Raw genomic sequence first — 922,746 nt, 5'->3', positions numbered from 1 at the left:
CTCCAGGTTCTTTGTGGCTGTTCTGGATAACCAAAAGGTGCATTATCAAAATTATTATTGTAAATACCGTCTCCATCAAAATCTACAACATCATAATACCCAACACGTGTTAAATTTTGATTTTCAACTTGTGGCGTTGACATGTAAACATCGTCCCAACTTGTTAATATGCCTGCTGGAATAGCCGTTCTTCTTTGCCCAATATTAAAACCAGCATTATTTAGATAAGCAGGCTCCAAAAATGGGTCATCTCTTAGTATTGTTTTATCTATGGCTTGGGTAAAATTAAAATCACCAAATATATTTAAGCCATTAGAAAAGGTATAGTTAGAGCCAAGAACAACCTCATAACCCCTTACCTCAGTGATACCCCTATTAATAGCCGGAGGTGTTGCTCCTAATAAATCTGGTGCAATTTGACTATTAAGAATTACAATATTATCACGGTCTTCAGCAAAATAATCCAGTTCTCCAGTTAATAAACCATTAAACACGGAAAACTCGGCACCTATATTATACTTCACAGCCGACTCCCATTGAAGGTTAGGGTTTCCTACTACAGATTCTCTGAAGAAGTTATAAGGTGATCTTCCATTATTGCCTTGATATGTACTAGGCACTAAGAATGCAGATCCACTAGTGGCCCATTGTGAAAGATACCTCCATCTATCTCTACTAGCAAAAGTATCATCACCAATAATACCGTAAGAGCCTCTAATTTTAAGATTATCTAACCAATCTACATTTTCCATAAATGCTTCGTTAGTAGGTGTCCAACCTGCTGCAATAGATGGGAATAAGTCGAAACGAAACCCTGGGCCAAATTGCTCTGATCCATTATAAGCACCGTTAATATCTAAAAAATATCTTGAATCGTAATTATAAGTTACCCTTCCTACCCAGTCTTCACGGTATGATGGAAATGCACTAGGACCACCACTACCCCTTGCACGCTCCTGTCTTCTCATTAAGAATAGCGCTGTGAAGTTATGCTTTTCGCCGAAAGTCCTGTTATAATTAAATGAAAAATCATACACCATGCTACGTGATCGTTGGTTCTCCTCTACTTCTGAAGTATCTAAAGTCCAAGGTGGTCGAACATAATCAAAACGAGTGGTAACGTCAGGGATAAGAAGACTCTCTTGATCGCCATCGTAAACCCTAAAAATTACACCTCCATCATTCAAATCCTGCCTACTCCTCTTATTATTATCTAAGGTAAACCGTCCTTGAAAGGATAAGCCTTCAGTAATAAAGTCTAATTTTTGTTTTAGTATAAAATCTGTATTGACTTGAAATTGTCTAAAAGTGTCGTAACCCTGAGCCTGTAAAGTTTGAACAGGGTTTACATAAACTTGAAAAAAACTAAATGGGTTTCCATACAAGCCATCTGGATATACAGGTGGGTAAAGACTTGGTGCTATTAGATAAAGTCCATTAGTTACATTACCTAAATTACCTGGGTTTTCTCTAATACCTAAAAAACCAGCTAAACTAACAGCCAACTCAGTAGTATTTGTAATACTAAAATCAATATTACTTCTAAAGTTAAATCTGTCATATCGATACTCACCCAAATACCCTCTTCCATTATCGTATCTTCCTCCATCAAAAATATCACTTACAGTTTGGTAAGCTAAACTACCAAAATATCGAGCTGATTTATTACCTCCACGTACAGACAAGTTAACTCTGTAATCTTGTGCAAAATCTTTTAATAATTCCTCTTCCCAATCAACATTAGGATAAATAAAACTTTCTTCTAAACTACCAGGGTTACGATACCTTTGTACAATAGGTAAAGGTGTATAGTTATTCCATGTATTGGGAGCTTGTGCTACCCCTCTTAAAATGGCACTATTTGCCTCTAATAAAGCATCGAAAGAATCTAGTTTTTCTGGTAATTGAGAAACCATTTTAATGGTTGTATTCGCAGTTAATGATAATTCCGCTTTTCCTATTTTACCTCGCTTAGTGGTAATAATTATTACCCCATTGGCGCCTTCTACACCAAAAACCGCCGTCGCAGAAGCATCTTTAAGAACCGATATGTTTTCAACATCGTTCATATCTATATCGTTCATAGACCTCCTAACACCGTCTACAAGTACAAGAGGGTCTCCATCACCATTCCATGAACTTCTACCTCGAATAAAAATTCTTGTATTATCTTGTCCAGGAACACCACTACCTTGTATGGCGATTACACCAGGTAAATTTCCCTGTAATGCTTCCTCAATATTTGCCACACCAGCTGTCCTTTCCATAAGATCTTCACCTTTCACCTGAGTAATAGCCGCTACTACACTCTCTTTTTTCTGAGTACCATAACCAACGATTACTACTTCATCCAGACTTGCTATGTCCTCTTCTAATACAACGTTCACCGAAGTTTTTCCTGCAACATTTACTTCCTTTGACTTATAACCGATATAAGAGAAAATTAATATACTACCTCCTTCGCGTAAGGTTATATTATAATTTCCGTCAAAATCTGTAACCGCACCATTGGTAGTACCTTTCTGCAGAACATTTACCCCTGGTATGGGAAATCCATCAGGCCCAGAGACTGTTCCCGTAATCCTTTCTTGAGCCTGAATACTAATACTTGTAAAACTGGAAAAGACCATGATAAGCAATAGCACAAACCCAAAGACAGGAAATTGTCTTCTAAATTTTTGTTTCATTTTGAGTTTAAGTTTTAACATACAATTTGTTTTTATTTAGCCGGTCATATATTTAAGTTTTTAGCAAAAACATTTATCTTAAATATATGTTAACAATTTTACAACAATATAGCAATTTAACTATCCTGCACTGTACTGGATTGTTATTTTTTCGTTAAAAAGAGTAATGACAATACGTTTATATTTTTCTTTTAATCCACAGTAATGGATACCTAATTGGCATATTCCTGATTGTTTCAGGATTGTTAGGTATCTGGGGAAGAACTGCCCATGTTTCGATATAAGTATTTTGTTGCAAATGCAACCCTGCAAAAAGGAGTGATGGTTGCTTTGTTGGCCATTCATTCCAGTACATCACATCTTTTTTAAAAGGCCATGCACTTTTATCCTTTAAAAAAGGGTACAAAAAATGTACACCAAGCATCAAGCCTTTACCTTCTTTTGTTATATATTTAAAAAGGTTATCTTCTTTTGTCGTTAAGAGTTGAGCCAAACCAACCATAGCATCCAAATTAAAAATAGAATATCCATATGGTTTGGTTCTAGCCAGTTCTTTTGGGAAACTACCATCGTTTGCCATTTGATCGGGTAAAAGAGTGTTTTTGAATAAGTTTTTACATAATAAAATTTGCTCATGATTACCAACTAAACGTGCAAATGCAGCAACCTGCATCGCCCAACAGGTACTGTGGTTGTTTCCATTATCACGCTCCTTAATGCCATATTCATGGGTAATAAGCCATTTTAAGTACTCTGAGAACCAATCCTTAATAGCAGATAAATCTCCCTTATTATTGATATTAGCGTCTTCAATAATTTCTACTGCTAAGGATACTTCTATTAAATGAATGGTATCTATTATGCCTATACCCCTGCCTGTAACCCTACCTTTAATAGCTTGCGCATAAAGCAAATGCGGATTCATTTTGGTATCTTCATCAACAAACCAAGCCTTTAGATGTGGCATTAGTTTTTGCAGATAAACTTTGTTCTTGGTAATAAGGTATGCTGACGCCAAAGCTCCAGATATTTGACTTAATCTAATCATGGAATGTCTATGAGCTACAAAATTATCTGGATTGGATAATCCGTCTTTACGAATGTAAGGCCCCTTAGGGTCCTCTGGGTTTGGCCACCAATAATCACCTTCAGAATAAAAATCGTGCTTGGTTCCAGAGCTTCGCTCCGAAGTATGGGCTGTAACTGTAATGGGTTCTAAATTCAAGGATTTGTCAGCATCAACTAGAACTTTATCCTTTACAAGAGCTTTAACTATTTCAAAATGAGTTTTAGGTTTATTGGAACACGAAAACAGCAACATTAAAATAGAAAGAAATAAGTAATTGTTTTTCATATTTTATCTATATTATTAGATAAATAGCTCCAATCTTTGTAGGCACAATTTAACAATAATCTTTTGTTTTTTGAATATCTTCTTACTTCTATTCGTTTTTCCTCGCTATTCTATTAAATGACATACCTCACTTAGGGAAAGTCTACCTTTACTAAAAGAAACTTCAGCCTTCAATTAAACGTTAAACAATAAAAACACTTTTTGGCAATAAGATAAAGAGGTAGTAAATATTTGCTAAAACATCTTTACAAAGAGTCTCTCAAAATTAGCCTAGTCTGTAAAAATTTTCTAACCATGATGCCTTCAGACACAAATTCTGCTGCCATTGCACCAAACTCTTTAAAGTCAACTGAAACTACGGAAATCCCTTTAAAGGTAAATCTTTTAATTGGTGTTTCGTTATAAGATAACAAGCCCACATCTTTGCCCAACTCAAAATTGCAGGCAATACATTGGTCTAATACCTCGTAAAGCATTCTGTCATTAACGGTGATATATGCTATATTTTTTTCTACCCTAAACTCTTTTGTGTTCTTTAAAACTTTAAAATCGAAATCGTTATTCTCGCAAAATTTTTTGAAATATTTCACACTTTCCCAAGGGTGAAAAGTATATTCTGGGTAAACAAAGTGAATCCCTTTATATTTTTTAAAAAGTTGTAACGCCTGTTCTAAGCAACGATAAAAACCTTTTCCAAAGTCTTGCAATAAATAATTTTCCGTCTTTTTTGAACCTAAATCCCAATCAATTAACAGAAGCTTTCTACTATCAATTTTTGAAATGGCCTTTTTAACCTTGGGGTGATCAAACCCCATTATTATGTATTTATAATATTCTCCGCTTTCAACGTTCAATGCCGACTTAAAACTTTTTACGTTAAAATGATGGAATTGTAAATCAACAATCACATTTTTGGGTAAATTTTGCATAAAGGAATGGTACATTACTTCTTTATATGCTTTGAAAGTGCTGATAAGTAAAAGCACTTTAATTTTATTATCCGCAATGTAGTACCCCTTGTGAGGGGTAGATTTAATAAAACCTTCTTGCTTTAATAAGGTATATGCTTTAAATACGGTATCCCTAGACAACTTATAACTTCTACTAAACTCATTTATGGAGGGAATGCTATCACCTGATTTAAAAGTATTAGACTCTATAGATTCCTTAAATGCATTAAATACTCTTTTGTATTTCGGAATATCGTTTTCATCTATATTCTTCAATTTTACCATGGTACGCAACATAAATACATAAAAACCTTAGTGCAGATTAAATGATTAAAAAAAGATGAGAAGAGTTAAACTAAATACCAACTAAGAAATTCCGTGGGCTCAGGACTCTCTTCCAGAAAATAAATTAAAAGAAATTGCCTAAAGAAACTATCCTGTACTGTCTGCCACAACGTTTGCCCTGTAGGGAAAAAATAGAGTGAAAAGCTTACCAAGCCTTAATAAATGCACGTATTTTCAACCTTTCAAACTGCTAAACGGCTATTCAATATTTAGGTAAGTACCTTTAAAACTCTGATTGAGTACCATCACCTGTAGTAGTTTATTTTCAGAAAACCGTTTTACTTCAATTGATGCTTTTCCATTTGCCATCTCTATAACTTCACTCCCTGTTGGGGTACCTTGACTAATTATGGCATCTCCTCCATTTAAACATTGAAAATACACACGCTCTTCATAATCTAAGCATTGTAAACCCTTATTATCTATGGCTGTAGCAGTAATCAAATAATTCCCATTGTCTAGCTTTCTATGCTCTAATTTTAAGGCTCTAGCTTTACCGTTTTTAGTAAACCTGTAGTTGACTTTCAATTCATCTTCCACTTTTTTACCATCTATAGTTATACCAACGGAAGTCAATGTATTTTCACCTTCTTGAAAATTGACACTCCAATTTAATCCAGCTGCAGGAAACTGTTTATTATTTCGCTCTTTAATACCCAAACTTTTTCCATTTAAAATAAGTTCCACTTCTGGGCAGTTACTATATACGCTTATATCTCTTGGTTTTCCCTTTGGCCCTTGCCGTTCTGTCCATGTATGCGATTCTATGTAAGTGAATGGGTCGTCGCTCCAATAACTCTTAAACACATAAAATGCGTCTTTTGGCTTGCCTGTTCTATCTACCAATCCCTTTTGGTTCATATAAGGAATAGCGTTTTCTGGACGTAGAGGTGTTCCAAAGTCTTTAAATGCCCACTGTACATTCCCGACAAAGGTTGAATCGTTTTCTGAAATACGTAAATGCCAATCAAATAAGTCTACAATGTAATTTTCACTCCAATCTCCTATTTGGGCAATATTCGCTACATCAGTTTGCACAATGGCCTCTTCCCATCCATCTGATTGAATTTTACCTTCCCCAGTGATTGGGTTTTCTGTATGTCGCCCTACATGACTTGATCCACCGTATTCGGCATGCAAAAAATGAGGGTATTCTGCTTTGTATTGGTCTATGGCCTTTTGATAGCTTTTATAACTCCCAGAATACCAACCAGACCATATTGATGGTGAAAATACATCAACAATATCTGCACCTTCGTAATATTTTCTAATGGCCGTTTTTCTTGAAGGATCTAGCTCGTGCGCATAATCGTTCAATTCTCTTAAAAACTCATTTATTTTTTCTCTATCATCTCCATTTTCAAAATCTGGCAACCAATAGATTTCATTACCCAATGACCATAAAATGATACTAGGATGGTTGAAGTTTTGGTTAATGATTTCCTTTAACATGGTTTTGGTATTGGTTTTCCAAGTTTCATTACCTAAACCACCTCTGCACCATGGCAATTCATCCCAAACCAAAAGCCCTAATTCGTTGCAAGCCTTGTAAACTTCTGGATCTTGTGGGTAATGTGCCAAACGCACAAAGTTGGCTCCCATATCTTTTATAAGTTCCATATCAGCTCTATGCTGCTCGTTGGACATTGCTGCTCCTACTCCTGCATGCTCTTCATGCCTATGCGTTCCTCTAAGCAATAAACGTTCACCATTCAAATAAAATGCACCATGGTCTTTGAATTCAAACCACCTGAAACCTACTTTTTCAGATAATTTATCTTTGACGATATTTCCATCAAGCAATTCAATATTAAGGGTATATAAGTTTGGTGTAGAGGTATGCCAGAGTTTTGGGCTCTTAATATCTCTGAATGCAACATTTGCTGCGTTTTCAGAAACATTAAATAATGATGTTTTTACTGTTTCATTATTAGCATCAATTAATGACGCCTTAACTTTTAAGTTAGATCTATTGGCGCCATTTACTGATACTGTCGCTATTAATTCTGCATTCTCATGTGAAACCTTTGGCGTGCTAATTTTTAAAGATGTAAGATGATTTGCAGGATATGTATTAAACCACACATCCCTCGTAATTCCTCCAAATATGAAAAAATCACTTTTTTGAGACGGTATAACTTCCGGGTTATAACTATTGTCTACTCGAACTAAAATTTCATTCTTTCCGTTAGAAACAACATCGGTAATATCTACTTTAAACCCTATATACCCCCCAGTATGACCTCCAAGTTTTTTTCCATTAACATAGACATCGCTTACAATATTTACGCCTTCAAAATACAATTCGTATTTATTGTTTTTAGAAACAGCATCAATTGTTAAGTCCTTCTTATACCAACTTGCACTTCTCCTGTAGCCTGGTGTAATATCTGTAGCATCTAAGGCATTCCAACTGTGAGGTAAATTTATCTGCTCCCAATAATTTTGAGACAATGCTTCATTTAAAGAGGTTGTATTATTCTCTAGGTATAACCAGTTCTCATTAATATTTTTTTGTGTACGCTCAACATCTGTTTTTGTATCTGAATTACATGAGAACATGATAACGCAAATGAAAAACAAGCCTAGTTTTATTACAGGAATTTTTAATTTCATTAAGTTAGGTTTAGTTAGCAATATTGATATTGTTATACATCGTAAATCTTCAATAAGAATGATTTTTAGCAGTATACCTTTATCCTACAAATTATAAAATGATCCTACTTTATACTTAAATTTATTCTATTTCTTTAAGGCGCAATAGTGTTTGCAAGAAATAATAATCTCCGTATACAATAGGTTCGTCCATTTCATGGCGTTTAGACCAGTCTCCAAAACTATGATCCAAAATAAAAGGCACCTTTAAATCTTTCGGTAAAATGTAGTGTTCCGTTTTTAAGCTATTTACAACTTTTTTACTGTAGTCTAAATATGAATCGTTTTTTGTGTACTTGTAAAGCTCTACTAATGCTGAAGCAACGATAGTCCCTGCTGACACATCTCTTGAAATATTTGGAATATCTGGATGACTAAAATCCCAATAAGGAATTCCATCCTCAGGTAAATTTTTATGATGTATAAAATAATCTGCGGTTGCAGTTGCTCGATCTAAATACTTCTTGTCCTTTGTATACCGATACACCATTGCATAACCGTTTATGGCCCAACCTTGCCCTCTAGCCCATGCCGAATCATCATTTATGCCCTGATGTGTTACACGGCCTCTAACTTGACCCGATATTGTATCATAATCCAGAACATGCCATGTACTGCCATCTGGTCTAAAATGATTCTTTAACGTAGTATTAGCATGTTTTACAGCAATTTTATGAAATGAACTGTCTCCAGAGATTTTTGTAGCTTCAAAAAGCAACTCTAAGTTCATCATATTATCAATAATTACTGGAAATTGCCATCTGTCTTTACCAAAGTCCCAAGAACGTATGCTTCCAACATTTTCATTAAATCGTGTACTTAAAGTTTTGGCACTTTTCACAATAATGTCTTTGTAATTTTGGTTATCTTCAACAGATAAACCATTACCAAAACTGCAAAACACCTTAAATCCCATATCATGGGTTCTGCCGTTAAACTTTTCCTTTTCCATAAAGGCAGTCCACGCTTTTGCTTTTTCCTTGAAACTGCTATCTCCTGTCAACTTATAGATTTGCCAAAGATTTCCAGGAAAAAAACCACTAGTCCAGTCTTTTGATGGTACTCTTTTAATTTGTTTCTTTTCTGGTGAATAACTCCTTGGAAACGCGGTAGAATCTGCATCATAGTTTAAAAGAAGCTGATATCTTTCTGTTAAAAGTCCTTGGACATCACGCCTATTCTCTGATACATTATTTTTATCCTCAGATTTGCAGGCTAAAACTGCAAATCCGAGGATAAGAAATAAAAGACTAACTCTAAACATTAAACTAAAGTCCTTTTTAGTAACCAGGGTTCTGAGGTAAAAGATTAGGGTTTCTTTCAAGCTCTTGCGCTGGCAATGGGAATAAATAATCTTGATTTGGATCGAAGTTTGGCTTTGCACCTTCTAATCCTGATGCACTAAACACCTCGTTACCTAATCTTCTTCTCGCTATATCATACCATCTTTTAAATTCGAATGCTAACTCTAACCTACGTTCCTCTAAAACCATGTCTCTAAAGGCATCTTGAGATAAACCAGAAACATCAGCAGGAAAGGTTCCTCCATTTCTCGCTCTTTCTCTTACTCTATTTACATAACCTTCTGCCTCAGTTGAACCCGCAGACACTTCATTTAACGCCTCAGCTGCAATTAAAAGTACTTCAGCATAGCGCATCATAGAATAGTTATGCTGTGAAGCTCTACCATTATTATTGGCTGTTACTCCAGTTGCACGGGTATATTTTGCGATGTGCGGGCGGTTTACTGCTCTACTATTGAAAGTTCTAAAATTCGTGAAAGGCTCAACATTACCGTTAAAAACTCCAGTAGCATCAAAACTAACTGACTTTCTATAATCTTGATCATCCCAAGTGTTGTAAACTTCTAATGAAGGTACTGCTACAGACCAACCACCGCCAATGCCGTATTGTTCATCACTTCTAATACCAGTTAATGCTGGTTGGTAATCTTGACCAGCATCACCATCTCTAAACCCATTAAAGTCTAATGAAAATATTGGTTCTTTAGAACTATCGATTTTAGTAGCATCAAATAAGTCTTGAAAATCTGCTTCTAAAGCTAATTCATAAGCACCTTCATTATCAATAACGCCTTTAGCCTCATTGTAAGCCTCTTGGTAGTTACCAATAGTTAAATGTACTAAAGCTAAATAAGAGTGTGCAGCGGATTTTGCTGGAATGGATCTCGCTGGTTGTGTATTTGGCAGCCATTGCTTTGCAAATTCCAAATCTGAAATTATATTAGCGTACACCTCAGCTGCTGGCGTTTTACTTATTGAACCTGCTGCCTGTACATCAGTTACTGGTTCGCTTAAATAAGGTATATCTCCAAACTGTCTCACCAAATGAAAATAAGTAAAAGCCCTTAAAAAATACGCTTGAGCAGTAATTTCATTTTTTTGTTCTTCTGGAGCATCTACTAGTTCTGCACCAGCTATAGCTTGATTTGCAGCTGCAATACACTGATAACTTCTTCTCCAATTATCAGGAATCATTCCATTGTCGGCTGGTACATTAAATTCATTATGCTCTATTCTACGTGCAGAGGTAGTGGGATCTCCAATATCTACCATATCACTACGTAATAAAATGGTAAGAGACATTTTTCTACCCCAAAAATCTTCATGGGTTAAATGACCGTAAGAACCATTTACTGCTGTTTGAATATCACGCGGTGTCTGAAAAAACCCTTCTGGAGCTAACAGACCAACCGGTTCCTCTTCTAAATCTGAACATCCTATTATTGATAACCCTATCAATAAGAAGAAAAATTTGTACGTTGTTTTCATATTAATATTTTTTATTTTTTTAGAATTTTAAATTTACACTAAAATTAACAGATCTCACATTTGGGTAATTTCCAAAGTCAAATCCATTTGTTGTATTAGCGGCTGAACTATCACCTCCGCCAGAACCAAAATAGCTCACTTCAGGATCTAAACCAGAATAATTGGTAATCGTCAATAAATTTTGTGCACTTACAGAAAGCCTAACACTTTGCATACCAAGTTTTTCAACTACATCACCTGGTAATGTATATCCTAAAGCGATATTTTTTAATCTGATATAACTCCCATCTTCAACAAAACGAGAAGAAATCTCTTTACCTCTAAGTTTTGCACGTGGGATATTTGTATCTGTGTTTGTTGGTGTCCAAGAGTTAAGAATATCTGTGGTAGCGTTTGAGTCTCCATTGAATAACTGAATGGCAGTAAGATTCATAATATCGCCACCTTGTACGCCTTGAAAAAAGATATTTAAATCAAAATTCTTGTACGTAAAATTGTTTGTAAAACCAAAAGTGAAATCTGGTGTTGGATCGCCAATAATTTGTTGATCTGATGGTGAGATATCTCCACTACCATCTACATCAGTAAATAACTGGTCACCCGCTTCACCTCCTGGTAGAAGCGCTGTTCCTGCTGGTAAAGCACCGCCTTGGTACACGCCTTGGTAGTCATAGCCCCAAAATGCGCCTAATACTTCCCCTTCTCTTAATAAGTGCGTACGAGGTAGGTTAAAATAACCTGGTGATGCATCCAAAAACAAATCTATATCACCACCTAAAGCTATTACTTCGTTTCTATTTATTGCTAAATTAAAGTCTGTAGTCCAACTAAAATCTTCATTACTAATATTTCTAGTATTTAAGTTAATCTCAAATCCTTTGTTATTTACTTCTCCAATATTTCTCAAACTTAATGGTGTTAAAAAACCTAGATATTGGGCCTGGGTATTATCTCCAAGAATTAAATCTTCAGTATCAATATTGTAATAATCTAAAGATAGTGATACCTTATTATTAAATAACCCAACATCCAAACCTATGTTTGTTTGTACTGATGTTTCCCATTTTAAATCTGGATTAGCAGGTTGGTCTGGTGTTACTGCATTAATCGTTTGGCCATTATTTACTGCGTAAAGATTATCAAAACGTGCTAAAGACTCAAATGGCGATATAGCTTGATTACCAGTTACACCGTAACTAGCCCTTAATTTTAAATTTGAAATAGCTTCATTATCTTTTAAGAAATCTTCGTTAGATATTTTCCAACCAATAGCGGCTGAAGGGAAAATAGCATACTTCTCGTTAGCAGCAAAGTTTGATGCACCGTCACGTCTAACGGTAGCTGTAAATAAATACTTATCATCATAATCAAAATTAATTCTACCAAATTGAGATTGAATTTCAGACTCTACTAAAGATGATGTTGGTATTAGTTGTACAGCACCTCCTGATAAATTACGGTAAGAAAAAGAATCAGAAGTGAATCCTTGCGCACCTGTCGCAAACAATTCTCTTGTCTCTTTTTGATATGAATATCCTGCCAATAATGTTAACAGACCTTTACCAACTTCTGTATTATACGTTAAATAGTTTTCGCTAATTAGATTTGTTTCTCTTACGTTAGCTATTGCAGCTCTACCACCTACATTACCACCTGCAGTTGTTATTAAAGTAGATGGTCTAAAAAGTCCAGCAGTTTCATTTGCTGAGCTAAAGCCAAAAGTAGTTTTAAATGCTAAATTTTCTATAATATCATAATTAGCATATAAGTTCGCTCTGTATTCATCTTCTTTTACTTCATTAATACCTTCTCTTGCCACAGCAACAGGATTATCAATATCATCTCCAACACCATTTATAGTATTAAGTCCATTCGCATCCAAAACACCTAAATCTGGAGCAAACCTAAAAGAACCGCTAACTACATCATCACCACCACCATTGGCTGTTTCTCCTGTAGACTGCGTAGGCACACCATTTTCAGCACTTCTACTCCCAAAAATATTAATACCTAGTTTTAATTTATCAGTTACTTGTGCGTCTATATTTGATAAAAATGTAAAACGTTCAAATTCAGAATTGATTAACACACCATCTTGCTTGAAATAATTGGCTGATGCGTAAAAATTAACTTTATCTGTTCCTCCAGAAAATGACGCTTGATGGTTTTGAATACTACCTGTTCTGTATAATAAATCCTGCCAGTCTGTATTTGCTGGCCCTTGCACATAACTAGGATTTATGGCTTGTTGGTATGCTGCAAACTGGTTAGCATCCAAAAGATCTAATTCATTCGACGTATTTTGAACTGAATAATTTGAATTAAGCTCAATAGTTAATGCACCACTTCTACCCTTTTTGGTAGTTACTAAAACCACACCGTTTGATCCTCTGGAACCATATATAGCTGTGGCAGAAGCATCTTTTAAGACTTCCATAGATGCTATGTCATTTGGTTGAGGAAACGTGGCTCCAACAAAACCATCTACAACGATAAGAGGTGAACTACTAGCATTAATGGACGTATTACCTCTAATTTGAATATTAATAGGCGCTCCAGGTTCACCACCATTATTAGATTGCACAACAACACCTGCCGCACGCCCTTGAAGTGCCTGAGCAGCATCTAACACAGGGAAAGCAGTTAATTCTTCTGAGTTTACAGAAGATACGGCACCAGTTAAATCACTCTTTTTTCTAGAACCATAGCCTACAACCACTACTTCGTCTAAAGCAGCCAAATCTTCTTTTAGCTGTACATCTAATCTACTTGAACTACCTACTCTAACTTCACGAGTGGTATATCCTACGTAGCTAAAAACCAGAACTGCATCTCCACTAACATTGATGGTATAGTTTCCATCAAAATCTGTTGACGTTCCATTGGTTGTGCCTTTCACAATCACATTTACTCCTGGTAATTCCGATCCATCCGACTGGGATGTTACAGTTCCCTGTACTGTTTTGTCTTGCGCAGCCGCGCTAAAGACAAAACATAAACTTAATAACAGCAAAAACGCGTTTTTTACTTGCTTAGTTTTCTTCATTAGTTTAATTTTAAGTTAATCTTAGTTTAAATGGTTATCAAACCGCATGTATCCATTAATTAAAATGAATATTCTACAGTTTAATATTTTAAAATTGTTAATATTATTTTTTTGGTGAACCAGACTGGTAAACCAATTTGGTTCACCAAATATAAACAAATATTTTTAACTTCATAATAAAAAGTTAAAAAATAGCCGTTTCATAAAGTCCTTCGTATTTCCATTTAAGTGAAATAAATAATAACCAAACCAAATACAACTATTATCAGCACCAATAAAATTTCAATGTACTTAGTTTTATGGTTCACTTTTTTCATTATTCTAAAACTAGAAAAAATTAATGTTGTAGAAGTACAAATCAGGGAGTAAAATAATACAGTAAATTGATTATTAGACACTTACAGTGTATTTATTCCTGCTAGTCTGAGAACCTCTCAGCGTATTTTGAAGGTGTCTCCCCAAATTTCTTTTGAAAAGATTTACTGAAATACTTAGGATCCTTGTACCCAACCCTATAACTCACTTGGGATATATTAACTTTTCCTTGTTCCAGTAGTTGTGCTGCGCGTCTCATCCTAAAATGCAAAATAAACTCATTAGGTGTAAAATTTGACCATGCTTTTATTTTTGTAAATAACATGGTTCTACTAACACCTAATTCTGAACAGAAATAGGCTATATCAAATTCTTCGTTACTTATGTTTTCGTTAACAATTTGCAATGCCTTTTTATATAGTGTTTCATCATAGGAAGACAATAGAATATCATTTGGCTCAAATCCATCATTGGACGCAAATTTTTGTTGTAATGTTTCTCTTGTTTTTAGTAAGTTTTTTATCCTAAGCTTAAACTCATTTATATCAAAAGGTTTACTAATGTAGTCATCGGCTCCATGCTCTAATCCATCAACTTTATAAATTAAAGACGACCTAGAAGTTAATAGTATTAAAGGAATATGACTTGTTTTTAACTCACCTTTTATCGCAGAACACAATTCTGTTCCAGTCATTTCAGGCATGATAACATCACTAACTATTAAGTCTGGCAATTCTGTTTTAGCCTTTTTTAAGGCTACTTTTCCATTTTCAGCTTCGATAATATTATAGCTTGATATCAGCAAGTCTCGAATAAATTTTCTTAATTGTTTATTGTCCTCTACCAACAAAATCGTGGATTTCTCTGAATCGACTGCTACTTCTAGATCATGATGAATTGCAGGGACCGCATCTTCTAATTGGGTAACGTACTGTGTGACATCATCACTAAACTTAAAGTCCTTTAAAATTTCAGAAGCCTCAAGGTGTGCATTACCCAGTTTTAAGGTTACAGAAAATATAGACCCTCCATTTTTAATATTTTCGCTTACTTCTATACTACCTTTATGTAATTCAACTATATTTTTCGCTATAGATAAACCTATACCTGTTCCCTTATTATAATCCTTATCTGGTTTATTATTAATTGCTACCTCAAAGAAACGCTCAAATATTTTGTCTTGATATTCTTTTGCTATACCAACACCTGAATCTTCAACATTTATTATAATATTATTTATAGTCTTTTTTACCCTGATGGTAATATCTCCACCTTTTGGCGTATATCTAAAGGCATTGGATATTAAGTTGAAAAATACGCGTTCTAGCTTGTTACGGTCGTAATACACTAAAATCTCCTCTTCATTACATAAAAATTCAAAATTGTAATCTTGGTTTTCTGCATAGGCTGTGAAGGACAGGAAAATCTCTTTTAAAAACTTGACGATGTTCCCCTCTGCCGCCTCTAATTTGTATAAATGACTTTCAAATTTTCTAAAATCCATCAACCTATTAATAAGTTGTAGCAAATGACTTGCATTATTTTCAATGACCAAGAGTTTCCTATATATTTTACTGCTTCCACGATAATCTTCTATAATTTGCTTGAGAGGTCCTAATATTAAAGCCAATGGTGTTCTAAACTCATGAGAAATATTGGTGAAAAAGTCTAATTTAGTTTTATTGATCTCTTTTGTTCTTTCGGTTTCAAGATACTCTAGTTGTAAATCATGTTTTAGTTTTGTTCTAGATTTTAAAATGTTTAGTAGAAAATAAAGTGCACTTAAAATTAGCAGACCATATATTGTAAAGGCCCACCACGTGCGCCAAGGCGCTGGTGCTACGTATATATCCAATGAAGTTGTATTGGCATTCCACACATTATCATTGTTTGCTCCTTTTAATTCAAAGGTGTAATTACCTGGGTTTTGAATAGTATATGATGCACTATTGTTTGTGGTTACGTTCCATTCTTTTTCTAAACCCTTCAGCCTATATTTATATTTATTATTGCTCGAGTTGATAAAATTTGGTATAGAAAACGAAATACTAAAGTTACCTTGGGTATGAGATAAATTTACCGATTTTGTGTAAGGTAGTGGGTTTTTTAAAACCATACCAGAGCTATTTGGGCTTACATCGTTTTCCCTTACCATAAAATCAGTTAATATGACTTGAGGAGCGTAATTATTTTTAGTTAGTTTTTTCGGACTGAAATAAGACACACCAAGTGGCCCGCCAAAATAGAACTCGGAATCATCTGTTTTGAAACTGGAGCTATCATTAAATTCATTACTTACCAACCCATCCGTTTGGTTATACACTTGTGCAGTTTTGTCATTATAATTATACTGAATTAAGCCCTGGTTAGTACTTATCCATAACTGATTATCTTCACCTTCGAGTATACTGTGTACAGATGAAACTTTAGTTTCTCCCAAGCTTAAGCTCACAGGGTTAAAAGCAGTTCCATCATATCTAAATAGTCCTCTCGACTTTGTTCCCACCCATAAGTTGTTGGAACTATCTTCGTAAACACACGGAATATCATCACCATATTGTAAGTTCTTATCATAAAAATAAGTAGATATAGCTCCTTGGTCATCAATTTTATTTAGGCCCTTTTCGGTACCCACCCAAACATGGTTGTTTGAGTCTGCACAGATTGCTCTCACTAAATTACTGGATAATAAAGCACCTTCACCCAAATCGGCATATCTCTTAAAGTTCTTTGATTTAAAATTAAATTTAAATAAACCCTTCCCAAAAGTACCTATCCAAATGTTACTTGACGCATCCCTTGTAATAGCGTATACACCAGTATTCTCTATAAGTTGTACTAATGTGGATGGCAATGATTCATTAATGAATCGTTTTAATTTTAGACTATAGACATCCAAACCACTCTTAAAAGTGCCAATCCAAAGTTTATCTCCTTCAACATGTAATGCTTTTATATTGTCATCTGATAATTTGGAATTACTCCTGGTAATATATTGATATGTATTATGGTTTTTATCCCATACGTTTACACCACCTCCTTCGGTGCCAAAAAAGAAAAGATTTTCATATTTTTCTATTGAACTAACTACCGAATAGTTCAATCCCTTACCTTTTCGATTTTGAGTAATTTTTTTAAAATTCACATTTGTTTCATCCCAAATATTAACCCCTCCGTAATAAGTCCCAATCCAAATAGACCCTTTTCTATCTTTAAACAAGCATTTTACTGAATTTTTACTTAATGCGTCTTTTTTATCAACATCTGCCTTCAGGGTTGTTACTGACATATTTTTATCGACAACTTTTAAACCGTTGTAAGTACCCACCCAAAGATTCATTTTATCATCAAACAGCAATTGCCTTACGTTATTACTGTTCAAATCTTCTTTATCCACTTGTAAATACGGTACAATAGTCTGTTGGGTACTATCGTATTTCAATATACTTTTACTTCTTGTGGCTATTAGAATATCTCCCTTGCTATCTTCCTGTAAATCTTGGATATAAAGCTTCTCAGTACCTTCTATAAGTTTGAAATTTATGAGTTCTTGAGCACCAGAAACTTTGTAAACACCAGCTCCTGTTCCTACAAATATATTTCCGTCAGAACTTTCTAAAATTGAAATTGTCTGCTTTTCAACGGGCCTCAAGGCAGTATTTAAATAGGTGCTAAATGTATCTGTTTTGTTGTTATAAAGCGATAGTCCCTCTGAAGTACCAACCCAAACTTGACCATTTGAGAGTGTTTTAATCGTCCAAATAGTATTATTGGCTAATGACGTTTTTTTTTCATTATGAAATAACCTTTCAAACTCATTGGTTTTGGGATTGTATTTATTAAGCCCATTGTATGTTCCTATCCACAAAAATCCTTCACTATCTTCTTCAATAGATAAAATATCATTATTGCTAATAGATTTGGGGTTGCCTTCTACATTTCTATAAATAGTGAATTTAGTGCCATCATATTTGTTTAAACCATCGCGCGTGCCAATCCATATTTGCCCTAACTTATCTTGATATATTGTTATAACAGTGCTTTGTGACAACCCATCAATTGTGGTTAAATGTGAAAAACTGAATGATGACGAAGTTTGGGAAAAGCTCGCAGAATAAATGCTGAAAAATAGTAAAAAAACAAGACGCCTAAACATTAAATACATTCCGTTTGAGTATCTCGTAAATATAAATAAGAATAAAGAGAAAACTGAAAAATCAATTGCTATATTTTTCACCTAACTACTAAAAACATGCTAACAAATACCGTATGTATTAGTTTATTTTTACGTTAAAGATAGCACTATTGAGGTGGTATAATGTAATTAATCAAAGTGCAATAGTTCTAAAATCTTAGCTCGAGAGCAATAACCACGTAAAATTTTAATCTTTAGAAAACAAAAGTGAAATATGAGCCGAAGTGGCCCTCTACCTTTTAATGTCACCTAAACCATTACCCTCTACTAATCTTGAAACTTCTTCATTGGAGACCATATTTGCATCCCCTTCAACAGTATGCTTCAGGGCACATGCTGCGGCAGCGAATTTTAAGGCTATTGCATCTTCTTTATGGTTGACTAAGCCATATATCAATCCAGCTGCATAGGCATCTCCAGTTCCTACGCGATCTATAACATGCGTTACATCATAGAAGGGCGTTGTAAGGAGTTTGCTACCATTCCACATTTTTCCTTTTATTCGGTTATGAGAAGCACTTAACACTTCCCTGTCCTTATCCACCACTTTCTGTATTACCGGGAATTTTTCTTGTAGCGTTTTTGCACTTCTTTCAAAATCTGATTCTGGTTTTCCAACACCAAAAATATCATACATGTCATAAGTACTAGCAATTACTACGTTGGAGCCAGAAACCAAATCGGGAATTATATCTTGTTGTGACAAGCCATATTTCCATAAACTTTTTCTCGAATGAATATCACCAGAAACCATAATCCCCATAGAATTTGCTACCTGGATAGCCTTTAGACAAGCTTTAGCGGCACCACGAGAAATTGCAGGAGTGATTCCCGTCCAATGAAACCAATCTGCTCCCTTTAAAATGTCTTCCCATTGAATCATTTCTGGTTCTATTTTTGAAAATGCAGAGTCTTCTCTTTCGTAAACAACTTCACTTGAACGATGAACAGCTCCCTTTTCCAAGAAATATAGACCCATTCTGGTATCTCCATATAATATATGGTCCGTGTCTATCCAATGCTGCCTTAAGTATTGTGTTGCTGATTTACCCACAAGATTATCTGGAAGCCGTGTGACGTGGCACGCTTTCATCCCCATGTAAGCTAATGCTATGGCGACGTTTGCTTCACCCCCACCATAGTCAATATCTAAAGATGTAGCCTGAGAAAACTTAGCATAACCTGGAGGTGATAACCTCATCATAACTTCTCCAAACGTTACAATTTTCTTTGTTTCCATATTGAGCGTGATGAATTTTTAAAATCCAATAATGCTATTTCTTAAAATATACTTTTAGTAGCTTTCCAGTAAAACTTTATCTTAGGGAAACTGTTCAGCAAAAGATGGTTTGAAAAAGAATGTACCATTACATCATTTTAAATCCCTAAACCTTGTCCACCACCTACTTGTATAGTTTCGGCAGTTAAGAATGCAGCATCATCGCTAACCAGGAATGAAATAACAGATGCTACCTCTTCTGGTTGTCCCAATCTACCTAACAAAATATTGTTTTTCCAAGACGCAAACACTTCAGGTTTTGTTGATTTAATTTGCTTGTGAAAATCAGTATCTACAGTACCTGGTGACACAGCATTAACTCTAATGCCATATTCGGCAAGATCTTTCGCCAAAGCTCTAGTAATGGCGTGTACTGCTGCCTTTGATGTGCCGTAAATACCCGCTCCAGGCCCTCCTGCATTCCAACCTGCTATTGATGTATAGTTTATAATGGATGCATTGTCACTTTTTTTAAGAAATGGTATGGCAGCTCTTGATGCAAAAAATGTTGAATCTAAATTTAATGCCATCACAAATCTGTAAAACTCTGTAGTCATATCTTCAAATCTAGATCTACCACCTAAACCACCAGCGTTATTAACCAATACATCTATTTTACCATACTTCTCTCCAATTTTGGTAATATTTTCTGTTACCTGATCTTCTTTGGTAACATCAAAACCATAGTATTCGGCGGTAATTCCTGCTGCCGTTAGCTCTTTAACCCTATCGGCTCCTGCATCATCATCAATACCATTTAAAACTACAGTATATCCATCATTTCCAAGTCTTTTGGCTACTTGAAAACCAATTCCTCCTGTAGCTCCTGTAATTACTGCTACTTTATTTTTTAAATTACTCATGTTCTTTAATTTTTATTACTTGTTTTTATTATATTTTTATTTCGCTTTTAATGGTTTAATTCTTGGACACAAAAACCAAATAGCAGAAAGCGCTATTATAGCTAAAACTCCACCTATAATGAATGCAGGTGTATAGTTGCCTCCAGTAGTTATAAATGCAACCAAGTAAGTAAGTCCTGCTGCTCCTAGTTTAGCAGCCATACCAGCAAAGCCAGATAAAGTACCAACTATTTTTCCGCTAAAAAGATCACTTGGTAAAGTCTGTATATTTCCGATTGCTATTTGAAAACCAAAAAGTAAAACTGCCATAATAATTACAGCATTTATGGAAGAAGCTGGTGCTTTTAATAAAAAGAAGCACGGAATCATAATAATACAACCTAAAGTTATCGTCATTTTTCTTGTTTTATCTACAGACCAACCAGCTTTTATTCTATTTTTAGCAAGTAAACCTCCAAATATAGCTCCTATCATAGCACCTACGTAAGGTACCCATGCAGAAAATGCAATTTCTTTGACATTCATTCCAAAAACTTCGGACAGGTAAATCGGAATCCAAACAATAAATAACCACCAGATTGGATCAATCGCCGCAGAAGCTATTATCACTCCCCAACTCTCTTTATGCTTGAATAATTGGCCAGTGGTAGGCGCATATCCTTCATCATAAGTTCCGTCTTCATTAATATCTTGATTTCTTTGTCCTGAGAGTATATACTTTTTTTCATCATCTGTAAGCCAAGGATGAGTTTTTGGTGGGCTCTTTACCATATAAAACCAAGGTATTAACCATAAAAATCCTAGTACAGCGACTACAATAAAAATTGCCTTCCAATCAAAATAAACAGCCAACAAACCTATAATTGGGTAGGCAACAATTCCTCCTATAGCAGCTCCTGAATTAAATATTCCTTGTGCAAGTGCTCGCTCTGTAGTTGGAAACCATTCTGCATTAGCCTTTGCAGCTCCGGGCCAATTTCCAGCTTCAGCAATTCCTAATATAGATCGAAAGATTGAAAAACTTAACATTCCTTGAGCAAAGGCATGTAACATAGTTGCAATAGACCACACACCTATGGAAAGTGCAAAACCTAGTCTGGTTCCTATCCAATCGAAAATTTTACCAAAAAGGGCTTGACCTCCAGCATATGATAGTATAAAAACAGTTGATATTGTACCATAAATGGCTTTATGCCCATCCTTATCCATTTCAGGAAATAAATCATTAGCAATGTCAGGCCATAATGCACCAAAAGCTTGTCTATCTATATAATTAATGATTGCGGCCAATGCCACAAGGCCCACTACCCACCATCGTAATCCTTTTAGTTTCATAATGTTTCAGTTTTTTCAATACTATCCAGCCACAACTAAAAGTAGTTATGTTACTGAACATACCATTAATATTCTTGTGTATTACCTAATCTATTATTATGAAGAAATCTTAATCTGAAAAATTTCTCCCCTACTATATTTTGAAATGAAAAACAAATACGTGAATTATACTTTTCATTTGCGTTTATGCCGATTTAATATTGTAACAATATTGATAGAGTACACTAAAATGCTCTTTCATTTTTTGTTTTGCTAAATCTGGATTTTGATCCTTAATTGCCTTATAAATTTGCTTGTGCTCTTCTATACCCAGAACAGCTTGATTTTTGTCACAAACATGATACTTTCCAAAGTCTATTATGATTTGTGGTGTAATGGTTAACATAAAGGTATTCATGGTACTATTCCCACTTGCCTTGGCAATTGCCAAATGAAATAGCAAATCTTCCTGTACAGCATCTTCACCAGACAATACTTTTTGCTCGTAAGCATCAAGCATGTCTTTTATGTGCTTTAAATCTTCTTCAGATCTTCTTAAAGAAGCCAATTTTACTGTTTTAATTTCTAATAAAATTCTAGTTTCTACTAACGATTTGAAATCGGGCGACTCCAGTCTTAAAATATCATCAATCATTCCATTCATGGCCACTACACCAATATTTGCTACAAACGTACCACTTTGTGGGATGGATTTTAACAAACCATAAAACTCAAGCTTTTGAATAGCCTCTCTAACATTTCCTCTACTCACTCCAAACTTATCAGACAGCATTCTTTCTGAAGGTAGTTTATCTCCAGGTTCTAAGTTCTTATAATTTATCAACTCCTTAATCTTTGCGATTATTTCGTTCTGCACTTTTTTACTATCGCTAATTACTATTGATTCTAATTTCATCTGTAAACTTTCTTAAACTGGTTAACCAAATTTCATCTCTAAATTTAAATAAAAACGACTAAACTTTTCTGCTTTTACGTTGATTTTCAATAATAGCTGTTCTTGGAGTAGTTGTTAATAAAATTAATGACTTACCTCCAATTCATAAAAACGTACTTTCGAGTATGCACCTTCATCTCTAGATTGAAAATAATTTCCAGCTTTGAAATAATTTTCAAAAACGCCCCATTTGCGCATATGTATATTCTCATATACTTTATACTCATTCCCATTAAGTACTACCACCATTTTTCCTTCTGATACCTTTACTTCTAAAGTAAACTTTCTAAAACCAACTTCTTGCTCAAAATTAAAGCCCTCATCATCTCCCCACACATCTTCATGAAGCAATTCTTCATAACTTGCATTTAAGTTTTTTAACACCTTTGTTTTAACGCGAACTTTTCCTTTATCCCAATATATTTTTAAAATAGGCGGTGCATTATTATCATCTTCCCCTATTAAATCTCTCTGCTCATTCGTCAATCTCCCATGAATTTGCATGATAATAGTTCTATGATATTTTCCATTAGAATCTCTAGAAGACTCTTCCATAGCAATCTTTCCTTTCATATATGCTCCATCTGCAAAAGTCCAATTCACATTATTATGACCTGGTTTCATTTGCTCCCTAAGCTCAGACCTTGTATACTTGGTGTTTCTAGTTTTAGATGCTGTTGGCATTGCGTGGAAAACAATAGCACCTTGCGTCGAATCTATATACATATAAGGCTTTGCTATTTCATTACTTGCATAATCAAATATTTCTGGCGGCTCAAGTTCATACGGCTTACCTTTTTCATTAAGCACTGGTAAAGTTACTTTCCAGTGACTTAAGTCTATATCTGGCAATCTTACTTTCTTTTTCTTCTTCTTTTTTTTCTTTTTCTTTTCAACTTTAGTTTCCGACTCTACATTACTACTTCCATTATTTTGAGAGGTAGCATTGGCAGAAATAAATACAATTAAAATTGCTGTTAATATTTCTTTTCGGAAGTTTTTCATTTTTAATTTAATTTTTCTTCTAACAATTTTATAAAATTAAAATCCAGGAGTAATAATATCTATATTATCGATAAATACTTCGTTACTACTATCAACTGCATTTAAAGCTCTAACATAAATTACAGCTATGTTTGCCGATGCTTCAAACGTAAATGTAGTAGTAGTAAAGGTATCATTAGTACTTGATGATTTACTGCTGTTAAAATCATTATCAATCAAGGCATAACCATCTGTATTAATTGCACGTGCTGCTGGTGTATTTATTGCTTCTTCCGTGGTAATTTCATTATTTAAAATAAATACTTCTGTATTGATTCCTGCAGCTTCAGAACGTGTGTCGATAGTAAATGTATATTCTACACCTGGCTCAACTGCAACTAACTGATACAATCTACGGCAATTATTACTTAGTTTCACACCTCTTCCTCCTCCAGCATTAGGTCCAAACTTATTACCATCACTAGTAGATCCTGGTTGTTCGTTTGTACAGAATGTTGCATCTATATAAGTGTTTAAATCAGTATTTCTCCAAAGTGCTCTATATGGGCTATCTATTGTTCCTAAATTGTCATCAACAACAGTACTGTTTGGTGTCATATCCCATGCGTCGGCATTATCGCCTGTATTAGCGGTATGATCATTACATTGCCCATTTTGCACTATAACCTTAAATGTAGGTTCAATACCTCCTACTGGTACTGGTTTTGTAACACTTCTAGAAACACCTGCTTCATTTGTTGTAGTCAAAGTAACATCATAAGTGCCAGCTACTGCGTAAGTATGTGATGGACTAGTTTCAGTTGATGTATTGCCATCTCCAAAATCCCAGCTATGTGATACCGCTAAAATTGAAGCATCTGTAAACTGCACGTCTAGAGAAGACACATCAAATGTAAAATCTGGTACAGTTGATAATACCAAACCTTCTATATTTTTACTAACGGAAACCTCTGTACCTAAAAAATTAGTGGCTGTTAGTGTTACTGTAAAGGTTTCAGCAGTGATATATGAGTGTATTGGACTAAAATTTGAATCGGTTCCTGCGTCTTCAGCATCCCACTCTACTATATTACCATCACCAAAATCCCAAACTAAAGTATTAGCTCCTGTTGTAAGGTTTTCAAATGTTACTTGAGAATCTATTGCACTAAAGCTGAAGTCAACAAAAATAGGTGACACATTAGCTGAAGCAATGGCTTCTAAGCCGTCAGAACTTGTAGTAGTTAATGTTACGGCATATAACCCCCCCGTGGCATATGTATAATTTGGATTTGCCTCAGTTGATGTATTTCCATCTCCAAAGTCCCATAAATATGAAACCGCATCCGTAGAATAACTTCTAAATACAATTTGTAAATTATCCTCAGCACTTGTGGTAGTCGTAAAAAGGGTATTGGGCTGTATATTATTAACATTTCCAGTTGGTGGAACGAACTCTTCATAACCACTATCATAACATGATGCTAGGGTTAGAAACATAGACAATATTAAAAGAACACCTATGTTGTATTTTTTAATTATTTCAATAATCATGATATCGTGTTTTAAAATCTTATTTATTGTTTTACTAAAATCTCAAAGAAATCCAATCTGCTTTCATCTCCTGAATTAGTTACATAAATGATTACAGACTCGTTCTCACCAGCTTCAAAAGAAAGGGCATGTTGCCTCCATATATTATCTACCCTATCTATGTTATTATCCGTTCTAGAGGCGACGATATTATCTTCTAATAAAGATTCAGCATAGCTAGATGTTGACGGCTTTAAAATTGAAACTTTAAGCTCTGCAAATTGGGTAACTTCAAAAGCCGAATGGTATGTTAAAACATATTCTGCTCCGGGTGTTACATCAATTTCTTGGTAAGCTACTCTGGCTCCACCTGCAGGGAACTTCGCCGCTTGCCTTCCATCTGGTAAATTTGGTGGATCCACAGGATTCGTATCTGTGTTAATCTGTATTACCGTAGTACCACCTCCTAATGGACTCCATGCAGAATTACTTGGCACTCTCCAAGAATCTCTACCATCTCCAGTGCCATCGGGCAAACTATTATCCTCAAAACTTGGCTCTGCAATTTCCGGAACTGGAATAGTTGGCACCGCTTCAACTATAGTTAAATTGTCATCTATATCATTGCTCCAACCATTATTATCAGTTACGGTTAGGGCTATTTTATACGTCCCTGGACCAGGGAAAGCTACTATTACCTCTTGATCGTTAATTGTACCTGCTGGTAAATTAGAAATTTGATTTTCTAAATCGGCTATACTTTCTAGAGTATCACCTGTTAAAGCATCTTTTGCAGCTTGCAAAGCAACTTCCAAAGCACTAATTTCAGCTAAAATCGCATCTCGTTTTACTTGATCTGTTTCACATGGTAACTTTAATTCAAGCTCTTCGATATCCTCCTCTAAAGCAATAACATCTGCTTTTAAAGCTTCTAAAGATGCCATCAATCGTATTCTTTGACTATTGATATAATCTACTGCAACCGTCACTTCTTCTTCTTGTGCAGTATTTGGATTAATCACTTCTGTAATCACCCATTCATACTGCGTTCCGTTTACGGATAAATTGGAACCTGCTTCTAAGAAAATTTCATAGTTAGCAAAAATTAAAACTTCATCACAAGTAAACTGAGAGGTAGTGATTTCATTAAAATTAAATGAAGGTGTTGGGCCGGTAAGATCAACCAAGTCTCCTACATCAGGTAAATCATCATTTAAACATGAACTTAAGAGCACAAGTGAGCTTAAGAACATAGTTTTAAAATTAAACAAATATCTTTTCATTAGTTACAATTTTTAATTTAGTATCCGTTATTCTGGCGATAAACACCAGGTAAATTATCCAGTTCTCTTTGTGGAATAGGGAGATAAATTTTATCGCTTGTGTATAAAAATCCATTTCTATTTGAATGCGCTCCCAATACATTATCTGCCTCATTAAATCTTATCAAATCATACAAGCGTTGATTTTCAAATGTGAACTCTACTCTGCGTTCCTCCAATAATTGTTGTTTTGTTAAGTTAACAACTTCTTCAAGGCCGGCTCTCAATCTTACCTGATTAAATGCTTCAATTGCTCTAGTGTCGGTAGTAGAATCTCCACCGGCTAAAATAGCTTCTGCATATAATAATAGTACATCTGCATATCTTAATATAATCCAATCATTGCCGTTCGCTTCTCCAGAAGATGGATATTTAGAGTTAAATGTATCATTTAAAACATCATCTGCAATTACAGTAATACTTCTAAAGGTACCATCAAATCTAACGGGTTGTAATTCTGGGGTCATAACCGATAGTAAATCTAGTGTGGCTACATTTACACCGTTAGATGGCCCACTTGCGGTCATAGCATTACTAAACCCTTCTGCGTCAGTTTCAACTTGATCGTCTAAACCACTCTGACTGCTTACAACGTTATCAGTATTAATGGCTTCATAAGAAATAGAAAAAATAATTTCTTCGTTAAGCTCTAGTCCTTCATTATTTGTAAATGAACCATCTAATCGTAAATTATCAGATGAGAACTCACCAACAAAATCATTACCAAAAACCTTTGCAAAGTTAATAGCTTGGTTTGCACGATATTCTTCGGTAGTTAAAATATTTATAGTAGGATCATTTGGATCGGCATCGAACAAGAAATTTTCTGATTCATCTCTATCAATAGTCAATAAATCGTATCCAAATGACGCATTGTTTTCTATTATAGAAGCTAATAATAACTCAGCCTCAGCATAATTAGGATTTGGCTGACTTAAAAACGTTTTAGCTAGTAAACAAATAGCTGCGCCTTCTGAGGGGCGGTATCTATTTTGAGGAGCTCCGTTTAAAAAGGCTATTGATGTTCTAAAATCCTCAACAATTCTTTCATAGACTTCTGACGGTGGTAATTGAGGATAATTTTCAGCTTCACCAGAATTAATATCTAGTACTGCGTCTAAATATGGCACATTCTGATAAGCTCTTACCAAATTAAAATGGCATAAAGCTCTAAAGAAATATGCTTCTCCAATAGTATATTGAAATTCTTCTGGAGCCAAAAATTTATTTTCTATAATTGTATTTGCTCTAAAAATGGTAGCATAATTGTTCGACCAATACGTAGCCGCATCACCATTGTTGGCATCGATATTATAAGAATCAATATCTGGATACACACCGTTTTGCGCATTGGCCCTACTGTTATCTGATCTTAGTTCAATCAATAAAAATTCATTTGCCGGTATTTTTTGATAACTATCTATAACTCCAACTGCCAATAACTCAAAACCATCAGCGGTTTGCAATAATTCTTCTAGAGAAAACGCATTTGGATTATTCAAATCTAACTCTTCTTGACAACTAGAAAGAAAAGCTATCATAACGAGGCATACTTTTATGTATTTAAATGTCTTTTTCATAATTAATTAAAATTGAAAATTAATACCAGCTGATATAGTTCTTACCACAGGTCCGTCCCCTCTTTGATAACCTGCAGTTAAAGGTGTATTTGCATTACTTGATGTTTGTCCTGCAGCTTCTGGATTAAATCCTTGGTACCCCCTTGCTGTCCAGTACAATAAGTTATTTCCTGTGACATATAATCGTAATCTATCAAAATTTAGTTTGTTAGATAAGTATTCAGGCAATGTGTATCCTATTGTAATATTTCTTAAAGTTACAAAAGAAGCATCTTGTATATGTGCACTGGTAAATCTTCGCGGTATAACTTTATCTCGCTCTACCTCTGGTAATGCCGTAGCTTGAACAGCACCTTCGCTCGCAAAAAGTAACTGATCTAAATCTGCCACTCTTACCTCACCACCATGTGATCCTTGAAACTGAAACGTAAAATCTAAGTTTTTATATGAGATATCAGAGTTGAAACCCCATGTAAAATCTGGATAAGGGCTTCCAATTTCCGTTCTATCGTCTGCATCAATAATTCCATCTCCATTTAAATCTTTTACATACACTTCTGCAAAATCGTTATTAAATCTATTGAATGGATTATCTATAAAATCGATATCAATTTCTCTATCGAAAACATAACCATAGAAAGATGTAATAGGCAAGCCTATTCTCGCAATAAATTCTGTTGGCCTACTTTCTTGATCTATTCTAGATATTATCTGCTCATTTCCACCTAAATCTAACACTTCATTTCTATTTAAGCCAAATTGACCAGAAAGTCTCCAACTAAAATTCTCATTGGTCCAAATTCTAGAATTTATAGCAAGCTCAACACCTTGATTTCTAACTTTCCCTATATTTTGTAAAAAGGTATCAACACCATACGCCGCAGATACTGGAGCAGAAAGTATTAAGTCTTCACTTGTTCTTGTATAGTAATCTGCTGTTAAACTAAACAGGTCTCTTCCGAAAGTGATATCTAATCCAGGATTAAACTCTACTAACTTCTCCCAACCTAAATCTGCATTTGCTAAAGCAGTATTTTTAACACCCGATTCTCCATTGGCACTAACAATAGCGAATGTTTCTTCAAATCTATATAAAGAATCATAAATATTATTTGAAATTTGATTTGAGCCTGAAATACCGTAACTAGCTCTAAGCTTTAAGAAGGTAATAACGTCACTATCGGAAAGGAAATCTTCACTCGATACATTCCAACCAACGGATGCAGCTGGGAAAAACCCGTATCTTGTATTTGAGCCAAATCTTGTACTTCCGTCAGTACGCGCAGAAATTTGCACCAAATACTTTTCATCATAGTTATAATCTAGCCTTCCAAAATAGGACACTAATTTATCCGATCCGTTTTGAGTAAACGTTGTACCACCATCTGCTAATGCAATATTTTCATTAAAATCATTTGAGTATACACCAAAAGCTTCAGAATCTTGACTTGAGAAATCTCTATTAGTGAATTCGAAACCTAAAATAGTATTAAAGTTATGTTTTCCAAAGTCTCTCTTATATCTTAAAACAGATTCAATGACATATTGATTAACCTCATCTCTACTCTCAAAACGAAACCCTTCGTCCCCAAAGTTTACGATATTTTCATTTCCAGCAACAAAATCTGCATTATTATTTTTGGTATGCCTAAAAGTACCCGAAATAGTTTGCTTAAAGTTTAACCCTTTAGCTAATTTGAAATCTACATAGGCTGCAGCATTTAAACTAAACCTTCTTTTTATCCTAGATCTTTCAAGATAAGGTACTAATGGATGAACATTTCTGGTTAAACCCAATGTTAGCTGTCCTGGCAAACCTTGTTGCGTGTTAATAACTGGCAACCCTGTATTAGGATCTCTTAAAATAGCTCTTGGATTATTTTGATCCTGAAAAAAGACTCTATCAAACAGTCTAGAAAAACCATAACTGCCAACTTCTAAGTTTTCATACTGGGTACCTGCAGTACTTAGGGATCCGCCAGCATCTCGGTAAGCGTTAAAAACATCTAAATGGTCTTGATTTAGATATAATGGTATAGCGCCGTATTGTCTTAATGCATCAGTAAATCTAGCAGGCAATCTGTCTTGGTCGTTATAACTCGCACGAATATTAACTCCTGCCCTTATGTTTCCGCTTTCCGACTTGGTATCTATTTTTAAATCAGCGTTATATTTTTTAAACTTATCGGCTAGTGCAATACCCTCATCTTCTAGATAGGCTACTGATGCAGAATATTTGGTAAGCTTCGATCCTCCTCGCGCTCCAAACGAATGACTGGTTATAGTACCTCCTGGTAAGATTTCATCCTGTAAATCTAATTCACCTCCACTCAATTCAGACAAATAATCCCATGCCTCTAATTCGGCATAGGCTTGATTATATCTAAGATTAACTCTTGCAAAATTAATAGGATCAGCAATACCGTCAACAGCACTTTGCAACCCATTTAAACGCGCTCTTTCTTCTGCAACCGAAAATGTAAAATTCTCATTATCAGTGGCATATTTATAGCCTGTAAATGTATTAAATGAGAACCTTGTTTTTCCTTCAATACCTTGTTTAAGTGTCACCAAAATTACACCATTTGCGCCTCTAGAACCATATATAGCAACTGAAGAAGCGTCCTTTAGCACACTTATTGATTCAATATTATTATTATCAATTGAAGATAAAATATCTGCGTCTGTACCCAATACAATTCCATCAACAACAATTAATGGCGAAGAAGAACCTGTAATTGAACCTGGTCCTCTAAGTGTTATTTTTGGGTCACCACCAGCCTCTGATGCTACGGTTTGTATCCTTAAACCTGCAACTCTACCTTGAAGCGCATCTTCCACACGTGCCACCGCAATATCTTGAATTTCTTTAGCGTCTATTTTTGTTAAAGCACTAGTTACATTCTTTTGTTTTTGCTCGCCATAGGCCACTACGACCACTTCATCTAATTTACTAATATCTTCCTTTAGAGCTATATTAATTGTAGTATCATCACCTATTATTCTCGTTTGGGATGCATACCCTACATAACTAAATTGTAAAACATCTCCTTTTTTAGCGTTAATTGTGTAAGCGCCATCAAAATTAGTAGTTGTCCCTTTTGATGCACCAACTATAATAACATTCACACCCGGAATAGGCATATTACTTAGGTCGGTTACCACACCATTTATTGGGATATTTTGTGCATTTAGCATATAGCCAAAAACCAAAGTGAGCACTAACAACAGTTTAGTTTTCATATTCATAATTAGTTTTTATTTTTAAATAATCTCTAGTTGCATTTAATATTATTCTTGCTACCACTTTTAGAAATAATATATTTAAATCATTTTATGTAAATTAGCACAAGACGATGATTATCGTTGTGATAACATGTTTATTTTACTTCCCTCCTAAAAGAAGTAAATAAGTTTTAAAAAGATAGGTTTGCGCCTCTCCTTTATCTACTTTATATGATCGTTGATTATCCTTGTTGAAGTGTTAGACATTAGTTTAGTTTTATTGGTTTTCCAAATTGGTTTACCAGTTTGGTTTTCCAAATATATACTAATTTTCTGTTAAATCAAATTAATTTTCGACTTTATGATGTTTAATGACGATTAAACTATTTTCAAGATGTACTAACAAAGAATATCATACTTTATGTAAACTATATTATCCTTTAAATAGAGGTGTTTGTAATGTGTACTTCATTAAATAAAATGTACAATTCTTGTAGCAAAATCAACTATTCATCATTATCAGAAGCCGCAGGTTTATGCGTTTTTAACCATTTCTGACCTTCTTTTGTGAGGAAAAAATCCATCCACATATAGTTCATTTTTTTTCCTTCATCCACATTAACCCCATGACTAGATCCAATAGGAATGTGTAACAATGCATATTGCATTAAATTAACAGAACGATTATCCGCATGAACTACTATATCATTATGAGACAGTCCTAAAAAAAGTTGGTCAAGCATAGGATGTTTATGAGCTCCTACTTCATCTGGCCCCATAGCTTCAACAGTGCCAAGTGAAACTCGTGGAACAATATCTGCTGGCAATACAGTTCTACTGGTTGTGTTTGGACTTTTAATTTTCTCAGTATAAGGTTCACAATCTACAAAACGCTTAAAATAAAGCTTGTATTTGTTTTCTTCAGGGAACGCCTTAATATCCTCAACATCCTGCAAAGAGAGCTTTTTTGTAAATTTTAAGAAATGGAGTTCTCCCGACTTAGGAACTTTAATTTGCAAGATATTAATTCCATTCATAGGAATTGCGATAGACTCCGGAGTAACTGTTTGGGTAACAGAATCTGCAGTCAGGGTTGCTTCACCTTTTAAAAATAATAACATAGTTACATGCATTTCGGGTAAAACAATATCATATTCATTTCCTCCCCTAATACCTATGTGTTCAATTTTGGTATCTGCAATCTCATTTATCATTAATTCTTCATTGAAAACCTGCCCATGAGAAGGCATCTCCATAGTTAGATTTTCTACAACAATATCTGGCGAATTAGAGCACGAGAAAGCTATAACTATTAAGGCATAATAAATCCAGAATGTTTTGTTTTTAAATTCAAGTAATACCCTCATAGTTTTTTATTCCTTTTTAAGTTTTAAATTAGAATGATTAATAAACCATTAAATGATAATGAAAAGTCAGTTTTTTTATGACTCGGTATCCCCAAAATAAGACACCCCTCCTCCACTCAAAAAATCTTCTCTTACAGGACTAAACGTATCAATTAACATCCCTTCTTCCAAACAAACTGCACTATGCAACAAGTTAGGTTCAATGTAAACACCATCTCCAGCTTCTACAATTTGTTTAACGCCATCAATTTCAAATTCAAATTTACCAGAAACACAATAGGTAGCTTGCGTATGGAAATGTTGATGTGGAGACCCTAATGCCCCTTTTTTAAATTTTACTTTTACCATCATGATTTGGTTATCGTAACCCAAAAATTTTCTGGATACACCTCCACCAAGTTCTTCCCATTCCATGTCTTTTGTGATGATGTACTTTTCGCTGAATCGTTTCATAATTATATGTTTTCTATTAATTTATAAGGCCCTTTCCAGGTATACTCTTTATTGCTTATTGTTAATTCATGCTCCGTATTCTTATCATTATTTTTATTTGAAATAATGAATAGTTTCTTTATTTCATCCTTCATTTCTATTTGAACAGCAGTGTAATCCTCTGAATTATACACCGCAGAAACAGATTTAATATTACTGTAAGCGTTAACAGCAGATTCAGAAACTGGGTTATACGTACCATGCGATTCTATAGTTGAAACAAACACAGCATCTTTGGCATTCCTTTTTCTGAGAATTAAAGTTGGTTCATTTCTTAAATTATACTCAGGGTCATTTGCGCCTATACGTGCAAGTATTACCTCATCATTTGGAGATGTTACAGCAGAATATGTATAAAACTTGTTGTTTAGCAACCAATTTAATTTGATATTACCTCCATTTGTAGTTGCTGCAGCTTCTTTATACAAATGTTGATAGCCATTTTTAATTCCTAAAATTTCTGGAGTAACTAATTTTGAGTATTCAAAACTAGTCTGCATAATGTGCCCTAAATAATAAAATGGTAAATCGTATTGATTGAAGCTATCGGATGTTACTCTCATGATATCCAACACATAAGGATTTTCATAGGCTGAATTTTTAATCGTAACCATGGTACGATGCAATTCAGTTCCTGGATAAGCATTATTTTCTTTTGCACTTACTACTTGAAGGTCTTCATTATCAGAACTAAAAATATAGCGTTGTGAATGATGCATACTCCCTATATCGTATTTCCCTTTGAAGTGAGAGGTTTCATTTTGAACCAAGGTATTATGCGATATGGTTTGTTTTGCCCAAGTTTTATTTTCCTTTAAGTAATTACCACCTCCTTTTTGTTCAATATTTACAAATCTGGCTAGTCCATAATCTTGAACCACCTCATCGCCTTTGTCAAATAGTGAATATGATAATTTATCATAATGCCCATGACTTAAGCCATGTGCTGTGTATTTGCAGACCAACTCCAAATCACCACTACGTAGTATTCCAACAGCGCCTTGATTGCCCTCAGGACCATCGGAGAGTTCTATCGATTTTTTTACAAATGGTTCTGTTTTACCTTCTTTAATGCCTAGTGCCACTGCTAAACCTGCATCATCCAACGTTACCTCACCTTGCTTTTGGGCCACACTTAACAATTCTGGATTGTTACCTCCAAAATGGTAAGCAATATCAACCGCCGCAACCAACGCGCTGGAATAATAAGACATGCCTTTCTGCGCATCGTTCAACAAAAAGAAATCACCATCAGCATCAGAAAGATTAATCAAGGCTGTCACGCTTTTTAAAAGCACACCGTCTTTATATTGCAACACTTTTAATTCAGGTTTTTTATTTTCTAGTGCTTGAGCAAAAATTAAAAAAGGATAGGAAGCATAACGCTGATAATAAGGACCTTCGGTAAAATAACCATCTGGTGAAAATGGTTCGTCAAGATTGGCAAAAAAACCTATTTTCCCATCTTTATTTATAAAACCACCGTCGTTATCCTTCATATTGGCATCCATCTTTACATCTTTTAAACCGTAAAGTGCACGCTGTAATAAACTATCATCATCCATAGCCAAAGCCATCATACCCACAGCTACATTTCCCCAAGTACTATGATTGTGTACGCGATTAAAAAACTGCGGATTTCCCTTTGAAATAAAATCTGCAAATGGCCTAAATAACTCTGTCTCAAGCTTGTTTCTTTCCTCGCTAGACAAATAATCATAAATACAATCGTAAGCTTGACTGGTGTAAACCAACCAATTAGAATCGTTTAAACATTGCCAAAATAATTTACCTCTAGCATAAGACCGCGGTTTAGGATGAACTGGTAATGTGGGATACATTTTAGCATATTGCATAAGCATATCTTTTACAAACTTGGCATATTTCTCGTCATCCAAGATTTGATATAAAGCGCCCGCTTTTTGCATAATGAAAAAGTTTTTTTTGTGGCGTTCGTGTGTGTAGCCTCCAGAATAATCTTTAGGAATTGGTACTTCTATACCATTTTCTATTTCTGCATCTACCTCAGCCTTTGTTTTCACTAAAGCCTTATCAAAAAGCGGAATGTTTCCTAAATTCGCCCTAATATCAGTAACTCCCGTTTGTGTTAAAATCAAACTTGGATGACCAGATTGAGATACTGCATTATTGGCATCACTTGTTTTTTCTTCACACGAAAACACAAGTGATAGTACTAAAAATAATACTACATGCGATTTTATATACTTTAACATTGCTTTTGCTTTATTTTGAAATCATCCAAATTTTATAGGTGTGTAAGTTTGATTTTCTAAATCTTCAGGATCATTAATATTATAAGTGGTTTGAGAAAACATAGCAAATGAACAAACCAAAAAAACCACAAAAAGGACAACTTTATGGAGTGCTGTGATAGTTTTTGAGTTTTTTGAATGTGGCAATGTTATTTTAATCATTTTGAAAATCTTTTGTTTGATTACTTAACTATTAACCTTTCAACATCTACAGTAAATGCGCCTTTATAGAAAACAATAAAATACATCCCAGGGCTAAAACCAGAAATATCTATTGTTTTAGAAATATAATTTATTTGTTTTACAAGCTTCCCCAAACTATTATAAACATATATTTCGCTAAAACTGTTAGCAACAGCCTCTTTAATGAGAACTTGAGACTTCGCTGGATTGGGTAAAACTTTAATTACTTTTTTTTTAAAATTAAAATCATCCACCGACAACGCATCTGTTTCTTCAATACTGAAGCCCGAAAACAGCACTTGTTCATCTCTTAAATCAGCAGCATTTATCAAACTTCTGTAAATACCCCATTTTGGTCGCACAAATTCTGCGCCTGGTCGCCAATTGATAATGGAGCTATTTGAATAACTAAAAAGCGCAACCCCATCGCTAACCCTTTTAATTTCAATTGAATAAATACCATCCGTTGCGTAATTTATTGTCTCAGTTACTTCAAGCCAAACACCTTTAAAGGGTGCTAAATCCATCTTTTTTAGAGTAATTTGTCTATCAGTTTCCGCATAGCGCAATTCCAACTGATCTGGATTTCCTTTTCTCGTAGTTAAGGTATACATAGGCATACTTTCCAAACTACCGCCAACCGATTTCAATTGGTGAATATGCGTAAAGTTTGGCGAGGATTGAAAGCCAGCATCTAGTTTAAACTTCCATTTATAAATAACATTTTCTCCTTCGATACCTTTTAGGTTATCAGGAGATTTATCGTAAGCCTTTATTTCGTTGCGTTGCCTGTCAAAATTTCTACAACGATCGTTATCTGGTGTTACGTGGATATTAAAACGGAATACGTTTGAATTAAGGTCCGAATCAAAAACCTCATCAATATGCCGACCGAAAGCGGCGTGATTACAATCTGGAACTTCAATAACATCAAACCCCGGTGCTAACACAGAATTGATTAACTCATAGGTGTTTCCAGGTCCATCTGCATCCAACACTACTTGAGAATTTATAGTTTGAAATTGAAATAGCAGAACAGCAGTAAATGAAAGTAAATATCGCATCTATATAATTGGTTAACCAGTTTGGTTTACCAAATATAGACATAATAAATAGGTTTCACAAAATAATAGATAATAAATTCAATCTTTTAACACAGTAGCTCAATGAAGGACTATGTTTGGCGGTATTCCGTCTGCTACTGATGCTTTTTTAAACCAAACCTCCGTGTAGCTTCCATTTTCATATTGTTTAGCAATGTTACCACCGTAGGTTTCAGACTTGGTAGATTGACCATTGGCTTGGTTGTATGCGCCTTGTTTGAAATAACATTTTTCGCTAACGTAAGCGGTTTCTTTTTCTGGACTTACGTCTCGTCTTGACGAATAGAGATCAATTACCTTTTGCGGAATGTCAGCTTTTGTGGGAAAATCAGATTTTATTAAATTTTTTGTAAACGTTTTAGTTTCGTGTCCTTCACTTTTAAATATTAAATACATGATGCCTTTATATACGTTTACTTCATAACTAAACTCTTCGCCTAAAGCAATGCCATCTAGAGGTTCTTTCGGGCAGGTTGTTTCGTCTGCTCCTACTGCGGAAAAATCATATCCCCAAACAGCAGTTGAAAAATCAAATCTTCCAGAATTGTTTCCTTTTGTGTTGATTTCGTAGTTCCAAAACACAGAGCCCTTGGTATGACTTGGAAACTTTTTATAGAAGATTTTTAATGGTTCGTTCTCATGACCTTCATCACTATGAATTTGTCCAATAACGACCGAATAAGAAGATGCTTTTGTAGGATCCCCTGTGGTTGAGACATGTTTTACCTTTAGAGTTCCCGTTAATTTTCCTCCAGTTTCGGGAGTCCAACGTGCTTTTTCACCTAATTCTGTTCTTGTGTTTTTTGAATTTTTTGAAGTAACCCCAGAGTTGGGTGATTTATATACTACCCAATCCGTAGTGCCATCATTTTCAACATAAAAAAAATCATCTTTTTGAAAATCGACTAAATTTTCCGAATGTGTTCCGTCTCCCAAAAGGATTTTCCATTTGTCCATAAACGGAATAATATCACTTGGATTTTTTTTTTCAATTTCAGTTGCTTTATCTGAAACTGTTCGAGAATCATCCTTACAAGCTAAGTTTATTAAAAGTGTAACTATTACAAGTACTAATTTCTTCATTTTATTGATTCACAACTAGTACATCAGCTTCATTTTCAAGTTCTCTTCGGTTTTTATTTTTCCAGAATTCATGAAAATATTCTCGGAAGATAAATTGTTTTTAGCGCCCCAAAGAATTGACACAAATTTTACAGGATTGTTTTTAAAAGTATTTTTTGTGATATTCACATTTACAATACCATAGTGATTTAAAAGTATTTTGTTTTTCTCGTTTGCTCCACAATTCGTAAAAGTAGAGTTTGTAACTAGTAGGTTTCCACCAATAGTAGACTCGTCATATCCTCCTCTATAATAAACAATCACATTTGCTTTTACGTTATTGAAATTACAGTTTCGTATGGTTAAATATTCTGTGTTGTAATCACCTTTATCGTTCGTTTCCTCAGATAATTCTATCCCATTATTACAATTAGAAATTAAGGTGTTTTCAAAAGTAATACGCTCAGCGAACGATTCTTTATAAGCCTTTAAAACATAATTAAAATTATTGATTTCAGAATTTAAAACTGTTAATCCAAAGTGATTTGACATGTTTTCCTTTAAACTTGCAAATGCATAGTTTGAATTGTTTCCTTTTAATTTTAAGTTTTTAACTATAAGTTTTCCCTTGGACTCTAATGAAAATAACGGTGTATTTTCTAAACCTGAAAACACCAATTGCGATTTCCCGTGAGATTGAATAGTCAAAGTTTTATTAATTACTAAGGATTTGTTTATATTGAAAACACCTTCTGCTAAAGCTATAATATCTCCATTTGCTGCCTCATTAATTTTAGCTTGTAATTCCTCTACTTTATTAACCTCGTGTGTTATTGGCTCTTTTGCCTTAACCTCATTAGAAAACCAAGTTGCTCCGTATTTAGATTTATCTAAAATATTAGGGTTTGAAACCTCTTTACCCATTATTGCACCAATACTTTCATCATCTTGTCTAGAAACACCTAATAAATCCGTTTCAATGGTATCAAAATTAAAACCATTATATGCTTTAAAATCATTAGGTATTCCCACGGGAATATAAATATTATCAGATAATTTTCTCAGTTCTAGAGAGGCTTCCACAATACCTCCATTAAAGTCTTTAAAGGCAACTCCTTGATTATTTATAACGTTGTTCTTAAATAAAACCCCGTCTGCTTTATCATGTTCTACCACGATATTTTTAAGCCCCTTTTTGTTAAAAACAATATTATTTGCAACGGTTGTTCTTATTGCTCTAGCCGAACGGATTTCCGATTTCGGCAAAACATCTGATTGCGCTAAATTTTGCCCAACTCCAAATTGCCAAGGCGCGCTACAATTTACATACGTATTATATGCCACCACAACATCTGTTACTTGGTTATAACGATTTAATGGTGATTTTGGAATACCGTTCATTACTGCCAATGGACTTCTAAAACTCTTTCCTTTTAAGTTAAAAAAGTAATTATTGATTACCCAATGCCCTGTATTTATGATCCTGATTCCTCCATAATTTTCATTAACGCCATCACCGATAAAATAATTCCCATCTATAGTACAGTAATTTCCATGTCGTGTAACTAGAGAACCTTCACTTTTGTAAAATACATTGTTTTTAAAAACATTGAAATTTGTTTTACTGGAAATCACCTCAACTTCACCATTACATTCCTCAAACAAATTATTGGCTACCATGGTATGGCTTGGTGACATAGATGTATAACTATTACCCAACTGAATGGTTTCGCCACTTGGACCGCCTTTTACAGGTCTAGGGCCAAAGTGGTTATTTACTATTTGATGGTAATTATTGATACTCTCGATACCTTCAATACTAACTCTTACCGTTGGACCTCTATTTGTTTTACCTGCGATATAGCAATTGCTCAATTCATTATGTCGTCCCCAAAATTGCACCCACAAATCGTCGTTATCTCGTTTCGGTTTATTAAAATCTTCAATTACACAATTAGTTACTTTACAATTGTTTGCAATTTCATCATCATTAATTTTAAAACCAATCACTGTATTTGATGGTGAGTATCCGTTTTTAAAATGCAAACCCTCAACTTCTAGATATTCTCCACCAAATTTTAAATATGATTTACCTTCAACAGTAACTTCTCCTGGAGTCTCCGCCCTTAAAGTTATTGGTTTATTTTTAGTGCCTTTTCCCCTAAATTTAATTTCAACATCTTTCCAAACCCCATTCGACATTATGATATGATCGCCAGGTTTTGCATTTTTTATTGAGGTTTCTAATTCAGCAATATTAGTAACCAAAACACCTAAATCATTTGATTCCTTATTACATGAAACAACTATAGAACAGAGAAAAAAAAGAAGGAATAACCTTTTCATAAGAGACAATTAAATGGTTAATATAAAAAGAAAGCCTTTATGTGAGCGATAAAGACTTTCTAATTCAACTAAATCAAACTAAACTCAATATTATTTGATAACTATTTTTTTTGTTAAAGTTCTGTCCTCAGTATTTATTTTCATTAAATACATGCCAGCTGCTACATCAGATATGTTTAGCATATTATCCTGCAATCTATTTTCAGATAAAACTCTTTTTCCCAAAAGATTATATAGCGATACGGAACTAATTTGTAAATCATTAGATTCGATAGTTATAAAATCATTTGCTGGATTAGGGTATATTCTAAGGTTAGAAACAAAATTATCATCAACGGAGAGCGACGCAAAATTAACATTAACTTCTCCGTAAGAAAGACCACTAAAATCGCTGAAATTATTATTTGTTAATTCTGCACTGGGTACATTTCTAGTTCCTGTACCACTAAATCTCCAATCTGGATATGATACTGAGTTCATTCGTCCTGCCATCCAATCATCATTATTAACAGCATCAGTAGTACAATCAAAACCAGTAGAGGCACCTTGTCTCGCCACGTAGTTAGGATACTGGTTAAGAGTAACTATTGTAGGAGATAAAGAACTATCAAAACGCAGCAAAGGATCTGTGGACAGTAGTTGTTCCACAAAAATTATTTTGCCATATCCAAATTCACCTACTTCACCATTGCCGGTGGTAATATCGTCATCATCTAAAATACTAACTGAATCATATATTGTCCAGGTTAAGGCATCTCCATCCAGAACTCCGTCCTCATTTGAATCTACTATCGCGTTCTTAGGATTTGTAGCTGATTGAACGATCATATATGTAGAACTTTGGTCATTAAAGGTTCCATCATAACCTATATCTGGGGTAATTGACGAAACATTATAATCATTTAAAGTCTCATTAGTACCATCAGAAGGACTTTCATCCGTCCATTCTATGGTGTCCGCCACTAATTGTATAGTCACTACATTGGCATCTGAAGCAGCTAAGTCAGTTGCATAAGGATTAATGAATTTAGTACCACTTATATCAGCACCAAGTAAATCAACTGCACCTGTACCAGTATTCATAGTGATATCAACAACAATAACTAAAATTCCATTGCTGCCAAATTGCAGTCCACTTAAGTCAACCGCTTCTCTAACCCTTCCTATGTTAGTACCAACATCACTATCATCTCCATCTCCATCTATTGCTATAAAATAGGTGTTAGCTGGAATAGTGCCATTCGCTGGCCCCCTAAATTCGAAATATTCGATACCTGCATCTGTATCTGTTTGATAAGGCTCCATAGCTGCATTATCAGAATCATTGAAAAAAGCAGTGCTACTATTAGGCGGACTAGGAATTAATTCACTAATAAAATAAGTGGTGTGGTCGTAAGTTTGTGAATATCCTAAAAAAGAGACACAAAATAATAATAAAAGTAGTTTTGTTTTCATAAATATTAGTTTAGAAAGTTAATAGAATTGTAAATTCAACAGTGTAGGTTAGCTGGTTCTCCAATCTGGTTAACCAATTTGGTTTTCCAAATATATTGATATTTTTTTAATATTTCAAATATTTTAAGTTAGAGGTCTGATTTTTAGTCAAAAGAATTGTGAAGACTGCATAAAAATAAAAGCGCCCAACTTCACGGAAGTTGGGCGTTTATTTGTCGGGATGACAGGATTTGAACCTGCGACCACACGGCCCCCAGCCGTGTACGCTAACCGGACTGCGCCACATCCCGTTTTAAAAACAGTTTTCAAAGAAAACATATTTTTAAATAAATGCAAAAAAAAGCCAAAGCAACTTACTTTGGCTCTCATTTTATGGTTCTTTATTTAGTTATACGTTGACGTAGACACTTCAAAAGTTGCATCTTTTGCTGCCAAATAGCGCTCTGCATCCAAAGCTGCCATACAACCAGTTCCTGCGGCGGTTACTGCTTGCCGGTATACATGATCTGCTGCATCGCCAGACACAAAAACACCTTCAATATTGGTTTTAGAAGTTCCAGGAACATTAATGATATAACCTGTCTCATCTAAATCTAAATAATCTTTAAAAATATCAGTATTAGGTTTATGGCCAATGGCAACAAAAAATCCTGTAGCGTCAATAACATGTTTTTCATTTGTTTTGTTATTAGAAACACGAACGCCGGTTACCACTTGTCCATCACCTAAAACTTCATCAGTTTCGGTATTGAATAGGATTTCGATATTATCAGTATTTCTAACACGAGTCTCCATAATTTTTGAAGCTCTAAACTCATCGCGTCTTACCAACATGGTCACTTTTTTACAAAGCTTAGATAAATAATGCGCTTCTTCACAAGCGGAGTCTCCAGCACCAACAATCACAACTTCCTGATTTCTGTAAAAGAATCCGTCACAAACTGCACACGCAGAAACGCCACCACCTAACTTTAAATATTTCTGTTCAGAATCTAAACCTAAATACTTTGCAGATGCTCCTGTCGAAATAATTACAGTGTCTGCATGAATTTCTTTTTCATCATTTACCCAAACTTTATGCATATCGCCTGAGAAATCCACTTTCGTAATCCACCCGTTGCGTACATCAGTTTCAAATCGTTCTGCTTGTGCTTGCAATTGCATCATCATTTCTGGCCCAGTTACACCATCCGGATAGCCAGGGAAGTTTTCAACCTCATTAGTAGTTGTTAACTGTCCACCAGGTTGTGCTCCCTGATACAACACGGGTTTCATATTGGCTCTTGCTGCATATATTGCTGCTGTATAACCAGCAGGCCCAGAGCCTATTATTAAACATTTTAATCTTTCTATCTCTTCTGCCATAATCTTATCAATTTAGTAGAACAAAAGTAGAATTTTTGATGTAAACCTTACATAGAAGTTATTAACAGTCTTTATGAGGTTATAAACTTGTCTTATCATATAAAAATAGTCCAGATTTAGTATAAGTCGGGCTTGTTTTATAATTAGAAAAACAGAAATCATCCACATTGACTTCAACATAAAAAATCAAAAAATGAGTGATTTACACTAAATAAAAAAGCCTATGAAACTCTTTGGAAAGACTATTTTGAAAGCACAACTATAGAAGAGCACGTCAACACTAAACTATATGTTCAACATGTTCTCAAGCGCTACTGGAAGTATCTAAGCGAAAAACAGCCTTAATTTTCTTTTTAGTAATCCCTTGTTAAAAACAAGACGCTGTGTGAGTTTTTTTTGTAAATTGAAGAATAACTAAACAAACAAATACGTCATGAAAAAACAACTAAGCATAATGTTGATAATGCTTCTAGCCTTTGTAAGCTGCAAAAATGAACCGAAAGAAGTCAATACTGAAGCGCAAAAAGAAGTAAAGGAATACACCTTGGAAGGTGCATGGAAAATGATTGGCTATCTGAACTATGGTGGCAATGGCTCCGTGGATACCATTACTACCTCTAACAAATTCATGCAAATGAAAATGTTTTCTGAGACAAAATATATGTGGAATCGATACACTACCTACCATCCATCAGAATGGTTTGGAAGCGGGGATTACACCTTTAAAGATGGTATATTATCCGAGCGCACCAAATTTGGCTCCCAAGCCTTAAATACTGTTTTAGAAAAAGATAGCATACACAAGTTAAGTATTGATTTTATTGATAAAGACTCCTATATGCAAACAGAAAAAGACAGTTTGGGAAATCCTATTTATGCCGAAATTTACAACCGAGTAAGATAAGTATACTATTTCCATATCGCCTTGTAATCAAAACCATTATATTTATAGCCTAAACAATTTTTTGGTTATGAAAATAGTTGTGCTGGATGGACATACGCTCAACCCTGGCGATTTAAATTGGGATGGCATTAGCCAGTTTGGAGATTTAAAAGTTTTTGATAGAACTACATACGACGACAAAAACATCATTGAAAATATTGGAGATGCAGAAATAGTATTCACTAACAAAACCCCTATTAACAAAACTATTTTATCAAAATGTACGGCATTAAAATATATAGGTGTTTTGGCTACTGGCTTTAATGTCGTGGACATTGAAGCTGCAAGACAAAAAGGTGTTATAGTAACTAATGTACCAGACTACAGCTCTGTAGCGGTAGCACAATTCACCATGGCTTTAATTTTAGAACTATGCCATCATGCAGGCGCACACAATGCAGCAGTACAAAAAGGAGATTGGATAAAAAGCAAAGATTTTTCGTTTTGGAACTACCCATTAATAGAACTAGCGGGTAAAACACTAGGGCTTATTGGTTTTGGAAAAATAGGTAGGGCTACCTTTAGAATAGCCGAAGCTTTTGGTATGAAAATTTTAGTATATAACAGAACGGTTTATCCAGAATTTGAAAACGATAATTTAAAATTTGTTACGCTAGATGAATTATTGAGTAATTCAGATGTTATAAGTTTACATAGTCCTTTAACTAATGAGACCAATGGTATTATCAATAAAAACACTATTAATAAAATGAAATCTACTGCGTTTTTAATTAATACCGCTCGCGGTCCGTTAATAAATGAAAACGATTTGGTTAATGCCTTAAATAGCAATAAATTAGCTGGTGCAGCACTAGATGTTATTTCTGAAGAACCGATGAAATCTGACAATCCGCTACTGAATGCAAAAAACTGCATTATTACACCACACATAGCTTGGGCTCCAAAAGAGGCACGCCAGCGTTTAATGAATACAACTATAGATAACTTAAGGGCTTTTTTAAACGAAAAACCTATTAACGTTGTAAACTAAAAAAGACTCTCCATAAAAATGAAAAGTCTTTTAGTCGGGGTGGCAGGATTCGAACCTGCGACCTCCGCGTCCCAAACGCGGCGCGATAACCGGGCTACGCTACACCCCGATGTAGTTATCTATAAATCGTTTTGCTCCTCTCTTCTTAATCTTTCGCTCTAGTACCATTGCTTCTGATCTAGAATTCACTACAATTTGCAAAACTAATTTCCAAGGAGTTCCGTGTTTTGTTGAAGGAACTATTCCTTGATTATGTCTTTCCAATCTTAACTTGATATTTTGTGTTTGCCCCACATAATATCTTGAACGTTTCTCACTAAAAAGGATATAAACAGTATTCATTTTTTCCTTTTTCAGGGTGGTCACGCCTCAAGCGTGACGACCTCCGCGTCCCAAACGCGGCGTGATAACCGGGCTACGCTACACCCCGATGTAGTTATCTAAGCGGGTGCAAATATAGATATTTTAGTCAGTTTAAAAATAATTTTTTAAGAAAAGTTTAGTTTTTCAAACTTTTTCAGTTTTGGTAAAACATCTAATTTCGCGCGGTGAAAAGAAATGTATCCCTCCTGTTAATGTTAGCAGTAATGTCTGCTCAACTAAGCAATTCTCAAAACGAGAAAGTTAATATCAAGAAAGACACTATTAATCTTGGATTACCTCAATCAAACCTTCAAAAAGAGCCCAATCTTTTAAATGAAGTTATAATTAGCACAAACCATTTACCAACCCAATTAAAAAATACAACATCAAGTACTTCATTAATATCAACACGAGTCATAGAACGTAACAACAACATTAATATTAACGAGGCGTTAAATAGCGCTCCTGGAGTATTTATGCAAACTGGCGCGCTAAATACAAACCGTATTACCATAAGAGGTGTTGGTTCTAGAAATTTGTTTGGAACTTCAAAAATACGTGCATATTTTAAGGACATACCCCTTACAAATGGCAGTGGGGAAACGAGTTTGGAGGATTTTGAATTGGGAGCCATTTCTAGAATTGAGGTTACAAAAGGTGCGACCTCTAGTGCTTTTGGTGCAGGCCTAGGCGGTGTTATACAGCTTATACCTAAAAAAGCATTTTTAGACGACTTCTATTTAAAAAACGAAACAACCATAGGCTCTTTTGGGTTAATAAAAAACTTATCGCAACTCAGTTATGGTGATACTTCAACAAGTTTAAACATAGCTTACAGTTTTACTCAAAGCAACGGTTTTAGAGATAACAACAATTACAAAAGGCATAATGTAACCTTAAATACTTCTCACAAAATTAGTGACAACAGCGAGCTTTCAGTTTTGGGTACATTTACTGATTTAAAAGCTTTTATACCAAGTGCCCTAAACGAAACAGACTTTAAAAATAACCCTGAAAAAGCAGCGTTTACATGGGGCCAATCTAGAGGTTTTGAAGATACTAAACGTAATATTATAGGCATCTCGTTTCACCATAAATTCAATGATAAATTATCACAGACTACCAGTATATTTGGATCTACTCGAAACTCTTTCGAACCTAGGCCTTTTAATATTCTAGACGAATCTGTTGTTGGTTATGGTTTTAGGCACCGCTTCACTGGAAATTTTAAATTAAATGATAAAACCGTTATGTGGACTTCGGGCATTGAGCTTTTTAACGATCTTTACAAATTTCAAACATTTGAAAACCTTTATCAAGATTTTCCTGACGGCACTGGAAGTGTTCAAGGGGAAGCACTCTCAAAATTTAAAGAAAAAAGGCAGTATTATAATTTGTTTTTTGAAGGAAGAATTGCTGCAAGCAGTAAAATAGATGCTGTATTTGGTCTAAATTATAACAAAACAAGTTATGATTTAACAGACCAATTTCCTGTATCCTCTTCAAATCCAGATCAATCTGGTAGCTTTGAGTTTAAGGGCTTACTCTCCCCAAAAATAGGCTTACTTTATAAAGTAAGTGCAAGCAAAAATGTTTATGCTAATATTAGTCATGGCTTTTCTCCACTATCATTGCAGGAAACGCTATTACCAGACGGACAAATTAACAACAACTTAAACCCAGAGACTGGTTGGAATTTTGAACTTGGTACAAAAGGCTCAGCTCTTAACAACAAACTACAGTATAATGCGTCTATCTACCGATTAGCTATAAAAAACCTATTGGTGGCGCGCCGCACCTCAGAAGATGAATTTATTGGTGTTAATGCTGGAAAAACACATCATGATGGTATTGAGGCCAACGTAAATTATAATATGATAAACTCTAAAAGCCTTCAATTATCTATTTTTACAACGTACGCTTTAAACCTCTATAAATTTGAAGATTTTGTAGATAACAACGAAGACTTTTCTGGTAATGATTTAACAGGTGTACCTTCTCATGTTTTTAATATAGGTGCAGATTTTAGTACCACAGGAGGATTTTATGGCAATTACAATCTTCAAAGTGTGGGAGAAATGCCAATTACAGATAGTAACTCGCTTTATAATGAAGCTTATGTTGTTTCAAATATTAAAATTGGGTATCGAAAAAATATTGCTGATCAACTAACCTTAAATGTGTTTTTAGGAATAAATAATGTATTTGATACTGTTTACGCATCACAAATACTCATAAACGCTAGAGGTTTTGGTGGTAACGCACCAAGATTCTTTTACCCTGGAAATCCAATAAACTACTATTCTGGAATTACACTAAATTATTTGTTTTAATGTATCTTTACCCTAATAAATTAATGAAAATGAAACAATTTACTTCAATTTTAGCAATTGCTTTAATCTCCTTATACTCATGCGCACAACAACAACCTTCTGAAATTTTAGCAGAAACACCTGCAAAGATTAATTATGTTACTGAAGTTGTAGTTCCTGAATTAGATATCCCTTGGGGAATGGAGTTTTTGCCTGATGGCAGCATTTTAATTACTGAAAAAACGGGAACACTTATTCATTTTAAAGATGGTAAAAAAAACACTATCGAAGGACTTCCCGAAGTATACGTAAGAGGTCAAGGTGGCTTAATGGATATTAAACTTCATCCAGATTATGAAAATAACGGTTGGATTTACATTTCGTATAGCTCTGCCAAGGGTGAAGGTGATGGTGGCAATACAGCCATTATGCGTGCAAAACTAAATGGAAATACACTTTCAGACACAGAACACCTTTATAAAGGAATGCCTAACACAAAAAAAGGACAGCATTGGGGCTCTAGAATAGAATTTGACAAGGAAGGCTATTTATATTTTTCAATTGGAGATAGAGGGAATCGTGATGTAAACCCACAAGATATCACCAGAGACGGTGGTAAAATTTATAGACTTAATGCGGATGGATCTGTTCCAGAAGACAATCCATTTGTTGGTAAAACCAATGCCAAAAGTGCTATTTTCAGTTATGGCCATCGTAACCCTCAAGGTATGGTAATGCATCCTAAAACTGGGAAAATTTGGGTAAACGAGCATGGACCTAAAGGCGGGGACGAAATTAATATTGTTGAAAAAGGTAAAAACTTTGGTTGGCCTGTAATTTCTTATGGTATAAATTACAGCGGTACTACTTTTACAGATATTACTAAAAAAGACGGTATGGAACAACCTTTATTTTATTGGGTGCCTTCAATTGCGCCTAGTGGAATGGCCATTGTGAATTCTGATAACTATCCAGACTGGCAAGGCAGTGTGTTAGTTGGTTCTCTTAAATTCCAATATTTAGAACGCTTGGTTGTAAAAAATAACAAAGTTACCAAGCGCGAAAAGTTATTTGAAGGTTTAGGCAGATTCAGAAGCATCAAACAAGCTCCTGATGGCTTTTTGTATGCAGGTGTTGAAGGCGTAGGTATTGTAAAAATTGCTCCTGGTTCATTTTAAAAAATCATCTTATGAAAATATTTCTATTAATTGTATTTAGTGGCTTAACCATATTTGGGGCTACAACCATAACGCAACAAGATCCTTTACAAGAGAGCATTACAAGAGGACAAGAAATTTATACTGATTTTTGTATCAATTGCCACATGGCAAATGGTGAAGGCGTTGAAAAAACGTTTCCACCTTTGGCTAAGTCAGACTACCTAAAGGACAACCAAGAAAGTAGTATTCGTGGTATAAAATATGGTCAACAAGGAGAGATAACTGTAAATGGCGTAGTTTACAACAGCACCATGGCGCCAATGGGTTTAGACGATAAAGAGATTGCAGATGTGATGAATTACATCAATAATAGCTGGGGAAACTCCAATACTAAAATGGTGACCGAAGAAGCGGTAGCTGCAATAAAAAAGTAGCTAAAATTTCAGCCTTATTTTGTTACATTTACTAACTTTGTTTTTCAGCCTAAAAATCTAAAAATAATATGCTGGTCATAGGAATTGCAGGAGGTACTGGGTGCGGTAAAACCACGGTCGTAAATCAGTTGCTGAAAGAACTTCCTGAAGGTGAAGTTGGTGTCATATCCCAAGATTCTTATTACAAGGACACATCACATTTAAGTTATGACGAGCGCGTAAAAATTAATTTCGATCACCCTAGAAGTATCGATTTTGATTTACTGGTTCAAGATTTAAAAGCCTTAAAAAACAACGAAGCCATACACCAACCTGTATATTCATTCGTTAAACATAATAGAACTGGAGACACGATTTTAACGCACCCAAGAAAGGTGATGATTATTGAAGGGATTTTAATCCTTACCAATCCAGAGCTTCGGGATATGTTTGATATTAAAATATTTGTACATGCCGACAGTGATGAACGGTTGATACGACGCTTAAAACGTGATATTTCAGAACGTGGTAGAGATTTAGATGAAGTTTTAACACGTTACAAAACCACATTAAAACCCATGCATGACCAGTTTATAGAACCAATGAAAGAATATGCTGATATCATAATACCAAACAACCATTACAATACTGTTGCTATAGATATTGTTCGCACTATTATCAATGAGAAATTATAAATGAAGAAACTCAATCTAAATCATCGCTTTTTAAAACCTTTTAAGAATATCTATATTCTTGGATTGGTGATTTTTGCAATTTGGATGATTTTTCTTGATGATAATTCTTGGTTTATTCATAATGAATTAAATACTGAGATTAAGGATTTAAAGGCCGAAAAAGAATACTACCGAAAAGGAAAAGAGAGAGACGACAAAGAGTTTAAAAAATTAAGTTCAGAACAAGGTTTGGAAAAGTTTGCTCGTGAGGAATACTACATGAAACGAGAGAACGAAGAAATTTTTATTATTGAATACGAAGACAGTTTAAAAACAAAAGATAATGAGTAACTCGTTATTTAATGAATTTGAATCTGTTTCCGCCAAACAATGGAAACAAAAAATACAGGTTGACTTAAAAGGAGCGGATTATAATGATGTGCTTGTTTGGACGAGTAATGAAGGCATTCAAGTAAAACCGTTTTACCATTCTGAAGATGTCGAAACCAATTCTAAATGTTTAAAAGCCACTCCAAAAGGGTTTAAAATATGTGAAACGATAGTTGTTGAAAACGCGGAGACCGCAAATAAATTGGCGCTTTCTGCAATTACAAACGGCGCTGAAAGTCTAAAGTTTATATGTACCTCAAAAGATATTTCTATTGAACGCTTATTGTCTCATATCAATTTAGATGATATTACTATTCATGTGGAACTCCTGTTTTTATCAGTAGATGTGGTCAAACAACTTAATTCTTTATCAGCAAAAGCGGGGATTTTTATTCAAAATGATATTATCGGCAATCTAGCTAAAACCGGTAATTGGTATTCAAACTTAAATGAGGATTTTTCAAAATTTGAAGATTGCACAACTCTTGCCAAAACAATAACGGTTAACGCCGAGTTATACCAAAATTCTGGAGCTAACATGATACAGCAATTGGCGTATACCATGGCGCATGCGAATGAATATTTCAATTATTTGGAAAACACTACACTAGACAAAACATCAAAATACAATGTTGTTTTTAATGTTGCTTTAGGCTCAAATTATTTCTTTGAAATTGCAAAATTAAGAGCGTTGCGCATACTTTTCGAAACCCTAAACGATGCCTATGAGCAACCCTATGAGTGCCACATTTTTGCAAAACCCTCAAAGCGCAATAAGGCTATTTACGATTACAACACTAATATGCTAAGAACTACCACGGAATGTATGAGTGCCGTTTTAGGAGGAGCCGATACCATTAATAATTTACCATATGATGCGTTATTTCATAAGAATAACGAATTTGGGTCGAGAATTGCGAGAAATCAATTGCTGATTTTAAAGCATGAAAGTTATTTTGATGCCGTTGATAATGCTGCTGACGGCAGTTATTATATTGAATCAATCACACAGCAACTAGCAGAAAAAGCGCTTAAACTGTTGAAAAACTTAGAAGCCAATGGCGGGTTTTTAAAACAGTTGAAAGACGGGACAATTCAACGAAAAATAAAAGAAAACGCCACTAAAGAACAAGAGCAATTTGATAATGGAAGCGAAGTTATTCTCGGCAGTAATAAACACCCTAATCCCAATGATAAAATGAAGGGTAATTTAGAAATCTCTCCTTTTTTAAAAATTGAAAAGAGAAAAACCTTAATAACACCAATAATAGAAAAACGATTAACCGAAAGTTTAGAACAAGAACGATTAAAAAAAGAGTAAGTATTATGAAATTAAAATTTATTGCATTTTTCGCGATCATCGCTTTGTTTAGTTGTAAAAAAGAAGCAGAAGAGAAAACCCTAGAGGATTACAAATTTTCTGATAAAGGCATTGTATTAAACTGTGATCAATTTGATTTAAAACTATTAAACGAAGCCCTTTTTTCTTTTGAAGATGATATTTTAAAAGCCTATGGAAAAACCAATCCTAACCTAACGCGGGCATATTCACAATTTATTCGTAATGCCTTATACAATCGGGTGAAATATACGGATGTGGTATCCCCACATTCTGCCAAAATTTTTGAGGTATTGATATCAAGATCAGAGTTATGGCACACCAACAATCCAGTTACTAGACTAAACTACAACAGCGCTGTTGTGGAATGTATCTCGAATAACATGATTGATAAAAGTCTAAAAACAACATTCGACGCATTAATTGAAACCAACAGTATGAGTCCGAAATTATTTGGGCCTGCCTTACAATCTAACTATGGCGCTGCTATTCGCGATAAGTATTTATCAGCTTATGTGGCTTTAGAGTTTTACTACGGGAAATTATTTAATGTTGATTTATCACAAGTTTCTGAAAAACCAAAACCAGCGGTTGATTTTAATAAAATTCCACCACAAACGCAGCAAAATGACCCGCATGCTGGACATAACCATTAATCGATTTGAAAACGTGTAATCAACATATAGAAAAATTAAAATTAGATGTTTTTAAAAAAACTTTTGTTGTATGCATGTGTGCCATCAGTTTGACATCTTGTAAAGAGAAAACTCAATCTCAAATTAACAAAGAAACGTTACCTGGAGATTATTTTGAACTAAACGAAGATAATATTAAACTATTTCTACCTGCGTATTTTCAAGAATTCAGTGAAGAAACATATGGTGACTTGATAGATGCATTACCTGATTCAAAAGAAAAAGAAATAGAGAAAAAACGGTTTAACTACTTAAAATTCTCAAAAGGCAGCACATACTACTTTAAAGACATCGCATCCTCTACTTTAATAACGGTTAAGATGCATAAGTATATGCCATTCAGTAAAAATGAATCTTCGTTTTTATTGGGTTTTTTATCTAATCAATGTGCCGATTATGCTTTTGCCTTAGGTGGCAAATGTAAAAAGCTTCAAGGCAGATATTCTGGAAATGTCAAAACCAAGGTTTTCAAAGCTGTTTATAAACTTTCAAAAGAAAACGACTATACGTATTACAACACGATGTATATTATATCTTCAAATTCTAAAACTTTGAGCATGAATATATATTCAAATACACTTGAAAATTACAATCAATTTATTGAGAAAACCGTAATTAGATAATGCGCAAAAACCTGCAACATATCGAGATAAAGTCAGATAATCTGAAACGCAAACCAGAGGTAAAGACATTTTCTACTGTCGAGGCTATTGATGTGAAATCTGTTTACTCAGAAAATGATCTTGCGGGTGTTAAGCATTTGAATTTCGCGGCTGGTATTCCACCTTATTTACGCGGGCCTTACAGTACCATGTATGTGCGTCGACCATGGACTATCCGACAATATGCTGGTTTTAGTACCGCCGAGGAGAGTAACGCCTTTTACAGAAGAAATTTAGCTGCAGGACAAAAAGGACTTTCCGTGGCTTTTGATTTGGCAACACATCGCGGTTATGATTCCGATCATGAACGTGTAATAGGAGACGTTGGAAAAGCTGGAGTTGCCATAGATTCGGTTGAGGATATGAAAATACTTTTCGACCAAATTCCTCTGGATAAAATGTCGGTTTCCATGACCATGAATGGGGCTGTACTGCCCATTATGGCGTTTTATATTGTCGCTGCAGAAGAACAGGGTCTAAAACTAGAACAACTTTCGGGTACCATTCAAAATGATATTCTAAAGGAATTTATGGTGCGGAATACCTACATCTATCCGCCCACACCTTCCATGAAAATCATTTCTGATATTTTTGAATTTACCAGTAAAAACATGCCCAAATTTAACAGCATTAGTATTTCTGGTTACCACATGCAGGAAGCCGGTGCAACCTGTGATATAGAGTTGGCATACACCTTGGCCGATGGTTTGGAATATTTAAAAACTGGACTTAAGGCAGGTATGGATATTGACACCTTTGCCCCTCGCCTATCGTTCTTTTGGGCCATTGGCATGAACCATTTTATGGAAATTGCCAAAATGCGTGCTGCTAGAATGTTGTGGGCAAAAATTGTAAAGCAATTCAACCCTAAAAACCCGAAATCATTAGCGTTGCGCACACACTGTCAAACTTCAGGCTGGAGTTTAACAGAGCAAGATCCGTTTAATAATGTTGCCAGAACCACTATTGAAGCCGCTGCTGCAGCTTTTGGCGGCACCCAAAGTTTACATACCAACGCCCTAGATGAAGCTATCGCATTGCCAACTGATTTTTCAGCACGTATTGCAAGAAATACACAAATATATTTACAGGAAGAAACCAAAATAACCAAGACTGTAGACCCTTGGGCAGGTAGCTTTTATGTTGAAAAGCTCACACATGATATTGCCGAAAAAGCATGGGCACTTATTCAAGAAATTGAAGATTTAGGAGGCATGACCAAAGCCATTGAAGCGGGTATTCCTAAATTAAGAATTGAACAAGCTGCGGCAAGAAAACAAGCTAGAATTGATGCTGGACAAGATATTATCGTTGGCGTTAATAAATATCAACTAGAAAAAGAAGACGCTATTGCCACCTTAGAAGTAGATAATCAAACGGTTAGAAACGCTCAGATTGAACGTTTAAAGCATATTAAATCTACTAGAAACTCGGATAAAGTTAAGGCTGCTCTATCAAAATTAACTGAAGCTGCTAAATATTTAGTAAATTCAAAAAATTCAGGTTTAAAGCCAAATAAAGATAATAATGCAAAAGATCCCCACCTTCGTGAGGATTATAATTTATTAGCTTTAGCTGTTGAAGCTGCAGGAGAACGTGCCACTTTAGGTGAAATAAGCGATGCGCTTGAAGCAGAATTTGGAAGACACAAAGCACAAATAAAATCATTCTCAGGCGTGTACAGTAAAGCTATAGAAAACGACGACACATTTAAAAAAGCACAAGAGCTAGCCGATGTTTTTGCAGAACAAGAAGGGCGCAGACCCCGAATTATGATAGCAAAAATGGGGCAAGATGGCCATGATCGTGGTGCAAAAGTAGTGGCTACTGGTTATGCAGATATTGGTTTTGATGTTGATATTGGTCCGTTATTCCAAACCCCAAAAGAAGCCGCAAAACAAGCCGTTGAAAATGATGTGCATATTCTGGGAGTATCTTCCCAAGCTGCAGGACACAAAACCTTAGTGCCGCAAGTTATTGAGGAATTGAAGAATTATGGACGTGATGACATTATGGTTATTGTTGGTGGTGTTATTCCTAAACAAGATTATCAGTTTCTATTTGATGCTGGTGCCTTAGCAGTTTTTGGCCCTGGCACCAAAATTAGTAATACTGCTATTACTATTTTAGAAATACTGATTGATGAATAACATTGAAAGCATCAATATCATTGGTTTTATTTCTTTTATAATTATTGTATTATTAGTTTTATTTCTGCTTACTGTAAAAACCAAACATAAACTTAGTAACAATCTATTTGCATCATTTTTAATTTTGATTCTTTTTGATATTAGTGATTGGGTACTATCACCTTTTATAGAAAGTATATCTAATTTAACCTTATTGCTTCCCAACTTAACATTTTTACAATTACCGGTATTTTATTTATACATACTATCTACTTGCTATTCTAAATTTAAGCTAAAACCAATACACTTAGTACATTTAACACCTTTTTTACTGATTAACTTAATCTTAATACCGAGATTTTATAGTGTAGGTTTTAAATCTAAAGTAGCTTTTATCAGTAATATTAAAGAAATGATGGAGGTCAAAATTATTCATCTTTCCATTCACATTCAAGTAATAGTTTACTTTATACTTATTTTCATGGTTTTAAGACGTTACAAAAAATTATACCTAGAAAACTACACCAACACAACGGATACGACTTATAAATGGCTTTTTCAAATAAGTGCCATTTATGCTGCCTTTCATTTTATTGCACTCATTAAAAACATATTTAAGTACACTGCTTCACAATCTATATTTACTAATGTGCAGTTAATAATGGGAATGGGGCTACTCCTTTTTATATGTTGGTATGTTTTAAAGGCTTTAAACAACCCAGAATTATTTAGGGGTATTGATTCTAATTTAGTTTTAGCGAAGGACATACTTGTTGAAAATCCCGATCCCAATAATGACATTAAATCACAGATAGAAAAACTTGATTTTAATATGAGAAATGAAGAACCTTTTCTTGACCCGTCACTTACCCTTAATATGCTTGCAAATTATTTAAAGATGCATCCCCGAGAACTTTCCGTTTTAATTAACCATAATTTAGGGCAGCATTTTTTTGACTTTGTAAATGGATATCGTATAAGAAAAGCAATGAATATTTTAAAAGATCCTTCTAAAAAAAAATTCACAGTCTTAGAAATATTATACGAGGTTGGATTTAATTCAAAATCTTCATTTAATACTACATTTAAAAAGTATACAGGTGCTACACCTTCAGCATACAGGAAAAAGAACCTAAAAGAAACAGCTAAACAATGAATAACTTATCCATTATAGGCATCATAAGCTTTATTATAGTGCTTCTATTTGTTCTGCTTTCTATATTTCTATTAAGTGTAAAAACCTCAAAAAAACTTAGTAATCAATTACTTGCAAGCTTTTTAATTATTACTGCTATTGATATAAGCGTATTTTTCTATCATAATTTTATTTCGTTTCCACCAGCTATTGAAATGTTAAGGGTACAAATTTCAAATTTTAAAGATCCCTTGTTATTTCTCTACATTTTGTCAATTATCTATTCTGATTTTAAACTCAAATGGATTCATTTAATACATGCTACTCCTTGGTTGATATGTATTATCATTTTGACACCTAATTTTTTTTTAGTATCACAAGAAATACAAGTCTCTTTTTTATCAAATTATAACCAGACCAGAGAAGCAGGAATTATAGGCACTTTCTCCAATATAATAGAGGTACTGTACATTATTGCAGAATTATACTATATTATTAGGTATAAAAAATTGCTTCTTGAAAATTTTACAGGAAAAGAAGCTTTCGATAATTACCGCTGGGTAAAACAACTTATTACTTTTATCCTTGTTGGTCAAGCATTAACCTACATTAAAGGCTATTTAAGAGACCATACCACTTATGATATTGATGTGGTAAATACATTAAGAATTATTCTTTTAGCATTCGGACTATTTTTTAGTTTATGGCTAGTATTTAAAGCATTACTTTCTCCTAAACTATTTAGAGGTATAGATGTAAAACTACAATTATCAAAAGAGATGTTATCTACAGCTGAAGATAACACAACTAAGAATGAGCAAATAGAACATCTAAAAAGATTTATGATAGATAAGGAACCTTTTTTAGACCCATCAATAACTGTAAAAAAATTATCAGAACAACTAGGTATTCCACATCGCGAATTATCTATTTTAATTAACCAACAATTAGGGCAACACTTTTTTGATTTCATAAACAGTTATCGTATAGAAAAGGCAAAGTCTATCTTAAAAGACCCATCAAAAAAGAAGTATACTGTACTGGAAATTTTATACGAAGTTGGTTTCAATTCAAAATCTTCATTTAACACCGCTTTTAAAAAACACACAGGTTTAACACCTACAGTGTTTCGTAAAAAACTGTAATACAATCACTTGTAAAAAGTCGAACGTTTACAACAATAAAGTCGAACGCATTTGTTATTGAAAAATGCGTTCGACTTTCTACATTCGGTCGTGTAGCTTCTAGTTGTGAGACATCTTTGCATCAAACAAAATGTAAATCGTCAAAAAAACAACTATCATGAAGCGTATTACCCTTATTTTAATCTTAGTACTACCACTATTAACGTTCTCGCAAATATCTATTACAGGAAAAATTACAGATAATTTAGGCACTGTAGCTGGTGCAAATATAGTACTCAAAAATAGCCAGTCTAAAGTTATTGGAACCATCTCAGACCTCGACGGTAAATTCAAATTAAAAGTTGACAAGGATATATATCATCTAACTGTGAGTTATGTAGGGTACATAAGTTATACCAAAGAAATTAATGCAACAGCCAATATAGATTTAGGTGTTATCAACTTAAAAGAGGACACAAATACACTAGATGAAGTAATAATTACTGGAAAAAAAAGATTGGTTGATCAAAAGGCAGACCGTATTGTTTTTAATGTTGAAAACAGTATTGTTGCAAGAAATGGAGATGCAATAGACGCATTAAAAATCACTCCAGGTTTGCAAGTAAGAACTGAAGGTGTTTCAATTTTTGGAAAAGGTAACACTCAAATTATGATAAATGGAAGACTTATACCAATTACTGGAGAAGAGCTTACTAATTATTTAAATAGTATTGCAGGCGAAGACATTAAAAAAATTGAAGTTATTACAGCGCCACCAGCAAAATATGAAGCTGCTGGAGATGGAGGTTTAATTAATATTATATTGAAAAATGGTGCACAAAACTCATGGAAGAATACGGTATCTGTAATTCATAATATTGATACTTACAATTTCACAACAATTAGAAACAGTTTTTCTTTTAGAAAAAACAAACTCAACGTATCTGCTAGTTTAGATAAAACTCGAGGTAACATTCGTGGAATAGAAGATTTTCAAGTGTTTTACCCTAACAGCACTTGGGATATAGCTATTGATACAAAAGATAGTAAAAAAGCATTTTCTGGACGATTATTATTAGATTATGATATTACCGATAACACCACAGTTGGTATACAATATTTTGGAAATAAAACTGAACCTGGAATTAGCGATCGAAGTATCACAAGAATAATGAATCCTGCCAATACTATTGATTCTCTTTTGGTTAATAATGGTAATGAAGACCAAACAAGATTAAGCCATTCTTTAAACTTACACGCTATTACCAAACTTGATACTTTAGGAAGAAGACTATCGTTGGATGCTGATTACTTTACTTATGAAGCTGATAGAAATAGAGTATTTAGAACAGAAAGTTTTGATGCAAATAATAATTTTTTAAACGTAAATCTTTCGGCTATTACAACTTCTTTACAATCTATAGAAAACAAAAGTTTAAAGTTAGATATGGAGCATCCTTTTAAAAGTGCAAATCTATCCTATGGTGCAAGAATAAGCAGTATAAATAGTGAAAGTGGGATAGCCTTTTTTAATACCGAAAGTGGTACACCTGTATTAGACACAAATATTTCCAATACATTTAAGTATAAAGAAAACAATCAAGCAGTGTATGTAAGTGCAAATAAAACAATTGGTAAAAAATGGCAGTTACAAATGGGCTTACGTTATGAAAGTACACAAACCGAAGGGTTTTCAGAAGATTTAAATCAAACCAATACTAATAACTACTCAAAACTATTTCCAACGGTGTATGCCTTATATAATAAAGATGAAAACAACAGCTTTACTTTTAGTTATAGTAAACGTATAGAAAGACCATCTTTTGATAACTTAAATCCGTTTAGAGTTTTTGTAAGTAGTAATACATTTAGTGAAGGTAATCCCTTTTTACAACCATCTTTTACTGATAACTTTGAATTAAAACATACTCATAAAAGAAACTTAACTACCAATATATTCTTCAACATTAAAACGGATTTATCAAGCGTGATATTTACGTCAGATATTGAAACAAACACACAAATTGTTACCAGAGATAATTTTTTAAATCAATATGTACTTGGCTTAGGAGAAAGCTACACATTTAATAAACTAAAATGGTTACAGAGCCAAAACAACTTTACATTGATTCATATAAAAAGTGAATTTACAAAACCTTTTAATGCACCACTGCAAAATGGTTTTGCTTACATAGCATCTTCAAATAATAATATTAAACTTAATAGTAACCAAAATATTCAAGTTAATGCCAATTACGAATCTGATGTGCAATACGGTTTATTTTCAGTAGGTAGTACATTTAGTTTAGATTTGGGATACAGCACTACATTTTTTAATAAAAACGTACAGTTTTCCGCTCTTGTAAAAGATGTATTTAACACCTCTGCATTAAACAATTTAGAATCTACAATTAATAATGTTAGACAAGTGTACGGACAAAACAGAAATAACAGATACCTTAGATTTTCGTTACGTTATAGTTTTGGAAACAAAAAAATAAGCGCAAAAAACAGAAGATTTGGTAATGAAGAAGAAACCAAAAGAGTGAATTAAAACGTAATAAAAATGAATAGTACGGTTATTTTTAGCGTAAAAGTTTAATTTTACCTTGCTTAATAAAAGACAATGAACCCATCAGCATCAGGTTGGATAAAAAAACTTGAAAGCGAGTTAGCTTTAAATAACCGTTTCTTAAAATTTACTAGAGAGGAGTTTTATGATGCGCTCAGGAGTTGTGGCTTCATTTATGGCAGTAATCAAGACGTTGTTACCCAAATAGTTCCCAAAGGGGACCTAGAAGAAGAGGAAATATGTAAGGTCAACCTATGCTTAGCATTATATTATGCCCATTATAATTCCAGTTGCAAACTGCCTTTTGTAGAAAGTGTCATCAATTTTTATTCAGAGATAAGCGATATAAAAACATCATTTTTTAAAGATTTATTGGGTGGCAAAAAATCTAGTGAGCAGCTTGAAAAAATTATCCATAAGCGCATTCAAATTGATGCTAATGTGCTCACTAAAAACTTTAACTATTTTATTATAAACGCACTACTATATGTAGATGTTTTGGCATATCAGCAGTATCTATCCAAAAATACGTTCTCTATTGACTATATCAAAAAGTTGGAAGCAGCAATCGTTACGATTTCATTGGATGTTTTAAATTCAAAGGAGGAGAAGAACAATTATGATGAAAGTTTAATAAAGCTATTCCAATCTTCACTACGATTTAATGAAAACGAGAATTTAAATTATACTAAAGCCATTACCTACATATCTTCTGAAGAAGAACGTTATTATATTTTAGACTTGGCATGTATGGCAACCTGGAGCGACCAAACCATTGATATTGACGAGCAACATTTTTTGGAAAAACTTGGTATGGATTTACAATTACCCATATCACGAATAAACCACGCCATTAAAATTGTTAACCTGTTTTACACACTAAACAAGGACAATATTGCACTTTTAAGCTCAAAAAATGTAGTGCAGAGTTTCTACAATAACTCTAGCAAAATGGTAAAAAAGCTGATTACACGAAACAGTAAACGCTTGTACCAAGAGCTAAAGGACAGCAAAGAATTGATGGTGTTACTCACACAATCCACAGTGCGGGATTTAAACAAAGAAGAACAGCAAAAAGTGCAGGAACAACTTTTAGATATTTTTAAATCCATACCGAGTTTGGCTATTTTTATGTTGCCAGGAGGTGCTTTATTACTGCCTTTGGTAGTGAAATTTATACCGAAATTATTACCCTCTGCCTTTGATGAAAATCGGGTGGACGAATAATTTTATAATTGACTTTGTGAAAATTTTCAGCTACCTTCATTAACGGCGCATATCAGTCACTTGTACTGAGTTTATCGATGTATTACAACGACGCATATCCGTGAACACGTTAGCAAATATCTGACCGACTAATGAAAATTCTCAAAATTATCATAATCTCACTTCTACTCATTGGATGTTCGGGAAATAAAAATCGGACAACTGAATTTGACGAAATTTTAGGAAAAGAAAATAGTAAAACTCTTAATTTACTTGTGTCGGAATTTGAAAATGATTTTCTAAAAAGACAGTATCCGAATTTAAATATCAAAAGTGCATATGAGAAATTTGTAACTGATATAAGCAAAGGAAGAACCGAGCATCTTCTTGAGTTTTCGGAAAAATCCAAAGAACTATTTAATGAAAGCACATTAAGGCTAGATATTTATTGTATAATGGACTCTACTTGGATTGAAAAAAATCCTTGGAATGACAAAACCCTATTGGTTAAAGGCAGAACTAAATGTCTCAATCCTGACGGAACATTTGAAAATGGATCAAAGGAAATGCCATTTAACGAAAATGAGATTTCAAGAGATTCTATACAAAAAAAATATATGAACTTTGTGGAATCAAACTATAATGGAAAAAATCTTAAAGCACTTAACTCTATAGGTGATAAATCTGATTTTTTGAGTTCATTTGCCAAAAACAGAAACGATTTAGGAATTATAGCATCTGAACTGATTGCAAAACAAATGTTGGTAAATAATGTCGATTTTGACAATTATTATATAAGAAGATTGATTGTACTTGAATTAAGTTATTAAATATGTTTGCTCACCGTATAAAAATAATGCGTAGTTTATTACAAAACCAAAGTTAGGGAGTGTTTGGTCACTCTGATTTTCTTACGGTAAATCCTCGAACACAAAACCGCACTATCCTTACACCAACCGCTCTATGTCCACGATACCTCTTGTTCGTTACAGGAATTTTTAGTTTCAACGTTTACGCTTTCTCTGTTTCACATAATCCTCAATAGCCTTTTTGGTAGTGTACCAATTGCGTCCTTCTTTATGGGCATCAATTTTGCCTTGTCTTGCCAATAAACTAATATATTCTTGCCCGTAATATACATCGGGCTCTTCCACGATATCTGAGATTATTTGATACTCTTCTGTGCTATCAGGTAAGGCACTTAAATAAATATTAAGTGTACGCTCTAAAGACTGACATATTAAAAGCATTAATTTAGAATAGTTGCCTTTATTAGCAAGGTTTAGAGCATCGTAATACTTCTTTCTATCATTTTTTAAAATGATAGCAGGAGGAAAACCATGCGCCATTAAAATTAAGTTCATGGCTAAACGTACGGTTCTACCATTACCATCAAAAAAAGGATGTATCCACACAAACTTATGGTGAAATACTGTAGCCAATTCTATAACATTTAAACCCAGAGGATTTGCTGTGACAAAATATATAAGATCTTCTAATAATTGAGATACTTTACGAGCGTTTGGAGGTATAAAATTGGCACCAGAAATTCTAACACCAGCGTTTCTTAATCTTCCTGCGAAGTCATCTTCTATGGAACGCAACACTAATGCATGAAGCACTAAAATATCCTTTTCATTAAGCTTATAACCTTTAGAAACTAAGGTATATAAATGGTTTATGGCCGTTTCGTGGTTTTTAGCCTCAAAATGTTCCCTTAGAGATTTTCCTTTAATTGTAACACCCTCTTGCAATACCATTTGCGTTTCGCGTAAACTCAATGTGTTACCCTCGATACTATTGGAATTGTAAGTCCATTCAATAGATAAAGCTTCTTTAATTTTTTGCAAAGCTATATTAGGTAGCGGTCTAGCTCTTTCTAGAGTAGCCACTTTATCAAATAACCGCTGAAACGTTTCATTTAAATCTTGCCTGTATGTAACATCTATATCCCACACACCACAAATATACTAAATATCGGATATAATAAAAATAATTCTATCCGATATTAAAATTATTCCAACCAGTTCTTAAAATCCTTCACTCGCTCTCTTGCTACGATAACCTCTTGTTCGTTATAGGAATTTAATTTTATTTGTAAACGCGAATTGGTATAGCTTACCATATCTTTTATAGCATTGATGTTGACGAAAAACTTACGGTTGATACGGAAAAAGATTTGTGGCTCTAGCTCTTCTTCCAATTGCTCTAAAGTCGCATCTATTAAATAATTTCTACCTTCTGTAGTGTGTAAATAGGTGCCTTTGTTTTCGCTATAAAAACATTCTATTTCATCAATGTTAACCAGCTTTAAATGTTGCCCAACCTTTACTGAAAATCGTTTTTTGTACTCGCGGTCTATAGGGTTTACTAATAGCTTTTTAATGTCGTTAAAATCTAATGTTACGGCTTGCTTTTTTGGTAAACGTTCTTGGTATTTATTTACAGCTACTTTTAAATCGTCCTCATCAATAGGTTTCAACAAATAGTCGATACTGTTTAGTTTAAAGGCTTGCAGCGCATATTCGTCATAGGCGGTGGTAAAGATGACTGCCGATTTTATATCGATAGTTTCAAAAATTTCGAAGGATAGGCCATCACTTAATTGAATGTCTAAAAATATAAGATCAGGATGGGTATTGTTTTGAAACCACGCTATGGATTCCTCTACGGAATGCAACATGACTTGGGTTTCCAAATTTAACGTTTGTAGCATGCGCTGTAAACGTCGTGCTGATGGTTTTTCGTCTTCTATGATTATGATGTTCATTTTTTGGTTGACTGTTTTTGGTTGATAAACTTTTTGCTAGTGCTTTACACTGGTTTTTACTGGATGGCCCCGCGTTAGGGATTGAGGCATTTGTTGAAGCTCCTCGACGCAGGAGAGAGCGACTGCCGAAAGCCCGACCCCTTGTGGGTAACGCCCAAATACTTATTCAAATTGGCGTTCGTTACGTTCTTCCCTTTCCATATACTCTCGTATTTTGCGTTCTTCCCATTTTTTGTTGAAGGCGAATCGTTTTCCGAATACGCCAATGGCATGAAAGCCTAGGCCTATACCCCAAAAGAATGGTGTAGACCATGTGCCGTAATGCAATAAATCTCCGCCATTACTAACTATCATAATGATGATAAAAATGTTTACCACCACATACCAGAAGGCATGCCAGTAAAAACCTTTAAGTTCCTTTAAGCGTTTTTCGGCGCGTATATAGGCATCCTCGTTTTTGTAATTTCTTTCCTTATAGGGTTCTATATCGTACTTTTCCATTGTTTTTAAATTTTAAATTGATTTGTTTTGTTCTTCGCGCATAAACTGTTCTAGTTTTCGCTGTTCCCAACGTTCGCCGAATATTGGGTTTCTTACAAATACACGATAGGCGTGAAACCCGATACCAATGCCCCAACCTATTGCCGAAAACCAAAACCATTTGAATTCCCAGTAGGTTTTGTAATTCACAACGATGAGAAATGGGATAACCAAGCAATATGCGAGTACGTTGAAATAAAATCCCTTAAGCGCTTCTACCCGCCGTTTTGCCTTAATAAAGCTATCGTTTTGATGTGGTTTTGCTAATCGTTTCATTGTTGTAATATTAACTCCATTTGTTTTCTTCCTCTTCGCGCATAAACTGTTCTATTTTGCGACGTTCCCAGTTGCCTCCAAAGGTTTTATCACTTACAAATACCTTAAAAGCTTGTATGGTTAAACCTATGCCCCAGCCTATCATCGGAAACCAAAACCATTGAAAGCCCCAATACGTTCTGTAATTGATAAAGACTAGAAAGGGTATTACCAAGCAATACGATATTAAGCTGTAGTAAAAGTTTTTAAGTTCTTCTACGTGATTACGGGCACGTAAATAACTGTCGTCTATTTGATTTGATGTTTGTGCTCTCATGACTGATATTTGTTTGGTAAGCATTGGTATTGCCACGGCAAAACTATTTGCTTCTTTATTGATGTCTACTTTTTTCTTTGTGAGCAGTTTGTAACGTTGCATGATATTGGTTAAGCCAACGCCACTGCTCTTTTTTACTATTTGTTTGGGTTGTAAATTATTTTCTACTACCAGATAACCTTCGTTCTCATAGATTTTGATATGCAATGGCTTACTTGAGGTAACCATATTGTGCTTTACGGCATTTTCCAATAGCAATTGTAATGATAATGGCACTACCTTGCTTTCAGGGTTTTTAGCGTGTTCTGGCATAGTGAATACAATGCTATCTTCAAATCGCATTTTTAGTAGGGACATATATGTTTTTGCAAACTGTAACTCCTCGTCTACCGTTACTAACTCTTTACTTTTTTGCTCTAAAACATAGCGATATACTTTAGATAGCGATGTGGTAAACTTTTGTGCTTGGTTAGGGTTTTCTTCAATTAAGCTAGTTAACACATTTAAACTATTAAATAGAAAATGAGGGTCTAACTGATTTTTTAAGGCATCAAACTTTGCACTTGCCGTACCTGCAATAACCTTTTGCTCCTTTAATCTGTTTTGCTGGTACCTGTTATAAAAGTATATGATATGAAATACCGATACAATGGCAAGGGTTATCCATAGGCCAAAATAGTAATACTCAAACTTATCTCTTTGCAAAAACTCTTCAATAGAATTGCCTCCAAACATAAAATAGGTAAGCAATCTTAAAAAGAACAGGCCTATTAAGGTAATTACTGTAGAGCCAACAACCCCAACAATAATACGCTTTAGCGTAGTGTTTTTTTTCCATTTGAAGCTATTCATTCTATCAAAGAAGTACATATTTGTGTACCCCAGCAGAAAGGCATATAGCTGGTACAATCCAAAATCGATTAAAAAATCGTTTACATTCTCATAGTCAAATCCATTGGATAATATGTTACCGATAACATATACAATGCAACCTATAGCGAATGTGATGATGATTTGTCTAATCGATTTTTTCATAATTTAAGATAGTTCTAGGTTGTTTTTTACTTCTTGCAAGATTCCAATAATTGCTCAACACGGTCTTTCCCCCATTTTGGATGAAATGCACTTTCTGGTTTAAATTTAGCAAAAAGTTCCAAGGCACGTTCTAAGTCTTTACAAAATGGCGCCGTATCTTGTCCAAAATATTGCGCACTACCAATATTCCATTCTGCTTTTGAAGCTACAACCCTTGGATTTTCTGGCGCAAGAACTTCTGCCTTGGCGTACAATTCTACAACTTTAGGAGATAGTGTCATACCATAAGTAGCACCATCTGAAGCTATCCAAGCTGTATGCAATAACGCTTGCATCACCATAATCTCAGGATTGTTTTTTGAAATAACTGTAGCGTCATTCAATAAATCTTGTCCTTTTTTTAATTTAGCTGCAAGTTTATCTTTATCCTGCTCGCCAAAACTGGATACTATATTGATTTGAGCCGCCCAATATGGAGGTAACCAATTGTCTGGTTCTGCTGATGCAATACGCTCAAACATATTAGCCGCTTCCTCAGGTTTGTTTTCTCCCCAAAGTTCAAATGCCTTTTGCATTCCTTTTTCGTAATTTGTTTGTGCTGTAGTAGCTACTGAAATTAAAAGTGCTGCGATGATAAATAATTGTTTCATGGTTTTTAGTGTTATAATTTAATATGTTGTATTACTGATTCGTTATTGATTGTGAATTTGGCATCTTCCCACTTTGGCGGCCCCATAAAGCCTTTGGCATTGTTTGAGCAGCCATAGTCTTCTTTTGGAATACCGAACATGCCCGTATCCATTTTGTTGTTGTCGTTTTCGTCGTGATATAAGGACACCGCATAAATGCCGTTTGGTATGTTTTTAAAAACAACCTCGCAACTATTGTTTTCTATTTTTGAAAATGTTGATTTGAAACCTCTTCCTAAAAAACTGTCTGTTGTGTTGTAAAGTGATATGTAAACTTTTCCATCATTGCTCTCCAAATTAGAGACTGTTACGGTTACATTATTGCCGGTAGCTTCTTGTGCCATGGCAAACGATGTACTTATGATGAAAGCGCAGATAATTTTGATGAGATGTTGCATAACTGTATTGTTTTTTAATTACAGTTCAAATATCTTATCAAAGTGCTATTTTTTAAAATTGAATTGACCGAACTGTAAAAAACAACTACCGAACTGTAAACCTCACAAAAAATAAGTTCGAATCGGCATAAAAAAAGTTAAGGATACTTAGCGATAAAGTATCCTTAACTATCCAAACATGATAACTGGGAATTAACCCTAAAAAGTTTGTTATGCTTTTGTTTATTGTTCTGCCATTTTAAAATTGATTGGTAAGCTAAATGGTACGCTTACAGGTTTGCCTCGTTGTTTTCCAGGAATCATTTTTGGCAATAATTTTATTATACGCCGTGCCTCTTCTTCCAGCATCTTATCTGGCCCTCTAGTTCTAATTTTTGTAATGTTTCCATCTGGCGCTATCACAAATATTACAAAAACACGTCCTGATATACCCATATCCAGTGCCATTTCAGGATATTCAAAGTTTTTGGACACATGCTTATTCATTTTCATTTGAAAACATTTACGACGTTCAGATTTTTTAACGTTCTCACATCCTGGAAACAATGGTACATCTTCGATGAGTGCAAAAGGTACTTCAACGTCCTCTTCCAGTTCACCCACATCAACATCTTCCACTCGTACAACCTCGGCAATTACATCTTCTTGACTTACCTCCGTACTTTCGATAATGGTTTCCTCTATTTCCTCTGCATCTTCTATTACCTCAACAGCTTCAGAAATAGCCACAGGGGGTGGAGGTGGTGGAGGCGTATTCATGTTAAGCAAAGGAATCTCCTCTTCTATTTCATTATCCATTACAATCATGTCTAATACTATCGCCTCATCTTCGTATGTTTTATATTCAATGGCTTGCCATGAAAAAAATAGCATAATATTAAGTCCGATAGCGAAATAAAGGCTGCTATTCCGGCCAACCTCTAATTCTGGGTTCTTTTTAGGTCTCATGTTTACCAGTTTTAAAGTTTGTAATCTCTCTAAAAAATAAAATTCAAAATTCTATTATTTACCATCTTTTTGTCGCTGTAAAATTAAATATTACACTCATTATTATTTATGACATTTGTCATATTCTTAAAATATCATTAAAATTTTAACAATATGAAAATAATAAAACGAAATAGATAAATATTTTCAAAATTTTAACCTTCAAACAAATATGTTATACGTTTGGTTCTCGAGTAACTATCCTGTAACTTAGAAGCTAATTTTAAACACTAATTATGAACATAAACTTAGCTGTATTAATTGATGGTGATAACATACCCGCTGGCAAAGTGAATGAGATGATGGAGGAAATCGCGAAATATGGCAATCCCACCATAAAACGTATTTATGGCGATTGGACAAAACCGCATCTAAACAAATGGAAAAAGGTACTCCTTGAAAATGCGATCACACCAGTACAGCAATATAGTTATACCATTGGAAAAAATGCAACAGACTCTGCCATGATAATTGATGCTATGGATATTTTATATTCCAACAAAGTTGAAGGGTTTTGTTTGGTATCTAGCGATAGTGATTTTACGCGTTTAGCAACCCGTTTGCGAGAAGCTCGTATGCAAGTAATTGGTATTGGAGAAAAGAAAACGCCCAATCCGTTTATTGTAGCTTGTGATAAGTTTATTTACATCGAAATTTTAAAAAGCAGAGATAACGAAAAGGACGATAGCGATGCAGATGACGAGAATAGAGCTTTTAAAAAGCCATCTGTTGATACTATTACAGCAAAAGAAATTAATTTGATTAAATCATCCATTGAAGATCTTTCCGATGAGGATGGATGGGCATTTCTTGGTGATGTGGGTAGCTTGATACAAAAAAAACGGCCTAATTTTGACTCTAGAAACTATGGTTTTCAAAAGTTAACACCATTAATAAAATCTACAGGAATGTTTGATATTGAAGAGCGCAACGCACCTAACAACGCCAGATACAAACATATTTACATTAAGAATATGGAAAAAGCAAAGCGAGGAGGGAGACGGAAGAAATAGTTATCAGAATCGCATAATTTGACTAAAATGTTGCGAATTGCTTAGATTAAATCATTAGATGAGTCATATTGATTTTCATAAAACTACAATGCCCAAAAGCAGAAAAGCTGATTACCATCTATGTTGTTTGGGCAACTCTGTTTTCCTTGACTTTAATAGATCTGCCAGAAATGAAATATCATTAGTAAGAATTTCTTTTGATGGCTTTGGATGCTGTAGCCTTGACAAAAATGCAAAAAAACTAAGTCGTAAAGATTCTGAGAAGTTTATTGAAGAAATAGAACGAGAAGAATTAAATCAAACTGTAATTACTGAATTGGTAAAGAAAGTAATAGAAAAGAACAAAGCGTTTATTTGGGCTGATACTTTGGCAAAATACGGTATACATTAATAATTAATGTAAGTTCGATATAAATTTACCTTATGAATATACCGAAAAAGAACAGCTTGTCATTTCGAAAGAGCGAGGGACGAGTAACGAGAAATCTCAAAAAAGGTGAGATTCCTCCTGCCCCATAGCTATTATGACTATAGGGAAACCTGCCTGTCGGTGTAGAGTCGCCCAAATTTAAAATCGTTGTTTACAAATTATCCAACTGATTGCTAGTGTTATCCTCACTAATAGTCCAAAAGAAGCCCACGAAAAAGAATTGATCTAAAGCTGGACGTAAGGCACGACGTTTGAAATTGCCATTGATATCTGGCATGTTAGCATATTGATAACCGTTTACATTTCTAAACCCTAAAATATTGTTTACCGAGGCGTAAAGTATTTTTTGCGGACTTATTAAATAAGCCCAATTCACACTCAAACTATTAAAATCCTTAGTTTTTTCATTTAAAAACCCTGGTTTGTTTGAGTTAGTAAAAGTTCTACCAGAGGCGTAGGTATAGCTAAACCCTACTTGACTTTTCCAATCGTCTATCCAATAACGCGTTACCGCAGAGAAATTATGGGTATTTGCAAAATTAGGCTGCGCCTTTTCGGTAAAATTTCTATAATCGCGCTTAGTATCCAAAAATGAGTAACTCAACCAATAATCTACATTCTTGATGCTCTTGTTATCTCGCCAAAAGAAGTCTATCCCACGAGCAAAACCAAAGCCATTATTACTAAAGGTACTATCAAAATTAGGAAACTGCGTATCAAACTTCGCTAGGTTATTATAATCTTTATAGTAGGCTTCTGCTCTAAATATTTTTCCCTCTCCGTTGTATTGGTAATTCAAAATGTAGTGTTTGGAATTAGTTGGTTCAAAATCCTGATTGAACTTTAAAAGGTCGCTAGTGGGGTTTTGGTAAAAATCACCGTACGCTAACGACAGCTGGCTTTTATTGGATATCTTATAGGCAACCGACAATCGTGGAGCTATTGAAAAATCTTCAAACAGCTCACTATACTCTGCTCTTAACCCTGTTTTAAAAGCTAAATTCTTAGATAGAAAAATATCAGTTTCAGCAAATGCAGCGGCAATATTATTATTAAATCCGTATTGCACATTATCAATAATGTCATCACTATAGTTTTCTTCAAAATCAGTTTTAAAATACTCTGCTCCAAAATATAGCTTGAATCTATTGCTGATACGGTTTTTAAACTTCAATTTAGAGTGCACCGATTTTTCATTATCCCTTATATCCCTTTCCCCAAAGTTTATTTTGTTTTTGGCGTACGTATAACTAAATCCTGTTTGCATACTCCATGTATCACTTAAAACCCCGCTATACGATCCGTTTAAATAAAAATTATTATTGTTTAGCTTAATATATTGCCCTTCGGGACGATTAATATCCTCTTGTGTTAGCTCAAAACCACTCGCATCAAAAGCACCATATAGCTTAAACAGTCCAGAGCTTGTTTTTCTTCTATACACCGTCTCTCCCGAAGCTGTTTCAAATGGTTTGATGAAATTGTTCCTGTTTGGAAAGATTGCATTGTAGGGCGCTAAATTTACATAAGAAGCATTCACACTAACTGAACTTTTCTCCCATTTTTGAGTGTTTCCTAAAGTAGCACCAACACTCATAATACCTATGTCAGTTTTTTCTTGATCCGGTTCATCAATGGTATTAAGCAACAAAACACTAGATAATGCCTGCCCGTATTCAGCAGAATATCCTCCTGTCGAAAAGGTAATACCATCAAACAGAAACGGAGAATAACGTCCGCGTGTAGGTGCATTATTAGTGGTTGGTGTATATGGTGTAAACACACGAATACCATCAATAAATATTTGAGTTTCGTTAGCATCTCCTCCTCGCACAAATAAACGTCCATCCTCAGCAACAGTTGTTGTACCAGGTAAGGTTTGTAATGCTCCTACAAAATCGCCCAATGCACTAGCCGTGGTTACAACATCCATGGGTTTTAAAACATTTACTTTACTATTGTCGCCAGCAGAAAATGTACCAGCAGACAATACTACGGCATCCAACGTATTTACATCGTCTTTTAGTTTTATCAGCACATCTTTCATGTACGATATATCTCCCGCCATAGTGAATGTTTCATAAGACAAGAATGACACTATTAAAGTTTGGGTTCCCGTTTCCGAAGTTGTAAAAGAGAACTTTCCATTCTCATCGGTAGTACTTCCGTCATAAGTGCCATCTAAATAAACATTGGCACCAGCAATTGGTTCTTTTTTTGTGTTTGTTACTACCCCACTTATTGTAGTTTGTGCATGTATTTGAATAACTAAAAGTGCGATAAAAATAGTAAGTGAAATTTTCATGATAGTCATCTGTTCGTTTTTTGATGACACAAAATTGCAACAGAACTACAGCAAAAAAAATTCATGATTACCGAACTGTAATTTTTTCAAGATGAACTGTATTTTCAAAATAGTGACGTTAAAAAGTCTGACAGAAATACATTCATTTTTAAATTTAAAAACTCCAAATAGGGAAAGAGTAGAGTCTATTTTTTCAATTAAAAACCGAAGAAAATTATTGGCAATCAAACCAAACGTATTCTAAAACCTTAACAACTATTTTTTTCCTATATTAGCATAAGTCCTTCCTAAAAAAATCACTAAAAACATTAAAATATCACTCATAGATTTTATCTATACTAATATGTTATTTAATTAATAACCAAATTATTACACATACTTATATAAACTTTTAATTTACTTTAAACTTTTTATCATTACAATTGTATTAATTCCTGTAAAAACACCTATTTTACATCAAATGAAATTCAAAAAAAATTAAAAAACAGTGTAACGAATCAAAATTAAAAGCTACTTATACTATAACTAAACCATCAAAATATTTGAATACAGAACTGGAACATAGCTTTGTTGAATTGTTAGAAAAACATCAAAACATCATACATAAAGTATGCAGGTTGTACACTAATAATTACGATGCGCATAATGATTTATTTCAGGAAATAACCATACAGCTTTGGAAAGCTTATCCGAAATTTCGTGGTGATGCTAAGTTTAGTACTTGGATGTATAGAGTAGGATTAAATACGGCGATTACCTTATACCGAAAATCGAAACGCAGAGTGAGCACTCAAGATTTTGAGGGTGTTTCATTTAAGATAAAAGCAGAGGAATATGATGATACTGAAGAGGAACAATTAAAATTACTATACAAAGCCATACACCAACTAAATGACATTGAAAAAGCATTGGTTTTTCTGTATTTGGAGGATAAAGATTATAGAGAAATAAGTGAAACACTTGGTATTAGCGAAGTAAACGCACGAGTGAAAATGAACAGAACGAAAACTAAACTAAGAAACATACTAAATCCTTAGCCTATGGACGGATTAGATTTATTGAAGAAAGACTGGGAAAAAAGCGAAAGCAAGTACCCAAAACTTTCATACGACGAAATTTACAAGATGATACTCAAAAAGTCATCTTCTATTGTAAAGTGGATATTTTACATTAGCCTACTGGAATTTGCATTTTGGTTTGGTATAGCATTTTTATTAAAAGACACATCATTTTCAGGAAAAATGGAAGCGCTTGATTTAGATGCTGTATTAATACCTATTTCAATTATTAGCTATGGTGTAATTTTTTATTTTTTCTACCTTTTTTACAGAAATTACAAGAATATCTCCTCTACCGATAATGCCAAAGTACTCATGGAAAACATTTTAAAAACCAGAAGAACCGTACGGTATTATGTTATTTTTAACCTAGCATCTATTGTTTTTGGAGCTATTCTAGGCACTTACTATGCCTTTAATCACGATCCAGAAACGATTGAAAAAATGCAGCAAGCTACAACTAACGGAGATCAATTCGCTATGTACGCTATCTCTATTATTATCCTTTTGGGAGTTTTAGCTTTAGCTATTGGCCTCCTATTACTATTTTATTGGCTAGTTTACGGTCTTTTACTAAGACGTCTTAAGCACAATTATAAAGAGCTCGAAGAATTAAAAAGTCATTAAAACCAAAAACTCAATGAAAATTCTTTCATAGTAATATGTTTGTATTTAGTATTAATTTAAAACTTCATATTATGATAGCAGCACTAGCTAAAGCAATTATTGATCTTATTTTAGGTTAGCAATTAAACCTTATTTTTATTTTCATAAAGACAAGGTTCGTTTAATAATTTCCTTACCTCACCAACCCGCATATTTCCTAAAAGAATAACACCAACCCTAACCCTAACCAATCGCAACGTTGGAAAGCCAACAGCCGAAGTCATTTTACGTACCTGCCTAAATTTTCCTTCATTTAAGGTGATGGACACCCAAGATACGGGACCATGGCGTGCGTCTCGTATTTTTTTAGAACGCTCTGGTAAGTTGGGCGCTGTGTTTAGTTTAAAAACTTTACAAGGCTTTGTTTTGTATTTCTTGCCATCAAAACCTATTTCCACCCCATTTTTTAACTGCCCAATAGCCTCTTCTGAAATATCACCATCCACCAAAGCATAATATTCTTTATCCACTTTTTGACTGTTGATGTAATCGCTCATCTTACCATCTGTAGTGAGCAATAATAAACCTTCGGACTTTTCATCAAGCCTGCCAATAGACATTATCCCTTCTGGAAAATCATGAAGTTCGCCCAAAAATCGTTTGGATTGTTGCTTTGAATCGTTGCTCGTAAACTGACTCAAATATCCGTATGGCTTATAGATTATAAAGTGTTTATGTTTCACTTAAAACAGAAGAATTCAAAATTTCGGCAATTAACGCTTTTGTTGGATTTTGTCCATTTATTTTTTGCCTTACAACATCAAAAGACACCTTAAAATCACAACCGGCTTTGTAGTCACTGCATCCATAAGCTGTTTTACCTTTTAGCACCGTTCCTTTTTGGCATTTGGGACATAACAAGGTGCCTTGTTTTGGTGTTTTACCATTTTGTTTAGGCTCTAATTTAAGCTTGAAATTATCATCAAAACGCACCAACCCTTCAGTAGCTCCAGAACTTGTCTTAAACCCTTTTAAATTAACCGTAGACCCTTTTTGAAGTAACCTAATAAATTGTTTTTCTGAAATTTTCTTTCCTTCGAACTTAAAAGGCATCACAAAATTGCACCCTTCTTTAAAGATACTACACCCATAAGCTGAATTGCCTTTTACAATGTTTCCCATTTTACATTTTGGACATTGCTCTACAGTAATTCCTGCTTGCACCTTAGCCCTAGACTTGGCAACTCTTTTCTTTTGGTTCGCCTCATAGGAAATGTTGGCGCGTTTTGTTTCGCTTCGCACTTCATAAACTAAGGCATCTACCATACGTTTCATATTCTTTATAAATGCACCAGCACTATACCTCCCTCTTTCAATATCTTTTAACTGCTTTTCCCACTTCCCTGTAAGTTCAGCAGATTTTAACAGGTCGTTTTGAATCGTTTCAATAAGCTGTATTCCCGTTTCTGTTGGCAGTACCTGCTTTTTATTACGCTTTATGTATTTACGTTTAAATAAGGTTTCAATAATATTGGCCCGTGTTGATGGCCTTCCAATACCGTTTTCCTTCATTAAATCCCGCAACTCATCGTCATCCACTTGTTTCCCAGCAGTTTCCATAGCTCTTAATAATGAGGCCTCTGTAAACTGATTTGGCGGCTTGGTTTCTTTTTCTAAGAAAGAGGGTTCATGTGGTCCTTTTTCGCCTTTAGCAAATGTTGGCAACACACCAGGTTCTTTTACTTTCTTATCCGGACTTTCAAAAACTACGCGCCAACCCTTATCCAAAATTTCCTTTCCAGTAGTTTTAAAGGACACATCAGCAGCTGTTCCAATTACAGTGGTATTTGCCACACTACAATCATCATAAAACACTGCTATAAATCGTTTTACAATTATATCATACACCTGTTGCTGGTTGTATTGCAACGTGATTTGCATGCCCGTAGGTATGATGGCGTGATGGTCAGTAACTTTTTTATCGTTAAAAACTCGAGAGGATTTCTTGATTTTTTTCCCAAGAATCGGTTGTGTCAACCGTGAAAAGTCCGTTAGCTTCTTTAGTATCGTCGGCACCTTAGGGTAAATATCACTGGGTAGAAATGTAGTATCTACTCTCGGGTAGGTTACCACTTTTCTTTCGTAAAGTGCTTGTACAATTTTAAGCGTATCATCTGCCGAAAATCCAAATTTTGTATTGCAATACACCTGCAATCCTGTTAAATCAAACAGTTTTGGTGCATATTCCTTCCCTTTCTTTTTAGTAACAGCTATAATTTCAAATTCACTTTCTTTTACTTTATTCGCTAAGGCTTCACCATCTTCTTTTTTAAAGAAACGTCCTTCTTCATAGCTAAACAACGTATCTCTGTAAAGTGTTTGTAATTCCCAATAGGGTTGTGGTTTAAAGTTTTCAATCTCCTTAAATCGATTGACTACCATTGCCAAAGTAGGAGTTTGCACACGCCCAACAGAAAGCACCTGTTTGTAACCACCGTGCTTAACCGTAAACAATCTGGTCGCATTTATCCCAAGCAACCAGTCGCCAATTGCCCTAGAAAAACCAGCGTAATACAAATTATCATAATCTGAAGCTGGTTTAAGATTTTCAAAACCCTCTTTAATGGCCTCTGAAGTTAAGGATGATATCCATAAACGCTTCACTTCACCTTTATAATGAGCTTCGTTCATTACCCAACGTTGAATGAGTTCTCCCTCCTGCCCTGCATCCCCACAGTTTATGATGACTTCAGCTTTTTCGAATAGTCCTTTTATAATGTTGAACTGTTTTTGAATTCCTGAATTTGAAGACACTTTTACCTCAAACTTTTCAGGCAACATGGGCAAATTGTTTAAATCCCAGCTTTTCCAATAGGGTTTATAGTCCACAGGCTCTTTAAGCGTGCATAAATGCCCAAAGGTGTAAGTAACCGCATAACCATTGCCTTCAAAATAGCCATCACGCTTGCTATTTGCGCCCAATACGGCAGCAATTTCCCTAGCAACACTTGGTTTTTCAGCAATACAGACTTTCATACTTTATTTAGATTCCCGCTTTCGCGGGAATGACAGTTTTATTTAAAACTTCTATGTTACACATAGAAAAGTTCTTTTTTAAGCGTGCAAAATAACTATTTGTCTATGTTTTTAAAAAGGGAGTTATTAGGAGTTATCAACGAGTTTTTAGTTGGTTTCCGATACTTGATTTTGTCAGAAAAAAACGATAAATTCGTTTATCGAACGTTAGAGTTCATTAAAACGCGACTGTATCTAATCAGTGGCAAACGTTAAAAACAAACAAAATGACAAAAAAGAAAACCCTACTAATTATTTGTACTATTTTATTATCTTCAATCTCATTTGCCCAAGAGAAAATTTTAATTGGTATTAACGGAGGAGCTACAAATTCTCATATAAGAGGAAATACTCTAGCGGATGCGGGAGATTCAGGTTTAGACTTTTTAGTTGGTGGTTCTTTAGAATTTCTTATGAGTGAAAAATTTTCCGTTAAAACTAATCTAAATTACGAACGAAAAAGCACAAGCGCGAACAATCCACAATTTCAAAATGCAGAAGTTAGAAACACTTATAGTTATTTGTCTCTTCCTGTTTTAGCCAAGTACAGATTTGGTAGCTCTAGTGACTTTTATATCAATGGCGGCCCCTTTGTGGCTTTTTTGCTTAATACAAGATCAAAGTCTGATGGGTTTCCGAGTACAACTTTTACCGATTTGAATAAAACTATAGATGTTGGATTATCTTTTGGAGTTGGAAAAAGATTTAATGTTTCCGACCGAAACTATTTAGATTTAGAAATTAGAAACAATCTTGGACTTGTTAATATAAGTGCAGTTGATGTTATAGATGACGGAACTTTGAAAACGAACTCGCTGAATCTAATTTTGACTTATAATTTTTCATTATAACAATAACGTTTGTCAACACCATGCATATCTCATTGCAGCTGAATGCCTAATCGGAATTCCTTGTAATTTACTATCTTTCGGTTACGGCGGAAAATCATAGCTGATTTTCCGCAACGAGCCATACACAAACCTTTCCAAAAAGAAATATTTCCCATTTTGAAAATGAAGCCAGCAAATAAGTCCACTTTGGGTTTGAATCCTTCTACTCCGCTAAGCACCGGCTCTATGTTTGCAATCTACAACGCAGGAGGGATTGAGTAATAAAATGCATACTATAGTTTAAAACAGAAAACAATAAACAAAGTCCGAACAGCCAGAAGAACCACCCTACCGACAAGCAGAGATCAAATAGCAGAAACCTAATTAATTAGCAACCTCGCTTATAAATTTAATTCTATATAAGCGCAATTCTTCGTCGTCATAATCGCCATCAAATTCTTCCATGGCGTCTTCAATATTATCAGTTTCAGATTCCATAAAATACTCATGAATCTCTTCTTGCTGGTCTTCATCCAAAATTTCATCAATCCAATAATTGATGTTTAATTTTGTACCAGAATAGACGATGGCTTCCATTTCCTTAATAAAGTCTGGCATTTCCATTCCTTTTGATGAGGCTATGTCGTCTAGAGGAAGTTTTCTATCCACATTTTGGATAATGTATAACTTGTTGGCAGAATTACTACCAGTGGATTTCACTACCAAATCGTCTGGTCTGGTAATATCATTTTCTTCAACATAATTAGCGATAAGCGCAACAAAATCCTTTCCATATTTTTTGGCTTTACCATCGCCCACACCATGAACATTGCTTAACTCTGAAAGATTTATGGGATATTTTAATGCCATATCTTCCAACGAGGGATCCTGAAAAATCACAAAAGGTGGCACGCCCAGTTTTTTTGCGTTTTTTTTGCGTAAATCCTTCAACATTCCCATGAGCTTATCATCTGCAACGCCTCCCCCACCTTTAGCATTTGTGATAATACCCGAATCTTCTGTATTTTCATCAAACACATGATCTTCCGTCATCATAAAAGATGTTGGTTTTTTGATAAACGCTTCGCCTTCCTTACTTAATTTTATCACACCGTAGCTCTCAATATCCTTCTTTAAATATCCCGCAACGAGCAATTGCCTTAACAAAGCCATCCAGTATTTAGAATCTTCGTGCTTTCCGTTTCCAAAAAACGGCTGTTCATTGGTTTTATGGGAGTTTATAAGTGCATTTTCCTTACCAACAATAACATTAACAAGGTCCTTGGATTTATATTTGGCATTTGTACCGCTTACGATATCCAATAGAATTTTAGCATTGTCCTTAGCTTCGGTCTGTTTTTTAGGGTTACGAACGTTATCATCCATATCTCCACCTTCACCGGTGTTGTTGTCAAATTCCTCTCCAAAATAATGAAGAATGAATTTACGCCTAGAAATTGAAGTTTCGGCAAAAGCCACTACTTCTTGCAAAAGCGCATGACCAATTTCTTGTTCTGCCACAGGTTTTCCAGACATGAATTTTTCTAACTTTTCAATGTCCTTGTAAGCATAATAAGCCAAACAGTGGCCTTCCCCTCCATCTCTACCAGCACGCCCAGTTTCTTGATAATAACTCTCAATACTTTTAGGGATATCATGATGAATTACAAAACGCACATCGGGTTTATCAATTCCCATCCCAAAGGCAATAGTAGCCACAACTACATCTGTATCTTCCATAAGAAACATATCCTGATGGCTGGAACGTGTTTTAGCATCCAATCCTGCATGGTATGGCACTGCCTTTATACCGTTAACCTGTAGTACCTGCGCTAGTTCTTCAACACGCTTTCTACTTAAGCAATATACGATACCAGATTTACCTTCATTCTGTTTGATGAATCGAATAATATCTACATCAACATTTTTCGTTTTAGGCCTTACCTCATAAAACAAATTTGGCCTATTAAAAGATGCTTTAAACGTTGTAGCTCCAGAAATACCTAGGTTTTTTATGATATCTTCCTGTACTTTGGGCGTCGCGGTTGCGGTTAAACCAATAATTGGAATATTGTCTCCTATTCTCCCAATGATATGCCTAAGATTTCGATATTCGGGCCTAAAATCATGCCCCCATTCACTAATACAATGTGCTTCGTCAATAGCCATAAACGAGATTTTTACAGAACGTAAAAAATCTACATTTTCTTCTTTGGTTAATGATTCTGGCGCAACATAAAGCAGTTTCGTAACGCCATTTGTAATATCTTCCTTAACACGCTTTACCTCAGTTTTATTAAGAGAGGAATTTAAAACATGTGCAATTCCGTCATCATTAGAAACACCTCTAATAGCATCAACTTGATTTTTCATCAAAGCAATAAGCGGAGAAACCACTATTGCTGTACCTTCCTGCATTAATGCCGGTAATTGGTAGCACAACGACTTACCGCCTCCAGTTGGCATTATTACAAATGTATGGTTCCCTTCTAAAATACTTTTTATGACGTCTTCTTGAAGTCCTTTAAATTTATTGAATCCGAAATACCTTTTTAATGCATCGTGCAAATTGGCTTTTGCAATGGACATAAAACTTTTAAAATTGGTTAACTAATTAATTATCATACGTTGTTGCTGCAGGCTACTAATTTAGCAATCGATATGAAGAGCCCTCATTCTTTTTTTCGTTAGTTTTGTAAACGAAATTTGAATTTACGATAAAATTTTAAATTGGCTATTGTTAAAGATAACAAAATCTTTAATTGAGTCCAATTACTATAAAACTTATATATTTTGACTAGCAAAGCAGAAATTATTGATGTGGCAAGACAAACTATGGAAATGGAGGCTAAGGCCATTTTAAATTTGTCCACTTTAGTTGATGAAGATTTTGCAAATGCTGTAGAACTTATTTTTAACTCTAAAGGACGCGTTGTAATTACAGGTATTGGTAAAAGTGCCATTATTGCTAGTAAAATTGTGGCAACACTTAACTCAACGGGCACACCTGCTATTTTTATGCACGCCGCTGATGCTATTCATGGCGATTTAGGATTGATTTTAAAAGATGATGTGGTAATATGCATTTCTAAGAGCGGTAATACAGCCGAAATTAAAGTTTTAGTGCCTCTTATAAAAAGTGCGGACAACAAAATGATAGCCATTACCGGTAACAAAGCCTCTTTTTTAGGAATTCAAGCAGACTATGTATTGAATGCCTTTGTTGAAAAAGAAGCCTGCCCAAATAATTTGGCACCAACTACCAGTACAACTGCCCAATTGGTTATAGGAGATGCACTAGCCGTTTGTTTGTTGGAAAAACGTGGCTTTTCAAGCAAAGACTTCGCAAAATATCATCCAGGTGGTTCATTAGGAAAGAAACTATATTTAAGAGTAAATGATATTTCCTCTGTAAATCAAAAACCAAAAGTAAATACTAGTGCGAGCATTAAAGATGTTATTGTTGAAATCTCTGAAAAACTACTTGGTGTTACCGCTGTTGTTGAAAATGATAAAATAGTAGGCGTGATTACGGATGGCGATTTACGTAGAATGTTAAGCAAAACAGATGATTTTGCAGCTTTAACCGCAAAAGATATCATGAGTGAGAACCCAAAACGTATTTCCCCTGATGCTATGGCCATTGATGCCAAAGAAATTATGGAAGACTACGGCATAACGCAATTATTGGTAGAAAACAATGGAAAATATGATGGTGTAATTCATTTGCATGATCTGGTAAAAGAAGGCATAATATAATGGCAAAGAAAGATGTAAACGAGATGTCTTTTTTGGACCATCTTGAAGAATTGCGATGGCATTTAATACGTATTGTTTTAGCTATTGTTATTGTGGGATCAATAGCTTTTATATCAAGCAGGTTTATTTTTGAGGAGATTATCTTTGCCCCTTTAGAAATGACGTTTCCCACGTACGATTTTCTCTGTAAATGTGCCAATTTTATTAACGTAGAAACCACTTTCTGCGGTGAAAAAATTCCCTTAATTTTACAAAACAGAACCATGGCAGGACAGTTCTCTGCTGATATCTGGACAGCCATCCTAGGCGGCTTCATAATTTCATTTCCCTATGTTATTTTCGAATTGTGGCGCTTTATCAGTCCAGCTATGCATGCCAACGAACGCAAACACTCTAGAGGTTTTATCATTATATCCTCTTTCTTATTTTTCTTAGGTGTGTTGTTTGGTTATTACATTATTTGCCCACTATCCATCAACTTTTTGGCTAATTACAGCATTTCCGCTAAAGTAGATAACCAAATAGATATTAGCTCCTACATAGGTTTAGTAAGAGCCTCTGTTTTGGCATCAGGCTTAGTATTTGAGCTTCCTATCATCATCTACTTTTTAACCAAAGTAGGTTTGGTAACACCAGAGTTTCTTAAAAAATACAGAAAGTATGCCCTGGTTATCGTATTGATACTTTCGGCAATTATAACACCGCCAGATATTGCAAGTCAAGTAATAGTAGCAATTCCCATTCTAATACTTTACCAAATAAGCATCTATATTTCTAAAGTAGTCATTAAAAATCAGCTTAAAAAACAAAGAAAAGGTATGGTATAATTTTAGGGCGCTACTCCACCCTTCGACAAGCTCAGGGTAAAAGGGGGCTGGTCTGCCTGTCGGCAGGTAGGCTTTACGCTAATAGTTTTGGCTTCCCGCTGCAGCGGGACCAAAAGCTGCCACATCGGTTGCTGAGGCACTCGAAGCACAATCCCAAGCGCACCTATCTGCCAGTAAAAAGCATTACCAAACTATAGTAACTATTTGCAAAGGTTTATTGCCAGAAAAACAACAAAAACAGTTAACGAAACGTTATACCTACAGTTCAATTTCCACAATTAATTAAAATTTCCGTAATTGCACCCATGATTCTACGAGCCGAAAATTTGATGAAGTCCTATAGCGGACGAAAAGTGGTAAAAGACGTTTCCCTTGAAGTAAATCAAGGCGAAATTGTTGGTCTTCTTGGACCAAACGGAGCGGGAAAAACCACATCGTTTTACATGATTGTAGGATTGATAAAACCTAATGGCGGCCATATCTACTTAGATAGTACCGAAATAACAAAATACCCAATGTACAAGCGTGCACAAAACGGTATTGGATATTTGGCCCAGGAAGCTTCGGTCTTTAGAAAACTTAGTATAGAAGATAATATTTTAAGCGTGCTGCAGCTTACCAAGTTGAGCAAAAAAGAGCAGCGCATGAAAATGGAATCTTTAATTGAAGAATTTGGTCTTGGCCATATCCGCAAAAATAGAGGTGATTTGCTGTCAGGTGGAGAACGTCGCCGTACAGAAATTGCACGTGCATTGGCTACCGACCCAAATTTTATTCTTCTGGATGAACCTTTTGCAGGTGTAGACCCTGTAGCAGTAGAAGACATTCAGCGTATCGTAGCACAACTCACCAAAAAGAATATTGGCATCTTAATTACCGACCATAACGTACAGGAAACCTTAGCGATTACCGATAGAACCTATTTAATGTTTGAAGGTGGCATTTTAAAACATGGTATTCCTGAAGATTTAGCCAACGATGAAATGGTGCGAAAAGTATATTTAGGACAGAATTTCGAGTTACGTAAAAAGAAGATTCGGGATTAATCCTTCTTTTCCCCTTTTACTTTTTTCAATAAAAATTTAAAGCCCTTAACTACAATTAGGGCAACAAAGCCTACAATTAACCCAACTGCAAATTCTTTTAATATGGAAGGTAGTTTTATGTCTTCAATCAAATGGTGTATATAATCTAAATTATGAATAAAAATGCCACCAGCAACCAGAATTAAGGCAATAGTACCAATTACAGCTAAACTTTTAATAATAACAGGTAACGCCCTAATCAAAAAATTGCCAATATAAGTGGATATACTTTTCTTATTTTTGCCAAACTTCACCAATCGATAACCTAAATCGTCCATTCTTACAATAAGCGCCACAATACCGTAAACACCAACGGTTGCAATCACACATACAATTGAAACGACAAGAATTTGGAACAGTATAGGCTTTTCTAAAACCGTTCCAAGCGCAATAATTACAATTTCAACAGATAAAATGAAATCCGTAAAAATAGCCGACTTTATCTTCTTTTTTTCGACTTGTACACGTTCCTCGCTTGACAGTTCTGCTTTTAGATCTGCAACATTTTCTTCCGCATGGTCATGTGGTACAAAAACCTCATATATTTTCTCTGCGCCTTCAAAAGCCAAATAAATGGCACCTAAAATTAAGGATAGTGTTACAGCCCATGGCGCAAATGCACTGAGTAAGAATGCTATGGGTAATATGATGAGCTTATTAAGTGCAGAACCCTTGGTGATAGCCCATAAAACTGGCAACTCCCTAGAAGACACGAAACCTGTGGCCTTTTCTGCATTTACAGCTAAATCATCTCCTAAAATACCTGCTGTTTTTTTTGTGGAAATTTTACTCATTACCACTACATCGTCCATTAAAGCTGCAATATCATCCAACAATGCAAAAAAACCTGATGCCATATTCCCTGTGAAATTATTTTGAGGTTAAGTTGTCTAAAACCGACATTGCAATATAAAGCAAAATAATGACTGGAATTGCTGCAAAATGAAGTACAATAAGCAAAACCACACACAAAATAATAAAGATATATCGTGTGGCGTTGGTCTTAAAACTATAGTCTTTAAATTTTAGGGCAAACAACTTAATATTTGAATTTAAAATCCAACAGCTAAACATTGTAACACCTATTAAAAACCATTTATTTAATATGACACCGTTAATGGTATCATTATTTTGAAACTCTAAAATTAGAGGTAGAGAAATGATTAATAGGGCGTTTGCCGGTGTTGGTAATCCTTTAAAATAGCTTTGTTGCTCTGAATCTATATTGAATTTTGCTAGACGATAAGCCGAGGCTAGTGTAACCGCAAGTCCTACGATAGAAAAAGTTGTAACACCAAACAGAATATCTGCACTATCTCTTTCAACCCAATCTAATTCTGCAATTTGAAATAATTTATACATCACCAAACCTGGTACCAAACCACTTGTAACAACATCTGCCAAGGAGTCCAATTGTAACCCCAGTTCGCTTTGTACATTTAAAGCCCTTGCCGCAAAACCATCAAAGAAATCAAAAAATATCCCTAAAAAAACGAATAGTGCGGCCCCAACGAAATTACCGTTCAAAACATAAATCACTGCGATACTGCCGCAAAATAAGTTAAGAAGTGTGAGTGCATTAGGTATGTATTGCTTCATGGAGTGAAATATATTGGTAAAAATAGTAAACTATTTTTCTTGGTTGCAAGTAACAAAATTTATGCAGAAAATAGTAGCTCTAAACAACAAATAATACCCACAATCGTTATATGTACGCGCGTGATGCCTCCTTTTCAAACTAAATTTTATGATAAAACTGGTATAATGTGCATCTTTGTAAAAAAATTGCGATTGAGACATTACATTACTGTATTATTTAGCTTAATAGTGCTGTCCGCCTCCAGTCAAACCGTTAGAAAGTATTCCAACGAATTTATGAATATTGGTGTGGATGCCGCAGCCTTAGGTATGAGTAATGCTGTTACAGCCCATGCCTCTGATGTTAATGCTGGATACTGGAATCCCGCAGGTTTGGTGCATATTGAGGACAATCAATTGGCATTGATGCATTCTAGTTATTTTGCAAATATTGCCAATTATGACTATGCAGGTTTCGCTATGCCATTGGATGATAGAAGTGCAGTTGGTATTTCCTTAATACGCTTTGCTGTAGATGATATTTTAAATACAACTCAGCTCATTGATGAACAAGGAAATATCAATTATGACAGAATAAGTTTATTCTCTACTGCCGATTATGGATTGACGTTTTCCTATGCTAGAAAGTTACCCGTACAAGGCTTGAATTATGGTGTAAATGCTAAGGTAATTCGTAGAATTATTGGTGATTTTGCATCGTCATGGGGATTTGGATTAGACTTTGGAATTCAATTTGAAACCAAAAACGATTGGAAATTTGGGGTCATGGCACGAGATATCACCACTACTTTTAATGCCTGGGCCATTGATGAAAGTGAATTTGCAACCATAAGGGATGCGGTTGAAGGACAAAACCAAGAACTTCCAGAGACAACTGAGATTACCATTCCAAAATTACAGATAGGGATTTCTAAGTTAATGACATTTCATTATGACTATACACTATTGGCTTCAGCTAATTTGAATGTTAGGTTTGAAGAAAACAATGATATATTTTCATCATCTTTTGCCAGTATAAATCCTGCTTTAGGTTTCGAATTTGGGTATGTTGATATGGTGTATCTTCGCGGAGGTGTGGGCAATTTTCAAAATGAACTACAGATTGACAATTCTGAACAGCTAAGCTTTCAACCAAGTTTTGGCGTAGGCTTTAAATATAATGGTGTGCAAATTGACTATGCATTCACAGATATTGGTGATCAAAGTATCGCATTGTACTCCAATGTGTTTTCCTTAAAACTTGATTTTAGTATCTTTAGATGATGCGATATTACTTCTTCTTTCTAGCCGTCTTCTTTTCCTTTTTTCTTCAGACTCAAGAACTTTCAGAAAGTGCCGAAATAAGTGTGCTTACTATTGGTCCTGGCAGCTCATTAAACGATGCATTTGGCCATAGTGGATTTAGAATTCAAGATAGCACAAAAGGCTTAGACCTAGTATTTAACTATGGTGTTTACGATTTTGAAGCTCCAAATTTTATATTAAAATTTGCTCAAGGCAAGCTTAATTATTTAATCGGGTTAAATCGATTTGATGATTTTTATAGGGTTTATACAGACGGGAAAAGAAGTATTAAACAGCAAACCTTAAATTTATCGCAAGCTGAAAAACAAAAGCTTTTTGATTACCTCGTAGAAAATTACAAGCCAGAAAACAGAAGATATTTGTACGATTTTCTATTTGATAACTGTGCTACAAAAATTAAAGATGTTACGAATATAGCTAGTAACAATTCCATAAAGTTTAATATCCCTGATAATTATGAGGAAGTGACTTTTAGAACACTCATACAAGAAAACTTAAACCGTAATTCGTGGGGAAGCCTCGGAATAGACTTGGCCTTAGGTGCTGTTATTGATAGAAAACCCACTCCTGAGCAGCACATGTTTCTGCCAAAAAATATTCACGGGTTTTTTAAAAAAGCAACAAAAGGTATTAACCAAGAACCTTTGGTTAAGAAAAGCAGCGTATTGTTTACAGCAGATAAGCAAGTTTCAAATTCAAACTTTTTTTTAAGTCCATTATTTGTCTTTGGGCTGATAGGATTAATAATTATTTTTATCACTTACAAAGACAATAAAAACCAACAACGCACAAAATTATTAGACATACTTATTTTTGTTTTTACCGGTTTAGCGGGCATCATTATTTTGTTATTATGGTTTGCAACCGATCATCAAACTACACAAAACAACTATAATGTGTTATGGGCTAATCCATTAAATCTTATTCTAGTTTTTCAAGTTTTTAAGCACAAAATGAGCAATTGGTTTAACAAGTATTCAAAGTTTCTGTTGATTTTGCTTTGTCTTATGGCATTTCATTGGGTAACAGGAGTTCAGGTTTTTGCAATAGGATTAATTCCTTTGTTAATCGCCCTTTTTATTCGATATGTTTATTTGATGAAATATTCTAAAACAAAAAGTGCTACTGCCCCCTAAAGAATATTACCGTACTGAGCGTTTTTACCAAAATGTTTACATCCAGCACAAAGCTTCTATGCTTAATATAAAACAGATCGTATTGAAGTTTTAGCAAACTATCATCAACTGATGAGCCATACCTGGTTTTTACCTGTGCCCAACCAGTTAAACCGGGCTTTACTATGTGTCTGGTTTCATAAAATGGTAAAATTTGGGATAGTTCCCTAACAAAATGCGGACGCTCTGGCCTTGGCCCAATAAGGCTCATTTCACCTTTTATCACATTAATAAATTGAGGTATTTCGTCAATTCTGGTATTTCGCATAAACTTCCCAAAAGGTGTTATTCTAACATCGTTTTTCTGTGCCCAAACAGCTCCATTCTTCTCAGCATCAGTGACCATGGTTCTATATTTAATGATGCTAAAAAGATTTCCATTTTTTCCTATGCGCTCTTGCATGTAAAACAGCGGCCCTCTATTGGCAATTAAGTTTCCTAAAAGTACAATTGGTACAAATAATAAACCTAGAATTATTCCAAGAGTGGAAATCAAAATATCAAAAAAGCGATGAAAGAATAAATACATCTTATTTTGATTACTGCGGCTAAAAGGGAAATACTTATAAAAATCCTTTCCTACAAACTGCACAGGAACACGTTGCGTTAATTCCTCGTATACTTGAGTGTATTCCTTAATTGGCAATCCACCTTCCAGAAGTGTAATTAAATCCGTGTAAATATCAGGAGTAATATTTTCCGAATTATAACTTGCGACTACAACTTCGGAAATATTCTCATCTTTTATGATTTGATAAATTTGCTTTGGATGATATTCTCGTAACCCTTTAAATTTAACCTTTTCACTTTTATTAATCTCACAATTAATAAAGCCTACTATTTTATAATTAGGGTCGGCATCATTAAACGTTTTTAAAATTGTAGTTATGTTTGAGGTCTCACCTACCAATAAAGCCTTTTTATAAAACCTTGGAGACGTAACAAAATTTATGTAGGCAAAGCGCCAAATAAGCAACGCCCCCAAAATAGAAATAAAAAAATACAGTATTTGTAACCTATTTTCTGGTAATACTGGAGTTAAAAAAGGGGTTAACAAATAGAATAATACAGTAGTGGATGTTGTAAGCAACACATTCACCCACACTTTTTCAAACTTGCTGGAATTCTGCAAATCGTACAATTCGAAAATGGAGCCAAAAACTGCAATGTATAGCACCAAAACAAGTACCCAGGTCCAGTTTTCTTTAGTGACCGAAAAATAATCGAACTCAAAAAAATTACCTACAAGATATAATAATGACAGTACCGCGACAACATCAAATATTCGTAATAAAATTTTACGTTCAGAAATGTTAAAATGTATACTGTTCTTAGGCATTGGTTGAGAGAGGCTTTAATAGCCTTCCAAATATAACAAGTAATTTTATATAATGTTAGGAAAGAATAGAAATCCATTGGTTTTTAACAACCTCCCAGTCAAACCGCTCCACTTTTTCTCTTGCATTAACTGTAATTTGCTTAACCAGAGATGCATCCTTTTTTAGTTTTAAAATAGCTGTCCTAAATGCCTCAACATCATCAGGTTCTACCAAAATCCCATCAATATTGTCTTCAATCAAAAAGGGCAACCCACCTACATTTGTTGAGACCACGGGTAAGCCTAAGGCCATCGCTTCTATTACACTAATAGGGGTATTATCTATATTGGTAGTATTTATGAAAATATTAAAATTTTTTGCTTTTTTGTGCCATTCTTCTTTTGATAATTTTCCGGTAAATTCCACATCTAAATTCAAACTTTTAGCAAGAGCTTCTACTTCTCTAAAACTTCCGTCGTTATCAGGCCCTATCATGCATAAAGTAGCACTTTGATTATCATCTTTAAGTGATTTTAGTATTTTAACTGCTAATTTTGGATTGTACAAATTTGAGAACGATCGCACCCAAAGCAACCTAATTTCGTTCAATTTCCGTACTTCAAAACCATAGTTCTTTAGTTCAATTGTATTGGGGATATGATTAATATTTTTATATCCCGCTTTTTCAAAAAAGGACATTAAATACCATGAGGGCGCAATATTAACATGTGCATTTTTAAAAATTTGTGATGAAAACTTTGGAGATGTTTTTAATCGATTTGGCAGATTACCACCGTGAAGAATAGGAACATATTTCAACTTAAAATACTTGCATAATCTACTACATACATAGGCGTAGTAGAAGTTATAAGTACTATAGGTATCAATCAGCACATAATCGATAGATTTTCTATGATTGATAATATGATATAGCATATCCAACAATCGCAAAAACTTATTCTTTTTACTTGAAGCTGTTGTAACATTAAAACCCTCAGAACGCAATAAAGCACTTAAGGTATCTATAGTTGTAGCCGTTTTGTTTTTATTTGATAGCTGATTGCCTATGTAAAGAATGTTCTTCAATTGAAACTAGAGCTTATAAAGTTTTAATGTTCTTTCCGTATGGATAAGTTCACATTGTTCAATCTTATTGGGTGTTACATAATAATCTGTCCCAAATAATTTTAGATAATTTATGACCTCATCCATGGTTTTAAAATTATTGATTTTTTGCAGACGTTCTTGCCAATCCATAAAACGCTGTGGGTTACCTTCTATAAGCATTGAAGTTCCTTTTCCATCAAAAATTATAGATCTTTTGGTGGCACCTCTTAATATGTAGCTACCACAGATAACGTCCTCAACATTAGTGTTTTCAGCTATAAATTTTGCCATTCTATCTATGGCTAATTCCTTATCGCTCTCTGTAGTAAATGCACTTAGATTATGAGGTAAAATTGATTTTGAAATGTCATCACCAAAAAACGGTATTGATGTAAATGCATCACTTTGACTAAATACTAATAAGCACATATATAATGCAAAAACTACGGGTAACACTTTTTGAGGTGCTGCTTTAGAAAATAGATAGTCTAACGCATACGCCAGAGCAAAAAACCCAGGAATAATAGCAACTTTTTGCATGCGTATTAATTGAAAAGACATTCTTAAATTCATATCAAAAGTGCCATTGATAGCTCGCTCAACAGGAATACTTAAACTGGGGATTACTATAAGAAAAAAGGTCAATATCAACAATATTTTAGGCTTTCTAATATCTGATTTCGTCTTGATTGCAATAATCAAAAAGTATATTAATGGTACAATAAAAAATAAGCTTTTAAAACTGAGCCATTGCTTTAAGAACAAAATAGGATTCCTGAAATACTCTGGGATTCTAATAATAAAGGCTTGATTAAAAGCATTTAAATCGTAGGTTATTTCAGCTGATATTTTTCCAAAATAGGTGAGAACAAATGGCAAAACTCCTAAACATAGGGCTGTAATTAAAAGCAATAATTTTGAAAATGAGAATACGGCTCTATAATCTGAATAATATTTTAATAAAAGCCCAATAAACAATATAAAAGCTAAAACGCCTCCGAGACCTGTAATAGGATGAAAATTGAAGATTAATCCAATGGCAAAACTTGCCAAAACTAAGTTCTGAAACTTTTTTGAAATTAATAAAAAAGGTATAGGCAGTAATGTGATGTAGACAGTTCTGGGCATGATAGTCCATAAATCTGAAATACCCCAAATTTCTAGTCCCGGAAGCCACACAACTCCTCTAATAATCACAGATACCAGGAGAGCCGCCCAATAATTGTTTACAAATTTATACAATAAAAAAAACCAAAATATGCCAAAAAACAAATGACAAATAAAACCTAAAACGTTTATAGCTTGTACATAGTTATTGTTTGTGAATTTTGCAATAAACCTAAGTGTTTGTACATAAAATGGCGTGTAGTATTTCACATTATTAATATCGTTTACATACAAGTCATTTTTAAAAAGCTCTGGATTATCAAACTTTTGAGCTACTGGAATAATATTTTGAATATCAGAAGACAACTCGCTGTAATTAGCATCCAAATTATCTAAATAATAAGCAATTGATATGGTTAAATTTAAACCAATTACCAGAGCTATTTTTAGCTTATTTAGCGTTTTCATTTTGCAGATTTAGGAGCTTTTATGATATCATAATGTATGGCCTGAAGCAATAATTGAAATCCTAAAATTATAGTAAGCGTTACTAGCATTATGGTTCCTGTTGGTGCGAAGATATCTTTTGAACTATAAAACCACCATGTATAAATACCGTAAATGAATCCGAATAAAAATAACGGTATTCCTAGAAGCAAATACACTGATGACATGTTAAAATCATAAACAAAATAAGTTTTCACGATACGTTTCACGAATGTTTTAAAAAGCCTTGGTAAAAACACAAAAGGCATTTTCCAAACGCTCATATTAGAGGTTTCGTCTACATAAATAGCAGGCATGGGAATATCACTTATTCTAGACTCTTGAAAATATAATTCTGCAATTAAAGACGTTTCGAAGTAATAACGATTTGAAATATTCCTGAAGTTTAAATTCTTGAGGGTTTTAACTTCAACAGCAAAGAAACCATTGGTTGGGTCAAAATTATTCCAATATCCGGTGGCTGCTTTCACTAAAAATGACAATACAAGATTTCCAATTTTTCTAGTAAATGGCATTCTACGTAATGCCTTAAAATCCCTGAACCTATTTCCTTTGGCATACTCAGATTTTTCGTCAATTAATGGCTGCACTAAATCCTTGATGTAGCTGGTATCCATTTGGTCATCTGCATCAACTTTTACAACTATATCCATCTTATCGGCAATAGCCTTTTTAAAACCTTCTTTTGTAGCACCTCCCACACCTAAATTGGTTTCATTTCTAATAATAACCACTTTATTATTTTTATTCAAAATATCAGGTATAGCCTCTGTACCGCAATCATCTATTAAATAAACAGTGCTTATAAACTCTGGCAACTTTTTAACCACATACTGTATATGTTGTGCGGCGTTGTAGTATGGTATAACTACGGCTATTTTACTTTTTTCTAGCATTAAAAAAATAATAACGTGGTGCTATCAACATCACGGTGATTAACAAAAAGTATCCTAAAATAGTAAATAATGAACGGTAAATATATAAATGTTCGCCAAAAAACAAGGTTACCAACATGGCAACTATTAAGCCATTTAAAACTGATTTTAATGACTTTGCCCTTCCAAATTTAAGGAACAAATAATTACTTATCCACTTAAGATAAAAGAATAACCCAACCAAACCTACCTCGTTTATTAAACTTAAATAAATATTATGCGCAGAAAACTGTATAAGCAACCTATTATTTAATCCAATTCCTAGAGGTATAATTAATGGATTCTCTAAAAGATAATATAAATATCTAATTGACAACTGTTTTCTTCCAGATCCTAAATCCTCATATAAATCTACTACATCAAGACTTTCTCCTGTTAAAATTCTTGGATCACTAATTTTATTCACGACCCTATTTTCTATGGTAGTCGTAATCGTTTCTATGAGTTCTAAGTTTAAGAAAAATGCAACTATTACACCAATAGAAATAACTACGGATAAACCGAAGAACTTTTTTGTTCTAGACACAAACAAGTAACATATAAACACCAGAAGCGCCAAGTATGTCGTTCTAGAACCCGAAACTCCAATAGTTGCAAGTGCCACAAGCAATGTACCTATAATTAAAATTTTATTCACCTTTAATTGTGGCTGTAATAGTAGCCCGACGGAGAATATAAATGAGAAAAGCATGTTCATCCCAAGGTTTATTTTATTAGGACCCAATGCGCCAGATAAAAAACCTCCATAGGACATCTTATACACGTCATTCCATAAAAATGGTACAAGACCAGCATGTTGTGCAAAAACCAAAAACCCTTCGGCAATCGCCAATATAAGCACTAAGCTCGCTGCAATTTTATAATTAGAGCGTTTTCGTAAATACATCGCCATAAGTATAGCTGTATAAAAAAAAACTATAAGGTGGTAGTAATACAGGCAGGTTTGAACAAACCACAAAGGTCTTGCCTTATATAGACTAAATATTAAGTTGAATATTAAACTAAATCCAGCCCATAAAATGAAGGTATGCATGTATTTAAAATAAGACTTAGATTTAATATAAACCCTAAATAGCTTGAGATTATTAAATACAATAAACAATATTATCAAACCCGTTATATCATAAAGTCTAAGCTCGTTTTCGCCTATGGCACTATACTTTAAAGCAGGCAGATTATAGAAATATGAAATGACCATTAACGCAAGAGCTATTTTAACGTAAACCGATTTAAATAGAAGCTCTATTCGCTTATTAATATATTCTGATTTGGTCATCAATTCTTAAATAGATTGATAGGTATCTATTACTTTTTTAATAATAGTTTGATTTGAAAAATCCTTTAATACCCTTAATTTCAAATGTTCTCCTGCCAATTTAGCTTTTTCAGGGTTATTAATATATAATTCAATCGCATTTTTTAATTCAAAACTATTTTGTGGCTCTACCAACTGCCCTTCCCTATTGTTTGATATTACCAAGCTACAATCACCAACATCTGTAGCAACTACTGGTAGTCCAACAAGTCCATATTCTAATAAAGCAATTGGTAAACCTTCTGATTGTGAAGATAAAACACCAATTTCACACTGTTTTAGGATAGCTGACACATCGGGACATGAACCATAAAAAAACACTTTGCTTTTAAGTTCTTCGTTTTCAATATGAGCCTTTATAGTTTCAGAATATTCATCTTCAAAATCTTTACCTATCAAATGTAAAGTCCAATCCTTAAAATCCTTATTTATTTCCTTAAATGCTTTCAAAAGCGTTAAATGATCCTTTTGCGGCCTGAGGTTTGCCAAACATACAATTCGTTTCTCTGAAACACCTTTCAATTCGGTTACTAGGGTTTCAGAATCATCTAGTTCTGCAAAATTTGGTAAATAGGCTATAGATTTGGTTTTCAAATTATGCTCTGACCACGCTTTTAATTTAGAATTCACGCAAAAAATATGATCAAAATATTTTGAACAAAGCTTTAAAACGGTTTTTGGCCTTGAATCCAAAAACTCACTTTGTCCATAGTGGTCATGCCAAACAACCTTCAATTTAGGATGTGAAATTTTCGCTACAGTAGCAATAAAAAAAGAAGTAGCATGGGCATGAACGTGTGTTATTCTGTTTGCTTTTATAAATTTATTAAGTTTTTTGATGGCTTTTACATCTAAAGTAGATGTTCTATTTAAAAAAAGATATCCTACCTCCGTATTTAAGTTTTCCTTTAAGGGACCTTCTTTTCGTGTAGTGCACAAAAACGATGCATCAACAGCACCAACTAATGCATTGGCAAAATTTACTGCAATACGCTCCGCTCCACCAGCTTCCATATTATCAATAAGTTGCAGTATTCTCATTAGGTTACAATTAGTTTTTTTATCTCCTCTTCAAAAGCCTCCAAAGTATACTTTTGCGACCATACCGCAGCAGATTTAGACATTTTTAACAATACATCTTGTTGCCTTAAATGATTTTCTATGACGCTTACAGCTTCATTCAATTTACTAGAAATTAAAATACCTCTCTTACCATGGTTTAACATAAAAGGCAAACATGAAATGGGAGTAGCGATTGGTATAACCCCGAAAAACATTGCCTCTGCAATGGCCTTTGGCCAGCCCTCAGATTTTGATGGTAAAATACTAAAATGAGCCGTTTGCCATACCCGTTTGATGACTTCATTTTTTTGATTGCCATGAAATACTACACTTTTATTTAGATGATTTGCATTACAATATTCTATCAATTCCTGTTTCAAAACACCTTCTCCATACAAATCTAAAGTAGCTTTATAGTTTTTTTTTAACAATTGTTCCACTATTTGTACTGCCAGTAAAGGCCTCTTTCCTTCCACCATGCTGCCAACAAATACAAATTTAAGTTCACCTGAATAATCTCTAATTTTAGGCTGAATTTTATCGATTTTGCTGTATGTAGCCGTAAAAAAGGGTTTTATATTATTTGATTGGTTTTGCCATTTACCATACACTATAGCCGTCATATTCTTTGTAAAACCTGTGCTTGACAATATTCGCTTTTGAAATCTGTAACTTAAGGGTTGGGAAGCTTTTGGGTCCCAATTTCCCGCATACTTAGCGGTTTTAACCTTTTTAGGAAAGCAAATTTGTACCAAACATCCCAATAAGCCAATATTACCAGGACATCGTAGATGGATATGATCTGCTCTTTTGCAGCATTTATATAATTTCAAAACTATTAAAGGCATAGAAAGTAATGACAGAAGACTTCTTCCTAAGGTTATAAATGCTATCGACGGTATTTTAGTGAATGTAATATCATCGTGTTTATAAGCCATGTCAATTGCAGAAGGCGACTCATTCGTTATAGGTGCAACAACTTCAACCTCATCAACATACTTTAGCCATAAATTCATTTCTCTCACATAAGGCGCATACGCATACCATCCCTTATTTTTAGGTTTGTGAATGACATGAGTAATGATTAAAAAGCGCATTATCTGGATTTATTATTTTACACTATTTCCTGCATACACTATTATTTCTCCATCATCAAAAAACTCTGTTTTAAATGGATAATTCAGATGTTTGAAAAAACGTTCTACAGCAATATATGTTAACTTTTTGTCAACCATGTGATAACTAGCTATGGCAAAATTGGGTTTTAACTTTTCTATGGTTTTTACAGCGCCTTCCAATGCTTTTATTTCTGCCCCTTCAATATCCATTTTTATAAAATCTAATTTATTTAGGTTTTGAAGTTCTACAAAATCATCAATTGAAATACCCTGAATCGTAACTTGTTTTGATTTTTCATCTTCATAAAAGATAGAGGAACCTACATTTCCAGCCTCAAAAAATTGTAACGTTTCGCTCTTATTCCAAAGTCCTTTTTTTACAACGTCTATATTTTCAACCTTGGTGTTTAAATCTAAATTTTTCTTTAACAGCCCTATATTGACCGAGTCTGGTTCAAATGAAAACACCTTCCCTTTAGCTCCAACTTTTTGTGAATAAATGATGGACAGCGCCCCCTCATTTGCTCCAGCATCAAAAACGACATTGTCTTTTTCAATTTTATAATATTTTTCATATTTATCAATGTCATGAACTAAAAAGTATAATGGCTTTTTTGTAATCGCGTCCCACTTCCCTACTTCAGCTGTATGATAATTGTCTAACTCTTTTGAAAACACATACTTCCTATTTTGAAAGTTGTAATATTTTAGTTTTGCAATTTCTATAAAAGATTTTGGCAAAAACTTATAAAAAAAACCCTTTACATTATTCATCGACATGTGGTTTTGGTTTTGTGAAAACTAGTGTAAAAATACCATAAAGCCTTCCTAATGTTTCAAAAAGCGCCTGTCTTTTTTGCTTGGTATTAATTATATTTAAGCCTCTAATAAAGGTAAGCAAAAGAGACGTCGAAACCCATTTTAAACTTGTTTTAAAACTTGGATTAGAATACTTAACGCGCCACACGTACCACCCATTCCTCACAACCATTTTGCCATACTTAAAGTGTCTTGGACGACCTGAATTATCGTGATAATGGGCTAATTTTGCCTTTGTATTAATATATAGCTTTCCCAATTTAGAAATACGTAAAGAAAAATCTGTATCCTCATAAAGGCCATAACCTTCAAAATAAGCTGAGAATTTTAGTTTTTTAAACACTTTTACTCTATAGCTAGAAACACCTCCCATGATCTGCTCCACCTGATAAATTTTACCTGAAGGTGGCAAAAAACTAACCGAACGCCCATGTGCAAATGTAGGTAGATAACCTGGTGGGACACCCGGCTGTAAACCTAATTTCCTCCTTATTCTAAACCTTAAGGGTTCGTCGCGCATCCATCCATCATAATAGAATTTTGCTTTGTTGTTTTTCTTATCTGTTGGCTTCCATAATACTTCATTGGCAATGTATCCACCAACGGCAAGTGCTTCAGGATAAGCATTATATGCCCCTATTAAATTCTTAAAATAATTGGACTCTAAGATGACGTCATCATCTAAAAAACAAATAATTTCAGAAGTTTTACTTCTTTTTTCTATGCCAAAATTTCGCTGTTTTGTTAAACCTCTTACTGCATCATCTACCTTAAAATATTTTAAGAGCTTATATTTACTCTCCAAATGAAGCACTTTGGTTTCGTCATTTTTTGATCCATCAATAATCAAAATTTCGTTTGGATAGAGTGTTTGTTTTTTTACCGAATCTAAGAGTGCAACCAACGCTCCTGGTCTCATATAAGTACATATTATTAGTGAAAACGGTAGACTCATTATTTTAACTTGGATTTAAAAAGCTCGTAAATCTCTAAAAAAAACGCTTCTTTATTTAAAGTATTCAACCACAGATTTCTATTAGAAACTTGCATAGCTTCAAATTGACTGTCTGTTAAACTATTATGGAATTCTAAGATATGTTGTGATACAGGTTTTTTACTATTTTCATCTATTATCAAACAATGATTGGACCAGTCGACTTTGTGATCTAATGGAAATCTACAATCAGTATTTATAACAACAGGGATGCGACCAACAGCTAAAGTTTCATAAAACCTCACTGAAAAATTCCCTACACCACGCAAACAAAACGTATAGGCATTTTCATAAATATTCTCATAAAACACTTTAGAGGTTTCAGTTTGTGTTAATTTAGAATTTAAGCCTGCACGGTACTTATTTCTAAGAATAAATTGAGTATTTAAGTTCTTATTTTGTACTATCTCTCTTAAATATTTAGCACGTTTAACACTTGATGGATAAAACGGTTGTTTATCAGCAAGTTTATTTTTGAAAGTTCTCTCAAATTTAAATTTCAAGAAATTTACATACTCTTTCAAATACTTTAGTATTCCTGATTTGGCATGCCCTACAAATCCAATACTTGGTTTAGTTTGTTTTTTAAGTGGAGAAAAACCTTGTGTTAAAAATGAATTGTAGGGATCGTTAATAAAAGCTGGCAGAATAAATGTTTTATTATTTAGCTTGCTATCAAAACCCCCAGACCTGAATGTATACATATTTGGAATATGCGTAGTAAAACCATAGTCTCCTGCAGTAAAAGTCCAAATAGTTTTATGATGCGCTCTTGCAATTGTGTATAGTTCTGTAAATGCCTTTATGGATGTACTGTAAAAAGCGCTATAATCAATAGGTAGCACTACAATATGAGCAGATTTTATATCATCGACAATTTTATAGCATTGCATTAAACTTTCATTTTCCTTGAAAACCAATTCAAATAATAACGGAAACAACTTGGATCTGTATTGTTCGGTTAAAAAGGATGCATCTGTAAAAAGCTTTAACATCAATCTAAGACTGGATTTTATGGCACCAATGCATACTCTGCTGCCATTGTTTATTATACTGTTTTATAAACTTGAAAGGATTCCTTATTCTGCCGCTTTTATAAAGACGTAAACCTAATAATAATTTATAACCGAGTATTTGTTTTTCAGTAAAATAACGTTGGTATAAATATTGAATTGTAGGTGATGGTTTTGGCTGTACTTTTTCGGCTTCCCAAAGTTGCTTTACTTTAGTACGATAACCACCTATTGGAGCCTTTAAGTGGGTTATTTTTACATCAGCAAAATAAACTACATCGTGTCCAAGATGTCTCAATTGCATTCCAAAATCATTATCCTCTCCGTAATTAAATTCATATTTTAAATTGAATTTAACTTTGTCTAAAATACTAGATTTAACAATACTATTCCCTGCGCCAAAAATACTAGTTTGAGCCGTTTTTAAATACGTTTGTTGCTCATTTTGTTGCAAATAAACCGTAGTTCCTACAGTTACTCCATATTTTTCTATATTTTCAAAAATATCTTTTAGTAATGAAGGTTTAAATCTGTTATCATCGTCCCCTAGAAACGTCCACTCACTTTCTACGAGTGCCATCCCAACATTACGTGCATTACAGACACCTGTTTTGTGTGTAAAGATGTGCTTTATTTTAAATGGCCAATCTTCATTTTTTATGTAGTCTAGTTCAGAAACCGCACCCTCCAAAGGGTTTTGTTCTACAATAATTACAGTTTTAGGCTTTAAAGTCTGATTTGACAAATCCTTCAAAACATTGTACAAATATTGTTTTCTACCGATGGTAGGGATTACCACATCTACTTCCCTGCTCTTAACGACAGTTTTGGTAGAATTAACGGCTATATTTTCTAAAGAAAAATTGGTGTTTAATTGTTTGTAAATCAATGACTTTATAAGAGGTAATAATTTCAACTTTTTCTCATAAATCAAAAAACAAGCAAATAAAAAAAACACCCAAACCCATTTGTAATGTTGTTTTACAAATTTGAACAGTTGAAAAGACGAGGCTTTTTCGCCTTTATATTGTGAAAGCGCACCTTTCACTATAAGCTTGGGTTCAGAATAGCAAAACAAACCCTCCGCCATAGTTCTTTTAGCCAACGAGTTTAAAAAATAGTCAAAATCCAGATTAAAATTTAAGTTGTCTTTTAAATTATGTATAACACTTGTATGCACTCCGCCTACAGAACTATGCATTAACCATGTGGGATAGCTTACAGTTTTATTGATTTTTAGAAAGAACGAACGTTCAATATATCCTATCTGTTTTGGCAAAGTAGTTATCTCAGAAGGATTGTATGAAGCCAAAACTCGATTATGATGGAAAATAGTAGAGAATTCAGATATATTTAAATTTTGTAAGTAGCTTTTATGGCACCAAACAATTAACTGATCAGGAAATTTTTCGGAAAGCATTTTCAGAGATTCAGTAGCTGGTCGTTCTTTACAAGAAACGTCAATAGCATGCAGCTTAGCATCTAATATTTCCGTAGTTACTTTATCTTGATGTACAATTATCATCATACCTCTAAACACTCAAAGTTTACATTTCCAATTATGGCAGCATATTTAGAAAAACTACTATTATACATTGGCTTTACCTTCAAAAAATACACTTTTTCACTTTTTGACATCATAAAAAAATCTATCATTGTTTTTAAATGACCCTCAATATCTGAACGCTTTTCGAAATTATCCATATGAAACGGGTTACCTTCAATTGTATTAATTTCTAATTGCTGTTTTATGTACTTGATAAAGTTAATACTATCAGAAAACAAATAAGCCTTTTGTTGCTCTTCCGTCTTTACTCTATTGATAATCTGCAATAGCACATCGCATAGTGTGTTTTTTTCTTCTGCTGAAAGCTCTTTGCTTGTAGTATCTTTAAAATCACCCATTAAACTTGTAAACCGAGAATGAAATGCTATAAATGGTTCTGTTGAAATTGTATTGAGTTTTTCCTCCAGGAAATCACTTCTCTTAAATAATTGGTTGAAACCTTCTCGCCATTTTTTTTCTAAATCGCCTTGATTTAATTCAGGAAAAATACTTTTGGAGTAATCGATATTTGCATAAACATAAAACTGACTCGCATTTGATTTTTTTATGACGGCCAATGGGTTTGCATTAAAATTATTGATAAAATATAGACATCTAGTTTTGGTAGGATGCCATTTTACATTGCTTCTTTTAAACTTCCAATCTATAGCATTGGGTTGCAAAAAAACATCCAATTCGAATGGCGTATCAAACAAAATCTTGAAATCATATCCCAAAACTTTTGCTATCAAATAAAACGAGACAATTCCTTTTAATCTATCTACCAACCCGCCATGAGGAAACAATCCATCAAAGCAAACAACGATTTGCTTAGTTTTAATAGGCTTTAAACTAAAATGCTTTGAATAATATAAAAACAGCATAATCTGTTTCTTCTTTTTACTCAAAAATTGTTTTAGCCTTTTTAAAGTCATTTATGCTTTGCTTTCTGAAATTACTGCCTTATAAAAATTTATATTTTCGATTGCAATGTTCTTTATATCAAAAGAGGATTCTACTTTTTGTTTTGCAGACTTTCCAATGTCTAAACATAAGGATTTATCCCTAAAAAGATGTACGATCTGTTCAGCATAGGCTTTTGTTTCAGTTGGATGAATTAGGTAACCATTGATGCCATCGTCAATTATTTCATTTGCCCAACCAATATTTGTGTTTACCACAGGTTTTTGTAATGCCATACTTTCTACTGTTACCATACCAAAAGTTTCAGCAAAACTAGGAAACGCACAAACATGAGCATTTTTAATATGATTATTGATTTGGGAATATGGTATTTTGCCTAAATATCTGGTATTAGCTTTAGCTGCATCTGAAAGCACCTCTAGCATCAATTTATAAGTAGAATTAGAACCTGTTTTTATATCAAAACTATCACTTCCAATTAGCACCAGTCTAGCATCGGGTTCCTCTTCGATTACAGCATTAAAGATTTTCGCTAATTCTAAAACACCTTTCTTTCTAATAAGTGTACCAATATATAATAGTGTTTTTTCTTCGAAGTTATGTGGGTTTCCATTATTGAAATAATCAAGATCTACACCATTGGGAATTACTGATATTTTGCTTTCATTTAAAGAAAATAATGTAGCTGTTTGTTGCTTTGTGAAATTAGTTGGGGATATAAAAGCCACCGCTTTTTTTAATGCTACCTTTTCAAATACAAAATTCTTGAATTTTTGTTTTCTGTTTTCCAGCTTACAGAAATAAGCATCGGTACCATGAAATCTGATAACCAGTGGTATTTTAAATTTCATAAAAGCGGTTATACCTGTCCAATCTGGCGCCTCAAGGATATCAATATTTTCTTTTGAAACAGTTACGTTAATATAATTTTGAAGAAATTTTCGATAAAAATACCATGTACCAATTTTAAATTTTTTTTTGGGTACGATATGAAAAATAACACCATTCTCCTCAAAAACAGCTGATGTATTTTGATGATATACGAAAATGGCTACTTTAATCCCCTTCTCTACCAAAGCCTCCACTAAGTTTTTTACACTTGTACCAATTCCTGCACTCGAGGATACTTTTGGATGTGGATATTCTGGTGTTAAAAAGGCTATTTTCACTAAAAGTTGTATTTAATATGAAATTAAATAATCTACCACTTTGGCTATATCAAGCTCATAAAACATAGGTAGACGTAATAATCTTTCTGAAAATTTATCACTATTTGGTAATGTTCTACCATCGTGCTTATCCTTATAAAACTCACTACTGTGCAAACTTAAATAATGAAAAACCGATAGGATATCTTTTGTTTTTAAATATTGAATAATTGCATCGCGCTGTTCTATGGTTTTACAAACCAAATAAAACATATGAGCATTATTAGTTTCCTTTTTTGGTTCTGGCATTAATTGGATATCATGTTTCTTAGCCCAGGCTCCTAAAGAATCATTATAAAAATGCCAAAGTTCTAATCTCCTTTTCTGAATATTATCAATATTCTCAATTTGAGCCCAAAGAAAAGCTGCTATAATTTCAGAAGGTAAAAAAGATGATCCGGTATCTACCCAACCATATTTATTAACTTCTCCTCTAAAAAACTCTGCTCTATTAGTGCCTTTTTCCCAAATAATTTCAGCGCGACTTACAAATCTGTCGTCATTAATTGCCAATAAACCACCTTCACCAGAAATTATATTTTTTGTTTCGTGAAACGAAAACGCAGCCATATGACCTATTGCTCCTAGGTATTTACCTTTATATTTAGACGTAATAGCCTGTGCAGCGTCTTCAATTACTAATAAGTTATGGGTATTTGCAATAGACATAATAACATCCATATTACAGGGTATACCTGCATAGTGCACCACAACTATAGCTTTTGTTTTACTTGTAATTAAACCTTCTATTTTGGTTTCATCAATATTTGGATTATCGCCTTTAGAGTCAACAAAAACTATATTTGCGCCTTGACGTACAAAAGCTAGGGCTGTGGAAACAAACGTGTAACTAGGAACAATTACTTCGTCTCCTGGTTTTATATTAGCCAACATAGCACACATCTCTAAAGCATCAGTACAAGACGTTGTAAGCAATGCTTTTTTAAACCCAAAATTGTTCTCAAAAAAGGTTTGACATCTTTTTGTATAATATCCATTTCCTGAAATCATACCGCGTTCAACAGCATCCTCTATATACGTGGTTTCTTTTCCAGTAAAATATGGTTTATTGAATGGTATCATTAATTATAGATTGATGGGAACAAATTTCGCCTTATCTGGAAGTAGAAATTTCATAAAATCAATTTCTTCAATGGAACCTCTTTTTGTATATGTTCGGTCGCTAACATTAAAGAATGAAACTTTGTTATTCTCTACATCTACTTCTGAAGCATCTTGAATAATTTTTATAGATTTAGCATTTTTGCCCCAACTTTTTAAATAGTCCATCATTCTAACATACTTTTTCTCAACAGAGACCTCAACAAATTGATAACCTACTTTTTCACTAATAGATTTAGCTGGCGAACCTGCATAAATTTCATTATAGTCCATATCCTTGGTTACGACAGAACCTACTAATGCCATAGATTTATCTTGTGCCATAATTGGAGATACTATACAATGCCCTACAAACCATACATCATTTCCTATTATCATCTCTTTTTCAGATAAAAATCTACAACCTTCCAAAGTATCTCCAAATTTAACATGGCTCCAAATTTGAGAGTGCGCTCCAATACCACAATTATTGCCTATTGTTGTCCCTCCAATAGAATCTATTATTGTGTACTGCCCCACCCAAGCATTATGCCCAATTTTACAAGGCAAATACCCATGAACATTGGTATGATGATGCAACTTTGAGTAATCTCCTATAGAGAAATCATCACAAATTATTTGAACATTTTTTCCAATGTAACAGTTATCTCCAATACTTATACTTTTCGCATTCCCATCTAATCCTCTAATTATTGCTGAATCTTCTATAATAGTATTCTTTCCAATAGATACTTCATCTGCAAAAACATTATTATATTTCATTATCAATAATTTTTTCTATGATATATGGTGGCCTATTCTTGGTTTGATCAAATATTTTTCCTATGTATACACCTACCACACCAATAACTGTTATTAAAACTCCTGAAAGAAACCATATAGATACCATTAGGGAACTGTAACCCAATACTTTTATTTGCCCTGTAAAATATTTGTAAATAGTGTACAAACCAACTATAACAGAGATAACTGATACTAATATCCCAAACTTAACAAAAATCTTCAGGGGTTTGTTTGAAAAAGAAATTATAGTATTGAAAGCTAATCTTAACAACTTAGAATAAGTATATGTAGACTTACCAGAAACTCTTTGAGCGTGCTCCACTTCTACTGAGGTTGATTTATAGCCCACCCAATTCACAAAAAGTGGAAATGACTTGATATAATCATCCATTCTTAAAACATCTTTTATTACTTGGGAGTAATAAATACCAAAATTTGCAATAGTACTATCAAAATCTGAATCTGTTAAATACACATATAATTTTGAGAACATTTTAGAGAAAAACTTCTTAATAAATTTATCTTTTCTTCTATAGCGACTTGCTAAAACAACATCAAATCCTTCCTGTGCTTTATTATAAAGTTTCTCTACTTCTTTTGGCTGATCTTGTAAATCGCAATCCATAACCACAACCCAATTGCCTTGAGCTAGAGACAATCCTGCCATAATTGCTGGATGTTGCCCAAAGTTTTTACTTAACCTAATACTTTTAACTTCGGTATGTTTTGTTGACAAAGATGTCATAACGCTCCAGCTATTATCAGGACTTCTATCATCAACAAGAATAATCTCATAAGATTTACCCAACTTTACCATAACTTTTTGAATCTCTTCAACAAGTTCTTCAATTATAGTTTCGGCTCTATATACAGGGCTTACAAATGATATTTCTGGCTGATTATGATTCATTTATTGTCTTTCTAAAGTAATTTCAATACATTTTGGCTCGCCATTACTAGCATATCCTCCAGAAGGATTTTCTTCAATAAAGACTAAATTAAATAATGTACTGCATCTTTCAATGAAGTTATATACTTTTTCGTGATGCAAATGCATATCATGAAACTCAAAAACCAATGCTGAAAACCTATTTAAGTTTTCTATTATTTCATCTAAAAAGTCGTATTCCCCTCCTTCAATATCTAGTTTTAATAAAACTTTGCTGTCTCTATTAATTTTAGGTTCTATTAGTTTGAATATCCGCTCTGGCTTCTTTAACCATAGTTTTAAATGATTGCAACGTTTCTGCTTAATAAGATAGCTAAAAATGAGCGTGTTAAACAAATATCTTGTTTTATCTGGCTTTTTAAAAAACAGTCGAGCTAAGCCTTTAGATATCAACTTTATACCAGAAATAGTAGGGTCTACCATAACAATGTCAATCTCTTTGTTAAACCGAAATATGTCATATTCAAATTCAACATTATATGAAATACCACCACTAAACAGAATATCCGAAGACTTAATCGTCTTAGGATTTAAGTAATAACCACCATCGTCTATACTGCCAAACCTGAAAAGCGTATTGTCTTTAACTAAAAACTTGTCTTTTATATTTTTATAATAGTTATCCAACATTTATTTTAATATGGTATCTATTGATTTCCAAATGGTTTCAGAAGCTTTGGTTGGTGTTTTACCTACAATAACCTCGTACCACTTTTTCCCTTCTGCTACATTTGAGAGTTCGCCATCAAGAATGTTTTTAACTAAACCTTCAAGATCTTTTTTATCAGTACAAAATACTGCAGCTTTATCGCTAGGCATACTTCTAAAATGCACGTATTTATAATTTTGACCAATATCACGAATGCCTTTTTTCAACTGTGGTTGCTCGTAATTATAGTAAATACAAGGTTTATCATGCGCCACAAAATCAAAAACCGTTGATGAACACACATTGGTTACAAATTCACTATGCTCACAAACATTATACAGCATCTTATAATCCTCTTTCGCCGGCAATATTTCGTTCCAATGTTCTCCTACCTGTTTCCAAATGGGGTCTACAACTTCAATAATATCTTTATTTGCTTCAATTACAGCATTGTACCTTGAAGTAAAATCAACAGGACACTTTCTATAAATTATGCCCAAGTTATACCCTTTTGAATTTAAACTTCTAACGGTATTTGCTAAATCTTCAAGATAATACTGATCCAAAGGCGAGGTGGTTTCATCATCACCTGAATAACAAATATATTTTTTATTGATGTCTAAATTATAGGCTTCAAAGAATTCTGTTCTGCTCAATTTTAAACTTTTATCGTAATGTGGCTCAAATTGGGGCGTACCAGTCACAAAAATTTGTTCGTCCTTTACAAATGGATAATACTGCAACACTTCTCGCTTCATGTGTTCGCTCCACACGCAATAATAATCGGTCTCAACAACTTGCATCGCCTTTGGCACATTATCCCAAGAATATACAAAAGCCACTGTTGGAATTCCTAAATCCTTCGCAGCCAATAAGGCACTAATAGATTGTGTAGCGCGTTGGGTTGTACAAAAAACTAAATCTGGTTTATGCTCTTCTAGTTGTGCCTTGCAATAAGCATACTTTGGGTTTTTACGTTCAAGATGATTTATTTTTTTTCTTATGTTTTCTATACCTTTTTCTGAACTGTAGAGCCCTATTAAAAGTTTAGTATATAGCGTTTTAAAACTATTTTTGACACCCTTGTAATTAAAAGGAAATTTGTAAGTAGGATACACATCATCCTTGAACTTGCTTTTTGACACGTTTAGTTCACATCTTTTTCTAGCCCTTGAATAAATAGGGGTTAAAGGATGTAATTGATGATTTTCAATCTTTACTTCGTTGAACCCTAAATTGTCTTTTAGCGAGAATACTGTATTATTCCAATAGGTAATATCAAAACCCATCCTTTCACCAATATCCCTAAAATTGGTAAAGGCAAAATTTCTTAATCCAACACCATCAGGAAAAAAAACAAAGACCTTTTTTTTCATAAACCTTTCAAATTAGCCTTTTTGGTTTTTTAACTTATCGCGTTGAATTTGTTCTATTGGTAAAATATCTTGACGCTTAAAACTCAAAGCTTTATGAACTGCCCTTAAATCCCGTGATAACTTTCTAAGCCCCATAGGCTCTAAAGAAGCCGCATGATCTGTACCTTTCCATGTTCTATCCAAAGTATAATGACGCTCTACAATATTGGCTCCTAAAGTATATGCAGCAACATCCACTGCAATGCCTAAATGATGCCCTGAAAAGCCAATATGCTTTACATCGTTACCATATTTTTCTGCCAATACATTAATATCTAATAAGCAAACATCTTCAAACGGTACAGGATATCCTGATGTGCAATTGTACAATACCAAATCCTGATTTCTTTTATGGTTTTTGAAAAACGACACTAAATCATCAATTTCGGATTTGGTCGTCATACCTGTTGAAACATGTATCTCTCCTTTATAGTTTTTACACAACCATTTCAACATTTTAGCATTGTTGTTACACGCTGAAGGTATTTTTATGAATTTAGGATTTAAAGATGCTATTTCTTTTGCAGATGTTACATCCCAAACAGATGTAGAATAATCAATACCAATATCTTCACAAAATGCTTTTAAATCCTTGTGTTGCTCTAAATTGAATTCTAAAAACTCTCTATGTGCACCATACGTTTTTCCATAAGAGTTTGCGGGGTTAGGGTGCGGTCGATGATACTGCGCTTCAGTTAATAATTCTTTATTATTCCGCTTTTGAAATTTTACAGCATCTGCATCACAAAATATTTTAGCCACTTTTATCAGCTCCTTGGCTATTTCCATATCTCCTTTGTGATTACAACCAATCTCTGCTATAACATAAGGGGGTTTGTAGGTATTCATAGAGTTTGTAACTAAAAACGTTTATTGTAGTTTTTAATGAATTGACACGCCTCTCGTATGGCACCTGATCCTGAGTTTTTGGACAGGACTATATCTACCACTCGCTTTATTTCATCCATTGCATTATTTGGAGCAAAAGACCAACCAACACTACAAATATTGGTCATATCATTTACATCGTCACCGATGTAAGCCACATTGTTTAGAGAGAATTTTTGACTTGTAGCCAATGATTGCAGTAAGGTAAATTTATCCTTTACACCTAAAAACACTTGAGGAATTTGAAGTTTCTGCATACGTTTTGCTACTAATTCAGACTGCTCACTTGTCATCACCATAACCTCAACACCAAACTGTCTTAAAATTTCAAGTCCCATACCATCGCGCATATCAAACCTCTTAGTGTGCTCACCTTCTTTGGTATAAGAAATTGTGCCATCAGTAAATACACCATCTACGTCCAACACAAAGTGTGTGATTTTTTCAGAATGTTTTGCTCGTTTTTGCCTTTCAATTAGGAGGTTTTCAACTACTGTCCAGTCCTGTTCAGAATCAATTTCATGAAGACTCTCCTCTGGCATTTTTACCACTGCTATATCGCCTCCCAGTCGGTTTTTATGTTTTTGAAGCACCTGTTTCTTACAGCAATACACAGCACCATTTTCTATCAATAAACCTTCAAAATCTTGTCTCCTAGGACGTTTCTCGTAGTTGTAGTTTACTGGTGTACCATCTTCATTCCAAACAAATCTATGTGTTTTTACTACGGTTAATACTGAATCTTTACCATTGTCTATTTCATTTAAACAATTCTCAATATCTTTTACTTTTGTAAAGGGAGACGTAGCTTGTAAAAGGCAGAATACATCAAAATCAAAATCTGTTTTCTCTGCAAATTCCAACATGGCACTTTCTGTTGAAGCCGTATCGGTTGCTGAAATATCAGAGCGTTTTAAAGCCTTTATTTTATCGGTGTAATGATATTCCTTTTCAATAAAACTGATAATAGAATCGTCATCGGTGTATACATAAACAGTATCTAGGCTGGATAAAATAGCTTCTCCCAAAACCCATGTAAAAAGTGGTCTTCCCACCATTTTACGCTTGTTTTTTCCATGAATTCCTTTAGAATTTTTTCTTAAAGGGATAAAACCGATTTTTTTCATAGAGGCAAATCATTGAATCTTCTGTAATTATCGCTAAAATACACTTTTTTAGGATGAAAGTAATGTTTTTATGGATAAAAGGTTAATTTGAAGTATTTTCTAAGTACCAATGATATAATTTTTTCAAACCATCACGAAGCTCAATTTTATGTTTCCAACCCAGTTGGTGTATTTTATCGCAATTGGTCAATTTTTTCATTGTACCGTCAGGTTTGGATGTATTGAATAAAAACTCGCCTTTGTACCCTACAACGGATTTGATAAGTTCTGCCAGTTCCTTAATAGCAATATCTGTTCCCGTTCCAATATTCAAATGTGCGTTTCGTATATCATTCTTATCTGCAAAACAATCATTAAAATCTACGGAATTCATTACAAAAACACAGGCTTCAGCCATATCTTCAGACCATAAAAACTCACGCATTGGTGTTCCACTACCCCATATTTCAACACTATTCTTTGATATTCCTTGAGATTCCATTATGCTTTTGGCTTCAGAGATATCTTGAATTTTTAAATCCTGAAGAATGTTATCAAACGTACTTTCTTGATACAGTTTTGCTAAATATATTTTTCTTAGTAATGCTGGCAATACATGAGATTTCTCCAGATCAAAATTATCATTCGGTCCGTACAAATTAGTAGGCATTACCGATAAAAAATTTGTGTTGTACTGGATATTATAGCTCTCACACATCTTTATCCCTGCTATCTTAGCAATGGCATAAGGCTCATTTGTATACTCCAGCGGTCCCGTTAAGAGATACTCTTCCTTTATAGGCTGCGGGCAGTTCTTAGGATAGATACAGGTACTCCCCAAAAACAATAGCTTCTTTACATGGTATTTATAACTTAAATGAATAACATGATTCTGAATCATTAAATTCTCATAAATAAAAGTACCTCGCCTTGTATTATTATCTAAAATACCGCCAACTTTTGCAGCTGCAAGAAACACGTATTCAGGTTGTTCACTCCTAAAAAAAATTTCAACCTCGTCATATTCCATCAAATCTAACTTCTCTCTATTTCGAGTTACGAGATTGTTATAACCTTGAGATTTTAAAGTTTTTAAAATAGCACTTCCTACTAAGCCATTGTGTCCAGCTACAAATATTTTGGCATTTTTATTCATACTATTTTTGATTAACCACAAACGTTAAATCGTGAGCCATCATAATTTTTACCAACTCCTTAAAGGGGGTTTTCCTTGGGTTCCATCCTAAATTATTTTTAGCTTTTGAAGGATCTCCTAATAATGTATCAACCTCTGACAACCTATAATAATTAGGATCAATTTCTACTAAAACCTTACCAGTATTAGTACAGATTCCTTTCTCGTCTTTCCCTGTTCCTTCCCATTTCAACACTATATCAGCTTCTTTAAAAGCCAATTCACAAAACTCCTTGACAGTATGTTGCTCTCCTGTACCTATTACATAGTCTTCAGGTACATCTTGTTGCAGCATGAGCCACATACATTCTACATAGTCCTTTGCATAGCCCCAATCCCGTTTTGCATCTAAATTTCCCAAATACAATTTATCTTGAATGCCATGTGCTATTCTTGCAGCAGCTAAAGTAATTTTTCTAGTTACAAAAGTCTCTCCTCTTCTTTCGGATTCATGATTAAACAAAATGCCATTGACGGCATACATACCGTAAGACTCCCTATAGTTTTTTGTTATCCAAAACGCATATAATTTTGCTACACCGTAAGGAGATCTAGGATAAAACGGTGTAGTCTCGGTTTGAGGTATCTCCTGAACCTTGCCAAATAGCTCTGACGTGGAAGCTTGGTAAATTCTTGTCTTCTTTGTTAATCCACAAATTCTTATAGCCTCAAGTAGTTTTAATGTTCCTACACCATCTGTTTCTGCGGTATATTCTGGCATATCAAAAGATACTTTTACGTGAGATTGCGCTGCGAGATTATAAATTTCATCAGGCTGGAGTTCCTGCACTAGCCTAATTAAGTTAGACCCGTCGGTCATATCGCCATAATGCAATTTAATATTTTGTTTTTCATGAAGATCCTTAAGCAACACATCTATATAAAGATGTTCTATGCGTTCGGTATTAAAGGTAGAACTTCTTCTAATTACACCGTGTACCATGTACCCTTTCTGTAATAATAGTTCTGCTAAATACGAACCATCCTGTCCATTAATCCCTGTAATTAAGGCTACTTTCATTTGTATTCTAATCTGAATTAATTTTGATAAAAATACTGATTTATACCGTAACAAAACATAGATTGATATATTGAGTTTTCAACCTACATATATAAAACGGAAAACAACATTTCTTCTTAAAGCCCTTTTATTTTTAATTACTTTTGAATAAATGTATAGCAATGCCCAACATACGCCTTTTATCGTTTTTTAACTCGAAAAAACTACTTGTTGTAAGTTGTGTTTCAACTGTGATTTATCTCATATTAAGAAGTGAAACTTTTATGAGACTGTACACTCCGTATGGAGATGAACGTAGTTTTCTAAAAGCTTTTAGAGCTATTGAAACCAATGGATTTTTATCTGAATGGATGGCAGGCAATATCTCACCATCATTCTATTTGTTGTCATATCCTTTTGTGTTGTTATTTGAAAATCCGCTTCATGGGTTTAGATTCGTCTCATTAATATGTACCATATTAACACTTGTTTTACTCTATCATTTTGGAAAAAACAAATTGAAGTTACAGAGCATAGTACTCTACTCTAGCCTCATTTTCACCATCAACTTTTTAGCCTACAGAATATTTTGGCAAGGTATAAATGACGACTTTTTACATTTGCTGGTAATATATTCTATTGTGCTACTTTATGATGGCTGTAAAAAGAAAAACAACAAGAATATATTACTTTTAGGCGCTATCATTGGTTTGATAATAGGCACCAGAATTTCAGCTTTTATCATAATTCCAGGTTATATTTTCTTCTTTTTGAAAGATTTTAAAACAGGTTTTAAAGTTGCTATAACAGCATTAATTATTGGCTTTTGTTTGCATGCGCCATCCTTAATTTCAAATAAAACACTTTCATCCATTAATAAAGACCCGGAGAACGGACTTACATGGGCTCAATTAAATTACGTATCTCAAATCTATGTCTACGAAGAAAAAATACCCGAACACAGTCGAATAAGTTGGGAGGAACTGCAAGACTACATTGACAATAATGGAAGCGAACATTTGCCAAAAACATTTATTGAAAGCGTTACTTTTAATTGGGGTTTCAGCATTCGCGAGTTTTTTAATGAATTATGGTTTACGCTTCACAGTATATTTTTTAGATTCTTTGGGCTGGGGCTTTTTGTCATACTCGCTTTTAGTTTTTATATGTTGAAACGTAGAAAGGCTTTGAACGACAATCTTAAGTTTTCAAAATCGTTTTTCTTGTTTTTTTGGAGCTATACTTTTTTATTATGCTTTGTGGTATTAACTAGTTTGGAAATACGCTGGTACACTTCATTTGTATTTTTGGGCATCTTGTTTTTTCATAAACTGCTTGAAGATTTTAAATGGAATACTCTTAAAATTAAGCCAGAATTAATATTAAACATCAATTTATTACTCCTTTTGTTATATCAGGCAAAATTCATTTTTACAGATAGTAATTTGTTATCTGATATTTTAAGAAAAATAGCTCCTAATATTTTTTAACTAGTCTAGCGAGGATAAATAGTTATTCAATTCTGAAGTAAAGAGCTTCGCACCAGTAATGTTCAAATGAGCGTTGTCGTAATAGTTAAGTTTATCAAGATATGCTTCAATCGATGTATCATAAACAAACATTTTAGCAACATTTTTATCAATAAGTTGCTCAAATCGTTCGATAAAAACTGAGTTATGTGTTCTGAAACTTGGAGAAAATACACAAATGAGTTCAATTTCATGTTGTTTACACATAGCCTGAACATCTTTAAAGGCCTTAACCTTAAGCGAATCTTCTATGTCTTTTTGATAGCTATTTTTTGTTTTTTCAATAGTTGAAGGATGTTTTTCAAGATCCAATAAAGGTTGTGACCCAAAACTGTCTAGTGGATTACTATCATTATTAGATACTTTTTTGAAGCTTACCATATCCTTATTCAATCTTCCTAGATATAAAAACTTGCTGTAATATGGTTGATTATCTTTTTCTATCAATGCGTCGTTAATAAAATTATACTCTGATAATGGTTTTAAAATATCATACCTAAAAGATAAAGCGGCTTCTTTAAAGTAAAACGGGTTATCAACAACCAGAAGTATTTTTTCAGGTGCCTTATTAAATTTCAATAGCGTCTCTAATAAAAACTCATGAAATATAATATCAGACCCGTGATAGGACAAATTGTATGTTTCTAAATCCTGAGCTTTTTGAATATCTCCAGCCAAAATATTTCCTGCACCGATAGAAGAGCCAAAAATGATAATATCCTTATTCATTTGCCCCTCTAAAACATATTCTAAACGTTTATCGTACTGATTATTTTTAGCGCAATTCAACAAAAAGAGACTCGCTTTTTCAACTAAGAAAAACAACAAACCAAATAGAAGAATACGTTTTAAAAATAGCTTCATCTAAAATTGAAAATAAATAAACTCTTGTGATGTTTCGTTACTGAACATTAAAACTAAGGCTATTAAAATCATATAAAAACTCCATCTTAGCACCCTATTTTTTTTCAGGAACATTGCTTCAATGGCATATTGCTGTGCTCTACCTATCCATTCAATAATAATGAAAACCACAATAAGAATGATGACATCCTTCGGTCTTATTGTTGGCAATGTAAATAGAGTCTCAGAAAATATTCCACTAAGGTAGCTTATGGCATGATCCATATTATCTGCTCTAAAAAACACCCAAGCTAAAACTGTAAGTAAAAAAGTAAGTAGTATACTTACGCTTTCCTTTAAGTTTGGCAAAACACTATTCTGAGCTACGATATTTATATGCTTTCTATTGCGCTTACCAAGCATCAATGGCAAAAAGTAAAGGGCGTTTAAACATCCCCAAGCTATAAATGTCCAGTTTGCACCATGCCAAAAACCGCTTACAATAAAAATCACGAAAGTATTCCTAACCTTGCTCCAACTACTACCTCTACTTCCGCCAAGTGGGATGTATAAGTAATCCCTAAACCAAGTAGATAAAGATATATGCCAACGTCTCCAAAACTCAGCAATGTCTCTTGAAAAGTATGGAAAGGCAAAATTCTGTTTTAAATTAAAACCAAATAATCTAGCGGTACCTATGGCTATATCAGAATAACCAGAGAAATCGCCATAGATTTGAAACGTAAAAAACAATGCTCCCAAAAATAATGTACTCCCAGAATATTCAGAGGAGTTATTAAAAATTTGGTTGACATATTCCGCGCAGCTATCAGCAATTACAACCTTTTTGAACAAACCCCAAAGTATCTGCTTACAACCATCTATAGCTTTAGCATAATGAAATTGCCTCTTTTTGTAAAACTGGGGCAACAAGTTTATAGCACGTTCTATAGGACCTGCAACTAGTTGCGGAAAAAAGCTAACAAAGGCTAAAAATGACAACAAATCTTTAGTTGGCTCTAATTTTCGTTTGTACACATCAATGGTATAACTCAACGTTTGAAATGTGTAAAAACTAATACCAACAGGTAAAATAATATCAAGCGTATTGGGTTGAATGCTTTGACCTAAGAATGAAAATGCTGTTACAAAGTTGTCTACAAAAAAGTTATAGTATTTAAAAAAGCCCAAGAAGCCGAGATTTACTAGAATGCTAGTCCATAATAATGTTTTTCTAGTGGTAAGCTTTTCTTCTTTTTTTAACTTTAGTCCAATACCATAATCTACCAAAGAGCTAAAAACTATCAACGCTAAAAATCGGTAATCCCACCAGCCGTAAAATATATAGCTAGCCAAAACCAATACTATATTTTGCAGCTTTAAATTTCTATTGACTACAAACCAATATAGCAGAAACACTATAGGCAGAAAAACGGCAAAATCTATGGAGTTGAACAGCATTTAAAGAACGTGTTTCTATTGTTTAAATTTGCGTTTTACTTTTCTAATGAATTTTTTAACATCCAACGATTTTGGGTAATTATCATAATATGCATTACCGCCCTTGAGGTGGATTAATTCTTTTTTATCACTTGAATTCGCACCTCTTTTTGATAGTATTGCATCAATTTGATTGGTAATAAATGGAAATATTTGGTAATGGTCTAAAACGAGTTCTCGGGCCTCTGTAATAGCTTCCAATTTATGCTCATAAGTTTTAGAATTCACTGTTTCCTTTAAAAACTGTTTGATATGCTTATCCTTTGGATCAATTTGGATTATAGCCTCGGCAGGAAAATAGTCTTCAATGCGCTCACACCCGAAATATAAAGGTACATTGTAACTTAAAAAGCAATCGGCTATTTTCTCTGTCCAGTAATAATCATTGCGAAAGTTTTCATAGGCAATGGTATATTTTGAAGATTTCATCACATCCCACTTGCTGTCTACTTCCTTAATGCCTCTTCCGAATAAATGTACAAAAGGCAAATCTGAAATAGATTCTAGAAAATCCATCCTTTTACTATGCTGAACAGAGGTTCGCTGGTTGCTGGTAATCCAAACTATTTTGTCTTCTTTCTGTAAATCTTTAGGCTTTAATTGTTTAAAATAATCATAATCCTGGTCTAAATGCCAAGGTAGTGCTGGTTGCGCCAATACATATTTCCCTCCTTGGTTTATTTGATTATAAATTACGGATACCTTCTTATTTGCATATTGACGGTATTTTGAAATCTCATTTGCTGGCTCTAAACATAAGTGCAAGATATTATCAGGATTTACTTTTACGTTTACATCAGTTTTTGGATAGTCTAGAATCACCAAAAAATCGCACTCTTTTACATCTTCCTCGGTAAACGTAATATGTTTCCATTTAAAAGATTGCTTTGGAGTTTGTCGTTTTATGTCAGGATAGGGATAGTATCTGCAAATTTTTACTAGCATTAACTTCTTTTTTATCAATATTTTAGACCTTGCGAGTTTAGTTTTTGTTGTATGGTTTCAGGTTTTACAGGTTTTCTGTGTTTTAAAACTTTTGGTAAACCTAAAATGGTTTTAAATATTGCCTTAAAATAATCCATAAAATATGTGCTGTCTTTCAAGGCATATTTAACAAAGTTATGCCAAAGTACTTTCATTATTTTTTTTAATGGATTCTTATAATATACAATATAAAAATTGATACTATTTTTTAGTTGACGCTGAAACCTGTAATAATTTCTACCTCTCTTTTTTCTTAATTGAACATCCACTCTGTGGTTAACTTTTATTTCTGGTTGGTAAAAAATAGTGTACCCCAAATCTAAAACTTCTAGAGCTACCACTGATTCTTCACCATAAATATCCATCCAATTGGGAAAACCTCTGGTGAGCTCATAGACACTTTTCTTTATAGCAAACCCACAGCCTACAAAATCGTTAGTGTAATAAGACTCCAACTGTTTTGAGTTCTCTAGTGCCACCGCATCAGATTTAAACAAACCCCTCACTTCTTGAAACGCAATAATTCCCAGATTAGCATCTTGTTCAAAACAATGAAAAACCGAATTAATAAAATCTGCACTTATAGGGTGGGCATCATCATCTAAACCAATAAAAACTTTGCCTTTTCCCTTCTTATACAATATATTTCGTGCTGGAGATGCACTGATACTTTCTTGCGAAACCGTCCATTTAACCCAATCATAATCATCAATTATAGCTTCAGTTTCTGTACACCCATCAACAAACACTAAGACTTCATGTTGAGAGCTTTCAACAATAGCTTTTAGTTTATCTAGCGTAAATGCCAAATCTTTCGCCCTATGTTTTGTAACTATTAAAAAAGATACTTCCATTTAGCTTAAGCCTTATACTATCGTGTCTTCGTAAAGTTGAATTATTTTAGGCTGTAAGGTAGCACGTTTATAATTATTTTCAATAAATCTTACATTATAATCTTGTGCTTTTTGTCTTAATTTTGAATCGATTAAGGCATGTTCCATTAATTTCGAAATTGCTTTAAAATCCAAAGGGTTTTCTATTAAGAAACCATTAACTCCGTGCTCTATAACTTCGGCAGTAGCCCCTCCAGGATTAGATTGGATGGGAAATGCTCCCATCGCCATAGCTTCTAAAAGTGCATTTGGCATACCATCAGAAAGATTATTGCCTAAATGAATGATACTTTTCCCCATAAGGGTTAATAGTTCTTCATTTTTAAGTCTTTCATGCCTTGGATGGATAACATAAGATAGTTGCTTAAAAACGTGAGAGGCTTTGATATAATTCTCTAGTTCTTTATCTGTACTATATACATGAAACTCAACAGTCTTAATTAGCTCTATATTCAGTAATTCTATGGCTTTTACAATTTGCAGAGCTTCACCAGCATCATACTGATACCCTTTAAAAAGGATAATACTTCTATCTTTTTGTACTTTAATTTTTGTGGTATCCACAGAAATGCCACCGTTACCAGGAAAGACGTAGGATGTTTTGTAAAAACCTAAATTCTTAAGTGCTTTTACATCCCGATGGCAATCGGAAATTAACACGTCCACCCGTTTCATAAAATCTTCTACTTCCTTATCTGTTGTTCCTCTTTTCTTATAATAGTACACATCGCTTCCCCAAGAGGAATAGATAAAAGGTATATTATTCTCCTTCATAATTGGTAGAATGGAAAAGCCTGTGAGCTGCATTTCAAAGCAATGTACAATGTCTGGATTAACGGATGAAATACTTTCACTGAGAGCAGTCGCTAGACTTTTTTCATTAAATTTTTGCAAAAATTTATACAATCCAGGAACTCTCTTTTTCAAAGTCAATCGTAATGGATAATCCCAATTAAGCCTCCATCCCTTAACTTGTTTTACCCATGGTATCCTGTGTGATACTACCCCATCGTCATTTGCATCAATCCAAAATACCTCAAAACCACAGTCTTTCAGCTGGTTTACCCATTGAAAAAAATGATGATTGGGAATGGCTACCATTAAAATCTTCATTATAGCTTAAATAAAGGTTTAAATTTAGTATCGCCCTTGCGAATTACTTTAAATATGATATAGAAAAAGTGAATTCGAAAGTACTTTAATTTCAAAACAAAATTATAGCATAGTTTTTTTTCTTTTATAAAACTTAAACATTTACTTGCTGCTACGAAGTTTCGCTCTGCAAGAGCTTGCCTAAAAAATCCAAGTGTCATTTTTAAAACAGATAATTTAACAGGATGTGATTGCGATAGTTTTAGAACAGTATTTTTAGCTTTAAAATATGACGTTAAACCATAATCAACATTCGAATAAAAACTATTGGTTGATGATTGCTCGCCTACCCTATAATAAATGAGTTCCCTATTAACAATTGCCAAAGATTTTTTTTGAAATAAGGCTCGCGCATATAACTCATGATCTTCTAGAATATGCATATCTTCTCGAATTGGAAAATACGATTGTATACTACAGGTTTTCCAAAGTGCCGCTACCATCATCATAGGAAATGCTCCTGTAGCAAATGCTTCAAACAGGTTTTCAGGCTCAACGAGGTTGGGGGATTTATCTTCTTCAGAAAAAATACTATTATTGAAAGCTCCTGAAAACGCCCTTAACTTGCAAACCACTACATCATTTTTTTCAATAGCTTTCATTTTCAAATTAAGGTGATCTGGATGCATAATATCGTCGCTATCAAAAAACTGTAAGTAGTCACCCTTAATTTTTGTAAAGCCAAAATTTCGGCATGCACTTGGGCCTTTTGCTATATTATTAGGTCTTTCAAATAATTTAAATCTATCATCATCCTGAATTAGTAAATTTACTTTTTTAACGGTGGTATCCGTACTGCCATCATCAACAATGATGCATTCCCAATCAGTATAGGTTTGTACTTTAATTGAAGTAATAGTCTCTTCTATTAAATGCACCCTGTTATATAAAGGTATGATTATAGATACCATTTAAATAAGTTTTTGCTTTAGAACTCCAAGACCTAAAAGAGCAAAAACAAACTTCACCATTGTTTTAAATTTAATTTTTTTTGCAAACACCTTTAAACTGCAATATTTGAAAGTTTCTTTTACTAAAATATGCCTCAATAATTTAATTACATTTTTGTAATTATTGCTAACATAAGCTTTGTTTATCAAGTTTTTGTTTGTGTTACATACAGATGCACCCAACAATTTATAATCTAGATCATTTCTATTAACAAAATTCAATCTACAATGGTAAGTGTCCAGTAATACAGCTATAAATTTATCTATGTTTTTGGGGTAACTTGCGCTACCTTCAGCTATTCTATATACTGTTGTAATATCTTTTACAAAATACAATTCAGATTGATAAGCTGTTTCTAATAATAGTCTTGTATCCCCAACAATAGTTGATGGTTTTAGTTCTTCATTAAGTTTTCTTAAAACCTTTCTTAATACTGTACTCCTAAAAATTGTAGTTGGAAACTCTATAAATTTACTTTCTAGCATCATAACTATTGCTTCTTCCTTAGTTTTACTGTACCTCGGTAGCACTTCTAAAAATGTATTATCTTCTTGATTGTAGAATTCAACGCCAGTGTAGACTAAACCTACTTTCGGGTATTCCCGTAGAATATTGATTTGTTTTTGAAGTTTAAATTTATCAATCCAGTAGTCATCGCCTTCACACATGGCTATATATTCGCCTTGGCAACCATCTATTGCGTAAAGTAAATTGGGTATTATACCAAGGTTTTTGTTATGGTTTTTATAATTAACAAGTGTTGACTTTGGATGATTTTTTATAATATTTCTAATAACAGAATCGGTATTATCTACGGAGCAGTCGTTTGAGATAATCAATTCCAGATTACAGTCTACCTCTTGCATTAATACACCCTCTATGGCTTCCTTTATATAAGCCTCATGATTATAAGTAATCATGCATACCGATATGAGTTCCATTTAAACCGTATTTGTTATCACTTGGTTGCTTTGGCTGGCACACCGACTACAACCTTGCCATCTGCCACATTAGAAATTACTACAGCACCTGCCCCTACAACAACATTGTTTCCAATCTCAACATCTGGTAAAATTGTGCTAGCGGCTCCTAAAAATGTATTATTACCTACTTTGCACCTGCCCAAAATATTAACGTTTGGGGAGACCTGTACAAAATTGCCCAAAATACTATCATGGGCAACAACGGCATTGTAATAAATTAAACCTCCTTTACCAATTTTCACATCATTTGATATTGCCGCCCCTTGCATTATTGTCGTACCTGCTCCCAAACTTACCCCAAAACTCCCTACATTAGAGTGTTTTGCTATTATAGTTGCTGGTTCTGCCCCCAATTCTGTAAACTTGTGGAAAAGCATTTCCCTATATTTAGTATTGCCCAAACCTAAAACAAAGGATTTGTTTTTTGAATTTTCGAGGTATGATCGAACGGCATCGAATGATTTTAAAATTTTAAATCTATCGAATAAAAGTTCTGGTAAGTTGGTGTTTAAATTATCAAAAAAAACAACATCGCTATCTAAAAACCCCAAATCAACCGAAATAATCTCCAGTACCTCTTTTGCTAAACCTTTTGCACCTACTATTATCATAATATATCTCTTATTGTCTTAGTAATCAACTCTAATTCTGCAGTCTTTAAGCCTACATATAATGGCAAACAAAGTATAGTTTTGGCTATAGCATCAGATATTGGCATATTGCAATTTTCATCTAAATACGGTAAATTGTTTAACGATGGGTAAAAATATCTTCTAGGGTGTACACCATTAAGCATAAGTTTTTCTACTGCTTTTAGCAATACGTTTTCATCTTTAAATATAATGGGGAAATAAGAGAAGTTCCATTTGGTATTGGGCCTTATCCTCAAAAATCTTAGGTTAGTATTTGATAGTTCCTTTAGATAATACTCCACCACTTTTTTTCTTTCGTTAATTATTGTGACCATGTAAGGTAAGATAGCCAACCCCATTGCTGCTTGTAATTCTGACATTTTAGCATTAATGCCCAAACCATGAAAATGCAATTCACCATCATGCCCAAAATTATGTTTGTGATATAATGTTTTGTAGATTCCATCGTCATTGCAAAACATAGCACCCCCTTCGGCCGTATGGAACAATTTAGTGGAATGAAAACTACATGTGCTAACATCGCCGTAATTAAAAATTGAGCTATTGTTATATTCTACCCCAAAACAGTGTGCCGCATCATAAATAACTTTTAAATTGTATTTTTTTGCTATTTCATTTATCTTATCCAGACTACATGGATTTCCAAATACATGGGTTGCCAAAATTGCTGTGGTTTTGTTAGTTATTGCTGCTTCAATTTTAGTCTCATCTATAGTTAAAAAATCCTCATTTATATCAACAAATACTGGTTTACAATTTTCCCATAAAATGGAGGCTGTAGTTGCTACATAAGAAAATGGCGTGGTAATAATTTCTGAGTTTTTCGCAAAAATCTTAATTGCGATTTGTAATGGTAACGTGCCATTAGCTGTTAAAATAATATTGTTAACGTTGTATGTTCTTTTGATGCGCTCTTCCAATTGCAAAACTAAAACCCCTCTATTGGTAAGCCATGACGTACTCCAAGCTTCTTGCAAAATGGCATTATATTCCTCTTGAAGCGGCATAAAGGTTTTTGTAACGTTAATTTTGCCCATTGATCTAATTTTACGTTAGGAAGAATTAAAGATATTAATATTATTTTACGTAAGCCTTTCTAAGGAACTTAATAAATTTTGATTGCCCTTTTAAGCCTTTAAGCTTTGTTTTACTAACAAATAGGAGTCTTAAAACTATTGCCTGTTTTATGCTTAAAATATTATATGTTTTAGTAGCATGAAGCACTGGACTTAACTGACTTTGACTCCAACTTTTATCTGTATACAAACCAACTAAACTAAAAAGCCATTGCTGCATATTTTGTTTGTTTAGCGCCAAAATATTTTTAGGTATTTCAGAATGTATGGATTGCAAAAACACAGGAATGGAATTAAACACATTTTTATTAAAATCTTTTGTTCTTGGATTTTTGGCACTTGCTCTTCTGTATACACAATCTATCTCTGTAAAAATTTTAAACTTAGGCTTTAACTGACTTAATAATTTGATATTAAACTCTACATCTTGAAACCTGCTTAAATTTTCATTAAAGTTCATTTTATCCTTTATCAAGGAAGCGTTGTATAGGGTACGTTGCAAGTTCCAGGGCAACCTATTTTTACCAATAAAAGCATTCAACGCCTGTTCCCAATCTTCAACCATAACATCGGGTGTGTCATCGTTTGAATAACCATCATTTTTATAAATCCCCATTGAGAATACAACCATGTCGAGATTTGATGCATCAATTGCCTTCACCCTTCCTTCTATGCAACCTTTCAACATAATATCATCACTATCAAAAAACTGAATGTATTTCCCCTTAGCAAGGTACAACCCATAATTTCTACAAGCATTTGCCCCCTTTTTTGTCTGCATAGGCCTTTTATAAAGAGTGAATTTTTGGTTTGAAATTATAAATTCATTCAAAACTTTATATTCCTTGCTATCTGAACCATCATCCACCACAATACATTCCCAGTTTGTATAGCTTTGGTTAATTATACTTTTTAAGGTTTCAATAGCCAACTCGCTCTTATTGAAGGTTGGGATGATTATGGATACTAAAGGATTATTCATCTATATAATGCCTTCCAATGGTTTTATTTTTTTGCCTACTTAACTCTATTTCGGGCATCATTTTATTAATTAAATTGATTTCCACCCACCGACGCTTTACATCTTTAAAACTGAGCTTCGTTAATGCAGATATCAGTTTTCTAAAAAGTGTCTTTTTTCGTTTCTTAGCTTCAAAAAGCCTATCCGCGGTTATATCTGCCCAATTTACCTTAAGTTGCTTTTCGCGCTTTTTTAGAGCATCTTCCTGAGTAATCTCAGGATCAAACCCTTGATTTATTCTATCGTGTTTTACAAATACATTTGCCACAACACCAATCTTCAAATTATGATACAAAACTCTTTGGCAGTAGTTGTTATCCTCTCCATAATGGAAAAATATTGGATCGAATCCTCCAATTGTATTTATAGTATGTATTGGCAGCAACCACGCAGCAGCGTTAACAAACGGTACATCGTAAATGTTGTTTTTATTATTTTTTTCAATACCGAAACCCGCCGCAATAATCTCGTTGACATCTTCCTTTTCTAAATATGTAGAAAAATTCCAATCTAACTCATGTCCAGAACCATTTAAATGTATAGGACTTAAAATACCATATTTTGGATTTAATTGATGAACTTTTATTAAATTGTCTATTGTATCAGTTTCCAAATACGCATCTTGATTTAATAAAAAAACATAATCGGCATTTTGTTTTAGCGCATAACTGATTCCTAAATTATTACCGCCCCCAAAACCTAGGTTTTCTTTCTGCTTAAATAAGGTAATGTTTTTAAAGTTCTGTTCAATATATTCTGTAGTGTTGTCTGTTGAATTATTATCAACAACAACTATATAGTATTTCTCAGGAATGGAAGCCAATGTTTTTGGCAGCCACTGCATGCCGTTGTAGGTTACTATGATGATATACAAGCTGCGACTCATCTAATTCTTAGTTTTCTTCTTAATGCTAACAAGGACTTTACAAATGGATTAAACCGTTTTAGCAATTTTAATCTTAGTTTTGAATTCACAAGCCAAAAGTATTCATCATATAGTAATTTATATAAAATTGTATAATCATTACCATCTTTTCCTCTATTGGATTGGGTTGCTTGGTTATTGTGCAATCTAAACTTTACCAACTCCTCATTTAAAATTGCTACGTTTTTGAATTTTAAAACTCTAAAACAGAACTCATAATCTAAAACCTGTTTTAAATCCTCTCTAAAACATCCAATTTTATCAATAAGGCTTTTTGAAAACATATAAGTAGACGGCTCTCCAACTTTATTCATTGGTGCTTTTAAGAAGTAGTCTGATTTAAAAATCTCTTTTGTCATTAATTGATAATCACCCTGATTCTTTAAGTTTAAATTTAATTGCAAGTCTTTAAAATTACCTATCCACTTATTAGTCTCTTCACTATCAAAAATTGTGTCTACCAAAAATCCTCTTTTGCATGCAACCAACCCAATATCTGAATTGGCCTCCAACACGTTTACCATTTTCTCAACACAAGTATCCAATAAAACATCATCTTGAAATAAAAACTTAATGTATTTTCCGTTGGCATTCTTGATACAGTTATTCCAATTTGCACCTATTCCTGTAGGCTGATGTGAATAGAGATGAACTGGAAAATCTGTCGTTGTTTTAAATTGTTTTACAATCGCTAAAGTATCATCTTTAGAATTATCATCACTTATAACAACTTCAATAGTTTCATAAGTTTGATTTAAAATAGAATCGAGTGCACTTTGCAGAAATGCAGCACCATTAAACGTAGGAATGCAAATTGATACTAATGAGCTGTTGCGCAAAACTTCAAATTAAATTTTAATTATAGTTTATCAAGTTCACTATTAAAAAGCTTAAAGCCTAATAGTTTTTTGCAAAAAGCATCAATTACAAACTTTCTACTAGATATTTTGTTTAAAAACTTATTTTGTTGCTCTGTATTGTTGCTGAACAAATCTTGAAATTGCTTGTGAAACAGGGCAGAATGCTTCTTAACAATATAGTCTTGGTTTTCTAGAACCATTTTATCCGTAAAAGATTTTATCATAGAGGTATTTGCGACATAATACCTAAATGCAACTTGCCTTAAATGGTAAAATTCAACATTTAAAGCCGCCATTGAAATCCAAAAATCCCAATCTTCATGACCTTGATGGGGCATATTCTGGTCATAACCCCCTATTTCTTCCCACAAACGCTTTTTGAATATAGCGCATGCATCTATATAATTATGATTCAATATTTTATTTAGATTAAAATCACCAACATTCCACATGCCCGTTCTCTCACCATAATACTCTGCATGTCCATAAACCACACCCACATTTTCCTTTTCCGTAAAAACAGGAATAGCTTTTAATGCATAATCCTTTTTTACTTGATTATCAGAATCTAAAGGAAGTATAAACTCTCCTATAGCCTTTTTAATTCCAAAATTTCTGGCCGACCCAAGTCCTCCGTTTTCTTTTTTATGGTATTTGAATCGCTTGTCTATCTCTACCCACTTTAAGGCTATGGATTCTAAATTATCTGGCGACCCATCATTAACAATAATAGCTTCCCAATCTTGAAAATCTTGATGCAAAACAGACTCTAAAGTTCCCTCTAGGGTTTTCTCTGAATTGTAACATGGTATAACTATGGATAGTATAGGTTTCATTGTTATTTTTTCGTTACTACAATAACGTAATTCATTGTATTTATTGGGTTGAAATCTTTTTTATCTAAATATGAAAAAAGCCTATTTACTAAGGTTTTGCAGTTTAATTTTTTATTATAATACAAATCTTTTATCCTCTTAATTTTAATCTTGATTTTATTCTTTTTAAATAGCATTTTAGCAAATAAGAAGAACTGTTCAATCTTTTTTCTAAAACCGCATTTCTCTCTTCCAACCTTGATATCTTTCTACATTTATACTCCAATAATTCTGGATGTACATACGTGTTTAAACATTTCCTGTTCTCTTTCAAAATCATTTTATAAGAAGGGTTGTCTAATTCTGATTTTTTAATAAAAACCAAAATATTCTGTCTATACCACCAACTAATCTTTGTGTTGTTCCAAATTTTATGTCTTAAAAAATCTATGCATTCATATCCATTATCTAGAAAAATATCAACCCAATACTGATTGTACTGCTCGTTATAATGTAGTGTTCCTTCTTGACCCGGTATAGCCGCAGAAAACAATACAATATCGCTGTGACTACATAAGGAATTTATAAATGTTTTCGAGTTTTCAGGTAAAATATGTTCCGCAACTTCAAGTGAAATGGCCAAGTCGAACCTTTTACCTAAATTGATCATGTTGTTTAAATCAAAAGCCTTAAACTTACTTGCTTTAACAACTAATTTTTCGGTTTCTACATAATCACCATCAATACCAAAAATTTCACAGTTATTCTCCTCAAAAACACTTAACCAAGTTCCCAACCCACAACCAACATCTAGAACAGTTTTGGGCTTAAAGTATGACAAAAAAAGAGGCACAACTTCTTGTGCAGAATTTAAAGAATTCTGAAAGTGTACTTCATGGAAATTATCATTATAATCTTTGGGAGTCATTCTTTTAAAGTTTCCTTCCTTGGGATGTTTTAATGATGTAGCAAACATCATTTTTTGTTTGACGAATTCTCAAAGGTAAATTGTTTTTAGATAAATAATCGTGAACCGCCCTTGAGCAACCATCCCAAGCATAGTAATCATCAATAATGATAAGACCATTTTCTGCAACTAAAGGGTATAAATTCTCTAAACATACCATTGTAGAATCATACCAATCTCCATCTAATCTCAAAATAGCAATAGGTTCTGAAATTTTAGTATTTGGTATGGTTTTATCAAACCACCCTTTTACAATTTCATGATGTGTTGATCCGGATAACGCCATCGCCTCTTCTGCTAAATGAATTTCTGCTTTACAGTTATCTAGTCCTTTTCCATCATTATCTAGTTGCCAAGTCTTGGCGGCATCACCATCATTTAGTTTTGCATCTGGCAGGCCCTCAAAACTATCAAAGAGTATACATTTTCTCTTTTTTTGAGAATAGTCGTAAATACCAGCAATCATGCCTCCTCGCCAAACCCCACATTCTACAACACAGCCATCAATAGCACTAACCCCATCACATAACAATAAATTATCAGTATAAGTTCCCAAAGGAATCATTGTGAAATCTTTATACCTATCGTATATAGATTCTTCCTTTGATTTTTTATGGAATAATTTTATCATTTATTACTTTTTTAATTACTAAGCTAATGTAATGTCCAATTTCCTTCGTCAATGTATTGACAAATGTTGTTTTGCCAACCCCATTCTGGTTCTTTTTGGTTTAACATATCTACCTCAAAATTACAACAATCAAATTCCTGGAACTTTTCTCTTGTTTTAGAATTCGCTAGGTGTATTCTTAAGTGATAATTTCCTTTATATAAGCGAAGTTTATCAAATACATATCGCATTTTATTCACTCCTCTTTTTCTACAAATTGGTGAATCTATATCAAAAATATAAGCAAATAAAACTCCCTTATTAAGATTATTCATTATTTGGAAAGCAATAGCTAAATTCTTATAATTATCAACAGGTAAATTAAATTCAAAATCAATTTTAAAAGCTTCTCCATTTGCTTGCAAAGTCCCTCCTTCTGATGTAATAATTTCTACTCGCGTTACCGATGGATGCTCTTTTAATGGCTCTTTTTCTATAATCCTTTGTGAAGTTTCCAAAGATGAATAATAGCTTATGGCCTTACTCGTCTCATCGATTGTCGCAATTTTACCATTTACAAGCACTACTGTTCTACTAGCCAAAGTACTAATTGCACTCAAGTCATGGCTTACAAATAATACTGTACGTCCTTCCCCTTGACTTATATCCTGCATTTTTCCAATGGCCTTTTTCTGAAACTCGGCATCACCTACAGCCAAAACCTCATCTATTACCAAAATATCAGGTTCTAAATGAGCAGCTACCGCAAATGCTAAACGTACTCTCATACCACTGGAATAACGTTTTACCGGTGTATCGATATAACGCTGACATCCAGAAAACTCTATAATTTCATCTATCTTAGACTTTATTTCTTGCTTGGTCATGCCCAAGATAGCACCGTTTAAGTAAATATTCTCCCGTCCCGTCATCTCTGGATGAAAACCAGTCCCAACCTCTAATAAAGATGCTATACGCCCTTTAGATTTTATGTTCCCTGTGGTTGGTAGCGTAACTCTTGAAAGGATTTTTAATAATGTAGATTTGCCAGCTCCATTTTTACCAATAATTCCTAGAACCTCTCCACGTTTTACTTCAAAATTTATATCCTTTAAAGCCCATACGTAATTAGAATTGCCTTTGCTGCTTCTGTCGTTTACCTCGCCTACCTTCAAAAACGGATCTTGTTTTCCTCTTATCTTACTCCACCATCGTGTAAGGTCGCTGGCAATGGTACCTGTGCCAACCAAACCTAATCGATATTGTTTAGAAACGTTCTCTATTTTTAATATCACATCGCTCATATCTAAACCGTATCAATAAAATTTTTCTCTGTTTTATTGAAAATTATTAATCCAATCAAAAAAATAAAAACACTTATCAACATGGTGTATATAAAGCCTTCCCAACTAAACGTGCCTGTATTTAAAAGCATATACCTAAAGCCCTCAATAATTTGTGTTAACGGGTTATATTCTACTATTGGCACTACCCAACTTGGAAATTTTAATCGCGCCTCAGATACTGGATAAGGCACTGCGGAGATATACATCAACAATTGCACACCAAAACCAACCAATACTGTTAAATCACGATACTTGGTAGTCATTGAAGAAATAATCATTCCAAAGCCCAACCCTAATAAGGCCATAAGCAATACATATATTGGAAATAACAATATACAATTATTTATCTGTAGAGTAAGACCATTAAAATAGTAGTACAGAAAAAATAACATAAAAATACCTATTTGTATGCCAAACTTCAATAAGTTTGAAATAGTGACGGACATGGGCATAACAACTCTAGGAAAATATACCTTACCAAAAATATTCTGGTTTTTCACAAACGTACCCGAAGTTCCTGTTAAGCATTCTTTGAAATAATTCCAAGCAGTAATACCTGCCAGGTTAAATAAAAATGGAGGCACACTTCCAGTTTCTATCTGACCTAAATTATTAAATATTAACGTGAAAATCACAGATGTGGAAAGCGGTTGAATTAAGAACCACAATGGCCCTAAAATGGTTTGCTTATAGACCGTTATAATATCTCGCTTAACAAATAATATTATTAAATCCCTATAACGCCATATTTCCCTAAAATTAAAATCAATAAATTTTTTCTTAGGAGAAATAGTATATAACCACTCAGTATTTGATGTTTCGTTTTTCAAGATTTTCACCTTTTGAATTTTGAGTGGCCTTACTTAAATGGGTTAAAAAATCTTATGGTCTTTTTTATAAAAGACCTCTTTGATTTTTCATCATCATGATAACCATTCGTGTAATTCCCATATCCATATCCATAGCCATAGCCATAGCCATAACCGTATCCGTAGCCATAACCATAACCACGCCCTTTCTCATTATAACCATTATATACTATACTTAAATTTTTAATTTCACCTTTTTTGTACTTATCATTAATTAGGTTTATCATCTCTTTTTTAGTATAATCTTGCCTAACAACATACAACGATGCATCAGCGAATTGAATCAACTCAATAGCATCAGCAACTAAACCAATTGGAGGTGTATCTAATACGATATAGTCATATTCACTTTTAAGCTTTTCAATTAATTTATTCATCCTTTCATTAATTAAAAGTTCTGATGGATTTGGAGGAATAGGGCCTGAAGTGATAACATCAAGATTCTCGACGATTGTTTTTTGGGTAACTTCCTCTAAAGTTTTCTGGCCAATTAAATAATTTACTGCGCCAATATCATTTTCAATCTTAAAATCCCCAAAAATTTTAGGTTTTCTTAAATCAAGACCAACCAGTATTGTTTTTTTCCCACTTAACGCAAACACGGTAGCTATATTTATAGAACAAAATGTTTTGCCCTCACCGCTAACAGAAGAAGTTACCATAACAGTTTTTGTACTCTCAATATCGTGCTGTTTGTACATGTATTGCAAACTAGACCGTATTGCCCTAAACGCCTCTGAAACCGCAGATTTAGGTTTTCTATGTACAATTAAGTTATTATCTAAAGTGTTTTTACCCACCACGCCAAGTATCGGAATATTAGTAAGATTATCTAAACTTTTAGGGTCGTGTATTCTTGTATCAAAGAGAGTTACTAAAAGAGCCAGCAATAGCGGTGGCAACAACCCTCCTAGTATAGCAAATATGTAGCGTGAACTTAATTTTAAATCAATAGGTCTAGCTCCTGTATTCTTTGCAGAATCTATCCAAATAATATCTGATACTGTTGCGGCTTTTATAATATCAGCTTCCCCACGTTTAGATAAAAATAGATTATATGTTTTTTCATTTAATAGATATTGACGTTTAATATCCAATAAATTTTGTTGGTCTTTTGGCAACCTATTGAACTGTGCTTTTTCCTTAGTTATTTTACTATTTACAGCATTCAATTCTCTATCTAATCCTGCAGTAGAAGATTTTATGTTCTCAAGCAAAACTTGTTTAAAACCATCGATCTGCATGTTAAGCTCATCGAATATTGAAGCGCCTTCTTTAACAGTTGCTTCATATTTTGCCTTTTGAACTGATAAGGCATTAATTCTTGAAATATTACCTAAAATATTAACATCGTCTATACCTGCTACAGATGGGGCTGGAAGTTCAGTAAACGACTTGCTGGTTTCTAAATAGGTTTTAAGGTTTGCGTAATATGCCTTCTTCCTTACAATATCATCACGTTGAAGCTCTAAACTTGAAAGTTTTCGGGATAGCAATTCGCTTTCTTGATCTAAATTAAAGATCCCCATTTTGGAACTATATTCGATAATGTCATCAGAATTAACTGTTAAGGAATCCTTTACCCTAGACAATTGGCTATCTATAAAGGCTATAGTATTGGTAACAAATTGGTTTTTTCTTTCCAATTGCTCTTTTGTTAATACCCTAACTGTTTCATTTAAATAATCTTCAATCTTCTTGGTGTTATTGTCTACCATGCTCAAGTTAATAATTGAAGAATTCCGTGGATTACCGATTGATAACCTTCCACGATATGTAGCCACCACAGCATCAAAACTTAAGAGCTCAATAAAATAAATATCACCAGATTTCACAGTTCTTTCTTCTGCCAATATAACTTGCCCTTTAAAATAGGGTAGATCGATAAATTCGCCTATGTTATGCGTTGTTACTGAAACCCCCGAAGAAACATCTTTTGTTTTAACCGATTGATTAGAATATTTTTGTGTTGTAATAGTACTGGATTCAAAATCAAACTCTAAATCAAATTGATTACTATCTTTAAAACTTATTTTAATTGGTGTATTTAAAACTTGATACGCCGCAGTATCTATCTCAAATCTGAAGGGAGCATCTTTATATATATCATCTTTACGAAAACGTGATTCTTTCAGGTAGGTAACGTAAAATTGCAAATTGTCAACTATTTGTTCGTGTAGACTTCTTGACTGTAGTGTATTGATTATAGTTTGAACCTTTCCTGAAATCCCGCCATAATTAAATGTAAGACTTGTGTTTGAAGAAAAGAGAGGGTTTTTATCTTCCTCTAAAGAGATTTTTGTACTAAGCCTGTAAGATTGTTGTTTGCGTATATTTTGTTGATAAACTATAAAAACACCAATGCCAACACAAATGACGAATAATTTCCAGTAGCTAAGTGCTTTAAAAAGAAATGCCTTAATATCAAACGCTGGACCAGAGTCTATTATGTCAAATTCGTCGTTCATATAGCCTATTTAGTTCTGCTGTGTTAAAAGATATGTTGAGAGCAAAATAGAGAAAAGACTTGCTATTGTGGTAATAGTTTGTGTTGCCGTTTGTCCTGCTCCAAGAGCTTTTCTTTTCAAAGGTTTTACCAATATCATATCATTGGGCTTAATGTAATAATATGGTGATTTCATGGCGGCCTTATCTGTTAAATCTATGTGGTGTATTTGTTGTCCATCAGGATATTGTCTTACTATCAAAACATCGGTTCTATCCCCAGTATCCCTTATATCTCCTGCGTTTGCCAGTGCTTCAATAATATTTACCCTATCTTGAAACAACGTAAGCACGCCACCTCCAGCTACTTCACCTGTAACGGTATATCGTAAACCTGATAATTTTACTGTTACAAATATTTTTGCGACGTCTTTTAGGTACTTATCCAAAAGTGCTTGTTTCACCTTTTCCTCAATCTCATCGGTAGTAAAACCAAGAACATTTATTTTATCCAATATGGGAAATTCAATATTACCATGTAAATCTACAGTAAAACCACTAAAATAAAGACTTTGCGCATTTATTTGACCATTCGCTTGCTCTGTAGGTTGAAAAATCTCAACCAATTTCTTAAGCTCACTATCCGTAGATTTTATACTAATACTCAGTATATCATTAACTTGTACCCTATATGGCGTTACCATACTTTGTATTTGCGAAGAATTATCAACCGTTGTACCTTTATCTTGTAAATAAACAAGGTCTTTGTTGGTAATACACGAATTAAAAAAGAGGCCAAAAACTAGCAGATAAAACCAAATAAATTGCTTCATTCCATGGGGTTTGAGATACGACAAATATAACCTTTCATCGTGAATAATAAAACTTTAATCGGATTTTTTGGTTTTTTATCCAACATTTCAAAAAATAGATACTTTGAATTATTTAACTGTTGAAAACATATCTAAGTCTTATGGAGAACTCACACTTTTTGAAAATATTTCATTTAGTGTCCATAAAGACCAAAAAATAGCATTTATTGCTAAAAATGGTACCGGAAAAACCTCTATTTTAAATATTTTATCTGGTGATGATGTTGCCGATTCTGGAAACATCATTTACAGAAAAGATATTAAGGTCTCTTTTTTATCACAAGATCCAAAATTTGATAAAACATTAACTGTTGAAGATACCATATTAGCAAGCGACAATCCCATTTTAAAAATCATTGCAAATTATGAAAAAGCACTTTTAAATCCAGAGGATACTGAAAACTACCAAGCTACCTTTGATGCTATGGAACGCCACCAAGCATGGGATTTTGAGACACTCTATAAACAGATACTTTTCAAATTAAAACTTGATGATTTGAGCCAAAAAGTAAGCACACTTTCTGGTGGACAAAAAAAACGATTAGCCTTAGCCAATGCTTTAATTAACAAACCAGACTTGTTGATTTTAGACGAGCCCACCAATCATTTGGACTTAGAAATGATTGAGTGGTTAGAAGATTTTTTTGCCAAGGAAAACATCACACTTTTTATGGTAACCCACGATCGTTACTTTTTAGAGCGCGTTTGTAATGAAATTATTGAGTTAGATAATGGGATGCTTTACAATTATAAGGGCAATTACTCGTATTATCTAGAAAAAAAACAAGAACGTAAAGAACGAGAAGAAGCCGAAGCTGGAAAAACCAAGCAACTTTTTAAAAAAGAACTAGATTGGATGCGGCGCCAACCAAAAGCAAGAACTACAAAATCAAAATCAAGAATTGATGACTTTTTTGAAATAAAACATAAAGCCCACCAAAGGCGTAAGGAACATCAAATACAACTAGAACTTAACATGGAGCGTCTAGGGAGTAAAATTCTAGAATTCCGTAAAGTTTCCAAGGCATTTAAGGAAAAAGTAATTTTAAAGAGTTTTGACTATACGTTTAAAAAAGGCGAACGTGTTGGTATCATTGGAAAAAACGGCACTGGAAAAACTACATTCCTGAATATTTTAACACAATTGGACAAACCAGATTCCGGGAAGGTTGTAAAAGGCGAAACCGTAAAATTTGGTTATTACACGCAGAGCGGAATTACGATAAAGCCAGAACAAAAAGCAATTGACGTTATTAGGGAGTTTGGAGACTATATCCCTTTAAAAAAGGGACGCCAGATTAGCGCACAACAATTATTGGAACGCTTTCTTTTCAGCAGAAAAAAGCAATATGATTTTGTGGAAAAACTAAGTGGCGGCGAACGTAAGCGATTGTATTTATGTACAGTTTTAATTCAAAATCCAAATTTTCTAATATTAGATGAGCCCACAAACGATTTGGATATAGTGACTTTAAACGTTTTGGAAAGTTTCCTTCTAGATTTCCCTGGATGCATTATAGTGGTATCTCATGACCGTTATTTTATGGATAAAATTGTAGATCATCTATTTGTATTTAAAGGCGAAGGTGTTATTGACGATTTCCCGGGGAATTATAGTGATTACAGAACTTATGAAGACAGTCAGCCTGTAATTGCGAAAACAACAGAAAACAAAAAAGAAAAACAGTCCTGGAAACAAAACGAAGCTTCGAAACTTTCGTTTAACGAAGAAAAGGAACTGCGAAATATTGAGAGTAAACTGAACGCTTTGGCTTTTGACAAAAAAGAGTTGGAAAGTAAGTTTAATAATCCCGATTTAACACAAGAAGAAATAAATACGCTTTCTGAAGAATTACAACAAATTATTGAAACGATAGAATCTAAGGAAGAGCGTTGGTTTGAATTATCCGCTAAATTGGAAGACTGAAGCATTTATGATTGATAAGAAAATATATCGTTATACAAATGTTGAACTTCTAGATGCGATAAAAAACTCCAAGAAATATGAACTTATTAAAAAAGCCCAGGAAGAACTTAAATCAAGAAAACTTGGTGAAAAAGAAATAGAACAGATTGAGGTAGATTATAAAAAGTATAAAGTTTTTCAAGAGATGAGAAAAGAAATACCTCTTTCCACAGAAGAATGGCTAACTTTCTTTATTTTACCATCTTTTATACCTAGATCTAAAGGGAAAGATGATCATTATTCAGAATCTGAAGTTGAGCGATATAAACGCTATGGTTTTGAAAAAAAACTACGTCAAGCCGAAAAGGTTAAAACCTACGGGTACATTTTTTGGTTTGTAATGATTGTGTTATTAGCTTTTATTGTATCTCACATCTAGTTCCCCAATCATGCTATACCAAATCAAACAATACATAAAATTTCTGTTAAAATCCTCTAACCAACACGGTGTGCACTCGCCATTTGTTTACGATTTGGTTACAAAATGTTTTTATGATAAAACTAAATATCCCCAATACCATAATATTGAAGACTTTAGAAAACGTTTAAAGCAGGTAGATGATAAAATTGAAGTTACAGATTTTGGAGCTGGAAGCACAAAACTAAAATCAAAATCTAAGGCTATCTCAGATATTGTCAAGCACGTTTCTATTTCGAACAAAAATGCCATGCTTTTGTTTAGAATAGTAAATTACTTTAAACCTATTTCAGTTTTAGAACTTGGTACATCCTTAGGTTTGGCAACACAGGCCCTCTCATTAGGAAATCCTAAATCAAAAATAACAACAATTGAGGGGTGCCCAAAGATTTCAAAATATACCAAAACTCAATTTGAGCTTCAACAACTAAATAACATAAAACTAGAAACGGGTGATTTTTTAGAAGTAATACCTAAACTTAATACTTCAGAATTTGATTTGGTTTTTTTTGATGGTAATCACAAAAAAGAAGCTACATTAAAGTATTTTGAGATGCTATTACCTAAAGCGAATAACGACTCAGTATTTATATTTGACGACATCTACTGGTCTAAAGGCATGACAGAGGCATGGGAAATTATTAAAAACCACCCAAAAGCAACCGTAACCATAAACACTTTTTACTGGGGCTTCGTATTCTTTAGAAAAGAACAAGCCAAAGAGCATTTTACAATTAGATTATAACGCCTAACTAATCTATCAAGTTTATTTCAACTCGTCTATTTCTAGATCTTCCGTAGCGCGTTTTATTGCTCATAATTGGTTTACTTTCTCCGTAACCAACCGTTAGCAGTCTGTTCGGGTCTATACCGTTCTTCACTAAAAAGTTTTTCACTGAATTTGCCCTTAATTCTGACAATTCTCTATTCAAATCATCTCCACCAGTACTATCTGTATGTCCTTCAATGGTAAAGCCAGAACTTGGATATTGTTTAAGAATCTCAACAATTTCTATAAGTACCGCGTTAGATTCATCTTTAACTTGAGCTGTTGCAGAATCAAACAAGATAGTTCTTGCAAAAGCATTTAATGTTTTTTGAACCTCTTCAGTAACCTCCTCCTCAGGACAACCTTTATTTGGAATAGTGCCAGCTTCAAACATACATTCATCGTCTTTATCTAAAACACCGTCACCATCTGAATCTTTCCAAGGGCATCCATTATTCTCTATTTCACCAGCTTCTTCTGGACACGCGTCCTCATTATCTAAAACACCGTCTTCGTCCTTATCTCCCCAAGGACAACCTTTATTTTCTTCTGGCCCAAATTCTTCAGGACATTCATCTTTTTTATCCACAATACCGTCTTCGTCCCTATCCTTAGGTGTGTTTTTATAAATTGGAACTTTAAAGCCAGCATAAACATCTGCCTGTTGGTTATTATCACTTGCAAAAGCTGAAATTATTGATCCAGAACCAGCATACAAAGGGCCTGCTCTAAATCCAGCCCCCATTCTAAAGCCATTGCGCTCCACTACACTTAGTGGTAAATAAAAGCTAAACCATTTGCTTTCATATCGAGGAGTTAAAGACACCACATTTGCAATACGGTTTGCCGTAATTCTATTTTTAGACATTACAGATATATCAGTATTCAAATTCAAAAAGAACTTTGTGTTTAAATTCCAATCTAGATTAACGTGCATTGCTGTAGGCAAATCAATTTTATAGCCACTAGTAGCATCCTGCCTTGTATAAGCATCATTTAAAAAATCATTTACACTTTCTGCGTTATCATAGTCCTCTTCACTTATATTGTTTGCAGTGATGTTGTAAATTTCCCTAATACCATTTTTGTAATTAACAAATCCAATATCGGTAACACTAAGTCCAATTTTCAATTTGTAATCATTAAATGCATTACTATCAAAACCATTGGGATTCCACAGATATGATACACCTAAATCAAATCCAAAACCACTTGCATCTTTAGGTGCTCTGTAATCATAACCATCGGCGTCAAACTCTTCAAAACGCGCTATATTTAAAGTCCCAGAAGAAGAAATACTTCCAGTTGTTTCTCCACCTCCAAGATCAGTACCATCAGCATCATAATTAAAAATTATATCCTCTCCGTAAGCATAAGCACTACCTAAACCTTTTAAATATTTTATAGAAAACCCTCCATCTAGTCTATTACGACTATTGCTTAAAATGGTTCTGGCGTAGGATACACCAAACTCCGCCCAAGAGTGTCCTAAACCGCTAAAGCTTTCTTCATTAATATTATAATCATTGGTAGTAGCATCATCAATGGAGGCCAATGTTGTACCATCAATTTCATTGGCATTAAAAAATAGTCTTCCACGGATAAATATTGACAAGGTACTATTGGCGCTAAGATTGAACATAAATGAAGGGCCTAAAACATCAATATTTCCAGTTCCTCTATTATCGTTTGAAGGTGATTTTTCAGACTCTAAATCAAAACTATAGCCATCCTTAAAAGTATCGAAAATGTTAACTCCAAAATAATCATTACTCCCAAAGGCACTAGTACCTGCAAGATTTATATCTAGCTTGTAAGGTGAATTAACAGTAGTTGCTGGATTTGAAATTACGGCATTTACACCACTGTAGTTATCTGAAAGAAACCCAATATAGGATTGTCCTTGAGCAAATAAACTAAAAAAGATAATAAGCAGAGAAAGTAGACTTTTCTTCATTTGTAAGATTGGTTGTTTATAGCAACTATAACAAATGTATATTTTTTCTATTAAAAAAACCGTTTGTAACTTGTTTTACTTTAAAGCAAAAATTAAAATTAAGCTAGTTTTAATTATCGTTAGTTTTGTAGTCATTAAAATTTTTTTGGCGATAACGAGATGTCAAAAAGGTCATTTGAAAACGGTTTTAACAAAAAAAAATTAAAAAACGATAAATTATAGATATGCTCATTCTTGGCATTATTTTCTTTTTAATTAAGACTGGTTTCTAAAGTTTTAGTAAAAGGAGAGAGATAGCATAACGATGCCATGTTTAAAAGAAACTGCATTAAAAAAGAAGATAATACCTCTTAGTGATTGTTAGGAAAAGCGTTAATACATTGCTACTTTAGCTATATTTCCCCTAAATTTGAATATGTATTTAAACTAGGCCACGATAGCAATAATTATTGGACTTTTATTCGTAGTGGTAAACAACAGAAAGTTTAAAAAGATTTTAAAAGAAAAATTGAAAAAGAAAAATGAAGATTTACACTAAAACAGGAGATAAGGGTACTACTGCCCTATTTGGAGGTACGCGCGTACCAAAGCACCACATCAGGATTGATAGCTACGGTACTGTAGACGAACTGAACTCTCATTTGGGATTAATCCGCGATCAAAATATTGGCCAACATTACAAAAATCTTATTATTAAGATTCAGGACAGACTGTTTACCGTTGGTGCTATTTTGGCTACCGACCCAGAAAAAGCCATCTTGAAGAATGGCAAGGAACGTTTAAATATCGAAAAAATAAAAGCTACTGATATTGAACTTCTAGAAAAGGAAATGGACGAGATGAACACTGCTTTACCACCAATGACGCACTTTGTGCTACCTGGTGGGCATCAAACGGTGTCATTCTGTCATATAGCCCGTTGTGTTTGCAGGCGTGCAGAGCGACTAGCCTCGGCATTGAACGAATTGGAACCTTTTGAGGCCAATGCGCTAACTTACCTAAACCGTCTTTCTGACTACCTTTTCGTATTGGCACGGAAATTGTCGTCTGACCTACAAGCAAATGAAATTAAATGGATTCCTGAGAAAACTTAATTTTTGAAGAGATTGCTCTTTCTTAAAAAAATGTAAAACTTCTTAGTTATTCCGGAAATTACAGCAAAAAGACATAATTGTCTTTGCGTTAGGGATTGAGGCATTTGTTGAAGCTCCTCGACGCAGGAGAGAGCGACTGCCGAAAGCCCGACCCTTGTGGTAACGCCCAAAAAGCTGTTATGTTGCGCTATTATTAACGTAGCAAGAATAATTTCTTCTGTTTTGAGTACTAAGAGATACGTTCATATTAATATTGATTTAAATATTTCACTTTTTTCTTGTGTGTTTAAACTAAAAAATTATTTTTGCAAAAAATTAAACATTAAGAAATGTATTGGACTTTAGAATTAGCATCGTATTTAAGTGATGCGCCATGGCCAGCCACAAAGGACGAATTGATAGATTACGCTATTAGAACTGGAGCGCCTTTGGAAGTTGTTGAAAACTTGCAGTCGATAGAAGATGAAGGAGACTCTTATGATTCTATCGAGGAAATCTGGTCTGATTATCCAACGGACGAGGATTATCTTTGGAATGAAGATGAATATTAGAAATAAAGCATGCAGCACAGATAAAAAGTCTCGATTTGAGGCTTTTTTTTTGTCCTGCACAGTAGAAAAAAGTAGAACAAAATGTATCTTTGAAAGTCGCTTTTAAAGCGCATATAGAAATGATAACACCTAGGGTTTTCCTAGTTAAAATATAAAAACTTACAGTATGGGATTTTTAGATTCGGTCTTAAAAGTATTTGTTGGAGACAAATCGAAACAAGATGTGAAGGCGATTTCGCCAATTGTTGATCAAATTAAAACTTTTGAAAGTGCCCTTGAAGCTCTATCTCACGATGAATTAAGAGGAAAGACTGCAGAATTTAAGGCAAGAATTGCAGAGGCCACAGCTGCCATTGACGAGCAAATTGCCAACCTTACCCAAGAAGCTGAAAACACAGATGATATTGATGTTCGTGAGGATATTTATGAGCAAATTGATAAACTTAAAGACGATGCATACCAGGTTACCGAAGATGTTTTGAATGCTATTTTACCCGAGGCATTTGCTGTAGTTAAGGAAACAGCCAAACGTTTTGTAAACAATACCGAAATCACAGTGAAAGCCAATGAGTTTGACAGAACTCTATCTGGCGAAAAAACGTATGTAACCCTTGATGGCGATAATGCTACTTGGGCAAACTCTTGGGATGCTGCCGGTAAACCTATTACTTGGGATATGGTGCATTACGATGTACAATTGATTGGTGGTATTGCCTTACACCAAGGTAAAATTGCAGAGATGCAAACTGGTGAAGGTAAAACACTTGTGGCAACCCTGCCTGTTTACTTAAATGCCCTTGCAGAGAAAGGCGTGCATTTGGTAACGGTTAACGATTACCTTGCAAAACGTGATAGTGCGTGGATGGCTCCTATTTTTGAGTTTCATGGGATGAGTGTGGACTGTATAGACTACCACCAACCTAATTCTGACGCTCGTAGAAAAGCATACAATGCTGATATTACCTACGGAACTAATAACGAATTTGGTTTTGATTATTTACGTGATAACATGTCGCACTCGCCAGATGATTTGGTACAACGTCCGCACCACTATGCGATTGTGGATGAGGTGGATTCTGTATTGGTTGATGATGCGCGTACACCTTTGATTATTTCAGGTCCTATCCCGAAAGGGGATCGTCATGAATTTAATGAGTTAAAACCAAAAGTTGATGATATTGTTTCTGTACAGCGCAAATATTTAACGGGTGTTTTAGCTGAAGCAAAAAAGCTCATCAAGGAAGGTGACACTAAAGAAGGTGGTTTTCAATTATTACGTGTATATCGCGGTATTCCGAAAAATAAAGCGCTTATTAAGTTTTTATCAGAAGAAGGCGTAAAACAATTATTGCAGAAAACCGAAAACTTATATATGCAGGATAATAACCGCGAAATGCCAAAAGTAGATGCGGAATTATACTATGTTATTGAAGAAAAGAACAATCAGATTGAGTTGACCGATAAGGGTATTGAATATATTTCTGGAAAAGACGATCCTAATTTCTTCGTAATGCCAGAGATAGGTATTGAAATCGCTAAAATTGAAGAGCAAAATCTGGAAAAAGAAAAAGAGGCTGAACTTAAAGAAGAGCTATTTAAGGAGTTTGGAGTAAAATCTGAACGTATCCACACCCTCAATCAGTTGTTAAAAGCTTATGCCCTATTTGAAAAAGACACCCAATACGTGGTGATGGATAATAAGGTAATGATTGTTGATGAGCAAACGGGACGTATTATGGACGGTCGTCGCTACTCGGACGGATTACATCAAGCGATTGAAGCCAAGGAAAATGTAAAGATTGAAGATGCTACACAAACCTTCGCCACCGTTACCTTACAGAACTACTTTAGAATGTACCGCAAACTATCTGGTATGACGGGTACAGCGGTTACTGAAGCTGGTGAATTCTGGGAGATTTATAAACTGGATGTGGTTGAAATTCCAACCAACCGTCCAATTGCACGTGATGACAGGGAGGATTTAGTATATAAAACCAAGCGCGAAAAATACAATGCTGTTATTGATGAAGTAACCAAATTATCACAAGCTGGTCGCCCGGTATTAATTGGTACTACCTCGGTTGAGATTTCGGAGTTATTAGGGAAAATGTTGAGTATTCGCAAGATTCCGCATAATATCTTAAATGCAAAACAGCACAAAAAGGAAGCTGAAATTGTGGATCAAGCTGGTAAGTCTGGTCAGGTTACCATTGCAACCAATATGGCGGGTCGTGGTACGGATATTAAATTAAGTGATGAAGTAAAAGCAGCTGGCGGTTTAGCAATTGTAGGTACCGAGCGTCATGATTCGCGCCGTGTAGATAGACAGTTGCGTGGTCGTGCCGGACGTCAAGGAGACCCAGGTAGTTCTCAATTTTATGTATCTCTTGAAGATAATTTAATGCGCTTATTTGGGAGTGAGCGTATCGCCAAAATGATGGACCGTATGGGGTTAAAGGAAGGTGAAGTGATTCAACATTCCATGATTTCAAAGTCTATAGAACGTGCTCAGAAAAAAGTTGAGGAAAACAACTTTGGCGTGCGTAAGCGTTTGTTGGAGTATGATGATGTGATGAACGCACAACGAGAGGTTGTTTACAAACGTCGTTATAATGCCTTGAACGGAGAACGCCTTCGTGTAGATTTAGCAAATATGATTTTTGACACCTCTGAAGGTATTGCTGAAACTAATAAAGGTGCAAACGATTTCAAAAACTTTGAGTTTGAACTAATTCGTTACTTCTCTATGAGCTCTCCGATAACCGAGGAAGAATTTGGGAAATTATCTGCACAAGACATCACTTCAAAAATCTATAAAACAGCATTTGAAAGTTACAGAGAAAAAATGGAGCGCAATGCAGAAATAGCATTCCCTGTGATAAAAAATGTATACGAAACCCAACGTGACAAATTCAAACGCATTGTGGTACCATTTACAGATGGTGTAAAAAGTTTAAATGTAGTTACCGATTTAGAAAAAGCTTATGAAACCAATGGCAAACAGTTAATTACTGATTTTGAAAAAAATATAGCTCTGGCTATTATTGACGATGCATGGAAAACGCATTTACGTAAAATGGATGAATTAAAGCAATCCGTTCAGTTGGCAGTCCATGAGCAAAAAGACCCATTACTCATTTATAAGTTTGAAGCGTTTGAATTATTTAAGGCTATGATTGATGATGTGAATAAAGATGTAATCTCCTTCTTATTTAAAGGCGAATTACCTCAGGAAACACAAGATACCATTCAAGAAGCGAGAGCAAGAAAACGTGAAAAAGTTGAAACTTCAAAAGAGGAAATTCCTAATTTAGACGAGCGTTCTGCGCAAAGTAGAGCCGCAGGTAACACGCAACGCCAGCAACAGCAAGTGGTGGAAACTGTTGTTCGTGACAAACCCAAAATTGGTCGCAACGATCGTGTTACAATTAAACACGTTTTAAATGGTGAAAACAAAACACTAAAATATAAGCAAGCTGAACCGTTAATTGCCAAAGGCGATTGGGTTTTGGTTGAGGATTAATACTAGATCTCATAAGAGTTCTATAATGTTAAAATCCCGATAAAAATATCGGGATTTTTATTTTCAAAAGATTATTCGCATCTGCTTTATTTAGTCCAACTAATAAATTATCAAATATTTAATTCATATCAATATTAATCGTTAGAGTAATAATTAATCCCTAAAATTTAATTTTAAAATAAAAAGTATAACTTTATTACTCTACGGGAAAATCAAAATACGTATTAGGAAACGGTTCTTCTCTTAAGTTGAAATGCCACCATTCTCTGGGATAGTTTCTAAAACCATATTTTAACATGACGCTTTGCAATAACTGCCTATTCGTTTTTTGTTCATTTGAAATATTATCATAATCTACCCAAGATCGTTTTCCAAAGAAATCATAAGCACTACCCATATCCAATTCTTCTTTCGTAGTTAAATCGATTATTGTGATATCTATCGTACTACCTTTTGTATGACCAGAACGGGATGCAATGTATTCCTCTTTAAATAAATCCTTTTTCTTTACATCTGGATAAAACTGTGCTTTATTTATAGTGTCATTCAGGTCTTTTGCCCATCGTATAAAATGGTTAACAGCGCGCTGTGGTCTGTAACCATCATAAACTTTAAGTCCTAAATTTTTCTTATTCAGTTCTTTTTGAACATTTTTTAAGGCTTCTACAGTTTCTCCAGTTAAAATGAGGCAATTATTATTGTAGCCATCTATCGGTTTACCAACAAAATTATTAGTACCTAAATATCGTAGTTCCACATTCAATTCGGGGATTAGGTCCTTTGCATAAACAAACCCATCTGGCAATTGACAAAAACCAAAAAAAGTATTTAATAAAAATAAAAAAGATAGCCTTAGTTTCATTTACAAAACGATTTACGCTAATTTAGAAAATAAAAACCATGCGACTATTGAATGCCAAAAATTTAAACCTACAGGATGCAGACGTTACATATTATCCCAACTTTTTTAGTAAAAATGAAGCTGATACTTTTTTTAAAAATTTAAAAGCTCAAATCAAGTGGCAGCAAGATGAGATAAAAGTGTTTGGAAAAGTATATAATCAACCACGATTAACCTCTTTTTTTGCTACAAATGAAGAACCTTATTCCTATAGCAATATTACTATGTATCCTCATTTGTTTGAAAAGGACATTTTAAAGGTTAAACATCTTATAGAAAGCGAATTAAATATCAATTTTACAAGCTGTTTGGCTAACCTATATCGTGATGGAAAAGATAGTAATGGTTGGCATGCGGATGATGAAAAATCACTTGGAAAAAACCCTGTAATCGCGTCAGTAACATTTGGGGAAGAACGCCCATTTCACTTTAAGCATAAAAAGAACAAATTATTAAAAGAAAAGATAATACTAAAACACGGAAGTGTGCTGTTAATGCAGGGGTTTACACAAGAAAATTGGTTGCATCAAATTCCTAAAACAAAACGTAAAATAGACCCTAGAATTAACCTTACATTTAGAATTATTCCACAAAAAAACCGAGTTCCCTCAAACTCGGTTCTTTCTTAATTTGCTTTTATATTATGTGCTAGATTTGGGGTCTCCACATCAACAACATAATGCAAATATTAATTAATTAATCCATTGAACTAAAAAGTATGTTATTTAGTACGAGTCAAATATAAAAAGTGATTTAAACTACGAAGATAAAAAACATAATTAATCGATGAAATGCATATTTTTTTAACACACTTCGTCGACGTAATACATATTATCGATGAAATGCATTATTTTTAGTTTTTTGAGTGTAAAAAAAGCACCTGTTTTACAGGTGCTTTTTTACTAACTAACCAACCAAAATATGAAATTACAATTCAAAAGTTTAAAGTAACCACTCAATAAACTAATCGTTGAAGTGTAACTACTCATTATAAATCAACTACTGTGCCAAAATTTTATTTGCACCTTTTTTATTTTATTTATCTTAGAATTTTCAAAGACAGGCTTACATGGAAAATCAACCAATATTTACCCAAGACACCATAGTTTTTGGGCTTTTAATGCTAACATTAGGATTCGTGTTTTACACGTCCTCAAGCTCAAATACATTTTGGAAAAAGTTTTACAAATACATACCTGCACTCCTTATGGCGTATATGCTACCTGGTGCTTTAACTACTTTGGGTATTATAGCTCCAGAATGGACAACAACAGATGCTGCTGGTGAAATTGTTAAGCATAAATCGCAGGTATACTATATTGCTAGTAGATTTTTACTCCCGGCAGCCTTGGTATTAATGACCTTAAGTATTGATTTAAAAGCTATTTATAATCTAGGACCAAAGGCATTAATTATGTTTTTAACAGGAACAGTTGGCGTGGTTATAGGTGGTCCACTAGCCATTCTTTTAATATCTATGGTTTCTCCAGAAACTGTTGGCGGCGCTGGTCCTGATGCAGTATGGAGAGGCTTAGCAACATTAGCTGGCAGTTGGATTGGTGGCGGCGCAAACCAAGCGGCAATGCTTGAAATTTACAAATTTAATACCGATAACTATGCTGGAATGGTAATAGTCGATATCGTCGTTGCTAATATTTGGATGGCCATCTTGCTACTGGGTATTGGTAAATCTGAAAAAATTGACACATGGCTTAAAGCGGATAATAGTGCCATTGAGGTTTTAAAAGAGCGCGTTTCATCATATGCCAGCAAAATTTCTAGAACCCCTACTTTAAGTGATTTAATGGTTATTCTTGGTATTGCATTTACCATTGTAGGTGTTGCTCATTTCGGTGCCAACAATATTTCTGATTTTTTAACAAATAATTTTGAAGCTGTAAGAGACAAATCTTCAGCTATGTCTTCTTTTGGTTCACAATTTTTTTGGATGATAACAATCGCCACAATACTTGGTATTTTAATGTCATTCACAAAATTTAAAACCTATGAAGGAGCTGGGGCTAGTAAAATTGGAAGTGTTTTTATTTATATTCTTGTTGCAAGTATTGGTATGAAAATGGATTTAACGAAAATCGTTGAAAATCCAGGGCTGATTTTTGTTGGACTAGTTTGGATGGCCATTCATGTTGGGTTACTATTTCTTGTGGCAAAAATTATTAGGGCACCATATTTCTTTTTAGCCGTTGGGAGTAAGGCAAATATAGGAGGCGCTGCTTCCGCGCCTGTTGTTGCTGCGGCATTTCATCCATCTTTGGCTACCGTTGGTGTGCTCTTAGCTGTTTTTGGCTATGTCATTGGCACCTATGGTGCTATGCTTTGTGCTGAACTTATGAAAATTGCTGCTGGCGGTTAGTATATTTCTAATAATTATTTAGATATTTGCGCTCCAAATTACACCTTATATTTATGAAAAAATTCAGTATTCTATTTCTAATTGTTTCGATATTTGCATGTTCTGAAACTCCAAAAGATTTAGTAGTAAAAACTAATATAAAAGGTTTAAAAAAGGGAACTGTCTATCTAAAACAGGTAATAGATACCGTTTTGGTAACGATAGATTCAATCGCTGTAAATGGTAATTCTGAGTTTGAATTATATGCCGATTTAGATGAACCTGACCTATTCTTTTTAGATCTTGATAAAAACTCTAAGGAAGAAGATAGAATTAGTTTTTTTGCAGATAAAGGTATTATTGAAATCAATACTACTTTAAAAAATTTTGTAACGGATGCCAAAATTACTGGATCTGAGCAACAAAAAGTCTTGGAAGATTATCAGAAGCTAATGTCTCGTTTAAACAACAAGAATTTAGATTTGATAAAAGAAAATTTCGAAGCCAGAAAAAGTGGAGATACTGCTGCTATAAATAGCGTAGAAAATAAGCAGGCTCGCCTTATAAGAAATAGGTATCTACAAACGGTAAACTTTGCCCTAAACCATAACGCTAGTGAAGTTGCGCCTTATCTAGCTCTATCCGAAATTTACGATGCCAACAATCATTTATTAGATACCATCCATAAATCTTTAACACCAAAAATTAAAGATTCTAAATATGGTAAGGAACTGGGGAAGTTTTTAGAAGAGCGAAAGAAAAACGAAGCAGAACAAAAAAAGCCTTAAAACTAAGTTTTAAGGCTTTTTTTAGTCGTATTGTCTGTATCCCAATGATATGAGCAAAGCTATCCTAATTTATTAATCTTTTCAATTAAAGCTTTCCCTCTATTTTCCAATTCTTCATTAATAGCCTTAAAATGCCCTTTTTTATTCTCAACACTTCTATCATTTACTTTAGCAATTAATTCGTCAAAAGTTTCAATGGCTTCATCTATAATTGCTTCACTTTTTTTTGTGTCTTTATCAGTATTCTCGTATTCCCAAACATAAACAGCTTCTATTATATCTCCTAATACATAATTTATATCTTTTTTAAGGTCTCTTACACTTGCCATAATTATAATTTTAATTAATTGTAAATCTAAACATATACTTCCAATAATGTAGCATTTTCAGAGCGAATTTGATAAGATTTTATAGCTGCTGGTAACAATACAGTTTCTCCCTTAGCTACAGTTTCTGTAAACCCGTTGGCTTCAATCTCTGCTTTTCCGCCAGTACACACGTAAATAAAAAACGAATCTTTGTCATTTAATTTATCTAAAGTTTCGGTAACCTTTAAATAACTTGTATTAAAATAAGGGCAGCTTACCATTTTATTTGAAATATTCTCCTCTTTCGAGTAGTTCACACGAAAATTATCAGGCATATCAAAATCTATGGCGTCTATTGCTAAATCATTGTGCAGCTCCCTTTCGTTTCCCTTGTCATCTACTCTATCCCAATCATAAACTCTGTAGGTAATATCACTTGTTTGCTGAATTTCAGCAACTATAATTCCTGCTCCAATTGCATGAACGCGTCCTACCTCAATAAAATAAGTATCACCTTGTGAGACTTTATCAAAATTTAAAATTTTAGTTAACGTTTTTTCCTCTAGGTGCTTTAAATATTTTTCCGGTGTTACTTTTTGATTGAAACCAACAATCAAATTGGAATCCTTATCAGCCTGGACTACATACCACATCTCAGTTTTTCCAAATGAATTGTGACGTTTGGACGCTATTTCATCGTTTGGATGCAATTGAATGGACAAATCTTGCTTTGCATCAATAAATTTGATGAGTAAAGGAAACTTATTACCAAAAACTTCATAGTTTTTTTTTCCTAAAATATCTCCCTTGAAATTTAATAATAAATCTTTTAGTGATCTTCCCTTTAATAAACCATTTGAAACTATTGAAGTATCGCCTTCAACATCGCTTATTTCCCAACTCTCGCCTATATTTGGGAAATCTGAATTCTTATTAAGTATTTCTATTAATTTTTGTCCTCCCCAAATTTTTTCCTTTAAAATCGGGGTAAACTTTATAGGGTAAAATGCCTCATTATTCATACTTAGCCTCCAGAATAGGTAACAAAATTACGTGGTGTTTCATATAAGGTTATTTCTAAATCCAAATCTGGATCTAGTTTTGATTTCATCTTATTATAAATAACCACGGCTATATTTTCTGCAGTAGGGTTTAACTTTTCAAATTCAGGTACTTCCAAATTTAGATTCTTATGATCAAAAGCATCTTCTACTTCGTTCTTTATAATATCTTTTAGCACCTTCATATCAATTACATAACCTGTTTCAGCATCAATCTCTCCTGTTACACTTGCTATTAATTCATAATTATGCCCATGAAAATTAGGATTGTTGCACTTTCCAAAGATAGTGTCGTTTTTTTCAAAACTCCAGTCTTTTCTGTATAGCCGATGCGCCGCATTAAAATGTGCCTTTCTACTAACTGTTACTTTCATGAATTTACATTTATATGTTGGTAGAATTTATCAAAAATAACTTTAAACCAAGCGGTATAAAGTTCTGGATGCAGCGAAATATCTACTTTAACTTCTTCTAAAGGCATCCATTTCCAATTTGCAACTTCGTCTAGATTTATCTCTGGGGTTCCATTATAATTACCTAACAAAACATGGTCATACTCGTGCTCAGTCAATCCATTATCAAAAGGTGCTTTGTAAATAAATGAAATAGATTCTTTTAAATCTACAACAAAACCCATCTCTTCTTGAAGTCTTCGTTTTCCTGCTTCGATGTTCGATTCTCCATCTCTTTGATGACTACAACATGTGTTTGTCCAAAGTCCTGGAGAATGATATTTGTTTAGAGCTCGTTGCTGCAACATTAATTCGTTATTCCCATTAAAAATAAAGACTGAAAATGCACGATGTAATAACGCCTTTTCATGAGCTTCCATCTTAGGCATTAAACCTATTTGCTCATCTTGCTCGTTAACAAGAATTACTTTTTCTTCTTTCATAGTTTAGCAAAAATACAAACAAAAAATTACTTGGTTTACCCGTTTTTCAAAATGAGTTTCAAAAAAAAAGCACCTAAATAAATTTAGATGCCTTTTTAGGTTGATGGTTAATATTAATTCTCAATAACTATAAATTCACTACGCCTGTTCGCTTGATGCTCTGATCTTGAACATTTTACCCCGTTTGAACAACGGTTAGTTAATCGTGTTTCTCCGTAACCTTTTCCTGATATTCTCTCAGCTGAAATTCCACCTTCATTTATGATATATTCTTTAGTTGATGTATTTCTGCGTTTTGACAATGCCATATTATATGCATCCCTACCTCTAGAATCGGTATGAGATCTAACGTCAATTTTTACGCTTGGAAACTCCTTCATATAGTTAATAACTTTGGCCAACTCAATTTCTGCATCAGGGCGTATATACGACTTATCGTAGTCAAAATAAATTGGGTTTAAGTTCAGTAACAGGGCTAAATCTGTACCAATTTTAGCTGCACTAGGTTCTAAAGCCAATTTCAATTTTAAATCTTCCTCATTAGCTATTTCTACTATAAAATCGGTGAAATCGTCTTCAAATTTTTCTTTCTGAGCCTCTACAATATATGTTTGCTCTTTACAACTAAGATTAAATTGAAACTTCCCGTTGCTGTCGCTTTTAATGGACTCTAAAATATTATTATTTTCGTCTTTGAGCACAACATCAGCATTCGCTAAAACCTCATTTGTTCTTTTGTTGGTTACTATCCCTGTTATATCATATTTACAATCAGGAATTTCAAAACTGTAGATATCATCATCACCTTTTCCCCCTTTTCTGTTTGAAGAGATATAACCTTTACGTGTAGACTCATTAATGATGTATGCGAAATCATCTTTAGGGCTATTAACTGGTTTTCCTAAATTTTTAAGTATGCTAGAATTAATAGCGTCAGCTTCTATCATAAAAACATCTAAACCTCCCAATCCAGAATGACCATCCGATGAAAAATATAAATTCCCCTTATCACTAACATACGGGAAATTTTCTCTTCCTTCTGTATTTACTTTTGACCCCAAATTCATAGGTGTACCATAAGTCCCGTCTTCATTTATAGCGACCATAAAAATATCTGACATTCCTTTTGTTCCTGGCATATCTGAAGCGAAGTACAGCTTTTTTTCATCTAGGCTTAAAGTAGGATGAGCTACACTATATTCGTCATCGTTAAATGGTAAAGATTCAACATTAGTCCACTCACCATCAATCATGGTAGCTTTATAAATCTTAAGTGCATGGGTGTTTTCACTATTCTTTTTAAACTTACCGTTGAAAAAATTATTCCTAGTGAAATACACCGTTTTGCCATCTTTCGTGTAAGCTGTTGAAGACTCATGATATTTGGTATTGATGTCCCCTTTTATTTCTTGAACATTGCCTTCAGCATCAAGTTCAAATAGATCTAAAAACGGTTGTGAATTCCAACTATATAGTTTCTCGTCCTGATCTCTGGAAGATGCGAAAACTAAATTCCCATTATGCAAAGATGCTCCAAAATCAGAAAATGAGGTGTTAATATCCAGATTAGATAGTGCATACTCTCGAGACATGGTTGCAATGGTCTCAAGATAATCTAGATTGTTTAAAAACTCTACACCTCTGGAATCATCAGGTCTCAAGGCAGCAAAAGTTCTAAGTGCTTCATCAGCTTCTTTATACCTTTCCTGTGCTTTTAATGCCTGGGCATATCTAAAATAATTTTCAGGATTGGTTTGAGCATTAATTTCAATAAGTTTTGCATACCATTTAGCAGCATCTTCCATTTCAGAATTAAAATAAAAGGTGTTTGCTAGTTTTTCTATTACTTCTGGTGAAACATCATCTTCATTGGCTAATTCCAATAACGTACTTCTAGAATCAATATAAGCAAGCTTATCATACTGCTTTACTGCACTTGAAACTTTACCTTTTTGAGCGTGAGAAAGCCCAAATACAAAAATGGTTAAAACAGAAAGTATATATACTCTTTTTTTCATATCAGTAGCTTTTTAGAAGAATCTTGGTGATAAAATTCTACCTATTTGTTGTAATTCAAATCTTAGCATTATCTCATGGGTTCCACTGTTGTAATTGTTCAGTGCTGTAGTAGTCGCATCATATGCGTACCCTACAAATAAACCTCTACTCAATTGAAACCCTACAAGTCCACTAAAGGAATCGTCCCATCTGTAAGCAGCACCTATGGTCAACTTATCATTAAACAATGCGTTTAGAGATAAATCAGCAATTAATGGTGCTCCAGATACACCTTTCACCAAAAATGCAGGCTTTAATTTAGTTCTTTCACTTAAATCAAACACATATCCTCCTATTAAGAAATAATGAAGACGCTCTGTAGCAATTGACTCCTGAAAATCATCATAATGCTCTGTGGTTAACATGTTTGGCATAGATAAACCCAGATACCATTTGTCTGAATGTAAATACATTGCAGCTCCTAATGTAGGTGATATTAAATTAATATTCTCATTAAATAATCTATCTGGATTTTGAAATAAACCTTTACTCCAATCTGTATCAAGAATGTGCAAGCCTCCTTTTACTCCAAAGGATAGTTCTAAATCTCCAGAATCGTTGACCGGAATGGTATAAGAAAAATTTGCATCAATATTAGTCTCCTCTGCAGGTCCCAATTGATCGCTTACAATATTAAGCCCCAAACCTAATCGTTCATTTTTCAATGGAGAATGAATACCAAAAGTCATGGTTTTAGGAGCGCCGTCAATACCAACCCATTGTGTTCTGTAGAGAGCAGTAGCACTCAAAACATCTCGTTGACCTGCATACGCGGCATTCACACTCATCGTATTATACATGTACTGCGTATATTGCGGATCCTGTTGTGCATTTGTTTCAAAACTTAATAGTGCAGTAAACACTACTAAACTTAAACCTTTTAAGAATGATGAATTCTGTATCATTTTTTTAATCTTTATTAGTCGTTTACTGTTTACTATCTGTTTATATATAACCATCCAACTTTAGGTTTAGAGCCATCTCCAAAGTCTAAAACATAATAATATGTACCAGGTGGTAGTTTCTCGTCTACGTTTACAGTAGCTCTTCCATTGGATGTTCCCTCCCAATCATTATTATAGTTGCGTTTCTCGTAGACTAAATTACCCCATCTATTATAAACTTCTAACTTGTTATTAGGGAAGTTTGAAATACAGTTTATGATTAAAGTATCATTAACACCATCACCATTGGGTGAGAACTCATTAAATATGAGTAAACAACCAAGCTCTGTAAATGTTGCATCATCTGAGGTATTACCATCTAAATCGTCACCATCGTCACTAGTATCAGATACGGCTCCTGAACGAGGATTTGCACCTGAAGCTACAACACTATTACTTACACCCCCTGCATTAATCGCATCTTGATCAATGGTAAAACTAGCACTATAAGTCGCAATCTCTCCAACAAGCAGGATTCCATCATCACTACCCAAAGTTGAGCTAACAAAGGACGGTCCTTCTGTAAGTGATATGATGTTTCCATTAGCATCTGTAAACGTATCTACAAGTGAAATTCCTGTCAAGTCAAAATCACCAGTATTCTCGACCTCAATAATGTAATCTATTCGATCCCCTAAAGAAGTGCCTCGAACATCGGCTACCTTAGTAACTACTATTGATGCTTCACACCCAGTTATTATTGGATCACATGGGTCATTCGGATCAGAAGTTCCTGTAGGTACTGCTGTAGTTCCTGGATCATCAATTCCTGTGGTCTCCTCACAATCTGTTAAACCATCGCCATCTGAATCCGTTGTATCAATACCAATTGGATCACATGGATCGTTTGGATTACTTGTCGGTCCACCTGGGAAGGTTGTTGGATCGTCCGGTGTACTCGGATCGTCGATTCCTGTGGTCTCCTCACAGTCTGTTAAACCATCGCCATCGCTGTCCGTTGTATCAATACCAATTGGATCACATGGATCGTTTGGATCACTTGTTGGCCCACCTGGGAACGTCGTTGGATCATCTGGTGTACTCGGATCGTCAATTCCTGTAGTTTCCTCACAATCTGTAAGTCCGTCACCATCGCTGTCCGTTGTATCAATACCAATTGGATCACATGGATCGTTTGGATTACTTGTTGGTCCACCTGGGAAGGTTGTTGGATCGTCTGGTGTACTCGGATCATCAATTCCTGTGGTCTCCTCACAATCTGTTAAACCATCGCCATCGCTGTCCGTTGTATCAATACCAATTGGATCACATGGATCGTTTGGATTACTTGTTGGTCCACCTGGGAACGTTGTTGGATCGTCTGGTGTACTCGGATCGTCGATTCCTGTGGTCTCCTCACAGTCTGTTAAACCATCGCCATCTGAATCCGTTGTATCAATACCAATTGGATCACATGGATCGTTTGGATTACTTGTTGGTCCACCTGGGAAGGTTGTTGGATCGTCTGGTGTACTCGGATCATCAATTCCTGTGGTCTCCTCACAATCTGTTAAACCATCGCCATCGCTGTCCGTTGTATCAATACCAATTGGATCACATGGATCGTTTGGATTACTTGTTGGTCCACCTGGGAACGTTGTTGGATCGTCTGGTGTACTCGGATCGTCGATTCCAGTGGTTTCTTCACAGTCTGTTAAACCATCGCCATCTGAATCCGTTGTATCAATACCAATTGGATCACATGGATCGTTTGGATTACTTGTTGGTCCACCTGGGAAGGTTGTTGGATCGTCTGGTGTACTCGGATCGTCGATTCCAGTGGTTTCTTCACAGTCTGTTAAACCATCGCCATCTGAATCCGTTGTATCAATACCAATTGGATCACATGGATCGTTTGGATTACTTGTTGGTCCACCTGGGAAGGTTGTTGGATCATCTGGTGTACTCGGATCGTCAATTCCTGTGGTCTCCTCACAATCTGTAAGTCCGTCACCATCGCTGTCCGTTGTATCAATACCAATTGGATCACATGGATCGTTTGGATTACTTGTTGGTCCACCTGGGAACGTTGTTGGATCGTCTGGTGTACTCGGATCGTCGATTCCAGTGGTTTCTTCACAGTCTGTTAAACCATCGCCATCTGAATCCGTTGTATCAATACCAATTGGATCACATGGATCGTTTGGATTACTTGTTGGTCCACCTGGGAAGGTTGTTGGATCGTCTGGTGTACTCGGATCATCAATTCCTGTGGTCTCCTCACAATCTGTTAAACCATCGCCATCGCTGTCCGTTGTATCAATACCAATTGGATCACATGGATCGTTTGGATTACTTGTTGGTCCACCTGGGAACGTTGTTGGATCGTCTGGTGTACTCGGATCGTCGATTCCTGTGGTCTCCTCACAGTCTGTTAAACCATCGCCATCTGAATCCGTTGTATCAATACCAATTGGATCACATGGATCGTTTGGATTACTTGTTGGTCCACCTGGGAAGGTTGTTGGATCGTCTGGTGTACTCGGATCATCAATTCCTGTGGTCTCCTCACAATCTGTTAAACCATCGCCATCGCTGTCCGTTGTATCAATACCAATTGGATCACATGGATCGTTTGGATTACTTGTTGGTCCACCTGGGAACGTTGTTGGATCGTCTGGTGTACTCGGATCGTCGATTCCAGTGGTTTCTTCACAGTCTGTTAAACCATCGCCATCTGAATCCGTTGTATCAATACCAATTGGATCACATGGATCGTTTGGATTACTTGTTGGTCCACCTGGGAAGGTTGTTGGATCGTCTGGTGTACTCGGATCGTCGATTCCAGTGGTTTCTTCACAGTCTGTTAAACCATCGCCATCTGAATCCGTTGTATCAATACCAATTGGATCACATGGATCGTTTGGATTACTTGTTGGTCCACCTGGGAAGGTTGTTGGATCATCTGGTGTACTCGGATCGTCAATTCCTGTGGTCTCCTCACAATCTGTAAGTCCGTCACCATCGCTGTCCGTTGTATCAATACCAATTGGATCACATGGATCGTTTGGATTACTTGTTGGTCCACCTGGGAACGTTGTTGGATCGTCTGGTGTACTCGGATCGTCGATTCCAGTGGTTTCTTCACAGTCTGTTAAACCATCGCCATCTGAATCCGTTGTATCAATACCAATTGGATCACATGGATCGTTTGGATTACTTGTTGGTCCACCTGGGAAGGTTGTTGGATCGTCTGGTGTACTCGGATCATCAATTCCTGTGGTCTCCTCACAATCTGTTAAACCATCGCCATCGCTGTCCGTTGTATCAATACCAATTGGATCACATGGATCGTTTGGATTACTTGTTGGTCCACCTGGGAACGTTGTTGGATCGTCTGGTGTACTCGGATCGTCGATTCCAGTGGTCTCCTCACAATCTGTTAAACCATCGCCATCGCTGTCCGTTGTATCAATACCAATTGGATCACATGGATCGTTTGGATTACTTGTTGGTCCACCTGGGAACGTCGTTGGATCATCTGGTGTACTCGGATCGTCAATTCCTGTAGTTTCCTCACAATCTGTAAGTCCGTCACCATCGCTGTCCGTTGTATCAATACCAATTGGATCACATGGATCGTTTGGATCACTTGTTGGCCCACCTGGGAAGGTTGTTGGATCGTCTGGTGTACTCGGATCATCAATTCCTGTGGTCTCCTCACAATCTGTTAAACCATCGCCATCGCTGTCCGTTGTATCAATACCAATTGGATCACATGGATCGTTTGGATTACTTGTTGGTCCACCTGGGAACGTTGTTGGATCGTCTGGTGTACTCGGATCATCAATTCCTGTGGTCTCCTCACAATCTGTTAAACCATCGCCATCGCTGTCCGTTGTATCAATACCAATTGGATCACATGGATCGTTTGGATTACTTGTTGGTCCACCTGGGAACGTTGTTGGATCGTCTGGTGTACTCGGATCGTCGATTCCAGTGGTTTCTTCACAGTCTGTTAAACCATCGCCATCTGAATCCGTTGTATCAATACCAATTGGATCACATGGATCGTTTGGATTACTTGTTGGTCCACCTGGGAAGGTTGTTGGATCGTCTGGTGTACTCGGATCATCAATTCCTGTGGTCTCCTCACAATCTGTTAAACCATCTCCATCGGTATCTGTCGTGTTGATACCGATTGGTAAACATGGATCATTCTCATCAAATGGTCCTGGGTAATTGGTTGGACTATCTGGTGTACTTGGATCATCGATTCCTGTGGTCTCCTCACAATCTGTTAAACCATCTCCATCGGTATCTGTCGTGTTGATGCCAATTGGTAAACATGGATCATTCTCATCAAATGGTCCTGGGTAATTGGTAGGACTATCTGATGTGCTTGGATCATCGATTCCAGTGGTTTCTTCACAATCTGTAAGTCCGTCACCGTCACTGTCCGTTGTATCAATACCAATTGGGTCACATGGATCGTTTGGATCACTTGTTGGTCCACCTGGGAACGTCGTTGGATCATCTGGTGTACTCGGATCGTCGATTCCTGTGGTCTCCTCACAGTCTGTTAAACCATCGCCATCGCTGTCCGTTGTATCAATACCAATTGGGTCACATGGATCGTTTGGATCACTTGTTGGTCCGCCTGGGAACGTTGTTGGATCATCTGGTGTACTCGGATCGTCAATTCCTGTAGTTTCCTCACAATCTGTAAGTCCGTCACCATCGCTGTCCGTTGTATCAATACCAATTGGATCACATGGATCGTTTGGATCACTTGTCGGTCCGCCTGGGAACGTTGTTGGATCTTCTGGGGTACTCGGATTATCGATTCCTGTAATCTCTTCACAATCTGTAAGCCCGTCTCCATCACTATCAACCAATGATGTACACAAAGGAATAACGATAGTAATAGTAGCTTCATTTGAAGTGTTACCTTCATCATCGTTAACGGTATAAGTAACAGTAGTTGTACCATCAGTATAGCCTGGAGCAGGATTGAAAGTTACTGTACCATCTCCATTATCAGTAAATGTACCTTCTCCTGGAACCGTAAATACTCCTTGCTGACCTAGTGTATTTGGATCCAAATCTACTGTCGAATCTTCTACTATTCCATTTGGATCAGTGTCATTTATAGTAATATCAATAATTATTGGTACTCCAGGATCAGTTGTCCCTCCATCATTATTTGCTATCGGCGGACAATTTGATGAATCTGGATCACATGAATCATTTGGATCACTAGGACCTGTTGGACTATCTGGAGTGCTTGGATCATCGATTCCTGTGGTCTCCTCACAGTCTGTTAATCCATCTCCATCGGTATCTGTCGTGTTGATGCCGATTGGTAAACATGGATCATTCTCATCAAATGGTCCTGGGTAATTGGTCGGACTATCTGGTGTGCTTGGATCATCGATTCCTGTGGTCTCCTCACAATCTGTTAAACCATCTCCATCGGTATCTGTCGTGTTGATACCGATTGGTAAACATGGATCATTCTCATCAAATGGTCCTGGGTAATTGGTTGGACTATCTGGTGTGCTTGGATCATCGATTCCTGTGGTCTCCTCACAATCTGTTAAACCATCTCCATCGGTATCTGTCGTGTTGATACCGATTGGTAAACATGGATCATTCTCATCAAATGGTCCTGGGTAATTGGTAGGACTATCTGGTGTGCTTGGATCATCGATTCCTGTGGTCTCCTCACAATCTGTTAAACCATCTCCATCGGTATCTGTCGTGTTGATGCCGATTGGTAAACATGGATCATTCTCATCAAATGGCCCTGGGTAATTGGTTGGACTATCTGGTGTGCTTGGATCATCGATTCCTGTGGTCTCCTCACAGTCTGTTAAACCATCTCCATCGGTATCTGTCGTGTTGATGCCAATTGGTAAACATGGATCATTCTCATCAAATAGTCCTGGGTAATTGGTCGGACTATCTGGTGTGCTTGGATCGTCGATTCCTGTGATCTCCTCACAGTCTGTTAAACCATCTCCATCGGTGTCTAAAGAATTCGGACAAGCTGGTATTGTTACAGATATTGTTGCTTCATTAGATGTATTTCCATCATTATCATTAACTGTATATGCAATAGTTGTAGTTCCACTTGTATAACCAGGGACAGGATCAAAAGTAACAGTTCCATCACCGTTATCAGTAAATGTTCCCTCTCCAATTACTGTAAAAGTACTTTGTTGCCCAGGAGTGTTTGGATCTAAATCAATAGTTGAATTATCAATTGTACCATCTGAATCAGTATCATTTCCTGTGACATTGATAATAACATCTACATCTTCATTAGTTGATCCTGAATCATTGTTTGCAATAGGATCATCATCTACTGGGTTTACCGTTACATCAACTACCGCTGTTACACAATCGCCATCCGCATCACAGATCTCATAGGTGATCTGGTCGGGTCCGTTATAATCGGCATTAGGGGTGTAATCTATCGTATCATCCGTTGGATCGTTTGGTGTACCGCCATCGTTTACCGTAGCTGTTCCATTTGTTGGTGGTGTGGTAATGGTTATCGTGCCTGTACTTGGTCCGTCACCTCCAAAATTGTCATCGTCCAATACATCGATGTTTACCGTGTCGTCTTCATCTACACTTGCCGTATCGTCTACTGCCGTTGGCGTGTCGTCTACTGGGTTTACCGTTACATCAACTACCGCTGTTACACAATCGCCATCCGCATCACAGATCTCATAGGTGATCTGGTCGGGTCCGTTATAATCGGCATTAGGGGTGTAATCTATCGTATCATCCGTTGGATCGTTTGGTGTGTTGCCATCGTTTACCGTAGCTGTTCCATTGGTTGGTGGTGTGGTAATGGTTATCGTGCCTGTACTTGGTCCGTCACCTCCAAAATCATCATCGTCTAATACATCGATGTTTACCGTGTCGTCTTCATCTACGCTTGCCGTATCGTCTACTGCCGTTGGCGTGTCGTCTACTGGGTTTACCGTTACATCAACTACCGCTGTTACACAATCGCCATCCGCATCACAGATCTCATAGGTGATTTGGTCGGGTCCGTTATAATCGGCATTAGGGGTGTAATCTATCGTATCATCCGTTGGATCGTTTGGTGTGTTGCCATCGTTTACCGTAGCTGTTCCATTGGTTGGTGGCGTGGTAATGGTTATCGTGCCTGTACTTGGTCCGTCACCTCCAAAATTGTCATCGTCCAATACATCGATGTTTACCGTGTCGTCTTCATCTACACTTGCCGTATCGTCTACTGCCGTTGGCGTGTCGTCTACTGGGTTTACCGTTACATCAACTACCGCTGTTACACAATCGCCATCCGCATCACAGATCTCATAGGTGATTTGGTCGGGTCCGTTATAATCGGCATTAGGGGTGTAATCTATCGTATCATCCGTTGGATCGTTTGGTGTACCGCCATCGTTTACCGTAGCTGTTCCATTTGTTGGTGGTGTGGTAATGGTTATCGTGCCTGTACTTGGTCCGTCACCTCCAAAATCATCATCGTCTAATACATCGATGTTTACCGTGTCGTCTTCATCTACGCTTGCCGTATCGTCTACTGCCGTTGGCGTGTCGTCTACTGGGTTTACCGTTACATCAACTACCGCTGTTACACAATCGCCATCCGCATCACAGATCTCATAGGTGATCTGGTCGGGTCCGTTATAATCGGCATTAGGGGTGTAATCTATCGTATCATCCGTTGGATCGTTTGGTGTGTTGCCATCGTTTACCGTAGCTGTTCCATTGGTTGGTGGTGTGGTAATGGTTATCGTGCCTGTACTTGGTCCGTCACCTCCAAAATCATCATCGTCTAATACATCGATGTTTACCGTGTCGTCTTCATCTACACTTGCCGTATCGTCTACTGCCGTTGGCGTGTCGTCTACTGGGTTTACCGTTACATCAACTACCGCTGTTACACAATCGCCATCCGCATCACAGATCTCATAGGTGATTTGGTCGGGTCCATTATAATCGGCGTTCGGGGTGTAATCTATCGTATCATCCGTTGGATCGTTTGGTGTGTTGCCATCGTTTACCGTAGCTGTTCCATTTGTTGGTGGCGTGGTAATGGTTATCGTGCCTGTACTTGGTCCGTCACCTCCAAAATTGTCATCGTCTAATACATCGATGTTTACCGTGTCGTCTTCATCTACACTTGCCGTATCGTCTACTGCCGTTGGCGTGTCGTCTACTGGGTTTACCGTTACATCAACTACCGCTGTTACACAATCGCCATCCGCATCACAGATCTCATAGGTGATCTGGTCGGGTCCGTTATAATCGGCATTAGGGGTGTAATCTATCGTATCATCCGTTGGATCGTTTGGTGTGTTGCCATCGTTTACCGTAGCTGTTCCATTTGTTGGTGGTGTGGTAATGGTTATCGTGCCTGTACTTGGTCCGTCACCTCCAAAATCATCATCGTCCAATACATCGATGTTTACCGTGTCGTCTTCATCTACACTTGCCGTATCGTCTACTGCCGTTGGCGTGTCGTCTACTGGGTTTACCGTTACATCAACTACCGCTGTTACACAATCGCCATCCGCATCACAGATCTCATAGGTGATCTGGTCGGGTCCGTTATAATCGGCATTAGGGGTGTAATCTATCGTATCATCCGTTGGATCGTTTGGTGTGTTGCCATCGTTTACCGTAGCTGTTCCATTGGTTGGTGGCGTGGTAATGGTTATCGTGCCTGTGCTTGGTCCGTCACCTCCAAAATTGTCATCGTCCAATACATCGATGTTTACCGTGTCGTCTTCATCTACACTTGCCGTATCGTCTACTGCCGTTGGCGTGTCGTCTACTGGGTTTACCGTTACATCAACTACCGCTGTTACACAATCGCCATCCGCATCACAGATCTCATAGGTGATCTGGTCGGGTCCGTTATAATCGGCGTTCGGGGTGTAATCTATCGTATCATCCGTTGGATCGTTTGGTGTGTTGCCATCGTTTACCGTAGCTGTTCCATTTGTTGGTGGTGTGGTAATGGTTATCGTGCCTGTACTTGGTCCGTCACCTCCAAAATTGTCATCGTCCAATACATCGATGTTTACCGTATCGTCTTCATCTACACTTGCCGTATCGTCTACTGCCGTTGGCGTGTCGTCTACTGGGTTTACCGTTACATCAACTACCGCTGTTACACAATCGCCATCCGCATCACAGATCTCATAGGTGATCTGATCGGGTCCGTTATAATCGGCATTAGGGGTGTAATCTATCGTATCATCCGTTGGATCGTTTGGTGTGTTGCCATCGTTTACCGTAGCTGTTCCATTGGTTGGTGGCGTGGTAATGGTTATCGTGCCTGTACTTGGTCCGTCACCTCCAAAATCATCATCGTCCAATACATCGATGTTTACCGTATCGTCTTCATCTACACTTGCCGTATCGTCTACTGCCGTTGGCGTGTCGTCTACTGGGTTTACCGTTACATCAACTACCGCTGTTACACAATCGCCATCCGCATCACAGATCTCATAGGTGATCTGGTCGGGTCCGTTATAATCGGCATTAGGGGTGTAATCTATCGTATCATCCGTTGGATCGTTTGGTGTACCACCATCGTTTACCGTAGCTGTTCCATTGGTTGGTGGTGTGGTAATGGTTATCGTGCCTGTACTTGGTCCGTCACCTCCAAAATTGTCATCGTCCAATACATCGATGTTTACCGTGTCGTCTTCATCTACACTTGCCGTATCGTCTACTGCCGTTGGCGTGTCGTCTACTGGGTTTACCGTTACATCAACTACCGCTGTTACACAATCGCCATCCGCATCACAGATCTCATAGGTGATCTGATCGGGTCCGTTATAATCGGCATTAGGGGTGTAATCTATCGTATCATCCGTTGGATCGTTTGGTGTGTTGCCATCGTTTACCGTAGCTGTTCCATTGGTTGGTGGCGTGGTAATGGTTATCGTGCCTGTACTTGGTCCGTCACCTCCAAAATCATCATCGTCTAATACATCGATGTTTACCGTGTCGTCTTCATCTACGCTTGCCGTATCGTCTACTGCCGTTGGCGTGTCGTCTACTGGGTTTACCGTTACATCAACTACCGCTGTTACACAATCGCCATCCGCATCACAGATCTCATAGGTGATCTGGTCGGGTCCGTTATAATCGGCATTCGGGGTGTAATCTATCGTATCATCCGTTGGATCGTTTGGTGTACCGCCATCGTTTACCGTAGCTGTTCCATTGGTTGGTGGTGTGGTAATGGTTATCGTGCCTGTACTTGGTCCGTCACCTCCAAAATTGTCATCGTCTAATACATCGATGTTTACCGTGTCGTCTTCATCTACACTTGCCGTATCGTCTACTGCCGTTGGCGTGTCGTCTACTGGGTTTACCGTTACATCAACTACCGCTGTTACACAATCGCCATCCGCATCACAGATCTCATAGGTGATCTGGTCGGGTCCGTTATAATCGGCATTCGGGGTGTAATCTATCGTATCATCCGTTGGATCGTTTGGTGTACCGCCATCGTTTACCGTAGCTGTTCCATTGGTTGGTGGTGTGGTAATGGTTATCGTGCCTGTACTTGGTCCGTCACCTCCAAAATCATCATCGTCTAATACATCGATGTTTACCGTGTCGTCTTCATCTACACTTGCCGTATCGTCTACTGCCGTTGGCGTGTCGTCTACTGGGTTTACCGTTACATCAACTACCGCTGTTACACAATCGCCATCCGCATCACAGATCTCATAGGTGATCTGGTCGGGTCCGTTATAATCGGCATTAGGGGTGTAATCTATCGTATCATCCGTTGGATCGTTTGGTGTGTTGCCATCGTTTACCGTAGCTGTTCCATTTGTTGGTGGTGTGGTAATGGTTATCGTGCCTGTACTTGGTCCGTCACCTCCAAAATCATCATCGTCTAATACATCGATGTTTACCGTGTCGTCTTCATCTACACTTGCCGTATCGTCTACTGCGGTTGGTTCACAAGCAGAAACACTAGCATTAGCAGCACTACCTACTCCTTGACCACTTCCTGAATTAGCTGCATTAGGTACACCAGTTGAACTTACTCCACCTGGTATTCTATCATTACCATCTAATTGAGAAGAAAGGATACTTAAAGTACCTTCAACAGCATCTGGACATCCATCACCATCACTATCGGTATCTAAATGGTCTGCAATTCCATCACCATCCGTATCAATAGTTGTTGTATTTGATGGATTATTGAAGTTTGAAGCACAATCAAATTCAACATGATGCTGTCTGCCTCCTGCAGAAGCACCTGCAACTCTCGCTATAACTCCTAAACGGATAGTATATGACGATTTTCCTTGATGTTGTGTTGCATAATTTACCTGTGGAAAACCATTTGTTACTCCTGGGTACTCTGTTGCACCTGAAGTACCAACTACAAAATTATCAACAGTTTCTATCGTTAATTCTGTTGGATTATCTACAAAATAACCCACTGGTAATTGCGACCAATTTTGTTCACCATAATTACTGTTACCATCAACATCATTAAAGTTCACAAAAAATTCTGGAAGGATAACATCATTAACTCCTGCTATTCCTCCTGTAGTGACGAAATCAAACCTGAACTCAGTGTAGGCTTGATCTCCAATGTTTGGTAAATTAAAAGCGGATTGTGGCTGAAAAGAATTTGGATTAGAGCCGTTATCATCTAAAGTAGGTAAAGTTGTTCCATTTAGCTCAACAATGGTAACTAAAGCGTCAATTCCAGCAGCTACATTAGGAAATCTAAAGGTTTCACCCTGCAAAAATGTAGTATTATTACCATCTCCTCCAGGTTCTTCAGTAAATGCATTATTGAAATTTAAAACTGTCTGAGATCCACAAGCTGGCGCTGCACCTGTTGTGGTTGAAAATCCTTCATCAACATCTAAAATACCATCATTGTCGTCGTCGTCGTCACATCCGTCAGGCACAGCATCACCATCCGCATTTGCATTATCATCTGAACCTGGACATAAATCGTTAGCATCAATTGTACCATCGTTATCAGAATCACATTGCCCATTTGAATCCTTAGCAGACGCATCGAGAGAAGCTCCGACCGTTTGCCCATTATTCACATCTACGTTATTTGGAACTCCCGTTGTTGGGTCAGGTGTTCCTGTTAACCTACCATTTCCATCAACACTACTCAAAGGAATGTTATCTCCTCCTTCTAATGCATCTGGACAACCATCATTATCACTATCTGTATCTAAACTATTTATTATCCCATCGCCATCATCATCGCAATTTGATGCTCCACCAAGTCCAGCTATTTCAACCATTGATATGTCATCTAGAGCTAAATCGTTTCCGCAGCCTCCAGGTCCATTATTTATGATTGCTATTTCTGCATTTACAACTGAACCTGAATTAAAGGTAAACGTAAAGTTTTCCCAAATATTAGTTCTTGCAATGTCTCCCGTTTCAAAAAAAGCTATTAGCGCATTGCCATTATCTATATCTCTAACCTCGTAGCGTACATTTGGCAATACGTAAGGAGGCGCATTGTTGGTGCAAAAATTTTCATCTCCTAGACTGTTTACATTTACTAGCCACGTAGATATTTCGTAATCTGTATTTGGTGAAAGTGCTACTGTTCTATTATAAAAATCTCCAACAGCTACAGCTGCATTTACTATCATCATATAACCTGTGCCGTCTGTATGATCTACTATACCTGCTTGCCAAGTGCCGTTGGGCTGATTTGCTAATGTACCGATAGTATAGTCACCATCTTCCAAGGCATTAGGGAAAACATCAAATTCTGCAATATCGCCTCTATAATTATACGTAGTTTGTCCCGCAGGTAATTCATTTCCTGGGTAAGCGCCCGTACCAAAATCTTCTCTAAATAACGTACAGTCTGCGTCTTCAACAGTATCTAATATACCATCATTATCATCATCTAAATCACATATATCACTGATACCATCTAAATCTGAATCAAGATTACCAGATGCAATAGCATCACATTCGTCTACAACTGTAATGCCCAATGTTGCAATATTTGAACTTGCTCCGGCATCATCCTCAACTCTAAAATCAACATCAGCAACCCCGGAATAGCCTGTGGCTGGTGTGTAGGTTGCATTTCCTGAATTATCAACTGAGTATGTCCCTACTCCAGGAGCTACTAGATCATTTCCGACAGTACCAATATTTGATGTATTATTGGGGTCAATAATCACAACAGTTGTGGGATCTAAGTTTCCATCTGGATCTGACGACCCTGTTAAAACATTAATAGGAGGATTTCCAGTTGAATTCTGCACTACTGTATTCCCCAGATTATCAACTACTACAGGCGGACTATTAACCGTTATAGTTGATGGATTTATAAAATTAACTTCGCCTAAAAAACTAACTGAGTTTTGTCTCGTACCTCCACTGATTGAACGGCCATTTCTAAATTTAACCGTACTGATATTATTGTATACAACAGAAACTACAAACTCTGTTCTAGCAGCGTTTATACCTGCTGAAAAATCTGAATCACTTTGAAAACGCGTAAAAATTCCGTTTGTAGATACCACTAAATCCGTAGGACAACCAATATTATTATTAGCTGCACCTGACCCCTGAGGGCAACCACCAGGAGTAGGTGTGTTTCCTCCCTCAAGTGTATAGCTATCAGGAACTGCAACCTCAAAAAATTCATTGCCGTCAACATCAATCGCTTCCAAGGTATAAGTGTCCACTAGAATTGGTGTTCCATTGGAAGAAGCATTAGCAGTACCATCTTCTACAAATTGTATTTCCCATTCTACGTAGCCACCTGCTGCTGTGGTAGTTGTTGAAGGTTCAAAGCGATTATCCACTCCCAACGCAGTATCTACATTATTAACTGTAATATTATTTAACTCTATTATAGTAACAACGGCATCTGCATTTGAAGGAGATCCATTTACATTTACAACAACATCTGTATATAAATACCGAGACCCTTGTTGGTTCTGTGTTCCAGAAAGTAAGGTTGGACCTTGCCCCCCTCCAAATGTTGGTGTTGCCTGTGAAAAAACAGTTAAAGCACTAAAAAATATGCTTAATACTAAAAATAATTTCAGATTAATTCTTTTAGTCAGGTAAAGATTTGTCATGATATTCTTGAGCTATACATTAGTTTTTAATTCAATACACAAATGCTATAATTGAAAGTAAATACGATTATGGTTATAAATGAGAGAGAATGTTGCAATAACATTTAAGAGGTGTTTTTTGTAAAATTAACATTTGTTAACAAAAAAACAAGTTTATTACAAACAATAAATTGTCCATAACTATTTGGTAAAGTGTATATTCTATAAACGAGAGATCGATTATCACATGTTTTGTATTGTAAAATAATATCTATTTAAATACTAAATATTACCAATTAAGCTTGTATTTAATCGACAAAAGTGTCATTTCATCGTTATTTATTTGCCGTTCATCGGGTAAATCTAACAATTAATAGATGATTCTCGGTAAAATTGTTCTGAATGTTAAAAAAAATGTTCTGAAATGTGTATGATGATTTTAATACATATTAAGATTTTAACCAAAAAAAACTTTAATATTTAGACACATCAATTAAACTTATGTCACTCTATTATTTAATAATAAACATGAATTCATGTTCTACGGTATACATTAAAAGCAGATTTAATTTTACTTTAAGCCAAAAATTAAATTTTAAGGGAATCGTAATAACTATTTGGAACTGGTTACTAGATTTATACGTTTAAAAAAAAGTTCCTTATACGTTTTACTTATGGGAATATTTTCTTTTTGAATAACCAATGCCTTATTTTGAATTTGTTCTATGTAATTTAAATTTATGATATAACTTCGGTGTACTTGTATAAATGTATTATTCAATTTATTTAGCATATCATTTAAATTCGCTCTTACTAAATGTGTTTTTTTGTTCTTTAAAACAATTTCTACATATACATGTTCACTTTTTAAGTATAAAATATCATTAAAAGCTAATTTAACTATGGCATCCTTAACCTTTATAAATAAAGCTTTTTCTATAATCTGCTCATTATTGTTAGTAGCCTGGTCTTTCTGTAGAAAGTTATTGCGAACAATCTCAATAGTTGTATATAGCTCTTCTTTAGAAAAAGGTTTTACCAAATATGCATGGGGCATTACTTTTTTTGCTTGATTTAAAGTTCCTTTATCAGAGTTAGACGTTAGAAAAACAAAAGGAAAGTTATAATCTTTATTAATTTTTTTCCCTAAGTCAATTCCTGTTTTTTTACCGGACAATTGTATATCTAAAATTGCGATATCTGGCTTATTGGTTTCAATCAATTCAAGCGCTTCGGTATAATTCATTGCTGGTTCCATAGTTTCAAAACCTAAATCCTCAAGAGTACTGCATATATCATCAGCAATAATAATTTCGTCTTCAACTACTAAAACTTTAATCTTATTCATTTACTTATATCTAAATTAATCAATAGTTTTTCTTGCATTTTTATCTTGAAATACTATTTCTATAACAGTGCCGTCATTAATAAAAACTGAGAAAGAACCGTTTAGCTGTTTTACCAAACGTTTTACTAAGTTGAGACCAAAACTTTTAGGGCTTTTAATATTATAATCTTTTGGTATTCCAGGGCCGTTATCGTACACCCTGAGTTTATATTTTCCCTCTTCGATCTTATTAATAGTTATCCTTAATTCTCCTTTATAATTATTAGAAAATGCATATTTATATGCATTTGTAACTAGTTCATTAACTATTAAACCTAACGGTAAAGCTGTATCGACATCAAAAAATAAGTTATTTGTAGAAACTTGTATGTCTACAGTATCGCTAGAAGCATATAATAAGGATACTTCTTTTACTAAGAGGTATATATATTGTTCGAAATTGATTAAGCTATTTTTGTTTTGATATAGTTTTTGATGAATTAGTGCCATAGATTTTAATCTATTCTTACTTTCTTTAGCAAATTCTATAGCTTTTTCATCTTCTATATTTTTTGCTTGAAGTTCTAACAAGCTTGCAATCAATTGAAAATTATTCTTAACACGATGATGCACCTCTTTTACAAGAAGCTCTTTTTCATTCAATGCCCGATTGATTTGGTTATTTTTTGTTTCTAAAATCCTTGATTGTTTTCGTTTACGAATTAAAAAAATAATAGTTATCAATAGCAAGCTTGCTATTAAAGCCGCAATTACAATATATAATTTTAAGCGTTCCTTTACACGGTCAATTTCTACCTCTTTTGCTTTAACAGCTTCTTTGGTTTTAAAACTTGAAAGTGATTGGGATAAATCTTCAGAGTAGATTTTTCTTGTGAGTGTTATACATTTATCTTTATATATTAATGCTTCTTCAAAAAAACCATGCGTAGTTAAAGCTTTTGAAGACTCATTTAATACATGGAAAAAATCATTTGGGTTTAATACTTTTTCTCCCATAGACTCAATTTTTTTGCAAAACTCCAATACATTAGAAACTTCAAACTGTTTGAGCACTAGTTGCAATTTTGGTGAGTCTGGACTTACAGTTGAAAGGTATTTTGCATACAGCAATAACTAAGTTGTCTTGTATCTGGGTTGCTGTAAAGCAAGTTTAGCAACTCTTCGGCTCTTTTTTCATTGCCTCCCTTGTATATATAAGCATCTAATAAGTGAATTACAGTACCTATATAATATGATGTCTTGGTTGGAAGTTTGTTTTCAAGTTCTAAACTTTGTTCACTCGCTTCTATGTACTCAATAAGCTTCCCTTCTATAATATAAAAGTCACATAAATGATATAAGAAAACAATTTTTAATCTGGTATCATCAAGTTCGTTAGCCTTTTTTAGATTTTTCAAGCATAGTGCTTTACCATTTTTTACGTCATTCTGTATTTGATACAAAACCAACTGATGCGTACTTGATAATAAACTAGCTTTAATCGTATTAACATCAGAGGGATCAAAACGGTTAATATAATCTTCTAGTTTGTCTTGTTCAATACTAGCTTCTCCAATAGAAGCCTCATCCCTTAGCTTAGATACTTGCAGCCATTTAATGGTTACATAATCCAAATCTATTTCGTTTCTGTTTTTGGGCGCCGTAATAATTTTATTGATGTAATTCGAGACATCCTGATAATTCACATTTGGGTTATTTTCTATACTAGAAATGAATTTATTATAATCAGAATAGGTAGGGTTTTCCTTTTTATAAATTCGCTTTAAAACCTCTACGTAAGGAGTTCGCTTTTGCTTAGCAATTAATCCCGAAACAGAATCTAACTTATCTTTTAAGATAAAGTTTTCTAATCTATGTAATACAGAATCTTTTAAATGAAGTTTGTCTTGAGACAATAAATTAACCGAAATTAAAAAAAAACAAAGTAGTAAAACAAGGTTGTCCTTCATGCAATATTAAATTATAGCTGTAAATATATAGATGTTTCACTAAAATTATATGGTAATACGATTTAATCATAACTTTTAATTGAACTTATTAATAGTATCTTTGCAAACTATTTGAAAGCATATTATGAGTTTTTTAAAAGAAATACAACGCAGACGCACTTTTGGGATTATTTCTCACCCTGATGCTGGTAAAACAACTTTAACCGAAAAGTTGTTACTTTTTGGTGGTGCCATACAGGAAGCTGGAGCCGTAAAAAGTAATAAGATAAAAAAAGGCGCTACGAGTGATTTTATGGAAATTGAGCGTCAACGTGGTATCTCTGTTGCTACTTCTGTTTTAGCGTTTGAGTATGATGGTATAAAAATCAATATTCTAGATACACCTGGACATAAGGATTTTGCTGAAGATACGTTTAGAACCTTAACAGCCGTAGATAGTGTAATTGTTGTTATAGATGTTGCTAAAGGTGTTGAGGAGCAAACGGAAAAACTAGTTGAAGTTTGTCGTATGCGAAACATTCCCATGATTGTTTTCATCAACAAGTTAGATAGAGAAGGAAAAGACGCTTTTGACTTATTGGATGAAGTTGAGCAAAAGTTAGGACTAAAAGTTACGCCATTAAGTTTCCCAATCGGAATGGGTTATGAATTTAAAGGCATATACAACATCTGGGAAAAGAACATTAATCTGTTTAGTGGTGATAGTAGAAAAAACATTGAAGAAACTACTGAAATTTCAGATTTGTCTTCACCTGAATTAGATAAACTAATTGGTGAAGCAACAGCTGATACTCTACGAGAAGAAATAGAGCTTGTTGAAGGTATTTATCCAAAGTTTGATAAAGATGCTTATTTAGAAGGAAATCTTCAACCCGTATTTTTCGGTTCGGCACTTAATAACTTTGGTGTTAGAGAATTACTGGACTGCTTCGTGGAAATAGCACCCAAACCTAGACCAAAAAATAGCGAAGAGCGCCTTGTAAAACCTGATGAAAAAAAGTTTACTGGTTTTGTTTTTAAAATTCATGCCAATATGGATCCAAACCACAGAAACCGCTTAGCTTTTGTTAAAATTGTATCAGGTGAATTTAAGCGCAACACACCGTATTTGCATGTAAGACATAACAAAAAGGTGAAATTTTCAAGTCCTAACGCATTTTTTGCTGAGAAAAAAGAAATAGTAGATATCTCTTACCCTGGTGATATTGTTGGCCTTCAAGATACAGGTACATTTAAAATTGGAGATACTTTAACTGAAGGCGAAATACTTAATTACAAAGGTGTTCCTAGTTTTTCACCAGAACATTTTAGATATATTAACAATGCCGATCCTATGAAGGCTAAACAGCTGTTTAAAGGTATTGATCAGCTAATGGATGAGGGCGTTGCACAATTATTTACTTTAGAATTAAATGGAAGAAAAGTAATTGGAACAGTTGGTGCACTGCAATATGAAGTTATCCAATATCGATTAGAACACGAATATGGGGCAAAATGTACGTATGAGAATTTAAATGTACATAAAGCGTGTTGGATAGAACCTGAAGACCCTAAAAATGAGGAGTACAAAGAGTTTTTAAGGGTAAAACAGCGTTTTTTAGCGAAAGACAAACAAAGTCAACTTGTTTTTTTAGCTGATTCAGCGTTTTCATTACAGATGACTCAACAAAAATACCCAAGTATCAAATTTCACTTTACATCGGAATTTGAATAAAATAAAACTTGAACTTCATCGAAAAGTATAAATTAATCAAGCTTTTTTAGCTATTTAACGATTTTTTAAATCTTAACAACAATCTATGTATAACTTGAAATCATAAATCAACCCCAAATTGATATAACCATGGAAATAGAATCTAAAGAATTTAGTAATGAAGATATTACTGTTACTTACGACCCCTGTGTATGCCAACTCTCAGGAAAATGTGCTAAAGAACTATCTAATGTTTTTAGCGATAGAGTTATCCCTTGGATAAATTTGGACGATGGTAAAACCGACGATATTATTACACAGATAAAAAAATGCCCTTCTGGTGCTTTACAGTATTACAAAAAGAACCAAAAAGAAACTGTTTAGTTTAAAAAAAAATATGCCTACAAAAAAATCCTTTGAAATCAATATTTCAAAGGATTTTTTGCTATTCTAAGCTTGTCCCGTTGGTTCAAAATTAAGAGGAATCGCTAGTTGCTCGATTAAACATTTCGAGAACCACATATTTATTGTATGTATGTTAATCTATATATCTTAAGCAATTATTAAGCCTGACCTGTTGGCCCAAAATTAAGAGGAATAGGTGGTTGCTCGTAATCTTTAATTTCACCATGAGCGTTTTCAAACCTCGCCACATTATCGCCTAACGCTTTTAATAAACGTTTTGCATGTTGAGGTGTTAAAATAATTCTGGATTTAACTTTGTTTTTTGGAACTCCCGGCATAATATTAACAAAATCCACTACAAATTCAGATACAGAGTGGTTGATAATTGCCAAGTTTGAATAAGTACCCTCTGCTACTTTTTCATCTAATTCTATATTGATCTGACCTTGTTTTTGTTGGTCTTTTTCATCTGCCATAATCTGATTATTCTTTTTTTTTATTAGTTAAAAAGCCTTCAGGTGAAATCACTTGAAGGCTTTTTAAAATTATTTGTTATCTCTCAAAAATGAGATCTCGAAACAAGTTCGAGATAAATTCTACCATCAGAATCCACTGCACCTTCGGCTTGTGGTGTCTGGGTATCATTTAATTAAAATTCATCTCTTGCTTTACCTGCATCATTTCATCAAACTCTTCTTTAGAACCTACGATAATATCAGTATAATTTCTCATACCTGTTCCTGCTGGAATCCTATGTCCAACGATAACATTTTCTTTAAGTCCTTCTAAAGTATCAACTTTTCCTGCAACCGCTGCTTCATTCAGCACTTTCGTTGTTTCCTGGAATGATGCTGCAGAAATAAATGACTTAGTTTGAAGCGAAGCTCTGGTAATACCTTGTAAAATAGGTGTTGCTGTTGCTGGTTTCGCATCTCTAGCTTCAACAAGCTTCTTATCTTCTCTACGTAAAATAGAGTTCTCATCTCTAAGTTCACGAGGTGAAATAATTTGACCCGCTTTTAAATTAGTAGAATCTCCAGCATCTTCAATAACTTTCATTCCGAAAATCTCATCGTTTTCAATAATGAAATCGCTTTTATGTACTAATTGATCTTCTAAGAAAATGGTATCACCAGAATCAATAATTCTAACTTTACGCATCATCTGTCTCACAACTACTTCAAAATGCTTATCATTAATTTTCACACCTTGTAAACGGTACACCTCTTGCACCTCATTTACTAAATATTGCTGAACCGCTGATGGTCCCTTAATATTTAAGATATCGTTTGGTGTAATAGAACCATCAGATAGTGGCATACCAGCTTTCACGAAATCATTTTCTTGAACCAGAATCTGATTTGACAGCTTTACTAGGTACTTTTTGATTTCACCTAATTTCGATTCGACTATGATTTCGCGGTTACCTCTCTTAATTTTACCGAAAGACACCACACCATCAATCTCACTTACAACAGCAGGATTAGATGGGTTACGTGCTTCAAACAACTCTGTTACACGAGGAAGACCTCCAGTAATATCACCTGCTTTAGCTGATTTACGAGGTATCTTCACTAAGATTTTACCAACCTTAATTTTCTCGCCATCGTCAATCATTAAGTGCGCTCCAACTGGTAAGTTATAAGAACGAATCGTTTCACCCTTACCATCTTCGATATGAAGTGTTGGGATTAATTTTTTATTTCTAGACTCTGAAATTACTTTTTCTTGGAATCCTGTTTGCTCATCAATTTCAACTTGGTATGTTACCCCTTGCTCGATATTTTCATACTTTACTTTACCAGCAAATTCAGAAATAATTACACCGTTATATGGATCCCATTGACAAACGACGTCGCCTTTCTTCAATTCCTGACCATTCTCAATGAAAATGGTAGAACCATAAGGAATATTGTTAGTACTTAGGGTTATACCTGTTTTCTTGTCGACCAATTTGATTTCAGAAGTACGAGATATTACAATATCTGCTATATTTCCTTCAGAATCTTCACCTTTAACAGTTTTAAGGTCTTCTATTTCGGCAATACCATCAAACTTAACTGCAAGCTTATTATCCTCAGAAATGTTACCAGCAATACCCCCTACGTGGAACGTACGCAATGTTAACTGAGTACCTGGTTCTCCAATAGACTGTGCCGCTACTACACCAACTGCTTCACCTCTTTGAACCATTTTACCTGTGGCAAGATTACGACCGTAACATTTTGCACAAATCCCCTTAGTTGCCTCACAACTTAATGGAGAGCGTACTTCTAAGGTTTCTATAGCAGAATCTTCAATAGCTTTAGCAATATTATCATCAATTAAATCTCCTGCTGCAACTATTAATTCATCCGTATGAGGATTGTATGTATCATTTAATGCTACACGCCCTACAATTCTTTCTTCTAAAGTCTCAACAACTTCATCATTCTTCTTCAATGGCGCTACTTCTACCCCTCTTAATGTACCACAGTCTACACTGTTAATGATAACATCTTGAGAAACATCCACTAAACGACGTGTTAAGTATCCTGCATCTGCCGTTTTAAGAGCGGTATCGGCAAGACCTTTACGAGCACCGTGAGTTGAGATAAAATATTCTAAAATTGAAAGCCCTTCTTTAAAGTTTGAAAGAATCGGGTTTTCAATAATTTCTCCACCACCGGCGTTAGATTTTTTAGGCTTTGCCATTAATCCACGCATCCCAGTAAGCTGACGAATTTGTTCTTTAGATCCACGAGCTCCAGAATCAAGCATCATAAACACAGAATTAAATCCTTGTTGATCCTCACGGATACGCTTCATTGATAATTCTGTCAACTCAGCATTGGTAGATGTCCAAATATCAATAACCTGATTGTAACGTTCATTATTGGTAATAAGTCCCATGTTATAGTTTCCAGTAATACCATCAACTAGTCCATTCGCCTTATCAATCATGCTTTGCTTTTCTTGGGGGATAATAATATCACCTAAACTAAATGACAATCCACCCTGGAATGCGAATTTGAAACCTAAAGTCCTAATAGCATCCAAGAATTCAGCAGTTTCAGGAACTGAAGTCACTTTAAGAATATCATGAATTATATCCCTTAAAGACTTTTTAGTTAATACCTGATTGATGTAACCCGCTGCTTGTGGTACATGTTGGTTAAATAACACACGTCCCACAGTGGTTTCAACTATCATCCTGTCCAACTTACCATCTTCATTAATATCGATGGTTCTTACTTTGATACCTGCATTCAAATCAACTCGCTTCTCGTTGAAAGCAATTTCTACCTCTTCTGGAGAGTAGAATGTTAAACCTTCACCTTTAATCGGTAATTCTGGTGTTGATTTACGCTCCTTGGTCATATAATAAAGACCAAGTACCATATCCTGAGAAGGTACTGTTACCGGGGAACCGTTTGCTGGATTTAAGATATTATGAGAAGCCAACATTAATAACTGACACTCTAAAATCGCCTCAGGCCCAAGTGGTAAATGTACCGCCATCTGGTCACCATCAAAATCTGCATTAAATGCTGTACATACCAATGGGTGTAACTGAATCGCTTTCCCTTCAATCAATTTTGGCTGGAAGGCTTGAATACCCAATCTATGCAACGTTGGCGCACGGTTTAGCAATACCGGATGTCCTTTAAGCACATTTTCCAGGATATCCCAAACTACTGGCTCTCTTTTATCTATGATTTTCTTCGCAGATTTTACTGTTTTTACAATCCCTCTTTCAATTAGTTTTCTAATGACGAAAGGCTTGTATAACTCAGCTGCCATATTTTTTGGCAATCCACATTCGAATAATTTTAATTCTGGACCAACAACAATTACAGAACGTGCAGAATAATCAACACGCTTACCTAGTAAGTTTTGACGGAAACGTCCTTGTTTACCTTTAAGTGAATCTGACAACGATTTTAATGGTCTATTAGAGTCTGTTTTTACTGCTGAAGATTTACGTGTGTTATCAAACAAAGAATCTACAGATTCTTGCAACATACGCTTCTCATTACGTAAAATAACTTCTGGTGCTTTAATCTCAACCAATCTCTTAAGACGATTGTTACGGATAATTACACGACGGTATAAATCATTCAAATCAGACGTTGCAAAACGACCTCCATCCAATGGCACTAGCGGACGTAATTCTGGCGGAATAATTGGCACCACCTTCATAATCATCCATTCTGGTCTGTTCTCACGATTATTGTTAGATTCTCTTAACGCCTCAACAACTTGTAAACGTTTTAATGCTTCTGTTTTACGTTGTTTTGAAGTCTCGGTATTTGCCTTATGACGTAATTCATAAGATAATCCTTCTAAATCGATACGTGCCAATAAATCAATCAGACACTCCGCACCCATTTTAGCGATAAACTTATTTGGGTCAGTATCTTCTAGATATTGATTTTCTTGAGGTAGTTCTTCAAGAATATTTAAATATTCTTCTTCAGTAAGGAAATCCATTTTTTGTAATGGCTCTCCTTCTTCATTTTTAGCGTCACCTGGTTGAATTACTACGTAGCGTTCGTAGTAAATAATCATATCTAATTTCTTAGAAGGTAACCCAAGTAAATAACCTATTTTGTTTGGTAAAGAACGGAAGTACCAAATATGAGCTACGGGAACTACCAAGTTGATATGTCCTACACGATCACGACGTACTTTCTTTTCAGTAACTTCAACCCCACAACGATCACAAACGATACCTTTGTAGCGAATTCTTTTATACTTACCACAAGCACACTCATAATCCTTTACAGGACCAAAAATACGCTCACAGAACAAACCATCACGCTCTGGTTTGTGGGTTCGATAATTGATAGTTTCAGGTTTTAAAACCTCACCTCTAGATTCTGCTAGAATAGATTCTGGTGATGCTAAACCAATTGAGATTTTATTAAATCTCTTAACTGTATTTTTATCTTGTTTTCTTGCCATGTTTTTTTAGTTTTCAGTCTCAGTCTCAGTATACAGTTTGAGTTACCAACTGTTTACCGCGACTGGAAACTTAAGTTTTACTCCTCTAATCTGATGTCTAGTCCTAAACCTTTCAATTCGTGCATTAATACGTTGAAAGATTCTGGTAAACCTGGATCTGGCATTGGTTCGCCCTTGACAATACTTTCGTATGTTTTAGCTCTACCAATTACATCATCAGATTTTACAGTTAAGATCTCACGTAAGGTACTTGATGCGCCATAAGCCTCAAGTGCCCAAACTTCCATCTCACCAAAACGCTGACCACCAAATTGTGCTTTTCCGCCTAAAGGTTGTTGCGTAATTAATGAGTAAGGCCCGATAGAACGTGCGTGCATTTTATCGTCAACCATATGTCCTAATTTCAACATATAGATAACACCAACTGTTGCTGGTTGATCGAAACGATCACCTGTTCCACCATCGTATAAATAAGTATGTCCGTATCTTGGAATACCTGCCTCATCTGTTAAGGCATTTATCTGATCGATATTAGCACCATCAAAAATAGGCGTTGCATATTTGCGTCCTAATTTTTGACCTGCCCATCCTAATACAGTTTCATAAATCTGTCCGATGTTCATACGAGATGGTACCCCAAGTGGATTCAATACAATATCAACTGGCGTTCCATCTTCCAAGAATGGCATATCCTCTTGACGAACAATACGTGCTACGATACCTTTATTACCGTGACGTCCTGCCATCTTATCACCTACTTTCAGTTTACGTTTCTTAGCGATGTAAACCTTGGCTAGTTTTATGATACCGGCTGGTAATTCATCACCTACGGAAATAGTAAACTTCTCACGACGTAGCGACCCTTGTAGGTCGTTCTCCTTAATTTTGTAGTTGTGAATTAAGTCAGCAACCAATTTATTTGTTTTGTCATCGGTAGTCCATTTCCCAGATACCAAATGCGCATAATCATCAACAGCATTTAACATTTTCAAAGTGAACTTCTTACCTTTTGGTAATACTTCTTCACCTAAATCATTAAAGATACCCTGAGCTGTCTTACCATTTACTATAGCAAACAATTTTTCAACTAAAACATCTTTTAATTCATCAAACTTTCTATCATATTGCGCTTCAAGTGCTAGAATATCATCTTTATCTTGCGCTCTTTTGCGCTTGTCTTTTACCGCTCTGGCGAATAATTTCTTATCGATTACTACACCATTTAATGACGGCGACGCTTTTAATGATGCATCTTTTACATCTCCAGCTTTATCACCGAAGATAGCTCTCAATAATTTCTCTTCCGGAGTTGGGTCAGATTCTCCTTTTGGTGTAATCTTACCAATTAAAATATCACCTGGTTTCACCTCAGCACCGACGCGAATCATACCATGCTCATCTAAGTCTTTTGTAGCCTCTTCTGAAACATTAGGAATATCGTTGGTTAACTCTTCGTTACCAAGTTTTGTATCTCTCACTTCAAGAGAATATTCATCAATATGGATAGATGTGAAGATATCTTCACGAACTACTTTTTCTGAAATTACAATCGCATCCTCAAAGTTATATCCTTTCCAAGGCATGAAGGCTACTTTCATGTTTCTACCCAATGCTAACTCACCTTTCTGTGTTGCATAACCTTCACAAAGTACTTGTCCTTTCTTTACCTTATCACCCTTGGTTACAATAGGCTTAAGGTTGATAGATGTACCTTGGTTAGTTTTTCTAAATTTTACCAAAGGATACGTTTTAATATCAGAATCAAAACTTACTTTGGCTTCATCGTCAGTACGATCGTACTTAATCTTGATCTCATTTGCATCAACATAAAGTACTTCACCATTTCCTTCGGCATTAACCAATACCCTAGAATCTGAAGCTACTTGACGTTCTAAACCTGTACCTACAATTGGTGCATCTACTCTTAATAATGGTACCGCCTGACGCATCATGTTTGATCCCATCAAAGCACGGTTTGCATCATCATGCTCCAAGAACGGAATCAATGACGCCGAGATAGATGAAATCTGATTTGGCGCAACATCGGTATAATGCAATTCGTTTGGATCGATTACTGGGAAATCACCCTCCATACGGGCGATAACTTTATCGTGTAAAATTTTACCGCTCTCATCAACTTCAACCGTTGCTTGAGCGATTAATTTTTCTTCCTCTTCTTCTGCACTTAAGTATGTAGGTGCATTTTTGATATCAACAACACCACTTTCTACTTTTCTATATGGTGTTTCAATGAATCCCATTGAATTTACTTTCGCATATACGGAAAGTGAAGAAATCAAACCAATGTTTGGTCCTTCAGGTGTTTCAATTGGACATAAACGACCGTAGTGCGTATAGTGTACATCACGAACCTCAAAACCTGCTCTTTCTCTTGAAAGACCTCCAGGTCCTAAAGCGGATAAACGACGCTTATGAGTAATCTCTGCTAATGGATTAGTTTGATCCATGAACTGAGATAATTGATTTGTACCAAAGAATGAATTGATCACGGAAGACAATGTCTTTGCATTAATCAAATCGATAGGGGTAAATACCTCATTATCACGCACATTCATACGCTCGCGAATAGTACGTGCCATACGTGCTAAACCAACACCAAACTGAGATGACAACTGCTCTCCTACCGTACGTACACGACGGTTTGATAAGTGATCAATATCATCAATCTCTGCTTTAGAATTGATTAACTCAATTAAATATTTTATAATGGTAATGATATCTTCTTTAGTAAGCACTTGCTTATCCATTCCGATATCCAAACCTAATTTCTTGTTCATTCTGTAACGACCTACTTCTCCAAGAGAGTAACGTTGGTCTGAGAAGAATAGCTTATCTATAATACCACGAGCTGTTTCCTCATCTGGCGGTTCTGCATTCCGTAGTTGTCTATAGATGTGTTCAACAGCTTCTTTTTCAGAATTTGTTGGATCTTTTTGAAGCGTGTTATGGATAATCGCATAATCTCCTTGCTCATTACTTTCTTTGTGTAATAAGATAGTTTTAACGCCTGCTTCAAGAATCTCTTCAATATTTTCCTTGTCAAGTACAGTATCACGATCAAGCACTATTTCGTTACGCTCAATAGATACTACTTCGCCCGTATCTTCATCCACAAAATCCTCGTGCCAAGTGTTCAATACACGCGCCGCTAATTTTCGTCCTAAGTATTTCTTTAAACCTGTTTTTGAAACCTTAGCTTCTTCCGCTAAATCAAAAATTTCCAAAATATCCTTATCACGCTCAAATCCAATAGCACGGAATAACGTTGTTACAGGTAATTTTTTCTTTCTATCAATGTAGGCGTACATTACCTGATTGATATCTGTAGCAAATTCTATCCAAGAACCTTTGAATGGTATTACCCTTGCTGAATATAATTTTGTACCGTTGGCATGGAATGATTGACCAAAGAATACCCCTGGCGAACGGTGTAATTGAGATACTACGACACGCTCAGCACCGTTGATAACAAACGTTCCACTAGGCGTCATGTAAGGAATGGTGCCTAAGTATACGTCTTGAACGATAGTTTCAAAATCTTCATGCTCAGGATCGGTACAGTATAGTTTTAGACGTGCTTTTAAAGGAACACTGTAAGTTAATCCTCTTTCAATACACTCTTCAATAGCATATCGAGGTGGATCAATAAAGTAATCTAAAAATTCTAAAACGAATTGATTACGTGAATCTGTGATTGGGAAGTTTTCCATGAAGGTATTGTATAATCCTTCATCACCCCTTTCTTCAGACTTTGTTTCTAATTGGAAAAAATCCTGGAAGGATTTAATCTGGATATCCAAGAAATCTGGATATTCCGTTCTATTTACAATAGAGGAGAAATTTAATCTTTCAGCTTGTGTTGACAACATCAATGGACGGAATTTTGATTAAAAAATATGATGATAGTGCTTTTAAACACTGATATTTCAGCCTAATTTTTCACCTACTTAAAAGGCTGTTTTCACTATTTATTTACGCCCATGGTTATAGACGCAAAATGGTCTAGGCCAAATTCCGCATTAACGGAATAGACCTAAACCTTTGTATTGTTGAGTAATTAAGCTTACTTAAGCTCAACCTCTGCTCCTGCTTCTTCTAATTGAGATTTTAGAGCTTCGGCCTCATCTTTAGCAACACCTTCTTTAATTGCAGAAGGAGCTTCATCAACTAATCCTTTAGCTTCTTTTAAGCCAAGACCAGTTAATTCCTTAACTAGTTTTACTACAGCTAATTTAGAACCTCCTGGAGCTTTAAGAATTACATCAAATTCTGATTTTTCCTCAGCAGCTTCACCACCACCAGCAGCACCGCCACCAGCAGCAACAGCTACAGCAGCCGCAGCAGGCTCAATACCATACTCTTCTTTTAATATAGTAGCTAACTCATTAACATCTTTTACTGATAAGTTAACTAATTGTTCTGCGAAATCTTTTAAATCTGCCATTTTTCTATCGTTTTAATAATTTTTTAATAATAATATAATTGTAAAAAGTGCGTACTTATTTGATTATCCCTCTTTTTCGGATAATGTTTTGATGATACCTGCCAATGTTCCTCCACCTGATTTAAGTGCAGAAATAACATTTTTAGCTGGCGATTGAAGTAATGTTACAATTTCTCCAATCAACTCATCTTTAGACTTAATTTCAACTAATGCGTCTAACTGTTCGTCACCAATGTAAATAGCTTCCTCAATAAAAGCTCCTTTTAACAAAGGCTTCTCTGATTTTTTTCTAAACGCTTTAATTACCTTAGCTGGCGCATTACCAGTTTCAGAATACATTACCGAAGTGTTTCCTTTTAACACTGTTGCAAGATCTCCAAACTCTTTGTCTGAAGCTTCCATAGCTTTTTCAAGTAATGTGTTCTTTACTACTGCCATACTTACGTTGGCCTTAAAACAAGCACGACGTAAATCTGAGGTGGAACCTGCATTTAATCCAGAAATATCTGTTAAATAGATATTTGCGCTATCGGCTAATTGTGCAGTTAAGTCTTGAATTACTTGCGATTTTTCTTCTCTTGTCATAATAAAAGTGATTTAACTAATTAACCAATTTTAGGATCTATTGCAACACTTGGACTCATAGTAGAAGACATAAAGATACTCTTCACATAAACTCCTTTTGCAGTAGTTGGTTTTAATTTAATTAATGTTTGTAATAATTCATTTGCGTTACCCGCAATTTTATCAGCACTAAAAGACGCTTTACCAATAGCCGCATGAACAATACCAGTTTTATCAACTTTAAAATCAATTTTACCAGCTTTTACTTCACTCACCGCTTTAGCCACATCCATAGTTACCGTACCAGTTTTAGGGTTTGGCATTAAACCACGAGGACCTAACACACGACCTAACGGTCCTAATTTACCCATAACACTTGGCATAGTAATGATAACATCAACGTCTGTCCAACCGCCCTTGATTTTATCAAGGTACTCATCTAAACCTACGTAATCCGCCCCAGCTTCTTTAGCTTCAGCTTCTTTATCTGGTGTTACCAATGCTAATACTTTCATATCTTTACCAGTACCGTGAGGAAGAGACACAACACCTCTTACCATTTGATTTGCCTTACGTGGATCTACTCCTAAACGTACCGCTAAGTCAACGGATGCATCAAATTTAGTATTGGTTATTTCTTTGATTAATGCAGACGCTTCATCAACAGAATAAAGCTTCCCTTTTTCTATTTTCGCTAAAGCCTCTTTTTGCTTTTTTGTTAATCTTGCCATTTTATAATGTCTTTAATAGATTAAGAAGGGAATTTCCCTGTTACAGTGATTCCCATTGATCTTGCGGTACCAGCAACCATTTTCATAGCAGATTCAACAGTAAATGCATTCAAATCCTGCATTTTGTCTTCTGCAATGGTTTTTACTTGATCCCAAGACACTTTAGCTACTTTTTTTCTGTTTGGTTCGCCTGAACCCTTCTTCACCTTGGCCGCTTCTAATAATTGTACTGCAGCTGGCGGTGTCTTGATTACGAAATCGAAAGACTTGTCCTTGTAAACAGAGATAACAACTGGCAATACCTTACCTGCTTTATCTTGGGTTCTAGCATTAAATTGCTTACAGAACTCCATAATGTTTACACCAGCAGCACCTAGAGCGGGTCCAACCGGTGGCGATGGATTCGCAGCACCTCCCCTAACTTGTAGCTTAACTACTTTACCTAACTCTTTTGCCATGTTTTAAAATTTAAATGTGATAAGATTTAGTTTTGGAAGCTCTAAACTTATCGTTTTATGTAACAATTATTAAATTTTCTCTACTTGCATGTAGCTTAATTCTAACGGTGTTTTTCTTCCGAAAATCTTCACCATTACTTCAAGCTTACGTTTTTCTTCATTTATATTTTCAATAGTACCATCAAAACCATTGAAAGGTCCATCGATAACCTTAACAGTTTCACCTTTAGTAAATGGAATAGCAACGTGAACATTATCATCAACTGCTAATTCATCTACCTTACCTAGCATTCTGTTCACTTCAGATTGTCTTAATGGCACAGGATCGCCGCCTTTAGTTTCACCTAAGAAACCAATAACATTGGTTATACCTTTAATAATATGAGGTACTTCACCAGTTAAATTTGCTTGAATCATAATGTATCCCGGAAAGAACACTTTTTCCTTTTGAATTTTCTTTCCGTTACGAATTTGAATCACTTTTTCAGTTGGCACTAATACCTGATCAACATAATCTTGTAATCCTAATCGAGCAATTTCATTTTCGATATAGGTCTTGATTTTGTTTTCCTGACCACTGACAGCCCTAACAACGTACCACTTTTTTTCGCTTACCTCAGACATAAAAATTCTTTATTTAATTAGATCAAAGTAAGCTGTTATCACCTTGCTGAAAACTGTATCTACTCCCCATATTGCTAATGAGAATATTATTGAAAACACAGCAACTAAAACGGTTAAACTTTGTGCTTCTGCCCAAGTGGGCCATGACACGTTATTTTTTAGTTCACCAAACGATTCTTTTACATATGTTACAATTCCAGCCATTTAATTTCTCTTTTTAGGATCTTGATCCTATTTAAACTCTTAAGTATTTCTACCCGATTTTATTAGCACGGGTTGAGAGACTCGAACTCCCGACACCTGGTTTTGGAGACCAGTGCTCTACCAACTGAGCTAAACCCGTAAATATAAGTCAAAAGGCATTACGCCTATGACGTAATACCTTGAGTCCTTTATTTATATTAAACTAGTGTTTAGTCTAAAATCTCAGTTACCTGACCTGCACCAACTGTTCTACCACCTTCACGGATAGCGAAACGTAAACCTACGTTCATTGCAATTGGTTGAATTAACTCAACAGTAATTGTTAAGTTATCTCCAGGCATTACCATTTCAACTCCGTCAGGAAGCGCAATGTTTCCAGTTACGTCAGTTGTACGAACGTAAAACTGTGGACGGTAGTTATTATGGAATGGTGTGTGACGACCACCTTCTTCTTTCTTAAGGATATAAACCTCAGCTTTAAATTTAGCGTGAGGAGTTACAGAGCCTGGCTTAGTGATAACCATACCTCTTGAGATTTGAGTTTTCTCAATACCTCTTAATAAGATACCAGCGTTATCTCCTGCTTCACCTCTATCTAATATTTGACGGAACATTTCGATACCCGTAATAGTAGAAGTTAATTTCTCAGCTCCCATGCCGATAATCTCTACAGGATCTCCAGTATTAGCAACACCAGTTTCAATTCTACCAGTTGCAACAGTACCACGACCTGTAATTGAGAATACATCTTCGATTGGCATTAAAAAAGGCTTATCCATATCACGTACTGGCTCTTCGATCCAGTTATCAACAGCTTCCATCAATTCCATTACAGTATCAACCCACTTTTGCTCACCGTTAAGTGCACCTAAAGCAGAACCTGAAATTACAGGACCATTATCACCATCATACTCATAGAAGTTTAATAAATCTCTTACTTCCATATCTACAAGCTCTAAAAGCTCTTCGTCATCCACCATATCAACTTTGTTTAAGAAAACAACGATACGAGGAATACCTACCTGACGTCCCAATAAGATGTGCTCACGAGTTTGCGGCATAGGACCATCAGTAGCAGCAACCACCAAAATAGCGCCGTCCATCTGTGCAGCACCAGTTACCATGTTCTTTACGTAATCCGCGTGACCTGGACAGTCAACGTGGGCATAGTGACGATTTGCTGTTTGATATTCTACGTGAGAAGTATTAATTGTGATACCTCTTTCTTTTTCTTCTGGTGCGTTATCAATTTGATCAAATGATCTTGCTTCTGAGAAACCTGCATCAGCTAATACTTTAGTAATAGCAGCAGTTAAAGTTGTTTTACCGTGATCTACGTGTCCAATTGTACCAATATTTAAGTGTGGTTTTGAACGATCAAAAGTTGCCTTTGCCATGTTAAATAATTTTAATCTTAGTTATATAATAATATTAGTGTAATCTTTTTCAATTTTAGAGCCAACGACGGGATTTGAACCCGTGGCCTCTTCCTTACCAAGGAAACGCTCTACCCCTGAGCTACGCCGGCGTAAAGTGTTTACATCCCCATTTACTTTAAATGAGATTCCTGCCTTCGCAGGAATTTTTTTTTTTGAGCGGGAGACCAGGTTCGAACTGGCGACATTCAGCTTGGAAGGCTGACGCTCTACCAACTGAGCTACTCCCGCGTTTTGCAAGTTTTAAACTTGCTTGGTTTTATTTAGGATTATCTCGCTATGCTCGATGATCCAGGATTGGTAACCCAATCCAAATAATTTCTAAACAAAGCTTTACAAAATGAACTTTTGACAGCTCCTTTTCAGAAATTATATGTGGGAAGAGCAGGATTCGAACCTGCGAAGGTGAAAACCAACAGATTTACAGTCTGTCCTCGTTGGCCGCTTGAGTATCTTCCCAAAAACGTTTTAAATTCCAATATTTTAAAGAACAAATCCCAAAACTATTTCACTTTGGGTGTCCTGCTTTAACAGGAATTTTTAGAGCCGATAGAGGGACTCCCTTCGACTTCGCTCAGGATAAACTTCTCGTCCCTAAATCTACTTTACTTCACTAGGAATATAGCAGATTTTCCTGATGCACTGTTCAAAATTTCAAGAGCCGATAGAGGGACTCGAACCCACGACCTGCTGATTACAAATCAGCTGCTCTAGCCAGCTGAGCTATATCGGCGTTTCTTACTTTTTTCCACATAAAAAAAGCCCGTTATTTCTAACGGACTGCAAATGTATATATTTATTTAGTTATTCAAAACATTTTTTGAAAAAAATTTGTCATGAATGTGCTCTTAATTTTTCTTTACGCTTTTTTAATTGTCTTTCCAGTGAAGCAACAGCTATATCAGTGCCTTCCTCAAAGGTTTTACATTGTTTTTTTACAATAAAACTGTCTCCTGGAACACTTACTCTGGCTTCAAATATTTTATTTTCTTTATCGCTTGTGTTTTCAACCTTCAAATATACATCAGATTTGATGACCTTATCGTAAAACATATCTAACTTATCCATTCGTTTTTGAATAAAGTCGATTAACTTCCTGTCTGCATTAAAATTAATGGATTGGGTGTTTACTTTCATCTTTTGGTTACGTTTTAAAAATAGGTAAGATAATATTTGACCCGACTAAATATAATTTGAATAATTCCTATTTATCTTAGGCCTTTTCATACTTATACTATTTTGGTTAGACAATGATTTAAAGATGCTATTTGTTACTTCTAGGGTGCGCCTTTAAATGTACTTTTTTTAATTCGGCTATACTATTATGCGTATATACCTGGGTTGCTGCTAAACTTGTATGACCAAGAAGCTCTTTAACAGCATTTAAGTCCGCTCCCTGATTCAATAAATGTGTAGCAAAAGAGTGCCTAAGTATATGAGGGCTCTTTTTCACTTTTGAGGAAGCCTGACTAAAATAATCATTTATAATTCTGTAAACAAGTGTTTCGTATATTTTAGCACCTTTTCTCGTTAAAAATAAATAATCAGAGTCTGTAATGTGATGCAAATTACTCCTTTTTTCAAGATACTTTTTTAGCGTTTCTTTTACTGAATTTAATAACGGCACCATCCGTTCCTTATTTCTTTTCCCCAGAACTTTAACAGTTTTTTGGCTTAGGTCTATAGCTTGTAATTTTAGTTCAACTAATTCAATACGTCGAATACCAGTGGAATAAAACAACTCTATGATAAGTTTATCCCTTAAGCCTTCAAAGGAATCGTCAAAATCAAGTTCGTTTAATACGGTATCGATTTCCTGTTCTGAAAATGGTATCTGAACCTTTTTGCTTGTTTTTAAGGCTTTGTGTCTCGCCAATGGGTTTTGTTGGATATCTCCAACTTTTAATAAAAACCTATAATAGGTACTAAGTGAGGATATTTTTCGATTGATGCTTCTATTGGTTAGTCCAGATTCTACTAACTGCACTATCCAAGTTCTTATTTGTGAATAGTTTACCTTTTTAATGGATTTTGAACTGTACTCTTCTGCAATAAAGTTTTGAAATGATTCTAAATCTGATTGATAGGCTTGCGCGGTAAGTTTAGAGTAGTTTTTCTCTAAGAGTAGGTAATCGATAAATACGTTGAAAGGCATGCCTAAAATTACAAACTTTAATGGTTCATTTTAAAGTTAAACAAAAAAATCCCGCAAGTAGCGGGATTTTGATATTTAGTATACAAAAAACTAGATATTTTCTGCATCTCTTATTTTTTGAATGTATTGTGCTTTTTGAATTTGAGCTCTACGTTCCACTGAAGGTTTTAAAAACTGCTTACGAGACTGTAATGCACGTTTTCTTCCAGTTCTATCAAACTTTCTTTTGTAACGCTTTAACGCTCTATCTATATTTTCGCCTTCTTTTATTGGAATTATTAACATAGACCTTAACCTCCTCTCTTTTAGAATTTTCGGGTGCAAATATAAAAAGTATTTCAAATATTACAACTGATGGTTTGGGTTTTTTGAATGATCTTATCGAAGTAGGTAAACTTTATTTTGTAAAAAATTTCGGCTACCTTCGTTTATCGAACGATATAGTTCATTAAAACGCGACCATATCTAATCATTAGGCAACATATTATGAAAAACATTCTGCTGACATTGATAATTCTAATTTTCACAGCAAAATCATATGCTCAAGAATGCGGTTATGTGGAATATCACTCTTTTTTTGAACTCGCCAAGAAAAACTATTCCGAAAAAAATTATAATAAAGCTGAACAGAATATAAAACTTGCTTTTGAAAAAATTGATTTTCCTTTAGGCGAAGGACTTCATTTGGCTTTACAGATTGCCCAAAAACAAAATGACCCAGAATGGGCTGAACAGATTTCAATTGAATTGGCGAAAGGCGGAGTTCCTTTACGATATTTCAGATACCTCAAAAAATATGATTGGTACGAAAGATTTAAAACTGATTACGTAACATATTCAAATTACTATAAAGAGAATTTTAAACCTGAATTAAGAGAAAAACTGATTTCCCTAATCAAAAGAGATAAAGAATTCAACAGCAGATACCACGATTGGAGAACCCGAAAAATTGAACTAACATTAGGTGAATTAATTGAGGGCGCTTCACAAATTACATCTGATTTTAAAGACTTAACAGACCAATACGGATTTCCAAACGAGCAAATTACTGGTTATAATTATGTTCGTCGAACTGACAGAATTGAATATTTCCATACGGATGCTTTGATTATCCACATATACCAACGTGGAGTTTTGATTTTTGAAGATGAAATTGGAAAAATAGTTTGTGACGGCGGATTACACCCGAATTACGAAGAGACTTTAAAAGAAATTAGAGGATTTGGAGATAGCTCAGGTGTTGAACAAGAGATGAAATTAAGATATGTAAAAATTAAAGGTAATGAATAAAATACGTTGCCTAACAATGGTAACCGTTGCACAACGCCCTGACCCGTCCTGAATAAAGGCTACATAATTTCAAACATTATGTACAAAAATGACAAAGTGATCAGACGGTATTCAGAACCTTTTAAACTGAAAATTTTAGACGAACTTACAACCGGAAAACTAAACAAGTATCAACTAGGTAAAGCTTACGGTATTGCACCAACCACCATTAACGAATGGATAAAGAAGTATAATCGTAAAGACCTAATGAACACCAGAGTAACCGTGAAGACCAAAGACGAAATAACTCGCATCAAGCAGCTTCAAAAAGAGATTGAACAGCTTAAAAAACTTCTTTTGAAAAAGGATATGGACGCTCTTATAGATGACTCTTATCTCGAAGTAGCTGCAGAACAACTTGGATATAAATCAGTTCTAGAACTAAAAAAAAAGCTAAGTATCAAGCCTTAATCAAAGCTAGAGAAAAGTCAAAGGGATTTGTCTCTCTAACTACTATAGCTGCTTGTTTTGGACTTAAACGTGATGCATACTACAAATACAAACGTAGAGAAGACAGGCGTTTAGAGATAGAGAAAAAGGTTGTGGCTATAGTAAAGAACAGACGCAGATCCCTTCCTAGAGAAGGTGTCAGGAAACTTACCAAATCACTAGATGAAGAGTTTACAAATGCCAATTTGAAAATAGGCAGGGACACCTTGTTCAACATTCTTAGAAAACACAACATGCTTACACTTAGAAAGAAATACAGCTCAAGAACAACGAACTCTTTGCACAGGTTCTACAAGTATAAGAACATCATTAAAGATGTCGAAATAACTAGACCAAACCAAATCTGGGTAAGTGATATCACTTACATCAGAACCATAAAGGGATTTTGTTATCTAGCGCTAATTACAGATATGCACAGCCGTAAAATAGTAGGTTATGATATCAGCAATAGCCTAGAGCTTAAAGGTTGTGTGAGAGCTTTGAACAAGGCCTTGTATCAAGCTAAAAATATTAAACAACTTGTTCATCATTCCGATAGAGGAATACAATATTGCAGCAATGTTTACACACAAATTTTAAAGAGAAACAACATCGGTATTAGTATGACAGAAGAAAATCACTGCTACGAAAATGCAATGGCAGAACGTGTAAATGGCATCTTAAAAGACGAGTTTTATCTCGACCAGACCTTTGATAGCCTACAACACGCAAAGAGAGCCACAAAAAATGCTATAAATCTGTACAATGAAATAAGATTACATTTATCTTTAGACTATAAAACACCAAATATGGTATACAAATTAACAGCGTAAATCAATTATTAACCTGTAGCCATATTTCAGGACAAGACAGTTGACCAAAAATGAGACTAACCGAAATAATTCTGATTTTAGTGATATCCAATTTGACTTTTGGACAGGAAAAATATGTCGGAATTTATAATGACCAATTTTCGGAAAGAATTGAATTGAAATCGGATTCAACTTTTGTTCATAATTACAGATTTGACCTTGCATCAAGCTGGACGACTGGAAAATGGAAAGTTGAAAAAGATACAATCTATCTGAGAACCGAATTTGTGATGGACACTCTGAATATTCGTAATTCGGAAAATAAAATAATTCGTGATTCTTTAGTTATTTCGTCTGACCGAGAATCAAATCGAATAGAAAAAATAGAACATTTAAGTTACTTCCTTTCAAGTGGAGGACAGAATAGACTTAAACCACCGAATAAAGTATATTGGAAAAGAAATAAACTTTATCGGATTACTGATAACGGGAAAGTTGAAAAAACAAAAAAGGTAGAAGGAAATAAGAAAAAATATAAAACCTATTTCCGAAAAGAAACTGAATGAATAAAAACCTGTGCACAACAATGTATAACCGCAATTACGGCGGATTCGACTACGTCCGAATCCACTCGGAATTGCTAAAGTCTGTGCTAAACCGAAAATAATCCCTAATTTAACCCGTAACTGACGGTTATACGAAACCGTTAGCAGTTATTTAAAAACATTTCGTTTATTTTGTTTGTTTCGTTTATTTCGTTTATATTTGATTAAAACTAATAATTATGGAAACTTTAATCAGAAGAACTACAAAAGAAGACCAAAAGATTGCAATAAGCTCTTTACAAGGTTTTCAGGTTGTATCACAAAGAATAAAATCTTCAAGAAAGAAAGGGGTTAAAATAAAAATACAAGAAACAGGTGAGTTTATTACTATCCCTAAAAAGGCATTAACATTACTTTCTGCAATAATTCAAAATATGGCTGAAGGAAAAACTATTTCAATTGTACCTTCTAATTCAGAAGTAAGTACACAGCAAGCTGCGGATATGTTGAATGTATCAAGACCTCATTTAGTAAAACTTCTTGAATCTAAAAAAATCCCTTTTAAAAAAGTAGGAAGTCATAGAAGAATCCTATTAAAGGATATTATGGAATATAAAGAACAACTAACTAAACAAAGAGAGGCTCAACTTGATTTCCTATCTAATCAAGCACAAGACTTAAACCTTGGTTACGAATGATACATTCACCTAGATTTACTGTTGTATTAGATGCCTGTGTATTATACCCAGCGCCAATCAGAGATATTTTATTATCTCTTGCAGCAGAGGGTTTGTTTACAGCGAAATGGTCTGATATTATTCAGGATGAATGGCTACGGAATCTTTTGAAAAACCGTACTGATTTGAAAAAAGTTCAATTGAATCAAACGATTAAAGCTATGAATCTCGCTTTTCCTGATGCCAATGTTGAAAATTTTGAAGAATTAATACCGATTATTAAACTTAAAGATAAAGATGATAGACACGTTGTCGCTTGTGCAATAAGATGTAATGCTGATTTAATAGTAACATTTAATACAAAAGATTTTCCAAAGAAGGAACTATCAAAATATGATATAGAAATTCAAGATCCTGATGAACTGATTTCAAATTTAATTGATATCAACCCCAAACTAGCTTGTAAAGCTTTTAATAAAATGGTAAAAAGACTTAAAAATCCTAAAAAGACAATGGATGAAGTTTTAACCACTTTAAAAAATTGCGGATTAAATAAGAGTATTGAAAAATTAAAAAACAACTGCTAACAATGGTAACCGTTGCACAACCCCCTAACAAAACTCCGAATAATTTATAAGCCACTGATTTAAAGCCTGTTTTGATTTTGCGCGTTCTGATTTTTATCTAAAATACGGGTTGCTTAAAACCAATAATATAGCGTCTTATTTGGCGATTTATACTACTTCCTAAAACACCTACAACTCCTGCCATACTTTTGGGGCTGGTTTTAATATATTTTAAATATTTCTTTAAATTATATGCTACTGCTGATAGGTGCATGCATTTGTTGGCCTGTTCTAATCCTAAAGTATTTACTTTTCGCATGCCTAAAAACTGAGTGAGCGTTCCAAAAACAGGCTCTACCGTGCTTTGCCGCTTGCCCTTCATATAACGCCCTTTTTTACTGTTCACCCGGGCTATGTTACGCTCGTATTCCGGTCGGTAATAGGTAATGGTGAACTTCTTCTCTTGTGCCGATTTTCCTAAGCACGCACTGCGCAGGGGGCAGTCTATGCAAACCTTCTTTGACGCTCGGTATTCCTTCTTTTTTGTGCTATTCTTCTTCTCATAAAATACCTTGGTAAATGGAATTATTTTTCCTTGTGGACAGATATAACAGTCTTCTTGTTCGTTATAAACAAAATCATCAGGACCACCTTTATATGTGCCATGTGGCGGAATGTAACTCTCAATATTTTGGCGTTCCAAAAACGCATAGTTCTCGCCGCTACTATAGCCCGTATCGGCTACACAGGTATCCATCTTCAAGCCAGATTGCCATAAACGCCTTTGAACCCTAATGACAATGTCCGATAATTGCTGACTGTCCTTACCGTCTGCATGGTACGCCTTAATATCGCTTATAACATGGTGTGCCGTATCTACAGTAAGTTGGCTTTGGTAATTTAGCTTTCTTGCTTTGCCTGGTTTTACACTGATTCTCGCATCGGGGTCGGTAGGGCTGTAATGCGTTTTGTTACTCGTGTAACGACTCCCTTTATTGCCCGATCCTGGACGATGGTTCTGTTCGGTGGACCATTTTTTGTTTCTACTGCGTAGCGCCTGTAGCTCTGATGAACTGGCTGATAGTGTTTGTTGTGATTGGGCTGCCTTGTTGGTCTTGGAGCGCCTGATGACAGCTTCTTTATCTCTATGACTAATGTGGCGCACCTGCAGTAAGTGGGAGGCCAAATCTGCTTCTGGAACTTTAAGTTCTAAACTATCCATGGAAGCATTGGCCTTTACAGGGGCAGAATCTATAACCTGCGTATGACCGCTGACCATACCGCCTGAAACACAAAGCTTAAAAACATGTGCAAAGAGATGCTCAAAAACCGATGCTGGATAAAGTTGGCGGGTTCTACTTATAGTCGAGTGCCAAGGTAGTTCTTCATCGATATCATAGCCTAAAAAGTATAGGATATCTAATCGCATACTACAATGAGAAACTAGCTTGTGGTCGCTGATAATGTTCTCCAGATAGCCCACCAAACATAGCTTAAAAAATACAACGGGGTCCAAACTCTTTTGTCCGCATCTACCATAATAAATCTCAGTCGCTTTGCGGAGAAAATCTAAATCTAAAATACCCGATAATCTGCGGTAAAAATTGTCTTTGGGAATCCGACTGCTCAACTGGAAAGTGTTGAACAGTTTTTCTTGATAAATCTTGTTGCCTTGCATATGTTAATATACGAAATTTCTGTATATTTAACAAGGCGTTGTGCAACAGGCACAACGTATATAACCCATAGCTGGGAAAGTGCCTAAAACAAGGGTTTAGGTGCATTTGCGATGACCGCCAAATTTTTAAATTTGGCTCTTTGCGAAAAGAAAATTAAAAAGAAAATTTAAAAATTCGGCTCACAGCTTAACCGAAAAGTCCGTACCTTTTTGCACGCTACGGGCCATATACTGGACCGATAAACAAACCCTTACAAAAGAGCCTAAAGTCTCACAATAAGAGAATTGTTGGCAAACAAAGCCCACGTTAGGGATTGAACGGCATGCGGAGCTCCCGACGCAGGAGGAGCGACTAGTGAAAGCCCGACCCGATAGGGTAACGCCCAACTTCTCGATACAATTTTGACAAAAAAGTCAAAATCGCTCTAAACGACAACAAATATATGATTTAAGTTGCTGGCTTGTACTCTTTTTTATCGATGATGATTTTGGCCAAAATTTCGCGTAATATCTCGGAAGTTCCACCGCCTATTGGCCCTAGCCTACTGTCTCTAAACAAACGCGCCATGGGGTATTCTTCCATATAGCCGTAACCGCCCAAAAACTGTAAACATTGGTAAATGACCTCATCGGCCATTTTCGTAGATTGTAACTTAGAGATGGTGGCTTCCTTTACCACATATTCTCCTTTATCCAGCGCATTAGCCACGACGTAGTTGTAGTGTTTACACACATCTAGTTCGGCATGCAAATCCGAAAACTTATGCCTTAGCGCCTGGAACCTATCTATGGTTTTACCAAATGCCGTACGCTCGCTCATGTATTGCTGCGCGTAGTCTAACGCAAATTCTGCACGGGCGTGTGCATTGATGCCCATGATTAAACGCTCTAATGAAAAATGTTGCATAATATAGGCAAAGCCTTTATTTTCTTCTCCCAATAAATTACTCGCAGGAATAGTAACGTTATCAAAAGCTATTTCGCCGGTATCTGAGGCACGCCACCCTAATTTATCCAATTTAGTGGCCGAAATACCCGGAGCGTCTCTATCTATTACAAAAATACTGATACCCTTGTTACCTATTTCTGGGGTTGTTTTTGCTGCGATTACCAAATAATCGCTACTTACGCCATTGGTAATAAATGTTTTAGAACCGTTTATCACATAAGTATCACCTTGTTTTACGGCCGTGGTGCGCATTCCTGCTACATCGCTACCTCCAAAAGGTTCAGTAATACATAAACATCCTATTTTTTCGCCTGTCATACTTGGCGTCAAATATTTTTCCTTGATAGCTTCATCGCCTTCGGCATTTAAGTGGGTCATGGCTAAATACACATGCGCCCAAACTGCTGCAGCAAATCCGCCTGAATTTATTTTTTGAAGTTCCTCCAATAAAATTACGGTGTAAAATAAATCTAAATCCAATCCGCCGTAAGCTTCTGGATAGTTGATTCCAAAAAAGCCCATTTCGCCAAACTTTAACCAAACTGATTTATCTATTTCTCCGGATTTCTCCCAATCTTCAATGTGAGGTAACACCTCTTTTTTAAGAAATTCTTGTAAACTTTTTCTAAAGAGATTATGCTCTTCAGTAAAATACATACTCGTCATACGTGCAATTTTTTGATAAACATTAAAACTTTGCTTGGCTTGATAGGATAGGAAATTTTAATGCACTCATTTATTGAATGTGCAAAGATAATTTAATTATCTCTAATTTGCTCACTGGAAAATCCTTAACTTTTCTTAATTCGTCTAATGAAGTAAAGCCTTCGTGAAGCTTTCGGTATTCAATAATATTATATGCTTCCTCATAACCAATATATTGAATGGTTACCAACTCTTCAACTGTTGCAGTATTTAGATTAAAGGTTTTGATGTTTCTGGGAGTCTTTACCGTGAAATATTTTGTGATGCTCGCAATAACTTCTGGAGATAAGCCATAAACTTCTTGTAATTGTACATCTGAAACAAACCCGCCATTAAACTTTTCCCGGTAATCAATAATACGTTGAGACAATGTTTTTCCAATACCATTTACGCTTTGTAGTTGGGTTGCCGTGGCTTTGTTTAAATCTATTTTTTCTGAAAATGATTTAGGCTTGCTACCATAATAATTATTTGAATAGTTTTTTTTTGGCTTTGGGTTTGTAACCCATTCTGGAAATTTAAAATACGGACTTATTGCCGCTAATAAAGAATCTGAAACTCCCGTAACTTCCTGAAATTGTTTTGCCGAATTAATCCATTTACCCTGCTTTCGAAAAACGAGTAATTTGTCAATTTCTGTTATACTCATCCCTAAGGTTGACCCCTTATAATCTGTTATATAATTTGGGTTAAAAGGATAAATTTGAGGTTTACTTCCTTCTATTTTTGCTTGTCTTAAAGAGTCTATTTCGGCCTCATATTCTTTTAATTCGGTTTCATTTACTGACATATCTTCAGAAGAAAAATCAACGAAAAAGTAAACACATTGTAAAACAACAATGAGAATCAGTAATAAAAAAATCCCATTTCGTTGTTCTTTAGTGAATACAAAATGGGATTTAAAATTACTCATGGTAATCTATTTTTTCATCTGTTTTATAGCTTGCATATATTTAGCTAGTTCCTTCTTAACTTTTGGCGCTAGTAATATAAGTCCTACCATATTGGGTACCATCATTGCAAATACCATAGCATCAGAAAACCCAATTACAGAACCTAAACTGGCCGCTGCACCAATAACTACAAAAATGCAGAAAATAACTTTATAAGTATACTCGGTTTTCTTTGACCTTCCAAAAAGGTAAGACCAACCTTGAAAACCATAGTAAGACCAAGAAATCATGGAGCTGAATGCAAAAAGCACAACAGCTACAGTTAGTACGTATGGAAACCATGAAATTGAAGACTCAAAGGCACTAGATGTTAGCAATATAGCTTGTGCATCATTTGCTGGTGGATTTAAAGGATCTACAAAACCTGTAATAATTAGAACTACTGCCGTCATTGTGCATACCACAACCGTATCAATGAATGGTTCTAAAAGCGCTACCATTCCCTCACTGGCTGCATACTTTGTTTTTACAGCAGAGTGCGCAATAGATGCAGAACCAATACCAGCCTCATTAGAGAATGCTGCTCGTCTAAACCCTTGTATTAGCACGCCCACTGCGCCACCTGCAATACCTTCAGGACTAAATGCTCCGTTCCAAATTGCAGCAAATGCAGATCCAATCATATCAAATCTTGAAAAAATAACATACAGCGCAGCAGCTACATATATTGCTACCATAAACGGTACTATCTTATCCGTTACTTTCGCTATTTTTTTGATTCCACCAATAATCACGATACCTACTAATATTGCCATAACAATACCAAAAGCCCATCCATAACCATGTAAAAATGATTGCTCTCCACCTGTGATATTTTCAACTAATTGAAATGCTTGATTTACTTGAAACATATTACCACCACCAAAAGAACCACCGATAACGAAAATTGCAAATAATACTGCTAGAATTTTCCCTAGCCCGCCCATACCTTTGGACTTAAGACCTTTGGTTAAATAATACATGGGGCCACCGTACACGGTTCCATCTTCTCCAATATCTCTATACTTTACACCCAGAGTACATTCTACAAATTTGGATGCCATACCAAGAAAACCTGCAATAATCATCCAAAATGTAGCTCCTGCACCACCAATTGAAACTGCAATTGCTACACCTGCTATATTACCTAAACCTACTGTAGCAGAAAGAGCTGCCGTTAAGGCTTGGAAATGTGATACTTCTCCTTCATGCCCTTCAACTCTTATGGTATCGGGATTGTCTTCTTCGTCTGTAAAGGGCAGTTTAGACATTTCTACCTTATGATTTTCCCTTCCTTCAAGGTCATCATACTTACCACGTACTATATTAATAGAGGTGAGAAACCCTCTAAAATTTATAAAATTGAAATAAAATGTGAAATAAAGCGCTCCAATAATTAATGGAAATAAAACCCAGTATACACTAATGGTTTCCGTAAATGGTATTTGGTAAAATACAGCGTCCACAAACCACCCTGTTGCATTACCAAATTTTTCATCAATAACTTGATCTATGCTTTTTTCAGCTTCTTGAGCAAACGTTAAAAATGGAGAAATTATAGTAAATAATGATAGAAGATATTTCTTCATAATTGATTTTTATTAGTTAGTGTTTTTATTGAAAAATATGTATACGAAGTGAGCAAGATGCTAAAAAAAAACCGTTTTTTAAAACATATTACGTTAATGTTAAGAATCTTCTAGCTCTATATCGTACTCAGAATTGAGTTCTTCAATTTGTTCTGGTCTTCCCAAAACAATGATTTTAGATTCTGGTGCAAGATATAATTCTGCTTCGGGGTTAACAGTATATTCTCCGTTTTCATCTTTATATCCTATAACTGTAACTCCTGTTTTTTTGCGTAAATCTAAATCTTTGATAGTGCGCTTTTTCTTATTATTACCAAACAGCTTTTCTACAGCCACTTCTTCAATATTAATGTTAGTATCACCAACAATAGCAAGATTATCAATAAATTCCATTAATCCTGGCACCACTACTAGAGACGCCATATGATCACCACCTATTTTATCAGGCAATATCACATTATTTGCTCCGGCAAACTTTAGCTTTTCATAAGATGACTCTTGAGATGCCCTACTTATAATGTTTATTTTGCTGTTTAGCTGTCTTGTAGATAACACCACAAACAGGTTATCAGCATCACTTGGAAGCGCTGAAATAAAACTAGATGCCCTATCTACACCTGCCAAGAGCAAGGTTTCATCTTCATTGGCATTACCAATTACATAAGGTACTCCATCATGTTTCAAACGCTCTTCAACCTCCTTATCTTTTTCTATGACTACAAACGACTTGTTGTGCGCCTGTAACTTTCTAGCAGCTTGTTTGCCATTTCTACCGTAACCACAAATAACCACATGGTCCTTAAAAGCATCTATTTTTTTTTGCATTTTTTTATGTTTTAACTCTTCAACATCGTTTTTGCTCAAAATATATTCTGTAATTATGGACAATGCGTAACCAACAATAATTACGCTTGCTAAGATTAAAAAGATAGTAAATATTTTAGATTGATCGTCCAAAGGCATCACTTCACCAAAACCCACGGTAGTCATTGTAATAACTGTCATGTAAAGGGCATCTACCCAAGAATAATCAGAAATAAACCGATAACCAAACACTCCAATTAGCATGATAAACACCAATAGAATTAATGCGGTGTATATTCTTGATCTAAAAAGTCGTACTAAGGGATTCATGGGCTATAAGTCGAATACTGAGGAACGTTTTGTGTAAACTAAATCTTTAATGCGCATCCAAAAGGCCAAAAACATATACAGCGCAAAACCAAAACCTATGGTTACAAATGTGATGTACATAAACGAGGTGCGCACCACCTTTGCTCTAATGCCTAAACGATCGGCAATACGCTGGCAAACATGATACCCGCGTTTTTGTAAAAACAACAATATTTTGTAAAAAATATTCATAAGCGCAAGTTAACCTTTAGTTTATTCTTTTAAAAGTTTAACGGTTTAAAAGTTTGTTGCCAATGGCACATTTTAAACAATGATTTTTATCACAATACTCGGTTTTAAGTTGAATTAATGCTTGCGATTGTAATGCATTTTTTGATACTTTTTGAAGTGAATTGAACTTATCTACAATGCTATTTTTTTCTGAAGGAAGTTGTAAAATCAAATCTAAAATAGCCTCTTCATTTGATTTCCCTTGATACTTTAAATAGCTAAATTTTAAAGGTATCAGCGTATTTATAAGCAATAAATCTATAAATGATTTTGAGATTGTCTTTTTTGAAGCTTTTGAAGCTTTTGACGCTTTGGTGAAGGTATAATGCGTTTTCCAAAATTCTGAAGTTCCTACGTTGAATATGTCTTTAATGTCTTGCGACGATTTCGCTTCAATCACTTTTGAAAACAGATTTTGATGTGTAGCATACACATTGGCCAATTGTGACAATCTGATGGTTGGAAAATTATTAGGTCGTAATCTGAAAAATGATGGCGAAACTACGGAGGTATTTTCCAATCCAAATTTCTGTTTTAAAAACTGATATTCTTGTTGCAAATTTTTAAAATAGATGTCCTCTACATCTTTCTCAAGTAACGATGCTTGACCAAAAAGCAAAGCTTCAATACTGGGTAACTTAGATTGTGATTTTCTTAAGATTGAAAAATCAAACGAGTTGGCTATACTTAAAAAAGCATCGCCGTTTACCTTTAGCCCAAAGTTTTTTGCCAACATTTTGAATAATACCGCCTCCCAATTGTTTTTAGAGGCTTCAAGAAGTCTAACCACCTCCACAGATTTTCGCTCTAAACGTTCAAAATACAGTCGCTCTAACCAATTCATTATTGAGAAATCATCAACATCTGCAAAATCGTTTTCGCAGTTAATCCAATTTTCATTTGAACCTAAAAGTTTGTTATAATTTTGTAATGCATTGCTAGAAACAATATCCTTTAATACCAACGTGGGGATTTCAGAATTATCTTTTCTAAATACCTCTGCATCATGCTCCCAAACCACATGTAGAATCACGTTATCATAGGTTTTATCCTGTTCATGATTATGCAAAAACCAATCTGACGATTTTATATGAATTTCTACATTGCCTGCCCAAAGCTGCTCTCCAATTCTTAATTGTGCATTAAAAAAATCTGGACCAGCGTTTATATTATGCTGGCCATTTGATATAATATTGATGGCTTCTCCGTCTGAAGTTTTTAAGTTGACCGTGGAAAACTTGCGGTGTTTCCAGATATAATGTAGAAAGTCCTCTTGCACCATCCGAAAATATAAAAACTTATATAACTTTGACATTATTTTTTTACAGAATTTATGGAACAGCTTACACTAACCACTCCTGCATTATTATTTTCAGCAATCTCTTTAATTATGTTGGCATATACCAACCGGTTTTTGGCTTATGCTGCTACCATTAGAAGTCTGCACGATAAATACATTCAAAACAAAGATTCTGTACTAATCGCTCAGATAGAGAATATTAAAAGACGCTTGTACTTAACGCGCTCCATGCAAATTTTAGGGATTTCAAGTTTGTTGTTGTGCGTTTTAACCATGTTTTTAATTTATATTGAACAGCACACAGTCGCGGTTTGGGTATTTGGGGTGGCATTGTTGCTACTAATTGCCTCTTTGGCACTTTTAATTTTGGAAATTCAAATTTCAGTAAAGGCATTAGAGCATCATATTAGTGATATTGAGGGGAAGTAATTTAGTTTACACAGCTTGATTTTGTAAAATTTTCGACTAACTTCGTTTATCAAACGATTTAGTTCATTAAAACGAAACCATATCTCACTGATAAACGCACCTACTCAAACCGAATCGCCTTCACAGGGGAAATCTTGGTAATAATATAAGAAGGTACCAAAAGCATCAATAAGCATAAAAGCAGTGTCCCAAAATTTAATCCTAAAATATACGTCCAATTAAGATATACTGGAGCTTCAGTAACATAGTATACATCTGGGTTCATTTCTAAAATCTTAAAATATTTTTGCGCAAACAAAACACCTAAACCCAAAATATTACCCCAAAGTAAACCCAACAGGACCAAGTAAGAGGCATTGTAAAGAAATACTTTTCTAATACTCCAATTAGAGCTTCCCAAGGCTTTTAAAATCCCAATCATTTGGGTACGTTCCAAAATCAATACTAATAATGCAGTTATCATATTGATACCCGCCACCAAAATCATGATACCGATAATACCGTAAATGTTTTTATCAAATATCTTTATCCACTCAATTATGGAATAAAACTTTTCGTTGATGGTAGATGTATTTAACGTTGATGGGGTATTTTGAAAGATTTCAACGCCCATACGCTCAATATCATCATAATCATCAATAAATACTTCAAAATTACCTATTTGATCTTCCGTCCATTTATTGATACGCTGAATATGCCTTAGGTTTCCAATAAGGAATGTTTCATCAAAATCCTGAAATCTTGAATTGTAAATCCCTACAATCTCAAAACTGATGATATTCGGCGGTTTTTCGGTATCATCCTTCAAAAAATACATCTGGAATTTTTCACCTAAACTAAATCCCAGACGGTTTGCCAAATATTCTGAAATCAGCACTTCTTCACTCCACTTGGTATCAAAACTTGGTATCCGTCCTTCAACTAAATATTCCTTAAAATATTGCCAATTATAATCGCTTCCAACGCCTTTTAAAACTGCACCTTCAAAATCGGTTTCTGTTCTAATCACACCAAATTTTGTAGCTACAGCCTGTATGTGCTTAACGCCATGCACCGTTTTAAACTCAGGATAAAACTCTTGTGTTTTCGAAATAGGCACTACACTTTCTTGTGAGGCATTACTATCGTAGTTGGTAATTGTAGCGTGACCATTAAATGCCACCACTTTTTCCCTTATTTTTTCTTGAAGCCCAATACCTGTGGCAATGGCAATCATCATTACTACCATACCAATGGCAATGGCGGCAATTCCAATTTTTATTATTGGTGCCGAAATACTACTTTTATACGCTTTACCACCGATAATTCGTTTAGCTATAAAATACTCGTAATTCAAATTACTTTATGCGATTTAAGTTTTTCAAAAATAGGGTTTTCCTGATAATAATCGGGAGTGTTTTTATGTTGATTTCTTGTGGGAATGGGAAGAAGACTGGAGACGGAAGACCGATGGCGGAAGTTGAAGAGATTGATGAGACTCTGAAACGAGTTCAGGGTGACAGTATGATAGTTGTTGGAGCAAATAAAACGAATTTGTATTTACCACTTTTAAAAGGCAAACGTGTTGGGATTGTGGCGAATCAGACTTCGGTGATTTTCACACAGGTACCTGGGGCTCTCGAAGGTACTGATTTATGCGGTCCGTCTTCGAGAACCTCAGACAGCACGAGAACCTCAGACAGCACGAGAACCTCAGACAGCACGAGTGCTTCAGACAATAACTACACCCATTTAGTAGATTCGCTTTTGAGTTTGAATATCAATATTAAAAAAGTATTCGCTCCTGAACATGGATTCCGTGGAAAAGCGGATGCCGGTGAGCATGTTGAAGATGGTGTAGATACTAAAACAAAACTACCCATAGTTTCTTTACATGGAAAACATAGAAAACCCACTCCAGAATCTTTAGAAAACCTAGATATTGTGGTGTTTGACATTCAAGATGTTGGCGTGCGCTTTTATACATATATTTCTACTTTACACAATGTAATGGAGGCCTGTGCTGAAGCAGGAATTCCAATGTTGATTTTTGATAGACCAAACCCAAACGGACATTATTTAGATGGGCCAACTTTAAACATAAAACACAAGAGTTTTTTAGGAATGCATCCTATACCTCTAGTACATGGAATGACCATTGGCGAATATGCTAAAATGATTAATGGCGAAAAGTGGTTAGCCGATGGTTTACAATGCGATATTACAGTGATTCCTGTGAAAAATTACTCGCACTACATCGCATATAGTTTGCCCATTAGGCCTTCGCCTAATTTACCAAACGACCAGTCCATAAGGCTATATCCAAGTTTAGGTTTATTTGAAGGTACTAATGTAAATGCAGGACGTGGTACAGAATTTCAGTTTCAAAGGTATGGCGCTCCGTTTCTAAATCCAGAAACTATGACATTTAAGTACACACCTGTTGCCAATTTTGGTGCTAAATATCCAAAACATCAAAATACATTGTGCTATGGTGAAGATTTAAAAGACGAAAACCTTATTGGTGGAATGACTTTAAAATGGATTATAAAAGCCTATGAAAATTCAATGGATAAATCCCAATTTTTCAATACTGAAAATTTCACAAAACATGCTGGAACTGAAGTTTTACAACAACAAATTGAAGCGGGCCTGAGTGAAAAAGATATAAAAGCGACATGGCAAGATGACTTGATGGCTTTCAAAAAAGTGAGAAAAAAATATTTGATGTATGATTAATCAATGCCTTTGAATAATCATAACTATTTCAATAAATCTACCAATCTATCTGGGTAATCTGTAATAATACCATCCACCTTAAAATCAATCATGTGTTGTAATTCATTAGGCTCATTGATGGTCCACGGAATTACTTTAAAATGTTCAGCTTGTAAGTTCCTAACGTTTTTAGCATCGAGTAGCTTGTAGTATGGACTAATAATTTCGGGTAAGTAACTTAACTTAGTTAATTTAGGCCAAATAGTTTCATTTTCATCTACTAAAAGTGCTACACTCATATTTGGGGCTTGCTGTTTTATTTCTTCTAATATTCTTAAATCAAAACTTTGGAGATTAGTGGTTTTATAAGCATCATTTTCTTTTACAACATCTAATACCAATGCTACAAAACGCTCGGGCTTTGGTGTATAAATCCCATCATATTCAGGTTTTGCTTTAATCTCAATATTAAACTTAATATTTGGATTTTTATCTTTTGCCATCTTAAATACGGCATCTAAAGATGGTTTGTAGGTTTTTATTTTTTTTTGGTTTGGAAATCTGGGATGAAATTTAGTGCCACAATCAAACTGTTGTATGCTATCAAAAGTCATTTGATATAAATTGTACGCCTTATCCAACCTTTTAGGAATCTCATTGCCATCGGCATCCAAACAAATCGTTCTACTCATAAATGGTTCATGAGAAACAATTACAACATCGTCCTGAGACACCGCTACATCCAATTCCAAAGTATGCACACCTAAATCAATAGCTTTACCAAAGGCTTCCAACGTGTTTTCTGGAAACAATCCTCGACATCCGCGATGCCCTTGAATATCAATTGTTTTAGAAGAGTTACAATGCATTAGAAAAAGAAATGATAACACAATTAATTTACTAATTCTCATCAGGTGTTATCGTTGGCTTTTCATATTTCTGAAAGGGCTGTTTTAACAACTCACCTATATGTCCGTTCTTCTTTTCATCAGGAAACACATCAACACCATATACAATTTTATCGGGATCAAGTTTCATAAAAGTGCCAAACAACCTATCCCAAACTGAAAAAATATTACCATAGTTAGAATCTGTGTAAGGCAACCTATAATGATGGTGTACTTTATGCATATCTGGTGAAACAACCACATAGCTTAAAACATCGTCGACCCTCTTGGGCAATCTGATATTGGCGTGATTAAATTGGGTTGCAACTACTGATAGCGATTGATAAAGCATTACCAAAGCGATTGGAGTACCGATGATAAAGACACCGATAAGCGTAAATATATAGCGGATGACGCTTTCCAAAGGATGATGACGATTTGCGGTGGTGGTATCAACATTATGATCGGTATGGTGCACTAAATGTACCATCCATAAGGGTTTTACTTTATGTTCTATTAGATGTGGTAGATAAGCCCCCACAAAATCCATTAAAAATAAACCGACTATAACATAAAGCCATAATGGCATTTCTGGCAACCAGTTTAAAATACCAAAGTTATTTGTTGCCACCCAATCTGCAGATTTTAGCAGTAAAAACGCTAATGGTAAGTTAACCAAAATAGTAGTTATGGTGAAAAAAATATTAGGAACCGCATGCTTCCATTTTTTATAAGGTTTTCCAAATAATGGCATTATGCCTTCTAGCAACCAAAAAAAAGTTAAGCCACCAACAATTATTAGTGCTCTGTGATGTGACGGGATAGTTTCGAAGTAGCTTAGTAGGTTTTCCAAAATGAAATTTTCCTTTAAAGATAGCTAAAAATTTTCTCTCGCGTTCCTGCGCGCCGGCAGGCAGGAACGCAAAGTCGCAAAAAAAGGCTTCAGCTTACTGGCTGCCAATGACTGCTATTGCGACTAAAAACTAAACTTTTATTCTTTCTTTCATAGCCTCCACAATATTAAATGCCGCAGGGCAAATGGCCACATTTTTTAATGTTAGGTTTGAAATTTGCTGAAACTTTTTTCTATCGGTATGCGGAAACTCTCTGCAGGCTTTGGGACGCATATCATAAATGGAACAGTAATTGTCTGCTCCTAAAAACACACATGGTACGCTTTGTAAAACATAATCGTTCTCCTCATCAATTCGTAGATATTGTTCTATAAACTGTTGTGGTTTCAATTTGAAGGATTTTGAAATACGCGCAATGTCTTTATTGGTAAATAAAGGCCCTGTAGTTTTGCAGCAGTTGGCACATTCCAAACAGTCCGTTCGTTTAAACTCGGCTTCATGTAATTCTTGCATTACATAGTCCAGGTTTTTTGGCGGCTTCTTTTTAAGCTTCGCGAAGAATTTTTTGTTCTCGTTATGCTTATCTTTGGCCTGCTTTGGAAGATTATTGATGATGTCTTGCATGGTATAAAATTAGACATTTAGATTGATTAGACCTTTTAGAAAGTTAGAATTTATAGTTGTCACCCTGAACTCGTTTCAGGGTCTAAAAGACAATAATTACATTTTATATTAGATGCTGAAATAAGTTCAGCATAACACAAATAGATTCCCGCCATAGTTTATCTTGAGCGATAGTCGAAAGGCGGGAATGACAAAACTGATTATGCGAGATATTTTAGGAAAGGCATTATTAGATTATCACAACGGCATTTCGACAAGCTTAATGAACGAAGAGCATATCATTACTTGGACTAATATATCTGATAAAGATGTATTGCCGCTTCCCTATTTGTTTCGCCAATATTCTGAAATGCCAAAATTGGAACAAAAGGCTTTACAATTGGTCAAGGGAAAAGTTTTAGATGTGGGCTGTGGTTCTGGCTGTCATAGTATGTATTTGAAAAACAAGGGACTGAATATTAAAGCTATTGATATCTCTAAAGGGGCTATTGAAGTTGTTAACCAAAGAGGCATGAAGTATGCTGAAGTTTTAGATATTCTTGATGAAACTGAAACTTTTGATACCATTTTATTGTTGATGAATGGTACAGGTATTTTTCAGGAGTTGAAACAGGTTTCAAAATACTTAAAGCACCTGAAATCCTTATTGAATCCTAACGGACAAATCTTAATTGATTCATCAGACATAAAATATATGTATGAAGATGACGATGGTGGGTTTTGGATGGATACCAATGCCAATTACTATGGTGAGCTAGATTATTTTATTAGCTATAAAGGTGAAAAAGAAATGCCTATGAAATGGTTGTATTTGGATTTTGAAACTTTAAAATTGGCTTGCAAATCTGTTGGGTTGCAATGTGAATTGGTTTTGGAAGGAGAGCATTTTGATTATTTGGCGCGGTTGAGGTAGATTTATTTTCTGACTAAAACATATTTTGGATTTCCAAGTTCCTCCAGTTCCTGTCCATACTCAGGCCTCCTTGGATAGCTTTCATATAAAAATATGGTTTCAGAATCGGGTCTTTCCAATACAAAATGAATGCTCTTTGAATCTTCTTTTATATCAACAGCACTTTGGCAAAATGACATGTTTATATAGTAAACAAGAATAAGTGATAGCCAAATTTTCATACTTAATCATTTACTAGATAAACTTGTTCTCGCAAAAATCTCATTGAAATACCTAAACTTATCTTTAGAAATAAACTCAAAAGAATTATATAAACTTCCATACTTTCTTTCAATTAGTATTCCAATTTCAAAGCACTTGCCTGATTTGTTGATTTCTATTTTTACATCTTTTGGAAAAACTAAATTATTTTGAGCATTTTCAATATAATCAAGGTCGTCTAAAGTGTTTATTTCAATTAAATCAGCATTCAATTTAAATTGATATATAATATTGGATGGCACTTCTTTTAGTTTCCAATATCCAATGATACTATTCTCTACTTCTTTGTTTGAATCAAAACAGAGAGATTCTTGTGAAGAAGAATTTAAAGAAGTTAACAATACCAGAAAACATAGAACCCTTTTCATATTAGATGGAATTGAAATGAGATCCTGAAACAAATTCAGGATGACACTACGTGTCAGAAATCAAACTTAAAAGTAGCACCCGCTAAAAACTGAATACCTTGTACTGGGAAATTTTGCCAACGTTGGTATGCGTTATTTGCAATATTATTGGCCTTTGCAAATACCGAAATTTGATCGTTGATGTGATAGCCTAAATGGGCATTGGCATCAAAAAAGCTTTCTAAAGTTACCGTAAACGGGGTAGTTGCTGTTACGCCATCATTTAAAAAGAATTGGTCTTTACGCTCACCTGTGTAGATTAAATTTGCGCCTGCAAACCAGTGTTCGTTGATTTGATAATCTAAAAATAGAGAGCCTACAATATCTGGTAAATTCCAAGCTTCCGCTTCGTCATCAGTGTTATAGCTAAAATATTCTGCCTTAATTCCTAAAGTGAAGTTTCTATTAACATCCACATTTAATTCTCCTGCAACGCCAAAAGTATCTACATCATCATACACAACACCGAATGAATTCCCGTAGGAATACGCTTGATCTGGCATTAGGGTGATATCATTATTTCTAAACAGCGCACGATCTCTATCGGCTTTATACATACCGTTAAAACTGTAACTCATGTTACTGGATAATTTCCCTTTTAAACCGACATAGGCGTTGTATTGCTGGTCGGTTGGCGCCACCATCAAAGTGGGCGATACAAACGGATTTTCGGAAGCAAAACCATGATATGAGTTTTGCGTTAAACCACCTTGAATACCTCCAAAAGCAATTAATACATCACTTACCAACCTGTAAGTCGCTGTTACATTAGGATAGATATATAGTATATTATCTCCAGACGCTCTATCATTTAAATAGTTAATAGATACGCCGAGATTTACCGTTAAATCATCCTGTTTCATTTGATAAGAAGGTGCAACACCAACTATAAAATTACCATATTTCAATTCATCATTTACGTCATAACCTCTATCAAATGTTCCGCCTAAATAATCCAAAATAATATCAGTGGATATCTCTTCCCTATTCACTGGAATATCAATTTTTGCCTTCGCAACAAAACGGTTTTCACCAGAGCCCTGATCATCACTAAAACGTCTAAAAAAGAAACTACCAGAGTTGATGTACGTGTCTTCAAAATTGATATCACCACCAAAATGTGCATTTGAAAACGTGTGCTCTGGTCTTATCTCATCGTTTTGTGCAGCCATAACCTGAGTTTCGTCTACACCATACCAATTAAAGCGTTGGTGTTGAAATCCAGCCTCTACATTCCAAGACAAATCGCGTAATTGCGAGCCATAATTTGCATTAAGTTTGGTTGTGGAAAAATTATCATCAAACTGCACACCTTCAATACCACCACCTGATGAATGATGACTAAAATACCCGCCAACACTTTCTGTTCTGCTAATAGCATGGTTTAAGTATACTTCACCTAAAAATGTGGTATAGGAACCCACACCAACAGTTGCGTAATTATCAAATAACTTTACCGGTTTCGCTTTTTCAACAGTGGCCGCTTTTCCTTTTGCTGGCGTAAATGTTGATGCTACCGGAAAAGAAAAAATATTGTATTTGATTTCTTTTTTCTTAATGGCTTCGTCCTCGTCTGTTGACGGTACTTCCTTCACTTTAAATGCATCTGATATGGATGGCGTATATGGTTTTACAACATCGATTACACCAGTATTAATGGTGTCGTTCTTTTTCTTTTGAGCGAATGATATTGTAATACTTAAAGTGAGTACAACTGCTAAAATATATTTGATTTGCTTTCGCATGTGTTTTTCGATTTAAGATTGACGATTAACGATTTTTGATTTCTGAATTTTAAGACTGTTTACTTTTTTTAATCCTGTGGAGCAATTGATGAATTTGTTTTTGCCTCTTCTCTTTTAATTCTTTTTAATTCTGTTTGCGCTTCATCGACAACATCATCAAACTGACTGAAGTTTTCGATAACGCTTTCTAAAATGTATGTGGCTTGATAGGCATCATCCAAGGCATAAAAGTTTTTCGCCATAACTACCAACCCTTTGGCGCCGTAGTACTTATATCCTGAATAATCTTTTGCTAATTTTTGAGCTGATGTGTTGGACGCTTTATAATTGCCCTCTTTATTTTTAAAGTATGCATCATAATACAATGCTTCTGCAGCGGTTTCTCCCGTAGCTACTCGTTGCACTTGTTTATATGCCGACTTAGCTTTTGCCTCATCGCCAGTTTTTATAGCTGAACGTGCAATGATGATATGGGCATCACTTTTTATTTTATTATCAATTTTTGAACTTTTCAATACTTTTTCGGCGTAAGCCACAGCACTATCAAAATCCTCTAATTGGTAGTTGGCCTTCATTAAATTAGATTGGGCAAACACTACATTCTGGGGGAAGTTTGCTTCATTTTCCAATCGTTTTAACAACGGTATTGCTTCATTCCAACTTTTATCTTCCAGATAGTATTGAGACAATCTTAATAAAGCCTCTTCGGTAAATTCACTTTGCGATGCTTCTACCACAAACTTATAATGCGGTGCCGCATTCACAATTAAATCTTTTTTGTAGTATAACTGACCTAAATAAAAATGCGATTGTAAGCTATGAATCCCATTTGGAAAACTACTTAAATAACTATTAAACTGTTTGATTGCCGCATCGGTATTGCCTTCTAAATATTGTTTTTCTGCTGCTGCGTATGATGTGTTGTCCAAATCCACATCGGTTACCTCAACATAATCTAGTTGCTTTACCCAAGCCGCATAGTCATCAACACGTCCTAAATCTATATAAATCAATCGTGCTGTAGCAACTGCTTGAACAGCTTCAGGAGTTCCAGGATAGTTAACAGCTACATTTTTGAATTTGCTTAAAGCTGCTTCATTCTTGCTAGCGTTGTAATGAATCAATCCTTGACGCAACAACGATTTTGGAACAAACGAACTCATTTTATATTCCGAATTAAGTTTATCATAACGCGCCATGGCTTTATCCGTTTGATTAGCTTTCACGTATGAATTTCCTAATTCATACAATGCATCATCACGTAATTTTGATTTTGGATATTCGCTAATAAAAGTTTCCAGTTCTTTTATTTTTTTTGAAGGATTCCCAGCATAGCCTGTACTTATCGCTTTTTGAAAGAATGCATAATCCGATTCTACGGCGTTCATTTTGATGGCTTTTGCATATGCATTTATGGCCTGAGCATAGTTGCTAGACACAAAATACCCATCCCCCAATCTTAGGTAAGCATCATTTAACCGTACTTTATCATTGCTATTCTTTGAAATAAATTGATTAAAATAATTTGAGGCTTGATTGTAATTTTTCAGTTTAAAATAGGTGTACGCCAAATTATAATCGATGTTGCTCTGTTCTGGGACATCCATTCCTATTGCTTGTTGTATGAATTGCTTAAAACCAACCAAGGCATCTTCATAATTTGTTAAGTTATAATCAGCTTCAGCTTTCCAAAATGTTGCCCTTGCTGTAAAAGTTCCATCTAATGATTCACCTAATGATTTGTCAAAAAGATTTTCGGCTTCTAGATATTGATTTTCGTTATACAGTTCCAAACCTCTGTAAAACGCTACTTTTTGATATGCTACTTTGTTTTCAAAACTCTTCTTCTTTTCTAAAAGATTCAGTGCTTCTTCGTAATTCTTTGAAGTAATATAAGAATCAATTAAAAGTGTTTCAATCTCTTCTTTATATTGCGTTTTAGGATACTTGTCTAAATAACCAGCCAATACTTGTGGCACGGATTGGTATGGATTCCCTATCTCATAACTAATCTTCGCATAATTTAACCAAGCATCTTCCTGAATTTTTAAATCGAAATCCATTTGCGATGCATTTCTAAAGGCATTCAATGCTTCCTGCTTCTTATCTAAGTTTATATAACTTTCACCTAGATGATAGTAGGCGTTTTGGGCAATACTGTTTGTACCTCCAACAATTTTGTTGAACTCTGAAATGGCACTTTCATAATCGCCTTGTTTATAATGCGCATAACCCAATTGATAAAAATCGGTGTTGTTCCATTTTGCGGTTCTCTGTCGTTTTCCCTGCTTGCCTTTGTAAGCTTGCAAAAACGGAATAGCCTCAGCATATTGCTCTAAATTAAAATAGCTCTCACCAATAATTTTTGAAAGCTCCGAAACTTCATCCTCATCACTGGAATCCAATCTTGCCTTTGCCAACTCAATGGCTTTTTCAAATTTCCCTAGTTTAAAGTTTAAATCTGCTTGATAATAAGAGAGTTTTTCCTTGTAACGCTCTTGATCTTCAACTTGTTCAAAATACTCATTCGCCCTGTCGTAATCATCACCTTCATAAGCCATAAAGCCAATGTAATATTTGGCTTGAGAGCCATATTCTGGGGAGTTTTCAACCTTTCCTAGATACGTTTTGGCATCTTTATATTGTTTGGTTACAAAAGCGGTATAGCCATTATTAAAATAAAATTTTTGACGCTCTTTTCGAGATAAAGCACTTTCATCTACTTTATTATACCACTTTCGTGCATAGGCATATTTTCCGTTAGTAAAATAATAATCCGCCACATCAACAAACGCGGTATTACGCTTTGTACTTGTAGGATATTCTTCTACAAAATCACTTATGAGCTGATCTGCATTTTGCTGATTTAATCGTACCGCACAATTTGCGATATAGTATGAACATTCGCCTTTTAAACCTTCCTTTTCGGTAGATTTCCTAATTTGAGAAAATAGTGATTTTGCAGCCTGATATTGCTGATTATTATACAGGCTCAACGCTTTTTGATAATCGGCTAAACTATTGGTATATACTGCCGATTGTTGTGCAAATACTTGTAATCCGACACATATTGCCAAGATTAAAATAGAACGTTTAAGATGCATTTAGTATCTGGTTTTTGTTTGATGAAATTCAAAGATAATTTAATATCTACCCTATAACGCAACAATCGTGCTAGAATTATAAACCGATTTATTAAATGAAAAAAAAACGACCAAAATATGACGATATATTTCATGCTAAAAGCAATAAACAAAAAGAAAAACTGTTTATGGTTTGCGCCATTAAACTTTAAGCTTTAAACTTGTAGTTAGAAACACTTTCTTGCATGTCCGAAACCATTTTACAACTTAAAGATGCCTCTATTTATCAAGGGGAAAACTTGGTGCTTTCAAACGTTAATGTTGAAATAAATAAGGGTGAATTTGTCTATCTTATTGGAAAAACCGGGACTGGAAAAAGTAGTTTTATGAAAACGCTTTATGGGGATTTGCCGCTTATTGAAGGTGAAGGTTTTATTGTAGATTATGATTTAAAAACGCTAAAAGAAAAAGACATCCCTTTTTTGAGACGGAAGCTCGGTGTAATTTTTCAAGATTTTAAATTATTGATAGACAGAACCGTAAATGATAACTTACTTTTTGTTTTGAAAGCCACAGGCTGGAAAGACAAAGACAAAATGACAACCAAAGTGGAAGAAGTACTCACTAAAGTGGGTATGAAAACCAAAGGGTTTAAGTTTCCTCATGAACTTTCGGGTGGTGAGCAACAGCGTGTTGCTATTGCCAGAGCTTTATTGAACGACCCTGAATTGATTTTAGCCGATGAACCCACAGGCAACCTAGATCCTCAAACCAGTGTAGAGGTTATGGAAGTGTTGCAGGATATCAACAAAAATGGAAATACCATACTTATGGCCACACACGATTATGCATTGCTTTTGAAGTATCCAAGCAAAACATTGAAGTGTGATGAGAATCAGGTGTATGAGGTGGTACAAAGGAAAGGGTGATACGATGTATAAAGCTATAAAAGGATTTGTTAAAACTATAATTCCTAAAAGTTTTATTTACAAAAATGAAATGTTTTTTCGTTCTATATACGCTTTGCTTTACTTTGGCAAAAAGCATGAATGTAATATCTGCAGTAAAAGCTTTAGAAAATTTATTGAATTAGACAATAAAGACTTAATGTGTCCAAATTGTGGAAGTTTAGCTAGAAACCGAAGACTTTGGCATTTACTTAAACACCAAAACACCATTAACGGCCACCTGCTTCATTTTTCTCCATCAAGATGTCTCTACCGAAATCTTAAAGAAGAAAACGAGATTGACTATTACAGTACCAACATTGACGATGATTTTTTTGCAGATTATAGATTCGACATTACAAATATCAATCAACCAAATAACAGTTTTGACACAATAATTTGCTATCATATATTAGAACATATTATTGATGACGAAAAAGCAATGAAAGAGCTTTATAGAGTCTTAAAGTCCGATGGGACGGTGTATATCCAAACACCTTTTAAAGATGGAGATATCTATGAAGATTTTTCTATAATTTCCAAGGCTGATCGGTTGGAGCATTTTGGACAAGAAGATCATGTAAGAGTCTATTCAATAAAAGGGTTAAAAAAACGTTTAAAAAACGTGGGCTTTTCAGTAAAAGAATTAAGTTTTCATCACAATGACGAAACAGCTCACAAGCTTGGTTTTAAAATACCAGAAACGATAATAACCCTAGGCAAATAATGCTTTCTATATTAATACCTATATATAATCGCGACATTGAAGATTTAGTTGATGAAATTCACCAACAAGCCATAAATTGTGATATTGATTTTGAGATTATATGTTTGGACGATAACTCCCAACTATTTTTAAATGAAAATAAAGCTACACTTGCTAAGCTTTCAAATACATCTTTAATAACTTCAAACATAAATTTAGGAAGAGCTGCGGCAAGACAAAAACTTTGCAATGCTTCAAAATACAACTGGTTGCTATTTTTAGATGCTGATGTTTTACCAAAACACAATACGTTATTGCAGAATTATATTGATACTATTCCATCTGGATATGATGCGTATTTTGGAGGTTTTGCATACTCAAAAAACACACCTAACCATAAAAATAGGCTGAGATGGATATATGGAAAAAAATATGAAGAGGTAAAGGCCAACGTGCGTAATTTAAGACCGTATCGCCTTATTATTTCGGCTAATTTTTTAATAAAAAAAGATGTTTTTAAAACTATATCTATTAATATTGATAAAAAAGCTTATGGTTTGGATAACTATTTTGCATCATTACTACGACAACAAAACAGGAGGGTATTACATTTAGATAATGACGTTTATCACCTAGGCCTGGAAACAAATAAAATCTTTTTAAAAAAAACTGAAGATGCCATTGCTACACTACTTTGGGCTTTTAACAACAAAAAGATGCATAAACACGATCACAAATTACTTACTGTGTTTCTAAAATTGAAGAAGTTTAAACTTAATTACGCTTTTTCATTGTTATACCCAATTTTTGCAAGCCCTCTAAAAGGCATATTATTAAGTAGCAAACCTAATATTTACGTATTACAGCTTTACAAACTTTTCTACATTTGTTATAAAGATTTAAGACCTTTGCGTAATGACTAGACCGCCTTTTTTTTCGGTAATTATTCCTCTTTACAACAAAGAAGCGTTTATTGCAGATACCTTAAAAAGTGCGTTACACCAAACATATCAAAGTTTTGAGGTTTTGATTGTTAACGACGGCTCTACTGATGAGAGCCTTAACATAGCGAGTTCTTTTAAGGATAAAAGAATTACCATTTTAAACCAAGATAATAAGGGGCTCTCAGCAGCCAGAAATGTTGGCATAAAACATGCTAAAGCAAACTATATTGCATTTTTGGATGCTGATGATTTGTGGAAAACTGATTATCTGGAAACTCAATATAAATTAATCTCTAATTACAATGATGAATCTGTCTTTGCTACAAATATAAATCTATTAAAACCAAAACTATCCCCAAATCTACTGCCTAAGCCTTACAATACAGGGTTTCAAAAGAAAATCACCAATTATTTTGAATTGTGTGAAAATATATTTGGCCCAAGCTCTTTAGTTTTAAGAAAAGAGGTTATGGCAACTATTGGTTTTTTTAATGAAGGCATTACATACGGGGAAGGTGATGAGTTTTTTATTAAATGCTTTCAGAACTATAATTTGATTTACTATACTTTACCAAAGGTATTATACAGAACAGGTATAAAAAACCAATTAACCGCACCAAATAAAAATAGTATACGTATAATCCCTGATTATGAAGTATTCCTTAAAAACAACACGAATTACGCTTTAAAAAAGTATATAGACTTTGTGCATTACAAACTTGTTGTGTTGTACAAGATGGAATTAAACCATGAAAACGTAAAGTTTTATAAGAAAAAAATAACTCCTGAAAACTTAACTTTTATGAGAAGAGTTAAGTATTATTTGCCAACAAATCTTTTTTATTTTTTTAAATCTGTTTATCTATTTTTAAAGAAATAGCGTTTAAAAAACTTAACCAATCGTCTTTAATTGATTCCAATTTATAACGCTCAATACTTGCTTTAGCATTTGTTTTGCAGTGGTTATACAGTACCGTGTTTTCAGTCATCAAGTCCATTGCTACCTTTAATTCGGTGAAATCTTGATTTTTTACCAGTAACCCATTTTCTTTATTTGTAATAATTTCTGAAGGTCCAGATTGACAGTTAAAAGATACAACTGGTGTTCCGCATGCTAAAGACTCTAATAAAGCTCTAGGAAAACCTTCATTTGCACTAGCTAAAACCGAAAATTTAGCGTGCTTCATATAATTAAATGGATTTTCCGTAAAAGGTAATAATCGCACATAATCTTCCAATTTTAATTTTGAAATCAAACTCTTCAATCCCCGCTCTTCAGAACCACTTCCCAAAATAACCAACTTTATGTTTTTTCTTGGCAAAACTGTATTAGCGTATGCCTTTAATAACTTATCAAATTGTTTCACAGGCTCTAATCTGCCCACAGCAACAATAAAGTCTTCATTATATTTGAATGCTTCTTGAGATTTGATATTGATGTGCTCAATATCTATTGGGCTATAAATTAGGTCTACATTTTTGAAACTAAAGTTGTCTTCAATACGCTTTTTAATTTCTAAAGACACCGTATTAATGCTTAAATATTTTTTGTAGATATATCTTGAAACAAAAAATGGTTGAGGGAAATACCAATCAATGTTGTAGCTTCTCACCATATTTATCATTTGCTCTGGGTTAAAGACAATAAAGTTTAAAACAAGTTCTCGTAAAACTGATTGTTTTATTCGAAAATCAAGAATAGTATCAAAATTATGATGCTTTAGTTGTTTTCGTAAATGCCAATACCTGTTTAGTTTATTGAATGTTGTACCTGATGTGTTTTTAAATGACCCAATATTAATAAGCTCTCCTTTGTAAGGATATCCGATATCATCAAAAATTGTAATAATGTAAACATCATGCCCAAGATCTGATAAAATTGTTGAAAGTAAGCCTGCTGAACGCTCTGCCCCTCCTTTATTTAATTTTTCAATAAGTATGCCTATTTTTAATTGCATTACTGTTTCAAAAAATAATTATCAAAATTTATATCGTTCACAACAATTCGTTCTCTTTTCTTGAACGTTTCACTAAAAATACTCCTGCCTTTATCCATGTTCTTATGCATAACTCCAAATAAATGACCAACACTTTCGTAAAGATGATCAGCCATAAATTTTCTGTTCTTTTGGTACTCAAAATCGGCAGGTTTTTCAAAATCCTTAGAAGTCCAAACCAAAAAAGGAATTTCAAACATGTTCTGTTTTAAATTAGCTTCATTTCTACCAAAAAAATCTCCATAATCATAGACGTTCTCTCCATGATCAGACAAATATATAAAGGCACTTTTCTTATTTATTTTTTTCAATTCGTCTAATATTGAAAACACAATAAAATCATTATATAAAACTGCATTATCATAATAAGATCTTATTTTTTCCTTTTCTGTATCATCTGCAGGTTTAAATTTGTTAAATGATTCTGGATAGCGCTTTTTATAATCAAAATGAGTCCCTATAAGTCGAAATATTATTACCTGTTTTCCTTCATGTTTTAATATTTGCTTATAGTCAGGTAGCATTACTTCGTCTAAAATCGAGGTATGTAAAAAGTCTATATGATTAAAAAACTTAAAATAATTTGCCGTGGATGCGATTTCGCTAATGGCATTATCGTGATAACCTATAGGAACTTGATTTGATAACCAAAAAGTTTTGTAACCTGCACCTTTAAAAACATTTATTAAACCTGTAGTTGCTCCAATTTTTTCATCTTGAGATATAGAAGTTAACATTTTAGGAATGGACTTTAAAGTTAAAATATCCGTTGATATCACATTATCATACACATATAAGTCTTCTTTTATAGAGTTTAATAAAGGTGTAGTTGGTTTTTCATAACCATATATTTGCATATGGCCACGCGCGGTAGACTCGCCTAAGACAATTACCAAAACGTCATTAGCCCTAGTAATATTTAAATCATTTTCATCAACCTTACCTGCAGACAGTTTAAAGTTATTCTGCAATTCAAAATAACCATAAGCTCCTCTAACAATATTATGATATGCATTGCTTTCAATTAAACCTGTAAATTTTAGAAAAGCAACGGTAAAACCTGTAAAGACTATTGAAAAAACTAATCTGTTTTTCCTTTGATGATTAACAATATGTTTTCTTAAAAAGAAAAATGAAATTACAGCAATTGTGACATAAAGCACTATTTTATAATTGAAATATGATGATGCAAACTCACTAAATTCATCCTTTGACGTTTCTATCAAGACATACATGAATGAAGACGTAAAATTAGATGAAACAGCAATATAGGAGGTGGTCTCTAAAACAAAGTAAAATACATAAACGGCTACAAAAAGTAGAGCTATTAGAGATTTGCGTATACTTACTACCAGAATTAATATTAAAAGATAAAATATTAAATCTTCTATAATTTCATCACCAGTAATTAATTCGAAACCTGAAAAAAGAATAATAAATATGTATTTACAAATCAGAGGAAAAAAAAGTAAAAAACTTGTTTTTTTTAAGCTTACATCCATGAAAGCTTTAATCTTTTGTAACATCATTCTTCTCTTTGTTAATAAAGTAGGCGTAAACGAATATAGCTACTAAAAATAAATAAATAACATAGCTTAGCGCGTAGGCTTTTACAATGCCTTCCACTCCATACATATCGATAAATGTCATACTAAAAAAATAGAATAACAAATTAAGTAAGCCATTACAAATTAAATAAGCCCATACCATTTTTTTTGCATGAAACTGCTTGACTAAAGCTATCGCTAAAATACTAATAAAGTCTCCCACCAACTGCCAAAAAAACAAATTTGACGTTGGCAAAAACTCTTCGTTTAAAAGTAACTTTAAAATAAATGCTCTTAAAAAAAATATTATGGTGAAACCTATTAACAATAAAGGAATACATAAGGCATAAAAACCTTTTAACTCTCTCTTAAACTCGCTAAGTTTATCGGTTTTTGAAAGCCTAGGCAACAAATAAAAAGAGGTTAAACTAATAAAAAACATCAAGTAAAAGTTAGAAATTCTGGTCATAGCCTCCCAATATCCTGCTTCATTCACACTTAATTTATCTATTGCGCCATTTCTAATTAACAAAACTGTTATAGATACGATTGCGCTTGAATACATTGCCATAAAAAAATAAGCTCCCATGTCTTTTGTGACCTTTAAAGAAAAAAGATGAGGCTTGAATATTTGTAACACTATTTGCCTTTGTTTACTTAGAACTAATAAATTGATGCAAAAAACTAAAATAGGTCCAACAAGCATACCTATCAAAGCTCCAACCAAATTATATTGAACAATAAAGATTATTGAAACAATCACGTTTCCTAAACTCAAAACGGTGTTTACAAGAACTAATTTTTTATAGTTTTCAAGTCCGTTTAAAATATAGATAATAATAAGATTGAAAGACCAAAACGGCAGGGCTACACCAACAATTTTTAATACAAAAGCATACTCTACTGTTTTGAATAAGTATAAGCTACATTTTACCGAAAAGCACCATAAAAGGAAGGCTATTACAACAGAAAACACAAGGCTTAACTGCAATACAGTCGCATAGATTTTATTCTTTCTTAATTCGTCTTCACTATGTTCTGAAACATACTTTATTAAACCATTTTGATACCCTTCTGCAGTAAAACTTGATAAAGTTCTAACAAAACTTTTAAGATTTCCTAACAGAGCCAATCCCGAAGGCCCTAAAAAAATAGCGACAACTTTAGATGTAACAACTCCAGATACCACTTTAACAATAACTAGAATTGCATTATAATAAGAAGCTTTTAACAAACGTGTAGAATTGAAAAACTTAGTTTTCATTTATAACTAGTAAGTAAGTGTTAATATACAACTTATATATTGGCATCAACTATTTTGTTCTTTAACTACTCCAAAAAGAGAACTTCCAAATATTAATAAGATAACTCCATAATACATCAAATAGCTAACAAAATGACCAATTACCGCACCCTCAACACCATAAATTTTTATAAAATAAATACTAGTAGTGTATAAAATTATGACTAAAAAAGCTTCTGTAATAATGTAATGCCAGAACATTTTTTTAGCCAAAAATTGGTATGCGATTATCATAGATAACACTTTAACAAAATCGCCCAAAAGCTGCCATAAAAATAAATCTTCTACTGGTTGAAACTCCTCAGTAAATACAAACCTGACTATAAATGGACGTAATAAATAGATAAGCAACAGCCCAAGCGCAAAATAGGGTATTATAGTTTTATATAATGAAAACACTTCTTTCTTAAACTCTCTTATATCATTAATTTCAGAAAAACGCGGAATGATATATAAGCCTAATAAAGAACTAACCATCATGAGGTAATATTTCGATACCCTAAGCATTGCCTCCCAAAATCCTGCATCTTTATAACCAATGGTGTCTATAATATGAGAACGAATAGCCAATATAACTAGCGGCAATATAATAGCCGAAAACAGGGCCATCCCGGAATAAGAACTTAGCTTTTTCAAATAGTTAAAACTCACATGTCCAACACTTATTAATGGCACCAAGCTTTTTCTATTAATGATACCGACTAAGGTGATTAAGAATATAAGAGATTCTGAAATGGCAACAGAAATCAACGCACCATCCAATTTGTTTTGATATATTAATAAAAGTGCCACACATAAACTTAAAACTTGCCCAATGATATTTATTATGATTAAGATTTTATACTTAGAAAACCCGTTCATAATAGAAAATGCAAACATATTAAGTGCATAAAAGGGCAGCACAATGGCGAATATCTTTATAACATATTCATAGTCGTTATATGTTGGGAAAATTAGATCATTAATAGTTTCTGCTTGAAGGTAGCAGAAAAAAGAAACAAGAATTGTCATCACAAAACCAACATAGTAAACTGTTGATAGTGTTTTGCTAAGCCTGACTAGGTCGTCTTTAAAATCATTAACATACTTAACTACTCCTTTGTAAAACCCAAGGGTAGCAAAAGTTTGAGCAGAAGCCACAAAATTTCTAAGATTCCCGACAAGAGCTAAACCTTCTGCACCAATCATGACAGCAATAGCTTTTGATGTCAACAAACCTGCAATTACTCTTGTAAAAACTGCTGCAGTTTTTAGTGAAGTAGCCTTTACTAAAACCTTAGAACTTATATAATCTATTAGTTTTTTCAATTAGTCTAGTTGTTATTCTTAAACTATTACTATTACTAAATTTTGAGAGGGAATTGGTCGTTTATTGATTTCAAATATACAAAATGATTTATGTTCACGTCAGCGAAACCAGAACTCAAGATTATTGAGCTTTATACTTATTAAATATCACTTCTCCATTCTCGTTTATGTATTCATAAACGTCATCAGGAGTATTTTTATTTATTATGGCACAACTTTTATTTTCCGTCATAGTTTCAATATTTATCTGAACTAATAAATATGGCAAAAACATTTAAAGGCAATTTATTTGGTGTGTTTATTAATTTATCGTTGCAATTTAATATTCAAAACAACCTTTTTAAGCTTAAAGAGATATCTAAACAAAATTATATTTAACCTAATTTTTTTTACATAACAAATAATAGAGATTCACTAAAAAAATGGCCGTATTTGCAATTATTATGGGCAAACCTATCCTTAATGTTGGCAGTAAAAACCCATAGATAATAAATAGAATACAACCAACCATATTCACCATACGCAGTACTCCGACAGATTTCATCGCAAAAGATAATAATACCATTAACGATGCGAGATAACCAACAAATTCCGTTAATGTTATTCCGAATAGCTCCATAGCATGCCTATTATATTTAGGTATAATACCCCAAACTAGGTTTACTTAGTTAAATACTTTTATTACGCTTGCGCTCTACTTCAGTAAGATATATTTTTCGAAGTCTTAAATGATTTGGTGTTACCTCAACATACTCATCTTTTTGAATGTACTCTAAAGCTTCTTCCAGAGAAAATTTGATAGCTGGAACAATTTTAGCCTTATCATCGGCCCCAGCAGAACGTACATTACTTAATTTTTTTGTCTTCGTAACATTAACGGTCATATCATCGCCACGGGAATTTTCACCAATTACCTGTCCTTCGTAGATATCCTCACCCGGATCTATAAAAAATTTACCTCTTTCTTGTAATTTATCAATAGAATACGGAATTGCGGTACCATTTTCCATAGACACCAAACTTCCATTTTGACGTTCTGGAATACCACCTTTTACTGGCTGATATTCTTTAAAACGGTGCGCCATAATAGCCTCACCAGCTGTTGCAGTCAATAGTTGATTTCTTAATCCAATAATTCCTCGTGATGGTATTAAAAACTCACAAACCATACGATCTCCCTTAGCTTCCATACTTAGCATTTCGCCTTTTCGCATGGTCACCATTTCAATGGCTTTACCTGAAACATGCTCTGGTAAATCAATAGTCATTTCCTCAACAGGCTCACATTTTACACCATCAATTTCTTTTATAATCACTTGTGGCTGACCGATTTGCAATTCATACCCTTCACGACGCATCGTTTCAATTAAAACAGATAAGTGTAAAACACCACGCCCAAATACCATAAATTTATCGGCGCTATCCGTCTCTTCAACTCTTAGTGCTAAGTTTTTTTCTAACTCTTTAGTTAAACGCTCCTTTATATGTCTAGAGGTTACATATTTGCCATCTTTTCCAAAGAAAGGCGAATCATTAATAGTAAACAACATACTCATTGTTGGTTCATCTATGGCAATAGTTTTTAAGCCCTCCGGATTTTCCCAATCGGCAACAGTATCACCAATTTCAAAACCTTCTAAACCAACTAGAGCGCAAATATCTCCAGCTTGAACCTCTTCAACCTTCTTACGTCCTAAACCTTCAAAAGTGTGTAATTCTTTTATTCTAGACTTCACTACAGAACCATCTCTTTTCACTAAAGAAATATTTTGATTCACCTTTAACTCACCACGAGTTAACCGCCCAATTGCGATTCTTCCTGTAAAAGATGAAAAGTCTAAAGATGTAATTAACATCTGTGTTGTACCTTCTTCAATTTTTGGAGAAGGAATATGGTCTATTACCATTTCCAATAATGGCTCAATATTGTCAGTTTCATTTTGCCAATCCTCACTCATCCAATTGTTTTTGGCAGAACCATAAACCGTTGGAAAATCCAGTTGCCATTCTTCAGCACCCAGTTCAAACATTAAATCAAACACTTTTTCGTGGACCTCATCAGGTGTGCAGTTTTCCTTATCTACCTTATTGATAACCACACAAGGCTTTAAACCTAAATCAATAGCTTTTTGCAGTACAAAACGGGTTTGTGGCATCGGGCCTTCAAAAGCATCTACTAGCAACAACACACCATCGGCCATATTTAAAACACGCTCTACCTCTCCACCAAAATCGGCGTGACCAGGTGTATCTATAATGTTAATTTTAGTATCCTTATATATTACTGAAACATTCTTAGATGTAATGGTAATGCCTCTTTCACGCTCAAGATCATTATTATCCAAGATTAAGTCTCCCGTATTTTCGTTCTCACGAAATAGTTGGCAATGGTACATAATTTTATCTACCAGAGTAGTTTTTCCATGGTCTACGTGAGCGATTATAGCTATATTCTTTATGTTGTTCATAGTCAATACCTTGTTAAAGCCTGCAAATGTACTGCTTATTTTAACACTTTAACCAAATTGCCATAATATTTAGTTAATTAAATGTTATAATGACCTTTTTAAAAAACTATTTTCAAATAATTCTCGTTTAACCATAAAACAAATAACATTTACTTCTATGAATATCTCCCAAATTAAAGACAGTTTATTTTTTATAGGTATAGCATTACTTTCCTTTGTTGTTTTAGAAATTATTACTTCTTTTACTGAAATATCACAGCAAACAAAACAGGCGATTCTATTTGTTGGTGTTTTAGCAATTACAAATATTTCTACAGTGCTTTGGTTAATAAGAAATTATAGAAAAGAACGTATTAATACGTAACTTTGTGGCTTAAACGTTAAGCCAGATGCAACTCAAAGAAGTTCCAAAATTAAAACACACAAACTCCAATAACTTTTTTCTCTTATGCGGTCCTTGCGCTATTGAAGGCGAAGATATGGCTATGCGTATTGCCGAAAAGGTAGTTACTATTACTAACAAACTTGAAATTCCATATATATTTAAAGGCAGTTTTAAAAAGGCTAATCGTAGTAGAATTGATAGTTTTACTGGTATTGGAGATGAAAAAGCCTTAAAAATTCTTCAAAAAGTATCAAATACTTTTGATATACCCACTGTTACAGATATTCATGAGGTTTCTGATGCTAAAAAAGCTGCTGAATATGTTGATGTGCTTCAAATTCCAGCTTTTTTGGTTAGACAGACCGATTTAGTTGTCGCTGCTGCGGAAACAGGCAAAGTGGTGAACCTAAAAAAAGGGCAATTTATGAGTCCTGAAGCCATGAAACACGCAGTGCAAAAAGTAAAAGATACCGGTAGCGATAAAGCGTGGATAACGGATAGAGGCACCATGTTCGGTTATCAAGATATGATTGTTGATTTTAGAGGTATTCCAACTTTGCGTAAATTTGCGCCAACAGTTTTGGATGTTACCCATTCGCTACAACAACCTAATCAATCTGCTGGAGTTACGGGAGGAAGACCCGATATGATAGAAACCATTGCAAGAGCTGGAATAGTAAACAATGTAGATGGTTTGTTTATAGAAACTCATTTTGACCCAGCCAATGCTAAAAGTGATGGTGCAAACATGTTACATTTAGATAATCTTGAAGGCCTATTAACCCGATTAGTGGCTATTAGAAAAACAATTACTAGTTTATAATTAACTTCAAATTGTTCCAATTATGAAAAAATCAAGAAGAGCCTTTTTACAAAATATAGCGGTAGCACCTCTTATTTTAAGTGCTGGTAATCTAATGGCATTTCCCAGTAAAAACGAAACTCCAAAGAAAAGCAGAGTACAATATAGTGTTAATGCATACTCTTTTAACACTATGCTTAGAAGTGGGGAAATGACATTTTTTGACATGATGGAATTTGCTGCCGATATTGGTTTAGATGCTGTAGATTTAACTGGGTATTACTTTTCATCTTATCCTGAAAAACCAGATAACCAAACGCTTTTTACCCTAAAACGAAAAGCCTTAGAACTGGGGTTAGATATCGCCTGGACTGGCGTTAGAAATGATTTTGTAACACCAAATAGCGATAGTCGAAATTCCGACAAGGCCCTTATTAAAGATTGGTTAGAGGTATCTTCAAAACTAGGAGCTACTATTATGAGGGTGTTTACTGGTAGAAATAAAAGCGATGTTTTTACTAAAGAAGACATCAAAGAATGGCTCGTTAGCGAGTACAAAGCATGCGCAAAATATGGCGAAGAGCATGGTGTAATTGTAGGTTTGCAAAATCATGACGAGTTTTTATTTACAAGTGATGAAGTTATTGATATTATTAAACGCGTAAATTCTGATTGGTTTGGACTAATACTAGACTGTGGTAGTTTACCCTCTGATGATCCCTATGCTGAAATAGAAAAACTCGCACCTTACGCAAACTATTATTTTGTAAAAGAGCATGTAAAAACAAAAGACAGTACCAAAGTACCTGCCGACATAAAAAAAATAGCAAGCATTATTAAAAACCACAACTATAGAGGTTATGTCTCTTTTGAAAGTCTTGCTGAGGGCGATACCAAAGCTATTCTAAAAGACATGTTACACACCTTTCAATCGGTTATTTAATTCCAAAATAATTTAGAATCGTTATTAAATACGCTAGTTTATCCTAGAAATTTCTAAATGCTATGTAATTATTGGTATTTTAGAATTGTAATTAATTAATGATTCATCATGGACAATAATAAAAGAGGCGGAGATTCGCCAATACAATGCGAATTAGAGGCTAATAAAAACTATGCTTGGTGTACATGCGGGCATAGTGATGACCAACCATTTTGTAATGGATCTCACAGAGCTGCAAAAGCTACACCGTCAATGGTATTTAGCGTTGATGAAGACAAAGCTGCTTGGTTGTGTACCTGTAAACAAACTAAAAACCCGCCTTATTGTGATGGGTCTCATAATTAAAAAGTTTACGTAATTATATAGCTTAAAAAGCTATTTTCGTTTTTTCAGAATTAGCTTAAAAGGATTAGTATTGATTTCCAGTTGTTTTTGTAACACATAAACAATCACCTCATCATTTATATCTTCAACGCATTTGTAACGTAAAGATCGTATTGATTTTCGGCTTCCAGCCACAAAATACTCCGTATACCTTTCCATGTCTTTAAAATGCCAAAAGGCTAAATCTACATAATCTTTGGATTGATTTAAAAAGCATAAAGGGATGCCATTATTATAAAAGAAAGGAATACGCCATTTGTATAACATTTCTGCGTTAGGTGCAACCGCTTCAATAATTGCTTGCAACTGTAGCAAGATTGTTTTATATGGTTCTTCTTGTTTTAAAATATAGGCTTCGGCTGGATTCATATTGTTAAAATAATCAATTACTAAGCAGAATTAATAAACCAATTTATATTTTTTTAACAACAATAAGAACCTTATCAAAAAAGTTTATTTGTATTGAAGCGTCTGTTTCATCATTTTAAATTTTAAAAAAGAGTGTCTAAATATTTTATATTTATGTAATCTCCATTTGGTCATAACAATAGCGATTAATATCGACCTTTTAACGATTAAAGATAACTTTAACAAATTGCAAATACAAAAAATGTAGTGTTTTCATTATTTTCGTGATAAAATTGCAACAAGTTACCCGAAATTTACGCGAAAAAAGTACATATGGCTTTTATAATTGTAAATTTTAAAAACTGCCACATACACCAACTAAAGTATATCTTAATCGTCAAAGGCTCATGAACCGACTTTTATATACTATACTTTTTATTTCCCTATTTACAATATTTAGCATCGTTGCGCAAAACGAAAGAAATCGTTGGTATTTTGGGCAATTAGCAGGAATGGAAGTAAAGAACAATACTTATACAAGTATAAATGACAATAGCATACAAAGGCAAATTACCTTTGGGGTTACACTAGGTCCTAATAATATTATATGTGCTAATGATGATAATGGAGATTTAATGTTCTATTCAGATGGTAATAGTTTTAAAAATCGTTTACATCGCAATATGCTTAATTCTCCAACTAACGAAAATATAGCCTTTTATTCGCAAGCCGCTGTAGTAAGAGCCCCAGGAAATACCGATAGATTTTATGTTTTCACCATTCTTCAAGATGGAACAGTAAACAGATTAACATATACAGTTGTTGATATATCTTTAGATAACGGATTGGGCGGTGTCGTTAGAAATAAGAGACATGTTCGTATGGCGAGGGGTGCTGGAGAACATCTGGCAATAGCAAGACATAAAAACGGGAGAGATGTTTGGTTAATTACAACAATGAATGGAAATTGTACGGCATACCTTATAAACCAAGCTGGTATTTCACCTTCTTCAATAAGTTCGGATTTAGGTTTATCTGTTGCCCATAGCAGTAGGATACTAAAACACGGTATGATGCAAGTAGCTCCAAATAACGAGCTCGTAGCCGTTGCATTTCCCCGTATTCAAAAGTTTTTCTTGCTAAAATTCAATAATTTAAACGGCAGATTAGAAATCCTTTACGAAGAAGAAAATTTAAATCAAGTTGTTGAGGAAACACCGGGTATATCCTTAATGAGTTTAGAATTTTCGGCGAACAGCGCAATGCTATATGCGGCTTATACTGGCGATGGTGTTAAGCAATATAGTTTAGCGGATTTAAATAATATTCCTCCCCCGCTTACCGTAGCTACCAAATCTTACGCACATTTAAAACGCGGTCCTAATGGTAAAATTTTCAATATTCAATCTGGTGCGTCCTTCATAGGAGCCATAGAAAATCCTGAAGTCCTTGGGCGAGGATGTAATTTTAATGACAATGTATTAGAACTAAGTGGTAGCAATTTAACAGATTTACCCACTTTTTTATTACCAAAATCTGCCGAGGGTATCTCTTATGTGAATATATGCGAAGGTGAAACAACCGAATTTACACTAACTGGAGCCTCTAATACGCCAGCATCATCCATAAACTGGGATTTGGGAGACGGTACTATTGCACAGGGAACAAACGTATCGCATACCTACAAAGTCCCTAATACTTACACAATTACTGTGAACATAACAAAAAATGGTATAACAACAGAAACTTTTACTGAGGAAATCACCATTTATGCTACACCACAGGTTAATACTCCCCAAACCACTTATTTGTGTTCTAGTGAAACACCTGTTTATATGTTTGAATTTAGTGAATATATAATGGAAGGGTTAAATCCTCTTGATTTTCAAATTAGTTACTACAAATCATTAGAAAATGCTGAATTAAAAAAAGACGATATTTTAGATTTAATACCTGAAATAGGCCAACAAACAGTATGGGCAAGAATAGAAAATAAATTAAGCCCCTCATGTACTAATATTATTAGTTTTGATATTGTTATTCCAGAGTTTATTACTATTGACATTGCAACTGAACAATACATGTGCGATACAGATGCGGGGTTGACCTTAACCGCGCCCGATGGCTTTATAAATTACTCTTGGTTTCCAGGAACCGATACCCAGAATCTTTTTATTGAGGAATTTGGTCGCTACAGGTTAACCGTAATTAAAGATCTTGGAGAATTTACCTGTGAAGCACAAACCACAATAGAGGTAAAACCAGGAGATCCAATGCCAGCAATTGAAGAAATTAAGATATTAGATTGGAGCCAAAACCATAACACGATACAAGTTGTTTTAGAGGAAGATGGTAACTACGAGTATTCTGTAAATGGAGAAGATTACCAAACGTCCCCAATATTCACCAACCTTCCTTTAAATGACTACAAAGTTTATGTTAGAGACGCTAATTGCCAGAGAGAAGTTGTAAGTGATGAGCTGTTCTTGTTGTACTACAATAAGTTTTTTACGCCAAATGGTGACGGGATTAATGATTATTGGCAGGTCATAAACTCAACTAGAGAAAAAGATATAGAAGTTCAAATTGTTAATCGATATGGCAGGACGGTAGCTACATTAGATTACAATGATCGCGGGTGGGATGGTAGCTACAAAGGTTTACCTCTGCCTAGTGATGATTATTGGTTTAGAGTTGTTAGAAACAATGGTGATGTGCGCTTTGGACATTTTACGCTAAAGCTCTAGCGCTGTGTTTAAACAAGCTTCAAACGGTTACTCCAAATAATTCTAAGCCCCTAAATTAATTATGTTAATTTTCTATTATAATTTTTTTAGTATTTATTTTTTCTTTTACTTTGTATTTCAAAGTACTTTAAAATGGATTCAAAAGATTATCTAAAAGACATTAGCGAGATTAAAAATATGATGAATAAATCCTCTCGCTTTATTTCACTAAGTGGATTGTCTGGAATTTTAGCTGGAGTTTATGCATTAATAGGTGCTAGTATTGTTTACTGGCTAGTAACAAATTACAGTTATGGTATATTAAAATTAGATGGATGGGTATTCGAAACTTGCTTATTTATTCTATGTATGGTCGCCTTTTTAAGTATTGTAACTGGAATATTTCTAACCACAAGAAAAGCTAAAAAAGATGAAGCGAAAATCTGGGATAGTACTTCAAAGCGTTTAGTGTTTAACTTTTTGATTCCACTTGTTGTTGGCGGTATTTATATTTTAATCATTTTAAGTCAAGGTAAATACGGGCAATCGGGAGGTTTAATGTTGATTTTTTATGGATTAGCTTTAGTAAATGCATCAAAATATAGTATTGGAGATATTCAATATTTAGGCTACGTTCAAATAATTCTTGGATTAATTGGAGCCTATGAACCTGGATACGGCTTTTGGCTTTGGGTAATTGGTTTTGGTTTTATGCACATAATTTATGGTACTTGGATGCATTTTAAATATGACGTTAAAAAGTAAGCAGTATTCAGTTGCAGTCCTTATAGCTATCGGGATCAGTATCTTTGAATTGGTAAATTAAATCAATATAGAAATCATTTTTTAAGTTTGGAAAATATAGGGTTTTATTTAGTTGTTTCTTTATTTTATTTAATAGTTTTTGGGATTCCAGTATTATTAAGTTTTACAATCTATAAATTAATAAAAAGAAATACTTCAAATAGAAGTTTAAAACTATTAGCATTAATTCCAATAGCTTGTTTTGGATATTGGATAATATTTTATAACTAAAAACAGATTCCTACCTGCGCAGGAAGTAGCATGAGTATCATAAACAACATAAATAAACTTTTTGATCACCGTATTAGGCTAGGTATCATGTCTATTCTAATGGTAAACGAATATGCTGATTTTAATATGTTGAAAGAACTTTTAGGAGCTACAGACGGCAATTTGGCAAGCCATACCAAAGCACTTGAAAAAGCTGAATATATAAAAGTAGAAAAACAATTTATAGGACGAAAACCCAATACCCGCTACTCTACCACAAAACTTGGTAGAGCTGCATTTAAAAAACATATTGAAGCTCTAGAGGCTATTATAAATAAACAGAAATAAATTTTTTTATCATTTTACTTTGAAATTCAAAGTACTTTAAATTAAACAAAATGAAACAAATCCCATTAATTATCGGCGCTATTATATTTAGCACACTATTCCACAAACAAGGCATTGGTTTAAACTTGTCGGTCTTTAGCATTTTAACCACCATCATTTTGGTGCTTTATAATAAGGCTGCATTTAAAGAGAGGAAAACCATTGTATTTACTGTACTTTATCTTATTACTGCTGGAGCTATTTTTATTTATAACAACACATTATCCATAGTTGCAAACACTATCGCTTTTGTTTCTCTTGTTGGGTTAGTTTCCGAACAAAATGCTTCTATTTATGTGAATTGGCTTAATGGACTATATTCATTTATTGCTGGTTTCTTTCATAGAAATTTTGGTGTGAATGAAAAAGAACAGACAGTAGAACCTATAAAAGAGATAGACTATTTACATCTCACCAAAATTATTGGTATTCCTTTGGTTGTTCTTATCGTTTTTATTGCCCTATATAAAAATGGTAACCCAATGTTTAATAATTTAATAAACGGTATAGATTTTTCCTTTATTAATATTCAGTGGGTTTTGGTTGCATTTTGCGGTTATTATTTATTAAGCAATATTTCAAATCCAGTTGTTGTGAATCCCGCAACATCAAAAGATATTCAAATAGGAAATAATCTTCAATATAAAATTCAACAGGATAACGAAAATCTTAAAAAAGAGCACCAGCTTGGTCTCGTTTTAATATCGGCTTTAAATACACTTATTTCAGTATTCCTGATGACGGATATCTTATCTCTTATTTCTTTAGAAGATATTAGCGCATCAATATTTTCCAATCAGGTGCATAGTGGTATTAATGCGTTAATTGCTTCTATTATTATAGCTATTATCATCATTCTTTATTTTTTTAGAGGAGATCTTAACTTTTATAAGAAAAATAGGAGTTTAAAACTGGTTGCATATACTTGGATTTCACTAAATGCAATTCTAGTAATTAATATCGTTATTAAAGATGCACAATATATTTACTATTTCGGTTTAACCTACAAACGTATTGGCGTTTTAGTTTATTTATTGCTCACGGTAATTGGACTAGTTACCACATTTATAAAAGTTAAAGACCTTAAAAACTTTTGGTATTTATTCAGAATTAATACTGTAACTGCTTTTACAATTTTAGTCATCTCTTGCACCATAAATTGGGATAGTTACATCACCACATATAATTTGAATTACGCAAAATCGATGGATTTCAATTACCTGATTGAGCTTTCAGATAACAACACTTTCATCTTAAAAAATTATTTAGATGAACACCGTTTAGATGACGAAAAAGCATTAGCCATTAATCGAAAATATAATTCATACATCACTGAATTAAAGCAAAAATCATGGCAAGAATCTCAATTTGATAACTTCAAAATTGATTAGAAATTATGGATACACCTTTAGCCATATTAAAAGCAACGTGTATGTCCTTCGTTATTTTTTGGACAATCCTGCTTACTGAAGAACGATTCATTATGGATATTCTACCCTATATGTTTTTATCTGCTATTCCAATAGCATTATGTTGTATGCTTACCATCTGCTTTACAATAGCTCCATTTTTCTGGTCAAAGAACGAGAATACATCTTTAAAAAAGGTTTATAACACTTATTTCCCGTTTCATGCTATTGCCTTATTTGGAATTTGCACATACATGCTTACAACATCCAATTTTAAAATATTTCCTGTAGCTTTTATAAGCTCCGCTTTTTTCACTTTACTAAAATCATGGCATTGGCTTACCCAAATCCCTAAAACAAAAACACATGAAATACCTAAAGAAACTCATTAAAATTGGCATCGTTGCCATTGTTATAATTTTGTCTATAGACCTAGCAATAACACATAAGGCAAAACCTTTTCTTTATGAAAATGTCGAGGAATTAAACAATAACAAAGTAGGACTTGTTTTGGGTGCAGGCAAATACACCACTCATGGCAACATCAATCTTTATTATAAATACCGATTGGAAGCTGCGGTTTTATTATTCAATTCTGGTAAAATCAACTTTATATTAGTTAGTGGCGACAATGGCAGAAAGGATTACGATGAACCGTCTGATTTTAAAAACGACCTCATCAAAAATGGTATTCCTGCTGATAAAATCTATTTAGATTATGCAGGTTTTAGAACATTAGATTCTGTGGTAAGAGCCAAAAAGGTTTTTGGGCTTACAGAATTCACAATAATTTCTCAAAAATTTCATAACGAACGTGCTTTGTTCTTAGCTAAACAACATGATATAAATGCAGTAGCCTTTAATGCTAGAGACATGAAAGGTAAATATGGTTTAAAAACAAAACTTAGAGAATATCTAGCAAGAACAAAGGCCGCATGGGATATTCTGTTTCATGTAAAACCAAAGTATTTAGGCAAGAAAATTGAAATTGTATGAGAATTGATAGAACATACTTGTTGCTCACAGTAATTCTTCTTATAACAGAAGTACTCATAGCCCTATTTCTAAAAACTGGCTTTATTCGTCATACTGTTGGTGACTTTCTAGTTGTAATTCTCATGTATAGTTTTTTTAAAATTTTTATTGAAGACAATCATTTTAAAATAGCTATATCTGTTTTAGCATTCGCTTTTGTTATAGAATTTTTGCAGCTCACCAATTATCTAAAGCTATTCAATTTACAAGATAATTATTTCGCAAAATTGATTTTAGGCAGCTCATTTCATATCTCAGATTTAGTGGCTTACACTCTCGGTATCATTACCGTAATAGGCTTAGAATACAAAATATATAAACTATGGATTACGTAAAAAACCTCTTTTTGTCCCGATTCAAAACGTTTGCATTAGTAAGCGTTTCCATGCTATTTAGCATCATTTTATTAATGATTAGAATGAAGTTAACACATTCATTCTTCTACTTGTTTTTAGTATGGAATTTATTTCTAGCAGCCATTCCCTTTGCCATAACCACATATTTAATAAGTATCCCCAAACCTAATAGGTTGTGGTTAGTACTTTGTTTTGGGGTTTGGCTGCTTTTTTTACCAAATGCGCCGTATATCGTTACAGATCTATTGCATTTAAAAATGGGCAACACCTCACTTTTATGGTTAGATGTTTTAGTTGTTTTATCCTTTGCCAGTAATGGACTATTACTTTTTTTCTTGTCGGTTTTAGATATGCAGAGTATTCTAAAACCTTATATAAGTGCTTCTAAAATCAAGTACTTAATTTTTAGTCTCTTTTTCCTAAATGGTTTTGGTGTGTATCTTGGGCGGTTTTTACGTTACAATTCTTGGGAAATATTAAGCAATCCTAAATATTTATTTGAAGATATTTTTACCATCCTATTACAACCGTTTTCTAATCCAGAAGCTTGGTTATTTACATTTCTATTTGGTCTCTTTTTAAGTTTAGGGTTTTGGATGTTTAATAATTTAAAATAATGTCGACTTATGAACACTCTCAGAATCATAGTCCAAATTTTTGTCGTTTTCATAATTGGAAGCATTTCTTTGGTATTGCTTTACTTTAAAATACCAGGAAACGACGAGGTGTGTGATGCAGGTCAAGGTTATTATATAACCATTTGGGGAATTTTTTACTTAACATGTATCTCATTCATTATTAATTCATCGATATTTTATGAAAAAGGTTCTTGGAAGAGATACAGATTATATGCAATAAGAATAACAACAATAATCATTATCCTCAGTTTTTCGTTAAAGGGTATTTTGAAAATGGCACTTTATGGTATACAGGAAATCACCATCACCGAAAAAATCGGCAATGGTTTTACTTCTTTCTTAAAACTCAAACTTTACAAAAATGGCAAATTTTTCTGCTATACCTACGATGCCAGTTGTGAACAGGAAACTTTTGGCAAATACACTATTGTAAATGATACGGTTACATTAAAATTCAAAAGTGAAAAATCTGATTATTTAGGAACAAAATTGGTAATCAACGATAAGAAAGTGACTTGTCTGGATTGTAGTTATGATATAAACTTCACTATTGAAAACTAATAATATGAGATTCATCAAAAATTCCACATATTACATGACAGTGTTCGCCTTATTCATTATCCTAAAATTTGCATACGCTAATGCCGAAAACAACGACCTATATTTTCTTTTGAAACCTTTAAACCAAATCATTGGTTTTGTTTTAGAATCTTCATCAATTTACTATCAAGACATCGGGTTTTACCATAAAACACTTAACATAACCATCGATAAATCTTGTTCGGGTTTCAACTTTTTACTGCTTTCATTTTTAATAGTATCCCTCTCAAATCTGAAAGTTTTAAAATCTCATTTTCAAAAAATAATTGGAATCCCATTTGCTCTTATAATTGCATTCATTTTTACACTATTTGTCAATGCGTCACGAATTCTAACCTCAATACTTATAGAAAAGAAAACCAACTTGAATTACAGCTGGCTGCATGAAGCCGAAGGTACATTTATTTATGTATCCTTTCTCATCCTTTTATACCTATTCATTAATCATATAAAATACAAAATACATAGTCATGAAAAACTTGCTTAACCCAAAATGGCTATTGGCCATCAACTCTATTCCTGTACTAATTTTATTTCTTATTTATTCTAGTGAGTACCATGTCATCAAATCCCTTTTGGAAGGCGAAAATATTAAGCTCTGGCTTAATTTTGGTGGCACCCTGTTATTTTTTTCTATTCTGTTTATTGGTTACTCGGTTTTCCTAATTCATAACAAAAAAAGCATCTCAATTTATTATGCGTTTTCGGCACTAATAATTTACACTGCTTTCCTATATACCTACAGCTTACACAGCAATGATATCATACCTTGGAATATTCCCAGATGGATGATATCAAGCGATGCCATACTATATCCAGGTACATTTTTAATGCCTACATTAATACATGCCCTTTTTGTGATTGTATTAAAGCTGACTTCTAAAGAGAAAAATCACAAAGCATGGAAAAACTTTGTTATAGTGATACTTGTTCCAATATTCACATACACGTTTTTACAAGTCATTCTCCCGCTATGGAAACCTGTTAACTATAAATTCAGGGACCACGTATTTACCATATTTTGTGTTTTAGGTGTGATTGTATTCTTATTCTTCTTAATAAGAGGCATCTACGTAATATCTTTAAAAAAAGGAAAGAGCAGAAAGGAATTATACTTTATTATGAAACTTCTAATAGGATTGCTTTTCCCAATACTAGGCCTATCAATAAATGCTAGTTTTGGTGACGTTTTTGGCAATTTTACTAGTGCATGGTTTTTTATAATTTCAGTTGTAAATGGGGTTTTATTAGTGATACCACCTCAAAAAAATGCAAAACATAGACTTGTTTTATTTATTGCCAGATGCATTACATTTTCGTTTACGTTTTACTTTTTCCTTGTATTCCTTCCTTATTTACCACTATCTGTAATTGCAATAATTGCCATTGGCGCAGGGTTTTTGATGCTTACGCCTTTAGTATTATTTGTAATTCATACTCAAGAACTTTCTATAGATTTTAAATACTTAAGTAACTTTTACAAAAAACCCACTTTATATCTTGCTTTAATACTAGGGTTTCTAGTATTACCAATCGCAATTAGCATTAACTATTCAAGCCATAAATACACCCTAAATAAAACTTTAGACTTTATTTATGCCCCAGATTATGCCAAAGATTACAATATTAACATCACTTTACTAAAACGAACTTTAGAAACCATAAAACTTACAAAATCCAGAAGACGCGATTTCTTCATGGGGTCGCACACCCCATATTTATCCAACTATTTTCATTGGTTGGTTTTAGACAATCTCACCTTATCTGATGCCAAAATAAATACCATTGAGAACATCTTTTTCAAAGCTGAACCACCTTTTAGACTTAGGGAAGAACGTCTTAGAAATCAAGACGTACAAATCTCTAATATTTCGTCAAATAGTACATATAATGAAACTGAAAAATCTTGGACCAGCTGGATTGATATTGAAATTACCAATGCCAACACTAACAACTTTACTTCTGAATATGCTACCACAATCGATTTACCAAACGGTTGTTGGATTAATGATTATTACCTATACGTTGGAGGTAGAAAGGAAATGGGGCTTTTAACTGAAAAGAGAGCCGCTATGTGGATATTTTCAGAAATTAGAAATATCAATCGAGACCCTGGATTATTGCATTATAAAACAGGCAACAAAGTGGCTTTTAGAGTGTTTCCATTTGCTAAAAATGAAGTTCGCAAAACAGGAATTCAGTTTATCCATAAAGACCCGGTAATCATAGATATTGATGGATATAAACTAAATTTAGGTGAAGAGATTAGCAATTCTATAACTTCAAAAGAAACTGGAGTTATTTACCTTTCAGCCGAAGAAAAATCAAAACTACAAACTGTAAAACGCCAGCCATATTATCATTTTATAATAGACACTTCAAAAGACAAAGATTCTTTGATTGAAAACTATAAAACTATTCTCTCTAATTTTTTATCAAAAAGCGAGTTAGATATTGAAAACGCTAAAATTAGTTTTACAAATACCTTCACAACTACACAAAATTTTAATGAAGATTGGGTGGCAAGCCTAAATAATCAAACCTTTGAAGGTGGTTTCTACCTTGAAAGAGCCATCAAAAAAATTCTTTTCGGTACTTACACAAACACATCCAATAACTACCCCATAATTGTTGTAGTAACAGATAATATGCTAGATGCTATTGTTGAAAAAAACTTTGCCGATTTTAAAATTTCCTTTCCTGAAAGCAATATGTTTTATCACCTTAACACCGTAGGATATTTAGCTTCTCATAATTTGAGTAAAAACCCAAAACAAGCCATTAATGATAACACTTTTATTCATACAAATAATGATGTTTTAGCATACCCAAATTCAAATAACCCTACAGCTTATCTTCCAAACGATAGTCAACCATCTATAGTCTTAAAAGACTCCATTTTTATGCTTGACGAGACTAGCATGGGCTCAAATTGGAATACAGGACTACAATTACAAGGTAAATGGCTATCCGACGTATTTTATCCTGAAAATGGAGATAAGGATTGGTTAACTTCTATTCAACACAGTTTCAAATCTAAAATTATGACACCATTAACGTCTTACATTGTTGTTGAAACCGAAGCCCAAAAAGCAGCCTTATTACGAAAACAAGAACAAGTATTAAAAGGCAAAAAATCTTTAGACTTGAATGAACGATCGCAACGTATGTCTGAACCAAGTTTATTTATTCTAATAATACTTTTAGGAGTATTTGCTCTAATAAAACGCAAAAAACTTAATTTACTCTAAACCATCCACATAGTCCTGTAAATAACTAAAACGCTGGGTGAGTTTTCCGTTTTCTGTAATTTTAGCACGTTCAAGGATGCCATCTTTATCATTATTGAAAAAAGCTGGTATCACATGCTCCAAAAACATCTCACCAAAACCTTCGCTGGCGTCTTGTGGTAATTCACAAGGGAGGTTATCTACTGCCATAACGGTAATAGCGTTTTCGTTTTTGTAATCAACCTCAGATTCGGTTTCTGGGTCATAACCATAAATAGGTTCTGCTATGGTTGAAGCTCGTAATGTCGTGGCTACTGGCCCATCAACATCGCAACTAATGTCTGCCACTACTTTAATGTTGAAGTCAGGTGATTTTACATCAGCTCTTGTGTATAGATATGGCGCACCATCTCCGTAAAAATGACCTGCAATATAATAATCGGTAACTTTTGCAAATCGCATAAAGTTAGACTCGTACTTTTCTGGATGATTGAAAAAATCGAAAACATCCGTCACGTTTGTTCCATCCAATCGTTTATTGTAATCTAAAACATCTATTTTACAATACACGGGTTCGTCAAAACTTCGGTTTAAAAAATCATCCACTGAAACCGATTTGATATTCATAGCATCCAGCATTTCTTGAGAACCTCTTGCTACTTTACCACTTCCTGTGAGTAATATTTTGATCTTTGGCACGTCAATTTTATTCAACTCATCAATTAATGCGGCTTTATTTGGTAACGGGCCTGCTTTTGGTAATTGCCATGAATAGTATTTTAAGCCCCACGCTCTAAATCCGTTATAGGCACCAACAATACCTGCATAACGTCCAAAACCTATTAATCGGAATCCTTTTTCGTTGACTATGGTTTCATGGTCGTAGAGTTCTATATTTTTTTCTAAAATAGCTTGCAAAAGTTTTCTGTTGTAGGGTTGCTTTTTAATGGTATGCGAAAAGAAAAAGTATTTTTTGTTCGGAATAAGGGCGTCTATTGGCACTTCTTTTACACCTATCATGACATCACAATCTGACACATCTTCTGATACTTCAAAACCTTTGGATTTGTATGCCTCATCTGGAAACACGCGAATATCTGAAGCTTCTACTTTAAAAGTTGCTTCTGGATATTTTGCTTTAGCTTCTTCTAGTTTTGATGGTGAAAATACTACACGACGGTCGGGTGGGTTTTTGCGTTCTTTGATGATGGCGAATTTCATTTTGGTTAATGGTTAATGGTTAATGGAATTACACTTTTTACTTTATGCTGCCAATTGTAGACTGAGCACTGAGTACTGCCTACTTGTACTGCCAACTGCAAATCTGGAATAATTTTTGCTCTAAATTAGTTGGATTTGTCATGATTAGCAAAGTTTTTGGTAAATTTGCCGCTTGCGTTAGGGATAGAAGCGGCATCCTTTTGCTTTTTTGCAAAAGATATAGCGGATAGCCCGACCGAAGCGTTTCCTGCAAGGTTTTAAAAACCTTGTAGGTATATAGCGAAGGTAACGCCCAAATAAAAATTACTTTTTGATTAACTATAAGATTTCTGCTTTCGCAGGAAATTAGGGGTCGACTGGTTTTGACAGCGAGATTAATTGAACGGTAAGCACGTCGTGTAATGGCATTGAAACACGTAAAAGGCTAGACCAAATTTTAAACGGCGAGAATAACTACGCTTTAGCTGCATAATTCGAATTATAGTAGAATTGGCCTAGGTACACAAGGTGTACAAGCTTTATGTCTCCAGAAAGCCTTGATTGACGGCGTTCTATTTTGAGGCATCGTAAATGTCAATATAGAAAAGGTGGTGCTTTGACGCCTTTTTGAAACTAAAGAAGCTAAGTTGTAAGTAGGTTGTTTGTAACCAGCTTATAATCGAAAACCCAAGAACAAAATAAACGTGTAGAAAGCTCTTTGGTTACTTGTTTGGACGAGAGTTCGATTCTCTCCGACTCCACATTTTCAGACCTGCTAACAGTTATAATTGTTGGCAGGTTTTTTTCTTCTTAAAAATGTTATTTTTTTACTAAAACTTAACATATCAAATAGTGCAATCCTTAAATTTGGAAAAAACTGTAATATGACTAATTCAAAAACCATTATTCCCTCAATCTTTGTATTATTTCTTCTATTAAATCTTAACCTTAATGCCCAAAAGAAAACCGAAACCAAAAAGGACTCTACGTTATCTGGATTAAAATTCAGAAGTATTGGTCCCGCATTTATGTCAGGAAGAATAGCAGATATTGTAATTAATCCAGACAATCAGAATATCTGGTATGTTGCTGTAGGATCTGGCGGCACATGGAAAACTGAAAACGCTGGTACTACGTGGACACCACTTACGGACAAGCAACCGTTTTATTCTACTGGCTGTATAACACTTGACCCCAATAATTCTAATACTGTTTGGTTAGGTACCGGCGAAAATGTTGGTGGACGACATATAGGCATTGGCCATGGTATTTACGTGAGTTATGACGGCGGAAAAACATGGAAAAACAAAGGCTTAAAGAAGTCGGAGCATATTTCAAAAATTATAGTGAATCCAAAAAACTCTAATGAAATTTGGGTTGCTGCGCAAGGTCCTTTATGGAGTTCAGGTGGAGAGCGCGGTTTATATAAAACAACAGATGGTGGTGATACTTGGAGATTAGTATTGAGTGATAATGAATGGACAGGTGTTACTGACATTGTAATGGACCCTAGAAATGAAAATGTGCTTTATGCTGCCACTTGGCAACGCCACAGAAATGTTGCGGCATATATGGGAGGTGGCCCAGGAACCGCAATTTATAAAAGTATAGATAGTGGTGAAACTTGGAATAAATTGACCACGGGATTGCCAAAAAGTGATATGGGTAAAATAGGTTTGGCCATCTCACCGATAAATCCAGACGTCATTTATGCTGCTATAGAATTAGATCGTCGTACCGGAGGTATTTACAGATCGGATAATCAAGGAGGAAGTTGGACCAAAATGTCTAACACTGTTTCTGGTGCTACAGGTCCTCATTATTATCAAGAATTAATCGCTTCACCTCATCAATTTGATAAACTGTATTTGATGGATGTACGGACACAAGTTTCTGAAGATGGCGGAAAGACATTCTACATCATGAGCGAAAAGGATAAACATTCTGACAACCATTCGTTGACTTTTAAGGCTGATGACCCAAACTATATGCTGATTGGAACAGACGGTGGAATTTATGAATCGTTTGACGGTTCTAAAACGTGGAGATATGTTAACAATTTACCCCTTACACAGTTTTATAAGGTAGCTGTTGATGATGCAACACCTTTTTACAATGTTTATGGAGGCACTCAAGACAATAACACACAAGGCGGGCCATCAAGGACTTTTAGAACTAATGGGATTACAAATTCTGATTGGTTTGTTGTTTTAGGAGGTGATGGTCACCAACCTGCCACAGAACCAGGAAATCCAGACATTATGTATGCTCAATCCCAACAAGGGTATTTGAATAGAATTGATAGAACAACTGGTGAAGCCACTTTTATTAGACCGCAGGAAGGTATTGATGAGCCTTATGAGCGTAATAATTGGGATTCTCCAATTTTGGTAAGTCATCATGATCCAAAACGACTTTATTTCGGGACTCAGCGCGTTTGGAGATCGGATGATAGAGGTGATAGCTGGACAACCATTTCAAAAGATTTAACCAAAAACGAAGAACGTCTTACCCTTCCTATTATGGGCAAACAGCAAAGTTGGGATGCGGCTTGGGATGTTTACGCTATGTCAACCTATAACACTATTACCTCGTTAGCAGAATCTCCTAAAGATGAAAATGTACTTTATGCCGGAACAGATGACGGTATTATTCAATATACTAAAAATGGGGGTAGTTCTTGGACAAAATTAATGGTTGGTAGTTTACCCAATGTCCCTGAAACGGCTTTTGTAAATGATATTAAGGCTGATTTGCATGATGTAAACACTGCTTATGTGGCACTTGACAATCATAAGTTTGGAGATTATAAACCTTATTTGTTAAAGACTTCAAATGGTGGCAAAACTTGGACTTCTATTACCAATGGTCTACCTAAAAACACTTTAGTTTGGCGTATTGTACAAGATCATGTAGATCCTAACTTGATGTTTTTAGCTACGGAATACGGAATCTACGTTTCTCTTAATCAAGGAGGAAAATGGACTAAATTTTCTGAAGGTTTACCAACAATTTCATTTAGAGACCTAGCGATTCAAAAACGAGAAAATGACCTTGTTGCAGCATCCTTTGGTAGAGGGTTTTATGTGTTGGATGATTATAGCCCTTTACGAAACTTGAACCAGAATTCGTTTTCAACAGCGATGCTTTTCAAACCAAGAAAAGCGTTACAGTACAAACCGGTAAGTGGCGGAACGTCTAGTCAAGGCGCTTCATTCTTTACAGCCAAAAATCCAGATTATGGTGCGGTATTCACTTACTATTTACCTGAAGGTTTTAAGAGTATAAAGTCTGAACGCCAAGAAAAAGAAAAACAATTGAAGAAAGAAAATAAAGATATTCCTTTCCCAGGATGGGATGCCTTGGATGAAGAGAAAAATGAAGATGGCGCTTCGATTATATTAGCAATAAAAGACAGCGAAGGTAATTTTATTACCAGAATTAATGCGCCTTATAAAAAAGGATTTAATCGTGTTGCTTGGAATTTGAAAGTCCCCAACATAACTTCGCTAAATGTAGATAGAATATCAGATAAACCATCTGAATATTATTATAATTTATTCGCAGATGAAGGTACGTATTCCGTATCTATGTTTTCTGAAATAAATGGTGTGGTTGCACAATTATCAAAGCCTCAAACGTTTGAAGTTGTTAGAATAAGAGAAAATGTTCTAGATAATCCTGTTGAAAGTAAAATAGACGCTTACTTAAAAGATTACAAATCCTTTAAAGCTGATTTTGAATCTAACTTAGAACAGTTCAATACTGCATCCAAAAAGATTGAAGCTTTTGATAAAGCTCTAGTTTATTCAATGACTGAACCTGGGGCTTTAGAAAAAAACATTAGTGATTTAAAAAGGGACATTTACAAGCTTAAGCAATTACTTAATGGTAACGCTTCGAAAAAAGAAGTACAAGAAAAAGATGTACAATCTATTGCTTCTAGATTATCAGTCGCAGCACGTGGCTTTAGTACTACATATGGACCAACAAAAACACATATGGAAAGTTTAGAAAAAGCAAAAGCGCTTTTTTATAAAGTAAAACCAAGGCTTAATAAAATTATTGAAATAGAAGTTCCTAAAATTGAAAAAGCCTTGTTAGATGCTGGAGTTCCACAAATCTTAGATTAGTTTTTTAATCGCTAGAAAAGATTTTTTCCATCAAAAACAAAACCCTCGAGCTTAATTGACCGAGGGTTTTGCTTATCATAAATTGTGGTTTATTTTACACACTTTAACTTATCCATAAAGAACTCTTTATAAACTATATCGGTTATTTGTAAAGTATCCTCTGTACCTCTTAGTAAAACGGATTTTATTGGAGAACTTGTTAAACTAGCTATTTTTCCGTTATCTAAGTTGGCCTTAAACAGAAAACCTCCACATTCAATATCCCATGAGTGGTAAAAGGAGACTACCTGTCCATTTTCTAGAGTAACCTTTACGCTTGAACGTTGGTTAGGCAAGTAACTGGCACATCCTAAATTATATTTAGATAAATTAAAAAATACATTTTTCTTTGAACCTTGTTTATACAATTCAACAGTTAAATTCTCAGCGATACTGTACTCTATGGTTCTTATAGTTGTTATGTTATAAAATCTATCGTACTCATTAATTTGATAATGACAAGAGTCTCTAAATTTTAATCTTTCGCTAGCCTCTTTTCGTCGCTTTTCTAAATCTCGTTTGGTATTTTGGTTTTTCAATACAGTTTCCGCCTTTCTTGAAACATTTACCAACCTACGCTCTTCATCAGCTTTAATTTTTGCGATTGAATCTCTTAGGCGGTTTTCTTTTAGCTCTTCCAGTTGCTTTCTGGCTAATTCTAATTCAGTTGCAAGTTTTTGCTTCTCTAATTCTTTTACCCTAGCAATTGAATCTAATTTACGCTTAGCCTCTAATGCCTCTTGTCTTTGTCGCTCAAGTGCCTTTTGTAATTCTAACTGTCGCTTAGCTTCTGCTTTTTTCAGATCTGCTATGGAGTCCGATCTCTTCTTTTCATTCAAGGCTGCTAAACGCTGACGTTCCAGATCTCTTTTGGCTTCTGCTTCAGCCTGGGCAATCGAATCCAACCTACGTTGTTCTTTTAAAGCTTCGGCACGCTTTCTGGCCTCTTCTTTCTCCCGTTCAATACTATTTAATTCTTCTTGTACCTGCGCTATGGAGTCCAGTCTTTTCTTTTCCTTTAAAGCTGCTAAACGTTGACGTTCCAGATCTCTTTGACGTTCAAGATCTCTTTTAGCCTCTGCTTCAGCCTTGGCTATCGAGTCCAACCTGCGTTGTTCTTTGAAAGCCTCGGCATGCTTTCTGGCCTCTTCTTTCTCCCGTTCAATACTATTTAATTCTTCTTGTACCTGCGCTATGGAGTCCAGTCTTTTCTTTTCCTTTAAAGCTGCTAAACGTTGACGTTCCAGATCTCTTTTGGCCTCTGCTTCAGCCTTGGCTATCGAGTCCAACCTGCGTTGTTCTTTGAAAGCCTCGGCATGCTTTCTGGCCTCTTCTTTCTCCCGTTCGATACGCTTTAATTCTTCTTGTACCTGCGCTATGGAGTCTAGTCTTTTCTTTTCCTTTAAAGCTGCTAGACGTTGACGCTCTAACTCTCGCTGACGTTCCAGATCTCTTTGGCGTTCCAGCTCCTTAACACGTTTCGTTTCTTCAACCTTTGCAATAGAATCTTTGATCCGCTTTTCCCTTAATTCTTTTGCTCGTTGAATTGCCAATGCTTTTTGTCTCTTAGCCTCTTCAATTTTAGCAATAGAGTCTCTTATTCTTTTCTCTTTCTCTTCAACGATATCGCGTATTTTTTTCTGTCTACTTTCCTCTTCTTCAATAAGTTTTTGCATTTCCCGTTCTTCATAGTCATAGAATAGATCCATCATCTCATCAGTAATATCAAGAAACTCATCACCTACGTAACCTAATACGTCATCATATTTAACCTTGTACGTATTCTGACCAGAGTATTCTAAAACAATACACTTTTGATTTCTTTTAAATTGGATAATTACTGAGGAATTAGCATCAACACTTTTATGAATACTCCCACTTTCAACAAATTTGGTCTTCACAACCTCGTCTTGAGCGTAGACACTAATCGAGGCAATAGATAGTACTATAAATAGTATATAATGTTTCACTTTACGATTTGGGTTTTCTTTATAACGATTTAACATTCTTGTAAAATGCAAAATACAAAGATTAAAATAAAAAAAAATGATTGGCTTGACCAAAAAAAAGCTATCAATCACTATTTTACGGTGACTAATAGCCTTTCAATGCTATTTTATCGGATGAATCTGCAGTTTAGAATGTCTAAATAATTCTACTTTCGTACTGCTTTTACAATGGCAAGTGCATTTTTTACATCCTGCTCCAACTTAGCGTAATCTTTATTCGCAATAATCTCTTTTGATATTAGTTTTGACCCCATTCCAACACATGTTACACCTGCATCAAACCATGCTTTTAGGTTTTCTTCTGTTGGGGAAACACCACCTGTTGGCATAATTGACGTCCATTGTTGTGGTCCTTTTATGCCTTTAACAAACTGGGGGCCATAAATATCTCCAGGGAAAAGCTTTACAATTTCGCATCCCAATTCTTCGGCTTTTGTAATTTCAGTAAGTGTACCACAGCCTGGTGACCAAAGTACTTTTCTTCTATTACAAACAATTGCAATATCTTCCCTTAGCACAGGAGTTACCACAAAGTTTGCCCCTAAGGTCATATATAATGACGCTTGTCCCGCATCAGTAACGGAACCCACTCCCATAATCATTCCAGGCAATTCTGCTATGGCATATTTAGTTAATTCCCCAAAAACTTCGTGTGCAAAATCACCACGAGCTGTGAATTCCATTAAACGTGCACCACCATCATAACAAGCCTTTAATACTTTTTTACTTAACTCTATATCTTGATTAAAAAACAAAGGAATCATCCCTGTTTCTTTCATTGCTGTTGCAACTTCTATCCTTGTAAATTGTGCCATTTTATAAATGTTTAATTGTTGGTTTGTGTAGTTGTTGACCTGTTAAACCACATAAGCGTTTCAACAGGTAAACAATTAACAACTTTTTTATCTTGCTACACGACCTGATGCGTCTCCGCTCATTAGTTTCTTTACTTCATCAATGGTAGACAAGTTAGCGTCGCCCTTAATAGTGTGTTTTAAACAAGAAGCTGCTACAGCAAAGTTTAAAGCCTTTTGATCGTCTCCTTCATACTCAATCAAACCATAGATTAAACCACCCATAAAGCTATCGCCACCACCAACACGGTCAACAATATCGGTAATTTGATATTGAGGTGATTCGAACAAAGTCTCACCGTCATATAACACACCTGCCCACGTATTATGAGATGCAGATATAGAACCTCTTAAGGTAGTAATCACTTTTTTAGCACGAGGAAATTTCTTCAACATTTGGTCACAAACAGATAAAAATGCAGCTCCTTTCACATGTTCGCCTTGTGTAGTGATGTCTAAGCCTTCAGGTTTAATACCAAAATGTTTTTCAGCATCTTCTTCATTCCCTAAAATTATATCACAGTAAGACGTTAATTCTGTCATTACAGTTTCTCTGTGTGCTTCATCACAATATTTCCAGAGTTTTTGACGATAATTTAAATCTGTAGAAATGGTTAAGCCTTTCGCACTTGCAATCTTTATGGCTTCAAGACAAGCATCTGCAGCACCTTGAGAAACTGCAGGAGTAATACCCGTCCAGTGAAACCAAGTAGCTCCTTCAAATGCAGCATCCCAATCTACCATACCTGCTTTAATCTCAGCTAGGGCAGAATGTGCGCGGTCATAAACCACTTTACTACCACGGTTAACAGCACCTGTTTCTAGAAAATAAATACCTAAGCGGTCTCCGCCCCATACTATCTTATCAGTTCCTACACCTCTTTTGCGCATTTCCATTAGCGCACACTCTCCAATATCATTTTTAGGTAAACGTGTTACAAAATCAACAGGAACCCCATAATTTGCCAATGATACTGCTACATTACTTTCTCCTCCTCCATAAATTACATCAAATGATGTTGATTGTGAAAATCTTAAAAATCCGTGTGGAGCTAATCTTAACATGATTTCTCCAAATGTTACTACTTTTGCCATTGTACTTAATTAATATTATTTACTTTTTAAACTGCTCTATCGTTTGAACAAATTAAAACCTAAATAAAACAAGCTCAATATTCTTTTAACACAATGAAATATAAATGATTATAATATCAATTATATATTAGGAAAGTATTGAATTAGTTTAAGATGGTTTAGTTGTAATTTTAAACAAAAACGTTATATTTGTTCAAACGTTGGAACAAAAGTAAATAAAAATTGGCACATAAAAAAAAATCGACCATAAAAGATATTGCTAATGTTTTAGGTATCACACCTTCTGCTGTTTCAAAAGCGCTAAATAATCACCCCAGAATAAGCAAAAAAACTAAAAAAGCTGTTTTACAAGTTGCCGAGAATCTTAACTATCAACCCAATCACATAGCCACTGCTCTTAGGAAAGGAAAAAGTAATTTGGTTGGTGTTATTATACCCAGAGCCAACAGTAATTTCTTTTCTTCGGTAATAGAGAAAATAGAAGAAGTTTTAAATAAAAAGGGTTACAATGTCATCATTACACAGTCTAATGAATCTTATGAAAAGGAATGCAAAAATATTGAAGCGCTTCTATTTACGCAGGTAGATGGTATTATTGCTTCCATGGCCAATGAAACCGTAAAACTTGATTACTATAATAAGATAAAACAAAAAGGCATTCCTCTTATATTATTTGATAGAGGTGAAAACGACCTTAATGTTGATTACGTTGGTATTGATGATTATATGAGTAGCCATATTGTAATAGACCATCTTGTAGAGCAAGGCTGTAAACGCATTGCCCATATTGGTGGTTTTAGCCATACCAGAATATATAAAAATAGGATTAGAGGATATTTTGACGCTTTAAAAAAGCACAATCTACCTTTTGAAGACAATTTAATTTATGAATGTAATTTAAGGCAAAGTGACGGCAGGGACATTATGAAGAAAATAATACACCTTCCTGATAGACCTGACGGTATTTATGTATCAAGTGATTATGCTGCTTTGGGAGCGCTAGAAGTTATGAAAGAAAATAACATAAGAGTTCCCGAGGATATAGCCTTAGTTGGCTTTGGTAACGAACCCTTTTCAGCAATTGCTACACCTGCTATTTCTTCCGTTGAACAGCAGAGCAAAAGTATTGGGGAGCTCGCTGCGAAAACCTTTTTAAAAAGAATATCAAAACCTCTAGAAAAGGTAACTCTCAATAAAATGATTTTAGATACTCAACTTATCGAAAGAACTTCTTCTCAAAGAAAATAAAAAAGACACCCGTTTTGAGTGCCTTTAATTATTTTTTTAATGCATTTGTTTTAACTTGCGTGTTGCTTTTGCTCAATGCGTTCTTTCATTTTTTCTACCTTCTTTTGATCTTTAGTAGCTCCTTGAAGGTTTACTTTCTCAAGCCTATTTAATTCTAATCTAATTTCTTCACTACGTTTTTTAAGCTTTTCTAGCTTTTCTTCTCTAGCTTTTTGACGCGCAAGACGCTCTTCCTTCTTAATAGCTTCAATACGCTCTATTTCTAGTTGCTGCTTTTTAAGTTTTCTTTTTTCTAAAGCTACAGTACCGTAGGCATATCCATACATGCTTAAAAACAACAATGCTATCAATCCTAATATGAGTAAGCCATTTTCCATAATTCTAATCTTTGAGGGTAAAAATTATTAAAATCTCAAAATGCCATGTTGTTGCACTTAAAATTTTGATTAAAATTAGGTAAAAGAAGTACTTGACTAAAAATAAAAAAGGTGAAGTGCTTAAAAAAAAGGTAAAAGTTAAAAAAGCTCTAACTAATGAGATTAAGTTAGAGCTTTCTAGGATTATATAACTTGTTTTATTTGCCCGTCATGTAAGCATTGTAATTCCATATTTCATCCCATGAGTTAGAAAAACTTTCTTCTCCTAAATCAAGGAAGAACTCCCACTTTTCTTTGCCATGCACTTTTTCAAAAGTTTCTTTAAAATTATTGTCTTCTTCATCCATTTCTGCCCAATTCTTCATAAAGCCTACTGTAGCAATATGTCTTCCTAAATCACCTTGCCTAAATTCATTAACATAAACACCCCAAGGATTATCTCCATCCATTGCCTTTATGGTTTTGCTAACATAATCCAGAAATTGAAAAGCGCCTGGGATTTCGCCTTTTTTAATCTCATGATATCTAACAAAAATAACAGGTGTTTTAGAGATATCTCCATCCATCATTTCTAAATTAGATAGCTTACCATCCATTCTCCAAAATTCTACTGTTTCAATTTTTTTAATGAAAGGCATAACATTATCTCGCCAATCTTCATCATGACCATCATCTGATGGGCGCGTATCTAAATGCGTATAGGTCGTTGGTCCCATCATCCATATAAAACTGCCAGCATTTGGCCCTGTAGATATGTTATATACGATAGCTCTATGCGCTCCATCTTCATGATATTTTGCATTGTGAGATCGCATATTATCGCCCAATTTTTTCAAATCCTTGTAGTCTGGAGTTAACATTACACTTTCAAACATTGTATAATCCTGTGAATCATCTTGAGCATTAGACTTTAGGTTTGAGCCTAAAAACACAATGGCTAGTAACGGTAAAAAAACTAATTTTTTAATCATAATAAAACTATTTTGGTTGGTTAATAAACTATATAACTATTATATAGCGGTTGCTTATTAGTTAGGGTAATAGGGAAATATTAAAAAGGATAACCCAAATAGAATGTAAATACTATTGGTTGAGAGATCGAGAGATGAAGCTATTAAATATACAATATTTTACCATATTTCTTTAAGAACACCTAAAAGAATACTATTTTTTTATTCTTTCTCTATTTCAAAGTCTAGAGATTGCCATTTTAAAATACCTCCTTCTAATTGATATATAGAATCGAAGCCAACAGCTTTAAATACAGCTACACTTTTTGCGCTTCGTTTACCTGAGCGACAATAGATAAAAACTGGTGACTTTATTTGTAGTAATCTAAGACTGTCTTGAAAATTCTCAAAGAAGTAATTAATATTTATGGCATTTTTGATATGACCTGAATCAAATTCTTTCGAGGTCCTTACATCTATTAATTGGACATCCCCAGTTTGAATTTTACTTTTAAACGTTTCTGGTTTTAATACAACCGAATTAGCATCAGAAGAAATGCAGCCCGCCAAAGTAAATATAATTAAAAGTAGAATGAGACTGTATTTCATCTCAGACTTATGATTCAAAATCAACGACCTCACCTGTCCATTCTAGCATGCCACCCTCTAAATTATACGCGCTTTCAAAACCAAGTTGTTCCATAATTTTGCAAGCCTGACCACTTCGATTACCAGAACGACAATACACGTAATAGTTTTTAGATGTATCTAATTCTTCAATGGCACCAATAAATTCCTGTCCTTTATATATATCTAAATGAATAGCATTGGGTATAATCCCATCAGCAACTTCTTCATCTGTTCTTACATCCAGTACAACAGCATTGTCATCATTTGCTAGTTGTTCAGCCCATTCCTCTTGTGTTAAATCTTCCATTGTTAAATTGATTTTTGACAAAGTTAAAACTTCTTAAAAATATAGACGAAAAAAAATCCGGAGTATTACACTTCGGATTTATATCTGAATCTATATTAAATTTAAACTTTTATCGAGCAACCTATAGCCTTTGTCTTCTTAAGCGTAATTTCTTTTCCATCTATAAGGGCATCAACGGCATCCTCAAGATAGGTTTCCTTAACACCATCAGGGTTTCTTGAGCTGTCATCTATGGCACCAATATATTTTACAACCATGCCTTTCTTTGTTTTTTGAACTACATAATTATGTGGCGTTTTGGTTGCCCCAAATTTTGGATATACTTTTTGTCCCTCGTCAACTAAATAAGGAAAGGTAAATCCTTTTTCTTTAGCTCTTTGTTGCATTGCCTCAAAATTATCCCCAGTTTTAGTGTCTGGATTATTAGGATTTATTGCTATTACGGGATACCCTTTAGGTGCGTATTTTTTGTCTAAAGCAATAATTCGGTCTTCGTAAGCTATGGCATATGGGCATGTATTGCAGGTAAAGGTAATTATAAAGCCTTTTGCATCTTCGTAGTCTGCTAATGAAACATAATCTCCGTTAATATTCTTTAGTTTAAAATCTTCAATTACATCACCAACATCATAACCATCGTGAAATGTTGTACTATTTGTAAAAGCACTTGCAAAAAATGCGAATACCATAACCGGCATTAACTTAACTAGTTTTTTCATTACAGTTTATTTTAATTGTTTTACTTCTTGTTCTAATTCGTCATAAGTGAACGACTTTTCAAAAAACTTTCGTTCGCTTTTATTGTATAAAATTGTGGCAGGAATTGATCCAGACCAGGATTTATCTATCTCATTAATCCATTTGTTTTCATTATCATCATCTAAAACGATTACTCTACTTTTTAAATTTTTCTTTTGGATAAAGGGTTTTAATTTAGATTCATATACATGCGGAAAATCTAAACTCACTAAAATTACTTCAACGCCTTTATCTTTATATTCAGCATTTAACTTTTCAAAATAAGGCAACTCTTTTACACAAGGTCCACACCATGTTGCCCAAAAATTGATAACATAAGTTTTTCCATCAGTTTTATTTAAAAAGGTTTTAAAACCTTCAAAGTCATAAACTTCCAAATCAATTTTTGGTTCAACCGCTTTTTCTTCAATAGTTTCAATATTGGCAACAACCTCAGTAGTGGTTTTGTCCTTACAAGAAAAGGCAACAAATAAGATTACTAAACAGAGTTTCAACTTCATGCTTCAAATTATTTATCTAAAATTAAACATTACATCCTTAGCAACTTAGGGTTTAACAAATATTTAAACAATAAAAATTTAAGTAAATAATTTTACCTACATTTGTATATACAACAGTTATTGTATGAGGATTGAAGATATCTTAAAATTAAATGCTGACATCCCATTATCAAAAAGTGTTGTTGTAAATCTTTTATACACAACAGGAAAGATAAATAGTGTACTTAACAAAGTACTTAAACCCTACGAGATTTCATTACAACAATTTAATGTATTACGAATTTTAAGAGGGCAAAAAGGCAAATCTGCATCTTTAAGTGTTGTGCAGGACAGAATGATTAACAAGATGAGCAATACCACCAGATTGGTTGATAAGCTTATTAAGAAAGGATTAGTAAAAAAAGGAATAAATAATACTAATAGAAGAAAAATAGATATCAATATAACTATAGAGGGGTTGAATTTTCTAAAAGGTATTGATACATTGATTGACAGCAAGGAAGAAAAAATGGTAAGTTCTTTAACAGATGAAGAGGCTACCGAATTAATTAGATTATTAAGTAAAATAAGGTTAATAGCGAACTAACTCTCTCAACACTTAATAATCTCTTAAACTACCATATTTTTATGGTAGTTTTTTGTTTAAAAAAAGCAGTAAACAATTGTTTAATTGTGTTTTCATTTTTATATTTGACCCATAAACAAAGAAAAATGAATAAAAGTTTAAATAATACTTGGTGGTGGTGCTTTCGAAACTAACATTCGTGAAGTAACACCCTAGTATATTTAAAACTTAAAAATATCATAAAGGCTTGTCATTCACGACAAGCCTTTTTTTATATGAAACAAATGAAAAAATACAGCCTATATACACACCACAAACGTATCCTTACAGATACTATTACACCTGTTACAGTATATTATAAAATTCGTGATAAATACCCGAATAGTATTTTATTAGAAAGTGGCGATTATCATAAAAGTCAAAAAAACTTTTCATATATATGTTTCAACCCTATTGTAACAATAAAGGTGGAAAATGAAGTGATTTCAGAAACATTTCCTGATGGAAGTTCTAAGTCTATTGAAATAACGGATGATATAAATGTAGTTGATGAAATTTATAATTTCACTAAAAAGTTTGACACAAAATCAGAAGAAAATTTCAAATTCATCAACAATGGTATATTCGGTTATACAGCCTATGATGCAGTACGTTATTTTGAAGATATTCAGATAAGTAAAAAAGATGATTCAGTCGTTATACCAGATATGTATTATGCAGTGTATCAAAACATCATCGCTATAAACCATTTTAAAAACGAAGCCTATATTTTTGCGCATTGTTATGAAGGTGTTGAAAATAATATTGATGAGATAGATAAATTAATTAACGTTCAAAACTTTGCCTCTTATAAGTTCAGTTCCAAAGGAAACATCATGTCTAATTTGACAGATGATGAATTTAGAGCAAACGTAGATTTAGCTAAAAAACACTGCCAGCGTGGTGATGTGTTTCAACTTGTGCTATCAAGACGCTTTTCTCAGGAATTTACAGGTGACGAATTTAATATCTACCGTGCCCTTCGAAGCATTAACCCATCCCCTTACCTGTTTTATTTTGATTATGGTGATTTTAAAATTTTTGGAAGCTCTCCGGAAGCACAATTAATCGTAGAAGATGGTTTGGCAGAAATTCATCCTATAGCAGGAACATACAAAAGAACTGGAGATTATGAAAAAGACGAAATTTTAGCTGAAAACTTAAAAAATGACGACAAGGAAAATGCTGAACACGTCATGCTTGTAGACCTAGCAAGAAACGATTTAAGTCGCCATGGCAGCCAAGTAAAAGTAGAAACCTACCGCGAGGTACAGTTCTTCTCGCATGTTATCCATTTGGTAAGTAAAGTAACGGGGCAAAAACATGATACCACCTCAACCATGCAAGTTGTTGCAGACACCTTTCCAGCAGGAACATTAAGTGGAGCGCCAAAACATCGCGCCATGCAACTTATAGAAGATTACGAAAAAACGAGTAGAGCTTTTTACGGTGGTGCTATCGGTTTTATGGATTTTGATGGGAATTTTAACCACGCCATTATGATACGTACGTTTTTAAGTAAAGATTATAAATTGTTTTGGCAAGCTGGAGCAGGTTTGGTTTCCAAATCAAATAAAGAAGATGAGTTACAAGAAGTTTACAATAAGTTAGGCGCATTAACAAAAGCTATAACATTGGCAGAAGATATTTAAAGAAGCCCCACATAGCTTCCCCAAAGGGGAGGAATTTCACTCATTCTCAAAGAGTAGAGAGTAGAGAGTAGAGAGTAGAGAGTAGAGAGTAGAGAAAGTTGAATAAAAGTTTTGATATAAAATATAATTTAATAAAAAACCAACACCCAAATCAATTCGATAGAATTGACCGTCAAGGTGCAGAATAGATGAAGAAAAGCTCCGAGAACAGGAGAACGGTAGTTCGACGCGGAGTTTTCAAATCGGTTTTCTTCTGACAAGAAGAAAAATTCCTCAGCTTGATATGTTTTTTTGGTTCAGCTTCACTTGGTACTTTCGTTTAAAGCACGCTTTAAACTCAGTAATGCATCAAGGCAAAATGAACAGAAATAAAAAAAAAGTAGAACTTAAAAATATCCTGAAACAAGTTTAGGATGACAAAAAATGAGCAAAAAAGTATTAGTAATAGACAACTACGACAGTTTTACATACAACCTAGTACATTATCTAGAAGATTTAAATTGCGATGTAACCGTTTACAGAAACGATAAATTAGCACTAGAGGATGTAGAGGCTTTTGATAAAATAGTATTATCACCAGGTCCAGGCATTCCAGATGAGGCAGGCTTATTAAAACCCATCATTAAGAAGTATGCAGCTACTAAAAGTATTTTTGGTGTTTGTTTAGGTCAACAAGCCATTGGTGAAGTGTTTGGAGGTTCTTTAGTAAACTTAGATGATGTTTACCACGGCGTAGCTACAAATGTAACCATTAGTGTAGATGACGAATATATTTTTAAAGATTTAGATAAAAACATAGAAGTTGGACGTTACCATTCGTGGGTAGTAAGTCCAGATTTACCAGAAAGTTTGGAAGCTACATCGTATGATGCTAACGGTCAAGTCATGTCCCTTCGCCATAAAGAATATGATGTAAGAGGTGTACAATACCATCCAGAATCGGTATTAACACCAGACGGTAAAAAGATATTAGAGAATTGGGTTAATAATTAGTATGCAGTGTGCAATGGCAGTAGGCAGTGCTTACTCAAATAAATAAAAAAAGTAACTAACACAGTTCCCTCTCCTTTAGAGAGGGTTAGGCTTATGAAAGACATTTTAAACAGATTAATAAACCACGAAACGCTATCAACTGAGGAAGCGAAACAGGTTATTGTTAACATATCAAACGGTATGTATAACCCAAGCCAAATAGCATCTTTCCTTTCGGTGTATATGATGCGTAGCATTACTATTGAAGAATTAACAGGTTTTAGAAATGCACTCTTAGAACTTTGTCGTGCAATAGATTTAAAAGACTTTAATGCCATAGATATTGTAGGTACCGGAGGAGATGGTAAAAACACCTTCAATATTTCTACACTATCCGCTTTTATAACAGCAGGAGCTGGCGTGCATGTCGCTAAACATGGTAATTATGGCGTATCATCAACATCTGGTTCATCCAATGTTATGGAAAATCTAGGTGTAAAATTCTCTAATGACGAAGCCTTTTTAAAGCGTTGTTTAGATAAGGCAGGCATTTGTATTTTACATGCACCACTATTTCATCCAGCCATGAAAAACGTTGCTCCTATCCGTCGTGAATTAGGTGTAAAAACATTTTTCAATATGTTAGGCCCTTTGGTTAATCCTTCATTTCCAAAAAATCATGTACTTGGTGTTTTTAATTTAGAAGTATTGAGACTATACAGTTTTTTACTCCAAAACTCAGGACACCATTACAGCATTGTGTATGCCTTAGATGGCTATGATGAAATTTCATTAACAGGACAAGCTAAAATAATATCCAATCATTCTGAAAAATTGTTTGCACCAGAAGATTTAGGGCTTTCAAAAATAAAACAGGACGCCATATACGGAGGTGACAGGGTTGAAGATGCTGCCAAAATATTTGTAGACATTATAAGCGGAAAAGGCACCGAAGCGCAAAACAATGTGGTTTGCACTAATGCTGGATTAGCAATTGCTACGGCAAATCAAATATCACACCAAGAAGGTTTTGAAATGGCTAAGGAATGCTTGTTTTCTGGTAAAGCAAAAGAAAGTTTAGATAGATTAATAGAGTTAAGTAAATAAAAAATTAACAGTCGCAGTTATAGTTTTCAGTTGATGATTGTTATAAATACAAATTATGGATATCCTAAAAAAAATAGTAGTTGATAAGCATAAAGAAGTTAATTTTAAAAAAGAATTAATTCCAGTTCAAGCATTTGAAATGATGCCTTTTTTTGACAGAAAAACTATTTCACTATCAAAAAAGCTAAAAAAAAGCAATACGGGGATTATTGCAGAATTTAAAAGAAAATCGCCCTCAAAATCTATGATTAATGAAACTGCAAATATTGAAGACGTAGCCCTTGGGTATGAAGAAGCCGGAGCTTGTGGGATGTCTGTCCTTACAGATGAAAAATATTTTGGTGGAACAATGGACGATTTATTATTAGCAAGAGAAAACTGTAATCTTCCTTTATTGCGTAAAGAATTTATTATTGACGAATATCAAATTATTGAAGCTAAAGCCATCGGAGCCGATGTTATACTTTTAATTGCTGCAATTCTAACCAGAGATGAGATTAAACAATTCTCTGAGTTTGCTAAAAGTTTGCATCTAGATGTACTTTTAGAAGTGCATAATGAAGAAGAGTTACATAAATCTATAATGCCAAGTCTAGATATGCTGGGGGTAAACAACAGAAACTTAAAAACCTTTGAGGTAAGCTTAGATACTAGTAAAAAACTTAGCACTATTATTCCTGATGATTTTGTAAAAGTATCAGAAAGTGGCATTAGTAATATTGAAGCCATAAAAGAACTAAAACCATACGGCTATCAAGGATTTTTAATTGGGGAGAACTTTATGAAAACGGATAATCCAGGAGAAAGCGCAGAGGCTTTTATAAAAAGCCTCCTCTAGCTCCTCCGAAGGAGGAGAACGCTTACTCAGATGAAAAAAATATTATGAATAAAGAAGATAAAAATATTTCGCAACAAGTTCCCTCTCCTTTGGAGAGGGCTAGGGTGAGGCTTAAAGTTTGCGGTATGAAATACCAAGATAATATAGAAAGTATTGCAGCTTTAAAACCAGATTATCTCGGATTTATTTTTTATGAAAAAACACCGCGTCATTTCGATACTAAAATACCTGAGATTTCAGACAGTATCAAAAAAACTGGTGTTTTTGTAAATGCTGAAATAGGCACTATTGTTGAAAAAGTTAATGAGTTTAAACTAGATGCTGTACAACTACATGGTGAGGAATCGCCATATTTTTGCAGCATTCTACGTTCTACAAGTTTACTAAAAAGGCCTATTGAAATTATAAAAGTATTTTCAGTTAAAGACGGTTTTAACTTTGAGGTTTTAGAACCTTATGAGAATGTTTGTGATTATTACCTATTTGATACTAAAGGCAAACTTCCTGGTGGCAATGGGTATACCTTTGATTGGAGTTTATTAAACGATTACCCATCAACAAAACCTTTCTTTTTAAGTGGTGGCATAGGTTTAGACCAATTAGAAGATATTAAAGCGTTTAAACAAAGTGAAGCTTCAAAATACTGTTATGCTATTGATGTAAATAGTAAATTTGAAACAGAACCAGGATTTAAAAATAGTTCTATTTTAAGAGAATTCATTAATAAATTGCACAATAAAAAAACAATGAATTATAATGTAGATGAAAAAGGATACTATGGCGAGTTTGGAGGCGCTTACATCCCAGAAATGCTATACCCTAACGTAGAAGAGTTACGCCAAAACTACTTAAAAGTGATGGCAGAACCAGACTTTCAAAAAGAGTTCGATCAACTTTTAAAAGATTATGTTGGTAGACCGTCTCCGCTTTATTTTGCTAAGCGTCTTTCAGAAAAATACAATACTAAAATTTACCTAAAGCGTGAAGATTTAAACCATACGGGGGCACATAAAATAAACAATACCATCGGCCAAATTTTAATGGCAAAGCGTTTGGGCAAAACTAGAATTATTGCCGAAACAGGCGCTGGACAACATGGTGTAGCAACTGCTACCGTATGTGCACTTATGGGAATGGAATGTATTGTTTACATGGGAGAAATTGATATTGCTAGACAAGCACCCAACGTTGCTAGAATGAAAATGTTGGGAGCCAAAGTTGTTCCTGCGCTTTCAGGAAGCCGTACGCTTAAAGATGCTACCAATGAAGCTATTCGCGATTGGATTAACAATCCCGTAAACACGCATTACATTATTGGTTCTGCCATTGGCCCACACCCATATCCAGATATGGTAACGCGTTTTCAAGCGGTAATTTCAGAGGAAATAAAATGGCAATTAAAAGAACAAGAAGGACGTGAAAATCCTGATTATGTTGTGGCTTGTATTGGTGGTGGTAGTAACGCTGCTGGTACATACTATCATTATTTACATGAACCCGATGTGGGCATTATTGCTGTTGAAGCTGCTGGTTTAGGTATTGATTCTGGTGAAAGTGCAGCAACTTCTGTTTTGGGTAAAGAAGGTATTATACACGGTTGTAAAACCTTGTTAATGCAAACGGCAGATGGACAAATTACGGAGCCCTACTCCATTTCGGCTGGCTTAGATTATCCTGGTGTTGGTCCTATGCATGCGCATTTATCTAAAACAGGACGCGCAGAGTTTATGTCTATTACAGATAGTGATGCTATGGAGGCTGGCCTAGAATTATCTAAGTTAGAAGGTATTATTCCTGCTATTGAGACATCTCACGCCTTTGCTATTTTTAAACACAAAACCTTTAAGCCTGATGATGTAGTAGTTATGAGTTTATCTGGCCGTGGCGATAAAGATTTACAGAATTATATTGATTATTTTAAAATTTAGAATTTGGGCGTTACCCAAAGGGTCGGGCTTTCACGAGTCGCTCTCTGCGAGGAGCTCCAACAATCGCTCAATCCCTAACGCAGAATCAAACAACTGTCATTCCGCGCTTGATGCGGAATCCACAAAAAAAAGTATAACTAAATTATAGATTCCTGCCTTCGCAGGAATGACAAATTATGAATAGAATAAAAAGTAAACTACAAGAAGACAAAAAGTTATTGTCCATATACTTTACAGCGGGTTATCCAGAAATTAACGATACCGTTTCAATAATACAGGATTTAGAGAAAAACGGTGTGGATATGATTGAGATTGGCTTGCCGTTTAGCGACCCATTGGCAGATGGCCCTACCATTCAAGATAGTTCTACAGCAGCTTTAAAAAACGGAATGACTACCGAGGTGCTTTTTAATCAGTTGGAAGGTATTCGTGAGACGGTTTCTATCCCATTGATTATAATGGGATATTTTAACCCAATGTTTCAATATGGTGTGGAAGCATTTTGTAAAAAATGCCATGAGTTAGGTATTGATGGGTTGATTATTCCTGATTTACCAGTAGATGTGTATCATGAAAAATACCTAGCCATTTTTGAAAAATACGACTTAATTAATGTGTTTTTAATTACACCGCAAACTAGTGATGAGCGTATTCGCTATATAGATTCTATTTCAAATGGCTTTATTTATATGGTAAGTAGTGCGAGTACAACGGGTGCAAAATCTGGTTTTGGCGATGAACAAACTGCGTATTTTGAGCGTATTGGTAAAATGAATTTAAACAACCCACAAGTCATAGGTTTTGGCATAAGTAATAATGAAACGTTTACGCAGGCCACAACATATGCCAAAGGCGCTATTATTGGTAGTGCTTTTGTGAAACATGTAACGAAACATGGGGTTGGTAGTATTGATACTTTTACCAATAGTATCCTAAATGGATAACAAAAGAAAAGGAATTTTAAAATGGTACTTAACCGTTTTAATTGATAATTATGCTAACTTTTCAGGTAGGGCAAGACGAGAAGAGTATTGGATGTATGTACTATTTTGGTTTCTCACTGTTTTTGCGATTAATCTGCTATCTTATGTGCTATCGGATTTTATTGATATTGGATGGTTCCCAATGATTATTGGTGTTTTTGCTCTAGCTACTCTAATACCATGGCTAGCAGTAAATGTAAGACGCCTACATGATCAAGGAAAAAGTGGAGGTTATTTTTTTATAAACTTCATTCCACTAGTTGGTCGTATTTGGTATTTGGTATTGATGTGCAGAGATGGAGAATATGGGGCAAATCGATATGGTCCAGACCCAAAGAACCCCGAAATTAATGATGAGATTGATGATATTGGAAAACCGCTTTTGGAGGATTAGGTATAGCAAATAAGCTCTATGTAGAGTTAATTTCGTCTATTCTTGTGCCGTCTGGAGTTGTTTTTATTATTTCTATTTCTTTTGTTTCCTCCAGAATTATTTGAATTAGAATTTCTTGGTCTATCTCTGTGTTGCCTGTTTTGACCTTGCTTAATAGGTTCAGTAGAGGCATTCGGATCAGGCTCAAAGCCTTCAATAATTTCTACTTCAATTTTTTCTCCTATTAATTTTTCAATACCTTTTAAAAAAGTCGTTTCATCTGCACTTACTAAAGATAATGCTTGCCCATTAGCTCCTGCTCTACCTGTTCTACCTATTCTATGTACATAATCTTCTGAAATATTAGGTAATTCGAAATTGATAACATGAGGCAATAAGGGAATATCCAATCCTCGTGCTGCAATATCAGTAGCTACTAACACTCTAATTTTACCGCTTTTAAAACCAGATAACGCTTTTGTTCTAGCGCCTTGGCTTTTATTACCGTGAATGGCTGCTGCCGTAATGCCAGCCTTTACCATTTTCTCACAAAGCCTATTGGCACCATGTTTTGTTCTAGTAAACACTAAAACTTGTTTCCAATTACCTTCTGAGATTAACTTTATAATTAAATCTGTTTTTTTTGCTTTGGCTACACGATATACTTTTTGAGCAATCGCTTCAACTGTTGTGTTTTCTGGAGTAGCCTCAACTTGAACAGGATTGTTTAAAATACCATGCGCTAACTTTTTAATTTCTTTTGAAAATGTTGCCGAAAACATCAAATTTTGGCGTTTATCTGGCATCAAATTAATCACCTTTTGAATATCTCTCAAAAAACCCATATCCAACATTCTATCGGCTTCATCCAAAACAAAAATCTCAACGCGTTTAATGGATAATAAACCTTGATTTTGCAAATCTAATAAGCGTCCAGGTGTGGCTACTAAAACATCAACACCGCGTCTCATTGTAGCTACTTGCGGCTTTTGATTAACACCCCCAAATATTACAGCACTTCGTAAGTTTAAAAACTCGCTATATTCTCTAACATTAGCATAAACTTGTGCTGCCAACTCTCGTGTTGGGGTTAATATTAGCGCTCGAATGGGTCTGTATTTTTCTTTCGGATTTTCAGAAAGAATATGTAAAAGTGGTAGCGTAAATCCTGCTGTTTTCCCCGTGCCTGTTTGTGCTGATGCTAACACATCTTTACCTTCTAAAACTGGTGGAATTGCTTTTTGCTGAATGGGACTCGGGGTAGTGTATCCTTTTTTGCTAATTGCTTTTAGCAAGGCTTCGGATAAGCCTAAAGATTGAAATGACATATAAATTGTTTAGTAACCCTGAATTGGGCATTTCGAGATGACAATTTGTTTTGAAAAATTTCACCTCCTATTAATTAAGTTGCGAATGTACGCCTTATTTTCTGAGGAAATTTCAATTCAATCATCTAAAAAATTCCCTGTACTGCATCACTCTAAAATCAAACGTATTGAACCTTGGGTTTTTAGCTTTAAGTTGTTTGTAAAGTGGAATGCTTCCGATAGCTCGGTTTGCCGACCCTGAAGGCGAAGTAAGAGATACTGTTTTAATCACTCTTTTCCCTAAATTACATATATGAAGCCTTGGAATCTCATTTGACACCAATTTTAATTTAAGCCCGTAGTCTTTTATATGTCTTCTAAAGAAATATTCTGGTCCGTTTTTACTGTTTCCTCCAGTAAATAAAATGGTTTCAATGGTTGGAAATTGTTTTAAGTACTCAATTATATCTCTTAGTTTAACGTTTTGCATACCTAAATCTGATGCATCAATTTTATCACGCTCTGCACTTTCTACAATGTCGCAAACCCCAATTTTATTTTGAATCAGAAATTGTTTGCGTTGTTGAATAGCTTCATTAGAATTATCAAATCTTAAATTCAGTTTGTGGATTTTATCAATATATAACCAAAGTGAATTGTAATAACTGCCATAACAAAAATCTACATCTTTTTCTAAAAGATCTCCTGTTGAAAAGCGAGGTGGTGGCAAAGTACCGACGATTAGTTTTTTGGTATCTTCTTGAATAAATGGTGGGTATGGATGTTTATGTTTGAACATTTGAATCATTCCTAAAACAGTAAACTTAACAGTTAATCACTTGTTAATCTTTTGTTCTAGGGAATATTTTTTTGTAGGTTATGTAATGAAATCAAAATTAATAAAGATTCTCGTCTTCACGGGAATGACAAATATTACAATTGAATGGGAAAAGGCGATAAAAAAACAAAACGTGGTAAAATAAATAGAGGCACTTTTGGTGCAAGACGTCCAAGAATTAAAAAGAAACCAAGTGTTGAGCAAAAAATAAGTGTAGAAAAAAAAGCTAAAGCCAAATAACTACAAAACTTCCAAAAGCTTTTTAGCTTCGGAAATTGTTGTACCGTATAGCCTTTTATTGGGTTTCGTCATGTGTTGTCCTTCAGAAATTAAGGACTCTAAAATCTCTTTGGCTTCATCTTTCTTATTAATATTCAATAGAAAATTGGCATAAACTAAACGTTCATTGTAGAATGAAAACCGGATATCTATCGCTTTTAAATTTTCTTCGGCCTTAGCAATCTCACCTTCCTTTTCAAGTGCCAATCCATACAAAAACTGCGTTCTAGATTTTTTGAACTCTGGATGTAATTTTATTTGTTCTCCATAAGACACCACACTTTTGTAATCTTCGATATGATGATAGGCTTTAATCATATTTTTAATCACATAAAAGTCGTTTTGAAAATTACCATCCAAAGCATTTTGGTAATGTTTTAAGGCATTTTGGTAATCTTTATTTTCCAAATGTGCGTCAGCCAGATTCACCCTGTTTTGATACGTATCTGAAAACTCCACTTTTCTCTCTAAGTCTTTAATCTTCTTAGTGGGATTGATAATATTGGTAATCTCCGAACCTATTTTTTCAGCATCACGCTTATTATAGACTTGAGTTATGATATAAATAATACAACCCAAAAGTGACAAAAAGAAAATGATAAATATCCAATAATAAGGACGTCTATTCTTTATGGCATGATAAATACAAAATCCCTGAAGCGCAATTATTATGTAATACCACATGCATTAAATTGGAATGAGTTAAGGTTTTAAACTTAACAAAAAAACCGCAACTAACCTACCTTATAAAAACCAAATCGGTATCGGTTGACATATCTTCGTTGAAACCATAACCCATATAATTAAAACCTTTTAAGGCTTCTATGGTTTGGGCATTTGTATCGATAATATATCTAGCCATGGCGCCCCGGGCTTCTTTTGCAAAAAATGAGATAACCTTATATGTACCGTTCTTAAAGTCCTTGAAATTAGCTGTTATTACAGGAACTTTCAACGCTTTTTTATCAATGGCTTTAAAGTACTCGTTACTAGCTAAGTTAAGAAACAACTCATTGTCTCCTAGCTCTTCGTTTAACGCTTTAGTAATGTCTTTTTTCCAAAATTCATATAAATTCTTTTTTGCACCCACTGGCATTTTTGTACCCATTTCTAAACGATAAGGTTGCATTAAATCCATAGGTTTTAAAACCCCATACAATCCAGAAAGAATGCGTACAGTATCTTGTAAAGTATCTAATTTTTCTTCTGGAATAGTGTAGGCATCTAGCCCGCGATATACATCACCATTAAATGCATAAACTGCTGGCCTAGAGTTATTTTTTGTAAATGGTAGCTCCCAAGACTGGTTGCGCTCATAATTCAGATGTCCTAAAGCATCAGAAATACTCATAAGCTTTGATAGACTTTTAGCTGATTTCTTTTTAAGAAGTTTATTCAAACGCTCTGACTGTTTTAAAAACTTAGGTTCAGTATGTTTTGATGTTGGCAATTCTGTTTCAAAGTCCAAAGATTTTGCCGGAGAAATTACTAACTTCATTTTATATTTTATTTATTTACGTTCATTCTATAATAATTCAAATTTACAACTCATTTTTAGCAATTGTAATGGAAGCTTACTATTATTTGTGATGAAGTCATAGCTTAAACTTATAACTATTTAAATTTAAATTAGATATACTTATTCAAAAATACCACAATAAAATGATTGCATTTCTACACACAAATAAAGCACATATTCCTACTTTTGAAGCATTAGTGAGAACTCAAAATATTGAAATTGGCATACAACATTATGTCAACAAAAACATATTGGATAGCGCTTTGGAAACCGGAGTGACAGATTCCATTCAGTTTGAAAAAGAAATTGAAGCTATTAGAAAAGATAATCCTTCTCTTATTATTTGCACCTGTTCCACTTATGGCGCGGAAAGTGACAAATATCCTGATGTTTACAGAATAGATTATCCTGTCATAGCTTATTTGGTAAATAATTATACCAAAATAGGATTGGTATACACTGCTAACTCTACGAAAATAGTAAGTGAAAACTTGATGCTTAAGATAGCTGATGATACAAAAAAAGCTATTGAAATAGTGGACGTTGATTGCTCTGAGTTATGGCAACATTTTGAAAAAGGTGATTTGGACAGCTACAACAAAGGCATTGCAAAAAAGACCATTGAAAAAGCTTCTGAAGTTGATGTATTTTTTCTTGCACAGGCCTCAATGGCTGGGGCAAAAGCTTATTTAAAAGGTCTTGACAAAGAAGTATTTACAAGCCCTGAATTTGGGATAAAAAAGTTGCTAAATAAATTGAGCATTTAATTATAAATCGTACTACCCCGAATGCCTGGAATAGCTGCGCCATTTCTCAATACAACGCACCATATCTTCAGGAATTGGAGTCTCAAAACACATAAATTCTCCGGTTTTAGGATGCTTGAAACCTAAAGTTTTGGCATGTAGTGCTTGCCTAGGTAATACTTTAAAGCAGTTGTCTACAAATTGCTTGTATTTGGTAAATGTGGTACCTTTTAAGATAACATTACCACCATAGCGCTCATCATTAAACAAGGTATGCCCAATATGTTTCATATGCACACGTATTTGGTGTGTGCGCCCCGTTTCCAGCTTACAGGACACCAAGGTTACATAGCCCAAACGCTCTAACACTTTATAATGTGTCACAGCCGGTTTCCCTTTTTCGGCTTCATCATCTAGAAAAACCGTGTTTTGTAGTCGGTTTTTCGGGTGTCGCCCAATATTGCCTTCAATGACGCCCTTATCTGCTTCCACATTGCCCCAAACTAAAGCCACATATTCGCGTTCGCTAGTTTTTTCCGCAAATTGCAAAGATAGATGAGCCATCGCTTTTTCAGTTTTGGCAACAACCAACAAACCACTAGTATCTTTATCTATGCGATGTACCAATCCAGGACGCTCGCTAGAATTATTTGGCAGATTTTCAAAGCGATAAATGAGTCCGTTAATCAAGGTACCCGAATAGTTGCCATGGCCTGGGTGCACTACCAATCCCGCAGGTTTGTTAACCACCAGCAGTTCGTCATCTTCATACACAATATCTAGTGGCATATCCTCTCCTACTAAAAGTGCTTCGTAAGTTGGATGAGGAAACAATACTTTTATATGATCGTTAGGTCTTACTTTGTAATTGGATTTTACTGGTATGCCATTTACCAAAATACCACTATTTTTTGCTGCATTTTGAATTTTACTACGTGTGATGTTTTCGATGTAATTCATCAGATATTTATCAATACGTAGTGGTGCCTGTCCTTTGTCTACAGTAAATGTGTGGTGCTCATAAAGGTTATCTTCCTCGGGTAATTGCGGCGTGTATTCTTCCATAATGTTGCACTAGTTTATGCTAATGCTAAGGGCGATTTCCATTACCTAAAACCAAATCAATCTTAGATGTTTTTGGTAGCTTTTCACCTGGATTTAATGTCTTGCCCTTATATTTTAATTGCAGTACAATGTCTTTTCCTAAGTTATCCACGTAAGTAATGCTGCCCACTTTAAAGCCTAAAGCTTCCAAATTAGGTTCGGCTTGTCTAAAGGTACGCTCTCTTAAATCTGGCACCTCAACTTTTCTATAGCCGGACGGATTAAGCGTTAGGTATATCTTTCGGTCTTCTTTTACTTTTGTGCCCGCGGCAGGTTCTTGATCAATTACCGAAAACTTGGGGTAATCTGGATTAAAATTAGCCGAATCCTGAATTTGCATTACCAAATTGTTTTCGTTTAACTCTATTTCTGCCACTTTAATAGACTTGCCTTTAAGCTCGGGCACCGTTTCAAATTCGCCGTGATTGGTCATCGATTTTAACACTTTCAACATTATAAAACAAAAAACAACAATGGCAACAATGGCTAAACCCAATTGTTTTAAAAATATTTTGCTGAACAGAAACTTAAAGAAACTCATTTACAGATTTTTCGGTGAGACAAATATATAATATTTTGTTTTGCTGTTTATATCATTATTTTAGCTTAACTATAATAGATACGAATTATTGTAGTTTTTAGATGAAGAACAAAGAAATATATGACTGATAAAAAGAACATCGCCATCATCATGGGTGGCTATTCCAGTGAATATAAAATATCATTAACCAGTGGCAACGTGGTATTTGAAACTTTAGACAGAAACAAGTACAACCCTTATCGCATTCATATTTTTAAAGATAAATGGGTATATGTTGATGAAGAAGATATGGAATTTCCCATCGATAAAAATGATTTTTCTATTAATGTAGATAGTTTCAAAATTACGTTTGATTGTGTGTTTAACGCTATTCACGGTTCTCCTGGAGAAGATGGTTTTATGCAAAGTTATTTAGAGCTTTTGGGCATTCCGCATACAAGTTGCAATATGTATCAAGCGGCAATTACATTTAATAAAAGAGATTGCTTAAGTATTTTAAAACCTTATGGTATAAAAACAGCCGAATCTTATTATTTAAATTTGGGAGATGCTATTGACGAAACTGCTATTATTAATAAAGTAGGCTTACCATGTTTTGTAAAAGCTAATAAAGCTGGAAGCAGTTTTGGGGTAAGCAAAGTCTATAAACAGGGAGGCTTACAAAATGCCATAGATATTGCTTTTAAAGAAGATGATGAGATAATTATCGAATCATTTTTAGAAGGTACTGAAGTCTCAGTTGGTGTGATAACTTACCAAGGCAAAACCAAAGTATTACCCATAACAGAAATTGTATCTGAAAACGATTTTTTTGATTATCAAGCAAAATATCTTGGAAAATCACAAGAAATAACACCGGCACGACTAACCCCTGAACAAGAAGAAAAGGTGAATACTTTGGCTAAAAAAGTATATGAGGTTTTAAAAATGAAAGGCTTTTCCAGAAGCGAATATATTTTTAAGGACGGAGAACCTCATTTATTAGAAATGAATACGGTTCCTGGGTTGACCAAGGAAAGCATCTTACCGCAACAGGCGGCAGCAGCTGGTATTTCGTTATCTGATTTGTTTGATAATGCTATTGAAGAGGCTTTGAAATAATACAGTCAGATTGACTTACCATTAAATAAACATTATATTTGATTAGTTGTCATTCCTGCGAAGGCAGGAATCCACAATAAAAATAAAACTCTTAAATAGATTCCTGCCTTCGCAGGAATGACAAAACTAAAATGAAACGTGCAATTTTTCCAGGGTCTTTTGATCCATTAACTTTAGGACATTACGACATCATTAAACGTGGTGTTACACTTTTCGATGAAATTATTGTAGCTATTGGTGTTAATTCATCAAAAAAGTACATGTTTTCGCTTCAGGAGCGTCAGCAATTCATACGCGATGCCTTTAAAGATGAGCCTAAGGTAAAGGTTGTAACTTATGAAGGCCTAACCGTAGATTTTTGCTTAAAAAATGATGTGGAATTTATCTTAAGAGGCCTAAGAAATCCAGCAGATTTTGAATTTGAAAAAGCTATTGCACACACCAATAGAGATCTTGCTCCTATCGAAACTATATTTTTATTAACTTCTGCAGACACCTCCTATATTGCATCTTCTATTGTTCGAGATGTTATTAGAAATAATGGAGATTACACCAAATTAGTACCTGATAGCGTTAGGGTCAAATAGTCGCAGTGTAAATTGCGAAATTTCTGATTACTTTCAAAAAATAAAAAGTCACGTTTTTCTTTGCGTCTCTGCAACTTTGAGAGGGACAATGTAACGTCTTGATTGATTTCGCTACATATAAATAGCTAATTGTCATAATTCCATGTTACATCACATTACATATTTATTCTTTAAGTTGAATCTCATTCAGCCGTCTGAAAACTCAATCGATTTTTGGACGGACACTAAAGATGTGCCTAAACTGGAATATGCCTTAAAACATGGTAACTACAATACCAGAAAACTAGCTGCAGAAGCTTTGGCGCATGCTGGACAATGTTCTTCGGTTCCTGTATTGTTGCGAGCCATGAATGATAAAGTACAGAATGTATCTATTGCGGCTTTAAATACTTTAGAGGCTTTGGGATGTAATGATGATTTAGTCGTTACCATTACCAGAAAACGTTTTAATTGGGTAAAGGACGTTAGAGACAGAGCAGCTAAACAAGAAGCCAACAAAGACAAAAAACGCAATATTTACCGTTGGGAGCGCGCCAGTAAAAAGTCTTTTGAGATAGTTAAGGAGCGCCTAAAACGACCCATACGCTAAAGGTAATTATGCTCTTTAACTCACAAGTCTTTTTGAATGTTCAATAACGAATGCAACACTCTCAAGGACTTGATTTTATAAAAATTTTCAACTACCTTCGTTTACCGTCGGATATAAGCCATTACAACGGCGTCATATCCATAAAGTTGGGCACAATTAGAGAAAAACCGAAATCGAATGAAAAATAGAATAATATTTATGGCTTTATTAATCGGACTTATAACTTATGGGAAAGTCTTTGCGCAAAATGAACTAAAACCGGTTGAGCATAAAATTATTGCGGAAGGAACTGACTCACCAATTCCTGAATTACAAATCGTTTGCTTCAATAAGTATTTTAATAAAGACTATCTATCTGCTGAATTCCGAAAAAAATATAATCTTGACGACAAAACACTGTACAAAAAGAAAATGCTTATCGAAATATTTCAATCGGACAAAAATAAAAAAGGGCTTGATAAAATTGACCTAATTGGAATTTCGGAAAACGATACTGAATTCATTATTGAATATAATGTTGTGAATTCGGAATCGGACAATGACGATAAACAACTTTCACCGTTTTTGATAGTTCAAGTTCCTAAATCAAAAAAGAAAATGAAATTTATAGCAAACGGAATCGAATTAGGGAAAAGCGACAGATATTATGTGGACTAAAAATAACTGTGCCCAACAATGCATAACCGCAATTACGGCGGATTCGACTACGTCCGAATCCATAATACAATACAATTGAGATCCTGAATCAATCCCGATAGCTATCGGGACAGGATGCACTACGGTTATTTAATTAATTCCCTTACCTCATCAAAATCCAAACCACCATAATTACCAGAACTCATTAATAATAAAGCTTTATTTTCAAAGTTTTGCGAGAACAAAAAATCCTTAAAATCATCTGGATTAGTATAAATTATTAAGTCGTCTCTTTGAAACGCCTCAGCAATTTGTTCATGTGTAACTTCCTCTAACTTTTTAATTTCTACAGCATGTGGCGAATAAAATACCACAGCAACGTCGGCAGCATCTAAAGCACCTTTGTATTCCTTTAAAAATTCAGCGTTTAAGCTACTGTAGGTATGTAGTTCCAAACACGCTACTAAAGTTCTGTTTTGATATTGCTCTTTCACAGCTTTTGTAGTAGCCTCTACTTTACTTGGGGAATGTGCAAAGTCTTTATATGCGACACTATTTGTGCTTTCCACAATTTTTTCTAAACGTTTACTTGCGCCTTTAAACGTAGAAATGGCTTCATAAAAATCATCTTCGTCAATACCCATGTGTTGGCAAATCCATTTGGCACCTGCTAAGTTGTTTAGGTTGTGCTTTCCAAAAACTTCTATGGGTAAATCACCTTCGGGAGTTTCTAAAAGCGTTTGTCCGTTTTCAACCGTATACGCAGGTGTTTGGTATGGCAATTTTCTAATAGTGTTTTCGCTAGCTTCTACCACGCGTTTTACTTCTAGGTCTTCCTCATTGTAATTTATACTGCCTCCAGATACTATGGAATCCACAAAAATGTTGAACTGCTCTACATAGTTTTCATAGGTTGGAAAAACATTAATATGATCCCAAGCAATCCCGCTCAACAGTGCAATATTTGGTTTGTATAAATGAAATTTCGGTCGTCTGTCAATTGGAGAACTTAAATATTCATCGCCTTCTAAAACGATAAAATCATTGTCTTCGGTGAGTTTTACCATAACATCAAAACCTTCCAACTGTGCACCTACCATATAATCTACATCTCTATCGTGATAATGCATCACATGCAAAATCATGGAGGTAATGGTTGTTTTTCCATGACTACCACTAATAACTACACGTGTTTTGTGTTTAGATTGTTCGTACAAAAACTCTGGATAGCTATAAATTTTCACACCTAATTCTTGTGCTTTTAACAACTCAGGATTATCGGCTTTGGCATGCATACCCAAAACAATAGCATCTAAATCTGAGGTGATTTTTTCGGGAAACCAACCAAAGGTTTTAGGTAGTAATCCTTTGGCTTCTAATCGAGATTTTGAGGGTTCAAAAATTGTGTCATCACTTCCAGTTACCTTGTATCCTTTGCTATGTAAGGCTAATGCCAAATTGTGCATTGCGGCACCACCGATTGCTATAAAATGTACGTTCATGTAACAAATATCAAACTCTCATGTTAAAGTTCAAAAATTAATAATTAAAAGTTTGAAAAACTTATAAAAGTGAAAACTTTCAGTATTTTGCATCGTAATATTGCAATATTACTATAAAATAGCTCTTTAAACCCATAGATTACAGTAATCTATAAAATGAAACTCCTAAAGCTTTAATATTTTCTCTTTTTGCGCTTGAAAAGGCTTAATTTTTGGAAGTTCGGCAATCGCCAAGTCTATATGCTCCAAAGCCTTTGTTTTGTTACGCTTATGTGCGTGTATTTGCGCCAAACGGTAATGCGCCCAGGCCTTGGGAACGCCATCCTTTGCAGTGTAGTTTTTAAGATAAATATGTAGGCATTTTTCGCCTTTTTCCAGTTCTACGTTATATTCTGCCGCTACTTTTCCTATTTGATAGTGCAGCGCATTGCGCTGGTGTTTCTCCTGTGCCTGCTCTATAGTGGCGAGCGCTTTTTTTGGCTGATTTTTAGTTTCATAAAATGTAGAGAGCTTGTTATAGCAAGTTAAGGACCCTCCCTCTGAAATAGCTTTTATATAATAACTTTCAGCTAGTTCTGGCTCATCGTCATACTCATAAATATAGCCTTTGGCCAAGTAACCATCTACCTTGGAGAGCTGTTCCAATTCCTCAGCAAATTTTAATGATTTATCTTTACTGCCTCCAAAAATACCAGGAAGCTGCATATACAGTTCTACTAAGGCCCAACGTGCATCAATATGGTTTTTATCCAACTCTACCGCTTTTAGAAAGGCCGACTTAATATCTCCAATAAAACCAATGGCTTTAAACTTATTTTGTAGTGCCTTCATACCTAAAACACCGCCGTATTTATAGTGATAATTCGCTACTTCTGGTTTGGCCTCTACAAGTTTTTTGTATACGTCTATAGCTTCATCCCACTTTTCCTGATGTCCATAAGTGTCGCCCAAAAGTTCTATGGCTTGAAGGTCTTCAGGTTGTTGGTCTAGGTATTTCAACACAACCGCTTCCGCTTTTGCAAATTGCTTTTTTTCTATAAGCAGCGGAACATCTTCAATCGCTTGCTGAGAGATGCACACCATGGGTAACAGAAAAAAAAGGATAAGCTGTTTCATGTTTTTTGCGGTACTGGAGGCAAAAATAAAGGTTTTGGTTTATTTTGAATTCCTATTAGGATAATCTTATGATTTAGCGTTTCGTTATTAATTTATATGTACGTGTTTACTCTTAAAATGATTAACTTCACTCATCCAACGAAAGTACTCACCCATTTATTATTTTTTTGGAATGGCTTTTGAACGTAGTTTAGACACAAAACTAATTTGAAATGAATTTAGCACTGGCGAAACAAACTATAATACTTTTTATGATTCTTTTATTTTCAAACTTATCCCAAGCCCAAAATGAAAATTATGAGCATTCATGGAAAGAAGTGGAAGCTTTTGAAAAGAAAGGGTTACCAAAATCTGCTTTAAAAGTGGTGGAACAAATTTCAAAAAAAGCCTCAAAGGATAAAAATAACCCACAAGTTGTAAAAACCATGCTCTTTAGGAGCAAGTATGCGCTGACTTTAAAAGAAGATGCTCAGCTTAAGATTATAAATGATTTTAAAACCGCCATTGCCAGTAGCGAATTTCCAACTAAAAATATATTAGAAAGTATTTTGGCTAACTTGTATTGGCAGTACTTTCAACAAAACCGTTATAAATTTTACAATCGTACAAAAACTTCTGAAAAGGTTGATGTTGATGATTTTAGAACCTGGGATTTGCAAACCCTATTTGATGAAGTGCATTTGCATTATCAAAATTCCTTAAAAAGTGGGTTACTACTGCAGTTGCAACCTTTAGAGCAGTACAGCGCACTTCTAAATGAACAAAAAGGATCTAAGATATTTCGTCCCACATTGTTTGATTTCTTAGCACATAATGCCTTAGATTTTTATAAAATCAATGAAACCCACATTACTAAACCTGCTTATAAATTTGAAGTTGACGACCCAAAATATCTAGCCGATGCCGAAACGTTTTCAGTATTAACTATCACATCTAAAGACAGCACATCGCTTCAATTACATGCACTTAATATTTATAAAGATTTGATTCGGATTCATTTGAAAGACGAATCGCCTTTTGCGTTAGCCGATGTAAATATTGAGCGTTTGAAGTTTGTACATGAACACGCCACTTTTGATGATAAGGACGCACTTTTATTATCTACATTAAAAAATGAAAGTGATCGCCTAGAGCAACATGAAGTTTCCGGATTGTATGATTTTGAAATCGCTTCGATGCATCACAATCAGAGTAAACAGTACAGCCCAAAAACTAACGAAACCCATCGCTGGAAAGCTAAGGAAGCTTTGGGTATTTGCAATTCAGTTATTGCTGATTTCCCAGAAAGTAAAGGAGCGGAAAAATGTGCTGTTTTAAAATCGCAAATTCTACAATCTACTTTACAATTAAGAACTGAAGCGTTTTTACCCATTCAAAAGGAAGCGCGACTTTTAGTTAACTATACAAATGTGAGTGCCTTAAACTTTAAGGTATATCCCCTTTCAGAAAAAGAACACGAGAAATTCTTTAAAACCTATCGGCAGGATGAACAGTGGCAATTCATTCAAAAGTTAAAACCCATACAAACTTGGGAAAGTAAACTCAGAAGCGAAGGCGATTTTCAAAGACATGCAACGGAAGTGTTACTGCCTAAATTAAATAATGGTAGATATCTTGTAGTAGCTTCAAAAAATGAAAACCTTGAAACAAATTTTGCCTTTGCCGAACTTCAAGTTACAGATTTGGCTTTGGTAGAAACCGAAACGCCAAAACATAAGATATTCCAAATCATTGATAGAAATAATGGTGCACCGGTTGCAAATGCCAATGTTACCATGTCCTATCTCTTGCCTAGAAATAAGTCTAAACAGGTCAAAAATTATAGCACCAATACCTTAGGTGAAATTGAAGTTGTAAAAACGCGCCAATGGCTTAGAAATATAAATTTAAAAGTGAAACATGGCGATGATACAGCTTATTTTGGTGATTTTTATATGAATCAATCTTACGATGACCCCAAACCAAAGACAGATTATGGAGCCTTTTTATTTACAGATAGAAGCATTTACAGACCTGGACAAACGCTATACTTTAAAGGCATTGCGATGCAAACTGATGATGGAGAATCTGAAGTTTTGCCAAAGGAAAGCCTTAGTGTTTCTTTATACAATGTAAATGCTGAAAAGCTTAAAACATTACAGCTGGTAACGAATAATTTCGGTTCGGTTTCGGGGGAATTTATTTTACCGAACAATGGGTTGAATGGTGCGTATTATTTACAATTAAGATCTGAGGACAAAACCTCTCGATTGAACTCTAGACAGTATTTCTCGGTTGAAGAATACAAACGTCCTAAGTTTGAAACTAAATTTCATCCAGTTACCGAAACTTATAAAGTCAATGACTCGGTTACGGTAAAAGGGAATGCCTTAGCGTTTTCTGGTACTAACATTACAGATGCTAAAGTGGTGTACCGTGTGCATCGTAAGGTGGAATACCCACGCTGGTATTTTTGGTATCGCCCTTATTTGAGAACCGAACCTCAGGAAATTACCCATGGTGAAAGCCTAACAGACGCTTCTGGAAACTTCAGTATTACGTTTAAAGCAATGCCTGATGAGAGTGTGGATAAATCCAGCCTTCCTATTTTCAAGTATGAAGTTACCGCAGATGTTACCGATATCAATGGCGAAACAAGAAGTGCTACAACTACAGTAAATGTGGGGTATCATGCTTTAATCGTGAATTTAGATGCTCCAGATAGAATAGATAAAACTAAAAAAGATAACGAAATCATTATTGATTCTAAAAATTTGAATGGTGAATACGCTCCTGCAAGTGGTGTTGTAAAAATCTTTAAGTTGATACCACCTTCATCTGTTTTAAGACCGCGTCCTTCGCCTGCACCCGATTATCAAGAATGGTCTAAATCAGATTTCAAAGCATTATTTCCCCATGATGCTTATGCTGATGAGCATTTACCTGCTAATTGGGAAAAAGGCGAACTGGTTTTTGAGAAACCTTTTGATACTGAAACATCTAAAAAAATTGCACTTGGTAAGCTTAAAAAATGGGAGTCTGGAAAATATGCAATTACCTTGGAAAGCAAGGATAAATTTGGACAACTCGTTAAAGACGAAACCCGAACAACGCTTTATAGTGATAAAGACAAAACCTTATCAGACAAGCAATTATTCAGCATCTCTACAGATAAACCATCCTACAATATTGGAGACACAGCTTTAATCACCATTGGTTCTGCAGCTAAAAATATTGCCATAACAGTTACTGTTGAAAAAGATAAAGAGATTATAAAAAAAGAAGTCATCACGTTAAACAACAATAAACGTGTGATTAGTGTACCAGTTACTGAAAACGATCTTGGTGGATTTGCGGTAAGTTATAGTTTTGCAGCCTTTAACAGCTTTAAACATGGTACTGAACTAATTGCAGTACCCTACCCTAAAACTGATTTAGAAATTGAAACTCTAACTTTTAGAGATAAATTACAACCAGGAACTGACGAAACTTGGCAGTTTAAAATTAAAGGGCCAAAGGGTGAAAAAGTAAGTGCAGAATTGTTGGCAAGCATGTATGATGCATCTTTAGACCAATTCAAAACGCATCAATGGAACTTTAACCCAATTTATCGTCCAAGTTATAACAGTAATAGCAATTCTGGTGCGCATTTAAGCTTTGGAACAGAGAATTTTAGGGTGTATCAAGATCGATTTAGGGCAAATTATAGTCATCAGGCTTATGATAGATTGAATTGGTTTGGGTTTAGATTTGGAAATTATTATTCATCCCGATATAGAAAAGCATTGTCTGGTAGAGTCGCCGGTGTCGCAATGGCACCTCAAAATGCTGAATTAAATGAAGAATCTGTGGAATATGGAATAGAACAAGATAGTGAAGTGTACTTTTTAAAAGAGGCAAAATATACTACCACCGACACAATCGATGATACAGGATACTCTTTTAAGTTAGAAAGAGCTAAAATAGTTGAAAGAAGAAAACCAAACTTCGATAACATCAAAATCCGGAAAAACTTTCAAGAAACGGCGTTCTTCTTTCCGCAGTTAAAAACGGATGAAGAAGGTAATGTAAGTTTCAGTTTCACCACTCCTGAAGCCTTAACCCAATGGAAATTACAATTATTGGCACATACTAAAACCTTAGAAAGTGTTACCACCAGTTTAACGGCAGTTACCCAAAAAGAATTGATGGTGATACCCAATGCACCCCGTTTTTTACGTGAAGGTGATAACATTACCATTAGCACAAAAATTGCAAACCTAACAGAGAAACAACTTTCTGGACAAGCTAAGTTAGTTTTGACTGATGCTATTTCTGGGGAAGAGATTACCTCAAAACTGGTGTCTGAGGCTCTCGAAGACACCTCCAAAAAAGATAAAAGTAATGTGGCTTCGAGTGCCTCAGCCACCAAGTCTTTTTCTGTAGATGCAAATGGCAACACCCAAGTCTCTTGGCAATTATCCATTCCAGATAATATACAAGCAATACAGTATAAAATATTAGCAGCTTCAGGAGATTTTAGCGATGGAGAACAAAATGCACTCCCAGTACTTTCCAATAGAATGTTGGTTACAGAAACCTTACCGATGTGGGTAAAAAGTAACGAGACTAGAAGTTTTACTTTGGATAAGTTGGCAAACCTTAACGAGCCTTCGAGAACCTCAGGCTCCACGCTTAAACATCATAAGCTGACTTTGGAAATGACTTCTAATCCAGCGTGGTATGCGGTACAAGCATTGCCCTACTTGATGGAATATCCGTATGAGTGTAATGAGCAAACCTTTTCAAGATATTATGCCAATGCTTTGGCGAGCCATATTGCGAATTCAAACCCTAGAATTCAAGAGGTTTTTAAGCAGTGGCGTAATACAAACGCACTACTTTCAAACTTGGAAAAAAACCAAGAATTAAAATCAATTTTAATTCAAGAAACGCCTTGGTTACGAGATGCACAAAGCGAAACCGAACAAAAAAAACGTATTGCCTTATTATTCGATTTGAACAAAATGAATAATGAATTACAATCGGCCATCAACAAGTTAAAAAGTAATCAAATGTCTTCAGGAGGGTGGTCTTGGTTTAAAGGCGGAAATGAAAACCGATATATCACACAACATATTATTGCTGGTTTTGGGCACTTAAATAAACTTAATGTCATTTCGACAGAGCGAGGTACGAGCGACGAGAAATCTCATTATCAAATGATAGAAAAAGCAATCAAATATTTAGATCAACAATTCATTAAAGAATACAAAGACATTAGAAAATACAATGCAAAAGCAGACCTAAATAAAGATCATTTAAGCTACACTCAATTGCACTATCTATATACGAGAAGCTTCTTCCCAGAGATTAAAACATCTAAAGAAGTAGAAGATATTATGGCTTATTACCAATCACAAATTCAAAAGTATTGGCTAAAACGATCGTTATACGCTAAAGGTATGATGGTACTTGTGTCCCATAGAAATAATGATATAAAAACTGCTTCAAAAATTTTAAAATCTTTGAAGGAAACTAGTATTACTTCGGATGAATTGGGCATGTATTGGAAATCTAACACTAATTCATGGTATTGGTATCAAGCGCCTATTGAAACGCAAGCGCTATTAATAGAAGTTTTTGGTGAAGCTGGTTCTATCATTCAGAGTGAAACAAAGAATATTGAAACCATCGACAATTTAAAAATCTGGTTACTTAAAAATAAGCAGACCAATAAATGGAAGACTACTAAGGCAACTACAGAGGCTGTTTACGCTTTATTGCTACAAGGTAGCGCTTGGTTATCAGCAGGCACTGAGCGCAGTCGAAGCGTAACCGATATGGCTGCTGTGAATTTAGGAGGACAACAAATAGAACCATCAAAATTAGAAAATGTAACAGTTGAAGCGGGCACTGGTTATTATAAAACGTCTTGGGATTCCTCTGAAATCAAACCAGAAATGGCAAAGGTTGAAATTTCCAAAAAAGGACAAGGTATCGCTTGGGGTGCTTTATACTGGCAATATTTTGAAGATTTAGATAAAATTACTTCAGCAGACCTGCCTGCCGGCAGGCAGGAACGCCCTTTAAGTTTGAATAAAAGATTATTCCTGAAAACCAATACAGATACAGGCGAAGAAATTACAGAAATCTCTTCTGAAACTAAATTAAAAGTAGGCGATTTAGTCAGAGTTCGTATTGAATTAAAAAGCGATAGAAACATGGAATTTTTGCACATGAAAGATATGAGAGCTTCTGGTTTAGAACCTGTAAACGTCCTTTCAAAATACAAATGGCAAGATGGTTTAGGTTATTATGAAAGTACTAAAGATGCTTCTACTAACTTCTTTTTTGATTATTTACCAAAAGGCGTTTATGTGTTTGAATATGATTTACGAGTGAATAATGCAGGAAATATGAGTAATGGCATCACAACCATTCAAAGCATGTATGCTCCAGAATTTAGTAGCCACAGTGAAGGTGTGAGGATTATGATAGAACAGCCTAAATAGGAAGAAGATACTTAAATTCCTTATATTTACACTGTATAAATGTACTTTAACCTATAAAATGCATGACTTACAGTTGCCCCAAAATTATTACTTTTTTAAAACTGCTTCCAGTATTCTTATGCACGCTGGCATGCGTCAGTTGTGGTGTTAACCGAGAAGCGTCTGCATCTGAAAAAACGTATGAGGTAAAGCAGACACCAAAAATTGTTTTTCTAAACTACAGCATTAAGAAAAATGAAAACGGAAACAAAACTGTTGCATTTTTAGATTCAAAAAAAGTAGAAGGTACACTTAAAAATCAAAAGAAAATACTGGATAAAAAAGGGAATTTAGGAGATTTAGTTTGTGCTCAACTCGATGCATCATCATCAATAGTATCGCAACAATTAATTAAAAACCCTTTGGTAAAAACGGTTGAATATGTTGATGAAACCAAAAATTTTAAGGTTGTACAAATGGAGTTATATAGTTCTGAATTTACCGTTAGATTACAACTATATCCAGAAACTAAATATGTTGCTATCAATATTAATAATGAAGAAAATCCACTGATATTAACTAAAGTAAGTGAACTATGAAGCGATACTTGACTTTATTGATATTACTTGTTTTCAGTCTATTTAGTACTGCACAAGTTTTTGATGTAGAAACCATAAAATATGAAGGCGATGATAACAAACGTATAAATTTAGTGATTCTAGGAGATGGTTATCAAGCTTCTGAATTAGATCAGTTTGTAATGGATGCAACTAGTTTTTCTACTGAATTATTTAGTCAATCCCCTTTTTTGGAATACAGTGATTACTTTAATGTATATGCCATAAAAGTTCCTTCTAATGAAAGCGGTGCCGACCATCCTGCAACAGCCACCGATGTTACGGAACCTCTTACACCTATAACAACAGCAGACACCTATTTTAATTCTACATTTGATGGTTTTGGATTTCATAGGCTGTTATTTTATGGTATAGACTGGCCAAGTTCAAATATTGCTAGATCAAAAATTATTTCTGTACTAGCAGATAATTTTCCTGCCTATGACTCCGCTTTAATTTTAGTCAATTCTACTGTTTATGGCGGTAGCGGTGGAGAATTTCCTATGTCTTCCATGGCCACCAGCGCTAACGAAATTGCCATTCACGAGTTGGGGCATTCGCTTTTTAATTTATTAGATGAATATTACCCTGGAGACGGAAGGTTGAGAGAAGATATTAATTCTACCCAAGAATCTGACCCAAGTTTAATTAAATGGAAAAACTGGCTCAACGATGATGGTGTTGGAGTTTATGCGTATGGTACTTCTGGTGAAGCGGCGACCTGGAACAGACCTCATCAAGGTTGTAAAATGCGTTATTTAGGATTTCCGTTTTGCTCAGTTTGTAAAGAAGGTATGGTTGAAAAAATACACGACTTAGTATCACCTGTTGATAGTTTTAGCCCGAATAATGATACTCCAGTTGAAAACCCAACATTTCCTTTAGATTTTGAATTGACTTTGATAAAACCGAACCCCAATACTTTAGAAAGTGTCTGGACCTTGAACGGTACTGCTATTGGAAATAATGTTGACATGGTTTCTTTATTAGCCACAGATTTGATGGACGGCAGTAACACCTTAACCTCGGTAATAACTGACAATAGTCCAATGTTAAGAGTTGATAATCATGAAACCGTACATGTAAATACGGTAACGTGGACTATCAATTATTCTGCATTAAGCGTCGATGATATAGATGCCAAATCAAATAGCTATAGTATTTCTTTGTATCCGAATCCAACGAATTCAATACTTAATTTTAAGTTTGAAAGCAATACTGATGCCGATGTAAAAGTGAATATTACAAGTTTAGATGGAAAGCAATTACAATCGTTATTACTCTCTTCCTATCAAACTAAAGAAATTGACATAAGTAATTTTAGCTCAGGAATCTATGTTGCGAATTTCTTTGCTAATAATACGCTCTTAACAAGTAGAAAAATAGTTAAAAACTAACCAACTATTTTGAAGGTGGCGTTGTAGGACGCACCTCGATTTTACTTGGTAAAGTTCTTGGATGCATTTCTAAAAGGTCAACCACCAGCTTACCAATATCTTCAATTTGAATTTTCCACGCATCTTTTTCTCCAGGTTCGTTATTATTAAAATATGTAGACACAGACCCTGGCATTATCGTACTTACTTTTACACCATGTTGTCTTAGGTCTAGCATTACAGCTTGGGTAAAACCAGTTACTCCAAATTTACTGGCGTTGTAAGCAGCACCTCCAGCAAAGAAATTGGTTCCTGCCAAACTAGAAATAGTAATAAAATAACCTTTTGAAGCTCTTAGGGCATCAACCCCTGCCTTTATGGAATAAAACACCCCAGTGAGATTTGTATCTATAACGTCATGCCAATCTTCTAATGATAAATTTTCAATAGTCCCGAAACGCCCTAAACCAGCATTGGCGATTATGATATCTAGTTTACCAAAATGTGCTATAGTTTCAGCAACAGCCTTTTCTTGACTTTCAAAGTCTCTCACGTCAGCAGCAATTCCTATGGCTTTGGCATTAGTTGCCCCATTATTTAAGTTTTCCGCAGCCTCTTTTGCGGCAGCTTCACTTCTACTGGTAACAGCAACGTTTACACCCTTCGCCAATAACGCCTGCGCCACACCATAACCAATACCTTTTGAACCGCCAGTGATTAGGGCTACTTTATTTTGAATGTCATTCATAGTAATATCTTTTAGGTAAAACTACAAAAGATGAAAATGAATGAAGAATTTGAAATGTTAGGATAATTATAAAATTTACAATTATTTCGAAAGCATTGGATACTTCTTAATCACTTTCCTCACAATCGCAGCAAACCTTTCTTCGCGTTTTATAGGTTCGGCTCTCGGATTAAAACCCGACTCGCTTTTTGCTTGCCAAAATAATTGCTTGTTGGAAGCATCTACAAAATCAAAAACAATTTCCCGTGTCATATTAGATTGACCAATGGGCAAACCAATAGAAATACCACCTCCTACATTTCCGCTTCCACCGCCAACGCCAACGCCTACCGTTTCCCGTTGAGCATTTCGAAATTCAACACTTTTAATATCAATTAAAAAATCTGGGTTTTCAGAAATTGAAAATCCATTCGCTTTTAATTCAGTATCCAGAGCATCCAATAAACGTTTTGTATCCAAGTCGCTTAGTCCTGTTTCCATATCACCAAAATACTGATACGTCTTAAATTTTGAGAAGTCTGTGTCTTTTTCGTAATCGTAATTAACGTAGATGGGCGCACAAGAAAATATGGTTAGTAACACAAAAAATGCTAGAAGTCGTTTCATAATGGCTATTTTTAAATAAATTTAGTCAAAAATTATTCCATTTATAAATGAATACCGGTAATCTTTCAAAAAAGCAATTGTTTCAGTTTTTAATAGCATTGTTTCTTTACTCAAATTTTACTTTTAGTCAGAATGAAAGACCTCAAGAGCCACATCTTCCTCTAGATTATCATTCTGAAAACGTAACATTTACGAATAAAAAAGCAAATGGCATCAAATTAGCTGGTACACTTACTCTTCCAAAGAACGTTAAAAAACCAGCAGTTGCTATTTTAATTAGTGGGTCGGGACCTCAAAATAGAGATGAAGAGGTAAAACAATTCAACCACAAGCCATTTTTAGTACTATCAGATTATTTAACAAAAAAAGGTATTGCTGTTTTAAGATATGACGATAGAGGTATAGCAAAATCAGAAGGTGATTTTAAAAAAGCTACCTCGTTTGATTTTGCATCAGATGTTGATGCTGCAATTACGTTTCTTAAGAATCGAAATGATATTGACACATCTAAAATAGGATTAATTGGCCATAGTGAAGGCGGACTTATTGCACCGATAGTAGCATCAAAAAACAAAGACGTAGCGTTTGCTGTTTTATTGGCTGGAACAGGCGTTGACGGTGGTAAAATACTCCAAACGCAATCACGAAAAATGCTGGAATTAAGAGGAACACCCCCAATGATGCTGGACGAAAATGAAAAACTGACCACCATTATTTATGGAGCGATTAAAAACCATAAAAATATAGATACGCTTAAAACTGTAATTAGAAAAGGTTTAAATGATTTTAAAGCGCAGAATCCTATGTCGGTTGTTGCGCCATCCATAACACCAACTTTAATTGAGCAACAGTTTAAAATATTAGATTCAAAATGGCTTTTAGAATTTATTAGAATTGAACCAAAAGATTACCTAGAAAAAGTTTCCTGCCCTATTTTGGTATTGAATGGCAGTAAAGATGTTCAGGTTTTACCAGAAGTAAATTTACCGGCAATTGAAAAAGCTATAGCAATTTCTGGCAATACAGACGTTACCATTAAAGAATTAAAGGGTTTAAATCACTTATTTCAAACTGCTGAAACTGGAAATATAGACGAATACAAAACTATTGAAGAAACTTTTGCGCCTTCTGCATTACAACTCATTGCAGATTGGATTAATGAGAGGTTTTAACAAATTTGCACCGCGTTAGGGATTGAACGGCATGTTTGAAATCCCCGACGAAGGAGGGATTGAGTAGTGAAAGCCCGACCCTTTAGGGTAACGCCAAAAAATTAAGAGTTCAACATTTTCCAGAGTCTATCTTTAAGTTCTGTGATACCTTGTTGCGCAACAGAAGAAATAAATACGTACGGAATAGGTAGTTCGCCTTCTAGTTCTGCATTTAATTCTAACTTTAGCTCCTCGTCCAGCATATCGCTTTTTGAAATGGCGATTAGGCGCTCCTTATCCAACATTTCTGGATTATATCGACGGAGTTCGTCCAGTAGAATATCGTACTGTTTTTTAATATCATCTGCATCTGCAGGAATTAAAAACAATAGGACAGAATTGCGCTCAATATGGCGCAAGAAGTAATGTCCTAGGCCTTTACCTTCGGCCGCACCTTCGATGATACCCGGAATATCTGCCATTACGAATGTTTTAAAATCGCGATATTCCACAATACCAAGATTTGGTTTTAACGTGGTAAATTCATAATCTGCTATCTTAGGTTTTGCAGAGGTAATTACTGAGAGCAAAGTCGATTTTCCCGCATTTGGGAACCCCACCAGCCCAACATCTGCCAAAACCTTAAGTTCCATGGTGATATACTTCTCCTCCATGGGTAAACCTGGTTGGGCATAACGAGGTGTTTGGTTTGTGGAGGATTTAAAATGCCAGTTACCTAAACCGCCTTTTCCTCCTTCAACAATTACTTTTTCTTCATCATGTTCTGTGATTTCAAAAATAATAGTATTGGTTTCAGTATCCCTTACAACCGTACCCAAGGGCACATCGATGTAAGCATCTTCGCCATCGGCTCCTGTACTACGGCTACTGCTTCCATGTGCGCCATGACCCGCACGAACGTGCTTTTTAAATTTTAAATGATGAAGTGTCCAAAGATTAGAATTTCCTCGAATAATCACGTGTCCACCACGACCACCATCACCTCCATCTGGACCACCTTTGGTAATATATTTTTCGCGATGTAGGTGCGCCGAACCTTGGCCACCTTTACCAGAGGAAACATACATTTTTACATAATCGACAAAATTTCCTTCAGTCATTATTTCTATCATTCCCGCGAAGCGGGAATTTATTTAATTAAAAGTAGATATTTAATGTGGATTCCCGCCTTCGCGGGAATGACAAAAAACTAAAGAGCGTCTATTACCTTGCTCAATCGCTCAGTAATTGCCTCAATACTACCAACACCATCAACCCCAAAATATTTATTTTGAGCGGTGTAGTAATCTTTAAGTATAGCCGTTTCGTTGTAGTAAACTTTAATTCTGTTTCTAATAACGGACTCATCAGCATCATCAGCTCGTCCACTGGTTTTTCCGCGTTCTAACAGGCGTTTTACCAAAACTTCATCATCAACTTCAAGAGCAATCATCGCATTAATTTGAGAATCTTTTTCATCCATCAATGCATCCAAGGCATCAGCTTGTGCATTTGTTCTAGGAAATCCATCAAAAATAAAACCGTTGGCATCAGCATTTTTTTCAACTTCAGCGTTTAGCATATCAATAGTAACTTGGTCTGGCACCAATGCACCTTTATCAATGTAAGATTTGGCAAGCATACCCAAAGCCGTTTCATTTTTAATATTATATCTAAAAACATCTCCTGTTGAAATGTGTACTAGGTTATATTTTTCTTTTAAAAAATTTGCTTGCGTGCCTTTACCTGCTCCCGGAGGGCCAAATAATACTAAGTTGGTCATGTGTTGTGTTTCTTTAATTTGGTAAACTTCTGGTAAGTCCCTGCCCAAATTATCATAGTCTAAACCATAGCCCACGATAAATTTGTTGGGAATTTTTATTCCTATATAATGTAATTTAAAATCTTTCTTGTATGCCTCGGGTTTGTAAAATAGTGTCGCAATTTTTAAAGCTTTTACTTTTTCATTTTTAAAAATGCGATGTACTTCAGCAAGTGTTTTTCCTGTATCGATAATATCCTCCAGAATAATTACGGTTCTTCCTGACAAATCTTGGGTTAAACCTATTAAACGCTGGATATCCTCGCTAGATTTCACCCCTTCATAAGAGGCTAACTTAATAAAAGTAACTTCACAGGGCTTTGGGTATTTCTTAACGAAATCGCTCGTTAACATAAAAGACCCATTCAAAATCCCCACAAACACAGGAACCTCATCACCCAAATCATTGGCAATTTCAGCAACCATTCTATCTATTGCTTCTTCAATTTCAGCAGCAGATATAAATGGCTTAAAGTATTTGTCGTGAAGCTTTATCACTCTCATTTAAGTTTGAAAAAGGCAAAGATAATTAAATGATTTACGATTTACGATGTTTTGATTTATGATTTGGTTACAGAATTTGTTATTTAAGTGTATTTTTGTGCATCTTTAACTTGTATTCTTTAAATTTTAAGAATGAATTATTTTTCCTCAGATTTTAAATTAGGCATCCTTGGTGGTGGGCAATTGGGTAAAATGCTACTTTACAACACGCGTAAGTTTGATATTTACACTTGCGTGTTGGAGTCTAGTAAGGAAGCTCCTTGTAAGACGGCCTGTGATGAGTTTCATTTAGGTGATTTAATGGATTATGATACGGTTTTTAACTTCGGAAAAAAGGTTGACGTACTAACCATTGAAATTGAAAATGTAAATGTTGATGCGCTGGAAGCCTTGGAGAAGGAAGGTGTTAAAGTATATCCCGCTTCTAAAACCTTGCACACCATTCAAAATAAAGCAAAGCAAAAACTGTTTTACATTGATAACGAATTACCAACGGCACCTTTTTCAAGGTTTGCTTATTTATCTGAAATTGAAGATGCCATAAATAATAGTGGATTAGAATTACCATTTGTTTGGAAAGCAGCTCAATTTGGTTATGATGGTAATGGTGTAAAGGTTGTAAGACAAATTTCGGATTTAGAAAATTTACCAAAAGGCGAATGTATTGCCGAGGAATTGGTACCGTTTAAAAATGAGCTTGCCGTAATTGTAGCTAGAAACCCCTCAGGCGAAACCAAAACATTCCCTGTGGTAGAAATGGAATTTCATCCCGAAGCCAACCAAGTGGAATATGTGATTTGTCCTGCGAGAATTTCGGACGAAGTCGCGAAAAAAGCGAGAGAGGTAGCACTGGATGTTTCCAAAGCATTTGACCATGTAGGACTGTTAGCTGTTGAAATGTTTCAAACTGAAGACGATGAGATTTTAATAAACGAAGTGGCTCCAAGGCCTCACAATTCGGGTCACCAAACTATCGAAGCAAGTTACACATCACAATTTGAACAACATTTGCGTGCTATTTTAGATTTACCTTTGGGGAGAACTGATAGTAAAGTTGGTGGCGTAATGGTGAACTTAGTAGGTGCAGAAGGACATACGGGTAATGTGATTTATGAAAATATTGAAAATATTATGACGATGGACGGTGTTACACCGCATATTTACGGTAAAAGGCAAACCAGACCATTTAGAAAAATGGGACACGTTACTATTGTAAATGAAGATTTAAACGAAGCACGTCGCGTAGCAGAAGGTGTTAAAAAATCAATTAAAGTAATAAGTGAGTAAATCACAATAAACAATAACTAAAAACCAAATTCCAATAGTGAAAATGAAGCTTTTGGGCTTTGGAATTTAAAATTTGGAATTTATGAGCAAAGTAGGCGTTATCATGGGAAGCAAAAGCGATCTTCCTGTAATGCAAGATGCGATAGACATCTTAAAAGGTTTTGATTTACAAGTTGAAGTTGATATAGTATCTGCGCACCGCACACCAGAAAAATTATTCGACTACGGTAAAAATGCCCACATTAGAGGGTTTGCTGTAGTAATAGCAGGTGCTGGTGGTGCTGCTCATTTACCAGGAATGGTAGCCTCCCTATCGCCTCTTCCCGTAATTGGTGTTCCTGTAAAAAGCAGCAACTCCATTGACGGCTGGGACTCTGTACTATCCATTTTACAAATGCCTGGAGGTGTTCCTGTAGCTACGGTAGCTTTAAACGGCGCAAAAAATGCGGGGATTTTAGCAGCACAAATTATTGGAGCACATGATAAGTGTGTTTTAGATAAAGTTATAGCTTATAAAGAAGGATTGAAAGTTAAAGTTCACGAATCGGCTAAGGGTTTAAAATAGAGAAACCCCGACAAAAAAGCCGAGGTTTCATTAGCTATTAACAATAATTCTTACGAGTTAAAAGTTAACTCCTCTGAAAAATCTGCGCAAAAATAATAATAAAAAATACATTGACTACTGTGCGCGCATAACAAACATTAAACTTTAACATTTTTTTGAGAAAATGATTGAATACTCATCGATAAACGGTTTTAACACACCATACAATACAGCTCCTTTTTCAAAAATTAAGGATGAATACTACTTACCATCTTTCCAAAAAGCTATTTCAGAAGCTAAAGCTGAAATTGATGCCATAGTTGAAAACTCCAAAGCTCCTACATTTGAAAATACCATTGAAGCTTTAGAGTTTTCAGGGGAAAAATTAGATAGAATCTCTAGTATTTTCTTTAATGTAAATTCTGCTGAAACTAATGAAACCATTCAAAAAATAGCGCAAGATGTGTCTCCTATGCTGTCAGAATTTAGTAACGACATTACTTTGAATGAAGATTTATTTAAGCGTATAAAGTCTGTCTACGATTCTAGAAATGAATTAGACTTAACTATTGAGCAACAGACGCTTTTGGATAAAAAATATAAAAGCTTTTCGCGAAACGGCGCTAATCTTCCAGAAGACAAAAAAGAACAACTAAGAGAAATCGATAAGAAGTTAAGTCAGCTTAAGTTAAAATTCGGAGAAAATGTTTTAGCCGAAACCAACAAGTTTGAAATGTTGGTTACGGATGTAAATGACTTATCAGGATTACCAGAAGGCGCTAAAGAAGCCGCAAAACAACTGGCAGAATCTAAAGACAAAGAAGGTTGGCTCTTTACTTTGGATTATCCTAGTTACATTCCCTTTGTTACTTACGCTGATAATAGGGAATTGCGTAAAAAAATGTCTTTAGCTGCTGGCAGTAAAGGGTTTAAAAATGATGATTTAGATAATCAAAAGATAGTTTTGGATATTGTAAATCTAAGGCATGAGCGTGCAAACCTTTTAGGCTATAAAACCCACGCACACTTTGTATTGGAAGAACGCATGGCAGAAACGCTTGAGAAAGTTCAGAAGTTTTTGAATGAACTTTTGGAAAAAGCAAAACCCGCTGCCCAACGCGAGTTTACCAATCTTGAAAGTTTTGCAAAAGATTTGGATAACATAGATCAGTTACAAAAATGGGATGGCGCTTATTATTCTGAAAAATTGAAACAAAAGCTATTCAGTTTGGATGATGAAAAATTAAAACCTTACTTCAAGCTTGAAAATATTATTGATGGCTCATTCAAAATAGCCGAAAAATTATTCGACTTACATTTTGAAGAAATTGACACCATTGATAAATACCACGAAGATGTGTTGACCTATAAAGTCACAGATTCTAAAGGTAATTTTATAGCCATATTTTACGCGGATTATTTCCCAAGACCGGGAAAACGCAACGGCGCGTGGATGACCGTTTACAAACCGCAATACGTTAAAAATGGTGAAAATAGCAGACCACATATTTCCATAGTTTGCAACTTCACAAAACCGACAAAGACCAAACCATCGTTGTTGACATTTAATGAAGTTACAACGCTTTTTCATGAATTCGGGCACGCTTTACACGGTATGTTGGCCAACACCACCTATCCCAGCTTATCGGGAACCAGCGTGCATTGGGATTTTGTAGAATTACCAAGTCAGGTGATGGAAAACTGGTGCTACGAAAAAGAAGCATTGGAGTTATTTGCTACACACTATGAAACGGATGAGGTTATTCCAATGGATTTAGTGGAAAAAATTAAAGCTTCGGCAACCTTCCACCAGGGTATGCAAACGCTGCGCCAATTAAGTTTCGGGTTGCTAGACATGAGTTGGCACGGAACAAACCCAAGCCATATTACAAATGTAAAAGCTAATGAAAATAAAGCCTTTGAAGGTACAAAATTATATCCTGATGTTGAAGAGAACTGTATGAGTACTGCATTTTCTCATATTTTTCAGGGTGGTTATTCCTCTGGATATTACAGTTACAAATGGGCAGAAGTTTTAGATGCCGATGCTTTTGAGTATTTTAAGGAAAAAGGCATTTTCAACAGAACTGTTGCTGATAAATTCAAAGATAATGTGCTTTCACAAGGTGGAACAGAAAACCCAATGACGCTATACAAACGTTTTAGAGGGCAAGAACCAAAACCTGAGGCTTTGTTGAAACGTGCGGGGTTGTTGAAATAAGTTTATAAATTTTAACGTTTAGGTGTTTATGAGGTTTCTAAGACTTATTAAACACCTTTTTATATTTATTTTTTTAACCGCACTTACGCAAATTGGAGGTATCATTTGGTTACTGGGTTTGTGGATTTCACAAAAAACCAAAAAGAGAAAACGATATATCTTCCCTATGCTCTATTTAGTTTTCAATTTACTTATCATTCCTCCAATTGCTAAACAATTTGGTAGAGAACCACTTCCAGTTTTTAGTGAAGAATTGGAACCAAGAAATTTAGTCTACCCATTGCTATTTCGAAATTACGTCGCACCAGAGCTTAAAACTGAATTAGAAGATTCTGCACATGCATTATTTACATCAAATAGCATTACTATTACCTATTTAGATGCTAATTTTCCTTTTTTTAATAATTTCCCCCTATTACCTCACCTTAGTCATAATGATGGAAAAAAGGTAGACATTTCTTTTATGTACTTAGGTGAAGATAATAAGCCTACCACCAAAAAACCATCGATTTCTGGTTATGGTGTTTATGTAAATTCTAATAAAAACAACACGAACAACCACTGCCTATCTCAAGGGTATTGGCAATATAATTTTTCTAAATATTTAACTTTTGGAACAATCAACAAGTTACAATTGGATGAGACACATACCAGCATCTTAATTTCAAGATTGTTAGCAATGCCTTCCACAAGAAAAATCTTTATTGAACCTTATTTAAAAAAATCACTTGGGTTTTCAGATCAACCCAAAATAAGGTTTCATGGTTGTCATGCAGTACGACATGATGACCATATCCATTTGCTAATGAAATAGGTAATATTACCATTGAAACATAAGTGAAAAGAAAAAAAACCTTCTATTATTATAATTTACTAATCAAAATAATAAACTTTTAATGCTTTTTTTGAAGGTATTAAATTAAAGTAAAAAAGAGCTTAACCATAACGGTTAAGCTCTTTTCTTTTAAATATTTATAGTTATTTGACAATTACTTTTTCTGAACTGTTAAAGTTCCCATTATCATCAGTCATTCTCACAATATAAACACCACTTGCAAGATTAGCCCCATTAATACTAACCGTTTTGTTAGCATCCACATTGTTATAACTATTTTGGTATACTAAATTTCCTACTGAATCGTACACAGCAACGTTCATCTTAGATATTAATGCGCCTTTAGTATTAATATTAATAATACCATTAGTTACTGGATTAGGAAAAACCATTCTTCCAAATGCATATTTACGCTCTAGAGATTCTAATTGCTTCATCTCTTTTTGGACTTGACTTTTATTAAACCCTCTCACGCTCAATAAACTTCTTAGTAAGTTTAAAGTAATTTCTTGCTCAAAAGCGTCGCCTATAGTACTTACACTTCCGTCAGAAGATAACACTCTTAAATTAAGAACAGCAACTCTTCTAGTTCTTCTAGCTTCAAGAAATTCTCTAACAAGTATTCTAAATAATGCTATAGCTTGCGTTCTTTGAGGTGCGAAAGAAGTTTCTGCTAATTTTTCATTAATCAATAATGAATCAAAATTATCATTTAAACTTGCTTCAAGTGTGTAAACAACCAAGTCTTCATTTGGATCTAGAGCTTCTTCCCACGATACTGTAAATGGTGATGGCCTAAATCTGCTACCTGTATTTACATCTGTAATATTAGATATTGCTGGAAATGCATTGTCGTCTCTTAATATTTGGCCTCTCAACTCACCAGGTGCATTATTAAGCGAGTGTACATTAATATAAATATTACCTGTTAAGATTGCTTCTCTTTGTTGATCTGTTAACTCTACCACATTATTTACCGCTTCAAATACACCGCTTAAATTATCTGCCGATGGTGTGGTATTTAGTAAGAACTGAATAGCTCCCGTTTCTATAGCACTTCCTAAATGTCCGTGTACTCCTCCTGCTAATTCCACGTTTAATGCAGAACTTAAATTGCTAAAGCTTCCGCTAGAAATTAATTGATTGCCTCTTAACTCAAACTGGATGTTTCCAAAACCATCACTTGTTGTCAAAGGAATCTCGTTTCTTGCATCTAAATTTGTTGCCAAATACGCTTGAGCTAATGGCATTACTTGACCTCTTAACTCTCCTGCCCTAAATGCTTCGCTGTGTATATTTGTATAAATGCCTCTTGCAAATAATCCGTCTACAAAACTTTCTGGTGTCTCACCTTGTGCTACAATAACACCAGGTTCATCTAAATTAAATGTATTATTCTCTGGCAAAAACACACCGTTATTTGCATCGTCTGGTGTAGTATTTAATAAAATGGTTACTGCCCCATTAGTACCTGCTATACCTGTGTGTAAGTGAATACCTCCTGCTATATCTGTTGCTAAAGCACCTTGTAATCCATTATAAGATCCCGATACGATTAATTGATTATTACCACTATCATAACTTACTAGTAAACGTCCATTTGCTGTGGTGTTTACAGCTGCTGGCACCTCTTGTATCCCTGCTAATTGCACCCTAAATGCTGCGTTTGTTAAAGGTGTTATTTGCCCTCTTAACTCACCGCCTCTATTAGCTTGCGAATGGATATTAACATAATTACCTTGGCTTAATAATAAAGCAACTTGCGCGTTAGTCAATTCAAATGTATTTTGTGATGCTAAAAACACCCCACTCCTATTATCATCGCTTGCTTTTATATTTAAAAGAATTGAGATAGGCCCATTTCTACCAGCTACAGCATCGTGTATATGGGCACCACCAGCTAAATCTACAGCAATATCTCCTTCTAACCCAGAAAAAGATCCTGATGCAGTTAAAATATTACCTTTTAAATCAAACACAATATTACCGTTAGAGTTTGCCACTATAGATGGTACTTCATTAGCACCAGACATATTTGCTAATAAAGCTACATCAGAAACAGGTAAGATTTGCCCTCTTAACTCTCCCCCTAAATTAGCTTGAGAATGTATATTTATATATAAAGAACGGGCTTGTAATAAACCTACTTGTGCATCTGTTAATCGAAATACGTTTACAAAGCTTCCATTGATATTTGTGTTATCTGTTGTAATATCTAATAATAAAGCTGGACCTTGCGGTGTAGTAGAATTTGGCGTTCCGGATATTGGACCATTTGTTCCTGCTAAGCCTTCGTGGATATGCCCTCCTCCTGCTAGTTGCGTTGCCAATTCTCCTTCTAAGCCTGTAAATGAGCCAACAATAATTAATGTATTACCAACCAACTCAATTCTTGCCGAACCAAATGACCGTACAGTAATAGCAGGATTTTCTTGTGTTCCTGTAAGAGTGGCTTCAAAAGATTCTTGTCTTAACTTTTGAAATGGTTGTAAATTCTGTTCGTCTCTTGCTTGAAGAATTAAATCTTCAAGAAGGTTTTCATCAATTCCATTAGTTGAATTCTGAGCTAGTATGTTTTGTGTAAAACCTATTAATAGTACAAGAAACACTAATTCAATTTGTTTTTTTAATTGCTTACCGCAATTAGCAAAGTGATTTTTTTTCATAATTTTTTTTTGTTAAACGGATTTATTTCTTTTTATAATTTCCCAGGAAAGAAATTGTTAAACAAAGCAACATGTTTACATTGATTTGTGAAAATAAAATCATTCGAAACGGAATCTTGAATACTGAAAAGGAATCATTCACAATTATATCTATGATTTTAATTTCCATTCATTTTACTCATGTTCTTTAATTACTTGTCAATATTATATAACCATAAACGATATCAAATTATATCCCTTAAGCTGATAATAAACTTTCAATAATTATTGAAAGTTTAGAAATTATTTATATATTTGTGCTATGGAATATCAAGAAGCAAAAGAAAAATTTATAAGTACTTGGGGAAGTTTGGGTACGCTTTGGGGCATAAACAAAGCTATGGCGCAGATACAGGCGTTACTTTTTATTTCTATAAAACCATTGTCTATGGAAGAGATTATGGAGGAATTGAAAATTTCTAGAGGCAATACAAGTATGAATTTGCGTCAATTAATGGATTGGGGCATTGTAACCAAAGAAATTGTACGAGGTGAGCGCAAAGAGTTTTTTACCACTGAAAAAGATGTTCAGGAATTGGCAAGAATAGTTGCCAAAGAGCGCAGCCGAAGAGAAATAAAGCCTGTTATAAAAGTTTTGGAAGATGTAAGTTCTATTAAAGATGATGGCACAGCAAAAACAAAGGAATTAATAAAACAAACTAAAGCTTTAAAAGATTTAACAGACGATTTGGACACGTTAATGAACAAACTTGTGAACCAAAAACAAAACTGGTTAACAAAGTCTGTTTTTAAATTGATGAAATAGACAACTATTTTTTTAAATATAACTTTCAATATTTTCTGAAAGTTTAAAAATTACATGAAATGAAAAGTATATATAAAGCCAATCTTTATTTAACAGTTATTCTATTGGCAATCTCATTAACTTTTTGGGGTGCAATTATAGCTCTTCCAATATTAGGAGTTTATCAAATAGGTATTTCTGTTTTCATATTAAGAAATATATCAAAGCTTCCAAAACCGATTAAATATTTATTTTACGGTTACGTATTACTTACAATACTTCTTGCAAGCACATTCAAAATATTAAATATCTATGGAGTACTTGCCATAGAACTATTATTCATTTGGTTGTTTGTTTCTGGATTTCTAGCGCTATTCAATTTACATATAACTTATAAAATTAAAAATCATGAAAACTCAAATTCCTAATTGGCTTATTATTTTGGGAGGTTGCGGTCAAATTTTTACAGCCTTAATTTATCCTTACATAAGACATAAAGTATTTGACTGGTACAGCGATGTTAAACAACTTAGGCCTTTAAATCAAGAAATTGCAAAAACCTATGGCAGATATATACAAGGTCTTAATTTTTCTTTTGGATTAATTTCTATTTTGATTCCAAATGATTTAAAAAACCATACCGCCTTAGCTATTGCTATAACTGGATTAATTGCAGCTTATTGGGTTGGAAAAGCAGCAACTCAAATTGCATATTACCCTATGTATGACATTCCTAAAAAATTAATCTTTAAAATAGGTAGTTATTTTATGAATAGCTTATTTACACTTTTTGCAATTGTTTACACTTGGCTCTTAACACATAATTTAATTTTCTATTTCAACCTTTAAAGTTAGAGACATGAAATCAACAGCAATACATCTAAATAAAAAAACAGAAACCAATCGTATAGAAATGATTGATTTCTATAACGAGGCTACAGAAGATTATGAATTCTGGAGTAAAGATTTTAACATGCATTTTGGGTATTTTGTGCCGTTAAAAACTAATCCTTTGAAAAGGGATAGTATGCTGAATGAAATGAATCATCAAATCTTGAAAAAGCTAAAACTCTCTAAAACGGAAAAAACAAGTTTAGCGGATTTAGGTTGTGGTATGGGTGGCAGTATGCGATATATGCTTAAAAAGAACAAGCGCCTTACTGCTTTTGGTGTTACACTTTCAGAGTTTCAAGTGCTGCAAGGTAACATGCTATTGAAGGGTTTAAATGGTGCAATCTTAAAAGAGAATTACAACCAAACCTCATTTGAGACTGAGACTTTTGATGCGGCGATAGCTGTTGAAAGCTTTTGTCATTCTGGTCATAGTGGCAACTCGATAGCTGAGGCTTTTCGAATTCTAAAACCTAATGGAACATTAGTAATTGCGGATGCCTTTTTAAAAAAAGACTTAAAAGACTTATGCCACGGTGGCAAATATGCGTACAGAAAGCTTTGTAATCATTGGAGCTTAGAAAAGCTTGAAACTATCGAGAACATGGTAGCACATTTAAAAGCTGCAGGTTTTAGTGATGTAAAAGTTGAAGACGCTTCTTTTAGAGTAGCTCCTTCTGTTCTTCATGTACCATTTGCTATTTTAGGTTTTGCCTTTAAAAAACTTGTAAACTCAAAACAATTAAAAAGAGAAAGTTTACATAACTTAAAGGGTTCATTTTATGCATTATTATCTGGGTTACACATGAAAAGTTTTGGGTACTACATTATAACTTGCAAAAAATAAATTCATTAGGAGAGAATACAGTTAGCGGATAGTTGCGTTAGAGATTGAACTGCATGTGGAGCTCCCGACCTAAGGAGGAGCGACTAGTAAAAGCCTGCATGCCTGCATGCCAGACTTTTTAGGGGAACACCCAAAAAACAATAACCTTTTCACTTACATTAATATAAATCAAAATTTTAGCTTATTTTTGGGTTTCAAAAAAAGAGCTACGAGAATGACCGAACATAAAATAGATCCTAATAAGTGGATTGAACTTTATTCCGACTACCTGTTTAACTATACCATTACACGCGTGAGTGACAGGGAGATGGCGCAGGATTTGGTACAGGAAACGTTTTTAGCTGGGTTGAAATCTATGAAAAATTTTAAGGGAGAGGCTAGCGAACGCACATGGCTCATCTCCATTTTAAAGCGAAAAATTATAGACCATTACAGAAAAATTAATAGTAACAAGGGAAAAGCCGAGGTACGGATTAATTATAACGACACCGAAAGTGAGGGCGATTGGCTGGAAGAACGGGTTGCGGACCCGTTTGACAAAACCGCTGAAGACACCTTACAAAACAGCGAATTGGGCAGTGCCATACAAAACTGTTTGGACAAACTACCGCAAAAACAGGCGGACGTTTTTAAGATGAAAACCATTTTAAATTATGAAACCGAAGTGATTTGTAATGAACTAAATATAACTCCGTCTAACCTTTGGGTAATCATCCACAGAGCACGAACCGCCATGGCGGATTGCCTCGAAAAAAATTGGTTTTAATCATGGAGCAAAAGAAAAAAGGTCTTTTATTTATAAGTTGTGATGAAGCAAAACATATTTGCGATAAGGCGCAATATGGTGAGGCCAATACTTGGGAAAAAATCAAACTAAACATCCGTTTGTCTTGGTGCAAAATTACACGCGCTTATTACAAACGCAACGTTAAGCTCACCAAGGCTATAGAATCTTCTAAAGCCGAACGCTTGGATCCTAAAACAAAAAAGGAAATGCAGGCTAAGCTTAAGGAAGAATTAGCAAAGCATTAAAAGTCGTTTCTAACAAAACTTTTGCTAGAAACTTAAATTCCTATACGTTTATTTGGGCGTTCCCCTCGATTTCATATTCCAACGTTTCATGAAACAGCAGTCTTCTAGTTGGGATAGGAGTTTATCCTGAGCGCAGTCAAAGGGCTATATCTTTCTGCGGAGCAGTCCCGAACTGGTTTCGGGATCTCATCCTTGTTGTTTTAAACCTGTCTTAACTTTAAAAATTCGGTCATCAACCGCTCCGTATAAAGGATGCCGTTTCTATACCTAACGCGGGCTTACTTGCTATGGTTTTTGTAAAACCTCAAGATAAATGTGTGTTTGTCAGGGCTGTGCAAAAGTTATGTTTGTTATCTTGAACTCGATGAGTTAAAAAATTCAAACTTATGATTGAAAAATTCACCAAAGGACAGGCTAAAGATGAGATTTTAAAATATTGCATTGCACAAAATCATCGCACTATCGCTTCAACCGAACTGCAAAATGAACTTTTCCCTAATACTTCAGTTGATATTATTAAAGTTCTATTACAAGAAATAGACAAAGAAACAAATGGAATTGCAACTGTTAATTTAAAAAGTCGGTCAAAATACATTGCAACAAACGGAGCCACTCAGATGTTTTTAGACGAAGGTGGTTTTACCAAAAGTGAATCTGAACTTCTTGCGAAATCGAACTTGTCAAAAGAAAGAGATAGCCTTGACATAGAAATTAAACGTTTGCAAAAGGACAAACTAATACATGAAGAAATAATTCGTGATCAAAAAACCAGAATTAGAGATTTAACCGAAAAACTCAAATTCATAAGCCTTTTGGAAAAATATTGGTGGGTTGTACTTACTTGCATTGGCATTGGATGGTCATTAGGAGAACTTTTGGATAAACTAAAATTACTCTAACATTTCAATTTAATATAAAAGTTAGTCTTGCTCTGTATAACCATTTTTAGAGACTTGGTCTCAGTTTACGAGCAACAGCAAAAGCCAAACAACAGGAATCCCCTCCACCCAAAACGAACTATAATATCTATTTTGGTTTTTTCGAGCGAACACCAAAAGCAAAACCGTTAGCAATTGCACCACACCCAAAACCCAAATATGAGTTTGGGAGGTTTCATCTTTAAAAAATTCCAATAAGAAAATTGTGATCGCAATCACAATACCAATTATTTTCGTCTTCCTCACCCCTATCCTTTGCGGAATTGTAGACAACTTTAAGCTATCAAATTTTAAATCCCTTATTTCAAAAGGCAACATCAATAAAATCACAAAACAAAAACGCTGAAACCCGGTAATAAACGCATCATCATCTATTGAATAATCATTACTCAACAACGGCAAAAAAACAGTTACACCACTCCAAACTAAGGCAATTACATACACCTTTAAACCACCTATACTTCTTAAATTGTGATGCTTGTCAATAAAAATACGTTTTGGTAAAAACGGAATTGCATAAAAAAAGGTTATCAACCCAAAAACGCCTAAATAAATTAGTATTTTCAAAGGAAGCTTCAATGCATAATAGCCCATCAACAAAAAGCAGAAAAACGAAAAGATCTGTATCGCCTTTAACCAATTAGCTAAACTCCTATGATGGAATTTTGCCAACCCAAAATACTTCACAAAATTATAGCCTGTAATGGTGGCATAAAACACAAAATAGAGCACCGCTTTGTCATAAGGTAAATCAAACTCCAGAAGCGTAACATAAGTTAATGCATATACTGCTAAAGCCACATGAATGCTGCTATTGATATAAAAATTAAGAAGCTTTTTGAAAATGCCCATACTGTAAAAGTAAACAAAACCAATTGTGCAATTTGGCAAAACTCTGTCAGTTCGAGTGAATTTTACGATTGAAATGAGTAAAATTTGTATCGAGAATAAGAGTTTTGGATCTTGAAAATAGTTCTCGATACAATTTTGAGCTTCGCTCGGTATCTTCAATCAAAATATATTTTGATTTCAATAATCTCAAAATCACTAGAACTGACGAACAAACATCATTTGTTATCAAAACCCACAAAAAGTAAAATTCAGTGTTAATAAATGCATCGAATGGTTAAAAACTTTCGATTTTCTTCAATAAAACCTTTCAAATATTCAGTAATTTTGCAAATTATGTAATAAATTTTGCTTGAAATGAACACAAATGCTTTCGCTTTGCGCCATATTGGACCTCGAGAAGAAGATCAAAAATTGATGTTAGAAGCTCTAGGTCTAGATTCGTTAGATCAATTAATTTCAGAAACAATTCCTGATGATATTCGTTTAAAATCACCACTAAATTTAGACGAACCTATGACAGAGTATGAATATTTGTTGCATATTCATGAGCTGTCCAAAAAGAATAAAGCACGCAAAACATACATAGGTTTAGGCTATCACCCAACTGTAATGCCAGCGGTGATTCAAAGAAATATTTTGGAAAACCCGGGTTGGTACACCGCCTACACCCCTTACCAAGCTGAAATTGCACAAGGAAGATTAGAGGCACTTTTGAATTTCCAAACCATGGTAACCGATTTAACTGGGATGGAAATCGCCAATGCATCGCTTTTAGATGAAAGTACTGCAGCTGCCGAAGCCATGAGTTTATTATTTGCCGTGAGAAGCAGACCTCAAAAGAAAGCAGGTATCAATAAGTTCTTTGTGTCTGAACAAATATTACCGCAAACACTATCATTATTAGAAACACGTTCTACACCAATTGGTATTGAATTAGTAATTGGAAAAGAAGAGAATTTCGATTTTTCATCGGAATTCTTCGGTGCTATTCTGCAATATCCTGGAAAAGACGGTCAAATTACAGATATAAAATCTTTTATGGAAAAAGCTAATGCTTCCGACATAAAAGTAGCCGTTGCAGCCGATATTTTAAGTTTGGTAAAACTAGAAGCTCCCGGGAAATTTGGTGCTGATGTGGTTGTAGGCACTACCCAGCGCTTTGGTATCCCAATGGGTTATGGCGGTCCGCATGCGGCATATTTCGCCACTAAAGAAGCATACAAGCGAGATATTCCAGGACGCATCATTGGTGTTACAAAAGATACTAACGATAACCGTGCCTTACGTATGGCGCTACAAACCAGAGAGCAACATATTAAAAGAGATAAGGCAACATCAAATATATGCACCGCACAGGTTTTATTAGCTGTTATGGCCAGTATGTATGGCGTGTATCATGGACCTAAAGGCTTAAAATTTATTGCAGATCAAGTACACAACAAAACCTCCAAATTAGCCGAAGTTTTGGAAACCCTAGGCTACGAACAGGCAAACACCTCTTATTTTGACACGCTTCAAGTAAAAACCAAAGCAAAAGCCATTAAAAAAGTGGCATCCGAAAAGAAAGTAAACCTTTGGTATCCTGATAAAAATACGGTGACCATTTCAATAAACGAAACTACATCTATTAGAGATCTCAATTATTTAATATCCATTTTTGCCGAAGCGGCCGGAAAAGATACGATCGAAATTTCCGAAATCTCTCCTGCAAATAATATTGACACTTCAATTTCAAGAACATCAGGGTTTTTGACTCTAGAGGTTTTCAATAAATACCATTCTGAAACTGAATTAATGCGTTACATTAAGTCTTTAGAACGTAAGGATTTGGCATTAAACCATTCCATGATCTCATTGGGCTCTTGCACCATGAAACTCAATGCAGCTTCAGAAATGCTACCATTGAGTATTTTCAAATGGGCAAATATTCATCCTTTTGTACCTAAAAAACAGGCAAAAGGTTACTTAGAAGTTTTAAAAGCATTAGAAGATCAGCTCACAGAAATTACTGGTTTTGCAGCCACATCTTTGCAACCAAATTCTGGGGCACAAGGAGAATTTGCTGGCCTCATGGTTATAAAAGCTTACCATGAATCTCGTGGTGACCATCACAGGAATATATGTTTAATTCCGTCATCAGCACACGGTACAAACCCTGCAAGCGCTGTGATGGCAGGCATGAAAGTAGTGGTTACAAAGTCAACCGAAGAAGGCAATATAGATGTTGATGATTTAAGAGAAAAAGCAGAATTAAACAAAGATAATTTATCAGCTTTAATGGTAACGTATCCTTCAACACACGGCGTTTACGAATCTGCTATTAAAGAAATCACACAAATTATTCATGATAATGGTGGACAAGTATACATGGACGGTGCCAACATGAATGCCCAAGTTGGTCTTACAAATCCTGGAAATATTGGTGCAGACGTGTGCCACCTCAACCTTCATAAAACATTTGCTATTCCACATGGCGGCGGCGGCCCAGGTGTTGGCCCAATTTGCGTAGCCAAACAACTGGCACCTTTCCTACCTGGAAATCCAATCATAGAAACTGGTGGAAAAGATGCCATAACAGCTATTTCTGCTGCACCTTTTGGCTCTGCTTTGGCCTGTTTGATTTCCTATGGCTATATCAAAATGCTCGGTTCGGAAGGCCTAACAGAATCTACCAAAGTAGCCATTTTAAATGCCAATTACATCAAACACAGACTGGATGGCTATTACAATACGCTATATTCTGGTGAAAAAGGAAGAGCAGCTCATGAAATGATCATCGATTGTCGTCCTTTTAAAGAAAATGGAATTGAGGTTGTAGATATTGCAAAACGCCTGATGGATTATGGTTTCCATGCACCAACGGTGTCATTCCCAGTGGCCGGCACCATGATGATAGAGCCTACAGAAAGTGAAAGCAAAGAAGAAATAGACCGTTTTTGTGATGCGATGATCTCTATAAAACATGAGATTGATACGGTTACTAAGGAAGACACAAATAACGTACTTAAAAATGCGCCACATACTATGGAAATGATAACCTCAGACGAATGGTTATTGCCATATTCACGAGAAAAGGCTGCATTTCCTCTAGACTATATTCGAGACAATAAGTTTTGGCCTTCAGTAAGGCGTGTAGACGATGCTTATGGCGACAGGAATTTAATCTGTACTTGTGCGCCAATAGAAGAGTACGCGCAGGCATAACATAATAATATTTTGGCGTTACCCTTCCCGTCAGCTATCGGGAAGGGTCGGGCTATCCACTTTATCTTTCTGCGAAGCAGTCCCAAACTTGTTTCGGGGTCTCACACTTTTAATCCAGATATTTCTTAACCTGAAAATTTTGTCATCAAAAGCTTCGCATAAAGGATGCCGTTCCTATCCCTAACGCGGGCTTATCCGCCAAAACCCATTCAAAAACCAGAGTAAAACCTGTCTTTGAACGTCGTAATTTTTTTTAGTTCTTTTTCGGTAATTTTTAAAAAGCAATTATATTGTCATTTGGAAATGATTAAAAAGTAATCGCTCTCTTTATGAATATCAAAATTACTGGAACAGGAAGCTACATTCCATCTACTGTTGAAAAAAACGACGCCTTTCATAATCATGAGTTTATGAACGCCGACGGCTCGGTAATTACCGCGCCAAATGAAGTTATAGTTGAAAAATTCAAGTCTATAACTGGCATTTCTGAACGTCGTTACGCAAAGAATCATTTAACAACTTCAGATTTAGGATTCTTTGCTGCAGAAAAAGCTATTGAAGACGCCAATATCGATCCAGAAACCATAGATTATATTATCGTTGCACACAATTTTGGCGATGTGAAGCATGGTACTATTCAAGGTGATTTGTTGCCATCCTTAGCGGCACGTATAAAACACAGTTTACGCATTAAAAACCCAAAATGTGTGGCTTACGATTTGTTGTTTGGATGCCCAGGTTGGGTTGAAGGCGTAATACAAGCCAAAGCATTTATAAAATCAGGCATGGCAAAACGCTGTTTGGTGATTGGGACAGAAACCCTCTCTCGAGTTGTGGATAAACATGATAGGGATGCCATGATTTTTTCTGATGGCGCAGGAGCAACAATTGTTGAGGCAACAGACGAAGAGGGAGGTATACTGGCACACGAAACCGCAAGTTTCACCTATGATGAAGCCTATTTTTTATTCTTTGGAAACTCTAATAACCCAGAACTAGATAAAGACACGCGCTATATTAAAATGGATGGTAGAAAAATCTACGAATTCGCTTTGATGAACGTACCAAAAGCTATGAAAACCTGTTTGGATAACAGTGGCGTGGACATAAAAGATGTCAAGAAAATTTTCATTCACCAAGCCAATGAAAAAATGGACGAGGCTATTTTAAAACGTTTCTACAGATTATACAGAACCGAAATTCCAGAACATGTAATGCCTATGAGTATTCAAAAACTGGGGAACAGTTCTGTTGCTACAGTGCCCACACTTTTCGATTTGGTTAAAAATAAGCAGTTGGATAACCATGAGCTAAACAAAGGCGATGTAGTAATTTTTGCCAGTGTTGGTGCTGGGATGCATATTAATGCTGTTGTGTACAAATATTAGGCTTATTAAACAATTTTCGCTGAAGTGACTTTATGCAATTGATTTATAAAACCATCTATAATCCGTTTTTTAATTTTCTGCTTAGAAACATAAATTATGCCCTCAGATATTTATTACGGGACAAAATTAAAATACCACCTTCCGGAATTCTGAATCTGAAAACCGATTCTGGCATTATAAATGTAGCAACAAACCAAACTAGCTACTTGACTCAACTCCTTTTCTGGAATGGCTATAAAAACTTTGAGTATTCTGAAATATTTGAAAAACTCTCCAAAAACATAAGTGTATTTCTTGATATTGGCTCAAACATTGGATACTACGCTTTGTTAGCCGCAAAATCAAATTCCAATATCACTGCTTATGCTTTTGAGCCGGCAATTGGCCCTAAATTTTATTTAAAAGAAAACATTGTACTAAACAATTTTGAAAATCAGATTGAGCCAATAAATCTAGCCCTAAGCAATACCACTGGAACTATTGATTTTTATGAAGTTGAAAATGTAAAATATAAGTATTTAAAATATAATTTAGCTGGAGAAGGGAATGCAGGCACTAAAACAACTACTAGAAATTTTGTAAAAAACACGGTTAAAGCTATTACTTTGGAAGAATTTGTTAAGAGCAAGAGTATAAACAAAATCGACCTCATTAAAATAGATACCGAGGGCACAGAAATAGATATTTTAAATTCAGGTAGGAATATAATTAGTCAGTACGAGCCTATTGTAATTTGTGAAACACTATTTAACACCATTGAAAATGAATTAGATGTTTTTTTCAATGAATTAAAATACCAGTTTTTCAATCATACTCCACAGGGCTTAAAAAAAGTTGACACTATAAAACGATTAGAAGACAATGGCATTAGAAATTGTTTTTTTGTTCCTGAATCTAAACTTGAATTGATATCTGAATTTATTTCTAAAAACTAGTCAAACTTTAAAAAAAATTCATTAATACCTGTAATTTTAGCACTGTAATGAATTTCCACATCGTCATACCAGCCCATAATGAAGCAGATGCTATAGGTCTTACGTTGTATTCATTGTCGCAACAAACCTTAAAACCAAAGCAAATTGTGGTGGTGAATGACAATTCTACAGATCAAACCGAATCGGTAGTGGATGGTTTTGTCCAGAAACATAGTTTCATTTCTTTGGTGAACGCTCAATCTTCCGATAAACATTTACCAGGTTCAAAAATTATCAATGCATTTTACAAAGGGTTTGAAACCTTGGATGATGATTATGACATTATCTGCAAGTTTGATGCAGACTTGATTTTTCCTGAAAACTATCTTGAAAAACTAGCTGAACATTTCGAAAACAATCCAAAACTAGGAATGGCCGCTGGTTTTTGCTACATTGAAAAAGATGATAAGTGGATTTTGGAAAACCTCACAAGAAAAGATCATATTCGTGGCGCTTTAAAGGCTTACCGTAAAGAATGCTTTGAACAAATAGGACAATTAAAACGCTCCATGGGTTGGGATACCGTGGATGAGTTGTTGGCACAATATTACAATTGGAAAATTTTAACCGACCAATCTTTACATGTAAAACATCTGAAACCAACTGGCATAAGTTATAATAAAGCATCTAAATATTTACAAGGTGAAGCCATGTATAAAATGCGTTATGGCTTCTTAATCACCTTAATTTCTGCTATTAAACTGGCTTTTAAAAAAAGGAGTTTTACACAATTTAAAAACTATATGGGTGGTTATTTTGAAGCTATAAAAAACAAACCTAAGTTTTTAGTTTCAGAAAAAGAAGGCATGTTTATTAGAAAACTGCGTTGGAAAGGGATGAAAAACAAATTTTCCTAAAACTTACTCCAAAACAAATTCCAAAGGTTGCCCAATAGCAAAATTAGGGAAGCTTATCCCCAAAAGTGCCGATATGGTAGGCGCAATATCGGTAATCTCAGTTTTTCTATACGTATGCCCTTTTTTGATACCCTTTCCAAAAAACAATAACGGCACATGGGTATCGTAATTTAAACCGCTGCCATGTGTAGAACCTGTTTTTCCATAGCTTATATAGGCGGGATCGTCTACTAAAATAATATCGCCTGAGCGTTTTTGGTTATATCCTTTTTGCAACAGTGCCTCTATACCTTCTATAAAATCAACCGATCGCATTGTAGTTGCAGTAAATGCTTTCGAGATATGTTTATAGTTAATCTGTTCGTTTAATATATCCTCTTGCACCTGTTTCAAATCTAAGCCTAAAGCCTTAACAATATCATGATTTAAAAAGATTTGGTTGTTACTTATGTTTTCAACAATATCAACCGTACCGTATTTATCCATTAAAAATGTATTGAAAAGTTCCTTTCTATCAGAGCGCTCTACATAACCTGCTGGAATTTTAACAGACTTTAAATACGAAGGCACATCTATTGCTCCATGGTCGGCAGTTAAAAAAACGGTGTATTCGCCAGCACCAACTTCTTTATCTAAAACCATAAAAAACCGTTCTAAATCTTTATCTAAACGTATATAAGTATCTTCTATTTCCTTTGAGTTCACCCCAAAATTATGTCCTACATAGTCGGTACTAGAGAAGCTAACGGTCAACACATCGGTTACATCATCCTTTCCCAATGCTTCAGCTTTTACGGCTTCAATAGCAAAATCTGCAACTATACTATTTCCAAAGGGTGTAGACTTCAAAATATCAAACCCTGCATTTTTTTTAGATAATTTCTTCAAATTATAAGGAAAGGTTGCCGTTTCTTTTCCATTAAAACCGCCTTCAAAATCATTTAAGTCTGGCCCACTTTCAGTATAGGTAGAAATGTCATAGAGTGTTTGCCATTCCTTTAAATAAGAAGCTGCAATTTTTGATGCATTAAAATCTTCAACCCATTTTGGAAGTTGTTGAAAATAATAAGTGCTAGACACAAAGTTGCCTTCATGTTTCCCCCTAAACCAATAGGCTGCGTTTGCTGAATGACCTGCGGGTAAAATTGCGCCCCTATCTTTTATGGAAATCCCGATACTCTTGCCTTTCATCTGCGTGAATAACCTGTTTTCATCAGCAAACGTAGTTGTTTTCATTCTGTGTGGAGACATACGCTCCATATCAGAGTTTGTTCCAACAGCCAACACAGTATCATCTCCTGCACAATACACCATTTTCTTAATGTCCTTGTCAAACCAATTATTAGCTATAATGCCATGGTATTTCGGTGTAGTCCCTGTAAAAATTGAGGCATGCCCTGGCCCCGTATAAGTTGGCACATAATTAAAATGGTTGTTCTTGCAGTTAAAACCTTCCCGCATCATTCTTTTAAGCCCACCTTCGCCATATTTTGATTCAAAACGTGTTAAATAATCATAGCGCATTTGGTCTACCACAATACCAACAACTAGCTTAGGTTTATCACTCTGAGCGTTAATAGGTGAACAAAGAATTGTAAAGATTAAAAAGGTTAAAATGTACTTCATTTTCAACAAATTTTTAGACTTCAAAAATACACATATTAAAATAGCATTATTTAAAATTAAGGTTAAATACCCCTAAGTTTTTTTTACTTTAGCAATTACAAATTGAAATATGACATACCTACACAATATAGGGGCTTACTTTTTAATGATTGCTGAGATGTTTCGTAAACCAACGAAATGGTCTGTCATGAAACAATTGATACTCAAGGATATTGACGACTTAATCATTGGGTCTTTGGGTATTATTGCATTTATTTCGTTTTTTGTTGGTGGTGTAATTACCATTCAAACGGCGCTTAATATAGATAACCCTTTAATTCCTAAATACTTAGTAGGGTTTGCCACTCGGCAATCCATAATTTTAGAATTTGCACCAACCTTTACCTCTATTATTATGGCAGGTAAAGTAGGGTCTTTTATAACCTCAAGTATTGGTACGATGCGTGTTACTGAACAAATAGATGCCTTAGAAGTTATGGGTATTAACTCCCTTAATTATTTAGTCTTTCCAAAAACTATAGCGTTGCTGTTGTATCCATTTGCGATTGCCACAGGCATGTTTTTAGGAATACTGGGAGGTATGGCAGCATGTGTATTTGGGGGATATTCTACTCTTGCGGATTATATTTTGGGTATACAGACCGATTTTGAATCCTTTCACATTATTTACGCATTTATAAAAACCTTTGTGTTTGCCTTTGTTTTAGCTACTATACCCTCGTTTTATGGCTACTATATGAGGGGAGGTGCTCTAGAGGTAGGTAAAGCGAGCACCACGGCTTTTGTTTGGACGAGTGTAGTAATTATTTTGCTAAATTATATTATAACCGGAATGCTATTAGGCTAATGATTGAAGTTAAAGATTTGCATAAATCGTTTGGAGACGCCCATATTTTAAAAGGTATTACAACCTCTTTTGATAAGGGAAAAACCAATCTTATCATTGGGCAAAGTGGTTCGGGGAAAACCGTATTTTTAAAATGCTTACTCGGACTCTTTGAATATGAATCTGGAACGATTTCATATGACGGTAAAATTTTTTCGAACCTCTCTGAAAGTGAAAAGCGCGATTTACGTGCTGAAATAGGAATGGTATTTCAAGGAAGCGCATTGTTTGATTCTATGACCATTGCTGAAAATGTGATGTTTCCACTTCAAATGTTTACAAAAATGAGTAAAAGTGAAATGGAAGACAGAGCAGATTTTGTACTAAAACGAGTAAATCTTTCAGAAGCACATCATAAAATGCCTAGTGAAGCATCTGGTGGGATGCAAAAACGTGTTGCTATTGCCAGAGCTATAGTTAACAATCCGAAGTATTTATTTTGTGATGAACCCAATTCTGGTTTAGACCCGAAAACAGCAATTGTTATTGATAACTTGATTCAAGAAATCACAGACGAATATCAAATTACAACGGTAATCAATTCGCATGATATGAATTCTGTAATGGAAATTGGCGAAAAAATTGTTTTCCTAAAAAACGGATTAAAAGCTTGGGAAGGTTCCAATAAAACCATTTTTAAAACAGATAATGCATCTGTTACCGACTTTGTGTACTCTTCAAACCTATTTAAAAAAGTGCGCAAAATGTATATAGAAGAAAATGAGTAAATACAAGCGGCATTATCGTTAACCCAAAATGAAAACCACAACTAAACTCGCGCTTTTTGTTTCCTGTGTTTGTCTGGGTGTATTTATTTTGAACCTAATTTTAAATAACAGCATTTGGATGGGTATTTCACTAATTTTATGCTTTTTTTCTTTAGCATTAGCGTGTTCAACATCTCATTCTCTTAAAAGATACTCTTTTACAATTTTAATTTTCGGGATGGTAGCTATGGCTATGTTTTTCCCTAAAATATTTATAAAAATTGGGGATTTTAATCTCAAATTACTCATCGTACCCTTACTTCAAACTATAATGTTTGGTATGGGAACTTCAATGAGTATTAAAGATTTTAAAGGTGTTATAAACATGCCTAAAGGGGTATTTATCGGGTTAATTTGTCAATTTACCATTATGCCCATATTAGGGTTTTCTATAGCTCATGGATTTGGTTTTAGCAGTGAAGTTGCGGCAGGCATTGTTTTAATTGGTTGCTCACCCAGCGGATTAGCATCAAATGTAATGGTATATCTTGCTAAAGCAAATTTAGCTTTATCTATAACCTTAACATCTATAGCCACATTGTTAGCACCATTACTTACACCGTTTTTAATGCAAACCTTTGCAGGAGAATTTATACCGATAGACGTTTGGCAAATGATGCACAGTATTGTTAAAATGGTAATATTACCCATTATCGCTGGTTTATTGTTTAATCAGCTTTTCCATGGTAAACTTACATGGTTAGATAAAGTTTTACCCAAAATTTCTATGGGGGCAATAGCATTAATTATAGCCATAATTACGGCTGCCGGTAGAGATAGTTTATTAGAAATTGGATTATTGCTAATACTTGCAGCAATTATACACAACAGCGCAGGTTATTTTTTAGGTTATTGGGGTTGCAGATTGTTAAAAATGAAAGAAGCGGATTGTAGAACTATTGCCTTAGAAGTAGGGATGCAAAATGGTGGTTTAGCCTCAGGCATTGCTATTGAAATAGGGAAAGTAGCCACTGTAGGGTTAGCTCCTGCCGTTTTTGGACCATGGATGAATATTTCAGGTTCAGCATTGGCCTCGTGGTGGAGAGACAGAGACCCAGTAGAAAATGATAGAAAACAAAAATAACGTAAGAGGTATTGCTATTTTAAAATAACAATATTTTCCTTTTTAATTTCTTTTTTTAACCAAGCTTTTAACGCTTCTTCTTGCTTTAAACGTAAACTATCTTTTAAACTTTTGTCCCATTTTAAACTAATGGCAGATATGGTATCGATATTTATAAAATCTTTTGAGGTTAGCATGTTAGCATAACCAAAATACTCTAAGTTACTAAATCGTACTTTGGCTTCGCGAGATAAATTAGTAAAAGACACCTCTCCTCCATTGCTTTTAGATTCTAACTCTTGATTTAAATCGGTGATATTTTCTTGTAGTTCGTTTATTTGCTTTTGTAAGCCTGCAATAATATTATCCTTATTGTCTAAATCCTTTATTGCTCTGTCATAGGCTTCAGATATTTTATCAAAGCTTCTATTCTTATTCCCCTTTATGTTTAAAGTGAAGTCTTTAATTTTCTCATAGTTCTTTATTTCATTTGTTAAATCAGCAATGGTTGCTTCTGTTACTTCACCATTAAAATAAAGTGTAATTGACTTCTCCTCCCATGCAGGAGTTCCTTTTTGAAGCCATAACTCATTATTAGATTCTACTTCAGTTTTTAAAAAGTTATTATAATCGCTTTCAAAACCACTTTGTTGAATAAATTTTACAAACGTCCAAATTGCAGGTGCCATCACCAAAATAGCGATAATCGAAGCTAGTCTAGCTATGCGCTTACGTTTTTTGGAATTGGCATACCTTAACATTGGGAAACGTAAAATCTTCAATACCAAAAATGTAGCTAGAGCGATAAAAATGGTATTGATAGTAAAAAGATACATGGCACCAATAAAATAATCCCAGTTATGCGCTAAACCATAACCGGCCGTACAAAGTGGCGGCATCAATGCTGTTGCAATAGCCACACCAAAAATAACCGATGCAATAGTTCCTTTCTTAGTACGAGCAATTATTAGTGCTGCACCACCAAAAAATGCAATGAGTACGTCTCTAACATCTGGTTTTGTCCTGCCAAACAGCTCGTTGGTCATAATATCTGCAGTAGGGAAAAATTTAAAGAATAAAAATGCGGCAAGCAAACTTAAAACTATCATGGTAGCTAAGTTTATCATCGATTTTTTTAAGGTATCTATATCGTTTATAGCTATAGAAAGACCAACGCCTAAGATGGGCCCCATTAATGGAGAGATTAACATGGCACCAATAACCACAGCCGTAGAATCGGCATTCAAACCGATTGATGCGACAAATATGGAACAAACCAAAATCCAAGCCGTAGCACCTTTAAACGGGATATCATTTTTTATAGCTTCTATAGTTGCAGCCCTATCCGTATCGTCCCTAAAATCTAAAAGTTCACTTAAAAACTTTGAAATACTGGCATACAACCCCTGAGCATCTTTTTTTACATTTTCTTTAGATTGCTCTACGTTTTGTTCTTTTTGACTTGCTTCTTTCTCTTCAGAGAAATTAAATTTACTTTCTTCCATTGTAACTAAATTGCCTCATTGCTTACGAATATAATATAATTTAGAATACAATGTACTTAAGTTTTAGCCATATTGCTCCCCGAATTTATCTTTTACTTTTTGAAGTGTTTTCTTAATATCTTGCTCTTTAGCCTTGGGGTAAATTAATAAAACCTCGTCTTTATCAACGATGATAAAATCACTTAAACTATCTATAACAACGATTTTATCATTTTTGGTACGAATCATGTTTCCTGAGGAATTTTCCTCAAGCGTGCGTGAATTAACCACCGCATTGCCAGATTCATTTTTATCTAGTTTATCATATAAACTACCCCATGTACCTAAATCATTCCAATCAAACTCGGCAGCAATAACGAAAACATTTCGGGACTTTTCCATGATGGCATAATCCACCGAAATATTTTCTGCCTTTGGGTAGTTTTCTTTAATAAAATCACTCTCAGCAGCTGTATTATAAGCAGAAATTCCGCTTTCAAATAGAGCATATAAAACGGGCTGATTATTTCTAAACGCATTAACGGCACTTTTCACGCCCCACATAAAAATACCAGCATTCCACAAGAAATTACCTTGAGCTATAAACTCCTTAGCAGTTTCATAGTCTGGTTTTTCCCTAAATTGGTTTACAGGTTTAACGATATTTCCTGAGGATTTATCAAATTCGATATAACCATATCCAGTATTAGGAAATGTAGGCTGAATGCCCAAAGTCATTAATGCATCGTTTTCCTCACAAAAATCAAAAGCAGCTTTAACGTTTTTAGAAAAAGTAGCTTCGTCCTCAATCCAATGGTCACTTGGCGCCACAATCATAACGGCGTTGGGGTTTTCTTTTTGAATCTTTAAAGAAGCGTACAAAATACAAGGTGCCGTATTTCGCATTGCAGGTTCCAAAACTACTTGTCGTTGCTCTACTTCTGGCAATTGTTCTAAAACCAAATCGTTATACCGCTCATTAGTTAAAATCAATATATTTTCCTTTGGGATCAGGTGCGCCAAACGGTGAAATGTTTTTTGAAGTAAAGTGTCGCCAGTTCCCAACATATCATGAAACTGTTTCGGATAATCCTTTGTACTTACAGGCCAAAATCTCGATCCTACTCCTCCTGCCATCAATATGGCGTAATAATTCTTATTCATTATTTTAATTTATAAGTTCTACTTCTGCATTTGGGTTAAACAAATATAGCTTGCCAGTTTTCACTTCCATACATTCATAACGCTTCACCCTCTTTTTACCCATTTTGAAAACTTTATTATTGTGTAACTTAAATGTTTGCCCCAAAGGTATTTGAAAAATAAACGTTTTATTATTTGGTTCGTCGAACTGCTTTAGGGCTAAGGCTAATGGTGTATCTGTATCGCTAGATGCCCTTGGATTTTTAAAATGATTTGCCAATAACGGTAATATTTCATTAGGAAAAATATCAGGATTTAAAAATGGCAGCATTAAATGCTGAAACGTTCGCTTCCACTCTTTTCCGTGCGGTTTTATAAATCTCCCATAGTTTTTAAAGGCTTCAAAATGGGCAATTTCGTGAATTAATGTCATTAAAAACCGATACTGGTTCAAGTTTGAATTTATAGTGATTTGGTGCTTGCCTTTTGATAACCGTTTGTAGTCGCCATGTTTTGTTTTTCTCTCGCTTTTAATCTTTATAACAAGATTATCATGCTCTAAAAGTACCCTAACTTTAGAGAAGGCCTGTTCAGGAATATATCCTTTAAGTTGCGTTTGCATTACAGCGAAAATAGTGGATTTTTTGCGAAAGGAGCACTTGATTTTATGAGAAAAATTACCGAACTTCGTTTACCGTCGGATATAAGCCATTAAAACGGCGTCATATCCACATAAGTTGGTAAACATTAAACCAGAACTATGAAAAACATTCTACTATTTATTTTAATTTTTAACATCTTAAGTTGTGATTCCAAAAAAAAGGAAAAAACTGAAAAAAATATTGTTGAATATTCTTGTGAATGCATAACGAAAATTCCAGAAAACAAAAATAATGAAGAATTAATAGCTGAAACCCAAAGGTGTATTACTGACGGTTACGAAAAATACGCTGAATATGTTGAAAGTTTAGCAAATAAATATTTTGAAAAAAATCCAAATGCAGAACTAATTGATGCTCAAAACTGGATAAAAAAAGTTGTGATAAAGAATTTAGTTAAAAAATGTCCGAGATATAGCAAAATAGCTACTGAAATGGCTTTTGAAAAAAGAAATAACTCTGATATCATTAAAGAGGTTGCAACCAAAGTTTGTGAGGAAATAAATTCATTGAAAACGACTAAATTAAGCTGGAATGAAATTGACCCTATTTTTGTTAGACAAACAGCAATGAATGACCAAGCTATCCGTGAAAAATACAATCTGAATGACAAATCGGAAATGAAAAAATATTCAAATGACCTTGTCCAAGAATTAGTTGTTAATTGCGAAAAGTACAAACAATTTACTGTAGAAATGAATAAATAACGATTTGCCAACAATGTGTATAATTCATTGCTAGTTAGAGCTTACTTACGCAACGAAATCATACACTAGACCGGTAAACGACCTCCAAAACTCAAATCATTCCCAAAAGCTTATCCATACTGTCAAAAGTGTCAGTTGCTAGAGGTTTAAGTTCATTCTTGTAATCGTGTTCGGTATATCCAAAGACATCAAAACCACCAGCTAAAGCTGCTTTTACGCCAGAAACACTGTCTTCAACAACCAAACATTCGTTAGGTTTAAAACCCATTGTTTTTGCCGCCCATAGAAAAATATCGGGTTCTGGTTTCCACTTTTGGATGGTGTAGCAACTAAAAATATTACCTTCAAAATATGGCAGTAAGCCTGCAATATCTAAATTAAGACGAATTTTATTTTCTGGTCCGCTAGATGCCACACAAAACGGTATATTTAAATTTTCTAGTACGCGTTTTATGCCGTTTATAGGTTTGATATCCTTACGGAATGCTTCAAAGGTATTAATGCGATAATCTTGTTCAAAATGAATAGGAAGCGGGGCTTCAATTTTTTTTGCAATAGCATCCATACAATCTCGTAAAGATTTCCCCTTAAAATTTATTAAGCACTCTTGTAAATCCATGCCGGCTCCTAAGGCATTAGCCATATCTATAAGTACGCTAATAGCTATAAATTCACTATCCACTAAAACACCATCACAATCGAAGATGATGCATTTATATTTACTCATAAATTAAGGCGTAGAATTAGAAACCTGCAACAGTTTCCCATTATAGTATTTATTTCCGTTAAGTGAGAAATTAAAAATATATTCTGCCATTTCTAAGGCGGTTATTGGTGCCTGATACCCTGGAAATGCTTCTTCCAACATTTCGGTTTGTACAGCTCCTAATGCCAATACATTGAATGAAATACCTGATTCTTTATACTCTTCAGCTAATAACTCTGTTAAGGTTATTACAGCTGCTTTACTAGAGCTGTAAGCAGCTAGACCTGGAAATTTCATACTGCCTTGAACGCCTCCCATAGAGCTTATTGTTACTACATGGCTTTCATTTTTCATAAAAGGCAATACAACTCTTGTAAGTTCTGCAACACCATATACATTGGTTTTATAAACACCCTCAAAATCTTTTATGCTTGTTTCAGCAAAAGGCTTATTTAAAAGTGCTCCAGCATTATTGATTAATATATCTACATGTTTCCATTCAGCTTTTACAAAAGCTTCAACTTTATTGTAAGAACTATTATCATTTAAATCAAAAGAAAAGCAAGTAACATTTTCTAATTTTAAATTTCGAATAGGGGTTTCATTCCTCGAAAGTGCTAATACTTTATGTCCCGATTTGGCAAAGAATTTTACCAACTCAAAACCAATACCTCTACTCGTTCCTGTAATTATGACGTGCTTACTCATTATTCATTTTAATTTCTTTTGAAGCTGAATTCACCATACCTTCAATAGCTGGAATCATTGTATTGATAAAATTGGTCATGTGATTAAAATCCATTTTATCAGCCTCGTCGTCTACATGATGATAATAATCAAAATTAGTAAAATCGAAAGTAGAAATGGCATGTGCTGGTACTTTAAATTCTTGATAAAACGGATAATTATCCGAGCGCATAAACAAATTAAAAGATTTTGCTTTTGGGAAAAACCCTATACTCTCAGATCCTATGTAAGTATCAAGCGTTTTTGCCATGTTAGATTTTTCATAACCAGTGATATAGCACATAATTTCGTTTTCATCACGAGGTACGCCAATCATTTCAAAATTAATCATGGTATATAAATCTATATTTTCTTTTTTTAGACGCTTAGCTAAGTGTTCTGAGCCTTTCAACCCCATTTCTTCGGCAGCATATAATGTAAACAGCATACTTCGTTTATTACTTTTAGTTTTAGAGAAGTGTTTTGCCCACTCCATAACCGCTACTGTTCCTGATGCATCATCATTTGCTCCATTGGCAATAACATCCCCATTAACCTCTTTTGCTGTTCCTATATGATCGTAATGCGCACCAAGAATAACAAATTCATTTTTTAACTTTGGGTCATTACCTTCCAGAAAACCAACCACATTATAGCCTATTATTTTCTTTACATTGAAACTATCTCTGTAAGTTTCAAAATAAGGTCTAACATTATGATTTTTGAAAAATGCTTCAATGTAAACAGCTGCTTTTTCTATACCTTCGGTTCCTGTATTTCTTCCTTCTAATTCATCAGAAGCTAAATATTCTAAACTCGATTTAACATCTTCTTTATTAATATGGCTTTTTATAGCTACAGATGTTGCTGTAATTTCTGTTTGTGAATCTGAAACCGTTTCAACTACAGTGTCTGGATTGGTTTCAATAATTTGCTTTTGTCCGCCACAGCTTAAAATAAAAACTAAAACGAGTAAACTGAATATTTTTTTCATAAGTACTAAATATTAATTTTTAAAGATAAAAAAAACCTGTTTCAAACTAATGAAACAGGTTTAATATTATAGATTCTGAAACCAGTTCAGAATACCAAATTATATTATTATACAAGCATCGTCACAGGATTTTCAATATATCCTTTTAAAGTTTGCAAGAATTGTGCTCCTGTAGCGCCATCAACTGTTCTATGATCACAGGCTAATGATAACTTCATAGTATGACCAACAACAATTTGACCATTTTTAACCACTGGTTTTTCAACAATATTTCCAACAGAAAGTATTGCTGAATTAGGTTGATTAATAATTGACGTAAATGTATCAATACCAAACATACCCAAGTTAGATACCGTAAAGGTACTTCCTTGCATTTCGTCAGGCGTTAATTTTTTGTTTCTTGCTTTTCCAGCTAATTCTTTAACTGCTGCACCTATTTGAGGTAAACTTTGCTCGTTAGCAAAACGTACAACGGGTACGACCAAACCATCAGGAACTGCAACCGCAACTCCAATATGCACATGATTATTCAAACGCATTTTATCAGCAAACCATTGAGAGTTTACCTGTGGATGTTGTTTTAATGCTAATGCACAAGCTTTTACAACAATATCGTTATAAGAAATTTTAGTATCCGGAATCGAGTTAAACTGTGTACGGAATGCCATAGCATTTTCCATATCAAACTCAACACTTAAATAATAATGTGGCGCAGAGAATTTAGAATTTGTTAAAGCTTTTGCAATAGCTTTACGCATTTGAGAGTTATCAACATCATCAAAATCTTCTTGTCCAGAAGGCACAAATTTACCAACCGCTGCTGCTCCAGCTGCCGGTTCATAATTCTCGATATCTCTTTTTATGATACGTCCGTTTTCACCAGAACCTTGTACTTTGGTTAGATTGACACCTTTTTCCTCAGCTAATTTTTTAGCCAATGGTGACACGTACAGTCTTCCATTTTCAGTTACAGGTGTTGGCGCAGGTGCTTTTGATTTTGTTTCCGTTTTAGCTGCAGCAGCTTTTGGAGCTTCAGCCTTAGCTTCAACTTTAGGTGCTTCTTTTTTTGCTGGTGCAGAGGCAGTTGAAAAATTAGCAGCCACACCAGAAACATCAGTTCCAGCAGGACCAATAATTGCTAAAAGCGCATCTACTTTTGCAGATTCTCCTTCTTGTAATCCTATTTCTAATAAAGTACCTGATTGGAACGATTCAAATTCCATCGTAGCCTTATCCGTTTCTATTTCCGCCAGAATATCACCTTCTTCAACCGTGTCTCCTACCTTTTTCAACCAAGTAGCTACTGTACCTTCTTCCATGGTATCACTTAACCTTGGCATAGTTACTACGATAACGCCTTCAGGTAATTCAGTAGATGTGGTAGCTGATTTATCAGCTCCTGCATCAGAACTCGAATCATCGCTTGATGTATCTTCTTCTTTTTCTTCTTTAGCTTCCCCTACTGAAGCACTTCCTCCACCATTCAATAAGTCCGAAATATCTTCTCCTTCATCACCAATAATGGCTAAAAGCTCATCTACTTTGGTAGTCTCACCTTCTTGAACACCGATATGAAGTAGTGTTCCTTCATTAAAAGACTCAAATTCCATAGTAGCTTTATCAGTTTCTATTTCAGCTAAAATATCACCTTCTTCAATTTTGTCTCCTACTTTTTTTAACCAAGCAGCGACAGTTCCTTCTTCCATTGTGTCGCTCAATCGCGGCATGTTTACAACTATTGCCATATCTTATAATTTGTGTGGAATAAATGGATAATCTTCTTGTTCGTAAACCATATCGTAAAGTTGTTGTACTTCAGGGAATGGCGATTCTTCAGCGAATTTCTCGCACTCAGCCACTTTTGCTTTTACCCGCTTATCGATTTCTTTTAAATCTTCTTCTGAGGCATATTTCTTCTCTAAAATAACATCTTTTACTTGCGTAATTGGATCTATTTTCTTGTATTCTTCTACCTCATCCTTAGTTCTGTAATGCTGTGCATCACTCATTGAATGCCCTCTATAGCGGTAGGTCTTCAGCTCTAAAAATGTTGGTCCGCCACCTTTCCTAGCACGTTGAATGGCTTCATCAAAAGCCTCTGCTACTTTCACAGGGTTCATCCCGTCTACCGGAGCAGACGGCATTTCGTAGCCTAAACCTAATTTCCAAATGTCATCATGATTAGCTGTACGCTCAACTGATGTACCCATGGCATAACCATTATTTTCACAAACGAACACCACAGGCAAATTCCAAAGCATTGCCAAATTAAACGTTTCGTGAAGAGAGCCTTGTCTTGCAGCGCCATCACCAAAACAACATAGGGTAACGGCATCTTTATCATGATACTTATCCCCAAAGGCAATACCAGCCCCTAGAGGGATTTGTCCTCCAACAATACCATGACCTCCATAAAAACGATATTCCTTAGAAAAAATATGCATGGAGCCTCCCATACCTTTTGAGGTACCAGTAACTTTACCAAATAACTCTGCCATAACCCGCTTAGGATCTTCTCCCATACCGATAGGTTGCACATGATTACGATAAGCAGTAATCATCTTATCCTTGGTTAAATCCATTGCATGTAAAGCTCCTGCTAAAACAGCTTCTTGACCATTATACAAATGAAGAAACCCTCTTACCTTTTGTTGAATATATACTGCAGCAAGTTTGTCTTCAAACTTTCTCCAAAACAACATGTCTTCGTACCATTTGAGGTAAACCTCTTTTGTGATTTTTTGCATCGACGAATTTTATATGTTAATTAAGCGAAATACAAAAGTAATACTTTGATTGGTATTGAAAAAACGCTTTAGGAATGAAAGTATAAAAAATGTGAAAAAATTAGATTTGTCATCAATTATTAAACGATTTAAATGGAAAAAACAACTATCCTATTAAGTTTTCAGAATTCAAACCACTTAAAGTTGCTTTTTATCAAAAATCAAAGGCAGTAAATTTTCTAAAGAATTGGATTTTAAAATTTTTCCTGTTGTTCCCATGAAATAAATCTCGATATTATGTTTTTGATTGACTTCGTACTCGGCGATAGCTTGACGACAAGCACCACAGGGCGGTATTGGTTGTGTGGTTTCTCCTTTTAAAGACCCTGCCACAATTGCTATTTTTAAAATTTTTGAATTAGGATACTTTGCCCCTGCATAGTAAATGGCCGTACGTTCGGCACATAAGCCTGAAGGATAGGATGCATTTTCTTGATTATTTCCAGTAATCACTTTATCACTATCTAATAATATCGCAGCTCCCACCGCAAAATTTGAGTATGGCGCATGGGCATTCAATCTTGCTTCCCTTGCCGAATTTAATAGTTCACTAACGTCCTTAGGTAATTCGCGCTCATCTTCGAAAACTAAAAATTTGGTTTCAATTTTTATTTCCTTCATCTAAATTGTATTTATCTAAAAATACGATTCTATTCTAAACAAAAAAACTATTGCCCAGTGAACAATAGTTTTTGCGTAAAGCGTAATATATTTTTAATACTCAAAATATTCTCCATCTCCAATATTAAATGTTAAGGAGAATCTAAGTGTATTTTCTAGTGGACTTTGCACTCTTGATGCCGAAAATAAATACGACAAGTCTATATTAATCACGTTATATTTAAATCCAGCACCAATGGCTAAAAATTTACGTGCGCCTTTATCTTCTGCTTCATTAAAGTAACCAGCTCTAAATGCAAATGAATCTTGATACATATACTCTGCACCTAATGACCATGTAAACTCTCTTAATTCCTCACTAAAGCCTCCTGGGGCGTCACCGAAAGACTGGAATATCCCAGACAAAAAACCTACATCCTGAGACTGTCCTTGAAAAATTACATTTTCACGTGTAGGATTGGCATCCAAATCATCAATATCTTCCTCATAAGTTCCGTTGCCATTATTATCTGTAAACCCAAATTCATCACCTAATATTGGAGGAGTAGGCACTAATAATTTTGCAACTTCGGCAGTGACAGCTAACTTATTATAATCATCAAAAATGAAATCGAAACCAGCTCCTAATCGTAGAGTTGTAGGTTGGAAGTTCTCCACACCACCGTCATCATACTTAAATTTTGGCCCTATATTTTGAATAGCAAATCCCCCTCTCCAACGTCCATTGAAATCATTATAAGCCTGTTCTTCACTTTGGTAATATCCAGAAATATCAACCCCAAAAGTATTGGCCGAAGAAGCATCGTTATTCCCCACATTTAATCTCAAATCTGAACGCAAATATCGCATAGCAACTGACATTGCATATTGATCGGATAGTCTTAAAGCATAAGATGCATCGATGGTAAGCTCATTAGGTCTTTGTATTAATGCTTCAGAGAACTCGTCGGCACGAAATTCAATATCACCTAAAGAAAAATATTTAAAACTAGCTGCAAAAGAGCTACGCTCGTCTATTCTGTTAAAATAAGTTACGTTACCTAAAAAGATATCGTTTACAAGCTTACTTAAATATGGCGTATAGCTTATCCCTATCCCCGATTTGGTTTCAGAAAACACATATTTTGATGAATTCCATTGTTGTGAAAAGGCGTCAACTGAGGTTGCAACCCCCATATCACCCATTGCAGCGGCTCTTGCATCTGGAGCGATAAGCACAAAAGGGACGCCAGTTGTAATTACACGAGAATCGTTTTCGTTAGGAATAATTACGGTTTGAGCGGTTAAGTTAAGCGTAAATACTAATGCAAATAACGCTATTAGTGCATTCTTCATAGTTAAAATTTATAGTTGCAAATATAATTTTTTATTGATAACTCATCTTTACTTTTATTATTTCCTAAAAAATGGCTTAAATTAATATATTTCGTTGGTTTTCTTATGTGTATCGCTGCTATACATTTCTAAAACCGCCTCATCTCTATTAATTTTAGCTCTCCCGATAGCTATCGGGACGGTTAAACACAAAAAGTCAAGATGACTTATAGTATCACAAGTTTCTCAATTTTCTCTACTTTCTTATTTAGCAGATTAGATTTTACGGTTAACTTGTAAATGTAAACACCTTTCCCTATTTTTTCTCCAAAATCATCTCTTCCATCCCATACAATATCTTTGGATAACGAACTTGTTGCTTTTATCCCACCAGATGTTTGTCCATTTAACGTTCTTACCAGTTTTCCAGAAACAGTAAATATCTGTATAGAAACGTCTAAAGGTTCTGAACTATTGTGGTTAAACCAAAATTCTGTATAATTCACAAAAGGATTTGGGTAGTTTAGCACATTGTTTATTACCAATTCTTGATCTTCATCAAATACAATAAACTGAATTTCAGAGGTTGATGAATTATTGTAAACATCCCAAGCTTTAAGTGTTAACGTGTGCAATCCAGGTTCTAGATTTCTAAAAGGAAAACTTACGGTGCCTTTTTGATAATCGTCAACTTCAGTTTCATAATAATCATTCAGCACAAAAGGATTTGTTTCGTCCCCATCAATTATGGCTACGATATCATGACCAATACCACTGGCTGTATTGATGCCGTTCGCGTCTTCCAATTTTGCTAATAGTGTTGGAGATTCATTCGTTATACCACCAGAAACAAAATTTTCATCGTTCATGTACAGGGTAATTACAGGGCCTATATTATCCTCTTCTGCATTTTCGTTTACACCACCAATTCTGATATTGGCAGTATCTGCCCCTGATTGATTTTCAGATAGCTGTTCATTTTTGGCGTAGAAACTAACTCTACCTAAACCAACGGGAACACCAATATCTTTCGGTACCACGAAATCAAACTCAAATTGACCGTTTTTCACTGAAGCTTGCCCCCTAAACACTATAGCTCCAAGTGTTTTAAAATCCAGCTTTACTAGAGTTCCTGCATTTCTTGTATTATCGTTTGCCAAGGTTTGCCTATCAATAAATTTATCATAAACCGTGGTGGATACTACACCATTATAATCACTTAAAAGATTACCATTAACATCGGTTATTTCGCCCGAGAACTTCACTCTACTTAATGCTTTTAACGTATCAGTAGACTGCGCTATCGGCACGTCGTTAATTTCAGTTAGGCGAATATTTGGTTTTGGAAATGCTAATTTCATAGCAGGATCGCCTATATAAAACACCAATCGTCTTTGGGAAGCGAAACCAATATTAGGATCGTTTTTGGCTAGTCGTAGGGCTTCTGCCATAGTTGGGTACTCATCATCGGCAAACGTATCATTGTCGCTAAAAGAAAACAAGTATTGCCCTAGAGTATTGTTGAATGTAATACCAAAATTCACAAATACTTGCCTAGTAGTGGTTATCAAACTTATTGCGCCTGCCTGCTTATTCCAGTAGGTAAATTCTCCAGCTGTTTTCCTAAACGGATTGTCAAACTTTGTAAATTCACAAGTCACTGTAACAAAGCAATTTAATTTACAGAAATTCTTTAAGTTATCTATGGTTGGAACATCTAAAATACGTTCTTGAGACAGCCCTTCTTCTCCACCATGTCCAAAATAATTCACCACTAAAGCACCATTATCAATTGCGTTAGAAAACGCTTCTATAACATCAGGGTACCTTTCTCCGCCAGCCGATGATTCTTGTTGAAAAGCATCCGTATGTATCTTTACAACATTTACAAAAGGCTTATTGTCTGTAACCTCATCACCTATATTATCTGTAGTTTGTTGGATAATGCCCTCCCACTCTTCGTCAACGTCATCAGAGACTACTACATAATTATTTCGCCATCTTCCTAGAGCTTCTTTTGCATAATAGGATTCAATTTTATCTATCAAATCCCTAGCTCTTTGCGGCGTATCTGCCAGAATCCGACCCACGGCTATATCCAAACGATCACTATTAGTCATTCTCCCTTCTGCATCATCCATCATTCCAAAAAAATCATCTGAAACATAGGAATTTGTAAGATTTAAACTACTGTAAGAGTGCCATGAAGGCACTATGTTTGTATTATTAGGAATTCTGTCTTTATAGTCATATGAGCCATCTCCAAAAAGACAGAGGTACTTAATTCGCTTATCTGGGCTGCTTGCGTTATCATATATATACTTTACCAAATTACGTATTGCAGAAATATCTTGATTTCCCGCACTAAATTCGGCATAAACCTGATCTAAACCTATAATTTTTACATTCAGATTATACTGATTACGATTAATTTGCGCTAAACGCTCTGCCTGATTTAGCATATTATTTGGAGCAACTATAAGATAATCGATATCCTGAAAGCTTCCGTTAGAATCATTGAAAATTGTGCCTTTAATATTTTGATTGCTCACCGTTTTATTGGCATCCAATTTAGGCTCAAAATAATCTGACGAAGACAATGCCATGTAAATCCGCTCTTCTCCCATGGTTGATGTGAAACTAAAACTGTTTTCTCCATCGGTATTTTCTGTACTAGACACATTGTAAACATCTGTAACATCCCAAACTTCTGTTAGCCTTGATGCATTGGATATGGTATATTCGGCAATTCCTGAACTATTCACCACCTCATTATTTTTAAATCTAAACTGTTGATTTTCAAATTTCAGCATTCTAGTGGCTTCAATTGATATATAATCTAAATAAGCTTGTGCACTTGGGTTACCTTGATTATTGTAATTAAGACTTACTATAATGTTGCCAGAGGAAACAATTACATTTCCATTGAAAGAACTACTTGAACCAATAATAGTACTGCTCGTTGATCCAAAATTTAAATTTTGTATTGCACTTCCGTTTAAGCTAATTCCCATAGAAGAACTACTTGAAGAAACCGCTGCTGCATAAACCCGCAATCTAATAGGCTCTGTTGTTATAATATCAGGAAAATTAAATGTAAACTGCTGCTCATTCTCGATATTAAAGCGTTCTCCAAACCACCGCCTGCCTACAGTCCCTATATTATGAATATCCCTTTCATGAAATTGATATTGCTGATATGTATCTATAACTAAATCAACAGGTCCTTGGGGTTGATTAAATGGCAATATTCTTTTTCCGGCTACCCCGCCAACGGTTAGATAATAATAAGTCTTATCGGTGTAACAATTAATATTGGTATTACTCTCTTGGTCGTATTCCTTGGGTCCTTCCCCGTAAAAAAGCACATAATCTTCATTGTCAAAAACACCATCTTGCTCACCTACAACTTTTATGGCATTTTCCGTAACATCAAAAGTTTGTGGTTCAGCATTGCTGTAGGGTATCATTCGCCCCCCGTTTCCATAAATCTTAATAGTTCTGGGGTCTACGCTATTGACATTAACTCCTAAGCTTTGCAAAAACCCTTTTGATAATTTAAAAACCCCTGTAGTATCAATATAGAATTTATACCAGTCTCCAGAATTCAATACTGAATTAGTGATTACTTTGGAGTTCTTGAAAGTCTTTAAACTATTTGACAAAGTCCTATTTTGAGGGCTGTATTCAATCTGAAAAGACATAAGTTTTTTATAGGCTCCTGTTTCATCTTTAATGATTGGAGATACTTCTAAATAAACAAATTGCTTATCCCTTGATTTTGAATTTCGTATGGTATAATTAAGTTTACTAGGAATTTTCGACCTATCGATATCTAGAAGTTCTCTTTCAGAAATATTTTGATACTTTACATTACTTAAAGTAGAAGATGCTGCATCAATAGCGTTATCGCTTTCCCATTGGACAATAAACCGCAAGCCATCATCAAAATCATAACTGTAATTTTTTGTTTTGAAGGAAGGTAGAGCTATACTATTTGAGCCAAAGGTAAGTTTAGTTGTACCATTCCAATCAATCGAAAAGCTTTTTTTTTGTCCAAAAACAAGACTAGAACTTAGCAGTAAAAAAAATAAAATCTTCTTTTTCATGAGCTAAAATAACGCTAGCAGCAATCAGTTATTATCAAATAAAACAACAATTTTTTTCTTAAGCCCAAAAATACAATAATAATTTGTGAAAAGTAACGTTATTTCTATGCGATGTTTTGGCGAAAAGTGTCAAAATCATCGATGTAATACATCAAAAATAGGATGAAATACATAATTTTTTCGTCAAAATGCAAAAAATAGCTTGTTCTGTAAGGTTTAATTCTTATATTGCAGCACCAAAACAAAAATTTAGCTTACTTAAACGTATGAATATGAAAAATGTAGCGATATTAAAAGTATTCTTAATCGCAATTCTTTCGGTTACGGCTTTTAGTTGTAAAAAATCATCCAGTTCAAAGAACAGTTCTAGAGCAACAGGATGGCAAATAAATGGAAGAGACGGTGGTTTCCAATACAATACAAACTTCAAAGAACAAGAAACTGCCCCAGGCTTAGTTTTTATTGAAGGCGGTACGTTTACTAAAGGTCGAGTGCAAGATGACGTAATGCACGACTGGAACAACACCCCTACACAACAGCACGTGCAATCATTCTACATGGATGAAACTGAAGTTACAAACTTAATGTATGTTGAATATCTTGACTACATGAAGAAGCTTTATCCACCTGATGATGAACTCTACAAGAACATCTACAACGGTATTTTACCTGACACTCTTGTATGGAGAAATAGGCTAGGGTATAACGAGGTAATGACTGAAAATTACTTAAGACACCCTGCTTATGCTGAATACCCAGTTGTTGGTGTTAGCTGGATTCAAGCTGTTGAGTATTCTAATTGGCGTACAGACCGCGTTAACGAGCTTAATTTACAAAAATCTGGTTATCGTGATATAAACGTAGCTGAACAAGACCCTGACAATTATTTTAGTACAGATAGATATAAAGTAGACCCAAGTGCTTACGATAGTGGTGATCCTGACGGAAGGAGAAACAGAAACGTAAGAGTGGATGCAGATGGTAATGAAACTGGGCTGTATGCATCTATGGAAACCGGTGTTATCGGTCCAAAGTACAGATTACCAACAGAAACAGAATGGGAATATGCAGCTTTAGGTTTAAGCGAACTAAGAAGTTACAATCTTTATCGTGGGCGTAAAAAATACCCATGGGACGGACAATACACACGTTCTGGAAAGCGTAAATATCGTGGAGATCAATTAGCAAACTTCAAGCAAGGTAAAGGCGATTATGGAGGAATAGCTGGATGGAGTGATGATGGAGCTGACATAACGAACGCGGTAAAATCTTATGAACCAAATGATTATGGCTTATATGATATGGCGGGTAACGTAGCTGAATGGGTTGCTGATGTTTACAGACCTATTGTAGATGATGAGTTCAACGACTTTAATTACTACAGAGGGAACGTTTACACAAAAAATGCAATAACAGAAGAGGGCACTGTAAAAGTGATAGAATCTGACGAAATTATTTACGATACGTTATCAAACGGTAGAATTGTTGCCAGAAATTTACCTGGGGAAATTGCAAAAGTACCAGTCGATGAGAATGAAACTTATTTGAGACCAAATTTTGATAGATCTGATAATATTAACTTTAGAGATGGAGACCGTCGCTCTTCTCGTTACTTTGAAAGTTTTGGTGAAGAGGATGAGGATGAAGCCAATACAGAATCTGAAACTAGAAAAATGTACAATTCTCCAAAACACACCATCAGAAGGGATTCTTTAGGAAATATGATTAGAGAATATGACAAATCTAACAGTAGAACTTCAATGATTAATGATGAAGTAAGAGTCTACAAAGGAGGTTCTTGGAAAGATAGAGAGTACTGGTTAGATCCAGCGCAAAGACGTTACTTCCCACAAGATATGGCCACTGATTATATTGGTTTTAGGTGTGCAATGTCTCGCGTAGGTTCCAAGTCCAAAATGAACAGTAAAAAGAAAGCTTAATTTTTTAAAGCTCACATAAGAAAAACAAAAAAGTCCTGATGCTAAATCAGGACTTTTTTTTACTTTTATTTCATGAAATTAGAAGCACTACACAACCTTTTTTTAAATTGTAATTCAGTAAGTACCGATACCAGAAAAATTAAAAAGGGAGACCTGTTTTTTGCATTAAAAGGCGATAACTTCAATGGTAATGCCTATGCTCAACAAGCTTTGGACAAAGCCGCTAAATTTGCGGTAATAGACGAAGAAGAATTTGAATCTGAAAACACTATACTTGTAAAAAATGTTCTAGAAACACTTCAAAATCTTGCAACATACCATAGAAAATATCTCAAAACCCCTATTATTGCGTTAACCGGAAGCAATGGAAAAACTACAACCAAAGAGCTTATAAATGCCGTTTTATCAAAACAATTTAAAACCTCTGCAACCGAAGGCAACCTAAACAACCATATTGGAGTGCCACTCACCTTGCTTAAAATGAACCAGAATACCGAAATAGGCATTGTGGAAATGGGAGCCAACCATCAAAAAGAGATTGAATTTTTGTGCAATATCGCTTTTCCTGATTATGGCTTAATTACCAACTATGGTAAAGCACACTTAGAGGGGTTTGGAGGCGTTGAAGGTGTTATAAAAGGAAAGAGTGAAATGTTTGAGCACATGATTACTCATGATAAGACTATTTTCTTGAATCTTAATGATCCCATTCAGGTTAAAAAAGCCCGAAATGCTCGTACTTTTACTTTTGGTGATACCAATTCCAACCCTGATGTATCTATAGATTTTATAAATGCTCAGCCTTTTGTAACTTCTCAGTATAAAGACCTCACTATTAATAGCCAACTTATAGCAGATTATAATTTTAATAATATTGCTGTGGCTATAGCTATTGGCAATTACTTTAAAGTAGACGACAACGACATTGCATCTGCAATAGAAGGCTATATACCTACAAATAATCGCTCTCAAATCATTAAAAAAGAATCGAATAAAATTATTTTGGACGCCTATAACGCCAACCCTTCCAGCATGAGAGCTGCACTTCTCAATTTTGAAAAACAAGAAGGTAATAAAGTTGCTATTTTAGGTGATATGTTTGAATTAGGTGAAGATGCGGAAATGGAACACCAAAACATAGCTAATTTAGTAAACTCACTTAATATTGATAAAGTTTTTCTTGTTGGTGAAAATTTTATGAAATCAAAAATTCAATCTGAAAAAGTATCCCAATTTGAATCTTTTGACGACTTTAAAATCCCCTTAAATAAAAATAAATTTCAAAACAGCTTAATGCTTATTAAAGGTTCTCGAGGCATGGCTTTAGAAAGAGTATTAGATTTTATTTAAATCATTGCCTCCCCTGAATCTGCTTATTTAATAGCGCAAAAAAAAGTACCCGTTATGATTGCAACAGATACTTTTTTGTAATTCTCCCTAAGAACTAATTAATAGCACTGTAAATATCTTTTTATAATCCATAAAATACAATACTCAATTTGAGTAATTATCTTAAAATAAGGCATCTATTCGATAAAAGACAATAAATAAAAGATGTATGGGTTTAAAACAAAATTCAGTTAAATTAGATTCTGATTCATTTTTAACATCCCTATGAGCTCTCCCGTTGAGGATATATTTAACTTTTTTAAAATATTTCTACGGTGGGTATCAACAGTATTGGGGCTAATATTTAGTTTGTCTGCAATAGATTTGCTTGAATGATTTAAGACCAGTAAACGTATGATATCCCTCTCCCTATTACTAATAGAACTTGACAGTAACTTTTGCGAAAAATTACTAAAATAGATTGTTTCATATTCATTTTGCTCATTTAGTAATTTAGCCGAAGCACAAACTTGCATATTCAAATCAGGATGTAATACCGTGTAATGTGCTAGACCGATTACAGGCTTTTCCTCTGTATCGAATTCCAAAGGTGTAGTATTCTGGACTATATTTACGTATTCGTCTTTTTCATTTTTCAATCTGTAGTTCCAGGTATAGGTCATTTTTGCCCTGTCCTCTATCTTTATTTCATCAAGCGTAAAATTCATGAGGCCATTTAAAGCGCTAAGCCAATGTTCAATATCATCAGGATGCATTCTACTCCAAAAATATCGCATACCGCCGTCTTTTAGAGTATCTGCGTCATAACCTAGACAAGCTTTCATATTTTTACTTATATACTCAAAAGAGAGATCTTGTGTATTGGTAATGCAGAAAAACGTTGAACTATAAGGCAGATAAGTATCAATTTCTATAATTTTTTTTATGTGTTTTTCTATTGAAGGGTGGTCGTAAGACTTAAATATTTCTTGGTAAGTGTCCTTAATTTTTTCGAACATGAGAGCATTTTTCTAAAAATACAGAAAAATTAAAGCTTATAAAAATTGACAGACTAAATAACAGGTAGAAACAAAAAAAGCTTCCGTTTCTGGAAGCTTTTGTAGGCGCAAAGGGATTACATATCCCAAATACGAAACCACTTCTGCAAATACAATTTCAAAGTGCTTGCGTACCTTTCAAAATTTTTGTTTTGTATAACTCTTTTAAGCAAACTCATTAATTATACAAAACAAAAATTCCGATTTGAAAAATCAAATCGGAATTGTGCTTGATGTGGGCGCGAAGGGATTCGAACCCCTGACCCCTTGGGTGTAAACCAAGTGCTCTGAACCAACTGAGCTACGCGCCCTAAATAATAGGTGTGCAAATATAATCTAGTTTTTAATACTGCAAAAACTTTTTAGAGAAAAATTTAAATTATTTCAGCTACTACAAATGTACTTCCACCAACAAAAATAAAATCATTTTTTAAGGCATTTTCAAAGGCTGTTTTATAACCTTTACTTACCGAAATATATGCCTTCCCGTTTAATCCATAAGTCTTTAATTCTCTTTTTAATTCTACCGCATCCTTTCCTCTGGGAATATTAGGTTTACAAAAATAATACGTAGCATTTTTTGGTAGTAAATCAACTATCAAACTTAAATCTTTGTCTTTTACAACTCCAAAAACGATATGAAGTTTATTAAATTCTTCCTGCATTAGCTGAGACATCACATACGTTAAACCCTCTCTATTATGTCCCGTATCGCAAACAACTTTGGGGTGTTCATTCAAAACTTGCCATCGCCCTTGTAAACCTGTATTTCTCACAACTTTTAAAAAGCCCCTTTCTATATTTTCTTCTGAAATATTATACCCTTTAAGCCTTAGTTCTTGTATCGCTTGAAATGCAGTTTTGATATTTTTAATTTGATAATCACCTATCATGTCTGATAGATACGTTTTCTTTACTACTTTATCAGCATAAATAATTTTAGATGATTTTTCTTTTGCTAATGCATCAAAAACTGGTTGAGTTTCCTTTTGGGTTTCACCAACTACAACGGGAACATTTGGTTTTATAATCCCTCCCTTTTCTCCAGCTATCAACTGTAAAGTATCACCTAAAAACTGTGTATGATCTAACCCTATATTTGTAATTACCGAAACTTCAGGTGTTAAAATATTCGTAGAGTCTAAACGTCCGCCCATACCTACTTCAACCACTGCGACATCCACCTTTTGTTTGGAAAAATAATCGAATGCCATACCAACTGTCATTTCAAAAAATGACAGTTTATTACTTTCAAAAAAAGAAGTATTTCTTTTAATAAACCCAATTACAAACTGTTTACTAACTGGCGTGCCATTGATTCTTATACGCTCTCTAAAATCTTTTAAATGAGGTGATGTATATAATCCAACCTTATATCCTGCTTCTTGCAAGATTGATGCTATCATGTGGCTTGTAGAACCTTTACCATTGGTTCCAGCTACATGAACAGATTTAAATTTATTTTCTGGATGATTTAAATGTGCTGCTAATTTTAAAGTATTGGATAAATCTTTTTTGAAGGCTGTTTTACCTTGGCGTTGATACATTGGCAGTTGTGCAAACATCCAATCTAGCGTATCTTGATACGTCATAAACTATTGACTCAATTTGAAGTTAACACTAACAAATCCTATTTGGCGAGAAGGTGCCTTAGAATCAGAAGGCCATTTATGGGATAAAGCTATTTTCTTAGCAGGCTCTAACAAACATTGTGCAGTGTTAGTAGTACCTTTGACACCCGGTGTTGCTTCTATAACATTACCACTTTTATTTACAACTATCTTAACTATTACCATTCCAGATTCGTTACAATCTTGTTTTAATCTATCGAAAGAGGCGCTACCACGACCATTTAATCCGTAACCTACGCCACCACTTCCAGAACCTTTTCCGCCAAAATAACTTGGCGCATAAGGATTACCGTCTAATTGTCCTTTATCTCCTGCTCTATTGTCGTTACCTTCACTACCCGTTTCAGTACCTTCAGATTTGCTAACACCACCAATTAAAGCATCTAGCTTTTTCTTTTTTTCTTCCTGTTCTCTTTTTTCTTTTGCTATTCTATTGGCTTCTGCTTTAGCTTTTGCCTCGGCAATAGCCTTTGCCTTTGCTTCAGCTTCTTTTTGCTTTTTAATGGCTATTTCTTCAGCATTATCTTGAGTTAACACTTCTTCCTTAGCTTCTGCAGCTTTAGTAGGCTCAACTTTAGAAGCCTCGGGCTTTGGTAATTCTTCAACAATCTTCGGTTCAGATTTTATTGGTTTTTTAGGTTGAACATTACCTTTACCAAAATCAGAATTTCCAAAATTTACAGCAACACCATATTCTTCAGGAGGATCCATATATGGTGGACCAACGACAAATAGAAGCAACAAAATAATAATAGCAAGTAGTGCTGTTATTTTTGCTGAATTACGTTCGTGTTTAGTCTCTAAATATTTCATAAGGTTATAAATGCAAAAGTTATTCCGAAGAAAACTTTATAACTTATTTATTTGGCTTTACAGCTAAAATGACTTTAAACTTATTTCTATTGGCAATATCCATCACTTTAACAACATTCTCGACCGGAACAGATTTTTCGGCTCTTAAAACAATAGTAGGTTTATCTTCTTTCGATAACGCTGCTAATAATTCATTCTCTAAAACACTTACTCCTACGCGTTTTTGATCAATATAATACGTTAAATCTTTTTTAATACTTACAGCGACCGACTTTTTGTTTTCAGTTTTACCACTAGCTTTTGGCAGCAAAATATCGATAGCATTAGTTGTCACCAAAGTTGAAGCGATCATAAAAAAGATTAATAACAAAAACACAATATCCGTCATAGACGACATATTGAATTCTGGTGTTACTTTATTTCTTCCTCTAATATCCATATTATGTTGGCTCGTTTAAGTGATCTAAAAACTCTAAGGAGTTAGCTTCCATTTGATACACTACTTTATTGGTTCTTACCACCAAATGGTTATAAGCTATATAGCCAACAATACCAACTATCAAACCTGCAACTGTAGTTGTCATAGCGGTATATAGGCCACTTGCCAAGGTGTCCATTTGAATTGTGCCCCCTGCATTTGCAAGTTCAAAAATGGCCAAAATCATTCCAATTACCGTTCCCAAGAAACCAATCATTGGTGCAGCTCCAGAAATTGTTGCTAATACACTTACGTTTTTCTCTAGCTTATAAATTTCTAGTCTTCCTGCATTTTCAATAGCGGTATTAATATCTGCCAAAGGCTTTCCTATCCTTGTGATACCTTTACCAATCAATCTTGAAACAGGCGAATTCACTTGTGCGCATAACATTTGAGCAGAATCAATCTTACCATTACTTACATGGTCTTTTATTTGATTCATAAAATTAGAATCTACTTTTGACGCTGCCTTAATCGCAAATAAACGCTCAAAATAAATGTAGGTTGCAACAATGAGCAATAAAAACAAAATAGCGATGATTACCTGTCCAGCAACACCACCACTACTAATTAATTCTATGATTGAAAGTGTTTTTTCAACAGATTCCCCTTCTGTTAATTCTGTTCCCTCTTGGGTGTTTTGTAATAATATATTCAACATATAATCTTAGGTTAATTGCAACTGTATAACGTAGGTTTTGTTGCTAAAGTATAATATTTTAAGTTTTCAATTCTATTTACGTATCTGAAAGACAGAAAGATTAGCAAACCACTAATCTTTCAAATTTTATACCAATTATATACTCAAAATTAAAATAGGGTTCTAGTTACCATAAATGCAGCTGCTCCTACTAAAAACCCAGCAAGTGCTAACCAAGAAATCTTTTTTAAATACCAAAAGAAATCAATTTTTTCCATCCCCATTGCTACAACTCCAGCAGCTGAACCAATAATTAACATACTACCTCCAGTTCCTGCCGAATACGCAATAAAATGCCACAATTCATGATCTATTGGCTCAGTAAACATACCTAAACTTGCTGCTACTAAGGGCACATTATCAATTACTGCAGAACCTACCCCAAGCAGCAATACTACTAAATCTGAGACACCTCCAGGATGCATCTCTGTACCAAGTTGTGGTACATTATCTTGTAAAGAACTTGCAAAACCAAATAGTATTCCAAGTGATTCTAGTGCCGCTACCGCCATTAATATTCCTAAAAAAAACAGAATACTTGGTAGCTCAATTTTTGATAGCGATTGATGTACTGGACTATGGTGTGCGTGGGCATCACTTTCTTCAGAATCATGACTAGACATACTAAACTTAGAACTACTGTATATTTCTGCAAAGGTTGCCACTACTCCTAAAGACAACATCATGCCAACATAAGGCGGTAAATGTGTAATTACTTTAAAAATTGGCACAAATATGATAGCTCCTAAACCTAAATAAAGCATTGTTCCACTAAATTTAGATTTACTCTTTTCAGTATCCTCAACAATATTTAAATCTCCTTTAAATGCTGGTAAAAATGATGCAATTAACGATGGTACTACCATACAAAGTAATGATGGCACTAATAAATAACCTATTAAATGCCCTGTAGTCACCTTTTTGCCTATCCATAACATAGTTGTGGTCACATCGCCTATTGGAGACCAAGCACCACCTGCATTGGCAGCAATAATAATTAAACCTGCATACCAAATACGAACATTTCTGTCCTTTACAATTTTTTGAAGTATTGAGATTAAAACAATAGTTGCAGTTAAATTATCGATGATAGCAGATAAGATAAAAGCCAAAATTGAAAATATCCAAAGAATTTTATTTTTCTTCTTTGTTTTTATAAACCCTTTTATTGTAGCAAAGCCATCAAAGTAATCTATTATCTCAACAATGGTCATTGCGCCTAATAAGAATACTAAAATTTCGGCAGTTTTACCAAGATGATGCAACAATGTCTCCTCCATTAAATGCATCTTCTCCTCATGTTCAAAGGCACCAAAATTTTCGAGAAGGGCGTGTTTACCAGAATCAAACCATTGTGGGAAGCTTTCCAGTCCTAATGCAATTAAAGCCCAACAAATGGCCATCATGACCAGTGCAGGAATTAATTTATCGATTTTAATACTGTGCTCTAGAGTAATGGCTAAATAGCCCATAACAAATACTAGAATAATCGCTGCTTCCATAAATTATAGTTTATATCAATTGGTTAAGCGCTATTTCAAATGCTGTTGCGCTAATTTCAGTTTTAGACTTATTCTTATTATAAATATTTTCTAACGCATTTTTTATGGTTTTCGATGTGTCATCAAATATAGCTTCATCTGTCATTTGTACTTTTCGTTCCATAAAATACGCAAAAACACGAGCCATTCCACAATTTGAAATAAAATCAGGTATTAAACTCACTTTGTAATCCGTGTGTTCCATAATTGGTCCGAAAAAAATTTCCTTATCAGCAAAAGGCACATTTGCACCACATGAAACAACTTCTAAACCACTATCAATCATTTCATCTATTTGATGAATGGTAATTAATCGAGATGCCGCACATGGAGCAAACACTTCTGTTTGTAATCCCCAAATTCTTTTATTCATCTCTTCAAATGGTATCAAATTTTCTTCGGCTAAAGTATTACCCTTTTTGGCAAGAAAAAAATGACTTATGTCATCAAACGTAAAACCGTCTTCATTTATTAAGCCACCAACACTATCAATAATACCAACAACCTTAGCCCCCATTTGCGATAAATAAAAAGCTGCCGCTGCACCAACATTTCCAAAACCCTGCACTATTGCGCGTTTACCTTTTATAGAACCGCCATAAATATCGTAATAATGTCTTGCAGCCTCTGCAACCCCAAAACCTGTAATCATATCGGCCACTTTGTACTTTCTCGACACATTTGGAGAATACATAGGGTTTTCAATCACCTTTATTACACCTTGTCGCAATTGGCCTATTCTATTAATTTTATCGGCTTCTGTTGGCTTAAAATACCCATTAAAAACTCCCTCTTGTGGGTGCCAAACACCGCTTTCCTCTGTTATAGGTATAACTTCGTGGGTTTCATCCACGTTTAAATCTCCACCGGTACCATAGTAGCTTTTCAGCAATGGTGAAACCGCTCTGTACCAACGTTCTAAAACACCCTTTTTTCTAGGGTCTTTCGGATCAAAATTTATTCCTGATTTTGCCCCTCCTATTGGTGGACCAGAGACAGTAAATTTTATCTCCATAGTTTTAGCTAGAGATAAAACTTCATTTAAATCTAATCCTTTTCGCATTCTAGTTCCTCCTCCTGCTGCACCGCCTCTTAAGGAATTTATAACTACCCAACCCTCGGCTTCAGTTTCAGAATCCTTCCAATTAAAAACTATTTCTGGGGCTTTTTGCTCAAATTTATTTAATAATTCTTTCATCTTTATTTAATTGATTCATTTTTAAACTTACACATATCAAAATCTTAAAACAAGATGCGCAGCTAAAGTTGAGTCATGATAAAGTGATTTAAAATTATTACTGAAACAAATATAAAAAACTAAAAGACCTTAAAAGATTAATTTTATATTAATTTAAGGCTGATATATTTCTCCTGTAGAATGATTTTTTGAAGCCCCTGTTACACTTTTTAAACAGTTCACCTCGTTACGAAGTTTTAGAATTCCTAAAAATGCAAAAATTAAGGCTTCTTTGAATTCCACGAGCTCTTTTTCAGGAACTATAATGCTACTGCTACAATGATGCTTTAAACGATTTAAGAGATAGGCATTGTAAGCTCCTCCGCCAGTTAACAGAACCGAACCCTCTTTTTTTTCTCAGTTTCTTTAGAAACTTGGATGGCAATATGTTCACAAAAAGTGCACAGAATATCTTTAATTTCTAATTGAAAGCTATCGACAAGTGGATATATATGTGTTTTAACCCATTCCAAACCAAGCGATTTTGGATAGGGCTGATAATAAAAATCTAATTCATTTAGCTTAAGTAACAAATCTTGATCAATACTACCCGATAAAGCAATCGAACCATTATCATCATATTGAAGCCCCAACTGCATTGTGTAATAATTTAAAACGATGTTAACTGGACAAATATCATAGGCAATACGCTCACCATTGAAATCCAATGAAATATTAGCAAATCCTCCAAAATTCAAGCAAAAATCATACCCAGAAAACAACAACTTATCTCCAATCGGCACCAAAGGAGCTCCTTGCCCTCCAAGTTTAACATCTTGTACCCTAAAATCACATACCACTTTAAGCTCAAGTAATTTTGAAATAATAGGTTTATTGCCTATTTGATAGGTAAAATTTTCTTCTGGCTTATGAAGTGCGGTATGACCATGTGAGCATATAGCATCCAAACGATTAATACCATTCTTTGCAATAAATGTATTAATTGTTTTGGCTAAAAACTTAGTATATTCCTGATCCACCTTTTTCAAATCATCAGTGCTTAATTCTATTAAACTTTTTAACTTTTTCATCCAAAATTTATCGTACGAAATAGTTTTTGATAGCAGTATTTTAAATGTCCATTTTTGGTGAAAATGAAATTTTGAATAAACTAAATCAATCCCATCTAAAGAAGTGCCAGACATGACACCAATAACATGATATTCGTTTTTTGCCATAGAGCGTAAATTTAAGATTATTCATTGAAAAATTCACACTAAAAAGCTATATTTGTAAACTTTTTTTACTTAAAACACATTTTAATTACGAATTATGAATTTTAACCTTTCTGAAGAACATAAAATGATTCGTGACGCCGCTCGCGATTTTGCTCAAACCGAATTACTTCCAGGAGTTATTGAACGTGATGAAAAACAACAGTTCCCTGACAAACTTGTAAAAAAAATGGGGGAGCTTGGTTTTATGGGTATTATGGTAGACCCCAAATATGGAGGTAGCGGCATGGATACTATTTCTTATGTACTTATCATGGAAGAATTATCCAAAATTGACGCATCGGCCTCGGTTATAGTTTCTGTAAATAACTCATTGGTGTGTTATGGTATTGAAAAGTACGGCACAGAAGAACAAAAAGAAAAATATCTTACTAAATTGGCAACTGGTGAATTCGTTGGAGCTTTTTGTTTAAGTGAACCAGAAGCCGGAAGTGATGCGACTTCACAGCGAACAATAGCAATCGATAAAGGCGATCACTATATACTTAACGGTACAAAAAACTGGATTACAAACGGTGGTAGGTCCGATGTGTATTTGGTAATTGCACAGACAGATAGAGATAAAGGCTCTCATGGTATTAACGCTTTTATAGTTGAAAAGGATACAGAAGGATTTCATATTGGCCCGAAAGAAGATAAACTAGGAATTCGTGGAAGCGATACGCACACCCTACAATTTAATGATGTAAAAGTGCCGAAAGAAAACAGAATAGGAGCTAATGGTTCTGGATTCAGGTTTGCCATGAAAACCCTTTCTGGAGGGCGCATTGGCATTGCATCTCAGGCACTTGGCATAGCTCAAGGGGCATACGAATTAGCACTTAAATACTCCAAACAGCGCAAAGCTTTTGGTACGGAGATTTGCAACCATCAAGCCATAGCCTTCAAATTGGCAGATATGTACACTGAAATTGAAGCAGCTCGATTATTAGTCATGAAAGCCGCAGCTGATAAAGATGCTGGAAACAACTATGATAAATCGAGTGCCATGGCAAAGCTCTATGCATCAAAAGTTGCAATGGAGCAAACAGTTGAGGCTGTCCAAATTCACGGCGGCAATGGCTTTGTGAAGGAATATCATGTAGAACGTTTAATGCGTGATGCGAAAATCACTCAGATTTATGAGGGCACTTCAGAGATTCAGAAGATTGTGATTTCTAGAAGTGTTTTGAGGGATTGAAATCTTTTTCTAAATAATTTTTAAACATCATACCGAGGAGAAATAGCTAAGCATTATGCCGAATATATTTCCCATACCAAAAATCAGTCCTTCCCAACCAACAAAATGATGGCGCTACTATCGCTCCCGCATACGTCTGCCAAAGTTATTTCTAAACCATAAAGCCAGTGAAGCTTGTCATCTATATTTAATTTTTAAGTATAGTCCAAAAAAACCCCTTCACTATTCCTAATGAAGGAATTCAAAAAAAGCAGCGACCTATTCAATGACTACCTATACAAGCGCAGCGCAGTATAAACAGATGCAGGAATTAATCACGCCCTAGGCGTGGCACTCCCCTATATTTTGAACAAAAAAAAGAGTCCAACTACATATGTAATCGGACTCTTCCAAAAAAGGCGGCGACCTACTCTTCCACAAGTGCAGTACCATCGGCGCTAACGGGCTTAACTTCTCTGTTCGGAATGGTAAGAGGTGAGCCCCGTCGCTATAACCACCTTAAGTTTTAAGTAATTAGTCTTTAGCAGTTAGTAATTAGAAGACTTACGCATCTAACTACTTTGTACTAAGTACTAAATACTGTCACGCCCTAGCGTGACTAATATCTTAACATATTGAAAATAAGAAACATGATTGTGTAATAATTATGGAACTTATAAAAAAACAACGCGCCCCCCATTACCCTTGCGGGCAAGTGTCCTCCCCCGGTTGGGGGAGTTAGAGGGGGCCTTACAATAAGCCTATGGGTTATTAGTACTACTCGGCTGCGGACGTTACCGCCCTTGCACCTGTAGCCTATCAACGTGGTCATCTCCCACGACCCTTTAAAGAAATCTCATCTTGTGGTGGGTTTCGCGCTTATATGCTTTCAGCGCTTATCCCTTCCCAACGTAGCTACCCTGCAGTGCCGCTGGCGCGACAACAGGTACACCAGAGGTTGGTCCAACTCGGTCCTCTCGTACTAGAGTCAGATCCACTCAAATTTCTAACGCCCACTGTAGATAGAGACCGAACTGTCTCACGACGTTCTGAACCCAGCTCGCGTGCCACTTTAATGGGCGAACAGCCCAACCCTTGGGACCTTCTCCAGCCCCAGGATGTGACGAGCCGACATCGAGGTGCCAAACCCCCCCGTCGATGTGAGCTCTTGGGGGAGATCAGCCTGTTATCCCCGGCGTACCTTTTATCCTTTGAGCGATGGCCCTTCCATGCGGAACCACCGGATCACTATGCTCTACTTTCGTACCTGATCGACCTGTATGTCTCTCAGTCAAGCTCCCTTATGCCATTGCACTCTGCGCACGGTTACCAAGCGTGCTGAGGGAACCTTTAGAAGCCTCCGTTACTCTTTTGGAGGCGACCACCCCAGTCAAACTACCCACCAAGCACTGTCCCTTCACAAGAAGGTTAGACTCTAGATAAGCAAAGGGTGGTATTTCAACAATGACTCCACAACGCCTGGCGACGCCGCTTCAAAGTCTCCCACCTATCCTACACATTACTTATCCAAAACCAATACTAAGCTATAGTAAAGGTGCACGGGGTCTTTTCGTCCCACAGCGGGTAATCGGCATCTTCACCGATACTACAATTTCACCGAGCTCATGGCTGAGACAGTGTCCAGATCGTTGCACCATTCGTGCAGGTCGGAACTTACCCGACAAGGAATTTCGCTACCTTAGGACCGTTATAGTTACGGCCGCCGTTTACTGGGGCTTCATTTGAATGCTTTGCTAAAAGCTAACATCTCCACTTAACCTTCCAGCACCGGGCAGGTGTCAGGCCATATACGTCTTCTTTCGAATTAGCATAGCCCTGTGTTTTTGATAAACAGTCGCCTGGACCTTTTCACTGCGGCCCCGCCGAGGCGGGGCGACTCTTCTCCCGAAGTTACGAGTCTATTTTGCCTAGTTCCTTAGCCATGAATCTCTCGAGCTCCTTAGAATTCTCATCCCAACCACCTGTGTCGGTTTAGGGTACGGGCCGCTTCCCTCGCTTTTCTTGGAAGTCGATTCTCTGGGTTATCACCGCAACCGAAGTCTTAGTGTACTATCGCCGTGTTACCACTGGCTTCAACGTGCTATTCCGTCAGCACGCACCAAATATTCGCCTCCGTCGCTTTTAGCGGGAGCGGGTACAGGAATATTAACCTGTTGTCCATCGACTGTCCCTTTCGGGTTCGCCTTAGGTCCCGACTAACCCTCAGCTGATTAGCATAGCTGAGGAAACCTTAGTCTTTCGGAGTGCGGGTTTCTCGCCCGCATTATCGTTACTTATGCCTACATTTTCTTTTCCATGCGTTCCAGAAGACCTCACGGTCAACCTTCAGCACCCATGGAATGCTCCCCTACCACTTTCGTCCATAGCTTCGGTAGTATGTTTATGCCCGATTATTATCCATGCCGAACCGCTCGACTAGTGAGCTGTTACGCACTCTTTAAATGAATGGCTGCTTCCAAGCCAACATCCTAGCTGTCAAAGCAGTTCAACCGCGTTTTTTCAACTTAACATACATTTGGGGACCTTAGCTGATGGTCTGGGTTCTTTCCCTCTCGGACATGGACCTTAGCACCCATGCCCTCACTGCAATACATCATTTTATAGCATTCGGAGTTTGTCAGGAATTGGTAGGCGGTGAAGCCCCCGCATCCAATCAGTAGCTCTACCTCTATAAAACTAATATTACGCTGCACCTAAATGCATTTCGGGGAGTACGAGCTATTTCCGAGTTTGATTGGCCTTTCACCCCTACCCACAGGTCATCCGAAGACTTTTCAACGTCAACCGGTTCGGTCCTCCACTGTATGTTACTACAGCTTCAACCTGCCCATGGGTAGATCACACGGTTTCGCGTCTACCACTACCAACTATAGCGCCCTGTTCAGACTCGCTTTCGCTACGGATCCGGACCTGAAGTCCTTAACCTTGCTGGCAACGGTAACTCGTAGGCTCATTATGCAAAAGGCACGCCGTCATCACGCGAAACGCGTGACTCCGACCGCTTGTAAGCGTATGGTTTCAGGTTCTATTTCACTCCCTTATTCAGGGTTCTTTTCACCTTTCCCTCACGGTACTAGTTCACTATCGGTCTCTCAGGAGTATTTAGCCTTAACGGATGGTCCCGCCAGTTTCACACAGGGTTTCACGTGCCCCGCACTACTCAGGATACCACTATATCCACACTCTTTACCTATACGGGACTATCACCCTCTATGGTTCCTCTTTCCAAAGGATTCTAATTCATCATGCTTCTAATGTCGTGGTCCTACAACCCCAGTATTGCCGTAACAACACTGGTTTGGGCTAATCCGCGTTCGCTCGCCACTACTTACGGAATCACTTTTGTTTTCTTCTCCTCCGGGTACTTAGATGTTTCAGTTCTCCGGGTTCGCCTCCTTGCGGATACTATATCTTCAATATAGTGGGTTGCCCCATTCGGATATCTACGGATCAATTTGTATGTGCCAATCCCCGTAGCTTTTCGCAGCTTATCACGTCCTTCATCGCCTCTGAGAGCCTAGGCATTCCCCATACGCTCTTTTGTAGCTTATTGTACTTTTGTCTTTTTAATGAGTTTACTATCGGCTTTTAGCTATTCGCTATTAGCCTCTAGAGTTATTATTGCTCGTTACAATAATTAATTTTATTAAATATTTCTATCTAATTTTCATGTATCTTTTTTCAATATGTCAATGAACGTGTGGCGAGTCGCCACTGACAAACATTTATCAGTTTTGATTTGCCGCAATACGCTTGAAATAAGTAATACTTATCTCTAGGCATTGCCTAGTGGAGAATATCGGAGTCGAACCGATGACCTCTTGCGTGCAAGGCAAGCGCTCTAGCCAGCTGAGCTAATCCCCCGTCTTTCTAGTTGGCAGTCCACAGTCTCAGTCTGCAGTCGTTAGCCGACTAATGGGGTGTTAACCACTTCTAGAATTTCCTTTCAATATACAATGAACTTAACCATTATTGACTGAACTTATCGTTAGCCATAACAGGTACCCACCTTCGTGGGCATACTCCGCACTTGCATGCTTCGTAGTCTCAGGCAGACTCGAACTGCCGACCTCTACATTATCAGTGTAGCGCTCTAACCAGCTGAGCTATGAGACTGTTGTTAGTCGTTAGCCGTTAGTTATTAGTAGTTAGCACAAGACTAACATCTAATTACTAATGACTTATTACTATATTTCTTAAATTAACAGCAATGAGAATAAACTATCTCTCGTAATAGTTTTGATACTTAACCAGTCGTCTTTCTCTAGAAAGGAGGTGTTCCAGCCGCACCTTCCGGTACGGCTACCTTGTTACGACTTAGCCCTAGTTACCGATTTTACCCTAGGCCGCTCCTTGCGGTGACGGACTTCAGGCACTCCCAGCTTCCATGGCTTGACGGGCGGTGTGTACAAGGCCCGGGAACGTATTCACCGGATCATGGCTGATATCCGATTACTAGCGATTCCAGCTTCACGGAGTCGAGTTGCAGACTCCGATCCGAACTGTGATAGGGTTTATAGATTCGCTCCGCCTCGCGACGTGGCTGCTCTCTGTCCCTACCATTGTAGCACGTGTGTAGCCCAGGACGTAAGGGCCGTGATGATTTGACGTCATCCCCACCTTCCTCTCGGTTTGCACCGGCAGTCTTGCTAGAGTTCCCATCTTTACATGCTGGCAACTAACAACAGGGGTTGCGCTCGTTATAGGACTTAACCTGACACCTCACGGCACGAGCTGACGACAACCATGCAGCACCTTGTAAAGTGTCCGAAGAAAAGCCGATCTCTCAGCCTGTCACTCTACATTTAAGCCCTGGTAAGGTTCCTCGCGTATCATCGAATTAAACCACATGCTCCACCGCTTGTGCGGGCCCCCGTCAATTCCTTTGAGTTTCATTCTTGCGAACGTACTCCCCAGGTGGGATACTTATCACTTTCGCTTAGCCACACAGCCGAAGCCGTACAGCTAGTATCCATCGTTTACGGCGTAGACTACCGGGGTATCTAATCCCGTTCGCTACCTACGCTTTCGTCCATCAGTGTCAATACATTGTTAGTGATCTGCCTTCGCAATTGGTATTCTATGTAATATCTATGCATTTCACCGCTACACTACATATTCTAACCACTTCACAATGATTCAAGACTAGCAGTATCAAAGGCAGTTCTACAGTTAAGCTGCAGGATTTCACCTCTGACTGACCAGTCCACCTACGGACCCTTTAAACCCAATGATTCCGGATAACGCTTGGATCCTCCGTATTACCGCGGCTGCTGGCACGGAGTTAGCCGATCCTTATTCTTACGGTACCGTCAAGGTGCTACACGTAGCACGGTTTCTTCCCGTATAAAAGCAGTTTACAACCCATAGGGCAGTCTTCCTGCACGCGGCATGGCTGGATCAGGGTTGCCCCCATTGTCCAATATTCCTCACTGCTGCCTCCCGTAGGAGTCTGGTCCGTGTCTCAGTACCAGTGTGGGGGATCCCCCTCTCAGGCCCCTACCTATCGCTGTCTTGGTGCGCCGTTACCGCACCAACTAACTAATAGGACGCATACTCATCCTTTACCGTAACCTTTAATATAATGCCCATGCGGACGCTATATGTTATGGGGTATTAATCTTCATTTCTAAAGGCTATCCCCCAGTAAAGGGCAGATTGTATACGCGTTACGCACCCGTGCGCCGGTCGTCATCTGGTGCAAGCACCAATGTTACCCCTCGACTTGCATGTGTTAGGCCTGCCGCTAGCGTTCATCCTGAGCCAGGATCAAACTCTTCATCGTTAAATTTTTAAGTCTCTTACGACTTGTTTGCTTAACAACTAATTTAGAATCTATAGTACTCAAAATGGTCTATTCTCTTTATTGATCAAAATTCGTTCCTTCGATTCCCGTTTCCACGGGAACGACAAACTGATGTTTTGCCGTTTCCGGCAAGTCATCTCTTGATCTTACGCTGTCAATTCAATATGTCTATGAACTTTTTTATACTTCTCTTCGAGTCTTTCCTCCCAAAGCGGGTGCAAATATAAAACCCTTTTTTTACCCCCACAATACTTTTTGAAAAATTTTTTGGAAATATTTTTTTAACACTATTCCTCAATTCCAAAACATCCTGCGGATGAAATCCAAAAAAACAACCTTGGCCGTTTTTGCGGGTGCAAACATAGCACCCTTTTTCTATTCTGCAATGACTTTTTTGATCTTTTTTTTAAAAGTTTTTTTGACCCTTTTTAATGCGCTTGTTCTCTGATGGTTACATGCCTTAAAATTTGCCTATTGCGCCTGAGGTTCGAATTGATTTTGTGTGATTGATAAACCGATATAGGGGTTTTTGGAATGTGACAATCTTTATCTTTATTGCTCTATTATATTATACAATGCGTGCTTTTTCTCTCGTCAAAGCGCGAAGACGCAAAGTGAATAGCCCTTGCAATGCAATTATTGTAACGATTCGGGTTTCTTGTGTTATCGTTATTATATGTTCATTTTGCCTTGATAACCTATTGGTTTGATGACTTTAATATATTTTTGCCCCTAAAATGTCGCTGGCAGATAAGCGCGTTAGGGATTGCAGCGGCATCCTTTTTGCGAAGCCTTGAAAGTCAAAAAAAAATGTATTTAAAAACAATAGTAATTAAACTGTGTGATCCCGAAACAAGTTCGGGACTGCTGCGCAGAAAGATATAGCGGATAGCCCGACCCGACCCTAGGAGGGGAACGCCCTAAAAATTAAAAAAATATTACATAAAAAAGTTCCAAACGATACCGAACCTTATGGCGAAATCGCGGTATGGATAATTGGGTGCAGAATAATAGTTGTAACCTGTTAAGGCGGAATTAAAATGTTCTGCTTTAAAAAAAATACGTGTTTGACGGATTTTAGCGTTTATAAAAAAGTCTAGTCTTGGGAACTCTCCAAACTCTCGTTCGTTCTGCACATAAAACTCGGCAAGAATGGGATTGTACCCATTCATATAATACTTGGTAAAGTAATTTAAAGTTACGCCTGTTTGCAAGTACATCGCTCTCTTGAATAAATCTGAACTGAAATAAAAGGTGTTGCGTGTAGTGATTTGTGGAACATTTAACACATTGTTATCACTCTGTACATTTTGGTACAACACTGTATTGTTCAAGGCAAATTTTCCTACCCTTATTTCATTTTCTAATTTTGCCCTTAAATAATTGATAGTACCATTATTTTGGAATGCCTTAATAGCTTCCGTTTCGGTGATACTTTCATCTTGTTTAAAATAGACGTAATCTGAAATTGTGGAATAGTCTACAGAGAGATTTACAAACTGCTTATATTTTATTTGAAACGCCAATTGTTGGGTTTCTACATTGTTAAAGCCGTTTTGCCAATTATAGTCTTGATAATTACTTTGGTACAAAAGAGCGTTAAAATTTGGCGCCCTTGAGCTATGGTTTATGGCTGCTTTGGCAAAAATATCATCGGTAAGATTATATGATGCCTCTCCCTTTATATAGTTACCGGTAAAATCTCCAGCAATGTTTATACCTGCCTCTCCTTGTATGTTAAAGCCCCTGAAGAACTTTCGGTACTTGCCACCTGCGGCATAAATGTTTCCTTTTAAGCGGTTGGTAATCGTGCGATCGTTAAATATTACCAATTTATTGTAACCGTAATTATAATGGGTATTGCTCACGTTTACACGAAAATCACCTAATTCATTATTAAAATAATTAAGTTCGAATTGATTATGTAAACGCTCTAAGGTTACGCGGTCTCTAAAGTTTGAACTTGTAAAACCCTCTCCATAAATTGAATTCTGCCTAGTTTGATCGAATTGAAACGATTTATCCTCAAAAGAAATGATATGGTTTAAGCTTAACTTATAAACCGAAGTTGAATCTTTGGGAGTTTTAGGTAGTTCCTTTTTCACCACTTTATTAAAGACATTGAAACTTTGATCCAAATGAAATCGCTTGCCTTTTAGTATACTTTCTGCATTTTCAAAATTGACTTCAATAATGGCTCTATCTAAAAACTCTGGCACACCTTGCTCAAAGTTCTCTACCATATCGTCTCTTAAACCGCCATTTTCTTGATTGAGTAAATCTTGCATTACAATATGGGCTCTCACGTTATAACGATTATTTTTTGTTTTGTAATTAGTGGTAAACCTAAAGTTACCTGTACTTGTTAAAATATGCTGGTATTGCCCTAAAGAGCGCATACCCTTGTATGCCACTGAAAAATTGAACCGCGGTGTTGTATTTACCGTAAAAAAAGAATCTGCCAATTGCCCTTGCTCAAATGCTGTTTTATAAAAGAGTTCTGTTAATGGGGTTGGTACTCTATAATAGTAGATATCCTCTATTTCCATATAATTGAAATGCCTCGCCCTAGCACCAAAATTTGGCAAAAGACTGGTATTTTGGAAATTATAGGTTAAGCTATTATAGGTTTGTCCTAAATTGGAAAATGGCATCAATCCAAAATTATCCCTTCTTAAATAGTTGAATTTGTATTCTTTTTGAATGGTAAGTGTAGTATCTACAAAAGTAGTATCGTTATCATGGGAGATGATAAGGTAGTCCTGAACCTTAGCTTTTTCATCTTCATCATTACCTTTGGTTAGCTTACCGAGGAGGCTTTCCTTACGTTGTTTCTTTGCATGAACGATTGAAGCACTATCCTTTACTTTTACCACAGTTGAATCAGAATCCTTAACTGGCGGTTTCTCTTCAGGGTCGGTCTGACCAAAAACCGCAGTAGCGCATAGCACAAAAAATAAAACGATTGCTAACTTCTGCATAAAAATTTTAAAAACGTTGCAAATGTAAATACAAAATATGATAACGTGGTAAAATGAAAAAATTATTTAGTTGATATATTAAATTATTCATAATACTTTTGATTCATGCTAATTTTTAAGCACTCTGAACACACTTATGAATGCGGTACTGACGAAGCTGGCCGCGGCTGTTTAGCAGGCCCAGTAACTGCAGCTGCTGTAATTTTACCCGATGCCTTTAAAAATGATGTGCTTAATGACTCTAAACAATTAAGTGAGGTGAAACGGGATGCTCTAAAACCGATTATTGAACAAGATGCTTTGTGTTTTGGTATTTCTCATGTGTTTCAGGATGAGATTGACAAAATTAATATTCTAAATGCGTCAATTTTGGCAATGCACAGAGCTATAGATGACCTTGAAACATCACCCGAATTTATTATAGTAGATGGTAATAAATTTAAACCTTACCACGCTATTCCACACGAAACCATCATCAAAGGCGATGGTAAATATTTAAGTATAGCCGCAGCATCAGTTTTAGCAAAAACCTATCGTGATGCTTATATGAACAAAATCCATGAGGAATTCCCAATGTACAATTGGAAGCAGAATAAAGGCTACCCGACGAAACAGCATAGGGAAGCAATAAAAACCTATGGCGTTACTAAATATCATAGAAAATCTTTCAGGCTGCTACCCGAACAACTAAAATTGGATTTGTAAGTTTATATTCCTTGTTAAATCTTGCTCATAATTCGTTAATAAACATATTGGTAGTATCAACTTTTTTTATGGTTCATTTTATATTTTAGCGGAAATTTGATGATTCCATGAGATTTTTTTTGTGTTCCCTCCTACTTAGTGTTGTGTTAAGCTGTACAAATTCCAAAAATGAACGGTATCAATTAATTGATTATGCACCTGACGATTCTGAGATTATTTTAAAAACAACAAATCTCGAGAGTTTAAAAAGTGCTATTGAAAACAACAACTTCTTAAATGTTGTATCTGAGAGTGATGTTTATAAAGGTTTACAAGCTAAACTAAGTTCAATTTCTAATCTTAATTCTAGTGGAGATGTTTTAATATGTATCTCAAAAAAAAGCGACAGTCTGGAGTACACTTTAATTACAAGGTATTCTGAAACACTATTTCAAACAGATTCACTAAAAAATTATATTGAAGAAGAGCTGAAATACAAGTCGCATAGTATCATGAAATCTACGCTTGAAGATGCTGTTTTTTTCAACGCCATAGTTGACAGTACGTTTATTTTATCTTCTTCTAAGACTTTGCTTAGCGAGAGTTTAAATCTTTCTGATAAGGGTTCCGCCTTAAAAAAGCTGTATGATGTTACGAGCAAAGATGAAAACCTTTCAATTGTATGGAATACAGAAAGTGCCGTATGCCCTTCTTTTTTTATTGAAGATGAATTAGCCTCAAATAGCTTAAGTGCTTTTTTAGCTTTGGATACCGAAATTTCCCAAGACGACCTTTTCATCAATGGTATTGTAAAATCAACAGATTCTTCAAAAAAAATCATTGACTTATTCAAGAACACGGTACCGCAAGAAAATCAAATACAAAATATTACCCCTGGAAACAGTGATGGCTTTTTGAGTTTTACGTTTGATGATTTTCAAGTGTTAGGAGAAAACATCTCCCGATATCACAACAAAGATTCCATTTCTGATAACATCGAACTATTCAACAGTATTATTGAAGTTGGTGTTATTTATGAAGCTGAAAAACGTGCTATTGTTTTAAATTCTATTGATGCTATTGTAACTCAAGATGCACTATTAAGTGATAAAAATAGTATTGAAACCTATCGTGATATTAAGATCTTTGAGTTTTCTACATCAGAAATATTTACAGAAACACTTGCTCCACTTATCAGTAACATTAAACCTTCAAAATACTGTATCATAGACAATTATTTTGTTTTTGCAGATTCCGTAGAACTTCTACAAAACATTATTGCCAGCTACCAGAATAAAACCACTTTGGGCAATCGCGGCTACTTTATAGAGCTTAGTGAAAACTTAAGTAGCGCAAGTTCCTTGATATTTGTTGCAAAACCCGAACTTTTAAAAACCGTCGTTGAAAAGAATATTGGAACACAGCTTAGCTTTAAGAACTATAATCTTTCGGCAATTCAATTTATATACGACACAGATTTTGCCCATATTCATGGCGCACTGATAAAGGGTAAGCGGAAGCGTGTGCAAAATTCCATTTCGGAAAATTTCAATATAAAAATAGATACTTATATTTTAAATACACCACAATTTGTCACGAATCATATCACCAAACAAAAAGAAATTGTAGTACAAGACCTGAACAACAAACTTTACTTAATTTCAAACCAAGGAAAAATAGTGTGGAAAAAGCAGCTAAACAGTGCCATCCTTGGTAAAGTGCAACAGATTGATATGTATAAAAACGGAAGACTGCAATTGGCTTTCGCGACAGCAAATAGAGTTTATGTTGTTGACAGAAAAGGTAGGGACGTTGCGCCATTCCCTTTAAAATTCAATGATGCTATTACGCAACCACTTTCAGTTTTCGATTACGACAAAAACAAAAACTATCGGCTATTGGTCACACAAGGTAAAAATGTATTAATGTATGATGCAAGAGGGAAAACGGTATCAGGATTTACTTTTAAAAAGGCGAATAGCAACATTATAAGTCAACCAAAACACTTCAGAATAGGCACTAGAGATTATTTGGTTATAAAAACTAAAAACAAGCTTTATATATTAGATCGGGTTGGTAAAACGAGAGTATCCCCAAAATCCCAAAACACATTTTCAAACGAACCTGTATTCCTTTATCAGAACAAATTCACCACGACAACTACAGATGGAAAACTTGCGAGCATTGACACTAGGGGCAATGTAGCACTTGTAGATTTAAGACTAACTAACAATCATAATTTAGAAACCACAAGTAAAACACGGGTTACATTTCATGACAATAAATTGGGTATAAAAAGTAGGGTTCTAGAACTAGATTACGGTAATTACACCAGACCGAGTATTTTTTACATCAATGATAAAATTTATGTGGCCATAACCGACTTGCAGGCAAAAAAAGTATATCTATACGACAGCCAAGGAAAATTGATTCCCAATTTCCCTGTTTATGGCAACTCCTCAATTAGCTTGGATAATATTGATAGGGATAGAAATTTAGAGTTTGTTACCAAAGGTGATTCTAACAGCATTATTCTTTATGAAATTAACTAGCTTATTTACAATGACATAATTAACATTTAAATGTTGATTAAATTTCCATAAGCCTTTTGCTACTCAAAAACTAATTTCTATATTTAGCAAAGCTATTAATCAAAACCTTTTCAATGAAATTCCTGAAAAATGCGCAAAGCATTTTAATTTTTGGAATACTATTCCTGCATGTAATTCCAACACTTGAAGCGCAAACCAAACAACTAAAGCGTCCTAAAAGTAGGGTAGGAACTGGTAGCCTTGATAGTTTTGGTCAGGAATTTTTTGATATTTATGATAAAGTATACAAGTACGATGGCTACGCTGAAGCTGGAACGCCATTGGACGAGGAAGATATTGATGTTTCTGGCACTAATATTGAGTTACCGAACGATTTAGATGTTGGTAAAAAACTAAAAGATGCCAATATGATAATGACGATAAATATGGGCGGTATGAATATGAAGATGACCATGGATATAATCAACCGAACAGTAGATGCCAAAGAGCGCATTACCACACCTGCAGGCACATTTAATTGTTATGCATTAAGTTATGATTCTCAAGTAAAAATGGGCATAAAAACATCGTTCACCATAAAAGAATGGATTGCAGAAGGCGTGGGCGTTGTAAAAACTGAATCGTATGATAAAAAAGGAAAACTAATGGGATACTCTGAGCTTACTAGCTTTAGTAAATAATTTTAACCACCAAAATACAAGTCCTCGAATCTAGGCGTCAAAGTGCTTTTGCTTTGGCGCCTTTTTTTGTTCAAATTTCAACTTAATTTAATACTATTGCAGTCTCAATAACATACACATGATTTCAAGAAAAAACGCATCCATCTCGAAATTCGTCATTCATAAAGTTGGAAATAAACATAATGACACCAAAAATGCATTTTCAGAAAAAACCGTAGAATTTGATGAAGCCAGTTATGATTTGATGCTTCCCTTTCTATTAAAACCTTTTGGAAGTGCGGTACAAAGTTATCGCTTTAACCATCATGCCAATATTTCCTTAAACGAAATTAACACTTACGCCGCACAACTATTTAATGAGGACGATGCATTTATTGAAGTCTCAAAACACATCGTAATGCATTTGTACGAGCAGTCCACCTCAGCAAATATAAAAACAGGGGATGTTTTGGTAGTGGAATTTGAAGGGATTGAATTTAGAGATATTACCACAAATGCTATTGGAATTTTTAAAATTGAAAGTAAAGTAAATTTCTTTCAGACTTATTTAGAAAACAACAGTTATGATGTGTTGGTTCAAAAAGGTATTAGCTCTAAAAAAGTGGATAAAGGTTGTCTAATTTTAAACCAAAGCGATGCTGAAGGTAATATTATTTTTAGTGTTGATAATAATAGCTACGATGCACAATATTGGACAAATCATTTCTTGAACATAAAATATGCCGATGATGCCAATAGCCATACACAGCAATATATAGAGTTGTGTAAAGACTTTTCATCTGAAATATTAAAAACTACTTACGGTGCACAAGAGCAAAATAGCTTTTTAGCAAAAACTATCGACTTTTTTAAAGAGAATGAAATTGTAAATGTAGAGCGATTTAAAGATGAGCTTTTTGAAGAAGACAAACATAAACGAGAATTTGACACCTATAAAAAAGAGTTTGAAGGCGAACAGAATTTGGTCATTAGAAATCAATTTGATGTAGCTGAAGCAGTTGTAAACAAAGAAAAACGTAAAATAAAAACCGATATTAAACTTGATACAAATATTCAAATTAAATTAGATATTGATGCCCCAGATGCCTCAACCGAATATCTAGAACGCGGTTATGATGAGGAAAAGAAAATGCATTACTACAAAGTATTTTTTAATGCTGAAAATTAAGAAAACACCTATTCTCTTAGCCTAATACCTCAACAATATTTTTTAACTTTAAGGCACTAAATCACATCAAATGAGTAAATCTATATCTACCGAAGACTACGAAAAGGCATTAAAAAATTTACATACTGATTTGGTTCACCTTCAGGAATGGGTGAAAAAACAAGGTTTAAAAGTCGTAATTGTTTTTGAAGGACGAGATGCTTCTGGAAAAGGAGGTACTATAAAACGCTTTACTGAACCACTAAACCCTCGTGTATGTAAGGTTGTAGCATTGGGTGTTCCTACTGAAAAGGAAAAGACGCAATGGTATTTTCAGCGTTATGTAGAGCATTTACCCTCTGCGGGACATATAGTACTATTCGACAGAAGTTGGTATAACCGCGCTGGTGTGGAAAAAGTTATGGGGTTTTGCACTAACGATGAATATGAAGAATTTTTAAGGTCTTGTCCTGAGTTTGAACGTATGCTGGTGCGCTCAGGTATTATTGTTTTAAAATACTGGTTTTCTGTTAGTGATGAAGAGCAAGAACGTCGCTTTAAAAACAGAATATCTAACCCTTTAAAGCGTTGGAAATTTAGCCCAATGGATTTAGAATCGCGTTCCAGATGGCTAGAATATTCTAAAGCGAAAGATAATATGTTTGCGCATACCGACACCAAGCAAGTGCCTTGGTATGTGGTTAATTCAGACAATAAAAAGAAAGCACGCTTAAATTGTATAAGCCATGTTTTAAGTATGATTCCTTATGAAAAAATGGACATTAAGCCTATTGAGCTTCCTGATTTACCTGACTATAAAGCATACGTACGTCCACCAATGAATTATCAAACTTTTGTACCAGAGAAGTATTAAACCATGACGTTATATATTTTTTCTGTTAACTTTACTATCTACTCACATAGTGAAGTATATATGAAAAAATCTGGGCAATTTACTGGTTTTCTACATTTAGTCATTCTATTGTTTTTTGTTTTTAGAATTTCTGCTCAGGAAAATAATAGGTTACAAAATATAGTAAACAGCCTTTCCTTTTACGCTAACAGCGCCCCTCCAGAGAAAGTCTATGTGCAAACAGACAAAGATGCCTATACCAGTGGAGAAACCATTTGGCTAAAAACGTATTTGCTAAACGGTATTACGCATACAGTTAGTAATATGAGCAAGGTGATTTATGTAGAATTAATCGATTCTAAAGACAACATCATAACCCAGCAAAAGTTATACGTGGAATCCACAGGAGCTTCCAGTGAAATAAAGTTGCCAGAGGTAATGCAAGAAGGCACTTATATACTTCGTGCCTACACAAAATATATGTTGAATGATAAAAAATCGATACTTTTTCAAAAGGAAATACCTATTGCATCCGTACAAAGCGATTTTAAATACTTGTTTGATAAAACATCAGAGGAAAAAGTAGCGCATAGCAAAAATAAAAAAGAAGAAGCATCTAATTTAGACGCAACTAAACCCATTGTTCAATTCTTTCCTGAAGGTGGAGACCTCATAACAGGTCTAGAATGTGTTTTGGGCGTAAAAATCACCGATTCTGAGGGTAACGGTCTTGCACTTGAGGGGAAAATTTTAGACCAGAACGGTAACTTTGTTTCCTATTTTAATAGTTATGAATTTGGCTTGGGCTGGACCTCCATTAAAGTAGAACCCAATACAAAATATCATCTTCAAATATCAATTGATGGTGAGATGTTTGACTATCCCATTCCCTCAGCCCTATTGAAAGGTTATGCTTTGCGCGTTGCAAACTGGGGAGAGCATATAAACATAACAGCATCTACAAATATTACCAATGGCTTGCAGGATGCCTTTTTGGTGGGGCATATTCGAGGTGATGTCATCTTTAAACAGAAATTAAAGGCTAATGATAAAAACTTAAATATCATAAAACTATACACTTCAAAACTACAAGATGGCATTGCACATTTTACGTTGTTTACATCGAAGGGCGAACCTGTAAGTGAGCGTTTAACTTTTATTGAAAACCCAGAAAACAACTTAAAACTATTAGTAAAAACAGATAAACAGAACTATAATTTACGTGAAAAAGTAAACATTGATTTTACTCTGGTTGATACTAATGGAAAAACGCCCAACGGTGATTTCTCTATGAGCGTATTTACCCAAAATGAAATGCAAAAAAATGCAGATAATATAAAGAGTTGGCTATTATTAAATTCTGATTTGGGAGGTACAATTGCAAACCCAAGCTTTTTCTTCCAGGAAGAAAAAGGACGTAAATATTTGTTGGATTTGCTTATGCTTACTCACGGTTGGCGCAGGTTTACTTGGGCATCAATAACGGATGGAGATGAGAAAAGAGATGCAGTTTTTTCCCCTGAAAAAGGAATTATGATAAACGGCACCACTACAGCATTCAAAAAAAAACAAGAGCCTAGGAAGTCACAAGTAACATTAAATATTGTTGCAAACGAGTTAGTTCAAGAACAAAAACTAACCAATGCAAAAGGTGAATTTAGTTTTGGTCCTTTCATTTTTCAGGATAGCATTAAAACTGTTATTAACGCCAATAGTTTACCTATATCAAAAAAGAATAGAGATCGATTATCTATATACCTAGAGCCGTATTATCCAGAGGTAAAAATTAAAAATATCAGAAAAAGTCAGGTACACACAAAAAAACTAGTTAATACCTATTCTAAACCATATCCTAAAATGGTTGAAAAAAAATTAACACCAGATTTTAAATACGATCCTAGCATTATTAAGTTAGATGAGACTGTTGTGAAAGCGAGAAAAAAACTAACACCACAAGAACTTTTAACCAAAAAAATGAATGCTAGAACATTACACGGAGAGGCAAGTAAAAGACTTATTCCAGACTCTATTCCAGGGTTAGGTCCAGGGTCCCCCACATTCAATATGCTAAGGTATGTAGCTGGAGTTCGAGTTTTTGGTACCTTTCCAAATCAATCGGTCTCAATAAGAGGGGACGCAGTTCTTTTTGTACTCGATGGTATTCGAACCTCCCCCGATCGTGTTCAAACTATTCCTATTAACGATATCTTGTTTATGGATGTTCTTAGAGGATCTGAAGCTACTATTTATGGTGGTTTGGGTCCTGATAGGATTGGTGGCGTGATAGCTATATACACCAAAAGAGGTGATGAAATACAGCAAAAACCAAAAGAACTATCTAATTTCAGTAATCCTAAAATTCTTGGTTTCTACAAAACAAGAGAATTCTACAAACCAAATTATGCCGTACTAAAACCTGAGCATAAAAAACCCGACTATCGCAAAACTTTGCATTGGGAGCCCGATATTAAAATTAACAACAACGCTCCATATATGTTAGATTTCTACACTGGAGATACAACTGGTAAATTTGTGATACAGGTTGAGGGTATAACTTATGACGGCAGGCCAGTAAACGAATTATATAGTTTCAATGTGCAAGACACTGAGTAGCAAAAGCATTAAAAATTGAAATCTCCATCTTGATTTCCCTTGATATCTTCAATAGAATCCACATAATCTTTTGCTTCTTGATTCAAAATTCTTTTATAAAGTGTACTTGTTTCTAGAGCTAAAAATACAGCAACGAGTAATATTAAAATTGTGATTACAAGCGTTAATACCATACTTGTGCGCATGTTACCCTCAAAATTTTCAAAACTTATATAGATGAAATATAAAAAGTAAAGTGAAAAGCAGAATAACGTTAATGAAAACAAGATATTCCCAATCCAAAACAATTTTCCTGTAAGCTCCAGTTTTTTAGATTTTGAACTATAAAACTGCATAGTTTTGATTTGATACACTATACTCAATACACCACCGAGGATAATAGCCAATAAAAAAAGCATTTCGTATTCAAGTTTGGCGTTTTCAATTATCAGAATGCTGTAAGTTGCAAATGAAACAAATATTACAATAGCAAGGCTTAAAACCAATAATGCAATTTTTATTCCCTTTTTTATTTTCATGCTTTTATTACTAAAAACTCCGCCTCAAAAAGGTTAGAGAAGTGTTTTAAAAGTTTCTCCTTAACTTCATCTTCATTCACTTTTTCCATACCTAATTCAACATTTAAAGACGTTACTGCTTTACCTTTTATACCACAAGGGATAATATTATCGAAATAACCCAAATCTGCATTTACATTTAGCGCAAATCCATGCATGGTTACCCAACGGCTAGCTCGTACACCCATAGCACAAATTTTTCGAGCAAATGGTGAACCAACACCTAGCCAAACTCCTGTTTCACCAGGACTTCTTTCGGCATCTAATCCATATTCTTCAAGTGTGAGAATTATCATTTCTTCTAAAAAACGGAGATATTTATGTATATCGGTAAAAAAATTTTCTAAGTCTAAAATAGGATATCCTACAATTTGCCCAGGCCCATGGTATGTAATATCTCCTCCTCTATTTATCTTATAAAATGTAGCCCCCTTTGCTTTAAGCTGTGCTTCATTCAACAATAAATTGGACAAATCCCCGCTTTTACCAAGGGTATATACGTGTGGATGTTCTACAAATAAGAAGTGATTTTGGGTTTCTAAATTAGCATCTTCTCGCCTATTTTTAATCTTAGTATCAACAATAGCTTTAAATAAGTCTTCTTGATAATCCCAAGTGTCTTTATAGTCTTTTAAACCTAAATCTTGTAGCTCAACTTTTTTATTCATAGACTGCAAAATTACATCATTTTTCTCGCAAAGTCGCAAAGACGCAAAGTTTTGAATATTGTTACCGGCGGCTTAAAAAAGGATTTGTCAGCAACTACATACTAGACTGAGATTACAAACTAATTTTGCGGGTTATTTAATATAACTAAGGCTGCAATAACTCCAGGAACCCAGCCGCATAGCCATAGCAGAAAAACAATAACAATAGAGCCACAGCCTTTATCAATAACAGCTAATGGCGGACAAATAATAGAAAGTATAACTCTCCAAATACTCATAATGATTTTTTTAATGATTGATGATTACATATGTGACGCTATGGTTTTCTTTTTGTTACATTTTAAAGTTAAGTAATTTTGATTTTTGGTTAACATAAAATATAGTAGATTAGTGCTATGAGAGTTTTAGTTTTAGCAGTATTCATTTTCATTGGTTATTATGGTTTTGCGCAGTACAATTTTAACGGGTATGTTGATACCGAGCGTTGGCAAAGTGATGTATACCTATCTGTAATTGAAGATTATCGCACACTTGAGAATATTGATAATGAACAAATTATATCAAAAACATCGGTAGGGAACAACGGTTTTTTTGAATTTTCTGGAAACCAACTAGAACCTGAACATCGTATTTACAAATTACATGTAGATAATTGCGATACATATAGTCAAGACAGCAATCATTTTGATGGGCATTGCTCTGATAGTAAAGACATTTTATTTATTGCAAAACGCACAGATACCATAAGCTTCCCACTTTCTTTTGATGCTGAAATGTTTTGCGACGTTCAATCTACCAATCCTAAAACTGCTGCTTTTATAAAAATTGATTCCCTTAAGGAAGAGATGAAGTTTGCCTATTCTGAATTTAGAAGTAAAGCCAACCGAGATCTTAACAATAAAAAATGGTTTAAAACACTTCAAGACTTTGGAGCACATTTAAATGAACCTCTGGCAGAATTATATATTTATGCATTTCTATCTGAAAGAGGAAGTCCCTTTCATAACTATTATTTAGAGGATATAAAATCGAATACCTATTACGATAATTTGCTAGAAAGATTAAAAACCGCTTACCCAAATACAACATATACTAAACAGTACGAAGCAGAAATTACTTCGGACAAATATATTGCTACTCCCAATAAAGAATCGTCAAGTTTCAATTGGACTTATTTGTTAATTGGTTTATTGGCAATTTCGTTAATTTTAAACTTCTGGTTTATTTATAAAACCAAAATAAAACGAAAGCATTCGCACTCTGAAATTACCGAGCAACTCACCAAACAAGAGCAAAATGTATTGGACTTAATTTTAAAAGAAAACTCCAATAAAGACATTGCCGATGCTCTTTTTGTAAGTGTAAGCACAGTAAAAACACATGTAAACAACGTTTATAAAAAACTAAATGTGAATTCTAGAGACGAAATTAAGTCTCTGTTTGACAAATAGTTACAAAATTCAACCTAGGTACTAGTACCGATTTCAACCCCTATTTACTCTATTTTTTGAATGATTAACAATTAGGTTTGCCCCATATTAATCATTAAAACATTCAAACATGAAACGAACAGTAAACATTTATTTAGCAATTTTATTTGTGAGTATTGTAGGTGCTATTCAAGCCCAAGAATTTGCAATGTTAGAAAAAGTAGCCATTATTGATTTTAAAGCAGAAGTAGTTGATTATGGCTCTATTGAACAAGGTAGTGATGGTACTCGAATTTTTACGTTTACCAATAAAGGCAATGCGCCTTTAATTATTGCGGATGTAAAAACCAGCTGTGGATGCACAGTACCATCCTATTCAAAAGCAGCCATTCTTCCTGGTAAAGAGGGTGAATTAGAAATTAAGTATGATACCAAAAGACTGGGGAGTTTTACCAAGACTATTACGGTAATTTCTAATACTAAGGAGGTTAAAAAAATTCTTAAAATTAAAGGTACGGTTGTAGCGGCAAACTAAACTTAAATTTGAATTAGTTACAGGCCTCTGAAGATTATTAATAATCCTTAGAGGTCTTTGTTTTGTTCTTAGGTTAAATAATGTAATTTTGCAGCTTTAAATTAAACAGCATGCAGCTTTCAGAACAAGAATTGGTAAGACGCGACAAACTCGCAAAATTAAGAGACCTAGGCATTAACCCATATCCTGCAGATTTATTTCCTGTAAAACAGACGTCTAAAGACATAAAAACTGATTTTGAGGAGGGTAAAAAAGTGGTTATTGCAGGTCGTCTTATGTCACGCCGAATTCAAGGAAGTGCCAGTTTTGCTGAGTTACAAGATAGCGAAGGAAGAATACAGGTGTATTTTAATCGTGATGAAATATGTACAGGTGAAGATAAAAGCAAATACAACGACGTTTATAAAAAGCTTTTAGATATAGGTGATTTTATAGGTATCGAAGGTGAACTCTTTAAAACTAAAGTTGGCGAAAAAACCGTGATGGTTAACGATTTTACGTTATTGAGTAAAGCCTTGAAACCGCTGCCTCAGCCTCGTGTGGATGCTGAAGGAAAAGTTCATGATGCCTTTACCGACCCAGAACAACGTTACAGACAGCGCTATGCGGATTTGGTAGTGAACCCACATGTAAAAGATGTATTTGTAAAGCGTACTAAGCTCTTCAATGCCATGCGCTCATTTTTTAATGATGCCGGTTATTTTGAAGTGGAAACCCCTGTATTGCAACCTATTGCTGGCGGTGCTGCCGCACGTCCGTTTATTACACATCATAATTCATTGGATATTCCATTGTACATGAGAATAGCTAACGAATTATACTTAAAACGTTTAATTGTTGGTGGTTTTGATGGTGTATACGAGTTTTCCAAAAACTTTAGAAACGAAGGTATGGATCGCACACATAATCCGGAGTTTACAGCAATGGAAATTTATGTAGCCTATAAAGACTACAACTGGATGATGGATTTCTGCGAGCAATTATTAGAACATTGTGCTGTAGCTGTAAACGGCACGACAAAGGCAACTTTTGGTGCGCATGAAATTGACTTTAAAGCGCCTTATGCGAGAGTTACAATGGCGGATTCTATTAAGCATTTTACGGGGTTTGATATTTCAGGAAAGTCTGAGGATGAGATTCGTCAAGCTGCTAAAGATTTAGGTATTGAAGTAGACGATACTATGGGTAAAGGGAAACTCATTGATGAGATTTTTGGAGAGAAGTGTGAAGGCAATTACATCCAACCAACCTTTATTACCGACTATCCTAAGGAGATGAGTCCGTTATGCAAGGAACACCGTGAAAACCCAGAATTAACAGAGCGTTTTGAGTTAATGGTATGCGGTAAGGAAATCGCAAATGCTTACAGTGAGTTAAATGACCCTATTGACCAACGTGAGCGTTTTGAGCATCAATTAGAATTAGCGAAAAAAGGGGATGATGAAGCTACGGCAACTATCGATTACGACTTTTTGCGCGCTTTAGAATACGGAATGCCTCCAACATCTGGCATGGGCATTGGCATGGACAGACTCATTATGTTTTTAACCAATAACCAATCTATTCAAGAAGTATTGTTCTTCCCGCAAATGAAACCAGAGAAAAAACCTTTGGCCATTAGTGATGATGCTAAAGCTATTCTAGAGATTTTAAATAAAGCTGAAAAACTTGAATTAGTTGATTTGAAATCACAATCTGGTTTATCCAATAAAAAATGGGACAAGTCTATTAAAGAATTGACTAAAAACAGTTTGGCAAAGGTTGAAAAGACTGAGGAAGGGCTTTTTGTGGAAGTGGTTTAAAAGTTTAGTTAAATAAAATAAGAAAGCCGATGATTTTGTAGAAATTTCACCGGCTTTTGCTTTAACTAAACTAAACTTAAACTAAACTTGTACAAATAGACGATATTTTTTTCGATTCCTTACAATAGTTTACAAATGTTTAACTTTAGAATACAAATTTTAAGATTTTCTTAGGATTTGTGTTTCAACACCTTAACACTATGGCAGTATTTTTCTAATGGTATTGTGATAGCTGTCAAATTCAATAATGTTATTGTGGTTAGCAGCTTCAATCGTAATAAAATAAGTGTTTTTTTTGGGAGATGATTTATACAATTTTTCGGCACTTTCATACGGTATCACTTGATCTCTCGTTCCATGAAACATTGTAATAGGACAATTAACCTCCTTTATAAATTTATACGTTGGAAACTTATACTTCAATAAGGTTTCAACCGGCAAAAAGGGAAATCGATGCTTCCCTACATCTACAATACTGTAATATGGTGTTTCCAAAATCAATTGTTTCGGTTTGTTTTTAGAAGCTATATACGTTGCAACTCCTGTTCCTAGTGAACGACCGTAAACTGTTATCTCATTTTCGTTATAATTTTTCTTCAGATAATCATAGAACAATTTCGCATCACTATAAAACGCATCTTCACTTAGCTTTCCTATACTTTTACCGTAAGTACGATAATCCATCACCAAAACGTCATAACCTTTTTCAACAAAAAACTCCGATATAGTTCCCCAACGCGATAAATCACCTGCATTTCCGTGGAAATATAAAATGACACCCTTGGGGTTTTCAACCTTAAAATGAATGGCATTCAACATAGCGCCGTCATCCGTTTCAAAATTCAACTCTTCAAATTTATGATTGAATTGGTATTGATAATCTTGCTCCAAAACCGAAGGTAGAAACAATAGTTTTTCTTGCATAAAATATAATGCTGCGGTAATCATAACATATAGACTTAGTAAAACGAATATCAGCCTTTTAAGCTTTCGTTTTAGTGGGCTTTGAGCTGTGTTTAACATTAATGCTTGTGGTTGATAAATCGATATCTTGGGGTTTATTGGTTAAAATATCATGAATCATCAAATGATAGGATTCAAAAGTATTCAAATTTTTATGTCCGCCACCTATTACAGTGTGCAACTTGGTTAATTTAGGGTTAACCTTGGACAACTTCACACTTGTTTTATAAGGTATAAGCTTATCATTTGTGCCATGAATAATGTGTATAGGACATTGCACATATTTTAACCATTTGTATGTTGGCAAAGGGTATTTAATTAAAATCGACAAAGGCATAAACGGGGCGTAACGCTTAGTAACTTTGGTTAAACTGTAGTATGGCGCATCTAAAATTAATAGTTTTGGATTATTCATCGATGCCAATTTCGCAGCAAAACCTGATCCTAATGAGCGCCCATATAGTATTATTCTATCTTCGGTTGTGTACACTTTTATTTTATCGTATACACGTTGCAAATCTCTTTTAATGGCCTTTTGCGAACGCTTGCCTGTGCTTTTACCAAATCCTCGATAATCTACCATTAGTACGTTATATCCATGGCGGGTAAAATCTACCGCAAACTTCCCCCAACCTTTGATGCTTTTGGAATTGCCTTTTAGATAAAGTACAATACCTTTTGACTTTTTCTTGGGTTTAAACAATAATCCGTTTATTACGGCACCATCCCTAGTCTCCAAATTATGCTCTTCTATATCCTGATTTTCATAATGAAACTGAAAATCGTCTGGAAGTTTTTCAGGCTTAAACAGTAAGTAATCCTGTAAGTAATACAGTGCAACACTTATTACAATGTAAACTACAAGAACTGTTATTAGAATAGAGATCCAATATGCCATTAAAAAACATGTTTGCTTACTAAAATACGGAATTTAGTTTTAGATAAAATATTTCAAAAATATATCTCCAAATGGGTCTTGGTTTACAACGGTATAATAAAATAAAGCTCCTAACCAACCATGACAAATACCCATAGCATAAATATTTTTCACTTTTAGATACACATAGCCATAGAATAAGGCTAAGATAAAAGTACCTATCATCAACCATTTTGACGGATAATGCACTACCGAAAATAAAACTGCCGTTAGAAATATTACAAATACTTTATTTAGTTTCAAATAATTTAAGTTTCCCGCAATTAACCCAATTGTTAAAAACTGTTGCACACTTCCCCAAATAGGATAGGTTAAAAGCAAAGGCAATATATGCCATGATACGTTGAGTGTTCCTTGATAGTAACCAATAATGAAAAACGACACAATGGCAAACAACCCAAAAGGCAATATGAATTTTAAAGCTATTTTGAAATTATCGGTTCTAAAGCCCCAATACTTTAAAATATTCTTTTCTTTTGAATAGCGTTTGAAAATGTAGACGCCCCAAGCTGAAATTGCACAAACCACAAATGGTAACCTCCAATTTAAAAGATCCATAAAAATAAACTTACCAATAGCTGTAAACACTGCAGCTACTATTTCCAAAATACGTCTGCGTTCTGAAATCAGCGTGTTTTTAGAAAATTCTATAAGGCCTTTGGTGAGTTTTGGTTTCATTTAATTTCAATTTTTATAGGGATAGTATAACAACGCATAAACTATTAGCAGGAATAACATTGTATAAAAAGCTGTATTCTTCAGAAGTGTTTTTTTACTTTTATTATCTAAATACCAATAACTTATTCCAAACAGTACCCCCAGAATAAGACCTATCGGGACTGAGAATAAGAAAATTAATGATGGACCGCCTTCAATAGGCACAAAAAGCATCATTATTAAAGTTAAACAGCTGGTAAACATTAAAATTATTGGCTTCCAAAATTCTTTCATTTTAAATATTTTTAAAACCTCGCAACCTTAAAGAGCCACGAGGTTTTGGGGTTAATTAACCAACCATCAAAACAACCCTTGGTGTTTTTTGATGTTCTATACCATTTAAGTTACTTTTCCTCTTCTTGTTGCCTGTCTATATATTGCACATCCCTAGTATTCTTTTGAACTGCAATAGCTGCAAATAGACTTAGCAGAAAGGACATACCATAGAATCCTTTTTCGCTCAGTAGTAAATCCGCATTCCATAACCCAATAACTAAAAGAACAATAGATGTAATCGTAGTAAACCAACTGATACTATAATAAATATCAGTTACTGGAATATCTTCCATTTTATCACGTACAGCTTTTTGAACTGAAATAACCGAGAATAATCCAAATAGGAGAATTGTAAAGTAGTAGCCCTTTTCGTTAAGCATCATATCTGCATTCCAAAGCCCTATACAATACGATGTCATCCCAATTAATAATGCAGACCAGGATGCTCCAATAAATGCTGACGTTGGTTTTTGATCAAATACTTTCTTTTCTTTTTTCGATTTAGAACTTTTCAAATCTTCATCAACCGAAACTGTTGTTTGATAATTCATAATTTTTGTTTTAATGATGACACAAAATTGCACCAACACATTAAAAACCTAAAGACAATTTTTAATTAAAACTGACGATATATTTTAAAATTAAAAACAAGTAATTCCATATTTTTAATACTTTTATTGAAATTTACTGATGACTAAATGAATGACTTAAATACTATGGTTTCCTCATTTTCAAAGGAAGACCAAGAACGTTTTATCACTTTTTTAGAGAAAAAGAACAAACGCAGGGATACGAAAAATATCCAGCTCTTTAAACTCTTAGGAAATGACGAATTAAACTCACAAGACGTTTGTTTTAAACTTTACGGCACTAAAAGCAATGGGGCTTATCATGCCCTAAGAAAACGTTTATTCCAATCTATTATCTATTTTTCGGCCAACTCTAGTTTAGAAGATGAGAACTCACTCCAAATGGAAGTTATAAAGTATATTTTGGCTGCCCGCAACTATTTGCAGCAAAAACAATTCAAGGTTGCATTTAGCATCTTGAAAAAAGCCGAAATTATTGCAATAGAGCACCACTTATTTCCACTTCTTAACGAAATTTACCATACACAGATACAGTACGCTTATGCAAATCCTTCAACCAACTTAGATGTTTTGATTCAAAACTTTAATGCAAATAGAGAAAAACACATTTTGGAGGACCAACTCAATATTGTGTACTCGAAATTAAAATATAAACTGTCACATGGAGACCATTCCGATTTCCAAACCATGCTCCAGAGTACGCTTAGTGAATTTAATTTGAATATCATTGACAAACTATCCTTTAAATCACTGTATCAGCTCATTACCATCGTTACTGTTTCAGCTTTTGCATCCAATGATTATCTCAATATTGAATCGTTTTTGATAAAAACCTATCAATCTATTTTAAACTACAAAGACAAGGAAAAGCAGCCCTATTATCATATTCAAATTTTATATCATATTGCAAATACCTTGTTCAGAAATAAAAAATTTGAAGCTTCACAAGCTTATTTGGAACAAATGCACCAGCTAATGCTGCAGCATAAAAAGAAGTACTACAACACTTTTAAACTAAAATATAATTTGCTTTTAAGCTTAAACTACAATTTCTCCAAACGTCAAGAAGAGGCCATTGTGCTTTTAGAGCCTTTCGCCAATATAAATCATCCGGACACAGAATCGGTTTTAGATGTTCGCCTAAGCCTTATTATGTTCTATTTTCAAAACCAAGAACTAAAAAAAGCCCATCAACTGTTCTCTAAGTTTTACCATAGTGATAATTGGTATACTGAAAAGGCAGGCACGGAATGGGTTATAAAAAAGAACTTGATAGAAATACTGTTACATATTGATTTAGGGCATATCAATTTAGTTGAATCAAAATTATTGAGTTTTAAAAGACAGCATTTTAACTATTTAAAAACTATAAATCAACATCGCGCCATTACTTACATGAACTTGGTACAGGATTATTTAAATAAGCCCGAGCAGATTACTTCAGAGGAATTTAAAAACAAGGTTGAGACTTCTTTCGATTGGGTAAAACCAGAACAAGAAGATATATTCGTCATGAGCTTTTACGCTTGGCTAAAAAGTAAAATGCATAAAACTTCGCTTTACAATACGACTATGGAACTTATTACCTTAGCGCAAGCAAAAACCTAAAATACAGTATATTTGCGCAATGTTTAAAAATGCCTCAATATTCTTTTTTCTATTGCATTCTATTTGCCTATTTGCTCAGGAGCGTGATAGTATTTCCTTTAAAAATGGTATTGACCGACCAAGTATTTTGTCCTCACATCAGTTTGGAATTTTTAGTAGTAGAATAAACCAAAATTTTAAAATTGCACCGTCAAATCACCCAACTATTTCTTTAAACTACACTAGCGGAAATCATTTTCACCCTTTTGTAGAAGCTTATTTTCCTAAAGACCCAGAAGTTAGAGAAGCACTTAGTAACGTGATTTGGTATGCTAGAAGATACACGTTTGTAGACCAAGAAACTACGCCCGCAGATTATATGAATATTGTGATTGATGCTGTAATCAAAGAGTTTAGATTTGATTATAATATTCCAATATCAAAAGAACATGAAGTTAGATTAACACTTAGAAGCTATGTTATCACAAAAGGAAAATACCCTTTTTCCTTATTTACGAGTGATGAAACTATAGAGTGGTTTCATAGCAATGTTGCTGGAGGCGAAGACCCCTTTGGGAGACGCTATTATGGTCTAAACCAAGTAAACTTTAGATATGAAGACCGAAATGGGCGAACACTTCAACTAAATGCAAATGACTTCTTTATTGGAGGTTTGGAATTTAATCATTTCTACTACCCCTCTTTCCTGAGAAATGATAAGCGGGGTATTTACGTCAATTTTGGAAGTCATTTAGGAATAAACACTTCAAAATTCAATAGCGCATTGGATTATGGCATCTCTATAAACGGTGTTAAACGGCTTATCCTAAAAAATAAAAACGAATTTAATTTTGGATTGGGCGCGAGTATTTTACATAAGAATTTTATCAATTTTAAAAGTGATAATATTGACTTAGGCAACAATACCTATCTAGGCAGTTTTGAAGCCCATGCGGAGTTTACCAAATACACGGAAAAAGGAAATTACCATGCTTTTGGCATTAACCATCACATACAAACCAGATTCAACAGAAAAGAAGAAGAAGGGTACTACAAATTGCTAGGAAAATGGAGAGAAATCAATGGCGGTTGGCAAAACGGTGTAGCCACCTTATACCATACCTTATTGGACTGGAATTTTATTTACACCTATGGCAGACCAAATTACAAGCTTTCCCTTTTTATCAAACAAGACTTAGAAGTGAATAATGCTCCTGATTTTCAAACAGGCATCAACCTAACCATTCCAATTACACCAAAAAAATAACGTAGTATTTTGTTAATCTTGCGTTAAAATCAAATTCTATTTTAAACTATTTTGAAGTGTTGTAGTCAAAGAACCAAACATTCAAAAAACATCATCATGAAAAATTTAGTTTTAGTTGTAATGGCGCTTTGCGCAATTCAAATCACATCCGCCCAAGGCCCTAATAAAGGAAAAAAAGGCATGAACTTAAGCCCCGAGGAAATAGCTACCCTTCAAACAAAAAAAATGACGTTGGCCTTAGATTTAACTGACGCTCAACAAGAAGACATTTACCAAATAAACCTAGAAAATGCCAAATTAAGAAAGGCGCACATGGCTGAGAGAAAAGCTAAAAGAGAAAGTGGAGAAGCACAAAAACCCACTAAAGAGCAGCGTTTAGAAATGGCCAATAAAAGATTAGATCATATGATTGAAGTCAAAGCTAAAATGAAAAACATTTTAAACGAAGAACAATATAAAAGATGGGAGCGCATGATGGACAAAAGACAGACTAAAATGAAAGACAAGTCTAAAGGCAAGAAAGCTCGCAAGAAAGCATAAACAAAGTTTGATTTTTATTGATTATTGATTTTTTATTTAGTTGAAAACGCCTCCAACAATTTGGAGGTTTTTTTATAGCCGTTTTGCCACCTCATTAACTGCATTTATTGTAAAATCTAAATCTTCATAAGATAATGCGTCTGTAATAAACCAAGTTTCAAATGCACTTGGCGCGATGTAAACACCTTCATTTAGCATACCATGAAAGAAGGATTTAAAAGTATCATTGTTTCCTTTTGCTGCAGTATCAAAATCAAAAACAGGATTTTCATCGAAATGCACAGAAATCATTGAACCTACACGGTTTATGGTATTTTTCACCCCATTTTCGTTTAGGCTTTTGGAAATGCCTTCATGTAAGTATGCCGTTTTTTCAGCTAGCCTATCAAAGACTTCAGTATCATTGTCTAGAGCATTAAGCATTGCCAAACCAGCAGCCATTGCCAAAGGATTTCCACTTAGTGTCCCCGCTTGATACACGGGGCCAACTGGAGCTAAATAATCCATTATTTCATTTCTAGCCGCAAAAGCGCCAACAGGCAAACCACCACCTATAACCTTTCCAAAGCACACTATATCGGCATCAATTCCATAAAGCTCTTGCGCACCGCCTTTGGCTAATCTAAAACCCGTCATTACTTCATCAAACACCAGAAGCATATTGTGTTCATCACACAAGACTCTTAAACTTTCCAAGAAATTTGGTCCTGGCGGAATACATCCCATATTACCTGCAACTGGCTCAATAATAATGCAAGCAATTTCGTTTTTATTGCTTTCAATTAAAGCTTTTACATTATCAATATCATTGTAATTAGCTAGCAACGTGTCTTTTGCCGTACCCTGCGTAACTCCAGGACTATTTGGTGTACCAAAAGTACTGGCACCACTACCTGCTTGTATTAAAAACGAATCGGAATGACCATGATAACACCCTGCGAACTTGATGATTTTGTCCTTTCCAGTAAAACCGCGCGCCAGACGAATGGCACTCATACAAGCTTCTGTACCAGAATTTACAAAACGAATTTTATCAATATCAGGCACCATAGAAACTGCCAATTCAGCAATTTTGGTTTCAATCTCTGTTGGCATTCCAAAGGAAGTTCCTTTTTTAGCCTTTTCAACAACCGCATCCACCACTGGCCCAAAAGCATGTCCTAAAATCATCGGCCCCCAGGAATTAATGTAGTCTATCAACCTATTCCCGTCTTCATCATACAAATAAGCACCTTTGGCTTCTTTTACAAAAATTGGCGTTCCACCAACACCTTTAAATGCCCTTACTGGAGAATTTACCCCTCCAGGTATTACTTTTTCAGCTTCGGCAAATAATGCGCTACTGCGTTTATAAATCATTTGGAATTTATTCTATTTTACTTTCAGTTCTTGACCAATTGCAATATTTGTTCCTTTAATATTATTTAAAGCTTGCAATTCTTTAACGGTCAAGTTATATCGTTTTGAAATATTATATAATGTATCTCCTTTTGCAACAACATGAAATGCTTTTTCCACTTCAACAGCATCATCAAATTTTCGTTCTGAAGGATTGCGCCCCAAAACTTCATCGTCGTATTTGTGTAGCTCATAACGCTCAATCAAACTAATCAACTTTTGGGGATATTGCCTATCCGTAGCATAACCCGCTGCTTTTAGGCCCCTTGCCCAAGCCTTATAATTTGAAACATCTAAATCGAAGAGGCCAGCATATCGCTTTCTTGAGGTTAAAAACAAGGAATGGTCCCTAAATGAATAATTAGGACTGTTATACTTTCTGAAGCATTCACCTTTTTTATCATCGTCATGATAAATTTTAGCTCCAGTCCACGTATGGCATTTAATACCAAAATGGTTATTTGCCTCTACTGAGAGCCTACCTTTTCCAGAAGCAGATTCTAAAATACCCTGGGCCAATGTAATACTTGCAGGGATATTATAGAGCGTCATTTCTTTTTGCGCAATACTTTTATACGTTTCGATATAAGCTTCTGTGGGACTCATATTAGAAGGTGCTGTTTCTGTATCAATCTTTTCATCAGGCATCTCCTTTTTAACTACTACTTTCTCGGTAGATTCCTTTTTAGACTTTTTTGTAACCACTGTTTTTTTTGAGCCGCAGCTAAACACAAAAAAACTGAGTGATATTATTACTAGAATTCGTTTCATCAAATTTGTATTAAGGGTAATTTTTTTCGCTTTAAAATCATATTCATTCCATCTATACCTTGTAAACCTCCTGTATGAATAGCTAATATTTTTGACCCTTTAGGGAAATATCTTTTTTCAATTAAGCTAAAAATACCAAACATCATTTTACCAGTATAAACTGGGTCTAATTGGATATTATTCTCAGATTTAAATCGATTGATAAAACCAATCAAATTTGTATTTATTTTGGCATATCCCCCAAAATGATAATCGGTAATTAAGTCCCAATTGGTCTTCCATACAAATTTACTAATATCTTTATGTAAAAACGAACCTTTTAAAGCTGGAAAACCCAAAACTTGTTGACTAGGTTTTGAACAATTGATAAGTCCCGAAATAGTACCTCCAGTACCAACGGGACAGCATATAACATCAAAATCTTTATCCTTGCCAGATAAAATCTCCTCACACCCTTTAACAGCTAATGCATTAGTCCCTCCTTCTGGTATTAAATAAAAATCTTGAAATTCATTCTTTAACGATTGTATAAAGGCGTTAGAAGCCTTATTTCGATAATCCTGTCGCGAAATAAACTTTAGTTGCATACCATGTTCTTGAGAAAAACGCAATGTGGGATTCTTTTCAATATCCGTTTGAAGTTCATCACCCCTAATTACACCAATAGTTTTAAAACCTAAGATATTTCCGGCCATTGCCACGGCCGCAATATGATTTGAAAACGCGCCGCCAAAGGTTAGTAATGTGTTATAACCTTTTTTATCAGCTTCTTTTAAATTATACTTTAGTTTTCGATATTTATTTCCCGAAACAAATGCGTGCAGTTGATCTTCTCGTTTCAAAAATAGACGTACCCCAGCTGTTTTATCAAGCGTGATTTCTTGATTGATCGTATGTTCAAAATCAAAGCTCATTCAGCACGAAGATACTTCAAAAAACTCCAAAATTTTCTGTTTTTTAAATAAGTAAAGTCATGTTCGTTTATGTAAGCCTCGCGCTCAAAAGAAATATTCTTATAGGCGATATTCCATTGACCATACTGCATAAGTCTCACCAAAAACTCGATGGTGTACCAAATATAAAACAACACAATTAACAGCTCCAATTGTTGTCTTAAATGAACCTTTTCATGGTTAATTAGGGCTTTATTCAATTTCAGCTTTGAATTCCCCAAAAAAATAAACGGATATAGAGCAATCCCCGTATAACCTTTTGGAACTATGTATTTTGAAATAAGAATCATAAAAGTTGTAAATCAAAAATCAATCCAAGAAACCTTTTTTTAGGATTCTCAAAGTATTGCATATTACAATTTATGAAAATTTTGATGTAAAACATCACAAAAAAAATGTATTGATTTTACATTATCTTTGTGAAACTATGAAGAAGTTTATCCCCATTGAAGAAGGCGATTATTATCTAACACCTGAAGGCTATCGTTGTTTTACTGAACAATACCACTTAAAACGGGGATATTGTTGTGAAAGTGGATGTAGGCATTGCCCGTATGGGTACAATAAAAAAACGAACACCATAAAACGTTAGCGCCCTAGGGTTTGTGGTATGATTATTGATAATAAAATCTTATGAAATTGAGTGCTATCTCTTAATGTGACTGAGATTTAAAATAAATATAATTGTTATGAAAAAAATTCTTAAAACTCTACCGCTTATTGCCCTTCTTATCGTGGCAACCTCATGTTCTTCTGTGCGTGTTTCAACAGATTACGACAGAAAAACCGATTTTAACCAGTTTAAAACATTTGCATTTTTTAAAACAGGTATTGATAAAGCAGAAATTAATGATATTGACAAACGCCGAATTTTACGCGCTATTGAAGCCGAACTTTTAGCAAAAGGCTTTACAAAATCTGAAGATCCAGATGTTCTTATCAGCATATTCACAAAGTCCAATCAACGTGTTGATGTTTATAACAACGCTTGGGGCATGGGTGCCTGGGGTTGGGGCGGCTGGGGTCCTTGGGGCTGGGGCGGTTGGGGCTTTGGTCCAGGATGGGGCTGGGGTTGGAATCAACCCGCAGTATCTACGCGTACCGAAGGAGTCCTATTTGTTGACTTAATCAATGCCAAGAAAAAGGAGTTAATATGGCAAGGTATGGGCACAGGTTTCCTTACAAGAAAATCAGAGAAGAAAGAAGAACGCATTAAGGAGTTTGTTACCAAAATTATGGAACAATATCCTCCAGAAGCTGAAGCAAAATAAATTGAAAAGCGACTGCACTTCTAGAACCTCAGTGACCAAGTCGCTTTTTTTACATTACAATATCATTTTTCCATTCATAAGGTTTTGGGATATCGGTATCATCAATAAGTTGACGAATGTCTATCTCAATACCCCTGCTCATATCAGTAATAGGTATATCATTTGGTCCACCTTCAAATGGGTTCTCAGTATTTTCCCCAATGGCCTCCATTGTATGAAACACCCACGAAATCAAAGCACTAAATGGAATTGAGAACCAAACGAAGTGTCTTGCAATAAATTCTTGAGCCAAATGCCCTATTGACGTTTGCGATTCGTGATTTGCCAAATCCTCCAAAATATGATCCCCAATGGCCTCAAAACCTTCCATGATCCCGAAAGGCAATAGAATGATAAAAATCCACACGAAAAGATAGTTTAACGTGGCAAACTGCCTTGGATATGGAAAGTTTTTAATGCGCTCGCACTTTCCTTGCAGCGTGTAAAACTCAACTAATAAGTTTGCCATTTCCATATGTCTAAAATCCTCTATTAGTCCTTCTTGTTTCAACTCCCTTAAACGTTTAGACTGAATCCCCAGCAACTGTGATGCTTGATTGCCCTTGGCAAATATATCTTCGTACTCAGTTTCCGAAATGTAGGGTTTAATCACGTCTTCTATGGGTTCAACATCTTCACAAACCCTAAAATAACTTTCCCTAAACTCTTTGTTCGATTTTGTGTTTTTCAAATGCATTTCCCAAGGCCTATCCTTTCGCAACTGATATCGCAAAGCGGTTAACCAAGCTACATGACGATGCACCATTTCCCTTATAATTGCTTTTAACTCTTTATCAGTACGCTTTGTCTTTGCATGATCGTTACTAATAAAATCTTTTACCATGATAGTCCAAGATCTAGAACTATTAACAATACCACCCCAAATTTTTCTGGCTTCCCAAAGCCTATCGTAAGACGCATTGTTTTTAAACCCAACAATAAAGGCTACTGCTGTAGCCAAAGCACCTAAAGGCAACCATGGCACGTGCAACCATTTTAAACCAACAACATCAAATAAAAAAACTGGAATTAACGCTAATAAAAGAAATAAAAAAATATGGCGGCGTGTCCATTTTATCACACCTTTTACAGGAAAAATACGTCTGGTATACATTTCTAAGCTATTACAATTATGTTTAAATATATGGAAATCTTTCCAGCTACTTTTACCGATAACCAGATAAGCTCTATTTTGAAATAAAAGTTAAAAACATTCAATTTTGATGAATAATTCGTATTTTCAACCATGTATTACATGTAAATTTTAGAGATGTCGGATATATTTGAATCTAACGCAATACTTCAAAAGCTACCAAAGCATTTAAAGCAATTTATAAAACCTCAAAACTATGAAGACTATTCTGCCATAGACCAAGCCGTTTGGAGGTATGTAATGCGTAAAAATGTTGATTTCTTAAGTAAAGTGGCGCACGGCTCCTACCTAGAAGGCCTTAAACAAACAGGTATTTCAATAGATAACATTCCTAATATGTATGGGATGAACCGCATTTTAAAGGATATTGGTTGGGCTGCTGTTGCAGTTGATGGGTTTATTCCTCCAAATGCCTTTATGGAATTTCAGGCCTACAATGTTTTGGTAATTGCAAGCGATATCAGGCAACTTGAGCATATTGAATATACACCTGCGCCAGATATTATTCATGAAGGTGCGGGACACGCGCCCATAATTGCAAATCCCGAATACGCCGAATATTTAAGACGTTTTGGAGAAATAGGTTGTAAAGCTATTTCATCTGCAAAAGATTATGAATTGTATGAAGCCGTTCGCTATTTATCCATCATAAAAGAGGCACCAAATTCTTCAAAAGAAGACATTCTTTCAGCAGAAAAAAAGGTAGAAGAATTACAAAACAATATGGGCGAACCCAGTGAAATGGCATTGATACGCAATTTACATTGGTGGACCGTGGAATATGGATTGATAGGAACGGTAGACAATCCAAAAATATATGGCGCAGGATTGCTGTCCTCCATCGGAGAAAGTGCTTGGTGTATGACGGATGAAGTAGAAAAACTGCCCTACGATATCAATGCCACATTCAAGGATTTTGATATTACCAAACCACAGCCGCAACTTTATGTTACGCCAGATTTTGCACATTTAAGCTTGATTTTAGAAGAGTTTGCAAATACTATGGCATTACGCAGAGGTGGACTTTCAGGAATGAATAAATTAATTGAATCTAACGCATTAGGCTCTATTGAGCTAAGTACAGGATTGCAAATTTCAGGAGTCTTTGATAACGTTATTGCTCACGAAGGCAAACCGATTTATATACAAACCACTGGTAAAACAGCCTTAGCCTACAGAGAAAAAGAACTAGTTGGGCATGGTACAAGTACCCATAGCGATGGTTTTGGATCACCTATCGGAAAATTAAAAGGGATTAATATCGCTATTGAAGATATGAGTCCTAGAGATTTGGCCGCTTATGATATTTATGAAGGTCAAACCGTAAACCTAGAATTTGAAGGTGGTATCAAAGTTTCTGGCGAAATCATCACCGGGAAACGCAACTTACAAGGAAAAATCATCTTGATAAGTTTTAAAAATTGCACTGTTACACATAAGGAGTCTGTTCTATTTCAGCCCGAATGGGGTATCTATGATATGGCAGTTGGTAAGGACGTAGTTTCGGCATTTACCGGACCCGCAGATTACAGTAGCTTTAATTTAATTACTCATGTGCCTTCAACGCAAACCATACAAGTACAAAAATCAAAAGAGCGCATTGCATTAGAAGCATTATATCAGCAAGTAAGAGATTATAGAGAAGGCAAAAACAACACTATTTCTCGTACTAAAGTATTAGAAGAACTTATTGAGAATCATCCTAATGATTGGCTACTCACTGTTGAACTTTATGAACTAGCGCAACTGGATAACGAAACCGAACTTGCTAAAAAAATAGTAAAGCATATAGATACTATTAAACAAAACAAACCTGAATTTGGACGGTTGATTGATGATGGGTTGGGAATAATCAATGCTAAAATTAGTGCTTGATTTTTGAGATGTAGCACCTAAAATAAGCCAAAAGTTATATAAGATAGATATCAACCTATCTAAAGCGCTTCAGCGTATTTTTAGTAAACTCGCTTAACACTAATTTTCCGCTAATTTCAGCGCGTTCAGCTAAAAGTGTATCCCACTCTTCTGTACCCGTCCACATCACTTTTTTCATTTCAGCTAAGGCTTCTGGATTATAGCTTGATAATTTTTCAGCTAGATTTTTAACGGCTATATCTAAGCCTTCGGCAGTATCAAAAACATCAGCATACAAACCTTTATCTTTAGCAAATTCCCAAGAAAAAAATGTTTCGGCATCAATGGTCATTTGCGACATTGCCATTTTTCCAATTTTACGGGAAACAGCTGGCTCTATAACAAACGGACCAATGCCTATACTTAATTCACTTAATCGAATTGATGCATATTTTGTAGCCAAACAATAATCAGTTGCTGCGGCTAAACCAACACCGCCTCCAACAGTTTTTCCTTGAACACGACCAATAATTAACTTTGGACATTTCCGCATCGCGTTAATCACATTTGCAAATCCAGAGAAAAACGCCTTTCCTTGTACTTCATCTTCTATAGCAATCACCTCATTAAAACTCGCCCCGGCGCAGAATGTTCTATCACCACCACTTTTTAAAACTATTACTTTAATGCCCTCATTAAATCCTGCATCAATAATAGTCTGCTCTAATTGAGACAGAATAGCACTGGGCATCGAATTTCTATTAGGATGAAAAAACTCAATATAACCAACATGATTTTCAATAGAAAGGGTAACGTAAGGGCTCATAAACGCGTAATATTTTAAAGGATGAATATACCCAAAAATTATCTAATCAACCACTAAATACTATCAACAAGTAATTAAATATTAATTAACTTTACAAAAAGCAAAACAGATGGGTTTATTAAGTTTTTTCTTCAAAAGAAATGCGCAGAAAGTAAAAGACTTTTTGAAAAGAGATGCTGTTATTTTAGATGTTAGAACTAAACGTGAATGGGATGAAGGCCATATTGCAAATGCTATCCATATTCCATTAAGCGATTTGAAGCATCATATTGATGATATAAAAAAATTAAACAGACCTGTAATAGCACATTGTAAAAGTGGTGCTCGATCTGCCCGTGCTACCAAACTTTTAAAATTTTATAATATTGAGGCTGTAAATGGCGGCGGATTGGCAGATTTAAAACTACTTACAACTTAATAGTTTCTAAATCCCTGCCGTTCATTATTGGCGTTTCATTGTATTTTAAAGTCCAACCTAGGGAATTTGTTAGAATATAAAATTTGGACAGTTCACTTATCAACCTGTTTTTTGCGTTGGACTTAATATCTGAATTCTCAATTTTTTTTGATAGCGCTTGCCTTACTGTTTTATTAATATCATTGTAATCTTTTGCCTCAAAAGGGTTTAAATAATCCGCTTGAACGTCATAGTATTCTAAATCCGGATGTATCTTAATTTCTTCGGTAGGGATGTTTGTTATCGTTAGGGTTTTGTTAACTTCATCTACATCATATTCAATCTTGCTTAAATCATAAGCCACGGTAACCTCTGCATTTACAACAACCAAAGCTTTTTTTTCTGCTGATAATAAATCCCCAAAAACATCTTTGGAATTCTTATAGGTAAATACCTCGCTAAAATGACCTTCGGTCACCACTAGTTTTCCAACATTATCTATTTGTTCTTTAATTAATGACGAACTTTCCTTAAGAAGTATTTTTTCTTCCTTCTTGTCTCCGCAATATTTAAAAGTAAACAGTATCAGTAGTGTTACAATAACACCGAATAAAATTTTTCGCATGCTCTAATTTAGAAATAATTTGAGCAAAAAAAAACATTAGTTTCCTTCGACTTTGAAGTCTAACCAATGCATCTTGCGTTATCATTAAATAACATAACAAATATATTTTAATTGCATATTGTGGAGGTTATTGAATTGTTAAGTAAACTTTAAATTCCTAAAGCAAAAGAAAAAACACCAATTACCTTAATTTCTTATTGAATAAGTAACTGATGTTTTCTGTATGAACTGATTAATAGCGTTTTAAATCTAGCAATTTATACTTGTTCATTTGATAAATATTCGATTAAGTGTTTGAAAAAAAGATGAAGCGTGATAGGGATTCGCATAATGGCCTGTGATAAAGCGTATAATGCACAATATTTATTTATTAAATTTTATCTACCAAGATATACCTGCAATAAAATTGAAGCAATCACATAGCAAAACCAATATAGCTAAAAAACTATACTAGGAAAACGCTCGGTAATTTCTGTTTTTTTTAATTCTAATTTTTTTAGAAACTTTTGATGCGCTTCAGAATTTGGATTAAAGGGCTTGTGCAGCATACCATTTTGGATTGTTTCTACATCATCCATCGTTTTAAAAGAAGCGTCCGAAATCCAAACTGACTTAAATTGTTCCCAAATATAATTGATAGCCGTTTGGTTTGGATGTATCATATCCTCGGCATAAAAACGATAGTCTCTTAACTCGTCCATCATAATTTCATAAGAAGGAAAATAAAACGATTGTTGATGATCAACTGATGATTGTTGATTCAAAAATTGATGAATCCCTGAAACCAAATGGGATTTGCTTTGTGTATTTTCAATGAACCCATCTTTTAAATGACGGACTGGAGATACTGTAAAAATTACTGTAGCGTCTTTTTTAACTGAAGTTACCAAAGAAACTATCTTATCTAACGATTGATATATGCACTTTATAGTTAATAGCTCTTTTTTAAATTGTTTTTGGGAAACTTTGTGACAATTCGCTACAAGTTTATTAGATTCTAATGCTCTGTAAACCCAAGACGTTCCGAAAGTGATTATGATGTGTGTTGATGCTTTAATTTGCTTACTTGTTAACTCAATTTGAGCATTCAATGTATTTAATAAACCATCTTTTGATGCATTGCTTAATCTAGAATGTGCATCAAAACAGTGCCAACTTTCATTATGAAAAAAAATATCTTCTTCCGAGTATTGTTTATTGCCAACTGAATTAGATATTAAAGTTTCAATTGCTTTTGGATGGAATAATATCCCTAAAGGGTTTTGTAAATTCTGGAATTTAAAATAATCTAATTTATCACCTATATTTTCAGAAAAACATGAACCAATTAATAAGATATTAGAATCGTAGTCTATTTGATTATTAGACTGTTTTTCTAGTTTTATTTTGGTCTGAAGGTTCATTTTATTTTTGATCTCGCTAAGGCGCTAAGACGCAAAGAAGTTTAGAGTTTGTTTGCCATTCTTGTAATGCCATTTTTAATAAAAGTTTCATTGAAGTTTACTAATAAGCCTAACTTCAATTCTGTTATTTTTAAATATGTTAACAATTGCTTAGGATGAACAGGCTCTATCTTTTTAACCGATTTCAATTCAACTATAACTTTATTTTCTACAATTAAATCAGCACGAAAACCAGTTCCCATTTCGATACCCTTGTAAAAGACTGGAAGATTAATTTGTCTCTTAAATTTCAAACCTTGCTGACTTAGTTCATAGCACAATACTTCTTCATAAACAGATTCTAAGAGCCCTGGACCAAGATCAACATGAATGTGATAACATTTATCAACAATTATTCGAGCTATTTCGTTTTCCGTCATACTACATTTAACTTTATCTGCGAATCAACAAGAGCTTTCTTTATTTTAGTTCCATAATAATCAATGGTAATAATATCCCTTTGCGTCTTTGTGCCTTAGCGAGAGATTATTAATCTAGAAAATGTTTTGCATGCAAAAGTGCTTCATCGATACCGCCAGGATTCTTACCACCGGCGGTAGCAAAAAATGGTTGCCCACCACCACCACCTTGGATATATTTCCCTAATTCCCGAACCACCTGTCCTGCATTCAAGTCTTTGCTAGACACCAATTCTTTAGAAATATAACAAGACAATAAAGCTTTACCATTTTGTTCAGTAGCTAAAAGTAAAAACAAATTATCATACTGACTACCTAATTCAAAAGCTACATCTTTCAATCCACCAGCATCTAAATCTAATTTTTTGGCTAAGAAATGAACGCCATTAATCTCTTGAAGTTCACTTTTTAGTTCATTTTTTATGTTTTTAGCCTTGTCTTTCAGCAAAGTTTCAATCTGTTTCTTCAAGTTGGCATTTTCTTCTTGAAGATTTTGAAGTGCCTTAACAGGTTCTTTAGCGTTGTTTAGCAAGTCTTTCATCTCAAAAAACGCTCTGTTATTTTCAAAATAAAAATCTTTAACAGCATCATTAGTAATCGCCTCTATACGTCTTATTCCAGCAGCAACTGCACCTTCTGATACAATTTTAAAATGCCAAATATCGGCCGTGTTGTTTACATGTGTTCCCCCACACAATTCTATAGATTTTCCAAAGCGAATAGAACGCACCGTATCTCCATATTTTTCACCAAACAAACTCATGGCACCATCAGCAATAGCTTCTTCTTTTGGTACATTCCTTTTTTCAATTAAAGGCAACTTCCCTTCTATTCTTCTATTTACAAAGTTCTCTACATCTCGCAATTCTTCAACCGTTAATTTAGAAAAATGTGAAAAGTCAAAACGCAAATACTTAGAGTGTACCGCACTTCCTTTTTGCTCCACATGCGTACCTAAAACTTCCCGCAATGCTTGATGTAATAAATGTGTTGCTGTATGATTACATTCCGTTCTATGGCGTTGTTTGGAATCTACTACTGCCTTGAAAGTTTTATCTAGATGTTTTGGTAAGTTTTTAGCAAAATGAATAATGACATTATTCTCCTTTTTGGTATCTAAAATATAAACCACATCGCCGTGGGTATCTTCTAAATAACCTTTATCGCCCACTTGTCCACCGCCTTCAGGGTAAAACGGTGTTAAGTTAAATACCAATTGATACATATCACCTTCTTTTTTAGAAGACACTTTTCTATATCTAGTTAGCTTCACGTTAGCATCAAGGGTGTCATACCCAACAAATTCCTCTTCTGCATCATCTACTAAAATTGTCCAGTCATCCGTTGACATTTCGCTGGCTGCTCTGGATCGGTCTTTTTGCTTTTGCAGTTCTTTTTCAAAACCTTTTTCGTCAAGTTTTAGTCCTTTTTCAGAAAGGATCAACGCTGTTAAGTCTATTGGAAACCCATAGGTATCATACAGTTCGAAAGCTTTTTCACCTGAAACTATATCACCTTTAGTCTCTTCAACGATACCGTTTAAAAGTACCAAGCCCTGATCTAAAGTTCTTAAAAATGACTGCTCTTCTTCCTTAATGACATTTTCAATGAGTTGCTTTTGAGCTTTCAATTCAGGAAATGCTTTTCCCATTTGCTCGCTCAACACATTAACCAATCTATATATAAATGGTTCTTTTTTATCTAAAAATGTAAATCCATACCTAACCGCCCGACGCAAAATTCTACGTATAACGTAACCCGCACCTGTATTACTTGGTAACTGCCCATCGGCTATTGAGAATGCCACAGCACGAACATGATCTGAAATTACACGAATAGCAATATCTGCTTTCTCATCTTTACCATACTTTTTATTTGTTATGGTTTCAATTTCTCTAATTATTGGCGTAAACACATCAGTATCATAATTAGATTGAACACCTTGCAATACCATGCACAAACGCTCGAAGCCCATACCCGTATCAATATGTTTATTAGGCAAAACTTCTAATGTGCCATTAGCTTTTCGGTTGTACTGCATGAACACCAAATTCCAAATCTCAACCACCTGTGGATGATCCATGTTTACCAAACTCTTGCCATCAACTTTGGCTTTTTCCGCTGCAGAACGAATATCAACATGTATTTCGCTACATGGTCCACAAGGGCCTTGGTCTCCCATTTCCCAAAAGTTATCCTTCTTGTCTCCTTTTAGAATTCGGTCTTCAGAAATATGCGCTTTCCAAAAATCGTAAGCCTCGGTATCCATTTTAGTACCGTCTTGTTTATCACCCTCAAAAACAGTAACGTAAAGTATATCTTTATCTATGCCATACACTTCGGTTAGCAATTCCCAAGCCCAAGCAATGGCCTCTTTCTTAAAGTAATCGCCAAAACTCCAATTCCCCAGCATTTCAAATAGCGTGTGGTGATAGGTATCGTATCCTACTTCCTCCAAATCGTTATGCTTACCAGATACACGCAAACACTTCTGCGTATCGGCAATTCTATTGCTTTTTGGTTCGGCGTTCCCTAAAAAGTATTCCTTAAAGGGCGCCATCCCAGAATTCACGAACATCAGGGTAGGATCATCCTTTAATACCATGGGAGCAGATGGCACAATACTATGCTTTTTGTCTTCAAAAAAGCTTAAGAATTTAGACCTTACTTCTTGAGATTTCATCTATATAAATATGCTATTTCTCGTTAAATTACCGTATTTGTAAAACAATTTTTATCTTTACTCGCTAACATTAATTTTTAATATTCTTGTTAGCGCACCTATTGTTTATCTTTTTCAGATTATGCTGATAATAATTTTTGATAGGTTTAATCGTTTTAGCTATAAATTTAACGTGTTATTATTGTCCTTAATTAGCTGCAAAAATAGCATAATTTAAGTAATGAGTAAGGTAAAATATTATTACGACCCCGAATCGCTTTCCTATAGGAAAATAGAGCGTAAAAAACGTAATACCTTTAAGTTTATCATGGTATTCTTATTGGCCTCGGCACTTTTTGCTTTTTTATTTGTTTTTATTGCTGGCCATTATTTTGAATCTCCAAAAGAAAAAGAGCTTAAGCGAGAACTTGCAAATATGCAACTGCAATTTGATTTACTTAATAAAAAAATGAGTGAAGCGGAAACTGTGTTGGCAAATATAGAAGACAGAGACAATAATATTTACCGTGTTTATTTTGAAGCAAATCCTATCCCAGAAGAACAACGACGCGCAGGTTTTGGAGGGATAAACCGCTATAAGAATTTAGAGGGCTACGATAATTCCTCATTGATTATTGAAACAAGCAAACGATTGGATGTGTTACAAAAACAAATAGTGGTACAATCTAAATCACTTGACGAAATAGCTGTTTTAGCAGAGGAAAAAGAAAAATTATTAGCGGCTATTCCTGCGATACAACCTGTAAGCAATAAAGATTTAACGCGGATGGCTTCTGGTTATGGTATGCGTACCGATCCGTTTACTAAAGCACGTAAAATGCATAAAGGCATGGATTTTACAGCACCTAGAGGTACTCCTGTTTATGCTAGTGGCGATGGTGTAGTTATTCGCGCAGACTCTGGATCTAGCGGCTATGGAAAGCATATTAGGATTAGTCATGGTTTTGGTTATGTGAGCCTTTATGCGCATTTGTACAAATACAACGTAAGAAAAAACCAGAAAGTAAAGCGTGGTGATCTTATAGGTTTTGTTGGCAGTACCGGACGTTCTGAAGCGCCGCACTTACATTATGAAATTAGAAAAGATGGAAAAAACATTAATCCAATAAACTTCTATTATGGTAGTTTAACCCCAGAGGAGTTCAATAAACTTCTGGAACATGCTTCCTTAGAAAATCAATCTCTTGATTAATGCATATAGATTTACCAGAAAAGCGATATTATGGTATTGGCGAAGTAGCCAAGGCATTTGATGTGAATACATCGCTTATTCGATTTTGGGAAAAAGAGTTTGATATTCTAAAACCTAAAAAGAACGCTAAAGGCAACCGAAAGTTTACACCAGAGGATATCAAAAACCTTAAGTTTATTTATCATTTGGTAAAGGAGCGTGGGTTTACATTAGAAGGTGCTAAAATTCATCTGAAGGAAGAAAAAAAACAGGCATTAAGCAACTTTGAAATCGTTAGTAAGCTTGAGGATATAAAAAGTCAGTTGATTAAGATTAAGAATCATCTTTAGGATACACCTTAAACAAATCAATAAAAAAGAGACAAACAGCTTGCTCTAAACCATTTTACCTACTCCAATTTTTATTACTTTTAGACAATTAAAAAACATGTAACTTTTAAACCAATTTTGAGTCTAACTATTAACACTAAATATTAATTAAAACTATTATCATGAAGAAATTTTTGCCATGGATTATCATTGGAATTATAGTCATTGGACTTTATTCTTGGGGAAAGAATTTTAATAATACTGCAGTTAATTTAAAAGAAACAGCCACAAAAACCTGGGCTAATGTTGAAAGCAGTTATCAAAGAAGAAATGATCTGATAGGTAACCTTGTTAAAACTGTGCAAGGTGCCGCCGATTTTGAAAGAGGCACTTTAAAAGATGTAATCGAAGCTCGAGCCAAGGCCACTTCCATGAATATAGATCCATCTAATTTAACACCAGAACAAATCGCGAAATTTAGTGAAGTACAAAGTGGATTATCTGGCGCTTTAAAAAGCTTATTGGTTACAGTAGAGCGTTACCCTGAATTAAAAGCAAACCAAAACTTTTTAGAATTACAGGCACAATTAGAAGGTACTGAAAATCGTATTAACGTAACAAGAGATCGCTTTAATGAGGCTGTAGAGCCTTACAACAAGCACATCAAAACGTTTCCAAATTCTCTGCTTGCAGGAATTTTGAATTTTGATGATATGAGTTATTTCAAATCTGAAGCTGGTAGCGAAAATGCTCCTGATGTTAATTTCGATTTTAAATAATTCGTAAGCTCCTAAGTATTCATGTCCAAAATAGAAGCATTCCTTACACAAGAAGAAGAGCAAGACATTGTAGAAGCCATTCGGCAAGCAGAACTTAATACTTCTGGTGAAATTCGTATTCATCTTGAAAAAACTGCCAATGGCGATGCTACAAATCGCGCTTTAGAATTGTTTCATTTCCTTAAAATGGACAATACAAAATTGCAAAACGGCGTACTTATTTACGTAGCTATTGAAGATAAAACCTTTGTAATTTATGGTGACAAAGGTATTAACGATGTGGTAGCACCTAATTTTTGGAACAGCACTAAAGATGTGATGCAATCCTATTTTAAAAATGGTGATTTTAAACAAGGTTTGGTTGAAGGTATTCTGAAATCAGGAGAACAGCTTCAAAAGTACTTTCCTTATGAAGATGGTGACACAAACGAATTGACAAACGAAATTTCTAAAGGATAGTTTTCCGCATGCAGTATCTGGTCTTTATTAAGCAGTCGCAATCGCAACTAAAAAAGTTTTTCTTTTTTACTGTATTTGCATGTCTTGCCTTTAATTTTTCTTTTGCGCAGTATGAAATCCCACCTAAACCATCAAAAACAAATCCTGATGCCGTTTATGATTATTATAATTTATTAAACGCATCACAAAAACAAAACTTAGAGCGTAAACTCATTAAATATTCTGATACAACCTCAACACAAATTGTAATTGCCATTATTCCTTCCACCAAAGGTGAAAATATAAATTACTTAGGAGCTAAATGGGGACAAAAATGGGGTATTGGACAAGAAAAAGAAGACAACGGTATTCTTGTTTTATTAGCAAGAGATGACAGACGTATTACTATAAACACGGGCTATGGCGTGGAACATTTACTTACAGACGCCATGTCAAAACGTATTATTGAAAGAGACATTATACCTTATTTTAAGCAAAATGACTACTATGGCGGACTAAACCGAGGCACAGATGCTATTTTTGAGGTAATGAATGGCGAATATAAAGGTACTCGCCAATCTTCGAACGGTAGCGGTATTCCTATGGGTCTAATTTTCATTTTGTTTTTTATTTTCATTATCATCTTGATATCCATCTCAAAAAATCGACGCGGTGGCGGCAGTAGCGGTGGCAGAACTGGAGGTGTTGATGGTCGAGACTTATTGGAAGCCATTATATTTAGTAATATGGGACGTGGCAGCTACAGAAGAGGCTCTTCTGGCTGGGACGGTAGTTCTAGCGGCGGAGGCTGGTCTTCTGGCGGTGGCGGAGGCTTCGGCGGAGGCTTCGGCGGCGGAGGCTTTGGAGGTGGTGGTGCTTCTGGGGGATGGTAATTATGAAAAATACTTTATTTATAATAACACTTCTTATAATCTTGGTTTCATGTAAAACCAAAACCAATTCAGCTACATTAAAAAATCAAGCTGTAGTCCAAGATTATGCCAACTTTTTTTCTGAAGAACAAAAGGGTTCATTAACAGGTAAAATCATTCGTTATGAAGCTAGCTCTTCAAATGAAATATGCGTGTATACGCTAGACTCAATTCCTAATAACTCTTCGGCACACCTTTATGCTGCGCACTTAGCAAACAGATTAGGAGTTGGTAAAAAAGAAAAACATAATGGAGTCTTAGTTTTAATTTCAAAATACGATAGAGAAATTGCGATAGCGACAGGACTCGACACAGAGAAATATTTAACAGATTACAAGTGTAAAATCATAATAGACAGTACTATAGTACCGAAATTTAAAAAAAACGAGTTCTACAAAGGAATAAATAATGCTATAGACAGTATTATTACTATGTGGAAATAACTACTTCTTCCGCATATAAACACTTATCGGCACGCCATTAAACCCAAAGTTCTCGCGTAGCTTATTTTCCAAATAGCGCTTGTAAGGATCTTTTACGTATTGTGGTAAGTTGCAAAAAAATGCAAATTGTGGTTGTGGTGTGGGCAACTGCATGATATATTTAATCTTAACGAATTTGCCTTTATATGCTGGTGGTGGATAGTGGTCTATTATTGGCAATAATACTTCATTAAGCTGACTCGTCTTAATCTTTTTAGAACGGTTTTTATAGACCTCAACTGCAGTTTCAATCGCCTTATAAATTCGCTGTTTTGTAAATGCTGAAATAAATACAATTGGTACATCAGTAAAAGGTTCCATCTGTTTTCTTATTGCCTTTTCATAGTCTTTCATCGATTTATGATCCTTCTCTACTAAGTCCCACTTATTTACTAAAACCACAATACCTTTACGGTTACGTTCGGCTAGCCAAAATATATTTTGAACCTGTCCATCAAAACCTCTGTTAGCATCTAAAACCAAAAGACATACATCGGCATGCTCAATAGCTCTAACACTTCGCATTACAGAGTAAAACTCCAAATCTTCTTTTACCTTTGATTTTCGCCTAATTCCTGCGGTATCTACCAAATTAAATTCAAAACCAAAGCGGTTATATTTAGTATCTATAGCATCTCGTGTTGTACCGGCAATATCAGTAACAATATATCTATCTTCTCCAATTAGAGCATTTATAAATGACGATTTCCCTGCATTTGGTCGACCAACCACGGCAAAACGCGGTAAGTCTTCTTCAATTACTTCTTCTTTTTCTGGTAGTGCCTCAACTAACGCATCTAGTAAGTCTCCTGTACCACTTCCGTTAATACTGGCTACTGTGTAATAATCTCCTAATCCTAATGCATAAAACTCTACAGCATCTTCGGCACGTTTTCCGTTATCAACTTTGTTCACCACCAAAAAAACTGGTTTTTTAACTTTACGAAGTAATCGCGCTACATCTTCATCCATCCCTGTAACACCAGTTTCTACATCCACCATAAAAATTATGGCATCTGCTTCATCAATAGCAAGCTCAACTTGTTTATCAATTTCGGCTTCAAAAACATCATCACTCCCTTTTACATAGCCACCGGTATCAATTAGGGAAAACTCTCTTCCATTCCAATCGGTTTTTCCATAATGCCTGTCCCTAGTCACGCCACTAACTGCATCAACAATAGCTTCTCGTTTTTGTATCAAACGATTAAAAAACGTTGACTTTCCAACATTTGGTCTTCCTACTATAGCAACTATATTTCCCATGCTTCTTTAATTGGGTGCAAAGGTACTATATAAAATTGAAGAAAAAACAGTAATTTAACGAAGCAAACTAAACATTATGCCAACTACTAAAGACATTGTTTTAAGGCCTCGCTTTAAAATTGAATTGACTGAAAACAATGAAGTGGTTTTAAAGCGGTTTGAAGACTTAAAGACATCTCAAACCGACTTTACAATTACTAGAATTGACAATCATGTTTTTATAAAATACCCAAAGAAAGACCAGCATTTCTGGTCGCCTCAACTACACTTGGAGATTGACGAGATTGACGAAAATTCTAGTTTACTACATGGGTTATATGGCCCAAACCCAACAGTGTGGACTATGTTTATGTTTTTGCATTTTGTAGTAGCATCACTTTTTATAGCTTTTGGGATTTGGGCATTTACCAACTGGAGTCTAAAATCTGACTTTATGATACAAATAAGCCTTATGACACTTATGGTGATTATTTGGTTTGCTCTATACTTCGCCGGCAGAATAGGTAGAGACTCTAGTAAAAAAGAAATGATAATGCTGAGGGATGTAATGGACAATGTATTACAACAAAAAAAGCCTTAATTGAGGAGAATCAACCAAAGCTTTAAAACTAACTAACTCAAACTAACATTCTGAGACATACAAATATTCATTTTTGAGGTTAACTAACTGTTACCTAATCAAAAAGAAATTATTATAGTTTGAATTTAAAGTGATACAGATAACTTTACTTATTATTATAACCAAAACGCTTTAACTGCTTTTGATTGCTTCTCCAGTTTTTGTTGACTTTTACGTAAAGTTCCAAGTGAATTTGTTTATCGAAGAATTTCTCAAGGTCTTTCCTAGCCTCTACACCTACTCGTTTTAGCGCACTTCCTTTGTGGCCTATAATGATACCCTTTTGGGTTTCGCGCTCTACCATGATTACCGAACGAATTCTTATAATTTTTTCTTCCTCAAAAAACTCCTCTGTTTCAATTTCTACAGCGTAGGGAATCTCTTTTTTATAATGAAGTAGTATTTTTTCTCTTATTTTCTCATTAATAAAAAACCGTTCTGGTTTATCCGTTAATTGGTCTTTTGGGTAAAATGCTGGAGACTCTGGTAGTAAGTCTAAAATACGGTTGAACACTTCCTTTACATTAAAACCTTGCAATGCTGAAATTGGAAAAATCTCTGCATTCGGCACCTTTTCTGTCCAAAGCTGTACTTGATGCTCTAGCTGCTCTTGATTGGAAGTATCAATTTTATTTAGTAAAAGAAGTACTGGTATTTTAGCGTTGGTTATTTTTTTGAAAAAGGCTTCATCTTTAAGATGTTGCTCTCCAATTTCAACCATATAAATTAAAATATCTGCATCTTCAAAAGCAGATTTTACAAAATCCATCATTGAGGCTTGCAATTCGTAAGCTGGTTTAATTATTCCAGGTGTATCACTTAATACCACTTGAAAATCATCACCATTTACAATACCTAAAATACGATGTCTTGTAGTTTGAGCTTTTGAGGTGATAATAGACAGTTTTTCACCAACAAAGGCATTCATTAAGGTAGACTTACCAACATTAGGATTACCAATAATATTTACAAAACCTGCTTTGTGTGCCATATTTTAAATGTATTTAATTCAATATAAACAAAAAACAGGAAGCATATAGCCTCCTGTTTAATTTATAATATTTTGATAAAACCTTATTTATCTAAGATCTCCAGTAATTCTACTTCAAAAATTAACATTGAAAACGGCTTGATTTCCCCACCTGGTCGTGGATTAGCACCATATGCTAATTCCTGAGGAATAAAAAACTTATATTTAGCACCTTCATTCATTAATTGTAAGCCTTCAATCCATCCTTTAATTACCTGAGTAACACCAAATTCTGCTGGAGTACCTTTATCTACAGAACTATCAAAAACGGTTCCATCAATCAGGGTTCCGTGGTAGTGCACTTTTACTCTATCGGAAGTTGTTGGTTTTTCGCCAGTACCCTCTTTAAGCACAATATACTGCAGTCCACTATCGGTTGTCATTACGCCTTCATTAGCAACATTTTCTTTTAAGAATTTCTCACCTTCTTCTTTATTAGCAGAGAACTTAACCTCCAATTCTTTCTTTCTTTTTTCCTCCTTCTTCACATTCATTGCTTGCTGTTTTGCCATTATTGCAGACCTGTTTTTCTGCATATAGCCTTGTATTATTGACTGACGTGTTTCGTCATCTAAAAAAACCTCCGCAGAATCAAGAATCTGCATATATCCTGCTAGAAACTTGTCGTTATCTATTTCGATAAAGTTAGCACTAACCATCTCACCTATTTGCAGACCAGCAGCGTAACTTACTGAATCAGTCTCAGTTTTTAAATCAGCTTTAGTAATTTCACTTGGCTTATTTTGACACGATGCAACACTTACAACAATTGCTAAAATTGATAATTTAATTAATCTCATAGTCTATTCTTGTTTTTAATTGTCGCCAAATGTAACGAAATTAAGAACAGAAAAAAAACGTATTAACGTTCTATTTAGAAGTTATTCTTTTAGACGAAAACAGCTATTCCGGTTTGTATTGCGCATCATTTGTTAAGAGAAATTTATCTAATTCAAAACCATCCTCGCGCATGGAGAACATTACAATATGCTCACCTGTTTCTTTAATATCAAGGTAAACGGTATTTGGAACACCACAATGGTTATCTGGTACACGTTGCGCAGAAGACCAAGTCCACTTATGCTTCCCTTTACATAGCTGAATTCTTTGTCCACTCTCAGGCCAATGTCCATCCAGTCCCACATGAATGCCATTATCTTCGGCTCCACTTGAAAACGCTTTTACCCAAACATAATATTTCCCAGGGGTTGTAACATTTATTTTGTACGCCACTATCCCTCCCGCACCGGGTATAGGATAAAAATTTTCGCCTCGGATCAATTTATCTTTATGTGTTACCCTTGTATCTGGCAACGCTTCAATGTAGGCGTTTCCACTAGCATTAGCTGTATGATCGTCGATATTGAGCAACGGTGTATGTTCATTTTTTGCTCTAACATACCATTTTCTAGGACTGTTGTTATTGGAGTTAAAATGAAAAGCTTCAGCTTCTATTTCAATCATATTTTCATTTGCTTCGAACGCTATAGCTTTTTGTAAACCCTCGTCTTCAAGAACGTTAAATTTTGTAAATGAAAGTCCGTTCCATCTACCTCTAGACCAAGCCGTACCTCCTTTTTCGGGCAGTCTACCGTTAGAATGTGCATTAGAGGTTATGGTTATTACGTCCCCTGTTTTAAGGTATAGGGTTCCAAAATTTAGTTCAACCTTTTTGAATGATTCACTAACTTCTGGATTCATCACAGTTTTTGCTAAGGTTTTATTCACATTAATAGTGTAACTAGATTCTCCATCTTGTTCTGCCATAGTATGCAGTACCACATTGTACATTCCTGTTTCGCCTTTAAACGTGGTTTTTGCACTTGCAAAACCTTTACGTTGTTCTTCTTTTGAAGCATTTATTGCCAAAGCTTTGTTTCTTTTATCTTTATAATAGCTAACGTCTCCTTCTATTATTTGAAAATCTGACAATGCATTTAAAACTATAGAAGGTGCTGCCACCTCAGTTACTGTAGTTTCATTTGATTTGTTCGTAACTAGTGCTACCCAATCTCCACTTTTTTCCGGTGGCATTCCTAATGAAACCAGCTTTCCTCCAGTTACAGATTTCACTTTTCCTTTCTTTAAACGTCCTCCTTGTCTTGGGTTATACCAACGTACATTAAATTTACCCGAAACCCCTTCTAGATTCAATTTCAAAGATTCCGCCTTTGGTTGATAAATGGCATATATCTCGCCTTTTTTAGATAGAACATAATCTGTTTCGCTTTCAGTTAAATCATCTGAAACCACCATATCCTTATAAGGTAAATAGGTTTTAAAAAAATCTAAAGCATACTTGGTTTGATCCCAAAGTTTATCTCTAGAGCGCCAATCTTCACATTCTAAATCGTTATGGGAAAATTTATAACCAAAATACCACTCTACACCAGCGCCTCCTGCCATGAGATTTCCCCAAAGCACGTCTGATCTCATACTATCATGACCGGCATCATCGACATCAGGCTTTGCTCCTGTATGTGCTGGCCCTATTTCATCTAAAAAAGCTACCCACGGTTTATTAAAATCCTTAGACTTTTTTATCCATTTCTTGGTGGTATAGTTGACGTCTTCTGGCTTCTGAATTTGCATCGAAACACCGTCTATATATTGATACCCTAATAATGGATTCAAAATATGATCTTGCGCATGTGCAACGGCATGTGTGTGAATCACCACTAAATTTTTATAGGGATCGTTTGTTTTTATGTAGTGCGCCATTGCTTTTCTATCGGCATCATTTTGTGCTTTTGGCGACCAAGTTTGATAGCCATTTTCTTCACCTAAATTCCAAATAAGCCCCAAATGATGCGAAAATCTTGCTATCAATTCTCTATAATAAAGCTTACGTTGTGCTTTTAATTCACCGATATCTAAAAGCAGTTCATTTTCTGTTTCTTGTGTGATGATGTGTAGCAATATCCCCAAATCGTCCATGTGGTCAAAAACCATTTCCCATTGATCCAGCTTACTACAATCAAAACGATAGCGCTCGTGTTTATTTGTCCATGGCCAAACATCGTCTCCATCACCTTGAACGTTCATCGTTAAAAAATATACAGAGTTCATTCCTTTTGAAGCCAAATAATTTAGCGCACCGATTATTGATTTTCCCTTGCCGTCTTTCCAGATAGGATTGCCAGTTTCCCAATCGTCTTCATGGGGTTTATAAGCGTGTGTTGCTGGTGTTTGGTCAAATCCAGTATATGCTAAAAAGTTCTCAGGGCTACCAGCACCTCCTTTTAAAAATGCCTCATTGGTTTCGGCATGTGTTGCATAGGATGTACCGTTGTAAACCAGTCTCCCTTTTTGTCTAAAAACCGATGTTTCGTCTGTGGATTCTCCAATGTTAAATGTCCCCTTTATACCATGAAAACCAACAGCTTCTCCTTCATAAATACCATCACTCAATGCAATATTTTTTCCGTGTCTAAAAAACACTTCGTACTCCCATTCGCCTGCGGCATCAGGCATAAATCTTACTTTCCAAATTTTTCCAGATGAAGCACTGGTTTCTGCAGCATTTCCATCTGCAGCAAAAAAGCCTGGAACTGTAAAAATCCTTCCATTGTTTTTAAAAATAACATTAAGTCTGTAGTTTAAAAACGGATTGTTCGCATCGTTTTCATCCATCGTCTCACCTTCAAACTTAAGTGTAACTTTATGCCATTTCTTAAGGTCTCCTTCAATCACCACATAGGTATCTTGAGCTTGTAGCATATTTAAACAAAAAGAAAACACTAAACTGAAAAGTAAATTTGTTATAGATATTAAAAAGTGTTTCATTTTTTAGTTTTTATCGGACAAACAAATTAAAGGAATAAATTGTACTTTGGATTTAAAATACATTAAAATGATTAGAAATAGTCTTTTATGGCTTACCTTTTGCATCAGTTTACCCCAGTTGGTTTTTGTCCAAAATGATGCATGGATTGATAAAGATGAAAGTGAAGATTACGTAGCCAGACATGAATGTTCTTTTGTTCAGGCGGGTGATAGATTCATTATGTTTGGCGGGCGCGAAAATGCCCAACAACTAGATGAATATGATTTTAAGACGAACTCTTGGTCTCGAGGTGGTAATGCACCAAAAGAATTCAATCATTTTCAAGCCACATTTTACGAGGGGTTTATTTGGGTGATTGGTAGTTTTAAAACTAATACATTCCCAAACGAAATTCCGTCAGACCATATTTGGCTATATTTTCCTCCTACAAAAACTTGGATAAAAGGACCAGAAATACCAAAAGACAGGCGTCGCGGTGGTGCTGGTTTAGCATTACATAATGATCAATTTTATTTGGTTGGCGGCAACACCAAAGGGCACAGCGGCGGTTATGTAAATTGGTTTGACGTTTATACCCCGATAACTAACACTTGGACCGTTTTAGAAAATGCGCCGAATGCCAGAGATCATTTTAGTTGTGTCGTATCAGATAACAAAATATATGCTCTAGGAGGGCGACATTCAGGTGGTGAAGGCGGTGTTTTTAAACCTTTGATTGCTCCTGTTGATGTTTATGATCTGAACACAAATCATTGGACTAATTTAAATCAATCTTTACCAACACCCAGAGCAGCACCAAGTGTGGCTTTATTTCAAAATGAATTATTTGTTATGGGAGGTGAAGGTGCAAAAAAAGGGCCAGCCTACAAGTTAGTTGAGGCTTACAATCTAAAAACTAAAGCATGGTCTCAAAAAGCAAACATGAACTATGCGAGACATGGTACACAAGCCATTGTTTCAGGAAATGGTATTTACATTGCAGGAGGCTCACCCAAAAGAGGTGGTGGACGCCAACACAATATGGAAGTATACAATAGCGATGCGCCTAAAGGACGTAGAATTATCCCAAGCCAACTAAAACATCCTAAAACCAAGTGTATACCAATCGCTAAAGAAGCAGTTATAGCGATTGCAACTAAAAGAGGTAATTCTGGGTGTTTTATCAACTCCATACTAATTGAAGGTGAACGCGCTGATACATTTCAACTTCTTGATAATTATAATTTGAAATTGATTAAAAACAAGCAAAACTTACAATTGAAAGTAAAGTATCTGGGTGACACTAAAAAAGACACTGCCAAAATTGTGATAACCTATAACGGTAATTTAAAAACCGAAATTTTCTTGAAATCTAAATAAGCGTTAACTACGCCTCTCTAAAAGCACAACGTCAAGAGGTGAATCTAGTGTTACTTTGCCATCAACAACTTCTACATGAGTTTCAGAATAGGCATCATATAGCTCATCTTCATTAGAAAAAACACCCTTAACATCAATAACCTTTTCTCCTTTAGCTAAGCCGATTGCTACCACAACTTCGTCCTTGTAATCGTCCTTTACAAACGTTCTACTAAATACATAAGGCTCATCAGAAATCATTTGATGCACACCCACCCCTATTGCTGGATGGTCCACTCTAAACCGTCCTAACTTCTGCCAATGTTGTAGGATAGCGTTATTTTTTTCTAATTCATCCCAATTCATGAATGATCTTAAGGTGGCATCTCCTTGAGTACCTTCAACAATAAGTAAACGTGCAGATTCATCACCGTAATACACCTGTGAAGCGCCAGGGCACAACAACAACTTATTGGCTGTTTCAAAAGGCTTTTTCCTTGATGGATCGAAAGGTTGACCATCATCATGGGAACTCAAATAATTTAGTACGCTATAGCCCTTCAAATCTGCATTTAAAACGTCCGAATATTTCTGGAAGAATTCATCAATAGGCATCTGCGCCGCATTCCATTTTGCTTCAAAATTAATGAGACCATCAAAAGCGTTATCAAAATAGTTTACTTTTCTATCTCCAAAGTCAAACGCCTTTTTAGCAGAAATACCATAATTGTATACTTCTCCAACTAAATAAAAGTCATTATCATCTAAAATTTTATCTGGATTACTCTTTTTAAACTCAGCAAAGGCATTATCACAAACTTCTTTAAACTCTTGCCAAACATAAGGCTCTGTATGTTTTACGGTATCCACACGATAACCATCAATTCCAAAATCAGTAATATAATCGCTAAGCCACTTCATTATGTAAAACCTAGGTGCTCTTGGGTATCCCGTTCTTTCAAAAAAAGCATCTAGCTCAGCAACTTCTTGTTCATATCTACCTTCTGCTTTCCATTTTTCGGCAAGTTTTGGTGGCAATTCAACAGCATCATTACTCTCAGTGCGAATATCGGGAAGGTTTTTCACCAATGTACACTCTACCGTATTTTTAAAAGATTGATAATCGCATTGCGGTTCTGTTCGCACCCAAGTTTCAGGCCATAAAGGGTCTTTTTCAGTAACTGGACCTGTATGGTTTATAACAGCATCCAATAAAATACGGATACCATGGTTATGAGCCGTTTCAACTAAAGCTTTCAAATCCTCCCGTGTACCAAAATTTGGATCAATTGCCGTCCAATCCCTTGTCCAATACCCATGAAATCCATATGTATTACCGGTCCCTTCATCTGTAGCTCCATGTATTTGCTCTACAATCGGCGTCATCCAAATAGCATTGATTCCTAAATCTGTAAAATAGCCTTCTTTTATTTTTTGAGTGATGCCTTTTATATCTCCACCTTCAAAACCGCGCAGTTTTCCAGTTTCCAAGGCTCTATTAAAATTAATATCGTTAGACCTATCACCATTATTGAATCTATCAGTTAAAAGGAAATATATGCTCGCACCTTCCCAAATGAATGGGGTTTCAATATTCTCTTCAGGAGTTAGTTTTTTGTCTTTACAACTGAAAATCAATAAACCCAATAGCAAAATTAAAACGTATTTCATATTTTTATTTTTTTTGAGACCTCACAGGTTTTGGAAACCTGTGAGGTCTTATTTTCTATATATTCAATTTCAATATAAAGGACTCCAAAGGAAGCATTGTAATTTTTAATTTACCCATGCCGTTTTCAACTTTTAATACCGATTTAAATTGACCATACAATTGATCTACAACTGGATAATCACCATCCAATAACTGCCATGTCTCAATAATTTCCTTTGGAAGTTTTAAATCAAACTCTTGAACATTAGTGTCATCAAAATTTGATATTATAATGAGTTTTTCGTTATCACTCCAACGCACAAAAGACAAAACTTTATCATTATAACCTTCAGTGTTCTCCCTATTATATTGATGAATGTCTTGATATGCTCTAAATAATGCATCACTATTTATGGTGAAATTCAACAAGCGTTTATAAAAATCTCTTAACGCCGTTTCCCCATCTGATAATTGCCCACCATCAAATTGCATATTATTCATCCAACGTTGGTGTGCAGGTACGCCTACATAATCAAAAATTGATGTTCGCGTTGGCGCCCCAAAACCTGCATTTTCAGAACCGTCTTCTCCTACTTCCTGACCAAAATAAATCATCGTAGGCGATGTTGTTGACGTTGCCGAAACCACCATAGCTGGTTTACCCTTTTCTGGGTTTCCAGCAAAATCCGCACTTGAAATACGCTGCTCGTCATGGTTTTCCAAAAAATGCAACATATGATGTTCAATATCCTTTAACTCATTAAGAATTGGCGGAATATTATCTGTACTGCCTTTACCTTGCATTACACTTTTTATGGTATCATATAATTGTACTTTATCATACAAATAATCCATTTTCCCCTTTTTGATATAATCTCTGTAAAGCGATGGATTATAAACCTCAGCCAACAAAAAGGCTTCTGGATTTTTCATTTTTATGGCTGAATTCATAAAACTCCAAAATTCAACAGGCACCATTTCAGCCATGTCGTAGCGAAATCCATCAACACCTTTTTCCAACCAAAACAGAGCTATATCTCTAAACTTAATCCAAGAATCCGGAACGCCTTTATCCTTCCAGAAATCAAAATGAAGTTTATAATCTTTGTTTTCAAAACTTTCTGGGAGTTCATCAAAATCTTTTTTACCATCTGGAGCAATGCCGTAATTCACTTTTACGGTTTCGTACCAATCGTTCATATCGGGTTGCGATAAACGCGACCCATTACCCGTCCATTTTGCAGGTTGTTCTGGAAATTTATTATCCTCAAGGGGATGTTGTTCTTCACCTAAAGGGGAATACCCTTTTTTCCATTCTGGCACCTTAAAACTATCATTTGGATTGTAATAGAAGTTATTATTCTTACGATACACCACCGAAGTATCATCATCTTCACCAAAATCTTTTATGCCTTTTGGTTTTGAAATACTTTTGTAATTTCTTGCTACATGATTCGGAACAATATCTATAATCACCTTCATACCTGCATTATGAGTTCGTTTGATAAGCGCTTCGAATTCTTCCAAACGATTTTCTACATTTTCTGCTAAGTCAGGATTTACATTATAATAATCCTTAACGGCATAAGGCGAACCTGCCCTACCTTTCACCACATCGGGATCGTCGTTGGTAATGCCATATTTTGTATAATCGTTAATTACGGCATGGTGTGGCACGCCGGTATACCATATATGGCTTACGCCTAAATCCTTAATCTCCCTAAGTGCCTTTCCAGTAAAATCATTGAATTTTCCAACACCATTTTCTTCAATAGTTCCCCAAGGTTTGTTGGTAGTATTTGCATTACCAAACAAACGTGTAAACACTTGATACACTACATACTTTTTCTTCGATATTTTAACCTCGCTTATTTTAACTTCATTCACTTTTTTTTCTTTCATACAACTTAACCCCGTCATCATCAATGCTATTAATATGTATTGAATTGATTTCATTTTAATTTTGTCCCAGTAAAAAATTTAACGGTACATCCAATCGCTTGTTCCACGAATTTTCAGAATGGTCTGTACCTTCAAATTTTAAATTTTTGAAATTTTCTATGGAATAGCCTTTTGACATCATAATTTGGGTTACCGTTGGTGCATATTGCGGGTAGTGCGCATCCAAAGTTTCGGTGCCATAATCAAAATACATCCTATGATTTGTAGGATTTGGTAAGTTATTTTCCATGTATTTAAGAATTGCCCATGGCAATGGATTATTGTCAATTGGCGCAGCCCCTGGCCAATGTGTAGAAATACAACCCGCGCCTCCAAACACCTCAGGATACTCACAAATAGCATACATACTCATTAAACCACCCATGCTCGATCCCATTACAAAGGTATTTTCTTTGCTTTTAAGAACTGAAAATTCAGTATCTACAATTGGTTTTAATTCTTCAATCAAAAACTTTAGATAGTTATCACCATTAAACTCGGTTCTGTCATTAGCATTTACGGCCATCATTATAATACTATCTTGAACCTTTCTACTCAAACTTTCGAACGCTTTTTGCGGAAACAAATCTTGCCAGCGCTCTTCTCTAATATTATGAATAGCTACAACAATAAAATCTTTGGTTTTCTTTTCCTTTATCAATTTTGAAGCCCATTCGTCTACTTTCCATTCTTGTTTGTTCCAAGTGGTTGTTGAATCAAATAGCATTTGTCCATCGTGCATGTAAACTACAGCGTATTTTTTCTCTTTGGAATAATCCTTCGGCAACCATACATCTACTGGTCTTGGTGTAATGTATTTTGATGGAAAGCTATCCATCCGCATTAATATACCACTTTCTAATTTTGCCTTGGGGTAATTTCTAAATTGCGTAATTTCCTTTTTTTCAAGGTTATCGCTTGCTGTTGATTTCTGTTCTTTTTTACAAGAAACTAACAACAATAACGTAAGTGCGACGATACTATATTTCATCTGTTTAAACATTTATTTTTTCCTTTTTCAGACCTCACAGGTTTTTAAAACCTGTGAGGTCTTTACACCCCATCAAATCATTCTAAAATTAATTCTTCCAAAATTTCTACCTTATCATTCATTACATTCTCAAAATTCTCCAGATCATCGAATAGTGATAAGACAAATTCACGCTTAAAAAGAGTCGGTTTGTTGGACACCAAAGCTTGAAACGACGAGTGCACATAATCCTGAGCCTTGGGCACAAATCCGTGATATACTGCATTGGAATTAATATAAATAACTAAAGTCTTCAAGTAGCTTTCATCGTCAATCTTTACACGAGAAAACCTATCTTGAAACAAGCTTCCCATTCTCCCATAACTTTTATTGATACTCTTCGCATAAGCATTGAAAGTATTTGAAAAAGCACGAGAAATAGTTTTGGTATCAATCCCATCTTTCGTTTTTATTAATAAATGAAAATGATTCTTCAATAGACAATACGATAATATTTCCGAAACAGGGACAATATACTTTTTGACAAGATTCAAAAAATATGGATAATTTTTTTCTTCAATAAATATATCCTCTTTGTTATTGCCACAATTGTAAACGTGATAATAATTACCAGAAGTCAATGGCTCGTATTTCATGAATATCGTCTTTTGGAGTTTTAGAGACCTCACAGGTTTTAAAAACCTGTGAGGTCTTTAACATCAATCCAATTTAGTAGTCAAAAGTGTGGCGCCCTTCTTGGTTAAAACGAACTTGTCTTTCCAGAACACATCGGCACCCGTTAGAATATTTTTTAGAGTTTTACCTTTAATTCCAATTTCCTCAAATCTCTGTAAATCTAATTCTACAGGTTCATCATTTTTATTCATAATATGCACTACTGTTTCATCCCCATGGATTCTAAACAGTACATAAATACCATTCTCTGGAGCAAAATGAACTGTTTTACCTTCGTGAATGGCTTTACTTTCTTTTCTGTAATTCAACACTTTTTTAAGAAAAGATTGCATATTTTTTTGATCGGGTTTTAAACCATTACCGGTAAAGGCATCAACTTTATCACCTTGCCAACCTCCAAGAAAATCACTTCTAATCAATCCATGATCTCCAGGTTTATCAAAATCGTGCATTAAAATTTCTGTGCCATAATATACCTGCGGAATGCGCGGTAATGTCAACAAATAACTTAACGCCATTTTTGTGTTAATTACGTTTCCATGCAATTGTGTAAAAATGCGACTCATATCATGGTTATCTGGAAATACCATAATGTCTTTCGGACTTGCATAATAAAAATCGTTGGCCAACCCTTCATAGATTTTCACCAATCCTGTATCCCATTGTTCGTCTTCATTTAATGCTTCAACAATTAAACGTTGCATTGCAAAGTCCATCGGCGATTTTAAATTAGACTCGTAGCCATCGCGATTGTTAGCGCCATCTTGCCAATAGCCAATAAGCAACGGATTTAAACTCCATTCTTCTCCTACAATACTAAAATTTGGGTACTCTGTCATTATCTCTCCCGCCCATTGACTCATAAAATCTTTATCAGGGTATGGATAGGTATCTTGACGAATACCTCCTAAGTTTGCTGTTTCAATCCACCAAATACTATTTTGAATAGTATAACGTGCCATAAATGGATTGCGTTGGTTTAAGTCTGGCATTGCAGAGACAAACCATCCCACACTCATGTTTTCTTTATCAATTTTTGAAGCATAAATATCTTGATTTGTAGTGCGCCTATGATTTGTGGTTTTACTCATATCACCTGTCCAGTTCTCAATATTTTCCTCATAATGCGCTTGATGATTTATCCAGTCTTTAAATGGTAAATCTCTCATCCACCAATGCTCTAAACCACAATGATTAGCGACTTGGTCCATCACCAATTTCATACCTCTTTCTTTTAGCTTTGAAGAAAGTTGCACATAATCTTCAAGTGTGCCGTATCGTGGATCAATTTGATAATAGTCGGTAATGGCATAACCGTGATATGAACTTTGTGGCATATCATTAGTTAGTAAAGGGCACGACCAAACTGCTGTAAAACCCATATCATCAATATAATCTACGTGATTTATCATACCTTGAATATCCCCTCCATGACGCGCATAATCGTCTTTTCTATTAATAGCTTCTTCTTTCATTCCTAAAACAACATCGTTTTTAGGATTACCATTAGCGAAACGATCTGGTGTTATTAAATACAGAGCATCACTACTATCAAAACCTATAAAATCATCAGATGCTTTTTGACGCTCTTTTAATTCATAAGTATGAATCAAATCTTTCTCACCTTCTTTTTTAAAGGTGATATTGAATCTACCAGCAACTGCCGTTTCAGAAATATTTAAGTCAATAAATAAATAGTTTGGACTATCTCCTTGATGCACTTTTTCAATAGAAACTCCAGAGTAATCAATATTTGGTTGCCATTTTGAAATATCAGGGTGATGCACCAGAAGTTGTAAAAAAGGGTTTTTAAAACCCACCCACCAATTCATCGGTTCAATACGATTTATATCGTTTTGTTCTATAATTTCTATCGATTCTGTAGATGCTTCTTTGGGCATGTTGACTTCTTTTTTGCACGCTATAGTTACAGCAACTAAAAATAGTAATCCCAGTCTGAAATATTGATATTTTAAGCCGTTAATCATCATTTTTAATTTTAGTTAATTGGTTTCATGCTTATCGCATATCCACCTCCAGAAGCAGACCATAGTTTTAGTTTTGATGTACTAGACACTTTTTTGGTTTTTATGGAATATGCCTGCGGATTAGTTTTGTAATGCGCATCTTTAGCATCTGCATAAATAATAGCTTCGTATTTTTTGCCTTTGTCTAGGAAATCTAATTGGATTGTGGATTGTCGTGGCTCAACGCCATTTACATTTCCAATAAACCAATTATCACTACCTTTTTCTTTTCTTGCAATAGTAAGATAATCTCCAGGTTCTGCTTCTAAATATTTACTTTCTTCCCAATCTATAGCTACATCTTTTATAAACTGAAAAGCATCCATAAACCGTTCATAATTCTCGGGTAAATCTGCAGCCATTTGCAAAGGACTATACATGGTAACATACAGTGCCAATTGGTTTGCGAGTGTGCTATTTACATGTGAATTATTATCTGGGTTTAGTTTACTGATATCCATTTCGAAAATCCCAGGTGTATAATCCATGGGGCCACCAATTAACCTTGTAAACGGCAATACCGTAACATGATTTGGTTTAGAGCCCCCAAAGGCTTGAAACTCTGTTCCTCTTGCAGATTCGTTTCCAATTAAATTTGGATATGTTCTACAAATTCCTGTAGGGCGCACCGCTTCGTGTGCGTTAACCATGATTTGATATTCAGCAGCTTTCTCCAATGCATATTGATAGTGATTGATGATATATTGACTGTAATGATGTTCTCCTCTAGGAATTATGTTTCCTACATAGCCACTTTTTACTGCATCATACCCATTGTCCTTCATAAATTGATAGGCCATATCCAAATGGCGTTCGTAGTTTCTAGTTGAACCCGAAGTTTCATGATGCATAATCATTTTTACACCTTTTAACTTGGCATAATCGTGAATTCCTTGTACATCAAAATCTGGGTAAGGTGTTACAAAGTCGAACACATAATCTTTTGATTTCCCGAACCAATCTTCCCAACCTTCATTCCAGCCTTCAACCAAAACACCATCAAATCCATGTTCTGAAGCAAAATCGATATAGCGTTTTACTTTTGTATTGTTTGCAGCATGTGTATCATTTGGTTTTACTTTAGAATAATCAGTTATACCCAATTGTACCGAAGGCAATTCATCAGTATATGCCCAAGAGCTTTTACCTGTGATCATTTCCCACCAAACACCAATATATTTTACAGGCTTAATCCAAGAGGTGTCTTCAATGGCGCAAGGTTCATTCAAATTCAATGTTATTCTAGACGCTAAAATATCTCTTGCGTCGTCACTTACCATAATGGTTCTCCATGGCGAATTACAAGGCGCTTGCATATAGCCTTTATCTCCATTTTTGTCAGGAGTTAAATGCGATTCAAAAATCATGGTTTTATCATCTAAATCTAAATGCATACATGCATAATTGATTAATGCTGCTTCATGCAAATTAATGTATAAGCCATCATCGGTTTTCAACATCAAAGCTGTTTGCACTCCAGTTTTTGAAAACTCGGTTTGCGATGCATTGCTTTGACGGGAACTATCAAACAAATCTCTTATTTCTGAAAGTCGAGATTTTGTATAATCATACTCTTGAGAATCGTAATCGCCCGCAATCCAATGTGCGGTATGATCTCCTGTCATCGCAAATTGTGTACGCTCCTCTTTAATTACGAAGTACACCAGATTATCTTGCTGTGGAAATTCATATCGGAATCCTAAACCATCATCAAATAATCTGAACCGAATCAACATTAACCTATCTGTTCCTTTTTGCTTCAGGGTAACAGCCAATTCGTTGTAATGATTTCTAATTTGACTTTCCTCTCCCCATACAGGTTGCCAAGTTTCATCAAAGGTTGATGTATTGGTATCAATAATTTCAAAATCATCTAAGAGGGATTTTTCGTCATCTTTCAACTCTAAACCAAGGTGACTAGGTTTAATCACTTCTCGGTTTTTATAAGATAATTGATAGGTGGGTTGCCCATCATTTCCCAGAGTAAACTGCATAGCAAAGTCGCCATTTGGAGATTGTAACTCTTGTGCGTTACTACAATTGAACAACGACAACAGCAACATCATATTTATAATGAAAAAGAATCTCATAACTAATGGTTTATTTTTCAATCTGTTTTTTAACTCACTGCTTTTAACACATTACTTTCTAAAACCAGAGGTTTATTATTACATAAAATCTCTAATGCTTCACCACATAACATTTCAAAATAGGTTTGTTCTTGGGTAACATTTACTTTTAAAACATGGTCTCTAAAATTGACTTTAAAAGAATATCCCTTCCATTGCTTTGGGATTTTTGTAGAAAAAGACAACTTTCCGTCTCTAACGCGCATACCGCCAAAACCTTCTACAATACTCATCCATGTACCAGCCATTGATGTGATGTGTAATCCTTCATGAACCTCGTGGTTGTAATCATCTAAGTCTAATCTGGAGGTTCTTAAATAGAATTTGTAGGCTTGCTCCATTCTTCCCAATTTAGCAGCTTGAATACTATGTACACATGGCGAAAGCGAACTTTCATGTACTGTAAAAGGTTCATAAAAATCGAAATGACGTTCTAATGACTCATCTGCAAATTGATCCTCAAAAAAGTAGAAACCTTGCAATACATCAGCCTGTTTTATATATGGTGATCGTAATATTCTGTCCCAACTCCATTTTTGATTTATGGGTCGTTCGGATTTTGGCAAATCCTCAACTGAAATTAATTCCTTATCTAAAAACCCATCTTGCTGCAAATACACTTGATGTTTTTCAGAATATGGGAAATACATATTATCTGAAACTGCTTTCCATAGCGCCAATTCCTTTTTTGTAAGCTTAACCTTTTTGGCAATCCTCGAAAAGTCTGAAACATAGTTTGCCTCAACATTTTCAATTTGCTCAAGCGTATAATCGATACACCATTTTGCTAAGTAGTTGGTGTACCAATTGTTATTTACGTTATTTTCATACTCATTTGGCCCTGTAACGCCAAGAATAACATACTTACTTTTTTCTGTAGAAAAGTTGGTGCGTTGTTGCCAAAAACGAGCAATTCCAATTAAAACCTCAAGTCCTTTTTCGGGAATATAACTATAATCTCCAGTGAAGCGATGGTAATTATAAATAGCGAAGGCAATAGCACCATTTCGATGAATTTCCTCAAAGGTAATTTCCCATTCATTATGGCACTCCTCACCATTCATCGTTACCATTGGGTACAAAGCAGCACCATTTTTAAAACCTAATTTTTCAGCATTTTCAATGGCTTTTTCTAGATGATTGTAACGATATTCTAAAAGTGTTCGCGCTACATTTTGATTTTTAGTCGCCATATAAAAGGGAATACAATAGGCTTCAGTATCCCAATAGGTACTACCTCCATATTTCTCCCCAGTAAACCCTTTAGGCCCAATGTTTAATCTAGAATCTTTACCCAAATAGGTTTGATTTAATTGAAAAATATTAAAGCGAATCCCCTGTTGCGCTTTTACATCACCATCGATGGTAATATCTGCCATTTCCCAAATATTGGCCCAAGCTTTCTTTTGGTCTTCCAATAATTTATGAAACCCTTTTTTAGTCGCTGTCTTTAAGACTTGCTTAGCAGCTTTGACTAATTTAGATTTCTCATGATACCTATCAACAGTATATCCACCAAACTTATGAATACTGTATGTTTCACCTTTTTTTACAGGATAGGCGTAACTAAATGATACATGATTAGAATCTGCTGTAACATTATGTTCAACTATAATTGGCTTATTGGAAATATAAACTTTGGATTCCATAAACGTACAAATATGGAAATCCGTTTTCATAGTTTTTGCCTCTATAAATGCCTGATTGTTTAAATGACTGACATGGGTGGTATCCCAAAACTTATCATCCCAATTGGTATCTTCATTAGTAATACCAGAATCTAAATACGGTTGAAAAATAATTTCAGCATCAGAATTTAAAGGTGTTACTTCATAATTAATTAGTCCAACCTCATCTAAATCCAAGCTCAAAAATCGTTTTGTAAATACCTCAACTTGAATACCATTTGGTAAAGTGGCATAAAAACTTCTTGAGAGCCAACCTTCTTTCATGTTCAATTCTCTTTTGAAATTTTCAACAGATTTACAAGAGTTTAAATCCAGTGATTCGCCATTTACAAGAACGTTAATTCCTATCCAGTTTGGTGCATTCAGCACCTTGGCAAAATATTCTGGGTAGCCGTTTTTCCACCAGCCCACTCGTGTTTTATCGGGATAGTACACTCCAGCAATATAACTACCTTGAAATGTGGCGCCAGAGTACTGCTCCTCAAAATTGGCACGCTGCCCCATAGCACCATTACCAATACTAAATATACTTTCGGAAGATTTGACACGATTTGCATCAAAACCTTCTTCTATGATGGACCAATTATCTGGTTTTATATAATCTTGGTTCATTGTTATTTGATATTTTTTCTGAAATAACCTTAGTTAAGAAATCCTGAGGTAATTCAGTTAAATTATTAAAATTAAAATCAGCTTCATGGAGTGTTTTTGCATCTCCAATACCTACCGATATCATGTTTGCTTTATTTGCTGCTTCAATACCAGCAATCGCATCTTCAAAAACGATGCATTGTTCTGGTTTAAGATTTAGTTTTTGAGCACCGATAAGAAATACTTCTGGATCTGGTTTTGCTTTTGAAACACTATTACCATCAACTATGCCAGCAAATCGATTGAATAGATTTACCTGCTTTAGAATTAAAGGCGCATTTTTACTTGCCGAACCTAAAACATAGTGAATTCCTAAAGCATCCAAAGTATCTAAAAGCCCACTTGCTCCCGGAAGAATTTCTTCAGGCCCCATTTTGTAGATATACTTGAGATACTCTTCGTTTTTACTTATCAAAAACTCTTGCTTTTTTTCTTCGGAAAGTTCCACATTACCTATGTCCAGCAAAATTTCTAAAGATCGTACGCGACTTACGCCTTTCAATAGTTCGTTGTGTGATTCGGTAAACTCAAAACCCAATTCATCTGCAAGGTCTTTCCATGCCAAATAGTGATACTTAGCCGTATCAACTATAACACCATCTAAATCGAATATGACTCCTGTTTTGTTCATTTATTAAGATTGATATGATATTGCAGACTTCTCAGTAATTAAAAAATTACATAAACCAGCAATAATTAAACTTACACCAGCAACTATCATAGCATTGATTGCTTCTTCTCCTATAAGTGCAGAAATGTAATTTATACCTCCAACTGCAGCTATTATTTGAGGTATCACAATAAACATATTGAAAATACCCATAAACATTCCCATTTTTTTGGGATCTACTGAACTGGATAACATAGCGTAAGGCATAGACAAAATACTTCCCCATGATATTCCTACTAAGATGAAGCAGTATTTTAAATACTCAGAATTTGAAATATAATACATGCCTAAAAATCCTATACCACCCAAAATGAGTGACCCCATGTGAACAAACTTCCTATTTATGTTCTTTTTTGCCGTATAAAAGGTTAAAAGAAGAGCAAATGCCATTGATGACAATCCATACATACCCATTGCAGACCCCACAAGATTTGAAGCCTTTTGGAATGTAGTGTTTGCTACGTCAAATGCTTCTTTTTGTTCAGGTATTTCTAAATTATAATTTGTTTCAATAGGTGCAGGTGCATCAAAAACATGTTCTGTTAAAGCAGGATTAGCAAGACTCCACATTGTAAAAAACGCAAACCAAGAAAAAAATTGAATTACGCCTAATTTTCTCATTGTAACTGGCATGTTCCCAACGTTATTAACAATATCAGATATGAAAGAACTTTTCTTGTTTTTATCTTTTTCAAATTCCTCCATATCCTCGGGAGGATACTCTGACGTTGTAAAGATGGTATAAAGTACACTTACTAAAAAGACAAAAGCACCAATTGCAAATGCAACTTTAACAGACATAGGTACAACACCCTGAGGTGCAGAATCGCTAACTCCAAGTTGAGATACCATCCATGGTAAGTTGCTCGCAACCCAAGTTCCAATGCCAATAATCAATGTTTGTACTACAAACCCATAAGACCGTTGAGATTCTGGTAACTTATCTGCAACCAATGCTCTAAAAGGCTCCATTGAGATGTTAATAGATGCATCAAGTATCCATAAAAAACCAGCAGCCATCCATAACACAGGAGAGTGTGGCACAAAAAACAAGGCTATTGAACTTAAAATTGCCCCTACCAAAAAGTACGGACGCCTTCTTCCCAACTTTGAATGCCAAGTCCTATCGCTCATATAACCGATTATCGGCTGAACAATTAAACCTGTTAATGGTGCTGCAATCCACAATAACGGAATGTCATCATGACCAGCTCCTAAAGTTTGAAATATTCGAGACATAAAGCCTCCTTGAAGGGCAAACCCGAATTGAATTCCCAAGAAACCGAAACTCATGTTCCAAATTTCCCAGAAACTTAATCTACGCTTTTCCATTAAATAGTATGTTAAATTAATACTATTTGATAAGCGATACTTGTGTATATCTTACCAAAACTTAGGTGAGAAGTAAAAATATAAGTTTTGATTTCAAATCAAAGATAGAAAAGAATTTCGGTTTTCCTAATACATCTTTTTTAGCAATGAAGCTCTACGAAACTATTTAGTAGATTCTCGCTCAATAATAGAGGTCTCAATAACCACTTTTATAAAGTCACGTTTTTGGTCGTTATTGGTAAAGTATTGTTCGGCTTCAGTATCCTCTGCCTCAAGGCGTTCTATTAATAAATTAGCGGCTTGTTCTCCCATTTTTTGACCATGCTGACTTACTGTGGTTAAGCTAGGTGTAGCATGCTTAGAAAGTACGCCATCGGTAAACCCAATCACTTGCATATCATCAGGGATGCTTAACCCAAGTTTTCTGGCTACTTTCATCGCAGTAACAGCATACAATTCGTTTACTGCAAATACCCCGTCTATCTTAGGGTTTGACTTGAAAAAATGTGCAATTTCAGTTTCTAAAACCTCTACATGATTTTCAACATCCAAACTGTCATCTATCTTTAAAATTAAATTTGAATCGGGCTCAAAACCACTATTTTGAAGTGCCTCAAGATACCCCTGAGTCCGCAACCTGCCCACGCTCACATAATCCATAGTTGTAATTAAGGCAATGTTTTTACAGTCTTTTTCAACCAATTTTTTTACTGCTTTTACAGCACCGTTAAAATCATCAACAATTACCTTATCGCAATCCACTTCATTAACCACACGATCAAACATCACAATGGGCATGCCTTGATTTATCGTGGCGTTAAAATGATGGTAATCCTGCTTCAATAATGTCTCCTTAGAAATGGATAGAATAAACCCATCAATACTACCATTTGCAAGCATTTCCATATTGATAATTTCCTTGGTAAACGATTCGTTGGAAAGCCCCACAATAACATTGTAGCCTCTACGATTTGCCACCCGTTCTATACCCCTAATCACCGTAGAAAAAAAATGGTGTACTATTTCAGGTATTAGAATACCGATAGTCTTAGTTTTCCTGTTTTTTAAACTAAGGGCAATGTTGTTGGGCCTGTAATTATAAAGTTTTGCAAAGGCCTGAATCTTCTTGGTAGTATCTTCGCTAATTTCCTTACTATTGCTCAATGCTTTAGAAACCGTTGATACAGAGACATCTAACTCTTTTGCAATTTGCTTTAATGTTATCTTTTTCTTCATGCCCAAATTTTCAATCTAAAATAAGAAATAATCTTTGGTTTTATGTATTGTAATTCCCTTTTCTAGTTGACTTATAAATATGAATTTCTTATTTTAAGGTCAAAAAATTAAAAAGTTGTCAACACGAAAACGTTTTCGTTGAATTTTTCGTAATCTAAAATTATTTCTTAACAATTTGTTTACATAGTTTTGATGTGAGGAGTGAAAATATAAACTGACTAATTAGAACATTAATTTAACAAAACTGTATGAAAACAAAGACTCAAAAATTACTGTTTTTTATGATGGTTTTGCCCATATTTTTATTTGGGCAAAATGTTGTAAACGGAACAGTAACTGAACAATCCACTTCCATCCCTCTTCCAGGGGTTAATGTTATTATAAAAGGCACAACCACTGGAACCACTACGGATTTTGATGGAAATTATCAGATTGCAGCAAATAATGGCGATATTATCGTCTTCTCCTATGTAGGTTATGCCTCTCAACAAATCACTTATACTGGTCAATCTACTTTAGATGTACAATTAGCCGAAGATACTGCCCAACTTGATGAGGTAGTGGTTATTGGTTATGGTACTACTACCAGAAAAGATGCAACCGGATCAGTTGAAGCCATTACTTCAGAAGGATTTACAAAGGGTAACATTGTAACTCCTGAAAACTTGATAAACGGTCGTATTGCAGGTGTTAGTGTTAATACCAGTGGTGCTCCAGGTTCTGGATCACAAATTAGAATTCGTGGTGGGGCTTCTGTTAATGGTAAAAATGACCCATTGATTGTCATTGATGGATTACCAATCTCGAATGATGGTGTTACAGGGTCTAGAGGTGTTTTAGCCTCCATCAACCCAAATGACATTGATTCATTTTCTGTTTTAAAAGATGCTTCGGCTACCGCTATTTATGGTTCGCGAGCTTCAAACGGTGTAATTATCATTGTAACTAAAAAGGGAAAGTCTAAATTCAGTGCGACTTATGATACGCAATTTATGTTTGGAGAAGTTACCAATACAGTTGATGTATTCTCTGCAGATGCTTATAGACAATTAGTAGCATCGCAACCTATTAATGGCACAACCATAGACGAGAGCTTATTGGGTAATGCCAATACAAATTGGCAAGATGAAATTTTTAGAAATACCGTTTCATCTCAACACAATGTAACGATGCAAGGTGCTTTATTTAAAGTATTACCTGCTAGATTTACATTTGGTGTTGTAGATCAAGAAGGGGCTTTGCAAACATCAAAATTCGAAAGACGCAACTTAAGTTTGGCATTAAATCCAGCGTTTTTTGACAATCACCTTAAAGTTAGTTTAAATGCTAATTTTGCATTTGAGGACAACCGTTTTGCTGATGCAGGACAAATTGGTGCTGCAATGCGTTACGACCCAACACAACCTGTATTTGATGCAAGCTCTCCTTTTGGTGGCTTTTACCAACACAGAAATGGTACTCAAGTAGCAAATGGCACAACTAACCCAGTTGCGCAATTATTACAACGCACAAATTTGGGTGATGCCAATAGATTATTTGGTAACTTAAATTTTGATTATAAATTCCACTTTTTACCAGAATTGAGAGCAGTAGTAAACTTGGGTTATGACAGAACCAATGCTAAAGGTTTTGATAGTAGAGATAGGTTACAAGCTACGACTGATCAAGATATTTTGTTCTTGGGAGAACGTAGAGAAAACACGCAAGAACGCACTAACGAACTTTTGGATGGATATCTCAACTATAAAAAAGATTTTGACAATATAGGTCTAGATTTAACAGCAGGATATTCATATCAAAGATTTACCAATAGTGGTAAAAATGGTAGAAACCTTACAGACCCATTGAGTGTTGATGATTTTTATGCTGATCCTGATGTTGTATTGATTGGTTTTTTTGGTAGAGCCAATTTCTCTTTAGATGATAAATATAGATTGACATTAACCTATAGAAGAGATGGGACATCACGTTTTAGCGAGAATAACAGATGGGGGGATTTCCCTGCAGCCGCTTTTGCTTGGACCATTAGCGATGAAAATTTCATGAAAGATTCCAAAGTTATCTCTAACTTAAAACTAAGAGCTGGTTATGGTATATCTGGTCAACAAGATGTAGGAGAAAGGGACGTATTCTTAAATCGTTACAGAGGAGGAAGAGGAGACTCTCAATTCCAATTTGGCAATGAAGTGATTCAATCTTTAATAGCATCAGAAATAAATCCAGATTTAAAGTGGGAAGAAACAGCAACTTTAGAATTTGGTATTGATTATGGACTTTTTAATAATAAAGTATCGGGAACTCTTAACTTTTTTAAGAAAAATTCGACAGACTTGCTATTTACAGCCGCTGTCCCTGATGGCGCAAATTTCACAAATAGTATTGTACAAAATATTGGTGAATTACAAATTCAAGGTTTGGAATTTTCAGTAAACACAGATGTAATTAAAAATGATGATTGGAAAATAGATTTCAACTTCAATGCGACTCTGCTTGATAGAGAAATTAAGGAATTGGCACTTGGGCAAGATGTAAGAACAGGAGGTATTAGCGGTGGAACAGGAAACAATATACAAATCCACAGAGAAGGAGAAGCTCCTAATTCTTTTTATGTATTCAAACAATTATATGATACAAACGGCGCCCCAATTGAAGGTGCTTATGCCGATTTGAATGGTGATAACGTAATAAATGATAACGACCGATACGTAAAGGAAAACCCTGGAGCAAATGCTATTTTTGGTTTCCAATCTAACGTCTTTTATAAGAATTTTGATTTTGCGTTTAACCTAAGAGCAAATCTTGGAAACTACGTTTATAATAACGTACAGTCCTCAAGATCTCAATACGAATTATTGTTAGACAATGCTGTACTAGGAAACATTCCAACAAGCGTTTTGGATACCAATTTCCAAAGAACTGCTGATGTTATTATTTCAGACATTTGGGTAGAAAATGCATCCTTTTTAAGAATGGATAACATAACTTTAGGATATACATTTAACGACATCTCTAAAATGCTAAAAAGTGTTAGAATCTGGGGAGGTGTACAAAATGTGTTTGTGCTTACAAACTACAGCGGCGTAGACCCTGAAGTTACCGATAACGATTCAGACTTAACATTAACGTTAGGAATCGACAATGTGGTTTACCCAAGACCAAGAACCGTATTGGTAGGCGCAAACATTAAATTTTAAAAAAATTAACTATGAATACAAGATTTAAAATGCACAAAACAATTGGTTTAGTATTGCTTTTCATCGCGACCTTAGTGTCTTGTACTGATGATTTGAATATTGTACCAAACGACGATCAAACTGTTTTGAGTGAAGAGCTCTTCAAAGATGAAGCAGCTTACAAGCAAGTGTTAGCAGGTATTTATGCAAACTTAGCTTTAACAGGAACAGATGGAGCCGGTAGTTCTAACTTAAAGAATATCGATGCAGGAACGAGTCAATTCGGTCGTGTATTATTATACACCCAAACATTGGCTGCTGACCAAATGATATGGTCTTACGAGAACGATCCAGGAACAAGAGAATTACAACGTAATATATGGACTGCTCAAAACCCTTTGTTACTAGGCATGTTCAGTAGAGCACATTTATCAGTGGCTTTAGCTAATAACTTCCTTAGAGAAACCACCGATGATAAATTAGATTCTAGAGGGGTTTCAGATGCTACAAGAAGTGAGATTGTAGCTTACCGAGCCGAAGCAAGATTAATGAGAGCTATGGCTTATTATTACTTGATGGATTTATTTGGAAAAGCAAATTTTGCCGATGAAACTACACCGATTAATTCTCTGCCCGAAGTTTATGATAGAGCGCAACTATTCGCTTTCATAGAATCAGAATTAAGAGATATTGAAAACGTATTAGTAGCCGCAAGACAAAATGAATATGGGAGAGCTGATAGAGGTGTAGCCCAAATGATTTTAGCAAAAATCTATTTGAATGCTGAAGTTTATATTGGTGAGAATAGATATAGTGACTGTATAAGCTATTGTGAGGCGATTATTTCTGGAGGCTATGAGCTAGCTGATAACTATCTTCATAATTTTATGGCAGATAATAACACCAATTCTGCTACGAAAGAAATTATTTTCCCAATAGTATCTGATGGTACTACCACGCAAAACTTTGGCCCTACTACGGTAATGATCAACGGTTCTGTAGGAAGTTTAGAAAAGAATGGTGACCCTGTAGGTGTTGGAACCGAGGGTTGGGGTGGAGCTCTAAGAGTAAGGCCAGAATTCGCAGAACTTTGGGATGGCTCATTCGCTAGTGATGATAGAAATACACTTATTTCAGCAGACAGACCTATTAATATTCCTGATATTTCTGATAGAGACACAGGTTATATCATCCAAAAGTACTCTAACGCGACATCTACAGGAGGTTTCGGCGTTGATAAGACTTTTGTTGATACCGATTTCCCGCTTTACAGATTAGCAGATGTATACCTAATGTATGCAGAAGCACATCTAAGAGGTGGTGGCGGAAGCGTTGCTACTGCAGTTGGATACATTAACGATTTAAGAACTAGAGCTAACAACCCTAACACAATTTCTTCTGGAGATTTAACGCTAGATTTTATTTTAGATGAAAGATCTCGTGAGTTACACTGGGAAGCACACAGAAGACAAGATTTAATAAGATACGGCAGATATACTGGCGGTAATTATAACTGGGCATGGAAAGGAAATGGAAGTAGTGGTATAGCAATACCTCAACACTTTGATGTATACCCTATTCCCGTAGGAAGTATGGCTGCAAATCCAAATTTAATGCAAAACCCCGGGTACTAAAAACTAAATAATAAACAAGATGATGAAAACATTAAAAAGAATATCAGTGCTTTGCATGATTGGGTTAGTTCTACTATGCCTAGGCTCATGTGATGACGATTCAACAATATTCACAACATCAGCACCTAGCGCACCCGTTCTATCAGATTTACAAATCACCCAAATAGAATTAGACGCTACTAATACGGGTAATCCTGCTGTATCACTTAACTGGTCTGAGTCTGATTACGGACAACCAGCAGCAGTAAACTATGCAGTGCAGTTCGCGATAGACGAAGCATTTACAAATCCAACAACCGCAACTAGCGTTACGGGAACAAATGCTATTACCTTATCAGTTGGAGAATTAAATTCAGCAGCAGGTAATGCAGGATTAAATCCATTTGAATGGGGCACATTATACACAAGAATTGTGGCTTCTTTGGGTACTCAAAATAGTGAGTCTATTAGTTCTAACACATTACAGGTTGAAGTTTTTCCATTCTTTAATTACGTCTTTAACGATTATTACTTGGTTGGGAATGGTACTGCACCAGGCTGGGACAATAATGCTAATAACCCACCTCTGTTTAGAGACGCAGACAATCCTAATTTATATTATTATACCGGTTTCTTTACAAAAGGTGGAGGAGATTTTAATGATGGTAGATTTAAAGTGCTTGAATCAAGAGGGCTTTGGCAGCCTCAATGGGGCGTAACTGATAATGAAGGTGAAGACGAAATAAAAACTAGTGGTGAAATTGCCGGAAATCCAGCTACGCAGGATGGTGATCCTGGTCGTTTTGGCGTACCATCAGATGGATATTATGAATTCACTATAAACTTTTCCACAGATATGTATACCATAAATCCCTTTGACGCTTCTGGAGCTACGATATTCTCTGGTATGAGTATTCAGGGTTCAAGTGTTTCAACAACTGCGATGACACAATTAGACTTTGATGGACATATTTGGTATGCAGCAGGAATTCGCTTAACACCGGGTGAGATTTCATTTTTAACCAACACAGGTGCTACTTGGGGCGATGAAACAAGCTTCTCAGGAGTTGCTACAGACGGTGGTGCTGCAATTCCTGTGATTGTAGAAGATGATTATGATGTTTGGTTTAACACCTTAACTGGTCGTTATATCCTTATACCATTAAACTTATAAGACTAACGAAATAATAAAAGACAAATGAAATCAATTATAAACAAAATAGGTTTTCTTTTACTAACGGCAATATTAGCATTTACCTCTTGTGAAGTAGAAGAAACCTTAGAAATTACAACTCCAGAGGCGGTCTTTGAGTTATTACAACCGTCAATTTCAAATATAAATTTGAATCCAGAGTTGCCAGATAACCCCGCATTTACTATTGTATGGGAAGATGAAATTAGCGGTGCAGGAGCTAACTATACAGTAGAAATTTCTACCGATCCTCTTGAATTCCAAAACCCAATGACTTTAGGCTCTTCAAGTACGAACAGGTTTAGTATGACTGTTGCTGAATTCAATGATGCCGTTATTGGTGCTGGTGTTAAAGCATTTGAACCTTTCCCAGTTTTTGTAAGAATATCAACTGAATCGTTAGTTTCTAATATAGTAAGTTTTAGCGTATCGTCCTATGCTGAAACTCCACCTGTAATTACAAGTCCTGATGCTGATTTTGCAGTTGTTCTATCTGACGTTGCTCCTTCTGACGCTGCAATGACAATTACATGGAATGACCCTGATTTTGGAGAAAATACAACTGTTGATGTGTCTTATGCATTAGAGTTTTCAGAAGCTGGGACAAGTTTCGCTACAGTATTTTTGATAGAACCTGAAGGCGATTTAGATGAGAACAGTATGACTTTAAGTCATGAGCAGTTAAATGAAGCTGCTTTAAATTCTGGTCTAACAGCTGAAGAAGCTGGATCTCTTGATGTTAGAGTCAAAGCCTCTATTACATTGTCAGGTGGAGATATGGTGCGTTATTCAGATGGATTAACTATTACAGTAACGCCATACGACATTGTACTTCCTCCAATATTATACATAGTTGGTGCTGGAGTTCCTGATGCTGGTTGGGGTTGGACTTCTCCTGTGGAATTAACGTTATCAGGAAGCAAATATGGTGGAAATGTTAACTTATCACCTGATAATGGGGGTAATTTTAGGTTCTTTACGGATGCGTCCTTAGAATGGGCTTCACCAAGCCAGAACTTCCCTTATTATGAAGATAGAGGTTACACTATTGACAATAACTTCCAAAATGCCAACGATGGTGACTCTAACTTCTTATTTGTTGGTACTGCAGGTCTATATTACTTAGAAATTGATACAGAAAACAGAACAATTACCTTAGGTGATGCAAGAACAGGACCAAACTGTGAGCATGACCAATTATGGCTCGTAGGAGCTGGTGTTCCTGATGCTGGTTGGGGTTGGACTTCTCCTGTGGAATTACCTTGTACAGGTAATGGAGTGTATTCTGGTGCAGTAAGACTTCAAAACAATAATGGTGCAGATAACAATTTTAGATTCTTTACAGATAGAAGTCTTGAATGGAGTTCACCAAGCTTTAATTTTCCTCATTACGCAAACGCTGGTTATTCCATAGACAGTAATTTTATGGATGCGATGGATGGGGATAACAACTTTGCATTTGTTGGAACTACAGGAGATTATATTTTAACTATTAACGACACAGCAAAAACGATTACATTAGTACCTATTGCATGTGAGTTTGATCAATTATGGCTAGTGGGTGCCGGAGTTCCTGATGCCGGCTGGGGTTGGACTTCACCTGTACAATTACCTTGCTTTGGTGATGGCGTATATTCGGGAGAAGTAAACTTTCAAAATAACGCTGGTGATGAAAACAACTTTAGATTTTTTACCGACGCTAGTTTAGAATGGAGTTCACCTAGTTACAATTACCCTTATTTCAGTAACGACGGTTACGCTATTGACGATTTATTTGCCGATAAGATGGATGGTGACAATAACTTTGCTTTTACAGGTCAATCTGGCAGATATAGGTTAACAATAGATACCATGACAAAAACGATAACCTTAACTCCAGTTGCTGTTTGTGAATTAGACCAACTATGGATTGTTGGTGCTGGCGTACCAGATGCTGGTTGGGGTTGGACTTCTCCAGTACAATTGCCATGCATGGGTGAAGGGGTTTATTCTGGAACTGTAAACCTTCAAAACAATAATGGCGCAGATAATAACTTTAGATTCTTTACTGATGCCACTTTAGAATGGAGTTCACCAAGCTATAATTTCCCATACTTTGGAAATGATGGATATACTATTGATAGCAATTTTATGGATGCCATGGATGGAGATAACAACTTTGCGTTCTTAGGCACTACGGGCAGTTATCTACTCACTATTGATACAGTAAACAAAACAATTACCTTAGAGTAAATGCTATCTTATTAATAAAAGGGCTGTGTTTACAGTCCTTTTATTATTTCAATCTTTTAAAAAAATGCTTACTATGAAAAAACAAATTTTGGTTTTTTTAACTGTTTGTTTATTCTCATTTGGGTACTCACAATCTGTTTCTACAAATCCAGCTATACCAACCGCAGAAAATGCAGTTACTATTACTTTTGATGCCACAGGCTCAGAATTAGAAGGCTATAATGGTGATGTTTATGCACATACAGGTGTATTAACTTCAACATCTTCAAGCAATACAGATTGGAAACACGTTATAGGTTCTTGGGGAAATAATACAACACAACCTAAATTAACTCGTTTAACTTCAAATACTTACGAACTTGCTATCACACCAAGTATCAATTCATTCTACAATGTGGGTGCAGGAGAAACCGTAACAAATATCGCTATAGTTTTTAGAAATGCTGATGGCAATCAACAATCAAGACCTGATTTATTTATCGAAATTTTTGAAGCTGGCTTAAACGTAACTATCACCAATCCTTCAAACGATGACGTTTTTGATTTAAACGATAACATCACAATAACAGCAGAATCTAGTACATCTGCAGACTTAGAACTTAAGGTAAGTAATACTTCAATAGCAACTGAGACCGCAAGCACAAGTATATCTTCATCATACACATTTACTACCCCTGGTGCATTCACAATAAATGCTACTGCGCTTCAAGGAGGAGAAACAAAAGAAGAAACTATTTCAGTTTATGTAAAAACACCAACTCAAAATGAAACTGCTCCTGCTGGTTTAGAATATGGTTTAAATAAAAATAATGATGGTTCGGTAACCTTTATGCTACAAGCTCCGTTAAAATCTGATGTCTTTCTACTGGGAAGTTTTAATAATTGGGAGTTAAATCCAACATATCAAATGAAAAAGGATGGCGATGTATTTTGGCTTACCTTAAGCGGATTGGATTCAAATACAGAGTATGCTTACCAATATTATATCGATTACAGCTTAAGAGTAGCAGACCCATATTCAAAAAAAATACTTGATCCAAATAACGATCAATTTATACCAGACACAACCTATCCTAACTTGATGGGTTATCCTTCGGGGATGACTTCAGGTAATGTGTCTATATTTCAATTTAATGAAACACCTTATAATTGGCAAGTAAATTCGTTTTCAAAACCTGATCAAGAAAATCTTGTAGTATACGAGATGCTAATTCGCGACTTTACAGAAGATGATTCTTTTATTTCTGCGATGACGCATTTAGACTATCTTGAAAACTTAGGCATTAACGCCATAGAATTAATGCCTGTTAGCGAATTTGAAGGCAATGATAGCTGGGGCTATAATCCGTCATTTCATGGCGCGCTCGACAAATACTACGGAACTCAAAATCATTTCAAAATGTTTGTGGATGCTTGCCACGAAAGAGGTATTGCCGTAATCCTTGATGTAGTCTATAACCATGCGTTTAGTCAAAGTCCGTTGGCACAAATGTATTGGGATAGTGCAAACTTTAAACCTTCAGCAGACAACCCTTGGCTAAATCCAGATGCTAAACATCCATTTAATGTGGGTTACGATTTTAATCATGAGAGTGAGTATACCAAAACCTATGTAAAACAGACATTAAAATATTGGATTGAAGAATTTAAAGTAGATGGATTTAGATTTGATTTATCAAAAGGCTTTACACAAACCAACAACCCCGACAATGTAGGTGCTTGGGGCAATTTTGATGCTTCAAGGGTAGCTATTCTAGAAGATTATGCCGATTATATCTGGAACAACGTATCATCTGACGCCTATTTAATTTTAGAGCATTTTGCAGCTAACACAGAAGAAACTGCTCTAGCTAACTACGGATTTATGTTATGGGGTAACTTAAACCATGATTTTAACCAAAATACTATGGGATTTGCTTCAAATGCTGATGTGTCTTGGTTGGCGTATACTGAGCGTAACTGGAATAATCCACATATAGTTGGCTATATGGAAAGTCATGACGAAGAACGTTTAATGGTGAGGAACCTTAACAACGGTAATTCCAATACAGAGCATGACACTAAAGATTTTCAAACGGCTTTAGACAGGATTGAAGCTGCAACAGCTATTTTTTATAGCGTTCCAGGACCTAAAATGTTGTGGCAGTTTGGAGAGTTAGGTTATGATAAGAGTATTAATTGCGAAAATGATATTACAAACGGGAATTGCAGATTAGACAGAAAACCAGTAGCATGGACTTTAAATTATGATGACGATGAAGATCGCTTAGATTTATATGACGTAACAGCAAAAATGATCAAATTGAAAACTGATTATCCATCTACATTCAACACCGATGATTTTTCTTTTAGCCTTGATGGTTTGGTAAAACGCATCACTTTAAATGATAATGTTGGAGACTTTGACGTTGTTGTGATTGCTAATTTTGATTTGGTTGAAAAATCTGTTAACCCAAATTTTTCTAAAACCGGTACTTGGTATCGTTTACTTAATTACAACGCACCTCATGAGGTTAATAATGTGTCCACATCTATATCCTTAGCTCCAGGAGAATATCGTGTTTATGGAACACAACCTGTTATTGACCCCAATGATTTAGATAGTGATGGCGTTATAAATGCCGAAGACTCCTGTCCCAATACACCTTTAGGGGCGACGGTTGATGCCAATGGTTGCGAAATTTTCGTCTTGCCAGTAGATAATTTTAGACTACAAGTATCAAATGAAACCTGCAGAAGCAGTAATAATGGCGTAATTGACATTATAGCTCAAAAGAATTTAAACTATACTGCAACAATTACAGGAAATGGTTTAAATAACTCGGATAATTTTACAACCACCTATATCAAATCTGATTTGGAAGCTGGTGACTACCGTGTTTGTATTACTGTTGAGGGTCAAGCCGATTACGAACAGTGCTTTAACGTTACCATTACAGAGCCAGAAGATTTATCTGTTACCTCAAAAATCTTAGAATCTAAAAATAGCGTTACATTAAATCTTAATGGTGGTGACTCTTACTCTATTAGTATAAATGGTATTAAAACTGAAACTTTCTCATCTACTATTGAGCTACCGCTGGAATTTGGAGAAAATAAAATTGTTGTGAAAACCGATAAGGATTGTCAAGGAAAATTTCAAAAAACAATTTTTTATGGTGATGGCCTTATAGCCTCTCCAAACCCATTTACCAATAATCTGAATGTTTATTTTGGTAATGTTCAAAATGATACGGCTTCTGTTGAAATTTATTCGATTTTAGGACATAAAGTTTTCTATACGAATAGCAGCACACCTAGTTTAAACATAGATACCTATAATTTTTCTAAAGGCATATATATCTTGAGAATATCTACGGAATCGATGAGTAAAAGTTTTAAAATTATTAAGAATTAAAATGAAAAAATCAATTATATATATCTTCGGAAGTTTAGCACTTTGCTTTTTTATTCTAAATTGCAGTAGTGGCGGTAACGATGACACCCCAGATCCTGATCCTGACCCTGATAAAGTGAATCCCCCTAGTGCAGCAACTTTAGTTTTTCCTGAGCAAAATTCTGAGTGTACCACTGGTTCTAATCTTACCAGTACGGAAAGTACAATTGTTTTCAATTGGAATGATGCAACCAATGCAACATCGTATCAACTATTTGTGAAAAACTTGAATACGCAGAACACGCAGAATTACACATCCAACGTTTCAGAAAGAAGTGTAACCATTCTAAGAGGCACTCCCTATTCATGGTACGTAGTTTCCAAAAATTCTGGAAGTGAAACCGCACAGAGTCCAACTTGGAAATTTTATAATGCAGGCGAAGCTACATCGTCGTACGCACCATTTCCTGCAGAACTTGTTTCTCCTGAGCTTTCACAAGTATTAGGCGCATCAACTACATCTGTATTACTAGAATGGAATGGAAGTGACGTGGATAATGATATCAACGAGTACGATATACTCTTTGGTACAGTAAGCCCGCCAGTTAATAAAGTTACAACAACTAGCAACACTAACTTTAGTGTGAATGTAGCCTCTGGCAGCACTTATTATTGGCGCGTAATAACTTATGATGATCAAAATAACAACTCAGAATCACAAATCTTTGGTTTCTCAGTTGAATAATGATATTTATGCCTATTTATTTTAGGTATGAAGTTTAGTTTGTTTAGTTTAGTTGGGTTATTAGTTTGAAATAAACTTATACCATAAGAAAGGCTTCAACATATTGAAGCCCTTTTTCATTATAATAAAGCAAAAAATCTGCGACCAATATAGGCTGACGTTTTGTTTAGTAGAGTATTGAGAAAAAATATCGAACTTGACAATATTAGAATCGTAAAAATTCGAAGCAATAGACTAATAAAATAGCATTGACAAAATAAGAGTACTTACAAAACCAATTAAAGCCAACAGTGTTGTCATAACTGTCCAACTTTTAAAAGTCTGCTGTTCTGATAATCCTAGATATTTACCAACTAGCCAAAACCCACTATCATTAACATGCGATAAAATACTTGCGCCAGATGCAATAGCAATAACCATTAACGCTTTTTGAGGCTCTGAAATAGAATCTACTAAAAGCGGTGCCGTAAGTCCCGCAGCTGTAATCATAGCTACAGTAGCAGAACCTTGTAAGATACGGACTAAAGCTGCTGATAAAAACGCAAATAGTATAATACTCACACCTTTATCGGCAAAATAATTAGCCAACATTTCTCCTGTTCCTGTATTTACCAACATTTGCTTAAAGACGCCTCCAGCACCCGTTAATAAAATAATAATTCCAGCAGGCCCCATAGATTTTGTACTAATATCTAAAAGCTGTTGTTTTGTAAACCCTCTTTTTACTCCTAATGCATACCATGCGATAAGATTTGCTATTATTAAAGCCGAAAATGGATGTCCTATCATACCTACCCATTCTAGTATACTTTCTGGAATATTATAGTTTTGGAAAAATGGACTTGTAATTACTGTATTTAAAACAATTAAAAAAATTGGAATTATTATGATACTAATTATGGTTCTAACAGGTGGTGTATTTTTTTCCCTTTCTACCACTTCATCTAAATGAGGTGCATCAATCTGTATTCGTTTTGCAATATATTTTCCAAAAATAGGGCCACAAACTATAGCTGTTGGAATACCTGCAATACATCCAAAAAGAATTACCCAACCTAAATCTGCTTTTAAAATATCTGCAACTGCTACTGGTCCAGGTGTTGGTGGTATAAATGCATGTGTAATTGCCAAACCTGCCAATAAAGGGATACCGTAAAGCAATAATGATTTGCCTGTTTTTCTTTGTAAGGCGTATATCATTGGCACCAAAATAATAAAGGCCACGTCAAAAAACACAGGAATTGCAACAACAAAACCTGTTAGCATTAATGCCCAAGATGATCGTTTTTCTCCAAACTTTCCTAACAAATAAGTTGCCAAAGATTCTGCGCCTCCAGAATGTTCTAAAATAGCACCAAAAATAGCTCCCAATCCAACAACAACAGCAACAAAACCCAATGTATTCCCCATGCCCTCCTGCATGGTTTTAACAATGGTTAAAGGAGGCATACCTGCTAATACACCAACAACGATACTCGCGATAAGTAACGCAATAAACGCTTGTATTTTAAATCGTAAAATAAGAACTAGCAATAATGCAACTCCTATTAAAACAGACATTAAAAGAGAAAAATCTATCATAATTAATACCAATTTGTATGAAAAAATTGTCCCTCTGGAGCATCAATACGTTCATAAGTATGAGCTCCAAAATAATCGCGCTGAGCTTGTATTAAATTTGCAGGTAAGTTTTCGGTGGTTAGTGCAACCCAATGGTTATGTGCCGACCAAAATGTGTCAAAAGCTATTCGGTGAGATACACCATAGATGATACAATCCTTAATATGTTTTTCATCAGAAATTAAAATCTCCAAAATACCTTTATCGTCTAAATAGCTTTCATTGTTTTTGAAAATATGTATTGATCTTTCCATAAATTCTGATCTGATAATGCAACCATTAGTCCATATTCGCGCAATTTCAGCTAGGTTTAATTCCCAATCAAATTCTTCTGATGCTAACCTCATCAATTCAAAACCTTGAAAATGATTCATTATTCTAGCAAATCGATACCCTTTTTCTAAAGCTGTTAAATCAATTGATTCTATGGTATTTGACGGCGTTTCTATAAGCTTAGATAATTGCTCTCGTTTCGACTTGAAAGACGAGATATAACGTGCAAAAACTGCTGAGGCCATCATGGTGTTTACTCCCCCTAAATCAAATGCGGCCTTTGTAGACCAAGAACCTGTACCTTTATTCCCGGCTTTATCTAATATGGTATCTAATATATAGGTATCGCCTTCTTTTGTTTGAAGAATATTTATAGTAATTTCTAGTAAGTAGCTCGATAAATCGGTATTATTCCATTTTTGTAATAGCTCAGCAATTTCGGCATTGGTTTTTGTTAGTGATAGTAAAGCATAAACTTCAGCCAATAATTGCATTTCAGCATATTCAATACCATTATGTACCATTTTAACAAAATGTCCTGCACCACCTTTACCAATATGTGTACTGCAAGGGGTATTGTTTTTATCTCTTGCTGCAATGGCGTCTAAAACTGGTGCTATTAAAGCATAACTTTTTGTATTACCTCCTGGCATTATCGACGGCCCCTTTCTTGCGCCTTCTTCTCCTCCAGACACACCACAACCAACAAAATGCACCTTTTTAGTACTTAAATATTTGCTTCTTTTGTTGGTGTCTAGATAATGCGAGTTACCGCCATCAATAATTACATCCCCTTCTGATAAAAGTGGTAATAATGCTTCGATAACCTTATCAATAGCTGTTCCTGCTTTTATCATGATAAGAATTTTTCTAGGCCTTTGTAGTGATGCAACAAATGCTTTCAGTTCACTAAACCCCTTAACATTCGTACTAGCCTCTACGCTTCCCATAAAATCAGAAAGTATGTGTTCTTCTCCTGGAGAAATTCTATTATAAACTGATAGGGCATAGCCTTTTTCTGCTATATTTAAGGCTAAACTGCTTCCCATGACTCCTAAACCAATAACACCAAAAAATGAGGTATTCATATCTTTTAATCTTAGAATAATTGTATCAATAATGTTTTCTGGTGTCTCTGAAACATTTATATGAATGCCATAATTTGGAACTTCCAAAGCATGAAATTGTGAGTTTAGTAAATCGGAATTCATATAATGCCCGCTTCTCGCTTCAATTCTTTCTTTAATTAAGTTTTTACTTCCAGACAAGTATACCCAAATAATATTAGTGTATTTAGAAGCTAAAATAACTCTGTAGTTTTCTTTAAGCGCTGAACACGCCAATACAGCTCCATTTTTGGATGACCACTCTAAAATATTATCAGCCAATAACTCCAACCATGGCAATCTATCATCATCGTTTAAAGAATTTCCTCGTGTCATTTTATCGATGTTAGATTTTGGGTGAAAATCATCAGCATCATAAAAAGGAATACCAGTTTTTTGAGATAAACGACTACCAATTGTAGTTTTGCCACACCCGCTTACCCCCATAACTATAACAATCATACAACTACTTTGTTAAATAAAATGCGTCTTTTAATCCTGAAGATGAATTAGGTCCAACCCAAACATTAAAGTGACCCTCCTCAGCAGCATCAACTGCCTTATGATTAGAAAATTTTAATCGCTCTGATGAAATTTTAAATGCCACTTCTTTTGTTTCTCCTGCTTTTAAACTCACATGTTGAAACCCTTTTAACTCTTTTACAGGTCTGGTAATGCTTCCAACTACATCTTGAACGTAAAGCTGTACAATTTCTTTTCCATCTCTTTTACCAATATTGGATATAGTTGCACTAATAATCACATCTTCATTAAAGCTAATTGTATCCTTAGAAATTTTAATATTGTCATATGTAAACTCTGTATAACTTAGACCATGGCCAAAGGGAAAATGAGGTGTAAAACCAACGTCTAAATAATGAGAATCGTTTCCTAAAGAACTTTGCCATGCGCCAATGGGAATATCGTACATAGCCACATAGTCTTCTTTATTTGCTGGTCTCCCTGTATTCTTATGGTTATAAAAATAGGGTAGCTGTCCTGCAATTTTTGGCCATGATACGGGTAATCTTCCTTCTGGTTCTCTCGATCCAAAAATTATTTCTTGCAAGGCTTCCCCTCCCATTGTTCCGGGATGCCAAGTCATTAAAATGGCATCAACATTGTCAATTATATTTGTAATAGTAATAGGCCTTCCCGCCATGATTACTAAAACAATAGGTTTTCCTGTTTTAGATAATTCTTTTATTAGCTCTTCTTGAGCCCCTGGTAAATCTATATTAGCCCTACTATGAGCCTCCCCAGAAAGAATCGCCTCTTCGCCTGCAACAAACACCACAACATCGCACCGTTTTGCAGTAGTGAGCGCTTTTTTAAATTGTGTTTTAGTCAAATCGCGACTATGTGTTAATCCAGATGTAAAAACATGATTGACGTTTGCGTTTTTAAAAGCATCTAATGGCGTTATAGTATGTGTTTTATCGCCATCGAAAGTCCAAGTCCCCATTTGATCCAAAGGCGCATGTGCCAACGGCCCTATTAAGGCTACTTTTGTATTTTTAGACAATGGTAAAATAGCCTTGTTTTTAAGCAAAACAGTACTTTTTATAGCGGCTTCTTTTGCTAGATCTAAATGCGCTTTTGAATAAAAGTTAGCTTCATTAGTTTTATCTCTATAAGGTTCGTCAAACAGCCCTAATCTTATCTTTATTCTTAATATATTTTTTACGAAATCATCTAACTGTTGTTCTGTAACTTTACCCTCTGCTATAAGTTCTTTTAGATTATTTTCATATGCTTTACTGGTCATTTCCATATCCATTCCTGCATTGGCAGCTAGTTCGCCTGCATGTTTTTCATCTCTGGCATAACCATGCGCTATCATTTCAATTGCAGAATCCCAATCACTAACTACAAATCCATCAAATTTCAATTCATCTCTTAAAACATCTTTTAAGAGGAACTCATTTCCTGTTGCAGGCACACCATTTACTTCATTAAAGGCTGTCATTACAGTAGCAGCTCCCGCATCAAGGGCTGCCTCAAAAGGTGGTAAATACACATTACGTAATAAAGGTTCTGGAATTAAAGCTGTGTTATAATCCCTTCCTCCAATAGCTGCACCGTAACCAATAAAATGTTTAGCGCATGCCGCTATACTAGTTGGATTGCTTAATGAATCGCCTTGAAAACCTTCCACATAGGCCCTTCCTAAAACAGAAGCTAAATAAGGATCTTCTCCTGGTGATTCGGCTATTCTACCCCATCGACTGTCTCTAGCAATATCTAGCATAGGGGCAAACGTCCAGCGAATTCCAACAGAACTCGATTCTATTGCTGCAACCCTAGAAGATGATCTAGCTACATTCTCGTCCCAAGAAGCCGCTAAGCCCAGTGGTATAGGGAATATAGTTTTAAAACCGTGTATAACATCTCTTCCAAAAATTAAAGGAATTTTATGAGGACTTTCTTCTATGGCAATGCGCTGCAGCTCGTCAACAAATTCAACGTTCATGACATTAAGTAGAGCTCCTACCTTTCCTTTCCTAACATCATCTTTTAATGCTTCGGATAATGTTTTAGCTCTACTAGAAGTTCCTCTAAGATTGGTTTGCCCTATTTTATCATCTATTGACATTTCTGCCAATATACTATCAATACGTTTTTCCTCTACATCACTCTCAATCTTAGCAACTTTAGTTTGAGAACAACTCATTAAAACAAAGGCTACAATTACTAAATAATATTTCATTTAAATGGCTGTTTGAGGGTTAAAAAAACGTATTCTACTTAATTAGAAACTATCTTGATAAGGTTTTTATTTTCTTTACCGTCAGAAGATATCAATCCAAAATTATCACTTTTATAATTCCAATTTGCATATGCAATACCGGTTTCATTAAAAAGTTGAACTATATCTTGATACCAAATAAGGCTTTCTTTTTCAGGCGCATGTGATATAATGCCAAATTCACCACAATACAATGGTAAACCTAATGCTTTAGCCTTATGTATAGGCTTTTGCAACATTTCAAGTAATACATCTTTATCAAATTCCATATCAACCCATTTCTCAACTTCAATCTTCATGTCGTCTGGAAGGATTTCAAACTCGTCTTTAGTTAAAATTGTTCCAGGGTAGCTTACTGGCCCATTGTAATTTCTCAAAGGCAACCATTTAGCTCCATAATGACTTAACAAAAAAGGCTCGTAAAAATGAAAGCTTAATAGAATATTTTTATCATTTTCAGGCACTTTTAATGCATCAAAAGTTTCTACCGCCTGCCACCTGTTGGAGCCTATTACGATGGTACGTTCACTTTCTAATTCACGAATGGCTGCAACAGCTTTTGCAACTAAATTATTCCAGGATTCATGATCATCTGCAACAGCCTCGTTCATAAGTTCGTAGGCTACTAGATTATTTGGAAATTTGTTCAAGGTCTTTGATAAATCTCTCCATAAATCAAAAAACTTATTTTGTTCAGCTACATCTGTCCACAAAGGTTTCTCTTTTGCATTAAAATGATGCGATCTTAAAATGTGTAAATCAACAATAACTCTAAGGTTATGTTTTTTACACCATTCAATACAATTTTCCATTAAACTAAATGCCTCGTTATATCTATTTCCATTTTCATCCCACATTTGCTCCTCATCAATTGGTAAGCGAATATGATCAAAGCCCATATTAGCAATTCGTTTGACATCCTTTTCAGTAAAAAAGGATGCTCTCTCAATGCCTCTTCTATCGCTTTGAGATAACCAATGCGCTACATTAGTACCCTTAGAAACTTTAAAATTATCTTTTTCACCGTCTTCTAAACATGAAATAGACATTATTAATGTTGTAAATAATAGTGCTACAGCAACTACTATAAATACTTTTGTTCTACTTTTTGTTTGCATCTGTTAATTTCTTTAATTACTCTTTTATACTTCTTGGTTAATTAATAATAAGCGCCAAATATTTACAAAACCTATTGTAAGCAACCACATTGAAAACCCGATTAATAAAACTTTGGACATTGGTTTTGTATTCAACTTTTTATTAGCCTTATTTAGTATTCAAACTTAATGTTTTATTAAGGTTATAATTATCACTCTCGATTCAAAATATGAAACAATTGTAGCATTTATATACCAATTTAAAATATATTCAAAATTTACATCAATGTAAAAAAAGCAATTTGGATAGAAAGAAGTATCACGAAGTGGAAATAAAAAAACTACTAAATCAAATTAATAGACTTCAAAAGCATCGCACCTTAAAAAGAAAAGACTCAAATGCAAAAAAGCAATTGAGTCTTATTTAGTAGCGGGAACTGGACTCGAACCAGTGACCTTCGGGTTATGAGCCCGACGAGCTACCTACTGCTCTATCCCGCGGTTTATATTTTTAAAAAGTGAAATATTTGGCTGTATTTCACTCAAAAGCATCGTACTTATTTCAAATTCTCGCGCTGAGCTTGTCGAAGCGTCCCGCGATATCGGACAGCAAATATACAATCCTTTTTAGATTTAACAATACTTTATATTGAAAAAAATTATTGTTCAATACTAGTTGCCTGAAACTCCGTGATTTCAGAATTTAAAAATTTAACTTGTATTTGTACAGGGTTACAACATACTTCACAATCCTCTATATAATCTTGTATTATCACAGAATCATCAAGTAGCATTGATATACGCTCCCAACAATATGGACATGTAAAATAATGTTCTCTCATATTTAAAAATAAAAAAAGATACGCAATTGCGTACCTTTTTACCATTAACTATTTTATGAAAATTTACTATATAATTATTCTTTTTCAATGTCTACCGTAGCTGTCGCGCTAGATTCGATCAACATTAATGACGGCGGATTTTTACCAGAAACACTAATGTATTCCTTATTAAGTTTGTTATCGCTAACCATAATGGTATTTAACTTGGTTAGGTTTATAAATTCGATAGGTACATCTCCCGTAAATTGATTTGTAGACAACAACAATTCCTCTAATTCAGTTAGAAGCGCCATTTCTACAGGAATTTCACCATCCATTTTATTATCCATTACACTAAACTTCTTTAATTTCTTTAAGGCCTGAATTTCTCTTGGAATATTTCCAGTTAAGTAATTACTACCTATTAAAAGTTCTTCCAGGTTTGTTAAATCCATTATCGGTAATGGAATATTACCAGTTAACTTATTGCTGTATAGTTTTAAAGACTTAAGTTTTTTTAATTGCCCTAGTTCAGCAGGAATTTCGCCTTCAAACTTATTCATGAATAATTCTAAAACTTCAAGGTTTTGTAATTTACTCAGTGCGGTTGGCACATTGCCCGTTAAGCCGTTGAAACCTAAGTTCAATTTTACAAGCGCTGTAAGATTCCCTATTTCAGATGGTAGAGGGCCAGTCAAATTATTAAAAGGTAGATTAATCTCAACTACATGATTGTTCTCTAACTTTACACCGTACCAAGTATCTATTGGTGCTGTAGTATCCCATGTAGAATTCCATTCTGCACCATTTGTGCTATTGTATAATGCTAATAATGCTTGCTTTTCGCTATTTGGAATACTAGCAAAAGCTGCAAATGAGATTAAAAAAATTAAGATTGTATACTTTAGGTTTTTCATCTTAGGTTAATTTAGGGACTAATTTCACGTACGAAAATAGCAACTAAATAGACAAAAAACTATTTTTATCGATAAAATACACTAAATTTTAACATTTATATCTTAAATCTGTGTATTTAGTAGTTCACCACTCAATCTCAACACTTCCAATTCAGCAATTTTTGCCTGATATTTTGCCTGGTTTCTACTTAGCTCTGCATTTATAAAATTCAATTGTGCTTGTCTAAATTCAATAGAATTTACTTGACCGAGTTTAAATTTCTCTGATGTTCTATCAAAATTATTTTGAGATGTCATTATATTTTCTTCTTGAATTTTAAGCACCGTAAGTTTGTTTTGATAGTCATCCCAAGCATTTTCAAAATCTCTTTTAACTGTAGATAATAATTGTTCTTTTTGAATTTCTTGAATTTGAAGATTCACCCTAGCATTTTTTACTCTTGTTAATGTTCTCCCACCATCAAAAAGATTCCATGTTAGGTTAACACCACCTGAAAAACCGGTGTTTGTGAATACTGCTAAAAACGCAGCAGCGTTATTATTGTTTTCGTTCCAGCCATACGAACCTGTTAAACCAACAGTAGGTAAATATTCAGATTTTCCAGTTTTTAACTCATACTGATTAATTAGAATATTTTTATCGGCCTGCTGCAAGACAACATTTTGGGTTATCGCTTTTTGTAGCAGCTCTTCTTTATTAAAAAGCATAGCAAAATTAACCTCTGTCTCAACATTAAAGATATTTAATACGCTATTACCTAAAATCAAATTCAAATCCCTTTTGGCATTATTTAGTTCTTGGGATATATTGATAAGGTTTATGCTATCATTATTTATATCAACCTCGGCGTTTAGTACATCTAGTTTGGTGGCTTGTCCATACTCAAACTGATATTTAGATCTTTTTAACCTATCGTTAGAAACATTAAGCGTTTGGATAAGTACTTTTTTATTCTCGTGTAACTGGGCAACACTATAATATACAGAAAACAATTGCAATAAAGTAGTTTCTATTGTTTCTCTAGCTTCTAGTTCTGTAAGTTGATATCGCTCTTTTAAGCTTTTGTAGTTATAGCGCCTTCCTAAACCATCAAAAAGCACATAGTTTAAGTTAACGGAGGCATTATATCTTGAACTTTCGGCGTTGTTTAAATTAGTAACATTACCATTTGCAAATACAGCCTCTGTATTGTCTAAATTGTAGGTTGCACCCGCGTTTCCTGTAACTGTAGGTAAATAGTCGGAATTCAAAATTGATGCATTGTTATCCGCTACCTCCACTAAGCTATTGGCTACTTTAATGCCGTAGTTATGTTCTAGGGCAAGTTCTACCGCTCTTTCGATAGTTATTAACTCCTGAGCATAAATACCGAATCCGGTGACAATGAATGATAATGTTATACAAAAATGTTTATTCATTCTTTTCTTTAGTTTTTAGCTAAATCGTTAATTCTCTCTTTTTGTAAAACTGTTTTCAATTAAGGGTTTATTTACTCTTGCCAGTTGCTCATGATTTTGTTCCTTAACAACCCGTTCTACTTCTTCTTTGGTAACTTCCCTGTTCGTCCACAGCCATTTCCCTGTTGTTTTTACACTATTACTAAACGCCAAGAAAATGGGTAAAACTATCAAGGTTAGAACTGTAGCAAATCCTATACCGTACGCAATGGACACTGCCATTGGAATTAAGAACTGCGCTTGCCTACTTTCTTCAAAAATTAAAGGTGCTAAACCTGCAACTGTGGTAATAGAGGTTAAAAAAATAGCTCTAAACCGGGCACGTCCTGCTTCGTAAAGGGCATCATCAAAGCGCATACCCTCTCTTAGGTTATTATTGAATTTACCAATAAGTACAAGCCCGTCATTCACCATAATTCCTATTAATGCTATGATCCCTAACATGGATAAAATATTTACCGGAAAGTCATGAATCCAATGCCCCCAAGCTACTGCTGGTAAGCTAAATGGTATTAGCAATAGTAACAATAAGGGTTGACTGTAACTTCTAAACGTAAATGCGATTACAATATATATAAGCACTAAAACTACGGTACCTACAGGCGCTAAGGAGTTTAATAATTTTAAACGCTCTCTGTTTTGCCCTTCATAAGAAGGTGTAACTGTAGGATAACGCGATAATATTTCTGGCATAATATCATCCTTAATTTCTGCCATAATATCAGTAGCACTTGTTTTTTTAGGATCTTTAATATCTGCTGAAACTTGAATTTCGCGCCTTCCTTCTAAGTGATTGATAGCCACATCGCCCCTAACAATGCTGTAATTTGCTATTTCTTTTAAAGGCACTCGTTGCCCATTGGGTGTTAGAATACGCATAGTCTCTAAATTTTGAATAGAGGAGCGTTCTTCTCTATTGTAACGCACCCAAACCCTGATTTCGTCCTGTCCTCTTTGAAAACGTTGTGCTTGAGCGCCAAAAAAAGCTGCTCTTACTTGGGTCATTACGGTTCTTAAATCTAGTCCTAAGGCATAGGCACTTTCATTTAGCTTTAGTCGTATCTCTTTAATACCATCAGGGTCATTATCCGTAACATCTTTAAGTAAAATATTATTTTCAAGATTTTGTTTTAATTCACTTTTAACTGCTTTTAATTCATCAATATTATTTCCCAATAAAGATACCGAAACAGGGCTTCCTCCAAAATTACCTCCACTTCCGTAAACCAAACTTTCTACACCAAAAACAGGCCCTACATGTTGTCTAATTTTGTTGGTAACCAAACCAGACGTAATTTCATTTGGCCTTTTTTCTCCTGGCAATAAATTAATAGTAAGTGAGGCTGCGGACGAACCTGGACCCAAATTTCTAATCATATTTTCTACCAGGTGCTCTTTTGCATTTTCTCCTAAATATTCATTATGAATTTCGTTTGTAACTTCAACTGCCTTTTGTTCTATAAGCGTAATAATACTATCTGTAACTTTTTCGTTGGTACCATTGGGCATATTTAGCGTAATACTTACAGTATCACTCGCAATTTGTGGAAAAAACGCCCCTCTTATAATACCACCTTGAAAACTCGCATTGGTTAGAATAAAGAATACTATAAAAAATGAGAAAGTTAGAAACTTATGATTTAAAGCAAACCTTAGCGTTGGGCTATACATTTTATCTCGCAACCACATCATAATCTTATCTCCCAAAGTATTGATATACCTAAGTTTGGAAAACACCTTTTTAAACACCCCTGCAATACCTTCTTTAGGTTCATTATTTTGAACTCTTAAAGCTTTTGAATGTGCCAAATGCGCAGGTAATATGATGAGTGCTTCAACAAGCGATACCGCCAAAGTTAAAATTACTACAACTGATACTTCTCCAAAAAACTCCCCTATACGACCATCTAGAAACAAGAATATTGCAAATGCTAAAACCGTGGTAATTATTGCTGAAAGAATAGCAGGCAACACCTCCATTACACCATCTATAGCTGCCTGTTCAGGAAGCTTACCTTTTTCATAATGTTGGTAAATATTTTCGGCTATTACAATCCCGTCATCAACCAAAATACCTATTACGATAATCATCCCGAATAATGATAACACATTAATGGTAACATTAAAATAACCCGCAAACATAAACATGCCTAAAAAAGCAATGGGCAAACCAAAAGCTACCCAAAATGCCAAACGTGTGTTAAGAAAAAGAGATAAAAATAACAGCACCAAAATCATCCCGATAATAGCATTTTCAGTGAGTAATTCAGTACGCTGTACTAAAGTTATAGATAGGTCTCTAACTACATTAAGCTGCACATTATCATATTTTTGATTAAATTCCTCGATGTATGCTTTAGTTTTATCTGCTGAGGAAATTAAATCTTCGGTGTTTGTGCTGGTGATGGTTACATTAATTGATAAATCGCCATTGAAATAATTAGCATTTGGTGTTTCAGAAAATCTATCTCTCACAACCGCAACATCCTTTAACTTTATAATACGCCCCGAGGCATCAGCTTTAACAATTAGGTTTGATAGCTCATTTGCGTAATATGACCTTGAATTTGCCCGGATTAAATATTCCTCAGCATCTGTTTTTATTTTACCTCCAGTAGTAATCAAGCTAGATTGATTTATAGCACTGGACACATCGGCAAAAGACAAGTTGTACGCTAATAGATTTGTTTCATTAATGGCGATTTCAATCTCTTCTTCGGGGTATCCCGAAATTTGAATTTGAGAAATACCATCAATGGCACGTAAATCGTTTTCAACCTGCCTCCCTATTTGCTTTAAGGTGGCTAGCGGTATGTTATTGCCGCTTATCGCAAAGGTAATCGTTGGTCTTAATGCTTCTAGTTTTGCAACAATTAAAGGTTCCATTCCTACTGGAAAGGTGGGTACGCGGTCTACTGCATTCTTTACCTCAAGCAGCATAAAATCAATATTCTTACCCTTTTCTATTTCAACATTAATACTTCCGCTATTCTCTCTTGATGTTGATGTTACACGCTCTACGCCATTTAGTCCTTTAAGATTGTCTTCAATTTTAAGAATGATACCTTCTTCAACCTCTTGCGGAGAAGCGCCCGGATACGTTACGGTGATGCTTATATTTTTAGAATCTACTAAAGGGAAAAATGATGATTTAAGCTTAAAAGCACCAAATAGTCCGAAAACAAGAAATGCTATTATAACAACATTTACAGCTACACTATGTTTAATAAAATAGGCAATAAGTTTTCTCATAACCTACTGTGGTGTTTTAGTTTTGGAAGGTTTGTTTTGTTTTCCATAAGGCTTCACCAGCATACCTGCATAAGCGCCAGGTATAGGTTTCTCCAATATTACTGTTCCGTCAGGAATGCCCTTTAGCACCACTTGTGTGTCTGAAAAAAATACTGGCTCAACTTCTAAAAGATCCAAAACACTATCTCGAAGAATAAAAACCTCTTTGTTATCTGTGATTAAACTTCTATTGATTTGAATAGCATTTTGTTCTTTTTTGGCATTTAAATTAGCCTCTAAATACATGCCTTCTTTCAGTTGATTGTTTTTTACTTCTATAAAGGCCGTAATGGTTTGTGTTGTTGCGTCAATACTCCCATTTACTCGAGATACCGTACCATCGTATGTTTTTGCACCCTCAATATCATTTAACAGGACCGTTTCTCCAACTTTTAAGAAACTGGCATATTTTTTTCCCAAAGCCACTTCCATTTCATAAACCGAAGTATCTATAAACTCACCTAGTTTCTGTCCATTTCTTATTAGTGACCCTTCAGTTACTAAAGCTTGAGTGAGTATCCCTGAAAACGGAGCCTTAATTGTGTATTTTAACAAACGCTGTTCTTGATTTTTTACGTTGTAATAACTTGATACAATGCCTCTTCCTGTGATAAAATAATTTTCTTTGTCTGATGTCATTTCAGGTAATTTAGGAGTAGTTTTCTCAAGGTCAAAACGCCGAAGATAGTTTTGCCACTTTGGAAATATTTCAGGAAAATCCAATCTTAAATCTGGCATTATTGCAGCTATTGTATTGTAAAGGTTACTTTTTGAAGCTTGCACTGTAGCATAGAATTCTGAAGCATCTATTCTGATTAAGGTTTCTCCTTTACCGTATTTTTGCCCTGCTTTAAATAACTTTCTATTGCCTTTAAAAACACCTTGAACTTCTGAGAATAGCTCAACCCTGCGTTTTGCTACTAAATTCCCGTTCGCTGGAATTACAATTTGAACTTCACCGTTTTTTACAGTATCCGTAAAAACAGTTTTTACAACTTTTTCAGGTGCAGGTCTTCTCTTCTTTTTACTATTGGCTATTTTATTACCAATAAATAAAGCACCAATAATGAGGACAACCCCTATTAAGGAAAGGATAATATTACGCATAAGTAATGATGGTTAGAGAAATTTTGAATTACATTGAGCTAGTAATAAAGAATTTCTTAGCAAAAGTATTTAAACACAAACTGTTTGCAGTTAAAAAAAACTTAAAAGAGTGTATCGTATTAGGATAACGCTTCCAATTCGTATTGAATAGCTTCCCAATCTTCCATGAGCTGTTTTAGCTTTTGTTTTTTTGCTTGATACTTGTTAAAAAAGCCTGTATCAGCCACTGCAGCGTCATAATTGATTTCTAACTCAACATCATCTGCCTTAATATCTTTTTCTAGTTCAGAAATCTTAGACTCAACATTACTTAATTTATTGTTTAAAGACTTTAACTTTTTTTGTTCTTGATAAGAATGGTTTTTTTTCTCTTTAGGAATATTCTTTATAGTAGTTCTTTTTTCTACCTCCCTTAAATTTGCTACTTGTCGCTCTTCAAGATAATAATCAATATCACCAAGGTATTCTTTTATCTTACGATCCTTAAATTCATACACAATATTGGTTAATCCTTGAAGAAAATCCCTATCGTGGGATACCAAGATCAAGGTACCTTCAAATCGTTTTAATGCTTCTTTCAGTACGTTTTTAGATTTAATATCTAAGTGGTTGGTGGGCTCATCCATGATAAGCACATTAAAAGGCTGAAGCATTAATTTTGCCAGTGCCAAACGGTTGCGCTCACCACCTGATAATACTTTTACGTATTTTTCAACCTCATCCCCTCTAAACAAAAACGACCCTAAAATATCCCGAACCTTGCTCCTGTTGCTCTCATTGGCAGCATCAATCATGGTGTCTAAAACTGTTTTATTGCCATCTAGATACTCCGCTTGGTTTTGGGCAAAATACCCTATTTGCACATTATGCCCAAGTTTTAAATTACCATCGTATTTAATTTCTCCAACTACAATTTTAGCAAGTGTAGATTTTCCTTGTCCGTTTTGCCCAACAAAAGCCGTTTTGCTATCGCGTTCAATAAGCAAATCAATATTTTTTAAAACATGGTTATCCCCATAATTTTTTGAAATAGCTGAAGCTTCAACCACCACCTTTCCAGGTGTTACAGATACAGGAAAATTTAACGTCATTACGCTGTTATCATCCTCATCAACTTCAATGCGTTCAATTTTATCCAATTTCTTTATTAGAGACTGTGCCATAGTAGCTTTTGAAGCTTTTGCCCTGAACTTTTCAATTAACTTTTCAGTATGCTCAATCTGTTTTTGTTGATTCTTCTGCGATGCCAATTGCTGTTCCCGAATCTCTTCCCTCAACACTAAATATTTTGAGTAAGGCTTTGGGTAATCATAAATGCGCCCAAGAGAAATTTCTATAGTTCTGTTGGTTACATTGTCTAAAAACATTTTATCGTGAGATACAATTACCACAGCACCTGGACAATTCTTCAAAAAACTTTCTAACCAAATTATAGATTCAATATCTAAATGGTTAGTGGGCTCATCCAGAAGCAAAATATCATTATTTTGAAGCAGTAACTTAGCCAGTTCAATTCGCATACGCCAGCCACCAGAAAACGTATCAGTAAGGCTGTTAAAATCCTCTCTTTTAAAACCCAATCCTTGTAGAATTTTCTCGGTATTACCTTGATAATTATAGCCCCCTATAATTTCATATTGATGTTGCAAGTCATTGATATCAATCATCAATTGGTTATAGCTTTCACTTTCATAATCCGTGCGTTCCGCCAATTGCGTATTTATGGCTTCCATTTTAGCCTCTATTTCCTTAATCTCGGTAAAGGCTTGATATGCTTCTTCTAAAACCGTTCTTCCAAATACAAAATCGATATCCTGTTTTAAAAAGCCAATTTTTAATGCTTTGTCTGCTGCAATTTGTCCTGAATCTGGTTCCAGCTCATTTGATAAAATTTTGAGCATTGTAGATTTACCTGCGCCATTTTTACCAATTAGTCCAACACGGTCTCCATTACCTAGCTTAAATGTAATGTCCTCAAAGAGATATTCTCCTTGAAATGAAATAGATAAGTTATGAATATTAAGCATAGAAATGTGACTTAAGTTACAGTCAATTTAAACTTTAAAAATTACCTTTGCAAGAGATTCCCTCATTTGCGAGAATGACAACTTTCAAATGTAATTTCGACTTAAAGTAGAAAATAATTCTGCAATTACGCGAGCAAAAATACATTAAAATAAATGTTTAAAAAAGGAACCAAGATTTATAGTATTTTAAAAGGTTATTGTCCTAAATGCCATCAGGAATCCATGTACAGTAATAAAAATGCTTATGCCTTATCTGAAACGCTCAAAGTAAACGAACGTTGCTCTCATTGCAATACAAAATACCGTATAGAACCTTCTTTTTTTTACGGTGCAATGTATGTAAGCTACGCCGTTGGTATTGCTTTTGGGGTAGCAGCTTTTGTAATTAGCAATTTGATATTAGGTGCAAATTTAAAAATAACGTTTATGGCCATAGTTGGTACACTTGTGGTGTTTATGCCTATTATTATGCGATTATCGAGAAATATATGGATAAATATGTTTATGAGTTATGACGAAACTCTGGTAAAAGAAAAGGAAAAAACTAATTAAGTCTAGACAAACTAATTTCCCTCTCCAAAGGTTTGTCTTCCTCAATAAATTCAAAGAGTTGTTTTGCAACATAAGGACCAATCATGACACCTCTGGTTCCCAATCCATTTAATAGATACATATTATCGTGAGTATTGTGCCTCCCTACTAAAGGTCGCCTATCTCTTACTGTAGGCCTTATTCCAGCAACTTGATTTACAATTTCAAACGGACAAGATATCATACTTTTAAGGCCTTCTAAAAGTTTCGTTTTTGCCTTATTCGTTGTGTTATGGGTTAAATCATATAATTCATAAGTCGCCCCAACAATATATAAATCGTTTCCTATTGGAATTAAAAACACAGGGCCTTTTAGAACAAAATCAATTTTTAATTCTGGCGCATAAATGGTTAATAGCTCTCCTTTTGTTGGACTTAACGGTAGATTTTTAAAAAACGGGTTTTTCGTCACTCCAAAGCCTTCTGAAAAGACAATCTGTTTCGCTCTGACATCTTTATATATTATAGATTGTTTTTCATTATTTAAAGCATAATAGTCAAATGATTCTTGTATTAAAGCGTTATGATAGCCCAAAAACGTTTTATATGATTTAATAAGCTTATTTACATCAATGCGGCCTGTGTGCAATACCTCGCCAAAGCCATAACTTGCATTAATGGCCGAATTTATATTTTGGATAATCTCGTTTGAAAGATATTTGTTCAACTTTGGTTTATCCGCAGCTATAAACCAATTATTTTGTTCCTCAACCGAAGCAAACTTTCTATAAACGGAAATTTTATAATCTAATGTTACTTTTAAAAGTTGTTCTAAATTACTGTAATGCGCTAAGGCTAGTTTCAGTTGGGCATCACTTTTCCAAACCGATGTAAAACGTTTTAAAACTACAGGATTATATAATCCTCCTGCTACAACTGATGATTTTTGAGAACTATCATCAAACACTACAAAGGTTTTATTGTGGTTTCGCAATTGCTCGCAAAAACTAATACCTGCCAAACCTAAACCAACAATTATATAATCTACTTGCATGTTGCGAAGATAAAGAAATGGATTCTTGCCTTCGCAGGAATGACAAAAAAACGCCCACTGTAAAAGCGGGCGTTTCATTATTATGTTGAATTCAAATTAGTATGTCCACATATCTAATTCAAAATCTCTAATTTTTGTTTTGATACGTTCAGATTCTAAAAGTTGCATCAGGGCATTATCTGAAATATACTCGTTTACCTGTCTATCACCTTGAACATTTTCCTCTTTGTAAATATACCCTTGGAAACGTCTAGAATTTAGCAAGTGGTCGAACGAATGTGGTATAGCACTATTAGCATTATTAAACGCCTTAGCTTCATGCAGCACTTCTCTTGCATCAGGAAAAAACACCCAAAATAATGGCACTAAATCTGGATTTTCATCTTCAATAGTATAAATGTCTGGAGCAACTGGTGCAATACCTAATAAACGATACTTCATTTCAGAATGGCGCTTATCAAAATACCATAATCCCTTTACACGATATTCAACAATTTCTGCGGCTGTAATTTCACGTCTGTCTATATATTCATCAGACAATTTTTCACCGGCATTTAGCTGTTCAATTCCCAACTCAGTGGTATCAACTCTAACTAATGCTCCTTCAATATCTTTTAACGTACGTTTTGTTGTAAAATATGAATCATCATAAATGTTTTTAATTTTCCCATCCTTAATGCTTTTCATTAAAACATCATATAACGAACGTCTGTTGCTCCCTATATTATTAGTATCAATAGGATAATACAATGGGAAGTTTGCACGTTCGTCGAGGTTTATGCGTTCCCAAACCATTTTAGAATACAGTATATCCCTATCATCAACATAACCATACTCTAAAGGCTCATCGTTATCAATGGCTTTTTGTTCGGCTGTTCTTACCCCAATTTCTTCGGGGCTTTTTGCATTAAGTATATTCGCCTGCGCAAATACACTTGACACTGTAAAAACAGTAACAACAGATGTTAATAAAACACTTTTCAAATTCATCTTATTCCTTATTTATGTTATTAGGCTAACGTAATTGCTAGCCTAATATTTTAATTTGTAAGCTCTATAAATACCGGTGATACTTTTTTAAGAATCACACTTACACCGCTAGCCTTTGCTTCAACATCAAATATTTGAATCCCTGACCCGCGTTTAGCTTTACGTAAAGCACCTTTGGCTCTACTATCCAATTTATTTCCTTTTACTGTAATTGTCGGTTGTCCAGGAACTTTAAATTTAAATCCTGTAACTCGCAAAGGCAACTCAAAATCAAAGTCTTCAAACATAGCTCCTACAGTAGATTTTTCTAAACTTTGACGTTGCATTTTAGCAGAAGTCTGGCCTCTTATAGTACCAGTTGGTCTAGGTAAATCCTTTATTCTGAATTTCGCATTGTCACTAACTTTTCCTCCATCAGGCAGCGTTCCTGTAACATTTATAGTAACTTCTCTACCTTTTATTGTAGTAGCATCCATAACATATTTACTACCTCCTGCTCTAGACAATCCTTGAGCACTAGCAGTAACTTTATTATCAGGAATACCAGCAAAAGAAATAGTCATTGGGTTTTTAACCCCTCTGTATACTACATTCATTTTATCTGCTGAAATAGTCGCTGCGTTTGGTTTTGCAACCGTAGCAAAGGATGAACTTACTGGCACTTCAATTTCCTCACCACCTTCTCCGAAGATAAGCTTACCTTCAATTTTGTGTTCGCCTACACCACCAGTTCCTACTTTCAATTTTACCTTACCGTCTTCAATAGAGTACTGATTTTCATTAAGTTTTCTACCGTCTAAGGTTAACTCTACCCTTTTAGGCTTAGTTGTAGCGTCTTTACGTCCTAATACAATCTGTCCATCAAACTGCTCACCATTGAAATAGGCCGATTTTGATGTTTCCATTAATGTTGTATAGTTGGTCATAGAAACTTGGCTAGATAGCTCGCCCTGTAACATTTTAGATAAAATCTCGGATTCAGTAGTTTTAATATCAGCCTGAAGTTGTGTCATTTTAGTTAAAGAAGCTACTAATGGAAACCCTTTATAATGGTAGTCTAACCAATCTTGCTTAACACCATCTCTATTCTTTACTTGATCAGTATTAAACTTTTTGTTAACATCTTTTATAACAGACTCCATCCCTTTTTCACCAGCTAAAACTTTGGCTACTCCTTCTCTAAAATCTTTCATGTGTCTTAAGAACTCCTGACCTTCTTCCTTAATCTTGTCTCCTTTAAAGAAGTTTTGATCTAAATAGTCTCCCTTATCCATTATTTCATAATCTGTAGGATCTTCTATTTTAGCGGTCATTTTACCCTTTAATTCAGTTAAATATCCATTAAAATCGTGAGCCAGTTTATCAATCTGATCAGCTTTTAACTTTAAAGGCTTATATTTTTCAGGTTGGTCTGCTGCTTTTTGCTCTAAATTTGCAACAAAGTTGTTGTTTCTTGCTTCTGCAGCCTCATTAGACTCCGTAAGCTTCTCGTTCATTAATCCGAACGCTGATAACACTTCTTTTGACATATTTAACGCGAGCATCGCGATGAATATTAAATACATCAAGTTTATCATTTTCTGTCTTGGTGATAAATTTCCTCCTGCCATGTGTAATTAGGTTTTTGGTTATTAAATTTGGGTAACCCCTAATTATTTGTTCATTGCAGATAACATTCCACCATATACGCCATTAAGCGATGATAAATTTGAAGCCAAGGACTCCATTTGTTCTTTTAACTTCGCAGCATTTTCTACAGACTCTTCATTAATAGAAGCTTGCTTGTTGATGCTTTCTAATTGTACTTTATACAAACTATTTAACGACTCCATTTGAGCTGCTGCCAATGATAGTTCTTCACCATATTTTTGAGTAGCTTGAATAGAATCTACTGTTGGTGAAATACCTTTAGCCGCACCTTCAAAGTTTTTAATACTTTCGCCTAAGCTTGCCATTAATTCTCCGTCAATTTTAGCTTCTTTAAGTAATTCGTCTAATTTCTGAGATAATACACCTTTAGGATTTTGTTGTGCTTCTTTAGCAGATGCTTGTCCTCCCGCTAATTCTGGATATACTAAAGACCAATCTAAATCTTCATCAACTGGTTCGAACGCTGATAATGCGAATATAATTGCTTCTGTTACAAGACCAATAGTTAACATCACGTTACCTGTTAATGGTCCTATTTCGAAATGAATAATTTTAAACAATGCTCCAACGATTACAATTGCTGCCCCTAGTCCGTAGGCCATATTCATAAATTTCTTACTTGCTTTTGACTTTGCCATAATTTTGGTTTTTAATTTTAAGTAGACAACTACTTAAGTAGGTTAAATTAATAGTTATTATTGATTTTGATTAATACGATTTATTTCCCGTTCTTAGTTACGTTTGTCCCCATGTAATCTTGAACGGTTCTGAAACCTATATAACTTCTTGCAGAATCTGCATATTCGTAATCTCTTGAACTCACCTGTAAAAAGTAAGCTACATCTTTCCAAGAACCACCGCGGATAACCTTGCGCGTGTTATCTGGATCGTTAACACTTGGATTTATTGTTGATGAATACTCGTAAGACGCAGGGTCGTACGATGCATTTACCCATTCTGAAACATTACCAGCCATATTATACAAATTATAATCGTTTGGCTCATAAGATTTTGCTTCTACAGTATATAGCGCTTGGTCTGCTGCATAATCTCCACGTACAGGTTTAAAGTTTGCCATAAAACAACCTCTATCACTTTTAGTGTAAGGACCACCCCACGGATAGGTTGCGGCTTGTAAACCACCTCTTGCAGCATATTCCCATTCTGCTTCTGATGGTAATCTGAATCTGTTTACCAAAGCTGCTCCTTTCCTGCTTTTTTGGTACGAGTTCTTATTAATAGTTCTCCACTCACAAAATGCTTTCGCTTGCTTCCAAGTTACACCAACTACGGGATATTCGCCATAGGCTTCATGCCAGAAATAGTCGTTGTGCATTGGCTCGTTATAGGAATATTGAAAATCTCTAATCCATACTGTGGTATCAGGATAAATTTCTACTTCTTCCTTTTTAATCACTTTGCTACGCTTTACACCTCTATTTCTCGCTGCTTCTTGTATGTCCATATAACTATACTGAAACTTAAATTTCTTTACGTCCCAAGTACGTTGACCATTGTAAGACTCTTCTAAAGGCAGGTACATCGTATCCATAACCTCAGCGTAGTACTCGTCTAAATATTCAGAAGTGTCAAAAATTAAATCTACGTCCTTATTGATTTTGCGTCCTTCATAGCCTGTTGGCCCTAATCCGGTATAGTTTTCATACATATACTTTTCATAAACGGACATGTTTTCGGGATCGGCATCACTAAAAGCAAATTCTCCTATCGTTCCTTCATCCGCTTGCGTTAACCCTACATCATCGGCAAGAATAGCCAATTTCATTCTAAGAACAGAATCTCTTACCCAATGTACAAACTGACGGTACTCGCTATTTGTAATCTCGGTAGCATCCATATAAAAGGCCCTAACCGTTACCGTTTTACCAGGAGCATCGTTTACCCCAGCAAGATCGTCATCGGCTTTTCCCATTATAAATGCACCTCCAGGAACAAGCTCCATCCCGTAAGGTTTCTCAGGGTGCCATTTTTTCCCTTTAACTCCTACCAGCTCTCCTCTATCCTTAGAGCCACAACTAGCCAGTAAAGTCAATACTGCGGTTAATAAAATAAACTTCTTCATATTCATAGAAAACTCGAGGTTAATTAGTATAGCTTAATTTTGAGAGCGTAAACATATTTATATATTTCCGAAAAAACAACTTTTTATCTAAAAAAATAACATTTCATCGTGAAAATTTGGCATTTCACCGATGAAATTGACCTTTTGACCATGCTTTGTCTATTACACAGAATTCTTCTGAAACGCTTTAAACCAGCGGTTTGGCACTTTATCATTGCAAGCATCTAGATAATCTTGATGCGTGCATGGTAATAACGTATGTCTTTTCAATTTATTATTTACTTCGACTAAAAAAGGAATCTCAACCCACCATCGTCCTGTTTTTGTACTCTTGTAAAAGATCAACTCGTGAGATTCTACCATAGTATGGAATTTTTGGTAGCTTCTTTCATCGGTAAAATCATCATCCTTTACTCTGCAATTAACACCCTCGATAAAATACCAAATAATTTGTGCTATGAGCATGGATGAAATCTCATCATCATCTGATGGTTTGTATTCATATATACCAAAAGAACTTACCTTATTACTTATCCCTGCATATCTAGAAATGGCACAAATAGCTGCACCATCCAATCCGTTTGGAGAAAATTTTTGTTTAATACTTACTTCTGCCCCTTTTACAGAATTTAAATCTACACTCACTATGTTGGCATCTCTTAATACCGGTTCTACAATAGTTATATCCTTATTAACCTCACCCAATCGGTACGATTCAAAATATAGGCGCTCCATTAAATCTATTTCCTCCTGCGAATTGAAATACGTCTGGTAACCAATATTTGCATAGTTGAAAAGATTGTAAGGTTCATCCAATATTATTTTCCCAACATAGCTGTTGTTCTTTATCGGTTTTGCAGAATCTCCCAAATCGAACTTACAGTCCACATTTACCAAATTCACCATTGGCATCAATGCATCATATGCACGATAGTTGGCGTAGGTTAAATCTTGACTGCCTCCCAATAAAACTGGGATTATATTTTTTTTAATAAGAATTTCAATAGTTTCCTTTAAAGCGAAGTAAGTATCCTCCACACTCTCGCCAGCGTTTATATCCCCAAGATCTGCTATTACAGTATTCCAGCTTCCTGGGAAAAGGGCATAAAGTGATTTTCTAATGTCATCTAGCTGAAACGATTCACCAATGTAATTGATATCATTTCTATTCTCAATTATCCCCAAAAGCGCAATTTGAACACCATCTAATTCTGGAATTCCATTCCGGTCGGAGTGTATATGAAGTTTTCTTCCCAGTGCTTGCATCGACAATAGTTCGTTATGAGCTAAAACATTGTCTGATACTGGGGAAAGAAAATTAAAATTCATTTAAGTAATATAATTTGATTAACTAATGTTTTTATCCAAAACAACAGCTCTTTTACAAATATCGCGTATCACAGTATTGCAAAACATACCCATTGTTAAGTATTTATTTTTTTTTGGCTGTTGTTTTCCTTTTAGTGGTGCGCTTTCTAGCGGTTTTTTTCTTTGGTGCCTTGGTTTCAATATGAGCCTTTGCCTCTTCCAAAGTCATATCCGTTACATCAACCGTTTTTGGTAGCTCAACTTTTGTTTTTCCTTTTATCACGTTGTGTTTTCCCCACCTTGCCTTTTCCACACGAATGCCCTCGTCTTCCCAGTGGTGGATTAATTTATCCTTTTCTTTCTGAATTTTATCTTCAATCAATTCAACTATATCTGTATCTGACAAATTATCCCAATCATACTTCTTGTTTACGTTGATGAACATGTTGTTCCATTTGATAAATGGCCCAAAGCGCCCTTTACCTTTTTGTACAGGTAAGTCCTGATACATATATACAGGGGCATCGGCCTTTTGCTTTTCCTTTATCAAAACAATGGCATCTTCCAGTTCAACACTTAGAGGGTCTTGACCTTTTGGTAACGATACAAAAGACTTACCAAATTTTACGTAAGGACCATAACGACCATTATTAACAGCTACCTCTTCACCTTCATAAGTACCCAAAGTTTTTGGCAGTTGAAATAAATCCATAGCCTCTTCAAAAGTTATGGTGTTTAATTGTTGATCTGGACTTAAACTTGCAAACGATGGTTTTTCTTCGTCATCCACGGTTCCTATTTGTACCATAGGTCCAAACTTCCCTAAACGCACACTTACCTGTCTTCCTGTATTTGGGTCAGTTCCCAAAACACGCTCGCCAGATTCTCTATCGGCATTTTCTTTCACGTCCTCAACAACTGGATGGAATTTTTTATAGAAGGATTGCATCATTTCTGTCCAATCTTCTTTCCCTTCTGCTATTTCATCAAAATCTTCTTCAACTTTTGCTGTAAAATTATAATCTAAAATAGCTTCAAAATGATTTACCAGAAAATCAGTAACAATCATTCCGATATCTGTGGGTACCAACTTTCCTTTATCTGAACCAACTTTTTCAGTTAGTGTCTTATCTGAAACTTTTCCGTTTTGAAGTTTTAGCTGTGTGTACTCTCGTTCTTCGCCTTCAACAGTACCTTTTTCAACATAATTTCTATTCTGAATTGTTGAAATAGTTGGGGCATAAGTAGAAGGACGACCAATACCTAACTCCTCTAGTTTTTTAACCAAAGAGGCTTCGGTGTATCTTGCTGGTGGTCTTGTATAACGCTCCGTAGCTGAAATAAAACTGTTCAACAATATTTCATTAACTTTAAGCGCTGGCAACATGCCTTCTTGTTCTACATTTTCATCATCAGTACCTTCAAGATAAACCTTTAAGAAACCGTCAAATTTTATTACCTCCCCATTTGCAGTAAAGGTTTCGTTGTGTGTAGAAGCTTCAATTTTTACATTGGTGCGCTCTAACTGTGCATCACTCATTTGAGACGCAATGGCACGTTTCCAGATTAAATCGTATAAACGCGCCTGATCCCTATCAATATTTACGGAATGCCTTGAAAAATCGGTAGGACGAATAGCCTCATGAGCTTCCTGTGCTCCTTTAGATTTTCCTTTATAATTTCTTGGATTGCTATACTTGTTACCAAAAGCGTTTTCAATTTCGGCCTGCGCACCTTGTCTTGCTTCATCAGAAAGATTTACACTATCTGTTCTCATGTAAGTGATCAAACCTGCTTCATATAGGCGTTGCGCCATAGTCATGGTTTTACTTACCGAAAAATAGAGCTTCCTGGACGCCTCCTGTTGTAAAGTAGATGTTGTGAACGGTGCTGCGGGTGACTTTTTTGCTGGTTTTTTCTGAAGATCTGCAACTTTAAAGTCGGCAGACACGTTTTTTTCCAAAAATTGAAACGCCTTTTCCTTGGTTTTAAAGTTCTTAGGAAGTTTTGCTTTAAATGTTTGTCCGTCTTCATTAGAGAATTCTGCATCAATTCTGAATGAAGCTTCAGGTGTAAATGCTTGAATTTCTCTTTCTTTTTCAACAATCAATCTTACAGAAACGGATTGTACACGACCAGCAGACAGCCCACCTTTTACTTTTCGCCACAATACTGGAGACAATTCGTAACCAACAATTCTGTCTAAAACGCGACGCGCCTGTTGTGCATCAACTAAATCATAATCAATTCCCCTAGGGTTTTCAATGGCCTTCTTAATCGCAGCTTTAGTAATCTCATGGAATACAATACGCTTTGTTTTGGCTTTATCTAAATTTAAGGTTTCAGCTAAATGCCATGCAATGGCCTCACCCTCGCGATCCTCATCACTTGCTAGCCAAACCATTTCAGCTTTTTTAGCTAGTGCTTTAAGTTTTTTTACAACATCTTTTTTATCTTTTGAAACTTGATATTTTGGTTTAAAGTCGCCCTCTACATCAACACCTAACTCCTTCGAAGGAAGGTCGGCAATGTGCCCAAAACTAGATTCTACCTTAAAATCTTTACCTAAAAATTTTTCTATAGTTTTTGCCTTGGCTGGTGACTCAACTATTACTAAATTCTTCGCCATACGTCATTTTTTGAAGCTACAAATGTATATGAAAAAAAGTTTATCTGCCTAATTAATCGTTAATTTACCTAATGTTAACATAAGAAATAAAGTATCTTTCTGAGGATTTTCTAAAATAAAAAACCAAAAGTGAACGCTCCAAAAACATGATATTTGGAAAGTGGCGTTTCCCTTGAATTATAGTTGAACTCAAGTTTAAAAATGTTATGTTGACTTTTTAAAACACCACCTATTTGAGCGTATAAAATATGAGGTTCAGCAATTGAAGTAAATATATCTTTGTTATTAAAAGGACTGCCTTGGATTAAAGTATTCAACCATAAATACCTATACCCCAAAGCTAAAAAACCAAAATATTCTTTTTCTGATTCTATATTGAAGGCATTCAATCTGTATGAATCTTGAAGTTTGTTGAACTTACCAAAAAATAGCACCACTTCGTTTTCTATAAAAGTGTCTTTACTACCAAAACTTGCAGACGTATGATTTTGAAAACTACTCCAAGAATTAAGTTCAATATTAAATACCTGTTTTGCCTTAAGATTAACAAGCCATTTATCTGAGATTTCATCCTGCCATGTGGGCTGCATGATATTTAGTGCATTATGAAACGCCTTTTGTAACTTTCCTGCAAAGGAAGCTTTTCCCGTAACCCCAGTTTCTAAAGCAATAAATAAAGCAGAATTTGAAGTTATCTTAACTATTTCAGCATTTGCAAATAACCAACCCGCATACGGGCGGTCAAAATCGTTTGTATTAAAAGACCATAAATTACTAGGGGTGTAGGTTTCTTGACCTAATTGCAAGTTTAGCTGCAACCGTTGATTATCCTGTGCTTTAAAAACAAAATCTTCATTCAGGTTTTTTCTGTATGTAATATGAATGCCGTTGGTGTAATACTTATCCTGAAAAACGAATTTATCATTACTCAATTTTACTTCCAAAAGGCTATTTTGGGCTTTCAGATACTGAAAACAAAATAGTAGAATGATGAATTTAGTAATGTATAAAATCTTTACTTTCAAGAGAATATCTTTTAATTGTATAGTCGCGTTTTAACAATAATGCTATCTGGTTAGGCCATAAAAAAAAGACCAAACCCAAAGTTTGGCCTTTAAAATATGATATTCTTTATTTAAAGTTCCCCTGTACCTATTTGTTCTATTTCGCTTTTTTCTTCGAAACCAATGGATTCCTTATAAATCATATATAAAGGAATGTATGAGAACGCAGATGTAGCAAGTATTCCAATAAAGCACATTAGCATACCAACAGCACCAGCCAAGAATCCAGCAACAAGCATTAACCCAAAGGTTATTAACCATTTTTTATTACCCAATTTAAATCCCGCTTTAACTATTTCTGAAACAGATAAATCTGGATTAAATGCGTAAATTACATTAATAATTGAAATTGGAACAACGGCATATATCACTGGTAAAAAACACAAAAGGTAGGCTACGATAGTTATTAAAAATGTAGCAGCTCCTACTTGTACCGTTTTTCCTAAATAAGGTTTTTTGAAAAAATAAAGATAGTCGTCGCTTATGGCTTCATTAAATTCTTTTTGCTTACATATCCTAAAAAAAGCCGCTTTGAATCCTACTCCAATTATCATTGCAAAGAATGAAAAAACTAACATTAATCCATAAAAAGGCAACATAATTGCCCAATTTGGTTCACCTCCATTATTTAACGCTTCAGGATCCATAATACCCATGCCTAAAAGCGGGACGTACATTAATAAGTAAAAAGGTAACATAAACAACATACTCAAAAGTAAAATCACTAAACCTTGCACCCAAACTTTTTTAAATAGCTCAATAGAATCGCTAAAAATAGTTCCAAAGTCTAAATCCTTGGCTCTCTCTATTTTTTCTAGTAATGTCTCAATGGTATTCATCTTTATTTTATTTAATATGAGTCTTCATTTGTATTAGCACCTATAAAATCAATTTCGCTACCGTCATCAAAACCAATCACATCTTTATAAATCAAAAAAACTGGCAAATAGGCTATACTAATTGTAAGCACTACACCTATGACACAAGCTATTGCTCCTAGCATCCCTAAAATCGCACAAATAAGCATGGTTCCAAAACTAACTAACCATTTCTTATTACCAATTGCAAAGCTTAATTTAACGATTTCTGTTTCGCTCAAATCAGGATTATTTGCAAAAATCATGGAAAAGTAAGCCAATGGCACAAATACATATACATAAGGAATTACTAGTAAAGCCTGAGCTATAGCGGTGATGATAGCATGAATAATACCTAACATTAGTGCTTTGGAAAAATATTCTTTCTTGAAAAAGTAGAAATAATCATCATTTTGGTTTTCTCCTTGTACTTCCTGTTTGCACATTCTATAAAATCCAGCTAACATTACAATCATTAATGTACTGCCCAAAATAGATTGTGGCAGGCTATACAATGCATTTTGCGAATAAAACTTTGTGAGGCTATCTAAAGTTATACCATCCATCAATATTCCAGGATCAACAGCTAAACCAATAGATTGAAATATATAGTTTAAGCATACTCCTGCTATTGCAACAATAAGTATCACTAAAAATCCTTTTACCCAAACTTTTTTAAACAATTCGATGGCGTCATTTAAAATATCTCCAAAACTCAGGTCGGGTGCATTTCTTATTCTATCTCTTAGAACGTCGTATGAATTCATGCAATTAATTGGTTGATTTACGATATATCGATACAATTATACATAAAAAAATCTGCCCGAAGGCAGATTTTTCCAACAACATTAGTTTGAGTTTAGTTTAGCGGATACGCACTAATAAGTGCAACGTTGTTGATCATATATTCGTATTGATACAATGTATTCTCGCCTATCATTATCAAGCTATTTTCTAAAGGAATTACATCTTTAGCCCGTTCTTCTTTTAGTGCTTTAACCAAATCTAATTCCACTGGCGTATTTCGTTTAAATAATTTTAGACCAGCTGTTCCGTCACAAACATAAAGTATATCATCTTTTACTCCAAGTCCATACGGATTTTCTAACGTATAACGTTTTGCTAAGGTAGGGTTGGATTTATCTGAAATATCAATAACTTCAAGAACGCTTTCTTCTTGCCCACACATATTGCCTCCTCTAAGCGTTACATACGCATAATCGCCATCTACCACAACTGGGTCACACCCTTCCCAATGTGTAAATTCCGAAACATACTCTGGAGATGAAGGTGTTCTTAAATCGTAAATATACATACCATTTGTGCTACCTAAATATAAGTAGCCGTCTGCAGAAAACATGGTTTCAATATTCCACCCTGCGTTCTGGATAGTCTCCAATACTGGGTCTGATAAATTCTGAATATTAAAAATTGACATACTATATTGACCGACGGTATATAGATAATTATTAACTATTTGAAATCTTGCTAGAGAACCACCAACACCCCCATTGGATGGCGCAGCTGCATCATTTACAAAAGCCTCAGCAGTACCCCAAATTCTCGAATCTTCATTTACCTTTTCTCTTAATTCTCTCTTTACACTCCAACCCACAATAATATCGGTTTCATAATTAAATGTTCCAAAATCAGTATATTCCGCCTCTAATGGAATTTGATAGTTATATATTTCAAATACATCTTCCAAACGTTCTACTTGTTTAACGTTATTAATATCAGAAATATCAAACACCACCAAATCCGTTGCACTATCGGCATATAAATAATTATTCTTCACAGAAATATCTTCATTTCCAGGAATTTCAATGTAGCTTAGCGGTTGCGGAGATGCTGGATTGGTATTGTCAATAATATGTACACCTTTGTTTACATCTCCCACAAAAATATAGTTGTTATAGATGTATATTTTACCTGGTTGTGCAATAGGTTGTGTACCTTTAACTTCAACAGATTTGCGAAAATCAGACTTACTCATAATTTCTGGTGTCGCCACGATTACAAGCTCTGAGTTGCTACCATCGTCACAGGAAAAAAATGTAACGCATAGCAGAAGGCTTAAAATGATTGATGCTGGTTTCATAGTTATAGTTTGTTTGTTCTTTTTTGATACTAATATGAGTACCTTAACGTATTATCCCATCCTTCTAAATTTAAAATAATCTCGTTACTGCCCTCAATTTGTAAATTGACTAAATTGAACGAAACTTCTCGTTCGATAACAGCCAAACACAATTCAGGATTCAAAAACTCAAGTTTTAAAAAACGTTGCTCTGGCAACGATTCTGCAATTACCCCTGAATCTATTACAATCATACTCCAATTATCTCCAGAGCACCCTGAGGCAACTACCGAAACAACAAGACAATCGCCTACTATCTCAACTTTAGAAAACTGAAAACCATCCGATTCTATATTATCGTAAGCAATGGCATCTATTATGGCTACATCGTCACAAGGGTTATCAAAATCTACAACAATCTCGTCTTCATCACATTGCATATTGAAAAAGCAAAGGATACAAACTACAAAAAGGCTTATTTTTTTTATCATTTTGGGGGTTTTAAAATTTTAAAACAGGAAACCCGTTTTCACAAACTACCTCAATTGGAGGGTTTATCACATCACAAGTAGAAAATATACTCCACTTTATATTATAATCTTGCTCTGCTCTGGTATAAATTTCAATTTTCTCTAAAAACGCTTCCGTATCAATACTATTGGGATAAGCAATAAACCATTGTGGGCCTCCACAAGCTTTAGAACCATAGGGTGTAAAAAACCAATCTTCGGCATTTTCACATGGAATATCCTTAATCAATTCCAAAGCATCATCAAACAAATCCATTAGTGCGCGATAATCTTTTTCTTGTTCTGTAAATTCTTTGGTAAGGACTAATTCGGTTTCGGTTAACGACACTATTCGCCATGCAAAGTTATTGGGAAAATGATCTTGAGTGATATCTATAATAGTTTCAGTGAGTTGCCATTTTCCTTCATAATCCGAAAATACTAATGGCGGTGTTCCGTAAAAACCAGAAGAACGTTCAATAAATTCATTTTTAGACTTAAAAGAAATCCCATAATTATCTTCAGGAAGGGTGTTTACGCGCTTAAAAGTGATGCTTTGATCGCCATATTCAGGATCTGACCAATGGCCTATCAATAAATTATCAGAATCTCTAAGCACCTCATCATTAGGCTCACAACGCATATTTACAAAGAGACACAGTATGGTAATTGTAAAAAATACTTTTCTCATAGACTTTTGGGATTTTGATTTGATGTATAACTATTAGATGCAAAACTACACAAATGGTTGCGTGAAAAAGCCTATATGATTTCAAAAAAATGTAAAAATAAAATTCTTTGATTTTAGATATGACACTTTGTCATAAAAAGCAATTTAATTGTATCTTTGCACACTTATTGACCCTAAGCGGTTTCATATATTATGGAAAAAATCATAGATGAAAATAAACAAGGGCAATCCTTGGTTCTCGATAAAAAAGAAGGCAATACCCGTAAACTTTTTATTGAAAGTTATGGCTGCCAAATGAATTTTAGCGATAGCGAAATTGTAGCTTCTATTTTAAATGATCAAGGCTACAACACTACTCAAAATTTAGAGGAGGCTGATTTGGTTCTGGTAAACACCTGCTCCATTCGTGATAAGGCAGAACAAACCGTCAGAAAACGTCTAGAAAAATATAATGCCGTAAAACAAGCTCAAAATCCAAATATGAAAGTGGGTGTCTTGGGCTGTATGGCAGAACGTTTAAAAAATAAATTTCTCGAAGAAGAAAAAATTGTTGACTTGGTTGTGGGGCCAGATGCTTATAAAGATTTACCAAATCTTTTAGCAGAGGTTGAAGACGGTAGAGAGGCCATAAACGTGATACTTTCCAAAGAAGAAACCTATGGAGACATTGCACCTGTGCGTTTAAATACCAATGGTGTAACTGCTTTTGTTTCCATTACTCGTGGTTGCGACAATATGTGCACGTTTTGCGTAGTGCCATTTACTCGAGGCCGCGAGCGTAGCAGGGATCCACAAAGTATTATCGAAGAAGTAAATGATCTTTGGAGCAAGGGCTATAAGGAAGTAACACTTCTTGGACAAAATGTAGACAGCTACTTGTGGTATGGTGGTGGATTGAAAAAAGACTTTGATAAAGCCAGCGATATCCAAAAAGCAACTTCGGTAAATTTTGCAAAATTACTGGATATGTGCGCTATTGCACAACCCAAAATGCGTTTCCGTTTTTCAACATCCAATCCGCAGGATTTCACTTTGGATGTTATTGAAACAATGGCGAAACATAGAAATATTTGTAATTATATTCATTTACCTGTACAAAGTGGTAGCAATCGCATCTTAAAAGCGATGAATCGTCTGCACACACGAGAGGAATATTTTGAATTGATTGACAATATTAAACGTCTCATCCCAGATTGTGCCATCAGTCAAGATATGATTGCTGGATTCCCAACAGAAACTGAAGATGATCATCAAGATACATTAAGTTTGATGGAATACGTGAAGTATGATTTTGGTTTTATGTTCGCATATTCAGAAAGACCTGGGACACTGGCAGAACGGAAAATGGAAGACGATATTCCTGAAGCGACAAAAAAACGTCGTTTAAATGAAATTATCGTATTGCAACAAAAACATAGCCTGCTAAGAACCCAAGCACATGTTGGCAAAGTTGAAGAGGTTTTAATTGAAAAACCATCCAAACGCTCCAACGCGCACTGGTCTGGTAGAAATACCCAAAATACAGTAGTTGTTTTTCCAAAAGGAAATTATAAAGTTGGCGATTTTGTAAATGTGAAAATAACTAACTGCACAAGTGCTACGTTAATTGGTGAAGCGGTAGACTTTTCAGAAAACAATTAAAATGGAATCAATACAATCTATAAAACAACGTTTTGGCATTATAGGTAATACCTCGGCACTGAATCGTGCTTTAGAAAAAACTATTCGTGTGGCGCCAACTGATATTTCGGTGTTGGTTACTGGAGAGAGTGGCGTTGGTAAGGAGAGTATTCCAAAAATCATCCATTCTTTGTCCCATAGAAAACACAATAAATATATTGCCGTAAACTGTGGCGCTATTCCAGAAGGCACTATAGACAGCGAACTCTTTGGTCATGAAAAAGGTGCTTTTACGGGTGCAACCTCAACCCGCAGCGGTTATTTTGAGGAAGCTGATGGTGGTACTATTTTTTTAGATGAGGTTGGAGAATTGCCATTAACCACCCAAGTACGCTTATTGCGTGTTTTGGAGAATGGAGAATTTTTAAAAGTTGGTTCCAGCAAAGTCCAAAAAACTGATGTACGGATTGTGGCAGCAACAAACATCAATATGTTTGAAGCTATCGAAAAAGAAAAGTTCCGCGAAGATTTATACTATCGTTTAAGTACGGTTGATATCCATTTACCCCCATTGCGCGAACGTCAGGAAGACATTCATTTGTTATTTCGAAAATTTGCCAGCGATTTTGCGCTAAAATATAAGATGCCAACCGTAAAACTTACGGATAATGCCGTACAATTATTATTGAAACACCGCTGGAGCGGTAACATAAGACAGCTTAGAAATGTAGCAGAACAAATTTCGGTATTAGAACAAAATCGTACCGTTTCTGCTGAAACCTTAAGAGGGTATTTACCGGTTGATGGAGCTGCAAATTTGCCTGCCATTGTAAAAACTTCCAAAAGCGAGAGCGATTTTAGTAGCGAACGTGAAATTCTCTACAAAGTGCTTTTCGATATGAAAAGTGATTTGAACGATTTGAAAAAACTTACTATGGAACTCATGAAAAGTGGGAATTCCAAAGATGTAGAGAAAGAAAATGAGCATTTAATTCAAAAAATATATGGCGATAATGATAACGTCGAAGATGATTTCGCTATTGAAGAAAACGATGTGGTAGATACAGCCGAAGTACTGTCAATCCCTGAGCGCGTTAATGAGCCGTCAATAGAAGATAAATATCATTTTGCAGAAGAAATTGAAGAAGAAGAAACTTTATCGTTACAAGACAAAGAACTAGAACTGATTAAAAAATCGTTAGAACGTCATAACGGAAAACGTAAATTAGCGGCAGCTGAGCTTGGTATAAGTGAACGTACGCTTTATAGAAAGATTAAGCAATATGATTTGTAATTTTACCGTTAGAATTAAATGAAATACATTAAACACATAGCATTTATTTTTATTGCAATTACAGTAACAAGCTGTGGTTTCTATTCTTTTACAGGAGTATCTATATCGCCAGACACTAAGACATTTCAGGTGAACCGTTTTGAAAACAACTCTCTTTTAATTGAACCTGGTTTAGATCTTACGTTTAGAAACACCATGATTGCTATTTTAGAAAATCAAACTAATTTAAACAATGTAAACTCTAATGGTGATATTGTTTATGAAGGGGAAATCACGGAGTATCGAATTGCGCCAACCACATCTTCAAATGATGGTAATACCTTCACTGCGGCCCAAAACCGATTAACGATAACGGTAAAAGTACATTTTTATGATAAGAACGACCCCGAAGCAGAGTTTGAACAAACCTTTTCGTTTTTCCACGATTATGAAGGGTCTGCACAACTATCAGGCTCAGTGAAAGATACAGCTATAGAAGAAATTTTTGAACGTATAACACAAGATATATTTAATGCCTCTTTGGCAAAATGGTAATTAACTTTGAATAGTCACAACTTTACATCCTTATTGCATCATCCGCAAAATATTGACTCTCAAAAAACTGAGGCCTTAAGTTCTATTATTCAAAAGTATCCATATTTCCAATCTGCTAGGGCATTATACTTAAAAGGCTTGAAGCAAGAGGAAAGTACAGATTACAATCAAGCTTTAAAAACCACGGCTGCCTACACAACAGATAGAAGTATTCTTTTTGATTTCATTACCTCGGATGTTTTTGTTCAAAATGAAATATCTAAAATTATAAAACAAAATACCATATATCTTAATGATATTAATGTAAGTGCTGATGATATTTCAATAAATAAAGGACAGCAAATTGATGATAAATTAAAGGAGCAAATAAAACAAACTACAGGTGTTTTAGACCCCGAACTGTTTCAGCCTAAAGACCCTTCAGAAGTAAGGACTATCAATTTTAAATTGGACGAATCAGAGTCTATCGAAAATGCCACGGAAAATACTGATAACCACGAAACCTCAGCTGAAGAGATACTGAACCTAGGAAAACCTTTGCAATTTGATAGACGGGAAAGTCATTCCTTTAACGAATGGTTGAAACTAACACGCATTAAACCAATAAAAAGAAGTAGCAATTCTGAAAATTTGACATTAAAAGAAGATGCATCACATCCAACTGATGACAAGTTGAAACAAAGTGAAATTATAGAGAAGTTTATTGCAGAAAACCCAAAAATATCACCCGTTAAAACTAAAGCTTCAAAAGAAAACTTAGCCAAAGCACGAACTACGCCTCCTGAAACCTTAATGACAGAGACGTTAGCGCGCATTTACTTAGAGCAAAAAAACTACAAAAAGGCCATTCAATCCTATAAAATTTTAAGTTTGAAATATCCAGAAAAAAGTAGTTTCTTTGCAAACCAAATTAAGGCAATAGAACAATTACAAGAACAAAATAAATAAAGAATAATGGGTACGTTTACAATATTTTTAATCTTAATCGTAGTCGTAGCATTTTTGCTAATAGTAGTAATTATGGTGCAAAACCCTAAAGGTGGTGGCTTATCTTCATCTTTTGGTGGTGGCGGAACGCAGCAACTAGGAGGTGTAAAAAAAACCACTGACTTTTTGGACAAGAGTACATGGACTTTGGCAACGTTGCTATTGGTACTAATTTTGGTTTCAAACGTTGCAATCGGTACTGGAGATGCTACTGTAGACTCAAAAGCTTTGGACACTGACGCTCAAACAACACAGCCATTACCAGACACACAACCGTTACCTGCTAACGATAGTCCAGCAGGAACTGCAGACACAGACCCAGATGGACAATAAGTCTGATAAAAGAATTTAATAAAAATGCCAACTCATTAAAGTTGGCATTTTTTATTTACACTTTTTTGCCACTTAGGCCTGCAAGTTTGTCAGTTTCCCTACCATGGCACATTTTTCGCTTAACGCTTAAGCGTTAATTAATAACCTTAATAATAAAAATATAAAACAAAATGGGAGTAAACATTAAACCATTAGCAGACAGAGTTCTTATTGAACCTGCTGCAGCTGAAACGAAAACAGCATCAGGAATTATTATTCCAGATAACGCCAAAGAAAAACCACAAAAAGGCAAAGTTATAGCTGCTGGACCTGGTACTAAGGATGAGCCAATTACAGTGAAAGTAGGCGATACCGTTTTATATGGAAAATATGCCGGAACAGAATTAAAGCTTGACGGCAACGACTACTTGATGATGCGTGAGAGCGACATTCTTGCAATTATATAATTATTAATGCTGTCATTCCGCATTGTCCCACTTAGCGCAGTCGAAGTATGATGCGGAATCCAAACAAAAATTCAACTTAAAATTAAATAAATTCCCGCCTTCGCGGGAATGACAAAAAATAAGTAAAAATGGCAAAAGACATAAAATTTGATATTGAAGCACGCGACGGATTAAAACGTGGTGTAGATGCATTAGCGAATGCAGTAAAAGTAACTTTAGGGCCTAAAGGACGTAACGTAATTATTTCTAAAAGCTTTGGTGCACCTCAAGTAACAAAAGATGGTGTATCTGTTGCTAAAGAAATAGAGTTAGATGATGCACACGAAAACATGGGTGCTCAAATGGTAAAAGAAGTAGCATCAAAAACCAATGATTTAGCTGGTGACGGTACAACCACTGCAACAGTTTTAGCACAAGCTATCGTAAAAGAAGGTTTAAAGAACGTTGCTTCTGGTGCAAACCCAATGGATTTAAAGCGAGGTATCGATAAAGCGGTAGAAGCAATTACCGTAGACCTAGAAAAGCAAGCTAAAAAAGTTGGTAATTCTTCTGAAAAAATCAAGCAAGTTGCGGCTATTTCAGCTAATAACGACGATACCATTGGCGAATTGATAGCTAAAGCTTTCGATAAAGTTGGTAAAGAAGGTGTTATCACTGTTGAAGAAGCAAAAGGTCTTGACACTTATGTGGACGTTGTAGAGGGTATGCAGTTTGATAGAGGATACTTATCGCCTTATTTCGTTACCGATTCTGATAAGATGGTAGCAGATTTAGAAAACCCTTATATTTTATTATTCGATAAGAAGATTTCAAACTTACAGGAAATTCTTCCAATACTGGAGCCTGTAGCACAGTCTGGTCGTCCTTTATTAATTATTGCAGAAGATGTTGATGGGCAAGCCTTAGCTACTTTAGTAGTAAACAAATTAAGAGGTGGTTTAAAAATTGCGGCTGTAAAGGCACCTGGTTTTGGAGACAGACGTAAAGCAATGCTTGAAGACATTGCTATCTTAACTGGCGGTACTGTAATTTCTGAAGAAAGAGGGTTTACTCTAGAAAACGCTGATTTATCAATGTTAGGTACTGCTGAGACAGTAACCGTTGATAAAGACAATACAACAATTGTTAATGGTTCTGGAAAAGCAGGAGATATTAAAGCAAGAGTAAATCAAATTAAAGCGCAAATTGAAACAACCACTTCAGACTATGATAAAGAAAAGCTACAAGAGCGTTTAGCTAAATTAGCTGGAGGTGTTGCTGTACTTTATGTAGGTGCTGCTTCAGAGGTTGAAATGAAAGAAAAGAAAGATCGTGTTGATGATGCGTTGCATGCAACAAGAGCTGCGGTAGAAGAAGGTATTGTTGCTGGTGGTGGCGTTGCACTTGTTAGAGCTAAAAATGTTTTAACTAAAATCACTACTGATAATTTAGATGAAACAACTGGTGTGCAAATTGTAAACAAAGCAATTGAGTCTCCGCTAAGAACCATTGTTGAAAATGCAGGTGGAGAAGGTTCTGTGGTTATAAACAAAGTGTTAGAAGGTAAAAAAGACTTTGGTTATGATGCAAAATCTGAGGAATATGTTGATATGCTAAAAGCTGGTATTATCGATCCTAAGAAAGTAACGCGTATTGCTTTAGAAAATGCCGCTTCTGTTGCTGGTATGATTTTAACTACTGAGTGCGCTTTAATCGATATTAAAGAAGATGCTCCTGCAATGCCTCCAATGGGCGGCGGTGGAATGCCAGGAATGATGTAATGGTTAATCGCCATTGATAAGCATCTTACTCATACGTATCACATAAGTTGAGTGAACATAAATATTTAAAAAACGCTTCCAATTATTGGAAGCGTTTTTTATGTATAGAAATTATTAGAAAGAAGTATAGAAAATATACCGTAATTAATTTGAGCGTAAAATCTTTTCCATTTTTCTTCCTTTTGCCAACTCATCTATTAACTTATCTAGATATCTACATTGCTTTGTTAATTCGTTATCTATTTCTTCAATGCGATAGCCACAAATAACACCTTTAATTAATTCTGCATTTGGGTTTAGATTAGCTTCATTAAAAAACTCTTCAAAGGTGGCTTTTCGATCTATCATCTCTTGGATTTTTGTATCATCAAAGCCAGTTAACCATGTTATTACTTGATGTAACTCTTCTTTGGTTCTTCCTTTTTTCTCAACTTTACTTACATAGTGCGGATAGACTGAAAAAAATTTCATAGTCCTAATACGCTCGTTGTGTTCTGGTGTTGTTTTCATATAATGGATATTTAGATCCCAAAACAAGTTCAGGATGACAATTTTAAAAGAAACTTCTTTGCAAGTATACTTAGAAGTCTATTAAATTAATTAAACCAAACCGCATAACCTTTTCTTCGCAATTCCAGAGCTAAAACTTCTTCCATTTTTAAAGCTTCTTGCCTTGAAGCAATGGGATCTATATGATTATACAAACTTGGTCTTAAATAAGAACCGTGTTTTTCAACAATACTAGACGATAGCTTATGCCCTTTTTTATTTCTATACCCGGTTTTATGCTGAAGAAATCGCTCTTTAGGCGTTTTACTGGTCATACCAACATATAAACATTCTAACACACCATTGAATTGAGGGTTAGCTGCTCTAAATTTAGCGTTTTCTGTAAAAACACGTTTTTTTAGTTCAATAACATAAATACTGTATTCAGTTTTGGGCATTACTATAAAAGGTAAGCTTTATTAGGATTTATCTTTTTCCTCATCGTGCGCTTCTTTAATATCCTCATCGCGATATTTACAGCAAGCATGTACTGTTGCATAAGCTTCATCACTTGCTTTTTCTTCTTTTATATCATGTCCTACTGCAAGTATTTCCTTTTTTATGGCCGTAGTATCTGTTTTTCGTTCATCAAAAATGAGTTTTAACTCGTGCGTATCTACATTCCAATTCGCCCATTTTACACCTTTGGTATTTAAACAGGCTTTTTCAATTCGTGCTTTACACATTCCACAAACACCATCTACTTCCATAGACGCTTTAGCGTTTTTATTTTGAGCGAAGGTTGTTGTTCCGATTAGCATTAATGCTATTATTACTATATTTTTCATGGTTTTTATTTTTGTTGACACTGTAAAAGTAGAAATCCATTTTTTAGTATCAGCTTTTAATTTAATAGATTTCTGCATTCGCAGGAATGACAAATTATTTTAATCTATTTTATTCTATATCGTAGTCCTGCATAATACATACTCCCAAAAATTGGACCGTACACAAAAGTAGAATCAAAATTTGCACCAAACGGGTCATCAGCCCCTAAAATTGGATTAGGCTGCCTTAAATTGGTAATATTTTCTCCACCTAAATATACTTCAAATTTAGGAGAAAATACTCTTGTTATTTGGGCATTTAGCGTTGCTACCGTTGGTGTTCTCTCTGGTAATTGATATTGCGCAGGGTTACTAGCTGTAGACGCATATCGTTGATTGCTTAACCAATTATAAGTAACATCGAATTTCCATCTACTCTTCGCTCCTTCTTCAAGGTTTGTTACATATCCTAAATTGGCAAATATGCGATGTCTTGGAGTTAATGGTCTTTCTAATCGTCCTGTAATATAATCTGTTTGTACGTCGTAAAATTTATACGCAGTTCTTAAATCAAAGCCTTCAAAAGCATTATAATTTAATTCAGCTTGAAAACTGTTAGCAAAACTTTTGCCTTCGAGATTATAAAAACTGATTTCTTGTGGGTTTTCCCAATCTACCACAACTTGATTTTTAAAATCGGTTTTGTAATAATCAAAAGTAATATCTGCTTTTCTGCCAAATAAGTTAAATCCTTGCAAATAGGACAGTCCATAATTCCAAGCAATCTCAGGATCTAATCCATAAATATTTCCACCTGAATTTAAAATATTAATTTGCCTTGATGTTGAAAACAAACTTTGATTTTCAGCAAAAATATTAGCACTTCGCTTTCCTCTCCCAAAAGATGCTCTAAACGCCGATTTGCTCCACGGTGAGTATTTAGCGTGCACTCTTGGGGTTATAAATGTACCTAGCAAATTATGATGATCGATGCGAACGCCTGCGGTAATATTAAAAAGTTCTAAATTATTATAGTTATACTCAAAAAAACCACCTATCGAATTTTCGGTTCTTTTATAATCTACAACATTTACAAATTCATCGTAATGATCGTAAGTATAACTTATTCCTGTTTTTATTTTATGACGCGAGTCGCTAATAATTGAATTGTAAATAGCATTAGCATACAAACTATTATGTTTAATATCGTAAGTATTTAATCCGAAATACGATTCTTGTGTATGACTACTAAAGGCTGTTTGCACCCCTAAACTTTGCCATGGCACTTCTGGATTTACATAACCAAATTTACCAGAAATCTCATAGCGCTTAGTATCAATTTCACTTCCCCATACTTCGGCGCCGCTCAGCACAGGCGCATTTGTTGTTAGCCTATCTGTATCTGGATTAAAATCGAGTTCGCCTGTTTGCTTTTCATCATTTAAAAATTTTAAATTTACAAAACTCACAAAACCTTTTTGAGTATCAACATATTGCCAACGGTTCATCACATTAATTTGATTGAATAGTGGCATATCTAAAAATCCATCATCATTTACATCATGCTTTTTTTGATGTGTATTTCCGTGAAGATACAAGCCTGTATGCCACCTATCACTAACTTTTGTATTAATGTGTGTATTTAATTCTAAACGTTCATTTGTAGCTGCATATAAATTCACAAATAATTTATCATCTAATGAAGGTTTCACCAACTCTGTATTTATTTGGCCCGCAATACTTTCAAACCCATTTACAACACTTCCTGCGCCTTTAGTAATCTGGATACTTTCTACCCAAGTACCTGGAATAAAACTTAAACCATAAGCTTGTGAAGCTCCTCTAATAGACGGTATATTTTCAGTAGCTATTAAGATATACGGACTTGTAAGCCCAAGCATTTTAATCTGGCGCGTTCCAGAAATAGCATCAGCAAAATTTACATCAATGGAAGGATTGGTTTCAAAACTTTCAGAGAGGTTACAACAGGCCGCTTTTAAAAGCTCATCACTGCTTACGGTTATTACATTTTCTGCTCTTAGATAAGATTTTGCCGTGGTTTGCTTTCTAGACGTTACAACCACCTCATCCAAATCATCGCTAGGTTGTAATTTATGACGTATAAACTTGGGCGTGTTTATAGTGAGCGTATCGGTTTTGTAACCCACATAACTTACTACTAGCTTTTTATAAGAGCGTTGATAGGCAATGGTAAAATTACCATCAACATCTGTTACAGTACCCACTTGGGTGTTTAGCCAATACACGTTTGCCCCAGCTATTCCCATGTTATTATCGCCATTATTGGCCTCCGTGATTTTACCTGAAATAGTTTCCTGTGAAAACCCAAACATTGGAAATAGCAGCATAATAAGTTTAAGATATTTCATTAGGCATACCATTTAATTAGCATAAACACCGCCATCACAATCATAATGCTATTTTCAATAAACGTGGCTTTGGTCATTGGTAACTTTAAAGCAGTTCCTAAGCAAGCACATTGAATCGCTTTTTTTTGCAACAAAGTTCTAGTAACACCAATAGTAGTTATACCTAGAATAATGAGTGTAACAAAAAGTGCTAGCATAATTTCAATTCGCATTAAGAACATAAGCCCAAGTGCAACTTCTATAAACGGATATATCCACGCGTAAATTGGAATTACTTTTGCTACAGGATCGTAAATTCTAAAAGATGCTGGAAAGCCCTTTAAATCCAAAAGTTTAAAAAAGCTAAAGACAATATAGAAGAGCCCCATAAAATCCAGCATAAACCCATCAGTATCCCAAGGTTTGATATTCAACAATACCGATGCTATAATGATATAACCAAAAATTAAAAACAGGGGAAATAGTTCTTCCAATTCTGATGTTGCCACAGTTTGAATTTCTGTTGTGCTTGCAAAAACATTCTTTTCTGAGATTGTATATTTATTTGGAAGTGCATTTTGCATTGTTTCTATTGAAATATGCTGAGACATTTCAACTGTAGCTTCTGCAGCCTCTAAGTTTACTGAAGCATGTTTAACTTCTGGAAGCGCATTTAGCTTGTCTTCTACTGAAGTTCTGCAACCATTACAGGTCATGCCTGTAACTGTATATGTATGTTTCATTTTGATGTATTTGATTTGATAATTAATTACCTTGTATTCTCACAGAAGTGAAAATCTAAAGACACACCCATCCGTAAGAGGACGAGATCACTGGGTTCTCAGGAATTAATCAAATCAAAAATACCTGATCTAAAACTTGGATATCGTAGACCAGATTTGGAGGAGCATAATTTTTATGTGGAATGGTTTCTCTTGATAAATATTGTAAACCATTGATGTATAAACATGTAAAAGCAACTAAAAGTTGTTGCTGTTCTAAGTCTAAATCTTCAAATGACGATAATTTCAATTCGTTTTGTCCTTCAACAACATCAACCTTATCATCACAGCATGGTTTTGGCTGCTTTGGGCCATCCATCTCCATACCACAGGTTTTGGCTTCAGAAAAAATAGCAACATCCACTAGAGTATCGCCGCAGTAATGCTTTTCAACAGTGAAAGACAATGTTGAAAATAGCACTAGCAATGCGAGGCTAAATGAACATAATTTATGTATTACGTTTTTCATTACGTTGCAAAATTACAAAAATTACATTTGAAGCATTACTATTTATAAAATGATTAACAGCTGTAGCTTTGGCAAGTAGACTCTTAACTATTAGGATAGCACAGGCGTTTGCTGATAAGTGCATTAGGGATTGCAGCGGCATCCTTTTTGTGAAGCTTTAACATACTAAACCTTAATAAAAAGCCTACTACTGTTTGGGCACGAAATCCTGAAACGTACTCGGGAATGCTTCACAAAAAGATATAGCGGAAAGCCCGACCACGCCCCTAGGCGTGGGAATGCCCAAAAAACTAATTCCCTTTTATTTTGTGATAGTAAAACGCAGGTAATAGCAGAATTAAAAGTAGTGGCTGAATTAAAAATCTACGGATATTGAAAAACAGATAATACTCTTCTTGCTTTGGGTTAGACACGAAATATAAAAAGAGTAGCATTAAAATAACAAAGGCGATGGCGTAAATAATACTCGAAAACTTCACAATATTGATGTCCTTAAATACGGTGTAAAGAATTCCCAGAGAAATTATAGTGTTTAAAACATATCTTAATGATGTAAAGCATATTAATTTAACCACTTCTCGCCTAGGGCTGTCGAGATAGAGGTAATCGTTTTGAAAAAAGGTTAAATAAGGATCGTAAAATAGGTCGTCTTCAAAAAACCGAATTAAAACCAGTAATCCAACCAATGTTATTAGTAATATGTATTTTAATGGCTTAGGCATCGTTTTGGTTTAATTTAGAACATCTGTTTACCCAAAATACCCAAAGTAAAAATACCGTGCCATAAATAATGGCAGGAAAAATTACGGTGTGCAGTACATCTTGATATTCGGGATAATGATATAATCCCATCGCCAAAAACACAATTCTGAAAAGATTGATAGTATAAATTAGCACACTGCCAGCAAAAATAAACAGGAGCGTGGTTTTGAGTTTTCCTGAAAATGCCACAACAAACGACAGAAACAAAATAATAACACTAATGGAATTGCAGCCTTCTATTACCCTTGCTAAATAGTTTCCGTTTACCAAAAGCTTCATGGAAGCCTCTTTGGGATGCGGTACTACTTGGGTGTTATAGCCAAATGTGGTTAGTACCGCCTCACATTGTTTGGCTACCAAATTTGTAAAATAATCGGGATAATATTGAGAACCGTCCGAAAACTGCAAATAAAACTTATATCCTACGGTAAGCGCAATGTATACCAACAAAAACGTAAGGATAAATTTTATAACCGACTTGTATTTTACAAAAAGTGATTTCAAGTAAATATCAATATGAGCACCGAAATTACACCTTTTTAAATACTTTTACCAAAACTTTTGAAATCATGTCTTTTGAAACTCTAAAACCCTTGGTTGAAACTATTATTTCACACACTGAAAAAACCGTCGATGAACGTTTACTAAGTGTTTGTGAATTATTGGAAACCAACATAGACTACTACAATTGGGTAGGTTTTTATTTTAGAAATGGCGATAAGGAAGAATTAATTTTAGGGCCATATGTTGGTGCACCAACTGACCATACTGTTATTCCTTTCGGAAAAGGTATTTGTGGACAGGTTGCGGTGAGCAATGAAAATTTTGTAGTTCCTGATGTGTCTGCTCAGGATAATTATATCGCTTGTAGCATTTCGGTAAAATCTGAAATCGTAATTCCCATTTTTGTAAACGAAAAAAATATTGGTCAGATTGATATCGATTCTAATACACCTGATCCTTTTACTGAAAGTGATGAACGGTTTTTGGAGTTTGTTTGTAAGAAGGTTTCAGAGATCATTTAATCTTCACTCATTTTCACATATTTTGATTTACACCCCTCTACACAAATCGGTCCACTAGTGAGTGACATAAGAAAAAAACCTCGTTTAAAAGTTAAAGTACTAGTTATGAAACCCTCTTGGTTTTCATTTTGAGATGTAAAGCCATCACATGCGTAATCCAAAGATAATTTCCCATCTATAGCTAAATAATTTCCACCTAAACATTCATCAAATCTATTAGAAATAAATGTCCCATTCTCAAAAAATTCAATTTCTTCACCATCATCTACAGATACCCAATAATGAGGGCCTCCAGCACTAATATAAGCTTCGGTGTTTTTCCACTTCCCGATTAAGACATCTTCAGAAAAAGGAATTTCTCTTTCGCTTTCACTACATGAAAAAGTAAAAAACCAAACCATCAAAAACAAAACGTGTCTAATTAGAATATTCATAGAATGAAGCTTTTATTTAAGATTCGAAATTGTAGAAGTCAACTAATTCGATGACAGAATTAACCAAGAGATTAATTTTGTTCCATGAGAAATAACAACGACGACCTAACCTTAAAACGCAATTACCTCCAGAAATACCAGTTTTTGATTAGTGAGTATGAACTGGTGAAGAACAAGTGCCATCCCAGGTATCGATATGTCAAGGATTTTCATGAGGCCAATGGCACTGATCGACGAAGCTTTTTAAAATATTACAATAGGTTCAAGCAAAGCGGAAAAGCAGAAGACCTGTTGCCCCAGAAGCGTGGGCCAAAGTGGAAGAGCAGAAGGCCTCTGCCCTTTATTGAGCAAAAAGTCATAGCGTTAAGAAAGCAGGGGAACAACAAATACGAGATTAGTTGTATTTTAAAGCCCCAATTAAGACAGTTTACCCCATCGCCATCTGGAGTATATAACATCACCAAGCGCTATGGGCTAAACAAGCTAACACCAAAGATGCAATCCAACAAACGACGTATCATAAAAGAAAAGGCTGGGGAACTGGCACACATAGACACACATTATCTCCCAAAAGGTATCGTAGCCAAAGAACCTAAAAAACGGTATTATCTGTACGGTATCATAGACTCGTGCACCCGTGTGGCATGGGTAGAACTTACAGAAGACCTAACCGCGTTAACAACCATGTTTGCGGGACTTAGAAGCTTCAATATCCTTTCTGAACATTACAATATAAAGTTCAGGGAGGCTCTTACGGACAATGGACCCGAATTCGGGCAGAAACAAAGTAAATCAAAGCATAACCACGCCTTTGAGCGGATGCTGTCCGAACTTGGGGTCAAACATAGATATATAAGACCCTATAGGCCACAGACCAACGGAAAAATTGAACGCTTTTGGAGAACCATTGAGGACGACCTAATAAGAGAGACATATTTCGAATCCAAAGAACATCTAAAAGAGGAAATATTACAATACCTTTACTATTATAACGAGGAAAGGCCTCACCAAAGTTTAAATGGTAAAGCTCCTAACAAGTTTAACAAAAATTGTCCTCGAATTAGTTAACCTTTACAGAAATGACTAAAATGGTTGCGTGAAAAACAGATATAAATTTCATGTTAACAACTTCTACGTTTCGTTAAAAAAACATCAATTTTTCACTATAAATTAGAACTGAACTTCTAAAGGAAATAGCTACTTTTGCGTTTTATTGTAAAAACAACTTAAACTTAGGCAATGAGCAACGAAAAAACCATCAAATCCGCATTAATTTCAGTTTTTAGTAAAGATGGGCTAGCCCCAATTGTAAAAGAACTAGACAAGCAAGGTGTAACCATTTATTCTACTGGTGGCACAGAGAAATTTATAAATGATTTAGGTGTAAACGTTGTTCCTGTTGAAGATGTAACCTCGTATCCTTCAATTTTAGGCGGTCGGGTAAAAACATTACATCCAAAGGTTTTTGGTGGTATTTTAAACCGTCAAAATCATGATGGCGATGTTGCTGAATTGGTAGAATATGACATTCCGCAAATTGATGTGGTGATTGTTGATTTATATCCTTTTGAAAAAACTGTCGCTTCTGGCGCTAGCAATCAGGACATTATTGAAAAAATCGATATAGGCGGTATTTCTTTAATTCGTGCCGCTGCCAAAAATTATGCGGATGTAATTTGTGTGTCTTCTGTTGATGATTATGCAGAATTTTTGGAGCTGATTTCCGCGAATAATGGCACCATTTCAGAAGAAAACAGAAAACGTTTTGCTGGTAAAGCTTTTAATGTATCATCGCATTATGACACAGCTATCTTTAATTATTTTAACCAAAATAATGAAGAAACGGTTTTAAAACTAAGTGAAACTAATGGTAAAGTTTTACGATATGGAGAAAACCCCCATCAAAAAGGATTTTTCTTTGGAGATTTTGATGAACTATTTACAAAACTTCATGGTAAAGAATTAAGCTATAACAACCTTTTAGATGTAGATGCTGCCGTAAACTTAATGCTGGAATTTAAAAATGACGCGCCTACATTTGCTATTTTAAAACATAATAATGCTTGTGGTTTAGCACAGCGCGACACATTACACCAAGCGTATGTTGATGCACTTGCTGGCGACCCCGTTTCTGCTTTTGGTGGTGTATTAATTAGTAATACAGAAATTGATGCTGCCACTGCTGCGGAAATTCACAAATTATTTTGCGAAGTAGTGATAGCTCCTTCTTTTTCTTCGGATGCTTTAGAAATCCTAAAAGGTAAAAAGAATCGTATTTTATTGCAAATCCATGATATTGAAATGCCAAAGACAAACGTAAGAAGTTGTTTAAACGGCGTATTGGTTCAGGATAGAAATAGTATTACTGATAAAGCTGAGGATTTAAAAACCGTTACCAATACAGCACCTACACAAGCCCAAATAGAGGATTTATTATTTGCTTCAAAAATATGTAAGCACACCAAATCCAACACTATTGTTTTGGCAAAAAATAAACAATTATGTGCAAGCGGTACGGGGCAAACTAGTCGTGTAGATGCTTTACAACAAGCTATCCATAAAGCAGGAACTTTTAATTTTGATTTAAACGGTGCTGTAATGGCAAGTGATGCTTTTTTCCCCTTCCCTGACTGTGTTGAAATTGCTGACAAAGCTGGTATCAATGCTGTGATTCAACCAGGTGGTTCCATTAAAGATCAATTAAGTATTGATTATTGCAATGATAATGAAATTGCTATGGTAATGACTGGCACGCGCCATTTTAAGCATTAAACATTATTAATAACCATATAGTAAAAAGAGCACCATATGGTGCTCTTTTTTTTCGAATCTAAAATAAACTAATCCCTAAATAAGTTTATTAAAACAAGAACATTAGTAGTTAACTTGTTCACTTAATAGCTAAATTTATAGATTCGACATTATCCAGAGGTTAAAACAACTAGCCTATAAATTAAGATGCACAATTGCACTATTACGGCCGCCATTAAAAAGTATATAAAATAATCTATTTTGTTTTTTTTGGTTGTCTCCATATTGTGTTTTTGGTTTTCTTCAACTTTCTTTTTAGAACACATTGTATTTAGACTTAATCCCTTTTGAGTTCTGGTTCAAATCTAATAGCATCCTAAGTTGTTTTTCAGAAAAATGTCATGAAGCAGGAAATCTTATGCATGAAATCTAAAAAATGAGCAACAAAAAAAATCAAAAAGAAAATGGAATTGTATTTATCGAAGCGTTTTTATGCGTTTTAAAATATCTTTATATGTTTCGCTTAGTGTTGCCTTATGATTTCCTGAAAGGATAATAAGATTATCGGCGGGAATTATTTCTTCAATTTTTTCGGTATTTACTATAAAGTTTCGGTGTGTTCTACAAAATATCGAACTATCTAAAAGCTTTAAAATTTTGGTAAGCGAAATTAATATCACAAATTTTTCAGATTCTGTGATAACGTTGCAGTATTTCTCCTCTACTTCAATATAAATAATGTCTTTTGTGTATACCTTTTTTAAAGATTTTCCTTTTTTGATAAATAGATAATCTTCACTTATTATAGTGTCTTCGGTTTCACCTAAAAACACATCGGGTTGCTCGTAAAATTTTTCAACAGCCATTTCCAAAGCGTATAAAATTTCAAGCTCATTAAAAGGTTTCATTAAATAGCTAAATGGCTGGGTGAGTTTAGCACGCTCAAATATTGCCCTATCTGTACTACTAGTTAAAAACACAAATGGTTTTGATGCATTAGGCGTAGCATTTATAGTTTCGGCAAAGGTTATACCTTCTGGGTTTCCGTTTAAAAAAATATCAACAACAGCAATGTCTACAGCGTTATTATGAAACATCTGTAACGCGTCTTTAAAAGTTGTAGCAACACCAACAATATTGTAGTTATTTGCTTCTAAGGTTTTAACAAGCGCTTTACTTTCTGAAGCTGTGTCTTCAATTATTAATACGTTAACCTTATCCATGATACTACGTTTTTGGTAAAGATACAATCATTTTAGTGCCTTTTCCCAATGCGCTTTCAATGTAAAATTTGCCATTATTTCGCTCAGTGTAAGATTTACATAATTGTAACCCTAAGCCAGTGCCAATCGTATCTTCATGCGCTTTTTTTGCCAATGGTGTTGTATCATCTAATAGTGTTTTCAAGGTCGCTTCGTCTATTCCTACACCGGTATCTTCAACAATTAAATTACAATAGTTTGACTTGGTGTCTTCAGTGTAAATCTTAATAGTATCTTTTGATTCTGAAAACTTTATTGCGTTATCAAGTAAGTTTCTTAAAATAATTTTTAATGATTCTTGATCTGCTAACACCTTATCTGTCTTTAAAACTGAATTATGAAAATCGATCTCCTTATCCTGCATTAAAGGGGTGTAATTATACGCAACTTGTTCTACAATTAGAAATAAACGTAAAGGCTCTATATGAAAATAAGACTGTTTGGTTTGCAACAACGCCCAATGCAGCAGATTATCCAATAAATTGTACGCACCATTTACGATAGTACTATTGTTTTGTAAATTATCTTCTAAAGCTTCTAGGTTCTTGGTTTCTAAATTATTCAGAAGCTTAGTATTACTTGTTTTTAATGCATTTACCGAAGATCTCAAATCGTGGCTAACAATAGAAAACAATTGGTCCTTTGTGGCGTTAAGCTCATCTAAACGTTCTTTTTGGGCTACTACAATTTTATTGGTTTTAATTTTTTCTTTATAAAAATAAAAGGTAACCCCAAGAAGAATAAGCAGCGTTAACGCGGAATACAACAACCCATTGCGTTCTTGTATTTTGGCTCTATTTTCAACTTCTAATACATCTACTTCCTTTTGTTTTTGTTTTACGGCAAACTCTTTTTCAATTTTGGCAACTTCGTAGATTTTATTTTGATCGTTTAAGGAATCTTTCCATTGCTCGTATTCTTTTCTATATACTAATGCCTTTTGGAAGTTTTTACGGTTTTCTTCAACTACTGCCATGTTTAAGGCTGTATTATGTTTCGCTTTTATGTCTTCAATCTTTTTTGAAAGCACATAGGCTTTTTCAAAATATGGAATAGCTAAATTATCTTTATATTGTTCATAATATACATTTGCTAAGTTTCCATAAGCATGTATTAATTTTACCGTATCTTTTTTGTGTTCATTGCGCTTTACATTTTCTAATAAATAAGGCTCTGCCTTATCAAATTTTCCTAAATGATGATAACAAAGCCCTAAGTTGAGATACACTATATCCTTTTCAAAATACTTAAAACTGTTGGAAGATGATATACTTTCCAGTTCTTTATAATATTTAATTGCTTTATCAAACTGATGAAGTTCTAAGGCAACTTGTCCCATATGTATTTTAACTAAGTCATAAAATTCAAATTCATTAGATATATACTTAAACTCCTTATAAGCTTCTTCAAATAACTTTTTTTGTTTAAAACTATAAGCTCTAAGAAAATGAGCGTAGTCTTGTATTTCTTGGGAAACTTTCACTTGATTTAATTGCCTCATGGTGAATACCAGCGTTGAATCCCATTCCTTTTCAGTAAAAAACAAAGCAGCCGAATGAAAATATGGCTGTGATTTGAAAGTACTGGCTTTATTTTTAATTAGTGAATCAAACAGTAAGTCTTTTGATTCTTTTTGAGAGAAAACAAAACAATTCCAAAATAATGATATTGAAATAAACACTATATAAACTTTAGTATTGTGGCTCAAATTAGAATTGTTTTTAACAAATATATTCAAAAAAATAACCATAAGTTTTTTACTTATGGTTATAATATTTAAAATTAAAAAATACTATTTTATCTTCCTCCAACTTCAGTTACAGTTCCTCTGGAAGACACAGGATCGCTATCCCATAAAAACGTTTCTATTTGCACTAAATCTGCTGGAGGATTTTCTACAATAAAATCTACACGATACGCACTAAACGTTTGGTAGCTTTGTTCTGGAGCATCGTAAATGATAAAGAAATCTAGTTGGGTTTCACCAGAATCTGAAATAACAGCTTCTTGATTTACTGCAGACAAACTTGGTGTTTCTGCTGAAGCAATAAATACTACTGCACTAACTTGTAAATCGCCTTCTGGACTATAACTCGCTTGCACCAGTGGTGTTAGAGGTTTTAAACTTGAAGAATTAAAGTTAAACGTAATTTCAGAATTTAAAGGTTGAATAAACACTTTACTTGGGTCAATTGCTTTTCCTGGTGGTGTTGTTACACTTAATGTGTTTGTACTCATAATTAATTGGGGTTTAGGTTAATAAATTTGAGGGGGTTTTTCTGTTTTTTTCGATTAAAAACATTCAATAGTATAAAAAATATCGACTAAATGCAAATTTATAGGATAAAATACTTATTTTGCGACAAAATTAAGATTGGTATAGCGAGTTTAAAATTATATTCTGAATGAATAGTTGCATAAAAATTATTTTTTAACTAACACTAATAAACATCTATTTTTTTCTTTAGTTTTATTACTTTTACTGCCATTCTATAATAACTTGATAAATAGCGTTAATACATGGGATTTTTTGACTTCCTAACCGAGGATATTGCAATAGATTTAGGTACTGCAAATACATTAATTATTCACAATGATAAAGTTGTTGTTGATGCACCTTCCATAGTGGCTCGTGACAGAGTTTCGGGTAAAATTATTGCTGTTGGGCAAGAAGCTAGTTTAATGCAAGGAAAAACCCATGAGAATATTAAAACCATTCGCCCATTAAAAGACGGTGTAATTGCAGACTTTGATGCATCTGAGCAAATGATAAGTATGTTTATTAAAAACATACCTGCCTTAAAAAAGAAGTTTTTTACGCCTGCATTAAGAATGGTGATTTGTATTCCATCTGGAATTACAGAAGTAGAAATGCGCGCTGTAAAAGAAAGTGCAGAACGTGTTAACGGGAAAGAAGTATACTTAATACACGAACCAATGGCTGCTGCTATTGGTATTGGTGTAGATATTATGCAACCTAAAGGAAATATGGTGGTAGATATAGGTGGCGGAACTACCGAAATCGCTGTGATTGCTTTGGGTGGAATTGTTTGTGACAAGTCCGTAAAAATTGCGGGTGACGTATTTACGAATGATATTGTGTATTATATGAGAACGCAGCACAACCTTTATGTTGGTGAACGTACTGCTGAGAAAATTAAAATACAAATTGGTGCTGCAACCGAAGATTTAGAGTTACCTCCAGAAGATATGAGCGTTCAAGGGCGTGATTTACTTACTGGAAAACCAAAACAGGTATCTATTTCTTTTAGAGAAATCGCAAAAGCATTGGATAAGTCCATTTTAAGAATAGAAGACGCAGTAATGGAAACTCTAGGGCAAACACCTCCAGAATTAGCTGCAGACATTTATAACACTGGAATTTACTTAGCTGGTGGAGGATCGATGTTACGAGGTTTAGACAAACGTTTATCACAAAAAACAGATTTACCTGTTTACATTGCTGAGGATCCTTTGCGTGCTGTGGTTAGAGGTACGGGTATCACACTTAAAAACTTACCTAAATACAAAAGTGTATTGATAAAATAGGGCATCAACAGGCCGAACACCTATTAAACCTCAAAATAATGCATATAAATTGTCTCTTTTTTGCTTATTCTTCGTTTAAAAATTTAACCGTAACTAAGGCTATGCTTAATTTTTTTGCCTCGACTAATCAAAAAATAACTCAATTTATTTATACATCATTCTGAAATTCAATAGGTATAACCCATGCAACAAATTATTAATTTTATAATAAGGAACAAAAACTTTTTGTTGTTCGTGTTGCTCTTTGGTATCGCTCTTATTTTCACAATTCAGTCGCATTCCTATCATAAAAGTAAGTTTGTTAATTCTGCTAATTTTTTAAGTGGGGGCGTGTATAATTCAGTAAATAATGTAAGTTCTTATTTTAATTTAAAAACTCAAAATGAATTATTGGCAGCCGAAAATAAACGGCTAAACGAACTACTATTTAATGCTAAATTTGATACAAATGCTATTGCAATAGATAGTGTAACTGGTTTAAATTACAAATGCACTACAGCCAATGTTATTCGTAATAGTTATAATCTGTCAGATAACTTTTTACTGATTAACAAAGGTCTTAACGACAGTATTCATCAAGATTTTGGTGTTATCTCTTCTTTAGGTTTGGTAGGCATTATAGATGATGTTTCAAATAATTACGCTACTGCGATTTCAATTTTAAATTCCAAAAGTAGTATTAGTGTAAAACTTAAAAAATCAGGGCACATTGGCTCATTAACCTGGAACGGAAATTCACCAAACATTATTCAGTTGACCGATGTAGAAAAAATTGCCCCAGTTTCGGAAGGTGATACCATTGTAACCTCAGGACAATCTTCCATTTTTCCAAAAAATATTCCTGTAGGTACAGTAATAAACTCAAAACTTGATGCCACCGAAAACTTCTATGAAATAGATGTAAAATTATTTAATGACATGACAAATCTTGAGCATGTTTATATTATAGAAAATACTGAAAAACAAGAAATTGAAACATTGCTAGAAAACACCAATGAATAGTATTATTACAGCACATAGCATTAGGTTTGTGTTACTTGTTTTATTTCAGGTGATATTGTTTAACCATATCAACTTTTTGGGTTATGTCAATCCATATATCTATGTTATTTTTATCATTTTCTTTCCAATAAAAAATAATCGATTATTATTTATTTTTCTAAGTTTTTTAATAGGACTCACAATTGATATGTTTTCAGATTCAGGAGGTATACACGCGGCAGCTTCCGTTTTTATTGCCTACGCCAGACCTGTGTTTTTAAAATTTGCATTTGGCACCATGTATGAGCACAACAACGTAAAGTTTAACAATACCGATTTTGGGGCAAAACTTGTTTACTTAGCCCTATTAACGGTATTACACCATATCATCTTATTTTCTCTGGAAATATTTAGCATTTCAAGAATACTAATGGTGTTTCAAAAAACGTTATTCTCAGGTATATTTACTATTTTAATGATTACATTGATTTCAATCATTTTTAGTCGAAAAAATTAATGAGGCAGTTTTTACTTTTCTTTTTAGTTATTTTATGTGGCTTTACCTTTATTGGAAGGTTGTTTTATCTTCAGATTTACAAAGGAGGGTCAAATAATTTATATGAAGATAATGCTATTAGAAAGGTTTGGAATTACCCCAAACGAGGTTTCGTGTACGACAGAAATGGGCTACTTTTAGTAGGTAACCAACCTTCGTACGATGTGATGGTAATTCCGCGTGAAGTAGGAGATTTTGATGTGAACGAATTTTGTAAGCTTTTGAAAATATCACGAGAGACCTATGATAAAAAGTTAGAGCGTGCCCGCAACTATTCGCCAAGATTAGCCTCTCCATTTGTTCCTCAACTCTCAAAGGAAGACTATGCTGTTCTGCAAGAAAAAATGCGGAAATTCGATGGGTTCTATATTCAAAAAAGACCTTTGAGAAAATACGAAACCACCATTGGCGCTAATGTTCTAGGCGATATAGGCGAGGTTAATAATAGAGACATTAAGAACGACCCTTACTATCAAATGGGTGACTTAAAAGGTAAAAATGGAATAGAGGCCTCTTATGAAAAAACGCTACGGGGCGTAAAGGGTATTAAATTTATTCAAAAAGATAGATTTAATAGAGATATTGGTCCGCATAAGAATGGAAAGTTTGATATTGTTCCAGAACAAGGTAAAGACATTACCATTACCATTGATGCCAATTTACAGGCCTATGGCGAATTACTTATGGAAAATAAGCGTGGTGGTGTTATAGCTATTGAGCCTGCCTCGGGGGAAATTTTGGCCATGGTTGCTGCACCTTCTTATAATCCAAACATTTTAGTAGGAAGAGAACGTTCTAAAAATTTCACAAGACTTTTAAGAGACACTATAGCTAAACCGCTTTTTAACAGAAGTATCCAAGGTGTTTATGAACCTGGATCACCTTTTAAATTGATGAATGCCTTAATAGCTTTACAAGAAGATGTAATTTCACCCGAAGAAAAGATAACCTGTTATGCTGGTTACAAATATGGCAATAGGTTTATGAAGTGCCATTGCTATCGTGGAAGACGTAATAACATGATTACCGGTATACAAGAATCATGTAATGCCTATTTTGCTACGACGTACAGACGAATTTTAGACAAAACCGGAAACACCTCTGAAGGTATTGACACATGGAGTAAACATGCACAAAGTTTCGGGCTTGGTAATTTTTTAAATAATGATTTATATGTAGGGCAAAAAGGGCGTATTCCTGATAGGGCTTACTACAAGCGCATTTATCCCAAAACATTTTATTCAACCTATACTATTTCAAACGCTATTGGACAAGGCGAAGTAGCTACCACCCCAATTCAGCTAGCTAATATGGTATGCGCCATTGCCAATAGAGGGCATTATTTTACGCCTCATGTTATAAAACATATTAAAGGTGAAACATTACCTGATAATTTTACCAAACCAAAATACACAACCATTGACGAGCAACATTATGAGCCTGTAATAGAAGGTATGCATGCCGTTTATAAAAATGGAACCGCTAAGTTCTTAAATGTAAAAGACATAGAAATCTGTGGAAAAACAGGAACAGTTGAAAATTTTATAAAAATTGATAGTGTAAGGACTCAACTTACGGATCATTCCATCTTTGTAGCCTTTGCACCCAAAGAAAATCCTAAGATTGCCATTGCCGTTTTTGTTGAAAATGGTTATTGGGGAAGCCGTTTTGCTGGAAAAGTAGCAAGTTTAATGATTGAAAAACACATTAAAGGTTATATAACCAGAAAAGATATGGAAGAATGGCTTTTAAAACACTCACTTGAAAATGAATATGCGAAACCCTACACAGGTGAACCTTTTCATATCAACGGCAAAACTCAATTACAGATTGTTGAGGAAACCGAATACTATCGCCTAAAACGGAAGTTAAATCAACTTAATACTTCCTCCAATTGATGGTAAGAGAAACTAACCGATACTTTAAATTTGATTGGGCAACTATCATACTTTTTTTGCTTTTGGTGGTTTTTGGTTGGCTTAACATTCTATCAGCATCCCATTCCGGGGCAGAGATTAACTATTTTGATTTCTCACAGCCCTTTGCTAAACAAATCGTTTTTATTTTCTTAACGCTTGTTCTCATTGTATTGCTACTCGCCATTGACGCAAAATTTTATGAACGTTTTTCTAGTATATTTTACATCCTATCCATGTTGTCTTTAGTTGGACTTTTTATTTTTGGAAAAAACGTAAACGGCGCTACATCTTGGTATGCTATTGGAAGTTTTACTATTCAACCCAGTGAATTCGCAAAAGCAGCTACAGCTCTAGCTGTGGCAAAATATATAAGTGATTTAAATACTGATATTAACACATTAAAAGATCAGCTCAGAACTTTTATAATCATACTAATTCCAGCACTTTTGGTTTTACTACAAAATGACACAGGAAGCACCGTAGTATATGGCGCATTCTTTTTTGTGTTATACCGTGAAGGCTTACCAAAAATCTATCTTATTATCGGCTTTTTAGTCGTTCTACTTTCAATACTTGCGCTAAAGTTTGGAGCTATTAGCACCACAATAGCGGCTGTTCTAGCTGTGATTTTACTTCATTTTTTTAGGAAGCGTAAATATCCTATTTTACAAAGTCTTTTTATTATTGTTGTAAGCGCCGCTTTAAGTTTTGGAGTTCAATTTTTTTATGAAAGCATCTTAAAACCGCATCAGCAAGATCGTATTAGTTTATGGCTAGGTTTAGAAAAAGATCCTGAAAAACTGGAGGAGATGAAACGTACATTTGCCTATAACCTTAACGAATCTGAAAAAGCAATTAGCTCAGGTGGTTTTACAGGCAGGGGGTTTATGGAAGGCACTCGTACCACTGGAAAATTTGTACCAGAACAACATACCGACTATATTTTTAGCACCGTTGGTGAAGAATGGGGCTTTCTAGGAACCACGCTAGTTGTCATTCTTTTTGTTTTGCTCATTTTAAGAATACTACACTTGGCTGAACTTCAAAAATCGCAATTCAGTCGTGCTTATGGATACGGCGTAGCGGCCATTATTTTTATGCATTTTATGATTAACATTGGTATGGTTATGGGTTTAATCCCTACTATTGGTATTCCACTGCCAATGTTTAGTTATGGCGGGTCAGGCTTATGGGCCTTTACCATTTTACTGTTTATTTTTATTAAATTAGATTCTAACCGCATCAACGAATGGTAGTGGGTAATTGGTGCTTGATTACTTCATTTTTATGAAAAACATCTTATTTCTAACTTTTGTTATGCTTTTGATTACTGGGTGTTCTGGCACAAAAAATTTAGGAGCGGATTTTTTTTCTAAAGAAGAAAAAAAACGCATTATGGATGCAGATAGCTTAAAACCTATGCGCGTTTATAAAATCACCAACAAAACTGATTCGCTTTTACTTAGGCAAAAAAGTACCTACATCAAACCTGACCCGAACAACAGTATTCTTCAAAATTTCGTAAAACGTTTATATACTACTGTGAGAGATAGCATGTCTTTAGGTGTGGGTATTGCAGCACCCCAAGTTGGTATTTTAAAAAACATTATTTGGGTACAACGTTTGGATAAAGACGGTTTACCCTTTGAAGTGTATCTTAATCCAATAATCACAGAATATTCCAAAGACAAACAAACCGTTAGTGAAGGCTGTTTGTCTATACCAGATAGAAGTGAAATTTTAAATAGCCGCTCAAAAGAAATAATTATTGAATATGATACTCTAGATGGTGTTCATCAATCTGAGACAGTGGAAGGTTTTACTTCCGTGATTTTTCAACATGAGATAGACCATCTCAATGGTATTTTATATTTAGACCATCTCCAGAAGGAAATAAATGATGCTAAAAAAGATGATAGCTAGCTATTACTTCAGCTCCAACTTCTCAGCAAAATAATCGCAAAAATCTTTCATAGTAGCAGTCATTTTTTCATCTTGAGTGGCGCGATGAAATGTATTGGCCATAGCAACAAGAGTTTGATGAAAAAATATTTTCATATCATCTACAGGCATATCCTTTGTCCATAAATCTATACGCAACATTTCTTTTGCTTTATCATCCCAAACAGATAGCATCATTGCTTTAGCCTCAGCGTTTGTGATACCGCCACCCTCAGCGGTCCATGATAATTTCTCTGGTATACGATTTTCATCAAGTTCTACATTCAACTCTATTTTAGATTGTATTTTTTCCGCCATTACTTACGAGGTTTAAACTTTGAATTATTAAAAATATCTTGTGTTTTGGTTTGTAACATTTCTTTTAAAGACACGTTATTATTTTTCATATATGCCCTTACAATCTGCCAACCTATATATTGCCCAATACGCCCAGGAGAGTTTGTATCTATGTCTTCCAAGAAAAATTTACTAAAAGGCGCTGGGTTGATAAACCTACTTGGTAGCTTGGTATCACTATTGTAAAGTAACGCGCGCTCAACAAAATAACGCCAAATGAAATGCTCGTTTGTTTGCGCCCAATCCAATTGTTCATCGGTGTAACCAATGCGTTGTGCTTCTGTTTTGTTTGGCAACATTACATCCTTAAAATAAAGTTGCTTTCCAAAATAGATCATTTCATCCAGTAGCGTTTTCCTTTGGGGCTGATAAATATAGTGTTCAGCATATGCTCCAGCCATGTCTACCACAATTTGCTCGCTCTCAAAATTGTGCCTTATAAATTTTTGAATACCTTCATAAAAAAAATGATCTTTTCCTAAATAGGTGTCAAGTGCTATCAACGCAATAGTATCTGTAATAATAACCTTGTTTCTATAATCTACATTTGAAGTTGTAGTAATTACACGAGGTGGGTTGAATTCTGGAAAATAGTACTTCAAATGATTGAATAACGTTTCAATTTCAATCTCATCATCATCAAACTTTTGAAATTTATTCCCTACTTCATGAACCAATTCTTGTTGAAGTGTATCCTTCATTTTAGCTATCCAAAACGAATCTTTGTACTTTTCAGGAAACATAAATGGATACGCCTGTTTTAACTTAGGTAAATCAGCCCCATTTGCATTTCCAAAAAATTGATCAAAACGCTCAACAGAAATATCAATGTTTATACTGGCTATTTCTCGTTCTACTTTGTTTTCGTCCTTACATGAAATCATGAAGACAGCTATCAAAAAAGCAAACAATATATTTTTCATGAAAATCTAAACGCTGTAAATTTTTATAAATTGAGAGTATAGGTTATTTTTGTTACAAAGGTACTATTCTCATATTTAATTTCCCTTGCTATGCAAACAGAAAAAGTTGTAAATCATATTGTAAACTGGTTAAAAAATTATGCTACAAACGCTGGTGTAAATGGCTTTGTGGTTGGTGTTTCAGGAGGTATTGATTCTGCCGTAACATCAACACTTGTTGCCAAAACTGGTTTAAAAGTTTTGTGTGTTGAAATGCCTATTCATCAAGCAGAAAGTCATGTGTCTCGTGCTCATGAGCATATCGCTCAGCTTAAAGAACGCTTTGACAATGTTGATGATACCCGTGCGGATTTAACCCCTGTTTTTGAAGAATTTAAAACTGAGGTACATTTAAACGGTGACCAAGCAACAGTTGATATGGCATTGGCTAATACCAGAGCGCGATTACGAATGACGACATTATATTATTATGCAGGTCTATACGGTATGCTTGTAGCTGGAACTGGTAATAAAGTTGAAGATTTTGGCGTTGGCTTTTACACAAAGTATGGTGATGGTGGTGTAGATTTGAGCCCGATTGCAGATTTATTGAAATCGGAGGTTTATCAACTTGGTGAATATTTAAAAGTTCCAGAATCCATTATGAATGCAGCCCCCAGTGATGGTCTTTTTGGAGACGCAAGAAGTGATGAAGACCAAATAGGCGCTTCTTATCCAGAGCTAGAATGGGCGATGAAAATGGATGATAACGGAAAAACGGAAAACGACTTTTCTGGAAGAGAAAAAGAGGTTTTTAAAATATACAAACGTTACAATAACAGCAACAAACATAAGATGATTCCTATTCCTATTTGCGAAATCCCCATTGATTTAATGTAAGTGTTGTAATATCTATAATTTTTTTAGTATTTTTGACCATTGGGTATATTCCCTGAGACACTATGATTCTCTCAACAAAAAAAAACGTCATAGTTATAAAACCCTAAAATATGATTAAATTATTGATAGCGGACCCTCATCCTATTATCAGAAAAGGACTTGAGCATTTGTTTTCCGCTTCTTCTGACATTAAAATTGTTGGAACTGTTGACAACGGCGAAGCCGTTTTAGAATTTCTGAAAAAGGAGCCAGTTGATGTACTGCTCTCCGAGATTGACTTACCAAAACTTAATGGATTGACGGTTTTAAGGCACTTAAAATCAGATTTTCCCGATGTTAAAGCATTAATGTTTAGCGCACAACCAGAAAATGTTTATGGTTTTAACTCTATCAAAGCTGGTGCTGCTGGTTACATTTCAAAAAATGAAAATGTAATTACCGTAAATGAAGCAGTAACAAAAGTGCATAATGGTGGTATTCATTTAAGTAATGAACTTACACAAGAACTTGCTTTTGGAACCAGAAATAATAAACAAGGTAGATTCTTTAAAAAACTATCCACTAGAGAAACAGAGGTTTTAAAACTTTTGGCTATCGGAAAGAAAAACAAAGAGGTTTCCAAAGAACTAAACATTAACGAAAAAACTGTGAGCACTTACAAAGCGCGCTTAATGAAAAAACTTAAAGTTGATAATTTAGTAGACTTAGTTAATCAAGCGAAGTTTTTGGACTTATAGCACGCGATTAAGTTTTCTAGACAACAACATTTTTAAGCTAGAATACTCTTTAACTTCTTCGAGCACAGATTTGTTTATTTCAGATTTGTGCTCTATCGTTTTTTGCTGAAACTCAACTACTTTCTGCTCAATTAAAAAGCAACGTAAACTTAAAATAGTTTCGGCTACCAATTGTGACACATTCTGTTCTTTTTCCTTAGGAAAAATGTTTTTACGATGCCAATCACTCAAACTATAGCGCTCATCTTCCATTAAAATGTTGGTAATTTCATTTGCCATATCAGCATCTACAGTATTGATAAACGTCTTTAATTCAAATTCTGGACTTTGGTTTAATTTGTCAATGATAGTGTAATACAAGTTTTTGAATTGTGGGTTTGAGAATTCCATTTCATCATCTTGCAGATCTAAATAAATTTTTTCGAAAACTTTTGCTTTTTGAATAATAGGTTCTAAAAGTAATTCTCCTTCCTCTGTTTCTTTAAGCACTAAATCCTCAAAATCTTCTATCCTATCACCATATAGCAACAGCACTTCTATTATTTTTCGCTCTAATATGTATTGAACATCAACCTTTTTTACAGGTTGCTCATGCCTAATAACCTCAAAACTTTTGCGCTCTTGCTGGTATTTTTTGTTCTCTTCTTTTAACTCTTTTTGATTGATTTGCGCCAAGGTAGTAAACAGTACCTCCTCGCTTATGTCCATAATGCGCGCACATTCTTGAACATAAACCTCCTTTTTTATCGTATCTGGGATTTTTGAAATACTATTTACAATATCCCTGATAGTTTCAGCCTTTTTTATAGGATCATTTTTAGAATCCTCATACAAAATTGAAGCCTTAAACTGAATGAAATCCTTAGCATTTTCCTCCAGATATAATGTCAGTTCCTCAAGTGTGTTTTGTTTCGCAAAACTATCAGGATCTTCGCCTTCAGGAAATGAACATACCTTTACGTTCATACCTTGTTCCAAAATCAAATCGATACCTCGCAGTGATGCTCGCATTCCTGCAGCATCCCCATCAAAAAGCACCGTAATGTTTTTGGTTAGACGATTTATTAATCGAATTTGTTCTGAAGTTAATGCAGTTCCAGAAGAGGACACCACATTTTTAATTCCTGTTTGATGAAACTGGATAACATCTGTATAGCCTTCAACCAAGTAACAATTGTCTTCTTTAGCAATACTTTGTTTAGCATCATAAATACCATAAAGCACTTTACTTTTGTGATAAACAAGACTCTCTGGAGAGTTAAGGTATTTGGCGGCTTTTTTGTCGTTCACTAAAATACGCCCTCCAAATCCCAATACGCGACCGCTCATACTTTTTATCGGAAAGATGACACGCCCTTTAAAACGATCAAATTGTTTTTCGCCTTTTACAATAGTAAGCCCTGTTTTTTCTAAAAATTCAAGTTGGTACCCTTTCTTTATTGCTTCGTCAGTAAAGGCTTGCCACTCATTTAAAGCGTAGCCTAAATCGAATTTCTTGATGGTTTCTTCCGTAAAACCCCGCTCTTTAAAATAGCTTAAACCAATGGATTTCCCTTGATCGGTTTTATGTAATATCTTTTGAAAATAGGTGTTTGCATACTCATTGACCAAATACAAGCTTTCCCGTTCATTGGCAGCTTCTTTTTGTTCATTGCTCTGCTCCGTTTCCTCTATTTCAATATTGTATTTTTTGGCAAGGTATTTTATAGCTTCGGGGTAGGTAAAATGCTCGTGCTCCATTAAAAAAGCAACAACATTCCCTCCTTTTCCAGTACTGAAATCTTTCCAAATTTGCTTTACTGGAGACACCATGAAACTTGGAGTACGCTCGTCACTAAAAGGACTTAAACCTTTATAGTTGCTCCCTGCTTTTTTTAATTGCACAAAATCTCCAATAACCTCTTCTACACGAGCGGTTTCAAATACTTGATCTATGGAATGTGCTGCAATCAAAACGTTAAATTAATTGGAAATGTAAATGTACTATAAACTATTGATTTTTGAAATTTGCCTTCATAAGAAAAAGCAAATCGTTTACACGTTGGAAACACGCCTTAATACTTACGCTTTTACATCTAGAGCGTCTCTCAATGCATTCCCAATAAGCATAAACGCCATTACTAATCCCATAATACAGAGCCCCGGTATCATAGCTAAATATGGCTTGCCAAGAATGATATAATTGTAATGATCTTTTATCATTGCCCCCCAACTTGCCATAGGTGGTTGAGCACCTATGCCTAAAAAGCTTAAACCACTTTCAATTAAAATAGCAGCCGCAAAATTCGCTGCTGAAATTACAATAATTGGTGCCATGATATTGGGGAGAATGTGCTTGGTAATCATTCTATAATCATTATAGCCCAAAGCCCTTGCGGCAGTTACATATTGCATTTCTTTTGTACTAATAATTTGTCCACGAACCACTCTAGCCACCTCTACCCACATGGTTAAGCCTACTGCTATAAACACTTGCCAAAATCCTTTTCCTAAGGCTAAAGTTATAGCTATTACCAATAATAATGTTGGAATAGACCATGTAACATTAATTATCCACATAATAATTGCGTCAACCTTTCCTCCAAAATATCCTGCCAAACTCCCCATAAAAACGCCTATAACAAGCGAAATAAATACAGCTACAAAACCTATAAAAAATGAAATTCTTGCACCTACCAAAATTCGACTTAGCAAATCACGTCCGTATTTATCGGTACCAAAAAGGAATGTTTTTTCTTTTATATAACTATTTACATCCAAACTTGAAAAACTTGATAACGGTAGTACTTTTTCAACGCCTTTCAAACCATCTGATGCATATTCAGTATATAACAAATTCTTGCCTACAATATCATATTCCGAAATAGGCACTTCGGTATCCGTATTCTTAACCCCAGAAAACAGTTTACTTAACGCATTTTGTTTGTTTTTAGCTTTAGAAGGTATTGTAAGCATTGTTACTTGAAATCCCGGTGATTTTGAGTGTATGGACAAATGCATTTGGTTGGCGTATTGCGAATTATCTGGGGCAACTGTATACGCAAAAATGGAAACCAATCCTACAAACACAATAAAATAGAAACTGAAAACGCCCCAAAAGTTCTTTTTAAACTTTTGGAGCGCCAATTGCCTCAGTGATTTTGATGTGTTACCCATTTAAGGCTTAGTCTTTTACCTTAGCTACTTTTTTAATGCTGTATGCCATTTTTAAATCTTGAAGCACATTTACCGCTTCTTCAACATAAACGTCCTTACTTAAATTCTTGTACCAACGCTCTCTTTTCTCCTTCAAGCTGGTTGTATCACTTTCAAATAATTGCTTTTCAAAACTTGTTGGCAAAAAGGTTAAATTGGTTTTATAATTCGAAATAGCATCAAAACGTTTTGCTTCTTCCTCATTTAATGCAATGTGTTTTTTATAGCTTTCGTAGTTCAAAGAAAATTCTGTTTCATCGATTTGGTTTTTTACCCATTTCGCATTCTCTTCTATAAGTTTTAACTGACTATTATTACTCATACGTTCCTTACTTTTACTAATGGCATTGTCATAATCAAAATAATTGTCCCATGTTTGATAATCGGCAGGATCTATTTCATCATATGGTAAGGGATTATCTTTTTCCTTTTCTCCTACCTCAATAAAACTGAAACGCCCTGGAACTTTTACATCACTTTTCACACCTTCAAGTTGCACAGAACCGCCGTTAATTCTGTAATACTTTTGAGTTGTAAATGCTAGAGCCCCTAAATCTCCACTAGTATTATTTCGAACAGCATTATTTAAGTTGTAAACGTTTTGTACTGTTCCCTTTCCATAAGTCTGTTTGCTGCCAATAACTATAGCACGTTTATAATCTTGCATTGCTGCAGCCATAATCTCAGAAGCAGATGCCGACAATTCATTCACTAAAATCACCAAAGGACCGTCCCATGCAATAGATTCATCTCTATCTCGAAGCACTTCTTTTGGAGCTCCTGTAGATCGTACTTGTACAACCGGGCCTTCTTTTATGAACAATCCTGCCATATCAACAACAGCTGGTAAAGAGCCTCCGCCATTATTTCTTAAATCTAGAATTAAGCCTTCCATTCCTTCAGCTTTTAAACGTTCAATTTCTTTTCTAACGTCAATAGCTGCATTCAAATTTTTATAATCATTAAAATCTACATAAAACTTAGGCAGGTTAATAATGCCATACTTTTTATCGTCTTTCTCAACAAGTGAAGCTTTGGCATAAGTTTCTCCCAATTCCACTACATCTCTTACAATAGTTACATCTTCAATAGTACCATCTACTTTCTTAACGGTTAATGTTACCTTGGTCCCTTTTGGCCCTTTAATATATTTTATCGCATCACTAATACGCATACCAACAATATCAATGCCCACTTCTTCATCTTCCTGCTTCACTTTCAATATCACATCCTCTACCTCAAGCAATTGACTTCTCCACGCTGGACCACCAGAAATAAGCTCTACAATCTTTATGTAATCCATACGCTTTGTTAATCGCGCGCCAATACCTTCTAGTTTCCCAGACATTTGCGTATCAAAATCTTCCTTACCTTTTGGAGCAAGATAGTATGTATGCGGATCAAACTCCTCTACAATGGCATTTACATATGTTGAAAACCAATCTTCGCGAGTTAGATCGTCAATATTGTCATTAAAATAAATATTGATTGATTTTAGAGTAGCTTCTCTTGCTTCCTTCTCGATTTCTGCATCCGTCTTCATGACATATGACGGATCTTTTTCCTTTGCTCGCTTCTCCTGCTGTGTAATATCGTCGTAATTTGAAAGTGTTGAAAACTTTAATTGCTTCCTCCAACGCTCTTTCATTTCCTTTTTGTTTTTTACAAAATCTATATTGTCGTAATTGGTATCAAATGTCTCATCAATTGCATAATCAAAAGGTTGTGACAACACTTCTTTGTAGATAGCCTTTGCCTCATCAATACGATGCATCATACGTGTATGAACCACGTTAAAAAATGTAATATCGAAAGCCTTTAACTGGTCGTCCAATTCAGTCTTATACTTTTGAAAATCCTTGTAATCAGAAGCGTAAAAATAACGCTTTACTGGGTCTATCTGCTCAATGTAGCCATTAAATAATTCTTCCGAGAAATTGTCATTGAGTTTGATTGGGTCAAAATGACCATTCTGCAGTATATAAGTGATTACTTGTAATAATAATTTATCTTTATCAGTGTCATCAAATGTTTTTGAAGTAAAACTGCACGAAGCGAACGCCAAAAGCAACACTAGCAACAGAACCTTATAATTCTTTTTCATCATTTTCATCATATCTTAAATAATAGCTATTTCTTTTAGTTATCAATTTACTAAATTACTGAAAAAACCGTGCCATTGAACGGATGGGCCGCTAATTTTTTGTTAAAGCAAACAAAACAAGAGTTTAGATAAGAAATTATGTATTTTAGCACTACTTAAAAATTAAGACTATTTTATATTGAAAAAGCCTTTGATTTTAGTCACGAATGACGATGGTATTACCGCCCCAGGTATTAGAGCTTTAGTTGATGTTATGTTGCCTATTGGAGATGTAGTAGTTGTAGCACCAGATAGCCCACAAAGTGCCAAAGGACATGCCATCACAGTAGATTCTACTTTATATGTGGAACAGATTGAAGTTTCTGGAGAAACCCACCTAGAGTACACCTGTTCTGGAACGCCAACTGATTGTGTAAAATTAGCAGTTAGGGAAATTCTGGATAGGCGTCCTGATATTTGTGTTTCTGGAATTAATCACGGCTCAAACTCTTCAATTAATGTTATTTATTCTGGCACCATGAGTGCCGCCATTGAAGCGGGAATTGAAGGTATACCAGCCGTTGGGTTTTCACTCTTAAATTATAAATGGAGTGCAAAGTTTGATGCCTGTAAAACATTTGTAAAAACAATTACTGAAAACGTACTGCAACATGGCTTAAAGGAAGGCGTTGTGCTAAATGTGAATATTCCTGATATCCCAGAAGCCGACATAAAAGGTATTAAGGTTTGCCGACAAGCTAGAGCAAACTGGGTTGAAGAGTTTGATAAACGTAAAAATCCACAGGGAAGAGATTACTATTGGCTTACAGGCAAATTTGTAAATTTAGATGGTGGCGAAGATACCGATGAATGGGCATTGGAGAACCATTATGTATCTGTTGTACCCGTACAGTTTGATATGACTGCACATCAGTTTATAAAAAATTTAAATAATTGGAATTTATAAAAACGGAATGAAGAAAGAACTTGGAATAGGCGTTTTAGTTGGTTTAGTCGCTAATGCTTTAGGTTTATTTATTACCGCACAAATTTTGGGTAACGGTGACGACTTTACCTCTGTTATAAAGGCGGCATATACCGAAGGCTTCTTAGGAAAACTTATTAGTTTAGGAGCCGTTTTAAACCTGATTGCCTTTTTTGTTTTTATTAAAAAACGACAAGATTATAGAGCTAGGGGCGTTTTACTCACTACAGTGTTTATTGCTGTTTTTACGTTTGTAATTAAATTATTTTGATTCTCATTTAGATGAAATATTACATTCTTGCAGGAGAAGCATCAGGAGATTTACACGGTTCCAACCTTATCAAGGCATTGCAAAACGTAGATAGTGATGCCGATATTAGATGTTGGGGGGGTGATTTAATGCAAAACGCTGGAGGCGAACTAGTAATGCACTATAAGGAACGTGCCTTTATGGGATTTACTGAGGTATTGTTCAACCTTATAAAAATCTTCAAACTTATCTCTTTCTGCAAAAATGATATCGACAATTTTAAACCAGATGTTATTGTTTTTATCGATAATTCTGGCTTTAATTTACGTATTGCAAAGTGGGCCAAAGCTAAAGGTTATAGAACCAACTATTATATTTCTCCGCAGGTATGGGCTTCAAGAGCAAGCAGGGTAAAAGCCATTAAGCGCGATATTGACAAAATGTTTGTTATTCTGCCATTTGTAAAATCATTTTATAAAAAATATGATTATGACGTTGAATTTGTAGGACATCCGTTAATTGATGCTATAGCCAATAGAACTGCAATTAACGAACATGAATTTAGGGCAGAATACAAGCTCCAAAGCAAACCTATAATCGCCTTACTTCCAGGGAGTAGAAAGCAAGAAATAACTAAAATGCTTGCAGTAATGCTAAGCTTAATTGATGATTTTCCCAATTATCAGTTTGTAATTGGTGGTGCGCCAAGTCAGGATTTTGAGTTTTACCAAACCTTTATAAAAAACAAGAATGTTCATTTTATTCCTAATAAAACTTATGATTTACTGAGCATGTCCTACGCTGCTTTAGTCACTTCTGGTACTGCAACCTTAGAAACCGCATTGTTTAAAGTCCCACAAGTGGTTTGTTATAAAGGTAGCGCTATTTCATATCATATCGCAAAACGCATTATTACTTTGAAATTTATTTCCCTAGTAAATTTAGTGATGGACAAAGAGGTGGTTACCGAATTGATTCAAAGTGATTTTAATAAGAAACGATTAAAATCTGAACTTTCTAAAATTCTTGATGCTGACGCACGACACGACATGTATCTGAATTATTATGAATTGGAAAAAAAATTAGGCGGAAAAGGTGCTAGCGAGAAAACAGCCAAACTGATTTATAAAGATTTGATTTCCTAGTTTTTATGAAAAAGTATATCCTTTATATTTTCTTGTTGGCAGGGTTAGTCAATTGCAAATCATCAAAACGCAACAAGGTAATTACCAAAAAATCTCGTATTGAAACGCAAGACACTAAAGTTGCTTCCAGAACTACATCAAACACAACAGAGTTTATATCAACCTCGACCCAAATTGTAGATTATTCCATGCAATTTTTAGGCACACGCTATAAATGGGGAGGCACTACGAAACGAGGAATGGATTGCTCTGGTTTGGTACATGAATCTTTCAAGGCTCATCAAATATATCTCCCAAGAATTTCTAGGGATATGGCAAAAAAAGGCAATAAGATAAAACTTAAGCAAACTTTAAAAGGAGATTTGCTTTTTTTTAAAACAGGCAAAAGCCGAAGAAATGCCATTAATCACGTAGGTCTAGTAGTAGAAATAAAGGACAACAATATTTATTTTATTCATGCCACAACATCAAAGGGCGTAATTATCTCTTCCATTAACGATAAATATTGGAAATCTGCTTTCGTAGAAGTAAGGCGTGTTTTATAAGTTCTTTATTATCTTGTAACTCATGAAATTACTCAACTTCACTATAATAAAGCTTACCATTTTCTTTATAATTGGTATTTTAATTGGGTATCATTTCTCTATTGAAACTTATACTTCAATCGTTTTAAATATTGTTTCCGTAATAGTTCTCGCTCTTCTTTATGTAGCCCAAAAACGTCTATTTACTAAAAACATCTGGTTTGGCTTGGTTGCGCTCTTATGTATGCTGAATGCAGGCGTACTAACTGTAAACCTTCACAATCAAAAAAGCTTTTCCAATCATTATTCAAATTATATTGTTGAAGACACAACATCGCTTCATACCATAAACTTCAGAATACGAGAAGTTTTAAAACCTGGAAATTATTACGATAAGTATGTAATTGATATTCTTAAGGTTGATGAAAATAAAGCTATTGGAAAATCGCTTTTGAATATTGAAAAAGACAGTACTTTAAATCCTTTAAAAGTTGATGACACCTACATAGTTAGAACGGACTTCAAAAACCTGATAAACCCTTTAAATCCAGGTCAATTCAATTATAAAGCATATCTTAAAAAGAAATACATCTACAATCAATTATTTATTGAGGCCAACACTTTATTAAAACTTGGTAAGAGCCAAACTACCATTTTTGGAATGGCGAATACCTTTAGGTCACATGTAAATTCCAAATTAAAACCCTTCAACTTTAAACCAGATGAATTAGCCATTATCAACGCCCTTTTACTTGGGCAACGCCAAGATATTAGTGAGGAAGTTTATACCAGTTATACCAACGCTGGGGCTATACATATTTTAGCTGTTTCTGGATTACATGTTGGTATCATACTTCTTATTCTAAGTTTTGTTTTAAAGCCTATTGAGAGGCTTAAACACGGTAAACTAATTAAAACTGTTTTACTGGTTTTAATGCTTTGGAGCTTTGCGATTATTGCAGGTTTATCAGCATCTGTTACAAGAGCTGTTACGATGTTTAGCATTGTCGCTATCGGTATGAACCTAAACCGTCCAACAAACATTTACAACACACTTACTATTTCCATACTTTTCATTTTACTTTTTAAACCTTTATTTTTATTCGATGTTGGATTTCAGTTAAGTTACATGGCGGTTTTTGCAATAGTCACAATCGATCCTCTGTTATATAAACTTTGGCAACCAAAAAATTGGGTTTTAGACAAATATTGGCATACGCTTACTATTACCATTGCAGCTCAGTTTGGCATCATTCCAATAAGCCTATATTATTTCCATCAATTTCCGGCACTGTTCTTTATTTCTAATTTGGTCATTATTCCATTTTTAGGTGTAGTTTTAGGGTTAGGACTCTTAGTTATTTTACTAGCTGTTTTAAATGTGCTACCACAACTATTAGCATCAATCTTTGGCACCACCATAAGCCTTATGAACAGTTTTGTGGGTTGGGTATCACATCAAGAAGCATTTTTGTTTAAAGACATTCCTTTTAATTTCCTTCATGTTTTGGTGTTTTACGCACTTATCATTACAAGTTTTAGATGGTTTTTCAGGAGAAATTATTCAAACTTAAAATATGCCTTGATTGCTATTGTTTTAGTACAAAGTGCTTTCATTTACACCAAATACACAAAGCCCAATAACCAATTCATCGTATTTCATAAAAGTAGGAATAGCATTATAGGACAAGTGTTTAACAACCAAATTAACGTATCTCATAATGTTGATAGTATGGCGTTATCAAAATATAAAATTGTACGGGATTTTAAAGTTAAAAAGCATATTGCCCATTCTCTTTTTGATACCATTCCCCCATTTTATATTCTTAATTCAAAAAAAGTTTTGGTTGTGGATAGTTTAGCTACCTATAATACCTTTAAGCTACAACCGGATTATGTGTTGTTGAGGCAATCGCCAAAACTAAACTTAGAACGCCTGATACACACCTTAAAACCTGAAATGGTAATTGCTGACGGTAGCAACTACAAATCTTACATAGAACATTGGGAACGTATATGCCAAAAACAAAACATCCCTTTCCACCAAACAAGTAAAAAGGGAGCATTTGTTATTGATTATTAAAATATCTATCCTTCGAATTCTGCTTTAAAAGCTTTGTAATACGCGTTGAAATCTTCTTGCGTTTTTATGTCTTTATGGTCATCATTTTTAAATAACTTCAAATACAATTCCAGTTGTTTTGGTTGTTGATAACCGCGTATTGGTGCTATGACATCTGCTTTTTCATCAAAAAACACAATAGTGGGATACGCACTTATTTGCAAGTATCTAGCAAGTTCGTGGGCACTGTTTCTGGTTTTTGCTCTGGCTTCGTTATAGCTCGGGTTAGAAAAACTTTTATCTTTGTACTTTACCACTTCATTGCCTTCTCCATTAAATTTTACTGCATAGTAATTTTCGTTTACATATTCTACAACATCGGCATTTTGAAATGTGTTTTTATCTAACATTTTACAAGGGCCACACCATACGGTGTAGACATCCATCATTATTTTTTTTGGAGTTTTTTTTTGAAGTTCAATCGCTTCTTCCAGCGATACCCAATTTATCTCCTGCGCCATTCCCGAAACGGAAGTAAGGAGCGCAATTGCTACTATTAAAACTATTTTTTTCATACTCGATTTGTTGCAAATGATGTGCCGAACTTACAAAAAAAGCACCTAAATGGGTGCTTTTTGAATATTTTTTAACGCTTTTTTCGATTAACGTACACCGTGCATTAGTTTTTTAAGAACCGGATTTAAAACAATTGATAAAAGTCCAACACCTATTGGAATTAAAGTAAATATCAAGAAAAATGTTCCTAAAGAATATTGTTCCGAAATCTTATCAATCATTCCTCCCATAGTACCCGCAGCTTTCTGACCAACCGCAATTGCCAAATACCAAACGCCAAACATAAACCCAATCATTCTGGGTGGTACTAGCTTACTTAAATAAGATAGACCAACTGGAGATAGACACAACTCTCCCATGGTATGAAACAAATAGGCCAGAATTAAAAATATAATACTCACGGAAGCCGTTTTTGCCCCAGAGGGAATATCTGATGCGCCGTAGGAAAGAATAGCAAATCCTAATCCTAATAATATCAATCCAAGTCCATATTTCATAGCCGCACTTGGGTTATACTTGCTTTCCCACCATTTAGAAAATAATGGTGCTAAACTAATAATGAAAAATGAATTTAAGATTCCAAACCAAGTGGCATCGATCTCTAGAGTAGGATTGATAAACTTATCATACAATCTATACATTACCAAGCCCCAAATACCTACGAAAGCTAATGCTAAAATAATGTTAGATAAACCTATCCTTGTGTATGTTTTTTTAAATAATAAAAATAGAACCCAAGTTATAATGATTAAAGGTACTGTTGTTAAAAGTGCATCTACAATTTTAAAAATAGTTGCTGAAGAGCCAATTAATTCTCTATTTGTATAGTCTCTCGCAAATAGTGTCATTGAACCTAATGATTGCTCAAAAAACGCAAAGAAAAACACAGTAAACAAACCAAAAATAGAAACAGCAATAATCCTATCCCTAACCACTGGCAAGTATCTCGCAATCCTTGTAACAAGCAATAATAAAAATAGCACTAGTGCAAGTAGTACAATAAAGTTAGTTCCGCTTAAGCCCAAAACTTCAAAAGGCAAAAGGTTTATATCTTTAATTTTTTCTAACGGATCGTTAAACAAATACAGCAAACCTCCAATAGTAGATAAGGTAATTAAGATTTTATCAAAAAGCGTAAAGGGATTTAGCTTGATACCCGTTGCTGCTTCTTGTTCTTCAGGACTTTCTTCATTTATATTTTGAGGCAACTCTACCTCGTATACCTTAGATGGTTTGGCTCCAATACTTCCAAAAAGTGAACCAGCCAACCAAAATTGAAGCATTCCTAAGAACATAAAAATACCTGCTAGACCAAACCCCCAAGACCATCCAAAATTTTCAGCTAGATACCCGCAAAGCATCATCCCAAAAAATGCACCAGCATTAACACCCATATAGAATATAGTATAAGCCCCGTCTTTTTTAGATTCTTTTCCTTTATACATTTCAGAAATAATTGATGTGATATTGGGCTTAAAAAAACCAGTACCTATTACCAGCAATGCCAGACCCAAATAAAAGGAAAATGTGGTCTCTAGAGCCATAGCTGCATGCCCTAGAGTCATTATTACACAACCAATAACCACTGCCATTCGGTAGCCAGTAATTTTGTCTGCTATCCAACCTCCAATAATTGGTGTTAAGTACAGTAAAGAAGCGTAAGTTCCTATAAGCGATAAAGCATGCTCACGTGGCCAATCCCAACCTGGGTTATCACTTGCAAATGGTGCCGTTAAAAATAGCACTAGTAAAATACGCATGCCATAAAACGAGAAACGTTCCCACATTTCGGTAAAGAACAATACAAAGAGTCCAGCTGGATGGCCAATTACTTTGTCTTTAAAAAGATTTTCAATATCTGTACTCATGATTCGTATGTTTTTAATCGTTGATTTCTGAATCAGCTAACTCAAAACCTTCTGTTTCGTCATTGTGCATCAAACGTTCATTATCTTCAGCACCGTGAGTTAATCGCTTAAGCGGTTTTAAAAGAAGAATGAACAAGCCACCAATAATTACAGTAAAGATTAAAATGCCAAGAAATACAGCATATTCTCCATAATCTGAGGCCGACTCACCAACAATACCAGCCACTTTATTCCCTAAGCCTGTAGAAGCAAAATAAACACCCATCATTAGAGACGCATATTTTACAGGAGCTAGTTTAGTAATAAAAGACAACGCAACTGGAGAAATACATAACTCACCGATGGTATGAAACAAATAGGCTAACACTAACCAAATCATGCTTGATGTTCCAGATTTCTGAAACTCCATAGCCGCAAATACCATAAACAAGAAACCAAAGCCCATAATGATAATACCTAAAGCCATTTTAAATAATGATGATGCCTCTTTTCCTTTTAATTTGCGTTTTGCCCAAATGCTGGCAACTAATGTTGCAAAAAGTATAATAAAACCAGCATTTAAACTTTGAAACATCACTGTTGGTATCTCAAACAATCCAAAAAAGTTTCTGTCAGTGTTACTTTCTGTGTATAAATTCATCAAACCTCCAGCTTGTTCAAAAGCACCCCAAAAAATTATTACCATGATAAATGATAATAATAGTACTAGGAAACGATCTTTGTAGACTTGAGTCTCTAATTCTTTATAAATCATCATTAATAACGCTGCAATAGCAGTAAGAAAAACGAATAACAATCCATATCCCCAGTCCATGAAATACCATCCTACCAACGATGCTGCTAATAACACCCCAGCAATTGATAGTTGCTTTGGAGAGCTAAATAGTTTTGAATATAGCTTGCCATAAGACACCTCATTAACATCATCTGCTTTGGGTGGTTCATAATTACCAACTTGTGTTAGATATTTCTGTCCCACGATATAATTTATCAAACCTAAAACCATTACAATTCCAGCAAGACCGAAACCAGCATGCCAACCCCATTTTGCAACCACAATACCTACAAATATTGTAGCCAAGAGAGAGCCTAAATTAATACCAATATAAAATATACTAAACCCTTTATCTCGTCTTATATCGCCCTCTTTATACAAACCTCCAACCATAGTAGAGATATTAGGCTTCAACAAGCCAACACCTAAAATAACGAGACCTAGACCTGTGTAAAACGCCCAAATATCAGTAAGCACTAGAACGCCGTGTCCTAAACACAAGACTATAGCGCCCCATAGTACCGCTTTTTTCTGGCCGATGAGTTTATCCGCAATCATTCCTCCTGGAATAGACATTACATACACAAGCATGGTATACCAACCATAAAGTGCTAAAGCCTCCTTACTTGTCCAGCCCAAACCAGCTCCTCTGGCATCATCGCCAAGAGTAGAAGTTGTCATATATAAAACTAAAAGCGCTCTCATGCCATAGTATGAAAAACGCTCCCACATTTCCGTTAGGAATAAAATATATAGCCCAATAGGTTGTCCAAATAGCTCTCTTTGGTGTGGCTTTAATGTTGATGTTGCCATAAATTATGTTGATTAGTTAGTATTATCCCTTTATCTGTGATTCCACCTTTTGCGCCTCTTTAGTTTGCTCAATTTTATCTCCCAAGGTTTCGTTGATAAAGCTAGTCATTTTTTTATAGAGATGTTTTCTCGTATTCCCGCCGTAAATACCATGGTTTTTATCCGGGTACATAGCCCAATCAAATTGTTTATCTGCTTGTACCAATGCTTCCACCAATCGCATCGTGTTTTGGGCATGTACATTATCGTCCGCTGTGCCATGAACCAAAAGAAAATCACCTTTTAGTTTATCCACATGGTTTATTGGCGAATTATCATCGTAACCATCAGGGTTGTTTTGCGGTGTTCCTAAATAACGCTCTGTGTAAATGGTATCATAAAAACGCCAGCTTGTAACTGGTGCAACCGCAATTGCCATTTTAAATACATCATTACCTTTAAATAGGCAGTTGCTACTCATAAATCCGCCATAGCTCCAACCCCAAATACCTATTCTAGTTGCATCAATATAGGGCAACTCACCCAACTGTCTAGCTGCTTGAATTTGGTCCTCAACTTCATATTTACCTAAATCATTCTGTGTTACTTTTTTAAAGGCGGCTCCTTTAAACCCTGTTCCTCTGGCATCAATACACACCACAACGTAACCTTCCTGAGCTAACATTTGATACCAATAATCGTTTGTGCTGTTCCAACTATTAGCCACCGATTGCGAACCTGGACCAGAATACTGAGTCATAAAAAGTGGATATGTTTTAGAAGTATCAAAATTTCCAGGTTTTAGCATCCACATATTCAAATCATTTCCATTTACATGTATGGTACTGAACTCCTTTTTTGAAGTTTTAAAATCTGAAAGCTTTTGTGCCAACCTGTCGTTATCCTTTATACTTTTAATAAGATTTCCTGATGAAGCACTATTTAAAGTGTACTCTGGTGGTGTGGTAGCACTTGAAAATGTATTTATAAAATAAGAGAAGTCTGCACTAAAAGACGCACTATTTGTACCATTCGTTTTAGTTAAACGCTGTTTGTTTCTTCCATTTAACTTTACACTGTAGATATCCCGATTAATAGAACCATTCTCTGTTGATTGATAAAAAATAGTCTTACGATCTTCGTCATAGCCATAGTAATTAGTGACTTCCCAATTTCCTTTGGTAACTTGATTGATTAAATCTCCGTCATTATCATAATGGTAAATATGATTGTACCCATCTTTCTCACTTGTCCAAATAAAACTATTATCCTTTAAAAATGTTAAATTATCGGTAACATCAATGTAAGCATTATCCTTTTCAGCTAGTACTATTTCTGAAGTATTGGTTTCTGTATTTATAAACCATAGATCGAGTTCATTTTGTTGACGGTTCATAAATTGCGCACTCAACACATCGGCATCATTCGTCCACTCAATTCTTGGAATATAAAAGTCGATGTATGTTTTATCAACGTTTATATCAGAAAGTTTATCCTTCTCAACATCATATAAATGCAGTGATACCTCCGCGTTCTTTTCTCCTGCTTTTGGGTATTTAAACACCTGCTGTTTTTGGTACAATTCGGTGCCATATATATCCATGGAAAATTCAGGTACATAAGTTTCATCGTAACGAATGAACGCAATTTTATCACTATTCACGTTCCAATCAAAAGCCCGTACTATGGAGAACTCTTCTTCATAAACCCAATCTGCTATGCCGTTTATAATTTTATTCTTTTCGCCATCAAACGTAAACTGAGTAACCTTATTTGAACCTAAATCTTTCACATATAAATTGTTCTCAAAACCAAATGCTATTTTATTGCCATCAGGAGAAAACGTAGGCTCTTGGATTTTATCATTAGAAACCTTGGTTACTTTTTTATCTTCAGTATCATACACGTAATAATATCCTAAAGACGAACGCCTGTAAATGGATTCCTCCTCAGTTACCAACAATACCTTTTGCTCATCGTCACTAAAAGCATAATCAGTAAAATAATTTAACTCTGGAATATCTCTAGAAGACACCAAGGTTTTCACCTTCTGAAGTGTCTTGTAATCGTAAATATCAATGGATGTTGATCGTGTTGCTCTATCGAAGTTTAAGACGGAATAACGCTGTCCGTTTTTCATGGAATGCAGTACATCCATCCTTTCAGTTCTAAAAGCACCATTCCAAATATCGTCTAGGGTAATTTCTTTAGTTTGCGCATTTAGTAAAAGGGAAATGAAAAGGCAAACACAAAGGGAGAATTTTAAAAAGTTCATACGTTCGTCATTATCTTATTTCATAGTTTATCAACTTCCATTTCTATTTATTTCATTGAAATAAAATTACAAATTATAGACATTTTGCCGAAAAAACTAGTTAATTCATAAACCGATTTCAAGTTTACTAAAAATTATGTAATTAACCGAAATTATTAACAGTTAAATCATGCAGTTTGCTTAGTTGTTCAATTTTCTAGCGAAGAGTAGTATCTTTGCACTTTAAAACGCGCTATGATGAGCAAAACGATTTCTGGTTTTTCTAAACTCACAAAATCTGAAAAAATTGATTGGATAGTTGATACGTATTTCCCAAATAGCAGGAATGCCAAGGATATTTTGATGCAATACTGGAATACTGACGTAAAATTGCAGCAATTACATGATGAGTTTATTGAGAACACCATAAGCAACTATTATTTACCACTAGGTGTAGCGCCAAATTTTTTAATCAACGGTAAAACGTATACCATACCCATGGCTATCGAAGAAAGTTCTGTTGTGGCCGCCGCTAGTAAAGCTGCTAAGTTTTGGTTAGATAGAGGTGGGTTTAAGGCTGAAGTGATTTCTACCAAAAAAATAGGACAGGTTCATTTTAAATTCAAAGGAAACGCGAAACATTTAGCGGCTTATTTTGCACATGTAAAACCAAAATTGATTGAAGATGCAAAACACATTACCGTAAACATGGAAAAACGCGGTGGTGGCATTTTAGATATAGAGCTGCGGGATAAAACTGAAGCTATTAAAGACTATTACCAACTGCACGTTTCTTTTGAAACATTGGATGCCATGGGTGCTAATTTCATCAATTCATGTTTAGAACAATTTGCAAAAACGTTTAAAAGTGGTGCTTTGGATTTTGATGGCTTTGCCGAGGATGAAAGGCATATTGATATAGTAATGAGTATTTTATCCAATTATGTCCCTGATTGTATAGTGAGAGCCGAAGTTAGTTGTCCTGTTGAACAATTATCCGAAAACAACGGTGTCTCAGGTGGCGCTTTTGCCAGTAAATTTGTTGAGGCTGTAAAGATTGCTGAAATAGAACCATATCGTGCAGTTACGCATAATAAAGGCATTATGAATGGCATTGATGCTGTAGTTTTAGCAACGGGCAACGATTTTAGAGCTGTGGAAGCTGGTGTACATGCTTATGCTTCTCGAAATGGTTCATATAGTAGTTTATCGCATGCTGAAGTTAAGGATGGGATATTTACATTTTGGATGGAAATACCATTAGCTCTAGGTACCGTTGGTGGACTTACAGGCTTACATCCGTTGGTTAAGTTAGCTTTGGAATTATTAGATAAACCCTCGGCAAAAGAGTTAATGCAAATTGTAGCAGTTGCTGGTTTAGCCCAAAATTTTGCAGCGCTACGCTCTCTTACAACTACTGGTATTCAACAAGGACACATGAAAATGCATCTGATGAATATTTTAAATCAGTTTGGAGCTACCGATTCTGAAAAACAAAACTTAGTTGAGCATTTTAAAACGGAAACTGTAACTCATAATGCTGTAGTGCAAGCTCTGAAAAACTTACGCAATTAATCACGCTCTAATCCATCATATTGAAAACATTTAAAAGTAACGGTAAATTATTAATAACAGGAGAATACGTAGTTCTTGATGGCGCCGTTGCTTTAGCTATTCCTACCAAATATGGACAATCACTTCATGTTGAACCACTTAAATCACAACATATTGATTGGCAGAGTTTTGATCACAAAAAAAATATTTGGTTCGAGGGTAAATTTGGCTTGAATAATTTCGAGATTCTGACTCAACCTCAGAATGACGATACATCAGAAAGACTACAGCAAATATTACAAGCAGCCCGGTCTTTAGATGAAAATTTCCTGTCATCTGAAAATGGCTTCAAGGTTGAAACACATTTAGACTTTCCAAAAAACTGGGGATTAGGCACCTCGTCCACCTTAATAAATAATATGGCACAATGGGCACATGTTGATGCGTTTCAACTATTAGAACACACCTTTGGAGGCAGTGGATATGATATTGCTTGCGCTCAACATGATACACCAATCACCTACCAATTGAACAATAATGAACCTATTGTAACCCAAGTAGGTTTTAATCCGCCATTTAAGGAGCACCTTTACTTTATTTTTCTAAATAAAAAACAAAACAGTAGAGAGGGTATTGCCCATTACAAGGCTTTAAAAGCTGATTTATCACCTATTATTGCAGATATAAACGCCATTACGAAAGCGATAATATTGTGCAAAAACATAAACCAATTTCAGGAGTTGATATTAGCTCATGAAAAGATAATAGCAGCAACAACAAAACAAGAAACGGTACAATCGCGCTATTTTAATGATTTTGATGGTGCCATAAAAAGTCTTGGTGCTTGGGGAGGTGATTTTGTTTTGGCATGTTCTGAAAGCAACCCAACAAATTACTTTTGTAACAAAGGTTTTGATACAGTAATATCTTATACTAATATGATTTTAAACTAAAAAAGTCTCATTTTAAAATGAGACTTTTTTAGTTTAGCTAGTTTTAGTTATATCTATTGTATTTGAAGTTCAGCTCTGTTATCTTCAATTTCAGCAGCCTCTTTTAGTGCATTATACAATTTCGAGTTTACAACACTAGACTTTTGGGTTTCCACTCTATTTGCAAACGACTGGTAATTCTCCAATACCACTGCTGGTGTTTTTTTAGTGACTTGTACCATATACACACCTCTTTCGCCTGAAATTAGTTTTGAAGTTTCTCCTTCTTCTAGAGCAAATGCAGCACCAACGACCATTGGTTCTCTACCTGCACCAGAAATGGTAGGGTTCTTCATATTCACCGCTAGAGCTGTTCTAACAGTTGTGTTTTCAGCAGCAGCAACATCCTCTAAAGTAGTTGCCGTAACGCGTTCTTTAATCATTTCAGCCTTACGTTCTTTTCTTATCTTAGGCAATACTGTAGCCGACGCATCTTCTACAGCCATTAAACCTTCTTCGTGTTTTGCAACCAGTTGCGCAACTACATATCCTCCTGAAATTGTAAAACGTTTTATATCGCCTACCTCCGCCTCATCTTCAAACGTCCAACGCACTATAGGTCTTTGGTTACCAATACCAGGAATGCTCTCATCAAGTGCTTTTACACCATTTACCGGACGAACCGCATAATTGTTTGCTTTTGCTACTTCTTCAAAATCACCTTCTTTTGCTTTAATCTCAAAATTTGAAGCATCTCTAAAAACAGCGTTTATGGTTTCTTCAGAAGGTTCTATCTTTCTTGCGATTGTACCCACTTTAACTGCTTTCTTTTTGTCTTTTAATCCTTCAATTTCTACAATATGAAATCCAAAAATGGTTTTTACAATATCAATATCTCCAACGCGCCCATTGAATTCAAAATCATTAAACTCTGGAACCATAGTACCGTAAGCATGCCAATCGTATCGTCCTTCATTGGCTACACTTCCCTGATCTGATGAAAATTCTGTAACAAACTCTGGAAATTTAGATCTATTTCTTTTTAGAATTGTTAAAAGACTGTCTGCAGTGACTTTTGCTTCCTCTTCTGTTTGTGTTGCAGTTCCACCAGAGCTTTGAGAGCCTATAAAAGGAATTAAAATATGTCTCACTTTTGCAGAATCTGGAATATTTTTAGTCTCAATAAGCTTTGTTAGCTTAAAAGAATCTCCATCTCTATATGGCCCATAAACCTCTCCTTTATTTAAATTATAAATGCTATCAGCAACTTGAGCAGGTAAACCTGATTTAAAAACGAAGCGATCTTCAAACTTCACGTCCGACTCCGCTGTTAAATTGATGTATTCTTCATGATTCTCTATAGTTGAAAAAGCATCTATAGGATCAGTTCTTCCATCTTTGTCTTTTATTCTTCCCGTTTTAAAAACCTTGAGGTCATTCTTTATAGCATTTTCATCAGCTACAGTTGCAGTTTCTTTAAATTCAACAAATTTAATATCACTAGAAGCTTTAACTTCATACTCACTTTTATGGTCTTTAATATATGCTTGTATGTCTGATTTAGTAACCGAAATAGTACTATCGGCAATTTTAGTGTAAGGTATTTGCACAAACTTAATGTCTACCTTATTTCCTTCTAGCTGATGCTCCAACTCTCCTTCTGCAAGTGTACCCACTAAACCTGCCTTAACTAGATTAAAATAGTTTTGCTGTAATGCATTTGCAGCAACATTTTGTTCGTAGTTTATCCAGCTTTGGTATTGTTCTTCTGAAGTGTTTTTTAAGTTAGCAATGTACTCATTCAGTTTACCTTCATCAAATATCCCAGCTTCGTTTGAGAATTGAGGATTACCAGCCAAGGCTGTTTTTAATAAATCTCTCATTTGGTCTTTCTCAATTGAAATTCCTAATTTTTCATATTGAGCAGACAAGACAGCTTCTCTTACCTCTTGATCCCACACACGGTTCATCACCTGTGTACTTGTGGCATTTGGCCCCATTTGACGCTGCATGATTTCCACTTTTTTCAAGAAGTCCTCACGGTTGATATCCTTACCATTAATCGTGGCCACGGTATTTTGTGACCTTGCTGAAAGTGCATCGCTATTTCTAAACAAATCTGCTAATACAAAGGAAAATAATGCCAATGCAATAATTAATATCAAAAATAATGAGCGCTGTCTAATTTTATTTAAAACTGCCATGTGCTTTGTAAATTTTAAGTCGTTGAGCTATTTGTTATCAATTCTTCAACTAATGCTTCAATATCAAATTTTAATATTGTTGTTTGAAAAAATATCGTGCGCGAAAATACCATTTTATATCAAATAATAAAAGGAGAAACAGGCAATTATTGCTAGTTGAACCTTTGAAGGGTAAAACATCTAATCTTCGCTTATAAGTTTAACCTCTACTAAATCAATTTTAGTATTGGAAACTTCTAAAATTGTGAATTCGAAAGCATCTATGGCAATAACTTCATCCTTTTGGGGAATTTCTTCGGTATGATTTACGATTAACCCTCCTAAGGTTTCATAGTTTTCATCTTCTGGAAGATTAATTTTATAGGTTTCATTAATGTAATCTACCTCCATTCTTGCTGAAAACTGGTAGGTTTCGTCGTCTATTTGTTGTTCTTTTAACACAACTGTATCATGTTCATCCTCTATTTCACCAAATAGTTCTTCAACAATATCTTCCACTGTCATTATCCCAGAGGTGCCTCCATACTCATCTAAAACCACAGCAATACTTTTTCTTTTTTTCGTTAAAATATTTAATACATCGCTCACCAAAACGGTTCCTGGTACAAACTCTACAGGTAAAAGAATAGATTTGATGGTCTTTGGTTTTTTAAACAGCTCAAAGGAATGTACATATCCTAAAATATCATCTATTGAGTCTTTATACACCAATATTTTGGAGCAGCCAGTTTCAGTAAACAAACTATTTAGCGATTTTACGGTGTCATTGATTTCAACCGCTATGATTTCTGTTCTGGGAACCATGACTTCCCTAGCTTTTACCTCTGAAAACTCCAATGCATTCTGAAAGATTTGAATCTCTGAATCTATCTCATCATGTGCTTCAACAGATTCCATTTGTTCGCTAATATAGTTCCCAAGTTCAACCTTCGAAAATGCCATTTGAATGTTATCGCCCTCGGTTTTAAAAAAATACTTTAAAACCAAATCTGATATCCAGATTACAAAATCTGATATCCAAGTAAATAGCACATAAAAGATGTAGGCTGGAACTGCCAAAACTTTTACAAGTGTGTTGGCGTAAATCTGAAAGAACACTTTTGGCAAAAATTCTGCTGTGATTAAAATAACAAACGTAGAAATAACGGTTTGTGTTAATAAGCTTAAGTCAGTCAACAAATAGTTAACAAAGGTATTACTAGTGGGTAATACCGTTTGAAACCAGTTTACCAAAACATCGCCCATAAAAAATCCATAAATCACCAGTGCAATATTGTTTCCAATAAGCATCGTGGTAATAAATTTTGATGGTTTTGCTGTTAATCGTCTTAAAACAGTAGCAAGAATGCCTTCCTGCTTTTTCTCAATTTCAATATGAATTTTGTTAGAGGACACATAGGCAATCTCCATCCCAGAAAAGAATGCAGAAAGAATTAAAGACAATACAATTATAACAACGTAAAGCGTCATTTATTGGTCTCTATTTTCAAATTTTTTCATAAACTTTCTTCTGAAGAAGAACATGAAAATTGCTGTAATCCCCAATAATATGGAAGGGTAAGCAATTTCCCCATTCGCAGAATATTTTGAAATTGCATCATAAATAAATAATGCTGCAAAGACTAAGTAAACAAATTGAAAAAACTTAGCGTATTTCATATACTTTTAATAATTATACCGCAAAGATACTTAAATTGAAGGTTTTAATGGTATAGATGAAGACTCAAATATTATTCATCAACAGTAATAAGACCGGTAATTTCTAAAACCTCAGCATTTGTGAATTTAGAATTAGAATCAAAGCCATTACCGTTTATGATATCTTGCCCAGTTCTGAATGTTACTGGTTTATTTGTAAACAGCCACTCTTTTTCCTGGTCGTAGTACAATTGCTCTGCGAAAAGGGTATCATTACTGTGGGTAGTAATCTTTACATTACCTTGCAAGTCAATTATATTGGTTTTATTGTAAATAATGGCATAATCTGAAATTACTACGCTTTTTTTACCGTCCTCAAAAAGCTCTAAGTTAACACCATCTGTAAATTCGTTGTAAGCAAATTTCATGTTGCTATAGTCATACATTTTAGGACTTTTTAATATAGCCTTAACCTTTCCAGAATCTGTGTATTTTAAATTGATATTTTCAGCTACACCGATGGGCTCGTTATCTGAAACACCAATATTCTGAACATCCTTAAGATTGTTTGTGCATGACGTGAGCATTACTAAGAAAAGCCCAATTGCGAATATTTGCTGATATGAATTACATCTGATCATTAAGAAGAAATAAAACTTATCTTATAAAAAAACATAGTCATAACTAACGCTATGACTATGTTTGATATATAATATTTTAATATGCTATTTTGCATTAAATACTTGGCACTGTTACTGAACCTCCAATCCAGCAACCAATTTGAATTACTTGACCGCTATTACCCTCGGTAAAGATCTCTGCTTTTTGAGGTGCCTTAGCTTCGTAATTTGCAGCACTTTGTGCGGCAGCTTTTTTTAATGTAGGATCTACACGGGATGCTTTTCTTGCTTCTTGTGCTGCAAACCAATATACAGCTCTTTTATTAAAGTTAGTAGTACCACAATCCTTAGCACTTGCGGCGTACATGGATGCTATTGATAGGTGCGGACGTCCATTTGACGGGTTAAGGTTTAAAGCATTTCTAAAATAACCTCTAGCTTGTCCGTATCGTCCTTTCTTCTTTAGAATCAAACCAATTCTATTGGCTAATTTAGATTTTTTGAATGTATCAGACTCTAAATCGTAAGCCTCTTTCAAATAGCTTTCTGCTTCTGAAGTTTTTCCATTTTTAAGTAAAATAGTAGCCACAAAATACTTGGTATCTGCAGAAGGGGCGGTAGCATCGTATGCTTTCACCAACTTCTCATATAGCGGATCATCAGTACATTCTTTGCTATACATTCTACTTACCGCACGTCTTAACCAAATTGCATCGTTAGTATGGGCGTCAAAGTCTTTATTATAAAGCGGAATTAAGTTAGCGCAGTTTGCACGGTCTCCCAATTGCGTATCCACACTTCCTGATATTTGATCAAACGCATTTAAAACTTGACTATAGTACTTTTGATATTTTTTATCCTTAGAAGTAAGTGGTGTTCCTGCCTCTTCCTTTTGTGCTAGCTTATTCAACTTTTCAGAAGCTATCTGTACTTCTTCTTCAATTTTTTCAACTACATCATCATATTTATTAAATAAGTCTTTTGCTGGTTTTTTACCTGCATCATACAGCTTTACCATTAAATAAAAATAGGTGTATAAACTTTTTGGGTTATCAAATGATTTTTTATCTGCTGTGTAAGCGGCGTCAAAACATTCATACAGTTCTGCGTCGCTTTTTCCTAAAGCCGATTTGTTATCAAACATCAGCTGGCACGCCTTTGCTGCGTATTCTCCTTGTGGTGTTTTAGATGCAAAATGAGTTCTTCTATCTTCCCACAACTTCATTAAATCATTTAAAAAACCTACTTTTTCATCACCAGAGGTCTTATCTATTTTATAATCTAAAATCTTCTCTCCGTAGACATATATTGCACGGTTAAATTTGGGATTACTTGCCCATAGCTCCGTAAAAGGTTGGTACGCCGCCTCATAATTCTTGGCCTTGGCATATTCTGTCATAATTGACAATTTAGCCATATTCTCTTCTTGAGTTTGCGCATTCAATCCTCCTACTCCTATTATTAAGAAAGCAAATAAAGAAGTTAATAATGTGATTTTTGTTTTCATGATAATCGTGTTACTCTGTTAATCATATTTTCGTTTTTGAAACCATCTATCGTTCAAAGATAAACTAATCTGAAAATTTATAAAGTTCTCTTCTATTAAATTGTTATTGGTAGTACCTCTCCGGCCAACTTCAAATCCAATGTTTGCATTAGAACCAAAATCTCCAACTGGTAAACCTACTCCAAAAGATATGCCAAACTCTTTAATTTGTTCTTTATTGCCAGAATTAAAGATAACCAAACCTGTATCCTCTAGCCTAAAACCAGCTCTGTAAACCAATCTTTTAAAATAACCTGAAAACGCATTATACTCTGGTATATAAAACCCCCCAACAGAGTAGCGATAGCCATCGTCATAAACTGTTGCTCCAGAAGTATAGAACGGGTTGTTAAAGTTACTTAATTGTTGCGATTCATACTCAGCTCCTACAAACCATTTTCTTGGGGCTCCAATTCCTGCTCCAATCGAAAATTTTGAAGGTAAAACCAACTCTGTTTCTAATAATCCCAATGGTTCCAAATCTAACTCAATTTGGTTTGTTATTACTTCTTGTCCTGAGTTCCCAACGTTAACCGTAGAAATTAACCTTCTATTCTTAGATGTAATATTACTTTCAGGCGTAAATGTAAAAGCAGTTGTTAGCTCTAAAGATTCATTCAATTTTGCCTTGTAATACATTCCAAAATCAACATTTAATCCACTTAAATCTGAGCGGTTATTTTCTCTAGATTGTGCAAATAATGGCACGCCATCGTTATCAAAACGAAACTGTATAGCACTATTTTGAATGTTTCCAAAATTATATTGGGCATTAACACCAATACTTAAATTGTCTAAAATACTATATCCAAAACCTAAAAATGCTTTATTTAAACCTCCTTCACCGTCAAACCTAGTAGTTGTGCGCCCCTCTTCATTCTGTGTATCCAGCTTATAGCCAACTGCAGTGTAAGGCATAAGACCCAATCCTAAACCAAATTTGCCTATAGGTAGATTTAATGCAAAATAATCAAATGTTGTTGAAGATACATTTGCGGTACCAGAATCACTTTTTAAACCTGTGCTAGAGTAACTTCCTCCAACTGCGTATTTAACTGGCCTACTTTCATTATTAAACATTAATAAATTAGGACCCGTAAATGTAGCTGGATTTCGAAGGTTCATATGAATACTGTCTGCATATACACTAATACCTCCCATACTTCTGTTTTCAACAGTACCTTTAAATTTTAGGCTTCCTATTCCATAAAACGAATAGGGCGATGCTGTACCCTCTTGAGCATAGGACGAGAAAGTAAAAATAGCAACAAAAACTATTAAAAGTTTTTTTATCATTAGTGTGAATTAAATTCTAGAATATAATTTAAACCTTCCAAGAGAAAATTCGAGGTGGCAAATATGCTACTTTTTAATTGTTCTGACAAGAAATTAGTATCTCCGCCTGTTAAAATAACTGTTAAATCTGAAAATTTTTCTTTATAGTTACCGATAACCCCATCTATTTCATTTACAACACCGTTAACAACTCCTGAATGTATTGAGTTATTAGTTGATGTACCTATTAAGCTATCTGGAATTTCAGTTTCTAACAACGGTAAATTTGCCGTTAAATCATGCAACCCTTTATAGCGCATTCTTATTCCAGGGGAAATAGCACCGCCGAGGTACTCATTTTCGTTAGTTATAAAATCATACGTAATACAAGTGCCTGCATCAATAATCAACACATTGTTATCTGTATAATGGTACACCGAAGCGCTAACTAAAGCAATCCTATCAATACCTAAAGTTTCTGGGGTATCATAACTGTTTTTAAAAGGGACTTTTGTTTTATGACTAAGTTCTAAAAGATTAAAACCCTTTTTAATAGCTTTTGTCTGGTTCTTTTTTAGTTTTCCTACGGACGAAACAATCCCTTTTTCTAGCCTTGGGTATCTCGACTTTAATTCATTTACCTCGTCAACAACAGCTGATAACTTTATTGTTTTTTTAAAAACAAGTTCATGCCTTTCAAAACCAGCCAGTTTCACATAAGTATTTCCTACATCTATAATTAAATTCATCCCGTATGAAAAACGTAAAACTACGAAACCACATTTACTTAAATCTTAAAAAATCTATAATTATTAGGATAAAAAATAGCTTACTTTTTATTATTTTTATTTTGGTGAATAATAAAAATGCATATATATTTGCAACCGCTTTGGCGAGGTACCTTAGCTCAGTTGGTAGAGCAAAGGACTGAAAATCCTTGTGTCCCTGGTTCGATTCCTGGAGGTACCACAGTAAAATCCCGAAACTTTCATGTTTGCGGGATTTTTTGTTTTAGTCATTTATCTATTCTATCTTAGTTTAGGTGAAACCCAATAAACACTTCAAACAGCAATGCCAAAACGCATTACTTTAAAACATATCGCCAATATTTTTGGAGTATCTATTGCTACGGTATCTAAAGCCTTAAGCGACAGCTATGAAATTAGCACAAGTACAAAAGAGAAAATTGTAGCCTATGCACGTGAACACAATTACAAGTCTAAAAGTATCGATTTAAGCTTGTTACATAAAAAAACAAAAACCATTGGAGTTATTATCCCAAATATCATGAATAGTTTTTTTGCTAAGGTTTTTGCAGGTATTGAGGCCAAAGCTACTGAACATGGTTACCATTTAATTTCATGTATCTCTAATGAATCTTTTGAGAAAGAGGTGAAGACTATGGAACTTTTAAAAAGTGATGCATTGGACGGCATTCTAATATCCTTAGCCGAAGAAACCCAAGTAAAACAACAATTTGCACACTTACAAAATGCCATAAATGAAGGTGTACCTATAGTTATGTTTGATAGAGTTTCAGAAGATATTGCATGTGACAAAGTAATAGTGAACGATATGGAAGGTGCTTTTGAAGCCACAGCACATCTAATTAAAACGGGGTGTAAACACATTGCTTTAATTTCGGTAATTGACAATTTAAGTGTTGGTAAGCTAAGAGTTGAAGGTTATAAAAAAGCGTTGTTGCAACACCATATTCCTGTTAATGAAAAGCTTATTGTGCGTATCGGAAAGTTTGAGGATTTTGATACTGCTTTAAAAATTATATTGGCCGACAAATCAATTGATGGCTTATTATGCTTGGAAGAAAGTGCTGCTGTTAATGCATTGCGCATAGTAAAACATATAGGTTACAATATCCCTGAGGAAATGTCTATTGCCTGTTTTACTAATGGAAAAATGCTACAACATTTAACGCCCTCGATCTCGGCAATTAGCCAACACGGAAAACATATTGGTGAAACTGCTGCTAATATTTTGATAGACCGTATAGAAAATGAAGATCAAAATAAACCATTTACCACCAGAGTTGTAAAGACAAGTTTGATTGAACGGGAAAGCACAAGGCGGTTATAGTTTAGTTTGTTCGATCAAAAATCACAAAACGAGCAGAATAATAAAAAAGCCCCCAAAAGGGAGCTTTAATGACTAACTCAAAAATTAACATTTAATCCATATCGAAACGGACACCTATGGATATATTGTTTTGATCTACAATTTGGTCTTTAAAAATTGGTGATAAATCGTATTTAACGTACAATGCTGTATCACCGAAAGCCACATAAGTACTTAACCCGTATACCAAATTGCTTGTATTATAGCTTCGTTTTAGCTTGTCTTTTTGACGGTTACCATCTAAATCGTACTTTAATTTTTGGCGTGTGCCAATATTAAACCCACCGTAACCACCGATACCTATTTTGAATTGTTTTCTAGTAGAGTATCTAAAATATTTTTCTTTATCAATGCGCTTTGATGGCCCAAACTCAAAATGTATAGGAAATACTAAATTACTCATTGACAATTTAGATTTTCTTAAGCTTTGAGGAAACTCCTCTAGCATGGTTTGATTACCATTTTGAACAAAGTACTGATTGTCGTTTGGTTTTAGCCCATTAACTTGCAGGGACACCCCATACTTGAACCTCATGAAATTTGTGTTTTTAAACACCCGATATTTCCATGCCCAACCCATTTCGAAAAACCGAGAACCCCCTATCTTATATGGTGTATCGTCAAAACTTTCACCGTCTATTATAGCATTATTTAATCCAAATGCCAATACAAAATCACTTTTAGTGCGTCTATCGTATTTTCTGTATTTAGGTTTGTCGTTTTTCTTTTTTCCAATGTAAATAAAGCTTAAATCTTCATCATCAGATCCTATTCTAATATAATCAACGTCTTCATCTTCTTCGTTTCCATACCCTTTTTCATTACGCTCTAACAAGGCAATCTTATTGGTTAAAATTGCAGTACGGTTTTCAATGTTCAAAGCACGCTTTTTTGCCATTTTCATTTTCAAGTCTTGCGCTTCTTCTTGAGTAATCTCTCCTTTTTTTAATCGTGCATCTATGGCTTCTACTTCGGCTTTTAAAAGTGCCTTTTCTTCTGTTTCAACCTTTTTTATAACTGCCTTCAGTTTTTGAATTTCTACTTTGTTCACCGTACTGGGAATACTGTCTTGTGCATTGATGAATTGCACAAATACACTTAAAATAATGACTACGAAATACTTTGTAATTGTTTGCATAACTGTTCGTTTTTTGATGTTGAGATCCACTCAACAGATGTTAATGATTTGATTGAAACCCTTCGACTAAGCTCAGGGCAGGTATGATTGATTGATGTTTTGTTTTAGTCGTTGCGTTGAGCAATGGCTGTTTTTATGGAACCATAGCTGCTTTTAAAGGCCTTAAACACTCTTTCCCTGAAGGATTCGTCCAGTTCAAATTCTACTTCTTGAAGCAATAAAGCCGCATCGATAGTAACTTGATCTTCGTTTTTCATTCGGCTTATTAAAATATCACGCTGCGCCGCTTTTAAAAGTGAATCTATGGAGGCCTCTGAAATTCCTTGTTCTGTTTCGCTTAAAGCATACATAGCCTCTGCAACCTCTTGTGCTTTTTCTGTTTCAAAAGCTAATACTTCAACTTGTTTAGTTTTTAAAACATCCTTTTCGTCTTTAATTTTTGGAGCTACTTCTTCTTTAGCAATTTGCAATGGTGTTTTGGTTGAATTCAACTTAGTTTTATTAACTACTGTATTGCTGTTATTCTCTAGTTTCTTCTGCTCTTGTTCGATATTCTCAACTGCTATTGTTGTTTCTGTTGCTATTTTAAAATCTTCTATTGCTGGCTTACTTTCAATAGTCTCAATGCTTTCTGGTGCATCTACGACTGTCTCTATTTCAATATTAGTATTAGAAAATTGAAACACCGCAAATAGAACTCCAATAACGCTTGCCGCAATACCTATCCACCATAATCCTTTATTGTTAGATGTGTCATCTTCAGCCTCTAAACGTTCAGATAATTTATCCCAAGCCCCTTTTGATGGTGCTATGGTACGCTTTTCTAGCTTTTCCTTAAAGTCATTATCATATTTAATTGGTGCCATAGCTTGTTTTATTTACTTTTTTTATTTGTTCTTGAAGCAGCTTTCTTGCTTTAAATAATTGCGATTTTGATGTGCCTTCGCTAATATTTAAAAGTTTGGCAATCTCAAAATGTTTGTAACCTTCAATGGCGTACATAATAAACACCATACGATATCCTTCGGGTAAATCATCAATTAGTTTTTGAATATCATTAACCTCCAAATCGGTTTCCATACTGTTACTATAATCGTATGTACTTACATCGTCTTCAGATAAAAAATCAATTCTTTTTTTTTGCCTTAAATATGAAATGGATTCTCTTATCATAATACGGCGTATCCAACCTTCAAAACTACCTTCGCTTTTATAGGTTTTTAAATTTTTAAACACTTTAAAAAACCCATTTAGCATTGCTTCTTCAGCTTGCTGAATATCTTTTATGTAGTACCTACAAACACTTAGCATTTTTGGCGCATGCATTTCAAACAACACATGTTGAGCTTCACGATTATTTTTAATCGCTTTTTTTATTAGCGCGCTTTCGTTTTTATGTAGCTGTATAACTTTCAAAAAAGATTTCATGTTACTATTTATAAAGACGCAAATGGTTTTAAAATGGTTGCCTGTAGTTTTTATTTTTTTAAATATTATGTGCAAGTCATGCAATTTAGAAGGAAAAATGAAATTAAAAAAACGCAATTATCCTACTTGATTTAAGTTTTTTTGGAATTATTTTTAATGAAAAATAAAAATGTGTGATTTATTTCTCTTAAAATATGAAATTCATTGAATATTCTTTAAAAGATACTTATATTTAAAAAAAGTGAAGCCTATGACTAACGATAACTTATTCTCATCATATGACTTACTCCCGAATACTTGGGATGAAATGTATAGTAATCCTTCAGATATTAGAACTCAATACAATATTATTAATGACTATTTACGAAGTACATCGCCAGAGGTGCTCTTTAAAAAAGAAGAGCTTTCTAAGCAATTGTTTATGAGTCAAGGTGTTACTTTCACAGTGTATAGTGACAATGAGGGTATTGAAAAAATATTTCCTTTTGATATTGTTCCTAGAATTATAACAGCCTCGGAATGGGAAAAAATTGATAGAGGGATTAAACAACGTATAAAAGCGCTTAATCTTTTTATTAAGGATATTTACCACGACCAGTTTATAATTAATGATGGTATTATTCCTGGAGAACTCATTTATTCTTGTCCAAACTTTTTAAGAGAAATGAAAGGGGTTAAAGTCCCTCATGATATTTATGTTCATATTGCAGGTGTTGATTTAATAAGAAATAACGATGGTGAATTTTATGTACTTGAAGATAATTTAAGAACACCTTCTGGGGTAAGCTATATGCTTGAAAATAGAGAAATTTCTAAACGTATATTTCCAGGTGTAATTCCCAAAAACCAAATAAGACCCGTAGCAAATTATCCTAATGTACTTTATAAAAAATTAAAAGAACTTTCTGATCAAAACGATCCCAATGTTGTATTACTAACTCCAGGTATATATAATTCGGCATACTACGAGCATACTACACTAGCACGCCTTATGGGTATTGAATTAGTAGAAGGTAGCGATTTGGTTGTTAAAGACCACTTTGTTTTTATGAAAACCACTAACGGGCTAAAGCGTGTTGATGTTATTTACAGACGTGTTGATGATGAGTTTTTAGACCCCTTAGAGTTTAATGAAGCTAGCATATTGGGGGTTGCTGGTATTATGGCTGCTTATAGACAAGGGAATGTAAATATTGTAAATGCTCCAGGAACTGGAATTGCTGATGATAAAGCTATTTATATTTATGTGCCTGATATGATTAAATACTATTTAGATGAAGAACCCATTTTAAAAAATATTGAAACCTATCAATTAGGAAAGCCCGAAGAGTATGAGTATGTAGTAAACCATATTAAAGACATGGTCATTAAAAAAACCGATGGTAGTGGCGGTTATGGTATGCTAATGGGGCATGAAGCTAGCGATGAAGACATTAAGGACTATCTTGATAATGTTAAAAAAAATCCTGATAATTTTATAGCACAACCTATTTTAAGATTATCTACTGCTCCATGCTGTATAGATGGTAAACTATCACCAAGATGTATTGATTTAAGGCCTTTTGCGCTTTCTGGTAAAGATGGTATAGATATTACTCCTGGCGGACTTACCAGAGTAGCTTTAAAAAAGGGATCTTTGGTAGTAAATAGCTCTCAAGGTGGTGGTAGTAAAGACACATGGGTGATTCTATAAACTAAAAAAGACAAAACATGCTAAGTAGAGTTGCAAATAATTTAATATGGCTAGATAGATATATGGAACGTGGCAATGGTATTTTAAGTTTACTTAAAGTGAATTTTTATGCCAACCAAGACTCTCCTGAATTGTTCTCATGGTCTCCCATTATTAAAAATTACACAAGTACTGATAATACTTTTTTTACAGAAGATGCTATCGCCTGTATAGACTTTATGATTTTTAATAACGAAAATTCAAACTCTATTTTAAATATTGTTACAAAAGCTAGAGAAAATGCACGTAGTGTTCAAGAGCACATCTCTAAAGAATTGTGGTTGTGCATTAATAGCTATTATTTATTTCTGACAAAAAAAGGACTTCGTGAAAAGCTCAATGAAGAAGATCCCATCGTTTTTTTAGATAACCTTTTAGCATTTCATCTTAAATTTTATGGTAATATGGACATCACTTTAGAACGTGGTCCTGCGTATTATTTTATGAATATTGGTAAGTACCTGGAAAGAGTTATCCAAATTTCAGATTTTACGGCAATGAAACTCATTGAAATTGCTAAAACAACCGACAGCCTAGAGCAAAGTTTTTATTGGAAAAATTTATTGCTATCTATTGGTGGATATCAACTATATTTAAAAAAGTATAAATCGTCATTTAAGGAAGACCATATTATCACCATGATATTTCAAGACACATTGTTTCCGCGTTCAGTATATTACTGTATCAATAAGTTGAACAGGCACGTCAATCTTTTAATAGAAACTGGAGAACTTGAAAAAAATAATATAGAATTTTTACTTGGAAAACTTGAAAGCACGATAAAATACACTACTATTGAGAGTATCAACGACCAAGGCCTTGATAATTTTATCAAAGGCATAAAAGAGGATATTAAAAATATTTCTTTTAGCATTAATACCGTTTACTTTTCAAATGTTAACTAGTTAAGCTCATGCCAACATTTTTTATAAAACATCTTACTAAGTATAGCTATAGCAACTTGATAATAGATGGCGCTAATCAAATTATGTTGCACCCTATACAGGACGAGTTTCAAAGTGTAATTTCTCATACCTTAAGTATCAACACAAATCCTAAAATAGAAACCTACACTAATTTCTTCGGAAATACTGCTGGAACATTTATGATTTTAGAACCTCATAATTTTCTATCTATCATTTCTGAAATTGAGGTAAAAACCAAAGAAAAAATATTTCCAGACGACTTAATACCTGCAAGTGAACAATGGGCAGAATTAAAAAGCATAAAAGACAAACCAGAATTTTTTGATTATTTAAAATACAAAACGTTTGATGGTACAGATGCTATTTTAGAGTTGTTAAAAACGAAAGACTTAAATACACTTTCACCATTTAAAATTGTACTTGAATTATGTGAATATATTTATACCAATTTTAAGTATATACAAGGGATTACTGATGTAGATTCTAAGCTAGACCATGTTTGGAAGTTAAAAGCTGGTGTTTGTCAAGATTTCACTAACATACTCTTACAAATGGTAAGGATGTTAGGCATACCAGCGCGTTATGTTAGTGGCTATATTTGCCCTAATGAATCTGGTTCTCGTGGTGAAGGGGCTACCCATGCGTGGATAGAAGTGTATATACCTTTTTATGGATGGTTAGGTATAGACCCTACCAACAACGCTATTGCAGACCAATACCATGTTCGTTTGGCTGTTGGAAGAGATTATAAAGATTGTGCTCCGGTTAAAGGTGTTTTTAAAGGTAATGCAACAAGTGATTTATTTGTACAAGTAAAAGTAAGCACTTTTAAAAATACTGATGAACTTACAATATCACTAAAAAAGGAAGAGATAGAAGTTAGTAACAATAGCTATCTTCAAAACGTAAAATTACTACAACAAATGCAGCAACAGCAATAATTATTTCTTCCTATCAATCACATAATTCACCATAAGTTCTAGCGAATTTTTATAATCAGATTCGGGATAGTTTTTTAGTAGTTGTAATGCTTCTTCTTGAAATGCTTTCATTTTAGAAATTGCGTAATCTAAACCACCATTATCTTTAACAAAAGCTATAACTTCTTTAACGCGTTTGGTATTTTTATTATGATTTTTAATGGAGTTAATCAACCATTTTTTATCCTTTTTACTCGCATTGTTTAGCGTATAAATTAAAGGCAATGTCATTTTTTGCTCCTTAATATCTATACCTGTAGGTTTTCCTATTTGGGTTTCTCCATAATCAAACAAATCATCTTTAATTTGAAAAGCCATTCCTATTAATTCACCAAATTTGCGCATGGTATCTACATGCTGAGATTCTGGTTTTACAGATGCTGCTCCTAAACTGCAGCATGCAGCGATTAAGGTTGCTGTTTTTTGACGAATTATTTCATAATATACGTCTTCTGTGATATCTAGTTTTCGTGCCTTTTCTATTTGAAGCAACTCGCCTTCACTCATTTCACGTACGGCAATGGATATGATTTTTAATAAATCGAAATCGTTATTATCAATAGATAGGAGTAATCCTTTGGAAAGTAAATAATCTCCAATCAAAACCGCAATTTTGTTTTTCCAAAGGGCATTTACCGAGAAAAAACCTCTACGACGATTACTGTCATCTACCACATCATCGTGCACCAAGGTAGCGGTATGTATTAATTCTATAACCGAAGCGCCGCGATAGGTACGCTCACTAACCTCACCATCAGATACCATTTTAGCAACCAAAAACACGAACATAGGTCGCATTTGCTTCCCTTTTCGGTTTACAATGTAATGTGTAATTCTGTTTAGTAAAGCTACTTTACTAGACATAGAAAGCTGGAACTTTTGCTCGAAAAGATCCATTTCAAAGGCTATAGGTTGCTTTATTTGCTCTACTATCTTCATGGAATTTGCAAAGATAAGGCTTGCTTTACAATTTTTAAGACTTATTTGCTAGTTGTCCACATGCAGCATCAATATCCTTACCTCTACTTCTGCGCACTGTTACGGTAATATTGTTCGCTTCTAGTACGTTTTGGTACATATCGATGGCATTCGTATCAGCTTGCTGAAATTCGCCATCGTCAATAGGGTTGTACTCAATTAAATTTACTTTGCTTGGTGCAAATTTGCAAAATTGTACTAAAGCGTCTACGTCTTTTCTCTTATCGTTTATACCTTGCCAAACCACGTATTCGTAGGTAATTCTATTTTTGGTTTTGGCGTACCAATACTCCAAGGCCTCACGTAAATCCGCTAAAGGAAAGGTTTTGTTAAAGGGCATTATAGATGTTCTCACATCGTCTATGGCCGAGTGCAGAGAAACTGCAAGCTTAAACTTAACATTATCATCAGCCATTTTCTTAATCATTTTGGGCACTCCAGAGGTAGATACAACAATGCGCTTTGGCGACATACCTAATCCTTCATCTGACGTAATTTTGTCTATCGCTTTCAGCACATTATTATAATTCATAAGTGGTTCTCCCATACCCATAAACACAATATTGCTTAACGGCCGGTTATGGTACAGTCTACTTTCATTATCTATAGCCACTACTTGATCGTAAATTTCATCTGGGTTGAGATTTCGCATACGTTTTAGGCGTGCGGTTGCACAAAAACGACAGTCTAAACTGCAACCTACTTGACTAGAGACACAAGCGGTTGTTCTCGTGGCAGTTGGTATTAGCACCGATTCTACCACTAAACCATCATGAAGTTTTACTGCATTTTTAATGGTGCCATCGCTACTACGTTGCATTGTATCAACACGAATGTGATTGATAACAAAGTTATCTTCGAGCATTTGGCGGGTGTGTTTTGATATGTTGGTCATTTCCTCAAAACTGTGTGCTGATTTTTGCCATAACCATTCGTACACCTGATTGCCACGGAAGGCTTTGTCTCCCTCGCTCACAAAAAAATCCCTAAGTTGTTCTTTTGTCAGTGCCCTAATATCTTTTTTACTAGTTTTCATCTGTGATTGCAAAAATAGTGAAGATATACCGAATTGCGAATAAATATGCCTTCACTCGGTTAGGGATTGTGCTTCGAGAACCTCAGCGACCAAAGCATTCGTTGAAGTTCTTTTTGTGTTGTTGCACCCCTGTCTGCCGACTGGCAGGTATGCAACATAAAAGAGCGACTGCCGAAAGCACGACCTGCAAGGAAACGCCATAAAAAAAGTCCCGTTAAAAACGGGACTCGATACTTATATGATTAACATGGCATCGCCATAACTGTAAAATTTATACTTTTCCTTAATAGCTTCTTGGTAGGCTTCCATAACAAAATCGTGACCTGCAAAGGCTGAAATCATCATTAACAGTGTAGATTTTGGTGTGTGGAAATTAGTAACCATACAATTAGCAATACTAAAATCGTATGGGGGGAAGATAAACTTATTGGTCCAACCATCCATTTCATTTAGCAATCCGCTACTAGATACAGCACTCTCTATGGTACGCATCGCTGTAGTACCTACGGCGCATACACGCTTTTTGCGCTTGATTCCAGTATTGATGATATCTACAGCTTCTGGACCAATTTTAATTTCTTCGCTATCCATTTTGTGCTTGGATAAATCTTCTACCTCTACTGGATTAAAAGTCCCTAAACCTACATGCAATGTTACTTCGGCAAAATTAATGCCTTTAATTTCTAGGCGCTTTAACAAATGCTTTGAAAAATGCAGACCCGCCGTAGGTGCTGCAACTGCACCTTCATTTTTTGCGTAGATGGTTTGGTAGCGCTCTTCATCATCTGGTTCTACATCCCTTTTTATATATTTTGGTAAGGGGGTTTGCCCTAATTCTCTAAGTTTTATTCTAAACTCTTGGTAAGACCCATCGTATAAAAAACGTAAGGTACGCCCTCTAGATGTGGTATTATCTATAACTTCAGCCACCAAACTTTCGTCTTCGCCAAAATAGAGCTTATTGCCTATTCTAATTTTCCTTGCTGGATCTACCAATACATCCCAAAGACGCTGCTCTTCATTAAGCTCACGCAACAAAAACACCTCGATTCTTGCACCAGTTTTTTCTTTGTTTCCGTACAAACGGGCAGGAAAAACCTTGGTGTTATTTAAAATCATTACATCATCCTCTTCAAAATAGTTTATTAAATCTTTAAACTGTTTGTGCTCAATGGTTTGGTCTTTTCTGTTTAAAACCATTAGTCTAGATTCATCTCTATTTTCCGAAGGATATTCTGCTAATAATTCTGCTGGCAAATCAAAACCGAAGTTCGATAATTTCATGGATTAATGTGTTTAAGTAATTTTTACAAAGTTGCAAATATACAATCTGCAGATAGGGGTTGTCAAGTAAATGGGCAAATATTATTTGGCAATTTGGAATCCTAAGACTTTTAAGTCGTCCCAAAACGTTGGATAACTTTTTGAAACTACCATAGCCTCTTCAATAATTATATCCTGTTTTAGTGCTACCGGTGCAAAGGCCATAGCCATTCTATGGTCATGATATGTACCTATTTTCACCATTGCGTTGATGCCTTTTGAAGCTTTTAGATGCAGTGATTTATCCGTAATATCAACCTCTCCTCCTAGTTTTTCAATTTCGGTTTTAAGAGCAACTAATCGGTCTGTTTCCTTTATTTTTAGTGTGTGAAGCCCTATTAAATCACATGGAATACCTAAAACGAAACATGTTACAGCAATGGTTTGGGCAATATCTGGAGCATTTTTTAAATCTAATTCCAATGGTTTTAATTCTGAATGCGTTTTAGTTAAGGTGATATTGTTTTCATTAAATGATGACCTCACCCCAAAATGCTTGTAAATATCCACCAAACAAGAATCTCCCTGTAATGAATTATTCTTGTAGGAAGATAAAGTAATGCTAGTACCTACCTCACTAATAGCAGCAATACTGAAATAATAAGATGCCGAAGACCAATCGGACTCAACCGTTAATGGTTTTGGGTTTACTTTTGAAGGAGAAACGGTGATAACATTGTCTTTAAACGAAGTTTTTACACCTATTTCTTTCAATAAGCTCAAAGTCATGTTTATATATGGCACAGAGGTAATATCGCCAACTAAAGTTAATTCAATACCATTTTCCAGTTTTGAAGCGATAAGCAATAATGCAGAAATATACTGACTGCTGACATTTGCTTTAAGTGACACTTTATTTTTGGTAAGCTTTTTACCTTTGATTTTTATTGGTGGAAACCCTTCGTTCTCGATATAATGGATATCAGCCCCCAATTCGCGCAACGCATCTACCAAGATTTTTATAGGACGTTCTTTCATGCGCTTAGAACCAGTAAGTATCGTTTTCCTACCTTCTTTTACCGCAAAATAGGCGGTTAAAAAACGCATAGCTGTGCCTGCGTGATGGATATCTACCACTTTTTCTTTCGAAGCCAATGCCTTAATCATCAAATTACTATCATCAGAATTTGACACATTTTTTAATTCTATTTCTGGAAAAAGGGCCTGTAACAAAAGTAACCGGTTCGATTCACTTTTAGAACCTGTTATTTGTACTGAAGATGTTTTATTAATTTTTGACTTTTGAAGGGTAATATCCATTAAAAAACGCTTCTAAAATTAGAAGCGTCAAATATACTTATAAATTATTTCAATTTCTGGTTATTGTGATGCCTATCGTGGTCTCGTTTTGCTTTTTTATCCATCCGTTTGTCAAATGCTTTTTGCAAATCAACTCCGGTTTGGTTAGCGAGACAAAGGACTACAAAAAGTACGTCGGCCAATTCTTCGCCTAGGTCCTTATCTTTATCTGTTTCTTTTTCACTTTGTTCTCCATAGCGACGCGCAATAATTCTTGCTACCTCCCCTACCTCTTCAGTTAATTGTGCCATATTGGTAAGCTCATTAAAGTAGCGCACTCCATGTTCATTGATCCAATCGTCAACTATTTTTTGGGCGTTTTTTATGTCCATTATACTTTTGTTAGTACTATCTGTTCGTTTTCAGCTTCTATTAAACCGCTAAAATAAGATTTTAAAGCATCATAATGGATAGGCGAAACAATGGGCACATTAATTTTTGAATCAATAACAAGTTGTATCATGCTACCATTTACCTTAACTTGATATACAAAAGAGCCTAGGTTATCAGGTAATTTTAGTCTTTTAGACTTAGGAGCAGACACCACTGTATAGCCTTCTGGCAGGGCAATGTTAAATCTATAAATATCGTCAGAAGGATATCCAAAATCTATAGGGAATTCACGTTTTTCCAACTTGAACGGATTTTCATTCATTTTAAAGAAGAACATCGGCGAGAAATATATTTTGTTATCAATGACATCGGCTTGACTTTCAATACTGAATTGGCAATTCTCCACAACAGGTTTTCCTAAGTCTTTGCTATTTGTCACTTCAAATTCTTCAATCTCCATACCATCAAATTTATTTTCTAAGTCTGAAATAAACTGGTCTTCGTCAGTGCCATTATATTTATTTCGATAACTTCTTGCTTTATGCCCTGTTTTAGTAGATCTCATTTTACCTTGAACTGATCCTGCTTCATCTAGTTTTATAAATAAAGATGTGGTATTTTTAGAAATCTGTTTTGGATACAAATCAATTAAAGCAGAAGTCCCCGATTTTCTTATAATTCTACCTTGCCAATTTAAAGCCCTAAAAGGCAATACATTAGGAGCGCTATATTTACTTGTTGCGTCTAAAAGTATAATATCATTTGGCACCTCTATTCCACATACTACATAATCATATCCCTCACGTGTTGTAAACAATGGGATACCGTTTTTTCTTGTACTTACAAGTACTGGGTTGGCATCCAATCCTACGTAACGCAACATGGCAGTGAGCATTAAATTGATATCGGCCACGTTTCCATTGTGTTCCTTATAAGCTTTTCTCAATCCACTATTCGAGTACTTACTGTAATACCCGTTCCATTTCACATTAGATTTCACATAATTAAAAATGCGTGTAACCTTTTCCATGGGATCTGATACTCCTGAAAGTAATGCATCAATATCAGATTCAAAATAACCAGATTTATCCAATTCGTCTCCAAAACTTGGGCTATCGTATATTGTTTTTACAACATCTTCCCATGTTGTGGCATAATGTTTTATAGGTGAATTTGGAAAACTTGTATAAGATAGCTCATACTTTATTGCAGAACGATAATTTCTTATATTGTTTACATGTGGCTCTTCTTTTAAGGCTGGAACATCAGATAAATCAAAAGTAAATATGTTATTGTAGAATGACACTTCATCTGTTGAATATGTTGTTGTTGTTCTATATTGTCCGCTGTTTCTGGTTTTATTATTGAATATTATTTTGTCGTTTTCCTTTTCTTCTTTTGGAATTACGTTGATAAAACCTTTGCTTGACGCCTGAAAGACAAAATATTCTGGTGCTGAAAATTTAGCCTCTAATTTTTTAATAGGAATAGCATGTTGAAATTCAAAAACATCAACATTGGTATAAAACGGAGATTTTATCTCATATTTATATTCTATAACACTACCTTCTTTGATACTCGGTAAAGTAAACTTGGTTTGATTATAAAACTTAGACATTTCTGTTTTAAAAACGCCGTCTTTCTTAAGTTTAGTCTCTTCAACTTTGTTTTCAACCAAGTTATAAGTGTAGCCCTTTAGCCCTGTTACAACCTCACGATCGCTGGAGTTTTTATAAAGCGGTATACTTTTATTTGCATAGGCAAACCCCTCTTTATTGTAAATCTTTATTCTCTCGTGTATTTTCGTAACTAACGCAAAACCCTCATTTTGATTATAAGTAAAATATGTGCTTCTATTCTTATATAAATAAACAGCACTGGCCGAGGAATCTGTTGGATAAAATTTTTCCTCTAACTCAGCTTTTGATACTTTACCAAAATCGTAATTCTGTGCCGATAATATAAAACCTGCTAAAACAAATACAATAAAACTATTAATTCTCATGGTTACTCATTTTTACTAATGCCACTTTAGCATTATCTAATTTTGAAACTTCTTTATAAAAGGCTCTGAAGGCTCTGTAATCTTCTTTGGGATATGATCCGTCTTTTACAATAAACTCTCTCTTATACAACAAAACAGCATCACTTTCAACAACAATTTCAGTATTATAACTACCAAATTTATTTTCTATGGATGTATTTTTAGGTAAAGATTCCACCTTGTAACCGTTAGGTAATTTTACTCTAATCTCATCTGTATCAATAAAGCCTCGTTTTATTTTTACGGGTAAGGTTCTATTTCTGTAACGGTCTGGAATATATCTGCTTCTATTAAGTGCATTAATTGCAAACAAGATGCGAGTTCCTGCTTTTTTGGAATAATTATTTGCTTTAAATTTTATAATTTCTTTAAACTGAATACTGTCTTTATCATTTATGGTTTTAATATCCTCAAAGCTGATACTGTTCACGTAGCCCCATCGCTTTTTATAAGCCATGTCTTTATCTCTATCTTCATAATTTCCAATCCTGTACTTATCGTCGTATTGTATCCCTTTTGAACACATTTCTAGTTCTCCCGTTATATGTCCATCCTTAGAAAGTGAATAACGTCCCTTTAACACCTGTGTATTTTCCTCAGTTGTATACTTTTTAGTATGTTTTATTTTACCGCCTCCAGGTGTTATAACTAAAACATCTCTATCGTCTGTGAAATCACCAATAAAGCCAAAAGGCATATCTTGACTTGTACATTCCAACCATACATCTTCATTCTCATTGGGAATTAACAATATTGCATGATTAGCCTGCATTAAAGCAAAGTCCTTTTCTATATCTCTTTGCGAATCTCCAGCGAAAAGCAAAGTGAAATAAGATTTTATTCCAGCCACTTTTAAGAGGGTCATGGTATAATTCGTAAGCGCCTTACAGTCTCCATAACTTAAATCATCCACATATTTAGAACCATAAGGTCTCCAACCTCCTATACCTACCTGTACACTTATGTAACGCACTTTTTCTTGGACATATTGATAAATTTTTTTTGCTTTGTCAATATCAGTTATTTCGTCTTTAATCAACTTTTTTATATCCGACTTTGTTTGTTCAGGCAAATCATCTGCACCTTTAATCATATTAATATAAACCCATTTACCAAAATCCTCCCAATTCTCAGCCTTCCCTTTTACTCCTTCATAATTGAATTCATTAGTAGCAAACATTACTTTTGGTATAAAACTCCTAAAAGATGGACTATGATCTTCTGGTTTAAAGGGTTTAATATTCTTTATTGTATAAACCTGCTTCCAATTTTCATTATTGGTTATTTTATAATCAACATCCTCAAGATGCTTTTCGCTCTTTCTCAAGGTGATATCGTCTGGATAATTTATTTTGTATCTACTATTTTCAACACTTACAAAATAACTCCACACCGGAATAAAAGATGGAATAAAAGCAGTATTACTTGTTGTGGTCTCCGATGTAAACTCAACAGTATACGGGTAAGAAATAGGTGTATAATCTAGATGTAATATCCTTGAATCTGAATATAATGTACCGCCGTCTACAGCGCTCACATCTTTAAAATCATTTTTTCTAATCTTCTTAATTTCATTTCCAAAGGCATCATACACAATAGCTTGAACGGATTTTACCTTCACATCATCATCATAATACACCCTCGCTCCAACAGCGTTTTGACCCTTACTGTTTAAAACAGTAACAATTCTGCGCTCTCGTTCTACCATATAGTCTATGGTTTTTATTTCTACAGAAACTTCACTTAAACGCACTACGGCATTAGCATTCTCAGTTAATGCTTCTGGCATAGTTAAACTGTTATAATACTGGTCTTGAGAACTGCCTATAAAAGAGACAAACCATGCAATATGAAGGAAAAAATTCTTTAAACTCATTGAGAAAATTTAAATTTTTTGGGATATAAAATTATAGGAAATAGACTTATAATTTTATGAGAAATATCATGTTACTTTAATTAGGTCTTTCACAAATTAAATAAAAATCGTACAAAGAGAACAATGAAATACTGAATTTTAGACAAACCCTATGTTTTATTCTTTGAATCGATAATAATGGTTACAGGACCATCGTTTACTAGTGCTACTTGCATATTAGCCCCAAATTCTCCTGTCTGAACAGATTTACCAAAGCTACCCTCTAACGTCTTTATAAATAGATCGTAAAGCGGGATAGCAATATCTGGTTTAGCTGCTTGCGTATAGCTTGGTCTATTACCTTTTTTAGTAGATGCATGCAAGGTAAACTGACTTACAACAATAATATCGCCATGAATATCCCGAACGGATGTATTCATCACGCCATTTTCATCTCCAAAAATTCGCAGATTCACAATTTTGTTACACAGCCATTCAATATCTTGTAAGGTGTCTTCAATTACAATACCCAGAAGCACCAATAAACCAGTACCCATAGAGGCTACTTTTGTGTTTTCGATGGTTACACTTGCTTGTGATACTCTTTGGATGACAACTTTCATTCCTAATCCCAATTATCGGTTCTATAATTTTCGTCCTCGCCCTCCAAAATTTGTACGTAGCTGCGATATCTGGAATAAGCTATTTCATCATTGTCTAATGCTTTTTTAACAGCACATTTCGGCTCCTGAAGGTGCAAACAGTTATTGAATTTGCAGTCTTGTTTTAGTGCGAAAATTTCAGGAAAATAATCACCAACCTCCTCTTTATCCATATCAACCACCCCAAAGCCTTTAATCCCAGGTGTATCGATTATTCTTGCCCCAAAACTGGTGTCAAACATTTCTGCAAAAGTGGTAGTATGCTGCCCTTGCATGTGCTGGTTGGATATTTCCTTGGTCTTCAAATTTAATGAAGGCTCAATGGCATTTACCAAAGTAGATTTGCCCACGCCTGAATGCCCCGAAAACATACTCACCTTATCTTTCATCAAGGATTTTACTTTGTCGACGTTCTTTCCTGTTTTGGCCGAAATACCGATACATTCATAACCAATTCTTCGATAGACGTGCGCTAAATATTTTACTTCAAGCAAGGTTTCCTCATTGTAAGTATCAATTTTGTTAAACAACAAAATAGTTTTGATGGAATACGCTTCTGCAGTAACCAAAAACCGATCAATAAAACTGGTAAATGTTGGAGGGTTATCAATGGTAATCATTAAAAACACCTGGTCTATATTCGCGGAAATAATATGCGTTTGCTTTGAGAGATTTACAGATTTTCTAACTATAAAATTCTGCCTATCATGAATATTGTGTATTACACCAGACACCTCGTCGTTAGAAGTTTCTAACTCAAAATCTACCACGTCTCCAACTGCAATTGGGTTTGTACTTTTGATGCCTATTATACGAAATTTACCTTTTATTCTGCACTGGTAAAACTCTCCTAATTGAGTTTTTACCGTATACCAACTCCCTGTAGATTTATAAACACGTCCTGTCATATTCTTATCAAAAATAACTGAAAATAATTTATTTTAATTACATTCGTAAGTATATATTAGCAAAGACAATAATTTACTTTTAAAAATTAACAACATGAAAAAACTGTTTTTAATCCTAACACTATCTTTAGTTTGCTGTTTTACTGCAACAGCTCAAGAAACCATTACTAATGAATCTGTCATACAAATGAAAGATCTTGGATTTGACGACGCCATGATTATTGACAAAATTAATTCGTCAAATGTAAAGTTTGAAGCATCAATTAGCGAACTTTCAAAATTGAAAAATGCAGGTATTTCCTCAGAGATTATTTCTCTAATAATGGAAAAATCTAAGCATAATACAAAATCAAAAACAGGAATTTATTACACCACTGTAGATGACAAAGAAAAATTAATTCAACCTTCAGTATTTTCTGGAACCAATTCTAATGCGGCAGCACAAAAACTTGTTTCTGGACTTATAAATGCTAAGAAAAGAGCGCAACTTCCTGGAATCCACTCAAATAATGTTATAAAAAATAAATCGCCAGAATTCACTTTTGTTTTCGATCCTAACGTAACAGAGGTTGATAACATGCAAAATCTTCAAGGAGGGCAAGCAGGCTTATTTAACTGGTGGTTTAGAATGGCTAGTTCGCCTAACGAATTTGTTTTAGTAAAATTAACTGTTAAAGAAAGAAAAAATTTACGAGAAGTTATTACAGGTAAAAGTAGCTGGATAACCAGTAGTAGCGGTATTGATCCTAAATATGCTTTAAACTTTACCATTGAAGAAATAGAAGGTAATAAATTTAAAGTAACTCCAGATGCTCTAGAACCAGGTGAATATTGCTTTGTTTACCAAGGGCAGGTACCTCAGGGAAGAGAGAATCAGTCTGTTTTTGATTTTTCTATACAATAGTACAAGTCCATATTATTAAACAAAAAAAGCTTCCAAAATTGGAAGCTTTTTTTGTTGATATCCATTCAAATAACAAATTTGTTTTACAATCATGCAACCCTTAACTTTCCATAATTTCTATATTATAATAAAGCCATTTAAAAATATACTTTAATGACTTTAGATAAACCTTAAAATTCAAAATTTACAACCATGAAAAAATTAGTATTAGTAACGATTATCGCAATATTTAGTTTTATTGAAACCAATGCTCAAGTAGAGTATAAAGTGATTACCAGTGTAGAATCTATCGTGTCTAGCGGATTGGGAAGATCTCGATTAATATCTGCTACGGCCGAGAGAGATTATGAAGATTTTACCTCGGAGCAAACCGAAGAAGACAATACCAGAAACAAATCTAAGAGATCTGAAATTAGGATAAAGGATTTTGAAGAGACCAAACTCTTGAACTTTTTCAATTTGGGAGGTATCCGTTTTCAGAATATAGCTTCAAACGATGCACTTATTGGGTCAAAAATAAACGCTATGACAGAAGATGGCTGGGAACTAGCCTTTGTTACCAGTGCTGTTGAGAGTGATAGTGGAAAGGGAGACGGACAAGGCATTTTTATTACAAGGTATGTTTTTAAAAGAAATAAATAATCTATAAAATAGAAAAGCCTCCAGCTAGAGGCTTTTCTTATTATTAGACAGTGTCTATCCGTTAATTACCTTCTCTTGGTGATTAATCGATTCTTGGTGAACCGCCTTAAACATCCTCAATATAAACTCTTCACTCAATCCGTGTTGTTCTCCTTCTAGAACCATTTTTCCTAAAATTTCATTCCAACGCTTAGATTGTAAAACGGCAACATTCTTTTGTTTTTTTAACTTTCCAATGCTATCTGAAGTTTTCATACGTTGCCCCAACAATTCAATAATTTGATTATCCACAACGTCAATCTGAGCTCTCAAATTGTTCAAGGCGCTATTATACTCCTCCTCCTCGTTAGACTCTTTTCTAATTTTTAAATCTTTCATAATCTGAACCAATGTAGCTGGTGTTACTTGTTGCGCCGCATCGCTCCAAGCATTATCTGGGTCGTAATGCGTTTCAATCATCAACCCATCAAAATTTAAATCCAATGCTGTTTGAGATACATCAAAAACCATATCACGCTTTCCAGTAATATGCGACGGATCGTTAATTAAAGGAATATCTGGAAATCTATTCTGAAACTCAATAGCCAATTGCCACTCCGGAATATTTCTATACTTAGTTTTTTGGTACGTAGAAAACCCTCTATGTATCGCACCAATATTTTTTACGCCACTGCTGTAAATACGCTCAATACCACCTAACCATAACGATAAATCTGGATTCACAGGATTCTTAATCAACACAGGCTTATCGGTAACCTGTAAAGCGTCAGCAATCTCTTGCATAATAAATGGCGATACCGTGGAACGTGCCCCAATCCAAAGCATATCTATATCATGCTCCAAGGCAAGTTTCACATGGGTAGCGTTTGCCACCTCAGTACATACCTTCATTCCGGTTTCTGCCTTTACTTTCTGCAACCACTTTAAACCCAAAGCACCTACACCCTCAAAATTCCCTGGGCGAGTTCTTGGTTTCCAAATTCCCGCTCTAAAATAATTCACGTCGGTATCCTTTAACTCATGTGCAATTCTTAAAACTTGCTCTTCTGTCTCCGCACTGCACTGTGCAATTACCAACGGATGATCCAATCCCAAATCATCCAACCAAGCTCTCATTTCTTTTTTGTTTTCCATTTTTACTTAATATTTAGCCGTTATGGCTATGTCATTTACTATTTAATTTATATTGTTAAATTCTATTATTTTTCTGGGCGTTACCCACAACACTTGGACAAGCTCAGTGCAAGTGGGTCGGGCTTTCCGTTACAAGTCCTCGCACCTCCCCCGATAACTATCGGGATCGGGCTGTGGGCTTTCCACTGCAATCCCTAACGCGCCACTCTTACTCTAAACCCACCCCTAACCCCTCCAAGGAGGGGAACTCTTGCCAAACCTTTTTACCCACTTAAGAGGGAGCATTCCTCACCTTTGGTGAGGCTAGCTGGAGCTTATATTATCCCATTTAAAATATCTTTAATGTGATTGGTGCTTCTCATCTCCTCATAAATTGCTTCAAAATTATCATCCTTCATCAACTCCTTAAAATGTGTAAGGTTACTTATATACTCGTCTAACGTTTCAATAACATTAGTCTTGTTCTGCTTAAAAATAGGCGTCCACATCTCTGGCGAACTCTTTGCCAAACGTACCGTTGAAGCAAAACCACTACCTGCCATATCAAAAATATCACGTTCGTTTTTTTCCTTTTCAATTACAGTTTTCCCTAACATAAACGAGCTGATATGTGACAGATGCGATACATAAGCAATGTGCCTATCATGCTCCACAGGATTCATATAACGAATACGCATGCCTATATCTGTAAACAACTTCAGAGCCTTTTCCTGCAACTTAAACGTTGTTTTTTCAACCTCACAAACAATATTAGTTTTCCCAATAAACAAACCTTCAATTGCGGCTGTTGGTCCAGAATGTTCAGTGCCTGCAATGGGATGCATCGCTAAAAAATTTCTACGTTTTGGGTGATTTTCAACAACTTTGCAGATATCTTCTTTCGTTGAACCTGCATCCACTACCAAACCTGTATCAGATATCTTATCTAAAATAGTAGGCAACAATTTTACCGTAGCATCCACAGGAATAGAAACAATTACCAAATCGGCATTTTCAATATCATCTAAAGTGGCCTTTTCATCAATTAAGCCCAACTCCAGCGCTTTATTGAGGGTGGCATCTTTTCTACTAATACCATGAATAACCGTATCTGGACGATGCTTCTTGATATCGATAGCAAGACTGCCTCCTATTAAACCAACTCCTATGGCATATATATTCTTCATATCTAAAGCCCCACCTAGCCTCCCCAAAGGGGAAGAACTTTTACTCGGGTGTTTTAATACTTATTTTTTTCCTATACTTCAAATTCAAACTACTATTCACTGCTTACTGCTCACTGCTCGATAAACAAAACAAACTCATTTAACTCTAGCTATAGCTTCTTCTAAAATCTCGGTTGATGCACAAAGCGAGAACCGAATATATCCTTCACCCTGACTACCAAAAATAGTTCCTGGCGTAATGAATATATGGTTGTTCTTTAATACGAGGTCAATAAATTCTTCAGATTTTAGATACGGTGGCAATTTTGCCCAAACAAACATACCTGTAGCGTTCTTATCATAAGTACAGTTCAATGCTTCGGCTAATTTCCAAACCAAATCGCGGCGTCTTTTATAAACGCTATTAAGCGTTACAAACCACATTTTAGAACATTTTAAAGCCTCAATAGCTCCCTTTTGAATGCCATAAAACATTCCAGAGTCCATGTTGCTTTTCACTTTTAAAATATTGCTGATGTGCTCACTATTGCCTAAAACCATCCCTACGCGCCATCCAGCCATATTAAACGTTTTACTCAATGAGTTTAATTCTAAACACACATCTTTCGCACCTTCAACACTTAAAATACTCTTCGGGTCATCGTTTAAAACAAAACTATACGGATTGTCATTAACAATTAAAATATTGTTACGTTTTGCAAAAGCAACCAATTCTTCAAAAACAGTTGCAGTTGGTGTTGCACCTGTTGGCATATGCGGATAATTTACCCACATCAACTTCACGTTTCTTAAATCTGTTTGTTCTAAGGCTTCAATATTTGGCATCCAATTATTACTCGCATCCAAATCGTAAGTTACAATCTTAGCACCTACCAATTTGGTAACAGCTTGATACGTTGGGTATCCAGGATTTGGGATCAACACCTCATCTTCTTCATTTAAATATGCCATAGAAATGTGCATAATACCTTCCTTACTGCCCATGAGTGGTAGTATTTCATTTGTAGCATTTACGTTTACCGAAAAATGTTCTTTGTAAAAGGCTGCCATAGTCTCTCTCAATTCTGGCAATCCTTGATATCCTTGGTATTTATGTGCAGTAGGATCAGCAAGACTTCCAGAAATAGCATCAATTACTTTTTGAGGTGGCTGCAAATCTGGACTCCCAATGCCTAAATTAATAATTGGTTTTCCACTTGCAATTAGCAATCCCACCTCTCGTAGTTTTTTCGAGAAGTAATACTCTTCAACGGTATGTAATCGCTTTGCTACCTCAATCATAACTTAGCATTTTTGTATTCACCCAGTAATTTAAAATTCTGCCCCATTATTTCAATAACAGACTTTGCCTTTAAAAAATCTGCATATACATCAAAAGTAACATCCACAAAAAAAGCATATTTCCAAGGTGTTTCAATGATGGGTAAGGATTGAATCTTTGTTAAATTTAATTTACAATCGCTCATAACATTCAAAATAGTTGCCAAACTACCGCGTTTATGATCTGCTTCAAACTTAATGGATGCCTTGTTTATCTCGTTCTCTGGAACCTCAGAATTTGTGCGTTTCACCACAGCAAAACGAGTTTCATTATGCTTAATAGTTTGTATGCTGCGTGCGAGCACATCCAATTCAAAAATATCTGCGGCCAAAGTACTTGCAATGGCGCCAATACTTTTTAAACCTCCTTTTTTAATTCGCTCCGCAACCTCAGCTGTATCCTTATCTTCAACAAGTTTTATGTGCGGGTGCTCCTTAAAAAACTCCTTACATTGTAATAAGGCCATTGGGTGCGAATACACCTCTTCAATATCATTAATACTTTGGTTGGGTAAAGCCATCAAATTATGCTGAATATCCAAATAATGTTCACCAACAATATGCAATTGGTAATCGTCAATTAAGGCGTAATTTGGTATAATAGACCCCGCAATGGAATTTTCCAAAGCCATAATTGCGGCATCACACTCTCCATTAATAATGGCGTCTACCACGCTACCAAAGGTCATGCACTCAATAATATCCACAGGCTTATTAAAAAACTCCTGAGATACAATATGGTGAAAACTCCCTCTAATTCCTTGTATGGCTACGGTATTAATCATAAAAAAAGTCTCGATTTTCATCGAGACTTGTATTTAAATATATTGTTACTTAATTATACACACAACGTCTCGATTTCTCTGCTAAAAAAGAAATAAAAAAAGTTAAAATATGTATAATACGTTGTTGTTCTCATCTTTATGTCGGCTAAAGTAAATAATATTTTAAGAAATCAAAATACAATAAAACCTTTTTTCCTGTTTCAGTAAAAGATTTAAAGATTTTACAGTAAAATTCAAATTACATTACATAATCACTATTTTTGACAAACATTTTCGAAATATGTCTATTGAAGTAAGCAACATATCAAAACTTTACGGGAGCCAAAAAGCTTTGAATACTATTTCTTTTAGCGTTGATCGCCCTGAAATAGTTGGGTTTCTTGGTCCAAACGGTGCGGGTAAATCCACGATGATGAAGATTTTAACTACCTATATTCAACCATCTTCAGGAAAAACGAAAGTTAATGGACATGGAGCAGAATCAACTCAAAACATTCAGAAAAGTATAGGATATTTACCAGAACACAATCCGTTATACCTTGATATGTATATTCGGGAATATTTGGCCTTCAACGCCAATATATATAAAGTTGAGAAGTCTAGAATTGCCGAAGTCATTGAAATGACTGGGCTTACTCCTGAAATTCACAAAAAAATAGGGCAGCTTTCCAAGGGCTATCGCCAACGCGTGGGTTTAGCTACCGCCTTACTGCATGACCCAGAGGTTTTAATTTTAGATGAGCCTACAACGGGATTAGATCCTAACCAATTAATTGATATTCGCAACCTCATTAAAACCATCGGTAAAACAAAAACCGTATTTCTTTCAACACACATTATGCAAGAAGTGGAAGCCATGTGCGATCGTGTCATTATCATTAATAAAGGCGAAATTGTAGCCGATAAAAAACTTAAAGACTTAAGGGACGAAAAAGAACAAACCGTTATTGTAGAGTTTGATTATCGTGTAGAAGAGGCGTTTTTATTAAAACTTCCAAAAGTGGAAAAGGCGGTAAACACTTATGATTTTGTGTACGAAATCACCTTTAAAACTTCAAAAGATATGCGGTCTTACGTTTTTGATTTTGCCCATGATAACCAATTAAAGATTTTACAATTGAACCAAAAGAATACGAGTTTGGAATCGCTCTTTAGAGAGTTAACCAATTAAAGTTTTAGTGTGTCGCAACAAGCCCCTTTGCACACACATCGAAAAAAATCAACTTCATTTCCTTACATTTAGGTGTGAGGCAAAAAAATCACACTACTGGACTTTATTTCAGGAAAAACCAATAAATTTGAGTCGGGCGAAAATCACAGTGTATTTCGTATCGAAAACACTGATAGAATTAATCCATAAGACAATATAAAATTCAGAAAAGTCTCATTGAGGTTACTTGTCCATATCAATGCCCGCGAACAAATAAATGGTATAAAATTGATGATAGATTGTACATTACAAACCAAATTAATCTTAATTAAAACTTAAAACATGAGTATCTTAAACACATTTAGTTTAGAAGGAAAAACAGCACTGGTTACTGGCTGTAAAAGAGGAATAGGAAAAGCCATGGCAATTGGCTTAGCCGAAGCCGGTGCAAACATTATTGGTGTCTCTACGTCTCTAGAATTATCTGGAAGTGATGTTGAAAAAGAAGTACAGGCTGTGGGCAAAAATTTTAGCGCTTACCAATGTGATTTTTCAGATAGAAAATCTTTGTACAAATTCATTGAATCCGTAAAGGCAGATCATCCACAAATAGATATTTTGGTTAATAATGCTGGTACAATTTTAAGAACACCTGCTGCTGAACATCCTGATGAAATGTGGGATAAAGTTATTGAGGTAAACCAAAACGCACAATTCATCCTTACAAGGGAAATTGGGAAAGAAATGATAAAAAGAGGCTCTGGGAAAATTATTTTTACCGCTTCATTACTTACTTTCCAAGGAGGTATCACTGTTCCTGGATATGCAGCAAGTAAAGGCGCTATAGGACAATTAACCATGGCTTTTTCTAACGAATGGGCTGGAAAAGGTGTAAATGTAAATGCTATTGCTCCTGGCTACATTGCCACAGATAATACTGAAGCCTTAAGAAAAGATGCCGCACGTGCTGAATCTATTTTATCTAGAATCCCTGCTGGTAGATGGGGTAAACCTTCAGATTTTGCTGGACCAACCGTATTTCTTGCCTCGGAAGCGGCAGCATATATGAACGGTACAATTGTAGTTGTTGATGGAGGCTGGATGGGACGCTAAGAATTACTGCATAGGGTTTGTCTGCTGATTTAGATGAGCAGACATACTTTAATATCCAAATTCGCAAAATTCAAATATAATACTCATGCAAGAGGTTGCAAATTACCAAACTGTAAAAATCTCTTGTAAATGCATTCTTATAGTTTAACAAAACTATATGAACGTTTTATTCTAAATATTTATATAAAATAATCGAGTTTACGTTTTATTTATGGTGCAAAGCAAACTTTCTAAGTCAATTCATCCTAATAAAATCTATGATATTAATGAGAATGCATGACAAATATCATATTCACAACAGATATATCGTATTAATTTTGCCCAAAATTATGTATTGATAACCCCAATATTAATAATTGTGATAAGTTATCTTTGTAAGACTTCAAAACTTAAAAAATGAGTAAAGGAATTTACGTAGCCACTATAGAACCAAATAGTGGGAAATCCGTAGTAGTTCTTGGTTTAATGCGTATGCTTTTAGGTAAAACTGCCAAAGTTGGTTATTTCAGGCCCATTATAGAAGATACCAAAAATGGAGAGCCTGACAACCACATTAATACAGTAATGTCCTATTTTGAACTAGACATCAACTATAAAAAATCTTATGCCTATAAACGCAGTGAAGTTCTAGACCTATATAATCAAGGAAAATCTGGAGATGTAATAGACCACGTTATAAAAAAATACAAGTATCTGGAGGAAAGATTCGATATTGTATTAGTTGAGGGTACTGATTTTTCTCATGAGAATTCTAGCGTAGAACTAGATATTAATATGCTTATTTCAAAAAATCTTGGATTACCAGTAATTATAGTATCTAGAGGAGATAGTGATACTGATTTGATTGAGGTTGTTGATAACGTTCAAATTGCACATGACACATTTAAAGATGAAGTAGATGTATTATCTGTGATGACGAATAAGGTAAATACTGAAGACGTTGCTAAACTCAAATCGCTATTAGAAAAACGCATCCCATCTGGCACAAATATCACAGTTATTCCAAAGATTAAAAGTTTAGCTAGCCCAACAATAAAAGAAATAGTTAGAAACTTAAACGGGACTGTTTTATTTGGCAACGATATGATAAATAACCAAGTAGACAATTTTAATGTTGCCACAATGCAATTACGCAATTATTTGGGTAGACTTGAAGAAGACTGTTTGGTAATTACCGCTGGAGATAGAGCCGACATAATATTAGGCGCTCTACAGGCAAATATTTCCAAAAATTACCCTAAGATTTCAGGGATTGTGTTAACTGGTGGATTAACACCAGAGAGTACAATTTTAAAGCTTATAGAAGGACTTTCAAGTGTGGTTCCAATTATAACTGTTGCACGAGGCACTTTTGATGTGGCTAACCAAATTGGGAAGATTAAATCTCGAATTTATGCTGAGAATATTGAAAAAATTGAAACTTCAATTGCCACATTTGAAAAATTTGTTAACACTGATAAATTAGCTAACGATTTAATCACCTTCAAATCTGATATATTTACGCCTAGAATGTTTCAGTACAATCTTTTACAACGCGCATTAAAACAGAAAAAGCATATAGTACTCCCCGAAGGTTATGACGAAAGGGTATTGAGAGCTGCCGCAAGATTGATTGATGCACACGTGGTAGATTTAACTTTAATTGGCGAAAAGGACAAAATTAGAGAACGTGTTGAAAAACTTGATATACCCTTAGATTTAGATGATATCAATATCATTTCCCCTCAAAAATCAGAGTATTTTGACGATTACGTTAATACATTTTATGAACTAAGAAAACATAAGAACATTAATATAGATATGGCAAGAGATGCCATGGCCGATGTATCGTATTTTGCAACTATGATGATTTATAAAGGGCATGCTGATGGTATGGTTTCCGGGGCGGTTCACACTACTGCTCATACGCTACGCCCTGCATTACAGTTCATCAAAACTAAACCAGATACATCAATTGTTTCATCAGTATTCTTTATGTGTTTAGAAGATCGTGTTTCTGTGTTTGGAGACTGTGCAATCAATCCAAATCCAAATGCCGAACAACTTGCAGAAATAGCAATTTCATCAGCGAAATCAGCAGAGGATTTTGGCATTGAGCCTAAGGTAGCCATGTTATCGTATTCTTCAGGTTCTTCAGGAAAAGGCGAAGATGTTGAACGCGTTAGAAAGGCTACAGAAATTGTAAAAGCCAAGGTACCCAATCTAAAAATAGAAGGTCCAATTCAATATGATGCGGCTGTTGATATGCGCATAGGAAAAAGTAAACTACCCAATTCTGAGGTTGCCGGACAAGCCAGTGTTTTAATATTTCCCGATTTAAATACAGGAAACAACACCTATAAAGCAGTGCAAAGAGAAACTGGAGCCTTAGCTATTGGCCCTATGTTACAAGGACTAAACAAACCCGTTAACGATTTAAGTAGAGGCTGTACCGCTGACGATATTTACAGTACAGTAATTATAACTGCTATTCAGGCACAAGATTTGTAATATGCAAGTACTAGTATTAAACTCAGGAAGTTCTTCATTAAAATTTCAATTATTTTCAATGCCTGAAGAAATCATTTTATGCTCAGGATTAATTGAGCGTATTGGTTTTAAAGATGCCAAATTTAAATTTAAAACTAAGGAAGGTGTTATTGAGGTTGTAGAGGCCATACCTAACCATAAAGTTGGGTTAGAGCTTTTATCTAAACAATTATTAGATAAGGATACTGGTATCATTAAATCGGCAAATGATATTGATATTGTTGGGCATCGCGTAGTACATGGTGGTAAGCATTTTAGTAATACAACAGAGATTACTGAGACTGTTAAGTCTAAAATAAACGCTCTATCTTCCCTAGCACCTTTACACAATCCTGCAAATTTAGAAGGGATTGAAGTTGCCGAAGCTATTTTTCCCAATGCAAAACAAGTTGCTGTTTTTGACACGGCATTCCATCAATCCATTCCAGAACATGCTTATAAATATGCCATTCCAAACGAGTATTTAGAAGAGCATAGCATTCGTTTATACGGTTTCCACGGCACCAGTCATAAATATGTTTCTGAAAAAGCAATAGAATATTTAGGAAAACAAAATTCTAAAATTATTACTATTCATCTTGGAAATGGATGTAGTATGACAGCTGTAAAGAATGGACAAAGTATTGACCATACCCTAGGGTTTTCTCCTGTTAACGGCTTAATTATGGGAACGCGTTCAGGCGATATCGACCCATCTATCATTTTTCATATGGCAGAACGTTTTAAACTGAGTTTGTCCGAAATCAACACAATTCTTCAAAAGAAGAGTGGTATGCTAGGTTTAACTGGGCATAGTGACCTACGTGAAATTGAAGCTAAGGCCGAAAATGGCGATAGAAATTCACAATTGGCGCTCTTTATGAATGCTTACCGTATCAAAAAATACATAGGGAGTTATGCTGCAATAATGAACGGATTAGATGCTATCGTGTTTACAGCTGGTATTGGAGAAAATTCAATAAAAACTAGAGAACGTGTTTGCGACGATCTAGATTATATGGGTGTTATTTTAGACAAAGAAAAAAACAACATAAGACCAAGTAAATTAGTTGATGTTAGCGCCGAAACCTCTAAAGTTAAAGTATTGATTATTCCTACAAATGAAGAATTGGAAATTGCAAAACAATCTATAGCCTTATTCAAAGATTAAGCGCCCTTTATATAATTCCTCCACCTCAACGGTGTCTGGCGTATTTACTGAAATAACGTTGCCAGTACTAAAAATTTGACCTTTGATTGCTTGTTGCGGATTTACAACGATATCATTTGAACTACGTTGAAAAATATTTACGTTTTGGGCCACTAGATCTCTGGCTTCAAATCGTGAATCACCACCTGCCAAATTCACATTCAAACTATTGGTGACACCAGAAATGTAGGCAATAGATAACCCATTAAATACTGCACCAAAGCTATTATTATCTATCTCAAGAATAAAATCACCAACTGTAAACGTGTCTGGAACATTAAAATCTTCAGAAAGAATATTAATTGTTGGATAGGTTAAAACCCCGTCAGATCTTACGTCATACTGTGTAGAACTTCGTATTTCAGTGATATTTGGCGAAGTAACGTATACTTTTGTAACACCATAATCACGCACATAATTACAGGTATTATTATCCGTTAAAATCAGTCTTCCACTATCGACGGTAGCCTGAACATCGTTTAATAAATTCTTCCCGGTTTCAACAACCACTTTTTGTTCAGGGCCATCTTTCAGAATTAGAGTTATGTCTCGGTTCACCAGAATTTTATCAAATACACTCAAGACCACTTCCTCCTTAACAATATTTCCAGTTTTCTGAAAACAGTCGTTTGCCTTTTCACTATCACATGTAAAAACCAAAAATAACAGTATAATGTATTTTATATTTTTCATTCCTTACGATTCTTCCAAAGCATTACCTTTATCGTCCATTTGTAAAAATGGATTAAATGCTATTTCCCATAAATTATCATCCATATCGGATATGTATCCACTGTAGCCACCCCAAAACACCTCTTCAGGCTGCTTAACTATTTTAACACCTTTTTGTTTTAATTCTAAAAACAATACATCAACCTCTTCTTTTGACCTTGTATTGTAAGCCAACGTAAAGGCTTTAAAACCATTACCTTCATGTGACACTTGAGCGTCTTCAGCTAAGTTTTCTCTTGGATAAAGTGATAAAAGGATACCATTTAACTTAAAAAACGTAATGCTTTCATTACTTGATTTAGTTTTCTCCCAACCAAATTTCTTTTCATAAAACTGATTAGCCGTTTCCAAATCACTTACACCTAATCCAATAATTGTTAATCTTTGCTCCATTGTTATAATCTTATACCAACACCAAACTCAACTGCTTCTGCTCTAAATCCATGTGATTTCAATGTTAAAGCGCCAAACCATTTTTTACCAAAATACCGTTTTAACCCTGCCCTGAGATACACTCTCCCTTCAAACTCAAACGGATAATATACGTAATACCCCAATTGTGATAATAAACTGATTTTATTTACAAACAACTCGTGCCCAACAAATACCCCTACACGCTTAAAATCTTCCTCACCCGAAAGGTTTTCATCAGGAAACGCCACACTTCTATATCGAATTAATTCCTTTAAAAAGTTTGAGAAAAACACATCAGTACCTACTTGCAACGCACTCTTTCTATTCAATCGTTTGTCCACATACCCAGAAAAAACATAAAAAGGAAATTGGCCACTACCTATTAAATCGCTCTCATTCAATCCACTTCTAAATACTATGTTATACATAATAGGTTCTGTAAACTTTTTATCAGCATCTTTATCTAAAGTCTCTTGATACTTCAGTTGCTTTTCATCCAAATTATAGGTCATTCCTAAGTTAAATGCTACAGTATTTGTGCCATTATTTGGAGCTTTAAAATTTGCATTAGAATAGTGTATCATAGAAAACCCCGCTTGTAAACCAAACCGATCAAAAATACGTTCTCTTTTGTAATTTATCATTGCATAGGTACTACTCATAAGCGTGGACCCAAACGCCACATTTTTAAAATTGGTTTCCCTGTCGTATGGATTAGAATTATGGGCCAACCCTTGCCCAATTCGCAGCATTAAATTTCGATTTAAAAAGTAAAAGTTATAATGCGCATAAACAGAAACATTATTTCCTAGAACATCATTGTTGAAATTTTGATATGCAAACGAAAACCCGTAATCTGGATAGTTAAAACGTTGTTCCCAATCCTCAAAACCATAAGTTTTTTTATTCCAACTCAAAATAAAACCTTGAGGATGCTCTTGAATTAAATGTAGAATCTCATTGTTATGCAGTGCGATATACCCTGTAAAATTATTTAAATCAATATATGAAGTATGCGTTTTGTTTTGTGCAAAACCGCTAAAACAAAATAATACTAAAAGGTAGGTGTAAATTAATTTCATATCGGGCTTAAAGCACCACAAATGTAATATTTAAAACAATGTCTTGGCAATTGCATGTATATTATCACTTTTCCCCATGGAATAATAATGCAATACGGGCACGCCAAATTCCAGTAGTTCCTTTGATTGTTGTATGGCAAACTCAATACCCACTTGCCTTACCGCTTTGTTATCCTTACAATCTTCCACAGCATCAATTAAATCTTGTGGTAAATCTATTTTAAACACCTGAGGCAATAATTGTAAATGGCGTTTCACTGCTATGGGCTTTATCCCTGGAATTATTGGCACGTTAATCCCAATTTCTCGCGCTTTTTCTACAAACTCAAAATACTTTTGATTATCAAAAAACATTTGAGTTACCACATAATCCGCACCAGCATCTACTTTTTCCTTTAAGCGTTTTAAATCGGTTGCCAAAGACGGTGCCTCCATGTGTTTCTCAGGGTAGCCAGCCACACCAATACAAAAGTCAGAATAATGCTCCGCGGCCACATCATCATGTAAATATTTACCACGGTTCAATTTTGCAATTTGTTCAACAAGCTCGCTTGCATAAGCATGTCCGCCATCACGAGCTTTAAAATACGCCTCCTCCTTCATGGAGTCTCCTCGCAAGGCCATCACATTGTCCAAGCCTAAATAATGGCAATCCACCAACACATATTCTGTTTCCTCCTTCGTAAAACCACCACACAATAAATGCGGAATGGCATCCACCTGATACTTATGCATAATAGAGGCACAAATTCCCACTGTTCCCGGGCGCATCCTAGTAATTCGCTTATCCAATAGTCCGTCCCCCTTATCAATATACACATACTCCTCACGTGAGGTTGTCACATCAATAAACGGGGGTTTAAACTCCATTAACGGATCAATATTATTGTATAAATCCTGAATATTCATTCCTTTCTTTGGCGGAATCACCTCGAACGAAAACAACGTTTTTCCGTCAGCTTTCTTAATGTGTTCTGTTACTTTCATAGCTCGGTTTTGTCATTCCCACTAGGGCGGGAATCTAATCATTATTATTTTTTTTTGGCGTTACCCTACGATCATACCTACAAGGTTAAAAAAAACCTTGCAGGATCGCTTCGGGTCGGGCTATCCGTTACAAGTCCTCGCTGCGCTGTGGGCTTTCCACTACTATCCCTAACGCGCCACTCTTGACTTTCAACCTACCCCTAGCCCCTCCCAGGAGGCGAACTCTCTCTTTTACAGACCTCACAGGTTTTTAAAACCTGTGAGGTCTAAATCACGCACCCCCCCGTAATCCATTCCTCCTATTCGAGGAGGTTAGGTGGGGCTTGTCTACTCCGCCAAATTAGGGTGCAACCACTTTCTAGCTTTCTCTTTGGTTATACCTTTTCTTTCAGCATAATCAGTTACTTGGTCGTCGGTAATTTTACCCAAACCAAAATATTTTGCTTCTTTATTTGCAAAATAATATCCCGAAACCGCTGCTGCTGGCCACATTGCTAAACTTTCTGTTAAGGTTACCCCAATTAATTTTTCAACGTCCAACAATTCCCAAATAGTCTCCTTTTCCAAATGATCAGGACATGCAGGATAACCTGGTGCTGGACGAATACCTTTATAACTTTCTTTAATCAAATCATCATTACTCAAATCTTCATCAGCCGCATAACCCCAATGTTTTGTTCGTATTTGTTTATGCAAATATTCTGCAAAAGCCTCTGCAAACCGATCTGCTATCGCCTGAGCCATAATCGCATTGTAATCGTCATCTTTTGCTTTATAACTTTCGGCTAATTCTTGCGCTCCAAAAATCCCAACACAAAATGCCCCCATGTAATCTGTTTTACCAGAAGCTTTTGGCGCAACAAAATCGGCTAAAGCATGATTTGGAATCCCTTCTCGCTTTTTCAATTGCTGACGCAATGTTCTAAACACAGCAATCTCTTCACCCTTTTTCTGAACCGAAATATCATCCTCATTTATAGTATTTGCTTCAAACAACCCAAATACCGCTTTAGGCTTTAATAATTGTTTTGCAACAATATGCTGAATCATCGCTTGAGCATCTTCAAACAATTGTGTTGCTTGTTCACCAACCACTTTATCCGTTAAAATATCTGGATATTTACCATGTAAATCCCAGCTTCTAAAAAACGGACTCCAATCTATAAATGGTAATAATTCTTTTAAACTTAATTGCTTCAAAATTTGTACGCCCATTTCTTTAGGCTTTACAATTTCAGAAGTCTCCCAATCAATCTTACACTTTTTATTACGCGCTTCTTCAATCGAGATATACGATTTCTCCTTACCACGTTTTAAAAACTTGGTACGGAATTCATCATAATCTTTCTTCATTTTCGCTACATAAGCATGCGACGTTTTCTTATTTAATAAATCGCCAACAACCGTTACAGCTCTTGAGGCATCGTTTACGTGTACTACCGCATTTTCGTATTGCGTATCAATCTTTACTGCTGTATGTGCTTTAGATGTTGTAGCACCACCAATTAGCAATGGCACTTCAAAGTTTTTGTTTTGCATTTCTTTGGCTAGATACACCATCTCATCCAAAGACGGTGTGATCAAACCTGATAACCCAATGGCATCAACGCGCTCTTCAATAGCAGTTTCTATAATTTTTTCAGGTGGTACCATAACCCCTAAGTCTACAATCTCGTAGTTATTACAAGCTAGTACAACACTTACAATATTTTTACCAATATCATGAACATCGCCTTTTACGGTGGCCATTAGTATTTTTCCAACTGGCTCTGATTTATCTGATTTCTCCGCTTCGATAAACGGATTTAAATACGCTACCGCCTTTTTCATCACCCGTGCCGATTTTACCACCTGAGGTAAAAACATTTTTCCTGCTCCAAACAAATCACCTACCACATTCATACCTATCATCAAATTACCTTCAATCACTTCAATAGGTTTATTTGCAGCTAATCGTGCCTCCTCAATATCTTCAATAATAAAGGCATCAAGTCCTTTTACTAAAGCATGTGTAATTCTATCTTGTAATGGGTTTTCTCGCCACGATAAATCAACTGTTTTTTCTTTTGCTGAACCTTTTACAGTTTCGGCAAAATCTAATAAACGTTCGGTTGCATCATCACGTCTATCTAAAATCACATCTTCTACATGCTCCAATAAATCTTTTGGAATATCATCATAAACCTCCAACATTGCTGGGTTTACTATACCCATATTCATACCGTTTTGTATGGCATAATACAAAAACACCGAGTGCATTGCTTCGCGTACCGTATTATTTCCCCTAAACGAAAAGGACACATTACTTACACCACCACTCACACTAACATTTTCCAGATTTTCACGAACCCATCGTGTGGCTTCAATAAAATCTATAGCGTTTCTGCGGTGTTCTTCCATTCCTGTAGCCACAGGAAATATGTTTAAATCGAAAATGATATCTTCAGATGGAAATCCTACTTTATTAATCAATACATCGTAAGAACGTTTTGCGATTTCTATTCTGCGCTCATAATTATCAGCTTGTCCTACCTCATCAAAAGCCATAACAATTACTGCTGCTCCATAACGTTTTATCTGTGTAGCTTCCCAAATGAATTTTTCTTCTCCTTCTTTTAAAGAAATAGAATTTACCACGCATTTTCCCTGCACCACTTGCAGGCCAGCTTCAATAATTTCCCATTTAGAGGAATCTATCATAATGGGCACGCGACAAATATCAGGTTCGGCAGCTATCAAGTTTAAGAAACGTACCATAGCTTCTTTACCATCAATCAAACCATCGTCCATGTTGATGTCGATAATTTGCGCACCACCATCTACTTGATGACGCGCTATATCTAAGGCTTCATCAAATTTTTCTTCTTTTATTAAGCGCAAAAACTTTCTAGAACCAGCAACATTGGTACGCTCACCTACATTTATAAAGTTGCTATTCTCATTAAGGATTAGTGGTTCTAATCCCGAAAGTTTCATGTATTTGGTTTGTTTTATTTTCATAGGCCTCCCCAACCCCTCCAGAGGAGGGGCTAAAATGGTCATTTTATTGTTTAATTTAAAGTTTAGACATTACAATTTTCTTCCCTTACATTTTTTATCCTCAATACTATATCGAAACAACTTCAGCATAACTACGCGGCTCATATTTTGCCGCAATATCAGCAATTACCCTAATATGCTCAGGACTTGTTCCGCAACATCCACCAATAATATTGATTAAATTCTTCTTTAAATACTCCTCAATCTGAGCGCCCATTTCCTCTGGTGTTTCATCATATTCTCCAAAAGCATTAGGTAATCCCGCATTGGGGTGAGCAGAAATAGCAAAGTCTGTTTTATTGGCAATCGCTTCCAAATGCGGCTGCAGTAAATTAGCACCCAAGGCACAATTAAAACCAACGGATAACAATGGCACATGCGATACCGAAATCAAAAATGCTTCAGCCGTTTGCCCAGACAATGTTCTACCTGAAGCATCTGTAATGGTTCCGCTTAACATAATTGGCACATCTATATGGCGCTCTGCCTTTACCTCTTCAATAGCAAATAATGCTGCTTTTGCATTTAAGGTATCAAAAACGGTTTCTACTAATAATAAATCTACACCGCCATCAACCAAAGCTTCTACCTGTTGTTTGTAGGCAATGCGCAATTCATCAAAAGTTACCGCACGGTATCCAGGATCGTTTACATCGGGCGACATGCTTGCAGTGCGATTTGTTGGCCCAATTGAACCCGCTACAAATCGGGGTTTATGCGGCTCTTTTACAGTAAATTCATCGGCAACCTCCCGTGCTAGTTTAGCCGACTCATAATTTAACTCATACACCAAATCTTCCATTTGGTAATCTGCCATAGCGATAGTCGTTCCCGAAAATGTGTTGGTTTCTACAATATCGGCACCAACTTCAAAATATTTACCATGAATGGTTTTAATGGCTTCTGGCTGTGTGATGGACAACAAATCGTTATTACCCTGCAATGGTGTTGGATAATCTTTGAAGCGTTCGCCTCTAAAATCTTCTTCAGTAAATTTATAGGCTTGTAGCATGGTACCCATGGCACCGTCTAAAACTAAAATTCGCTCTTTTAAGGCTTTATGTATGCTTGACATTTTTTAATTTCTTTAATACCTACAAGGTTTTTAAAACCTTACAGGAAATTTTATTCGAATAATGTTGACGATAAATAACGATCGCCTCTATCGCAAATTATGGCTACAATAACACCTTTATCAATAGATGCAGCGGTTTGCAACGCACAATACATCGAGCCACCACTACTCATACCTGCAAAAACACCTTCTTCTTTAGCTAGATTAATAGTTGTTGTTTTAGCATTTTCTTCCGAAACATCAATAACAGTATCTACTCGAGATCTATCGAAAAACTTTGGCACATAATCTGGCGACCATTTTCTAATCCCAGGAATTCTTGCACCATCGGCAGGTTGTGCACCCACAATTTGTATATCTGGGTTTTGCTCTTTTAAAAATCTTGATGTTCCCATTATAGTTCCCGTAGTACCCATAGTAGCTACAAAATGTGTAATCTTACCTTGGGTATCTCTCCAAATTTCAGGTCCCGTGGTTTTATAATGGGCTTTCCAGTTATCATCGTTTTCAAACTGATTTAAAAGTGTATAACCTTTTTCATCTCTCAGCTTAAAAGCCAAATCACGAGAGCCTTCTATACCAATATCTGCAGGTGTTAAAATAACCTCTGCACCATAAGCACGCATGGTTTTTACACGCTCTTCGGTAGAATTCTCTGGCATAATCAATACCATGTTCAACCCTAAAAGCTTAGAAATAAAAGCTAATGCAATCCCAGTATTTCCACTTGTAGCTTCAACTAAAGTACCTCCTTTTTTAATGTCACCACGTTTTAACGCTTCGTTTATCATATTAAAAGCTGGTCGGTCTTTTACACTTCCGCCTGGGTTATTCCCCTCTAACTTCAAAAACAATTTTACACCATCTTTTTTAAGCAGATGCGTTACTTCTACCAACGGTGTATTTCCAATCTGGCCAATTATACTATTCTCGAATGCCATTTTTTTTCGGTCTTATTTTAATTTCTGTTTGATAAGTTACCAGCGAATTTTCTGGAACAGATTGCGTTATCCATACATTGGCACCAATAATACTATTAGCACCAATTACAATATCACCACCCAAAACGGTAGCGTTAGCATAAATGCAAACACCATCTTCAATAGTGGGGTGGCGCTTAGTTTTTGCCATACTTTTTGATACCGAAACACCGCCTAAGGTAACACCCTGATAGATTTTTACATTTTTCCCAATAATGGAAGTTTCTCCAATAACAATCCCTGTACCGTGATCTATATAAAATGACTCACCAATAGTAGCACCCGGATGAATATCAATACCCGTAATACCATGCACATACTCACTCATCATTCTAGGTAAAATATGCACATTGCGTTTGTACAGAGCATGACTCAATCTATAAACCGAAATCGCATGAAACCCAGGATACGCTAAATAAATTTCTTGCAAACAATGCGATGCAGGATCATTCTGTTCAAATGCAATAGCATCTAAATCCAGTTTTTTTCTAATCTCTGGCAATTCCGCCTTAAAACTATCCCATAGAGCAGCACCGTTCCCTATCTCTAAAGCAGCAAGAATCTTTAAAAACGTTTTCTCCAAATAGGCACTATGCTCTTCTTGCTGCGTGCAATCAAACAAAGAGTAAAACAAGCGTTTCGTAAACGTTTTAACCGTATCTTTTAAGCAAACATTATAGCTTTTCTTCATAAAACAAAAATACCTACAAGGTTTCAAAAACCTTGCAGGAATATTAAAATACTTTTTATTTTTTTTGTGCCTGCCTGCCGGCAGGCAGGTTACCCACAATGGGTCGGGCTTTACTCATTGATTTATATTTTAAATTAATGATTTCATTAATGTAAACATTTCACTACTCAATCCCTAACGCAGGCATATCCGCCAAAGTCAGTTTCAAACTTAATTAATGGCTTGTACTACAGCTTTTGGCGCCTCTTTTCTAGTGCCATCAAATCCGTTTACACCACTTACCGTTGTATATTTTAAAACAAACTTCTTACCCGGATTAATAATTTTATATGCTGCTTGACACATAATAGTAGCCTCATGGAACCCACAAAGAATTAACTTTAACTTTCCAGGATAGTAGTTACCATCGCCAATAGCAAAAATTCCAGGTATATTCGTTTGGTAATCTAAAGCATTATTAACTTTTATTGCATTTTTCTCAATCTCTAAGCCCCAATTCGCAATAGGTCCTAACTTTGGAGACAAACCAAATAACGGAATAAAATGATCGGTTTCTAACCTGATTGGAGCTTCATCCTTTTTAGTAATCTCAATAGCCTCAACCTTATCGTCTCCAATAATATCAGTAACTTCTGCAGGGGTAATAAGCTTAATTTTTCCTGAATTCTTTAATTCTTGTACTTTTTCTACAGAATCTAAATGCCCTCTAAATTCGTTACGTCTGTGTATTAATGTTACACTTTTTGCTACATCTGCTAAAAATATACTCCAATCTAAAGCAGAATCGCCACCACCAGCAATAACCACATTTTTATCTCGGTACATTTCTGGCTCTTTAATCATGTATTCCACACCTTTATCCTCGTACTTAGCCAAGTTTTCAAGCTGTGGCTTTCTAGGTTCAAAACTCCCTAAGCCACTGGCAATAGCTACAACTGGCGCTTGATGTTGTGTGCCTTTGTTGGTTGTAACTATAAACGTTCCATCCTCTTGTTTATCAATAGTTTCAGCACGCTCTCCTAATGTAAATCCAGGCTCAAATTGCTTTCCTTGCTCTAACAAATTATCAGTTAAATCTCCTGCCAAAATTTCTGGAAACCCAGGGATATCATAAATAGGCTTTTTTGGATATAATTCTGAACACTGTCCACCTGGTTGTGGTAATGCGTCAATTAAATGACATTTTAATTTTAATAATCCTGCTTCGAATACAGTAAATAATCCTGTAGGCCCCGCTCCAATTATAATTATATCTGTCTTAATCATTTTTAAGATTCTTTTTTTTCTATTAATCCTTTAGTGAATTCGTTTAGTGTTTCCACTTTTTGTTCAAAATCACCTTTTATTGTTTTTCTGTACTCGTTTAAATTCTTAACTAAATCGTCAATATTTTCAGGAATTACTTCCTCAAAAAACTGACGTAAACGTTTAGCTGTTGTTGGTGATTTTCCATTTGTGGAAATAGCTACTTTTACATTGCCTTTAGTTACAATACCACCCATATAAAAATCGCAATACGGCGGATTATCAGCAACATTTACCAATTTAGCTTCGGCTCTACAATCTTTCCAAACTTGAACGTTAACTTCTGGAACATCAGTCGTAGCCACAACCATATGCTTGCCAATTAAATAACTTTTTTTGTAAACATCTTCAACCAATGTTACACAACCTTTCTTAGCAAGTGCTATAGTACCTTCTCGAAACATTGGAGATACCATAGTAACATGCGCATCTGGACTAGATTTTAATAAGAACGTTAATTTTTCTTCGGCAACGTTTCCGCCACCTACAATCAATACATTCAAACTTTTAGCTTTCAAAAAAATAGGATATAAGTTATTCCGCTCCATCACCTATTTCTTGTTTACTTCATTATAAATTGAACTTAATACCGCTCGTTCCTTAACAACATCTCCAATGATGATAATCGCAGGATTTGCTAATTGTTTTTCTTCAACTATGTTTTCAATAGTATCAATGGTACCAATCCCTACATTTTCGTTATCTCTAGTGCCATTTTGAATAACAGCTATAGCTGTGTTGCTTTTTCCTTCTTTTGAAAAAACACTTACAATTTCTCCAAGTTTTCCCATTCCCATTAAAATCACAACTGTAGCTGTAGATTTTGCTGCCAATGCAACGTCACCTGACAATTGATGTTTTTTCGTTGTTCCTGTAATCACCCAAAAACTTTCTGAGGCACCACGTTTTGTAAGCGGAATGCCTTGATACGCTGGTACTGCTACCGATGATGAAATTCCTGGTACCATGAAGGTTTCTAAACCAAACTGTCTTACATAATCAATCTCCTCTGCACCACGACCAAAAATGAAGGGATCGCCTCCTTTTAATCGTACTACATGCCCTTTTTCTTTGGCTTTTGAAACGATGAGCTCATTAATTTGCTCTTGTTGAAATGCATAACACCCCTTGCGTTTCCCCACAAAAATAAGCTCGGTATCATCCGAAGCATATTTCAGTAAAGATTCGTTGATAAGTGCATCGTATAAAATGACATCTGCAGATTCTATAGCCTTAATTGCTTTAAGGGTTATTAAATCTTCATCACCTGGACCTGCACCTACAACAGTCAATTTTGGAGTTTTAATGCTCATTTTTATCTTTTAAACCGCTTTTTGTTCCAGTGCTTGTTGCGCTTCTCTAAACGCTCTAACTTTAGCTAAAAACTGATTTGCGTTTTCAATGTATTTTGAAGCAAAATCTTTAGTTGGCGCAAATTTATTAATTTGGTATATCAATTCTGAAAAAGAAGTTCCTAAATCTATTTTTCCGCTAGTAATAAATAACTCGTCAAAGTCTTTTATAATTCCTGCATGCGTATTTGTCTTTTTGTTTTCAGCTAATAATAACGCTTTCGCAGAATTCACTAAAGATTGGTATGCTAAATAAATAGCTCCAGAGTACACACCGTTTTCAAAAGACTCTTTGGCATTTTCAATTTTCTCTTCGCTTTCAAAGAATAAGGTTGCTATTAAATCTATGACTACACCAGCACATTCTCCAATTCCAATCTCTTTTACGTATTTTTCTTCTTCTCCCCAATCGATAAAATCGGCTTGTGTTAAATTTGTAGCATCTTGTAAATCATTCAAGAAATCATAAAAATACTTCTCGCCTTTTTCTTGATAGTACTCCACAAATTGTTTGCCGTTAGCATTAGCTTCAAAATCGTTTAAAATTCTGCGCAGTGCTTCTGGTCCTCTTTTACTTGGCACTTTTACTACTTTATCTGCAAAGGTTGCATTACCATCACCTTGGTTACCGCCACCAAGTAATACTTGTAAGGCTGGAGCAACTAATTTATCTGGCGTACGCACCGTCATCCCTTGAAAACCAATGTTGGCCATATTGTGTTGTCCACAGGCATTCATACACCCACTAATCTTAATTACTAAATCTTCATTTTTAAGATACTGTGGATATTCTGCCTTAATTACACGCTCTAACTCTTCTGCAATACCTGTACTACTCGCAATACCTAAATTACAAGTATCTGTACCAGGACATGCTGTAATATCTACAGCCTTGTTATACCCTGCTTCTACAAAACCTAGTTTCTCTAATTCGGTATAGAAAAATGGCACTAATTCTCTTTTCACAAAAGGAATTACGATGTTTTGACGCAAGGTTAAACGCACTTCGCCTGCAGCGTATTTATCTACTAAATCTGCTAATAAGCGTGCTTTATCTGTATAAAAATCCCCCAATAACACTTTAATACCTATACCTACATAACCTTCCTGCTTCTGAGGAATTAAATTGGTAGATTTCCAAGTTTCAAATGCTTGTTGGTCTTTTATAGATACTTCTGGGAATTCAGTTATGTCTACTGGTGTTGAAGCCACGTAAGACTCCGCATCAATAGGAACACTTTTAAATTCTATCGCTTTTTGTTCTTCTGCAATTAAATCTTTAAACGCTTCTAAACCGATGTCTTTTACCAAGAATTTCATTCTAGCTTTTGCACGACTTTTACGCTCGCCATAACGGTCAAACACTCGTAAAACGCCTTCCATTATTGGAATGATTTTATCGGTCTCTACAAAATCAAACAATACATCCGCATGTCGAGGCTGAGAACCTAAACCGCCTGCAACCATCACTTTAAATCCGCGAACACCATCTTTAATTTTAGCAATGTATCCTATATCGTGTAAGTACGATAAGCCTGTATCTTCATCAGTAGAAGAAAAAGACACCTTAAATTTACGTCCCATTTCTTGACAAATAGCATTACGTAAAAAGAACTTGTACAATGCATCTGCATAAGGCGACACATCAAAAGGTTCGTTAACATCAATACCAGCAGTTTCAGAGGCTGTAACGTTTCTTACTACGTTACCACAAGCTTCACGTACCGTAACCTCATCTTTTTCTAATTCTGCCCAAAGCTCAGGTGTTCTGTTTAAATCCACATAGTGAATTTGAATATCCTGACGCGTTGTAATATGCAAACGTCCACGAGAATACTCATCCGATACCGCAGCTATTCTACGTAGTTGATTACTTTTTAGCTTTCCGTAGGGTACTTTAATACGTATCATTTGCACGCCTTCTTGACGTTGACCGTAAACACCACGTGCTAAACGCAAACTTCTAAATTTTTCCTCGTCTATTTTACCGTTATGGAACAACTCAATTTTTTGAGCTAATTCTATAATGTCTTTTTGGACAACCGGATTTTCTATTTCTGTTTCGAAACTTCTCATATAGCAGCCCCTCCTAACCTCCCCAATTAGGGAGGAACTCTTACTCGGGCGGAGTAAGAATATTTGTTATTAATTTATTTTTAAAACCTACAAGGTTTTTGAAACCTTACAGGAGTTTTATTTTCATTATTGTTTATCCGCAAACCTGCTAATTCCCCCTTTGGGGGCTAGGGGGCTTTTTTATTGGATAAATCCAGCGCCTACTGTATTGTTGGATTGCGGATCAATTAAAATGAAAGACCCGTTGGTTCTATGATTTTTAAATTGGTCGTAAAAAATTGGCTTATTTAACTTAAACGTTACTGAAGCAATATCATTAATTCCTAAACCTGTAACCCCTTTTTCAAAACCAGAATAGTCAGGGTTAATTTTATGATTGATACGATCTACTTTTGCTAAAACCTTGTTAATACCATGTTGAACAATATATTTACCTCCTGGGTTTAATTCTTCAGTATCCATCCAACATACATTGGCTGTAAATTGCTTATCTATAGTCGGTAAATCGTTCTCTTTTACAATCATATCGCCACGACTTACATTAATATCGTTTTCTAAAGTGATGGTTACCGATGAACGTCTTGATGCTGTTTCGTACTTCTCGTCATAGAAATAAATATCTTTAATCTTCGATCGTGTTTTGGATGGTAAAACAATAATATCGTCACCAACGCTTAAATCGCCACCGTATACCTTACCAGCATATCCTCTAAAATCATGGTAATCTTCTGTTTTTGGTCGAATTACATATTGTACTGGAAAACGTGGTGTACCTACATTGAAAATATCCGCCTTATCAATGGCTTCCAAATGCTCCAATAATGCTTCACCAGTATACCAAGGCATGTTATCAGAACGATTTACAACATTATCGCCCTTGAGAGCACTTACTGGGATGAATGTGATTTTTTGATCTTGGTAATCACGCTTACTCATTAATTCTGAAAAATCAGCTTTAATTTTATTGTAAACTTCCTCAGAATAATCTACCAAGTCCATTTTATTAATAGCCACAACCACATCTTTAATTCTCAATAAATTATTGATAAAAAAGTGTCTATTGGTCTGCTCAATAACACCTTTTCTAGCATCAATTAAAATGATAGATGCTTGCGACGTTGATGCGCCAGTAACCATATTACGTGTATATTCTACGTGACCTGGTGTATCAGCAATGATATAACTCTTCTTTTTAGTTGAAAAATAAATATGTGCTACATCAATAGTAATACCTTGCTCTCTTTCTGCAACTAGACCATCGGTAGCTAGAGAAAAATCCAAGTAATCGTAACCACGTTGCTTACTTGTTTTTTCAATGGCTTCTAACTTATCTGTAGTTAAGGATTTTGTATCGTAAAGAATACGTCCTATTAAGGTACTTTTACCATCGTCTACACTTCCTGCTGTTGCTATTTTTAATACTTCCATTTTATATGATAATGATAGGTCCTAAACCTAATTTGTATTCGTTTTAAAAGATTTCCGCCTTCGCGGAAATGACAAAATTGTATTTTAGAAATACCCTTGTTGTTTACGTTTTTCCATGGCTGCTTCAGAGCGCTTGTCATCAATACGTGCACCACGTTCTGAAATTGAAGAATCTCTAATTTCTTCTACAACTTTATCAATAGAAACGGCATCTGATAATACGGCTGCCGTACAACTCATATCTCCAACGGTTCTAAAACGTACCATTTCTTCAATCACTTCTTCTTCTTCATCTCTATAAACTACATCGTCTTCTGCAGACCAAATCATGCCGTCTCTTAAAAACACTTTACGTTTGTGTGCAAAGTAAATTGAAGGAATTTCGATGTTTTCTTTTTCTATATAAGACCAAACGTCTAATTCTGTCCAGTTTGAAATTGGGAATACACGCACATTTTGTCCATGGTCAATCTCGCCATTCAACATATCAAACAACTCTGGTCTTTGGTTTTTCTCATCCCATTGCCCAAAATCATCACGTACTGAGAAAATACGCTCTTTTGCTCTTGCTTTTTCCTCATCACGTCGAGCTCCGCCTATAGCTGCATCAAACTTAAATTCTTCTAAGGCATCTAAAAGCGTTGTAGTTTGCAACATGTTTCTACTAGCGTAACGCCCAGATTCTTCTTTTACTTTTCCTTGATCGATAGAATCTTGTACGTTTCTTACAATCAACTCTAAACCAAGCTCTTTTACTAAACGGTCTCTAAATTCAATCGTTTCAGGAAAGTTATGTCCTGTATCAATATGCATTAAAGGAAAAGGTACTTTAGCTGGGTAAAACGCTTTAACCGCTAATCTTACTAAGGTGATAGAATCCTTTCCTCCTGAGAATAACAATACAGGTTTTTCAAACTGTGCTGCTACTTCTCTCATGATGTAAATCGCTTCGTTTTCAAGCGAATTGATATGTGATGTATCTTTCTTCATAATTAGAAGCCCCTCCTAACCTCCCCGTGGGGGAGGAACTATTACTCGGGCAGAGTAAAAGATTTATTATTTTATTTAATGTCTTATCTATTTTTATTTTTCAGTACTGCTTACTGCTACTACAAACTGTTTACTAACTATGCGTGTAAACCACACTCTCTATTTTCTAATGCTTTAGTTGGATCGAAATATTTAAATTCGTTTGATAAATTATTATCTTCTAAGTATTTATCTAAATCCTTATCTGTCCAATAATAAAACGGACTTACCTTTAAAACGCCATCTTTACTTAAACTAAAAATACCAATGCTATTTCTAAATGCGGTTTGCCCTTGACGCAAGTTGGTAAACCATACATTTGGTTTATGCTCATCCATAGCTCTTTTAAAAGGCTCTAACTTAACTTGCTCTGTAAACTCTGCATGCTTTGGATCATCTACCGATGGAATCCCCATAACCACATCTCTATGTGCTGATGTTTGCTTAGGCACATACAAATGCACGTTTAAACTTAAATCTTTAATAACTTGTTCTGCATGCTTATAAGTTTGTGGTGTATTATAACCCGTATCACACCAAACCACAGGGATATCTGACTTCTCTTTACTTACCGCATGAAGGATTGCAGCTTCATAAGGTCTAAAGTTGGTTGTTACTACCGCGTTGTTATTAAGTTTAAAAGCCTTCTGAATAATTTCAGATGGTGATGCTTTTTCAAAACTTTTATTTAATACTTCTATTTGATTTTCTGTAAACATATCTTTTTGTTTATTTCCCCCATTTTATAGCGTTCCAAATACGCTCATGGAAAAAGTACAATACTAATTTTGTTAAAAAATCTACCGATGCAATGGATGCTGCAACTGAAATTTCACCAGTTAACACATAAGAAACCACAAGAGTATCTAAAGTACCCACTACTCTCCAACTTAAAGCCTTAGCGACACTTCGTATTGGTTTTTCTCCAACACTATCCTCCTTGTAAGTGGTTTTTTGTTTACTCTTAACTAGCATTTGCGCAATCATTTGTTATTATTTTATATTAATCCTATCAATTTAGTAGGGATTACAAAAGTAATATTTTTTTTGGCTCTACAAAGCTTGATCTTAATTTTTTAGAATAATTGTCTATTTGGACGATAAAATGAAGAAAACTTACAGGGTTTCCGTGTAAATTATGAATCTTTTAATAGTTAAAGACCTGAGAGATCTGCTAATGTTGTATTTCTAAACACTTTAAGTGTACTATCCCTTACTTCAATCATGAGTTTATGAACACTACATTTAAGTTCATCAGGACAATCATCGCACTTTTCGTAATAATTTAAACTTACACAGGGTACCATAGCAATTGGTCCTTCTAAAACCCGCATGACATCCGTCATTTTTATTTCGGTAGGTTCGTTTCGTAAATAGTAGCCGCCATGTTTTCCTTTTTTGGAACCTAAAACACCTGATTTTCTTAAGGTTAACAAAATACTTTCTAGAAACTTCTGCGGTATTTGTTCGCTTTTAGCAATGGCACTCACTTGTACTGGCACATCATCGCCACTTCGTGCAATAAATGTTAAAGCTTTTAGTCCGTATTTTGTTTTTTTAGAAAGCATTATGCTAATATAGATAATTTAGCATTTGCACTAAACCTATATTTAAAAATACTGTCCTATGCCAAACACAAAACCATTCCCGCCATTTCCTGTTACATTAATACCATAATCAAAACGTAATACTGCATTAAATATATATTTATGAATAAAACGCACACCCAAGCCTGTTTGTATACGTGTGGTATCTGTAGAAAAAACACCTGAGAGAGTTTCATCAGGACGTTGTACCCCGCTTACATCTACAAAACTATTGCCTTGTAATACAAACCAACCTTTTTCTAATAAGGTATGCCTATATTCTGTATTTAATGCAATTATTGACGCACCCCTATCAATAATATTGCCTGCACCTCTTGTGTTAAGCTGATTATCAATAACTAAAGGTGCAAAAGCACTATTGCTTATACTATTACCTATTTGTAGTTGTAATTGCGACGCCCAATTACCATGTTCGCCTAAGCGTTTAAAATATTGTGTAGTATTATTGATGGTATACTTGGTTTGTAGAAAATTATTGCTTTTATCAAATAAGGTGATATCTACTAAGTTTCGAAACCCAGAGAAGTTTTGGTATTCAATATCTATATCTACATACTCATAACTACCTCTAAAAGCAGTTCGTTTTATATTAGGCTGCGCTGCATTTAAACCTTCGTTTTCTTCATTATTTATTAATACGTAAGCTTCGTTTGAAGTTCTTAATCCAAGCTCAAACCTATTATTGAAATTATGCTCGTAAAACAGGGTGGTTTCAAAACCTTTGTTAGTAAACACATAATCGGTAGGATTCTCTAAATCGTTGGCATCAAAAAATATGGGTTGCTGTGTACTATCATCCATGTAATTAATCCCTAAACCTAACTTATTGGTGAATAAATAAGGGTGCTCTAAAAAAACACCGAAAGCATTAAACACTTCGCGCTTAAAAAAACCTCCAAAAATGATGTTGCGACCTAAACCGTTAAATTCAAATGCAGAAAATCGATAAGAAAAGCTATCATCTGCAGCTTGCCCAACCCTAACTCCTGGAATAATACTGAAATTTTCCTCAATGGTGTAAGTTATCACATAAGTATTATCTCCTTTTGACTCTATTTTATAATCGGCATAAGCAATACCATCTAAACGTTTTATACGCTCTATATCTGTTATTACAATGGTACTATCGGTTTCTTGACCTGCTTTTACTTTGGCAATTCGTGTTAAGAAACTTGCTTTGGTTTTTTTTAGGCCCTCGAAATTTAAACTTTCTACCTTAAATTTGGTTTGTGCGGTTAGGGTAAAATTAAACAGACCAATTAAAATAAAACATACAAGTATTAGATATTTCCTATTCATAATCTTTTTTTGCTCTTAAGAGTCGAGATTATTGAAAGGTAATTACCCTGATACAATATTTCATTATAAATTTAACCATAATTTAAAAGCAGCAGATTTATTCTTGCCTATAACAATATCTATTTCAGAAGCTGGTTTTGTTTCAATTTTAAGTGAATTATTTCCAAATTTTATAATTTTATCAATAGCATAAATAGACACTATAATTTGCCTATTTGCTCTAAAGAACAGCTTATCATCTAAAGAAGAGTAAATTTGATCTAAACTATCATTTGCAGTAAAACGTTTACCATCTTTTCTTATAATATAAGTAATTGTATTTTCTAAATAAACATAAGATATATTTTCAATGGCAATAGGCATCAATTCATTTCTTACATAAGTTAATAGACGCTTTTTTGGTAAAGCACCTATAGGCTCATTTTCATCATCTTCATCTAAGGCTTTTTCCTTTAAAATTGCTTCGTTCTCTTTTTCAATAGCTATGTTTTTTTGATAATTTTCTAGGGCTGTATTTAATTTAGAGAGGTTATGCATGCCATCTTCCAAACGCGTTGTTTTTTGCTCTAAAGCGTTATAATAATAATGCGTTACGTATCTAATTATTCCGAATAGTATAAGCAATATCGTTAAACCAAAGATTATGAATATTAGTGTAAATCTACTTTTAAAGGTATCAAACTCAGTAATCACATTTTTTAAATTAATGTGCGTTATAACAATCAAATCTGAGTTGGGTATAGCATCTAAACGCACTACTGCAGACTCGTCTTGATTCCCTCCTTCTTTGTAATTGGATATATAAACATACAAATCTTCTCCAGAAATATCCTTTTTAATATTGGCCACCATCGCATTTGTAGCATCATCAGTAGTGCCAACTTTAGTAATATCTGGATAACTTATTATTTTTCCAGACCAGTCGATTACAGAAAAAAATAAATTGACATCATCAACGCTTTCTATACTTTTTTGAATACCACTTACCACCACTTCCTTGTCTACATTTTGAGCTAAGGCACTACCACTTAATTCTGATATCTGTTTAGCACGTTGTTTACCAGATTTTATTTCATTATCCAACAAAAGCGTTAAACTTTCTTTTGAAATAAAAGCCATTGCCATATAAGTCATTACAACATATATAATTCCAAAAACGACGGTAGTGGTCAAGTATATTCTATAATTTTTCATAAGTTTAAAACTTCATTAACTCCAATTCAAATTTAAGCTTAAAGTATGAAACGTACTGAAATTCAGTATTGAAAAATTCCGTTTTAAAGTTCATATTTCAGCTTTATAAATATCACCTCTATTATCTATACGTCTTTCTAAATTTATTCTCTACCTTTATTTAAAAAAAGAAAAATATAGGTAAATCACAATGAAAAAATACGTCAAAAATAACGCTGTAATCATTATTACATACAGCCTTATTTTTTTATTAATCGGAGCCTTGTACCTTGTTACAAAGCAATCTCATACTGATACGCATAAATTAAAAACTTTTAAACAGTTTAGTTCTCAAAACCTTATACACGAATATGACAGTAAAGGTTATGATAATTTTATTGAAAAGGCTTTAGAAATACATGGTGTCTTAAAAAAAGTACATTATAAAAATAATGTGTACTCACTTTATTTAAGTTATGAAGCTGGCAAGTGCTACGTTATATGCGAACTACAAGCCGACCAAAACCATAAAATACCAAATTTAAATATTGGAGATGAATTAATTATAAAGGGCATTTTAAAAGGTAAATTGTTAGACATAGTATTATTAAATTGCATCATTATTTAAAAGTTTTATTCATGAATAGAATAACAATTATAGTATACCTTATTTGTTGTATTAAGGGTTTTTCTCAGAACAATGAGTTTATAGAACGCGAGGGTGACATTACATTTTTCTCTTATACTTCAGTTGAGAATATAAAAGCGAAAAACACAAAAGCTCTAAGCATATTTAATACTAAGAATGGGGACATAGCAGTTAGAATATTAATGCGTGCCTTTGTTTTCGAAAAAACGTTAATGCACGAACATTTTAATGAAAGTTATATTGAATCTGATTTGTACCCGGAAGCTACTTTTGAAGGAATAATTGAGAATTACGACCCTGAAAGTGATACACAAACTAAAATTGCAAAAGGCACATTTAAGCTACGAAATATTGAAAAATCAATAACATTTAAAACCAATATATCTAAAATAGATAACGGTTTTATTATCGAAGGAGATTTAGAAGTATTAATAGATGATTACGATATTAGAGTACCAGCACTCTTATCTCCAAACATTTCAAAAACAATAGAAGTATCCTTTCATTTCAAATATGCTAACTATGAAAAATAAACTCTTAGGACTCTTAGTTTTAACATCGATACCATTATGCTCATTTAGTCAGAGTCTTTTAGATAAGCTAGAAAAAGAACCTTTGGATACTATACAATATGTAATGTCTACATTTAAAGGCACACGTATTTCCATAGGACATTCTATTGAGACACGTAAAAAAAATACTTTAGAATTATCCTTTATGAGTAGGTACTGGAATACTCCAGAAGAAACAAGCAATGCCTTTGTAGCGGATTTAATGTGTACGCGTTTTGGAGCAGATTATGGCATATCTGATAATTTTACTATTGGTATAGGCGCTGGTGCGCCCAATGGCATTTTTGATGCTTACCTTAAACACAGACTAATACAGCAAAGAGTAGATAATTCAGGAATACCTTTCGGTGTTACCTTATTACAAGTGGGAACATATAGAACACGCTCTATAATAGGTATTGAAAATAGAGACGTTTTTGGTGATAAACTAGCATTTACAACCCAACTATTAATTGCTAGAAAGTTTTCTAGAAACTTTTCATTTCAAATTTCGCCCACGTTTGTTCATAGAACATCTTCCAATTTTGGTATTGATCCCCACAATCATTTCGCAATAGGTTTTAGTCCGCGTTATAAATTAAACAATCATGTATCAATAGTTTCAGAATATTATTATGTGGCAAACCCTTTAAAATCCGTAAAAACCTTTGGCGCTTTTGCCCTTGGTGTTAACTGGGAAGTTAGTGATTTATTGCTCCAATTTACAATGACCAATAATATGATTTTTAACGAAGATGGTTTCATTACACAAACCGTTAAAAACTTCAATACAAGAGATGGTAATTTCTTTTTTGGTTTTAATGCTATATATCATATACAATTATAATAAACGTATTGTATAATGTGATTTTAAAAAAGAAGCTACTCGTTAAAGTAGCTTCTTTTTTTACCTTATTTATTTTAGTTTATACTGTAATGAAGCTTTTATAAACTATTAGTATTACAACAAAACACTGTAAAACTTAAAACATCCTCTTATTACGATATGATTTATAAGTATCATAAAACTTTTCGAATTAAGAAACTTGTCATCACCTATAGGTGATTTTAACATCTCATCTTACAAACAAATTAAAACTCATTAACACCTTTTTACGTGGCATTCTAAATCAACCGCTTCTGTTATATATTAAATAATACAGTTTTAAAAAAGTGATTTATCAGTAATGCATTTTTTATTCCTTTTTAAAGGCTATTTTTCCCGTTCGGCCAACTTCATTGCTAGTAAACACCATTTAGTTCGTCTATTTGCACCATCAAATAATTTGTAAAAATTTTAAAAACATATTGAAAATGAAAAAAACAATTTTATCAGCAATAATAGCTGCAACAATCGGATTTACTTCTTGTTCAGAAGATGACAACGACGTATCTGAACTATTAGAAGAAACTCCGGAGGTAGAAACAACAACCTTTAGAGTAACCATTAAAAATGCCATTAATTATTTAGCTGTAAAAAGAATTGGCGACGCGCCTTTAACAACTACAGGTCAAACTTTTGAAGTTAACTTTAAAGCAACAAAAGGCACTTACTTAAGTTTCGCTAACATGTTTGCACAAAGTAACGACTGGTTTTTTGGAACACAAACTCAAGGTATTAAACTATGGGATGGAGATACACCTAAAACCGGAGACATCTCTAGCTTTGTAAAAGTATACGACGCAGGAAGCGAGCAAGACGAGGCATTCTTAACAGATTTCCCAAATACTATATATACTGCTCCAAACCAAAGTGCTCCAAATTCAGGACCAGCGGATAGCAATAATTTGGTAAGAGATACTGGAAGAAATATTTTGAACTATATGTCTGCTTCTTTATCCTATGATACTTCAAACAGATACTTTACGCTTACAATAACTAAAGCAAACAGAGAGGCACTTCATAACCCTGGGTTTGTTACTCCTGGTATATTGGTAGTGCATACACAAGACCATCCTTTATATGAAGATGGTGCACCACTTAGAGCCAATGGTTTTGAAAGTTTAGCCGAAGATGGTACTCCAGCAGCAATTTACGAGTGGTTTACTGAAACTGGCAGCACTGGTGCGCCTTTAAGATTATCTTCTTCTTGGTCTGTATTATCACCAGGTGTAGCTTACGTTCATGATGGCGATCAAACACCTTTATTTACAAACGGTGCGCCAACATCTAGCGGAAACGGCTTAGAGGAATTAGCAGAAGATGGAGATCCAGCTATTGCATTTGCTTACTTAAATTCTTTACAAAACGTAACTGCGGTTAGAAACGAAGGCCCAACAGCACCAGGTGAATCGATTGTTTACGAAATAGAAGCTGTTCCAGGACAACGTCTAAACTTTGCTACCATGTTAGTATCTACTAACGATTGGTTTATCTCTAATAACCAAGCCGGTATTGAGTTGTTTAACGCGGATGGAAGTCCAAAATCTGAGTTTGAAACTTACAAAAACTACTTATACGATTCTGGTACAGAAGTAGACGAAGCAGTAGGGTTTGGTAGTGGACAGCCAATGAGAGGTAATGCAGCAGTTGCTGATGATGCCAATACAAACGTAAGACGTGTACAAGAACTTAACGATGTTCAATTTGGTAAAGGTGTAATAAGCTCACCTGCAGGTGTTACTCAATTCTTAGATGATAGAGGTGGCTATAATTTAGTGGATGTTAGTGTTGAGGTAATTAACTAATTAAATTGCCCCAATGAGAAAGGAGCAGCTCCCCAACCTCTTTAGGCTGCTCCTTTTATTCTAATAATTTCTAAATTATACTTGAAATATTGAAGATTTAATTAATTATGAAAAAGGGAAATTAATTAAACCTAAACGGACATACATATGTATGTCCGTTTTACTTTAAAATCAATTAGTTTGAATATACTTCTCTAATTTAAAGGCTTTATACTAGGCTTTTAAATTTTTTAAATTTTAAGTGACTAAATAACAGAATGTATTATTGAATTAGTCAAAAACTATTACTACGCTTCTTTTATTCTATCTAAATATAAGTCATAGAGTAAAATCTAATTTAAGCAATAGTCGTTATAGAGTAACTTAACAGATTTATAACCACGATTTCATTGGTTAAAATGGCTACTATAATACATTAAGAACAATACCTTTTCTATTCTGAACACAGTACAAAAAACACCCTATTCATTTTCAGAATCTATTTTTCCAGTTCACCTATATTAACTGTATGTTATTTTCTTTTCATTCGTCTATTTGAAGAGTAAATTAATTTAAATAATATAATAAAATGAAAAAGGGAATTTTTACAATAATATTGATGATTTTAATTGCAAGTTGTGGTAGTGATGATGATGCAGTTATAATAGAAGACACCCAAGAGCCTGAAAATAGTATTATACGTATTACAGCAGTTGATGCAGATGCAGATGAAATAACACTAACCAATTTAGGCGATGCAACACAAAACATCGGTAACTATTGGTTATGCTTAGGCCCTGGAACTTATGTGCAAGTATCTGATGCCGCTAGCGGCTCTACTAACCTTAATCCTAACCAAAGTATAACATTAAGTTACGATGTAAACCCTACAGCAGATGGTTTAAGTATATTTTCTGTAAACCAATTTGGCTCCTCAGATCCTGATATATTAATTGATTATGTGCAATGGGGAGCACCTAACCAAGCGAGAGTAGACCAAGCAGTAACTGCTGGAAGATGGGATAATGCTGCAAATTTTGTTGAAATGGCATCGCCTTACACCTTCTCTGGAAGCGCTACAGACTTTGGTTCTACATTTTGGGCAGGCACGCAAGCTGCTAATAACGCAGTAATAAGAATTGCAAGTGTTGATGCCACTACGGATGAAGTAACTTTAACAAACCTTGGTAGTGACGCTTTTGATATTGCAGATTACTGGTTATGCTTAGGCCCTGGAACTTATGTGCAAGTATCTGATGCCGCTAGCGGCTCTACTAACCTTAATCCTAACCAAAGTATAACATTAAGTTACGATGTAAACCCTACAGAAGATGGTTTAAGTATATTTTCTGTAAACCAATTTGGCTCCTCAGATCCTGATATATTAATTGATTATGTACAATGGGGAGCACCTAACCAAGCGAGAGTAGACCAAGCAGTAACTGCTGGAAGATGGGATAATGCTGCAAATTTTGTTGAAATGGCATCGCCTTACACCTTCTCTGGAAGCGCTACAGACTTTGGTTCTACATTTTGGGCAGGCACGCAAGCTACTAATAACGCAGTAATAAGAATTGCAAGTGTTGATGCCACTACGGATGAAGTAACTTTAACCAACCTTGGTAGTGACGCTTTTGATATTGCAGATTACTGGTTATGCTTAGGCCCTGGAACTTATGTGCAAGTATCTGGTGCCGCTAGCGGCTCTACTAACCTTGATCCTAACCAAAGTATAACATTAAGTTACGATGTAAACCCTACAGCAGATGGTTTAAGTATATTTTCTGTAAACCAATTTGGCTCCTCAGATCCTGATATATTAATTGATTATGTGCAATGGGGGGCACCTAACCAAGCGAGAGTAGACCAAGCAGTAACTGCTGGAAGATGGGATAATGCTGCAAATTTTGTTGAAATGGCATCGCCTTACACCTTCTCTGGAAGCGCTACAGACTTTGGTTCTACATTTTGGGCAGGCACGCAAGCTGCAACAGAAAGTGCAGTAATAAGAATTGCACGTGTAGACACCAGTACCGATGAAGTTACATTAACCAATCTCGGCAATGCCACTTTAGATATTGCAGATTACTGGTTATGCTTAGGCCCTGGATCTTATGTTCGAGTATCTAACGCGACTACAGCATCTACAAACTTAAGTCCAAACCAAAGCGTTGTTCTAAGCTATGATGTAAACCCTACTGCAGATGGTTTAAGTATATTTTCAGTAAACCAATTTGGTTCCTCAGATCCTGATATATTGATTGATTATATACAATGGGGCGCTGGAAATCAAGCCAGAGTTGATCAAGCTGTAACTGCTGGAAGATGGGACGATGTTTCTAATGTAGCACAAGGGGCTTCTCCATATACATTTAATGGAACTGTTACTGATTTTGGCTCTACCTTTTGGAACTAAAATTTAAATGAAATTATATTTTATAATATTAAGATAACATTAATTATAAGTAAGGGGGTTTAATAATTAACGTTGAATGGGCATACAGCAATGTATGCCCATTTTGAGTTATAATTCAGCTTTAAGCTTAGCCTCAAAAACAGTAACCGCTTTTCCCTTAATTTCCACACTGTAATCCTTCAAAGCTAAATGCAATACACCGCCTCTTTTTGAAATTTGATTGGACACCATTTGGGTTTTCCCCAATCGATTTGCCCAAAGCGGCGTTAGGGCACAATGTGCAGACCCCGTAACAGGATCTTCATTAATACCTGCTTGTGGAACAAAACAACGCACAACAAAATCTACATCTTGGGCTTTTCCTTCAGAAGTTACCATAAGGCGACCAAGACCATTAGAGGCTAGCGTCTCAAAGTTGGGATTACAACCTTCTATATCGCTTTGTTTTTCAGCTACGGCCACCATCCAATTATCATCACTTTTATAAAACGCGACAGGTTCAAAACCTAAATAGGTTTTAAAATTAATTGGTGTTTCGGCTTTAGATAAGCGGTATTGCGGAAACGTCATCACTATAAAATCATCTTCTTTCGAGATCTCCAGCGTACCGCCTTTGGCATTAAAATGAATACTATCTTCAGAAGACACAATTCCCACTTGATACATAATATGAGCCGAAGCCAAAGTAGCATGTCCACATAAAGCGATTTCAACTGTAGGTGTAAAAAACCTTATATCATAACCTGTATTATTTGGTGCAACAAAAGCCGTTTCGGATAAGTTCATTTCAGCAGCCATATTTTGCATCCATTCCTCTGAAGGTAAGGTATCTAAAATCATAACCCCCGCTGGATTGCCTTTAAATGCTTTATCTGTAAAAGCATCTACTTGATATATGGTTTTGTTATTTATCAAATTTAGTCGATCAATTTCTTGTTTAAATAGAATAAAACTGAAATCAATATTTATTCAATCAAAATCAATTCGTAGTATGAGATTTATCTAAAGCATAAAAAGTAACTTGAGCATAATCGTCAGCATCTCCAGAGTTATTCAAATGGTATAAACCCGCTTTAAAATACATGTATTGTCCACCAACATTAAATCCGCTATTCGCCATATTTACTGTTTTAACGACATTATCTTTTCCTTCTCTCATAATGATAACAGTTAAAATATCTCCAACAACTTTTATAGTATAAGTGAATTTTTCATTTAGTGCAATTCCATCAGAAGGATTTGATGCACTATTACTTCTTGAACCTATCATTTCGTACCATTGTTCATCTCCATTACCATCAGTGGGCTCATGAGCAAAATAAATTGAACCTAATGCATTGTCCTTTAGCTTTCTATAATACAAACGAATAGGCTCATCACTATTGGCGTGTATCTGACCTATAACAACGCGACCAATATGACCACTACTACCTGTTGTAGTCACATGATTTATTGAAAGTGTAGCATTCATTTCTCCATCATAACCCGCAGCTGCATTTTTATCAGCTTCTGGGGCAGTACCAAAAACCCAGTTGTTCTTATTTACACCTTGCGTACTTATACTTGTATTAGTACCTCGTAACATTTCACGCAGTTCTACTCTTACATAACTTGTATTAGCAGAAGTTTTAAAGCCATCCACTGGACATTTAAAAACCATACCGCCATCATCACCAGTATAAAAATAGTTACTGTTTTCATAATTATTATTAATCTGGCTAACGGTAATTGTAGTTGCTGTACCATTCCCTTTATCTTCTGGAATGCTTAAATTCCAAGTAGATAAATCAAAATTTTCTGAAGGTGCTTTATTTGCATCTAATCCTCCTGTATTTGCCTCTTTTCCCGCTTGAGTAATGGTTAAATCTCTTGATACCTCTCCGCCTATGACCCTAATTACTCCAGTACGTTTAGCTTCAGTTGGGTTGCGCGACACAGCAATATTTATAGTTCCATTATTTGTGCCGTTTGTGGGAGTAAGGGTAATCCAATCGTTATTATTCTCAGTATACCAGTATAAATTAGCAGTTACTGCAAGTGATTGTGTTTCTTGGTTTGCAGAAAATTCAGAAACTGAAGACAAACTCAATTCAACAGCTTTCTCTTCATTTGAATCTTCTGAACCACAACTAATTATAGCTATAAAAATTAGAAATGTAAAAATGATTTTTATTAGCTTCATAACATGTTTTTTACAAAAATAGTAACTTAACCTCTAAATTGGTTAACCAATTACAGAAATTCTTTGTAAAACCTTGAAAAACATGCTATACACCTATAAAATTAACCCAAAGCTTGCTCAATATCCGCAATAATATCATCAATATGTTCCAATCCTAAAGAGCAACGCACCATTCCATCGGTAATGCCTGCAGCAGTCTTAACTTCTGGTTCAACTTTAGCATGCGTAGTACTTGCGGGATGTGTTACAATAGTTCTCGTATCGCCTAAATTTGCCGATAGCGAGCACATTTTAATAGCATTCAAAAACGTTCTACCACCATCTAAACCACCTTCTACCTCAAAAGCTACAATATTACCACCAAGCTTCATCTGTTTTTTGGCGATATCATATTTAGGGTGCGACTTTAAAAACGGATATTTCACCCATTTCACTTTAGGGTGCGCCTCTAAATATTCAGCCAATTTTAAGGCATTTTCGCAATGCTTTTCAACACGAATAGCAAGCGTTTCCAACGATTTTGACAACACCCAAGCATTAAACGGACTCATAGCAGGCCCAGTCAATCTAGAAAACATATAAATCTCTCGAATCAAGTCTGCCTTACCAACGGTAACACCACCAAGCACACGCCCCTGTCCGTCCATTAATTTCGTAGCCGAATGAATCACCAAATCCGCACCATGTTTTATCGGATTTTGTATATATGGCGTTGCAAAACAATTATCAATCACCAACAATACATTGTGCTTTTTACAAATAGCACTCAAAAAATCCAAATCCAAAACATCAACTCCAGGATTGGTTGGCGTTTCCGCATAAATAAATTTCGTATTTGGTTGTATTAAATCCTCAATCGTTTCAACTTCATTTATATTGAAATACGAACACTCAATATTCCACTTCGGGAAGTACTTCGTAAACAACCCATGCGTAGCCCCAAACACCGAACTACAAGACACCACATGGTCGCCCGCATCCAGCAATGTTGCGAATGTTGAAAACACCGCAGCCATTCCACTCGCAAACGCAAAACCCGCCTCTGCACCTTCCATCGCGCACACTTTATCCACAAATTCGTTCACGTTCGGGTTGCTATATCGGCTGTATAAATCTCGCTGCTTTTCCTCTGCAAACGAGGCGCGCATGTCCTCCGCATCATCAAATACAAACCCCGAAGTTAAGTATAATGGTACCGAATGTTCCGAAAACTGTGTCGTTTCAGATTGTGTTCTTATCGCTTCCGTTTCAAAATGTTTTTTACTCACTTTTATGCTTTTAATTATTTTTTATTTGGGCATTCCCCTATCGGGTCGGGCTTTCACTACTCAATCCCTCCTACGTCGGGGATTTCAAACATGCCGTTCAATCCCTAATGCAGAATATCAACCAAATTCGTTTTATGCATAGAGGTCAACTTTTAGTTTTCTTACAGCCTTTACACCAAGTCCTAATGCTTAAACGGAGGAAAACTTACAGGTATGCTTTTTAAATTATGATTAATGAACTTTACAAGTTTCATATATCTCAATAATTAATATCATTTTAATAAAACAATTTTACTTTTTCATATTTACAATTTGGTCAAATAAATTATCACTAATTCCAATTAACTTAAGACTCTTCCTAGGATCTATTCCTTCCAAATAATAAACATTATCGTTGTCTAAACTACCTCTAATTTTTAAAGTATTGTAATCGGTTTTGAATTTTGTAATTTGATAATCTTCATATTCAATAAAAGAATTACTTAGAATTTTTATTGTGTCGTTTTCATAACCAGTCTCGTATTCATTTGAATCTTGAAACCGAGATATTATAATTTGATCAGATGAAAATTTAATTATAGTTGGAAACTCATGAAATGAATCTTCATCCACAACAATTGAAATTTCACTAGGAAAAAAAGGTAAGTATTCTAACTCTTCAAAATCTTTTTCTTTATATTTTTCGCAATTTAAAACAAGAAAAGCAAGAAGCGAAAATAGAATTCTTTTCATCACAATATTCTTTATTTAATTATTCCCAATTCTCAATTAATATGCTTACTCAACCTCAAAATATCCCCAAAAACCCCACGTGCCGTAACCTCAGCGCCAGCACCTGCACCTTGAATCACTATAGGCTGCTCACCATAACTTTCTGTAAATATTTCAAAAATAGCATCACTTCCTTTTACATGCCCCAATGTACTATCCTCTGGAATGGATACTAATTTCACTTCCAAATTCCCTTTGTCTTGCGATAAATCTCCCGATAAATCCCCAACATAACGCAACACATGCCCTTCCTTTTGCTCATCTTTTAACTTCTGATATTGGTCGTCTAAAACTTCTAACTGACTCAAAAACTCCTCCACCGAAATATCTCTATAAGCCTCAGGAATCAAATTCAACACTTCAACATCTTCAAACTCATTTTGCAAATCTAATTCTCTTGCAAGAATTAAAAGCTTTCTCGCCACATCATTCCCTGAGAAATCTTCACGAGGATCGGGTTCTGTAAAACCTTTATCTACTGTTTCTTGAATAATGGCACTAAACGGTTTGTCTTGCACAGAAAAATTATTGAACAAATAACTCAGCGTTCCAGAAAACACACCTCTAATGCGTGTGATATTCTCTCCAGATTCATGCAATAACTTAATCGTATCAATTAACGGCAATCCAGCACCAACCGTGGTTTCGTATAAATATTGTTTGTTATTATTTTCAAGCTGAACTCGTAACTCTTTATAAAAATCATGAGATACTGTATTGGCAACTTTGTTTGACGACACTAAATCGAAACCTGCTTCAATCAACGGAACATAATTCTGATAAAACTCAGAACTCGCCGTATTATCCACCGCAATCAAATTTTCTAAATGGTGATTTTTAGCATAAGTGATAATATCTTCAATAGAACTATCATAAGTACTATGTTTAATGGCTTCTTGCCAATTGGTGTTTACGCCATTTTTATCTAAAACAAGTTTTCTAGAATTCGCTATGGCAAACACATTCAAATTAATGCCTTTGCGTTTTTCAATATCATCTTTCGATTTTAATATCTGATTGATGAGTGCGCCACCCACACCACCATGACCAAAAATGGCAATATTTATCTTTTTTGAAATTCCAAAAACTTCGCCATGAATTACATTTACTGCTTTATGCAATTGGGATTTCTTAACCACCAAACTCACATTTTTCCCTGTAACCGTATTATTAAAAAGTAAGGGGGTAATCTGGTTTTTAATCAATGCATTAAACGGCTTATGGAAAGAGCTCAACTCTATACCCACGATAGAAATTACCGCTACATCATCCACCACATCAATTTTGTTCACATCTTGAGAATAGAAATCGCTCTCAAACTCACGTTCTAAGGCAATAACAGCTTGGGTTGCTTGGTCTGCATCAATAATTAAACCAATACCTCTTTCTGAAGACCCTTGTGACACGATGCTTACACTAATTCCGTATTTACTCAATGCGCCAAAAATACGTGCATCTACACCTATTTTCCCTAATAAACCGCGACCTTCTAAATTCAACAACGCTACATTATCTAAAATGGATAATGATGTTACTTCCTTTGTGCTTGGTCTTGCAGTAATTAGCGTCCCTTCATCATCTGCATTAAACGTATTCAAAATACGTAAGTTGATATTTTTTTCAACCAAAGGAATAATGGTTTTGGCATGTAACACCGAAGTTCCAAAATTGGCGAGCTCATTAGCTTCACTAAAAGATAATTCTCTAATTTGTTTTGCATCAGGAACCAACCCAGGATCTGCGGTATAAATTCCACTAACATGCGTATAGTTTTGTAACTCTTCGGCATCTAAAAAATTAGCGATTAAAGCTGCCGTATAATTACTACCGTTACGTCCTAAAGTGGTGGTTTCATTCTTTAAATTTGACGCAATAAAACCTGTAACCACATTCACGACATCCTTGTTTTTACTAAAATAAGCCTGCGTGTTTTCTTTGGATAATTTTGATATTGGTTGTGCATTACCAAAAGATTCATCGGTTTTTATGAGTTCACGCGCATCAGTGGCTTTCGCGGTAATGCCATGTTCATTTAAGAGGCTTGCAATGAGTTTTACAGATAATAATTCGCCTTGCGCCAAAATATTATCTTTGGTCTTTTTGCTATAATCACGCAACAAACTCACACCTTCAAACAACTTATCTAAAACCGAAAATTCTTCAGAAAAATCGATAGTTTTCAAAGGCTCAGTTTGATATGCTTTAAAGGCTTCTAAATCCTCTTGATACGATTCGCCTTTTAGCGCTTTGTTCAAAATAGCTTCTAAATCGTCAGTTGCTGAACCTCTCGCAGATACTACAACAGAAATTCTGTCGCCTGCGGCAACTTTATTTTTTATAATCGAAAGTACCGTGTCTAAGCCTTTTCCATTGGCTAAAGATTTCCCTCCAAATTTTAATACCTTCATTGGTTTTCTTTTAGAATGTGGCACAAAAATGCCTTCTACAATTTTTTCTAATTGATCGTATTCCATTAAAAATGCATCGTGCCCGTGCACAGAATGAATTTCATTATACGTCACATTAGGATGCGTTAAGGCCAACTGTTTGTGGGTTTCACGGTTTTCTTCGGCAGTAAAAAACAAATCTGAATCTACACCTACAATATGGATTTTGGCTTCAATATTTTCGAGCACATTAAAGTTACTTGAACGACCTTTAGTAACATCAATAGACTTTAATAACTGATTCATCAATTTATAAGCTGATAACTGAAACCGTTCCTGCAATTTTTTTCCATGATGCAACAACCAACTTTCGACATTAAAAATCTCTAAATCGTCATTTTTAGAACGTTGAAAACGCTCTTTAAAAGACTCTGGCGTGCGGTAACATAACATAGCATGCATTCTAGCATCATGCACCGGATGTTTAGAGTTTAATAAAAATTGCTCTTGAATTTGGCAATTGGCAATCAACCAATCTGTAGATTTCCAATCGGTAGCCACCACTATCAAATGTTCAGTAAAATCAGACTCTAGAACAGCCATTTCCCATGCAATGCCACCACCTAAAGAGCCGCCAATAGTTGCAAATAATTTCCCTGTATTGAGTTCTTTTAAGCCTTTTAAAAAGAGTTTCGCGACATCACGAGCCACAAAATCTTTGTAATTATCAATCACAAAACCATCAAAACCGTTCCCAGGGATATTAAAGGCTAAAACGGTGTAAAGTTTGGCATCAATAACTTTGTCATCGCCCACCAAATCTTTCCACCAACCATTCTCTCCTGCCACCTCACTATTTCCCGTAAGTGCGTGATTAACCAACACAATTGGCGCGCTTCCCAAAGCCTTACCAAAAACTTGATAACTTAACTTTATTTCAGGGTTCAGTACCCCACTTTCTGTGGTGTAATTTGTAATTGTAATATGTTGTAATTCGTTGTTCATAAACAGCCTCCCCTAACCCCTCCAAAGGAGGTGAATTTTTACTCTTATGTTATAAAGTCGACTGGAAATTAAAACCTATCAACTTTTGTTTTATTTATTTTTTTGGGCGTTCCCCTATCGGGCTGTGGGCTTTCCACTGCTCCCGATAACTATCGGGACTAACGCGGGTGTGTCTGCTAAGGTCTTTTATTCCCAAAAGTCGTTTAACTTTTGCTTTTCACCCACCCCTAACCCCTCCAAGGAGGGAACGCTTACTATTATTTTTAAAATTTCACCCTTACCCCCTCAATACTTCGCAACTACGCTTACTCAAACGTAATAATCCACATGAGTGTAGTTCCTCCCCCTCGGGGAGGTTAGGTGGGGCTTTTAGATTTTAGCAAACGCTTGCTTTAAATCGGCTTTTAAATCTTCTATGTCCTCAATACCTACAGACAATCTTATTAAATCTGTTGACACACCTGCCGAAGCTTGTTCAGCTTCATCCAATTGTTGGTGTGTGGTACTTGACGGATGAATAATTAATGATTTTGTATCTCCAATATTAGCTAACAAAGAAAAAATCTGAGTTTCATCTGCAATCGTTTTTGCTGCATCAAATCCGCCTTTATGACCAAAGGTTACTATACCACTTTGTCCTTTTGGTAAATATTTTTTAGCTAAGGCATTGTATTTACTGCTCTCTAATCCTGGATAGTTTACCCAAGCTACTTCGTCTTGTGCTTCTAACCATTTTGCCAATTCTAAAGCGTTTTCACTATGTTGCTTGATGCGAACAGGTAATGTTTCTAAACCTTGGATGATGTTGAATGCATTTGTTGGACTCATAGCGCCACCAAAATCTCTTAACCCTTCTAAAATTAATTTGAACGTGTAAGAGGCAGCGCCTAAAACCTCATGGTATTTTAACCCGTGGTAACCCGCTGATGGCTCAGTAAATTCTGGGAATTTCCCGTTTGCCCAATTGAATGTTCCAGCGTCAATTATTGCACCTCCAAGAGATGTGCCTTGTCCGCCAATGTATTTGGTTAACGAGTGAATTACAATATTTGCCCCGTGTTTTATTGGATTTAATAATGCAGGTGTAGCTACCGTATTATCCACAATAAAAGGCACTTCTGCTGCTTTAGAGTGTACTGCGATAGCTTCTAAATCTAACACATCTAGTTTAGGATTTCCTAAAGACTCTACAAAAAAGGCTCTGGTATTATCTTGCACAGCATCAGCAAAATTATCAGGATTTGAAGCATCTACAAATGTTGTTGTAATACCTAATCTTGGAAGTGTTACACTTAATAAGTTGTATGTCCCACCATATAAACTACTTGAAGCCACAACATGATCACCCGCTTTTAATAGCGTTAATAAACCTGTTGCAATTGCTGCTGTACCCGAAGCAAAAACTACGGCACCAATACCACCTTCTACAGCTGCTAAACGCTCTTGTAAAATTTGATTTGTTGGGTTATTTAAACGTGTGTAAATAAACCCTAATTCTTGTAAAGAAAATAGGTTTGCCGCATGGTCTGAATTGTTAAAAACGTAAGACGTTGTTTGGTAAATAGGAACTGCTCTTGCGCCTCCGTTTGCTGTTACATCATGACCTGCGTGTAATGCGTTTGTTGCTAATTTTTGATCGCTCATTTTTCTAATGTTTTTAGTTAATTATACCTAAGATCCCGCAAAAAAGCGGGATTAGTTCATCTTGCTATTTTGAATGCATTGCTACGCAATTTCTCAAAACAGCGTTTCACTAAAAAAATGTTATAAAGAATTATTAAAATTACAAAAAGTAATTTCTTTGGGGTTATCTATCCAAACGCCGATAAATGAATCAGTATTTAAGTAGAATTTAGCACCTTCTTTAATAAGTTTAAAGGGTTGCTAAGGCTTCACGGGGTCTAATCCCTCCACCTTTCTTGATAACATCTCAATAAGTGTTTGAACTTTGTGACTGCAAATATCGTGTAGAAAAGTTAATCTGCAAATTTTCGGGAAACTATTTTTGTTTTTCTTGGTTTTACCTGAAATTAAACACTTGACTTTGTAAAAATTTTCTACTAACTTCGTTTACCGGCGGATATAAAGAACTTGTACTGAGCTTGTCGAAGTATTATATAACGGCGCATATCCGAAATCTCGTTGTGGTGCATTTTGACAGTACATTATCCAAAAAAAGCATACTATACAGCACCCTTTTTGAACTTTTATGAATAATTCCTTAACGAAGAACACCGAAAAGCAACAACAGACTTGTATTCGCATCTAACAAAAGTTGCAAATCATTTCCGTTGGAGTCTATGGACCAGATACTTGAACCTGACTGCCCATTCTCTGAACCCGAATAAGCAATCCGGTTTCCACCGTTGTAATAGGTAGGACTGCGAGGCGCTACAGTATTGGGTGAAGGATCTTCAAAAACAAGTAGCGGTTGCGATCCACTAGTCACGTTTATTCTGTAAATACCAGGCGTGTTGTTAAACTGTGCCGAAAAAATAACATCCCCTCCGTCTGGCGACCAATCAAGATTACTGTTTCCAAAACCTTGAGGAAAAGTCGTAAATTCTGTTACAAGCCCAGATTCTGGCTGAAGGAATGCAAGTTTTGTTTCTTCTGTATCAAAATTGTAACGTGTAAACGCTATATCACCAGTTATAGGAGATATTGCAAAACAGCCAAAAATAAAATCGCCTTGTTCAGCTACGGAGGTCAATTGACTCAAAGCTCCTGTCTCAAGATCGTAGGCAAAAATTTCATAAATATTACCATTTACAGGGGTATTCGGTGAATCTACAGCTCCTGTAAAATATAATTTTTTGCTATCTAGTGAGAATTTGGGGCAATTATCATCAAAAACAAATGTTACCGGAATAGGTATCAAACCAGTAGTTCCATCACAGCGGAAAACGTTCATTTGCCATCCACCTTGGGTGTCACGCGCTTGGGCGATCCATTCGCCATTTGATGATATGGCCACACCTGTTCCACCACCTATGCCGAAGGACTCTTCGTTCGTGCCATCAAAATTCAGTACAAAGTTAAATGTTCCTTTCCTATAGATTAGTTTTGGCTGATCAAAACAGCCGAAAGTGCTTCCTGGATCATCCGATGGAAGGATTGTAAAGCTATAAGATGCCAAAGCCAATATGGTATTTGATGCATCCAACACTTCTATAATAATCTCTTCTTCTCCTGCATCATTACCGATACAATTTATAGAACTACCACTAATTGAAGGATTTGGTAACTGATTTACACCATCCGAGAGTTCTCCATTCTCATTTAATAATCTCCATCTGTAACTCAATGAAGACTCATCTCCCTCGAAACCAGAAATAATTGCTGTAAAGGTTGCTGAATTGTTCAACGCGAGTTTGTCATCGTTAAGACCAGTAGCTTCAATTGAAACTGTTACGTTGCTGTTATCTGGATTATTGTCGTCTGATGTACATCCTATCAAAAAGGATATTACTAATAATAAAACAATATTTTTTTTCATAATAGTTTGATGTTATTTTTTATACATCGCACAAAATGAAAAATGTCATCAAATAAAAAAACGACACCACAACAAAGTACTGTGGTAAAAAACAAGTAAAACCTCATTAATTTTTCACTAAAGTACTTCTATAAAAATCATCATATATTAATCCTGATTTTGCAATTGCAAAAACTTGTTTTAACAGATTAACTAGAAATTAGCAAACAAGCCCCGCGCAAGGGATTGTGCTTCGAGAACCTCAGCAACCAAAGTGGCAGCTTTTGGCGAGGCGTGCATCGAGCCAAAACTATTAACGAAAAGCCTGCCTACCGGCAGGTAGGCCCGACCCTCTTGCCCTGAACTTGTCGAAGGGTAGGTTGCGCCCAAAACATCTAAGCTTGTGTTTGTAGAAACTTATCTCGGATAATTTGGCCTATAGGTCGATTTTCAATCTTTGATTCCAGCCAAGAAATGATGTCTAAATATAAAAACGCGCGACTTTGATAGGGATCGTTCTCAAACTCTTTTAACTTTTTGTGCAACTTGATGAATTCGCCTTTTACTTCGTGCGGATAAATATCGGGTAAGGTTCTTAAAAACTTAATGAATTCTTTTTGCACTTCGTACAAATCTTCCATCTTAATTAAGAACTTGTAGGTGCTTTTTATGAGGATATCCAAATTGTAATCCAGTCCCGCCTCGTAGTGCGCCACCAAATTTAAAATTCTTGAAAAACATAACAAATCCTCGCGCATTTGCAATGATTTATTGCTAATGATTTTGTCCAAGTAAAAGATGCACTTTCTGGTTTCTCCAGCCCCAAAATACATACTCGCCATTTTATAATAAAACACCATGATATGATGCTCATCTATGCGGTTTTTATAGCTTTTTAGTTTTTCTAAAACCGTATCAATTAATGGTAAACCTTCCACAAAACTGCCTTCAATAAAGTGCAGATTAAACTTGTTATTGTATATGTATAAAAACGCCAGAGATTCGTTATTATCATCCAAGGGAAACCACTTTTCTTGAGTAATTGCCTCAAATTTTGATAAGGTTTCTTTGAACTTATCATACTGTCGTAAGTAAAATAAAGCCTCCAATAAATAATGATTTCCGCGAAGGAAAAAAACAGGATTAAGCACAATCATATCCTTTTTATCATAGAATAAATCCACCCATTTGGATGCGTATTTATAACACGCTAAAAAATCTACGGTTAAAAAACTATACCACAGTTTCGCCTTGTACAACCATAGTTTTTCACGAAAACCTAGTTTATTGATATCATACTTAGGCAGCCTATCATGGTAATATTTATCAATAATTTGATACTCTTCATCATTTTTTACGTATCCGGTTTTTAAAAAGAGTCCGTACAACTGCAACGATAAATTGGAGAGTTTACTAGCCAAAACATTATGTTGGCTTAACTCCTTGGCTTGAATGGTCAACTCGTCCGCGCGATTACTGATACTTCTGGTAATGTACTGTGATTCAATAATTTTTTCAAGCTCAACTATTTCATAAGCTACATTTTTTTCTTCATTAGAAATTGCAAGACTTTTTGCCTTATCAAGAATTTTTAAACTTTGTTTGTAGAGCCCTTTGTGATATAAAATGGTGGCAAAATCAAGCTGCTCACGTATCTGAATCCTGATGTTTTGATGCGAAGGATTCAAGCGCAAACTAATGAGAATCTGTTTATATAAATGTGCTTTAAGGTTGGATAACTGCTGCTTTTTTACAATACCTTTTTTTAAAATAGCAGCCTCATCGTATGCCTTTAATTTATCCAAAATATTGAACAGCATTAAAAACTTAGAATCATCGTTTACACCCAGTCTGCCGACGTAAAGCTTGAATTGTCGCTTTTCAGATTTTGAAAGCGATTTTACCAAAACAAATAAATTATCTTTTTGCTCTTTTACCATAGTCATAAAATCAACTATATAAAGTTGATTTTCAATTACTTAAACTATCATTAATTCAGTTAAACGTCGTAAAAAAAATGAGATGAATAGTAGCTTTTACGAAACCAAAATATAAATTCGTGTAACAATAAGAAAATATATTCTAATAAATGTCTGATAATCACGTTCAAATTTTTGACACTACCCTTCGCGATGGTGAGCAAGTTCCTGGCTGTAAGTTAAATACAGAACAGAAATTAGTTATTGCAGAACAGCTTGATAATTTAGGAGTGGATATTATTGAGGCAGGGTTTCCCGTCTCTAGCCCCGGAGATTTTAAATCGGTAGAAGAAATATCTAAAATAGTAAAACATGCTACGGTTTGCGGACTTACCAGATCAGTAGAAAACGATATTAAAGTTGCAGGAGAAGCACTTAAATATGCTAAAACGCCAAGAATACACACTGGAATTGGCACTTCGGAATCTCATATAAAATTCAAATTCAAATCTACACAAGAAGATATTATAGAGCGCGCAGTAAAAGCTGTGAGTTATGCAAAGTCTTTTGTGGAGGACGTTGAGTTTTATGCAGAAGATGCTGGTAGAACCGATAACGAATATTTAGCTCGTGTTTGTGAAGCTGTAATTAAAGCTGGAGCAACTGTTTTAAACATTCCCGATACGACAGGTTACTGTTTACCGCACGAATACGGGGCGAAAATAAAATACCTAAAAGAAAATGTAAAAGGTATTGAAAAAGCGATTTTATCTTGTCACTGTCATAACGATTTAGGTTTGGCAACTGCCAATTCCATAGAAGGTGTAATTAATGGTGCCCGCCAAATAGAATGTACTATTAATGGTATAGGCGAGCGTGCAGGAAATACAGCTTTAGAAGAAGTTGTGATGATTTTACGCCAGCATCCTTACCTGAATTTAGATACCAAAATAAAATCTGAAATGTTGTATGGCATCAGTCAATTGGTATCTGACAGTATGGGTATTTACACCCAACCGAATAAAGCGATAGTAGGCGCCAATGCTTTTGCACACAGTTCTGGTATTCACCAAGATGGTGTGATTAAAAACCGTGAAACTTACGAAATTATTGACCCTAAAGATGTGGGGGTTGATGAATCGGCTATTGTGCTTACAGCAAGAAGCGGAAGAGCTGCATTAGCTTACAGAGCTAAAAATATTGGCTACGAGTTAACGAAATTACAATTAGATGAAATCTATACCAATTTCTTAGATTTTGCCGATAAGAAAAAAGAAGTTGATGATAACGACATACATCAAATAATTGAAAATAGCCGGATGTACAAAGAAATTGTATCCTCTTAATCGAATAAATTGCACTTTTAAAAACGAAGCTTCTTAATTTACAGGAAGCTTTTTGCGTAAAGCGCACAAAACCAAATTAAATGAAACTAGATATTGCCGTTTTACCAGGAGATGGTATTGGCCCGAAGTAACTGCCGAGGCAGTTAAGGTGCTTAAAGCGATTGGTATGGCATTCGAGCATACGTTTAATTTCAAATATGGTTTAGTAGGTGCAGCTGCAATTGACGATAGTAAAAACCCTTTACCAGAAGCCACTATCGATTTATGCAAGGATACTGACGCCATTCTTTTTGGCGCCATTGGAGATACTGCTTACGATATTGACCCTGACGCTACCGTACGTCCAGAGCAAGGACTTCTGGGTTTACGAAAAGCATTGGGACTGCACACCAATATTCGTCCGGTAATTGCTTATGACGATTTATTGAACAAGTCTTCATTAAAGGTCAAACAGATCAAGGATACCAACATCCTTATTTTTAGAGAATTGACTGGAGGTATTTATTTTGGTAAAAAAACATTGAGTAAAGACGGTAATACAGCCTCAGATGTCTGTGAATATCACCGTTTCGAAATAGAGCGTATTGCGCATTCTGCTTTTAAAGCAGCCCGTTCTAGAAAAGGGAAATTAACTTTAGTGGACAAATCCAATGTACTGGAAAGCTCACGTTTATGGCGTCGTGTGGTTTTAGAAATCGCAAAACAATACCCAAAAGTAGCACTCGATTTCATGTTCGTAGACAACGCTGCGGTTGAGCTCATCAAAAACCCAAGGCAATTTGACGTTATTCTTACGGAGAATATGTTTGGAGATATCTTATCAGAAGAAGCCAGCGTTATTGTGGGGTCCATAGGTTTGTTGGCATCCGCATCTAAAGGAGATACTCATGCCATGTTCGAGCCTATTCACGGTGCCTATACCAAGGCCAAAAACAAAGGTATTGCCAATCCTATTGCGTCTATCCTTTCGGCAGCGATGTTGTTGGATCATTTCGATTTGGCCGACGAAGCTGCACTAGTGAGAGAAGCTGTAGACAAATCACTAAAATTACATATTACCACGCCCGATTTAAACGCTAAATATGACAACATCACCACGAGTAAGGTAGGTGATTTTATCGAAGACTTTATAAATAATCCAGAAGAAACCAATCTAAACTTTACTAATATACACTTAGGGCAATCCACCATTATTTAATTATTTTGAATTAGTCACCAATACAATTAAATACCAAACTAAACTTTAGGAGACGTCCAGTTACAAGAGCCCAATTCTAGGGCTCTTTTTCTTTTATTTTTTTTGGGGCGTTACTCGCAAGGGGTCGGGCTTTCCGTTACAAGTCCTCGCACTTCCTTCGTCAGGTTGCGGGCTTTCCTCTACAATCCCTAACGCAACCCTATCCGCCAGCTTAGTGCATCAAAACTATCTTTTTAGTACATTTGGAAATGCACAACTAAAAAATATGGAAGTTTTAGGAATAGACATTGGAGGCTCAGGAATGAAAGGCGCATTAGTTGATTTAGAGACAGGAGTACTTACAACCGAACGCTATAGAATACCTACGCCAGCATCACGCAAGCCAGAAGATATGGTAAAAGTGTTCAAGCAGATTGTAGATCATTTTGAATATAATGGCCCCATTGGTTGCGGGTTCCCGACGATTATTAGACATGGAGTTTGCAAATCCGTGAGCAATCTAAATAAAGGTTGGATGAATGTAAACGTTCAACAACTATTCTCTAAAGCCTCTGGAAACGCTGTTACCGTTATAAATGATGCCGATGCTGCTGGGTATGCTGTTATGAATTATGGCATCGGTAAAAATGAGCACGGTTTAGTACTTATGATAACTATTGGCACGGGCATTGGTAGCGGTGCATTTTATAACGGTAAGCTCATCCCAAATTTCGAATTAGGGCAAATACCCTACAAAAACTATAAAAAAATAGAACACTACACCGCCGACTCTATCCGTAAAAAGAAAAATTTAAGTTTTAAAGTTTGGGGTAAACGCCTAAACAAATTTTTGGAGTTAGTAGATGTAATCGTATGTCCGGACTTAATTATATTGGGTGGGGGTGTTTCAAAACATTACGATCAATACGAGAAACAAATACATATTGAAACGCCCGTAAAACCTGCCAAACTTGGTAATCATGCTGGAATTATTGGTGCAGCCGCGGCGGTTTTAAATGTAAGTTCTAAATTGAATTAGCCTAGTTTAAGCACATCGCTGGTGGTTTTTAACCATTAGGGAATTTAGCCTTTATTTCATCCAAGCACAAATTATGAATACTACCCACGTGCGTGTGCTGTTTTGAGGTATCAGGTACATATGTGCCATCCTGTACTTGACCACCAATTTTTTGATATGCTTCTCTAAAACTTTGGCCTTCAACAACAAGGGTATTGATATTATCTACAGTAAATAAATATTTATACTTATCATCATGGATATCTACATCTTTAACTATAATTTGCTGAATAGAATAATTGAATATATCCAAGATGTCCTTCAACTCTTCAAAAGCTGCAATCATGTTTTCTTTTAGCAACTGAAAATCTCTGTGATATCCACTTGGTAAGTTGTTCGTTATAAGCACCATTTCACTCTGCAATGCTTGAATTTTATTGCACTTTCCACGAATTAACTCAAAGACATCAGGGTTCTTTTTGTGTGGCATAATGCTGCTGCCCGTTGTGAGTTCATCTGGAAAAGAAATAAACCCAAAATTCTGACTCATATACAAACATATATCCATAGCAAAACGGGATAAGGTGTTGCACGAGCTACCTAAAGCTGCGGCAATAGTGCGCTCGTTTTTTCCACGTCCCATTTGTGCAGCAACAACGTTATATTTCAATGTCGCGAAGTCCATGTATTTAGTAGTTAGCTCTCTATCTATTGGAAAAGAACTACCGTAACCTGCTGCAGACCCTAATGGGTTTTGATCTACCGTTTTAATGGCTGCATCTAATAAAAATACATCATCAATCATTAACTCTGCATAAGCAGAAAACCATAGTCCAAAGGATGATGGCATTGCCACTTGTAAGTGCGTATATCCGGGTAAAACCTTGTCTTTATTGCTATCGGCTAAATCTAACAGTGTATCAAAAAGCGTTCTGATTTTGGTTCTAATTAAACCTAAATTCTCTTTATAATATAGTTGACAAGCCACTAAAACTTGGTCGTTTCTAGAACGTGCCGTGTGTATCTTTTTTCCAACCTCGCCTAGAGATTGGGTTAATTCAAACTCAATTTTAGAATGTACATCTTCAAACTGCGCGTCTATTTCAAACGTACCCTCTTCAATTTGAGAAAATAATACGTCCAAACCACGTAATAATTGTTGCAGTTCTTCCTCAGTTAAAATACCAATACTCTGTAACATCTTTGCATGTGCTTTTGATGCAATTACATCGTATTTTGCGATATGAATATCAATTTCTCGGTCGTTTCCAACAGTAAAATTTTCTATTTTTTTATCTATTGATATGCCTTTATCCCAGAGTTTCATAATTATAACCTTTTGTCATTCCCGCGAAGGCGGGAATCTTTTACAGTATTTTTTCTTATTTTAATGGATTCCCGCCTTCGCGGGAATGACAGAACTATTAAACGATTACACGGTTTAACAATTCAATATATATTTTAATACCTTCTTCTATTTCATTTAAATAAATAAATTCATCTGCCGAATGTGACCTTGTGCTATCGCCTGGGCCCAATTTTAAACTCGGACAAGACAACACAGCTTGATCCGATAATGTTGGCGAACCGTACGTGGTTCTTCCCATAGCAATTCCAGCTTTTACCAATTCATGGCCTGTTGGAATGGATGATGAATTCAACCGCAGACTACGTGGTTTGATGCTAGTTACAGGTGCTTCCTTTTGTAGGATTTCTGCAATTTCAGAATTTGAATATGCGTCGTTTACGCGCACATCAATCACCAAATTTAAGTCGGCAGGTACCGCATTGTGCTGGTTGCCAGCACTAATTTGGCTTACCGTTAATTTCACATCACCTAAAGCATCAGAACCTTTTTCAAACTTGTAATCTTTGAACCATTTCAGGACTTCGATTGACTTGTAAATCACATTATCATCATTGGGATGTGCCGCGTGACTCGGTGTACCTTCCAATACCGCATCAAACACCACCAATCCTTTCTCGGCTACCGCTAAATTCATCAAGGTTGGTTCTCCAACAATAGCAACATCAATTTTTGGAATGATGGATAACATACTATTTAAACCATTGGGCCCACTGCTTTCCTCTTCCGCGGAAGCGACAATCACTAAATTATATTTTAAATTTTTATGATTGTAAAAATGTGTAAATGTTGCGATTAAAGACACCAAACAACCACCTGCATCGTTACTTCCTAAACCAAATAGTTTTCCATCCTCCACAATGGCTTTAAAAGGATCTTTTGTATAAGCCGAATTAGGTTTTACAGTATCATGATGGGAATTCAACAATAGTGTTGGCTTGCCTTCTTTAAAATGTTTATTTACTGCCCAAACGTTATTTTTTGTGCGTTTATAATCTATCCCATGATGCTGAAACCACCCTTCAATATGAGATGCCGTTAGGTCTTCCTCTGATGAAAACGATTGGGTTTCAATCAGCTTTTTAAGCAACTCAATAGCATCTTTTGTTAATTTCTCAATCATAAAAACAAGGTAGTGAATTTTTGATTCTTGTTAATCATCATGGTAGAATTACCTATAAATACTCTTGAAACACCAGCTTCAATAGCATTAAAACTATTATCTAATTTAGGTAACATACCGTCGTGAAATACACCTTGATATTTTAATATTTCGTATGTGCCATAGTCCATGTGTTCAATAACTGAATTATCATCTTCAACCGACATGAGCACACCGTTTTTTTCAAAACAATAAAATAATTCTACATGATATAGTTTTGAAAGCGCGATAGCCAATTCAGATGCAATTGTATCAGCATTTGTATTTAAAAGTTGTCCATGCTTATCATGAGAAATGGCGCAAAAAACAGGTGTTATATTGTTTTCCAGCAGCACATCTACAACTTTTGTATTTACCTTTTTAACATCGCCAACAAAACCATAGTCGATTTTTTTAACAGGTCGTTTAACCGACACAATAGTATCTCCATCGGCTCCTGAAAACCCAATAGCATTGCAGTTATTTGCTTGCAGTTTTGCTACAATATTTTTGTTTATTTTACCGGCGTAAACCATGGTAATAATGTCTAAAGTATCTGCATCCGTAATACGCCTACCGTCAACCATATTTACGGGGACGTTCATGTCCTTAGCCATTTTAGAGGCTAACTTACCACCACCGTGCACCAACAATTTAGGCCCTTTTACAGTTGAAAACTGAGATAAAAACTTTTCTAAGGCTGCTTCATCATCAATAATATTTCCTCCTACTTTTATAATTTTTAAAGTCTCCATCTATACGTTTTCTAAGAGTTTTTTCAGTACTAATTGTGCGGCGTAAGTTCTGTTATTTGCTTGTTCAATCACTATAGCACTATCGCTATCTAAAACAGCATCTTCAACTACCACATTTCGTCTTACAGGCAAACAGTGCATAAATTTAGCACCACCAATTTTATTTTTAGTAATCATCCAATTTGGATCTGTATTGATGACTTTCCCGTAGTCTTTCATAAGAACTCCAGTTTTTTGTATAAACGAAATCCGCATCCTTAAACGCTTCTTCTTGATTATGATAAATTGCTGTGTCTCCTGTAATTTCAGGGTTCAAATCGTAGCCTTCAGGGTTTGCAATTACAAATTCTACATCCATTTTTTGCATTACCTGTGTAAAACTATTTGCTACGGCATGGGGCAGCGCTTTTATGTGAGGCGCCCAACTTAGGACTACTTTTGGTTTCGCTTTGGTCTTGAACTCCGAAATGGTTAAGGCATCTGTTAACCCTTGTAAAGGATGACCTGTGGCACTTTCCATATTTACAATGGGCACAGAGGCATATTCCATAAATGCACTCATCACCTGCTCACTTTCATCTTTGGCTTTATCAGTTAAGGTTGGAAATGCTCTTACCGCGATAATATCGCAATACTGAGATACCACGGCAGCCGCTTCTTTGATGTGTTCTGCTGTATTGCCATTCATAACCGTCCCATCTTCAAACTCTAAGCCCCAAGCATCACCTGATACATTCATTACAATTGGGTTCATTCCTAAATTTAAAGCCGCTTTTTGAGTGCTTAGGCGCGTACGTAAGCTAGAATTGAAAAATAACAACCCAAGTGTTTTGTTTTTCCCGAGTTCAATATCCTTTAATGGATTAGCTTTTAAGGCCTTGGCCTCTTCAATCCAAGTTTCAAGATTATTAATATCGTGTATAGATGTGTAATGTTTCATTCTATTTTATTTTGGTAAACGGCACTTTATTTCTCATTGCGTTTTCTATAAAATCATCTTGCAAACCGTTTACAATCCAAGTTTCAATATTTGATTTTTTAGCAACGGCAGCCGCTTCGATTTTACTTTGCATACCTCCACTGCCGTGAGATGATTTAGAACGCGTTACTTCGGTATTTAATTCCTTAAAATCAGTTACGCTTTCAATAGTTTTTGGCGTACCATTTTCCATGGAGACTTTTGTGTAAATACCATTGGTATTGGTGGCGATGATAAACAAATCTACATTTAATAATGAAGCGGTTAAAGCACCTAATTTATCGTTATCCCCAAACTTAATTTCGTCAGTAGCTACAGTATCGTTTTCATTAATAATTGGGATGTAATTATTGTTAACCAATACATTAATGGTGTTCGTGATATTAGTTCTACTGTCTTCCTTTTCAAAATCGGAATAAGACAATAAACACTGCGAACTCAACAAGCCATATTCTCGAAAAATCTCCTGATAAATCCGTATTAAATGTGGCTGACCAATGGATGCCAAGGCTTGTTTTACAAAAATGGCTGATTGCTTGCTTTCTAACTTCACAAACTGTTTTGCAACTGCAATTGCTCCAGAACTCACAATAATAAACTCAAAGTCATCTTGAAGTTTAGCAATTTGACTTGCTATGTCCTCAATCTTACCCCTGGAAATATTATCAGTTTCTTTGGTCAAGGTGTTCGACCCAACTTTTAACAATATGCGTTTTTTCTTTTTAAACATGCGTTTATCTTATTTGTCCATTTCCGTGCACATACCATTTATTGGTAACTAGATGCTGTAAGCCTATTGGCCCACGCTGGTGTAACTTATCTGTGCTTATAGCTAGCTCACCTCCTAAACCTAACTGACCTCCATCTGTAAAACGTGTTGATGCATTATGATATACCGCTGCCGTATCTACATTTTCCATGAAGGTTTTTGCGGCAGTTTCATTGGTTGTAATTATTGATGATGAATGCCCGCCAGAGTATTTATTAATCATAGTAATAGTATCCTGATTTGACGCAATCTCTCCAATTAAAATTTTATAATCTAAAAACTCTTCGTACCAGATATCATCTGAAGTGATTGCTTCTAAACCGTTTTCTTTGGAAATCGTTTCATCTCCTAACACTTCTATTCTAAAATCTTTTAATTTTGAAATTAACCGTTTTACAAATTCTTCTTTATTAGGAAGTTTTTCATCAATCAGTACTTTATCTACCGCATTACAAGCAGAGATTTTTGACTTACCATTCATGATAACATCTAGCGCAATATCTAAATCTGCTTCTTTGTGCACGTACACAAAATTGTTACCTCTTCCACTTACAATCACAGGACATGTAGCATGTTGTTTTACAAAAGCAATTAAACGCTCACCCCCACGAGGCACGATTAAATCCAGACGCTGTGTTGGCTTTTCTAAAAAGGCTTGAGTCTCAGTTCTATTGAATTGTAAATATTCTACCCAATCTATAGACGCACCATTTTCTCTAAGTGCCTTATGCCACAACTCTACAATTTTTAGGTTAGAACGTAAGGATTCTTTTCCTCCTTTTAATAAAATTTTATTACCCGATTTAAAAGCAATTCCAGCGGCCTCTACAGTGACATCAGGACGGGACTCATAAATAATCAATACCGTACCAAACGATGCCGTCTTGTTGTACACTTGCATACCATTGTCGTGTTTAAAGCTAAAACGCTCCACACCTACAGGATCTTTTTGAGACGCCAAATGAGTAGCAGCCTTAATCATTTCATCGACTTTAGAATCGTCAACTTTTAAACGGTCGAACATGGAAATGTCCTCACCGTCATAAGCGTCCAAATCTGTTTTGTTTATGGTAATGATATTTGCTCTTTCCTGTTCTAACAATTCTGCCATTAGCAATAAAACTGCGTTTCTTGTTTCTATGGATAGTAATGTATTCATTATTTTCAGTATTCAGTCATGGTTTTTTTCAGTAAAACCGATAGTCGCTCCTTATGTTAAACTAGTTTCTTTTACTTTTTTCAACGCTTCAATTAAAGCCTCAAAAAATTGATCAATATGCTGTTCTCTAATATTTAATGGCGGTAAAATTCTTAATAATTTCTTATTCGCTGCGCCGCCTGTGAATATATGGTGGTTGTAGATTAAATCTTTGCGCAAATTGCCTACTTCAAAATCAAACTCCAAACCTAACATCAAACCTCTTCCTTTAATATTTTTTATTTCAGAAATGGTATTGGCTTTAGATATAAAATAATCAGACATCACATTTACATTATCCATCAAGTGCTCTCCTTCAATGGTATTTAACACAGCTAAACCAGCTGCACATGCTAAATGATTACCGCCAAATGTAGTACCTAACATTCCATATTTGGCCTCAATATCTGGGTGAATTAGAACACCACCAATAGGAAACCCGTTCCCCATACCTTTGGCTATAGAAATAATATCTGGAGTAACATTGTAATGCTGAAACGCAAAGAAGTTACCTGAACGCCCGTAACCAGATTGTACCTCATCGGCAATAAACATGGTGTTATTTAATTTACAAAGGGCAAAAACTTGCTCAAAGAAATCTTTACTACCCTGATCTAAACCACCAACACCCTGAATAAACTCTACAATCACCGCACAAACATCACCTTTTTCCAGTTCTGCTTTTACACCTTGTACATCATTTAATTCCAAAAATGTCACCTTTTGTTGTGCGTTTAAAGGCGCAACAACATTTGGGTTATCAGTAGCTGCAACGGCTGCCGATGTACGCCCGTGAAACCCATTTTTAAATGCCAAAATTCGAGCTTTTCCTGTTTTAAACGATGCCAATTTCAAGGCATTTTCATTAGCTTCGGCACCAGAATTGCATAAAAATAACTGGTAATCTTTACATCCAGACAATGCTTCAATTTTATCAGCTAACTGCTTTTGCAATGGATTCTGAATCGCATTAGAATAAAATCCGAGTTCAGACACCTGTTTTGTAATCGCGTCTACATAATTAGGATGTGCATGCCCAATGGAAATCACTGCATGCCCACCATAAAGGTCCAAATATTCTGTTCCTTTATCATCGTAAACATGAATACCTTTTCCAGAAACCGGAGTGACATCATATAACGGATATACATCAAACATTGGCATAACTAACTCTTTTTAAGTTGATTAATTTTTTCAAACGACGCAGTAATACCTTGTATCAAAGCAGAGCTTAATCCCTTGTGTTCCATTTCATTTAAACCAGCAATAGTACAGCCACTTGGTGTGGTAACTCTATCAATCTCTGCCTCAGGGTGCCTACCAGATTCCTTTAGCAAACTTGCAGCGCCATAACAAGTTTGTAATGCTAAATTATGAGCTTCATCAGCCTCAAAACCGAGCTGAATTGCACCTTGAGTAGTAGCTCGAATCAAGCGCATCCAAAACGCAATACCACTAGCACAAATTACGGTAGCCGCTTGTATCTGTTCCTCAGGAATCACCATTGTAGTTCCTAGTTGATTAAAAATACTTTTTGCCAATTCGATTTTTAATTGCCCAACATCATTAGCAGACAAACAAGTCATAGATTTACCAATCGAAATTGCCGTATTTGGCATCACCCTAATAATATGTTTTTCCTCGCCTAAAATCTCTTCAATCCTTGAAATTGAAAACCCTGCAGCAACTGACATCACCACATGATCCTCTCTAATTAAAGGCTCCACCTCTTTCAAAACACCCTCAATATGTCGTGGCTGAAGCGCAAAAATCACAACATCACTATGCTCTACAGCAGTTGCGTTGCTATTCGTTATCGTCACATAATCCTCATCAACAAATGCATTCACTTGCGACGTGTTTCTATCACTCAAGTACAACGACGTAAACGATTTGTTTTTAATCAGTCCCTTCGCAATCGAACTCCCTAAATTCCCTGTTCCAATTATGGCTATTTTCATGTCTAAATACTTTTTTTGATTCTTTTTTATGGCGTTACCCACAAGGGGTCGGGCTTTACGTTCCAAGTCCTCGCACCTCCTACGTCGGGCTGTGGGCTTTCCTCTGCAATCCCTAACGCAACCCTCCCCTAGCCCCTCCAAGGAGGGGAACTCTTACTCAAATCTTCTTACTCAAACCTACAAGGTTTTTATTCTATATTCTATACGCAAACCTCTACAATCCATTCCTCCCCTTCGGGGAGGTTAGGTGGAGCTTCGGCTTCTTAAAAATACGTCGCCTTTAATCCTAATCCTATGGTTTCTTCTAAACCAAACATTAAATTCATGTTCTGTACCGCTTGTCCAGAAGCACCTTTCAATAAATTATCAATACAACTTGTAACTAACAATTTACCATGATGTTTATGTAGATGTACCAAACACTTATTCGTGTTTACTACTTGTTTCATATGTAAAAATTCATCCGAAACAAAAGTAAATTTAGCATCCGCATAAAACGATTTATAAATCGTTTTTGCATCTTCAACGGTTCCTTCAAAATCCGTATAAATAGTTGCAAAAATGCCTCTGGAAAAATTACCTCTATTTGGCATAAATAGAATATCAGAATCAAATCCATTTTGCAATTGCTGTACTGATTGGCAAATCTCTCCTAAATGCTGGTGTGTAAATGGCTTATAGTATGAAAAGTTATTATCTCTCCAGGTATAATGCGTAGTTGCTGATAATGATGTTCCTGCTCCTGTAGCACCAGTAACCGCATTAATATGTACATCGTTATTCAATAAACCGGCATCAGCCAATGGCAGTAAACCCAACTGAATAGCCGTCGCAAAACATCCTGGATTGGCTATATATTTAGCCTTTACAATATCCATTTTATTTAACTCTGGTAAACCATATACAAAAGTTTTACCTTCAAAAATTTTATCTGCTTCCAACCTAAAGTCGTTTCCTAAATCAATTATTTTAGTTTTATCTGAAAATGCGTTAGCAGACAAAAACTTTACTGAATTTCCATGACCCAAACATAAAAACAATACATCAACGTTAAGATTTACAGTATCTGTAAACTTCAAATCCAAACTACCTACTAAATCTTGGTGTACCTTACTAATGTTGTTTCCGGCATTTGATGTGCTGAACACAAAATCAATTTCAGCTTCTGGGTGGTTAATCAACAATCTGATTAGTTCCCCAGCAGTATATCCTGCACCACCTATTATTCCGACTTTTATTTTTCCCATTTCCATTTACTTTTCAAATATTCCATTAAGATGCCGAATCAAGTTCAGCATGACAAAAGTTAAGAATTTACTTGTTGATATATTTTGTTCTGATTCCCTAAAATCTTGATAAAACCTTTAGCGTCATCGGCGGTCCAAGCTTTGTTTTCTTCACCGTAGCTACCAAACTTGGCACTCATTAAATCATGTTCAGAGATGATACCATCCAATGAAAAATGATAGGGTTGCAAGGTTACCGTCACGTCACCTGATACCTTCTCTTGACTACTTTCCAAAAAGGCCTCAATATTTCGCATTACCGGATCCAAATATTGTCCTTCGTGCAAATGCATCCCATAAAAACTAGACAAATATTCTTTGTGCTGTAATTGCCATTTGGTTAATGTATGCTTCTCTAACAAGTGGTGCGCTTTCACGGTGATTAAAGCTGAAGCGGCTTCAAAACCTACGCGACCTTTAATGCCTACTATAGTATCTCCTACATGAATATCTCTTCCAATTGCATACACTGAAGCAATATCATTCAACTTTTCAATGTTAACTTCAGGAGTATTGGCCTTACCATTTAATGCAACAAATTCGCCTTTATCAAAAGTCAACGTTACTTTTTCCTTGCCTTCTTTTTCTAATTGCGAAGGGTAGGCTTCACTTGGTAATGCCTTTTCAGATGTTAAGGTTTCTTCACCACCCACACTTGTACCCCATAGGCCTTTATTGATAGAGTACTTTGATTTCTCCCAAGATGCTTCAATACCATTAGACTTCAAATAATCTATCTCTTCTTGTCTTGTTAATTTTTGATCTCTTATTGGCGTAATAATTTGAATATTTGGTGCCAAAGTTTGAAAAATCATATCAAACCGCACTTGGTCATTTCCCGCACCTGTACTTCCATGGGCAATATATTCTGCATCTATACTTTTAGCATACTCAATGATTTCTATCGCTTGTATAATACGTTCAGCACTTACAGACAATGGATATGTGTTATTCTTCAATACGTTACCAAAAATTAAATACTTCACAACTTTTTGGTAAAATGTAGCTACGGCATCAATATTTTTATAGGTAGAAACACCCATTTTATAGGCATTACTTTCAATATGCTTAATTTCTTCCTGTGTAAAACCTCCCGTATTTACGCTTACTGCATGCACATCATAATCTTTTGATAAACTCACCGCGCAATACGATGTATCTAATCCGCCACTATACGCTATTACTAATTTTTTCATTGAATCATTATTTTTTGTCATTTCCGTAAAGGCGGAAATCTATTTTTTTTCTTTTCTTAAAAACAATGCTTGTTTTATTTGCTTTAACCTCTTAAATGCTTTTTCCTTAACCTGTTTTGACTCTGAAGTTTCAGCCTTCCCAACCTTTTTAGGGTCGTAAAGCATACCCGTACATAAACACATTTTTCGTTTTGTGCGCGTAAGTACATCATAGTTTTGGCAGGTTTGACAACCATCCCAGAACGTTTGGTCATCTGTTAATTCTGAAAACGTTACGGGTTTGTACCCCAAATCACTATTCATTTTCATTACTGCCAATCCTGTTGTGATACTAAATACCTTTGCATCAGGAAATTTGGTTCTGGAGTGTTCAAAAATTTTGTGTTTTATCTTTTTTGCAAGCCCCTGCCCTCTGTAATCTGGATGTACAATTAATCCAGAATTGGCCACAAATTTACCATGACCCCATTTTTCTATGTAGCAAAACCCTGCAAATGTATCACCATCTAAAGCAATTACAGCATTACCATTCTCTATCTTAGATGAAATGTATTCTGGAGTACGTTTTGCAATACCAGTGCCTCTTACCTGTGCTGATTGGGCAATAGTGTCGCAAATAGATGCTGCGTATTTAATATGTGATTTGTCGGCTATTACAACCTTCATTATCGTCGTTTTAATTTGATTCTAAATTTGTTCTTTTTGAAACCTGAACCGGACTCACCTAAGTTCAAAAACAGATAACATACCCTTACGGGCGACGAGGGTAACGACGACGGATCATAAGCTCTTGGTTAATTAATGAATTAACTTTGATTTTATTTATTATGATTTGAATTTTGGACACTGTTTGAAAAATTAAAATTACGTTCTAGGTTTACTTCATTTTTGAGTATTAGAAGCGGCGGCGGCGGCGCGCGGGAGAACCGGGAGAACTGAAACGTATTTTATTTTTTAAATTTTTCATGCGGTAAATCTAAGACATTATTTTATAAACGCCTAAAAATGATATGGTTTTTGAAAATAATTAAGGAAATCTCAATTTTAAGAAGGTTTTGCTTTAAATATTTTAAGAATTAAAAGTTTTTATAGAAAAATGCACGAAATTCATCATACACTAGGCGCAGTAGCAAGGTTTTAGTAAATAATTAATCCAACTCCCTAACCCAAATATTCCGATAACTCACTCGGCTATTATCGCCATGATCCTGAAGTTTCAAAGGTGCTTTACCATGTGCTTCGTTTTTAGGCCAGCCAATATATTCCGTCGTACCTTTAATTTCAAAATGGTCTTGAATTAAAATTCCATTATGCAATACCGTAATGGTTGCCGATTTTATTTTTTCACCTTGTTCATCAAACTCTGGAGCGTGGTAAATGATATTGTACGTATTCCATTTACCTGATGGTACAGAAGCCTGGGCTAATGGTACAGATTGTTTATAAATTGAGCCCACCTGACCATTAGCATAAGTATCGTTATCATTATTGTCTAGCACTTGGACTTCATAACGTTCTTGAAGAAAGACACCGCTATTACCTCTATTTTGACCTTTTCTTTGTGCTTCGGCTGGGGATTTCCATTCTATATGAAGCTGCACAGAGCCAAAACTTTGCTTTGTTCTAATATCCCCAGATTTATCCTTAACCGTCATCGAGCCATCATCATTCAAAATCCAGTCTACCGGTCTGCCATCCTTTACATGCTCCCATGCGTCAAAATTACTACCATCAAAAAGTATGATAGCATCACCAGGTGCTCCGTTTTGTCCTTTTGGATTTACAGTTGGTGGCACAGGCTCATATACCTCAGTGGCTTCAGGTACGGCGGGCTCTACTCGAGGGTCTTCTTTAAAGGTTTTTAATAGCTTTTCTTTCTTCGGCTCTACTTCGGAAGTATCGTTTTTACAGCAAACCAAAGATGCTAATACCGCTATAAACAAGAGTCGTTCCAAAATTATATGCCTAAAATCCCTTTTAAATAATCTTCATCAATAGCACCACCAGCAAAATCGTCAAAACTCCTAGTGGCAGCTTCAATAATATGCTTTTTAATAAATGGCGCACCTTCTCTAGCACCTTGCTCAGAAGACTTTATACAACATTCCCATTCCATAACCGCCCATAGATCCAAGCCATATTTGGTAAGTTTAGAAAAAATGGCACTAAAATCTACCTGCCCGTCTCCCAAACTTCTAAAACGTCCTGCGCGATCTTTCCAATCGGCATAACCCCCATACACACCTTGTCTACCCGTTGGGTTAAACTCTGCATCCTTAACATGAAAAGCTCTAATTCTTTCATAATAAATATCAATAAACTGCAAATAATCCAATTGCTGCAGCACAAAATGACTTGGATCGTACAACAAATTAGCACGACTATGATTCCCCGTAGCCTCTAAAAAACGCTCGTAGGATATACCATCATGCAAGTCTTCTCCAGGATGAATTTCATAACATACATCTACACCTTGCTCATCAAAATGATTTAAAATAGGCAACCAACGTGACGCTAACTCTTTAAACCCCATATCTACCAAACCTGCTGGTCGTTGAGGCCAAGGATACACCGTATGCCACATTAACGCTCCAGAAAACGTAGCGTGCGCCTTTAAACCCAAACGCTTACTGGCGGTTCCAGATTTTTTCACAAAATCTATAGCCCACTCTGTTCTGGCTTTGGGATTACCTCTAACGGATTCTGGTGCAAACCCATCAAACATGGTGTCGTAAGCAGGGTTTACCGCTACTAATTGCCCCTGTAAATGTGTAGACAATTCTGTGATTTCTAAACCGTAAGATTCCACTTTACCCTTAAGTTCATCGCAATACGTTTGGCTTTCTGCCGCTTTATCTATTTCTATCAAATTGCATTCCCACGTAGGGATTTGTATGCCTTTATACCCTAAATCTACCGCCCATTTGCACATGCCACCCAAACTGTTAAATGGCGCTTCACTACCTGCAAACTGCGCTAAAAATACTGCTGGCCCTTTTATAGTTTTCATAAAATATTGTTTACAAGCCCGCCTAACCTCCCCAAAGGAGAGGAGCTGAGAACTCAATTGTTTTTATTAATATTTTTTGGGCGTTACATCCGCTTATACCTACAAGGTTTTTTAAGAAACCTTGCAGGATCGCTCCTGTCGGGCTTTCACTAGTCGCTCTCTGCGAGGAGCTCCAACATGCCGTTCAATCCCTAACGCCGGTATATCCGCTAATTTTAGTTTTTACAATTACTTAATCTCTGTCCACGCCGCATTGTTTTTATCACTCTCCACAGCTGCATAAATAAATTTCATACCACGTACACCATCTACCACTGTAGGATAATCGGGGTTTTCTATAGTATTACCTTCATTTATAGCAGTTAAATGTGTTGCAAAATTTTTATAAATGGTTGCAAACGCTTCAAGATACCCTTCAGGATGTCCAGCAGGAATCCGCGATACTTTTAATGCCTCATCATGCAAGCCATTACCGTTTGGGGTGTATATCTTTTTCGGTTCCTCCAGCCAACGTGTAATCAATTCGTTTGGATTTTCTTGATACCACTCCAAACTGCCTTTGGTACCATACACTTTAATCCCTAGATTATTTTCTTCGCCTAAAGCAATTTGGGAAATAGAAATCGTGCCTTTAGCGCCATTATCCATTCTAATCAACATATTACCATCATCATCCAAAATTCTACCTTCTCCAAAACGCCCCAAATCCGCAGCTATTTCTTCAATTTTTAAACCTGTAATGTATTCAATTAAGTTTTCAGCATGTGTGCCAATATCTCCTAGGGCACCCCCAATACCAGAACGTTTTGGGTCTACTCTCCAAGCGGCCTGTTTCTGTTCTGTCTTTTCTAAAGAGGTTGACAACCAACCTTGTAAATATTGTGCTTGTATTTTCCTAATGGTTCCTATTTCGCCTTTTGCCACCATAGCTTTGGCTTGTTTCACCATAGAATTTCCAGTGTAATTATGTGTGAGCGCAAATAACTTTCCACTTTTAGCGACAATCTTTTCAAGTGCTTCCGCTTCGTCCAAAGTTAAAGTAATAGGCTTATCACAAACCACATGAAACCCATATTCTAAAGCCATTCTTGCAGGCGGAAAATGCATGTGGTTTGGGGTTACTATAGCCACAAAATCCATTCGAATATCTTCTGGCAACGTAGCTTCCTTTTTGATCATTTCTTCAAAAGTACCGTAGCATCTGTTCTTATCTAAGTTTAATGCTAATCCGGAAGCAATCGATTTTTCAGCAGTACTACTAAATGCGCCGCATACCAATTCAATCATCCCGTCAATAGCTGCTGCCTTTCTATGTACATCTCCAATAAATGAACCATCGCCTCCGCCTACCATTCCCATTCTTAATTTTCTACTCATATTTTATTTAAGCTTCTACTTTAGTATTTCTTTTTTTCATATAAATATGCAATCCTAAAAATGCAACAATTAGTATTGCTGGTAATATTGACATGGTTCTAAGAGCTTCAGAAGCATCAGCATTATCCATTAGTTTTCCCATTATTGGTAAAACAAGAGACACCGAAAACATACCTGCACCGCCCATAATGGATAGTCCCAATGCACCAGTTTCTGGCAAATATTCTGCTACAAAACCAAGCATTGTGGGCCAAAAAAACGTTACACCAATGGCAAATACAGCTGCGGCAACGAATACCATACCCCCACTCGTAATGGTTAACATCCATAGGCCAATAAATGTAAAAATTGCAGAATATAATAACATTCCTGACGGACTTAGTTTATGTACCACCTGTCCTGCAAACAGACGGCCTAATGCCATTATACCATTAATAAAGGCTAATACCAACAAGGGTTTTGCAACCGATTCCTTTAAAAGAGATTCTATACGCTGAGTCGTTCCCAGCTCTGAAGCTGCCGTTAAAAACATGCATACCACCATAAATAAAAACAAGGGTTTTAAAACACTTGAGAACATTTTTTTGTTACTTATCCCCATCTGCACACGCTCTGTAACAGGTATGTTTTGCCCCCAAAACAAAACACCATATATCACCAATGGAATAAACAAAGTTCCTACCATCACCTGCCAGCTAAGACCCATTACGTCCATAACCAACCAACCTAAAAGCGCGCCAATTACAATACCTCCTGGAAACCAAACATGAAACCTGTTCAACATTTTGGTTTTCTCATCAGGATACATTGATGCTACCATTGGGTTAAGTGCAGCTTCAACAAAGCCATTACCTATACCAATAAACAAGGTGGCAATAAACAATGACGTCATTGAGTCTGCCATGAGTGTTAAAACAATACCAACAGCATGCGTTATAAATGCCATCCAAGTTATTTTTTTTATGCCTAATAAATCCACCAAAGGCCCACCTATAATCATGGCGATTGTAAAGCCAAAAAAGGCAGGTGCAAAGGCGTATCCAATTTGCTCTAAAGTAAGCCCTGCACCTTCGGGACCAAAAACGGTTTCTAAACGGGCACGGATAGCAAATGTCATTGCTGTGGTAATTAATGCTAAGCAGCTAGCAAGGAATAACCTGTTCTTATTAATACTTTCCATATATTTGGTTGGGTTGATTGTATGCTAGCTAAGTTGTTTACCAACTTTAGTTAATAAATCTCGAGTGCCTATTATACCTTCTTCTTCGGTCATACCATGTCCTTCAAATTCGATTCCTACAAATCCCGTATATCCTGAATCTCTAACCATTTTCATAACTTTATAGTAATCAATTTTAGTTTCGTTACCGTCTTCATCAAAGTCGTACGATTTTGCGCTTACCGCTTTTGCAAATGGCAGTAACTCCTTCATACCTTTATAGGTCTCGTAAGCTTCTAAACAGTTTCTATCTTTATCTTTTTTGATACAGAAATTCCCGAAATCAGGTAACGTTCCACAATTTTCATTTTCAATTTGTGAAAACACACTTGCCATCCATTCGCCATTAGAAGAGAAACCACCATGGTTTTCAACAAGCACGTTAATATTTGAACCTTTTGCAAACTCCGACAATTTTGTGAGTGAATCTATACCAGCCTTAGCTGCATCAGCTTTATCTTTCCCTCCAGCCAAATTTACCCGAATGGCATGGCAGCCTAAAAAGTGAGCCGCTTCTACCCACTTATAATGATTCTCTATGGCCTTTAAACGTTGCTTGGTGTCAGCATCAGCCAAACCACCTTCACCATCAACCATTATTAATACATTCTGTTGACCTTCAGTATTTGCTCTAGTATTCATTTCCTTCAAATACCCCATATTCTTTGCTTTGTCCTTAAAAAAACCGTTGACGTATTCCACACCTTCACACCCAAAGCTTCTGGATTTTGTTGCAAAATCTAAATTAGCCATTTTACCACTTTGCAACGACCTATGGAATGACCACTGTGCTAAAGATATTTTAAAGAATAACTCCTTTGAGATTTTATCATCCTTAAGGTTATTTTCTATTGTACTCTTTTCTTGTGAATTTTTACAAGCCAACATCCCCAGAGCAGAAACCGCTAGCGTAGTTTTTGAGGTTTTAAAAAGGAATTCTCTACGATTCATATCAATTACATCTTTATTTAAGTTAAAAATAAATACTCAATGCTATAATGCTATACTTATTTTAATAATATAGCAACACAAAATAGCTATTTTTCCATTTATATTAATATTTTTAGAGATATTATTAATTTTTTACAAAAAATCATGACTAAAATTATGGATTGTTTTATTAATTAGATTTAATTAGAATGAATTATAATACAAACAATAAAACTTCAGAATATGATGCCATAGTTATTGGAACTGGTATTACTGGAGGATGGGCAGCCAAGGAATTATGTGAAAACGGACTTAAAACGCTTGTTTTAGAACGTGGGAGAATGGTAGAGCATATAAAAGATTATCCCACGATGAACCTAGACCCGTGGGATATGGAACTAAGAGGTGAACCCACTGCCGAAGAAAAAGCAACACAATACAAACAAGCCAGGACAGGCTACGTGGTAAAAAAAGATTCCCGCCACTGGTTTGTTAACGATTTTGAGCATCCATATAATGAGAAAAAGCGCTTCGATTGGATTAGAGGGTATCATGTTGGCGGACGTTCTATCATGTGGGGCAGACAATCTTATAGGCTTAGCGATTTAGATTTTGGAGCCAATAAAAAAGACGGACATGGTGTAGATTGGCCTATTCGATATAAAGATATTGAACCATGGTATAGCTATGTAGAAAGTTTTATTGGCGTTAGTGGAGAGGCTTTAGGTTTACCACAACTACCCGATAGCATCTTTGAACCACCAATGGAACTGAATTGCGTAGAAGAACACCTAAAGGAAGAAATGGCAAAAAACCAAGGGCGTGTTTTAACAATTGGCAGAGTAGCTCATATAACAGGAGATACACCTCGCGAAGGACGAGGCAACTGCCAATTTAGAGCCAGATGCCGACGCGGATGTCCTTATGGTGGGTATTTTAGCAGTAATGCTTCAACACTTCCAGCTGCTGCCAGTACAGGAAATATGACATTGAGACCTAATTCTATAGCATATGAAATTATATATGACGATACCCTTAAAAAGGCAAAAGGCGTAAAAATTATAGATTCTGAAACCAAAGAAAAATTGGAATTTGAAGCTGATATTATTTTTTGTTGTGCCTCAGCATTAGCTTCAGCTTCTATTTTAATGCAGTCTAAGTCCGAGCGGTTCCCTAACGGATTAGGTAATGATTCCGGAGAATTAGGACATAACATCATGGATCATCACCTAGGCTCTGGAGCTTCTGGAACTATTGATGGCTTTGAGGATAAATATTATAAAGGCAGAAGGCCCAATGGCATATATATTCCGCGCTTTAGAAACTTAGGCGATACGGATAGTGAACAAAAATCTTTTTTAAGGGGTTACGGCTATCAAGGCGGTGCGGGAAGACGCGGTATTGATGAACATGTAGCTGAATTGGGATATGGCAGCGAATATAAAGAAAAAATTCTGGAGCCTGGACCATGGCGTATGCATCTTGGTGGATTTGGTGAGTGCTTGCCCTATCATGAAAATAAAATGACCTTGAATTATGACAAGCTAGATAAATGGGGCTTACCTACGATTACGTTTGACGCAGAATGGAAAGAAAATGAGCTTAATATGCGCAAGGATATTATTAATGAAGCGGTTGAAATGCTTGAAAAAGCTGGATTTAATAATATTGAAACATTTGACAGACCTGCTGCACCTGGTATTGGTATCCATGAAATGGGAACCGCCAGAATGGGTAGAGACCCTAAAACATCGGTATTGAACAAGTACAATCAGATTCATAGCGTGCCTAATGTGTATGTTACCGATGGCGCTTGTATGACATCTGCTGGTTGCCAGAATCCTTCCTTAACCTATATGGCGTTAACGGCAAGAGCCGCAAATCATGCTGTTAAACAATTTAAAGCAAAACAATCATGAAACGAAGAGAAGCACTAAAAAATATCGGTTTAACCTTAGGATATTCTGCTCTAGCTCCAAGTGCGTTAAGTATTTTACAGAACTGTACCAGTGAAGCTGAAAAATGGACACCCGTTTTTTTTACTGAAGAAGAAGCTATAATTATTAAAAACATAGTGGATTTAATATTGCCTAAAACAGATGACTCACCTGGCGCATTGGATGTTAATGTTCCTCAGTTTATAGACCTATATGCTTCAAAAGCTTATGACGAAAAAGCTGTAGCTAAGTATAGAAAAGAGATAAACAGCATTGTGGACGCACTTCGTATTTCACAGGATAGTGCCAAAGCCTTAAATCCTGAAGATTACACGGCGTTGTTGGACAAATATTTAAAAGTATCCAAAACAGAGGCTATCCAATTTAAGAAAGAAAAGAATTTAGTGTTTAAGGCTCTTTCAAACTTAAGAAATCAAACCGTTTGGGCATACAAAACAAGCGAAACTGTTGGTGAGAAAGTATTGGCTTATGACCCTATTCCTGCACAACAAATAGGATGTATTCCCTTAGAAGAAGCTACTGGGGGCAAAGCATGGTCTTTATAAAAACTGTATGAATAATGAAAGTTTCAAACTACTTATCAGTAATACTAGTTTTGCTACTAGCCATTGCCTACTCTTGTAAGCAAGAGCAAAAAGAAGCATCTAAGGTAGAAAAGGAACAATGGATAAAGCTATTTAACGGAAAAAATCTAGAGGGCTGGAATCCAAAAATAAAAGGCTATGCCTTTGGAGACAATTACAACAATACGTTTATAGTTGAAGACGGCATTTTAAAAGTAAGCTACAAAGCTTATGATTCCTTCAGCAACGCGTTTGGACATTTGTTTTACAAAGTACCATACAGTGACTATAAATTTAAAATGGATTACCGTTTTACAGGGGAACAAGTTCCAGGAGGAAGAACTTGGGCACATAGAAATAGTGGTATTATGATTCATTGTGAAGATCCAAAAGGGATGGAACTAAACCAGAACTTCCCCGTATCCATTGAAGTACAACTATTAGGAGGAAACGGTGTGGATGAGCGTGCTACTGGAAATTTATGTACTCCTGGAACACATGTGTTTTACAAAGATTCATTAATTACGGAGCATATTATACAATCCTCTTCAAAAACCTACCATGGCGACCAATGGGTAAATGTTGAGATTGAAGTTAGAAACGACTCTTTGATTAAACATTTTATAAACGGGAAAGAAGTTTTAAGATACAGTAAACCTCATATTGGAGGTGGAGCGGTTAACACAGGGGACAAATGGAAAACAAAAGAGAACCAGCCATTAAAAGGAGGCTATATTTCATTGCAAAGTGAAAGTCATCCTGTTGAATTTAAAAATATTGAGCTTTTAGTTTTAGATGAGTAAAATAAAGATTACTCTTTATAACCACTTATTTTTTCGTGAATAGCTTTTGCCGCCAATTCTCCAGATAACATAGCTGCGTTTAAAGAACCATTAAGTAAAGTATCCCCCGCAAGATAAATAGTATCGGTAAGTTGAGTTTCGGAAGGGAAAATACTATAAGACACATTGGCAATATCAGGTAATGCATTTTTAATATGGTACGTTTTTAAGTGCCGTAATGTTGTGATATTAAAATGCATTTTCAATTCATCTTTAATGTGTTCTACAAGTTGTTTTGCTCCTAAATCATGTTGCTTTACTACACTAACCGATAATAATTTATTGGTGTTACCTCCACTGGATGGAAATGATATTGAATTTATAAGCGCTGCTTTCGTTTCTGTCAATAAACCAATCATATACTTTGGGAATACCATAGATGCATCTACTTCAAAATATAAAGTCTGCGTGCTTTTCCATTCGTTTACAGTGGTAGTTAAATTTGAAATAACATCCGAAGCTTCAGCAGCTACAATACAATAATCAAAGGCTATTTCTGTATCATCGCTTAAAACAATCTTGTTTTCCTTTACACTTTTAACTTCATGTTTATATTTAATTGTGGTTTGGTTTAGCTTTCCAAGTAATTGATTTGGAATATCCTGAATACCGCGCTTTGGAACAACAGCTTCACCCTCTCCAAACATCTTAAAAACAAACTCAAACATTCTAGATGATGTTTTCAATTCAGTTTCGAGAAAAATACCTGTAAAAAATGGTTTGAAGAAATCATGTATCATGGCATCTGAAAAACCAAAACGTTTTAAATATTGCAATGTAGTTATCGATTCATCTTTAAAAATAGCTTCTATTGTTTTTTTACTAAGCATCCGTTTAAGTTGAAATACTTTTATCTTATCTGATAATGAGCCCACCGGTGAAAATAATGTAGATCCCAATAAAGAAATATCTCTTAATGGATCGCCAATAGTTAAGCGTTTACCATTCTTAAATATATAAGATCCTGATACAAATGATTTAAGATTCAACGCATTGTAATCGAGATATTTTTGAGCCATTGGATAAGCACTTAGCAATACTTGAAACCCTCTGTCTAAAACATAACCATCTACTTCGTCAGATTGTACACGACCTCCAGCACGAGTATCAGCTTCTAAAATTGTAGGCTTGTAACCAAACACCTCTAACTGTAATGCCGCAACCAAACCACTTACTCCCGCACCTACTATTACTATCTTTTTGTCCATATCTCTTTTGTTTTTGGTCATCAAATGAATACAAACCAAAAAGTGCTTTATCCAAACAATAAAGCACTTTAAAAATGACTCTCATTTCTTGTTTATTCAACTATGAATTTCCCTTTCATTAAAGCATAATGCCCTGGAAAACTACATAAAAAGTCGTAAGTACCCGCGGCTGGTGCATCAAACTCTACCGAAGTGGTTTGTCCACCTCCTATTAATTTTGTCATTGCAATGATGTCTCCTTCTGCATCTGCTGGGATATAGCCGTTATCCCTTGCCGTGGCTGCCTTATTTCCAAAGGCGGTGAGATTAACTCCTTGTTTTAAAATAACAATATTGTGTCCCATAACATTAATATCCATTTTTCCAGTATGCCTTAACGTTAATTTTACTTTTTGACCAGCCTTTACACGCAGTTCTTTTTTATCAAACTGCATCGCATCATTTCCTGCAATTACTAGATTAGCAACATTATCATCTACTTTTTTTTCCTGTTTCTTGGTACCTAGTTTAATTTTCTGTTCAGGCGTTTCTTTCTTTTTTTCACCACCACAGCTAAGTACTAATGACGCTAATATTACCCCTGTAATTAAAAATTTAATCGATTTCATAAGCTTTTTCTTTTTTGTTTTTGCAAAGATAATTATTACCTCTCAAATTAGTTTTATGATGTATCTAGTTAAGAAAAACTAACTCTATAATAGAATCTTTCTAAATAGTGAAATTTATAGAATATAATCCGTACTTATAAAATTTGATGCTTTCTCATCTAACAATTCATTTAGAATGGCATTATTATATGCGTTGTCCTTTGAAGCGACAAAAGTTCTGATGGAAAATGACCGTAAAGCGTCTGTAACACTTAAAGTTCCAACAGCAGAGTCCTTCCTTCCCGTAAACGGATATACATCTGGCCCTCGTTGGCAAGAGCTGTTTAAGTTTACGCGACATACAAGGTTTACCAAAGTATCAATTAATGGAGACAATGTAGTGACGTTTTTTCCAAATAGGCTTACCTGTTGTCCATAATCAGATTCTGCCATATCGTCCAAAGGCTCTTCAATGTCAGAAAATGATACCACGGGAATTACCGGTCCGAACTGCTCTTCCTTAAATACTCTCATATCTTTTGTTACAGGAAAGAGTACAGCTGGAAATATAAAATTTTCTGTTGTTTCTCCTCCTTTTTTATTTAGGATTGAAGCACCTTTTTCAGTAGCATCATCTATTAATTTTTGAATATATTCTGGCTTTTCTACTTCTGGTAGTGGCGTTAATTTTACTCCATCCTCCCATGGGTTTCCAAATTTTAATTGGTCTACTTTATAAGCAAAACGTCTATTAAACTCTTCAACTATTGATTCGTGTACATAAAGCACCTTAAGTGCTGTACAGCGTTGTCCGTTAAAGGATAAAGTACCCGAGATACACTCTTCTACAGCTAAATCTAAATCTGCATCTGGTAGCACTATCGCAGGGTTCTTTGCTTCCAATCCTAATACCATACGCAACCTGTTACCTTTTGGATGTTGTGCTTGTAGAGCATTAGCGGATTTACTGTTTCCTATTAACGCTAGTACATCTACTTTACCAGATTTCATAATTGGTGTCGCCAAAACACGACCACGACCGTACACAATATTTACTACACCTTTAGGAAAACTATTTTGAAACGCCTCCAACAAAGGAGAAATTAATAGTACTCCAATTTTTGCAGGCTTAAATATGGTGGTATTTCCCATGATTAAAGCTGGAATCAATAGCGCAAAAGTTTCATTTAGAGGATAGTTATAAGGTCCTAAACACAAGATAACACCCAATGGCCCTCTGCGAATATGTGCATAAACACCAGCTTGTTTTTCAAATTTTGCTGAATCCCTATCCAATTGCTTGTAAGCTTCAATAGTATCGTAAATATATTCTACAGTCCTGTCGAATTCCTTTTCTGAATCAGGTAAATTTTTTCCAATTTCCCACATCAAAAGCTTTACCACCTCATCTCTCTTGGTTTTCATTTGTTCTACGAAGGTTTCCATGCAAGCAATTCTATCTTCAACCTTCATGGTAGGCCAAAGACCTTGTCCTTTATCATAAGCTTTTTCAGCGGATGCTAAAGCCTCCTTAGCTTCGGTTTCACTCAGTGTTGGGATTGTTCCTAAAAGTGTAGGTTTATACGATTTTGTACTTGATATTGTAGAATATACCTCTGTTGTATCACCGCTCCACTGTTTTAATTCTCCATCAACAAGATAGGTAGATTGGTGCAACAAATCGGTTATTTTATAGTCATTTGGAATTTCAGCTTGTGCTTTACTCATAATTTCTTTTATTAAAAGTGCTAAGATACTTCATTGATACCATTAGATCGCCTTGTAAAGATTGATAATACCATAGTGAACTTAATATTTAAATTCAGTTTTTCAAAGAAAATACACTAAAATGTTTGTTAGTTATAAGACCGTTATTTTGTAAATAGACGAATTTGCGTTAGGGATTATAGCGCATCTTTTTTCGCGGAGCTCTTCTAATTACTAGATTTTCAAAAAATCTAAAAAATTGTCTTTAAATGACAAGGTTCCGAAATGATTTTGAGACTGCTTCGCAAAAAGATATAGTCGAAAGCCTGCCTGTGATACCGCAGATAGGCAGGCACCCAAATACACACTTAAACAAAAAAACCTCGCATAAAATATGCGAGGCCTTTCAACATTAAAAAATGTTTAGCTTAGTTTAGTTGAATTATTATACAATGGGCTTCATTGCCGTCATAGCTGTTCTTAAAAACGTTCCAATTTTCTCAACAGGATGGGCTCTTAGTGCTGCATTTACCTCTATAAGTTTAGCATTGTCAACACCTTCACCATTATCTTTTGCAAAAGGCTTTCCAATCACATCAGTACTTACGGTTTTCATGAAATCTGCTAATAAAGGCTTACACGCATGATCGAACAGGTAACAACCGTACTCTGCGGTATCAGAAATTACACGGTTCATTTCATACAGCTTCTTTCTCGCAATTGTATTTGCAATTAATGGTGTTTCATGCAGAGATTCGTAATACGCAGATTCATCAATAATTCCAGATTCTGTCATAGCTTCAAAAGCTAACTCTACCCCTGCTCTTACCAGCGCCACCATTAATACACCATTATCGTAGTATTCCTGCTCGCTAATTTCCATGTCGCCAGCTGGTGTTTTTTCAAATGCCGTTTCAGCAGTTTCAGCTCTCCACCCTAGTAACTTAGCATCACCATTTGCCCAATCTGCCATCATACCACTAGAGAAATTACCTTCCATAATATCATCCATGTGCTTTTGGAACAATGGGCGCATAATATCCTTTAATTCTTCCGACAATTCAAAAGCTTTTATTTTCGCTGGGTTTGATAAACGGTCCATCATATTGGTGATACCACCATACTTTAAGCCTTCCGTTACAGTTTCCCAACCGTATTGAATTAATTTTGAAGCATAACCTGGATCGATACCTTCTTCTACCATTTTATCAAAACAAAGGATAGATCCTGTTTGTAACAAGCCACAAAGAATGGTTTGCTCTCCCATTAAATCACTTTTTACCTCAGCTACGAAAGACGATTCTAGAACTCCTGCTCTATCTCCCCCAGTCGCAGCAGCATAAGCCTTAGCTTGTGCCCAACCCTTTCCTTCTGGGTCATTATCTGGATGAACTGCAATTAATGTTGGCACACCAAAACCTCTTTTATATTCTTCACGTACTTCAGAACCAGGACACTTTGGCGCACACATAATTACGGTAATATCCTCACGTACTTTCATACCTTCTTCTACAATATTAAAACCATGAGAATAAGATAATGTAGCACCTTTTTTCATCAAAGGCATTACTGCATTTACCACATTAGTATGTTGTTTATCTGGAGTAAGGTTTAACACTAAATCAGCCGTTGGGATTAGCTCTTCGTAAGTACCAACATTAAATCCATTTTCGGTAGCATTTACAAAAGATGCACGTTTTTCTTTAATAGCAGCCTCACGCAACGTATAAGAAATATCTAAACCAGAATCTCTCATATTTAGCCCTTGGTTTAATCCTTGAGCACCGCAACCTACAATTACAATTTTCTTGCCCTTTAATGCGTTTACGCCATCAGCAAATTCTGAAGCGTCCATAAATCTACATTTAGACAATTGGTTTAATTTACCAGCTAATGTAAGTGTGTTAAAATAATTTTCCATTGTTTGTTTATTGATTTAATAGTCTGTTTGCATCTATCAACCTAAGATGCTTTATTTAATTTTGGTTTATTATTGATTTCGAAATTCTTCTAGTATTTCTGAAACTTTCATTTCCTCTTTGGTAACAGCAATACGTCCGGACCGAACGAATTGCATGATACCAAACTTATCCAGTCTTTCACGAAGTTCTTCAATTTCATGACGTCTTCCTGTATTTTCTAAAACAAAAAACTCGCGATTTACAGTAACGATTCTGGCATCACTCTCCTTTATAATATTCTGAATCTGAGGTTCTTCAAAAAGCAATTCGCTCTTTATCTTGAACATACAATTTTCGGTAAAAATAGTCTCGTCATTTGTATGGTAATACGCTCTGATAGCTTCTACCTGTTTTTCTATTTGACGTACCACTTTAATGGCTTGATCTTCGGTAATTTTAACTACAATTACGAAACGATTTACATCTTTAATTTCTGATTGTGAAGTGGTTAAGCTTTCAATATTGATATGTCTGCGCTGAAAAATAGCAGAAATACGATTTAACAATCCGATGTTATTTTCGGTGTAAACGGATATGGTGAATGTTTTTATGTCTTGACTCATTTTTTAAATGAATTTATGTAATACTTAGTTACTAAATGTCGATTATTAACTTAGCTTAAACGGATATCTGAAACCGAAGCTCCAGAAGGAATCATCGGGAAAACATTGTCTTCTTTCTCAACACAAACTTCTAAGAAGTATGATGCATCTGATTCCATCATTTCCTTAACTGCATCAGCTAATTCCTCACGTTTTTTAACACGTTTAGCATCAATATAATAACCTTTAGCTATGGTAACGAAATCAGGGTTTGTCATTTCGGTTGAGGCATAACGTTTATCAAAAAACAGTTGTTGCCACTGGCGTACCATCCCTAAAAATTCATTGTTAAGCACTACAATTTTAACAGCGGCTTTTTGTTGAAAAATAGTACCCAATTCTTGAATATTCATTTGGTAACCACCATCCCCAATTATGGCCACAACTTCACGATGCGGTTCTGCCATTTTTGCTCCAATAGCTGCAGGTAAAGCAAACCCCATGGTTCCTAAACCACCAGAAGTAATATTACTCTTAGAATGATTAAACTCCGCATAACGACATGCAATCATTTGGTGCTGCCCCACATCTGAGACAATTGCGGCATTTCCATCACTATAATTATTGATTTCCTTTAAGACCTCACCCATGGTTAAGCCTTCCTTTTCAGGTAACAAATCGTCTTTTATTACGGCATCATACTCAATAGCATATAAATCCTTAAATTCTTGGAGCCATGCTTCATGAGTATTTTCCTTTAATTCTGTAAGCAATAACCCCAAACTATCTTTTGAATCTCCTAAAACAGCAAGATCTACTTTTACGTTTTTATTAATCTCAGCAGGGTCTATATCAAAATGAATGATTTTTGCCTGTTTCGCATACGTATTTAAATCCCCAGTAACACGGTCGTCAAAACGCATACCAATTGCGATTAAAACATCGCATTGGTTGGTTAGTTTGTTTGGTGCATAATTCCCATGCATCCCGACCATACCAACATTTAAAGGATGAGATGTAGGAATTGCGGAAGCCCCTAAGATAGTCCAAGCAGCGGGTACACCAGATTTTTCAACTATAGCTTTTAGTTCTTCCTCTGCTTTACCTAGAATTACACCTTGCCCCCAAACAATCATGGGTTTTTTAGCGTTATTGATTAATGCTGCAGCCGCTTTTACGTCATTAATATCAGTTTTCGGTACTGGGTTGTAACTTCTTACTGCCGTACATTTTTCATACTTAAAATCGAATTCCTCAAACTGCGCATCTTTTGTAATATCTATAAGCACCGGTCCTGGTCTGCCGCTTTTTGCAATGTAAAATGCTTTTGCTATGGCTTCTGGTATTTCTGATGCTTTAGTAACTTGTACATTCCATTTGGTTATAGGCGTGGAAATCCCGACAATATCTGTTTCTTGAAACGCATCGGTACCCAACAAATGCGATGGCACTTGTCCTGTAATACAAACGATAGGTGTTGAATCTATCTGTGCATCCGCAATACCAGTAATTAAGTTTGTTGCTCCAGGACCTGAAGTAGCCATAGCCACCCCAACTCTTCCTGAAATTCTTGCGTAACCCTGAGCAGCGTGCGCCGCACCTTGTTCATGGCGTGTTAATACATGATGAATTTGATCTTGATACTTAAATAATTCATCATAGACCGGCATAATAGCACCTCCTGGATAACCATAAAGGATATCGACGCCTTCAGCAATTAAACAACGGATTATGGCTTCGCTACCTGTAATACGCTCAGTTCTAACTGCATTATTTACTTCTTTTTTGATTGTTTCTGTGTTCATGATCTCAACTTGATTTGATGAGATTCCAATACCAAAATTTCGGTACGGAATGACAAAATATTTTAAAATGCATCGGTTACACAACCTTTAGAGGCTGATGCCACCGATTTTGCAAACTTGTAAAGTATGCCTTTTTTATGCTTTAACGCTGGCGCTACCCAAGCTGCTCTTCGTTTATCTAATTCTACATCAGTTACTAAAACATCTATCGAATTATTCTCTGCACTAATTCTTATTCTATCGCCTGTTTGTACTAAAGCAATATTGCCTCCAGTTTGTGCTTCTGGTGTAATATGTCCAACAACAAAACCGTGGGTACCTCCAGAAAAGCGTCCGTCTGTTATTAAGGCGACCGATTTACCCAAACCAGCACCCATTATCATAGAAGTTGGCTTCAACATCTCTGGCATACCAGGACCTCCTTTTGGCCCCACATAGCGAATCACGACTACGTCTCCACGTTCTACTTCTCCATTACTTATGCCTGTGTTGGCCTCTTGTTCGCTATTGTATACAACAGCCTTACCTTCGAAAAATAAACCTTCATTTCCTGAAATTTTTGCCACAGCTCCTTCAGAAGCTAAGTTTCCATAAAGAATTTGTATGTTTCCAGATGGTTTTAAAGCTTTATCTTTTGGATAAATAACTGCTTGACTATCATTTTCGAATTCTATAGGGGTTACATCTGCTAAGTTTTCTGCTAGAGTTTTTCCTGTAACTGTCATACAATCTCCATGAAGGAAACCAGCATCCAACAAGTACTTCATTACAGCTGGTGTGCCACCAATACTGTGTACATCTTCCATCAAATATTTACCAGAAGGTTTTAAATCTCCAATTAAAGGCGTTCTATCACTAATACGCTGAAAATCTTCTAAAGTAAAATCAATGTCAGCAGCGAAAGCAATTGCCAAAAAGTGGAGTACGGCATTGGTACTACCTCCAAGGGCATTTACCATGGTTACAGCATTTTCCAACGATTTTTTAGTGATAATATCTAAAGGCTTTAAATCAAGCTCTAATAGATTTTTAATAGCTCTCGCATGTCGTTCTGCTTCAGATAATTTATTCGGATTTGTTGCAGGAATAGAAGAGTTGTAAGGTAACGCAAATCCCATAGCTTCGATAGATGACGCCATTGTATTTGCGGTATACATACCGCCACAGGCACCTGCTCCAGGAATAGAACGTTTTATAATCTCTTTATACTCCTCTTCATCAATTTCTCCAGACACTTTTTGTCCCAACGCTTCAAAAGCGGATACAATATTTAGCTTTTTGCCCTTATACACCCCAGATGCCGTGGCACCTCCATACATCATAATAGAAGGACGATTTAAACGGCACATTGCAATTACCGCTCCGGGCATGTTTTTATCACAACCTACCACAGCCACCAAAGCATCGTAACTCTGTGCCTGCATAACCGTTTCAATAGAATCTGCAATAAGATCACGTGAAGCCAAAGAGTAATTCATCCCAGAAGTACCCATAGAAATCCCATCACTCACCCCAATAGTATTAAACCCTAAACCTACTAAACCAGCGATATTACATTCTAGCTTCACCTCATCTTTTAATCTGTTTAGGTGCATATTACAAGGGTTACCGTCAAAACCAGTACTGGCAATACCAATCTGCGCCTTCTGCATATCTTCATCGGTCAAACCCGCTGCATACAACATTGCTTGCGATGCTGGTTGAGATTCATCCTGTGTTAATCTTTTGCTATATTTATTAAGTTCGGCCATTTTTATTGAAAATAAATTTAAATTTCAGTTTAGCTAGTTACAGAAAAATTAATGTTCTTAAGAATTTTAACAGTAATCCTTAATTTTAGAGAACGAAAATACTTGTTTATGTCATTTTCAAGGTTTGTTAACCTTTTTAGAGGTTAAATTCACTACATTTAAATATAATATAACTATATGAATATCATTTGTTTAACATTATTTTTTTATGATGTTCAAAAGAAAAAAAAGTCATAAAAAAACCTTCCTAAAAAACTAGGAAGGTAATTTATGATATGCTTAATCTTTAAATAACGCTTCCTATCCTTGTGAAATAATCACAATGACACTAATAGTTACGTTATTTAAAATTGATTTTCTCATTTGAACACTTCAAATATTTGAAAATAAAATGACATTCACAACTTTTAGATGAAAAACCTAAAAACGTATTTCGATTATCTTTTATTTTTTTACTTTTGCACATCATAAATCAAGAGGAAAGATTTGACTGATTGCAACCTCTTTGTACCTAAACATTTTGGTGCAAGTAAAAATGCTAAAGGCAGTGTAAACTCCTGAGACGTTTTCCGTCAAATCTTGCTTCATAAATAATATAATATGCCGTATTTATTTACTTCAGAAAGTGTTTCTGAGGGACATCCAGATAAAGTTGCAGATCAAATTAGTGATGCTTTAATCGATAATTTTTTGGCCTTTGACGCCGAATCTAAAGTTGCCTGTGAAACTTTGGTAACCACAGGACAGGTAGTTCTTGCTGGCGAAGTAAGATCTCACACCTATTTAGACGTTCAAAAAATTGCCAGAGATACCATAAACAAAATTGGCTATACCAAGGGCGAATATATGTTTGATGGCAATTCTTGTGGGGTGCTTTCTGCAATTCATGAGCAATCTGAAGAAATTAACCAAGGTGTGGATAGAGGCAGCAAAGAGGAACAAGGTGCTGGAGACCAAGGTATGATGTTTGGCTATGCCACTAACGAAACCGAAAACTACATGCCCCTAGCACTAGATTTGTCACATCGCATCTTAATTGAATTAGCTAAACTAAGACGTGAAAACAAAGACATTACTTATTTAAGACCAGATTCTAAAAGTCAGGTAACTATAGAATATAGCGATGATAATGTACCCCAACGCATTGATGCCATTGTAGTTTCTACCCAGCATGATAATTTTTCTGATGATGACACCATGCTTTCGAAAATTAGGGAAGATATTATCAACATCCTTATTCCGAGAGTGGTTGCCACACTTCCAGAAAACATACAGCAACTGTTCAATAGTAATATTACATATCATATCAATCCTACGGGAAAGTTTGTTATTGGAGGCCCACATGGTGACACTGGATTAACGGGTAGAAAAATCATTGTGGATACGTATGGTGGAAAAGGAGCCCATGGTGGTGGTGCATTTTCTGGAAAAGACCCAAGTAAAGTAGATAGAAGTGCGGCTTATGCTACGCGCCATATTGCAAAAAACCTTGTTGCAGCAGGTGTTGCCGAAGAAGTTTTAGTACAGGTAAGTTACGCCATTGGTGTTGTAGAGCCTATGGGTATTTTTATTGACACTTACGGCACATCAAAAGTAAACTTAAATGACGGCGAAATTGCCAAAAAAGTATCTGAAATTTTTGATATGCGTCCTTATGCTATTGAAACTCGCTTAAAATTGCGCTCTCCAATGTACAGCGAAACTGCTGCTTACGGACATATGGGACGCACCAATAGAACAGTAACTAAAACATTTTATCAGCCTAATGGCGACAGTAAAACTATTGATGTAGAATTGTTTACTTGGGAAAAATTAGATTATGTTGATGAAGTTAAAGACGCCTTTAACATATAACAGTACGTCGATTAAATAAAAACCCTTTAAACCACCCGTGTTTAAAGGGTTTTTTTATTTTTTTTTAAGTTTCAAGGTAGGAGTTTTTTAATCTTGCCTGTTATATAAGCAGATGACTGCTTTGGCAGTCATCGCCCCAAATTGTTCAACCTACAAATAATCATGATTATGAAACTTAAACTATTATGTACTTTTTTCCTTTTTGGAATACTTTTGTCGTGCGACAAAGACAACATTGCAAACGACGACCAACAGGATAACACTTCTGACTTTAGTGAAAATTTCGGTAGCGAAATCACCCGTTCTTTTCTAGGGAATGTAATGGACAGTAACGGCAACCCAATTGAAAATGTTACCATTTCTATTGGCTCAGACCAAACCGTAACGGATGAAAACGGTGTTTTTAATATTAAAGGTGCACAAGTAAATCAACGTTTTGCTTATCTAAAAGCCGAAAAAGCAGGTTACATACTTGGTTCTCGTGCTTTGGTGCCTACCAATGGCATCAACAAAGTAAGTATTATGCTTTTAGAAGAAACCGTTTCAGGCACTACCAATAGCGGTAGTGAGGAAACTATTGCTATTGCCAATGGCGCTTCGGTGAGCTTAAAAGGCGATTACATTAAAGAGGACGGTTCACCCTATTCTGGAAGTTTGGATGTGATCATCCATCATTTAGATCCAACGGATGAAAACATGCCGCTACAAATGCCGGGGATGCTATATGCCGAAAACGAAGACAACCAAGAACGTATGCTTCAAACCTTAGGCATGCTTGCTGTGGAATTAAGAGGTTCTGGAGGTGAGGATTTGAATTTAGGTGAAAACAGTTCCGCAGAAATTAAAATCCCTGTAGACGCCAGTTTGATGTCTGTGGCTCCAAGCACTATTCCATTTTGGTATTTCGATGAGGCCAAAGGCTATTGGATTGAAGAAGGCGAAGCCACCTTAGTTGGCAACAATTATATTGGCACCGTAAAGCACTTTTCATTTTGGAATTGTGATATTCCTACGGAAGCCGTAAACCTTTGTGTAACGGTTACAAATGAAGACCAAACCCCTTTTGCAAATAGCAGGGTTATCATTACCAGCACAACCTTTGGTACACGTGACGGCTACACTAACGAACTTGGAGAGGTTTGTGGTTTAGTACCTAGCGGTGAAACCTTAGAAATTAATATTTACGATTTTGCCATTTGCGGTTCGAATGTGATTTACACAGCAACGATTGGGCCTTATAATTCAGATGATAGCATAAGTATTGTAGTGCAAGAAAACGCAAACATTATTAATGAAACAGTTTTAGGAACATTCGCCGATTGTAATGAAAACCTAATTTCCAATGGCTATGTGGTATTGACTTACGGAGATCAAACATTCTATGACACGGTAACCGATGGTACTTTTCAAATCAACCTGTTGCGTTGTTCGTCATCCAATAGTTTTTCAATTGAAGCTGTGGATACTGATAATTTACAAACTACAGGTGCCATAAACTATACGTTTAATGCAGATGAAACCAATTTAGGAAACTTGTTGGCCTGTGATGCGGTAACTGAGTTCATTCAATACACTGTTGATGATACCGAAGAATTATTAATCACCACCAACATTCAGGCTACTTTTATGCCTACAGGAGGTAATAGTGATAATAATCTAAACATTTCTGGACAAAGAGATGGCGGCGGCACAAGTAATGGTTGTTTCTATTTGTTCGGAACATTAAATGATGCGCCACATACTGGCACTTATGACAATCTAGAGTTTGAGGACATGAATGATACTGGTATTTTTATTGGAGAGTGTTTAAGTATGTCTGACAACAACAATAATATTACCTACAACGTGACTGCATTAGGTGCTACTGGTGAGTATATTGATATTAACTTTAGCGGAACTTATGAAGACTTTAATGGCAATCCGCACACAATTACAGGTGTAATCCATGTATTGAGAGACTAGGTTAAAAGTCTTATTATAGCTTTGAAAAGACCACTTAAACAGTGGTCTTTTTTTGCTAGAGGCGACTTGAATTTATAAAAATTTTCGTCTATCTTTACTTATCGAATGATATAGTTCACTTGTGCTGAGCCTTGTCGAAGCATTAAAACATAACCACATCTTAACATTAGCAAAAATACTGAAAAATCAAAAACCTTATGAAAGTTAGAATAATACTCACTTTAATTATATTTCTTATTACCTCATCGGTTTTTTCTCAAAACATTTATGTTTCTCCTGATGGTAATGATAATAATGATGGAACCGAAAACTCACCTTTTAAAACCTTAGAAAGGGCAAGAAAAAAAGTATTGGAATATAATGGAGTTAATATGAATTCTCCAATTAATGTTTATTTAAAAGGGGGAACATATGAACTAGATGAAACTTTTAAATTGAGTATAGAAGATAGTGGGACAGATTCTTTCAAGGTAACATATCAAAACTACAATAATGAAAAGGTAATTATAAGTGGGGGAAAAAAACTAATGGATTTAATTTGGACTCCTTATAGTTCAAAAATATACAAAACTCATATAAATAATTCTTTCTTTGGAAGCTCAGATTCGACTCCAATTGATACAATAAATAAAAGGAAAAGGTTTAGGCAGTTTTATGTTAATGGTGTCAAGGCAACTAGATCTAAACACATAATTTCTCATCCTGCAAAAATTACTTTAGAAGAAAATAGTTTTAATTCATATACAATAGAAAATAGTTCAAATGTACCTTCCATATTAAAACCGCAATACATTGAGTTAGTGACACAACATAACTGGAAAGAGATTAGAGTTCCTATTCAGGAAAAACAGGGTCAGAGCCTTATAATTGATAATTCCAACAACTTTGTTGAACTACTAGCTAAATTCAATCAGAGAGAATTTTATCAAAATGTTCTTTTACTAGAAAATGATTTGAATTTCTTAGATGAACCAGGAGAGTGGTATTTTGATAGAGATACCAATTGGTTATATTATTATTATTTAGATGATCAAAATATACATGAAATTGATATTACAATCCCTTTACTTGAATCTCTAATTATTGGAGAAGAGGTAAGTAATGTTACTTTTAAGGGGCTTACTTTTTCCTATGCCACCTGGGACAAACCAAATCAAGGATATTTCCATAGACAACTAGATCAATACGGTATTTGGGAAAATGATAATATTAAATATGTTATGGGGCTTTCAAATATTAGTTTTAAAAGATCTAGCTCCATTATTTTTGAAAATAACAACTTAGTAAATCTAGGAGCTACGGCATTAGGTTTCTCCGATGGATCTAGTAATAATTTAGTTATTAATAATACTTTTAAATCCATTGCCTCCAACGCAATTTCTATTGGGACGAATGAGAATATTACATTAAACAATGACAACATTTGTCAAAGTAATAGGATTGGAGAGTATGGCAAAGGAAATGAAATAAGTAATATAGGTGATGAGTATCATGGCAGCGTCGCTATTTATACTGGTAATACAAAGCAAACCATTATAACAGACAATACAATTTTTGATCTTCCCTACAGTGGTATCATAACAGGTTGGATTAATCAATCTGGATTACCCGGAGGACATATAATTAGGAGAAACAAAATAGATAACGTAATGAACTTATTAAATGATGGAGGAGGTATTTATAATTTTGGTGAGTTAAAAAATAGCGAAGCAATTACAGAAATCAGCAATAATGAAATCAATATAAATAATATTGAAAATAAACATAAATGTGCCATTTACCTAGACCAGTTAAGCAGTAATATTAAGGTTATAAACAATATTGGTATTCCCATAAACAAGTATAGGAGATATTATCTGAATAATGGATTCCAAGATGAAGATATGCATATTTACAATAATATCAAACAAAGATCACGTGAGGAAGAAGAAAACATAACAATTGAAAACAATACATTCGGAGCAAGTTCATTATGGGTTGAAAGAAACAACTATAACCTAAGAAGAGATAATGATACTACAGAAATCCCTTCATTTTCAAAGGATGGAATTGGCGATTTAGGAGTAAGATTTGTTGATGTTGATCACGATGGGTATAAGGATTTTGTTGTTAATAGATACATTACTTCCGGAAACAATTTCAAAGTAGCAATACTTAACACAAAAGAAAGATTTGGTTGGAGGAAACACATAGGAAATAATAAAACCACAATAATCGATGAACCTCAATATTATTTACCATTTCCAGCTTCTCAGGATGGGGTCCCGGATATAGGCAGTCGATTCGTAGATATTAATGGAGATGGATATAAGGATTACATCCGTTTTAGACATCGTAATGGGGTGTTGGTTGATTCTATTAATGATGTAGCAGTTTATTTGAACGCTGAACCGACTGGTCCATCAACAATTGAAGGGCGTTGGTGGCAAAAAGATAGCAGATACAATCTACCTTATCCTATTGCAGATGATTTTATTGGAGATTTAGGTTGTCGTTTTGTAGATATTGATGGTGACGGTGATAAAGATATATTACTAAATAGATATAAAAGTCAGAATCTTCAACATAAGGCTGTTTATATAAACCAAAATCCTGGATGGCGAAAGATTACTCTTAATGACACAATTAATAATGAGCATCTCTTTATTCCTCCATATCATACGGCTGTAGACGGTATAGATGACATTGGTGTTAGATTTATGGATTTTGATGGAGATTGTGATGATGATATGCTTGTTCATAGGTATATTAATTCAGAAAGCAGTATAATGCTTGCTTATGAAAATACCGGTAATGGTTGGAATAGAGTTTTTGGCTATGTACCCCCAGTTCCAATATCAAAAGAAGGTAAAGATAATGGAGTTCGTTTTATTGATATTAATCATGATGGATTAAAAGATTTTGTGATAAGTAATGAAAATGAAAAAAACGTTTGGCTTAACAAATGCGATGGTTGGGAGACGCACCCTATTACCGATACAAAACATAATTATTCTAAACCTCCCATAAACTTTGTAGATGAAGGATTAAATGATAATGGAGTAAGAATTGTTGATATAGATGGTGATGGATTTGAGGATATTATCCAAAAAAGAACCAAAATTAATGGAGAAACAGTAATTCATTATTTCCAAAATAGAAACCCTCAAACAAGTAGTATATATTGTAATACAAACTGTTCTTCAAAATCTAAATCAGTTATATCTAAAAGAGAAAATGATAATGCGAATTCATCTTCAGACATTGTAACAATATATCCAAATCCAACTAATGGAATAGTAAATTTTAAGTTGAAGAATATTTCATTTTTGGATATAAAAATTTATAATATTACTGGGACATTATTAAAAAATATATCGGATAAAGAAAAGTCCTCTTATAAAATAGATTTGTCGAATTATCCAAATGGTATCTACTTTTGTGTAATAACAAATAATGGTTCTACTTATAATAGAAAAATAATAAAGCAATAGAAGTGAAAAAGTACTGTTGCTAACGGTTTGTATAATGCATATGCTCCCTTCGGGAAGCAAACGCACCATAAAAGAGACGATAAGCGAACCTCCTAAATCTCATACCGCAACCGAAACGTCACAAACCGTGGCTGTATAAAATATTCCGAAGCAAAAACAGATACATTATTATTACCGTTTTGTATCAATGAAGTAGCGTTTAACAAGTTGGTAGCTTTTAGCGTGTATTCCCATTTGGCATCGCGGTCTTTTCTATACGATAACGAAGCATTCCAAATTTCAAATTCCTGTGGCGATCCATTAGGATTACTTTGACGCGTATAGGAGTAGTCCGTTAAAAACGTAAATTTCTTCCAGATGTAAGCATCAAACTCAATGGATGGTGCATTGGTGGTAAATGTAGTGGTTCTACCTCCTTGTTGGTTTCTATTTACTGCGTAACGATACGAAATTTCAAAATTTGGCGCTTCCCTAAAATTGGTTCTCAATTCTGGTGTGTAAGATTGTGTAAAATTCTCGTTCACAGAACGCTCGTCTTGTATAAACTGGTTAAACTTGCTGTAATTAAACCGTGTATTGATACTTGCCCTTAATTTACCAAAGGTGCGTTGAAAACGCCCAAAAGCCGTAACGCTTTCATCTGTAAAACCAGAATTAAAAAAATCGCTGGTTCGTACCACACTTTCAAAATTGGCTCTAGACCTAATTTGGTCTATGGCATTGCTATAATTGATAACAGCAAATACATTGGTGTAGTTAAACAAATTAAAGCTTCTGTAAATTAAACTTAGGTTATTAGATACTGCATTTTGCAGCTCTGGATTACCCGCTTGTATACTATTAAAACCGTTAAGCACAATTCCACTTGCCAATCGGGTAACATCAGTAAATTGGTTTCGCATGTTGTAACGTAATGTTAAGCTCTCACTCTTTTTAAACTGCATTCGCGTTTCAAAACTTGGTAATAGCAATCCGAAATTATCTTGAAATTCTTGTCCGAATTGATTATTGCCATATCTGTAGGCATGAGCAGAAAGCCCAGGTGTAAACGTAAAAATACCTGACTTTAGGGTATATTTCACCCCTAAATAATAGTCGCTAAAGCTATATACAACATCATTAACGTCTAAACCATCATTAAAATTCGGTATCGGATCAAAACTAGAATCGTCATCTAAAATTTGAAATAACTCAGAATTAAAATCCTGTCTACTGGTTATCGCTCCTAAAGTAAAATTGATATTGCTTTTGTCATTTAAAATATTCCAATAGTCCAACTTTGCGTCTAATTGATTGGTTTTTACTTGTCGGGTTTGATTAATATTATATCCTATTTGGTCCGGATCTAAACCCAAGGCATCGGCTGTATTTTCATAGTTATCCTTATCTTCTAAAAAAGCATTATAAAACGGATCTTCATCTTGCAATAGATGCTGTACTTCAAAAGCGAAAATATTTGTATCATTCAGCGTGTAGTAATAATTCAAATTTTGATTGATGCTATAAGGCGTGTTATCCTCAAACTCGTTTGTGTTACCAATAACAGACGACAAGAAATTTTGTTCTTGTGATTCTTTGGTTACACGTCCTAAGACATCATAATCCATTTGGTTATTTACATTAGGTTTGTAAGATGCGCTTAACTTTAATAACCCAATATCAGAACGTTGTGTTGTTAATTGGTCTGTATCTTCATCAGGGATTCCCAAATTTGGATTGGTGTATTGTACAGAACGCTTTTGGCGAATATCCACAGTACTACTATTAAATATCCCGAAACCACTTATGTCTAATGCTTTGTTTGGCGAATAGCTAAAATTACCTGAAGCCAATGTGTTCTCTATATTTTGAGCACGATTATTTTGGGTGGCTAAAAAGCCTAAATCGTTATTTCCTAAATTTAAACTAGTACCGCTATCTCTACTTGGTGGACGAAAACCACCACCAAACCCACGTAAATCACGACGCGTCAATGCAGGTTCGCCTGTATTATTCAAATCGCCAATCAGGTTGATACTGTATTTAGGACTGTAATAAAATAACTTTGGTTGTACTAGATACAATTCGTCGTCTGGTGATACACCGCCACCTGCGGTTACATTCCCAAACCAAAAGTTCTTTTTGCCTTCTTTTAGCTTGATGTTTATCGCATAGTTGTCCTGATTATTTGTAACGCTACTTAACTGCCCCACCTCAGCATAATTTTTTAAAACCTGTACTTTGTCTACAGCATTTGAGGGTATGTTTTTAGTGGCCAATTTGGAATCGCCATCAAAAAAATCTTTACCATCTACCATCACTTTAGTAACACGTTGCCCTTCAACCTCAATTTGGCCTTCATCATTTACCTCAACACCGGGGAGCTTTTCGAGAATATCCTCGAGTTTTCGTTCCGTACCGTTTTTAAAAGAATCTGCATTGTAAATTAAGGTATCACCATTAATGGTTACTGGCATTTCATAGGTGAGTTCTACTGCATCCAAGGCATTATCAGTAACCATAGTAATATTTTTATCAATATCTGCCTCTGTGGTCTCAATGAGCTCCTCATAGGTTTTCATCCCGATATAACTCACTTGTAATTTATAAGTTGAATTTTTACTTAAATTCAAGATGAATTTACCCTTATCGTTGGTAATTCCATAAGATTCTAGAGCACTTGTTTCTTGATTAATGGCAACAACATTTGCCAATTCAAGTGGTGCACCAATACTATCTTTTACAACACCCTGTAATTTTATTTGGGCATACCCCAAGGTTGCCACAAGGGTCAATATTATGGTTAGTTTTATTCTCATTGCTTTTGATTATTTTTATCCTCTTCCACCTCTGCGTTGTCCACCTCGCCTAAAGTTTTCTCGCATTTCTTGAAACTTTTGGGTGGCAATTTCAACATATTCTTCTTTGCTGACCACTTTACCTTTGGTAGGTTCTTTTATAGTTGCTTTATCTTCTGGATTCAGTATAATTTTTGAACATAAAATAGTAATATTATCTGTGTTTACTTCTAAAATTAAACCCGGTAATCCCCAATAATCTGCTGGACCTTGATTCACGGGAATTTGCATGGTATACCACACTGTAACTTCTATTTCAGGTTGTTCCTCTTCCTCTACTTCTTCCTTGTTTTCTTGGTTATCCTCATTATTTGGCGGTCTTCTTAAGGCTGTCATATCAAAATCTTTCCACGTTTTAATTGCCGTTGCCTTATTGCAGGTATAACCGCCTATTTGTTTTGTTTCACCCGTAATTTTCCATTCAAGTTTTGGCAATTCTTCTTTCACTAAAAATAGCTTTCCGAAGAGTTCTAGTTCTTGTAATAGTGCTTTATTCTTAACATTTTTGTACTTAACACCATCAACTGCGCCTCCCATTATCGCGGTAAACCTTCCGCCTCTTTGATTTGGCGCTTCAAGTTTTTCTTCCACCTTGTAAACGGATTCTGTTCTATTGAAAGTTAAAACAAAAGTTTTCTGGAACAGGGTTTTCAGGCGATCTTCCATACGTTTGCGTTGTTCCTCGGTCATGTTTGGTCGCCCAAAATTACTCATATCTACAGAGGTTTTAGACATATAATAGGCTTTACCTTGAAAGTCTTGACCGGTTGAAAAAATTGTTGAAAATATAAAAACGAATAAAAACAGTCGTTGAAGGCTGATAGAAGTCATAATGAAATTTTAAATCGATGTACGTTGCAGTCCAAACCAAATTTTGGACACCCATTAGACATTATTAACGTTACTTCGTTTAAACCCTAAGTATTAAAGATTTGTTAAAATACACTAAGATCGACTATATCTTCTGCCTACTCTATTATCCCTAAACTCCTTCATTTTTTTAAAGATGATGTCCTTGTATTCTTCTTTTGTGACTTCGGTACCACGTTTTGGTGCTTCTACCTCCGTTTTTTCTTCGGGATTAATCACTATTTTAGAGCATAACATTGTTGTAGAACCAGAACTTACCTCTAAGATTAATCCAGGCAGTCCCCAAAACTCTGAAGGACCTTGACTAACTGGTATTTGTGGTGAATACCAAGCAATTACCTCCGTCATTGGCTCGCCTTTTTCTTGATCACTTTCTTCAGTTTCTTCTGTTTCGCCTTGTTCCTGTCTTAATTTGCTCCATGAAAATTCCCAAAATGCCATTTGAGAACTCGGTATCATTGCCGTAGCCTTAAAACATGTATAGTTTCCAATTTGTTTGGTTTCCGTACCCATTTTCCAATCTATTTTCAACAAACTATCCTGTATTAAAAACTTTTTACCATAAAACTCTTGTTCTTGAACAAAAGCATTGGTTTTCACATTTTTGTATTGCTCACCAGGTGTAAAGTTTTTTCCCCAAGAATCTGTTGCTCCAGACATGGCATCCAACTTTTCATATTCATCGTACACAGAAGCCTCTTTATTAAAGGTTAGAATATATTTTTTTTCCAATCGGTTTTTTAAACGGGCAGCGATTTGCTTTTTTTGTGCTTCACTCATTTTTGCACCCCAGCGTCCCAAATTCATTTGCGCTTTGTAAACATATTCAGCTTTACCTTGAAACTCTTGGGTGTTCCCTGAAAACGACACTAAAAAACTTAAACAAATTACTACTACGGAAAATTTTAATGGCTTCATGATGATAGTGTTATGATTATAATGTTTAACAAATATAGTTAATTATTAAACAAAATTTTTAATTTTAATAAGACACTAACATATTTTAGTTTTTAAGTTTACTAAAGCCTAACCTCCAACCCTTATCATCACACGGTTACCGTCTTTTCTACCTCTACCACTAGATCTAAACTGCTCCATCATTTCTTCGGTTTTCTTTTCTTGTATGGCATCAAATTCTTCTTGAGATACTTCTTTTCCTTTCTTGGGTTCAACAATTTCAATTGCTTCTTCAGGATTAATCACAATCTTAGAGCATATCAAAGTCATTTGCCCATCATTAACCTCCAAAATTAAACCAGGCAACCCATAATAGTCATCTGGCCCATTGCTTACAGGAATTTGCGGCGTGTACCAAACTGTGGTAGTTCTAGGTTTTGTTACCGTTTCAAAACCACCTTCTTCCGTAATTGTTCTAGTAGTATACTCATCCTCAAAAATAGCTTTATAGCAGGTGTATTCATCTATATTCTTAGTTTCATTTACCAATTTCCATTTTCGGCTAGTCAATGAATCTTTAATTAGGAATAACTTACCATAAATTTCAGTTTTATTGCTGTAGCGCTGCTCTTTTACATTTTTGTACATGACATCAGAACCTTGCGCTATTTTAATTTGTATTCCTGAACTTACGGGTTGGGGCGCTTCCAGTTTTTCTTCTTGCTTGTAGACGGACTCATACTTATTAAACTTTAACGTGTACTCCCTCTGGAATTGTTTTTTCAATTGCTCCTGAATCATTTTTTGTTGCTCTGAACTCATTTTACTATCGTCCATTTTTAAATCTACCTTTCGGTGCGATTTATAGGTAGCTATACCTTGAAAGTCTTGAGCTTGTAATTTGGAAATTAGAACACAAGTAGCTACTATTAAAATTTTTACTAAAGTCTTCATTGTTATATTTTGTTTTTGTAATACTTAATTGCTGATTTTTTTATCACCTTAACACTTTTAATAAAACTATCAATATCGTTAGTATCACCTTTTACTTTGTAAGTGACATAACTGTTTGAGCCTTCAGTTTCATCTTTGCATGTTATTGCAAAACTTAAGGATTCATTATCATCAACATCTGCCACAATAGACTTAATATCTTTGACGTCAAGCGCGGATTTTATTTCATCTGAGGAATTTACGGTAACAGAAATATCAAGATTTTCAAACGTAACGATTGTTTTTGAAACCTCTTCATTCATTTTGGTTTGTGCTGAAATTGAACATGCACAAATTAGGAATAACATGGTAAATAAATTTTTCATTTTTTGATTTTTTAAGATTAATAATTTGATTTAAAAAACACAACTGCAGTCGTTTTTTGATTGATGTGGTACAAATATCCAACCCAAATTCCGATTAAAAAGTTAACCAGTGTTAACGTGTGTTAACCGATTAGTTTTTAAGGGTTTTTCCCTTTACTTTTGGAGTATGAACGATAAAAGATATCAATACACGCTTTACATAATTGTTGCCGTAATTTTGGCTACTATTGGGCTACAAGGGTATTGGAACTATAAAAACCACCAATCAAATAAACAGCAATTGATTGCTGATGTACAGACCAGTTTGGATAAGGTTGTAGATGATTATTATGCCCAATTAGCTCAAAAAACAACACTCGGATTAAGATTTGATGGTAATCGTCAAAACGATGTTTTTAAAGAAGGTGGCATCCTAGAGGATATTTCAAAATCTATTGATAAAAACAATAGCATCTTCAAAGGTTTAGACTCTTTAAAATTAAATACAATTGATGGCATCACCGTTATTCGGGGTATAAAAAAAGACTCCGAAAATTTGAAAACCAAAGACAATAAGTTTCCGTTTTGGAAAAAGGATTCTACTAAAAAACATCAAAGATTACATATTATTGAAAACGACAGCTTACGTATTGGGAAGAATCTTGAACTATTGACTTCAAAAGTATTAATTTCCATCAGCAACGATACGCTTGATGTTAAAAAAGTGGACAGCCTTTTGAAGCTTAATTTGGCTGACAAGAAAATCGATCTAGATTACAGTCTAAACTACAATAAGCAAAAACAACGATTCCCCGATTTTTTCAGTTCAAAAGAAAATGTAAAGAAACTAAAAACAGATTCCATTTCTGTGAATCCTAAACTTTTAAGTGTTTATTCAAAGTCTACATTTTTACCCAAAGGCAGTACTTTAAGTGTACATTTTGAAAATGCCAATTGGGTAGCTTTTAAAAAAGGTATTAGCGCTATTTTAATTTCTACCTTATTGGTGTTAGCGGTTATTAGTTGCCTTTTTTTCCTGTTGAAAATAATTAAGGATCAAAAACAATTAGCCGAGGTGAAAAACGATTTAATCAGCAATATTACACATGAATTTAAAACGCCTATTGCTACGATAGGTGTTGCCTTGGAAAGCATAAATAACTTTAATGTTATTGAAGACAAAGCGAAAACCAAACAGTATATAGACATGTCTACCGTCCAGCTTTCGAAGTTAAATGTGATGGTAGAAAAATTACTAGAAACGGCTACACTGGATAGTGAGTCTTTAAAATTCAACAAAGAGCCTTTAGATGTTGCCCACTTATTGGATGCACTCGTCAATCGTTATAAAACGCAACATCAAGATAAAAGTTTCAAACTACATCTTAGTGACGAAAAACTTATGATAAATGTCGATGCTTTTCATTTTGAAAACGCCATAAATAATATTTTGGATAACGCTGTAAAATACGGAGGAGAGTTAATTTCAGTACATTTAAAGCACTCAAAAAATGGTATAGAAATTAATATTTCCGACAATGGGAACTCCTTAAAAAAAGAAAACAGACAACGCATTTTCGAAAAGTTTTATCGCATACCAAAAGGCAACACCCACGATGTAAAAGGTTATGGCATAGGTTTGTACTACACAAAAACTATTGTGAATAAGCACAATGGCACTATTGCTCTAGATCTAAGCAATAATTTGACAACATTTAAAATAAACTTACCACATGGATAATGCTATCAAATTACTATTAGCTGAGGACGAGCCTGCTTTGGGACAAATAATTAGAGAAAGTTTAGAAACTAGAAATTTCGATGTAACCCTTTGCGAAGATGGTGAAAAGGCTTTGAGAAAGTATCATGAAGTCTCACCTGAACTTTTGGTGCTTGATGTGATGATGCCAAAAAAAGATGGATTTACTTTAGCCAAGGATATTCGAAAAATTGATGACACCATTCCCATCATTTTTCTAACGGCAAAATCGCAAACGCAGGACGTGGTAGAAGGTTTTACCATTGGTGGTAATGATTATTTGAAAAAACCGTTTAGTATGGAAGAGCTTATAGTTCGTATCAATAGCCTTCTAAATCGTACCAAGGAGCAACAACAATCGGAAATTATAGAATTAAGTGATTTTATCTTCAATTTCCCAAAACAAACGCTTCAATATAAATCTGAAAACAAAGTACAACTTACGCATCGAGAAGCACATTTATTATTCCACCTGATTAAAAACAAAAACAAGGTTTTAGATCGCTCTTTAATATTGAATAAATTATGGGGAACTAATGATTTTTTTACCGCTAGAAGTATGGACGTATTCATTACAAAGCTGAGAAAAAAACTTAAAAAGGATACGAATATTGAAATTATTAATGTTCGAGGCTATGGCTACAAGTTAATCTGCTAAAAGTGGTTTGATTTTTGTATTTTTCAAACTGCATGAAAATTATTCAAATTATAGTTTTACTCTTATGTATTTCAATGGGCGCTCAGGAATCTGTTGAAATTGTTTCTGTAAAAACTTCAAAACTAAATGCTGATAGTGTTGTAGGCATTGATAATTTTGGCACCATTTTCTTCACTAAAGAAAGTACTATATATAAGAAGAATAGAGACACTGCCATTAGCTATAACAATTTACAATTAGGCAAATTAACTACCGCAAATAGCTTCAACCCCTTAAAAATAAATCTGTTTTATCAAGAATTAAATACGGTGGTTATTCTTGATAATAGGTTAGCCGAAATTTTTAAAGTTGATTTTAACAGTATCAACAATTACAAAAACGTATCGCACGTTTCTACTGGCTACGATAATACCGTATGGATTTTTAATCAAGATGAACAGCTTTTAGAGGTCTTTGATTATAAAACCAGAACAACCAAAGCAAAAACCTTGAACCCCATTGACAGCCCCGTTTTAGACTTGAAAAGCAATTATAATTATGCCTATTTACTAACGGAAGATGAACTATTGGTGTACAACTATTTTGGTAGTTTGGTAAAAAAAATAAAGAATAATGGCTATACGCAACTTGTTGAGAACAACGAGTCTGTGTACCTTAAACAAGATAACATGCTATTTTTTCTCCCTAAGGATTCAAAAAACGTTATTCCTGTAAAAACCGATAATATTTTAATTCCACAGTTTTTTGTAACCAATGAAACCTTGTATATTTACAACTTTGAAACTCTCCAAGAATTCCGAATAAAAATAAATTAACTATGCATATTGCTGTTGCTGGAAATATTGGCGCTGGAAAAACAACGCTTACCAAATTACTCGCAAAACACTATAAATGGGAAGCACAATTGGAAGATGTAGTAGATAATCCCTATTTAGATGATTTCTATAATCAAATGGAGCGTTGGAGTTTTAATCTACAGGTTTACTTTTTAAATAGCCGTTTTCGTCAAGTATTGCAAATTCGTGAAAGTGGCAAGGATATCATTCAGGATAGAACAATTTATGAGGATGCTCATATTTTTGCGCCTAACTTACACGCCATGGGCTTAATGACCAATAGAGACTTTAACAACTATAGCACTTTATTTGATTTAATGGAATCGTTGGTTCAAGGTCCAGATTTATTGATTTATTTACGCAGTTCAATTCCTAATTTAGTATCACAAATCCATAAACGAGGTCGCGATTACGAAAACTCTATTAGCATCGATTATTTAAGCAGACTTAATGAGCGTTACGAAGCTTGGATCCATGGGTATGACAAAGGTAAATTATTGATTATGGATGTTGACAATCTAAATTTTGTAGACAAGCCTGAAGACTTAGGTCACGTTATTAATACCATTGATGCTGAGATTAATGGCTTATTTTAATAGTATTTCCTTTTATAACTTAGTTAAAATCAACTAAATCTTTACACTCATTTTATTTTAATAGTGTTATTTTGTAATGCGGCATTAAATACGTCGCCTAATCTACTTTTAACACAAAAGATGAAACAATCACTATTTCTACTTTTATTATTTTTTTCCAGTTTAGGATTTTCACAAATGTACAATCCTGTAAAATGGAAGACAAAAGTTGAGAAAATTTCCGACTCAGAATACAAATTACTGTCTATTGCCACTATTGAGCATGGTTCTCATCTCTACGCCCAAAACATACCAGAAGGTGGCCCAATTCCAACTGAGTTCACATATATTAACGAAAGTAAGGACTATAAACTTTTAGGAGAGACTTCTGAGGAAGAAGGCATTACTGTTAATGATGCAGTGTTTGAAATGGAAATTAAGTATTTTGAAGATACGGCCATATTCGAGCAAAAAGTACAACTCATTAATACGGTTAATAGAATTACTGGATCCGTGTTATTCATGGCCTGTGATGATGAAAAATGTACACCACCTACAGATTTTGAGTTGGTTTTTATTCTAAATGAATCTGCTAAAGAATCTAAGAAAAACACAAATGAACATATTCAAATAGACACCAAGAAAACAAACGAATTGTTGTACGGCATGTCTTCAAATGAAATTATAAAGCCAACAACTTCCTGTGGAAACGAGGCAATAAACTTAAGTGTAGCATCAAATAACAGCTCCTTGTGGCGTATTTTTGGTTTAGGCTTTTTGGGCGGTTTATTAGCTTTATTAACACCTTGTGTTTTCCCAATGATTCCCTTAACGGTAAGTTTTTTTACCAAAAGCAGTGACCAAAACAAAGGTTCTGGCATTTCCAAGGCACTACTCTACGGCTTTTTCATTTTTGCGGTTTACATATTACTAAGTGTGCCTTTTCACCTTCTAGACTCTGTAAATCCCGATATTTTAAATGAAATCTCAACCAACGTGTGGCTCAATGTTATTTTCTTTTTGATTTTTGTATTTTTTGCATTTTCCTTTTTTGGGTATTATGAATTAACATTACCATCAAGCTGGACAACAAAAACTACGCAAGGTGAAAATTCCGGTGGTCTGGTGGGCATATTTTTTATGGCATTAACGCTTGCTATCGTTTCGTTTTCTTGTACAGGCCCCATTTTAGGGTCGCTTTTAGCAGGCTCTTTAACGGCCGATGGTGGCGCATGGCAACTTACGGCAGGTATGGCTGGTTTTGGCGTGTCCTTAGGTTTACCCTTTGCCTTATTTGCGATGTTTCCCAACATGATGAACGCCCTACCAAAATCTGGTGGATGGCTCAATACCACAAAAGTAATTTTAGGATTTTTAGAACTGGCATTGGCATTCAAATTTTTATCAAATGCTGATTTAGTAGCACACTGGAATATCTTAAAGATCGAACCATTCCTAATTCTATGGATTATCATATTTGCAGGATTAGCTTTATATCTTTTCGGTAAAATAAAATTTCCACATGATTCTCCCATAAAAAAATTATCCTTTTCAAGAATTGCTGGAGGAATCTTGGTGGCCTCATTTGTTATTTATTTAGCGTCGGGCTTTAGAGTAAATAAACAAACCAATACATTTACATCGCTAACACTATTAAGTGGTTTAGCGCCTCCTGTTGGATATAGTTTTTTATATCCGAATGATTGCCCCAATAACCTAGATTGTTTTAAAGATTTAAAGGAAGGTTTGGCTTATGCTAAAAAAGCGAACAAGCCTGTTATGATAGATTTCACTGGGTTAGCATGTGTAAACTGTAGAAAAATGGAAGAGCACGTTTGGCCAGAGAATAACATTGATAACTATCTAAGAAATGATTACGTTTTGATTTCATTGTATGTTGATGATAAAAAAGAACTACCCGAAGAAGAAAAAATATATGTAAAGCGTGTTGATGGCGGTATTAGAAAACTGGAAAATTACGGACATAAATGGGCTCATTTTCAAACCGAATTTTTCCAGTCAAATTCACAACCCTACTATGTGCTTTTAGATGCCGATGGGAAGAAGATGTTAAACACACCGGTACCGTACACTCCAGATGAAAAGGAATATGCAGCGTTTTTAGAATGTGGCCTAGAGGTTTTTAATCAATAAATGATATTTCGTTCAAAAAACCGCAAGTATGATTAACCTTAAAAAAGAAAAGACAACACATCTTGAGTCATACTTCGAAAAGTACCGAAACAATATCATCGGTATAGACTTCAATTTTAATCACCCTATGGTATAAAAAAATAATTTATGCCGACAGGGTCGCAAGTGGAAGGTTATATAAACCCATCGAAGAAAAAATATTAAAAGTCTGTTTAATTGAACGCCCAGGCTGTATTCGTATATTTATTCAGCCAGCAATGACAAACGACGATATATATTTTATTTGCGATGCTATTGAAGAAGTCGCAAAACACTATTACAGATGTGGGGACAACATTATGTATACAACTCTTTAAAGAATGAGTTCATTCATAAAAGCAGCCTAATGTTGAAAAGTATATTTCTAAGGACTGGTTTTAATAGCATTAAAAAAGCCACGCATAAACGTGGCTTTCATAAAACTAATGGTTATTTAGTTTAGTTAGTTGTTTTTATATTAAGAGTGTGTTTTCGTTTTTTCTAAGGTCTCTAATTTAGCTTCAACTTCGGCTTTAGTTCCTGTAATGGTTTCATACGTTGTAGACGCTTTCCCGTTTTCAGTAGTAATAGTTGTAACAACTGCTTTTAAGACACCTTCTTCTTCAGTCTCGGTTAATTCTATCTTCACTTCCTTTTGAATTTCAACTTGTTCAACTTTATTATCATCAGAAATATAAGCTGTTACAGCATCCGCAGATAGAGCTATACTTGGTGCAATTACCAAAGCTACAACACTCATTAATTTCAACAAGATATTTAATGAAGGCCCAGATGTATCTTTAAATGGATCTCCAACCGTATCTCCAACCACCGCGGCTTTGTGAGCATCAGTCCCTTTTTTACCTTGCTCCTCTATCATTTTTTTAGCATTGTCCCATGCTCCACCTGCATTAGATTGGAAGATTGCCATAAGCACACCGCAAGTAGTAACACCTGCAAGAAGTCCTCCTAACATTTCAGCACCTCCAATAAAACCTACTGCCACAGGTACAGCAATTGCTAATAATCCTGGTAATACCATCTCCTTAATTGACGCCTTAGTAGAAATTGCCACACATTTATCGTATTCTGCAACACCATCGGCTTCATCAAATATTTTTCTTTGCGCGTCAGTAGCTTTAGACATATCAGAATCCACAGCTCTCATTACCTCTAAGGCAGCTTTTAACTTTGGGATATCTCTAAATTGGCGACGCACTTCTTCAATCATGGCCATAGCTGCACGTCCTACAGCGTTCATAGATAATGCAGAGAACACAAAAGGCAACATCCCTCCTACTAAAAGTCCTGCCATAACAGTCGGCTTAGAAACATCTATAGCGGTAACATTTGCAGTTTTCATAAAAGCAGCAAATAATGCTAAAGCTGTTAGTGCAGCAGAAGCAATAGCAAAACCTTTACCAATTGCAGCAGTTGTATTACCAACAGCATCTAATTTATCTGTACGCTCACGAACTTCAGGATCTAATTCTGCCATTTCAGCAATACCTCCTGCATTATCAGAAATAGGTCCATAAGCATCAACTGCTAACTGAATTCCTGTATTGGCTAACATACCAACAGCAGCAATTGCTATACCATATAATCCTGCAAAATGATGAGATACTAATATTGCCGCAGCAATTAAAAGAATAGGGATCATTGTAGACATCATTCCTACACCTAAACCAGCAATAATATTTGTAGCTGCTCCAGTTTCAGACTGGCGCACAATAGAATTTACTGGTTTTGTACCTGTTCCAGTATAATATTCTGTTACTTTTCCAACAGCTAAACCAGCTATTAAACCAGCTATTACAGCTATAAATACACCGATTGCACCACTTGGTAAACCTTCAACAGTTTCTGGTATTAATGCAGTGATAATAAAATAAGACGCTACTAGCATTAAACCAGCAGATCCGAATTCCCCAATATTCAAAGCAGTTTGTGGGTTACCGCCATCCTTAACTCTTACAAAGAATGTTCCTATTATAGACATTATAATGCCGACAGCCGCTAAAACAAGTGGTAAATAAACAGCACCTAGACCGTTAAAATCTGGAGTAATAATAAAAGCCCCTAATACCATAGTACCAATAATTGAACCAACGTAAGACTCAAATAAATCAGCTCCCATACCAGCAACATCACCTACGTTATCACCAACATTATCAGCAATAGTTGCAGGGTTTAACGGATGATCTTCTGGAATACCAGCTTCAACCTTACCAACTAAATCAGCTCCTACATCAGCAGCTTTGGTATAAATACCGCCTCCTACACGTGCAAATAATGCAATGGATGAGGCTCCTAATGAGAAACCAGAAAGTACATTTAATACTTCATTTATACCCCAGCCCATTTCACTGTAAATCATGAAAAGTCCGCTTAATCCTAAAACACCAAGTCCTACAACACCAAGACCCATTACAGCACCACCAGCAAAAGCAACTTCCAATGCTTTCCCTAAAGACGTTCTTGCAGCACTTGTTGTTCTTACATTGGCTTTAGTGGCCACTTTCATTCCTATAAAACCTGCAAGCGCAGAACAAATAGCACCAATAATAAATGATACTGCTACCATTCCGTTTGAGCCTTCTTCATTACTTCCTTTAAAGAATAGCAGAATAGCTACCGCCACAACAAAAATGGCTAAGATTTTATACTCTGCTTTTAAGAAAGACATTGCGCCATCTGCAATATTCTTTGCAATCCTTTTCATCTTGTCGTTCCCTTCGTCTTGTTTGCTTACCCATGCACTTTTGATAAATACAAATAGTAATGCTAAAACTCCAAAGGCCGGCAATCCTTTAATCAATAAATCCATATTTCTAATTAGTTAGTTATATTACTCTTTTTTTAACGGGGCTAAAAATAGGAAAATTAAAGTGATAAAAAAAGCTACCTTTAATTAAAGATAGCTTAGTTTTTTTACTGAAAATTATTAATCTTTCAATTATATTGTAAAAGTTCGTTTCTTCTTGTGCTCACTTTCCTCGTAACGCTTAACACATTCGTGATAAATCTTTCGTGCTTCCTCTGCATTACCCCATCCTCCAACATCTACTTTTTTCTCTTCTAAGTCTTTATAAACCTGAAAGAAATGTTCTATTTCCTTTAGCCTATGTGGATTCAAATGCTCTATATCGCTTCTTTTACTCCAGACCGGATCAGAAACTGGTACACAAATTATTTTTTCGTCTGGCCCTTTTTCATCAGTCATGTGGAAAACCCCTATAGGCCTTACTTCCATAACAACCATAGGAAATGATGGCTCAGTAGATAACACCAAAACATCCAGTGGATCTTGGTCTAGCGCCAAAGTTTCAGGTACAAATCCATAATCTCCAGGATACATCATTGAAGAAAATAATGTTCTATCAAATCGTATTTTATGTAATGTAAAATCATATTCGTACTTATTTCTACTACCTTTTGGTATTTCAATTAAAACGTCAAAAGTTAATTTTTTCTTGTCACTCATAGTATGAAATTTGGGCAGCAAAGGTACTGAAGCTTTAAGGTGAAAACAACTTATAGTACGTCAATTACCTTTAATTTACATTATCTTAATGTAAGATTAAAACTATTATCTAATTAACAGATATTTATCCGAAGAATTATTAAATTGTGAACTTTTTAGAAAAACTGCTAATTTTAATTCAATATGAAATACATCATTGCTTTTTGCCTTACACTTTTTGTTTCCAACATACAATCACAAAATCAACCTTGGAAAGGTAAATTTGAGCCAATCGATAATTTGATGTCTTCCCCTAATTCTTATAGAACAGCGAGCGGCGCTCCAGGAAAGGAATACTGGCAGCAACGTGCAGATTACAACATTAAAGCAACAATTAATGAAAAAGAAAATATCCTTTTTGGCGAAGAAACCATTACATATTACAACAATTCGCCTGACGACTTAAGTTATTTATGGATTCAGTTAGAACAAAACGTCAATAGAAAAGAAAATGAAGATTTCGGCACAATTAACAACAGTTTAAAAGACGGTATTAACACCCGACAAATGCAATTTTTAACCAGAGCTATTGATTTTCCGGCTGGCTACACTATAAAATATATAAAAGATAATAACGGAAAGCCTATAAAATCTCTAGTGAACAACACCATGATGAAAGTGCTTTTGGATGAACCGTTAAAATCTGGCGCGTCACTAACATTTTCTATCGGATGGTCATATCCTATTACAGATAGAAGTATGTTTTTACTATCACGTGAAGGTTATGAATATTTTCCGGAAGATGATAACACGGTGTACTTAATAGCGCATTGGTTTCCGCGAATGGCAGTATATAACGATACCGAAGGCTGGCAAAATCAGCAATTTCAAAAATTAGGAGAGTTTGCCTTGGAATTTGGAGATTACAACGTAGAAATCACAGTACCGGCAGATCATATTGTCGCGTCAACCGGTGAACTTCAAAATCCAGAACATGTACTTTCAAAACAACAACGAAAGCGCCTAAAAGAAGCTTCAACCTCTTTTGACAAACCTATAATGGTCATCACTGAAGATGAAGCTATTGAAAATGAAAAAGAGAAATCTTCCAAACAGAAAACATGGAAATTCAGTGCTAAAAATGTTCGGGATTTTGCGTTTGCTTCTTCTAGAAAGTTCATGTGGGATGCACAGGCAGTTAAACTACCAACCAATACCGTTATGGCAATGTCTTTCTACCCAAAAGAAGGACTTCCAGTATGGCAAGAGGAATCTACAAAAGCCATTATACATGCCTTAGAAGTGTATTCTGAAGCTACGTTTGATTATCCTTATCCTGTATGTATTTCGGTAAACACCTCTAATATTGGAATGGAGTTTCCAATGATTAGTTTTAATGGTGGTAGACCTAAAAATGGTAAAATAAGCAAAAACGCCAAAGCAGGTATGATTGGGACGATTATCCACGAGGTGGGGCATAACTGGTTCCCAATGATAGTAAGCTCAGATGAGCGCAAATGGATGTGGATGGATGAAGGTTTAAATACATTTTTACATCAACGCACAGTGGCTGAACGCTATCCGGATTTTAATAGCGTAACACCAAAAAGTATTGCTCCTTTTATGAATGGGGATAAAAATCTATTACGACCAATAATGACAACTTCGGATAATGAATTATTTAACCAATTTGGTGCTAATTTTTACATTAAACCCACAGTGGGTTTACAAATGCTAAGAAATTCCATTGTTGGAAAAGAGCTTTTTGACGCTGCTTTTAAGGAGTATGCCAACCGCTGGAAATACAAACACCCAAACCCATCAGATTTATTTAGGACCTTAGAAGATGCTACTGCAACCGATTTGGACTGGTTTTTTAGAGGTTGGTTTTTTACAACAGATAATGTAGATATGGAATTATCTAATGTAAAATGGTTTAAGGTACATGAAGAAGACAGAAATCTTGAAGACCAAACTGAAAGCACACAAGTTGAGGCCGAGGGCAATAATACCTCAGAAGCTCCTAAAGATTTTTCCAGTGGACCCGAAGTGATCAATATGGTAGAAACACCAGATAAAAGTTATGGTGGTTTTTTATCAAGAATGGATGATGACACTATTCGAAAAAAACTTTCAGGCAAGAACCTCTATGAGGTAACGATTAAAAATATTGGCGGACTTGTAATGCCTGTAACTATTGAATGGGTTTTTACTGATGGTACTTCTGAAATAGATACGCTGCCTGCACAAATTTGGCGCAGAAATGAATATGAGGTTAAAGAAGTTTTTATTAAAGAAAAAGAAGTAAAAACAGTGAGCCTTGATCCTAATTTTGAATTCGCTGATACGGATATGTCCAACAATATTTTCCCAAAATCGGAAACGGTTTCAGAATTCGATTCATTTAAGAATAAAAATGCAAATTAGCCTTTTTATTCTTAGGTGTTTGAGATTATAAAGTCTATAAGTTTTGCTGCCAAACTTGCCGTTAGTCCATCCTTATCATATTTTGGATTGAGTTCGGCGATATCACAGGAAACTATTTTACCTGATTTAAGCAAGAATTCAAGCATCTTGTATACAAATACTGGGCTAAATCCAAAAGGCGATGGCGCACTTACGCCCGATGCATAAGCCGATGAAAAACCGTCTAAATCAATGGTAATATATAGGTAATCATTATTCCAGATTATTGGCTTCAATGCGGTTTGAAGTTGAAATAAATTCTCTTCTGAATTGTCGCAAACATCATTAAACACAAAATTCACATTAAACCTATTGGCTATTTCAAATAGTTGTTTTGTATTGGATTGCTTTTGAATACCAATTGCGAAATAATCAACAGTCTCTTCTTTGTTTTCAAACTCACTAAGAATTTGATTGAAAGGTGTTCCTGAATTTGGCTTAGACTCCACCGGTCTTAAATCAAAATGTGCATCAAAGTTTATAATCCCAATGCGCTTTTTTGGTAATGCTTGCCTTAAACCCATGCAGTGCGCATAGGCTATATCATGACCGCCACCCATACCTATTGGGAAAACATCTTTATCAATTAAATTGGCGATAACCAATGAGAACGCTTTTTGGCAAGACTCTAAGTCTGCATCCAAACAGTTAACATTTCCAAAATCCACTACGGCCTTATCAAAATGCAGCGGCAATTTTCCTAATTTTTTACGAACTTCGTCTGGACCTCCCTTCGCGCCTGTGCGTCCAAAATTACGTTTTACACCGGCATCACAGGCATAACCAATCAATCCAAAACTGGGTGTTTTAGAATCTTTCAAGTTCATCAAATTTGCACATCTGATATGTTGATACCAATATTGCGGCTCAATACCCGCAGATGTTTGTCGTCCTGTCCACAGTTTTTGTTGACCAGATTTGTAATGTACATTTATATTTGAAAATAGGTTATTCAACAACTTTACCTTTTAAGTATACATTCTCAATACAATGATTACCAAAACTATATGGCAAAAAGTTATAGGATGAAATTGGTTTAGTTACAATAAAATTTGCCAATTTCCCTTTGGTGATAGAACCTACTTGTTTCTCTAGATCCATGGCATAGGCACCGTTTATAGTAGTTGCATTAATGGCCTCTTCTGGAGTCATCTTCATCTTTACACAGGCGGATGACACTACAAAGTTCATATTCCCTGAAGGCGCAGATCCAGGATTGAAATCGGTGGCAATTGCCAATGGTAATCCTGAATCAATCATTTTTCTAGCGGGCGTATACGGAATTCCTAAAAAATAGGAGCATCCAGGTAATGCGACGGGCATGGTAGAACTATTCATTAGGACTTCAATATCTTCATCTCTCATTTCTTCTAAATGATCAACGGACAACGCCCTATATTTCACACCTACTTGTACGCCGCCTATCGCGGTAAACTGGTTGACATGAATTTTAGGAACCAATCCATGTTTTATTCCTGCCTCTAAAATCAGTGCTGTGTCTTCCACAGAAAAATATCCTGTTTCACAAAATACATCTATAAAATCGGCAAGGTTTTCATCGGATACCCTTGGTATCATCTCATCAATCAACATATTGATGTATGCGCTTTTTTTGTTTTTGAACTCTTGTGGTATTGCATGCGCCCCTAAAAATGTTGCCTTAACAGGTAATGCATAATCGTTATTCAACCGTTTAATTACCCGAAGCATTTTTAACTCTGCCTCTAAGTTTAAACCATAACCAGATTTAATCTCGACAGCCCCAGTACCTAATCTTATGATAGCTTCAAGTCTATCTTTACTTTGACGGTATAACTCATCTTCTGAAGTGTTTTGTAGCTGTTTTGCAGAATTTAAGATGCCACCACCCCGTTGCGCTATTTCCTCATAAGACAATCCATTAATTCTATCTACAAATTCGGTTTCCCTAGTTCCTGCATAAACCAGATGCGTATGCGAATCACACCACGTAGGTAATACTGTTTTTCCTGAAACATCTACAACTTCCATATCATTTAGGTCTGGGCAATCGCTCATTTTACCATAATCAGCAATCAATCCATTTTCAACTAGTAAAAACGCATCTTTAATAGTTGGGAGAATAGCCATATCCTTTCCGCTAACAAATGAAATTGGCGTTTTCCTAACTTGTACAAGTTCCTTTATATTTTTAAAAAGTATCTGCATTAAAACAAGGATTCTAAAAGGGCATTATCTACTAAATTGGGTACTGTAACTTTTAAATTTGGCGTGCGTTCCATTTCTCGCTTTATGGCAAAAATAGCACCTTCATTTCTAGCCCAACTTCGTCTTGCAATTCCATTATTCACATCGTAAAATAGCATATTTTGTAATCTTTTTTCAGCTTCTTTTGTACCATCCAATAACATTCCAAAACCACCATTTATTACTTCTCCCCAGCCAACACCACCACCGTTATGAATAGACACCCAAGTAGCCCCTCTAAAACTATCGCCTATAACATTATGCATGGCCATATCTGCAGTAAACTTACTACCATCATAAATATTTGAAGTTTCCCTAAAAGGCGAATCTGTACCACTAACATCGTGATGATCCCTTCCCAAAACAATCGGTCCGATAACACCTTTTGCTACAGCTTCATTAAACGCTAGCGCTATTTTAGCACGCCCTTCTGCATCTGCATACAAGATACGAGCCCGAGAGCCAACAACCAATTTATTCTGCTTTGCATTTTTTATCCAAGTGATGTTGTCCTGCATCTGTAATTGGATGTCTTCTGGAGCTAACTTCATTATACCTTCTAATACGCCCGCAGCTATTTCATCGGTTTTATCTAAATCCTTTTGATTGCCACTGGTGCAAACCCATCGGAACGGTCCAAATCCAAAATCAAAACACATGGGTCCTAAAATATCTTGCACATAAGACGGATATTTAAAATCGATCTTATTTTCTGCCATCACATCTGCTTCCGCGCGAGAAGCTTCCAATAAAAATGCATTTCCATAATCAAAAAAATAAGTACCTTTTTTGGTGTGCTTATTTATGGCCTCAGCATGTCGCTTTAACGATGTTTGCACTTTTTGTTTGAAGACTTCAGGATTGTCCTTTATCAATTTATTTGCATCCTCAAATGTACATCCTACAGGATAATATCCACCCGTCCATGGTATATGAAGCGACGTTTGGTCCGAACCAACATGTACAAAAATATTAGCCCTATCAAACTGTTCCCAAACCTCAACAACGTTACCAATATATGCTATAGAGACCACTTCTTTTTTTTCTTGTGCAATCTTTACACGATCTTGTAATGCATGAATATCTTCTATCAAAATATCCACCCAACCTTGTTCAAATCTTTTTAAAGCAGCCTTGGCATTTACCTCAGCACACACGGTTATACAACCTGCAATATTTCCAGCCTTTGGTTGTGCGCCACTCATTCCACCCAAACCAGAGGTTAAGAATATTTTTCCGGCAGAGGATTCTCCTTTGGGAAGTATTTTTCTAAAGGCATTCATTACTGTAATTGTTGTTCCGTGAACAATACCTTGCGGTCCAATGTACATGTATGAACCCGCAGTCATTTGCCCGTATTGCGTTACACCCAATGCATTGTATTTTTCCCAATCATCAGGCTTAGAATAATTAGGAATCATCATGCCGTTAGTAACTACAACTCGAGGTGCTTCTTTTGAAGATGGAAATAATCCCATGGGATGACCAGAGTACATGTGAAGTGTCTGCTCATCAGACATTGTGGACAGATATTTCATGGTTAATAGATACTGTGCCCAATTTTGAAACACGGCTCCGTTACCGCCATAGGTAATTAATTCTTCGGGATGTTGCGCGACAGCAGGATCTAAATTATTTTGAATCATCAGCATAATGGCCGCCGCTTGAAGTGATTTAGCAGGATATGCATCAATTGGGCTTGCATAAATTTTATAATCGGGCTTAAAGCGATACATGTAGATACGTCCGTAAAGTTTAAGTTCCTCTGCAAATTCAGGTGCCAATTCCTTGTGCCATGCTTCTGGAAAATAGCGCAATGCATTACGGATTGCCAATTTCTTTTCAGCTTCAGACAGCACATCCTTCCTTTTGGGAGCTCTATTAGAGTCTTTTGGAATAGGTTTTCTGTTTGGCAATTTATCTGGTATACCCTGTGAAATCTGTTCTGCAAAGGTCATTCTCAATTTATTTTAAAATGAAAGCTTCTTGTGTTACTAATCTAATCATCATATCAATATCGTCTTTTAAAAGCCTATCGTCTTCTAATCTTTTAACGTTTGCTCTGATAATTTTGAAATTTGCCTCAATAATATCAGAAAAGGTATTTGGCCTTCTAAATTCCAAGGCCTGTGCGGCATACATTAATTCTATAGCCAATATTTTTTCTAAGTTTTCTAATATCTGATTGAACCTACGTCCAGAAATACTTCCCATTGATACATGATCCTCCTGTCCTAATGCAGTAGGTACACTATCAGCTGAAGCAGGAAAACACAAAGATTTATTTTCCGTTACTAAAGCCGCTGTGGTATACTGCGGAATCATAAAACCAGAGTTTAACCCACCGCCTGTAGTTAATAATCGTGGCAAACCGAATTTCCCTTCCAATAATAAATAGCAACGTCTATCCGAAATATTACCTAATTCCGATGCCGCAATTGACCCATAATCCAAGGCCATGGCCAAGGGTTGTCCGTGAAAATTACCTCCAGAAATAGCTTCTGTATCACTCAATACTATAGGGTTGTCTGTCACCGAATTTAATTCTATTTCAGCAAGTTCTTTTAAATGGTAATAGGCATTTCTTGATGCCCCATGAACTTGCGGAATGCATCTCATTGAATAGGGGTCTTGTACACGCTCGCAATTTTCATGAGCATCTACATTTTGAGACCTGTACAGTAAAGCGAACATACGCTCTGCTACTTCTATATTTCCAGGAAACGGACGAATTTTATGTAATTCGTCTTTAAATGGTGCTGAACTTCCTTGGTAACCTTCAATACTCATAGCACCAGCCACATCGGCTAAATCCAGAAGATACTGCATCTTTTTTAAACCAGTAACGGCATGTGCCAAAATAAACTGCGTTCCATTTATCAATGCCAAACCTTCTTTTGCTTTTAGATGAATTGGCTTTAGATGATGCAGCTTCAAAATAGATGTAGCGTCTACAACCTCCTCTCCTGCCCAAAATTCTCCTTGTCCTATAAGTGGTAAAAATAAATGCGACAATGGTGCTAAATCTCCCGAGGCACCAACCGAACCTTGTTCTGGAACAACTGGCAGTATGTCGTTTTCAATGAAATAGAGAATACGCTCAATGACCTTTAAACGAATACCCGAATACCCCTGAGATAAGGCATGCACCTTACAAATCATCATAATCTTGGACAAACGCTTATCAATAGGTTTTCCAACACCTACCGCATGTGTAATTAATAAGTTTTCTTGAAGTTTATTGGTTTCTTCTGTAGAAATTTTAATATCGCACAAAGGCCCAAAACCTGTATTTACACCGTAAACTGGTGTATTGGAATTCGCCAACGCCTCTACTTTTTGTCTACATGCAGCAATACGCTCTCTTGCTTCATCAATTAATACGCCTTGAATTTTTCCATCAGCAATACCAATTACTTTATCTACGGTCAATGTATCTATACCATATTTAAACACCATTATTATAAATCTTAGTGGAATATTACAAAGTTATTTCTATTTTTGATGTTTAAAAAGACTATTTAAATACTAAATTGATAACTATGGGTAATCAATTAGAATTGCGCCATTTTAGATATTTTTTGGCTGTCGCTGAGGAATTACATTTTAGAAAAGCCGCAGAACGCCTTTATATTTCACAACCTGGTTTAAGCAGACAAATTAAACAGATGGAAGAAGATTTGGGAATTCAATTATTTGAACGCCATAATCGCAAGGTTGCTTTAACCAAAGCCGGAGTATATTTAAAGAACGCACTTGGTTTGTATTTAAAGCAGCTGGATGATATCGTAAATCATGCAAAACTGCTTCACGATGGAAAGAGGGGACAATTAAAATTAGGCTATGTAGGTTCTGCAATGCAGCAGGTTATTCCTGATTTGCTTTTGAAATATGAAAAAGAACACCCTGAAATAGTATTTAATTTGAAGGAAATCGATAATCAAAAACAAATTGAACAACTTTTAAACTTTAAAATTGACATTGGTTTTGTAAGATTAGAGCATTTGCCTTCAACAATAAAATCCCAACCTGTTTTATGCGATACGTTTTGTTTGGTGTTACCTGAAACCCATCCCATTAACAATGTAAACTTTAAAAATGTAGCACAGCTAAAAGACGAGTCCTTCATCCTTTTTGACCCTGAGTACAGTGCTTCATATTATGATAAGGTTTTACAGATTTTTAAAGACCATGGTTTTATGCCAACAGTTTCACATTTAACTATTCATGCCAGTTCCATTTATAAATTAGTTGAAAATAATTTTGGTATTTCTATAGTACCAAAATCGTTAATAGCAAGTCATATAAAAGGTATTAAATTTATTGAATTACATAAAATACCTCAACGTACTGAATTATCAATGGTGTGGCACAAGGATAACCGCAATCCTATTTTGATGAGTTTTTTAGATTTAACATAAAAAAATCCATGATTTTAATCATGGATTTTTATTCCGATTTCTTACCCTAAAATCGTACTTCTAACTAACTCAAACTAAACTAATCTACTTATATGAAAAAACTTTTTCAAGCAATTTATTTTTCTTTTGTTTTACAAATATAACACTAGGTTTTTATATATTTTTATTTATCTTTTTTATGTAATACATAATTTTTTTTATAATAAAAAACCCATAATTTCTCATGGGTTTTCTCGACAATTTCAAACTATTAACTAAACTAACCAAAACTAAATTGTTATTCGCCTTGTCCTAGAGAGAATGCTCTTTTACCATTAAATTCGTAAAGGTTTTCCGTTTTTATAACATCTATGCCTTTGTTATGCAGTTTTGAAAGCAATGCAATTACTTGTTCAAACTCCACCAGCTTATATACCGGTTCACTTTTATTGATATCTGCATCCATAGCCACAAATCTACAGCGCCAGTGGTCGGTGCAATAGGTTTCCTTTAACCCTTTCGGATATACTTTTACACCTCTATTGGTAATCATCTTTAATTTTAGCTTAAATGCACTAATTCCAGAAAGTATATCACCTATCTCCTCTGGGTTTGAACCCTTCCAATCTATAAATACATCTACACCCAGCAATTGCTTATCTGCTTCTTTTCTTTTGTATTCTGGAATAACGATTTTTCCAGTGCCATTAGACATATTACTAATCGCTAGTTTTTGCGGTTTCTCACCTAAACGCTCAATAACAGCATCTGCAAATTCTGAAGTAGATACTTTTTTAATACTGAATTTATTGTTGTAAATATCTGCAGTATGATAACCTTCCTCCAGAGTAGTTAACCACGCATTTTTTATATCATCCGCAATTTCAGCTTGCCCAATATAGGCCAACATATTAACTGCAGCATTTAATAAGCCTGATGGGTTAGCTATATTTTGTCCGGCAATATCTGGTGCGGATCCATGAATCGCCTCAAACATAGCCATATTCTTTCCAATGTTGGCAGAACCTGCCATACCAACCGAACCACCAATTTCGGCAGCAATATCTGAAATAATATCACCATATAAATTTGAAGTTACAATCACATCAAAACGTTCAGGGTGTGCCGCTAAGTGTGCTGCACCTATGTCTATAATTTGGGATTCGTTGATAATATCTGGATACTCAGCAGCGATTTCAACAAACACTTTATGAAACAAACCATCTGTTAATTTCATAATATTATCCTTAATCATACATGTTACTTTTTTTCGCCCAAAAGCCCTAGCGTATTCAAAAGCATAACGAACAATTCGTTCGCATCCCGGTCTTGTAATTAACTTTAAACATTGTACCACATCATCTGTCTGCTGGTGTTCTATACCTGCATACAAATCCTCTTCATTTTCTCTAACAATAACCACATCCATATTCGGGAAATTGGTTTTTACATATGGGTGTAACGCTGAAACAGGTCGGACATTAGCAAATAATCCTAGTGATTTTCGCAAGGTAACGTTCAAACTTTTATAGCCTTTACCTTGTGGTGTGGTAACAGGTGCCTTCAAAATAATTTTTGTATCTCTAATAGTATCCCAAGCCTCGGTTTTTATGCCTGAAGTGTTTCCTGAAAGGTATACTTGTTCACCCAACTCTATAGGTTGCGGCTCTATATTGGCACCTGCTGCCTTTAGGATTTTTAAGGTTGCATCCATTATCTCAGGACCAATACCATCACCTTGGGCAACCGCTATCTTTACTTTTTGCTGAGTATTCTGTATTTTTTTTGAAGAGGTGTTTTCTTTAGAACTACCATTTAATAATTCTGCTTCCATGCCTTATGTTTTTGTTCTGAGCAAAATTAAAACAAAGTAATAATATATTTTTATTTATATTTTTTATTAAAAACATAAATAATTTTAATGTAAATAGGTTTAGACAACTGTTTGAGAAAAGTTGACTTTGTAAAATTTCAATTATATTAGTGTGTTATTGCCAAAACTCAGTAAAACATTAAATAAAACCAATGGGAAGGAAAATTTTATATCTATATCTAATGGTTACGTTTTTGTTTTCATGTGACAATAATTCTTTAAAAACTAATGAGAAAGTTGATCAATCCAATACTTTGGATATCATAAAAAACGATATGATTTTACCTCATGAAGCAAAGTTAAATGGGCTTCCTGATAGTTATGATTGGAGTGTTTATCCCAGAATAGGTTGGGGGAACAATCCTCCATCAGACTGGTTTGCCATGATTCCTTGGGGGCAAGTATACAGGGATACAAATCCAATTATCGCAACAAATACCCGCATACAATTAAAAAATTTTCAAGCTTGGTGCTTAAATTCTGATAACATTTGGGTGAAGTGGATATCTTCATCTGATATTTTTGGAGCATATTATCTAGAAAATTTCGAAGATGACTCCAATGTCGAAACCCAAATTAGACAAGAGGAAACAGGTGGGATTTCAATTAAACTTATAGAGGGATATAACTTTCATTTCTGGACATCAAATGGTCGTGTGAATATAGATCCTAATAATATTAATGGAGTTTGGATAAGCTTAGAAGCGCGCCTTATACTCGATAATAAAGATTTGGAAGATGATAGGGACGAAGCTAATTTTTTGCTTGGAGTTGGTGGTGACTATTGGAAAAGCCTTACTGCTATTTGGGATAATTTCCAATCCAGCGGTGATATTGCCATAGGCAGAATGAAATATGTAGTAAAGGATTGGAAATCTTTTAATATGCATACCTTATCTTCCGAAGAACTCGACCGTTTTCCTCCACCATTTTAAGGAAAATTTTTCTACAATAATGATTACCCGGAATTATTACACAGATTCGACTAAGTTCGCATTCACATGGCATTGTTAATGTTTGTGCGAGACCTAAAATTAACACATACATATCCATAACGGACACCATTACGATACTAGTATAAACGAACCTTTCTTTTAAAAATAAAACCCAAAACTGCCTGTAACTCCAAATTTTCTGGCATCAGGGTACAATACATCATCTTTATAATTCCCCCGGAAGTTAAAATCGATTCTAAACACTTTAAAGATATTACCAATACCAAGACTGTATTCGTAATAAGGCTCCCTATTGGGTGCGACCAATCCTAAATTTGCAGGATTACCAGGAACGTCGTTTAAGGCAATATTTTCATCTGAAATACTAGCCATAACCCCTCTTACGCTTATAATCTCTCGTAAATTGAGCTTTCGTAAAAAGGGAATTCTAGAAAATAAACGCCCATTAAAATTATGCTCAAAGTGAAATGAGGCATATTGATCGCTCACAAACTCGTAAAAATCTAATTGCGAAAATGTGTTGTAGATTGAAAAATAAGTTTGGTTACCAGGAATAACATTTAAAAGTCCCAAAGGCACTTCGCCAAAGGTTTTCCCAATCTCAATAGAAGTAGCTAACCTACCAAAACCGCCCACTTGCCAAGGTTTTAGAAAGGAAAACTGCACTTTTGTATAATCAAAATCGCTATTCAAGATACTTCTATCACCACGACTAATTTGAGCAAATAAACGCGCAAAATCGTCATTTGCTGTTTTACGCTCTACACCAAAACCTGTCATTTTCCGCCTTGGAAAATACGCCAATGAGAGTGTGGTTTCATATTGTTTAATTTCTGATGCCACACCATTAGGTGTATTATAGTCTAGACTGAACGTTGGAGAAGCCGATTCTAAAGTTCGGTAGTTCGCGCCTAAGCGCAGTACCAAATTCCTAAAAGGCTCAGCCTCTAAAGCAAAACTTGTAAGATTGATTGTTGTTAGCTTATCATTGGCTCCAGCAGTTACCACCGCAGAAGATGCTAAACTGCGGCCAAGAACATCGGTAGAATTCGTTAAACTTGCGCCCATTTGTTCAACATCCCGACGGTTACCTCCAGAAATAATAATTCGGTTTTTCTTATCTAAAAGCCACTTTCCAGAAATACCATATTTAAACTTATCGTCCCTAAATCCATAAGCCAAAAACCCTTCCAAACGCCACAAATCATTTCTGCCAAAATAGGTTCTGCCTCCAGTACGCAAACGTAACCCTTCTACATCGTTAAATCCAAATGTTGAGAAAATTGGACCATAATCTAAAGGCAAACTATTAAACTCAATGTAACCAGAAGCTAAAATACTGCCTAGGTTATACAAACGCTTAAACTTCTTTACAGTCTTCAAAGTGTCCAACATTTTGTAAACCCCTTTTTCATCTTTATTTAAAGCTTCCAGTCGGTTTTTATCCCAGAACGCCTCGCCTCTATCGTAAACGTCTTTATCGTAGTTGTAAACTTCCTTATCATAAAACTTCTTGTCTTTAGGAATATCAAACTGGTAATTGTCATACAGCGTGGTACGCTTCCCGTAAATACCTCGCGATTTTTCTTTTTTATTGAAGGCAAAATCACTCATCATATAATCGCGTTTCACAAGAAAAAGTGAATCATTTAACACTTCAAATTCCTGTTCAATATAGATGTCCTTTACCCAATTGATATTGGCACTTTTAGATGCCTGCATATTGATTTCCTTAACGGCATAAGTGGTATCAGCCACCCAAAAGTCACCTTTAAAAGTAAGCTCATTTTTCCGTCTAGGGTAGTAAATAATGTTGTAGCACCATTTGTTATCGATATAGGAACTATCAGACAGCACATAATTGTATGTACTGATGCCGGTTCTTGATAAAGGACTCACAAAACTTTTGTCAAAAAACTTTAAAAAGTTATCGTAAATATTAAAATCAGAATACAAATCGTCTACAAAATCAATGATAACTTGGTTATCGCTAAAGCCTGAGTTTTTATTACCGCGAAGGTCTTCTTTTTGTTTGTTCAAAGTGTTATCTCCGTATACTGTTGATACGGCTTCATTAATAAACATGGGCAAATAGGTTTTACCAGTAACACGGGATGTATCTACCTGATTGAAAACGAATTCCATACCGCGAAATAATTTGCTTTTTATTAAAGTACTATCGATGGTGTTGATATCAAACTCCACCTTTTCGTATTTGTCGTATTTGTATTGATTGAATCGCTTTAGGCCATTGCTGCGTTTATTCTCCCAAATTTTCCTGAGAATATCGATGGCAGGATTGTTCTTTTTGGGTTGCTTTCCAGAAACAATAACTACTTCACTTAACTGTGAGGCTTCTTCCTTCAGAACAAATCTCAAATTGTAATTCACCCTCTTTTTTATAGGAACATTAAGTGTTTCATAACCAATAAAAGACACAATAAGCTCATTACGGGTTTCATCAGATTCTAAATAAAACTTTCCGTTTTCATCAGTAATCGTACCTTCTGTCGTTCCAGAAAAAATGACATTGGCAAATGAGATAGGTTGATTTTGTTCGTCAAACACATAACCACTCACTTTGGTTTGTGCCAAAAGGGCAAAAACGTTAAGTAGAAATAGGCTAAAAAGTAGTTTTATCTTCATTTAAACACAAGTCTCATTAATACAGATACGCAGAACATGGCGTTGGTTGCATGAGGTTTAAAAATTGCACATTACTTTTTTAATGAAAAAACTTCATTAACAATTATGTTAATGAAGTTTATATAACGTAAAAAGTCTTACTTTATTTGTACAATACTTTTTTCACAGCCTTAATTACATCTTCATGGTTTGGCAACCATTCTTTCAATAATACTGGCGAATAAGGTGCCGGAGTATCAGCTGTATTAATCTTAACAATTGGAGCATCTAGATAATCAAAAGCCTCACTTTGCACCAAATAGGTAATTTCGGTAGCTACATTTCCAAAAGGCCATGCTTCTTCAAGAACTACTAATCTGTTCGTTTTCTTAACAGATTCTACAATAGCTTTTCTATCCATTGGACGAACCGTACGCAAATCGATAATTTCACAAGAAATACCTTCCTTTTCTAATTCGTCCGCAGCTTTATAGGCCTCTTTTATAATTTTTCCAAACGATACAATGGTTACATCGTCTCCTTTTCTTTTAATGTCTGCAACGCCAATTGGCAAAATATATTCACCTTCAGGCACTTCGCCTTTATCGCCATACATTTGCTCGCTTTCCATAAAAATCACTGGGTCATCATCACGAATAGCAGCTTTTAATAAGCCTTTGGCATCATAAGGATTTGAAGGCACAACTACCTTTAAACCAGGTGTATTGGCAAACCAGTTTTCAAAAGCTTGGGAGTGTGTTGCTCCTAACTGACCCGCAGAGGCTGTAGGTCCACGAAACACTATTGGACATTTAAACTGGCCACCAGACATTTGTCTGATTTTAGCAGCATTATTTATAATTTGGTCAATTCCAACTAAAGAGAAGTTAAACGTCATATACTCCACAATAGGTCTGTTTCCTGTCATGGTAGAACCAACAGCAATACCGGCAAAACCAAGTTCTGCGATTGGCGTGTCAATAACACGCTTAGGCCCAAACTCATCTAACATACCTTTAGATGCTTTGTACGCACCATTATATTCAGCTACTTCTTCACCCATTAAATATACGCTCTCGTCTCTGCGCATTTCTTCACTCATCGCTTCGCAAATCGCTTCTCTAAATTGGATTGTCTTCATTTAATTGCTTTTAAATCGAGTTGCAAAAATAGTAATAAACAACCACCTTACTAAAAGAATTATTTAAAAATTTACTATGCATGCATAGTATTTTTGAAATAAATTGCATAACTTCGTATCCGCAAAAAATAAGACATTTTAATCGAGAATATTATGAATATATTGGTTTGTATAAGTCATGTCCCAGACACAACATCAAAGATTAATTTTACTGATGGTGATACAAAATTTGATACTAATGGTGTACAATTTGTGATTAACCCAAATGATGAATTTGGATTAACCAGAGCCATGTGGTTTAAGGAAAAACAAGGTGCAAATGTTACTGTTGTTAACGTTGGCGGCGCTGAAACAGAGCCTACACTACGTAAAGCTTTAGCTATTGGTGCCGATGCCGCCATTAGAATAAACACACCTGCAACTGACGGATTTTCGGTTGCTAAGCAATTGGCAAAAGTTATTGAAGATGACGGATATGATTTGGTGATTGCAGGACGTGAGTCGATTGATTATAACGGTGGGATGGTTCCAGGTATGATTGCTGGTTTAACCGGTGCTAATTTTGTAAATAACTGTATTGGTTTAGAAATTGATGCTTCGACAAGTTCAGCGACCGCGACTAGGGAAATTGATGGCGGTAAAGAAACCGTTGCTACATCGCTACCTCTAATAGTAGGCGGACAAAAGGGCTTAGTTGAAGAAAGCGACTTAAAAATCCCCAATATGCGTGGTATCATGATGGCACGTAAAAAACCCTTAACGGTTTTAGACCCGGTAGATGCTGAGGCTGGAACAAGCTCAGTTTCTTTTGAAAAACCGGCTCCAAAAGGTGATGTAAAATTAGTGTCTCCAGATAATCTGGATGACTTAGTAGATTTGCTTCATAATGAAGCTAAGGTAATTTAGTTTTCTAAATCATTCCGAACCAGTTTCGGAATCTATTTTAACAATAAGAATAACTTAAGATCCTGAATCAAGTTCAGGATGACAAAAGATAAAAATTATGTCAGTTTTAGTATATACAGAATCAGAACAAAATAAATTTAAAAAGGCAGCTTTTGAAGTAGCGTCTTATGCAAAGGCTGTTGCCGATCAATTGGGAACCACAGTAACTGCGGTAGCCATAAATAGCGGAGATACTTCAGAACTTGCAAATTATGGCGTAGATAAGGTGTTAAAAGTGTCGAATAGTAATTTGGAAAACTTTAATGCAAAGGGATATGCTAATATTATAAAACAGGCTGCTGAGGCTGAAAATGCCAAGGTTGTTATTTTAAGTTCTAGTGCTGATAGCAAATATTTGGCACCCCTTTTAGCAGTTGGATTAAATGCGGGCTACGCCTCTAATGTTGTGGAAGCACCTTTAAGCACAAGTCCATTTACGGTAAAGCGTTCTGCTTTTACAAACAAAGCGTTTGAAATCGCTGAAATAAAATCAGATATTAAAATTATTGGAGTCTCTAATAACTCCTTCGGATTGGTTGAAAACAGTGGTAGTGCTACTGCCGAAGACTTTTCGCTATCAATACCAGAATTAGGTGTTACAGTAAAATCAATAGATAAAGCTACAGATAAGGTTACTATTGCAGATGCCGAAATCGTTGTTTCTGCCGGAAGAGGTTTAAAAGGTCCTGAAAACTGGGGCATGATTGAGGAATTAGCCGATGTATTAGGGGCTGCCACCGCTTGCTCAAAGCCAGTGTCCGACCTTGGATGGCGACCACACAGCGAGCATGTTGGGCAAACCGGAAAACCTGTGGCTTCAAACCTATATATCGCTATTGGTATTTCTGGCGCCATTCAACATTTGGCGGGAATTAACGCTTCAAAAGTAAAGGTTGTTATCAATACCGATCCTGAAGCGCCTTTCTTTAAGGCCGCAGATTACGGTGTTGTTGGTGATGCTTTTGAGGTAGTGCCTCAGCTCATCGAAAAATTAAAAGCTTTTAAAGCACAGTAGTAATTATTTACTTTTATAAATTGTAAAGTACTTAAGAACTGCTTAAATTAGCATTTCATGCCAAAAACTGTTTCTACAGTTGGTAAAGTTCTAATTTAAGCAGTTCTTTGCGTTTTAAATGAAGTTATGAGTTTAGTAAGATTGAATATAAAAGGTATATCATATAGCCAAACCCAAAATGGTGCTTATGCCTTAATATTGAATGAAATTGAGGGCGACAGGAAACTGCCCATAGTAATTGGTGCTTTTGAAGCTCAGTCTATTGCCATTGCCTTAGAAAAGGAAATCCGTCCACCAAGACCATTAACTCACGATTTATTTAAAAACTTTGCAGATAGATTTGATATTGTCGTAAAACAAGTGATCATTCACAAATTAGTTGACGGTGTTTTTTATTCCAGTTTAATTTGCGAACGCGATAAAATTGAAGAAATTATTGATGCACGGACCAGTGATGCCATTGCTTTAGCTTTACGGTTTGATGCTCCTATTTTTACCTATAAAAATATTTTAGATAAAGCTGGTATTTATCTAAAAGTAGATCCTAAAAAGGAGGATGAAGAAGACATGGAGGATAGCGTTTTAGTAGATGATATTTTAGCTGGGGAATTAGAACCGGCAATATCTAAAGAAGACTATTCATCAAAATCGTTGGAAGAGCTGCACCAGCTTTTGGAAGATGCTGTTTCTAATGAAGATTACGAAAAAGCCGCAAGTATTCGCGACGAGATATCTAAACGCTAACGTTGGTTTTATGAAGCAATTTTTATGCAGTATTGTTTTCATATGTTTTTTAACAAGTACCTCTGGTTTCTCTCAGAATAATCAAAATAATTTTGAAGCCCCTAAAACAGAAATTTCGGTAGAGGCAGAAAACAACATCAACACCACACTTGTAGCTGATACCACTGCAACAGCTCAAAAGGAAGTAGAAAAAGCTATTTCTAGCACTAATGAGAATGCAATTATTCCAAGTCAAGGATTTTCATTTGGAAGTCTATGGCGTGGCGTTTTGGGGATGTTATCCCTAATATTTCTGGCATTTTTATTTAGTAGTAACCGAAAAGCAATTAATTGGAAAGTTGTAGGCATTGGTCTTGCTTTTCAACTTGTTATTGCCATTGGTGTTTTAAAGGTTGGTTTTGTAAAGAGCATCTTTGAAATAGTTGGAAAATTATTTGTCAAAATTCTAAACTTTACTCAAGCTGGTAGTAAATTCTTATTTGAAGGTTTAGTTGTAGACATGGATACCTTCGGGTTTATTTTTGCCTTTCAAGTGCTGCCTACTATTATATTTTTCTCCGCACTTACATCGGTATTGTATTATTTAGGCGTTATTCAAATTGTAGTAAAAGGTTTTGGATGGTTATTATCTAAGCTCCTTAAAATTTCAGGCGCAGAAAGCCTAAGCGTTGCTGGAAATATCTTTTTAGGGCAGACTGAAGCACCTTTATTGATTAAAGCGTATTTGGAGAAGATGAATAAATCTGAAATGCTTTTGGTGATGATTGGTGGTATGGCAACTGTTGCTGGAGCGGTTTTAGCAGCCTACATCGGTTTTCTGGGAGGCGACGATCCTGAATTACGTTTGTTTTACGCAAAACATTTACTAGCCGCCTCAGTAATGGCCGCTCCAGGTGCTATTGTGATTTCAAAAATACTCTATCCGCAAACAGAGTCTATTGATACGGATGTAAAAGTTTCTCAGGATAAAATAGGTTCCAACTTTTTGGATGCTATTGCCAATGGTACCACCGAAGGTTTAAAACTAGCTGTTAATGTTGGTGCGATGCTCTTGGTTTTTGTGGCTTTCATTGCCATGTTTAACTACGGGTTTGGCAAAATTGGACATTACACAGGGCTAAATAACTGGATTGTGGATCACACCAGATATGACAGTTTGTCTTTAGAATTTATTTTAGGATATTCCTTTGCGCCCCTAATGTGGCTTATTGGCATAGCCAAAGAAGACATGGCATTAATGGGGCAACTTTTGGGAATAAAGCTGGCAGCAAGTGAATTTATTGGCTACATACAACTAGCCGATTTAAAAAATGTTGCCAATGCAACCCATCTTAAATATGAAAAGTCTGTTATCATGGCAACCTATATGCTATGTGGATTTGCAAATTTCGCTTCTATAGGCATTCAAATAGGCGGTATTGGCTCTTTAGCACCTGGGCAACGCAAAACCCTGTCCAAATTTGGAATGAAAGCCTTAATTGGCGGTACCATAGCTTCTTTAATTTCAGCGACTATTGCTGGAATGATTATTGGATAAAACCTTTATCACCTTCTTGTTTCAAAACCATATAATCACCTTGGGAACACTATACACTTCCTGTATATTCTATTGAAAACTATCAATCCTATAATATATTCATGTAATTTTTGAAAAATATTCAATAAATTAACATTTTTTATATAAAATAACTATGCATTTCATCGGGTTTTGTTGATTTGAACCTATTTTTAATGCATTTCAGCGGTTATTTTTACCGTTAATCAGATTTATTAGTAATTTAAAAATGATTCAAAACTATTTTTTTGAATACATATAAATCCTTTGAACTAAAACTAAAACATCATGAATGGCTACATTATTTTAGGAATTATAGCATTGTTATTTTTAGCAATGTACGCTTACGCTTATGGGTCGGTATATTTAGATAAGAGCAAACAAAAACGTACCAAAGATGAAATAGAGCAACGACAAGAAGCGATGCGGAGATTAAAAATGCGAAAACAAAGACAGCGCGAGGAAAAACTTCAAAGCATTTACGCGAGAAGTCAAGAAATTAAGGAACGTATAAAAGAATTAGAACGCGAGAGAGCTTTAATGGCTCAAAAGTTTAAAAATAATGTTAAGGTGGAACTGATGAAAAACAACCTTCAAGATCCGCCCCAGCAGCAAGCTGGTTAGTTAATCCTTTTAAAATCTTAAAACCGTTTAAACCAAAAAATTAAACGGTTTTTTTATGGTTAGTATAAATATCACTCTCTTGCCGTGACCTTAAAAAATAGTTGATAACTTTTTGATATTATCCGATGGGAACACCTCTGCGTAAACCCTGTTTTTCTATAAATTCGTAATCGTTGTTTTTACAATCAACAGAAGTATAATTTTAAAGATATTTTCGCTTTTGCGGATAGGAAATATGAAGCAATACCACGATTTAGTAAAGCATGTTTTAGAAAACGGAAACGAAAAAGGAGATCGCACTGGCACGGGCACCAAAAGTGTGTTTGGTTATCAAATGCGTTTTGATTTAAGTGAAGGTTTCCCAATGGTAACGACTAAAAAACTACATCTAAAGTCGATTATTTACGAATTGTTATGGTTTTTAAAGGGTGACACCAACATTAATTACTTAACCGAAAATGGCGTGCGTATATGGAATGAATGGGCTGATGAAAATGGCGATTTAGGTCCGGTTTATGGGCACCAATGGCGCAACTGGAACAGCGATGAGATTGACCAAATAAAAGAAGTCATCCATTCTTTAAAGAATAATCCGGACAGTAGGAGAATGTTAGTTTCTGCTTGGAACCCATCAGTATTGCCCGATACGTCTAAAAGTTTTGCCGAAAATGTGGCCAACGGAAAAGCAGCACTTCCACCATGTCATGCTTTTTTTCAGTTTTATGTAGCTAATGGTAAATTATCTTGTCAGTTATACCAGCGTAGTGCTGATATCTTTTTGGGCGTACCTTTTAATATTGCATCTTATGCCTTATTTACCATGATGATGGCCCAAGTATGTGGTTACGAAGCTGGTGAGTTTATCCACACCTTTGGTGATGCACATATTTACAGCAATCATTATGAACAATTAGAGCTGCAATTATCGCGGGATATCCGTCCGTTACCAAAAATGATCTTAAATCCTGAAATAAAGGACATTTTTGATTTTGATTTTGAGGATTTCACTTTGGTTGATTACAACCCACATCCTCATATTAAAGGGGTTGTGGCGGTTTAGATTCTTACTAAACCTATCCTGCTTTTCTTGACTTTGTAAAAGTTTTCAACTAACTTCGTTTAAGGGCGGATATCCGTCAACCCAGCTGCCATTCATTGCCAAAAAAATGAACATTATAAAAAACATAAGAGAAGAGTCTGGTTACACCCAAGCCGAATTAGCCAAACGTTCAGGTCTGTCTTTAAGAACCATACAGCGCTTAGAATCTAATAATAAAGAGCCTAAAGGACATTCGTTAATAGCACTGTCAAAGGTTTTTAATGTTGAGCCTAAGCGTTTTCAAGAAAAGTTTATTTGTTTTGATCATACCAAAAAAACAGAAAAGACTACAATTCAATTCCTTAATTTATCCATCATTTCTTTTGTAGGAGTTCCTTTTGGGAATCTTATCTTCCCTTTTATTATTTGGTATAGAAACCGTAAATCTAAGTTGGTTGATGAAGTTGGTAGACGGATTATCAATTTTCAAATTTTCTGGTGGATTATACTCGCTTTACTGCTAACTGTCTCACCTTTTATTAGCCGAAAATTTTTGGCCAACACTCAAATTATTTTTTATGTTTTATTTGTTGGATATGCACTAAATGTTATTATTGTGTGTATTACAGCAATGAAATTAAAAAACAATAATTATACTTTTCTAAATCTTCCAATTCGCTTTTTATAAACGGTTAATTAGTTAATTGACGTAAAATTGGCGGTATAAAACGGCTCTCATTTTACTTGTTTTCCTCTTTATTTGTGTAATGGGTTTATTAATAACTCATGATTATTTCATCGTACCAAAATCACACAATCATGAAGAAAAAAATCGGCTACACCTTACTCTTTATAATAATACTTGTGATTTCTGTTGGATTTTACTTTATAAGAAAGTTTGATAATAATTTTTTTAAAGAAAAATCAGCCTATCTAGAATATACTTTTGAACCTAAACCTATTCATTTTGATTGGGTAGCTAATTTCAAAGACTCTGAAGATTATTACGAACCACAAGCAGGAATTATTTTTCCTTTGAAGATCAAGGGATTGAAACATCATTTCTATATGCAATTTGATACTGGCACACCACATACTTACATCTATGAAAATGATTTAAAATCTTTACGTAACATGGGAATAGATATTAAGGAATTCACCAAAGGTGAAGAACGTTACGTTGAGCATATGAATTTCATATTAGGAGACAACCACATCAGTGTATCAATGATTAAAATTTTAGCCAATTACGGACATACCTTTAGTGCAAATGACACCATTTCAAGAATAGGAATAGGCACCATTGGTAGCGATTTTATATCGAACCGAATTTGCGCAATTGATTTTAAAAATCAAACACTAGAACTATTCCATCAACGCTCGCAATGGATGGATGATTTACCTGAATTTAAATCTTTTGACTATAATGGAAGACGTATAATGCTACCTGCAACTATTGATGGTAAGAACTACGAACTATTTTACGATTCTGGCTGTAGTGCATTTGGACTTATCACGACTAAAAATCGATTTAAAAAATACAGTGACAAAAGTGTTGAAGCTATTACCTACAATGCCAAAAGCTGGAAAAGTAGTATCCCTATTACCAGTAGAAAAAGTAACCAAAACTTTACCATTGGCAATACCGAACTGAGTCTAAAACGAGTGAGCTATATTGATATGTACACTGCATTTCAACCTTTGGTAACTCCTTTTACAAGAATTGGTGGCTGGTTGGGTAATCAACCATTTAATGAGACTACATTGATTCTTGACACAAAAGCTGAAGAGTTTACTGTAATTAAAACTAATTGAATGAGAGCATTAATATTTATAATATCTGTTTGTAACTCTTTTGCCTCTGTTTTTGGTCAGAATATTTCTTCAGATATAAAAAATTCCAATACGCAATTACCAATTCAGTATGTAAATATTGGAATAGTAGGAAAGAATATGGGAACGGTTTCAGACTCTTTAGGAAATTTTCAGATTTTGTTGACAAAGGCTTTGAATACGGATACTTTAAGAATCTCGGCAATTGGCTATAAAACTAAAAATTATACTGTTTCCAGTTTAAGAAATAAGCCATTACGAAAAACTATTTTTTTAGATGAAGAAGTCATTCAACTGAAAGAAATTGTTGTTAGTAATAAAACACAAGAAGCTTTGCAATTAGGTCTAAAACGAAAATATTGTTACCCAATTCCCTTATATAAAAAAGCTAGTACAAAAGTAGCATTTCCGCAAAAGAATTCTACTCACGAAATTGGCACAAGGTTCACTAATAAAAATGTCATAAGGTTAGACAGTGTACAAATTAATTTTGCTGAATGTCACCTTGAAAAGTTGACATTAAGATTGAATATATATGCTATTTCGGAAAACTGCATTGAGAATGTTTTGCAACAACCAGTTTATATCTCATTAACCAATGCACAAGCCTTAGCTTTTCCAGTGATAGACCTATCAGACTATAATATAAATCTAGAATCAGACTTTTTAGTAACAATAGAAAATTATAATAGAATACCAAAGGGGTCATTATTCTTACTTGCCAATGCAAATTCCAAAGGAAGAAAATTTCCTACCTACTATAGAAACAATAGCCAAGGCAAATGGGCAAGACTAACCTCAAAAAAATCTAAACCTTTTGGAATTAGTATTATATCCTTTGTGACTCATTATTAAAATTCATCTCAATACAAATTAAAAATATGAACAAAATAATCATAACTACATTATTTATTTCCACAGTGTTCTTAAGTTTGAATGCACAAGTTGAAGTCAAAAGAAATCTAAACTTAGAACTTGCTGAAAAGAACAATATAACTTCCGTAAAAATCGAAAAAGCGCTCAACGGTTTTCTTATAGAAGCAAAAGAAAATAATTATACTGATAAATATGTGGATTTTACTCATAGTAAAAAGTATGAATTCTTCTTTAGTAAACTTGCAGGAATTGGAAAACATTCTGATTTTAATCAGCCTCTTGTCTTAAAATCATATCCAGTTGAGAATGGTAACTATAGACTAACAATAGGATTTACGGGGCAAAAAGAAGGGCAACCGTTTATTTACCAAATTACCGAACTCAAAGCAGTACCATATAAAGACCATTACCGGTTTTATTGCCCTTTTGAGGATAATACAGCACATTTCAAAACCAATAAAATCAAAAATGTTACCTATTATTATAGTCAGGACATTATTGAAAAAAAAGCAATAGAATTTGTCAATTTCACAAAAGAATTAGCCAAATTAACAAACAGTTCTATTCCTGAACTAAATTATTACCATTTCAAAAGTTTAGATGAATTATTAAAATCTTACGGCTTTTTGTATAGTGCCAGACAATGTAATTTTCTATGTTATGATTTAGGTTTTGCTGACAATCAAGGAAATACCTATATAACTGGAACAAATAATGAAAACTATATTTTTGGATATGTAAGCGAATATTTTTATTATAATCTACCTAATAGAAATAAAATTTATTGGCCCTTTGTGCAGGGAATATCAGTATACTATGGTGGCTATGGTTTGAGTTATGATGATATGCAGATTCTTAAAAGTCAATTTAGAAGTAAACTCAAAGAAAATCCAAACATCGATTTTTTAGAAGAATTTAAAAAAGGAAGAAAATCTTCCGTAAACAGACATTTTTCATATTTTGTCATGAGTGCTTTTTTGTTTGAGAAAGCACTTAACGAAAAAGAATTTAAAGAGACAATGAAATTAGTATATTCAGGTAGTGAAGGAGAACAATTTTTTAAAAATCTCAATAATGTATTAGGCGTTAATGATGATAATTTTCACAGAACAATTTTAGAACTAATTAAAACTTGAATTCTTCATGGATTTTAATTAATATTTAATAGACAAACAAAGGATTTAGTTAAATAGTTAGAAACCTAAAAACAACGAAATGGCAACAATATGTATAGCTCATTGCGGTTGAGTTCCTTAATCGGAATTCATTGCAATTTGCTATCTTTCGGTTACGGTGGAAAATCATAGCTGATTTTCCGCAAAGAAGCCATACACAAAACCATTAAACGAACCTCCCAAAAAAACTAATAATAACTTTTAAGAAATATCACTAGCAAATATACCCGGTTAGGGATTGTGCTTCGAGAACCTCAGCAACCAAAGGGGAGCTTTTGGTGAGGAGCGTATCGAGTCAAAACTATTAGCGGAAAGTCCAACCCACCTGTACTTAGCTCGTCGAAGTGTTGTGGGTAACCTGCCTACCTGCCGGCAGGCGCCCAAAAACAAAAAAGCACCTTCTAAAAAGAAAGTGCTTTTAATTAATTTGTTTTAGTGTAAACTTACACAGTTACAACACTGTTTTCAGCGCCTGCAAATTCATTCCAAGCATAAGCATCAGCAGCGGCATCGTTTACATACTCACCATCTACTAAGTACTTAAACTCATAAGAGTTGTCTTTTTCTAAATCTAAAGTAGCTTTAAATGTACCGTTTTTTAATTTTTTAAGAGGTGCCTTTTTAGCATTCCAATCGTTAAAACTTCCAACTACAACCGCCTTTTTAGCTTCAGGCGCTTCAATTGAAAACGTTACTTTACATATAGGTTTACTTTTTAAATACTGTTTTTTAATAGCCATAATATAAGTGTTTAATTATGGCACAAATTTATAAAACATTACAATTATACATACATTTAAAGCACTTATATTGAAAGAATTATCAATTTGCTAATATGTACTATGTTTCTTTTGTAGTATTTGAAAAAATTAAGAGCAAAATTGAAGTATTGCTAATCAAAAATATTAGGTTTTACGTTGATTTTCAACCATTTCCACACTAAAAAGTTTTGGCTTTTGCGGGTTATAGGTTTCATTAAAAAAGCTTTAACTTTACGGTTTTAAAGTTAGAATATGTTCGGAAAGAAGAAACGGCAACCACAGATTGACAAAGAGCAACTAGAGCTTATAGAAAATGCTCAAAAACGCATCAAACAAAAAAAGCGTTTGTATGTACATTTTGTATTGTTTTTAATTGGCTGCGTCCTTATAATTGCTGCCAATACGGTTTTAGGTATAGGTAAAGATTTCACTATTGCAGGCATTAATTGGTTTGTTTATGCTATTTTAATATGGCTCTTTTTATTTCTCTACCATCTATTTAATGTGTTTATAACCAATAAATTCATGGGGAAAGTATGGGAACAACAGCAGATGGAAAAATTGGTGGCTAAACAACAGCACCGTATCGACCAATTGAAAGAAAGCTTTAAAAAAGAAGAGGAAATTAAGGCAAAAAGCGAAGTGTTTAAGGAGCTAAATTCTTCAGAAGCGGCTAAGACAAAAAAAGACTCTGAACTTACTATTATTGTGGCTGCCGCTGAAAATGACGCCATTGGCAGAGGTAATCAGCTAATTTGGCATTTAAGTGACGATTTAAAACGATTTAAGGCCTTAACCAGTGGGCATCATATTATCATGGGCCGAAAAACGTTTGAAAGCTTCCCTAAGCCTTTACCAAACAGAACGCATGTGGTTATAACACGCCAAAGAGATTACAAAGCACCTGTGGGCGTGATTATCGTACACTCATTGGAAGATGCTATTGATGCCGCTAAAAGTGACTCCCAGCCTTTTATTATTGGTGGCGGACAGATTTATAAACAAGCATTATCGGCTAATTTGGTTGATAAAATTGAATTAACTCGTGTGCATGAAGATTTTGAAGCCGACGCTTTTTTTCCAAAAATTGATACCAATATTTGGAAAGAAACCAATAACGTTTTCAATAAAAAGGATGCAGAACATGAGCACGAATTTTCCTTTATTACTTATGAGAGGATTTAAACCAAATAGAACAATTTAGTATATAATTGCTATTTTTGCGCCACTAAAAACTAACTAAAAAACATATGAAAGCATATATATTTCCAGGTCAAGGTGCTCAATTTTCAGGAATGGGCTTAGACCTTTACGAAAATTCCCCTTTTGCCCAAGATCTTTTTGAGCAAGCCAACGAAATTCTAGGATTTTCAATAACAGATACCATGTTTGAAGGTTCTGCTGAAGATTTAAAAGAAACTAAGGTAACACAACCTGCTATTTTTTTACATTCGGTGATTCTCGCAAAAACTTTAGGAGATAATTTTCAGCCAGATATGGTTGCAGGCCATTCTCTTGGAGAGTTTTCTGCTTTAACGGCCAACGGCACTTTAAATTTTGAAGATGGCTTAAAGTTGGTATCCCAACGTGCTTTAGCAATGCAAAAAGCATGTGAGTTACAACCAAGTACCATGGCAGCTGTTTTAGGTTTGGACGATGATATTGTTGAAAAAGTATGTGCTACAACCGAAGGTGTTGTGGTTGCAGCCAATTATAATTGTCCTGGTCAGTTGGTGATCTCTGGAGAAATAGATGCCATTAATAAAGCATGTGACACCTTAAAAGAGGAAGGGGCGCGACGCGCTTTAGTACTGCCTGTAGGCGGTGCATTTCATTCGCCTTTAATGGAGCCTGCCCGTGAGGAACTAGCGTCTGCCATTGAGAACACTGCATTTAATACACCTAGCTGTCACATCTACCAAAACGTGACTGCAAGTGCCGTAAGTGATGAAAATGAGATTAAAACCAACTTAATATCGCAATTGACTGCACCGGTACGTTGGACCCAATCCGTACAGCAAATGATTGCCGATGGTGCTACTTTGTTTACTGAAGTTGGCCCTGGCAAGGTATTGCAAGGTTTGGTAAAAAAAATAAACAGAGAAGCCCAAACCGAATCTGCAACTTTTGAAGCTAATTCTTAAATGAAATTTACACGTCGTACTGCCTTCATAGTTTTGACTATAGTTTTGACTGTTGCTGTTGATCAAATTTCAAAAGTATTGGTCGTAAATAACATTGAACCCAGAACGAAAACTTCTTATGGTGAAACCATTTCCTTAATCGGTGATTATTTTACAATGATGCACGTAAAAAACAAAGGTGCTTTTTTAGGAATGGGCAGTGATTTGGAAGGTCCTCTAAAAATTTTCCTGCTATTAGTGCTCCCAGTTATTGTATTAGGTTTTGTCCTTCGTCATATTATAAAAGATAAAACTCTAGATAATTGGTCTCTTTTTGCCTTTGCTAGTATTATTGGTGGTGGTATTGCTAATGTTTATGATCGTTTTGCCTACGGTGAAGTTACTGACTTTCTTTACATTCAAATTACAGATACCATAAGAACAGGCATCTTTAATTTAGCCGACTTATCTGTTACCACAGGTATGATTATTTTGGTGGTGATGATGTTGAAGCAGAAAAAAGAATCAAAAAAAGAAGCCGTAGAGTAAGAGAAATCTACGGCTTCAAAATTAAAAATAATAGATTGGTTGATTAGCTATACATACTAATTACTTAGGTGTTATTAATGATTTAAGGTATTGTAAAAGGCACACTTTCACCTGAACCATAGCCGCCATCGGAAGCATATATTACTTCTCCATTAAAAGTTAATGTATAAGAGCCAGCTCCATCTTCAAAAGCATCAAAAATGTTAAATGTATAAGCCCCTGAGGCTAAGCATATATTCCTAGAAATTCCTTCCGTTAAACCATCATAAGCACCAAATCCTGCTGGTGTGGCACTTTCAAATACGGTATCTCCAGCGGCATTAGCAATACTCCAATAAATCTCTTCTGGCCAATCATCAAAAGTGATATCTAAAATCAATTCTGGGTTCGGGCATACTTGTTTGAGGTTCATTTGCATTGTAGCGCCTATATTCAATCCCTCTTGGGTGGCAAAATCCAAAGCTAAAATATCTTCTCCCGAAGGGTTAATATTTGGTCCTACTATTTCAAGATTAAATGTGCCTAAATTAGAATTGGCAGGAACAGTTACAGAAGATGGTACAGAATAAGCAGAAGCATCGGCAGTTGTTAAATCTGTGTTTACCATAATATTGAAAGTGCGATCAGAACTTGCAGTATTAGAGGTAGCAATTTTTATCTCTTCTGTAGCACTCAAATTAGGATCTACGCCTAATAATGGCCTAGATTCAAACCCAACGTAATTAATCTCTAAGATTGCAGGTGCTCCATCGTTTTCCTCACAATTGGTAAACAACCCGATACTCAAGGCAATGGTGAATATAGTTAGTAATTTTTTCATAATCGTTATGTTTTATTTTATAATAATCTTTTTAGTGAATTTTGAATTTCCACTGGTTATGTTCAAAAAGTAAATACCTTTAGAAAATTTTGAGGTATTCACCGCATAATTCCCATTAGAACTAATGGGCAACAGGTCTTTATAAATTAATTTTCCATTAATGTTATATAGTGCTAATTTGGAGGTTTCAGGTAATGCTCTATAATCTATATTGAGCTCTGTGGAAGCTGGAACTGGCCATATTTTTAAATTTGAAAATACATTTTCTTTTGTACTCAATGTTAGGTTACTACCAGAAACAATAACCGAAAAAGGCTGAGAACTGTTGGCTAATGAACCTTTGTGGGTTACCGTTAAAGTATAATTTCCAGTTACGGGACTTGCGATATCAACACGCTCTATATTATCAACATTGTTATCACCTTTAATGGCATCATTTGTAACATTGGTATTATCTAATTTCCAAGGTGTAAATATGGTGCTATTAGAATCTTCCAACCTTAAATCTAAATCATTGATGAGTCTTGGAGTGAGTACATTATTTGGGCTTGAAGACACATTACCGGCAGGATCTGTCCAACAGATAGTAGCTCTAAGTTCACTACCAGCAGCTGCCGAAAATTGGTAAGTATACGTACCGCCATCGTTCAGTACTACCTCCCTAATTAAAGCATTGCCTTCTTTATCTCCTTTAATCAATAATGCAGCATCCTCAGCATTGAGTAAACCCCAGCCGAAAATAGCATCTGGTCCAGTTCTAGTATTATCATCTATCGCTGTATGACACACAAGCCCTTTTAAGGTCGCAGCCCGCATGTAATTAGAATTCAGTTGATTGTAATACTCTTGTAATAAAAGGAGTGAACCTGCTACATTAGGTGAAGCCATTGAGGTTCCTGAAATTGTACTGTAAGCATTATCGCTTCCGGAAAATGGCGAGTAAACATTGGTTCCATCTCCAGCTATATCTGGTTTTATTCTAAAGTCATCAGTTGGCCCTTGACTGCTACCTGAATTAATAGCCAAAATTGATAATTCTCCAGTAGTAGCATTTAGAATTGGATTTGCATTGGCCACCACTAAATTATTTTTGGCCGTCTTGTTTCCAGTTAACTTGTCGTAACCAGAGGCTTGACCACCAGTATAAGTTCCCGTAGGTCCAGAACCTGCATTGCCAGCAGAATTAACTGCTAAATAATACGGTACATTATATGCTACTTGATTCCAAGTTCTTGCGGCAGACGAATATGAACCAATATCTTCAGCATCCACTTGCTGTGTACTGCCCGAAAATATAGGAACTCCGTATGAATGATTTGATACCAACAATCCATTTGAAGCCTCGTTTAACGCTTCGGCATCATCAAATTCCCAATCGTACGATCTTAGGGTAGCCTTAGGCGCCATCCCTTTGGCTTCTGCATCGGCACCTTTAGCTAAAAGCGTACCAGCCACATGTGTAGCATGATCACTAATTGGACCAAAAAATAGGCCAGGGAACTCCGGATATATCACTCTTGATTGCGGTACTACCTGATTATCTTTAAACTCATCATGAGTTCCACGAACACTTTCCTCATCCCAAACACCTATGCTCATATTTTCGCCTTCTAAACTCAGACCTAAGCCTCCACCTGGATACAACTGATCTGTTTTTGTGGCTTTTGCGCTATTGATGTTATCTGTTGTTCGATAAACTGGCTTACCATTTACAATATCATAAATAGCATGTATTTTACCGTTAACCATTATTGTGCGTGTTTGACCTAGATGGGTTTTGAGGTAGGCTGATATTATTTGTGCCTTAAGTCTGTTTTTTTCAATCAAGACTGATTTGAGTGCTTCTATTTTATCCATATCATAGGCAGAAGTTATAGCAACTCTTTCAGCCTCAGTTTGACAGAACACAGTAATATTGTTAAAAAACATTATTAAACAAAGAAAGGAAACTACTTTATTATTCATTATCAAATCCTTCGTAGCCTGGGTTATTAAGTGTTTCGTCTTCAGGTATTTTTAAGAAAAAACGATTATCATTTGCAGGTATATCAATGGATATACGATGAACATCGTTTCTTAAAATTGGTAAATTATAACGCTTAGCATCAAACCAATGTGATCCAAATTCGCCATAAAACTCTTTTTTACGTTCTAATAAGATTTCATCTAACAACGCTTGCCCTGTATTACCAGATGGTGTTGCATTAGGGTCTCTATCAGATTGTAACGTAAAAAGTAAGTTTTGTGCCTCAGGAATATTTCCTAAATGGTATTGTGCTTCAGCATCAAATAATACCATTTCAGATTTTCTAATTAAAGGAATATCTGATGCAAATGTAAATGCATATTTGGTAGAAATAAACTCTCTCCAAGGTTCCGTAGCAGAAACACCATAGATGTCGAAAAATAAATTTCTGGAGTCTGTGGCAGAGAACTGATCAACAAAATCAGGATCGAAATAAGATGCAGAATAACTGAGTGTTAGGTGGTCCATCATTGCCGGTCCATGTCCAAAGAAAAAGTTTGTTTCATCAGAACCATTTTGGAATAATGCCCAAATCCACTCTTGATCACTCATATCGCTAAATCCATTACCCCAGTTGGTAGACTGAACAGCAGCAGCAGCATTACCTCCGTAGGCGGCTCTGGCTAAGGCAGACATTCTACCCCAATCGTCCTGCGTTACAGATAATACACGTGTTAATACGGCTTGAGCTACAGCTTTATTTATAAAGCTTTTACCCAATCTTGTATCTGGTAAATCTAATACAGCATCTGTTAAATCTTGAATAACTTGATTATAAACCTCACTCATAGGTGCTGGGGGACTTCCTTGGGCAGTTTCTATAGAAGCTGGTGCGGTGTAAAAAGGTATTCTTACTAAATCTCTATTATTGTTATAGTTTGGGCAAAATTCTAACAGTAACTCAAATAAATGAAGCCCTCTAAAAAATTTACCCTTTGCAATATACTCTCTCTTTTCAGATTCAGATAAACCAGTGCTCTTTTCCACACCAGCAATCAAAGTATTAGCAAAATTTACATTCTCATAATTAAAATCCCATGTAAAAGTGGTGCGCCTAAAGTTAGGTTCTCTGTTTTCATGACCGTAGTCAAAAGTAAACCAACTAAAAGCTTGTATAAGATCATTACCTTTTACGGCTCTAGCAAAGTACATAGCATAAATACCTCCGGTATCTACGTTTCTATATTGTCCTTTATAATTGGCTAAAATACCGTTAACAAATGTTTGTACGTTATCGGCATTGGCAAAAATCACACCATCATTAACGCCTGTGGTATCAACAGGTTCATCTAAAAACTCTTCAGAACAAGAGTTAAAACTTATTATAGAAACTACAACCACAACATACTGTAGAAGCAATTTAAAAGATTTTTTAATCGTGTTTTTCATAACTTTTATTTTAAAATTTCACTAGTGCCCCAAACGTTATTGTACGTTGTAAAGGGGATCTATTATTCGTTAAACCATTAAATGCTTGCTCAGGATCTATACCCTTATGAGTTTGCCAAGTGATTAAATTGTCTGCTTGAAGGAAGAGTCTGAATTGCTTTAAACCTATTTTATCAATAGTATCACTTGAAAGGTTATAGCCTAATGTTAAGGCTTTTAGACGTAAAAAGTCATTTTTAAATAACCATCTAGTAGATCTGTCATTAAAATTATTATTGGCAAATGTTAAACGAGGGAAATCCGTAATATCACCAGGGTTTGCCCAAGATTGAAAATTATCTGGGTGCGCAGAAGACCCTACACTAGCTAAATTACTGACTAAACCTGTATAATCAGTATCTAATAGATAGCCCCCAACACTAAAGTTAAATAAAGCATTAAGGTCAAACTGCTTGAATCTAATAAATGTATTAAAACCACCTTGCACATCTGGTAAAGATTCTTTTCCAGTCTCGTAGCGTGTAGCTTCATCATACTGATTGGTTACATCTCTACCGATGACTTCGCCATTGTTATCAAGTACATCTATGTACCATAAAGCGTCTCCATTACCTGGATCTACGCCCGCCCATTCTCTGATAAAGAATTCGAATAAAGAATTTCCTGGTTTTAATAATTTTGAACCATTCACCTGCTCATCGGCAAAAGGAGAAAGCTCAATAATTTCATTCTTTAAAATAGAAACGTTACCACCTAAAGACCATTGAAAGTCTTTTTTATTTATTATACTACTATTAAGGGTAACTTCCCAACCACTGTTGCTAATAGAGCCCGCATTTGCCCTTAGAAATGGAACTCCAGGAGAACGCGCCAGTTCAATATCTTGAATTAACCCAGAACTAATTCTATCAAAATACTCAACAGAACCAGTTAATACACCATTAAAAATGGTAAAATCCATACCAATGTTAGTAGTTTCTGCCGTTTCCCAAGTCAGGTTAGGGTCTATAAGGGTATTAGATGGAAGAAAACTAGCATTTCCTTCTACAGGTGATAGGGTGATATTAGCAAAATTTGCACCTTGGAAAAGGAAACTATTTGGGAAGAACCCACCAGGGATACTAATATTTCCAAGTTCACCATAAGAAGCGCGAAATTTTAAATTGTTTAACCAGCTAACATTTTCCATAAAGCTTTCATTAGTTACTACCCAAGAGGCACCAACTGAAAAGAACTCACCTGTTCTTAAATCTTCACTAAACTGTGATGTTTTATCTTGACGTAAACTACCTTCTAAGTAGTATCTATTGTCAAAATTATAGGATACTCTACCTAATATACTAGCGATACGCTGTTCTGTTCTAAAACCATTAAAGGATTCTGCTACGGTACCGTTACCTATTTCTTGTTGACCGGGCAGAAAACCAGTAGATGAGGCACTAAACGAATCTCCAGTACTAATGTTAGATTCATGAAGAGCATCAATACTCAAGGTGTGTTTACCAAACGTATTAGAATAATTTAAAGCTTGAATAGCATTTAAGGCTGTGGAGACATTTCTTCTTTTTCGAACCCTTCCTTGTACATTTGAAGCTGCTCCAATTAAGTCGTCATCAAACTCATGAGAATCAAAAGCATAACTTTCATAGTTAAATGTAGATTTAAATGTTAAATTATTAGCTAAAGTAACTTCGGCATATGCAGAGCCTAAAAAGTTTGTTCTAATTCTTTTTTCTTCTCCTAAAAATATGGTGGCTAAGATATTTTCGCCGTTTATACCTGGTCTTATATTATTTAAAGGTTGACCTACAGGTCTGCCATTACCGTTACCCAAATCATAGATAGGTTCTCCATTATCATCTAATATTAAATTACCATTAACATCTCTAACAAAAATAGGGTAAGCACTAGCGTAACTATATATCCACGAAATAGCTTGAGCTGTACTCCCAGAGGTTTGATCTGGATTGTTTGAGTGTGATCTAGAGAAACCTAGTGTAATACCTGTTTTTAACCAGTCATTAACTTGACTGTCCATGGCAGCTCTTGTTGCAATTCTTTCAAAGTTTGATCTAATTACTGGTCCATCTTCATTTAAATAGTCGAATGAGAAAAAATAATTAGATTTTTCACCACCACCAGATACACTTAAATTGTGATTAATTCTAGGAACATCAGTTCTTAAAACAGTATCTTCCCAATCTGTTTCCCATATCAAAGAAGCACCATTGACTAAATTACCATTGGCATCTATAGGCATTGCTACATTGTAAGGGTTATATCCTATTATAGGAATTACAGCAGCAGCAGCATTAGCACCAGCCTCAGTAGGACTTTGCCCTAAGTTATAAAGATTATCATTCCTTAATCCTTGCCATGTAAGTTTTAGATAATCTTCAGGACCAACCAAATCGTGAATCCCTACGGCTGGATTAGAAAACCCATATTGACTTCTGATTGTAATTTCAGCACCAGAATTACGCTTACCTCTTTTGGTAGTAATTATAATTACGCCATTTGCAGCTCTATTGCCGTAGAGTGAAGCCGAACCTGCATCTTTTAAAACCGAAATAGATTCAATTTGATCCTGACTTATGGTATTTAAGTTACCATTAAATGGTGCACCGTCAATAATTATTAAAGGCCCATTGGAACTAGCAAAATTACCAGTATCTACACTACGATTACCAATTTGATCATTAAAACTTCCGAAACCACGAATCCTTATGTTAGGATTTTGACCAGGTTGTCCGCCTGCAGTAACAATGTTAACACCTGCTACAGTACCTTGTAAAGCCCTAAGCGGAGATGTTACCTGTTGGCTTTCAATAATTTCAGCGTCAATAACATCTACAGCTCCAACTATGGCTTCTCTAGTCTGTGTTCCAAAAGCTACAACAACCACCTCTTCAAGTGCGGTAGCATCTTCCTCTAAAGTTACGTTAACAACACTTGATGTGCCAATTGAAACTTCTTGAGTAACATATCCAACATAACTAAATACTAGAGCGTCTCCGGTATTTAGCCTTATTGCATATTTTCCATCAAAATCTGTTGAGGTCCCATTTGTGGTTCCTTTAACCAATACAGTTGCTCCAGGGAGCGGCAATTTGTTTACATCTACAACTTGTCCTGTAATGGTTCGTTCTTGAGCAAATAATGTGGATACCCCAAACATTATAAGCACTAATGCGTAGTAGTTTTTTAATCTCATAAAAAATGAATTTGAATTAGTCTATGCAGATTGAAAAAAGGTGGGCAGCAAAGTTTTTTTTAAGTGACTAATTCAAAAAATTATACTTTACTTCCAAAGTTTAGTGGATCTCTTATGTTTTCAGTAAAGCCCTTGTCTGCCCCACCTTTTAGCAATTGCGAAGTAAAAGAAGTCATAAAAGTCTGGAAACAAGGTAATTCCCATAATACTTTACCCTTCCGATAAAAATTTACTTTCGTTTTACCTTGGAGCTTAGACTGGCTTTTGTTTGTATATACTCGGTAGGAGTTAGTGAAGTTTCCTTTTTAAACGCTTTATTAAATGTCACCTTGTTATTATAGCCCACTTCATAAGCCACATCAATTATGTTTAAGCTACCATGTGTGTCAGACTCAAGTATTTTTATCGCCTCTTTGATTCTGAACTTATTAATGAGTTCAAAAAAATTCATTTTGAAATGCTCATTGATAATCTGAGATGTATTGTGCCTAGTAGTATTTAAGTTATTAGAGAGAATCTCTAAATTAATATCACTGTTTTTATATATTTTCTCTTGAACAAGTAGTTTAATTAACTGCTCTTTTAATTCGTTGGAAAGTCCAGGTGTAAGACCAGATTTTTCATATTTTGGGGTAAACACCATGTCAATACCATTATTTAGATTAGCATTAAATATATTTGGTTGAACAAACGCCATGTAAGCTATGTATAATATCATTATTGTCATAGCGCCGATTTGAAAATGGTAAACATATGTAGAAACATCGCTCTTTATAATGTATGCAAATATGCCATATATAAAATAGGCTGCTATATAAGCGACATGAATTCTATATAGGTTTTTGAACCACTTTTTTATGGACGACTTATGTGGCAACTCCTTATTAATTTCCATCTTGGAAAACTGTGCTTTCCAAATACAAAACGCATAAAATATTAGTGATGTTATTTTTATAAAAAAAGTAAACGTATCATAAAAATCGCTTTTAAAATCACTTAGTCCTAGCATTATTCTTAACTTTTCCGAAGCAGGTTTAGCATAAAGGGGTATTAAGAAAATTAACAAAATTAATGTAGGCAAAACATGTAATAAGTCTTTGGCTCGGAACTTAAAATTTTGGGTAACGCTTTTAAAATAAAAAAATAATAAAGGCCCAAATAATAAAGCTACTGAAGACGACATTCGGTAAGCATGAGGAAAACGTAATAGAAGCCTAGACATAAACAACACAAACTCAAGAATAAACAATGAATGAATTGCAATAAAACCTCCAATGAACAACTTTGCATGTCTATTCCCTTTTTTGGTAGTATTTATAGCCAAAGCAAAAAAGAAACCAATTAAGGCTGCATAAAAATATATAAAACCTAAGGTGTGTATACTTGGTAAGTACTTTTGCTGTAAATTTAGGTACTCTTCAGAGTCTTGAATTACATAATAGGCACTGTTGGACAGAATATCAAAGTCCAATGTATTTGAAATATATTTTTCCGAAAATATTTCTGCATCTTGCGGTTGATTTAACTCTGCATTTAACAAGGCTAAGTTTTTAAAAACTTCTATAGAATCACTCGGCTTTTCTGATAATGCATCTTGATAAAGTACTAAAAGCTCTAGTCTTGTTAAGCTATTGTTGATATTTTTCTCCTCAATTAAGCTGTCAATTTGAAAAGCCCTTACAGGCTCAAACCCAGAGATTGCATTGCATTTAAAACCAAAAATAAAAACACACAAAAAAACTAGTACTATTTTGGTTTGATGGTTCATTAAAAATTGGTTGAGAATAAATATCAAAAGCTAAGGTTGTAGCTTTACTGCTATTTTATTATGAATTTATAAATAAAGATATCGGTAAATCTTAAAAAATTCTTAAAAAGGTAAATTCCGATAATCTTTTACTACTATTATCAGGCTTAAAGCATAAAAAAGCCATTCCTGGTTAGAAATGGCTATAAACTGTAATTATAAATAAAGACTACCCTCTCACCTTCTGCTCCCAATTCCAAGCAGAACGAATAGCATCATCTAAAGAAAATTTTGATCTCCAACCTAATTCTTCATTCGCCAAAGTAGTATCAGCATATGCCGCTGTAATATCCCCTGCTCTCCTATCTACTATCTTGTAATTTAATTCTTTACCTGAAACGCGCTCAAATGATTTTACAACTTCTAATACCGAACTTCCTTTACCTGTTCCTAAATTAAAAGTTTCATAATTAGCTTTATTATTTCCATGCAGCAATCTATTAAGTGCAACAACATGTGCTTTTGCCAAATCCACTACGTGAATATAATCTCTGATACATGTCCCGTCTGGTGTAGGATAATCATCTCCAAATACCGAAAGTTGTTCTCGCAAGCCTATTGCCGTTTGGGTAATAAATGGCACTAAGTTTTGAGGCACACCAATAGGTAACTCTCCAATCTCGACTGATTCATGAGCTCCAATAGGATTAAAGTATCTTAATGCAATGGCCTTTAAAGAGTCTATAACCTTACAGGTATCTTGTATGATCTCCTCCCCAATTTGTTTTGTATTGCCATATGGCGATTCTGCTTTTTTAACAGGAGCACTTTCAGTAATTGGTAGTTCATCTGCTTGTCCGTATACGGTACATGATGAACTAAAAATAAAGCAAGCAGAGGGTAATTTTTTCAACTCCTTTAGAACATATACTAACGTGGCAATATTGTTTTCGTAATACAACAATGGTGCTTGCACACTCTCTCCAACCGCTTTACTTGCTGCAAAATGAATGACACCCTTTATGTCGTTATGTTTAGCAAAAAATGCGCCAACACCAGCCTTATTTTTTAAATCTAATTTTTCAAAAATTGGTTTTTTACCAGTGATATTAGTAATGCCTTCTAAAACATCAATTGAGGAATTTGACAAATCGTCAATGATAACTACGTCATAGCCCTCATTTTGCAACTCTACAGCAGTATGAGAGCCAATAAACCCCAATCCACCTGTTACTAATATTTTATCCATTTATAAATTTAATTATGGTTGATGTTATAAAATCAACCTGCTCGTCATCCAATTCCGTATGCATTGGCAAGGAAATCACTTCTTTTACCAATGTATTTGTTACTGGAAAATCCGATTCTTTATATCTATCATCTTTATAAGCCTTTTGAAGATGCAAAGGGATTGGATAATATACACCACACGGAATACCATTTTCATTTAAATGCTTCACAAGAGCATCTCTATCAATATTTTTTAATTTTAATGTATATTGATGAAATACGTGACAATCACAAGTATCGCATATATTCTCACCACAACCATTAGTCAATTCTGGTGTAACTATATTTTCAATATTCTCAAAAGCTTTATTGTATCTAATTGCAGCACTTTGTCTTGCTTTATTATACCTATCCAATTTTGGCAATTTTGCATCCAATACTGCAGCCTGAATACTATCCAAACGCGAATTAACACCCACAACATCATGATGATAACGCTCATACATACCATGATTTACGATACCTCTTATGATGTGCGCCAAATCGTCATTATTAGTAAAAATAGCACCACCATCGCCATATGCTCCTAGGTTTTTAGATGGAAAAAATGACGTAGCCCCAACATCGCCAATGGTTCCTACTTTTGCCTTTGTACCGTCCTCAAAAGTGTAATTTGCGCCTATAGCTTGAGCATTATCTTCAATGACATGTAAACTATGCGCTTTTGCAATATCTAGAATGGCTTCCATATTTGCACATTGCCCAAATAAATGTACCGGAACAATCGCCTTTGTTTTTGGAGTAATGGCCTTTTTTAGAGCTTCAATATTAATATTGAAATCGTCTTCATTAACATCCACTAAAACAGGTGTTAAATTCAACAGTGCAATTACCTCTACGGTAGCTGCAAACGTGAAATCTGCGGTAATCACCTCGTCTCCTGGTTTTAAACCAAGCCCCATCATTGCTATCTGCAACGCATCTGTTCCATTAGCACACGGGATAACATGTTTTACACCTAAATAATTTTCTAAATTCTTTTGAAACTCGTGAACCTTTGGTCCATTTATAAAAGCTGTATTTTCAATTACATTATCTATTGAAGTAGAAACAACATCTTTTATGTCGTTATACTGACCTTTGAGGTCAACCATTTGAATTTTCTTCATATTCGAAGTTTTAGAATCATAATCACAAAAGCAGATTATGACCCCACTTTAATTATACTCTGCTTGAGTTGTCAACTTACAAAATTACAAAATTCATCAATGTCATCCATTGATTTATTTCAAAGAAATGTATTTTAGCAAGAAAGATAACAGGCTTGCAATATATATATAATATAGGCACATACTTTACAGATTATATTTTAAAAATCGTAGCACTTTTCAACGCTAAAATTAAACTAGGCGTTGCGGGAAGGAAGCATACGTTCAGCATGCTTGATCAACGACTTAAAGCTACAGACCGAACCATATGGTTTCATTGTGCATCCCTTGGCGAATACGAGCAAGGGTTGCCTGTTTTTGAAAAAATAAGAGCACATTATAAAAGCCATAAAATTGTGTTGAGTTTTTTCTCTCCATCAGGTTTTGAAATACGGCAGAACGCCCCTGTTGCGGATGTTGTAGTATACTTACCCTTAGATACTAAAAAAAATGCAAAACGTTTTATAAGACTTATACATCCAGAGCTTTCAGTCTTTGTAAAATACGATATTTGGCCAAATTATTTAATTGAACTTAAAAAAAGTGAGAGGCGGGCTATTTTGATTTCGGCTATTTTCAGGCCCGATCAAATCTATTTTAAATTCTATGGCAATTTGTTTAAGAAATCTCTGTTTGTTTTTGAGCATATTTTTACTCAGAATGAAAGTTCAAAGCAATTATTGAAGTCTATTGGCTATGATAATGTATCAGTTTCTGGAGACACTAGGTTTGATAGGGTAAGTAATCAAATAAAAGCGGACAACAGATTAAATTTTGTCGAGAAATTTAAAGGAAATGATTTGTGTGTAATATTAGGCAGCTCTTGGCCTGAAGATGAAACTTTATTTATTAATTTTATCAATACCAAAGCTTCTTCTGGAATAAAATATATAATAGCACCTCATAACATAAAAGAATCCCAAATCAGAAATTTTATTTCGAAAACTAATAGAAAAATCATATTATTCTCTGAGATTAAGAATAAATCTTTAGCTGATTATGATATTTTAATAATTGATACCATAGGGCTTTTATCTAAAATTTACAGTTATGGCGACATCGCCTATGTTGGCGGTGCTATGGGTACTACAGGGCTACACAACACGCTTGAACCCGCTGTTTTTAGTATGCCTATTTTAATTGGCCCAAATCATAAAAAGTTTCCTGAAGCGCAGGCCATGATAAATAATGGAGGGATGTTTACTGTAAAAAACCAAGAAGAATTTGATGAAACTCTAAAAAGTTTATTAGAAAATAGTGACTACAGAGAAAAATCAGGGTCTAAAAACTTGGAGTTTATAAAGAAGAATAGTGGTGCTGTCATCCAAATACTAGATTATCTGCGTATATAAGATGTTTTTCTTAAAGAAAACCAAAAAAAATGTTCGCATTTTAATTATTGATATTAAATTGCAAACTAAATAATTAACACTAAAAACAACGACAAAATGAAAAAATTAGTTTTAGGAACAGCTTTATTATTAGCATTAGGATTATCTTTTACATCATGTAGAGACACCAAAAAAGCTGAATCTGTAGAGGAAGCTATAGAAAATGCTGCTGATGCAACAAAAGAAGCTACCGATGATGCGGTAAAGGCTGCTGGTGAAGCTGCAGAAAAAGCTGGAGATGCAGTTGAAGGTGCTGTTAAAGAAGCTGGTGAAGCTGTAGATGGTGCGGTTGACGCTGCTGGTGAAGCCGTAGATAACGCCGCTAAAAAAGCAGGCGAAACAGTTGATAAAGCAGTTGATGCTGCTGGAAAAGCTGCTGACGATGCTGCTAATGCCGTAAAAAAAGAAGCAGAAAAATTAAAAAGCGGTAACTAAGAAAAGCCCTTGTTAAAAATTTCAAAACCACCTTGTACAAGGTGGTTTTTTTATTTATTTAAATAAAAGTGACAAGACAGAAGCTGAAACAAAACCAATTAAAGCCAACAGTGTTGTCATAACTGTCCAACTTTTAAAAGTCTGCTGTTCTGATAATCCTAGATATTTACCAACTAGCCAAAACCCACTATCATTAACATGCGATAAAATACTTGCGCCAGATGCAATAGCAATAACCATTAACGCTTTTTGAGGCTCTGAAATAGAATCTACTAAAAGCGGTGCCGTAAGTCCCGCAGCTGTAATCATAGCTACAGTAGCAGAACCTTGTAAGATACGGACTAAAGCTGCTGATAAAAACGCAAATAGTATAATACTCACACCTTTATCGGCAAAATAATTAGCCAACATTTCTCCTGTTCCTGTATTTACCAACATTTGCTTAAAGACGCCTCCAGCACCCGTTAATAAAATAATAATTCCAGCAGGCCCCATAGATTTTGTACTAATATCTAAAAGCTGTTGTTTTGTAAACCCTCTTTTTACTCCTAATGCATACCATGCGATAAGATTTGCTATTATTAAAGCCGAAAATGGATGTCCTATCATACCTACCCATTCTAGTATACTTTCTGAAAGATTATAACTTTCAAAAAATGGACTTCGGATTACAGTATTTAAAACAATTAAAACAATAGGTATTGTTATGATAGTAATTATAGTACGTACCGGCGGTGTACTTTTTTCTATTACTACCGTTTCACTTAACTGTGGTGCTTTTATGTGTATTTTCTTTGCAATATATTTTCCAAAAATAGGGCCACAAACTATAGCTGTTGGAATCCCTGCAATACATCCAAAAAGAATTACCCAACCTAAATCTGCTTTTAAAATATCTGCAACTGCTACTGGTCCAGGTGTTGGTGGTATAAATGCATGTGTTATGGCCAAACCTGCCAATAAAGGGATACCGTAAAGCAATAATGATTTGCCTGTTTTTCTTTGTAAGGCGTATATCATTGGCACCAAAATAATAAAGGCCACGTCAAAAAACACAGGAATTGCAACAACAAAACCTGTTAGCATTAATGCCCAAGATGATCGTTTTTCTCCAAACTTTCCTAACAAATAAGTTGCCAAAGATTCTGCGCCTCCAGAATGTTCTAAAATAGCACCAAAAATAGCTCCCAATCCAACAACAACAGCAACAAAACCCAATGTATTCCCCATGCCCTCCTGCATGGTTTTAACAATGGTTAAAGGAGGCATACCTGCTAATACACCAACAACGATACTCGCGATAAGTAACGCAATAAACGCTTGTATTTTAAATCGTAAAATTAGAACTAACAATAAGGCAACACCTATTAATACAGACGTTAAAAGAGAAAAATCTATCATGATGAACATCAATTTGTATGAAAAAATTGTCCTTCTGGTGCATCTACACGTTCGTACGTATGAGCTCCAAAATAATCTCGCTGTACCTGAATTAAATTTGCTGGAAGTTTTTCTGAAGTCATAGCAATCCAATAGTTATAGGCAGACCAGAAGGCATCAAATGTTGTTCGGTTAAGCATACTGAGCATAATACTCTGCTTAATTGCAGGTTCATCAGAGGTTAACTGCTTTAATATTGATTCACTATCAAAATAGCTATCGTGTCTCTTAAAAACATCTATTGAATCCTCTATAAATTTTGATCGTATAATACAACCGTTTGTCCAGATTGTTGCAATTTCGGATAAATTTAAATCCCAATTTAATGCATTTGAAGCTTCCTTTATCAATTCAAAACCTTGATGATGATTAATGATTCTGGCGAACCTATAAGCACCTTCCAGTAAGTCTATATCAACACTCTCATAGCTATTTAAATTTACATCAATAAACTTAGACAGTTTTACACTGCGCGACTTGAAGGAAGACACATAGCGTGCAAAAACCGCAGCAGACATCATAGTGTTTACAGAACCTAAATCAAAAGCTGCCTTTGCAGACCAAGAACCTGTACCCTTATTACCAGCTTTATCTAAAATAGTATCTAAACATATACATTGTTTTCAGTTTTTTGTAATATATCAATGGTGATTTCAAGTAAATAACTGTCTAAATCATTTGTATTCGAGGTTTTAAAAACGTCGGCTATTTCCTCGTTTGATTTAGATGTACTAAGTAAACCATATAATTCTGCAAGAAGTTGCATTTCGGCATATTCTATACCATTATGAATCATTTTTACAAAATGTCCTGCGCCTTCAGGCCCTATATGTGTACAACATGCTGCACCATCTTTATCTTTTGCAGCAATTGCTTCTAAAAAAGGGGCCACCTCTTTGTAACTATCTTTTGTACCTCCTGGCATTATAGACGGGCCCGTTTAAAGCACCACTTTCTCCACCTGAGATACCACAACCCATGAAGCCTATGTCTTTTTGTTTTAAAACTTCAACCCTTTTATTTGTGTCTAAATAGTGTGAATTTCCACCATCTAAAATCATGTCTCCTTCTGATAAAAATGGTAATAGTGCTTCAATTACCACATCTATAGCACGACCCGCTTTTATCATCATTAGTATTCTTCTAGGACGCTCTAAGGATGCAACAAAACCTCCTAAATCTGTAAAAATGTTTACAAACATCTCTTTTGATACACGCTTTGAAAAGTTAGCTAAAACATGCTGTTCTTCTGGTATTAATCTATTATATACAGAAACATTAAATCCTTTGCTGGCAAAATTTAGACTTAAACTACTACCCATTACTCCCAGTCCAATAACTCCTATATCTGCCTGTTTCATTTTATAATTGAGAAATTATAGTTTTAACAATTTGTTCTGGCGACTCAATAATATCAACGTGAATGCCATAATCTGGAATTTCTAATGTATCAAACTGTGTGTTTAATAAATTGGAACTCATAAAATGCCCTTGTCTTTGGTTAATTCGCTTTTCTATTACATCCTTTGTTCCTGATAAACAGACCCAAACTATGGATTTATAGTGAGATGAGAGCAACGCTCTATATGTTTCTTTTAGAGCTGAACATGCTAAAACAGCACCTCCATTTGAAGACCATAGCTTAATATGTTTAGCTAAATCTAATAACCATGGCTTTCTGTCTGCATCATTTAAAGTTTTATTGCTGGCCATCTTATCAATATTAGATTTCGGATGAAAGTCATCTGCATCATAATACGGAAGCTTAAGTTGATTAGCCAATTGTTTACTTATAGTAGTTTTACCACAACCGCTTACACCCATGATAACAATAATCATAATCTTTATTTGGCTAAATAGAATTTATGTTTTAATCCTTCAGATGCATTTGAGCCAATCCAAACATTAAAATCGCCTTCCTCCGCAGCTCTAATTAATTCGCTATTTGTAAATTTCAGGTCTTCAGAAGATAATGTAAATGTTACTTCTTGTGTTTCCCCGGATTTTAGCTGTATGTACTTAAAGCGCTTTAATTCTCTAATAGGTCTGGTAATGCTCCCGGTAACATCTTGAATGTAAAGTTGTACCACTTCTTTTCCTATGCCTGCCCTGAATTTGTGATGGAAGGTTTCATTTTAATAGTCTCATCAAAGTTTATAGTGTCTTTTGAAACTGCGATATTTTCGTACTCAAAACTGGTATATCCTAAACCATAACCAAATGGAAAATGTGGTTTATAACCAATATCAAGGTAGTGCGAATCGTTACCTAATGAACTTTGCCACGCACCAATAAGAATATCGTACATGGCTACATAATCTTCTTTAACAGCTGGTCTTCCTGTATTTTTATGATTATAGAAATAGGGTAGTTGTCCTGCTGTTATTGGACACGATACTGGTAATCGCCCTTGAGGTTCTGCTTCTCCAAAAACAATTTCAGTAATGGCAGGCCCGCCCATTGTTCCTGGATGCCAACACATCAGTATCGTATCCACATCGCTATAGATATTGGTAATACTTATTGGGCGTCCTGCCATAATGGCCAAAACAATAGTTTTACCTGTTTTGGCTATGGCTTTTATTAAGTCTTCTTGAACTCCTGGCAAATCTATAGAGGCTCTACTGTGTGCCTCACCAGAAGTATGGCTTCTTCGCCCGCTACAAATACCACAATATCTGATTGTTTTGCTACAGCCAAAGCTTTGTTAAATTGTGTCTTTTTTAAGTCTCTACTATGCGTTAAACCAGCAACATAGTTATAATTAATGTTCGCTGTTTTAAAAGCGCTAAACGGTGTTATGGCATGTTTTGGATTCCCATCAAAGGTCCAAGTACCCATTTGATCTAAGGGCGCGTCTGCTAATGGTCCTAGAAGTGCTACTTTTGCATTCTTTTTTAATGGAAGTACATTTTCATTCTTGAGCATTACTGTACTTTTAACAGCAGCATCTTTAGCTAATTCTAAATCTTCTTTATTATAAAAATTTGCAGTATTATTTTTGTCGCGATACGGTGTTTCAAATAAACCTAAGCGTAGTTTTATCCTCAATATATTTTTAACAAAAGTATTTAGTTGCTCTTCTGTAACTTTCCCTTCGTCTATAAGATCTTTTAAGTGATGCTCATAGGTTTTACTTGTCATTTCCATATCTAATCCAGCATTTGCCGATAATTGGGCAGCATGCTTTTCATCCTTGGCATAACCATGCAGAATCATTTCTGTAACCGATTCCCAGTCGCTCACCACAAAACCATCAAAATTTAGTTTATCCTTTAATATATCTTTTAAAAGGTACTTATGTCCAGAAGCAGGAACACCATTAATCTTATTAAAGGCAGTCATTACGGTTGCTACACCAGTATTAATTGCCGACTCAAAAGGAGGCATATACACATTTTGCATTAAGGGTTCTGGTATGTAGGTAGTATTGTAATCTCTTCCACCGATTGCTGCACCATACCCTATATAATGTTTTGCACAAGCCGCAATGTTATGAGGACTGCTTAAATCTTCGCCTTGAAAACCCTCGATGTAAGCCTTACCTAAAACAGAAGCCAAATAAGGATTTTCCCCTGGAGACTCAGCAATTCTTCCCCAGCGGCTATCTCGGGCAATATCTAACATAGGGGCAAAGGTCCATTTTATACCAACAGAGCTTGCCTCTTTTGCAGACACCATGGCTGAATTTTAGCCACTTCTGCATCCCAAGAAACTGCCATTCCAAGTGGAATAGGAAACATGGTTTTAAAACCATGGATAACATCTCTAGCAAAAATTAAAGGTACTTTATTAGGCCTCTCCTCTACCGCAATGCGTTGTAGCTCATCAACAAATTCAGTATTCATCACATTTAACAGTACCCCAACTTTACCATCTCTAACTTGCTGTTTTAACTCCTCGGATAGGGTTTTAGATCTGCTTGAAGTACCACGCAAGTTGGTTTGTCCTATCTTTTCCTCCAGAGATAATTGAGACAAAAGCTTATTGATGAATTCTTCCTCTTTTTCAGAATTTTCATCAACTGCATGGATGCTATTGTCTTGTTTTTCACAACTCCATAAGCCTATAAACAATAGAACTATGACAATACGGTAATCAATCTTCATAAGGCATAATTAGTATTTAAAAAATGAACACTTAACACCTTTAACACCAGGGTTTACTTTAAAAACCGATCCTGATAGTGGATATTTTTTTAACTCTTCATCCGTCATATCAACACGAGCAGATGTGATGTATAAGGTTTCTAGATTTTCGCCTCCAAAAGTGCAAGACGTTACATTATGTGCAGGTACTTCTATTTTTTGTAAAACAGCTCCTGTTTCGGGATTAAAACGTATTACCGCATTTCCGTTCCACATACCAACCCAAAGCTTATCCTCTTCATCTATAGTCATACCGTCTGGAAAACCCAAAGACTCTGGTATTTGTACCGCCACTTGTTTGTTTGATATTTCACCCCTTTCATCGTTATAATCAAAAGCTTGAATTTGAGACGTGGGCGTATCGATATAGTACATTTTTGTTTTACTTGCATTCCAAACAATACCATTAGATATACTTACGCTATCAATTTTTACGCTCAATGCGCCTTCGGCATTAATAGCATATAACTTAGCTTCGCCAGTTTTTTGTTCCCATTGCATGGAACCTACCCATAAACGTCCTTGTGGATCGCATTTGCCATCATTAAGGCGCGCATCTTTATTTTCAGATTTCATATCCACAAAAAGATTGGATTTACCCGTAGTAATATTCGTTTTGTAGACACCATCTTCCAAGGCCGTTAATACTTCATTATCATTTACAGGAACAACGGTACCAATTCGTAAAGGCATAGGTATCACCTTATTTTCCTTTGTGCTTGGATTGTAAATGTTGAGTGTTTTTTTCTCAATATCTATCCAATTAAGTCTTTGTGTTTTATAATTCCAAATAGCACCTTCTCCTAAATCTGATGCTATTTTATACTCTAATATTGCCGTATTTCTAAGATTATCGTTTTGAGGCGCAACATCAGTGTTTTTGTTTTTACACCCAAAACATAGTGCCACTAGATAAATAAAACTAATATGTTTTCTCATATAATATTATTGGATATTAATTTTTAAGGCTTTAGAAATATTGTTTGAAGCATTACCCACATGCACCACATATTTACCACTTTCGATATCCCAATCTCCTTTATCTTCGTTGTAATAGGCCAGTGAACTTACTGGAATTTCTATGGTAACAGTTTTACTTTTTCCAGCCTCTACACTTACTTTATTAAAACCTTTAAGTTCTTTTAAAGCTCTTTTTACATTAGACTTTGTTTTACCTACATAAACCTGTACTACCTCAGCCCCATCTTTTGCTCCAGTGTTGGTAACATCACATGTTACCGAAATAGTACCATCTTTAGTATATTTTTTGTTATTAACTGAAATGTTAGAAAGTGTGAAAGAGGTGTATGATTTCCCTTCACCAAAAGCAAAAAGAGACGGTGTTTTTTTTGTGTCGTGCCAACGGTAACCTACTAAAATATCTTCTTTGTAATATTGATTTACCCCATCCCCTGGATATGAAAGTTCGCCATAAAAATGAGCGCCATTATCTGTAATTTTTCTAGGAAACGAAAACGGTAATTTACCTGATGGGTTTACATCACCACTTACCACGTCGGCTAAGGCATGTCCTGCCATACTTCCTAAATACCATCCTTGAATAATACCATCTATTTTATCTAACCATGGCATTTCTACAGCGTTTCCTGTTAGTAATATAAGACCAACATTTTTGTTTACTTTTTTAATAGCATTAAGCAGTTCATCCTGACCAAAAGGTAGGTTGTACTGCTGTCTGTCATCCCCCTCACAATCTTGTAAATGGCTTTTACTTAAACCTCCAACAAATAACACAACATCAGCTTCTTTAGCCGTAGCAATAGCTTTTGTTTTTAAAGAATCTGCGTTGTACGGTGATGGCATAACTACATCGTATACCGAAGGGCCTGAACCAAAGCCCATGGTGTGAATAATTTTTGCGTTTTTGTAACGTGCTTTTAAACCTTGCAACGGCGATATTTCAAATTGTGGTTTTAATTCTGAAGACCCTCCGCCAGCAGTCATAGAGCGCGTAGCATTTTCACCAATTACCGCAATTGTTAAACCTTCTTTATCTTCAATCGGAAAGAAATTATTTTTATTTTTTAACAACACAATACCTTCAGTTGCTACTTTACGGGCTACCTCATGGTGTTCTTTTGTATTTACATTTCCTAATGGTCTGTTTTCATTCATATTAGTTCTGTAACGCAAACGTAACACCCTTCTTACTTTATCATCTAAGACAGACTCGCTAATAGTTCCTGCTTTTAAGGCTTCTAAAAACGGTTTAGCTAGAAAATACCTGCTGTAATGATTTAAGGTAGTAGTGCCTAAACCATCTGTTCCTGTACCCATTTCAATATCTAATCCATAAAGTGCCGCCTCTTTGGTTGAGTGTGCCGAACTCCAGTCGCTTATTACGGTACCATCAAAACCCCAATCTTCTTTTAAAATTTTACTTAACAACGGATGGTGTGTAGTATATGTGCCTCTAAATTTATTGTAGGCGCCCATTATAGCCCATGTACCACCTTCTTGTACTGCCGCTTTAAATGCTGGCAGGTAAATTTCGTATAAGGCTCTATCACTAACCTCAACATTTATTTTATCACGCCAATGTTCTTGATTGTTCAAGGCATAATGCTTTACACAAGCCGCAACTCCATTTTTTTGCACGCCCTTTATGTATGGCACAACAAGTGTTGAAGCCAGAAAAGGATCTTCACCTAAATATTCAAAATTTCTACCATTATAAGGCGTTCTATAAATATTTACTCCTGGGCCAAGGAGTACATCCTTTTTTCTGTAACGCGCTTCTTCGCCTATACTAAACCCATAGTCTCCAGCCAAAGCAGGGTTAAATGTAGAAGCTAAACACGTTAATGCAGGAAACGCTGTTATGGAATCGTTTGTCCAACCCGCATAATCCCAAGAATCCCAACTTATCTCAGCTCTAACACCATGTGGGCCATCAGACATCCAAATTTCTGGTATCCCTAAACGTCCTACTCCTTTAGTACTAAATTTAGATTGTGCATGGCATAGCGCCACCTTTTCCTCTAACGTTAGCATACTTAAAATACTGTCTACTTCTTTCTCTATACTCATGTCTTGCTGTGCGTTTATAAAGCTGACAAGGGTTAGAAATAATGCCAATGTGAATCCCTGAGTTTTTTTTGATAATTTCATTCTTGTAATTTGAATTTTTTAATTGTTGACTTTAATGAATTGTAAATAGTCGTTATTTTTTGCTGCGATGATATAGTTTTGATTCTTTAGACGTATTGTTTTTAGATCTTTAACATCTCCAGGAACATAAAATCCACTTTCTTGAATAGTTGCGGCACTAAAATCACCCTTACCATCGCCTTTTAAAAGCAATCCGTATCCTGCATCATTTCTTGGAGTTTCTACTTCAGAATTATGGAGATTCCCTGCAATTAAAGCGTCTTTATACCCATCTTTATTATAATCTTCAATCAAAATTTGATTAACACTTGAAAGTTGCGCTTCAACTGGCAACGGATTTATAATAAATTTGCCATCCTTATTTTCCATATACACACTGGCAAAAGACTTTACTTGGTAATGCACTGCATTTTTTAAGTTGTCTTCACCATACACATCTACAAGTGTAGCTTGCGAAAAATCGTTGTAATTTTTAAATTTTTGTTTTATAGCTGGTATTTGTTGTGAAGAGCATTCTCTACCTCTTACAGGATATTGTTTACCATCGTTGTAATAACTTAATACGATATCGTTTTTGTTGTTTTTATCAAAATCGTTTACATAAATATCAAAGGTCTCATTTTCGGTGGCTTTGTACTTATAGTTAAGCCCATTATTACCAATGATATAGTCCATATCGCCATCACTGTCAAAATCGCCTTGATTGATACTCCACCACCAACCAGTAGTATCATCATTTAGTCCCATTTTTTCAGAAGCATCAACAAATTCACCTTCATTGTTAGTAAACACTTTTATAGGCATCCACTCGCCTACAATGATTATATCTTCCCAACTATCATTATTTACATCGGTAACTACAGCGCTTGTTGCCATACCTAAATTTTCGAAAAAAGGTGCTATTTGTTTTGTAACATTCTCAAATTTTATGTTTTCATTTGAAGATATATTTCTTAATATATGGGTGGTTGCTGGAAGTGGATATTTTCCAGGAATCTGTCTTCCTAAGACTATAATATCTTTCTTACCATCTTTATCATAATCCAACTGATACGCTTTAGAGCCACTTGAAATAAATTCTGGTAATGCACTGCCCGATTTTGTAAAGTGACCTGCACCATCATTTATATACAATCTATCTTTTAACATTGTAGAGTTTGTTGCAAACTCATAACCGCCACTCACCACGTATAAATCTTTATCGCCATCATTATCAACATCAACGAATAATGCGCCTAAATCTTCTGGTAATTTATCATTTTTAAAACAAGTTAGTGTGTTTTCAACAAATGTGCTATCATTTTGAATATAAAGCTTGCCTTCGTGCCCAAATGCACCGCCAAAGTAATAATCTTGCAAACCGTCGCCATTAACATCTGCTGCTGCCAATGCTGGCCCAAGCGTTGACATTTTATGGGGAAGTAGTACCTGCGTCGCAAAATCATCTACGTCATTTTCAATGTGCTTGGGTGCGTCAATTTGGGTTTCTGAGAGAAAGATAGATGTGTTTTTAATATTTATCCTCGATTTTTCTGTTAATCTAAGGTTGTTTGGTTTTATTAAAATACTTTGATTGGTCTTAACTTGCTTTAGCACTTGGTATTGCTCTTTATTCCATACCACTTTAATACTATCTACTACAGTCTCTTTACCTAAACCAAAATATAACTCCGGGCCTACAGATGATTGAAACCCCCTGGTAAGGGTGAGTTCTTGCATTTGCATGCCACCATTGGCGTATACATAAACCTTAGTGCCTAAACCAAATGTGTTTTTACTATTAGAATTAGATAATTTTAAAGTAAGATAATTATTATGCGCTTCATTATTATTTGCTGATATAGTATTATTCACAAAAATTGAAGCTTTTTCATCTAAATTGTTCGTTATAATTTCAAGATCGCCATCATTATCCAAGTCGGCATAGGCCGCACCATTAGAGAATCCCTTATGCTCTATTCCCCATTGACTATTAACTCTTTCAAAATTTAATCCTCCTAAATTTTTAAACATAAAATTATCAATCTTCTCGGAAGGAATCATTTTGGTTTTTTCAAGAAGCGAGTATGAGTCATATTCCTCTTTACCAATTTTGTTAAAAAAATCTTTGTTGTTTACCTCACGTCGTGTGCCATTGGTTACAAATAAATCTTTGAAGCCATCATTATCAAAATCGGCAAAGAGAGGTCCCCAGCTCCAATCTGTAGAAGACGTTCCTGATAACCTAGAAATATTTGAAAATTTTGGAATACCGTTTTGCATAAAACCAGAGTTTAATTGCAAACAGTTGTGCATGTATTGATAATGAAACCCGTATAGAAGCGTTTCATAAAACAACCTTGGATTCATACTGGCCATATTTGCTTTTTGCCTGCGGTTGTTGTTGGAATCCATATCTACTTGAAAGATGTCTAGAAAGCCATCGTTATTAAAATCGGCTATATCAATCCCCATACCATAAAATGCTGTTTGCGAGGTGGCCTCTTTTATAACCTCTATAAATGTACCGTCTTGGTTGTTTAAGTATAAAAAATCTGGAATACTGTAATCGTTAGATACATATAAATCCTGCCAACCATCATTATTTATATCTGCGGCAGTAATTCCTAGAGAAAAACTATAATTTTTGACCCCTGCCTCTTCTGAAATATTAACAAAAGTACCATTATCGTTTCGATATAGTTTATCAGATTGCATATCGGTAACGTTATCCATTCGATATTTATATTCCATATTTGAGGTAGATGGATGTGCTATGGGATAATTGGCAACATATAAATCTAAATCCCCATCATTATCGGCATCAAAAAATGTAGATTGTACTGAATTGCCTTCATCATCAATACCATATAATTTTGCCTGTTCTGTAAATGTGTTGTTTTTATTATTTATAAAAAGTTGATTGTTTTTTACGCCATCTTTACCAGCAACAGCGCAATAAATATCTAGGTAACCATCGCTATTAATATCTACCATTGTTACACCAGTGTACCAGCGATTATCGCCTTGAATATTTGCAGATTTGGAAATATCCTCAAACTGCAAGTTGCCTTTATTCAAGTAGAGTTTGTTTTCAACTTGATTTCCTGTAAAAAAGATGTCCACAAAACCGTCATTATTTATATCGCCTACAGTAACACCCCCACCCATATAAATGGAGGTGTATTTAAAATAGTTTAAATCTTCTGTTTCTGTTAATGTATTATTAAAGTGAATATTAGAAACATCGGGATTAAGTCTCTGAAATAATACCTTAGATGTTTCTATTTCAGTTGTCTTTTGGCAGCCAAACAAGAAAGTAATACTATAAAATAAAATGCACTTTTTAAGCATTAATAAAGGACTATTAAAGATTAAGCAGCATGCATAAATGCACGCTGCCTAAAAAATAAACTAAACTCAAACTAAAATAACTCTTAATTATAACCAGGGTTTTGGTCATCTTGAGACAAAGCCCCGTTCTTATCTATTTCTGTAATAGGAATTGGGAATAAGTCATTCTTAGCAGAATAACCAGTACCTGCTAACTCAGTAGAAGCTTTACCCCAACGTACAAGATCCCAAAAACGCTGACCTTCGTGAGCTAACTCTAAAAACTTCTCGTCTACTATAGCTTCAAATAAAGCATCTCCTGTAAGTGAAGCATCAATATCGGCTAATCCAGCTCTATTTCTAACTTTATTTAGTTCTGTTCTACCCATACCATCTTGGTTACTTTTATTATAAGCTTCTGCAGCCAATAATAATACCTCAGCGTAACGTAATAATCTAAAGTTAGTACTGTAATTAAGTTCTCTTACTCCACCTTCAGAGGTATCTGATGCTCTTGTTGCATATTTCATTCTTATAGCACCTTCATAATCCCAAATCGCACCACCAGTAGCAGCAGATTGATCTACAGCACCTCCAATAGCAATAAGTTCTTCTTCTGTTAAAAGTGTAGCCGCTTTTCTATCTGTATCTCCAGCAGCATCAAACGCATTTGCTAATTTAGCCGTGGGTAAATTAAAACCCCAGCCGTTGATAAGACCAGTACCAGTTACATCAAAAATACCGTCACCACGAGGTCCCATTAATTGAATGTGTAAGTTACTTTCGTTACGTCCACCCCAAGCAATATTACCCCAATCTCTTCCAGAAGTAGACACATAACCTATTTCGAATAAAGACTCGATACCAAACTCGTTATTGATACTCCAAACATCAGCAACATTTGGCTCTAAATCATGTGAAGGATTGGATATTACTGCGCTTAAGTGTGTTAACGCTTCTGTATAACGCCCTTGAAATACTAAAATTTTACCCATTAATGCTTGCGCTGCACCTTTAGATACTCTAAAGGCGTCTGTTGCAGATTTATCTGGTAATCCATTAATAGCATCATTTAAATCCGCCTCTATTTGCGCATAAATGTCTGCTCTAGATGCCTTTGGTGCAGCAAAATCTTCCGCCCCAGTTGGCACTGTAAGCCTTAAAGGAATATCACCAAACATTGTAGTTAATTCAAAATAACTCCATGCTCTTAAAAATTTAGCTTCAGCTAGCGCAGACTCTTTGTTAGATAAAGTACTGTCTACTAAATTTTGTTCAATTAAGTTTGTTAACGCTATGGCTCTGTAAAAAATATCCCAAACACTAGTAATGGATGCATTAGAAGCCGTAACGTTGGCGTAATCGTCAATGTCTTGCAATTGGGGTTGGTCTCCACTATTACCACCAGCAGCGTTCGCATCATCACCGGGTAGTAATTTTACTAAAAATGCACTATGCCAGTCTCTACCATAATTAAGTTGAATTAAATCATACACGCCAATAACAGCAGCCTCTACATTGGAAGATTCAAGGAAAAAAGTACTCAAATCCTCCACATTCTCGGGTGGATTGGTTGTAAACTCGTCATTACAAGATAGTATGCCTAAAAAACAGCAGGCAATACTTGCTAAAATTGTTTTTCTCATTTTTTTCATTTTTCTCATTTTTTTTATTAAAATAAATTTAAAGACAGGCCAAAAATAGCTCTGGCCGCTGTTGGATAATATCCTCGGTCAACCCCAATAGAGTTAAATCCAAAGTTACCAATTTCTGGGTCTAATCCTCTGTACTTTGTAAATGTAAAATAATCATCTAAAGACACATACATTCTTAAATTTTTAAGTGCAGAATTTCCTAATAAGGTTTTCGGGAAAGTATATCCTAACTGTATCTGCTTAATTCTCATGTAAGAGCCATCTTCTACAACTAAATCAGTATCATAGGTAGATATTACGTTAGCTGCACTTGGGAACGTAGCATTGTCTCCAGGTTGTTGCCATCTCTCTGTAAAGAAATGCAATGGTTTATTGGTAATTGGTCTTGAAGGTTGGTGATATGTTGTTATTATTTCATTACCTAAAGTACCTTGAAATTGTAGATTAAAATCGAAGTTTTTATAACCTAGTGCTATGTTACCTCCAAATAAAACATCAGGATGAGGGGATCCAATAAAGGTTTTATCTGCATTGTCAATTGTCCCGTTGTTATCAGTATCTACTCTAATTAGCTCACCAGTAGCAGGATCTACACCGTTTGTTTCATAACCAAAGAAATACCATGCTGGAAGACCTTTAGAGAAACGCGTAACACCGTCTGGGTTTCCTGGGGCACTAGCACCAACTAAAGACGTCCCTTCAGGTACAATTGCAATGTCTGTAACAACATTCTTTAATGTTGATAAATTCAAATTAATGTCATATCTAAAACCACTTTCATTGGTATCGCTATAACCTAATTCAAATTCGAAACCACTATTTTCAATCGTTCCCCCATTAAATTCGTTAGATATAAATCCTGCAGATCCTGGCGTAATTAAACTACCATCAGAAATTATTAAATCTCTTGTTGTTTTTACATAGTAATCTGCAGAAAATCTCATTTTATTATTAAATGCTCTTAAATCTATACCTGCGCCATACTGTTCTGACGTTTCCCAAAGCAAGTTCACATTAGAGAATCCTGTAATTTGAGCTCCTATGTTGCCTAAATAATCAAATGGCTGTCCTCTACCGTCAAGTCTTGTAATAAAAGTTCTATCAGAGTTTCCTCTTAAATTCGCTTTACTACCATTTTGCCCCCAACTTCCGCGAAGTTTAAAATAATTAATTTTACCACTATCGTTCCAAAAATCCTCGTTAGACACTACCCAACCTGCCGAAAATGCAGGGAAGTATCCTGTTTTGTTTGCTGATGGAAACTTATCAGAGGTATCTGCTCTAAATGAAGCTTCAAATAAATATTTATCAGCAAAACCATAAGATAATCTTCCAAAAAGAGACACTAAGTTATCAAAGAATGGGTTAACCACATTAATTTCTTCTCCAGGAACACTCTCGTTAAAATTATAACGGACAAAGTCTTCTATAGGGATAGAAAAATTTCTTGAAATTTTAGTATCAATATCTCTATCCTCTGCTGAATACCCGACTAAAGCAGATATACTATGGTCTCCTAGGGTCGTACTGTAGTTTGCAAAGTTTTCCCACAACCAACGTCTGTCGCTAGTTCTTACTTGAGCTCCAGTATATGATGAATTAGCCGCTTCAGAAGCCACAAAATAAGGGATAACAGTATTTCTGTTATCATTATTACCTCTTTCGTAACCAAAACGAGAAGTAATTTCTAGTCCTTTTAACGGCTTTAATTTTAGATATGTCGTAGACAAAAATTGAGACCCAATAAAGTTGGATCTGTTCAACTCTGTACCTAAAGCAACAGGGTTTAAGACCTCTCCCGTAGAAAAACTAGGATAGCCATATACACGTCCGTTACTATTAGTTATCAATGGCACATTGTTATCATTAGATCTGTCTATAACATCTTGAGGTACTTGCCCATCTTCGTAAAATACAGGTGTTAGAGGATCAATTATTAACGCATTTTGAACTACCCCTCTAAAAGAGTTATTCTCTACAATACCGAAACGATTACGAGACGATAACGACATATTAGTGCCAACTTCTATCCAATCCGCGAGCTCTGATCTTAAATTAAGACGCATTGTAGTTCTGTTAAACGACGAATTATCCCTTGCGATAATACCGTCTTGTTTAAGATTAGAAGCAGAAAAATAGAATGAATGCTTGTTTGATTCTGTTGCTCCAGAAAGGTTAACATCAAAACGTCTTGTTGGTGCGCTTAAAAATGTTTCTTCTATCCAGTTCGTATCAAAACCGTTATCAGTAACATTGTTACCTGCTTCAGTCATATATTGCACAAATTGTTGTGCATTAAGTAATTCAAAATCTGTATTCAAAAATTGTGTTCCCAATTGTGTATTAAAACCAACTTTTATACCGCCAGTTCTACCGCGCTTGGTTGTAATAATTACAACACCATTTGCACCTTCTGTACCATAAATAGCAGCAGATGCGGCATCTTTTAAAACTTCCATATTTGCAATATCAGATGGTGCTATATCCACTATAGACGCCGTTTTCATACCATCTACAATATATAATGGCTCAGCATTCCCACTTGAACCAGTACCTCTAATTCTTATTTGAGCTCCAGAACCTGGTGAACCAGAAGACGATGATACCGTAACACCAGAAGTTCTACCTTGCAATACTGACTCTATACGTTGATTCGAAGCACTTTGTATCGCTTTAGTATCCACGCTAGAGATAGCACCTGTTAGCAAGCTCTTTTGCCGTGTTCCATAACCTACTACTACTACTTCGTCAAGAGCAGCAGCGTCTTCCTGCATTGTTATGTTGAATGTAGTTCTAGAACCTACTGTTATTTCCTGCGTTTTGTAGCCCATTGAACTTACCACGATAACAGCATCTGAACCAGAAACATTAAGTGTAAAACCACCATCAAAATCTGTGGCTGTTCCGTTAGTTGTATTTTTTTCAATAATTGACACCCCAGGAAGTGGAACACCACTTTCATCTACGATTGTTCCTGAGATTGAAGATTGTATTGACGCTAATGCGTTATCATCATAATCAGTGTCGTTACCAAATGCTTTAGCAGATAATAAGGGACTTATGATGATTATGCAGGTTATAATCAACTTTAAGTTAAATTTTTGTGAATTGAAACTAAAGCGTTCAAATCTTTTGATTTTTTTCATAATTTTAGTTTTGTCAAAATAGTTAGCTATGTTTAATAGTTTAAATGAATTAGGGAGGTACTACCAATACCTCCTTTTCTTGTAGTTGTTTAAATCATAAAGTGCATTTGTTTGGTTAATAAATATAGTTTAGTACTCTTCCAAAATCCCCACTAGATACTTGTTATAAGAAAAACAAACAACCCCATCAATACGGTTATTACAGCAATTTCTAATATAAGTTTGTGGTAAGCTTCTTTTGGTTTCATTTTTTAATAAAAGTGAGCCTACCAAATTTAACCACTCTCTAGGTTGTAAATTAAAACGTAACGTGCAGAATATGCTAAATATGTAGCGCAATTGTAGTAGACACTCAGGGGTGCAACATATTTTTCATTAAGTACAACATATGTTTCATAAGTAGCTTAAATGAGACCAACGAAAAGAGAAATTTAACTGGTTTTGGACTCTATTTGGTTTGGTAAAATTCCAAAATGTGCCTTAAAGCACTTTGAAAAATAGGAAGGTGATGTAAAACCTACAGCATAACATACTTCACTAATATTAGATTTACCACTCTCTAAAATATTTCTTGCGCGTTCCAATCTTACTTTACGTATAAACTCGTTTGCGGTTTGTCCTGTAAGTGCTTTTACTTTTCTATACAATTGACTTCTACTTAAACCTAAATGTGCAGCCAGCTCCTCTACACTAAAATTAGAATCACCCATATTTTCATTAACATAAAATAATAGTTTTTCAACAAAACCCTTGTCTAATGACGTGGCTGCAGATGCTGCATTTATATTACCCCCACCACTTATTGCCCCAAAGTATTTATCAAAAATCAACTGTCTGCTTTGGATGAGTTGATCAAGTCTTAGTTTTAATAACTTAGAATCGAATGGTTTTACCATGTAAGCATCGGCACCATTTTCCAATCCTTCAATTCTATTTTCAATAGATGCCTTCGCTGTAAGCATTAATAATGGGATATGGCTTGTGGTTGTATTGGTTTTTATTAATTTACAAAACTGAAAACCATCCATTTCTGGCATAATTACATCGGTTATTATTACATCAGGTAAGTTATTTTTTGCCAATTTAAAACCATCCTTACCATTATCTGCAGATATCACCCGGTATTCTTTACTTAATTCCAGTTTTAAATAATCTATAAGCTCTAAATTATCCTCTACGACCAAGACTGTTGCGGAATGTTGTAAACTTTTATTTTCTGTAAGGGGAATAGCTTCAACATCACTAACAGGCTTATTTATAAAATCAGATTTAGAAGCAAACGCTTCATTGTTATTCAAAATAATTTGATCTGCTTTTAAATGATTGTTACCCTCTGGAAATTCAATTTTGAAACTTGTGCCTTTACCTAACTTGCTTGTTACTGAAATTTCACCTTTGTGTAAGTTTACAAAACTCTTTACCACTTCTAAGCCAATACCAGTACCACCAATGTAGGTTTTATTTAAGCCCTCTACTTGATAAAAACGCTCAAAAATTTTATCGACCTCTTCATTGCTCATTCCTGGGCCTGTATCAGTAATTATAAGTTCAATGGTTTTTACGGGATTAACATCATTCACTAAGGGTAGTATTTTTGTTTTCTGTGATGCAATTAACTCAACAGTTATAGCACCACCACTTAGTGTTACCTTTATCGCATTTGACAGTAAGTTAAAAACTATTTTTTCTAGCATCTCAATATCTGCCCATAGGGTGATGTCTGGGATATCAGCATCAACATTTAGCAAGATATTTTTTCTATTAGTCTCTTCATCAAAATAACCAGCAATATCTCTCGAAAATTGAACAATATTAATGGCCTGCGCCTTAACATTCATTTTATTCAGCTCTAATTTTCTTAAATCCATTAATTCGTTAATTAACCTGAATAGCCTATCAGTATTCTTGTAAATTATAGAATGTTTGTGCCTTACATCAGGCGGTAAACTTTTATTATGAGCGATAATATCCTTTAAAGGATTAAGAATGAGTGTGAGTGGTGTTCTAAATTCGTGTGAAATATTGGTAAAAAATTGTATTTTTTTTGTGTTAAGCTCATCCTTTTGAGATTGTTGTAAACGCTCAGTTTTTAATGTTTCCCTTTCTTTAATGCGCCTCTTAGTTAAAAAATTAAGCAAGTAAACACCTAATAAAAACATTAATATGTAAATAAAAATAGCCCAATTGCTTAGCCACCATGGAGGCAACACTTTTATTTTTAGTTCTAAAGGCGTTTCATTCCATACATCGTCATTGTTAGATGCTTTTAATTTGAATACATAATCTCCTGCATCTAAATTTGTATATGTTGCGGTACGTTTATGCCCTACATAATTCCAGGTTTTCTCGTAACCTTCTAAATAATAGGCATAATTATTTTTCTCTGGCCGTGTGTAATTCAGAGCCGTAAATTCTATTGTAAAAACAGATTGTTTGTGATTTAATGTTATTTCAGAAGTTTCTCCTATTACTTTATCTAATGGGGAGTTGTCACTTTCAGGTAAAACCTTTTCATTAAAAATCCTAAAATCAGTTAAGTGTATAGAGGGTATATTTTTATTAATTTGAATGTCTTTAGGATTAAAATAATCTACCCCTTTGTAATTCCCAAAATACAGTATGCCTTCATCATCTTTAAAAACAGCGCTAAAATTAAAATCGTTAGACAACAAACCGTCATTAATATTGAAATTTGTATAAGTTGTATCTATTTTACTCATTTTTGTGAGTCCCTCGTTACCACCAATCCACAAATCGCCTGCCTCATCGTAAATTAATGAGCCAATATTCTCTTCGTTTAAACCGTTAAGCTTATTATACCACCTTAGCTCATCATTAATTTTATTGTATTTACATAAACCTGCTCCTTGAGTACCAATCCAGATACTATTCGTATCTGCCTGTATTATAGATAAAATATGATTTGCATTTGCTGGGTTGTTATAGGCTCTTGGCATACGCTCTTTAAAAGAGATAACTTTAAAATTACCTTCACTATCCTCAGTTACTTTAAATAAACCATTCATTGTACCAACCCAGATAATATCCTCAGAATCTACAAATATTACCCTTATATCTGCTCTGGAAAGACCTGTATCATTAAAGCTTTTAGAATTATACTTTTTCAAAATATAAGTATTCAAATCAAAAGAATAAAGACCGTTGTAAAATGTCCCAATCCAAACCCTTTGTTTGGAATCTTCATACATCGACATTATGGATTTCGACTCTAACTGATCGCCTGTAGCTAGCTCATTAAGATTTCTAAATTGTTTTGAATCTTTTTTAGAGAGATACATACCTTTATCCCAACTAGCTGCCCATAAGTTGTCTTTAGAATCTACATATATATTTATGATGTAATCTGAATTAAGACCTGAATAATCACCAACATCTTCTGCATTAATATGCTTAAAATTCCTCGTTGTTTGGTTATAAATATTTATGCCTCCACCATCGGTAGCAATCCAGAGTTCGTTGGGTTTATATTTAGCTATACCCGTTACTGAACCTGTTTTTAAAGAATTGGTGTTATTTGGAAGGCTTTTAATCTGTAAAAACCTATCGTAAAGTTCGTCGCTAACAGCCAAACCGCTATTAAAATAGCCTATCCAAACCCTTCCTGTATCATCTTGCATAAGAGACCAGATAGAATTATGTAAAATACTGTTTTCTTTAGCCTTATTGGTTAGATAATGATGAATAAGAGTATTGGTGTTATCTAAATGATATAACCCATTATTCTCTGAGCTAACAAGTAGCGTTCCATCATTTAATTCTATGATATCTAAGATCTTATTTTTTTTGACATAAAACTCCTCTACATCTGTAATTATGTCACTGGAGGTATTTGTTAACTTACATTTAAACAAGCCATTGGAAACAGTACCAACCCATAGATTATTACTTTTATCAATTTTTAATCGCTCTATATTTGCTGTTTTTAAAGTTTTATTGGCGATAAAAAAATCTACATCTCTATAACAATTATTTATTAAATCTAATTCTTTCAGTCCGTGGTTAGAACCCAAAAAAACCTTACCATTTTGCGAAATACTAATACTTTTAAATTTAAGTAAATTAGTATTTTGTATTGACGTTTTATTAATTAATTCTTGTATCTCAAGCGTATTTTTATTTATTAAAAAAACACCTAGATGATACGTGCCAACGATAAGGTTGCCTTTATTATCTTCTCCAATTATTCCAATGTATTCTCCATCTTTATGTTGCTTATTTAAAAATATTCGCCTAAACCTATCTAATTTTCTATCATAAAGGTTTAATCCGTTTTCGGTACCAAACCAGAGTCTATTTTTAATATCTAAAAAAGAACACTCTACCCTACTGTTACTCAAAGATGTTGAGTCTTTTATCCGCTGCGTATATTGTGTGTAATTGATGCCATCAAATCTGTAAACACCTGTTCCGTAGGTTCCCATCCAAATAAAACCATAGTGATCTTGAATTAATGTAGAGAATGCGGTTTTTGAAATATCATTTTTAATATTTACAAACCTAAAGCCTTGACTTTCTTGACACAAAGTCCACTGTGGCAGCATCAAAAGAATATAAAAAAGAGATATAAACGGAAGTCTCATAAATTGTTAGCCATAAATTAAGCTCAAAATAATTAGTTTCATTTCAATACGGTGCATCAATATATCAAATAATTTACTTCCTCTATTGCTTTGATGCGTTTTAAGTGAGAAATCTCTAAAAAACTAACAGCAAGAAAAGCCTTATCAAATTTGATAAGGCCTTTGCACACTAGATTGACTTATTTTATAGCCCCCAAAAGCGTTGAACCTGTTCACACCAGTGCAACTCTTAACGATATTCTTGACGAAATATCGAAAGAATTATACTAGGAAAGCTGGAAAAGAGAGATTTGAACTCTTTTTTTCTTTTCGGAAAAAGTATTGTATTTTAACTTAAATTGATTTATCGAGAATATGTATGGCCTGAGATTAGCATTGTTTGCCTTTATTTGTAAGCTCTGTTTTTCATGTGGGCAACCAAAAACTCTGTACCACAGAGCTAGTCCATAAAGAAGAGCGCATCATGATTAATCTTGCTCGTGATGGTATTGGTAGAGTGCGCCCTTTAAAATATGATTACGGTGCTAACAAGCATAAAAACCTCAATGAAGAGCAAAGAGTGGTTCTCGATCATGTGATGCGCTCGCAAGATCAGTTAACTATGATACGCGGTGGGGCTGGCACTGGAAAAACAACGCTTTTTAAAACCCTTGTACCAGAGATTGAAGAAACAGGGAAAGAGGTATTTCTTTTTGCGCCAACGGCTGAGGCTTCAAGAGATGTTTTAAAAAAGGAAGGCTTTGAACAAGCCGATACGATTGCACGCCTTTTGATTGACAAAACAATACAGGAGAAAATCCATGGTCAGGTTGTTATTATTGATGAGGCAGGTATGTTGGGTTCACAAGATATGTCAGCACTTTTGAAATTGACCACCAAGAATAAGGCACGAGTTGTTCTTGTTGGTGACCCCAAACAACACACGGTTGTCATGAGGGGTGATGCTATGCGCCTGCTTCGTGATGTTGGCAAAATTCCCCAAATGTCCCTAGAGACAATTTATCGGCAAAAGAATGATACCTATAAATCTGCTGTGGCAGAAATCAGCAAAGGTAATATCAAAATAGGATTTTCTATTCTTGATGACATGGGAAGTATTATTGAGTTTGACGCTACAAAACTATCAGAGCAGTTAGTTTCAGATTATCTCGATACTAAGAAAAAGAGAAAATCTGCTTTGGTGGTCACGCCCACCAGAGAACAAATGAAAATTATCAATGTGGGTATTCGTAAAGGGTTGAGAGAGAATAAACAACTTGGAAAACGAGAAAAACAGTTTACCGTATTTGAAAACCACCATCTCACCTTAACGCAGAAACAAGATTATCGCTTTTATAAACAGGGGCAGATAATACAAACCCATCAAAATTTACCCTCGGATAATGGAGGCATTAAAAAGGGTTCGGCACTCACAGTTACAAAAGTCAAAAACAAAGAGATTATTGTAACAGATACAAGAGGTAGAGAGCATATCCTGTAAGCTTCCCTTCATTAGAACTGCTTATTTTTCCAAAATTACATTATTTAATTTGTTTTTAATTCCTCTGGGGCTAGCCCCAGAGGAATTAAGCTTTGCATATTTCACGGGTGATATTTTCCCCAAGCTATCATGTGGTCTGTTATGGTTATAATCATCCATCCAGATTTGGGTTTGCTCACGTACTTGATGTAGGTCTTCAAAAATATATTTGTTTAAAACCCCACGCCTGTAAGAACCATTAAAGCGTTCTATAAATGCATTTTGTGTAGGTTTACCTGGTTGAATATACGTAAACTCTATTTCGTGCATTTGGCTCCAATCATTTGTGATATGCGCTATAAACTCTGGGCCATTGTCCATCCGTATCCGTTGAGGCTTCCCTTTTTTATTAATTAAATGATTCAGTACCCAGACAATACGATTACTCATCAATGAATAATCAACTTCAATATGAAGTGCCTCTCTATTAAAATCATCTATGATATTGAATGCCCTGAAGCGTCTCTTGTTCTCTAAGACATCTGTTATAAAATCCATACTCCAAGTATGGTTCAGTTCATTTGGAACCTCTAAAGGCTCTTTAACCCTAGCAGGCAGACGTTTCTTAACCTTTCTTCGCAATGGAAGCCCCAATGCTACATAAACACGATGCACTCTTTTGTGATTCCAAGGTTTACCTTCCTCTCTTAGGCGATCATAGGCCTTCCAAAACCCCTCTTCTGAGTGATCTTTTGCTTTTTGTTGCAAAGCCTGTTCTATAGCCGTATCGTCCTTGGGCAATGGCTTGTAGTAATAGACACTCTTACTCATCCCTAAAACACGGCACGCCCTGCTAATGCCGTAATGAATAAGTTCTTTGGTAATTGCTCTTTTACGACAGGGCTTTATAGCTTTTTTTCAATAATCTCCTTAGCCATTTGATGATCAAGTGCCAGAGTAGCATACAGCTGCTTGAGCTTACGGTTTTCTTCTTCAAGCTCCTTGAGCCTTTTGAGTTCCTTAGAATTCATTCCTGCATATTTGGAACGCCACTTGTAAAAAGCCGCAGAACTCACACCGTGTTCACGGCTAATTTCATCGACACTTTTACCATTGTCGAACTCCTTTAAAATCTTTGCAATCTGTTGCGGTGAAAATTTACTTCTTCTCATAATTACTGTTTAAAGTTAAAACTATTTTTATACTTTTAAACAGTTCGGTTTTATGGGAAGCTTAAAATTATCAGACAACTCTTTTAAAATACTTGTTATTTCATCAAACTGGTATTCATAAGTTCTATCTTCTAAGGCCTCTTTCTTATTTTGAGTTTCTTCAATCAGGTTTAAATTAAAAAAGATTTTAGAAGAATGCACAGTAATTATTGAGACAGGTCCTAAAACAATTATTGGAAAAGCTATGTAATAAGCAAATAATTTAGTTTTTCCTCCTTTAAATGCTCCCAAAAATCCAGAAATAAGAATCCAAACTATCACTAATAGAAAACCAACAACAAAAGAAGAAAGGTATAATGGTCCATAAAAATCTGAGAATCCCATAGAACTAATTTTTTAATAACAATAAAAGACTCATACAAATATAAAACAAAACCTACAAAAATTCTCTATCAATAATTAATAGGTTTTGTTAGCCCTTCCTCTTTTAATAAAATCAAATAATTATTAGTGATTCTATTTTTAACTCTAATTGGATTGAAGAAATTGTTTTAAAAATATTAAATAGAAATCATTCATTTTAAAAAAAAAGGGAGGCAGATAAAATTTTATCCAACATAAATAAATATAAAAGTAGCCTATTTGCTGTACCTAAATAAAAAAGCCTCTACAAGAAATCTTGTAAAGGCTTTGTACTGAAGGCGGGACTTGAACCCGCACGGACTAATGTCCATTGGATTTTAAGTCCAACGTGTCTACCAATTCCACCACTTCAGCATAATTCGACAGTGCTAATGCACATTGAATTGGTATATTTTAAGAAAGTTTCAGAGCGAAAGACGGGATTTGAACCCGCGACCCTCACCTTGGCAAGGTGATGCTCTACCCCTGAGCTACTTTCGCATTGTTTTAATGAACGTACAACCTTACGATTGCGAACCTACCTGCTCGTTAGGCAGGTGCAAATTTAAAATATTTCTAGGAATTGCAAAGCCTTTTACAAAAATAAATGAAATTAAATTTACGCCTGTTTTTTCTTTACCAACATACGCTTTATCTCATTTAATTTCATAAGTGCTTCCACTGGAGTTAGGGTATCAATATCAGTATGAAGGATCTCGTCCTTAATATTTTCCAACAACGGATCATCCAAATTAAAGAAGCTTAATTGCATATCATCATGCAAGGTCTTTACTTTATCTGTAAGCTCTTCACTAGAATGCGATTTTTCAAGCTTTTCGAGAATTTTATTGGCTCTTCGTAACACCTGTTGTGGCATGCCAGCCATTTTAGCTACATGAATACCAAAACTATGAGCACTACCACCTTCAACTAACTTTCTTAAAAACAACACATTGTCTTTTAACTCTTTTACAGAGACATTGAAATTTTTTATTCGACCGAAAGTCTCACTCATTTCATTTAACTCATGATAATGCGTTGCAAATAACGTTTTTGGTTTTGCAGGGTGTTCATGTAAATACTCACTAATCGCCCATGCTATTGAAATACCATCATAAGTACTTGTACCACGTCCAATTTCATCTAACAAGACTAAACTTCTATCTGAAATATTATTCAAAATAGAAGCCGTTTCATTCATTTCTACCATAAAAGTAGATTCACCCATCGAAATATTATCAGAAGCACCTACTCTAGTAAAAATCTTATCAACTAATCCAATTCTAACCTCTTGTGCAGGCACAAAACTTCCTATTTGCGCCAATAAAACGATCAATGCTGTTTGACGTAAAATTGCAGATTTACCAGACATATTAGGCCCTGTAATCATGATAATTTGTTGAGATACTCTATCTAAAAAAACATCATTTGAAATATAAGCTTCTCCAATTGGTAATTGTTTTTCAATTACCGGATGACGACCATCTTTAATCTCCAAATCAAACGAATCATCAAGTATTGGATAGGTGTAATTATTATCTTTTGCTAATTGCGAAAATCCACATAGACAATCTATTTGAGCAACTAAATAAGCATTTTGCTGTACGGGTTTTATATATTGATTTAGCCAACTAACCAACTCAGAAAACAGCTGTTGCTCAATAGCTAAAATACGTTCTTCAGCACCTAAAATTTTAGCTTCGTACTCTTTGAGTTCTTCAGTAATGTAGCGCTCAGCATTTACTAATGTTTGTTTACGTATCCATTCCTCAGGAACTTTATCTTTATGCGTATTCCTAACTTCAATATAGTAACCAAAAACATTATTCGATGCTATTTTAAGTGATGTAATCCCTGTACGCTCACTTTCACGCTCTAACATATTATCTAGGTACTCTTTACCAGATTTAGACAGACCTCTTAATTCATCCAATTCTGAAGAAAAACCAGCAGCAATACTATTGCCTTTTAGAACGTTTACGGGCGCTTCTTCATTTAAAGTTTCCTTTATTTTTTCACGAAGCACATCGCAACTTTGGAGCGTATCTCCAATAATTTTTAGCGATTCATTATCACAATTTGAAGCTAACGATTTTATAGGAACAATAGCTTCTAATGAATTTTTAAGTTGAATAACTTCGCGGGGATTAACTTTTCCCGTAGCCGTTTTGGAAATTAAACGTTCTAAATCTCCAATAAGCTTAATATGATTTTGAATCTTTTGAAGTACGGTATTATCTTTAGTTAAAAAACTAACCACTTCATGACGCTGTTTTATTTTTTCAACATTTTTTAATGGCAACGCCAACCACCGTTTTAATAACCTTCCGCCCATTGGCGATATGGTTTTATCAATGATATTTAATAAAGTTACCGCATTATTGTTAGTTGAATTGTAAAGCTCTAAATTTCTGATCGTGAATTTATCCATCCACACATAATCATCTTCAGCAATTCTAGAAATTGAAGTGATATGCTGTAATTTATGATGCTGTGTTTCTCCTAAATAATGTAATATAGAACCAGATGCAATAATACCCTCATATAAATCTTCAATACCGAAACCTTTAAGTGTTTTAGTATCAAAATGTTTAATTAAAGTTTCATAAGCATAATCGGTTTGATATACCCAATCTTCCAAATAGAATGTATGAAAATCATCTCCAAAAGTATCTTTAAAAAGTGTTCTTTTTTGTTTAGAAACTAATATTTCACTAGGGCTAAAATTTTGGAGTAACTTATCAATATACTCAGCGTTACCTTGTGAAGTTAAAAACTCTCCTGTAGAAATATCTAAAAACGAAACTCCAATATATTTTTTATCAAAGTACACCGAGCACAAAAAGTTGTTCGATTTTGAGACTAAAACTTCATCATTTAAGGCTACACCAGGAGTAACCAATTCTGTTACGCCTCGCTTTACTATGGTTTTTGTTTGCTTGGGATCTTCCAATTGATCACATATAGCAACACGCTCGCCTGCTTTAACCAATTTTGGCAAATAGGTATTTAAGGAATGGTGAGGAAATCCAGCTAATTCTGTTTCGCTCTCACTACCAGCACCACGCTTGGTTAAAATAATACCCAAAATCCCTGCAGCTTTTACAGCATCACTTCCAAAGGTTTCATAAAAATCGCCCACACGAAACAGCAACAAAGCATTAGGATACTTTGCTTTAATGGCATTGTATTGTTTCATTAACGGGGTTTCTTTTTTTGCTTTTTTAGCCAATGGAAAAGTGATTTTTATGTGTTACTTTTGAAAAAATTGTAGCATGCAATGTACTATTAATTTCATGTTTTTTGAAGTTGATGTTTTAGAAGTTATCTACAATAAACCAAAGATTTCAACAATAACTTGTCATTCAGAACGAAGTGAAGAATCTTAATCCCAAAAAATGCTTCGACTACGCTCAGCATGACATAAGAACAGAAGAGTGCGTAAACTAAAAAATAACGAACTAAAAAGATTAAGCGTTGATGGTTTTAAGGCTGCAAAAAAAACACCTATAATTATTATCCTTGATAATATTAGAAGTTTAAACAATATTGGCTCGGTGTTTAGAACGAGTGATGCATTTTTAATTGAAAAGATTTACCTCTGCGGTATTACAGCAAAACCGCCTCACAAAGACATACATAAAACAGCTTTAGGAAGCACAGAAACCGTAGATTGGGCATATACAGAAGACACTTTAGGTCTAGTAGAAAAACTAAAATCGGAAAACGTTAAAATATGTAGTATTGAACAAGCTGAAAACGCCACAATGCTTAATGATTTTAAGGTTGAAAACAATAAAAAATATGCGCTAGTTTTTGGCAACGAAGTAAAAGGGGTGTCTCAAGAAATTGTTTCAACTAGTGATGTAGTGATTGAAATTCCACAATATGGTACTAAACACTCTTTAAATATTTCTGTTAGTTGTGGCGTTGTGGTTTGGGATGTGATGAACAAGCTTAAAACAACCTATATATGATTGCAAAAAAAGTAACCAAACATAGATTAATACTAAAAAAACGCTTGCATCAAAAAGCAACTATAAAAAAAATCGCCAAAGTTGAAAATGCAACGCTTAAGCTGTTTTTGAATGCTTTCATTAAAGTTAGGACTAAAAACTTTTCAGCTGATGATATTTCTGCTTTTAAAAGGTGTGAAAGATATAGACAATCACTTCTTAAAGATAAAAGTGAAATTAGCTATGAAATATTTGGATTAAACGACACTGCAGCTGTTTCAGATATATGCAAAAAGGCAGCGTCCAAAGCAAAATGGTGTCAATTATTGTATGGAATTGCTAAAACTATTGACAATCCAAATATTCTTGAAATAGGCACCAATCTGGGAATTTCTGGAACTTATCTCTTGGAAGCAATTAAGGGCAAAAATGGCTATTTTATAACTATGGAAGGCTTGCCGCAACTGTGTGAAATAGCAAAAACTCAGTTTAAAATCATTACTGCTTCTGATAATTTTGAAGTAATTCAAGGTTTATATGAAGATACTTTTCCAAAGGTTTTACAGAACGATAAGTGTTTCAACCTGTTATTCATTGATGGCAATCACAGAAAAGCACCAACGCTTCAATATTTCAATGAATTAAAATCGAAAATGACATCTCCAGCAATTTTCATTTTTGATGACATTTATTGGAGCGAAGAAATGAAAGATGCATGGAACATCATCAAAAGCGATGCTAACGTGAATTTCGCGATAGATCTTTACGAACAAGGTGTTGTAATCATTGACAAGGACGAAAGCACTAAAAATGAGCATTTCAGTCTACACCTTAGCTATTGATTTAATTCAAAAAATGAAAAGAAAAAAGCAACCTTGGCCTACCAAAGATGTCATGACACAAATTTATGAGAAACATCTTTGGGGCGGGATTGAGTTTGACTTTTATTCAGGCTATGGCTCACACGACAAAACTATAGTAAATACATATCTTGAAGTAGTAAAAGACTTTTTAGAATCCTTTACAGAGTCTTTAACTGTTTGCGATTTAGGCTGTGGCGATTTTAATATTGGAAAGCACCTTGTAAAATTCACTAAAACATATATTGCTATTGATATTGTAGACAGCCTAGTTAAAAGAAATAAAACCCTATTTAAAGCAGATAATTTAGAGTTTCAATGTTTAGACATTTCAAAAGACAACCTTCCTCACGCAGATTGCATCATTTTGCGCCAAGTATTACAACATTTATCTAATACTGAAATTAAAAGCATCCTTAAAAAACTAAAAGATTATAAATACATTGTTCTAACTGAACATGTCCCATTAGGTGATTTTATTTCAAATAAAGACATTATTTCTGGTCAAGGCAATCGTTTAAAACACAACAGTGGCGTTGATGTATTAAAGCCGCCATTTAATTTAAAAATTAATCATGCGAAACACCTAACGGCATATTATTTAGAGAGCCCCACTAAAAGTCAAATCACCACCACATTATATCAATTACCCTAAAAGGTCTCATACTTGCTTGTGTCCGTTAAATAAACAAGGCTACCTGAGAAGGCAGCCTTGTTTATTTTACATATACTGAATACGCTTCTAGTTTAAGTTCAAATTAGTTTTGAACTCTATCATGTGTCGTATTCGCCCATCTAATCTGTGCTCTCCCGCCTCTAACTCGGTATACGCCATATCTTATTTTCGATTGCGTCCCTCTGTCTGGATCGGGAATATTCCAATTAAATGCTTCACCTCCAATTATGGCATTGCAATAGTGTATTTTTTTTGAAGAATCATTTGGATCTGCTTTAAAACCTACCTCTAACACAAAAGAAGTTATTTCATTTTTATTGACTCTTTTTAGTAAAACTACTTCTCTACCGCTACTTCCTGATCCTCCACGCTCTGTTATACGCTCAGCATAAATATCGAAAGCAACCTGCTTGTCTGCATTACTACCTTCACCATAAACAGGATGCGCTCTATACAAACAAATAGCAGGATCTGGAGAACCTCCACCGCCAGTGTGTTGTCCTTTGGCCTGTGCTATGTAAGTACCATCTTGACCAAAAGAGCCAGCATCAGCTACTTCAAGAATCCTAAAGTCTCCTGTAAATTTCACAGATGAGCCTACATTGGCGTTAGCTATAGGTAATGAGCGTTCTATTCTAGGTTGTAAGGTATTTGCTGCATCTTGATTATTGGAGCCAGCAGTTATATTATATACTCCCCAAGTAAGTCCATCAATTTCAACTTCTTTGTAATTTGCATAACAACTCCTATCGTCAATAGTCCCCACATTAACTGGGTTTGGTAAATCGTTTGATGTTCTGGTAGCATTTTCACCTTCTGGCGTGCATGTTGTAATAGGTCCCGTATCTTCGTCAACTGCTACCAATGAATCTGGATCTGGATCTGGGTCTGGGTCTGGGTCTGGGTCTGGGTCCGGATCGACAATGATTTCTTCTATTGCTTTGGTAAGATCTATGTCATCAGATGAACAAGAAAAGAAAGCTATAAAAACAATTAAAGAGGTAATTGTTAATATTTTGTTTATAGTCTTTATTTTTTTCATAATTTTTTAGAATTTTTGGTAAAGTTAAGGCTTAAAAGAAAGTAATCCGTCCTGAACTATCCTGCCCAATTTTAATGTTTACAACCTATATGTAGGCATTTAAACCAGTAAATAGTAGTATTTAAAAAAATCCAGTAAATTCATTTACACAAATTACTAAACAAATAACTTAATTGTTCATCGATTTATTGCATAAAAATTACGTCCGTATGAGATGATTGTTTTTATTACCATGATGAATTTAGTAATATTTCATCCAAAACCCATAAATAATCTGCTCGATTTTCGATAAAATCCCTATCTGAAATATCTATAATTTTTACTTTAAAATCGTCTTGAGTTTTTAAAAACTCTAGATATCCAACATTAATATTTTCAAGATAGTCATCAGCAATGTTTTGCTCGTACTCGCGTCCACGTTTTTTAATATTTCGTTGTAAACGTTCGGTGTTTTGGTATAAATAAACGTATAATTCGGGTTTTGCAATATCCTTGTACATCAAGTTGAATAATCTGCGGTATAAATTAAATTCGTCTCCCTTTAGATTAATCTTAGAGAAAATTAATGATTTTACTACATAATAATCGCTTACAATGAAATCTTTAAACAAATCTAGTTGCGATAGATCATCCGAAATTTGTTGATAACGATCGGCCAAAAACGACATTTCTAAGGTGAAGGCGTAGCGATTGGCATCTTCGTAAAATTTTGGCAAAAATGGGTTGTCAGCAAAACGCTCTAAAACTAATTTCGCATTAAAATCATAAGCTATTTTAGTGGATAAACTCGTTTTTCCTGCACCAATATTTCCTTCAATAGCGATATAATTAAATTTTGAGAAATCGTATTTCCTACTCGGGTTTTTCAACCAAATTTTGATGGGTTCGAGTTGAGATTCATCATCACACTCTTTAAGTAAAACAGAAACTTCTTTATCCAATTTCGGATGATTTACTTTTGAAGCAATATCGTGTAAAGGCAGTAAAACGAACTTGCGTTTTTGCATTTCAGGATGCGGTACTTGTAAGGTTGTTGTATCAATTATAGCGTCTTCTGCAAAAACAATGTCCAAATCGATTGTTCTAGCCTCATAACCTTTAGTTTTACTTCGAGTGCGCCCTAGTTTGTTTTCAATTTCAAGTAAATTATCTAAAACACTTTGGGGTTTTAAATAACTCTCCAAAACCAAGCAACAGTTTAAAAAATTATCACCTTCAAAACCAAATGCGGGAGATTTATAAACTTTAGAAATTAATTTAATGTTTCCTAAACGCTCATAAATAGCATCTACCGCAGCTTGCAAGTTTTTAAACTTATCACCTTTGTTACTGCCCAATGCGATATGGAAGGTTGTGGGTTTTTCCATGGAAAAGCAAAATAATAAAAAGTAAACGGATTTGGGTTATATTTACAAAACCTATTTATCCACAACGATTAATGATACAAAAAGACAAACTATCCGCCCAACGCATTTACATACTTTTAGGTGGCTTATTTATCACCTCGCTGGTAGTTTCAAACCTTATTTTTCAAAAGTTTTTTTATTGGCACCCATTTGATATTGAAATATTTGGAAGTAAGCTTTTTGAAATCTCTGTTGGTATTTTACCTTATCCCATTACCTTTTTGATTACAGATTTAATTAGTGAAATCTATGGAAAAAAACGGGCAAATGACGTTGTAGTGGTTGGCATTTTTGCTTCTTTGTTTTCGCTTTTAATTATTTATGTAGCCGATGTTGTTCCTGCAACGTCATGGGCTCCTGTGAATAACGAAATGTTCAAAACTGTATTTGGAAACTCGGTTATTGCAGTATTCGCCAGTATGTTAACGTATTTGTTTGCGCAGTTTGTGGACATACAGATTTACCATTTTTGGAAACGTCTCACCAAAGGCAAGCATCTTTGGTTACGCAACAATTTTTCTACATGGTTCTCGCAATTTGTGGATACGTTTACCATTGTATTTTTATTGTGTTCCTTCGGTATTATCGATTGGGCAAACTTTAAGGGCCTACTGGTAAGCGGATTTCTTTTTAAAGTTTTTGTTGCTATTCTAGATACGCCATTGCTTTATTTAGGGGTTTACTTTTTTAGAAAGCGCTTTAATCTAAAAGTAAACGAAGAAATCGATTTACTCTAATTCATATCTGTTAACAACAGCACGGTATAGGTTAAATTTTTATTAAACTTTTAGTTAAGTTATCCGAAAACTAATCTCCCTCGTATATTTATATAAATCCGTTTTTTATGAAGAAAGCTTTAAAAATTGTTGGAATTACTATACTCATCATTATTGCACTTTTAATAGCTATTCCATTCGCTTTTCAAGGACAAATTAAGGATATGGTAAAACGCTTTATCAACGAAAACGTTAATGCCAAGGTAGAGTTTAGCGATGTAAGCCTGAGTTTTATACGAAGTTTTCCAGAGGCACACGTGAGCATTAGTGACTTAGTGATTACCAATTTTGAACCTTTTAAAGATGAAACCTTTGCCACGGCGAAGGACATTTCGTTTACTATGAATGTTAACGAACTTTTCAAGTCTGCTGATGAAGACCCAATTGTGGTGAACACCATAGATATTGAAGAAGCACTTTTAACTTTAAAAACCGATAAATTAGGTAACAATAACTACGACATAGCAAAAGAAAACGATAACCAAACGTCTTCTAAAAGTACTAACAATTTTGGTTTTGATATTGAAGATTATGAAATTAAAAATAGCGCTTTTAGCTACATTGATGAGGATTCAGATATTTTAATTCATGTTACAGAATTAAACCATGAAGGCCATGGCACATTTTCTGCAGGAGCATCAGAATTGGACACCCAAAGTAAAGCTAATGTGAGTATTTCTATCGATAGCACCAATTATCTTAGTAGTAATCCAGTAAAACTAGATGCTTTAATTGGTTTAGATTTCGAAAACCAGAAATATACTTTTAAGGATAATAAGGGATTTATTAATGATTTACCTCTGGAATTCCAAGGTTTTGTGCAGCAAGTAGAAAATGGACAACAGATTGATATTTCATTTGAAAATCCAGAATCCGACTTTAAAAATTTCTTGGCAGTTATTCCGAAGGCATATTCCAAAAACATTGAAAACGTCGAAACCACAGGTGATTTTAAAGTAAAAGGCATGGTTAAGGGTTTGAGTTCTCAAGAAACCATTCCAAATTTAGACATCGGCATTTCATCAAATAATGCGTCGTTTAAATATCCTGATTTGCCAAAACGTGTGAGTAATATTTCTATTGATACGCGCATTATCAACACAACAGGTAAAACGGATGACACTTACATTGACATTAAGACATTGAATTTTAAAATTGACGAAGATGTCTTTAAGTCTTCGGCCACCTTGAAGAATTTAACAAAAAATATGCTGGTAAATGCCAATGTTGATGGTGTACTGAATTTAGGAAACATCACCAAAGTGTATCCCGTAGAGTTGGACAACACACTTACAGGGATTTTAAAAGGAAAAATCAATACTGCTTTTGATATGAATGCTATCGAAACTAATGCCTACGAACGTATAAAGAATAATGGTTCAGCAAGTATTACAGATTTTGTGTTTTCTTCGGAAGACATTGTGAACCCTATTCATATTTCAGAAGCAAACATGACCTTTAACCCAGGGAAAGTTTCGCTTAATAATTTTAAGGCTAAAACAGGGGATAGTGATTTGAACGCCACAGGAACCATAAATAATCTGCTAGGTTTTCTGTTGAGTGATAATACATTGAAAGGCAACTTTAATGTCACTTCGAATCTGTTTAAAGTAAGCGATTTTATGACTGAAGATGAAACTTCAGCAGAAAATAAAACCACCACCAAAGAAGAGTCCCTTAAAATCCCGAAGTTTTTAGATTGCACCATAAATGCGAATGCGCAAACTGTGGTTTATGACAATTTAAATCTTAAAAATGTTACTGGTACCTTGTTTATTAAAGATCAAAAGGCATCATTACAAAATATGACCTCATCACTTTTTGATGGCAAATTAGCCATTAATGGGGCAGTGTCAACAAAGAACGAAACACCTGTTTTTGATTTAAAGCTGGGCGCTCAAGATTTTGATATCGCTCAATCATTTAAAGACATGGAGCTACTTCAAAATTTGGCGCCGATTGCTAAACTGCTGCAAGGAAAATTAAATACAACACTAAACTTTTCTGGGGCTTTAGACCAAGAGTTTTCTCCAGTGTTAAGTTCGGTTTCTGGTGATGCACTTGCCGAATTGTTGACCACGCAAATCAACACCCAAGATGGATTATTGAGCAAACTGGAAAGCGCTTTGAGTTTTATTGACTTTGACAAACTGGATCTAAAGGATGTTAAAACCAAATTGGAATTTGCGGATGGAAAAGTGGCCGTTAAACCATTTGATTTCAAATATAAAGACATTAAAATTGAGGTGTCTGGAGCACATGGTTTTGATAAAACACTCAACTACAATGCCGTATTTAATGTGCCTGCAAAATATTTAGGTAGCGAGGTAAACCGCCTTATTGGGCAGATAAATGATGCAGAGGTTAGCACTATTTCCATTCCTGTAACTGCCAATATTACAGGTGCGTTTACTAACCCGACGGTTAAAACCGATTTAAAGAGTGGTGTAAAAAACCTCACCAACCAGTTGATTGAAATCCAAAAGCAGAAATTGCTCAATCAAGGTAAGGACAAGGTGAAGGATTTAATTGGCGAGGTTATTGGAGGCAACAAAACCAAAACCGACTCCATCAAAAAAGAACAAGATAATGTAGTGAAAGATGTACTTAATGATATAATTAAGAGCAAGCCACAACAAGGTTCTACAAAAACAGATAGTACAAGCTCTACCGAAAAAGCCATTAAAAATGTGCTCGGTGGGTTATTGGGCAGTAAGAAAAAAAAGGAGAAAGATTCCGTGAATTAATTTTTTTTGGGCGTTACCCTGCGGGTCGCGCTTTCCACTATATCTTCCTGCGAAGCAGTGCCTAACTTGTTTCGGGATCTTGTTAGTTAATTAACATCGTTCTTAAAATAAAAAATAATAATATTTAAGCTCCGCACAAAGGATGCCGTTGCAATCGCTAACGCGGGCGTACTTGCCAATTGTGTTTCATAAACCATACTTTCTGCTTATCTATAAAATCTAACCCAGGTTTTAAAACTACTCAGCACTGGCTAAATGTTTGGAATACTAAGTTGTCAATACATTCTACAATGAATTCGGCACACGTACGGTGACACAGAATTTACGTTTTTCATAAAAAACAACCAAAAAACACTCAAAATCGGTCTGTTTTAGTCAATTTTTAATAGTTTTTGGATAAAAATGCCTATTCTTTTGGATTTGTCAATTTTTAGTGTAAGTTATACTATGTAAAATCCTAAAAACACATTTTTATTTTATGAGGCAATTAAAAATCACGAAACAAATTACCAACAGAGCGTCTAAATCACTTGACAACTACCTACAGGACATTAGCAAATTACAAATGGTCACCGCCGAGGAAGAAGTGGAATTGGCGCAACGGATAAAAAAAGGAGACAAGCAAGCATTGGACAAATTGGTAACGGCAAATTTGAGATTTGTGGTTTCGGTTGCTAAACAATATCAAAACCAAGGTTTAACACTATCGGACCTGATTAACGAGGGCAATGCAGGATTGGTAAAAGCAGCGAAACGCTTTGACGAAACACGTGGTTTTAAATTTATAAGTTATGCGGTGTGGTGGATTAGACAGGCCATATTGCAGGCTATTGCAGAACAATCGCGGGTGATACGATTGCCATTGAATAAAATTGGCTCGATTAATAAAATAAGAAAAGCGTACTCTCATTTGGAGCAAACGCATGAGCGTGAGCCCAATGCGCATGAAATTGCTAAGAATTTGGACTTATCAGTAGCTGATGTAAAACAGTCTATGAGTGTTTCGGGTAAACATATTTCGATGGACGCGCCTTTTAGGGAAGGGGAATCTTCAAATTTATATGATGTTGTACAATCGTCCGAATCACCACGTCCTGATGATGAACTCATAAAGAAATCTTTGAATATTGAGGTAAATCGTGCTTTAGAAACGTTATCCGAAAATGAGGCGCATGTAATTAAACATTATTTTGGCATTAATGTAAAACAGCCAAAAACATTACAGGAAATTGGTGATAACATTGGCTTAACCCGCGAACGTGTAAGACAAATAAGGGAAAAAGGCATTCGCAGATTGCGCCATACCTCAAGAAATAAGGTGCTTAAAACGTATTTAGGTTAACATTGAGAAACAAAGACCAAAATTTATTAGGTTTTCCTAATAAAAAAACAGAAATTTGCATCCCTTTTGGGAAACCTTGATAACGAAATTATAAAATATACATATGTTAAAGATTATTGTTAAAGATGGTGAAAACATCGAGAGAGCTTTAAAACGTTACAAAAGAAAGCATAGAAATATTAAAGTAATGCAAAATTTAAGAGAAGGTCAGTATTTTACAAAACCTTCTGTTAAGAGACGCCGTGAAATCCAAAAAGCGGCTTATATCCAAACTCTAAGAGACCAAGAGGATATATAAGTATATCTTTCTAAAATAATAGAATGAAATCCCATTTGCTTTTAGCAGATGGGATTTTTTATTGTAAGCTTTTTAAATATTAAACTACAAAGTATCCATGATGGTACTATATCTATTTGTTGGTGTTTTTTCTGCTACACTAAGCGCATTGCCGCTAGGAGCCTCAAATATTGCTGTCATCAACACAACTTTAAAAGAAAATGCTAATCAAGCTTTCAAAATAGCTGTTACAGCCGGCATAGCAGAAGTATTATTATCTTATTTTGCTTTAGATTGCAATATGGCAATACGAGACTTTTTTGAGCAAAACATCTGGGTTCAAATTAGTATAATTATCATACTATTTAGCGTTGGATTATATCTATTTTTTAAGGAACAATCTAAGAAAACACCTAAAAAACTAAAAATATCACAATCTAAATATGCTACGGGGTTTATTTTGGGTATGTTGAATCCGCCTGTATTACTATTTTGGGTCATCGCATTTAATATCATGCAAAATAATGATATCATGCTTTCATTAGAGTCTTCACTTTTAGTGCTTTTCCTATTTTTCTTTGGGGTGTATCTGGGAAAACTCATCACACTTTATGGTTACAGCAAAGCGAGTATTCTTATTAAAAACAGAATCGACAATATATCCACAATGATTAACAAAGTAACTGGAGTGTTACTTGTTTTTATTGCTTTCGCACAGAGTTTAAACCTTTATCTAGTATAAGACTATTTACGATAATTAATTGGCCTATCTTCGTAAAAGTGTTCAAAAGTCTTATCTGTGTTGTATCTATCCTTCAATACTTTATATACCATCACAATCACTAAAGCCTGCCCTATGCACATGGTGTAAAACACCCAAGTAAACGCGATATTCATAGACACCATAAGCGTTAATAACACTAAAAAAAATGTGGTAAGCCCCACGTAAAACATCACTGGAATTTTCATAGCTTTTTTATTTACAAGGTAGTAAATAGCTGTTTTTATTGATGTTATGATCTTGTTAAAAAAACTAAATGATTAAAGTATGGATATGTCCACAACCAAACCTTCATTAGCTCGCACATTAAAAACCGTCTCATCATCAAAAATGAGATATTGCCCCTTTACACCAACTAGCGTTCCTTCATAGGATTGCTCTTTTTTAATATTTAAACTTTTAGGCTTTTCTGGATATTTTTGTACTGGAAATTCTAGATTAGTTTCAGAATTGCTTTCAATAAAGTACTCCTTAGCTTCATCGGGAATGTAGGTTTTTAAACGCTCTCGCCATTCCACTAAATTTTCATCCTTAATGTCGTTTTTAAGCATAGTGCGCCAATTGGTTTTATCAGCAACATGGTCTTTTAAAGCCACTTCGGTTATTCCTGCCAAATAACGATTGGGGACTTCAACTATTTCAATAGCTTCGTGCGCACCTTGATCTATCCATCGTGTTGGTACTTGACTTTTTCTAGTTACTCCCACTTTTACGTTACTTGAGTTAGCTAAATACACAATATGAGGCTGTAACTGCACTTTCTTTTCATATTCCAGATCGCGGTCTTCTTTTCCTAAATGTGCGGTACTTAATTCTGGTCTCATAATCCAGTCCGCTGCTTGAGGGATGTCGAAAAAACAACTCTTGCAAAAACCCTGTCTGTATATTTCTTTGTCCAATCCGCAGTTTAAACACTGATACTTCACAAATTGCATTTTTATGTGCTTATTCAATAGTTGATTTATATGAATAAAATCATTCTCAAACACCAAATAATATTGAATTGGACTAGAAAATTCAGTCTCCATTTTCCTTAAAACACCTTGATAGGTCATATAAAAAAAAGTATTATTTTTAAAAACTTAAAGATAGCATAATTATGCCAATTCCATTAGTTAATTCCATTGCATCCTGGTTCCTCAAAAAGCGATTTCATCAAATTGAACTGTTTTTAAAATATCCTAATGAGGTGCAAAACGAGTTGCTATTAAACCTTTTAGATTTCGCAAAAAACACTGAAATTGGAAGAAGGCATGATTTTGCATCGATAAAAGACTATGAAACTTTTGCAAGTCGCATTCCTATTAAAAACTACGATGGCTGGCAAGATGTAATTGAGCGCTCTAGGAGAGGTGAGAACAATATTTTTTGGCCAACGCCCATTAAATGGTTTGCTAAGTCCAGTGGTACTACACGAGCAAAAAGTAAATTTATTCCTGTTAGCGAAGAGTCTTTGGAAGATTGCCATTATGCGGCAAGTAAGGATTTATTGTGTATGTATTTAAATAACAACGAAGATTCGCAATTATTCACGGGTAAAAGCTTGCGTTTAGGAGGCAGCAAAGAATTGTATAAGGAGAACGGAACCATTTTTGGTGACTTATCGGCTATTTTAATTGACAACATGCCATTTTGGGCAGAGTTTAGCAGTACCCCAAGCAATAAAGTGTCGTTAATGAGTAATTGGGAGCATAAAATGCAGGCTATTGTAGATGAAACCATTAATGAAAATGTAACAAGTTTAGCAGGTGTTCCATCTTGGATGTTAGTGCTTTTAAACAATGTTTTAGAAACCACTGGAAAAGAAAGTCTTTTAGAAGTATGGCCAAATCTTGAAGTCTATTTTCATGGAGGTGTTAGCTTTGTGCCATACAAAGATCAATACAAAAAAATATTACCGGGGAAGCAATTTAAGTATTACGAAATTTATAATGCATCGGAAGGTTTTTTCGCCATTCAAGACCAAAACAATTCAGATGAATTACTTTTAATGTTGGATTATGGTATTTTTTATGAATTTATCCCTATTGATATTTATGCCACATCGGAGGAAAAAGCAGTGCCTTTGAGTGCCGTTGAACTGAAAAAAAACTATGCAGTTATAATTACGACCAATGCCGGCTTATGGCGGTATAAAATTGGTGACACCGTGCGATTTACGTCCTTATACCCTTATCGCATAAAAATTACTGGTAGAACCAAACACCATATTAATGTTTTTGGCGAGGAATTAATTATCGAAAATGCAGAGGCAGCATTGAAAAAAGTATGCAAACGCACAAAGGCAGAAATTGTAGACTTCACTGCTGCGCCCATTTTTATGGAAGGTAAAGAAAAAGGGGCGCACGAATGGCTTATTGAATTTAAAACACCTCCTAAGGACATGGGTTATTTCAACGAATTATTTGATAACGCCTTAAAATCTCTAAACTCCGATTATGAAGCAAAGCGTTATAACAACATCACCTTAAATAAACCCACCATTAATATTGCAAGACCTCAACTATTTCATGATTGGTTAAAGCAGAATAATAAATTGGGCGGACAACATAAAGTGCCTAGGCTTTCCAATACTAGGGATTACCTTGATGAGCTTCTAAAATTAAACAGCTAATTAAATTTATAGTCGTAATAAATTAGAAATACGGCCTAAGCTAGATTGTAAATCGGAATTTACTAAAGACGTTTTACAGGAAAACAAACGAGGAGAGGTTATTGTTTGAAGTGAAAGACTTTCATAAAAAATCCGATGAATAGACCAACTGCAAATGCTTTTGTGGTTTTAACGAGTTATTCGTCGTATCGTCTAAAAGTGATAATACCCATTTGCTGAATACTCGAAGTAGACATATTTTTGATTCCGAAATCAAGAAACAATCAAAGTATTACATATTAATTAAATATCCATTTGAAAATATACCACGCTTTTACAGCGTGGTTTTTTTATACTCAAAATCTATTATCTTTATTAAAAAATTTAAGCATGTCTTTTTTTAAAACTTCACTAGTACTATTTGCACTTGTATTTTTTAGCTTTTTTAAAAGTGAAGCCCAAGAGGTCCCAAACGACTTTTGGAAGAATGTTAGATATGGAGGAGGCCTAGGCTTAAACTTTGGCAATGGGTTTTTTACAGCTACCATTGCGCCAAGTGCTATTTATGAATTCAATAATCAAGTTGCATTGGGTGCTGGGTTAAACGCCACATTCAACAACCAAAGAGATGTTTATAGAACTACCGTTTTGGGAGGCAGCTTAATTGGACTTTATAACATAATACCAGAGATTCAACTTTCAGGAGAATTTGAACAACTCAATGTAAGCCGTAGATATGATATTAAGGTTAATGCTGATAATGAAAATTATTGGTCGCCTGCTTTATTCTTGGGTGCTGGTTTCCGAAATGGGAACATGGTTTTTGGAATTCGATACAATGTTCTGCACGATAGTGAAAAAAGCATTTACATTGATCCCTGGGTACCGTTTGTTAGGTTTTTCTTTTAGGCTACAACGGCAAAAAAGAATTGCCCTTTTCTATATCTAAAGCTAGCTCCTTTATAGTTCTCTCTTCTAAACTTTTCAGTATTGTTTGTCTGGAGGAGAACAAAATATTATGTAACGGGCATGGTTTTTCTTCATTGCACTTTTCTAAGCTTAGCATACAAGACGTTAACCGTTTTTCTCCATCAATAATTTTTAAAATTTTTATTACAGGTTGTTCCTTGTTACTTTCACTTAAGTAAAACCCGCCTTTAGGACCACGGGTAGACGAAATAATATTTTCCTTAGAAAGTTCCTGAAGCAATTTTGCTATATAAGCTAGCGGAACGTTAATTGGAGCCGCAATATCTTTAACTACTATTTTGTTTTCTTCGCTGGAATGTAAAGCCAAAAACAGGACTGCCTTTACTGCATATTTGGATGAATTTGAAAGCATTATCAAAAATAAAAATTTCTCGTGAAAATAAAATTAAAGGTTTTGGTTACGCCATATTGATGTGGCTATTCTTAGCTATAATATACGACGGCCTTTTTTTAATGTCGCTAATAATTTTTGAAGCATATCCGCTAGATAAAGTCTCCTTGTTAGGCACTATATTAAATCCTATAGATTTGTCCAGAACACTTATTCTTTTAAAACTGGATATTTCGGCCTTACTAGGTTATACAGGTGCCGTATTTAAACAATTTTTTGGCACAAGCTTGGGCCTTATTATTTCATTTGTAATGTTGATGATTTGGGTAATTTTACCTGTATTAAGAATTAATTTTAAGTCAAGAAAAAAGGACTTTTAACTTGAAAATAATTACCTAGCGAGGGTGCTAAAATATATGACAGCAATCATTTTTTTCTACAAAACATTAGTTTAAATTTGCGCGATGATAAAAGTGTTTTTATATAAAACCACAGCTTATTTTTTAATACTAATACTGTTAACCAATAGTATCAGTACACTTGCCATTATTGGTGATTTTGTTATTAATCAAGATTTTATCGCTAAAACACTATGTATTCAAAAAGAAGACCAACAGGGTTGTAATGGTAAATGCCATTTAAAAAAGCAACTTGCCGAAAACACAACCGATACCAATGATGAACTCCCACTTCCAGAAAATAAAAGAACGGGGCTAGATGTTTTTTGCTTATTCGCATTTAAAATCACCCAATCTTCTTTAAGCTCATATGTTTTACCCCAAGTTAACTCTATATATAAACTCTCAAGTTTCAAAACAACTTCTTTTGAAGTAGAGACGCCTCCCCCTATTTTTAGTTAATTCTTTTTTATTCTAAAAAAACCCTTGTATTTCTATACAACTTACTCCAATTTACGTGTAAGACTGGGCAAGTACAATCTATTCTAAATGAAAAAAATGAAACTAAAATATATATTACCAATACTATTTATATCATTAGTAGCCACAGGTTGCTCTACTGATGATAACGAAACCCCTACATTAAATGAGGTTGAAGGCCTTCTAAAAATTCAAGAAATATTTAATAATAACCATACCATAGAATTATATAGCAAAACAGGTGAGTTTTCTACAGGCTATAACAATGTAAGGATTAGGATTAAGGATAATGAAAATAGCTCATATTTTAAAAACGCTACAATATCATGGATGCCAGTAATGCAAATGCCTACAATGCAACATTCATGTCCAAAAACTGCAATTACTAAAGTGTCGGGCAAGGAAACAGTGTTTAACGGATCGGTTATTTATCAAATGACAAATACTGATGGTTCTGGCTGGTCCTTAACCTTTAATTACACGATAAATAATGTAGACTATTCTGTTACAGATACAATTTCTGTATATCAAGCACAAAAGCAAAATGTAACTGCCATTATGGGCGCCGACGATACGCGTTATATTTTGGCCTTAATAGAACCGAACGACCCAATAATTGGGATTAACGATCTTATGATTGGACTTTATAAAATGGAAAACATGATGTCCTTTCCAATAGTTAAGGATTATACCATCATGCTAGATCCTAGAATGCCAGGGATGGGAAATCATAGCTCTCCAAACAATACCGATTTAAGTTTTAAAAATACCGACAGCATGTATCATGGCAATTTATCATTAACAATGACGGGGTATTGGGTACTTAACTTAAAATTAATGGATGACAATAACACCCTTTTAAAAGGTGAAGATGTAACTGAACAAAACGAAAAAAGCTCTTTATATCTAGAGATAGAGTTTTAGTTAGGACAAACAAGCTTATGAAATGAGATTAACCTTAACGTAAGTTAGTCTCATTTCAGAGCTTCAGTAAAATGCATTAGCCATGAAAAAAGGTATTCTAATTAATGTTGGGTTGTTTTGTAGTTGCTTTTGTTTTGGTCAAGAAAACGCTCCAAAGCCAGAAAAAGACACAACGCAGCTCAAAGAGGTTATTGTTGTAGCACAGCGAAAACTTAGAGACTATCGTCAAGAAAAAACGCTTTCAAGTATTGACTCCTATCTAGAAAAAGCAAGTAGGGTTACTATGATAAAACGTGGTAATTATGCTTGGGAACCATCAATCAACAATATGGTTAGCGACAGATTAAATGTTACCATAGATGGTATGCAGATATTTGGCGCCTGCACTGATAAAATGGATCCAATCACATCTTATGTTGATGTATCAAATTTAGAGAAAGTTATAATTGCTTCTGGACAGGAAGGAACAGAAAATGGGCACTGCGTAGGCGGAGGTATAGATTTAAAGGTAAATCCATCAAAATTTAAGGACTCTGGATTAAATTCTAGTGTCGATTTAGGTTACGAAACCAACGGAAACTATAAAATTGCTGGATTAGATTTAGAATACTCTGGTGAGACATTTTATGCAAACACCGATGTTATCTTAAGAAAATCAGACAATTATGATGCTGGCGGCAATAATGAAGTTTTGTACTCTCAGTTTCAAAAATTTAATATCTCATTTTTGGGAGGCTATAAACTGCAGGATAATCATACCCTAGAAACACATATTATTTATGATAAAGCTACCGATGTTGGCTATCCTGCGCTACCTATGGACGTATCTTTGGCGGAAGCTTTAATTACTTCGGTTAGCCACCGTTATCAAAATACTGCCAATACCCTTACCTCTTTAGATACTAAGCTATACTTTAATACTATAACCCATATAATGGATGACAGCAATAGACCCGATGTTCCTATAAGAATGGATATGCCGGGGTGGAGCGATACTTATGGTTTTTATTCTAAAGGTAATTTTAGGTTTAAAAAACATAATCTTCTTGTTAATGTTAACGGTTTTTACAATCGTTCTTTAGCAGAAATGACCATGTACCCAAACGATCCCAATCAACCTGCCATGTTTATGTATACATGGCCTGATATTAGAACATTATATACGGGTATTTATTTTAAAGACGATATAGCATTAAATAACAAAGAACGTATAACTGGTACTTTTAGAATCGGATATCATAATAGTACAATCGCAAAACAAGAAGGTATTGAAAGCCTACAAATATTTCATGCAGATACTCAAAAAACTAGAAACCGTTTTTTAACAAGTATTTCTGGGCAGTATAGTAAAAACAATACTATTATTGGCGTAGGTTATGGTGAAAGAGCACCTTCTGTAAGTGAGGGTTATGGCTTCTTTTTATTCAACAGTTTTGACAACTATGATTATATAGGAAACCCAAATCTTAAAAATGAAAAGGCTATCGAGTTTAATGCCAGTACCAAGTTCAAACTTAAAACCTTAAACTTTGAAGTTGCTTCTTCGCTTTTCTATCTTTCAAACTATATTATTGGGGAAATTGATCCACTAGCAAGTTCTATGACCATTGGTGCCAATGGAGTAAGACTTTACCAAGCACTGGATCATGCAGTTATATTTGATGTTTTTCTAAATTCAAACTATAAACTCTCTAAAAAACTATCCCTTAATAGTTCTATCGGTTATAATTATGGCAGGGGCAGTAATGACGAAAATTTACCACTGATAAGTCCATTTTCATACCTAGCCGAAGTAAACTATAGCATACCAAAGTTTAATGCATCATTACAGCTAGAAGGCAATGGCAACCAAAGCAATTACAGTAGTTTTTATGGTGAAAACAAAACACCGGCATACGGGGTGCTACATCTTAATTTTGGAAATATATTCTATGTGCAATCAAATAAGTTAATTTTAAAATATGGTATAGAAAACCTTTTGGATACAAATTACTCCACTTATGCCGATTGGAATAATATACCGAGACAGGGGCGTAACTTTTATTTGAATACTTCTTTTCTTTTTTAAGAACATTTATGCTTAAACCACACCTTCTGCCATTCGCGTTTTAAAATTAATAACGATACATCTTCAGAAAGTTTTAAAACATCATCGCCATCCAGAGCCTTTACTTGTTTTTCTGAAACATCAATGATATAAAGTAAGTTCAAATATTCTGAAAACTTCTCTTGAATTAATTTATAAACCGTTTCATGTAAAATTAACTTCAAACTTGAAGGTAAAATATCAACATGAAAATCTAAATCTATATTGGCAAGTAAAAAATCTTTATTGAGTTGCTGTATTAACTTTTTGTAGAGATTGGCATTAGTAACCTCGTCTATTAAACCTTCAAAATTAAGAGGTAATTGCATTATACGGTTCTGTTCATCAGGTTAGTTCCAAAAGCTTTTAATACTGCTTTTTTATCTTCTGAAATATCTAAAGATTGTAAGACAGTAAACGCTTTATTGGTATAACTTTCAATGGTTTTTTTTGTAGCATCAGCAGCTCCAGAAGCTAAGAATAAAGTTTTGGTCTCTTGCACTTTCACTCTAGCATCTTCTGGAATTGATGAAAATAATTCTAATAGCTTAGCAGAAGTCTCGTTTGAAGAAAACTCTAAAGCCTTTAAATACAAATAGGTTTTCTTATTTTCAATGATATCTCCACCAACTTGTTTCCCAAATGTTTTTGGGTCGCCAAATGCATCTAAATAATCGTCTTGCAATTGAAACGCAATACCCAAGTTTTTACCAAACTCATATATATTACGTTGATCGTCTTTTGAAGCACCAGCCACAATAGCTCCCATTTTCATTGCAGCACCAACCAAAACCGCGGTTTTATATTCAATCATTTTCAAATACTCGGGAATAGTAACGTCGTTTCTTGTTTCAAAATCAACATCATATTGCTGTCCTTCGCACACCTCCAATGCCGTTTTACTGAACAATTTAGCTAAAGCCCTAAACGTTTCTGGCTCATAATTTTCAAATAGCTGATAAGCCATAATCAACATAGCATCACCAGAAAGAATACCTGTATTAATATTCCATTTTTCATGTACGGTTTGTTGCCCTCTGCGCAAAGGTGCGTCATCCATTATATCATCATGAACTAATGAAAAATTATGAAACACTTCAATACTTAAAGCAGCATTTAGAGCATCTCTAAAGTTGCCTTTAAAAATATCAGTAGCCATTAAAGTAAGTACTGGTCTTAGGCGTTTACCGCCCAAACTTAAAATATATTCAACGGGCTCGTATAAATTCTTAGGTTCTTTAAGTGTATTGTACGCTTCTAAATAAGCAATAAACTCTTGTTGGTATTTTTCTATGGAAAGCATTGTGCAAAAATAATGTAATTGGAACTATTTGAAAGATACTATTAAAAAATATTGAAGATAATGTCCAACCTTTCCATAAGTAAAACGTCTTATGTGTAAGTAAATTTGTTAAAAAAAGATTAAAACTTAGGAAACTTTTTTTGTGTTTACAGTTTCCTAATCTATATTTGCACCAAAATTATGAGAGAAAACATCATACATAAGGCAGCAGAACTTTTTTTAACATTAGGGTTTAAAAGTGTGACGATGGATGATATAGCTAAAGAAATGGCGATATCAAAAAAAACTATTTATGTGCATTTTGCGAATAAAACAAAACTAGTTGAAGCGGTAACATTTGAGCTTTTTGAAACAATTTGCGATGGTATTGACGGTATTTGTGATGCATCAAGCAACCCAATTGAGGAATTGTATGATATAAAAATGTTTGTAATGCACCATTTGAAAAATGAAAAATCATCCCCTCAATTTCAATTAAAGAAATATTATCCAAAAATATACGAAATCCTTAAAGCAAAGCAGTTTGACAAAATGCATGATTCAGTAAAAGACAGTTTGAAAAAAGGGATTGACACAGGGCTGTTCAGATCAAATATCAATATAGACTTTATTTCTAGAATGTACTTTAATGGGATGACGGGGATAAAAGACAATACTATATTCCCTCAGGATATTTATACTATGGACTACCTAATGGAAAGTTATCTGGAATACCACCTAAGGGCGATAGTTACCGAAAAAGGCTTTAACATATTAAATACGTATACCACATCTAATCAATCATAAAATGACACACAAACTAATTATTTACTTTGGTTTGCTTTTTACAATGTCAATGTTTTCACAAGAAAACAATTTTAGCTTCTCTCTAGAAGAAGCCATAGATTTTGCTTTAGAAAACAATAGAACATCGAAAAATGCACAACGCGACATTGAAGCTGCCAAAAAGCAAAAATGGGAAACCATAGCTACAGGATTACCGCAAATTAATGGCAGTATAGATTACCAAAACTTTTTAAAACAACAGGTTACCGTAATACCAAGTGATTTTAGCGACCCTAATTCAGAATTGGTTCCAGTAATTTTTGGCACTACCCAAAATGTAAATGCTTCTGCCACCTTATCTCAACTTATTTTTGATGGCTCTTACATTGTGGGCTTACAATCTGCTAAAGTATTTTTAGAGATTTCTAAAAATGCTAAAGTAAAAACCGATTTAGAAATAAGAAAAGCAGTTATCAATGCATATGGCAATGTTTTGCTCGCAGAAGAGAGTGTCAATATCTTAGAAAAAAATAAGGCTACACTTCAAAAAAATCTGGACGATATTACCAAGATTTATGAAAACGGACTTGAAGAAGAGGAAAGTGTAGAACAATTGAAAATCACCCTATCTGGTATTAACAGCAACCTGAACAACACAATCAGATTAAAAAAAGTTGCTTATCAAATGCTAAACATGACCCTAGGCGTTGATATTAATGCTAATACAAATCTTACGGATAGTTTAGAAACACTTACGGTACAACATATTGATTTAGGTTTGTTAAGCGAAGAATTCTCGGTTGATAACACAATTGATTACCAAATAGCCGAGAATGACAAAGTCTCTAAAGAACTTTTGGTAAAATTGGAACAGAGTAGAGCACTACCTACGCTAAGTACATTTTTAACAGGTGGCTATCTTTCATTTAGTAATGATTTTAATTTCTTAAACAGCGACCAAGAATATTTTGGTTTTGGCCTTTTTGGTGTAAGCATGAAAATTCCAATTTTTGGCTCTGGGCAAAAAAGTGCTAGAACGCAACGTGCCAAGATTAACCTTGAAAAATCTAAGGACGATTTAACTGAAACAGAACAGCGCATAAAACTACAAATTGAATCTGCTAAAAGTGATTATCAGTTTGCACTAGAAGATTATAACAATAAAAAAGAAAACTTAAATCTTGCGGAACGGATAGAAACTAAAAACCAAACCAAATTTTTTGAGGGTATTGCGACTAGTTTCGATTTAAGACAAGCACAAATTCAACTATACAGCGCACAGCAAGAGTTTTTACAAGCTATGCTAGATGTTATTAATAGAAAGGCAGAACTGGAAACCGTTTCAAATAAAATAAACAACTAAAAAATCAATCATATCATGAAATATATATCAATAACCCTTTTAGCTCTTATCGTACTTACCTCATGCGGTGGTGAAAAAAATACGTCCGTGGAAGATATTATTGCTTCCCAAGATTTGGCTCAGATACGGCAGAAAAAAACAGAGCTAGATGCTCAGGTTCAAGAAATTTCAGCACAGTTAAAACTATTAGAAAAGGAAATAAAAACTTTAGATCCTCAGGAAAAAATTCCTTTAATCACAACATTTAAAGCGGAAGAAAAAAAATTCAATCACTTTGTAGAATTGCAAGGGAATGTGAGCACCAAACAAAATGTGGTAATTACTGCCGAATATGGCGGAATGCTAACTGGGGTTTATGTACGTGAAGGGCAAAATGTGAAAAAGGGACAAACATTAGCAAGGATTGATGATGGCGGTTTAAGTCAGCAACTGGCACAGGTAAAAATTCAGACAGAATTAGCAAAAACTACTTTTGAGCGCCAAAAGCGTTTATGGGATCAAAAGATTGGTAGTGAAATTCAGTTTTTACAAGCGAAATCAAATTATGAAGCACAACAAGAAATGGTAAATCAATTGCAACAACAAGTTGGTAAAACTATTGTTCGCGCACCATTTTCAGGAACCATTGATGACGTAATTACCGAACAAGGAAATGTAGTGGCTCCAGGACAATCACAACTATTTAGGATTGTAAATTTAGATGACATGTATATCGAAACTGATGTACCTGAGCGTTATGTTTCAGCAATAGTTCCTGGCAAAGATGTTGAAGTTGACTTTCCTGTTTTGGGTAAAGAAGTTGATGCAAAGGTACGTCAAGCAGGTAACTTCATCAATCCAGCTAACAGAACTTTCAAAGTAGAAATTGCGCTTCCCAATAAAGACGTATCTATAAAACCTAATCTTACAGCAAAACTGAAGATTAACGATTACACCAACGATAAAGCCATTTTAATTCCTCAAAGCATTATTTCTGAAAATGCTCGAGGCGAACAATATGTTTACACAATTTCAGATAAAGAAGATAAAAAAGCTAAAGCGAAACGAGCTATCATAACCACTGGAAAAACCCAAGGTGATTATATTGAAGCACTTTCAGGTATTGCCAATGGCGATGAAATTATAAAAGAAGGCGCACGAAGTGTAAAAGATGGTCAGGAGGTAAAAATCCTTGAATATGAAAACGGCAACTAATCCAAACGTGACAACCAATGACAAAAAATAACAAAAACAAAAAGGTAGATAAAGAGTTTCCGTTATCGTCATGGGCTATTAACAACAAAACAACCATGTATGTTTTAATAGTACTGATTCTATTTTTAGGGGCTGGTGCGTACTTTAGTATGCCAAGGGAAAACTTTCCTGAAATTAAAGAAACTAAAATTTACATCAGCTCTGTTTATCCTGGTAATACCGCTGAGGATATTGAAAAACTGATAACTGACCCTATTGAGGATAAACTAAAGACAGTGAGCAACGTTGTGGAAATAACCTCAACATCTCAAGAAGATTACTCTATTGTAATTGTTGAATTTGATGAAGACATTACTGTTGAGGCTGCGAAGCAAAAAGTAAAAGACGAGGTAGACTCAGAAACCTCGGGTGAAGATTGGCCCACCTTTAACGGTGCCAAGGTAGAGCCAAACATCTTCGATTTGAGCATGTCTGAAGAAATTCCAATTCTTAACATCAATATTTCTGGTGATTATCCAGTTGATAAGCTAAAAGAATATGGCGAATATCTTGAAGATGAAATTGAAAGTCTTCAAGAAATAAAACAGGTTGATATTCGCGGAGCCCAAGAAAAAGAGGTTGAAGTTGCCGTAGATATTTACAAAATGATGGCCGCTCAAGTAAGTTTTGATGACATCATCAATACCATTAATCGTGAAAATATGACAATGTCTGCAGGTAATTTAATCACCAGTGGGCAACGTCGTACGATTAGAATAATTGGTGAAATTGAAAACCCAAGCGAGCTTGAAAGTTTTGTGGTAAAATCAGAAAAAGGTAATCCTATTTATCTTAGAGATGTGGCAAAAGTTACATTTAAGGATGAGGACAAAACTACGTATGCAAGAGAGTTTGGGCATCCTGTTGTAATGCTTGACGTAAAAAAACGGCAGGTAAAAATATGGTGGCTGCAGCAGAACAAATTCAGGTAATTGTTGACAATGCCATTGAAAATGTATTTCCTCCAGATTTGGAAATTAGCATCGCAAATGATCAATCCTCCAAAACTATAGGACAAGTTGATGATTTGGTAAACAACATCATCTTCGGTATCATACTTGTAGTTACCGTTTTGATGTTCTTCCTGGGCTTTAAAAATGCTCTGTTTGTTGGGTTTGCCATACCAATGTCCATGTTTATGTCTTTAATGATTTTGAATATGTTAGGCTACACGATGAACACCATGATTCTGTTTGGCCTAATTATGGGGCTTGGAATGTTGGTGGATAACGGAATTGTTGTTGTAGAAAACGTTTATCGCTTAATGAGCGAAGAAGGCATGAGCCGAATTGAAGCCGCTAAAAAGGGGATTGGAGAAATTGCATTCCCAATTATAATTTCAACAGCAACCACAGTTGCAGCATTTATCCCTCTTGGGCTTTGGCCTGGGGTAATGGGACAATTTATGATATATTTCCCAATTACACTTTCTGTGGTACTGGGCTCTTCTTTATTCGTAGCCATCTTTTTCAACTCTGTAATGGTATCACAATTTATGACTACAGAAGACAAAGAGATGCCGCTTCAAAATATCATTAAAATTTCAGCTATAGTTGGTGGTCTTGGGCTTTTAGTCACGATTTTTGGAGGCGATTATAGAGGTTTGGGCACCTTAATGATTGTAACTGTTGGTTTGCTTTGGATCTATCGTTTATTCCTAAGAAATTGGGCAAACGCATTTCAAAATAAAATTCTGCCTAAGTGGGAGCGTTTTTATGAAAAAACATTGCGTGCAGCGCTAAGCGGAAGAAAACCACAATTTATTGCCATAGGTACATTTGTTTTGTTAATTATAGCATTTATGGGCTTTGGTGCATCAGTAGAAAGTCAAAGAACAAAAGTTGAGTTCTTTCCTGATAATACACCTAATCAAATTATAGTGTATATTGAATATCCTGAAGGTACAGACATTGAAAAAACCAATGCTATTACAAAGGATATAGAAGAGCGGGTTTATAAAATTATAAATGACAAAGATTACATGAAGGGCGACTATAACTTCTTAACAGAAAGTGCGGTTTCTCAAGTAGGCGAAGGTGCTGGAAACCCACAAACCGATGGTGGTTCCGCTGCTGAAATGCCTCATCGTGGCAAAATAACGGCTACCATGCGTGAGTATAAATATAGAGATGGTGCAGACAGTAATGTACTGCTTAAAAAAGTACAAGAAGCGCTGCAAGGTATTTATCCTGGAGTTGCTATTTCTGTGGAAAAAGATGCGGTTGGTCCACCAGCTGGATACCCCATCAACTTAGAATTGGAAGGTGATGATTATGCTGAATTAATAGCCACTGCCGAAAAAATGCGTGATTATATCAACTCTAAAAATATTCAAGGGATTGATGAGTTAAAGATTGACGTCAACAAATCTAAACCTTCAATGCAAGTTTTAGTCGACAGAAAAAAGGCTGGTGAGCTAGGGGTTACAGCGGGACAAGTAGGGCAGCAATTGCGTAATTCAATTTTTGGCGCAAAGGCGGGTATCTATAAAAAGAACGGCGAAGATTATGATATCTATGTGCGTTTTAATGAAGAAAACCGTTATAATACCAGTGCCATTTTTAATCAAAAAATTACGTTTAGAGACATGGCTTCTGGTCAAATTAAAGAAATCCCAGTCTCTACTGTAGCCAAGCAAAACAACAATTCTGGATTTAGCGCCATTAAACATAGAGATGTGAGACGTGTTGTAACACTATATTCTGCTTTAGCTCCAGGGTTTACAGATGCAGGTGCTATAGTCTCTCAAATTCAAAATGAAATGAAAGGGTTTACTGAAAAACCAGAAGGTGTAAATGTAGACTATACAGGACAAATTGAAGAACAAAACAAGCAAATGGCATTCTTAATGGGTGCTTTTTTCACAGGCTTAGGATTAATTTTCTTCATTTTAATATTTCAATTTAACTCAGTTTCAAAACCCGCAATTATCATGTTGGCCATTTTCTTGAGTTTAATTGGTGTGTTTGGAGGATTAGTAATTACGGGGAGTGCTTTCGTAATTATGATGACCATGATGGGAATCATTTCCCTTGCAGGTATTGTTGTAAATAACGGCGTGGTATTACTAGATTACACCCAATTACTAATCGATAGAAAAAAGGTACTACTCGATTTAGAGGATGAGCAATATTTACAAACCAATGATTTAGTTGAGGCTATCGTTAAAGGTGGGAAAGCCCGTTTACGCCCAGTACTATTAACAGCAATCACAACTATTCTAGGATTAATCCCTTTGGCAACAGGTTTGAATATTAATTTCTTTACGTTGTTTAGTGAGTTCGACCCTAACATTTACATGGGAGGTGATAACGTAATCTTTTGGGGACCATTAGCATGGACCGTAATCTACGGTTTGTTTATTGCAACATTCCTTACGCTTATTGTGGTTCCAATATTGTTCTTCCTATCTACTAAGTTCAAAATGTGGTTATATAAAAACCGAAATGCAAAAGTAGGTTTAGTTGCTGCACAAAAAGAAGTATTTAACGTAAATAAACGCTTAGAAGAGGCATAAACGATATTAAGACTTTATTGTCTGACTAATTCAATTAATAGCAGGAAGGAGCCACATGTTTTATTGTGGCTCTTTTCATTTTGGCTTTGCTTTTCAGAGAATTTCCATTATTATCCAAATCGAAAAATCTTGATTGTCTATGAGTGCATTTTCTAAATTTAAGAGACGCTTTATTTTATTCTGAATGGTACATTTCAAGTGTTTTTAGAGCAAGAGTTTCCCTCCTAGCAAGGAGGGATTAAGGGAGGTGTAAAATGAATACTATATTATAATCTCTAAGGAATAAACAACACACCCCTTACGCCCCTCGTTTTAGAGGGGAAACTCACTTCTACTCAATTATACAATATAACACCCTAAATTCAACATGCAAATAGACATATAATCATCTAACTTATGTAAATTTGCAGCTCAATTTTCATTTAATGTATAGAAGTCATAATTGTGGCGAATTAAGAGCCGCACATATAAATACGGAAGTTACCTTAGCGGGTTGGGTTCAAAAATCTAGAGACAAAGGATTTATTGTTTGGGTAGATTTGCGAGACCGTTACGGCATCACACAACTAGTCTTTGATGAAGAACGTACTTCGAAAGATTTAATCGAACAAGCGCAGAATTTGGGCAGAGAGTTTGTAATTCAAGCTAAAGGCACAGTTGTGGAGCGTGCTTCCAAAAACCCAAATATCCCAACTGGTGATATTGAACTTTTAGTTTCGGAATTAACAGTTTTAAACGAAGCGCTTTTACCTCCGTTCACCATTGAAGATAAAACTGATGGTGGTGAGGATTTAAGGATGAAATATCGCTACTTGGATATCCGAAGAAATCCTGTAAAAAATAATTTGATTTTTAGACATAAAGTGACTCAGGAAGTTCGAAACTATTTATCTTCAGAAGGGTTCATTGAAGTAGAAACACCTTATTTGATCAAATCCACCCCTGAAGGTGCAAGAGATTTTGTAGTGCCCTCTAGAATGAATGAAGGTCAGTTTTACGCCTTACCACAATCACCTCAAACCTTTAAGCAGTTACTTATGGTTGGAGGGATGGACAAATACTTCCAAATTGTTAAATGTTTTAGAGACGAAGATTTACGTGCTGATAGACAGCCAGAATTCACGCAAATAGATTGTGAAATGGCGTTTATTGAGCAAGAAGATATATTAAATGCTTTTGAAGGGCTTACACGACATCTGCTTAAAGAAATCAATGGGGTTGATATTGAAAAATTCCCAAGAATGCTTTATGACGATGCTATGCGCTTGTATGGAAATGATAAACCAGACATTCGTTTTGGCATGGAGTTTGGCGAATTAAACGACGTTACCCAACACAAGGATTTCAATGTTTTCAACAAAGCAGAATTGGTAGTTGGTATTGCTGTACCTGGAGGAAACGCTTACACCAGAAAAGAAATTGATAAATTAATAGAATGGATAAAACGCCCGCAAGTTGGTGCTTTAGGCATGGTATATTGCCGCTGTAATGACGACGGTTCATTTAAATCATCTGTAGATAAATTTTATGACCAAGAGGATTTAGCAAAATGGACAGAAGTTACTGGCGCGAAAGCTGGTGATTTAATCTGTGTCCTTTCGGGCGACAAAAATAAAGTACGTACACAACTAAGTGCTTTACGTATGGAATTAGCAGAACGTTTGGGCTTGCGTAAACCTTATGAATTTGCCCCACTCTGGGTAATGGATTTTCCATTACTAGAATGGGATGAGGAAACAGAACGTTATCATGCAATGCACCATCCATTTACTGCGCCGAAACCTGGACAAATAGAATTATTAAAAACTAATCCTGGGGCTGTAAAAGCCAATGCCTACGATTTAGTATTAAACGGCAACGAAATTGGGGGTGGCTCCATTAGAATTCACGATAAGGAAACACAATCCTTAATGTTTGATTATTTAGGCTTTACACCAGAAGAAGCAAAAGCGCAATTTGGGTTCTTAATGGATGCTTTTCAATATGGCGCACCTCCACATGGAGGTTTAGCCTTTGGACTGGATAGACTGGTGGCCATTTTGGGCGGACAAGAAACCATTCGCGATTTTATTGCTTTCCCTAAAAATAATTCAGGTAGGGATGTTATGATTGATGCACCCGCACCAATAGATGATGAACAACTTGAAGAATTAAGCTTAAAACTTAATTTAAAATCATAACTACAAAATCCCGCAATTGCGGGATTTTTTGTTAATTTTATTACATTCAGATGAAACACTTTCTAATACTAGTCATTACGTGCTTATCACTTTCTGGGTTCTCTCAAGAACTCACCGGCGCGCAACTATTAGAAAAAGCTATTGCCTACCACGATCCCAATGGAAATTGGAACACCTTTAAAGGCGAGCTTTTCATTACAATGGAAATCCCCGAAAGACCGAACAGAGATAGTGAAATTATAATCGATTTACCAAATGAATTTTTTTCAGTAAAATCAAAAGTTAATGACACCATTTCAGAATATACTATTAATAAAGATAGCATTACGATTGTTTTCAACGGAGATAGAAATCCCAATGAGGACGTTTTAAAAGAACAACGCTTGAGTAGAAAAAGAGCTAAGCTCTATCAAAACTACTACACCTATCTATATGGTTTACCAATGAAATTAAAAGACCCTGGCACCATCATTCATGATGAAGTTACATCTAAAACCTTTAAAGGTAAAGCCTATTGGGTATTAAAGACTACGTATAGAGATGATGTTGGTAATGATATTTGGTGTTTTTACTTTGATAAGGAGACATATGCCATGAAAGTGTATCAGTTTTTCCACGATGAATCAAAAAACGACGGTGAGTATATTTTGCTTTCAGAAGAAGAGGTTATCAACGGTATCAAAATGCCAAAAATCAGAGCTTGGTATATGAATAAAGATGATAAATATTTGGGTACTGATATTTTAAAATCGAAACGCTAAATATGGGTTTCAAGAGTATTTTACGTAAATTTTTGATTTGGAAATACAAGCATATTTCTGAACGACAATTTATATATATGCTTAGTATTCTCGTGGGATTTCTTGCGGGTATGGGTACGGTAATGCTTAAAAACCTTACGCACGGTATTCGTAATCTCTTTAATTCTTACGTATTTAAGGACTACCAAAGTTCATTATATTTTATTCTGCCAATTATTGGTTTGTTATTGGTGTATATCATTAAACAAACTTGGTTAAAAAAGCATATCGGTCATGGTATTTCAACTACCCTGCACGCCATCTCAAAACTTAATGGCATCATCCCAAGATATAACATTTATGCTGCCTTAATTACCGCACCGCTTACTGTAGGGTTTGGTGGTTCTGTGGGATTACAGGGTCCTGCTGTTAGCGTTGGTTCAGCTTTGGGATCAAATGCAGCACGCTTGTTTCACATGAACACAAAAACAAGACTTCTTTTAATTTCTTGTGCCGCTGCTGGTGCAATGGCATCTATGTTTAAAGCACCTATTGCCGCTATCATTTTTGCTATTGAAATTTTTAGTTTAGATATTGCTTTTGCTTCATTAGTCCCATTGTTATTGGCATCTGTTTCGGCAGTGGTTACCTCGTATTTTTTCTTGGGGACTGATGTACTTTTACGTTTTGAACTTACCGATAAATTCGTTATCAACGATATAGGATTCTATGCCATTTTAGGTATTGTTACAGGTTTAATGTCTGTATACTATTCAAAAGTGTTCTTTGGAATTACTAACTTTTTTAAACGATTTGAAAGTCGTGCAAAACGACTATTAATAGGTGGTTTAGCCATTGGTACGATGCTGTACATTATACCACCACTTTATGGTGAAGGTTACGGAGTAATGAACAACTTATTGAAAGGCGATCATATTGCAGCCATTGGGAACACTCCTTTTAACTTAGACTTAGAAAACATCTGGATTGTAATAGGCTTGCTTTTAGGTATTGCTATTTTCAAAGCTATTGCAATGACGACAACTTTTGGTGCTGGCGGTGTAGGTGGTGTATTTATTCCAACACTAGTTATGGGAAGTGCACTGGGAAATGCCTTTGCAAAAATCATCAATAATCTAGGACTAGATTTTCAAGTCTCCGAATCTAATTTTACCTTAATTGGTATGACGGGCTTGATGGCAGGAGTATTACATGCGCCGCTTACTGCAATTTTCTTAATTGCAGAAATCACTGGCGGATATGAGCTTTTTGTGCCGCTAATGCTTGTAGCTGCAATTTCATTCTCTATCACAAAGTACTACATTTCGCATTCCATTTATACCTTAAAACTTGCACAACGCGGTGAATTAATTACTCACGATAAGGACAAAAATGTACTGATGATGTTAGAAATTGATAAAGTAATAGAAACCAACTTTATCATTTTAAAACCCGAAATGAAACTTCGGGAAGTTTTAGAAAATGCAGTAGCTAAATCTTCCAGGAACCACTTTCCCGTGGTTAATGAAAATGATGAGTTTTTAGGCGTTATCCGTTTAGATGATATAAGGCATATTATGTTTAATACCGAACTTTATGATAAAGTAGATGTTGAAAGCTTGATGCATGCAGATGCCGGTATAATCAACTACGAAGAAGACACCATGAACACCATCATGCAAAAATTTAAAACCAGTGGCGCATGGAATTTACCAGTAATTAAAAATGGCAAGTATTATGGTTATATTTCAAAATCCAAACTCTTAACTGCATATCGTAGACAACTAATAAATGTAACTCAATAATTGCCAAAAAGCTTATATCAAAGGATGAAACTTGTAAAAACTATTACACTTATTTTATTTCTCACTGCCGCAGCACTCATTATTTCAGGGTTCTCTATAGAAGCAGAATATTCCCAAAAATTAATTGGCTCTGGCGTAGCCGTATTATTCCTTCTTGTATTTCCATTATTTTCTTACTACCGATGGAAAGACAAAAACTTAAAAGATTATATGCTTACCAAGGAAAATTTGGATAAAATGCGGGAAAATCAAAAGAGAAATAAGTTTTAATTATAAGATCCTGAGACATACTTCGACTATACTCAGCACAAGAGTTCAGGATGACAAGTATTAATTCAAATTACGCTTCATTATAAAAAATCGCTTCATCAACTCACTAGCTTCATCAGCCATAATCCCACCCTTCATTTTAGTTTTTGGATGTAATTTCGTCTTCAAATTAATACAACCTCGCTCCATATCTCTGGCACCAAACACAATTTTAGAAATCTGACTCCAATACAACGCACCTGCACACATCTGGCAAGGTTCTAGGGTAACGTAAAGTGTGCAGTCTTTCAAGTATTTTCCGCCTAAAAAGTTAGCAGCCGCAGTAATGGCTTGCATTTCAGCATGAGCGGTAACATCGTTAAGTGTTTCGGTTAAATTATGGCAGCGTGCAATAATCCTATTATCAACAACAATTACTGCCCCAACAGGCACTTCTCCTTTACTAAAAGCCTCTTCGGCTTCTTGGAGGGCTTTCTTCATAAAATATACGTCATCAAAAGGTTGTATCATAGTCTCAAAAATACAACTTTGCACTTATAATTTAATTTTTTATCAACTTCTTTGTGATGTTAACATTAGCACTTTTAATCTGTAAAATATAAATTCCAGACTGTAATGCACTTATATCAAGCGTCGTTCGCCTTGACGTATTAGATGTTTGAGAAAGCACGATCCGTCCATTAATATCTATAAGCTTAAATTGTACATTATTATCCATAGTATTACCCATAGTAATGGTTATAGAAGTACTTGCAGGATTTGGAAACATAGCAAATGAAGCTTCATTTATATCTTCTTCCTGACTTAAAGTTGTGCAATTAGCCAAAGTAGGGTCTGTTGGACTTGGCACATCAAAGCTTTCAACTTGATCCGTAAAAACACGTCTGTCACCTCTCGAAGCATTCACGCCTAAGCCTCTATTGGCAAACACCTCCCAAATCAGACACTGGTTTTCACCTCCTGTTAGCATCTCATCTGCAGCTAATAAACCGTCTCTACCATCTATAAAATCAGGATTACACCCTTGTAATTTTAAGCCTTCAATTACTAGTGACATTACTCTATTGTTACCGCCAGTACCATTATATAAATCCGGATCAAATCCAAATTTATCGATGTAAGCCCAGGTTAAGTCCCACAGCATGGTGGCCCATACAGTACCAACATAATGCACTTGCTCATTTAGTCTTATATCCTCTCCTTCTTCATCCTGTCCAATAACCCTATCATCATTAGTGGCTGCAAATGTGTACTCATTAATAGAAAAATCTGTACTGTATTGTCGGGTTCTTATACCTAGTCCATTAGTATCCTGACCTCTTAAAAAAGTACCAATACCCCTGCCATCTGTTGGGTTATCAGAAGCTTTCATGGTTAACATTAAGGCAAACCAATCTGACCAGCCTTCGCCCATTTGAAAATTATTTCTCAAACACCCAGAATTGTTGGCACCACCTGTTAAACGCGTAGAAATGCCATGACCGTATTCATGAATTACGACACCATTATCAAAACTAGAATCTAATGGAAACGAACCGTTTTCTACTATAGTTGCAGAAATAGTTTCACCTGCCCTAAGGGCGTTAATAATACTATCGCCATCTTCAAAATTTATAAAAAGTGAAGGGATGGTAAATGCGGGATCTGTAACTCCATACATATTTATATAATCGTTGTAATTAGGATCATTATCTGGGTTATTGTGGTTTGCCACTATAACACCAATAGCCCCTGCATCCTGAGCATTTTGGATTTTATCTGTAAAAGCACAAGTACCGCGTCTTATTATTACAATTTTTCCCTCCAAATCAATGACATTTATAAGAGGATTACATCCTGCTTCTGGTATTTCGCTACCATCATCTACTACAACCACATTGCCTGTTACTGGTGTTGTAGACGGCCCAGTAATATTGCCAATACCATTGGGACCTCTTCCTGCAGATGGATTAGCGGAGACATAAGCGCCCGCAACACTTCCCCCTTCTATTGTTAAGTTATCGGCCGGCAATTGATTGCTTGTCCATAAAAACATTTGCATTCTAGGGTTAAAACCATCTGGTGGTGTAGCAAAATTTGCATTATTAAAATCTGCCCCATCTTGTGCATCGGCAAAAACAGCATCGTTATCCTCGCCGCCGTTACCATAGTTGTTCTCCTGAAAATTACCACTAGCTTCATCAAAACCATATTTATAAAAAATATCATGAGATACGTTGTTATGGTAAAATAAATTTGTGGTTGCAACGTCTAGGTAGCTAGAAGCAGGTTGCTGCAAATTATCAAAGGAGAAATCAAAATTTAAAGTTTCAGCACCATCTGGAGAAGCACCTCTGCCATCGTTTCCATCCAAATCGTCCTGTGCCCAAACATTATTACCTCTGGTTATCGTAAAGTCTGCCCCTGCTAATCCATCGGTATCGTGCCACCCAAATGGAGAGGCTTCAGCATCTGCGGGTTCTATCACTACTTGAAAATCACCATGATTAGGACTCTCAATTGGTAAAGGCAAAACATTATAACGCGACCCGTCATTTAAAAAAGCCAGCGCCTCAAAGTTTAAAGCTTTAGTTTTATTGTTAGCATAATGAGATGAATGGTATTCGTGCCTATGGGGTGTTTCAAAACTACAGTGTATTACCCAATCGTCTTGCTCTAATATTTCACCAGTGGATGCATCTACTCTTACGCTCCACCAATGTTTACTATCTGTTGTTAATATATTCAAATCCCAAACTAGAACTAAATTACCGGAGTTATCTTTACAATACATAAGTTCTACCGGAATTTGCTCTTGAGACATCTCTTTGTTTAAAAAAATGCTCTTATTATTTTTTGTTGTAATAGTTTTTGATGAAATATTTGTTTTTATATTAAAATGTACTGCTGTTTTTTGTAAAGCTTGCACTGGTTTTAAACTAGGCGACGTATTGTTTATTTTACGCGTTATATTTGAAACAAAATTATTTTTGAAATAGAGTATCTTATTATTTTTTAAAGCCACATTTGATATGGCATTATGTATTTTTATACCGTTGTATGTTTGGTATAAATATAAATGCGTAACTCCAGAGGTTTTAGAGTAATCAACCCTGTCCACATATACATCATTAATATCTGCATCAGTTAAATTGTAACGGGCTTTATTTTCATTTAAGTAATTTAAAATTTCCGTACCAAAAGGAGATTCCTTCAAATCGTTTTGCGCTTGGGCAAAACCCAAAAACAATAGCCCAAGCGCTATCGTAGTGATTTGCTTATACATCATTTTTACTCTCTTTTCTTTTTCTTTTTCTTTGTTGTAACTACAATTACATAGTTTTATTATGCTTTAGACATATATTTACACCTAAGGCACAATTAATCTTTTGTCCATTAAACACGGATTAACTTACTACATAATTAGAAACGTAACTATTGGCGTGATGGTTTTTTGATTTTTTTTTGAGGAAAGCATGATTATATAAGGTGTTAAAGCCTTTGTCTCACAGAATCTTAAACTTAGTTAAAATTTGTTAATCATAAAGTTTTAGTTATCAGATGCTCTAAAATGAGGTACTCCTAGCTAAAAATAATTTCAACAGCTTTAGGTATATGGTTTAAAAAAGTTTACTCCACTTTTATAAATCCCCAAATATAAAAATCTAGTATTTTTGTCATGTGCAATATTATATTTTGAATCAAATTAAAACGCTTAATGAGCTTCGTCTTTTAGAAAGAAAAGACCTGATACATCTCGCAAAAGAACTACGAGAATTCATCATCAATATTGTCGCAACAAAAGAAGGCCATTTAGGTGCAAGTTTAGGAGTAGTGGAATTGACTATTGCACTGCATTATGTGTTTAATACACCTAAGGATTTACTGCTTTGGGATGTTGGTCATCAAGCTTATGTGCATAAGATTTTAACGGGCAGAAAGGATAATTTTCACACCAACAGACAATTGGGAGGCATTAGTGGATTTCCCAAGCGAAGTGAAAGCGAATATGATACTTTTGGCGTTGGACACTCCTCTACCTCCATTTCAGCAGCTTTGGGAATGGCAATTGCATCAAAATTAAAAGGGGAAGACAAACACCATATTGCTGTGATTGGAGACGCCTCTATTGCCAGTGGAATGGCCTTTGAAGGTTTAAACCATGCTGGGGTTACAGATGCGAATTTATTGGTAATTTTAAATGATAATGCTATTGGCATAGATCCAAGTGTGGGAGCACTAAAGCAATATTTAACCAACGTTAAAAAAGGGACTCAAAAGCGTAACAACATAATTGAGGCTCTAAATTTTGACTATTCAGGGCCGATTGACGGACACGATTTGGATAAAATCATTTTAGAATTAGAACGCTTAAAAACCGTTAAAGGTCCTAAATTATTGCACGTCATTACAACTAAAGGCAAAGGCTTAAAACAGGCAGAGCTTGATCAAGTAAAATATCATGCCCCTGGAAAATTTGATGCCAAAACTGGAGATATTCAAGCCAAATCTGATAAAAAGCAAGCTCCAAAATATCAAGACGTTTTTGGATACACCATTGTAGAGCTTGCTAAAAAAAACAAAGCCATTGTAGGTATTACTCCTGCAATGCCAACGGGAAGTTCCTTAAAATTTATGATGGATGAAATTCCCGATAGAGCCTTTGATGTTGGTATTGCCGAACAGCACGCCGTAACCTTCGCCGCTGGTATGGCAGCACAGGGCTTAATTCCATTTTGCAATATTTACTCTACATTTTTACAACGGGCTTATGATCAGATTATTCATGACGTGGCTTTACAATCTTTGCCTGTTATTTTTTGTTTAGATCGTGCCGGTTTAGTTGGTGAAGATGGCGCAACACATCACGGAGTTTTTGATTTAAGTTATTTACGCAGTATTCCTAACCTTATCATTTTCGCACCGAGAAACGAAATAGAGCTACGCAACATTATGTACACTGCTCAATTAGGATTAGAACATCCTATAGCAATTCGCTATCCAAGAGGAAGAGGTGTAACTCTAGATTGGAAAAAAGCTTTTGCTAAGCTTGAGATTGGTAAAGGCAAACGATTAAAAAAAGGTAAGCAACTTGCTGTTTTAAGTATTGGAGCTATTGCCAAAAATGTATCAAAAGCGATTGAAGATATCGAGGTGTCTCATTATGATATGCGTTTTGTGAAACCTTTGGATGAAACATTACTTCATCACATTTTTAAAACTCATGATACTATAGTAACGGTTGAAGATAATGCAATTTCAGGTGGTTTTGGTTCGGCTATTTTAGAGTTTGCTGTAGCAAATAGTTATAAAAACATAGTTAAACCTCTAGGAATACCTGATAAATTTATAGAACACGGCAGTGTTGAGGAACTCCAAGTTTTGGTTGGGCTAGATTCAAAAAGCATAAGCGCAACAATTAAAACGCTAATTTGACAATCTCCAACTAAAAGTATGATTTTAATCAATATACTCAGTTTCCAAAAAGTAGTTTACAATTGCCTCTTTCATTAAAACCGATTGTTCTCCAGCTTTTAAAAAAGGAAGTGCTTCGAGCGCTTTGTAATGTGGCCATCCCTCTTCATCTACAAAATCAAGCTCGTAATACCCATATGGACTTAACAGTTTACAAATAGCTATGTGCATTAAGTCTAGTTTTTGATCTTTTTTAAAACTTCGGTTTAGTTGCCCAAGTTCTTGCACACCGATAAGGTAAATTATGGCATCAAGATCAAGAATATCTCCATCAGCAAATTGAGCAGATAGTTTTTTAACTACTATTTCCCAGCGTTCTTTTAATTTTTCGTCTCTAGACATAATTTTTTTAAAGTTGTAAAGTTACTAAACCTAAATATTAGTATTATTCTATATTTGTTTAAATTTATCGAATGACAATTATTGATATTATTCTCGGTACGCTTATTTTATTTGGTGTTATTCGTGGCCTTATGAAAGGACTTTTTGTTGAAGCAGCCTCTCTTGCCGCTCTAGTTGCCGGGGTTTACGGAGCGATTCATTTCAGTAATTTCGCAGCAGAGTTTTTAATGGAAAAAGTATCGTGGGACGAGAAATACATCAACATGGTTGCCTTTGCAATAACCTTTGTTATTATTGTTTTAGCCATTGCACTTGCTGGAAAAGCCTTAACCAAACTAGCAAATTTTGCAGCTTTGGGTGCTATAAACAAGGTGTTAGGTGCAATTTTTGGAGGATTAAAAATAGGATTAATTTTAAGTGTAGTACTTATTGTTTTTGATGGTTTAAACAAAACCATTCCATTTGCTGCTCCGGAGGATTTAGAGGATTCGATTTTGTATGGCCCTGTAAAATCTCTAGCACCTTCAATTTTCCCTAATATTTTAAAGAAGGATGATGACAATGGGAAAGAAATCCAAAATGAGTCAGTTTAGTACCGCTCCATCCATTTAAAATAGTCGTTGTATACTTTCTCCTTTTCTTGTTTTACATAATCCAAAAACGCAAGAGCAACAGGTGATAAACTCTTCTTTTTTAGCCAAATAAGTTTCCATTGCGATTCTAAGGGAAGCCCTTTTACTGGTATAATTTTCAACTCGTTTTGAGACAACTCGTTTTTAATACTCAATAAGGAAACGATAGACATACCGATGTCTGCTACAACTGCCTGAATAATGGCTTCATTTGTAGTAAGCTCTAACTTTACCTTAGGTTCTATGTGTTCTTTAGCAAAAAACTGCTGCATGGTAAACCTAGTACCAGAGCCTTCTTCTCTATAAATTAATGGTATTTTTTTAAAGATAGACTTGTTCTTTAAAATTTCGCTATCCAAACTATTGCTCCCTGCCGCTACCAAATGAAGTTTATTTATCATAATAGGTTCCTCGTATAAATCCAAATGTGCTGGACTAACAGTTACTAATGAAAAATCTACCTCGTTTTGCTCTAAGTCTTTGATGACATTGGTTTTATTAGATACGTCCATCATCAAATCAATCTCAGGATGCTGCTTTAAAAATCCATTTAAGAAATAAGGCATCACGTAATTGCCTGTTGACACAACAGATATCCTCAACTTTCCTGATAACAAACCTTTGAAAGCATGCGTTTTATAGTCAATTGTCTCAACTTGATTAAGAATTGACTCGGCTATACCATGAATTTCTCTACCAAAGTCTGTAATGTACAGTTGCCTACCAATTACCTCTGTTAATGGAATATCAAACTGGTCTTGAAAATTTTTAAGTTGAATGGAGGCTGCGGGTTGTGTCATGTTCAATTCTTCCGCAGCTTTAGTGATACTCTTGTTTTGTACAATAACACTAAATACCTTTAATTGATGTAATGTAAAATTCATTAAAATAATTTATGGTTCTGATAACAAATTTAAATAAAAATATATGAATTAGATGAAATACTTTTGCCCCCAAACTTGAAACAACCAAAACCATGAATATAGATATCCTTATTAGCAATTTGACCAATCCCGTATTGCTGTTCTTTCTTTTAGGAATACTTGCCACTTGGTTGAAGAGTGACTTAAAAATTCCTGAGAATTCATCAAAATTCATTTCACTTTATCTCCTTTTTGCTATTGGTTTTAAAGGTGGGCAGGAGCTTTCACACAGTGAATTTAATTCTGAAATTTTATATTCTATAATCTTTGCTGTGTTACTTTCCAGCCTTGTACCTATTTACACCTTTTTTGCTTTAAGAAAAAAAGTTGGTGTCCCTAATGCTGGCGCTATTGCTGCAGCTTACGGCTCAGTAAGTGCGGTAACTTTTGTAACCGCAGTATCATTTTTAGAGAATCAAGGTATTTCTTTTGGAGGGCATATGGTGGCCATTATGGCGATTATGGAATCTCCAGCAATTATTGTTGGCGTGATTTTAATTATGCTATATGATACCGGTAAGCAAACCGACAAATCCATTGGATCATTGATAAAACATTCTTTTACTGGGGGCAGCGTTTTAATGCTTATAGGAAGTTTAGCTATCGGACTTATTGCAGATGCAAATCAAGCCAGAGGTATTGAGCCATTTACAACAGATATATTTAAAGGGTTTTTATCACTGTTCCTTTTAGAAATGGGTATGGTAACCGCACAACGTATTAAAGGTTTTAAAAAGTATGGTTTCTTTTTATTTGCCTTTGGAATTATCGTTCCGCTTATCAACGGACTGATTGTGGCTTACTTAAGTGGATTTATTACTGATAGTCCCGGAAATCGTTTATTATTTGCAATACTAGGGGCCGGAGCATCCTACATTGCTGTACCAGCCACAATGAAACTGGCAGAACCCAGAGCAGATGCAGGTATTTATATCCCTATGGCATTAGGCATAACTTTTCCATTTAATATAACTTTGGGCATGCCTATTTATTATGCTTTTATCGAAATGATGTAATACTAGAGTTTTTCCCGTATAACAATAAAAACCACCAAGAAATGGTGGTTTTCAAATTATATAAATCAAAAATAACTTAATCTAAATCGAAGGTAAAGATAGCATCTAGATGTTCTGCACTGTCCATAGATACTTTTAAGTCCTTAATAACACCGTCTTTTAAACCGTATACCCATCCATGTATTTCTAATCCGGTATTATTCTTCCATGCATTTTGCACTATAGAAGTTTTGGCCAAATCGTAAACCTGTGCTTTCACATTGAGTTCTACAAGTCTGTCAAATCTTTTTTTGTCATCGGAAATTTTTCTTAATTCCGTGATATTATCCTTATAAACCTCTTTAATGTTTCTTATCCATTTATTAATTAATCCTAAAGACTTGTTTTGCATTGCAGCAGCAACACCACCACAGCCATAATGCCCGCAAACTATAATGTGTGTTACTCCTAGATGATTCACTGCATAATCCAAAACGCTTAGCATATTCATATCGGTATGCACTACCATATTTGCAATGTTCCTGTGCACAAATAATTCTCCAGGATGTGTTCCTGTAATCTCGTTTGCTGGCACTCGACTATCCGCACAACCTATCCATAAAACTGGTGGTTTCTGCCCTTTGGACAATTCTTCAAAGTAGTTTTCATCCTTTGCTGTCATTTCCTCTACCCACTCTTTATTATTTTCAAGTAGCTGGTGATAATATGTGTTTTTCATGTTTATATTTTTTAAATCTTTCTAATACTGTTATGCTAAAGTTATCAAAAAAAATATTGTTCGAATATTAAAATGTAAATGCATTTTTCATATTGTAGTTACTAACTTATTTTTGGTCTAAGTTTAAAGAAGTCTATAAAACTTTTAGGGTTTTCTATAGCACCTGATTGATGTATTAAATGAATTGTAATGTTTCTTTCCTTAGCTTTTAATGAAAAGTCTTCTAAAATCTCGATAATATCGTTATCTAAATACCTCGTTTTTCTAACGTCAAGTTCTAAAAGTGAATCGTGCGGAACTCCATCCAATTCCTTCAAAATGGCTCCTTTATTAAAAAATGTTACCTCCTCGGCAAGTGTCATTTTTATTTTACCATCGTCTATATCCTCACCTTCCTTATGTAAAAAGTGTGAATTTTGGTAACTCTTGATTAAAATAATAACGATACCTACTGCCAAACCAAGGCCAATACCCCTTAGCAAATCGCTAAAAACAATTCCCAGTATAGTAACTATAAAGGGCAACCATTGTTTCCAGCCTAGGCTAAACATTTGTTTAAATGTTGAAGGTTTCGCCAGTTTATACCCCACAATAAACAATACTGCGGCTAAAACTGATAATGGTATCATATTTAATAATCGAGGAATAAGAATAACTGAAGTTAACAAGAAGAAACCGTGAATGATAGCCGATAATTTAGTTTGACCACCAGATTGAATATTAGCTGAACTTCTTACAATTACCTGTGTAATAGGTAAACCTCCTATTAAACCAGAAATAACATTACCTGTACCTTGAGCCAATAACTCTCTATTAGTTGGCGTTACGTTTCTATGCGGATCTAACTTATCAGTTGCTTCAACACAAAGCAATGTTTCAAGTGAAGCTACTAGGGCAATGGTAAAACCAGTAACCCATATTTCAACCTTGCCAAGAACCGCAAAATTAGGAAAGCTAAACTGTCCTAAAAAATCATTAAACCCATCTGGAACTGGAACTGCCACCAAATGATCTGCTGACAAATCAAGAGCACTACCTTTCGTAAAAACATAAAACAAAATACCTACAATAACAGCCACCAAAGGACCTTGAACTAACTGAAAAAACCTTCCTTTATTTGAAAGCACATTAGCCCATAAAATGAGTATCCCCAAAGAAACTAAAGCTATTACTGTAGCCCCTACATTTACATTACCACTTATTAATGCATTTAATGCATTAAGTAGTTCGGTAATGGTATTCTTGCCATCAACTTGAAGAAATGCAAAATCGCCTTGAGGATCTTTATCCATTCCAAAGAAATACGGGATCTCCTTCAGTATGATAATGATACCAATACCCGTAAGCATACCTTTGATTACCGAAGAAGGGAAGAAATAGCCAATAATACCCAAACGTAGCACTCCAAACAGCAATTGAATGGCTCCACCAATAACGACAGCGACTAAAAAATTTTCATAACCTAGAGATGTAATTGCTGCAAGCACAATAGCCGCAAGTCCCGCAGCAGGACCACTTACACCAATTGAAGATCCGCTTAAACTCCCTACAACTATCCCGCCAACAATACCTGCGATAAGTCCTGAAAATAGTGGAGCTCCACTTGCTAAAGCAATACCTAAACATAAAGGTAATGCTACGAAAAAAACTACTATGCTAGCAGGGAGATCGTTTTTTAAATGTTTAAACATAAAATAAAAAATTGTAAACCAAAGCCTAAGGGCTAACAGTTTAGTTCGTAAGAAATTTGATATAGATTTATAACGAAGCTGTTATGCTTTTGGAGGAGGAAAAGAAAGCTTGATATGCGGTTTTTTATACATTTTCAAAGAGTATTCTAAATTGTTTCCCTCAAAACCTACACTATAGGCAGGTAAGGGGTTCTTTATTTCCAAAACTATAAAATCTTTTTCTTTATTCTTTTCTTGACTTTTCTCTTTCTCTTCTTCTGAAGCCGCATAAATCATAGAAACATCGATATTATTATCAATAAAAAACATAACTGTAGGCGTCACTACAATTAACATGAATATAGAAACTAATAAAACGGCGATAGTGTTTCTTAACATTGCGAGTTATACTATTAAAAAACTAAATATAATACATATTTATTAAGCTTTTTAAAACTCCTTAAATATTTCTATATCCATTGGACGTCATCCGGACAGTTTTTCACTCAAAAGTTTTAATATATTCCATTAATATATAATGCCAAGTATTTATGCTTTTAGACTTTTATTTAGCTTAAAAACCTCTTTACTTTTTAAAATTTGCTCGCCTTTAATTTTATTTTTCTATTTAAAAACGACTACATATTTATTACCACAAAAAAAACCTCAATAACATGATTTATCATGTTATTGAGGTTTTAACACAAAGTGATTTTCTTTAAGTTGTCAATTCCTTTTTAGATTTCAAATTGTAATTAGCTATATTATCTTTTAGCCCTAAACTGTCTAAAGACACTTCTCCTTTAGAATTAATTACAGTCTTATCTGAGGCTACAAAAACAACACCTTCATAATTTTGATGAACTAAACGTGTTACATTGTTTCCAAGAAACTTCGGTTTTTTTCGTTCTCTTTCTCCAAGAATAATCATATCTGGTTGGGATATTTTAATGTGATTTTTAATTTCATTTTTAACATTCCCATAGGCAAAAGCTGTCTTGATTTCGATATTATTCTCCTGGGATATAGGGTTAACCAGGTCTTTTATTTTTTGTTCTGTCTTTTTAGAAACTTCCGCAATTATACTAATGGCTGATAAAGGGTCTTCTGTTTGTGAAACCTCTGTGGCAGATTTCACGTAAAAAACTTCAACGTTTGCTCCAATTTCTTTTGATAATTTAGCAGCATATTTTAAAGCTTGAACAGACTTTTCTCTTAAATTTGAAAGCACTAATATTTTATAATTGTTATTTTTCATGATTTTTGTTTTTAAGTTTTTATATTTAAAGCATTAATTTCTAGCCATTACAAAAGTTTGTTGTATTTCTACTTTTTCATTTAAAGACACTCTCTTTTCTTCAATCCAATCATAATTTTTAGAGTATGTTTTAATTTGATTCGAATCACTGCTATCCATCACTTTTAAATACATCCATTCATTGTTCAATAACATCTGTAAGTGTTTGTTATTTCTAAGGATAGATTCTACTCGTTCTAAGGGCGCATGGATAATGGTAGTTAATCTTAATGGTTGATGGTACATTTCAGTATCTGAAGATTTTAAGGACTGTAGAGGTAATCCCATTTTTAAATCGCCTCCGTTACCTTGAACCACTCCAAAATGCCCTGTTATATTGTGCGTTACTTTAGAACCTCCACCAAACTTGTCATTGTCAACAGTACTGAAATAATAATGATTGTTAATCCATTGTGTTACTACCATAGGACCACCCATAATACCAGCCAATGCTTTTCCTTCTGGGTCCAGTTTCCAGTTGTAGGAGTGCATAAAACATCTACCATCTAAATTACTGGACGCTGTTAGTTTTCTTGAACCAATAATAAAAGCTGCATTTTTAGCTAATCCCCATTCTGGTCTTGTTTCTCCCCAATTAATGGATTTTGATTCGGCTAATTTTACACTGTTATAAGAAACACCTAAACGTTCGGCCGTTGCCGTTTCTTGAGCCCTACCTAGGTTTTGTTTTAACTCCCTTAATTTGGCATTATGTGTCTCAGGTACTTGACTATCAAACAGCACAATTTCGTCTGTAGTGGTATTATGTTCAGCACCTATGAAAACAGTCTCCTCAGGAATTTGAATATTATACGACGTAGCTAATACTTGTCTTACTTCGTTTTCATTGGCTAACGCTGCTAGTAATCTTGCGTTGTGTCTTCCAGGGTTAGCAGCACAGGCACCACAATCTAAACTGGATGCAAAGGGGTTATTTGCCGTTTGACTCCCATGACCAACAAACAGCACTAAAGGTGCAAATTGTTCCCATCCCATTAAATCGAAACCAGATTTTACAATAGCAACTTTTTCATCAAGCGCAATAGTTTTATGCTCATGGTCATTGTACGTAATTTGAGGTTCGCAAAAGGATTCATAGTTTTGTTTGTTACTATGTTTCACTTTTAAAAATGATTTTGGAATGAAAGACTGCGCCACTAAAGACAACCCATAGAATGCACCAGAGCCCTCTACAAATCCGAAGGATGATGGCAGCATATTTTTAAGTCGTTTTAAGATGCGCAATTTAGATTTTTCAATCTTTTTGTTGCGCTTAAAAGCTTCATTTTCATTTGAACTATTCGCAATAGGCGCCTCAGAAATCTTATAAGGCGATCCTACAATGGGAGGACAAGATTTCACACTAATATCCTCTTGATAATGCTGATAATCAGCTGCAATCCCAAAGAAACCGGCATATCCAAACGTTTCATAGTTGCCTACATTTTCAACATGACGACGAATCAATTCTGAACGTGTATCGATACAAAATACCATTTGGGCATCTGGTAAAATATCTTCCACATTAGTTTTAGAGGTATTTTCTACTAGTGTCTCTGTTAGTTTACTTTGAAATGTTTTTTCCCATGCTTTTAGCCAACAGTGTTTTAGTGCATTTAATGATGTATCAGTATTTGTTTTAACCTGCCCTTCTAAAGGAAAATCCAAATGGTTAGCAATGGTTAAACGCACTGCTAAATAATCCTCTATGGTTATAGGAAAATGTTGTTGCCATACGGTATTGGTATTCATTCTGTGCTTTATATACCCTGTCCATCCTGGCAAAGCAGAAATATGCGCTGTAAACAACTTATTGTAATTCGTAATATTATAAGCAAAAAGTACTTGCTCTATGGCTTCAATACTAGAGTCTGGCAAGTGCTTTAAACTTGGTCTTCCTATATCTTTATCATAGCTTGCTAGAGCTTTCCATGCCTTAAAAAACCCTTTTTCCTTATTTGGCATTTGCCATTCTGCCATGCCTTCATCCATAAAAGCAGCCAACCACTTCGTCATAATAACATCTAGCTTGGAGGATCCAGCTATCACACCAGCATCACTTTTCGCCATCTTTATAATATAAGCTTCTGGTGTTTCGAAATACTCCAATTCACGGAGTTCATCAATTAAAATTGTTCGGTCTAAATCCCCCTTTTCTAGTGCGGTTTTGAAAACCGTAGCACTAGGGTAATTATTAGATTTTAAATAATGTCCTGCTTCCTTTACTGCATTTTCAAAGGTTAATTTCTCATAACCAGATAATGGGTTTGAAGCTACAAAAGAATATAGCGGCCACGTAGTACCTATACGTTCTGAAGCTGCTTCGATACTTAAAACTATTTTTTCTCTGGTAGTCATAACTTATTTGGTTTTAAATGAAATTACTGATTTGTTTAAAGGCTGCGAGATATTCATTAGTTTTACATAAAGCCATGGTATTTTTCTATACACTCCTGATAACATGATGTAAAATGCCACTAAGAATACAATTCCAAAAATGATATGTACTGGCGTTAACGGTATTGGTGTGTTAACCATTGGCATGTCATGCATTAGAGCTGTTACACCATTAAATACTAGAGCATAAACTCCAACTCCTGCAACTATTAAAATTGGTGTAATAATTAGCTTTTTAGCACCTGCAATATTTGCATGGTTTAGTATATTGTAAACTACTTGTCCTACTGTTATCGCTACGATAAAAGTTAAAAACAATCCACTATCCAAAGTGATACCTTTTCCCGTTAGGAATCCAAAAAACACACCTCCTAAAATTGCAGATACTATGATAACCACTGTTTGTAGAGGCTTTATTATTATAGTTTCTGGAGGTTTAGGCAATGAGTTTTTAACCTCCTCTCCAGCTGTTAGAAATAAATAGGCTTTATAAAATCCGTGAAGAATAAGGTGCGTAATTGCAGCGGTAAAGAACCCAAGTCCACATTGCATTACCATAAAACTCATTTGTGCAATGGTAGAACATGCAAGTTTTTGTTTTACATTAACCTGTAGTAGCTTACTAAACTGTGCTATAATTGCTGTAAGCCCACCAATGATGAATATAAGTAACAATATATTTGCCTTAAAAAGTACTGGAGCAAAAAGCGTGAGTAGTATCCCTGCACCGTTTACGAATCCCGCATGCATTAATGCTGATGCAGGAGTTGGCGATGTCATTGCTGATAACAACCATCTGTGAAAAGGAAATATAGCAGACTGAATAATGGCGGCAACAAAAATGAACAATGAAGCAAGCGTAATTTGCCATTGTACACCGTTTTCAATACTTGCTAAAATTTCAGTTCTAGTAAATGCACCTGTAGTATATGTCAACAAAACAATACCTAGTGCAAAACACAATGCTCCACCAAAATAGTTAGTTCTTGCAAATTTTGATGCGTGTTGCGCCTCTTTCCATTCAGAATCGATTCCAATGAGTTTGGACATGATTAATCCCATTAAAAACCAAAACAATACCATAAGTACTACATGGTTAGAAATCACAAACAGCATTACCGATAATGAAAATGCTAAACAAAGTAACAGGAATTGATTTTGTAGTTTAAAACCTTTCATGTAATTAGCGGAATACATCTGAACTATACCACTAAAGAATGAAACTACTGTCCAAATTACCACACTGAAACCATTAATTTGAATCCATCCATCTAAGTTCCATGTTGGGAAATTTGAAAAATAGTACACAATAAATCCAGCGTTTAGCAAAAAGACGGACCATGTAAAAGGAATTAAAACTTTTGATAGGGTAGATCTTTTGTTTAATTGATCTAATTGATTTGCTTTCATAAGAAATAAAAATCGTTTTTGGTTTTATTTAAATGATTTGACACAGATATATCAAAATCTGCTACAAATGTCAAAAAACTATTCCATTGATTTTTATTTATATATTAAATATTAATCATAAACAAAATTTATGTTTTTATTTAAACCTAAGCAATTAAAGGGATTCAGAGATGAATCTTTCTAAATTTAGAATTTTTTTTATTTGAATTTTTTAGGAAGTGAACTATTGAAATCTCTTATTTTTCTTGAAATATGCTATTTCGCTCCAAAATACAGCAAGAAAGAATAAGCATTGGAGATTCACTATTTATAGCTGATTTAAAAGTATTAGGAATGATTAGTAGAACTCGACCAGCCCTAATGTAACTAAATCTCAAGCTATTTTAATTACTAAAAGTCATCTAAAAGTTTAATATCCTCGCTTACTATCCATCCTGTTTTACCATCTACAAGCTTAATCTTTTTCCAGTTGTTTACGGTATCAAGTATTTGCACCTTGGTACCTTCGTGCAACCTGAAAGACTCTTCGCTTCTTAAGTTAGGCTCAGTTTTTACTTGAGATTCTTGAGCAAATACGATAGCCGGATTATCCTTTTTATCCAAGTCGTACTTGTTAAAAGCCAAAGCCAAAGCTATGCATAAAGACAATAAACAGACAACACTAGCGATAAAAGAAATACGCTTTTTCACTGAGGAATATGAAAAATAATAGAGTAAAACCAAAATAACGTATACAATAGCACAAGCCACCGCAATTTTACCCCAAGTATCAAAATTAAAGGTATTGGTAACGCGCTTTATCAACTTTGAAAAACCTACTTCTGACACATCCTCAATGGCATCGATAGTCATATTATTTGCATACGCTAGGTTGTTTCTTATATCCTTATCTTTTGGTTTTAAGCGTAATGCTTTTTCAAAATAGTAAATACTTGGCGCAACATTATTAAGCTTGTAATGAGCATTTCCAAGATTATAGTACAACTCAGGAGAATGTTTATCAGTTTCTAAGATCGCCATGTATTTATCGATGGCTTCAGCATATTTGCCTTCGTTATACAAGGTATTCCCTTCTTCAAAAAGAGCGTTGTTTTGAGCTTCAACTTTAGTAAAACATAGCAGAACCACTAATATGTACATTACATGTTTCATCCTAACGTGCCTGTTTATCAATTAAAGAAATAGTTTTTGCTGCCTTTTGGTAATCTTCCTGCATAGTAACGTTTGTAATTGGCGTATAACGCGCCAATTCGCAGTTTTCAAAGATGGCAATAAAATCACTTACTACATCAGTTTCCACATCTCTTTCTATGAGTAAGCTTTGTATCCTATCCTTACTTAACTCACTAGTTTCAATATGTAATTTCGCCTTGAGATAATTATGTAAGGCCTTTTCTAGAGCTTCATAAAAGGCTTCTTTTTTACCTAATTCTCTTTTGGCTCCTTTTAAATATTTTCGTGCCAGTCTATCAGCTTTTCTTCTCTTGTTACCAACTACATCAGCATCTCTTGTTGCCTTTTTCTTTCTTAAAACAATAGCCAAAGGAATAACTAAAAAAGGCCCTAATAGTAAACTCCAGAATAATTTAGTCTTAAAAAAGTACGCTTTTTTCTTAGGGACGAAATCTGTTTTGATTTTTATAAATGCAAATTGGTTGCTAGCAGTTCTTATTTGTTGCTTTACAACATTGTTTGTGTTATTTGATGCATTGGATGCATTATTTATTGGACCGTCCAATACATCTATTATAATTTCTTCAGAAGACAAACGTTTATAACTTTCGGTTTTCAAATCGAAATATGAGAACGAAATACTTGGAATGGGATACTTCCCTTTATATTGCGGCACTATAGTATAATTGTCAGAAGTACTTCCTTGCATACCTCGGGATGTAGTGCTAACGTTTTCCTTATGCTCAGGCTCATACACCTCTAAAGAACTCGGTAAATTCATTTTAGGCAAATTAAATAACTTCAAATTTCCCTTCCCTCGCACTTCAACCTTGGCTTGCAATGATTCTGTTGCATCCAACTCTGTTTTTGAAGTAGTAACTTTAAAACTAAAATCGCCCACGGCACCACTAAAATCGGCTGGCTTCCCAGCTTCTGGTAATGGTTTTACATTAATTGTTCTGTTCCCAGCAGAAACCGTTCTATTCACTCTGGTCATCAAACGACTTCCAAAAATATCGCGTCTATTGGTTGGCACTTGTACCGATACGTTTAGGGTTAGTGGCTCTATATTAAGCTTACCGGTTCGCTGAGGATATAACACGGTTTTTCGTAAAACTAGATATCGATAATCTTCGCCTTGATAAGTACCATTTTGTACACGTTGGCCTTGGGTGTCTATATTCTGGCTCCAAAAATCATCATATCTTGGAATGTCTATTTCCCTCCAATTATCAACACCAGTTGTAGGTGCCACATAAAGTTTGTAAACTACAGTAATAGCCTCATTTAAATATGGCGTGGAGTTAGAAACCTCTGCAACTAAATGAATATTATTTGTGGCAACGTAACTAGGGTCATTGGGGTTTTTCGGCTTGTCTATTGCCGCAGTTACCTCAACTTTTATAGGTGTGGTTTTATAGATTTCGCCTTCAATTTCAATGGTTGCCTGCCCTATATTAAATACACCTCTTTTCTTCGGTGCTAAAAAATAACTATATGTCTTTTTGTAAGTACGTACACCATTTATCCACGAATTACTTACCGACTGATTTGGACCTCCAATTACAGTAAACCCATTGAAACCTGGAGGGTTAAAATTGTCTCCATCCTTGTTCATTTCAAAGTCTACCCTTAAACGTTCGTTTATACCAAGTTTTTTCTTGCTAACCTTGGCTTCAAATTTAACCTGTGCAGCGGCAATACTTGTGGCAAGTATTATTAGAAAAATTGTTATGTCCTTAAATGCTTTCATTCTGTTATCACACAACTACAAGATTATATAATCATTTCGGGCTATTGTCAACTAAGACTGTAATTTTTTTAAACTACCAATCTTTTTCCGTCTTAACCTTTACACCTTTTTGCTTTTCGGCATTCATTTTTTCTTGCACCTTTTTCTCCTGATTATTCATAGCTTCTAGCAAACTTTTAATTTGCTGTGGCGATAATTGTCCTGGTTTTGGCTGTGGTTTTTTCTTCTCCTCCTTCTCTTTATCTCCTTTATTTTTATCGTCTTTTTTATCCTCAGGTTTTTTCTCGTCTTTCTTGTCCTCTTCGTCTTTTCCGTCCTCCTTTTTATCGTCTTTATCTTCGTTCTCTTTATTGTCCTGATTCTCCTTATTCTTGTCCTCGTTCTCCTTTTCTTCGTCTTTCTTATCGTCGCTATTATCTTTATCGTCCTTATTCTCGTCGTCTTTATTTTCGTCTTCCTGTTGTTTCGCACATTCCTTTGCCAAAGCTAAATTATAACGGGTTTCATCGTCAGAAGGATTATTTCTCAAAGCACTCTTATACGCCTCAACCGCCTCTTTGCACTTTTTATTTTTCATCAAAACGTTGCCCATATTATGAAAAGCTTTGTGCTTTGCTTCTTTTGAAATCGCTAATTTTGCAGTTTGCTGATGCCGATACAACGCTTCCTCAAAATTGCCTTTTTCGTAATAAGAGTTTCCTAAATTGTATAAACCCGCAATATTATCCTGCTGTTTCGACAATGCCTTTCTGTATTCCATTTCCGCAGCAACAAAATCTTCATTTACCAATTCATTGGCTTCATAAACATAATTATTTGCTTTTTTCTCAGCCAATAATCGCTCTTTATCCTCTTGCGAAAACCCAAGAAGGGAAATACATGATATGATTAATACAACTAGCTTTTTCATGATTCCTGTTTTACTTACTCTTTCTAAATTATAAAACCCTGTTTTTTATAGCGTTAAAAAAAATATAAATTTGGGCGTTACCCTCTTTAGGTCGGGTCGGGCTTTCACTACTCAATCCCTCCTTCGTCGGGGATTTCAAACATACCGTTCTATCCCTAACGCGGGCATACCAGCTAAAACCGAGGCTTTCCCTAAAACCCGTCTCATCTATAAGTTCTCATTAAATAAATTCAACTTCTTTAACCATGCCGTTTTCCGCTCCAGTAAAAAGATGTCAAGTAACAAAAAGAAAATACCGAAACCTAGAAACCATTGAAACTGATCTTTAAAATCAGCAAATTGTTTGGCTTCAAATTCGGTTTTATCCATTTTGTTTAAAATCTCCCTTATATTTTCAACGACATCATTGGTAATTTTTCCGTTAATGTAGGCTCCATCCGCTTCTGCGGCGATACCTTTTAAAGTCTCTTCATTCAACTTTGTAATCACGGTTTCACCTTGATTATCCTTTTTATAACTTATAACTACACCATTTCTTTTTAGAGGAATTGGGCCTCCTTTTACATCACCAACCCCTATGGTAAAAATGCGGATACCCTCTTCATTGGCATCTTCAGCAACATCAATAGCAGCTTCACTGTGGTCTTCCCCATCTGAAATGATAATTAGTACACGGTTGGTTTGCTCCTCATCATCAAAATAAGTGGTCGCCAGTTTTATAGCCTCGTTAATCGCTGTTCCTTGCGACGACAACATATCCGTATTCATATTGTTTAGGAACATTTTTGCAGAAGCATAGTCGGTTGTTATCGGCAACTGTGGAAATGCTTTACCTGCATATGCAATAATCCCAACGCGGTCACTAGCCAGATTATTGATGATTTGCGTTACCAATTGTTTTGCTTTTTCCAATCGGTTTGGTGCAATATCTTCAGCTAACATACTTTTGGAAACATCAACCGCAAATACAATATCAACACCTTCGCGCTTCACAGTTTCTAGCTTGGTTCCAATTTTTGGATTTACCATAGCTATCGTTAAGCACAGAAACGCTAAACATAACAAAGCAATTTTTAAAACCGATTTAAAAACCGATTTATCAGGGCTTAGTTTTTTAAGCAACTCCTTGTCGGCAAATTTCTTTTGTGTTCTATATTTCCAAAATTGAAGCACCAAAAAGAATAGGACGATTACTGGAATAATTCCCAGCGTCCAAAACCATATTTTTTCATCTAATTGATACATATTTCAGTCTCAGTATTCAGTGGTAGTCCACAGTTAGAATTCAAACCTAATTAACCACCTTTTTATTTACTTTAAATTATTATTATAAAATTTCCGCCTTCGCGGAAATAACAAAAAACTTATACAAAACTTCTAAAAACAGTAAATCTCAACAGTAACTCTAGCAGCAACATTAATCCTGCGAGCAGCACTAATGGCCTGTATTTTTCTTCGTAATTGTAAAATTTAAATTCCTCAATTTCTGTTTTTTCTAGCTTGTTTATTTCCTCGTAAATCGCTTCTAACTTTTCGTTGTTCGTAGCTCTAAAATACTTACCTCCAGTGGCATCGGCTATTTCTTTAAGCAGTTCTTCATCTATTTCAACTTGAATTCTACCGTATTGAAAACGCCCTGTCCTGGAATCAATCGCCACTGGTGATAGTGCCATACCATTTGTTCCCAACCCAATAGTATAGGTTTTTATACCGTATTCTACTGCCAATTCACTTGCGGTTCTCGGGTCAATAAATCCTGTATTGTTTACACCATCGGTTAACAAAATGATAACTTTACTTTGGGCTTTACTGTCTTTCAATCGGTTTACCGAAGTAGCTAAACCCATACCAATGGCTGTCCCGCCTTCAATAATAGTGTTGTACTTTATACTTTTTAAGGAACGTAATACGATAGCCTTGTCACTGGTAATTGGTGTTTTGGTATAGCTTTCCCCTGCGTATTCCACAAGACCAATTCGGTCGTTAGGCCTTCCTTTTATAAACTCTGAAGCTACATCTTTTAGAGCCTCTAATCGATTTGGACTTAAATCTTTCGCCAACATACTTGCCGAAACGTCAATAGCCATCACTATATCAATACCTCTGGTAGTTTTCGTTTTACTGGACACATCAACGGTTTGTGGTCTTGCGAGGGCCGTAATTAATAGGCCTAATGCTAAAAGACGGAATATAAACAGGATGTGTCTTAATTTTGGCAGCCACGAATTGGTAACCTTAAATCCTTTTAGACTCGATATTTTTAGCTCTGCCGTCTGCTTTTTATTCTTAAAAATATACCATGCAATAGCTACCGGCAATAGCAGTAGCAACCAAAACAATTCTTTATTTAAAAACTGAATTCCTTCTAGCATTATTCCTCGTCGGTATTAAGTTCAACAGAATTTAAAATACGCTCTTCAATCTCATTGGCGTAAACATCATTTTCCTTAGTCGTGATTACAATTTGCTGAAATATATTACCAGCGTTAAACAATAAAAGCGTATACTCACCGCGTTGTTTCTTACCTTCTACCAACGTTGGGAAATTCCCTGTACCATGTACTTTTAATCCTTCGGCACCATTTGGAGTAGTAAACTTATCATTTTTCACAAGCATATTTTCAACACCTTGCTGTTCAATCATCTTAATGCTTTGCTCTGCAATTTGCTCTAGTTCTATTTTATTTTTACCAAGGTTTTTCACTTTTGTTGTAATAACATAAACATGAAACCCTTCCAAAATACTTCCATAACCAAACATGGTCATATCTACCTGTTGTTTCGCCTCCTCGGGAACAGGAGCAGGCATACGTTTTAAAACTCTTGGTGTAGAAATGGTTATTGGTGGTACACCGTATTGACTTGTAACCCAATCGCCCTCCAGCAATTCCTTGCTTTCATGTCCGATAATGGTATCTTTTACATAATCAAAACCATATTTGAAGGAAAGCCCTGTTAATGCGGCAAGTAGCAAAAACACGCTAATTCCAACTGTTAACCAAATCTTTTTACGTTGCTTTTTGCGCTCTTGCTCTTCACGATATTGCTCATCTAAAAGCTTTTCTTCTTCAGTAGGCTCTGGTAACACCTCTTTTACATGGTCAATTTCTGCATCTATCGTTTTTCTGTCCAATTCGGCTAAAGCCACATCTGGTGCCGACTTTGCAAATTTCACCAAATCGGCTCTTCTCAAGATACTTTCTAAGTTCCTTATTGTTTCAACACTTAAATCAATTTGGTTACCATCTTTTAATAAGCGCAACTTACTTATCAATTCGTCCGTAGTACTCTCTAAGGAATGGTCATACACCTTTTCATCTAAATATTTCCGAATTATCAGTGTTAATTCTGAATAGTAATCTTTCAACTGTTGGTGTTCTAAATAATGGCTTTCATCCAGTTTTTGTAATGCCAATTTTGCTCTATCATAAGGCGGCAATAAGGCAATTTTTTCTTCTTCGGTTAATGGTTTTTGTCGCCATATAAACCACCATAAAGCTGCTGCAATCACACCAATCACCAAGAGGGTTATCAGTAAATATTTCCACCAATTACCACCACGCTTCTTTACTTCGATAATAGGTTTTATGTCATAAAGCCCTTGTTTGGTGGTATCTACTTCAATATTTCTTACTTCAACCTTTAAGGAATCCGTAAAAAATGTGTTGTCGCCAACTATTATTTTTTGACGTGGAATAGTGTAAGCACCAGAATCAAATTGCGTTAAACCATATTTTTTTATTAAGTTGAATTTGTCTCGGTTCTTTACCGTATCAATAGGATAAGACTCAATCATCTCTAAGGGACTAAAGGTTTGCCCTTCTGGAAATACTACTAAACTTGTTGTATCAGTTTCAACTTGAATATTATATGTAATTTGTTCTCCAATTTTTATGGAGGTAGAATCGATGGACGATGTAACTTGGGCGAAAGAGAAAAAAGAAAACTGGATAAAAAGAAAAGAAAAAATGACCGACAACGGAAGACCGAAGACGGTGTATTTAGCTTTCATAAATCGTAATTCGTTACTCATAAATCGTTAATCCTTTATCCTCTTTGTTTAAAATAACCCAACAGCTTTTTTACGTAGCTTTCATCAACCCTACAATCAATAACCCCAGCTCCAGACCGTGAAAACGTTTCTTTAAAATAATTCACTTTATCCCTGTAAAACTTGGCGTAATTTTGACGTACCTTTTTTGATGTGGTGTTTACCAACATTAGTTCCCCCGTTTCCTCATCCTGCATTTGTACCACACCAAGATTTGGGATGTCCTCCTCGCGCTTGTCATAAACCCTTATTCCTGTAACATCGTGCTTTCCAGACACTATTTTCATAGTGCGCTCATAATCATCTGCAATAAAATCAGACAATACAAACACAATTGCTTTTTTCTTCATCACATTGGTTAAAAACTTCAATGCTTCCGCAATATTGGTTTGTTTACTTTCTGGCTTAAACTCAATCAACTCGCGAATAATACGTAAAACATGCGAGCGTCCTTTTTTAGGCGGAATGTATAATTCGATTTGATCTGAAAACAAAATCAGACCTATTTTATCATTATTCTGCGTTGCTGAAAATGCTAAAGTTGCCGCAATTTCTGTAACGACTTCATTTTTAAATTGCTGTTCTGTACCAAACAACTCCGAACCAGAAATATCCACCATTAACATCATGGTCAATTCCCGTTCCTCTTCAAAAACCTTCACAAACGGTTCGCTGTAACGGGCTGTAACATTCCAATCTATATTTCTAACGTCGTCGCCAAATTGATACTGTCGTACTTCACTAAAAGTCATACCACGCCCTTTGAAGGTAGAATGATATTCACCTCCAAAAATATGATCAGACAACCGTCGTGTCTTAATCTCAATTTTGCGTACTTTCTTTAGTAATTCTTTAGTATCCATTTTTTAAGTGTGCAGTGTTCAGTATGCAGTAAGCAGTCTAAAAATAGCATTCAGTATGAGTTTTCAGTTTACATTCGAGTAAGAACTGAAGACTGATGACTGAATACTGCCAACTAATTAAGGTACTTCTATCTCGTTTACAATTTTGTTTATGATGTTTTCTGAAGTTACATTTTCAGCTTCGGCTTCGTAAGTGATGCCTATTCTATGGCGCAACACATCATAAACCACGGCGCGAACATCCTCTGGAATAACATACCCTCGGCGCTTAATAAACGCATAACATTTTGCTGCAGTAGCTAAGTTGATGCTACCACGAGGCGACGCTCCAAAGGAAATGAGTGGTTTTAAATCGGTAAGTCTATATTTTTCAGGATATCTAGTAGCAAATATGATATCCAAAATGTATTTCTCAATTTTTTCATCCATGTACACATCTCTTACTGCTTCTTGAGCTGTTAGGATTTGCTTTAAGGACACCACAGGATTCACTTTTTCAAAAGCACCTTTTAAATTGGCGCGGATAATCATTTGCTCTTCATCCAATTTTGGATAATCGATTACCGTTTTCAACATAAAACGGTCTACCTGTGCCTCTGGCAATGGGTAAGTTCCTTCTTGTTCAACTGGGTTTTGAGTTGCCATTACCAAAAATGGCTTGTCTAAGACAAATGTTTCATCCCCAATGGTAACTTGCTTTTCCTGCATAGCTTCAAGCAATGCCGACTGCACTTTGGCCGGTGCACGGTTTATCTCATCTGCCAGTACAAAATTGGCAAAAATTGGTCCTTTTTTAATGGAGAAATCGTTCTCCTTCATGTTATAAATTAATGTCCCAGTAACATCAGCCGGTAATAAATCTGGTGTAAACTGTATTCTACTAAAACCCCCGTCAACCGCTTGCGCCAACGTATTTATCGCCAAGGTTTTTGCTAAACCAGGAACACCTTCAAGCAAAATATGCCCTTGTCCTAAAAGCCCTATCAACAGACGTTCTACCATGTGTTTTTGCCCTACAATAACCTTGTTCATTTCTAAAGTAAGCAAATCTACAAAGGCACTTTCCTTCTCAATTTTCTCGTTTATAGACTTAATATCAATTGTACTCGTTTCTTCCATCATTTTTAAGTTTAAGAGATCTATTTATCGCCATTTTTTTAAGCAATGCAAATTGTTAAAATTTTTATTTGAAACCTGTTAAAAATTGGTTAAAAAAATTAACGAAACACGATGAAACCTGACTTTAACCATTAATTATGATAAGATTCTCTTAAATGGCAACAAATCGTGAATAAATAATGATTAAATCTCTCCATAATGAAAGGGATTTACCCAGCTTTTTAGGTATTTTTAGTTCGAATTATCATAAACTATGGAAAAAACAGCATTTATAACAGGAGCTACAAGTGGGATTGGAGAAGCTACCGCTTACGAATTTGCAAAACACGGTATTAAGTTAGTCCTCTGTGGAAGACGATTAAATAGACTTAATACCATTAAAGAGGCTTTAAGTAGATTGACCGATGTACATATTTTAAATTTTGATGTTAGAAACAAACAAGCAACTTTAGATGCCATTACTTCATTACCAAAGGATTTTAGCAAGATTGATATTTTGATAAACAATGCTGGAAACGCCCATGGTTTAGACCCAATACAAGACGGTAGTTTAGATGATTGGGACGCTATGATGGACATCAATGTAAAAGGCTTATTATATGTAAGCAAAGCTATTATTCCGCAAATGACGGCTCGAAAATCTGGACACATCATTAATATTGGGTCTTCCGCAGGAAAGGAAGTATACCCTAAGGGGAACGTGTACTGCGGTAGTAAGCATGCGGTGTTGGCAATAACTGAAGGGATGCGCGTAGATTTGAATCCGTTTGGAGTAAAAGTAGGTGCCATAAACCCAGGCTTGGTAGAAACGGAATTCTCCAAAGTACGTTTTAAAGGTGGAAAGGAAGCCGACGGCGTTTATAAAGGGTTTAAGGCATTACAGGCAAAGGATGTTGCCGAAGTAATTCATTTTGCAGTTACCCGACCAGCACATGTAAATATTGCTGATGTTTTGATGTTTTGCACTGCGCAGGCGAATAGTGTTACGGTTAATAAATCATTATGATTACTGAATTAAAAAAAGAATGGTACGATTTAGTGACACCCTTTTCTTCCGACCTAGAATTAACCGAACGTTTATGGCAAGAGATTCATGAACAATACAGTTTAAAAATTCGTCACTATCACAACCTTTCTCACATTAGGCATATGCTTTCGCTTTCTCAACATGTAAAAAAGAACATCACTGATTGGAATACTTTTTTATTTGCCATTTGGTATCATGATATTATTTATAAACCTTCTCGAAAGGATAATGAGGCAAAAAGCGCGATTTTATCTAAAAACAGGCTGAATTTGTTGAATTATAGTGAAAAAACGATAAAAACCATCCAAAATCTTATTACTTCTACCCAAAAACACGAAATCATTCAAAATGAAAATAATGATAACGCATTTCTTTTAGATATTGATCTGTCAATATTAGGAAGTAACTGGGAAACGTATCAAAATTACATTAAGAACATAAGAAAAGAATATGCTATTTACCCCAACTTTATGTATCGAAAGGGACGTAAAAAAGTGTTGCATCATTTTATAAAAAGAAAAACATTGTATTTTACTGATGTTTTTCAAGATAAATATGAAGCCCAAGCAAAAGAAAACATTTTAAAAGAAATAAAATTATTATAATATAAGATTCCTGCTTTCGCAGGAAGTAGCTATGATTAACAAACGCCTACTTATCAAACACCTTTTGGCTCATAATGATGAGAACAGTTTTTATGATAAAAAACGAAAAATTGATATCAGTCAAAAAGAAGGTAAGGCTAAGTTTTTAAAGCATATTTGTGCGCTTTCCAATAGCAATCCTAAAAACAACTCCTACATTGTTATTGGTGTTGAGGATGAGGACAATAAAATTATTGGCGTTGATTTTTTTGATGATAGTAAAATTCAAAATTTGATTAATGCTTACTTAACCCATCCGCCAATAGTGCAATACGAGAATATTCCGTTTCCACATTTACCCGATGATAAAGTAGTAGGATTAGTAACTATAAGACCAACAGGAATGCTTACCTCTTTGCGAAAAAACATTTGGAAGTATTACGGCGGCTCTGTTTTTTTTAGGGATGGCAGCATGAGCATGCCCAAGGTTTTTGAAAGTGATATCAAGGATGTGAATTCCAAAATTGTGGAAGCCATCGAAAACAATGCTCAAAACAATATTGAGCATACTTTGGATGGCGTAATGGATTTTATGAATAAGCGCAAGGATTTCAATGCGCAGTACAAAGTGTTTAAGGAATACTTTGTGGTATGTTGGGCTGGACAAAAGAAAACTGTAAAAAACGAAGTGTTCTATTCTAGAGTAGATATAGAATTGATAAATGAGCAGGTACGTTTGTTTTTTTCTGCGTTAGATGAAGTTTCTATAAAAATTACTGAAGACACGTTTGAGATTATCGAGTATGTGAATTTAGGATTTCAAAAGAGCTACAAATATTATCCACTGGAAGAAACGGTAATCCATTTTCAGGACAATGCCAGTTATAACATCGAAACTAAACTGCTTTTTGAACCACCACAGTTTAATAAAAAAACGCTATACCATATCTACAACACCAACAATGCACTTTTAGAAAAACTAAAAAAAGGACTAAGCTTAACAGAAAGAGAAGCTTTAGACTTAAATAACCTACCTTCTACTTACTTGATTTGCTACCTAAATGATTTTGAAAACGCCATAGATAAATTGCGAGAAGCCAAACCGTATTTAAAAAATCAGGGGAATGGCATTTACTTGTTATACAAAGAAGCCATGCGCATTTTAAGGAAAGTAAAATACAATTAACATTTGTTAATAAATTTAACCATAACTTAACATTTGGCCATTTCTATATTCTGAAAAAATAGTATGTTTGCACCGCTATTAATCATTTAATCAAACCTTGTGCTCCAAATCGAAAACAGAGTGTCAAGGTTTTTTTTTGCATTTTTTTAATATTATCCACTCGAGTTTTTCCAATTCAAAAGTTTGATTATTAGAACATAATATTTATTGATATTAACCGGGTAGAGAAAAAATTCTAGATTTACTAAATTTATATTCACTGGTATTGTGAAATCTGTACAATATCTAATAATTTGGCACAACAAAATATAAGTACATGAAAAAAAGACAATTAGGCAATAACGGGTTTCAAGTGAGCGAAATAGGACTGGGTTGCTGGCAATTAGGTGCAGATTGGGGTAATGCCATAGACAAAAAACAAGCATTAAAAATTCTGGATGAAGCTTTTAATAGTGGGATTGATTTTTTTGACACTGCGGACGTATACGGTGATGGCAGAAGCGAAACCCTTATTGGAGAATTTATTAAAACCTCAGGTAAAACGATAAGAGTTGCTACTAAATTTGGACGTGGCGATAATGTGTTTCCAAATAATTACAGTGAGAAAGCATTAAGAACAGCTGTAAATAAATCTAGAAAACGTCTGAATAAAGATTGCATAGATTTGTTACAACTACACTGTATACCTACTGAAGAATTAAAAAAAGGAGAGGTTTTTGATTGGCTAAGAACTTTAAAGAAGGAAGGTAAAATAGCTCATTTTGGAGCTAGCGTAGAGAGCGTCTCCCAAGGTTTAGTATGTCTAGAACAAGACGAGCTACAGTCACTTCAAGTAATTTACAATATTTTTAGACAAAAATTAACTGATGAGCTATTACCACAAGCACATGAAAGAGGCGTTGGAATTATAGTTCGCTTACCGTTGGCGAGTGGTTTACTTTCTGGAAAGTTTACAACGGAAACTTTGTTTCTTGAAAACGACCATAGAAATTATAATCGGGATGGAGATGCTTTTAATGTCGGCGAAACTTTTGCTGGACTTCCTTTTAACACTGGGGTAAAATTATCTGATGAATTGAAAGCATTTTGTCCAGAAAGTTTATCTATGGCCCAAATGGCCTTACGTTGGATATTGGACCATAAGGAGGTAACTACGATTATCCCTGGTGCAAGCTCAACAAAACAAGTGATAGAAAACTCAAAGGTTAGTGATTTACCTTCGCTCTCTAATAAATTAATGGGCGAATTAGAAGAGTTTTATCATAACAACGTCCATAATGAAATTAGAGGTGTTTACTAAAGCACAAAAACACTAAGATTGGTTTTGCATTAGGGATAAAATACTTCGACTCCGCTTAGTCCATACTAAAAGTTGGAGTTCCCTAACCTAAAGAGGAACAATTAGTGAAATATTCATATACACGATTTCATTAATATAAAAGTTGAGCTAATTGATGAGGGTATAAAGTAACCGTTTAGGCTTTATAAGGTTTAATTTGAATAAAAAAAACCGCTTCATTACTGAAACGGTTTAAATATTTAAGAGCTATGATAGGTTATTTACCACCATCAAGTTCGTCTTGCCATTTTAAAAGTTCTTGCCATTTGCCTTCGTAAGCTAATTGTGCTTGTTTAGGCCATGTCCCTGGGTTATGCATTTTAAAACGTTCTCCTCCAGATTTCAACACACTTTGGCATTTATCTACCGAACATTCAGATAATGCTTTCCAAGTTTTTACATCATTATTATGGAATAATTCCTGAATTTTTGGACCGATGCCTTCTACAAGAGTCAGATCGTTTTCTTTAACCTTTTTTCCAAAAACAGCTTTGGCAGCGGCCGCATCAAACGGAATTAACGTTGCGCTAGACGCGGCAAGAGATGATGCTAAAGATGCCTTGGTTGTTTTTAAATCGCCTTCTAAAGTCAGATTACTTTTTCTACAAGCATCTAATTCCGCCTGTAATCTGGCAACTCTATCTTCGCAGTCGCTATTATCAGAGCCTCCACCTAAAAGCTTTCCTAATAAGTATCCTAAAATTGCTGAGATAAGTCCTACTAAAATCGGAATAAGCCAGCATGGTATATGTATTGCTAAAAAATTCATAATCTAATTTATATGTTTAATTAATGGTTATTACTGTTCTTCTATTTTGTGCTTTACCTGCTTCGGTAGTATTATCTGCAATTGGTTCTGACTGTCCTTTAGAAGAGGTTTCAATGTTTCCTTCTAAAATGCCATTTTTAACCAGATAACTTTTTGCAAAATCTGCACGTTTTTGCCCTAGCGTTAGATTGTTTGCTGCATTACCCGTATTATCGGTATGCCCAACAACTAATACTTTCACACCCAACTTATCAACACAATGTGATATGTCGGCCATTTTTTGGCGTTGTTCTGATGTTAAATTTATAGCCGCCTCTCCAGTTTTAAAATGAAGTACTAAAGGATTATCTCTTACGGCATCACAAGCTTTTTCCAATGCTTCTAAAGTTGCCTTATACGAGTCATCCATTGTTAACATTCCAAAATTAACAGGTCCAAATAAAGTACCCGCATCATCAGGAACAATATCATCCGCTAATTTTCCGTAAGTGTCTATTTGTTTGGATGGCACACCATGTAATACTAGATAGTTTTTTACAGCATTAGCACGTGCCAAACCTAAATTTGGATATACTGAATTATTTACCTCATCGCTTTTGTAAAGGCCAGTAATCTTCACATCTTTAAGCGGATTTCCAATTAAATAATCCTTAAGTTTTACAATACCTTCTTCAACTTTAGATGAAACTGGTTCTAAAATTGAAAAATTTGAGGTTTTAAAATTGAAGTTGTCGTTTAATTTCAATTTAAAATCACCATCAGGATCACTAATGGCAAATGCATTCTGTGATGCAGATTTTACCTCGGGTTCTACTACACTAGTCTTATCGGTTTTATCGTGTTTACAGCCATTTTCGTCACAACATGCTTTGCAACAAAAAAAGATATACAAAATAGTACCGATTAGAATAGTGAGTACAATCCCCAAGATATAGGAAAGTTTTTTACTCATTTTTGGTTAGTGTTTAATTAATATTAAAATTAAGTGTCTTAAAAATAACACCTTACATCTCAAATTTAAGAAACACAATTTGAATAAAAGTCACAAAATTAACAAATGTTAATTTTTTTAAAAATCTACAAATCAAATTTAATACCCTGAGCCAAGGGCAATTCCGTAGTATAATTAATTGTGTTTGTTTGGCGTCTCATATAAATTTTCCAAGCATCAGAGCCAGATTCACGCCCACCGCCAGTATCTTTTTCACCTCCAAAGGCACCACCAATTTCGGCTCCGGATGTCCCGATGTTTACATTAGCAATCCCACAATCAGAGCCAGCATGCGACAGAAAACGTTCGGCTTCTCGTAAATTATTGGTCATAATCGCAGAGGACAATCCTTGAGTAACATTATTTTGAATGTGGATGGCATTTTCAACTTCACCTGAATATTTTAACAAATACAATACAGGAGCAAAAGTTTCATGCTGTACAATTTTAAAATCTGGTTTAGCTTCTGCTATGGCAGGTTTTACATAGCAACCACTTTCATATCCATCACCTGAAAGCACACCGCCTTCAACTATAATTTTCCCACCTTCTTCAACCACTTTTTCTAAAGCTTCATTATACATGCTTACCGCATCTGTATCTATTAAAGGGCCTACATGATTGTTTTCGTCCAAAGGATTCCCAATACGCAATTGTTTATAGGCATCAACCACAGCATGTTTCACTTTATCATAAACCGATTCATGGATGATTAAACGACGTGTTGATGTACAACGCTGTCCTGCAGTACCAACTGCACCGAACACTGCTCCAATAACCGTCATTTTTATATCGGCATCAGGGGTGACGATAATGGCGTTATTCCCTCCTAATTCCAAAAGTGATTTCCCTAAACGTCCTGCAACTTCCTGCGCTACGATTTTCCCCATTCTGGTAGAACCTGTCGCTGAAATTAATGGAATCCGAGTATCCTTGGTCATAAACTCGCCTACTTTATAATCGCCATTAATTAAGCATGAAATACCTTCTGGCAAATTATTATCCTTTAAAACCTCAGCAATAATATTTTGGCAAGCAATACCACATAATGGTGTTTTTTCAGACGGTTTCCACACACATACATCACCACAAATCCAAGCTAGCGCCGTATTCCACGACCATACGGCTACGGGAAAATTAAAAGCTGAAATAATACCTACAACACCAAGCGGATGATACTGCTCATACATACGATGCCCCGGTCGTTCAGAATGCATGGTTAAACCATGTAGTTGACGAGACAATCCCACTGCAAAATCGCAGATATCAATCATTTCTTGAACTTCACCCAAACCTTCTTGGTAACTTTTACCCATTTCGTAGGATACTAATTTTCCTAAAGCTTCTTTCTTTTCACGCAGTTTATCTCCAAACTGACGTACAATTTCACCACGTTGTGGTGCGGGCATTACACGCCATTTTTTAAAAGCAGCTGTAGCAACTTTCATTACTGTTTCATAATCTTCTTTTGTAGTTGCTTTTACCGCCCCAATTAATTGACCGTCTACAGGAGAATAACTTTCAATCACATCGTCCTCCCGATAGTTATCGGGAGAAAAGTGAAATGACCCCGTAGAAGTCCCCTCATTTAAAGGGTGTACTCCTAATATTTTCAATGCATTTTGAATGCCAAATTCAACCGCTACTGATTTCATATTTATTGATTATTCAGTTATAGAAATAATATTTGCGAATATACTAATAAAAAGTTGTTTTTATTAAAATTATTCAATACTGAAATTAGTATCTTTATGACTCAAAAAATTCATCAGATATATGAAAAAGTTCCTTCCCATACTATGTGTCACTTTGATGATAACGTCTTGTAAAAACGATGTAAAACTAGAAGCTACACAAGAACCCGTTCAAACTGAAAAAACAGAATTTGCCATCGTTATTCATGGTGGCGCTGGTTATATTCGAAAAGATAATATTTCTGACGCAAAAGAAATTGAATACCGTCAGAAGTTAGAAGAAGCTATTCGCGTTGGGTATAACATTTTAAAAGGTGGTGGTACAAGTTTAGATGCAGTACAAAAAACCATAAATATTCTGGAAGATTCACCTCTTTTTAACTCTGGCAAAGGCGGTGTTTACACCAATGAAGGCATGTGCGAACACGATGCCTCAATTATGGATGGCAATACCTTAAATGCAGGAGCTTCGGCAGGCACTAAAACCGTTAAAAACCCGATTGATTTAGCTAGAGCGATAATGGAACAATCGCCACATGTGATGCTTGCGAGAGAAGGCGCTGAAACTTTTGCAAAGGAGCAAGGTTTAGATATGGTTGACCCTTCTTATTTCTACACTGAAAAAAGTATGAAGGCACTGGAACGTGTAAAAGCTTCAGAACAAAAAAAAGTAGCCTCGTTTTATGATGCCGGCATCCAAAACTCAAAATTTGGAACTGTAGGTTGTGCTGCGTTAGATAAGCATGGAAACTTATCAGCAGGAACATCTACTGGAGGTATGACCAATAAGCGCTGGGGGCGCATTGGCGATTCTCCTATTATTGGTGCTGGTACTTATGCCAATAACAACACTTGCGCCGTATCCAGTACGGGTTGGGGCGAATACTTTATTCGTGGTATGGTGGCTTATGATATTTCTGCACTCATGGAATACAAAGGTTTAAGTTTAGAGGAGGCTTCAAAAGAAGTGATTCAAAATAAATTATCGAAAGTTGGAGATGGTAAAGGTAATGGTGGTATAATTGCGCTGGACGCCTCTGGAAATATAGCTATGGAGTTTAATACACCGGGTATGTTTAGAGCTACTATGAATGATAAAGGGGAATTATATATTGGAATGTACAAGAAATAATGTAACATTTTGATATCTTTAATACTTATAAATAGCTAACCCTCAACTACCACAACCTAATTTGCTTGTAATCTCAGGTAAATGATAAAATTCTTTAGGAAAACACCTTGAAACTAACCGTAACAGTTTCCCCTCCTAGGAGGGGATTAAGGGGTGGGTTAAACTATATTTATGCGAAAAATAATACCATATAATCCAGATTTAGTTCCATTAGCTAAAACGCTTCGTAATAATATGACTTTAGGCGAAATAGCGCTATGGCGAGAGATAAAAAACAAAAAATTGAAGGTTAGATTTAGTAGACAAACACCAATTGATAAATTTATTGTGGCCTTTTATTGTAAAGACCTTATGTTAGCTATTGAAGTTGACGGTGCCGTTCATTTTAAAGAAGGTCAACAAGAAAAAGATGCTGTTCGCCAAAAACGTTTAGAAGCTTTCGGTGTTACTGTTATTAGATTTAGTGATTTAGATGTTAAAAATAATTTAAGCTGGGTGATTTATGAAATTGAAGAAACTATTTATAAATTGAAAACCCACCCCTAACCCCTCCAAGGAGGGAAACACCAAACCTTATGACCAAATTCTTTAGAAAAATTCGCCAAAATTTACTCTCAGAAGGCAAAATGGGAAAATATATAAAATACGCCATTGGCGAAATCATCTTAGTTATGATTGGTATTCTTTTAGCGCTTCAGGTAAATGACTGGAATACCAAGCGATTATTGAAGTCCAAAGAGCAAGTCTATCTAAAACAACTTAGAGTTAGCCTAAACAATGATTTAGAAAGCATAAAAGAAACAAAAGAATTTAATATTAAAAAAGCTTCTTATATAGACTCAACCCTTATAGTGCTAGAACAGTCTTCTAATCCTGAAAAATATTTGCCTAAAATTATTGATTATATGTATGTAATGGCTGAACATAATGTTTTTGAACCTAACAAAATTGCTTTTGAAAATATGATAGCCTCAGAAAATATTGACCTTATTACTAATATGGAGTTAAGAAAAGACCTTTCACTCTATTATAAAAGAGATTTTGTGAATAGTACCCAAGAGCGTATTAAAGAGCAAACACGCCAATTTGTAGATTATATTATGCCCAAAATAACCAACAGACAATTGATGAAACAATTGATGAAACACGATTCTCATTTACATGATATTTCAGAAACTAATGTACATAGTGATACACAAGCTTATGCGCATTTTTTTATTATGATTGCAAATATGGATAATCATAATGAACTTTTAGATACCACTACCGAAGAAATAAAACGTTTGCTAGATTTAATTGAAAACAATCTAAAATCATAGGCATGATTAAATGCTTTCAACACATACACCACCAAAACCTCCCCTCATCGGAGGGGCTGGGGGTGGGTTTTTGCCAAAATACTAGCAATACCCACCCCATAATCCCCTACCAAGAGGAGAAAACCCGAATACTATGATTAAGTTTTTTAGACATATTAGAAAATCACTCCTGAAACAAAATAAAATGGGAAAGTATTTTAAATACGCCATTGGGGAAATAGTCCTTGTAGTCATTGGAATTTTGATAGCACTTCAAATTAATAATTGGAATGAAGACCGAAAAAATAGAACAACAGAAGCTGATTATTATTGTAGAATGTTAGATGACTTTGAGCTTAATGAGAAGCTTATAAATGAAAATTATGAGCTACTAACCAACAAAATAGAACTAACAAAAGCGCTAATTTTAGATTTAAATACCTTACCAAATGATAGAAGCACAATCCTTAACAAATTTGTAGCAGCTATAAGACAAGACGTTTTTGTACCAAGCACTATTGTTTTTGAAGATTTAACCTCATCAGGGCAGTTAAAAGTGTTGAAAGATATTAATTTAAAAAACAGACTTATTGAGCATAACACATTTTTAAACAATACTTTAAATAATTTATCGGAAAATAGAAATGAAGTGCTTAAGAGATATGCAAATTTTGACCTGATAACTGAATTGGGATTTCAAGATTTGGAGTATGTGAAAAAAGAACTTGGAGAGGAAATTATTTCTTTCTTGCCAAACATTAATTGGGTAAACAACCCAGAACATCCCTATTTTATACAATTTCAAGACAATCTTGTTTTTATTTTAGGGATGCAAATAAGGCAAAAGGTATTTTTCTCTAGTTTACAACAAGAAATACAAGAGCCTATAAAATTATTAAAGGCTAAAAACTGTAATTGATTTGATAAAATCCTAAAAGTATGATTAAGTTCTTTAGACTAATACGACAGCGATTGCTCTCTGAAAACAAATTCAGTAAGTATTTAATTTATGCCATTGGCGAAATAATACTTGTCGTAATAGGGATTTTGATTGCATTACAAGTAAACAACCAAAATCAAACCAAAAACGAAAAAAAAGCCCTCAAGAATTACTTGGATAAAATCGCAATAAATGTAAAAAGCGATATTAAAGTCGCAGAATCTATGATTGAGACAAGGACGCAACAGTCAAAATTGTGTGCAGAGGCTACGGAATTGATTTCGAAAAAAGACTGGAGTGACCAACAAAAAATCACCAATGCTGTATTTGCAATGATAATAGAACAACCTTTGAATTTTAATCGTAGTGGGTTTGAATCTTTAAAAAACTCTGGATATTTACAACATCTTGACGACTCTAAAATAGAAGAATTGATATATAAGTATTATAATTCAGTTGATAAGGTAATATTTGAGGAAACAAGTTTACAAGTATGGGCTAACGATTTGGATTTGGAATTGCACAAAAGCGGTTTCTTTTCAAGGTGGTTGGAACTTGAAAAAAGACCAAACCAGAAAATGAGAGAAGCCCTAGGTAACTATACAGATACATTGACCGAACACAAAGGAAATGATATTGTGTTATCAATTTTATATAGAGGTTTTTTGTTCACAGCAGAACTCACAGGCTTTTATGAAGAACAAGTAATCGTTGGAAATGAATTGTTAACGGCAATAGAAAACTATAATTAAAAATTATGAAAGCACAACAACGTGCGCTTCATTATAACCAATGATTAAACGCTTCCGACATGTCTGTAGCTCACGTATAAAACAAAACCAAACGGGAAAGCCGAAACCCGAGAAACTAGGCACAAAACATAATATATTATGAAAAAAACAAGTAACCTATTGAATTTATTCGCAACGCTTCTGGTGTTAACATTTATTTGCCTGAGTTGTAACCAATCACAAAAAAAAGAAACGAAAGAAATAGAAAAAGAAGTCATTACTAAATCCGAAAAACCTGAATATTTTCTCCTGCGTCCAGAGGTAGAAAAAGCCTATGGATACTCTCATGCTGTAAAAATTGGCAATAGCATTAAAATTTCTGGAGCTGTAAGTATGGATGATCAAGGTAACCCAACAGCCGTTGGTGATATAGAACAGCAAATGAAGAACTGTTATGCCGATTTAGAAAAAATACTAAAACACTATGGCTGTACATTTAACGATGTTGTAAAGGAAGACATTTTTACAACTGATATGGGGCAAATGCTGGAAAAATCAGCGTACAGAGCAGAAATTTATAAAAGCGGATTTCCAACTGGTTCTTGGCTTGAAGTAAAGGGATTAGCATTACCTGAGTTTATGGTTGAAATTGAACTTGAAGTGCATAAATCGGAATAAAATATCAGTGCCTAATAAAAGCGTGAGTACAGCAGATTATGAACTTATATACAGTACTTTATGATTAATTTCTTTAGAAAAATCCGCCAAAAACTACTTTCTGACCTGCCTGCCGTCAAGGCAGGAAACAAGTTTTCAAAGTACATGCTTTATGCTATTGGCGAAATTGTGCTTGTTGTTATTGGGATATTGATTGCGCTTCAGATTAATAATTGGAATGAAAACCAAAAAGATATTGAAAAAGAACAACAAGTTCTTTTGAGTTTAAGAGAAGAATTCAAACAAAATATAAAAGAACTCGAATTTGACCATGCCTTAAATGAAGGATGTTTAAATGCCATTGTTGCGCTAATGAATTTTGACCATACAAACGCATTTAACACAAAAACTATTGATAGTTTGCTAGGGCAAATGTATAATTACGCCACATTTGATGCACGACTTGGTGTTATGAATGATATTATATCTTCTGGCAATTTAGAACTTATTAGAGATTCTAAATTAAAATATGCCCTAAACCAGTGGACCGGAGAACTTAACGACTACAAAGAAGACATTATTGTTAGAAGAGAATATTGGGTAAACAATTTACCTATAATATTTTACAAGTTCATACCAATGCGAAATGCAGATGCTTCAATGAACAGGTCTGATTACAAACGCGATATTATTATACAACCTATAGAAGTTCCGAAAGAAAATTACGTAGATTTTTTGTCTAACCTAGAAGTTGATAACATGCTGTTTGATTATTATATGAATCAATCTTATGTTACCGTAAACGAAAATACTATAATGCAGTTTTTACAAAAAACTTTAAGTTTAATAGAAGCCAACATAAAAGATGATTAAATTCTTCCGAAAAATACGCTACAATCTTATGAGTGAAAATAAAACAAACGCCTATCTTAAATATGCCGTTGGTGAAATTATTCTGGTGGTTATTGGAATTTTAATAGCTCTTGGTATCAACAATTGGAATGAAAACAGGAAGGCGTTTAATAATGATAAAATAATGCTTCAAAAATTAAAAGAAGAAAACCAAATTAGTATTGCCTTTTTGAAGGAGGACGTTAAATACAGAAACCAAATCCCCCAAATTATTGATGATTTTAATGCCTTTTTAAAAACGGAAGATTTAGATAAACAAAAAGATAGTGTAACTTCATATCTTGAGAGGGTACTGAGACTTACTGCTTACACCTTTACACAAAGCAACTTAAAAAACTATATTGAACGGCAAAGTACCCAAACATCAAAACTGAATAAAGAACTTACCAAACTTCAGGCATTTCAAGAAGATTTGGCAACAGTCTCTGTTAAAGCGTTAGACTACAAAATAAAATATCTTTATGATTTTTTAGAGAATGATATAGACTTTAATGCTTTTGAAATAAAGACACTCAAAAACATAAAATCTTTAGGTTTTAGAAATAAATTGGCGCTCATATCTGGTTTCGAGAGTGAAACAACATATCAGTTTAATCAAACCTTAACTCAAGCAAAAAAAGTAGATTCCTTAATTATTAAGCGTTTAAAACCCTAGACGCCAGCGTTTCTTTTCTTTAAAAACAACTGGGTAAAATAATATCTTCCAGAACTATTTTTTATAACACCTATACCAATATGCGTAAAATCGCCTTCAATATTTTTACGATGACCTGAACTGTTTAACCAAGCCTCCATTACAGCTTCGGCATCTCGTTGTCCATAAGCCACATTTTCACCTGTTCTTGATGCATCTTCTTCTGCTATTAAACGATCTGAACGGTCATCAAAGTCATCATGACTAATATCACGCTGGTCAATCATATATAAGGTATGCTCGTAGGCCAAATCATTTGCCAAAGCGTTAAATTCTAAAGCATTCATGCCAATACTAGCTCTATGGACATTTACAATCTGAAGAATTTCTTCAGCCACAGAAAGCGCTTCTAATTGCTCCATTTCCTCATCTGAAACCTCATCTTTCGAACAAGATGTAAAGGTTGCTATCAATACAAGGCAGAACAGGATTGCGTAGGATTTTAATCGAAAATTTGTCATAACTAAAGTAGATTGGGCGTTGAAATATACAAGTATCAACGATTTAGAGATGAAAAAATTTTAGAAAATCAATCAACTTAGTAAGAAATTAACCATTCATCGATGAATTTGATTAAATTTAATTCTGAAGAAAGGTTTATTGTTGTAATGAAAAGAAAAATCATACCATATAACCAAAATTTAGTGCCACTCGCAAAACAAATAAGAAACAATATGACACTTAGTGAAGTTGCACTTTGGAGAGAAATAAAAGGAAAAACCTTGGGTCTCAGATTTAGTAGACAAATACCAATTGATCAATATATTGTAGATTTTTATTGTAAAGATTTACAACTAGCTATTGAAATTGATGGTTCTATTCATTTTGAAGAAGGACAGCAAGAAAAGGACAGTATTCGCCAGAAACGTCTGGAGTCATTTGGGGTAACTTTTCTTAGGTTTAATAGTTTAGATATTGAAAACAATTTAGGTAGGGTAGTTTCAGAAATTGAAAAAATGATGGAGGTTTTACAAACCCACCCCCTAACCCCTCCAAGGAGGGGAATACTCAAACTCATAATTTATTTAATGCAGTCCACATATACGCATTCGTTTCCCCTCTCGGGAGGGGATTAAGGGGTGGGTTCTTCTCCTAAACTAAAAATTAAAAAACCTTAAGACATATTTAACATTTCTCACAAGGCTAAACCTTAAAACTTCAACGTAATTAAATTAACGAGATTCTACCTACGCTTTCGTTTTTTCGCTATTTTGTTCATTTAAATATCTTCTTCATGTCATTCAACAAACTCCTTGTTATAGCATTCATAATTGCTCTAGCAACTTCCTGTAAAAAGAAAGTAGTAGAAACCGATAATATCTTCAAGTTTAGGGATTATGTAAGTTACACCACCTCTGGAGTGACATCCGTAGCGAGTCCAATTCAAATTAATTTAGCGAACGACGTTGAAGGTTGGGAAATGGGTCAGGAAATCACAGACGATATTGTTTCCATAAAACCCCATGTTGAAGGCACATTAAAGGTAGCCAACAAACATACCCTCGTATTTACTCCAGATGAGCATTTAGAACCAGATACGGAGTACACCGTTATAGTTAAGCTTACTGATATTTACAAGAACATGCCCAAGGGTTTTGAGAATTACACCTTTCAGTTTAAAACGATTACCCCAAGTTTTAATGTACTTACCAACAGTTTACAATCGTATAGCAAGGAGTGGCAATATTTAGAAGGTGTTATAAAATCTGCGGATGTCATTACACTTGAAGATGCTAAAACCTTGGTTGAAGCTTCTCAAAATGGAAAAAATTTAGCAGTCGTTTTTAACGAATTAAATAAAAGTTCGAAACACTTTGAATTCAAAATTGATAGCATTCATCGCTTGGTGGACGACAGTAAAATTTTAGTAAAATGGAATGGAAAAGCTATTAAAGCAGATAATGAAGGGGAAAATACTGTGAACATTCCAGGGCGTAATCATTTCACGATTGTGGATACTGAAGTAGTACAAGCTCCAGAGCAATATCTATCCATTAACTTCTCAGACCCCCTTAAAAAACAACAAAATTTTGATGGATTGGTGTCCATTCAAAAGGTAAAAAATCCGAGATTTATCGTTGAAGGCAATCTTTTAAAAGTATATCCAGACAGTAAATTGGTGGGCAACATTCAAGTGGATGTGTTTCAAGGCATCAAAAATGATGAAGGTTATAAATTGAAAACACCTTTCTCTGAAACTATTGCTTTTGAAGAATTGAAGCCTCAAGTGCGTTTGATTAGCAACGGTACTATTTTACCAAATTCTCAGGAATTGAAGTTCAATTTTGAAGCTGTTAATTTGAGTGCAGTAGATGTTCGAGTGATTAAAATTTTTGAAGATAACGTACTTCAGTTTTTGCAGGACAACAACTTAAATAGCAATAACCGATACGATATTAAAAAGGTAGGCCGACGTATTGCAAAACAAACCATTCAGCTACAAACCGCTTCTGAAAATACAGGAAAATGGAAAGCCTACAGCATCGATTTATCAAAGTTTTTTCAAGCTGATGCGGGCGCTATTTATCGTATTGAATTGAGTTTTGACAGACCTTATTCTTTATATGATTGTGAAGCCAATACTGGAATCTCAAATGCCGAAAATGATGATTATGATGACTATTATGAAGAAGAATACTATGACGATAGTTACGAGGATGTAGCCGCAGAAGACGAAGATTTACGCGAAGAACAGTATTGGGATAACCTTTTGTATCGCTATAAAAACTACACGTACAATTGGCGTGAAGAGCAAAACCCTTGTCATGATGCGTATTATAACGAGCGTAAAATTGTGTCACAAAATTTGTTGGCCTCTAACTTAGGGGTTATCGCAAAACGAGGTGGCAATAACTCCTATTACTTTGCTGTAACCAACATTTTAAACACAGAACCCGAAGCCAATGCAAAGGTTTCGCTGTACAATTTCCAACAACAGGAATTAACATCTAGATCTACGGATGCTCAAGGGTTAACCACCATTGATGCCGATAAACACGCCAATTTCGCCATTATTTCTAAAGGAAATAATACTACTTATGTAAAGTTACAAGATGGGAACTCGTTATCCCTAAGTAAGTTTGATGTGTCTGGACATCGACTGCAACGCGGATTAAAAGGTTATTTATATGGAGAACGTGGAGTTTGGCGACCTGGAGATACGTTGCATTTAACTTTTATGTTGAATGATAATGCAAATCCACTTCCAAAACGGCATCCTATAAAGTTAGAAATTACCGACCCCAATGGAAAATTGGTTTATAAAAACGTCACTTCCGATAACCTCAACAATTTTTACAAATTCACAGTGCCAACGTCCACTGAGGATAAAACTGGAAATTACAATGCCAAGGTTTCTGTAGGTGGCGCAACTTTTAACAAAGGCCTAAAAATTGAAACAGTAAAACCTAACCGTTTAAAAATTAAGATTGATTTTGATGATGACATTCTTTCAAGTACTAAACCTCTCAACGGCGATTTGGATATAACATGGTTACACGGTGCGCCTGGAAAAAACTTGAAAGCTGAAGTTAAGGCGAAATTTAGTTCAGTATATACCGCTTTTGAAAACTACAAAAACTATACGTTTAACGACCCAACACGCAAATTTCAAACGGAAGAAACCAATGTATTTGAAGGGAAGGTAAATGATGAAGGCTTAGCTACAATTAATAAAAAACTTAACATAGGTAAGAATGCTCCAGGCATGCTAAACGTTCAGTTTTTGGTTAGAGCCTTTGAAAATGGAGGCGATTTCTCTTTAGATGCCTTTACCAAAAAATATGCGCCTTATGATGCTTTTGTTGGGTTGCGATCGCCTAAAGGCAATGCCTATGGCTCCTTTTTTACAGATGAAAAACAAACCTTTGATATAGTAGTGGTTGACAAAAACGGCAAACCCATACAGCGCAATAATCTTGAAGTTAAAATATACAAAGTTGAATGGCGCTGGTGGTGGAATTCGACTTACGATGACTTAGCAAGCTATGTGTCGAGCAGTTACCATCGCCCTTTTAAATCCCATAAGGTGAATACCGATGCGAATGGTAAGGCAAATTTCGACATAAAAATTCCTGACGAAGACCGTGGACGTTATCTCATTCGCATAGTGGATCCCGTAAGTGATCATGCTACAGGACGTACCGCCTATTTCTATAAAAACTGGTGGCAAAAAGCACCATCCAGCGACAAAGAGGCCGCTAAAATGTTAGTGTTTTCTGCAGATAAGGAAAATTATAGTGTAGGCGAAACTGCTAAGATCACCTTTGCTTCTGGAAGTGAAGGTCGCGCGTTAGTAAGCATTGAAAATGGCACGGAAGTGCTGGATCACAAATGGGTAAAAACATCAAAAGGTGAAACCGTAGTTGATGTTCCTATCACAAAAGAAATGGCACCCAATGTATTTGTGAATATTTCGCTATTGCAACCACATGCTATTACCGCCAATGATTTACCCATTCGCTTATACGGTGTCATACCTATTATGGTGGAAAATCCAAGCACCAAGTTGCATCCAGAATTACAGATGCCCGATAAATTGAAGCCTGAACAAATGTTTGAAGTTAAAGTTTCTGAAAAAAACGATAAACCCATGACCTACACTATCGCCATGGTAGAAGAAGGCTTGTTGGATTTAACCCGATTTAAAACCCCAAATGCATGGAACGAATTTTACAAACGAGAAGCTTTAGGTGTAAAAACTTGGGATGTTTTTGATGATATTATTGGAGCTTATTCTGGAAGTATCGATCAAGTGTTTGCTATTGGTGGCGATGGAAGTGCAACAGGTGGAAAAAACAAAAAAGCAAACCGTTTTAAACCAGTGGTGACTTATTTAGGTCCATTTAAATTGGAAACTGGAAAAACCAAAACCCACCAAATAAAATTGCCAAATTATATAGGCTCAGTGAGAACTATGGTGGTTGCTGGAAATAATACAAATGAAGCTTACGGAAGCACAGACAAAACCGTACCCGTTAAAAAACCTTTAATGGTTTTAGCAACGCTTCCGCGGAAATTAAGTCCAGGTGAAAAAGTTACCTTACCCGTTACTGTTTTTGCTATGGAACCTAAGGTGAAAAACGTAAACATCAGCTTAAAATTAAGTGATGGTATTTCCATTGTTGGTAACACCAAAAAGACCTTAAGTTTTGCAAAACCCGATGAGCAAATGGCTTATTTTGAATTGGATGTAAGTAAAGCCAAAGGCATCAATACCGTTGAAGTCATCGCCTCAGGACATGGTGAAACCTCGAAATACAAAGTAGAATTGGATGTGGTAAATACCAACCCTATCACTTCAAAATCTATTGATGAAACGTTGACTGCGAATGCTTCTGAAACGTTGAGTTTTTCAACGTTTGGTGTGGCAGGTACAAATTCGGCAACAGTGGAGTTTTCAACCTTGCCTCCAATGGATTTTACGAGACGATTGGAATATTTGATTCGGTATCCGCATGGTTGCGTGGAGCAAACCACATCAAGCGTATTTCCACAGTTATTTCTAGAAGATATTTTTGATCTAACCTTTGATAAGAAAAAGAACATACGTGATAATGTAGAAAAAGGTATTAAACGTTTAGGGCGTTTTCAAAGACCACACGGAGGTTTGAGCTATTGGATGGGAGAAAACAATGCCAACGATTGGGGTACAAGTTACGCTGGACATTTTATGATTGAGGCCGAAAAGAAAGGTTACGTTTTGCCATTAACCTTTAAGAGCAATTGGCTGAAATACCAAAAACAAACCGCTAGAAATTGGCGACCGAGTTACAGGCATTATAATTCTGATTTGGCTCAGGCATATCGCTTATACACATTGGCTTTGGCCGGTAGTCCAGATTTAGCAAGCATGAACCGTTTAAGAGAATTCAGTGAAATTTCCAACGAAGCTAAATGGCGATTGGCTGCTGCTTATGCTCTGGCAGGACAAAAAGAGGCTAGCGACCAATTGTCGCAAACGGCTAATGTTGAGTTTAAATCGCATCGCTATAACTATTACACCTATGGTTCGGTGGATAGAAACCGAGCCATGGCTCTAGAAACTATGGTGTTAACTAAAAACCCTAAAACACGCGAGTTGGCAGAAACCATTGCTAAAGACTTGTCAAGCGACAGATGGATGAGTACACAAACCACAGCCTACAGTTTGTTGGCCATGGCGAAACTGGTAAATGCTAATGGAGGAAAAGCTTTAAAAGTGAATTATAGCATAAACGGCTCTTCTGAAAGTATTGATACTAAAAACGCAATTGCACAAAGACAATTGAACATTGTAGATGGTGCAAATACTATAACCTTAAATAACAAAGAAAATAATGTAGTGTACGTTCGTGTGTTGAACTCTGGAAGGTTACCGCTTGGGCAGGAACTGGTTGAAAAACGAGGTTTAAGTGTTTCGGTACAATACAAAGATTTACAAGGCAATACAATTGATGTTTCTAAACTAATGCAAGGTCAGGATTTTGTGGCCACGGTTAGTGTAAGCAACATGAAAAACTACAACATAAATGATGTGGCGCTGACACAAATTTTCCCTTCGGGATGGGAAATTGTAAATACCCGATTTACAGCGTTTGGAACCACAACCTCTAATAAAGCGCGCTATACAGATATTAGAGACGACCGGGTGAATTTCTATTTTGACTTAAGCAAAAGTGGAAATTCCAATAGCACCAAAACATTCTCGGTAATGCTTAATGCGAGTTATTTAGGCAATTACTATTTACCGGGAATTCAGGCGGAGGCTATGTATGATAACGACTTTTTAGTGAGAACTAAAGGGCAATGGATAACAGTAAGTAAATAACGTTACTGAAGGTGTGTATTTTGTTATTCTGAACTGATACTCTGAACGAGGACACTGAGCGAAGTAGAAGTGTAGTTGAAGTATAATTCAGAATCTAAACTCCTGAAAATCTGAGTGTAATTTTCAAATTTTTGAGAAAGAGACGTTTGCTGACTTTAACCTTCTTATGAAGTTAAACTCAGAATTGGCAGATACGCCCGCGTTAGGGATTGCAGTGGAAAGCCCACAGCGAAGCCCTTAGGCGGAGCGAGGACTTGAAACGTAAAGCCCGACCGTAGCGATCCTGCAAGGTTTCTAAAAAACCTTGTAGGTATGAGCGAAGGGAACGCCCAAAATACATACACGATTGGTAACATAAAAATGTAAAAAAATGACAAAATATATTTATATGATAGCACTATTGATAGGATTCAATATGGCTAACGCACAAGAAATTAGATACGTAAACGCCGATAACGGCTTATTTTTAAGAGAAACCCCTAATCCAGGTTCAAAACACGTGGATAAATTGTTGTATGGCACTGCTTTGAAAGTCACCGAACGCACCAATTTAAAACTTGATGTTAGAGATAATAACGACATTATTTCTGGGGAATGGGTAAAAGTAACCTGTACGGATGATTTATATAATAGTAGAACGGGTTACGTGTTTAACGGGTTTTTAACGGATAAAAAGCTCGAAAAACGATTTAGTATTGATTTTGAAGATTTTAAAATGGAGTTTAGTGATTTGAGTGCCGAAATTATTGGTAATCCTCAAGTTTCTGTTCATGATTCTGACATGGTGGATGCTTTTATTGAATTTGGAGAAACCCTTGAAAACAAAACAATTAGAATACGACATCATTCAAAATATAAGGACATTAAAGTGTTTCAGAGATATGAGAATAGTGTTTTGGTTTCTTCAGAGGGAACGCAATGTCATTTGGACGATTGGAAAATATTCTATTCTGCTTGGGAGCCTTTAATATCGGTGCAAAAATCTACTGTATTTGAAACGATTTCCTATAGTAATAAAGCTTCTGCCAAATTTATTGATGTGGATTTGAATGACTTTAAAAACAGTGTTAAAGCACATTGTGGCGATGCTTGGTATAATGCGGTTAAGAACAACAAAAAAGTCAATAATGGTGGTTCTAAAATTGTGATGAGCAACATTTGTTTTAAGGTGGTTTTTAAGACTATGGATGATAAGACAGTGGAGAAGCTGGTTGCTTTTGATGTTCCTGTGGTAAATCAAGAAGTGATATCGGTTGGGTATAATCAGTAGTTTATATTACAACCTTGTTTAGGTTTTTAAAATGCAAAGCATAATAGGCTATATAAAAAAAAGAAAGGTAAGATTTTTAATCTTAACCATACTTTGTGTAGCCTATTATTTTTGCTTACCAAAACAGCTCTTCAAAGACCCTACAGCCACTGTAATTACAAGTGTTACGAATGACCTCTTAGGAGCTAAAATAGCCGATGATGGGCAATGGCGATTTCCTCATAACGATAATATTCCAAATAAGTTTAAAACCTGTATTATTCAGTTTGAAGACGAATATTTTTATAAACATCCAGGATTCAATCCAATTTCAATTTACAAAGCACTTCGTGATAATTTAAAATCAGGCGCTGTAAAACGTGGTGGAAGTACCTTAACACAACAAGTCATTCGTCTATCCAGAAAGGGACAAAAACGAACCTATTTTGAAAAACTAAAAGAGCTTGTTTTGGCGACGCGACTAGAATTACGAGCATCCAAAGACCAAATTTTAGCCTACTACTCGAGTAACGCTCCTTTTGGAGGCAATGTGGTAGGATTGGACGCTGCATCATGGCGTTATTTTAATAGGAATCCTAATGATTTATCTTGGGCTGAAAGTACAACTTTGGCGGTATTACCTAATGCTCCTAGTTTAATTTATCCTGGAAAACGCCAAGAACAATTGTTGAAAAAACGAAATCGACTTCTAAAAAAACTCTTGGCTAACGCTATCATTGATACCTTAACATACGAGCTTTCAATTGCAGAAACCTTACCTCAAAAACCCTATCCATTACCTCAAATTTCACCACATTTATTACAAAAAGTGGCAAAAACGAATAAAGGCGAATTTGTTAAAACTACCATTGATAAGGCCTTTCAGGAACAGGTAAATCAAATTGTAAAAACACATTATCATCAGTTAAGTCAGAATGAAATATATAATGCTGCAGTATTGGTTTTAGATGTGCACACACGAAAAGTATTGGCCTATGTCGGTAATACACCTACCGATAAAACGCATCAAAACCGAGTTGATATTATTGATAAACCGAGAAGTACAGGTAGTATTTTAAAGCCATTTTTGTATGCTGCCATGTTGGATAGCGGCGATTTACTGCCAAATACTTTGATCCCAGATGTACCAACACAATTTGGAAGTTACAACCCTGAAAATTACGATAAAACCAATGAAGGCGCTGTTCCAGCCAGTAAAGCATTGGCTAAATCTTTAAATGTTCCTGCCGTTAGAATGCTACAACAATTTGGGTTAGATAGATTTCATCATTATTTAAAACAATTACACCTTAAAGATTTGAAATACTCAGCGAATCATTACGGTCTCTCATTGGCTCTTGGAGGTGCCGAAAGCAACCTTTGGGATTTATGCAAAAGTTATGCGGCCATGTCTTCAACATTAAATCATTTTACCGAAACTTCCAGTGAATATTTTAAGAATGAATTTTGCGAACCCACTTTTTTAGCAAATACACCTGTCGATTTTGGCACTAAAACCTCAGAAAAAACCCTATTCGATGCTGCTTCTATCTATTTAACGTATGAAAGCTTGAAAGAAGTAAACCGACCTGAAAGTGATGAAAGTTGGGAATTTTTCGATAGCTCGAAACAAATTGCTTGGAAAACAGGAACAAGTTTTGGTTTTCGGGATGCTTGGGCTATCGGCACCACTAAAGATTACGTTGTTGGTGTTTGGGTTGGGAATGCCGATGGCGAAGGGCGCCCAGGGTTAGTTGGTGTGCAAACTGCTGCCCCTATTCTTTTTGATGTGTTTGGTATTTTGTCCAATAGCGAATGGTTTGAAAAGCCTTTTGATGAAATGCAAGAAGTGTCTATTTGCAAATTGAGTGGATATCGGGCTTCACCAGATTGTGATGTTACAGAAAACAAATATGTTCAAAATAGTGGTTTAAAAACCAAACCTTGTCCGTTTCATAAGTTGGCTCATCTTAATCAAAGTGAAACCTATCAGGTAAACGCCTCTTGCGAAGATTTATCAAACATCACACATAAATCGTGGTTTGTATTGCCACCTTTGATGGCACATTACTACAAAACCAAGAATCCGTTTTATAAGCCTTTGCCTAAATTCAGGGAAGATTGTTTGGGGGGAAACAATGTTTCCATAGAATTTATATATCCAAAAGCCAATAATACGATTTTTCTCCCCAAAGATTTTGATGGCGAAACCAATGATTTAATTCTGAAAATTGCCCATCCAAAACCTGAAAGCGCTGTATTTTGGCATGTTGATGAACACTTTATTGGTGCAACAAAAGATATTCACGAATTAGGGATTAAACCTAAAACAGGCGAGCATATTATTACCGTTGTAGATGAATTTGGGAATGAGGCGAAGCGGAGGATTGAGGTTATAAAATAATCGTATGAATTTAAAGCAACCTTTTTCAATAAATCACATCTTTATAAAAATATTTCATGAGATTACTTTTATCCTTATTATGTTTACTATGCTTATTATCTTGCGAAGAAGATAACAAATGTGAAGGAGACCCTTTTGTTCAATATCTATTTATTGAAATTATTGATTCTGATGACAATAATTTAATATCGAACAATACATTTAAACCTAGTGAAATTATTATAACCGATTCTAATGGTTACTCGATGATTAATCCTGTTCAAAATATTCCTAATCGGGGTGACCTAATTGTTATGGTAGTATATGGTAATCAGGGTAATAACTCTTTTGAAATTAAATTGTCTGATACTATTACAGACACACTTGTAATGAATGTAAGTAATGAAATAACGGAAGCTCCATGCTCTGTGAACATTAGTAAACTAAATTTTGTAACTTACAATGGCGTAAATAAGGCCTTAAATAATTTTGAAGGCTTTCTTATTACCGTCATTAAATAGGTTTACCTCAAAGAAAAACCTTTGGCAGCCCACCAAGGATGTATTTCAATTTCCAAACGTCCAGCTTTCACCATTGGGTCGGCATTTGCTAAACTATCTGCCATTTTTAGAGTGGGCACATTGTAGATGGTAATGCCACGAATATCGCCATCATCACCAAAAGGCCCAGAAATATCGGCGTATCCCATCTCATACATTTTTCCTAGGTGCGCTAAATGCTGTTTTTGCAAGTCGGCCGCTTCCTCCTCGTTTTGTCCACGAATAGGACCTCGCCTTAAAAAGGCTATAAAATATTGCTGCATTATTACAGTGTCCTTTGTTTTTTCATCCACATAATCAAAAATCTTGAATCCTTTTGAGGTAAGCTCTTGTTTTAATTGTTTGGTGGTTTTTACTGGTTCATCCTCTACTTCTGTATTATCTATTTCTGTCTCCACATTAGTTTTTATCGTTTCCTCAATTTCGGGAGTTTCTTCTATCTCAACAGCAGATGTCTTTGTAGTGTCCTTGCAACTTAAAATTGTTAGAATTGCGATGATGTAAATGATTGTCGTTTTTTTCATGATGCCCAAGTTTTATAGGATTGTTTACTTAGTTGCGAATTATAGTATTGTATGTGTCCAGTGACCTCTTCTCCTAGCCAATTGGGTTTTTCAAAAACCTCATTTTCAGAGTTTAACTCTACTTCTGCTATAATCAATCCCTCATTTTCCCCTAAAAACTCGTCTACTTCAAATACATGATTTCCTATTTGTATTTCATAACGAATTTTATCGATAATTGTTGGCTCACAGAGTTTTAAAAGTGTCTCCGCCTCTTCTTTTTTGATTTCAGTTTCCCATTCAAAACGGCTTAAACCATCATCCGTAGATTTTCCTTTAACTGTTAAAAATCCTTTTTCTCCTTTCACTCTTACCCTTACAGTTCTTTCTGCATGGGTATTTAAAAACCCTTGAGTGATTCTCGTTTTTGTCTTTGCTTCACTTTTAAAAGCAGTAGAATTTACCAAGAATTTCCGTTCAATTTCTATCATAAAATAAATATCGTCTTTTAACTTTTATGAGATTCCTGCCTCCGCAGGAATTTATAAATTTACAGTATGTCTGCCGATTTACCAATACGCAAAATAATTCATGTGGATATGGACGCGTTTTACGCCTCTGTGGAGCAAATGGATAACCCTGAGTTAAAGGGAAAACCCATTGCAGTTGGTGGAGGCGGAAAACGGGGCGTTGTTAGTGCTGCAAGTTACGAAGCGCGTAAGTTTGGAGTAAAAAGCGCTATGGCTGGGACTTTGGCGGCTAAACTGTGCCCTAATCTTATTTTTGTAAGAGCTAATTTTGAACGCTATTCGGAGATTTCTAAACAAATTCGGAAGATTTTTTTTGATTATACCGATTTGGTGGAGCCTTTATCGCTGGATGAAGCGTATTTAGACGTTACCAATAATAAAAAGGGCAACCCAAGTGCATCGTTAATTGCCAAGGAAATTCGGGAACGTATTTTTAATGAGGTTGGATTAACAGCTTCAGCAGGTATTTCCATCAATAAATTTGTGGCAAAAGTTGCCAGTGATTATAACAAACCTAACGGGCAAAAAACCGTAAATCCCGAAGCGGTTTTAGCGTTTTTGGAACAGTTGGATATTCGAAAATTTTATGGTGTTGGGAAAGTTACTGCTGAAAAAATGTACCAAAAAGGCATCTTTACTGGAATGGATTTAAAGCAAAAATCCTTGGAATACCTAGAACAACATTTTGGAAAATCTGGAGCCTATTATTATCATATTGTTAGAGGAATTCATAACAGTGAAGTTAAGCCACATCGCACAAGAAAAAGTTTAGCTGCAGAACGTACATTTAGTGAAAACCTATCTTCTGAAATTTTTATGTTGGAAAAGCTAGAGCATATTGCTGAAGAGGTTTCCAGAAGATTAGCCAAAAGCAACGTAGCTGGAAAAACAGTCACCTTAAAAATTAAGTATAGTGATTTTACGTTGCAAACCCGAAGCAAAACCTTGCCCTATTACATCAGTGATAAAAGTGTTGTTTTAGAAACTGCAAAAGATTTATTATATCAAGAAGCATTAAATAATTCGGTGCGTTTGTTGGGTATTTCCCTATCTAATTTGAATACTGAGAAAAAGGACAAGCCTGTTGAAAAAAAAACGGTAAGTGTGCAGTTGAGGTTTGGGTTTTAAAGAGACAAACATTATTAAATACAAATTATTGCTAGTTACAATTGGGTTCATATTATTTAATTGTTCTGAGAATTGCTATATTTCTTTCTTATATTGACAATCTAATTTAAGTCATAAAAACCATGATAAAACATTGGGTAGCACAATATTTGATAGTAGTACTGAGCAGTTTTTTTATGCTTTCATGTGAACAAAAAGAGGTTCTGCCCTATATGGACACCGCCCTTTCTTTCGAAGAGCGAACAGAGGATTTGGTCTCTAGAATGACCCTTGAAGAAAAAGTATCCCAAATGGTCAATGGCTCCCCTGCCATCGACCGACTGGGCATTCCTGAATACAACTGGTGGAGTGAAGCCTTGCATGGGGTAGCGAGAGCAGGCCTTGCTACTGTTTTTCCTCAAGCCATTGGGCTGGGTGCCACCTGGGATCAAGAGCACATGTACAACGTAGCTTCTGTGATATCAGACGAGGCGAGAGCGAAACACCATAATTTTGTTACTAGAGATAAAAGAGCACTTTATCAGGGACTGACACTTTGGTCCCCTAACATCAATATCTTCAGAGATCCGAGATGGGGTCGAGGACAAGAAACCTACGGCGAAGATCCATACCTGACAGGGAAAATGGCTGTCCAGTTTGTCAAAGGTCTGCAGGGAGATAATGACAAGTACTTGAAAACCGTAGCAACCGTTAAGCACTTTGCTGTGCACAACGGGCCAGAACCAGAAAGACATATTTTTGATGCAACGACAAATGAAAGAGACCTATGGGAAACCTACCTTCCCCAATTTGAAATGGCCATCAAGGAGGGTCATGCCTACTCAGCAATGTGTGCATATAATAGATACAATGGTGAGGCATGTTGTGGCAGTAATAGGCTAATGACACAGATTCTTAGAAAAGAATTTGATTTTGATGGCTTCATCGTATCAGACTGCGGTGCCATAGAAGACATCTTTGCTGACCATAAGTTGGTCTCTAATGCTGCTGAGGCTTCGGCACTAGCGGTAAAATCAGGATGCGACCTAAATTGTGACTTGGGTGAAGGTATATATCTTCATCTTATTAAAGCTGTCGAACAGGGACTTATCACAGTAGAAGAAATAGATGTCGCGGTGAAGCGATTGTTTCTCGCGCGAATGAAACTTGGCATGTTCGACCCTGTAGAAAAGGTTCCATATGCCAACATTCCATATGAAAAGGTAGATAGTAAATCGCACCAAGAATTGGCACTAAAGGCAGCCCAGAAATCAATGGTCTTGCTAAAGAATGAAAACCAAACCTTACCCTTCAGTAAAAACCTGAAAAAGCTTGCTGTTATAGGGCCGAATGCCGACCAATGGCTCATGTTACTCGGAAACTATAATGGGGTTCCCAGTAATCCTATCACCCCCTATGAGGGCATAAAAGCCAAAATTCCCAATGCCGAAGTCAGCTTCGCCCAAGGTTGTGAGCTTGCAGAAGGAATGCCCATGTTTTATACCGTTCCCAGTGAAGTGCTATTTACCCAAAAAGGCAAGCCAGGATTAGAAGCTGCATACTTTGATAATGATACGATTTCAGGAGAACCTAAGTATACGGAATTGGTCAAGGTCTTAGATGCCAACTGGAATGACAAGGCGCCTAGAGATGATCTTGATGATGATGATTTTGCAGTCAGATGGACAGGTGTGATAAAACCTTCAATAAGTGGAAAATATTCGCTCGGTGTAATCAGCACCAGTAATACACACCTTTATCTTGATGGAGATGTAATAGCCGAAACAAAATACCATTACCGTGACGAATACGGAGATCCCCGGCTTAATAAATCTGAAATGATATACCTCGAAGCGGGCAAATCCTATGCATTAAAAGTAGAGGCTGGTGAGTCATACGCAGATGCGCAAGTTCAACTCGTCTGGGCAACACCAAAACCCAATTTACTAGAGGAAGCAATACAAACGGCTAAAAATGCAGATGCCGTCGTGCTTTGCATGGGGCTTACCGCTAGAATGGAAGGTGAAGAAATGGAAATTCATATCGATGGGTTTCGCGGTGGGGATAGAACTAATTTGAATCTACCTACAACACAACAAGAGTTAATAAAAGAAATACAAAAGATAGGAAAGCCAACCGTTCTTGTTTTATTGAATGGTAGTGCATTGGCAATCAATTGGGAAGATGAAAATATACCAGCAATCTTAGAAGCATGGTACCCAGGACAGGCAGGTGGTACCGCAATCGCAGATATTCTATTCGGGGATTACAACCCTGCCGGTAGACTACCCGTCACTTTCTATAAAAACATTGACGATCTTCCACCCTTCGAGCAATATGAAATGACGAACCAGACCTATCGATATTTTAAGGATGAGGCATTATATCCTTTTGGATATGGATTAAGCTATAGCAATTTTAGCTACTCAAATTTTCAAATCCCTATAACTGCACCTATCGGTGAAGAAGTACCTATTTCCGTAGATATTACCAATACCAGCAAATTAGATGGGGAGGAAGTCGTTCAGGTATACGTTACGCGTTTGGACACGGATTTGCCTGTACCACTTAAATCCCTGAAAACATTTAAAAGGATAAATATTCCTGCTGGAGAGACAACAACCGTTTCATTCAATTTGCCAGCTGACACCTTCCTCGTCATAGATGAGAAAAATGAGCGAGTAATAGCGCCTGGTAATTTTCAGGTCAGTATAGGAGGCGGACAGCCTGATGTAGAGAAGAAAAGTTCAAATGTATTATCTAGCGAAATAGTGCTGAGATAAAAATGGGTTTTCTTCGCCACCACATATACATAATGTGACATACAGGACGGTTATCATTGAGGGAATGGTACACAACGATGACAGCCAATACCAAAAATATGTGTATGAAACCTAATTCATTTTGGATCCAACCAGTGGGCGAATTACATATCACTCCATAGCTCCTTCGTCGCTACGGAGGCCATAACTATCCTTTAAGCTTACCCCTCTAAAACAAAACAACTTTCAATTCAAATAAAACCAACAAACACCCGCGTTAGCGATTGGAACGGCATCCCTTTAACCACTAAAACCTGCTTAAAAAAGCAGGTTTTAGTGGTTAAAAGATACAGAGGAAAGCTCGACCCCTTATGGATAAGACCCAAAAAATTATTACCTAAAAACTACAAGTTTCAATCTCTGTAACTCTTAACGTATTCACCATACCTTTATCCTGTATTGGCATTGCCGCTAAACTGATGAGCATATCGCCCACATCAAGATACCCCATTTTACAGGCTATAGCATTTACGTCTTCAATAGTTTCGTCGGTACTTACAAACTTATCGTAGTAAAAGGCCTTTACGCCCCACAACAAGCTTAAACGTGTTAAAATACGCTTGTTAGAAGTAAATACTAAAATATGACAGGATGGTCTCCACGCTGAAATTTGAAACGCCGTATAACCACTATTGGTTAATGTAGAAATGGCTTTTGCATCAATTTCGTTCGCCATAACTGCAGCATGGTAACATATAGATTTTGTGATGTAGCGATTTGTGCGAATGTGTGGTGGCATTTCTGGTACCTTAATAAGCGGTGAATCTTCTACACTTTTTAAAATATCGCTCATTTGTTTAATCACCTGAACTGGATAACTTCCCACAGAGGTTTCACCAGAAAGCATTACCGCATCAGCACCATCCATTACCGAGTTTGCCACATCGTTAACCTCAGCCCTTGTAGGTGTTAAACTGGAAATCATAGTTTCCATCATTTGTGTAGCAATAATTACAGGAATTCTTGCTTTTTTGGCTCTTAACACCAATTGTTTTTGAATAAGTGGTACTTCCTCTGCAGGAACTTCCACTCCCAAATCGCCACGAGCTACCATGATACCATCACACTGCGTCACTATCTTATCTATGTTCTCAACAGCTTCGGGCTTTTCAATTTTTGCTACTATCGGGATTTTATAATCGCTATGCTCCTTTATTAAATCGCGCAGTTGCATTAAATCTTCAGCATGACGCACGAAAGATAATGCTATCCAGTCTACATCTTGTTTTATTGCAAAAATAGCATCTTCTATGTCTTTTTCAGTTAATGCTGGCTGTGAAATATCAGTGTTTGGAAGGTTTACCCCTTTTTTAGATTTTAACGGGCCTCCTTGAATAACCTTGGCCTTTACTTGAGTTTTCTTATCGGTTGATACTACCTCGAAAATTAATTTCCCATCATCTAAAAGGATACGTTCTCCAGCTTTGGCATCTTGCGGAAACCTATCGTAGGTCATGTAAACACGCTCTTTGGTGCCTTCAAAACGTTCGCCAGTTTCAAAAATAATTTCATCTCCTGGGTTTACCTCAACCTCCTCTTTCATGACACCTACACGCAACTTTGGCCCCTGCAAATCGGCTAATATCGCAACATTATAACCAAATTCTTCATTTAGCTCGCGTATCATTGTAATACGCTTTTTTACATCTTCATAATCTGCATGCGAAAAATTGATTCTAAACACATTGGCCCCTTCATCCATCATACCCTTAAGTACTTCCTTGGTGCTTGTTGCAGGCCCTAATGTGGCTACTATTTTGGTTTTTTTTCTTAATCCCATTAATCGAAAATTAAATGCTCCTTTGATTTTAACACGCTCATATCAACATTATAGGCCATAGCTATTTGCGGAATCTTAAGGAGGTTATTTATTATTTGCTTTTCTTTACTATTACTAAATTCGTTATCAATTTTCAAAAAGTAATTGACTTTGCCATATTCTGGCACTAAATTGTAAGTTCTAATTACTTTATGATGTGTATTGAATAGCGATTGTTGCTCTATCTTAGATTCGGTTTCTATTTTACAAATGTTGGATACTAAATGCCATGTATCCAATTTTTTTTCGTCTTCATACTCAAAAACTGAATATTCCGTTACCCCATTATTAAAATCTAAATCCTTTGGTTTTCTGGTTAAGGTAATATCTAAATACTTATTCAAAAAATAGGCTAGCCTATAATCTTCAATTGCACAATGAATGGCAATTAAAGTGCAAGACACATCCTCAAAAATATCGTCCAAAATAAGTTTGTGTACTGCCATAACCTGACTTATTAGCGATGTAAAGATAGTATTAAAATTACTTAGAAGTAAAGGGATTTACCATTTCTTAACGCCAAAAACCTACTAAAACGTTGTAGTTGTGGCGTCTTTTTGCTAAATCATTTTAGACATCTTACTTTGAAACGCAAAAAAAGCACGTTTTGATGCCTTCTCCTCTGCTTTCTTCTTTGAAGTAGCTCGTGCCTTGGCTATAATTTTATCGTCAATGGACAATTTTACAGAAAAATGCCTTACATCATCATTCCCCGTATCCTCGTATACATTGTAATTGAAAATTTTCTTTTCTTTCTGGCACCATTCTATCAAAAGACTTTTATAGCTTATGACTTTACCTTCCAAATTTTCAATATCAACATGTGGCGTAATTACCCTCTCATAGATAAATTTTTCACAGTATTTATAACCTCTATCTAAAAAAATTGCCCCTACCAATGCCTCAAACAGGTTACCATGAATGTTATCTCCAAATTGACCAGCTGGTATCTTACTTTCTACAAGATCAATTAAGTTAAGTTCTCTACCTAATTCGTTTAAATGCTCCCTACTAACTACCTTAGAGCGCATCTTTGTAAGATAGCCTTCATCACCACTAGGGACTTCTTGAAATAAATGTGAGGCGATTACAGCACTTAACATGGCATCCCCCAAAAACTCCAATCTTTCGTAATTGATAGCGTTTCCTTTACTATCTTTTATATTCATGGAACGGTGTGTAAATGCCTTTTTGAAAACATCTATATTCTTAGGTTTATATCCTAAAATTTGATGTAACTGCATAAAAAAATTCCCGTCTTGTTTAGAACGGGAATTTAGTATGTTACGAATGAAAGCCATTCGGGACTTAATCTATTTTCTTGAATAATACACAAGCGTTGTGTCCGCCAAATCCGAAGGTATTACTCATTGCAACTTTAACATCTCTTTTTTGAGCCTTGTTAAGGGTTAAATTTAATTCTGGATCAATGTTTTCGTCAACTGTGGTGTGATTAATCGTTGGAGGCACAATACCATTTTCTATAGCAAGTATGCTTGAAATGGCCTCAATAGCCCCAGCGGCACCCAACAGGTGACCCGTCATTGATTTTGTAGAATTAATATTTATATTCTTAGCATGATCTCCAAATACCTTGGAAATTGCTTTTAACTCAGCTACATCGCCTAATGGTGTTGAAGTACCATGTGTGTTTATATGATCTACATCTTCAGGATTTAATCCTGCGTTTTCTAAACAGTTTTTCATAACTTCAACTACACCAACGCCTTCCGGATGTGGCGCTGTCATATGGTAGGCATCAGAAGACAATCCACCTCCTGCGACTTCAGCATATATTTTTGCGCCCCTTGCCTTGGCATGCTCATACTCTTCTAGAATAAGTGCTCCCGCACCTTCGCCTAAAACAAAACCATCCCTTGTTCCATCAAATGGACGAGAGGCTGTTTCTGGACTTTCATTTCTAGTAGATAGTGCATGCATTGCATTAAAACCACCCATACCGGCAATGGTTACAGCCGCTTCACTTCCTCCAGTAACCACTACATCACAATGTCCTAAACGAATCATGTTTAGAGCATCAAACATAGCATTAGCAGAAGATGCACAAGCCGAAACCGTGGTATAATTAGGCCCCATAAAACCATATTTTATGGAGATGTTTGCAGGTGCTATATCTGCAATCATTTTTGGAATAAAGAACGGGTTAAACCTAGGTGTACCATCGCCATCAGCAAAGTTTAATACTTCTTGCTGAAATGTCTCAAGTCCGCCAATACCCGCACCCCATATCACACCAACACGCAATTTGTTAAGCTCGTTTGTATTAAGATTGGCATCTGCAATAGCTTCATCTGAAGCTACCATAGCATATTGCGCAAACTTATCCATTTTACGAGCCTCTTTTCTGTCAAGAAAATCGGTTGCATTAAAGTTTTTAAGTTCGCAAGCAAACTTGGTTTTAAACTTTTCGGTGTCAAAATATGTAATAGGCGCAGCACCGCTTTTACCATCCACTAAGGCATCCCAATATTCATCTTTGGTATTGCCAATAGGGGTTAAAGCTCCTAGTCCTGTAACTACAACGCGCTTTATTTCCATAAAATGTTTTGCTTATTTAGCTTCTTCTATATAAGAGATAGCTTGACCAACAGTAGCAATGTTCTCAGCTTGGTCGTCTGGTATTTGAATATCGAATTCTTTTTCGAATTCCATAATTAATTCTACAGTGTCTAAAGAGTCCGCTCCTAGATCGTTAGTGAAGCTTGCTTCTGCAACTACTTCATTTTCGTCTACACCTAACTTATCTACGATAATTGCTTTTACTCTTGATGCAATGTCTGACATAATCTTTTAATTTTAAAGGTTTAATTAGTTGGCAAAAATAAAAAACTTTATTGTAATACAATATTTTGCTAAAAAAATGTGATTGTAATTTACAAAAAATTACATTCAAGTATTTACTTTTACCTTCTAATTGTTAATATTTATTCTTTTTGTTCGAATAATCTTAACACTACAGTCTGTAAAATGAAACGTATCGTAATTTTTGCGTCCGGAAGTGGTACTAATGCTGAAAATTTAATCAGGTTTTTTCACAACAGCGATAATGCATCTGTTATTCAAGTGTTGAGTAACAATCCCCATGCCAAAGTTTTAGAACGGTCTAAAAAACTGAAAATTAGCGCATTATCCTTCAATAGAATCGCTTTCTCAAAAACCAATGACGTGCTGAACATTTTGAAAGCGTCTCAACCAGATTTGATTGTTTTGGCTGGTTTTTTATGGAAGTTTCCTGAGTTTATTTTAGATGAATTCCCCAACAAAGTAATTAATGTACATCCTGCCCTATTACCTAATTATGGAGGAAAAGGCATGTATGGCATGCACGTTCATGAAGCCATTGTAGCAAATAATGAAACCAAAACGGGTATTACTATACATTATGTAAATGAAAACTATGATGAAGGCGCTACTATCTTTCAGGCGGAATGTGATGTTTTAAAAACAGATACCGCTGAGGATGTTGCTGCTAAAATTCATGAATTGGAAATGGAACATTTTCCGAAGGTTGTAAATGAATTATTAAAATAAAAATGTCATTCAGAGCGAAGCGAAGAATCTCAACACTCAAATTTGAAGATTCTTCGGTCGTTCCTCCCTCTGAATGACAAATCATAATGAGATCCTGAAACAAGTTCAGGATGACAAAATGAGTAAAAAAAAGAAAAAATATTACACCGTTTGGAAAGGGCATCATACTGGTGTTTTTGAATCTTGGGAGGATTGTAAAGCACAAATCACCAACTTTGAAGGTGCGATATACAAATCCTTTTCAACCTTTGATGCCGCAAAAAAAGCTTTAAAAGGGAATTATAAAGATTACATCGGTAAAACCTCAAAATTTAATAGTGAGCTTTCTGAGGAACAACTTAAAAAAATAGGCAAACCTAATTACAACTCTATATCTGTAGATGCAGCCTCTTCTGGCAACCCAGGAAAAATGGAATATCGTGGCGTGGATACCAAAAGCAAAAAGCAGTTATTTATTCAAGGGCCTTTCGAGGAAGGCACCAATAATATCGGTGAGTTTTTGGCTATTGTTCATGGCCTAGCATTTCTAAAAAAAAAGAAAAGCAATCGTATTATTTACACCGATTCTAGAACTGCCATTAGCTGGGTAAAAAAGCAAAAGTGCAACACAAAGTTAGAACGAAACGACAAAAACAAAGCCCTTTTTGAATTGGTAGATCGTGCTGTGGATTGGTTAAAAAACAATACTTACAACACTGTAATTGTAAAATGGGAAACCAAGGCTTGGGGCGAAATTCCTGCGGATTTTGGAAGGAAGTAATTAGACAAAATAGTTTCACAGAAATGTAATGAATCCTATGACATAGCAACTAAGAATCAAAAAAAAGCTGCTATGAGAAACATATTCTACTTTATAATTTTCATTTTTTCATCTGTGCATTCGCAAACTACATGGAAATTAAAAAAGGACTCAGAAAACATAAAAATATACACACGAGAAACTACTAACACAACTTTTAACGAATATAAAGCAACAACATTATTAAACACCTCACTTACCACGGTTTTAAATGAACTTCTTGATGCGCCAAAATATAACAAGAATAATGTAAAACCCGGTATTAGTTACTACGTAAAAAAGTTATCTAAAAATAAGCACGTATTCTACGCTATTAAAGATTTGCCTTGGCCATTAAAAGATAGAGATGTTGTAACCTTATTAACTGTTGAGCGTGAAAGCAATAAAAAAGTTAAATTAATATTAGAGGCCTTACCTTCTGAAGTTATCAAAAAAAATAAAGTGATACGCATAAAAAAACTGATGGGATATTGGTTACTTGAAGAAGAATTAAATAAAACAAAAGTTACGCAACAACTCTATCTTGATCCAGAGGGTAATTTACCACCATTTGTAGTTAACTTGCTCTTAATAAAAGGGCCATTCAATACTTTTACGGATTTAAAAAGATTGGAAAAAACCCAACTTTAAGAGCGTTGGTATATTTATAGTTTTTTATGCTAAAAGATTTCAAAACACTTATATTTGCATAAATTCAGGACTCCATTTTATGAGTAAATTAGTAGTTGTTGGTACAGTAGCCTTTGATGCTATTGAAACGCCATTTGGTAAAACCGACAAAATCTTGGGTGGAGCTGCCACCTTTATTGGTCTTTCTGCTTCTCACTTTAATGTTGATGCTACACTTGTATCGGTTGTTGGAGGTGATTTTCCGCAAGAATATTTGGATTTATTATCCAATAAAAACCTTGATATATCAGGTATTGAAATTGTTAAAGATGGTAAAACATTCTTTTGGAGTGGGCGCTACCATAACGACATGAATTCTCGCGACACCTTAGTTACAGAATTAAATACACTAGCAGATTTTGAGCCTAAAGTACCTAACGCATATACAGATGCAGATGTTGTGATGTTAGGAAATTTACATCCGCTCGTCCAAGCAAGTGTGTTAGATCAAATGACGGGAAAGCCAAAGCTAACCGTTCTAGATACTATGAATTTTTGGATGGATTGTGCCCTAGATGACCTGTTAAATGTTATAAAGCGTATTGACGTTATCACTATTAATGATGAAGAGGCAAGACAACTAACAGGTGAATATTCATTGGTAGTAGCAGCACGAAAGATTCATGAGATGGGTCCAAAATATGTGGTAATAAAAAAAGGAGAACACGGTGCGTTACTGTTTCATGATGACAATGTATTTTATGCACCAGCCTTACCATTAGAAGAAGTTTTTGATCCTACAGGAGCTGGAGACACCTTCGCTGGAGGATTTGCAGGATACCTAGCAAAGACAGAAGATGTTTCGTTTGAAAATATGAAAAATGCGGTAATTTATGGCTCTACTTTAGCTTCGTTTTGTGTTGAAAAGTTTGGTACTGAGCGTATGCAAAACCTATCAAGAGCAGAAGTAGAAAAGCGTTTGTTGCAGTTTAAACAACTAACGCAGTTTGAAATAGAATTAACCTAAACCATCGCACTCTAAACGAGTGCGTTTTTATTTAAGAATATACTCCAAAATGATTTTTATTTTGGTTTCAAAAATTTGTCATTCCTGCGAAGGCAGGAATCTAATTACTTAATTAAAGATTAAATAATGAGTGACGCTATTAAACACGAATGTGGAATCGCAGTTATCAGGCTTTTAAAACCTCTAGAATACTACAAGGAAAAGTACGGCACCGCTTTTTATGGCGTAAATAAAATGTACCTGATGATGGAAAAACAGCACAATCGTGGGCAAGATGGTGCTGGTTTTGCAAGTATTAAGCTAGATGTTGATCCTGGACAGCGCTATATAAGCAGAGTACGTTCGGTAGCGCAACAACCCATTCAAGATGTTTTTGATCAGATAAATGACCGTATTAACACAGCGTTTAAAGAAAATCCTGAGTATAATAATAACGTAGCGTTACAAAAAAGAAACATCCCATACATAGGGGAGTTGCTTTTAGGCCATGTACGTTACGGTACTTTTGGAAAGAACAGTGTAGAAAGTGTACATCCTTTTTTAAGACAGAATAACTGGATGCATCGTAACCTTATCATGGCAGGTAACTTTAACATGACCAATGTTAAGGAATTATTTCAGAATTTAATAGAACTAGGCCAGCATCCCAAGGAATACACCGATACCATTACCATCATGGAAAAAATTGGTCATTTTCTGGATGATGCGGTTAGTAAAATTTACAAAGACCTCAAAAAAGAAGGTTATAACAAACAACAAGCTTCTCCTTTAATTGCGGAACGCTTAAAAGTATCCAAAATCCTTAAACGCGCTGCCAAAAACTGGGATGGCGGTTATGCCATGGCAGGATTAATTGGTCATGGAGATTCTTTTGTACTTCGCGACCCAGCAGGTATCAGACCTTGTTATTATTATAGTGATGATGAAGTAATTGTTGTAGCATCAGAACGCCCAGTTATTCAAACTGTATTTGATGTAAAGTTTGAAGATGTAAATGAATTGCCTCCAGGGCATGCCATTATCACAAAAAAATCTGGTGAGTTTACTATTAAACAAATTTTAGAACCTTTAGAAAGAAAAGCGTGCTCTTTTGAGCGTATCTATTTCTCCAGAGGAAGCGATGCCGAAATTTACCAAGAACGTAAAATGTTGGGTAAATTATTAATGCCAAAAGTTTTAGAAGCAATTGATAATGATTTGAAGAATTCAGTATTCTCATATATTCCAAATACTGCGGAAACGTCCTTTTTTGGAATGATTGAAACGGCAGAATCTGAACTAAACAAAACAAAAACGTCATACATATTAAAAGGACAACGTAATATTTCGGCAGAAAAGGTAACGGAAATTCTTTCTGAGAGAATTCGTGTTGAAAAAATTGCTATTAAGGATGTGAAGCTAAGAACCTTTATTACTGAGGATAGCAGTCGCGACGATTTGGTGGCTCACGTTTACGATATTACTTATGGTGTAATTAGACCGAATGACAATTTGGTAATTATTGACGACAGCATTGTGCGAGGCACTACACTTAAAAAGAGCATCCTGAAAATGCTGGATCGTTTAGATCCAAAACGAATAGTAGTGGTATCGTCGGCTCCGCAGATACGTTATCCTGATTGTTATGGTATAGATATGGCTAGACTAGAAGATTTAGTTGCATTTAGGGCCGCATTAGCGTTGTTGAAGGACCATGGCAAATACCATATAGTTGATGAGGTATATGCTAAATGTAAATCTCAAGAGAATTTTGAAGATAAGAATGTTCAGAATTATGTAAAAGAAATCTATGATCCTTTTACAGACGAAGACATCTCTTTGAAGATTTCGCAACTGTTAAGTGATGCATCAATTAAAGCAGAAGTAAAAATTCTTTTCCAGCCTGTTGAGAACCTTCACAAGGCTTGTCCGCATAACCTAGGCGACTGGTATTTTACAGGGAATTATCCAACTGATGGGGGAAATAGAGTGGTGAATAGAGCCTTCATTAATTTTTACGAAGGCAATAAAGAAAGGGCTTATTAATTATCAATTTAGCAATACTAATTGTGGTTAAACCGCAAAAGGTGTATTTTGTCTGATAAATGCGCAATTCATCTAATAAATATTCTGATTGTCCGAAATAGATATAAATTGGTCTCACCATAACATAAGTAGGTTAAGTTCATGGTAGATTTGGGGCAAAAAAAGGTGAACAACTGTTCGCCTTTTTTTATGCACTCTTGTTAACAAATCATAAGAATTAAAACGTAGGTATAAACACCTAGCTCTTTTAAACAATACCGTTCATCCCTATTTATATACCGTATTTCCTTTAAGCCAATTTATAAGCAGTTCAGCCAAAATATTTTCGCAACCTCTAGCATCGATATATATTTGACTCACCATAACATAAGTAGGTTAAGTTTATGGTAGATTTGGGGCAAAAAGGTGAACTATCTAGTTCACCTTTTTCATTTTATATATTCTCATAAATTCTGAGATCTTCTTATATTATTTCTTTATCTTAAGAAATTATCTTTACGGTATAACAGTGACGAAAAACTTACCATATCCTGATATATTTATGGTGTATCGGTAATAAAAGTTATTATATGACGAGTTGACACTAAGTTGAACAGATACCTATGAAAAAAATAACAATCTTACTATTATTATTAATTCTTTGTTCATGTAAAGATAAAAATGAGCCGTATTTCATGTACGGATTACTGAATGAACAATTAGTTGAATCCAGCGAAATACTTAAAGCTCAAATTTCTGAAAGTCTTAAAAAAAGACAAACTAACTGAAAATGAATCGGCAAAATTATACCATTCTTTAACTAAAGAATATCTTATGTATTTGAATGGAATTTATTCTCAATTAATTAATAATCCGAAAATAAAAATACCGACCGATTATGAAGGAGAAGTATCTAAAAAAGAATATTCAAATGACTTCTTTTTTGAAGGAGAAAAATATAGCAAAAATGGGGCTGAATTCATTTCTAAAATGGAGAATTATAAGATTGAAATTTTAAAATTAGTTCGCGATAAAAATCTAGAAAAAAGAATTAATGTTACGCTGAATTCGGCAGATATTACGGTTAGAAATGGGAAGATTAAATATCTTGACTATTATTATAAAGACGCTCCATTGGTAAGTGTTTTAACTCATATAAGACAAAAAGAAAATTCAATTATTGAGATGGAAAATGATTTCATAAAAAACATTTTGATAAATGAAAAATAAAACCTACTTCCAACATACATATAAAACAAATAAACTTTTCAGGTTTTAAGTGAGCCATAGGAGTGAGCGCGTTAGGGATTGCAGCGGCATCCTTTTGCTGTTTAATGAAGTAGATAGTCTTTCTAATAAAGCTTTTAGCTGTATTATGGATTCCTGCCTTTGCAAAAATGACAAAAGCAAAAGATATAGCGGAAAGCCCGACCCGACAGGGTAACGCCATAAAAAAAGGCAAATCCATTTCTGAATTTGCCTTTATATTTAAAATACTTTAAAGCTTACTTTGCCTCAGCGTATCTCCTTTCAACCTCATTCCAGTTAATTACATTAAAAAATGCATTGATATAATCTGGACGACGGTTTTGGTAGTTTAAGTAATAAGCGTGTTCCCAAACATCAATACCTAAAATAGGGGTTCCTCCACAACCAATTCCTGGCATTAAAGGGTTATCTTGGTTTGGTGTAGAGCATACTTCAACTTTTCCGCCTTTGTGCACGCATAACCAAGCCCAACCAGAACCAAATTGTGTGGCTGCTGCCTTAGAAAATGTATCCATAAAGCCTTCTTTAGAACCAAACTCTGCCTCTATAGCATCTTTTAATTCTCCTGACAAATACCCTTTGCCCTCAGGATTCATTACACTCCAAAATAAAGAGTGGTTGTAAAATCCGCCTCCGTTATTTCTAACAGCGCCGTTGCTCATATCTAAATTGGTAAGAATATCATTAATAGATTTTCCTGCCAAATCAGTGCCATCAATAGCAGCATTTAATTTGCTTGTATATCCTGCATGATGCTTAGAGTGGTGTATTTCCATTGTTCTTGCATCTATATGTGGTTCTAACGCATCGTAAGCGTAACCTAAATCTGGTAATTCAAAAGCCATAATTATTTGTTTAAAATATTAATATTTAATTTTAACAAAGTTAGACATAAAAGGCATTAATTAAAAATAATAAATTGTTATGAACTCATTGAGAGTTTTTATCTTGTCAACAAATTTCATGTATGAACAAGCCAAGTGATTTTACCATTTATAATGCTTCTGCTGGTAGTGGTAAAACCTACACACTTGTAAAATCTTACCTGAAATTAGTGTTGGGCGCCAAAAATCCCGAAATGTTTAAGCGTATTTTGTCCATTACATTTACCAATAAAGCGGTGGCTGAAATGAAAGGACGTATTATTGATACGTTGAAAACATTCTCGGACGAATCTATTTTAAAAACGTCTGAAAACGATATGTTTAATGATCTCTGCAAAGCTCTAAACCTATCTGAAAAAGCGCTTCACCAGAAATCAAAAACTGTTTTGGATACCATTATTCATAACTATGCCGCTTTTGATATTTCTACCATTGATGGCTTTACACACAGAATTATAAGAACCTTTGCTTATGATTTGAAGTTGCCTTTAAATTTTGAAGTTGAATTAGACCAACAAGCACTTTTGAATGAAGCTGTGGATAGCTTAATTAACAAAGCTGGAACTGATAAACAACTTACCAATATTTTGGTGGATTTTGCTATTGAAAAAGCAGATGATGATAAAAGTTGGGATGTAGCATTGGATTTCAACAAGATTGCTAAACTACTTGTAAATGAAAACGATCTACCTTATATAGAAAAACTTCAGGATAAGACACTTGATGATTTTAAAGTGTTGAAGCAACTGCTTAAAGAAAAGATTTTTGAATCTGAAAAAACCATTACAAAAAATGCTGAAAGTGTTTTAGAGCTTGTAGCACAATCTGGTTTAGAGCATTCAGATTTTTCAAGAGGTACGCTTCCCAACCACTTTAAAAAAGTGATGCGTCTCGATTTTAATCGCTTATACGATAATCAGCTAGAAGAAAATATATCTGAAGGTAAACGCATTTACAACAAAACCTTAGATGCTGTTTTAGCGAATACCATAGATCAAATCCTTCCTGAAATTGAGGTGTTTTATAAAACAATCAAAGCAAATGTGTTTCACCTTAAATTTTTAAAAGCGTTTTATAAAAATATTACACCACTTTCAGTTCTAAATGCAATTCATAAAGAACTTGTATTACTGAAGGAAGAGCAAAACAAAATGTTGATTTCAGAGTTTAACAGTATCATAAGCAAAGAAATTAAAGACCAGCCTACACCTTTTATTTATGAACGCATTGGGGAGAAATTCAAACATTATTTTCTTGATGAATTTCAGGATACTTCCTTGAAGCAATGGGAAAATTTAATTCCGCTTATTAATAACGCACTTTCTGGTGAAAATGGCAGTGCGATGTTGGTTGGCGATGCTAAACAAGCCATTTACCGCTGGCGTGGTGGAAAAGCAGAACAGTTCATTGACTTGTTTAATAAAAACACACAACCTTTTTATCTGGAACAGGATGTAAACAATTTAGATACGAACTACAGAAGTTCCAGAGAAATTATAGAGTTTAACAATAGTTTATTCAAGTTTATTGCAGAAACTGTATTTCAAAATCCTGATTATGCACATCTTTATAAAAATGCGCACCAAAACATGCATGATGATAGCGAGGGCTATGTTGAACTTTTGCTCTTAGAAATTAAAAAAGATGACGATAGAAACAATAAGTTTTGTGAAGCAGTATTAAATACCATTACTACCTGTGGCTCCAACGGATTTGAGTTTTCAGACATCACTATTTTGGTGCGCTACAAAAAAGAGGGAATTGCAGTTGCCAAATATTTAAGTGAGCACAATATTCCTATTTTATCCTCAGAAACTTTATTAGTGATAAATAGTCCCGAAGTAAATTTCATCAATAACATATTGAAACTCTTATCCCAACCCGAAAACAATGAAATAAAAATTGAAGTTTTAACATTTTTAGGAACATTGCTGGAGGTTGAAGATGTGCACCAATTCTTTTCAAAGCACATTCATTTACCCATTACGCATTTTTTTAAGTCTCTGGAGCACTATCATATCTTTATAAACAGTAAATCTTTAGCACAACTGCCATTATATGATTTAGCAGAAACCATTGCAAGGTGTTTCAATTTGATAAAAGTCCCAAATGCTTACATACAATACTATTTAGATATTGTGCTTGAATTTTACCAGAAAAAAGGCTCAGATATTACATCATTTTTAGAGTATTTTGACAAGAAAAAAGACAGTTTTAGCATAATATCGCCCGAAGGACAGAATGCAATACAAATCATGACCATTCACAAATCTAAAGGGTTGGAATTTCCTATTGTTATTCTTCCCTTTGCAGACTTGAATCTTTATCAAGAAGTAGAGCCAAAAGAGTGGTTCGCTTTAGATAATAATCAATACAATGGTTTTGAACATGCGTTGCTGAATTTTAATAATGATTTTGAGCATTTTGGCAATCAAGGCCTAGAAATTTACAATAGGCATAAATCTGAACAAGAATTAGACAATATTAACTTGCTATATGTTGCTTTAACAAGAGCTAAAGAACAACTTTTTATTTTGACCAAGGACGATGAGAATCTAAAAGAAGACGTTAAAAACAAAAAATACTCTGGACTATTCCTAAACTTTTTAAAACAAAGAAATCTGTGGAATCCTTCTCAAGTTAAATATAACTTTGGTGAAATGAAAAAAACTACCAAAAAATATGACAAAAAACAAAATGTAAAGCAGCAAAACACCTTTATATCTAATGCTAAAGAAGATTTAAACATTGCTATAGTTACAAAATCTGGAATGTTGTGGAACACCCATCAAGAAGACGCCATAGAAAAAGGGAATCTCGTTCATGATATTATGGCCAAAATAAAAACTAGAGAAGACTTGGATGATGTGTTAGACAAAGCTCATGCTTCCTCAGAAATAACCGAAGCCCAAAAAAATAGTCTTAAAATCATAATTACATCAATTATAGAGCATCCAAAGCTTAAAAAATATTACACTGCTACATACAATGTTTTTAATGAACGTGATATCATTTCTAAGACAGGGGACATCATGCGTCCAGACAGATTAGTTCTAGATCAAAAAACCAATACTATTGCTATCATTGATTACAAAACTGGAGAAGAGCATACGAAACATAAAAAACAACTAAACTATTATGAGAGCTTAATTAGGGAAATGGGGTATTCAGTGGTAGAGAAAATACTAGTTTATATCAATAAAAAAGTATCCATTAAGAGTTTTTGAAAATTTCAGATTTCATTAATTGTAAGAATCTCTTCTTATATGAAAAATATTATCTAAAATCATTCTGAAATACCCATGGATAAAGGTAATCTTCAATTTTTTTATATATTTGTCTTTGTTAATAACATTTAACAACTTACTTTTGTTCACAATTAACACTTAAAAATTAAACTTTTGAATATGAAAAATCTTAGCCGATTATTGTTCGCCACGTTGCTAGTATTAGGTTTTAGCAATGTTGATGCGCAAGACAAAAACAACCCTTGGCAAATAACCATTGGAGTAAATGCAGTTGATGCATATCCAAATGGAGATGGAGGTCCTTTTAGTGAAACCATTTTTGATGAGTTTGCCAATGTAGAAGACCACTACAACATTTTACCTTCCCTATCTACTATTTCTGTTTCTAAGTATATTGGCGATGGTTTCTCTTTTGGAGTAGCTGGTTCTTTAAACAAAATTGATAAGTGGGGAGATGTTCCTGGTTCTGTTCCTGAAGAAACTAGAAACGTTGATGACTTATCATACTATGGTATTGACGGTACTATTAGATATGGAATTGGTGAAGTACTAGATTGGAAAACTTTTGACCCGTTCATCGGAATCGGTGGTGGATACACTTGGATAGATGATATCGGGGCTGGTACTTTAAATGGTACTCTAGGTTTCAATGTATGGTTCAGCGAAAACATTGGTGTAACTGTACAAACAGCTTACAAACATGCATTTGAAGATTATTTAGATACGCATTTCCAACATTCAGTAGGCCTTTCAATCAGATTTGGTGGTACTGATACTGACGGTGATGGTATCTATGACAAAGATGATGCTTGTCCAGACGTTGCTGGTTTAGAGGCGTTCAACGGATGTCCTGATACTGACGGTGATGGTATTGAAGACAGCAAGGATGATTGTCCAAATGAAGCTGGTGCAGCTGAATTTAACGGATGCCCTGACGGAGATGGTGACGGTGTTGTTGACAAAGACGATAACTGTCCTACTGTTGCAGGTTTAAAAGCTTTAGGCGGATGTCCTGATGCAGATGGTGACGGTGTTACTGATGCTGACGATAAATGTCCAGACGAAGCAGGCCCTGCTGCCAACAAAGGATGCCCATGGCCAGATTCTGACGGTGATGGTGTTTTAGACAAAGATGATAAATGTCCAGATGTTAAAGGTACTGTAGCTAACAATGGTTGCCCAGAAGTTTCTGAGGAAGTTCAAAAAACTTTAAACGAATACGCAAAAACTATCTTATTTGATACAGGTAAATCTACTATAAAAGCACAGTCTGCTGCTGTATTAGCTGATATTATCACAATCTTAAAAGAGTACCCAACTGCTAAGTTTACAGTTGAAGGACATACTGATAGTGTAGGTAGTGAAAAACTTAACCAAAGACTATCTGATTCTAGAGCTAACTCTGTAAAAGAATACTTAGTAGAAAATGGTATCGATGCATTCAGATTATCCGCTCTTGGATATGGAGAATCTAAGCCTATTGATACTAACAAAACTAGAGCTGGTAAAGCTAACAACAGACGTGTAGAAATTAACTTAGCAAAATAAGAATAGGTTAATTCTTAACATAATAAGTTTTAAAAACGCTTCGGTAATCCCGAAGCGTTTTTTATTTTTATAAACTTATGGCCTCCTTCATTTTTGATGTTTTAAAAGATTTACAGCAAAACAGTTATAATCTCTCAGAATTAACTTTTGTACTCCCTAGTAAACGCGCTGGATTATTCTTAAAACACGAAATACCAAAAGTTAGTAACAACACACTTTTTGCTCCAACAATACTTAGCATAGAGGAGTTTATTGAAGAGCTATCTCAACTTAATAGTATTTCAAACACAGACTTGCTCTTTGAATTTTATACTACGTATCTAAAACTTACTGATAAATCTCAACAAGATACATTTGAGTCTTTTTCTAAATGGGGTCAAATACTGCTTCAAGATTTTAATGAAATTGATAGATACCTTATACCTCAAAAGGAAATTTTTGAGTATTTAAGTGCCATACAGGAAATTAATCATTGGTCCTCAGAAAAAAATCAAACCGACTTTATAAAAAAATACTTACTCTTCTGGAACAACCTTAGTATTTACTACGAACATTTTACAACGGCACTAGTAAATAAAGGAATTGGATACCAAGGCTTAATATACCGAGAGGCAGTAGAAAATATTGAATCGTTCATACAAAACACAAAAAATGAAACATTTATTTTTTTGGGCTTTAACGCTTTAAATACTGCAGAGGAAACCATAATTAAAGAACTACTCCACAACGAATTAGCGAAAATATATTGGGATATTGACAAACTGTTTTTAGACAACTCCAAACACGATGCTGCTTTATTTACAAGACAGCATAAAAACGATTGGACCTACTTTAAGAAACATCCTTTCAAATGGACGACTAACTATTATTCCCAAGAAAAATCAGTGTCAGTTTTCGGTATTCCAAAAAACGTAGGACAAGCAAAATATGTTGGAGAGTTACTACAACATTTAAAAAAAGACAAAGGAACCCTAAAAGATACAGCCGTGGTTTTAGGAGATGAAAACCTACTAGTTCCTATTTTAAATTCTTTACCTTCTGATATCGAAGCCCTAAACATTACCATGGGTTTCCCTTTAAAATCTATTCCACTAGCTTCTCTCTTTGAGGCTTTATTTCGTATGCACAAAACGGCATCAAATAGTTTCTATTATAAAGATGTACAATCCATTTTATCGCATCAATTTACAAGATTACTCTTTCCAAGTGATGATGAAGATATTGTAAGTATGATTGTTACATATATAAAAAGCAATAACCTTACCTACCTTACATCAGAAAAATTAAAAACAATAGCGCCAAAACACAGCGATATTATTGATCTGTTCTTTTCAGGTTGGAATGCGTCCATAAATAACATATTATCCAAATGCTCCACTTTAATCTTTGCCGTTAAAGAAAAGTTGGATGAAAATAAGTCTTCTAATAAATTATCTCTTGAGTATATCTATCGTTTCAACACCCTATTTAACGAAATAACTAGATTAAATTCAGAATACCACCATATTGAAGATATATCTGCATTATACAGCGTATATAAAGAGTTACTAAATAGTGAGACATTAGATTTTCAAGGAGAACCTTTGAGAGGGTTGCAAATTATGGGAATGCTAGAGTCTCGTGTGTTAGATTATGAAACGGTAATCATCTCCTCCGTAAATGAAGGTATTTTGCCTTCTGGTAAAAGTAACAATTCCTTTATTCCGTTTGATGTGAAATTGCAAAACAAACTTCCCACCTATAAAGAAAAAGATGCAGTCTACACCTATCATTTCTACAGGCTATTACAACGCGCAAAAAACGTGTACATACTTTACAATACAGAGGCCGACGTGCTTTCTGGCGGCGAAAAGAGTCGATTCATTACACAATTGGAACTAGAAGGCATACACCATATAAACCATCATATTATCGCTCCAATAGTTCCTAAAATAAAACATGATTTAAAAGTAGTTAAAAAGACAAGCCAACTCTTGGAAGATATTTATAAGGTCGCTAAATCAGGGTTTTCACCATCATCTTTAACGAATTACATTCGAAACCCAATTGATTTTTATTATCAGAAAATTTTAAAAATCAAAGAACATGAAGATGTTGAAGAAACTGTTGCTGCAAATACTTTAGGTACAGTGGTTCACAATACACTTGAGGATTTTTACACACCTTTCTTAAATAAGTTTTTAACTGTTGATATTATTAAAAATTTCAAATCAAAAATTGAAGAGCGTGTAACTTATCATTTTAAAAAAGAATATAAAGAAGGTGATATTTCAAAAGGAAAAAATCTCATAGTATTTGAAATTGCTAAACGTTACATATCTAATTTCTTAAATACAGAAATTGAGGATTTAAAGGCAGGAAATCAGATAAAAATTCTTGAAATTGAAGCCAATAATACAATAGAAATTGATCTTCCAGAAATTAAATTTCCTGTTAAAATAACTGGGAAAGTTGACCGCGTTGATGAATACAACGGACTCACTAGAATTATTGATTACAAAACGGGTAAAGTACAGGATGCACAAATTGAAATTATAAATTGGAATGACATAACAACCGATTATAAAAAGTATAGCAAAAGCTTTCAGGTATTAACTTATGCTTATATGATGCATAAATCCAAACAAGTAATATTACCTATTGAAGCTGGAATAGTATCGTTCAAAAATTTAAGTTCGGGGGTTTTAAAATTTGCAAAGAAAGAAAGTGTAAGGGGCAAAAAAGATACCTTAATTACTGAAGCGACCTTGGCTTCTTTTGAAATTGAATTAAAAGCACTTATTTCAGAAATTTGTAATCCTGATATCGATTTTACAGAAAAAGAAGTCTAATTATGAATGTAATTAAAAATATTATCCTTGAAGGAAAACACGAAAAACCCATTGTAACTGATGTGTTCTATTTACACAACGAGAAACCTAAACCTATTATCATTTTTTGCCATGGGTATAAAGGTTTCAAAGATTGGGGCGCTTGGGATATAATGGCAAAAACATTTGCCGAAGCTGGTTTTTTCTTTATAAAATTTAACTTTTCACACAATGGCGGTACTGCAGAACAGCCTATTGATTTTCCAGATTTAGAAGCTTTTGGAAATAATAACTATATCAAAGAGCTACATGATTTAGAAAGTGTGGTTAACTGGATTTGTAGCACTTCAGAATTTGACAAAGAGGCAGATTCAAACAACATAAATCTTATAGGGCACAGCAGAGGTTGCGGCATTGTTACGATTAAAGCTGAGGAGGACAATCGTATTAATAGAGTAATTAGTCTCGCAGGCGTTTGTGATTATGGAAAAAGAAGTTCAACCATTGGTGATTTAGAGCAATGGAAAAAAGATGGTGTAAAGTATGTGATGAATGGCAGAACCAAGCAGCAAATGCCGCACTATTATCAATTTTATGAAAATTTTATAGAGAACGAGGAGCGGCTTACAATTAAGAGGGCAGTGGCTAACCTAAAGGTGCCTTATCTCATCATTCATGGGAATAATGATACTAGTGTTTTAATTGATGAGGCACATCAACTCCATTCGTGGAATCCGAAAAGTCAACTAGTTATAATAGAAGGAGCAGACCATGTATTTAACACAAAACACCCTTGGGAAAAAAAATCTCTTTCGAAGGAATTAAAATTAGCCATTGAAGCTATTATTACATTTGTAAATACCCAAAACTCATAATACTTTTTTTGAGTAAAAAAGCAACATCGTAAAGATGCTGCTTTTTTGTGGAGAAGATCGGGCTCGAACCGACGACCTCTTGACTGCCAGTCAAGCGCTCTAGCCAACTGAGCTACATCCCCATTGACTTATTGATATAACTTGTTAGGTTTACATCAATTTATAAACATTGTAAATATATATATTTAATATATAATTTCTATGCCTAATTTTGTAATTAGTTGGTTTAACTAATTGTTAAAAAGTGGACTTGTAGAATAGCTTAGTAGACTTATATGCGACTATCGCCTATCATTAAAAGAAATATTTATAGAATCCTACCATTTGGTTTCATTTGGTTCATATTTGCATGCTTGTTCCTTTGGATAGAATATGCAGCCATAGGAGATCAAACTAATATACCTGATGAAGCCGTAAAAATAACACCTCAAGTTCTCACGTTTGCGTTACTTGGAATTACAATTATAGGGATCTTAGTTGGCTGTATAGAGATACTTTTTCTAAATAAACTTTTTGCAAAGCAAAGTTTTTTAATAAAGATTGTTTCCAAGTTTTTTATCTATATGCTTTTCTTTTTTTTTGTCATTTTGATAAACTATCCAATTGCCACTAGTATAGAGCTTAAAACATCTGTTCTAGACCCTAGAGTTTGGGACAGATATGTTGTATTCTTTTTTAGCTTAACTCATTTAAGTACTCTTGTCCAGCTTATATTTTCATTACTTATCTCATTATTGTACTCTGAAATTAGCGAGAATCTTGGACAGAACGTATTACTAAACTTTTTTACTGGAAAATACCACAAACCAAAATCTGAAAATAGAGTTTTTATGTTTGTCGATATGAAATCTTCCACATCAATAGCAGAGCATCTTGGGCATGTAAAATATTTTGAATTTCTACGTTCTTACTACTTTGACTTGGCCAATGCAATCATAAAAAATTATGGGGAAGTCTATCAATATATTGGTGATGAGATAGTAATTTCTTGGAAGTTTAAAAAAGGGATACAAAACAATAACTGTATAAACTCCTTCTTTGATATGAAAAGGGATTTAACCAAAAAGAAAACATTATACTTAGAAAAGTATAATATCTTTCCGGAATTCAAAGCTGCTTTACATTCTGGTGAGGTAACTACAGGTGAAATAGGAGCCTTAAAAAAAGAAATATTCTTTACTGGAGATGTTCTTAATACTACTGCAAGAATTCAGGGACTTTGTAATATTAATAAAGTAGACCTTCTGATTTCAGAGCGGCTTAAAAGTCACCTTGAGTTAAACGATAATTATATAATTGAAAAATTGAATGAGTACCAAGTAAAAGGTAAAACTGAATTAATAGGTGTTTATTCAGTTAAAGAAAAATAGACTGAACAAACTATTTATTTCAATCCACTCAATACCAATACTGGGATTTTAGTGTAAAAGTCTTTCTTTAAAATAGTATTCTTTTCCCATTTCTTAGCGAAGAAACCTCTTCTTCGCCTTACCACACACAACATATCAGGACTATAAGATTGAAAATGTTCTAAAACGCCTTGAAAAGTTGTAGGGTTCTCTGTTTTGGTAATGTTGTTAATAACACTCTTTAAATCAGCGTTTACATCAAAATCACCTTCTTTATGATACGGTGTTTTGACCAACAATAAATCTACTGCGCATTTAAATTTATCCTTAACATCTTTAAGAGGCTGTAATGCATTACCCTTTTTGATGATTGCAGACTTTATTGCCATTAAAATATTAGATGGGGCAGAGAATTTATAACCTTCAGGAACAATTAAAGCTGGTACATCCATCTGTTTCACAATTTTCCCCGAAGTCTTTCCAAGATAAACTTCCTCCTTAATAGATGTTGTTTTAGGTTCAATTAAAACCAAATCTACATCTGCGGCATTACAAGCTAACTCTAACGTATTTATCAGATCACCTTTTAAAGTTTTTACGATAACCTCAACACTTTTGGTATCAACTTGGGATACTAAATTATTCATGAATGATAAGCTTTCACGCTCAATTATACGATCTACTTTTATCATTGTACCCGCCTTTGTAAATATATTATACACCTGTACTACAAAAAGTTTTGCGCCAAAAGCTTCAGCAAAATCTACAGCATATTGCAAATGACTCACCGCATTTTTTGACGATCCAACAGGAACTAAAATATTTTTCATACGAAAAAGTTAAAGCTTAAATTTACAATAAATTTCAGGGCAAAAGTAAATAATTTAATGATACGGAAAGCAAAATCTAAGGATATCAATAGTATAATAGAAATCACCAAAGCTTGCGCCGCATATATGATAGCGCAGAACATTTTTCAATGGAATGAAAATTACCCTAGCACCTTAGCTTTTGAAAAAGATATTAAACGAGATGAGTGCTATGTTTTAGAAATTAACGGTACGGTTATAGGATGCATTACCATTTCAACATTTATGGATGACGAATATATCCCAATATCGTGGTTAACGCCTAATAAAAACAACATTTACATCCATCGTTTGGCAGTACATCCAGATTATCAAGGCAAAGGCTATGCACAAAAACTACTTACATTTGCCGAAAACCACGCTATGGCAAAAAACTACATTTCCGTAAGATTAGATACATTTTCGCAGAACAAAAGGAACCAAAAGTTTTACGAACTTCGGGGTTATAAAAAATTGGGAGATATTTACTTTCCAAAACAAAGTGAATATCCTTTCCATTGTTATGAATTAGTCCTGTGAGCAATAACATCAGCTTAAAATACATCAACAAATTGGCTATTCCAGCCTTAATCTCTGGAATATCAGAGCCTATTTTATCAATTACAGATACTGCTATTGTTGGTAACGTAGACATTAATCCGGTAGAATCTCTTGCTGCCGTTGGAATTGTAGGTACTTTTTTATCTATGCTTATTTGGATTTTAGGACAAACCCGAAGCGCCATTTCTGCTATAATATCACAATACTTAGGTGCAGATAATCTGGAATCTGTTAAAAATCTCCCGGCTCAAGCCATTTTTATAGTCACATCTCTAAGCTTACTAATTATTGTAAGTACATATCCATTTGCAAATGAAATTTTTAAACTCTATAATGCATCTAATCTTATTTTAGAATATAGCGTACTATATTATAAAATTAGGGTTTTTGGTTTTCCATTTACTTTATTTACAATTGCTGTTTTTGGCACATTTAGAGGTTTACAAAACACCTATCATCCCATGATAATCGCCATTATTGGAGCATCCGCAAATATTATCCTAGATTTTATTTTGGTTTATGGTATTCCAGGATATTTAGACCCTATGAATATAGAGGGTGCAGCCTACGCCAGTGTTATTGCACAAATTCTTATGGCATTATTTTCAGCGTATTTTCTATTAAAAAAAACGAATATACCCTTAATACCAACCTTTCCGTTCAATAAAGAGATTAACAGATTCATCATCATGATTCTCAATCTTTTTGTTAGAACATTGGCACTCAATATCACCTTGTATTTTGCAACAAGATTTTCCACAGGTTATGGTAAAAACTACATAGCAGCCTACACCATTGCTATTAATTTATGGTTTTTAGGCGCTTTTATTATTGATGGTTATGCAGGGGCTGGCAATATTATGTCTGGAAAATTATTTGGAGCACAACATTACAAGGACCTCGTTAATCTCAATAAAAAGTTAATTAAAATCGGACTGGTAGTAGGATTCATTTTAACCATCGCAGGATTTATTATTTACAAACCCATCGGTATACTTTTCACTAAAGAGCCAGAAGTATTACAGCGCTTTTACGATATATTCTGGATAGTACTCATCATGCAACCGATCTGCTCCATCGCATTTATTTTTGATGGTATTTTTAAAGGCTTGGGTAAAATGAAAACACTAAGAAATGTATTACTACTAGCTACGTTTTTAGTTTTCATTCCAATATTATACGGTTTAGATTATTTCGGTTTTAAGCTAAATGGTATTTTTATTGCACTTACCTTTTGGATGATAGCTAGAGCCTTACCTCTTCTTATTAGTTTCAATAAACAATTTATTCCACTTGCAAAAAACAATTAACTTTGTAGCAAATTTTTAAGCAAAGCAATGCCTTTTTTAAACTTCATTCAAAATCCAGATATAGAAGAAAAAATTAAAAACGCGCCAGATAGCGGTTACGAAATAGGAGTGTTTATAGGTTCCATGATACCATTTGTGGTATTGGTTATTATCGCTTACATGATTTTTTATTACAACAAAAAACGCAATAGTAATAACTAAATTCGCGTAATTTTAGATAAAAACAAAGAAGATAGTATATTTGCCTCCCAATAATACGCAAATGAGCAATATAAGAATTACCAAACAATTTTCATTCGAGGCTGGTCATGCCCTCTATGGTTATGATGGTAAATGTAAAAATATACATGGCCACAGTTATAGCCTTGAGGTAACCGTTATTGGCAAACCTATTACAGACACTTCAAACGTAAAGTATGGTATGGTTATCGACTTTGGCGATCTTAAAAAAATTGTAAAAACAGAAATCGTTGAGATATTTGACCACGCTATCGTTTTTAATAAAAATACGCCTCATGCCGAACTAGGAGCCGACTTAAAAAAACAAGGCCATAATGTTCTTCTTGTAGATTATCAGCCTACTAGTGAGATGATGATTATAGATTTTGCAAAAAAAATTAAAGCCCATTTACCAGAAAATATCAAGTTACATTCTTTAAAGCTTCGTGAAACAGCCACTAGTTACGCAGAGTGGTTTGCTTCTGATCAAGATTAATTTTTGGACACTACCACAAACCTTCGAGAACCTCAGGACTAAAGGTAAGGTCTACCCGTTGGCTGGTAGGCTTTCACTACTCGCTCCCTCCTATTTGTCGGGGAGCTTAAACATTTAGCTTGTACTGAGCGTATTAGAAGTATTCAATCCCTGGCACGCTCATCCACCAATACCATTGTATAATTTTACACATTTAATAATTTGTAATAGTCTCTCTTGAAAGAAAAATGAGATTTCTCCCTTCGTAGGAATACATTATATTTACGTCATGCAAATTCCAAAAGGAAAAAAAATATATTTCGCTTCTGATAACCACTTGGGCGCCCCAACCCGCGAAGCATCACTACCTCGCGAAAAAAAATTCGTTGCATGGTTAGACGAAATCAAAAAAGATGCAGCTGTCATCTTTTTATTGGGCGATTTATTCGACTTTTGGTTTGAGTATAAAACCGTTGTACCTAGAGGATTTACAAGAACTTTGGGAAAGCTTGCCGAAATTTCCGATTCTGGTATCCCCATTCATTATTTTGTGGGTAATCATGATTTATGGATGAACGGGTACTTTGAAGAAGAGTTAAACATTCCCGTTTATCATAAACCCAAAGAGTTTACTTTTAACAATAAAATCTTTTTTATTGGGCATGGCGATGGTTTAGGCCCCGGAGATAAAGGGTATAAACGGCTTAAAAAAGTGTTTACTAATCCATTCTTTAAATGGGTGTTTCAATGGGGTCATCCTGATATTGGTATGCGGATTGCCCAATATTTTTCAGTAAAAAACAAATTAATCTCTGGAGACGAAGACGCCACTTTTTTAGGAGAAGACAACGAATGGTTAGTGCAATATTGCAAGCGAAAATTGTATGATAAACATCGTGACTTTTTTATTTTTGGACACAGACACTTGCCCTTAAATATTGATTTAGGTGAAAACTCAAAATACATTAACCTTGGTGACTGGATTCAGTACTTTACTTATGCAGTTTTTGACGGAGATGACCTCGTATTGAAAGAGTATAAGCATTAGTCTTGCTGAACCTCACTAAACCTTAACATCTTTTCTCAAATCCAATGTTCTAAGCGGTTTATTCTTAATACCCATAATTGTAACGGTAAGCAGAGTAGCACAACCCCCTAGAACTACCGCTAATGGTGCACCAAATATTTTGGCAGCAATACCACTTTCTAAAGCACCTAATTCGTTTGAAGAACCTACAAACATGGAGTTTACCGCACCAACTCTACCACGCATTTCATCGGGTGTTTTAAGTTGTAAAATAGTCTGCCGTATTACCATTGATACACCATCAAAGATTCCCGCAACAAATAGCGCAACAACACTTAGCCAAAACAGTTTTGAAGCACCAAAAACAATCATTGCAACACCAAAGCCAAAGACGGAAATCAACAACTTTTTTCCTGTATTTTTGGTTATTGGTAAATATGTAGTTGCTAACATAGTTAAAATACTTCCCAAAGAAAGCGATGCATTTAAAATTCCAAATCCTTTGGGGCCAGCGTCTAAAACATCCTTTGCAAATACGGCAAATATGGCTACCGCACCACCAAAAAGAACCGCAATCATATCTAAAGTCAAAGCTCCTAAAACAACCTTATCATTAAAAACAAATCGCAATCCAACTTTTAAACTTTCCTTTACCGATTCTCCTGTTTTTGTGTTTAGTATTGGTTTCTTTTTAATAAAAAAAACGAGTACCAAAGCAATCATTACCAATAAGAAAATGATACCTAAGGTTTGATTAACTCCAATATAGGCAATTAAAAACCCTCCAACTAGAGCACCAGTAACTGATGCGCCTTTCCACGTGCTACTGCTCCATGTAGCGGCATTTGGATATAGACTTTTAGGAACTAATAATGCTATTAATGAAAATATTGTTGGTCCGAAAAAAGCCCTTAGTATACCACCAAAAAACACGAGACCATAAATTGCCCATACAATATAATTGGTACTCCAAGATGCTTCAATGTTTTGAGAGGTTAACCAAAATAATCCAAAACTGATTAGAGAAAATAAGGCAATAATTAATGAAAATAAGTTTCTTTTTTCTTTTCTATCAACAATATGGCCTGCAAAAGGTGCCATAAAAAACGCGGGGATAAATTCGCAAGCACCAATAATACCAAGACTTAATTCGTCATTAGTAAGAGAATATACTTGCCATTCAATAACTACAAATTGCATAGACCAACCAAAAACTAAAGCAAATCTTAGCAACAAGAAAATATTGAACTCTCTAATTCTAAGCGCAGCGTATGGATCGTTTTTGGCCATAACTACGCTTTAATATCCCTTAATTTTAATTGCAACGACACGTTACCTCGCCATTCATTTTCATCAATGGAATATACAGCCTTAAATGGTTTTCCCTCAGAAATTAATTCGTATTTATCTCCCATCCCAAAACCAATCGCCACGATACTATTGGAATCTGTTTGGCTTGCAGTAATTCGCAGATGTGTTTTATCGGCGCCAACACACTTACCATAACCAGTATCTTTTAAATTATCGGTCATAAACACAGGTGTCATATTACTTGGTCCGTAGGGTGCAAATTGTTTTAAAATTCTATAAAATTTAGGCGTAATATCTTTTAATTCAATTTGGGTGTCAATCTTAATTTCTGGAGTTAATAAGTTTCTATCAATAGTTTTGGAAACTTCATCTTCAAAAGCTTGCTTAAAAGCTTCATAGTTTTCTTCTTCTAAGGTTAAACCAGCTGCGTATTTATGCCCACCAAATTGTTCAATATATTCTTTGCAAGCCTCTAAAGCATTATATACGTCAAAACCTTTTACTGAACGTGCAGAAGCCGCTAGTTTCCCTCCACTTTTGGTAAACACCAAAGTAGGTCTGTAATAGGTTTCCGTTAATCTTGAAGCCACAATGCCTATAACACCTTTGTGCCAGTCTTCATCATAAACTACTGTAGTTAATCGGTCTTGTTCTTTTTGATCCTCAATTTGCTGTAAAGCTGCTTCTGTAATTTCTTTATCGGTGGCTCTTCTTTCTAAATTATAGTTGTCAATATCAGCGGCGTGTTTTTTGGCATCTTCATATTCTTCATCTGCTAATAAGGTAACGGCAAAATTCCCATGCTCCATACGGCCTGCAGCATTAATGCGCGGCGCAATAATAAAAACCACATCAGTAATGTTCAACTCAGTTTTCTCAACTTGATCGATAATCGCTTTGATTCCTGGTCTTGGATTGGTGTTAATAACATGCAATCCAAAATAAGCCAAAACTCTATTTTCACCATCAATTGGTACAATATCTGCGCCTATGGCTGTCGCCACCAAATCTAAATATTTTATTAAATCTTCAGCCGTTTCTCCGTCCTTTTGTGCTAAGGCTTGAATCAACTTAAACCCAACACCACAACCACATAACTCCTTGTAAGGGTATCCACAATCTTCGCGTTTTGGATCTAAAACCGCTACTGCTTCAGGAATATTTTCTCCAGGTCTGTGATGATCGCAAATGATAAAATCAATACCCAATGTTTTTGCATAGGCTACCTTATCTATGGCCTTGATACCACAATCTAAAGCTATTATTAATGAAAAGTCATTCTCTAAAGCAAAGTTGATACCCTTTTTGGACACACCATACCCTTCGTCATACCGATTAGGGACATAAGTATATACCAGATTATGCTTAGTTTTAAGATATGTAGACATCAACGCTACTGCGGTAGTACCATCCACATCATAGTCGCCATAGACCAGAATATTTTCATTATCAGCAATGGCCTTTTCAATACGCGCAACGGCCTTGTCCATATCCTTCATTAGAAATGGATCATGTAGATGGCTTAAACTAGGACGAAAAAATGCCTTTGCCCCCTCATAAGTTTCAATACCGCGTTGCACCAAAAGCGTTGCGACTACCTCATCAACTTGAAGTGCTTCTTGTAAATATTTTACCCTTTCTAAATTTGGTTTTGGTTTAAGCGTCCAGCGCATGCAATAGGTTTAAAGTTTAAGGTTTCAAAATTTAAAGTTGCTCGCTCCAGCTTAATTATTATGAAAAAAGGTTTTGATGTCTAATTCTGAAAACTGACGGAACATTTCCATTACACCGCAATATTTTTCAATAGACAAATCTACCGCACGTTGTAATTTCTTTTCATTTAAGTTTGATCCATGGAAATGAAAATGCATTGCTACTTTATCATAGTATTTTGGATGCTCATCTGTTAAATTTGCCTCAATATCTATATTAAAATCATCAACATCCAGCTTCATTTTCTTTATTAAAGCAGCCACATCTAACCCAGAGCAACCTGCTAACCCTGATAACATTAAGGCTTTAGGGCGATACCCTTCACTTTTGCCTCCGTTTTCTTCGCCTGCATCAATAAATAAATTATGCCCCGAAGGATTGGTGCTTTCAAATCGCATTTCTCCTAACCATTTTGTCGAAACTTTTACTGCCATTTTTCTGAATTATTTTTCGTTAATTGTAAAATCAAAAATACTACTAAAAAAATAAAATCATGCCTTTAGTAACACCATTATCTCCAGAGCACGATCTGGAAACCAAAGCACTTGCAGAATTCTTTAATGAAACCTTGGGTTTTTGTCCAAACTCAGTATTAACAATGCAACGTCGTCCTGCCATCAGTAAGGCATTTATCAATTTAAATAAAGCGGTTATGGCTAATGAAGGACGTGTAACATCAGCCTTAAAACGTATGATTGCTTGGGTTTCTAGTAATTCCACAGGTTGTCGCTATTGTCAAGCCCACGCCATTCGAGCTGCTGAACGTTATGGCGCAGAACAAGAGCAATTGGATAATATTTGGGAATATAGAACGCATCCGGCATTTAGTGAAGCTGAACGTGTGGCTTTAGATTTTAGTTTGGCGGCTTCGCAAGTACCAAATGCTGTTGATGAAAATATTAAAAGGCGTTTGTATGAACATTGGAATGAAGGTGAAATTGTTGAAATGCTTGGAGTGATTTCTCTGTTTGGGTATTTAAACAGATGGAATGATTCTATGGGAACTTCCATAGAAGATGGAGCCGTGGAAAGTGGTGACCAATATTTAGGCAAACATGGTTGGGAAAAGGGGAAGCATGTTTAGATTTATGAACAACGATTAACAATTTTAGATTTAAGAATATATACTAGATGGAACAATACTGCCCAAACTGCAAAGAATTAGTATCTAAAGTAGAATTAGAATGTGAAAATTGTAGTTTTCCATTGGCAGGAACGGAAAAGGAAAAAGCAATTTTTATTGGTAGACAAATTTCAAATAAATCGAAAATTGGTGATGCGAAAGAATCCCAAGCTAAGGCACAACGCATTTTATACATAGTTGGTGGTTTACAGATAATAAATGGCATTTTGGTTTATTTTAATACTAAAAGTGTGGTAGACACCGCTTTTTATATTGTTTTGGGCTTACTTCTAGGAATATTTGGATTTTTTTCGTCAAAAAAGCCAATTCTTTTTCTCTCCTTAGCTCTTTTATTGATGCTAGGGTATTATGCTCTGCTTTATTCTATTAATACAGAACTTGTGTTTAGAGGGATTATCTGGAAAGTTGTTATTATAGGTTTCTTAGGTTATGGTATTTGGAATGCTATTGAAGCTAAAGAATTAAAGAAACAGAATAAGTTTTTAGATAAAGAATAAGCGCTTCGAAATATTTGATATTAGATAAACCTCTTCAGAAATAGGGAGGTTATTATTTAAAATACGTTCCCTCACCCAAAAGCACACTTCACTCATTAGTCGTTTTACAGCATGGTGTTTCGTATTAGGTTTGATGTATCAAAACACCAAACCACATGAAAACACAACTAACCAAAACACTATCTTCTCTTCTCTTGGTGCTTTTGCCTTTGTCTTTGTTTGCGCAACAGAGCTATGTATCAGGAATTTTGAAAGATAAAAAGGGTAAGCCAATCCCTGGAGTGAATATAACAATTAAAGGATCTTCTCTAGGAGTTTCTACCGATTTTGATGGCAAGTACAGCATTTACTGTAAAGTAGGCGATGTACTTCAATTTAATTACATCGGATTCAAAACTCAGGAGGTTACCGTCACCGAAGCTATGTTTAAAAATGCCTCGGGTATTTTCAGCATACAAAAAATCGCTGTTAACCCAATAAAAAGTGATGCATATAAAGCGTCTGTCAAGAACATCAAAAGAGAGCCCTTTCCTGTTCCTTCCATTCTTGATTCAGGGAGAACCTACAACCGAAGTTCATACTTTCAATACAATCGCATCAAAACCATAGCCATTGAAAAGGATAAAGTAAAACTCACCTATTTTAATCCTGACGTATACTTTGAAGTGGGATTGAAAACCATAAACGGCTTTCAGTTTGTAAAAAACAGTAACCTGCCCCAACTGCAAAATACATACAGCCAAGGACTTTCGAACAATGGCGAATTCATAGTTCAAGGGCCAGAAACGGGCAATGTGTTTTCGTATGGGCCACAATTAAACGTTTTGGAATTTGATGGAAGCGCTTACGAATATGATACAAATGGAAGACTTGTTGGCATTGGAAACGGAAATGGTGTACCAGCAAATGTTTATGATAATGCTGTTTTTAATACCACTATAAAATCAACACACAATGCTTTTATTACTATTAGCACCGATGTTGAATCCTTTAAGTTTGATGTTACAAATACATCGCAAAAGGATTTATACGATGTTGAAAGAAGCGCATCCAATAATTTTTTATTGGGTTATGAAAAAAAGTCTATCTACGGAAAACCATCGTGGGAGGCCTTTGTAAAATTTGGAAATCAAGACAACAATCAACCCAACATCAACGGTTTTCAAAATAATTTACTATTGAATGCGTGGATAACACCACCAAGTTTTGAAAATGCCCAAGGAGATAGGTTGCAAGATGGCTCACAACGCAGTTTTAGCCCCGACCAGTTTAACAATCCAGAGTGGCTGCTGAAACACAACAGAAATTCAGAAAAAAACACCCATTTTGTAGCTAGTCTAAACAATAAAATTTTCGTTACTGAAGACATTTCAATCCATACTAAATTAAATTACGGCAACTTTAAAAACAACCAATATTTTGGATTGGTAAGAAACACCAATGGTTTTGAAAATGGTTATTTAAGCGATAGAATTGTTGATAAAAATAATGTTAATGCCTCAATAGATTTTGATTTTAAAACTGAAATCAACGCTTCAAAAATCGAGTTTAGTGCCGAAGTGGACGTTTTATTCGAAGATTTAAAATACAGCCTGTTTCAAGCGGAAGGTTTTGATGCATTCTCATTTGGAGATGCACAAACCAACACACTTAACCAAAGACATTTACATAGAAATACATTGCGCTTACAAAACAAATTCACTTATAAATCAAAGCACGATGCGTTAATTGTGGGACTCACCAATAACTCTTACGTATCTTCCATTCAAAACAACAAATGGTTTTTACCGACACTACAGGTAAAATGGGATTTAGATCACCTTGTTGATATCTATGACTTTTATAACATCTACATTTCTGCGGGAACATCTTATGATGTTAACGACGCTGCTTTATTGTATGGAAACCTAAGTCACAACGGTTTAAATATTCGCCCAGAGGAAAGCCTTAGCTACAGAGCAATTAACGATTTATTTATTGATGACGAATTGTTACTTGAGGAAAAGGAAAGTTTTGATGTAAACTTCGGTTTTAGATTTGCAGCTTTGGGAGCATATTTTGATTTTGATTTTACTCACTTTAGTTCACAAACTAAAAACACAGTATTTCCAATGGTTGAAAACAATACGTTTCAGCTTAAAAATGTAGCTGATGTAAAAAATCATGGCATTGAAATAAATTTTGGTTCGCGTATCAACTTCTCCAGTAATTTTAGCTATCACCCAAAACTTACGTTTTCGACATATCGACCAAAAGTCACCAAATTATTATTGAATAACGATCGTATCCCAGTAGCAGGGTTCTCCACAGTTTCCAAAAATCTAATTGAGGGACAACCATCGGGTGTTATTGTAGGATCAGCTTATGCAAGAGACGCAAATAATAACATGATAATTGGTGATGATGGATTTCCTCTAGTGGCTTCAGAACCTAAAATTATAGGCAATCCCATTCCCCGTTTCAATATTGGTTTTAATAATCATATTGCATTACACGGTTTCACACTCAACTTTTTAATTGACTTTCAAAAAGGAGGCGATGTATGGAATGGCACGCAAAATGTTTTGAACTATTTCGGGGCCTCTCAGCAATCTGCTGTACTACGGAATATTAGCAATTTTGTGTTTAACGGCGTTAACTCTCAAGGAAATTCAAATAGTATCCCAGTAGATTTTTATAATCCGAATACTGATATTTCAGAAAACCGCTTTGTGCGCTATGGTTTTGAAGGGGTAGCAGAAGGTGCCATTTTAGACGGTAGCTACATTAACCTAAAATCTATCGATTTAACCTATAGCCTTAAACGCAATGCCAGTCATGAATTTCTCCGCACCTTTGAGGTTGGATTATATGCCAATAACCTCATCACTTGGACAAAATTTAGGGGTGCCTCACCTTACAGCAGTCTTTTTAACCATAGTTCTGCAAGAGGACTCAACTTTTTCAACGCACCTTTAATTAGCGAAGTAGGCCTAAAACTCAACCTTAAAATATAAACCCATGACAACGACAATAAAAACCATTGTGCCCACATTTCTATTCGTTTTTTTAGTGACGGCATTAACGTCTTTCACTACATATTTTACCGAAAGAGCACCTATAGAAAAGATATATACCCACACCGATCGCCCATTTTATTTTCCAGGGGAAACCGTATGGTTTAAATCTTATATCGTTGCTAACGACAATACTATTTCAGGTGTGAGCGATATTATGATTGCCAAATTAATCTCGCCCAAAGGTGTTGCTGTAAAAACCATAAAGCTTTCTGTTGAAAACGGATATGCCTATGGAGATTTTCATATTGATAACAATTGGGTTGGTGGCATATATACCTTAGAAACCTACACAAATTGGATGCGTAATTTTGGTGATGAGGCTGTTTTCACAAAGAAAATCACCATCCAAAAAGTGGTAAAACCTAATGTATTGCTAAACTTAAAGTTTGAAAAAGAAGGTTATGGAAAATCTTCTGAAGTGATTGCAAATTTTGAAGGCAAAGACTTAAAAAACAATCCTTTAAAGTCAAAAAACATGCGATTTGAAGTATCAGCAAAAGGAGAAAAAATCATCTCAAAAACAATAACTACAGATGCTGATGGAAAAGCAAAACCAACATTTACCCTTCCCAAGGATTTAAACACCACAGATGTTGTTTTAAATATTTTAGTGCCGCATAATGGCACTACCGAATCCGTTTCCAGAAGCGTCCCCGTGGTTTTAGATAATATCGATCTGCAATTTTTCCCAGAGAGCGGAAAACGAATTGCCAATACTGAAAATACCATTGCTTTTAAAGCACTTAACGAATTTGGAAAACCCGTGGACGTTTCAGGGGATATTGTTGACGAAAGCGGTAATCTTATCACAACATTCCATAGTTTTCACGATGGTATGGGAACATTTAAAATTTCAGCAGAAAACAACCATATTTTATATGCTAAAATCAAATCGCCTTTTGTCTCAGAAAGAGCTATTGCGCTTCCTAGTGCGCATCAAAACGGTACGCGCTTTTCGGTAATTACTGATAGTTTATCTACAAAAGTTAAGCTCTTTTCAACAGAAAACAAGCGTTTAGAAATTCAAATTTCCAATACGTCCAAAACACTGTACAGTAAATCTGTAAGTCCAATTAGAAAAGAAATTGTCATAAAGACCAAAGATTTCCCCATCGGTATTTCAAAATTCAGCATTTTGGATGAAAACAAAAACCTTATAGCAGAACGTTTAGTGTTTCTTAATGCCCATAAACAGTTACATATTGATATTCATTTGGATAAATCGGTATATCAAACCCGAGAAAAGGTAAAAGCGAATATTATCACAACCGATGCCAAGGGTAACCCTGTGTCGTCAAACCTGTCCGTTGCCATTTCAGATAACAAATTGTTATCCTTCGCCGATGACAAACAGGACCATATATTATCTTATCTATTAATGTCTTCAGAATTAAAAGGAAGCATTCATAAACCATCGTTTTATTTCAATCCTAAAGAGCCAAAGTCATACAAAGCCTTAGATTACGTAATGCTTACCCACGGTTGGAGAGATTATCTGCACACCTCTGATGTAACCTACGAAAATGCAGCTTTCAAACCTGAAAAAAGAGGCATACATTCTGGTCTTGTAGTTGATAAAAAGGGAAATCCTGTAAAGGCCAAATTATTATTGTTCAATCAAGATGGCTATAATGTTTTGGCGTTTGAAACCAGCGATAAAGGCGAATTTCAATTCAAATCGGTGGCTTTAGCAACATTAACCTTGTTGGCTTATACCGATGATGGCAAACCTTTAAAAATTATTAAGAACAAGTTGAAAAACGGCAACTTTTATGATGAATCTATAAGCGAATTTAAGGTCAATTCAAATGAAGCTAAAAAATTATTATTGAACGAGAAACCCCTTCAAACTAAAGTTAAGCAAAAAGCAACTGCTGATATTGCCTTAATGGAAGACGCCGCTGCTTTAGATGAGGTAGTTGTTATTGGTTACGGTTCTATTAAAAAAAGTGCGGTTACTGGAGCGGTATCTCAAGTGATTGCTGAAGATATTTCAATAGAAGGTGATGTGGCTCGTGCTTTACAAGGGCGTGTTGCTGGGGTCGAAGTATCTGAAGGGTTTGCATCAGGAGTATCAGGTAAAATAATGATTCGTGGCGCTAGTTCATTCAATGGAAATAATGCCCCTCTAATTGTGGTGGACGGTGTGATTTACGATGAAACGTTTCTCTCGAATGTGCAACCAAGCCAAATACATTCGGTAAGTGTTTTAAAAGATGCAGCAGCCTCTGCAATTTATGGTAGTAGAGGTGCAAATGGCGTGATTATAATCACCACAAAAAACAATCATTTTTACAATTACGGAAAGAAAAAATTAAATAATGCCAAATACAATAACTACACTGCGCTTAATTTTTACAATTATAATTTCCCAAAAACCTACGCTTCAAAAGTGTTTTATGTACCCAAATACGATAGTAAAACAATTCCTGAGGAGCGTACCGATTTTAGACAAACCATTTATTGGAATCCTGTGGTACAAACCGATGAAAATGGGAAAGCCGAATTTGAGTTTTACAATTCTGATGCCATAACCTCTTTTAAGATTACTGCTGAAGGTATTGCGTTTAACGGGCTTGTTGGCAGAAATGAGAAACTGTACGCCACCAATAAATTACTAAATGTAGATTTTAAAGCACCCAATTATATGGCTTTGAATGACACTGTGGTATTGCCAATTTCTGTTACAAATGAAACAAAGCTTCCCATTACTGCAAATCTACAGTTGTTATTGCCTGAACATCTCAAACTTTTAAAGCCTTTCGATTCTAAAATCACCTTGGACGCCCAAAGCACTTCAATTAAAAACATAAGTGTTATCCCTATTAAAAAAGGAGAAGACGTTACTATTCAGGTGAATTTAGAGTCTGAAGAAGGTTCTGATACTGTAAAAAGAAATGCTACTGTTTTAAGTCCATATTTCCCAACGGAATTATCTGTTTCTGGATCGAAATCGCAGTCTTTCAACTTTGATATCAATCATATTGTGAACCATAGTTTAGAAGCCGAATTTACTATTTATACTGATGTAGTGGGCGACGTAATGAATGGCATTGAGGGACTCATTAGACAGCCTTATGGGTGTTTTGAGCAAACATCATCAAGTACCTACCCAAATATCATGGTTTTGAAGTATTTAAAACAAGCAGGTAAAAGCAACCCTGAAATTGAGAAGAAAGCCATGAATTTCATTAAAAAGGGTTATAAACGCTTGATAAGTTTTGAAACCAAGGAAGGAGGCTTTGAATGGTTTGGAAGTACACCGCCACATGAAACCTTAACCGCTTATGGGATTTTAGAATTTACTGAAATGAAAGAGGTGTATGCAGGCGTAAGTCAAAGCATGATTGATAGAACCGTAAAATGGTTGATGAGCAGAAAAGATGGCGAAGGTGGATTTCAGAAAAGCAAAAAGGGTTATGATAGTTTTGCGAGTTCGCCTATTGATGTGGCCAACGCCTACATTGTTTATGCTTTAAGTGAAGCTAACATTAATGCAGATTTCCGTTTGGAATATAATACAGCTTATAAAGAAGCTTTAGAGAGCAACGATACGTATAAAATGGCACTTTTAGCATTAACAAGCTACAATTTAAACCAAACTGAAAATGCAAAAACCTTGATAAAAAAAATAAAAAACAATATTGATAGGTATGGTTTTAAAGACCTTCCTGTTACCAATACGATTACCCGTTCTTACGGCGACGCCAAAAACATTGAAACTGTTGCATTTACATTACTTGCTTTAATGCGCGAAAACAAAGCTAATGATGGTTTGATAGCAAAAGGCATTAAACATATTGTATCTGAACGAAAGTATAACCGATTTGGATCCACACAATCCACGGCTATGGCGTTAAAGGCACTAATAGCCTATACAAAACGCGAAAAACAAAAAATAATTAATGAAAATGATACTATTGAGCTGGTGATAAACGGTAACACATTACGTGAAAAATTAAGTATGAACGCCGATGGTAAACTAATTATTGACAATATTTCGAATTATTTCACTGATGGCAATCAAACGCTCACAGTGCGTTTCAATAACCCGAATACGTCGTTCCCTTATTCCTTGAATGTAATATGGGATAGCAGTTTACCTGACACTTCCAAAGCATGCCCCTTGGAATTGGAAACCGTAATTTCTGAAACATCATACAATGTTGGCGATAATGTAAGTATGACCATAAACGTTTCAAATAAAAAAAGAGAGCAATTAGGTATGGTAACCGCTATTATCGGTATACCATCAGGAGCAACCCCACAACCCTGGCAACTCAAAGAAATTTTAGAGCAACAAAAGGTAGCTTATTATGAAATTTTCGATAATTATTTAGTGTTTTACTGGCGGGAGTTTGATGCCTCTGAAACTAAAACTATCCGTTTAGATTTAAAAGCGGATATCGCTGGAAACTACAAAGCACCCGCAAGTACAGCCTATTTATACTATGGTGATGAATTTAAAACTTGGGTATCGGGAAACACCTTAAATATTAAGAATTAAACCATTCCTTTTTTTGCCTTATTGGTTAAAGCCTTCTCAGAAATGGGGAGGTTTTTTTATTGAATCAACAAGTGTAAACCAATTGTCCTTTTTTTATTTAGAGTCTTTTAATAGCTTCATTGTCAATAATCAGGTAAAAGCAAATTTCGTGTCTTAAACCAATCCAAAAGACTGATCTATTTTACACAGAAATAACAAAAATAATGGAGCCTTCTATTATAAAAATATTGGTAATAACAATCTTCTTACTAATAGCATTGGTTTTAATTTATATAGATAATCGCAAAAAAGAGAAACATGAAATCGACATATTAAATAATTTAAAAGGACAAAGCTCAAAGAAAATTATTGCTCAAGCGAAATATAAAAAAGAATCAAACTCTAGAAAATTTACAACCATTAAAAAATTGATCGATTACTTTAAGATGTTATTTACTCTTTTCTGAAGTTCTGGCAACACCTCAACCTCAAACCAAGGATTCTTAGTCAACCAAAATCTATTTCTAGGTGATGGATGTGGCAAAGGCACATACTTAGGCAAGTATTCTTGATAATTTTTAACAGTTTCTGTCAACGTTTTTTTCGCCTGTTTACCCAAATAGTAGTTTTGAGCATACATACCTATTAAAATCACCAGTTCCACATTTTTAAGTCCATCAAAAAGAGGTTTATGCCATTGTGGTGCACATTCTGGTCGAGGTGGCAAATCGCCTGTTTTGCCTTTTCCTGGATAGCAAAAACCCATGGGGACTATGGCAAACTTTGTTTCATCATAAAAATCTTCATCACTAACATTTAACCATTTTCGCAATTGCTTTCCACTAGCATCGTCCCAAGGAATTCCAGAGACATGTACTTTGGTTCCAGGTGCTTGACCAATAAGAACAATTTTAGATTCTGGGTGCGCAGAAACTACAGGTCTTGGACCTAAGGCTAAATGTTTTTCACAAATAGTACATTGTTTTATGTTTTTAAGTAACTCTTGCATTAGTACAAAAACCCAAATAAATACAACGGAATAATGTTTAGGCTACCAACTTCCATATCATCTCTTACTACAAAACTATTTTCAATACCTTGTATTTGTTTTGTTTTTTTATTTTTCCCTCCAATCTCAAACGTATATGTTCTATCTACCAAAAAATCGCCTTTTTCTGCAAGATGAACGTTATGTAGGTGCTTCATCTGGTTTGCAAAAAATGTTTCGCGTAGTGTTCCTGTTTCTGCATTTTGGTTTCCCAAAACATGAACCAAATTAGGGTTGTTTAGAAACAGTTTTTCGGGTTTTGTTAATGCACCAACACCTTTTGTTGGTTTGTAAAGTTCCATTACCAAATCTGCCCTATTTAAAAACCTTAGTGCATTGATAAGAAAACCTCTTGTAACACCTAAGCGTTCACTCAGTTTTGTTATGTTTGGGGTAAAAGGTGCGCTTTGGGCAATTGCCACCAATAGTTTTTTTATTTTTCTGCTATTTTCATACGATATGTTCTCAACAGCATTCAAATCTATATCTAAAATCAAATTTATTGTTTGACTAAGTTTATTAGCGTAACTATTTTTGTTTTCTAAATAATATGGGTAAGCTCCATATTTTATATAATCCTTAAATGATTTTAAAGGTGTAGGAATTAAATCTTTTAAATCTAAAGCAATTTGCTTGTGATTTTTCAATAGGTGTTCTAAATCAAATATAGGTAGTGTTTCGTATTTGTTTTCAAACTGCAAAAATTCTCTAAATGACAATTCTTTTAAATGGTATGTAACTGCTCTTCTACTTAAATCTGATTCTCCTTTGTAAATTTCTAACATTGAAGATGATGTGAACACAATATTCAAATGAGGAAACTGGTCATAGAGTAACTTTAGCTCTCTAGACCAATTGGGATACTTATGCACTTCGTCTAATACAAGATGCGTACCTCCATATTGGCTAAATTCCCTAGCTAAAGACACTAAATTATGTTCCAAAAAATACAGATCATCCAATGTAACATAAAGGGGTTCGCTATTTTCAGGTAATTTGAATTTAATATATTGGAGCAATAATGTTGTTTTCCCCGAACCTCTAGCTCCCTTTATTCCTATAAGGCGATTAGACCAATCTATTTTATCTAATAAATAGCGTGTTTTATTAGATAAACGTTTAAGTAATAAGTTTTGAAATTCAAATAATCGATCCATTTTGTTATATAATCAAAACAAAAATAATAAAAATTGTTTTTAAAAAAAACGTTTTTACAAACAATCTGTTTTTATAAAAAACAAATCGACTAGATTTGTACTATTTTTTTCCCCCAACCACAACCACAATTTCACCTTTTGGCGATTTATTAGTGTAATATTCCAAAACCTCCTTCGCTGTTCCACGAATGGTCTCTTCGTATAATTTGGTTAATTCTCGAGATACAGAAACAGGTCTGTCCTCTCCAAAATATTCACAAAAATGCCCTAAAGTTTTAACTAATTTATGCGGACTTTCATAAAAAATCATGGTTCTGTTTTCCTCGGCTAAAAGAAGTAGCCTTGTTTGTCGTCCTTTTTTAACGGGCAAAAAGCCCTCAAAAACAAATTTATCATTTGGCAATCCGGAGTTTACTAAAGCAGGTACAAAAGCGGTTGCTCCTGGCAAGCATTCTACTTCAATACCATTTTCAATACATGCCCTAGACAATAAGAATCCAGGATCGGAAATAGCAGGAGTTCCCGCATCACTAATCAACGCAATAGAAGTGCCTCCATTTAGTTTTTGAATGATGCCTTCAACAGTTCTATGCTCATTATGCATGTGGTGCGATTGCATGTGGGTTGTAATTTCAAAATGCTTTAGTAGTTTCCCCGAAGTTCGAGTATCCTCCGCTAGAATTAAATCTACAGCTTTTAAAACTTCAATGGCTCTAAAGGTGATGTCTTTTAAATTTCCGATGGGTGTAGGAACAAGATAAAGTTTACTCATGTGTTAGTTTGGTAAGAACAAAATCGCTTTCTTCTTTTTAGATTCCCGCCTTCGCGGGAATGACAGTTTAAAAAGAAATATCGATAAAAATATCAAGAATTTTTTTTCAATTAAACTTAGCTTCAACAATTGCTTTGAAGCGTTCTTCAAACTCTTCTTTTCCTTCCCAGTTATTGTAATCAGGTTTCACAATGGTTTCAATAAAGCGCCTTGCGTCTTCAAAGGATTGAATGGTATTTAATTGGGAAATCACACGATCGTAATCAGTGGCATTACCATCAAATAGATGCTTGATAAATGCAATTTTATCATTGAGACCGATACTCAAACCACCACTTTTTATACGGTCGTTCAACGTTTTTTTCTCCTGTCCATTTTGTTGTTGCACCTTTGAAATAGGCTCAAACACGGGCAAATCCCTAAAATCTGCAGTTAAATCTTCCAACTCGCCTTTATAGGTTTCCTCTTTAGGTACCACGGATTCAATAATCTTATCTACTTCCTCTTGTTGCTTTGTTTTCTCTGGCATGAACTCCACCATATCTTTAATTTTGTTCATAACAGGTTCTGAAATGTCATCCTCAACCACATCATCCAAATTGATGTATATTTTATCTTCAACCTCAATATTATCGCTTATTTTATTATTAAACGCAGTATCTAGCATATCAAAAAATGAAGAGTTATTCCCAATTGTGGGAATATCATCTTCAAAATTTTCATGAGCAAATTTTAAAACCGATAACTTTTCATAAAGCACGCGTGCTTCTTCATGCATCTTTAAAACATCTTCCTTTCCTTTTAATTTAAGAATTCTGTGTGCGATACTTACCAACTCAGATTCTAGCTTCTTCTTCATCTTAATACAATTTTAAAAATTAATGCGTTTTACACTTTTGATTTTAATAAATTTACGCCACCTTTATAGAAAACGTGCAATAGCTTAGTTTTAGTGTTAAAATTACAAAATGTTTCTCGAAAATACCGTAAATCATAAAGAACAATTTGGCTGGATTGAAGTTATCTGTGGATCTATGTTCTCTGGAAAAACAGAAGAATTGATTAGACGGCTTAAGCGTGCGCAATTTGCTAAGCAAAAGGTTGAGATTTTTAAACCTGCAATTGATGTGCGTTATGATGAAGATATGGTAGTGTCTCATGACGAGAATCAAATTCGTTCCACACCTGTACCTGCAGCAGCAAATATTCCTATTTTGGCAGATGGTTGCGATGTAGTTGGTATTGATGAAGCACAGTTTTTTGACGATGAGATAGTGCGCGTATGTAATGATTTGGCCAATAAAGGGGTTCGTGTAATTGTAGCAGGATTGGATATGGATTTTAAAGGTAACCCTTTTGGCCCCATGCCTAACCTCATGGCAACCGCCGAATATGTTACCAAAGTACATGCTGTGTGCACAAGAACTGGTAATTTAGCACAATACAGTTATAGAAAATCTAAAAATGATGATATTGTAATGCTTGGGGAAGTAGATGAATACGAGCCGTTAAGTAGGGCTGCATACTATAAAGCTACAATGAGCGAAAAGATTAAAACAATGAAAGTGAAAGATGTTGAAGATTTGACCTCCAAACAAAAGAAACCGAATGCCTAAAGCCCAAGAAACCATTCTTGAAATAGATTTAAATGCACTTAGGCATAATTTTGAGTATTTAAAATCTAGATTAAAAAGCAACACAAAATTTTTAGCGGTGGTAAAGGCTTTTGCCTATGGTAATGATGCCGAAGAAATAGCCAGATATTTACAGGGTTTAGATATTGATTATTTTGCTGTGGCGTATGCCAATGAGGGCGCTGCTTTAAGGCAAGCTGGTGTTACCAAACCCATTTTAGTGTTGCATACCTTAGCTGTAAACTTTAACGTTGTTCTAGAAAATTGTCTTGAACCCAACTTATACAATGCAAAAATTTTAAACGAGTTTATTGCTTTTGCTAAAGCTGAAAATCAAAACGAATACCCCGTTCATATTAAGTTTAACACAGGCCTAAATAGACTTGGATTCTGGGAAAATGATGTGGATTATATAGTTTCAAAGTTAAAGGCTACTTCGGCGATTAAAGTAAAATCCTTGTTTTCTCATCTAGCGGCAAGTGAAGATTTAAACGAGAAAGACTTTACTTTAAGACAAATTGTTAGTTTTAAAGAAACAGCCGAAAACTTTTCCAACGCTATTGGTTACCAGCCATTATTGCACATGACCAATACCTCGGGTATTTTAAATTATCCGGAAGCACATTTTGATATGGTACGTTCTGGCATCGGCTTATATGGTTTTGGTAATTCTGCAAAAGAAAGTAGTAATTTAAAACCCATTGCGAGTTTAAAAACCGTGATTTCACAAATTCATCAAATTGAAAAAGGGGAATCCGTGGGCTATAATCGCGCTTATAAAAGTGATGCCTTGTTTACTAAAACTGCAACTTTACCATTGGGACACGCTGATGGTATTAGCAGAGTTTATGGTAATGGCAACGGTTTTGTTACCATACATGGAAAAAGAGCTCCTATTATTGGCAATGTTTGTATGGATATGATTATGGTAAATATTACAGGTATTGATTGTAAAGAAGGCGACGAAGTTATTGTTTTTGATACAAAAACAACCTCAGCCGAAACTCTGGCAGAAAGTGTAGGCACTATTTCCTACGAATTAATCACCTCTATTTCGCAGCGCGTAAAACGAGTAATTTTAAAATAATAATTAGGAGGTAAAACACGTTATTGAATAATATGTTTTATTTCTTTTCGATATTGTGACGCACTTTTACCAGTTATTTCATTAAACTGTTTATTAAAATGCGAAAAATTGTTGAATCCGCACTCATAACAAATATCAGCAATACTCATTTGGCTTTCGTTAAGTAACTTTGTTGCGTGTACAATACGGTACTCATTTACCATTTGGGTAAAGGTTTTACCCGTAGTTTTCTTAAAGTATCGGCAAAAGGCAGGTACTGTCATGCTTACCTTGTCGGCAATCTCCTCTAGTGTAATATGGTCTTGAAAATTGGTGTTAATGTATTTATATATCAGCTTAATCTTATCACTATCTTGAGGATTGGTTTCAAAAGCTATACCATCGGCATTCAAGAGCACGTAGTCTTCTGTTTTGGCTAAATAATCCAAAATTTCTAAGAAACTTATTATGCGCTTTAAACCGTCATACTCTGTAAGTACATCAATTTTAGGGCCTACTATTTTTTTGGTTTCAATGCCAAAACGAATTCCCTTTTCTGCACGGGCAAATAAAGCCGAAACGTTAGACATTTCAGGAACATTCACAAAATAATCACCAAAGCAGTTTGATTTAAATTGCACTGTAGTTTCAGAACCGTTGGCAGTTAACCTATCCGCAAAACCATTATGCGGTAAATTCGCTCCTATTAATATTAACTGGCTGTTATTAAAATAGGATAGATGATTCCCGATATGAGTTTTTCCTTGACCCTTATTTACATATACCAGCTCAAGCTCTGGGTGAAAATGCCAAAAGGCATTGTTCTTGTCCACACGTTCCAAATGTTGTTTTACCAAGATAGAACTACCAAAACTAGGTGTTACCTTTTCTAGTGTAGGTTTCTTTTTAATCATTGTGGCATTTTTAATGCAAATTTACCATTTATTATGCATACATTATATATTCTATTACCTTAAATATATACTAAATTAACTTAACATTCAATTAACATATACTTAACGGTTAAAATAGTATATAAATTAGTCAAGATTGTTGTTTTTCAAACCAGACTTCGAGTGTATCTTTGTAATGCAAACACGTTGGTATTTTCATCTTAATGATACACTGCTAACGGATACAGAAAGTTTAAATGTTTGTACTAATGAAAGTAGTACATTCAAAAATATACATTAATAATTAATTTTAATGTCTTATTTAGTTTAGTTGGTTAAAGTGGGCTGTGGTGGCCCACTTTTTTTTGGCTTAACCCAAAAATAACTTTTAATATTTCCTTTTTTCTTTAAAACCTTTACCAGGTTAATTTAAAATACATCTATAGCATATTCTCCTAGAAAATATATAAAATTAACCCCACATTATAGCATATTGATTTTTTAATAAAATAACACAAATTTAACAGATAATTTTGCATATAAATTGGTCAATTTCAATGTTTTACAACAATCTTCTTTGGTATAATTTTGTCCTGTAAACGTTAATAAATCCAAATCATGAAAAACGTAATGAACAACACAAAAAAAGTATTTTTAATGGTAGCACTATTTGCTACGGTTATGGGATACGCAAGCGACAATTCATTTTACATTAGCAAAGGTGATGCAAACAAAACTGTAGTTACCTTAAATGATGTAAAAGAGGGAAATCTTTTCACTATTAAAGACGAAAACGGGTTAATACTATATAAGGAAGCGATACAACAAAACGGACTCTACAAAAAAGGGTTTGATTTAACATCACTTCCAGATGGTAGCTACTTTTTTGAGCTTGATAAGGATATGGAAATCAAAACCATTCCTTTTACTGTAAAAGTAAGTGAAGTAGTATTTGACAAAGACAATGAAGAAACTATCTTTAAACCTTCAACTGTAGTTAAACAAGACCTTCTATTCGTATCAAAATTAGCTTTAGAGGGCGAGGAATTAAAGATAAGTATTTATCAAGAAAGTAATAATAGTTTTTATTCAACACCTTACGAATTGATACATACTGAAACAATTTCAAATACCAAGAATATTGAAAGAGTATTTAAATTGGTTGACTTCAGAAAAGGACAATATAAAATTGTTTACAAAACTGAAGGTAAAACATTTGTAGAATTCATCTAAGTAGAACACTAACTCAATTTAATTTCTGAGAAGCGAGCCAATTGGTTCGCTTCTTTTTCTTATAAAAATTATAATACAATTTAAACAATATAACGAATAGTAGTTTACAGTCTAGAAAAGTTTTAATTGTCCATTTTTATATTGTTCATGTAAATTGCAGTTTAACTTTGGCATGCCTTTATCTTTAAAATATTGATGTTTTGCTAATTTCACTAAATTATTAATTTGCTCAGCAATTTTACCTTCGCCCCGCATTCTTGTTCCATATCGAGAATTATTTAAAGTACCTCCATGACAATTTTCAATTTGGTGAAGTACTTTTTCAGCAGCATCTGGCATAGTTTTTTTAATCCAATCGGTAAATATTTCTCCAATAGCACCATTTAATCTCACAATGGTATGGCCTATGGAAACCGCCCCATAATCTGAAGCCGCTTTTGCTATTTGCAGAATTTCGTGGCTATTAACACTTGGAATAATAGGCGCTATCATTACATTTGCAGGAATGCCGCTTTCACTTAAAGCTTTAATTGTTTCTAGTCTTTTTTTGCTAATCGCTGTTCTTGGCTCCAAAATTCTTCTAGTCTCTTCCGATAATGATGTTATGGATATATTCACGCCAACCAAATTATAGTTTGCTAAATCTTTAAGCACATCTAAATCCTCTAAAATTCTTGAATTTTTGGTGATGATGCCCACAGGGTGCCTATATTTTAAAAACACCTCTAAACATTGTCTGGTAATTTTAAATTTTTGTTCCGCAGGTTGATAGCAATCAGTATTTCCTGATAACACTATTGGGCATGCTTTCCAGCTTTTCTTTTTAAGCTGTTGCTCCAATAATTTTGGTGCATCTTTTTTTACTAAAATACGTCTTTCAAAATCCAGTCCTGCACTATAGCCCCAAAATTCATGGGTATTTCTCGCGTAACAATACACACAACCGTGTTCGCAGCCCTGATAAGGGTTCATGGAATATAGCATACCAACATCAGGGCTAGTTACCTTATTCACTATGGTTTTAGGAAAAACCTCTAAATATCTGGTTTCGTTCTTGTCAGCATTTTCACCTTCTTTTTGGCAAAATTCAAGAAAATCATCACGCAATTCGTGGCGCAATTCAAAGAAACGATTTGGGACATTAAGCTGCGCACCACGTCCTTTTATGGCAGATTTTGCGCTCATTCTAATAAATTTTAGGTTGTTTGCCTATGAGTAGGTTCCTAAAATTAGGTATTATTTCTTTTGAAAAATGTTAAAGTGAAATTGGGTTATTAACAATCACTATTTTATCAGAAAATTGAGCTAAATTCGTTATGAGATATAAGCTGTTAATGCGTCTCCTAAGAGCGAAAAATCAAATACTAAGTAAAATTCATTCGCGATAGGGCTGTTCAGAATCATGCTACATATCAATTAGAGAATCAATCATTTTGAAAAATTATGATAAAAATATTAAAACGGATTTTTGCTTTGTTCGGAGTGGAATTATCAAGAATAAGACAAGATAATATAAAGAATATTGCGTTTGAAAATGCATTTTCGATGCAGCAGTATTTAACGGAAAGCCTTGACGAAAATCTCACAATTTTTGATATCGGTGCTTATGATGGAGGTACAGCATTACGCTATAAAAAGCTTTTCCCAACTAGCACAATTTACTCATTTGAGCCTTTTTTAGATTCGTTTTCCAAACTAGAAAAGAATACGTCTCATATCGAAGATATTATTGCAACGAATAAAGGTGTTGGTGACAAGGATGGGAATGCTAACTTTAACTCTAACAAATACCCACTAACGAATTCCCTGTTAGATTCACATGAATCAGGAAATGCCATTTGGGGAAAAGATTTATTAACTACAACTAAAACAATTGAAGTTGATATTACTACTGTGGATAGTTTTGTTGAAGCTAACGGTATCGCAAAAATTGATATCCTTAAAATGGATGTACAGGGTGCAGAATATATGGTGATGAAAGGAGCAAAAAAAACTATTGAAAAAGGTTTAATTAACTTGATATATACTGAGATAATTACGCTTCCCACCTACAAAGGACAGTTGCATTTAGATGAAATGATTAAACTAATGAGATCCCATGGGTTTAAACTTTATAATCTATATAACCTTTCTTTAACGGACAAAGGAGAATTAAGGCAGGTTGACGGCATATTTATAAAATCTGATTCAAAAAGTAGTATATAAAAACCTTTGAACTATTAAGCTTTTTCTTGATGGAATGCACTTAAACAATCAAAATTTATGGGTGTAAATACTTGGCACTGAATTTGTTTGTAACAAAATAGTGGTTTTTACCACTAATAAGTAAAATAAACATTTAAAAAGAAAAATTATGATTCATAAGGGCATATTGGTATTAGGAGGCATTGCATTAGGTGCAGCAATTGGTGTGTTATTAGCTCCAGACAAGGGTAGCAATACCAGAGAACACCTAAAAAAAGAAGGGAAGGATATCAAAGATCAAATAACTCAGGATTTCTCTGAGGTAAAAGAAGACTTGTCAAAAGCTGCTGCTTCCGGTAAAGAAAAACTAAAAGAGGAACTTAAGGATATGGCTTCTAAAACAAGTTACCAAACAGAAAAGGCCATTACATTTATTGAAAAACAGTTGGCAATACTAAAAGAAAAGAATAAGACGCTTCAGAAAACGAGCTAGAAGGTTTTAAAAATCAGCTCCCAGAAAAATCAGCTTTTCTTTTTTCTAAAAAGGCTGTAGTACCTTCTTCAAAATCGTCAGTTCCAAAACAGTTCCCAAAGGCAGTGATTTCAGTTTGGTAGCCGTCAACGCCCTCTTTAAAGTTGGCATTTACAGCTTTAATAGCGGCACTAATGGCTGTTGGGGAATTTCGCATAATTTTTGCGGCGATGGTATTGCACAACTCTAAAAGTTCTTTTTGTGGTACTACATGATTTACCAAACCATAATGCAATGCTTTATTGGCGTCTATCATACCTGCTGTCATTATCATTTCCATGGCACGACCTTTCCCAACCAATTGGGTTAAGCGTTGTGTACCACCATATCCGGGAATAACACCTAAAGATGTTTCTGGCAAACCCATTTTGGCATTGTCACTGGCTAACCTAAAGTGGCACGCCATGGCTAATTCCAATCCGCCACCAAGGGCAAAACCGTTTACTGCAGCTATTACGGGCGTACTTAAATTTTCAACGTAATCAAAAAGTATTTTTTGTCCGTTAGCGGCTAAATGGGTGCCTTCTTCTACACTAAAATCAGCAAACTCGCTAATATCAGCACCTGCAACAAAGGCCTTTTCGCCACTTCCTATGATGAAAATTACTTTCGTGCCAGTATCAGCATCAGCTGCTTTAAAGGCTTCATGCAGCTCTTGAATAGTCTCTTGGTTTAGGGCATTTAACTTTTTAGGTCGGTTAATTGTTATGGTTGTAATGCCTTTTTCTGAATGTACTAATAAGTTGGTATAGCTCATTTTTTAATGGTTTATCAAGATTCTTCTTTTGGAAACACTACCTTAAACACAGTACCGCTATCTGTTTCTGTAGTAAATGAAATTGTGCCTTTATAGGTTTCTACAATATTTTTTACCATCGCCAAACCAAGGCCCATGCCACTGGTTTTAGTCGTGAATTTAGGTTCAAATATTTTATACTTGTTTTCATCAGAAATTCCAGAACCATTGTCTGCCACAGTAATGATTACATTTTTTTCATCCTGCCCTACATTGACCATAACTTTAGGGGTTTTATTATTTGGAATGGATTGTATACCATTTTTAACAAGATTGGTTACTACCCTAATGAGTTGTGTTCTATCAAATTTGGCAATAATTTCTTCGGTATCAGAAGTAAAGACAATATAATTTTCATTAAAAATATCCAGTGCTAGTTTGGTAATATTAACCACATTAAGTGTTTCATTTTGTTGCGCTGGCATTTTTGCAAAGTTTGAAAAAGCAGAGGCAATAGAACTCATAGTATCAATTTGCTGGATCAGTGTCTTACTGTATTCTGCTAGTTTAGTGGTGATGTTTTCATCATTTGGATCAAACTTTCGTTGAAAATTCTGAACTGTTAACCGCATCGGTGTTAACGGATTTTTAATTTCGTGCGCTACCTGTTTTGCCATTTCCCTCCAAGCTTGCTCGCGTTCGCTCCGTGCTAGTTGTACCGCACTTTCCTCTAGTTCGTCTATCATGTTGTTATAAGAATCTACTAAAGTTGAAATTTCTTGGCTAGCATCTTCAATTACTATTTTTTCATTGCGCTTTTCCAGTCTCGTAGTAATAATTTTATCACTAATAGTTTTAAGTGATTTTGTAATGTACTTTGACAATAAAAAAGCGATGGCAATAGCGATAATAAGCACAAATAAATACGCTAAACCTAGCCTTCCCAAAAACTCATTTAACTCTTTTGACAAAAAATCGTCCCGTTCTAAGTAGGGTAAATTGAGAATTGCTAAAGGTTTAAATTTTTTATCGTAAATAAATATATAGGATGATTGATAGGTTAGTCCATTTTCGGTGATTTTATCAACATAACGATGATCGGCAGTATTTGAAATAGCATCTAAAATTTCCTTTGCTACAGACTTATTTTCTTCATCGGGTTTTAAATCGGCCTTTGATGTGATAAGCAAATTGCCTTGTAAGTCGTATAGATTTATTTGCAGTTTATGTATTTCTGCTATCGGCCCTATTTTATCTTTAAAGATTAACGGGATGTTTCTAGTTTTTACCTCCCAGGTATTCTCCCTGCCATTTAGAACACCTTTTAAATGTGCTTTAATATTTTCCTCTTTACGTTCAAGGCGTTGGGTGTGATAATCGGTAGTTTCTTCGTTATATTGATAAATAGCTACCGCTGCAATGAGTACAGACGCTATTAGTACCAATACTATCATCACTATAAAAATACGGGTACGTAAAGAGAGTTTTTTTAGTTTCATCGAGCTTTTAAACGTAGGACAAGTTAATAAATATTGATATAAACATTCATATATTATCTCGCTAAAAGCGGGATGTGTTTAACTTTCAATTTTAAGTGCCTTTGTTAAGCTTCTTAAAATTGAATTACATGAAAATTTAACAATAATCGCACCAAAACATATTATGACTATTTCAAAAATAATTCTGGTAATCATTTTTGCTCTTGAGAGCATGGATGCTTAATTTTATCAGAAAAAATGATACCTTCGTTAACCTTTGGATATAAGTGATAATGATGACGCATACACGAAACATTGCCGCACATTAGAATGAGCAGACCCGATTACATTATAATTTTAGTTCTGATTTTAGGATTTAGTTCTTGCAATAACAAGAAAAAAGCCGTACCCAAAGCTGACCAAACGAATGTGAGTATCTCGTCTGATTTAGAGTTTGATCATGTAAATATTTGGACCACAAATCCGAAAAAAGCAAAAGAAAAATTAATTAACATTGGATTTACCTCTGTTGCTGATTCACTTTCTCCAATTCACAAAGGACAAGGAACGGCGGGAAGATATTTTCATTTTTTAAACGGTTACCTTGAACTAATATTTGTTCACGACAAAAAGGAACTAGAAGAGAATAATAATAAGAACGAAGACTTAGATTTTACCGTAAGAGCAAACTTTGAACAAAATAATGCATCACCTTTTAGTCTCGTCTTGAAATTAAGAGACTATAATGTGGAAAAAATACCCTTTGAAAACGTCAAATATCATCAAGAGTGGATGAAGAATAACGCTAATATTTATTCTGCCAAAAACTCAAAGAATAACATCAACGAACCTTCGATTTTCGTGGTTTATCCAGAAATTGAATCAGCAAGATTTAATTCGCTTTCGGATGTAGAAAATGCTCCAAGTGAGGATGATTTTTGGAAAGATTTTTTCAAGCATCCAAATGGAGTAGAAAAAATTACCCAAATAACTATAACATCAATTGATTTAGATATAAAAACCAATACAATTAGAACAATTAATGGAATGGAAAATATCACCGTGAAAAAAGGAAAAGAACATTTGATGGAACTATATTTTGATAATAATATTCAGGAGAAATCATTTGATTTACGACCTGAATTACCCTTGATTGTGTATTTGTAATGAATAAACCTTTGTGATATTAACGAGTTTAATTAAGCCTGTATAATCTTTAAAATTGAATACTTTCGTGTGCCTTAAATTCGGGAATATCTGCATAGTCCATATACTCAAACTATAAACTAACCCTAAAAACTACTTAACTTTCAGAAAAGAAAAGACTTTAGCAAACGCACCCATGTTAGGGATTGAATACTTCGACTAAGCTCAGTATAGGCTCCATGTTTGAAATCCCCGACGAAGGAGGGATTGAGTAGTGAAAACTTGCCTGCCGGCAGGTAAGCCCTACCCGACCTAAGGAGGGTAACGTACAAATAATTTAAGCTTCTGGGTTTTTTTCGCGTATGTTTTTATAAAGTTTGAATCCTAGCATAATGAGGATGCCCAAAATAAAGATACCGATAACACCCCATATCCAATTGATGGCGCTTTTTAAGATGACCAAAAAGATAACGGCGAAGAGGATAAATGTAGCACCCTCGTTCCAGATACGCATGTAGCTTGATGATTTTTTTACCACATCATTCTGTAATTGTTTGTAGTACTGATGGGTTTTTAAGTGATAAATAAATAATAGGATAATGAAGCCAAGTTTTACCTGCATCCATGGCATGTAAAAGAGTGTTGGGTTGATGTAAAAGAGGCTTAAACCAAAAATCAGGGCTAAAATTGCCGAGGGCCATGTGATGATGAACCACAAGCGTTTTGCCATAAGCTTTAGCTGCTTACCTAAAATTTCCTTTTCTGGCGAAGGTTTATGAAAGGCTTCAATTTGATATACAAACAATCGTGGAATATAGAATAGCCCTGCAAACCAAGTGATGACGAAAATGAGGTGAAATGCTTTTAGGTAAAAATACGTCATGGTTCCACTTATGTGTAATTTAAACGGCTTGCGGTTTTTCTGCTGCTGTCCATTCCTTTGCGATGTTTGCAATTACTTGGGCAAAATCCTCACGGTCGTTTAGGCAAGGTATCACTGTAAATTCTTTACCACCAACTTCGTGAAATATTTCTTCGCCTTCCATGGCAATCTCTTCCAAGGTTTCCAAACAATCACTAACAAAGGCTGGTGTTACAATAGCCATTTTTTTTATACCAGCTTTTCCCATACGCTCAATGGTGCGGTCTGTATAAGGTTGCAACCATGGATCAAACCCCAACCTTGATTGAAATGTTGTAGAGTATGTACCTTTTTTTAAGCCTAACGTTTTTACTACATTAATAGTGGTGATTTCACACTGATGACGGTAACAGAACTCGTGTTGTTTGCTTCCCATTTTAAAGCAACATCTACCATCCATTTTACAATTACCGTTGGTAATATCGCTTTTGCGAATATGACGTTCTGGCACACCGTGGTAACTAAACAGGATGTGCTCATAATCCAAACCATCTAATTTTTCGGCTATACTTTTTGAAAGCACGTTTATGTAATCTTCGCGTCCGTAAAACGCTGGTGTTCTCGTAATAGTTACCTGTGGAAAGTGTTTAGCAACCAATTCGTCCACCTTCACATCAATAGTCTCGGTAGTTGCCATGGCAAATTGTGGATACAGCGGAATTGTTTTTATTTCCGTACATCCTTTATCCACTAATTCTTGAAGTCCGTTTTTAAGTGTCATACTTCCATAGCGCATCGCTAGAGCTACAGGATATTCAACTTTTTCCTGTACTTTTTCTTGAAGCCTTTCTGATAGCACAATCAAAGGCGAGCCTTCCTCCCACCAAATTTTTTGGTATGCTTTGGCAGATGCTTTTGGGCGTGTGTTTAAGATAATCCCCTTAACAAGCAAGGTTCTTGCCCAAAGCGGTACGTCTATCACACGCTCATCCATCAAAAATTCACCTAAATATTTTTTTACGTCCTTAGGCTCTGGACTGTCAGGGGAACCCAAATTCACTAAAAGAATGCCTTTCATGTTTCTTTTTGCTTTACAATTTTATAGAGTGTTCACTATTCTTTTTCCAAAAGTGCGGTTCTAACCGCTTCGGGTATCATGGAATTAATCATAGCAGCCATATTTTTTTCATTTCCTAAAAACTTCCATCCGTCATATTGAGGGTCGTTTATAGCAAACATACTAGCATCGTTATTTATTACCACAGATGTAGTGGCCACATCAACAGTCACATTTTCAGCCCCAAATTGGGTTGCCATGTTAGTTTTCATCATATCTAAATATGCCCTTCTTTCCTCTTCAGACTTATCCTTTTCGGTTAAAAACGTCATGCGCATCTTGCTGTTGTAATACACCATTGCATATTTTACTCCATCCACTTCCTTTTCATCACTTACACTTTTCACTTCATTAGAAATAAATTCAATCTTCATTTGTGGTGAATTGAACATTTGCTCCATGCCAGTTTTCATCTGCTCCTTCGGCACCATCTCGAACACCTTTGGATACATGTAGTCCAAAAACCCATCAATATTCATGTTGGTCATAAGGTCATAATAGGTTTGTGCTTCTTTTTCTATCTCTACCTTGTGGGATTGCGAAAAAATTGAAGTTGAAAATAAAAATGCGAGTACTACTGTTGTTAAAAATCTCATAACGTATATATTTAAAGCAAAAATACGACACATATTTTACAATAGCTCCATAAATTACCCATTCGCTCATTGATAAAATCTATTAACTCATTTGCGTTACTTAAACGTCTTTTTATTTCTATATTTAACAATTCAATAGTTCAATATGAAAAAAATACTGCGCCCTTTATTGGTTTTGTTCGTTTGTAGCTTCTCGTTCTCCCAAGAGAAAAGTCTGCTTTGGGAAATCTCGGGAAACGGATTACAAAAGTCATCATACATTTATGGCACCATGCACGTGAGCAGTAAAGTTGCTTTTAGATTAGATGACGTTTTTTATGAAGCCTTAAACAAAAGTGAGTGCATCGCTTTAGAATCTGACCCAACGCAGTGGCTAAAATACATGCATGAGGACTTTGGTTTTAACTATGATTTTGACAGTTTTTTATATGGTAATGATTTTTATGCAAACCTATTTAGGTTATCACCTTTGGATCCTATGCAAATGCGCAGCGTTATACGGTTTGACAATTATTTGATAAACAGCTATCTGTATAGAAAAAACTCTTATGTTGATGATTTTGAGGAGGAAACCTACCTAGACATGTTTATTTTTCAAGCTGGCAAGAAGAATAATAAACCCGTGATTGGGCTTGAAGACTTTAGAGAATCACGCTTCTTAACCACAAAAGCCAGTTTTAACATGAACAAGCGTAAGCCAGATGATTGGTTTATAAAACTTATGGAAAAGAAAAACATGTTCATGTTTCAAGAAGATGTTTACCGTGAACGCAATATTGAATTGCTAGACTCAATAGGCGCTGCAACAAACACGAAATATTACAGAGAGCACATGTTATTTAAGCGCAACGAAAACATGGTAAATGTTCTAGATACCCTAATGCACAAAAAGGTAGTGTTTTCGGGTGTTGGTGCCGCCCATTTAGGCGGAAAAAAAGGCATGCTTAATATGTTGAGAAACAAAGGGTATACTGTAAAACCTTTAGTTTCCAAACAAACCAAATTTGCTCAAGCGGCAAAGGACAAGTTAGAGCAAAAATTTACTGTTCCCAACATGTCATTGCAATCTACTTCTGATGGCTTTATTAGTATTAAGAGTTTTGATGAGCTTAGAGAATTTAGTGCAGAAGGCATCAAATATTACGTGGCTCCTGATATGACAAATGGCGCTTACTTAACCATCAACCGATTAAACACCTTTAAATATTTGCCAAATAAAAATAACACTGTTGATCTCGCTTTTATTAAAAACCTGCTATATGAAGATGTACCGGGAACCATAATTAAGAAAGAAGAGTTTGATGCTCCCTATCCTGGTATTAGTATTTTGAATAAAACGAAAAAGGGGGACTATCAAAAATATCACATCTACAAAACGCCTTTAGAGATTATAGTTATAAAATTTGGAGGCAAAAAGGACTTTGTACTATTGCATGAAGCTGAAATTTTCAACTCCATTAGTTTCAAACCAGTAGGTTTTGCTAAAACAACCTTTAAAGATCCTTATGGAAAATATACATTTGAATGTCCTGATAACTTTATTACGGCAAACTTAGAACACACAGGCAAAAAACTAGTGCAAGCTCTAGGTAAAAATGGTACGTTTTATCTCTTTCAAGAATCGCCTCAGCACGATACGGAATATATTGAAGAAGATGCTTTTGAAGCCAAATACATTCACACTAGTTTTTATAAAAATCTTGATGTTAAAAATGTAAAAGCAGAGGCGACAAACGACATTTACAAAAGTTATTTGTCGTCTGTAGTTTTAGATTCTACCTCAACAAGTAAACTTTGGTTAAAATCTATCGTAAAAGATGGTAGCTACTATTTAATGGGATATTATGGAAGTAAAAAAAATGAAGCAACATCTTATTTTAAGTCTTTAAAATTTTATAGTGCCAACTATAGCGGCTTTAAAAAAGTTACGGATACATCCCTCTTTTTTACGGTAAATTCACCTGTGAAAGCACCATTGCCATTTAATCAGTTTTATGATAATTTTAATCAAAAAAAGCCTTATGACGAAACTATAAAAAACACAGTATACACTACAAAAGCTAATGAGCAAATTGGAATAAGCAGGATAAAATTTCACGACCTAAAAATGTATAAAAGCGCTGATAGTTTATGGGACCAAATGTATAGGAAACCTAATTTTCCTGACCTTCCAAAATTGCCTGAAATGCCTGAGCTTAAAAAATTAAAAGTCGAGGATGAAAAGCGTTACAGTGAAAACGGGTTCAATTATTATACACACAAATTTAGAGACACTCTAAGCACAAAGAAAGTTTTAGTAAAATATATTCAGAAAAAAGGGGTGTTATATCGCCTTGAAGCACTTACGGACTCTATTAATAAACCCTCAAGATTTTTAACAGAATTCTTCGATTCGTTTACACCAATGGATACGCTTTTAGGAAAAGATATTTTTGAAGACAAAACAGATATTTTCTTTAAAGCACTCAAAGAGAATGACAGTATTGCCTTAACTGGATATAGTGAAGTGGTGTTTTCAAAAAAACACACTTCAAAGCTTATTGATATCATTGATAATTTTAAGTTTCCTGAAAATAAAACTAAAATTAAAAACTATTTAATTCGCCAACTTATTATAAACGATAAGGCCGAGGTTGTTACTGATTTTGCAAGACAATTGTATCTAAAATCGTATACACAGCCTTCGATTCAAAATATTATTTTGAATGCCTTTTTTCAACGCAGGGACAAAATTTCTTATGAATTTGTTTTGGAGCTTATGAATACTGATTTACCTCTTGGCTCTAAAACCCCAAGTTTTTCGAGATACAGTCAAAAAGCCGACTCGTTAAAAACAGCTAAAGTTTTGTTTCCAGACCTGCTAAACTTTTCAGTAGTTGAAGAGTACAAAATGCCCGTATATGGGTTGCTATCCCAATTATTGGATAGCAACACGGTAAAACCAAAAGTTTACAAAAGCTTTAAAAAGCAAATTATTAATGATGCCAAAATTCAAATAAAACGTAGCTTGGGGAGCAGACAGCATTATTCGTATGGCACTAGAAACGCATTTTCATTAAACCATTACGTAAAATTATTGTTTCCTTACCGAGAAGATAAAAACGTGAAATTGTTTTATTCAAGACTTTTAGAAAGTAAAGATTGGGAGGCCTTGACCACCTATTACACACTGCTAAAATCTAAAAATGAATTCATTTCAGACCAATTAAAGGCTAAAACACTTTTTAATGAAGCCGCACAATATATACTGATACCAAAACTGAAAAATCATAAAATTTTGGATGCCGCAGAAACTAGTGTCGTAAACTTAAGAGGCTATGCTAAGTCTAAATTATTTGCTAACAGCTTTTATAAACCATCTGAAAACACCATTGTTTTACTGGAAGAAAAACGTATTCAAACTGATAACAATACACCTATTCGGTTATTCTTATACAAAAGGACAGATCAGCGAAAAACTCAAGAGAATGAGTTTTTGCATGTTATTGCTTTTGAAGACACAAAAGACAAAATGTATAAACTAAAACCTTATTATACGGGACTTAAACGCGGTGTGTCTATTTCAGGTTATAAAACCGAAAAAGACATAATTGATAACATTATACTTCAAATTAAGCATAAAACCCGAAAGCGCATAAAGGTAAACATGTATTAAAACTTGTTTAGCGATTTATGTTGCTGTTGATAAAATTTAGGACGCTCTTCACCTGGATTACAGTCTTGAAAGATTCCACAAGAGGTGCTAGGTTTTGCTAATGATTTTCCTTGAACGTAGTGTTTTGACAAGGCTTCAATCTCTGGAGTTAGAAATTTCATGATAAATGAGTTTTGGGGTTATTCATCTATCAAATTTAACAAATTTTGATTACAATCTATTAATTTAAAGACATAACGTACTTTTTTGGCGTTGTACCATACTTCTTTTTAAATGCCGCAATAAAATGACTAGACGTACTATAGCCTACTTTATGCCCCACTTCGTTTACATTATCATCGCCTGCTTCTAGTAGTTTTCTTGCAACCTCCATTTTATAGTCGAATAAAAAGCTGAATACAGAGTCGCCATAAATTTGCTTAAAGCCTTCTTTTAGTTTTTTAATATTCAATCCTATTTCATCAGCCAGTTCTTGTAGTGTTGGTGGTTCAGCCATTCGAGATATAATAATATCCTTAGCCTTTCGTATTTTAATAACATTGGCTTCATCCACTAAAAACGGACATTGTTCCACATCGGCATCTTCACTTCTATTAAAGTACAAACTCAACAATTCGTAGGCTTTCCCATTGAAATACAACTGTTTTATGGATGAATTCAAATTATAATTAATCAACTGATTTAAGACAATGGCCATTGAAGGTGTAATCACACCATCTTTATAATACTTTTTGTCTTTGTTTTCGGAATTTAAGAAGGAAATATAATCGGCTTCTTGTGAAAACAAACCATGAAATTTCTGTATTGAAATTAATACTGAAACTATCCAAGAATTAGGATTAACTTGAAGGTCTATAGGTAACTCACGTTGCGGGTTATACAACAATAACGAGTTTTCTTCGTGTATATCTAAACTGTAACGCCCTTGGTTAAAAACGAAAGTGGTGCCGCCTTTAATACAAAAGTGAAATTGAATAAATGCGCTATCTATTTCTTTTGCAACGCTTTGAGGGATACTTTCATCATTTTTAAAGGTTAAAATCAAAAAGCCATCATCTATTTTTGTCTCTTCAAAAGTTCTTCTAGCGATACTTTTTGCGTTGTGCTCACTGTTCATTTTTTCTTTTTTATTTAGAATAGTTCTAAATTAAAGCATTCAAAACCATCCAATTCACTACAAAAATATGACATTTATCATATTATTTCTGCAAAATGCTTTAAAAAACCACAAACGATACTAAAAGTTCTTTCAGCGTTATTTTTTTATTATCAATGACCTTACTTTTGTGTGGCAATTTCAGGTAGAGTAATGCACAAATACAATATCAGTAGAAGTAGTTCATTTTACGCCATTGGCTTAAGTTATAAAAAAGCCGATGCCGATATTCGTGGGCGTTTTAGTTTGGATGATGAATCTAAGCATGCATTGCTACAACAAGCCAAAGACAATGCTATTGAAAGCTTAATTGTAACGTCTACCTGTAATCGTACTGAAATTTACGGTTTTGCACAACATCCTTATCAACTTATCGAATTGCTTTGTGATAATACAAATGGCACTGTCGAAGAATTTAGAGATGTAGCATATATTTACAAGAATAAAGAAGCCATTGCTCACATGTTTAAGGTTGGTTCTGGGTTAGACAGCCAAATTTTAGGCGATTTTGAAATTATAAGTCAGTTAAAATCCAGCACAAAGCTTTCTAGAAAATACAACTTACTTAATCACTTTTCGGAGCGTTTAGTTAATGCAGTTATTCAAGCCAGTAAGCGCATTAAAACAGAAACCAATATTTCCTCTGGCGCTACTTCAGTATCATTTGCTTCAGTACAATACATTTTTAAAAATGTTGAAGATGTTTCTAATAAAGACATACTGCTTTTCGGTACAGGAAAGATTGGTAGAAACACTTGTGAAAATCTCGTAAAACATACCGAAAACGAGCATATCACACTTATTAATAGAACCAAAGACAAGGCTGAACAAATTGCTGGAAAGTTCAATTTAGTAGTCAAAGATTATGCGAATTTGCAAGAAGAAATCAGTACTTCAGATATTTTAATTGTAGCAACAGGTGCGCATCGTCCTACCATTGATAAACACCTTATTCAAACTAAAAAACCTTTATTAATACTTGATTTATCTATTCCTAAGAACGTAAATGAAAATGTCTTAGAGTTAGATAATGTTTCCTTAGTACATCTTGACCATTTATCAAAAATTACTGATGAAACTCTAGAAAAACGCAAAGAGCACATTCCTTTAGCTGAGCAAATTATAGAAGATATAAAAGCAGAGTTTAACAGCTGGTTAGAAACTAGAAAGTTTGCACCTACTATAAAAGCTTTAAAACATAAATTAGCAGATTTTGCAGCTGCAGAGTTAGATACCCAACGTAAAAAACTATCTGATTTTAATGAAGAACAAGCAGAATTAATCAGCAATAAAATCATTCAAAAAATAACCAATCATTTTGCGCATCATTTAAAGGATGATGACGTTTCTACAGATGATAGTCTAGAACTGATAAAAAAAGTATTTCAGTTAGAAGAACCACAAAAAATAAATGTCTAAAACCATAAGAATTGGTACACGCGATAGTGAATTAGCACTATGGCAAGCCAAAATAGTACAAAGTCTACTCGAAAAAGAAGGGCATACTACAGAGTTAGTCCCTGTAAAATCCACCGGTGATTTAGTTTTAGATAAACCGCTTTATGAGTTGGGCATCACTGGTATTTTTACGCGTACTTTAGATATTGCCATGTTAAATCACGATATCGATATTGCAGTACATTCATTAAAAGACGTACCCACCGTTTTACCAAAAGGCATTATACAAGCTGCAGTTTTAAAACGCGGTAACGTAAATGACACCTTAGTATTTAAAGATAATGAAGAGTTTTTAGGTGCAAAAGATGCCGTAATTGCTACAGGTAGTTTGCGTAGAAAAGCGCAATGGCTTAACCGCTACCCTACACATACCATTACAGATTTGCGTGGTAACGTTAATTCGCGTTTACAAAAACTGCAAGATAACGAGTGGAATGGTGCTATTTTTGCCGCTGCCGGCATTGGAAGAATTGGTATTAGACCAGAAGAAGCCATTAATCTAGATTGGATGATTCCTGCTCCTGCACAAGGCGCTATTATGATTACAGCTTTAGATGAAGACGATTTTGTCAGAGAGGCTTGTGCTGCATTAAACCACGAAGAAACCGAAATTTGCACGACTATAGAACGTAAGTTTTTAAACCGTTTGGAAGGCGGTTGTACCGCACCCATTGGAGCTTTAGCCAGAATTAAAGATGAGGAAGTACTCTTTAAAGGTATTCTTTTAAGTAAAGATGGTTCTAAAAAAATACAGGTAGAACGTTCTGAAAAACTGGGTAAACATGAAAATCTAGCTATCTTTTGTGCCGATTATATTATTGAGCGCGGTGGCAAACGACTAATGGATGAGATAAAATACTCAAATAAGGTTACTAATGTATTTTCTACTAAAAAGTTAACTCAAGATCAGCAAAAACTATTTCATGAGAAAGTCGTGGTTAAGAGTGATGACTTTATAAAAATAAGTTTGAATCGTATTCGCCCTCAAGTTTTAAAAGCTGAGATTGAAAACGTTGTTATTACTAGTAAGAATGCTGTGGAGGCTTTAATTACCAATTATTCTGCTGTCGAATTACAGTTTAAAAATATTTATTGTGTTGGTCGTAGAACGAAACGTTTAATAGAACGGAAAATAGGTAAAGTAAAACATGCCGAAAAAAACGCAAAAAAGCTCGCTGAATATTTAGTAGATTATATTGAAGGTACTGAAGTAACCTATTTTTGTAGTGATCTCAGGTTAGATGCTTTACCAACAATTTTGACCGAAAACAATATAATAGTTAATGAAGTTGAAGCCTACCAAACTAAATACGATGGGCATAAAGTTGAAGATTCTATTGAAGGTGCTATGTTTTATAGTCCGTCAACGGTGGAAAGCTTTGTCCGCAGTAATAAAAGTGATGTTATAGCATTTTGTATTGGCGAAACCACAGCTAAAGAAGCAAAAAAACACTTTAAAGATGTTAGGGTGGCCAAAGTACCTACTGTAGAGAGTGTTATTGAGTTGGTTAATGCACATTATGTTTAGTTGTTGTCATGCTGAACTCGTTTCAGCATCTAATAATATTTAAGTTTCAATTAATAAGATTCCTGCCTTCGCAGGAATGACAAAAGATATGATTAAAAACGATTTATTTTTAAGAGCATTAAAAGGAGAAACTGTAGACCGTCCACCAGTATGGATGATGCGTCAAGCAGGACGTTACTTGCCAGAATTCATGGAAATAAAGGCAAAATACGATTTCTTTACACGTTGCCAAACGCCAGAATTAGCAAGTGAAATTACTGTGCAACCAATCCGCCGTTATGGTATGGATGCCGCAATTTTGTTTAGCGATATTTTGGTTATTCCACAGGCCATGAATATCGAAGTGCAAATGAAACCTAACTTCGGTCCATATTTACCAAACCCTGTGCGTTCTCAAAAAGACGTTGATAATGTTATTGTGCCAGACGTTACTGTAGAATTAGATTACGTTTATCAAGCCATAAAAGCTACTAAAGAAAAGCTTAATGATGAAATCCCGCTAATAGGTTTTGCAGGTTCACCGTGGACTATTTTATGCTATTGCGTACAAGGTCAAGGCAGTAAAAACTTTGATAAAGCCAAAGAGTTTTGTTTTACAAACCCAGTTGCAGCGCACCAACTATTACAAAAAATTACAGATACAACTATTGCTTATTTAAAGGAAAAAGTAAAAGCAGGTTGTAACGCTGTTCAGGTGTTCGATTCTTGGGGAGGGATGCTGTCTCCGGTTGATTATCAAGAATTTTCGTGGCAGTATATCCAGCAAATTATTGATGCTTTAAAGGACGACGCGCCTGTTATCGCTTTCGGAAAAGGCTGCTGGTTTGCACTCGGCGAAATGGCAAAATCTGGTGCTTCGGCTTTGGGTGTAGATTGGACGTGTTCCGCTAGAAACGCTCGTTATTTAACAGGAGGCAACATCACGCTTCAAGGTAATTTCGACCCAACACGCCTATTTTCACCACCATCAGAAATCAAAAAAATGGTACATCAAATGATTAATGAGTTTGGTAAAGATAAATACATTGTAAACCTTGGTCATGGTATCTTGCCAAATATAGGTTTAGATAATGCCAAAGCGTTTATAGATGCCGTAAAAGAGTACGGAAATTAAAATTATTTGGGCGTTACCTACTTTTTTATGTAACATTTGGTTTTAATTATCAACTAATCGCTGTAAAAAGTAGGTCGGGCTTTCGGGAGTCGCTCCCTCCGGCGTCGGGGAGCTTCAACAAATCCCTCAATCCCTAACGCAGAAGTACCCTTTAATAATGTAATTTTTGTTTTAAAAGGTTTATTTTTATAGCAACAACCTTAATTACTTATGCCAAATAAATTTCAACAACTTACCAAAAAATATACGCTACTAAAAAAGGGATGGTCGCCTCAACAAAATTTATTTTACGGCTTTTCAACCTATATTATTTTAGGTTTTTTGTTGTTATGTCTTCCTTTAGTTCAAAAACAAAGTGCACCTATACTAGACCATTTATTTATTTCAACATCTGCAGTTTCAACAACAGGTTTAGTAACGATTTCAATTTTTGATACCTACAATTTTTTTGGTCAGTTTATTATCATGATACTCATTCAACTAGGAGGTATAGGGTATTTAAGTTTTACAACCTTTATGCTCTTATCTACTACCAGGAGAATGACCATCTGGCACAAAAAAATACTCTCTACAGAATTTACACTACCAAAAACCATCAAGATTAACGATTTTTTAAAATCGGTAATACTATTTACGTTTATTATGGAACTCCTAGGTGCTATTTTATTTTTTATAGCTTTTAAAAATGAAGGCGCTCCATTTTGGGAAACGCTTTGGTCGTCTATATTTCATAGTGTAAGTACATTTTGTACCGCAGGTTTCAGTCTTTTTAATAGCGGATTTACAGAATATGTAGATAATCATTTTGTAAATTTCATCATCTCCATGCTAGCCATTTGCGGTTCTTTAGGCTTTATAGTTATTACCGATTTTGGTATGTTTATCAGAAAAAAAACGCATAAGTTGAGCTTCACAACAAAAATTATCCTTTACGGGTTTTTAATACTGTTAAGCTTTGGAACGGTTTTCTTTTATTTTTTCGAACCTTCTATAGCAAACTTATCAGGGAAATCTAGATTTTTGGCATCGTTTTTTCAAACCATGACAGCCATGACTACCGTAGGTTTTAATACCGTAGATTTTGGAATGTTTTCTCAAGCTATGATGCTTATATGTATTTTTTTAATGTATGTTGGGGCATCGCCTTCAGGAACCGCTGGCGGTATAAAAATAACAACACTCACAGCAGTTTTTGCCATTTTAAAAAGTCAACTAAAAGGTAGCAAAAACATCACGTTTTTAGGTCGTATTATTCCTTATGAAAGACTTTATGTCGCCACTTCAGCATTTATTTTTTATACCATAATCATTTTAATAGGCACATTTTTAATCACAGTTACTAACGATTTAAAATTTGAAGAAATTCTATTTGAAGTAGCCTCGGCGTTGGGTACAGTTGGTATAAGTACAGGTATTACTAGCGATATTAACACCTTTGGAAAAATAGTTGTGATTGTATTAATGTTTATAGGACGATTAGGCGTGCTTACTTTTGGTTTAGCCATTTGGGCAAGAAGTAAAACAGAAGAAGACACCCCCATTTTAAAAGAAGATATAGCAGTTTAACAATGATTAAAAATATCATTTCGGGAATTAAAGCATACTTCGGTGCTTTCAGTTTAATTTCAAAATTAAAACTCTGGAAGTATTTTGCTATTCCTATGCTTATCAGTTTTTTAACGGCCATTGCTGTATTTGGTTCAGCCTACGGGTTTTCTGATGTACTTACAGATTACATTACTAGCGTTTTTCCTAGTTGGAATTCTTATTCTTGGGTTAAAGCAACTTTTAGAATTTTAACTGGTTTAATCATTATAGTTATCGGACTCATTCTATTCAAACATATTATAATGGCACTATCAGCGCCTTTTATGAGTCCTGTTTCAGAAAAAATTGAAGCTCACTTTACAGGAAACCCACCGCATTCACATAGAGACACAACTTTTATGCAACAACTTTGGCGTGGAATAAAAATTAATGGTCGGAATTTATTAATGGAATTATTACTTACTATTCCTATTTTACTTTTAAAGTTCATTCCTATTGTCAATATATTTTCAACCGTTTTGTTGTTTATGGTGCAGGCCTATTATGCAGGTTTTGGTAATATGGATTATACATTAGAACGTCATTTTCAATATAAAGAAAGCCTACAATTTGTGCGCAAGCATCGCGGTTTAGCTATTGGCAACGGTATTGTATTTATTCTGTTTTTACTAATTCCGGTTATTGGTGTTATTTTAGTATTACCATTATCGGTTACAGCAGCTTCAACACGAACAGTAGAGGCACTTCAACTTAAAACTAAACCTGTACATGCAGCTTAATTTGAGGTCGTATTACATAGCGCCAATAGAATTAAAAGACGCATGGAACATCTGCAATCTTGTTGTAGCCAATGAGGACCGCTTAAAACGGTATTTCCCAAAAACATTAGAGCAAAATTTAACCCCAGATTTATCAAATATTTTCGTTGAAAAAAAGGTAAAGCAATTCAACAATAAAGAAGAATTTCTATTTACTATTAAAGAAAATAAATCTAATATCTTAGTCGGTTTAGTTTATATCAAAGCGCTAGATTGGACTAAAAAGCAAGGAGAGTTTGCCTATTGTATTGATTATAATGTTGAAGGTAAAGGCATCATGACGGAGGCTATTCAGCAACTATCAGAATATGCTTTTGAAAATTTAGGCATAGAAACACTTCAAATTATTGTACACAAAAGTAATATAGGCAGTGTGAAAGTTGCCGACAATTGTAATTTCACATACATTAAAACATTAAAAAACGAACATACACCTCCAGGAGAAGCGCCGCTGGATATGGAGTTGTACGAATTATATAAAGAGATTGAGTAAATATTTAACCTATAAGCTTAATAAGACCTGCGAGGTTTTAAAAACCTTGTAGGTCTAAATCTAAAGATTAAAATGAAACTCGAAATATTAGAAAAAAATCATTATTATCATATTTTTAATCGAGGAATTAATAGCGATATTATTTTTCAGAATGAAGATAATATGTTTTATTTTTTAAAATTGATTGAAAAACATTTAAATAATAAAGTTGATATTATTGCATATTGTTTGATGAATAATCATTTTCATCTAGTTGTAAAAATTATTTCGGAAGAATCATTAGCAACGCAATCATTTTCAAATATTTTTAATGCTTACGCTAAAGCTTATAATAAACAACAAAATAGAACTGGAAGCCTCTTTGAAAAACACTTCAAAAGAAAAAAAATACAAGATGAAAATTACCTGAAAAATTTAATTATCTATGTTCATAAAAACCCCGAAAATCATGGATTAGTTGAAAATTTTGAACACTATGAATTCACTTCTTTTCATTCTTATTTAGAAAACACATTAGCTAAAGAAAAAGAATATATCCTAGGCTTATTTGAAGATATTGATAATTTTCAATACGCGCATAAAGAAGACCTACAAGGTTTTGAAAACCTTGCAGGTCTCGAAGTCGAAACTATTACTAAACAGGCCAATAACAACAAGATAGCAGACCCCAACCAGCATGAAACGTACTCCAACCTGGGAGTCTTGATGATCTTGTAGGTTTCAAAGAAAAACCCTCAATGAAAAAACAATTCTACCAATACATCCAAGATTTACAAGACAGCATTACCTCCAAACTGGAAGACATTGATGGTAAAGCAAAGTTCCAACAAGATATATGGAAACGACCAGAAGGTGGCGGCGGACGCACACGTGTTATTGAAAACGGTAACGTTTTTGAAAAGGGTGGCGTAAATATTTCAGGTGTTCATGGGAAACTTCCAAAATCAATGCAAGCTTATTTTAAAGTGGGTGATGTTGATTTTTTTGCTTGTGGACTGAGTTTGGTGTTGCATCCAAAAAATCCAATGGTGCCAACCGTTCATGCAAATTGGCGTTATTTTGAAATGTATGGTAAGGATGGTGAAATTATTGATCAGTGGTTTGGTGGCGGACAAGATTTAACACCTTATTATCTATTTGAAGAAGATGCTAAACACTTTCATAACACCTGTAAAACAGCTTGCGATAAGCATAATCCTGAGTTTTACCCGAAGTATAAAGCACGTTGCGACGAATACTTTTACAACGCCCACAGAAATGAAGGTAGAGGCTTAGGTGGTTTATTTTTTGACTACTGCAAAGCAACCGATGCTATGACTATGGAAAATTGGTATAACTTTGTAACCGAAGTTGGTAATAGCTTTTTAGAAGCTTACGTGCCAATAGTTGAAAAACGTAAAGATTTATCTTATACCCAAGCGCAGAGAGATTGGCAAGAAATTCGTCGCGGACGCTACGTAGAATTTAATTTAGTGCATGATAAAGGCACGCTGTTTGGATTAAAAACCAACGGACGCATTGAAAGTATTTTAATGAGTTTACCACCCCATGTGCAATGGGTGTATGACCATCATCCTGAAGCTGGAAGCGAAGAAGAAAAATTAATTGAAGTATTGAAAAATCCTAAAGAGTGGGTAGAAGCCTCCTAACCCCCAAAGGGGGAACTCTTACTGTTATGAGAACAAGTTTAGCTGATAAAATAATAACTAGTTTCAATTCTTTTAATAAAGAGGCGAAACTCTTAAACCCTATTCACCCCTAATAGGTATTCCCCCTTTGGGGGCTAGGGGGCTTTTATGTATCCATTACGAAGAAACCGAAGATTAAGAACTAACGAAGCTATTCGCGCTTTAGTTCGTGAAACCATAATTACACCAAACGATTTTTTAGTACCACTGTTTGTGGTGGAAGGCAAAGGCGTAAAAGACGAAATTCCATCAATGCCAAATTACTTTCGTTATAGTTTAGATTTGCTAGAGGACGAAGTTAAAGAACTTTGGAAACTAGGTTTAAAATCGGTTTTACTTTTTGTAAAAGTGCCCGATAACTTAAAAGACAATGCAGGAAAAGAAGCATTAAATCCTAACGGATTGATGCAACGCGCTATAAAAACCGTTAAAAATGCGTGTCCTGATATGCTAGTGATGACTGATGTGGCTCTAGACCCTTACTCAGCTTACGGACATGACGGTATTATTGAAAACGGACAAATCATTAACGATGAAACTGCCGAGGTTTTAGCAGAAATGAGTATTTCGCATGCTGCAGCAGGAGCCGATTTTGTGGCACCAAGTGATATGATGGATGGTCGTATTTTAACCATTCGTGAAGCTTTGGAAGATGAGGGCTTTATAAATACGGGTATTATGAGTTATTCAGCAAAATATGCTTCCGCATTTTATGGGCCTTTTCGTGATGCCCTAGATTCTGCGCCTGTAGACATTCAAGATATTCCAAAGGACAAAAAAACCTATCAAATGGATTATGGGAATCGTTTTGAAGCCATAAGAGAAACAGAAATGGATATTGATGAAGGCGCAGATATCGTTATGGTAAAACCAGGTATTTCATATTTAGATATTTTAAGAGAAATTAAAAACGAAGTGGATGTGCCTGTAGCTATTTACCAAGTATCCGGAGAATACGCCATGATAAAAGCGGCGGCTGAAAAAGGCTGGTTAGACCACGACCAAATAATGCTAGAAACCACCACAGCTTTTAAGCGTGCAGGCGCGGATATAATTGCGAGTTATTTTGCTAAGGATGTTGTTAAATTGATTTCTTAGTTGTTTTCTAATCTCTTATCAACAGTATATGTTGTTTCATGGTACCCTATTTTACCATCGGGCGAAATAGCTTCTATTACAACCAACATATCGCCTGTATTATCGCCATTGTAAAACTCAACTTTTGCATTTCCATCTTCATCAGTTTGCGCCAAAGGTTTCCAATGAATAACTGAACGCAAATCTGAAACATTCCAATCATCATCTTCTAATTTATCATATTTGGGGGCATAAAATTCACGTTTGGCTGAAAATCCAGAAACTTTCCCTTGAAAAATGCCTTTGGTAAATCCAATAGCTGCAATGCCCATACTGCCATAGGTATATATACTTATAATACCAACAATAGGCGCCTCACTTGCAATCATAGCACTTATTCTTAGAACATCCATTCGCGGAAATACCTCTTGGTAATATCGTAAAATACTACCTTTAGGTCTTCTTAAAATCTCTACACTTTTTATGTTTTCAACGGTTAGAGCTGGCAAAAGGGGATAATCCCTACCTTCAACTATTTCTCCATCAATAAATACAAGAGCATGATTTGTATTTGCAATTTTGGGAACAGCTATAGGCCTATATGGGGTATCCTTAAGGTCAGGACCAAGGTCAAAAGCCTGAACAGGTAAATATACATTCTGAAAATAAATATCGTCTGGAAACTTAGTTCTAAGAAGGTCGTATAACCCCGACATCCAGTCTTCTTCTTCCTTTACCAGTTCTTCATTTTCTATAACCGTATCAGGCGGACCGTGAAGCTTAAATATCTTCTCGCGCTCGGGTGTTATATTATAGCCTGTTAGTTCTACTGCATCTAATGCAACGGTTTCGGTTGTGGTTTTAAAATCGTTATTCGTATTGTACTGAACAATACTTTCTTCAATAAAAGTCTTATAAATTGTATCGGCTAGTGTAACGGTTTCTTCGGTTTTGTATTTCACTTTTGGTGGTGCTATTGCATCATCTAAGGTGATATTATAATCTTTTGGTGCGCCTTTTTTATTTGTAGATTGAATTAGTATGGAATGCTCATCTGCAAAGAGATTATTTAAACTAAACGTAAATGCGCCTAAACTATCGGTTTCTTGGGTATGCACACTAAAAGAAGGCTTTGTAATCATAGTGAGGTTAATAGGTTTTTTCGGGGTTTTGTTTTTGTTAAAATTAGATCTTACTTTTCCAGATATAACTGCCTCTGTTTCGGGTTGAAACTCAAAATTTGTGCCTGTATCCGTTTTATCATAAATATAATCTCGCCAACCTTGTGTTAGCATTAGCGCTTCTAAATCGGGTTTTCTAAGCTTATTATTGCTATCAAAATAATAATTAGGGTTTTCTATAAATCCTTTTAATTCTGAGTTTAATAAAAAATAGGACAACATATTGGGTTGTACCTTTTGTGTTGAACCTAATTTGTTTTTATCCATTACCAGTGCAGAGAAATTAGCTTTAACAGGACTGTCATCGACATCAGAAACAGATACCTTAAGTGCTGTTTTATCGCGTTGGCCATAAAATCTTCTATTGGTCTTTGCCTTTATATTTAATATTTTTTCTTCCTTGAAATTAAAGAACAAACGTTCACAAATGGGGACATTATTACTATTAAACAATGTGAGATTTACAATACCATTGGGAATTAGTGTTTTTTTAACCAAAGCTTCATGCATGCCATTTTCCAATACAAAAGGATGCTTTTGTATCAATACACCACGGCTTCTCAGCTCAACATATAAGCTATCTGTGTTTTGAATATTGCTTTTTACAGTTAAACTCATGTAGTCTCCAGTTTCTCCTGCACTCAACAGGTAACCCAGTGCCATTACTTTTGGAAATGGATATTTATAAGCAACACCTTCTTCACTTATAATTTTTCCATAATACGATTTGCTCTTACTTGGCTTAAAATAGGTAAAACCCATCCCTAAATTATTAGTGGTAAAAGGTCTAATTATACTGTCTGTTTCATCTACAATATGACCACTAACTACTGCTCCCAACCCTTTATAATTAATAGCTTTATAGGCTATTTTGTTTTCTAACCCATCAATCATTTTTCCGCCTTCCGGGAAAAACTGTAAATCCAAAAAATCTTTATCTAAGGCTATGGTTTTGGAGTAGGTGCTTTCTGTTTTTCGCTTTCGGTTTTTCAATTTGGTGTCTTCCAGCTTTACCTTGAGCTTTACCGTTACCAAATCCATGGGTAAGTCGTACTCCATGACATATTGCTTGTTTTTTTGTTTTACTTCAATAGAGTCCAACAAGCCTTTAGATTCAATATATATTGTCAAATCTTTGTTGTAATCGTCTTTTATGCCTTCTGGGAATATGCTTGCTGATAGTTTTACTTGATTTTCGTCTGTTTCTGTGAGTGCAATATTTCTTATTATTTCTTCCTTGTTGAAATCTTCTAAATCAAGTACATCAATGTAGTGTTCATAAATAAAGTCTTCTCCAAAATTTCTGTTCCACGTGGTGTAAGCTCTTATTAAATACCGTCCAGAAGGTAAAGCATCACTTAAATCAAAAAAACCATCAGATAAACCGTTTTCCAATTTTAGCGTTTTTGTATCTATAATATTTTCATCAAAATCTATAAGCTCAACATATAAAACGCCACTTAGCCTTGTAGGTTGGTTTATGGTATTGGTTACAATGGCCTTGTACCAGATGGTTTCCCCGGTTGAATAAATGGTATTGCTTAGTTGCAGGTATATTTTTTCGGCGAAAGCATTCCTGGTTGTTTTTTTGAGATTTAATGTGTCTTTCGCCTGCGAGTGTACAGAAGCGAGGCAACAAAAAAAGAGCAATATTGAAACAGATTTTCGTATCATAGTAACCCACATTAAGAGCTTTTATTCAAGATATAATTTGACCATAAGTTAAACCAAGGACTTAAAACCTATTCTATTAATTGTTTTCCAATCGTTTTTCTACTGTGTAAGAGGTCTCAAAATAGCCAATTTTTCCATCAGGTGTAATGGCCTCTATGATGATAAGTTTGTCACCAATGATATCATCATTGTAAAATTCCAGTGCAATGTCTCCTTTCTCATCGGTGAACAAAGAAGGTTCCCAGTGTAATACTGGTCGTAAATCTGGTATATCCCAATCTACAGGTTTTAAAGTTTCGTATTTTGGTTGATAAAACTCGGGGGTAATTGAAAAACCGGAAAACTTTCCTCTAAAAATACCTTTTGCATATCCTAAAGCCGCCATTCCAATACCACTATAGGTATATATACTTATAATAGCAATGTTAACATTAGGATGATTACCAAACGCTCCTTTAGGTCTTTTTAAAATTTCAACACTTTTTATATTTTCAATGGTTAAATAGGGCAATAAAGGATAAGCTCCTTTACCAACCTCACCGCCATCAATATAATATATAGTCAATTCTGCACTAGCAATATGTGCTAGTAGAAAGCTTCCCCCATTTGGTATTTGCACTACTCTAAATGTAATATCATCTGGGAACTTAGTGCTAAGAAGGTCGTATAATCCAGACATCCATTTTTCTTCTCTCTCTTTGAGTTGTTCATTCTCTATGACGATATCTGGAGGTCCGTGAAGTTTAAACATTCTTTCACGTTCCGGTGTTACGTTGTAACCCGTCAATTCTACGGCGTCCAACTCCACGGTGCTGTCATCCAAATCGAATCCTGTTACAGCTAGCCTTTCTTGCTTTTTAATCTCTAAAAAGTCATTTATAACACTATCCGGGAGCGCTATTACTTCTTCTTTCTCATAGGTGATTTTAGGAGGGGGTATCGGTGCGTCTATCTTAATAGAATGTTCTTTGGCTCGCCCTTTTTTGTTGGAAGATTGTATTATAACATCCAGCTTATCGCCATAAGGGTCAAATAAATCAACAGAAAAACTACCAGTACTGTCCACTTCATGAGTATAAACTCCAGGTGGTTTACCAGAGGTCATTAAGATTAAATTCACGTCTTTTTTAGGTGCTTTGTTTTCATTCCAGATGGCACCCACCTTCCCAGAAACACGTAATGCGGTTTCAGGTTGTATATCAAAAACATGGTTTGCATCATTAAAACTATACTTATAGTTGCGCCAACCTTGGGTGAGCATTAGGGCTTCTAAATCTCGTTTTCTGTAAATATTGTTATTATTAAAGTAATGTGTAGGGTTCTCAATATGTCCTTTTAATTCTGAGTTTAATAAAAAATAAGATAGAATATTCCCTTTTAATTGCTCGGTTTGTACTATTTGATTTTCATCTATAACCAATACAGATAGGTTTGCCTCAACTGGTCGCCCATTACTATTGGTAACATTAAACTTAAGAGCCGTTTTATCTCTCTGGCTGTAATATTGCCCTTCAGTTTCTTTGGTAATGCTTAAATTGTTGGCTTCCTTAAGATGAAAAAACAAACGCTCACACAATGGTGTTTTATGCTCACTTAACAATGTAACATTAAGAATGCCTTGGGGTAATTTTTGTTTGGGTATCGAGGCATTATAAGGTGCATTAGATAATCTTACTGGAAATTCCTTTAATATTTCGCCTTTGGATTTAAGTTGTATCCAATAATCACGGATGGTTTTAGCCTTGGAAGTCACATTTATGTTCATGTAACTTGTTGTTTCCATTATACCTAAAACATGGCCTTCTGCATAGACCTTGGGGAGTTCAAACTTACTGGCAACATGGTGTTTAGAATTAATTTTACCATAATAGGTTTTATGAATTTTGGGTGTAAAAAGCACATAGCCCATGCCTAGGTTGTTGGTTTTAATGACAGTTATGACACTATCCTTTTCATCAACAATAACACCATTAATTTCTTTACCCAAGCCTTTATAGTTTAGTGCTTTAAACGCCAGTTTACTAGTTAAGCCATTAATTAACTTCCCGCTTTCAGGAAAAAACTGCAAGTCTATAAACCCCCTATCTATAGCGATGGTCTTGTTGTATGTTTTCTCTTCCCTTGTTTGAAAGTTTTTTAGCTTGGTGTCTTCTAATTTCATTTTTAGGTTTACCGAAACCGCTTCTTTAGGAAGTACATATTGCAACTTGTAAAACCCCTTTTCTCTTTTAATTTCTATGGTGTCTAAAAACGTCTCGGTTTTAATGTAAACCGTTACATCCTTTTTATAGTCGGGCTTTATAAGTTCTGGGAAAAGTTGGGCAAACACTTCGTGCTGGCCATCCTCTTCTTGATACAATGTTATGTTTTGTATGGGCGATGGCCGTTGGTTGCCATTGGCAGGAACGAGGTCAACGTATTGCTTGAACATAAAATCCTCACCAAAGTTTTTATTCCACGCCGTGTAGGCCCGTATTAAATAGCGCCCGGGAGTAGAGCTTTGCTCTAATTTAAAGCCATTGTCGGCCATTCCATTTATTAACTTTAACTTTTTTGTTGCCACAATGTCCTTGTCAAAATCGATAAGCTCTACGTGCAAAATACCACTTAGCCTTGTAGGTGCGTTTTTGGCGTCTGTAACTATGGCCTTAAACCAGATGGTTTCCTCGTTAGTAAATACCGAATTGTTGAGCTGAAGGTATATTTTTTCGGCAAAAGCGCTTCTGGTTGTTTTTTTAAGGTTTAATGTGTCTTTCGTTTGTGACTGTATAGAAGCGACGCAGCACAAAATGAATATCAATAAGGCCAATTTTTTTACCAAAACAGACAGGATTAAGATATTTCCTTCAATATACGATTTATTTATAAATAGAACAAAGTTACTATCGCGACTTAGTAAAATTGATTTTATAAATTAGTCACTTACTAAAACCTATTTAATGAGCGCACTAATATTTTGGGCAACTATTTCTATTTTCTTTTCCTTTTTATGTTCTATCCTTGAAGCTGTTTTACTTAGTGTTACACCAACATTTATTAATGTTAAAAACAAGAAGGTAAAGATTATGCCAAAACCTTAGAAAGGTTAAAAAAGGATATTGTGTAACTTTTAAACAGATAAAAAAGATTAAGTGCTTTGTAGATCTTCTTTTTTAGTTTTAAATTTTCGACTTTTTAATGCAAGAGGATTTTTCTTTATATGATTAATTATTGTAATTATAAATTGAGACTCATCATAAGGCTTTGAGAGGACATAATTTATATCAGCATTCTGTATATTTATTTTAATATCTTCATAATCTAATGCTGTTAAAGCTATAATAGGTACTGTTTTATTAAAAGTTCTTATAATTTCTGATGCTTCTATACCATTCATTTCGGGCATGTTTATATCCATAAGTATAATATCGTAATCATTAGCTTTAGCTAAAGAAACCGCCTCTTTACCATTAATAGCTAAATCGGATGTCATATCATGCTTTGAGAGCATGCGCTCGGTTATTTTTAGATTTATTTTATTATCATCTACCACCAATACGTGAGCTTTATCATTTACTTTTTTATCCTTTAAACAAACATCTAAAGCACAAGTTTCTTCAACATTTTTATTTTCAAATAAATTAAGCTCAAAACTAAAGCTAGAGCCTTTTCCCAGTTCACTTTCTAAACTAATCTCACTATTGTGTAACTTTAGTAGTTTTTCAACTATGGACAGGCCTAAACCAGAGCCTTTATGGCTGTAATTATCATTTCCAATTTGGGCAAACTCTTTAAAAATTACAGCTTGTTTATCCTTTGGAATACCAATACCATTGTCCTTTACCTCAAAAAACAAACGACAACGTCCATCGCTAGTTTTTCCCTTTAGCCTAACAGTCAACCAAATACTACCATTTTCATTAAATTTCGTGGCGTTACCAACTAAATTCATAAGAATTTGAGAAATCCTAACAGAACTGCCTATTAAATCATTTGGTATTTCTGGGTCTATTTGTAAGATGAGTTCATTGTTGTTTTGTTTTAATAAGTATTCAAACGATTTTTGAATATTTCTAATGATTTGACTTAGCTTAAATGGCGCCTTATCTAAAACAAGATTTTGATAATCCATTTTATTAATTAACAGAACATCATTAATTAACGCTAATAGGTAATCTGCAGAAAATTTAAGAGAGTCCAACTCCTGCTTGTGCTTTTCTGAAGTAATATCTTCTTGTAGCATCGAGGTTATACCAATGACACCATATAGAGGTGTTCTTAACTCATGACTTACTGTAGATAAGAATTGAGATTTAACTTTTGCTAGCCGTTCCGTTTCTTCTTTTGTTTTTTCTAACTCTTCATTCTTTTTATTTAATCTCACTACGTACTTTCGCCTAGACACAAATAGAAATAGTAGACCTCCAGAAACCAAAACCAAGGCAGCTAATATTACAATCAAAGTAGCGTTTAACTGTTTTGTTTTTTCTACTAATGCCTCTGATTGTTGCTTTTCTTTTTCTACTGTAGCTAGGTTTTCTTTATACTTAACAACATCAAATTTAGCACTAGCATTGGCTATAGCTCTTGTATTTTTTGCTGTATTAAATTTTTCATCGTGTTCACTTTTCTTTTCTAAATTGATTAGAGCATTTTTGTAATCACCCATATATTTATAATAGGCAATCAAATCCGTGTAAATGATTGCTGCCATTTCATCATCATTACCAACTAAATCTAATGCAGCAGTTAAGTTTTCATAAGCTTTGTCATAGGCTTTTGTTTGTAAATAATAATGGCCATTTAAATATTTAAATAACAATAAATAACTTGGCTCAGGTTGATATGGATTAGTAGCTGGGTCTGTAGCTTTTAAATACTGTAAAGCCTTTTTATTTTGGCCTTCTTCTAAATAAATCCATGCTAAGTTTACCTTAGACAAAAACACCTCGGCCGGATTTATGTTCTTAGTTTCATTAATCTCAATACCTTTTTTTATGTAATTAATACCTTTATTATGACCCCCTTCTGAATGTACCAACCACAAACCTTGGTTTAAGTATGCCCAAGTTTTTAAACTATCTATATTACTTTCTAAAGCAATTTTTAAAGATTGTTCCCCATACCTTTTTGCTCTTATGGAATCCCCAATAGCATCATGCAAAGACCATAGTAAATCTGATGCCACAAATTTATAATACGAAGAGTCTTTAATTATAGGCTTACTTAAAAGCTGTTGGGCGTGTAAAAGCGCATCTTTATAATTGTAATTTTCTCTTGCGATATGGCTCAAATGCAATATTGAATCCGCATTGATTTCATTAGCTTCTTCTTGAGAAGTAAGGTTGTTTAAAAAAAAGAAAAGACAAAGAAAGGCTAAGTAGTTTTTTTGCATTTAAAAGTAGATTGGGGCGATAAATATAATACTTTAGCCGAATATACTCAGAATATTAACACATACTGTACAGCAATTTAGTTTCTTTCTAAATTATTTTATTATTAATAATTCATTATAAGATAAAGATTATTTCAACTTTCAATTTTTAGATTCACATTAAAACTTTCTCTTTGTTTATAGCATTTACAATTGTTTTCGTAATAGTATTCTTGATCTTCTGAGTTTTATAAATTGCTTTGCTCTTTGTTTGGGTCTTTAACAAAAAGAACAAGGTTAAAATGAGTAATGTCGTTAAATATCTAATATCTTAAAATCATCAATTTTATTTGACTGTTATTTTAACCCTACTATTTTGTAACTTCGCATTAATTAAACTTCAATACATTAATGGGCTTACTCATTTTTTACGCCGTCATTTCTATTTTCTTTTCATTTTTATGTTCTATTTTAGAGGCTGTTTTACTTAGTATTACACCAACATTTATCAATGTAAAAAAGAAAGACGGCAAGGTTTACGCATTGGAATTAGAAGAATTAAAAAAGGATGTGGATCGTCCTTTAATTGCTATTCTAACTTTAAATACTATTGCACACACTGTGGGGGCAATTTTGGTTGGTGTACAAGCTAAAGTGGCTTATGTGGAGCTTTATGGTAGCACCAAGCGTAGTATTCTTGGTTTTGAATTTACCGAAGATGTTATGGTTGCAGTAGTATCAACGGTTATGACTATTTTAATTCTTGTGGCCTCAGAAATTATTCCAAAAACTATTGGTGCCACATTCTGGAAGCAACTGGCCAATTTTACAGCAAAAGCACTAAACGTTTTAATTTTTCCATTAAAATGGACAGGGATTTTATGGTTACTGCAACTCACTACAAAACTTATTGGGGGAAAAGGCCATGGCAGCGTTTTGAGCCGCGAAGGATTTATGGCTATGACAGATATTGCACATGAAGAAGGCGTGTTTCAAGAAAACGAAAGTAAGATTATAAAAAACCTTCTCACTTTCAAAGAAGTTTTTGCCAAAGATGTAATGACACCAAGGACGGTGATGAAAACAGAGGATGAAACAACAACTGTTGAGGATTTTTTTAAAAGAAATTTAAACATCCGTTTTTCAAGAATTCCAGTATACTCAAAAGACCAAGATAATATTACTGGATTAGTATTGAAAGATGAAATTTTTAAGGAAATGGCTTTAGATAAAGGCTCAAAAAAGCTCTCTGAATTAAAGCGAGATATTATTGTTGTTAATCGTGGCCTACCCATTCCTACATTGTTTGAAAAACTGGTAGAAAGCAGGAATCACATGGCATTGGTTGTTGATGAATATGGTTCAGTAAGTGGACTTGTAACTATGGAGGACGTAATTGAAACCCTCCTTGGAATGGAAATTATGGATGAGAGCGATAATGTTTCAGATTTGCAACATTTGGCTAGAAAAAGTTGGGAAGCACGTGCTAAAAAACTTGGTATTATTGAAGAATAATATAAGACATTAGAATCTTTTATCTCTTATAAACAGAAGGATCTACAATGAAGTTCTGCAGACCCTTGCTGCAGAAATAAACTAAAATTAATAACCAATAGTTATTGGTCTTTAGTACCCTCCCAAGTACCATTTAAATTTAAATTGGGGTTTCTCCAAGTTCCCGAAGAAGTAGTTGCTCTAAATTTTCCAGTAAATGATGCGCCGTTTGCTGCTGAACCAACTACGGCATCCAAATTTCCATCATCATCAATTGTACCATTAAGTGCTAAGTTTTGTTGCAAATCGTTTGAGAAGGCGGTACCAGTAACTCTACCATCTGTACTTACAACTACGGCATAGGTTCCAGAGTCATCACCACTAAATGTTCCAGACCAAGGGCCAGCAATTTCAATAAGACTAAATTCCTCTTCTGACACATTATCATCGTTACTAGAACAACCAGATAAAACAAGTGCTACGGATAAAAATAGAAGAGGTAAAATTTTCAATGTTTTCATGATATATCTTGTTTGTTTTTACATACATCGGTACATCTTCAAAACGTCATCAAAAAAACATCATATTTTTCTATATTTTGTATCTTCAAAAAAAAATTAAATGGAAGAATGTATCATAAATTCGCCCTTGGGTTTCGCGAAAATTGTTGGTGATGCAGATGGTATTTCTTCTGTTTCTATCTTAAATTCCGAAGAAAAAACTACTGATGTTATTCCTGTTGTCTTGGAAGAATGCACCATACAACTCAATGAGTATTTTGAGGGTTCCAGAAAACAATTTGATTTAAAATTAAACCCGATTGGAACTGATTTTCAAAAAAAAGTTTGGAAACAATTGGAACAAATCCCTTTTGGAAAAACCATATCTTATTTAGAACTTTCTAGACAATTAGGCGACGAAAAGGCTATAAGAGCAGTTGCCAATGCTAATGGTAAAAACCCGCTGTGGATTATTGTACCATGTCACCGCGTAATAGGAAGTGATGGCTCATTAACAGGTTATGCTGGAGGTTTGCACCGAAAACAATGGTTATTGGAGCATGAAAGTCCATACAAACAACAATCCCTTTTTTAGATGTATAAAACACTATCCAAAATTGCAAAGCGTTTTTTTACAGATGCCCAAATCTATAAATACGGCTTCAATTGGTCGCCTATGTATCGGAGAACTACGGCTAAAATTATTGAAGTTTCAGATGACTTGCATTTTGTAAAAATTAAAATTCCTTTAAGCTGGAAGAACAGAAATTACGTGGGGACAATTTTTGGGGGTAGTATGCTTTCGTCCACCGACCCGATTTATATGATTCAGCTCTTAAATATTCTTGGGGATAATTATGTGGTTTGGGATAAAGCCGCAACTATAAAATACCGAAGACCCGCAAAAGAAGCAGTGTTTTGCGAGTTTGTCTTTTCAAAACAAGATATTGCAAGCATAAAAAGAGATGTCTCGCAAAAAGGGGAAATCGATATCATTAAAACACCAAATATTGTAACAAAAGCGGGTACTGTTATTGCGGAATTAAGTAAAACCATTTATGTTGCTGATAAAGCCTTTTACAAAGAAAAGCGCAAACAAAAAACCAAACCTAAATAGCAATAAGAATTTTCATATCTTTAGTTGCATCTTCAAAAACTAGTTATGCGATTCTTAAGAAAATTTTTTAAGTGGTTAATTATCCTTTTCGGGTTGTTAATCATTGTGCTTTACATTACCGATACTGATTACCTGATTAAAGCTGTACGAACAATTTATTTAAAAGGGCATACTACAGCTTATCTAGAAGATTATAAATATTTTGATAACAGGGTTATTGAAAACGCTACACCGCAACCTTGGCCTAATCATAAAGATTATAATTCTGTAAGTCCAACAAGTGTGTTGGATAGTATTAATAAAAGTAACGGCACTGTGGCCTATGTGATTATTAAAAATGATAGTATTTGGTTTGAACAGTATTATGATGGTTATAATGAAAACTCTCAATCTAACTCCTTTTCTATGGCAAAAAGTTATGTATCTGGACTTATGGGTAAAGCTATTGAACAAGGTTATATAAAGAGTTTAGATCAACACGTTAGTGATTTTTTACCAACATTTAGTGAAGGATTGGCGGCTAAAATGACCGTTGGCCATTTGTCTTCCATGGCATCGGGAACTTCTTGGGACGAACGTTATTATTCGCCTTTTTCCATTGTAACGCGAGCCTATTTTGATGACAATTTAGAAAAAGTGATGTTGGGGTTAAAAATGGAAAAAGAACCCGGTAAAAGCTTTAAATACTCCAGTGGCGATACACAAATGCTGGCTATGGTTATTGAAAAAGCAACTGGTAAAAAGCTATACGATTATTTAACCGAAAGCTTTTGGAAGCCCTTGGGTTGTGAAAACCCAACACTTTGGCAAGTGGATAGTGAGGTACATGATTTGGTAAAGGCTTATTGTTGTATTGCAAGTAACGCTAAGGATTTTGCGCGTTTTGGAAAGCTATATAAAGACCATGGAAAGTGGAATGGTAAACAGATTTTGGACTCTGCTTTTGTTGCAAAATCATTAAAACCCGTGTACCCAGATGGAAGTGTTTATGGCTATGGCTGGTGGCTAAAATCTTTAGGCAAAAAAGATTTTTTTATGATGCGCGGGCACTTGGGTCAGTATGTGATTGTTGAACCTAATAATAATGTTATTATTGTAAGATTAGGGCATAAAAAAGGGGCTGAAGATGTTGTTGCTACTTTTACAGATGATATATCTGTTTATATTAAAGAGGCTTATAAAATGATGAATTCTAAATCTTAATATTTTGTTATTTAACAAATAATAGCGTTGTAAGAAAACATAATTAGATTTCTTTGATTGAAATAACATCAATCATCATGAGTAAAATTTTTCTATTCCTAATCATATCACTAAGCCTTCAATCATTTGGGCAAAATGAAGACCATAACAAATTCAATTTAGGTTTTGAAGAGTATGACCGACTATTGAGTTTTCCTTATAAATGGTTTAAATGGGGCAACTATAATTTAGAAGCCGATACGTTACAAGTGCATTCTGGAAAATTTTCAGGTAAAATCAGTTCAGGAGAAAAAGCAGATTCCTTTGGCAGTATAGCCTATGCTATTCCAGCAAACTACTTGGGGGAATCCATTCAGCTCGAAGGGTATATGAAGATTAAAGATGTGGAAGGTGGATTTGCGGGTTTGCTTTTAAGAATTAATGGTAAAGAGGAAATTTTGGGCTTCGATAATATGAAAAACCAAAATATAAATGGCACAAAAGATTGGCAGAAATATAAAATCACACTTTCGTATCCCAATGATGCAAAAACTATTTTTGTTGCTGGTATTTTAGTAGGCAAAGGCGAAGCGTGGTTTGATGATTTTGTTTTAACTATTGATGGCAAAAACGTTCAAACCTTAAAAGAAATTGAAAAACCCATTTTAAAAGCAGACCTCGATAAAGCATTCGATTTGGGCTCGAATATTACATTCCCAAGACTCGATGACAAACACATTACAAATTTAGACTTGTTGGGCAAAGTTTGGGGCTTTTTAAAATACCATCATCCAGAAATTGCTAAAGGAAATTATAATTGGGATTACGAATTGTTCCGAATTTTACCTAAATATCAAAATGTAGTAACCAATGCTGAAAGAGATTTGTTATTGGCTGATTGGATAGACGGTTTAGGGAAAATTGAACCGTGTAAAACTTGCAAAGACACCACTGAAAACGCTTTTTTAAAACCAGATCATGATTGGATAAATACTTTTGGTATAAGTGATGGCTTAAAAAATAAACTAAACCACATTTATAAAAACAGGCATCAAGGAAATGGTTTTTATATTGGCATTGATAAAAATGACCGTATCAAATTCATAAATGAAGATGCATATCCTTTAATGACTTATCCTGATAGTGGTTTCAGATTGCTGTCGCTTTACAGATATTGGAATTTGATGCAGTATTTCTTTCCGTACAAATATCTAACCGATAAAGACTGGGATACGGTTTTAAAGGAGTACATTCCAAAATTTATTAAAGCAAAAAACGAATTGGAATACGAGTTAGTTGCTACAAGATTAATAGGGGAAATAAACGATACACATGCCATCCTTTGGGGAGGAAACGATAAAGTAGTCCGAAAAAGGGGCCAATACTATTCGCCTTTTAAATTACAATTTATAGAAAATAAATTTGTGGTAACCGATTATTACAATCCTGAATTTAAAGACACATCAAAAGTTAAAGCAGGGGATATTATTACCCACATCAACGGAAAACCCATAGCATCGATAGTAGATAGCATCAGTCCGTATTACCCCGCATCAAATAAAACATCAAAACTAAGAGATATTTCCAGAGATCTTTTGCGTTCGAATAAAAAAGAAATCAACATAAATTATATCTCAAATAATCAAAATAAACAGCACCGTTTACCGCTTTACGAAAAAGGTGATTTGAACTTAGACTGGTACAAATGGGAAGGAGGTAAATGTTATAAAATACTAGACGGAAACATTGGATACATCACTTTGGAATTCATTAAAAAAGAAGATATTCCAGTAATAAGAGAAACTCTTAAAGACACCAAAGGTATTATTATCGATATCCGTAATTACCCGTCAACCTTTGCGCCTTTTTTATTAGGCCCTTATTTTGTTTCTGAAAATACACAATTTGCTAAATTCACCTATGGAAATATAAATAACCCTGGGGAATTCATTTTAAAACAAGGCGATGAAATTCCAAAATCAGACGAAACCTACAAAGGTAAATTAGTGGTTTTGATTAATGAGGATTCTCAAAGTCAATCAGAATATACAGCTATGGCTTTTAGGGCTGGTGACAACACAACTATTGTTGGTAGCACCACTGCCGGAGCCGATGGAAACGTTGCTCGATTTTATTTACCTGGTGGTTTGATGACTAGGATTTCAGGAATTGGCGTATATTATCCAGACGGTACCGAAACCCAACGGGTTGGTATTATACCAGATATTGAGATAAAACCGACTATTAAAGGTATTAAAGAAGAAAGGGACGAAGTTTTGGAAAAAGCCATTGAAATTATAAATAAAAATGATTAAAAAATTAGACTTAGAAAACATACTATTTCTTGATATAGAGACCGTACCTGAGTTTCAAAATTTTTCTGAATTAGACGACACTAGACAATCCCTTTGGGAGCATAAAACGCAATATCAAAGAAAAGATGAATACACGCCTGAGGAATTCTATGATAGAGCAGGGATTTGGGCAGAATTTGGGAAAATTATTTGTATTTCTGTGGGCTATTTTAATTTCCAAGGCCAGCGGCGAATGTTTCGCGTTACATCATTTTACGGTGATGAAATTACCATTTTAAAAGATTTTAAAAACCTTATCATCACCCATTTTAGTCAAATAAAGCATTTATTATGTGCTCATAATGGTAAGGAATTTGACTTTCCCTATATCGCTCGTCGTATGATAATCCATAATATTGAATTGCCTTATAAATTAAATCTCTTCGGAAAAAAGCCTTGGGAAGTGCCACATCTAGACACTTTGGAGTTGTGGAAATTTGGCGACTATAAAACCTACACTTCGTTAAAACTTTTAACCAATGTCTTAGGCATTCCTTCTCCAAAAGATGATATAGATGGTAGTGAGGTTTACGCCGTTTACTATGAAGAAGGCAATATTGATAGAATCATCGATTATTGTGAAAAAGACACTATTGCCGTTGCTCAAATTTTCTTGAGATTAAGAGGCGATGACCTACTTACCGATGATGAAATTATTCGTGTATAAAAAACGTCCAAATTGTAAAAATTTGGACGTTTTATAATTCTATTTTGCTATTAATTATTCTTTTACAAAGCGTTTCATCATTTTATCTTTCTCTTGAGTGACATGAATAAAATATACCCCAGATTCCAATCGATCCACAAGCACTCTATTTCCAGTTTTCCCTTCCTGAACTATCTGACCTAATGCATTTACTATTCTATAAGACACCTCGCCTGTTTTTTCTGTTTTAAGATGTAATATGTTCTGCACAGGGTTAGGGTAAATGGTAAGACTATTGATATTTCCTGATTTATCTTTTATATCCTCCTTGGCTGCAGCAGATCCAACAGTTAAGTTAATATTATCTATTGCTATATCGGCTTGCCAAGTACCACCCGTAATTCGGTTAAATCGTAATTGAACACTACTGCCCGCATAAGCAGTAAGATCTATATTGGTAGATTGCCAAGAGCTGCCTTTATTTCCTGTCTCACTCCACAAGGAAGCCCAAGTTATACCATTATCCACACTCGCTTCTAAACTAATTGTTCCCATATCATTTGAGCCGAACATGTGATAATTAAAACTAAAGTTTGCGGAGGACACTAAAGTTAAATCATAACATGGTGAATTGATAATAGCTTGTTTATTGGGGAAACCTGTACCATTTCCAGAGGCTTCCACAAAGATATAGAAGTTTCCAGCTATCGCACTTGAAGGCCCTGTATTATTAGATGGTGTACCATTGGCATCAACTGTCCAATTAAGATCATCCGCCAAGGATTGTGTCCAGTCTCCTATTGTGTTCTCAAAACTTTGAGCATATGGATAACTCGATAAACCACCCGCACAACTTTCAATTACCAATTCCTCATCAATTAAACTAATATCATCTATAGCAATATCTGCTTGCCAAGTGCTACCCACAAATCTATTAAATCTTAATTGAATACCACTGCCAACATAAGTCGACAAATTGATATTGGCAGTTTGCCAAGAATTACCTTTGTTTCCACTTTCATTCCATATGCTTACCCATGTCGCACCTTCATCATCGCTAATTTCTAAATCCATGGTACCCATATCAGCTGCACCAAACATATGATATTTAAAACTGAATGTTGCTTCTGATAACGCAGTTAAATCAAAACAAGGAGAAGTAAGTATTGCTCTTTTGTTGGGATAACCTGTACCATTTACAGAGGCTTCAATATAGAGGTAGAAGCTACCTTGAGTTGCACCAGAAGGTCCAGTGTTATTTGATGGCGTAGTGTTACTATTAATAAGCCAATCTAAATCATCAGAAGAAGACTGTGTCCATCCTCCCAAAGTGTTTTCAAAACCTTCGGCATAAGGGAAGGCAGCAATACCTCCAGAACACCCATTGTTTATTGGTGAAACAACAATGGTTCGCGTTAATTGAGTAGCAGCATTTCCAGCGGAATCACTTATATTATAAGTTACCATATAAGAACCCGCTGTATTTGTATCAACGATATCCCCACCAATTACAATGTTAGCTGAAATATCACCATCAATGTTATCTGTTGCTGTTGCGCCTTGTTCATTGTATGTGTCTCCAACATTAAGATTAATTGTTGCTGATCCTACTAGCGCAATAGTTGGAGCAACAGTATCTGCAACGACATTTACTGTTCTAATTACTGTATTTGCAATATTTCCAGAAGCATCAGAAACATTATAATCAACAAAATATGTACCTGCAGCTGAGGTGTTCACATTATCGGTAATAACAATGCTTGATGTTAGATCTCCATCCAGGTTATCGGCAGCAGTTGCACCTTGTTCAACATAAGTATCACCAACATTTAAACTAATGGAAGCAGATCCAATTAAAGTGATAACTGGAGCAGTGGTATCAGGAATAACATTCACCGTTCTTGTCACTTCAGTAGCAGGGTTCCCTGCCGCATCACTTACATTATAGGTTACCACATAGTTTCCCGCTGTATTGGTATCCACAACATCACCTCCGATAACAATGTTCGCCGAAATATCACCATCGATATTATCCGAAGCCGTTGCACCTTGTTCTATATAAGTATCACCAAGATTCAAGTCTATCGGAGAAGCTCCTACTAAGATAATGACAGGAGCGGTAGTGTCAGGAATAACATTCACCGTTCTTGCCACTTCAGTAGCAGGGTTTCCTGCGGCATCACTTACGTTGTATGTTACCACATAGGTTCCCGCTGTATTAGTGTCCACGACATCACCTCCGATAACTATGTTCGCCGAAATATCACCATCGATATTGTCCGAAGCCGTAGCTCCTTGTTCTGTATAAGTATCACCAAGATTCAAGTCTATAGACGAAGCGCCAATTAATGTAATTACTGGAGCTGTGGTATCAGGAATAACGTTCACCGTTCTTGTTACTTCAGTAGCAGGGTTTCCTGCAGCATCACTTAAGTTGTATGTTACCACATAGGTTCCCGCTGTATTGGTATCCACAACATCACCGCCAATAACGATGTTCGCGGAAATATCACCATCGATATTATCCGAAGCCGTTGCACCTTGTTCTGTATAAGTATCACCAAGATTCAAGTCTATCGGAGAAGCTCCTACTAAGGTAATGACAGGAGTTGTAGTGTCAGGAATAACATTCACCGTTCTGGTTACCTCGGTAGCAGGGTTTCCTGCCGCATCACTTACATTATAAGTTACAACATACGTTCCTCCAGTATTGGTATCCACAACATCACCGCCAATAACGATGTTCGCTGAAATATCACCATCAATATTATCAGTAGCTGTTGCACCCTGTTCTGTATAAATATCTCCAAGATTCAAGTCTATCGGAGAAGCTCCTACTAAGGTAATGACAGGAGCGGTGGTGTCAGGAATAATATTCACCGTTCTTGTCACTTCAGTAGCAGGGTTTCCTGCCGCATCACTTACGTTGTATGTTACCACATAGGTTCCCGCTGTATTGGTATCCACAACATCACCTCCGATAACAATGTTCGCCGAAATATCACCATCGATATTATCCGAAGCCGTTGCGCCTTGTTCTGTATAAGTATCACCAAGATTCAAGTCTATAGACGAAGCACCAATTAATGTAATTACTGGAGCTGTGGTATCAGGAATAACGTTCACCGTTCTTGTTACTTCAGTAGCAGGGTTTCCTGCAGCGTCACTTACGTTGTATGTTACCACATAGGTTCCCGCTGTATTGGTATCCACAACATCACCGCCAATAACGATGTTCGCGGAAATATCACCATCGATATTATCCGAAGCCGTTGCACCTTGTTCTGTATAAGAGTCTCCAACATTCAAGTCTATGGGCGAAGCACCCACTAATGTAATTACTGGAGCTGTGGTATCAGTTTCGATTGTAGTTAAATTAATATCATCTATAGCTATATCAGCTTGCCATGTGCTTCCAACAAACCTGTTAAAGCGCAATTGAATACTGCTTCCAGAATAAGCACTTAAATCTATATTAACCGTTAACCAAGAGTTGCCCTGATTTCCAGACTGACTCCAAATACTTGTCCAAGTTACTCCATCATCATTGCTAACTTCTAAATCAATGGTTCCCATATCAGCAGCTCCAAACATGTGATATTGAAAGCTGAAATCCGCAGCACTTGCATTAGATAAATCAAAACAAGGGGAGTTGATAATCGCTCTCTTATCAGGATATCCAGTTCCATTTCCTGAAGCTTCAACATAAATATAACTGCTACCTTCTACAGCCCCAGAAGGCCCCGTATTATTAGAAGGGGTGTTATTTGAGTTTACTAACCAATCTAAATCATCTCCTGAAGCTTGCGTCCACTGTCCAATAGAGCCTTCAAAACCTTCAGCATAAGGGTATGCTGTAATACCTCCAGAGCACCCAGGAATTGCTTCCACTACATTTACGGTTCTTGTTACTTGTGTAGCAGTATTTCCTGCAGCATCACTTACGTTGTATGTTACCACATAACTTCCTAAAGTACTAGTATTTACTGTATCACCACCAACAACAATATTTGCTGAAATATCACCATCAATATTATCTGTTGCAGTAGCTCCTTCTTCGGTGTAAGTACCACCAAGTGTAACGCTTACTGGAGTCGTACCGTTTAATGTAATAACTGGAGGTGTTACATCCGGTCCAGCACTTTCGATTATGATAGTGTAATCTTCAACTTCACCGTACTGAAATGTTTGACAAGATGTTGGTATAGCATTATATTGCATAGAAACTCGCATTCTTGTAGAATTTTCTAAAGCACTTGTTGGTACAGTAAAACTACCGCTTACACTTGTTGCATTGGTTGGACTTTGTGTAAATACTTGTTCTCCTGCATCTTCAAAATCGCCATCTCTATTGTAATCTATCCAAACCGAATAGGCTTCAGTATATACTTGTCCTGTCCAAGTTGGTGTTACCGTAATAGTATACTGCGCACCTTTTTCCAATGATGTGGAAATATTTGTAAAATCTGAATAAAACTGAGCTCCAGAAGTATTATCAAGAGTATTCAATTGTACTCTGCTTATATATTCATCGTTTACGTTTGTACTTGCAGAAGCACAATAATTTAACTGAACATCTAGAGTTGTAAATGTAACTGAGCTAGAATACGCTGAACTATTTGTGCCACAGTTCGCCCTAACTTGAGCTTCATAATCCGTTACATTAGCTAACCCTGTAATGTCATAATTTGGAGTAGACAGTCCGTTAACATCAGTCCAGTTTTGAGTTCCAACCTCACGATACCTTAAATCATAAGTTGCAGAAGCAATATTATCCCAAGTAATTGCAGCGCCCGATTCCGTAACATTGTTTGCTGCAAGAGCTGTTGGAACAGATAACACACAAGGTGTTTGAATACTAATTACCCTAAAATCATCAAAAGTAAAGCCATCAAAAGTTGTAGTTAAATCATCTTCTCTATTTAAGCTGTCACTTTTCAATCTAAAACGAATTTGCACATTGCTCTGCCCAAGTAAAAAGGTGTTTTCAGTGGCATCAATATAGATTTCTTCCATCACCCACTTATCCATGGTATCCCCATCATAAACTATATCTCCATTAGTGGATTGATGGTTTCTAAAAGCTGAAGTATTTTTATTTAAATGGAAATTTGTATCAAATCCAGCAGCAGGTTTATTATAGTTTCCGCAAAGTGCAGTCCAACTACCTCCTCCATTTGTACTTGCCTCAATTTGCACTAAATCATAATTACGCTCTAAATCCCATTTCGCATAATATTGAACTAACGCTTGAGAAGTACCTGATAAATCGATAGTGGAGTTAAGGGTAATTGTTTTATTTGTATTATCAGAATACGATCCAGATGGCGAATCTGTTATTGCTGCCGAACCAGAATAAGCGTCTGATGTGGTACCCCAACTGCCACCTGAAGTAGTCCAATTAGATGTTCCAGTAGCATCAGGATTATCAACAAATAACACATTTGCTTGATAATATTTAACATAATTAGCTTGATAAAGTACAAAATCATTATTGCTTAAAGTTACCTGAAATTCAATTTCATCATTAGGTTGAATACCAGCATCTAATGTATAAGGTACTGTTAAGTTTCTCTGTTCTAATTTACTCCATCCTGTTTGCGCAGACGGTGAAGTAATAGAAGTAATATTAGAAGAAACTGGTGTAACTGTTAAAGTAATATCATCATATGTTTTACCTAAATATTCTACCCCAAAAGTTAAATTTCCAGATGTTGAAGTAATAGCACTAAGGTTTAAATCATGTAATTTTGCAAATTTCCCAGAATATAGCACAGAAAGGAAATTCATACGCATTGCACTTTGAGCAATAGGTGTTATTTGAGATGGTAATGGCCAAAAATCATCACCATTTTCCGGCGCAAAGGCTAATATATCTTTACCTGAACCAGAACTTGTCTGACCTCCGGATGTAACTGCAGGACCACCAAGCATCCAATCATTAGCATCGCCATTTGCAGCAGTTAATGTATTAGGTGCCGAACCATAAATATATCTATTATAATGCGTTAAGTCGTGGCAGATCTTAGCATATTCATCTTCACGACCAGAATCTGAGGCGGTAAGACTACCGTTATAGGAAGACGTAACAATTGAGTTTAATCCAGAATGATGATTTACACCAACTTTAAAATCATGTTGCACCACAAAATCTTGAACAATCTGGGTTTCAGGTTCCGATCCCGCAGATGCTCCTCTGTAAATATTACTGCTTTGTGTTGGGGATGATCCTGAATTATCTATCCCCCAATAGTAGTTGAAGTTTCTATTTAAATCAATACCTCTTACATTATTAGATGTATTTGTTGAACCATTATCAGCTACACCAGGTCTTAAGTTTTTTCTTTGCAATCCACCACCGTTAGGTGCAATAACTTCATTCCATCGTAATCCATCCGGATTTATAATTGGAATAAAATATAACTCTTGGTTGTCTACAATATTCTTTATAAATGGGTCGCTATTATAGTTCTCCAAAATATACCACATAAAGTACATAATGTTCATCAAACTATTAACCTCACGGGCATGAATCATCCCAGTAATTAACGTTTCTGGTTCTGAGGCTTCATCTATATCTGGATTATCAGAAATTCTTACGTAATATACTGTTTGCCCAGGCCATGTAGTACCACCTGTGGTATTACCATGTGTGGTTTGTCCTGTTGGTGAAGCATCGGTTTTAACAGAAATAAGGTTTGGGTATAAACTACGCATCAAATCTAGTTGTGCTAAGGTTTCGCTAACGGTTAAGCATCCTCCCATACTTCCCAATTGAAAGTTTGAAGGCACAGGCCAATTAATTTCGCTACACTCATCATGTTGTGTAGGGTTTCCCACTGAAACGTTTTGTAAACTCAAACTTTTTTGAGTAATTGAAACACCATTTAACTGTTTCTTTGGTTTATTTTTTAAGCTTCTTAATTGATTTTTCGCAACGGGTAAATCAAACGCATTTCTGTTACTGTAATAGGTTGTTAAATCGTCGATTACAATTTGATAATTAATACCGTTTTTCTGTAGTTCTTGTATTTCAGCATAACTTAACTCTAGTTCTAGTCTATTATTTATAAATCTTGGACCACAGCCTAAATCTATACCAGCTTTCTGAATTTTTTGAAGAGTAAATTGAGAAGGGTTAGCAATCGAAATTCTTTTCGGAGCTTGATTTTGCTGAGAAAAGATGAAGAGTACGTTGAATAGCACAACGAGATATAAAGTAAACTTTTTCATGAGGATTGGTTGGTTAAAAAGATTTTATATAGGTTAAAATAGCATTTTATTTTCAGAAAACCCTCACTTTGTAAGTTGATTTTGAGCCCGTTATCGATTTTATGGGAAACCCATATTTGCTGCAAAGAAAAAACTCACATCTTCGTATTTACTTTTAATGATCCACAACATAAAAATTCTATTTTATTATCTTTGATAATACTTTTTTAATTCTTGAATGGCTCTTATTTTATCTATCAAAAATCTTTCTATTGCATTTAATGAAAACGAAGTCATTCATAATATTTCATACCACCTTAACAAAAATGAAATTTTAGGTATTGTAGGCCAATCTGGATCAGGAAAATCCGTTTCTTCACTAGCAATTCTCGGGTTACTTCCCAAGCACATTTCAAAGATTTCTAATGGGCAAATTCTTTATAATGAAGTAGACTTAACACAACTTTCCAATAAAGCATTTCAAGATATAAGAGGTAGCAAAATAGCAATGATTTTTCAAGAACCGATGAGTTCATTAAATCCATCCATGACCTGCGGTAAACAGGTCCAGGAAATATTATTGCAACATACGAGTCTTACAAAAAATGAGGCTAAAGGTGAAACACTTTCCTTATTTGAAAAGGTAAAGCTTCCAAATATAGAACGTGTTTATAAAGCATATCCTCATGAAATTTCAGGTGGGCAAAAACAACGTGTTATGATTGCCATGGCAATTGCCTGTAAACCCGACGTTTTAATTGCAGATGAACCTACTACTGCTCTGGATGTTACAGTTCAAAAAGAGATTATTAGTCTGTTGAAAGAGCTTCAGACAGAAACTCAAATGAGTATCATTTTCATCACGCATGACTTAGCTTTGATTTCTGAAATTGCCAACAGGGTCTTGGTTATGTATAAAGGTGAAATCGTGGAACAAGGGGATATTAAAACCATTTTTAATAATCCAAAAAACAATTACACCAAAGCATTGATAAACTCTCGACCTTCCTTGGATAAACGCTTAAAAGTATTACCTACCATTGAAGATTATTTAAACAATGCTCCAAAATCTGAAATTGTAACTTCAACAGAACGTAAAAAAAGGCATAAAAAACTATATGACCAACCACCACTGCTTGAAATTGTTGATGTAGAAAAAGAATATGTTTCAACGTCAGGTTGGTTTTCTCAACCCGAATCGTTTAAAGCTGTAAATGGCGTAAGTTTTAAACTGTATGAAGGCGAAACATTAGGTTTAGTAGGTGAATCTGGCTGTGGAAAATCTACGCTAGGTAATGCTATTTTACAATTAGATAAACCAACTTCAGGGGCTATTATTTATAAAGGGGTTGCTATTACAAAACTTTCGACTTCTGAAACCAGGAATTTAAGAAAAGATATTCAAATAATTTTTCAAGACCCGTTTGCTTCATTAAATCCAAGAATTCCTGTTGGCAAAGCCATTATGGAACCTATGAAAGTGCATAAACTTTATGATTCTGACGAGCAACGAAAAATACGCGTACTAGAAATTCTAAATAGGGTTGGTTTATCAGAAGATGTCTTTAACCGCTATCCTCATGAATTTTCTGGAGGACAAAGGCAACGTATCGGCATTGCCAGAACCATTGCTTTACAGCCAAAACTTATTATTTGTGATGAATCCGTATCAGCTTTGGATATTTCGGTACAAGCACAGGTTTTAAATTTGCTTAACGAACTTAAAACTGATTTTGGCTTCACCTATATATTTATATCTCACGATTTAGCAGTGGTTAAATATATGTCAGATCAATTACTTGTAATGAATAATGGTAGGATAGAGGAGTTGGGGGACGCCGATGATATTTATTCAAACCCTCAAAAAATTTATACCAAGAAATTAATTGATGCTATTCCTAAAGGTATCTAAAAAAACAAACTTGCTTAAAAACTAAATGAAAATCATATAAATTTTTAAGCAAGCCTTGAAAAAACATGCAACATAAATGTTTATTTAAAGCATGAATATTTTTTTAGTGAGATAAAGAAAACCTTTAACAAATCGGATTTGGTCATTTAATGTTTCCTTGAATTTACTCTCTTTTTTTGTAGGTTGTTCAGGTAGATTTGGGGCCATATCTATAAGTTTTTAAGTTTATGATAGATTTGGGGAAAAATCTATTTTTTAATTGGTTGATTTGGGACTGCTAATATCTACTTTTTTTTCAAAAACAACGATTAAAAACATATAAAATCGATGAAGTGTAATTTATTTTAACATTTTACACATAAAAATTATAAACTGGTTCCAAAGTATAAATTTTTTTAATCAATCATAACTTATATAAACTTTATCTTTGAGAAGAAATATATAGAAGTTTTATGAAAAAGCTTTGGGAAGGCACAAATCAGTTTAAGGAGGAAAGTCAATTACAAGATTATTGTAATTGGCTAAATGAAAATCGTCACTTAAAATTTAAAAACTATCAAGAGCTATGGAAATGGTCTACAGATAATATTGAAGATTTCTGGGAAAGCATTTGGCAATATTTCAAAATAAAATCGCATTCTCCGTACACCAAAGTTTTGTCATCATATGACATGCCAAACTGTAACTGGTTTGAAGGAGCCACTTTAAATTATGCTGAGCATATTTTTAGAGAATCAAAATCGAAAGAAACTGCTATTCATTTTAGTAATGAAAGTGGTGGCAATCACAATATCACATGGGAAGAACTTGAAAAGAAAGTGTCTTCAATGGTGGCGTATTTTAAATCATTAGGTGTTACTAAAGGGGACCGTATTGTTGCCTTTTTGGCTAATGTGCCAGAAGCTACCATAGCCTTTCTTGCTACTAATGCTTTAGGTGCGGTTTGGTCCAGCACCTCTCCAGATTTTGGGACCGAAAGTGTTGTAAATCGTTTTGCTCAGATAGAACCTAAAGTGCTAATCGCAGTTGATGGTTACAATTATAATGGAAAACCATATGATAAAACAGCAACAGTAAAGGAGATCGTTGCTCAACTCCCTTCATTAAAAAAGGTGGTAGTCTTACCATATTTAAATAAAGATGCTCTCGATAATTTTTCTAAAGATGACGTAAATATTAATTCCATCTTTGAAATGGATGGCGGTAACCTAGAGTTTCAACCTGTAGATTTTAATCACCCTATTTGGATATTGTATTCTTCTGGCACCACGGGGCTACCTAAGGCCATTGTGCATTCTCATGGTGGTATTTTATTAGAGCATTATAAATACATGGCATTTCATAATGACACAAAACCTGGTGAACGCTACTTTTGGTTCACTACAACAGGTTGGATGATGTGGAATTTTTTACAATCTGCACTACTTATGGGAGCTTCAATTGTATTGTATGACGGTTCTCCAACATATCCTAAATTTGATGCACTTTGGAGCTTTTCAGATAAACTGCAAATCAATCATTTTGGTACTAGCGCACCTTTTTTGGTGGCTAATATGAAAAAGGAACTCGATGTAAAAAAAGAGCATAATTTGTCTTCAATCCGTTCTATAAGTTCTACAGGAGCGCCTTTACCTGCTGAAGCTTTTGATTATGTGTATGAAAACATAAAAACAAATGTATGGCTATGTTCTATGGCAGGTGGAACCGATGTATGTACAGCTTTTGTTGGTGGGACTCCTTTCGGCACCGTTTATTCCGGAGAAATTCAATGTAGAGCTTTGGGTGTTTCACTGCATGCGTTAGACCATAAAGGAGCGCCTGTGAAAGATGAATTAGGAGAAATGATTATTGACAAACCCATGCCCTCAATGCCTATTTACTTTTGGAATGATAAAGATAATGTAAGGTATAAAGCATCTTATTTTGAAGACTATCCCGGTAAATGGCGCCATGGCGATTTCATCAAAATAAATTCCAAAACAGGTGGATTGGTAATTTACGGACGTTCTGATGCTACCTTGAACCGACATGGTATTAGAATAGGAACAAGCGAAATATATAGTGCTGTTAATAAAATTTTGGCTATTGAAGATGCTTTAATCATAAACCTAGAACTAGAAGAAGGCAAGCATTATATGCCCTTATTTGTAAAACTAAAATCAAATATTGAGTTGTCTGAAGCATTAAAATCTGATATCAATCGACAGTTAAAAACCGATTATTCTCCGCGACACGTTCCAGACGATATTATCGAAGTAGCAGATATCCCATATACAATTAGTGGCAAAAAAATGGAAGCTCCTATCAAAAAGATTTTGTTAAAGATGCCTATTGAAACCTCTATAAATTTAGATGCCATGCGAAATCCTGAGTCTGTTGCATTCTTTATTGAATTTGCAAAACAGATTTAAAACTCCAAATCTTCAGGAATTTCATCTCCAGTTAAATCGTCATCGTCTATTACCTTTTTTCCAGTTGCCTTAGAACAATCCACAGTAATAGAAAGGTTTTTGGGTTCTTCAAATTCTTCTTTAGAAATATTTAATTCGGCATCAGCATAACAACTTTTCATATATAATCCCCATATTGGTAAAGCCATAGCAGCACCCTGTCCGTAGGTAATGGTTCTAAAATGTACGGCCCTATCCTCGCCTCCTACCCAAACACCTGTAACTAAATTGGGCACCATACCCATAAACCATCCATCACTTTGGTTTTGTGTAGTACCTGTTTTTCCAGCAATTGGATTTGTGAACTCATAAGGGTAACCCGTCACAATCTCTCGGTAATCTGCTCTATACGAATCTGCACCTTTCGTTCTTAATCTTGCCCCAGAACCAGATTTCGTAACACCTTCCATTAGTTTAGTAGCAACATAAGCAGTTTCTTCGCTGAGTACGTCTCGCGTTTCAGGTTTAAACTGATATAAAATGGTGCCATTTTTATCTTCAATACTTGTAACCATAACAGGTTTAGTGTAAACACCTTTATTGGCAAAAGTTGAATACGCCCCAACCATTTCATAAATGCTAATGTCAGGTGTTCCAAGTGCAATTGATGGCACTGGTGGGATCTCAGATTCTATACCCAATTTCTTTCCTAAATCTGCTACAGTTTGAGGGCCAACTTTATCAATTAAACGCGCTGTAATCGTATTTACCGAATTGGCAAGAGCATTTTGTAATGTTCTATTGCCTCCATAATCGTTATTAGAGTTTTTTGGACACCACTCCTCGGGGTTCCCAAATTTGTTAGCTTCTATACAAAATGGTGTATCAGGAAACTCATCACAAGGTGAAAAATGCAGTTGGTCAATCGCCGCTGTATACACCAATGGCTTAAAAGTAGATCCTATTTGACGCTTACCTTGCTTAACCATATCATATTGAAAATGCTTGTAATCCATACCACCTACCCATGCTTTTACATGACCTGTGCGTGGATCCATTGACATCATACCAGTTCTTAAAAATGATTTGTAGTAACGCATGGAATCCATGGGTTTCATGATAGTATCTATTTCAGAGGGTTTGCCATCTTTCCATGTGAAAACTGACATTGGAATAGGTTTTTGGAAAGATTCAATAATCTCTTTATCCGACTTTTTTAAATCGTACTTCATATGTCTCCAACGCTCCGATCGACGCATAGAAAGTTTCATCAAATCTTCAATCTCTTCTTTTTCCAACTCTAAAAATGGGGCTGTCGGATTGCGCTTTGGTGTATTTTGTACAAAAAATTCAGCTTGCAACCTTGGCATGTGTTGTTGTACTGCATCTTCGGCATACTTTTGCATGCGAGAATCTATCGTTGTATAAATCGTTAACCCATCATTGTACAGACTCCATTTTGTACCGTCTGGTTTTGGATTATTTTTAATCCAATCCTTCATAAATGTTGCTAAATACCCTCTAAAATAGGTAGCGATTCCGTCACGGTGGGATTGTGGTGTGTATTTTAAGTCGAGATCTGTTTTTTGGAGTGAATCTTTAATGGCTTCATTAATATATCCATATTTATGCATTTGAGCCAAGACTACATTGCGTCTATTTTTCACCCCTTCAGGGTTTCGCCTAGGGTTATATAGCGATGAATTCTTAAACATCCCTACTAGCATCGCTGATTCTTTTAGTGCAAGCTCGTTTGGTTCTTTATCAAAATATATACTTGCAGCACTTCTTATACCATCTGCATTATTCCCAAAGTCATAAATATTAAAGTATTGAGAAATAATTTCTTCTTTGGTATACTGTCGCTCTAAACGCGTAGCTATAATCCATTCTCTAACTTTCTGAGATAACTTCTCAATTAAATTGGCTTTTTCTCTTCTATGAAAAAGTAGTTTGGCTAATTGCTGCGAAATAGTACTAGCACCTCCTTTACTTCCTAAGAAAAAAGCTGCTCTCAACGTTCCTCTTGCATCTATACCTGCATGGTCATGAAATCTTGCATCTTCTGTAGCAATCAATGCATCAACTAAATGATTAGATAATTCACCATAACCCACAGGTGTTCTATTGTCATTAAAATAGAACTTCCCTAAGGTTTGTCCGTCCGAGGATATGATTTCAGTTGCTAAATTTGTTTTTGGGTTTTCCAGCACAGTGTGATCAGGCATTTCACCAAAAACGCCCCAAGATGCCAGTAAAAACACTAGGATTACCGCAAGAATTCCACCTAAAAACGCCATCCAAAACCATCTGATATATTTTGAAAAACCTTCAGCTGGTGCCGTTTCTTTTTTTGCTTTTGCCATCTACTATAAAGTTTAATACATCATGATACTATTTCGCCTTGCGCAAAATTTATACGATGTTACTGTTTAATTATTATTTGGTTTTTCAACCCGAAAACCTACATCTGTAATACCTTCTAAATCAATCACGCCATTTACCTTACCGCTTTCTCTCATAGCGTGCTGAATACGTACTTGATATTCGCCAGGCTCAGTAAAAATAACGCTTTCCTTATACCACAACTTATTTTCTTTTATATCGATTGTGCCAGTACCCAACAATTTTCCTGAGGGCTCTGCCATACGATATTCTAAGGTGTCCTTAATGGTTTTCCCATGAGGAAAAGTCATCTCAACGATTAAAAATAAATTGTTGTATTTATAGGCATTAGTATTTCTAAGGTTTACAAATAAATTATATGGGTTAATAGTATCTGGTGGGTTAATTTTAAAATTGACTATAGTGTCTTTGTGCCATGCATCCGGTAGCGCCTTATAGGCATCAAAAACTCGATTTTTATCACAAGACATGATACAAAAAAACAATAGTATTACTAAGACACTATTTTTGATTGTTCTTAGCATTTTGCGGTTTTCTTTTATTGTTTCGTCTCCTTTTATTTTTATTTGAATTATTGTTGTTAGACGCCTGCTTTTTATTGCCTTGATTTCCGCTTCTTCTATTATTTCTACGTTTTTTATTGCGTTTTGGACTATCAAAACGGGTTAAACTATCTTGTCCCACAACGTTTTCAAAAGTAGCTTTAGTATCTTCAGCAAGATCTAAGGCGTATTCTTCAAGGCTAACTACTTTCTTATTTTGTTTGTTTATTTCAATAATTTCATTGGCCTGCTGCACCGTAATTTTATGCCAATTCATCCATTCGCCTTCATAAGCATACCACAAATGCCCTTTAAAAATATCTGTTTTTTGGCAAACTGCAGTTCCTTTTTCAGTTTGAAGTTTTATATCAGTTTTTGGGAATTCTTTTAACGCATCTAAATAGGTATCCAACTCATAATTTAAACAACATTTGAGCTTTCCACATTGACCTGCGAGTTTTTGCGGATTTAAAGATAATTGCTGGTAACGTGCCGCCGAGGTACTTACTGAGCGAAAATCAGTTAACCATGTAGAGCAGCACAACTCGCGACCGCAAGAGCCAATACCTCCAAGTCTCGAGGCTTCTTGACGAAAGCCTACTTGTCGCATTTCTATACGTGTTCTAAACTCTCGTGCGAAAACCTTAATGAGTTCTCTAAAATCTACACGTTCTTCTGCAGTGTAATAAAATGTAGCCTTACTGCCATCGCCCTGAAACTCAATATCAGAAATCTTCATTTGCAACCTTAAGTCAATTGCAAATTGGCGCGCCTTTACTTTCATAGCCTCTTCCCTGTCGCGAGATTTTTGCCAAATATCAATATCTTTTTGAGACGCTTTTCTGTAGATTTTTAAAATATCCTCGCCTTCAGGAGAAATATTTTTGCGCTTCATCTGCACACGAACCAATTCTCCAGTTAATGTTACCATACCGATATCATGACCTGCCTGAGCCTGAGTAGCCACAATATCGCCAATACTTAGGGTTAAATTTTCGGTGTTTTTATAATAATGCTTTCTGCCGTTTTTGTAGCGGACCTCAACCCAATCAAAAGGTTTTTCACCATTTGGAAGAGACATGTTTGCTAACCAATCAAAAACGGTTAGTTTATTACAACTGTCTGTTCCACAAGTACCATTATTTTTGCAGCCCTTTGGGGAACCGTCTTTAGTTGAGCAACTTGCGCAAGCCATATTTTATATATTGAATTCGTTAATAATTAAATTATTACGAATGGAGATTCATACCTGATTTCCACTAAAACACCGAAAAGTGCTTTAAGATGTAAATATATGATTATATCGGTACTTAAAAAAGAGGATTAACAATCTCTAGCAATCATTTACTAAAATTACATTAAGACAGAGCCAATTTTGAACACTATAATCCTTTTAAAAGTAATAGCAATGTTTCCTATGCTTTAGGCTTGTCGTATTTCAGTGTTTCAAAAATGTTCCTCAAATCCTTCTTATATGGCAAATGGTCTGCGCGCCCTTTTTTAAAGATATCATTGCTATTGCCCTGGCCTTTGCGCAGTGCTTTTTGCTCCTCGTAAGGTAAAGCATGTATCTCTTTGCACGCCGTAGAGCAACAATTATCCATCTCCTCCTTACAAGCATCACATTGAATAAATAATAAATGGCACGCATCATTAGCGCAATTGGTATGCACATCAAAAGGCGCTCCGCATTGGTGGCATTGTGCTATGATATCTTCACTTATTTTTTCAGCTCTACGCTCATCAAACACAAAGTTTTTACCAATAAATTTATTCTCAAGATTTTTCTCGTTCACCTGTCGGGTGTATTCAATAATACCGCCTTCCAACTGATACACATTTTTAAATCCCTTATGTTTAAAGTAAGCACTTGCTTTTTCGCAACGTATACCACCGGTACAATACATTACTAAGTTTTTATCTTCCTTATGTGCTTTTAAATCGTCCTCAATAATATCCAAAGATTCCCTAAAAGTATCCACATCTGGCGTTACCGCATTCTTAAAATGCCCTATTTCACTCTCGTAATGGTTACGCATATCTACCAAAATAGTATTTTCGTCTTCAATAAGTGCATTAAACTTATCTGCACCAACATGAACGCCTTTGTCGGTCACATCAAACGTGTCGTCGTTCAAACCATCCGCCACAATTTTATGGCGCACCTTCACCTTCAATTTTAAAAAAGACATATTGTCCTGCTCCACGGCAATATTCAGACGGATACCTTTTAAAAAATCAATAGTGTCTAAGTGATCTTTAAATTCTTGAAAGCGATCGGCAGGAAGCGATAATTGGCCGTTAATGCCCTCTTTTGCTACGTAAATTCTACCTAAAACGTCAAGGGAATTCCAAACTATAAACAGCTGATCTCTAAATTCTTGAGGATTCTCTATTTTGGCATATTTGTAAAAAGAAAGTGTTAATCGATTCTTGCCTGCTCTTTCGATTAATTCTGCTCTTTCTTTCGCGCTTAATGTATTGTACAGTTGCATGCTATACTAATTATTTAAGGTTAAGAAATATTTTAAAGCACAAAAGTACAATTTATTGGCAAGTATGCTAATTTCAATAATATAATTTGGGCGCTACCCTCCTTGGGTCGGGTCGGGCTTTCGGCAGTCGCTCCCTCCTGCGTCGGGGAGCTTCAACAAATGCCTCTATCCCTAACGCAACTTATCCGTCATGGTCATTTAAAAATCTATGCCACCAACCTATTTGGAAAATTAAACGCATCCCGCCTCTGTCGGGATGAGTTCAACCATAAAATACTATACGTTTTTCAAACTTTAGTATTTTGGGTTTTACTCATAAAAAAAGCACTTCTATTAGGAACGAAGTGCTTTTTTTGAGTAACTCGTCATTAAAATTTTTCTTTTTCATAAATAATTTAACAAGAGCTCACTGCAACGGGCTTAACAATTTTCTATAATTTAATATACAACAATTGAAACGCCAAATGCTTTATATAAATGGGATTTAATCAAAAATTTTTTCTTTTTCATAGCAAAATTTCACCCACTTTGTTAAGTAGATGCAAAAAAAACAGAAAGGTTGCGTCTTGATTAAAAAAAAGTTTTTTTCACTTGAAGAGCACTGTCAAATTTCTCTTATTTATGTTGAAAACTATTATTGTAACATCTAGAAACTTATAGTATTTTAGCATGAATAATTTTACAGAAAAAGATATAATGAGCAACGAAAAAGAAGCAAAATTAAAAGCGCTAAAATTAACGCTAGATAAACTAGATAAAGCTTATGGTAAAGGCACCGTAATGAAAATGAGCGATGCCGCTGTGGTAGATGTGGACGCCATTCCGTCAGGATCGCTAGGATTGGACATTGCATTGGGCGTTGGTGGTTATCCACGTGGTCGTGTCATTGAAATTTACGGACCAGAATCATCAGGTAAAACCACTTTAACCTTGCATGCCATTGCCGAAGCACAAAAAGCAGGTGGTATTGCAGCCTTTATTGATGCAGAACATGCTTTTGATAGATTTTATGCCGAAAAATTAGGTGTAGATATAGATAACCTCATCATTTCCCAACCTGATAATGGTGAACAAGCTTTAGAAATTGCCGATAATTTAATACGCTCTGGAGCCATTGATATCGTTGTGGTAGATTCTGTAGCAGCTTTAACGCCTAAAAGCGAAATTGAAGGTGAAATGGGAGATTCAAAAATGGGCTTGCATGCACGATTAATGTCTCAAGCCTTAAGAAAACTTACTGCTTCAATTAGTAAAACAAATTGTACTGTAATTTTCATCAACCAGCTGCGTGAGAAAATAGGCGTAATGTTTGGTAATCCAGAAACGACAACAGGTGGTAACGCCCTAAAATTTTATGCATCCGTAAGAATAGATATTCGCAGGTCTACGCAAATTAAAAACAGTAATGGCGAAGTTTTAGGAAATAAAACCAGGGTAAAAGTTGTAAAAAACAAAGTAGCACCACCATTTAGAATGTGCGAATTTGATATTATGTATGGTGAAGGCGTATCTAAAGTTGGAGAAATACTGGATGTTGCCGTGGAGCACGATATTATTAAGAAAAGTGGTTCTTGGTTTAGCTACAGCGATACCAAGTTAGGCCAAGGTAGAGATGCTGTAAAAGCTATAATTAAAGACAACCCAGAACTATTCGAGGAACTGGAAGAGAAGATAAAAGAAGTCATAAAAGGCGAATAGCGTCTTCATTAATTTTAAAAAAATCCCGTTAATTCGGGATTTTTTACTTTTATACGCAACCTTTTAATGCATTTTGCATCTTTAAGTAAAGATTAGTTAAACCCAAATTGAAATTGTTATGAATATGTGTCTTAAAGGAAAAAGGCGAATCACATCTAACAATTATTATAATAAATGATTAGCAGATGAAAAAGTTTTTAATTTTAAGCTTCCTTGTAGCCTCGCTGTTTTCATGTAGTGTTGATGATGGAACTGATTTTAGTTTCGAAATACTTCCTATAGAAAGTGTTGATATGCCAGATGAATTTATATTAGGTGAAGTTTATCCAATTACGTTAACTTATGAAAGACCTACCACTTGTCATGCGTTTAGGGATTTTTACTATTTAAAGGAAAATAACGAAAGAACAGTTGCTGTTATAAGTACCGTGTTTGAGGAAAATAATTGTGAAGATCTAACCGATAGTATGCTTACTGCTACTTTTAATTTTCAGGTAACAAGTAATGGTTCCTTTATTTTTAAATTTTGGCAGGGTAAAGATGATCATGACGAAGACATATTTTTAGAGATTGAAGTACCAGTAACCAATTAGACTAAGTGTAAACTAATTTTTGTGTCATTTGAGTTTAAACCAACTCATAGAAAAATGTAAAAACAATGATACCAAAGCACAAGGAGAATTATATAAGCTCTTTTCGGGCAAGTTATTTTCTACATGCTTAAAGTACTCGCGCAATTACGTTGAAGCAGAAGATAATTTACAAGATGCATTTTTAATCATTTTTAGTAAAATTGAACAATATAAACACAAAGGCTCTTTTGAAGGTTGGTTAAGACGAGTTACAGTAAATACTGTACTGCAACGCTACCGAAATGAAAAGGTTTTTGATATTATAAATGAAAACATAGCTGAAGATATAGAAGTTGAAGTAGACGAAGATGAAGTTTCCGTTGATTATCTTCTACAAATCATACAAGAATTACCCGACAGATACAGACTGGTGTTTAACCTTTATGTACTTGATGGGTATTCGCATAAAGACATAGCAGAAATGCTAAAAATTACTGTAGGTACTTCAAAATCAAATTTAGCCAGAGCAAGACAAATTTTGAAGCAAACTATAGAAGAACATAACGAAAAGCAAAACCTACAATCCTTATAATGGGAGATAAAAAACATATAGATAGATTATTTCAGGAACGCTTTAAGGATTTTGAAGTACAACCTGATGATGCTGTTTGGGATAAAATAGAGTCTAAACTTAACAAAAAGAAGAAGCGCAAAGTAATTCCTATGTGGTGGCGTTACGCTGGTGTTGCAGCCCTATTATTGTTAATGTTTACTATTGGTAAATCATTTTTTAATGACAAATCTACTCAAGATATATCACCTCAAATAGTAGACACCGAACAAACAGACACAAATACTAACATTGAAGACGATCTTCAAAACACTTCAACTATTGAAAATGAAAATAGTGCCGTTGCAGGAGAAAAGACTTCTGTTGAAGGATCTGATACTGAAAGAAACACGCATGAGGAAAATATGCAGCTTAAGGATACTCGCATAGAAGAAATTCAGAATAATATTATTCCAAAAAAGCAGTCGCCATCAGTGGCAAATGTGAATACAACCAAAAAAGTGGATGAGCGCACTTTTGAAAAGTCTTCAAAAGACAATAATACCGCAATTATTACATACAAAAATCATATCCCAAAAACTGAGGTTGCAAATGCTAATTCTAAAGAAGAAAGCTTAGTAAAAGAGGATACAACAGGTAAACTTAAATCGCAAATCAATGTAGAAAATCCATCATCTAATCAAAATCAAACAACAATCGCTTTAGATAACTCTAATTCAAAAGAGAAAACCACTAAATTAGATAAAGAGGCTAATATGACACAAGTTGCAGAAAATAATATCAAGGAAGAAAAAGAATCTATTGAAGATGCTATAAAGAAAAATGAACTACTGCTTCAAGAAGAAAAAACGGAAGTTGCCGCAATAAATAAATGGAGTGTTGCTCCAAATGCAGCACCAGTCTATTTTAGTAGTTTGGGTAAAGGTTCTACAATGGGAGAACAATTTGCTAATAACTCCAAAAGCGGAGAAGTTAATATGAGTTTTGGTATTAATGCAAGTTACGCCATTAATGATAGGCTAACCGTTCGCTCTGGTGTTAACCGCGTTAATTTAGGTTATAACACCAACGATGTTGTAGCCTTTAACACTATTAATGCTAGCGTGAGTGCCAGAACACTAAACACACTAAGTAGCAATGTTACCGAAAATGTTGCAGACGCATCCACTTTAAACGTTGGAGACGACGTTGTAATAATGAGTGCTACAACATTTAAATCTAGCAATATAGCAGACTTTGAAACTACTAATACTAGTATAAATCAATCGTTTGGTTTTATTGAAGTACCATTAGAATTACAATATGCACTATCTAAAAAACGTTTTGGAGTCAATATTATTGGCGGATTTAGTTCGTTATTCTTAAATAATTATGAAGCCTTCTCCATGGTTGAAGGTCAACGTACATCTGTTGAGGGTAGTGATAATATTAATAATACAAGTTATAGTGCCAACTTTGGTTTGGGCGTAAATTATAAAGTATCAGAAAAAATAAATTTGAATTTAGAGCCAATGTTCAAATATCAAATTAATACATTTAGAAATACATCTGGTGATTTTCAACCCTTCTTTATTGGGGTTTACACCGGATTCGGAATTAAATTTTAGGTTTTTGGTTAGATTGATGTCAGCTTTCCTTAAGCTCGAAAGTTGATGTCTAGAAAAAGCCGCTCTTTCCCCAAGAGCGGTTTTTTATTTACTGTATTGTTGTAATTGATTTAAAATTATCTCTCTTGAAGATTTATTTAGGTCTCTTGTATCCTCTGTAGTTAAACCTTCTGTGGGAATAAACTTATGAATCTTAGCTCTCATTTTCCCAGGGCCTCCGCTGAAGAATGTATATGAAAATCGTTTTTTATTATCAGCAAACGTTAAAGGCACAATAGGTATTTGATGATTTATGGCTAAACGGAAAGCCCCATCTTTAAATTCATCTAAAAGAATAGATTCGTCTGGCACACCACCTTCAGGAAATATACAAATACTTAAACCTTGCTTCAAGCGTTTTTGTGCTCTTAGAAAAACAGCGCGCCTACTTTCTGGAGAACTTCTGTCTACCAAAATACAAGTACGCTTGTAGAAAAAGCCAAAGAGCGGAATTTTAGCTAGCTCCTTTTTACCAACAAACACAAATGGGTTCTTAACTACTGTTAGCATCAGCATGATATCCGCCATAGAGGTATGATTGGCAATAAACATATAGCTTTTGCCTTTTTCTGGCACTTGTTCGCATTCAATACTATAGCGAAATCCCATACCAATCAAAATGAATTTCGCCCATCCTCGCGCTAATTTAAAAAAGAAAGGGTACCACGATTCTCTAGAAATAGAAATCAATAGCAATGGGAACAGTATTAAAATTGGCAATGCTACAAGGATGTAAAACCAAATACGGTACAACACCCAAAATATGTATTTAAAAACCATCATTACTGTCAAAAATAAGCAATTGTATTGAGGTTTTTACTAAATCGTTTACCTTTGCCTTCGGTTTTAATTTTATTACTAATAAACAAGATACCTGCTTTCGCAGGTAGTTACTATGGCAAGAATACTTACAGGCATACAAAGTACAGGAACACCACATTTAGGAAATATTTTGGGCGCAATTATGCCTGCAATTAAAATGGCAGAAGACCCTAAAAACGACTCTTTTCTATTTATTGCAAACTTGCATACCCTAACCCAAATTAAGGACGCCTCAGTTTTAAGAGAAAACACCTATTCTACAGCTGCAACTTGGTTAGCCTTTGGTTTGGATATCGAAAAAACGGTGTTTTATAGACAAAGTGATATTCCTCAAGTTACAGAACTAACGTGGTATTTGAATTGTTTTTTTCCATATAACAGATTAAAATTAGCCCATAGTTTTAAGGACAAAGCAGACCGATTAGAAGACGTTAATGCAGGATTGTTTACCTACCCGATGTTGATGGCGGCCGATATTTTACTTTATGATTCTGAAATTATTCCCGTTGGAAAAGATCAAGAGCAGCATATTGAAATGACACGAAAAGTAGCCACCTATTTTCACGAACAAACTGGTGGTGAAACCTTTGTGATTCCAAAAGCCGAAATTCAGGAAAATACTATGTTGGTACCTGGAACTGATGGGGAAAAAATGAGTAAGAGCAGAAACAACACGATCAATATTTTTCTAGCCGATAAAAAATTGCGTAAGCAAATCATGTCCATCAAAACGGATAGTACACCATTAGAGGAACCAAAAGATTGGAAAACCTGTAATTGTTTTGCTATTTATAATCTACTTGCTGATGATGCACAAATTGCTGAAATGAAAGCTAATTATGAAAAAGGTGGTTATGGCTACGGACATGCTAAACAAGCTTTATACGAGTTAATCATTGATAAATTTGCTGAACCTCGTGAACGTTACAATTATTATATGAATAACCTTGATGAGATCGATAAAGCTTTAGCTGTTGGTGCTGAAAAGGCAAAAAAAGTAGCTGATAGCGTTTTGGCTAGGGTTCGTGAGAAGGTTGGGTATTAAAAAGAAGAAATTATAACTCTTTGTACAAAATCATTTGCATTAACAAAAGCAAATTTCTTTTTGAATGTGTCTGAACTAATTGTTTCTAGCATTTTTGCAAAGCATTCGTTGGCGAAAGAATTAGTTATAACATCAACACCGTCAAAATCAAAAACAACTTTTTCTTTTTCGTCTAGATTATCTAAAATACGTGCTCTTAACTTTGCAGCAAGATTCCTAGTTCCTAAGCTGGTTCCGATTTCAACAAACTTAATTGTTTCTATTGTTTCCATGGTGCATAACATTTTGCAAATGTACAAATTAAATACTAAGCAATAATTCTATGTTAAAATAGAACATTAATTGCTTTAATCAAACATATCTTCAAACCTTTCGATAACATGGTCTTTATAATCACTATATCTACTGGTAAATTTCGTGTAGTCCACATTTAGGTTTGTATTTATTCTCAAATATATACAAGTACCTTGCCAAAACGGTGTCTCATTAATCCACAAATCATCTCCATTCATATCTAACTTCTTGTTTCCAGATACAATACTCATCCAACCTTTATTGAGTCTAATAAATTCTGAAGTTGCAAATAGACCATGCCCTTGTCCTTTTCCATTAGTAATTCCTTTTTGGATGCAGTTTTTGATAGCCTCTTCTTCTGAGAAATTATAATTATTTTTTAGCGCTTCATTTATTCCAATGCCAAAATCACACACAATTAATCTAATAGCATTCATACTGGGAAAATATTGCATCACAACCCAACCATGAGCTACTTCAGAATGTAACAATACATTATCCAATATTTCATTAAAACAATAATCCAAACTAGTAAAAACATTATCATGAATTACACTATTTTCTTTGATTACCTTTAAAAGTGAATTGCATATTTCAACTTGATTGTTTTCATCATACTTTTGAGTTTCAACATAACTGTTCTTTTGTGCATTTTTTATTTTTGGAGGTATATCAATATTTAGGTTTTTAAAAAAACCCATTCGAGCCAAATAGCCAACACATTTAGAATCTGTATATTTTAATTTCCCTTTTACAATAATTTTGTTTGATTCTAAGAACTTAAAAGCACATAATAATAAAAGAGCATAATCTGGATAAATAAACGATAGTCCTCTTATATTAAAAATAATTTTCGCATTAGGATTATATAAATAATACTCAATCAAATCATTACATTTCTGTAAAATACATTCGTGAGAATTGTCATTATTATCTATTCTTAATTCGTAATCCAAAATTTATAATTAAAGCTTTAACAAAGCTAGTAAATTCCGAGATTTATCTTTTAAGTTATGCATTGTATTACCTCAAATCACCTCAAACAACTTCCCTGGTAAAGGTCGTACCACACCTTTTAATTCCATATTCAATAAAATACCTGCAGTTTTAAAAATGGGTAAGTAGCACCCTAAAGCAATCATGTCTAGTTGTGATTTTTCGTTGTCTTTTAAATAATCGTAAATAAGCTTTTCAGTATTATCCAACTCAACAAACAATTGTTTTTGCACAACAGGTTTGGTTTCTGAGCTTGTCGAAGCATCCAGTTCCCAGCCCAATATATACGGCACATCTAATGGTGTGGTCATCATATGTGCCTTTTGATATTTAATAAGGTTGTTGCACCCAATACTAAATTGATCGGTAGTGCGCCCAGGAACCGCAAAAACATCACGGTTATAGGAATGGGCAATATCTGCGGTAACTAAACTTCCACCTCTTTCTGCTGATTCAACTACAATAGTGGCTTCACTAACACCAGCAATAATGCGGTTTCGCTTTAAGAAATTCTTTCTGTCAAATTCTGATGTGCTCCAGAAATCAGAGAAGAATCCTCCATTCTTCTCCATATCTGCCATATATTTTTTATGACCCTTAGGGTAAATTTGGTTAAGTCCGTGCGCTAAACATCCAATAGTTTGCAAATTATGTTTTATGGCCAATTTATGCGCCGTAATATCAGTACCATAGGCAAATCCAGATACAATTATTGGATTATATGGTACAAGAGTCTCCATTAGCTTTTCGCAAAGCGCTATACCATTTACTGTAATTTTTCGAGTACCAACAATACTGATAATATGTCTTTGATTTAGATTAATGTTTCCTGTTTGGAATAACAAAATAGGTCCATCGATACAATGTTTTAAACGTTCGGGGTAATCGTTACCTTCAAAGTAAGATACTTTTATCCCATTTTCATTTATAAAATTTATTTCCTGTTCGGCTGCAGATAAATGACTGGCATCAAATAACCCTCTTAATACCTGCTCGCCTATACCGTCAATTTTTAATAGGCGCGCTTTCTTTTCTTTTAAAACAGCTTCAGCAGAACCACAATGCGAAATCAATCTTTTAGCCGTAATATCGCCAACATTGTTTACATGTTGCAGTGCAAGGGTATAGAGCAAATCGTTTTCAGTCATTTATAACGTGTAAATTACAAGTGCAAGAAACACAATTTTTATTGAACTCGTCTAGGTTTTTTATAACTGGCTCCAAAATAATCTTTTTTGCCCATTTTTCGTTATTTTTTAGTTCCGTAACTAAGGCTATGCAACGAAAAAATGCCTTAACTGGACAAAAAATCTTTATTTTTCGCTTCAATCAAAAAAGTCTACACGAGTTCATTGTTAATAAATAGTTACTCTTAAAATTTCATAAAAACCATATTTTTTTAAATTTGCCTTATGCAACTAGAAACCTTTATAAGCGATTTATTATACCGATATGAATGTGTGATTGTACCAGATTTTGGTGCATTTTTAACGGAACGTCAGTCAGCCACCATAAACGAAGGTGCAAATGCATTCTTTCCGCCAAGAAAAGTCATCGCTTTTAATGAGCAAATTCAAAATAACGATGGGATGTTGGCGCGCTATATTGCTGATGTTGAAAAAATACCTTTTGAAGTTGCAGTAAAAAAAATAAAAAAACGTGTAAAAATCCTTAAATCTTACCTCACACAAGGAGAAACCATAACGTTTAACAACATAGGTGAAATCATTTTCAATAATGAAGGTAAAATAGTTTTTGAACCTTCGTATAGTTTGAATTATCTAACTGATGCATTCGGGCTATCTCAAGTAGAATCTGAAACTATTACAAGAGAGGTTTACAAAGAAACCGTTGAAGCCATTGAAGAGAAAACACCAATTACTATTACGACAGAAAAACGTACTTCGACAGGCTCAGCAACCAATAGAGGTTATTTAAAATATGCTGCTGTGGCATTAATAGCTTTAACATTGGGTGGTGTAATGGCTTCAAAGTATTATGTAGGCCAAATTGAGGAACACAATATGATGGCCGAAGCACAGGCTAAACAAAAACTGGATAGCACTATACAAAAGGCTACGTTTAGTTTGAACCCACTTCCTGCAATAACATTAAACGTTACCAAACAAACTGGTAATTATCATATTGTGGCAGGTGCTTTTAGAGTAGAAGACAATTGCGATAAAAAAGTGGCACAATTAAAAGCGGAAGGTTTTAGTGCCAGAAAAATAGGTGCTAACCGTTATGGTTTGCATCAAGTGGTTTATGCTAGTTATGAAGGCAGGTTAGAGGCTTTAAAAACATTGAAAAGCATTAAAAAATCGCATAGCAAAGATGCGTGGTTGCTAGTACAGAAGCTGGATTAGTTCTACTTGCTCTAATTAGTTTAAAATCACACGATCTAAAATTTTAACCCAAAATTAAACCGCATAGGAGTATCTAAATCAAAGTTTGGGTTTGTTACAGTATTTGTACTTCTAATAGAATATTTTAAAGAGAGCTGTCCTGAAGTAGTTTCAGAAAATTGATAAGACGTACCTAAAAACCCTGAAACATCAATACGTTTAAAACCATTTTGTGATGGTTGTAACAAATCTGTAGTGTAATTTGTAACGCTGCTAAACTCTGTGCCTATAGCAAGCACCCATTTTTTAGTTATACTAAATTCTACTAACAAAGGCAGTTCAAGTTGGTTAAAAGCACCGTAGTTTGCCATATAGGCTCCTGTGTTTAGGTTGATGTTTTGTGTGAGTGGTTTACGTAGGTTGTAACCAGATTTAAAGAGGCTGTAGTTGTGCTTTAAAATATTTGAACCCTCTTGTTGGGCTATGGAAAATAACCCATATAATGTAAAAATTAAACTAATTATTGTTTTCATTTTTTCTTAAAACGTTTAGGATAAATACTTAAAGAAAAACCTATAAAATCTCCTGAACGCTTAAATTCTCCTCGAAAATCGTCTGAACTTGATAGGTTTTTAAACTCATAAAACCCTTCCTTAAATGGGGCATAACTTTTCTTGAAAATAACACCAAATTGTACCATAAAAGATTTAAACCTTATGTACGCACTAGCCTGTAAGTGGTTGCTTAAATAGAATAATTGATAGTTCTCACGTTCAAAAGCCTCAAACAATACCACATCATTTGTTGAGAAACCACTAGAGCCACTTATATCGTAGTGCCAATAATAACTTAGGCCTAGACCAGCTCCTGCGCCTAAACTAATTCTTCCTTTACTAAAAAATATATACTCAGCTGTTAGGGGTAAATAACCTAATTTATCGTGCTCCGTACGCGAAAATATACCACGATTTCTCCCAAAAGGGTTTTCTGGTGCTAGTAGTACGGCCTCATCATAGTCACTAAACCATTGTAACTGTAATTCTGCTTTAAAATTCCAATTACGTTTTTGTATAAAATTATATGCTAAGCCCAGAGAAAACAAACTGCTCTTAGGTATTTTGTAGCTGAAATTTTCATTATTGGTTGGAGTAACATCTGCCCCTTTCCAAATATTATATTGGACTAAAGGGCCTAGTTTGAAGTGTTCTGTAAACAAGTTCTCGGCATTTTGAGCCTTCAACATTTCGCTTGAAAAAATAACTATGAGTAAAATACTCATAGTCATTTTCAAATTAATAATGGGATATTTTACCATGTTAAAGCTAATTCTTTGATAACTCCGTTTTGTTTGTAAAGTCCTTTCATACCACCATTTTCAACAATATGGCTTGCCCAATATGGGTTTCGCCAGGTGTAAACTCTTTTCTTTCTTCTTTTATCTCCCCTCCATTGATTATCAATATAAAAAGAATCATAATCTCCATTACAATTGGTATCATAAACCATACCCTTTGCCCCAACATCAATTCTTGTTCTCCATTTTTTCCAACCACGTCTCCTTCTTTTCTTCAAAGATTTGATTTTTGATTTAACTTTTCCGTTCCAACCAAATTTTGGCTGTGGTACTTTAATAACAGCCCTTATACGTTTGCCTGGAGCGGTATCTATATATCGCCTTTTAGTTTTACCATATTTACAACTAAGAGCTGCAGGAGGATTGTTTACAGAAACATTATCATCATTTACGACCGACGCATCTCCATTATTAAATTTAATAAGCGCATTATAATCAGCTTCTTTAATTACTAATGTGTTGCTTTCTTCCCTGTCTAAAGGTTTCTCTAACTCCTTGTTAACCAAGTCTACTTCCTCTTTACTAAGCTTTTTTATTATCGTTTTACCAATTTGAACCTCGGCTAACGTATTTAAAACTGCCATTTCATCATTATCAAAATCATAAATTGGATCATTATCCGGATCGGTATTAGGGTCTAATTCATCATTATCTAACCAAGCCTCCTCTGCTGCCAAATATTGTTGTCTTAAGGAATAGAGTCCTATGCTTTTTTCAAAGTCGGTTAAAGGTTTTTCACTATCAAAATTAAGTTCTTCCTCTTTGGCGTTTAATGCTTCATCATCTAAATGTTTCCATTGGTCTAGAAAAGTATCGTCCCATGCTTCAACATCTGTTTTTAGTTTAGTATTATAACTTTCATAACTTGCTTCATCTTTAAAAACAGCTATTTGCGCACCTTTAAATCCTTTCTTTAAAATGGTATTTTTGGCGCTTTTACTTAACCTGTAATCAATAAATAGCTGCATCAATGTCTACTTCTTCTTGTTCTATAATTTCGGTGGTATCTTTGTTACAAGATGTAAACATAAAGATAAAACCAAATGTAAGGCTTAAAATAAAGCCTATTTTATTATTAAAATTCATATTTTTTGTATTAAAATTGTACTTTTGGCAAGTCTTAAAAATCTTTTATTAGTTCTGCAGAGGCATTTTTTATTACCAAAAGTTGAAATATACTCCTCTAATTAAGTAACTTATTCTCTATACCATAGGCAATATGTTTTAAGATTAGTACTGAGCATACTTTAGTTTTATTAATACTTAATTAGAGGTTTTTTAAAAACATGACAAATGTCATGTTTTTAGCTACATGTTTTTAAGTAAATATGTACAACAAATATCAAAAAAAAAAAATAACCCTACAAGGGTTTTTACAGTTTTTTTGTAATTTCTCACGTTTTTTGATAAATGGGTTACGGTTTTCCCGTAAAATGTAATTTTATTACACTGTCTGCTTAAAATTAAGTGTGTGTTTTATAAAAGCAGTCTCGTTTAAAATTGAGAAAAACCCTTTACCTTTGCAGCATCAAAAAATAAAGATGCAAGCAAAGACTCCAGAACAATCGAAAACTACAATGACCGATATGGTTTTACCTAGTGAAACCAACCCTTTAAATAACTTATTTGGTGGTGAACTTTTAGCACGCATGGATCGTGCAGCTAGTATTGCTGCAAGACGCCATAGTAGACGTATTGTGGTAACAGCTTCTGTAAATCATGTGGCGTTTAATCGCGCAGTACCTTTGGGGAGTGTGGTTACTGTTGAAGCTAAAGTTTCTCGGGCGTTTAATACGTCTATGGAAATTTATATTGATGTATGGATGGAAGATAGAGAGTCTGGCGCTAGAACAAAAGCTAATGAAGCTATTTACACATTTGTAGCTGTTGATGAGACAGGGCGCCCTGTAAAAGTACCAGAAGTTACTCCTGAAACCAAACTTGAAAAAGAGCGTTTTGATGCAGCATTGCGACGTAAACAATTAAGTTTATTGTTAGCTGGAAAGATAAAACCAAACGATGCCACTGAGTTAAAGGCGCTGTTTGATTAAAATACATTCCTTAGTTTTTGTCATGCTGAACTCGTTTCAGCATCTTTTTATACTTTAGAATCTGAAACAAGTTCAGATTGACAAATCGCTGATGAATTAAACCTTTTTACAATACCAAAGTCTTATAGCTATTAAAGAATTTCTTAAAACGCACTATCCTCGAGATAAAACCTTTAGGATGTTTTAATCATTTTATTTTGACTTCAAAAGGTCAAAAACCGAAATTCTGTATTTAGATTCCCGTTTTCACGGGAATGACAATTTCAACGGAAACCCCGACGCAGAGCGTCGAGGAATTATTTTTTGATTAAAGAACCCAAAATCTTAATGCTATGAGAACTTTTGTTATTTTGTTTTCAGCGATTTGTATGATGAGCTTATCATCATGCGCCACAAGAGTGGTAACAAAACCTGCTTCAGTAACCATCATAAAAACACCTCCTAGACATTACAAAGTTGTAACCTTAAAGGGTAAACGTTATTATTTTTGGAATGGAAACCATTACAGGAAGACGAGACGTGGCTATGTGATTACTAGAGTTTAAAACAGGAACTTATCCTGCAGGGTCTTTTTTTTACCTTGAAGGTATGATTGAGGCCTTTACATATTTTTTATTCAAAAAACCTACAAGGGTTTCAAAACCTTGCAGGTTAAATTACATCCTATAAATCCAACTTGCAGGATTCTGTGTTTGGGCATCCTTAAAAATAGAGAAGCTTAGGATGGTATCGCCCTCAACATTAGTAGATACTTCACCAATAACATCTTTAGTTTTTAGATTATCGCCTTCCTTTACGTAAACTTTAGAGAGGTTTTTATACACCGTTATGTAGTTACCATGCTTAATCATTACCATAGGGTTGGAATTGCGAATAGCCGTAACTTTAATGACCGTACCATTAAATACTACACGGGCTTTGGCCTGCTTTTCGGTGGTAATTAAAACACCATTACGTTGCACGGTTAACGACCTATCTATCAAAGAAGGTTGCTTACCATAACGCGCCTTTACAAAGCCTTTTTCTACAGGCCAAGGCAACTTGCCTTTGTTGGATACAAAATTACTAGCTAGCACTTTTTCTTCGGCCGTTAGCGCAAAACTTGTACTGTTGCTTGATGCCGTTGTCGTTTTATTAGATTTGGCTATTTCCGCCCTAACAATACGTTGTATTTCTCTATCTATTCTAGCAGCTTCCCGTTGTTTAGATTTTATTTGAGCGGTATACTTACTTAGATCTTTACGGATAGACATCATTATAGTGCGGTGTTGGGCTCGCTCTTTTTCTAGTGTTCTTTGTGTTTTTTTGTTTTCGGTAATTAGTTTTTGCTTCTCCTCCTTTTGCACCAATAAGTCTTTGTTTATCTGCTGTAATTGGGCTGTTTTTGCTTTAATGGTTTCACCTTGTTCTTTTTGATGATTTGTGTACTGCTTCATGTACTGCAAGCGCTTGTAAGCCTGCTTAAAATCGTTTGAGGATAGAAGAAACATGATACGACTTTGCTGGTTTCGGCTTTTATAGGACTTTACAATCATAGCTGCATAGTCGTCCTTTAATAATTTTAATTCGTCACGAAGGTTACTAATTTGTTTTTGGTTATTATTTATTTCCCTAGTTAATAAATTCGCCTGTTGATTGGTAACCTTAATCAAGTTGTTCAATACACTTATTTTATAGTTGAAATCCTCTATTAAAGACAATTGCGACTTTTCTTTAGACTTATTCTCTGTGCGTAATGCATTTATTTTTTGAATTTCCCTGCGAAGTTCCTGACGGCGTGTTTCTAGCTGCTTTTGCTTATTGCTTTGAGCATAGATACTATAACTACAGGGCAGAAGTATCAAAAAAATAATTAGGATGATATGCCTTTGGTAATGCATTATAGGTCTATCTTTTTAAAACCTGAGGGAATTTTAAAAGGAAATCTTAAGTCCTCGTTTAGGGATACCGATTTAAACTCCAACTCAGCAATCATTTCATCTGTGCCCTCTACAGCAATAACTTTTACATGCTCTGGTATTAATTGATTTGCTACCTCCTGATGTGATAAATAATCTATTAATAATTGTCTTCGTTCTTTAATTTGACTTATTTCTTGCCTTGTTACTTTAAAAAATGATGGGTTTAAATGAAAAAATATTTCAAATAATTCACGTTGGTTTTTCGGCTGCAGTAAATAATTCCCTTCATGAAGTGAAAGCCTATAGTTTTCATCCTCCAAATTGAACAAAGCTTCACCTAAAATGATATTTTGCACTTTTTCAAAATCTAAATCTGTCCCTAGCAACTTACTGAAATACTCAAAATCACCTTCAAAATAGGTGTTATCCAACTTGTTGTAAAACGCTACGACCTCTGGTGTTATTTTTGCTCTAATAACACCAAAAGTGGCACTCATCCAAAGCACTTTATCCTTTTCCATACGATAGCTTACCGTGTGCGATTGGGTTTTATCACCTTCGGAATATGTGATTTTTAATTTAGACTGTAATGTCTTAAAATCTGGAGATTTCTTAGAATTTTCTTTAATGAGTTGCTTAGCATTTAACTTTAAATTACTGTCGCCAACTGTAACAGTTTTTGAGGACTTACAACCTGAAAGCGCTAAAAAAAGCGCTAGACAAAGTAAGGTAATAAGATGTTTGTATTTTAATATTTGAGGTCTCATAAAATCATTCTATTAAGATTTTAGTGCATTTGCCTTATCCCTAAACGTTTTTGCTTTTGTAGTATTGTTCATGATTTCGAAGGCTCTAGCCAATTGATTATAAAAGTCGGCTTCCATGGCATTATCATCTACTATCCAATCTAATCCAGACTCCAAAGATACCACTGCCTCTTTGGGCTTTTGCAATGCGTTTAATGCCACACCATGTATTAAATAACACAAGGGTTGTGCAGGATATTTTAAAATAGCCGCTTCACTTTTTGCTTTTGCGATTTCAAATTGCTTTAAATCAATATGTAATAACATCACATTTTTTAGGATACTAAAGCTATCACTATCCAATTTTAAGGCTTCTTCAAAATGCTTCAAAGCATTTTCCTTGTCGCCTTTTTGTAGATAATATTGTCCTAAGTCTGTCAAGGTTTTTGCATCAGATCCTCCATCTAATAATGATGTAGCTTCAACCAAATCTTTCTCGTATTGCGGATTTAGCTTTACAAAATTTACAAAATCCGATAGTACTTTTAATTTCGCATCAGGTTTTATAGCATTGCTTTGCACCACAATTTTCATTGAATTAATAGCTTCTTCCGTATTATTTTTATCTAAATAAAATTTGTAAAGCGCCAAATGTACTACTTGCGAATTTGGCTTTATCTGAAGTAATTCCTGTGCGGTTTCAAACGCCTTTTCTTTCTCTCCTTGCTCACTGTAGCGATAAATTAATGCCAAATAATTCGCCTCGTTTTTTGGGTTTTTATCAACTCTAGACTCCAAGTTCTCTATTTGTTCCTTGGCACGTCCAGTAGCTTTGTAAATTCTATTCCTCATTATATCGCGAGCTGTCGAAATACCAAAAGACGCATCCAATTCATCTAAAATTTCAAGAGCTTCATCATACTTTTCCATTTTTATATACAAAGTTGCCAAATCCTCTTTGTAATCTGGATGGTAGCTCACCAACTGTTGCACCGTTTTGAGTGCATTTTTCAAATCGTTTTGAGACACATAATATCCATACAATTCATCCAAATACCATTCGTTATCTGGTGCTTTAGCCACCGCTTCCTTAAGTGCATCCTCTGCAGCCCCAAAATTCTTTAAAAGCATATAGTTTTTACCTAATTCAAAATACAAAACTGCAGGCGATTTATCAAGTGTAATGCATTTTAAAAGTGCTTCTACGGCTCTATCATAATTCTCTATACCCTTTTGTTTTAGGGCTTCAAAGAACAACTCTTGAAATTCGTCTTCAACAACTCCTAAATCATCATCGGGCGTTTTATTAAAATCAACTTGCGCATGAGAAGTTATTGGAATAGTTAACATTCCGAAGAAAAAAAGTATGTAAACTAATTTATGCATTACTTGTTTTTTGGCCGCCTGCCTGCCGGTAGGCGGGTTACCCTTCGTTCATACTTACAAGGTTTTCAAAACCTTGCAGGATCACTTCTGTCGGACTTTCAATACTCAACCCCTCCTGCGTCGGGGAGCATCAAAATACTGCTTTGGTTGCTGAGGTTCTCGAAGCACAATCCCTAACGCAACCATCTGCCAACACCTAGCTTAAATCTTTAGTTAGTGTTACCTGCTTAGAGATTCCTGCTTTCGCAGGAATGTATCTACTCCAAAACAGAATAATCACCAATGCTTATTTCTGTAAAACCACCATCATATTTCACATGGTTTCCTATCATTGCCTTATCTAAATTAGCGTTTTTAATGGTTGTATGGTTTTGAATTAAGCTATTTTTAATATTTGAATCTTCAATAACAGTGCCATTTCCAATGGAAACATAAGGTCCTATTGAAGAGTTGTTAAGCACAACATTTTCTCCTATAAAACAAGGCTCAATAATATTAGAATTTGTCAATTTCGCCGAAGACGCCACTAATTGCTCATCTCCATCAGCTTGCAAAAACCCTAACATACGTTGATTGGTTTCTATTGTAATCGCTTTGTTACCACAATCCATCCATTCATCAACGGTTCCTGTTTTAAATATTTTGCCATCCGCCATCATACGTTTAATACCATCGTTAATTTGGTATTCACCACCATTCATAACGTTCTCGTCTAAAATTTCTTGTAGTTTCCCTTTTAAAACGGCAACATCCTTAAAATAATAGATACCGATTACTGCTTGATCGCTAACGAAGCTTTCTGGTTTCTCTACCAACTCCACAATTTCATCATTACTATTAAGCTTCACAACACCATAAGCCTCTGGATTCTCAACCTGCTTCGTCCAAATTACACTATCAGCTTCAGGATCTAAATCAAACTCGGCTCTAATCAAAGTGTCAGCATACGCAATTACCGCAGGCCCTGACAGTGATGGTTTAGCACACATAATGGCATGTCCTGTACCTAGAGGCTTATCTTGACGGTAAATAGAAGCTTTTGCGCCTAAACTCTTTGCCAAATCCTCTAAACTTGTTACCACATCATCACCAAACCATGCTGGGTCTCCTAAAACAAAAGCTATTTCTTCCATAGGTTGCTTTAAAACTTTGGCAATGTCCTTAACCAATCGATGCACTATGGGTTGACCCGCAACTGGTATTAATGGTTTTGGTACTGTTAAACTATGTGGGCGAAGGCGAGATCCTCTGCCTGCCATTGGTACTATTATTTTCATTTTTTAAAAGTTGATTCGTTTATGTGTTTAATTGTTTATTCGTTTCTCCACGAATTCACAAATATTTATTATTCTGAAATCAAAAATCGTTAATCGTAATTCATCAATCACTTAAAACCAGTACTTCCAAATCCGCCTTCGCCTCTATCTGTTGAAGACAGTACTTCAACCTCTTCCCATTCTGCTCGTTCATGCTTAGCTACAACTAATTGTGCGATGCGCTCTCCATTATTTATAGTAAAATCCTCATTTGATAGATTAACCAAAATCACACCCACCTCTCCTCTGTAGTCTGCATCAATAGTTCCTGGAGCATTCAATACTGTAATCCCTTTTTTGGCTGCCAACCCACTTCTAGGACGCACTTGAGCCTCTAAACCAACAGGCAACTCTATGAATAAACCTGTGCCAACAATAGTACGTTCTAAAGGTTTTAATATTCTAGATTCTGTTAAACTTGCTCGCAAATCCATACCCGCCGAAGCAATCGTTTCATAATTTGGTAAATCGTGTCTGGATTTGTTTATGATTTTAATTTTCATGTTATCCTTTTAGTAATTGTTTTAACTCGTCCCTCTCTGAAAAATAAACGATTCCCAAAAATACAACTAACAAAGAAATTCCAACAACATAATTGGCTCTAAATTGATAGAAATACACTACCGAAGACCCTATGGAAACCAATAAATACACACCTATCTTCTTAATATTGTAAGGAATAGGATAATATTTCCTGCCAAAGTAGTACGATAATAAGACCATCGTGCCATAAGCGGCTAAAGTAGCAATGGCGGAGCCTTTATAACTAATAATAGGGATGAGCCATATATTTAAAGCTAAAGTAATTATAGCCCCAACAACCGATATATAGGCGCCAAATTTTGTTCTATCCGTTATTTTATACCATACGGAAAGGTTGTGATAAATCCCTAGACAAAAACTGGCGATAAGGATAATCGGTACAATCCACATAGCTTCCCAGAATTCCTCATCTCTTATAATAATAACTTTTAAAATATCTGAAAATACCACAACAGTTAATAAAATCCCTGAACCAAAAATTACAAAGTATTCTAAAATTCTGGCATAATTCTTTTGTGGGTTTTTTGCTTTTGCATGACTAAAAAAATAAGGTTCTATACCCAATCGAAATGCAGTGGCAAACAATGTCATAAACAATGCTAATTTGTAACAAGCTGAGAACATTCCAACTTCTTCTTCTGGGTTTTCAGCTGTTGATAAACTACTCTCTAATAAAATACGGTTAAAGGTTTCTATGGTTGTATAAGCTAGTCCTGCTATTAATACAGGAAACGCATATCGCAGCATTTGTTGCCATAATTTTGAGTCGAATATATATTTGATTTTACCATAGAACGAAAACATCAAAATAAGGGTAACGCCACTTGCAATTAGGTTTGCTATTAATACATAGTTTATTTCAAAATCTGTCTTATAAATTGAATCAAGTACCTCGTTGTGTTCTGCTAAACCTGCCAACAGTAAAAAGAAAAACAGGTTTAAACCTATGTTTATGGCAACATTCGCGATTTTTATTGTGGCATATTTCATGGGTTTTGCATTGGCTCTTAACCATGCAAAGGGGATAATTACTAATGCATCAAGCAATAGAATCCAGATAACAAAACTAATATGATGTGCCTCAATATTAGTGATTTCTGCTATTTGACTTTTAAATAAAAATGCTAAAATAAATATTGCCAATGAGGTGAAAACAATAGACAGTGTTGCTGTTCCAACAACTTTATCTTGATGGTCTTCTTTATTAAAAAAACGGAAAAATGCGGTTTCCATTCCATAAGCCAGAATCACATTAAAAATAGCAAACCATGAAAAAATGATGGATACTTTACCATAAACACCTACAGCCATTACCTCCGTGTAAAGTGGGGTTAATAAAAAGGTTAGCATTCTTGGTAGCACCGTTGCTAAGCCATAAATAAATGTTTGCTTGAAAAGTGATTTAAATGCGCTCAATCGTTGGGTTTTGTTCTGCTAAAAATAGGGTTTTTAAAACAAAAAAACCTAACTCAATAAAGTTAGGTCTTTGTTAAATATTTTAATGTGCTGAAATAAATTCAGTACAATAATACTTGATTCTTAATTATTCAAAGCTTCTGCTCCACCAACAATTTCAAGGATTTCATTAGTAATTGCTGCTTGACGCGCTTTATTGTAGGTCAATTTCAATTGATCTCTTAACTCAGTAGCGTTATCTGTCGCCTTGTGCATTGCCGTCATACGCGCACCATGTTCTGAGGCAAAAGAATCTCTTATACCTTTATACAACTGAGTTTTTAAAGATTTAGGAATTAATTGCTCTACAATCTGTGCTTTTCCTGGTTCAAAAATATAATCAGCATTTGTATTGGCATCACCCTCAACAGAAACGATTGGTAAAAACTGCTCTGTCATTACAATTTGTGTAGCCGCATTTTTGAATTTGTTGTAAACAATTTCAATTTTATCATACTCACCTTCAACAAACTTTTCCATCAAATCTTGAGCAATAGCTGCAACATTTTCAAATGTTAAATCATCAAAAACTGTACTATGATTTGCAATAACTTTACCCGTCTTCTTAAAAGCATCATTAGCTTTCTTGCCTATAGCAACATAAGACACTTCTTGATTTGCATAAGTATCTGAAGCTAATCGGTTAACTTCTTTAATGATATTTGAGTTAAAAGCACCTGCCAAACCTCTGTTTGAGGTAATTGCAACAATAAGCACTTTATTGACTTCACGTTGGGTAGAGAATTTACTTCCAGAATCAGCATCCAAAGTTGCACTTAAACTTTGTAAAAGCTCAGTTAACTTATCGGCATAAGGGCGCATTGCTGTAATAGCATCCTGTGCCTTCTTTAACTTTGCAGCCGATACCATTTTCATGGCACTGGTAATCTGCATCGTTGAAGATACTGATGATATTCTGTTACGTATTTCTTTAAGATTCGCCATACTCTCTTTTTGTCATTCCGTAGTTGATACGGAATCTATTTTAATTGGACTTTAAATTATGAGATTCCTGCCTTCGCAGGAATGACAATCATATTAATACTTTCCTGATAAATCTTTAGCTACAGCAGTTAATGTATCTGTAACCTCATCAGTTAATTTTCCAGACTTCAAAGTGTCTAAAACATCTCTATGCTTAGCGTTCAAGAATTCAATAAAATCTCTTTCAAATTCTTTTACTTTATCTACAGGAACATCTCTCAACAAGTTTTTAGAACCTGCATAAATAATTGCAATTTGATTCTCAACAGTAAACGGATCATTTTGAGCTTGTTTTAAGATTTCAACATTACGCTTACCTTTTTCAATTACATTTAAAGTAACAGCATCTAAATCTGAACCAAACTTAGCAAACGCTTCTAATTCACGGAACTGTGCTTGGTCTAATTTTAATGTACCAGATACTTTTTTCATGGATTTAATCTGAGCGTTACCACCAACACGAGATACAGAAATACCTACGTTAATCGCTGGACGCACACCAGAGTTAAATAAATCACCATCTAAGAATATCTGTCCGTCAGTAATCGAAATTACGTTAGTTGGAATATATGCTGATACATCACCTGCTTGTGTTTCGATAATTGGTAAAGCTGTTAAAGAACCGCCTCCTTTTACTAAAGGTTTTAATGAATCTGGTAAATCGTTCATATCCTTAGCAATAGAATCATCGTTGATTACTTTTGCAGAACGCTCTAATAAACGAGAGTGTAAGTAGAAAACGTCACCTGGATAAGCTTCACGTCCTGGTGGTCTTCTTAATAATAAAGATACCTCACGATACGCTACCGCTTGCTTAGATAAATCATCATAAATGATTAAAGCCGGACGACCAGTATCTCTAAAATACTCACCAATTGCAGCACCTGCCATTGGAGCATATACCTGCATTGGCGCAGGATCAGATGCGTTTGCAGCTACAATAGTAGTGTAAGCTAAAGCTCCTCTATCTTCTAAAGTTTTTGCAATGTTTGCTACCGTAGATGCTTTTTGCCCTACAGCAACATATATACAATATACAGGCTCACCTGCATCGTAAAATTCTTTTTGATTTAAGATGGTATCAATACAAACTGTTGTTTTACCAGTCTGACGGTCACCAATAACCAACTCACGTTGTCCACGACCTACAGGAATCATTGCATCAATAGACTTAATACCTGTTTGTAATGGCTCAGTTACTGGCTCACGGAAAATAACACCTGGCGCTTTACGCTCTAATGGCATTTCGTAAGTATCTCCAGAAATTGCACCTTTACCATCAATAGGGTTTCCTAAAGTATCAACTACACGACCAACAATACCTTCTCCAACATTAATGGAAGCAATACGCCCTGTACGTTTTACTGTAGAGCCTTCTCTAACACCTATTGAAGCACCTAATAATACAATACCAACGTTATCTTCTTCAAGGTTAAGTACAATACCTTCTAATCCGCCATCAAATTCTACTAACTCACCATACTGTGCGTTAGATAACCCATAAGCACGTACAATACCATCACCTACTGTAAGTACAGTTCCTACTTCATTTAAAGAAGCTGAGGCTTCAAAACCTTCAAGTTGCTTTTTTAAGATTGCTGATACTTCAGCTGGTTTTACTTCTGCCATCTTATTTTAATTTAATATAAATTCTCTTTTTAACTTATTTAATTTGTTAGAGATACTCGCATCAAATTGTTTATCTCCAACTCTTAAAATGAAACCACCGATGATGATTTCATCTATAATACTTTCTAACTCTACTGTTTTACTAGTAAGCTCTTTAACTTTAGCCAAAACTTTTTTCTCTAAGTCTTTAGTTAAAGGAACAGCAGTAGTTACTTGTGCGGTTTCTTTACCGTTATGTGCATCAAATAACACACTATAGTTTACAGCAACATTACCTAAAATATCAATTCTCTTGTTTGTAATCAAAAGATCAAAAAGACCTTGAGTTATCTTGTTCAGATTCGGAAATATTGCTAATAAAGCCGATTTTTTAGCATCTATCTTAACAACAGGATTACTAAGTATATTGCTTAACTCTTCGTTTTCCGAAATAGTACTAGCAATAAGCTTCATGTCATCATCAACCTTATCTGCTTTCTTTTCAGAAATGGCTAAACTTAATAATGCTTTTGCGTATCGTATAGCTGCTCTTGTTCCTACCATAGTACTTTATTAATTTAAAGTTGCGTCTTCTAACAAAGACTCTACCAACTTTTCTTGCTTTCCTTTATTTGATAATTCATCTTGTACTACTTTTTCAGCAATATTTATAGATAAATTAGCCACTTGAGATTTTAAATCAGCAATTGCTGCTTTCTTTTCACTTTGAATACTTGCCTGTGCTTGAGCAATTAACTTAGCAGCTTCTGCTTGCGCTTCACCTTTGGCATCTTCAATCATTTTGTTCTTCAAGTCTCTTGCCTCTTTTAACATAGCTTCACGCTCTGCTCTAGCTTCTTTCAATAATTTATTGTTATCGGCTTGAAGGTTTTCCATTTCTAGTTTTGCTTTCTCAGCAGAATCTAATGCATCTTTAATACCTTCTTCACGGTCGTTTAATGCATTAAGAATTGGTTTCCATGCAAATTTTACCATAAGGAAAATAAGCACAATGAATAAAACAGTTTGTTTTACGAATAAATCAAGCGAAAAGTTGTCTAATAATTGATCCATAATATTTTATAAATACTTTTTACTATTTCTTAAAAAAACCATTTTCCTGCAACCAACCGTTGCAGGAAAATGGTGGTGTTCATTTACGACTTCCCTAAGAAAATCGCCGCGAACGCAAGTCCTTCCAAAAGTGCTGCAATGATAATCATTGCTGTCTGAATTTTTCCAGACGCTTCTGGTTGACGCGCGATACCTTCCATGGCACCTCTACCGATTTGACCTAAGCCTATACCAGCACCAATTACAATTAAACCAGCACCTACTAACATAGGAACTACTGAAGGGGCTTCTTGAAGCATTGCTAAAAACATAATTTAAATATATATAGTTAAAAAATAAATTCAATTTAATGATGCTCTGGCTCCTCTACCGCCATTCCGATAAATAAAGCTGAAAGCATTGTAAATATATACGCTTGTAAGAAGGCTACTAGCACTTCTATAAGTGTTATAAATAATGATAATACAAATGATAATAATGTAGACCCTACTGCCGTCATTTGCTCTTGCATAGTAATTCCGATAGCAATAAGACTCATTACTACAATATGTCCTGCTGTGATGTTTGCAAATAAACGAACCATTAAAGAAAAAGGCTTAATGATAAGTGTTCCTGCAAGTTCTATTACAGCTAATAGTGGACGTAAAAAGTAAGGCACCCCAGGCATCCATAATTGGTGACTCCAAAAATGTCCGTTACTACTAAACAAGTAAACTACCAAGGTAATTAACGCAAGGGCTGCAGTCACTGCAAGCTGACCTGTTACATTAAACCCAAATGGCGTTAATCCCATTAGATTTAATATCCAAATAAAGAAAAATACCGTCATTAAATATCCTGTAAACTTTCTGTATTTAGGACCAATATTTGGTTTTGCTATTTCGTCGCGTACATATAAAACCAGTGGTTCTAGTATACGACCAAAACCTGTAGGCACTTGTTTCTTTTTGTATTGTTTTGCTAATCCACCAAACCACAATAGCATTAATAATCCAATTAATATAATACCAAAAACACTTTTAGTGATTGATAAATCTATTGGTGTAGTAGCGTTTGTAGGATGATGCTCTTCATCAAAATTAACTCCAGTTGCGCCGTTTTCTAATTCATAAATCTTACCATGTAATCTTACAAATTTACTTCCACCTTTTTCTACTATTTCTTTTCCATTATCATCATGATGAAACGCAGAAGACATAAATGCTGCTAAACCGTTTTCTCCCCAAAGTATTACGGGAAGAGGAAAGCCTACATGATGTTCTTTACCATCTGAAAAATAAGAAAATAAGTGAAAGTCGTGAGAGTCTTTAACGTGGTGTTGAATGTATTCGTTAATTTCTTTTGGTGTATTAACAGGATCACCATGACCTTTTTCGTTTTTATCTCCAGAAGCAAATGCCGTAAGCGTAAAAAGTAAACCTAGAGTTAAAGATGTAATTGTTTTTGATATTACCTTCATTCCTTTTTAATTCCTTTATGTTCTGAATAATGCGGTCTAAAATTCGGCGCAAAGATAGGTATTATTTTTAGACTTAAAAGTTCTTAAGACTCATTTTTTAAATGAGATTTTTTATTTAGTAATTTCGGTATCAAAATCATTTCAAAAAATAGAAATAAAATTATGGGTATCAACAAGTTAACACTTTGTGTGTTTGTAAAAGCCTCTGTTTTAAAAATAGGGTTGTAGAATATTAAAAAGAAGAGTATGAGCTTTAAAACAACACTGCCCAAATATAAAAAACCAATTTGATCGCTATATTTTTTCTTATTTGAAAGATACAAGGCTATTGCGCATATAATTATAGAAAAGCTACAATTAAATAAATAGTTGGCGTTAAGAGACACTGGAGATTCTTTGGATATATTTACAAAAATATAGGTGTGCAAATAATAAACAGCTAGTGAAACTAAGGCAAACAATAAACCGTATAAACGTATTTGTTTCATTCGTCTTTATTCATTCCATTGACACGATAAATAATAAGGAACATAGAAGCAAATATTGCCACAAGCGTTACTGTTGTCTCGAGGAAGGAGGTCTCTAGTTTTTTATCCAACCATATTCCTAGTAAGTTTCCAAGAAAAATTGTAATGGCCATTTGCAAGCCAATCCCAGAGAATATTGCCCAATTTTTAAGCTGTTTTCCCTGTTTCTTCTGGTTTTTTTCTTGCTGGCTCACCGTTTGTCATAGGTTTTACAGTGCCTTTCATTGCACACGTTACATTAAATGTAGCTCCTGGCTCTACAGCTAGTTTGCCAACAACAACTTCGCCTTCTATAAATGCTGATGATTTTAAGGTTAACGTCCCTGACAGGGAAAGCTTTCCTGAAAACTTACCTTCAAAATAAGCATCTGTACCCTGTATGGTACCTTTGATAAAACCATCTTTACCAACCACTAGTTTTCCTGAAGTTTTAATATTGCCTTCAACAGTACCGTCTATTCTAAAATCGCCAGGACTATTAAAATCACCAACAATTTTGGTGCCTTGGGCTATTATATTTTGGCTCGATTGATTTTCCATTGTTTGTTTGTCTTTTTTGTTTTCTGTAAACATAACATTTGGGCTTAAGGGTTATTCAAATTTAAGTAGGTATCTAAATTCTTATGAATTTGTAGTATTTGATAGTTTGCAGATGATACTGCGAAATAGGGCTCTGTTATTTTTTTTACGTCTTTGTCTGGTAATATTTGGTCAAATGTTTTTGCTACTTGTGCATTTCTTAATCCATGCACCGCTACAAAGGTAGTGTTTGTATCGTAAACATCAACTGAACTCTTTAATTTATAATACCTTACGTTTTCTAAAACAGAGTCTAAAGTTGTTTTAAATTCATTTATTTTATCAGTATTATTCCTGTCAAACTTAAAGACTACTTTAAATCCACTGGAAATACTGTCGTTTAGAAATGCTGCACTTTCTAGTTTAGGCAACATTTCATTTGCCATTCGTTGCGCTTGTTGACCCTCAGGTGTATTAGCATAGGTTACGGCAATATAATTTATAGCTTTTTTGTAAGCATCAAAACCTAGTAATCGTCCTGATGCGGTGGCCTTCAACAATTCAAATTTAGGCACAATAGGATCTCCCTCAAATGCTTGTATATATTCTTCGCTTTGATTAATTACGGATTCATAATCTTGTGAAACGTGAACATCGTATAGTTTTTCATAAAGCACCAAAGGACTATTTTCATCTTTTAAGGCTACCGATTCTGGATTGGTTAAAATGGCAGCATATCTACTTTCAGGATAATTTGAAACAATATCGTTTTTAGCTATAGTTGCCTCGTCATTTTGCCCCAATAACTCATAAATTTTATATAAATTATATTTTAAAGGCAGTATTAAACGCTCTTCTGGATTGCTTTCCAGCAATTCCTTAAACTTATCTTTGGCCAGATTGAACTCCTTAAACTTTTCTTTGTAAATTAAGCCCAACTGATAATAGGCATAATTACGTTCTTTTGAAATACTATCGATTTCCTTAGCATCAGAAGGTATTCTTGAAATATAAAACTGTGGGTCAAAACGCTCGTCTTCACTGGCACTGGCAGTAATATCTGCTGCGGTTCCTGAATTTCCTCCAGCGGAAGCCCCTTTGTTTGACCATCTCCAGTTATCCTCTAAAGGCCTATCTCCCCAAACTTTTAAAAACTCGTTTTTACCAAACGCTACGGTAGTTGGATTGTAAAAATAAAAGCCTCCACCTTGGTTAGGCACCCCAGCACCCCCAGCGCCAATATTTCTATTCCCTATTTGATTGCCTGCAGTAGCCAATCCATTATTCCGTTTTAAGGCTTCTTGCTTCTTTTCTTCCTCCTCTGCTTTCTCTTTTAAGTCTGCTACAAATTTCTCAAAATATACAAGCTTTTCAGCTTCAGGTAAACGCACTAAGCCCAAAATACTATCATCTACCTTAGCGACACTTTCATAATAAATAACATCCTCTAAATTATCACGTTTCCGCTTTATGGTTCTGTAGGGTTTGGAATTCAGCTTAAGATTTGCCAATGTGCTATCATAATATGCACCTGCATCGGCGTAAAGCCTTTTATCAAAAGTCATATCGCCTAAAATCTCATAATTTCTAGCCTTTAGTTTTTGATCTCGTGTGTTTGTCCGCAAGGATTTATTAAAATAACGAGATGCCAACTCAACCGATTCGCCTTTTAAATGGTGCATCCCTATAACATAATAAATCCTATCCAAAAAAGGGCGGTTTTCTCTATTGGTTTCTAATTCCTCAAGTAATTCGGATAACACTAGCTTGTCTCCATTTTCAAAATCAAAATTTTTAACCTTTTCCAAATATGCGCTTATCATGTAAATACGAGGTGTTTTTCTATTGAGATCAATTACCTCATCGAAAACGATATTTGCACTATCCTTATGACCTAACTCATTATACAATTGTCCTTGAATAAATCGATAACGCCCTCGCTCCTCATTGCTTTTAGTAGACTCAGCCGCAACATCAAGCAAAGTGATAGCCGTATCAATTACTTTGATGTTTAAATATGCCTGTGCCAACATTGACGTAGCATCTGCTAAATCCTGATTTTCTAAATCCTCTTGCTTT

At 35.0% G+C, this 922,746-nt stretch carries 750 protein-coding genes, 15 tRNA genes, 3 rRNA genes, 1 other RNA gene, 8 pseudogenes and 1 riboswitch (2 of these 778 cut by a window edge); of the genes and pseudogenes, 314 read left to right on the top strand and 463 right to left on the bottom strand.

Annotated features, from left to right (window positions below; genetic code table 11):
- The 27 genes from AC1B0Z_RS15950 to trxB all read right to left on the bottom strand — a co-directional run.
- On the bottom strand, positions 1-2,687 hold the 5' portion of the coding sequence (locus AC1B0Z_RS15950) for a SusC/RagA family TonB-linked outer membrane protein (protein WP_483793203.1). The gene continues 469 nt to the left of window position 1, outside the view; 2,687 of the gene's 3,156 nt are visible here — the first part of the coding sequence; it begins with the start codon at positions 2,685-2,687; its stop codon lies off the left edge, out of view.
- A 178-nt stretch (positions 2,688-2,865) separates the two neighbouring features.
- A complete protein-coding gene (locus tag AC1B0Z_RS15945; RefSeq protein ID WP_483793202.1) occupies positions 2,866-4,041 on the bottom strand; it encodes an alginate lyase family protein in 1,176 nt (391 codons plus the stop codon).
- Positions 4,042-4,286: 245 nt separating this feature from the next.
- A complete protein-coding gene (locus AC1B0Z_RS15940; protein ID WP_483793200.1) occupies positions 4,287-5,276 on the bottom strand; it encodes a GntR family transcriptional regulator in 990 nt (329 codons plus the stop codon).
- A 258-nt stretch (positions 5,277-5,534) separates the two neighbouring features.
- A complete protein-coding gene (locus AC1B0Z_RS15935; protein WP_483793198.1) occupies positions 5,535-7,952 on the bottom strand; it encodes a glycoside hydrolase family 2 protein in 2,418 nt (805 codons plus the stop codon).
- A 121-nt stretch (positions 7,953-8,073) separates the two neighbouring features.
- Positions 8,074-9,255: a glycoside hydrolase family 88 protein gene (locus AC1B0Z_RS15930; RefSeq protein WP_483793197.1), complete on the bottom strand. Its 1,182-nt coding sequence runs from the start codon at positions 9,253-9,255 to the stop codon at positions 8,074-8,076.
- A 16-nt stretch (positions 9,256-9,271) separates the two neighbouring features.
- The gene (locus tag AC1B0Z_RS15925) at positions 9,272-10,783 is read right to left on the bottom strand and encodes a RagB/SusD family nutrient uptake outer membrane protein (RefSeq protein ID WP_483793195.1); all 1,512 of its coding nucleotides are present in this window, start codon (positions 10,781-10,783) and stop codon (positions 9,272-9,274) included.
- A gap of 19 nt (positions 10,784-10,802) precedes the next feature.
- Positions 10,803-13,829, bottom strand: a complete 3,027-nt coding sequence (locus AC1B0Z_RS15920) for a SusC/RagA family TonB-linked outer membrane protein (protein ID WP_483793194.1) — start codon at positions 13,827-13,829, stop codon at positions 10,803-10,805.
- 418 nt (positions 13,830-14,247) lie between these two features.
- Positions 14,248-18,195, bottom strand: a complete 3,948-nt coding sequence (locus tag AC1B0Z_RS15915; protein WP_483793193.1) for a hybrid sensor histidine kinase/response regulator transcription factor — start codon at positions 18,193-18,195, stop codon at positions 14,248-14,250.
- A 376-nt stretch (positions 18,196-18,571) separates the two neighbouring features.
- Positions 18,572-19,579, bottom strand: a complete 1,008-nt coding sequence (locus AC1B0Z_RS15910; protein ID WP_483793192.1) for a sugar kinase — start codon at positions 19,577-19,579, stop codon at positions 18,572-18,574.
- 137 nt (positions 19,580-19,716) lie between these two features.
- Positions 19,717-20,481 (bottom strand): SDR family NAD(P)-dependent oxidoreductase, encoded by a 765-nt coding sequence (locus AC1B0Z_RS15905; RefSeq protein ID WP_483793191.1) that lies wholly within the window; start codon positions 20,479-20,481, stop codon positions 19,717-19,719.
- Between the two features lie 36 nt (positions 20,482-20,517).
- Complete coding sequence (locus AC1B0Z_RS15900) at positions 20,518-21,816, bottom strand: MFS transporter (RefSeq protein WP_483793190.1); 1,299 nt, start codon at positions 21,814-21,816, stop codon at positions 20,518-20,520.
- Positions 21,817-22,000: 184 nt separating this feature from the next.
- On the bottom strand, positions 22,001-22,711 hold the full coding sequence (locus tag AC1B0Z_RS15895) for a FadR/GntR family transcriptional regulator (protein ID WP_483793188.1): 711 nt from the start codon (positions 22,709-22,711) through the stop codon (positions 22,001-22,003).
- 123 nt (positions 22,712-22,834) lie between these two features.
- Entirely contained in the window at positions 22,835-23,755 is a 921-nt protein-coding gene (locus AC1B0Z_RS15890) for a polysaccharide lyase family 7 protein (protein WP_483793187.1), read from the bottom strand.
- Positions 23,756-23,791: 36 nt separating this feature from the next.
- Positions 23,792-25,288: a PKD domain-containing protein gene (locus AC1B0Z_RS15885; protein ID WP_483793186.1), complete on the bottom strand. Its 1,497-nt coding sequence runs from the start codon at positions 25,286-25,288 to the stop codon at positions 23,792-23,794.
- 23 nt (positions 25,289-25,311) lie between these two features.
- Positions 25,312-26,550, bottom strand: coding sequence for a hypothetical protein (locus AC1B0Z_RS15880; protein ID WP_483793185.1), 1,239 nt, complete (start codon positions 26,548-26,550; stop codon positions 25,312-25,314).
- Positions 26,551-26,567: 17 nt separating this feature from the next.
- Positions 26,568-28,169 (bottom strand): RagB/SusD family nutrient uptake outer membrane protein, encoded by a 1,602-nt coding sequence (locus AC1B0Z_RS15875; protein WP_483793184.1) that lies wholly within the window; start codon positions 28,167-28,169, stop codon positions 26,568-26,570.
- A 6-nt stretch (positions 28,170-28,175) separates the two neighbouring features.
- Positions 28,176-31,412: a SusC/RagA family TonB-linked outer membrane protein gene (locus AC1B0Z_RS15870; RefSeq protein WP_483793182.1), complete on the bottom strand. Its 3,237-nt coding sequence runs from the start codon at positions 31,410-31,412 to the stop codon at positions 28,176-28,178.
- A 488-nt stretch (positions 31,413-31,900) separates the two neighbouring features.
- The gene (locus tag AC1B0Z_RS15865; protein ID WP_483793180.1) at positions 31,901-32,761 is read right to left on the bottom strand and encodes a hypothetical protein; all 861 of its coding nucleotides are present in this window, start codon (positions 32,759-32,761) and stop codon (positions 31,901-31,903) included.
- A gap of 75 nt (positions 32,762-32,836) precedes the next feature.
- Positions 32,837-33,214, bottom strand: coding sequence for a cupin domain-containing protein (locus tag AC1B0Z_RS15860; RefSeq protein WP_483793179.1), 378 nt, complete (start codon positions 33,212-33,214; stop codon positions 32,837-32,839).
- A gap of 2 nt (positions 33,215-33,216) precedes the next feature.
- Positions 33,217-35,487 carry a heparinase II/III domain-containing protein gene (locus tag AC1B0Z_RS15855; protein WP_483793178.1) on the bottom strand — a complete coding sequence of 757 codons (2,271 nt, stop codon included), beginning with the start codon at positions 35,485-35,487 and terminating at the stop codon, positions 33,217-33,219.
- Between the two features lie 21 nt (positions 35,488-35,508).
- The gene (locus tag AC1B0Z_RS15850; RefSeq protein WP_483793177.1) at positions 35,509-35,688 is read right to left on the bottom strand and encodes a hypothetical protein; all 180 of its coding nucleotides are present in this window, start codon (positions 35,686-35,688) and stop codon (positions 35,509-35,511) included.
- Positions 35,689-35,708: 20 nt separating this feature from the next.
- On the bottom strand, positions 35,709-36,773 hold the full coding sequence (locus tag AC1B0Z_RS15845; RefSeq protein ID WP_483793176.1) for a T9SS type A sorting domain-containing protein: 1,065 nt from the start codon (positions 36,771-36,773) through the stop codon (positions 35,709-35,711).
- 99 nt (positions 36,774-36,872) lie between these two features.
- Positions 36,873-37,895 (bottom strand): polysaccharide lyase family 7 protein, encoded by a 1,023-nt coding sequence (locus tag AC1B0Z_RS15840; RefSeq protein WP_483793175.1) that lies wholly within the window; start codon positions 37,893-37,895, stop codon positions 36,873-36,875.
- 15 nt (positions 37,896-37,910) lie between these two features.
- A complete protein-coding gene (locus AC1B0Z_RS15835; RefSeq protein ID WP_483793174.1) occupies positions 37,911-40,220 on the bottom strand; it encodes a chondroitinase-B domain-containing protein in 2,310 nt (769 codons plus the stop codon).
- Positions 40,221-40,310: 90 nt separating this feature from the next.
- Positions 40,311-41,675: a T9SS type A sorting domain-containing protein gene (locus tag AC1B0Z_RS15830; RefSeq protein ID WP_483793172.1), complete on the bottom strand. Its 1,365-nt coding sequence runs from the start codon at positions 41,673-41,675 to the stop codon at positions 40,311-40,313.
- Between the two features lie 215 nt (positions 41,676-41,890).
- Positions 41,891-41,965 (bottom strand) — tRNA-Pro (locus AC1B0Z_RS15825).
- Positions 41,966-42,059: 94 nt separating this feature from the next.
- Entirely contained in the window at positions 42,060-43,040 is a 981-nt protein-coding gene (gene trxB, locus AC1B0Z_RS15820) for a thioredoxin-disulfide reductase (RefSeq protein ID WP_483793170.1), read from the bottom strand.
- A 222-nt stretch (positions 43,041-43,262) separates the two neighbouring features.
- Here trxB and AC1B0Z_RS15815 point away from each other — a divergent pair.
- The 3 genes and pseudogenes from AC1B0Z_RS15815 to AC1B0Z_RS15805 form a co-directional block, all read left to right on the top strand.
- Positions 43,263-43,385 (top strand): annotated as a pseudogene (locus AC1B0Z_RS15815) (DUF4130 domain-containing protein); the annotation flags it as partial.
- Positions 43,386-43,473: 88 nt separating this feature from the next.
- Positions 43,474-43,944 carry a hypothetical protein gene (locus tag AC1B0Z_RS15810; protein ID WP_483793169.1) on the top strand — a complete coding sequence of 157 codons (471 nt, stop codon included), beginning with the start codon at positions 43,474-43,476 and terminating at the stop codon, positions 43,942-43,944.
- A gap of 67 nt (positions 43,945-44,011) precedes the next feature.
- Positions 44,012-44,974 (top strand): D-2-hydroxyacid dehydrogenase, encoded by a 963-nt coding sequence (locus tag AC1B0Z_RS15805; protein ID WP_483793167.1) that lies wholly within the window; start codon positions 44,012-44,014, stop codon positions 44,972-44,974.
- 34 nt (positions 44,975-45,008) lie between these two features.
- On the opposite strand, the gene AC1B0Z_RS15800 is transcribed toward AC1B0Z_RS15805, so the two are convergent.
- Together AC1B0Z_RS15800 and AC1B0Z_RS15795 are read right to left on the bottom strand one after the other, a co-directional pair.
- Positions 45,009-45,083 (bottom strand) — tRNA-Pro (locus AC1B0Z_RS15800).
- The gene (locus tag AC1B0Z_RS15795) at positions 45,074-45,316 is read right to left on the bottom strand and encodes a GIY-YIG nuclease family protein (RefSeq protein WP_483793165.1); all 243 of its coding nucleotides are present in this window, start codon (positions 45,314-45,316) and stop codon (positions 45,074-45,076) included. The genes AC1B0Z_RS15800 and AC1B0Z_RS15795 overlap by 10 nt, the downstream gene beginning before the upstream one ends.
- A gap of 245 nt (positions 45,317-45,561) precedes the next feature.
- Between AC1B0Z_RS15795 and AC1B0Z_RS15790 the strand changes: the two genes are divergently transcribed.
- The 14 genes from AC1B0Z_RS15790 (at position 45,562) to AC1B0Z_RS15725 (ending at position 61,978) form a co-directional block, all read left to right on the top strand.
- Positions 45,562-47,670, top strand: coding sequence for a TonB-dependent receptor family protein (locus AC1B0Z_RS15790; protein ID WP_483793164.1), 2,109 nt, complete (start codon positions 45,562-45,564; stop codon positions 47,668-47,670).
- Positions 47,671-47,699: 29 nt separating this feature from the next.
- Complete coding sequence (locus tag AC1B0Z_RS15785; protein ID WP_483793163.1) at positions 47,700-48,827, top strand: PQQ-dependent sugar dehydrogenase; 1,128 nt, start codon at positions 47,700-47,702, stop codon at positions 48,825-48,827.
- Positions 48,828-48,838: 11 nt separating this feature from the next.
- Positions 48,839-49,243: a c-type cytochrome gene (locus AC1B0Z_RS15780; RefSeq protein ID WP_483793162.1), complete on the top strand. Its 405-nt coding sequence runs from the start codon at positions 48,839-48,841 to the stop codon at positions 49,241-49,243.
- A gap of 68 nt (positions 49,244-49,311) precedes the next feature.
- Positions 49,312-49,917, top strand: coding sequence for a uridine kinase (gene udk / locus AC1B0Z_RS15775; protein WP_483793160.1), 606 nt, complete (start codon positions 49,312-49,314; stop codon positions 49,915-49,917).
- Entirely contained in the window at positions 49,918-50,247 is a 330-nt protein-coding gene (locus AC1B0Z_RS15770) for an FtsB family cell division protein (RefSeq protein WP_483793158.1), read from the top strand.
- Complete coding sequence (locus tag AC1B0Z_RS15765; protein WP_483793157.1) at positions 50,240-51,607, top strand: methylmalonyl-CoA mutase subunit beta; 1,368 nt, start codon at positions 50,240-50,242, stop codon at positions 51,605-51,607. The genes AC1B0Z_RS15770 and AC1B0Z_RS15765 overlap by 8 nt, the downstream gene beginning before the upstream one ends.
- 5 nt (positions 51,608-51,612) lie before the next feature.
- Complete coding sequence (locus AC1B0Z_RS15760) at positions 51,613-52,281, top strand: hypothetical protein (protein WP_483793155.1); 669 nt, start codon at positions 51,613-51,615, stop codon at positions 52,279-52,281.
- Positions 52,282-52,355: 74 nt separating this feature from the next.
- A complete protein-coding gene (locus tag AC1B0Z_RS15755) occupies positions 52,356-52,943 on the top strand; it encodes a hypothetical protein (protein WP_483793153.1) in 588 nt (195 codons plus the stop codon).
- Positions 52,940-55,132, top strand: coding sequence for a methylmalonyl-CoA mutase (gene scpA / locus AC1B0Z_RS15750; RefSeq protein ID WP_483795328.1), 2,193 nt, complete (start codon positions 52,940-52,942; stop codon positions 55,130-55,132). Before AC1B0Z_RS15755 ends, scpA begins: the two co-directional genes overlap by 4 nt.
- Positions 55,125-56,267 carry a helix-turn-helix domain-containing protein gene (locus tag AC1B0Z_RS15745; protein WP_483793152.1) on the top strand — a complete coding sequence of 381 codons (1,143 nt, stop codon included), beginning with the start codon at positions 55,125-55,127 and terminating at the stop codon, positions 56,265-56,267. The genes scpA and AC1B0Z_RS15745 overlap by 8 nt, the downstream gene beginning before the upstream one ends.
- Positions 56,264-57,391, top strand: a complete 1,128-nt coding sequence (locus tag AC1B0Z_RS15740; RefSeq protein WP_483793150.1) for a helix-turn-helix domain-containing protein — start codon at positions 56,264-56,266, stop codon at positions 57,389-57,391. The genes AC1B0Z_RS15745 and AC1B0Z_RS15740 overlap by 4 nt, the downstream gene beginning before the upstream one ends.
- 157 nt (positions 57,392-57,548) lie before the next feature.
- Positions 57,549-59,924, top strand: coding sequence for an outer membrane beta-barrel family protein (locus AC1B0Z_RS15735; protein WP_483793148.1), 2,376 nt, complete (start codon positions 57,549-57,551; stop codon positions 59,922-59,924).
- Between the two features lie 72 nt (positions 59,925-59,996).
- Positions 59,997-61,169, top strand: a complete 1,173-nt coding sequence (locus tag AC1B0Z_RS15730; protein ID WP_483793146.1) for an LETM1-related biofilm-associated protein — start codon at positions 59,997-59,999, stop codon at positions 61,167-61,169.
- 131 nt (positions 61,170-61,300) lie between these two features.
- Entirely contained in the window at positions 61,301-61,978 is a 678-nt protein-coding gene (locus AC1B0Z_RS15725) for a hypothetical protein (RefSeq protein ID WP_483793144.1), read from the top strand.
- A 174-nt stretch (positions 61,979-62,152) separates the two neighbouring features.
- Here AC1B0Z_RS15725 and AC1B0Z_RS15720 read toward each other — a convergent pair whose 3' ends face one another.
- From AC1B0Z_RS15720 to AC1B0Z_RS15685, 8 genes are all read right to left on the bottom strand, one after another.
- The gene (locus tag AC1B0Z_RS15720; protein WP_483793142.1) at positions 62,153-63,106 is read right to left on the bottom strand and encodes a Fic family protein; all 954 of its coding nucleotides are present in this window, start codon (positions 63,104-63,106) and stop codon (positions 62,153-62,155) included.
- A gap of 56 nt (positions 63,107-63,162) precedes the next feature.
- Positions 63,163-63,918, bottom strand: a complete 756-nt coding sequence (locus tag AC1B0Z_RS15715; protein ID WP_483793140.1) for a LytR/AlgR family response regulator transcription factor — start codon at positions 63,916-63,918, stop codon at positions 63,163-63,165.
- A 162-nt stretch (positions 63,919-64,080) separates the two neighbouring features.
- A complete protein-coding gene (locus AC1B0Z_RS15710) occupies positions 64,081-64,419 on the bottom strand; it encodes a 2TM domain-containing protein (RefSeq protein WP_483793139.1) in 339 nt (112 codons plus the stop codon).
- Positions 64,420-64,431: 12 nt separating this feature from the next.
- Positions 64,432-64,734 carry a 2TM domain-containing protein gene (locus tag AC1B0Z_RS15705; RefSeq protein ID WP_483793137.1) on the bottom strand — a complete coding sequence of 101 codons (303 nt, stop codon included), beginning with the start codon at positions 64,732-64,734 and terminating at the stop codon, positions 64,432-64,434.
- A 10-nt stretch (positions 64,735-64,744) separates the two neighbouring features.
- Positions 64,745-66,085: a histidine kinase gene (locus AC1B0Z_RS15700; RefSeq protein WP_483793135.1), complete on the bottom strand. Its 1,341-nt coding sequence runs from the start codon at positions 66,083-66,085 to the stop codon at positions 64,745-64,747.
- Positions 66,086-66,111: 26 nt separating this feature from the next.
- Complete coding sequence (locus AC1B0Z_RS15695; RefSeq protein WP_483793133.1) at positions 66,112-66,735, bottom strand: hypothetical protein; 624 nt, start codon at positions 66,733-66,735, stop codon at positions 66,112-66,114.
- An 11-nt stretch (positions 66,736-66,746) separates the two neighbouring features.
- Positions 66,747-67,172: a DUF2141 domain-containing protein gene (locus AC1B0Z_RS15690; RefSeq protein WP_483793131.1), complete on the bottom strand. Its 426-nt coding sequence runs from the start codon at positions 67,170-67,172 to the stop codon at positions 66,747-66,749.
- A gap of 222 nt (positions 67,173-67,394) precedes the next feature.
- Positions 67,395-68,120, bottom strand: coding sequence for an energy transducer TonB (locus tag AC1B0Z_RS15685; protein WP_483793129.1), 726 nt, complete (start codon positions 68,118-68,120; stop codon positions 67,395-67,397).
- A gap of 275 nt (positions 68,121-68,395) precedes the next feature.
- On the opposite strand from AC1B0Z_RS15685, the gene AC1B0Z_RS15680 reads away from it, so the two are divergent.
- Both AC1B0Z_RS15680 and AC1B0Z_RS15675 read left to right on the top strand, forming a co-directional pair.
- Positions 68,396-69,172 (top strand): NYN domain-containing protein, encoded by a 777-nt coding sequence (locus AC1B0Z_RS15680; RefSeq protein ID WP_483793127.1) that lies wholly within the window; start codon positions 68,396-68,398, stop codon positions 69,170-69,172.
- Positions 69,173-69,230: 58 nt separating this feature from the next.
- A complete protein-coding gene (locus AC1B0Z_RS15675) occupies positions 69,231-69,563 on the top strand; it encodes a hypothetical protein (protein WP_483793125.1) in 333 nt (110 codons plus the stop codon).
- Positions 69,564-69,753: 190 nt separating this feature from the next.
- On the opposite strand, the gene AC1B0Z_RS15670 is transcribed toward AC1B0Z_RS15675, so the two are convergent.
- Positions 69,754-71,907, bottom strand: coding sequence for a TonB-dependent receptor (locus tag AC1B0Z_RS15670; RefSeq protein ID WP_483793123.1), 2,154 nt, complete (start codon positions 71,905-71,907; stop codon positions 69,754-69,756).
- Between the two features lie 542 nt (positions 71,908-72,449).
- Between AC1B0Z_RS15670 and AC1B0Z_RS15665 the strand changes: the two genes are divergently transcribed.
- Both AC1B0Z_RS15665 and AC1B0Z_RS15660 read left to right on the top strand, forming a co-directional pair.
- On the top strand, positions 72,450-72,944 hold the full coding sequence (locus tag AC1B0Z_RS15665) for an RNA polymerase sigma factor (RefSeq protein WP_483793121.1): 495 nt from the start codon (positions 72,450-72,452) through the stop codon (positions 72,942-72,944).
- 3 nt (positions 72,945-72,947) lie between these two features.
- A complete protein-coding gene (locus AC1B0Z_RS15660) occupies positions 72,948-73,592 on the top strand; it encodes a hypothetical protein (protein ID WP_483793120.1) in 645 nt (214 codons plus the stop codon).
- A gap of 122 nt (positions 73,593-73,714) precedes the next feature.
- Here the strand turns inward: AC1B0Z_RS15660 and AC1B0Z_RS15655 are convergent, their stop codons facing one another.
- Together AC1B0Z_RS15655 and AC1B0Z_RS15650 are read right to left on the bottom strand one after the other, a co-directional pair.
- On the bottom strand, positions 73,715-74,314 hold the full coding sequence (locus AC1B0Z_RS15655; protein ID WP_483793119.1) for a pseudouridine synthase: 600 nt from the start codon (positions 74,312-74,314) through the stop codon (positions 73,715-73,717).
- Positions 74,304-76,607, bottom strand: a complete 2,304-nt coding sequence (locus AC1B0Z_RS15650; protein ID WP_483793117.1) for a type IA DNA topoisomerase — start codon at positions 76,605-76,607, stop codon at positions 74,304-74,306. Before AC1B0Z_RS15650 ends, AC1B0Z_RS15655 begins: the two co-directional genes overlap by 11 nt.
- Positions 76,608-76,873: 266 nt before the next feature.
- On the opposite strand from AC1B0Z_RS15650, the gene AC1B0Z_RS15645 reads away from it, so the two are divergent.
- Entirely contained in the window at positions 76,874-77,497 is a 624-nt protein-coding gene (locus tag AC1B0Z_RS15645; protein ID WP_483793116.1) for a porin family protein, read from the top strand.
- Between the two features lie 363 nt (positions 77,498-77,860).
- Here AC1B0Z_RS15645 and AC1B0Z_RS15640 read toward each other — a convergent pair whose 3' ends face one another.
- The gene (locus AC1B0Z_RS15640; protein WP_483793114.1) at positions 77,861-80,065 is read right to left on the bottom strand and encodes a RecQ family ATP-dependent DNA helicase; all 2,205 of its coding nucleotides are present in this window, start codon (positions 80,063-80,065) and stop codon (positions 77,861-77,863) included.
- 252 nt (positions 80,066-80,317) lie between these two features.
- Between AC1B0Z_RS15640 and AC1B0Z_RS15635 the strand changes: the two genes are divergently transcribed.
- The 3 genes from AC1B0Z_RS15635 to lptB all read left to right on the top strand — a co-directional run bounded on the left by AC1B0Z_RS15635 (position 80,318) and on the right by lptB (position 83,108).
- Entirely contained in the window at positions 80,318-81,235 is a 918-nt protein-coding gene (locus tag AC1B0Z_RS15635) for a KpsF/GutQ family sugar-phosphate isomerase (RefSeq protein ID WP_483795327.1), read from the top strand.
- Entirely contained in the window at positions 81,235-82,062 is an 828-nt protein-coding gene (tatC, locus tag AC1B0Z_RS15630) for a twin-arginine translocase subunit TatC (protein ID WP_483793112.1), read from the top strand. Before AC1B0Z_RS15635 ends, tatC begins: the two co-directional genes overlap by 1 nt.
- A 305-nt stretch (positions 82,063-82,367) precedes the next feature.
- Positions 82,368-83,108: an LPS export ABC transporter ATP-binding protein gene (gene lptB, locus AC1B0Z_RS15625; RefSeq protein ID WP_483793111.1), complete on the top strand. Its 741-nt coding sequence runs from the start codon at positions 82,368-82,370 to the stop codon at positions 83,106-83,108.
- Here the strand turns inward: lptB and AC1B0Z_RS15620 are convergent.
- Together AC1B0Z_RS15620 and AC1B0Z_RS15615 are read right to left on the bottom strand one after the other, a co-directional pair.
- Positions 83,105-84,004 carry a DUF808 domain-containing protein gene (locus AC1B0Z_RS15620; RefSeq protein ID WP_483793109.1) on the bottom strand — a complete coding sequence of 300 codons (900 nt, stop codon included), beginning with the start codon at positions 84,002-84,004 and terminating at the stop codon, positions 83,105-83,107. The genes lptB and AC1B0Z_RS15620 overlap by 4 nt on opposite strands.
- 13 nt (positions 84,005-84,017) lie before the next feature.
- Positions 84,018-84,746 carry a CDP-alcohol phosphatidyltransferase family protein gene (locus AC1B0Z_RS15615; protein ID WP_483793107.1) on the bottom strand — a complete coding sequence of 243 codons (729 nt, stop codon included), beginning with the start codon at positions 84,744-84,746 and terminating at the stop codon, positions 84,018-84,020.
- Positions 84,747-84,911: 165 nt separating this feature from the next.
- Here AC1B0Z_RS15615 and AC1B0Z_RS15610 point away from each other — a divergent pair, with 165 nt between their 5' ends.
- Both AC1B0Z_RS15610 and AC1B0Z_RS15605 read left to right on the top strand, forming a co-directional pair.
- Entirely contained in the window at positions 84,912-86,009 is a 1,098-nt protein-coding gene (locus AC1B0Z_RS15610; RefSeq protein WP_483793106.1) for a putative type IX sorting system protein PorV2, read from the top strand.
- Positions 86,006-87,187, top strand: coding sequence for a lipoprotein N-acyltransferase Lnb domain-containing protein (locus AC1B0Z_RS15605; RefSeq protein ID WP_483793104.1), 1,182 nt, complete (start codon positions 86,006-86,008; stop codon positions 87,185-87,187). Before AC1B0Z_RS15610 ends, AC1B0Z_RS15605 begins: the two co-directional genes overlap by 4 nt.
- On the opposite strand, the gene AC1B0Z_RS15600 is transcribed toward AC1B0Z_RS15605, so the two are convergent.
- The 22 genes from AC1B0Z_RS15600 to gmd form a co-directional block, all read right to left on the bottom strand.
- Positions 87,174-88,565: a sugar transferase gene (locus AC1B0Z_RS15600; RefSeq protein ID WP_483793103.1), complete on the bottom strand. Its 1,392-nt coding sequence runs from the start codon at positions 88,563-88,565 to the stop codon at positions 87,174-87,176. The genes AC1B0Z_RS15605 and AC1B0Z_RS15600 overlap by 14 nt on opposite strands.
- Before the next feature lie 55 nt (positions 88,566-88,620).
- Positions 88,621-89,631: a glycosyltransferase family 4 protein gene (locus tag AC1B0Z_RS15595; protein WP_483793102.1), complete on the bottom strand. Its 1,011-nt coding sequence runs from the start codon at positions 89,629-89,631 to the stop codon at positions 88,621-88,623.
- 6 nt (positions 89,632-89,637) lie between these two features.
- Positions 89,638-91,227 (bottom strand): hypothetical protein, encoded by a 1,590-nt coding sequence (locus AC1B0Z_RS15590; protein WP_483793098.1) that lies wholly within the window; start codon positions 91,225-91,227, stop codon positions 89,638-89,640.
- Positions 91,224-92,162 carry a glycosyltransferase family 2 protein gene (locus tag AC1B0Z_RS15585; protein WP_483793097.1) on the bottom strand — a complete coding sequence of 313 codons (939 nt, stop codon included), beginning with the start codon at positions 92,160-92,162 and terminating at the stop codon, positions 91,224-91,226. Before AC1B0Z_RS15585 ends, AC1B0Z_RS15590 begins: the two co-directional genes overlap by 4 nt.
- Entirely contained in the window at positions 92,146-93,093 is a 948-nt protein-coding gene (locus AC1B0Z_RS15580; protein ID WP_483793094.1) for an O-antigen ligase family protein, read from the bottom strand. Before AC1B0Z_RS15580 ends, AC1B0Z_RS15585 begins: the two co-directional genes overlap by 17 nt.
- A 390-nt stretch (positions 93,094-93,483) precedes the next feature.
- Positions 93,484-94,557: a glycosyltransferase family 4 protein gene (locus AC1B0Z_RS15575; RefSeq protein WP_483793092.1), complete on the bottom strand. Its 1,074-nt coding sequence runs from the start codon at positions 94,555-94,557 to the stop codon at positions 93,484-93,486.
- Complete coding sequence (locus tag AC1B0Z_RS15570; protein WP_483793090.1) at positions 94,557-95,675, bottom strand: glycosyltransferase family 4 protein; 1,119 nt, start codon at positions 95,673-95,675, stop codon at positions 94,557-94,559. The genes AC1B0Z_RS15575 and AC1B0Z_RS15570 overlap by 1 nt, the downstream gene beginning before the upstream one ends.
- A gap of 12 nt (positions 95,676-95,687) precedes the next feature.
- A complete protein-coding gene (locus AC1B0Z_RS15565; protein WP_483793088.1) occupies positions 95,688-96,470 on the bottom strand; it encodes an FkbM family methyltransferase in 783 nt (260 codons plus the stop codon).
- Entirely contained in the window at positions 96,463-97,470 is a 1,008-nt protein-coding gene (locus AC1B0Z_RS15560) for a glycosyltransferase family 2 protein (RefSeq protein ID WP_483793086.1), read from the bottom strand. The genes AC1B0Z_RS15565 and AC1B0Z_RS15560 overlap by 8 nt, the downstream gene beginning before the upstream one ends.
- Positions 97,470-98,504, bottom strand: a complete 1,035-nt coding sequence (locus AC1B0Z_RS15555; protein WP_483793085.1) for a hypothetical protein — start codon at positions 98,502-98,504, stop codon at positions 97,470-97,472. The genes AC1B0Z_RS15560 and AC1B0Z_RS15555 overlap by 1 nt, the downstream gene beginning before the upstream one ends.
- A 4-nt stretch (positions 98,505-98,508) precedes the next feature.
- Entirely contained in the window at positions 98,509-100,050 is a 1,542-nt protein-coding gene (locus AC1B0Z_RS15550) for a glycosyltransferase family 2 protein (RefSeq protein WP_483793083.1), read from the bottom strand.
- Positions 100,047-100,976, bottom strand: a complete 930-nt coding sequence (locus tag AC1B0Z_RS15545; protein ID WP_483793081.1) for a hypothetical protein — start codon at positions 100,974-100,976, stop codon at positions 100,047-100,049. Before AC1B0Z_RS15545 ends, AC1B0Z_RS15550 begins: the two co-directional genes overlap by 4 nt.
- A gap of 27 nt (positions 100,977-101,003) precedes the next feature.
- Positions 101,004-102,161 (bottom strand): glycosyltransferase family 4 protein, encoded by a 1,158-nt coding sequence (locus tag AC1B0Z_RS15540; protein ID WP_483793080.1) that lies wholly within the window; start codon positions 102,159-102,161, stop codon positions 101,004-101,006.
- Positions 102,162-102,173: 12 nt separating this feature from the next.
- Complete coding sequence (gene rffA, locus AC1B0Z_RS15535) at positions 102,174-103,283, bottom strand: dTDP-4-amino-4,6-dideoxygalactose transaminase (protein WP_483793078.1); 1,110 nt, start codon at positions 103,281-103,283, stop codon at positions 102,174-102,176.
- A gap of 3 nt (positions 103,284-103,286) precedes the next feature.
- Positions 103,287-104,084: an acyltransferase gene (locus AC1B0Z_RS15530; RefSeq protein ID WP_483793076.1), complete on the bottom strand. Its 798-nt coding sequence runs from the start codon at positions 104,082-104,084 to the stop codon at positions 103,287-103,289.
- Complete coding sequence (locus tag AC1B0Z_RS15525; protein WP_483793074.1) at positions 104,074-105,015, bottom strand: glycosyltransferase family 2 protein; 942 nt, start codon at positions 105,013-105,015, stop codon at positions 104,074-104,076. The genes AC1B0Z_RS15530 and AC1B0Z_RS15525 overlap by 11 nt, the downstream gene beginning before the upstream one ends.
- Positions 105,016-105,684, bottom strand: a complete 669-nt coding sequence (locus tag AC1B0Z_RS15520) for a hypothetical protein (protein ID WP_483793072.1) — start codon at positions 105,682-105,684, stop codon at positions 105,016-105,018.
- Entirely contained in the window at positions 105,685-107,079 is a 1,395-nt protein-coding gene (locus AC1B0Z_RS15515) for a CDP-glycerol glycerophosphotransferase family protein (protein ID WP_483793070.1), read from the bottom strand.
- 12 nt (positions 107,080-107,091) lie between these two features.
- On the bottom strand, positions 107,092-107,967 hold the full coding sequence (locus AC1B0Z_RS15510) for an N-acetylneuraminate synthase family protein (RefSeq protein WP_483793069.1): 876 nt from the start codon (positions 107,965-107,967) through the stop codon (positions 107,092-107,094).
- 11 nt (positions 107,968-107,978) lie between these two features.
- Entirely contained in the window at positions 107,979-109,133 is a 1,155-nt protein-coding gene (locus AC1B0Z_RS15505; protein ID WP_483793068.1) for a cytidylyltransferase domain-containing protein, read from the bottom strand.
- A gap of 82 nt (positions 109,134-109,215) precedes the next feature.
- Positions 109,216-110,268 (bottom strand): GDP-L-fucose synthase family protein, encoded by a 1,053-nt coding sequence (locus AC1B0Z_RS15500; protein WP_483793067.1) that lies wholly within the window; start codon positions 110,266-110,268, stop codon positions 109,216-109,218.
- A 1-nt stretch (position 110,269) separates the two neighbouring features.
- Complete coding sequence (gene gmd, locus AC1B0Z_RS15495; protein WP_483793065.1) at positions 110,270-111,328, bottom strand: GDP-mannose 4,6-dehydratase; 1,059 nt, start codon at positions 111,326-111,328, stop codon at positions 110,270-110,272.
- A gap of 263 nt (positions 111,329-111,591) precedes the next feature.
- On the opposite strand from gmd, the gene AC1B0Z_RS15490 reads away from it, so the two are divergent.
- Positions 111,592-112,797: an ArnT family glycosyltransferase gene (locus AC1B0Z_RS15490; protein ID WP_483793063.1), complete on the top strand. Its 1,206-nt coding sequence runs from the start codon at positions 111,592-111,594 to the stop codon at positions 112,795-112,797.
- Here AC1B0Z_RS15490 and AC1B0Z_RS15485 read toward each other — a convergent pair whose 3' ends face one another.
- The 19 genes from AC1B0Z_RS15485 to AC1B0Z_RS15395 form a co-directional block, all read right to left on the bottom strand.
- Complete coding sequence (locus AC1B0Z_RS15485; protein ID WP_483793061.1) at positions 112,798-113,700, bottom strand: hypothetical protein; 903 nt, start codon at positions 113,698-113,700, stop codon at positions 112,798-112,800. It lies immediately after the preceding gene.
- Entirely contained in the window at positions 113,701-115,140 is a 1,440-nt protein-coding gene (locus AC1B0Z_RS15480) for an MBOAT family O-acyltransferase (protein ID WP_483793060.1), read from the bottom strand. It lies immediately after the preceding gene.
- Positions 115,141-115,155: 15 nt separating this feature from the next.
- The gene (locus AC1B0Z_RS15475; protein ID WP_483793058.1) at positions 115,156-116,124 is read right to left on the bottom strand and encodes a glycosyltransferase family 10 domain-containing protein; all 969 of its coding nucleotides are present in this window, start codon (positions 116,122-116,124) and stop codon (positions 115,156-115,158) included.
- A gap of 14 nt (positions 116,125-116,138) precedes the next feature.
- Positions 116,139-117,017, bottom strand: a complete 879-nt coding sequence (locus tag AC1B0Z_RS15470; RefSeq protein ID WP_483793057.1) for a glycosyltransferase family 2 protein — start codon at positions 117,015-117,017, stop codon at positions 116,139-116,141.
- Positions 117,018-117,029: 12 nt separating this feature from the next.
- On the bottom strand, positions 117,030-118,169 hold the full coding sequence (locus AC1B0Z_RS15465) for a glycosyltransferase family 4 protein (protein WP_483793055.1): 1,140 nt from the start codon (positions 118,167-118,169) through the stop codon (positions 117,030-117,032).
- Complete coding sequence (locus tag AC1B0Z_RS15460; RefSeq protein WP_483793054.1) at positions 118,169-119,119, bottom strand: glycosyltransferase family 2 protein; 951 nt, start codon at positions 119,117-119,119, stop codon at positions 118,169-118,171. Before AC1B0Z_RS15460 ends, AC1B0Z_RS15465 begins: the two co-directional genes overlap by 1 nt.
- The gene (locus AC1B0Z_RS15455; RefSeq protein ID WP_483793052.1) at positions 119,120-120,100 is read right to left on the bottom strand and encodes a glycosyltransferase; all 981 of its coding nucleotides are present in this window, start codon (positions 120,098-120,100) and stop codon (positions 119,120-119,122) included.
- Between the two features lie 17 nt (positions 120,101-120,117).
- Positions 120,118-120,753, bottom strand: a complete 636-nt coding sequence (locus tag AC1B0Z_RS15450; protein ID WP_483793051.1) for a NeuD/PglB/VioB family sugar acetyltransferase — start codon at positions 120,751-120,753, stop codon at positions 120,118-120,120.
- Positions 120,750-121,832: a DegT/DnrJ/EryC1/StrS family aminotransferase gene (locus AC1B0Z_RS15445; protein ID WP_483793050.1), complete on the bottom strand. Its 1,083-nt coding sequence runs from the start codon at positions 121,830-121,832 to the stop codon at positions 120,750-120,752. The genes AC1B0Z_RS15450 and AC1B0Z_RS15445 overlap by 4 nt, the downstream gene beginning before the upstream one ends.
- A 40-nt stretch (positions 121,833-121,872) precedes the next feature.
- Entirely contained in the window at positions 121,873-122,853 is a 981-nt protein-coding gene (locus AC1B0Z_RS15440) for a glycosyltransferase family 2 protein (RefSeq protein WP_483793049.1), read from the bottom strand.
- Entirely contained in the window at positions 122,846-123,778 is a 933-nt protein-coding gene (locus AC1B0Z_RS15435) for a glycosyltransferase family 2 protein (protein ID WP_483793048.1), read from the bottom strand. Before AC1B0Z_RS15435 ends, AC1B0Z_RS15440 begins: the two co-directional genes overlap by 8 nt.
- Positions 123,775-124,656, bottom strand: a complete 882-nt coding sequence (locus AC1B0Z_RS15430) for a glycosyltransferase family 2 protein (protein WP_483793047.1) — start codon at positions 124,654-124,656, stop codon at positions 123,775-123,777. Before AC1B0Z_RS15430 ends, AC1B0Z_RS15435 begins: the two co-directional genes overlap by 4 nt.
- 20 nt (positions 124,657-124,676) lie before the next feature.
- Positions 124,677-125,513: a glycosyltransferase family 2 protein gene (locus tag AC1B0Z_RS15425; protein WP_483793046.1), complete on the bottom strand. Its 837-nt coding sequence runs from the start codon at positions 125,511-125,513 to the stop codon at positions 124,677-124,679.
- 130 nt (positions 125,514-125,643) lie between these two features.
- Positions 125,644-126,471, bottom strand: a complete 828-nt coding sequence (locus AC1B0Z_RS15420) for a class I SAM-dependent methyltransferase (protein ID WP_483793044.1) — start codon at positions 126,469-126,471, stop codon at positions 125,644-125,646.
- Entirely contained in the window at positions 126,425-127,090 is a 666-nt protein-coding gene (locus tag AC1B0Z_RS15415) for a TylF/MycF/NovP-related O-methyltransferase (RefSeq protein ID WP_483793042.1), read from the bottom strand. The genes AC1B0Z_RS15420 and AC1B0Z_RS15415 overlap by 47 nt, the downstream gene beginning before the upstream one ends.
- A gap of 23 nt (positions 127,091-127,113) precedes the next feature.
- Positions 127,114-128,373 (bottom strand): ABC transporter ATP-binding protein, encoded by a 1,260-nt coding sequence (locus AC1B0Z_RS15410; RefSeq protein ID WP_483793041.1) that lies wholly within the window; start codon positions 128,371-128,373, stop codon positions 127,114-127,116.
- Between the two features lie 2 nt (positions 128,374-128,375).
- Entirely contained in the window at positions 128,376-129,254 is an 879-nt protein-coding gene (locus tag AC1B0Z_RS15405) for an ABC transporter permease (RefSeq protein ID WP_483793040.1), read from the bottom strand.
- Positions 129,255-129,274: 20 nt separating this feature from the next.
- Positions 129,275-131,752 carry an exopolysaccharide transport family protein gene (locus AC1B0Z_RS15400; RefSeq protein ID WP_483793039.1) on the bottom strand — a complete coding sequence of 826 codons (2,478 nt, stop codon included), beginning with the start codon at positions 131,750-131,752 and terminating at the stop codon, positions 129,275-129,277.
- Between the two features lie 9 nt (positions 131,753-131,761).
- Positions 131,762-132,562 (bottom strand): polysaccharide biosynthesis/export family protein, encoded by an 801-nt coding sequence (locus AC1B0Z_RS15395; protein WP_483793038.1) that lies wholly within the window; start codon positions 132,560-132,562, stop codon positions 131,762-131,764.
- A gap of 103 nt (positions 132,563-132,665) precedes the next feature.
- Between AC1B0Z_RS15395 and AC1B0Z_RS15390 the strand changes: the two genes are divergently transcribed.
- Genes AC1B0Z_RS15390 through AC1B0Z_RS15380 form a run of 3 tightly spaced genes read left to right on the top strand, consistent with a single transcriptional unit; the run spans position 132,666 to position 135,730 of the window.
- Complete coding sequence (locus AC1B0Z_RS15390) at positions 132,666-134,528, top strand: ABC-F family ATP-binding cassette domain-containing protein (RefSeq protein ID WP_483793037.1); 1,863 nt, start codon at positions 132,666-132,668, stop codon at positions 134,526-134,528.
- Between the two features lie 7 nt (positions 134,529-134,535).
- A complete protein-coding gene (locus AC1B0Z_RS15385; RefSeq protein ID WP_483793036.1) occupies positions 134,536-134,946 on the top strand; it encodes a hypothetical protein in 411 nt (136 codons plus the stop codon).
- Positions 134,947-134,956: 10 nt separating this feature from the next.
- Positions 134,957-135,730: an O-methyltransferase gene (locus AC1B0Z_RS15380; protein ID WP_483793034.1), complete on the top strand. Its 774-nt coding sequence runs from the start codon at positions 134,957-134,959 to the stop codon at positions 135,728-135,730.
- 7 nt (positions 135,731-135,737) lie between these two features.
- On the opposite strand, the gene AC1B0Z_RS15375 is transcribed toward AC1B0Z_RS15380, so the two are convergent.
- Positions 135,738-137,711, bottom strand: a complete 1,974-nt coding sequence (locus AC1B0Z_RS15375; RefSeq protein ID WP_483793033.1) for a DUF5723 family protein — start codon at positions 137,709-137,711, stop codon at positions 135,738-135,740.
- Positions 137,712-138,232: 521 nt separating this feature from the next.
- Here AC1B0Z_RS15375 and AC1B0Z_RS15370 point away from each other — a divergent pair.
- The 3 genes from AC1B0Z_RS15370 to secA all read left to right on the top strand — a co-directional run bounded on the left by AC1B0Z_RS15370 (position 138,233) and on the right by secA (position 142,879).
- On the top strand, positions 138,233-138,805 hold the full coding sequence (locus tag AC1B0Z_RS15370; RefSeq protein WP_483793031.1) for a cob(I)yrinic acid a,c-diamide adenosyltransferase: 573 nt from the start codon (positions 138,233-138,235) through the stop codon (positions 138,803-138,805).
- 329 nt (positions 138,806-139,134) lie between these two features.
- Positions 139,135-139,356, top strand: a complete 222-nt coding sequence (locus AC1B0Z_RS15365) for a DUF2795 domain-containing protein (RefSeq protein WP_019387375.1) — start codon at positions 139,135-139,137, stop codon at positions 139,354-139,356.
- 166 nt (positions 139,357-139,522) lie between these two features.
- Entirely contained in the window at positions 139,523-142,879 is a 3,357-nt protein-coding gene (gene secA, locus AC1B0Z_RS15360) for a preprotein translocase subunit SecA (RefSeq protein ID WP_483793030.1), read from the top strand.
- Between the two features lie 196 nt (positions 142,880-143,075).
- Here secA and AC1B0Z_RS15355 read toward each other — a convergent pair whose 3' ends face one another.
- Positions 143,076-143,741: a M15 family metallopeptidase gene (locus AC1B0Z_RS15355; protein WP_483793028.1), complete on the bottom strand. Its 666-nt coding sequence runs from the start codon at positions 143,739-143,741 to the stop codon at positions 143,076-143,078.
- Positions 143,742-143,779: 38 nt separating this feature from the next.
- Here AC1B0Z_RS15355 and AC1B0Z_RS15350 point away from each other — a divergent pair, with 38 nt between their 5' ends.
- The 3 genes from AC1B0Z_RS15350 (at position 143,780) to AC1B0Z_RS15340 (ending at position 146,921) form a co-directional block, all read left to right on the top strand.
- The gene (locus AC1B0Z_RS15350) at positions 143,780-144,409 is read left to right on the top strand and encodes an alpha-ketoglutarate-dependent dioxygenase AlkB family protein (RefSeq protein WP_483793027.1); all 630 of its coding nucleotides are present in this window, start codon (positions 143,780-143,782) and stop codon (positions 144,407-144,409) included.
- A gap of 440 nt (positions 144,410-144,849) precedes the next feature.
- Entirely contained in the window at positions 144,850-146,154 is a 1,305-nt protein-coding gene (locus AC1B0Z_RS15345; RefSeq protein WP_483793026.1) for a DUF819 family protein, read from the top strand.
- A gap of 53 nt (positions 146,155-146,207) precedes the next feature.
- The gene (locus AC1B0Z_RS15340; RefSeq protein WP_483793025.1) at positions 146,208-146,921 is read left to right on the top strand and encodes a DUF4369 domain-containing protein; all 714 of its coding nucleotides are present in this window, start codon (positions 146,208-146,210) and stop codon (positions 146,919-146,921) included.
- A gap of 59 nt (positions 146,922-146,980) precedes the next feature.
- On the opposite strand, the gene AC1B0Z_RS15335 is transcribed toward AC1B0Z_RS15340, so the two are convergent.
- The 10 genes from AC1B0Z_RS15335 to AC1B0Z_RS15290 form a co-directional block, all read right to left on the bottom strand.
- The gene (locus tag AC1B0Z_RS15335; protein ID WP_483793024.1) at positions 146,981-147,250 is read right to left on the bottom strand and encodes a hypothetical protein; all 270 of its coding nucleotides are present in this window, start codon (positions 147,248-147,250) and stop codon (positions 146,981-146,983) included.
- A gap of 26 nt (positions 147,251-147,276) precedes the next feature.
- Positions 147,277-148,251 (bottom strand): type I phosphomannose isomerase catalytic subunit, encoded by a 975-nt coding sequence (locus AC1B0Z_RS15330; protein ID WP_483793022.1) that lies wholly within the window; start codon positions 148,249-148,251, stop codon positions 147,277-147,279.
- 2 nt (positions 148,252-148,253) lie between these two features.
- The gene (locus AC1B0Z_RS15325) at positions 148,254-148,664 is read right to left on the bottom strand and encodes a 6-pyruvoyl trahydropterin synthase family protein (protein ID WP_483793021.1); all 411 of its coding nucleotides are present in this window, start codon (positions 148,662-148,664) and stop codon (positions 148,254-148,256) included.
- The gene (gene idi, locus AC1B0Z_RS15320) at positions 148,661-149,185 is read right to left on the bottom strand and encodes an isopentenyl-diphosphate Delta-isomerase (protein WP_483793020.1); all 525 of its coding nucleotides are present in this window, start codon (positions 149,183-149,185) and stop codon (positions 148,661-148,663) included. Before idi ends, AC1B0Z_RS15325 begins: the two co-directional genes overlap by 4 nt.
- 113 nt (positions 149,186-149,298) lie before the next feature.
- A complete protein-coding gene (locus AC1B0Z_RS15315) occupies positions 149,299-151,203 on the bottom strand; it encodes an OmpA family protein (RefSeq protein ID WP_483793019.1) in 1,905 nt (634 codons plus the stop codon).
- A 12-nt stretch (positions 151,204-151,215) separates the two neighbouring features.
- Positions 151,216-152,148 (bottom strand): PorP/SprF family type IX secretion system membrane protein, encoded by a 933-nt coding sequence (locus AC1B0Z_RS15310; protein ID WP_483793017.1) that lies wholly within the window; start codon positions 152,146-152,148, stop codon positions 151,216-151,218.
- Between the two features lie 32 nt (positions 152,149-152,180).
- Entirely contained in the window at positions 152,181-166,262 is a 14,082-nt protein-coding gene (locus AC1B0Z_RS15305; protein ID WP_483793016.1) for a tandem-95 repeat protein, read from the bottom strand.
- A gap of 592 nt (positions 166,263-166,854) precedes the next feature.
- The gene (locus AC1B0Z_RS15300) at positions 166,855-167,589 is read right to left on the bottom strand and encodes a LytR/AlgR family response regulator transcription factor (protein WP_483793015.1); all 735 of its coding nucleotides are present in this window, start codon (positions 167,587-167,589) and stop codon (positions 166,855-166,857) included.
- 15 nt (positions 167,590-167,604) lie between these two features.
- The gene (locus AC1B0Z_RS15295) at positions 167,605-168,585 is read right to left on the bottom strand and encodes a sensor histidine kinase (RefSeq protein WP_483793013.1); all 981 of its coding nucleotides are present in this window, start codon (positions 168,583-168,585) and stop codon (positions 167,605-167,607) included.
- 83 nt (positions 168,586-168,668) lie between these two features.
- Complete coding sequence (locus tag AC1B0Z_RS15290; RefSeq protein WP_483793011.1) at positions 168,669-169,538, bottom strand: hypothetical protein; 870 nt, start codon at positions 169,536-169,538, stop codon at positions 168,669-168,671.
- Between the two features lie 124 nt (positions 169,539-169,662).
- On the opposite strand from AC1B0Z_RS15290, the gene AC1B0Z_RS15285 reads away from it, so the two are divergent.
- Both AC1B0Z_RS15285 and AC1B0Z_RS15280 read left to right on the top strand, forming a co-directional pair.
- A complete protein-coding gene (locus tag AC1B0Z_RS15285) occupies positions 169,663-171,252 on the top strand; it encodes a peptide chain release factor 3 (protein WP_483793010.1) in 1,590 nt (529 codons plus the stop codon).
- 129 nt (positions 171,253-171,381) lie between these two features.
- Positions 171,382-171,615, top strand: coding sequence for a (4Fe-4S)-binding protein (locus AC1B0Z_RS15280; RefSeq protein ID WP_483793008.1), 234 nt, complete (start codon positions 171,382-171,384; stop codon positions 171,613-171,615).
- Positions 171,616-171,794: 179 nt separating this feature from the next.
- Here the strand turns inward: AC1B0Z_RS15280 and AC1B0Z_RS15275 are convergent, their stop codons facing one another.
- From AC1B0Z_RS15275 to rpsU (AC1B0Z_RS15190), 18 genes are all read right to left on the bottom strand, one after another.
- The gene (locus tag AC1B0Z_RS15275) at positions 171,795-172,112 is read right to left on the bottom strand and encodes a DUF3467 domain-containing protein (RefSeq protein WP_130963273.1); all 318 of its coding nucleotides are present in this window, start codon (positions 172,110-172,112) and stop codon (positions 171,795-171,797) included.
- Positions 172,113-172,281: 169 nt separating this feature from the next.
- Positions 172,282-176,583 (bottom strand): DNA-directed RNA polymerase subunit beta', encoded by a 4,302-nt coding sequence (rpoC, locus tag AC1B0Z_RS15270; protein WP_483793007.1) that lies wholly within the window; start codon positions 176,581-176,583, stop codon positions 172,282-172,284.
- A gap of 77 nt (positions 176,584-176,660) precedes the next feature.
- A complete protein-coding gene (gene rpoB, locus AC1B0Z_RS15265; RefSeq protein ID WP_483793005.1) occupies positions 176,661-180,473 on the bottom strand; it encodes a DNA-directed RNA polymerase subunit beta in 3,813 nt (1,270 codons plus the stop codon).
- 194 nt (positions 180,474-180,667) lie between these two features.
- A complete protein-coding gene (rplL, locus tag AC1B0Z_RS15260; protein ID WP_483793004.1) occupies positions 180,668-181,048 on the bottom strand; it encodes a 50S ribosomal protein L7/L12 in 381 nt (126 codons plus the stop codon).
- A gap of 63 nt (positions 181,049-181,111) precedes the next feature.
- A complete protein-coding gene (gene rplJ / locus AC1B0Z_RS15255) occupies positions 181,112-181,633 on the bottom strand; it encodes a 50S ribosomal protein L10 (RefSeq protein ID WP_483793003.1) in 522 nt (173 codons plus the stop codon).
- A 20-nt stretch (positions 181,634-181,653) separates the two neighbouring features.
- Positions 181,654-182,343, bottom strand: coding sequence for a 50S ribosomal protein L1 (rplA, locus tag AC1B0Z_RS15250; protein WP_483793002.1), 690 nt, complete (start codon positions 182,341-182,343; stop codon positions 181,654-181,656).
- Between the two features lie 20 nt (positions 182,344-182,363).
- Positions 182,364-182,801 carry a 50S ribosomal protein L11 gene (rplK, locus tag AC1B0Z_RS15245; RefSeq protein ID WP_092577137.1) on the bottom strand — a complete coding sequence of 146 codons (438 nt, stop codon included), beginning with the start codon at positions 182,799-182,801 and terminating at the stop codon, positions 182,364-182,366.
- A gap of 69 nt (positions 182,802-182,870) precedes the next feature.
- Positions 182,871-183,425 carry a transcription termination/antitermination protein NusG gene (gene nusG, locus AC1B0Z_RS15240; RefSeq protein WP_092577130.1) on the bottom strand — a complete coding sequence of 185 codons (555 nt, stop codon included), beginning with the start codon at positions 183,423-183,425 and terminating at the stop codon, positions 182,871-182,873.
- A 9-nt stretch (positions 183,426-183,434) separates the two neighbouring features.
- A complete protein-coding gene (secE, locus tag AC1B0Z_RS15235; protein WP_042246432.1) occupies positions 183,435-183,629 on the bottom strand; it encodes a preprotein translocase subunit SecE in 195 nt (64 codons plus the stop codon).
- Between the two features lie 66 nt (positions 183,630-183,695).
- Positions 183,696-183,768 (bottom strand) — tRNA-Trp (locus AC1B0Z_RS15230).
- A 70-nt stretch (positions 183,769-183,838) separates the two neighbouring features.
- Positions 183,839-185,026, bottom strand: coding sequence for an elongation factor Tu (gene tuf / locus AC1B0Z_RS15225; protein ID WP_483793000.1), 1,188 nt, complete (start codon positions 185,024-185,026; stop codon positions 183,839-183,841).
- A 59-nt stretch (positions 185,027-185,085) separates the two neighbouring features.
- Positions 185,086-185,157: transfer RNA gene (locus AC1B0Z_RS15220), tRNA-Thr, on the bottom strand.
- A gap of 66 nt (positions 185,158-185,223) precedes the next feature.
- Positions 185,224-185,296, bottom strand: a tRNA-Gly gene (locus AC1B0Z_RS15215).
- 145 nt (positions 185,297-185,441) lie between these two features.
- Positions 185,442-185,524: transfer RNA gene (locus AC1B0Z_RS15210), tRNA-Tyr, on the bottom strand.
- 200 nt (positions 185,525-185,724) lie between these two features.
- Positions 185,725-185,798, bottom strand: a tRNA-Thr gene (locus AC1B0Z_RS15205).
- A 101-nt stretch (positions 185,799-185,899) separates the two neighbouring features.
- Positions 185,900-186,202 (bottom strand): HPF/RaiA family ribosome-associated protein, encoded by a 303-nt coding sequence (locus AC1B0Z_RS15200; protein WP_042246438.1) that lies wholly within the window; start codon positions 186,200-186,202, stop codon positions 185,900-185,902.
- A 127-nt stretch (positions 186,203-186,329) separates the two neighbouring features.
- On the bottom strand, positions 186,330-187,220 hold the full coding sequence (locus tag AC1B0Z_RS15195; protein WP_483792999.1) for a tyrosine-type recombinase/integrase: 891 nt from the start codon (positions 187,218-187,220) through the stop codon (positions 186,330-186,332).
- A 90-nt stretch (positions 187,221-187,310) separates the two neighbouring features.
- A complete protein-coding gene (gene rpsU / locus AC1B0Z_RS15190; protein ID WP_483792997.1) occupies positions 187,311-187,505 on the bottom strand; it encodes a 30S ribosomal protein S21 in 195 nt (64 codons plus the stop codon).
- A gap of 201 nt (positions 187,506-187,706) precedes the next feature.
- On the opposite strand from rpsU (AC1B0Z_RS15190), the gene AC1B0Z_RS15185 reads away from it, so the two are divergent.
- The 6 genes from AC1B0Z_RS15185 (at position 187,707) to AC1B0Z_RS15160 (ending at position 191,599) form a co-directional block, all read left to right on the top strand.
- Positions 187,707-188,510, top strand: a complete 804-nt coding sequence (locus tag AC1B0Z_RS15185) for a hypothetical protein (protein WP_483792996.1) — start codon at positions 187,707-187,709, stop codon at positions 188,508-188,510.
- Between the two features lie 78 nt (positions 188,511-188,588).
- Positions 188,589-188,960, top strand: a complete 372-nt coding sequence (locus AC1B0Z_RS15180) for a transposase (protein WP_483792995.1) — start codon at positions 188,589-188,591, stop codon at positions 188,958-188,960.
- Positions 188,918-189,811, top strand: coding sequence for an IS3 family transposase (locus AC1B0Z_RS15175; protein ID WP_483795325.1), 894 nt, complete (start codon positions 188,918-188,920; stop codon positions 189,809-189,811). The genes AC1B0Z_RS15180 and AC1B0Z_RS15175 overlap by 43 nt, the downstream gene beginning before the upstream one ends.
- 50 nt (positions 189,812-189,861) lie before the next feature.
- Positions 189,862-190,356, top strand: coding sequence for a hypothetical protein (locus AC1B0Z_RS15170; protein WP_483792994.1), 495 nt, complete (start codon positions 189,862-189,864; stop codon positions 190,354-190,356).
- Between the two features lie 218 nt (positions 190,357-190,574).
- Positions 190,575-191,033, top strand: coding sequence for a helix-turn-helix domain-containing protein (locus AC1B0Z_RS15165; RefSeq protein WP_483792993.1), 459 nt, complete (start codon positions 190,575-190,577; stop codon positions 191,031-191,033).
- Positions 191,030-191,599: a PIN domain-containing protein gene (locus AC1B0Z_RS15160; RefSeq protein ID WP_483792992.1), complete on the top strand. Its 570-nt coding sequence runs from the start codon at positions 191,030-191,032 to the stop codon at positions 191,597-191,599. The genes AC1B0Z_RS15165 and AC1B0Z_RS15160 overlap by 4 nt, the downstream gene beginning before the upstream one ends.
- A 97-nt stretch (positions 191,600-191,696) precedes the next feature.
- Here AC1B0Z_RS15160 and AC1B0Z_RS15155 read toward each other — a convergent pair whose 3' ends face one another.
- The 7 genes from AC1B0Z_RS15155 to AC1B0Z_RS15125 all read right to left on the bottom strand — a co-directional run bounded on the left by AC1B0Z_RS15155 (position 191,697) and on the right by AC1B0Z_RS15125 (position 200,150).
- On the bottom strand, positions 191,697-193,256 hold the full coding sequence (locus AC1B0Z_RS15155) for an IS1182 family transposase (protein ID WP_483792991.1): 1,560 nt from the start codon (positions 193,254-193,256) through the stop codon (positions 191,697-191,699).
- 448 nt (positions 193,257-193,704) lie between these two features.
- On the bottom strand, positions 193,705-194,871 hold the full coding sequence (locus AC1B0Z_RS15150) for an acyl-CoA dehydrogenase family protein (protein WP_483792990.1): 1,167 nt from the start codon (positions 194,869-194,871) through the stop codon (positions 193,705-193,707).
- Between the two features lie 70 nt (positions 194,872-194,941).
- A complete protein-coding gene (locus tag AC1B0Z_RS15145; RefSeq protein ID WP_483792988.1) occupies positions 194,942-195,823 on the bottom strand; it encodes a ComEA family DNA-binding protein in 882 nt (293 codons plus the stop codon).
- 6 nt (positions 195,824-195,829) lie between these two features.
- Entirely contained in the window at positions 195,830-197,431 is a 1,602-nt protein-coding gene (locus tag AC1B0Z_RS15140) for an alanine/glycine:cation symporter family protein (protein ID WP_483792986.1), read from the bottom strand.
- Between the two features lie 99 nt (positions 197,432-197,530).
- Positions 197,531-198,565, bottom strand: coding sequence for a potassium channel family protein (locus AC1B0Z_RS15135; RefSeq protein WP_483792985.1), 1,035 nt, complete (start codon positions 198,563-198,565; stop codon positions 197,531-197,533).
- Positions 198,566-198,568: 3 nt separating this feature from the next.
- Entirely contained in the window at positions 198,569-198,796 is a 228-nt protein-coding gene (locus AC1B0Z_RS15130) for a PspC domain-containing protein (protein ID WP_483792984.1), read from the bottom strand.
- 37 nt (positions 198,797-198,833) lie between these two features.
- Positions 198,834-200,150, bottom strand: coding sequence for a DUF2851 family protein (locus tag AC1B0Z_RS15125; protein ID WP_483792982.1), 1,317 nt, complete (start codon positions 200,148-200,150; stop codon positions 198,834-198,836).
- An 18-nt stretch (positions 200,151-200,168) separates the two neighbouring features.
- Between AC1B0Z_RS15125 and AC1B0Z_RS15120 the strand changes: the two genes are divergently transcribed.
- A complete protein-coding gene (locus tag AC1B0Z_RS15120) occupies positions 200,169-200,564 on the top strand; it encodes a DUF2721 domain-containing protein (RefSeq protein WP_483792981.1) in 396 nt (131 codons plus the stop codon).
- A gap of 100 nt (positions 200,565-200,664) precedes the next feature.
- Here AC1B0Z_RS15120 and AC1B0Z_RS15115 read toward each other — a convergent pair whose 3' ends face one another.
- Entirely contained in the window at positions 200,665-201,900 is a 1,236-nt protein-coding gene (locus AC1B0Z_RS15115) for an ABC transporter permease (RefSeq protein ID WP_483792980.1), read from the bottom strand.
- 113 nt (positions 201,901-202,013) lie between these two features.
- On the opposite strand from AC1B0Z_RS15115, the gene AC1B0Z_RS15110 reads away from it, so the two are divergent.
- The gene (locus AC1B0Z_RS15110) at positions 202,014-203,282 is read left to right on the top strand and encodes an exo-beta-N-acetylmuramidase NamZ family protein (RefSeq protein ID WP_483795323.1); all 1,269 of its coding nucleotides are present in this window, start codon (positions 202,014-202,016) and stop codon (positions 203,280-203,282) included.
- A gap of 23 nt (positions 203,283-203,305) precedes the next feature.
- On the opposite strand, the gene AC1B0Z_RS15105 is transcribed toward AC1B0Z_RS15110, so the two are convergent.
- From AC1B0Z_RS15105 to AC1B0Z_RS15095, 3 genes are all read right to left on the bottom strand, one after another.
- Complete coding sequence (locus AC1B0Z_RS15105; RefSeq protein WP_483792979.1) at positions 203,306-204,172, bottom strand: glycerophosphodiester phosphodiesterase family protein; 867 nt, start codon at positions 204,170-204,172, stop codon at positions 203,306-203,308.
- Entirely contained in the window at positions 204,162-205,001 is an 840-nt protein-coding gene (locus AC1B0Z_RS15100) for a sterol desaturase family protein (protein WP_483792978.1), read from the bottom strand. Before AC1B0Z_RS15100 ends, AC1B0Z_RS15105 begins: the two co-directional genes overlap by 11 nt.
- A gap of 130 nt (positions 205,002-205,131) precedes the next feature.
- The gene (locus AC1B0Z_RS15095) at positions 205,132-205,626 is read right to left on the bottom strand and encodes a YkgJ family cysteine cluster protein (protein WP_483792977.1); all 495 of its coding nucleotides are present in this window, start codon (positions 205,624-205,626) and stop codon (positions 205,132-205,134) included.
- A 202-nt stretch (positions 205,627-205,828) separates the two neighbouring features.
- Here AC1B0Z_RS15095 and AC1B0Z_RS15090 point away from each other — a divergent pair, with 202 nt between their 5' ends.
- Entirely contained in the window at positions 205,829-206,539 is a 711-nt protein-coding gene (locus AC1B0Z_RS15090) for a class I SAM-dependent methyltransferase (RefSeq protein WP_483795321.1), read from the top strand.
- A 2-nt stretch (positions 206,540-206,541) separates the two neighbouring features.
- Here the strand turns inward: AC1B0Z_RS15090 and AC1B0Z_RS15085 are convergent, their stop codons facing one another.
- The 4 genes from AC1B0Z_RS15085 to AC1B0Z_RS15070 form a co-directional block, all read right to left on the bottom strand.
- Complete coding sequence (locus AC1B0Z_RS15085; RefSeq protein WP_483792975.1) at positions 206,542-206,760, bottom strand: hypothetical protein; 219 nt, start codon at positions 206,758-206,760, stop codon at positions 206,542-206,544.
- 6 nt (positions 206,761-206,766) lie between these two features.
- Positions 206,767-207,168: a hypothetical protein gene (locus AC1B0Z_RS15080; protein ID WP_483792973.1), complete on the bottom strand. Its 402-nt coding sequence runs from the start codon at positions 207,166-207,168 to the stop codon at positions 206,767-206,769.
- Between the two features lie 53 nt (positions 207,169-207,221).
- Positions 207,222-208,952: a TonB-dependent receptor gene (locus AC1B0Z_RS15075; protein WP_483792971.1), complete on the bottom strand. Its 1,731-nt coding sequence runs from the start codon at positions 208,950-208,952 to the stop codon at positions 207,222-207,224.
- Between the two features lie 68 nt (positions 208,953-209,020).
- Entirely contained in the window at positions 209,021-212,056 is a 3,036-nt protein-coding gene (locus AC1B0Z_RS15070; protein WP_483792969.1) for a tetratricopeptide repeat protein, read from the bottom strand.
- Positions 212,057-212,280: 224 nt separating this feature from the next.
- Here AC1B0Z_RS15070 and AC1B0Z_RS15065 point away from each other — a divergent pair, with 224 nt between their 5' ends.
- The 4 genes from AC1B0Z_RS15065 to AC1B0Z_RS15050 are packed head-to-tail and all read left to right on the top strand — an operon-like array spanning position 212,281 to position 215,512.
- Positions 212,281-212,964 (top strand): cell division ATP-binding protein FtsE, encoded by a 684-nt coding sequence (locus AC1B0Z_RS15065; protein WP_483792968.1) that lies wholly within the window; start codon positions 212,281-212,283, stop codon positions 212,962-212,964.
- Entirely contained in the window at positions 212,939-213,709 is a 771-nt protein-coding gene (locus AC1B0Z_RS15060; RefSeq protein ID WP_483792967.1) for a class I SAM-dependent methyltransferase, read from the top strand. The genes AC1B0Z_RS15065 and AC1B0Z_RS15060 overlap by 26 nt, the downstream gene beginning before the upstream one ends.
- A complete protein-coding gene (locus AC1B0Z_RS15055; RefSeq protein ID WP_483792966.1) occupies positions 213,709-214,611 on the top strand; it encodes a glycosyltransferase family 2 protein in 903 nt (300 codons plus the stop codon). Before AC1B0Z_RS15060 ends, AC1B0Z_RS15055 begins: the two co-directional genes overlap by 1 nt.
- A complete protein-coding gene (locus AC1B0Z_RS15050) occupies positions 214,604-215,512 on the top strand; it encodes a glycosyltransferase family 2 protein (protein ID WP_483792965.1) in 909 nt (302 codons plus the stop codon). The genes AC1B0Z_RS15055 and AC1B0Z_RS15050 overlap by 8 nt, the downstream gene beginning before the upstream one ends.
- Here the strand turns inward: AC1B0Z_RS15050 and AC1B0Z_RS15045 are convergent.
- The 5 genes from AC1B0Z_RS15045 to typA all read right to left on the bottom strand — a co-directional run bounded on the left by AC1B0Z_RS15045 (position 215,481) and on the right by typA (position 223,255).
- Positions 215,481-216,590 carry a glycosyltransferase gene (locus tag AC1B0Z_RS15045; protein ID WP_483792963.1) on the bottom strand — a complete coding sequence of 370 codons (1,110 nt, stop codon included), beginning with the start codon at positions 216,588-216,590 and terminating at the stop codon, positions 215,481-215,483. The two genes, AC1B0Z_RS15050 and AC1B0Z_RS15045, sit on opposite strands and share 32 nt — an antisense overlap.
- Positions 216,590-218,158, bottom strand: a complete 1,569-nt coding sequence (locus AC1B0Z_RS15040) for a phosphoethanolamine transferase (RefSeq protein ID WP_483792962.1) — start codon at positions 218,156-218,158, stop codon at positions 216,590-216,592. Before AC1B0Z_RS15040 ends, AC1B0Z_RS15045 begins: the two co-directional genes overlap by 1 nt.
- Entirely contained in the window at positions 218,139-219,440 is a 1,302-nt protein-coding gene (locus AC1B0Z_RS15035) for an O-antigen translocase (protein ID WP_483792961.1), read from the bottom strand. The genes AC1B0Z_RS15040 and AC1B0Z_RS15035 overlap by 20 nt, the downstream gene beginning before the upstream one ends.
- A 45-nt stretch (positions 219,441-219,485) precedes the next feature.
- A complete protein-coding gene (locus AC1B0Z_RS15030; protein WP_483792960.1) occupies positions 219,486-220,787 on the bottom strand; it encodes an O-antigen translocase in 1,302 nt (433 codons plus the stop codon).
- A 668-nt stretch (positions 220,788-221,455) separates the two neighbouring features.
- Positions 221,456-223,255, bottom strand: a complete 1,800-nt coding sequence (typA, locus tag AC1B0Z_RS15025; RefSeq protein ID WP_483792958.1) for a translational GTPase TypA — start codon at positions 223,253-223,255, stop codon at positions 221,456-221,458.
- A 157-nt stretch (positions 223,256-223,412) separates the two neighbouring features.
- On the opposite strand from typA, the gene AC1B0Z_RS15020 reads away from it, so the two are divergent.
- The 4 genes from AC1B0Z_RS15020 to AC1B0Z_RS15005 all read left to right on the top strand — a co-directional run bounded on the left by AC1B0Z_RS15020 (position 223,413) and on the right by AC1B0Z_RS15005 (position 225,730).
- Positions 223,413-223,619: a hypothetical protein gene (locus AC1B0Z_RS15020; protein ID WP_483792957.1), complete on the top strand. Its 207-nt coding sequence runs from the start codon at positions 223,413-223,415 to the stop codon at positions 223,617-223,619.
- 25 nt (positions 223,620-223,644) lie between these two features.
- Positions 223,645-224,463 (top strand): 3-deoxy-8-phosphooctulonate synthase, encoded by an 819-nt coding sequence (gene kdsA / locus AC1B0Z_RS15015; RefSeq protein WP_483792956.1) that lies wholly within the window; start codon positions 223,645-223,647, stop codon positions 224,461-224,463.
- 22 nt (positions 224,464-224,485) lie between these two features.
- Positions 224,486-225,385 carry a sugar phosphate isomerase/epimerase family protein gene (locus AC1B0Z_RS15010; RefSeq protein WP_483792954.1) on the top strand — a complete coding sequence of 300 codons (900 nt, stop codon included), beginning with the start codon at positions 224,486-224,488 and terminating at the stop codon, positions 225,383-225,385.
- Positions 225,386-225,493: 108 nt separating this feature from the next.
- Positions 225,494-225,730 (top strand): CDGSH iron-sulfur domain-containing protein, encoded by a 237-nt coding sequence (locus AC1B0Z_RS15005; protein WP_483792952.1) that lies wholly within the window; start codon positions 225,494-225,496, stop codon positions 225,728-225,730.
- A gap of 30 nt (positions 225,731-225,760) precedes the next feature.
- Here AC1B0Z_RS15005 and AC1B0Z_RS15000 read toward each other — a convergent pair whose 3' ends face one another.
- The gene (locus AC1B0Z_RS15000; RefSeq protein ID WP_483792951.1) at positions 225,761-226,138 is read right to left on the bottom strand and encodes a DUF1801 domain-containing protein; all 378 of its coding nucleotides are present in this window, start codon (positions 226,136-226,138) and stop codon (positions 225,761-225,763) included.
- Positions 226,139-226,524: 386 nt separating this feature from the next.
- Here AC1B0Z_RS15000 and AC1B0Z_RS14995 point away from each other — a divergent pair, with 386 nt between their 5' ends.
- The 11 genes from AC1B0Z_RS14995 (at position 226,525) to AC1B0Z_RS14945 (ending at position 237,533) form a co-directional block, all read left to right on the top strand.
- Entirely contained in the window at positions 226,525-228,864 is a 2,340-nt protein-coding gene (locus tag AC1B0Z_RS14995) for a T9SS type B sorting domain-containing protein (RefSeq protein WP_483792950.1), read from the top strand.
- Positions 228,865-228,996: 132 nt separating this feature from the next.
- Complete coding sequence (locus AC1B0Z_RS14990; protein ID WP_483792949.1) at positions 228,997-229,608, top strand: hypothetical protein; 612 nt, start codon at positions 228,997-228,999, stop codon at positions 229,606-229,608.
- Between the two features lie 300 nt (positions 229,609-229,908).
- Positions 229,909-230,205, top strand: a complete 297-nt coding sequence (locus AC1B0Z_RS14985) for a winged helix-turn-helix domain-containing protein (protein WP_483792948.1) — start codon at positions 229,909-229,911, stop codon at positions 230,203-230,205.
- Positions 230,206-230,255: 50 nt separating this feature from the next.
- Entirely contained in the window at positions 230,256-231,635 is a 1,380-nt protein-coding gene (locus tag AC1B0Z_RS14980) for a DUF4153 domain-containing protein (protein ID WP_483792947.1), read from the top strand.
- Between the two features lie 5 nt (positions 231,636-231,640).
- Entirely contained in the window at positions 231,641-232,045 is a 405-nt protein-coding gene (locus AC1B0Z_RS14975) for a hypothetical protein (protein WP_483792945.1), read from the top strand.
- A complete protein-coding gene (locus AC1B0Z_RS14970) occupies positions 232,020-232,649 on the top strand; it encodes a SanA/YdcF family protein (RefSeq protein WP_483792944.1) in 630 nt (209 codons plus the stop codon). The genes AC1B0Z_RS14975 and AC1B0Z_RS14970 overlap by 26 nt, the downstream gene beginning before the upstream one ends.
- Positions 232,646-233,023, top strand: coding sequence for a ribosomal maturation YjgA family protein (locus AC1B0Z_RS14965; RefSeq protein ID WP_483792943.1), 378 nt, complete (start codon positions 232,646-232,648; stop codon positions 233,021-233,023). Before AC1B0Z_RS14970 ends, AC1B0Z_RS14965 begins: the two co-directional genes overlap by 4 nt.
- The gene (locus AC1B0Z_RS14960) at positions 233,011-233,661 is read left to right on the top strand and encodes a DUF1361 domain-containing protein (RefSeq protein WP_483792941.1); all 651 of its coding nucleotides are present in this window, start codon (positions 233,011-233,013) and stop codon (positions 233,659-233,661) included. Before AC1B0Z_RS14965 ends, AC1B0Z_RS14960 begins: the two co-directional genes overlap by 13 nt.
- Before the next feature lie 9 nt (positions 233,662-233,670).
- Positions 233,671-234,243 (top strand): hypothetical protein, encoded by a 573-nt coding sequence (locus tag AC1B0Z_RS14955; protein WP_483792940.1) that lies wholly within the window; start codon positions 233,671-233,673, stop codon positions 234,241-234,243.
- A 4-nt stretch (positions 234,244-234,247) separates the two neighbouring features.
- On the top strand, positions 234,248-234,769 hold the full coding sequence (gene xrtK, locus AC1B0Z_RS14950) for an exosortase K (protein WP_483792938.1): 522 nt from the start codon (positions 234,248-234,250) through the stop codon (positions 234,767-234,769).
- A complete protein-coding gene (locus AC1B0Z_RS14945; protein ID WP_483792936.1) occupies positions 234,753-237,533 on the top strand; it encodes an MSEP-CTERM sorting domain-containing protein in 2,781 nt (926 codons plus the stop codon). The genes xrtK and AC1B0Z_RS14945 overlap by 17 nt, the downstream gene beginning before the upstream one ends.
- On the opposite strand, the gene AC1B0Z_RS14940 is transcribed toward AC1B0Z_RS14945, so the two are convergent.
- Positions 237,525-238,733: an NAD(P)-dependent oxidoreductase gene (locus AC1B0Z_RS14940; protein ID WP_483792935.1), complete on the bottom strand. Its 1,209-nt coding sequence runs from the start codon at positions 238,731-238,733 to the stop codon at positions 237,525-237,527. The two genes, AC1B0Z_RS14945 and AC1B0Z_RS14940, sit on opposite strands and share 9 nt — an antisense overlap.
- A 348-nt stretch (positions 238,734-239,081) precedes the next feature.
- Between AC1B0Z_RS14940 and ssrA the strand changes: the two genes are divergently transcribed.
- Positions 239,082-239,476: a transfer-messenger RNA gene (gene ssrA / locus AC1B0Z_RS14935) on the top strand.
- A 120-nt stretch (positions 239,477-239,596) separates the two neighbouring features.
- A complete protein-coding gene (locus tag AC1B0Z_RS14930) occupies positions 239,597-242,845 on the top strand; it encodes a WD40/YVTN/BNR-like repeat-containing protein (protein WP_483792934.1) in 3,249 nt (1,082 codons plus the stop codon).
- 89 nt (positions 242,846-242,934) lie between these two features.
- On the opposite strand, the gene AC1B0Z_RS14925 is transcribed toward AC1B0Z_RS14930, so the two are convergent.
- The 3 genes from AC1B0Z_RS14925 to AC1B0Z_RS14915 all read right to left on the bottom strand — a co-directional run bounded on the left by AC1B0Z_RS14925 (position 242,935) and on the right by AC1B0Z_RS14915 (position 246,842).
- Complete coding sequence (locus tag AC1B0Z_RS14925) at positions 242,935-244,854, bottom strand: hypothetical protein (RefSeq protein ID WP_483792933.1); 1,920 nt, start codon at positions 244,852-244,854, stop codon at positions 242,935-242,937.
- A gap of 185 nt (positions 244,855-245,039) precedes the next feature.
- Entirely contained in the window at positions 245,040-245,708 is a 669-nt protein-coding gene (locus AC1B0Z_RS14920) for a bifunctional 4-hydroxy-2-oxoglutarate aldolase/2-dehydro-3-deoxy-phosphogluconate aldolase (protein ID WP_483792932.1), read from the bottom strand.
- A gap of 87 nt (positions 245,709-245,795) precedes the next feature.
- Positions 245,796-246,842 (bottom strand): PfkB family carbohydrate kinase, encoded by a 1,047-nt coding sequence (locus tag AC1B0Z_RS14915; RefSeq protein WP_483792930.1) that lies wholly within the window; start codon positions 246,840-246,842, stop codon positions 245,796-245,798.
- A gap of 222 nt (positions 246,843-247,064) precedes the next feature.
- Here AC1B0Z_RS14915 and AC1B0Z_RS14910 point away from each other — a divergent pair, with 222 nt between their 5' ends.
- Positions 247,065-248,090 carry a LacI family DNA-binding transcriptional regulator gene (locus AC1B0Z_RS14910; RefSeq protein WP_483792929.1) on the top strand — a complete coding sequence of 342 codons (1,026 nt, stop codon included), beginning with the start codon at positions 247,065-247,067 and terminating at the stop codon, positions 248,088-248,090.
- Positions 248,091-248,140: 50 nt separating this feature from the next.
- On the opposite strand, the gene AC1B0Z_RS14905 is transcribed toward AC1B0Z_RS14910, so the two are convergent.
- The 6 genes from AC1B0Z_RS14905 to AC1B0Z_RS14880 all read right to left on the bottom strand — a co-directional run bounded on the left by AC1B0Z_RS14905 (position 248,141) and on the right by AC1B0Z_RS14880 (position 251,613).
- The gene (locus AC1B0Z_RS14905) at positions 248,141-248,467 is read right to left on the bottom strand and encodes a hypothetical protein (RefSeq protein WP_483792927.1); all 327 of its coding nucleotides are present in this window, start codon (positions 248,465-248,467) and stop codon (positions 248,141-248,143) included.
- Between the two features lie 197 nt (positions 248,468-248,664).
- Complete coding sequence (locus AC1B0Z_RS14900; RefSeq protein WP_483792926.1) at positions 248,665-249,438, bottom strand: hypothetical protein; 774 nt, start codon at positions 249,436-249,438, stop codon at positions 248,665-248,667.
- Between the two features lie 201 nt (positions 249,439-249,639).
- Positions 249,640-250,026 (bottom strand): rhodanese-like domain-containing protein, encoded by a 387-nt coding sequence (locus AC1B0Z_RS14895; RefSeq protein ID WP_483792925.1) that lies wholly within the window; start codon positions 250,024-250,026, stop codon positions 249,640-249,642.
- A 7-nt stretch (positions 250,027-250,033) separates the two neighbouring features.
- Positions 250,034-250,354 (bottom strand): rhodanese-like domain-containing protein, encoded by a 321-nt coding sequence (locus AC1B0Z_RS14890; RefSeq protein ID WP_483792923.1) that lies wholly within the window; start codon positions 250,352-250,354, stop codon positions 250,034-250,036.
- 101 nt (positions 250,355-250,455) lie between these two features.
- Positions 250,456-251,073 carry a thioredoxin family protein gene (locus tag AC1B0Z_RS14885; RefSeq protein ID WP_483792922.1) on the bottom strand — a complete coding sequence of 206 codons (618 nt, stop codon included), beginning with the start codon at positions 251,071-251,073 and terminating at the stop codon, positions 250,456-250,458.
- Positions 251,074-251,079: 6 nt separating this feature from the next.
- Positions 251,080-251,613 carry a TlpA family protein disulfide reductase gene (locus tag AC1B0Z_RS14880; protein WP_483792921.1) on the bottom strand — a complete coding sequence of 178 codons (534 nt, stop codon included), beginning with the start codon at positions 251,611-251,613 and terminating at the stop codon, positions 251,080-251,082.
- 124 nt (positions 251,614-251,737) lie between these two features.
- Here AC1B0Z_RS14880 and AC1B0Z_RS14875 point away from each other — a divergent pair, with 124 nt between their 5' ends.
- The 9 genes and pseudogenes from AC1B0Z_RS14875 to AC1B0Z_RS14835 all read left to right on the top strand — a co-directional run bounded on the left by AC1B0Z_RS14875 (position 251,738) and on the right by AC1B0Z_RS14835 (position 260,091).
- On the top strand, positions 251,738-252,199 hold the full coding sequence (locus AC1B0Z_RS14875; RefSeq protein ID WP_483792920.1) for a MarR family winged helix-turn-helix transcriptional regulator: 462 nt from the start codon (positions 251,738-251,740) through the stop codon (positions 252,197-252,199).
- 263 nt (positions 252,200-252,462) lie between these two features.
- The gene (locus tag AC1B0Z_RS14870) at positions 252,463-253,869 is read left to right on the top strand and encodes an anthranilate synthase component I family protein (protein ID WP_483792918.1); all 1,407 of its coding nucleotides are present in this window, start codon (positions 252,463-252,465) and stop codon (positions 253,867-253,869) included.
- A gap of 423 nt (positions 253,870-254,292) precedes the next feature.
- Positions 254,293-254,862 (top strand): anthranilate synthase component II, encoded by a 570-nt coding sequence (locus AC1B0Z_RS14865; RefSeq protein WP_483792917.1) that lies wholly within the window; start codon positions 254,293-254,295, stop codon positions 254,860-254,862.
- A 93-nt stretch (positions 254,863-254,955) separates the two neighbouring features.
- The gene (gene trpD / locus AC1B0Z_RS14860; RefSeq protein ID WP_483792915.1) at positions 254,956-255,948 is read left to right on the top strand and encodes an anthranilate phosphoribosyltransferase; all 993 of its coding nucleotides are present in this window, start codon (positions 254,956-254,958) and stop codon (positions 255,946-255,948) included.
- 55 nt (positions 255,949-256,003) lie between these two features.
- Positions 256,004-256,786, top strand: coding sequence for an indole-3-glycerol phosphate synthase TrpC (gene trpC, locus AC1B0Z_RS14855; RefSeq protein WP_483792913.1), 783 nt, complete (start codon positions 256,004-256,006; stop codon positions 256,784-256,786).
- Between the two features lie 44 nt (positions 256,787-256,830).
- Positions 256,831-257,499, top strand: a pseudogene (locus AC1B0Z_RS14850) (phosphoribosylanthranilate isomerase); the annotation flags it as partial.
- 33 nt (positions 257,500-257,532) lie between these two features.
- Positions 257,533-258,714, top strand: a complete 1,182-nt coding sequence (trpB, locus tag AC1B0Z_RS14845; RefSeq protein ID WP_483795320.1) for a tryptophan synthase subunit beta — start codon at positions 257,533-257,535, stop codon at positions 258,712-258,714.
- 176 nt (positions 258,715-258,890) lie between these two features.
- Positions 258,891-259,658 (top strand): tryptophan synthase subunit alpha, encoded by a 768-nt coding sequence (trpA, locus tag AC1B0Z_RS14840; RefSeq protein WP_483792912.1) that lies wholly within the window; start codon positions 258,891-258,893, stop codon positions 259,656-259,658.
- Positions 259,651-260,091 (top strand): DUF805 domain-containing protein, encoded by a 441-nt coding sequence (locus AC1B0Z_RS14835; RefSeq protein ID WP_483792910.1) that lies wholly within the window; start codon positions 259,651-259,653, stop codon positions 260,089-260,091. Before trpA ends, AC1B0Z_RS14835 begins: the two co-directional genes overlap by 8 nt.
- 26 nt (positions 260,092-260,117) lie before the next feature.
- Here AC1B0Z_RS14835 and AC1B0Z_RS14830 read toward each other — a convergent pair whose 3' ends face one another.
- Together AC1B0Z_RS14830 and AC1B0Z_RS14825 are read right to left on the bottom strand one after the other, a co-directional pair.
- The gene (locus AC1B0Z_RS14830) at positions 260,118-261,398 is read right to left on the bottom strand and encodes a DEAD/DEAH box helicase (protein WP_483792909.1); all 1,281 of its coding nucleotides are present in this window, start codon (positions 261,396-261,398) and stop codon (positions 260,118-260,120) included.
- Between the two features lie 121 nt (positions 261,399-261,519).
- Positions 261,520-262,176 carry a uracil-DNA glycosylase family protein gene (locus AC1B0Z_RS14825; protein WP_483792907.1) on the bottom strand — a complete coding sequence of 219 codons (657 nt, stop codon included), beginning with the start codon at positions 262,174-262,176 and terminating at the stop codon, positions 261,520-261,522.
- Between the two features lie 144 nt (positions 262,177-262,320).
- Between AC1B0Z_RS14825 and AC1B0Z_RS14820 the strand changes: the two genes are divergently transcribed.
- Positions 262,321-262,455, top strand: coding sequence for a 30S ribosomal protein THX (locus AC1B0Z_RS14820; RefSeq protein ID WP_130963197.1), 135 nt, complete (start codon positions 262,321-262,323; stop codon positions 262,453-262,455).
- Here AC1B0Z_RS14820 and AC1B0Z_RS14815 read toward each other — a convergent pair whose 3' ends face one another.
- Positions 262,456-263,178 (bottom strand): TRAFs-binding domain-containing protein, encoded by a 723-nt coding sequence (locus AC1B0Z_RS14815; protein ID WP_483792906.1) that lies wholly within the window; start codon positions 263,176-263,178, stop codon positions 262,456-262,458.
- Positions 263,179-263,233: 55 nt separating this feature from the next.
- Positions 263,234-263,992, bottom strand: a complete 759-nt coding sequence (gene yaaA, locus AC1B0Z_RS14810; RefSeq protein WP_483792904.1) for a peroxide stress protein YaaA — start codon at positions 263,990-263,992, stop codon at positions 263,234-263,236.
- A 164-nt stretch (positions 263,993-264,156) separates the two neighbouring features.
- Here yaaA and AC1B0Z_RS14805 point away from each other — a divergent pair, with 164 nt between their 5' ends.
- Positions 264,157-264,780 carry a hypothetical protein gene (locus tag AC1B0Z_RS14805; protein WP_483792903.1) on the top strand — a complete coding sequence of 208 codons (624 nt, stop codon included), beginning with the start codon at positions 264,157-264,159 and terminating at the stop codon, positions 264,778-264,780.
- 12 nt (positions 264,781-264,792) lie between these two features.
- Here AC1B0Z_RS14805 and AC1B0Z_RS14800 read toward each other — a convergent pair whose 3' ends face one another.
- Together AC1B0Z_RS14800 and AC1B0Z_RS14795 are read right to left on the bottom strand one after the other, a co-directional pair.
- Positions 264,793-265,824 carry an RluA family pseudouridine synthase gene (locus AC1B0Z_RS14800; protein WP_483792902.1) on the bottom strand — a complete coding sequence of 344 codons (1,032 nt, stop codon included), beginning with the start codon at positions 265,822-265,824 and terminating at the stop codon, positions 264,793-264,795.
- Positions 265,825-265,849: 25 nt separating this feature from the next.
- Positions 265,850-266,404: a PASTA domain-containing protein gene (locus tag AC1B0Z_RS14795; protein WP_483792901.1), complete on the bottom strand. Its 555-nt coding sequence runs from the start codon at positions 266,402-266,404 to the stop codon at positions 265,850-265,852.
- Positions 266,405-266,524: 120 nt separating this feature from the next.
- On the opposite strand from AC1B0Z_RS14795, the gene AC1B0Z_RS14790 reads away from it, so the two are divergent.
- The 4 genes from AC1B0Z_RS14790 (at position 266,525) to AC1B0Z_RS14775 (ending at position 269,338) form a co-directional block, all read left to right on the top strand.
- Complete coding sequence (locus AC1B0Z_RS14790) at positions 266,525-267,505, top strand: D-alanine--D-alanine ligase (RefSeq protein WP_483792899.1); 981 nt, start codon at positions 266,525-266,527, stop codon at positions 267,503-267,505.
- A gap of 131 nt (positions 267,506-267,636) precedes the next feature.
- On the top strand, positions 267,637-268,092 hold the full coding sequence (coaD, locus tag AC1B0Z_RS14785) for a pantetheine-phosphate adenylyltransferase (RefSeq protein ID WP_483792897.1): 456 nt from the start codon (positions 267,637-267,639) through the stop codon (positions 268,090-268,092).
- Positions 268,093-268,234: 142 nt separating this feature from the next.
- The gene (locus AC1B0Z_RS14780; RefSeq protein WP_483792895.1) at positions 268,235-268,681 is read left to right on the top strand and encodes a HEAT repeat domain-containing protein; all 447 of its coding nucleotides are present in this window, start codon (positions 268,235-268,237) and stop codon (positions 268,679-268,681) included.
- A gap of 177 nt (positions 268,682-268,858) precedes the next feature.
- Positions 268,859-269,338 carry a hypothetical protein gene (locus AC1B0Z_RS14775; protein WP_483792893.1) on the top strand — a complete coding sequence of 160 codons (480 nt, stop codon included), beginning with the start codon at positions 268,859-268,861 and terminating at the stop codon, positions 269,336-269,338.
- Between the two features lie 125 nt (positions 269,339-269,463).
- Here AC1B0Z_RS14775 and AC1B0Z_RS14770 read toward each other — a convergent pair whose 3' ends face one another.
- Both AC1B0Z_RS14770 and AC1B0Z_RS14765 read right to left on the bottom strand, forming a co-directional pair.
- A complete protein-coding gene (locus tag AC1B0Z_RS14770) occupies positions 269,464-270,819 on the bottom strand; it encodes a UDP-N-acetylmuramate--L-alanine ligase (RefSeq protein ID WP_483792892.1) in 1,356 nt (451 codons plus the stop codon).
- Between the two features lie 165 nt (positions 270,820-270,984).
- Positions 270,985-271,935, bottom strand: a complete 951-nt coding sequence (locus AC1B0Z_RS14765; RefSeq protein WP_483792891.1) for a tetratricopeptide repeat protein — start codon at positions 271,933-271,935, stop codon at positions 270,985-270,987.
- Positions 271,936-272,147: 212 nt separating this feature from the next.
- Between AC1B0Z_RS14765 and AC1B0Z_RS14760 the strand changes: the two genes are divergently transcribed.
- The 3 genes from AC1B0Z_RS14760 (at position 272,148) to AC1B0Z_RS14750 (ending at position 280,401) form a co-directional block, all read left to right on the top strand.
- Positions 272,148-278,408 (top strand): alpha-2-macroglobulin family protein, encoded by a 6,261-nt coding sequence (locus tag AC1B0Z_RS14760; RefSeq protein WP_483792890.1) that lies wholly within the window; start codon positions 272,148-272,150, stop codon positions 278,406-278,408.
- Positions 278,409-278,470: 62 nt separating this feature from the next.
- Entirely contained in the window at positions 278,471-278,986 is a 516-nt protein-coding gene (locus AC1B0Z_RS14755) for a hypothetical protein (RefSeq protein WP_483792889.1), read from the top strand.
- Entirely contained in the window at positions 278,983-280,401 is a 1,419-nt protein-coding gene (locus AC1B0Z_RS14750) for a T9SS type A sorting domain-containing protein (protein ID WP_483792888.1), read from the top strand. Before AC1B0Z_RS14755 ends, AC1B0Z_RS14750 begins: the two co-directional genes overlap by 4 nt.
- Before the next feature lie 4 nt (positions 280,402-280,405).
- Here the strand turns inward: AC1B0Z_RS14750 and AC1B0Z_RS14745 are convergent, their stop codons facing one another.
- Both AC1B0Z_RS14745 and AC1B0Z_RS14740 read right to left on the bottom strand, forming a co-directional pair.
- Entirely contained in the window at positions 280,406-281,128 is a 723-nt protein-coding gene (locus AC1B0Z_RS14745; RefSeq protein WP_483792887.1) for an SDR family oxidoreductase, read from the bottom strand.
- An 81-nt stretch (positions 281,129-281,209) separates the two neighbouring features.
- A complete protein-coding gene (locus AC1B0Z_RS14740; RefSeq protein WP_483792885.1) occupies positions 281,210-281,734 on the bottom strand; it encodes a DUF4136 domain-containing protein in 525 nt (174 codons plus the stop codon).
- 47 nt (positions 281,735-281,781) lie between these two features.
- Here AC1B0Z_RS14740 and AC1B0Z_RS14735 point away from each other — a divergent pair, with 47 nt between their 5' ends.
- Positions 281,782-282,906 carry an alpha/beta hydrolase family protein gene (locus AC1B0Z_RS14735; RefSeq protein ID WP_483792884.1) on the top strand — a complete coding sequence of 375 codons (1,125 nt, stop codon included), beginning with the start codon at positions 281,782-281,784 and terminating at the stop codon, positions 282,904-282,906.
- Between the two features lie 101 nt (positions 282,907-283,007).
- Here AC1B0Z_RS14735 and obgE read toward each other — a convergent pair whose 3' ends face one another.
- Both obgE and AC1B0Z_RS14725 read right to left on the bottom strand, forming a co-directional pair.
- Positions 283,008-284,006, bottom strand: a complete 999-nt coding sequence (gene obgE / locus AC1B0Z_RS14730; protein ID WP_483795319.1) for a GTPase ObgE — start codon at positions 284,004-284,006, stop codon at positions 283,008-283,010.
- An 89-nt stretch (positions 284,007-284,095) separates the two neighbouring features.
- Positions 284,096-285,205 carry an adenylate kinase gene (locus tag AC1B0Z_RS14725; RefSeq protein WP_483792883.1) on the bottom strand — a complete coding sequence of 370 codons (1,110 nt, stop codon included), beginning with the start codon at positions 285,203-285,205 and terminating at the stop codon, positions 284,096-284,098.
- A gap of 138 nt (positions 285,206-285,343) precedes the next feature.
- Between AC1B0Z_RS14725 and AC1B0Z_RS14720 the strand changes: the two genes are divergently transcribed.
- The 4 genes from AC1B0Z_RS14720 (at position 285,344) to AC1B0Z_RS14705 (ending at position 290,077) form a co-directional block, all read left to right on the top strand.
- Positions 285,344-286,498 carry a 5-(carboxyamino)imidazole ribonucleotide synthase gene (locus AC1B0Z_RS14720; protein ID WP_483792882.1) on the top strand — a complete coding sequence of 385 codons (1,155 nt, stop codon included), beginning with the start codon at positions 285,344-285,346 and terminating at the stop codon, positions 286,496-286,498.
- Between the two features lie 82 nt (positions 286,499-286,580).
- A complete protein-coding gene (gene purE, locus AC1B0Z_RS14715; protein ID WP_483792880.1) occupies positions 286,581-287,063 on the top strand; it encodes a 5-(carboxyamino)imidazole ribonucleotide mutase in 483 nt (160 codons plus the stop codon).
- A gap of 163 nt (positions 287,064-287,226) precedes the next feature.
- Positions 287,227-289,263 carry a M3 family metallopeptidase gene (locus tag AC1B0Z_RS14710; protein WP_483792878.1) on the top strand — a complete coding sequence of 679 codons (2,037 nt, stop codon included), beginning with the start codon at positions 287,227-287,229 and terminating at the stop codon, positions 289,261-289,263.
- A gap of 166 nt (positions 289,264-289,429) precedes the next feature.
- Entirely contained in the window at positions 289,430-290,077 is a 648-nt protein-coding gene (locus tag AC1B0Z_RS14705) for a hypothetical protein (protein ID WP_483792877.1), read from the top strand.
- Between the two features lie 164 nt (positions 290,078-290,241).
- Here AC1B0Z_RS14705 and AC1B0Z_RS14700 read toward each other — a convergent pair whose 3' ends face one another.
- Positions 290,242-292,764, bottom strand: coding sequence for a CHRD domain-containing protein (locus AC1B0Z_RS14700; RefSeq protein WP_483792876.1), 2,523 nt, complete (start codon positions 292,762-292,764; stop codon positions 290,242-290,244).
- Positions 292,765-293,065: 301 nt separating this feature from the next.
- On the opposite strand from AC1B0Z_RS14700, the gene AC1B0Z_RS14695 reads away from it, so the two are divergent.
- The 7 genes from AC1B0Z_RS14695 (at position 293,066) to AC1B0Z_RS14665 (ending at position 297,217) form a co-directional block, all read left to right on the top strand.
- Positions 293,066-293,569, top strand: a complete 504-nt coding sequence (locus tag AC1B0Z_RS14695; RefSeq protein WP_483792874.1) for a GbsR/MarR family transcriptional regulator — start codon at positions 293,066-293,068, stop codon at positions 293,567-293,569.
- Positions 293,570-293,628: 59 nt separating this feature from the next.
- Positions 293,629-293,976 (top strand): hypothetical protein, encoded by a 348-nt coding sequence (locus AC1B0Z_RS14690; protein ID WP_483792873.1) that lies wholly within the window; start codon positions 293,629-293,631, stop codon positions 293,974-293,976.
- Positions 293,957-294,397, top strand: a complete 441-nt coding sequence (locus tag AC1B0Z_RS14685) for a hypothetical protein (RefSeq protein WP_483792872.1) — start codon at positions 293,957-293,959, stop codon at positions 294,395-294,397. Before AC1B0Z_RS14690 ends, AC1B0Z_RS14685 begins: the two co-directional genes overlap by 20 nt.
- Positions 294,398-294,407: 10 nt before the next feature.
- Positions 294,408-295,286, top strand: coding sequence for an SAM-dependent methyltransferase (locus AC1B0Z_RS14680; RefSeq protein WP_483792871.1), 879 nt, complete (start codon positions 294,408-294,410; stop codon positions 295,284-295,286).
- Positions 295,287-295,500: 214 nt separating this feature from the next.
- On the top strand, positions 295,501-296,052 hold the full coding sequence (locus tag AC1B0Z_RS14675; RefSeq protein WP_483792870.1) for a sigma-70 family RNA polymerase sigma factor: 552 nt from the start codon (positions 295,501-295,503) through the stop codon (positions 296,050-296,052).
- A 2-nt stretch (positions 296,053-296,054) separates the two neighbouring features.
- Complete coding sequence (locus AC1B0Z_RS14670) at positions 296,055-296,318, top strand: hypothetical protein (protein WP_483792868.1); 264 nt, start codon at positions 296,055-296,057, stop codon at positions 296,316-296,318.
- A gap of 386 nt (positions 296,319-296,704) precedes the next feature.
- On the top strand, positions 296,705-297,217 hold the full coding sequence (locus tag AC1B0Z_RS14665; RefSeq protein WP_483792866.1) for a hypothetical protein: 513 nt from the start codon (positions 296,705-296,707) through the stop codon (positions 297,215-297,217).
- A gap of 60 nt (positions 297,218-297,277) precedes the next feature.
- On the opposite strand, the gene AC1B0Z_RS14660 is transcribed toward AC1B0Z_RS14665, so the two are convergent.
- Entirely contained in the window at positions 297,278-298,108 is an 831-nt protein-coding gene (locus AC1B0Z_RS14660) for a UbiA prenyltransferase family protein (protein ID WP_483792864.1), read from the bottom strand.
- Positions 298,109-298,462: 354 nt separating this feature from the next.
- Between AC1B0Z_RS14660 and gcvP the strand changes: the two genes are divergently transcribed.
- From gcvP to AC1B0Z_RS14640, 4 genes are all read left to right on the top strand, one after another.
- Positions 298,463-301,312, top strand: a complete 2,850-nt coding sequence (gene gcvP, locus AC1B0Z_RS14655; protein ID WP_483792863.1) for an aminomethyl-transferring glycine dehydrogenase — start codon at positions 298,463-298,465, stop codon at positions 301,310-301,312.
- Positions 301,313-301,641: 329 nt separating this feature from the next.
- Positions 301,642-302,700, top strand: a complete 1,059-nt coding sequence (locus tag AC1B0Z_RS14650) for a 3-oxoacyl-ACP synthase III family protein (protein WP_483792862.1) — start codon at positions 301,642-301,644, stop codon at positions 302,698-302,700.
- A 206-nt stretch (positions 302,701-302,906) separates the two neighbouring features.
- Complete coding sequence (locus AC1B0Z_RS14645) at positions 302,907-303,635, top strand: FkbM family methyltransferase (RefSeq protein WP_483792860.1); 729 nt, start codon at positions 302,907-302,909, stop codon at positions 303,633-303,635.
- A gap of 47 nt (positions 303,636-303,682) precedes the next feature.
- On the top strand, positions 303,683-304,531 hold the full coding sequence (locus tag AC1B0Z_RS14640; RefSeq protein ID WP_483792858.1) for a glycosyltransferase family 2 protein: 849 nt from the start codon (positions 303,683-303,685) through the stop codon (positions 304,529-304,531).
- A gap of 3 nt (positions 304,532-304,534) precedes the next feature.
- On the opposite strand, the gene pafA is transcribed toward AC1B0Z_RS14640, so the two are convergent.
- Positions 304,535-306,157, bottom strand: a complete 1,623-nt coding sequence (pafA, locus tag AC1B0Z_RS14635; RefSeq protein WP_483792857.1) for an alkaline phosphatase PafA — start codon at positions 306,155-306,157, stop codon at positions 304,535-304,537.
- 109 nt (positions 306,158-306,266) lie between these two features.
- On the opposite strand from pafA, the gene AC1B0Z_RS14630 reads away from it, so the two are divergent.
- The 3 genes from AC1B0Z_RS14630 (at position 306,267) to AC1B0Z_RS14620 (ending at position 308,894) form a co-directional block, all read left to right on the top strand.
- A complete protein-coding gene (locus tag AC1B0Z_RS14630; RefSeq protein WP_483792855.1) occupies positions 306,267-307,004 on the top strand; it encodes an MlaE family ABC transporter permease in 738 nt (245 codons plus the stop codon).
- On the top strand, positions 307,004-307,771 hold the full coding sequence (locus tag AC1B0Z_RS14625; protein ID WP_483792854.1) for an ABC transporter ATP-binding protein: 768 nt from the start codon (positions 307,004-307,006) through the stop codon (positions 307,769-307,771). The genes AC1B0Z_RS14630 and AC1B0Z_RS14625 overlap by 1 nt, the downstream gene beginning before the upstream one ends.
- 118 nt (positions 307,772-307,889) lie before the next feature.
- Positions 307,890-308,894 carry a bile acid:sodium symporter family protein gene (locus AC1B0Z_RS14620; RefSeq protein WP_483792853.1) on the top strand — a complete coding sequence of 335 codons (1,005 nt, stop codon included), beginning with the start codon at positions 307,890-307,892 and terminating at the stop codon, positions 308,892-308,894.
- A gap of 14 nt (positions 308,895-308,908) precedes the next feature.
- Here the strand turns inward: AC1B0Z_RS14620 and AC1B0Z_RS14615 are convergent, their stop codons facing one another.
- From AC1B0Z_RS14615 to AC1B0Z_RS14605, 3 genes are all read right to left on the bottom strand, one after another.
- Positions 308,909-310,378, bottom strand: a complete 1,470-nt coding sequence (locus tag AC1B0Z_RS14615; protein WP_483792852.1) for a DUF389 domain-containing protein — start codon at positions 310,376-310,378, stop codon at positions 308,909-308,911.
- A gap of 63 nt (positions 310,379-310,441) precedes the next feature.
- Positions 310,442-311,521 carry a mannose-1-phosphate guanylyltransferase gene (locus AC1B0Z_RS14610; RefSeq protein WP_483792851.1) on the bottom strand — a complete coding sequence of 360 codons (1,080 nt, stop codon included), beginning with the start codon at positions 311,519-311,521 and terminating at the stop codon, positions 310,442-310,444.
- A 4-nt stretch (positions 311,522-311,525) separates the two neighbouring features.
- Complete coding sequence (locus AC1B0Z_RS14605) at positions 311,526-312,122, bottom strand: SprT-like domain-containing protein (RefSeq protein ID WP_483792850.1); 597 nt, start codon at positions 312,120-312,122, stop codon at positions 311,526-311,528.
- A gap of 138 nt (positions 312,123-312,260) precedes the next feature.
- Between AC1B0Z_RS14605 and AC1B0Z_RS14600 the strand changes: the two genes are divergently transcribed.
- Positions 312,261-312,866 (top strand): hypothetical protein, encoded by a 606-nt coding sequence (locus tag AC1B0Z_RS14600; RefSeq protein WP_483792849.1) that lies wholly within the window; start codon positions 312,261-312,263, stop codon positions 312,864-312,866.
- 91 nt (positions 312,867-312,957) lie between these two features.
- Here the strand turns inward: AC1B0Z_RS14600 and AC1B0Z_RS14595 are convergent, their stop codons facing one another.
- From AC1B0Z_RS14595 to porU, 8 genes are all read right to left on the bottom strand, one after another.
- Complete coding sequence (locus tag AC1B0Z_RS14595; protein ID WP_483792847.1) at positions 312,958-313,593, bottom strand: HAD family hydrolase; 636 nt, start codon at positions 313,591-313,593, stop codon at positions 312,958-312,960.
- Between the two features lie 3 nt (positions 313,594-313,596).
- Positions 313,597-314,280, bottom strand: a complete 684-nt coding sequence (locus tag AC1B0Z_RS14590; protein WP_483792846.1) for an SDR family NAD(P)-dependent oxidoreductase — start codon at positions 314,278-314,280, stop codon at positions 313,597-313,599.
- On the bottom strand, positions 314,273-315,292 hold the full coding sequence (locus AC1B0Z_RS14585; RefSeq protein WP_483792845.1) for a M28 family metallopeptidase: 1,020 nt from the start codon (positions 315,290-315,292) through the stop codon (positions 314,273-314,275). The genes AC1B0Z_RS14590 and AC1B0Z_RS14585 overlap by 8 nt, the downstream gene beginning before the upstream one ends.
- 107 nt (positions 315,293-315,399) lie before the next feature.
- Positions 315,400-317,037, bottom strand: a complete 1,638-nt coding sequence (locus tag AC1B0Z_RS14580; RefSeq protein ID WP_483792844.1) for a pyruvate dehydrogenase complex dihydrolipoamide acetyltransferase — start codon at positions 317,035-317,037, stop codon at positions 315,400-315,402.
- Positions 317,038-317,040: 3 nt separating this feature from the next.
- The gene (gene pdhA, locus AC1B0Z_RS14575; protein ID WP_483792842.1) at positions 317,041-318,039 is read right to left on the bottom strand and encodes a pyruvate dehydrogenase (acetyl-transferring) E1 component subunit alpha; all 999 of its coding nucleotides are present in this window, start codon (positions 318,037-318,039) and stop codon (positions 317,041-317,043) included.
- Between the two features lie 177 nt (positions 318,040-318,216).
- Entirely contained in the window at positions 318,217-318,699 is a 483-nt protein-coding gene (cdd, locus tag AC1B0Z_RS14570) for a cytidine deaminase (protein WP_483792841.1), read from the bottom strand.
- A 93-nt stretch (positions 318,700-318,792) separates the two neighbouring features.
- Complete coding sequence (gene porV / locus AC1B0Z_RS14565; RefSeq protein ID WP_483792840.1) at positions 318,793-320,034, bottom strand: type IX secretion system outer membrane channel protein PorV; 1,242 nt, start codon at positions 320,032-320,034, stop codon at positions 318,793-318,795.
- A gap of 206 nt (positions 320,035-320,240) precedes the next feature.
- Positions 320,241-324,122 carry a type IX secretion system sortase PorU gene (porU, locus tag AC1B0Z_RS14560; protein ID WP_483792839.1) on the bottom strand — a complete coding sequence of 1,294 codons (3,882 nt, stop codon included), beginning with the start codon at positions 324,120-324,122 and terminating at the stop codon, positions 320,241-320,243.
- 266 nt (positions 324,123-324,388) lie between these two features.
- Here porU and gldJ point away from each other — a divergent pair, with 266 nt between their 5' ends.
- Both gldJ and AC1B0Z_RS14550 read left to right on the top strand, forming a co-directional pair.
- Positions 324,389-326,062: a gliding motility lipoprotein GldJ gene (gldJ, locus tag AC1B0Z_RS14555; protein WP_483792838.1), complete on the top strand. Its 1,674-nt coding sequence runs from the start codon at positions 324,389-324,391 to the stop codon at positions 326,060-326,062.
- A 72-nt stretch (positions 326,063-326,134) separates the two neighbouring features.
- Complete coding sequence (locus AC1B0Z_RS14550) at positions 326,135-327,412, top strand: UDP-N-acetylmuramoyl-tripeptide--D-alanyl-D-alanine ligase (protein ID WP_483792836.1); 1,278 nt, start codon at positions 326,135-326,137, stop codon at positions 327,410-327,412.
- Between the two features lie 230 nt (positions 327,413-327,642).
- Here AC1B0Z_RS14550 and AC1B0Z_RS14545 read toward each other — a convergent pair whose 3' ends face one another.
- The 10 genes from AC1B0Z_RS14545 to AC1B0Z_RS14500 all read right to left on the bottom strand — a co-directional run bounded on the left by AC1B0Z_RS14545 (position 327,643) and on the right by AC1B0Z_RS14500 (position 336,027).
- On the bottom strand, positions 327,643-328,410 hold the full coding sequence (locus AC1B0Z_RS14545; protein WP_483792835.1) for a helix-turn-helix domain-containing protein: 768 nt from the start codon (positions 328,408-328,410) through the stop codon (positions 327,643-327,645).
- 275 nt (positions 328,411-328,685) lie between these two features.
- A tRNA-Val gene (locus AC1B0Z_RS14540) sits at positions 328,686-328,760 on the bottom strand.
- Between the two features lie 63 nt (positions 328,761-328,823).
- A complete protein-coding gene (locus AC1B0Z_RS14535; RefSeq protein WP_483792833.1) occupies positions 328,824-330,041 on the bottom strand; it encodes a bifunctional folylpolyglutamate synthase/dihydrofolate synthase in 1,218 nt (405 codons plus the stop codon).
- A gap of 3 nt (positions 330,042-330,044) precedes the next feature.
- Entirely contained in the window at positions 330,045-330,893 is an 849-nt protein-coding gene (locus tag AC1B0Z_RS14530) for an energy transducer TonB (RefSeq protein WP_483792832.1), read from the bottom strand.
- A 43-nt stretch (positions 330,894-330,936) separates the two neighbouring features.
- The gene (locus AC1B0Z_RS14525; protein ID WP_092579256.1) at positions 330,937-331,332 is read right to left on the bottom strand and encodes an ExbD/TolR family protein; all 396 of its coding nucleotides are present in this window, start codon (positions 331,330-331,332) and stop codon (positions 330,937-330,939) included.
- 1 nt (position 331,333) lies between these two features.
- A complete protein-coding gene (locus tag AC1B0Z_RS14520; protein WP_483792831.1) occupies positions 331,334-332,032 on the bottom strand; it encodes a MotA/TolQ/ExbB proton channel family protein in 699 nt (232 codons plus the stop codon).
- 149 nt (positions 332,033-332,181) lie between these two features.
- Complete coding sequence (gene nhaD, locus AC1B0Z_RS14515) at positions 332,182-333,573, bottom strand: sodium:proton antiporter NhaD (RefSeq protein WP_483792829.1); 1,392 nt, start codon at positions 333,571-333,573, stop codon at positions 332,182-332,184.
- Between the two features lie 10 nt (positions 333,574-333,583).
- Complete coding sequence (locus AC1B0Z_RS14510; RefSeq protein ID WP_483792828.1) at positions 333,584-334,810, bottom strand: Glu/Leu/Phe/Val dehydrogenase dimerization domain-containing protein; 1,227 nt, start codon at positions 334,808-334,810, stop codon at positions 333,584-333,586.
- A gap of 153 nt (positions 334,811-334,963) precedes the next feature.
- A complete protein-coding gene (locus tag AC1B0Z_RS14505) occupies positions 334,964-335,185 on the bottom strand; it encodes an anhydro-N-acetylmuramic acid kinase (RefSeq protein WP_483795318.1) in 222 nt (73 codons plus the stop codon).
- Positions 335,179-336,027 (bottom strand): anhydro-N-acetylmuramic acid kinase, encoded by an 849-nt coding sequence (locus tag AC1B0Z_RS14500; protein ID WP_483792827.1) that lies wholly within the window; start codon positions 336,025-336,027, stop codon positions 335,179-335,181. The genes AC1B0Z_RS14505 and AC1B0Z_RS14500 overlap by 7 nt, the downstream gene beginning before the upstream one ends.
- A 94-nt stretch (positions 336,028-336,121) precedes the next feature.
- Here AC1B0Z_RS14500 and AC1B0Z_RS14495 point away from each other — a divergent pair, with 94 nt between their 5' ends.
- Positions 336,122-337,264, top strand: a complete 1,143-nt coding sequence (locus AC1B0Z_RS14495; RefSeq protein ID WP_483792825.1) for an acyl-CoA dehydrogenase — start codon at positions 336,122-336,124, stop codon at positions 337,262-337,264.
- Positions 337,265-337,657: 393 nt separating this feature from the next.
- Here the strand turns inward: AC1B0Z_RS14495 and rrf are convergent.
- From rrf to AC1B0Z_RS14465, 6 genes are all read right to left on the bottom strand, one after another.
- Positions 337,658-337,765: ribosomal RNA gene (rrf, locus tag AC1B0Z_RS14490) — 5S ribosomal RNA — on the bottom strand.
- A 229-nt stretch (positions 337,766-337,994) separates the two neighbouring features.
- Positions 337,995-340,817: ribosomal RNA gene (locus tag AC1B0Z_RS14485) — 23S ribosomal RNA — on the bottom strand.
- Between the two features lie 237 nt (positions 340,818-341,054).
- Positions 341,055-341,128 (bottom strand) — tRNA-Ala (locus AC1B0Z_RS14480).
- 178 nt (positions 341,129-341,306) lie between these two features.
- A tRNA-Ile gene (locus tag AC1B0Z_RS14475) sits at positions 341,307-341,380 on the bottom strand.
- Positions 341,381-341,532: 152 nt separating this feature from the next.
- Positions 341,533-343,049, bottom strand: a 16S ribosomal RNA gene (locus AC1B0Z_RS14470).
- The 16S, 23S and 5S rRNA genes sit together here with 2 tRNA genes alongside, the layout of an rRNA operon.
- A gap of 959 nt (positions 343,050-344,008) precedes the next feature.
- Complete coding sequence (locus tag AC1B0Z_RS14465) at positions 344,009-346,051, bottom strand: putative porin (RefSeq protein WP_483792823.1); 2,043 nt, start codon at positions 346,049-346,051, stop codon at positions 344,009-344,011.
- Positions 346,052-346,156: 105 nt separating this feature from the next.
- On the opposite strand from AC1B0Z_RS14465, the gene AC1B0Z_RS14460 reads away from it, so the two are divergent.
- From AC1B0Z_RS14460 to AC1B0Z_RS14435, 6 genes are all read left to right on the top strand, one after another.
- Positions 346,157-346,756, top strand: a complete 600-nt coding sequence (locus AC1B0Z_RS14460; protein WP_483792822.1) for a ribonuclease HII — start codon at positions 346,157-346,159, stop codon at positions 346,754-346,756.
- 107 nt (positions 346,757-346,863) lie between these two features.
- Positions 346,864-349,287, top strand: a complete 2,424-nt coding sequence (locus AC1B0Z_RS14455) for a ribonuclease HII (RefSeq protein WP_483792821.1) — start codon at positions 346,864-346,866, stop codon at positions 349,285-349,287.
- Between the two features lie 113 nt (positions 349,288-349,400).
- Positions 349,401-349,967: a TapB family protein gene (locus AC1B0Z_RS14450; protein WP_483792819.1), complete on the top strand. Its 567-nt coding sequence runs from the start codon at positions 349,401-349,403 to the stop codon at positions 349,965-349,967.
- A 118-nt stretch (positions 349,968-350,085) separates the two neighbouring features.
- On the top strand, positions 350,086-351,135 hold the full coding sequence (locus tag AC1B0Z_RS14445; protein WP_483792817.1) for a nucleoid-associated protein: 1,050 nt from the start codon (positions 350,086-350,088) through the stop codon (positions 351,133-351,135).
- 70 nt (positions 351,136-351,205) lie between these two features.
- The gene (gene ppk2 / locus AC1B0Z_RS14440) at positions 351,206-351,988 is read left to right on the top strand and encodes a polyphosphate kinase 2 (protein ID WP_483792815.1); all 783 of its coding nucleotides are present in this window, start codon (positions 351,206-351,208) and stop codon (positions 351,986-351,988) included.
- 3 nt (positions 351,989-351,991) lie between these two features.
- On the top strand, positions 351,992-354,580 hold the full coding sequence (locus AC1B0Z_RS14435) for an MG2 domain-containing protein (protein WP_483792814.1): 2,589 nt from the start codon (positions 351,992-351,994) through the stop codon (positions 354,578-354,580).
- A gap of 8 nt (positions 354,581-354,588) precedes the next feature.
- Here AC1B0Z_RS14435 and AC1B0Z_RS14430 read toward each other — a convergent pair whose 3' ends face one another.
- From AC1B0Z_RS14430 to AC1B0Z_RS14420, 3 genes are all read right to left on the bottom strand, one after another.
- Positions 354,589-355,098 carry a hypothetical protein gene (locus AC1B0Z_RS14430; protein ID WP_483792812.1) on the bottom strand — a complete coding sequence of 170 codons (510 nt, stop codon included), beginning with the start codon at positions 355,096-355,098 and terminating at the stop codon, positions 354,589-354,591.
- A complete protein-coding gene (lipB, locus tag AC1B0Z_RS14425; RefSeq protein ID WP_483792811.1) occupies positions 355,095-355,805 on the bottom strand; it encodes a lipoyl(octanoyl) transferase LipB in 711 nt (236 codons plus the stop codon). Before lipB ends, AC1B0Z_RS14430 begins: the two co-directional genes overlap by 4 nt.
- A gap of 119 nt (positions 355,806-355,924) precedes the next feature.
- A complete protein-coding gene (locus tag AC1B0Z_RS14420) occupies positions 355,925-356,083 on the bottom strand; it encodes a YqaE/Pmp3 family membrane protein (protein ID WP_483792809.1) in 159 nt (52 codons plus the stop codon).
- Between the two features lie 117 nt (positions 356,084-356,200).
- Between AC1B0Z_RS14420 and AC1B0Z_RS14415 the strand changes: the two genes are divergently transcribed.
- The 3 genes from AC1B0Z_RS14415 to lysS all read left to right on the top strand — a co-directional run bounded on the left by AC1B0Z_RS14415 (position 356,201) and on the right by lysS (position 359,572).
- Positions 356,201-357,256 carry a LuxR C-terminal-related transcriptional regulator gene (locus AC1B0Z_RS14415; RefSeq protein ID WP_483792808.1) on the top strand — a complete coding sequence of 352 codons (1,056 nt, stop codon included), beginning with the start codon at positions 356,201-356,203 and terminating at the stop codon, positions 357,254-357,256.
- A gap of 109 nt (positions 357,257-357,365) precedes the next feature.
- The gene (locus AC1B0Z_RS14410) at positions 357,366-357,770 is read left to right on the top strand and encodes a DUF1573 domain-containing protein (protein ID WP_483792807.1); all 405 of its coding nucleotides are present in this window, start codon (positions 357,366-357,368) and stop codon (positions 357,768-357,770) included.
- A gap of 110 nt (positions 357,771-357,880) precedes the next feature.
- Positions 357,881-359,572, top strand: a complete 1,692-nt coding sequence (lysS, locus tag AC1B0Z_RS14405; RefSeq protein WP_483792806.1) for a lysine--tRNA ligase — start codon at positions 357,881-357,883, stop codon at positions 359,570-359,572.
- A 198-nt stretch (positions 359,573-359,770) separates the two neighbouring features.
- Here the strand turns inward: lysS and AC1B0Z_RS14400 are convergent, their stop codons facing one another.
- From AC1B0Z_RS14400 to yiaA, 4 genes are all read right to left on the bottom strand, one after another.
- Entirely contained in the window at positions 359,771-360,520 is a 750-nt protein-coding gene (locus AC1B0Z_RS14400; protein ID WP_483792804.1) for an alpha/beta hydrolase, read from the bottom strand.
- Between the two features lie 34 nt (positions 360,521-360,554).
- The gene (locus AC1B0Z_RS14395) at positions 360,555-361,433 is read right to left on the bottom strand and encodes an alpha/beta hydrolase (protein ID WP_483792802.1); all 879 of its coding nucleotides are present in this window, start codon (positions 361,431-361,433) and stop codon (positions 360,555-360,557) included.
- Positions 361,434-361,472: 39 nt separating this feature from the next.
- The gene (locus AC1B0Z_RS14390) at positions 361,473-362,150 is read right to left on the bottom strand and encodes a CPBP family glutamic-type intramembrane protease (protein ID WP_483792801.1); all 678 of its coding nucleotides are present in this window, start codon (positions 362,148-362,150) and stop codon (positions 361,473-361,475) included.
- Between the two features lie 383 nt (positions 362,151-362,533).
- Complete coding sequence (yiaA, locus tag AC1B0Z_RS14385) at positions 362,534-363,016, bottom strand: inner membrane protein YiaA (RefSeq protein ID WP_483792799.1); 483 nt, start codon at positions 363,014-363,016, stop codon at positions 362,534-362,536.
- Between the two features lie 147 nt (positions 363,017-363,163).
- Here yiaA and AC1B0Z_RS14380 point away from each other — a divergent pair, with 147 nt between their 5' ends.
- The 3 genes from AC1B0Z_RS14380 (at position 363,164) to AC1B0Z_RS14370 (ending at position 366,449) form a co-directional block, all read left to right on the top strand.
- A complete protein-coding gene (locus AC1B0Z_RS14380) occupies positions 363,164-364,663 on the top strand; it encodes a hypothetical protein (protein WP_483792797.1) in 1,500 nt (499 codons plus the stop codon).
- Between the two features lie 52 nt (positions 364,664-364,715).
- Positions 364,716-365,909 (top strand): hypothetical protein, encoded by a 1,194-nt coding sequence (locus AC1B0Z_RS14375; protein ID WP_483792795.1) that lies wholly within the window; start codon positions 364,716-364,718, stop codon positions 365,907-365,909.
- A 96-nt stretch (positions 365,910-366,005) separates the two neighbouring features.
- On the top strand, positions 366,006-366,449 hold the full coding sequence (locus AC1B0Z_RS14370; protein ID WP_483792794.1) for a Spy/CpxP family protein refolding chaperone: 444 nt from the start codon (positions 366,006-366,008) through the stop codon (positions 366,447-366,449).
- 72 nt (positions 366,450-366,521) lie between these two features.
- Here AC1B0Z_RS14370 and hemL read toward each other — a convergent pair whose 3' ends face one another.
- From hemL to AC1B0Z_RS14350, 4 genes are read right to left on the bottom strand one after another with little or no spacing between them, the layout of a single operon-like run.
- Positions 366,522-367,808 carry a glutamate-1-semialdehyde 2,1-aminomutase gene (gene hemL / locus AC1B0Z_RS14365; RefSeq protein WP_483792792.1) on the bottom strand — a complete coding sequence of 429 codons (1,287 nt, stop codon included), beginning with the start codon at positions 367,806-367,808 and terminating at the stop codon, positions 366,522-366,524.
- Between the two features lie 12 nt (positions 367,809-367,820).
- Positions 367,821-368,618: a glucosaminidase domain-containing protein gene (locus tag AC1B0Z_RS14360; RefSeq protein WP_483792790.1), complete on the bottom strand. Its 798-nt coding sequence runs from the start codon at positions 368,616-368,618 to the stop codon at positions 367,821-367,823.
- Positions 368,618-369,532 (bottom strand): 1-aminocyclopropane-1-carboxylate deaminase/D-cysteine desulfhydrase, encoded by a 915-nt coding sequence (locus tag AC1B0Z_RS14355; protein ID WP_483792789.1) that lies wholly within the window; start codon positions 369,530-369,532, stop codon positions 368,618-368,620. Before AC1B0Z_RS14355 ends, AC1B0Z_RS14360 begins: the two co-directional genes overlap by 1 nt.
- Entirely contained in the window at positions 369,529-369,861 is a 333-nt protein-coding gene (locus AC1B0Z_RS14350) for a hypothetical protein (RefSeq protein WP_483792788.1), read from the bottom strand. Before AC1B0Z_RS14350 ends, AC1B0Z_RS14355 begins: the two co-directional genes overlap by 4 nt.
- Positions 369,862-369,998: 137 nt before the next feature.
- Between AC1B0Z_RS14350 and AC1B0Z_RS14345 the strand changes: the two genes are divergently transcribed.
- Together AC1B0Z_RS14345 and AC1B0Z_RS14340 are read left to right on the top strand one after the other, a co-directional pair.
- Positions 369,999-370,163, top strand: coding sequence for a C1orf53 family protein (locus tag AC1B0Z_RS14345; RefSeq protein ID WP_483792787.1), 165 nt, complete (start codon positions 369,999-370,001; stop codon positions 370,161-370,163).
- Between the two features lie 97 nt (positions 370,164-370,260).
- Positions 370,261-370,842 (top strand): DUF4136 domain-containing protein, encoded by a 582-nt coding sequence (locus tag AC1B0Z_RS14340; protein ID WP_483792785.1) that lies wholly within the window; start codon positions 370,261-370,263, stop codon positions 370,840-370,842.
- 49 nt (positions 370,843-370,891) lie between these two features.
- Here AC1B0Z_RS14340 and AC1B0Z_RS14335 read toward each other — a convergent pair whose 3' ends face one another.
- Positions 370,892-371,995 (bottom strand): bestrophin family protein, encoded by a 1,104-nt coding sequence (locus AC1B0Z_RS14335; RefSeq protein WP_483792784.1) that lies wholly within the window; start codon positions 371,993-371,995, stop codon positions 370,892-370,894.
- A gap of 156 nt (positions 371,996-372,151) precedes the next feature.
- Between AC1B0Z_RS14335 and AC1B0Z_RS14330 the strand changes: the two genes are divergently transcribed.
- Positions 372,152-373,909, top strand: coding sequence for an aromatic amino acid hydroxylase (locus AC1B0Z_RS14330; protein ID WP_483792783.1), 1,758 nt, complete (start codon positions 372,152-372,154; stop codon positions 373,907-373,909).
- Positions 373,910-373,964: 55 nt separating this feature from the next.
- Here the strand turns inward: AC1B0Z_RS14330 and AC1B0Z_RS14325 are convergent, their stop codons facing one another.
- A complete protein-coding gene (locus AC1B0Z_RS14325; RefSeq protein ID WP_483792781.1) occupies positions 373,965-374,714 on the bottom strand; it encodes an enoyl-CoA hydratase/isomerase family protein in 750 nt (249 codons plus the stop codon).
- 109 nt (positions 374,715-374,823) lie between these two features.
- Between AC1B0Z_RS14325 and AC1B0Z_RS14320 the strand changes: the two genes are divergently transcribed.
- Positions 374,824-375,132 (top strand): rhodanese-like domain-containing protein, encoded by a 309-nt coding sequence (locus tag AC1B0Z_RS14320; RefSeq protein ID WP_483792779.1) that lies wholly within the window; start codon positions 374,824-374,826, stop codon positions 375,130-375,132.
- Here AC1B0Z_RS14320 and AC1B0Z_RS14315 read toward each other — a convergent pair.
- The 4 genes from AC1B0Z_RS14315 to alaS form a co-directional block, all read right to left on the bottom strand.
- Positions 375,122-375,736 (bottom strand): DUF4230 domain-containing protein, encoded by a 615-nt coding sequence (locus tag AC1B0Z_RS14315; RefSeq protein ID WP_483792778.1) that lies wholly within the window; start codon positions 375,734-375,736, stop codon positions 375,122-375,124. The genes AC1B0Z_RS14320 and AC1B0Z_RS14315 overlap by 11 nt on opposite strands.
- A 437-nt stretch (positions 375,737-376,173) precedes the next feature.
- A complete protein-coding gene (locus tag AC1B0Z_RS14310) occupies positions 376,174-377,139 on the bottom strand; it encodes a GSCFA domain-containing protein (protein WP_483792776.1) in 966 nt (321 codons plus the stop codon).
- A 41-nt stretch (positions 377,140-377,180) separates the two neighbouring features.
- Positions 377,181-377,558 carry a GxxExxY protein gene (locus AC1B0Z_RS14305; RefSeq protein WP_483792774.1) on the bottom strand — a complete coding sequence of 126 codons (378 nt, stop codon included), beginning with the start codon at positions 377,556-377,558 and terminating at the stop codon, positions 377,181-377,183.
- Positions 377,559-377,667: 109 nt separating this feature from the next.
- The gene (gene alaS, locus AC1B0Z_RS14300) at positions 377,668-380,280 is read right to left on the bottom strand and encodes an alanine--tRNA ligase (protein ID WP_483792772.1); all 2,613 of its coding nucleotides are present in this window, start codon (positions 380,278-380,280) and stop codon (positions 377,668-377,670) included.
- Between the two features lie 220 nt (positions 380,281-380,500).
- Here alaS and AC1B0Z_RS14295 point away from each other — a divergent pair, with 220 nt between their 5' ends.
- The 6 genes from AC1B0Z_RS14295 to AC1B0Z_RS14270 all read left to right on the top strand — a co-directional run bounded on the left by AC1B0Z_RS14295 (position 380,501) and on the right by AC1B0Z_RS14270 (position 384,372).
- Positions 380,501-381,472, top strand: a complete 972-nt coding sequence (locus AC1B0Z_RS14295) for a M23 family metallopeptidase (protein WP_483792771.1) — start codon at positions 380,501-380,503, stop codon at positions 381,470-381,472.
- Positions 381,472-381,801 (top strand): MerR family transcriptional regulator, encoded by a 330-nt coding sequence (locus tag AC1B0Z_RS14290; RefSeq protein WP_483792770.1) that lies wholly within the window; start codon positions 381,472-381,474, stop codon positions 381,799-381,801. Before AC1B0Z_RS14295 ends, AC1B0Z_RS14290 begins: the two co-directional genes overlap by 1 nt.
- A 161-nt stretch (positions 381,802-381,962) precedes the next feature.
- The gene (locus AC1B0Z_RS14285; protein ID WP_483792768.1) at positions 381,963-382,559 is read left to right on the top strand and encodes a LemA family protein; all 597 of its coding nucleotides are present in this window, start codon (positions 381,963-381,965) and stop codon (positions 382,557-382,559) included.
- A 21-nt stretch (positions 382,560-382,580) separates the two neighbouring features.
- Positions 382,581-383,018, top strand: a complete 438-nt coding sequence (locus AC1B0Z_RS14280; protein ID WP_483792767.1) for a TPM domain-containing protein — start codon at positions 382,581-382,583, stop codon at positions 383,016-383,018.
- 8 nt (positions 383,019-383,026) lie between these two features.
- Positions 383,027-383,890, top strand: a complete 864-nt coding sequence (locus AC1B0Z_RS14275; protein ID WP_483792766.1) for a TPM domain-containing protein — start codon at positions 383,027-383,029, stop codon at positions 383,888-383,890.
- A gap of 2 nt (positions 383,891-383,892) precedes the next feature.
- Positions 383,893-384,372: a TPM domain-containing protein gene (locus AC1B0Z_RS14270; protein WP_483792765.1), complete on the top strand. Its 480-nt coding sequence runs from the start codon at positions 383,893-383,895 to the stop codon at positions 384,370-384,372.
- Here AC1B0Z_RS14270 and der read toward each other — a convergent pair whose 3' ends face one another.
- The gene (gene der, locus AC1B0Z_RS14265; RefSeq protein ID WP_483792763.1) at positions 384,373-385,677 is read right to left on the bottom strand and encodes a ribosome biogenesis GTPase Der; all 1,305 of its coding nucleotides are present in this window, start codon (positions 385,675-385,677) and stop codon (positions 384,373-384,375) included.
- Positions 385,678-385,753: 76 nt separating this feature from the next.
- Here der and AC1B0Z_RS14260 point away from each other — a divergent pair, with 76 nt between their 5' ends.
- Positions 385,754-386,257, top strand: a complete 504-nt coding sequence (locus AC1B0Z_RS14260; RefSeq protein WP_483792762.1) for a GTP-binding protein — start codon at positions 385,754-385,756, stop codon at positions 386,255-386,257.
- Between the two features lie 145 nt (positions 386,258-386,402).
- Here AC1B0Z_RS14260 and era read toward each other — a convergent pair whose 3' ends face one another.
- The 3 genes from era to AC1B0Z_RS14245 form a co-directional block, all read right to left on the bottom strand.
- Positions 386,403-387,287 carry a GTPase Era gene (era, locus tag AC1B0Z_RS14255; protein ID WP_483792761.1) on the bottom strand — a complete coding sequence of 295 codons (885 nt, stop codon included), beginning with the start codon at positions 387,285-387,287 and terminating at the stop codon, positions 386,403-386,405.
- An 83-nt stretch (positions 387,288-387,370) separates the two neighbouring features.
- Positions 387,371-388,126, bottom strand: a complete 756-nt coding sequence (gene bamJ / locus AC1B0Z_RS14250) for a BamJ family beta-barrel-assembly machinery protein (RefSeq protein WP_483792759.1) — start codon at positions 388,124-388,126, stop codon at positions 387,371-387,373.
- Positions 388,127-388,229: 103 nt separating this feature from the next.
- Entirely contained in the window at positions 388,230-391,046 is a 2,817-nt protein-coding gene (locus tag AC1B0Z_RS14245) for a DUF5060 domain-containing protein (RefSeq protein ID WP_483792758.1), read from the bottom strand.
- 133 nt (positions 391,047-391,179) lie between these two features.
- On the opposite strand from AC1B0Z_RS14245, the gene AC1B0Z_RS14240 reads away from it, so the two are divergent.
- Complete coding sequence (locus tag AC1B0Z_RS14240; protein WP_483792757.1) at positions 391,180-392,472, top strand: Kelch repeat-containing protein; 1,293 nt, start codon at positions 391,180-391,182, stop codon at positions 392,470-392,472.
- Positions 392,473-392,475: 3 nt separating this feature from the next.
- Here AC1B0Z_RS14240 and AC1B0Z_RS14235 read toward each other — a convergent pair whose 3' ends face one another.
- From AC1B0Z_RS14235 to AC1B0Z_RS14190, 10 genes are all read right to left on the bottom strand, one after another.
- Positions 392,476-394,122 (bottom strand): alpha-amylase family glycosyl hydrolase, encoded by a 1,647-nt coding sequence (locus AC1B0Z_RS14235; protein ID WP_483792755.1) that lies wholly within the window; start codon positions 394,120-394,122, stop codon positions 392,476-392,478.
- A 55-nt stretch (positions 394,123-394,177) separates the two neighbouring features.
- A complete protein-coding gene (locus tag AC1B0Z_RS14230; RefSeq protein ID WP_483792754.1) occupies positions 394,178-396,058 on the bottom strand; it encodes an alpha-amylase family glycosyl hydrolase in 1,881 nt (626 codons plus the stop codon).
- Between the two features lies 1 nt (position 396,059).
- Positions 396,060-397,034, bottom strand: a complete 975-nt coding sequence (locus AC1B0Z_RS14225; protein ID WP_483792753.1) for an alpha/beta hydrolase — start codon at positions 397,032-397,034, stop codon at positions 396,060-396,062.
- A 77-nt stretch (positions 397,035-397,111) separates the two neighbouring features.
- A complete protein-coding gene (locus tag AC1B0Z_RS14220) occupies positions 397,112-397,669 on the bottom strand; it encodes a transposase (RefSeq protein ID WP_483792751.1) in 558 nt (185 codons plus the stop codon).
- Positions 397,670-397,732: 63 nt separating this feature from the next.
- Positions 397,733-399,700 carry a glycoside hydrolase family 13 protein gene (locus AC1B0Z_RS14215; RefSeq protein ID WP_483792750.1) on the bottom strand — a complete coding sequence of 656 codons (1,968 nt, stop codon included), beginning with the start codon at positions 399,698-399,700 and terminating at the stop codon, positions 397,733-397,735.
- A gap of 8 nt (positions 399,701-399,708) precedes the next feature.
- Positions 399,709-401,826 (bottom strand): glycoside hydrolase family 97 protein, encoded by a 2,118-nt coding sequence (locus AC1B0Z_RS14210; RefSeq protein WP_483792749.1) that lies wholly within the window; start codon positions 401,824-401,826, stop codon positions 399,709-399,711.
- Positions 401,827-401,855: 29 nt separating this feature from the next.
- Positions 401,856-404,165 (bottom strand): glycoside hydrolase family 65 protein, encoded by a 2,310-nt coding sequence (locus AC1B0Z_RS14205; RefSeq protein ID WP_483792748.1) that lies wholly within the window; start codon positions 404,163-404,165, stop codon positions 401,856-401,858.
- Complete coding sequence (pgmB, locus tag AC1B0Z_RS14200) at positions 404,137-404,835, bottom strand: beta-phosphoglucomutase (RefSeq protein WP_483792746.1); 699 nt, start codon at positions 404,833-404,835, stop codon at positions 404,137-404,139. Before pgmB ends, AC1B0Z_RS14205 begins: the two co-directional genes overlap by 29 nt.
- Before the next feature lie 3 nt (positions 404,836-404,838).
- A complete protein-coding gene (locus tag AC1B0Z_RS14195; protein ID WP_483792744.1) occupies positions 404,839-406,206 on the bottom strand; it encodes an MFS transporter in 1,368 nt (455 codons plus the stop codon).
- A gap of 162 nt (positions 406,207-406,368) precedes the next feature.
- Positions 406,369-407,442 (bottom strand): LacI family DNA-binding transcriptional regulator, encoded by a 1,074-nt coding sequence (locus AC1B0Z_RS14190; RefSeq protein WP_483792742.1) that lies wholly within the window; start codon positions 407,440-407,442, stop codon positions 406,369-406,371.
- Between the two features lie 248 nt (positions 407,443-407,690).
- On the opposite strand from AC1B0Z_RS14190, the gene AC1B0Z_RS14185 reads away from it, so the two are divergent.
- From AC1B0Z_RS14185 to AC1B0Z_RS14160, 6 genes are all read left to right on the top strand, one after another.
- Positions 407,691-410,636: a SusC/RagA family TonB-linked outer membrane protein gene (locus AC1B0Z_RS14185; RefSeq protein WP_483792740.1), complete on the top strand. Its 2,946-nt coding sequence runs from the start codon at positions 407,691-407,693 to the stop codon at positions 410,634-410,636.
- Between the two features lie 11 nt (positions 410,637-410,647).
- On the top strand, positions 410,648-412,249 hold the full coding sequence (locus AC1B0Z_RS14180) for a RagB/SusD family nutrient uptake outer membrane protein (RefSeq protein ID WP_483792739.1): 1,602 nt from the start codon (positions 410,648-410,650) through the stop codon (positions 412,247-412,249).
- A gap of 19 nt (positions 412,250-412,268) precedes the next feature.
- A complete protein-coding gene (locus AC1B0Z_RS14175; RefSeq protein WP_483792738.1) occupies positions 412,269-413,402 on the top strand; it encodes a SusE domain-containing protein in 1,134 nt (377 codons plus the stop codon).
- Positions 413,403-413,426: 24 nt separating this feature from the next.
- Positions 413,427-415,652: a SusE domain-containing protein gene (locus AC1B0Z_RS14170; RefSeq protein WP_483792737.1), complete on the top strand. Its 2,226-nt coding sequence runs from the start codon at positions 413,427-413,429 to the stop codon at positions 415,650-415,652.
- A gap of 73 nt (positions 415,653-415,725) precedes the next feature.
- Positions 415,726-419,049, top strand: a complete 3,324-nt coding sequence (locus AC1B0Z_RS14165) for an alpha-amylase family glycosyl hydrolase (protein ID WP_483792735.1) — start codon at positions 415,726-415,728, stop codon at positions 419,047-419,049.
- Between the two features lies 1 nt (position 419,050).
- Entirely contained in the window at positions 419,051-419,773 is a 723-nt protein-coding gene (locus AC1B0Z_RS14160) for a hypothetical protein (RefSeq protein WP_483792734.1), read from the top strand.
- A gap of 234 nt (positions 419,774-420,007) precedes the next feature.
- Here AC1B0Z_RS14160 and AC1B0Z_RS14155 read toward each other — a convergent pair whose 3' ends face one another.
- The 11 genes from AC1B0Z_RS14155 to abc-f all read right to left on the bottom strand — a co-directional run bounded on the left by AC1B0Z_RS14155 (position 420,008) and on the right by abc-f (position 436,239).
- Positions 420,008-421,354, bottom strand: a complete 1,347-nt coding sequence (locus AC1B0Z_RS14155) for a GntP family permease (protein ID WP_483792733.1) — start codon at positions 421,352-421,354, stop codon at positions 420,008-420,010.
- Positions 421,355-421,356: 2 nt separating this feature from the next.
- Positions 421,357-423,234 (bottom strand): NADP-dependent phosphogluconate dehydrogenase, encoded by a 1,878-nt coding sequence (gene gndA / locus AC1B0Z_RS14150; protein WP_483792732.1) that lies wholly within the window; start codon positions 423,232-423,234, stop codon positions 421,357-421,359.
- Positions 423,235-423,238: 4 nt separating this feature from the next.
- A complete protein-coding gene (locus AC1B0Z_RS14145; RefSeq protein ID WP_483792731.1) occupies positions 423,239-425,482 on the bottom strand; it encodes a glycoside hydrolase family 3 N-terminal domain-containing protein in 2,244 nt (747 codons plus the stop codon).
- A gap of 38 nt (positions 425,483-425,520) precedes the next feature.
- Positions 425,521-426,639 carry a glycoside hydrolase family 5 protein gene (locus tag AC1B0Z_RS14140; protein ID WP_483792730.1) on the bottom strand — a complete coding sequence of 373 codons (1,119 nt, stop codon included), beginning with the start codon at positions 426,637-426,639 and terminating at the stop codon, positions 425,521-425,523.
- A gap of 407 nt (positions 426,640-427,046) precedes the next feature.
- A tRNA-Met gene (locus tag AC1B0Z_RS14135) sits at positions 427,047-427,119 on the bottom strand.
- Positions 427,120-427,277: 158 nt separating this feature from the next.
- Positions 427,278-427,460 carry a zinc ribbon domain-containing protein gene (locus AC1B0Z_RS14130; protein ID WP_483792729.1) on the bottom strand — a complete coding sequence of 61 codons (183 nt, stop codon included), beginning with the start codon at positions 427,458-427,460 and terminating at the stop codon, positions 427,278-427,280.
- A gap of 74 nt (positions 427,461-427,534) precedes the next feature.
- Complete coding sequence (locus tag AC1B0Z_RS14125) at positions 427,535-428,356, bottom strand: Two component regulator three Y domain protein (RefSeq protein WP_483792728.1); 822 nt, start codon at positions 428,354-428,356, stop codon at positions 427,535-427,537.
- Positions 428,357-428,458: 102 nt separating this feature from the next.
- Positions 428,459-429,775: a TolC family protein gene (locus tag AC1B0Z_RS14120; RefSeq protein ID WP_483792727.1), complete on the bottom strand. Its 1,317-nt coding sequence runs from the start codon at positions 429,773-429,775 to the stop codon at positions 428,459-428,461.
- A gap of 27 nt (positions 429,776-429,802) precedes the next feature.
- The gene (locus AC1B0Z_RS14115) at positions 429,803-433,066 is read right to left on the bottom strand and encodes an efflux RND transporter permease subunit (protein ID WP_483792726.1); all 3,264 of its coding nucleotides are present in this window, start codon (positions 433,064-433,066) and stop codon (positions 429,803-429,805) included.
- Positions 433,067-433,069: 3 nt separating this feature from the next.
- Positions 433,070-434,212 carry an efflux RND transporter periplasmic adaptor subunit gene (locus tag AC1B0Z_RS14110; RefSeq protein ID WP_483792724.1) on the bottom strand — a complete coding sequence of 381 codons (1,143 nt, stop codon included), beginning with the start codon at positions 434,210-434,212 and terminating at the stop codon, positions 433,070-433,072.
- A gap of 119 nt (positions 434,213-434,331) precedes the next feature.
- Complete coding sequence (abc-f, locus tag AC1B0Z_RS14105) at positions 434,332-436,239, bottom strand: ribosomal protection-like ABC-F family protein (RefSeq protein ID WP_483792722.1); 1,908 nt, start codon at positions 436,237-436,239, stop codon at positions 434,332-434,334.
- A 153-nt stretch (positions 436,240-436,392) separates the two neighbouring features.
- Between abc-f and AC1B0Z_RS14100 the strand changes: the two genes are divergently transcribed.
- Complete coding sequence (locus AC1B0Z_RS14100) at positions 436,393-436,791, top strand: DUF983 domain-containing protein (protein WP_483792721.1); 399 nt, start codon at positions 436,393-436,395, stop codon at positions 436,789-436,791.
- Here the strand turns inward: AC1B0Z_RS14100 and AC1B0Z_RS14095 are convergent.
- From AC1B0Z_RS14095 to AC1B0Z_RS14035, 13 genes are all read right to left on the bottom strand, one after another.
- Positions 436,784-437,824 carry an NAD(P)/FAD-dependent oxidoreductase gene (locus AC1B0Z_RS14095; RefSeq protein ID WP_483792720.1) on the bottom strand — a complete coding sequence of 347 codons (1,041 nt, stop codon included), beginning with the start codon at positions 437,822-437,824 and terminating at the stop codon, positions 436,784-436,786. The genes AC1B0Z_RS14100 and AC1B0Z_RS14095 overlap by 8 nt on opposite strands.
- A 96-nt stretch (positions 437,825-437,920) precedes the next feature.
- Positions 437,921-438,814: a type IX secretion system ring subunit PorN/GldN gene (gene porN, locus AC1B0Z_RS14090; protein ID WP_483792719.1), complete on the bottom strand. Its 894-nt coding sequence runs from the start codon at positions 438,812-438,814 to the stop codon at positions 437,921-437,923.
- Positions 438,815-438,864: 50 nt separating this feature from the next.
- On the bottom strand, positions 438,865-440,424 hold the full coding sequence (gene porM / locus AC1B0Z_RS14085; RefSeq protein ID WP_483792717.1) for a type IX secretion system motor protein PorM/GldM: 1,560 nt from the start codon (positions 440,422-440,424) through the stop codon (positions 438,865-438,867).
- A 42-nt stretch (positions 440,425-440,466) separates the two neighbouring features.
- A complete protein-coding gene (porL, locus tag AC1B0Z_RS14080; RefSeq protein WP_483792715.1) occupies positions 440,467-441,102 on the bottom strand; it encodes a type IX secretion system motor protein PorL/GldL in 636 nt (211 codons plus the stop codon).
- Positions 441,103-441,182: 80 nt separating this feature from the next.
- Positions 441,183-442,547, bottom strand: a complete 1,365-nt coding sequence (porK, locus tag AC1B0Z_RS14075; RefSeq protein ID WP_483795317.1) for a T9SS ring complex lipoprotein PorK/GldK — start codon at positions 442,545-442,547, stop codon at positions 441,183-441,185.
- A 162-nt stretch (positions 442,548-442,709) separates the two neighbouring features.
- Positions 442,710-443,876 (bottom strand): formimidoylglutamase, encoded by a 1,167-nt coding sequence (locus tag AC1B0Z_RS14070; RefSeq protein WP_483792714.1) that lies wholly within the window; start codon positions 443,874-443,876, stop codon positions 442,710-442,712.
- Between the two features lie 103 nt (positions 443,877-443,979).
- A complete protein-coding gene (gene topA, locus AC1B0Z_RS14065) occupies positions 443,980-446,484 on the bottom strand; it encodes a type I DNA topoisomerase (protein WP_483792712.1) in 2,505 nt (834 codons plus the stop codon).
- A gap of 110 nt (positions 446,485-446,594) precedes the next feature.
- Positions 446,595-447,509 carry a lipid A-modifier LpxR family protein gene (locus AC1B0Z_RS14060; RefSeq protein ID WP_483792710.1) on the bottom strand — a complete coding sequence of 305 codons (915 nt, stop codon included), beginning with the start codon at positions 447,507-447,509 and terminating at the stop codon, positions 446,595-446,597.
- Positions 447,510-447,619: 110 nt separating this feature from the next.
- Positions 447,620-448,387: a hypothetical protein gene (locus AC1B0Z_RS14055; RefSeq protein WP_483792708.1), complete on the bottom strand. Its 768-nt coding sequence runs from the start codon at positions 448,385-448,387 to the stop codon at positions 447,620-447,622.
- Positions 448,388-448,398: 11 nt separating this feature from the next.
- On the bottom strand, positions 448,399-449,172 hold the full coding sequence (locus tag AC1B0Z_RS14050) for a hypothetical protein (RefSeq protein WP_483792706.1): 774 nt from the start codon (positions 449,170-449,172) through the stop codon (positions 448,399-448,401).
- Positions 449,173-449,264: 92 nt separating this feature from the next.
- Positions 449,265-450,506 carry an LVIVD repeat-containing protein gene (locus AC1B0Z_RS14045; protein WP_483792705.1) on the bottom strand — a complete coding sequence of 414 codons (1,242 nt, stop codon included), beginning with the start codon at positions 450,504-450,506 and terminating at the stop codon, positions 449,265-449,267.
- A gap of 29 nt (positions 450,507-450,535) precedes the next feature.
- On the bottom strand, positions 450,536-450,976 hold the full coding sequence (locus AC1B0Z_RS14040) for a hypothetical protein (protein WP_483792704.1): 441 nt from the start codon (positions 450,974-450,976) through the stop codon (positions 450,536-450,538).
- Between the two features lie 10 nt (positions 450,977-450,986).
- Entirely contained in the window at positions 450,987-451,685 is a 699-nt protein-coding gene (locus AC1B0Z_RS14035; protein WP_483792703.1) for a hypothetical protein, read from the bottom strand.
- Positions 451,686-451,877: 192 nt separating this feature from the next.
- On the opposite strand from AC1B0Z_RS14035, the gene miaB reads away from it, so the two are divergent.
- The 7 genes from miaB to groL all read left to right on the top strand — a co-directional run bounded on the left by miaB (position 451,878) and on the right by groL (position 458,659).
- Positions 451,878-453,326, top strand: coding sequence for a tRNA (N6-isopentenyl adenosine(37)-C2)-methylthiotransferase MiaB (miaB, locus tag AC1B0Z_RS14030; RefSeq protein ID WP_483792701.1), 1,449 nt, complete (start codon positions 451,878-451,880; stop codon positions 453,324-453,326).
- A gap of 1 nt (position 453,327) precedes the next feature.
- Positions 453,328-454,599 (top strand): sigma 54-interacting transcriptional regulator, encoded by a 1,272-nt coding sequence (locus AC1B0Z_RS14025; protein WP_483792699.1) that lies wholly within the window; start codon positions 453,328-453,330, stop codon positions 454,597-454,599.
- 18 nt (positions 454,600-454,617) lie between these two features.
- Positions 454,618-455,133: an LptE family protein gene (locus tag AC1B0Z_RS14020; protein WP_483792698.1), complete on the top strand. Its 516-nt coding sequence runs from the start codon at positions 454,618-454,620 to the stop codon at positions 455,131-455,133.
- A 6-nt stretch (positions 455,134-455,139) separates the two neighbouring features.
- Positions 455,140-456,081 (top strand): hypothetical protein, encoded by a 942-nt coding sequence (locus AC1B0Z_RS14015; RefSeq protein WP_483792697.1) that lies wholly within the window; start codon positions 455,140-455,142, stop codon positions 456,079-456,081.
- 6 nt (positions 456,082-456,087) lie between these two features.
- A complete protein-coding gene (gene secG, locus AC1B0Z_RS14010; protein WP_483792696.1) occupies positions 456,088-456,453 on the top strand; it encodes a preprotein translocase subunit SecG in 366 nt (121 codons plus the stop codon).
- 170 nt (positions 456,454-456,623) lie between these two features.
- On the top strand, positions 456,624-456,899 hold the full coding sequence (locus AC1B0Z_RS14005) for a co-chaperone GroES (RefSeq protein ID WP_483792695.1): 276 nt from the start codon (positions 456,624-456,626) through the stop codon (positions 456,897-456,899).
- Positions 456,900-457,027: 128 nt separating this feature from the next.
- A complete protein-coding gene (gene groL, locus AC1B0Z_RS14000) occupies positions 457,028-458,659 on the top strand; it encodes a chaperonin GroEL (protein ID WP_483792693.1) in 1,632 nt (543 codons plus the stop codon).
- Positions 458,660-458,803: 144 nt separating this feature from the next.
- Here the strand turns inward: groL and AC1B0Z_RS13995 are convergent, their stop codons facing one another.
- The 8 genes from AC1B0Z_RS13995 to xrtF form a co-directional block, all read right to left on the bottom strand.
- Entirely contained in the window at positions 458,804-459,169 is a 366-nt protein-coding gene (locus AC1B0Z_RS13995; protein WP_483792692.1) for a DUF2200 domain-containing protein, read from the bottom strand.
- Between the two features lie 86 nt (positions 459,170-459,255).
- Positions 459,256-459,606, bottom strand: coding sequence for a ribose-5-phosphate isomerase (locus AC1B0Z_RS13990; protein WP_483792691.1), 351 nt, complete (start codon positions 459,604-459,606; stop codon positions 459,256-459,258).
- A 21-nt stretch (positions 459,607-459,627) separates the two neighbouring features.
- Positions 459,628-459,996, bottom strand: coding sequence for a heavy-metal-associated domain-containing protein (locus AC1B0Z_RS13985; RefSeq protein ID WP_483792690.1), 369 nt, complete (start codon positions 459,994-459,996; stop codon positions 459,628-459,630).
- A 104-nt stretch (positions 459,997-460,100) separates the two neighbouring features.
- Positions 460,101-462,365, bottom strand: a complete 2,265-nt coding sequence (locus AC1B0Z_RS13980; RefSeq protein WP_483792689.1) for a TonB-dependent receptor — start codon at positions 462,363-462,365, stop codon at positions 460,101-460,103.
- Positions 462,365-463,087, bottom strand: coding sequence for a heavy-metal-associated domain-containing protein (locus AC1B0Z_RS13975; protein ID WP_483792688.1), 723 nt, complete (start codon positions 463,085-463,087; stop codon positions 462,365-462,367). Before AC1B0Z_RS13975 ends, AC1B0Z_RS13980 begins: the two co-directional genes overlap by 1 nt.
- A 109-nt stretch (positions 463,088-463,196) precedes the next feature.
- The gene (locus tag AC1B0Z_RS13970) at positions 463,197-463,595 is read right to left on the bottom strand and encodes an HYC_CC_PP family protein (RefSeq protein WP_483792686.1); all 399 of its coding nucleotides are present in this window, start codon (positions 463,593-463,595) and stop codon (positions 463,197-463,199) included.
- A gap of 290 nt (positions 463,596-463,885) precedes the next feature.
- A complete protein-coding gene (locus tag AC1B0Z_RS13965) occupies positions 463,886-464,317 on the bottom strand; it encodes an exosortase F system-associated membrane protein (RefSeq protein ID WP_483792685.1) in 432 nt (143 codons plus the stop codon).
- Entirely contained in the window at positions 464,310-464,861 is a 552-nt protein-coding gene (xrtF, locus tag AC1B0Z_RS13960; protein ID WP_483792684.1) for an exosortase family protein XrtF, read from the bottom strand. The genes AC1B0Z_RS13965 and xrtF overlap by 8 nt, the downstream gene beginning before the upstream one ends.
- A 65-nt stretch (positions 464,862-464,926) precedes the next feature.
- On the opposite strand from xrtF, the gene AC1B0Z_RS13955 reads away from it, so the two are divergent.
- Positions 464,927-465,382 (top strand): GAF domain-containing protein, encoded by a 456-nt coding sequence (locus AC1B0Z_RS13955; RefSeq protein WP_483795316.1) that lies wholly within the window; start codon positions 464,927-464,929, stop codon positions 465,380-465,382.
- Here AC1B0Z_RS13955 and AC1B0Z_RS13950 read toward each other — a convergent pair.
- Entirely contained in the window at positions 465,379-465,816 is a 438-nt protein-coding gene (locus AC1B0Z_RS13950; RefSeq protein WP_483792683.1) for a hypothetical protein, read from the bottom strand. The genes AC1B0Z_RS13955 and AC1B0Z_RS13950 overlap by 4 nt on opposite strands.
- Positions 465,817-465,900: 84 nt before the next feature.
- Here AC1B0Z_RS13950 and AC1B0Z_RS13945 point away from each other — a divergent pair, with 84 nt between their 5' ends.
- Positions 465,901-466,884, top strand: a complete 984-nt coding sequence (locus AC1B0Z_RS13945) for an integrase core domain-containing protein (RefSeq protein WP_483791788.1) — start codon at positions 465,901-465,903, stop codon at positions 466,882-466,884.
- A 171-nt stretch (positions 466,885-467,055) separates the two neighbouring features.
- The gene (gene purH / locus AC1B0Z_RS13940) at positions 467,056-468,588 is read left to right on the top strand and encodes a bifunctional phosphoribosylaminoimidazolecarboxamide formyltransferase/IMP cyclohydrolase (RefSeq protein ID WP_483792681.1); all 1,533 of its coding nucleotides are present in this window, start codon (positions 467,056-467,058) and stop codon (positions 468,586-468,588) included.
- Positions 468,589-469,043: 455 nt separating this feature from the next.
- On the opposite strand, the gene AC1B0Z_RS13935 is transcribed toward purH, so the two are convergent.
- The 3 genes from AC1B0Z_RS13935 to AC1B0Z_RS13925 all read right to left on the bottom strand — a co-directional run bounded on the left by AC1B0Z_RS13935 (position 469,044) and on the right by AC1B0Z_RS13925 (position 472,067).
- Positions 469,044-469,790 carry a LytR/AlgR family response regulator transcription factor gene (locus AC1B0Z_RS13935; RefSeq protein ID WP_483792679.1) on the bottom strand — a complete coding sequence of 249 codons (747 nt, stop codon included), beginning with the start codon at positions 469,788-469,790 and terminating at the stop codon, positions 469,044-469,046.
- 4 nt (positions 469,791-469,794) lie between these two features.
- A complete protein-coding gene (locus AC1B0Z_RS13930; RefSeq protein WP_483792677.1) occupies positions 469,795-471,537 on the bottom strand; it encodes a tetratricopeptide repeat-containing sensor histidine kinase in 1,743 nt (580 codons plus the stop codon).
- An 89-nt stretch (positions 471,538-471,626) separates the two neighbouring features.
- Positions 471,627-472,067, bottom strand: coding sequence for a hypothetical protein (locus AC1B0Z_RS13925; RefSeq protein WP_483792675.1), 441 nt, complete (start codon positions 472,065-472,067; stop codon positions 471,627-471,629).
- Positions 472,068-472,349: 282 nt separating this feature from the next.
- On the opposite strand from AC1B0Z_RS13925, the gene AC1B0Z_RS13920 reads away from it, so the two are divergent.
- From AC1B0Z_RS13920 to def, 6 genes are all read left to right on the top strand, one after another.
- A complete protein-coding gene (locus AC1B0Z_RS13920; RefSeq protein ID WP_045372438.1) occupies positions 472,350-473,378 on the top strand; it encodes a rod shape-determining protein in 1,029 nt (342 codons plus the stop codon).
- Positions 473,379-473,561: 183 nt separating this feature from the next.
- Positions 473,562-474,380, top strand: coding sequence for a rod shape-determining protein MreC (gene mreC / locus AC1B0Z_RS13915; RefSeq protein ID WP_483792673.1), 819 nt, complete (start codon positions 473,562-473,564; stop codon positions 474,378-474,380).
- Positions 474,373-474,876 (top strand): rod shape-determining protein MreD, encoded by a 504-nt coding sequence (locus tag AC1B0Z_RS13910; RefSeq protein WP_483792671.1) that lies wholly within the window; start codon positions 474,373-474,375, stop codon positions 474,874-474,876. The genes mreC and AC1B0Z_RS13910 overlap by 8 nt, the downstream gene beginning before the upstream one ends.
- Positions 474,876-476,813, top strand: a complete 1,938-nt coding sequence (mrdA, locus tag AC1B0Z_RS13905; RefSeq protein ID WP_483792670.1) for a penicillin-binding protein 2 — start codon at positions 474,876-474,878, stop codon at positions 476,811-476,813. Before AC1B0Z_RS13910 ends, mrdA begins: the two co-directional genes overlap by 1 nt.
- Positions 476,813-478,090, top strand: coding sequence for a rod shape-determining protein RodA (gene rodA, locus AC1B0Z_RS13900; protein ID WP_483792668.1), 1,278 nt, complete (start codon positions 476,813-476,815; stop codon positions 478,088-478,090). The genes mrdA and rodA overlap by 1 nt, the downstream gene beginning before the upstream one ends.
- Before the next feature lie 31 nt (positions 478,091-478,121).
- On the top strand, positions 478,122-478,757 hold the full coding sequence (gene def / locus AC1B0Z_RS13895; protein ID WP_483792666.1) for a peptide deformylase: 636 nt from the start codon (positions 478,122-478,124) through the stop codon (positions 478,755-478,757).
- A 3-nt stretch (positions 478,758-478,760) separates the two neighbouring features.
- Here def and gldC read toward each other — a convergent pair whose 3' ends face one another.
- A complete protein-coding gene (gene gldC, locus AC1B0Z_RS13890; protein ID WP_483792664.1) occupies positions 478,761-479,093 on the bottom strand; it encodes a gliding motility protein GldC in 333 nt (110 codons plus the stop codon).
- Positions 479,093-480,055: a gliding motility lipoprotein GldB gene (gldB, locus tag AC1B0Z_RS13885; RefSeq protein ID WP_483792662.1), complete on the bottom strand. Its 963-nt coding sequence runs from the start codon at positions 480,053-480,055 to the stop codon at positions 479,093-479,095. Before gldB ends, gldC begins: the two co-directional genes overlap by 1 nt.
- 90 nt (positions 480,056-480,145) lie before the next feature.
- On the opposite strand from gldB, the gene nadE reads away from it, so the two are divergent.
- Together nadE and AC1B0Z_RS13875 are read left to right on the top strand one after the other, a co-directional pair.
- Positions 480,146-480,934: an NAD(+) synthase gene (nadE, locus tag AC1B0Z_RS13880; RefSeq protein WP_483792661.1), complete on the top strand. Its 789-nt coding sequence runs from the start codon at positions 480,146-480,148 to the stop codon at positions 480,932-480,934.
- Positions 480,935-481,044: 110 nt separating this feature from the next.
- Positions 481,045-481,671, top strand: a complete 627-nt coding sequence (locus tag AC1B0Z_RS13875) for a response regulator (protein ID WP_483792659.1) — start codon at positions 481,045-481,047, stop codon at positions 481,669-481,671.
- On the opposite strand, the gene dnaG is transcribed toward AC1B0Z_RS13875, so the two are convergent.
- From dnaG to AC1B0Z_RS13860, 3 genes are all read right to left on the bottom strand, one after another.
- On the bottom strand, positions 481,666-483,624 hold the full coding sequence (gene dnaG / locus AC1B0Z_RS13870; RefSeq protein WP_483792658.1) for a DNA primase: 1,959 nt from the start codon (positions 483,622-483,624) through the stop codon (positions 481,666-481,668). The genes AC1B0Z_RS13875 and dnaG overlap by 6 nt on opposite strands.
- Before the next feature lie 108 nt (positions 483,625-483,732).
- Positions 483,733-484,827 carry an ABC transporter permease gene (locus tag AC1B0Z_RS13865; protein WP_483792656.1) on the bottom strand — a complete coding sequence of 365 codons (1,095 nt, stop codon included), beginning with the start codon at positions 484,825-484,827 and terminating at the stop codon, positions 483,733-483,735.
- 7 nt (positions 484,828-484,834) lie between these two features.
- Positions 484,835-486,970, bottom strand: a complete 2,136-nt coding sequence (locus tag AC1B0Z_RS13860; protein ID WP_483795315.1) for a carboxy terminal-processing peptidase — start codon at positions 486,968-486,970, stop codon at positions 484,835-484,837.
- A gap of 175 nt (positions 486,971-487,145) precedes the next feature.
- Between AC1B0Z_RS13860 and surE the strand changes: the two genes are divergently transcribed.
- Genes surE through AC1B0Z_RS13835 form a run of 5 tightly spaced genes read left to right on the top strand, consistent with a single transcriptional unit; the run spans position 487,146 to position 491,936 of the window.
- Positions 487,146-487,916, top strand: a complete 771-nt coding sequence (gene surE / locus AC1B0Z_RS13855; protein ID WP_483795314.1) for a 5'/3'-nucleotidase SurE — start codon at positions 487,146-487,148, stop codon at positions 487,914-487,916.
- A 7-nt stretch (positions 487,917-487,923) separates the two neighbouring features.
- Positions 487,924-488,205: a hypothetical protein gene (locus AC1B0Z_RS13850; protein ID WP_483792654.1), complete on the top strand. Its 282-nt coding sequence runs from the start codon at positions 487,924-487,926 to the stop codon at positions 488,203-488,205.
- Between the two features lie 11 nt (positions 488,206-488,216).
- Positions 488,217-489,329 carry a lipid-A-disaccharide synthase gene (gene lpxB, locus AC1B0Z_RS13845; RefSeq protein ID WP_483792652.1) on the top strand — a complete coding sequence of 371 codons (1,113 nt, stop codon included), beginning with the start codon at positions 488,217-488,219 and terminating at the stop codon, positions 489,327-489,329.
- A gap of 5 nt (positions 489,330-489,334) precedes the next feature.
- Complete coding sequence (locus AC1B0Z_RS13840) at positions 489,335-489,874, top strand: C40 family peptidase (protein ID WP_483792651.1); 540 nt, start codon at positions 489,335-489,337, stop codon at positions 489,872-489,874.
- A gap of 22 nt (positions 489,875-489,896) precedes the next feature.
- On the top strand, positions 489,897-491,936 hold the full coding sequence (locus AC1B0Z_RS13835; RefSeq protein WP_483792650.1) for a ComEC/Rec2 family competence protein: 2,040 nt from the start codon (positions 489,897-489,899) through the stop codon (positions 491,934-491,936).
- 5 nt (positions 491,937-491,941) lie between these two features.
- Here the strand turns inward: AC1B0Z_RS13835 and AC1B0Z_RS13830 are convergent, their stop codons facing one another.
- The 4 genes from AC1B0Z_RS13830 to AC1B0Z_RS13815 form a co-directional block, all read right to left on the bottom strand.
- On the bottom strand, positions 491,942-492,490 hold the full coding sequence (locus AC1B0Z_RS13830) for a thioredoxin family protein (protein ID WP_483792649.1): 549 nt from the start codon (positions 492,488-492,490) through the stop codon (positions 491,942-491,944).
- Between the two features lie 87 nt (positions 492,491-492,577).
- Positions 492,578-494,359 (bottom strand): peptide MFS transporter, encoded by a 1,782-nt coding sequence (locus tag AC1B0Z_RS13825; RefSeq protein ID WP_483792648.1) that lies wholly within the window; start codon positions 494,357-494,359, stop codon positions 492,578-492,580.
- A 13-nt stretch (positions 494,360-494,372) separates the two neighbouring features.
- The gene (locus AC1B0Z_RS13820) at positions 494,373-495,947 is read right to left on the bottom strand and encodes a peptide MFS transporter (RefSeq protein ID WP_483792646.1); all 1,575 of its coding nucleotides are present in this window, start codon (positions 495,945-495,947) and stop codon (positions 494,373-494,375) included.
- 22 nt (positions 495,948-495,969) lie between these two features.
- The gene (locus AC1B0Z_RS13815) at positions 495,970-498,201 is read right to left on the bottom strand and encodes a S9 family peptidase (RefSeq protein ID WP_483792645.1); all 2,232 of its coding nucleotides are present in this window, start codon (positions 498,199-498,201) and stop codon (positions 495,970-495,972) included.
- 237 nt (positions 498,202-498,438) lie between these two features.
- On the opposite strand from AC1B0Z_RS13815, the gene AC1B0Z_RS13810 reads away from it, so the two are divergent.
- The gene (locus AC1B0Z_RS13810; protein ID WP_483792644.1) at positions 498,439-499,755 is read left to right on the top strand and encodes a hydroxymethylglutaryl-CoA reductase, degradative; all 1,317 of its coding nucleotides are present in this window, start codon (positions 498,439-498,441) and stop codon (positions 499,753-499,755) included.
- A gap of 20 nt (positions 499,756-499,775) precedes the next feature.
- A complete protein-coding gene (locus AC1B0Z_RS13805) occupies positions 499,776-500,687 on the top strand; it encodes a GYDIA family GHMP kinase (RefSeq protein ID WP_483792643.1) in 912 nt (303 codons plus the stop codon).
- Positions 500,688-500,740: 53 nt separating this feature from the next.
- Here the strand turns inward: AC1B0Z_RS13805 and AC1B0Z_RS13800 are convergent, their stop codons facing one another.
- The 7 genes from AC1B0Z_RS13800 to AC1B0Z_RS13770 form a co-directional block, all read right to left on the bottom strand.
- Positions 500,741-502,870 carry a peptidylprolyl isomerase gene (locus tag AC1B0Z_RS13800; protein WP_483792642.1) on the bottom strand — a complete coding sequence of 710 codons (2,130 nt, stop codon included), beginning with the start codon at positions 502,868-502,870 and terminating at the stop codon, positions 500,741-500,743.
- A 180-nt stretch (positions 502,871-503,050) separates the two neighbouring features.
- The gene (locus AC1B0Z_RS13795) at positions 503,051-504,340 is read right to left on the bottom strand and encodes a hemolysin family protein (protein ID WP_483792641.1); all 1,290 of its coding nucleotides are present in this window, start codon (positions 504,338-504,340) and stop codon (positions 503,051-503,053) included.
- The gene (locus AC1B0Z_RS13790) at positions 504,341-504,529 is read right to left on the bottom strand and encodes a hypothetical protein (RefSeq protein WP_483792640.1); all 189 of its coding nucleotides are present in this window, start codon (positions 504,527-504,529) and stop codon (positions 504,341-504,343) included.
- A gap of 71 nt (positions 504,530-504,600) precedes the next feature.
- Positions 504,601-505,149 carry an LPS export ABC transporter periplasmic protein LptC gene (gene lptC / locus AC1B0Z_RS13785; RefSeq protein ID WP_483792638.1) on the bottom strand — a complete coding sequence of 183 codons (549 nt, stop codon included), beginning with the start codon at positions 505,147-505,149 and terminating at the stop codon, positions 504,601-504,603.
- A 94-nt stretch (positions 505,150-505,243) separates the two neighbouring features.
- The gene (locus AC1B0Z_RS13780) at positions 505,244-506,635 is read right to left on the bottom strand and encodes a tetratricopeptide repeat protein (RefSeq protein WP_483792637.1); all 1,392 of its coding nucleotides are present in this window, start codon (positions 506,633-506,635) and stop codon (positions 505,244-505,246) included.
- Between the two features lie 18 nt (positions 506,636-506,653).
- Positions 506,654-507,970, bottom strand: coding sequence for a BamG family beta-barrel-assembly machinery protein (bamG, locus tag AC1B0Z_RS13775; RefSeq protein WP_483792635.1), 1,317 nt, complete (start codon positions 507,968-507,970; stop codon positions 506,654-506,656).
- Positions 507,970-508,698 (bottom strand): type III pantothenate kinase, encoded by a 729-nt coding sequence (locus tag AC1B0Z_RS13770; protein WP_483792634.1) that lies wholly within the window; start codon positions 508,696-508,698, stop codon positions 507,970-507,972. Before AC1B0Z_RS13770 ends, bamG begins: the two co-directional genes overlap by 1 nt.
- A 147-nt stretch (positions 508,699-508,845) precedes the next feature.
- Here AC1B0Z_RS13770 and AC1B0Z_RS13765 point away from each other — a divergent pair.
- Both AC1B0Z_RS13765 and AC1B0Z_RS13760 read left to right on the top strand, forming a co-directional pair.
- Positions 508,846-508,918, top strand: a tRNA-Phe gene (locus AC1B0Z_RS13765).
- A 102-nt stretch (positions 508,919-509,020) separates the two neighbouring features.
- A complete protein-coding gene (locus AC1B0Z_RS13760; protein ID WP_483792632.1) occupies positions 509,021-510,043 on the top strand; it encodes a LacI family DNA-binding transcriptional regulator in 1,023 nt (340 codons plus the stop codon).
- Positions 510,044-510,134: 91 nt separating this feature from the next.
- Here the strand turns inward: AC1B0Z_RS13760 and AC1B0Z_RS13755 are convergent, their stop codons facing one another.
- The 3 genes from AC1B0Z_RS13755 to AC1B0Z_RS13745 form a co-directional block, all read right to left on the bottom strand.
- A complete protein-coding gene (locus AC1B0Z_RS13755; RefSeq protein WP_483792630.1) occupies positions 510,135-511,220 on the bottom strand; it encodes a hypothetical protein in 1,086 nt (361 codons plus the stop codon).
- Between the two features lie 104 nt (positions 511,221-511,324).
- Positions 511,325-512,086 carry a hypothetical protein gene (locus AC1B0Z_RS13750; RefSeq protein WP_483792629.1) on the bottom strand — a complete coding sequence of 254 codons (762 nt, stop codon included), beginning with the start codon at positions 512,084-512,086 and terminating at the stop codon, positions 511,325-511,327.
- The gene (locus AC1B0Z_RS13745) at positions 512,073-512,648 is read right to left on the bottom strand and encodes an RNA polymerase sigma factor (RefSeq protein ID WP_483792628.1); all 576 of its coding nucleotides are present in this window, start codon (positions 512,646-512,648) and stop codon (positions 512,073-512,075) included. Before AC1B0Z_RS13745 ends, AC1B0Z_RS13750 begins: the two co-directional genes overlap by 14 nt.
- 250 nt (positions 512,649-512,898) lie before the next feature.
- On the opposite strand from AC1B0Z_RS13745, the gene AC1B0Z_RS13740 reads away from it, so the two are divergent.
- The 3 genes from AC1B0Z_RS13740 to AC1B0Z_RS13730 are packed head-to-tail and all read left to right on the top strand — an operon-like array spanning position 512,899 to position 516,247.
- Complete coding sequence (locus AC1B0Z_RS13740) at positions 512,899-514,341, top strand: circularly permuted type 2 ATP-grasp protein (RefSeq protein WP_483792627.1); 1,443 nt, start codon at positions 512,899-512,901, stop codon at positions 514,339-514,341.
- Between the two features lie 17 nt (positions 514,342-514,358).
- Positions 514,359-515,285 carry an alpha-E domain-containing protein gene (locus tag AC1B0Z_RS13735; protein ID WP_483792625.1) on the top strand — a complete coding sequence of 309 codons (927 nt, stop codon included), beginning with the start codon at positions 514,359-514,361 and terminating at the stop codon, positions 515,283-515,285.
- Positions 515,286-515,293: 8 nt separating this feature from the next.
- The gene (locus tag AC1B0Z_RS13730) at positions 515,294-516,247 is read left to right on the top strand and encodes a transglutaminase family protein (RefSeq protein WP_483792624.1); all 954 of its coding nucleotides are present in this window, start codon (positions 515,294-515,296) and stop codon (positions 516,245-516,247) included.
- Here AC1B0Z_RS13730 and AC1B0Z_RS13725 read toward each other — a convergent pair whose 3' ends face one another.
- The 9 genes from AC1B0Z_RS13725 to rsgA all read right to left on the bottom strand — a co-directional run bounded on the left by AC1B0Z_RS13725 (position 516,248) and on the right by rsgA (position 526,724).
- Entirely contained in the window at positions 516,248-517,225 is a 978-nt protein-coding gene (locus AC1B0Z_RS13725; protein WP_483792622.1) for a polyprenyl synthetase family protein, read from the bottom strand. It lies immediately after the preceding gene.
- A gap of 34 nt (positions 517,226-517,259) precedes the next feature.
- The gene (gene rlmN / locus AC1B0Z_RS13720; protein ID WP_483792621.1) at positions 517,260-518,300 is read right to left on the bottom strand and encodes a dual-specificity RNA methyltransferase RlmN; all 1,041 of its coding nucleotides are present in this window, start codon (positions 518,298-518,300) and stop codon (positions 517,260-517,262) included.
- 234 nt (positions 518,301-518,534) lie between these two features.
- On the bottom strand, positions 518,535-519,584 hold the full coding sequence (gene queA / locus AC1B0Z_RS13715; protein WP_483792620.1) for a tRNA preQ1(34) S-adenosylmethionine ribosyltransferase-isomerase QueA: 1,050 nt from the start codon (positions 519,582-519,584) through the stop codon (positions 518,535-518,537).
- 81 nt (positions 519,585-519,665) lie between these two features.
- Positions 519,666-520,883 carry a 3-phosphoshikimate 1-carboxyvinyltransferase gene (locus tag AC1B0Z_RS13710; protein WP_483792618.1) on the bottom strand — a complete coding sequence of 406 codons (1,218 nt, stop codon included), beginning with the start codon at positions 520,881-520,883 and terminating at the stop codon, positions 519,666-519,668.
- A 44-nt stretch (positions 520,884-520,927) separates the two neighbouring features.
- On the bottom strand, positions 520,928-521,254 hold the full coding sequence (locus AC1B0Z_RS13705) for a nucleotide pyrophosphohydrolase (RefSeq protein ID WP_483792616.1): 327 nt from the start codon (positions 521,252-521,254) through the stop codon (positions 520,928-520,930).
- Positions 521,254-523,260 (bottom strand): transglutaminase family protein, encoded by a 2,007-nt coding sequence (locus AC1B0Z_RS13700; protein ID WP_483792615.1) that lies wholly within the window; start codon positions 523,258-523,260, stop codon positions 521,254-521,256. The genes AC1B0Z_RS13705 and AC1B0Z_RS13700 overlap by 1 nt, the downstream gene beginning before the upstream one ends.
- Positions 523,250-525,175, bottom strand: coding sequence for a DUF3857 domain-containing protein (locus AC1B0Z_RS13695; protein ID WP_483792614.1), 1,926 nt, complete (start codon positions 525,173-525,175; stop codon positions 523,250-523,252). Before AC1B0Z_RS13695 ends, AC1B0Z_RS13700 begins: the two co-directional genes overlap by 11 nt.
- Positions 525,176-525,324: 149 nt before the next feature.
- Positions 525,325-525,777 (bottom strand): D-aminoacyl-tRNA deacylase, encoded by a 453-nt coding sequence (dtd, locus tag AC1B0Z_RS13690; RefSeq protein WP_483792612.1) that lies wholly within the window; start codon positions 525,775-525,777, stop codon positions 525,325-525,327.
- 2 nt (positions 525,778-525,779) lie between these two features.
- The gene (rsgA, locus tag AC1B0Z_RS13685; protein ID WP_483792610.1) at positions 525,780-526,724 is read right to left on the bottom strand and encodes a ribosome small subunit-dependent GTPase A; all 945 of its coding nucleotides are present in this window, start codon (positions 526,722-526,724) and stop codon (positions 525,780-525,782) included.
- Positions 526,725-526,818: 94 nt separating this feature from the next.
- Between rsgA and AC1B0Z_RS13680 the strand changes: the two genes are divergently transcribed.
- Together AC1B0Z_RS13680 and AC1B0Z_RS13675 are read left to right on the top strand one after the other, a co-directional pair.
- On the top strand, positions 526,819-527,628 hold the full coding sequence (locus tag AC1B0Z_RS13680) for a hypothetical protein (protein WP_483792609.1): 810 nt from the start codon (positions 526,819-526,821) through the stop codon (positions 527,626-527,628).
- A gap of 192 nt (positions 527,629-527,820) precedes the next feature.
- Positions 527,821-528,270, top strand: a complete 450-nt coding sequence (locus tag AC1B0Z_RS13675) for a hypothetical protein (RefSeq protein ID WP_483792607.1) — start codon at positions 527,821-527,823, stop codon at positions 528,268-528,270.
- A 54-nt stretch (positions 528,271-528,324) separates the two neighbouring features.
- On the opposite strand, the gene AC1B0Z_RS13670 is transcribed toward AC1B0Z_RS13675, so the two are convergent.
- From AC1B0Z_RS13670 to AC1B0Z_RS13655, 4 genes are all read right to left on the bottom strand, one after another.
- Entirely contained in the window at positions 528,325-529,404 is a 1,080-nt protein-coding gene (locus AC1B0Z_RS13670; RefSeq protein ID WP_483792605.1) for a chorismate mutase, read from the bottom strand.
- 314 nt (positions 529,405-529,718) lie between these two features.
- Positions 529,719-530,570: a prephenate dehydrogenase gene (locus AC1B0Z_RS13665; RefSeq protein ID WP_483792604.1), complete on the bottom strand. Its 852-nt coding sequence runs from the start codon at positions 530,568-530,570 to the stop codon at positions 529,719-529,721.
- A 135-nt stretch (positions 530,571-530,705) separates the two neighbouring features.
- Positions 530,706-531,851 (bottom strand): pyridoxal phosphate-dependent aminotransferase, encoded by a 1,146-nt coding sequence (locus AC1B0Z_RS13660; protein WP_483792602.1) that lies wholly within the window; start codon positions 531,849-531,851, stop codon positions 530,706-530,708.
- Positions 531,848-532,675, bottom strand: a complete 828-nt coding sequence (locus tag AC1B0Z_RS13655) for a prephenate dehydratase (RefSeq protein ID WP_483795313.1) — start codon at positions 532,673-532,675, stop codon at positions 531,848-531,850. Before AC1B0Z_RS13655 ends, AC1B0Z_RS13660 begins: the two co-directional genes overlap by 4 nt.
- 280 nt (positions 532,676-532,955) lie before the next feature.
- On the opposite strand from AC1B0Z_RS13655, the gene gldA reads away from it, so the two are divergent.
- From gldA to AC1B0Z_RS13635, 4 genes are all read left to right on the top strand, one after another.
- Positions 532,956-533,846 (top strand): gliding motility-associated ABC transporter ATP-binding subunit GldA, encoded by an 891-nt coding sequence (gldA, locus tag AC1B0Z_RS13650; protein ID WP_483792601.1) that lies wholly within the window; start codon positions 532,956-532,958, stop codon positions 533,844-533,846.
- A gap of 327 nt (positions 533,847-534,173) precedes the next feature.
- A complete protein-coding gene (locus AC1B0Z_RS13645) occupies positions 534,174-534,938 on the top strand; it encodes an SDR family NAD(P)-dependent oxidoreductase (protein ID WP_483795311.1) in 765 nt (254 codons plus the stop codon).
- 396 nt (positions 534,939-535,334) lie between these two features.
- Entirely contained in the window at positions 535,335-537,428 is a 2,094-nt protein-coding gene (gene pta, locus AC1B0Z_RS13640) for a phosphate acetyltransferase (RefSeq protein ID WP_483792599.1), read from the top strand.
- A gap of 1 nt (position 537,429) precedes the next feature.
- Positions 537,430-538,617, top strand: coding sequence for an acetate/propionate family kinase (locus AC1B0Z_RS13635; protein WP_483792597.1), 1,188 nt, complete (start codon positions 537,430-537,432; stop codon positions 538,615-538,617).
- Here the strand turns inward: AC1B0Z_RS13635 and AC1B0Z_RS13630 are convergent.
- From AC1B0Z_RS13630 to AC1B0Z_RS13540, 19 genes are all read right to left on the bottom strand, one after another.
- Positions 538,603-539,349 carry a head GIN domain-containing protein gene (locus AC1B0Z_RS13630; protein ID WP_483792595.1) on the bottom strand — a complete coding sequence of 249 codons (747 nt, stop codon included), beginning with the start codon at positions 539,347-539,349 and terminating at the stop codon, positions 538,603-538,605. The genes AC1B0Z_RS13635 and AC1B0Z_RS13630 overlap by 15 nt on opposite strands.
- A 3-nt stretch (positions 539,350-539,352) precedes the next feature.
- A complete protein-coding gene (locus AC1B0Z_RS13625; RefSeq protein ID WP_483792594.1) occupies positions 539,353-539,781 on the bottom strand; it encodes a VOC family protein in 429 nt (142 codons plus the stop codon).
- Between the two features lie 2 nt (positions 539,782-539,783).
- Positions 539,784-540,884: an acyloxyacyl hydrolase gene (locus AC1B0Z_RS13620; RefSeq protein ID WP_483792592.1), complete on the bottom strand. Its 1,101-nt coding sequence runs from the start codon at positions 540,882-540,884 to the stop codon at positions 539,784-539,786.
- Positions 540,885-540,914: 30 nt separating this feature from the next.
- Entirely contained in the window at positions 540,915-541,871 is a 957-nt protein-coding gene (gene metF / locus AC1B0Z_RS13615; RefSeq protein ID WP_483792591.1) for a methylenetetrahydrofolate reductase [NAD(P)H], read from the bottom strand.
- 327 nt (positions 541,872-542,198) lie between these two features.
- A complete protein-coding gene (metH, locus tag AC1B0Z_RS13610; RefSeq protein WP_483792589.1) occupies positions 542,199-544,913 on the bottom strand; it encodes a methionine synthase in 2,715 nt (904 codons plus the stop codon).
- Positions 544,914-544,977: 64 nt separating this feature from the next.
- Entirely contained in the window at positions 544,978-545,985 is a 1,008-nt protein-coding gene (locus AC1B0Z_RS13605) for a homocysteine S-methyltransferase family protein (protein WP_483792588.1), read from the bottom strand.
- A 50-nt stretch (positions 545,986-546,035) separates the two neighbouring features.
- Complete coding sequence (cysM, locus tag AC1B0Z_RS13600; RefSeq protein ID WP_483792587.1) at positions 546,036-546,926, bottom strand: cysteine synthase CysM; 891 nt, start codon at positions 546,924-546,926, stop codon at positions 546,036-546,038.
- A complete protein-coding gene (gene epsC / locus AC1B0Z_RS13595; RefSeq protein ID WP_483792585.1) occupies positions 546,910-547,656 on the bottom strand; it encodes a serine O-acetyltransferase EpsC in 747 nt (248 codons plus the stop codon). Before epsC ends, cysM begins: the two co-directional genes overlap by 17 nt.
- Before the next feature lie 210 nt (positions 547,657-547,866).
- Positions 547,867-548,922 carry an NAD(P)/FAD-dependent oxidoreductase gene (locus AC1B0Z_RS13590; RefSeq protein WP_483792583.1) on the bottom strand — a complete coding sequence of 352 codons (1,056 nt, stop codon included), beginning with the start codon at positions 548,920-548,922 and terminating at the stop codon, positions 547,867-547,869.
- A 2-nt stretch (positions 548,923-548,924) separates the two neighbouring features.
- Positions 548,925-549,509, bottom strand: coding sequence for a precorrin-2 dehydrogenase/sirohydrochlorin ferrochelatase family protein (locus AC1B0Z_RS13585; RefSeq protein ID WP_483792581.1), 585 nt, complete (start codon positions 549,507-549,509; stop codon positions 548,925-548,927).
- Between the two features lie 3 nt (positions 549,510-549,512).
- A complete protein-coding gene (cobA, locus tag AC1B0Z_RS13580; protein WP_483792579.1) occupies positions 549,513-550,274 on the bottom strand; it encodes a uroporphyrinogen-III C-methyltransferase in 762 nt (253 codons plus the stop codon).
- A 9-nt stretch (positions 550,275-550,283) separates the two neighbouring features.
- A complete protein-coding gene (locus AC1B0Z_RS13575) occupies positions 550,284-552,389 on the bottom strand; it encodes a HEPN domain-containing protein (RefSeq protein WP_483792578.1) in 2,106 nt (701 codons plus the stop codon).
- A gap of 180 nt (positions 552,390-552,569) precedes the next feature.
- Positions 552,570-553,817, bottom strand: coding sequence for a sulfate adenylyltransferase subunit 1 (locus AC1B0Z_RS13570; RefSeq protein ID WP_483792577.1), 1,248 nt, complete (start codon positions 553,815-553,817; stop codon positions 552,570-552,572).
- An 84-nt stretch (positions 553,818-553,901) separates the two neighbouring features.
- Positions 553,902-554,807 (bottom strand): sulfate adenylyltransferase subunit CysD, encoded by a 906-nt coding sequence (gene cysD, locus AC1B0Z_RS13565; protein WP_483792576.1) that lies wholly within the window; start codon positions 554,805-554,807, stop codon positions 553,902-553,904.
- A gap of 137 nt (positions 554,808-554,944) precedes the next feature.
- A complete protein-coding gene (locus tag AC1B0Z_RS13560; RefSeq protein WP_483792575.1) occupies positions 554,945-555,565 on the bottom strand; it encodes a phosphoadenosine phosphosulfate reductase domain-containing protein in 621 nt (206 codons plus the stop codon).
- 10 nt (positions 555,566-555,575) lie between these two features.
- Complete coding sequence (locus AC1B0Z_RS13555) at positions 555,576-555,821, bottom strand: DUF2061 domain-containing protein (RefSeq protein ID WP_483792574.1); 246 nt, start codon at positions 555,819-555,821, stop codon at positions 555,576-555,578.
- Between the two features lie 179 nt (positions 555,822-556,000).
- Positions 556,001-556,414: an RrF2 family transcriptional regulator gene (locus tag AC1B0Z_RS13550; RefSeq protein WP_483792573.1), complete on the bottom strand. Its 414-nt coding sequence runs from the start codon at positions 556,412-556,414 to the stop codon at positions 556,001-556,003.
- 42 nt (positions 556,415-556,456) lie between these two features.
- Positions 556,457-557,752 (bottom strand): POTRA domain-containing protein, encoded by a 1,296-nt coding sequence (locus AC1B0Z_RS13545; protein WP_483792572.1) that lies wholly within the window; start codon positions 557,750-557,752, stop codon positions 556,457-556,459.
- Positions 557,753-557,815: 63 nt separating this feature from the next.
- On the bottom strand, positions 557,816-558,946 hold the full coding sequence (locus AC1B0Z_RS13540) for a LytR/AlgR family response regulator transcription factor (RefSeq protein WP_483792571.1): 1,131 nt from the start codon (positions 558,944-558,946) through the stop codon (positions 557,816-557,818).
- A 190-nt stretch (positions 558,947-559,136) separates the two neighbouring features.
- Here AC1B0Z_RS13540 and AC1B0Z_RS13535 point away from each other — a divergent pair, with 190 nt between their 5' ends.
- From AC1B0Z_RS13535 to AC1B0Z_RS13515, 5 genes are all read left to right on the top strand, one after another.
- Positions 559,137-559,553, top strand: a complete 417-nt coding sequence (locus AC1B0Z_RS13535) for an OB-fold protein (RefSeq protein ID WP_483792570.1) — start codon at positions 559,137-559,139, stop codon at positions 559,551-559,553.
- An 11-nt stretch (positions 559,554-559,564) separates the two neighbouring features.
- Positions 559,565-560,107 carry a YceI family protein gene (locus tag AC1B0Z_RS13530; RefSeq protein ID WP_483792569.1) on the top strand — a complete coding sequence of 181 codons (543 nt, stop codon included), beginning with the start codon at positions 559,565-559,567 and terminating at the stop codon, positions 560,105-560,107.
- Positions 560,097-560,972, top strand: a complete 876-nt coding sequence (locus AC1B0Z_RS13525; RefSeq protein WP_483792568.1) for a DUF5777 family beta-barrel protein — start codon at positions 560,097-560,099, stop codon at positions 560,970-560,972. Before AC1B0Z_RS13530 ends, AC1B0Z_RS13525 begins: the two co-directional genes overlap by 11 nt.
- 467 nt (positions 560,973-561,439) lie before the next feature.
- A complete protein-coding gene (locus AC1B0Z_RS13520) occupies positions 561,440-562,813 on the top strand; it encodes a spondin domain-containing protein (protein WP_483792567.1) in 1,374 nt (457 codons plus the stop codon).
- Between the two features lie 568 nt (positions 562,814-563,381).
- A complete protein-coding gene (locus AC1B0Z_RS13515; RefSeq protein WP_483792566.1) occupies positions 563,382-565,208 on the top strand; it encodes a hypothetical protein in 1,827 nt (608 codons plus the stop codon).
- A 108-nt stretch (positions 565,209-565,316) separates the two neighbouring features.
- Here AC1B0Z_RS13515 and AC1B0Z_RS13510 read toward each other — a convergent pair whose 3' ends face one another.
- The 8 genes from AC1B0Z_RS13510 to AC1B0Z_RS13475 form a co-directional block, all read right to left on the bottom strand.
- Positions 565,317-566,123: a PhzF family phenazine biosynthesis protein gene (locus AC1B0Z_RS13510; protein WP_483792565.1), complete on the bottom strand. Its 807-nt coding sequence runs from the start codon at positions 566,121-566,123 to the stop codon at positions 565,317-565,319.
- 64 nt (positions 566,124-566,187) lie between these two features.
- A complete protein-coding gene (locus AC1B0Z_RS13505) occupies positions 566,188-567,390 on the bottom strand; it encodes a polysaccharide lyase family 7 protein (RefSeq protein WP_483792564.1) in 1,203 nt (400 codons plus the stop codon).
- Positions 567,391-567,491: 101 nt separating this feature from the next.
- Positions 567,492-568,664 (bottom strand): trans-sulfuration enzyme family protein, encoded by a 1,173-nt coding sequence (locus tag AC1B0Z_RS13500; protein WP_483795310.1) that lies wholly within the window; start codon positions 568,662-568,664, stop codon positions 567,492-567,494.
- 285 nt (positions 568,665-568,949) lie between these two features.
- Positions 568,950-569,390, bottom strand: a complete 441-nt coding sequence (locus AC1B0Z_RS13495) for a hypothetical protein (protein ID WP_483792563.1) — start codon at positions 569,388-569,390, stop codon at positions 568,950-568,952.
- Positions 569,391-569,422: 32 nt separating this feature from the next.
- Positions 569,423-572,821 (bottom strand): bifunctional aspartate kinase/homoserine dehydrogenase I, encoded by a 3,399-nt coding sequence (thrA, locus tag AC1B0Z_RS13490; RefSeq protein ID WP_483792562.1) that lies wholly within the window; start codon positions 572,819-572,821, stop codon positions 569,423-569,425.
- Between the two features lie 369 nt (positions 572,822-573,190).
- Positions 573,191-574,465 carry an O-acetylhomoserine aminocarboxypropyltransferase/cysteine synthase family protein gene (locus AC1B0Z_RS13485; protein WP_483792561.1) on the bottom strand — a complete coding sequence of 425 codons (1,275 nt, stop codon included), beginning with the start codon at positions 574,463-574,465 and terminating at the stop codon, positions 573,191-573,193.
- A gap of 160 nt (positions 574,466-574,625) precedes the next feature.
- Positions 574,626-574,750, bottom strand: a riboswitch (SAM riboswitch).
- Positions 574,751-575,042: 292 nt separating this feature from the next.
- A complete protein-coding gene (locus AC1B0Z_RS13480) occupies positions 575,043-576,320 on the bottom strand; it encodes a hypothetical protein (RefSeq protein WP_483792560.1) in 1,278 nt (425 codons plus the stop codon).
- Between the two features lie 374 nt (positions 576,321-576,694).
- The gene (locus AC1B0Z_RS13475; RefSeq protein WP_483795309.1) at positions 576,695-578,239 is read right to left on the bottom strand and encodes a hypothetical protein; all 1,545 of its coding nucleotides are present in this window, start codon (positions 578,237-578,239) and stop codon (positions 576,695-576,697) included.
- A gap of 149 nt (positions 578,240-578,388) precedes the next feature.
- Here AC1B0Z_RS13475 and AC1B0Z_RS13470 point away from each other — a divergent pair, with 149 nt between their 5' ends.
- The 3 genes and pseudogenes from AC1B0Z_RS13470 to ppgK all read left to right on the top strand — a co-directional run bounded on the left by AC1B0Z_RS13470 (position 578,389) and on the right by ppgK (position 581,780).
- On the top strand, positions 578,389-579,564 hold the full coding sequence (locus AC1B0Z_RS13470; protein ID WP_483792559.1) for a 2-isopropylmalate synthase: 1,176 nt from the start codon (positions 578,389-578,391) through the stop codon (positions 579,562-579,564).
- 80 nt (positions 579,565-579,644) lie between these two features.
- A pseudogene (gene leuB, locus AC1B0Z_RS13465) lies at positions 579,645-580,762 on the top strand (3-isopropylmalate dehydrogenase).
- A 265-nt stretch (positions 580,763-581,027) separates the two neighbouring features.
- The gene (ppgK, locus tag AC1B0Z_RS13460; RefSeq protein ID WP_483792558.1) at positions 581,028-581,780 is read left to right on the top strand and encodes a polyphosphate--glucose phosphotransferase; all 753 of its coding nucleotides are present in this window, start codon (positions 581,028-581,030) and stop codon (positions 581,778-581,780) included.
- A 28-nt stretch (positions 581,781-581,808) separates the two neighbouring features.
- Here the strand turns inward: ppgK and argH are convergent, their stop codons facing one another.
- The 16 genes and pseudogenes from argH to AC1B0Z_RS13380 all read right to left on the bottom strand — a co-directional run bounded on the left by argH (position 581,809) and on the right by AC1B0Z_RS13380 (position 598,967).
- Positions 581,809-583,086: an argininosuccinate lyase gene (gene argH, locus AC1B0Z_RS13455; protein WP_483792557.1), complete on the bottom strand. Its 1,278-nt coding sequence runs from the start codon at positions 583,084-583,086 to the stop codon at positions 581,809-581,811.
- A gap of 97 nt (positions 583,087-583,183) precedes the next feature.
- On the bottom strand, positions 583,184-584,248 hold the full coding sequence (locus AC1B0Z_RS13450) for a M20 family metallo-hydrolase (RefSeq protein ID WP_483792556.1): 1,065 nt from the start codon (positions 584,246-584,248) through the stop codon (positions 583,184-583,186).
- The gene (gene argB, locus AC1B0Z_RS13445) at positions 584,245-585,021 is read right to left on the bottom strand and encodes an acetylglutamate kinase (protein ID WP_483792555.1); all 777 of its coding nucleotides are present in this window, start codon (positions 585,019-585,021) and stop codon (positions 584,245-584,247) included. The genes AC1B0Z_RS13450 and argB overlap by 4 nt, the downstream gene beginning before the upstream one ends.
- Positions 585,022-585,961, bottom strand: a pseudogene (locus AC1B0Z_RS13440) (N-acetylornithine carbamoyltransferase).
- Between the two features lies 1 nt (position 585,962).
- A complete protein-coding gene (gene proB, locus AC1B0Z_RS13435; protein WP_483792554.1) occupies positions 585,963-586,730 on the bottom strand; it encodes a glutamate 5-kinase in 768 nt (255 codons plus the stop codon).
- Between the two features lie 4 nt (positions 586,731-586,734).
- Complete coding sequence (locus AC1B0Z_RS13430) at positions 586,735-587,928, bottom strand: glutamate-5-semialdehyde dehydrogenase (protein ID WP_483792553.1); 1,194 nt, start codon at positions 587,926-587,928, stop codon at positions 586,735-586,737.
- A 51-nt stretch (positions 587,929-587,979) separates the two neighbouring features.
- Positions 587,980-589,131, bottom strand: coding sequence for an aspartate aminotransferase family protein (locus tag AC1B0Z_RS13425; protein ID WP_483792552.1), 1,152 nt, complete (start codon positions 589,129-589,131; stop codon positions 587,980-587,982).
- A 2-nt stretch (positions 589,132-589,133) separates the two neighbouring features.
- Positions 589,134-589,928, bottom strand: coding sequence for a pyrroline-5-carboxylate reductase (proC, locus tag AC1B0Z_RS13420; protein ID WP_483792551.1), 795 nt, complete (start codon positions 589,926-589,928; stop codon positions 589,134-589,136).
- Between the two features lie 263 nt (positions 589,929-590,191).
- Complete coding sequence (gene argC, locus AC1B0Z_RS13415; protein ID WP_483792550.1) at positions 590,192-591,175, bottom strand: N-acetyl-gamma-glutamyl-phosphate reductase; 984 nt, start codon at positions 591,173-591,175, stop codon at positions 590,192-590,194.
- Between the two features lie 59 nt (positions 591,176-591,234).
- A complete protein-coding gene (locus tag AC1B0Z_RS13410) occupies positions 591,235-592,410 on the bottom strand; it encodes an argininosuccinate synthase (RefSeq protein WP_483792549.1) in 1,176 nt (391 codons plus the stop codon).
- Positions 592,411-592,449: 39 nt separating this feature from the next.
- Positions 592,450-593,076, bottom strand: a complete 627-nt coding sequence (locus AC1B0Z_RS13405) for a GNAT family N-acetyltransferase (protein WP_483792548.1) — start codon at positions 593,074-593,076, stop codon at positions 592,450-592,452.
- A gap of 482 nt (positions 593,077-593,558) precedes the next feature.
- Positions 593,559-594,365 (bottom strand): 3-keto-disaccharide hydrolase, encoded by an 807-nt coding sequence (locus AC1B0Z_RS13400; protein WP_483792547.1) that lies wholly within the window; start codon positions 594,363-594,365, stop codon positions 593,559-593,561.
- 2 nt (positions 594,366-594,367) lie between these two features.
- Positions 594,368-595,420, bottom strand: a complete 1,053-nt coding sequence (locus AC1B0Z_RS13395; RefSeq protein ID WP_483792546.1) for a sugar phosphate isomerase/epimerase family protein — start codon at positions 595,418-595,420, stop codon at positions 594,368-594,370.
- A 228-nt stretch (positions 595,421-595,648) separates the two neighbouring features.
- Positions 595,649-596,797, bottom strand: a complete 1,149-nt coding sequence (locus tag AC1B0Z_RS13390; RefSeq protein ID WP_483792545.1) for a Gfo/Idh/MocA family protein — start codon at positions 596,795-596,797, stop codon at positions 595,649-595,651.
- 7 nt (positions 596,798-596,804) lie between these two features.
- Entirely contained in the window at positions 596,805-597,977 is a 1,173-nt protein-coding gene (locus AC1B0Z_RS13385) for an MFS transporter (RefSeq protein WP_483792544.1), read from the bottom strand.
- 24 nt (positions 597,978-598,001) lie between these two features.
- Positions 598,002-598,967: a sugar phosphate isomerase/epimerase family protein gene (locus AC1B0Z_RS13380; RefSeq protein ID WP_483792543.1), complete on the bottom strand. Its 966-nt coding sequence runs from the start codon at positions 598,965-598,967 to the stop codon at positions 598,002-598,004.
- 188 nt (positions 598,968-599,155) lie between these two features.
- Between AC1B0Z_RS13380 and AC1B0Z_RS13375 the strand changes: the two genes are divergently transcribed.
- Genes AC1B0Z_RS13375 through AC1B0Z_RS13365 form a run of 3 tightly spaced genes read left to right on the top strand, consistent with a single transcriptional unit; the run spans position 599,156 to position 602,270 of the window.
- Positions 599,156-600,865 (top strand): GMC oxidoreductase, encoded by a 1,710-nt coding sequence (locus AC1B0Z_RS13375; protein ID WP_483792542.1) that lies wholly within the window; start codon positions 599,156-599,158, stop codon positions 600,863-600,865.
- The gene (locus AC1B0Z_RS13370) at positions 600,862-601,449 is read left to right on the top strand and encodes a gluconate 2-dehydrogenase subunit 3 family protein (protein WP_483792541.1); all 588 of its coding nucleotides are present in this window, start codon (positions 600,862-600,864) and stop codon (positions 601,447-601,449) included. The genes AC1B0Z_RS13375 and AC1B0Z_RS13370 overlap by 4 nt, the downstream gene beginning before the upstream one ends.
- Before the next feature lie 14 nt (positions 601,450-601,463).
- Entirely contained in the window at positions 601,464-602,270 is an 807-nt protein-coding gene (locus tag AC1B0Z_RS13365; RefSeq protein WP_483792540.1) for a 3-keto-disaccharide hydrolase, read from the top strand.
- Positions 602,271-602,278: 8 nt separating this feature from the next.
- Here AC1B0Z_RS13365 and AC1B0Z_RS13360 read toward each other — a convergent pair whose 3' ends face one another.
- The 7 genes from AC1B0Z_RS13360 to ilvD all read right to left on the bottom strand — a co-directional run bounded on the left by AC1B0Z_RS13360 (position 602,279) and on the right by ilvD (position 611,870).
- Positions 602,279-603,517: an NAD(P)/FAD-dependent oxidoreductase gene (locus AC1B0Z_RS13360; protein ID WP_483792539.1), complete on the bottom strand. Its 1,239-nt coding sequence runs from the start codon at positions 603,515-603,517 to the stop codon at positions 602,279-602,281.
- 92 nt (positions 603,518-603,609) lie between these two features.
- The gene (gene azu, locus AC1B0Z_RS13355) at positions 603,610-604,125 is read right to left on the bottom strand and encodes an azurin (RefSeq protein WP_483792538.1); all 516 of its coding nucleotides are present in this window, start codon (positions 604,123-604,125) and stop codon (positions 603,610-603,612) included.
- Between the two features lie 114 nt (positions 604,126-604,239).
- Positions 604,240-605,832, bottom strand: coding sequence for an NADP-dependent glyceraldehyde-3-phosphate dehydrogenase (locus tag AC1B0Z_RS13350; protein ID WP_483792537.1), 1,593 nt, complete (start codon positions 605,830-605,832; stop codon positions 604,240-604,242).
- Positions 605,833-606,256: 424 nt separating this feature from the next.
- A complete protein-coding gene (gene ilvC / locus AC1B0Z_RS13345) occupies positions 606,257-607,732 on the bottom strand; it encodes a ketol-acid reductoisomerase (RefSeq protein ID WP_483792536.1) in 1,476 nt (491 codons plus the stop codon).
- Between the two features lie 69 nt (positions 607,733-607,801).
- A complete protein-coding gene (gene ilvN, locus AC1B0Z_RS13340; protein WP_483792535.1) occupies positions 607,802-608,335 on the bottom strand; it encodes an acetolactate synthase small subunit in 534 nt (177 codons plus the stop codon).
- 50 nt (positions 608,336-608,385) lie between these two features.
- Positions 608,386-610,119: a biosynthetic-type acetolactate synthase large subunit gene (gene ilvB, locus AC1B0Z_RS13335; RefSeq protein WP_483792534.1), complete on the bottom strand. Its 1,734-nt coding sequence runs from the start codon at positions 610,117-610,119 to the stop codon at positions 608,386-608,388.
- A gap of 62 nt (positions 610,120-610,181) precedes the next feature.
- Positions 610,182-611,870, bottom strand: a complete 1,689-nt coding sequence (ilvD, locus tag AC1B0Z_RS13330) for a dihydroxy-acid dehydratase (protein ID WP_483792533.1) — start codon at positions 611,868-611,870, stop codon at positions 610,182-610,184.
- A 600-nt stretch (positions 611,871-612,470) separates the two neighbouring features.
- On the opposite strand from ilvD, the gene metK reads away from it, so the two are divergent.
- The 3 genes from metK (at position 612,471) to AC1B0Z_RS13315 (ending at position 619,159) form a co-directional block, all read left to right on the top strand.
- A complete protein-coding gene (metK, locus tag AC1B0Z_RS13325) occupies positions 612,471-613,724 on the top strand; it encodes a methionine adenosyltransferase (RefSeq protein ID WP_483792532.1) in 1,254 nt (417 codons plus the stop codon).
- Positions 613,725-613,892: 168 nt separating this feature from the next.
- Positions 613,893-615,686, top strand: a complete 1,794-nt coding sequence (locus tag AC1B0Z_RS13320; RefSeq protein ID WP_483792531.1) for a carboxypeptidase-like regulatory domain-containing protein — start codon at positions 613,893-613,895, stop codon at positions 615,684-615,686.
- A gap of 197 nt (positions 615,687-615,883) precedes the next feature.
- On the top strand, positions 615,884-619,159 hold the full coding sequence (locus AC1B0Z_RS13315; protein ID WP_483792530.1) for a T9SS type A sorting domain-containing protein: 3,276 nt from the start codon (positions 615,884-615,886) through the stop codon (positions 619,157-619,159).
- Between the two features lie 92 nt (positions 619,160-619,251).
- On the opposite strand, the gene AC1B0Z_RS13310 is transcribed toward AC1B0Z_RS13315, so the two are convergent.
- From AC1B0Z_RS13310 to AC1B0Z_RS13290, 5 genes are all read right to left on the bottom strand, one after another.
- Positions 619,252-621,957 carry a carboxypeptidase regulatory-like domain-containing protein gene (locus AC1B0Z_RS13310; protein ID WP_483792529.1) on the bottom strand — a complete coding sequence of 902 codons (2,706 nt, stop codon included), beginning with the start codon at positions 621,955-621,957 and terminating at the stop codon, positions 619,252-619,254.
- 15 nt (positions 621,958-621,972) lie between these two features.
- On the bottom strand, positions 621,973-622,827 hold the full coding sequence (locus AC1B0Z_RS13305) for a GLPGLI family protein (protein ID WP_483792528.1): 855 nt from the start codon (positions 622,825-622,827) through the stop codon (positions 621,973-621,975).
- A 114-nt stretch (positions 622,828-622,941) separates the two neighbouring features.
- A complete protein-coding gene (locus AC1B0Z_RS13300; protein WP_483792527.1) occupies positions 622,942-623,784 on the bottom strand; it encodes a GLPGLI family protein in 843 nt (280 codons plus the stop codon).
- A gap of 108 nt (positions 623,785-623,892) precedes the next feature.
- The gene (locus AC1B0Z_RS13295) at positions 623,893-624,717 is read right to left on the bottom strand and encodes a GLPGLI family protein (protein WP_483792526.1); all 825 of its coding nucleotides are present in this window, start codon (positions 624,715-624,717) and stop codon (positions 623,893-623,895) included.
- 2 nt (positions 624,718-624,719) lie between these two features.
- Positions 624,720-625,082, bottom strand: a complete 363-nt coding sequence (locus AC1B0Z_RS13290; RefSeq protein WP_483792525.1) for a hypothetical protein — start codon at positions 625,080-625,082, stop codon at positions 624,720-624,722.
- A gap of 166 nt (positions 625,083-625,248) precedes the next feature.
- Between AC1B0Z_RS13290 and AC1B0Z_RS13285 the strand changes: the two genes are divergently transcribed.
- The 5 genes from AC1B0Z_RS13285 (at position 625,249) to AC1B0Z_RS13265 (ending at position 631,043) form a co-directional block, all read left to right on the top strand.
- Entirely contained in the window at positions 625,249-626,802 is a 1,554-nt protein-coding gene (locus AC1B0Z_RS13285; RefSeq protein WP_483792524.1) for a sensor histidine kinase, read from the top strand.
- Positions 626,795-627,478, top strand: coding sequence for a response regulator transcription factor (locus AC1B0Z_RS13280; protein WP_483792523.1), 684 nt, complete (start codon positions 626,795-626,797; stop codon positions 627,476-627,478). Before AC1B0Z_RS13285 ends, AC1B0Z_RS13280 begins: the two co-directional genes overlap by 8 nt.
- 32 nt (positions 627,479-627,510) lie before the next feature.
- Positions 627,511-628,293 carry a hypothetical protein gene (locus AC1B0Z_RS13275; protein ID WP_483792522.1) on the top strand — a complete coding sequence of 261 codons (783 nt, stop codon included), beginning with the start codon at positions 627,511-627,513 and terminating at the stop codon, positions 628,291-628,293.
- A gap of 2 nt (positions 628,294-628,295) precedes the next feature.
- Positions 628,296-628,910 (top strand): deoxynucleoside kinase, encoded by a 615-nt coding sequence (locus AC1B0Z_RS13270; protein WP_483792521.1) that lies wholly within the window; start codon positions 628,296-628,298, stop codon positions 628,908-628,910.
- 120 nt (positions 628,911-629,030) lie between these two features.
- Positions 629,031-631,043 carry a protein-disulfide reductase DsbD family protein gene (locus AC1B0Z_RS13265; protein WP_483792520.1) on the top strand — a complete coding sequence of 671 codons (2,013 nt, stop codon included), beginning with the start codon at positions 629,031-629,033 and terminating at the stop codon, positions 631,041-631,043.
- 496 nt (positions 631,044-631,539) lie between these two features.
- Here the strand turns inward: AC1B0Z_RS13265 and AC1B0Z_RS13260 are convergent, their stop codons facing one another.
- Both AC1B0Z_RS13260 and AC1B0Z_RS13255 read right to left on the bottom strand, forming a co-directional pair.
- On the bottom strand, positions 631,540-633,891 hold the full coding sequence (locus AC1B0Z_RS13260; RefSeq protein WP_483792519.1) for a sodium-translocating pyrophosphatase: 2,352 nt from the start codon (positions 633,889-633,891) through the stop codon (positions 631,540-631,542).
- A 129-nt stretch (positions 633,892-634,020) separates the two neighbouring features.
- Complete coding sequence (locus AC1B0Z_RS13255) at positions 634,021-634,548, bottom strand: inorganic diphosphatase (RefSeq protein ID WP_483792518.1); 528 nt, start codon at positions 634,546-634,548, stop codon at positions 634,021-634,023.
- A gap of 183 nt (positions 634,549-634,731) precedes the next feature.
- On the opposite strand from AC1B0Z_RS13255, the gene AC1B0Z_RS13250 reads away from it, so the two are divergent.
- A complete protein-coding gene (locus tag AC1B0Z_RS13250) occupies positions 634,732-636,954 on the top strand; it encodes a M1 family metallopeptidase (RefSeq protein ID WP_483792517.1) in 2,223 nt (740 codons plus the stop codon).
- An 11-nt stretch (positions 636,955-636,965) separates the two neighbouring features.
- Here the strand turns inward: AC1B0Z_RS13250 and hutG are convergent, their stop codons facing one another.
- Genes hutG through hutH form a run of 4 tightly spaced genes read right to left on the bottom strand, consistent with a single transcriptional unit; the run spans position 636,966 to position 642,678 of the window.
- Positions 636,966-637,949: a formimidoylglutamase gene (gene hutG, locus AC1B0Z_RS13245; protein ID WP_483792516.1), complete on the bottom strand. Its 984-nt coding sequence runs from the start codon at positions 637,947-637,949 to the stop codon at positions 636,966-636,968.
- Entirely contained in the window at positions 637,942-639,180 is a 1,239-nt protein-coding gene (gene hutI / locus AC1B0Z_RS13240) for an imidazolonepropionase (RefSeq protein WP_483792515.1), read from the bottom strand. Before hutI ends, hutG begins: the two co-directional genes overlap by 8 nt.
- A complete protein-coding gene (locus AC1B0Z_RS13235; RefSeq protein ID WP_483792514.1) occupies positions 639,180-641,177 on the bottom strand; it encodes a urocanate hydratase in 1,998 nt (665 codons plus the stop codon). The genes hutI and AC1B0Z_RS13235 overlap by 1 nt, the downstream gene beginning before the upstream one ends.
- A gap of 7 nt (positions 641,178-641,184) precedes the next feature.
- Positions 641,185-642,678, bottom strand: coding sequence for a histidine ammonia-lyase (gene hutH / locus AC1B0Z_RS13230; protein ID WP_483792513.1), 1,494 nt, complete (start codon positions 642,676-642,678; stop codon positions 641,185-641,187).
- Positions 642,679-642,761: 83 nt separating this feature from the next.
- Here hutH and AC1B0Z_RS13225 point away from each other — a divergent pair, with 83 nt between their 5' ends.
- On the top strand, positions 642,762-643,640 hold the full coding sequence (locus AC1B0Z_RS13225; protein ID WP_483792512.1) for a LysR family transcriptional regulator: 879 nt from the start codon (positions 642,762-642,764) through the stop codon (positions 643,638-643,640).
- Between the two features lie 277 nt (positions 643,641-643,917).
- Here AC1B0Z_RS13225 and AC1B0Z_RS13220 read toward each other — a convergent pair whose 3' ends face one another.
- On the bottom strand, positions 643,918-645,453 hold the full coding sequence (locus AC1B0Z_RS13220; RefSeq protein ID WP_483792511.1) for an NADP-dependent isocitrate dehydrogenase: 1,536 nt from the start codon (positions 645,451-645,453) through the stop codon (positions 643,918-643,920).
- Positions 645,454-645,644: 191 nt separating this feature from the next.
- Between AC1B0Z_RS13220 and AC1B0Z_RS13215 the strand changes: the two genes are divergently transcribed.
- Positions 645,645-646,427 (top strand): hypothetical protein, encoded by a 783-nt coding sequence (locus tag AC1B0Z_RS13215; RefSeq protein WP_483792510.1) that lies wholly within the window; start codon positions 645,645-645,647, stop codon positions 646,425-646,427.
- Positions 646,428-646,586: 159 nt separating this feature from the next.
- On the opposite strand, the gene AC1B0Z_RS13210 is transcribed toward AC1B0Z_RS13215, so the two are convergent.
- Both AC1B0Z_RS13210 and AC1B0Z_RS13205 read right to left on the bottom strand, forming a co-directional pair.
- A complete protein-coding gene (locus AC1B0Z_RS13210) occupies positions 646,587-649,094 on the bottom strand; it encodes a DUF5686 and carboxypeptidase-like regulatory domain-containing protein (RefSeq protein WP_483792509.1) in 2,508 nt (835 codons plus the stop codon).
- Positions 649,095-649,236: 142 nt separating this feature from the next.
- Positions 649,237-650,214: a pyruvate dehydrogenase complex E1 component subunit beta gene (locus tag AC1B0Z_RS13205; protein WP_130964742.1), complete on the bottom strand. Its 978-nt coding sequence runs from the start codon at positions 650,212-650,214 to the stop codon at positions 649,237-649,239.
- 153 nt (positions 650,215-650,367) lie between these two features.
- Between AC1B0Z_RS13205 and AC1B0Z_RS13200 the strand changes: the two genes are divergently transcribed.
- The 10 genes from AC1B0Z_RS13200 (at position 650,368) to AC1B0Z_RS13155 (ending at position 659,981) form a co-directional block, all read left to right on the top strand.
- Complete coding sequence (locus tag AC1B0Z_RS13200; RefSeq protein WP_483792508.1) at positions 650,368-651,120, top strand: electron transfer flavoprotein subunit beta/FixA family protein; 753 nt, start codon at positions 650,368-650,370, stop codon at positions 651,118-651,120.
- Positions 651,121-651,217: 97 nt separating this feature from the next.
- The gene (locus AC1B0Z_RS13195; protein ID WP_483792507.1) at positions 651,218-652,174 is read left to right on the top strand and encodes an electron transfer flavoprotein subunit alpha/FixB family protein; all 957 of its coding nucleotides are present in this window, start codon (positions 651,218-651,220) and stop codon (positions 652,172-652,174) included.
- A 126-nt stretch (positions 652,175-652,300) separates the two neighbouring features.
- Complete coding sequence (locus AC1B0Z_RS13190; protein ID WP_483792506.1) at positions 652,301-652,918, top strand: bifunctional nuclease family protein; 618 nt, start codon at positions 652,301-652,303, stop codon at positions 652,916-652,918.
- 10 nt (positions 652,919-652,928) lie between these two features.
- Positions 652,929-654,455 carry a NupC/NupG family nucleoside CNT transporter gene (locus AC1B0Z_RS13185; RefSeq protein ID WP_483792505.1) on the top strand — a complete coding sequence of 509 codons (1,527 nt, stop codon included), beginning with the start codon at positions 652,929-652,931 and terminating at the stop codon, positions 654,453-654,455.
- A 306-nt stretch (positions 654,456-654,761) separates the two neighbouring features.
- Entirely contained in the window at positions 654,762-655,097 is a 336-nt protein-coding gene (locus AC1B0Z_RS13180; RefSeq protein ID WP_483792504.1) for a hypothetical protein, read from the top strand.
- A gap of 235 nt (positions 655,098-655,332) precedes the next feature.
- Positions 655,333-656,157, top strand: coding sequence for a thymidylate synthase (locus AC1B0Z_RS13175; RefSeq protein ID WP_483792503.1), 825 nt, complete (start codon positions 655,333-655,335; stop codon positions 656,155-656,157).
- Between the two features lie 106 nt (positions 656,158-656,263).
- Positions 656,264-656,824, top strand: coding sequence for a magnetosome magnetite crystal formation protein family (locus tag AC1B0Z_RS13170; protein ID WP_483792502.1), 561 nt, complete (start codon positions 656,264-656,266; stop codon positions 656,822-656,824).
- Positions 656,825-656,955: 131 nt separating this feature from the next.
- Complete coding sequence (locus AC1B0Z_RS13165) at positions 656,956-657,951, top strand: hypothetical protein (protein WP_483792501.1); 996 nt, start codon at positions 656,956-656,958, stop codon at positions 657,949-657,951.
- A complete protein-coding gene (locus AC1B0Z_RS13160; RefSeq protein ID WP_483792500.1) occupies positions 657,952-658,824 on the top strand; it encodes a carboxypeptidase-like regulatory domain-containing protein in 873 nt (290 codons plus the stop codon).
- Positions 658,825-658,850: 26 nt separating this feature from the next.
- Entirely contained in the window at positions 658,851-659,981 is a 1,131-nt protein-coding gene (locus tag AC1B0Z_RS13155; RefSeq protein ID WP_483792499.1) for a hypothetical protein, read from the top strand.
- A 482-nt stretch (positions 659,982-660,463) separates the two neighbouring features.
- Here the strand turns inward: AC1B0Z_RS13155 and AC1B0Z_RS13150 are convergent, their stop codons facing one another.
- Positions 660,464-660,760 carry an isoamylase early set domain-containing protein gene (locus AC1B0Z_RS13150; RefSeq protein ID WP_483792498.1) on the bottom strand — a complete coding sequence of 99 codons (297 nt, stop codon included), beginning with the start codon at positions 660,758-660,760 and terminating at the stop codon, positions 660,464-660,466.
- Positions 660,761-661,033: 273 nt separating this feature from the next.
- Between AC1B0Z_RS13150 and AC1B0Z_RS13145 the strand changes: the two genes are divergently transcribed.
- The 3 genes from AC1B0Z_RS13145 to lspA all read left to right on the top strand — a co-directional run bounded on the left by AC1B0Z_RS13145 (position 661,034) and on the right by lspA (position 663,453).
- Complete coding sequence (locus tag AC1B0Z_RS13145) at positions 661,034-661,966, top strand: dihydrofolate reductase (RefSeq protein WP_483792497.1); 933 nt, start codon at positions 661,034-661,036, stop codon at positions 661,964-661,966.
- 65 nt (positions 661,967-662,031) lie between these two features.
- Entirely contained in the window at positions 662,032-662,925 is an 894-nt protein-coding gene (gene fabD, locus AC1B0Z_RS13140; RefSeq protein WP_483792496.1) for an ACP S-malonyltransferase, read from the top strand.
- The gene (gene lspA, locus AC1B0Z_RS13135) at positions 662,926-663,453 is read left to right on the top strand and encodes a signal peptidase II (RefSeq protein WP_483792495.1); all 528 of its coding nucleotides are present in this window, start codon (positions 662,926-662,928) and stop codon (positions 663,451-663,453) included. It abuts the gene before it with no gap.
- 82 nt (positions 663,454-663,535) lie between these two features.
- On the opposite strand, the gene AC1B0Z_RS13130 is transcribed toward lspA, so the two are convergent.
- From AC1B0Z_RS13130 to AC1B0Z_RS13100, 7 genes are all read right to left on the bottom strand, one after another.
- Entirely contained in the window at positions 663,536-664,273 is a 738-nt protein-coding gene (locus AC1B0Z_RS13130) for a hypothetical protein (protein ID WP_483792494.1), read from the bottom strand.
- Positions 664,274-664,285: 12 nt separating this feature from the next.
- Positions 664,286-666,181, bottom strand: coding sequence for a S8 family serine peptidase (locus tag AC1B0Z_RS13125; RefSeq protein WP_483792493.1), 1,896 nt, complete (start codon positions 666,179-666,181; stop codon positions 664,286-664,288).
- 49 nt (positions 666,182-666,230) lie between these two features.
- Positions 666,231-667,688, bottom strand: coding sequence for a RagB/SusD family nutrient uptake outer membrane protein (locus AC1B0Z_RS13120; RefSeq protein ID WP_483792492.1), 1,458 nt, complete (start codon positions 667,686-667,688; stop codon positions 666,231-666,233).
- A gap of 10 nt (positions 667,689-667,698) precedes the next feature.
- Entirely contained in the window at positions 667,699-670,902 is a 3,204-nt protein-coding gene (locus AC1B0Z_RS13115) for a SusC/RagA family TonB-linked outer membrane protein (RefSeq protein WP_483792491.1), read from the bottom strand.
- A gap of 229 nt (positions 670,903-671,131) precedes the next feature.
- Positions 671,132-672,670, bottom strand: coding sequence for a helix-turn-helix domain-containing protein (locus AC1B0Z_RS13110; protein ID WP_483792490.1), 1,539 nt, complete (start codon positions 672,668-672,670; stop codon positions 671,132-671,134).
- Positions 672,671-672,878: 208 nt separating this feature from the next.
- Positions 672,879-673,898, bottom strand: coding sequence for a UDP-glucose 4-epimerase GalE (gene galE / locus AC1B0Z_RS13105; protein ID WP_483792489.1), 1,020 nt, complete (start codon positions 673,896-673,898; stop codon positions 672,879-672,881).
- Complete coding sequence (locus AC1B0Z_RS13100) at positions 673,891-675,048, bottom strand: DegT/DnrJ/EryC1/StrS family aminotransferase (RefSeq protein ID WP_483792488.1); 1,158 nt, start codon at positions 675,046-675,048, stop codon at positions 673,891-673,893. Before AC1B0Z_RS13100 ends, galE begins: the two co-directional genes overlap by 8 nt.
- A gap of 155 nt (positions 675,049-675,203) precedes the next feature.
- On the opposite strand from AC1B0Z_RS13100, the gene AC1B0Z_RS13095 reads away from it, so the two are divergent.
- On the top strand, positions 675,204-676,439 hold the full coding sequence (locus AC1B0Z_RS13095; RefSeq protein WP_483792487.1) for a 3-deoxy-D-manno-octulosonic acid transferase: 1,236 nt from the start codon (positions 675,204-675,206) through the stop codon (positions 676,437-676,439).
- Positions 676,440-676,535: 96 nt separating this feature from the next.
- Entirely contained in the window at positions 676,536-676,913 is a 378-nt protein-coding gene (locus tag AC1B0Z_RS13090; RefSeq protein WP_483792486.1) for a hypothetical protein, read from the top strand.
- 54 nt (positions 676,914-676,967) lie between these two features.
- Here the strand turns inward: AC1B0Z_RS13090 and AC1B0Z_RS13085 are convergent, their stop codons facing one another.
- The 13 genes and pseudogenes from AC1B0Z_RS13085 to AC1B0Z_RS13025 all read right to left on the bottom strand — a co-directional run bounded on the left by AC1B0Z_RS13085 (position 676,968) and on the right by AC1B0Z_RS13025 (position 698,347).
- On the bottom strand, positions 676,968-678,314 hold the full coding sequence (locus AC1B0Z_RS13085) for a GntP family permease (protein WP_483792485.1): 1,347 nt from the start codon (positions 678,312-678,314) through the stop codon (positions 676,968-676,970).
- Positions 678,315-678,322: 8 nt separating this feature from the next.
- Positions 678,323-678,952, bottom strand: a complete 630-nt coding sequence (locus AC1B0Z_RS13080) for an NADP(+)-dependent, decarboxylating phosphogluconate dehydrogenase (protein WP_483795308.1) — start codon at positions 678,950-678,952, stop codon at positions 678,323-678,325.
- Positions 678,953-678,957: 5 nt separating this feature from the next.
- Positions 678,958-679,278, bottom strand: a complete 321-nt coding sequence (locus AC1B0Z_RS13075) for a hypothetical protein (RefSeq protein ID WP_483792484.1) — start codon at positions 679,276-679,278, stop codon at positions 678,958-678,960.
- Positions 679,256-679,714 carry an NAD(P)-binding domain-containing protein gene (locus tag AC1B0Z_RS13070; RefSeq protein WP_483792483.1) on the bottom strand — a complete coding sequence of 153 codons (459 nt, stop codon included), beginning with the start codon at positions 679,712-679,714 and terminating at the stop codon, positions 679,256-679,258. Before AC1B0Z_RS13070 ends, AC1B0Z_RS13075 begins: the two co-directional genes overlap by 23 nt.
- A gap of 1 nt (position 679,715) precedes the next feature.
- Complete coding sequence (locus tag AC1B0Z_RS13065) at positions 679,716-680,192, bottom strand: gluconokinase (RefSeq protein ID WP_483792482.1); 477 nt, start codon at positions 680,190-680,192, stop codon at positions 679,716-679,718.
- A 5-nt stretch (positions 680,193-680,197) separates the two neighbouring features.
- On the bottom strand, positions 680,198-680,443 hold the full coding sequence (locus AC1B0Z_RS13060; RefSeq protein WP_483792481.1) for a fibronectin type III-like domain-contianing protein: 246 nt from the start codon (positions 680,441-680,443) through the stop codon (positions 680,198-680,200).
- Between the two features lie 8 nt (positions 680,444-680,451).
- Positions 680,452-682,462 (bottom strand): annotated as a pseudogene (locus tag AC1B0Z_RS13055) (glycoside hydrolase family 3 N-terminal domain-containing protein).
- A gap of 9 nt (positions 682,463-682,471) precedes the next feature.
- On the bottom strand, positions 682,472-683,440 hold the full coding sequence (locus AC1B0Z_RS13050) for an SMP-30/gluconolactonase/LRE family protein (protein ID WP_483792480.1): 969 nt from the start codon (positions 683,438-683,440) through the stop codon (positions 682,472-682,474).
- A gap of 6 nt (positions 683,441-683,446) precedes the next feature.
- Positions 683,447-685,633 (bottom strand): beta-glucosidase, encoded by a 2,187-nt coding sequence (locus tag AC1B0Z_RS13045; protein ID WP_483792479.1) that lies wholly within the window; start codon positions 685,631-685,633, stop codon positions 683,447-683,449.
- Positions 685,634-685,651: 18 nt separating this feature from the next.
- Positions 685,652-688,966, bottom strand: a complete 3,315-nt coding sequence (locus tag AC1B0Z_RS13040; protein ID WP_483792478.1) for a VCBS repeat-containing protein — start codon at positions 688,964-688,966, stop codon at positions 685,652-685,654.
- An 83-nt stretch (positions 688,967-689,049) separates the two neighbouring features.
- Positions 689,050-690,591 (bottom strand): RagB/SusD family nutrient uptake outer membrane protein, encoded by a 1,542-nt coding sequence (locus AC1B0Z_RS13035; RefSeq protein WP_483792477.1) that lies wholly within the window; start codon positions 690,589-690,591, stop codon positions 689,050-689,052.
- Positions 690,592-690,617: 26 nt separating this feature from the next.
- The gene (locus AC1B0Z_RS13030) at positions 690,618-693,746 is read right to left on the bottom strand and encodes a SusC/RagA family TonB-linked outer membrane protein (protein WP_483792476.1); all 3,129 of its coding nucleotides are present in this window, start codon (positions 693,744-693,746) and stop codon (positions 690,618-690,620) included.
- 431 nt (positions 693,747-694,177) lie between these two features.
- Positions 694,178-698,347: a hybrid sensor histidine kinase/response regulator gene (locus AC1B0Z_RS13025; protein WP_483792475.1), complete on the bottom strand. Its 4,170-nt coding sequence runs from the start codon at positions 698,345-698,347 to the stop codon at positions 694,178-694,180.
- Between the two features lie 463 nt (positions 698,348-698,810).
- On the opposite strand from AC1B0Z_RS13025, the gene AC1B0Z_RS13020 reads away from it, so the two are divergent.
- The gene (locus AC1B0Z_RS13020; RefSeq protein ID WP_483792474.1) at positions 698,811-699,827 is read left to right on the top strand and encodes an AAA family ATPase; all 1,017 of its coding nucleotides are present in this window, start codon (positions 698,811-698,813) and stop codon (positions 699,825-699,827) included.
- Positions 699,828-699,848: 21 nt separating this feature from the next.
- On the opposite strand, the gene AC1B0Z_RS13015 is transcribed toward AC1B0Z_RS13020, so the two are convergent.
- From AC1B0Z_RS13015 to mutS, 5 genes are all read right to left on the bottom strand, one after another.
- A protein-coding gene (locus AC1B0Z_RS13015) for an IS3 family transposase (RefSeq protein ID WP_483792473.1) occupies positions 699,849-700,978 on the bottom strand; the annotation gives its coding sequence in 2 pieces (ribosomal slippage) (positions 699,849-700,717 and positions 700,717-700,978; 1,131 coding nt in all).
- A 27-nt stretch (positions 700,979-701,005) separates the two neighbouring features.
- Positions 701,006-701,362, bottom strand: coding sequence for a hypothetical protein (locus AC1B0Z_RS13010; protein WP_483792472.1), 357 nt, complete (start codon positions 701,360-701,362; stop codon positions 701,006-701,008).
- 309 nt (positions 701,363-701,671) lie between these two features.
- Positions 701,672-701,755: transfer RNA gene (locus AC1B0Z_RS13005), tRNA-Leu, on the bottom strand.
- A 54-nt stretch (positions 701,756-701,809) separates the two neighbouring features.
- Positions 701,810-701,881, bottom strand: a tRNA-Gly gene (locus AC1B0Z_RS13000).
- A 118-nt stretch (positions 701,882-701,999) separates the two neighbouring features.
- Positions 702,000-704,612 (bottom strand): DNA mismatch repair protein MutS, encoded by a 2,613-nt coding sequence (mutS, locus tag AC1B0Z_RS12995; RefSeq protein ID WP_483792471.1) that lies wholly within the window; start codon positions 704,610-704,612, stop codon positions 702,000-702,002.
- A 205-nt stretch (positions 704,613-704,817) separates the two neighbouring features.
- Between mutS and AC1B0Z_RS12990 the strand changes: the two genes are divergently transcribed.
- The 3 genes from AC1B0Z_RS12990 to AC1B0Z_RS12980 are packed head-to-tail and all read left to right on the top strand — an operon-like array spanning position 704,818 to position 706,851.
- Positions 704,818-705,357, top strand: a complete 540-nt coding sequence (locus AC1B0Z_RS12990; RefSeq protein WP_483792470.1) for an RNA methyltransferase — start codon at positions 704,818-704,820, stop codon at positions 705,355-705,357.
- Complete coding sequence (locus tag AC1B0Z_RS12985; protein ID WP_483792469.1) at positions 705,354-706,178, top strand: O-methyltransferase; 825 nt, start codon at positions 705,354-705,356, stop codon at positions 706,176-706,178. Before AC1B0Z_RS12990 ends, AC1B0Z_RS12985 begins: the two co-directional genes overlap by 4 nt.
- A complete protein-coding gene (locus AC1B0Z_RS12980) occupies positions 706,147-706,851 on the top strand; it encodes a class I SAM-dependent methyltransferase (protein WP_483792468.1) in 705 nt (234 codons plus the stop codon). The genes AC1B0Z_RS12985 and AC1B0Z_RS12980 overlap by 32 nt, the downstream gene beginning before the upstream one ends.
- 103 nt (positions 706,852-706,954) lie before the next feature.
- On the opposite strand, the gene AC1B0Z_RS12975 is transcribed toward AC1B0Z_RS12980, so the two are convergent.
- Together AC1B0Z_RS12975 and folK are read right to left on the bottom strand one after the other, a co-directional pair.
- Entirely contained in the window at positions 706,955-707,914 is a 960-nt protein-coding gene (locus AC1B0Z_RS12975) for a hypothetical protein (protein WP_483792467.1), read from the bottom strand.
- Between the two features lie 227 nt (positions 707,915-708,141).
- The gene (gene folK / locus AC1B0Z_RS12970; RefSeq protein ID WP_483792466.1) at positions 708,142-709,281 is read right to left on the bottom strand and encodes a 2-amino-4-hydroxy-6-hydroxymethyldihydropteridine diphosphokinase; all 1,140 of its coding nucleotides are present in this window, start codon (positions 709,279-709,281) and stop codon (positions 708,142-708,144) included.
- Between the two features lie 71 nt (positions 709,282-709,352).
- Between folK and AC1B0Z_RS12965 the strand changes: the two genes are divergently transcribed.
- The 5 genes from AC1B0Z_RS12965 to AC1B0Z_RS12945 all read left to right on the top strand — a co-directional run bounded on the left by AC1B0Z_RS12965 (position 709,353) and on the right by AC1B0Z_RS12945 (position 715,204).
- Positions 709,353-710,057: a queuosine precursor transporter gene (locus tag AC1B0Z_RS12965; RefSeq protein ID WP_483792465.1), complete on the top strand. Its 705-nt coding sequence runs from the start codon at positions 709,353-709,355 to the stop codon at positions 710,055-710,057.
- A gap of 107 nt (positions 710,058-710,164) precedes the next feature.
- A complete protein-coding gene (locus tag AC1B0Z_RS12960; RefSeq protein ID WP_483792464.1) occupies positions 710,165-712,843 on the top strand; it encodes an AsmA family protein in 2,679 nt (892 codons plus the stop codon).
- 478 nt (positions 712,844-713,321) lie between these two features.
- Entirely contained in the window at positions 713,322-714,185 is an 864-nt protein-coding gene (locus tag AC1B0Z_RS12955) for a sigma-70 family RNA polymerase sigma factor (RefSeq protein ID WP_483792463.1), read from the top strand.
- 103 nt (positions 714,186-714,288) lie between these two features.
- Positions 714,289-714,483 (top strand): 30S ribosomal protein S21, encoded by a 195-nt coding sequence (gene rpsU, locus AC1B0Z_RS12950; protein ID WP_130964771.1) that lies wholly within the window; start codon positions 714,289-714,291, stop codon positions 714,481-714,483.
- A gap of 97 nt (positions 714,484-714,580) precedes the next feature.
- Positions 714,581-715,204 (top strand): LysE family transporter, encoded by a 624-nt coding sequence (locus tag AC1B0Z_RS12945; RefSeq protein ID WP_483792462.1) that lies wholly within the window; start codon positions 714,581-714,583, stop codon positions 715,202-715,204.
- A gap of 2 nt (positions 715,205-715,206) precedes the next feature.
- Here the strand turns inward: AC1B0Z_RS12945 and AC1B0Z_RS12940 are convergent, their stop codons facing one another.
- Together AC1B0Z_RS12940 and AC1B0Z_RS12935 are read right to left on the bottom strand one after the other, a co-directional pair.
- Complete coding sequence (locus tag AC1B0Z_RS12940; RefSeq protein ID WP_483792461.1) at positions 715,207-715,431, bottom strand: hypothetical protein; 225 nt, start codon at positions 715,429-715,431, stop codon at positions 715,207-715,209.
- A 72-nt stretch (positions 715,432-715,503) separates the two neighbouring features.
- Positions 715,504-716,298, bottom strand: a complete 795-nt coding sequence (locus tag AC1B0Z_RS12935; RefSeq protein ID WP_483792460.1) for a DUF2797 domain-containing protein — start codon at positions 716,296-716,298, stop codon at positions 715,504-715,506.
- A gap of 44 nt (positions 716,299-716,342) precedes the next feature.
- Between AC1B0Z_RS12935 and AC1B0Z_RS12930 the strand changes: the two genes are divergently transcribed.
- Together AC1B0Z_RS12930 and AC1B0Z_RS12925 are read left to right on the top strand one after the other, a co-directional pair.
- Positions 716,343-717,857 (top strand): GH3 auxin-responsive promoter family protein, encoded by a 1,515-nt coding sequence (locus tag AC1B0Z_RS12930; protein WP_483792459.1) that lies wholly within the window; start codon positions 716,343-716,345, stop codon positions 717,855-717,857.
- A 369-nt stretch (positions 717,858-718,226) separates the two neighbouring features.
- Positions 718,227-718,745, top strand: coding sequence for an alpha-ketoglutarate decarboxylase (locus AC1B0Z_RS12925; protein ID WP_483792458.1), 519 nt, complete (start codon positions 718,227-718,229; stop codon positions 718,743-718,745).
- A 1-nt stretch (position 718,746) separates the two neighbouring features.
- Here the strand turns inward: AC1B0Z_RS12925 and AC1B0Z_RS12920 are convergent, their stop codons facing one another.
- Positions 718,747-719,178: an RrF2 family transcriptional regulator gene (locus AC1B0Z_RS12920; protein WP_483792457.1), complete on the bottom strand. Its 432-nt coding sequence runs from the start codon at positions 719,176-719,178 to the stop codon at positions 718,747-718,749.
- Between the two features lie 8 nt (positions 719,179-719,186).
- On the opposite strand from AC1B0Z_RS12920, the pseudogene AC1B0Z_RS12915 reads away from it, so the two are divergent.
- The 4 genes and pseudogenes from AC1B0Z_RS12915 to AC1B0Z_RS12900 form a co-directional block, all read left to right on the top strand.
- Positions 719,187-719,537 (top strand): annotated as a pseudogene (locus tag AC1B0Z_RS12915) (ABC transporter permease); the annotation flags it as partial.
- 84 nt (positions 719,538-719,621) lie between these two features.
- The gene (locus tag AC1B0Z_RS12910; RefSeq protein ID WP_483792456.1) at positions 719,622-720,017 is read left to right on the top strand and encodes a hypothetical protein; all 396 of its coding nucleotides are present in this window, start codon (positions 719,622-719,624) and stop codon (positions 720,015-720,017) included.
- A gap of 96 nt (positions 720,018-720,113) precedes the next feature.
- Entirely contained in the window at positions 720,114-720,959 is an 846-nt protein-coding gene (locus AC1B0Z_RS12905) for a hypothetical protein (RefSeq protein WP_483792455.1), read from the top strand.
- A gap of 82 nt (positions 720,960-721,041) precedes the next feature.
- Positions 721,042-723,027 (top strand): TonB-dependent receptor, encoded by a 1,986-nt coding sequence (locus tag AC1B0Z_RS12900; protein ID WP_483792454.1) that lies wholly within the window; start codon positions 721,042-721,044, stop codon positions 723,025-723,027.
- Here the strand turns inward: AC1B0Z_RS12900 and AC1B0Z_RS12895 are convergent.
- Both AC1B0Z_RS12895 and AC1B0Z_RS12890 read right to left on the bottom strand, forming a co-directional pair.
- Positions 723,024-723,374, bottom strand: a complete 351-nt coding sequence (locus AC1B0Z_RS12895) for a hypothetical protein (RefSeq protein WP_483792453.1) — start codon at positions 723,372-723,374, stop codon at positions 723,024-723,026. The genes AC1B0Z_RS12900 and AC1B0Z_RS12895 overlap by 4 nt on opposite strands.
- The gene (locus AC1B0Z_RS12890) at positions 723,374-724,348 is read right to left on the bottom strand and encodes a polyprenyl synthetase family protein (protein WP_483792452.1); all 975 of its coding nucleotides are present in this window, start codon (positions 724,346-724,348) and stop codon (positions 723,374-723,376) included. Before AC1B0Z_RS12890 ends, AC1B0Z_RS12895 begins: the two co-directional genes overlap by 1 nt.
- A gap of 180 nt (positions 724,349-724,528) precedes the next feature.
- Here AC1B0Z_RS12890 and AC1B0Z_RS12885 point away from each other — a divergent pair, with 180 nt between their 5' ends.
- The 8 genes and pseudogenes from AC1B0Z_RS12885 (at position 724,529) to AC1B0Z_RS12850 (ending at position 736,221) form a co-directional block, all read left to right on the top strand.
- Positions 724,529-725,134 carry a TetR/AcrR family transcriptional regulator gene (locus AC1B0Z_RS12885; protein ID WP_483792451.1) on the top strand — a complete coding sequence of 202 codons (606 nt, stop codon included), beginning with the start codon at positions 724,529-724,531 and terminating at the stop codon, positions 725,132-725,134.
- 1 nt (position 725,135) lies between these two features.
- On the top strand, positions 725,136-726,476 hold the full coding sequence (locus tag AC1B0Z_RS12880; protein WP_483792450.1) for a TolC family protein: 1,341 nt from the start codon (positions 725,136-725,138) through the stop codon (positions 726,474-726,476).
- A 15-nt stretch (positions 726,477-726,491) separates the two neighbouring features.
- Entirely contained in the window at positions 726,492-727,670 is a 1,179-nt protein-coding gene (locus AC1B0Z_RS12875) for an efflux RND transporter periplasmic adaptor subunit (RefSeq protein WP_483792449.1), read from the top strand.
- A gap of 17 nt (positions 727,671-727,687) precedes the next feature.
- Positions 727,688-731,226, top strand: a pseudogene (locus tag AC1B0Z_RS12870) (efflux RND transporter permease subunit).
- A 425-nt stretch (positions 731,227-731,651) separates the two neighbouring features.
- The gene (aspS, locus tag AC1B0Z_RS12865) at positions 731,652-733,406 is read left to right on the top strand and encodes an aspartate--tRNA ligase (protein WP_483792448.1); all 1,755 of its coding nucleotides are present in this window, start codon (positions 731,652-731,654) and stop codon (positions 733,404-733,406) included.
- A gap of 50 nt (positions 733,407-733,456) precedes the next feature.
- On the top strand, positions 733,457-734,167 hold the full coding sequence (locus tag AC1B0Z_RS12860; RefSeq protein ID WP_483792447.1) for a DUF6503 family protein: 711 nt from the start codon (positions 733,457-733,459) through the stop codon (positions 734,165-734,167).
- Between the two features lie 2 nt (positions 734,168-734,169).
- A complete protein-coding gene (locus AC1B0Z_RS12855) occupies positions 734,170-735,951 on the top strand; it encodes a chloride channel protein (RefSeq protein WP_483792446.1) in 1,782 nt (593 codons plus the stop codon).
- Between the two features lie 24 nt (positions 735,952-735,975).
- The gene (locus tag AC1B0Z_RS12850) at positions 735,976-736,221 is read left to right on the top strand and encodes a hypothetical protein (protein WP_483792445.1); all 246 of its coding nucleotides are present in this window, start codon (positions 735,976-735,978) and stop codon (positions 736,219-736,221) included.
- Between the two features lie 60 nt (positions 736,222-736,281).
- On the opposite strand, the gene AC1B0Z_RS12845 is transcribed toward AC1B0Z_RS12850, so the two are convergent.
- Both AC1B0Z_RS12845 and AC1B0Z_RS12840 read right to left on the bottom strand, forming a co-directional pair.
- Positions 736,282-736,731, bottom strand: a complete 450-nt coding sequence (locus tag AC1B0Z_RS12845; RefSeq protein ID WP_483792444.1) for a nucleoside deaminase — start codon at positions 736,729-736,731, stop codon at positions 736,282-736,284.
- Between the two features lie 31 nt (positions 736,732-736,762).
- Complete coding sequence (locus AC1B0Z_RS12840; RefSeq protein ID WP_483792443.1) at positions 736,763-739,489, bottom strand: T9SS-dependent M36 family metallopeptidase; 2,727 nt, start codon at positions 739,487-739,489, stop codon at positions 736,763-736,765.
- Positions 739,490-739,881: 392 nt separating this feature from the next.
- Between AC1B0Z_RS12840 and dxs the strand changes: the two genes are divergently transcribed.
- Positions 739,882-741,636 (top strand): 1-deoxy-D-xylulose-5-phosphate synthase, encoded by a 1,755-nt coding sequence (gene dxs / locus AC1B0Z_RS12835; RefSeq protein WP_483792442.1) that lies wholly within the window; start codon positions 739,882-739,884, stop codon positions 741,634-741,636.
- A gap of 24 nt (positions 741,637-741,660) precedes the next feature.
- On the opposite strand, the gene AC1B0Z_RS12830 is transcribed toward dxs, so the two are convergent.
- Positions 741,661-742,017, bottom strand: a complete 357-nt coding sequence (locus tag AC1B0Z_RS12830; RefSeq protein ID WP_483792441.1) for a hypothetical protein — start codon at positions 742,015-742,017, stop codon at positions 741,661-741,663.
- Positions 742,018-742,088: 71 nt separating this feature from the next.
- On the opposite strand from AC1B0Z_RS12830, the gene AC1B0Z_RS12825 reads away from it, so the two are divergent.
- Positions 742,089-742,610, top strand: coding sequence for a CvpA family protein (locus tag AC1B0Z_RS12825; RefSeq protein WP_483792440.1), 522 nt, complete (start codon positions 742,089-742,091; stop codon positions 742,608-742,610).
- Here the strand turns inward: AC1B0Z_RS12825 and AC1B0Z_RS12820 are convergent.
- Positions 742,607-743,533 carry a LysR family transcriptional regulator gene (locus AC1B0Z_RS12820; protein ID WP_483792439.1) on the bottom strand — a complete coding sequence of 309 codons (927 nt, stop codon included), beginning with the start codon at positions 743,531-743,533 and terminating at the stop codon, positions 742,607-742,609. The genes AC1B0Z_RS12825 and AC1B0Z_RS12820 overlap by 4 nt on opposite strands.
- Before the next feature lie 92 nt (positions 743,534-743,625).
- Here AC1B0Z_RS12820 and AC1B0Z_RS12815 point away from each other — a divergent pair, with 92 nt between their 5' ends.
- Positions 743,626-744,588, top strand: coding sequence for a sodium-dependent bicarbonate transport family permease (locus AC1B0Z_RS12815; protein WP_483792438.1), 963 nt, complete (start codon positions 743,626-743,628; stop codon positions 744,586-744,588).
- Positions 744,589-744,664: 76 nt separating this feature from the next.
- Here the strand turns inward: AC1B0Z_RS12815 and can are convergent, their stop codons facing one another.
- The 14 genes from can to AC1B0Z_RS12745 all read right to left on the bottom strand — a co-directional run bounded on the left by can (position 744,665) and on the right by AC1B0Z_RS12745 (position 761,949).
- Complete coding sequence (can, locus tag AC1B0Z_RS12810) at positions 744,665-745,306, bottom strand: carbonate dehydratase (protein WP_483792437.1); 642 nt, start codon at positions 745,304-745,306, stop codon at positions 744,665-744,667.
- 101 nt (positions 745,307-745,407) lie between these two features.
- Positions 745,408-746,997, bottom strand: a complete 1,590-nt coding sequence (locus tag AC1B0Z_RS12805) for a SulP family inorganic anion transporter (protein ID WP_483792436.1) — start codon at positions 746,995-746,997, stop codon at positions 745,408-745,410.
- A gap of 81 nt (positions 746,998-747,078) precedes the next feature.
- Positions 747,079-747,375: a hypothetical protein gene (locus AC1B0Z_RS12800; RefSeq protein ID WP_483792435.1), complete on the bottom strand. Its 297-nt coding sequence runs from the start codon at positions 747,373-747,375 to the stop codon at positions 747,079-747,081.
- 319 nt (positions 747,376-747,694) lie between these two features.
- Positions 747,695-748,234 carry a universal stress protein gene (locus AC1B0Z_RS12795; protein ID WP_483792434.1) on the bottom strand — a complete coding sequence of 180 codons (540 nt, stop codon included), beginning with the start codon at positions 748,232-748,234 and terminating at the stop codon, positions 747,695-747,697.
- A 33-nt stretch (positions 748,235-748,267) separates the two neighbouring features.
- Positions 748,268-750,631, bottom strand: a complete 2,364-nt coding sequence (locus AC1B0Z_RS12790; protein WP_483792433.1) for a DUF2309 domain-containing protein — start codon at positions 750,629-750,631, stop codon at positions 748,268-748,270.
- 3 nt (positions 750,632-750,634) lie between these two features.
- A complete protein-coding gene (locus AC1B0Z_RS12785; RefSeq protein ID WP_483792432.1) occupies positions 750,635-752,080 on the bottom strand; it encodes a proton-conducting transporter transmembrane domain-containing protein in 1,446 nt (481 codons plus the stop codon).
- 390 nt (positions 752,081-752,470) lie between these two features.
- Entirely contained in the window at positions 752,471-753,232 is a 762-nt protein-coding gene (locus tag AC1B0Z_RS12780) for a tetratricopeptide repeat protein (protein ID WP_483792431.1), read from the bottom strand.
- 1 nt (position 753,233) lies between these two features.
- The gene (locus AC1B0Z_RS12775) at positions 753,234-755,006 is read right to left on the bottom strand and encodes a BatD family protein (RefSeq protein ID WP_483792430.1); all 1,773 of its coding nucleotides are present in this window, start codon (positions 755,004-755,006) and stop codon (positions 753,234-753,236) included.
- 73 nt (positions 755,007-755,079) lie between these two features.
- The gene (locus AC1B0Z_RS12770; protein WP_483792429.1) at positions 755,080-755,916 is read right to left on the bottom strand and encodes a tetratricopeptide repeat protein; all 837 of its coding nucleotides are present in this window, start codon (positions 755,914-755,916) and stop codon (positions 755,080-755,082) included.
- Between the two features lie 207 nt (positions 755,917-756,123).
- The gene (locus AC1B0Z_RS12765) at positions 756,124-757,161 is read right to left on the bottom strand and encodes a VWA domain-containing protein (protein WP_130964814.1); all 1,038 of its coding nucleotides are present in this window, start codon (positions 757,159-757,161) and stop codon (positions 756,124-756,126) included.
- 119 nt (positions 757,162-757,280) lie between these two features.
- Positions 757,281-758,288 (bottom strand): vWA domain-containing protein, encoded by a 1,008-nt coding sequence (locus AC1B0Z_RS12760; protein ID WP_483792428.1) that lies wholly within the window; start codon positions 758,286-758,288, stop codon positions 757,281-757,283.
- The gene (locus tag AC1B0Z_RS12755; protein ID WP_483792427.1) at positions 758,288-759,949 is read right to left on the bottom strand and encodes a BatD family protein; all 1,662 of its coding nucleotides are present in this window, start codon (positions 759,947-759,949) and stop codon (positions 758,288-758,290) included. The genes AC1B0Z_RS12760 and AC1B0Z_RS12755 overlap by 1 nt, the downstream gene beginning before the upstream one ends.
- A 14-nt stretch (positions 759,950-759,963) precedes the next feature.
- Positions 759,964-760,830: a DUF58 domain-containing protein gene (locus tag AC1B0Z_RS12750; protein ID WP_483792426.1), complete on the bottom strand. Its 867-nt coding sequence runs from the start codon at positions 760,828-760,830 to the stop codon at positions 759,964-759,966.
- A gap of 117 nt (positions 760,831-760,947) precedes the next feature.
- Positions 760,948-761,949, bottom strand: a complete 1,002-nt coding sequence (locus AC1B0Z_RS12745) for an AAA family ATPase (protein ID WP_483795306.1) — start codon at positions 761,947-761,949, stop codon at positions 760,948-760,950.
- 253 nt (positions 761,950-762,202) lie between these two features.
- Here AC1B0Z_RS12745 and AC1B0Z_RS12740 point away from each other — a divergent pair, with 253 nt between their 5' ends.
- From AC1B0Z_RS12740 to AC1B0Z_RS12725, 4 genes are all read left to right on the top strand, one after another.
- Positions 762,203-762,955, top strand: coding sequence for an SDR family NAD(P)-dependent oxidoreductase (locus AC1B0Z_RS12740; RefSeq protein WP_483792425.1), 753 nt, complete (start codon positions 762,203-762,205; stop codon positions 762,953-762,955).
- Complete coding sequence (locus AC1B0Z_RS12735) at positions 762,952-763,581, top strand: HD domain-containing protein (RefSeq protein WP_483792424.1); 630 nt, start codon at positions 762,952-762,954, stop codon at positions 763,579-763,581. The genes AC1B0Z_RS12740 and AC1B0Z_RS12735 overlap by 4 nt, the downstream gene beginning before the upstream one ends.
- Before the next feature lie 31 nt (positions 763,582-763,612).
- Positions 763,613-764,746 carry a DUF5929 domain-containing protein gene (locus AC1B0Z_RS12730; RefSeq protein WP_483792423.1) on the top strand — a complete coding sequence of 378 codons (1,134 nt, stop codon included), beginning with the start codon at positions 763,613-763,615 and terminating at the stop codon, positions 764,744-764,746.
- Positions 764,747-765,062: 316 nt separating this feature from the next.
- Positions 765,063-766,046 (top strand): aldo/keto reductase, encoded by a 984-nt coding sequence (locus tag AC1B0Z_RS12725; RefSeq protein ID WP_483792422.1) that lies wholly within the window; start codon positions 765,063-765,065, stop codon positions 766,044-766,046.
- Between the two features lie 256 nt (positions 766,047-766,302).
- Here the strand turns inward: AC1B0Z_RS12725 and AC1B0Z_RS12720 are convergent, their stop codons facing one another.
- The 3 genes from AC1B0Z_RS12720 to amaB all read right to left on the bottom strand — a co-directional run bounded on the left by AC1B0Z_RS12720 (position 766,303) and on the right by amaB (position 769,500).
- Positions 766,303-766,854 (bottom strand): hypothetical protein, encoded by a 552-nt coding sequence (locus tag AC1B0Z_RS12720; RefSeq protein WP_483792421.1) that lies wholly within the window; start codon positions 766,852-766,854, stop codon positions 766,303-766,305.
- 16 nt (positions 766,855-766,870) lie between these two features.
- Positions 766,871-767,806, bottom strand: a complete 936-nt coding sequence (locus tag AC1B0Z_RS12715) for an OmpA family protein (RefSeq protein WP_483792420.1) — start codon at positions 767,804-767,806, stop codon at positions 766,871-766,873.
- A 125-nt stretch (positions 767,807-767,931) separates the two neighbouring features.
- Positions 767,932-769,500 (bottom strand): L-piperidine-6-carboxylate dehydrogenase, encoded by a 1,569-nt coding sequence (gene amaB, locus AC1B0Z_RS12710; protein WP_483792419.1) that lies wholly within the window; start codon positions 769,498-769,500, stop codon positions 767,932-767,934.
- A gap of 121 nt (positions 769,501-769,621) precedes the next feature.
- Between amaB and AC1B0Z_RS12705 the strand changes: the two genes are divergently transcribed.
- From AC1B0Z_RS12705 to AC1B0Z_RS12670, 8 genes are all read left to right on the top strand, one after another.
- The gene (locus AC1B0Z_RS12705) at positions 769,622-770,671 is read left to right on the top strand and encodes an isoaspartyl peptidase/L-asparaginase family protein (protein WP_483792418.1); all 1,050 of its coding nucleotides are present in this window, start codon (positions 769,622-769,624) and stop codon (positions 770,669-770,671) included.
- Between the two features lie 171 nt (positions 770,672-770,842).
- Positions 770,843-771,217, top strand: coding sequence for an endonuclease domain-containing protein (locus AC1B0Z_RS12700; protein WP_483792417.1), 375 nt, complete (start codon positions 770,843-770,845; stop codon positions 771,215-771,217).
- 29 nt (positions 771,218-771,246) lie between these two features.
- Positions 771,247-771,990: a DUF6090 family protein gene (locus AC1B0Z_RS12695; RefSeq protein WP_483792416.1), complete on the top strand. Its 744-nt coding sequence runs from the start codon at positions 771,247-771,249 to the stop codon at positions 771,988-771,990.
- A 184-nt stretch (positions 771,991-772,174) separates the two neighbouring features.
- Entirely contained in the window at positions 772,175-772,888 is a 714-nt protein-coding gene (locus AC1B0Z_RS12690; protein ID WP_483792415.1) for a DUF6090 family protein, read from the top strand.
- Between the two features lie 20 nt (positions 772,889-772,908).
- Positions 772,909-773,661, top strand: a complete 753-nt coding sequence (locus AC1B0Z_RS12685; RefSeq protein ID WP_483792414.1) for a hypothetical protein — start codon at positions 772,909-772,911, stop codon at positions 773,659-773,661.
- Between the two features lie 138 nt (positions 773,662-773,799).
- A complete protein-coding gene (locus AC1B0Z_RS12680) occupies positions 773,800-774,318 on the top strand; it encodes a RidA family protein (RefSeq protein ID WP_483792413.1) in 519 nt (172 codons plus the stop codon).
- A 60-nt stretch (positions 774,319-774,378) separates the two neighbouring features.
- Complete coding sequence (locus AC1B0Z_RS12675; RefSeq protein WP_483792412.1) at positions 774,379-775,170, top strand: DUF6090 family protein; 792 nt, start codon at positions 774,379-774,381, stop codon at positions 775,168-775,170.
- 28 nt (positions 775,171-775,198) lie between these two features.
- Positions 775,199-775,864: a DUF6090 family protein gene (locus tag AC1B0Z_RS12670; protein ID WP_483792411.1), complete on the top strand. Its 666-nt coding sequence runs from the start codon at positions 775,199-775,201 to the stop codon at positions 775,862-775,864.
- On the opposite strand, the gene AC1B0Z_RS12665 is transcribed toward AC1B0Z_RS12670, so the two are convergent.
- Entirely contained in the window at positions 775,861-776,364 is a 504-nt protein-coding gene (locus AC1B0Z_RS12665; protein WP_483792410.1) for a CAP domain-containing protein, read from the bottom strand. The two genes, AC1B0Z_RS12670 and AC1B0Z_RS12665, sit on opposite strands and share 4 nt — an antisense overlap.
- A gap of 102 nt (positions 776,365-776,466) precedes the next feature.
- Here AC1B0Z_RS12665 and AC1B0Z_RS12660 point away from each other — a divergent pair, with 102 nt between their 5' ends.
- From AC1B0Z_RS12660 to AC1B0Z_RS12640, 5 genes are all read left to right on the top strand, one after another.
- Complete coding sequence (locus AC1B0Z_RS12660) at positions 776,467-776,979, top strand: endonuclease domain-containing protein (protein WP_483792409.1); 513 nt, start codon at positions 776,467-776,469, stop codon at positions 776,977-776,979.
- A 158-nt stretch (positions 776,980-777,137) separates the two neighbouring features.
- Positions 777,138-782,711, top strand: coding sequence for an alpha-2-macroglobulin family protein (locus AC1B0Z_RS12655; RefSeq protein WP_483792408.1), 5,574 nt, complete (start codon positions 777,138-777,140; stop codon positions 782,709-782,711).
- Between the two features lie 370 nt (positions 782,712-783,081).
- The gene (locus tag AC1B0Z_RS12650) at positions 783,082-783,981 is read left to right on the top strand and encodes an SH3 domain-containing protein (RefSeq protein ID WP_483792407.1); all 900 of its coding nucleotides are present in this window, start codon (positions 783,082-783,084) and stop codon (positions 783,979-783,981) included.
- Positions 783,982-784,012: 31 nt separating this feature from the next.
- Positions 784,013-786,364 (top strand): penicillin-binding protein 1C, encoded by a 2,352-nt coding sequence (gene pbpC / locus AC1B0Z_RS12645; RefSeq protein WP_483792406.1) that lies wholly within the window; start codon positions 784,013-784,015, stop codon positions 786,362-786,364.
- Positions 786,365-786,420: 56 nt separating this feature from the next.
- Positions 786,421-786,864 (top strand): hypothetical protein, encoded by a 444-nt coding sequence (locus AC1B0Z_RS12640; protein WP_483792405.1) that lies wholly within the window; start codon positions 786,421-786,423, stop codon positions 786,862-786,864.
- Between the two features lie 2 nt (positions 786,865-786,866).
- On the opposite strand, the gene AC1B0Z_RS12635 is transcribed toward AC1B0Z_RS12640, so the two are convergent.
- The gene (locus tag AC1B0Z_RS12635; protein ID WP_483792404.1) at positions 786,867-787,427 is read right to left on the bottom strand and encodes a YciI family protein; all 561 of its coding nucleotides are present in this window, start codon (positions 787,425-787,427) and stop codon (positions 786,867-786,869) included.
- Positions 787,424-787,897 (bottom strand): CYTH domain-containing protein, encoded by a 474-nt coding sequence (locus tag AC1B0Z_RS12630; RefSeq protein WP_483792403.1) that lies wholly within the window; start codon positions 787,895-787,897, stop codon positions 787,424-787,426. Before AC1B0Z_RS12630 ends, AC1B0Z_RS12635 begins: the two co-directional genes overlap by 4 nt.
- A gap of 66 nt (positions 787,898-787,963) precedes the next feature.
- On the opposite strand from AC1B0Z_RS12630, the gene dinB reads away from it, so the two are divergent.
- The 3 genes from dinB (at position 787,964) to AC1B0Z_RS12615 (ending at position 791,941) form a co-directional block, all read left to right on the top strand.
- The gene (dinB, locus tag AC1B0Z_RS12625) at positions 787,964-789,064 is read left to right on the top strand and encodes a DNA polymerase IV (protein WP_483792402.1); all 1,101 of its coding nucleotides are present in this window, start codon (positions 787,964-787,966) and stop codon (positions 789,062-789,064) included.
- A 122-nt stretch (positions 789,065-789,186) separates the two neighbouring features.
- Entirely contained in the window at positions 789,187-791,826 is a 2,640-nt protein-coding gene (locus AC1B0Z_RS12620; protein ID WP_483792401.1) for a glycoside hydrolase family 3 C-terminal domain-containing protein, read from the top strand.
- A gap of 34 nt (positions 791,827-791,860) precedes the next feature.
- Positions 791,861-791,941, top strand: coding sequence for a hypothetical protein (locus AC1B0Z_RS12615; RefSeq protein WP_483795304.1), 81 nt, complete (start codon positions 791,861-791,863; stop codon positions 791,939-791,941).
- Positions 791,942-792,202: 261 nt separating this feature from the next.
- Here the strand turns inward: AC1B0Z_RS12615 and pyk are convergent, their stop codons facing one another.
- The 5 genes from pyk to AC1B0Z_RS12590 form a co-directional block, all read right to left on the bottom strand.
- Positions 792,203-793,645: a pyruvate kinase gene (pyk, locus tag AC1B0Z_RS12610; RefSeq protein WP_483792400.1), complete on the bottom strand. Its 1,443-nt coding sequence runs from the start codon at positions 793,643-793,645 to the stop codon at positions 792,203-792,205.
- On the bottom strand, positions 793,645-794,130 hold the full coding sequence (locus AC1B0Z_RS12605) for an IPExxxVDY family protein (protein ID WP_483792399.1): 486 nt from the start codon (positions 794,128-794,130) through the stop codon (positions 793,645-793,647). Before AC1B0Z_RS12605 ends, pyk begins: the two co-directional genes overlap by 1 nt.
- A gap of 114 nt (positions 794,131-794,244) precedes the next feature.
- Entirely contained in the window at positions 794,245-794,985 is a 741-nt protein-coding gene (rnc, locus tag AC1B0Z_RS12600; RefSeq protein ID WP_483792398.1) for a ribonuclease III, read from the bottom strand.
- 7 nt (positions 794,986-794,992) lie between these two features.
- On the bottom strand, positions 794,993-796,243 hold the full coding sequence (gene fabF / locus AC1B0Z_RS12595; RefSeq protein WP_483792397.1) for a beta-ketoacyl-ACP synthase II: 1,251 nt from the start codon (positions 796,241-796,243) through the stop codon (positions 794,993-794,995).
- A 12-nt stretch (positions 796,244-796,255) separates the two neighbouring features.
- Positions 796,256-796,489, bottom strand: a complete 234-nt coding sequence (locus AC1B0Z_RS12590) for an acyl carrier protein (RefSeq protein ID WP_009778413.1) — start codon at positions 796,487-796,489, stop codon at positions 796,256-796,258.
- A 183-nt stretch (positions 796,490-796,672) separates the two neighbouring features.
- Between AC1B0Z_RS12590 and purN the strand changes: the two genes are divergently transcribed.
- From purN to AC1B0Z_RS12560, 6 genes are all read left to right on the top strand, one after another.
- On the top strand, positions 796,673-797,236 hold the full coding sequence (purN, locus tag AC1B0Z_RS12585) for a phosphoribosylglycinamide formyltransferase (RefSeq protein WP_483792396.1): 564 nt from the start codon (positions 796,673-796,675) through the stop codon (positions 797,234-797,236).
- Positions 797,237-797,354: 118 nt separating this feature from the next.
- Complete coding sequence (locus AC1B0Z_RS12580; RefSeq protein WP_483792395.1) at positions 797,355-797,996, top strand: ribonuclease H1 domain-containing protein; 642 nt, start codon at positions 797,355-797,357, stop codon at positions 797,994-797,996.
- Between the two features lie 72 nt (positions 797,997-798,068).
- Positions 798,069-798,665, top strand: coding sequence for an START domain-containing protein (locus AC1B0Z_RS12575; RefSeq protein ID WP_483792394.1), 597 nt, complete (start codon positions 798,069-798,071; stop codon positions 798,663-798,665).
- A 79-nt stretch (positions 798,666-798,744) separates the two neighbouring features.
- On the top strand, positions 798,745-799,671 hold the full coding sequence (locus AC1B0Z_RS12570) for a PfkB family carbohydrate kinase (RefSeq protein ID WP_483792393.1): 927 nt from the start codon (positions 798,745-798,747) through the stop codon (positions 799,669-799,671).
- A gap of 126 nt (positions 799,672-799,797) precedes the next feature.
- A complete protein-coding gene (locus AC1B0Z_RS12565; protein WP_483792392.1) occupies positions 799,798-801,696 on the top strand; it encodes an amidophosphoribosyltransferase in 1,899 nt (632 codons plus the stop codon).
- Between the two features lie 702 nt (positions 801,697-802,398).
- On the top strand, positions 802,399-802,905 hold the full coding sequence (locus tag AC1B0Z_RS12560) for a hypothetical protein (RefSeq protein WP_483792391.1): 507 nt from the start codon (positions 802,399-802,401) through the stop codon (positions 802,903-802,905).
- Positions 802,906-803,180: 275 nt separating this feature from the next.
- On the opposite strand, the gene AC1B0Z_RS12555 is transcribed toward AC1B0Z_RS12560, so the two are convergent.
- Complete coding sequence (locus AC1B0Z_RS12555) at positions 803,181-803,789, bottom strand: superoxide dismutase (RefSeq protein WP_483792390.1); 609 nt, start codon at positions 803,787-803,789, stop codon at positions 803,181-803,183.
- A gap of 122 nt (positions 803,790-803,911) precedes the next feature.
- Between AC1B0Z_RS12555 and AC1B0Z_RS12550 the strand changes: the two genes are divergently transcribed.
- The 4 genes from AC1B0Z_RS12550 to AC1B0Z_RS12535 all read left to right on the top strand — a co-directional run bounded on the left by AC1B0Z_RS12550 (position 803,912) and on the right by AC1B0Z_RS12535 (position 812,309).
- Positions 803,912-807,055, top strand: a complete 3,144-nt coding sequence (locus AC1B0Z_RS12550; protein ID WP_483792389.1) for a UvrD-helicase domain-containing protein — start codon at positions 803,912-803,914, stop codon at positions 807,053-807,055.
- 180 nt (positions 807,056-807,235) lie between these two features.
- Positions 807,236-808,624 carry an OmpA family protein gene (locus AC1B0Z_RS12545; RefSeq protein ID WP_483792388.1) on the top strand — a complete coding sequence of 463 codons (1,389 nt, stop codon included), beginning with the start codon at positions 807,236-807,238 and terminating at the stop codon, positions 808,622-808,624.
- 77 nt (positions 808,625-808,701) lie between these two features.
- Complete coding sequence (locus AC1B0Z_RS12540) at positions 808,702-811,455, top strand: PD-(D/E)XK nuclease family protein (RefSeq protein ID WP_483792387.1); 2,754 nt, start codon at positions 808,702-808,704, stop codon at positions 811,453-811,455.
- Between the two features lie 2 nt (positions 811,456-811,457).
- Positions 811,458-812,309: an alpha/beta hydrolase family protein gene (locus AC1B0Z_RS12535; RefSeq protein ID WP_483792386.1), complete on the top strand. Its 852-nt coding sequence runs from the start codon at positions 811,458-811,460 to the stop codon at positions 812,307-812,309.
- Positions 812,310-812,357: 48 nt separating this feature from the next.
- On the opposite strand, the gene AC1B0Z_RS12530 is transcribed toward AC1B0Z_RS12535, so the two are convergent.
- A tRNA-Ala gene (locus tag AC1B0Z_RS12530) sits at positions 812,358-812,431 on the bottom strand.
- Positions 812,432-812,662: 231 nt separating this feature from the next.
- On the opposite strand from AC1B0Z_RS12530, the gene AC1B0Z_RS12525 reads away from it, so the two are divergent.
- On the top strand, positions 812,663-813,679 hold the full coding sequence (locus tag AC1B0Z_RS12525) for an adenylate/guanylate cyclase domain-containing protein (RefSeq protein WP_483792385.1): 1,017 nt from the start codon (positions 812,663-812,665) through the stop codon (positions 813,677-813,679).
- A 14-nt stretch (positions 813,680-813,693) separates the two neighbouring features.
- Here AC1B0Z_RS12525 and AC1B0Z_RS12520 read toward each other — a convergent pair whose 3' ends face one another.
- Positions 813,694-814,488 carry a universal stress protein gene (locus AC1B0Z_RS12520; RefSeq protein ID WP_483792384.1) on the bottom strand — a complete coding sequence of 265 codons (795 nt, stop codon included), beginning with the start codon at positions 814,486-814,488 and terminating at the stop codon, positions 813,694-813,696.
- Between the two features lie 57 nt (positions 814,489-814,545).
- Between AC1B0Z_RS12520 and AC1B0Z_RS12515 the strand changes: the two genes are divergently transcribed.
- The 5 genes from AC1B0Z_RS12515 (at position 814,546) to AC1B0Z_RS12495 (ending at position 818,119) form a co-directional block, all read left to right on the top strand.
- Complete coding sequence (locus tag AC1B0Z_RS12515; protein WP_483792383.1) at positions 814,546-815,046, top strand: GNAT family N-acetyltransferase; 501 nt, start codon at positions 814,546-814,548, stop codon at positions 815,044-815,046.
- Positions 815,043-816,377 (top strand): MATE family efflux transporter, encoded by a 1,335-nt coding sequence (locus tag AC1B0Z_RS12510; protein ID WP_483792382.1) that lies wholly within the window; start codon positions 815,043-815,045, stop codon positions 816,375-816,377. The genes AC1B0Z_RS12515 and AC1B0Z_RS12510 overlap by 4 nt, the downstream gene beginning before the upstream one ends.
- Positions 816,378-816,404: 27 nt before the next feature.
- Positions 816,405-816,578, top strand: a complete 174-nt coding sequence (locus AC1B0Z_RS12505) for a hypothetical protein (RefSeq protein ID WP_483792381.1) — start codon at positions 816,405-816,407, stop codon at positions 816,576-816,578.
- A 61-nt stretch (positions 816,579-816,639) separates the two neighbouring features.
- A complete protein-coding gene (locus AC1B0Z_RS12500; protein WP_483792380.1) occupies positions 816,640-817,092 on the top strand; it encodes a 6-pyruvoyl trahydropterin synthase family protein in 453 nt (150 codons plus the stop codon).
- Between the two features lie 268 nt (positions 817,093-817,360).
- Positions 817,361-818,119 carry a UDP-2,3-diacylglucosamine diphosphatase gene (locus AC1B0Z_RS12495; protein WP_483792379.1) on the top strand — a complete coding sequence of 253 codons (759 nt, stop codon included), beginning with the start codon at positions 817,361-817,363 and terminating at the stop codon, positions 818,117-818,119.
- Between the two features lie 15 nt (positions 818,120-818,134).
- On the opposite strand, the gene AC1B0Z_RS12490 is transcribed toward AC1B0Z_RS12495, so the two are convergent.
- Genes AC1B0Z_RS12490 through AC1B0Z_RS12480 form a run of 3 tightly spaced genes read right to left on the bottom strand, consistent with a single transcriptional unit; the run spans position 818,135 to position 821,556 of the window.
- Positions 818,135-819,388 carry an MFS transporter gene (locus AC1B0Z_RS12490; RefSeq protein WP_483792378.1) on the bottom strand — a complete coding sequence of 418 codons (1,254 nt, stop codon included), beginning with the start codon at positions 819,386-819,388 and terminating at the stop codon, positions 818,135-818,137.
- Positions 819,389-819,390: 2 nt separating this feature from the next.
- The gene (recJ, locus tag AC1B0Z_RS12485; RefSeq protein WP_483792377.1) at positions 819,391-821,082 is read right to left on the bottom strand and encodes a single-stranded-DNA-specific exonuclease RecJ; all 1,692 of its coding nucleotides are present in this window, start codon (positions 821,080-821,082) and stop codon (positions 819,391-819,393) included.
- A 51-nt stretch (positions 821,083-821,133) separates the two neighbouring features.
- Entirely contained in the window at positions 821,134-821,556 is a 423-nt protein-coding gene (locus AC1B0Z_RS12480) for an OsmC family protein (RefSeq protein WP_483792376.1), read from the bottom strand.
- Positions 821,557-821,615: 59 nt separating this feature from the next.
- On the opposite strand from AC1B0Z_RS12480, the gene AC1B0Z_RS12475 reads away from it, so the two are divergent.
- From AC1B0Z_RS12475 to AC1B0Z_RS12460, 4 genes are all read left to right on the top strand, one after another.
- Positions 821,616-822,206, top strand: coding sequence for a carboxymuconolactone decarboxylase family protein (locus tag AC1B0Z_RS12475; protein WP_483792375.1), 591 nt, complete (start codon positions 821,616-821,618; stop codon positions 822,204-822,206).
- 47 nt (positions 822,207-822,253) lie between these two features.
- A complete protein-coding gene (locus tag AC1B0Z_RS12470) occupies positions 822,254-822,763 on the top strand; it encodes a hypothetical protein (RefSeq protein ID WP_483792374.1) in 510 nt (169 codons plus the stop codon).
- Positions 822,764-822,918: 155 nt separating this feature from the next.
- On the top strand, positions 822,919-825,759 hold the full coding sequence (locus AC1B0Z_RS12465) for a carboxypeptidase-like regulatory domain-containing protein (RefSeq protein ID WP_483792373.1): 2,841 nt from the start codon (positions 822,919-822,921) through the stop codon (positions 825,757-825,759).
- A gap of 4 nt (positions 825,760-825,763) precedes the next feature.
- Entirely contained in the window at positions 825,764-830,329 is a 4,566-nt protein-coding gene (locus tag AC1B0Z_RS12460) for a TonB-dependent receptor plug domain-containing protein (protein ID WP_483792372.1), read from the top strand.
- A gap of 415 nt (positions 830,330-830,744) precedes the next feature.
- On the opposite strand, the gene AC1B0Z_RS12455 is transcribed toward AC1B0Z_RS12460, so the two are convergent.
- The 4 genes from AC1B0Z_RS12455 to AC1B0Z_RS12440 all read right to left on the bottom strand — a co-directional run bounded on the left by AC1B0Z_RS12455 (position 830,745) and on the right by AC1B0Z_RS12440 (position 834,144).
- On the bottom strand, positions 830,745-831,317 hold the full coding sequence (locus AC1B0Z_RS12455; protein ID WP_483792371.1) for a uracil-DNA glycosylase family protein: 573 nt from the start codon (positions 831,315-831,317) through the stop codon (positions 830,745-830,747).
- Positions 831,317-832,513: an ATP-binding protein gene (locus AC1B0Z_RS12450; RefSeq protein WP_483792370.1), complete on the bottom strand. Its 1,197-nt coding sequence runs from the start codon at positions 832,511-832,513 to the stop codon at positions 831,317-831,319. The genes AC1B0Z_RS12455 and AC1B0Z_RS12450 overlap by 1 nt, the downstream gene beginning before the upstream one ends.
- 100 nt (positions 832,514-832,613) lie before the next feature.
- A complete protein-coding gene (gene rsmI / locus AC1B0Z_RS12445) occupies positions 832,614-833,285 on the bottom strand; it encodes a 16S rRNA (cytidine(1402)-2'-O)-methyltransferase (protein ID WP_483792369.1) in 672 nt (223 codons plus the stop codon).
- A 106-nt stretch (positions 833,286-833,391) separates the two neighbouring features.
- Positions 833,392-834,144 (bottom strand): hypothetical protein, encoded by a 753-nt coding sequence (locus AC1B0Z_RS12440; RefSeq protein WP_483792368.1) that lies wholly within the window; start codon positions 834,142-834,144, stop codon positions 833,392-833,394.
- Between the two features lie 109 nt (positions 834,145-834,253).
- On the opposite strand from AC1B0Z_RS12440, the gene AC1B0Z_RS12435 reads away from it, so the two are divergent.
- Both AC1B0Z_RS12435 and alr read left to right on the top strand, forming a co-directional pair.
- Positions 834,254-834,901: a thymidine kinase gene (locus tag AC1B0Z_RS12435; protein WP_483792367.1), complete on the top strand. Its 648-nt coding sequence runs from the start codon at positions 834,254-834,256 to the stop codon at positions 834,899-834,901.
- Entirely contained in the window at positions 834,894-836,006 is a 1,113-nt protein-coding gene (gene alr, locus AC1B0Z_RS12430; RefSeq protein WP_483792366.1) for an alanine racemase, read from the top strand. Before AC1B0Z_RS12435 ends, alr begins: the two co-directional genes overlap by 8 nt.
- A gap of 20 nt (positions 836,007-836,026) precedes the next feature.
- Here alr and AC1B0Z_RS12425 read toward each other — a convergent pair whose 3' ends face one another.
- On the bottom strand, positions 836,027-836,899 hold the full coding sequence (locus tag AC1B0Z_RS12425) for an AraC family transcriptional regulator (protein ID WP_483792365.1): 873 nt from the start codon (positions 836,897-836,899) through the stop codon (positions 836,027-836,029).
- A 597-nt stretch (positions 836,900-837,496) separates the two neighbouring features.
- Here AC1B0Z_RS12425 and AC1B0Z_RS12420 point away from each other — a divergent pair.
- Positions 837,497-838,111 (top strand): hypothetical protein, encoded by a 615-nt coding sequence (locus tag AC1B0Z_RS12420; protein WP_483792364.1) that lies wholly within the window; start codon positions 837,497-837,499, stop codon positions 838,109-838,111.
- Positions 838,112-838,222: 111 nt separating this feature from the next.
- Here AC1B0Z_RS12420 and AC1B0Z_RS12415 read toward each other — a convergent pair whose 3' ends face one another.
- Positions 838,223-839,296: a PA0069 family radical SAM protein gene (locus tag AC1B0Z_RS12415; protein ID WP_483792363.1), complete on the bottom strand. Its 1,074-nt coding sequence runs from the start codon at positions 839,294-839,296 to the stop codon at positions 838,223-838,225.
- A gap of 258 nt (positions 839,297-839,554) precedes the next feature.
- Between AC1B0Z_RS12415 and AC1B0Z_RS12410 the strand changes: the two genes are divergently transcribed.
- Positions 839,555-840,316, top strand: coding sequence for an FkbM family methyltransferase (locus AC1B0Z_RS12410; RefSeq protein WP_483792362.1), 762 nt, complete (start codon positions 839,555-839,557; stop codon positions 840,314-840,316).
- Between the two features lie 148 nt (positions 840,317-840,464).
- Positions 840,465-840,788 carry a YtxH domain-containing protein gene (locus tag AC1B0Z_RS12405; RefSeq protein WP_483792361.1) on the top strand — a complete coding sequence of 108 codons (324 nt, stop codon included), beginning with the start codon at positions 840,465-840,467 and terminating at the stop codon, positions 840,786-840,788.
- Between the two features lie 13 nt (positions 840,789-840,801).
- On the opposite strand, the gene AC1B0Z_RS12400 is transcribed toward AC1B0Z_RS12405, so the two are convergent.
- Complete coding sequence (locus AC1B0Z_RS12400) at positions 840,802-841,584, bottom strand: enoyl-CoA hydratase/isomerase family protein (RefSeq protein WP_483792360.1); 783 nt, start codon at positions 841,582-841,584, stop codon at positions 840,802-840,804.
- A gap of 14 nt (positions 841,585-841,598) precedes the next feature.
- The gene (locus AC1B0Z_RS12395) at positions 841,599-843,062 is read right to left on the bottom strand and encodes a sensor histidine kinase (RefSeq protein ID WP_483792359.1); all 1,464 of its coding nucleotides are present in this window, start codon (positions 843,060-843,062) and stop codon (positions 841,599-841,601) included.
- Between the two features lie 309 nt (positions 843,063-843,371).
- Here AC1B0Z_RS12395 and AC1B0Z_RS12390 point away from each other — a divergent pair, with 309 nt between their 5' ends.
- A complete protein-coding gene (locus AC1B0Z_RS12390; protein WP_483792358.1) occupies positions 843,372-844,208 on the top strand; it encodes a hypothetical protein in 837 nt (278 codons plus the stop codon).
- A 316-nt stretch (positions 844,209-844,524) separates the two neighbouring features.
- Here AC1B0Z_RS12390 and AC1B0Z_RS12385 read toward each other — a convergent pair whose 3' ends face one another.
- Genes AC1B0Z_RS12385 through AC1B0Z_RS12375 form a run of 3 tightly spaced genes read right to left on the bottom strand, consistent with a single transcriptional unit; the run spans position 844,525 to position 846,762 of the window.
- On the bottom strand, positions 844,525-845,070 hold the full coding sequence (locus AC1B0Z_RS12385) for a CopD family protein (protein WP_483792357.1): 546 nt from the start codon (positions 845,068-845,070) through the stop codon (positions 844,525-844,527).
- Positions 845,071-845,089: 19 nt separating this feature from the next.
- Positions 845,090-846,127, bottom strand: a complete 1,038-nt coding sequence (gene hemH, locus AC1B0Z_RS12380; protein ID WP_483792356.1) for a ferrochelatase — start codon at positions 846,125-846,127, stop codon at positions 845,090-845,092.
- A gap of 35 nt (positions 846,128-846,162) precedes the next feature.
- Positions 846,163-846,762, bottom strand: coding sequence for a hypothetical protein (locus AC1B0Z_RS12375; protein WP_483792355.1), 600 nt, complete (start codon positions 846,760-846,762; stop codon positions 846,163-846,165).
- A 145-nt stretch (positions 846,763-846,907) separates the two neighbouring features.
- On the opposite strand from AC1B0Z_RS12375, the gene AC1B0Z_RS12370 reads away from it, so the two are divergent.
- Entirely contained in the window at positions 846,908-850,417 is a 3,510-nt protein-coding gene (locus tag AC1B0Z_RS12370; RefSeq protein WP_483792354.1) for a TraB/GumN family protein, read from the top strand.
- On the opposite strand, the gene AC1B0Z_RS12365 is transcribed toward AC1B0Z_RS12370, so the two are convergent.
- Both AC1B0Z_RS12365 and AC1B0Z_RS12360 read right to left on the bottom strand, forming a co-directional pair.
- A complete protein-coding gene (locus tag AC1B0Z_RS12365) occupies positions 850,414-850,578 on the bottom strand; it encodes a hypothetical protein (protein WP_483792353.1) in 165 nt (54 codons plus the stop codon). The genes AC1B0Z_RS12370 and AC1B0Z_RS12365 overlap by 4 nt on opposite strands.
- A 59-nt stretch (positions 850,579-850,637) precedes the next feature.
- Positions 850,638-851,534 (bottom strand): helix-turn-helix domain-containing protein, encoded by an 897-nt coding sequence (locus AC1B0Z_RS12360; protein WP_483792352.1) that lies wholly within the window; start codon positions 851,532-851,534, stop codon positions 850,638-850,640.
- A gap of 192 nt (positions 851,535-851,726) precedes the next feature.
- On the opposite strand from AC1B0Z_RS12360, the gene hemA reads away from it, so the two are divergent.
- From hemA to hemB, 9 genes are all read left to right on the top strand, one after another.
- Complete coding sequence (hemA, locus tag AC1B0Z_RS12355; RefSeq protein WP_483795302.1) at positions 851,727-852,992, top strand: glutamyl-tRNA reductase; 1,266 nt, start codon at positions 851,727-851,729, stop codon at positions 852,990-852,992.
- The gene (gene hemC, locus AC1B0Z_RS12350) at positions 852,985-854,559 is read left to right on the top strand and encodes a hydroxymethylbilane synthase (protein WP_483792351.1); all 1,575 of its coding nucleotides are present in this window, start codon (positions 852,985-852,987) and stop codon (positions 854,557-854,559) included. Before hemA ends, hemC begins: the two co-directional genes overlap by 8 nt.
- An 88-nt stretch (positions 854,560-854,647) precedes the next feature.
- Positions 854,648-855,673, top strand: coding sequence for a uroporphyrinogen decarboxylase (hemE, locus tag AC1B0Z_RS12345; protein ID WP_483792350.1), 1,026 nt, complete (start codon positions 854,648-854,650; stop codon positions 855,671-855,673).
- A 210-nt stretch (positions 855,674-855,883) separates the two neighbouring features.
- Positions 855,884-857,239 carry a TrkH family potassium uptake protein gene (locus tag AC1B0Z_RS12340; RefSeq protein ID WP_483792349.1) on the top strand — a complete coding sequence of 452 codons (1,356 nt, stop codon included), beginning with the start codon at positions 855,884-855,886 and terminating at the stop codon, positions 857,237-857,239.
- A gap of 2 nt (positions 857,240-857,241) precedes the next feature.
- Positions 857,242-858,000: an EI24 domain-containing protein gene (locus AC1B0Z_RS12335; RefSeq protein WP_483792348.1), complete on the top strand. Its 759-nt coding sequence runs from the start codon at positions 857,242-857,244 to the stop codon at positions 857,998-858,000.
- Positions 857,990-858,532: a GNAT family N-acetyltransferase gene (locus tag AC1B0Z_RS12330; protein ID WP_483792347.1), complete on the top strand. Its 543-nt coding sequence runs from the start codon at positions 857,990-857,992 to the stop codon at positions 858,530-858,532. The genes AC1B0Z_RS12335 and AC1B0Z_RS12330 overlap by 11 nt, the downstream gene beginning before the upstream one ends.
- 72 nt (positions 858,533-858,604) lie before the next feature.
- Positions 858,605-859,249, top strand: a complete 645-nt coding sequence (locus AC1B0Z_RS12325) for a transposase (RefSeq protein ID WP_483792346.1) — start codon at positions 858,605-858,607, stop codon at positions 859,247-859,249.
- Positions 859,250-859,269: 20 nt separating this feature from the next.
- Complete coding sequence (hemF, locus tag AC1B0Z_RS12320) at positions 859,270-860,181, top strand: oxygen-dependent coproporphyrinogen oxidase (RefSeq protein ID WP_483792345.1); 912 nt, start codon at positions 859,270-859,272, stop codon at positions 860,179-860,181.
- Between the two features lie 147 nt (positions 860,182-860,328).
- Complete coding sequence (hemB, locus tag AC1B0Z_RS12315) at positions 860,329-861,318, top strand: porphobilinogen synthase (protein WP_483792344.1); 990 nt, start codon at positions 860,329-860,331, stop codon at positions 861,316-861,318.
- On the opposite strand, the gene AC1B0Z_RS12310 is transcribed toward hemB, so the two are convergent.
- Both AC1B0Z_RS12310 and AC1B0Z_RS12305 read right to left on the bottom strand, forming a co-directional pair.
- Entirely contained in the window at positions 861,315-864,152 is a 2,838-nt protein-coding gene (locus AC1B0Z_RS12310) for a hypothetical protein (protein WP_483792343.1), read from the bottom strand. The two genes, hemB and AC1B0Z_RS12310, sit on opposite strands and share 4 nt — an antisense overlap.
- 76 nt (positions 864,153-864,228) lie before the next feature.
- Positions 864,229-866,973, bottom strand: a complete 2,745-nt coding sequence (locus tag AC1B0Z_RS12305) for a hypothetical protein (protein ID WP_483792342.1) — start codon at positions 866,971-866,973, stop codon at positions 864,229-864,231.
- Between the two features lie 118 nt (positions 866,974-867,091).
- Here AC1B0Z_RS12305 and AC1B0Z_RS12300 point away from each other — a divergent pair.
- Positions 867,092-867,252: pseudogene (locus AC1B0Z_RS12300) on the top strand (hemolysin); the annotation flags it as partial.
- A gap of 27 nt (positions 867,253-867,279) precedes the next feature.
- Here the strand turns inward: AC1B0Z_RS12300 and AC1B0Z_RS12295 are convergent.
- Positions 867,280-869,526, bottom strand: coding sequence for an ATP-binding protein (locus AC1B0Z_RS12295; protein ID WP_483792341.1), 2,247 nt, complete (start codon positions 869,524-869,526; stop codon positions 867,280-867,282).
- A 390-nt stretch (positions 869,527-869,916) separates the two neighbouring features.
- Here AC1B0Z_RS12295 and AC1B0Z_RS12290 point away from each other — a divergent pair, with 390 nt between their 5' ends.
- The gene (locus AC1B0Z_RS12290; RefSeq protein WP_483792340.1) at positions 869,917-871,020 is read left to right on the top strand and encodes a CNNM domain-containing protein; all 1,104 of its coding nucleotides are present in this window, start codon (positions 869,917-869,919) and stop codon (positions 871,018-871,020) included.
- Between the two features lie 101 nt (positions 871,021-871,121).
- On the opposite strand, the gene AC1B0Z_RS12285 is transcribed toward AC1B0Z_RS12290, so the two are convergent.
- Positions 871,122-871,520 carry a hypothetical protein gene (locus AC1B0Z_RS12285; RefSeq protein ID WP_483792339.1) on the bottom strand — a complete coding sequence of 133 codons (399 nt, stop codon included), beginning with the start codon at positions 871,518-871,520 and terminating at the stop codon, positions 871,122-871,124.
- A 100-nt stretch (positions 871,521-871,620) separates the two neighbouring features.
- Between AC1B0Z_RS12285 and AC1B0Z_RS12280 the strand changes: the two genes are divergently transcribed.
- The 5 genes from AC1B0Z_RS12280 (at position 871,621) to AC1B0Z_RS12260 (ending at position 876,819) form a co-directional block, all read left to right on the top strand.
- Positions 871,621-872,094, top strand: coding sequence for a methylated-DNA--[protein]-cysteine S-methyltransferase (locus tag AC1B0Z_RS12280; protein ID WP_483792338.1), 474 nt, complete (start codon positions 871,621-871,623; stop codon positions 872,092-872,094).
- Positions 872,095-872,616, top strand: coding sequence for a DUF4442 domain-containing protein (locus tag AC1B0Z_RS12275; protein ID WP_483792337.1), 522 nt, complete (start codon positions 872,095-872,097; stop codon positions 872,614-872,616).
- Between the two features lie 45 nt (positions 872,617-872,661).
- The gene (locus AC1B0Z_RS12270; RefSeq protein ID WP_483792336.1) at positions 872,662-873,819 is read left to right on the top strand and encodes a serine hydrolase domain-containing protein; all 1,158 of its coding nucleotides are present in this window, start codon (positions 872,662-872,664) and stop codon (positions 873,817-873,819) included.
- A 77-nt stretch (positions 873,820-873,896) separates the two neighbouring features.
- Positions 873,897-876,113, top strand: coding sequence for a S41 family peptidase (locus tag AC1B0Z_RS12265; protein ID WP_483792335.1), 2,217 nt, complete (start codon positions 873,897-873,899; stop codon positions 876,111-876,113).
- On the top strand, positions 876,106-876,819 hold the full coding sequence (locus AC1B0Z_RS12260; RefSeq protein WP_483792334.1) for a 3'-5' exonuclease: 714 nt from the start codon (positions 876,106-876,108) through the stop codon (positions 876,817-876,819). The genes AC1B0Z_RS12265 and AC1B0Z_RS12260 overlap by 8 nt, the downstream gene beginning before the upstream one ends.
- Before the next feature lie 54 nt (positions 876,820-876,873).
- Here the strand turns inward: AC1B0Z_RS12260 and AC1B0Z_RS12255 are convergent, their stop codons facing one another.
- Positions 876,874-884,031, bottom strand: a complete 7,158-nt coding sequence (locus tag AC1B0Z_RS12255) for an immunoglobulin-like domain-containing protein (protein WP_483792333.1) — start codon at positions 884,029-884,031, stop codon at positions 876,874-876,876.
- A 217-nt stretch (positions 884,032-884,248) separates the two neighbouring features.
- Between AC1B0Z_RS12255 and AC1B0Z_RS12250 the strand changes: the two genes are divergently transcribed.
- Positions 884,249-885,922: an ABC transporter ATP-binding protein gene (locus tag AC1B0Z_RS12250; RefSeq protein ID WP_483792332.1), complete on the top strand. Its 1,674-nt coding sequence runs from the start codon at positions 884,249-884,251 to the stop codon at positions 885,920-885,922.
- 452 nt (positions 885,923-886,374) lie between these two features.
- The gene (locus tag AC1B0Z_RS12245) at positions 886,375-888,333 is read left to right on the top strand and encodes an acetoacetate--CoA ligase (RefSeq protein WP_483792331.1); all 1,959 of its coding nucleotides are present in this window, start codon (positions 886,375-886,377) and stop codon (positions 888,331-888,333) included.
- On the opposite strand, the gene AC1B0Z_RS12240 is transcribed toward AC1B0Z_RS12245, so the two are convergent.
- The 4 genes from AC1B0Z_RS12240 to trhO all read right to left on the bottom strand — a co-directional run bounded on the left by AC1B0Z_RS12240 (position 888,330) and on the right by trhO (position 893,755).
- Positions 888,330-890,678: a penicillin-binding protein 1A gene (locus tag AC1B0Z_RS12240; RefSeq protein WP_483792330.1), complete on the bottom strand. Its 2,349-nt coding sequence runs from the start codon at positions 890,676-890,678 to the stop codon at positions 888,330-888,332. The genes AC1B0Z_RS12245 and AC1B0Z_RS12240 overlap by 4 nt on opposite strands.
- 66 nt (positions 890,679-890,744) lie before the next feature.
- Positions 890,745-891,242 carry a gliding motility lipoprotein GldH gene (locus AC1B0Z_RS12235; RefSeq protein ID WP_483792329.1) on the bottom strand — a complete coding sequence of 166 codons (498 nt, stop codon included), beginning with the start codon at positions 891,240-891,242 and terminating at the stop codon, positions 890,745-890,747.
- Positions 891,220-892,455, bottom strand: coding sequence for a PSP1 domain-containing protein (locus AC1B0Z_RS12230; RefSeq protein ID WP_483792328.1), 1,236 nt, complete (start codon positions 892,453-892,455; stop codon positions 891,220-891,222). Before AC1B0Z_RS12230 ends, AC1B0Z_RS12235 begins: the two co-directional genes overlap by 23 nt.
- Positions 892,456-892,675: 220 nt before the next feature.
- Positions 892,676-893,755 (bottom strand): oxygen-dependent tRNA uridine(34) hydroxylase TrhO, encoded by a 1,080-nt coding sequence (gene trhO, locus AC1B0Z_RS12225; RefSeq protein ID WP_483792327.1) that lies wholly within the window; start codon positions 893,753-893,755, stop codon positions 892,676-892,678.
- Between the two features lie 696 nt (positions 893,756-894,451).
- On the opposite strand from trhO, the gene recA reads away from it, so the two are divergent.
- From recA to AC1B0Z_RS12205, 4 genes are all read left to right on the top strand, one after another.
- A complete protein-coding gene (gene recA / locus AC1B0Z_RS12220; RefSeq protein WP_130965596.1) occupies positions 894,452-895,453 on the top strand; it encodes a recombinase RecA in 1,002 nt (333 codons plus the stop codon).
- A 185-nt stretch (positions 895,454-895,638) separates the two neighbouring features.
- Entirely contained in the window at positions 895,639-896,046 is a 408-nt protein-coding gene (locus AC1B0Z_RS12215; RefSeq protein ID WP_483792326.1) for a hypothetical protein, read from the top strand.
- A gap of 28 nt (positions 896,047-896,074) precedes the next feature.
- Positions 896,075-896,617: an RNA polymerase sigma factor gene (locus tag AC1B0Z_RS12210; RefSeq protein WP_483792325.1), complete on the top strand. Its 543-nt coding sequence runs from the start codon at positions 896,075-896,077 to the stop codon at positions 896,615-896,617.
- Positions 896,617-898,203 (top strand): hypothetical protein, encoded by a 1,587-nt coding sequence (locus AC1B0Z_RS12205; protein ID WP_483792324.1) that lies wholly within the window; start codon positions 896,617-896,619, stop codon positions 898,201-898,203. The genes AC1B0Z_RS12210 and AC1B0Z_RS12205 overlap by 1 nt, the downstream gene beginning before the upstream one ends.
- A gap of 84 nt (positions 898,204-898,287) precedes the next feature.
- Here AC1B0Z_RS12205 and AC1B0Z_RS12200 read toward each other — a convergent pair whose 3' ends face one another.
- Positions 898,288-899,025: a lysophospholipid acyltransferase family protein gene (locus AC1B0Z_RS12200; RefSeq protein WP_483792323.1), complete on the bottom strand. Its 738-nt coding sequence runs from the start codon at positions 899,023-899,025 to the stop codon at positions 898,288-898,290.
- A 112-nt stretch (positions 899,026-899,137) separates the two neighbouring features.
- On the opposite strand from AC1B0Z_RS12200, the gene trpS reads away from it, so the two are divergent.
- The gene (trpS, locus tag AC1B0Z_RS12195; protein ID WP_483792322.1) at positions 899,138-900,109 is read left to right on the top strand and encodes a tryptophan--tRNA ligase; all 972 of its coding nucleotides are present in this window, start codon (positions 899,138-899,140) and stop codon (positions 900,107-900,109) included.
- Here the strand turns inward: trpS and AC1B0Z_RS12190 are convergent.
- From AC1B0Z_RS12190 to dprA, 3 genes are all read right to left on the bottom strand, one after another.
- Positions 900,106-900,381 carry an STAS-like domain-containing protein gene (locus AC1B0Z_RS12190; RefSeq protein WP_483792321.1) on the bottom strand — a complete coding sequence of 92 codons (276 nt, stop codon included), beginning with the start codon at positions 900,379-900,381 and terminating at the stop codon, positions 900,106-900,108. The two genes, trpS and AC1B0Z_RS12190, sit on opposite strands and share 4 nt — an antisense overlap.
- 75 nt (positions 900,382-900,456) lie before the next feature.
- Positions 900,457-901,359, bottom strand: a complete 903-nt coding sequence (locus tag AC1B0Z_RS12185; protein ID WP_483792320.1) for an ATP-binding protein — start codon at positions 901,357-901,359, stop codon at positions 900,457-900,459.
- Positions 901,360-901,431: 72 nt separating this feature from the next.
- The gene (gene dprA / locus AC1B0Z_RS12180; protein ID WP_483792319.1) at positions 901,432-902,547 is read right to left on the bottom strand and encodes a DNA-processing protein DprA; all 1,116 of its coding nucleotides are present in this window, start codon (positions 902,545-902,547) and stop codon (positions 901,432-901,434) included.
- 264 nt (positions 902,548-902,811) lie between these two features.
- On the opposite strand from dprA, the gene AC1B0Z_RS12175 reads away from it, so the two are divergent.
- The gene (locus AC1B0Z_RS12175) at positions 902,812-903,765 is read left to right on the top strand and encodes an HU domain-containing protein (protein ID WP_483792318.1); all 954 of its coding nucleotides are present in this window, start codon (positions 902,812-902,814) and stop codon (positions 903,763-903,765) included.
- A gap of 35 nt (positions 903,766-903,800) precedes the next feature.
- On the opposite strand, the gene AC1B0Z_RS12170 is transcribed toward AC1B0Z_RS12175, so the two are convergent.
- Genes AC1B0Z_RS12170 through AC1B0Z_RS12160 form a run of 3 tightly spaced genes read right to left on the bottom strand, consistent with a single transcriptional unit; the run spans position 903,801 to position 906,066 of the window.
- Entirely contained in the window at positions 903,801-904,277 is a 477-nt protein-coding gene (locus AC1B0Z_RS12170; protein WP_483792317.1) for a hypothetical protein, read from the bottom strand.
- Positions 904,274-905,023: a hypothetical protein gene (locus AC1B0Z_RS12165; RefSeq protein WP_483792316.1), complete on the bottom strand. Its 750-nt coding sequence runs from the start codon at positions 905,021-905,023 to the stop codon at positions 904,274-904,276. The genes AC1B0Z_RS12170 and AC1B0Z_RS12165 overlap by 4 nt, the downstream gene beginning before the upstream one ends.
- A gap of 29 nt (positions 905,024-905,052) precedes the next feature.
- The gene (locus AC1B0Z_RS12160) at positions 905,053-906,066 is read right to left on the bottom strand and encodes a hypothetical protein (protein ID WP_483792315.1); all 1,014 of its coding nucleotides are present in this window, start codon (positions 906,064-906,066) and stop codon (positions 905,053-905,055) included.
- Positions 906,067-906,639: 573 nt separating this feature from the next.
- On the opposite strand from AC1B0Z_RS12160, the gene AC1B0Z_RS12155 reads away from it, so the two are divergent.
- Positions 906,640-907,149, top strand: a complete 510-nt coding sequence (locus tag AC1B0Z_RS12155; protein ID WP_483792314.1) for an acyl-CoA thioesterase — start codon at positions 906,640-906,642, stop codon at positions 907,147-907,149.
- 332 nt (positions 907,150-907,481) lie between these two features.
- Positions 907,482-907,694: a DUF6515 family protein gene (locus tag AC1B0Z_RS12150; protein WP_483792313.1), complete on the top strand. Its 213-nt coding sequence runs from the start codon at positions 907,482-907,484 to the stop codon at positions 907,692-907,694.
- 111 nt (positions 907,695-907,805) lie between these two features.
- On the opposite strand, the gene AC1B0Z_RS12145 is transcribed toward AC1B0Z_RS12150, so the two are convergent.
- From AC1B0Z_RS12145 to porW, 16 genes are all read right to left on the bottom strand, one after another.
- Complete coding sequence (locus AC1B0Z_RS12145; protein WP_483792312.1) at positions 907,806-909,029, bottom strand: murein hydrolase activator EnvC family protein; 1,224 nt, start codon at positions 909,027-909,029, stop codon at positions 907,806-907,808.
- Positions 909,029-909,817 carry a lipoprotein insertase outer membrane protein LolB1 gene (gene lolB1, locus AC1B0Z_RS12140; protein ID WP_483792311.1) on the bottom strand — a complete coding sequence of 263 codons (789 nt, stop codon included), beginning with the start codon at positions 909,815-909,817 and terminating at the stop codon, positions 909,029-909,031. The genes AC1B0Z_RS12145 and lolB1 overlap by 1 nt, the downstream gene beginning before the upstream one ends.
- A 12-nt stretch (positions 909,818-909,829) precedes the next feature.
- A complete protein-coding gene (locus tag AC1B0Z_RS12135) occupies positions 909,830-911,182 on the bottom strand; it encodes a tetratricopeptide repeat protein (protein ID WP_483792310.1) in 1,353 nt (450 codons plus the stop codon).
- A 257-nt stretch (positions 911,183-911,439) separates the two neighbouring features.
- Positions 911,440-912,459, bottom strand: a complete 1,020-nt coding sequence (locus tag AC1B0Z_RS12130; RefSeq protein WP_483792309.1) for a sugar nucleotidyltransferase — start codon at positions 912,457-912,459, stop codon at positions 911,440-911,442.
- Between the two features lie 107 nt (positions 912,460-912,566).
- On the bottom strand, positions 912,567-913,001 hold the full coding sequence (gene dut / locus AC1B0Z_RS12125) for a dUTP diphosphatase (RefSeq protein WP_483792308.1): 435 nt from the start codon (positions 912,999-913,001) through the stop codon (positions 912,567-912,569).
- A gap of 1 nt (position 913,002) precedes the next feature.
- On the bottom strand, positions 913,003-914,457 hold the full coding sequence (locus AC1B0Z_RS12120) for a lipopolysaccharide biosynthesis protein (RefSeq protein ID WP_483792307.1): 1,455 nt from the start codon (positions 914,455-914,457) through the stop codon (positions 913,003-913,005).
- 123 nt (positions 914,458-914,580) lie between these two features.
- On the bottom strand, positions 914,581-915,441 hold the full coding sequence (atpG, locus tag AC1B0Z_RS12115; protein ID WP_483792306.1) for an ATP synthase F1 subunit gamma: 861 nt from the start codon (positions 915,439-915,441) through the stop codon (positions 914,581-914,583).
- Between the two features lie 93 nt (positions 915,442-915,534).
- Positions 915,535-917,109 carry a F0F1 ATP synthase subunit alpha gene (gene atpA / locus AC1B0Z_RS12110; protein WP_483792305.1) on the bottom strand — a complete coding sequence of 525 codons (1,575 nt, stop codon included), beginning with the start codon at positions 917,107-917,109 and terminating at the stop codon, positions 915,535-915,537.
- A 6-nt stretch (positions 917,110-917,115) separates the two neighbouring features.
- On the bottom strand, positions 917,116-917,652 hold the full coding sequence (atpH, locus tag AC1B0Z_RS12105) for an ATP synthase F1 subunit delta (protein ID WP_483792304.1): 537 nt from the start codon (positions 917,650-917,652) through the stop codon (positions 917,116-917,118).
- A gap of 9 nt (positions 917,653-917,661) precedes the next feature.
- On the bottom strand, positions 917,662-918,162 hold the full coding sequence (locus AC1B0Z_RS12100) for a F0F1 ATP synthase subunit B (protein WP_483792303.1): 501 nt from the start codon (positions 918,160-918,162) through the stop codon (positions 917,662-917,664).
- 83 nt (positions 918,163-918,245) lie between these two features.
- Positions 918,246-918,461 carry an ATP synthase F0 subunit C gene (gene atpE / locus AC1B0Z_RS12095; protein ID WP_130963967.1) on the bottom strand — a complete coding sequence of 72 codons (216 nt, stop codon included), beginning with the start codon at positions 918,459-918,461 and terminating at the stop codon, positions 918,246-918,248.
- Positions 918,462-918,508: 47 nt separating this feature from the next.
- Positions 918,509-919,621: a F0F1 ATP synthase subunit A gene (gene atpB / locus AC1B0Z_RS12090; protein WP_483792302.1), complete on the bottom strand. Its 1,113-nt coding sequence runs from the start codon at positions 919,619-919,621 to the stop codon at positions 918,509-918,511.
- A gap of 83 nt (positions 919,622-919,704) precedes the next feature.
- A complete protein-coding gene (locus tag AC1B0Z_RS12085; protein WP_483792301.1) occupies positions 919,705-920,109 on the bottom strand; it encodes a DUF6168 family protein in 405 nt (134 codons plus the stop codon).
- The gene (locus AC1B0Z_RS12080) at positions 920,106-920,342 is read right to left on the bottom strand and encodes an AtpZ/AtpI family protein (RefSeq protein ID WP_483792300.1); all 237 of its coding nucleotides are present in this window, start codon (positions 920,340-920,342) and stop codon (positions 920,106-920,108) included. Before AC1B0Z_RS12080 ends, AC1B0Z_RS12085 begins: the two co-directional genes overlap by 4 nt.
- Positions 920,296-920,721: a bactofilin family protein gene (locus AC1B0Z_RS12075; RefSeq protein ID WP_207303299.1), complete on the bottom strand. Its 426-nt coding sequence runs from the start codon at positions 920,719-920,721 to the stop codon at positions 920,296-920,298. Before AC1B0Z_RS12075 ends, AC1B0Z_RS12080 begins: the two co-directional genes overlap by 47 nt.
- Before the next feature lie 11 nt (positions 920,722-920,732).
- Positions 920,733-922,746 carry the 3' portion of a type IX secretion system periplasmic lipoprotein PorW/SprE gene (gene porW / locus AC1B0Z_RS12070; protein ID WP_483792299.1) on the bottom strand. Its footprint extends 548 nt past the window's final position, so the window shows 2,014 of its 2,562 coding nt (coding positions 549-2,562); its start codon lies off the right edge, out of view; it ends in the stop codon at positions 920,733-920,735.

It is taken from the genome of Hyunsoonleella sp. J2K-J805, assembly GCF_057167125.1.
This window is presented reverse-complemented; position numbering and strand designations above follow the sequence as displayed.

Coding starts and splice junctions, on each gene's coding strand:
- folK (WP_483792466.1), bottom strand. CDS start 709,281: ATGGAAAAACCCACAACCTTCCATATCGCATTGGGCAGTAACAAAGGT.
- AC1B0Z_RS12765 (WP_130964814.1), bottom strand. CDS start 757,161: ATGTATCAATTAGATGAAAAAATATGGTTTTGGACGCTGGGAATTATT.
- argC (WP_483792550.1), bottom strand. CDS start 591,175: ATGGGAAAAATAAAAGTCGGAATAATAGGTGGTGCAGGATATACTGCT.
- AC1B0Z_RS13630 (WP_483792595.1), bottom strand. CDS start 539,349: ATGAAAAATATAAAATACATTATACTGTTATTTTTGGTTTTTACATGT.
- AC1B0Z_RS14260 (WP_483792762.1), top strand. CDS start 385,754: ATGCCAACTACTAAAGACATTGTTTTAAGGCCTCGCTTTAAAATTGAA.
- yiaA (WP_483792799.1), bottom strand. CDS start 363,016: ATGAATTATCAAACAACAGTTTCGGTTGATGAAGATTTGAAAAGTTCT.
- AC1B0Z_RS12820 (WP_483792439.1), bottom strand. CDS start 743,533: ATGAATTTTACATTACATCAATTAAAGGTATTTAGTGTTATTGTACAA.
- rnc (WP_483792398.1), bottom strand. CDS start 794,985: ATGGCTTTCATTCGTAACATACTAAATTCCCGTTCTAAACAAGACGGG.
- AC1B0Z_RS12575 (WP_483792394.1), top strand. CDS start 798,069: ATGAGAAACATATTCTACTTTATAATTTTCATTTTTTCATCTGTGCAT.
- AC1B0Z_RS14930 (WP_483792934.1), top strand. CDS start 239,597: ATGACTAATTCAAAAACCATTATTCCCTCAATCTTTGTATTATTTCTT.
- AC1B0Z_RS15415 (WP_483793042.1), bottom strand. CDS start 127,090: ATGATAAAATTATTCCATAAAAAATCAAAGGAAGAATCTATATACGAT.
- AC1B0Z_RS12330 (WP_483792347.1), top strand. CDS start 857,990: ATGCAGCTTAATTTGAGGTCGTATTACATAGCGCCAATAGAATTAAAA.
- AC1B0Z_RS14115 (WP_483792726.1), bottom strand. CDS start 433,066: ATGAGAAAACTTATTGCCTATTTTATTAAACATAGTGTAGCTGTAAAT.
- AC1B0Z_RS13410 (WP_483792549.1), bottom strand. CDS start 592,410: ATGAAAAAATTAGTAATAGCGTATAGTGGCGGATTAGATACATCGTAT.
- secE (WP_042246432.1), bottom strand. CDS start 183,629: ATGGCTGGAATTGTAACATATGTAAAAGAATCGTTTGGTGAACTAAAA.
- AC1B0Z_RS15280 (WP_483793008.1), top strand. CDS start 171,382: ATGGAAATAGAATCTAAAGAATTTAGTAATGAAGATATTACTGTTACT.
- AC1B0Z_RS15525 (WP_483793074.1), bottom strand. CDS start 105,015: ATGAATCATAATCAGCCAGAAATATCATTTGTAAGCCCTGTATATAGA.
- recA (WP_130965596.1), top strand. CDS start 894,452: ATGAGCAACGAAAAAGAAGCAAAATTAAAAGCGCTAAAATTAACGCTA.
- AC1B0Z_RS15350 (WP_483793027.1), top strand. CDS start 143,780: ATGCGACTATTGAATGCCAAAAATTTAAACCTACAGGATGCAGACGTT.
- AC1B0Z_RS14895 (WP_483792925.1), bottom strand. CDS start 250,026: ATGAAATACAGTCTCATTCTACTTTTAATTATATTTACTTTGGCGGGC.
- AC1B0Z_RS12270 (WP_483792336.1), top strand. CDS start 872,662: ATGCGATTCTTAAGAAAATTTTTTAAGTGGTTAATTATCCTTTTCGGG.
- AC1B0Z_RS13975 (WP_483792688.1), bottom strand. CDS start 463,087: ATGAAACATACATATACAGTTACAGGCATGACCTGTAATGGTTGCAGA.
- AC1B0Z_RS13145 (WP_483792497.1), top strand. CDS start 661,034: ATGTTCGGAAAGAAGAAACGGCAACCACAGATTGACAAAGAGCAACTA.
- AC1B0Z_RS12475 (WP_483792375.1), top strand. CDS start 821,616: ATGCCTTTAGTAACACCATTATCTCCAGAGCACGATCTGGAAACCAAA.
- AC1B0Z_RS14795 (WP_483792901.1), bottom strand. CDS start 266,404: ATGAGTTTCTTTAAGTTTCTGTTCAGCAAAATATTTTTAAAACAATTG.
- AC1B0Z_RS12665 (WP_483792410.1), bottom strand. CDS start 776,364: ATGACAAATTTTCGATTAAAATCCTACGCAATCCTGTTCTGCCTTGTA.
- AC1B0Z_RS12855 (WP_483792446.1), top strand. CDS start 734,170: ATGGGTTTCAAGAGTATTTTACGTAAATTTTTGATTTGGAAATACAAG.
- AC1B0Z_RS14620 (WP_483792853.1), top strand. CDS start 307,890: ATGGGTATTTCACTAATTTTATGCTTTTTTTCTTTAGCATTAGCGTGT.
- AC1B0Z_RS14695 (WP_483792874.1), top strand. CDS start 293,066: ATGGAATATCAAGAAGCAAAAGAAAAATTTATAAGTACTTGGGGAAGT.
- purE (WP_483792880.1), top strand. CDS start 286,581: ATGAGCAAAGTAGGCGTTATCATGGGAAGCAAAAGCGATCTTCCTGTA.
- AC1B0Z_RS14905 (WP_483792927.1), bottom strand. CDS start 248,467: ATGGAAAATGGCTTACTCATATTAGGATTGATAGCATTGTTGTTTTTA.
- AC1B0Z_RS13250 (WP_483792517.1), top strand. CDS start 634,732: ATGAAATACATCATTGCTTTTTGCCTTACACTTTTTGTTTCCAACATA.
- AC1B0Z_RS12775 (WP_483792430.1), bottom strand. CDS start 755,006: ATGAAAGCATTTAAGGACATAACAATTTTTCTAATAATACTTGCCACA.
- AC1B0Z_RS15580 (WP_483793094.1), bottom strand. CDS start 93,093: ATGGCGATGTATTTACGAAAACGCTCTAATTATAAAATTGCAGCGAGC.
- AC1B0Z_RS12165 (WP_483792316.1), bottom strand. CDS start 905,023: ATGAGTATTTTACTCATAGTTATTTTTTCAAGCGAAATGTTGAAGGCT.
- rpsU (WP_483792997.1), bottom strand. CDS start 187,505: ATGTTAATAATTCCAATAAAAGAAGGCGAAAATATAGATAGAGCGTTA.
- argH (WP_483792557.1), bottom strand. CDS start 583,086: ATGAAACTCTGGGATAAAGGCATATCAATAGATAAAAAAATAGAAAAT.
- pyk (WP_483792400.1), bottom strand. CDS start 793,645: ATGGGATTAAGAAAAAAAACCAAAATAGTAGCCACATTAGGGCCTGCA.
- cysD (WP_483792576.1), bottom strand. CDS start 554,807: ATGAAGAAAGATACATCACATATCAATTCGCTTGAAAACGAAGCGATT.
- AC1B0Z_RS14940 (WP_483792935.1), bottom strand. CDS start 238,733: ATGAAATTCGCCATCATCAAAGAACGCAAAAACCCACCCGACCGTCGT.
- AC1B0Z_RS13980 (WP_483792689.1), bottom strand. CDS start 462,365: ATGAAATATCTTAAACTTATTATGCTGCTATTTCCAATGTTTGGGTTT.
- AC1B0Z_RS13950 (WP_483792683.1), bottom strand. CDS start 465,816: ATGAATATTCTAATTAGACACGTTTTGTTTTTGATGGTTTGGTTTTTT.
- gldC (WP_483792664.1), bottom strand. CDS start 479,093: ATGGCGGAAAAAATACAATCTAAAATAGAGTTGAATGTAGAACTTGAT.
- AC1B0Z_RS15845 (WP_483793176.1), bottom strand. CDS start 36,773: ATGCGATATTTACTTTCATTTACTGCTGTTCTGCTATTTCAATTTCAA.
- AC1B0Z_RS14380 (WP_483792797.1), top strand. CDS start 363,164: ATGAATGACTTAAATACTATGGTTTCCTCATTTTCAAAGGAAGACCAA.
- AC1B0Z_RS15755 (WP_483793153.1), top strand. CDS start 52,356: ATGTGTGCCATCAGTTTGACATCTTGTAAAGAGAAAACTCAATCTCAA.
- AC1B0Z_RS13370 (WP_483792541.1), top strand. CDS start 600,862: ATGAAACGAAGAGAAGCACTAAAAAATATCGGTTTAACCTTAGGATAT.
- AC1B0Z_RS13635 (WP_483792597.1), top strand. CDS start 537,430: ATGCAAGTACTAGTATTAAACTCAGGAAGTTCTTCATTAAAATTTCAA.
- hemB (WP_483792344.1), top strand. CDS start 860,329: ATGTATCCATTACGAAGAAACCGAAGATTAAGAACTAACGAAGCTATT.
- AC1B0Z_RS14160 (WP_483792734.1), top strand. CDS start 419,051: ATGAAAAAATCAATTATATATATCTTCGGAAGTTTAGCACTTTGCTTT.
- AC1B0Z_RS13130 (WP_483792494.1), bottom strand. CDS start 664,273: ATGAAAAAATTACTAACTATATTCACCATTGCCTTGAGTATCGGGTTG.
- AC1B0Z_RS14825 (WP_483792907.1), bottom strand. CDS start 262,176: ATGTTCAAACATAAACATCCATACCCACCATTTATTCAAGAAGATACC.
- AC1B0Z_RS12335 (WP_483792348.1), top strand. CDS start 857,242: ATGATTAAAAATATCATTTCGGGAATTAAAGCATACTTCGGTGCTTTC.
- AC1B0Z_RS14125 (WP_483792728.1), bottom strand. CDS start 428,356: ATGAAAAACCTAAAGTATACAATCTTAATTTTTTTAATCTCATTTGCA.
- AC1B0Z_RS12495 (WP_483792379.1), top strand. CDS start 817,361: ATGCAAATTCCAAAAGGAAAAAAAATATATTTCGCTTCTGATAACCAC.
- AC1B0Z_RS14600 (WP_483792849.1), top strand. CDS start 312,261: ATGAAAAACATTCTACTATTTATTTTAATTTTTAACATCTTAAGTTGT.
- AC1B0Z_RS14960 (WP_483792941.1), top strand. CDS start 233,011: ATGGATTACGTAAAAAACCTCTTTTTGTCCCGATTCAAAACGTTTGCA.
- AC1B0Z_RS13485 (WP_483792561.1), bottom strand. CDS start 574,465: ATGAGCGATCAAAAATTAGCAACAAACGCATTACACGCAGGTCATGAT.
- AC1B0Z_RS14035 (WP_483792703.1), bottom strand. CDS start 451,685: ATGAGAAAAGTATTTTTTACAATTACCATACTGTGTCTCTTTGTAAAT.
- AC1B0Z_RS15315 (WP_483793019.1), bottom strand. CDS start 151,203: ATGAAAAAAAGAGTATATATACTTTCTGTTTTAACCATTTTTGTATTT.
- AC1B0Z_RS12245 (WP_483792331.1), top strand. CDS start 886,375: ATGAAAAAGCTTTGGGAAGGCACAAATCAGTTTAAGGAGGAAAGTCAA.
- AC1B0Z_RS14885 (WP_483792922.1), bottom strand. CDS start 251,073: ATGAAAAAACTAGTTAAGTTAATGCCGGTTATGGTATTCGCATTTTTT.
- AC1B0Z_RS13830 (WP_483792649.1), bottom strand. CDS start 492,490: ATGAAAAAAATAGTTTTAATAGTAGCAATTGCGCTCCTTACTTCCGTT.
- AC1B0Z_RS15735 (WP_483793148.1), top strand. CDS start 57,549: ATGAAGCGTATTACCCTTATTTTAATCTTAGTACTACCACTATTAACG.
- AC1B0Z_RS14510 (WP_483792828.1), bottom strand. CDS start 334,810: ATGAAAGAATTATTAAATAAATTTGAGCAAAAAGCCCCAGAAATAGTT.
- AC1B0Z_RS13205 (WP_130964742.1), bottom strand. CDS start 650,214: ATGAAGACAATCCAATTTAGAGAAGCGATTTGCGAAGCGATGAGTGAA.
- AC1B0Z_RS13770 (WP_483792634.1), bottom strand. CDS start 508,698: ATGAATTTAATTATAGATGTAGGAAATACTTATGTGAAACTGGCTGGT.
- AC1B0Z_RS15910 (WP_483793192.1), bottom strand. CDS start 19,579: ATGGAAACAAAGAAAATTGTAACGTTTGGAGAAGTTATGATGAGGTTA.
- AC1B0Z_RS14800 (WP_483792902.1), bottom strand. CDS start 265,824: ATGGAAGAATACACGCCGCAATTACCCGAGGAAGATAACCTTTATGAG.
- trhO (WP_483792327.1), bottom strand. CDS start 893,755: ATGCAACTGTACAATACATTAAGCGCGAAAGAAAGAGCAGAATTAATC.
- dut (WP_483792308.1), bottom strand. CDS start 913,001: ATGAAAATTAAAATCATAAACAAATCCAGACACGATTTACCAAATTAT.
- AC1B0Z_RS15380 (WP_483793034.1), top strand. CDS start 134,957: ATGCTATACCAAATCAAACAATACATAAAATTTCTGTTAAAATCCTCT.
- AC1B0Z_RS13655 (WP_483795313.1), bottom strand. CDS start 532,675: ATGATTAATACCGTAGCCATACAAGGAATTAGAGGGAGTTTTCACCAT.
- lpxB (WP_483792652.1), top strand. CDS start 488,217: ATGAAATATTACATTCTTGCAGGAGAAGCATCAGGAGATTTACACGGT.
- AC1B0Z_RS14420 (WP_483792809.1), bottom strand. CDS start 356,083: ATGAGTATTTGGAGAGTTATACTTTCTATTATTTGTCCGCCATTAGCT.
- AC1B0Z_RS12960 (WP_483792464.1), top strand. CDS start 710,165: ATGAAGAAAGCTTTAAAAATTGTTGGAATTACTATACTCATCATTATT.
- AC1B0Z_RS15900 (WP_483793190.1), bottom strand. CDS start 21,816: ATGAAACTAAAAGGATTACGATGGTGGGTAGTGGGCCTTGTGGCATTG.
- AC1B0Z_RS13705 (WP_483792616.1), bottom strand. CDS start 521,254: ATGGACATAAAAAACGCCCAAAAAATAGTTGACGATTGGATCAATGAA.
- AC1B0Z_RS13620 (WP_483792592.1), bottom strand. CDS start 540,884: ATGAAATTAATTTACACCTACCTTTTAGTATTATTTTGTTTTAGCGGT.
- AC1B0Z_RS13865 (WP_483792656.1), bottom strand. CDS start 484,827: ATGGGTAACACATCAAAATCACTGAGGCAATTGGCGCTCCAAAAGTTT.
- AC1B0Z_RS14230 (WP_483792754.1), bottom strand. CDS start 396,058: ATGAAATCAATTCAATACATATTAATAGCATTGATGATGACGGGGTTA.
- AC1B0Z_RS13735 (WP_483792625.1), top strand. CDS start 514,359: ATGCTAAGTAGAGTTGCAAATAATTTAATATGGCTAGATAGATATATG.
- AC1B0Z_RS13270 (WP_483792521.1), top strand. CDS start 628,296: ATGCATATTGCTGTTGCTGGAAATATTGGCGCTGGAAAAACAACGCTT.
- AC1B0Z_RS12460 (WP_483792372.1), top strand. CDS start 825,764: ATGACAACGACAATAAAAACCATTGTGCCCACATTTCTATTCGTTTTT.
- AC1B0Z_RS15590 (WP_483793098.1), bottom strand. CDS start 91,227: ATGAAAACGCTAAATAAGCTAAAAATAGCTCTGGTAATTGGTTTAAAT.
- AC1B0Z_RS15365 (WP_019387375.1), top strand. CDS start 139,135: ATGTATTGGACTTTAGAATTAGCATCGTATTTAAGTGATGCGCCATGG.
- AC1B0Z_RS12420 (WP_483792364.1), top strand. CDS start 837,497: ATGAAAAACGTAATGAACAACACAAAAAAAGTATTTTTAATGGTAGCA.
- AC1B0Z_RS15870 (WP_483793182.1), bottom strand. CDS start 31,412: ATGAAAACTAAACTGTTGTTAGTGCTCACTTTGGTTTTTGGCTATATG.
- atpA (WP_483792305.1), bottom strand. CDS start 917,109: ATGGCAGAAGTAAAACCAGCTGAAGTATCAGCAATCTTAAAAAAGCAA.
- AC1B0Z_RS13665 (WP_483792604.1), bottom strand. CDS start 530,570: ATGAAGAATATATATGCCATAGGAGTTGGTTTAATAGGAGGCAGTCTT.
- AC1B0Z_RS12860 (WP_483792447.1), top strand. CDS start 733,457: ATGAAACACTTTCTAATACTAGTCATTACGTGCTTATCACTTTCTGGG.
- AC1B0Z_RS13190 (WP_483792506.1), top strand. CDS start 652,301: ATGAGTTTAGTAAGATTGAATATAAAAGGTATATCATATAGCCAAACC.
- kdsA (WP_483792956.1), top strand. CDS start 223,645: ATGCAACTCAAAGAAGTTCCAAAATTAAAACACACAAACTCCAATAAC.
- AC1B0Z_RS12190 (WP_483792321.1), bottom strand. CDS start 900,381: ATGGAAACAATAGAAACAATTAAGTTTGTTGAAATCGGAACCAGCTTA.
- AC1B0Z_RS12370 (WP_483792354.1), top strand. CDS start 846,908: ATGAAAAAAATACTGCGCCCTTTATTGGTTTTGTTCGTTTGTAGCTTC.
- AC1B0Z_RS15945 (WP_483793202.1), bottom strand. CDS start 4,041: ATGAAAAACAATTACTTATTTCTTTCTATTTTAATGTTGCTGTTTTCG.
- AC1B0Z_RS14370 (WP_483792794.1), top strand. CDS start 366,006: ATGAAAAATTTAGTTTTAGTTGTAATGGCGCTTTGCGCAATTCAAATC.
- AC1B0Z_RS13405 (WP_483792548.1), bottom strand. CDS start 593,076: ATGAAGGTTGTAATAGCCGACAAATCACATATTAAATACGCAGCATCT.
- AC1B0Z_RS13450 (WP_483792556.1), bottom strand. CDS start 584,248: ATGATTGAGAAATTAACAAAAGATGCTATTGAGTTGCTTAAAAAGCTG.
- AC1B0Z_RS13260 (WP_483792519.1), bottom strand. CDS start 633,891: ATGGATTTATTGATTAAAGGATTGCCGGCCTTTGGAGTTTTAGCATTA.
- AC1B0Z_RS13990 (WP_483792691.1), bottom strand. CDS start 459,606: ATGCCCAAAACTGAATACAGTATTTATGTTATTGAACTAAAAAAACGT.
- AC1B0Z_RS12760 (WP_483792428.1), bottom strand. CDS start 758,288: ATGCTAGAAGGAATTCAGTTTTTAAATAAAGAATTGTTTTGGTTGCTA.
- AC1B0Z_RS14195 (WP_483792744.1), bottom strand. CDS start 406,206: ATGGAAAAGCGTAGATTAAGTTTCTGGGAAATTTGGAACATGAGTTTC.
- AC1B0Z_RS14740 (WP_483792885.1), bottom strand. CDS start 281,734: ATGAAACGACTTCTAGCATTTTTTGTGTTACTAACCATATTTTCTTGT.
- AC1B0Z_RS14100 (WP_483792721.1), top strand. CDS start 436,393: ATGTTTAAAAAAGGAACCAAGATTTATAGTATTTTAAAAGGTTATTGT.
- AC1B0Z_RS15080 (WP_483792973.1), bottom strand. CDS start 207,168: ATGAAAAGGGTTCTATGTTTTCTGGTATTGTTAACTTCTTTAAATTCT.
- AC1B0Z_RS13025 (WP_483792475.1), bottom strand. CDS start 698,347: ATGAGACTTCCGTTTATATCTCTTTTTTATATTCTTTTGATGCTGCCA.
- AC1B0Z_RS13065 (WP_483792482.1), bottom strand. CDS start 680,192: ATGATTATTGTTATCATGGGTGTAAGCGGTTGTGGTAAAACTACTATA.
- AC1B0Z_RS15155 (WP_483792991.1), bottom strand. CDS start 193,256: ATGCAAGGCAACAAGATTTATCAAGAAAAACTGTTCAACACTTTCCAG.
- AC1B0Z_RS15180 (WP_483792995.1), top strand. CDS start 188,589: ATGTACAAAAATGACAAAGTGATCAGACGGTATTCAGAACCTTTTAAA.
- AC1B0Z_RS12325 (WP_483792346.1), top strand. CDS start 858,605: ATGAAACTCGAAATATTAGAAAAAAATCATTATTATCATATTTTTAAT.
- AC1B0Z_RS12170 (WP_483792317.1), bottom strand. CDS start 904,277: ATGAAAACAATAATTAGTTTAATTTTTACATTATATGGGTTATTTTCC.
- AC1B0Z_RS15830 (WP_483793172.1), bottom strand. CDS start 41,675: ATGAAAACAAAACTACTTTTATTATTATTTTGTGTCTCTTTTTTAGGA.
- AC1B0Z_RS13945 (WP_483791788.1), top strand. CDS start 465,901: ATGAGAAATAACAACGACGACCTAACCTTAAAACGCAATTACCTCCAG.
- AC1B0Z_RS13395 (WP_483792546.1), bottom strand. CDS start 595,420: ATGAAAACTATAAAAGGGCCAGCAGTATTTTTAGCGCAGTTTGCAGGT.
- AC1B0Z_RS13050 (WP_483792480.1), bottom strand. CDS start 683,440: ATGAGAAAACATATTAGTTTTATTTATCTAGTGGCACTATGTTTTGGG.
- epsC (WP_483792585.1), bottom strand. CDS start 547,656: ATGAAGAAAAGCTATAATGTTTGCTTAAAAGATACGGTTAAAACGTTT.
- AC1B0Z_RS14415 (WP_483792808.1), top strand. CDS start 356,201: ATGAGAGTTTTAGTTTTAGCAGTATTCATTTTCATTGGTTATTATGGT.
- AC1B0Z_RS15520 (WP_483793072.1), bottom strand. CDS start 105,684: ATGTTGGATAACTATTATAAAAATATAAAAGACAAGTTTTTAGTTAAA.
- AC1B0Z_RS12240 (WP_483792330.1), bottom strand. CDS start 890,678: ATGGCAAAAGCAAAAAAAGAAACGGCACCAGCTGAAGGTTTTTCAAAA.
- AC1B0Z_RS13315 (WP_483792530.1), top strand. CDS start 615,884: ATGAAAGTTAGAATAATACTCACTTTAATTATATTTCTTATTACCTCA.
- AC1B0Z_RS15135 (WP_483792985.1), bottom strand. CDS start 198,565: ATGAATCCCTTAGTACGACTTTTTAGATCAAGAATATACACCGCATTA.
- topA (WP_483792712.1), bottom strand. CDS start 446,484: ATGGCGAAGAATTTAGTAATAGTTGAGTCACCAGCCAAGGCAAAAACT.
- AC1B0Z_RS12395 (WP_483792359.1), bottom strand. CDS start 843,062: ATGAAACTAAAAAAACTCTCTTTACGTACCCGTATTTTTATAGTGATG.
- AC1B0Z_RS14955 (WP_483792940.1), top strand. CDS start 233,671: ATGAACACTCTCAGAATCATAGTCCAAATTTTTGTCGTTTTCATAATT.
- AC1B0Z_RS13170 (WP_483792502.1), top strand. CDS start 656,264: ATGAACATTATAAAAAACATAAGAGAAGAGTCTGGTTACACCCAAGCC.
- AC1B0Z_RS13955 (WP_483795316.1), top strand. CDS start 464,927: ATGTCTTTTGAAACTCTAAAACCCTTGGTTGAAACTATTATTTCACAC.
- fabD (WP_483792496.1), top strand. CDS start 662,032: ATGAAAGCATATATATTTCCAGGTCAAGGTGCTCAATTTTCAGGAATG.
- AC1B0Z_RS15140 (WP_483792986.1), bottom strand. CDS start 197,431: ATGAAGAAATATCTTCTATCATTATTTACTATAATTTCTCCATTTTTA.
- AC1B0Z_RS15685 (WP_483793129.1), bottom strand. CDS start 68,120: ATGAGACCTAAAAAGAACCCAGAATTAGAGGTTGGCCGGAATAGCAGC.
- AC1B0Z_RS15345 (WP_483793026.1), top strand. CDS start 144,850: ATGGAAAATCAACCAATATTTACCCAAGACACCATAGTTTTTGGGCTT.
- AC1B0Z_RS13295 (WP_483792526.1), bottom strand. CDS start 624,717: ATGAAGACTTTAGTAAAAATTTTAATAGTAGCTACTTGTGTTCTAATT.
- AC1B0Z_RS13820 (WP_483792646.1), bottom strand. CDS start 495,947: ATGGCAACATCAACATTAAAGCCACACCAAAGAGAGCTATTTGGACAA.
- AC1B0Z_RS14625 (WP_483792854.1), top strand. CDS start 307,004: ATGATTGAAGTTAAAGATTTGCATAAATCGTTTGGAGACGCCCATATT.
- AC1B0Z_RS12890 (WP_483792452.1), bottom strand. CDS start 724,348: ATGCTTTCCATAGAAAAATACCAACAAGAGTTTATTGCTTATTTAGAA.
- AC1B0Z_RS14095 (WP_483792720.1), bottom strand. CDS start 437,824: ATGCAAGTAGATTATATAATTGTTGGTTTAGGTTTGGCAGGTATTAGT.
- AC1B0Z_RS12840 (WP_483792443.1), bottom strand. CDS start 739,489: ATGATGTATAAGCAAATCACTACGATAGCGCTTGGGCTATTGTTTTTG.
- thrA (WP_483792562.1), bottom strand. CDS start 572,821: ATGAACAACGAATTACAACATATTACAATTACAAATTACACCACAGAA.
- AC1B0Z_RS12450 (WP_483792370.1), bottom strand. CDS start 832,513: ATGGATCGATTATTTGAATTTCAAAACTTATTACTTAAACGTTTATCT.
- AC1B0Z_RS13555 (WP_483792574.1), bottom strand. CDS start 555,821: ATGCTAGTTAAGAGTAAACAAAAAACCACTTACAAGGAGGATAGTGTT.
- alaS (WP_483792772.1), bottom strand. CDS start 380,280: ATGAAATCTCAAGAAGTAAGGTCTAAATTCTTAAGCTTTTTTGAAGAC.
- AC1B0Z_RS15125 (WP_483792982.1), bottom strand. CDS start 200,150: ATGTCAAAGTTATATAAGTTTTTATATTTTCGGATGGTGCAAGAGGAC.
- AC1B0Z_RS12605 (WP_483792399.1), bottom strand. CDS start 794,130: ATGGCAGTACACAAACTTATTTTGGACGATATTTTTGAGGATGTGTCT.
- AC1B0Z_RS14120 (WP_483792727.1), bottom strand. CDS start 429,775: ATGAATAAACATTTTTGTATAACATTATCATTCATTGTCACCGGATTC.
- AC1B0Z_RS12580 (WP_483792395.1), top strand. CDS start 797,355: ATGAGTAAAAAAAAGAAAAAATATTACACCGTTTGGAAAGGGCATCAT.
- AC1B0Z_RS15095 (WP_483792977.1), bottom strand. CDS start 205,626: ATGCAAGACATCATCAATAATCTTCCAAAGCAGGCCAAAGATAAGCAT.
- AC1B0Z_RS14245 (WP_483792758.1), bottom strand. CDS start 391,046: ATGCTACAAGCTCAAGATACCTATGTGGTGATTGAAGGAGACCTTAAG.
- AC1B0Z_RS14980 (WP_483792947.1), top strand. CDS start 230,256: ATGAAACAAATCCCATTAATTATCGGCGCTATTATATTTAGCACACTA.
- bamG (WP_483792635.1), bottom strand. CDS start 507,970: ATGATAAAAAAACTTTTAATAGTTTTTGTTGCTATTTTTACTTTCTCG.
- AC1B0Z_RS12785 (WP_483792432.1), bottom strand. CDS start 752,080: ATGAAAGCAAATCAATTAGATCAATTAAACAAAAGATCTACCCTATCA.
- AC1B0Z_RS15715 (WP_483793140.1), bottom strand. CDS start 63,918: ATGAACATCATAATCATAGAAGACGAAAAACCATCAGCACGACGTTTA.
- AC1B0Z_RS12435 (WP_483792367.1), top strand. CDS start 834,254: ATGTTTCTCGAAAATACCGTAAATCATAAAGAACAATTTGGCTGGATT.
- hemE (WP_483792350.1), top strand. CDS start 854,648: ATGATTAAAAACGATTTATTTTTAAGAGCATTAAAAGGAGAAACTGTA.
- def (WP_483792666.1), top strand. CDS start 478,122: ATGAAAAACATCTTATTTCTAACTTTTGTTATGCTTTTGATTACTGGG.
- azu (WP_483792538.1), bottom strand. CDS start 604,125: ATGAAATCGATTAAATTTTTAATTACAGGGGTAATATTAGCGTCATTA.
- AC1B0Z_RS14130 (WP_483792729.1), bottom strand. CDS start 427,460: ATGAGAGAACATTATTTTACATGTCCATATTGTTGGGAGCGTATATCA.
- AC1B0Z_RS15785 (WP_483793163.1), top strand. CDS start 47,700: ATGAAACAATTTACTTCAATTTTAGCAATTGCTTTAATCTCCTTATAC.
- AC1B0Z_RS13925 (WP_483792675.1), bottom strand. CDS start 472,067: ATGAGTACAAACACATTAAGTGTAACAACACCACCAGGAAAAGCAATT.
- AC1B0Z_RS13700 (WP_483792615.1), bottom strand. CDS start 523,260: ATGAGAATTAATAGTTTTATTGTATTTGTTTTAGCAGGTTTTATATTA.
- AC1B0Z_RS13755 (WP_483792630.1), bottom strand. CDS start 511,220: ATGCAAACAATTACAAAGTATTTCGTAGTCATTATTTTAAGTGTATTT.
- AC1B0Z_RS13310 (WP_483792529.1), bottom strand. CDS start 621,957: ATGAGAATAAAACTAACCATAATATTGACCCTTGTGGCAACCTTGGGG.
- AC1B0Z_RS14685 (WP_483792872.1), top strand. CDS start 293,957: ATGAAAACTCAAATTCCTAATTGGCTTATTATTTTGGGAGGTTGCGGT.
- AC1B0Z_RS14530 (WP_483792832.1), bottom strand. CDS start 330,893: ATGAAATATTTAGAGACTAAACACGAACGTAATTCAGCAAAAATAACA.
- AC1B0Z_RS13660 (WP_483792602.1), bottom strand. CDS start 531,851: ATGATTGAGGTAGCAAAGCGATTACATACCGTTGAAGAGTATTACTTC.
- AC1B0Z_RS15460 (WP_483793054.1), bottom strand. CDS start 119,119: ATGGTATCTATAATCATACCTTTATATAACAGGGTGCATTTAATAGAA.
- atpH (WP_483792304.1), bottom strand. CDS start 917,652: ATGGTAGGAACAAGAGCAGCTATACGATACGCAAAAGCATTATTAAGT.
- AC1B0Z_RS14450 (WP_483792819.1), top strand. CDS start 349,401: ATGAAATTCCTGAAAAATGCGCAAAGCATTTTAATTTTTGGAATACTA.
- AC1B0Z_RS15310 (WP_483793017.1), bottom strand. CDS start 152,148: ATGATACAGAATTCATCATTCTTAAAAGGTTTAAGTTTAGTAGTGTTT.
- AC1B0Z_RS15650 (WP_483793117.1), bottom strand. CDS start 76,607: ATGAAAGTCTGTATTGCTGAAAAACCAAGTGTTGCTAGGGAAATTGCT.
- AC1B0Z_RS15555 (WP_483793085.1), bottom strand. CDS start 98,504: ATGTTAAAGCTTTTTACAGATGCATCCTTTTTAACCGAACAATACAGA.
- porV (WP_483792840.1), bottom strand. CDS start 320,034: ATGAAGAATGCACTAATAGCGTTATTTGCATTAGTATTTACGCTTAAC.
- AC1B0Z_RS13695 (WP_483792614.1), bottom strand. CDS start 525,175: ATGAGTTTAAAGAATTTTTTCCTTCATATTGCATGGTTTGTCTCTTTT.
- AC1B0Z_RS15560 (WP_483793086.1), bottom strand. CDS start 97,470: ATGAGTCTACCGTTTTCACTAATAATATGTACTTATATGAGACCAGGA.
- AC1B0Z_RS12650 (WP_483792407.1), top strand. CDS start 783,082: ATGACAAAATATATTTATATGATAGCACTATTGATAGGATTCAATATG.
- AC1B0Z_RS13840 (WP_483792651.1), top strand. CDS start 489,335: ATGAAAAAGTATATCCTTTATATTTTCTTGTTGGCAGGGTTAGTCAAT.
- AC1B0Z_RS15355 (WP_483793028.1), bottom strand. CDS start 143,741: ATGAAACTAAGGCTATCTTTTTTATTTTTATTAAATACTTTTTTTGGT.
- AC1B0Z_RS15550 (WP_483793083.1), bottom strand. CDS start 100,050: ATGATGATAATTGTACATCAAGATAAAGTAACTACGGAAATATTAGAT.
- AC1B0Z_RS15745 (WP_483793152.1), top strand. CDS start 55,125: ATGAATAACATTGAAAGCATCAATATCATTGGTTTTATTTCTTTTATA.
- AC1B0Z_RS12150 (WP_483792313.1), top strand. CDS start 907,482: ATGAGAACTTTTGTTATTTTGTTTTCAGCGATTTGTATGATGAGCTTA.
- AC1B0Z_RS13020 (WP_483792474.1), top strand. CDS start 698,811: ATGATTAATCTTGCTCGTGATGGTATTGGTAGAGTGCGCCCTTTAAAA.
- AC1B0Z_RS15620 (WP_483793109.1), bottom strand. CDS start 84,004: ATGGCATCAGGTTTTTTTGCATTGTTGGATGATATTGCAGCTTTAATG.
- AC1B0Z_RS12265 (WP_483792335.1), top strand. CDS start 873,897: ATGAGTAAAATTTTTCTATTCCTAATCATATCACTAAGCCTTCAATCA.
- tuf (WP_483793000.1), bottom strand. CDS start 185,026: ATGGCAAAGGCAACTTTTGATCGTTCAAAACCACACTTAAATATTGGT.
- AC1B0Z_RS14985 (WP_483792948.1), top strand. CDS start 229,909: ATGAGTATCATAAACAACATAAATAAACTTTTTGATCACCGTATTAGG.
- AC1B0Z_RS12830 (WP_483792441.1), bottom strand. CDS start 742,017: ATGTCTAGAGACGAAAAATTAAAAGAACGCTGGGAAATAGTAGTTAAA.
- AC1B0Z_RS15490 (WP_483793063.1), top strand. CDS start 111,592: ATGAGACTGTACACTCCGTATGGAGATGAACGTAGTTTTCTAAAAGCT.
- pgmB (WP_483792746.1), bottom strand. CDS start 404,835: ATGAACAAAACAGGAGTCATATTCGATTTAGATGGTGTTATAGTTGAT.
- AC1B0Z_RS13320 (WP_483792531.1), top strand. CDS start 613,893: ATGAAACTTAAACTATTATGTACTTTTTTCCTTTTTGGAATACTTTTG.
- AC1B0Z_RS14550 (WP_483792836.1), top strand. CDS start 326,135: ATGAAATTAGAAGCACTACACAACCTTTTTTTAAATTGTAATTCAGTA.
- trpA (WP_483792912.1), top strand. CDS start 258,891: ATGAATAGAATAAAAAGTAAACTACAAGAAGACAAAAAGTTATTGTCC.
- AC1B0Z_RS14465 (WP_483792823.1), bottom strand. CDS start 346,051: ATGCAGAAGTTAGCAATCGTTTTATTTTTTGTGCTATGCGCTACTGCG.
- AC1B0Z_RS15470 (WP_483793057.1), bottom strand. CDS start 117,017: ATGGAAGTATCTTTTTTAATAGTTACAAAACATAGGGCGAAAGATTTG.
- AC1B0Z_RS13575 (WP_483792578.1), bottom strand. CDS start 552,389: ATGAGAAGTTTCGAAACAGAAATAGAAAATCCGGTTGTCCAAAAAGAC.
- AC1B0Z_RS12815 (WP_483792438.1), top strand. CDS start 743,626: ATGAATATAGATATCCTTATTAGCAATTTGACCAATCCCGTATTGCTG.
- AC1B0Z_RS15070 (WP_483792969.1), bottom strand. CDS start 212,056: ATGCATCTTAAACGTTCTATTTTAATCTTGGCAATATGTGTCGGATTA.
- AC1B0Z_RS14070 (WP_483792714.1), bottom strand. CDS start 443,876: ATGAATTTTAATTTTCTTTCCCCAGTATCAGACAATGTTTTAGCTCAT.
- AC1B0Z_RS12735 (WP_483792424.1), top strand. CDS start 762,952: ATGATTACTGAATTAAAAAAAGAATGGTACGATTTAGTGACACCCTTT.
- AC1B0Z_RS13385 (WP_483792544.1), bottom strand. CDS start 597,977: ATGGAAAGTATTAATAAGAACAGGTTATTCCTTGCTAGCTGCTTAGCA.
- AC1B0Z_RS15165 (WP_483792993.1), top strand. CDS start 190,575: ATGGAAACTTTAATCAGAAGAACTACAAAAGAAGACCAAAAGATTGCA.
- AC1B0Z_RS12360 (WP_483792352.1), bottom strand. CDS start 851,534: ATGAACAGTGAGCACAACGCAAAAAGTATCGCTAGAAGAACTTTTGAA.
- AC1B0Z_RS14040 (WP_483792704.1), bottom strand. CDS start 450,976: ATGATAAAAAAAATAAGCCTTTTTGTAGTTTGTATCCTTTGCTTTTTC.
- AC1B0Z_RS14805 (WP_483792903.1), top strand. CDS start 264,157: ATGATTGCATTTCTACACACAAATAAAGCACATATTCCTACTTTTGAA.
- AC1B0Z_RS15835 (WP_483793174.1), bottom strand. CDS start 40,220: ATGAAAAGGTTATTCCTTCTTTTTTTTCTCTGTTCTATAGTTGTTTCA.
- AC1B0Z_RS15395 (WP_483793038.1), bottom strand. CDS start 132,562: ATGAAGCAATTTATTTGGTTTTATCTGCTAGTTTTTGGCCTCTTTTTT.
- AC1B0Z_RS14690 (WP_483792873.1), top strand. CDS start 293,629: ATGAAAAGTATATATAAAGCCAATCTTTATTTAACAGTTATTCTATTG.
- rsgA (WP_483792610.1), bottom strand. CDS start 526,724: ATGACAGGACGTGTTTATAAATCTACAGGGAGTTGGTATACGGTAAAA.
- AC1B0Z_RS14345 (WP_483792787.1), top strand. CDS start 369,999: ATGAAGAAGTTTATCCCCATTGAAGAAGGCGATTATTATCTAACACCT.
- AC1B0Z_RS12440 (WP_483792368.1), bottom strand. CDS start 834,144: ATGAAGAAGAAGCTAGAATCTGAGTTGGTAAGTATCGCACACAGAATT.
- AC1B0Z_RS14585 (WP_483792845.1), bottom strand. CDS start 315,292: ATGAAAAAAATATTCAGTTTACTCGTTTTAGTTTTTATTTTAAGCTGT.
- AC1B0Z_RS12980 (WP_483792468.1), top strand. CDS start 706,147: ATGAGCATTTCAGTCTACACCTTAGCTATTGATTTAATTCAAAAAATG.
- AC1B0Z_RS14700 (WP_483792876.1), bottom strand. CDS start 292,764: ATGAAAAAAAATCACTTTGCTAATTGCGGTAAGCAATTAAAAAAACAA.
- AC1B0Z_RS15500 (WP_483793067.1), bottom strand. CDS start 110,268: ATGAATAAAAATGCCAAAATATTTGTAGCTGGACACAATGGCTTAGTA.
- AC1B0Z_RS15635 (WP_483795327.1), top strand. CDS start 80,318: ATGGAGGCTAAGGCCATTTTAAATTTGTCCACTTTAGTTGATGAAGAT.
- AC1B0Z_RS12545 (WP_483792388.1), top strand. CDS start 807,236: ATGAAAAATCTTAGCCGATTATTGTTCGCCACGTTGCTAGTATTAGGT.
- AC1B0Z_RS15760 (WP_483793155.1), top strand. CDS start 51,613: ATGAAATTAAAATTTATTGCATTTTTCGCGATCATCGCTTTGTTTAGT.
- AC1B0Z_RS14630 (WP_483792855.1), top strand. CDS start 306,267: ATGACATACCTACACAATATAGGGGCTTACTTTTTAATGATTGCTGAG.
- AC1B0Z_RS12205 (WP_483792324.1), top strand. CDS start 896,617: ATGGGAGATAAAAAACATATAGATAGATTATTTCAGGAACGCTTTAAG.
- AC1B0Z_RS13380 (WP_483792543.1), bottom strand. CDS start 598,967: ATGAATCGTAGAGAATTCCTTTTTAAAACCTCAAAAACTACGCTAGCG.
- AC1B0Z_RS15565 (WP_483793088.1), bottom strand. CDS start 96,470: ATGAATAATGTAAAGGGTTTTTTTTATAAGTTTTTGCCAAAATCTTTT.
- nhaD (WP_483792829.1), bottom strand. CDS start 333,573: ATGGAAGCAGCGATTATTCTAGTATTTGTTATGGGCTATTTAGCCATT.
- AC1B0Z_RS12895 (WP_483792453.1), bottom strand. CDS start 723,374: ATGCAATTACCTCTTAATTTTGAAGGTTTAATAGACGAGGTTACTAAT.
- AC1B0Z_RS14270 (WP_483792765.1), top strand. CDS start 383,893: ATGAAAAATACTTTATTTATAATAACACTTCTTATAATCTTGGTTTCA.
- AC1B0Z_RS12655 (WP_483792408.1), top strand. CDS start 777,138: ATGTCATTCAACAAACTCCTTGTTATAGCATTCATAATTGCTCTAGCA.
- AC1B0Z_RS13365 (WP_483792540.1), top strand. CDS start 601,464: ATGAAAGTTTCAAACTACTTATCAGTAATACTAGTTTTGCTACTAGCC.
- hutH (WP_483792513.1), bottom strand. CDS start 642,678: ATGGTGTTTAAATATGGTATAGATACATTGACCGTAGATAAAGTAATT.
- porK (WP_483795317.1), bottom strand. CDS start 442,547: ATGAAGAAGTTTATTTTATTAACCGCAGTATTGACTTTACTGGCTAGT.
- AC1B0Z_RS14830 (WP_483792909.1), bottom strand. CDS start 261,398: ATGTCATTTCAATCTTTAGGCTTATCCGAAGCCTTGCTAAAAGCAATT.
- AC1B0Z_RS12790 (WP_483792433.1), bottom strand. CDS start 750,631: ATGACTACCAGAGAAAAAATAGTTTTAAGTATCGAAGCAGCTTCAGAA.
- AC1B0Z_RS15790 (WP_483793164.1), top strand. CDS start 45,562: ATGTCTGCTCAACTAAGCAATTCTCAAAACGAGAAAGTTAATATCAAG.
- AC1B0Z_RS12275 (WP_483792337.1), top strand. CDS start 872,095: ATGTATAAAACACTATCCAAAATTGCAAAGCGTTTTTTTACAGATGCC.
- AC1B0Z_RS15515 (WP_483793070.1), bottom strand. CDS start 107,079: ATGAAAAAAAAGGTCTTTGTTTTTTTTCCTGATGGTGTTGGATTAAGA.
- AC1B0Z_RS13505 (WP_483792564.1), bottom strand. CDS start 567,390: ATGAAGCTAATAAAAATCATTTTTACATTTCTAATTTTTATAGCTATA.
- AC1B0Z_RS14720 (WP_483792882.1), top strand. CDS start 285,344: ATGAATTATTTTTCCTCAGATTTTAAATTAGGCATCCTTGGTGGTGGG.
- xrtK (WP_483792938.1), top strand. CDS start 234,248: ATGAGATTCATCAAAAATTCCACATATTACATGACAGTGTTCGCCTTA.
- dtd (WP_483792612.1), bottom strand. CDS start 525,777: ATGAAAGTTGTCATCCAAAGAGTATCACAAGCAAGTGTAACCATCGAA.
- AC1B0Z_RS13995 (WP_483792692.1), bottom strand. CDS start 459,169: ATGAAAACAACACCAGAACACAACGAGCGTATTAGGACTATGAAATTT.
- AC1B0Z_RS14400 (WP_483792804.1), bottom strand. CDS start 360,520: ATGATTACCGCAGCATTATATTTTATGCAAGAAAAACTATTGTTTCTA.
- hemL (WP_483792792.1), bottom strand. CDS start 367,808: ATGATTTATAAACGCAGTAGCGCATTATTTGCCGAAGCTGAAAAAGTA.
- trpC (WP_483792913.1), top strand. CDS start 256,004: ATGGATATCCTAAAAAAAATAGTAGTTGATAAGCATAAAGAAGTTAAT.
- AC1B0Z_RS15480 (WP_483793060.1), bottom strand. CDS start 115,140: ATGCTGTTCAACTCCATAGATTTTGCCGTTTTTCTGCCTATAGTGTTT.
- AC1B0Z_RS15330 (WP_483793022.1), bottom strand. CDS start 148,251: ATGAATAATGAGGCATTTTACCCTATAAAGTTTACCCCGATTTTAAAG.
- AC1B0Z_RS14275 (WP_483792766.1), top strand. CDS start 383,027: ATGCAGTATCTGGTCTTTATTAAGCAGTCGCAATCGCAACTAAAAAAG.
- AC1B0Z_RS15740 (WP_483793150.1), top strand. CDS start 56,264: ATGAATAACTTATCCATTATAGGCATCATAAGCTTTATTATAGTGCTT.
- AC1B0Z_RS14680 (WP_483792871.1), top strand. CDS start 294,408: ATGAAATCAACAGCAATACATCTAAATAAAAAAACAGAAACCAATCGT.
- galE (WP_483792489.1), bottom strand. CDS start 673,898: ATGGATAAAATATTAGTAACAGGTGGATTGGGGTTTATTGGCTCTCAT.
- AC1B0Z_RS13275 (WP_483792522.1), top strand. CDS start 627,511: ATGAAAATTATTCAAATTATAGTTTTACTCTTATGTATTTCAATGGGC.
- AC1B0Z_RS12875 (WP_483792449.1), top strand. CDS start 726,492: ATGAAATATATATCAATAACCCTTTTAGCTCTTATCGTACTTACCTCA.
- AC1B0Z_RS12455 (WP_483792371.1), bottom strand. CDS start 831,317: ATGCAAGAGTTACTTAAAAACATAAAACAATGTACTATTTGTGAAAAA.
- alr (WP_483792366.1), top strand. CDS start 834,894: ATGCCTAAAGCCCAAGAAACCATTCTTGAAATAGATTTAAATGCACTT.
- AC1B0Z_RS15530 (WP_483793076.1), bottom strand. CDS start 104,084: ATGAAATATAATAATGTTTTTGCAGATGAAGTATCTATTGGAAAGAAT.
- ilvB (WP_483792534.1), bottom strand. CDS start 610,119: ATGAACACAGAAACAATCAAAAAAGAAGTAAATAATGCAGTTAGAACT.
- hutI (WP_483792515.1), bottom strand. CDS start 639,180: ATGCAGATACTTTTTAAAAATATAAAGGAACTTGTACAAGTTAGGAAA.
- AC1B0Z_RS12805 (WP_483792436.1), bottom strand. CDS start 746,997: ATGTTTAAACATTTAAAAAACGATCTCCCTGCTAGCATAGTAGTTTTT.
- AC1B0Z_RS14545 (WP_483792835.1), bottom strand. CDS start 328,410: ATGTTCGAAAAAATTAAGGACACTTACCAAGAAATATTTAAGTCTTAC.
- AC1B0Z_RS13290 (WP_483792525.1), bottom strand. CDS start 625,082: ATGAAAAATTTATTTACCATGTTATTCCTAATTTGTGCATGTTCAATT.
- AC1B0Z_RS13740 (WP_483792627.1), top strand. CDS start 512,899: ATGACTAACGATAACTTATTCTCATCATATGACTTACTCCCGAATACT.
- AC1B0Z_RS15105 (WP_483792979.1), bottom strand. CDS start 204,172: ATGAGAATTAGTAAATTAATTGTGTTATCATTTCTTTTTCTAATGCAT.
- AC1B0Z_RS15075 (WP_483792971.1), bottom strand. CDS start 208,952: ATGCGAAAGCAAATCAAATATATTTTAGCAGTTGTACTCACTTTAAGT.
- pdhA (WP_483792842.1), bottom strand. CDS start 318,039: ATGCAAAAAATCACAAAAGAGGTTTACCTCAAATGGTACGAAGACATG.
- AC1B0Z_RS15880 (WP_483793185.1), bottom strand. CDS start 26,550: ATGAAAAGATATTTGTTTAATTTTAAAACTATGTTCTTAAGCTCACTT.
- AC1B0Z_RS13625 (WP_483792594.1), bottom strand. CDS start 539,781: ATGGAGCAAAGATTAACAATTATTGGATTAGGTGTAAGTGATTTGGAA.
- AC1B0Z_RS13280 (WP_483792523.1), top strand. CDS start 626,795: ATGGATAATGCTATCAAATTACTATTAGCTGAGGACGAGCCTGCTTTG.
- aspS (WP_483792448.1), top strand. CDS start 731,652: ATGTATAGAAGTCATAATTGTGGCGAATTAAGAGCCGCACATATAAAT.
- AC1B0Z_RS12085 (WP_483792301.1), bottom strand. CDS start 920,109: ATGAAACAAATACGTTTATACGGTTTATTGTTTGCCTTAGTTTCACTA.
- fabF (WP_483792397.1), bottom strand. CDS start 796,243: ATGGAAATAAAGCGCGTTGTAGTTACAGGACTAGGAGCTTTAACCCCT.
- AC1B0Z_RS13550 (WP_483792573.1), bottom strand. CDS start 556,414: ATGCTTTCTAAAAAAACAAAATACGGACTAAAAGCTTTAACATTTATT.
- AC1B0Z_RS14520 (WP_483792831.1), bottom strand. CDS start 332,032: ATGTTGAATATATTATTACAAAACACCCAAGAGGGAACAGAATTAACA.
- AC1B0Z_RS13725 (WP_483792622.1), bottom strand. CDS start 517,225: ATGAAGATAGTAGAGCAAATAAAGCAACCTATAGCCTTTGAAATGGAT.
- argB (WP_483792555.1), bottom strand. CDS start 585,021: ATGGAGACTTTAAAAATTATAAAAGTAGGAGGAAATATTATTGATGAT.
- AC1B0Z_RS12635 (WP_483792404.1), bottom strand. CDS start 787,427: ATGAAAAAAACGACAATCATTTACATCATCGCAATTCTAACAATTTTA.
- AC1B0Z_RS13825 (WP_483792648.1), bottom strand. CDS start 494,359: ATGAGTACAGATATTGAAAATCTTTTTAAAGACAAAGTAATTGGCCAT.
- AC1B0Z_RS12535 (WP_483792386.1), top strand. CDS start 811,458: ATGAATGTAATTAAAAATATTATCCTTGAAGGAAAACACGAAAAACCC.
- AC1B0Z_RS13515 (WP_483792566.1), top strand. CDS start 563,382: ATGAAAAAGGGAATTTTTACAATAATATTGATGATTTTAATTGCAAGT.
- AC1B0Z_RS13470 (WP_483792559.1), top strand. CDS start 578,389: ATGTCTGATAATCACGTTCAAATTTTTGACACTACCCTTCGCGATGGT.
- AC1B0Z_RS15925 (WP_483793195.1), bottom strand. CDS start 10,783: ATGAAAACAACGTACAAATTTTTCTTCTTATTGATAGGGTTATCAATA.
- AC1B0Z_RS13875 (WP_483792659.1), top strand. CDS start 481,045: ATGATTAAATTATTGATAGCGGACCCTCATCCTATTATCAGAAAAGGA.
- lptB (WP_483793111.1), top strand. CDS start 82,368: ATGATTCTACGAGCCGAAAATTTGATGAAGTCCTATAGCGGACGAAAA.
- AC1B0Z_RS12235 (WP_483792329.1), bottom strand. CDS start 891,242: ATGCTAAGAACAATCAAAAATAGTGTCTTAGTAATACTATTGTTTTTT.
- porU (WP_483792839.1), bottom strand. CDS start 324,122: ATGAAAAAGAAGATTTTATTTTTTTTACTGCTAAGTTCTAGTCTTGTT.
- AC1B0Z_RS12910 (WP_483792456.1), top strand. CDS start 719,622: ATGATAAAAGTGTTTTTATATAAAACCACAGCTTATTTTTTAATACTA.
- AC1B0Z_RS14315 (WP_483792778.1), bottom strand. CDS start 375,736: ATGCGAAAAATTTTATTCGGTGTTATTGTAACACTACTGATACTGTTT.
- AC1B0Z_RS13235 (WP_483792514.1), bottom strand. CDS start 641,177: ATGACCTTTGCAGAACAGATTTCACAGGGTATACCAGATAAATTGCCA.
- AC1B0Z_RS12640 (WP_483792405.1), top strand. CDS start 786,421: ATGAGATTACTTTTATCCTTATTATGTTTACTATGCTTATTATCTTGC.
- AC1B0Z_RS12550 (WP_483792389.1), top strand. CDS start 803,912: ATGAACAAGCCAAGTGATTTTACCATTTATAATGCTTCTGCTGGTAGT.
- AC1B0Z_RS12845 (WP_483792444.1), bottom strand. CDS start 736,731: ATGATACAACCTTTTGATGACGTATATTTTATGAAGAAAGCCCTCCAA.
- AC1B0Z_RS15055 (WP_483792966.1), top strand. CDS start 213,709: ATGCTTTCTATATTAATACCTATATATAATCGCGACATTGAAGATTTA.
- AC1B0Z_RS15445 (WP_483793050.1), bottom strand. CDS start 121,832: ATGGGCAAAATTAACGTTACAAAAACCTTTATGCCGCTTCAAGAGGAA.
- ppk2 (WP_483792815.1), top strand. CDS start 351,206: ATGAGTAAATCTATATCTACCGAAGACTACGAAAAGGCATTAAAAAAT.
- AC1B0Z_RS12470 (WP_483792374.1), top strand. CDS start 822,254: ATGGAACAATACTGCCCAAACTGCAAAGAATTAGTATCTAAAGTAGAA.
- rsmI (WP_483792369.1), bottom strand. CDS start 833,285: ATGAGTAAACTTTATCTTGTTCCTACACCCATCGGAAATTTAAAAGAC.
- secG (WP_483792696.1), top strand. CDS start 456,088: ATGGGTACGTTTACAATATTTTTAATCTTAATCGTAGTCGTAGCATTT.
- porN (WP_483792719.1), bottom strand. CDS start 438,814: ATGAATTTGAAAAGTGTTTTATTAACATCTGTTGTTACTGTTTTTACA.
- AC1B0Z_RS15005 (WP_483792952.1), top strand. CDS start 225,494: ATGGACAATAATAAAAGAGGCGGAGATTCGCCAATACAATGCGAATTA.
- rpsU (WP_130964771.1), top strand. CDS start 714,289: ATGTTAAAGATTATTGTTAAAGATGGTGAAAACATCGAGAGAGCTTTA.
- AC1B0Z_RS15385 (WP_483793036.1), top strand. CDS start 134,536: ATGATTGATAAGAAAATATATCGTTATACAAATGTTGAACTTCTAGAT.
- AC1B0Z_RS13495 (WP_483792563.1), bottom strand. CDS start 569,390: ATGAAAAGAATTCTATTTTCGCTTCTTGCTTTTCTTGTTTTAAATTGC.
- AC1B0Z_RS13570 (WP_483792577.1), bottom strand. CDS start 553,817: ATGGAAGTATTAAAAATAGCAACAGCAGGAAGTGTAGACGATGGTAAA.
- AC1B0Z_RS14615 (WP_483792852.1), bottom strand. CDS start 310,378: ATGGAAGAAAGTAAATTTAATTTCTCTGAAGAGAAAGAAGCAAGTCAA.
- lipB (WP_483792811.1), bottom strand. CDS start 355,805: ATGAATAAAAAAGTTGAGCTACAAGATTTAGGTTTAAAAGACTATAAA.
- AC1B0Z_RS14350 (WP_483792788.1), bottom strand. CDS start 369,861: ATGATTCTTATTTCAAAATACATAGTTCCAAAAGGTTATACGGGGATT.
- AC1B0Z_RS14355 (WP_483792789.1), bottom strand. CDS start 369,532: ATGAGCTTTGATTTTGAACATACGATCAATCAAGAAATCACGCTTGAT.
- AC1B0Z_RS12480 (WP_483792376.1), bottom strand. CDS start 821,556: ATGGCAGTAAAAGTTTCGACAAAATGGTTAGGAGAAATGCGATTTGAA.
- AC1B0Z_RS14880 (WP_483792921.1), bottom strand. CDS start 251,613: ATGAAGTTGAAACTCTGTTTAGTAATCTTATTTGTTGCCTTTTCTTGT.
- AC1B0Z_RS13730 (WP_483792624.1), top strand. CDS start 515,294: ATGCCAACATTTTTTATAAAACATCTTACTAAGTATAGCTATAGCAAC.
- AC1B0Z_RS14970 (WP_483792944.1), top strand. CDS start 232,020: ATGAAATACCTAAAGAAACTCATTAAAATTGGCATCGTTGCCATTGTT.
- AC1B0Z_RS12515 (WP_483792383.1), top strand. CDS start 814,546: ATGATACGGAAAGCAAAATCTAAGGATATCAATAGTATAATAGAAATC.
- AC1B0Z_RS13070 (WP_483792483.1), bottom strand. CDS start 679,714: ATGAAACAGGCAGATATAGGAGTTATTGGACTGGGAGTAATGGGTAGT.
- udk (WP_483793160.1), top strand. CDS start 49,312: ATGCTGGTCATAGGAATTGCAGGAGGTACTGGGTGCGGTAAAACCACG.
- AC1B0Z_RS14280 (WP_483792767.1), top strand. CDS start 382,581: ATGTCCAAAATAGAAGCATTCCTTACACAAGAAGAAGAGCAAGACATT.
- AC1B0Z_RS13030 (WP_483792476.1), bottom strand. CDS start 693,746: ATGAAAAAAATCAAAAGATTTGAACGCTTTAGTTTCAATTCACAAAAA.
- AC1B0Z_RS12340 (WP_483792349.1), top strand. CDS start 855,884: ATGCCAAATAAATTTCAACAACTTACCAAAAAATATACGCTACTAAAA.
- AC1B0Z_RS14050 (WP_483792706.1), bottom strand. CDS start 449,172: ATGAATTCATACGACGTTCTAAGAGATAGAATAAGAAATGCACCCGAC.
- AC1B0Z_RS14650 (WP_483792862.1), top strand. CDS start 301,642: ATGAATATCAAAATTACTGGAACAGGAAGCTACATTCCATCTACTGTT.
- AC1B0Z_RS13860 (WP_483795315.1), bottom strand. CDS start 486,970: ATGAAAAAGAATTATAAGGTTCTGTTGCTAGTGTTGCTTTTGGCGTTC.
- AC1B0Z_RS14140 (WP_483792730.1), bottom strand. CDS start 426,639: ATGCAAACAAAAAGTAGAACAAAAGTATTTATAGTAGTTGCTGTAGCA.
- AC1B0Z_RS12100 (WP_483792303.1), bottom strand. CDS start 918,162: ATGGATCAATTATTAGACAACTTTTCGCTTGATTTATTCGTAAAACAA.
- AC1B0Z_RS12930 (WP_483792459.1), top strand. CDS start 716,343: ATGCCAATTCCATTAGTTAATTCCATTGCATCCTGGTTCCTCAAAAAG.
- AC1B0Z_RS14320 (WP_483792779.1), top strand. CDS start 374,824: ATGGGTTTATTAAGTTTTTTCTTCAAAAGAAATGCGCAGAAAGTAAAA.
- AC1B0Z_RS15160 (WP_483792992.1), top strand. CDS start 191,030: ATGATACATTCACCTAGATTTACTGTTGTATTAGATGCCTGTGTATTA.
- AC1B0Z_RS13790 (WP_483792640.1), bottom strand. CDS start 504,529: ATGAAATACGCTAAGTTTTTTCAATTTGTTTACTTAGTCTTTGCAGCA.
- AC1B0Z_RS13815 (WP_483792645.1), bottom strand. CDS start 498,201: ATGAACTTTTTAAAATTCTCCCTTTGTGTTTGCCTTTTCATTTCCCTT.
- AC1B0Z_RS15475 (WP_483793058.1), bottom strand. CDS start 116,124: ATGCTAGTAAAAATTTGCAGATACTATCCCTATCCTGACATAAAACGA.
- AC1B0Z_RS15700 (WP_483793135.1), bottom strand. CDS start 66,085: ATGAAAAAATCGATTAGACAAATCATCATCACATTCGCTATAGGTTGC.
- AC1B0Z_RS12505 (WP_483792381.1), top strand. CDS start 816,405: ATGCCTTTTTTAAACTTCATTCAAAATCCAGATATAGAAGAAAAAATT.
- AC1B0Z_RS12590 (WP_009778413.1), bottom strand. CDS start 796,489: ATGTCAGACATTGCATCAAGAGTAAAAGCAATTATCGTAGATAAGTTA.
- AC1B0Z_RS14190 (WP_483792742.1), bottom strand. CDS start 407,442: ATGAAGAAAAAGATAACATTAAAGCAAATTGCAAAAGAGTTAGATGTC.
- rodA (WP_483792668.1), top strand. CDS start 476,813: ATGGTAAGAGAAACTAACCGATACTTTAAATTTGATTGGGCAACTATC.
- AC1B0Z_RS14865 (WP_483792917.1), top strand. CDS start 254,293: ATGAGCAAAAAAGTATTAGTAATAGACAACTACGACAGTTTTACATAC.
- AC1B0Z_RS14395 (WP_483792802.1), bottom strand. CDS start 361,433: ATGGCATATTGGATCTCTATTCTAATAACAGTTCTTGTAGTTTACATT.
- AC1B0Z_RS15570 (WP_483793090.1), bottom strand. CDS start 95,675: ATGCGCTTTTTAATCATTACTCATGTCATTCACAAACCTAAAAATAAG.
- AC1B0Z_RS13265 (WP_483792520.1), top strand. CDS start 629,031: ATGAAACAATCACTATTTCTACTTTTATTATTTTTTTCCAGTTTAGGA.
- AC1B0Z_RS15940 (WP_483793200.1), bottom strand. CDS start 5,276: ATGGTAAAATTGAAGAATATAGATGAAAACGATATTCCGAAATACAAA.
- AC1B0Z_RS15640 (WP_483793114.1), bottom strand. CDS start 80,065: ATGTCCATTGCAAAAGCCAATTTGCACGATGCATTAAAAAGGTATTTC.
- purN (WP_483792396.1), top strand. CDS start 796,673: ATGAAACGTATCGTAATTTTTGCGTCCGGAAGTGGTACTAATGCTGAA.
- AC1B0Z_RS14165 (WP_483792735.1), top strand. CDS start 415,726: ATGAAAAAACAAATTTTGGTTTTTTTAACTGTTTGTTTATTCTCATTT.
- bamJ (WP_483792759.1), bottom strand. CDS start 388,126: ATGAGATTAATTAAATTATCAATTTTAGCAATTGTTGTAAGTGTTGCA.
- AC1B0Z_RS15195 (WP_483792999.1), bottom strand. CDS start 187,220: ATGCCTTTCAACGTATTTATCGATTACCTACTCTTAGAGAAAAACTAC.
- AC1B0Z_RS14535 (WP_483792833.1), bottom strand. CDS start 330,041: ATGACGTATCAAGATACGCTAGATTGGATGTTTGCACAACTGCCAATG.
- AC1B0Z_RS12690 (WP_483792415.1), top strand. CDS start 772,175: ATGGGAAAGTATTTTAAATACGCCATTGGGGAAATAGTCCTTGTAGTC.
- AC1B0Z_RS13085 (WP_483792485.1), bottom strand. CDS start 678,314: ATGATAGATTTTTCTCTTTTAACGTCTGTATTAATAGGTGTTGCCTTA.
- mrdA (WP_483792670.1), top strand. CDS start 474,876: ATGAGGCAGTTTTTACTTTTCTTTTTAGTTATTTTATGTGGCTTTACC.
- rpoB (WP_483793005.1), bottom strand. CDS start 180,473: ATGTTGTCAACACAAGCTGAAAGATTAAATTTCTCCTCTATTGTAAAT.
- AC1B0Z_RS12715 (WP_483792420.1), bottom strand. CDS start 767,806: ATGAGTAAAAAACTTTCCTATATCTTGGGGATTGTACTCACTATTCTA.
- AC1B0Z_RS14145 (WP_483792731.1), bottom strand. CDS start 425,482: ATGAAATATTATTTAGTAATTGTAGCCTTTGTTTTAATGAGTTGTTCT.
- AC1B0Z_RS14460 (WP_483792822.1), top strand. CDS start 346,157: ATGCTAATTTTTAAGCACTCTGAACACACTTATGAATGCGGTACTGAC.
- rplA (WP_483793002.1), bottom strand. CDS start 182,343: ATGGCAAGATTAACAAAAAAGCAAAAAGAGGCTTTAGCGAAAATAGAA.
- atpE (WP_130963967.1), bottom strand. CDS start 918,461: ATGCTTCAAGAAGCCCCTTCAGTAGTTCCTATGTTAGTAGGTGCTGGT.
- AC1B0Z_RS15185 (WP_483792996.1), top strand. CDS start 187,707: ATGAAAAACATTCTGCTGACATTGATAATTCTAATTTTCACAGCAAAA.
- AC1B0Z_RS13760 (WP_483792632.1), top strand. CDS start 509,021: ATGCCAAAACGCATTACTTTAAAACATATCGCCAATATTTTTGGAGTA.
- AC1B0Z_RS12670 (WP_483792411.1), top strand. CDS start 775,199: ATGAGTGAAAATAAAACAAACGCCTATCTTAAATATGCCGTTGGTGAA.
- AC1B0Z_RS12130 (WP_483792309.1), bottom strand. CDS start 912,459: ATGAAAATAATAGTACCAATGGCAGGCAGAGGATCTCGCCTTCGCCCA.
- AC1B0Z_RS14780 (WP_483792895.1), top strand. CDS start 268,235: ATGTTACATCACATTACATATTTATTCTTTAAGTTGAATCTCATTCAG.
- AC1B0Z_RS15450 (WP_483793051.1), bottom strand. CDS start 120,753: ATGATAATAGTAGGTGCAAAAGGTTTAGCAAAAGAGGTACTGGAGATT.
- AC1B0Z_RS12145 (WP_483792312.1), bottom strand. CDS start 909,029: ATGCATTACCAAAGGCATATCATCCTAATTATTTTTTTGATACTTCTG.
- AC1B0Z_RS14640 (WP_483792858.1), top strand. CDS start 303,683: ATGAATTTCCACATCGTCATACCAGCCCATAATGAAGCAGATGCTATA.
- AC1B0Z_RS15805 (WP_483793167.1), top strand. CDS start 44,012: ATGAAAATAGTTGTGCTGGATGGACATACGCTCAACCCTGGCGATTTA.
- AC1B0Z_RS12520 (WP_483792384.1), bottom strand. CDS start 814,488: ATGAAAAATATTTTAGTTCCTGTTGGATCGTCAAAAAATGCGGTGAGT.
- AC1B0Z_RS14290 (WP_483792770.1), top strand. CDS start 381,472: ATGCATATAGATTTACCAGAAAAGCGATATTATGGTATTGGCGAAGTA.
- AC1B0Z_RS12280 (WP_483792338.1), top strand. CDS start 871,621: ATGGAAGAATGTATCATAAATTCGCCCTTGGGTTTCGCGAAAATTGTT.
- AC1B0Z_RS12900 (WP_483792454.1), top strand. CDS start 721,042: ATGAAAAAAGGTATTCTAATTAATGTTGGGTTGTTTTGTAGTTGCTTT.
- AC1B0Z_RS13350 (WP_483792537.1), bottom strand. CDS start 605,832: ATGAGTAAAGCACAAGCTGAAATTCCAAATGACTATAAAATAACCGAT.
- AC1B0Z_RS15000 (WP_483792951.1), bottom strand. CDS start 226,138: ATGAATCCAGCCGAAGCCTATATTTTAAAACAAGAAGAACCATATAAA.
- AC1B0Z_RS13300 (WP_483792527.1), bottom strand. CDS start 623,784: ATGAAGCCATTAAAATTTTCCGTAGTAGTAATTTGTTTAAGTTTTTTA.
- AC1B0Z_RS13970 (WP_483792686.1), bottom strand. CDS start 463,595: ATGAAAAACGTAATACATAAATTATGTTCATTTAGCCTCGCATTGCTA.
- AC1B0Z_RS13155 (WP_483792499.1), top strand. CDS start 658,851: ATGAACAAAATAATCATAACTACATTATTTATTTCCACAGTGTTCTTA.
- AC1B0Z_RS12705 (WP_483792418.1), top strand. CDS start 769,622: ATGAAAAAGTTCCTTCCCATACTATGTGTCACTTTGATGATAACGTCT.
- AC1B0Z_RS14295 (WP_483792771.1), top strand. CDS start 380,501: ATGAGTAAGGTAAAATATTATTACGACCCCGAATCGCTTTCCTATAGG.
- AC1B0Z_RS12880 (WP_483792450.1), top strand. CDS start 725,136: ATGACACACAAACTAATTATTTACTTTGGTTTGCTTTTTACAATGTCA.
- AC1B0Z_RS15505 (WP_483793068.1), bottom strand. CDS start 109,133: ATGAAAAAAATCGGTTTTATCCCTTTAAGAAAAAATTCTAAAGGAATT.
- yaaA (WP_483792904.1), bottom strand. CDS start 263,992: ATGAAGTTAGTAATTTCTCCGGCAAAATCTTTGGACTTTGAAACAGAA.
- AC1B0Z_RS12800 (WP_483792435.1), bottom strand. CDS start 747,375: ATGTTAAGAAACACTATCGCCGTTTTATTAGTTTCTATATTCATGTTA.
- AC1B0Z_RS14325 (WP_483792781.1), bottom strand. CDS start 374,714: ATGAGCCCTTACGTTACCCTTTCTATTGAAAATCATGTTGGTTATATT.
- AC1B0Z_RS12490 (WP_483792378.1), bottom strand. CDS start 819,388: ATGGCCAAAAACGATCCATACGCTGCGCTTAGAATTAGAGAGTTCAAT.
- AC1B0Z_RS15045 (WP_483792963.1), bottom strand. CDS start 216,590: ATGCAATTAAAAATAGGCATACTTATTGAAAAATTAAATAAAGGAGGG.
- AC1B0Z_RS15170 (WP_483792994.1), top strand. CDS start 189,862: ATGAGACTAACCGAAATAATTCTGATTTTAGTGATATCCAATTTGACT.
- AC1B0Z_RS13560 (WP_483792575.1), bottom strand. CDS start 555,565: ATGTTTACAGAAAATCAAATAGAAGTATTAAATAAAAGTTTTGAAAAA.
- AC1B0Z_RS12230 (WP_483792328.1), bottom strand. CDS start 892,455: ATGGCTTGCGCAAGTTGCTCAACTAAAGACGGTTCCCCAAAGGGCTGC.
- pbpC (WP_483792406.1), top strand. CDS start 784,013: ATGCAAAGCATAATAGGCTATATAAAAAAAAGAAAGGTAAGATTTTTA.
- AC1B0Z_RS12415 (WP_483792363.1), bottom strand. CDS start 839,296: ATGAGCGCAAAATCTGCCATAAAAGGACGTGGTGCGCAGCTTAATGTC.
- AC1B0Z_RS12750 (WP_483792426.1), bottom strand. CDS start 760,830: ATGGATACTAAAGAATTACTAAAGAAAGTACGCAAAATTGAGATTAAG.
- AC1B0Z_RS13255 (WP_483792518.1), bottom strand. CDS start 634,548: ATGAGTGACAAGAAAAAATTAACTTTTGACGTTTTAATTGAAATACCA.
- AC1B0Z_RS14760 (WP_483792890.1), top strand. CDS start 272,148: ATGAATTTAGCACTGGCGAAACAAACTATAATACTTTTTATGATTCTT.
- AC1B0Z_RS12135 (WP_483792310.1), bottom strand. CDS start 911,182: ATGCATAAATTAGTTTACATACTTTTTTTCTTCGGAATGTTAACTATT.
- AC1B0Z_RS15600 (WP_483793103.1), bottom strand. CDS start 88,565: ATGCCTAAGAACAGTATACATTTTAACATTTCTGAACGTAAAATTTTA.
- AC1B0Z_RS15585 (WP_483793097.1), bottom strand. CDS start 92,162: ATGCTAGAAAAAAGTAAAATAGCCGTAGTTATACCATACTACAACGCC.
- AC1B0Z_RS12255 (WP_483792333.1), bottom strand. CDS start 884,031: ATGAAAAAGTTTACTTTATATCTCGTTGTGCTATTCAACGTACTCTTC.
- AC1B0Z_RS12425 (WP_483792365.1), bottom strand. CDS start 836,899: ATGATTAAAAAGAAACCTACACTAGAAAAGGTAACACCTAGTTTTGGT.
- AC1B0Z_RS14410 (WP_483792807.1), top strand. CDS start 357,366: ATGAAACGAACAGTAAACATTTATTTAGCAATTTTATTTGTGAGTATT.
- AC1B0Z_RS14305 (WP_483792774.1), bottom strand. CDS start 377,558: ATGACGGAAAACGAAATAGCTCGAATAATTGTTGATAAATGTTATCAC.
- AC1B0Z_RS14890 (WP_483792923.1), bottom strand. CDS start 250,354: ATGGAAGATTTAACACAAGAGGAATGGGCTGAACAACTAGCAAATGAT.
- AC1B0Z_RS13800 (WP_483792642.1), bottom strand. CDS start 502,870: ATGGCAGTTTTAAATAAAATTAGACAGCGCTCATTATTTTTGATATTA.
- AC1B0Z_RS14710 (WP_483792878.1), top strand. CDS start 287,227: ATGATTGAATACTCATCGATAAACGGTTTTAACACACCATACAATACA.
- AC1B0Z_RS12695 (WP_483792416.1), top strand. CDS start 771,247: ATGACCAAATTCTTTAGAAAAATTCGCCAAAATTTACTCTCAGAAGGC.
- AC1B0Z_RS12680 (WP_483792413.1), top strand. CDS start 773,800: ATGAAAAAAACAAGTAACCTATTGAATTTATTCGCAACGCTTCTGGTG.
- hemA (WP_483795302.1), top strand. CDS start 851,727: ATGCACAAATACAATATCAGTAGAAGTAGTTCATTTTACGCCATTGGC.
- trpD (WP_483792915.1), top strand. CDS start 254,956: ATGAAAGACATTTTAAACAGATTAATAAACCACGAAACGCTATCAACT.
- AC1B0Z_RS13810 (WP_483792644.1), top strand. CDS start 498,439: ATGAGCAAAACGATTTCTGGTTTTTCTAAACTCACAAAATCTGAAAAA.
- AC1B0Z_RS15660 (WP_483793120.1), top strand. CDS start 72,948: ATGGACGGATTAGATTTATTGAAGAAAGACTGGGAAAAAAGCGAAAGC.
- AC1B0Z_RS14495 (WP_483792825.1), top strand. CDS start 336,122: ATGAATTTTAACCTTTCTGAAGAACATAAAATGATTCGTGACGCCGCT.
- AC1B0Z_RS15690 (WP_483793131.1), bottom strand. CDS start 67,172: ATGCAACATCTCATCAAAATTATCTGCGCTTTCATCATAAGTACATCG.
- AC1B0Z_RS15795 (WP_483793165.1), bottom strand. CDS start 45,316: ATGAATACTGTTTATATCCTTTTTAGTGAGAAACGTTCAAGATATTAT.
- AC1B0Z_RS14005 (WP_483792695.1), top strand. CDS start 456,624: ATGGGAGTAAACATTAAACCATTAGCAGACAGAGTTCTTATTGAACCT.
- AC1B0Z_RS12075 (WP_207303299.1), bottom strand. CDS start 920,721: ATGTTTACAGAAAACAAAAAAGACAAACAAACAATGGAAAATCAATCG.
- AC1B0Z_RS13285 (WP_483792524.1), top strand. CDS start 625,249: ATGAACGATAAAAGATATCAATACACGCTTTACATAATTGTTGCCGTA.
- AC1B0Z_RS12620 (WP_483792401.1), top strand. CDS start 789,187: ATGATAAAACATTGGGTAGCACAATATTTGATAGTAGTACTGAGCAGT.
- AC1B0Z_RS13165 (WP_483792501.1), top strand. CDS start 656,956: ATGAAGAAAAAAATCGGCTACACCTTACTCTTTATAATAATACTTGTG.
- amaB (WP_483792419.1), bottom strand. CDS start 769,500: ATGAAATCAGTAGCGGTTGAATTTGGCATTCAAAATGCATTGAAAATA.
- AC1B0Z_RS15810 (WP_483793169.1), top strand. CDS start 43,474: ATGAAAAAACAACTAAGCATAATGTTGATAATGCTTCTAGCCTTTGTA.
- AC1B0Z_RS13745 (WP_483792628.1), bottom strand. CDS start 512,648: ATGAAATCTTTTTTGAAAGTTATACAGCTACATAAAAACGAAAGCGCG.
- pafA (WP_483792857.1), bottom strand. CDS start 306,157: ATGAAGTACATTTTAACCTTTTTAATCTTTACAATTCTTTGTTCACCT.
- AC1B0Z_RS15325 (WP_483793021.1), bottom strand. CDS start 148,664: ATGAAAGTAACAGTTAGTAGAAAGGCACATTTTAATGCGGCGCATCGG.
- AC1B0Z_RS13200 (WP_483792508.1), top strand. CDS start 650,368: ATGAATATATTGGTTTGTATAAGTCATGTCCCAGACACAACATCAAAG.
- AC1B0Z_RS15510 (WP_483793069.1), bottom strand. CDS start 107,967: ATGAATACCTACAAACCCCCTTATGTTATAGCAGAGATTGGTTGTAAT.
- AC1B0Z_RS13835 (WP_483792650.1), top strand. CDS start 489,897: ATGAAATTACTCAACTTCACTATAATAAAGCTTACCATTTTCTTTATA.
- AC1B0Z_RS13795 (WP_483792641.1), bottom strand. CDS start 504,340: ATGACGCTTTACGTTGTTATAATTGTATTGTCTTTAATTCTTTCTGCA.
- obgE (WP_483795319.1), bottom strand. CDS start 284,006: ATGACTGAAGGAAATTTTGTCGATTATGTAAAAATGTATGTTTCCTCT.
- proB (WP_483792554.1), bottom strand. CDS start 586,730: ATGTTTAAAAAGAAAAAACGCATATTGTTAAAAGTTGGGTCGAACACC.
- AC1B0Z_RS15695 (WP_483793133.1), bottom strand. CDS start 66,735: ATGAAACAATTATTTATCATCGCAGCACTTTTAATTTCAGTAGCTACT.
- AC1B0Z_RS14185 (WP_483792740.1), top strand. CDS start 407,691: ATGAAAACAAAGACTCAAAAATTACTGTTTTTTATGATGGTTTTGCCC.
- AC1B0Z_RS14170 (WP_483792737.1), top strand. CDS start 413,427: ATGAAATCAATTATAAACAAAATAGGTTTTCTTTTACTAACGGCAATA.
- AC1B0Z_RS13520 (WP_483792567.1), top strand. CDS start 561,440: ATGAAAAAAACAATTTTATCAGCAATAATAGCTGCAACAATCGGATTT.
- AC1B0Z_RS12905 (WP_483792455.1), top strand. CDS start 720,114: ATGAAACTAAAATATATATTACCAATACTATTTATATCATTAGTAGCC.
- AC1B0Z_RS13075 (WP_483792484.1), bottom strand. CDS start 679,278: ATGCCAGGAGGTACAAAAGATAGTTACAAAGAGGTGGCCCCTTTTTTA.
- nadE (WP_483792661.1), top strand. CDS start 480,146: ATGCAAACAGAAAAAGTTGTAAATCATATTGTAAACTGGTTAAAAAAT.
- AC1B0Z_RS14745 (WP_483792887.1), bottom strand. CDS start 281,128: ATGAATGACATTCAAAATAAAGTAGCCCTAATCACTGGCGGTTCAAAA.
- abc-f (WP_483792722.1), bottom strand. CDS start 436,239: ATGCTTAATATTCATAACTTATCTATTTCATTTCAAGGAGAATATCTC.
- AC1B0Z_RS14675 (WP_483792870.1), top strand. CDS start 295,501: ATGACCGAACATAAAATAGATCCTAATAAGTGGATTGAACTTTATTCC.
- AC1B0Z_RS14155 (WP_483792733.1), bottom strand. CDS start 421,354: ATGATAGATTTTTCTCTTTTAATGTCTGTTTTAATAGGAGTTGCATTA.
- AC1B0Z_RS15340 (WP_483793025.1), top strand. CDS start 146,208: ATGAAAAAATTCAGTATTCTATTTCTAATTGTTTCGATATTTGCATGT.
- AC1B0Z_RS14330 (WP_483792783.1), top strand. CDS start 372,152: ATGTCGGATATATTTGAATCTAACGCAATACTTCAAAAGCTACCAAAG.
- rplL (WP_483793004.1), bottom strand. CDS start 181,048: ATGGCAGATTTAAAAGATTTCGCAGAACAATTAGTTAACTTATCAGTA.
- gndA (WP_483792732.1), bottom strand. CDS start 423,234: ATGATTGTTATAGTTATGGGGGTAAGCGGGTGTGGCAAAACTACAATT.
- AC1B0Z_RS12985 (WP_483792469.1), top strand. CDS start 705,354: ATGATTGCAAAAAAAGTAACCAAACATAGATTAATACTAAAAAAACGC.
- AC1B0Z_RS15840 (WP_483793175.1), bottom strand. CDS start 37,895: ATGAAGAAATTAGTACTTGTAATAGTTACACTTTTAATAAACTTAGCT.
- AC1B0Z_RS15885 (WP_483793186.1), bottom strand. CDS start 25,288: ATGATTATTGAAATAATTAAAAAATACAACATAGGTGTTCTTTTAATA.
- AC1B0Z_RS12290 (WP_483792340.1), top strand. CDS start 869,917: ATGGGCTTACTCATTTTTTACGCCGTCATTTCTATTTTCTTTTCATTT.
- AC1B0Z_RS12310 (WP_483792343.1), bottom strand. CDS start 864,152: ATGATACGAAAATCTGTTTCAATATTGCTCTTTTTTTGTTGCCTCGCT.
- AC1B0Z_RS15085 (WP_483792975.1), bottom strand. CDS start 206,760: ATGAAAATTTGGCTATCACTTATTCTTGTTTACTATATAAACATGTCA.
- atpG (WP_483792306.1), bottom strand. CDS start 915,441: ATGGCGAATCTTAAAGAAATACGTAACAGAATATCATCAGTATCTTCA.
- AC1B0Z_RS15400 (WP_483793039.1), bottom strand. CDS start 131,752: ATGAACGACGAATTTGACATAATAGACTCTGGTCCAGCGTTTGATATT.
- AC1B0Z_RS15875 (WP_483793184.1), bottom strand. CDS start 28,169: ATGAAAAAGACATTTAAATACATAAAAGTATGCCTCGTTATGATAGCT.
- AC1B0Z_RS13120 (WP_483792492.1), bottom strand. CDS start 667,688: ATGAAAAACACGATTAAAAAATCTTTTAAATTGCTTCTACAGTATGTT.
- AC1B0Z_RS14445 (WP_483792817.1), top strand. CDS start 350,086: ATGATTTCAAGAAAAAACGCATCCATCTCGAAATTCGTCATTCATAAA.
- AC1B0Z_RS12555 (WP_483792390.1), bottom strand. CDS start 803,789: ATGGCTTTTGAATTACCAGATTTAGGTTACGCTTACGATGCGTTAGAA.
- AC1B0Z_RS14310 (WP_483792776.1), bottom strand. CDS start 377,139: ATGAACCTTCAGACCAAAATAAAACTAGAAAAACAGTCTAATAATCAA.
- nusG (WP_092577130.1), bottom strand. CDS start 183,425: ATGTCTGAGGTAAGCGAAAAAAAGTGGTACGTTGTTAGGGCTGTCAGT.
- AC1B0Z_RS12465 (WP_483792373.1), top strand. CDS start 822,919: ATGAAAACACAACTAACCAAAACACTATCTTCTCTTCTCTTGGTGCTT.
- AC1B0Z_RS14770 (WP_483792892.1), bottom strand. CDS start 270,819: ATGAACGTACATTTTATAGCAATCGGTGGTGCCGCAATGCACAATTTG.
- rlmN (WP_483792621.1), bottom strand. CDS start 518,300: ATGAAAACTAGTAAAAAAGATATTAGGGCACTGACAAAAGAACAACTT.
- AC1B0Z_RS13195 (WP_483792507.1), top strand. CDS start 651,218: ATGTCAGTTTTAGTATATACAGAATCAGAACAAAATAAATTTAAAAAG.
- AC1B0Z_RS12540 (WP_483792387.1), top strand. CDS start 808,702: ATGGCCTCCTTCATTTTTGATGTTTTAAAAGATTTACAGCAAAACAGT.
- AC1B0Z_RS13710 (WP_483792618.1), bottom strand. CDS start 520,883: ATGGATATTACCCTTCAAAAGTCAAAAATTAATAAAACATCTTCAGTA.
- AC1B0Z_RS14360 (WP_483792790.1), bottom strand. CDS start 368,618: ATGAAACGAATTCTAGTAATAATATCACTCAGTTTTTTTGTGTTTAGC.
- AC1B0Z_RS12885 (WP_483792451.1), top strand. CDS start 724,529: ATGAGAGAAAACATCATACATAAGGCAGCAGAACTTTTTTTAACATTA.
- AC1B0Z_RS15860 (WP_483793179.1), bottom strand. CDS start 33,214: ATGAAACGATTCAGCGAAAAGTACATCATCACAAAAGACATGGAATGG.
- rpoC (WP_483793007.1), bottom strand. CDS start 176,583: ATGGCAAGAAAACAAGATAAAAATACAGTTAAGAGATTTAATAAAATC.
- coaD (WP_483792897.1), top strand. CDS start 267,637: ATGAAACGTGCAATTTTTCCAGGGTCTTTTGATCCATTAACTTTAGGA.
- AC1B0Z_RS13040 (WP_483792478.1), bottom strand. CDS start 688,966: ATGCTTAAAAAGTGCATTTTATTTTATAGTATTACTTTCTTGTTTGGC.
- AC1B0Z_RS15065 (WP_483792968.1), top strand. CDS start 212,281: ATGTCCGAAACCATTTTACAACTTAAAGATGCCTCTATTTATCAAGGG.
- AC1B0Z_RS12410 (WP_483792362.1), top strand. CDS start 839,555: ATGATAAAAATATTAAAACGGATTTTTGCTTTGTTCGGAGTGGAATTA.
- idi (WP_483793020.1), bottom strand. CDS start 149,185: ATGAAAGAAGAAAAAGTAATTCTTGTTAACGAGCAAGATGAGCAAATA.
- AC1B0Z_RS13935 (WP_483792679.1), bottom strand. CDS start 469,790: ATGGATAAGGTTAACGTATTAATAATTGAAGACACAGCTTCAGAAAGT.
- AC1B0Z_RS14765 (WP_483792891.1), bottom strand. CDS start 271,935: ATGAAACAGCTTATCCTTTTTTTTCTGTTACCCATGGTGTGCATCTCT.
- AC1B0Z_RS15050 (WP_483792965.1), top strand. CDS start 214,604: ATGACTAGACCGCCTTTTTTTTCGGTAATTATTCCTCTTTACAACAAA.
- AC1B0Z_RS12780 (WP_483792431.1), bottom strand. CDS start 753,232: ATGAAACATGTAATGTACATATTAGTGGTTCTGCTATGTTTTACTAAA.
- AC1B0Z_RS14180 (WP_483792739.1), top strand. CDS start 410,648: ATGAATACAAGATTTAAAATGCACAAAACAATTGGTTTAGTATTGCTT.
- AC1B0Z_RS13540 (WP_483792571.1), bottom strand. CDS start 558,946: ATGAAAAATTATAGAATATACTTGACCACTACCGTCGTTTTTGGAATT.
- AC1B0Z_RS12385 (WP_483792357.1), bottom strand. CDS start 845,070: ATGACGTATTTTTACCTAAAAGCATTTCACCTCATTTTCGTCATCACT.
- AC1B0Z_RS12935 (WP_483792460.1), bottom strand. CDS start 716,298: ATGACCTATCAAGGTGTTTTAAGGAAAATGGAGACTGAATTTTCTAGT.
- AC1B0Z_RS15605 (WP_483793104.1), top strand. CDS start 86,006: ATGATGCGATATTACTTCTTCTTTCTAGCCGTCTTCTTTTCCTTTTTT.
- AC1B0Z_RS12825 (WP_483792440.1), top strand. CDS start 742,089: ATGACAATTATTGATATTATTCTCGGTACGCTTATTTTATTTGGTGTT.
- dprA (WP_483792319.1), bottom strand. CDS start 902,547: ATGACTGAAAACGATTTGCTCTATACCCTTGCACTGCAACATGTAAAC.
- AC1B0Z_RS15295 (WP_483793013.1), bottom strand. CDS start 168,585: ATGGGAGAAAAAGTATTAAACCCAAATGATTTTTTCCATGTATTAAAT.
- atpB (WP_483792302.1), bottom strand. CDS start 919,621: ATGAAGGTAATATCAAAAACAATTACATCTTTAACTCTAGGTTTACTT.
- AC1B0Z_RS12955 (WP_483792463.1), top strand. CDS start 713,322: ATGAGGCAATTAAAAATCACGAAACAAATTACCAACAGAGCGTCTAAA.
- dinB (WP_483792402.1), top strand. CDS start 787,964: ATGTCTGCCGATTTACCAATACGCAAAATAATTCATGTGGATATGGAC.
- AC1B0Z_RS15765 (WP_483793157.1), top strand. CDS start 50,240: ATGAGTAACTCGTTATTTAATGAATTTGAATCTGTTTCCGCCAAACAA.
- AC1B0Z_RS12285 (WP_483792339.1), bottom strand. CDS start 871,520: ATGAAAACATTGAAAATTTTACCTCTTCTATTTTTATCCGTAGCACTT.
- AC1B0Z_RS12630 (WP_483792403.1), bottom strand. CDS start 787,897: ATGATAGAAATTGAACGGAAATTCTTGGTAAATTCTACTGCTTTTAAA.
- AC1B0Z_RS13035 (WP_483792477.1), bottom strand. CDS start 690,591: ATGAGAAAAACAATTTTAGCAAGTATTGCCTGCTGTTTTTTAGGCATA.
- AC1B0Z_RS15370 (WP_483793031.1), top strand. CDS start 138,233: ATGAAGATTTACACTAAAACAGGAGATAAGGGTACTACTGCCCTATTT.
- AC1B0Z_RS14210 (WP_483792749.1), bottom strand. CDS start 401,826: ATGAGATTCTTTTTCATTATAAATATGATGTTGCTGTTGTCGTTGTTC.
- AC1B0Z_RS12770 (WP_483792429.1), bottom strand. CDS start 755,916: ATGAAAAAGCTAGTTGTATTAATCATATCATGTATTTCCCTTCTTGGG.
- AC1B0Z_RS12565 (WP_483792392.1), top strand. CDS start 799,798: ATGAGTGACGCTATTAAACACGAATGTGGAATCGCAGTTATCAGGCTT.
- AC1B0Z_RS12720 (WP_483792421.1), bottom strand. CDS start 766,854: ATGAATTTTTTAGCAATACATATACCATGCTGGCTTATTCCGATTTTA.
- AC1B0Z_RS15290 (WP_483793011.1), bottom strand. CDS start 169,538: ATGAAGGACAACCTTGTTTTACTACTTTGTTTTTTTTTAATTTCGGTT.
- AC1B0Z_RS14900 (WP_483792926.1), bottom strand. CDS start 249,438: ATGATTAAAAAATTAGTTTTTTTACCGTTACTAGCCATTGTGTTTTTA.
- AC1B0Z_RS13780 (WP_483792637.1), bottom strand. CDS start 506,635: ATGAAAACAAAAATCACATTATTAACTTCTTTATTTGCTTTCTTAATA.
- typA (WP_483792958.1), bottom strand. CDS start 223,255: ATGAACAACATAAAGAATATAGCTATAATCGCTCACGTAGACCATGGA.
- AC1B0Z_RS14990 (WP_483792949.1), top strand. CDS start 228,997: ATGGATTCAAAAGATTATCTAAAAGACATTAGCGAGATTAAAAATATG.
- AC1B0Z_RS12390 (WP_483792358.1), top strand. CDS start 843,372: ATGAGCAGACCCGATTACATTATAATTTTAGTTCTGATTTTAGGATTT.
- rffA (WP_483793078.1), bottom strand. CDS start 103,283: ATGATACCATTCAATAAACCATATTTTACTGGAAAAGAAACCACGTAT.
- ilvC (WP_483792536.1), bottom strand. CDS start 607,732: ATGGAAAATTATTTTAACACACTTACATTAGCTGGTAAATTAAACCAA.
- AC1B0Z_RS14215 (WP_483792750.1), bottom strand. CDS start 399,700: ATGATGATTAACGGCTTAAAATATCAATATTTCAGACTGGGATTACTA.
- AC1B0Z_RS13750 (WP_483792629.1), bottom strand. CDS start 512,086: ATGGCACCAATTAAATATGATAATGACTTTAAGGAAAAGCTAGAAAAG.
- AC1B0Z_RS13175 (WP_483792503.1), top strand. CDS start 655,333: ATGAAGCAATACCACGATTTAGTAAAGCATGTTTTAGAAAACGGAAAC.
- AC1B0Z_RS12965 (WP_483792465.1), top strand. CDS start 709,353: ATGATACAAAAAGACAAACTATCCGCCCAACGCATTTACATACTTTTA.
- AC1B0Z_RS14430 (WP_483792812.1), bottom strand. CDS start 355,098: ATGAAAATAAAAAAGGGAATAAAAATTGCATTATTGGTTTTAAGCCTT.
- AC1B0Z_RS15615 (WP_483793107.1), bottom strand. CDS start 84,746: ATGAAGCAATACATACCTAATGCACTCACACTTCTTAACTTATTTTGC.
- proC (WP_483792551.1), bottom strand. CDS start 589,928: ATGAAAATAGCCATAATTGGAACAGGGAATTTAGGGAGTTCGATTGCG.
- AC1B0Z_RS13430 (WP_483792553.1), bottom strand. CDS start 587,928: ATGAATACATTACTATCCATAGAAACAAGAAACGCAGTTTTATTGCTA.
- AC1B0Z_RS12365 (WP_483792353.1), bottom strand. CDS start 850,578: ATGAAATTTCTAACTCCAGAGATTGAAGCCTTGTCAAAACACTACGTT.
- AC1B0Z_RS12155 (WP_483792314.1), top strand. CDS start 906,640: ATGCAAGCAAAGACTCCAGAACAATCGAAAACTACAATGACCGATATG.
- AC1B0Z_RS15435 (WP_483793048.1), bottom strand. CDS start 123,778: ATGAGTCGCAGCTTGTATATCATCATAGTAACCTACAACGGCATGCAG.
- AC1B0Z_RS15455 (WP_483793052.1), bottom strand. CDS start 120,100: ATGGAACTCATATCGGTATGCATGATTACTTATAATCATGAGGCTTAT.
- AC1B0Z_RS15305 (WP_483793016.1), bottom strand. CDS start 166,262: ATGACAAATCTTTACCTGACTAAAAGAATTAATCTGAAATTATTTTTA.
- AC1B0Z_RS13215 (WP_483792510.1), top strand. CDS start 645,645: ATGGGAAGGAAAATTTTATATCTATATCTAATGGTTACGTTTTTGTTT.
- cdd (WP_483792841.1), bottom strand. CDS start 318,699: ATGAAGGAAATAAAAATTGAAACCAAATTTTTAGTTTTCGAAGATGAG.
- metF (WP_483792591.1), bottom strand. CDS start 541,871: ATGAAAGTAACAGAACACATTAAGAAAGCTGACGGAAAAACGTTGTTT.
- AC1B0Z_RS14610 (WP_483792851.1), bottom strand. CDS start 311,521: ATGAATAAGAATTATTACGCCATATTGATGGCAGGAGGAGTAGGATCG.
- AC1B0Z_RS15645 (WP_483793116.1), top strand. CDS start 76,874: ATGACAAAAAAGAAAACCCTACTAATTATTTGTACTATTTTATTATCT.
- AC1B0Z_RS15010 (WP_483792954.1), top strand. CDS start 224,486: ATGAAAAAATCAAGAAGAGCCTTTTTACAAAATATAGCGGTAGCACCT.
- AC1B0Z_RS15040 (WP_483792962.1), bottom strand. CDS start 218,158: ATGATGTTACAAAAGATTAAAGCTTTCATGGATGTAAGCTTAAAAAAA.
- AC1B0Z_RS15410 (WP_483793041.1), bottom strand. CDS start 128,373: ATGAGCGATGTGATATTAAAAATAGAGAACGTTTCTAAACAATATCGA.
- AC1B0Z_RS13920 (WP_045372438.1), top strand. CDS start 472,350: ATGGGATTTTTTGACTTCCTAACCGAGGATATTGCAATAGATTTAGGT.
- ilvN (WP_483792535.1), bottom strand. CDS start 608,335: ATGAGTCAAGACATAAAAACATTCACCATATCCGTTTACACCGAAAAT.
- AC1B0Z_RS14590 (WP_483792846.1), bottom strand. CDS start 314,280: ATGAGTAAGCACGTCATAATTACAGGAACGAGTAGAGGTATTGGTTTT.
- AC1B0Z_RS15060 (WP_483792967.1), top strand. CDS start 212,939: ATGAGGTGGTACAAAGGAAAGGGTGATACGATGTATAAAGCTATAAAA.
- AC1B0Z_RS13530 (WP_483792569.1), top strand. CDS start 559,565: ATGAATAGAATAACAATTATAGTATACCTTATTTGTTGTATTAAGGGT.
- AC1B0Z_RS13305 (WP_483792528.1), bottom strand. CDS start 622,827: ATGACTTCTATCAGCCTTCAACGACTGTTTTTATTCGTTTTTATATTT.
- AC1B0Z_RS12260 (WP_483792334.1), top strand. CDS start 876,106: ATGATTAAAAAATTAGACTTAGAAAACATACTATTTCTTGATATAGAG.
- AC1B0Z_RS15425 (WP_483793046.1), bottom strand. CDS start 125,513: ATGAAACCTATACTATCCATAGTTATACCATGTTACAATTCAGAGAAA.
- AC1B0Z_RS15930 (WP_483793197.1), bottom strand. CDS start 9,255: ATGTTTAGAGTTAGTCTTTTATTTCTTATCCTCGGATTTGCAGTTTTA.
- AC1B0Z_RS12920 (WP_483792457.1), bottom strand. CDS start 719,178: ATGCTTTCAAATTCATCCAAATATGCAGTAAAGGCAGTCCTGTTTTTG.
- AC1B0Z_RS12755 (WP_483792427.1), bottom strand. CDS start 759,949: ATGAGTAACGAATTACGATTTATGAAAGCTAAATACACCGTCTTCGGT.
- AC1B0Z_RS13985 (WP_483792690.1), bottom strand. CDS start 459,996: ATGAAAAATATAGTAATAATAGCATTAATGCTAATCGGAACAACAACC.
- AC1B0Z_RS14025 (WP_483792699.1), top strand. CDS start 453,328: ATGGAATCAATACAATCTATAAAACAACGTTTTGGCATTATAGGTAAT.
- AC1B0Z_RS12925 (WP_483792458.1), top strand. CDS start 718,227: ATGTCTTTTTTTAAAACTTCACTAGTACTATTTGCACTTGTATTTTTT.
- AC1B0Z_RS13010 (WP_483792472.1), bottom strand. CDS start 701,362: ATGGGATTCTCAGATTTTTATGGACCATTATACCTTTCTTCTTTTGTT.
- AC1B0Z_RS12795 (WP_483792434.1), bottom strand. CDS start 748,234: ATGAAAAATAACAATTATAAAATATTAGTGCTTTCAAATTTAAGAGAA.
- AC1B0Z_RS12745 (WP_483795306.1), bottom strand. CDS start 761,949: ATGGAAGAAACGAGTACAATTGATATTAAGTCTATAAACGAGAAAATT.
- AC1B0Z_RS14225 (WP_483792753.1), bottom strand. CDS start 397,034: ATGAAATATAGTATCGTCGCACTTACGTTATTGTTGTTAGTTTCTTGT.
- porM (WP_483792717.1), bottom strand. CDS start 440,424: ATGGCAGGAGGAAATTTATCACCAAGACAGAAAATGATAAACTTGATG.
- AC1B0Z_RS14020 (WP_483792698.1), top strand. CDS start 454,618: ATGAAATACATTAAACACATAGCATTTATTTTTATTGCAATTACAGTA.
- cobA (WP_483792579.1), bottom strand. CDS start 550,274: ATGAGCATTAAAACTCCAAAATTGACTGTTGTAGGTGCAGGTCCAGGT.
- rplJ (WP_483793003.1), bottom strand. CDS start 181,633: ATGACAAGAGAAGAAAAATCGCAAGTAATTCAAGACTTAACTGCACAA.
- AC1B0Z_RS15770 (WP_483793158.1), top strand. CDS start 49,918: ATGAAGAAACTCAATCTAAATCATCGCTTTTTAAAACCTTTTAAGAAT.
- AC1B0Z_RS14755 (WP_483792889.1), top strand. CDS start 278,471: ATGACTTACAGTTGCCCCAAAATTATTACTTTTTTAAAACTGCTTCCA.
- AC1B0Z_RS15610 (WP_483793106.1), top strand. CDS start 84,912: ATGTGCATCTTTGTAAAAAAATTGCGATTGAGACATTACATTACTGTA.
- AC1B0Z_RS14995 (WP_483792950.1), top strand. CDS start 226,525: ATGAACCGACTTTTATATACTATACTTTTTATTTCCCTATTTACAATA.
- AC1B0Z_RS14670 (WP_483792868.1), top strand. CDS start 296,055: ATGGAGCAAAAGAAAAAAGGTCTTTTATTTATAAGTTGTGATGAAGCA.
- AC1B0Z_RS15905 (WP_483793191.1), bottom strand. CDS start 20,481: ATGAGTAATTTAAAAAATAAAGTAGCAGTAATTACAGGAGCTACAGGA.
- hemF (WP_483792345.1), top strand. CDS start 859,270: ATGAAAAAACAATTCTACCAATACATCCAAGATTTACAAGACAGCATT.
- AC1B0Z_RS13390 (WP_483792545.1), bottom strand. CDS start 596,797: ATGAGTAGAAAATTAAGAATGGGAATGGTAGGCGGAGGCGATGGTTCA.
- AC1B0Z_RS15680 (WP_483793127.1), top strand. CDS start 68,396: ATGAACATAAACTTAGCTGTATTAATTGATGGTGATAACATACCCGCT.
- AC1B0Z_RS13425 (WP_483792552.1), bottom strand. CDS start 589,131: ATGCCAATGTTTGATGTATATCCGTTATATGATGTCACTCCGGTTTCT.
- AC1B0Z_RS13225 (WP_483792512.1), top strand. CDS start 642,762: ATGGGTAATCAATTAGAATTGCGCCATTTTAGATATTTTTTGGCTGTC.
- lptC (WP_483792638.1), bottom strand. CDS start 505,149: ATGATCAGATGTAATTCATATCAGCAAATATTCGCAATTGGGCTTTTC.
- AC1B0Z_RS15120 (WP_483792981.1), top strand. CDS start 200,169: ATGGAACAGCTTACACTAACCACTCCTGCATTATTATTTTCAGCAATC.
- AC1B0Z_RS14055 (WP_483792708.1), bottom strand. CDS start 448,387: ATGAATACCATTGAGACATTACTAGAAAAAATAGAGAGAGCCAAGGAT.
- AC1B0Z_RS14285 (WP_483792768.1), top strand. CDS start 381,963: ATGAAGAAATTTTTGCCATGGATTATCATTGGAATTATAGTCATTGGA.
- AC1B0Z_RS13375 (WP_483792542.1), top strand. CDS start 599,156: ATGAATTATAATACAAACAATAAAACTTCAGAATATGATGCCATAGTT.
- AC1B0Z_RS12500 (WP_483792380.1), top strand. CDS start 816,640: ATGAGCAATATAAGAATTACCAAACAATTTTCATTCGAGGCTGGTCAT.
- AC1B0Z_RS12405 (WP_483792361.1), top strand. CDS start 840,465: ATGATTCATAAGGGCATATTGGTATTAGGAGGCATTGCATTAGGTGCA.
- AC1B0Z_RS13180 (WP_483792504.1), top strand. CDS start 654,762: ATGAATGGCTACATTATTTTAGGAATTATAGCATTGTTATTTTTAGCA.
- gcvP (WP_483792863.1), top strand. CDS start 298,463: ATGAACACAAATGCTTTCGCTTTGCGCCATATTGGACCTCGAGAAGAA.
- AC1B0Z_RS13590 (WP_483792583.1), bottom strand. CDS start 548,922: ATGATTAAGACAGATATAATTATAATTGGAGCGGGGCCTACAGGATTA.
- AC1B0Z_RS12400 (WP_483792360.1), bottom strand. CDS start 841,584: ATGAGCTATACCAACTTATTAGTACATTCAGAAAAAGGCATTACAACC.
- AC1B0Z_RS12175 (WP_483792318.1), top strand. CDS start 902,812: ATGCAACTAGAAACCTTTATAAGCGATTTATTATACCGATATGAATGT.
- AC1B0Z_RS14790 (WP_483792899.1), top strand. CDS start 266,525: ATGACTGATAAAAAGAACATCGCCATCATCATGGGTGGCTATTCCAGT.
- AC1B0Z_RS14965 (WP_483792943.1), top strand. CDS start 232,646: ATGAGAATTGATAGAACATACTTGTTGCTCACAGTAATTCTTCTTATA.
- AC1B0Z_RS13545 (WP_483792572.1), bottom strand. CDS start 557,752: ATGAATAGGAAATATCTAATACTTGTATGTTTTATTTTAATTGGTCTG.
- AC1B0Z_RS15130 (WP_483792984.1), bottom strand. CDS start 198,796: ATGAATATTTTTTACAAAATATTGTTGTTTTTACAAAAACGCGGGTAT.
- AC1B0Z_RS15150 (WP_483792990.1), bottom strand. CDS start 194,871: ATGACGAGTATGTATTTTACTGAAGAGCATAATCTCTTTAGAAAAAGT.
- cysM (WP_483792587.1), bottom strand. CDS start 546,926: ATGGCATTCGAGAATAGTATAATTGGCCAGATTGGAAATACACCGTTG.
- can (WP_483792437.1), bottom strand. CDS start 745,306: ATGAAAAACACATATTATCACCAGCTACTTGAAAATAATAAAGAGTGG.
- AC1B0Z_RS15780 (WP_483793162.1), top strand. CDS start 48,839: ATGAAAATATTTCTATTAATTGTATTTAGTGGCTTAACCATATTTGGG.
- AC1B0Z_RS12975 (WP_483792467.1), bottom strand. CDS start 707,914: ATGAAAAAAATAAAGACTATAAACAAAATATTAACAATTACCTCTTTA.
- AC1B0Z_RS12700 (WP_483792417.1), top strand. CDS start 770,843: ATGCGAAAAATAATACCATATAATCCAGATTTAGTTCCATTAGCTAAA.
- AC1B0Z_RS15895 (WP_483793188.1), bottom strand. CDS start 22,711: ATGAAATTAGAATCAATAGTAATTAGCGATAGTAAAAAAGTGCAGAAC.
- AC1B0Z_RS12160 (WP_483792315.1), bottom strand. CDS start 906,066: ATGCAGCTATTTATTGATTACAGGTTAAGTAAAAGCGCCAAAAATACC.
- AC1B0Z_RS15200 (WP_042246438.1), bottom strand. CDS start 186,202: ATGAAAGTAAACACCCAATCCATTAATTTTAATGCAGACAGGAAGTTA.
- AC1B0Z_RS13185 (WP_483792505.1), top strand. CDS start 652,929: ATGAAGCAATTTTTATGCAGTATTGTTTTCATATGTTTTTTAACAAGT.
- trxB (WP_483793170.1), bottom strand. CDS start 43,040: ATGGCAGAAGAGATAGAAAGATTAAAATGTTTAATAATAGGCTCTGGG.
- recJ (WP_483792377.1), bottom strand. CDS start 821,082: ATGCGCTGGACGCTTAAACCAAAACCAAATTTAGAAAGGGTAAAATAT.
- AC1B0Z_RS15035 (WP_483792961.1), bottom strand. CDS start 219,440: ATGAAAACTAAGTTTTTCAATTCTACACGTTTGTTAAAAGCTTCTTAT.
- AC1B0Z_RS12725 (WP_483792422.1), top strand. CDS start 765,063: ATGAAAAAAAGACAATTAGGCAATAACGGGTTTCAAGTGAGCGAAATA.
- AC1B0Z_RS13670 (WP_483792605.1), bottom strand. CDS start 529,404: ATGGAAAACAAAAAAGAAATGAGAGCTTGGTTGGATGATTTGGGATTG.
- AC1B0Z_RS15725 (WP_483793144.1), top strand. CDS start 61,301: ATGAAAATTCTCAAAATTATCATAATCTCACTTCTACTCATTGGATGT.
- AC1B0Z_RS13100 (WP_483792488.1), bottom strand. CDS start 675,048: ATGAAGAAAATTCAAATGGTTGACCTCAAAGGTCAGTATAACGACATA.
- mreC (WP_483792673.1), top strand. CDS start 473,562: ATGCAACAAATTATTAATTTTATAATAAGGAACAAAAACTTTTTGTTG.
- AC1B0Z_RS15920 (WP_483793194.1), bottom strand. CDS start 13,829: ATGAAGAAAACTAAGCAAGTAAAAAACGCGTTTTTGCTGTTATTAAGT.
- AC1B0Z_RS15020 (WP_483792957.1), top strand. CDS start 223,413: ATGAATATCTCCCAAATTAAAGACAGTTTATTTTTTATAGGTATAGCA.
- AC1B0Z_RS13475 (WP_483795309.1), bottom strand. CDS start 578,239: ATGGTAAAAGAGCAAAAAGATAATTTATTTGTTTTGGTAAAATCGCTT.
- pta (WP_483792599.1), top strand. CDS start 535,335: ATGAGTAAAGGAATTTACGTAGCCACTATAGAACCAAATAGTGGGAAA.
- secA (WP_483793030.1), top strand. CDS start 139,523: ATGGGATTTTTAGATTCGGTCTTAAAAGTATTTGTTGGAGACAAATCG.
- AC1B0Z_RS15440 (WP_483793049.1), bottom strand. CDS start 122,853: ATGAATAATCCTTTAGTATCCATAATCATCCCAACCTTCAATAAGAGC.
- AC1B0Z_RS14335 (WP_483792784.1), bottom strand. CDS start 371,995: ATGTATACCAGACGTATTTTTCCTGTAAAAGGTGTGATAAAATGGACA.
- AC1B0Z_RS14920 (WP_483792932.1), bottom strand. CDS start 245,708: ATGGCACAATTTACAAGGATAGAAGTTGCAACAGCAATGAAAGAAACA.
- ppgK (WP_483792558.1), top strand. CDS start 581,028: ATGGAAGTTTTAGGAATAGACATTGGAGGCTCAGGAATGAAAGGCGCA.
- AC1B0Z_RS12250 (WP_483792332.1), top strand. CDS start 884,249: ATGGCTCTTATTTTATCTATCAAAAATCTTTCTATTGCATTTAATGAA.
- AC1B0Z_RS14705 (WP_483792877.1), top strand. CDS start 289,430: ATGCTCTATTTAGTTTTCAATTTACTTATCATTCCTCCAATTGCTAAA.
- AC1B0Z_RS12685 (WP_483792414.1), top strand. CDS start 772,909: ATGATTAAGTTCTTTAGACTAATACGACAGCGATTGCTCTCTGAAAAC.
- AC1B0Z_RS15285 (WP_483793010.1), top strand. CDS start 169,663: ATGAGTTTTTTAAAAGAAATACAACGCAGACGCACTTTTGGGATTATT.
- AC1B0Z_RS15375 (WP_483793033.1), bottom strand. CDS start 137,711: ATGAAGAAAAGTCTACTTTCTCTGCTTATTATCTTTTTTAGTTTATTT.
- AC1B0Z_RS13360 (WP_483792539.1), bottom strand. CDS start 603,517: ATGGACAAAAAGATAGTAATAGTAGGTGCGGGAGTAAGTGGTTTGGTT.
- AC1B0Z_RS14235 (WP_483792755.1), bottom strand. CDS start 394,122: ATGAAATACGTTTTAATTTTGCTATTGGGTTTATTGATTTTCAGTTGT.
- AC1B0Z_RS13965 (WP_483792685.1), bottom strand. CDS start 464,317: ATGCCTAAGCCATTAAAATACATATTACTAATAACATTGGTTGGATTA.
- AC1B0Z_RS14435 (WP_483792814.1), top strand. CDS start 351,992: ATGACGTTATATATTTTTTCTGTTAACTTTACTATCTACTCACATAGT.
- AC1B0Z_RS14340 (WP_483792785.1), top strand. CDS start 370,261: ATGAAAAAAATTCTTAAAACTCTACCGCTTATTGCCCTTCTTATCGTG.
- AC1B0Z_RS12730 (WP_483792423.1), top strand. CDS start 763,613: ATGATTAACAAACGCCTACTTATCAAACACCTTTTGGCTCATAATGAT.
- der (WP_483792763.1), bottom strand. CDS start 385,677: ATGGGAAATATAGTTGCTATAGTAGGAAGACCAAATGTTGGAAAGTCA.
- rplK (WP_092577137.1), bottom strand. CDS start 182,801: ATGGCAAAAGAGTTAGGTAAAGTAGTTAAGCTACAAGTTAGGGGAGGT.
- AC1B0Z_RS12200 (WP_483792323.1), bottom strand. CDS start 899,025: ATGATGGTTTTTAAATACATATTTTGGGTGTTGTACCGTATTTGGTTT.
- AC1B0Z_RS13090 (WP_483792486.1), top strand. CDS start 676,536: ATGAAAAAATTAGTTTTAGGAACAGCTTTATTATTAGCATTAGGATTA.
- AC1B0Z_RS14735 (WP_483792884.1), top strand. CDS start 281,782: ATGAATACCGGTAATCTTTCAAAAAAGCAATTGTTTCAGTTTTTAATA.
- AC1B0Z_RS12945 (WP_483792462.1), top strand. CDS start 714,581: ATGATGGTACTATATCTATTTGTTGGTGTTTTTTCTGCTACACTAAGC.
- metK (WP_483792532.1), top strand. CDS start 612,471: ATGCCGTATTTATTTACTTCAGAAAGTGTTTCTGAGGGACATCCAGAT.
- AC1B0Z_RS13115 (WP_483792491.1), bottom strand. CDS start 670,902: ATGAGATTAAAAAACTACTACGCATTAGTGCTTATAATGTTTGGGGTA.
- AC1B0Z_RS14815 (WP_483792906.1), bottom strand. CDS start 263,178: ATGTGGTATTACATAATAATTGCGCTTCAGGGATTTTGTATTTATCAT.
- AC1B0Z_RS12740 (WP_483792425.1), top strand. CDS start 762,203: ATGGAAAAAACAGCATTTATAACAGGAGCTACAAGTGGGATTGGAGAA.
- AC1B0Z_RS15935 (WP_483793198.1), bottom strand. CDS start 7,952: ATGAAATTAAAAATTCCTGTAATAAAACTAGGCTTGTTTTTCATTTGC.
- tatC (WP_483793112.1), top strand. CDS start 81,235: ATGGCAAAGAAAGATGTAAACGAGATGTCTTTTTTGGACCATCTTGAA.
- AC1B0Z_RS12375 (WP_483792355.1), bottom strand. CDS start 846,762: ATGAGATTTTTAACAACAGTAGTACTCGCATTTTTATTTTCAACTTCA.
- AC1B0Z_RS12940 (WP_483792461.1), bottom strand. CDS start 715,431: ATGAAAATTCCAGTGATGTTTTACGTGGGGCTTACCACATTTTTTTTA.
- AC1B0Z_RS13160 (WP_483792500.1), top strand. CDS start 657,952: ATGAGAGCATTAATATTTATAATATCTGTTTGTAACTCTTTTGCCTCT.
- AC1B0Z_RS14175 (WP_483792738.1), top strand. CDS start 412,269: ATGATGAAAACATTAAAAAGAATATCAGTGCTTTGCATGATTGGGTTA.
- hemH (WP_483792356.1), bottom strand. CDS start 846,127: ATGAAAGGCATTCTTTTAGTGAATTTGGGTTCCCCTGACAGTCCAGAG.
- AC1B0Z_RS12295 (WP_483792341.1), bottom strand. CDS start 869,526: ATGCAAAAAAACTACTTAGCCTTTCTTTGTCTTTTCTTTTTTTTAAAC.
- metH (WP_483792589.1), bottom strand. CDS start 544,913: ATGACCATTTTAGCCCCTCCTCTGGAGGGGTTGGGGAGGCCTATGAAA.
- AC1B0Z_RS13220 (WP_483792511.1), bottom strand. CDS start 645,453: ATGGAAGCAGAATTATTAAATGGTAGTTCTAAAGAAAACACCTCTTCA.
- AC1B0Z_RS13110 (WP_483792490.1), bottom strand. CDS start 672,670: ATGAACCATCAAACCAAAATAGTACTAGTTTTTTTGTGTGTTTTTATT.
- AC1B0Z_RS15710 (WP_483793139.1), bottom strand. CDS start 64,419: ATGGAAAAGTACGATATAGAACCCTATAAGGAAAGAAATTACAAAAAC.
- AC1B0Z_RS14820 (WP_130963197.1), top strand. CDS start 262,321: ATGGGAAAAGGCGATAAAAAAACAAAACGTGGTAAAATAAATAGAGGC.
- AC1B0Z_RS14525 (WP_092579256.1), bottom strand. CDS start 331,332: ATGGATATTAGAGGAAGAAATAAAGTAACACCAGAATTCAATATGTCG.
- AC1B0Z_RS15675 (WP_483793125.1), top strand. CDS start 69,231: ATGAGTCATATTGATTTTCATAAAACTACAATGCCCAAAAGCAGAAAA.
- AC1B0Z_RS14945 (WP_483792936.1), top strand. CDS start 234,753: ATGAAAAACTTGCTTAACCCAAAATGGCTATTGGCCATCAACTCTATT.
- gldB (WP_483792662.1), bottom strand. CDS start 480,055: ATGAAAAATATATTGTTTGCTTTTTTGATAGCTGTCTTCATGATTTCA.
- trpS (WP_483792322.1), top strand. CDS start 899,138: ATGGCAAGAATACTTACAGGCATACAAAGTACAGGAACACCACATTTA.
- AC1B0Z_RS13150 (WP_483792498.1), bottom strand. CDS start 660,760: ATGGCTATTAAAAAACAGTATTTAAAAAGTAAACCTATATGTAAAGTA.
- miaB (WP_483792701.1), top strand. CDS start 451,878: ATGGAAAAAATCATAGATGAAAATAAACAAGGGCAATCCTTGGTTCTC.
- AC1B0Z_RS13535 (WP_483792570.1), top strand. CDS start 559,137: ATGAAAAAATACGTCAAAAATAACGCTGTAATCATTATTACATACAGC.
- AC1B0Z_RS14205 (WP_483792748.1), bottom strand. CDS start 404,165: ATGAACCAAGATTATATAAAACCAGATAATTGGTCCATCATAGAAGAA.
- AC1B0Z_RS12570 (WP_483792393.1), top strand. CDS start 798,745: ATGAGTAAATTAGTAGTTGTTGGTACAGTAGCCTTTGATGCTATTGAA.
- AC1B0Z_RS13910 (WP_483792671.1), top strand. CDS start 474,373: ATGAATAGTATTATTACAGCACATAGCATTAGGTTTGTGTTACTTGTT.
- lspA (WP_483792495.1), top strand. CDS start 662,926: ATGAAATTTACACGTCGTACTGCCTTCATAGTTTTGACTATAGTTTTG.
- AC1B0Z_RS15485 (WP_483793061.1), bottom strand. CDS start 113,700: ATGAAGCTATTTTTAAAACGTATTCTTCTATTTGGTTTGTTGTTTTTC.
- purH (WP_483792681.1), top strand. CDS start 467,056: ATGAGCAACGAAAAAACCATCAAATCCGCATTAATTTCAGTTTTTAGT.
- AC1B0Z_RS14750 (WP_483792888.1), top strand. CDS start 278,983: ATGAAGCGATACTTGACTTTATTGATATTACTTGTTTTCAGTCTATTT.
- AC1B0Z_RS14240 (WP_483792757.1), top strand. CDS start 391,180: ATGATTAGAAATAGTCTTTTATGGCTTACCTTTTGCATCAGTTTACCC.
- AC1B0Z_RS14455 (WP_483792821.1), top strand. CDS start 346,864: ATGAGATTTTTTTTGTGTTCCCTCCTACTTAGTGTTGTGTTAAGCTGT.
- AC1B0Z_RS15335 (WP_483793024.1), bottom strand. CDS start 147,250: ATGGCAAGTGTAAGAGACCTTAAAAAAGATATAAATTATGTATTAGGA.
- AC1B0Z_RS14580 (WP_483792844.1), bottom strand. CDS start 317,037: ATGGCAATAGTTGTAAACATGCCGCGATTGAGCGACACAATGGAAGAA.
- AC1B0Z_RS15705 (WP_483793137.1), bottom strand. CDS start 64,734: ATGAAACGATTAGCAAAACCACATCAAAACGATAGCTTTATTAAGGCA.
- AC1B0Z_RS13850 (WP_483792654.1), top strand. CDS start 487,924: ATGAAGAAAGAACTTGGAATAGGCGTTTTAGTTGGTTTAGTCGCTAAT.
- AC1B0Z_RS13525 (WP_483792568.1), top strand. CDS start 560,097: ATGAAAAATAAACTCTTAGGACTCTTAGTTTTAACATCGATACCATTA.
- AC1B0Z_RS15275 (WP_130963273.1), bottom strand. CDS start 172,112: ATGGCAGATGAAAAAGACCAACAAAAACAAGGTCAGATCAATATAGAA.
- ilvD (WP_483792533.1), bottom strand. CDS start 611,870: ATGGCCGAACTTAATAAATATAGCAAAAGATTAACACAGGATGAATCT.
- AC1B0Z_RS13210 (WP_483792509.1), bottom strand. CDS start 649,094: ATGAAGATAAAACTACTTTTTAGCCTATTTCTACTTAACGTTTTTGCC.
- AC1B0Z_RS14660 (WP_483792864.1), bottom strand. CDS start 298,108: ATGGGCATTTTCAAAAAGCTTCTTAATTTTTATATCAATAGCAGCATT.
- AC1B0Z_RS14605 (WP_483792850.1), bottom strand. CDS start 312,122: ATGCAAACGCAACTTAAAGGATATATTCCTGAACAGGCCTTCTCTAAA.
- AC1B0Z_RS14595 (WP_483792847.1), bottom strand. CDS start 313,593: ATGAGTAAATATAAATGCATCATCTTCGATTGTGATGGTGTTTTAGTG.
- AC1B0Z_RS14500 (WP_483792827.1), bottom strand. CDS start 336,027: ATGGCAAAAAACGAATATCATGTTATTGGTGTCATGTCTGGCACTTCT.
- AC1B0Z_RS13680 (WP_483792609.1), top strand. CDS start 526,819: ATGAAAAAACTGTTTTTAATCCTAACACTATCTTTAGTTTGCTGTTTT.
- AC1B0Z_RS14975 (WP_483792945.1), top strand. CDS start 231,641: ATGGATACACCTTTAGCCATATTAAAAGCAACGTGTATGTCCTTCGTT.
- AC1B0Z_RS12215 (WP_483792326.1), top strand. CDS start 895,639: ATGAAAAAGTTTTTAATTTTAAGCTTCCTTGTAGCCTCGCTGTTTTCA.
- AC1B0Z_RS14110 (WP_483792724.1), bottom strand. CDS start 434,212: ATGCGTAATATTATCCTTTCCTTAATAGGGGTTGTCCTCATTATTGGT.
- AC1B0Z_RS14220 (WP_483792751.1), bottom strand. CDS start 397,669: ATGAAATACGAGCCATTGACTTCTGGTAATTATTATCACGTTTACAAT.
- AC1B0Z_RS15855 (WP_483793178.1), bottom strand. CDS start 35,487: ATGTTAAAGTATATAAAATCGCATGTAGTATTATTTTTAGTACTATCA.
- AC1B0Z_RS15465 (WP_483793055.1), bottom strand. CDS start 118,169: ATGAAGATTTTAATGGTAGCCATTCCCAATCATCATTTTTTTCAATGG.
- queA (WP_483792620.1), bottom strand. CDS start 519,584: ATGAAATTATCGAACTTCGGTTTTGATTTGCCAGCAGAATTATTAGCA.
- AC1B0Z_RS15145 (WP_483792988.1), bottom strand. CDS start 195,823: ATGAGTAATTTTAAATCCCATTTTGTATTCACTAAAGAACAACGAAAT.
- lysS (WP_483792806.1), top strand. CDS start 357,881: ATGCAGCTTTCAGAACAAGAATTGGTAAGACGCGACAAACTCGCAAAA.
- AC1B0Z_RS13605 (WP_483792588.1), bottom strand. CDS start 545,985: ATGTCAAGCATACATAAAGCCTTAAAAGAGCGAATTTTAGTTTTAGAC.
- AC1B0Z_RS15890 (WP_483793187.1), bottom strand. CDS start 23,755: ATGAAAAACTTCCGAAAAGAAATATTAACAGCAATTTTAATTGTATTT.
- groL (WP_483792693.1), top strand. CDS start 457,028: ATGGCAAAAGACATAAAATTTGATATTGAAGCACGCGACGGATTAAAA.
- gmd (WP_483793065.1), bottom strand. CDS start 111,328: ATGAAAGTAGCCTTAATTACAGGGATTAATGGACAGGATGGTTCGTAT.
- AC1B0Z_RS15865 (WP_483793180.1), bottom strand. CDS start 32,761: ATGAGGGTATTACTTGAATTTAAAAACAAAACATTCTGGATTTATTAT.
- AC1B0Z_RS14045 (WP_483792705.1), bottom strand. CDS start 450,506: ATGAAACCAGCATCAATCATTTTAAGCCTTCTGCTATGCGTTACATTT.
- AC1B0Z_RS14835 (WP_483792910.1), top strand. CDS start 259,651: ATGGATAACAAAAGAAAAGGAATTTTAAAATGGTACTTAACCGTTTTA.
- AC1B0Z_RS13045 (WP_483792479.1), bottom strand. CDS start 685,633: ATGAAATTATCAAAAAAAACTCAGGGATTCACATTGGCATTATTTCTA.
- AC1B0Z_RS13675 (WP_483792607.1), top strand. CDS start 527,821: ATGAAAAAATTAGTATTAGTAACGATTATCGCAATATTTAGTTTTATT.
- AC1B0Z_RS15090 (WP_483795321.1), top strand. CDS start 205,829: ATGCGAGATATTTTAGGAAAGGCATTATTAGATTATCACAACGGCATT.
- AC1B0Z_RS12660 (WP_483792409.1), top strand. CDS start 776,467: ATGAATTTGATTAAATTTAATTCTGAAGAAAGGTTTATTGTTGTAATG.
- AC1B0Z_RS15300 (WP_483793015.1), bottom strand. CDS start 167,589: ATGAATAAGATTAAAGTTTTAGTAGTTGAAGACGAAATTATTATTGCT.
- AC1B0Z_RS15420 (WP_483793044.1), bottom strand. CDS start 126,471: ATGATGTTTGCTACATCATTAAAACATCCCAAGGAAGGAAACTTTAAA.
- trpB (WP_483795320.1), top strand. CDS start 257,533: ATGAATTATAATGTAGATGAAAAAGGATACTATGGCGAGTTTGGAGGC.
- gldJ (WP_483792838.1), top strand. CDS start 324,389: ATGAATATGAAAAATGTAGCGATATTAAAAGTATTCTTAATCGCAATT.
- era (WP_483792761.1), bottom strand. CDS start 387,287: ATGGCACACAAAGCAGGTTTTGTAAATATTATTGGTAATCCTAATGTT.
- AC1B0Z_RS13480 (WP_483792560.1), bottom strand. CDS start 576,320: ATGAAAAAAAATATTGTTTTATTATTAGTAATATCCTTTTTGATAGGA.
- AC1B0Z_RS13585 (WP_483792581.1), bottom strand. CDS start 549,509: ATGGAGCGGAATAACTTATATCCTATTTTTTTGAAAGCTAAAAGTTTG.
- AC1B0Z_RS15730 (WP_483793146.1), top strand. CDS start 59,997: ATGAACCCATCAGCATCAGGTTGGATAAAAAAACTTGAAAGCGAGTTA.
- lolB1 (WP_483792311.1), bottom strand. CDS start 909,817: ATGAGACCTCAAATATTAAAATACAAACATCTTATTACCTTACTTTGT.
- gldA (WP_483792601.1), top strand. CDS start 532,956: ATGTCTATTGAAGTAAGCAACATATCAAAACTTTACGGGAGCCAAAAA.
- AC1B0Z_RS15110 (WP_483795323.1), top strand. CDS start 202,014: ATGGCGGAAGTTGAAGAGATTGATGAGACTCTGAAACGAGTTCAGGGT.
- AC1B0Z_RS12675 (WP_483792412.1), top strand. CDS start 774,379: ATGATTAATTTCTTTAGAAAAATCCGCCAAAAACTACTTTCTGACCTG.
- AC1B0Z_RS15575 (WP_483793092.1), bottom strand. CDS start 94,557: ATGAGAATACTGCAACTTATTGATAATATGGAAGCTGGTGGAGCGGAG.
- AC1B0Z_RS14665 (WP_483792866.1), top strand. CDS start 296,705: ATGATTGAAAAATTCACCAAAGGACAGGCTAAAGATGAGATTTTAAAA.
- AC1B0Z_RS14775 (WP_483792893.1), top strand. CDS start 268,859: ATGAAAAATAGAATAATATTTATGGCTTTATTAATCGGACTTATAACT.
- AC1B0Z_RS12850 (WP_483792445.1), top strand. CDS start 735,976: ATGAAACTTGTAAAAACTATTACACTTATTTTATTTCTCACTGCCGCA.
- hemC (WP_483792351.1), top strand. CDS start 852,985: ATGTCTAAAACCATAAGAATTGGTACACGCGATAGTGAATTAGCACTA.
- AC1B0Z_RS14875 (WP_483792920.1), top strand. CDS start 251,738: ATGAGGATTGAAGATATCTTAAAATTAAATGCTGACATCCCATTATCA.
- porL (WP_483792715.1), bottom strand. CDS start 441,102: ATGGCAAAGTCAAAAGCAAGTAAGAAATTTATGAATATGGCCTACGGA.
- AC1B0Z_RS15670 (WP_483793123.1), bottom strand. CDS start 71,907: ATGAAAATTTCACTTACTATTTTTATCGCACTTTTAGTTATTCAAATA.
- AC1B0Z_RS14915 (WP_483792930.1), bottom strand. CDS start 246,842: ATGGCAAAAGTAGTAACATTTGGAGAAATCATGTTAAGATTAGCTCCA.
- AC1B0Z_RS14870 (WP_483792918.1), top strand. CDS start 252,463: ATGAAAAAATACAGCCTATATACACACCACAAACGTATCCTTACAGAT.
- AC1B0Z_RS14390 (WP_483792801.1), bottom strand. CDS start 362,150: ATGAAACCAAAACTCACCAAAGGCCTTATAGAATTTTCTAAAAACACG.
- AC1B0Z_RS15850 (WP_483793177.1), bottom strand. CDS start 35,688: ATGATTAAAATAACATTGCCACATTCAAAAAACTCAAAAACTATCACA.